Here is an 838,346-nt window from a genome sequence, read left to right on the forward strand (position 1 = left end):
CCGGGATCGCCGACGCCCGGCTCGCCGTCGTCCCCGGCGCCTCGCACCTCGCCCCCGTCGAGCAGCCCGCGGCCGTCACCGAGCTGCTCACCGACCACTTCGCCGGGGTCGTCCACGACACGCAGAGCGCCCTGCCGGCCCCGCCGATGCCGCCCGTGTCCGCTCCCGTCGTGCCCGTCGCCGAGATCGCCCCCGCCGAGCCGGCCGCCCCGGCGGCCGGGGCCGCCCGGCCCGACCCGTACGACCAGGGCCTCAAGCTGCGCCGCGAGATCCAGGGCGACGCCCATGTCGACCAGGCCCTGGCCGACGAGTTCGGCGCCGACCTGCAGGCCCTCGTCACCCGCTACGCCTGGGGCGAGGTCTGGAACCGCGAGGGCCTGGACCGCCGGACGCGCAGCTGCGTGACCCTGGCGGCCCTGATCGCCGGCGGGCACCAGGACGCTCTCGCCGACCACACCCGGGCCGCCCTGCGCAACGGACTGACCCCGGACGAGATCCGGGAGGTCGCGCTCCAGACCTCGGTCTACTGCGGGCTGCCCGCCGCCGAGAGCGCCCTGCGCGTGATGGGACGGGTGATCAAGGAGGAGACCACGCCCCAGGCGTAGGCTGACCGGGCACTTATGGCCCGTCGTGAGGTGGAGTCCCGTGAAGCTGACGAAGAAGTCGCACGCCTGCGTCCGTCTGGAGAAGGACGGAGGGACGCTCGTCATCGATCCCGGCGGGTTCAGCGAGGAGGACTCCGCTCTCGGCGCCGACGTCGTGCTGGTCACCCACGAGCACCCGGACCACTTCGACGAGGGCCGGCTGCGGGCCGGCCTGGAGTCCAACCCGGCGGCCGAGATCTGGACCCTGCGCAGCGTCGCGGACAAGCTCTCGGCCGCCTTCCCGGGCCGCGTCCACGTCGTCGGCCACGGCGACACCTTCAGCGCGGGCGGCTTCGACGTCCAGGTCCACGGCGAGCTCCACGCGGTGATCCACCCGGACATCCCCCGGGTCACCAACGTCGGATTCCTCGTGGACGGCTCCCTCTTCCACCCGGGCGACGCGCTGACCGTCCCCGGGCACCCGGTGGACACGCTGATGCTGCCGGTGATGGCCCCCTGGAGCAAGATCTCCGAGGTCATCGACTACGTACGGGAGGTCAGGCCGCGCCGCGCCATCGACGTCCACGACGCCCTGCTCACCGACCTCGCCCGGCCCATCTACGACCGGCAGATCGGCGCCCTCGGCGGCACGGACCACGGCCGGATGACCCCGGGCGACTCCACGGAGCTGTGAGCCACCGCGCCGCGGGACCGGTGACTGTCACACCCCGCCGTTAGGCTTGCGCTCATGCGCATCGCGACCTGGAACGTCAATTCGATCACCGCCCGCCTGCCCCGGCTCCTGGCCTGGCTGGAGAGCTCCGGCACGGACGTGCTGTGCATCCAGGAGACCAAGTGCACCGTCGAGCAGTTCCCCGCCGACGAGCTGCGCGAGCTGGGGTACGAGTCGGTGGTGAACGCCACCGGACGGTGGAACGGCGTGGCCCTGGTCTCCAAGGTCGGCCTGGAGGACGTCGTCACCGGACTACCCGGCGGGCCCGACTACGAGACCGTGCAGGAGCCCCGGGCCATCTCCGCGACCTGCGGCCCGGTCCGCGTGTGGTCGGTGTACGTGCCCAACGGCCGCGAGGTCGCCCACGAGCACTACGCGTACAAGCTCCGCTGGCTGGAGGCGCTCCAGGCGGCCGTCGCCGGGGACGCGGCGGGGGAGCGGCCGTTCGCCGTGCTCGGTGACTTCAACATCGCCCCGACCGACGACGACGTCTTCGACATCGCGGTCTTCGAGGGTTCCACGCACGTCACCGCGCCCGAGCGGGCCGCGCTCGCCGGCCTGCGCGAGACCGGTCTGACCGACGTGGTCCCGCGCCCGCTCAAGTACGACCACCCCTTCACGTACTGGGACTACCGCCAGCTCTGCTTCCCGAAGAACCGGGGCATGCGCATCGACCTGGTGTACGGCAACAAGCCGTTCGCCGACGCGGTCAAGGACAGCTACGTCGACCGTGAGGAGCGCAAGGGCAAGGGCGCGTCCGACCACGCGCCGGTGGTCGTCGACCTGGACGTCTAGGGGGTGTCCGGTGGATCTTGGCCGGGGCCACGACGCCTGGCACGGCACCTCGCCGCGTTGCCGAAACGCCCGAATAGCTCCGCTATTAAGGCGCTCCGGCGCCTTGCGATGCACCGCACCAGACGCCGCGTCCTATCCGGCCCTGATCCACCGGACACCCCCTAGGTCCGGTCGACCTCCAGGACCGGTCGACCTCTCGACCCGTCCGGGGCCTGGGCGGCGTTCCAGCCGGTCAGTTCGGCCGGGCGGTTGGTGATGATCCCGTCCGCGCCGAGCGCGTCGAGCGTCTTCCAGCGCGCCGGGCTGTCCACCGTCCAGACCATCACGGCCACGCCGGCCGCGTGGAGCTCACGCACCGCCTCCGGGCGGGTGGTCAGCTCCGTGGCGGACGGGTTGTAGGTGCTCAGCCCGAGCTCTTCGGCGACCGCGACCGGGTCGGGATCCAGCTTGTCGCGCAGCAGGCCGAGGGGGAGCTCCGGGGCCAGGGCCCGGGTGTGCCTCAGCGCCTCCGGGTCGAAGCTCTGGACGAGCACCCGGCCGGTCATGTCGTGGCCGCGGATCTCCTCGACGATCCGTGCCACCTCGTCGCGGCTGTGCCTGCCCTTGATCTCCAGGACCAGGTTCCCGCCGCGGCGGCGCAGATCGTCCAGTTGGGCGGCGAGGGTGGGGACCCGCGCGCCGGTGAACGCGGGGGCGAACCAGGAGCCCGCGTCGAGCGCGTCCAGCTCGGCGGCGGTGAGGTCGCGGATCGGCCCGGTGCCGTCGGTGGTCCGGTCGACCGTGGTGTCGTGGAGGACGTACGGCACGCCGTCCTCGCTCGGCTGCACGTCGTTCTCGATCCACCGGGCGCCGGCCCTGCGGGCGACCTCGTCGGAGACCAGCGTGTTCTCGGGCGCGGCCGAGGAGGCCCCCCGGTGGGCGATCACCGTCACGGGCGAGCCGGGCGCCCGCAGGAAGACGTTCGCGGCTCGCTGCCCCCCGCTCGCGGGTGCCTTCCCCGCCACTGGAGCGGCTGGAGCGGCTGGGACGGCCGGAGCGGCCGGAGCGGCGGAAGCGGTTGGAGTCTCCCGCGCCGTCAGTAACGCGGCGGCGGAGGCGCACGAGAGGGTCAGCACGAGGACGACCGCGGCGTCGCGCCGACCACGGCGCGGGCGCGTCGTCGGGGTCTGGGGCTCTGGCATGCGCCACACCTTAAGCCGGACACGCGAGCCGGACGGCGCGGCGCCCCGGGCCCGGACGATCTCCGCGCGCCGGGTGGTGCCACGGGAGGGTGCGATGCGACGCTGGTCGGATGAACATCCCGTTCCTGGACAACTGGCGCAAGCGGCTCGAGGCCGATCGATCCCCCTTGGCCGCGGCCTTCGACCGCGATCCGGAGGGGGTCGGTGAGCTGCTCGCCGAGTGCGAGCTGCTGCGCGCCAGGGCCCAGGACGCGGGGGTGCGGCTGGACGACACCCCGCGCTCGCTGGTGGCGATCGACCAGCTTCCGCCGCGCTGGCGGGACGATCCGGAGGAGCTGCCCTGGCTGGGCAACGACGCCGGGCTGTACCTGGGCACGGTCATCGTGCGCACGGTGCCGGGCGCGGTCTGGCAGGTATGGCCGGGAGGCAGGCCGGTGGTCCGGCTGGCCTCGGGCCGGGAGATCGACGTGGTGGCGGCCGGGCTCGACTGGGCCGTGAGTGGATCGCCCGAACTGTCCCAGGTGTACGCGGAGGCCGCCGAGTTCTGAGCGGCCGTGGCGAGCCGCCGGGCCACCCTTCCGCAGTAAATACGGCTAATGACGTTTTCATGCGTGTCGGGCGTGAAGTCCCTTTTTGTGGTGGATAGTTTGCGCTGACCTCGACACAGCTGAGAATGGGGCAGGGCAGCGTATGGCCGTCGTCGATCCGTTGATCGAGCTGCGGGACGTCAACAAGCACTACGGCACGTTGCACGTTCTGCGGGACATCCGCCTCACCGTCGGCCGCGGGGAGGTGGTGGTGGTCATCGGCCCGTCCGGCTCGGGCAAGTCGACGCTCTGCCGGGCCATGAACCGACTCGAGGGTGTCGAGTCGGGCGAGATCCTCATCGACGGGCGGCCCCTGCCGGGCGAGGGGAAGGCGCTGGCCCGGCTGCGGGCCGAGGTCGGCATGGTCTTCCAGTCCTTCAACCTCTTCGCGCACAAGACCGTTCTCGCCAACGTCTCCCTGGCGCAGATCAAGGTCCGTAAGCGCAAGAAGGAGGAGGCCGACCGGCGTTCGCGTGAACTGCTCGACCGGGTCGGGCTCGCCGCCCACGCCGACAAGTTCCCCGCCCAGCTCTCCGGCGGCCAGCAGCAGCGTGTCGCGATCGCCCGCGCGCTCGCCATGGACCCCAAGGCGCTCCTCTTCGACGAGCCGACCTCCGCACTCGACCCCGAGATGATCAACGAGGTCCTGGAGGTGATGCAGCAGCTCGCACGGGAGGGGATGACCATGGTCGTCGTCACGCACGAGATGGGCTTCGCCCGCTCGGCCGCGAACCGTGTCGTCTTCATGGCCGACGGCCGCATCGTCGAGGACCGCACGCCGGAGGAGTTCTTCACCAGCCCGCGCAGCGAGCGCGCCAAGGACTTCCTGTCCAAGATCCTCAAGCACTGAACGGGGGCGGGACATCATGCACCGTACGCGACGCACTCTGACCGCCCTCGCGCTGCTCGCCACGGCCGTGAGCACGCTGCTCGCCTGCGGCAAGGAGGGAAGCCCGCCCGTCAAGGGCCCGCAGCCGGACGAACTCCCCGTCTATCAGGTCCAGTCGGCGTTCCAGTTGCCCGACTCCTCGACCTGGCGGAACGCGAAGAAGCGCGGCCACCTGATCGTCGGCGCCAAGGAGGACCAGCCCTACATGGGGGAGAAGGACCCGGCCACCGGCCGGTACTCGGGCTTCGACATCGAGATCGCGAAGATGATGTCGGCCTCGCTCGGCTTCGACCCGGCCTCGATCGAGTTCCGGACGATCGCCTCGGCCAACCGAGAAACCGCCCTGCAGAACGGCCAGATCGACTACTACGTCGGCACCTACACCATCAACGACAACCGCAAGAAGCTCGTCGGCTTCGCCGGCCCCTACTACATGGCCGGCCAGTCGCTGCTCGTGCGCGCCGACGAGGACGACATCCACGGGCCCGGGGACCTCGACGGCAAGCGCGTCTGCTCGGCCGCCGGATCCACCCCGTACCAGCGCATCGAGAGGGACTACCCGACGGCGGATCTCGTCGCCTACGACACCTACTCCGTCTGCGTCGACAACCTCCTCACCTACCAGGTCGACGCCGTCACCACCGACGACACGATCCTCATGGGCTACGCGGCCAAGGTCCCCGACGAGCTCAAGGTCGTCGGCAAGCCGTTCTCCCAGGAGCCGTACGGCATCGGCGTCCCCCGGAGCGACAACGCCCTGCGCTTCGCCCTCGACGACGCCCTCGCCGCTCACGAGAAGAACGGCGACTGGAAGAAGGCGTACGACGCGACCCTCGGCCTCTCCGGGGTCCCGGCCCCCCAGCCGCCCGCCATCGACCGCTACCCGGCGAGCTGAGGAGGCACTCCCCGACATGGACGTCCTGACAGAGAACTTCTCGCTCTACGGCGAAGGCTTCCTGGGCACCGTCGAACTCACCGTCTACGCGTCGGCGTTGGCGCTCGTCCTCGGCTTCGTGATGGCCTCCTTCCGTGTCGCGCCGGTCGGCTCCTTCCGGCTCTTCGGCACCGTCTGGGTCACCGTCCTGCGCAACACCCCGCTCACCCTGCTCTTCTTCGCGGTGATGCTCGGCCTGCCCCGCTTCGGACTCGTGCTTCCCTTCGAGCTGTTCGCGGTCCTCGCGCTCGGCTGCTACACCTCGGCCTTCATCTGCGAGGCGCTGCGCTCGGGCATCAACACCGTGCCACGCGGCCAGGGCGAGGCGGCCCGCAGCCTCGGCATGACCTTCGGGCAGACCCTGGGCGCCGTCGTCCTGCCCCAGGCGTTCCGCTCCGTCATCCCGCCCATCGGCTCCACGCTCATCGCGCTCGCCAAGAACTCCGCGATCGCCGGGGCCTTCAGCGTCACCGAACTCCTCGGCACGTACAAGACGTTGAGCGAGCTCGGCTACAACATCGTCTGGACCTTCGTCTGGATCGCCGTCGGCTACCTGATCATCACTCTCACCATCAGCGCGGTCTTCAACGTCCTGGAGAAGCGCTGGGGAGTCGCCCGATGACCGAGTCCACCGCCCTGTACGACATCCCCGGCCCGCAGACCCGCCGGCGGCACCTGCTCTACGGCGTGATCTCGACCGTCGTGATCCTGGCGCTGGCGGGCTGGATCCTCTACCTCCTCTTCGACACCGAGCAGTTCACCACGACGAGGTGGTCGCCCTTCGCGTACGAGGGCATCCAGGAGCTGCTGCTGCGCGGCCTCGGCAACACCCTCAAGGCTTTCGCGTACGCCTCGGTGCTCTCGCTCGCGCTCGGCGCCGTCCTCGCCACCGGACGCCTCTCCGAACACCGCGTGCTGCGCTGGGTCTCGACGCTGCTCGTCGAGTTCTTCCGCGCCATGCCCGTGCTGGTGATGATCTTCTTCATCTTCGTGGCGCTGAAGGTGCAGCCGCTGCCCGCGCTGGTCGCCGGACTGACCCTCTACAACGGCTCGGTGCTCGCCGAGGTGTTCCGTACCGGGGTCAACTCCGTCGACCGCGGGCAGCGGGAGGCCGCGTACGCGCTGGGGATGCGCAAGACCCAGGTCATGACCTACGTCCTGGTGCCGCAGGCGGTCCGGGCGATGCTTCCGACGATCATCAGCCAGCTGGTGGTGGCCCTCAAGGACACCTCGCTCGGCTTCCTCATCACGTACGAGGAGTTCCTGCACGCGGGCAAGCTGATCGCGTCGAACCTCGACTACGATCTGCCGTTCATCCCCGTCGTCATGGTGATCTCACCGATCTACATCGGGATGTGCATCCTGCTCTCCTGGTTCGCCACGTGGGTGGCGAGGATGGAGCGCCGCAGCCCGAAGACGAAGGCCGTGGGGGTCGCCCCGGCCGAACCGGAGACGCTGCTGCCGGGCGGGGGTCCCCCCGGGGCCCCCCGCCCGCAGGGGCAGTAGCGCGCAGGAGAGGCATGCCCGTCCGGCAGCAGCCGGTGATCACTCCTCCCGCAGCGGGACCGACACGTAGGACGGGTCGGCCGGCGGGGAGGAGAAGGTCAGCTGCGCGCCGGTCGGGTTGTGCTCGATGTAGAGCGGGTCGACGGTGTCGACGACCAGGGCGAGACGGTGACCCGCCGGCACGTCGTAGGCCGTGGAGAACAGCTCCAGGTCGACGGCGAAGGGCTTCCCGGGCGTCTGGCCGTGGAAGGTGTACGGGGCATTGCTGACCAGCTTGCCGAGGCCGAGCGGACCCACGTCGTAGAGGTACGCGACGAGAGTGCCGCTCTCCTTGGTGGAGGTCACCGTGGTGTGCAGCTTCGCCGTGCCGCGGACCTGCTGGGCCGTGTCGTACCGCTCGGACTGCCAGACGCCGGCGAAGGAGCGGGGGAGGAGCGGGATCGAGGCGACGGGCGGGGTCCTGAGGAACTGGTCCAGGGCGTTGGAGAGCAGCACGATGCCGCCGTTGGCACCGGAGTCGACGTTCGCCCAGATCCGCTGGGTGGAGCCGAGGGCGATCTTCCGCTCGTTCGCGCCCACCGACTTCCAGTCCGGGTACCCCTCGTAGCCGCCGGTGGACCGGGTCTTGAGCTGGACGGGCTGCTCGCGGTCGATGCCGTTGTCGGCGCCCTTGAGGTGGTGGTCGAACCAGCGGTGCGCGTTGGTCCAGGTGTCGTTGGGCAGCCCCAGCAGGCCGGTCGCCTCGGCGGTGGCGTGGTCGCCGGGGCGGAACTCCAGGCGCTTGGGGCCCTGGAGCTTCTCGTAGAAGGAGGCGTACTGGTTGGGCGGGAAGATGGTGTCGCCCCAGGCGTTGCCGAGCATGATCGCGGCGCCGTTGGCGTTGATCCGGTCCAGGTAGGTGACCGCCGAGCGCTTCTTGCCCCAGGCGATCATCTCCTCTTCCTTGTCGAGGTTCGAGGAGAGGAAGTCGCCCAGGATCTGCTGGAGTTCGGGTCCGGGGCGGCCGGTGAGGAAGCCGGCGCCGCCGAGCAGGGCGGCGGCCTGGAGGTGCTGGGTCCGGCCGCTGTAGATGGAGTCGATGAGGTCGGCCCAGCCGCTCAGCGCCGCGACGGCCTTGATCCGCTTGTCGTGCGCGGCGGCGAGCAGGCTGATCCCGGCGCCGTACGAGACACCCGCCATACCGACCTTGTCGGGGTCGGCTGGGGTGTTCGCGAGGGCCCAGTCGACGACCTTGGAGGCGTCGGCGACGTCCTTCGGTCCCGCGGTCTCGATCTCGCCGCCGGACTGCCAGAAGCCGCGCGAGTTGTAACTCACCACGACATAGCCGGAGTCGGCGAGCTTCCGGGCCTGTGCGAGGTACTCGATCTGGGGCATCGCCCAGCTGGTGGGAAGCACGATCACGGGGTAGCGGACCGAGCCGTCGGCGCCGGCCGGGGTGACGACATTGGCCTTGAGGACGGTGCCGCCGTCGCCGGCGATGTCGACGAAACGGATTCCGGCGTCGGCGGTCTCGGCGGTCTCCGTGGCGTGGGTGGCAGGCGCGAGCCCGAGCGCCGTCCCGGCCACGAGGGCGGCCGAGACGGCGAGGGACAGGGATGTGCGCACGGGTCACTCCTCACTGGGGGTGTCACTGATGGGGGGCAGTGAAAGTGACCCGACGGTAACCGCGGCGGCTTACCCAAGGTAACTGGTCGGTAAGTTACGCGAAAGTAACGATTATTGGACGGCGTGTCAGTGAAGGGCGCGCGAGCCTCGCTAGGGTTCGGCCGTATGACCGACCGCGTTCTGGAACTTCTGCGCAGCCGCCCCGATCTGGCCGATGCGGCCGCGTTCCCGTTCAACTTCGACGTGGACCGGGCGTACCACGTCGAGGAGGTGCACCCGGCGTCCGGGGCGTCGCTGGAGCCGATCGCCGGCGACGACACCGGAGGCACGTACTTCCTGTGCGGGGGGACGGCCGTGCTCCACGCGTCCTCGGAGGGGGACGCCGTGCTGTTCGCCGACAGCGTGGGCGAGGCGCTGGAGATGCTCGTTCGGCTGCCCTGGTGGTGCGAGGACCTCTCCACCGAGCTGGACGAGGAGAGCCTGGCGGCCGCGGTGCGCGCGGCGGACGACGAGGCGCGGGAGGAGTTCGCCCCCGAGCTGGACGCGCGGCGAGCGGCGCTGCTCAGCGGTCTCGGTCTGCCGGAGCGGCCCCTCGTCGAACTCCTCGCCCTGTCGGAGTCGGCCGCCCGGCGCACCGACCCGGACCACGTCCTGCTCAACTCCGAGGAGCTCTGCGCGTACCTGCTGGAGGAGTCCTACCGGCCGTCTCTGCGTGACGTCGTCCTCGGCCCGGGGCGCGAGGCCCTGGAGCGCATGCGCTCCGGCGACGTCGACGTGCGGAAGGAGGTCGCCGAGGATCCTGTGCTGTGGGCGGGGGTGGTGCGGGCGGCGGGGTACGACCGCCGGGACGGCGACCTGCCGCTGCTGCGCGAGCTGCTTCGCCGCGGGCATGCCGAAGGGGACGAGTGGTACCGCGAGCGGTGGCTGGGCGCGATGCTCGTGGCGCTCCACGGGCAGGCCGAGGACGTTCCGCTGCTGCGGACGGCCACCTCTGGACAGGTCACCGACAGCGCCGAGGCTCTGGAGTGGGCCCACGGGCTCGACGCGGCCGAGGAGAGCCCGTTCACCTGGATCGAGCTGGCCCGCCGCCAGGGGCGCGTCGAGCACGCCCGGGTCGCGCTCATCCGCATGCTGGACGACACGGGCCCCGACGCGCAGCGGCTCCGCGAGCTGAGCCGCGCGCTGGAGCGCATCGGCGACCACGCACAGGCGGCCCGCGCTCAGTTCAACCTGCTCTCGCTCCAGGACACGGCCTGGGACCGGGCCGCGGAGGCGCATGTCCTCGCCCGCCTTGAGCGCGGCAAGGGTGACCTCGCGGCGGCGGGACGGGCGCTGGACCGCGCCCGGGCCGCGGTCGGCCTCGACGGTGCCAGGACGGACGGAACGGTCGCCGAGTGGCACCGCCGCGGCCTCGGCCTGCGGATCACGGAGCAGCATCTGGAGCTGACGCTCGCCGCGGTCGAGGCGGGCGCCGCGCCACTCGCGCGTGCGACGATGGCGCGCGCCCGCCTCCTGCTGGACATGATCGCCAAAGAATCGGCGAAGGCGCTCAGCCCGCTGTCCACGCGGGCGACATGGGCCGTCGCCGGGCTTCGCCCGCCCGGCGACTGAACCTCCTCCTCAGGAGGAGGTGTCCTCGGATCCGGTGTCCTCGAGGCCTTCCAGGCTGTCCATGAACGAGCTCACGGAGAACACCGCACGGCCCGGGCCGGCCGGGCCGTAACCGGGCGGGGAGTTCAGGCCGAACTCCTCGAGCGTCGCCCGGTAGGCCTCCAGCAGACGGATGTGGTACTCGAGCGGCGCCCCCAGCGGATTGGCCTTGCCCAGCGGGGTCGTGGGCTCCGGGCACCAGGTGGTGAAGCGCGGCACGACGCCGTTCGACATGAAGAACCGCAGTCCCTCCGTGGTCGACTCGATCGCCTCGCTCACCTTGGTGAAGCCGAAGGGCTCGGCCATCTCGATGCCCGCCACGAAGTTGGGGATCACATGGCGGGGGCCGAACACCTCGGCGGAGTCCAGGATCCTGCGGTGCCACTCGTCGCGGCCGACGTAACGCTCCTTACCCGGACAATGCAGCTGGAACAGCCGGCGGTCCCACACCTCGAAGTTGGGGTGGTAGATCCGGATGCCGTAGTCGTGGAACCGCTGGACGTCGTCGCGGGGCAGCGCCTGGGCCACGACCTTGCCGATCCAGCGGCCGGGGAAGCGCTCCTCGATGGCCTTCGCGTAGTGGCCGTAGAAATCGGCTTCGTCGCGACCGCCGACCTGGGACGTGATCGAGCCGCCCGTGAGGGTGTACGCCCGGGAGGTCCCGGCCGTGTCGTACCGGTCGATGATCTCCAGGGCCTCCAGGACCTCCTCGACCGGCTTCACCCCGGTGTACGGCCGTCCCGCCGCCTTGTGCTGGCGCCAGTTGTGGTTGATGTCGCAGAACTGGCACTCCTCCTTGGCGCCGAAGTACTGGCACACCCGGAAGACCGTCAGGTAGATGAGGTAGCCCCACTGGATGGTCGGCGCGACCTCCATCACCGACTTGCCGTTCGACAGCGTGTGCCGGTAGTACTCCGGCATCGGCGGCAGGCCGACGTCGGCGATCCGCGCGCCGTCCAGATAGAGCCCGAGCACGCCGTCCTCGCCGCCCCGTACGACGTAGGGGGAGTCCGGATTGACGCGTACGGACACGACGGTACGGCGCAGGTCGTACGGGCCGCCGGTGAGCACGATCTCCTCGGGAGGCCGGTTGAGCGCGGCGGCCCCGAGCTCCGGCAGCGTGCGGTGGTCGAAGGAGAAGATGAAGTACGACTTCGGCTTGACGTCGCCGGCCGCCCCGTCGGAGGTGCCGCTGAGCGCCGACTCGTCGAAGGCCATGCCGCCCCGGAGGAGATCTTCCTTGATCACGGCTTCCCGGGGCACGTGCGGGAAGCGCTCCATCAGGTCCTCGACCAGCGCGGTACGGCTGAGGCTCTCCATGTGCTGCTCCATCCTGTGACTCCATGAGGGTCCCTCGAAGCGTAACCCCGTGTAAGTGACGCGCCTGGAGCCGGGGTGTGACACGTCCGGGGCACCGCCCGGCTGTCCACGCCGTCCCCGCCGTCCCCGCCGTGGGACCATCCATGCCGCGGAGGCATCCGCTCGCACGAGCACGAACCGACGGTCAGGGAGAGCAGCCACATGTCCGACGCCTCCGACGAATCCTCCGTAGGGGGACTCTCGCCGTATCAGCGGGAGTTGAGGAAGCGCTTCCTCGCCGCTCCCCAGGTCGCCGCGCCCGCGCCCTGGCGGCAGGTGTTCGACCCGTATGTCGCCGTCGGAGGGCTCCTCGGGATCGGCTTCGGGGTGGATCCGGGGAGCGGGGGCGACCTGGTCATGGTCGTCTCGCACGACGGGCACGGACTGTTCGACGCGGTCACGGGGGAGCGGATCGCCCGGGACCGGGATCCCGACCCCGAGGGAGACGTGCCCGACGGGCCCGACCTCTCCTGTCCGGGGCTCGGGCCGCTGGAGGGGGTCCGCGTGCGGATCGCCGGTCTGTACGGCGGAGGGCTCCACACCAGCGCCTCCGGCGGGTGGAGCGTCGACGTCGTCGCTCCCGACTGGCCCCACGAGCGCGTCCTGCTCAGCGGCGACGGAGGCATGCCCCATCGCGGTCCGCACGGCGAGAAGTGGTGGCACGTCTTCCACTCCCGCTGGTCCGAGCTGCGCGCCGTCGGCTTCTCACCGTCCGGACGGACGCTCGCCGTCGCGACCAGCAGCGACCTGACCCTCTGGACGCGCGCGGAGGAGCGCCAGGACGGCTGAGCAACGGAGTGGGGATCTGGAATTCCGGGGACGCGCGCACCAAGCTGGTGCCGTGGAGAACCCCGGCGGCGTACCCGATGTCTTCGATCCGCGCGTCTATGCCGACGGACCGCCGCACGAGGCTTTCCGCGCCCTGCGCGACCGGCACCCCGTCGCCTGGCAGGAGGAGTACGAAGTCCTCGGCTGGCCCGCCGGATCCGGGTTCTGGGCCGTCACACGGCACGCCGACGTCGTGCGCGTGCTCAAGGACTCCAGGGACTACTCCTCGTGCCTCGGCGCCACACAGATCCGTGATCCGGATCCGGCCGATCTGCCGTTCATCCGTCGGATGATGCTCAATCAGGACCCGCCGGAGCACGGCCGACTGCGGCGGCTCGTCAGCCGGGCGTTCACCCCCGGACGCATCGGGCGGTTCGCCGGGACCGCGCGGGAGCGGGCGCGCGAGCTGCTGGAGGCAGCCGTCGACGCGGGCCCCGAGGCCGATCTCGTGCGGGCCGTCACCGACGACTACGCGCTGCTCAACCTGACCGACCTCCTCGGCGTCCCCGCCGGTGACCGCGGACTGCTGCTCACCTGGACCGAGCGGGTCATCGCCTACCAGGACCCCGACGAGCCGCCCGTCCTCGACGCGCGAGGACGGCCGGTCAACCCCCGCTCGCCCGCCATGCTCGCCGACATGTTCGCCTACGCCCGGGAGCTCGCCGCGTACAAGCGGAGAAACCCGGCGGACGACGTCATGACCGCACTCGCCACGTCCGAACTCCGCCCCGCTGAGCTGGAGATGTTCTTCTTCCTGCTCACCGTCGCCGGCAACGACACCGTCCGCAGCGCGGCCCCCGGCGGGCTGCTCGCCCTCGCCGAACACCCCGACGAGCGCCGACGGCTGTGGGACGGGACGGCCGCCGTGGACCGGGCCGTGGAGGAGCTCCTGCGGTGGCACCCGCCCGTGCTCTCCTTCCGGCGCACCGCGGCCCGCGACACCGTCCTCGCCGGCCGCCCCCTTGCCGCCGGCGACAAGGTCGTCGTCTTCCACGCCTCCGCCAACCACGACGAACGGGTCTTCACCGACCCTCACCGGCTGGACCTGGACCGGATCCCGAACCCGCACGTCTCCTTCGGAGAAGGACCCCACGTCTGCCTCGGCGCGCACTTCGCCCGGCTGCAACTGCGCGTCCTGTACGAGGAGGCGCGTCACACCCTGCCGGACCTCGAACTCGTCGCTCCGCCCCGGCGGCTCGTGTCGAACTTCATCAACGGCGTCACGTCCCTGCCGGTTCGCCTGCGGTAGTGGGAGAAGGGGTGGCCGGGGCGGTGCGCGCCGCCCGCGTCACCTCGGCGACCAGTTCCACGACATCGGGGCCGTACGCATCCGAGTTGACGACCTTCAGGAGGAGCACGAAGGGGCCGGAGCCGTACTTCCGCGCCAGCTTCTCGTGGTGCCGGGCCAGGTAGCGGCTGGCGGCCTGGTTGGAGACCGCGGCCTGGCCGCAGAGGAGGAAGACCGGCCGCCCGCCCTCGCCGCCGGTGAGGCGGGCGAGGATCACGTGCTCGGTGGACCCGTTCACGCACCGGTACACCTCGCCCCCGACCGTGATCATGCCCCGGTCCGCGAACGGATCCGATTCCACGTTGACCGTCAGGCCGGGAAGCAGGGTCGACAGATGTGCGGCCATCCGGCGGTTGGAGTACGGTCCGCCGACGCAGAACTCCGCGCGGTCCCCGAGGCCCTGCCGGGCCTCGTCGTGCTGGACTATCTCCGGGCGTGCTCCGCAGTCCTTGATCAGGGCGGAGAGTTCGAGCAGCGCGGAGACGTCGACGTTGTGCACCGCCCGCTCGCTGCCCGCTTTACGGTTCACCACGAGCAAACACTCGGAGCCGTCGCGCAGCCCGAAGAACGCCTGCTTGCGCCGGAGTTTACGGCGCCAGAGATACGTCCGGGTCAGCCAGCCCAGCGACCCGCTGACCCCGGTCGCGAGGACCCCCAGCACGACGTTGCGCAGGTCTTCGTTCATGGGCGCGCATGGTAGCGGCACGACGCACCGTTGTTCGAGGCGGTCCTGACGAGAAGGCGGGCCGGAAGTTACGCTGCGCGGACGGCCGTTGACTGGAGGTACAAGTGCGACGCTCCACCGCTCGGAAGGTCTCTCTGCTCGCCGTCGCCGTGACGGTGCTCTCGGTGGGCGCGGCCGCGCCACCCACGGGCCCCAAGCCCCCGAAACCGCCCCTGAAGGAACCCGTCGCCGTCGGGTACGGCGGAGCCGTCGCCAGCGTCGACGCCGACGCTTCCGCCGCCGGTATCGAGGTGCTCCGCAAGGGCGGCAACGCCGTCGACGCGGCCGTCGCCGTGGCCGCGGCCCTCGGCGTCACCGAGCCGTACTCCGCGGGCATCGGCGGCGGCGGCTACTTCGTCCACTACGACGCGCGGACCCGCACGGTCCACACGATCGACGGCCGTGAGACCGCGCCGCGTTCGGCGGACGCGAACCTCTTCGTGGAGAACGGCAAGCCCATCCCCTTCGAGGAGGGCATGACCAGCGGCCGGGGCGTCGGCACCCCCGGCACGCCGGCGACCTGGAAGACCGCCCTCGACGCCTGGGGCAGCAAGCCACTGCGCTCCCTGCTCGAACCGGCCGGCCGCCTCGCCCGCGAGGGGTTCACCGTCGACGCCACCTTCCGCGCCCAGACGGCCGCCAACGAGGCGCGCTTCCGCGACTTCCCGGCCTCCTCCGAGCTGTTCCTGCCGGGCGGGCGACTGCCGGTGGTGGGCTCCACCTTCAAGAACCCCGACCTCGCCCGTACGTACGAGAAGCTGGCGCGGGAGGGCGTCGGCGCGCTCTACCGGGGCCCGCTGGCCCGGGACATCGTGAACACGGTCCGCACGCCCCCGGTCCGGGAGGGCGCCACCCGGGTGGTCCGCTCCGGTGACCTGACGGAGCGTGACCTCGCCGCGTACGAGACGGTGAACAGGCGGCCCACGAAGCTCTCGTACCGCGGCCTCGACGTCTACGGCATGGCGCCCTCGTCGTCGGGCGGCACGACCGTCGGCGAGGCGCTCAACATCCTGGAGCGGACCGACCTCTCCACCGCCTCGGAGACCGCCTATCTGCACCGCTTCGTCGAGGCGAGCCGGATCGCCTTCGCCGACCGGGGGCGCTGGGTCGGCGACCCCGCCTTCGAGGACGTGCCCACGCGCGAGCTGCTCTCCCAGCGGTTCGCCGACTCCCGCGCGTGCCTGATCCGCGACGACGCCGTGCTGACCAGCCCGCTCGCGCCGGGTGACCCGCGTGATCCGGCGGACTGCGCGAGCGGTGGGACGGCGGCCCCGACGACGTACGAGGGCGAGAACACCACGCATCTGACGGTCGCCGACAAGTGGGGCAGCGTCGTCTCGTACACGCTCACGATCGAGTCGACGGGCGGCAGCGGCATCACCGTTCCGGGGCGCGGGTTCCTGCTCAACAACGAGCTGACCGACTTCTCCTTCGCCCCGGCGAACCCGGCCGTCCACGACCCGAACCTGCCGGGCCCGGCGAAGCGGCCCCGCTCCTCGATGTCCCCGACGATCGTGCTCGACGGACACGGGCGGCCGGTGCTCGCGCTGGGCTCCCCGGGCGGAGCCACCATCATCACCACCGTGCTCCAGACGCTGACCGGGGTCGTGGACCGCGGTCTGCCGCTCGTCGACGCCATCGCGGCCCCGCGCGCCAGCCAGCGGAACCAGGCGACGACGGAGCTGGAGCCGGGGCTCTGGAACAGCCCGCTGAAGGGCGAGCTGGAGGCGATCGGCCACGGCTTCCGGCAGAACCCGGAGATCGGCGCGGCGACGGGCGTGCAGCGGCTGGCCGACGGTCGCTGGGTCGCCGCGGCGGAGACCGAGCGGCGGGGCGGCGGCTCGGCGATGGTGGTGCGACCGGCGCCGTAGCGCCTCCTGGCGGGCAAGGCGGCCTGGCGGGCAAGGCGGCCGGGCGGGCAAGGCGGCCGGGCGGGCAAGGCGGCCGGGCGGGCGAGCGGGCCGAGTGCCGATGGGTCCCGCCCGCCCGGCCTCGCCCTACAGCGCGGTGAGAACGCGCGGGCCGTCGTCGGTGATCGCGACCGTGTGTTCCGTATGGGCCGCGCGGGAGCCGTCCATGGTGCGGATCGTCCAGCCGTCCCGCGCCGTGTAGTGGTCGTCCCCGCCCCCGCCGATGAGCATCGGCTCGATCGCGAGGGCCATCCCGTGGCGCAGGGGCATTCCCCGGCCCGGACGCCCCTCGTTGGGGACGCCCGGATCCTCGTGCATGGCGCGGCCGATCCCGTGGCCGCCGAAGCCGTCCGGGATGCCGTAGCCCGCGCCCCGGCACACCCGGCCGATCGCGTGCGCGATGTCGCCGATGCGGTTGCCGACGACGGCCGCACCGATGCCCGCCTCCAGGGCGGCGTACGCCGTGTCGATCAGCCGGGTGTCCTCGGGGCGGGCCCGGCCCACCGTGAAACTGATCGCGGAGTCGCCCGCCCAACCGCCGAGGAGCGCCCCGCAGTCGGCGGAGACGAGGTCCCCGTCGGCGAGGCGGCGGTCGTCCGGGATGCCGTGCACGATCGCGTCGTTCACCGACACGCACACGACCGCCGGGAAGGGCACCGGCGCCCAGTCGGGGCGGTAGCCCAGGAACGGTGATTCCGCCCCCGCCGCCGCCAGGACCTCACGGGCCGTCCTGTCCAGTTCCCTGAGGCTGACGCCGGGCGCCGCCTTCTTCCGTACGGCCGCCAGCGCCTCGGCGACCACCCGTCCCGCGACCCGCATGGCCTGCAGGGACTCGTTCGTCTTGATCTCCACCATGACAATTATTATACCGGTATTAGAATGGCGTCATGGTGCGTACACCCCTGACCCCCGAAGAGCGCGAGCGCGGCGAGCGGCTCGGCCTCCTCCTGCGCGAAGCCCGCGGCGACCGTTCCATGGTCGAGATCGCCGCGGCCGCCGGACTCTCCGCCGAGACCCTCCGCAAGATCGAGACCGGCCGGGCCCCGACCCCCGCCTTCTTCACCGTGGCGGCACTGGCGCGAGTCCTGGACCTCTCCATGGACGAGATCGTCACGCGCTGCGCGCTGGTGCCTGTCTGAGTGGGCCCCGCGCTCGCTCCGGGAGGGCGCGGATAGTCTCGGCCGCATGATGCCCGAGGAGCTGCGGCGCGGCCGCTACGTCAGCCTGACCACCTTCCGCAGGAACGGCACCGGAGTGGCGACCCCGGTCTGGTACGCGATGGAGGGCGACGTGCTGTACGCGTGGACCCGCAGCGACTCCTGGAAGGTCAAGCGGCTGCGGAACGACCCGCGGGTCGTGGTCGCGGTCTGCGACGTGCGCGGGAAGGTCGCGGAGGGTGCGGCGCGCGTGGAGGGCTCCGGGCGGCTCCTGGAGGGGCAGGAGCTGCGTCGCGTGCGGAAGCTGCTCGCGCGGAAGTACAGCTGGCAGTTCTGGCTGGTGGACTGGCCGGCCATGATCGCCCGGCTCGGCAAGCGCCCGCACACGGGGATAGCGGTGACGTTCTGAACTCGTTCGCCACCGCACGAAAACAGCCTGTAGCCGTCCCGTAACACAACTGCGGTCGAATGCCTGCGGACCGGAAGGTTCCAGTCGAGTGCGCGGGTGGTGCGGGCGAGATGACGGTGTATCACATCCCGGTGGAGGTCAGTGCGTTCGCGCACTTCCTCAGAGAGCTGGCGGCCCGCCTCGAGCCGGGCGAAGGCTGGTACGGGGTCTTCGCGAGCCGGGACCCGGAGGGTCTCCGGTCCTGCTTCGACGGCGCGGAGATCCTGCCCTGGGACGTCGTCACGTCGCTGCTCCAGGACCTGGGGGAGACCGGCGCCGGTCCGCGGACGGCCAGGGCCAGGGCGCTGTACGCGGCCGCGGCCGCGGTCCACGACCGGCGGCCGGGCGGGGCGGAGGCGCTGCGAGATCGTCGTGAGGCGATGGAGGTGGAACGGCGGTACGCCGAGGCGCGCTCCCGTGAGCTCGGCGCGCGGCTGCGCACGGCCACCGACGCCGCGGAGGCCGCCCGGCTGGGCGACGAACTGGCCTGGACGCAGGACGATCACCGCCGCGCGATCGCTCGCATCGCGGAGCTGACGGCGCGCCTCGCGGCGCTCGGCGGTGACGACGACGAACCCGCTGGACCTTCGTCTCCCGCTCCGCCCCCGTCCCCCGCCCCGGCGGTCAAGCGGCGCCCCCGGGGAGCCCGGTACGCGTGGATGGACGAGGTCGAGGAGGTCCAGGAGGCCGTCCCCGTACCGGAACTGCCCGTGGCCGGTTCGGCGGCTCCGCGCGGCGCCCGGTTCGGCGCCGCAGAGGCGCCCACCGCCCCCGTGCCCCGCGCGGCCCCGGAGGTCGCCCCGGAGGTCGCCGCGGAGGCGGTCCGCGCCGCCGGGAACGCGGTGTACGCGCTGCGGCGGCTGCGCGCCCAGGGGCGCAGCGGCGAGGCGCATGCGCTGCTCTGCGAGGCCGTCGCCGGGCCGCCGGCCTGGCTCCCGGCCCTCGCGACGGAACTGCACCGCGCGGGCCTCGGCGCCGACTGGGCCACCCTGCTGTGGGAGGCGGCCTCGCTCCCGCCCGGGCGGCTCGCCGCCGTCGCCGGGGCGCTCGCCGACGCCGGCCGGCCCGAGGACTGCGACCACCTGCTGCGCCAGGGTGTCGCCCGCCCGGTGGAGGAGCTGGCCGGAGCCTGCGCCGCCCTGCACGCCGAGGGCCACCACCGCGAGGCGCACGCCCTGCTCACCGCCTTCGTCCGGGTCCGCCCGCCCGAGGACGCCGCCGGGTTCGCGGCGGCCGACCCCCACGGCCTCGTCCCCCAACTCCTCGCCGCCGCCCGCGCGGTGTCCCCGACGCGCGAGCGGGATCTCCTCCACGCCCTGCGCGTCGCGGGCCTGGCGGGAGCCTGAGGGCCCGGGCCGTTCGCGCGTCGCGGATCCGCTCAGCCCGCGCTTCTCTCGCCCGTACGCGCCTCCCACTCGCGTCCGATCCCCTTGAGCAGCGCGGGATACACGCCCAGGTAGCGGAACGGCTTGATGAAGGCCATGTACGCGGCGCCGGCCACGCCGTTCGACTTCACCAGGACCGCCATCTGGCCGCGGTGGCCGCCGGCCCCGTCCGGGACCCAGCCGATGTGCATCAGCCCGTGCACGGTCCGGTTGCCCATCTCGGCCACCCACTCGTCGTGCGTCTGGTAGACGGAGGTGAACGGGAGGCTCGTGAGATCGGGTCCGCGCAGGCCCTCGCGGAGGTCCGCGGGCAACCGGTCGCGCAGGGTGGCCACCCGGCCGCCGACGCCGGAGTCGGGCTTGTCCCAGCCGAGCAGCTTCCCGAGCTTCCAGCGGATGGCGAAGAGCAGGCGCGGGACGGGGGAGGAGATCGGCCCGTCGCTCCTGCCGTCGTCCTCGGTCGCGAACTGGTCCACGAGGCGTGCGAGGTCGTCGGGGCCGCCGGGGGTGGGCAGCGCCCAGACGTCCTCCAGACGGAAGTCGGGCGCGATCTCATGGATGCGCCAGGGACGGGAGGTGTGGGCGGTGCTGGGGAGTCTCATGGCCAAGCCCCTGTCTATACGATGCCGTATAGAACAAGCTAGCACCCGTCTATACGGAACCGTATAGATCCTGGGGGCGTGAGGGGAGACACATCATGGGCGTGACCCGCACGCCGCGCGCCAAGTGGATCGAGGAGGGGCTGCGTGCCCTCGCCGCCGGCGGCCCGGAGGCGGTCCGGATCGAATCGCTCGCGCAGGCGCTCGGTGTCAGCAAGGGCGGCTTCTACGGCTACTTCCGCAACCGCGGCGTCCTGCTCGACGAGATGCTCGACACCTGGGAGCGAGAGGTCAGCGAGGCGGTGATCGAGCAGGTCGAGAGCGGCGGCGGAGACGGACGGACCCGCCTGGACCGGCTGTTCACGATCGTCGCGGCGCTCGACGGGCCGGTGACCGGCACGCCGGTCGACCTCGCGATCCGCGACTGGGCCCGCCGCGACGAGTCCGTCGCGGAACGGCTCCGCCGCACCGACAACCGGCGCATGGAGTATCTGCGCTCGCTGTTCGGTGACTTCTGCCCCGACGAGGACGACGTCGAGGTGCGCTGCCTGGTCGCCTTCTCGCTGCGCATCGGCACTCATCTGATCGCCGCCGACCACGCGGGTCGCACCCGCGCGGAGGTGATGGAGCTGACCCGGACGTGGCTGCTGCGGTAGCGGCTTCCGGAGAGCCTCGACGGCCGGACCGGAACGTACCGGCGTGCACCCGCACGTGTCGGTACGTGTCCGACGTGGACCACTCGGGTATGAAACATGATCGACTCCGGCGGTTCACGGCGGTGGTCTTGCTCCGGGATGTGACGGGGCTTACGTTCTCCTCCTACGCACCGCGTCTACGTGCGTAGAGGCTCTCTGACGCCGTGCCGAAGGAGCAGCTCATGACCGACGTCGTACGTGCCGCACTCGTCCAGGCGACCTGGACCGGCGACACCGAATCCATGATCGCCAAGCACGAGGAGTACGCCCGCGAGGCGGCCCGGCAGGGTGCCAAGGTCATCGGTTTCCAGGAGGTGTTCAACGCCCCCTACTTCTGCCAGGTGCAGGAGCCCGAGCACTACCGCTGGGCCGAGCCCGTCCCGGACGGTCCGACCGTCACCAGGATGCGCGCGCTGGCCCGCGAGACCGGCATGGTGATCGTCGTCCCCGTCTTCGAGATCGAGGACTCGGGCTTCTACTACAACACCGCCGCCGTCATCGACGCCGACGGCACCTACCTCGGCAAGTACCGCAAGCACCACATCCCCCAGGTCAAGGGCTTCTGGGAGAAGTACTACTTCCGCCCCGGCAACCTCGGCTGGCCGGTCTTCGACACCGCCGTCGGCAAGGTCGGCGTCTACATCTGCTACGACCGCCACTTCCCCGAGGGCTGGCGCCAACTCGGACTCAACGGCGCCCAGTTGGTGTACAACCCGTCCGCGACCCACCGCGGCCTCTCCTCCCACCTCTGGCAGCTGGAGCAGCCCGCCGCCGCCGTCGCCAACGAGTACTTCATCGCCGCCATCAACCGCGTCGGCGTGGAGGAGTACGGCGACAACGACTTCTACGGCACCAGCTACTTCGTCGACCCCCGCGGCCAGTTCGTCGGCGACGTCGCCTCCGACAAGGGCGAGGAACTCGTCGTCCGTGACCTCGACTTCGATCTCATCGAGCAGGTCCGGCAGCAGTGGGCCTTCTACCGCGACCGCCGCCCCGACGCCTACGACGGGCTGGTGCGGCCGTGAGCAGCCTCCACGACCGCCACCGCGCCGTCATCCCCGACTGGGTCGCCCTCTACTACCGCGACCCCCTCGAGATCACCCACGGCGAGGGCCGCCACGTCTGGGACGCCGACGGGAACCGGTACCTCGACTTCTTCGGCGGCATCCTCACCACCATGACCGCCCACGCCGTGCCCGAGGTCACCAAGGCCGTCGCCGAGCAGGCCGGCCGGATCATCCACTCCTCGACGCTCTACCTCAACCGCCCCATGGTCGAGCTCGCCGAGCGCGTCGCCACGCTCTCCGGCATCCCCGACGCCCGCGTCTTCTTCACGACCTCCGGCACCGAGGCCAACGACACGGCCCTGCTCCTGGCCACCACGTACCGCCGCTCGAACCAGATCCTGGCCATGCGCAACAGCTACCACGGCCGCTCCTTCTCCACCGTCGGCATCACCGGCAACCGCTCCTGGTCGCCCACCAGCCTCTCCCCGCTGCAGACCCTGTACGTGCACGGCGGCGTCCGCACCCGCGGGCCGTACGCGCAGTACAGCGACGAGCGGTTCATCGACGCCTGTGTGGCCGACCTCGAGGACCTCCTCGGCCACACCCGGGACGTCGCCGCGCTCATCGCCGAACCCGTCCAGGGCGTCGGCGGCTTCACCTCCCCGCCCGACGGCCTCTACGCCGCCTTCCGCCGAGTCCTGGACCGGCACGGCATCCTGTGGATCACCGACGAGGTGCAGACCGGCTGGGGCCGTACCGGCGACCACTTCTGGGGCTGGCAGGCCCACGCCCAGGCGGGCCCGCCCGACATCCTCACCTTCGCCAAGGGCATCGGCAACGGCATGTCCGTCGGCGGAGTCGTCGCCCGCGCCGAGATCATGAACTGCCTCGACGCCAACTCCATCTCCACCTTCGGCGGCTCGCCCGTGACCATGGCCGCCGGCCTCGCCAACCTCGGGTACCTCCTGGAGCACGACCTCCAGGGCAACGCCCGCCGCGTCGGCGGTCTGCTGATCGAGCGGCTGCGGGCCGTCGGCGCGGGCGTCGAGGCGGTACGGGAGGTGCGCGGCCGCGGACTGATGATCGGCATCGAGCTGACCCGGCCCGGCACCGACGAGGCCGACCCGGCGGCGGCCGCGGCCGTCCTGGAGGCCGCCCGCGAGAACGGGCTGCTCATCGGCAAGGGAGGCGGCCACAACACCAGCTCCCTGCGGATCGCCCCACCGCTCTCGCTCACCGTGGCCGAGGCCGAAGAGGGCGCCGACATTCTCGAACAGGCTCTGCGCGCCCTGTAGTTCACCGCCTTCAGCCAGGGGGACACCCGTGAGCACCCGAACCCTGATCCGCGGCGGCCTCGTCATCACCGCCGCCGACGAGATCCACGCCGACGTCCTGATCGAGGACGGCAGGATCGCCGCGCTCGCCGCGCACGGTTCCGACGCCGCCGCCGGCTGGACCGCCGGGCGCACCCTCGACGCCACCGACCGCTACGTCATCCCGGGCGGCGTCGACGCGCACACGCACATGGAGCTGCCGTTCGGCGGCACCTCCGCCTCCGACACCTTCGAGACCGGCACCCGGGCCGCGGCCTGGGGCGGCACCACCACCATCATCGACTTCGCCGTGCAGACCGTCGGCCACTCCCTGCGCGAAGGGCTCGACACCTGGTACGAGAAGGCCGACGGCGTGTGCGCCGTCGACTACGGCTTCCACATGATCCTCTCCGACGTGAACGAGCACACGCTCAAGGAGATGGACCGACTGGTGCAGGAGGGCGTCTCCTCCTTCAAGCTCTTCATGGCCTACCCCGGCGTCTTCTACAGCGACGACGGGCGGATCCTGCGGGCCATGCAGCGCTCCGCCGACAACGGCGGGCTGATCATGATGCACGCCGAGAACGGCATCGCGATCGACGTCCTGGTCGAACAGGCCCTGGCCCGCGGCGAGACCGACCCCCGCCACCACGGCGAGGTCCGCAAGGTGCTCCTCGAGGCCGAGGCCACCCACCGCGCCATCCAGCTCGCCCGGGTCGCCGGGGCCCCGCTCTACGTCGTGCACGTCTCCGCGGACGAGGCCGTACGGGAGCTCGCCGCCGCCCGCGACATGGGGCTCCCCGTCTTCGGCGAGACCTGCCCCCAGTACCTCTTCCTCTCCACCGACAACCTGGCCGAGCCCGGTTTCGAGGGCGCCAAGTACGTCTGCTCGACGCCGCTGCGGCCGAAGGAGCACCAGGAGGCGCTCTGGCGCGGCCTGCGGACCAACGACCTCCAGGTCGTCTCCACCGACCACTGCCCGTTCTGCTTCACGGGCCAGAAGGAGCTGGGCCGAGGGGACTTCTCGAAGATCCCCAACGGCCTGCCGGGCGTGGAGAACCGCATGGACCTGCTCCACCAGGCGGTCGTCGACGGGCACATCAGCCGCCGTCGCTGGATCGAGATCGCCTGCGCGACCCCGGCCCGGATGTTCGGGCTCTACCCGCAGAAGGGCACCATCGCGCCCGGCGCCGACGCCGACGTCGTCATCTACGACCCGCACATCCGCCAGACCCTGTCGGTGGAGACCCACCACATGAACGTCGACTACTCCGCGTACGAGGGGAAGACCGTCACCGGTCAGGTCGAGACGGTGCTCTCCCGGGGCGAACTCGTCATCGACCACCGGAAGTTCACCGGCCGCGCCGGGCACGGCCTCTTCACCCCCCGAGCCACCTGCCAGTACCTGAACTAGGAGAACGACGTGGACTTCGGACTCGTTCTGCAGACCGACCCGCCCGCCTCGGCGGTCGTCGGCCTGATGCGCCGGGCGGAGCGCAACGGATTCCGCTACGGCTGGACCTTCGACTCGGCCGTGCTCTGGCAGGAGCCCTTCGTCATCTACAGCCGCATCCTGGAACACACCACCAAGCTGCACGTCGGCCCGATGGTCACCAACCCGGGCACCAGGACCTGGGAGGTCACCGCCTCCACCTTCGCCACGCTCAACGACATGTACGGCAACCGGACCGTCTGCGGCATCGGCCGCGGCGACTCCGCGATGCGCGTGGCCGGCCGCAAGCCCAACACCCTGGCCCGGCTGGGCGAGGCCATCGACGTCATCCGCGACCTCGCCGAGGGCCGTGAGGCGGTCGTGGACGGCAGCCCGATCCGGATCCCGTGGGTACGGGACGGGAAACTGCCGGTCTGGATGGCCGCGTACGGCCCGAAGGCGCTCGCCCTGGCCGGCCAGAAGGCCGACGGCTTCATCCTCCAGCTCGCCGACCCGTTCCTCACCGAGTGGATGGTCAAGGCCGTCCGGCAGGCCGCCACCGACGCCGGACGGGACCCCGACGCGCTCACCATCTGCGTGGCCGCGCCCGCGTACGTCGGCGACGACCTGGCGCACGCCCGTGAACAGTGCCGCTGGTTCGGCGGGATGGTCGGCAACCACGTCGCGGACCTGGTGGCCAAGTACGGGGAGCGCTCCGACATGGTCCCGGCGGAGCTCACCGCGTACATCAAGGACCGGCACGGCTACGACTACAGCCACCACGGCCGGGCCGACAACCCGTCCACCGACTTCGTCCCCGACGAGATCGTCGACCGCTTCTGCCTGCTCGGCCCGGTCGAGGCCCACATCGAGAAGCTGCGCAGGCTGCGCGACCTGGGAGTGGACCAGTTCGCCGTGTACGCCATGCACGACAGCCGCGAGGGCACCATCGACGCCTACGGCGAGGAGATCATCCCGGCGATCAACGCCTGACGCCCGCTCCGTACGACGAACCCCCCACGCCCCGCACGGCCTCGTTCCGTCCCCGAGCACCGTTCCCGAAGAAGGGGCACGCCGTCATGACCGCGACCACCCCCGCAGGAAGACCCGCCATACCCGACGACCGGGTCGAGCTCCCGCCCGGCACGGCCCCCGCCGACCCCCGCTTCGTCAACGACGACCTGCTGCCCGTCCCCGTCGAGCGGCGCCGCTGGACCACGTACAACTTCGCCGCGCTGTGGGTCGGCATGGCCCACAACATCCCCTCGTGGCTCCTCGCCTCCGGTCTCGTCGCCCTCGGCATGGACTGGAAGCAGGCCGTCCTCACGATCGCGCTCGCCAACGTCATCGTGCTCCTGCCGATGCTCCTGACCGGCCACGCCGGCCCCAAGTACGGCATCCCCTTCCCCGTCCTCGCCCGCGCCTCCTTCGGACTGCGCGGCGCCAACCTGCCCGCGCTCATCCGCGCCGGGGTCGCCTGCGCCTGGTTCGGCATCCAGACCTGGATCGGCGGCCAGGGCATCTTCATCCTGCTCGACAAGGTCTTCGGCGGCTGGGCCGAGGCGGCCAGGGTCGGCGGCCAGCCGTGGACGCTCTGGCTCTGCTTCGTCCTCTTCTGGATCCTCGAACTCGCCATCATCTACCGGGGGATGGAGGCGCTGCGCCGCTTCGAGAACTGGGCCGCGCCCTTCGTCATCGTCGGCGCGCTCGTGCTGCTGGTATGGATCGCCGTCAAGGCGGGCGGATTCGGCCCGCTGCTCGACCAGCCCTCGAAGCTGGGCTGGGGAGCCGACTTCTGGCCGGTCTTCTTCCCCTCCCTCATGGGGATGATCGCGTTCTGGTCGACGCTGTCGCTGAACATCCCGGACTTCACCCGCTTCGGGGCCGGTCAGCGGGCGCAGATCTGGGGGCAGACGCTTGGGCTGCCGACGACGATGACGCTGTTCGCGCTGCTCTCCGTCCTCGTCACCTCCGGCTCCCAGGCGGTGTACGGAGCGCCCGTCTGGGACCCGGTCGCGCTCGCCGCGAAGGCGGACAACGTCTTCGGTCTGCTCTTCGCCCTGGTGACGGTGCTCGTCGCCACGATCTCGGTGAACATCGCGGCGAACGTGGTCTCGCCGGCGTACGACCTCGCCAACCTCGCACCGAAGATCGTCAACTTCCGTACGGGCGCGCTGATCACGGGCGTCGTGGGCGTCGTGATCATGCCGTGGAAGCTGACGGAGACGCCCGAGCTGTACATCTTCACCTGGCTCGGGCTGGTCGGCGGTCTCCTCGGGACGGTGGCGGGCATCCTCATCGCCGACTACTGGATCGTCCGCCGGACCGTCCTCGATCTGCCGGGGCTCTACCGGCCGGACGGCCCGTACTGGTACGCGGGCGGCTGGAACCCGGCCGCCGTCCTGGCCTTCGCCGTGGGCGGCGTCCTGGCGGTCGGCGGCTCCCACTCGGCTCCCGGCAAGGGGCCCTTCCCGGAGGACGGGCTCGTCCCCTTCCTGAGACCGCTCGCGGACTACGGCTGGGCGGTGGGGCTCGTCGCCTCGCTGCTGCTCTACACGGTCCTTATGGCGGGGCGGAGGAAGAGCGACGCTCCCTAACGGTCGGGATCCGGGGACCAGCCCGGTACGCGCTCGGCGGTGGCCGCCTCCCAGGCCGCCGCTCCGCCGGGCAGGGGCCAGGACCTGGTCAGACCGGGGGCCTGGGCGATGTCCCGCAGGGTGTCGGCCAGTCGGCGTCCCTCGGCGGAGGCCCTGACCGGGGCGAGAGGGCCGTCGAGGGCGGCCACCGTCTTCTCGTACTCCAGGACCGGCCGTTCGGCGCAGACGGCCTTCCACTCCTCGTCCATCGCCCGCGAGAGGATCAGGAGCCGAGGCCGGTCGCCCTCGGCGAGCGCGGCGGTCAGCCGGTCGTGTCCGTCGAGGACCACCGGGGAGTTGAGGCCGCTGATCCACCAGGCCAGGACGGGAGGCAGGACGCCTTCCCGATACTGGCGGCGGTACGCCTTCACGCGGGGCGCCTCCGGGTGCGACAGCGCCCTCAGCGGCAGCAGATCGCGGGCGTCCTCCACGGGGTCGCCGTAGCCGAACCAGGTGAGATGGCCCCGATCGGGGTCGTGGGAGAGGAGCTTGGGCCAGTTGCCGTCCGCGAACCACCCGGAGAATCCCGGCGTGATGTTCCAGTCGCCTTCGTGGAGAGGTCCGTTGTCCGCCTCTCGCAGGGACCGCTCGGCGTACGCCGCCCACCGCTCGGTCCACTCCTCCGAGCCCGGTTCCGCGAACCGCGCGAAGGCGCGGGCCTGTTCGGCCCGGAGCGGTCCCAAGGGGGAGACGTACCGGCCTGTCCTCGCGTAGTGCACGCCCCGGTGGGTGGCGCGCTGACGGGCGAAGAGCACGGGGACGCCGGACTGCACCAGCATCAACCGGCCCCCGTCGGCGCACTCCATCCGCAGACCCGGTCGCACCGGCCGTTCGACACGCATCCGGCGAGCCTACGGCACCCGGGCCGTCCACTCCCGGGTCGAGAACTTCGCCGTGGCCAGCTCCTTCGCCCGGGCCATCTCCTCCTCCGTCACCCGGCCCTCCGACAGGCCGTACCGGTCCCGGAAGGAGCCGATCATCCGCTCGATCACCGCCTCGCGCGGCAGACCCGTCTGCCGGCGCAGCGGATCGACCCGCTTCTTCGCGCTCCTCGTGCCCTTGTCGGAGAGCTTCTCGCGGCCGATCCGCAGGACGTCCGTCATCTTGTCGGCGTCGATGTCGTACGCCATCGTCACGTGGTGCAGGACCGCGCCCTCACCCGCCACCACCCGCTTCTGCGCGGCGCCCGCGATCTTCCCGGCGTCCGTGGCGATGTCGTTCAGCGGCTGGTACCAGGCCTTCACGCCCATGTCGCCGAGCGCGCCGAGCACCCAGTCGTCGAGGTAGGCGTAGCTGTCGGTGAAGGACAGCCCCTGGACCAGGGCGGCGGGGACGGAGAGCGAGTACGTGATGGTGTTTCCCGGCTCGATGAACATCGCGCCGCCGCCGCTGATCCGGCGGACCACCTCGAAGCCGTGCCGCTCGGCCGCCTCCGGGTCCACCTCGTTGCGCAGCGACTGGAAACTGCCGATCACCACGGCCGGCGCGCCCCACTCCCAGACCCGCAGGGTCGGCGGGCGGCGGCCCGTCGCGACCTCGGCGGTGAGGACCTCGTCGAGGGCCATGTGGAGGGCGGGGGGCCGCGGCGGCTCGTGGATCAGCTGCCAGTCGTAGTCGGTCCAGTCCGTCGCGTGCGCGAGGGCCCGGCGGACCGCGACCCCGATGCCCTCCGTGGTGAGCCCGAACATCTCCGTGCCGGGGGGCAGTGCCGCGTCGATCCGGGCCGCGAGCCCCGATGCGTCGGTGTCGACCGGAGCGCCCTCCAGGGCGCGGTCGATGGCGAGGATCGCCTCGTCCGGCTCCAGGAAGAAGTCGCCCGCGACGCGGACGTCCGCGAGGACGCCGTCGCGCGCCTCCACGTCGACGACCACCAGCTTTCCGCCCGGAACCTTGTACTCGCCGTGCACGGACCCTCCCTCGCCCCGTTTCCCCGGTAAGGGGTGAACCGGTCCGAAGCGTACTCCGCGGGGAAACGGAGGGTGACACCTTCCGCACCCCGCTGTCAGCCCGTCGTGCTTAGCTGGAGACATGATCGATGACTTCCTTGAGCACGTTCTCGCCGGTGGTACGACCGAGGTGGAGGAGGCGGTCCGCAAGGCGGCCGCGGCCGAGATCACGCCGCGCTTCCGGCAGCTCGCCGCGCACGAGATCGTCGAGAAGAAGGGGCCGCACGACCTGGTGACGGTCGCCGACCGGGCCGCGGAGGTCCATCTGACCCGGTCCCTGACCGCGCTGCTGCCCGGCTCCGTGGTCGTCGGCGAGGAGTCCGTCCACATCGACCCCACGATCTACGAGGCGCTCCAGGGCGACGCCCCGGTCTGGATCGTCGACCCCGTCGACGGCACCCGCCAGTTCGTGCACGGAGATCCCGGCTTCTGCACCTTGGTCGCGCTCGCGCGGCGCGGCGAAGTGCTCGCCTCCTGGACGTTCGCGCCCGCCCTGGAGCAGATGGCCGTCGCGGTGCGGGGGCGCGGCGCCACGCTCGACGGGGAGCCGATACGGTCCGGCTCGCCCGAGCCCGGGGCGGATCTGGAGGTCGCCACCTCCCACCCCGACTACACCACCGCGGACCAGAAGCGCGCCCTGCTCGGCCTGAACACCGAGGGAGTCCGTCCGCGCCCCTGCGGCTCGGCCGGACTCGAATATCTGGCCGTGGCCCGGGGCGTCCTCGACGCCACCGCCTTCTCCTGGGAGCTTGCCTGGGACCACGCCGCCGGGCTGCTCCTTGTGACCGAGGCGGGCGGCGCGCACACGACGATCGCCGGCGAGCCGTTCCGTATCACCGGAGGCAACGCGCTGCCGTTCACGGCGGCCCGCGACCAGGCCACCGCCGACCGGATCCGGACACTGCTGCGGGGGCGGTGAAGGCGGCCGGGCGCCAGGAATATCCTGGGAGCCTTGGCCATCGGCTGACGAAGGAGTCCGAAGGTGCCGTCGATGCTCGATGCCGTCGTCGTGGGGGCGGGGCCCAACGGACTGACCGCCGCCGTTGAGCTCGCCCGACGGGGCTTCTCCGTCGCCGTGTTCGAGGCGAAGTCCACCGTGGGCGGGGGCGCCAGGACCGAGGAGCTGACCCTCCCCGGCTTCCTCCACGACCCCTGCTCCGCCGTGCACCCGCTGGGAGTCGGCTCGCCCGTCTTCAAGACGATGCCGCTGGACCGGTACGGGCTGGAGTGGCTGCACCCGGACCTGCCCATGGCCCACCCCTGGGACGACGGCACCGCCGCCGTGCTCTCCCGCTCCGTCGCCGAGACCGCCGCGTCCTTCGGGCCCCGCGACGCCGGCACGTACCGGCGGCTCGTCGCCCCGTACTTCGGCAAGTGGGACACCCTGGCGCGGGACTTCATGTCCCTGCCGCTGACCGCGCTGCCCCGGGACCCGGTCACGCTGGCCCGGTTCGGTCTCGACGGCCTGCAGCCCTCGACCTGGCTCATGCGCCGCTTCAAGGACGACAAGGCGCGCGCCCTGTTCGCCGGGCTCGTCGGCCATGTCATCGCTCCGCTCGGCGGGTTCGCCACCTCGGCGATCGGTCTCGTCTTCGCGCTGGCCGCGCACGAGGGCGGCTGGCCGATGCCGCGCGGCGGCTCCCAGGCGATCGCGGACGCCCTCGCCGGGTACCTGAAGGACCTGGGCGGCGCGGTCCACACCGACTACGAGGTCAAGCGGCTCGACGACCTGCCGCCCGCCCGCGCGTACGTCTTCGACACCTCGCCCACCGCCCTCGCCCGGATCGCCGGCTACGGCGGCTACTACGACCACTACCGCTACGGCGCGAGCGTCTTCAAGATCGACTACGCGATGGACGGCCCCGTGCCGTGGACGGCGGAGGCGCCCCGCCGGGCGGGCACCGTCCAGATCGGTCCCACCAGCGGCGAGATCGGCGCCGCCCTGGACCAGGCGTCCTCCGGCACGGCCCCCCGGACGCCGTTCCTCATCACCGCCCAGCCCAGCCTCGTGGACCCGGGCCGCGCGCCCGAGGGCAAGCAGGTCTTCTGGGCGTACGGGCACGTCCCGAACGGCTGGGAGGGCGACCTCACCGACGCCGTGGAGCGCCAGATCGAGCGCTTCGCCCCCGGCTTCCGCGACCTGGTCCTGGCCCGCGCCACCGCCGGACCGCCCGAACTCGCCGCCCGCAACGCCAACTACGTGGGTGGCGACATCGCCTGCGGCGCGGCCCGCGGCCTCCAACTGCTGCTGCGCCCCACGCTGTCGCTGCGTCCGTACGCCACTCCGCACCCCGCCGTCTTCCTCTGCTCCTCCGCGACGCCACCGGGCCCGGGGGTGCACGGCATGTCGGGCCACAACGCGGCCAAGGCGGTGTGGCGCCGCCTGCGCACGACCCGGAACTGACCGCCGTACGGCCGCCGCGTATATCGGAGGCGCGGGTGTGAGGGCGGCGCCATGATGGCCCCATGAGCGCGCAGCCGTCCCTCGTCCTCGTCCGCGGAGACATCACCGAGCAGCACGTCGACGCCCTCGTCAACGCGGCGAACTCCTCCCTCCTGGGCGGAGGCGGCGTAGACGGCGCCATCCACCGCAAGGGCGGGCCCGCGATCCTGCAGGAGTGCCGCGCTCTCCGCGCGGGCCACTACGGCGGAGGGCTGAAGACCGGCAGGGCCGTCGTCACGACGGCGGGCCGGCTCGACGCGCGCTGGGTGATCCATACGGTCGGACCCGTCTGGTCGCGCGAGGAGGACCGGTCCGAGCAACTGGCCTCGTGCTATCGGGAGTCGTTGCGTGTCGCGGACGAGCTCGGCGCTCGCACCGTGGCCTTCCCGGCGATCTCGACGGGGGTCTACGGCTGGCCCCTGGACGACGGCGCCCGCGTCGCGGTCGAGGCGGTGCGTGCCGCGGACACGGGCGTCGAGGAGATCAGGTTCGTCCTCTTCGACGAGGCGGCGTACGCGGCGTTCGAGGCAGCCCTCAGCTGACCGCGCCCCTGGCGCGCGGGCGGGACGTGCTGCCGGGGCGCGGATAGACCTTGGACTGCTTGACGCTGCCGAAGGCGAAGCTCGACTCGATCGACGCGATGCCCGGGATGGCGTGGATCCGGGTGCGGACGAAGACCTCGTACGCCTCCAGGCTCTCGATGACGACCCTGAGCAGGTAGTCGCTGCTGCCGGCCATCAGATAGCAGTCCTGGATGTGCTCGATCAGATCGACGTGCTCCTCGAACACGTTGACGGCCTCGGCGGTGTGGCGTTCCAGGCGGATCCGGACGAAGACGGTGATCGGGAGGCCGTAGGCGACCTGGTCCACCATGGCCGTGTAGCCGCTGATCAGGCCCGCCTCCTCCAAGCGGCGCACCCGGCGCAGACAGGGCGAGGGGGAGAGCCCGATCCGGTCAGCGAGGTCCTGATTGGACAGGCGCCCGTCCGCCTGCAATTCGTGGATGATCCGGAAGTCCACAGCGTCCAACGTCACTCCTTGGCAGATTCTGCCCTCACGCTATGTCTGGAGGGCAGAACTGGCAATCGCCTGCCCCGCCGAAAGACCTAGCCTTGCCTCGCAGGCGGTGACGGCTTCGAGCGGGAGGAATCTTCGGTGGGCATGACGCGAACGGTAGGGGCGCCACCGGCGGAAGCGGTGCGCCGCACCGGCCCGCCCACGAGGCTCTCCCCGCAGGCCGTCGGACTGCTCGCCCTCCTCCTCACCGTCGCCATCTGGGCGGCGTTCGCCCTGAGCGCCCGCGCGCTCAGCGCCTCCACCCTGCTGCCCGCCGACGCGGCCCTGCTGCGCTTCGGTGTGCCCCTCGTCGTCCTCGCGCCCGCCCTGTGGCGGCGCAGGCGCCGGCTGGCCGCGGTGCGGCCGGGGCCCGCGATCAAGATCATCTGTGGCGCGGGTGTCCCGTTCTTCCTCGCGGCCATGTACGGCGGCTCGCTCACCTCCGCCGCCTTCGTCGGCGCGATCGTCCCCGGCATGGTCCCGCTCTTCGTCTCCGCCCTCATGGTCGCGGGCGGGAAGAGCGCCCCGCGCGGCACGCAGTCGGCCGGTCTCGCGCTGATCGTGGCCGGTGTCGTGGCGCTGGTCTGGCGCTCCACCACGGCGCTGGACGCCGACGTCCTGCTCGGTACCGGCACGCTCCTCGTCGCCAGCGGGCTGTGGGCCCTCTACACCGTGGGCCTGCGCGAGGTGGACCTCGACCCCATCGGGTCCATCGGCCTGCTCTGCCTGCCCTCCTTCGCCATCATCGCCCTCCTGACCCTCACCGGGGTCCTGCCCACCGGCCTCGCCCGGGCCGCCGGCGGTGACATCGCGCTGTTCCTCCTCGTCCAGGGCCTCGGCGTCGGCCTGTGCGCCGGGCTGCTGTACGCGTTCGCCATCCGCCGCCTGGGACCCGAGCGCAGCTCGGTCGTCGGCAGCCTCAGCCCCGTCGCCGTCGTCCTGCTCGCCGTCCCCCTCCTCGACGAGTCGCCGACCCTCCCCGTCATGGTCGGCGTCCCCCTCATCACCCTCGGCGTCGCGCTTGCCAACCGTCGCCCCCGATCCAAGGTCTCCGCCCATGCTTGAGCTTCTTCCCGCCCCGCCCGTGGACCCGCTGTGGGACCTGGCCGCCGAGTTCGCCGCCGACCCGCGCCCCGAGCGCCTGAACCTCGTCCTCGGCGTCTACCGCGACCCCAGCGGCGTCACCCCCGTCATGGCGGCGGTCCGGGAGGCCGAGATACGTCTGGCGGAACGTTCCGTCTCCAAGGAGTACCGCGGGCTCTCCGGTAACACCGCCTTCAACCGCGCCATGCTGTCCCTGGTTCTCGGGGGTCTCGGGGGTCACGGCACCGAGGCGCTGACCGCACGGGCCACGGCCGTCCAGACCGTGGCGGGAACCGGAGCCCTGCGCCTGCTCGCCGACCTGGTCAGCCGCACCCGCCCCGGCACCACGGTGTGGATCAGCGACCCCGCGTACGTCAATCACCGCCCGATCCTGGAGGGCGCCGGGCTCACGGTTCGGACGTACGGGTACGGCACGCGCATGCTCGACGACCTGAGCGCCGCCGGCCGGGACGACGTCGTCCTGCTCCAGGGCTGCTGCCACAACCCCACCGGAGTCGATCCCTCCTTCGGTACGTGGGAGGAGCTGGCCGCACTGGCCGCGGCGAACGGCTGGGTCCCCTTCGTCGACCTGGCGTACCACGGGCTCGGCGACGGCCTCAGCGCCGACCTGCGGGCGACCCGCATGCTGGCCGAGCGGCTGCCCGAGGTCCTGATCGCCGTCAGCTGCTCCAAGAACTTCGGCCTCTACAGCGACCGCACCGGGTGCGCCATGGTCGTGGGCTCGTCCGCGAAGGCCCTGCGGCACGTCGAGACGGCGCTCCAGAACGCCGCGCGGACCCTGTACTCCATGCCGCCCGAGCACGGCGCCGCCGTCGTCGCCACCGTCCTGGAGGACGAGCGACTGCGGGCGACCTGGCTGGCGGAGCTCGACGGCATGCGTCACCGGATCACGGCCAACCGCGAGGACCTCGTCGCCCACCTCCGCGCGCTCGGCCGCGAGGAGCAGGCGACGTCACTCGCGCGGCAGAAGGGCATGTTCTCGATGCTGTCGCTCACGCCCGAGCAGATGCACCGGCTGCGGGATCGGTACGGCATCTACGGGACGACCTCGGGCCGCATCAACATCGCGGGAGTCTCCGCCCACCGGATCCCGTACCTGGCCCAGGGCATCGCCGCCGTCCTGGAGTCGCCCCGCGCCATGACGGCGGTGTGACGGCGGCCGTGACCCCGGCCCTGTGACGGCCGCACCGCAGGGTCGTGGCGCCGCAGCGCCCCGTTCCGACGGCTCGGCTAGGGTGAGGAAGAAGGAAGGCACCCCCCGGGGTCAGGACGAAGCGTTGGACACTTTTCAGTCGCCGAGCGAGTCGCCGGAGCGGCCCCCGGCGGCCATCGGATACGCGGGTGTACTGCGCGAACTGCTGCCGATCGCCCTGTGGAGGGAGGACGCGGACGGGCGCGTCGTGGAGTGGTCGCTCGCCGCCCAGGACCTGCTCGGCCACCGTCCCGAGGATCTCCTCGGCCGGCCCGCCTCACCCATCCTGGTCCCCGACAGCAACCGGGAACTCGCCGACCAGCTGACCCGCCGCGTCCAGGCCGGCGAGACCGTCGTCGGCACCCTGCCCGTACGCCACCGCGACGGTCACCAGATCACGATGGAGATGTGGATCGTCCCCGAGGTCGACCCCCAGGGGCGGCCGGGAGCGATGCTCATCGCCGTGGAGACCTCCGAGGTCCTGCAGATGCGGGACTCGCTCGCCGCGCTCCAGAGCCTCTTCACCCAGTCGCCCATCGGCCTCGCCACCCTCGGCCCCGACCTGCGCTTCCTGCGCGTCAACGACGCCCTCGCGCGGATGAACGGCGTCTCGGCCGCCGAACACCTGGGCCGGCGGCTGACCGAGGTGGTGCCCGGGGTCAACGCGGCGGCCCTGGAGGCCACGATGCGGCAGGTCCTGGAGCGCGGCGAGGCCGTCGTCGACGTGCGCCGCACCGGCCGCACCCCGGCCGACCCCGACCACGACCGGACCTGGTCCTGCTCGTACGCCCCGCTGCTCGACGGCTCGGGCCGGCGGCTCGGCCTGATCGCCTCCCTCATCGACATCACCGAAGGCCAGCGTGCGCTCGTCGAGGCCGAACGGGCCCGGCGCCGCTTCGCGTTGCTCGCGGAGGCGGGCACCCGGATCGGCACCACCCTCGACCTGCACCGGACCGCCGAGGAGGTGGTGCAGCTCTTCGTCCCGCAGCTCGCCGACTCGGCCGACGTGCAGATGCTCGAATCCGTCCTCGAACCGGACGAGGCGGGCGCCTCCACACACGGCCTGCTGCGCCGCCTCGCCGACGTCTTCCCCGACCCGACCGCCCCCACCGCCCTGCTCACCCGCGGACAGACCTTCCAGATCCCGCTCGGCACCGTCTACGAGCAGGTCATCACCGACGCCCGGCCGATGAACCTCTACCACTCGGACATCCCGGCGCTCTTCCCCGACCCCCGGACCGGCCCGCTGCGCGACTACCTCGCGTCCAGCATCGGCTCCGCGCGCCTCGTCCCGCTCGTCGCCCGGGGCAAGGTGCTCGGCGCCGTCACCGTGACCCGCCTGCGCGAGCGCGAACCCTTCGACGAGCAGGACTGCGTCCTCGTCGACGAACTCGTCGCCCGCGCGGCCCTGCACGTCGACAACGCCCGCATGTACACCTCCCAGCGCGAGGCGGCCCTCACACTGCAGCGCAGCCTCACCAACAGCGCCCTGCCGAGCGTGGACGGCCTGGAGCTCACCGGCCGCTACCTCCCCGCGAGCGACCACGACGTGGGCGGCGACTGGTACGACGTCATCGCCCTGCCCGAGGGCCGGACCGGCCTGGTCATCGGCGACGTCATGGGCCACGGCATCCACGCGGCGGCCGTCATGGGCCAGCTCCGTACGGCCGTACGGACCCTCGCCCGCCACGGGGTGCCGCCCGACCGGCTGCTCCGCTCCCTCGACGCCGTCGTCGCCGACCTGGGCGAGGACGAGATGGCCACCTGTGTCTACGCCGTCCACGACCCCGCCACCGGCGGGGTCGTCATCGCCCGGGCCGGACACCCGCCGCCCGCCGTGGCCACGGCCGACGGCGCCATCACCTTCCTGGAGGGCCCGCCCGGCACCCCGCTCGGCACCGGAGGGCAGGACTTCCGGACCGAGGAGCTGCGGCTGCCGCCCGGGAGCCTCCTGGTGCTGTACACCGACGGTCTCATCGAGGCGCGGGACCGGGACCTCGACGAGGGCATGGACCAGCTCGCGCAGGCGCTGCTGCACCTCGAACGGCCACTCAGCCAGGTCTGCGACCACATCCTCGACCGGCTGCTGCCCCACGCGCCGCCGGACGACGTGGCGGTCCTCCTGGCGCGCACCCCCCTGAGCTGACGGAGCCCACGGGGGTACGGACGGCGCGGCCGTCGCTACCAGGCCATGTCCTCCAGCGCGTCGAGATCCGGCACGGGCACCTGCGGCAGCTCCGCGTCGCCCGTGGACAGCGGCAGTTCGGCCCAGATGACCTTGCCGCGCTCGGTGTAGCGGGTGCCCCAGCGCTCGGCGAACTGGGCGACCAGGAACAGACCACGGCCGCCCTCGTCGGTGGTGGCCGCGTAGCGCAGATGCGGGGCGGTGCTGCTGCCGTCGGAGATCTCGCAGATCAGGCGGCGGTCGCGGAGCAGCCGGACCCGGATGGGCTCCGCGCCGTACCGGATGGCGTTGGTGATGAGCTCGCTGAGGATGAGTTCGGCGGTGAACGCGATGCCGTCCAGCTGCCAGGCGGCGAGCTGCGCGGCGCCCGCGTTCCGGACCCGGGAGACCTCCGCCGGGTCGGCGGGCACGTCCCACTGCGCGATCCGGTCGGCCTCCAGACGCCGCGTGTCGGCGATCAGCAGCGCGATGTCGTCGTCCGGCGCCGGCAGCAGCAGCGCCGACAGCACGTCGGCGCAGGCCTGCTCCGGGCCGCGCCCGGTCGTGGCCAGGGCCTCGGTCAGCAGCCCGAGGCCCGTGTCGATGTCCCGCTCGCGGTCCTCCACGAGACCGTCCGTGAAGAGCACCAGCCGTGTTCCCTCCGCCAGCTGCAGCTCGGCGGCCTCGAACGGCATCCCGCCCACACCCAGCGGCAGGCCGGCCGGCACGTCCGGGAACTCCACCCGGCCGTCGGGGTGTACGAGCGCGGGCCCGGGATGCCCGGCCCGGGCCATGGAGCAGCGCCCGTTGGCGGGGTCGTACACGACGTACAGACAGGTGGCGCCGGTCATCCGGTCGCTGCCCTCGCCGTCGCCGTCGAACCCACCATCGTCCTCGCCGCCACCGTCGCCCGCGCCGGCCCCCGCGTCGCCGAGGTCGGGCCGGTCGATGCGGTCGATCAGTTCGTCGAGGTGGCCCAGCAGCTCGTCGGGCGGCAGGTCCAGGGTGGAGAAGTTGTGCACTGCCGTACGCAGCCGCCCCATCGTCGCCGCGGCGTGCAGACCGTGCCCGACGACATCGCCGACGACCAGCGCCACCCGCGCGCCCGGCAGCGGGATCACATCGAACCAGTCGCCGCCGACCCCCGCCTTCGCCGGCAGATAGCGGTACGCGACGTCGACCGCCGACAGCTCGGGCAGGACGCGGGGGAGCAGACTGCGCTGGAGCGTCACCGCCATCGCGTGCTCACGCGTGAACCGGCGGGCGTTGTCGATGGAGACCGCGGCGCGCGCGGTCAGCTCCTCCGCGAATGTCAGGTCCTCTTCCCCGAAGGGGGCGGAGGTGTCCACCCGCCAGTAGTTCGCCATGCCCAGGACGACACCCCGGGCGAGCAGCGGCACGGCGACGAGCGAGTGCAGCCCGTACGCGAGGGCGGCGGCCGCCCCCTCGGGGTCCTGGGCCTGCCAGCCGTCGGCCGTCGCCAGCTCCGCCACCAGCACCGCGTGACCGCTGTCGAGCGCCCTCGCCATCGGGGTGGTCGGCACGACGCACCTGATCGGGTCGCCCACCGGCTGCAGCGGATGGTCGGCCCGGATGCCCTTCAGCGCGGTACGGCGCATCTCCGTGTACGCCCCCGTCGGCTCCTCGCCGCGCAGCACCGGCTCCAGCAGCTCCACGGTGACGAAGTCCGCGAAGCGCGGGACGGCGACCTCCGCCAACTCCTCGGCGGTCCGCACGATGTCCAGCGTCGTGCCGATCCCCACCCCCGCCTCGTACAGCAGCTGCAGCCGGCCCCTGGCCACCTCGGCCCGGCCCGAGACCGTGGCGAGCTCGGTCGAGTCGCGCAGGGTCATCACCGTCCCGGTGGGCCGGCCCCGGGTCGGCTCCGTCGGGCGGACGTTGAAGGCGAGCAGCCGGTCGCCCGCCAGATGCAACTCGTCGGTCACCACCCGCCCGGAGGAGAGCAGCGCGGCGGTACGGGGGTCCAGGCCCAGCTCGGTGACGTGCCGCTGCTCGGCGTCCGGTGCCAGGTCCAGCAGGCGCCGCGCCTCGTCGTTGGCGAGCAGCAGCCGGCGGTCCGCGTCGATGATGACGACGCCCTCGCGCACCGCGTGCAGGACCGCCTCGTGGTGCTCGTTGATGCGGGTCATCTCGAGTGGGCCCAGGCCGTGGGTCTGCCGGCGCAGCCGCCGGCTCACCAGCGCGGCGCCGCCCACGGCGAGCAGCAGGGCGCCCGCGGCCGTGCCGAGGAGCAGCGGCAGCTGGTCCTCGACCACGTTGCCGACGTTCTGGATCTCGATGCCGGTGCCGACCAGGCCGACGATGTCCCCGTCCTCGGTCCGGATGGGGACGATGGCACGGACCGCGTCCGTCGGCTCCCCGGTGAAGATCTCCGTGAACGACTCGCCGCCCCGGGCGCGGGCGATGTCGCCGGTGGCGCGCTCCCCGATCAGCTCCGGGCGGGCGTCCGTGTAGCGGATCCCGTCCGGCGTCATCACGGCGAGGAAGTCGAGCTCCGCGGCCCGCCGGGCCGACTCGGCCCGGTCCTGGAGCAGGGCGGTGGGGTCGGGCGCGCGGAGGGCGTCCACGAGCCCCGGTGCGTGCGCGAAGGCCTCGGCGGCGGCGAGCGAACGATTGCGCGCGTCGCGCTCGGTGTCGTACCGGGCCTGGAAGATCAGGGCCAGCACCCCCACGGTGACCAGCAGCACGACGATGATCGCCTGCAGCGCGAAGACCTGGCCGGCGACGCTGCGCAGGCCCAGCCCCTTGGGTCGGCGGCCAAGACGTCCGGTCATGGGGTGCTTCTCGGAGGTACGGCTCTGGCTGTCGTCACGAATTCCGCTGTCACCCGTCCACTTCCTCGGTTCCCCTTCCATGCTGCTCCTGCTGCGGCGGGATATCGAGGCGGGACACGGCTGTGCGGCCAGGCGGGCGGAAGGTCCATGTCGTTTTCTCGCCAGCGGCGGACCCCCGGCGTCCCCGACCATGGACGCATGCACACCGACACCGAGCGCTGCGTACGGGCCGTCCGGTCGAAGGACGCCCGCTTCGACGGCGTGTTCTTCACCGCCGTCCTCACCACCCGGATCTACTGCCGCCCCAGCTGCCCGGTCGTGCCGCCCAAGGCCGAGAACATGGTGTTCCACCCCAGCGCCGCCTCCTGTCAGCGCGCCGGATTCCGGGCCTGCAAGCGCTGCCGGCCGGACACCAGCCCGGGTTCACCCGAATGGAACGTACGCGCCGACGCCGTCGCCAGGGCCATGCGGCTCATCCAGGACGGTGTCGTGGACCGCGAGGGCGTGCCGGGGCTCGCGGCCCGGCTCGGCTGGTCCACCCGCCAGATCGAACGCCAGCTCCTCGCCGAACTCGGCGCCGGACCCCTCGCCCTGGCCCGCGCCCAGCGCGCCCAGACCGCCCGGCTGCTCATCGAGACGACCCCGATGCCCATGGCCGAGATCGCCTTCGCGGCCGGCTTCTCCTCGATCCGCACCTTCAACGACACCGTCCGTGAGGTCTTCGCGCTCGCCCCCGGGGAGCTGCGCGCCCGGGCCGCCCGGTCCTCGGCCGCCGCGCCCGGCCCCCGCACCCCCGGTGTGATCGCCCTGCGGCTGCCGTACCGCGCACCGCTCAACCCCTCCAACCTCTTCGGCCACCTCGCCGCGACCGCCGTCCCCGGCGTGGAGGAGTGGCGGGACGGCGCGTACCGGCGGACCCTGACGCTGCCGCACGGCCACGGCATCGTCGCCCTCACCCCACGGGCCGGCCACATCGCCTGCCGGCTCTCCCTCACCGACCCGCGCGATCTCACCCTCGCCATCAGCCGGTGCCGCTGGATGCTCGACCTCGACGCCGACCCTGTCGCCGTCGACGAGCAGCTGCGTACGGATCCGCTGCTCGCCCCACTGGTCGACGGGGCGCCGGGCCGCCGGGTGCCGCGAACCGTGGACGCCGCCGAGTTCGCCGTACGGGCCGTGCTCGGCCAGCAGGTCTCCACGGCCGCCGCCCGCACGCACGCCGCCCGGCTCGTCACCGCGCACGGCGTCCCCGTGGAGGACCCCGAGGGCGGCCTCACCCACCTCTTCCCGACCCCCGAGGCGCTCGCCGGGCTCGACCCCGCGTCCCTCGCACTGCCCCGCAGCCGCCGCACCACCCTCCTCACCCTCGTCGAGGCCCTCGCCGACGGCTCTCTGAGCCTCGGGCCGGCCGCCGACTGGGAAGAGGCGCGCGCCGGGCTCCTCGCGCTGCCCGGCTTCGGTCCCTGGACCACCGAGGTCATCGCGATGCGGGCGCTCGGCGACCCCGACGCCTTCCTCCCCGGCGACCTCGGCGTCCGCCGCGCCGCCCAGGGCCTCGGCCTGCCCGCCACCCCGGCCGCGCTGACCGCCCGCGCCGCGCGGTGGCGGCCCTGGCGGGCGTACGCCGTCCAGTACCTCTGGGCCACCGACAGCCACCCGATCAACCACCTCCCCGCCTGAGGAGTCGCCGCGCCATGCCCACCGTTCAGCACACCGTCATCGACAGCCCCTACGACGCGCTGACCCTGGTCGCCGTCGACGGTGTCCTCAGCCGCATCCACATGACCGACCAGCGCCACCGTCCCGCCGAGGAGACCTTCGGCGAGCCCGACCCGCGCCCCTTCGGCGAGGTGATCCGCCAGCTCGACGCCTACTTCGCCGGTGAACTCACCACGTTCGAGCTCCCGTTGAAGCTGATTGGCACTCCGTTCCAGCTGAGGGTGTGGGAGCAGCTGTGCCTCATCCCGTACGGCGAGACGCGCACGTACGGCGAGTTGGCGGAGGCCCTCGGCAGCCCCGGGGCGTCCCGCGCGGTCGGCCTCGCCAACGGCAAGAACCCGGTCAGCATCGTCGTCCCCTGCCACCGCGTGATCGGGTCGAGCGGCTCGCTGACGGGGTACGGCGGCGGGCTCGGCCGCAAGCAGCGGCTGCTCGCCTTCGAGTCGGGCGCGGAGCCGGACTCCCTGTTCTAGCGCAGCTGTCGCAGCAGCGTGGGGAGCGCGGTGCCGATCGGCTCGCGCACGAGCTCGTCCGCGACCGGGTCGTACGGGGTGGGCTCGGCGTTCACGATGATGAGCCGGGCCCCGTGCTCGGCCGCGATCCCGGCGAGCGAGGCGGCCGGCTGCACCTGGAGGCTCGTGCCCACCGCGATGAAGACCTCCGCGGCCTTCGCGATCGACATCGCCTCGCCGAGCACCACCGGATCGAGCCGCTGCCCGAACATGACGGTCGCCGACTTCAGGATCCCGCCGCAGACGAGGCAGGCCGGGTCGGCCTCGCCTGCCTTCACCCGCTCCAGGGCCTCGGCCATCGACGACCGGGCATGACAGGCCGTGCACACCACCGACCGCGCGGAGCCGTGGAGTTCGAGCACCTTGCGCTCCGGCACCCCGGCGGCCTGGTGGAGCCCGTCGACGTTCTGCGTGATGACCCGCAGCGCGTTGCCGCTCGACTCGTACGCGGCGATGGCGTGGTGCGCCGCGTTCGGCTCGGCCCGCAGGACCGGACCGTCGAGCCGCATCCGCCACGAGCGCCGGCGGATCTCCGGGTCGGCCATGTACGGCCCGTACGTGACGAGCCGCTCGGCCTCCGGGTCGCGCCGCCACAGGCCGTTGGGGCCCCGGTAGTCGGGGATGCCCGAGTCCGTGGAGATGCCGGCACCGCTGAGGATCGCGACCATGGTCATACGGCGAGCGTAGACAGGCCCGGAGGGCTCCCGCGAGCCGATTACCGGGTGCTACGTTCCCCGCATGGCCAAGGTGAACATCTCCCTCGACGCCGACCTCGTCGTCGAGGTCATGGTTCTCCGGGCGTCGGCAGCCCCCAGGACGCGATCGAGGCGGTCGTCCGCGACTACATCGCCCGCGGCCACCGCACGGAGGCCCGCACGGCCTCCCGCGACGAGGCGCACCGCGTCGGCGACCTCAGGCCGGACGAGCCCCCGCAGGGCTGAGCCGGCGCCGCAGCCAGGGCGCGGTAGCGAGGACGAACAGCCCGAAGACCCACAGGCGTTGGAGTCCGGGGGCGTCCTGGAGCGTGGCCCCCTGAAGGCCATGGACGGCGTAGGCGTTCGCCGCCAGATCGGTCACCATGATCGCGCAGGCGAGATCCACGCCACCGACGCGCCCACGCAGGAGGAGCACCGCGGCCAGGTTCAGCGAGCCGGCAGGCCGTTCTCCAGTTCCGCCGGGCCCCGGCCCGTGCTGAGGGCGTCGAGGGCCGCGAGGACGCGCGGGCCGAGCGTGCCCGGCAGGTAGCGGGTCGCCTCGGCCGGGTCGATCAGCTTCCAGGAGAGCAGTTCCTCCTCCTGGAGACGGATCGCGGCGAACCGTTCGTCGGTCAGCACCCCGCCGTCGTACACGTATGCCACGATCGGCGGCCGCCCCGGCCCGTGCGACCAGTCGACCGCGAGGAGCGCCCCCGGCTCCAGGTCCAGGCCGATCTCCTCGGCCGTCTCGCGGCGCGCCGCCTGCCGGGGCGTCTCGCCGGTGTCGGACTCGATCGTGCCGCCCGGCAGCGCCCAGCCCTCGCGGTAGTTCGGCTCGACGATCAGGACGCGGCCCGACGCGTCCCTGAAGAGCGCGGCGGCAGCGGCGAGGACGCGGGGCAGGCCGGCGATGTACGTGGCGTAGTCGGTCGTGGTCATGCCGTCAGCGTAGCCAGCCGCACCGTCCGCTCGGCCAGCTCGCTGATCCGTACGCCGTCGAAGCCGAACACCGCGCTGCGCACCCGGTCCCGCAGCGGCTCCGACCACTGCGGCGGGATCGCCGCCGCCCCGCACAGCACCCCGGCCACCGAGCCCGCCGTCGCCCCGTTCGAGTCCGTGTCGAGGCCGCCGCGGACCGTCAGGGCGATCGTGGCGCTGAAGTCGCCCCCGCCGTACAGCAGGCCGGCCGTCAGCACCGCCGCGTTGGGAACCGTGTGGATCCAGCCCAGTCCGCGCGTCTGCTCCGCGAGCTCGGCGAGGGTCTCGGCCCACTCCACCCCCGACTCGTGCAGGGCGATCGTGTGCCGCACCGTCCGCGCGAGGCGGCTGCTCGCCGGGATCCGCTCCAGCGCCCGCTCCAGGGCCGTGCGGGCGTCGGGCGCGGTGAACGCGGCGGCGATCAGCGCGGCCGCCCACATCGCGCCGTACACGCCGTTGCCGGTGTGGGAGAGCACGGCGTCGCGCCGGGCCAGCGAGGCGGCCCGGCGCGGGTCGCCCGGGCTCGTCCAGCCGTAGACGTCCGCCCGGATCAGCGCGCCGATCCACTCCTGGTGCGGGTTGTCGTATGTCGCGGTGAGCGGCGGCTTGAGGCCGTTGGCGAGATTGCGGTAGGCCGTCCGCTCGGCGGTGAACGTCTGCAGATACGGCAGGCGCAGCAGCCAGTGCTCGCCGACCTGCTCCGTGGTGAAGGCGAAACCGCGGGTCTCCAGGAGGAGCAGAGCGAGGATCGAGTAGTCGATGTCGTCGTCCCGGCAGCTGCCGTGGATCCGCCCGCGCACGCACTGCGGCCATTCGGGCCGCAGCTCGAACCCCTCGGCCAGGGCGTCGGCGGGAGGCGGCGGCAGGTAGTCGGTGAGCGGGAGCGCGTCCGTCAGCCGCAGGTACCGGTCGATGTGCTCGGGCGTCCAGTGATCGCCCCGCTCGACGGGCTTGCCGAGCATGTTCCCGGCGATCCGTCCCGTCCAGCCGCCGAGGACGCGGTCGGCCAGTTCGCTGTGCTTGAGCGCCATACGTCCGGTGTACCGAATCACCCGGCTCGGCGCGCGCCGACGCGTCCGTACACCCGCCCGTACACCCCCTCGTCCTTCTCCGTCCGCGCCGCTCGCCTGGGGAGGCGTCAGGTATCGGCGGCGATCACGAACAGCCGGGCGAAGTTGTCCAGGACCCAGCTCGGAGCGGTGGACGAGGCGCTGTCGAAGGAGTCCTGGCCCAGCGCGGCCCAGGCCACCACGGCGACGACGGCCGCCACTCCGATGCCCACGACCTTCAGATCGGGAGAGGGCGGATCGGTCTGATCGATCGGTTCCGTGCTCATATGGCCCCACTATGGGACGGCATATGGCGATATCGGGGGGTGGCACGCCCTCTGGAGGTGCGGATAGGGTCGGCTCGGCGCGACTGCCTGTTCGAAAGCAAGGGATGCAAGGTGACGGACGGAGCAGTAACTGAGGTCGCACGCGTGCTCGTCGCGGCCGACAAGTTCAAGGGCTCGCTCACGGCCGTACAGGTCGCGGAGCGGGTCACAGCAGGTCTGCGACGGGTCGTCCCGGAGCTCGAGGTGGAGACCCTGCCGGTGGCGGACGGCGGCGACGGTACGGTCGCCGCCGCGGTGGCGGCCGGTTTCGAACGCCGTGAGGTACGGGTCACCGGACCGATCGGCGAGCCGGTGACGGCGGCGTTCGCGCTGCGCGGTACGACGGCCGTCGTGGAGATGGCGGAGGCGTCCGGCCTCCAGCTGCTTCCGGCGGGTGTCTTCGCGCCGCTCACGTCGACGACGTACGGCTCGGGCGAGCTGCTGCGGGCCGCGCTGGACGCGGGCGCGACGACGATCGTCTTCGGCGTCGGCGGCAGCGCGACGACGGACGGCGGGGCGGGCATGCTGGCCGCGCTGGGCGCGGTCTTCCTGGACGCGGCGGGCGAGCCGGTGGGGCCGGGCGGCGCGCCGCTGGCCTCGCTCGCGAGCGCCGACCTGTCCGGGATCGACCCGCGGTTCGCCTCGGTCGACCTGATCCTGGCCAGCGACGTCGACAACCCGCTGACCGGTCCGAAGGGCGCGCCGGCCGTGTACGGCCCGCAGAAGGGCGCCACGCCGGAGGACGTCGAGACGCTGGACGCGGCGCTCGCGCACTTCGTGACCGTCCTGGAGAAGGCCATCGGCCCCAAGGCGGCGGAGTGCGCGGCGGCGCCGGGCGCGGGCGGCGCGGGAGGCATCGGGTACGGGGCGCTGGTCGGCCTGGACGCGAGCTTCCGGCCGGGCATCGAGCTGATGCTGGACGTCCTGGGCTTCGCCCCGGCGCTGGAGCGGGCCACGCTGGTGATCACGGGCGAGGGCTCGCTCGACGAGCAGACCCTGCACGGCAAGGCGCCCGCGGGCGTCGCCTCGGCGGCGCGGGCGGCGGGCAAGGAGGTCGTCGCGGTCTGCGGCCGCCTGGCGCTCGCTCCCGAGACCCTGGGCACGGCCGGCATCCGCCGCGCCTACCCGCTCACGGACCTCGAGCCTGACACGGCGAAGTGCATCGCGAACGCGGGCCCGCTGCTGGAACAGGTGGCGGCGAACATCGCGAGGGACTTCCTGTCGTAGCCCTCGGGCGGACGGGGCCTTGACCGGGGGGCGGGCCCTGGGCGGACGGGGCTGCGGCCCGGCGCTGCGGCGCGAAGCTGCCGTTCTCGGGGGCGCCGGGCCCACGGAGCGGAGGCGCCCGCGAGGGCGCCGTCCGTTGTGCCCACCCTCCCCCAGACTTCGTCCGGGGGTGCCCCCATCGCCCCGGCGGAACGATTGCCCACAACGGGGGGGAGGGGTAGCGGCGCGAAGCTGCCGCCCCCGGGGCCGACGTCCGCTGTGCCCACCCGTTCCTCCCCCTAGGGCTTCGCCCTGGGGGGACCCCCAGCGGAATGATTGCCCACGACGGGGGGCAGGGGGCATGGGGGAGTCCCCAGGAGCCCTCCCCGTCACGCCGGTGACGTCAGGCGGAACGCGTCCAGGGCCAGCGTCATCTCCGTCAGGTCCCGCGGGCGGGACAACGACCTCGACGTGAGTTGTTCCAGGCGGCGCAGGCGGTTGAAGACCGTGTTGCGGTGACAGTACAGACGCCCCGCCGCCCGCCCCGCCGAGCCCTCGCAGTCCAGCCACACGTCCAGCGTCTCGAGCAGGATCGCCCGGTCCGCCGGGTCCAGTTCGAGCAGGCCCCCCAGGACGTCCGTGACCAGCAGGCCGGCCAGTTCCGGCTGGCCGACCACCAGCGCGCCGCCCATCCGGCGGTCCAGGCGGACGACCTGGTGGGAGTCGGGCGGGCAGGTGCGCAGCGCCAGTTCCGCCAGGCGGCGCGCCCGGCCGAGCTCGGAGAGGCCGACCACCACCGGACTGATCCCGCCCGGGCCCGGACAGCGGCCCTCCAGGAGCTCCGACAGCGCGTCAAGACCCGTGCCCTCCGCCAGCGACACCACACCGAACTCGCAGTCCGCCCCCATCCGCCACAGGAACCGCACCCCGGCCCCCTGCACCCGCCGGTGGAACGGCTCCGGCACCTCCCGTCGGTCGTGCCGCAGCACCACCACCGCGTACCGCCCGTGCTCCGGCAGGTCCAGCCCCGCCGCCGCCCGCGACACCACCTCCGGCGAGCGCTGTCCGTGCAGCAGGGCGTCCAGCAGCGCCTGGAGCTGCTCGTCCGTGCGGCGCCGCAGCTCCAGCTCCGTCGCCCGGTACGCCTCCGACGCCGTGTCCGCCTGCGCGTCCACCGCCGACCACACCATCGTCGCCGACTGCGTCAGCGCGGCCAGCCTCGGCGGGAACGCCGCCGCGTCCTCGATCAGCGCGTCCCACACCAGATGCCCGGCATGGCGGTACGCGTGCACCACCAGCTCCAGCGGCATCCCCTGCTCGGCCCGCCGCCGCCCCATCTCGTCCGCGTGCTGCAGATCCCGCCGCGGCGAGTCCCGGGGCGCCGAGATCATCTCGATCCCGATCCGCATCGCGTCATGGGCCTCCTGCCAGTGCTGGTCGAACGGCACGATCCGGCCGTACGCCGGCTCGTACTCGTGCAGCTCTCTCAGATGCTCGTCCACCAGCTCGGGCAGCCGTTCCAGAAGCGCCGTACACGCCTCTGCCAACAGCTTCCAGTCATCGCCGGTCCGCGGTCTGCGCCGTCCCATGAGCGGAGGATGCCATCCTTCGGCCGATCCCCACAGGCCCCTGACGCGCGGTGTTGTGCGCGTGCACAACCCACCGCCGCGCCCGCTGGTCACCGGCAGCGTTTCGGCCGCCGCACGTGGACGCACGGCCCCCGTGGTGCTGGGGTGAGCGCCACTGAACGGGCCACGGAAGGGGAACCATGGGAGGTACCGCACTCGCCCTCGAGGTGGCGGACCTGTCGGCGGGATACGGACCGGTACGCGCCCTGCGGCAGGTGTCGCTCGCCGTGCCGGAGGGCAGCGTCGTCACCGTCCTCGGTGGCAACGGCGCGGGAAAGTCCACGCTGCTGCGGGCCATCTCGCGCACACTGTCGTTCCACGGCGGAGCCGTCGTCTCCGGCACCGTGAGCTTCGGCGGCCGGGCGATCGGCGGGCTCGCACCCGACCGGGTCGTGGCCGCCGGGGTCTCCCAGGTGCCGGAGGGCCGCCAGGTCTTCGCGCGGATGACGGTCGAGGACAACCTGCGCGCCGGAGCGCTCGGCGCCGCCGGCGACCGCGCCGCCAAGGCCGCCGCCATGAAGCGGGTCCACGAACTCTTCCCCGTGCTGGCCGACCGCGCCCACCAGCGCGCCGGGCTGCTCTCCGGCGGCGAACAGCAGATGCTCGCCGTCGGCCGGGCGCTGATGGCCTCGCCGAAACTGCTGCTCCTGGACGAGCCCTCGCTCGGCCTCGCGCCGCTGATGGCCGCCCGGATCGCCGACACCATCCGCGAGATCAACGCCCAGGGCACGGCCGTGCTCCTCGTCGAGCAGAACGCGGCGCTCGCGCTGCGGCTCGCCTCCCGGGCGTACGTCCTGGAGGTCGGCGAGGTCACCCTCTCCGGCCCGGCCGACGAGCTCGCCGCCTCCGACGAGGTACGCCGCCGCTACCTGGGCGTCGTGGACGAGGACGCCGCCGCCGACGCGGCGGGCGCCGCGGCCACGCACCCGGTCCTGTCCCGCTGGGAGGAGGCCGTCCGATGACCCCCGTACCCGCTCTCGACGTCCGGGACGTCACCGTCCGCTTCGCCGGGCTCACCGCCCTCGACTCCGTCGGCTTCACCGTCCGGCCCGGCACCGTCCACGCCGTCATCGGCCCCAACGGCGCAGGCAAGTCCACCTGCTTCAACGTGCTCTCCGGGGTCTACAAAGCCACCTCCGGCTCCGTCCGCTTCGGCGAGCACGAGCTCACCGCCCTGGCCCCGCACAAGATCGCGGACCTCGGCGTCGCCCGCATCTTCCAGAACCTCGCGCTGCCGCCCCGCGCCACCGTCGAGGACAGCCTGATGCTCGGCCGCCACCGGCTCACGAGGACGGGCTTCGTGGCCGCCGGGCTCCGGCTGCCCTCGGCCGCCCGTGAGGACGCCCGCCACCGGGCCCGCGTCCGCGAGATCGCCGCCTTCGTCGGCCTGGAGAAGCAGCTCGGGCAGCCCGCGGGATCGCTTCCGTACGGTCAGCAGAAGCTCGCCGAACTGGCCCGCGCCCTCTGCATGGAGCCCAAACTGCTCCTCCTCGACGAGCCCGTCGCCGGCATGACCGCCGACGAGCGCCGCCGCACCGCCGCGGTCATCGCCGGCGTCCGCGACAGCCTCGGGATCTCCATCGTCCTCGTCGAGCACGACATGGGGGTGGTGATGCGGCTCGCCGACGCCGTCACCGTCCTCGACTTCGGCCGTCGCATCGCCGACGGCGCCCCCGGCGACGTACAGAACGACCCGGCGGTCGTCCGCGCCTATCTCGGAGAGGAGACCGCCGAGTGACCACCTTCGCCGAACTCCTGCTCAACGGCGTGTCGTTGGGCTCGATCTACGCCCTCATAGCCCTCGGCTTCGTGGTGATCTTCCGCGCCACCGAGGTCGTCAACTTCGCCCACGCCTCCCTGCTGCTCGCCGGCGGGTACTTCACCGCCGTGCTCCACGACGACATCGGCTTCTGGCCGGCACTCCTCGTCGGCATCGGCGGCGCCGCACTGGTCGGCGCCGCCGTCGAGTTCCTCGTCATGCGCCGTTACCGCGGCTCCGACCACAGCGTCCTCGCCATCGTCACCATCGGCGTCGACATCCTGCTCGCCACCGAACTCACCCGCCGCATCGGTACGGACATCCTCTCGCTGGGCGACCCCTGGGGCGACGCCGTCGTCGCCCTCGGCCCGGTCACGATCGCCCAGACCCGGATCGCGGCCTTCCTCGCCGCCGCCCTGCTCATCACCGCGTTCCTGCTGGCCTTCCGGTACACCTCCTGGGGCGTGGCCATGCGCGCCGCCGCCGAGAACCAGGAGACCGCGGCCCTCATGGGCATCCGCCTCGGCCGGGTCTCGCTCGGGGCCTGGGCGGTGGCCGGCGGACTCGCCGCCGTCGCCGCCCTGTTCCTCACCGTCTTCCCCACCCCCGGTCTGGAGCGCACCACCTCCTTCGCCGCGATGAAGGCCTTCCCGGCCGCCATCCTCGGCGGCCTCGACTCCACCACCGGCGCCCTCGTCGGCGGACTCCTGGTCGGCGTCACCGAGTCCCTCGCCACCGGCTACCAGGGCGACCTGACCTTCCTCGGCCGGGGCATCGGCGACCTCGCCCCGTACCTCGTGATGGTCGCGGTGCTGCTGATCCGTCCCGCCGGACTCTTCGGCACGAAGGAGCTGGCCCGTGTCTGACGCCCTTCCCCGCCGTGGAGTCGCCACGCTCGCCCGCCCCCGCGTCTACGGATGGGCCGTCGCCGGCCTCGCCCTCGCCGCCTTCCCCTTCTACCTGGACCGCTTCTGGCTCCAGGCCGGGCTGTTCGCCATGGCCGCCGCGATCGGCGCCATCGGCATCAACCTGCTGACCGGCGCCACCGGCCAGCTGTCCATGGGCCACGCCTTCTTCCTCGCCGTCGGCGCGTACGGCTACTGCGCCTTCGCCGGCGACGGGAAGGACGACCTCACCGGACTGGGGCTGCCGGGCTGGCTCGCCGCCGTCCTCGCCGTCGCCCTCGCGGGCCTGGCGGGCGGGGTGTTCAGCCCCATCGCGGGCCGGCTGCGGGGCGCGTACCTCGGTATCGCCACCCTCGCGCTGATCTTCATCGGCCAGCACGTCCTCTTCAACGCCCACGACCTCACCGGCGGCTTCAACGGACGCGCGGTGCCTCCGCTCAGCCTCTTCGGGATCACCTTCGACGACAGCGAACTCCTCGTCGCCCAGGTGCCGTTCGGCTCCGCCGAGAAGCTCTGGTACCTCGGGCTCGTCCTGCTCCTCGCGAGCGCGCTGTTCGCCCGGGGCGTGCTGCGCGGACGACCCGGCCGCGCCATGAACGCCATCCGGGACCACCGGATCGCGGCCGGCGTCATGGGCATCCCCGTGGCCCGCTACCGCGCCGCCGTCTTCGTCCTGTCGTCCATGTACGCGGGCCTCGCCGGCGTCCTGCTCGCGCTGGTCTTCCAGCGGACCGTGCCGGAGTACTTCGGCATGATCCTCTCCCTCGAATACCTGGCCATGATCGTCATCGGCGGTCTCGGTTCGGTCGCCGGTGCGGTGATCGGAGGCGTCTTCGTCTCTCTCCTCCCGCAGCTCCTCAACCGGTACAGCGACACGCTTCCCCTGGTCTCCGCCCCCGGGACGGGCGGGATCGCACCGGGGGAGGCCGCGCGCTATCTCTACGGCGCCGCCGTCGTCGCGGTGGTGCTCTTCCTGCCCGGTGGCCTGGTCCGGCTGGCCGCCCGGAAACCCAAGCGAACCGCCCAACCCTCGCACTCCTCTGGGGAGGAACGATGATCCACCGACGACAGGCGTCCAGAACCTTGGCCGTCGCGCTCGCCACCCTCGTCGCCCTGACCGCCGCCGGCTGCAGCTCCAAGGCCAAGACCGGGGACGACAACAGCACCGGCGCGGGCGGGGTGAAGTCCGGCAAGGGCGTCACCGACAAGACCATCGCGGTCGGCGCGCTCACGGACATGACCGGGGTGTACGCCACGCTCGGCAAGAGCGTCACCCAGGCGCAGCAGCTGTACGTGAAGCAGGTCAACGCGGCCGGCGGGATCTGCGGCCGTCAGCTGGAGCTGACGGTCCGTGACCACGGTTACGACCCGCAGAAGGCGCTCTCCGCGTACACCGAGCTGGAGCCGAAGGTCGTCGGCTACGCGCAGTTCATCGGCTCCCCGTTCGTCGCCGCCGTCAAGCAGCGCGTGGACGGCCAGGACAAGGGGCTCGTCCTGCCGCAGGCCTGGTCGGCCTCGCTGCTGGGCTCCCCGTACATCCGTGTCCTGGGCTCCACCTACGACGTCGAGACGATCAACGCCGTCGACTTCCTGGTGAAGGAGAAGGGCCTGAAGTCCGGCGACAAGCTCGGCCACGTCTACTTCGAGGGTGACTACGGCGAGAACGCGCTGGCCGGCTCGAAGTACGCGGCCGAGAAGGCGGGTCTCACGGTCGTCGAGCAGAAGATCAAGCCCACCGACAACGACATGTCGGCGCAGGTCGCGGCGCTCAAGCAGGCCGGGGTCAAGGGCATCGTCATCAGCGCGGGCCCGCGTCAGGCCGCCTCGCTGGTCGGGGTCGCCGCGGCGACCAAGCTCCTGGTGCCGGTCATCGGCAACAACTCGGCGTTCGCGCCCCAGCTGCTCGGCACCCAGGCCGGCCCCGCCCTGGAGAAGATGTACTGGTTCGCCTCCCCGAGCCTGCCCATCGGCGCGGACACCCCGGCGGCGAAGAAGCTCGTCGCCGACTACAAGGCCGCGTACCCGGGCGACAGCCTCGACAACGGCATCGTGGCCGGCTGGACGGCCGCGAGCGTCTTCGGCGAGGCCCTGAAGAAGGCCTGCGCCTCCAAGGACCTCACCCGCGAGGGGATCGGCAAGGCGCTGCTGACGCTCAACAGCCACGACGCGGGCTTCGGCATGACGCACGACCTCAGCGACCCGAAGGCGCCGTCGTCCCGGGAGTCGGTCATCATCCAGCCGGACAAGTCGGTCCCGGGCGGCATGCGCACGGTCCGCGAGCCCTCCGTCTCCGACGCGGCCAAGAGCTTCACTCCGAAGGCGGGCTGACCCGGGGGAGGAGAGCGGCGATGCCCCGGGCTGTGCCGTTGGCACGGCCCGGGGCATCCCCGTGCGCCGGCCGGACGCCGGCTCCGCCCGGCGAGGGCGTCAGCCCGCCTGGTGGGCGAAGCCCTCGCGCCAGGACGGGTACGTCGGGGTCCAGCCGAGTGCCCGCGCCCGGCCGTTCGTCGCGCCGCGGGCCCACGGGGCGCCGCCCGTCGTCCGTTCCGGGGCGGGCGTGCCCAGCGCTCGCGCGAGGGCCGGGACCCAGGTGTGGCCGGGGGCCGGTTCGTCGTCGACCACGTTGTACGTGCCCGCCGGCCAGTCCAGGGCCGAGGCGGCCGCCCGTGCCGCGTCCACGACGTGGACGAAGGAGTTCACCGAGTCGTCCGCCTCGACACTCCCCAGGAACCGGGCCCGCGGATCCCCGCCCAGCGCCGCCGCCACCGGCCCGCCGGGCGCGTACCAGGTCCCGGGGCCGTAGAGGATGCCGTACCGCAGCACGACCGCCTCGGGAAGCTCGGCGGCCCGGGTCTCCAGCGCCTGGACGGCGTCCACGATCCGCGCGCGCGGCTGTTCCCGCGTGGGGTCGAGCGGTATGGACTCGTCGGCGGGTCCGTCCCCCGGGGCGCCGGGCGCGTACACCCAGCTGATCGACTGCGCGACGATCCGCCGTACGCCCGCCGCCCGCGCCGCGTCCACGAGATGGCGCGTGCCCTCCCGGCGCAGCCGGTCGTTCGCAGCCCCGTCCGCCCCGCCCAGGTCCGTGAGCTGGTGGACCACGGCCTCGGGAGCGGCCTCGGCGACCGCGCGGCGCAGACCCTCGGCGTCCAGCGCGTCGGCCCGTACGGCCTCGGCGCCGGCCTTCCGGATCCGCGCGGCACCGTCCGCGGTGCGCGAGACGCCGGTGACGTGGTGGCCCGCGTCGAGGAGGCGGGGGAGGAGGATCCGACCGACCGCGCCCGTGGCGCCCGCGACGAGTACACGCATGTGATCATCGTAGCGATGGACATGTCGTCCCCCTCCGACGACCGCCCGGGCCTGCTGTGCCTGGAGAAGACGCCGGACGCTCCCGCGACCGCGTGGACGGCTCACGCGGGGAAGGGCATCAGAGCCAGCGGGGCCGACGTCGGCCGGGGTGAGCCACCGGCCGGTTCGACCGTGACCCCCATCCCGGTCGCGCCGCCCACCGGCCCCTCCATCAGCGTCGCCTCCGACCGGGCGTCCCCGGCCACCAGCCCGGCCGAGCGCATCGCTCCGCCGTCGTCGAACCAGAGCTGGTAGACCTTGCCCTCGGGCGGCGCCGGAAGGCCGGACGCCGCGAACACCGCCCGGTCGCGGGCCGCGGAGACGACCACCGTGCCGACGGCGCCGCCGCCCAGCGCGGTCGTGGAGACCCGGGCGTCCGGGGCGGCGAGCACCGCGGCCACCTCGCTGTTCGCACTCCGCGCCCGCCGCGCCTCCTGCCGGGCGTCCTCGGCCCTCTCGTACTGCAGGACCGAGACCCCGCCGAGCGCGACGACCCCCGCGAGGCACGCCGCCAGGGCCCAGCGCGACGCCCGCCGGAACCGGCCCTCCGCCCCGTCGCCCGCCCGTCTCCCCGTCCCGCCGCCGGGGCGGGACGACGGACTCGTCGCGGGCGGCAGCTGCCGAACCGTCGGGATCCGCCGCAGCACCTCCTCGCGGAGGGCGGCCGTCGGCCGAATCGACACCGCGAGACCCAGCCGTGTCACCGTCTCCGTCAGTTCCTCGACCTCCCGGGCACAGGACGGGCAGCCTTCCAGGTGCCCGTCGACCGCCGCCCGCTCCTCCTCGTCCAGCGCTCCGAGCGCGTACGCGCCCGTCAGCGTGTGCGGATCGGTGATGATCACGCGGTCACCCCCAGGCAATCCCGGAGCCGGATGAGGCCGTCGCGGAGCCGGGTCTTGACCGTGCCCAGGGGCAGCGACAGAAGTTCGGCGACCTCCCGATACGTCAGCCCCCGGTAGTACGCCAACGTCACCGACTGACGCTGCACCTCGGTCAGGCCGCGCACGCAGCGCCGTACCTGCTCACGCTCCAGCCGGTGTTCCACCTGCTCCACCACCTCGTCGAACTCCCTCGCACGGTTCAGCAGGGCCATGCGCCGCTCGCGGTCGGAGGACGCCTGCTCGGACCGCACCCGGTCGACGGCACGGCGGTGCGCGAGCGTCAGCACCCAGGTCATGACCGATCCCCGCGCGGACTGGTACCGCGCCGCGGTCCGCCAGACCTCCACAAGCACCTCCTGGGCCACCTCCTCCGACTGCGCCGGATCGCGCAGCACGGTCCGTACGAGACCGAGGACCGGCCCCGACACCGCCTCGAACAGGATCGTGAACGCCTCCTGGTCACCACGGGCCACGCGGCTCATCACCTCGGGGAGATCGGGGGGCGAGTGCGGTGAGCGGCCGATGTGCGCGTTCTCTCTCACGGGGTGGTCCTCCAGCAGGCACTCGGGTACGCGGCTGATTCGGAGCCCACGCACCGACGGATTGGCCGGAGGAACGAACGTCACTCCCTCGGGTGAGAAACCCATCCGGGGCCGGGCCGACACCGAATACGTCCCGTGAGCCGTACGAACAGGCCACGGCGGGGCTCCCCGGAGAGGATGGAAGGGGCCCCGCGCCCACTCCCTCCCGAGGGGGAATGTGACGAGACAGCGCACACCGCGACGGAACGGAGCGACCCATGACGTACGCGGCCGACGGCACCCCCGCACCGCGGTGCCTCGTCACCGGCGCCACGGGCTACATCGGCGGCCGGCTCGTCCCCGAACTCCTGGCGGCCGGTCATCGGGTGCGCTGTCTGGCCCGCTCGCCCGGCAAGCTCCGCGACCACCCCTGGGCGGAGCGGGTGGAGGTCGTCCGCGGCGACGTCACCGATCCCGCGTCGGTCGGCGAAGCGCTGCGCGACACCGACGTCGCCTACTACCTCGTGCACGGCCTGGGCGGCGGACGGGACTTCGAGCGCACCGACCGCGAGGCGGCCCGGACCTTCGCCGAACAGGCCCGGGCGGCCGGGGTGGGGCGCATCGTCTACCTCGGCGGCCTCACCCCGCCCGGCGTCCCCGAGCAAGCGCTCTCGCCGCACCTGCGCTCGCGCGCCGAGGTGGGCCGCATCCTCCTCGACTCGGGCGTGCCCACCACCGTGCTGCGCGCCGCCGTCGTCATCGGGTCCGGCTCGGCCTCCTTCGAGATGCTCCGCTACCTCACCGAGCGGCTCCCGGTGATGGTCACCCCGAGCTGGGTCGGCACCCGCGTCCAGCCCATCGCCGTACGGGACGTCCTGCGCTACCTCGTCGGCAGCGCCCGGATGCCCGCCCATGTCAGCCGTGCCTTCGACATCGGCGGCCCCGACGTCCTCACCTACCGCGACATGATGGTCCGCTACGCCGCGGTGGCGGAACTGCCCAAGCGCCTGATCGTCCCGGTACCGATGCTGACCCCCCGGCTCTCCAGCCTGTGGATCGGACTGGTCACTCCCGTCCCTCCGTCCCTCGCCCGGCCGCTGGCCGAATCGCTGCGCCATGAAGTGGTCTGCCGGGATCACTCCATCGCGACCTGGGTGCCCGACCCGCCCGGCACCCCGATCCCCTTCCAGACCGCGCTCACCCTGGCGCTCGAACGGGTCCGCGAGGCCCGGGTCGCCACCCGGTGGTCGTCCGCCTCCGTCACCGGAGCGCCGAGCGACCCGCTGCCCACCGACCCCGACTGGGCCGGCGGCAGCCTCTACGTCGACCGGCGAGAGCGCCTCGTCGACGCGGATCCGCAGGAGCTGTGGCGCGTCATCGAGGGCATCGGGGGAGAGAACGGCTGGTACTCCTTCCCCCTCGCCTGGGCCGTCCGCGGCCGGCTCGACCGGCTCGTCGGCGGGGTCGGACTGCGCCGCGGCCGCCGCGACGCCGGACGCCTGCGCGTCGGGGACTCCCTGGACTTCTGGCGGGTCGAGGAGATCGAACGCGGCCGACTGCTGCGCCTGCGCGCCGAGATGCGTCTGCCGGGCCTCGCCTGGCTGGAGATGTACGCCGAGCGGGACGAGTCGGGCCGCACCCGCTACCGGCAGCGGGCGCTGTTCCACCCGCGCGGCCTGCTCGGCGAGGCGTACTGGTGGAGCGTGGCGCCGTTCCACAGCGTCGTCTTCGGCGGGATGGCCCGCAACATCGCCCGCGCGGCGGAGGCCGGGGCCGCCGCGCCCGCTCCGGCTCCCGCCCGCGGCCGTTCCAGGAACGCGAGGAAGGTGCCATGAACGTCTCGGTGGTCCTGTTCACCGCGGATCTCCGGCTCCACGACCATCCGCCGCTGCGCGCCGCGCTGCGCTCGGCCGCGTCCGTGGTCCCGCTCTTCGTACGGGACCCGGCCGTCGACCGGGCCGGATTCGCCGCACCCAACCGGCTGGCCTTCCTCGCGGACTGTCTGCGGGACCTGGACGCCGGGCTGCGCCGACGCGGCGGCAGGCTGGTCGTGCGTACGGGGGAGATGGTGGACGAGGTGTGCGCCGTGGCGCGCGAGACCGGCGCCCACGAGGTCCACATGTCCGCCGACGTCAGCGCCTTCGCCCAGGCGAGGGAGGAACGGCTCCGCAGCGCGCTCGGAGCGGACGGCAGACGGCTGCACGTCCACGACGGGGTCGTCACCGTGCTCCCACCCGGCGCCGTCACCCCCGCCGGCTCCGACCACTTCGCCGTCTTCACCCCGTACTTCCGCCGCTGGGTCCAGGAACGGCCCCGCGATCCGCTTCCCGCGCCCCGGGCGGTCCACGTCCCGGAGGTCCGGTCCGAGGAGATCCCCGCACGCTCCGGCGCCGGACCGCTCTCCCCCGGCCTGCCGCCGGGCGGCGAGCGCGCCGCCCGCGAGCGGCTCACGCGATGGCTCGCCCGACCGGTCGACGCGTACGAGGACCGGAACGACGACCTGGCGGCCGATGCCACCTCACGCCTCTCCCCGGACCTCCACTTCGGGGCGCTCTCGGCCGCGGAGGTGGTGCACCGGGCCCGGTCCCGGGGCGGAGCGGGAGCCGAGGCCTTCGTACGGCAGCTCTGCTGGCGCGACTTCCACCACCAGGTGCTCGCCGCACGGCCACGGGTCGCCGCCGAGGACTATCGGACCCGCCATGACCGCTGGCGCCGGGGCGCCGAGGCCGAGGCCGATCTCCAGGCGTGGAAGGAGGGGCGCACCGGCTATCCGGTGGTGGACGCGGCCATGCGCCAGCTCGCCCACGAGGGCTGGACTCCGGGCCGCGCCAGGCTCCTCGCCGCGAGCCTGCTCACCAAGACGCTCTACCTCGACTGGCGCACCGGCGCCCGCCACTTCCTCGACCTGCTGGTCGACGGCGACCTCGCGAACAACCAGCTGAACTGGCAGTGGATGGCCGGCACGGGGACGGACAGCCGCCCGAACAGGGTCCTCAACCCAGTGCTCCAGGCCCGGCGGTACGACCCCGACGGCGCCTATGTACGCCGCTGGGTCCCGGAACTGGCCGGGATCGCCGGTCCGGCCGTCCACGAGCCCTGGAGGCTCACCGGACCCGAGCGCGTCGCGTCCGGCTATCCCGCCCCGCTCGTGGGCCTGGCCGACGGTCTGGCCCGCTTCCGGCGGGCGCGGGCCCTGGACTGAGCGCACCGACCGACGTCCGGCATGAGGAAGGGCCCGGAAGCGAGATCGCTTCCGGGCCCTTCCTCATGTCTGAACCGCTACGGCAGCTGCGCCGCCTCGGCCTGACGTGCCTCGCGGCTCTCGCGGCGGTTGCCGCGGAACGTGTTCACTCGACGGGCCGTCGCGAAGAGGGGGATCACGGCGCCCATCACCACCTGCAGCGCGCAGCCGGTCTGGAGCAGGAGCTGCCCGCCCGGCGCGTCGAACGCCCAGGCCGCCAGCATGCCCATCGCCCCCACGATCCAGCTGAGCATCGCCACCGCGAGGATGCCCCGCGGCTTGGGGTACTCGACCCGGCTCACCATCAGCCAGGCGACACCGATGATCGCGAGCAGCGTCGGGACGAACGGCAGCTCCAGGAGGATGATCGAGACCACCGTCAGCGCACCGAAGGGGCTCGGCATGCCCTGGAACATGCCGTCCTTCATGGTCACGCAGGAGAATCTCGCCAGCCGCAGCACCACCGCGAGGAGCACCGCGACCGCGGCCACCGCCGAGACCTTCTGCTGAGCGCCGTCCGGGACCGCGACCATCCCGTACACGAGCACGAAGTAGGCCGGGGCCAGACCGAAGCTGATCAGGTCCGACAGGTTGTCCAGCTCCGCGCCCATCGGCGACGAGCGCAGCTTGCGGGCCACGATGCCGTCGAAGAGGTCGAAGATCGCCGCGCACAGCATCAGTATGACGGCGGTGGCGGCGCTGTTGCGCGCCATGCCGGTCTCGGTGCTGCCCGTGAGGTGCGGGATGAGGATGCCGGTGGTGGTGAAGTACACCGCCATGAATCCACAGGTGGCGTTACCGAGCGTGAGGGCGTCCGCTATGGACAGCCTCAGCGACAGCGGCATCTCCTCGGCCTCGTCGGCACCGTCCACATCGGCGTCGGCGACCCAGTCGCCGGCACGGGTGTCAGGATCAATCACGGTCAATGCGAGTCACCCCTGCGGTCGTGGCCTGACCGACCTCGACGGCGACGTCCACACCTTCCGGAAGGTAGATGTCGACGCGCGACCCGAAACGGATCAGACCGATGCGCTCGCCCTGCTCGACCTTCGTCCCCTGCGGGATGTACGGCACGATGCGGCGGGCCACGGCCCCCGCGATCTGCACCATCTCGATGTCGCCGAGCTCGGTGTCGAAGTGCCAGACAACGCGCTCGTTGTTCTCGCTCTCCTTGTTGAACGCCGGGACGAACCCGCCGGGGATGTGTTCCACGGACGTCACCGTGCCGGCCAGCGGCGCGCGGTTGACGTGGACGTTCAGCGGGCTCATGAAGATGGCGACCCGGGTGCGTCCGTCCTTCCACGGCATGATGCTCTGCACCACACCGTCGGCGGGGGAGATGACCCGGCCCTGAGCGATCTCACGCTCGGGGTCGCGGAAGAACCACAGCATGCCGGCCGCGAGCGCGGTGGTGGGCACGGCGATGGCCGCGGCGCGCCTCGACCTGCGCGAGCGCGCCAGGCTGAGCGCCGCGGTGGCGACGGTCGGCAGAAGCCACGGCGATGCTCCGCGCGCGAGGCGTACGCCGGCGAGGCTGTCGCGGTGTGCAGAGGTTTGGCTGTGGGGCATGGATGACCTTCGTAGCGGATGATGCCGCACTGGCGGGGGACGGCGGCTTTCCGGCGATGCTATCGGTTGCGGGGCGCAACTGGGCAAGCCAGAAGCCGAGTCGGCGGCCGGAAGAAGATGACAGGGTGTGATCTTCTTCGCGGCCGAACCGGCTCAAAAGCGACAATCAACCCTGGAATCGGTACTCCTCGAGCAGCCGACGACCAATGATCATTTTCTGGATCTCGGCGGTACCTTCACCGATGAGCAGCATCGGAGCCTCGCGGTAGAGGCGCTCGATCTCGTACTCCTTCGAGAACCCGTACCCGCCATGGATACGGAAGGCGTCCTCGACGACTTCCTTGCAGTACTCGGAGGCGAGGTACTTCGCCATCCCCGCTTCGAGGTCGTTTCGCTCCCCGGAGTCCTTTTTGCGTGCTGCGTTGACCATCATCGCATGAGCGGCCTCGACCTTGGTAGCCATTTCGGCCAGCTTGAACTGGATCGCCTGGTGCTGGGCGATCGGCTTGCCGAAAGTGTGACGCTGCTGGGCATAGGAGACACCCAGTTCGAACGCACGCTGAGCGACGCCGCAACCACGGGCCGCGACATTGACGCGCCCGACCTCGACACCGTCCATCATTTGGTAAAACCCTCGGCCGGTGGTCCCACCGAGTACCCGATTGGCCGGAATGCGCAGTCCGTCCATGATGAGTTCGGTGGTGTCGACGCCCTTGTACCCCATCTTGTCGATCTTCCCGGGGATGGTGAGGCCGGGGCGGACCTCTCCGAAGCCGGGCTCCTTCTCGACGAGGAAGGTCGTCATCGACTTGTGGGGGGCGGTGCCCTCCGGGTGTCCTTCGTCACTTCGGACGAGAACGGCGACCAGATTGGACGTACCGCCGTTCGTCAGCCACATCTTCTGGCCGTTGAGGACGTACTCGTCGCCGTCCTTGACCGCCTTGGACGTGATGGCCGACACATCCGAGCCGAGGGCCGGCTCCGACATCGAGAAGGCACCACGCGTCTCGCCGGCCGCCATCCGCGGAAGGAAGTACTCCTTCTGCTCCTGGGTGCCGTGCTGCTTCAGCATGTACGCCACGATGAAGTGCGTGTTGATGATGCCGGAGACCGACATCCAGCCGCGGGCGATCTCCTCCACGCAGAGCGCGTAGGTGAGCAGCGACTCACCCAGGCCCCCGTACTCCTCGGGGATCATCAGACCGAAGACGCCGAGCTCCTTGAGCCCGTCGACGATCTCCTGGGGGTACTCGTCGCGGTGCTCCAGCTCCGTCGCGACCGGGATGATCTCCTTGTCGACGAAGTCCCGGACGGTGGAGAGGATCTCCTGCTGCACATCGGTCAGACCGTGGGTCTGGGCGAGTCGCGCCATGACTACTTCTCCGGCTTCTTGGAGGGCTCGATCAGCTCGGGGCGGCCGGGCTGCTCGCCGCCGCGCTCCTTGATGTACGTCTCGGTGGGGACCATCACCTTGCGGCGGAAGACGCACACGAGGGTGCCGTCCTGCTTGTAGCCCTTGGTCTCGACGTAGACGATGCCGCGGTCGTTCTTCGACTTCGAGGGGGTCTTGTCGAGGACCGTGGTCTCGCCGTAGATGGTGTCGCCGTGGAAGGTCGGCGCGACGTGACGCAGCGACTCGATCTCCAGGTTGGCGATCGCCTTGCCCGAGACGTCCGGGACGGACATGCCGAGCAGCAGCGAGTAGATGTAGTTGCCGACGACGACGTTCTTCCCGAAGTCCGTCGTGTTCTCCGCGTAGTTCACGTCCATGTGCAGCGGATGGTGGTTCATCGTCAGCAGACAGAAGAGGTGGTCGTCGTACTCGGTGACCGTCTTTCCGGGCCAGTGCTTGTAGACGGCGCCGACTTCGAACTCTTCGTAGGTACGGCCGAACTGCATGGTCCTACGCCTCCGGGATCTCGAACGTGCTGGTGCGCTGCATACCGGCGGCGCGGCCCTTGCCGGAGATGACCAGGGCCATCTTGCGGCTGGCCTCGTCGATCATCTCGTCGCCCAGCATCGCCGAGCCCTTCTTGCCGCCGGCCTCGGACGTGTAGTAGTCGTACGCGTCCAGGATCAGCTCGGCGTGGTCGAAGTCCTCCTGCGAGGGCGAGAAGATCTCGTTCGCGGCGGCGACCTGGTCCGGGTGGAGCACCCACTTGCCGTCGAAACCGAGGGCGGCGGCGCGCTGGGCGACCGCCTTGTAGCCCTCGGGGTTGCGGATCTGCAGGTAGGGGCCGTCGATCGCCTGGAGGTTGTTGGCGCGGGCGGCCATCAGGATCGCCATGAGGATGTAGTGGTACGCGTCGGCGCCGTAGCCGGGCGGCTGCTCGCCGACGACCAGGGACTTCATGTTGATGGATGCCATGAAGTCGGCCGGGCCGAAGATGATCGTCTCCACGCGCGGGGAGGCCTGCGCGATGGCGTTGACGTTGTTCAGGCCCTGCGCGTTCTCGATCTGCGCCTCGATGCCGATCTTGCCGACCTCGAAGCCCATCGTCTTCTCGATCTGCGTCAGCAGGAGGTCGAGCGCCACGATCTGCTGGGCGTCCTGGACCTTCGGCAGCATGATGCAGTCGAGGTTCTGGCCGGCGCCCTCGACGACGGTGACGACGTCACGGTACGTCCAGTGGGTCGTCCAGTCGTTGACCCGCACGACCCGCGTCTTGCCGGTCCAGTCGCCCTCGTTGAGGAACTTCACGATGGTGTGGCGTGCGTCGGGCTTGGCGAGCGGCGCGCAGGCGTCCTCCAGGTCCAGGAAGACCTGGTCGGCGGCGAGACCCTGGGCCTTCTCCAGGAAGCGCGGGTTCGAGCCGGGGACCGCCAGGCACGAGCGACGCGGGCGGAGACGGTTCACAGGCGTGGTCATGCGGGGACCTCCAGAGGGTCGAGCTTGTTCGCTTTCCGGATCTCGTCGACGATACGGCCGATGATCTCGGTGATACCGAAGTCCTTCGGTGTGAAGACGGCGGCGACACCCGCCCGCTTCAGATCTGCGGCGTCGGCGTTCGGGATGATCCCGCCGACGATGACCGGAATGTCCTCGGCGCCCGCCTCGCGGAGACGGTCCAGGACGTCCGGCACCAGCTCGGCGTGCGAGCCGGAGAGGATCGACAGCCCCACGCAGTGCACGTCCTCCGCGAGGGCGGCGTTGACGATCTGCTCGGGCGTCAGCCGGATCCCCTGGTAGACCACCTCGAAACCGGCGTCACGCGCGCGTACCGCGATCTGCTCGGCCCCGTTGGAGTGTCCGTCCAGGCCGGGCTTGCCCACCAGGAGCCGCAGCCGCCCGGAGCCGAGCTCGTCGGCGGTCCGCGCCACCTTCTCCCGTACGAGAGCCAGCGGCGTGCCCTCCTCGGCCGTCACCGCGACCGGGGCCGAGGAGACGCCGGTCGGGGCGCGGAACTCGCCGAAGACGTCCCGCAGCGCCCAGGACCACTCGCCGGTGGTGACACCGGCCCGCGCACACTCCAGGGTGGCGGCGAAGAGGTTGCCGTCCCCGGCCGCCGTCGCCTTCAGCGCGGCCAGCGCCTCCTGGGCACGGTTCTCTTCGCGGTTGTCCCGCCATTCGTGGAGCTTGGCCACGACACGGGCCTCGTTGGCCGGGTCGACCGTCATGATGGCCGTGTCGAGGTCCGCGGTGAGCGGGTTCTCCTCGGTCGTCTCGTAGATGTTGACGCCGACGATCTTCTCGTCGCCGGCCTCGATCCGGGCGCGCCGCTCGGCGTGCGAGGAGACGAGCTGCGACTTCAGGTAGCCGGACTCGACGGCGGCCATCGCGCCGCCCATCTGCTGGATCCGGTCGATCTCGGCCAGGCACTCCTCGACGAGCGAGTCGACCTTGGTCTCGATGACATGCGACCCGGCGAAGATGTCCTCGTACTCCAGCAGGTCCGACTCGTGCGCCAGGACCTGCTGGATACGGAGCGACCACTGCTGGTCCCACGGGCGGGGCAGACCGAGCGCCTCGTTCCAGGCGGGCAGCTGGACGGCACGCGCGCGTGCGTCCTTGGAGAGCGTCACGGCCAGCATCTCGAGCACGATCCGCTGGACGTTGTTCTCCGGCTGGGCCTCGGTCAGACCGAGCGAGTTGACCTGGACGCCGTAACGGAACCGGCGCTGCTTGGCGTCCTCGATGCCGTACCGCTCGCGTGTGACCTTGTCCCAGATGCGGCCGAAGGCGCGCATCTTGCACATCTCCTCGATGAAGCGGACGCCCGCGTTCACGAAGAACGAGATGCGGGCGACCACCTCCCCGAAGCGGTCCGCCGGGACCTGGCCGGAGTCCCGGACAGCGTCGAGCACCGCGATCGCGGTGGACATCGCGTACGAGATCTCCTGGACCGGAGTGGCCCCCGCCTCCTGCAGGTGGTAGCTGCAGATGTTGATCGGGTTCCACTTCGGCATGTTGTTCACCGTGTAGGTGATCATGTCCGTCGTGAGGCGGAGCGAGGGGCCGGGCGGGAAGACGTGCGTCCCGCGCGACAAGTACTCCTTCACGATGTCGTTCTGGGTGGTGCCCTGGAGCCTGGTGACGTCCGCGCCCTGCTCCTCCGCGACCACCTGGTAGAGCGCCAGGAGCCACATCGCCGTGGCGTTGATCGTCATCGAGGTGTTCATCTGCTCCAGGGGGATGTCCTGGAACAGCCGGCGCATGTCACCGAGGTGCGAGACCGGGACCCCGACCCGGCCGACCTCGCCGCGGGCGAGGATGTGGTCGGGGTCGTAGCCGGTCTGCGTCGGCAGGTCGAACGCGACCGAGAGGCCGGTCTGACCCTTGGCGAGATTGCGCCGGTACAGCTCGTTGGACGCCTCGGCGGTCGAGTGACCGGCGTAGGTCCGCATGAGCCACGGCCGGTCCTTCTGACGCTCAATCATGTACGGTCCCGGGGTCAGATGTTACGGAAGCGGTTGATGGCGTCGATGTGCTTCGCGCGCATCTCCGGGTCGCGCACGCCCAGGCCCTCCTGCGGGGCGAGGGCGAGCACGCCGACCTTGCCCTGGTGCAGGTTGCGGTGGACGTCGTACGCCGCCTGGCCGGTGTCCTCCAGGCTGTAGACCTTGGAGAGCGTCGGGTGGATCTTGCCCTTGGCGATCAGGCGGTTGGCCTCCCACGCCTCGCGGTAGTTCGCGAAGTGCGAGCCGATGATCCGCTTCAGCGACATCCACAGGTAGCGGTTGTCGTACTCGTGCATGTAGCCCGAGGTCGAGGCGCAGGTGGTGATGGTGCCGCCCTTGCGGGTGACGTACACGCTCGCGCCGAAGGTCTCACGGCCCGGGTGCTCGAAGACGATGTCGATGTCCTCGCCGCCGGTGAGCTCGCGGATGCGCTTGCCGAAGCGCTTCCACTCCTTCGGGTCCTGGGTGTGCTCGTCCTTCCAGAACTTGTAGCCCTCGGCGTTGCGGTCGATGACCGCCTCCGCGCCCATCGACCGGCAGATGTCGGCCTTCTCGGGGGAGGAGACGACACAGATCGGGTTGGCGCCACCGGCCAGGGCGAACTGCGTGGCGTACGAGCCGAGTCCGCCGCTCGCGCCCCAGATCAGGACGTTGTCGCCCTGCTTCATGCCGGCGCCGTTGCGGGAGACCAGCTGGCGGTACGCGGTGGAGTTGACCAGGCCGGGGGAGGCGGCCTCCTCCCAGCTGAGGTGGTCCGGCTTCGGCATCAGCTGGTTGGACTTCACGAGCGCGATCTCGGCGAGGCCGCCGAAGTTGGTCTCGAAGCCCCAGATGCGCTGCTCGGGGTCGAGCATCGTGTCGTTGTGGCCGTCCGAGGACTCCAGCTCGACCGAGAGGCAGTGCGCGACGACCTCGTCGCCGGGCTTCCACGAGTTCACGCCGGGGCCGGTGCGCAGGACGACGCCCGCGAGGTCGGAACCGATGATGTGGTACGGCAGGTCGTGGCGCTTGCTGAGGTCGCTGAGCCGGCCGTAGCGCTCCAGGAAGCCGAAGGTCGACACCGGCTCGAAGATCGAGGTCCAGACCGAGTTGTAGTTCACGGAGCTGGCCATGACGGCGACCAGGGCCTCGCCCGGGCCGAGCTCGGGGAGCGGCACGTCGTCGAGGTGGAGCGACTTGCGAGGGTCCTTGTCGCGGCTGGCGAGACCGGCGAACATCTCGGTCTCGTCCTTGTGCACGGTCACCGCGCGGTACGACTCGGGGAGCTTGATGTTGGCGAAGTCGGCGGGCGTGGATTCCGGCGACTGGATCGCGTCCAGGATGTCCTTCACGGGGTGCCTCCGGCGGTGCGGCGTCTGAGGGGGACGCACTGAGGGGTTCGTCTGTGGAGTGCTGCTGTGGAGGTGTGCCGTCGGTTCGGCGGGTGGTGCGGTGGCTGCGCCGGTGGGCGCGGTGGGTGCCTGTGACGCAGGCGTCCGGGCGCACAATCACGATCGCTTGTGGGGACAGCCGGCGCACGAGGAGACCTCGGCGCGCCGGCCGCCCGGACAACATCAACGTATGGCACCGCGTGTCACGTGACAAGGCACTGCGTGCCAACAATTTCACTCAGATGCAATCCGCCGGTCACACATGAGCGATGATCGATCGAGAGACGGAACAAAAGCGACGAAGGCCGCCCCGGAGCGGGGCGGCCTTCGCCGTTGATGGGTGTGTGCGGTGGGTGAGGAGCGGCGGTCAACTCTTCCTGAGGGCCTGCTGGATCGTCCGCATGACCTCGTCCAGGGGGGCGTCGGTACGGGCGACGGCGATCACGACATCACCCTCGGCGGAGACGGCCGCGGCCGGCGCCGGCGAGGCCGACGGCGCGGACTGGGCGGAGGGGCCCGGGCGGCCCGCGCCTATGCCCGAGCCGAAGGTCTCCCGGACGATCGCGAAGGCATGGTCCAGCTGGGTCTCCACGTCACCCTGCCCGCCGGCGCGCAGCCAGCGGCGCAGCACGTGGTTGTGGGCGGTGACGACCGCCGACGCGGCCACCTCGGCGAGCAGCGGGTCGTCGTTGCCGTCATGGTGGTCACGCTCGTCGAAGTGGCCCAGAAGATAGCGGGTGAACAGCCGCTCGTAGCGGGCCACCGAGGCGATCTCGCGCTCCCGCAGGGTCGGCACCTCGCGGGTGAGCCGGTAGCGCTCCACGGAGACCGCCGGGGACCCCGCGTACATCTTCATGACTTCCTTGATGCCCCGGCAGACCGTGTCCAGCGGGTGCTCGTGCGGCGGCGCGGCGTTCAGCACCGCCTCCGCCCGCACCAGGGTGTCGTCGTGGTCCGGGAAGATCGCCTCTTCCTTGGAGCGGAAGTGGCGGAAGAAGGTCCGGCGGGCGACCCCGGCCGCCGCGGCGATCTCGTCGACCGTCGTGGCCTCGTACCCCTTGGTCGCGAAGAGCTCCATCGCCGCCGCCGCCAGCTCGCGGCGCATCTTCAGCCGCTGCGCGGCCGCGCGGGTGCCCGCCGCGCTCTCCGTGGTCTCGGAGGTGGACGAGGACGTGGACGTGGCACGGGGTGACTTCGCGGCCTTGGACATGTCCTGAAGGTACTGCATGAGCGCGGGAGAGTGCCCAGGTGGGGGAGGGCCGCCCGGGGCGCCCGAGGCGACCCCGGGACTCAGCAGCCCTCCCCAGCCCGCGGCGGGCTCAGCGTCGGGCATATTCGCGGAAGCCGCGACCCGTCTTGCGGCCCAGGCAGCCCGCGGCCACCAGGTGCTCCAGGAGCGGCGCCGGGGCCAGACCCGGGTCGCGGAACTCACGGTGCAGCACCTGCTCGATGGCGAGCGAGACGTCCAGGCCGACGACGTCGAGCAGCTCGAACGGCCCCATCGGGTAGCCGCCGCCCAGCTTCATGGCGGCGTCGATGTCGTCCAGTGTCGCGTAGTGCTCCTGGACCATCTTGATCGCGTTGTTCAGGTACGGGAAGAGCAGCGCGTTCACGATGAAGCCGGCCCGGTCGCCGCAGTCCACCGGGTGCTTCTTGATCTTCGCCGTGACCTCGCGGACCGTCGCGTGGACGTCGTCGCCGGTCAGGACCGTGCGGACGATCTCCACCAGCTTCATCGCGGGCGCCGGGTTGAAGAAGTGCATCCCGATGACGTCCTGCGGGCGCGAGGTGGCGCGCGCGATGGCGACGACCGGCAGCGAGGAGGTGGTGGTGGCGAGCACCGCGCCCGGCTTGCAGACCTTGTCGAGCGTGGCGAAGAGCTGCCGCTTGATCTCCAGGTCCTCGGCGACCGCCTCCAGGGCCAGGTCGACCGTGGCGAAGGCGTCGAGCGAGCCGGCCGGGGTGATCCGGGCCAGCGTCTCGTCCCGCGCCTCCGCGGTCATCCGGCCCTTGTCGACCGAACGGGCGAGGGACTTGGCGATCCGGGCCTTCGCCGTCTCCGCCTTCTCGTCCGAGCGAGCGGAGAGTACGACCTCGTAACCGGCCTTGGCGAAGACCTCGGCGATGCCGGACGCCATCGTCCCGGAGCCGGCCACGCCGACCGAGCGGACCTCACGGCCCTCGGCGGTGGCGGCGCTCTCCAGCGGGGTGAGCGCGTCGCGGACCACGGTGCCCGAGCCCGGGGCGTCGTACGTGTAGAAACCGCGGCCCGACTTGCGTCCCGTCAGACCCGCCTCGCTGAGCTGCTTGAGGATCGGGGCGGGGGCGTGCAGCCGGTCGTGCGACTCGCTGTACATCGCCTCCAGGACGGTACGGGCGGTGTCGACGCCGACCAGGTCGAGCAGCGCCAGCGGCCCCATCGGCAGACCGCAGCCGAGCTTCATCGCGGCGTCGATGTCCTCACGGGAGGCGTACTTCGCCTCGTACATGGCGGCGGCCTGGTTGAGGTAGCCGAAGAGCAGTCCGTCGGCGACGAAACCGGGACGGTCGCCGACCGCGACCGGGTCCTTGCCGAGCTCGTGCGCCAGGGTGGTGACGGCCTCGACGGCCTGCGGGGCGGTGAGGACGGAGGAGACGACCTCCACCAGCTTCATCGCCTGGACCGGGGTGAAGAAGTGCAGCCCGAGGACGCGCTCGGGGTGGGCCGAGTCGGCGGCCAGCCGCGTCACGGAGAGCGCGTTGGTGCCGGTGGCGATGATGGCGTCGGGCCGGACGATCGAGTCCAGGGCCCGGAACACCTCCTGCTTGGCCTCGTACGACTCGGGGACGACCTCGATCACGAGGTCGGCGTCCGCGGCCGCCTGGAGGTCGGAGAAGGTACGGAAGCGGGCCAGGACGTCCTGCCGCTCCTCCTCCGTGATCCGCTCACGGGCCACGGCGCGGGCGGTGGACGCCTCCAGGGCGGCGACCGCCCGGGTGGCGGCGGCTTCGCTGATGTCGACGCCGATGACCTCACGGCCGGCCCGGGCGAGGACATCGGCGATGCCCGTGCCCATGGTGCCGAGACCGATGACGGCGATGGTGGAGAGAGGGGTGTCCATCAGGGGACTCCAGGGAGGAAGAGTGACGACTGAAGGCGAATGCGGGCGCGAACGGGCCGCGAGAGGAAAGCGCGAGGAGTTCGCGACGGGGGCGCGAAGAGATCGCGCCAGGAGATCGCGGGGAAAAGGCGACGGACTCTGTCCCGGAGTCACGTCGAAAAATGCCGAACCGACACACTCGATCCCACGACGGCTGCGTCACCAGGCCGTTGTGGGAGTGCGGGGGGTGACCCGCTCACCTGAGATTAACCGGCGGGTAACGAGCGCGCCAGTCCTCGGAACTCCGGAAATTGTGATCTGGATCGCGGATACGCTGACGGCCATGGATATCGCCACGGACGACGCCGAATTCCGCTCGATGATCGATCGTTTGGGCGCGGAGATCGTGGAAGAAGAAAGGGCGACGGAGTTTCGCGGACTGATCGCCACCGAGGACAGGGAAACGCTGGCGGCCGTTCTGACCGAGCCGCACCGTCCGCTCTGGGCGCGCGAGATCGCCTCCTTCCGGCTCGGCCTCGCCGGCGACCCGCGGGCCTTCGAGGCCCTGGTCCTGCTCCTCAACCACCGCGACCCCGAGCGCTGCGTCTCCGCCGCCTACGCGCTGACGCGGCTGGGCGACCCCCGCACCGCGCGGGCCGCCGCCGCGCTCGCCACCAACGAACTCCGCGTCGCCTACGCCCTCCTGCCGGTCCGTCTGCTCGCCGACCTGCGCGCACCCGAATCCGTGCCGGCCCTGGTCACCGTCCTCGAACGGCGCCTCGCGGCCGACGACCCGCACTGGCGGGTCGGCCTCGCCTGTGTCGAGGGGCTCGGCACCCTCGGCGACCCCAGCGCCCGGCCGGCGCTCCGGGCCGCCCTGCCCCACCCCCGCCTCGGCGCCGCGGCGGCCCGCTCACTCGCCCGGCTCGGCTCCGGGGGATGACGTGTCGGCGACCGCCGGCACGAGGGCGAAGGCCTCGATCTCGATCAGCAGCTCCGGGCGGACGAGCGCCGAGACCTGGACCGCCGAGCTCGCCGGGAGCGGCGCCGCGCCGAAGGCCTCGTCCCTTGCGGACCGGACCGCCGGCAGGTGCGCGACATCGGTGACGAAGTACGTCAGCTTCACCACGTCCGCGAAGCCCGCGCCCGCGGCGGAGAGGCAGCGCCGCAGATTCCAGAACACCTGACGGGCCTGCGCCACCGGGTCGCCCACGCCGACCACGGCGCCGGTGGCGTCCAGCGCGCACTGGCCGGATATCGCGACGAACCGCCCCGTGCCCCAGACCACGTGGCTGTACTGGGGGCTCGGGGCGATGCCGTCGGGGGCGGGTACGTGCGTGAGGTGACTCGTCATGGCGGACATCCTCGCGCACACCACTGACAGCCCAGGTGGGGGCCGGCGCCCGGTGCGTGTGACTCAGCGCACGTGGCCGAGGAGGCCGTGCAGGGTCGCGCCCTGGCCGGGCTTCGTGGTGCCGCGCACCGTCTTCGCCCCGGTGTTCTCCGGCTCCGGCTCCGGGAGCGTGGCGCAGACCGCGTCCGCCTCCGACTGCCCGTCACCGCGCGGTACGCGCCCCGTGGCGAGATAGGCCGCCAGATGCTCGTCCATGCACGCGTTGCCTGCCAGCGTCACCCCGTGGTTCCCGCCGCCCTCCTCGACCACCAGGCTGGAGCCGGCCACCATCCGGTGCAGCGCCACACCGCCTTCGTACGGCGTCGCCGCGTCGTCCGTCGCCTGCAGGATCAGCACCGGCGGCACCTCGTCGTTCGAGACGTCGGGCGGAGTGAGCGAGTCCACCGGCCAGAACGCGCAGGGAGCGTTGTACCAGGCGTTGTTCCAGGTGGTGAAGGGCGCCTTGGTGTGCACGTCCCAGTTGTCCTTGCGCCAGGTGTTCCAGTCGCGCGGCCAGGCCGCGTCCCGGCACTGCACGCTGGTGTAGACGGAGTAGCTGTTGTCGGCCGCCGCGTCCGCCGCCCCGTACTTCTCGTACGCCCGGATCAGCGGGACGGTGTCCTTGTCGTTGACGTACGAGGAGAACGCCTCGGCCAGCGTCGGCCAGTACCCGTTGTAGTACCCGCCCGGCAGGAAGGTGTCCTCCAGCTCGCCCGGGCCGACCTTGCCGCCGGCCGGGGCCTTCCGCAGCGCGTCCCGCATCCGGTACCAGGCGGCCTCCACCGCCGCCGGGTCCGTGCCCAGCTCGTACGTGCCGTTCCGGCGGGCCACCCAGGCCATGAAGTCCTTGTGGCGGGTGTCGAAGGCGTAGTCCTGCGCGAGGTTGTCCTCGTACCAGACGCCCTGCGGATTGACGACGGAGTCCAGCGCCATGCGGCGTACCCGCTCCGGGTACAGCCGCGCGTACACGGCGCCCAGGTACGTGCCGTAGGAGTAGCCCAGGTAGGTGAGCCGCGGCGCGCCCAGCGCCGCGCGGATCGCGTCCAGGTCCCGGGCCGTGCTGACGGTGTCGATGTACGGCAGGACGTCACGGTGCTTCGTGCCGCACGCCTCGGCGAAGGACCGGGCCCGCTCGACGCCCGCCTGCTCGCCGTCGGCGCCGAGCGGCACGGAGTCCGGCCGTACCGGGTCGAAGTGGCCGGGCCTGCAGTCGAGCGCCGGCTCGCTGCGGCCGACCCCGCGCGGGTCAAAACCGATGACGTCGTACTGCGCCGCCACCTTCGCGGGCAGGGAGGCGGCCACGTACCCGGCCATGGTCCGTCCGCTGCCGCCCGGTCCGCCCGGATTGACGAGCAGCGGGCCTTGGTACTCCGTGGGGTCCTTCGCGGTGTGCGCGACCCGGGTGAGCGCCAGCGTGATCGACCGGCCGGCCGGATCGTCGTGGTTCAGCGGCACGTCGAGCGTGGCGCACTGCAGCGTCGGATAGGCCTTGGTGGCACAGCCGCTCCAGACGAGCGGGGCGATGGGGCGGAGGGTCGGCTCCGGCCGGGGCGTCGCGGACGCGGGGAGGACGGTGACCGTCCCGGCGACCAGTGCCCCAGTGGCGATCAGCATTCCTGCGCGTGTGGTCATAGGGCGTCCGTGCCCCGAACGGAAGGCGGAAGGACCGATTCCGCCGAGAGTTGACCCGTTCAGAGGAGGGTGAGCTGCTCGGGCGCCCCGGCGAGCGCCGGATCCTCCGGTACGGGGATCCGGCGCGGCGCTCCCCGGCGGGCCGGTCCGATCCCGAACTCGGCCGCCAGCTCGTGCACCTGACGGGTGATCCGGCGCTGGTACCAGGTCGGTGCGTAGGCGCCGTCCGCGTACATCCGCTCGTACCGCCCGACCAGGTGCGGGTGGTGCTGTCGCAGCCAGGTGAAGAACCACTCGCGGGCGCCCGGGCGCAGATGCAGCACGAGCGGGGTCACGGAGGTCGCGCCGGCCTCCGCGATGGCGCGCACGGTGTCGCGCAGCTGCTCGGGCCGGTCGCCGAGGAAGGGGATGACGGGGGCCATGAGCACGCCGCAGCCGATGCCGTGCTCGCCGAGTGCCCGTACGACGTCCAGGCGTCGCTGCGGGGAGGGAGTGCCGGGCTCGACCGTGCGCCACAGCTCCTGGTCGGTGAAGCCGACGGAGACGGAGATACCGACCTCGGTGACCTCCGCCGCCTGGACGAGCAGGTCGAGGTCGCGCAGGATCAGCGTGCCCTTGGTGAGGATGGAGAAGGGGTTGGCGTGGTCGCGCAGGGCCTCGATGATCCCCGGCATCAGGCGGTAGCGCCCCTCGGCCCGCTGGTAGCAGTCGACATTGGTGCCCATCGCGATGTGCGCGCCCTGCCAGCGGCGGGAGGCCAGCTGGCGGCGCAGCAGCTCCGGGGCGTTGATCTTCACCACGATCTGGGAGTCGAAGCCGAGGCCGGTGTCCAGGTCCAGATAACTGTGGGTCTTGCGGGCGAAACAGTAGACGCACGCGTGCGTGCAGCCCCGGTACGGGTTGACCGTCCATTCGAACGGCATCCGTGAGGCACCCGGCACCCGGTTCACGATCGAGCGGGCCCGCACCTCGTGGAAGGTGATCCCCCGGAACTCCGGCGTGTCGAAGGTGCGCGTGGTGACCGCGTCCGTACCGAACAGGGCGATGTCGGTGGGGGCGGCGGGGTCGTCGCCCAGATTGTCCCAGCGCATGGACGCCTCCTCGGTAGCTGCGGTGGCCTGAGCCGTGACACAGAATAGAACACATGTTCCCTTGATCGTTGCAACCCGGATTTGGGAGGCCCGGGCCCAGGTGGTTGGCTGGGGCCACACCCCTGAAGAACCACGTGTTGGAGGATGTGCAATGGCGCAGGTCGAGGCCACGACGGAGCGGATCATCGCGGCGGACCCGGAGACGGTGTTCGACGCCCTGGCCGACTACAGCGGCACGCGCGCGAAGCTGCTGCCGGAGCACTTCAGCGAGTACGAGGTGCGCGAGGGCGGCGACGGCGAGGGCACCCTCGTCCACTGGAAGCTCCAGGCCACCAGCAAGCGCGTCCGCGACTGCCTCCTGGAGGTCACCGAGCCCACCGACGGACAGCTGGTCGAGAAGGACCGCAACTCCTCCATGGTCACCACCTGGACCGTCACCCCCGCCGGCGAGGGGAAGTCCAAGGCCGTCGTCTCCACCGTGTGGAACGGCGCCGGCGGCATCGGCGGTTTCTTCGAGAAGACCTTCGCGCCCAAGGGCCTCGGCCGCATCTACGACGCCGTGCTGGCCAACCTGGCCACCGAGGTGGAGAAGTAACCTCCTCGGCGAACACCGCTCACCGATTCGAGTGGTTTCCCCGCGACCCCCGCACGAGCGCCCCGCGCGCCCGGGGGTCGCGCCCCCTCCCGTAAACGCGCTGATGAGCGCCCCAAGTGCGCTGCCGTCCGGGGGTGTTCACCCCTCTGAGCGCGACCGGCCCTCCTTCCCGCCCGACTTGCTCCCGCTTCGCGCCCAATGCGAAGAATGACGCGGCGCCGACGCCGTGACGAGGGGAGCAGCACGTGGGTGCGATCACGCTGGCGAAGGACGACATGCCGCTCGTCGTGGGCGACCCGGCCTCCGGCCACGAACCGCCGCCCGACGCCGAACCGGCCCTCGACCCCCGCCGCGTCCGGCTCGTCTTCTCCGGTCTCATGCTCGCGCTGCTGCTCGCCGCGCTGGAGCAGATGATCGTCGCCACCGCCCTGCCGAAGATCGTCGGCGAACTCCAGGGCCTGGACCGGATGTCCTGGGCGATCACCGCCTACCTCCTCACCGCCACCATCGGGCTGCCGATCTACGGAAAGCTCGGCGACCTCTTCGGCCGCAAGGGCGTCTTCCTCTTCGCCATCGTCGTCTTCGTCATCGGCTCGGCGCTGGCCGGCTGGTCGCGCAGCATGGACGAGCTCATCGCGTTCCGGGCCGTCCAGGGCATCGGTGCGGGCGGCCTGATGATCGGCGTCCAGGCGATCATCGCGGACATCGTCCCGGCCAGGGAACGCGGCCGCTACATGGGCCTCATCGGCGCCGCCTTCGGCCTCGCCTCGGTCGCCGGCCCGCTGCTCGGCGGCTTCTTCACCGACCACGTCTCCTGGCGCTGGTGCTTCTACTTCAACGTACCCCTAGGGCTCGTCACCCTCGCCGTCGTCGCCGTGGTGCTCAAGCTGCCCAAGCCGAAGGCGCGGGCCCGGCTCGACGTCCTCGGCTCGATCCTGCTCGCCGCCGCCTCCACCTGCCTGGTGCTGCTGACCAGTTGGGGCGGGACCGAGTACGCCTGGGACTCCGAGGTCGTCATCGGTCTCGCCTGCGGCGCCGCCGGAACAGCCCTGCTCTTCCTCGCCGTCGAGCACTTCGCCCCCGAACCGCTCATTCCGCTGCGGCTGTTCCGGGACTCCGTCTTCACCGTCACCAGCCTCGTCGGCGCGGTGATCGGCATCGCGCTCTTCGGCGCCGCCAGCTATCTGCCGACCTTCCTCCAGATGGTCGAGGGCGCCACCGCCACCGAGTCCGGCCTCCTCATGCTGCCGCTGATGGGCGGGATCGTGCTGTCCTCGATCGTCTCGGGCCAGCTCATCAGCCGCACCGGCCACTACAAGGTCTACCCGGTCCTCGGCGGCGCCGTCTCCGTCGCCGGCATGTGGCTGCTCTCCCGGATGGAGACGGACACCCCGCGGCTGCACCACAGCGTCTGGCAGGCCGTCCTCGGCATCGGCATCGGCCTGGTCATGCCGGTCCTCATCCTGGCCGTGCAGAACTCCGTGCGCCCCGGCGACCTCGGCACGGCCACCAGCGCCCACAACTACTTCCGTCAGATCGGCGGCAGCGTCGGCGCCGCCGTCTTCGGCACGCTCTTCGCCGCCCGGCTCGACGACGCCCTCGCCGACTCCCTGCCCCGTACGGCGGGAGTCCCGCTGCCCGCCGCCGAATCGATCACTCCGCAGGCGGTCCACGCCCTGCCGCCCGCCCTGCGGGACGCCTACATCCAGGCGTACGCGGACGCCATGCCGCGGATCTTCCTCTACCTCGTGCCGGTCCTCGTGCTCGGCCTCGTCCTCGCCTTCTTCCTCAAGGAGAAACCGCTGGTGTCCCACCACGCCCCCACCCCCGAGGCCCCCACCGGCGTCCCCCGGGCCCGCGCGTCGGCCCCCGCCGCCGCGTACACCGCCGGCCTTCCGGTCTGCGGAACCGTCCAGCACCACGACGGCAGCCGCGTGCCGCGCGCCGCCCTCACCCTGATCGACGTCCAGGGGCAGCAGATCGGCCGCGGCGGCAGCGGCGAGGACGGGCGGTACGCGCTCAGCGTCCCGGGCCCCGGCTCGTACGTCCTGATCGCGGCGGCCGGCGGCCACCAGCCGCAGGCCGTCTCGGTCACCGTCGGCGAACGGCCCGTCGAGCTCGACGTGGTCCTCGGCGGCGCGGGCCGGCTGGCCGGCACCGTGCTGACCGCCGACGGAAGCCCCGTACGGGACGCGGCGGTCACCCTCACCGACGTACGCGGCGAGGTCGTCGCCTCCACCCGCAGCGGGCGCGAGGGCGGATACGTCATCACGGAGCTGGTGGCCGGCGAGTACACCCTGGCCGCCAGCGCCCCCGCCTTCCGGCCCGCCGCTGTTCCGGTCAGCGTCCAGTCCTCCCGGGAGACCCGTCAGGACATCGAGCTGGCGGGCGGCGCCGTGCTGCGCGGGACGGTGCGCGCGGGTGGAGGACGAGCGGTCGAGGACGCGCGCGTGACCCTCCTCGACGCTGCGGGCAACGTCGTCGACACGCTCACGACCGGACCCGACGGCACCTTCCGCTTCGTGGACCTGTCCTCGGGGGAGTACACGGTGATCACGGCCGGCTATCCGCCGGTCGCCACCGTCCTCCAGGTCGCGGGCGGCGGACGCACCGAACGCGATCTGCACCTGGGGCACGAGGACTGAGGGCCGCGGGGCAGGGCCGCTGCTCAGTCCACGCGGATCGCCAGCATGCAGCTGTCGTCCTCGTGCCCGGCGAGCTGGGGATCCGCCATCAGGTGGTCGATCAGCTCGTTCGGGGCGAGTCCCGCCGAGGCTTCCAGCGCCTTCCCGAGGCGGTCGATGCCCTGCGTCACGTCCTCGCCCCTCCGCTCGACCATGCCGTCGGTGTAGAGCAGCAGCAGATCGCCCGGCCGCAGCTCGGTCGCCGAGGTCTCGTACGCGTAGCCCGGCAGCGCACCGAGAAGCGGGCCGCGCTGTTCGGTCGCGAGCGTCTCGGCGTGGCCGTCACGCAGGAGCAGCGGAGCCGGGTGGCCGGCGTCGGCCCAGCGCAGCGTCCGGGAGTCGTCGATGTGTCCGGTGACGACGGTGGCCGTCTGGCCCGACGGATCACTGCACACCAGCTCGTTCAGCCAGGTCATGATCTCCCCGGCCGGCGCGCCCGTCTGCGCGAGGCCGGCGAGGGCGTGGCGCTGCTGCGCCATACGGGCCACGGCGTCGAGACCGTGCCCTGACGCGTCTCCGATCGCCACCAGCACCCTGCCGTCCGGCAGCAGCCGGCACTTGTACCAGTCGCCGCCCACGGCGGCGTCCGCCTCGGCCGGCAGATAGGACGCCGCGACCGTCAGACCGACCGCCGCCAGCGCCTCCGAGTGCGTGGGCAGGAGCGCTTCGCGCAACGCGTCCGCGACCCGCCGTTCCGCCTCGGTCTGGCGGCGCAGCCGGTCCGACTCGCGCTCCGTCTCGGCGAGGCGCCGCCGGCTCCGGATCTGCGGCGTGAGGTCGCGGGCCACGAGGTTGACCGCCCAGGGACGGCCGTCCGTGCCGGCCACCGGGCGGCCGAGCAGGTCGAGCGTGCGGACCTCACCGAGGACGAGGAAGCGGATGCGTGTCCACGCCGGCTCCTCCCCGGCGAGGACGGAGGTCAGGAACTCGGAGAAGGCCGTCAGATCGGCGGGCAGCAGCGCGTCGCAGAGCTGCTCCAGGGTCCACGGCATGTGCACCGGGGCGTGGAAGATCCGGCTGAGCCCCTCCGACCAGGTCACCTTCCCCGACAGCAGGTCCCAGTTGCCCCAGCCCATCGAGGCCAGGTACTGCGCGTCGATCGTCAGCAGCTCACCCTGGCTGTGCACCGGGCGCCAGGTGGCGAGCACCTGCTCGCCGCAGCGTGCGGCGGAGTAGAGCAGGGGGGCGCGATGCAGCCGCCCGAGCCGCTCCTCGGTGTAGTCGACCACACGTCCGTCGAGAGGCCGGGCCGAGTCGGCCACGTCAGCCAGGGCGGCGAGCAGACCGGTGTGCGCGGCTCCGGGCCGTGCCTCCAGGAAACGCTGCCCCACCTGGCGGTCCGGCGCCTCCAGCCAGTCCGCGGACCGCACCCGGTTGCCGGCGACGATGACGAAGTCCATGACGCCGCCACTGTCGTCCCGTACCGGTTCGAGCAGCACGGCGGAGGCCGGGATGGCGCCGAGCACGGAGCACAGACCCTCGGAGGAGGCGTCGTGCGTGCTGCACAGGCAGGGCGTGGCGGCCTCCGGGGCCGGGGGAGTCGGCAGCACGGCCAGTGACTGCACCGGGGAGGCGAGGTCGGTGGCGTTGGTGTCGGCGCCCGGCCTCTCCGTCGCCCGGCGCACGGTCGCCCGCAGGGAGGAGATCTCCCGGCCGATCATGCTCTTGAGGGCCTCTACGTCGTTGGGCAGCGGAAAACTCATGAACGCCTCCGCGGGGCTGGTGGTCCCGGACCCGGTGGGCCCCGTCGGACACGACCCCATTGTCCGTGCGACACGGTTCGCTGGCCCGGCGGCTGCCCACCGACGCCGCCCCGAAACGAGCCGGGGCGCTCCGGGCTCACCGGCGGGCCGCCGTCACCATCCGGGCCGGTGACAAAGCGTGTGGACCGGTGACAAAGAGCGGACCGATGGACAAGGATGCCTCCATCGGGGTCCTCGAGCGGCCCGCGCGAGGCCGATGCCGTGCGCCGACCGCGCGCACGCACCGCGCCGGCGTCGGCGGGGCACGCGGGCCCCGCCGAGCTCGGGGAGGCCCAAGGGCATGAAGATCCTGATCAGCGCCGACATGGAGGGCGCCACCGGAGTCACCTGGCCCGCCGACGTGCTGCCCGGGACACCCCAGTGGGAACGGTGCCGGTCCATGTTCACCTCGGACGTCAACGCGGCCGTCCTCGGCTTCTTCGACGGCGGCGCCGAGGAGGTGCTGATCAACGAGGCGCACTGGACCATGCGGAACCTGCTCCTGGAGCAGCTCGACGAACGGGCCGAGATGCTCACCGGGCGCCACAAGTCGCTCTCCATGGTGGAGGGCGTGCAGCACGGGGACGTCGACGGCATCGCCTTCGTCGGGTACCACACCGGCGCGGGGGCAGAAGGCGTCCTCGCGCACACCTACCTCGCGAACTCCATCACCGGCGTGTGGCTCGACGGAGAGCGGGCGAGCGAGGGACTGCTGAACGCCCGTGTCGTGGCGGAGTACGGGGTACCGGTCGTCCTCGTCACCGGCGACGACCTGACCTGCGAGGACGCCCTGGGGTACGCGCCCGAGGCGCTCAAGGTCGCGGTCAAGGACCACGTCTCGCGGTACGCGGCGGTGTGCCGGACCCCGAAGCGCACCGCGAGCGAGATCCGGGCCGCCGCGAAGGCCGCGGCCGCCCTCGCCGTACGGCACGAGCCGGTGCGGGGCGGCCCCTTCACGGTGGAGCTGGAGTTCGACGCCGAGCATCTGGCGGCCGCCGCCACGGTGGTGCCCGGCGTGGCCCGGAGCGGCGAGCGCCGGGTCGCGTACACCAGCGAGACGATGTACGAGGGCATTCGCACGTTCAAGGCGGTCACCACGATCGTCTCCGCAGCGGTGGAGGAGCAGTATGGCTGAGCCGGGCCGGGGAGCGGACGCCACGGCGCTCGACGAGGTGGCGCTCGACGAGATGGCGCTCGACGAGGTGGTGACCTTCACCTCCGAGCTGATCCGGATCGACACCACCAACCGGGGCGGCGGCGACTGCCGTGAGCGGCCCGCCGCCGAGTACGTCGCCGAACGCCTCGCCGCCGCCGGGCTCGAACCCGCTCTGTTGGAGCGGACCCCCGGCCGCACCAACGTGGTGGCACGCATCGAGGGCACCGATCCCTCCGCCGACGCCCTGCTCGTCCACGGCCATCTCGACGTCGTTCCGGCGGAGCCCGCCGACTGGGCCGTCCACCCCTTCTCCGGCGAGGTCCGCGACGGGGTGGTCTGGGGACGCGGCGCCGTCGACATGAAGAACATGGACGCCATGGTCCTGGCCGTCGTCCGCTCCTGGGCCCGGCGAGGCATCCGGCCGCGCCGCGACATCGTCCTCGCCTACACCGCCGACGAGGAGGCCAGCGCCGAGGACGGTTCGGGCTTCCTCGCCGATCACCACCCCGGGCTCTTCGAGGGCTGCACCGAAGGCATCAGCGAGTCCGGCGCCTTCAGCTTCCACCCGACCCCCGGCATGACGCTCTACCCGATCGCCGCCGGCGAGCGCGGCACCGCCTGGGTCAAGCTCACCGCGCACGGCCGGGCCGGGCACGGCTCCAAGGTGAACACGGCCAACGCCGTCACCCGCCTCGCCGCCGCCGTCGCCCGCATCGGCGCCCACCCCTGGCCCGTCCGCCTCACCCGGACCGTACGGGCCGCGCTCACCGAACTGGCCGCGCTGTACGGCATCGAGACCGACGTGAGCGCGGACGGCTTCGACGTCGACCAGCTCCTCGAGAAGCTGGGCCCGGCCGCCGCGCTGGTCGAGCCGACCGTGCGCAACAGCGCCAACCCGACGATGCTGGAGGCCGGTTACAAGGTCAACGTCATCCCCGGGCACGCCGTCGCCTACGTCGACGGCCGGATGCTGCCGGGCGGCGAGGAGGAGTTCACGGAGACCATGGACCGGCTCACCGGGCCGGACGTGGAGTGGGCGTTCCACCACCGCGAGGTGCCGCTGGAGGCGCCCGTCGACTCTCCCACCTTCGCCCGACTCCGCGCCGCCGTCGAGCACTTCGACCCGGACGGCCATGTCGTGCCGTTCTCCATGTCCGGCGGCACGGACGCCAAGCAGTTCTCCCGGCTCGGCATCACCGGATACGGCTTCTCGCCGCTGAAGCTGCCCCCGGAACTGGACTACGGGGCGCTGTTCCACGGAGTCGACGAGCGTGTCCCCGTCGACGCCCTGCACTTCGGCGTCCGCGTCCTCGACCACTATCTGAAGTCCGCGTAACCGGGTAACCGCACCACCACGTAAGCCCGCCAGTCCGTGCACGTCTGTGCACGTCCGCGCAAAGGAAGTCGAGATGGTACCCACGGGCGCCTACGGCACCTGGCCTTCCCCCATCGACGCCGCGCTCGCCGCCCGCCACGACGGCCGTCCCGAGTACGTCGGCTTCGTCGGCGACGAGGTGTGGTGGACCGCGCCACGGCCCACCGAGGGTGGCCGGCGGGCGCTCGTCCGCCGGCGGGCCGACGGCACCGAGGAGTCGGTGCTCCCCGCCCCCTGGAACGTCCGCAGCCGGGTCGTCGAATACGGCGGACAGCCCTGGGCGGGCGTCGCGCGCGCGGAGCAGGGACCGCTCGTGGTGTTCAGCCACTTCCCCGACCAGCGGCTCTACGCGTACGAACCCGACGCCGGCCCCGGCACGCCCGCCGCCGCGCCCCGGCCGCTCACCCCGGTCTCCGCCGTCGGCGGCGGACTGCGCTGGGCCGACCCGGTGATCCACCCCGATCGCGGCGAAGTCTGGTGCGTCCTGGAGGAGTTCACCGGCCCCGCGCCCACCGACGTCCGCCGCGTCCTCGCGGCCGTCCCCCTCGACGGATCGGCCGCCGAGGACCGCGCGGCCGTACGCGAACTCTCCGACGGACGCCACCGGTTCGTCACCGGCCCCCGGCTCTCCCCGGACGGACGGCAGGCGGCCTGGATCGCCTGGGACCACCCGCGGATGCCCTGGGACGGTACGGAGGTGCTCCTCGCGGACGTCACGGCCGACGGCACCTTCCACGGCGCGCGGCCCGTCGCCGGCGGACCGGAGGAGTCGGTGCCGCAGGTCGGCTGGACCGCCGACGGGCAGCTGCTGTACGTCAGCGACCGCAGCGGCTGGTGGAACCTCTACCGGTCCGGGTACGACGGCGAGCCGGTCGCCCTGTGCCCGCGGCCCGAGGAGTTCGGCGGGCCGCTGTGGAAGATCGGCCTCAGCTGGTTCCAGCCGCTGGAGAGCGGGCTCGTCGCCGTCGTCCACGGCAAGGGCGCCACCGCGCTCGGCATACTCGACCCCGAGAGCGGCGAACTCGTCGACACCGCGGGCCCCTGGACCGAGTGGGCCGCCACCCTCGCCGTGCACGGCACCCGGGTCGTCGGCGTCGCCGCGGGCCCGCGCAGCGCCTACGAGGTCGTGGAGCTGGACACCTGCACCGGCCGGGCCAGGGTCATCGGCTCGGCCCACGACGACCCGGTCGACCCCGCGTACTATCCCGAGCCCCAGATCCGTACCTTCACCGGACCTGACGGCCGCGAGATCCACGCCCACGTCTACCCGCCGCACAGCCCCGACCGGAGCGCTCCCGGCGCCGAGCTGCCGCCCTTCGTGGTGTGGGCGCACGGCGGGCCGACCGGGCACGCTCCGCTCGTCCTCGACCTGGAGATCGCCTACTTCACCTCCCGCGGCATCGGCGTCGCCGAGGTCAACTACGGCGGGTCCACCGGTTACGGGCGGGCGTACCGCGAGCGGCTGCGCGAGCAGTGGGGCGTGGTCGACGTGGAGGACTGCGCGGCCGTCGCCGAGGCGCTCGCCGCCGAGGGCACCGCCGACCCGGCGCGGCTCGCCATCCGGGGCGGCAGCGCCGGCGGCTGGACCGCCGCTGCCTCCCTCGTCACCTCCGAGGTCTACGCCTGCGGCACGATCATCTATCCCATCCTCGACCTGCTGGGCTGGGCCACCGACGAGACCCACGACTTTGAATCCCGGTACCTGGAATCGCTCGTCGGTCCGCTCACCGAGGTGCCCGCCCGCTACCGGGAGCGCTCGCCGCTCGACCACGTCGAGCGGATCTCCGCGCCCTTCCTCCTGCTCCAGGGGCTCGACGACGTGATCTGTCCGCCCGCGCAGGCCGAGCGGTTCGTGGCGCGCATGGCGGGGCGCGGCGTGCCGCACGCGTACATCGCCTTCGAGGGCGAGAGCCACGGCTTCCGGCGCGCGGAGACCTTGGTCCGCGCCCTGGAGGCCGAACTCTCCTTGTACGTCCAGACCTTCGGCATCGCCCGGACCGACGTCCCCCTTCTGGAGCTGAGGAAGTGACCGTGTCCTCCCTGACCGCGTCCTCCCCGACCGTGGCCCCTCTGGTCCGGCCCCCGCGACTGCGCCCCGGTGCGCGGGTCGCCGTCGTCGCACCCAGCGGGCCGGTCCAGGAGGAGCGGCTCGCGGCCGGGCTCGACCTCCTGCGCGGCTGGGACCTCGAGCCGGTGGTGGGTCCCCATGTCCTCGATGTGCACCCGGAGTTGGACTATCTCGCCGGTACGGACGAGGCCCGGGCCCGGGACCTCCAGGAGGCCTGGTGCGATCCGGCCGTCTCCGCGGTGATCTGCGCGCGGGGCGGTTACGGCGTCCAGCGGATGGTGGACCTGCTCGACTGGTCGGCGATGCGGGCCGCGGGGCCCAAGGCGTTCGTCGGCTACAGCGATGTCACCGCCCTGCACGAGGCGTTCGCCGTCCGGGCGGGCCTCGCCACGCTGCACGGCCCGATGGTCGCGGCCGGAACCTTCCTCAAGGACACCCGCACCCAGGAGTCGCTGCGGGCGACCCTCTTCGAGCCCGAGTCGGTACGGACCCTCGGCCTGGGCACCGCACGGACCCTGGTCCCCGGCCGGGCCCACGGCGTCACCCTCGGCGGGTGCGTCAGCCTCCTCGCCGCGGACCTCGCCACGCCCAACGGCCGCCCCTCGGCCCGCGGAGGGCTGCTGCTCCTGGAGGACGTGGGGGAGGAGCCGTACCGCCTGGACCGGATCCTCACCCAACTGCTGCGCTCCGGTTGGCTGGACGGCGTCGCCGGCATCGGGCTCGGCTCATGGGCGGAGTGCGGGCCCCACGAGGAGGTCCGGGCGGTCCTCGCCGACCGGCTCGGCGGGCTCGGCGTCCCGGTGGTGGAGGAGATGGGCTTCGGTCACAGCGAGACGGCGCTGACCTTCCCGCTGGGGATTCCGGGCGTCCTGGACACGGAGTCGGGGACGCTGACGCTGGACGTGCCCGCGCTCGCCTGAGCCGACCGGCCTTCACTGAATCTCCGTCAACAACCGCTGTCCGGCGTGTTGACGGGGTTATGACACGTGTCACACCATGAGCGCGGCTCGATACTTACCAGTCGGTATCCTCAGTGTGGAGGCCCCCGTGTCCGTGTCCCGCGCCCTGCCCCGATCCCGCAAGGCCCTCGCCCTGGTCGCCGGCACGGCGGTCGCCCTGCCCCTCACGTTCACCGCACCGGCGAACGGCGCCGAACCGGGCTCGTACACCGTCACCCCGCTGAGCTTCACCGTCCGGGCGGGCGACCGGAGCTGCACCGTCGACGCCGACCTCTACCGCCCGGCCGGGGTGGACGCCGCGCACCCGGCGCCCGCCGTGCTCGCCACCAACGGGTTCGGCGGGAGCAAGACGGACGGGTCCACCGACGCCATCGGGAAGGCCTTCGCCGCCCGGGGCTATGTCGGACTCGTCTACTCCGGGCTCGGCTTCGGGAAGTCCGGCTGCCTGATCTCCCTCGACGACCCGCGCATCGACGGACAGGCCGCCACCCGGCTCGTCGACTTCCTCGGCGGCACCCGCGCCGCCGACGACGGCACCCGTGCCGACTTCGTCACCAAGGACGGCACGGGCGACCCGCGCGTCGGCATGATCGGCGGCTCCTACGGCGGCGCGATCCAGCTCGCGACCGCCTCCGTCGACCCCCGCCTCGACGCCCTCGTCCCGCTCATCACCTGGAACGACCTCGCCTACTCCCTCGCCCCCAACGGCGCCGACCGCGCCACCCCCGGCGTCTTCAAATGGCAGTGGGCCAACGGTTTCTACCTGATGGGCGAGGGCCAGCCGCTGCTCGCCCCCTCCCTCGATCCCTCGCGTATCAACACGCTCGGCTGTCTGCACTTCGTCACCGACGCCTGCGACACCGTCCGGCTGCTCAACTCCGGCCGCTACCCGGAGGCCGAGTCCAAAAAGATGCTCGACTTCGCGCGGAGCGTCTCCCCGGTCTCGTACCTCGACCGCGTCAAGGCGCCGACGCTGATCGTCCAGGGCCAGTCCGACAGTCTTTTCAACCTCAACGAGGCCCAGGACACCTACGAGCGGCTCCAGGCCCGGGGCGTCGAGACCAAGATGATCTGGCAGTCGTGGGGGCACAGCGGCGGCATCACCGACCCCGCCGCCGGGGAACTCGACCTCGGGCAGGGGAATCTGGAGACCAGTTACGTCGGGCAGCGCGTCCTCGCCTGGTTCGACCGGTACCTCCGGGACGACCGGTCCGCCGGCACCGGGGCCGAGTTCGCCTACTACCGCTCCTGGCAGAGCGGCTACGGCACCGCCGCCACCGTCCCGGCCCTCAGCCAGAAGCTCTACCTCTCCGGCGACGGCAAGCTCGTCGACAACCGGGCCAAGGTCGCCCGGGGCTCGCGCCAGTACAGCAACTGGCTGGTCCCCACGAGCCACTCGGAGTCCTCGCTGGCCGGCATGATCGGCCTGCCCGACCCCCAGCCGTACGACACCACGGGCACCTACCTCGGCTGGACCAGCGCCCCGCTCACGGCCCCCGTCGACCTCGTCGGCTCCCCGAAGGCCACGCTCCGGGTCGTCTCGCCGAAGACCGAGCGCGTCCAGGACTCCGGCGACGCCGCCGACAAGCTCGTGCTCTTCGCGAAGGTCTACGACATCGCGCCGGACGGGAAGAAGACCCTCGTCAACCGGCTCGTCGCGCCGGTGCGGGTGCCGGACGCGACCCGTCCCTTCACGGTGGAGCTGCCGGGCATCGTGCACCGCTACGAGACGGGCCACCGCCTGGAGTTCGTGATCGCGGCGAGCGACACCGCGTACGCCGGCAACCGCGGGATCAAGCCGGTGACGGTCGTCAGCGCCCCCGAGGACACCGGGACGCTGGAGCTGCCCATCGTGCGAGGCCGGGTGGGTTAGGCCAGGGGTGTGGATTCACACGACCGTCCGCTGTTCTTTACCTTTTCTTTTCCCATTTCGCGGGCGCCGGGACGGAGACTGTGCCTCCGCCTCTCGCATCGTGATACGCCGGTGCGTGGCGGCACATCCCCCCTCCTAGAAAGACCGAAGGCCCCGTGCCGCTTCCCGTTGTGCTCACCGGCCGCACCGTGCGGCTGGAGCCTCTCGCTCCGCACCACGCCGCCGCGATCGCCGCCGCTGGTGCCGAGGACCGTACGACGTACGCGTTCACCCCCGTCCCGCACAGCCCGGAGACGGCACACCTCTATATCGAACGCGCCCTCGCCGAACAGGGCGCGGGCCGGGCACTGCCCTTCGCCGTCGTGAGCGCGGCCGACGGGCGGGTCGTGGGCGCGACCAGGTTCCTGCAGCTCGACTACTGGCAGGGGCCGCTGGTCTGGCCCTCCGTACCCGGAGTGCCGCACGGGGATCCGGCCACCGCCGTCCCCGACGCGGCCGAGATCGGCAACACCTGGCTCTCGCCGCAGGCCCAGGGCACCGGCATCAACACCGAGGCCAAGCTGCTGATGCTGCGCCACGCCTTCGAGGGGTGGGGCGTACGGCGGATCTCGATGCGGGCCGATGCCCGGAACCTCCGCTCGCGGGCCGCCATCGAGCGTCTGGGCGCCACCTGCGAGGGCGTGCACCGGGCTCATTCACGAGGGCTGGACGGGGCCGTGCGCAGCACCGCCTTCTACTCGATCCTCGACGAGGAGTGGCCGGCCGTGCGGGCCGTCATCGAGGCCAGGCTCGACCGCGCGACCCGGCGCGACGGGGTGTCCCGGCGCGAGGCGGTGGCGGCGCCGCCCGCGTGCCCGCGCGGCCCGCTCGTCCCGGCGTAACGGTGTAGCGGCGGAGAGCCCCGCCGCTTCCCGGCGTGGGGGAGAACCCCGCCGGTCCGGGAGCAGCGAGAGCCCCGCCCGACCGGGCGGGGCTCTCCGCGGAGGGCGACTAGCGCGCCGCGAGCGCCGCGTACCCCGGGCGCACGACCTCGTCGATCAGCCGCTGCCGCTCCGGCAGCGGCAGGAAGGCGGCGTCGAGCGCGGCGACCGTGAACTCCTCGAAGACCTCCGGGCCGTAGCCGAAGGCGTCCACCATGTGCTGGAACTCCTCGCTCATGGTGGTGCCGGAGACCAGCCGGTTGTCCGTGTTGAGCGTGATGCGGAAGCCGAGCCGGCGCAGCTCGTCGATCGGGTGCGAGGCGTAGTCCTTGGCCGCGCCCGTCTGCAGGTTGGAGGTCGGGCAGACCTCCAGGGCGATCCGGTTGTCGCGGACGTACGCGGCCAGGTGGCCGAGCGTGCCGTCCTCGGCGATGTCGTCCGTGATCCGCACGCCGTGGCCGATTCGCTCGCTGCCGCAGACCTGGACGGCCTCGTGGATCGACTCCGCGCCGACGGCCTCGCCGGCGTGGATCGTGAAGTGGCAGTTGTGCTGCTTGAGGTGCTGGAAGGCCGGGAGGTGGCGGGCCGGCGGGTTGCCGATCTCGCCGCCGGCGATGTCGAAGCCGGCCACGCCCCGGTCGCGGTGCGCCACGGTGAGCCGGGCGATCTCCAGGGAACGGTCGGTGTGGCGCATGCCGGTGAGCAGCGCGCGGACGGTGATCCGTCCGCCGGCGCGGCGCTCGCCCTCGCGGAAGCCGTCGTTCACGGCCTCGACGACCTCGTCGAGGGTCAGGCCGGCCGCCAGGTGCTGCTCGGGGGCGTAGCGGATCTCGGCGTAGACGACCCCGTCCGCCGCCAGGTCCTCGGCGCACTCGGCCGCGATCCGGTGCAGCGCCTCGCGGGTCTGCATCACCGCGCAGGTGTGGGCGAAGGTCTCCAGGTACCGCTCCAGCGAACCGGAGTCGGCGGCGTCCCGGAACCAGACCGCGAGCGCGGCCGGGTCCTCGGTCGGCAGCGCGGTGTAGCCGCACTCCCGGGCCAGTTCGACGATGGTGGCGGGACGCAGGCCGCCGTCGAGGTGGTCGTGGAGGACGGCCTTCGGAGCCCGACGGATCCAGTCGGAGACGGCGGGGGCGGCAGAGGCGGCGAGGTTGTCAGACAAGTGCATGGCGCGGAAGTGTACGCCACGCTGAACCACCGCCGCTGTGACGGTGGTGACAGGGTGCTCGGGCGGATCAGTTGGACTGCAGTACGGGGAGGGCGGGAGCGCCCGTCGGCAGCATGTGCTTGGCCGCCAGGACCGGGGTGTCCCCGACCCGTACGACCTGGGTGATCAGGACCGCCGGGGTGTCGGCCGGGCGGCCGAGCTGCTCGCCGCGGCGCTGGCCGACCAGCGTCGCGGTCACACTGCTGTGCGCCCCGAGCGGCACCCCGCGCGAGGCGCCGGCGAGCACCGCCAGCATGGAGGTGCGCTCGGCCGCCTGCGTCGTGCGCAGCGCCCGGGCGAATTCCGGGTGCACCCGCTCCAGTACGTCGTCGGCGGCCGCCCACTCCTGGCTCAGGGCCGCCGCCGTACCCTCTCCGGCCAGCAGGGACTCCCAGAAGCGCAGCTCCGCCCTGGCCGGGGCGAGCAGGTGCTGGGTGGTGAAGTCGGTGGGCTCCTCGACCGCCCGCAGAAGGGCCCGTACGCGCAGCGGCGTGCCGGTCCCGATCAGCTCCTCCAGCGGCTGGATGTGCTCGAAACCGCGCCGTGGCGGGTGGTCGTTGACGGTCCGGCCGACACCGCGCCGTACCGAGAGCAGCCCGTCCTCCTGAAGGAGCAGCAGGGCCTCGCGCAGGGCGGGGCGGCTCACGCCCAGCTCGCCGGCGAGCTTCGGCTCGGAGGGGAGGGTCGAACCGGGGGGATAGGTGCCGTCGTGGATGGCGTCCGCGATCCGCTCGTAGAGCACCACGACCGGTCGCCGCTGCTGTCCGCTGACTGCCACTGCCCCTCCTCCGCCTCACTTGTCGGCAGGCCACAGCGTATCCGGATTCACAGGGCCAAGGGTCTTGACGTTTTACGCGCGTAGAGTCCAGCCTGTCGGGGCGCTGCTTGTCAGACAAGCATCAGTGGGTGTGGCGAGCGGCGTGCCCAATGAACGTGACATCCAAGGCAAAGGGGCCGATATGTCAGCCAAATCCGACCTCACGGGCCGTGGGCCCATGCTCCTGGCGATGGTCCTCGCCGTCCTCGGCTACCAGATCAACGCCACGATGCTCAGCCCCGCACTGCCGGATGTCATCGAACGCCTGGGCACCACCACGGCCGCCGCCGGTCTCTCGCAGACCCTCTTCTTCCTGATGGCGGCCATCGGCCAGGTGACGCTCGCCCGCCTCAGCGACCAGCGCGGCCGCAAGCCGATGATGATCGTCTGCGCCTTCGTGCTGATCGCCGGAAACCTGCTCTGCGTCTTCGCGCCGAACATCGAGGTCTTCATCGCCGGCCGGATCCTCCAGGGCATCTCCGCCGCGATGTTCACCCTCGCCTTCCTCACCCTCAACCAGTCGCTGACCCCGGCCGGCTTCGGCAAGGCCGCGGGCATCATCACCGCCGTCAACGGCGGCCTCGCGGGCGTCGACGCCATCGCCGGCGGCCAGATCGCCGACACCATCGGCTTCCGCGGCATCTTCGTCTGCTCCACCCTGATCGCCGTGGCGGGCCTCATCGGCGTACGGAAGTACGTCCCCGACGTCCCGGCCACCGCGACCGACGGCCGCTTCGACTCCCGGGGCATCACCGCCCTCGCGCTCGGCCTCACCGGCATCCTCGTCGGCCTCGCCCAGGGCGCCGCCTGGGGCTGGACCTCCGTGCTCACCCTCGGCTTCCTCCTCGGCGGCCTGGCCTCGCTCGTCTTCTTCGTCGTCTCGCAGAAGAGCGCCGCCAACCCGGTCATCGACATCGAGGTGCTCGCCTCGCGCCGCGCCTGGCCGCTGCTGCTCACCACGGTCTGCACCCTGGGCGGCGCCTTCGGCGCCATCGCGCTCACGATCCCGCTCTTCTCGCAGGACGCCCGGGTCGGCCTCGGCCTCTCCGCCGTCACCGCCGCCGTCCTCTTCCTCACGCCTATTCAGCTGATCGGCGTGGTCTCGGCCCCGCTGACCGGCCGCCTCGGTCCGAAGGTCGGCTGGCGCACGATCGTCGTCACCGGCGCGGTCGCCAACTTCGCGATCTTCCTCTTCGCCACGTTCTTCCTGCACAACGAGTGGATCCTGGTCGCCTCGCTCGCGGCGCTCGGCGTCACATACGGCGGGTTCATGCTGACCGGCCTCAACGGCCTCGCCGTCACCACGGCCCCCAAGGACAAGCCCGGCTCGCTCTCCGGCCTCAACGGCGCCTGCTTCGGCATCGGTGCCTCGCTGGGCATCGCCCTGGCCTCCGCGATGATCACGGCGGGCAGCGACGCGGGCGGCCCGACCGAGGCCGGCTACCAGCACGCCATGTACACGGCCCTCGCGCTGCTCGGCATCGGCGTCGTGACGGCCCTGCTCATCCAGCGCCCGGATCCGGCCGAGACCCCGTCCGACGCGCCGCAGCCGGTGCTCGCCCACCACTGACCGGGCCCCGGGCGAGGCCGCACCCTCACCCGTACGGCCCTTCCCACCGCCCCCGTGCGGACCGGATCCCTCCATCCTGGTCCCACGGGGGCGGTCGCGTACGAGGACGGAGAGGTCCGGGCATGAGTCCCACGGAGACATCGAGTACGGGCCGGCCCCGGTGCACCGGACCCCGCACGCCCGGCCGGACCGCGGTCCGGGCACATGGCGCGGCGACCCGGAGGCGGGCATGAGGCGGGCGGCGGTCCTGGGTACGGGCGCGGTCCTCGCGCTCGCGGCGGTGGCCGTCACGACGGGGGAGGAGGCGGTGGCCGAGGAGGACGCCCCGCCGATGCCCTCCTTCCTCGGCAAGGGACTCTGGCGGGTCTTCACCACGCTCGATCACCGCACGCGCCTCGACGTCCACGACGTCGGCGGGAGCGACCGGCGGGTGCTGTGGCCGCCCCACTGGACGGTGTGCACCCAGCATCCGGACGAGGGCGCGGCCCTCGACGGGCGGGCCACCGTCGTGATCGGCGTGGTGAAGAAGGGGGAGAGCTGCCCGAGGAAGGTCCGCTCGGCCCGCCGCTAGCCACCACCAGCCGGGAAGCCGCACCGTCCGTGCCCGCGCCCGGCACCGGACCGCATCGCCGGCATGCCGTGCGCGTCGACCCCGACGGCACAGCGGGCGCCCCTGCTCATGGGCCTCGTGGTGGACGCCCTCGCCGCACCCTGAGCTCGTGTCCGGTGGATCAGACCCGGCGGTCGACGTACTCGAAGACCGAGCCGTCCGGGTGGACCGCGATCAGATTACGGCCGACCGGGGTCGGGACCGGGCCGGCCAGGACCTTGGCACCCGCCTCCGTCAGCGCGGTGAACGCCTCGTCCACATCCTGGACGGAGATCGTCGCGGTGACCTTCCGCAGCACCTCCAGCTCCGACTCCGGTCCGCTCATCAGCAGAAAGCATCCGACGGCCGCGACCGCCACCCCGCCCCGCTCGAAGCGCAGGGCGGAGGCGCCGGTCAGCCGCTCGTAGAAGTCGACCGCCGCATCGAGATCGTCGACGCAGACACGCAGCGTGGTACCCAGAATCTCCATACGGAAAAGCCTAGTTGAGGCTCAGGAGACACGGCACAGGATCTCGCCGTGCGGGACCATGAACCAGGCGTCCTCCCGCCGGCCCCACTCCCGCCACGCCTCGGCGATGTCGGCCAGGGCCCCGGCCGTCGTGTGGCCGCCGTCCACGGCCAGCTCCGCGTACACCGACTCCGTCGTCCGGTCCGCCCACAGCCCGCTCCACCACGCCCGCTCCTCCGGCGTCGCGAAGCACCAGGTGCTCGCCGTCGTCGTGACGTCCGTGAACCCCGCCCGCCGCGCCCAGGCGAACAGCCGCCTCCCCGCGTCGGGTTCGCCGCCGTTGGCCCGCGCGACGCGGCGGTACAGCTCCTGCCACGTCTCCAGGCCGGGCGGTTCCGGGTACCAGGTGAAGGCCCCGTAGTCGCTGTCCCGGGCGGCGACCACACCGCCCGGGCGGCAGACCCTCCGCATCTCGCGCAGCGCCCGCACCGGGTCGCCCACGTGCTGCAGCACCTGGTGGGCGTGGACGACGTCGAACGAGTCGTCCGGGAAGTCCAGGGCATGGACGTCGGCCACCGCGAACTCCACGTTCCGCACGCCCCGTTCGGCGGCCGTGGCCCGCGCCTTGCCCAGCACGTCCTCGGCCGCGTCCACGCCGGTCACCCGGCCGGGCGCGACCAGCGCGGCCAGATCGGCGGTGATGGTGCCCGGTCCGCAGCCCACGTCCAGGACGTCCAGGCCGGGGCGCAGTTCCGGGATCAGATAGGCCGCGGAGTTGGCGGCGGTGCGCCAGCTGTGCGACCGCAGCACCGACTCGTGGTGCCCGTGGGTGTAGACGGCGGTCTCCTGCGGCCTGGACTGCTCGGAGGCATGGCTCATGACCGATCTCCCTCGTGTGGGTGGGTACGGCCACGGTACGCGCTCGATTCGTATCGTGAGATGCCAATCTCGGTATGTGGGCAGCGGGTTCGCGGGAATCCCCGGGCATACGCCTCCGGGCCCTGGGTACCCGCTCGATGGACTCGCCAGTTCCCGGCCGCCGCGATGGCTCGTGGAGGAAGGTTCGTGATGCGGTACGAAACGATGTCCTCGCTCGCACGGCAGCTCCGCGTCGATGCCGTGCGGGCCGCCGACGCGGCCGGCTCCGGCCACCCGACCTCCTCGATGTCGGCCGCGGAGATCGGCGCCGTGCTGCTCGCCCACCACCTCCGCTACGACTTCGACCGCCCCGACCACCCGGGCAACGACCGGCTCGTCCTGTCCAAGGGGCACGCCTCACCCCTGCTCTACGCGATGTACAGGGCCGCCGGCGTCGTCGGCGAGAGCGAGCTCCTCACCTTCCGCGGCAAGGGAAGCCTCCTCGAAGGCCACCCCACACCCCGGCTGCCCTGGGTCGACGTCGCCACCGGCTCCCTGGGCCAGGGACTGCCCATCGGCGTCGGCATGGCGCTGGCCGGAAAGTTCCTCGACCGCGTCCCGTACCAGGTGTGGGTGGTCAGCGGCGACAGCGAGATGGCCGAGGGCTCCGTCTGGGAGGCCGTCGAGCACGCCGCCTACTGCGGCCTGGACAACCTCACCCTGATCGTCGACGTCAACCGCCTCGGCCAGCGCGGCCCCACCCGCCACCAGCACGACCTGGGCGCGTACGCCGCCCGCCTCGAGGCCTTCGGCTGGCACACCGTCCGGATCGACGGCCACGACGTCCAGGCCGTCGACGCGGCGCTGCGCGAGGCGCGGGCGACCGTCCGCCGGCCCACCGCCGTCCTCGCCGCCACCCGCAAGGGCCGGGGCGTGGCCGCCGTCGAGAACCGCGAGGGGATGCACGGCAAACCGCTCCCCGACGCCAAGGCCGCCATCGCCGAACTGGGCGGACCGAGCGAGCTGCAGGTCCGGGTGACCGACCCGCCCGCCGCGCTGGTGCCCCGTCCCGTCAGGGACGGCGCACCGCGGCTCCCGCGGTACGACAAGGGCGAGAAGGTCGCCACCCGCGACGCCTACGGGCACGCCCTCGCCGCCCTCGGCGACGTGCGCGGCGACGTCGTCGCGCTGGACGGCGAGGTGAGCGACTCGACCCGCACCGAGTTCTTCGCGAAGGCGCACCCCGAGCGCTACTTCGAGTGCTGGATCGCCGAACAGCAGCTGGTCGGAGCCGCCGTCGGACTCCAGGCGCGCGGCTACGTCCCGTACGCCTCCACCTTCGCCGCGTTCCTCACCCGCGCCTACGACTTCGTCCGCATGGCGGCCGTCAGCCGGGCCGGGATCAACCTCGTCGGTTCCCACGCCGGAGTCTCCATCGGCCAGGACGGACCCAGCCAGATGGGGCTGGAGGACCTGGCGATGCTGCGGGCCGTGCACGGCAGCACCGTCCTCTACCCCTGCGACGCCCACCAGACGGCGAAACTCGTGGAGACCATGGCCGATCTCGACGGCGTCCGCTATCTGCGCACCACGCGCGGCGGCACCCCCGTCCTGTACGGACCCGAGGAGGACTTCCCGGTCGGCGGGAGCAAGGTGCTCCGCAGTCACGGGGAGGACGACCGGGCGACCGTCGTCGCCGCCGGGGTGACCGTGCACGAGGCACTGAAGGCCGCCGACCGGCTCGCGGAGATCGGACTGCCGATCCGGGTGATCGACCTCTATTCGGTGAAACCGGTGGACACCGCGACCCTCGACCAGGCGGCCGGGGCGACCGGATGCGTCCTGACCGTGGAGGACCACCACCCCGAGGGCGGGCTCGGTGACGCGGTCGCCGAGGCGTACGCCAACGGGCACGGCCAGATGCCCCGCCTGGCGCGGCTCGCCGTACGCTCCATGCCCCACTCCGCGACCCCGGAGGAACAGCTGCACGACGCCGGCATCGACGCGGACGCGATCGTCTCGGCCGTCGAACTGATGGTGCAGCGGGTCCTGGTGCGGTGAGCCCGCCGACGGATCGCGAGGAGGTCGCCGCAGCCATGTCCCCCTCACCCGCCGCAGCCATGTCTCCCTCATCCGCCGCAGCCGTGTCTCCCCCACCCGCCGCCCCGGGGGCGATCTCCCGTCCGTCACCCGGACGGCCCCGGCCGGGCGCGCCGGAAACGGCCGAGGTTCCCGCGCCACCGGCGCCGCTCCCGACGCCGCCCGGGCCGTCCCCGAAGCAGCGAACCACCTCGAACCTTCGTATAAAGGGCACTGGGGGTGTCGTACGGGCATCACCGGGTGCTCAGGAGGTGCGGGAGATGCGGCAGACGGCTCCGGAAGGCCGCGGCCCGGTGCGCTACGGCCCGCCGGCCCCGGAACCCGGCCTGCCCGTGCTCCCCGGGCTCGCCGCGATCCTCGCCGCCGCCGCGGATCGCACCGCCGTCGAACCGCCCGGCGGCGGGCCGGTGCTCCGGGAGGCCGCCGTCGGCTACTGGTGGCGCCGCGGCCTGCGCGCCCACGCCGAGGACGTCGTCGCGGCCCCGGGCGCGCAACCCCTGCTGCTCGCCCTGATCGCCGCGTACGGCGGTGACATCCTGCTGCCCCGCCCCTGCCCCGCCTGGTGGACCCCGCAGGCCCGCCTCCTCGGCCGCCCCGCCTACCACGTGCCCACCCCCGCCGAGTGCGGTGGCGTACCCGACCCGTACGCCCTGCTCGAAACCGTCCGGCGGGTCCGCGCCGAAGGCGGTCACCCCCGTCTGCTGCTGCTCTCCGTCGCCGACGATCCCACCGCCACCGTCGCCCCGCCCGAGCTCGTCCGCGAGGCGTGCGAGGCCGCCGTCGCCGAGGGGCTGCACATCATCAGCGACGAGACCTGGCGCGACACCCTGCACCGGCGCCACGACACGGTGCTCCTCAGCCCCGCCGAGATGTGCCCGGACGACGTCACCGTGCTGTACGACCTGGCCGGCGCCCTCGCCCCGGCCGCCTGGCCCTGCGCCGTGGCCCGCTTCCCGCCCACCGGCCCGGCACGCGCGGACCGCTACACCGACCCCCGGGCCCGCACCCTCGACATCCTCACCGCGCTCGGCGCCTTCGTCGCGGGACCGGTCGCCCCCGCCGCCGCGCACGCCCTCGACGAACCGGAGGACGTCACCGTCCGTACCGCCCTCTCCGCCGCCCTCCACGCGCGCGTGGCCGCCGCGGCGCACCGGGCGGTCCTCTCCGCCGGCGCCCTCGCCCGGCCCCCGCAGGCGGGCCGCCACCTCTACGCCGACCTCGGTCCGCTCCGGGCCGGGCTCTCCGCCCGCGGCGTCACCGACTCCATGGAGCTGGAGAACCACCTCAGCCGGCGGCTGGGCACCCCCGTGCCCGGCGGACACCGCTTCGGCGACGAACTCGGCGCCCTGCGCGTACGGTTCGACACCGGCGCGTTCCTGGGATCGACGGAGGAGGAGCGGATGGAGTCCCTCGCATCGGCCGACCCGGTGGAATTGCCGCACGTGGCCCGCGCGTTGAGCTCCTTCGGAGCCGCCCTGGAGGAACTCCGGTGAGCCCGGGGGCCTTCGGCCCCTCCGGACGCCCGTACGGACGCCTGGAAGACGTCCCCGACTCCCCGACTCCCCGACGAACTGCGCAGATCGGAGCCCGCAGATGACGGAACAGACGGCACGGCCGACGCAGGCCCCGCAGACCGCGCGCGACGACGGGACCGTCCCCGCTCCTGCCCCCGCCCCCGTTCCCGTCCTCCAGCCCGTCGGCCGGATCCGGCACGACTGGCCGCGCTCCTTCGCCGACCGTCTCACCGCGCCGCTCCCCGGCGTCCGCGCCATGACCCGGCTCGCCCGTGAGGGCGCCGTGCGCCCCGGCCCCGAGGGCCTGCGCGACATCCCCCTGCTGCCGTACGCGCCCGGCCCGCTGCCCGCCGCCGGTCCCGACACGCTCGCCGTCACCTGGGCCGGCCATGCCAGCTGGATCCTGCGCACCGGCGGCCTGACCGTCCTCACCGACCCCGTCTGGTCCCGCCGGATCCTGGGCACCCCGGCCAGGATCACCCCGGTCGGGGTGCGCTGGGAGGACCTTCCGCCGGTGGACGCGGTCGTCATCAGCCACAACCACTTCGACCACCTCGACGCCCCCACCCTCAAGAGGCTGCCCCGGGCCACGCCGGTCTTCGTCCCCGCCGGTCTCGGCCGCTGGTTCACCCGCCGCGGGTTCCGCCGGGTCACCGAGCTCGACTGGTGGGAGGCGGCCGAACTCGACGGCGTACGCTTCGAGTTCGTTCCCGCCCACCACTGGTCCAAGCGGACCCTCCTCGACACCTGCCGCTCGCTCTGGGGCGGCTGGGTGCTCACCGACCGCCTCGACCGGCGGGTGTACTTCGCCGGGGACACCGGATATGGCCACTGGTTCGCCGAGATCGGGCGCCGCCACCCCGGAATCGACCTCGCGCTCCTCCCGATCGGCGCCTACGCCCCGCGCTGGTGGCTGAGCGACGTCCACACCGACCCGGAGGAGGCCGTCCGCGCCTTCCAGGACCTCGGGGCGCGGCGGATGGCCCCGATGCACTGGGCGACGTTCGTGCTCTCCTCCGAGCCGGTCCTCGAACCCCTCACCCGGGTCAGGGCCGCCTGGGCCCGCGCCGGGCTGCGCCGGGAAGACCTGTGGGACCTCCCCGTCGGCGCCTCACGCGTGCTCGCCCCCTGACCTGTCCGCCGCGCCCCGCCGCGGCCCGCGCACCCGCCGCCACAGCGCCGGAGCCCCGCTGACCAGCACCGTCAGCACCACCGCCGCCACCACGCCCTGCCACGGCTCGGGGAACAGCGAGCCGCCCAGAATCCCGATCAGCTGGTACGTCGCCGCCCACGCCAGACAGGCCGGCAGGTCCCCGCGGACGAACCGGCGCAGCGGCACCTGGGCCAGCAGACACGCCAGCATCACCGGAATCCGGCCGGCCGGCACCAGCCGCGACAGGACCAGCACCGACACCTGGTGGGTCTCCAGCTTCGTCCGCGCCTGCGCGAGCCGGTCGGGCGCGGCCCGGCCGCGCAGCACCTCCAGCCAGCGCGAGCCGTTCCGGGAGCGGACCCCGCGCTGCCCCAGCCAGTACAGCGCCACATCGCCCAGGAGCGCGGCGAACGCCGCCACCAGGAACACGAAGAGCAGCGCGAACGGAGACGTCTGGTGGAAGGCGACCACGGCCGCCGAGCTGACGATCGCCCCCGTCGGCACCACCGGCACCAGCGCGCCCAGCGCCACCAGCAGAAACAGCGAGGGATAGCCGACCGCCTGCTGTGTCGACTCCGGTGGCAGATCCGGTACGGCCGCCGCCGTGGCCACGGCGGCGGCGGCCAGGAGGCCACCCGTCACCGGGCGACCTCCGGCCGCACCCGCTCGCCGTGGCCCAGCAGATGCACCGCCACCTTCGGCGCGAGCCGCGCCGCGTGCCGGACGAACTCGTCGCCCGGCGCGTGGAACTCGTGCGGCCGGATCGCGTCCATCCCGATCGGCCAGTACGTGCCGTAGTGCACAGGCACCGCGGCCGCCGGGGAGAGCGCCGCGAGCGCCCGCGCCGCCCGCCCCGCGTCCAGATGACCGTGCCCCAGATACGGACCCCAGCCGCCCACCGGCAGCAGCGCCACGTCCACCGGGCCGACCGCCTCCGCCATTCCGTCGAAGAGACCGGTGTCGCCGGCGAAGTACGTCCGCGCCTCGCCCTCGACGACGTACCCGAGCGCGGGGGAGCGGTGCGGCCCCACCGGAAGACGCCGGCCGTCGTGCAGCGCCGGCACGGCCCGTACCGTCACGCCCTCCACCGTCACCGCGTCGCCCGGACCGAGCTCCGTCAGCCGCAGCCCCCGGCCGCCGAGCCTCCGCAGCCCCGCGACGGCGCGCGGCGCGCCGCGCGGCACGATCAGCCGCGTCCCGGGGGCCAGCCGGGCCAGCGAGGGCACATGCAGATGGTCGGCGTGCAGATGGGAGACGAGCACCGCCTCGGCCACCGCCGCCTCGGGCGGCGGCAGCGCGCCGCGCCGGCGCCGCAGGTGCGCCAGCCGGCCCGCGAAGAGCGGATCGGTGAGGAAGCGGACCCCCGAGTCCTCGATCGTGCAGGTGGCATGACCCCACCAGGTGACCTCCACCGGTACGCCGCCCTTCGCCCGAGCCGGATGCACTGACACCGAGGGTAGATGTCCGCGGCGGACGGCGCGGTCTCCCCGCTGCGGGGGCGTGCTCGCCGTCACCCAGGACGGCCGGCGGAACTGCCACACCCCGCGGCTCCTCCTCCCCGCCGTGAGCGCCCCGGTTCGGAGTAGGGTCGGCCCATGCACGGTGTTACCGGGGGGCTGGTGGCGGCGATCGCCAGCCTCACCCCGCTCGAGGAACTCGACAGCGACCCCTTCCTGGTCGACACACGCAGCCAGCACGAGATGTGCGCCCGCTGGGCCCTCGACAAGGGTTACGTCGTGACGAGGCAACTGCTCTGCTACGGGATCCGGCCCGACCACGCCGCGCTGTGGGCGGACGTGGAGGCCGGGCACGTCGACCTCTTCGTCGCCCCCAACGAGCGCGTCCTCGCCCGCGCGTTGACCGACGTCCCCGCGTTCTTCACGGAGTGCGAGCGGCGCGGCGTACGGCTGGAGACCGCGGGCCTCGACGAGCCCGCCTACGACGCCGCGGCCAAGGCGGACGTGCACCGCCGCCTCTCCATGCCCACCGCCGGCTACGACGGCTGCTGAACCGCCCGTACAACGCCCTCGCGCACCCCGCCCCGCGCCACGTGGGTGATGTGCCACGCTTGTGCCAGGAAACGGGCGAAAGGTGAACCGGGCGTGGGTGACGGGCGATGGCGTACCGCCGGACGCTGGCGGACCGCGGGGAGCGCTCTGGTACGGGTGGTCGTGCTCTGGGCCGTGTCGACCCTGACCATGCTCGCCCTGGCCGGACTGCTGCCCGACTTCCAACTCCAGTCCGCCGACGGCGACAGCATCACCCGCACCGCCCTCACCGCCGCCTGGGGCGCCGGCGCCTTCGGTCTGCTCGGCGCGCTGGTGTGGCCCGTGGTCGTCCGCGCGCTGCTGCTCGTACCGGCCCTGGTCCTCGGCCTGTTGGTGTTCTTCCTCAACGGCTCCCTGCTGCTGATCGCGCTCTGGCTCATCCCCGACGGGCGCGGCGCGGCCGACCCGGAGACCGCGGTCGTGGTCGCCGCCGTGATGTCGGCCGTCGCCTCGGCCACCTCCACCGCCCTCGCCGTACGGGACGACGACGCCTACCGCCGCCGCCTCTACCGGCTGGCCGACCGCACCCGCCCCCGGGCCCCCTCCGGCGGCGCCCAGCCCGTTCCCGGCACGCTCTTCCTGCAACTCGACGGCGTCGGTCACCGGGTGCTCCGCGACGCCGTCGCGGACGGGCTGATGCCGACCGTGGCCGAATGGCTCGACACCACCCACCGGCTCACCCCCTGGCGCACCGACTGGTCCAGCCAGACCGGCGCCAGCCAGCTCGGCATCCTGCACGGCTCCAACGAGGACGTCCCCGCCTTCCGCTGGTACGAGAAGGACACCGGCCGGCTGATGGTCTCCAACCGCCCCGCGAGCGCCGTCGAACTCCAGCGCCGCGCCATCGAACGCACCGGGGACGGCGGTCTGCTGACCGTCGACGGCGCCTCCCGCGGCAACCTCTTCAGCGGCGGCGCCGACCAGCTCGCCCTCGTCCTGTCGATGGCCGCCCGCCGCGGCCGGCGCAACCGCTCGCGCGCCGGGTACTTCGCGTACTTCTCCGACCCGGCCAACGCCGTCCGTACAGCACTCTCGTTCGTCGCCGAGGTCGCGCGCGAGGTGGCCCAGTCGCTCCGGGCGCGCGTGCGCGAGGAGACCCCGAGGGTCTCGCGCGGCGGCGCCTACCCCTTCATCCGGGCCTTCGCGACCGTCGTGGAACGGGACGTCGTGGTCGCCGCGGTGATCGGGGACGTCCTGGCCGGGCGGACCGCCGTCTACGCCGACCTCGTCGCCTACGACGAGGTGGCCCACCACTCCGGCCCGCACGGCCACGACACCGACCGGGTCCTCGCCCGGCTCGACCGCTCGCTCGCGCTGATCGCCAAGGTCGTCGAGCACGCGCCCCGCCCGTACCGGATCGTGCTCCTCTCCGACCACGGCCAGAGCCCCGGCGAGACCTTCGAGAGCGCGTACGGACTCACCCTGCGGGATCTCGTACGCGTCGGCTGCGGGCTGCCCGTACCGCGCCGGGTCCGGCGCACCCCCTGGGGGCACCCCCGGACGGAGTCCGGGGGTGGCTCGGAGGCCAGGGACGCCGCCCGCGACGCGCTGCGCAGCGCGCTGCACCGACCGGTGGACGAGGACGGGGGAGAGGAGGAGGTCAGGGAGGCGGAGGGCCCCGACAAGGCCGGACCCGTCGTGCTCGCCTCCGGCAATCTGGGGCTGATCTCCTTTCCCGGTGTACCGCACCGGATGACCCGGGAGGAGATCGACCGCCGTCATCCCGCCCTGCTGCGCACCCTCGCCCATCACCCCGGCATCGGCTTCCTGCTGGTCGCGAGCGCCGAGCACGGCTCGGTCGTGCTCGGGCGCGACGGGGCGGAGGTGCCGGTCGCCGAGCTCGCCGACGAGGCCGACGGACCGCTCGCGGTCTTCGGGCGGGGCGCGGCGGACGCCGTACGGCGCACGGACGGCTTCCCGCACGTCGCCGACATCATGGTCAACTCGATGTACGACCCGGCGACCGGCACCGTCCACGCCTTCGAGGAGCAGATCGGATCGCACGGCGGACTGGGCGGCGAGCAGACGCGCCCCTTCCTGCTGTGGCCCGTGGACTTCTCGGCGCCGCCGGTCGATCTCGCCGGGGCCGAACAGGTGCACCGCGTGCTGCGCAGGTGGCTGTGGGAGTGCCACGGCCCGCAGGTGCCGCTGGATATTTCCCCGTCCACGCGCGATTCGGAAGCACTTCTTCCGGTTGATGGCCCCGTCGTACCGGACAAAAACGCCTGATTTGGTGGGGCGTCTCGCCTGCCGGACCATGGTCGGGTTTGCACGACGAGAGGCGCACCACCCCCATGAGCACGGCCATATCCGAACAGTCCGCGGAAGAGAACCGGCACACCCGGCGGTTCGGACTGCCGATCGCGACAGCCCTGGTCATGGGCAACATCATCGGCGGCGGGATCTTCCTGCTGCCCGCCTCCGTCGCCCCCTTCGGCACGATCAGCCTGGTCGCCTTCGGCGTCCTCACCCTCGGCGCGATCGCCCTCGCCCTCGTCTTCGGCCGGCTCGCCCACCGCCACCCGCGGACCGGCGGCCCGTACGTCTACGCCCGCGCGGCCTTCGGGGACTTCGCCGGATTCCTCGCGGCCTGGTCGTACTGGATCACCGCCTGGGTCTCCAACGCCGCCCTCGCCGTGGCCGCCGTCGGCTACCTCGACGTGCTGATCCCCGTCCACGAGTCGAAGGCCGCCACCATCGCCGCGGCGCTCACGCTCCAGTGGCTGCCGGCGCTCGCCAACCTCGCCGGAACCCGGTACGTCGGGGCCGTGCAACTCGTCGCCACCGTCCTCAAGTTCGTCCCCCTGCTCCTGGTCGCCGTCGGCGGACTGTTCTTCTTCGACAGTGCCAACCTCGGACCGTTCCAGGCCGGCGACGGCGGTGCGCTCGGTGCCGTCTCCGCCTCCGCCGCGATCCTGCTCTTCAGCTACCTCGGCGTCGAGTCCGCCGCCGTCAGCGCCGGCGAGGTCCGCGACCCGCGGCGCAACGTCGGCCGCGCCACCGTTCTCGGCACCCTCGGCGCCGCCGCGATCTACCTCCTCGGCACGCTCGCCGTCTTCGGCACGGTCGCCCATGACCGGCTCGTCGAGTCCTCCGCGCCGTTCTCGGACGCCGTGAACGCCATGTTCGGCGGCTCGTGGGGCGGCACCGCCATCGCCTGCATGGCCCTCGTCTCCATGGTCGGCGCGCTCAACGGCTGGACCCTGCTGAGCGCCCAGACCCCCTACGCGGCGGCGCGCGACGGCCTCTTCCCGAAGGTCTTCGCGCACAAGCGGCGCGGCGTCCCGACCGTCGGCGTCCTCGTGACCGTCGTCCTGGCCTCGCTGCTGACCGTCTACAACTACACGGTGGGCACCGAGGGCGTCTTCGAGATCCTCGTCCTCGTCACCACGTTCACCGCCACCGTCCCGTACCTGCTGTCCACCGCCGCCCAGATCTACTTCCTGCTCTCCGGCCGCTCCGAGCGCGTCGACCGCGCCCGTCTGATCCGCGACGGGGTCCTGGCCGCCGCCGCGTTCGGCTTCTCCATGTGGCTCGTCGCGGGCTCCGGGTACGCGGCGGTGTACCAGGGCGTGCTGTTCCTCTTCGCGGGTGTGCTCGTGTACGCGTGGATGTCGGCCCGCAAGGTACGGCGGGAGACGGAGTCCGCGGTCCCGGTGCCGGTGCCGGTCGCTGTGCCCGTGCCGACGCACGCGCGGGCGGCCGGGACCGACGGCGCGTCCGAGCGCGTGAATTCGGGCGCGTCGGCGTAGGCCGCCCGGGCGGTTTCCCCGCCCTGCCCGGCACGCCGGGCCCGCTCCGGGGCAGTACGCATCTCCGTGAGCCCCGCCTCCGTGCCCCGCACCGAACCCGCCGCCCCGGCGGGCGGGGCGGCGCGCGACGCGCCCGGGCACCGTTCGACCTGGCACCGTGTGTCCGCCCTGGGGCGCGCGGTTGTCGCGGTCCTGCTCGTGTCGGCCGCCCTCTTCGGGGCCTGCGGCGGGGGCAGCGGTCCCGGAGGCACGGAGGCGCGGCCCGCCGCGTCCGGCGCGGCCGAGCCCGGTGCGGAGACGCACGACGTGGCCGAGTCCGAGGCGGCCGCCCCGGGCTCCCGTGGCCGCGCGCGACGGAAGGCCGCCCGGCGCGGCGGAGGGCGACGGCGCGGGCCCGGGCCCGACGCGCCCGAGCCGCCGGCCGTCGTACCCGCTCCCGTACCGCTCCCGCGCGACCGCGCCCGCCGGTGTGTGGTGATGCGCTGCTGAGAGGCCCGTACCCCTCGCAGCCCCTCACCCCCCACCCCAAGGAGCACCGTCATGCCCGTCGACCCCTTCGCCGTCCTCCACGCCCTGCTGCGCGCCGAGGCCGCCCGCAACGAACGCGGCGCGCCCACCGAACCGGAACGCGCACCGACCCGCGAGCCCGAGCCCGCCCGCGCCCCCGCCGCCGCTCGGAAGGACCGCCCCGCACGCTAGGTCGTGTCCGGAGAGGCTCGCCCGGGACCGGGCATTACCCCGGACGTCATCGACCCGCGCCGAGCGCGGCGGCATCGTGGTGTCCACCGGAACTCGGCCGGCGTACTCCGGCCGAGTTCCGCCCCACCACCTGCAGATACGTCCCCACGAAGGGTGATCCGTCATGTCCCAGGCCCTGCTCGCCGGTCTCTCCCGCACCACCCAGCCGCAGTCCATGGTGCGCCGGTTCCTCGCCCTCGACGCCGTCGTCACCGGCGCCAACGGGCTCGCCTACCTCGCCGCCTCCGGGCCGCTCGGCGAACTGCTCGGGGTCGACTCCGGCCTGCTGCTCGAACTCGGCGTCTTCCTCACCCTGTTCGCGGCGGGCGTCGCCTGGCTCGCGAGCCGGCCGCAGCCCGCCGTCCTCGGCGTCAAGCTCGTCGTCGACGCCAACATCCTCTGGGCCGTCCTGAGCATCGTCGCCCTCGTCGCCTGGCTGGAGCCCACCACCGCCGGCCTGGTGTGGACCCCCATGCAGGCCGCCACCGTCGCCGGGTTCGCCGGGCTCCAGTGGTCGGCGCTGCGGGCGGCCGCTACCCCCTGAGGGACTGCAGATACGCGACCGTCGCCGGGTCGGCCGGGAGGAACGTCTCGATGGCCAGCTCGGCGACCGTCACGTCCATGGGCGTGTTGAACGTCGAGATGGACGACACGAACGACAGCACCTGTCCCTCGTGCTCGATCCGCATCGGCAGCGCGAAGTACGGATACGGCTGCGGATCCTCCCGGTCGTCCGGATCCCCCGCCCCCTCCGGCAGCGGATACGCCGCCACCTCCTCGTACAGCTCGCGCAGCGCCTCCGAGCGGACCAGGCCGATCTGCCGCTCCATCTGCGCGAGCAGGTGCCCCCGCCACTCCCGCAGATTCCGGATCCGCGACGCGAGGCCCTCCGGGTGCAGCGTGATCCGCATCGCGTTCAGCGGCGGTGTCAGCAGGTGCTCCGGCAGTCCGGTGAGGAGCATGCCGATGCCCTGGTTCGCCGCCACCACCGTGTACGAACCGTCCACGACGAGCGCCGGGTACGGCTCGTACCCCCGCAGCAGCTGCTCGATGCCCTCCCTCAGCGTCTCCAGCTGCGGGTCGTCGAGCGTCGACTCCGCGTACTTCGGCGCGTACCCGCCCGCCAGCAGCAGCGCGTTGCGCTCCCGTACCGGCACCTCCAGGTGCTCGGCCAGGCGCAGGATCATCTGCTCGCTCGGCCGGGACCGGCCCGTCTCGATGAAGGAGATGTGCCGTGCCGACGAATCGGCCCGCAGCGCCAGCTCCAACTGGCTCAGCCGCCGCCGCTCGCGCCAGCCCCGCAGCAACGGCCCTACTCCCGTGTCGATCGCGACTGTTGTCATGGCCAGACGGTATCCGACGGTATCCCCGGTGTCGGCCCGGGTATCGAGTCCCCGGGACCGTATCGTCACCGTCAGCAACCCCGACCGGAGGGAGTACGGACATGCCCACAGAGCCGCTGTCGCAGAAGGAGATCGAGGACCGCCTGCGAGAGCTCCCCGGCTGGACCCTCGACGACGACAGGATCACCCGCACCTACCGTCTCGGCGACCACTTCGCGGCCACCGCGATGGTCGTCCACGTGGCGCGGATCCAGCAGGAACTCGACCACCACTCGGATCTGACGCTCGGGTACAACACCGTCGCGGTGTCCGTGAGCACCCACTCCGCCGGAAACGCGGTCACCGAGAAGGACTTCGAACTCGCCACACGGGTCGAGACCATCGCCCCCGGCCACGGAGCGAGCTGACACCGGCGGGCCGACACCGGCGAACTACCCTGCCCGGCATGGGAGAGACCGTGCTGGACTACGACGCCGAGGCGGACCGCTACGACGAGACGCGCGGCGGGGTGCCACGCGCGCGGGCGGCGGCGGACGCCGTCCTGCGCCTGGTCCCGCCCGGCGCCCGCACCCTTCTCGACCTCGCCTGCGGCACCGGTCTGGTCACCGAGCGGCTCACCCGCCCTGGCCTGCGCGTGTACGGCGCCGATGCCGCGCCCGGCATGGCCCGCACGGCGGCGCGGCGCGTCCCGGGCGGCGTCGTCCTCGCCGACGCCCGGCGCCTGCCCCTCCCGGACGCCTCCGTCGACGCCGTCAGCGCCGTCTGGCTGCTGCACCTGGTCCCCTTCACGGAAGCGATCGTCGCCGAGGCGGCCCGCGTGCTGCGGCCCGGCGGCGTCCTGATCGCGACGGTCGACAAGGACGCCGCCCACGACGTCGGCAGCGATGTCGACGCCGTGCTCGCCCCCCACCGCTCGTACGCGAAGAGCTCGGACCGGGCCGACCGCATCGCGGCCCACGCCGCCGCCCGCGGCCTCGAACCGGCCGGCGCCACCTGCTTCACCGGCCACGGGCAGGGCGCCACCCCGCGCGGCGCGGCCCACAAACTGCGCAGCGGCTATTTCGTCTCCTGGTTCGAGGGCTCCCCGGAGACGACCGCGACGCTCGCCGCCGAGCTCGCCGCCCTGCCGGACCAGGACCGCCCCCGCGACGACCCCGAGTACCGGCTGGTGTCCTACCGGCGCCCCGTCAGGCGCGGCTGAAGTCCATCACCCAGTTCGTCACCCACTCCCCGCCGTCGGGCGCGAACGCCTGCTCCCAGCGCGCGGTACGGGCCGTGATCCCCGACCAGCGGAAGCGCACCCGCACGTCCTTCCCCGCGTAGATGTCCTCGCCGTGGAACTCTCCCGTGCCGTCCTCGGCCCACCGCCCCCTGACCGGCGGATCGAGGCGGCCCGTACGGCTGTCGGACCAGTTCAGGGTCCACTCGCCGGTCTCCGGCTCGTACAGCCGCAGCGTCAGCCCGCTGAAACCCTTCGACGGGAACACGATCTCGTCGACATGCGCCCGGCCGCCCCAGTGGAGCGGGCCCGTGGTGTGCCCGTCGAACTCCTCCCAGCCGCTGCCCCCCAGCCGTCTCATCTCCCTCCTCCTGCTGCTCCAGACCAGGGGCCGGATGACCGCCGCCCAGCTCGCCCAGCAGCTGGAGGTGTCCGTACGGACGGTGTACCGCGATGTCGAGGCCCTGCACGCGGCCGGTGTGCCGCTCTACGGCGACGCGGGCCACGCCGGGGGCTACCAACTGCTCGCCGGCCACCGCTCCTGGCTCACCGGCCTGTTCACCGGGGAGGCCGAGGCGCTGTTCCTCGCCGGCGTCCCCGGGGCCGCGGCCGAACTCGGGCTCGGCGCGCACTTCGCCGACGCGCAGCTCAAGCTGCGCGCCGCCCTCCCCGCGCCGCTGCGCGACCATGTCGACCGGCTGCGTGCCCGGTTCCACATCGACGCGCCCGGGTGGTACGCGGAGGACGCCGACGCGCCCTTCCTGCCCGCCGTCGCCGAGGCCGTACGGGCCGGCCGGGTCCTCGCCGTCCGCTACCGCCGCTGGAAGGAACCGACCGACGTCGACCGGCGCCTCGCACCGTACGGACTGGTCCTCAAGGCCGGCCGCTGGTACCTGGTCGCCGGGCCCGGGCCGCGCACCTACCGGGTCGACCAGATCCTCGAACTCGACGTCACGGACGAGGAGTTCGAGATCCCGGACGACTTCTCCCTGACGGCCTACTGGACCGACCACCAGACCTCCTTCCGGGCCAGGCTGCACGGCGGCGACGCGCTCGTCCGACTCTCCCCGGACGGAGCCAAGCGCCTCACGGGCGAGAGTGCCCGGGCCCTCGCCGCCACCGGCGTCCCCGAGCCGGACGGCTGGATCCGCGCCACCCTCCCCATCGAGTCCGTCGCCCACGCCCACGACACCTTCCTCGCCCTGGGCGCGGACGCGGAGGTCCTGGAACCCGCCGAACTCCGCGACCGCATCACCGCCACGATCACCGCCCTCGCGGCCCGGTATGTGCGGGCTAGGGCCTCCACGCCTCCGCAGCGAAGGCCGTGAAGTCGCGCGGCTCGCGGCCCAGGACCCGCTTCACCCCGTCCGTCACCGAGGCGTTGTGGCCGTCGAGCAGCATCGAGAAGAGCGCCGACAGCCACTGCGCGTCCGGCGCGGGGAGCCCGAACCGCTGGAGCAGCGAGGCGTATTCGTCCTCGGTCATCGGTACGTACGCGACCTCGCGGCCGGACGCGCGGGTGACCTCCGCCGCCACCTCCCCGAAGGTCAGCAGCCGCGGACCGGTCAGCTCGTGGACCAGACCCGCGTGGCCGTCCCGCGTCAGGGTCTCGACGATCACCTCCGCCAGGTCGTCGGCATGGAGGAACGGCTCGGCCGTGTCACCCGCCGGGAACGCGATCGTGCCCGCCGCGACACCCTCCGCCATCGCGCCCTCGCTGAAGTTCTGCGCGAAGAACGCGGCCCGTACGACCGTCAGTTCGGCGCCCGAGGCGCGCAGCGCCTCCTCGGCCCGGACCGCCTCCGGCTCGCCGCGGCCGGACAGCAGCGTCACCCGGCGCACGCCCTGGGCCACGGCGAGTTCGCCGAAGGTCCGCATCGCCTCCACCGCCCCGGGAGCGGCGAGGTCCGGGTAGTAGTTCACGTACGCGGTGTCCGCGCCCCGCAGCGCGGGCGCCCAGGTCCGCACGTCCTCCCAGTCGAAGCGGGTCGTGCCGGAGCGCGATCCCGCCCGTACGGTCGCGCCGCGGGCCGCGAGGAGATCCGCCACCCGCCGGCCCGTCTTGCCGGTCGCGCTCGTCACCAGGACCGTCCGCGTGGTGGTGTCCGCGTGCGTCGCCGTGTCTGTCGTGTTCGTCGTCATGTCCTCAGACTCGCGGGCCCCCGGCCCACTTCCCATGCTCCACAGACTCACTCGCATACGCGTCCGTCTACGCTTGGCGCCCATGGACGCTCTCGCCGGACTCCTCGACGGACCGCGGGCCAAAGGGGCCTTCCTGCTCCGGATGGTCATGGAGCCGCCGTGGTCGGTCCGGATCGAGGACCGCGCGCCCCTCTGCCTGATGTGCGTCACCGAGGGCGAGGCGTGGATCGTCCCCGGCCGTGGCGAGCCCGTGCCGCTGCGGCCCGGCGACATCGCCGTCGCCCGCGGCCCCGAGCCGTACACCGTCGCCGAAGGCCCCGACGCTCCGCCCCGGGCGGTGATCGGCCCCGGTGGCGTCTGCACCACTCTGAGCGGCGAGCCGCTCTCCGAGTCCATGCACCTCGGCGTACGGACCTGGGGCAACGCCGTCGACGGCTCCACCACCGTGCTCGTCGGCACCTACGCCATGGACGGCGAGGTCAGCCGGCGTCTGCTCGACGCGTTGCCGCCCCTGCTGCATCTGCCGGCAGAGATGGGGAACTGCCCCCTCATGCCCTTCCTCGACGAGGAGATCTCCCGCGACGAACCCGGCCAGAGCGTCGTCCTCGACCGGCTCCTCGACCTGCTCCTGATCGCCGCCGTCCGCGCCTGGTTCTCCCGGCCGGGAGCACAGGCCCCGGCCTGGTACCGCGCCATGGCGGACCCCGTCGTGGGCAGGGCCCTGCGACTTCTCCAGAACGACCCGGCCCACCCCTGGACCGTCGCCTCGCTGGCGGCCGGGGCAGGCGCGTCACGGGCCGGACTCGCGCGCCGGTTCACCGAACTCGTCGGCGAGCCTCCGATGGCGTATCTCACCGGCTGGCGTCTCGCGCTCGCCGCCGATCTGCTGAGGGAGACCGACGCGACCGTCGAGTCCGTGGCCCGACGGGTGGGCTACAGCAGCGCGTTCGCCCTGAGCGCCTCCTTCAAGCGGGTACGGGGCCTCAGCCCGCAGGAGCACCGCACCCGGGCCTGACCGCGCCCTCAGACTTGCCGGAACGGCAAGAATCCTGGCGCTTTCGGCCCGCCCGTCGGACCCTGGTCGCATGAGTCGACACCAGCACCAGCACCAGCACGACCACCACCACACCAAGGACCTGAACTGGGGCGACATGGCCCTCTTCCTCGAGCGCGAGGCCGAGATCCAAGGACCCGCCTACGCCCGGGCGACGGCCTGGCTCGGTGAACTCGTCCCGGCCGCCGGCGTCCGCCGTGTCCTCGACATCGGCAGCGGCCCCGGCGTGGTGACCGCCCTGCTCGCCGACGCGTTCCCGGCCGCCGAGGTCGTCGCCGTCGACGCCGCACCGGAACTCCTGGAGCGCGCCCGGGCCCGCGCGGAGTCCCGCGGCCTGGGCGCCCGGGTCTCCACCCTGCACGCCGAACTCCCCGCGGGCTTCGACGACCTGGGAGAGGCGGACCTGATCTGGGCCGGCAACTCCCTGCACCACCTCGGCGACCAGCGGGCCGCCCTCGCCACCTTCGCCACCAAGCTCCGGTCCGGCGGACTCGTCGCCCTCGTCGAAGGCGGACTCCCCGCCCGCCACCTGCCGTGGAACATCGGCATCGGCCGCCCCGGCCTGGAGGCCCGGATCGACGCCGTCAACGCCGAGTGGTTCGGCGCGATGCGGGAGGGGCTGCCGGGCTCCGAGGAGGAGATCGACGACTGGCGCGCCCTGCTCGCCTCGGCCGGACTGACACCCAGCGGCACCCGCTCCTTCCTGACCGACGTGCCCGCACCCGCACCCGCCCTCGTCCGGGAGAAGGTCGTCGCCCACTTCACCCACCAGCGCGAGGTCATGGAAGACCGGCTCACCGCCGAGGACCTCACCACCCTCGACCGACTCCTCGACCCGGCCGACCCCCACTCCCTGCACCACCGCCCGGACGTCTTCCACCTCACCGCCCGCACGGTCCACACCGCGCGCAAGGGCTAGGGGGTGTCGTGCCGATCAGGCCGGGCTCGCGTGCCCTGGCACCGCTCCCCCGTAGCCCTTCGGGCACGGGAGGTGCCCCCACCGCGTTGTCTCCCTCCTCCGCCTTGCGAGCCGTCCCCTCGGCCCTGGCGGGCCTGGGGAGACCCCATGCACCAGACCCCGCTCCCTGATCCGGCCTGATCGACAAGACACCCCCAAGGGGCTCTCTCGGGGCGGGCGCGTATCTCTTCCGCGCGCGGGTCTCAACCGGCGGTGCTCGGCCCGTCGGCTGTCTCTGCCACGGGTTCCGGTGTGGCCGGCGGGAGGCTGTGGAGGCGGGTCACCGGGGATACGGCGAGCCCGATCACCACGGCCGCGGAGCCGATCGCTGCCGCTGTCAGGGCGCCCTTGGGGCCGAGTTCGCCGGAGAGGAGGCCGGCGGAGAGGCCGCCGAGGGCTCCGCCGCCGAACAGCAGGGTGCGGAAGACGGCCGTCATCCGCCCCATCATCGACTGCGGCGTGCTGGTCTGACGCAGGCTCACGATGATGACGTTGGCCACGCCGAGGCCGAGGTAGGTGGTGAAGAAGGAGAGGACGAACATCCCCACCATCACGGGCCGGGGGCCGGTGGCCAGGACGATCAGGGCCGGGCCCAGGAGAAGTGCGGTCTGGGCGACCAGGTAGACCGTCCCGAGCCGGAACCGCTGGATGACCTTCCGGGAGATCGTCGCGCCGATCAAGCCGCCCACGGAGGCGGTCGCGAAGATGCTTCCGAGGGTGGTCGAGCCGAGGTGCAGGTCACGGGTTCCGTACAGCAGGAACATCGTCCATACGGTGACCATGGAGAAGTTGCAGCAGAACCCGATCAGCGCCAGCGCTCGCAGGATCGGGTTCCGCAACACCCAGCGCAGGCCGTCGCGCAGTTCGGGCAGCATGCGCCGTTTCCCGGCCGTCGGACCGGGACGGGGCTCGGGTGTGCGGATGAGCAGGAGCGAGATCACGGACACCAGGTAGGAGAACGCGTTGGCGACCAGTGCCACGGGTGCGGTCAGGGCGCCGACCAGGACGCCGGCGAGCCCGGGACCTGCCACGTCGGCCGCCGATGAGCTGGCTCCCATCTTCGCGCCGGCTTCGACGTAGTCCCTGGGGTCGCGTACCAGCGTGGGGACGTACGACATCCAGCTCACGTCGAAGAGCACCGACGCGATGCCGATGGCGCACGCGATCACGAGGAGAGTGACCATGTCGAGGGCGTGCACCCAGTAGAGGAGGGGTACGAGGGCGATCAGGACCATCCGGCTGAGGTTGGCGCCGAGCATGACGCGCCGTCGCCGGGACCTGTCGACCCACACGCCGAAGACCAGGGCGAGCCCCAGGTACGGGGCGAGCTGCAGGAACCGCAGGACACCGACCTGCTCGTCGGTGGCGTCGAAGGCGACGATCGCCGTCAGGGGCAGTGCGAGGGTCGTGACCTGGGTGCCGAGGAGGGAGAGCGTCTCGCCGAACCAGAAGACGAGGAAGTCGCGGTTGTGCCACAGGCCGGCCCTGCTCTCCCCGGCCTCGGCGCGCCGCTGGGTTGCCGTCATCGTCGCTCCTGCCGGACGAGTTCGGCGACCGCGTCGGCGACGTGGTCCACTTCCTCCTCGGTGTTGTAGTAGTGCGGCGACAGGCGCATACACCAGTCGACGTCCTTGTCGCCGAAGTCGAACTGGGCGAACTCACGGAGGCTGACCGCCGAGTTGATGTTGCGGGCGTCCAGGGCCTCCTTGAACGGCTGCGACTGCCACCCTCCGTCGACGGCGAAGGTGACGAGGGCGGCCAGCTGCGGACCGCGGTCGAGCAGGCGCACTCCGGGGACGGCTTCGAGTCGGCTCCGCAGCCTCGCCGCGAGCGCGGGGGTGCGGTGGGCGATCGCTTCCAGGCCGACGTCGCGGGCGTAGCGGGTCGCGGCGGCGCTGCCGAGCACGGTGGCGTACGGGAACTCCCACTCCTCGAACCGGGCCGCCGTCGCGACGGGCCGGTAACTGCCGGGCGCTGTCCAGCGGGCGCCGTGCATGTCGATGAACAGCGGCTCGTAGCCTGCGCGCAGGACGCGGTCGGAGACGTAGAGGAATCCGGAGCCCCGCGGCCCGCGGAGGAACTTGCGGCAGGTGGCGGTCAGCAGGTCGCAGCCGATCTCGTCCACGTCGAGCGGGTACTGGCCCACGGACTGGCAGGCGTCGACCAGGTAGAGCAGGTCCAGTTCACGGCAGTGCCGGCCGATCTCGGCGACCGGCGTGACCAGGCCTGAGTTGGTGGGGACGTGGGTGGCGGACACCAGGCGGGGGCGGTGGGTCCGCATCAGCTCGGCCATCGCCGGCACGTCCACCCCACCCTCCGGGGTGTTGGGCGCGTGCACGATCCGTACGCCGAACCGCTTGCGCAAGGACAGGAAGGCGATCTGGTTGGAGACGAAGTCGTCGCGGGTGGTGAGGATCGTGTCGCCGGACTCGAACGGGATCGAGGACAGGGCGTTGTTGTACGCGTGCGTGGCGCTGCCGGCGAAGGCGATGTTGTCGGGCGTGGTGTTGATCAGCGCCGCGAGTTCCGTGTAGAACGCGCGGACTCCGTCGGCCCGGGCGGCCGATGCCTCGTAACCACCGATCCGCGCCTCCAGGTTGAGGTGGCCGACCATCGCGGTCAGCACCGGGGCGGCCAGCAGTCCGCAGCCCGCGTTGTTGAAGTGGATGACCTGTCGGCATCCGGGGGTGTCGGCTCGCAGGGCGGCGACGTCCAGCTGAAGTGCTTCCTCGATACCGGCAGAAGCGCTATTCTCATCTCTCATGTCAGACAGTAGCACTTCTGTTGAATTGGCGGCCAGCCTCCGCGAGTTGCTCACTCGGCTGTCACCGGGGGACCGGCTGCCGAGCAGCCGGGAGTTGATCCAGCGGTACCGCGTCGGCCCGGCGACCGTGGCGCGGGCCATCGCCGTACTGGCGGCGGAAGGCGCTGTCGTGACCCGGCCGGGCAGCGGTACGTACGTCGCGGTGCGGGCACGACCGGAACGCGAGGTCCTGGACACCGCCTGGCAGACGGTCGCCCTCACCGATCGCGCCGTCGACACACGCCTGATCACCGAACCGCCGGGACCGGCTCCGGCCGACACGATCACGATGGACGGCGGTTACATCCATCGCTCGCTCCAGCCGACCCGGGCACTGAGTGCGGCGCTGGCGCGGGCGGCGCGCCGTCCGGACGCCTGGGACCGGTCCACGGCGAGCGGACTTCCCGCGCTGCGCGCCGCGTTCGCCGAGATGACCGGTGGTGGCGTGTCCCCCGACGATGTGCTGGTCACCTCGGGCGGGCAGAGCGCCCTGTCGATCGCCTTCCGGGCGATCGCCGGGCCGGGCAGCCCGGTTCTGGTGGAGTCGCCCAGCTATCCGGGCGCGCTGGCCGCGGCCGGCGCCGCGGGACTTCGCCCGGTGCCCGTACCGCTCGACAGCGACGGCGTACGGCCCGACCTGCTGGCCGACGCCTTCGCGATGACCGGGGCACGGCTGCTGTACTGCCAGCCGACGTTCCACAATCCGACCGGCGCGGTCCTGGCCGCCGAACGACGACGGCAGGTCCTGCGGGTGGCACGGGCCTCGGGCGCCTTCGTCATCGAGGACGACTTCGCCCGGCACTTGGGGCACGGCGGTCCCGTGCCACGGCCGCTGGTGGCCGACGACGGCGACGGCACCGTCGTGCACGTGACCTCGCTCACCAAGCCCGCGGCGCCGAGCCTGCGGATCGGAGCGCTGGTCGCCCGCGGTCCGGTGATGGAACGCATGCGGGCGGTCCGCATGGTCGACGACTTCTTCGTCCCCCGCCCGCTCCAGGAAGCGGCACTGGAACTGGTCAGCTCCCCCTCGTGGGACCGGCACGTGAGGACGCTCGGCGCCGACCTGCGAGAGCGGTGCGCACGGCTGGCCGCCGCACTCGCCCACGAGATGCCAGCCGCGACCCTCACGAGCGTTCCCGTCGGCGGACTGCACCTGTGGCTCCGGCTGCCGCCCGGCGTGGACGACACGGCACTCGCCGCCGCCGCCCGGCAGCGGGGCGTGGCGGTGAGCGCGGGCAGCCGCTACTTCGCCACCGAGCCGCCGGCAGCCCACCTCCGCCTCGGCTTCGCCGCCACCGCGGACCACGCGGAACTGGAGGAAGGGGCACGCCGACTGGGGGCCGTATGTCGAGACCTCGGCCCGACGGAGCACTGAGGCGGAGGCTTGTCTCCGGGTTGCGGGACGGCGGACGTATGGGTCCGCCACACACCGACCGGCCTCAGGGAGTGATGACCGGCTCCAACTGCCACCACTGCGAGGGCGAGTCGGTGTCCTCCCACTGCCGGACGTTGGCGCCGTCGTCCATTGAGCCGTCCTCGACCTCCAGGAGCAGGCCGCTGATGAAGCTCACCAGCGCGACCGTCCCGGGTGACTGGAGGTCCTGCTCGATGATCCACTCCTGGGCGCCGAAGTTGTTCGCCTTCCACTGCTGGACGTTGGCGCCGTTCTCCGTCGAGGCGTTCGCCACGTCGAGCCGTTTGCCGCCGGCCGCGTTGACCAGGTGGTAGAGGCCGCTGCCGTTCGGCACGGCCGTGATGTGCCAGTGCTGGCCGGGCGATCCGTTCTCCTTGCCCTGCTGCACGTTGGCGCCGCTACGCGTCGAGCCCTGGTACACCTCCAGGAGCAGCCCGCTGGCCACGTTCCGTACCCGGTAGAGGCCCTCGTAGACCGGTGCCGGCGAACCGCTCACGCTCCGTACTCCTTGTCCGTAGTGACCCCGAGGCATGCGAGAGGGCCGGCCCGGTGCCGGGCCGGCCCTCCGTGCGCTCAGGCGCCGACGCGGAACTCGGCCGGGTCCGGCCCGAGGCGCCGGTTCTCGTCGAGGACGGCGATCGCGGCCATGTCCTCGGCGTCCAGCTCGAAGTCGAACACGTCGATGTTCTCCCGGATACGGGACGGCGTCACCGACTTCGGGATGACCACGTTCCCCGTCTGCAGGTGCCAGCGCAGCACCACCTGGGCCGGGGTGCGGCCGTGCTTCTGCGCGACGGCGACGATCGCCGGGACCTCCAGGAGGCCCTTGCCCTGGCCCAGCGGTGACCACGCCTCGGTGGCGATGCCGTGCGCGGCGTGGGCCTCGCGCGAGGCCGACTGCTGCAGATGCGGGTGGAGCTCGATCTGGTTGACGGCGGGGACGACCGAGGTCGCGCCGATCAGCCGCTCCAGGTGCTCCGGGAGGAAGTTGGAGACGCCGATCGCCTTCGCCCGGCCGTCGGCGTAGATCTTCTCGAACGCCCGGTACGTGTCGACGTAGGCGTCCTTCGACGGCACCGGCCAGTGGATCAGGTACAGGTCGACGTAGTCCAGGCCCAGCTTGTCGAGGGAGGCGTCGAAGGCCCGCAGGGTCGAGTCGTGGCCCTGCTCGCTGTTCCACAGCTTGGTGGTGACGAACAGCTCCTCGCGGGCGATGCCGGACGCGGCGATCGCCTTGCCGGTGCCCGTCTCGTTCTCGTAGATCGCGGCGGTGTCGATCGAGCGGTAACCCGCCTCCAGCGCCGTGGTCACCGCCCGCGTCGCCTCGTCGTCCGGCACCTGCCAGACGCCGAAACCGAGCTGCGGCATCTCCACGCCGTTGTTCAGGGTGAGGGAAGGGACCTTGTTGTCCGTGCTCACGTGCGGTCGATCCTTACGTCGTCGGGTGGTACTCCCAGGGACAACGATCTCAGATCTCCCCGCATTCCGCGGTGTGCCCCGGCACATCCGGAACACCACCGCCGGGCGTGCCGGAAGCCGTGCCGAGATAGGCCTCCCGTACGGCGGGGTCGGCGCGGACCTCCGCGGCGGTCCCCTCGGCCAGGACCCCGCCGAGGTCCAGGACCACGACGCGCGAGCACAGCTCCATCACGAAGGCCACGTTGTGCTCGACGAGCAGCACCGCGCAGTTCTCCTCCTCCGCCATGTGGCGGACGACGGCGGCGAGTTGGCGGCGCTCCTCGGCGGTCGTGCCGGAGGCCGGCTCGTCGAGGAGGAGCACCCGGGGCGGGTCGGCGAGGGCGCGGGCGAGTTCCACCATGCGGGCCTGCCCGACGGGCAGCGCGCCCGCGTACGACTCCGCGAGCGCGTCGAGCCCGCACTCACGGAGCACGGCGGCGGCCCGCTCCCGGTGGCGACGCGCGCCCGGTCGCCAGTCCTGGGCCACCACCAGGTTGTCGGCCACCGTCAACTGCCCGAAGAGCTGCTGGCGCTGGAAGGTCCGGCGGATGCCGTGGCGGGCCCGCCACACGGGGGAGCGGCGCGTGATGTCCTCTCCCGCGAACGTGACGCTCCCGCCGTCCGGCCGCCGGATCCCGGACAGGACGTCGAAGAGCGTGGTCTTGCCGGCCCCGTTCGGCCCGATGAGCCCGCAGACCTCACCGGGACGTACGGAGACCGTCACGTCGCGCAGGGCACGGACGCCGCCGAAGCGGACGTCGATCCCGGACGCGTGGAGCAGCGCACTTGTCATCGGCGGGCTCCCGTCCCCAGGTAGGCCTCGGCGAGCCGGTCCGTGTCCACCTCGGAGCGCGGCCCGGACCAGGCGATCTCGCCCTGCGAGAGATACGCGACGGTGTCGGCGATACCGAGCACCTCCGCCGCCTTCTCCTCCACCAGGAGCAGCGCCGTGCCGCTCGCCCGCAACTCGGTGAGGACGCGGAAGACCTCGTCCACGACACGGGGCGCGAGCCCGAGGGAGGGCTCGTCGGCGACGAGGACGGCGGGCGGGCGCTGCAGCAGCGGGGCGAGCGCGAGGAGTTGCTGCTCGCCGCCGGAGAGGGAGCCGGCGGGGACGGAGCGACGGGCGGCGAGCGCGGGGAAACGCGCGTACACGGCGTCGCGGTCCTCGGGCGCGGGCAGCTGCAGGGCCAGGTTCTCCTCGATGGAGAGCCCCGCGAAGATCCCCCGCCCCTCGGGCGCGAGCCGCACCCCGCGCCGTGCCCGTACGACGGCCGTGTCGCGGGCGGCGTCCTCCCCTCGCACGCGTACCAGCCCTTCGGCGGGCCGAAGGAGCCCTGCGGCCACCCGGCACAGGGTGGACTTCCCGGCCCCGTTGGGCCCGAGCAGCACCAGCGTCTCCCCGGCGCGCACCGCGAGGTCCACCCCGTGCAGCACGGGCGCCCCGCCGTACCCGGCGTGGACTCCGCTCACCTCGAGCGCGAGCGCGGCGTCGCTCGGTCCGTTGTGCGATCGGGGGGCCGCGGGGCCACCGGCCTCCAGGTCGAGTGCCGCGTCGCCCGGCCCGCCGGCCGAGCCGGGGCCCGCGGCCCTCCCGTCGGTGACGCGCGGATTCGTCGTCCGCGACCCGCGGGGCGGGGGTGGCCCGCCGGCTGCCCGGGCGGTGGCACCCACGAAGCCGGCCCCGCCCGGGACCGGCGCCTCTGCTCGGTCCGGGGCGGACTCGGCGGGACTTGCGGCCGCGCCCTGCGGCGCGTGCGCGTGGTCCGGGGTGGACTCGGGCGTGCCCCGCGGCGCGAAGCCGCCGACCTCCGGGGGCCGGGGGCCCTGCCGCCGGTCAAGCTCCCCGGGGGTGCCGGGGTGTGCCCCGGGCTTCGGGACCGGGAGGCGCGGGGGAACGGCCCCGGGTACGGGCGCCCGCGCCGCCCTCCGCGCCGCCCGGCGGGACGGCCACGCCGCGCAGTAGCCGTCCGGGTCGTTCGCGAGGGCCAGGCCCGCCAGGCCGAAAAGGATCACCGGCAGGTGCGCGGACTCCGTCACGTACGTCGCCATCAGATGCGGGACCACCGCGAAGACCAGCCCGGCCACCACCGCGAACTGCGGTCGCCGCACCCCCGCGGCGACCACGACCGCCAGCCACACCAGGCCCGTCATCGCCGTGAAGTCCGTCGCCGTGATCCGCGTGTTGTACGAGGCGTACAGCACGCCCCCGAAGCCCGCGAGGCCCGCCGAGACCGCGAAGACCAGCAGCTTCGTCCGTACCACCGACACCCCGGACGCCGCCGCGGCCTCCGGCGCCGAGCGGACCGCGAGCACGGCCCGGCCCCATCGGGAGTCGCGCAGCAGGGTCAGCAGCCACACGGCCGCCCCGCACAGCAGCACCAGCGCGACCCCCAGCGCCCGGTCGTCGCCCAGGTCCACCGGGCCGAGGACGGGGCGCGGGATCTCCCACCCCGTGTCCCCGTTGCGAAGCCACCCCACCTGGAAGAGCACCTGGTCCGCCAGGAACGCGAGGGCCAGCGTGGCCAGCGCCAGGGACCGGCCGCCGAGCCGCAGCGCGGGCAGCGCGACCACCGCGCCGAGCAGAGCGGCCGCGGCCGTGCCGACCGCCGCCGCGGCCACGAAGGGCCAGCCGCGGCTCATCAGCAGCCCCGCCACCAGCGCCGCCCCGGTCACGAACGTCGCCTGGGCGAGCGACACCATCGCTCCGAGGCCCGTGACCACGGTGAACGACATGAAGACCAGACCGATGGCCAGGCCCTGCGCCAGGATCCCGCTCCAGAACGGCGTGGTGACCGTGTAGAAGGCCGTGGCGAGGAGCGCTCCCGCGACGGCCCACACGCCCCAGCGGCGCCCCCAGCCCTTCCCGGCGAGATAGTCGACCGGTGGCGGGTCCGCGGCGGCCGTTCCCGCCGCGCGTCGGCGCTGCGCCAGGACGACGAGCCCGCCGAAGAGGATCAGGAACGGCACCGCCGTACGGAAGCCGGTGATGTCCTCCGCGAACGACGCGTACCCCGCCACCAGGTTCTGCAGCACCCCGAGCCCGAGCCCGCCCGCGAACGCGAGCGGCACCGACACGAAGCGCCCGAGCACCGCCGCGGTCGCGGAGACGAAGAGGAAGAGCGTGTAGTCGTGGGCGGAGAGGCCGAGGAGCGGGGTCGCGAGGACCCCGGCGAGGCCCGCGAGACCCGACGACAGCATCCAGGCGATCGAGGACAACCGGTCGGCGCTGATGCCCCGCAGCTCCGTGAGCGAGCGGTTGTCGACGGCCGCGCGCAGCTGGAGCCCGAGGCGGGTGTGCCGCATCAGCACCCACAGTCCGGCCGCCACGAGCGCCGTCGCGACCCAGGTGATCAGCTGGTCGGAGTCGATGCCGACGCCGTCCAGGGGCTGCCAGGACACCGCCGGGCTCGGTCCGACGCCCGGCAGCCCGAACTGGTTCTCGGCGGGCTGGACCGGGGCGCCGGCCCGCTCCAGGAGATCGACCACCCATAGCCCGGCCGCCGGCAGCGCGACCAGCAGGCCGATCGTGGCCACGATCTGCGCCGTCTCGCCGACCCGGGCCAGCTTGCGGAACATCAGCCGGTCCAGGCCCCAGCCGAGCGCGGGCGCGACGAGACACACGAGCAGCAGGGCCGTCGGCACGGCGGGCCAGCCGAAGCCGGAGTGGAGCTCGTAGAACGCCAGCGCGCAGAGATAGGCGGTGGCGCCGTGCGCGAAGTTGAAGAGTCCGGAGGCGGAGTACGAGAGCACGAGCCCGGTCGCGAGCAGCGCGTACAGCGCGCCCGAGACCAGACCGCTCAAGCCGAAGCCCAGCAGATCACCCACGACGACGCGCCTATCCGAAGGGGATCGGCGGGTAGCACCTGAACGGCACCGCCACCTCGTAGCGCCCGTTCTTCAGCCGGACGAGCGCGCCGCAGCCGAAGCTCTCCTTCTGCCCCTTGGGCTCGGCGCGGTCGCCCACCAGCGTTCCGGTGTCGGAGAAGCCGTCCGCCGCCTTCTGGAAGGACTCGACGGTCAGGTCCTTGCCCGCCTTCGCGGCGATGGCGAGGAAGAGGTCGGCCGACATGTAGCCGGTGACCATGTGCATGTTGAGGGGGATCTCCCTGCCGCCCGACGCCTTCCTGATGTCCGTCTTGAACTGCCGCATCGCGGGGCTGTCCGCCTCGAACGGCTGGAACTGCAGCAGCACGTGCACCCCGTCGAGCGCCTGCCGCGTCGCGTCCTTCGCGAGCAGCCCGGGGTCGTAGTCGGTCGGGTCCGAGATCACCCCCTTGTACCCCGCACGCTTGAGCGCCGTGAACAGGCCGATGTTGTACGGGGTCTGCATCACGGACACGACGGCGTCGGGCGCCCTGCCGCCGGGGCCCGAGCGGAGGATCTCCTTCGTGTAGGCCGACCAGTCGCTGGGCATCGAGGTCGCGGGCACCGCCGCCTTGGCGTACGCGACCCGGAAGCCGGCGGCCTTGAATCCCTGGGTGAAGGTGCGGATGCCGAACTTTCCGGCGTCGTTGTCGCCGGCGATCAGCGCCACCGACGTGCCCCGCGCGCCGCCGAGGACGGTGGCGAGCCCCTCGGGCCAGGTCTGGTTGAGGGTGCCGCCCGGGGTCGGGACGAGGCAGCCGTTGAAGCCGTAGATGTACTTCGGGCCGCAGAACGAGGGGAGCGTGCCCCAGCCGACGGTGGGCACCTTCTGGCCGTTCAGGAAGTCGGCTCCGGCGAAGGTGACCGAGCTCATGGGGGAGACGGCGAAGACCTTGTCCTGCTGGACGAGCTTGCGGGCCGCCGCCAGGTTCCTGGCCGGGTCCTGGCCGTCGTCCTCGGCGCCCAGGTAGTCGATCCTGCGGCCGTTGACCCCGCCCTCGGCGTTGGCCCGGTCGTAGCGCGCCCTGGCCCCGAGGTCGGTGTCCTTCTTGGAGTAGCCGCTCGCGGTCGTCATGGAGACGATGCCGCCGACCTTGATCGCGTCGGCGGTGACTCCGCGTGCGGATGAGCCGGGCTTCTCCGAACTCCCTCCGGTGGAAGCCGCGTTGCAGGCTGTGGCGAGGAGCAGGGCCGCTGTGGCGGCGGCGAGGGTGCGGATCGGTCGCGACACGGTCGGTCGTCCCTCCGTCGGGTGACCGCATTCTGTGACCGAGCTGATGAACCGTCAATAACTGATGCCGCGTCAATTGATGATGCGTCAGATAGACTTGACGGTGGCTTCGTTCAGCCGTACAGCGCCTCGACCTCTGCCGCGTACGCCTTCTCGATCGCCTTCCGCTTCAGCTTGAGCGAGGGGGTGAGCAGCCCGTGCTCCTCGCTGAACGGATGGGCCAGTATCCGGAAGGTGCGGATGGACTCGGCCTGCGAGACCAGGGTGTTGGCCGCCACCACCGCCCGCCGGATCTCCATCTCCAGGCTCGGGTCCCGCACCAGCTCCGTCGGCGGCAGCGGCGCCCGCCCCTGCATCGCCAGCCAGTGCTCCACCGCCTCCTGATCCATCGTCACCAGGGCGGCGATGTACGGCCGGTCATTGCCGACCACGATGCACTGCGCGATCAGCGGATGTGACCGTACCCGCTCCTCGAGGCCGGCCGGCGACACGCTCTTGCCGCTCGTGGTCACCAGGATCTCCTTCTTACGCCCCGTGATCGTCAGATAGCCGTCCTCGTCCAGCATCCCCAGATCCCCGGTGGCCAGCCAGCCGTCATTGAGAACGGCGGCCGTGGCCTGCGGGTTGTTGAGGTACCCGGAGAAGATCTGGCCGCCGTGCAGCCACACCTCCCCGTCCTCGGCGATGTGCACGGTCGTGCCCGGGATCGGCTGCCCGACCGTCCCGTACTTGGTGCGCTCCGGCGGGTTCGCGGTCGCGGCCGCCGAGGACTCCGTGAGGCCGTACCCCTCGAACACCGTCACCCCGGCGCCCTCGAAGAAGAGCCCCAGCCGCCGGTCCATGCCCGAGCCGCCCGACATCGCGTGCCGGACCCGCCCGCCCATGGCGTCGCGGACCTTCGCGTACACCACCTTCTCGAAGAACTGGTGCTGCATCCGCAGCCCCGCCGAGGGGCCGGGGCCGAGTCCGAAGGCCTTGTGCTCCATCGCCTCGGCGTACTTCACCGCCACCTCGGCCGCTTTGTCGAAGGGTCCCACCTTGCCCGCGCTCTCCGCCTTCCGGCGGGCCGCGTGGAAGACCTTCTCGAAGACGTACGGCACCGCCAGGATGAACGTCGGCCGGAAGCTGGCGAGGTCCGGCAGCAGCGCGGACGCCGCGAGCGCCGGCTGATGTCCCAGCTTCACCCCGCTCAGGATCGCCGCCACCTCCACCATCCGCCCGAAGACATGCGCCAGCGGGAGGAAGAGCAGGGTCGAGGCCTCGTCGCCCGGCTTGGAGTGGAAGACCGGCTCCCAGCGGCCGGTCAGCATGGCCGTCTCGAACATGAAGTTGGAGTGCGTGATGACGCAGCCCTTGGGGCGGCCCGTGGTGCCCGAGGTGTAGATGATCGTCGCCACGGACTCGGGCGTCACCGCCCGCCGGTGCCGCTGCACGACGTCCTCGTCGATGTCCGCGCCCGCCGCGAACAGCTCGGCGACCGCACCCTCACCCGAGTCCAGCTGCCAGAGCCGCTGGAGCCGCGGCAGCCGGTCGATCACCGAACCGATCGTCATGGCGTGGTCCTCGTGCTCCACCACGCAGGCGGTGACCTCGGCGTCGTGCAGCATCCAGTAGACCTGCTCGGCGGAGGAGGTCGGGTAGATCGGCACCGACTGCGCGCCCAGCGTCCACAGCGCGAAGTCGAACAGCGTCCATTCGTAACGGGTCCTGGCCATGATGGCGACCCGGTCGCCGAACCGTACGCCGTGCGCGATCAGCCCCTTCGCGAGCGCGAGCACCTCGTCCCGGAACTGCGCGGACGTCACGTCCCGCCACTGGCCGGCGGCGTTCTTACGGCCGAGCGCGACCCGGTGCGGCGTCTGCTCGGCATGGTCGAACACGGCGTCCGCCAGACCGCCGACCTGAGGCGCCGCCTCGACGGGCGGCACGGTGAACTCCCGCAATGACCTGCTCCTCGCACGCTCGTTGTCGCGCTCCGTACGGCGCGGGTGACGGTACCCCACCCGACCGACGGACGGGAGGGCCTTCACCAAGCCGGGACATCGGTCGTTCTCACAGGTCAGGGGAGGGGGAGGGGGTAAGCGCGGGGTGGCCGCGGGTCGTTACTGACTGGCGAGTAAGCAGGGCGGGCCGGAATCTCCACGGAATCTGTACCGCCCGCTCACGAACAGGGCGGAAGCCGGTGGTGCCGGGGCGCGGGGGGCGGCGTCAGCGCGGTCGCTGCAGCCGGTCGCCGCCCGCCAGGATCGCCGACGCCAGGGCGTCGGCCGCCTCCTGGGACGACCCGCGCCGTCGGCCCTTGCGCAGCACGAAGTCGACCTCGCCCAGGTCGGGCAGGTCCGCCCGGGCCGGCAGCCGCGCCAGGCCGGGCGGCACCAGGCCACGGGTGTGGGCCATGACGCCGAGCCCGGCACGGGCTGCCGCGATGTTGGCGCTCAGGCTGCTGCTCGTACAGGCGATCCGCCACGCGCGCCCCTGCGCCTCCAGGGCCTCGAGGGCCCGGGCGCGGGTGATGCCGGGCGGCGGGAAGACGATCAGCGGAACCGGCCGGTCGGGGTCCAGGCGCAGCCGCGGGGCGCCGATCCAGATCAGCGAGTCCTGCCAGACCAGCTCGCCTCCGCTCTCCTCGGCGCGCCGCTTGGCGAGGATGAGGTCCAGACGGCCCGCCTCCAGCCGGGCGTTCAGCGTCCCGGACAGCTCGACCGTCAGCTCCAGGTCCACTTCGGGGTGCTCGCGCCGGAACGACTCCAGGATCTCGGGCAGCCGGGTCACCACGAAGTCCTCCGAGGCGCCGAAGCGCAGCGGCCCGCGCAGCCGGGTCCCGGTGAAGAAGGCGGCGGCCCGCTCATGGGCCTGCAGGATCGTCCGGGCGAAGCCGAGCATCGCCTCGCCGTCCTCCGTCAACTCCACGGCGTGGGTGTCCCGGGTGAACAGCGGACGCCCGGTGGCGTCCTCCAGACGCCGTACGTGCTGGCTCACGGTGGACTGGCGCACCCCCAGCCGACGCGCGGCCTGCGTGAAGCTCAGCGTCTGGGCGACCGCGAGAAAGGTCCGGAGCTGGGAGGGTTCGTACACGTTCCGAGACTAACGCGCGTTCATCATGATTCATGATGACAGTGAGAGCCCTGTACGGGATTCCCGATGTCCGCGCGAGGGAGCAGGATGGGGAGGGCACGACCCCACCCCGTTCCTGATTCCGAACCCCGACCCCCGACCGCCGAGCGCGCAGAGCAGTGGAGCACATGAGCCGCCGTACGACCCTCCTGCCGTCCTGGCTGCCGATCGACCCGTACATCCTGGCGCTGCTCGGCACGGTCGGTCTCGCGGCTCTCCTGCCCGCCTCGGGCGCCGCCGCCACGGTCGCCGACGGGGCCTCGACGGCGGCCATCGCCCTGCTGTTCTTCCTCTACGGCGCCCGGCTCTCCACCAGGGAGGCGCTCGACGGCCTCAAGCACTGGCGGCTCCACCTCACGGTCCTCGCCTGCACCTTCCTCGTCTTCCCGCTCCTGGGGCTCGCGGCGAAGGGGCTGGTACCGGCCGTTCTCACCCCCTCGCTCCACAGCGGACTGCTCTTCCTCTGCCTGGTGCCCTCCACCATCCAGTCCTCGATCGCCTTCACCTCGATCGCGCGCGGGAACGTGCCCGCGGCGATCTGCGCGGGCTCCTTCTCCTCCCTCGCCGGGATCGTCCTCACCCCGCTGCTCGCGGCCGTCCTGATCGGCGGCGGCGCGGGCGGCTTCTCGGCCGACGCGCTGCTGAAGATCGTGCTCCAGCTCCTGGTGCCGTTCGTCGCGGGGCAGGTGCTGCGCCGCTGGGTCGGGGGGTTTCTGGCCCGGAAGAAGAAGGTGCTGGGGTACGTCGACCGGGGCTCGATCCTGCTCGTCGTGTACACGGCCTTCAGCCACGGCATGGTCGCCGGGATCTGGCACCAGGTGACCCCGGCGCGGCTGGGAATGCTGCTCGCCGTCGAGGCGGTCCTGCTCGCGGTGATGCTTGCACTGACCTGGTACGGGGCGAAGCGGCTCGGCTTCGACCGGGCGGACCGGATCGCCATCCAGTTCGCCGGCTCGAAGAAGAGCCTGGCGGCGGGGCTGCCGATGGCGAGCGTGCTGTTCGGAGCGCAGGCCTCGCTCGCCGTTCTGCCGCTGATGCTCTTCCATCAGATGCAGCTGCTGGTCTGCGCGGTCCTCGCGAAGCGCCGCTCCCAGGACCCGGAGGCGACCGCACCGGCCCAGGCCGCACCGGCCGAGGCCGCGCCGGCCCGAGGCTGACCCGACGGCCGGTCGCGGCGGGCGCGCGGCCCGGTCCGTTCCGGCTCGGCGCCACCACAGTCTCCGTGCGACCGTTCACTGTGCGCGGCCCACACCCGCGCCCGGCCCGGCCCGTGTCGGCTTCGCGCCCCCTGCCGCTCGTTGGCGGGATCACATCCCCACCCCCGCCGGGAAGATCACGGAGCCCGCTACCGTGCTCCCATGCCCGCACTTGATCCCGGCCGCACCGCGCTCGTTCTCGTCGATCTGATGGAGCGCATCGTCGCGCTGCCCCTCGCACCCCGCCCCGGAGGCGACGTCGTCGTCGCCGCGACCCGGCTCGCCGAGCGCTTCCGGGCCGTCGGCGCGCCCGTCGTCCACATCAGGGTGGAGCGGCCGAACGTCGCGTCCCAGCCGTCCGGGAGCGAGCTGGTTCCCTCCCTCGTCCACGCGGGCGACCACGTCGTCGTCAAACGGACCATCGGCGGCTTCCAGGACACCGGACTCCACGAGCTCCTCGCCCGACACTCCGTCACCACCGTCGTGTTCGGCGGCATCGCCACGAACCTCGGCGTCGAGTCCACCGCCCGTGCGGCCTGCGACCTCGGCTACGAGCCGGTCTTCGCCGAGGACGCCATGACCGCCTTCACCGCCGACGAGCACCACGCCTCGGTCACGCTCGACTTCCCGCGCCTCGGCACGGTCGCTGCCGTCTCCGAGATCACCCTGGAAGGGCCGGCGTGACGCCTGTTCCGATACGTTACGGCGCCCGCCCCTGCTCCCTCGTCGTCTGCCGGGGCTGCTGCTGCGGCGACGCCCGCAAGAACCCCGGCATCGACCACGCCGGCCAGCTCGCCCGTCTCCGCGAGGCCGCGGCGGCCTCCGGTGGCCGGCTGTCCGTCCGTACGAGCGACTGCCTCGGCCCCTGCGCCCAGGCGAACGTCGTCGTGGTCCAGCCCTCCACCGAGGGCCGTCGGCGCGGCGGCCGGGCCGCGTGGATCGGCTTCACCGTGGACGACGACTGCCTCGACGACATCCTCGCCTGGACCGCCGCGGGCGGCCCGGGCATCGCCGCACCCCCGGCCACCCTCACCCTCCAGATGATCGACCCCCCGAAGAACTAGGGGCGCGGGACCGGCCGGCGCAGGGGGCGCTCCCCGCCGGCCGGCGGCCCGACCCGTGCGGCGGGCGGCCCCGGGTCACGCCCGGGAGGCCGCGGCCCCGAGGGCGATCCGGTGCTCGCCCGCGTACACGTTCATGTCCGGCCCGCGCAGGAAACCCACCAGCGTCAGGCCCGTCTCCACGGCCAGGTCCACCGCCAGCGAGGACGGCGCCGAGACCGCCGCGAGCACCGGGATGCCCGCCATCACCGCCTTCTGGGCCAGCTCGAACGAGGCCCGGCCCGAGACCAGCAGCACCGCCCGCTCCAGCGGCAGCCGCCCCTCGTTCAGGGCCCGGCCCACCAGCTTGTCCACGGCGTTGTGGCGCCCCACGTCCTCGCGTACGTCGAGCAGCTCGCCGTCCTCCGAGAAGAGCGCCGCCGCGTGCAGCCCCCCGGTCCGGTCGAAGACCCGCTGCGCGGCCCTCAGCCGGTCGGGGAGGCGGGCGAGCAGCCCGGGCGTGAGCCGGACCGGGGGTGCGTCCGCGATCGGGAAGCGGGCCGTGGTCCGTACGGCGTCCAGGCTGGCCTTGCCGCACAGCCCGCACGACGAGGTCGTGTAGACGTTCCGCTCCAGGGTGATGTCCGGGACGGGGACACCGGGCGCCAGCTGCACGTCCACCACGTTGTACGTGTTCGTGCCGTCGGCCGTGGCGCCCGCGCAGTACACGATGTTCCGTACGTCCGAGGCGGCGCCGAGCACCCCCTCGCTGACCAGGAACCCGGCGGCGAGCGCGAAGTCGTCCCCGGGCGTGCGCATCGTGATCGCGAGCGGCCGGCCGTTCAGCCGGATCTCCAGCGGCTCCTCGGCCACCAGCGTGTCCGGCCGCTCGTTCACGGTCTCGCCGCGGATCCGCAGGACCCGTCGCCGCTCGGTCACCCGTCCCATGATCGCTACACCCGATTCTGTACGTGCTGGAAGCCGAAGCGGCCCTTGATGCAGAGGTTGCCGTGGGTCACCGGGTTGTCGTGCGGGGAGGTGACCTTGACGATCTCATTGTCCTGCACGTGCAGGGTGAGATTGCAGCCCACTCCGCAGTACGCGCAGACCGTCGTCGTCTCCGTCTGCGCCCCCTCGTCCCAGGTGCCGTCCGCCCGCATGTCGAACTCGCGCTTGAAGCTCAGCGCGCCCGTCGGACAGACCTCGATGCAGTTCCCGCAGTACACGCAGGCGGACTCGGTGAGCGGCCCGTCGTGCTCGACGGCGATCCGGGCGTCGAAGCCGCGGCCCGTGACGGAGATCGCGAAGGAGTTCTGCCACTGCTCGCCGCACGCGTCGACGCACTTGTAGCAGAGGATGCACTTGTCGTAGTCCCGCACGTAGAGGTCGTTGTCGATCCGCGGCTCCTCGCCGAGGCGGCGGGCCTCCGGGCCGAAGCGGTCGGGCTCCGCCCCGTACTCCTTGATCCACTCGGCGGCGCGCGGTGTCGTCGAGAGGTCGACGGAGGAGGCCAGCAGCTCCAGGACGATCTTCCGGCTGTGGCGGGTGCGCTCGGTGTCGCTACGGACGACCATGCCGGGCTCGGCGCGGCGCGAGCAGGCCGGGGCGAGGGTCCGGGCGCCCTCGACCTCGACCACGCACACCCGGCAGGCGTTCTTCGGGGTGAGCGTGTCGCCGTGGCAGAGCGTCGGCACGTCCGTACCGGCGGCACGGCAGGCGTCGAGGATCGTGGCGCCCTCGGGGACGCGTACGAGGGCGCCGTCGAGGGTGAACTCGAGGAGGCGGCGGGGCGGGGCGAGCGGAACCCGGTCATGTGTAGACCCCCAGACGGTCGATGGCGGACTCGACGGCGTTCCACGCGGTCTGGCCAAGACCGCAGATCGAGGCGTCGCGCAGGGCCTGGCCGACCTCGCGCAGCAGGGCGATGTCATCGGCCGCCGCCGCGCCCGTACGGTCCTTGACGCGGTGCAGCGCCTCCTCCTGCCGGACCGTGCCCACCCGGCAGGGCACGCACTGGCCGCAGGACTCGTCCCGGAAGAACTCGGCGATGCGCAGCAGGATCCGGGGCAGGTCCACGGACCCGTCGAGGACGAGGACGACTCCGGAGCCGAGGGTGGTGCCGGCGGCCCTGGTCCCCTCGAAGGTCAGCGGGATGTCCAGCTCGTCGGGGCGGACGAAGCCGCCGGCCGCCCCGCCGAGCAGGACCGCGCGCAGCGTGTCCGGACGTCCGGCGAGGTCGAGGAGCTCGCCGAGGGTGATGCCGAACGGGAGCTCGTACACGCCGGGGCGGTCGACGTTGCCCGAGACGCAGAAGAGCTTGGTCTCGGTGGCGCGGAAGGCCTCGGCGCCGCGGGTGAGGATCGGCAGGACGTTGACGAGGGTCTCGACGTTGTTGGCGGCGGTGGGTTTGCCGAAGAGTCCCTTCTCGACGGGGAAGGGTGGCTTGGAGCGGGGCTCACCGCGGTATCCCTCGATGGAGTTGAAGAGGGCGGTCTCCTCGCCGCAGATGTACGCGCCCGCGCCGCGCCGGATCTCGATGTCGAAGGCGAAACCGCTGCCGAGGACGTCGTCGCCGAGCAGTCCGCGGGCGCGCGCCTCGTCGATCGCGTGGGCGAGTCGCTCATGGGCGCGGGGATACTCGCCGCGGATGTAGAGGTATCCCCGGTCGGCGCCCACGGCGTAGCCGGCGACGGTCATCGCCTCGACGAGCGCGTACGGGTCGCCCTCCATGAGCACGCGGTCCTTGAACGTGCCGGGCTCGGACTCGTCGGCGTTGCAGACGACGTAGTGGGGGGCGTCGGGCTGCGACGCCGTCGCCTGCCACTTCCGCCCGGTCGGGAAGGCGGCCCCGCCCCGGCCGACGAGCCCGGACTCGGTGACCTCCCGGATCACCCCGGCGGGCCCGAGCGCGAACGCCCGCCGCAGCGCGGCGTATCCGCCGTGCGCGCGGTAGTCGTCGACACTGCCCGGATCGACGACGCCGACGCGCGCGAGGAGGGGGAGCCCCGCCTGCCCGGCCTGGGGGACCGCCATGACGGCGGCCACCTCGGGCGCGGCGGCCTCGGGGTCGCGGACGGCGTACGCCAACTCCGCCGCCGTCGCCGGCGCGATCACGGCGGCGAGCCGCGTGCGGGGAGCACCCGGCGCGAGCGGCGGGGCCGCGGACGCGCCCGGTGCCGCCGGTCCGGCCGCTGTGACCGGCGCGCCCGGTGTCGCCGGTCCCGATGATCCCTCCGCTGCCGCCGGGCCCCCCGGGGTCACCGGATGCGCGGCGGGCCCGTCGCCCCGGGTCGTGCCTCCCGGGGCGACGGAGTTCACGGTGTGCGGGGCGGTCGGGGCCTCCCCGCTGAGGGCGCCGAGCAACGACCGCCTGGGCCCGGCCCCCGCCCCGGGTACGCCCACGGCCACCCCGCCGACCCGCGCCGCGGAGTCGCCGCTTCCGACGCCGTCGGCGGTTGGTCCGGCTGTCGGTGGGTCGGCGGTCTGGCCCCCGCTCGGGGCGGGGTCGGCCGTCCGGCCGACCCGCGCGACGGAGTCGGCGCTTCCTACGCCGTCGGCGGTTGGTGGGTCGGCGGTCCGACCCCCGCTCGGGGCGGGGTCGGCCGTCCGGCCGTCCCGTGCCGAGGAGTCGCCGTGTTCCGGCTCGCGGGCGAGGGGCTGGCTCCCGTCCTGGGCGGGTTCCACTCCCGCCCGTGTCAGCAGCGCCGCCGGGGCCCGTTCGCACAGGCCCAGGCAGGGGCTCGGTGCGAAGGTGACGCCCCGCGCCGTCAGGCCGGACGTCAGCGCGCCCGCGCCCCGTGCCGCGCAGGCCAGGTCCGTGCAGACGTGGAGGAGCTGCGCCGGGCGGGGGCGTACCGCGAACATCGAGTAGAACGTCGCCACCCCGTACGCCTCCGCCGGGGGCACCGTCAGCCGGCGGCACAGATAGTTCAGGCCCCCCTCGCTGATCCAGCCCACCCGGTCGTTGAGCGCGTGCAGGCCCGGCAGCAGCAGGTCCCGGCGCTCCCGGGCCTCCCGCCCGCCCCGCGCCCATCGCAGATCCGCCGGCGAGCGGTCGTCCGCCCCTTCCCACGCCGACTCCGGCGGGCCCAGGAGCGCGTCCACCGCCTCCCGCTCCTCGTCCGTCGGCTTGCTGTCACCGAAGCGCAGATCCATCAGCGGCCCACCCTCTCGATCCGTATCGCCGACGCCTTGAACTCCGCTGTGCCCGCGATCGGGCAGTTCGCCTCGATCGTCAGCTGGTTGGTGTCGACCTCGTCCGGGAAGTGCATCGTCATGAAGGCGAGCCCCGGCCGCAGCGCGGGATCCACCCACACGGGCGCCACCACGGACCCCCGCCGCGAGGACACCCGGACCTCCTGGCCCACCGCGACCCCGTACCGCTCCGCGTCCTCCGGGCACAGCTCCACGTACTCCCCCCGCCGCAGCGGGGAGGCGAAACTTCCGCTCTGCACACCGGTGTTGTACGAGTCGAGGCGCCGCCCGGTCGTCAGCCGGATCGGATACTCCTCGTCCGTGACGTCGACCGGCGGATCGTGCCGGACGATCCCGAACGGCGCGCGCATGCCCCGCCTTTCCGGGTCCGCCTCCCACAACCGGCCGTGCAGGAAGGACGGTTCGATCCTCTCCAGGTCCGGGCACGGCCACTGAATGCCCTGATGGGCCTCCAGCCGGTCGTACGTCATGCCCCAGTGGTCCGGCGACAGGGCCCGCAGCTCGTTCCAGACGGCCTCCGCGTCCGGATACGTCCACTCCTCGTGGCCGAGCCGGCGCGCGAGCTCGCAGATGATGTCGATGTCCTCGCGCGCCTCACCCGGCGGCCGCACCGCCTTCCGTACCCGCTGCACGCGCCGCTCGCTGTTGGTGGTCGTGCCCTCCGTCTCGCACCACGCGGCCGTCGCGGGCAGCACCACGTCCGCGAACTCGGCCGTCCTGGTCAGGAAGATGTCCTGCACCACCAGGCAGTCCAGCTTCGCGAGCCGCTCCATCGCCTGCCCGCTGTCCGCCTCCGACTGCGCCGGGTTCTCGCCGATGCAGTACACGGCCCGCAGCTCGCCGCTCTCCATCGCCTCGAACATCTCGGTCAGCGTCCGCCCGTACCGCGGCTGGATCTCCGCGCCCCAGAAGGACGCGAACTTCTCACGCACCCCCGCGTCGAGGATGTCCTGGAAGCCGGGCAGCCGGTTCGGGATCGCGCCCATGTCCCCGCCGCCCTGCACGTTGTTCTGCCCGCGCAGCGGCTGCACCCCGGAGCCGTACCGGCCCACGTGCCCCGTGAGCAGCGCCAGATTGATCAGCGCGCGGACGTTGTCGGTGCCGTTGTGGTGCTCGGTGATGCCGAGCGTCCAGCACAGCTGGGCCCGGTCCGCCCGGGCGAAGGCATGGGCCAGCTCCCGGATCGCGGCGGCCGGCACGCCCGTCACCTTCGACGCGGCCGTCAACGTCCACGGCTCGACCAGGGCCCGGTACTCCTCGAAGCCACTGGTCGCGCGCTCGACGAACGCCTTGTTGTGGAGGCCCGCGTGGATGATCTCGCGGCCGATGGCGTGCGCGAGCGGGATGTCGGTGCCGACGTCGAGCCCGAGCCAGCCCTCGGCCCACTCGGCGGTCGAGGTGCGGCGCGGATCGACCGCGTACATCCGCGCCCCGTTCCGTATCCCCTTCAGTACGTGCTGGAAGAAGATCGGATGCGCGAAACGGGCGTTGGAGCCCCACATCACGATCACATCGGTGTGCTCGATCTCCTCGTACGAGGAGGTGCCGCCGCCCGAGCCGAAGACGGCGGACAGGCCGGCGACGCTGGGCGCGTGACAGGTCCGGTTGCAGGAGTCGACGTCGTTGGTGCCCATCACCACGCGCGCGAACTTCTGCGCCACGTAGTTCATCTCGTTGGTCGCGCGGGCGCAGGAGAACATCCCGAACGCGCCCCGGGCCGCCCGGAAGCCGGCGGCCGCCCGGTCCAGGGCCTCGTCCCAGCTCGCCCGCCGCAGCGGCCCGCCCTTCTCGTCCCGCACGAGGGGGTGGGTGAGCCGGGTGTACGTCGTCGGTGTGCCGTCTCTCTTCTTCATGCGGTGCTCCTGGACTGGGTCGCGAGCAGATCCGACAGGGCATGGACGGTACGGAGCGTCGGCACCGGTACGTGGGTGATGTCCGCGAGCTCCACCACGGCCGCGAGGAGGACGTCCAGCTCGAGCGGTCTGCCGCGCTCCAGGTCCTGGAGGGTGGAGGTGCGGTGGTCGCCGACCCGTTCCGCCCCGGCGAGCCGGCGCTCGACGGAGATGTCGGGGCGGCAGCCGAGGGCCGCGGCGACGGCCAGGGTCTCGTGCATCATCAGCTCGATCACCTGCCGCGTACCGCCGTGCAGGCACATCTCGCGCATCGTCGCCCGGGAGAGGGCGCTGATGGGGTTGAAGGAGATGTTGCCGAGCAGCTTGATCCAGATGTCGTGGCGCAGCTCCGGCTCGACGGGGCACTTCAGGCCCCCGGCGCGCATCGCCTCGGCGAACACCTCGCAGCGCTCGGACGCCGAGCGGTCGGGCTCGCCGATCGAGAACCGGGTTCCTTCGAGATGGCGGACGACCCCCGGGCCGCTGAGCTCGGTCGCCGCGTAGACGACACAGCCGATCGCCCGCTCGGGGGCGAGGACGGCGGAGACGGCGCCGCCGGGGTCGACGCTCTCGACGCGATGGCCGTCGTGCGGGCCCCCGTGCCGGTGGAAGTACCACCAGGGGATGCCGTTCTGGGCGGCGACCACCGCCGTGGTGTCGTGCAGGAGCGGCGCGACGAGCGGCCCGCACGCCGCGTACGCGTGGGCCTTCAGGCCCAGGAAGACATAGTCGACGGGGCCGACGTCGGCCGGGTCGTCGGTGGCGTGCACCCGGGCGGTGAAATCGCCGCGCGGGCTCTCGACCCGTACGCCGTGCTGCCTCATGGCCGCGAGATGCGGTCCACGGGCGATCAGATGGACGTCGGCGCCGGCGCGGTCGAGCGCGGCTCCGACGTAGGCGCCGATCGCACCGGCGCCGAGGACTGCGACCTTCACGTGCGGGTCTCCGTTCGGTTGAGGGAACCGCGAGGGACCGGACAGGAGGAGAAAGGAGGACAGGAGTTCACTGTGTCGACGAAATATTGTCTACAGTATGGAAGAGAGAGCGGCAAGGGGTCGCGGCACGGCCGGGTCGGCCCGCGTTGTCATGGTCTCCCAACACCTACGTGCGAATGTTGGTGGTTTACGTGCCCGGTTACCCATCAGTCGCTGGCGAGACTGGGGAGTTCCTGCTTCCGCATCACCACGCGCCACATGAACCCAAGGGGGTCCCGGGCATGACGGGCACTCGTATCGCCGCGCTCGGGCACTACCAGCCCGCCAAGGTACTCACCAACCACGACCTGGCCGCCCTCGTCGACACCAGCGACGAGTGGATCAGCAGCCGGGTCGGCATCAGGACGCGCCACATGGCCGGTCCGGACGAGCCGGTCGACGAGCTCGCCGCGCACGCGGCGGGCAAGGCCCTCGCCGCCGCCGGCCTCGGCCCCGACGACATCGACCTGGTCCTCGTCGCGACCTCCACGGCGATCGACCGCTCGCCCAACACCGCGGCCCGTGTCGCCGCCCGGCTCGGGATGACCTCGCCCGCCACCATGGACCTCAACGTGGTGTGCGCCGGCTTCACCCACGCCCTCGCCACCGCCGACCACGCGATCAGGGCCGGCGGCTCCCGGCGCGCCCTGGTCATCGGCGCGGACAAGATGACCGAGGTGACGGACTGGACCGACCGCACGACCTGCGTCCTCGTCGGCGACGGCGCGGGCGCGGCGATCGTCGAGGCGGCCGGGGAGGGCGCGGAGCCCGGCATCGGGCCGGTGCTGTGGGGCTCGGTCCCGGAGATGGGCCACGCCGTGCGCATCGAGGGAACCCCGCCGCGCTTCGCGCAGGAGGGCCAGTCCGTCTACCGCTGGGCCACTCAGCGGCTGCCCGCCCTCGCCCGCCAGGCGTGCGAGCGGTCGGGGCTCGCGCCGGAGGACCTGGCGGGTGTCGTGCTGCATCAGGCCAACCTGCGGATCATCGAGCCGCTCGCGGCGAAGATCGGCGCGGTCAACGCGATCGTCGCCCGTGACGTCGTCGAGTCCGGGAACACCTCGGCCGCCTCGATCCCGCTGGCGCTGGCCAAGCTGGTCGAGCGCGGTGAACTTCCCTCCGGCGCCCCGACCCTCCTCTTCGGCTTCGGCGGCAACCTCTCGTACGCGGGCCAGGTCGTACGGGTCCCCTAGCGAGGGCGGGGCCTGCTCGGAGCGGGGCGCGTTTCGGCCGGGGACGCGGCGGAGCGCATGGCTGGACATCGGCGTCGGTAGACTGTAGACGATAGCCAATCCGCGTCGACCACGCCGATCGCGACGGCGAGCCGAGGGGGCCGCGATGTTGTCCGCAGGACTGCCGCAAGGAGCCGTACCCAGGCTGGAGCGGCCCGGGCCGCTGCGCGACCGGGTCTACGAAGCGCTCCTTGAGCTCATCACCACGCGTGCCCTGCGCCCCGGTCAGCACCTGGTCGAGAGCGAGCTCGCCGGCCACCTCGGGGTCTCGCGACAGCCGGTGCGCGAGGCGCTCCAGCGGCTGAACACCGAGGGCTGGGTGGATCTGCGGCCGGCGCAGGGCGCCTTCGTCCACGAGCCCACCGACGCGGAGGCCGACCAGCTCCTCTCCGTCCGTACGCTCCTGGAGGCGGAGGCCGCCCGGCTCGCCGCCGCGAACTCCGGCTCCGCCGGGATCGCCGCCCTGGAGGAGCTGTGCGCGCGGGGCGAGCAGGCGGTGGCGGACGACGACGTCGACCTCGCCGTGGCGACCAACGCGGCCTTCCACGCCAAGGTCATGGAACTGGCGGGCAACCTCGTGCTGTCCGAGCTGGCCGGCCAGGTCGACCGCCGCGTCCGGTGGTACTACACGCCGGTCGCGCGGCAGCGCGGGAAGCAGTCCTGGAAGGAGCACCGGGAGCTGATCGACGCGATCGCGGCGCGCGACGAGGCGCGGGCGACCACGATCATGCGCGCCCACACGGAGCACACCCGCACGACGTACCGCGAACACAGCCAGGGCTGACCCGTTCGGCGGAGCCCGGTGGCGAGGGCCCGAGGGCGGCCCTAGCTTCGGACGGGTCGAGGGACATCTCTCTCATCCGACCGGGAGGATCGACCGCCATGCGCGCGATACGCGGTGCCGCCACGGCCCTGCTCGCCACCGCCGCCCTCTGCCTGGCCGCGCCGACGGCCGCCGCGGGCGACGACGACCCGTGGGGCGAGGGCGAGGGCGAGGGCGCGGGCGCGGGCGTGGCCGAGGGCACCGGCGACGGCGCCGGTCACACCATCACGTCGTTCGGCTTCTCGGTCTCGCCGGAGACGGTCGCCCCCGGTGGCACGGTCACACTGAAGTCCGACGGCTGCGAGGTCCCGACCGTCACCGTCACCTCCGGAGTCTTCGACACCGTCACCCTCGAGGAGGGCCGCGCCGGCACCGCCAAGGTCGACGTCGACGCGAAGGCCGGCGCCGAGTACCCGGTGACGTTCGACTGCAAGGGCGAGAAGGGCACCGCACCCCTCACCATCGCGGGCGGTCACCAGACGGGTGGCCAGTCCACGGGTGGCCAGTCCACGGGAGGCCACGAGACGGGTGGCCATCAGACCGGTGGTCAGTCCACGGGCGGCGGCCACGAGACCGGTGGCCAGCCCACGGGCGGCGGCCACGAGACCGGTGGCCACACCGCCCCCGACGTCGGCGCGCACAAGGGCGTCAAGGCCGGCTTCGGTGGCGGGGCCGACGCCATGGGCACCACCGAGGTCGTCGCCGGAACCGCCCTCATCGCGGGGGCGCTCGGCGCGGGCGGCGTCCTGCTGCTACGCCGCCGCGCGGACGACCGCGCCTGAAACGGCTCCTCGGCCCCGGGGTGACGAGGTCCGGGGCGGAGGAGCGCCACGTACGGGCACCATCACGTACAGCGGGAACCGGGAGCACACATCGTGCAGGGGTCGAGCGGGCCGGGTGGGTCGTCCAGGCGCGGCGCGTGGGGCGTCGTGATCGTCGTCCTGCTCATGGGCATCCATCTTGTGCGGGGCGGTACGGAGGAGTGGCGAACCGGAGGGCCCCCGCAGCCGCTCGCCGCCGCGGCCCCCGACCGCGCCGCCCACGTCGCCCCCGGGACCGTCCCCGCTCCGTTGCCCGCCTCCCGCCCCGTACGCGTCCGCATCCCGGCCCTCCGTGTCGACGCTCCCGTCACGGGCGTCGGCCTCGACGCCGACGGGTGGATCGACACCCCGCCCGCACACGAGAAGAACCTCGCCGGCTGGTTCACGGGCGCCGTCACCCCCGGCGAGCGGGGCACCGCCGTCGTCGTCGGGCACGCCGACACCCCGGACGGGCGGGCCGTCTTCTTCGACCTCGGCGCGCTGAACAAGGGTCATCGCGTCGAGATCGCCCGCACGGACGGCAGGACGGCGGTCTTCTCCGTGTACGGCATCGAGGTCGTGCCGAAGGACGGTTTCCCCGCCGAGCGGATCTACAAATCCGGCGCTCTGCCCGAGCTGCGCGTCCTCACCTGCGGGGGAGGCTTCTCGGAGCGGCGGGGTTACGACGGCAACGTCGTCGTCTCCGCCCGCCTGGTCGAGGTGCGCTGACCTCCGGCCCCCCGGACGCGGCCCGACGGGCTTTGTCCTCACTCAGGAAAAAGTCTGCACGGATTGCTGCGCGACTTCTTCCCACCGTCGGACGCCACTGCTACGTTCCCCTCGAAAGCTCGACGGAGAGCCCGACGTACGTCATCAGGGGAGGGGCGCGTGAGACGCATGACGGCACGACCTGCCAACGCGCACCAGGCGCGTCTGCTCCGGCTGTTGCGCGACGGAGGACCCAACTCCCGCGCCCAGCTGGGCGATCAGATCGACCTCTCCCGCTCCAAGCTCGCCGTCGAGGTCGACCGGCTCCTCGAGACCGGTCTCGTCGTCGCGGACGGCCTCGCCGCCTCCCGCGGCGGCCGTCGTTCGCACAACATCAGGCTCGCTCCCGAACTCCGCTTCCTCGGCATCGACATCGGTGCCACGTCCATCGACGTGGCCGTCACCAACGCCGAGTTGGAGGTGCTCGGGCATCTCAACCACCCGATGGACGTCCGCGAAGGGCCCGTCGCGGTCTTCGAACAGGCCCTCTCGATGGCGGCCAAGCTGCGGGCCTCCGGGCTCGCCGAAGGCTTCGACGGGGCCGGCATCGGCGTCCCCGGCCCGGTCCGCTTCCCCGAGGGCATCCCGGTCGCACCCCCGATCATGCCCGGCTGGGACGGCTTCCCCGTACGGGAGGCGCTCAGCCAGGAACTCGGCTGTCCGGTCATGGTCGACAACGACGTGAACCTGATGGCCATGGGGGAGCAGCACGCGGGCGTCGCCCGCTCGGTCGGCGACTTCCTCTGCGTCAAGATCGGTACCGGCATCGGCTGCGGCATCGTCGTCGGCGGTCACGTCTACCGCGGTACGACGGGCAGCGCCGGCGACATCGGCCACATCCAGGTGGAACCGGACGGTCGCGCCTGCGCGTGCGGCAACAAGGGCTGCCTGGAGGCCCACTTCAGCGGCGCCGCCCTGGCCCACGACGCCGAGGACGCGGCGCGCGCGGGCAGGTCGGACGAGCTCGCCGGACGCCTCGCGGCGGCAGGCCGGCTCACGGCGATCGACGTCGCCGCCGCGGCCGCCGCGGGCGACGCCACCGCCCTCGCCCTCATCCGCGAGGGCGGCAACCGGGTCGGGCAGGTCATCGCCGGACTCGTCAGCTTCTTCAATCCCGGTCTGGTGGTGATCGGCGGCGGGGTCACCGGCCTCGGTCACAACCTCCTTGCCAGTGTCCGCACCCAGGTCTACCGCCAGTCGCTGCCGCTGGCCACCGGCAACCTCCCGATCGTGCTCGGCGAGTTGGGCCCGGCGGCCGGAGTCATCGGCGCGGCCCGCCTCATCAGCGACCACCTCTTCTCCCCGGCGTAGCCCGTCACCGGTGGTCCGTGCCCACCCGTACGCCGAAGCGGTACGGGAGCACGCACCACCCACCGGCCCGCACCGGTCGTCACCACCTCAGCGCCAGCATGCCCCGCACCCGCCGAGGGGATCTCCGTCATGCCACAGGAACACCCGCCCCTGCTCACCATGTCCGCCATCACCAAGTCCTTCCCCGGCGTCCGCGCCCTCGACGGCGTCGACCTCGAGGTCGCCCCCGGCGAGGTCCACTGCCTCCTCGGCCAGAACGGCGCCGGCAAGTCCACCCTCATCAAGGTCCTCGCCGGCGCCCACCAGCCCGACGGCGGCCGGATCACCTGGCGCGGCGCCCCCGTCCACCTCCGCTCCCCGATCGCCGCCATGCGCCTCGGCATCGCCACCATCTACCAGGAACTCGACCTGGTCGAAGGGCTCTCCGTCGCCGAGAACGTCCACCTCGGCCACGAACCCACCACGGCCGGCTTCGTCGTCCACGGCCGCGCCGCCAGGGCCTCCACGTCCGTGCTCCTCGAGCGGCTCGGCCATCCCGAGATCGACCCGGCCCGCCTCGTCGGCGAACTCTCCGCCGCACAGCGGCAGATCGTCTCGATGGCCCGCGCCCTCTCGCACGACGTCCGCCTCATCGTCATGGACGAGCCGTCGGCCGCCCTCGACCCCGACGAGGTCGACAACCTGTTCCGTATCGTCGCCGACCTCACCGCGGACGGCGTGGCGGTCGTCTACATCTCCCACCGTCTGGAGGAGATCCGGCGCATCGGCGACCGGGTCACCGTCCTCAAGGACGGCCGGGCCGTGGCCGGCGGGCTGCCCGCCGCCTCGACCCCGACCCGGGACATCGTCGCCCTGATGACCGGCCGCAACGTCGAGTACGTCTTCCCGCCACGCCCCGCCGAACCCTCGGCCGCCGCCCCCGTCCTCCAGGTCCAAGGTCTGTCCCGAGAGGGCGAGTTCGACCCCGTCGACCTCGAACTGCGGCCCGGCGAGATCGTCGGCCTCGCCGGCCTGGTCGGCTCGGGCCGCTCCGAGATCCTGGAGACGATCTACGGTGCCCGGAAGGCCACCGCCGGCCGGGTCGTCGTCGACGGCCGCACCCTGCGCCCCGGCAGCGTCCGTGACGCCGTCCGCGCCGGGCTCGGCCTCGCCCCCGAGGAACGCAAGGCCCAGGGACTGCTGATGCTGGAGTCCGTCACCCGGAACGTGTCCGTCTCCACGCTCGCCCGGTTCTCGCGCGCCGGCTGGATCGACCGTCACGCCGAACGCGAGGCCGCCCGGACCGCCACCCGGGAGCTCTCCCTCAGACCCGACGACCCCGACGCCCGGATCCGTACCCTCTCCGGCGGAAACCAGCAGAAGGCCGTGCTCGCGCGATGGCTGCTGCGCGGCTGCCGCGTCCTGCTGCTCGACGAGCCGACACGGGGCGTCGACGTCGGAGCCCGCGCCGAGCTCTACGCCGTCATCCGCCGCCTCGCCGACGACGGCCTCGCCGTCCTCCTCGTGTCGAGCGAAGTGCCCGAAGTCCTGGGCCTCGCCGACCGCGTCCTGGTGCTCAAAGAGGGGCGTGTCGTCCACACGGCACCCGCCCGCGAGCTCGACGAACACCGCGTACTCGACCTCGTGATGGAAGGGAGCCCCACGTCATGACGCTGTCCACCGCCAAGAACACCAAGGCGCCTGTGCGGGAGGGCGGTCGGCGCCCGCTCGGGCTCAGGGCCGATGTCCGCAACCTCTCGCTGCTCGGGGTGCTCGCCGTCCTCGTCGCCGTCGGCGGCTTCACCAAGCCGGCGGAGTTCCTCAGCTCCTCCAACCTCCAGCTCGTGCTGACCCAGGCCTCCGTGATCGGGGTCGTCACCGTCGGCATGACCTTCGTCATCACCAGCGGCGGCATCGACCTCTCCGTCGGCGCGATCGTCGCCCTCGCCTCGGTGTGGGCGACCACGCTCGCCACCCAGGAGTACGGCTTCGCCGGCATCCTCTTCACGGCCGTCGTCGTGGGGCTGAGCTGCGGACTCGTGAACGGGCTGCTCATCGCGTACGGCGGGCTGGTGCCGTTCATCGCGACCCTCGCCATGCTCGCCTCGGCCCGCGGACTCGCCCTGCAGATCACCGACGGCCGCACGCAGATCGTGACCGTCGACTCCGTCCTCGACCTCGGCGTTCCCGACGCCTACATCCTCGGCATCCCGCCGCTGGTGCTCGTCTTCGCGGCCGTCACCGTCGTCGGCTGGCTGATCCTCAACCGGACCACCTTCGGCCGCCGCACGGTCGCCGTCGGCGGCAACGCGGAGGCCGCCCGCCTCGCCGGCATCGACGTACGGCGCCAGCGCCTCTACCTCTATCTGCTCTCCGGACTGTGCTGCGGCATCGCGGCCTTCCTGCTGATCATCCTGTCCGGCTCCGGCCAGAACACCAACGGCAACCTGTACGAACTCGACGCCATCGCCGCGGCCATCATCGGCGGCACCCTGCTCACCGGCGGCCGCGGCACCATCGTCGGCTCCGTCCTCGGTGTCCTCGTCTTCACCACGATCACCAACATCTTCGCGCTCAACAACCTGCAGAGCGACGTCCAGCAGATCGCCAAGGGCGCGATCATCGTCGCCGCCGTCCTGGTCCAGCGCCGCACCGCGCGCCACGGCGAGGCCTGACCGCCGGCCTCGTCAGCCCCCGCACCTCCCTCACCCCCCCGAAGGGATCCATCGCCATGCCACAAACCAGCCGCAGAGGCCTCCTGTTCGGCACCGCAGCGGTGTCCGCCGGAGCGCTGCTCACCGCCTGCACCAGCAACGAGCCCAAGAGCCAGGCTCCGGCCGCGAGCAACGTGCCGGCCGCCGACGACAAGCCCGGAACCCCCGTCACCATCGGCTTCGCCGGCCCCCAGGCCGACCACGGCTGGCTCAACGCCATCAACCAGAACGCCAAGAACCGGGCGAAGACGTACTCCGACGTCACCCTGGAGATCACCGAGGGCTCCAACGACACCGCTGCGCAGATCGGCCAGATCCAGACCCTCATCAACAAGAAGGTCGACGTCCTGGTCATCCTGCCCGCCGACGGCAAGGCGCTCACCCAGGTGGGCCTGCAGGCCATGAAGGCCGGCATCCCCGTCATCAACCTGGACCGCGTCTTCGCCTCCCCGCAGGCCTACCGCTGCTGGATCGGCGGCGACAACTACGGCATGGGCCTCAACGCCGGCCGCTACATCGGCGAGCAGCTGAAGGACAAGCCCGGCGCCACGGTCATCGAGCTCGCCGGCCTGGACAACCTCGAACTGACCAAGCAGCGAACCCAGGGCTTCGACGACGCCCTGAAGAACTACCCCAACATCCGTAAGGTGGCCCGTCAGGCAGCGGACTTCACCGTCGAGTCGGGGCAGGCCAAAATGGCCCAACTCCTCCAGGCGCAACCAAAGTTCGACGCCCTGTGGAACCACGACGACGACCAGGGAGTGGGCGCCCTGCGCGCCATCGCCCAGGCCGGCCGCAAGGACTTCCTGATGGTCGGCGGCGCCGGAGCCAAGTCCGCCATGGACGCCATCAAGGCCGACGACAGCGTCCTCAAGGCCACCGTCCTCTACCCGCCGACCATGGCCGCCTCCGCCATCGACCTGGCCCGCGCCCTCGGCCAGAAGAAGGGCGTCGGCGGCATGGCGGAGCTGGAGATCCCGGCCTCCATCACCCTCTACTCGGCCGTCGTGACGAAGGAGAACGTCGACGAGTACCTGCCCACCGGCTTCAGCTGACCGGCCTCCGGCCGCCCCCACCGCGCAACCGACGAGGAGGAATCCGTATGGAACAGAGGGACAGCGAGGCCGGCGAGGCCACGCCGCCGACACTCGGCATCGGCATGGTCGGGTACGCGTTCATGGGCGCCGCCCACTCCCAGGGGTGGCGCACCGCCGGACGCGTCTTCGACCTGCCGATGCGGCCGGTCCTCGCCGCCGTCGCCGGCCGCGACGCGACCGCCGTCCGGGCCGCCGCCGCGCAGCACGGCTGGGCGGCGGCGGAGACCGACTGGCGTGCCCTCATCGCCCGCGACGACGTCCAGCTCGTGGACGTCTGCACCCCGGGCGACAGTCATGCGGAGATCGCCGTCGCCGCCCTGGAGGCCGGCAAGCACGTCCTGTGCGAGAAGCCGCTCGCCAACTCGGTCGCGGAGGCCGAGGCCATGGTGGTCGCCGCGGCGGCGGCGGCCGACCGCGGCCAGGTCGCCATGGTCGGCTTCAACTACCGGCGGGTGCCCGCGATCGCGTACGCCCGCCGGCTCGTCGCGGAGGGCAGGCTCGGCGCGCTCCGGCACGTACGGGTCACCTATCTGCAGGACTGGCTCGTCGACCCCGGCTTCCCGCTGACCTGGCGCCTGGAGCGCGAGCACGCCGGATCGGGGGCCCTCGGGGACCTCGGCGCGCACGCCGTCGACCTCGCCCAGTACCTGGCGGGGGAGCTCCTGGTCGGGGTCTCGGCGCTCACGGAGACCTTCGTACGGGAGCGGCCGCTGCTCGCCGGAGTGTCGGCCGGACTCTCCGGGTCCGCGGCGGGACTCTCCAGGTCCGCGGCGGGCGGGACGTACGGGGCGGTGACGGTGGACGACGCCGCGCTGTTCACCGGACGGCTCGCCTCCGGAGCGCTCGCCTCCTTCGAGGCGACGCGGATGGCCGCCGGCCGCAAGAACGCCCTGCGGCTGGAGATCAACGGAGAGAAGGGCTCGCTCGCCTTCGACCTGGAGCGGCTGAACGAACTCTCCTTCCACGACCACACCGAGCCGGCCGCCTCCGCCGGGTTCCGCCGCATCCTGGTGACCGAGCCGGACCACCCGTATCTGGAGGGCTGGTGGCCGCCCGGTCACGCGCTCGGCTACGAGCACACCTTCGTCCACCAGGCCCGCGACCTGGTCCTCGCCATCGCGACCGGATCCGGCCCCGCGCCGTCCTTCGCCGACGGGCTCCAGGTGCAGCGGGTGCTGGCCGCGGTGGAGGAGAGCGCGCAGAAGAACGCCGTCTACACCCCCGTACCGCTCTAGGAGGCCGTGATCGTGTCCCGTCCCTTCACCCTCTTCACCGGTCAGTGGGCCGACCTGCCGCTGGAGGAGGTCTGTCGCCTCGCCCGGGAGTTCGGCTACGACGGCCTCGAACTCGCCTGCTGGGGCGACCACTTCGAGGTCGACAAGGCGCTGGCGGATCCGTCGTACGTCGACGGCCGCCGCGCGCTCCTGGAGAAGTACGGCCTGAAGTGCTGGGCCGTCTCCAACCATCTGGTGGGCCAGGCCGTCTGCGACCACCCGATCGACGAACGCCATCAGGCGATCGTGCCGGCCCGGATCTGGGGGGACGGCGAACCCGAGGGCGTACGGGGTCGGGCAGCGCGCGAGCTGGCCGACACCGCGCGGGCCGCCGCCGCCCTGGGCGTCGACACCGTCATCGGCTTCACCGGCTCGTCGATCTGGCACCTGGTGGCCATGTTCCCGCCGGTGCCGGAACGGATGGTCGAGCGCGGCTTCGAGGACTTCGCGGAGCGCTGGAACCCGATCCTGGACGTCTTCGACGCCGAGGGTGTGCGCTTCGCCCACGAGGTCCATCCGAGCGAGATCGCGTACGACTACTGGACCACCCAGCGCGCGCTGGAGGCGGTGGACCACCGGCCGGCCTTCGGGCTCAACTTCGATCCGAGTCATTTCGTCTGGCAGGACCTGGACCCGGTCGGCTTCCTGTGGGACTTCCGTGACCGGATCTACCACGTGGACTGCAAGGAGGCCCGCAAGCGCCTCGACGGCCGCAACGGGCGGCTCGGTTCGCACCTGCCGTGGGGCGATCCGCGGCGCGGCTGGGACTTCGTCTCGGCCGGGCACGGTGACGTGCCCTGGGAGGACGTCTTCCGGATGCTCCGCTCGATCGGCTACGCCGGGCCGGTCTCGGTGGAGTGGGAGGACGCCGGGATGGACCGGCTGACCGGCGCTCCGGAAGCCCTCTCCCACCTGAAGCGGTTCGACTTCGACCCGCCGGCGGCTTCCTTCGACGCCGCCTTCGGTGGCGATCGGTAGCCCTCGGGGGTCCCCGTACGCAGGCCGGGGCCGGAGCTGAGGCCGGAGCTGAGGCCGAGGCCGGCGCCTGGTGGTGAACAACGCCACCAGGCCGGTCCGCCCTGCCCGCGAGCGGCTTTGTCCTCTCGCGGTGAAAAGTTCGACAGCACCGACGCACAAGGGCTTTCCGGCGCGGACGAACCCCGCTACGGTCCGAGAGAGCCTGATGTGTACATGACGTAATCATCGGATCCGACCAGCGTGACGGCGCACGCCGGTCCCCGGACACCCGCACACCCCGGCCCTACTCCGGAGGACATCCGTGCACAGACAACGACTCCGATTCAGGAAGTCACTCGCCCTGCTCACCGGCGGCCTGCTCGCCGTCACCTCTTTCGCACTCGGCACCCCGCAAGGCTTCGCCGCCGGCACGGACACCGCCGCGGCGGCCGCCGCCGAGGAGTTCCAGCAGGTCACGCTCGCCAAGGGCGGCGAAGAGGTCGGCGAGCCGATGTCGCTCGCCGTACTCCCCGACCGCAGCGTCCTGCACACCTCACGGAACGGCGAACTGCGCCGCACCGACGCCGCGGGCAACACCAAGGTCATCGGCACCATCCCCGTCTACTCGCACGACGAGGAGGGCCTGCAGGGCATCGGACTCGACCCGAACTTCGCCCAGAACAAAGCCCTTTACCTCTACTACGCCCCGCCGCTCGACACCCCGGCCGGGGACGCTCCCAACGACGGCACCGCCGCCGACTTCGCCCGCTACGACGGAGTCAACCGCCTCTCCCGCTTCACGCTGAAGGACGACGGCACCCTCGACAACGCCAGCGAGAAGAAGGTCATCGACATCCCCGCCACCCGCGGCATCTGCTGCCACGTCGGCGGTGACATCGACTTCGACGCCCAGGGCAACCTCTACCTGTCGACCGGCGACGACTCCAACCCCTTCGCCTCCGACGGCTACACCCCCATCGACGAACGCCCCGGCCGCAACCCGGCGTACGACGCCCGCCGGACCTCCGGCAACACCAACGACCTCCGCGGCAAGATCCTCCGTATCAAGGTCGCCGACGACGGCTCGTACACCGTCCCCGACGGCAATCTCTTCCCGCCCGGGACGGACAGGACCCGACCCGAGATCTACGCGATGGGCTTCCGCAACCCCTTCCGCTTCAGCGTCGACAAGGCCACCGGCGTGCTGTACGTCGGCGACTACGGCCCCGACGCCGGCGCCGCCGACCCCGCGCGCGGACCGGCCGGCCAGGTCGAGTTCGCCCGCGTCACCAAGCCGGGCAACTTCGGGTGGCCCTTCTGCACCGGCAACAACGAGCCGTACATCGACTACGACTTCGCCACCAAGGTCTCGGGCGCGGCCTTCGACTGCGGCGCGCTGAAGAACGACTCGCCGTACAACACCGGACTCGTCGACCTCCCGCCCGCCGAGCCCGCCTGGATCCCGTACAACGGCGGCTCCGTACCCGAGTTCGGCAGCGGATCCGAGTCCCCGATGGGCGGACCCGTCTACCGCTACGACGCCACCTCCACCTCACCGGTGAAGTTCCCGGAGTCGTACGACGGAGACTTCTTCGCCGGCGAGTTCGGCCGCCGCTGGATCAAGCGCATCGAGCACGGCGCCGACGGCGCGGTCCAGTCCATCAACCCCGTGCCGTGGACCGGCACCCAGGTCATGGACATGGCCTTCGGCCCGGACGGCGCGCTGTACGTCCTCGACTACGGCACCGCATGGTTCGGCGGCGACCACAACTCCGGGCTCTACCGCATCGAGAACGCCACCGGAGGACGCTCCCCGGTCGCCGAGGCGAGCGCCAACAAGACCTCCGGCGTCGCACCCCTGAGGGTCGCCTTCTCCTCCGCCGGAACCACCGACGCGGACGGCGACGCCCTCACGTACAGCTGGGACTTCGGTGACGGCGGCACCTCGACCGCCGCCAACCCCACGTACACGTACCGCAAGAACGGTACCTACACGGCGACCGTGACGGCGAAGGACGGCAGTGGCCGCACCGGCTCCGCCTCCGTGCACGTCGTCGTCGGCAACACCGCGCCCAAGGTCACCCTCGACCTGCCCGTCGAGGGAGCCCTCTTCACCTTCGGCGACGAGATCCCCTTCAAGGTGACGGTCACCGACCCGGAGGACGGCGCGATCGACTGCGCCAAGGTCAAGGTCACCTACATCCTCGGCCACGACAGCCACGGCCACCCGGTCACCTCCGCGAACGGCTGCACCGGCACCATCAAGACGTCCGCCGACGGCGGCCACGACGACGACGCCAACATCTTCGCCGTCTTCGACGCCGAGTACACCGACGGCGGAGGCGGCGGCCAGGCCGCTCTCACCACCCACGACCAGGCCAAGCTCCAGCCGCGCCACCGCCAGGCCGAACACTTCGACGCCCAGCACGGCATCCGGGTGTACGACAAGGCTCCGGCGAACGGCGGGCGGACCGTCGGCGACATCAACGACGGCGACTGGATCTCCCTCAAGCCCTACCACCTGAGCGGATCCACCAAGCTCACCGCCCGCGTCTCCTCCGGCGGCGCAGGCGGCTTCCTCGAAGTCCGCACCGGATCGCCCACCGGCACCCTCCACGGCTCGGCGCCCGTGCCCGTCACCGGTGGCTGGGAGACCTTCCAGGACATCGACGTACCCCTGCGCAACCTGCCCCGCAGGACCACCGAACTCTTCCTCGTCTTCAAGGGCGGCGCCGGCGCGCTCTACGACGTCGACGACTTCACGATCTCCGACACACCGGTGAACCGGACCGCCAAGCGGGTCCTCGTCTTCTCCCGCACCGCCGGCTTCCGGCACGACTCCATCGCCTCCGGCATCACCGCGCTCAAGGAACTCGGCGCCGGCAGTGACATCACCGTCGACGCCACCGAGGAACCACGCCAGTTCACCACCGACAACCTCGCCCGCTACGACGCCGTCGTCTTCCTCTCGACCACCGGCGACGTCCTCAACGCCGAACAGCAGACCGCCTTCGAGAACTACGTCTCCACCGGCGGCGGCTACATGGGCGTCCACGCCGCGGCCGACACCGAGTACGACTGGGAGTTCTACGGCGGACTCGTCGGCGCCCACTTCCACTCCCACCCGCAGATCCAGCCCGCGACCGTGCGGGTCGAGGACCACGACCACCCCGCCACCGCCCACATCGACGGCCCCTGGCAGCGCACCGACGAGTGGTACAACTACCGCACCAACCCCCGCGGTCAGGCCCGGATCCTCGCCACCCTCGACGAGACCACCTACCAGGGCGGCACCATGAACGGCGACCACCCCATCGCCTGGTGCAAGTCCTACGGCGGCGGCCGCTCCTTCTACACCGGCGGCGGTCACACCAAGGAGTCCTACGCCGAGCCGGCCTTCCGTCAGCACCTCCTCGGCGGACTGCGCTACGCCACCGGCCAGGTCACCGCCGACTGCCGGCCGCAGACGGGCTACCGCGACCTCTTCAACGGAGAGACCCGCGAGGGCTGGAAGCAGGCGGGACCGGGCGGCTTCGACGTCGTCGACGGCGAGCTGCGCTCGGTCGGCGGCATGGGGATGCTCTGGTACCAGGCCAAGGAGTTCTCCTCCTACTCCCTCAAGCTCGACTGGAAGACGGCCGGTGACGACAACTCCGGCATCTTCGTGGGCTTCCCCGCCTCCGACGACCCCTGGTCCGCCGTGAACAAGGGCTACGAGATCCAGATCGACGCCACCGACGCCCCCGACCGGACCACCGGAGCCGTCTACGGCTTCAAGTCGGCCGACCTCACGGCCCGCGACGCCGTGCTACGGCCTCCCGGCCAGTGGAACAGCTACGAGATCCGTGTCCAGGGCGAACGGCTCCAGGTGTTCCTCAACGGGGTGAAGATCAACGACTTCACCAACACCGATCCCGTACGGAGCCTGAAGGACGGCCACATCGGCATCCAGAACCACGGGGCCGACGACCAGGTGTCCTTCCGCAACATCCAGGTCAGGGAGCTCACCCCGTAGAGCTCCCCGCACAGCCGGCGGCGGGCGGGGAGGCGCCGTACCCCCCGCCCGCCGTCTCCACCACCGTCCAGGGAGGCAGGGTCGTGACCACAGGAACGCACACGGAAGCCGGATCGGCAGCCGGATCGCGTACGGGAGCGGGAGCCGGAACGCGTACGGGAGTCTGGCTCATCGGGGCCAGAGGCTCCGTCGCCACCACCGCGATCGCCGGCTGCGCCGCGACCACGGCGGGTCTGCACCCACCGACCGGCATGGTGACCGAGACCGGTCCCTTCACCGCCGCCGGGCTCCCACCCCTGTCGGCCCTCGTCTTCGGCGGACACGACACGGCGGCGTGTCCGCTGCCCAAACGGGCCGAGGAACTCACCGCCGCGGGCGTCCTCCCGCACGGCCTGGCCGCCGCCGTCGCGGCCGAACTGCACGCCGCGGACACGGAGATCCGCCCCGGCGGCCCGCTGCCGGGGGACCTCCGCGACGAGCAGGAAATGATCACCTCCTTCGCCACCGACATGACAGACTTCCGCCGACGGCTGGCGTTGAAACGAGTCATCGTCGTGAATGTGGCCTCGACGGAGCCGGCGCCGGGGGGCGCCGGGCTCCCGCCGAGCTCCCTCTACGCGGCCGCCGCACTGCGCGCCGGCTGCCCCTACGTCAACTTCACCCCCTCCACCGGGCTGCGTCACCCCGCCCTCACCGACACCGTCGCGGCGAGCGGCCTGCCCCACGCCGGCCGCGACGGCAAGACCGGCCAGACACTCCTGCGCTCCGTCCTGGCCCCGATGTTCCTCCAGCGCGCCCTGACCGTACGAGCCTGGTCCGGCACCAACCTCCTCGGCGGCGGTGACGGCGCCGCCCTCGCCGACCCGGCAGCGGCGGCGGCGAAGAACGCGGGCAAGGAACGGGTGCTCGCGGACGTCCTCGGCCGGGCCCCGGAAGGCGAGGTCCACATCGACGACGTGCCGGCCCTGGGGGAGTGGAAGACGGCCTGGGACCACATCGCCTTCGACGGCTTCCTCGGCTCCCGCATGACCCTCCAGACCACCTGGCAGGGCTGCGACTCGGCCCTCGCCGCCCCGCTGGTGCTCGACCTGGCCCGTCTGACGGCCCGCGCCCATGAGAAGGGCCTCACCGGCCCCCTGGAGGACCTGGCCTTCTACTTCAAGGACCCGGAGGGCGACGCCCCCGCGGCCCTCGCCGAACAGTACGCACGGCTGCTCGCGTTCGCGGCGCGGCTGGGGGAGGCGCGGTGACGCGGCATCTCGCTTCTTGGGCAGAGCTGCTGCGCGTCTCCGCACTGTTCACCGTGCCCGGGGACGCCCTGGCGGGCGCGGCGGCCGCGGGACTGCGACCGAACCGGTCCACCCTGCTGGCGATCGGCTCCTCCCTCTGCCTCTACGAAGCGGGCATGGCGCTCAACGACTGGGCCGACCGCGCCGAGGACGCCGTCGACCGCCCCCACCGCCCGATCCCCTCGGGCCGCATCACCCCTCGCGCCGCCCTGACCGCCTCGGCCGCCCTGACCGCCGCCGGCCTCGGCCTGGCCGCCCGCGCGGGCCGCCCGGCGCTCACGGTCGCCACCGCGCTCGCCGCGACCGTCTGGGCCTACGACCTCCACCTCAAGCACACCCCGGCCGGGCCCGCCACGATGGCTGCGGCCCGCGCCCTGGATCTCCTCCTCGGCACCGTCGCGACAACGACCTCCCCGGCCGCCCCCTCCCCCCGCCCACCCGCCCCGCTCCGCCCCGCCCCTCCGTCCCCCTCGGCCCACTCCACCGGGACACGGCCCCCCGGCGCGAGCCGAGGCAACCGCCCGATCGCGACGGCGCTTCACTCCGCCGCGCTCCTCGGCGCGCACACCTACGCGGTCACCTCCGTCTCGCGCCACGAGACCCAGGGCGGCTCGACACGAGCGCCCCTGCTGGCCCTCGCCACCACCCTGGCCCTGGCCGTCGGAGCATCCCGCCCCGTCGGGGCACCGCAGGCGGACGGCGTGAGGACGACCGGCTCGCCTCCGGACGCTCCGCCCCGCCGCGCCGGTGCACACACCCTCGCGGCCACAGCCGGCCCCCTCGTCACCGCGGCGCTCGCCGCCACCTACGCCCGCATCCCGGCCGCCCCCTACCTCCACGCGGCCCTCAACCCCTCACCTCCCCTCGTCCAGCGCTCCGTCGGCGCCGGCATCCGTGCGGTGATCCCCCTCCAGGCCACCCTGTCCGCCCGGGCCGGCGCCCCCGGCACCGCTCTCGCGGTCCTCTGCCTCGCCCCGCTCGCCCGCGCCCTCGCCCGGAAGGTGAGCCCCACATGACCTCCCGACCCGCCGCCCTCCGCCTCGGTTACGGCACCAACGGCCTCACCGACCTCCGCCTCGACGACGCGCTCGCCCTTCTCGCCGACCTCGGCTACGACGGCGTCGGACTCACCCTCGACCACATGCACCTCGACCCTCTCGCTCCCGACCTCCCCGCCCGAACCGTCCGGCTGGCCCGGCGCCTCGGATCGCTCGGCCTCGGGGTCACCGTCGAGACCGGCGCCCGCTATGTCCTCGACCCGCGCCGCAAGCACGGCCCCTCCCTCCTCGACCCGGACCCCGACGCCCGGGCCGTCCGCACCCGCCTCCTCCTCCGTGCCGTCCAGGTCGCCGCCGAACTCGGCGCCCACGCCGTCCACTGCTTCAGCGGCATCACCCCCGCGGCGACCCCCGAGCCGACCGCCTGGAAGCGCCTCGTCGCATCCCTCACCCCCGTCCTCGACGCCGCCGACGCTGCCGGCATCCCGCTCGCGATCGAACCCGAACCCGGTCACCTCCTCGCCACCCTCGACGACTTCCACACCCTGCGCGGCCTCCTCGGCGATCCGGACCCCCGCCTTCTCGGCCTCACCCTCGACATCGGCCACTGCCAGTGCCTGGAGCCCCTGCCCCCGGCCGACTGCGTCCGAGCCGCCGCCCCGTGGCTGCACCACGTCCAGATCGAGGACATGCGCCGCGGTGTCCACGAGCACCTCCCGTTCGGCGACGGGGAGATCGACTTCCCGCCCGTCCTCACGGCGCTCGCCGAACTCACCGCGGCCGGATACCCGGGCCTGACCGTCGTCGAACTGCCGCGCCACTCCCACGCGGGCCCCGAACTCGCCCGCTCCTCCCTCGCGTTCCTGCGTGAGCAGCCCACCCCACGGGAGGCCCCGGCATGCTGACCGACTCCGCCCGCGCCTGGCTCGACGAGGCCCTCGCCGCCGCCGCGGCCCACACCGCCCTCTGGGAACTGCGCTTCGCGTCCGCCGGCCGGCACTGCGGCGCCGAGCACGCCGACTCCGCCCGCGTGCTCCTCCTCGAGGCAGCGCGCGCCGACACGACCGTCCTCACCCGCCTCTACCAGCACGGCTCCGCCGCCGAACGCCGCGCCGTTCTCCTCTCCCTCCCCTCACTCGTCACAGGGCCGGAGGCCCTGCCCCTGGTCGAGGACGCACTGCGCACCCACGACACCACCCTGCTCTCCGCCGCCCTCGGCCCCTACGCCGCCTCCCATCTCGCCCCGCACACCTGGCGCCACGCCGTCCTCAAGTGCCTCTTCAGCGGCGTCCCCCTCGACGTCGTCGCCGGCCTGTCCCACCGCGCCCGGGGCGACGGTGAACTCGCCCGGATGCTCACCGACTACGCCGCCGAGCGCACCACTGCAGGCCGCCCCGTCCCCGCCGACCTCCACCGTGTCCTCGCCCTCGCCGCCACCCCCACGGAGGACTCCTGATGCGCATCTTCGACCCTCACATCCACATGTCCTCGCGCACCACCGACGACTACCGGGCGATGTACGACGCCGGGGTCCGCGCCCTGGTCGAGCCCTCCTTCTGGCTGGGCCAGCCCCGCACCTCACCCGCCTCCTTCTTCGACTACTTCGACTCCCTCCTCGGCTGGGAACCCTTCCGAGCCGCCCAGTACGGCATCGCCCACCACTGCACCCTCGCCCTCAACCCCAAGGAGGCGAACGACCCACGCTGCACCCCCGTTCTCGACGCCCTGCCCCGCTACCTCGTCAAGGACAACGTCGTCGCCGTCGGCGAGATCGGCTACGACTCCATGACCCCGGCCGAGGACACCGCCCTCGCCGCCCAGCTCCAGCTCGCCGCCGACCACGGCCTGCCCGCCCTCGTCCACACCCCGCACCGCGACAAGCTCGCCGGCTTGCGCCGCACCCTCGACGTCGTACGCGAATCGGCGCTCGCCCCCGACCGGGTCCTGCTCGACCATCTCAACGAGACCACCGTCAAGGAGGCCGCCGACAGCGGAGCGTGGCTCGGCTTCTCCATCTACCCCGACACCAAGATGGACGAGGACCGCATGGTCGCCGTGCTCAAGGACCACGGCACAGAGCGTGTACTGGTGAACTCGGCCGCCGACTGGGGCAAGAGCGATCCGCTCAAGACCCGCAAGGTCGGCGACGCCATGCTCGCCGCCGGATTCTCCGCCGACGAGGTTGACCAGGTGCTGTGGCGCAACCCTGTCGCCTTCTACGGCCTCAGCGGCCGCCTCCGACTCGACCTCCCTTCACCACCCCCGTCCCACCGGGGCAACTCCATCCTCCGCGGCGGGGAATGAGGCAGGCCGCCGATGCGCTTCCGCCACCCCGACGGCTCCACCGTCCACCTCGCCTACTGCACCAACGTCCACCCCGCCGAGACCCTTGAAGGAGTCCTCGCCCAGCTCCGCGACCACTGCGAACCCGTCCGCCGGCGCCTCGGCCGCGACCGGCTCGGCATCGGCCTCTGGCTCGCACGGGACGCCGCCCACTCCCTGATCACCGACCCGGCCTCCCTGCGCGCACTGCGCGCCGAGATCGACCGCCGTGGCCTCGAAGTCGTCACCCTCAACGGGTTCCCGTACGAGGGGTTCGGCGCCGAAGAGGTCAAGTACCGCGTCTACCAGCCGGACTGGACCCGCCCCGAGCGTCTCTCCCACACCACCGACCTGGCCCGGCTCCTCGCCGCCCTCCTCCCCGACGACATCACCGACGGCTCCGTCTCCACCCTGCCGATCGCCTGGCGCACCCCCTTCGACTCCCGCGCGGCGGACACCGCCCGCGCCGCCCTGACCACCCTCGCCCGACGCCTCGACGCCCTGGAGGAACTCACCGGCAAGTCCGTGCGCATCGGGCTGGAGCCGGAACCCGGCTGCACCGTCGAGACCACCGCCGACGCGATCGCCCCGCTCACCGCCCTCTCAAGCCCCCGCATCGGCGTATGCGTCGACACCTGTCATCTCGCCACCTCCTTCGAAGATCCGCACACCGCCCTGGACGCCCTCGCCTCCGCCGGCATCCCCGTCGTCAAGGCCCAGCTCTCGGCCGCCCTGCACGCCGAGCACCCCCACCTTCCCGAGGTCCGTGCCGCGCTGGCCGAGTTCGCCGAACCCCGCTTCCTCCACCAGACCCGCACACGGACCGCTGCGGGACTACGCGGCACCGACGACCTTCCCGAGGCCCTCGCGGGCCGTTCGCTCCCCGACGGCGCCCCCTGGCGCGCCCACTTCCACGTCCCCCTGCACGCGCCGCCCGCCCCTCCGCTCACCTCCACCCTCTCCGTGCTCCAGGACGCCCTCGGCCTCCTCGTCGGCGGCCCGCACCCCCGCACCCACCACCTGGAGGTAGAGACCTACACCTGGCAGGCGCTCCCGGCCGACCGACGCCCCCGCACCCGCGCCCGTCTCGCCGACGGCATCGCCGCCGAACTCACCCTGGCCCGCGACCTCCTGACCGACCTCGGCCTCAAGGAACTCCCATGACCAGCCCCCGGAGCGACACCGCACCCACCCCCCTTCTGGTCCTCGACGTCGTCGGTCTCACCCCCCGCCTCCTGGAGCACATGCCCCACCTCCGGGCCCTCGGCCTGGCCGGCTCGCAAGCGACCCTCTCCACCGTCCTGCCGGCCGTCACCTGCACCGCCCAGTCCACCTTCCTCACCGGCGCTCTCCCCTCCGAGCACGGCATCGTCGCCAACGGCTGGTACTTCCGCGAACTCGGCGATGTCCTCCTCTGGCGCCAGCACAACGGACTCGTGTCCGGCGACAAACTCTGGGACGCCGCCCGCCGCGCCCACCCCGGCTACACCGTCGCCAACATCTGCTGGTGGTACGCCATGGGCGCGGACACCGACATCACCATCACTCCCCGTCCCGTCTACTACGCCGACGGCCGCAAGGAACCCGACTGCTACACCCGGCCCGCGGCCCTCCACGACGAACTCACCGAAAAACTCGGCACCTTCCCCCTCTTCCACTTCTGGGGCCCGGGCGCGGACCTGGTCTCCAGCCGGTGGATCATCGACGCCACCCGCCACATCCTGCGCACCCGCCGCCCCGACCTCGCCCTCTGCTACGTCCCGCACCTCGACTACGACCTCCAGCGCTACGGCCCCGACGACCCACGGGCCTTCCGGGCCGCGGCCGAACTCGACACCGCCCTCGCCCCCCTCCTCGACGACGCTCGCGCCGAAGGGCGGACGGTCGTCGCCCTCTCCGAGTACGGCGTCACCCGCGTGAACCGACCCGTCGACATCAACCGTGCCCTGCGCCGGGCGGGCCTGCTGGAGGTCCACACCCAGGACGGCATGGAGTACCTGGACCCGATGACCTCCCGCGCCTTCGCGGTCGCCGACCACCAACTCGCCCACGTCTACGTCCGACGCCCCGAAGACCTGGACCTCGTCCGCGAGACCCTCCGCGGACTGCCCGGCATCGAGCGACTCCTCGACGACGAGGGCAAGAAGGAACACGGCCTCGACCACCCCCGCTCCGGGGAACTCGTCGCCCTCGCCGAACCCGACGCCTGGTTCACGTACTACTACTGGCTCGACGACGCGAACGCGCCCGACTTCGCCCAGCTCGTCGAGATCCATCGCAAGCCCGGCTACGACCCCGCCGAGCTGTTCATGGACCCGCAAGACCCGTACGTACGGATCAAGGCGGCGAAGGCGATCGCCCGCAAGAAACTCGGTATGCGCTACCGGCTGGCGGTGGTCCCTCTCGACCCCTCACCTATTCGCGGCAGCCATGGCCGCCTCCCCACGAGCGACGACGAAAGTCCGCTCATTCTGTGCTCCACCCCCCGCGCTGTAAGCGGCCGCGTCGCGGCCACCGATGTGAAGTCCCTCTTGCTCCAACTGGCCGGTCTTCACTGACCGAACTCCAGTGAAGCAGACCCGACCGACAACCAGGAGTTATCCACAGATGAGCCGCACCCGCCGTATCCACAACACCCCGACCGACCCCGAGCTCGCCCACAAGCTCAGCAGACGGAACATGCTCGGCGTCGCCGCCGGCGCCACCGCCGCGGCCCTCCTCGGCGCGACCGCCCCCACCGCGGCAGCAGCGGAAGCCGGAACCGGAACCGACGCCGCAGCCGCCGACCGGGGTCAGGGCCTCGGCCGCCCCGTCCTGCCTCCCGGCCGCCTCGGCATCCAGCTCTACTCCCTGCGCGACAAAGTGGCCACGCTCGGCTTCGCCACCGTCTTCGCCGAGCTGAAGAAGTACGGCTACGACGAGGTCGAGTTCGCCGGCTACGGCCAGGGCGCGGCCGGTCCCATCACCCTCGCCGAACTGAAGAAACTCACCCGCGACCACGGCCTGCGCGGCATCGGCAGCCACGTCGGCTACTACTCCTCCGACCCCACCGCGTACACCTTCGCCCAGAACCTCGACCGCGTCCTCGACGACGCACAGGCCCTCGGCCTCCCGCACATCGGCACCGCCTCCGGACCCTGGCGCTACGGCGCCACCGTCGACGGCTGGAAGCGCTGCGCCGAGGAGTTCAACCACTACGGCGCCGAGGCGAAGAAGCGCGGCATGAAGTTCTACCAGCACAACCACGCCGAGGAGTTCTCCTTCGCCACCGACCGCCCGGACGTCCGCCTCTACGACGTCCTGCTCGCCGAGACCGACCCGGAGCTGGTCCACCTCGAAATGGACATCTACTGGGCCTATGTCGCCCAGTTCCGCTTCTCCCGCCGCGCCGACGGCACCCCCGCCCCCTTCGACCCGCTGGACTACGTCCTCGCCCAGCCCCACCGCTTCCCGCTCTTCCACGTCAAGGACGGCGAACGCGACGACTCCGTCCGCGACGGCTACCGCATGGCGGACGTCGGGGACGGAGACATCGACTACCAGCGCTTCATCTCGGCGGTGAACCGCACCCACCACGGATACCGCTCCCACCACTGGCAGGCCGAGCGCGACAACCCGGTCGCATCGTTCGACTTCGCCCGCAAGTCCAGCGCGCACCTCCACTCCCTGCGCGAGAAGGACTGCTGACCGGACCGGACACCGCGCTCACACGTCCCGGCTGATCGGCCGCGGGTTCGCCGCCACCCGGCGGGCCCGTGGCCTCCCCGGCGGATGCAGGAACAGCGCCATGAACCCGGCGAGCAGCGAGATCGAACCGGCCAGAAGGAACGCGCCCGAGTAGTCCCAGGCCGAGACCACGACCGCGCCCATGCCCGAGCCGAGCAGCCCCGACACCAGCTTGGAGCTGTAGACCAGGCCGTAGTTGGAGGCGTTGTTGTTCTCCCCGAAGTAGTCGGCCGTCATCGCCGCGAACATGGGGAAGATCGCGCCGCCACCGAAGCCCGAGATGCTGGAGAACACCAGGAACAGCGGCAGATTGTGGATCGTGCCGGACCACAGGATTCCGTACTGCGCGAGTCCGAGGACGATGCAGACGAAGATCAGGCACTGCTTGCGGCCGTAGCGGTCGGAGAGCCAGCCGATCACGCCGCGCCCCGTGCCGTTCACGATCGCCTTCAACGACATCGCCGTCGCCACGATCCCGCCCGCGAAGCCCGCCTCGTCGCCGAACGGCACCTGGAAGGCGATACCGAAGATGTTGACGCCCGAGGTGCACAGCAGGCAGAACCACATCAGCCCGACCCGCCCCGTCCGCCAGGCCTCGATCGGCGTGTACTGCTTCACCGCCGGCGGGTTCTTCTCCAGCGCCCTGCGCGCCCGCGGGTCGTCCGGCTTCCGCAGCGGATCGACATGGGCCGGCCACCAATTCTTCGGCGGGTCCTGGAAGAAGTACCCGGCCACCGCCACCGTCGCCGCCAGGAAGACACCGACGGCCACCAGCACCCAGCGGAAGTTGGTCAGGTCCATGTAGCCGGTGAAGATGAAGACGAACGGCACGGATCCGTACGCGAAGCCGCCGTTGACGAAGCCCGTCTTCCCGCCCTTCCGCTCCGGATACCACTTGCCGACCATGTTGACGCAGGTCGCGTAGACCATGCCCGCGCCCATGCCGCTGAACATGCCGAACCCGATGTACGCGACGACCACATGGGGCGCGTAGGCGAGCGAGACATAGCCGAGCAGAGTGCCGACGGCACCCAGCATCATCGCCCAGCGGGCCGGCAGCTTCCCGCTCTCGCGCAGCTTGCCGGCCGGGAAGGCCACCGCGGCCTGGAAGAACACCCAGACCCCGAGCATCCAGAAGATGTGCCCGCTGCTCCAGCTGTGCGCGGTGTGCAGGGTCTCCTCGGCGGAGGCGAACGCGTACTCCGCCGAGCTGATGCCCATCATGCCCACCCAGGGCAGGATGACCATCCACTTGCGTGTGCGGCCCATCAGGTCGACGTCGGTCTCGCCGACCCGGTACGTGCGACCGTTGGCGTCCGTCACCTCCCTGTAAGGGAGGGAGGTGGTGATGTCGGTTGTCGTCATGGAGATCGAACCCCTCGCGTGGAAGAAGTCTGGCCAGCGCCCCCTGTCCGTTCCCTTCGCACCGGGGCCCGCGGCGAGCGGCCGCCGCGAGCCCCGTGGTTCGAGCTGTCGCTCAGCTCATCGACCGCCCCCCGACGCCGCCCTCGTCCAGCAGCCCCGCCGCCCGGGCCCACCGGTACTTCGCACCGAGCACCGCCACGGGAAGCTCGGTCGTGTACGGATACGCCACGACACCCCGCTCGAACAGGTACCGGCAGGCCTCCTCCACCTCGACGTCGCCCGCGAGCGAGGCCACCACCGGCTTCTCGATGCCGCGCTCCCGGAACTCCGCCACCACGCGCGCGGTGAGCTCGGCGAAGACCATCGGGGGAGTGACGATGGTGTGCCAGTAGCCGAGGACGAGCGCGTGGATCCGCGGATCCTCCAGGCCCAGCCTGATGGTGGCCTCGTACGTCGACGGCGGCTCGCCGCCCGTGATGTCGATGGGGTTGCCGGACGCCCCGAAGGGCGGGATGAACGCCTTGAAGGCGGCGTCCAGATCGTCCGGGATCTCCATCAGCCGCAGCCCGTTGTCGACGATCGCGTCCGACAGCAGCACTCCTGACCCGCCCGCGCCGGTGATCACGACGACGTTGTCCCCCCGCGGCGCCGGCAGAACGGGCAGGGCCCGCGCGTACTCCAGCATGTCGCTCAGCCCCGGGGCCCTGATCACCCCCGCCTGGCGCAGGATGTCGTCGTACACCGCGTCGTCGCCCGCGAGCGCGCCCGTGTGCGAGCCCGCCGCCCTCGCCCCGGCGCTGGTCCGCCCCGCCTTGAGGACGACCACCGGCTTCTTCGGAACGGTCCGCCGGGCCGCCTCGACGAAGGCCCGCCCGTCCTTGAGGTCCTCCAGGTGCATGGCGATGCACTCGGTACGGGGATCCTCACCGAACCAGGTGAGCAGGTCGTCCTCGTCGATGTCCGACTTGTTGCCGAGTCCGACGATCGCCGACACACCCGTCCGCGTGGTGCGGGCGAAGCCCAGGATCGCCATCCCGATGCCGCCCGACTGCGAGGTCAGCGCCACGCCGCCCTTGACGTCGTACGGTGTGCAGAACGTGGCGCACAGGTCCTGCCAGGTCGAGTAGTACCCGTAGATGTTCGGGCCCAGGAGCCGGATGCCGTACCGCTCGGCCACCGCGACGATCTCGTCCTGGAGGGCGTGCTCACCGGTCTCGGCGAAGCCGGACGGAATGAGCACCGCGTTGGGGATGCCCTTGCGCCCCACCTCCTCCAGAGCCGACGCCACGAACGGAGCGGGGATCGCGAAGACCGCCACATCCACCTCACCGGGAACGTCCGTGACACTCTTGTACGCCTTGCGGCCCAGGATGTCATCGGCCCGGGGGTTCACCGGATGGATCTCGCCGGGGAAACCGCCGTCGATGAGGTTGCGCATCACCGAATTGCCGATCTTCCCCGGTTCGTTGGAGGCCCCGATCACCGCCACGGCGGTCGGCTGCATCAGCCGCCGCATGGAGCGCAGGATCTCCTCACGGGTGTATGTCCGCCGTGGCGTGGGCGGTTCCGACGCCAGGATCACGCGGATGTCGGCGGCCGTCGCGCCTTCCGGTGTGGCGATCACCGGATTCAGGTCGACCTCGGCGATCTCCGGGAAGTCGGTGACCAGGTGGGAGACGCGCCGGATCTGCTCGGCGAGCGCCCACCGGTCCACGGCCGGCGCCCCGCGCACCCCGCGCAGGATCTCCGCCGCCCGGATGGAGTCGAGCATCGACACGGCCTCGTCGGCGGTCACCGGGGCGAGCCGGAAGGTGATGTCCTTCAGCACCTCCACCAGCACCCCGCCGAGCCCGAAGGCGACGACCTTCCCGAAGGCCGGATCGGTCACCGCCCCGACGATGACCTCCTGGCCCGGCGGCAGCAACTGCTGTACCTGGACCCCGTCGATGCGGGCCTCCGGGGCGTAGGCCCGGGCGTTCTCGACGATCCGGCAGAACGCCTCGCGGACCTGGGGCGCGCCCTCCACGCCGACGACCACACCACCCACGTCGGTCTTGTGCAGGATGTCGGGGGAGACGATCTTCAGGACGACCTTGCCGCCGAGCCGGTCGGCCTGCGCCACCGCCTCGTCGACGTCCCGGGCGAGCGCCTCGCCCGGAACGGCGATCCCGTACGCGTCGGCGAGCACCCTGCCCTCGGGTGCGGTGAGCGCGGTGCGCCCCTCCGCCCGTACGGCGTCCAGCAGGTCCCGTACGGCCTGCCGGTCGAAGCTGTGCGCCGTCACTAGATCACCCCACTCGTCTTCAGCAGCCGCAGCTCCTCGTCGCCGAGGCCGAGCTCGCCGATGTACACCTCTTCGTTGTGCTCGCCGAGCAGCGGTGACGTGACCACGTCCACCGGGGAGTCGGAGAGCTTCAGCGGGGAGCCGACCGTGGTGAAGCTGCCGCGCTCGGGGTGGGCGACCTCTACCACCATCTCGTTGGCGACCAGCGAGGCGTCCTCGATGATCTCCTTGGTGGAAAGGATCGGACCGCACGGAATGCCGCGGGCGTTCAGCAACTCCAGCACCTCCCACTTGGGCAGGGTCGAGGACCACTCCTCGATCAGCTGGAACATCTTGGAGAGCTTGGGCAGCCGGGCCTCCGGCGTCGCCCACTCCGGGTCCGCGGCGAGCTCGGGCCGGCCGATGAGCTCCGAGATCGGGGCCCAGCCGACCGGTTGGACGATGACGTACACGTAGTCGTTCGGACCGCCGGGCGCACACCGCACCGCCCACCCCGGCTGGCCACCACCGGAAGCATTACCCGAACGGGGGACTTCCTCGCCGAAATCTTCGTTGGGATACTCGGAGAGCGGTCCGTGGGACAACCTCTGCTGGTCCCGCAGCTTCACCCGGCACAGATTCAGCACCGCGTGCTGCATCGCGACGTTCACCCGCTGCCCCCGCCCGGTGTTCTCGCGCTGGAAGAGGGCCGCCAGAATCCCGGCCACGGCATGGACGCCGGTGCCGGAGTCACCGATCTGGGCGCCCGTCGCCAGCGGCGGTCCGTCCTCGAACCCGGTGGTGGCCATCGAGCCGCCCATGGCCTGAGCGACGACCTCGTACGCCTTGAAGTCGGTGTACGGGCCGTCCCCGAAACCCTTGATGGAGGCATAGACGATTCGTGGATTGATCTCCTGGATGCGTTCCCAGGTGAAGCCCATCCGGTCGACGGCTCCCGGGCCGAAGTTCTCGACCATGACGTCACTGCGCCGGATCAGCTCGGTGAGGAGCTCCTTGCCGCGCCCGGTCTTCGTGTTGAGGGTGATGCTCCGCTTGTTGCAGTTGAGCATCGTGAAGTAGAGCGAGTCGACGTCCGGGATGTCCCGCAACTGCTTGCGGGTGATGTCACCGGACGGAGCCTCCAGCTTCACCACGTCGGCGCCGAGCCAGGCGAGCAGCTGAGTGGCGGACGGACCGGACTGCACGTGCGTCATGTCGAGGACGCGGATGCCCTCAAGAGCCTTGGTGCCCTGCACCGTGGTGCCCTGTGCCTTGGTCATGACGGAGACCGACCTCTCACTTGTACATGGTCTGGTTCATGGTTCCGGGGGCGTACGCGTCGGGGTCGACCCAGACGTTGATCAGGGACGGCAGCCCGGACTCGCGGGCGCGGCGCAGCGCCGGGCCGATGTCGGCGGGGTCCCGCACCTCCTCGCCGTAACCGCCCAGCATCTGCGCGAACTTGTCGTAGTGGACGTCGCCGAGGGTGTTGCCGACCCGCTCGCGCTCCAGGCCGTACTTCTGGGCCTGGCCGTAACGGATCTGGTTCATCGAGGAGTTGTTGCCGACGATGCCGACGAAGGGGAGGTTGTAACGGACGAGCGTCTCGAAGTCCCAGCCGGTGAGGGAGAACGCGCCGTCGCCGAAGAGCGCCACCACCTCCTTGTCCGGGCGCGCCTGCTTGGCGGCCAGGACGAAGGGGATGCCGACGCCCAGCGTGCCCAGCGGCCCCGGGTCCATCCAGTGCCCGGGTGACTTGGGCTGCACGACCTGACCGGAGAAGGTGACGATGTCCCCGCCGTCGCCGATGTAGATGGAGTCCTCGGTCAGGAAGTCGTTGATCTCGCTGACCAGACGGTACGGGTGGATCGGCGAGGCGTCCGAGCGCAGCTGCGGCAGCCGCTTCTCCAGCGCGGTCTGCTCGGCGGTGCGCAGCTCCTCCAGCCACCCCTTGCGCTGGGTGGCACCGCCGTTGAGCCGGCCGCTCGCCGCCTCGGTCACCGACTTCAGGATCAGCCCCGCGTCGCCGACGATCCCGAGGTCGATGTCCCGGTTCTTGCCGACGGTCCGGTAGTCCAGGTCGATCTGGACGACGGTGGCGTCCGGGGAGAGCCGCTTGCCGTAGCCCATCCGGAAGTCGAAGGGGGTGCCGACGATGACGATGACGTCGGCGTTGGAGAAGGCGTAACGCCGGGAGAGCTGGAAGTGGTGCGGATCGCCGGGCGGCAGGGTGCCGCGTCCCGCCCCGTTCATGTACGCGGGGAGGTTGAGCGTCCGTACGAGTTCGACGGCGGCGTCCGTGGCCCGCGTCGTCCAGACCTGGCTGCCCAGCAGGATCGCGGGCTTCTCGGCGTGCACGAGCAGATCGGCGAGCCTCTCGACCGCCTCGGGATCGCCGGCGCTGCGGGTGGACGCCCGGTACTGCCCGGCCTTGGGCACCCGAGCCTTCTCCACCGGGACGGTGGCGTCCAGGACGTCGCGCGGGATCTCCAGGAAGGAGGGCCCCGGCGCGCCGTGGTAGCACTCGCGGAACGCCATGGAGACCATGTCCGCCGCCCGTGCCGTGTCCGGCACCGTCGCGGCGAACTTGGTGATGGGCGTCATCATGTCGACGTGCGGCAGGTCCTGCAGCGAGCCCATCTTGTGCTGCGTGTGGGCGCCTTGGCCGCCGATCAGGAGCATGGGCGATTCGGCGCGGAAGGCGTTGGCGACACCGGTGACGGCGTCGGTGGTCCCGGGCCCCGCGGTGACCACCGCGCAGCCAGGCTTGCCGGTGATCCGGGCGTAGCCGTCCGCTGCGTGCGCGGCCACCTGCTCGTGGCGTACGTCGACGACTTCGATGCCCTCGTCGACACAGCCGTCGTAGATGTCGATGATGTGGCCGCCGCAGAGCGTGTAGATGACGTCGACGCCCTCCGCCTTGAGGGCCTTGGCGACGAGGTGTCCACCGGAGATGCGTTCCTGCTGGGGCTGCTGGCTGTCGTCGGGCATGGCGAAGTCCTGTCCCTTCGTAGGGGCTTGAGGTGCTGTCGCGGTCGATTGCATACAGTCGACGAATACTGTATGAAGCTTGTTATCCCGCATCGCCCGGATGGTGTCCAGAGGGTGTGCGGCACTTTCGAGACAGGGAGCCGAGATGGACCTGTACGAGTACCAGGCAAGGGAACTCTTCAAGAGCCACGGCATCGCGGTCCCCGACGCGACCGTGGCCGATCACCCCCGAGAGGCCCGACGAGCCGCCGAACTCCTCGGCGGGCGTGTCGTGGTCAAGGCGCAGGTGAAGACCGGCGGCCGGGGCAAGTCGGGCGGGGTCAAGCTCGCCGCCGACCCGGCCGCCGCCGAGATCACGGCACGTCAGATCCTCGGCATGGACATCAAGGGCCACACCGTGCACCGGGTGATGATCGCCCAACCCGTCGACATCCAGGACGAGTTCTATGTGAGCTACGTCCTCGACCGGGCGGCCGGCGCCTTCCTCGCCATCGCCTCGGCCGAAGGCGGCATGGACATCGAGGGGGTCGCCGCCACCCGCCCGGAGGCCGTCGCCCGCATTCCCGTCGACCCGGCCGAAGGCGTCACCGAGGACAAGGCCGCCGAGATCGCGGCCGCGGCCGGACTGCCCCCGGAGGCCGCCGACGTCCTGTGCCGCCTCTGGCAGGTCCTCGTCCGCGAGGATGCCCTCCTCGTCGAGGTCAACCCTCTCGTCCGTACGGCCGGCGGCACGATCCTCGCCCTCGACGGCAAGGTCACCCTCGACGACAACGCCGCTTTCCGCCAGGCCCGTTGGGGCGAAGCACCCGACGCCCCGGCGCCCGCCGCCCCAGCACCTGACACCTCAGCACCCGACACGCCGGCAGCCGTGGCCGGCCCGCCGCCATCCGAGTCGCTGGAGGCCGCGGCCAGGGCCCGAGGACTCAACTACGTCAAACTCGACGGTGAGGTCGGCATCATCGGCAACGGCGCCGGACTCGTCATGTCCACCCTCGACGTCGTCGCCGGCCGCGGCGCCCGCCCCGCCAACTTCCTCGACATCGGCGGCGGAGCCTCCGCCCAGGTCATGGCCGACGGCCTCGACGTGATCCTCTCCGACCCGGACGTGAGCGCCGTGCTCGTCAACGTCTTCGGTGGCATCACCGCCTGCGACGCCGTCGCCGAAGGCATCGTCCAGGCCCTCGAAACCGTCCACCTCACCAAACCACTCGTCGTGCGCCTCGACGGCAACAACGCGGCGCGCGGCCGCGCCATCCTCGACGCCCGCGCCCACCCCCTGGTCGAACAGGTCACCACCATGGACGGCGCCGCCGCCCGCGCAGCCCAGCTCGCCACCCGCTGAAGGGATGTGAACCCCATGGCCGTCTTTCTGACCAAGGAGAGCAAGGTCCTCGTCCAGGGCATGACCGGCGCCGAGGGCAGGAAGCACACCCGCCGTATGCTCGCGGCGGGCACGGACGTCGTCGGCGGAGTCAACCCGCGCAAGGCCGGCAGCACCCTCGACCTCGCGGGACGCGCGATCCCCGTCTTCGGCTCCGTCCGCGAAGGGATGGACGCCACCGGCGCCGATGTCACCGTCGTCTTCGTCCCGCCGCCCTTCGCGAAGGCGGCCGTCCTCGAAGCCGTCGACGCGGGCATCGCCCTCGCCGTCGTCATCACCGAAGGCATCCCCGTCCACGACACCGTGGCGTTCCAGGCGCACGCCCGCGCCCACGGCACCCGCATCATCGGCCCCAACTGCCCCGGCCTCATCAGCCCCGGCCAGTCCAACGCGGGCATCATCCCCGCCGACATCGCCCCCGAGCCCGGCCGCATCGGCCTCGTCTCCAAGTCGGGCACGCTCACCTACCAACTCATGTACGAGCTCAGGGAGTACGGCTTCTCCTCGGCCGTCGGCATCGGCGGCGACCCCGTCGTCGGCACCACCCACATCGACTGCCTCACCGCCTTCGAGGCCGACCCCGACACCGATCTGATCGTGATGATCGGCGAGATCGGAGGCGACGCCGAGGAACGCGCGGCCGAGCACATCGCGGCACACGTCACCAAACCCGTCATCGCCTACATCGCCGGATTCACCGCCCCCGAGGGCAGGACCATGGGCCACGCCGGCGCCATCGTCTCCGGATCGTCCGGTACGGCCGAGGGAAAGAAGAAGGCCCTGGAAGCGGCGGGGGTACGGGTCGGCTCGACGCCCACCGAAACCGCCGGACTCGTCCGCGCCCGACTCGCCGCCCCGGGCGGCCATACCCGCCCCTGACGCGGCCGTCCCAGCCACCCGCCCCGACTGCGCACCGAGATGCGGAGAACCCTTCATGGCCCCCACCCCAGCCCCCACCGCTACCCCCACATCGGCCCCCACCCCAGCCCTCATCCTCAAGCCCGGCACCGCCTGGACCGACGCCTGGCAGCGCTGCCTGACCACCGCCCCCGAGGCGTTCCACGACGAGAGCGTCCGCAACCTCTGGGCCGGCACCTGGCAGCCGGACGGCCGGGCACTCCCCGCCACCAGCCCCGTGGACGGCCGCCCCATCGCCGGCCCGCCGCGCCTCGACACCACCACCGCGCACCAGGCCGTACGCGCCTCGCTCGACCAGCACCGCGCCTGGCGGCACATCCCGCTGCCCGAACGCCGGGCCCGGGTCTCCGCCGCCCTCGACGCGCTCACAGCCCACCGGGAACTGCTCGCCCTCCTCCTCGTCTGGGAGATCGGCAAGCCCTGGCGGCTCGCCCAGGCCGATGTCGACCGCGCGATCGACGGCGTGCGCTGGTACGTCGACGGCATCGACCCCATGCTGGCCGGCCGCACCCCGCTGCCCGGTCCGGTCTCCAACATCGCCAGCTGGAACTACCCGATGTCCGTCCTCGTCCACGCCATGCTCGTCCAGGCGCTGGCCGGAAACGCCGTCATCGCCAAGACCCCGACCGACGGCGGACTCGCCTGCCTCACCCTCGCCACCGCGCTCGCCACCCGCGAGGGCATCCCGCTCACCCTGGTCAGCGGCAGCGGCGGCGAACTCTCCGAAGCCCTCGTCCGCGCCCCCGAGATCGGCTGCGTCTCCTTCGTCGGGGGCCGCGACACCGGGGCCCGGATCGCCACCGCGGTCGCCGACCTGGGGAAACGCCACATCCTGGAGCAGGAGGGCCTCAACACCTGGGGCATCTGGAACCACACCGACTGGCCCGCGCTCAGTTCCGTGATCCCCAAGCTCTTCGACTACGGAAAGCAGCGCTGCACCGCCTACCCCCGGTTCGTCGTCCAGCGCACCCTCTTCGCCGACTTCCTCGCCGCCTACCTGCCACCCGTCCGCGGCATCCGCTTCGGCCACCCGCTCGCCGTCGAGCACCCGGAGGGCGACCTCCCCGACCTCGACTTCGGTCCGCTCGTCAACGCCGCCAAGGCCAAGGAGCTCGGCGACCAGGTCGCCGAGGCCGTCGACCGCGGGGCGATCCCGCTCCACCACGGTTCCCTCGCGGACGGCCGCTTCCTGCCGGGCCAGGACACCTCCGCGTACCTCGCGCCGGTCACGCTCCTGAACCCGCCCCCGTCCTCACCTCTCCACCACGCCGAACCCTTCGGCCCGGTCGACACGATCGTCCTGGTCGACACCGAGGCGGAACTCCTCGCCGCGATGAACGCCTCCAACGGAGCCCTCGTCGCCACGCTCTCCACCGACGACCCGGAGACGTACGACCGACTCGCCCCGCAGATCCGCGCCTTCAAGACCGGGCACGGAAAGCCGCGCTCCCGAGGCGACCGCGAGGAGCTCTTCGGTGGCTTCGGCGCCTCCTGGCGCGGAGCCTTCGTCGGTGGAGACCTGCTGGTCAAGGCCGTCACCGAGGGCCCCGAGGGGGAGCGGCTCCCCGGCAACTTCCCCGACCACCACCTGATGCCCTGACAGGGGCCCCCCGTCCATCCGATGCCCAGACGCCTCGAATCCCCCGCCGCTCAGCCGATCCCCTGCCGGTCCGGCTCCAGGGCGAAGGCCCGGTCGGCCGCCTCCGGCACCGCGCGCTCGACCCGCTGCACCAGCAGCGCGCGGTGCCGCAGCAGTGGCTCCCTGCGTTCCTCCGGGGCCAGCTGGAGCAGATCGTCGAGCCCGGCCAGCATCCGCCGTGACACCTGCGGGCTGTCCGCCACGCAGCCCCGGACCTCGGTGAACCCCAGATCCACCAGATCGGTCCACCCGGGTCCCAGCTGCACCAGCCGGACCGCGCCCGCGCGGTCCCGGTGATGCACGGCGCCCAGCGGCCGGTTCGCGAGCGCCGCGAGGAGCTGGACGATCCGGTCCAGGCACTGCACGGCGGTCGTCGGATCGTTGACCGCCGGGGAGAGCGCCCGCAGGGCGATGTCGGAGAGCTGCCGCATCCCGAAGCCGAGATCCTGGTGGAAGGTCCGCTCGACCCCGACGGAGATCGCCGAGGCCAGCCGCCGCGGCACCTGCCCGCCGTGGACGGCAAGGATGCGGGTCCCCGGCACCACGAAGTCCCCGATCCGGGGCAGGAGCCGCAGCACGACCCCGTGCCGGCGGGCGCCCCGCACCAGCCACGCCACGTTCACGTCCCGCAGCACCCCGGCGCGCCCCCGGTGCACCAGGAACGCCGTGGGCTCCCCGAACTCCGCCACCGCTGCCTCGTGCCCCGGCTGCTTCGCCAGCACGGACAGCGACTCGGTCGTGATCCGCTCCACCACGTGCCCCACGCGCATCAGCCGCAGCGTCGTATTCACGTACGCCACGAAGAGCAGCAGGCTCAGCCCCACCATCAGCAACGTCAGCACCGACTGCACCAGCGGCACGTTCGTCACGGTCCGGGCATCCGCCTCGCTCTCGTACGAGGTCAGCACGAGCAGGGACAGCAGAAAGGTCGACAGGAAGACGGAGAACGTCGCCTTGGTGATCCTGCTCCGGATGAAGATCCGCACCACCCGCGGACTGAACTGGCCGCTCGCCATCTGCACGGCGACCAGCGAGATGGAGAACACGACACCGATGAAGGTCATCATCGCCGAGGAGATCGTCGTCACGATCGTCTTGGCGTCGTCGGCGATCCCGATCAGGTCGGAGATCTCCTCGTACGCCTCCTCGTCGCGGAGCCATCCGACGATCGTCTCGTCCAGCGTCGCCGCGCCCGTCCACAGCGCGAACACCACCACCATCGACGCGACCGGGGCGAACCAGAAGGTGTCCCGCAGATGCTCCCGCAGCGGCGACAGCATCCGGGGCCTGCGGTACGTCGACCCGCCGTACTCGGAGAGCCTGCGGTTCTTGGAGAGGTAGCTCACCCAGCGCAGGCTAGGCGGCACCGCTCTCCACTCCTCGTAGCCGCACGGCGACACTCTGTACGTCGCGTCGGGCGCCCGGACTCGATCAAGGCCGTCGAGGCCGCCGCACCCCACTGACCACGGGAAACGTGGGTGAAAGGCACCTCGAACCCCTGGTAGAGTTATCCATGTCGCCGCGGGGAACACCCCAGAACGACACAACACCTGGTCCGGGTGGCGGAATGGCAGACGCGCTAGCTTGAGGTGCTAGTGCCCTTTATCGGGCGTGGGGGTTCAAGTCCCCCCTCGGACACCATGAAAGTGCTGGTTGAGATGATCTCAACCAGCACTTTCTTTTTTCAGGACCGGATCTCGTTGTACGCGGCCAGCCAACCCGAGGCCTTCCGGTCCCCGCGGGTGAACACCACAGCGCCGCAGCCCTCCGCTTCCGGGTCCGGTGTCGTATGCGTCGCGCGCTCGGCCAGCAGCGCGCGGTACTGGTCGGGCGGAAGCGCGCAGTCGCGGGGTGGCGTGGTGCCCGGCCAGTCGGGGGAGGCGATACCGCGGTCCCGGGCGGCTCGCCACAGGCGGGGGACCAGGTGTGGGGCGAGAGGGGCGGTGGCCATGCGCTCACACATCCACAACAGACGGCCCGCGCCCCGCGTCGGGCCGAGGGCGCGCCAGCGGATGCGCTGGGCGAGGTCGGACGCGACGACACCGATCCAGGGGCTGACCGTGCCGAGCGGGCCCTGCGCGCCGAGCCACGCGAGGTAGCGGCGGGCCTCCTCGAGGACGTTGGTCATGCTCTCCACGGGGATGCCGAGGACGTAGCCCGAGCGGCCGCGGAAGAGATGCGGGCTGTGGGCGATCAGAAGGAGCACAGCCCGGGCCAGATCCCCGGCGACAGGCTTCGCCTCCTCGTCGGCCGGCTCGTCCCGGGCGTCGGCGTCGGCCCGACCGCCACCCCGCAGCACCTGTAGGAGCGCCCGGCGCGCGCGGTCGGTGAAGGGTGCCTGTTCGAGTACGGGCAGCTGCGTGCTGAGCAACGCCGCCAGCAGGTCCTCGGCGTCTTCCGGGGAGCCTGGGACGGGGGCTCGACCCAGAGCCTCCGACAGGGCTCGGGCGGGGTCCGTGTCGACCATGAAACGGCTCGTCAGCTTCCCCAGCGCGGTCGGCTCCCAGCGTCCGTCGCCTCTGTCCTGGAGGTGTCCCGAGGCGAGCAGGAAGCCGCCGGCCTCGTGGACCGGGTCGACCGAGTCGTGTCCCTGGTGCATGGCGAAGGAGCGGCCCCACCACTCCTCCGCGTCGGTCAGCGAGGTCAGCCGACCCTGCACCGCCTCCGCGAGGAGATGGTCGGGCAGCCGGTCGTCCAGACGGGACCTCACGGTGTACCCGGCCGCCAGCCGGGCCTGCCACTCGGACCGGTCCGTCTCGTCGGTCAGGAGGAAGGCCCAGCCCTCCCGTTCGCCCGCGCCGACACGGCCCGCCCGGCCGAACATCTGCTGCACCATCGAGACCTCGATGCGGTCGAGACCGATCGTCGTGTCGTTGACGATCACGGCCCGAGCAGGCAGGTTCACGCCGGCCGCGACGGTCGACGTCGCCACCAGTACGTCGGCCTCACGGCTTCGGAACGCTTGCTCCGCCTCGCGCTTGAACGGCCAGTCGCGGTAGTGGAGCCGTACGCCCGCCTTGGTGCAGACCCGCTCGACGGCCTCCGCGTCGTCGGCGTCCACTCCGGCTGTCGGGAGGCCCCGGTCGGCCGCCAGAGCCAGCGCTGTCGCCCGTACCCGTCGCTTGCTTCCGCAGAAGACGAGCACGCTGCCCCCGTCCTCGCGGACCGATCGGGCCAGTCCCACCGTGGCGTTCGTGCGCACCGCCGCGCGCGCGTTCCAGTCCGGGGCGTCCGCCGTGGGCAGCACGGGGAGCTGCCAGGTGAGCCGGGTGGGGCGCCACGAGGTACGGACGAGACGGGCGCCGAGCCAGTCGGCGACCTCGTCGGCATTGGCCGCGGTGGCCGAGAGCCCGACGATCCGGACGCCGGCGGTGTCCTCCCGTACCCGGGTGAGCAGGGCCTCCAGTACCGCGCCGCGGCTCGGATCGCCGAGCAGGTGGATCTCGTCGACGACGAGGCAGCCGACCTCCGCGAGCGCGTCACGCAGCGAGCCGGCACGACAGATGGACTCGAACTTCTCGGTGGTGGCGACCCAGACATCGGCCGTGCGGATCAGCTCGGCGTCGACGGCGAACTCGCCGGTGAGCCGCACGACATGGAGACCGTGGTCGCGCCAGAGCGCCAGCTCGCGGTCGAGTTCGTCCGTGAGAGAGCGCTGCGGCACCAGCCACGCCGCCTTCCGGCCGGCGGCGTGTGCCTTGAGGGCGGCCATCATGCCGATGGGCGTCTTGCCCGCCCCTGTCGGGGCCACGACGAGCAGGTGGGTGTCGTCGCGGAGTACCTCCGGGACCGCCGCCGACTGGGCCGGATTGAAGGTGGGGTGCGGCAGTAACGCGGCCCAGTCCGGGGGGACGAGATCCGTGACGGGCACGAACACGGCTTCGTGCGTGCCCTCCGGGAGCTCCTCCAACGCGTCCCACTGCGCCGCGAAGGAGTCGCGCGCCGCATGGGCGCCGGGTCCGGCGACGGGCGCCGCGGTCGCTCCTGTGGTACGGGTGGGATGCGCCACCAGGTCGGTGCGGCCACCCACGTCGCCCACGGTTCCCACCTGTTCGGACTCCACCCAGTACGTGGCCGTACGAAAGGGGAGCCCCAGCTCGGTGAGATGGGCGCGCAGGGGAGCGAAGGCAGGGCCCTCCGGGAGGATCACCCGGACGTCATCGGCGGCGGCGACCGCGTCCGCGGCGGGTCGCCAGGCCGGGTCCGTCACTTTGCACCACAGCAGGGCACGCCGTTCGGGCTCGCCCGGGGCGGGCAGGTCTTCGGGCCAGGCGGGGCGGGGCGACCGGGCCGGCCAGGCGGGGCGGGGCGGCCGGGCCGTGGGAACGGCTGTCGCGGTGGCGCGCGTGCCCCGCTCGTCACGGGAGGGTGCGGGGCGGGCCGGACGGGGGACGCGCGCCGCTGCCCCGGACGCGCGGCCGGTCGGGGCGGTGAGCTGCTCGTAGGTCTTCAGCCCCAGGTCGGCGAGGGTGAAGGCGGCCGGACAGCCGGGGCAGACGAGGGCCACATAGCGGTAGACGCGGCCCCCGGATTCGTACGGTCTGCGCAACGCGTGCAGAGGGGTGGCGCAGGTGGGGCAGGCGCGCGGAACCTCGTCCTCGTAACTCCAGCCCGGTTCGGCGAAGCGCGGGACGATCGCCCCGGTCAGCGCCACCCCCCAGCGCTGCAGCAGGATCTCGGCGACCGTCGCATCCATGATCTTTTCCCGTCCATGGGGCGACTCTGGCACCGCTTGATCCACTCCCGCCAGCGGTTTCGGCCAAGGTCACACGAACTGCTTCCGCGCCACCACCAGCCTGCACCGCGGACTGCCGTCCTCCTGTCGCCCCAGCGCCTCGATCGGCAGCGTCTCCACCGAGAACCCCGCCCCCGTCAGCCGTTCCCGCACGTCCGCCAGCCCGAAGGTGCGGTAGTACATGACGAAGCGCGGCCGCCACACCGCGTTCCGGATCCGCATCGCCGCGTCGAAGCCCAGCAGGGTCCAGTACGGCAGCGAGCCCACCCGAGGAGGAGCCGGGAGGGGGAAGGCGAGGAGGCCGCCCGGACGGAGGACGGTGTGGGCCTGGGTGAAGAGTCTCGACTGCTCCGCCGGGAGGAAGTGGCCGAAGGCGCCGAAGCTGACCGCCAGATCGAAGGAGGGGGCGAAGGGCAGCGCCAGGGCGTCCGCGCGGACCAGTGTGGCCGTGGGGTGGGAGCGGCGGGCCTCGGTCAGCATGCCCCCGCTGAAGTCGACGCCCGTGATCCGGCCCGTGCACAGCGAGCGCAGGACGGAGAGGCCCGCGCCGGTGCCGCAGCACAGGTCGAGGCCCGTGTCGAAGGGGCCCAGGGGGCGCAGGGTGTCCGTCACCGCGTCCAGGACGGGGTCCGGAGTGCGGAACGGGGTCTCGTCGAACTTCCGCGCCAGCAGGTCGTAACCGTGCTCCACCGAGGAGAGGGCCTGGACGGCCAGCTCACGGACGGTCGGGCCCTGAGGGGTGAACATGATCCGACAGTACGCCGTCACCCTGCGGAGGAACGAGCGTCCAGGACGGAGAGGACCCGGTCAGCTGACAGCTCAGCAGGTAGAGCGGGATCGGCGGGGTGTACGGCGACGTGCCGTCGGGGCGGTGGATCAGGCGGGGGCGGCGGTCCGGGATCTCCGCTCCGGGGGCGTAGCAGGCCGGCATCGGCCACCTGACGTCCAGGTCGGAACCCGTCGGGACGAGCCACCACCACCAGTCGGTGTCCGCGTAGACACAGCCCTTGGAGGGGAGCCGGGACAGGATCCGGAAGCCGTAGCGAGCCGGTACGCCCACCGCGTCGCAGCCCAGGGCGGTGCGGAAACCCGGGGGGACGACCAGGCGGGTCGAGCCGGTCTCCGCGGCCCTGCGGGAACGCGGCGTCAGGAGTGTCGCCATCGACCTCAGCACGTGTGCCCCATGCCGTGGGCCAGTTCGGCCCAGACGACCCGCGCCGTTCCGTGGCCCGTGCGGTCCGCGCCCCACGCGCTGCACAGTCCGTCCACGAGCAGCAGCCCGCGGCCGCGCTCCTCCTCGCCGCAGTCGCGGATGCGCGGGTCGCCCGCTCCGCCCTCGTCCCGTACCGCTATGCGCAACTGCTCTTCTCCCTCACGCAGTTCACAGATGACATGGCCGCTCGCGGTGTGCACTATCGCGTTGGTGACCAGCTCGGAGACGATCAGCGTCACCGTGTCGCGGACCTCCGGGTCGCAGCCCCAGAGGACGAGTCGCTCCTCCGCCAGTCTGCGGGCGCGCGACACCGAGGCGGTGCGGGCCGGGAGCTCGAAGGCGAAGCGGCGGACCTCGGGGCGGGCCGAGTAGGCGACATCCGTGCGGAGAGCATCGGTTCGTGGGCGCTGGGTCATGACGCGGGGGCTCGTCACACCCGAGGGGAGCGCGTTACCAGAAGCCACGACCGGTTCCTCACAACAGTGGGTAAGCAGTGCCGTGCATCGCCCCCGTGGCGGCGCGCGGCAGCAGCGCGTACTGGTTCACCGGAATACTTTGCTCCCGAAGCGGACACTTGGCAAGTGGCACTCTGAAAATTGCAGAGTGCTGTGTTCTCTCTGGCCCTGTTCATGGCACACTCAACCGAAACAGCGCGTCGGGGAGGTCTGAGAGTGAGCGAGCCGCGGTCCGCCCCCACGGTGGGACAGGTCGTTCTCGGCAAGCGTCTGCAGGATCTGCGCGAGCGGGCCGGCCTGAAGCGGGAGGAGGCCGCCAAGGTCCTTCGCGTCGCTCCGGCCACCATCCGGCGCATGGAGACGGCGGAAGTCGCGCTGAAGATCCCGTACGTCCAGCTCCTGCTGAAGGCGTACGGCATCACCGACTCCGAGGCGGAGGGGTTCGTCGCCCTCGCCGAGGAGGCCAACCTCCCCGGCTGGTGGCAGCGGTTCCACGACGTGCTGCCCGGCTGGTTCTCCATGTACGTCAGCCTGGAGGGGGCCGCGAGCCTCATCCGGGCCTACGAACCGCAGTTCGTCCCCGGTCTGCTGCAGACCGAGGGATACGCCCGCGCCATTCTGCGCAGCGGGGCCGTCGGCGCGAGCAGTGCCGAGGAAACAGAGCGTCATGTAGCCCTGCGGATGGAGCGGCAGTCCCTGCTGACCAGGGACGACGCACCGAAGTTCTGGGTGATCATGGACGAGACGGTCCTCCGCCGACCGGTCGGCGACGGGCCAGAGGTGATGCGCGACCAGCTCGACCGGCTGCTCGAAGCGTCCGAGCTGCCGAACGTCACCCTGCAGATCGCGGAGTTCGCGTCCGGCCACCACCCCGGCACCTACGGACCGTTCGTCCTCTTCCGCTTCGCCGTGCCCGAACTCCCGGACATGGTCTACAGCGAGTACCTGACCGGCGCCGTCTATCTCGACGCGCGCCCCGAGGTGGCCTCCCATCTCGAGGTCATGGACCGCATGGCGGCCCAGGCCGCGACTGCACAACGTACGAAGGAGATCCTCAAGGATCTCCGCGAGGAGCTGTGAATGGATCGCATATACAACGGCATGCCCGCCGCGGAACTCGGTGCCGAGGGATGGCACAAGCCGTGGAGCGGCGGGAACGGGGGCAACTGCGTGGAGGCCATGAAGCTGGCCGACGGCAGAGTCGCCGTGCGACAGTCCGCAGACCCCGAGGGACCGGCGCTCATCTACACCCACGGCGAGATCGCCGCGTTCATCCAGGGAGCGAAATCCGGTCAGGCCGACTTTCTGCTCACCTGACCCCTTCCGTCACACCCCTACCGTCGCGTAACTCTTGCTGTCATCACCGTAGTTCTCTCCGCCGACCAGGAGCCCCGATGAGCCAGGACCCCGCAGCCGTACGGATCGACACCAGCAAGCCGCACCCCGCGCGGATGTACGACTGGTTCCTGGGCGGCAAGGACAACTACCCGGTCGATGAGGAGATGGCGCGGCAGCTGCTCACCGTCGACGCCCGCGGCCGGGACATGGCCCGGGTCAACCGGGCCTTCATGCACCGCGCCATCCGCTGGCTCAGCGCCCACGGCGTACGGCAGTACCTGGACATCGGCACCGGCATCCCGACCGAGCCCAACCTGCACCAGATCGCCCAGCGGGCCGCGCCCGAGTCCAGGATCGTCTACTGCGACAACGACCCGATCGTGCTCGCTCACGCGGCCGCCCTCCTGCGCTCGACCCCCGAAGGGGCCACCGAGTACATCCAGGCGGACGCCCGCGACCCGGAGATCATCCTCGAAAGGGCCGGAAAGGTCCTTGATTTCGACCAGCCCATCGCCCTGTCGATGCTCGCCCTGCTGCACTTCGTCGGGGACGAGGACGGGGCGTACGACCTGGTCGGCAAGCTCGTCGACAAGCTCGCACCGGGCAGCTACCTCGTTCTCTCCCATGTCACGGGCGACTTCGACCCGGAGGGGGCGGCCAAGGCCGCCGGCATGTACAAGGCCCGCGGGCTGACGCTGCGGCCGCGCTCGCGCGACGAGCTGGCGGCGTTCTTCGACGGTCTGGAGTTCGTCGAGCCCGGCGTCTCCCTCACCGCCGAGTGGCACCCGGAGCTGGGTGAGCCCGTCCCGGTCATGGGGGACGACCCGATTCCGGGCTGGGCCGCCGTCGGACGCAAGCTCTAGCGATCCACCGGTACGCACGGGCCCGCGGCCGTCACAGGCCGCGGGCCTCCGCGTGTCAGTCGTCCTGCGGCTCGACCAGCGTCACCAGGAACGACTTCGCCGCGCTCACGTTGCCCGCCGCGTCGATCGTGCGGTACTCGACCGTGTGCGTGCCGTAGTCCGGCGTCGCGTCGTCCCACGGGACCGCCCGGCTCGTGCCCAGCTTGCCGTGGACGAGACCGTCGATGACGGTGCCGCCCGGCGAGAACCGGAACGGCGCGTCGGCGTCGGTCGGCCAGCCGTAGTACGTGTACCAGCCGTCGCCGTCCACCCGGAACTGGCTGACCACGGAGCCCGGCCGGTCGTCGCGTGCCGTCAGCCTCATCGTGAACTCGCCGTCGTATACGTACTCGACCGGGCGGCCGGGCCGGTGCACCGTACGCAGCGGCTCGGACAGCTCGTACGATCCCGTCGCCGGGCGGGCGTCCACCGTCCACCTCAACTCGGCGTCCGTAGCCGGGATCCGGGCCGTCAGGACGTGTGTGCCGGGGGTGAGACGCAGCGAACGCAGGTCCAGATCACGGTCGTTGCCCGGGTTGTCCACCGTCCTGCCGTCCAGCCGCCACCGCACGGCGAGGGTGCCGCGCGTCGGGTGCGTGGTGTCGGCGTGGACCACCGAGCGCGCGGCGACGGGCGACGTCGTCGGCGTGTGGCCGGTGAAGGCCGCCCGGACGTCCTCCTCCTGGGTGGTCAGCGCGCGGTTCACCGTCCAGCTCACCGTACGGGTCAGGGCCGCCGAACCGCGGACCGCGGGGTCGCGGACGAACGGGGTCGGGTCGCTGACCGTCGCCGTCAGGGTGTGGTTCCCGGGGGAGAGGGACAGGGCGCGCAGGTCGAGCGTCCGGGCGCCGCCGGTGCCGATCGTCCGGCCGTCCAGCCGCCACACCACGTCGAGCTCACCGCCCAGCGGGTGCAGGGCGTCCACCCACACACTCCGATCGGCGCCGATCGGCGCCGTGTTGGGCGTGTGCGCCTGGACGAGGTTCACCTTCGCCGAGATCGCCTGGACCATCACCTCGCGCTCGACCTGGTCGAAGGCGTAACCGAGCGTCTTCATGATCGAGTGCTTGCTCGGCCGCCACACGCCCTCGGTGCTGTACAGCCCGCCCTCGAAGCGTCCGATGACACCGCCGGCCTCGCTCCGCTCGCCCAGCCAGCGCCACCACTTGGCGCGCCGCTCGCGCATCTGCTCCTCGGTCAGCAGGGTGTGGTGCGCCGAGGACGGCTCGGGGCCGGAGTACGGGCCGCCGGCGACTCCGCGCGCGTAGTAGTCGTACTCGTCCTGGAGCTTGCCCAGCGAGTGGCCGATCTCGTGCGGGGTGATCAGCGAGGAGAGCGCGTTGCCGCCGGAGGCGGTGGCGTAACTGCCGCCCGCGCCACCATAGGTGTCGCTGTGTGCCAGGGCCACGATCTGCCGGTTGACGCCGCTCGTGTCCGGCACGAGATCGGCCAGCGCGGCCGCCTTCGCGCTGTCGACCGTCAGCAGCCGCTGCACGCTGTTCGGGTTGCAGCCGCCCCAGAAGCCCATGTTCAGCGGGGTGTCACGCCGAGGTGCGCCGAGTCCGGGATCGCAGTCCACCCCGGACTCCGGCGAAGGTACCTCCACCGCCCAGACGTTGATGTACGAGCGGTAGGAGGCGAACGGCTCGATGCTCCACAGCACGTTGAGATGCTTCTCGACGTCGGCCCGGAACGCCGGCATCTCCTCGGCGGTGTAGCCGTCGCCCATCACGACCAGGTTGAAGCGCTTGTCGGCGGGGCCCGTGGTCTGGACGGGAACGACGGTCGCCGTGTCCGCGACGTCGGCCGGACCGGCGACTTCGCCGGAGACGGCGGTCGCCGGTCCGGCGCCCACCAGACCGGCGGTCAGCAGACAGCCCGCGGTGAGACGGACCACGGCCCTTCGAAGGCGTATGCCAGGTGAGGTCATGGGGCGCGAGCGTATGCCGCGCCCCCAGTGGCGTAAAGATGTTCGCCGGACAGTCGTCTCAGCTTCGCAGATAGGCCAGTTCCGCGTGCCCGGCCGTGTAGCCGTCGACCAGCCGGCGCGCCACGGACACCGAATCGACCAGCGGATGCAGGGCGAACGCCTTCACCGCCGTCGCCCGCGATCCGCTCTCCGCCGCAGCGAGCACCTCGCGCTCGACCGCCTTGACCGCCGTCACCAGACCCACCGCGTGGTACGGCAGCGGTGCCACGGACACCGGATGGGCGCCGGCCGCGTCCACGAAGCAGGGCACCTCGATCACCGCGTCCGCGTCGAGCACCGAAAGGGTGCTGCCGTTACGGACGTTGAGGATCAGCGTGGCCCGCTCGTTGCGCGCGATCGCCCGCATCAGCGCCAGGGCCACCTTCTCGTACCCGCCCGACTCCAGGTCCTCCTCGTCGCGCTCGCCGATCCCGGCGGCCTCCCGGTTGGCGGCCATGTAGGTCGCCTCCCGGTCGGCGAGCGTCCGGTGCCAGGTGGCCAGCGGAGGCGTGCCCGGCTTGCCCATCTCCTCGTAGAAACCGGCCTGTTGGTCGCGCAGATAGGCGCCACGGGTCCGCTCGGCCTGCTGGTAGGCGCCGACGGCCTCGCGGTTGAAGTAGTAGTAGTGCAGATACTCGTTCGGGATCGCGCCGAGCGAGCGCAGCCACTCGGGGCCGAAGAGCCGGCCCTCCTCGAAGGAGCCGAGCGCCCGCTCGTCCGCGAGCAGTCGAGGGAGCACGTCGCGGCCCGCGACCCGCAGGCCGCGCAGCCAGCCGAGATGGTTGAGACCGACGTAGTCGATCCACGCCTCGTCCGGGTTCGCGCCGAGGACCCGGGCGACCCGGCGGCCGAGCCCGACGGGGGAGTCGCAGATGCCGACGACCCGGTCACCGAGCACCCGGGACATGGCCTCCGTCACCAGACCGGCCGGATTCGTGAAGTTGATGACCCAGGCGTCCGGGGCGAGTTCGGCGATCCGCCGCGCGATGTGCACGGCGACCGGCACCGTTCGCAGCCCGTACGCGATCCCGCCCGCGCCCACCGTCTCCTGGCCCAGGACCCCTTCGGCGAGCGCGATCCGCTCGTCCGCCGCCCGGCCCTCCAGTCCGCCGACCCGGATCGCCGAGAAGACGAAGTCCGCCCCGCGCAGCGCCTCGTCCAGATCCGTGGTCGCCGTCACCGACGGGGCGTCCGGCACCCCCGCGCCCTGCTCGGCGAGGACTCGCGCGATCGCCGAGAGCCGCGCTCCGTCGAGGTCGTGCAGGGTCACCTCGGTGACCCGCCCCTCCGCGTGGTCGTCGAGCAGCGCGCCGTACACGAGCGGGACCCGGAATCCGCCGCCTCCGAGAATCGTCAGTTTCATGGTCGTACGCTACTGCGATGCACGTACTGAGCAGCCGGATTCTGCTCCGGCCGGCCGATCCCGAGCGCTCCCGGCGCTTCTACGGAGACACGCTCGGGCTGGCGGTGTACCGCGAGTTCGGCACCGGGCCCGAGCGGGGCACCGTCTACTTCCTCGGCGGCGGCTTCCTGGAGGTCTCCGGGCGCGCCTCCGCGACCGAGCCGCCGCAGCCCCCGCCCCAGCTGCGGCTCTGGCTCCAGGTGGCCGATGTGCGCGCGGTCCATCAGGAGCTCCTGGCCCACGACGTCGTGATCCTGCGGGAGCCGGTGACCGAGCCGTGGGGGCTGATCGAGATGTGGATCGAGGACCCCGACGGGATGAAGATCGCCGTCGTCGAGGTCCCCGAAGAGCATCCGCTGCGCTACCGCCCCTGAAGCGGACAGGACAGCCGGAGCGGAACCGGGTCAGCCCACATCGAGCGCGTTGCGCAGGCCGAGGCGGTAGCGCAGCCGGTCGTGCCGCTTGAGTGCCTCCAGCTCGGGCGCGCGGAACAGCGGCTGGACCGTGCAGCGCGCGGCCGTCGACCCGGTGCGGTCGAGGAGCGCGTTGACGGCCTGCCGGGCGGAGGCGTTGGCGCCCTCCATGGTGGCGAGATCGATGTCGACGGCCACGTAGTCACCGGCCAGATAGAAGTTGGGGACCCTGGTCGCGGCCTGCGGACGGTTGTGGAACGTGCCGACCGGGTGGATGAGGAGCTGGTCGTCGTTGGTCGGGTTCGGGGTACCGAGTCCGTCCACGCCCGGGTCCAGGAACCAGGAGTGCAGCGCGCCGTCCTTCAACACCGTACGGCCGGTGTCGTTGAAGGCGGCCTTGAGCTGCGCCCAGACCTCACGGGCCACCTCGGTGGGGGTGCACTGCTTGGCGGTCTTGCCGTAGAGGACGCCCGGCCGGTCCCACTCCGAGATGTCCACCGAGAGACAGTCGACGGCCGACCCGTCGCCGTAGTCGACGGGGAAGTTCCTGGACGGCCAGTGGTGCGCCTGCTGAATGCACGTCAGGGACCAGGGCGAGTCGATGAGGTTGGCGTGCCCGGCGAGGAGCGGGGCCCGCTCGGTCAGATAGAACTGGATGCCCGTCATCCAGTCCGTCTCCAGCTTGTCGCAGCGCGCCAGCTGGGGATCGGCCGCCCGCAGAGCGGCGCCCCAGGTCCGCCGGGCGTGTTCCACCGGCATCGCCGAGACGTAGTGGTCGGCGGTCACCGAGCGGCGTACCCCCTGCGGGTCCTCGATCACGGCCGCGGAGATTCGCCCGGCGGTGGGGTCGTACGCCATCTCCCGTACGGTCCAGCCGACGCGGAACTCCACGCCGAGGCCGGTCAGATGGGTCACCCAGGGGTCGATCCACGCCTCGTTCGTCGGCAGGTCGAGGATCCGGTCGAGCGGCCCGTCCGCCCCGCGCCCGAGCGCGTTGAAGGCGAAGGCCTCCAGGAGTGTGGCGACCGTGCGGGTGCTGGCCTCCTCGGCCTTGGTGGCCACGATGTTGCGGGTGAGTCCGACGGCCAGGATGCGCTGGTAGTCGTAGCTCATCCGCTCGGCCCGCAGGAAGTCCCACCAGGGCGTGGCCTCCCAGGTCTGGTCACGCCGCTCGTCGCAGCTGGTGAGGAAGACGAGGAAGCGGTTGACGAAGTAGGCGGCCTCGTGGAGCGGGATGGAGCGGGCGGTCTCCAGGAGCGCGGTCAGGGCGCGCCGGATCTCGTCGAGGGTGAGTTCGGCCGGCTGGTGGCCGGGCCAGGGGAGAGGGATGCGCAGGTCTTCGCGGCCGGTGCGGGCGAAGGACATCTCGGCCGGGGCGACGAGGTTGTCCCAGACGCCGTTGGCGTTGCCCGGGAAGGGGATGCGGCGCATCGTGTCGGGAAGGTTGTGGTAGATCCCCGGGATGAAGCGGAAGCCGTGCTCGGCGGGGAGCGGCCGCCGTCCGCCGCGCGCGCTGTCCGGCACGTCCATCGAGCGGGCCTTGCCGCCGAGGGCCCGGCGCTCGTAGACGGTGACGCGGAAGCCGCGTTCGGCGAGCTCGTGCGCGGCGGTCAGGCCGGCGACGCCGCCGCCGAGGACGGCGACGGAGGGAGAGGCCGCCGTCGCAGCAGCCGGGGCCGTCGTCGCCGCCGTCGTTCCGGCCGCGAGGGCCGGAGCCGGAGCGGCTCCGACGGCTGCCGCGCCGGTGACCGCGGCGGCGGTGGTCACGAAGGTGCGTCGCGAGGTGCCCGTACGGTTCATGCCCCAGCCCCTTTTGCCTTACCGGCGGTAACGGTCACGTCCGGCGCAGGAGCATAGGGGTGTCCAACGGCTCCCGGAAGCATCGTGCGGGCCTTGCCGCACACATGGCGCGATCCCGCCCCCGTACCCCTCACGACACAATGGGCCCATGTCCCGTCGTAACACCCGCAAGAACCCTGCCCGCGCCGCCCGCCCGGCCGCCGCCGTGACCGCGACGTCGCCCTGCCCGTGCGGCCTGGCCGCTCCCTACGGCGAGTGCTGCGGACGCTTCCACTCCGGACCGGCGAACGCGCCCACCGCGCCTACCGCCCCCACCGCCCCCACCGCCGAACTCCTCATGCGCTCCCGCTACAGCGCCTTCGTCGTCCGCGACGCGGCGTACCTGCTGCGCACCTGGGCGCCGGAGACCCGCCCCGGCGAGGTCGACTTCGACCCGTCACTGCGCTGGGCCGGCCTGGAGATCCGGGACACCACCGACGGGACCGCGTTCCACCAGACCGGGACCGTCACCTTCGTCGCCCGCTACACCCACGCGGGCGAGCAGGGCGCGCTCCACGAGCGCAGCCGCTTCCGGCGCCACGAGGGCGCGTGGGTGTATGTGGACGGCGACTTCATCGACGAGGCCGACGGGGTCTGAGGGGGCCGACGGGGCCTGAGGGGGCCGACGAGGTCGACAAACCCGGATCAGGACGCGACCCCGGCCGGCTCCCGCCGGCCCCGCGGCAACCCGCTCGCCAGATCCTCGGCGATCAGCTTCTTCGCGATGGCGTCCGTCGCCGCCCGCAGCTCCGGTCCGCTCGGCCGCCCGCGCTCCCGCTCGATCCGGCCGCTGAGCCAGTCCCCCCAGGCGCGCGTGATGATCTCCGCCTCCCGCTTCCCCGCCGGGGTGTGCGAGAGCAGATTGCCGTCCCGGGTCAGGAACCCCTCGTCGACCATGCGGTCGAAGACCGGGAGCAGGACCTCCGGCGGCACGCGCCGGCCGGCCGAGATCAGACCGAGGCTGGCGTGCCCCACCATGCGTGTGAAGAGCTCCACCTGCATCACCGCCCAGCCACCCGCCGTGTCGAGCCGGGTGTCGGAGTCGGTGACGATCCGGCGCGCGGTGTCGAGGTCCGTCTTCCGGATGATCCTGCCGACGGACAGTTCGAGCAGCTTGGCCGAATCGCCGGAGGTGGTCGGGGATCCGAAGCCCTCGCCCATGTCGGGCGCCAAGGCCCGGGCCGTGTCCCGGAGCGGCACCTCTTTCAGGAAGAGCGCGACGACGAAGCCGATCGCGGCGACCGGCACCGTCCAGAGGAAGACCGTGTGCAGGGTGTCGGCGTACGCCTGGACGATCGGCGCCGCCACCTCCTGCGGCAGCCCGTGGACGCCGGACGGGCTCTGCGCCGCCCTCGCGAGGTCGGCCGGATCGGGCCCGCCGGGGACCGTCGCCGCCTGGGCGACGCCCTCCGTGACGTTGGGCCTCAGGGAGTTGGCGTAGATCGTGCCGAAGACGGCGGTGCCGAAAGCACTGCCGAGCGTACGGAAGAAGGTGACGCCCGAGGTGGCGGTGCCGAGATCGGCGTAGTCCACGGTGTTCTGCACGGCGATGGTGAGCACCTGCATGCACAGACCGATGCCGACACCGAGCACGAACATGTACAGCGACTCCAGCCACGTGCTGGTCCCCGTCCCCATCAGCGACAGGAGGAAGAGGCCGAGCCCCATGACGAGACAGCCCGCGATGGGGAAGATCCGGTAGGTGCCGGTCTTGCTCACCACGTTGCCGCTGTAGATCGAGGCGATCAGCAGACCGACGACCATCGGCAGCGTACGGATGCCGGAGATCGTGGCCGAATCCCCGTCGACGTACTGGAGGTAGGACGGCAGGAACGTCATCGAACCGAGCATGGCGAAGCCGACGACGAAGCTCAGCACGGAGCAGACGGTGAACACCGGATTGGCGAACAGCCGCATGGGCAGCATCGGTTCGGCGGCCCGGGTCTCCACCCAGCAGAAGAGCGCGAGCGCGATCAGACCGCCGGCGAAGAGACCGATGATGACACCGGACCCCCAAGCGTACTCGTTGCCGCCCCAACTGGTCGCCAGGATCAGGGCGCTGGAGCCGGCGGCGACCAGGGCGATGCCCGCGTAGTCGATGATCGGCTTGCTCGCGGAGCGTACGGAGGGAATCGTGCGGGCGGCGGCGATCACGACAAGGATCGCGATCGGGACGTTGACGTAGAACGCCCAGCGCCAGCTCAGATGGTCGGTGAACAGCCCACCGAGAAGCGGGCCGATGACGGTGGAGACGCCGAAGACCGCGCCGATCGCGCCCTGGTACTTGCCGCGGTCGCGGAGCGGGATCACATCGGCGATCAGTGCCATCGAGGTGACCATCAGGCCGCCGGCGCCGATGCCCTGCAGTCCCCGCCAGACGATCAGCAGGGTCATGTTGGTGGCCAGGCCGCAGAGGAACGAGCCGGTGATGAAGACGATCGCGGAGATCTGGAAGATCACCTTGCGCCCGAAGAGGTCGCCGAACTTGCCGACCAGGACCGTGGCGACCGTCTCGGCCAGCAGATAGGCGGTGACCACCCAGGACATGTGGGCGGCGCCACCGAGGTCCGAGACGATCGTCGGCAGGGCGGTGCCGACGATGGTCTGGTCCAGCGCGGCGAGGAGCACGCCGAGCATGATCGTGCCGAAGACGATGTTGCGGCGGCGGCTGTCGAGCACGGGAGGCTCGGCGACCGGGGGCGCGGCTTCGCTGGTGGTGGTCACCTTCGCAGCCTCACATCGGGGGCCGCCGCCCGCATGTGGGGGACGGCCGAACCGGTGCGGCGACGGGACCGCGCCCCGAACGGGCCGGAGCACGGGCGCCGGCCCCGGCGCGTCGGCACCGACACCGGCCCCGCAGCGTTGGCTTCAGCGGTGGAGTACCGGAAGCAGCGGGTGGTGCTTCGCCAGCACCTTGTTGGCCCGGGCGAGCGCGGCCAGGGCGTGCTCGCGGTCCGCGTGGTCCTCGGCGCACAGCGGCCCACGGAACCGCAGCACCTCGCGGGCCGCGGAGTCGGCGTCGACCTCCGCCTGCAGGACGTGCAGCGGCAGACAGGAACCGATCATCGCGGCCACACGGTCGGGAATCGGGACGGGGACGAGGGGCGAGGGCGAGGTGATCACGGGTCAGTCCTTGTGGGGTCTGGTGTCGAGGAGGGGTCTCCCTCTCCATACGTACAGGATGGGGTTCGGGGTTCGTCGACGGGGATGTCTCCGTGGAGCAACAGCCGGAGGACCGTTCGGCGGGGTGTACGGACGGGCCGCGGCCCCCGCTCCGGACGGGCGGGTCGAAGGCGCGGAACGTTCCCGCAGGTGCACGGCGCGCGGCGCGATCTTCACGGGGAACCGGCGGCCCGGATCGCTCAGGAGTCCGTCGAACGTCGAATCGGAAATCCCTCCCCAGCCAACGGATTCTCGATGCGGGAATGTGAAGCATCTCACCCGCGGCGGTGCCGGTTGCGGGTGGTCCGCGAGTCGATCGGAAGTGAGCGAGATCGTGCGCGGACGGTTGAAATCTCGTTACGCATGAGTAAGTTGACTGCTCGGTAAGTCCGTAAGTCCGAGAGTCCGTAAGTCCGAGATCCGGTACCTCCCCGCCCGCATGCCGCGAACAGGAGCCCGCCATGGGCGTACGCAAGGATCTGAAGCAGGCCAAGAGGCGCAGCGACCTCCTCGACCGCTTCCCGGTCGAACTCGTGCGCGAGGACGGTGTCGTACGTGAGGCGCGTACCGCTCTCCCGGGCGGGCCCCCGCCGGTCGGAACCCCCGCGGACATCCCCTTCCGCAACGCCGCCGAGGACCCCGGCGCCGTCGTCATGCGACGCAAGCAGACCGGCGGGTGGCGACCCGTCACCGCGGCGGAGTTCGCCGGTGACGTCCAGGCCGCCGCGAAAGGGCTGATCGCCGGCGGGGTCGAGCCCGGCGGACGGGTCGTGCTGATGGCGCGCACCCGTTACGAATGGGCGGTGCTCGACTTCGCCATCTGGGCGGCCGGCGGGCAGACCGTCCCCGTCTACGCCACCTCCTCGGCCGAACAGATCGCCTGGATCCTCCAGGACTCCGGGGCCCGCCATGCCGTCACCGAGTCCCCCGAGCACACCGCGACGCTCCACGCAGCCGCCACCGCACTCCCCGAACCGGTCCGCGGCTGGGAGATCGCGTCCGGCGGGCTGTCCGAACTCGCCGCCATGGGTCAGAAGGTGTCCGACGAGGAGGTGACCAAGCGCCGCTCCGCGCTCGCACCGGACACCGTCGCCACCCTCTGCTACACCTCCGGCACCACCGGACGCCCCAAGGGCTGCGTCCTGACCCACGGCAATCTCCACGCGGAGGCGTCCGGCACCGTCGAGCTGCTGCATCCGGTCTTCACGGAGGTCACCGGGCAGACGGCCTCGACCCTCCTCTTCCTGCCGCTCGCCCACATCCTCGGGCGCACCATCCAGATCGCCTGTCTCATGGCCCGCATCGAGATCGGGCACTGCCCCTCCATCAAGCCCGACGAACTGCGCCCGGAACTACGGCGGTTCAAGCCCACCTTCGTCGTCGGAGTGCCCTACCTCTTCGAGAAGATCCACGACACCGGCCGCGCCACCGCCGAGAAGCTGGGCCGCGGCTCGTCCTTCGACCGCGCCGACTCCGTCGCCGTACGCTTCGGCGAGGCGGCACTCGGTCATCTCCTGGGCAAGGGCCGCCGGCCCGGTCCCGGGCTGACGGCGGCCTGGGCCCTGTACGACCTCCTCGTCTACCGGCGCATCCGCAAGGAACTCGGCGGCAACCTGCGGTACGCCATCAGCGGCGGCTCCCCGCTCGACCGCCGCCTCAGCCTCTTCTTCTACGCCGCCGGGGTGCTCGTCTACGAGGGTTACGGCCTCACCGAGACCACCGCGGCCGCCACCGTCTCCCCACCCCTGCGGCCCCGGCCCGGCACCGTCGGCCGGCCCGTCCCCGGCACCGCGGTCCGCATCGCCGACGACGGCGAGGTGCTGGTCAAGGGCGGCATCGTCTTCGCCGCGTACTGGAACAACCCCGAGGCCACCCAGGAGGTCCTGCGGGACGGCTGGTTCGCCACCGGCGACCTGGGCGCCCTCGACGACGAGGGCTATCTCGTCATCACCGGCCGCAAGAAGGACATCCTGATCACCTCCGGCGGCAAGAACGTGTCCCCGGCCGTCCTCGAGGACCGGCTGCGCAGCCGCCCGCCCGTCGGGCAGTGCGTGGTCGTCGGTGACAACCGCCCGTACGTGGCGGCGCTCGTCACCCTCGAACCCGAGGCGGTCCAGCACTGGCTGTCCGTCCGCAAACGGCCCGCCGACACCCCGGCCGCCGCGCTCTGCGAGGACCCGGAGATGGTCGCGGACGTCCAGAAGGCCGTCGACCACGCCAACCAGGCCGTCTCCAGGGCCGAGTCGATCCGGAGGTTCCGTATCGTGCCGGGGGAGTTCACGGAGGAGAACGGGATGCTCACGCCCTCCCTCAAGGTCAAGCGGCACGCGGTCATGGCGGCCTGGGCGACCGAGGTCGAGGCGCTCTATGGATGAGTTCGGGGGACGAACTCACCGGCACGTTCTAGGGGTGAGCGGGTGACAGCACCTCGGAGAGGTCGTACGAGACGGGCTCCTCCAGCTGCGCGTACCCGCATGACTCCGGGGTCCGGTCGGGGCGCCAGCGCTTGAACTGCGCCGTGTGCCGGAACCGGTCGCCCTCCATGTGGTCGTAGCCGACCTCGCAGACCCGATCGGGCCGCAGCGCCACCCACGACAGGTCCTTCTTGCCCGACCAGCGGCTCGGCGCGCCCGGGAGCCGCGCGCTCTCGTGCGCCGCCTCCTGCGCCCACGCCGCCCACGGGTGCCCGTCCGGCGGATCCATCCGCAGCGGCTCCAGCTCCTCGACCAACTCCGCGCGCCGCTTGGTGGTGAAGGCGGCACAGACGCCGACGTGCTGGAGGGTGCCGCCGGCGTCGTACAGGCCGAGCAGCAGCGAGCCGACCACGGGCCCGCTCTTGTGGAAGCGGTAGCCGGCCACCACCACATCGGCGGTCCGCTCATGCTTGATCTTGTACATCAGCCGGGCGTCCGGCCGGTACGGGAGGTCCAGCGGTTTGGCGATCACGCCGTCCAGGCCCGCACCCTCGTACTGCTCGAACCAGTGCGCCGCGACCTCCGGGTCCGTCGTCGCCGGCGCCAGATGGACCGGGGCGTCCACGCCGTGCAGGACCTCTTCCAGGGCGGCCCGGCGATCGGTGAGGGGGGTGTCGAGGAGGGACACGTCGCCGAGCGCGAGCAGGTCGAAGGCGATGAACCGGGCCGGGGTCCGCTCGGCCAGCATCCGCACCCGCGAGTCGGCGGGGTGGATGCGCTCGGTGAGCCGGTCGAAGTCCAGCCGTCCGTCGTGCTCGATCACGATCTCGCCGTCGACCACGCAGCGCTCCGGGAGCCGGGGGAGGAGGGCCTCCACCAGCTCGGGGAAGTAGCGGGTGAGCGGCTTGCCCGTACGGCTGCCGATGACGAGGTCCGGGCCGTCGCGGTGCACGATGGCGCGGAAGCCGTCCCATTTCGCCTCGTACTGCATGCCCGGCGGAATCTTCTTCACGGCCTTGGCCAGCATCGGCTTCACGGGCGGCATCACCGGCAGATCCATGGGTCGATTGTCCGATATGCAAGGAATGTCGGCGAGCCCTACGCTGGCTCGCATGGCGAGCAAGGCGGCAGCGGTGGAACTGGAAGTCGGCGAGCGGACCGTACGCGTGTCCAATCCGGAGAAGGTGTACTTCCCCGAACCCGGCTACACCAAGCTCGACATGGTCTCGTACTACCTGGCGGTCGGGGACGGCATCACCCGCGCGCTGCGCAACCGCCCCACGACCCTGGAGCGCTACCCCGACGGGGTGACCGGCGAGTCCTTCTTCCAGAAGCGGGCCCCCAAGTACCTCCCGGAGTGGATCCCCACCGCCCACATCACCTTTCCCAGCGGCCGGTCCGCCGACGAGATGTGCCCGACCGAGCCCGCGGCCGTGCTGTGGGCCGCCAACCTCGGCGCGGTCACCTTCCATCCGTGGCCGGTGCGGCGCGAGGACACCGACCACCCCGACGAGCTGCGCCTCGACCTCGACCCGCAGCCGGGCACGGACTACGCCGACGCCGTCCGCGCCGCGCACGAGCTGCGCGCCGTGCTCGACGAGTACGGGTTGCGGGGCTGGCCCAAGACCTCGGGCGGGCGCGGCGTGCATGTCTTCGTACCGATCCAGCCGCTCTGGACCTTCACCCAGGTCCGCCGCGCGGCCATCGCCTGCGGGCGGGAGCTGGAGCGGCGGATGCCGGAGCGGGTGACGACCAAGTGGTGGAAGGAGGAGCGCGGCGAGAAGATCTTCGTCGACTACAACCAGACCGCGCGTGACCGCACGATCGCCTCGGCGTACTCCGTACGGCCCCGCCCGCACGCTCCGGTCTCCGCGCCGCTGCGCTGGGACGAGATCGACGACGCGACGCCGAGAGACTTCGACATCCGGACGATGCCGACCCGGTACGCCGAGCTGGGGGACGTCCATGCCGACATGGACGACGAGCGGTTCAGCCTGGAGGGCTTGCTGGAGCTGGCCCGCCGCGACGAGGCGGAGCACGGGCTCGGTGACCTGCCGTACCCGCCGGAGTACCCGAAGATGCCGGGGGAACCGAAGCGGGTGCAGCCGAGCAGGGCGAAGAAGGCGGAGGGCTGACGGGGCCGTCGCAGGGGCGTCTCTCGGTTCGTCGTCCTAAAACAACACGAACGATCGTGCTAACATTTTCTCATCGCTCCGGCCGACGAGGAGATCCGGCATGACTCCCACGACTTCGCTCGTGCGCACCGCCCTGAACACCGCCTCGCTCATAGCCCCGGGCCCCGCCGGGCGCGCCGCCTTCGCCCTCTTCGTCCGGCCGCTGGGCCGGTCGCGGCTGAGACCGGAGGAGGAGCCCCTCTTCACCGAGGCCCGGACGGGCCGGCTCCGGGTCAACGGCAAGGACGTCGTCACGTACGCGTGGGGCGACGGCGCACGCCCCGTACTCCTGGTGCACGGCTGGTCCTCGCGCGCCTCGCGTCTCTCGGCCTTCGTCGAGGCGCTGCGCGAACGGGGCTACAGCCCCGTCACCTTCGACGCGCCCGGCCACGGCGACTCGGAGGGGCGGGCCACGAATATCTACGAGTACCGCCACATCATCCGTGAACTGCACGGCCGGTACGGCGACTTCGAGGCCGTGGTGGCGCACTCCTTCGGGGTGCTTGCCGCGCTGTTCGCGTTGCGTGACGGGGTGCGGACGGGACGGTTCGTGGGGATCGGCGGCGTCGGTCGGTTCGACTTCCTCGTCGAGGAGTTCCAGACCGGCTGGGGGCTGAGCGACCGGACCGTCCGGCATATGCGCCGCCATGTCGAGCGGACGCTCTTCCGCGACGAACCGGACATCTGGCAGCGCCTGAACGCGACATACGCGCCGGCCGAACTGGACGCCCCCGTCCTGCTGTTCCACGACGAGACCGACGACATGGTCGCGCCGGCCCACTCCCACGCGACGGCGGCCGCCCACGCTCCCCGCGCCCGCCTGATCGTCACCCAGGGCCTCGGCCACCGCCGCATCCTCAGGGCCCCGGAGGTGGTCGCGGAGACGCTCCGCTTCGTGACGGCGCCGACGGCGGAGCCGGGGCCTTTGGCGGATCAGGTGGCAGAGCTGAGGAGCTGACGGTGCTGGGCCGGGTTCTGTCGGAACCGCACCGAAGCCGTACCCCCGCGACGCGTTCGAACTCTCGCTCGGAGCTGACTCAGGTGGAGGGGATCTCGTCGCGGGCCTCGTCCGTCGCCTCCGCTCGAAGGCGACGCGTGATCCCGCGGCTCGCGAACTCGTAGGCCGTCGTGTCGCCGTGCAGGACCGACTGCGCGTTGGCCGCCTCCATCAGGGCGATGATCTCGAAGGCCAGCTGCGGGACGTCGACGTCCGCGACCAGACCGCCCGCGAGACGTGCCTCGTCCAGGGTCCGCTCCATGTACGTGACCCAGTCGCGGCGCGCCTGGGCGATCGCGTCGTGGACCGGGCCGCTGCGGGCGTCGAACTCCGCCGAGACCGCGTAGAAGAAACAGCCGCCGGCGAAGACCCGCTCCGAGGAGTACGCGAGCCAGTTCCGGCACAGCGCCCAGACCCGGCCGGGGCCCGGCGGCAGCTCGGCGAGCGGGGCGACCACGCGGCCGGAGAAGACGGCGGCGGCCGCGCGGATGGTGGCGAGTTGCAGCTCCTCCTTGGAGCCGAAGAGCGCGAAGACCCCGCTCTTGCTGAGGTTCAGCTCGGTCGCGATCCGGCCCAGGGACAGCCCCTCGAGCCCCTCGACCGACGCGATGTCCATGGTTCGGCCGAGGACCATGCGCCGGGTCTGGTTTCCGCGCTCGACGCGCCCGTCCGTCTTCATGACCTCCATGCTACTGAACGCACGGTCGTGCGGACATCCGTCGTCAGGGGCGCCGTTGGCGCGCGGAGGTTCATGGTCGCGGGTTCCGCGAACTACTGGGACGGGCTGCGTACCAGTGCACCGTCCAGTCCGATAGGTCAGCGACTCCGCGACGAGCGTCTCGACGGCCTGCGGGATCGCGACCGCAGGGTGGCGAGGCCGAAAGCCAGTCCTCCGCCCATGAACCAGGGGTTCCAGAGGGCCAGCGTCCAGGCCCGCTGCCCCGCGCTCACGGTGTCCAGGTGCGTTGTGTCGGTCAGCAGCAGCACCTCGACACCGATGCCACGGACCAGGAGGAGGGCACAGACGCTCCATCCCAGCCACCCCGCCAGCAGAGCGGGAACGCCCCGCAGCCTCGACCGGGCAAGCAACCATGCCAGCAAGGCGCCGAGGAGGCAGAGCGCACCCACACCCCACAGACCGGCCACGACGAACCACAGCGGGCGCTCGGTGGCCAGCGGACCCGCGGAGATGCTCAGCCCCACATCACCGCCGACGGCCCAGTAGAAGTGCAACCCGCCGAACGCGACCGCCCACAAGCACGCGATACGTCCCCACAGCGTGGACGGCTCTGCGCCCGTTCCCTCCGGTCGCCGTCTCATCGTCGGCCCTCATGGGCATCGCGCCCGTCGGCGCACGGGCCATCTGCCTCCTGTGGCACCACGATGAACGCGGTGCCCTTGGTCAGATCGACACTGGAGCGAGGCGGCGCACCGTCGCTCTCGTCGTCCCGTCGCAGCAGCTCTACCCTCCGCTGCTCCAGTTCCACCGTCTTGTTTCCGTTCACGACCGCCGTGAACTCGTCGAAGGCTATGTTCGACAACGACCGCCCCGTGCGCCTGCGCAGCCACGGGATCAAGCCCAGCCCCGTGAACCATCGCCACGCGCTCTCCATCAGGGCGAACACGACCAGACAGGCCGCGAACGCCGGGAACGACATGAGGAGAAACGTCACAGCTGGTCCCTCGGCGTCCTCGACACAGCCGACGGCCGGGAACCGGCGGAAGGGCGGCGCCGTATGTCGCCCGATTGGGACGGCTCCCCATCTCGCGGGCTCACCGCCGTCGGGGGACTCATCTCGCTGATTGCCATGGGTTCACTGTTCTGGATCAGCAGCGCGCAGGGATCAGACCGGCGCATGATCCGCTTCCCCCATGCGGCGGAGGCGCGGTCATGGAGATCCACCGCACGGAGGAGTGCCGTGGGAGCCGGCCGGCTCGGCTCGCATGGCCGTCTTCGCCCCGGACGGGACGGGGCCGCGGTGGCGCCGTCCGCCCCGCCGCGCGAGAGGCGGTGTGGCGCTCGGCGCGCCGCATTGATCGAACGTTGATGGGCCGTTTACGGCCACAGGGCAACGTGTCGGCCATGCAGACCGACACCACCGCAGTCCTGACCGCCCCGACCCCCGACATGTCCTGGCAGGAGAACGCCCTCTGCGCCCAGGCGGGCCCCGAGTTCTTCTTCCCGGCCCCCGGCTCGTCCACCCGCGAGGCGAAGCAGCTGTGCGGGGCGTGCGAGGGGCGGGTGCAGTGCCTGGAGTACGCGCTGGAGCATGACGAGCGATTCGGGGTGTGGGGCGGGCTTTCGGAGAAGGAGCGGGGGCGGCTGAAGCGTCAGCGGGGGTGAGCGACAGAAAGCCGTCGGAACAACAGTCGCCGGTACCGGCCGTCACGGGCGAGGCCGGCGCGTTCGGCAAGAGGAGGTGCGGACGGATCCTCGCTACCGAAGTCGCCGGGCGGAAGCTGCCGGACGACGCGTACCGGATAGTGGCCCCCTACGGGAGAGGCGACGCCACCCCCCAATGGATCACCGGCGAACCAGAGGGTGTGCGGGTGCCAATTGCGCTTGCTCTGAAGATCCTGCCTGAACGGCACCGGGCACAGCGTCAGCGTGGATCCGCAGCCCACGTCCAAGATGATCAGGTGGGATTGGTTTCGATCGGCAGGCCCGTAACTGCAGGCATATACCCGCCAGGGATACATCCGCAGGACGCGTTTTGCCCGGCGCAATGCCGCCAGCCCCATCCAGTTGAGTCCAATCAGCAAGGGTGTCACGAGCACGTAGACGACGAGCGCCCCGACGAACTGCTCGGGAGCCCCTGACGCGAACCACATGCACGTGAGAGCAACGGGTAGAACGACCGAACCCGTCAACCAGGCGAGGCGGCGCCGGACCGCGCGGCGCAGGCCGACCACCGTCGGGGGATGCTCGAGCGCCGACTTGAGCAGGGGCGGCGGCTGGATCACAGAAGTACCTCGAGGAGACGGCTGGGCCGCAGGGGCACTTCGGCCTCCGTCGGGTGGGGATCAGTGAAGCGCACCGTCTGGCCGATGCCGAGCAGGACGTCCACGTAGTCCTCCGCGGACGCGAGAGATGTCGTCGTCAGCTCGAAGAGAAGGGCACGGGAACCGCGCTCTCTCGCAATGACCAGCCGTGCCTGGAACGCGCTGACACCGAGCGGAGCAAACGGGCGGCCCTCCATGAGGTGCGGCGGCGGAGCCGGCAGCAGCGCGGTGGCGAGAGCGGCCGGTCTGCCGCACTCGAGGTGCACGATCGCCCGATCGCGAGGCATGCCGAACGTGCCGCTCACCATGGCCAAGGAACAGAGGGCTCCGGCCGCAGCCGGACTGGGGGCGCCGGTACCGATGTCGGAAACGGCAAGCACCGACGTGCTCATGCCCTTGCGCTCGTCAGGGTGCAGCCCGATGGCCAGATGCACTGCGTCGCGCGTCACCAGATCTTCGAGCAGATCGAAGAACCCCTGTGTCGTCCGCACGGTTTCGTCGGTCCGATCCGCGGGAGGGAGAATGGTGTCCAGCACGGCGTCCATCCGCTCGCGGGCCGCGCCGACGTCGTGCACGTCGATGGCGAAGAAGCCCGGCGGCTGAACGAACCAGCAGTCGGCAACGTGCTGCTGGACAGCGTGGGGGTAGCTCATGTCGTGGCTCCTCAGCGTGATGCCGCGCGCGCCCATGCCTGGGCAACTTTGACGGCGTGCGGGATATCGGACGCACTGATCCGTGCGGTGTCGGTCACGGCAGCGCCCCAGCGCGCCGCGTCGCTGTCCTCCGGGGCGATCAGGCCCGACCCGGAGGCGGTGACCCCGGCAGCCGCGATGCCGGCCTCGGTGGGCTTGGCGGCTGTATGGCCTCTCCTGTCCGTCACCCACGTCACGATGGGCTTGGGCGCTTCGTTGATCTCCCGCATGGCTCCGTGGGAACCACGGGCGAACGCCCCCGCCTGGCTTCTGAACCCCGTGGCCAACGATGCTGCCCGCGCGCCCTTGGCCACGGCACCGATGCCGGGTACGGCTCCGACCGCGTCACCCGCGAGTGTGACCACGGCGGAAGCGAACTTGCCGTCCAGACGCCCCTCGGTGAAGCCGGCCTTGAGAGCGGACCGGATCTTCGGGTCCGAGGCGTGGACAGCCATGGCCGCGAGGCTGAGCCCGGCAGCGATGAAGAGCAGCGGAATGACCAGCCCGCCTGTCGCGAAAATCGCGATCAGGCCGGCGATGGCGGACAGCGTGCTGAGGATGTCCCCGAGATTGTCGTCGACCCACTTCAACGTCTTGTCCAGCCACCCCGGTTCCTTCGGCGCCAGCCGGTCCGTCGCCTCGTTCAGCGACTTCGCGACCTTCCCCGCCTCCACCCGGTGCGTCTCCTCCAGTTCCCTCGCCTTCCGGCGGACGTGTTCCAGCGCCTCCCTCGCCCGCGTCAAGGACTCCTCCGCCGCCTTCAGTTCGGCCTCCGGCGCCGCGCGCCACGTCGCCTCCGCCCGGCTCAGGGTCTTCGCGTCCAGGGCCGCCTGGGACTCGTAGCGGCGGGCCGTCTCCTGGTAGCCCACCAGGCTGTCGTGCCAGGTGCCCAGGCGGGTGGCCGCCTTCGTCAGGGAGGCGTGGGCGTTCTTGAGGTGGCGGGGGAGGTCGTCGGCGAGGGCCTCGCGGAAGGCGGTGGCCGCCTCGCCGCGCCAGGTCGCGCTGTTCGACAGGAGCTCGTCCACCAGGCGCCACGCCGTGCCCAGCGAGGTCGCCGACGTCGTCAGCTTCGCCTTCAGCGCCGCGATCTCCGGTGGGCTGCCCGGCGCCGGGTTCCATCCCAGGTGCGGGAACGTCGCCTCAGCCACGCTCCACCGCCCGGAACGCCGACTCGATCGAGCGGTTCAGCTGCGCGTACCCCTCGTGGCTCACGCTCACGCCCTCGTGAACCGCCTTGATCCGTAAGCCAAGTTGTTCCGCCCCGTACTTCCAGCGCTGCTGGAAACCGTCGCACGCCTCGTCCAGCTCTCGCGTCCCCAACTGGTCCGCCCGCACATGCTCCAGCGCCCGTCTCGCCGCACCCAGCGAGGTCAGCGACTGGCCCAGGGCGCGCGAGAAACGGCCCAACTGATCGGTGTCCACCTGAAGATCGGGATCCATGGGCGATCACCCTGGCAGATCATCGCCAAAGAGGAGAAATGCCGTCACGCCCCCGAGTGAGGCGATAATCCGATGCTGACCCCGGCCGCCCTCACTACGATCATGGATCCATGGACCAGGAACTCGCCGCCTTCGAGCGCACGATCAGCAGGCTTCGCAGCCTGCCCCTCGGCGATCCCGCCCGGATGCGCGGCGAGGAGCTCGCCGCCACCTTCGCCCGCGAGAGCCGCAACAAACGCCGCAAGGCCCGCCGCGCCGAGCAGTCCGCCGCCGATGCCGCCCTCGCCGCCCGCACCGCGACCGGGGCGCTCGACCGGCGCGAGGACGCACCCTTGGCCGTCCTCGACCAGGAATCCCCCGGCGAGTTCCGCAGAGTCCGCTACTGCTACGTCTGCAAGTCGTCCTATCGACAGGCCGACGCCTTCTACCACCGGCTCTGCCCGCCCTGCGCCGCCGACAACACCGCCCGCCGCGCCCTGAGCACCGACCTCACCGGCCGCCGGGCGCTGCTCACCGGCGGCCGCGTCAAGATCGGGTTCCAGCTGGCGCTCATGCTGCTCCGCGACGGCGCCGAACTGCTCGTCACCAGCCGCTTCCCGCACGACACCCTGCGCCGCTTCCGCGCCGCCGAGGGGAGCGAGCGGTGGCTGGACCGGCTCACCGTCGTCGCCATCGACCTGCGCGACCCGCGCCAGGTCCTCGGCCTCTGCGAGCGCCTGCGCGCCGAGGGCCGGCCGCTCGACATACTCGTCAACAACGCCGCCCAGACGATACGCCGGCCCCCGGAGTCGTACGCCCTGCTCGCGGCGGGGGAGCGGAAGGCGCTGCCCGAGGGCGTCATTCCCGCGCCGGGGTACGAGGCCGGGGGCGACCGGGCCCCCGTCGTCGCCGGTCTGGAGCCGGACGAGGCCGGGCTGCTGCCCGACCTCTCGGCGCAGAACTCCTGGTCCGTACGGCTCGGCGGCCTGGACGCCGCCGAGCTTCTGGAGACCCAGCTCGTCAACGCCCTCGCGCCCACCCTGCTGTGCGACCGGCTGCTGCCGCTGCTGCTCGCCTCCCCGAGGCCCCGCCGCTACATCGTCAACGTCTCGGCCGTCGAGGGGCGCTTCACCGTACGCAACAAGACGGGCGGCCACCCCCACACGAACATGGCGAAGGCGGCCCTCAACATGCTCACGCGCACCAGCGCCGGCGAGCTGGCCGAGCAGGGTGTGCACATGTGCAGTGTCGACACGGGGTGGATCACGGACGAGAACCCGGCGCCCCGCAAGGCCCGGATCGCCGCCGTGGGCACCCGTACGCCGCTGGACGTCGTCGACGGCGCCGCCCGGATCTACGATCCGATCGTGCGCGGCGAGGCCGGGGAGCCCGTCTCGGGCGTCTTCCTCAAGGATTACCGGGAAGCCGCCTGGTGAGCGGGTGAGCGGGTGGCCGGGAGCGCCCGGTGGCCAGGGGGAGAAACCCGGCGGCCCCGGGGTGACGCCGGCGGCCCTGGGTTGACGCCGGTGGCCCAGGGGTGGGGTGACACCCCGTGGCGCGGTCAGCCTTCCGCGCGGGCCGCCATCCGCGCCTTGCGCGCCGCGAGCTTCGCGTCGAACTTACTCGCCTCGCTGTCCAGGCCCGCCATGTAGAGCCCGAGCTCCTCCTGGGCCTTCAGGCCCTCGGGGCCCAGGCCGTCGATCTGCAGCACCTTGAGGAAGCGCAGCACCGGCTGGAGGACGTCGTCGTGGTGGATGCGCATGTTGTAGATCTCGCCGATCGCCATCTGCGCCGCCGCCCGCTCGAAGCCGGGCATGCCGTGTCCGGGCATCCGGAAGTTCACGACGACGTCCCGCACGGCCTGCATGGTCAGGTCGGGAGCGATCTCGAAGGCCGCGCCCAGGAGGTTGCGGTAGAAGACCATGTGCAGGTTCTCGTCGGTGGCGATGCGCGCCAGCATCCGATCGCAGACCGGGTCGCCGGACTGGTGGCCGGTGTTCCGGTGCGAGATGCGGGTGGCGAGCTCCTGGAAGGCGACGTACGCGACCGAGTGCAGCATCGAGTGCCGGTTGTCGGACTCGAAGCCCTCGCTCATGTGCGCCATCCGGAACTGCTCCAGCTTGTCCGGGTCGACCGCGCGGGAGGCCAGCAGGTAGTCGCGCATCACGATGCCGTGGCGGCCCTCCTCCGCGGTCCAGCGGTGCACCCAGGTGCCCCAGGCGCCGTCGCGGCCGAAGAGGCTGGCGATCTCGTGGTGGTAGCTGGGCAGGTTGTCCTCGGTGAGCAGGTTCACGACGAGGGCGATCTTGCCGATGTCGGTGACCTTGGACTGCGAGGGGTCCCAGGCCTCGCCGTCCTCGAAGAAGCCGGGGAAGTTCCGGGCGTCGGACCACGGGACGTACTCGTGCGGCATCCAGTCCTTGGTGACCTTGAGGTGCCGGTTGAGTTCCTTCTCGACGACCTCTTCCAGCGCGTACAGCAGGCGGGCGTCGGTCCACCCTGTCGAGCTGCCGAGGTGGGGAGAGGTGAGCGTCACGGGGACTCCTGGGGACGGAGAGGGTACGGAAAAAACTACCTACGCATTCGTAGGTTACGAAACCGTAGGTTAAGGCTCCGTAAGGCGTCGGCCAAGCCCGTCTCGGCGATGTCCGGTTACGTTCCGTTATGTGCGCAGCTGATGGGAGTCCCAAGAGAGGCAGGTCACGCCCTCGGCGCGGGCCGCCGCTCGTGATCACGGCTACGCAGAGCAGACGCGGGGCGGGGACGGGGGACTCGCCCCCGTCCTCGCCCCGCGCGGCGGTACGACGTCCTGGGCGTCACTCCACCGTCAGCGACCCCGGCATTCCCTCCCGTACCGCTTCCGGCGTCGTGGGCCGCAGCTCGCCGTCGAGCAGCAGCCAGCGGGTGATCCCCAGCGACTCCAGGAAGGGCACATCATGGCTCGCCACGATCAGCGCCCCCTCGTACGCCTCCAGCGCCGCCGTCAGCTTCCGGACGGAAGCCATGTCCAGGTTGTTCGTCGGCTCGTCCAGCATCAGCAGCTGCGGAGCGGGTTCGGCGAGCAGCAGCGCCGCCAGTGTCGCCCGGAACCGCTCCCCGCCCGACAGCGTCCCGGCGGCCTGATCCGCCCGCGCGCCCCGGAAGAGGAACCGTGCGAGCCGCGCCCTGATGGCGTTCACCGTCGCCGAGGGCGCGAACCGGGCGACGTTCTCCACCACGCTGAGGCCGTCGTCGAGGACGTCGAGTCGCTGCGGCAGGAAACGCAGCGGTACCTGGGTCTCCACCTCGCCCGACAGCGGCTCCAGCTCGCCGGCGATCGTCCGCAGCAACGTCGTCTTGCCGGCTCCGTTCCGGCCCACGAGCGCGATCCGCTCCGGTCCGCGCAGCTCGAACTCGCCGCCCACCCGGGCTCCGTAGCGCAGTTCCACCTCGCGCAGATACAGCACTCCCCGGCCCGGGTGCACCGTGGTGCGCGGCAGCTCGATCCGGATCTCGTCGTCGTCCCGTACCGCCTCCACCGCCGCGTCCAGTCGCTCCCGCGCCTCGGCGAGCCGCTCGGAGTGCAGGGCGCGGTGCTTGCCCGCCGACACCTGGGCCTCGCTCTTGCGGCTGTTGGCGACGATCTTGGGGACCACCTTGTTCGCCGCGCTCTTCTGCGCGTACCGCTTGCGCCGTGCCAACTTCTGGTGAGCATCGGAGAGTTCACGCTTCTGCCGCTGTACGTCGGCCTCGGCGACCCGCACCATCCGCTCGGCCGCCTCCTGTTCGGCGGCCAGCGCCTCCTCGTACGCGGAGTACGCGCCGCCGTACCAGCCGACCTCTCCGTCCCGCAGATCGGCGATCTGGTCGACCCGTTCCAGGAGTTCGCGATCGTGGCTGACCACGACCAGCACCCCGGACCAGGCGTCCACCGCTTCGTACAGCCTGCGGCGGGCGGAGAGATCGAGGTTGTTGGTCGGCTCGTCGAGGAGCAGGATGTTCGGCCGGGCGAGCAGCAGCGCGGCGAGCCGCAGCAGGACGGACTCGCCGCCCGATACTTCGCCGATGGTCCGGTCGAGCCCGATGTGACCGAGTCCGAGCTGGTCGAGCGTGGCGCGGGCCCGCTCCTCCACGTCCCAGTCGTCGCCGACGGCGGCGAAGTGGGCCTCGGAGGGGTCGCCCGCCTCGATGGCGTGCAGCGCGGCACGGGTGGCGGCGATGCCGAGCGCCTCCTCGACCCGCAACGCGGTGTCGAGGGACAGGTTCTGCGGGAGGTAGCCGACCTCGCCGACTGTGCGGATCGTGCCGGCGGCGGGGGTCAGCTCACCCGCGATGAGCTTGAGGAGCGTGGACTTGCCCGATCCGTTGAGGCCGATCAGGCCCGTTCTGCCGGGGCCGACCGCGAGCCGGAAGTCGTCGAGGACCTCGGTGCCGTCGGGCCAGGAGAAGGAGAGGGACGAGCAGGTGATGAACGTGGGATGGGTCGCCATGGGGGCCTCCCGGTTGCAAGAGCGTGGGCTGGGGCAACGGGTGAGACACCGGGGCGCGGGCAGGCACAAGAGCTCGTACGCCGAGGTCGAGGACGGCACACGCGGCGGCAAGGGGCACGCGCGGCACGGTGTCTCGAAACCTCAGACGAGCAACGGCCTTCTCCGATCGGGCGACAACAGGGCCAGGTCAGGACGGTACGCGTCGCGCCGAGTGGGCGGCAAACTATTTTCCGCGGGTGGCGGGTGGCGGGTGGCGGGTGGCGGGTGGCGGGTGCCGGGTGGCGGGCGCGACGGACGTTGCCCGCCCCACCAAGTCCCGGGCGCTCAGGCGTAGTCGTCGAGGAGCTGGGCCAGATCCTGGTCCCAGTCCAGATACTGGTGCTCGCGGCCGACCGGCACCAGGTGCTGCGACCGCTTGAGGAAGCGCCGCAGTTCGGCCGTGCGGATGTGCACCACGGCCACGCCCTCCGGCGCGTGGAACTCGACGACGGTGCGGTCGTAGCCGTACGGACGGACGCGGACGTCGCCGACCCCGGCCGGGCCCTCCACGCCCTCCGCCAGCAGCTCGCGGGAGAACGCCCAGGACACCTCGACGCCCTCCAGCGTCGCGGGCGGAGGGAACGCCATGCTCACGGCGAAGGGATCCTCGCGGTCGTACCGCAGGGTGGCGGGAACGGTTTCCATCCGGGGAGCGGATGCGACCAGACGGGCCTGGACGGCCTGCTCGATGACGGTGGACAAGGCCGGCTCCTCTCACGCGGCTTCGGTTTCTGTCGTCTCCCTGACACAGAGGAAGACGAACGATCGGGCCGGAACGTGCACCGGTGGGGCACGTGAGCTGTGTCACCGCGTGCCCGCCTGTGCGTTTCACCGCGATCCGCCGTGACAATCCGCCGGGTGGGGAGTCCTTGCCCGTCGGCCGTCACCGCGACGCGCTCTGGACGGGATCACAGGCGTGGGCTAGCTTCCGGCGCCATGACGTCCATGGGGAAGACGAGACGAATGATGTCGGTGGGCCTGAGCGGGGCGGCGCTCGCCATGGCCCTGGCGGTCCCGGCGCAGGCCGGGCAGTCCGCGCAGGCCGGGGACGCCGGGGATGCCGGGGAGACCCCCACGGCCGCGGTCGGCTGGCAGCTGACGCAGACGGGTACGGACGCCCGCTTCCGGGGGCTGGCGGCGGTCGACCGCACGACGGCCTGGGCCGCGGGTTCGAAGGGGACGGTGCTGCGGACCACGGACGGCGGCCGGAGCTGGCGGAACGTTTCCCCGCCCGGCGCGGCGGAGCTGGAACTGCGCGACGTGGAGGCGTTCGACGCCCGGCGCGCGGTGGTGCTCGCGATCGGGGAGGGCGAGGCGTCGCGGGTGCTGCGCACCGACGACGGCGGGGCGACCTGGACCGAGACCTTCCGCAACACCGACCCGCGGGCCTTCTACGACTGCATGACCTTCTTCGACCACCGGCACGGACTGGCCATGAGCGACCCGGTGGACGGGAAGTACCGGATCCTGTCGACGCGGAACGGCGGCCGTACGTGGGAGGTGCTGCCGGACGCGGGGATGCCGGCGGCGCTGCCGGGCGAGGCGGGGTTCGCGGCGAGCGGCCAGTGCCTGGTCTCCTCCGGGCCGAAGGACGTCTGGCTGGCGACCGGCGGTGGCGCCACGGCGCGTGTGCTGCACTCCGCCGACCGGGGACTGAACTGGACCGTCGCCGAAGCGGCGATCCCGGCGGGCGAGCCGGCGCGTGGGGTCTTCGGGCTGGCGTTCCGCGACCGTACGCACGGGATCGCGGTGGGCGGCGACTACCGCAAGGACCAGCCGTCCCCGCACGCGGCCGCGGTCACCGGCGACGGCGGCCGCGCCTGGAGCGCCGCGTCCGTGCCGCCGCCCGCCTACCGCTCGGGTGTCGCCTGGCTCCCGCACAGCCGGTCGGCGGCGCTCGCCGTCGGCCCCACGGGCACGGACCTGACGACGGACGGCGGCCGCACCTGGCGGACCGTCGACACCGGCTCGTACGACACGGTCGACTGCACGCGGGACGGCGCGTGCTGGGCCTCCGGCGAGAAGGGCAGGATCGCCCGCCTCGGCCGGAGCCCGGCATGATCCACGAGACAGGCCCTAGGGCGTGTTTCGAAAGTCCCGCCTGGCCCGCGACGCCTGGCACGCACTCCCCCGTAGCCCTTCGGGCACGGGAGGTGCCCCCTCGCTGCGTTGTCGGAGTCATCCAAGTACGTCCAGTACGAGGATGATCCTCCGCCTTGCGATTGCACGCACCAGACGCCGCGGGCCCCGCCCTGCGGGCGGACGGCGCTACTTTCGAAACACGCCCTAGGAGGGCAGCTGCTCCCGGTACGGGGCGAGGGCGTCGGACGTCTTGGTCGCGTAGAACTCCGTGATCCGGTACGCGCAGACGCCCTCGACGCTGAACGGGTCGGCCGCCGCGATCTTCTCGATCTCCGCGCGGTCGACCCCGGCGGCGAGGATGACACCGCCGTCGCGCGGGTTCTTCCGCCCGGAGGCGATGAACACGCCGGCGGCGTACTGCGCGTCGAGCCACTCGATGTGCGCCTCGAGCAGGGCGTCGACCCGCTCGACGGGGGCGGTGTAGGTCAATTCCAGTACGAACATGATCGGCAGGCTACCGGGGGGCGGGGAAGCGGCGGGAAAACCGCTCGCCTGTCGGACGGAGGGGCGCCGTAGGCTGGCCGTCACCATGACGATCATCGACATTCCCGCGGGCTGGCCCGCCGACGAGTCCACCGCCCGTGCCGTGCAGGAGGAGCTGCGGGGACGCCTCGTGCTCGACGAGCCCGGCCCGGCGCCCGGCACGGGGCACGTCACGGGTCTGGACGTGGCGTACGACGACGAGCGCGATCTCGTCGTGGCGGCGGCCGTGGTCCTCGACGCCCGGACGCTCGACGTGGTGGAGGAGGCCACGGCGGTCGGCCGGGTCTCGTTCCCGTACGTCCCCGGCCTCCTCGCCTTCCGCGAGATCCCGACACTGCTCGCCGCGCTCGCCTCGCTGGAGGCCGACCCCGGCCTCCTCGTCTGCGACGGCTACGGCCTCGCCCACCCGCGCCGCTTCGGTCTCGCGAGCCACCTCGGTGTGCTGACCGGGCGCCCGTCGATCGGCGTCGCGAAGAACCCCTTCACCTTCACGTACGACCAGCCAGGACCCGCCCGGGGCGACGTCGGCCCCCTCATGGCCGGCGACGAGGAGGTCGGCCGCGCCCTGCGCACCCAGGCCGGAGTGAAGCCCGTCTTCGTCTCCGTCGGCCACCGCGTCTCCCTGGACAACGCCTGCGCCCACACGCTCCTTCTCGCCCCCCGCTACCGCATCCCCGAGACCACCCGCCACGCCGACTCCCTCTGCCGCCGCGCCCTGAAGGAAGCGCTGGAAACGGCGAGATGACCGAGCTGATCCTCGAGGTGACGGGCCGGCCGCGACCGGGGCTGTGCCTGCGGACGGCCGGGAACCGGCTGGTCCTGACCCAGGGGGACGATCCCGTCCTGTTCGCCGTCGTCGAGCGATACAACGGCGGCGTCGACTTCTACCGGACGGCCGCGCCCCGCCCCCTGCTCCCGCCGCTGCGCGCGGCCGACGCCCGCGCGTACGCGGACCGGCCGGAACGCTGGGCTCACCGCATCGCCCACGCGCTCGCCGAGGATCCGGACGGGCCGCTCCACGACGGCCGCTGGGTGCTCACGGACGACACGGAACGTCTGCGGATCCGGGACGGCCGGGGCCCCGCCGCCTACTGGAGCGAGCTCGTCGTCGAGGGCCACCCGGAGGGGTACATCGACTGGTGGATCCACAACGGCTCCTGGGAGGTCCTGCCGCTGCGACCCCTGCCCGGCGCCGACGACGGCCGCGTCAAGGCGTACCGGAAGCAGGCGCGCGAGGGCATCCTGCCTCCCGTCCTCCTCTGGTGGGTGAGCGGCCTCGACTGCCATCTCCTCCTCGACGGGCACGCGAGGCTCGCCGCCGCGATCGCCGAGGACGTCGAACCCGCCGTCCTCGTGCTGCGGCGGACCGTGCCTCACGACGAGCGCGTACGGGGCGAGGCCGAGGCGGCGGCCGCGTACGAGGCCGAACTCGACCGATACGCCGCGCTCATCGCCCGCCACGGCCCGGCCGTTCCCGACGGCGCCGAGATCGCGGGCGGCCTGCTGGTCCGCCGCCTCGAACAACTCCGGACCGGCGACCGTCCCACCTGGGCCTGGCCCCTGGCCGGAGGTGTGCACGAGTGGCGGAGACTCGTGGACGACCTGAGTACGAGTACGGATGGCGGGGCGCGATCATGGGCGGCAGAGTGGGGCGCATGACAACCCCCGTTCCCACCCCGCTGCGTCCCGTCGAACGCGCCATGATCGCGGTCCTCGCCGTCGCCGGGCTCGTCGCCCTGGCCTGGGTCTGCGCCATGACCTACGTCCTCGCCGTGTGGGTGATGGCGTGATCGGCACCCTGCAGTGCGTCGTGCTCGACTGTACCGACGTGACGGAACTGGCCCGGTTCTACCAGCAGTTGCTCGGTGGCGAGATCAACCGCCCCGACCCGCAGTGGGCCGTCGGCGACGGCTGGGCCACCCTGCACGACGCCGCGGGCGCGCCGGTGCTCGCCTTCCAGGGGGTCGCCGACCACCGGCCGCCGGTCTGGGGCGCGCCCGAGCAGCAGTTCCACCTGGACGTACGGGTGGCCGATCTGGACGCCGCCCACCACGCGGTGCTGGCCCTGGGGGCGTGGCAGCTCGACGAGGGGGACGGCGACCGGGGCTGGCGGATCTACGCGGACCCGGCCGGCCATCCCTTCTGTCTCGTACGCCACTGACGCCCGAGCCGACCGGCGCGTCCGGCGGCGTCAGCCTTCGTACGCCACCCGGAAGCGGATGCCCGCCGCCCGCAGGCGGGCGAGCAGCGCGTCGCCCATCGCCACCGCCGTCGTGACCTGCCCGGCGGTCTTCGGCAGGTCGTCGAGGGCGAGGCACAGGGCGGACTCGGCGAGCATCTTCGCCGTCTCGTCGTAGCCCGGATCGCCCCCCGACACCTCTGTGAACACCCGTCGGCCACCGCCCTCCCCGACGAACCGCACCGAGAACCAGCTCCGTGCCCGCCGTTCCGGGCTCGGACCCTGGCCCGGCTCGTAACGGTCTATCAGCCAGCGGCGGACCGACGGCAGTTGAGCCGCCGCCACACCCGTGCCGACGACGGCGGCGCCGCCGAGCGCCATGGGCAGCGTCTTGACCGAGGCGTAGTGCCGGTAGCGGAAGTCGGGACCGTAGGACTCCAGGGCTCTGGCCGACCGCACCACGACCTGCGGATCGAGCGTCGGCAGCGGCAGCGCCCAGGTGCCGGTCTCCCGGCTGAACCGCGGCCCGCCCAGCGGGGCGCGCGCCCGTCGGCCGACCAACCGGGGTTCGTGCAGGCGCCGTTCGTACGCGGCCCGCAGGATCTCGCGGCCGCGCCCCATCGCCGTCAGGGCCGACGCGAAGGTCCCGCCCGAGAAGACGGCTCCCGCGCGCACGAACCCGTCGACCCGCAGCGGCACGTCCTTCGGCAGCTGCCGGACGGTGAAGTAGACGCCCAGGTCGTGCGGTACGGAGTCGAAGCCGCACGCGTGCACGATCCGGGCCCCGGTCTCCCGGGCCCGCGCGTCGTGCCGTACGTACATCAGGTCGACGAACTCGGCCTCGCCGGTCAGGTCCACATAGTCCGTGCCGGCCTCCGCGCACGCGGCGACGAGACCCTCGCCGTACCAGACGTAGGGGCCGACCGTGGTGGCGACCACCCGGGTGGACTCGGCCAGTTCGCGCAGTGCGTCCGCGTCGGCGGAGTCGGCGACCAGCAGCGGCAGCTCCTCGCACCGCGGCCACCGGGCGGCGAGCCGTGCCCGCAGAGCCGCCAGCTTGGCGCGGCTGCGCCCGGCGAGCGCCCACCGGCAGCCGGTCGGCGCGTGCTCGGCCAGATACTCCGCGGTGAGCTCGCCCACGAACCCCGTCGCCCCGAACAGGACCACGTCGTACGGCCGCTCCGTCGCGTCCCGCCCCATGCCGTTCCCGGTCTCCATCCAGCCCCTCGCCTTCGCCTGCGGATTCCCCTGCGGCTTCCTCTGCGAGCGCGGAGCCTAGCGGTACCGCCCGCGCGGTCCGTCAGCGGTAGTCGTCCGGGTGGTCCTGCATCCAGGTGTTGATCCGGTCGCGGGTGCCGAACAGCTCGGTCCGGTGCTTCTTCAGGTTCTCGGTCGAACGATCGCCGTTCAGCGTGGTTCGCAGGTCCTTGATCCAGGCGATCGGTTCGGGGAAGTGGCCAGGCCCCTTGGGATCCGCCTTCATGGCGCGGTCGAGTCGGTCCAGCTCGTCGTGGATACGGCCGAGGTTGAAGGCGCAGTCGGAGGGCGTGCAGGTGTAGGAGAGGGTCGCCTGAAGGCCGGCGAAGGCGTCCCTGACCCGCACGGGCGGAGGGGTTGGGGTTCCGCCGTCGCCCGCCGGTCCACCATCGTCCGCCGGTCCACCGGCGTCCGGCGTGGCGGTGGCGGGCGGCGAAGAGCTCGAGGTCGCGGGGGCGGCGTTCCCCGCCTGCTCCTCCGCCGAGGAGCACGAGATCAGAAGAGTGGCCGCGAGGGGGGCCGCGAGCAGGGCGGTCATCCCGCGTCTGGATATGCGCATGACCGGACCCTATCGATGCGGATCATGGCTTTCCTCGTCGGCCGAGAGAATTTCCAAGCGCTTGCTCGGCCGGGGGGCTTGTGCGGAGTGGAACACGTTCCTAGCATCACCGGTGTTACATCATTGGTGTCACACACGGCTGGGGGCTCGATGGCAGCGCAGGCGAACGGTGGGACCGGCCCGCTCTCCGGGGTGCGCGTGGTCGAGCTGGCGGGGATCGGGCCCGGCCCGTTCGCCGCCATGCTCCTGGCCGACCTCGGCGCCGACGTCGTCCGGATCGACCGGCCCGGCGGCTCGGGCCTCGGCATCGACCCCGCGTACGACCTCACCAACCGCAACAAGCGCTCCGTCCTGGTCGACCTCAAGTCCGACGACGGCCCCGCCACGGTCCTCGACCTGGTCGAACGCGCCGACATCCTCGTCGAGGGCTACCGGCCCGGCGTCGCCGAACGCCTCGGCGTCGGTCCCGACGCCTGTCTCGCCCGCAACCCGAAGCTGGTCTACGGCCGGATGACGGGCTGGGGCCAGGACGGACCGCTCGCCGCGAGCGCCGGACACGACATCGCGTACATCGCGATCACCGGCACCCTCGGCATGATCGGACCCAAGCCGGACGGCCCGCCCACCGTCCCCGCCAATCTCGTCGGCGACTACGCGGGCGGCTCGCTGTACCTGGTCGTCGGCGTGCTCGCCGCGCTCCAGCACGCGCGCACGCACGGCGAGGGTCAGGTCGTCGACGCGGCCATCGTCGACGGCGCCGCCCACCTCGCCACCATGATCCACGGCATGCTCGCGGCCGGCGGCTGGCAGGACCGCAGGGGCGTCAACCTGCTGGACGGCGGCTGCCCCTTCTACGGCACCTACGAGACCTCCGACGGGCGGTACATGGCGGTCGGCGCCTTGGAGCAGCAGTTCTACGACGAGTTCACGCGCCTGCTCGGCATCGAGGACATCGCCCCCGCCCGTAAGGACTTCGGCCGCTGGGACGAGCTGCGCACCGCCGTCGCCGAGCGCTTCCGCACCCGTACGCGGGACGAGTGGACGGCCGTCTTCGACGGGACCGAGGCCTGTGTGGCGCCGGTCCTCTCGCTGCGCGAGGCCCCCGCCCACCCCCACCTCGCCGCCCGCGCCACCTTCGTCGAGCACGCCGGCTTCACCCAGCCCGCCCCCGCGCCCCGCTTCTCCGCCACCCCCGGGACCGTCCGCTCCGGACCCGCCCGGCCCGGCGCCGACACCGAGGCGGTCGCCCGCGACTGGGCCGTACCCGCACTGACCCGCCAGGAAGCCCCTCAGGAGCCCGAAGCATGAAGCGTCAGCTCTACACCGCCGACCACGAAGCCTTCCGCGAGACCGTCCGCACCTTCCTCGCCAAGGAGGTGCTGCCCCACTACGAGCAGTGGGAGAAGGACGGCATCGTCGCGCGCGAGGCGTGGCGCGCCGCCGGGCGGCAGGGGCTGCTCGGCCTCGCCGTCGACGAGGAGTACGGAGGCGGCGGCAACGCCGACTTCCGCTACAGCGCCGTGCTCGCCGAGGAGTTCACCCGGGCCGGCGCACCCGGCATCGCCCTCGGCCTGCACAACGACATCATCGGCCCGTACCTCACCTCGCTGGCCACCGAGGAGCAGAAGCGCCGCTGGCTGCCCGGCTTCTGCACGGGCGAGCTGATCACCGCCATCGCGATGACCGAGCCGGGCGCCGGATCCGACCTCCAGGCGATCCGGACCAGCGCCGAGGACCGCGGCGACCACTGGGTACTCAACGGCTCCAAGACCTTCATCTCGAACGGCATCCTGGCCGACCTGGTGATCGTCGTCGCGCGGACGACCCCGGAGGGCGGTGCCCACGGGCTGTCGCTGCTGGTCGTCGAACGCGGCATGGAGGGCTTCGAGCGCGGCCGGAACCTCGACAAGATCGGCCAGAAGTCGCAGGACACCGCCGAGCTGTTCTTCCACGACGTCCGCGTCCCCAAGGAGAACCTGCTCGGCGAACTCAACGGCGCCTTCATCCACCTCATGACCAATCTCGCCCAGGAGCGGATGGCCATCGCCGTGGCCGGCATCGCCGCCGCCGAACACCTCCTGGAGATCACCACCACGTACGTGAAGGAACGCGAGGCGTTCGGACGGCCGCTGGCCAAGCTCCAGCACGTCCGCTTCGAGATCGCCGAGATGGCGACCGAGTGCGCCGTCACCCGTACGTTCCTCGACCGCTGCATCGTCGACCACGCGAACGGGGAACTCGACGCCGTCCACGCCTCGATGGCCAAGTGGTGGGCCACCGAGCTGCAGAAGCGCGTCGCGGACCGCTGCCTCCAACTGCACGGGGGCTACGGCTACATGGCGGAGTTCCCGGTCGCCAGGGCCTTCACCGACGGCCGTATCCAGACCATCTACGGCGGGACGACCGAGATCATGAAGGAGATCATCGGACGTTCCCTGCTGGGCTGACCCGCTCTCCCCACCCTCATCGCTGAATCGTCGAAAGGCTTCTCGTGAGCACCGAAGCGTACGTGTACGACGCGATCCGCACTCCGCGCGGCCGCGGCAAGGCCAACGGAGCCCTGCACGGCACCAAGCCCATCGACCTGGTCGTCGGTCTCATCCACGAGATCCGCGCCCGGTTCCCCGGACTCGACCCGGCCGCGATCGACGACATCGTCCTCGGCGTCGTCGGCCCGGTCGGCGACCAGGGCTCCGACATCGCCCGGGTCGCCGCCATCGCCGCCGGACTGCCCGACACCGTCGCCGGCGTTCAGGAGAACCGCTTCTGTGCCTCCGGCCTGGAAGCCGTCAACATGGCCGCGATGAAGGTCCGTTCGGGCTGGGAAGACCTCGTCCTCGCCGGCGGGGTCGAATCCATGTCGCGGGTGCCGATGGCCTCCGACGGCGGTGCCTGGTTCGCCGACCCGATGACCAACTACGAGACCGGCTTCGTCCCCCAGGGCATCGGCGCCGACCTCATCGCCACCATCGAGGGCTTCTCCCGCCGCGACGTCGACGAGTACGCGGCGCTCTCCCAGGAGCGCGCCGCCGCGGCCTGGAAGGACGGCCGCTTCGACCGCTCCGTGGTTCCGGTGAAGGACCGCAACGGACTGGTCGTCCTCGACCACGACGAGCACATGCGCCCCGGCACCACCGCCGACTCGCTCGCCGCCCTCAAGCCGTCCTTCGCGGCCATCGGCGACATGGGCGGCTTCGACGCGGTCGCGCTGCAGAAGTACCACTGGGTGGAGAAGATCGACCATGTCCACCACGCCGGGAACTCCTCCGGCATCGTCGACGGCGCCTCGCTGGTCGCGATCGGCTCCCGGGAGGTCGGCGAGCGGTACGGGCTGACCCCGCGCGCCCGGATCGTGGCCGCGGCCGTCTCCGGCTCCGAGCCGACCATCATGCTCACCGGCCCGGCCCCCGCCACCCGCAAGGCGCTCGCCAAGGCCGGCCTGACGATGGACGACATCGACCTCGTCGAGATCAACGAGGCGTTCGCCGGTGTCGTGCTCCGCTTCGTCAAGGACATGGGCATCAGCCTGGACAAGGTCAACGTCAACGGCGGCGCGATCGCGCTCGGCCACCCGCTCGGCGCGACCGGCGCGATGATCCTCGGCACCCTCGTCGACGAGCTGGAGCGCCAGGACAAGCGCTACGGCCTGGCCACGCTGTGCGTCGGCGGCGGCATGGGCATCGCCACGATCGTCGAGCGCGTCTGACCGTCCGTCCCACCAGCCTTACGGAGAAGCAGCAATGAGCCAGAGCACCACCATCCGCTGGGAGCAGGACGAGACCGGTGTCGTCACCCTCGTCCTCGACGATCCCGCCCAGTCCGCGAACACCATGAACCAGGCGTTCAAGGACTCCATCGCGGCGATCGCCGACCGCGCCGAGGCCGAGAAGGACTCCATCCGCGGCATCATCTACACCTCCGCCAAGAAGACCTTCTTCGCGGGCGGCGACCTCAAGGACATGATCCGGCTGCGTCCGGAGGACGCCCAGCACGCCTTCGACGCCGGCACCGAGATCAAGCGCTCGCTGCGCCGCATCGAGACCCTCGGCAAGCCCGTCGTCGCCGCCATCAACGGAGCGGCGCTCGGCGGCGGTTACGAGATCGCCCTCGCCTCCCACCACCGCGTCGCGCTCGACGCGCCCGGCTCCAAGATCGGCCTGCCCGAGGTCACCCTCGGCCTCCTCCCGGCGGGCGGCGGCGTCACCCGTACCGTACGGCTCATGGGCATCGCGGACGCGCTGCTCAAGGTGCTCCTCCAGGGCACCCAGTACTCCCCGCAGCGGGCACTGGAGAACGGCCTGGTCCACGAGGTGGCCGCCACCCCCGAGGAGATGCTCGCCAAGGCGCGCGCCTTCATCGACACCCACCCCGAGTCGCAGCAGCCCTGGGACGTCAAGGGGTACAAGATCCCCGGCGGGACCCCGTCGAACCCGCGGTTCGCCGCCAACCTGCCGGCCTTCCCGGCCAACCTGAAGAAGCAGCTGAACGGCGCGCCGTACCCGGCCCCGCGCAACATCCTCGCGTGCGCCGTCGAGGGCGCGCAGGTCGACTTCGAGACCGCCCAGACCATCGAGGCCCGCTACTTCACCGAGCTGGTCACCGGCCAGACGGCGAAGAACATGATCCAGGCGTTCTTCTTCGACCTCCAGGCCGTCAACTCCGGCGCGAACCGCCCCCAGGGCATCGAGCCGCGCCCCGTCCGCAAGGTCGCCGTTCTCGGCGCGGGCATGATGGGCGCCGGCATCGCCTACTCCTGCGCCCGCGCCGGGATCGAGGTCGTCCTCAAGGACGTCTCGGCGGAAGCGGCGCAGCGTGGCAAGGAGTACTCCGAGAAGCTCTGCGCCAAGGCCGTCTCCCGGGGCCGTACGACCCAGGCGAAGGCGGACGAACTCCTCGCCCGGATCACCCCGACCGCCGACCCGGCCGACCTGGCCGGCTGCGACGCCGTGATCGAGGCCGTCTTCGAGGACACCGCGCTCAAGCACAAGGTCTTCCAGGAGATCCAGGACGTCATCGAGCCGGACGCGCTGCTCTGCTCCAACACCTCGACGCTGCCGATCACCGTGCTCGCCGAGGGCGTCGACCGCCAGGCCGACTTCATCGGCCTGCACTTCTTCTCGCCCGTCGACAAGATGCCGCTGGTGGAGATCATCAAGGGCGAGCGGACCGGCGACGAGGCCCTGGCCCGCGCCTTCGACCTCGTACGGCAGATCAAGAAGACCCCGATCGTCGTCAACGACTCCCGCGGCTTCTTCACGTCCCGGGTGATCGGTCAGTTCATCAACGAGGGCGTCGCGATGATCGGCGAGGGAGCCGACCCGGTCTCCGTCGAGCAGGCGGCGGCGCAGGCCGGCTACCCGGCCAAGGTCCTCTCCCTGATGGACGAGCTGACCCTCACCCTGCCCCGCAAGATCCGCGACGAGACCCGGCGCGCGATCGAGGAGGCCGGCGGGACGTGGGCCGGGCACCCCTCGGACGCGGTGATCGACCGGATGGTCGACGAGTTCGGGCGTACGGGACGCAGCGGCGGCGCGGGCTTCTACGAGTACGGGGAGGACGGCAAGCGGGCCGGGCTGTGGCCGGGGCTGCGCGAGCACTTCACGCGGGCGGACGCGGACATCCCCTTCGAGACCGTGCCTTTTGAAGATATGAAGGAGCGGATGCTGTTCTCGGAGGCGCTGGACTCGGTCCGCTGCCTGGAGGAGAACGTCCTGACCTCCGTCGCCGACGCCAACATCGGTTCGATCATGGGCATCGGATTCCCCGCGTGGACCGGCGGTGTGCTCCAGTACATCAACGGGTACGAAGGGGGCCTGCCCGGCTTCGTGGCACGCGCGCGTGAACTGGCCGAGAAGTACGGGGACCGCTTCCTGCCGCCGGCGCTCCTGGTGGAGAAGGCCGAGCAGGGCGAGGTGTTCACGGACCAGGCGTTCACGGACTCCTGAAGGCCGTCCGCAGCTCCTCGCTCAGGGAGCGCTGGAACGCTGTGACCAGGGCCTGGATCACCATCGGCTGCATGTGCGCCGACAGCGACTTCATCGCGGCGAGGTGATCCGGGTCCTCGGCGCTCTCCCGGTACGGGTTCCAGACCTCTTCCCGGAAGAGGCGGGAGAGCTCCTGGGCCGCGGCGCGGGCGTGTTCGAGCAGGACGGTGCGGGAGGCGAGGATCGTCTCGTGCGCGATGGGCACGTCGAGGAGCTCGACCCCGAGACGCAGCAGCGTGGAGTCGAGCCGGAAGACGTCCGGGTCGGCCCCCTTGTCGAGGACACCCATCGCGGCGAGCCGGTCGACGTCCGCGTCGGCGAGGGCCCGGCCGGCGCGCCGCTCGAGCTCACGCCGGGTGATCTCCTCGGCCGACTCGGGCGCCCAGGAGGCGACGAGGGCGCGGTGGACGGCGAGATCCCGCGCACTGAGGTCGGGCGGCAGCTGGTGCAGATACCGCTCGATGGCGGCGAGCGTCATGCCCTGCCGCTGGAGCTCCTCGATGAGCGCGAGCCGGGAGAGGTGGTCGGGCCCGTAGTGCCCGACCCGTCGCGGCCCGATGGCCGGCGGCGGCAGCAGCCCCTTGGTGCTGTAGAACCGCACGGTCCGCACGGTGACACCCGCCCGCGCGGCCAACTCGTCGACGGTGAACGTCGGCTGCTCCTCGGTCTCGGTGCCCATCTGAGGTGCCTCGCTTCCGGTGCCGTGCGGTGCCGTGCCGTGCGGTGCCGTGCCGTGCGGTGGCCCGTCGGTGCAACAGTATTGCTGTCTCATCAGTGTTGTAAAAGCGTGCCTTGCCGACGGGGACGGCGTCCGGTGAGGATGCCCGTCATGGCTGCCGACAAGGAACTCGCTCCCGCACGGTCGACGTACTCGACACCGTCGCTCCCCTTGGCGTTCGGTACGGGAGCGGCCGTCGGTGTGCTGGGCGGGATGATCGGGCTGGGCGGTGCGGAGTTCCGGCTGCCGCTGCTGATCGGCCTGTTCGGGTTCGCGGCGCTCGCGGCGGTCATCGTGAACAAGGCGATGAGCCTGGTCGTGGTCCTCGTCGCCCTGCCCGCCCGACTGGCGGCGGTCCCTGCCTCCGAGGTGGCCGCGCACTGGCCCGTCGCGGTCAACCTGCTGGCCGGCAGTCTGCTGGGTGCCTGGGCCGGCGCGACCTGGGCGGTCCGCATGCGCGGCTCCACCCTCTACAAGGTGCTGGCCGCGCTGATGGTGCTCATGGCCGCGGCCCTGCTCCTCACGCACCTCACGACGCTGGGGACGCTCGGGCTGCCGCTGTGGGCGCAGGTGCCCGGCGGAGTCGTCGCCGGCTTCGGCATCGGAGTCGTCGCGGCGATCATGGGCGTCGCCGGAGGTGAGCTGCTGATCCCGACGATCGTGCTGCTGTTCGCGGTGGACATCAAGACCGCGGGAAGCCTCTCCCTGCTGGTGTCCCTGCCGACCATGCTGGTGGCCTTCGCCCGCTACAGCCGGGACGGCAGCTTCGCCGTGCTCGGAACCCACCGCCGCTTCACCGTGGTCATGGCGTCGGGTTCGATCGCCGGTGCGGCGCTGGGCGGCTTGCTCCTCGGTGTGTTCCCGGACCTGGTCCTCATCCCGGCGCTGGCCGTGATCCTGGTCGTCTCCGGGGTCAAGCTCGCCCGCCACGCCTGAGCCCGCGCAGCAGCCCTCGCCGCCGACGGGCCACCTCGAGGGTCAGGCACCGAGGCCGTCACGGACGATCTGCCGCGCCATCGCCTGGGCCGGCTGCCGCAACTCGCCGTCCACGGCCGCCTCGCGCGACGCGTCGAGGACGATGCCGGGCGTGTGGTGGTCGCTCTGCGCGACGTGGCGGCGGCGCAGATGGGTCGGCGGGTGAGTGTCGTCGACGCTGTGACCGCGCAGTTCGGAGACCCGGCGAAGGCGTTCGTACTCGCGCTGCGGTACGGACGCGACCTGCGCCGCGACGCGTTCCCACAGGCCGTCGGCGCGTTCCTCCCGGTCCTCGCCGCGGCTCGGGCCCCCGATCCGGGTGCGGGCGGCGACGGTCTCGCGCTGGAGGGCGGCCTCGGCGCTGTCCATGACGAGGAGCCGGTCCATCAGGCCGGCTGCCCCGTCCGTGCCGGCCGCGCGGGCGGCGGATGCGTCCGCGAGGTACTCCGCACGCTGGGAGGCGCGTAGCGTCGCCTGGTCGAGCAGCAGCGTGACGCCGTGCACGGTCCAGCGCGGGAGGGCGGTGAGCAGGTTGGCGAACAGGTCCATGAGGGAGTCGCCGCCGTTCGGGGCGAGTACGTACCGCCAGGTGCTCAGCGACCGCAGGGCGCTGCCGACGAGGAGACCGTGGCGGGTGTCGCCGTGCGCGTAGTGACCGAACTCGTGGCCCAGCAGAGCGATCCGCTCCTGCCGGTCCAGGATGCTCCACAGGCTCAGTCCGAGCCGCAGGACGCGGTGCCGGCGGATGCCGTACGTACGGACGCCGGCGTTCGCCTCCGGGCCGAGCACCACGGCCTCGACGCCCTTCGTCCCCACCGCCGCGGCGACCTCGTCGAGCAGGGCGAACAGATGCGGGGCATCGGCCCGTTCGAGTACGGGCGCGTCCTGGCGGAGCTTGGTGAAGCTGCCGAACCGGGGCCGGAGGAGTACGGCCAGGCCGAGGAGCAGGGCTCCGATCGCCGGCTGGAAGCCCTCGCCCCAGCGGCCGATGAGCAGCCACAGCCCGAGCGCTGCCAGGACCACGGTGAGGCCGTGCACGGCGACGGCGAGGGCGACCGCCACGACCCCGGAAACCCCCGTTCCGGGCGGGGACGCCGAGGCGGGCTGGAGCGCGAGGTCGGCGAAGAGCCGCTCACCATGGCGCTGGGCCACGGCCCGCCGTAGCCGCTCGACGCGGCCTCCGTCGGGATCGGTCTCCTGCTCGCCCCCCGGGTCCACGTTCCACTCGCACGCGTCGCACCACACGACGAACCGCCGGTCGACCGGGACCCGCTGCCCGCAAGTGGGGCAGTCCCGCTCCCGCGCCTGCGCCCCTCTGTCTTCCTCGGCCTGCTTGATCGTCTCCGTCATCCCCACCCCTTGTACCTGTGTGTGCGGGCCGCACCCTATCCCCGAGGAGGCGCACAGCAGGCCGGGCCGTGCTGTCAGAGGTGCCTCGTACCCTGGGGGCATGTCGGGGATCACGTATGTACGGGGGGACGCCACCGCGCCGCAGGGTAAGGGCGTCAAGATCATCGCGCATGTCTGCAACGACCTGGGCGGCTGGGGCAAGGGATTCGTCCTGGCGCTATCGCGCCGCTGGCCGGAGCCGGAGGCGGCCTACCGGCGCTGGCACCGGGAGCGCGCGCGGAACGACTTCGGGTTGGGAGCCGCTCAGTTCGTACAGGTGGGGACGTATGTCTGGGTGGCCAACCTGGTGGGGCAGCGCGGGATACGGACCGGACGGAGCACAGGGGTGCCCGTGCGGTACGAGGCGATCGACGCGGCGCTCGGGCTGCTCGCCGACAAGGCGGAGGAGCTGGGGGCGTCCGTGCACATGCCGCGCATCGGGTGCGGGCTGGCCGGCGGGAAGTGGTCACGGGTGGAGCCCCTGATAGCCGGACGGCTGACGGCGCGGGGGATACCGGTCACCGTGTACGACGTCGAGGCGTAACCGCCCGTAAGGGGCACCGGCCCACCCGCGCGTCGGATGGCGTGTACCTGCCGCTAGAGTCACGTGCTTGTTCGAATACGGGGAACGGTGACTGGGGAGGGTCATGTACACGGAACTCAGGGAGACGGCCACGGAGTTGGCCGCGGTCCTGTGGCGGGAGCACACCGTGTACCGCGAGCGGGGCGGCGGGGTGGTGATCCGCGGTGAGCACGTGGGGCGCTGGATCAGCCTGGCCCCGACCGGGGGGAAGGACCAGGCCCGTCTCCGGGCCGGACGGCTCCTCGACGGCGGTACCACGGCACCGGCCCGCTCGGAGACCGTCGTCGACCTCACCGCCGGCACGAACGAGCTGGCTGCGGTCTGCCGCCGCCTGCTCGCCGACGTCGCCGCCGCCGACACGGAGCCGGCCCGCCTCCGCACCGAGCGCCGCCGCCCGCGCGCGGAGCGCCCGGCCAAGCCCGCCCGCCCCCGCAAGAGCCGCCACACGAGCTTCGGCTCCTGGGTGGTGCTCCTCTGCGTGACGGGCCTGGTGGGTCTCTGGGTCTACGCCCAGTTCGGCGTGTACGGGTACTGAAGGCACCCGGCGAGGGCCCGCCGCGCGGTGGCGGCGTGGCGGGCCGGGGCCGATCCAGGGCGCCGGAGCTCAGTACGCCGGAGCTCAGTACGCCGTCACCGGGTAGTGGTCGGAGAGGTTGGTGTACGTGTACTGCGTGCCCCAGCTGGAGACCGTCCAGGGGGCGCTCCGCTCCAGGACCACGTTGTTCGTCCAGCCCGCCGGGCGCGCGTTGCCCGAGCGGTAGAGCACGTAGTCGAGGTCCTCGCGCGGGTCGTCCGGGTAGCGCTCGGACGCGATCGAGTTCTGCTCGGTGTCGAAGGAGTACGGGTGACCGGTGCGGGCGTCCGCGCCGGCCAGGCCCGCGTCGCCCAGCATGGTGGAGTGCTCGGGCGTGCGGGAGTCCACGTTGAAGTCGCCGGCCACGATGACCTGCTCGTTCGCCGGGATGTTCTTGGCGTCGAGGAAGGCGTCCATCGCCTTGAACTGGCGGCTGCGCGTCTGCGCCGCCTCGCCCGCCGAGCATCCCGGGTCGGTGGACTGGGCGTGCGTGCCGACGACGTGGACCTTGGTCCCGTTCACGTCCAGGACGGCGTAGACGAAGCCCTTGTTCGAGTACCAGTCCGCGCCGCACGCGTCCTTGTAGACGTACTGCTCCTTGCGGACGATCGGCCACTTGCTGAGGACCGTCACACCGCCGTCCTCGGGAGTGGTGGCGGAGTAGGCCCCGCTGGTGGCGTCCCAGCCGGTCTTGCTCCGGCCCATGACGGGGGTCTGGTGTGGGTACTGGGCGGCCGAATTCGCCTTGAGGGCGTCCGAGGAGGAGTTGTCGAAGGCCTCCTGGATCACGACGACGTCGTGTCCCTGGTAGAAGCCGGCGGCGGGGATCGCCTTGGCCCGGTGGTCCTGCCCCCAGTTCGGGTAGAGGATCTTGCTGAACAGGAAGGCGTTGTAGCTGAGCACCTTCAGGCGCGGGGCCTCGGCGGCCGTGGCCGAGGGGGCCGCCGTGGCCAGGGTCGCGGCGGCGAGCGCCAGCGACAGGGCGGCACCGGAGGCACGACGGCGGTGTGCGGCGAGCGGCACAGGAACTCCCATGTGTCGGTGGGGGGTTGAACCAGCGCCGCACATCAAAGCAGCCGTAGTTACCTTTCGGTAGCCATTGGGTGCCGGGAATCTTGCCGAGGCGGCACGAACATGCCAACTCTCGATCACCCGGGGAAATCGTCGCTTTCCCGGACGGGTATCATGCCGCGCATGACCCTCGCGCAGAATTCGACGATCTTCGACATGGACCTCGGTCCGCTCAACCCCGTGACCGCTGAGCTCATCCTCGGCGTGGTGTTGTTCGCCCTCACCTTCCTCATCCTGGCGAAGGGCATCCTGCCGAAGATCAACCGCACCCTCGCCGAGCGCGAGGACGCCATCGAAGGCGGCAGCGAGCGCGCCGACGACCTGCGCGCCGAGGCCACGCAGATCCGTGAGCAGTACGAGGCGGAGCTCGCCGAGGCCCGCCACGAGGCCGCCCGCATCCGCTCCAAGGCCACCGAGGAGGGCACGGCCGCCATCGCCGCCGCCCGCGCCGAGGGCATGCGGGAGCGCGACGCGATCCTGGCCGCCGGAGCCGAGCGCATCGCCGCGGAGCGCGCCGCCGCCGAGCGCGAGCTCTCCGCCGACGTCGACGCCTGGGCCCGCGCCCTGGCCGGCCGCATCGTCGGCGAGCCGGTCGGCGCCGACCGCGCCTGACACGCACGCATCACGAGGTCGGGGCCGCGCCCCGGGCTGAGGCCCGGGACGCGGCCCCGCCCCATGTGCGCCTTTTGCCGGAAAAGCCCGGCCGGGGCAGGCTGAGAACGTAAGGAGAGTGCCTCATGACCGGACCGCAGGAGCCCGCGAGCCGGGACCGTTCCGCCACGCCGCCGGACGTGGAGCCGGACGTGAAGCCGGTGAAGCCGGTGAAGCCGGTGAAGCCGGACGTGAAGCCGGACGTGGAGCCGGACGTGGAGCCCCACGTGAAGCCGGGCGCGATGTCCGCCGTGCGGCGCGCCGTCGAGGCACCCGCGCCGCCGCCCGTCGGCGGGGTGCTCTGGAGCATCGCCGGGGACATACGGGGACTGCTCATGCTGCCCGCCGCGCTCGTTCTTCAGGTCGCCCACCCCGCCGTCGGCGCCGGAGTCGACGCGCACTCCGTCTTCCGCACCGACCCCTGGGGCCGGGGCGAGCGCTCACTGCGCTCCGCGCTGCTCTGGGTGTACGGAGGCGAGGCCGCGGCCGAGGAGGGCCGTCGGCTCCGCCGGCTCCACCGGACCATCCAGGGCCTCGACACCCACGGCCGCCCCTACCACGCGCTCACCCCCGCGAACTACGCCTGGGTCCACGCCACCGGCTTCCCCGTCTACCGGCACGGCCTGCGCCTCCTCCACCGCCCGCTCACCGAGGCCCAGGAGCGGCGGCTCTACGCCGAGTGGCTCCAGGTCGGCCGCATCCTCGGCATCCACGACCGGGACATGCCCGCCACGATCGAGGAGTTCTGGCCGTACTACCGCGCCATGCTCGGCGAGCTGGAGGCCACCGTCGTGGTGCGCGAACTGGTCGCCACCGACCAGCCCGTACCCCCGCCCGACCGGGGCCCCCTGCCGCTGCGGTTCCTGCTCAGGGCACTGTGGCCGGTGATCCTGCCCCGCCTCGCCCGCTTCCGCTCCTTCGTCACCGTCGGCCTGCTCCCGCCGGACGCCCGCGAGGCCATCGGCCTGGAGTGGACCGACGAGCAGGAGCGGCGGCTGCGCCGGTTCGCCCGGGTCGTACGGGTCGTGGTGCCCGTACTCCCCGAGCGGCTGCGCTATCTGCCGATCGCCCGCGAGGCGCGCCGCGAGGCGAGGCTCAGCGGGCCAGACCGCCGCGCGCGATGACCTCCGCGTACCAGCGCGCGCTGTCCTTCGGCGTACGGCGCTGGCTCGCGAAGTCCACATGGACGATGCCGAACCGCTTGCCGTAGCCGTAGGCCCACTCGAAGTTGTCCAGGAGCGACCACAGGAAGTACCCGCAGACGTCGGCGCCGTCGGCGATCGCCCGGTGCACGGCGAAGAGGTGGGCGTCGACGTACGCCACCCGCTCCGGGTCGTGGACCTCGCCCTCCGGGTCGGCGTAGTCGTCGTACGCCGCGCCGTTCTCGGTGATCACCAGCGGCAGGCCGGGCAGCTCGTCGCGCAGCCGGACCAGCAGCTCGTACAGGCCCTCCGCGTCCACAGGCCAGTCCATCGCCGTGCGCGGCCCCGGGGCGGGCAGGAACCGTACCCGGTCCGCCGCGCCCGGCCACGGCGAGGGGGACTCCGAGGTGCCGGCGCCGACGACGGTGGGGGAGTAGTAGTTGATCCCGAGCGAGTCGATCGGCGTGGAGATCACGTCCAGATCCCCGTCCCGTACGAAGGACCAGTCCGTGATCGACTCCGTGTCCTCCACCAGATCGGCGGGCAGACGGCCGTGGAAGACCGGGTCGAGGAAGATCCGGTTGCCGACGGCGTCGATGCGGCGGGCCGCGTCCACATCCTCCGGCGCGTCCGAAAGGGCTCTGATCGCATGGAGGTTGAGCGTCAGCGAGAGCTCCGCCGTGGAGGGCACGGACGCGCGCAGGGCCTGGGCGGCCATGCCGTGGGCCAGATTCAGATGGTGGGCGGCGCGCAGCGCGGCCGCGTCGTCGGTGCGGCCGGGGGCGTGGACCCCTGAGCCGTACCCCAGAAAGGCCGCGCACCAGGGCTCGTTGAGGGTCGTCCAGGTGGTGATCCGGTCGCCGAGCGCCTCGGCGGCGAGGCCGGCGTACTCGGCGAACCGCTCCGCGGTCGCGCGCTCCGGCCAGCCCCCAGCGTCTTCGAGCTCCTGGGGGAGATCCCAGTGGTAGAGCGTGGCGACCGGCCGGATCCCGGCGCCGAGGAGCTCGTCGGTCAGCCCCCGGTAGAAGTCGAGTCCCTTCTGGACGGCCGGGCCGCGCCCGGTCGGCTGGACCCGGGGCCAGGAGAGCGAGAAGCGGTAGTCCGTGAGGCCCAGGTCCTTCATGAGGGCCACGTCCTCGCGGACCCGGTGGTAGTGGTCGGCGGCGATGTCACCCGTGTCGCCGTTGCGCACCTTGCCCGGCGTGCGGCTGAAGGTGTCCCAGATCGAGGGCGTACGGCCGTCCTCGGCCGCCGCGCCCTCGATCTGGTAGGCGGCGGTCGCCGCGCCCCAGCGAAATCCGTCAGGGAAGAGAGCGTTCATGAACGGAGAACTCCTGTGAGAGTGAGGGGGATACGGCTCAGCCCTTGACGGCGCCCTGCATGATGCCGCCCACGATCTGCCGGCCGAGCAGACCGAAGACGAGCAGCACCGGCAGCGTGCCGAGCAGCGTGCCCGCCATGATCACCGACTGGTCGTGGACATAACCGCCGCCGAGCTGGCGCAGCGCGACCTGAACGGTCGGCTCCTGCGAGGAGAGGGCGATGATCGGCCAGAAGAAGTCGTTCCAGGCGGCCATGAAGGTCAGCAGCCCGAGCACCGCCATCCCGGGCCGGGCGACGGGCACCACGATCGACCAGAAGATCCGGGCGGAGGACGCCCCGTCGACCCGGGCCGCCTCGATCAGCTCGTCCGGCAGCGACTGCACCAGATACTGGCGCATGAAGAAGACCCCGAAGGCGGAGACGAGACCGGGCAGGATGACCGACTGCAGCTGGTTCACCCAGCCCAGTTCGGCGATCAGCATGAAGAGCGGGATCACCCCGAGCTGCGGCGGGATCATCATCGTGCCGACCGTGATCGCGAGCAACGCGCCCCGGCCGCGGAAGCGCAGCTTGGCGAAGGCGAACCCGGCCAGCGTGCAGCACAGCACGGTGCCGACCGTGATGGAGCCGGAGACCACGAGGGAGTTGAGCAGGGCCGTGCCGATGTCGGCCTCTTCCAGGACCGCCTCGACGTTCCGGAAGAGGTTCGGCCCCGGCAGCAGCGTCGGCGGTACCCGCGCCAGATCGGCGTTGGAGCGGCTCGCTGCGACGATCGTCCAGTAGAAGGGGAAGGCGGAGACGAGAACGGCCAGGATGAGGATCGCGTACGTGATCCGGCCCCCGTGGCCCGTACGGCCCGCGACGCGTCGCGCGCTCATGAACGGCCCTCATTCCGTGAACGGCGGCGCAGGATCAGGGCGTTGACCCCGACCAGGACGAGGATCAGCAGGAACATCAGCCAGGCGATGGCGGCGGCCCGGCCCAGATGGAAGAAGCCCCAGCCCTGTTCGTACAGATAGAGCCCGAGGGTCTGGTACTGGTGCGAGATGCCGCCCGAGATCGAGCCCTCGAAGAGCAGCGGCTCACCGAACAGCTGGGTCGCGCCGATCGTGGAGACGACGGTGGTGAAGACGATCGTGGGGCGCAGCCCGGGCAGCGTGACGTGGAAGAACTGCCGCCACCGCGAGGCGCCGTCCATCTCCGCCGCCTCGTACAGCTCGGCGGGGATGGACTGCATTCCGGCGAGGTAGATCAGGGCGTTGTAGCCGGTCCAGCGCCAGACGACGATCGAGGAGACGGCGATCTGCGAGGCGAGCGTGCCGTTCTGCCAGTCGACGGGGTCGAACCCCACCAGCGACAGGGCGTAGTTGACGAGCCCGAAGTCCCGGCCGAAGAGCTGGGCGAAGACGAGGGTGGCGGCGGCGACGGAGGTCGCGTACGGCAGCAGCATCGCGGTACGGAAGAAGGTCCGGCCCCGCAGCTTGTAGTGGAGCAGATGCGCCAGGCCGAGGGCCATGGCGAGCTGCGGCACCGTGGACAGGACGCCGATGGTGAAGGTGTTGCGCAGCGCGGTCCAGAAGAACTCGTCGGTGAGCAGCGCCGCGTAGTTGCCGAGGCCGCGCCACTCCATGTCGCCGGGGGTCTGCAACTCGACCCGGTAGAGCGAGACGAAGGCGGTGTAGAGGAGCGGGAAGAGCCCGAACGCCGCGAAGAGGGTGAAGAACGGGGCGAGATAGGCGTACGGGACGAGCGCGGCCCACCTGCGGCGGGGCGCCGGGCGGAGGGACCGGGCCGGCGACGGCGGGACGGGCGCCGTCGCCGGCCCGGAGGCGGTCAGGGTCACGGTGCGGCCCTTCGGGTCGGGGGAAGTGCGGGTGGGGCGGAGCGAACGTGGCCGGGCCGGCCCGCCCGACGGGAGTGGCCGTGGCTGGGCGGGACGGCCGACGGAGAGACCGACGCGGCGGAGTGGCGGGGGCCGGGACTCGACCCGGCCATCGCCCCCGGCTCAGCCGATGGCGTTCTCGACGCCCTTCCGGGCGTTCGACCAGGCCTTCTCCGGGCTGGTGCCCTTGCGCTCCACCTCGCTCAGCGCGTTGGTGATCTGGTCGGCGACGTTCTTGTCGTGGACCCCGAGCACCTGCACCGGAGACGCCTTGGCCGCATCACCGAAGATCTGGCCGATCGGCGCACCGGAGAAGTACGGGTCCGTCGCCGACGCGACCTGGGCGATGGCGTCGGTGGAGGACGGGAAGTTCCCCTGCTTCGTGAAGAGCGTCGCCTGCTGTTCGGGGGCGGTGAGCCACTTGATCAGCTCGTACGCCTCCTTCTTGTGCTTCGCGGCACGCGGTACGGAGAGATAGGAGCCGCCCCAGTTCCCGGCGCCGCCGGGCAGCTTGGCGATGTCCCACTTGCCCTTGCCCGCCTCGCCGGCCTGGCCCTTGATGTAGCCGAGCATCCACGCCGGGCAGGGGAGCGTCGCGAAGGATCCGGTGGAGAACGCCTGGTTCCACTGGGGCGACCACTGGTCGAGCTTGGCGCTCAGCCCCTCCTGGGCAGCCTTCGCCGAGGTCTCCCAGGCCGTCTTCACGGCCGGGTTGTCGGCGTAGATCAGCGTGCCCGAGGCGTCGTAGTACCGCTCCTTCTCCTGGCCGACCATGACCGTGTAGAGGCTGCCGACGCTGTCCATCCAGGCGCTCTTGGCCGGAGCCTTGGCCTTGTACTGCCGGCCGAGCTCCAGATAGCCGTCCCACGTGGCCCACTTCTGTGCCAGCTCCGTGCGGTCCGTGGGGAGTCCGGCCTGCTGGAAGAGGTCCGTGCGGTAGCAGATGGCCTCGGGGCCGACGTCCGTGCCGAGGCCGAGGACCTTGCCGTCCTTGGTGGTCGCGGCGGACCACTTGGCCTCGGCGAACTCTCCCTTCAGCGAGTCCGCGCCGTACTTCGTCAGGTCCTCGAACCTGTCCGCCTGCTGCTGGGTGACCGAGGCGATCCGGCCGACCTCGATGCCCTGGACGTCGGCGAGGCCGCCTCCGCCGGCCAGCCGGGTCTGCAGCGACTTCCAGTAGTCCTGCTCGTCCTCGGTGTCGGTCTGCTTGATGGTGATGTTCGGGTGGAGCTTCTCGTACGCGGCGTACAGCCCGGCCTCCTCGTAACCGAAGGAGCCGTAGAGGTCGACGGTGATCGTGACCTTCCCGCCCGCGCTGTCGGAGGCGTCGTCGGACCCGCCGGATCCGCAGGCGGCGAGCAGGGCCCCGGTGAGGACGACGGCGCCGAGACGGGCGGCGGTCGATCGGGCGGCTCGGGCAGTGGGCATGGGAAGCCTCCGGTTTGAGAGCGCTCTCAGGAATGCGTCAGGAGCGTGCCTTCCCGGTGAGGTTCCCGTCAAGAGTCGAACGCGTAACAGCTGGCCGTACCGGGGCTGTTAGCCCCACGGTTCAAGGCCCTTACATGAGATCCCGGGACGCGGTCCTCACGCGGAGGTGTGCGGTCCTCACGCGGTCCTTACGTGGCCTCGCGCGGTCCTCACGCGGAGGCGCGCCGGATCAGCTCGGTCGGCGTGATCACGGGCTCGGCGTCGCCCGCGCCGTCGAGGGTGCGCATCAGGATCCGTACCATCAACCGGCCCATGCCCTCGATGTCCTGACGGACCGTCGTGAGCGGGGGATCGGTCACCTCGGCCACCGACCGCATGTCGTCGAAGCCGACGAGCGCCACGTCCTCGGGCACACGGCGGCCGTGCTCGCGCAGCACCCGCAGCGCACCCGAGGCCATCAGGTCGTTGGCCGCGAACACGGCGTCCAGGTCGGGCCGGCGGTTCAGGAGCTCGCTCATCGCCCGGGCCCCGCTCTCCTCCGTGAAAGCCCCCTCGGCGATGAGACCCGGCCCGGCGTCCGGCAGTTCGTCCCGGTATCCGTCGAGCCGGTCGAGCGCGGAGGTCTGGTCGCGCGGCCCGGTGATGTGCGCGATGTTCCGGCGGCCGAGCGCGCGCAGATGCCGTACGGCGGCGCGGGCTCCGCCGCGGTTGTCGCAGTCGACGTACGGGACCGGCGGTTCGTTCTCCGGTCCGGTCCAGCCCGGGCGTCCGCCGAAGACCGTGGGCACCTGAACGCGCCGCACGATCTCGGGGAGCGCGTCGTCGTTGTGGAGCGAGAAGGCCAGCGCCCCGTCCACATGGCCGCCCCCGAGATAGCGCGCGATCCGCTCGTGGTCCCCCGGCCCCTCCACCCAGAGCAGTACCAACTGGGCGTCATGCGCCGTGAGTTCGCGGCTGATCCCGCGCACCTGCCGTTCGAAGAACGGGTCGGAGAAGATCCGGAACTCCGGCTCGGCGATGATCACGGCGACGGCGCCGTTGCGCCGGGTCACCAGGGTCCGCGCCGCGTGGTTGGGGATGTACCCGAGCTCCTCGACGGCCGTGCGGACCTTCTCGGCCAGGGCCTCGCGGACCCCGGCCCCGCCGTTGACGACGCGGGACACCGTCGCCCGGGACACCCCGGCGCGCGCGGCGACGGCTTCCAGGGTCGGGCGCGTCCCGGACGTCGACTCGCTCAAGGGGGGCTCCTCACGGGCACGGTGGGTGACGGTGCTGACAGCGTCGAGGGTAACCGGTGCCGCCGCCGCCGGGGCGTCCGGGGAAAGCGCTCTCTCGTGGGTCCGCGCCGCTCAGCGCGCCGCCCGCAGCACGTCCACGCTCGCGAGCGCGCGGTGGCGGTGGTGGGTCTCCGCGATCGCGGCGAGGGCCGGGCGGCCGAGACCCCGGTAGGCGGCGGCCAGCAACGCGCGTGCGGACTCCTCGCGCTCCGGCTCGCCGTACGACGCCCAGTGCAGGTCTCGCCCGAGCACCAGCGCCTCCGTCGGATCGCCGGCGGCTGCCCGCCGCAGGGCCTCGTCCCGTGCCGCTCGCAGCGCCCCCGCGTCCTCGAACAGCTTCTCCAGGAACGTGCCGAAGCGGTACGCGTCCGCCCCGCCGTGCGGCGGACGGTCCAGCGCCGTGCTCCCGGAGGCGAGGGCGCCCGCTTCGTCCAGGGTCGTGATCCGGTCGGTGTCGACAGGCTGCCGGGGGTACACGTACGCCTCCGAGTACGCGAGCCCCCTCTCCGTACGCTCACCGGTCTCGAATCGCACGAGCGCCTCCCGCAGCAGCCCGAGGCCGGCGAGGCGTGCGGCCTCCACCTCGTCCCCGTCGGCCGCGTAGTCGGCGAGATCGCGGTGCGCCCCCTCGATCCGGGCCCGTACCGCCTCCAGCGGGGTGCGGTGGCGTCGCTCGATGCCGCCGCCGTCGTGGGTGTAGTACGAGGCGACGCCGTCGCACGTGCGCCCGTCGTCGGACCAGAGGCCGAAATGGAGCCCGTCGGAGCCGCCGTGCAGGAAGGTCAGGAACTCCGGCGGATCGCGGTAGTACCGCCCGTGCACCCGGATGTCGAGACCCTCGCGGGGGAGCGCCGAGGGGTCCGCGAACAGGTCCATGACGCCGTGCGGCGCGATCTCCAGGTCCCGCAGCGCCCGCTGCTCGGCCGGTCCGAGCGCGGCGAGAAAATCGAGGAACCGGAAGAAGGAGCGGGGAAGTTCGAGCCCCCACTCGGTGTGGACCCGCTCCGCCACGGCCTCCCGGACCGCCGGATCGCCGTACCGGTCCCTCTCCCCCTCCACCGCCACCACCGCCCGCTCCCGCCTTCCGCTGCGTACAGCGGGCGAGCCTACCCACGGCGCAGGACGCGCCCCGCCCCGCCCCAGGAGGCGGTGGCGGGGCGCCCCGGCGCGCGGGTGCTCAGTGACCCTCGTGCCCGGCGTGCCCCTCGTGCCCGGCGTGACCCGCGTGCTCGTGGATCGTGTTCGTCTCCGCGATCTTCTTCCAGGACTTCGGCTGCACCGGCCGGGTCCGCGGTGACGCCGGAGCGCCGGCCGCGGCCGACCGTGACCCGGACACCCCCGCCTCCGCGGCGGCCGGCGCGGCCGGCTTCACCGGCTGGTACAGCCAGGTGTCGAAGAGCGCGGCCAGCGGCTTGCCCGAGACCCGCTCGGCGTACCGCACGAAGTCCCCGACCGAGGCGTTGCCGTACGCGAACTCCGTCGGCCAGCCCTTGAGGATCGCGAAGAAGGCCTCGTCGCCGATCTCGTTGCGCAACGCCTGGAGCGCCAGCGCGCCCCGGTCGTACACGGCGATGTGGAACTGGTTGTCCGGACCCGGGTCGCCCGGCTCGACCGTCCAGAACGGGTCCTCGGCCGCACGCGTCGCGTAGACGTAGTCCGCCAGCTCCTGGGCCGTGCCCTCGCCCTCCTTCTCCGACCACAGCCACTGGCTGTAGCGGGCGAAGCCCTCGTTGACCCAGATGTCCTTCCAGTGGTCGACCGAGACGCTGTCGCCGTACCACTGGTGCGCCAGCTCGTGCACGACCACCGACACGTTCGCCCCGTTGGCGAACTGCCGCGGGCTGTAGAACGGCCGGGTCTGCGTCTCCAGGGCGTAGCCGCTGGTCACGTTCGGGACGTAACCACCCAGCGCGTTGAAGGGATACGGACCGAAGACCTCCTCCAGCCACTCCGCGACCTCGGTCGTCCGCTCGATCGAGGCCCGCGCCGCGCCCGCGTTGTCGCCGAGGTCCTTGCTGTAGGCGTTGAGGACCGGAAGACCGTTCGCCGTCCTGTCCGTGGTGATGTCGAACTTGCCGACGGCGAGCGTGGCCAGATAGGTGGCCTGCGGCTTGTTGGAACGCCAGTTGAAGCGGGTCCGGCCGAGCCGTGAGGACTGCGACTGCAGCACGCCGTTGCTGATCGCCTGCGTGCCGTCCGGTACGGAGACCGAGACGTCGAAGGTCGCCTTGTCCAGGGGGTGGTCGTTGGACGGGAACCACCACGCGGCCGAGTCCGGCTCCTGGGCGGCGACACCGCCGTCGGGCGTGCGGTGCCAGGCTGTCCAGCCACCGATCTTCACCTCGGAGGGCTTGCCCGCGTACCGCACGACGACCGAGATCGTACGGTTCTTCTCCAGCGGGGCCGCCGGGGTGATCACCAGCTCCTGCTCGCCGCTGGTGGTGAACGCCGCCTTCTTGCCGTTGACCCGCACCTCGCTGACCTTCAGCCCGAGGTCGAGGTTGAAGCGGGAGAGGTTCTGGGTGGTCGTGGCGAGGATCGTCGCCGTGCCCTCCAGGAGGTCGGTGGCGGGCTGGTACGTCAGCCGCAGGTCGTAGTGGGAGACGTCGTAACCGCCGTTGCCACTGGCCGGGTAGTAGGGATCGCCGATGCCCGACGCGCCCGGGACGTAGTCCGCGGCCGATGCCGGGATCGCCAGCAGGAGAGAGGCCGCGAGCGCGCTCGGAACGACAAGTCTGCGGTGCATGCAGAGCTCCTCACTTGTAAGAAGCATGAATGGTGTTCGGTCCTTAACGACGCTATTCAGCACCCGCCGCGCCGTCACGTCCAGAGCACCTCCTGTCACACGATCGCCATTCGGCCGAAACGAACCACCCGCCCCTCGACGGCATTCTTTTGCTCGGGAGTTGACCGAGGTACGTTCCGCCCCATGCCGATACCTGTGCGGAGAACCCGCAGAGCCCGTCTGTCGTGCAGAACCCTGGTGGCGGCCGGCGCGGCCGCCCTGATGACCGCGCTCGTCTCCCCGACCGGGGCTCAGGCGGCCTCCCCCGTGGGGGAGTCGCGGCCCGTCCACTCCTACGCCGACGCGATCCGCGAGTCCGTCTGGGTGGACACCGGACTCGACGGGGACGGCGACGGCCGCACCGACCGGGTCGCCGCCGACATCGTCCGGCCCCGTGAACCCGCCGCCGCGGCCCGGAAGATCCCCGTCATCATGGACGCCAGCCCGTACTACGCCTGTTGCGGACGCGGCAACGAAAGCCAGAAGAAGACCTACGACGCGGCCGGGAACCCCGTCCAGTTCCCGCTCTTCTACGACAACTACTTCGTTCCCCGCGGGTACGCCTTCGTCGCCGTCGACCTCGCCGGCACCAACCGCTCCGACGGCTGCGACGACGTCGGCGGGCGCTCCGACGTCCAGTCCGCCAAGGCCGTCGTCGACTGGCTGAACGGCCGGGCCCGCGGATACACCACCCGTACCGGCTCCGACCGCGCCCGGGCCACCACCTGGTCCACCGGCAAGGTCGGCATGATCGGCAAGAGCTGGGACGGGACCGTCGCCAACGGCGTCGCCGCGACCGGCGTCGAGGGCCTGGAGACCATCGTGCCGATCGGCGCGATCTCCTCCTGGTACGACTACTTCCACTCCCAGGGCGCGCCGCTCTATGACGCCAACCCGAGCTGGCTCTCCGACTACGTCGACAGCCCTGCCGCCAAGGCCCGTTGCGGAGCGGTCCAGGACCGCATCGCGGCCGGCACCCCGTACAGCGGCGACTGGACGCCCGCCTGGAGCGAGCGGAACCACGTCCCGGACGCCGGCAAGGTGAAGGCGAGCGTCTTCGTCGTGCACGGGCAGCAGGACCTGAACGTCCGCGCCCACCACTTCGGCCAGTGGTGGGACGCCCTGGCCGCCCACGGCGTCGAGCGCAAGATCTGGCTCTCGCAGACCGGTCACGTCGACCCCTTCGACTTCCGGCGCGCCGACTGGGTCCGTACGCTGCACCGCTGGTTCGACCACTACCTCCTCGGTCACGACAACGGCATCGACCGCGAGCCGATGGCCGACATCGAGCGCGCCCCGGACCGCTGGACCACCGACCGGGCCTGGCCGCCGCGCGCCACCGAGCCCACCACCCTGCGCCCCGGCACGGGCACCGCGCCCGGCGTCGGCACCCTCGGCCGTACCCCCGCCGCCTCCGGCGCCACGGCGACCTTCACCGACGACCCGGGCCTGGGCGAGCTCGACTGGGCCGCGCGGATCGACGAGTCGACCCCCGCCAAGGCAGGGTTCGCCACCCGACCGCTCGCCCGCGACCTGCGGCTCTCCGGCCCCTCCACGGTGACCGTCACCGCCACACCGACGACCACGACCGCCCATCTGACGGCCGTCCTCGTCGACCTCGGCCCGGACACGATCCGGGACTACACGGCAGCCGGTGAGGGCATCACCACGCTCACCGAGCGGTCCTGCTGGGGCGCGAGCACGAGCGGCGACAGCGCCTGCTTCAAGGAGACCGAGGCCCGTACGGCGGACGTGGACTTCACGGTCGTCAGCCGCGGTTGGGCGGATCTGGGCACCTGGGCGAATCCCGGGAAGGGCCGGCCGCTGACCCCCGGCAGGGCGTACACGATGACGCTGAACCTGGCGGCCACCGACCATGTCGTCCCCGCCGGACACCGGCTCGCCCTGATCGTCGGCGGCACGGACAAGGACCTCCTCGACCCCCCGTCCACCCGACCGACGATCACCCTCGACCTCGCCCGCACGTCGGCGAAGCTGCCGCTGGTCGGCGGCGTCGACGCCTTCGCCCGGGCGACGGCCGGTACGGTCGACGCACGTCCGGCGCGGACCGGGCAACCGCTCACCGGTGTCGGGCCCTCGCGCTCGGACATCCCTGTCCCGGGTGAGGCCCGATGACCCACACGCCGCCCCGCCGCGCCCGGCGCACGCTCGCCCTCGTCGCGGGCCTCGCCGCCCTCGGCCTCCCGCTCGTCGCCGTCCCCGCGGAGGCCGCGGGCACCGCGGCCCCCGCCCCGCCCCCGAGAACGGGCTTCGAACAGACCGGGGGCGCCCGGTGGACCACCGAGCCGGAGGAGACGGCGTTCCTCGCCGCCGTCGACCGGGGCAGCGACCGCGTCTCGGTGCGCACCATCGGCACGACACAGCAGGGCCGCCCCCTCCGGCTCGCCACGGTGGGCGCCGGCAGCGCCGGGACCACGATGCTGCTGGTCTGCAGCCAGCACGGTGACGAGCCGTCGGGCCGGGAGGCCTGCCTGACCACCGTGCGGGACCTCGCGTTCGCCCGGGACCAGGAGACCCGCCGCTTCCTCTTCCGTACCACCGTCCTCGTCGTTCCCTCCGCCAATCCGGACGGACGCGAGGCCGACACCCGCGGCAACGGCGACGGCGTCGACGTCAACCGCGACCACATCGCGCTGCGGACCGCCGAGGGCCGGGCGCTGGCCGCCCTGATCCGCGACCGGCGCCCGGAGGTGATCTACGACCTGCACGAGTACGGCGGGACCTCGCCCCACTACGACAAGGACCTGCTCGCGCTCTGGCCCCGCAATCTGAACACCCACGCGCGCGTGCACGACGAGGCCCACACCCTGTCGGAGTCCTACGTCCGGCCGTCGGCCGGGGCCGCCGGGTTCAGCAGCGGCATCTACGGGATCTGGACCGACCCGCTCACCGGAAAGCCGATCAAGCAGGTCGCGGGCGACGGCCAGGAGCGGATCCTGCGCAACACGGCCGGTATCAAGCACTCCGTCGGCCTGCTTGTCGAGACCCGCGTCGAAGCCCTGACCCAGGCCGAGGAGGACGACACCGCCCGCAACCAGCGACGGCGCGTCACCACGCAACTCGCCGCGCTGAAGGGCGCCTTCGCCTATGTCGACGAGCGGCGCGGACAGCTCGGCGCGGCCACGGCGGTGGCCCGGCACACCGGGTTCGCCGACCGCGGCCCGGTGCTGCTCGGGGGCGCCGACAACGATCCGGCGGAGCCGGGCGAGACGATCCAGGACCCGCCCTGCGGCTACCGCCTGGACCGTGCGCAGTACGCCGAGTTCGGCGACGAGCTCGCCCTGCACGGGATCACGGTCCGACAGGACGGCGACGGGGTCCTCGTCCCCCTGCGGCAGTCTCAGCGCGCACTCGTCCCACTGCTGCTCGACGGCCGGGCGGCCTACCGCCTCACCACAGGTCTGCCCGTGGAGGTCTGCCGAGGGGGCTGAGTTGGTCCCCGGAAACTCCGGGGCGCGTGTGGCACGGCCTTACGGGAGTGAGTTCCTTTCCTCCCGTAAGGCCGTGAAAGGTGCCTGCCACCTGTGTCACGGGAAGGTCAGAGATCGGGAGGCGGGGGCGGCCGGTTGGGGCCGGCCGGTGACGGCGAACCTCCCCGGCCGGCCCGGCCACCACCACCGCGCCCGCACCGACCGGTTCGTGTTCGGTGTCACGGCCGTCCTCACCGTGGCCTTCTCTGATCGTGATGATCCTCGTCGGCATCTTCTTCGTCTCGGGTGCGGACGCCGCCTCGATCGTCATGGGCACGCTGTCGCAGCGCGGCTCCTCTGCCGATCGGACCGGGAACCGGTGCGCCGGGTGACGGTCCTTGATCGTCCTGGGTTAAAGTTACCGACTGGTACTGACCATACCTGTGAACGGGCCCGTAGGGTCCGGAAGTTGGAGAACCACATGACGTACGCGACGCCGCTGCGCCGCACCCTGACCGCCCTCACCGCCACGACGCTGCTGGCCGGGGGCCTGCTGCTCGGACAGACGGTGACGGCCGAGCCCGCCCACGCGGCCGGCAAGAAGGTCGTCTGCGAGATCAACAAGATGCGCCAGCAGTCGGCAGACCTCCGGTCGAAGGCCGCCAAGCTCCAGCGCCTCGGCGCCACGGCGGAGGCCCGCAAGGCGCGGGCCCAGGCCGACGCGCTCGACCGTAAGATCCGCAACTGCATCGACGCGGACAACAACAACCCGAAGCCCTGGAACTGACCGGCTGACACGCGGCCCGGCCCGGCTCCGGTCCTCGGACCGGGCCGGGCCGCGGTGCGTCTGTCGGCCTTTGGCCCGGGCCGGGCCGCGGTGCGTCTGTCGGTCGACCGGGCCAGGCCCGCGGCGCACCGGCCGGCCGGCTGATCGGGGCAGGCCGCAGCGCACCTGACCCCGGGCCGGACCTGCGGTGTACCCGGCCGGCCGGCTGACCGGGGCGGGCCGCAGTGGTCCGGTCAGCCGACCGGATCGGGCCTGCGGCGCCCCGGTCGGTCAGCCGGCGTCGGATCCGGCGCAGACCAGATCCGCCGCCCTGCGGGCGCAGCCCCAGGCGACCGTCACCCCCGCCCCTCCGTGGCCGTAGTTGTGCACGACGCGACCGCCGCCCGGCAGGGGCTCCGACGCGATCCGCACCCCGCCCGACCGGGCCGGCCGCAGCCCCACCCGGGAGCCGAGCACCCGCGCCCGCGCGATCTCGGGCCGTATGCGCACGCACCGCGCCACGATCTCCGCCGCCGTCACCGGATCGGCCGCCAGCCGCTCGTCGCCCTCCTGCGCGGTCCCGCCCAGGACCAGTCGCCCCGGCTGTGGGAAGAAGTACGTCGTCTCGCTCGACGCCGCGTCGGCCGCCGTGAACCACTCCTCGATCCCCGGGTTCTCCACCAGGACCAACTGCCCGCGCACCGGGCGCAGTCGCGCGTCCGGTACGAGTTCCCGGGCGCCGAGCCCGGTGCAGTCGACGACCACGCGAGCCCGCTCGGCCGCCTCGGCGAACCCGGTGACCGTACGCCGCTCCACCACCCCGCCCGACGCCTCGAACCGGGCCCGCAGCCACTCCAGATGGACCGGCATGTCGATCAGCGGCAGCTGCGCCGCCAGCCCCGTCCCGTACGGCCCCGGCACCTCATCGGCCGCCAACTGCCGCAGACCGTCGACCTCCCGCGCCCAGGCGCCGAGCTCCCCGAGGACCGTGTCCGCGTGGACGCCGGGCGCGATCCGGACGCCCGTGCGCAGCGGGTCGTCCGCCAGTTCCTCGTACACCCGCAGCGAGTCGAGCGCCCAGGCACCCGCCTCCACCTCCGGCTCGATCCGGTACGGCCACCACAGCGCCCCCGCCACGGCGGAGGTCGTCGCCGTGACCGCGTCCCGGGACCACACCCGCACCCGGAGCCCGCGCTCCACCAGAGTAAGGGCGGTCGTCAGACCGATGACCCCGCCGCCCACCACGATCACCTGTTCGCTCATGCGCGGACGGTACCGGGGCCGTATCGGAACGGACCACCACCCCGCACGCCCTACGGCACCGAGAGGGTCACGGACGTCGAGCCGCGCGGCTACGGCGCCGGCGCACCCGGCGCAGACGAACGCACCGGCGGGCCTGACCTAGGATTCATCTCCTGATGACTGCAACCCTCGTCGCCAAGGACCTCGCCGCCGGCCACGGCGAACGCTCCCTCTTCGCCGGCCTCGACCTCGTCGTCGCCCCCGGCGACGTCATCGGCCTCGTCGGTGTCAACGGCGCCGGCAAGTCGACCCTGCTGCGCCTGCTCGCCGGGCTCGACACCCCCGAGGAAGGGGAGCTCAAGCTCTCCCCGCCGACCGCCACCATCGGTCACCTCCCCCAGGAGCCGGAGCGGCGCGAAGGCGAGACCGTACGGGCATTCCTCGCCCGCCGCACGGGCGTCGCCGACGCCCAGGCCGCCATGGACGAGGCCACCCAGGGCCTGGTCGACGGGACGCCGGGCGCCGACGACGCGTACGCCACCAGCCTGGACCGCTGGCTGAACCTCGGCGGCGCCGACCTGGACGAGCGCGCCGAGGAGGTCGCGGCCTCGCTCGGCCTCACCGTCGGCCTGGACCAGCCGATGACCTCCCTCTCCGGCGGCCAGGCCGCCCGCGCCGGACTCGCCTCCCTCCTCCTCTCCCGCTACGACGTCTTCCTCCTCGACGAGCCCACCAACGACCTCGACCTCGACGGTCTGGAACGGCTCGAGACCTTCGTGCAGGGGCTGCGCGCCGGCACGGTCGTCATCAGCCACGACCGCGAGTTCCTCACCCGCACGGTCACCAAGGTCCTGGAGCTCGACCTCGCCCAGCAGCAGATCACCCTCTACGGCGGTGGCTACGAGGCGTACCTGGACGAGCGGGACACCGCCCGGCGCCACGCCCGCGAGGGCTTCGAGGAGTACGCGGGCCGGAAGGCCGCACTCGAGGCGCGCGGCCACATGCAGCGGTCCTGGATGGACAAGGGCGTCAAGAACGCCCGCCGCAAGGCCACCGACGGCGACAAGCTCGGGCGCAACGCCCGCAGCGAGGCCAGCGAGAAGCAGGCCGCGAAGGCCCGCCAGACCCAGCGGATGATCGAACGGCTCGACGTCGTCGACGAGCCCCGCAAGGAGTGGGAGCTGCGGATGGAGATCGCCGCCGCCCCGCGCTCCGGCTCGGTCGTGGCGACCCTGCGCGAGGCCGAGGTCCGGCGCGGCGACTTCCGCTTCGGGCCCGCCACCCTCCAGATCGACTGGGCCGACCGCGTCGCCATCACCGGCGCGAACGGGGCGGGCAAGTCGACGCTGCTCGCCGCGCTCCTCGGCCGGCAGGCGCTCGACGCGGGGGACGCGGTGCTCGGCTCAGGCGTCGTCGTCGGCGAGGTCGACCAGGCCCGGAAGCTCTTCCACGGCTCCGAGTCGCTCCTGGACGCGTTCTGCGCGGCCGTCCCGGAGACCGAGCCGGCCGAGGTACGGACCCTGCTCGCGAAGTTCGCCCTGAAGGCCGAGCACGTCCTGCGCCCCGCCACCACGCTCTCCCCGGGCGAGCGCACCCGCGCCGCGCTGGCCCTGCTCCAGGGCCGTGGAGTGAACCTGCTGGTGCTCGACGAGCCGACCAACCACCTGGACCTGCCGGCCATCGAACAGCTGGAAGCGGCCCTCGACACGTACACCGGCACGCTGCTCCTGGTCACCCACGACCGGCGCATGCTCGACGCGGTGCGCACGACCCGCCGCGTCGAGGTCGCGGACGGCAAGGTGACCGAACTCTGATGGGCGTCACCTTCGGGTGGGGCCCGACGGAGTCGGCCGTCCTCGCCCGGGACGCCGCCTCGCTCCGCAACCCCACAGCGGTCGCGCGGTGGCTCGCACAGCGCGGTTACGGCTCCGAGGCCCTCCCCCAGAGCTGCGCCTGGGGGGACCCCCACTCGCTTCGCTCCCTGGCCGTCGTCGCCGCGGGCGAACGGTGGCCGGACGGCTCTCTGCGCCCGGCGCTGGAGGACCTGCTGGGCGCCGGCGCCGTCCTGTCGGCGCTGTCCGCCCTGGGCCCGTACGAGCCGACCCCCGAGGCGCGGGCGGCGGCCACGCTGTGGGAGGCCACGGAGGACCCCGCGTCGGTGCTGCGCCGCTGCGATTCGGGGCGTGAACTGTACGAGTACGGCTATCCGCAGGATGTGGCGGTGGCCGCCGAGGTCGACACCTCGGAGACCGTCCCCGTCCTGACGGACGGCGCATTCCTGGAGGCACCATGACCGACCTGCTGACCCGGCTCACCGCGATGCTGGACGACCTCGACGCCGATGTCGACGAGACGATCGACCTGGCGGACGAGATCGCCGCCTCGGGCGACGCCGCGCTGCTCCCGAGGCTCCAGGCGGAACTGGACCGCGCCCTCGTCGAACAGAACGCCTACGCCCGCGAGCTCCTCGGCGGCGTCCTCGCCGCGATCGGCGGCCCGGACGCCCTGCCGGCCCTGCTGCGGGCCTCGACCGTCGACCTCGGCGACGACCAGGACGCCCTGGCGACCGAGATCGTCGACCTGGTCCAGTCCGACCCGGACCGCTCCCGCGCCCTCCTCCAGCCCCTGACGGAGGACGACGACCTGACGGTGGCGAACCGCGCGGAATGGGCCCTCCGCTTCCTGCCGAACGCATAGGAGCCGTCGGGCGCGGCCCGGCCGAGGCGTGGTCCGACGGTACTGCGTCACCGAGGAGGTCCGGGCGGGCGTCCAGCGAACGCGCTCTTGCATGTTCTATGGCGTACCCCATAAGTTACCGGCAGGTAGCTCGTCCGGCGGGCCACCTTGGCGTCAGGGGGTGGTGGGCGGGTGAGTCCGCGCAGGAGTGACAGCCGTGAGCGGATGATCCTCAGTGCCGCTGCCCTGCTGCGTGAGTACGGGGCGAGCGCGACCAGCGTCGACCGGGTGCTCGCGCACAGCGGAGCCCCCCGGGGCTCGGTGTATCACCACTTTCCCGGTGGGCGGGCGCAGCTGATCGACGAGGCGGTGGCGCTGGCGGGGGCTTCATCGCGGGCCTGATCGATGTCGCCATGCAGGCGGACGATCCGGTGGAGGCGATCGACGCGTTCTTCGTGCTGTGGCGCGACCGGCTCGTGGAGAGCGGCTTTCGGGCCGGCTGCCCGATCGTGGCGGTGGCTGTCGAGACCAACGACGACGCACCGTCCTCGCGGCCCTCTTCCTGCGGCACGGTCTGACCGAGGAACGCAGCCGTCGGCTCGGCGCCTTCGTCATCGCCGCGGTCGAAGGCGCGGTGATCATGTGCCGGGCCGAGCAGAGCACCACCCCCATCGAGGCGACCGCCGCCGAGATCCACAACCTGCTCCTCCATACCCTGCGTGACCGCCCCGGCGCCGAGCCCGGGCCCGCGCCCCGGCCGTAGTCCGCGCCACGTGACCTCGAGTCAGCGCAGTTCGAAGGAGTCGCCATGCCCTCGCTCGACCGTCAGGACAACGTCTTCGTCCTCGATCTCGGAGACGGAGAGAACCGCCTCCACCCCGACTGGATCACCGCCGTCGGTGCCGCGCTCGACGAGGTGGAGAAGGCGGAAGGCCCCCGCGCCCTGGTCACCGCCGCCACGGGCAAGTTCTACTCCAACGGGCTCGACCTGGAGTGGCTGTTCGCCCACGCCGACCAGCACCAGGACTACGTCGTCTCCGTCCATGACCTGTTCGCGCGGATGCTCTCGCTGCCGGTCATCACGGTCGCCGCGCTGCAGGGACACACTTTCGCCGCCGGCGCGATGTTCTCCCTCGCCCACGACTTCCGCGTGATGCGCGCCGACCGCGGCTACTGGTGCCTGCCCGAAGCGGACATCAACATCCCCTTCACCCGCGGCATGGCCGCGCTCATCCAGTCCCGGCTCGCCCCGCAGACCGCGCACGAGGCCATGCTCACCGCCCGCCGCTACGGCGGCGACGACGCCGCGGCCGCGGGCATCGTCGACCGGGCGGCCGGCGAGGACGCCGTGCGCTCCACCGCGATCGAACTGGCCCGGACGCAGGTGAACAAGGCCGGTGACACCCTCGGCACCATCAAGGCCCGCATGTACGCCCCGGCCCTGGCCACCCTGCGCGACGCCGCCAACCCGCTCGGCTGACCAACCCGCCTCCAGCACCGTGCAAGGAGAACACCCGTGACGACCACCGACTTCGCCGCCATGACCGGCCTGGAACTGATGCGCTGGGTGCAGACCGAACGCCCCACCGACATCCCCTCCATCGGCCGCCTGCTCGGCATGCGCTTCGACGAGGTCGACCACGGCCGCATCGTCATCTCCCTCGACACCCGCCCCGACTTCGCCAACCCCCTCGGCACCGTCCACGGCGGCATCGCCGCCACCCTCCTCGACTCCGCCATGGGCTGCGCCGTCCACACCACGCTCCCCGCCGGCGCCGGCTACACCACCCTCGAACTCAAGGTCAACTACATCCGCGCCGCTCGCACCGACGGCCAGACCCTCACGGCCGAAGGCAACGTCATCCACGCGGGCCGCCGCACGGCCACCGCCGAAGGCAAGGTCCTCGACGACCAGGGCAAACTGATCGCCCACGCCACCACCACCTGCATGATCTTCTAGCGGGCGGGTGCCGGACCTCCAGGTGATGACGCCGGCTACGGAACCGGCTCGCAGCTGGGGCTCCAGGGGTCTGCTCGGAGCCCTGGGCCTCGACGAGCGGGATCATGGGGTCGATGCGCGACGGGCCCGGCCGTCATGGCCGGGCCCGTCGGCGTCAGCGGCCGCCGCGGCGCTTGCCGCCGCCCTCGTTCAGCAGGCCCGCCTTGCGCAGGGCGTCCGCCATCGCGCTGTTCGCGGGGGCCGGGGCCGAGGTCTGGGGCTGCGCGCGGCGCTGCTGTGGCGGGCGGCCGCCGCGTTCGCGGCGCTCCCGCTTCGGGGCGGGCCCGCCGGCCGCGTCAGCCGTCGCCTCGTCGTCGAGTCGCAGCGTCAGCGAGATCCGCTTGCGCGGGATGTCGACGTCCAGGACCTTCACCCGGACCACGTCACCCGGCTTCACCACGTCCCGCGGGTCCTTGACGAACGTCTTCGACATCGCCGACACGTGCACCAGCCCGTCCTGGTGCACGCCGATGTCCACGAAGGCACCGAAGGCCGCCACGTTCGTGACGACACCCTCCAGGACCATCCCCGACACCAGGTCGCCGATCTTCTCGACGCCTTCCTTGAACGTCGCCGTCCGGAAGGCCGGCCGGGGGTCCCGGCCCGGCTTCTCCAGCTCGCGCAGGATGTCGGTGACCGTCGGCAGACCGAAGGTCTCGTCGACGAAGTCGTCCGCCCGCAGCGACCGCAGCACACCCGTGTTGCCGATCAGGGACGCGACCTCGCCGCCCGTCGTCTTCACCATCCGCCGCACCACCGGGTACGCCTCCGGGTGCACCGAGGACGCGTCCAGCGGGTCGTCGCCGCCCCGGATCCGCAGGAAGCCCGCGCACTGCTCGTACGCCTTCGGGCCGAGCCGCGCCACGTCCTTCAGCGCCCTCCGCGAGCGGAACGGCCCGTTGGCGTCGCGGTGCGCCACGATGTTCTCGGCCAGTCCCGCACCGATCCCCGACACCCGCGAAAGCAGCGGGGCGGAAGCGGTGTTGACGTCGACGCCCACGCCGTTCACACAGTCCTCGACCACCGCGTCCAGCGAGCGCGAGAGCTTCACCTCGGACAGGTCGTGCTGGTACTGGCCGACGCCGATCGACTTCGGGTCGATCTTCACCAGCTCGGCCAGCGGGTCCTGCAGCCGGCGCGCGATCGAGACGGCGCCGCGCAACGACACGTCCAGCTCGGGAAGTTCCTGCGAGGCGAAGGCCGAGGCCGAGTACACCGAGGCGCCGGCCTCGGAGACCATGACCTTGGTGAGGTTCAACTCCGGGTGCTTCTCGATCAGTTCGGCAGCCAGCTTGTCCGTCTCGCGGGACGCGGTGCCGTTGCCGATGGCGACCAGCTCGACCCCGTGCTCCTTCGCGAGCCGCGCCAGCTTCGCCAGCGACTCGTCCCACTTGTTCGCGGGGACGTGCGGATAGATCGTGTCGGTGGCCACGACCTTGCCCGTCGCGTCGACCACGGCGACCTTGACCCCCGTACGGAAGCCCGGGTCGAGGCCCAGCGTCGCCCGCGTCCCGGCCGGCGCCGCGAGCAGCAGGTCGCGCAGGTTCGCCGCGAAGACCCGTACCGCCTCGTCCTCCGCCGCCGTCCGCAGCCGCAGCCGCAGATCGATCCCGAGATGGACCAGGATCCGGGTCCGCCAGGCCCAACGGACGGTGTCCTGGAGCCACTTGTCACCGGGACGTCCGCGGTCGGCGACGCCGAAGCGATGCGCGACCATGCCCTCGTACGAGGACGGGCCGGGCACCTCCGAGGGCTCCTCCGGTTCCAGCTCCAGCGTGAGGACGTCCTCCTTCTCGCCGCGCAGCATGGCGAGGATCCGGTGCGAGGGAAGCGCGGTGAACGGTTCGGCGAAGTCGAAGTAGTCGGCGAACTTCGCGCCGGCCTCCTCCTTGCCCGCCCGCACCTTGGCGGCCAGCCGGCCGCGACTCCACATCCGCTCGCGCAGCTCGCCGATGAGGTCCGCGTCCTCGGAGAACTTCTCGGTGAGGATCGCGCGGGCGCCCTCCAGCGCGGCGGCCGCGTCGGCGACGCCCTTGTCCGCGTCGACGAAGGCCGCGGCGGCGGCCGTCGGCTCCACCGACGGGTCGGCGAGAAGTCCCTCGGCCAGCGGTTCGAGCCCGGCCTCGCGGGCGATCTGCGCCTTGGTGCGGCGCTTCGGCTTGAAGGGCAGGTAGATGTCCTCCAGCCGGGCCTTGGTGTCGGCGGCCCGGAGCCGGGCCTCCACCTCGGCCGTCAGTCTGCCCTGCTCCCGTACGGAGTCGAGGATGGCGGTCCGCCGGTCCTCCAGCTCCCGCAGATAGCGCAGCCGCTCCTCGAGCGTGCGCAGCTGCGCGTCGTCGAGCATCTCGGTCGCTTCCTTGCGGTAGCGCGCGATGAACGGCACGGTCGACCCGCCGTCGAGCAGCTCGACGGCCGCCCTCACCTGTCGCTCGCGTACGCCGAGTTCCTCGGCGATCCTGCCTTCGATGGACGTCGTCACGGTGTCCCGACTCGCCTTCTCGCGCCTCAAGCTTGCGACTGCATTGTGCCGGGTCGCTCACCGGAACGCCGCACGCGCCCCGCCGCCCACCGAGCGCGGCGCCCTCCGCGCCCGCGGTCAGGCCTCGCCGCCGTCAGGCCGGCCGCGCCCGCCGTCCCGCCGCACACCGCACCCGACGCCCTCCGCGCCCGCCACCCGGCCGCGCCCGCCGTCAGCCCGCGCCGCCACCCGGCCGCGCCCGCTGCCCGGCCGCGCCGCCACCCGGCCGCGCCCGCTGCCCGGCCGCGCCGCCACCCGGCCGCTCCCGCCGTCAGGCCGCGCCCAGCTCCCCGCCGCACACCGAGCGCGGCGCCCGCCGTCAGCCCGCGCCGCCACCCGGCCGCGCCCGCCGTCCCGCCGCACACCGAGCGCGGCGCCCGCCGCGCCCGGCGCCCGGTGCCGGCCCCTCAGCCCTTGCCGTTGAGGTCCGCCGGGAACGCCCCCGCGAGGAACGCCGCGTTACGGAAGGACTTGCCCAGCTCCGTCAGGCGCTCGACGCCCGCCGCGCCCAGGTGCTCGTACGGAGCCGCGTCCAGGCGGTCCGTGTGCTCCTCCACCGCCTCGCGCAGCGCCGAGCCCTCGGCGGTGAGCTCGCCCTTGTCGTCGGCCAGACCGCGCTCGCGCAGCCGTGCCGCCGCGGCCTCCCAGTCGGCGCGCCGCCAGCCGCGGCTGCCCAGGACCCAGCGCGGGCTCATGCCCATGCCCGTGGCGGTGTGGCTGACCAGCGCCTCCAGGGGGTCGAGGTCCGCGCTGAGGAGCGCCACGAGGTGGCCGTCGCCCCGGTGCTCGCGCAGCAGCGTGGCGGCGTGCCAGTAACGCAGGTGCGGCTCCTCGGGCACGGGCAGGTCGGCGTGGGCCGAGTACAGCGGCCGGGCGTGCCGGGTGCACGCCTCGGTGGCGCGCAGGGCGAGCTCGGCGGCCTCGGCCATCTCGGGCGAGGTGACCGTCTCCTCGCCGAGGAGGCGGCGCAGGGTGGTGTCCACGGCCCGCAGCCGAGCCGCCACCGCCTCGGCCGGCGAGGCGATGTCCCAGACGGCCGGCAGGTACCGGGCCAGCAGCTCGACGTTGTAGTTGTAGAAGGTCGCGGCGACCGTGCCGGCGCCCACGGCCCCCATCGCGGCGCTCCGGGCGGCGAGCCGCATGGCCGCCGGGTCCTCGAAGCCGAGGGCCGTGAACTCGCTCTCCAGGTCCGGCGAGAAGTACACCGTGGAGTGCAGCGGGTTGAGCATGTGATGGCAGCGGCGGCCCGCACGGGGCGGCAGAGAGGTCATGGACCGCACGTTACCGACTGGTCGGTACGACCGGAAGCCCGGGGCCGTCACCCGGGGCCGTCACCCAGGGCGGTCGACCAGGGCGGTCACCCCAAGGGGATGGCAGGAAAGGTGGGGTCTTCGTCATTGCGGCCGTCCCGGCGCCCCCGAAGGATGGACCCCATGACGAACCGACCCGTGCTCGTCGTCCTCTTCGACGACGTGCAGAGCCTGGATGTCACCGGACCCGTCGAGGTGTTCGCCGGCGCGGGACACTCCGGGCGCGGCGCCTACCCGATCGTGACCGCCTCGCTCGACGGCGGTCCGGTCCGCACCCAGAGCGGCCTGCGGCTGCTCCCGGACACGACGCTCGCCGACGCGGACCGCCCGCACACCCTGCTCGTCCCCGGGGGTGAAGGCACCCGGCGCCCCGACCCCCGGCTGATCGACTGGCTGCGCGAGAACGCCCCGCACGCCGAGCGGCTGGTCTCCGTCTGCACCGGTGCCCTGCTGCTCGCCGAGGCCGGGCTCCTCGACGGCCACCGGGCCACCACTCACTGGATCGCCTGCGACCACCTCGCCCGCTGCTACCCGCGGGTCGAGGTGGAGGCGGAGCCGATCTTCGTCCGCGACGGCCGGATCTCCACCTCCGCCGGTGTGACCGCGGGCATCGACCTCGCCCTCGCGCTCGTGGAGGAGGACCTGGGCCGCGACGCCGCGCTCACCGTCGCCCGCCACCTCGTCGTGTTTCTGCGCCGCCCGGGCAACCAGGCGCAGTTCAGCGCCCAGCTCGCCGCCCAGACCGCCCGCCGGGCACCGCTGCGCGACCTCCAGCACTGGATCAGCGAGCATCCCGAGGAGGACCTGTCCGTCGAGGCCCTGGCCGCCCGCGCCCGGCTGTCGCCGCGACACTTCGCCCGCGCGTTCCGGACGGAGACCGGCACGACCCCCGGCAGGTACGTCGACCGGGTCAGGCTCGAGCACGCGCGCAGGCTCCTGGAGGAGACGGCCGACGGCGTCGAGGAGGTCGCCCGGGCGGCCGGTTACGGCACCCCCGAGGCCATGCGCCGGGCCTTCGTCAGAGCCATGGACACCGCGCCGGCGGACTACCGCCGCCGCTTCCACGCACCCGCACGACCCGCTCCACCCACGCGCTGAAACAGCCCACGCCCTGAACCAGTCTGAAAGGGAACACACGATGCAGATCGCCGTACTGCTCTACGACCGCTTCACGACCCTCGACGCCGTCGGCGCCTACGAGCTCCTCGCCCGCCTCCCCGGAGCCGAGACCGTCTTCGTCGCCAAGGAGGCCGGCCCGGTCCGCAACGACCAGGGAAGCCTCGCCCTCGTCGCCGACAAGACCCTCGCCGACGTCCCGAACCCGGACATCGTCCTGGTCCCCGGCGGCCCCGACTCCCGTGAGGCGATGAACGACCCGGAGATCCTCGCCTGGCTCCGTACCGCCGACGCCACCAGCACCTGGACCACCTCCGTCTGCACCGGTTCGCTGATCCTGGCCGCCGCGGGCCTGCTCACCGGCCGCCGGGCCACCTCCCACTGGCTCGCGTACGAGGAGCTCCGGGCGCTCGGCGCCGAGCCCACCGGCGAGCGGGTCGTCTTCGACGGCAAGTACGTCACCGCCGCCGGTGTCTCCTCCGGCATCGACATGGCCCTGCACCTGATCGGCCGGATCGCCGGTGACGCGACGGCGCAGACCATCCAGCTGCTGACCGAGTACGACCCGCAGCCGCCGTACGACGCGGGCTCACCGGAGAAGGCCCCGGCCGAGATCGTCGCGCAGTGGCGCGGCACGGCCACGAAGGACCTCGTCGAGGGCTGAGCCGTCCGGCGGGCGCCGGCCTCAGATCCCGTACGTGAAGCGGGGCGCGCGGCGTTCCAGGAAGGCGGCGACCCCCTCCGCGGTGTCGCCGCTGCCGCGCGCCTGCTCCGCCCAGTGCGCGTCCCGGTCGGTGCGCCCGTCGGCGAACTCCTTCGCCGCCGCCTGCGTCAGCAGGGAGCGCGAGGCCAGGACGCGGGCGAACTCGCCCACCCGCTTGTCCAGTTCACCGGCCGGGAGCACCTCGTCCACCAGGCCGGTGCGCAGCGCCCGCTCCGCGTCGATCAACTCGCCCGAGAAGAGCAGGTACTTGGCGGCCGAGGGCCCCACCAGCGAGGCCAGCCGACGGGTCGAGGAGGACGGATAGACGATGCCGAGCTTCGACGGGGTGATCCCGAACCGCGCTCCTTCCTCGGCGAACCGCAGGTCGCAGGCCGCGGCGAGCTGGCTGCCGCCGCCCACGCAGTAGCCGCGGACGGCGGCGAGCGTCGGCTTCGGGAAGGCGGCGAGCGCCTCCTCGGCCCGGACCGCGAGCGACTGCTGCTCGTCGCCCGGCTCCCGCAGCGTCGAGATGTCGGCTCCGGCGCAGAAGGTCTCCCCGTCACCGGTGAGGACCAGGACGCGGACCCGGGCATCGGTCGCGAGCGGGTCGAGCAGTCCCGGCAGGGACCGCCACATCGCGGCCGTCATCGCGTTGCGCTTGGCGGGGTTCGTGATGACGACGGTGGCGATCCCGTCGACGACGCTGACACTCAGCTGCGGCTCCATGCGCCGGATGCTATCCAGGCACCCCGACCGTACGATCGAGGAGGGGTCGAGCAGGGGGCGAGGAGGAGGCGCGCATGCCCCAAAGTTTCCAGGACGCCGCACACGGTTCCCAGGACGCCGCTCAGGAGGGCAGGAAGCTGCGCCGCAGTCTCGGCTGGCTCGCCCTTCTCGGCGCCCTGCTCGTCCTCGGCGGGATCGTCGGTCTGGTCTACACGGGCCTCGCCACCCTCACCTCGATGCTTCTCTTCGGCTGGCTCCTGCTCATCGGCGGTGCCGTGGGTCTGCTGCACGCCGTCGAGTCCCGCGGCACCCCGTACTTCTGGCTCGCCGTGGTGGTGGCGGCCCTGAACATCGCGGCCGGGGTCGTCGTCATCCGTCATCCGGAGGGCTCGGCCGAGGCGCTGACCATGTTCGCGGCGCTGCTCTTCCTCACCGGTGGGGTGTTCCGGCTGGTGGGCAGTGCGGTGGTGCGCGGACCGCAGTTCGGCTGGACGCTCCTCCAAGGGGCCTTCGGGCTCCTGCTCGGACTGCTCGTGCTCTTCGACTGGCCCGACAGCAGCCGTTACGTCCTCGGGGTCTTCTTCTCGTTGGCCCTGCTCTTCGACGGGCTCGGGCTGATCGCCATCGGCGTCGGCGGCCGGCGGATCGTCAGCATGGTCGCTCCGGAAGCCGCCCCTCCGCGGGCCTCTTCCCAGCCCTCCCGGCAGCCCTCCCCGCAGGCCCCTCCGAAGCCGTCAGAAGCAGATCAGGAGCAGTCGAACAACTGACGTTGGCATACTCACCCGATCAGAAGATGGTCGATAAGCGTCGACTTCTGGTCAGTAGGCCGGTCCGGACCTGCCGATTACCAACACTCGATCCGTGGCGACAATCGAGCACGAGGGTGGGAGCCGGACTATGGAGAGCCGCGGGAGCGTCCCCGCACGGCCACCGTCCTACGAAGGGGTCTGGCGCTTCACCGCTCCCGCGGTCGACGTCTCCGTTCCGCAGGCCCGGCACGCCGTACGCGACCTGCTGAACCGTCAAGGGGTACCGGTCCACGAGGACACGGTCCAAGGACTGCTCCTGATCGTCTCGGAGCTGGTCACCAACGCCGTCAAGCACGCGGCGCTGCTCTCCCCCGAAGTGGCGGTGGAGGTGGCGATCGGAGCGGAGTGGATCCGGGTGTCCGTCGAGGACAACCATCCGTACCGCCCCAAGGCGCTGGAGGCGGACTACGGGCAGACGGGCGGCCGCGGGCTGCTCCTGGTGCGGGAGACCGCGCTGGAGGCCGGCGGGGCGTGCGACGTGGAGCACACCGCGAGCGGCGGCAAGATCATCTGGGCCGCACTGCCCCTCGCACCCCGACCCCGGACGGCGCAGGCCGGTCCGCTGCCCGGAATCGGTGCCCCGGCGCCGATGGCGGCGCCCGGAATCGGTGCCCAGGCGCCCATGACGGCGCCCGGCACCCCGACCCTGCCCGGGATCACCAACCCCCGGACGGACCCGTCAGTTCCTTGACGGCCGGACGCGCCGCGTCCAGGACCGTCATGAACCAGGCGGAGAACGGCGCGGTCGCGTGCCGCTCCGCCAGCTCCTCCGCCGTGACGAAGGCGGTCTCCTCGACCTCCTCCGGGTCCGGCCGCGGTTCGGCCTGCACCAGCCCGACGAAGAGGTGGTTGTACTCCTGCTCCACCAGGCCCGAGGCCGGGTCCGGGTGGTTGTAGCGGACGGTGCCCGCCTCGGCGAGTAGCGAGGGCGAGATGCCCAGCTCCTCGTACGTGCGCCGGGCGGCGGCCGCGAGGGGCGCCTCGCCCGGATACGGGTGACCGCAGCAGGTGTTCGACCAGACGCCGGGGGAGTGGTACTTCCCGAGCGCGCGGCGCTGCAGCAGCAGCCGGCCCGACTCGTCGAAGAGGAAGACGGAGAAGGCGCGGTGCAGCTGCCCGGGAGCCTGGTGGGCGGCGAGCTTCTCGGCCGTACCGATGGTGGTGCCGTCCTCGTCGACCAGCTCGAGCATGATCGACTCCGGGACGCCGCCCGAAGAGACTCCGTTCGGCGAGCTGTGTGCCGCGGTGGCTGATGTGGTCGGCATACCCATCCTTCGCTTCGGTCCTCGCCCCTGCGGGGGCACGCTCAGTCTGCCGTACAAAGGCGGCTTGTCCGTACTTCGGAGGCCGGACATGGCCGGCTCCCACCACACCGGAGTACACCCGGTGCGGCGGGAGCGGTGACACGTCAGACCCCGAAGGCCGCCGGATAGTGGATCATGCCCCGGGAGACCGGGCCGGAACCGTCGAGGACCAGAGCCATCATCGCCTCGTCCGGAACCTCGAAACCTGGCCTGATCCCGTATTCCGACGCCCGTGCGAAGCCGAAGCGCGGGTAGTACTCCGGGTGGCCGAGCACCAGGACGAGCCGCTCCCGGTGCAGCCGCGCCGCGTCGAGGACGGCCCGGACGACGGCCTCCCCGGCGCCCCGTCGCTGGTACGCGGGATCGACGGCGACCGGAGCGAGCGCCGCCGCCGGAGCACCCCCGACGTGGCACCGGGTGACGAGCGCGTACGCGGCCACCGTGCCGTCGGCCGTCTCGGCGACGTACGAGAGACCGGGCAGCCAGGCGCCGGAGTCCGCCCGCAGGGCGTCGACCAGCGCGGCCTCCTCCTCCGTGGCGAAGGCGGCCGCGTTGATCTCCCGTACACGAGGGATGTCGGCGGCCGTCTCCTCCCGCGTGTGCCACCGGGGGTCGGCCGGCCGCAGGACGTAACCGGTGTAGCCGTACTCGCCGCCGTGGTCCCGGCGCACGGCGAGCTCCTCGCGGGTCGCGGCGAGAGCCTCGGCCATGCCCGGGGCCGCCGGGTCGGCGGCGTCCGCCCGCTCCGCGAGCGGGCCGTAGTACTCGTCCCAGTCGCTCTCGGGCTGGGGGACGACCCCGAGGACGTGATAGCCGCCCTCGATCGCCGCCGCGGTGTTGGCTGCGGTGGTACGGAGCGCGTAGTGGCGGTCCCAGAAGGCGCGGGCCTCCTGGCTCGGTTCGTCCACCGTCCACTCGCACTCGGTGAGCACGAGGGTCCCTCCGGGGGAGAGCAGCCGGCGCCACTCGCGCAGCGCGGTGTCGAAGCCGAGGGCGTAGGCCGAGCTCTCCGCCCAGACGAGATCGAAGGATCCGTCGGGGAAGGGGGGCGCGCCCATGTCGGCGTGGAGCGTACGGACCCAGTCGCCGAGCCCGCGGGCGTCGGCGGCCTGCCGCAGCTCGTCGAGGAACGGCTCGTGCAGGTCCACGGCCGTCACCTCGGCCCCGGCCTCGGCGGCCAGGAGCAGCGCGGAGCGGCCGGGGCCGCAGCCGAGATCGAGCACGCGCGGCCGCTCGGGAAGCGGCCCCGCGAGGGAGAGCAGACGACGGGTGGTGGAGTCGGAGCCCGGACCCTGCCGCGGAAGACCGTGGTGCAGGGCGAAGAAGGCGGTGTACAGAGCGTTGTCGGACAACGTGGGAAACCCTTGGGTGAGAGGGCCCCGGCCGACGTGGAACGTCAGGTCAGCCGGAAACCCGGAAGCTGAGGAAGGACCGGGCGCTGCCGCGGCGGGCAGCCTCCATCGCGACGGTCATCAACCTCAGCTCCTCTCCACCTCACGTGTGGGCGAAAGGCTAGCAGTCACAGGCAGAGTTTCGCCTCGTGCTCGGCGTGACCGGCCGGCTCCAGCTGGAAGGTGCAGTGCTCCACGTCGAAGTGGGAGCCCAGGCATCCCTGCAGGTCGTGCAGCATCTTCTCGTGGCCCACCGAGTCCAGCGCCGCCTGGTCCACCACCACGTGCGCGGAGAGCACCGGCATCCCGGAGGTGATCGTCCAGGCGTGCAGGTCGTGGACGTCCTCGACGCCCGGCAGCGCCAGGATGTGCGCGCGGACCTCCGCCATGTCGACGCCCTTGGGGGCCGACTCCAGGAGCACGTCGAGGGTCTCGCGCAGCAGCTTCACCGTGCGCGGCACGATCATCAGGCCGATCAGGATCGAGGCGATCGGGTCCGCGTACTGCCAGTCCGTGGCCAGGATGATGCCCGCCGAGACGAGCACGGTCACCGAGCCGAGCGCGTCCGCGAGCACCTCCAGATAGGCGCCGCGCACATTGAGGCTCTCCTTCTGCCCGCGGACGAGCAGCGAGAGCGAGATCATGTTGGCGACCAGGCCGATCAGCGCGAAGGCGATGGTGAGCCCGCCCTTGGTCTCGGCCGGCTCGATGAACCGCTGGATCGCCTCGTACAGCACGTAGCCGCCCACGACGAGCAGCAGCAGACAGTTGGCCAGCGCGGCCAGGATCTCGGCCCGGGCGAATCCGTAGGTGCGGTTCTCCGTGGGCGGCCGGTTGGCGAAGTGGATCGCGAGCAGCGCCAGCGCCAGGCCGACCGCGTCGGTCGCCATGTGGGCCGCGTCGGCGATCAGCGCGAGCGAGTCCGCGACGATGCCACCGACGATCTCGATCACCATCACGGACAGTGTGATCGCGAGCGCGATCCGCAGCCGGCCCTTGTAGGCCGCCGCCGCCGTCCCTGTGGGCGGCGGGCCGCCGTGGCTGTGCCCGTGGTCGTGTCCAGCCCCCATGACAAGGCCTCCCGGTCGTGTCGTCAGTTGATCCCATTGGTCCCCGGCTCGCAAGTGAACTACGGGTGGGGGGTATGCGCAACACGGTACTGAACACCGTTGTCATATCGTCTGACCTGCGGTTTTGCGGGCCGCCTCGGGCGGGTCGCGGCGGTCGGCCGAGTGGGCCGAGGGACGCGGTTTGTGGGGCGGGACGTCGATCGCCCATGATGATCTCCGCAGGACGGGGCGCGCTCGTACGGATGCGAGGGGGCCCGGGGGAGTCCGCACCGCAAAGCCTCGATGAACTCCCGCTTTCGTTCATCCGATAGCCTCAGCCGACGTGCTGCCGCCCGATGCCGGGCCGTACCGCCGTGCCCGGGGCCGTGTCATGGGCCCCGCCGGCCCGCCCGTCAGCTCCAAGGAGTGAGTTCGTCTGTCGACCGCCATCCTCACCGGTCCGCCGGTACCCGGATCGTCGCTCGACGGCGATCTGCGGTCGCTGGGCTTCGACGTCAGGGTCGCCTCCGACCCGCGTGACGCCGGCGCGCTGCTCGCCGCCGTACCGGCCGGCGAACGGGTCGCCGTGGTCGACCCCCGCTTCGTCGGACACCTCCACGCGCTGCGGCTCGCCCTCACCGACCCCCGCTTCCCCGCCTCCGCCGTGCCCGGCGCGCTCACCGCGCAGAGCGAGGCCCGCCCGGCGCTCGCCCGCGCGCTGACCGACGTGTCCGCGCCGGTGCCGGGCGCGGACCAGCGGGCCGGCTCCCTCTCCCTCGACGCGGGCGAGGGCCTGCCCGACACGCTCGCCGACGCGCTCGCCGCCGACGGCGTCGCCGTGCACCGTCCCGAGCTCGGCTCGCTCGTCGCCGCCGTACCGACCGACGCGGAGGACCGCCACCGGGCGCGCGCCGCCGTCGCGGCCGTCGACGACGAGGCCGTACGGCTGCGCTCCGCCGTGAAGGCCCACGACGGCTTCTTCACCACGTTCTTCATCAGCCCGTACTCGCGCTACATCGCCCGCTGGTGCGCGCGGCGCGGGCTGACCCCGAACCAGGTCACCACCGCCTCGCTGCTCACCGCCCTGCTCGCGGCCGGCTGCGCCGCGACGGGCGAGCGCGGAGGCTACGTCGCCGCCGGCGTCCTGCTCCTGGTCTCCTTCGTCCTGGACTGCACCGACGGGCAGCTCGCCCGTTACTCCCTGCAGTACTCGACGATGGGCGCCTGGCTCGACGCCACCTTCGACCGCGCGAAGGAGTACGCCTTCTACGCGGGCCTCGCCCTCGGGGCGGCGCGGAACGGCGACGACGTGTGGGCGCTCGCGCTGGGCGCGATGGTCCTGATGACCTGCCGCCATGTCGTGGACTTCTCGTTCAACGAGGCCAACCACGACGCCACGGCCAACACCAGCCCCACCGCGGCCCTCTCGAACCGTCTCGACAGCGTGGGCTGGACCGTCTGGGTCCGCCGGATGATCATCCTGCCGATCGGCGAGCGCTGGGCCATGATCGCGGTCCTCACCGCCGTCACCACCCCCCGGATCGTCTTCTGGGCCCTGATCGTCGGCTGTGCCTTCGGCGCCTGCTACACCACCGCCGGCCGCGTCCTGCGGTCGCTGACCCGCAAGGCCAGGAGGACGGACCGGGCCGCGCAGGCGCTCGCGGACCTCGCGGACACCGGTCCGGTCGGCGAGCTGGTCGCCCGCGTGACGAAGCGGCAGCCGTTCCGGCTGCCCCTCGCTCTGATCGGCGGCGGCTTCCTCCTCGCCACGGCCCTGATCGAACCCTTCGGCAGCAAGCTCGTCGTCTTCGCGGCCGTGCTGTACGTCGTGATCAGCGGCAGCGTGGTCGCCGAGCCGCTGAAGGGCGCCCTCGACTGGCTGCTACCGCCGCTCTTCCGCGCCGCCGAGTACGGCACGGTCCTGATCCTCGCCGCCCGCTCCGAGGCGAACGGGGCCTTGCCCGCGGCCTACGGACTGGTGGCGGCCGTCGCCTACCATCACTACGACACGGTGTACCGCATCCGCGGCGGCACCGGCGCGCCGCCCTCGTGGCTGGTGCGCACCATCGGGGGTCACGAGGGCCGTGCGCTCCTCGTGGCCGTGCTCGCCGCCCTGCTCGTGAGCCGCGGCACCGATTTCACCCTGGCGCTCACCGCCCTCGCGGTCGCCGTGGCGCTCGTGGTGCTCGTGGAGTCCATCCGTTTCTGGGTGTCCTCCGGAGCACCTGCCGTACATGACGAAGGAGAAACAGCATGATTGGCCTCGTACTGGCAGCCGGTGCCGGACGGCGTCTGCGCCCCTACACCGACACGCTTCCGAAGGCCCTCGTGCCTGTCGACGGTGAGACCACCGTCCTCGACCTGACGCTGAAGAACTTCGCGGAGGTCGGCCTCACCGAGGTCGCCATCGTCGTCGGCTACCGCAAGGAGGCCGTGTACGACCGCAAGGAGGCCCTGGAGGCGAAGTACGGCGTCTCGATCACGCTGATCGACAACGACAAGGCCGAGGAGTGGAACAACGCCTACTCCCTGTGGTGCGCCCGCGACGTCCTCAAGCGCGGTGTGATCCTCGCCAACGGCGACACCGTCCACCCCGTCTCCGTCGAGAAGACGCTGCTCGCCGCCCGCGGCGACGGCCAGAAGATCATCCTCGCCCTCGACACGGTGAAGAACCTCGCCGACGAGGAGATGAAGGTCATCACCGCCGAGGGCAAGGGCGTCCAGAAGATCACCAAGCTGATGGACCCGGCCACCGCCACGGGCGAGTACATCGGCGTCACGCTCATCGAGCCCGAGGCCGCCGAGCAGCTCGCCGACGCCCTGAAGGCCACCTTCGAGCGCGACCCCGACCTCTACTACGAGGACGGCTACCAGAAGCTCGTCGACGACGGCTTCACGATCGACGTGGCTCCCATCGGTGACGTCAAGTGGGTCGAGATCGACAACCACGACGACCTCGCGAAGGGCCGTGACATCGCGTGCCAGTACTGACCCGGCTCATCCCCTCGCCGGTCGTCGTCGACATCCGCCGGGGAGCGCTGGAGGACCTCTCCACGCTCCTCGCGGACCAGCGGATCTCCAGCAACGGCCGGATCGCCGTGGCGATCAGCAGCGGCTCGGGTCTGAAGCTGCGTGACCACTTCGCCCCCGAGCTGCCCGGCGCCGACTGGTACCCGGTCGAGGGCGGCACCATCGACGCGGCCGTGAAGCTCGCCGACGCCATGCGCGGCAAGCGGTACGACGCCGTGGTCGCCCTCGGCGGCGGCAAGATCATCGATGTGACCAAGTACGCGGCGGCTCGGGTCGGCCTGCCGCTGGTCGCCATCGCCACGAACCTGTCGCACGACGGCATCTGCTCGCCGGTCTCCACCCTGGACAACGACAACGGGCGCGGCTCCTACGGAGTGCCGACCCCGATCGCGCTGGTCATCGACCTCGACGTGATCCGGGACGCCCCGGTGCGCTTCGTCCGCTCCGGCATCGGCGACGCGATCTCCAACCTCTCCGCCATCGCGGACTGGGAGCTCTCGCACCGCGAGACCGGCGAGCCGGTCGACGGCCTGGCCGCGGCCATGGCCCGCAGCGCCGGGGAGGCCGTGCTCCGCCACCCCGGCGGCGTCGGCGACGACGACTTCCTCGTCACGCTCTCCGAGGGCCTGGTGATGTCCGGCATCGCCATGTCGATCAGCGGCGACACCCGCCCCTCCTCGGGCGCCTGCCACGAGATCAGCCACGCCTTCGACCTGCTCTTCCCGACTCGCGCGGCCAGCCACGGCGAGCAGTGCGGACTCGGAGCGGCCTTCGCGATGCACCTGCGCGGCGCCGCCGACGCCTCCGGGCTGATGGTCGAGACGCTGCGCCGCCACGGCCTGCCGGTGCTGCCGGAGGAGATGGGCTTCACCGTGGACGAGTTCGTCCGAGCCGTGGAGTTCGCCCCGCAGACCCGACCCGGCCGCTTCACCATCCTCGAGCACCTCGACCTGTCCACAGAAGAGATCAGGGACGCGTACGCCGACTATGCAAAAGCCATCGGTAGCTGAGCTCCGCCCGGTCGTCCACCCCGCGGGTGTGAAGGACCGGCGGAGCGGCGAACACTGGGCGGGCCGCCTGTACATGCGGGAGATCTCGCTGCGGATCACCCGCCACCTGGTGAAGACCCGGATCACGCCGAACCAGCTCACGTACGTGATGACGATCGCCGGTGTGCTCGCCGCCCCGGCGCTGCTGATCCCGGGGATCTGGGGCGCGGCCCTCGGTGTGCTCATGGTCCAGCTCTACCTGCTGCTCGACTGCGTCGACGGCGAGGTGGCCCGCTGGAAGCAGCAGTTCTCGCTCGGCGGCGTGTACCTCGACCGGGTGGGCGCCTACCTGTGCGACGCGGCCGTCCTCGTCGGCTTCGGCCTGCGCGCGGCCGACCTGTGGGGCTCCGGGCGGATCGACTGGCTGTGGGCCTTCCTCGGCACCCTCGCCGCCCTCGGCGCGATCCTGATCAAGGCGGAGACCGACCTCGTCGGCGTCGCCCGGCACCAGGGCGGGCTGCCGCCGGTCAAGGAGGCCGCGTCCGAGCCGCGTTCCTCCGGCATGGCGCTGGCCCGCAGGGCCGCCGCCGCGCTGAAGTTCCACCGGCTGGTCCTCGGGATCGAGGCCTCCCTGCTGATCCTGGTCCTGGCGATCGTCGACACGGTCAGGGACGACCTGTTCTTCTCGCGGCTCGGTGTCGCCGTGCTGGCCGGCATCGCGCTCCTGCAGACACTGCTGCACCTGGTGTCGATCCTGGCGTCGAGCCGGCTGAAGTGAGGACAAGCGTGAGTACGCCGATGAAACTGGGCGCCGTCATCATCACCATGGGCAACCGCCCCGACGATCTGCGTGCGCTCCTCGACTCGGTCGCCAAGCAGGACGGCGACCCGATCGAGGTCGTCGTGGTCGGCAACGGCGCACCCGTCACGGGGGTGCCCGACGGTGTCCACACCATCGACCTGCCCGAGAACCTGGGCATCCCCGGCGGCCGTAACGTCGGCATCGAGGCCTTCGGGCCCGGCGGGCCCTGCGGACCCGTCGACGCGCTGCTCTTCCTGGACGACGACGGACTGCTCGCCCACACGGACACCGCCGAGCTGGTCCGCCAGGCGTTCACCGCCGATCCGCGGCTGGGCATCATCAGCTTCCGGATCGCGGACCCCGAGACGGGACTCACCCAGCGCCGGCACGTCCCGCGGCTGCGCGCCTCCGACCCGATGCGGTCCTCGCGCGTGACCACCTTCCTCGGCGGCGCCAACGCCGTCCGTACGAAGGTGCTCACCGAAGTCGGCGGTCTGCCGGGCGAGTTCTTCTACGCCCACGAGGAGACCGATCTCGCCTGGCGGGCGCTCGACGCCGACTGGATGATCGACTACCGTTCCGACATGGTGCTGCTGCACCCCACCACACCACCCTCCCGGCACGCGTCGTACCACTTCAACGTGGCCCGCAACCGGGTGTGGCTGGCCCGGCGCAATCTGCCCGCTCCTCTGGTCCCGCTCTACCTCGGTGTCTGGCTGCTGCTGACTCTCGCGCGGCGCCCCGCAGGCCCCGCCCTCAAGGCGTGGATCGGCGGATTCCGGGAAGGCTGGGCCACCCCCTGCGGGCCGCGACGGCCCATGAAATGGCGTACGGTGTGGCGGCTGACCCGACTGGGACGCCCGCCCGTCGTGTGACAACGTGGTACCCGACTTGCCGCGCATCTTGGATACGAAAGTTTCGACTTGTGAGTGACACAACCCACGACGGAGCGGTCGCGACGAGCGCCCCGCCTTCCGCCGACGACGGCCTGACACCGGCCGAGCTGGCCGCCAAGTACGGTCTCGCGGTCAGCGGCGCCCGGCCCGGGGTCTTCGAGTACGTCCGCCAGCTGTGGGGGCGACGCCACTTCATCCTGGCCTTCTCCCAGGCGAAGCTCACGGCGCAGTACAGCCAGGCGAAGCTCGGTCAGCTCTGGCAGGTGGCGACCCCGCTCCTGAACGCGCTGGTCTACTTCCTGATCTTCGGGCTGATCCTGGAAGCCGGCAAGGGGATGACCACCGAGGTCTACATCCCCTTCCTGGTGACGGGGATCTTCGTGTTCACCTTCACCCAGAGCTCGGTGATGGCGGGCGTGCGGGCGATCTCCGGCAACCTCGGGCTCGTCCGGGCGCTGCACTTCCCGCGCGCCACGCTGCCGATCTCCTTCGCGCTCCAGCAGCTCCAGCAGCTGCTGTTCTCCATGGTCGTACTGGCGGCCGTCGCGATCGGCTTCGGCAGCTATCCCTCGCTGAGCTGGCTGCTGCTGATCCCGGCGCTGTTCCTGCAGTTCGTGTTCAACGTCGGACTGGCCATGATCATGGCGAGGATGGGCGCCAAGACGCCGGACCTCGCCCAGCTGATGCCCTTCGTCATGCGCACGTGGATGTACGCGTCCGGTGTGATGTTCTCCATCCCGGTGATGCTCGCGGACAAGCCGGCCTGGATCGCCGACGTGCTCATGTACAACCCGGCCGCGGTCTACATGGACCTGATCCGGTTCGCCCTGATCGACGGCTACGGCGCCGAGAACCTGCCCTCGCACGTCTGGGCCACCGCCCTGGGCTGGGCCCTGGCGGTCGGCATCGGCGGCTTCGTCTACTTCTGGAAGGCCGAGGAAAGGTACGGCCGTGGCTGATTCCACCCAGGGACGCGTCCCCACCGTCATCGCCGACGAGGTCCACATCGTCTACCGGGTCAACACCGGTGGCGGCGGCAAGGGCAGCGCCACGGCGGCGCTCAGCCGGATCCTCGGTCGCGGCAAGGCCGAGGTCACCCGGGGCGTCCGCAAGGTGCACGCCGTGCGCGGTGTCTCCTTCACCGCCTACCGCGGCGAGGCCATCGGCGTCATCGGCAGCAACGGCTCCGGCAAGTCGACCCTGCTGCGCGCCATCGCGGGACTGCTCCCCACGGAGAGCGGCAAGGTCTACACCGACGGTCAGCCCTCGCTGCTCGGCGTCAACGCGGCGCTGATGAACGACCTGACCGGTGAGCGCAACGTGATCCTCGGCGGCCTTGCCATGGGTATGAGCAAGGAAGAGATCCGTGAGCGGTACGACGGGATCGTCGACTTCTCGGGCATCAACGAGAAGGGCGACTTCATCAGCCTGCCGATGCGTACGTACTCCTCCGGCATGGGCGCCCGGCTCCGCTTCGCCATCGCGGCCGCCAAGAACCACGACGTGCTCATGATCGACGAGGCGCTCGCCACCGGTGACCGCCGGTTCCAGATCCGCTCCGAGGAGCGCATCCGCGAGCTCCGCAAGGAGGCCGGCACGGTCTTCCTGGTCAGTCACAGCAACAAGTCGATCAGGGACACCTGCGACCGGGTGCTGTGGCTGGAGAAGGGCGAGCTGCTGATGGACGGGCCCACGGAAGAGGTTCTCAAGGCGTACGAGCGCGAGACGGGGAAGTAGTCCCGGCCCCGTGCCCCAGGGCCTCCGCCGCACCGGTGGGGGCCCTGCGTCGTGTCCGGACCCGCTCCGCGGCGCGTCGCGCCCCCCGCCTGGAATGTTCATGCGGTCAACATCGGGCAGGATGAGCGCATGGCAGCGATCTCGGGGGGAAAGTCCTACCACCACGGCGATCTGCGGAACGCGCTGATCTGTGCCGCCGTCGACCTGGCCACCGAAGGCGGTCCCGATCGCGTCGTCCTGCGCGAGGCGGCCCGTCGGGTCGGCGTCTCGCCCACCGCCGCCTACCGGCACTTCGACGGCCGTGGGGAGCTCCTCCGCGCCGTCAAGATCCACGCCCAGCACGCGCTCGCGGAATCCATGGAGCGCGCCGCCGAGCGGGCCCCCGGGGCCGACGACGCCATCGTCGCCGCGGAGCTGCGCCTCGCCGCGCTCGGCCGCGGCTACATCGGCTTCGCCCTGGAGCAGCCCGGCCTCTACCGGGCGGCGTTCTGCACCCCTCGCCCGCCCTGCGGCGAGGAATGGGCGCCCGCCGGACGGTCGCCCGAGCCCGAACCCGAGATCCGGGCGTTCACCCTGCTCACGGACGCCCTGCACGCGCTGGCCCGGGTCGGCCGCATCCCGCGCCGGACCCGCCCGGCCGCCGAGGCCGCCGCGTGGTCCGCCGTACACGGACTGTCACTTCTGCTGCTCGACGGCCCGCTGCGCCGCCTCCCGGAGCGGCGTCGCGCGGACGTCGTCGAGTCCACCCTCGCCATGGTCGTCTCCGGAGCCCGCGCCGACTGAACGCCGAGCGCGTGAACTTCCCTGCCGCACGGGAAGGTTGGCGCATTCACCGATGTTTTCGCAGCGCGGCGCGTACCCCGAGGAGGCGGCGCCCGTTGTACAACGTAAGCTGTACCGGTGCTGATTCGTGGCAAGTGGGGCGATACCCCCTAGGCATCCTGGCCGTCAGGCGGTGAGTCCTCTGGGGAGGCCCGGTGGCGTGTCCGAAATAGGATGGATTGGATCGGCAGTGTAGAACAGGAGATGTGACGGCCATGACGCAAAATCTCCAGCTCCGCAAGGGTGTCGCCGTCCCCGCGTCGGGCAGCCCCCAGTGACGGGAACCCGGCAGGTGCGCCCCGACGCCTCCTCGCGCACCACGCTCGACAAGGCCGCGCACGAGAACTTCCCCGTGGCCCCCTTCTTCCTGCCGCGCGCCTGGCGCGACGACCTCATGGCCGTCTACGGCTACGCCCGCCTCGTCGACGACATCGGCGACGGCGATCTCGCACCCGGTGGAGCCGACGCCCGCCACCTCGGCGTGGCCCCGGAGCGGGCCGAGGACCGGCTCGCGATGCTGGACGCCTTCGAGGCCGATCTGGCGCGGGTCTTCGACTCCAGCCCCCGCCACCCCCTGCTGCGCGCCCTCCAGCCGACGGTACGGCGGTGCGGGCTCACCCCCGAGCCCTTCCTCGGTCTGATCGAGGCCAACCGCCAGGACCAGCTGGTACGCCGTTACGAGACGTACGACGAGCTCCTCGCGTACTGCGAACTCTCCGCGAACCCCGTCGGCCGGCTCGTGCTCGGGATCACCGGAACGACCACCCCCGAGCGCCTCCGCCGCTCCGACGCCATCTGCACCGCGCTGCAGATCGTCGAGCATCTCCAGGACGTCGCGGAGGATCTCGGCCGCGACCGGATCTATCTGCCCGCCGAGGACATGAAGGCCTTCCACGTCACCGAGGACGACCTCGCCCGGCCCACCGGGGGAGCGTCGGTCCGTGCGCTGATCGCCTTCGAGGCGCAGCGCGCCCGCGAGCTGCTGCACGACGGAACCCCGCTGGTGGGCAGCGTCCACGGCAGACTGCGCCTGCTGCTCGCCGGATTCACGGCCGGCGGACTCGCCGCGCTCGACGCGATCGCCGCCGCCGGGTTCGACGTGCTGCCGGCGCCGCCCAAGCCCACCAAGCCGAGTCTGATGCGCGAAGCGGGAGCGGTCCTGCTCAGAGCGCGGAGAGAGGGGTGAGCCGGAACGTGGAGGGACAGACGGAGACGTCCGCGCCGGTACAGGCCGCGTACAGCTACTGCGAGGCCGTCACCGGACAGCAGGCGCGCAACTTCGCCTACGGCATCCGGCTGCTGCCGACGGAGAAGCGGCAGGCCATGTCGGCGCTGTACGCGTTCTCGCGGCGGGTCGACGACATCGGCGACGGCACCCTCGCGCCCGAGGCGAAGCGGGACCGGCTCGAATCCACCCGCGCCCTCCTGGAGCGGATCCGGCAGGGCGGGGTGGACGAGGACGACACCGACCCCGTCGCGGTGGCCCTCGCCGACGCCTCCCGCCGCTTCCCGATCCCGCTCGGCGGCCTCGACGAACTCATCGACGGCGTCCTGATGGACGTACGCGGCGAGACGTACGAGACCTGGGACGACCTCAAGGTCTACTGCCGGTGCGTCGCGGGCGCCATCGGACGACTCTCCCTCGGCGTGTTCGGCACCCAGCCCGGCGCGCAGGCGGCGGAGCGCGCCCCCGAGTACGCCGATACGCTCGGGCTCGCCCTCCAGCTCACCAACATCCTCCGGGACGTCCGCGAGGACGCCGGGAGCGGGCGCACGTACCTGCCCGCCGACGACCTCGCCAAGTTCGGCTGTGGCGACGGCTTCGCGAAGGAGACACCGCCCGACGGCGCCGACTTCACCGGCCTCGTGCACTTCGAGGTGCGGCGCGCCCGCGCCCTGTTCGCCGAGGGCTACCGGCTACTGCCCATGCTCGACCGGCGCAGCGGCGCCTGCGTCGCCGCCATGGCCGGGATCTACCGTCGCCTGCTCGACCGGATCGAACGCGACCCCGAGGCGGTGCTGCGCGGCCGCGTCTCGCTGCCCGGCCGGGAGAAGGCGTACGTCGCCGTGCGCGGCCTGTCCGGCCTCGACACCCGCCACGTCTCCCGACGGGCCGTCAGGAGGCGTGCGTGATGCGCGCGTACGAGCCGCGGCACCGGGCAACCCCGCGCGGCGCGGAGGCGTCCCTGACTGCGGGCACCGGAAGGGAGGCCACGTGAGCGAGGACGGGACCACCGCGCGCGGCGCGGCCGCACCGGGCGCCACTGGCGCCCGGCCCGTGAACGGCAGCGCGTCCGCCACCGGCGGTACGCGGGCACCCGCGCCCGGCCCGGGTACTCGCCCCGGCGCGGCCGCACCGGGCGCCACTGGCGCCCGGCCCGTGAACGGCGGCGCGTCCGTCACCGGCGGTACGCGGGCACCCGCACCCGGCCCGGGTACTCGCGCCGGTGCGCGGACCGAGGAGGCGCCCAGCCCCATGGCCGGCACCGGCGGAGGACGGCAGCCGCACGCGGTCGTGGTCGGCGGTGGGCTCGCCGGGATCACCGCCGCGCTGCAGCTCGCCGACTCCGGGCTGCGCGTGACGCTGCTCGAAGGGCGGCCCCGACTCGGCGGCCTCGCGTTCTCCTTCCGGCGCGGCGAGCTGACCGTCGACAACGGGCAGCACGTCTATCTGCGCTGCTGCACCGCTTACCGCTGGTTCCTCGACCGCGTCGAGGGCGCCCACCTCGCGCCGATCCAGGACCGCCTCGACGTACCCGTCCTCGACGTCGGCCACCCGCGCGGCCCCCGCCTCGGGCGGCTGCGCCGCACCGCCCTGCCCGTACCGCTGCACCTCGCCGCGAGCCTCGCGACCTATCCGCACCTCTCCCTCGTCGAGCGCGCGAGCGTCGGGCGCGCCGCGCTCGCCCTCAAGGCGCTCGACCCCGCCGACCCGGCGCTCGACGGCATCGACTTCGCCACCTGGCTCGGCCGCCACGGCCAGTCCCCGCGCGCCGTCGAGGCCCTCTGGGACCTGGTCGGCGTCGCCACCCTCAACGCCACGGCGGCGGACGCCTCCATGGGCCTGGCCGCCATGGTCTTCAAGACCGGCCTGCTCTCCGAGCCGGGCGCCGCGGACATCGGCTGGGCGCACGTGCCCCTCGGCCAACTCCACGACACCCTCGCCCGCAAGGCCCTCGACCCCCTCGGCGTACGCACCGAACTGCGGACCAAGGCCGAGCGGATCTCCCGTACCGACGACGGCCGGTGGAGCGTCGACGTGCCGGGGGAGACCCTGGAGGCGGACACCGTCGTGCTCGCCGTGCCGCAGCGCGAGACCCGCGAGCTGCTGCCCGAGGGCGCCCTCGACGACCCGGACCGGCTGCTCGACATCGGCAGCGCGCCCATCCTCAACGTGCACGTCGTCTACGACCGCACGGTGCTCCGGCAGCCGTTCTTCACCGCGCTCGGCTCCCCGGTGCAGTGGGTCTTCGACCGCACCGACTCCTCCGGACTCCGGGGCGGCGGCCAGTACCTGGCCGTCTCCCAGTCCGCCGCCCAGGACGAGATCGACACACCGGTCTCCGTGCTCCGCGAGCGCTACCTCCCCGAGCTGGAGCGGCTGCTGCCCGCGGCCCGCGGCGCCGGGATCCGGGACTTCTTCGTCACCCGGGAGCGGACGGCGACGTTCGCCCCCACTCCGGGCGTCGGCCGGCTCCGCCCGGCCGCCCGCACCCACGCCCCCGGTCTGTACCTGGCCGGCGCGTGGACCGCCACCGGCTGGCCCGCGACCATGGAGGGCGCCGTCCGCAGCGGCTTCAGCGCCGCGGGCGCCGCGCTCTCCGCTCTCGGCCGCCGCCATGAACATCCGCTGCAGGAGGCGGTATGAGTGTGAGTACTGGAACAAGAGGAGAGACCGTGCCGACTGTGCCCCCGGTGAATCCGGCCGTCGACACCGCGGACGTGACCGCTCTGCTGGAGCGCGGGCGGACCCTGTCCACCCCCGTCCTGCGGGCGGCCGTCGACCGGCTCGCACCGCCCATGGACACCGTGGCCGCCTACCACTTCGGCTGGATCGACGCGCTGGGCAACCCGGCCGACGGCGACGGCGGCAAGGCCGTCCGCCCCGCGCTCGCGCTGCTCTCCGCCGAGGCCGCCGGAGCCGCCCCCGAGGTCGGTGTCCCCGGCGCCGTCGCCGTGGAGCTCGTCCACAACTTCTCGTTGCTGCACGACGACCTGATGGACGGTGACGAGCAGCGGCGCCACCGCGACACCGTCTGGAAGGTGCACGGCCCCGCCCAGGCCATCCTCGTCGGCGACGCCCTGTTCGCCCTCGCCAACGAGATCCTGCTCGAACTCGGCACCGTCGAGGCCGGCCGCGCCACCCGCCGGCTCACCACCGCCAGCCGCAAGCTCATCGACGGACAGGCGCAGGACATCTCCTACGAGCACCGCGAGCGGGTCACCGTCGAGGAGTGCCTGGAGATGGAGGGCAACAAGACCGGCGCCCTGCTCGCCTGCGCGGTCTCCATCGGCGCGGTCCTCGGCGGCGCCGACGACCGCACGGCGGACAAGCTGGAGGAGTACGGCTACCACCTGGGCCTCGCCTTCCAGGCCATCGACGATCTGCTCGGCATCTGGGGCGACCCCGAGGCCACCGGCAAGCAGACCTGGAGCGATCTGCGCCAGCGCAAGAAGTCCCTGCCCGTCGTCGCCGCCCTGGCGGCCGGCGGACCGGCCTCGGAGAAGCTCGGCGAACTCCTCGCCGCCGATGCCAAGAGCAGCGACCTCGACTCCTTCTCCGAGGAGGAGTTCGCCGCCCGCGCGGCCCTCATCGAGGAGGCCGGCGGCCGGGAGTGGACCTCGCAGGAGGCCCGCCGCCAGCACACCATCGCCGTCCAGGCCCTGCACGAGGTCGACATGCCCGAGCGGATCAGGGCCCAGCTCGTCGCGCTCGCCGACTTCGTCGTCGTACGGAAGAGATGATCACCATCACCCTGATATGAGTGCGCAGTCGCCGGCCGGTGCCTCCGGGCATCGGCCGACGGCAGACCCGAGTGAAGCAGAAAGTACGCGACAGTACACCGCCTGCACGAAGGGGAAGCCATGACAGCGACGACCGACGGAAGCGCCGGGGCCGTGGGACCCCGGACGACCGCGGCCAGCGACACCACCGACATCACCGACACCATTGCCGTGGCGCCCGCGCCGGCCGGCCTCGACGAGGTCGCGGCCCGGGCGGCGGCACGCTCCGTCGAGCATCTGCTCGGCCGCCAGGACGCCGAAGGCTGGTGGAAGGGCGACCTGGAGACCAACGTCACCATGGACGCCGAGGACCTCCTGCTACGGCAGTTCCTCGGCATCCAGGACGCCGACACCACCCGCGCGGCCGCCCTCCACATCCGCGGCGAACAGCGCGAGGACGGCACCTGGGCCACCTTCTACGGCGGACCCGGCGAGCTCTCCACCACCATCGAGGCGTACGTGGCCCTGCGCCTCGCCGGGGACCGGCCCGAGGACCCGCACATGGCCCGCGCCGCCGCCTGGATCCGGGACCGGGGCGGGATCGCCGCCGCCCGCGTCTTCACCCGGATCTGGCTCGCCCTCTTCGGCTGGTGGAAGTGGGACGATCTGCCCGAGCTGCCGCCCGAGCTGATCTTCCTGCCGAAGTGGTTCCCGCTGAACATCTACGACTTCGGTTGCTGGGCCCGGCAGACCATCGTGCCGCTCACCGTGGTCTCCGCCAAGCGGCCGGTGCGGCCCGCGCCCTTCCCGCTCGACGAGCTGCACACCGATCCGTCGCGGCCGAATCCGGTGAAGCCCCTTGCGCCGGTGGCCAGTTGGGACGGGGCCTTCCAGCGGCTCGACAAGGCGATGCACCTGTACCACAGGATCGCCCCGCGCCGGCTGCGCAAGGCGGCCATGAACGTCGCCGCCCGCTGGATCGTCGAACGCCAGGAGAACGACGGCTGCTGGGGTGGCATCCAGCCCCCGGCCGTCTACTCGGTGATCGCCCTGCATCTGCTCGGCTACGACCTGAAGCACCCGGTCATGCGGGCCGGGCTCGAGTCCCTCGACCGCTTCGCCGTCTGGCGCGAGGACGGCGCGCGCATGATCGAGGCCTGCCAGTCGCCCGTCTGGGACACCTGCCTGGCCACCATCGCCCTCGCCGACGCCGGCCTGCCGCCCGACCACCCGGCGCTGGTGAAGGCCGCCGACTGGATGCTGGGCGAGGAGATCGTCAGGCCCGGCGACTGGGCGGTGCGCCGGCCCGGACTCCCGCCGGGCGGCTGGGCGTTCGAGTTCCACAACGACAACTACCCGGACATCGACGACACCGCCGAGGTCATCCTCGCGCTGCGCCGCGTGAAGCACCCCGACCCCGACACGGTCGAGGCCGCCATCGCGCGCAGTGCCCGCTGGACCCTCGGGATGCAGTCGAAGAACGGCGCCTGGGGCGCCTTCGACGCGGACAACACCAGCCCGTTCCCCAACCGGCTGCCGTTCTGCGACTTCGGCGAGGTCATCGACCCGCCCTCGGCCGACGTCACCGCCCACGTGGTGGAGATGCTGGCCTACGAGGGCAAGGCCCACCACCCCCGTACCCGCAGGGGAATCAGGTGGCTGCTCGCCGAACAGGAGCCGAACGGCGCCTGGTTCGGACGCTGGGGGGTCAACTACGTGTACGGGACGGGCTCGGTGGTCCCCGCGCTCACCGCGGCCGGGCTGCCCCGCTCCCACCCCGCGATCCGGCGCGCCGTCGCCTGGCTGGAGTCCGTACAGAACGAGGACGGCGGCTGGGGCGAGGACCTGCGCTCGTACAAGGAGCAGGCCTGGATCGGGCACGGTGTCTCGACCGCCTCCCAGACGGCCTGGGCGCTGCTCGCACTGCTCGCCGCGGGCGGGCGCGAGACCAAGGCGGTGGAGCGGGGTATCGCCTGGCTCGCCGAGACGCAGCTCCCGGACGGTTCCTGGGACGAGCCGTACTTCACGGGCACCGGATTCCCCTGGGACTTCTCCATCAACTACCACCTCTACCGGCAGGTGTTCCCGCTCACGGCGCTCGGACGCTATGTGAACGGCGAACCGGCCGTCTCCCGGGAGGGGTGATGGGCGAAGAGCCGGGACCCTCGTCCGGCGGCGGCGCGGCGCCGCTCCTGATCGCCTGCGCGCTCGGCATCGAGCAACTCGCCCTGCGCAGCGGTGAACGAGCCGGCGCGTCCGGCCCGTTCACCGTGGTCCGCACGGGCATGGGCCCGGATCGCGCCCGCCGGACCGTCGCCCGGTCGCTCGGCCGGGAGCCCTGGCGGGACTCCGTCGTCATCGCCTCGGGCTTCTGCGCCGGACTCGCTCCCGGGATGCACCCCGGGGACCTGATCGTCGCCGACGAGACCCGGGGCCCGGACGGCACCACCCCCTGCACCGGGACCGACCTGCTGGTGACGGCGCTGAACCGGGCCGTGCCCGACAGGACCGTCCACACCGGTCCGCTCACCGGGTCCGGGCACATCGTGCGCGGCCCCGAGCGGGCCGAGCTGCGGGCCACGGGTGCCATCGCGGTGGACATGGAGTCCGCCGCCACGCTCCGTACGGCGCTGGACGCCGGTCCCCGCCCGGTTGCGGCCGTACGGGTGGTCGTGGACGCTCCAGAACACGAACTGGTCCGGATCGGCACGGTACGCGGTGGAATATCGGCTTTCCGTGTTCTTCGTGCCGTCCTTCCCGCATTCTTCGAATGGCACCGTTCTTTGCTGCTCCCCAGGAGGTGAGCGAGTTATGGCCATGCCGCTCCGTCAGTCCATCCGGGTCGGGACCTATCTCATCGAACAGAAACTCCGCAAGCGGGACAAGTTCCCTCTGATCGTCGAACTGGAGCCGCTGTTCGCCTGCAACCTCAAGTGCGAGGGCTGCGGAAAGATCCAGCACCCGGCGGGTGTGCTCAAGCAGCGGATGCCGGTCGCCCAGGCCGTCGGCGCGGTCCTGGAGTCCGGGGCGCCGATGGTCTCCATCGCGGGCGGCGAGCCGCTGATGCATCCTCAGATCGACGAGATCGTGCGCCAGTTGGTGGCGAAGAAGAAGTACGTCTTCCTCTGCACCAACGCGCTGCTGATGCGCAAGAAGCTGGAGAAGTTCACCCCCTCCCGGTACTTCGCCTTCGCGGTGCACATCGACGGGCTGCGCGAGCGGCACGACGAATCCGTCGCCAAGGAGGGCGTGTTCGACGAGGCGGTGGCGGCGATCAAGGAGGCCAAGCGGCAGGGCTTCCGCGTCACGACCAACTCGACCTTCTTCAACACCGACACCCCGCAGACCATCATCGAGGTGCTCAACTACCTCAACGACGATCTGCAGGTCGACGAGATGATGATCTCGCCCGCGTACGCCTACGAGAAGGCCCCCGACCAGGAACACTTCCTCGGCGTCGAGCAGACCCGGGAGCTGTTCAAGAAGGCCTTCGCCGGCGGCAACCGCGCCCGTTGGCGGCTGAACCACTCGCCGCTCTTCCTGGACTTCCTGGAGGGCAAGGCGGACTTCCCCTGCACCGCGTGGGCGATCCCGAACTACTCGCTGTTCGGCTGGCAGCGCCCCTGCTACCTGATGAGCGACGGCTACGTCCCCACGTACCGGGAGCTGATCGAGGAGACCGACTGGGACAAGTACGGCCGCGGGAAGGACCCGCGCTGCGCCAACTGCATGGCCCACTGCGGATACGAGCCGACCGCCGTCCTCGCCACCATGGGCTCGCTCAAGGAGTCGCTGCGCGCGGCCCGCGAGACCGTCTCCGGCAACCGAGGGTGAGCGAAGGCGCCCGGGGGTGAGCGGAGACGCTCGGGGAGTCCTGGACCGACTCCCCGGGCGCACCGCCGGACACCGGGTCGACGGGCCGAAGGAGGCCGAGCATGACGATTCTGGAGAACATCCGGGGGCCGCGCGACCTCCGGCCGCTGAGCGACGCCGATCTCGGCGAACTGGCCGAGGAGATCAGACAGTTCCTGATCCACGCGGTCGCGAGGACCGGTGGCCATCTCGGCCCCAACCTCGGCGTGGTCGAGCTGACCCTCGCCCTGCACCGGGTCTTCGACTCGCCCGCCGACCGCGTCCTCTGGGACACCGGGCACCAGAGCTACGTCCACAAGCTGCTCACCGGCCGCCAGGACTTCTCCAAACTGCGCAGCAAGGGAGGGCTCTCCGGCTACCCCTCCCGCGAGGAGTCGGAACACGACGTCATCGAGAACTCGCACGCCTCGACCGTCCTCGGCTGGGCCGACGGACTGGCCAAGGCAAACGAGGTGTCCGGCCGTCCGGACCACGTGGTCGCCGTCATCGGCGACGGGGCCCTCACGGGCGGCATGGCCTGGGAGGCGCTGAACAACATCGCCGCGGCCGAGGACCGCCCGCTGGTCATCGTCGTCAACGACAACGAGCGTTCTTACTCGCCGACGATCGGCGGCCTCGCCGACCACCTGGCCACGCTCCGTACCACCGACGGCTACGAACGCTTCCTCTCCTGGGGCAAGGACGTCCTCCAGCACACCCCGGTCATCGGGCAGCCGCTGTACGGGTCGCTGCACGGCGCCAAGAAGGGCTTCAAGGAGTTCATCGCCCCGCAGGGCCTCTTCGAGGACCTCGGCCTGAAGTACGTCGGCCCGATCGACGGCCACGACATCGCGGCCGTCGAGTCCGCCCTGAGGCGTGCCAAGCGCTTCGGCGGTCCGGTGATCGTCCACTGCCTCACCGAGAAGGGCCGGGGCTACCGCCCGGCGCTGGAGGACGAGGCCGACCGCTTCCACGCCGTCGGTGCCATGGACCCGCTCACCTGCGAGCCGCTGGCCCCGCCCGGCGGCCCCTCCTGGACCTCCGTCTTCGGCGACGCGATCGCCGAGATCGGGGCCGAGCGACCCGACGTCGTCGCCATCACCGCGGCCATGCTGCACCCCGTCGGACTGACGGCGTTCGCCGAGCGCTTCCCCGACCGTGTCTGGGACGTCGGCATCGCCGAGCAGCACGCCGTCGTCTCGGCCGCGGGCCTGGCGGCCGGCGGACTCCACCCGGTCGTCGCCGTCTACGCGACCTTCCTCAACCGCGCCTTCGACCAGGTCCTCATGGACGTGGCCCTGCACAAGTGCGGCGTCACCTTCGTCCTGGACCGGGCCGGTGTCACCGGAACCGACGGCGCCTCCCACAACGGCATGTGGGACATGTCCATCCTCCAGGTCGTCCCCGGCCTCCGGATCGCCGCCCCGCGCGACGCCGAGCAGCTGCGGGCCCAGCTGCGCGAGGCGGTCGAGGTGGACGACGCCCCGACCGTGCTGCGGTTCCCCAAGGAGACGGTGGGCGCCCCGGTACCGGCCGTCGGGCGGATCGGCGCCATGGACCTCCTGCGTCCCGCGCCGCCGGACGCGGAGGTGCTGCTGGTCGCGGTCGGCGTGATGGCCGACGTCTGCCTGCGGGCGGCCGACCTGCTGGCCGGGCGGGGCATCACGTGCACCGTCGTCGACCCGCGCTGGGTCAAGCCCGTCGACGAGGCGCTCGCCCCGCTCGCCGAGGGGCACCGCCTCGTCGCGGTCGTCGAGGACAACAGCCGTACGGGCGGTGTCGGCGCGGCCGTCGGCCAGGCCCTGCGGGACGCGGGGGTCGACGTGCCCCTGCGGACGTACGGGATCCCCGAGCAGTTCCTCGCGCACGCCAAGCGCGGAGAGGTGCTCGCCGATCTGGGCCTCACCCCGGTGGAGATCGCCGGAGACATCAGCGCGGCACTGACCCGGAAGAAGGGGCGATGACCAAGGAGTTCGACCTCGCGGCGCTGCTCGCCGAACGCGGCGCCGAGCGCTACGAGCTGCACAGCCGGTACCTCAACCACCAGCTCCCGCGGATGCTCCACACGATCGGCTTCGACAAGGTCTACGAGCGGGCCGAGGGCGCACACTTCTGGGACGCCGACGGCGCCGACCACCTCGACATGCTCGCGGGGTTCGGGGTCATGGGCCTCGGCCGGCACCACCCGGTCGTCCGCAAGGCCCTCCACGACGTCCTGGACGCCTCCCTCGCCGACCTCACCCGCTTCGACTGCCAGCCCCTGCCCGGGCTGCTCGCCGAGAAGCTCCTCTCCCACAGTCCCCACCTGGACCGCGTCTTCTTCGGCAACAGCGGTACGGAGGCGGTGGAGACGGCGCTGAAGTTCGCCCGGTACGCCACCGGGAAGCCGAGGGTCCTCTACTGCTCCCACGCCTTCCACGGCCTGACCACCGGGTCCCTGTCGGTGAACGGTGAGAAGGGTTTCAAGGACGGCTTCGCCCCGCTGCTGCCCGACACCGCGATCGAGCTCGGCGACCTCGACGCCCTGGACCGGGAACTGAGCAAGGGGGACGTGGCCGCGTTCGTCGTCGAGCCCATCCAGGGCAAGGGCGTGCACGAGGCCCCGCCCGGCTTCCTGCGCGCGGCCCAGGAGCTGCTGCACGCGCGCGGGGCGCTGCTGATCGCCGACGAGGTGCAGACGGGGCTCGGCAGGACCGGGGACTTCTACGCGTACCAGCACGAGGACGGCGTCGAGCCCGACCTGGTCTGCGTCGCCAAGGCGCTCTCGGGCGGCTACGTACCGGTCGGCGCGACGCTCGGCAAGGACTGGATCTTCAAGAAGGTCTACTCGTCCATGGACCGGGTCCTCGTTCACTCGGCCAGCTTCGGCTCGAACGCGCAGGCCATGGCCGCCGGGCTCGCCGTGCTCTCGGTCATGGAGAGCGAGGGGACGGTCGCGCACGTGCGCCGGGTGGGCGGGCTGCTGTCCGCACGCCTGAAGGAGCTCGTCCCGCGCTATGAGCTGCTGAAGGAGATCCGCGGGCGCGGACTGATGATCGGGATCGAGTTCGGCCGGCCGTCCTCGCTCGGTCTGCGGAGCCGGTGGACGATGCTGCAGGCCGCCCGTAAGGGGCTCTTCGCGCAGATGGTCGTCGTGCCGCTGCTGCAGCGGCACCGGATCCTCACGCAGGTGTCGGGAGACCGTCTGGAGGTGATCAAGCTGATTCCGCCGCTGATCATCGACGAGGCGGATGTGGACCGCTTCGTGACCGCGTTCACGGCCGTGATGGACGACGCCCATGCGGGTGGCGGCCTGATGTGGGACTTCGGGAAGACGCTGGTCAAGCAGGCGGTCGCACAGCGCTAGATCGCTGGAGCGGGCGGCGGAGAGCTTTTGCCTCTGAGGCAAGAAACTTGCCCCGGAGGAAAGATCCTGGCGGAATGGAGGGCATGGAGACCCTTCCCGCTCCCGATGCGCCGGGCGACGTGCCGGACGGGCCCACCGTGCCCGATGTGGCGCCCCAGCTGCGCGCCCTGCGGCGGCGCCGTGGACTGACCCTGGAGGCGGCCGCCCTGCGGGCCGGCCTCTCCCCGGCCCACCTCTCCCGGCTCGAGACGGGCCGTCGGCAGCCTTCGCTTCCCATGCTGCTCGCTCTGGCCCGTATCTACGGTACGACGGTCTCCGAGCTCCTCGGCGAGGCTCCGCCCGAGCGTGACCCGATCGTCCGGGCGGGCCGGTCCGAGCCCGTGGAGGCCGACGGCTGGATCTACCGCCAGGCCGGAGGCCCCGGCCGCGCCCTGCAGGCGCTCCGGGTCCACGTGCCGTACGCCACCCGGTCCGACATCGTGCGCGTCCATCCCGGAGAGGAGTGGCTCCACGTCCTCGAAGGGCGGGTGCGCCTCGCGCTCGGCGACGCCGTGCACGTACTCGACCCGGGGGACAGCGCTCACTTCGACTCGCTCACCCCGCACCGCATCGGAGCCGCCGGTCGCGGCGGGGCCGAGCTGCTCTTCGTCCACACGCTGATGCAGAGCCCCGCCGCCGAGCTGTGCCTCGGCGACGGAGCCCCGCATCCGCGCTGAGCCCTCCGGAAGGGGCCGATATGTCCGAGAAGTCCGCACCGACCACCGGTGAGGAACGCGGCGAGGGCAGGTTCCCGAAGGGGCTCGTGCTCCGGCTCTTCGCGTATCTGGTGGCGGGGCATCTCTTCGCCGCCTTCCTCTACCTGCTGTTCGTGCTCGGCGGGCAGAACCGGTAGCGGACGGGGCGGCGGCGCCCGGGGCGGCTCACGCCTCGGCGACGAGCCGCTCGCGCAGCCGCTCCCGGGTCTCCGGGCTGAGCTTCAGGCCGTCCGAGAGGTAGCTCTCGACCGTGCCCCAGGTCTGCTCCATCGTCTCGAGCGCCGCCCGCAGGTACTCCACGCGCGCGTCGAACAGCGGGCTGAGCAGCTCCATCACCTCGGGCGACATCGCGTCCACGGCGGTGGAGCTGCGGCGCACCTTGTAGCGGCGGTGCGGGTCGTTCGACTTCACGTAGTCGGCCTCGATGGCCTCGCGCTCGACGCCCACCGCGAGCAGCGAGATGGCTATGGACAGACCCGCCCGGTCCTTGCCGGCCGCGCAGTGCATCAGCGCGGGGACGCTGTCCTCGGCCATCGCGTGCAGGATGCGGCTGTGCTCCGCCGTCCGCTCGACAATCATCTTCCGGTACGAATCGGACATTCGGTCCGCCGCCTTGCCGTCGCCCAGGGCGGCGCGCAGCTGCTCCAGCTCGCCGGTGCTGACCAGCTTCCAGAACTCCTTGCCGTCGGCCGGGTCGTTGAGCGGTATGTTCACATTTCGTACACCGGGGAGCTCGATGTCCAGGCCCTCGACCTTCCGGTCCGCCAGGTTGCGGAAGTCGAAGATCGTGTGCAGCCCGAGGGTGGAGAGGAAGGCCGCGTCCTCCTCGGTGGCGTGCGCGAGGTGGCCGCTGCGGAAGAGGCGCCCGAAGCGCACCGATCGGCCGTCCACGGTCGGCAGGCCGCCCACGTCCCGGAAGTTGCGTACCCCGGCCAGCTCGGGTTCGGTCGACGGGACCTGCGGCAGCTGCTGCGTCACGAGTGCTCCTGAAGGTTGGCGGATCGGAATCGGTTCCTGAGGCAATCATCCCGGGTGGGGTCGGCTCCGCACACCCCCGGGTAGAGGAATGGGTGTTCTGTCCGAATTGACTCCTTCGATATAACGCGCCCTGATTGCAGGGGAGATGGGATCCGGCGCGTGAGCAGCGTCATAAAGGTCACGGACCGTGCCTGATCATTCCGGCCAATCCCCTTACCGGAAAAGGAAATCAGGGTTCCGGTATCCACGGAGGGTGACCGGAATTCGGCGTGAATGGCAAGGCGGTGAATGCGAAAGAAAAACGGTGGCTTGTTCGGGTCGGCCCCGCTCGTCTACGGTCACCGTCAATCCGGTCGGACCGCCGAATCCTGCCACCGTCCGGAATCCGCACCCACCCACGTATGGCAGGAGCGGGGGACCCAGGTAAGTACGCCGCACCGGTCGATCCGGACGGCTCGGGGTGAAGCCGCGTGAGAACGCGGCCGAACATCTCCAGTTCGAACCCGACAGCTCACCTCGCAGGCGACGGAGAGGAATTCGCCATGCCCGCGAAGGGTAAGCATCGCCGTCCCAAGGTCAACCCGATCACGCGCGGATTCGTCGCCGCCGGCACCGGTGGCGCCGTCGTCGCCCTGCCGCTCCTCGGTGCGACCGGAGCCCACGCCGCCGACAAGGGCGCCCCGGTCGTGACGCCCGAGCAGGCCGTCGCCGCCGTCGCCGCGGCTCCGGCCGCCGCCCCGGCCGCTCCCGCCGCCAAGCCGAAGACGTACTCCGTCGTCCCCGGCGACTACCTGTCCAAGATCGCGGCCGAGCACCACCTGGCCGGCGGCTGGAAGAAGCTCTACCAGGACAACCGCCAGGTCGTCGGCGAGAACCCCTCGCTGATCCTCCCCGGCATGAAGCTCACCCTCGGCGCCAAGTCGACGGCCAAGGCGCCCGCGCCCAAGGCCGCCGCCCCGAAGGCAGCCCCGAAGGCAGCCCCCAAGGCCGCCCCGAAGGCCGCGCCCAAGGCGGAGAAGTCCTCCTCCGCTTCGGCCGAGTCCCGCAGCTCGCGCTCCACCGAGCGCAGCACGGTGGAGTCCACCCAGGCCGCCCCGGCCGCCCCCGCGCAGGCCGCGTCCTCCGGCTGGGTCGCCCCGGTCTCCGGCGGCGTCTCCACGCCGTACCGCGCCTCCGGCTCCATGTGGTCCTCCGGCTACCACACCGGTGTCGACTTCATCGCCTCCTCCGGCACCTCCGTGAAGGCCGTCGGCGCGGGCACCGTCCACTCCGCAGGCTGGAGCGGCTCGTACGGCAACGAGGTCGTCATCCAGCACGCGGACGGCACGTACTCCCAGTACGCGCACCTCTCCTCCCTCTCCGTCTCGGCCGGCCAGAGCGTCGGCGGCGGCGACCAGATCGGCCTGTCCGGTTCGACCGGCAACTCCAGCGGTCCGCACCTGCACTTCGAGATGCGCACCGGGCCGAGCTACGGCTCGGACATCGACCCGCTGGCCTACCTGCGTCAGCACGGCGTCGGCATCTGATCCACGCAACGCCAGAGAGGCCCGGCACTCGTGTGCCGGGCCTCGGCGTATTCCGGCTTGGGGCAATCTTGACCGGTGGCGTATCTCACCTGTCGTCAACCCCTCCTTACGGTCGCGTAGGTCACACGCGTAAGGGAAAGATGTGCTCCCGTGGCAGACGATTCGAGATCAAGAGACATGGGCGTGTTCGGGTCGTACGCGGCGATCGGTGACAGCTTCACCGAGGGCGTCGGCGATCCTGGGCCCGACGGGAAGTACGTCGGCTGGGCGGACCGCTTCGCGGTGCTGCTCGCCGACCAGCTGCCGGAGCACGACGCATTCCGTTACGCCAACCTGGCCGTACGCGGCCGCCTCCTCGATCAGATCGTGGAGGAGCAGGTCCCCAGGGCGAAGGCGCTCGCCCCGGACCTGGTGAGTTTCTGCGCGGGGGGCAACGACATCATCCGTCCCGGCAGCGACCCCGACGACGTCGCCGAGCGCTTCGAGCGCGCCGTCGCCGAGCTGACCTCGGCCGTCGGCACGGTCATGGTGACGACCGGCTTCGACACCCGGGACGTACCCGTGCTGCGCCATCTGCGCGGCAAGATCGCGACCTACACGGCCCATGTCCGGGCCATCGCGGACCGCTACGGCTGCCCGGTCCTGGACCTGTGGTCGCTCAAGTCCGTCCAGGACAGGCGTGCTTGGGACAGCGACCGGCTGCACCTCTCGCCCGAGGGGCACACCCGGGTCGCGCTGCGCGCCGCCCAGGTCCTCGGCATCGAGGTACCGGCCGACCCGGACCAGGTCTGGCCGCCGGTGCCGCCCCGGGGCACCCTGGAGGTGCGCCGCGACGACATCCAATGGGCCAGGGAGTACCTGGTGCCGTGGATCGGGCGGCGCCTGCGGGGGGAGAGCTCGGGCGACCACGTGGAGGCCAAGCGCCCGGACCTCATGCCCCTCTGAGCGCGGCAGCGTCTCCAGAGGGACGTAGCCGACGGGGCAGTGACCTCTCGTCCAGACCTGAGCGGGTGACGGGGCAGGAGTGGCGCACGGGAGGCGGCGCCGTGGGGTGCTGGGATGTGCGCGACGCCGGGCGGCTTTCCGGTCCGGCCGTCGTCCCCAGCTCCGACGACCCTCGAAGGGACCGCCCGTGAGGACCAGTCATCTCCCGAGCAGCCACCTCCCGGCCCCACCCGCCGGTTCTCCGTTCCCCGTCCGTCCACTCGCCCGTCCACTCGCCCGTCCGCTCGGCCGGGCGCTCGCCGTGGGCGCGGTGCTCGGCGCCCTGGCGGTCGGAGGCGTGGCGCCCGCCCTCGCCCTGACCCCCGGGCCCGCCGCGTCCGCGACCGCCACGACCGCCACGGCTCCGGCGACGATCACGGTGACCGGCACCGGCCGGGCCGCCGCCGAGCCCGACCTCGCGGTCCTCTCGGTCGGCGTCGAGGTGACCCGTAAGACCGCCAAGGACGCCGTGGCCGCCCAGCGCACCGCCGGGGAGGCGCTGCTGGCCGCGCTGCGGAAGCAGTCCGTCGCCGACCGGGACATCCGTACCCACAGCCTGTCCCTCTCGCCGGTCTACACCCAGACCGCGAACCAGGAGGCCAAGGTGACGGGGTATCAGGCCGCGCAGCACTTCACCGTGAAGGTCCGGGAGGTCGACAGGGCGGGCCAGGTCATCGGTGCGGTGACCGACGCGACGGGGGACGCGGGCCGCGTCAACGGCGTCTCCTTCGACGTCGCCGACCCGAGCGCGCTGCGGGCCACGGCGCGCGAGATCGCCCACAAGGACGCGTACGACAAGGCCGCTCAGCACGCTCGCCTCAGCGGGCACCGACTCGGCCGCCTCGTGTCGCTCACCGAGGGCGAGAGCGTACGGCCCGGCCCCGGAACCGCGACCGGAATGCCGGCCGACGCTCCGGAGGTCCCCCTGGCCCCCGGCGAGATCGAGGAGCGGGTGACGGTCACGGCGGTGTACCAGCTGCTCTGACGCCTAGGGCCTGTCTCTTGGATCAGGCCGGATCAGCGAGCGGCGTCTGGTGCGTGCGATCGCAAGGCGGAGGATGGGGGTCCCCCGCCGAAGGCAGGGGGAGAGTCCATGCGGTGGGGGTACCTCCCGTGCCGCCAGGCACAGGGGGCCATCGACGACTGACGACAACGCAGCGAGCGTGGGTGCCAGGCGTCGCGAGCCCGGCATGATCCAAGAGACAGGCCCTAGGGCGTGCCGGGCAGCCGGACCGTGACGAGGAGACCGCCGGCGGGGCGGGGGGCGAGGTCGAGGGTCCCGTCGTGGGCGCGGACGATGCTGTGCACGATGGCCAGGCCGAGGCCGACGCCGGCGTGCTCGTCCGTGCGTACGCGTTCCGTTCCGCGCTGGAAGGGTTCGGTGAGGGTCGGTACGAGTTCCGGGGGGAGGGGAGGGCCCGTGTTCTCGACCCGCACGACGCTCGTGTTGCCCCAGGCTTCGGTGTGGACCGTGACAGTGCCGCCGGCGGGGAGGTTGTGGACGATGGCGTTCTGGACGAGGTTCGTCACCATCCGCAGCAGGAGCTCCGCGGAGCCGCTGGTCCGGGCCGCCCCGCCGGTGACGTCGAGCGTGATTCCGCGCCGTTCGGCGAGGGGGAGCAGGGTTTCGGCGGCCTCTTCGGCGACGAGGGAGAGGTCGACGCTCTCTCGGGTGAAGGTTCGGCGGTCGCTGCGGCTGAGCAGCAGGAGGGCCTCGGTGAGGCCGATCGCCCGGGTATTGACCGTGTGCAGGCGTTCGATGAGCTCGCCCCGGGCCCGCGTGGGGTCCTTGCGGGCGACGTCGAGCAGCGCCTGCGAGACGGCCAGCGGGGTGCGCAGTTCGTGGGAGGCGTTCGCGGCGAACCTCTGCTGCTCTGCGACGTGCGACTCGAGCTGTTCGAGCATCGAGTCGAACGCGTCGGAGAGTTCACGGAATTCGTCCTGGCGGCCCTTCATACGGATCCGGTGGGACAGCGACCCGTTCCCGGCCGTCCGCGCCGCATCCGTGATCTGTGTGAGCGGTGCGAGCATCCGGCCGGCGAGGAACCATCCCCCGACGAGGCCGAACACGAGCAGGAAGCCCATCGCCACGGCCGCGGCGGGGGCGAAGGTGCGCACAAGGAGGTAGCGGTTGGGCGAGATCCCGAGAAGGCCCTGGGAGTTGTCGGGTACGTAGCGCAGCAGGAACACCCACACCACGGCCAGCAGGAGAGCGCCGGCGACGGCGAGGAACCCGGCGTAGCTGAGGGTGAGCTTCCATCGGGCGCTGAGCCCTGGGCGTCTACGCATGCGTCCTGCCGGGGCGGGCGGTGCCGGGGGTGTCGGGGCCGGTGTCGATGCGGTAGCCGACGCCCGGCACCGTGGCGATGATCCATGGTTCGCCGAGCCGTTTGCGCAAGGCGGAGACGGTGATGCGCACGGCGTTGGTGAGGGGGTCGGCGTTCTCGTCCCAGGCCCGTTCCAGCAGCTCTTCGGCGCTGACGACCCCGCCCTCGGCGGCGACGAGGACCTCCAGCACGGCGAACTGTTTGCGGGTGAGCGCGACGTAGCGTCCGTCGCGGAAGACCTCCCGGCGGAAGGGGTCGAGCCGCAGGTTCGCGATCTCGCGGACCGGGGGCCGGGCGTACGCGCGCCTGCGGTCGAGCGCCCTCAGCCGCAGGACGAGCTCTCGCAGCTCGAACGGTTTGGTGAGGTAGTCGTCGGCGCCGAGCTCGAACCCGGACGCCTTGTCGTCGATCCGGTCGGCGGCGGTGAGCATGAGGATCGGGATGCCGCTGCCGGAGGCGACGATGCGCCGGGCGACCTCGTCGCCGGAGGGGCCGGGGATGTCGCGGTCGAGGATGGCGAGGTCGTAGGAGTGGACGCCGAGCAGTTCCAGGGCGGAGTCGCCGTCGCCGGCGATGTCGGCGGCGATCGCCTCCAGCCGCAGACCGTCACGGACGGCCTCGGCCAGGTAGGGCTCGTCCTCCACGATCAGTACGCGCATGTCCGAAGCCTAAGCAGCGGGACATATCGCCGACGTATGCAAGGACATGTGCTGCAAGGACATGTGCGACGACGTGTGCACACCGGACACGCGACTCAGCCGGCCGATGCCGATGCCGATGCCGATGCCGATGCCGATGCCGACGCCGGTGCGGGCGCGGCGTGCGACCCGTCCGACGGCGCTTCGGCCGTAGTACGCCACCAGCGGCGCGACGCCAGCCCGGCAAGCACGGCGCCGGTGGCGTTGACCAGCACATCGTCCACGGAGGACACCCGGTCGAGCCGCAGGACGTACTGCGCGATCTCGACCAGGACCGAGCAGCCCGCCCCGAGAGCCAGGATCCGCGGCACGGACGCCGGCGCCGCGAACCGCATCGGGGCGAAGAACCCCAGCGCCGCGAAGACCAGCAGGTTGCCGACGATCCCGAGCGGCCCCATCGTGACCAGGTCCCGCAGCGGTACCAGGCTCACCCGGCCGGGGACGACGCCGGCCCCGGCGCCCGGCATCATGGTCAGCCAGAGGAACGGCACCGTCCCATGGACCATGCCCACCTCGGCCAGCGACATCCGCCACGCCGAGGGGACGCCGGCGGCACGCCGACGGCGCGCCAGAGCCCACACCACCAGCAGGGACAGTGGCACCGCGACCAAGGTCATGAGCACGACACCGTTGAACGTGTCGAAGCAGCCGTGCCACCGCCCGGCCAGGCACCTCGGAGCGGACATCATGAGCGGCCGCCGCACGAGGAACACGGCGCTCGCCACGCCGACGACCGCCAGGCCGATCAGCAGGATCCTGATGATCCCGCGCGTGCGGCGGGGCGGTGCCGACAAGGATGCGGAGTGGTTCATGCCCTCATGGAAGACGGAGGGCCGTTGCGGTGACGTATGCGATTTTCGATACGCCGGCGATACGCCCGCGATACGCCCGCGATACGCGGAAGGCGGGAGTCATCCCGCGGGCCGTGACGCGGCGCCGTCCAGGGACGGCAGGCCGAGCTCCCGAGCCAGCGCGGCGTCGGCCCACTCCAGCATGGCGGCCCGCGAGAGCGACCCGGCGTACGCGGTCATCTGCACCGCGAGCCCGTCCAGGAAGGCGGTCAGCCGCCAGGCCGCGGCCGCCGGGTCGGGACAGGGGAACTCGCCCGCCGCCGCCCCCTCCGCGATCACCTCGGTCAGGGCCGCCTTCCACTGCTGGTCGAGAGCCCCGGCCACCTCGCGCAGCGCCGGTTCCCGCAGGCAGGCCGCCCAGCCCTCGATCCACAGCCGCCAGCCCTTGGCCTGCCCGGTCGGGGCGTACCAGCGGACGGCGGCGCGCAGCCGGCGCAGGGCCGTGGTCCGCCGCCCGATGAGGCGCCGTAGATGCGCGAGGTCGGCCTCGGCGGCATAGGTGAAGGCCGCGGCGACGAGCTTCTCCTTGGTCGCGAAGTGGTAGAGCACCAGGGCGTTGCTGACGCCGAGCACGGCGGCCACATCGGCGATCCTGACGGCCGCCACTCCCCGTTCCTCGATCTGTTCGACGGCGGCCCGGAGCAGTTCCTCCCGCCGTTCCGCCACGCTCAACCGCACTCTCGCCACGTCGGTCAGCCTACACAGCACATGACACGGGCATGATCATTTACGGGGTGCCGACTGCCGGGTGCGGCCGGAGCCGCCCCGGCGCGGCCCGGCCGGGTCAGTACCAGCCGTACCGCTCGGCGATCTCCGGCAGCCGTTCCTCCGCGAGCGCGTGCGCCGCCGCGCGCGGAGAGCTTCCCTCCGCCTCCGCCCGGTCCAGCATCCGGCCCACCAGGGACCGCATGGCCCGCCGTATGTGCGTGAAGGCCTCCTCGGCGTCCGCCCCGATGTCACCGAAGAGCGTCCACCACCACCAGGCGTTGGTACCGGAGTTGACGACGACGTCCGGGAGCACGACGACCCCGCGCGCGGCGAGCAGCTCCTCCGCCGCGGGCAGGACCGGCATGTTCGCCGCCTCGACGATCCACCGGGCCCGGACCCGCGCCTGGACCTCGGCGTCGATCGCGTACGAGACGGCCGCCGGCACCAGGACGTCCGCGTCGGCCGACAACCAGGCGTCGCCCGCCTCCTCCCGGTCCCCGGGCCGCAGCGCCGCGCGGTCCACGGTCCCGTGCCCGTCGCGGGCCGCGAGGAGCGCCTCGACGTCGAGACCGTCCGGGTTGGCGATCGTGCCCTTCACGTCGGCGACCGCCACCACGGTCAGTCCGGCCCGGTCGAGGAAACGGGCGGTGGCCCCGCCCATGGTGCCGAGGCCCTGGACCGCGACCCGCGTACCGGCGTACAGCCGGCCCGCCCGGTCAAGGGCCACGAGGACCGACTCCGCGACCCCGCAGCCGCCCACCAGCTCGTCGAGCCCGATCCCGTCCACCTCCACCGCGAAGGCGTCGGCGAGCCGCCTCCGGGCCTCCTCCTCGTCCTCCAGAAGCGGATACACCGCCTGGACGGAAGAGACGAGCCCGGCCTCCGCCGCCGCCCGGTCGACCAGGTCCTGCGTCAGCCCCAGATCCTCGCCCATGGTCCAGCAGCGCTCGATGTACGGGCGCATCGCCCGCAGGTAGCGGACCAGTACGCCGTACGCCTCGGGGGAGCGCGGGTCGCAGTCGATGCCGCCCTTGGCGCCGCCCAGGGGGACGTACCGGCTGTTCGGGTCGTAGTGCAGGGCCTCCTTCATGGTCATGCCCCGGGCCAGGCCGGCGACCTCCTCGGCGGTGCAGCCCTCGCGCATCCGCAGCCCGCCGCTGGCCACCCCGCGTACCAGCCGGTCGACGACCAGATGACCGCGACGGCCGGTCACGTGGTCGGTCCAGCCGACGGACAACAGGGGGGCGGCGCTCATGGGGATACTCCGTGCTTCGGCGGTACTGAACAGCGGTTCAGTATCACCCATCGCTCCGCCGGGACCGTGGCGGGCCGCTCATAATGGAACGACATCGACCATCGGGAGGCCCCGTGACCGGCACCGGCTCCGACCACTCGCTGCGGGCTCGCCTGCGCGCCCTGCGGCCCGAGGCGTTCGGCGCCGACCCGGCCGGGGAGCGCCTGGCGCGCATCCGGCGCTCACCCCACTTCGCCGACGGCGTCTTCCAGAACCCGCAGTCCGCCCGGACCCCGCCGTCCGGTTCCACCGTCGAGTTCGCCAAGATCTACTTCCAGAAGGAAGCACGGGCGCGCCGGGCCCCCAGCGGCACGATCCCCGTCCACCCGACCACCCTGGGCGACCTCGCCAAGCCCCCGGTCTCGGGGCTCCGCCTCACCTGGATGGGGCACTCCAGTGTCCTCGCCGAGATCGACGGCCACCGCGTGCTCTTCGACCCCGTCTGGGGCGACCGCTGCTCGCCCTTCGCGTTCGCCGGCCCCAAGCGGCTGCACCCCGTGCCGCTGCCGCTCGCCGCGCTCGGCCCGGTCGACGTCGTCGTGATCTCCCACGACCACTACGACCACCTCGATCTGCCTACGATCAAGGCACTGGCCGCCACGGACACGGTCTTCGCGGTCCCGCTGGGCGTCGGCGCCCATCTGGAGCGCTGGGGCGTGCCCGCCTCGCGTCTGCGCGAGCTGGACTGGAACGAGTCCACCGAGATCGGCGACCTGCGGCTCACCGCCACCCCCGCCCGCCACTTCTGCGGCCGCGGTCTGCGCAACACCCAGCACACCCTCTGGGCCTCCTGGGTCGTCGCGGGCCCGGACCACCGGATCTACCACAGCGGCGACACGGGCTACTTCCCCGGCTTCGCCGAGATCGGCACCGCGCACGGCCCCTTCGACGTGACCATGATCCAGATCGGGGCGTACAGCGAGTTCTGGCCCAAGAACCACACGGACTATACGCCGCTGCCGGGTGAGTGGCCAGACAACCACATGTCGCCCGCGAAGGGGGTGCAGGCGCATCTTGACCTGCAAGGAGATGGTCCGGGTGGGGTGATGTTGCCGATCCACTGGGCGACCTTCAACCTGGCTCCGCATGCGTGGGCGGAGCCGGGGGAGTGGACCAAGTACGAGGCCGAGGAGGTCGGCCAGGCGGTGGCGTTCCCTCGTCCTGGCGAGCCGTTCGAGCCTGCGGGGAAGCTGCCGTCGGATGCCTGGTGGCGGGGAGCGTCTCACCCCATTGCCCATCCGTGGCGCCAGCCGAAACCGACAGAAAAGCCAGGCGAGGCCCGCCAGCTTGATCTTGACCTTGCGGGTGATCGGTGAGGTCGGGTGAGGACGAACTGGACAGGGTTGTGGCCATGCTTGCTCGTTTCTCGGAGGAGGAGCGTGACCGTGTGCTGCGTGCTGTGGACGGCCCGTCCCGGCGGGAGCCTCCGGTGAGTGCCGAGCGGTTCGTGCCTCTGCCGACGAGAGGGGGATCGTCATCGGTTGTCGTCCGCACACACGTCGTGGGCGCATAAACCCGCGACCGCCAGCCGCTGACCGACATCCGCCCCCGCTTTCGCGCATGCTGTCGCGGCCCGGTCGAAGGGTAGGTCCTTCATAGGAGTAGGTGTTCAGTCAACTCGGGCACCGCCTTCGACAGGCAGTCGATGGCAATTCCCAGGGCCTGTCGGTGCTCGCGTGCGAGGGCGGCGGCGCTATGACCGATGGGGGTCACCGCCCAGTGCGGCCCTGTCGGTAGACGGGATCGACCGCGAGGCCGTCGCGCGGAGCTCCGGCAGCGGCTGGGCGAAGCGCCCTCCGCGGATCTCCCGCCGCGTCTACCCCGATCTCCCGCCGGTTTCCCAGGTCATCTCCTGCCATTTCCCAGAAGGCACCCACAGTGGGCGAGTTCAAGATGATCCTCGACGAGGTCCGCGCGTGGCAACGAGGCCAGCCGACAGGTCACCGACCAGCGCCCCAAGACTTGCCACCGGCCCTGAAGAGGGATGATGGACCCCAGAACGGCTCGCCGGTGATCGTCGAGTACAAGCGGGCGACCGACCCGGGTGTGCTGTCGCAGGGCCTGTTCTACGTGGCCTGGCTGATGGACCACCGGGAGGACTTCGAGGCCTTGGTCCGCGAGCTGCTCGGGGCGGCGGCTGCCGCCGGAGTTCTGTGGAGCACACCGCGGTTGATCTGCGTGGCCGGCGGCTTCACGCTATGACCTCCACGCCGTGCGTGAGCACCGGCAGGTCCATCGATCCCGTGCGCTACACCATGCTAGGTGAGCACCACATCGCGCTGGTCGACGAGACGCTGCTGGGGCTGGGCGAGGGCGTGACGAAGGTCGAGCGCAAGCAGTACGACGCGTACCAGCGGCTGCGGAACTTCGCCTGCGTCACGCCGAGGCAGGAGAGCCCTGCTCTTGCACTGTAGATGCCACCAGCGAGGGTGGAATCACTCAGATGAGTGGTTGCACATCGTCCTGAAAAGCCGGTGCAAGAAAAATCGCACTATTTCATCTACGGCGCGTCTGGAAGCGTACAACCTTGTCTCCGGTGAGGACTAACACCTGTGCGCACGAGGGCGGTTGCACCCTTAAACGTTGTTATTGTCGCCGCTAGCAGGTCTACAGCTCCAGGCGCATTGCTGCGGCCCGCTGCCAATTCACATGGCGGGTGAAAAATGCGCCGCGGCGTATCCTGCGAACCGCGGGACGCCCGTATGTGTCACCGATCTCGGCCATCGGCCCGGACGACGTCCCGTGGACGTGTCCGATCGAGTTGGAGGGCCATGGAATCGTTGGAATCGGCGTCTGCGCCCCTGCGCATCGAGGTGAATCAGCTAGGGCCCTTGCCGGCGTTCCTGACAGAAGCCCCGGGAGCCGTTGCTCGTGTGACAGCACCGACCGGCGACAAGGTGTGGCTCGTACGTGACCACGCCCTCGGGCGCCTGGTGCTGACGGACGACAGATTCAGCCGGGTCGCGGCCGCCGGGGCCTCGGCGCCGAAGCTGGTCGACGTCCAGCCCGCCCCGCAGTCGATGGTGAGCATGGACGGCCCCGACCATGCGCGGCTGCGGCGCGTGGTGGCGGGTGCGTTCACCGGACGCCGGGCAGCGCTCCTGGGCCCGTCCATTGAGCGGTTGGCCGACGAGCACATCGGCCGGCTGATCGCTGCTGGGCCACCCGCGGACCTGAGCGGAGGTCTGGCCCTGCCGCTGGCACGCGGCGTGCTGTGCTCGCTGCTGGGCATCCCCGCGCAGGACAGCGACTGCTTCCGTGACCACGTGGAAGTGGTGTTCGACTGCACGCACGGCACACGCCAGGAAAAGGCGCGGCACCGCCTCGGGCTGGTGAGTTATATGGCGGGCCTTGTCGAGCGCCGGCGCCAGGAACCGGACGACGACCTCCTCACCGCGATGATCCAGGCACACGACGAGGACAGGCTGTCTTCTGCCGAACTGATCACCATGGGCTTGACGTTGCTGACGGCCGGATATGAGACGACCGCGGGTCAGATCGGTCTGGGGGCGCTCGCCTTGGTGTCTGACCCGCTCGCATACGGGCAGCTGCGCCGACGGCCCGAGCTGCTGCCCGCGGCCGTGGAGGAGCTGCTGCGGCTCACGCCCTCCACCCCGGTGAGTCTGACCCGGGTGGCAACGCAACCGGTACGGCTGGGCGGAGTCACGGTCGCCGCGGGCGAGGCCGTTGTGGTGTCGTTGCTGCACGGCAACCGGGACGAGAGCGTTTTTGCCGAGCCGCGGGACGGCACGTCGCAGAGTCGTTCTGCCAACCACCTGACGTTTGGCCACGGCGCGCACCGGTGTCCCGGCGCGCCGCTCGCCAGGCTCCAGCTGCAGATCGTCCTGGCGCAACTGCTGCGGCACTTCCCGTCCTTGCGGCTGGCCGCCGGGCCGCCGCAGGCCGTCGCCTGGAAGGAGGGTCTGTTCACCCGCGGGCTCTCACGGCTGCTTGTGGAGTGGTGAGCCAGGGTGCCCAGGGGTCTGGCCCCTTGCACTGTGCCGCGACGGGAGCCTCTTACGAGTGAAAGGCCCGCTTTTGGCCAGGTGCGCGAGGTTTCCCTTGGCAGAATCGGCCGTTGCACACCGACGGCAGCAGCCGGTGCGAGCGACGTCACGAGGAGTTTGTAGTGGGCACGGGATACAGCATCGTCGTGGAAGTTCTGGTCGGCGAATTCGGGTGCCCCGAGGGCGACCTGACGCCCGAAACCACGATGGAGGACGTCAACCTGGACTCCTTGTCGCAGGTCGAGTTCGCCGTCGCCCTGGAGAGGCGGACCGGCCTGCCCTTCAGCCACGATCAGGTCACCTTGGACACGACGCTGAGTCAGGTTGCCGCCGCCATCGATGGCTCGTACGCCTCCGGTGCGGAGGTGACGGCACCATGACACCGAGCAGTGGCCAAAGCGCGCCGAGCGGCCCGGAGAGGGAAACGCGGTTCACACGATGAGCACGAGTGTGTTTCTGTCGCCCGTCGATGAACTCCTCGCCGGAATTGGCGCGCGTCCCTCACCCCCCATCGGAATGGCCCTGCTGTTCACGGGGACACCGCCGTCGCTTGCTGATCTGCGCGCTCGCGTGGCCGACCGCTGGGGCGGCATTCCGCAGCTGCGCCGCGTCCTGCTGCGGCCCGGGCCGCCCTCCTGGCTGCGCCGTCACCGCTGGCACCACAGTGAGGACGTCGACCTTGGCGCTCATGTCGCCGAGGTCCTCGCGGCGGTGCCCAGTGACGGTATGGGGCAGGAGGCGTTCACGGGACTGCTCGCCCGCCTGATCACCCAGCCGGTGCCCGGCGGGCGGCCCCCTTGGCGGTTGCTGCTGGTCCGCCCCGGCCAGAAGGGGTCGCAGGAGCGCTTCGCCCTCATCCTCACCGCCCACCACGCCCTCATGGACGGACGGTCCCTGGAACGCCTGCTGAGCGGGCTCCTCGACAGCGGCAGCGAACGCGGCGGCACCACACACCGCGGTGTGCGGACCACACCTGCAGCGCGGGATGCCGGCCGGCCGCTCGACACCCTGCGGTGCGGGCGTGCCCTGCCACGTCTCCGCGGGCCGGTCCGCCCGGAGAGGGACTTCGCCTGGAGCGGCCTGGACACCGACACCGTACAAGCGGCCCGCCGGGCTCTGCCGGGGCTGGGCGCGACCTTCAACGAACTGCTGCTCGCGGCGTCCGCAGGCGCCCTGCGTGCCGTCCACGGCCCCCCGGAGCGCTGGCCCGGCGCGGCTCGCCCGCTCTACGGCATGTTCTCCGTGGACCTGCGCACACCCGAACAGAGTGAAGAGCTCGGCAACCTCCTCTCAGTGGTGCGACTTCCCCTGCCCGTGGCGGTCGACGACCCCCAAGAACGGCTGCGAGCCTGCCGTGAGCTGCTAGCCGGCCCCGGTCCCCTGCAGCGGGCGCATGCCACGCTCGACCTGGTCAACGCCGCCTCCCGCATCGGACCCTGGGCGCTGCGCCTGGTCAGCATTCCGGCCGCTTTGCCGAACTGGGCCCCCGTGGCCTGCACCGTCATCACCTGGCCGCGCGGGCCCTGGTCCCTGGACGGCGCAGCGCTGGAGCGGGTGATTCCCCTGGCGCCGTTGCAGACCCGCGGAACGGTCCGCCTGACGCTCACGGACTACGCGCGTGCCTTCACGCTGACCGTGACGGGCCACACCCCTGAGGGCCACGCCCGGGACCTGGCCGACGCGTTCGAGCGAGAACTGGCATCGCTCGCGCACGGTGTGCCCGCGTTCAGCGCCCGGCCTGGTGACCGACCCGTCACGGGTCTCGGACACCGGGCCGATCGCTGTGCCATGGACGTGCCTGATCGACGTGGAAGGCCATGAGTTCCGCCTCTGCAGCGCCCGGCAGCGGGGCTATGTGCCGACGGAAGACAGACAGGCGGTGTAACCCATGAGACTGTCCCTCGCCGACGAGATGCTCCTGCGTAACGGATGCTCCGGTGTCACGGGGCTGGCCGCGGTCTTCACTGGGGAACCGCCTTCGCTGGAGGAAGTCCGGCGGCGGGTCGCCGAACGCTGGACGGCCCTGTCCCGGTTGAACCAGGTGCTTCACTTCACGCCCGGCGCCGACGAGGACGGGCGCCGCGCGCACTGGGCCGTCCCGGGACCGTTCCACCCTGATGAGCACGTTCTTGACGCGGACTGCGAGTTGCACGAGCTGTGGGCCCACCTCGTCAACCGGCCGCCGCCCGGCGGGGCGCCGCTCTGGCGGCTGTTCCTCGTTCCGGGCGGATCGGAAGGCGGCTTCGCGCTGGCGCTGGTGGCCCAGCATGTGCTGATGGACGGGCACTCCCTCACCGTTGCGCTGCGCGCGCTGATGGACGGCGCCGACCCTGTGCGGACCAGCAGCCTTGTGCCGCGGCCCCCTCGCATCCCGCTGGCTGCGGTGGCCCGGGAGCTCAAGGCGCTGACCTCACCCGGGCAGATCCTCCCCCTGCCCTCACCTGACCAGGCGGAGCCCTCGGTCGCCGTCCGCCTGCTGCCGGTTCCCACGTTGCGTGCCGCGGGCCGGCACCCCAAGGGCACACGCGGCGCCACCCCGAACGAGCTGCTGACCAGCGCGGTGGCCGGAGCGCTGCGCACCCATTTCGGCCCTTTGAAGGACTGGCCGTCCGCGCGGCCGGTGTACGCGTGTGTGCCGTGCGACCTGCGTACACGGGAGAACCAGGACGAGTTGGGCAACGTCGTCACCGCCATTCGGGTCGCGCTGCCCCTCGGCCTCGCCGACCCGGTGGCCCGCCTGCGGGTCTGCCAGGGGGCGCTCCAGGCGGTGCCCGAACGAGCCGGCGTTCACGCCGCCGTGCTGCTCCCCCTGGCGGAGAGCGTTCGGCGGATGGCGCCGTGGGCGGGCGCGCGGCTGACCGGCAGAGGAGGCCGGCCGTCCTACATGGCGACGGTGACGACCGCCGTGAGGTGGCGTGCCCGCTCGACCACCTTTCAAGGCCGGGAGCTAGGGCACATGGCGGGCCTGCCCCCGTTGTCCCGGCCGGGCGGTGCCAGCTTTCTGCTGATGCAGACTCCGGGCGCGTGCGCGCTGACCGCCGTGTGCCACCTGCTTCCCGGCAGCGCCGACCGGCTCGCCGACGCCGTCGTCCAGGAGATCGACACCTTGGCGCGGATGGCAGAGCCGGGTCACCACGCCGGCCACGCCGGTGCGCACCGACCAGGCCCCTGATGACGGCACCAGAGCAAAGGAAGACACCGTGAAGACAGAACACCTGGACCACTGGGATGAGTTGCGCGCCTTGTGTGCGAACTGCCTGTCCGTGCCGGTGCAGGACGTCGTGCCGCAAGCTCGGCTCGTGGCCGACCTCGGAGCCGACAGTTTGGACATCACCGAACTCCGGGCTGCCGTCGAGGACCACTTCAACGTGTCGTTCAGAGGCGTCGATCCCGCCTCGGTACACACGGTCGGCGACCTGACCGAGCTCATCGAGCACCTGCGCACCACGCGTGCCTCGGGAGTGGGATCCGGATGACTCACCAGAGCGCCGTCGCGGTCACGGGCCTCGGTGTCCGCTGCGCGGCAGGGACGAGTGTCGGCGCACTGTGGGAGAACCTGCTCGCCTCCCGCTGCCCGGCCCAGATGCACGCCTTCGATGCCGAAGGCACCGTCGTACGCCCCGCATGCCCGATGCCCGAGTTCACACCGGAGGGCTACCTCACCTACAAAGAAGCGCGGCGAACGGACCGGTCCGTGCAGATGGCGGTGTGCGCCGCCACGGACGCCGTCGCGGATGCCGGAGGCCTCCAAGCCCCCGCAAGCCGCAGGGCGGTCGTCACCGGCACCGCCTACGGCGGAGTGATCGCCCAGGAGGCCGGGATCGGAGGGCCCGACGTGACGTACGTACCCCGGATGATGCCCAACGCCGGCGCCCACTGGATCAGCGCCAAGCACGGCGCCACCGGCCCCACACTGACTCTCTCCACGGCCTGCGCCTCCGGCAGCCATGCGGTGGGCGAGGCGATGCTGATGATCCGGGCCGGGCGCGCCGACGTCGTCATCGCAGGCGGCCACGAAAGCCCGATGACCGCGACGACCGCGCTCGCCTTCGGACGATCCGGTGCCATGATCACCGAATGCGACGACCCTGCCCGTGCCTTGAGGCCCTTCGACACGGACCGGCAGGGATTCCTGCTCGCCGAGGCCGCAGCCTTCCTGGTGCTGGAGCGGCTGGATGACGCCCGCGACCGCGGCGCCCGGATCTACGCCACCCTCACCGGGTACGGCAGCACCTCCGACGCCCATCACATCACGGCGCCTCACCCCGAAGGCACCGGCGCGCGAGCGTGCATGGAACAGGCGCTCGCTGACGCCGGCACCCCTGCCGACGCCGTCACGCACATCAACGCGCACGGCACCGGCACCGCATTGAACGACGTGGCCGAAGCACGCGCCCTCACCGCCCTGTTCGGCCCCGCCGCCGTCCCGGTGACCGCCAGCAAGGCGGTCACCGGGCACTCCCTCGGGGCGGCGGGAGCCCTGGAAGCCGTGATCACCTGCCTGTCACTGCACGAGGAGATCGTGCCGCCGACCGCGAACACCGTGCGTCTCGATCCGGAGTGCGACGTGGACCTCGTGACCGCCCGGCCACGCAAACTGCCCGCCGGACCGGCCCTCAGCACCAGCTTCGCCTTCGGAGGCCACAACGCCTGCCTCGTCTTCGACGCCCCTCGGATCTGACGCGCCGACCGCACCGAAAACAACGACCGTACCCATCACGAGCACAGGGAGATCCGCATGCGGCTGTCAGGGAAAGATGCAAGCTTCCTGCGCCCGGGGCTGCCCGGAACAATGGGCTCTGCCACGCTGTACGCGGGCAAGCCGTTCGACCTGGCCGAACTCCGCTCCCGTGTCGGTGAGCGCTGGGGTGGGCTGGAGCGGATGCACCAGATCCTGCAGCCGCCTTCCCGGCTGGCGGCGCTGTCCGGCCACCGCTGGGCGTTCGCGGGGCCGTTCGATCCGGCCGCACACGTCACCGCGTGCGCACAGGAACTGCCCTCGCTCCTGGCCGCGGCGGCAGTGCGGCGGCTGCCTGCCGACCGGCCCCCGTGGCAGCTGCTGGTGCCCGAACCCGCACCGACCGGCGAACAGTCCCTGGTGCTGCTGGCCCACCACGCGCTTCTCGACGGCGGCTCCCTCGCTATCCTCCTTCGCCTCCTCATGGACGAGGCCGACATCCGCGTCCGCGCACCGAAACCCGCCCCGATGCTGCCGCGGCCCCGCGTCCCGGTCACCGACCTGCTCGGGGAGTGGCATGCCAGCAGCGGCCGGGGACAGCCCCTGCCGCCGGCACCTGGCGAATGCCGCCCCTCCATCACCGTCGCCCGGCTCGACCCCGCCGTGATGCGCTCGGCACGGTGCCAGCCCGCGACCGGACGGGGCGCGACGTTGAACGAGCTCCTCCTCAGCGCCCTGGCCGGTGCCCTCCCCACCTGCTACGACACCCTCTCAACCCGGTCCTGCGGCGCCGCGCCCCTGTACGCGAGAGTTCCCGTGGATCTGCGCAGCCCGTCCGAGGCACAGACGCTCGGCAACCTCAGCACCGCCATCCGCGTCCCGCTGCCCGTGGACACCGATTCCCCGGCCGACCGCCTTCGGACCTGCCAGCACCTGCTGTCGGCCGCGAACCGGCGATGCCAAGCCCACCGCGCGGCCCTGGCCGTCCTGGAAGGCATCTCCCGCACGGCACCCTGGCTGACCACAGCGCTGACCAGGCGCCTGATCCAGCCCGATGTGAGCACAGCAGTGTGCACGGCGTTCAAGTGGCGAGGCGGCCCGAGCCACCTGCACGGCCGCCGCCTGACCGGCATCACAGCCCTGCCTCCCCTCCCTCCACCCGGCACCGTCAACCTCGACCTCGTCCAGAACGCGGAGACCTACACGCTCACCGTCGTCAGCCACCTCCGCCCCGGTGACTCCCAACTGATCGCCGACACCGTGGCAGGGGAACTGACAACGCTGGCTGCGATGAGCACTTCTCACGTCGCATGAACAGCTGGGTCAGCGGAGCGAAAGGGTCGGCATAGGGCCAGGCGGCACACGGCTGCTGCTCGTTCAGCAGGCCGGTGCTACCGGTGTCCTGCTCCGTCCCGGCCGGGGACGACGACGGCGCCCTCCCGATCGGGGGGGGCGCCGCGATGGTGCGCAAGGTGCGGCAGTCGGTTCAGCCGGCGAGGCGGAGGGTGGGCCGGACCTCGGGGGCCGGGGCGTCCTCGCCGCCTTCCGGGTCGGGTTCGAAGTCGGTGCCGGTTCGGGCGTCTCGGGCCCGCGGGGGCCGGATGTCGCCGGTCGGGAAGTTCAGCGGCCACACGAAAGTGTCGGGGTCCTTGAGGTGGTACCGGCGGCCAGCTTCCTCCAGCCCCTTGACTGGGTTCGCGACCTTGGCAGCCGTGGTCGTGGCGAACACGAACGCGATCGGCGGCGTGCCTCCCGGCCGGTCGGCGGGTGACGGGTAGACCTGGCGCCATAACCACTTCTCATGGCTGATGTGCCCGATCGCGTCGGCGCGGGGCAGGCCAGGCTTGCGCCGTTTGCTCGGCCGCCGCGTTGGCCGGCTTCGAGCCCGTGCCCCGCGTCGTGGTCGCAGCACGCCGGTTTACAGCATCTCGAAGTCCTGGAAGTCGAAGCCCGGAACGACGACGCACGACACCAGGACCGGCTCGGCGCCTTTTGTCTCTGCGGTCTGCCAGACGCCGGCCGGCACCCGGACCTGCGGTTGCTCACCGTGCTCGACCTCTGGCCCCAGAACCAAGACGTCCGTCACCTCGGGCGCGTTCCCGTTTCCGCCGAGCCGAAGGATCAGCGGTCCGCCTCGGTGCCATAGCCACAGCTCCTCGGCACGCACCCGGTGCCAGCGTGAGACCTCACCCGGGTGAAGAAGGAAGTAGATGCCTGTCGCGAATGGACGCGTCTCTGCGTAGCCGTCCGGTACCGCTTGCGGCTCGGTCACCCAGGTACGGCGAAACCAGCCGCCCTCGACGTGCGGCTCAAGTCCAAGGCGTGCGACCAACTCAGAAGTTCTCGAGGCCTCGCCGCCCACTGGTGCATCGAGTTCGTCAGCCATGGGTCGTATGGGGCGGCAAGTCGATCTGTGATCTCAGATACGTGAGGCCCGAGGTTCCGGCTGTACCTGCCTGATCACCGATCATCCGCTCAACGAGCAGCAGGTGCCTCGTCCGCCACCGGGTCACCGCGGCGCGAAGCGTCCTGAACTCTTCTGTCAGCTCTCGCTCGCCTGCCTCGTTCATCCCAGGCGTCGTGCCGGGGTCCGTGTCGGAGAGGGAGGGGCAGCCCGGTGCGGTGATCTGCTGGAACAGTTCGGTGAACTGACTTGACTGTGCTCCGCTCGCATTGTCGAGGAGCGGCCGAAACGAGGCGAAGCTTTCAGGGGTCAGGTGGTCCAGAAGCGCGAGGTGATCTTCGAGTAGGCAGATCACCGCGGTGACGCGGCGCAGGGCGGTGATGGCCGTGGGGGCATGGCCGGAGCGCGCTTGTTGAAAGGCTCTTTCCAGGTCGACCAGCGCTTGGCTCACGAGCAACTCGGCGGACTGGTGCACGGTGATGAAGAGGTGTTCGTCTGCCCACTGCTCCGACTGGTCGTCAGGGGTTCGGGGTTGTTGAAGGCCCAGGAGGTCGGGAAGTTGTAGATAGCAGGCGTAGGGCGTCTCCATGGGGACTCCGCCTCGGTCGGTGATGTCGTCCTGTTCAGCGGGGCGCGGCCAGCACCGCGTGTTGCTGCTCTGTGCGGTGGCACGCCCCCTACCAATGATGGCCGCCGGCAATGAACGTCTGTCACGTCCCAGCTCGAGACGCCCTGGCATCACCCGATCGGACCCCTTGTCCTCACGGCGCGCAGGGGAGCCTCGCTGTGCAAGGGCCGGATTCCATGCCGGTCGGCCGCAGGTTGTTGCCCGGGCGGGTCAGAACGGTCGGGGAGCACGATCGGCGAGATCAGCGACGGACGCGAACGGATCCTCACGATCGGAGTGGGAGTAGCGCGCTCGGGTCGGCTGGCGAGCCCGGGAGCCCCCTGCACTTCGTGACGAAGCCACGGGAGCCGGCACTGTCCGGACTCGGCCGCACCGGATGCAGGATCCGACATGCCCACCCGCTCATCCGCCGCAGGCGCTCGACAGGAGGGTTTTCCCCGAGACGAGGACGCGAAATTCATTGTGGCGCTTGCGGGAACGGGCCCTACCGGCCGACGCCGTAGCGTGGGGGGTCCCTTGTCTGTCCAGCCTGGTCACCTTCCCCCTGCACGTGACGTGAGGAAGTTATCAACCGTCCCCCGACGGTAATCCGCAGACCGTGCGGCGCGCGGGGGACGCCCGCCCAGTGCACTCCACATGCGCGGGGCGAGCCGACTTGACCCCCACTATCGCGGCCAGGGCCTGTGCGGGCGCATCCTGGCCGCTCTTTACGATGCCGTACGCCAGCAGGACCTGCCCGCGCTGGCGGTACCGGTGCGGCCGACGGGCAAGGCCGCGCATCCGTACCTGCCGATGAGTGAGTACCTCTCTAACGGCCGTTACTGGTGGACTCGCGTATGCGACTCTCGCCAGGCGCGAACGAACAGATCGGTGACGATGTCTGGTCGTGGTCTCGTGGCCTTGCCAAACCTGTGGCACATAGCGGTACACCTGCAACCGGCGTCGAAATCGTCCGGAGGAGCCTTGTCCGGAGCACTCCTTCCGTAGGCGCGGCGTCCCGCCGGCCGTCTGCGGGTTGAACCTGATGGTCACCCCCTGTGTGGGCTGCTGTGCTGCGGGCGGTCAGGGGCCGGGATGGCAGCAGGTACCGCGTTGGAAACCTCGGGCCACGTCGAGCCAGGTGGTGTCAGGGGGAGCGGCTGGAAGCGGCGACGTGTCGACGCGGGTGAGGTCGGCTTGATGGTGGGGCACGCCGTCGCGCAGTACCAGGGGGGTGTTGATGAGGGTGGTGAAGTCGGTGAAGGGATCGCCGTCGATGACGGTGAGGTCGGCGATCTTGCCCGGCTCGACGGTGCCGAGGTCGGTGTGGAGTCCGAACAGCCGGGCGGGGACGGCGGTGGCGCTGCTCAGGGCCTGGGCGGGGGTGAAGCCGTGGGTGTGCAGGGCGCGCAGGGCGAGGTGCAGGGAGAGACCGACCGGGGCCAGGGGGGGCGTCGGTGCCCAGTGCGAGCCGGGCGCCGCCTGCGGCGAGCAGACGGTAGTTGCCCATTTCGGTGGCCAGCGCCTGGAGCTGCTGGGGGGTGGGCGGGGTGCCGGCGCGTTCGCGGACGGTGGCGACGTCCCAGGGCGGCATGAGGGTGTGTACGCGCACGTCGTCGGCCAGGACGGGGTCGTCGGCGAGGAGGGCCCGTGCGGTGAACGGAGTGATGATCAGGGAGTAGGTGCCGTCGGCGTACTGCTGGACGAGGTCCTGGCGGATGTGGCCGAGAGGCGTGGTGGCGTGTCCGTGGGGCAGGCGCTGGGTGGCCTGCAGGTGAGTGGTCAGGTCCTGGCCCGCGGCACGGCCGGGGGAGCACAGGTGACTGCCGCAGGGCACGCCGAGGCGGTGTGCTGCCACGGCGGCCCGCGCCATGAAATCGGCGGGGGCCCGCACGTAGGTCTTGACGAAGTCGACGTCCAAGGCGGCGGCCCGTTGCAGGGTGCGCTCCAGGCCCGCCCTGGTGCGGTGGGCGCGGCCCTTGCTGTAGGCGGTGCGGGAGCCGTCGATCAGCTCCGCGCAGGCCAGCAGGCGTGGGCCTGTGCTGTGGCCCGAGGCGAGTGATTCGCGCAGCCCGATTGCCTCGTACAAGGGTGCGCCGAGGCAGGCGGTGGTGGTGATGCCGTAGGCGAGGGCGGTGAGGTTGTTACGGGCGCCGTAGGTGGCGCTGTAGGGGTGGGTATGGCTGTCGATCAGACCGGGGACGACGGTCTGATCGGAGGCATCGATGGTGCGGTGACCGGGGCGGCGTGCCTGGTGCGGTTCGACGGCGGTGATGCGGCCGTTGTCGATCAGGATGTCGACGTCGTGGCGGGGCGGGGCGCCTGTGGCGTCCCAGAGTTGGCCGGCGTGGATGCGCAGCGGTTCCCGTCCGCGTGGTCGGCGTCGCATGGACAGCGCGACGGGGCAGGGTGCGGGTGTGTCCCGGTGCCGTACCGCCGTCGAGGTCCAACAGGCGCAGACGCCCGTTGGCGAGGTAGAGCAGGCGGTTGGACTCCCGGGCCCAACTGGGGTGGTCGGCGGGCTCTTCGGTGACGTGGCGGGCGGGGCCGGCCGGGGTGCCGTCGGGGGTGACCGGGAGCAGCCACAGGGCCGATTCGGCGACCAGCGCCATGTGACGGCCGTCGGGGGACCAGACGGGTCCGGCGGCGGCTCGGTCGGACAGTGATTGGTGCGCGGTGGGCAGGTGGCGCCGGTCGGTGCCGGTGCGGGTGTCGATGACCCGGATGAGGTGATAGCCCTCACGGAAGCCGCGCGGACGCACACCAGTGAGCGTCCGTCCGGCCACCAGACGGGGTCGTAGTCCTCGAAGGCACCGCCGGTCAGCCGCCTCGGCCGGGCGTCGTCCACGTCGACGACGCACAAGCCGAAGGGACTGCCCGACACCGGGTCGCCCCCGCGTTCGGAGGAGAATGCCAGGCGGGTACCGTCGGGTGACCAGGCGACGCCGCGGTCGTCCCAGGGGCCGTGGGTGAGCTGCCGCAGCCCGGTGCCGTCGGCCCGCATCGTCCACAGGTGGAAGGCGCCGCCGCGGTAACCGCCCAAGGCCACCGCCTCACTGGTGGGGGACAGGGCCGGGCGGGTCGCCTCCAGGTCCCAGTCCGTCAGCCGGGCGGCATGCCCGCCATCGCCGGGCACGCGCCACTGCACTCCCTGTGCTTCGGCGATCACCAGGCGGCCGTCGGCGGAAGCGGTGACCGACCCGCCGGTGATCTCTCGGTAGTGCAGAACCTGCTCCTCGCCGGGGGCATCGGCGGCAGCCCTGACAGGGATCGCCGAAGCTGCCAGTCGGGCGACGGAGGTCTGCAGGAAACCACGGCGGTTGACGTAGCCGAAGTCGAACACGGCACCCTCCCCGAAGGTCGGTCTCACGCGACGGCCTGGTGCCGAGCGCTGGGCTCTCGTACGAGGCGGCGTACGCGTCCGGTCCCGAGGGCGGATCCGGTGCGTACAGCCGTGCGATCAGGGAGCAGGGCGTCCGACGCACAGAAGGTGTCGGTCGTGTCGTTGCTGTATGCCGCCGAGGGTCGCCTGCAGCTCGCCGCTCACCGTTTGGGCATACGCTTCCACACCCCGGCTCGAAGAGTGGGGGCTTCTGCGGGCGGCTGGGTGGGCGCAAGGGGGCGCGCGGGCGCGCAGAACCACGCCTATTTGCCGTAATCGGATGGTGTTCATTTCCGATGGTGTTCATTTCCGAGCACGGAGTGCGCCGGAAGTAATACGTTTCGCCTTATGCGTCAGCGTGGGCACCTGGCCAGGCCGGTGTCGACGGTGCACGAGCGCGGTGAGCGACGCGGCGGCCGTGACGGTCGCCGGCAGGGCGAGCTCCAGCGGCGTTGCGCACCGTCCCGAAGGCGCCGTGGGAGACTCCTTCGCGCCGGCGGCCAGCCACTGCAGAACGCTCACAGGACCTGGGAGTAACCGGGATGCGAGGCCACGGGTGTGTGCTCAAGAACTGAGTCCCGCCCGGCGCACGACGATGGAAGCCGCACAGGGCACGACGCCGGACAGGGCCGGGTAAGCCGGGTATGCCCGGCCTTCACCCGGACGAGGCGTGACGCGAGTGATCGTCCGGGGGTTGGCACAGTCACGGGCGCGGGCAGCCGCCCGTTCGACGGTCGGCGGAGGCGGACGGGGATGGATCTTGCGACGGTCCGGGCCGTGCTCGACGCGCGCGATGGTGTGCGGTGGGAGGCGGGGGACGCTTGGCTGGCCGGCGGCACCTGGCTGTTCTCCGCTCCCCAGCCCGGGATCTCCCGACTGTGGGACCTTCACCGGATGGGCTGGCAGCCGCTGGTGGTCGGTGAGGGCGGTCTGGAGATCGCGGCGACGTGCACCGTGGCCGAGCTGCTGGCCTTCGCCGAACAACCGGACGGGCCCTGGCCCGGTGCACGAGCGCTGATGGCAGGCTGCTGCCGGGCGTTCTCCTCGTCCTTCAAGGTGTGGAACAGCGCCACGGTGGGCGGCAATGTGTGTCTGGCGCTGCCGGCCGCGCCGATGGTGTCGATGGCGGCCGCTTTGGGCGGCGTGTGTGTGCTGCGTGCGGCCGACGGCCGTGAACGGCAGCTGCCGGTCCGTGAATTCGTCACCGGAGCCGGCCGGACGTGCCTGCGGCCGGGGGAGATGCTGCGCAGTCTGCGGCTGCCGGCCACAGCCTTGGAGCAGCGCACCGTGATACGCCGGGCCAGCCTGCGACCCGGCGGGCACTCGGCCGCCTTGGTGATCGCCGCGGCCACCCCCGGCTCCGGGCGTTTCGCGCTCACGCTCACCGCGGCCACGGCACGCCCCGTGCACCTGCCCTTCGACCGGCTGCCCACGCCGGCCGGGCTGCGTAAGGCGATCGAGCGGGCTGTCGGCCTCCAGATGATCGTGGACGACGTCCACGGGGCCCCCGCCTGGCGCCGTCATCTCATCGTTCACCTGGCCGAGGAAGCGCGGCGCGTACTCGTGGCGGAGGACTGACATGGCCTTCTCGATCGCACTCAACGGCCGGCTCGTGTCCGAGCCACCGGCACCCGGGCAGTGCCTGCGTACGTATCTGCGTGAGCGAGGCTGCTTCGGGGTGAAGAAGGGCTGTGACAGCGGTGACTGCGGCGCCTGCACCGTGCACGTGGACGGCATGCCCGTGCACAGCTGCCTCTACCCCGCCCTGCGCGCTTCCGGGCGGACGGTGGCGACGGTGGAGGGCCTGTCCGAGGACGGCGCGCTTCACCCCGTACAGCAGGCGTTCGCCACGGCCCGGGCCTTCCAGTGCGGCTTCTGCACCCCCGGGTTCGTCATGACCGCTGCCACCCTGGACGAGACCCGGGGCGCCGATCTCACCGAAGCCCTCAAAGGCAATCTGTGCCGCTGCACCGGCTATCGGTCCATCACACAAGCCGTTCAGGCGTCTCACGAAGGCCGCTCCGCTGACGAGCAGGCCACCACAGCAGAAACCACTCCTGTCGCTCCGGAGGCTGAGGGTGTCGTCACGGGCAGGGCCCGCTTCACTCTCGACCGCCCGGTTCCCGAGGGGTTGCTGCACGTCAAGCTGGTCCGCTCTCCGCACCGGCACGCGATTGTCACAGGGATCGACGCTGCCGATGCCCTCGCCGTGCCGGGGGTCCACGCTGTCCTGACCCACCATGACGCGCCCGCCATCCGCTTCTCGACCGCTCTCCACGAACACGCCGAGGAGAATCCGGCCGACACCCGCGTCCTGGACGACGTCGTGCGTCATGTGGGCCAGCGCGTCGCGGCGGTGGTGGCCGACAGCGAAGCCGCCGCTGAGGAGGGTTGCCGCCGTGTCCGCGTCACCTACCGGGTCATGCCCGCCGTCAGCGGCCCGGAACACGCTCTGTCGCCCGGCGGACCTCGTGTCCACCCCGGCGGGAACATCGCCGATGAGGTGCACACCGCCATCGGAGACATCGATGCCGGGCTGGCCGAAGCCGACCACGTCTACGAGGAGACGTTCCGCACGCACCGGGTGCAGCAGGCCGCGCTGGAGACCCACGCCAGCCTCGCCTGGCAAGACGACGACGGGCGGCTGCGCGTCCACACCGCCACCCAGGCACCGCACCTGACCCGGCGGCACCTGTGCACGGTGTTCGGTCTGCCACCGCAGCGCGTGCGTGTCACGGCCGCACGGCTGGGCGGCGCGTTCGGTGGAAAACAGGAGGCGCTCACCGAGGACATCGTCGTGCTCGCGGCCCTGCGCACCGGGCGGCCCGTCAAGCTGGAGTACACCCGGGCCGAGGAGTTCACCGCCACCACCCGACACCCCTTCCAGGTCCGGGTGAGGATCGCAGCCCGCCGCGACGGCACGCTCACCGCCCTGCGCCTGCACGTCCTGTGCGACACCGGTGCCTACGGCAACCACGGACCCGCCGTCCTGCGTAACGCCTGCACCGAGGTCGTGCGCCTCTACCGCTGCCCCAACATCACGGTCGACGGCTGGGCGCTCTACACGCACAACGTCCCGGCGGGCGCCTTCCGCGGTTACGGCATCGGCCAGATCACCTTCGCCGTCGAATCCGCCCTCGACGAACTCGCCCACATGACCGGTCTCGACCCCCTGGCCCTGCGCCGCCAGGCCTACCTGAGTCCCGGACAGCCCGCACCGGCGGTGACGGCCGACGACACACCGCCCGTCGCCGACCACGGCATCACCGGCTGCCTGGACATCATCGAAGCCGCCCGCACACGACGACGCTCGGGCACCCCGTCCGCGCTTCCCGGACCGTCCTGGCTGGTGGGGGAGGGCATGGCCGTCACCGTCACGCACACCCTGCCCTCCGACGGCCACCTCGCCCAGGCCACCGCCACCTTGCGCGCCGACGGCACCTACGACCTGTTCACCGGCGCCCCGGAGTTCGGCAGCCAGGTCACCACCGTCCACCGGCGCATCGCCGCCACCATGCTGGCCACCACCGTCGACCGCATCCACCTCCGCCAGGGCGACACCGACCTGCTCCCCCACGACACCGGAGGCTTCGTCTCCACCGGCTCCACCCTCGCCGCCCGCGCCGTCCACGACGCCTGCCGGGCCCTGCGTACGGCCGTCCTCGAAGCCGCAGCAGCCCACACCGGCGCCACCCCGGACAGCTGCAGCCTGGGCCAGGACGCCGTCGACTGCGCCGGCCGCCCGCTGCCCTTGGCCACCCTGTACCGAGCCGTCCAGGAGACTGGTCGGCCACTCACCGCCACCGCATCCCGCGACGCCACCACCGGAACTCCGGGCCTGGCGGCGAACGCCCAGTGGATCCGCCTCGCCGTCGACCCGGCCACCGGCCTGATCACCCTCCTGGATTCCGTCCACGCCAGCGACGCGGGCACCGTCCTGGACCGGCGACAGCTGCGTGGCCAGATCGAGGGAGCCGTCGCCCAGGGCATCGGCACCACACTGATGGAAGACCTCCGCACCGACCACCACGGCCGCGTCACCACACCGGACCTGCGCACCTACCCGATCCCGCACGCCGCCGACGTACCCCACACCGACGTCCGCTTCGTCCCCACCCCCGGGCCCGATCAGCTGCACTGCGCCAAACCCGGCAGTGAGGCTGCCTTCAACCCCGTCGCCCCCGCCTTGGCCAACGCCCTGCGCGACGCCACCGGCATCCGCTTCACCACCCTCCCCCTGCGTCCCGACGCCATCTGGGCGCAACTGAACGCGAACGTCCCGTCCCCACCCGGAGAACCCACCGCAGCGGTCCGCTCCTCACCCGTACCAGAAAGGCCTGCCGGTGGCTGACAGCACCGCGCCGGGTCGCGCCGGGCCGTACCGGCACGCCACCGCATCCGTGCCCGACCCCGGCCGCCGACAGGGCCATGACGTAGTGGTGATCGGCTGCGGCACCGTGGGCACCAGTGTCTTCCTGCACCTCGTCGACCCGGCCGCATACCCGCACCGGACACTGCACACGGGCCTTCCTGCCGACCGGCTTCGGTCGGTGAGCCTGGTGGACCCCAACCCGGTGGGCTGGGGGCTGGCCTTCGGCGACCGCGACCCGCTGCTGATGTGCAACAGTGCGGTGGACCTCAACTCCCTGCTTGCCCACCATCCCGAGGACTTCCTCGACCATCTGCGTCAACACGGCTGGCAGGGCCGGCCCGACGACTGCGTGCCGCGGTCATGGATGGCCGCCTACTGCCACCAGCGCTACACCCGCGCCCGTCAGAGCGCCACCACCCTGGGCATCCGGGTCCAGCACCTGCGCGCCACAGCCCACGCCGTCGCCGCACGACGCGACGGCTACCGCATCCACCTGGACAACGGCCAGGAGATCCCCGCCACCCACGTCGTCATCTGCCCCGGCGTCCACCAGCCCCGCACCCCCGACGGATTCGCCCCGTACCGACACCATCCCGCCTACCTGGACAGCCCCTACCCCACGATCCGCCTGCGCCGGCACCTGACCCGACCGGCGCGCCTCCTCGTACTGGGCACCCACCAGAGCGCCATCGACGCCGCCCTGCTGCTGTGCCGTGACGGCCACCACACCACCCTCACCTCCCCCTCCGGCCGGCTGCCCGCCGTCCGCACCGCCCTCACATCCGCCACACGCCCGCACCCGCCACTGCAGCGCATCACCCTTCTCGACCCAGCCGATCCTCACCTCGCGGACAAGCTCACCCGTCACGTCATCGAGGCGATCCGCCTCATCGACCCGCGCCCCCTGCGGCACCAGATCTCCGCCGCCACCGACCCCGTCCAGCGGCTACGGGAGGAAATCGCCCTGGCCGAAGGGGGAGCCTGCTTGTGGGCCGAGATCTGCACGCCCCTCATCGAAGCCGTCATCGCCCTTGCCGCTGCCCTGCCCCCCGCTGGCCACAGCGCCCTGATGACGCGCTTCGCCTGGTTCATCAGTCGCTACGCCACCGCCACCACCCTCGTCAACGCGCGCCGACTGCTCACCCATTTCACCTCCGGTGCGCTGCGCCTGGCCGACTCCTACCCGACCGCCACCGCCTTCACGAACGACGGCTGGCGCATCCAATGGTCCAGCTCCGCACCGGAACACTTCGACCACGTCGTCAACGCCACCGGCTTCCACCCGCCCCACCTGACCCGGGACCCAGACAACGACACCTGGCATCTGGACCCCTCGTCCGCCCCGCCCGGCACCGTACGCGTGGACAGCTTGGAAGCTGACCTGCGGCTGCGTTCTCAGCCTGGGGCACCACCCGAGCGGATCTGGGTGGCCGGCGTCGCCACCCACATCCGCATCCCCTTCGCCAACCACCTTCGCAACGCGGTCGGTCAGGCCGGGCACGTCGCCGACCAGATCCGCTCCTCGCCCCCCGCCTGATCACGGCGGCCGGACCCCCGCCCACGCTCAGGGCCGATGATCCTGTCTTCGCTGTGCGCTCGGGGCCCACCGTCATACTGCGTGTGACGCGGCGGTTTCTTCGTGGTCTTCTCCGTGGCGGGGGTCTTGGACGCTGTCGTCTTCGCGGACCCGTTCGGAGAAGGCAGGCTCCGGGGACAGGCGACCGGCCGATGCAACGGATGCAGGGCTGTCCGAGTGGCGGAGCGAGTCGGGGTGGGTGATGGTGGTGTCGGTGGGTCTGTGACCGCGGAGCGGCTGACCCGCCACGACCGTGGCGAGCGGAGCCGCCTGGAATTGCCGGGAGCAGCACGCCTATCCGCATCCGTACAAGAGGTGCGTGGCCACGGCGGACTCGGGCTCATGGGTCGGGCTCACATCGCAAGACCCTTACCACCGGAGGTGTTCCATGGCGTCTCTTCGCCTGCTCGCCGGCGCGGCCGGTACCGCATTGTTTCTCGCTCTCCCTGCAGCGGCACACGCCTCGCCACCACCCGTCGGGGCGGACAACTGCGCCAAGGCGATCGCGGTGGCTGAGAAGACACAGAAGGACTACGAGTCCTGGCTGAAGTGGTACAAGGACGCGATCGATCAGGGCGGCCACCCCGGTACCGCCGGGAGGCAGGCCCTGGCCGATGCGAAGGCCGACCGTGACAGGACGGCCTCCCAGGCGCAACGCATCTGCGGCCCATGACCCCACGATTACTCTCGGTCCTTCGTGACGGCCCGCCAGGTCATCTGGCGGGCCGTCACTGTCTGTTCCGCGGTTTCGGGCATCGCAGCGACCGACGGCTGGGTCGGGTGCACCAGCTTCCACGGCTCCGGTGGGGTGGTGCTGCTCCCAGCGACGAGAAACAGCAGTCAGCCGGGTTACTGAAACCGGTCTGCGGTTCGCAGACAGCTAGGAAGGGTCTCGCCTGTGTAAGCACAAGCCATAGCAGTTGCCACACGTACAGCTTGCACATTCGGCTCATCCTGATGTGCTGTCCGACTATCCCAGGTGTGTACACCGACACCGGCCCTGACCTGCCCGGACACAACCTTCTGCCACACGCTTCAGGAGAATCGACGAGTCCGATAACCGACCGGAACGAGGGCCCATGCGCGCGGTCATCCGCCAAGTCGCTGACGGCACCTACCTGGTGCACGGCAGCAACACCAACTGGATCATCCTGACCGACGGCGGTGACGCCACCCTGATCGACACCGGATACCCCGGCGACCGCGCCTCCCTGCTGGAGTCACTGACCGAGGTGGGCAGCTCCCCGGAACGGGTGGCGGCCGTGCTGCTCACCCACGCCCACAACGACCACCTGGGCTCGGCCGAGTACCTGCGCACAGCCCACGGCACCCCTGTCTTCATGCACGAGGCCGAAGTGCCGCACGCCCGGCGCGACTTTCTCCACCAGGTGTCCGTGGGCACGGTGCTGCGCAACGGTTGGCGGCCCGGCGTCCTGCCGTGGGCCGTACACACCCTGCGCGCCGGCGGCACCGCCCACCATCCGGTGACCGAGCCCCGGCCCTTCCCGATGGGTGGCGCGCTCGACCTGCCTGGCCGGCCGGTGCCGGTCCCCACACCCGGCCACACGGAGGGCCACTGCGCCTACCACCTGCCGGACGTCGGAGCGGTCGTGTCGGGAGACGCCCTGGTCACCGGCCACCCCGCCTCCCGCGCCACCGGCCCACAGATCCTGCCCGCCATGTTTCACCACGAACAGGCCCGCGCCGTGGCCTCGCTCGACTTCCTGACGTCCCTCGACGCCGACCACCTGCTGCCGGGCCACGGCCCCGCCCACCGGGGCACGGTCGCACAGGCCGCCGAACAGGCGCGGACGCGAGCCCTGGCCTAGGTATTGTCCCGCCGGTTGTTGCCGCGGCTGATGGGCGGGTGTCCGTCGAGTGCGGTGTGGCAGCGGTCGGTCTTGTTCCTCCGCGGCAACGGGCGGCGCACTTCCGCTGGTGCGGAGAGCACGAGCTCCCCGAGGTCGTGCTCAGTGACGCCGAGGTACTGCGGGTCCGCAACATCGTGGCCGATCAGGTCCACCCTCTGCCCACCTTCGACGTTAGGCAGATCGAGGACCCGGAGAGACCCGGCCACGGGATTTTCGTGATCGCGGTGCCCCGCAGCCCCTCCGCTCCGCACGGAGTACTGGTCAATGAGGGCTTGCGCTATCCGCGCCGTAACGGCGCCAGCATCATCTACCTCGCGGAGGCCGAAGTGGCCGCCGCCTACCAGGACCGCTTCGCCCGTCGCCAGTCCCGCCATGAGGACCTGCTCCGCTAGGAACGCGACCTGATCGGCCGCCTGGACGTGAGCGACCAGACGTACGTCGTTGTCACCCTGGTGCCAGACCTCAGCGGGGACTTCCCTCTCGACACCAAGACTCTGCGCGCCTTCCAGCAGGAGACCCGGGACAAGGACCTGCTCGTCATCCCGCGTGGGGCGTACGTCCGCCACTTCACGGTCGGCAGCGTCGCCTATTGGCGCACGGCGGCTCCGAGCCCGCGATGGCCAAATGGATCGCGTGCGAGCTGCACCAGACCGGCGCCGGCACCTTCGCCGCCATCGCCTCCAATCGCGTTGACCTCGCCCGGCCCGGGCAGGTGGATGAGAACACCACGGTCAGCCGGATCGAAGACGATGACCTGGTCCTCGACATCTGGTTCGGGCTCCGGCTCCTGGCCCGCCACGCACGGGACCGCGCCACCGCAGGAGGCACCGCCACAGTCCGCGTGACCATCGCGCGCCCGTCAACGCCGACCTTCCGGCCGAACTACGTCACCCGCGCGGACATGCCAACACTGAGGCAGCCCTTCCGTCGGAGAAGCTCCCCGCGGACCCGTGGTGGCGAGAGATCTCCGCCCCCATCGCGCGCCGGTGGCGCCGCCCCAAGGGCTCGGCGCCGACCGCCCGGGGAGACCTCGACCTCGCCGGCGATCGCTGAGGCGACACGGAGCGACCGGACACCCGTCGCCCCTGAAAGGCCCGCCGACGACTCTCCCCAGCCTCTTCCGAAGCCGGTCGAACCGCGCCAATGACCACCGTGCGTCCCGATGTTGACGCTCGGTCACCTGTTCGTGCCCTGATACGATCATCGCGCTTGCGGGGGCGGCGGATGGCGCAAGGGGACAACGACGACCACGACGGCCATCCGGGCGGTGCCCCCCCCCGGTACGGACGGTTCCGCCGGTTCGCCCGCATGGACCGATTCAGCAGCCGGCCGTCAGTCGCCTGAAGAGAGTCTTATGACGCATTACGCACAGAACCCAGTGCTCTGGGCCCTCCTCGTCGCCGTCCTCGGCGCGGTCGCCGTCATTGTTCGCCAGCGCAAGGCGACTCGGGCCCTACGGCGTGAGATCGAAGAGACCAAAGCCCATTACACCGAGCTGGAGAACGGCTTCTCGAAATCGGTCGAGGCCGAGAAAGAGCGAGCCCAGGACGCGACGAAATCCGTCCTCAAGTCCGCCATGCGGACACTTCAGGGTCTCGCCGCCGAACAGCAGTCCGTGATCTCAGGACTGCAGAGCAAGTACGGCGAGTCCGTCATTCTCCAGGACCTCCTGGAGATCGACCACACCAACTCCCAGTTCGGACGGCGCGCCCAGTCCATCGCCGTGCTGTGCGACGGCTGGCTGGGACGACAGCGGGACGTCGCCTCGGTCTACGACGTGGTCCGCAGCGCGCAGGGCAGGATCCGTCACTTCCGGCGCGTGGAGATCCTCTCGCAGGTCGACTTCGGCATCACCAGCCGGTCGGTGGAGCCGGTGGCGCTGGCTCTCGCCGAGTTGCTCGACAACGCCACGAGCTATTCCAGCCCGGACACCGTGGTCGAGATCAACATCCGTACCGTCCCCAAGGGCGTCTGCATCGTCGTCGACGACGCCGGTGTCGGCATGAACGACGAGGAGAGGGCCAAGGCCACGAAGCTCCTGTCGACCGAGCGGGTCTCCGGCGTCTCGGGGCTCGGCAGCCCCCCTCAGTTCGGATTCGCGGTGATCGGCGTGCTCTGCGAGCGCTTCGGCTTCGAGGTGTCCGTGGACTCCAGTTCGCCGTACGGAGGCGTCCGCGCGGTCCTCCTCCTGCCGCACGAGCTGCTCACCGCCATGCCGGAGAAGAAGGTCCCGGCGGCGCCCGTCCCCGCCGTCGCCGGCACGGACCCGAGCGGCCCCGAACCCGCCATGACCGCGGCCTCGACCCCCGACGGTCTGCCGCAGCGCCGCCGCAAGCGGCCGATGACCATCGTGCCCGGCGGCACGGCCACGCCCGCCCCGCACCGCTCCGGCGCGGAAGCCGCGGCGATCATGGGCGCCTTCCAGCGCGGCACGCAGTCCGGACGGGCCACCCGCCCGGACACGGCGGATCAGACGAGCAGCACACGTGATGCGAGCAGCGAAGGGCATGAGATCTCGTGAACGACGATCTGTCATGGATGCTTGACAGCGCCTTGGAGATACCCGGGGCGCTGCACGCGGTCCTGGTCTCCGCCGACGGTCTGCTGATGGCCCGGACGAAGGACTTCGACAAGGACAACGCGGACACGGTCGCCGCCGCGATGAGCGGTGTGCAGTCGCTCAGCCGCTCGCTCGGGTTCTTCGTCGACGGAGGCCACCTGCGGTGGCGGCAGACTCTGGTCGAGTTCGACGGCGGCTGGGTCTTCCTGATCTCCGCCGGCGAGGGCGCGTACCTCGGCGTATCGGCCTCGCCGGACGTCGACATGCAGGACATCACCTTCCGGATGCAGCAGCTCGTCGGTCAGCTGGGCAAGGCCCTGACGACGCCGCCCCGCGAGAACCTCGGCGTCCGCTCATGAGCGGCTTCGACGAACCGGACTCCGAGGCCGCCGCGTTAGTCCGCCCGTACGTCATCACCAAGGGACGCGGCCTGCCCGACGAGGAGCAGCTGTCCCTGATCACCCTGGTCACCGCGGCGGGCGACCACCAGCAGCGCCCCACCCGGCTCTCCCCCGAGGAGCAGGGCCTGCTCGACCTGTGCACCGCCGGCTATCTCTCGGTCGCCGAGATCGCGGGGCACACGAAGCTGCCCATGGGCGTGGTGAAGATCCTCCTCTCCGCGCTCACCGAGGGCGGCTACCTCATCACCCGCCCGCCCGTGCAGCGCGCCCAGCTCGCGGACCGCGACATCCTCGAGGAGGTGCTGAATGGGCTACGCACCAAATTTGGGTGAACAGGCGTACGTCCGTGACGGAGCGACGCAGATCGCCGTGAAGATCCTTGTCGTCGGCCACTTCGCCGTGGGCAAGACGACCTTCATCGGTGCGATATCGGAGATCCCTCCGCTGTCCACCGAGGAGACGATGACGGCCGCCGGTGAGTCGTTCGACGACCTCAAGGGAGTCCGCAGCAAGACCACCACCACGGTGGCCATGGACTTCGGCCGGCTGACCATCAGCGATCGCGTCGTGCTGTACCTCTTCGGTACGCCCGGCCAGCAGCGCTTCGTCCAGATGTGGGAGGACATGGCGCGCGGCGCGCTCGGAGCGCTGGTGCTGGTCGACCCCGAGCGACTGGCGGACTCCTTCGCCGTGATCGACCTGATCGAGCAGTACGGCCTCGACTACGCGATCGCCATCAACCGCTTCGACGGCACCGCGGACCGCGAGGAACGGGCGCTGCGCGAGGCGCTGGACCTGCTCGACGACACCCCGGTCGTCACCTGCGACGCGCGCGACGAGCGGTCGTCCGCCGACGCGCTGATCACTCTTGTCCGGCATCTGCTGGACCGCGCTCACTAGGAACCGACATGGACGCTCAATCCCCCGCCCCGGTCCCCCCGCCCGGGTGCCCCGCTCACACCGACGGCGCCCGGGTGCCGCTGCACGGGCCGGAGTTCGCGGCCGACCCGCAGGCGTACTACTCCTATCTGCGCCACTTCGGTCCGACCGCTCCCGTGGAGCTCGCTCCGGGCGTGGAGGCCACCCTCGTCACCGACTACGCGACGGCCCTGCAACTCCTCCAGGACTCCGGCTCCTTCCGCAAGGACGCCCGCCGCTGGCGGGACCTCGACGAGGGCAGGATCAGCCCGGACAACCCGGTCGTGCCCGTGCTGGCGTACCGGCCCAACTGCATGTTCAGCGACGGCGCCGAGCACCTGAGGCTCCGGCAGGCGGTCACGGACAGCATGGCCCGGGTCGACTCGCGTCGGCTGAGCCGGACCACCGAGCAGGTCTCCGCCTACCTCATCTCGCAGTTCGGTTCGCGGGGGTCCGCCGATCTGCTCGGTGACTACGCCAAGCAGCTGCCGCTGTTCGTGTTCAACGAACTCTTCGGCTGCCCTGCCGACATCGGTGACCGGGTGCTGTTCGGCATCACCGGCATGTTCGACGGCGTCAACGCCGAGCGGGCCGCCGAGGTGCTGTTCCAGGCCGTGGGCGAACTGGTGGCGCTCAAGCGGGCCAGGCCGGGCGACGACGTCACCTCCTGGCTGATGCAGCACCAGTCCGCCCTGACCGACGAGGAGATGGTCCACCAGCTCGCTCTCCTGCTGGTGGCGGGCAACGAGCCGCTGCGGAACCTCATCGGCAACACGCTGCACCGGCTCCTCACCCACGACGCGTACGCCCACAAGGGCGGTCTGATCGACGAGGCCCTCGACGACACGCTGTGGGAGAACCCGCCCATGCAGAACCTGGCGCCGCACTACCCGGCCTCCGACATGGAGTTCGCCGGGCAGAAGCTGCGGGCCGGCGAGCTCGTGCTGGTCAGCTTCGCCGCCGCCAACACCGGACCGGCGCTGATGGCGGCGCGTCAGGCCGGCAGCAATCGAGCCCACCTGGCCTGGAGCGCGGGTCCGCACGCCTGCCCGTCGAAGGACCCCGCCCGGCAGATCACGGTGACCGCCATCGAGAACCTTCTCAACCGGCTTCCCGACGTCGAACTCGCGGTTCCGGAGGACAGTCTCGTGTGGCGTCCGGGACCCTTCAACCGTGCCCTCGCCACGCTGCCCGCCCGGTTCACACCGGTCGCGACCGTATACGGGACCGACCCCCAGGCGGGTCAGGAGTCGCCGTCCACGTCGCCCGGTCCGGCCGGTGCGGACCCGAAGCGCGAACGCGCGGGAAAGTGGAGCCAGTTCCTCAACTGGCTCACGAGGTGACCTACGTAACTCCGGTCAATTTGCGCACCACCGCATGAACGTTCTGCCTCAAGGGTAGTGAGCAGCGGCTCATTCGTCCTGATCGCGAGGCAAAGGAGGTGTCGTGGACCACATATCCGCCGACGCCGATGTCATGCAGCTCCCCACCGAGTTGAGCACCCTCGATACCCGCCTCTCCAGGCGGGTATCTTCTTGGGCGCCCCGGTCCGGGACGGGGGAGGGCCCGGCGACCGCCTTCCCGCCCGGCGACCCGCAGGCGCCCGAGGGGGAGACACTCGGCGGTCACGCGGCGAGACAGGTGCTGCGGCTGTGCGAGGCCGCGGGATTGAGCGGGCCAGACTCGGCGGAGTACGCACGGACGCTGCTCACGGTGCTGGGCCCGGTCGCCGAGCGGCGGCTCGATCTCCCGCCCCCGGACCGCTCGTTCCTCTCCGACGACCACACGCCGGTGGAGTTCTCGCTCGCCTTCGTCCCGAACGCGGACCCGACCCTGCGCGTCCTCCTCGAACCGGGCTGCGGCGCCGACAGCCTCAGGGAGAACGGGCTCGTCGGACTGCGGGTCGTCCGTGAGATGGCGCGTCGATGGGGCTTCGACACCAAGCGGCTGGACGAGCTGGAGGACCTGTTCTTCCCGCCGGCCCCGCAGGGGCCTCTCGCGCTCTGGTGCGCGCTCGAACTGCTCCCCGGCGGGATCCCCCGGATGAAGGTGTACCTGAACCCGGCGGCGTCCGGACAGGAACGTTCCGCCGCCACCGTACGCGAGGCCCTGCAGCGGCTCGGCCACCAGCAGGCGTTCACGGCGCTGCCCGAGGGCGACCGTCATCTGTTCTTCGCCCTGGACCTGGGCGACTGGGAAGAGCCCCGGGTCAAGGTCTACCTCGCGCACCACGACCTGTCGGCCACGGAGGCGGCCGATCTGTCCCGCCTGGACGGCGGCTCCGGACAGCCGGAGATCACGACGTTCTTCCGCATGGCGGCCGGGCACGACGCCGAGACCGGGGTCGAGACCGGGGTCGAGGCCGGGGCCGGGGCCGGGCAGGGCCCACGAGTGGACCGCAGACCCGTCCAGTCCTGCCACGCCTTCACCGAGACGGCGAGCGGCCGGCCCAGCGGCTTCACCCTCTACATCCCCATCCGCGACTACGCCCGGGACGACGGCGAGGCCCTCGACCGGGCGGTCGCCGTCCTCGACCGCCACGGCATGGACAGCGCACCGCTCATCCGGTCCCTGTCAGCCGTCACCTCCCGCCGGCTGCGGGACGGTGTGGGCCTCATCGCCTACCTGGGGCTCGCCCACCAGCAGGGCCGCCCGCCGCGCGTGACCGCCTACATCTCCTCGGAGGCGTACGCCGTCCGGCCACCGGCCGCCGTCCCCTCCCCGCGGACCTAGCGCGGTTCACCCGAGGGGACGGTCCGACGAGGAAGACAGGCGCTATGCGTCCTGCAACTCCCGCAACTCCCGGAGGTACGGGCCGACATCCACCTGGATCGAGGCACCCTCGGTCCGCCCGTAGCGCTCCTCGATACGGCTCAGGTACGCGCTGATCTCCTTGCGCATGACATCCGCCGGCGGCAGGGCGACGTCACCGTCGACGATCCGCGCCACCCAGCGCGCCTGCGCTTCGACGAGACGCGTGATCGAGCCCACGGGACGGATGAGACCGACGAAGTACAGGCCGGGCCGGTCGGCTGCGACAACACGTCTGTACAGTTCGACCGCCCCCTGCCCCGCCCCGCGCCCCGGACCCGCCGGACACCCGGCGGGCAGGAAGGGGAAGGCCATGCGGAACCCGGTGCAGAAGACGACGGCGTCCGCCTCCTCCGAGGTTCCGTCGGTGAAGGACACCCGGCCGCCGTCCAGGGCGGCGATCGCGGGCTTCGGGATCACCCCGCCGTGCCGTATTCGGCTGAGGATCTCGTCCGAGATGGTCACGGCCGAGGAGAAGACGGGGTGGTCGGGCTCGGGGAGGCCGTAGTCCGACAGCCGTCCCCGGGCCACGAGCAGTGCCTGCTCGACGAAGCGCCGCTGCTCGGCGAAGGACATCTCGTTCCACCACGGCGCGTCGGCGATCAGGTCCACGGACGTGCCGAAGAGCTGCTTGGGGACGACGTGCAGCCCCCGGCGGACGGAGAGCATGGTCCGCGCGGCGTGCCGGGAGAGGTCCGCGGCGATGTCCACGCCCGAGGCTCCCATGCCCACGACGACGACCCGCTGCCCGGCGAAGTCGCTGCCGTCCTGGTAGTCCATCGAGTGGAGAATCGTTCCGGCGAAGGATTCGGAACCCGTCGGCAGCGGATCGGGCAGCGCCGCCTCCGTGTTGTGGCCCGAGGCGACGATCACCTGTGCGAAACGCCGCTCCGTCTCCACTCCGCGCGCGTCGCGGCTGACGACCGTCCAGCCGGCGTCCCCGGCCTGCCGTACGGAGACCACCTCCGTACGCAGTTCGATGCGCGGCAGCAGCCCGGCCCACTCGGCGAAGGACCGCAGATAGGCGGCGACGTCGCTGTGCCGGGGGTAGAGGGGCAGCTCGTCCGGCATCGGGAAGTCGGCGTAACCGGTGAGCTGCTTGGCGCTGTTCAGATGCAGCGACCGATAGGCCGGGCCCCGCTCGCCCGCCCCCGGCTGGCGCCAGATCCCTCCGACGTCCGGTGACCTCTCCAGGCAGACGAAGTCGACTCCCCTGACCGCGAGCGCGTGCGCGCTCGCCAGACCCGACAGACCCGCACCGATGACACACACGGTCGCGGCAGGGGGAACGTCATGTGACCCGTCCAAGGAACCCTCCACAGAACACCATCCGTCCTCGCGCCGGGTGTCGACCGCGGATGTCGCGGCCCTCCCGGCGCACAGGGGGCCTCACGATACCGACCGGCTTTCGCAGGTGGGTGGCGTGGTTCCGGTCGTACGGACAGTCACACCGGCGGCCGGGGCGTCGGCACGAACGACGCGCGAGCGAACGCCGATTCGACGGCCGAAAAGGTGGCTGGAAAGAGGCGTACGCGGACTGTCCATGGCGCTCCAGGGGCGCGCGCACCTCCGCGCGCGGACCCCGCCGGACGATTCCGGTCAGGGGCCGGTTCCGTGGAGCGGGGAGGCGTACACGCACCTTCTCTCCCTTCCGCTCCGACGGGCCGACCCCGCCTCGCCGGGTTTCGGCCATACGTTCTCGGCCGGTCGTGCGAAGGGTGATACCAGAGTCGGGCGCTCTGCGGGTAAGTTTGCCAACTGCGCACCGCACATGAACGGTTGACGACTACAGTGTGTGGTTGGTGATCATCGGTAGGCTCATCAGATCCACGTAGGACTCTCCCCGTAGTACGCCGATTCCTGGGCACGTACCAAGGACACTCATGTCTCAACTTCGCGCACCCGCCGGGCGGTCCGAACGCCGTGAGGGCGGGCGGCACGGCCGGTCAGGCGCCCGTTCCGTTCCCGGCGCGGGAACTCCCACCCCCGCGCAGAATCCCGCGCCGCTCCCACCGGAAACGCGCATACGCCCCCAACTCCTGCGTACCTCCGTGCTTCCGGCCGTGGCCGTGGCACTCGGCGGCGCGGCCGCCGTCCTCTTCACCATCCGCTCCACCGGAGCCAGCCCCTCGGCCGGCCTCTGGGCGGCGCTCACGGGCGCCGCCGCCCTCACGGTCGCCTCCGTGACCGCGGCCGCCCTCGGCGCCGACCGGGCGGCCAAGTCCGTGCTCGACCGCTGCAACGCCCTGCGCCGCTCCAGCGCCCGGAGCCAGAGCGAACTGCGGACGGTCGTCGAGCAGCTGCGCCGCGGCGAAGGCCCCCCGGCCCGCCCGGCCACCCCGCCGACCGGTTCGTCCGGCGACGGGTTCGACCTGCTCGCACAGGAGTTGAACCGCTCCCACGAGGCCGCCGTGGCCGCCGTGGTGCAGGCGTCCCGGCTCTCCAGCAGCGTCGGCAACGAACAGAAGGTCGAGGTCTTCGTCAACCTCGCCCGCCGTCTCCAGTCCCTCGTGCACCGTGAGATCCAGCTCCTGGACGAGCTGGAGAACGAGGTCGAGGACCCGGAGCTGCTCAAGGGCCTCTTCCACGTCGACCACCTCGCGACCCGCATCCGCCGCCACGCGGAGAACCTCGCCGTGCTCGGTGGCGCCATCTCCCGTCGGCAGTGGTCGAATCCCGTCACGATGACCGAGGTGCTGCGCTCCTCCATCGCCGAGGTCGAGCAGTACCCGCGCGTGAAACTCGTGCCGCCGATCGACGGTACGCTGCGGGGTCATGCCGTGGCCGACGTCATCCACCTGCTCGCCGAACTGGTCGAGAACGCGACGCTGTTCTCCGCCCCGCACACCACGGTGCTGCTGCGCGCCCAGTACGTCACGGCCGGCCTCGCCATCGAGGTCGAGGACCGCGGCCTGGGCATGCCGGTCACCGAGCAGAACAAGATGAACGCCCTGCTCGCCGACCCCGATCAGGTCAACGTCGCGCATCTGCTCCAGGACGGCCGCATCGGCCTCTTCGTGGTCTCCGCGCTCGCCCGGCGCCACGGCATCGCGGTACGCCTCCAGTCGAACATCTACGGCGGTGTCCAGGCGGTCCTCGTGCTGCCGCAGGGCCTCCTCGGCGCCGACCCCGAGGGGCTCGCGCGGAGCCAGGGCCAGGCGGGAGCCGTAGCCGCGGGCCAGGCGGCCGCGAGGCCGCAGGTTCCGCAGCAGACGGCACCTCCGGCCGTCCACGCGAGCCCCGCCGCCCAGGCTCCCGCGGCCCCGGCCCAGGTCCCCGGCCCGCACACCACCGGGATGCCCGGCCCGGCGCCCGCACCGGCACCCGCACCGGCACCCGTACCGGCGCAGGCGCCCGCGCACGCGTCCGGGCAGACTTCCGTACGGACGCCGGCCCACGCGCCGGAGCCCGCGGCCGAACCGCAGCACCGGCCGCTGACGTACACCACCTCCGCGCCCGCCCTACCGCTCCAGTCGCCCGAGACGGGGGCGCCCTCCCCGGGCGGTCCCGCATACGACACCCCCCTCCCCGTACGGGGAGAGCACACCGAGCGTGCCCGCCCCGGCACCACCCCCCAGGCCCCCCGCCCCCAGGCCACCCGCCCCGAGGCTCAGGGCCGCCCCCTCCTCCCCAAGCGGCGTGCCCAGGAGCACCTCGTCCCGCAGCTGCGCGACGAGCCCGTGGTCCGCAGGACCGAGGAGCACGCTCTGCACGACCCGGGTCTCATGGCCGCGTTCCAGCGCGGCATCGGACTCGCCGAATCCCAGCCGTCCCCCCAAGAACCGCTGCGTCCCGGTGACGCGCACAAGGAGTAGATGCACCATGGCGAGCAATGTGCCGAACGGCCATTCCTCGGATCTCGACTGGCTGCTGAGCGGTCTGGTCCAGCGGGTCCCGTACACCCGCAACGCGGTTCTGCTCTCCTCCGACGGCCTGGTCAAGTCGGTCCACGGCCTCGACACCGACGCCGCCGACCACATGGCCGCGCTGGCCTCCGGGCTGTACTCGCTCGGCCGCAGCGCCGGCGCGCGGTTCGGCGACGGTGGCGAGGTGCGGCAGGTGGTCGTCGAACTCGACTCCACCCTGCTGTTCGTCTCCACCGCCGGATCCGGCACCTGCCTGGCCGTCCTCGCCGGACGCGAGGCGGACGCCGCCGTGCTGGGTTACGAGATGGCGATGCTCGTCAAGAGCGTGCGGCCGTATCTCGTCACGCCCGCCAGACAAGCGGCGGGCGCGGCGGGCAGCACAGGGCAGTGAGCGTGACGTCCCCCCAGGAGGGGCCCTGGCTCGATGACGCGGCCGGCCGGCTGATCCGCCCGTACACCGTGAGCGGCGGCCGGACCCAGCCCACCACCGCGCTGGACCTCCTCTCCATGGTGATGGCGACGGGCTCCTCACCGCAGCCCCACATGGGTCCTGAGCACAGCCTGGCCCTCGGGCTGTGCGACGGACCCACCTCGGTGGCGGAGATCGCGGCGCACTTACGGCTCCCGGCGGTCGTCACCAAGGTTCTGCTCTCCGATCTCGTGGACTGCGGGGCGCTGACCGCCCGGGCGCCCCGCTTCCACGCCAACCCAACCGACCGTTCCCTGCTGGAGGCAGTGCTCGATGGCCTACGACAACGGCTCTGAGCGCCACGAGAGCGTGGCGACCGATCCGTTCCCCACCGCGCTCAAGATCCTGGTGGCGGGCGGCTTCGGCGTGGGCAAGACCACCTTCGTGGGCGCGGTCAGCGAGATCGAACCGCTGAGCACCGAAGAGCTGCTGACCCAGGTCAGCGCGGGCACTGACAGCCTGGAGGGCGTGGAGTCCAAGACGACGACCACGGTCGCGATGGACTTCGGCCGCATCACGCTCGACGACACGAACGTGCTGTACCTGTTCGGCACCCCCGGCCAGGAGCGCTTCTGGTTCATGTGGGACGAGCTCTCCGAGGGCGCACTCGGCGCGGTCGTCCTCGCCGACACCCGGCGCCTGCAGGAGTGCTTCTCCGCCGTCGACTTCTTCGAACGGCGCGGCATCGGTTTCGTCGTGGCGGTCAACGAGTTCGACGGCGCCTACCGCTACGAGCCGGACGAGGTGCGGGCGGCGCTCGACCTCAAGCCCGAAGTGCCGGTCGTGCTGTGCGACGCCCGGATCTCCAGCGCCGGCATCCGCACCCTCCTCACCCTCGTCCAGCATCTGCTCACCACCATCCCGGCCGCCGTGCCGAGCTACGGAGCACCGTCATGACCTACGACCCGACCGGTCATCTGCTGCTGACCCCCGTCGACCGGGAGGCGCCCGCCCGTGTGCGGCGCCTGCGCGAACTGGGGCTCGGGGAGCGGCCGGAGCCGGCGTTCGACGAGTTCGCCCACCGGCTGGCGGAGGTGACCGGCGCCCCGTACTCGATGGTCAACTTCATCGACGAGAACCGGCAGTTCTTCGCCGGGCTGCACACCCCGGCGGGCACACACACGGGCAGTGACCTGGGCGCGGCGGCGGCCGGCGGCAACGTCGGCCGGTTCATGGCCCGCGACCACGGCTACTGCCCGCACGTGGTGGTGCGCCGCAAGGCGCTCGTCCTGGAGGACGTCTGCGACTACCCGCGGTTCGCGGGGAACCCGGTGGTGGACGAGATCGGCATCCGCTCCTACATGGGCGCGCCGCTGATCGACCGTACGGGCATAGCGCTGGGGACGATCTGTGTCGTCGACACCGACGTACGACCCTGGGGCCGGGCCGGCCTGGAGACCATCAAGAAGCTCGCGGCGGAGCTGGTGGAGCAGATCCATCGCCGCGAGGAAGGTCTGATCTGAGGCACGGGGAACGCCCCGGGACGGCTTCGCGGCCGACCGGGGCGCTTCTGTGTCTGGGTCAGGCGTGGAGGGGCTCCAGTTTGACCAGGTCCGAGAGCTTCTCCGACCAACTGCCCTTGTCCTGGCCGAGAGCGACCTCGGCCAGCCGCAGCAGCTGGATGTCGGAGGTGCCCGCCGGGGCGAAGATGTGGTGCGCGTCGCGGAGGTAGCGCTCGATCGGACGGTCCGTGAAGAGACCGGCGGCCGCGTGGATCTCCATCGCGTTGCGACCGGAGTCGATCGCCGACTCCACGTTGACCAGCTTGGCGTTCATCAGCTCGGCGTCGCAGGACATGCCCTGGTCGAGCAGATGCACCGCGTGGTAGGCGGCGAGCCGTGCCGTCATCAGCCGGGACTGCATCTGCCCCAGCTTCAGCTTGACCGTCGGCAGGTGGTGCAGCGGCTTGCCGTAGCGGTGGCGCTCCGCGCAGAACCGGGTGGTGTCCTCCAGGATCGCCTGGTGGATGCCGAGCGAGACGGCGGTGAGGTTGGCCCGGCCGTACAGCACGCTCGAGGAGTACGCGACGGACAGGCCGTCGCCCTCGTCGCCGAGCCGGTTGGACGCCGGGACACGGCAGTTCTCGAAGACGAGCTCGCCGAAGCTGAAGCCGTGCAGCCCCATGGCCGGCTGCTGGGGGCCGAGCCGGAAGCCGGGGCGGTCGGACTCCACGAGGAAGGCCGTGAGGCCCTTCGATCCGGGGCCGGTCCGCACGACGACACCGTGCAGATCGCCCACGTGGCTGTTGCCGACGAAGACCTTGCTGCCGTTGAGGATGTAGTCGTCGCCGTCGCGCACCGCGCTCGCGGTCATGCCGAGGACGTGCCCGCCCGAATCGGGTTCGGTGACCGCGATGGTCGGCAGGCACTCGCCCGCGGCGATGGCGGGAAGCCACGTCTTGCGCTGCTCGTCGCTGCCGAAGTGCACGATCTTGGCGGTGCCGAGCTGGGAGGCCTGGACCATGGCGCCCATCGCGCCGCTGACCCGGGAGAGCTCCTCGATGATGATGGTTTTGGCCAAGTGCCCGGCGCCCATGCCGCCGTACTCCTGGCTGATTGTGGCGCCCAGCCAGCCCTGCTCGCAGATCAGCCGGGACAGTTCGTGGTGCACCGAGCGGGACGCTTCCATCTCGGCTATGCGTGGCCGGACCTCACTCTCCGCGAAGTCCCTGACCGTTTCCCTGAGCTGATGATGAAGTCGGCTGCTGAAGTAGCTGTCCATACGAGTCCCTCCCCTGCGAAACGCCTGCTCGCTCGGTTGTTCGAGCAGGTGGTGCATCGGCAGTGGCCCCGTCCCGAACAGGCCGACACTCCATGGTGTTGATCTTTCCGGGACGGATCAATATCGCCACGGAGTTTGTCCGAAACACAAACGGTTGACGTTTGAATCTGACTGTGTTTCGTGGGGAGTTGGCCTGTTCGAGCGGGTCACCAGGGCATTCCCCGTGGGCTTCTTTCTGCCACATGCCAACGGCAAACAATCGACGGGCATATGGCATGGAGAAGCGCCGGATCGCCTCATAGGCCACCTCTTCACCAGAGAGGCGGCATGCCGGAAGAATCACCGAGCCCGGAGAGGCCGGAACCACGGGGTCGCGCGCGCTCGACGCCCCGGGAAGGTGAGCGGCATCCGGCGTGCGGATGCGCGCGGCGGCGCCGGGGCGTGTCACGGGGAGTGACTGGCGCACGCGCCGGCGCGTGCGCTCCGAGAGGGCGCTGGTCGGTGTCAGTGGCGGGCCGTACGGTCGGGGTATGGCCACTGCCGACGACGTACGCAGAATCGCGCTCTCCCTGCCCGAGGCGATCGAGAAGCTCGCCTGGGGCATGCCCACCTTCCGTGCCGGCCCGAACGGGAAGATCTTCGCCTCGCTGGACGACGACGACCAGGTGATAGGGGTGAAATGCCCCAAGGAGGAGCGCGCGGAACTCATCGCGTCCGAACCCGCCAAGTTCTTCGTGCGGGAGGGGCACGACGACGGCTATGCCTGGGTACGCGTCCGGATCGGCGCCCTCGACGACGAGGAGGAGCTGCGCGCGATCCTCGCCGACTCGTGGCGCCAGGTGGCTCCGCGCAGGCTCCTGGAGCAGTACCCGGAGGCCGGGTCCCGGGGGGAGAGCTGAGCGGTCACCGGCCGAGGAACGTCGTGACGCGCTCCCGCAGTCCGGCCGGGTCGAGCCCGTGGCCGGCCAGGTGCTCGTCGATGCTGCCGTACTTCCGCAGCTCCCGGCGGGAGACCCCGAGACCGAGGACGCGGTGGGGGACCTCGGAGAGGGCGTCGTTGGCCGCCGCCGTCGACGTACCGGCGAGGTAGGGCTCGACCAGGACGACGTCCGGGCGGGCCGCGGCCGCCGCCCTGCGCAGACCCGCGGCGTCGAAGGGGCGGATCGTGGTGGCGTACAGGACCGTCACGTCGAGGCCCTCGGTGGCCGCCAGGACGTTGTCCAGCATGGGCCCGACCGCGACGACGACGCCGGACCGCCCCTCGCGCACGGTGTCGAAGCCGGGGGTGACGGGTCGCGGCGAGGAGGTGGACTGGAGCGAAAGCCGGACGTAGACGAGATCGTCGCCCGCGACGGCCTGTCGCAGCAGGGTCTCCGCCTCGTCCGGGTGGCCGGGGACATGGACCGTCCAGCCGTCGAGCGTGTCGAGCAGCGCCACGTCGCCGGGGGACATGTGCGTGAAACCGCCGGCCGGCCAGTCGTACGACGCCCCGGCGCTCACCAGGACGCCCGTCACGCCCTGATGCCCGAAGTCCAGCTTGAGCTGCTCGAAGGGGCGCTCGACCAGGAAGCTCGCGAAGGTGTGCATGACCGGTCGCAGCCCCGTCAGCGCGAGCCCGCCGCCCGCACCGATCAGCAGCTGCTCCCGGATGCCGACGTTGATCACGCGGTCCGGGTGGCGCCGCTCGGCCTGCTGGAACCCGTCCCTGCTGATCTCGGCGAGGACGAGCGCGAGGCGGGGGTCCTCGTCGAGCAGGCGGCTGGTGGTCGAGATGAAGCGGTCACGCATGGTGTCCATCGCAGGGCACTCCTTCTTATGCTAAGGCGCTGATCAGGCGTTCTTGGGCTCGACGCGGGCGACGACGGCGCGCGGCCGGCCCGGGTGCGGGGCGGTGAAGGCGGTGTACAACGCGTCGTGATCCCGTCCGTCGACGGTCGCGGCGGACCATCCGGCGGCCTCGAAACGGGAGGCGATCCCGCCGGGCCAGCCGTACGTCGCGGAACCGTTGTCGATCACCAGCGTGTGCAGCTGCTCGAGACCGGCGGGGCCCGCGTAGGCGATGGCCTCGTGATTGCTGCCCTCGTCGAGCTCGGCATCCCCGATGAGCACCCACACCCGCGGCTCGGTCAGCCCCTGCGCGCGCAGCCCGAGCGCGCTCCCGACGGCCAGCGGCAGCCCGTGCCCCAGGGACCCGCTCCCGATCTCGGCGCCCGGCACGAGCGTCCGGTCGGGGTGGTGCCCGAGCGGGGAGTCGTACGACCCGAACCCGGTCAGCAGCTCCTGGGCGAAGAAGCCCTTGTCGGCGAGGACGGCGTAGTACGCCATGGGCCCGTGCCCCTTCGACAGCAGAAACCGGTCCCGCCCCGGATCCGCGACCGTCTCGGGCGCCACCCGGAGCACGCGGTCGTACAGCACCCAGAGGGCGTCGAGGGTGGAGGTGGCGGCGGGCGAGTGCTTCTCGTCGCCGGTCATCAGCGCCATGAGGCCGTGGAGCCGGTCGATGTCCGTGTTCGTCATGCCACCCACCGTGCAACCTCAAGCGAGGTCGAGGTCAAGCACGGAAAGCCGTTCGTGACCACCCGGGGAAGTGCGGTATTGTTCTCATGCGCGTTCGGCCGGGGGAAACCCCAGGTCAGACGGGCACCGGGACGTGGCGCAGCTTGGTAGCGCACTTGACTGGGGGTCAAGGGGTCGCAGGTTCAAATCCTGTCGTCCCGACTCGAAAGAGTCGCAGCTCAAGGGGCCGTTTCAGAGCAATCTGAAACGGCCCCTTGAGCGTTTTCGGGGACCGGACGAGAGCGGCCCCGCCGGACGACCCAGGTCCTCGGCGTGGGAATGTCACCGGCTGCTTCGTGGGCCATAGGGCTGGAGGAGCTGGTCGACGGGTGCGTGGTCGTCGGTGAGCGGTTGAGCATCGCCGATCCAGGAGGTGAGATCGTCGCCGGTGGCGATCTTCCAGCCGGTTTCCCGGGCGTCCAGCGCTTTCTGGGTCGCGCGGACGTCGACCGGTCGGTCGGAGGCGATCACCACCAGATTGCCGCCCTCGGCGGCGGCCGTCGGGTCGAGGCCGATATCGGCGGGATCGCCGACGAGCGCGACGTGCTCGAAGGTCTTGCCGATGGTGGCTACTTCGGCACGTGCGAAGGCCAGGCCACCGTGGTCGATGAGGTTGGCCACGTACAGGCCGTCTCGGTCGAGCACCCGCCGTACGTCGGTCATCGCTTCCACCGTGGTGAGGTGCCACGGCACGCTGACGCCCCCGAAGGCGTCGCCGACGACGAGGTCACGACTGCCGGCGTCCAGTCGCCGCAGGCCGAGCCTGCCGTCCTCGACGCGTACGTCGATACCGCCTTCCGATCGCAGACCCAGATGGTCGCGGTCCATGCGCACCACCCCGCTGTCGATCTCGGACACGAGGCTGCGCGTCCCGGGCCGCGTGGCCGCGAGGTAACGGGGGAAGGTGAGCCCGCCGCCGCCCAGGTGGTGGGCGGCGAGTGGCTCACCTTGGGGGAAGGCGGCATCGACCACCGACGCGATGGCGCGCACGTACGCGAACTTGAGCACGGTCGGGTCGTCGACGTCGACGTAGGAGTGCCGCACACCGTCCAGGACGAGGGTGCGGCCGCTGCCCCGGTCGGGGTCCGCGACGACCCGTGCGCAGTGGTACCTGGTTTCCGCGTCGCAGCCACCGGGCGCGACCATGGTGGCGAGGCCGCCGGCAACGACCACGAGTGTGAGGGCGGGGCTGCCGCTCCATCCGCGCGTTCGCCACTCGACCACGGCCGAGCCGACCACCAGCAGTGTTCCGAGGCCGATCAGGATGCCGCTGACCGGCAACCGCGCGACCAGGACGAAGCCGGTGAGGACCGTGCCGACGATGGAGCCGACGGTGCCGACGCCGGACAGTCGGCCGACAACCGTTCCGGTCTCGGCGAGGCTGGTGAGCCGCAACTTGGTCACGATCGGCGTCACCGCGGAGAGCAGCGCGCCCGGCACGAGGATGGTCAGCGACGCGATCAACAAGAGCATCGCCGGTGCCCACTCGGCAGTTGTCCGTATCACGGCGGGGGTGAGCGCCACGACCGCTCCCGCCACGCCGAGCGCGGGGCCGATGAGCCGGCGTGGATCGACCTGGTCGGCGATGCGCCCACCCAGCCAGGAGCCGAGGGCGATCGCGGTGAGGGCGATGCCGATCACCATGGTGCTGGTCTCGAGCGTCAGGCCGAGGTAGGGAGCCAGCAGCCGCAAGGCGACGATCTCCACCACCAGGACCGCGGCCGACGCCCCGAACACCAGCACGGCGGCGGCACGGGGACCCAGGCCGTAGGGGTGAGGCGTGTCCTCGGCAGCAGGCGAGGAGGACGATCTGGTCACGGGCCACATCCTTGCACGCGGCTCTTCGGCAGCACGGCGAAAGGAGCCCTGATACCCACGCACGGGATTCGGGTCCTGTCGAGTGTTGCGTGTACCTCACCGGTGGGTGCTGTTCAAGGAGAGCTCTCGACGGCCAAGCTGAGCGTCGTGCTCGGGATCATTGCGGGCGCACTTCTGATCGTGTTGAGAACACGCCGGTGAACGGCCGGACCAGCGAACGGAGAACACCCGTGATTGTCGGAGTCCTCAAGGAAGCGCGGGCAGGTGAGAGTCGTGTCGCGGCCACGCCGGCCACGATCCAACAGATCCGCACACTGGGGTACGACGTGGTCGTCGCCCCGGGCGCGGGGGTCGCGGCCGGATTCACCGACAGTGCCTACGAGGCCGCCGGTGCGACCGTCGGCGACGCAGCGGCCGCGGACGTGGTGCTGGGGGTCAACGCCCCGACCCCGTCGCAGTTGGACCGGGTACGCCCGGAGGCGACGGTGATCGCCCTGTTCGCGCCGGCCTTCGACCCGGCGATGGTCGAGGATCTGGGGCGGCGTCCCTTCACGGCCCTGTCGATGGACGCCGTGCCGCGCATCAGCCGGGCGCAGTCGATGGACGTGCTGTCGTCCATGGCGAACATCGCCGGCTACCGGGCCGTCATCGAGGCCGCGCACGAGTTCGGGCGCTTCTTCACCGGCCAGGTGACCGCGGCGGGCAAGGTTCCGCCGGCGAAGGTGCTCGTCGCGGGTGCCGGCGTGGCCGGTCTGGCGGCGATCGGCGCGTCCGGCTCGCTCGGTGCGATCGTACGGGCGACCGACCCGCGACCGGAGGTGGCCGACCAAGTCCGGTCGCTGGGCGGCGAGTATCTGTCGATCGAGTCCCCGGAGGTGGAGGTCTCGAAGACCGGCTACGCCAAGGAGATGGGCGACGACTACAAGGCGCGCGAGGTCGAGCTCTACGCCGCGCAGTGCCGCGAGGTCGACATCGTCATCACCACCGCGCTGATCCCGGGCCGTCCCGCGCCGACGCTGATCACCGCGGAGATGGTGGCGAGCATGAAGCCCGGGTCGGTGATCGTCGACATGGCGGCCGCCAACGGCGGCAACGTCGAGGGCACCGTGAAGGGCGAGAAGACCGTCACGGAGAACGGCGTGACGATCATCGGATACACCGATCTGGCGGGCCGGCTGCCGGCCCAGGCCTCGCAGCTGTACGGCACGAACCTGGTGAACCTGCTGAAGCTGATGACGCCGGGCAAGGACGGGTCTCTGGTCCTCGACTGGGACGACCCGGTGCAGCGCTCGATCACCGTCGTACGCGAGGGTGAGTCGGCATGGCCGCCCCCGCCGGTCCAGGTCTCCGCGGCCCCTGCCGCCGCGCCCGCAGTGGCCGCGAAGGAGCCGGCGCCGAAGAAGGCGCCGATGACGGCGAAGCAGAAGTTCGGCGGCGTGGCCCTGGGCGCGCTGGCGCTGTTCCTCGCCGCCGCGTTCGCCCCCGCGGCGCTGCTGCCCCATGTGACGGTCTTCGTGCTCGCGATCGTGATCGGTTACTACGTGATCGGGCACGTGCATCACGCGCTGCACACGCCGCTGATGTCGGTGACGAACGCGATCTCCGGGATCATCGTCGTCGGCGCGCTCCTGCAGATCGGCCACACGAGCACGGCGGTCACGGTGCTCTCGTTCGTCGCGATCCTTCTGGCCAGTATCAACATCTTCGGCGGCTTCGCGGTGACGCGTCGCATGCTCGCCATGTTCAACCGGAGCTGACATGTCTGCGACCCTCGCCGCACAGGCGGCCTACCTTGTTGCCGCGCTGCTGTTCATCCTCGCGCTGGCAGGACTCTCCAAGCACGAATCGGCACGGCTCGGCAACGCGTTCGGCATGCTCGGCATGGGCGTCGCGCTCGTCGCGACGGTCGTGCTCGCGCTGGACGGCGACGTCAGCGGCGCCGGCCTCGGCCTGATGGCCGTCGCGATGCTGATCGGCGCGCTGATCGGCCTGCAGCGGGCCCGCGGCGTCGAGATGACCGGCATGCCCGAGCTGATCGCGCTGCTGCACTCCTTCGTCGGCCTGGCCGCCGTACTGGTCAGCTGGAACGGCTACCTCAACGTCGAGCATGACCCGGACGGCCACGAGGCCAAGGCCCTGGACGCGCTCGGCACGCTGGGCATCCACCACGCCGAGGTGTTCATCGGCCTGTTCATCGGCGCGGTGACCTTCACCGGCTCCGTCGTGGCGTACCTGAAGCTCGCCGCGAAGATCGACTCCAAGCCGCTGGTGCTGCCGGGCAAGAACGCCCTGAACCTCGGCTCGCTGGTCCTGTTCCTCGCCCTGACGGTGTGGTTCGTGATCACGCCGGAGCTGTGGCTGCTGATCACCGTGACGGTCCTGGCGCTGGCCCTCGGCTGGCATCTGGTCGCCTCGATCGGCGGCGGCGACATGCCGGTCGTCGTCTCGATGCTCAACAGCTACTCCGGCTGGGCCGCGGCCGCCTCCGGCTTCCTGCTCGGCAACGATCTGCTCATCATCACCGGTGCGCTCGTCGGCTCCTCGGGTGCCTACCTGTCCTACATCATGTGCAAGGCGATGAACCGCTCGTTCCTCTCCGTGATCGCCGGCGGCTTCGGCATCGAGGCGCCGTCCGGCTCGGACGTCGACTACGGCGAGCACCAGGAGACCACCGCCCAGAGCGCCGCCGAACTCCTGGGCTCCGCCCGGTCCGTGGTCATCACGCCCGGGTACGGCATGGCCGTCGCCCAGGCGCAGTACCCGGTCGCGGAGCTCACCTCGAAACTGCGTGCGAAGGGCGTCGACGTACGGTTCGGCATCCACCCCGTCGCCGGCCGCCTGCCCGGCCACATGAACGTGCTCCTCGCCGAGGCCAAGGTGCCGTACGACATCGTGCTCGAGATGGACGAGATCAACGACGACTTCGCCAAGACCGACGTCGTCCTCGTGATCGGCGCCAACGACACGGTCAACCCGGCCGGAGCGGAGGACCCCAGCAGCCCGCTCGCCGGCATGCCGGTGCTCACCGTCTGGGAGGCCGGCAAGGTCATCGTGTTCAAGCGCTCGATGGCCTCCGGATACGCCGGCGTGCAGAACCCGCTGTTCTTCAAGGAGAACACCGCGATGCTCTTCGGCGACGCGAAGGCCCGGGTCGAGGACATCGTCGGCGCCCTCTGAGAAGCGCGAGAGGTTCCCCCTATCGTTGTCCGCCGGGGTGATCCGCACCCGTACCGCACGCAGCTCAGGAGCCCGCATGCACCACTTCGATGTCGAGACCCTGACGGCGGGCCGGTGGCGCAACGGTGGGGGCGCCACGCGGGAGATCGTCTCGTGGCCGGTGGGCGCCGAGGAGTTCCAGTGGCGTGCGAGCGTGGCCGACATCGACCGGGACGGGCCGTTCTCGGCCTTTCCCGGTGTCGACCGGACGTTCACCCTCCTGGCGGGCGACGGCGTGCGGCTGACGGCCCCCGGGGCATTCGACCGGACGGCGCGAGCGGGGGAGCCTCTCGGGTTCTCCGGTGACCTGGCGTTGACCGCCGAACTGCGCGGCGGGGCCTGCCGGGTGCTCAACGTCATGGTGCGGCGCGACCGCTGGGCGGCCCGGGTGGACCGGATCACCGGGCCTGTCGTGCTGCCCAGCGGCCACGCCGGGGTGTTCCATGTGCTGCGCGGCCGCTGGCGGACGGGCGCCGAAGGGCACCCTCTGACCGCGGGGCAGGGTGTGTGGTGGGACGAGAACGACGTCGCGCCGGGCCGAGCGGTCACACCGCTCTCGCCCGGCGCCGTCGCCCTGTGGGCGGACGTCGCGCCTATGAGGTGAGTACGGCGGCCGGCGACGGGATCCTCACACGGTGCTCCCCGGCTGCCCAGGCCCCTCGACAGAACTTGCTGCAAGTTTCTGCAACAACCTTGTTGAAAGCGGTCGTTGGTGCCAGTGTTGTCGCGTCTGGTTCGGCCCCTCAATCAGGAGGCGCAGTGCGCATTGCTGGACGACTTCTTCTCAGATTCGGCGCCATGGCGAGCTCGGTGCTCGCCGTCGCGGGGATCGGCCTCATAGCGGCCCCGCCGGCCGCGGCCGTCGACTATTACTACGAACTTCCCTATCCGTCGGGTGAGTCCTATCTGGTCACCCAGGGACCCGAGGGCACGTACTCGCACACCGGCCCGTACAACGAGTACGCCTGGGACTTCGGGCTTCCGGCGAACTACGAGGTCTCCGCCGCGCAGGGCGGCACGGTACTCGTCTCGGACTGGTCGCCGTACTGGCAGAACGGCATCGAGGTCATCATCCGCCACTCGAACGGCCAGTGCACCCACTACGCCCACCTCAACCGGGCGATCTACAACAGGGGCGACTGGGTCCCGCAGGGCCGGATCATCGGCTGGTCGGGCGCCACCGGCGCGGCGAACGGGGCGCACCTGCATTTCCAGGTCATCGACTGCAACACCCGCGTCGGTATCCGGGCCACGCTTCAGGGCTGGACACCGCCCACCGGATCGCGGCCGGTGAGCGTCAACACGCGGGCCTGACGGCCCGGCTCCCGAGCCGTCACCCGCCGCCCCGGAACACCCGCAGGTCACGCACCTCGAACGACATCTCGCTCGTCCCCGGATCGGGCGCGGGGTGGTAACGCCCCGCGCACACCGAGAGGTTGACGATCAGGAAGGCGTGCCAGGAGCGGCCGACCCCGCGGTCGTCCGCGAACACCTCGGTGTCGTCGACCCACCACACCACCGAGCGCGCCCCGAACTCCGTGCGCAGGTCTATCCAGCCGCCGGGTCGCACGCCGGGGGAGCGGTGGTAGTGGTGGGTGCCGCGAACGCGGTTCGAGAGTTCGAGCAGGTCCGGGTTGTCGGGGTGGTACTCGAAGACGTCGATCTCCTGCCCGCCGTCACGCCACGTCCAGATCGCGGGCCACGCTCCCGTCTCCTCCGGAAGCCGCACCCGCGCCTCGAGAACGTCACCGGCCCGCACCTCGAACGCCTGGGGGCTGCCTTCCGTCGTCAGCAGCCCGGTGTCCCACAGACCGTCGCGGCGGCGGGTCGCACGGAAGACCCCCGAGCGGCTGTAGGCGGGGTCCTCCACGAGGTGATCCAGCTTGTTGTCCCGCGGGTTGACCGGTCCGCCGTCGGGATAGGCCCACGAGCGGCCGGCGATCCACTGCTCGGACGAACCGAAGTCGGCGGTGAGGACCGGCCTGCCGGCCGGGGTCGAGTGCGGCATGGTCAGCTCCTGGCCAGGTGAGACATGGGCGTCACCCGACGTTCTGCCCCCAGCGGTCCCGCCCAGACCGAACCGCCGCTCCTTGTCGAGAAGTCGCCACACCTCACCAACGGGCCGTCACGACGCCGAGCCGGTGTCCCCCCGTGCGACACGGTCCAGCAGCGGGGCCGCCCAGTCCGGGAGGGCGGACGCCGGGGGGCGGGGCGGGCGCGGGTCGGCGGTGATGCCGATGCCGCCTGCCGGGTCGCCGTACACGAACCGCCGCGACCACTCGAGCCACGCACGGACGAACAGGTTCGCGCTCCACGCCAGGGCCAGCGCGCCGCGCCGCTCGGGAACCTCGTACCAGTAGCTGGTGAGCACCACGGCCCGCGAGACCGCCACGTCCGCGTCCCCCGGCCGGGAATCGGCGGTGAGCCCGGCGGCGAGCACCGATGCCGCGAACCGGTTGTCCGCGAGCAGTCCGCCGCTGTCGCACACGACCGCGTCCAGCAGGTCCGCCGGGAGGGCCACGGCGGCCCGCTCCAGGCGCGCCAGCAGCTCGGGCAGCCCCGGATCGCCGGCCGTCTCGAGGCCGGGCACCACCCTCAGATCGGCCGGCAGCCGCTCGTCCGCCGTGCGGGCGGCCAGGAGATGGACGTACGCCAGCGCGCGCAGCGTCTGCCAGCGGCAGAGGGTGTCGAGCAGTGCGATCCGGGAGCCGCGGAAGGCGAGCCGCACCGGCCAGTCGGCCGCCCGGACCTCGTCCCCGAGGGCCCGCAGCTCCGGCGGCACCGGGGCAGGGAAGACCCGGCTCTGGCCGGGGTCGTAGGACGGCTCGGCGCGGTAACCCGGCCAGTCCTCGGGTGCGTCAGGGCTATTCATTCACTTCGTCCGGTTTCGGGGTTCGCCACTTCGCCTCGTCCTTGCCGTCCCGCGGAGTGATGTAGTTGGAGAGGTCCTCCGGGTCGATGTGGTACGCGTGGATCATATGGTCCTGGCGGATGATCGCCACCGGCCTGCTCGGGTCGAGGCTGCGGTCGATGATGATCCGCGCCCCCGTCGCGTCGTCGACGTAGTTGGCCGGAGACTGCAGATGGCCCCGCAGATACTTCTCCAGTTTCACCTCGTCCCCGCCGATGCCCTCCAGGTAGTGGTTCGACTTGCCGCTCTCCGCCTCGTTGAGCTGGTGGTCGACGCCCTGCGCCGCCCGGGTGCTGTCCGAGTAGGGGGCAAGACCGAAGGGGTCGCACCACCCGAGGGGATTGGCGACGTACGCCACCGGATTGGGGGCCGCCGCCAGGCCCAGCGGATCCGGGCTCAGATAGCGGGCCGTCTCGGGGTCGTAGGCACGGAAGTAGTTGTGGTGCAGCCCCGATTCGGCGTCGAAGTACTGGCCGGGAAAGCGCAGCGGCGTGTACGCCGTGGCGTCGCGGTTCCAGGCCGTGGAGCCCCACAGCGTGGACCGGCTGCGCCAGGCCGGCACGCCGTGCTCGTCGACGAGTTCGGTGGGCGCTCCCACCAGGTCGGTGACGACGGCGTAGAACCGCTCGTCCACCACCTCCTGGTCGGCCGTCAGGATCCGCTCCGTCTGCGCGAGCGGCTGCAGACCGCGGTGGTCCCAGGTCATGGCGATCGCCCGGTCGGCCTCCGCCGAGGTGCTGGTCTGCTCGCACAGGACGCTGCCGTCCCAGGTGAAGACCGTCCGCTCGGCGACCCTCAGGCCGTCGGGGGTCATCCGCTCCTTGGCCGTACGCCGTCCCAGCGGGTCGTACGTGTACCGCCAGCGCGTCCCGTCCGGGGTGGTGACGGCCGTGATGCGGTCCTCGGCGTCCCACTCGTACCGCCAGGTGTCGGGCTTGCGCGAGAGCCGGGCCTTCCGACGGAGTACGACGCGGCCGAGGGCGTCGTACTCGTGCCGGACCCGGCCCGCGCCGATCAGCCGGGTGCCCTCGTAGGTGCGCGGTCCGGTGGCGTCCTGGCCTCCGGGATGCGAGCCGGGCCAGGACGCGGAGGTCTGGTTGCCCGCGTCGTCGTACGCGTAGCGCTCGGTCCAGTTCTCGGCGTGCACCGCCGTCACCCGGCCCCGCGGGTCGAGAGCGAAGCTGCGCGGTCCGGTGAGCAGATCGTCGATCCCGGTCAGGACCCCGTCGGACCGGTAGCTGTACCCGCGGCGCTGCACCACCTCGTGTCCGGGGCCCGTGAGCCGTTGCTCCACCAGCCGGCCGGCCTCGTCCCACGCGTGGTCGAGGGTGACGACGTCCCCGTAGGTGCGGGTGAGCTCCTGGCCCGCCGCGTCGTGCGTGAAGCCGATCCGCCGGCCGGACGTGGTCAGGGCGTCGTGGCGGCCCGCGGTGTCGTAGGCCCACTCGGCGACGGCGCCCGTCGGGGTGGTCCGGCCGGTGCGGCGGCCCGCGGCGTCGTAGGTGTAGGTGAGGATGCGGCCGTCGACCGTCTCCTGGAGGAGCCGGCCGGCCCGGTCGCGCAGCCGGGTCAGCACACTGTCCCCGCACACCGCGGTGGCCAGCCGGTCGAACACGTCGTACTCGTACGTCGTCACCGTGCCGCCCGCGTCCTTGCGGACGGTGTGCCCGAGGGCGTCGCGGTCGTACGTGATCCGCTGCCCGAGGGCGTCGGTGCGGGTGACGAGCCGGCCCGCCGCGTCGTAGGCGTAGTCGAGCGCACGGCCGTCGAAGTCGGTCTCCCGGACGAGCCGGCCCGCCGGGTCATAGGCGTACTCCCAGGTCATGCCCTGCGGGTTGCGGACCTCGGTCAGCCGCAGCTCGGCGTCGTACGCGTACTCGTGCCGCGTGCCGTCCGCGTCGGTCCGGGCGGCGAGCAGGTCGAAGTGGGTGTACTCGAAGCGCACCGTCGCGCCGTCGGGACCATCCGTACGGGTCAGGCAGTTGCCCTCGCCGTCGTACGTCCACGAGCGTCGGGCACCGTCCGGGCCGGTGCGGTGCAGCGGCTTGCCCTCGACCGTCCACTCCATGCGCGTGACCGCGCCCAGGGGCTCGGTGACCGCCGTGGCCCGCCCGAAGGCGTCCCGCTCGTACGTCGTGGTGGCGCCGCTCCTGTCGGTGACGGAGAGCGACAGTCCAGCCCGGTCGGTGCGGACGCGCGTGACCGCCCCCATGGGGTCGGTCACGGTGGTGAGATGGCCGCGTTCGTCGTAGCCGAACCGGGTGACCGTCCCGTCGGGGCGGCTGACCGAGGTGCGGTTCCCGCGCTCGTCGTAGGTCTGCCGGACGACCGAGCCGTCCACGGCGACGACCTTGACCGGCCGGCCGAGCTCGTTGTACTCGGCGCGCGCCTCCCGGCCGTCGGGCCGGACGTAGGAGACCAGGCGGCCCGCGTCGTCGTAGATGGTACGGGTGGTGTGGCCGAGCGGATCGGTGTGCGCGATCCGACGGCCCCGCTCGTCGTACGCGTACCGGGTGACCGCGCCGAGCGGGTCGGTCTCGGCCACCACCCGGTACCGGTCGTCGATCAGGTAGGTGCGGGTGTGCCCGGCGGCCGTGGTCACCCGGGTGACCCGGTGGCCGCCGGCCGGGTCCACCTCGTCGTAGCGGAAGGTGAGCGCGATGTGGCCCGCCTCGCCGGCCTCCGCGACGCACCGGTCGAGATCGTCGTAGGCGTACTCGTAGCGGCGGTCGTTCGTGTCGGTCCACGAGGTGATGCGGGCGCGGTCGTCATAGGTGAACCGCAGGGGCAGCCCGGAGGAGTTGGTGACCTCCGTCAGATTGCCGTCGGTGTAGCCGTACGCGAGGACGCGGCCGCCGCCGGTCAGGTGCAGGGCGGTGATCCGGCCCTCGGCGGTCTCGAAGCGCAGGTGGTAGCCGCCGGAGTGGGCCAGGCCCAGCGGAGTGCCGTGCTCGTCGTACTCGAAGGTGACGTGGTGGCCGCCCGGGCTCTCGAGCTGGACGATCGGCGCGATGCCGTTCTCGGCGCCGTCCGCCGGCGGGGCGAAGCGGCGGACGTCACCCGTCAGGGGGTCGGTCAGCGTCCAGTCGCCGTCCGGGGTCCGCTCCAGGGCCTGACGGGGGCCCGACGGCGACACCGGCAGCACCGGCACACCGGGCGCGGGATGCGGATAGCCGACGAGGAGACCGTCCTCGGAGACCAGGACGACTCCCTTGGCGTCGATCTCCAGGTGCTGGTCGATCGTGGACGACCAGGTCGGGCCGAACCAGCGGCCCGCCCGGTAGCCGGACTCCGCACGCCGCGTGAACGCGAAGGGGAACGCGCCGGGCAGGACCACGTCCGTCTGCGGGAGGTACATCCGGCCGGTGGCGAGGTCGACCGGGTCCGTGCCCTCACTGGCCTTGTCCGGGTCGGGCCGCTCGCCGTGGTGCGGGCCGTTCCTGTCCGTCTCCTTGCGGCCAGGGCCGTCGAGGTCGTCCAGGTGCTGGGCGGCCGAGCCGCCCTTCTTCGCCGCGCCCAGACCCTTGGTCCCGAGGAGCTCGGGCAGGAGCTTGCCCACGCCCTCGCTCGGGTCCTTCATGAACTCGTCGAGCATCTGCTTGCCCGCGCCCCACGGGTCGTTGGCCATGGTGACAAGACCGGCGGCCGTCGAGTTGAGGTTCATCACGTACTCGGCGGGGTGGGTCAGGTTGTACGGGTCCGTCGGGTTGAGCGCGCGGGCGAAGTTGACGAGGCCGGCCGCGCCCTTGATGACGCCGCCGGTCAGATGCGTCTTGGCGAGCTCCAGGTAGTCCAGGCCGTCGGCGAGCTGTTCGGCGTACGAGGGTTTGGGCGGGGCCGCGTCACGGGCCGCCCGGACCGCCGTACGGGCCGTCTCGGCGACCTCGTTGCGCTGCTTGCGCGCGTTGTCGAGCTTGTCCTGGGCGGCCTTGGCCAGCGCGACGCCGGGGTCGGTGAAGTTCTCGGACGGCCTCGGCGGCAGGGTGTCCTTCTTCGCCTCGACCGCGGCGTTGTACTCGTCGATCGACTTGTTGTAGGCGTTCCGCGCGTCCTGCGAGACCTTCTTGGCCTTGTTGTACTCCTCCAGGGCCTCCTTCGCCCTGCCCTGCGCCCACTCCACGGTGTCCGCGAACCGGTTGATCGCGTCGGCGGCCTTGCCGAAGGCCTCGGCCGCCTTGAACCACTTCGGCGGCTCCTGCGCGATGGACTCCCGGAAGGCGTTCGCCGACTCACCCTTCAGACCGTCGCCCTGCAGGGCCTTGATGCCGTTGCCGACGAGGGTGAAGGACAGCTCGAAATCGCTCAGGTGGGAGACCTGCGCGCGGATCTTGGAGGCGCTGCCGTAGACCAGCTTGTTCGGGTCCTCGGTCTGACCCAGCTCCAGCTCCGCGACGTCCGCGCCGAGCTGGTTCGCGGCGGAGCGGCTCTTGTCGCGGATCCAGTCGCCCGCCCCGTCGAGACCGACGTCCTCCGCCAGGTCGGCGACCTTGTCGCCGGTCCACTCGACGGCATCGCCGACGTCCTCGGCGCGGTCCTCGACCCAGTCCTCCACCGGGTCCGGTACGAAGTCCCTCCAGCCCATCAGTTACCGCCCCCGTCGGCCTGGTCCAGCAGATCCTTCAGCGAACCGATCTTTCCCGAGGAGGTCAGTTTGTCCCCCGTGTCCGACCAGGTCTGCTCGATGTCCTTCTGGCTCTTCTCGAAGGACTCCAGGCTGTAGTCCGGCTTGTAGACATCGGCCCGGAAGATGTCGCCCCAGGCCTTCTGCTCGATCTCGTCCTCGCTCGCGTGCGGATTGCCGTACGCGGCGTTGGCCACGACCTTGAACGCGCCCTGGATGTACTGGTCCTCCTCCCACACCTGGCCGGCGGCGATGCCCAGGGAGCGGGCGAGGATGCTCGCGTTCTGCACCAGGCTGCGCACGCCCCACTCCCAGCGCTCGCAGAAGTCCTCGAAGTCGGTGGCCAGACCCATGTGCCCGGCCTCCATGCCGGTCATGGACAGGTCGCTGAAACCGGCGCCCTGGGAGGCGCCCGCCGCGTCCGAGGACTCGCGGAGCTCCGCGATGGCCGCGCGCAGGCCCTTCTGGATGCCCGCGACGGCCGCGGGCGAGAGCTCCAGGTCCGGATCGCCCGCCATCAGGCGGCTTCCGTACGGTCGACGGCGCAGGCCTCGGGCACGATGCCCAGGACCGGCGGGAACAGCATCGATCCGTCCTCGTCGGCCACGTTCACCGCGACTCCCGCCGGACCGTCGACCATCGGGACGATCACGTCGACCAGACGCGCACCGAGGATCGAGAGGTACTCCCACTCCCGGTCCGCGGCCCCACGCGCCCGCGCGAAACGGGCGAGCGCCTCCTCGTCCGTGAACGCGTACAGCCAGCGGATGCCACCCTGGACGGCGGACATCACGCCTCCGTCGGCCCCGGCCGCCAACGGGGCGAGCAGCACCGCCCGCCGGAACTCGCCCACCAGCCGGCCGGGTTCACCCCCTCCGGCCCGGAATGCGGCGATCTCCTCGCTCAGTTCCATGGCGCGTCTCCCCTCCGTGCGACGAGTGGCTCCGAAGAGAGACGGTACTCAGCCCCCCGACGGTTCCTCCAGGACGAGGCGGGCCTCGGCGACCGCGGAGCCGGCACGGCACAGCGCGGAGGCCGTCCTCTCGTACGAGAGAACGGCCTCCACGGTGTTCGGGGTGCGCCCAGCGGCGGGTGTCGAGCGTCCGGCGTTCAGTCGGCCACTCTCACTGTCCCGGCCTGCTGAAGGCGTCCTTGGCGCGGTCGAGGAGCGAGGCGAACGGGCCCACGGTCCACTGGGCGGCCGGGGAGCCGGCGGTGCCGGGGTGCGGGTGGGTGGGGGCCATGCGTTCGGCCATGCGGAGACGCCGCCCCATCGTGCGCCGGTCCTCGATGTCGCACTCGGCGCGGATGACGGGGAACTCCTCCTGCTCCTCGTGCCGGGCGTGGGCCTCGACCTCCTGCTGGAACGCGAGGAGACGGGCGTCGAAGTCGGCGCTGTGCACGTCGAGTTCCTCGAGCCGGGCGAGTGCCTCGTTGGCCCGGGACTCCTCGTCGTTGCGCGCGTCCGCCTCCTCCTGCCCGGCGACCCGCTTCGCCACGGGCCTCAGGATCATCTCCTCCGCCGTCTCATGGACCGCGAGCAGAGCGCGCAGCTCGTCGAAGCACTGCTGCTTGGTCTCGCCCTCCGAGTCCGCGGTCTCCGCGAACAGCTGGCGGATCTGGTCGTGCTGCTGGAGCAGCTGCTCCAGGATGTCGTCCTCGGCTTCCGGTGTGTACCGAGAACCCGCGGTGCTGGTGCTCATGATCGTTCCTCCGGTGTGTCACAGGGTGACAGGTGCCGCCGCGCACCTTCCGATCTCCACGGCGCCTAACCCGCCGCGGCGCGGGCAAACACGCTCACGGCGCCGCGACCCCGGACGGCCGCGTCACGGTGCGGGGGCGGGGGGACGGTCCGGTGACGGCGGAGGGGGCGGAATCACCCACCGGACGGCCGCGGTGATCGCATGGCCTCCGAGCCGTGCCGCCGGCAGCATCAGCCGGGTGACCAGCGGCGGATGGACCATGGCCCTGGCCCAGGGAGGCAGCAGGTCGACCGCCGCGGCGGCCAGGAACGCATAGGGAAGCCGGGCGGCGGCCGGCAGGGGGGGACGGGACAGCAGGTACCGGGCCGTCGCGCGCGACGCGGGAGTGGCACGAAGTTCGGGCCGGTACGCGGCGAGGAGGTCCGTCAGCTCGGCGCGGGTCTCGGGCGGGCTCTCGGCGCCCAGCATCCGCGCGATCCGGGCCATGTCCGCCACGTACCCGTCCTCGCCGGACGCGTCCAGGGGGCGCCGTCCGTACCTCTGGTGCGCCCGCAGGAAGCAGTCCGCCTCGGCGATGTGCACCCAGGTGAGCAGATGCGGATCGGAGGCGCGGTACGGCACACCCGTGGGCGTCGTCCCGGTGATCCTCTCGTGGACCTGCCGTACCCGCTCCACCGCTCGCGTCGCGTCCGCGCCGACGCCGAACGTCGTGACGGCCAGGAAGGTGCTGGTGCGCTGGAGCCGGCCCCAGGGGTCCCCCTGGAACCCGGAGTGCGCCGCGACCGCCGCCATCGCGACCGGGTGCAGCGACTGGAGCAGCAGGGCCGCGAGACCGCCGATGTACATCGAGGCGTCCGCGTGCACGGTCCGCACCGGACGCTCGGGACCGAACCAGCGCGGCCCGGGCGTGCCATGGATGCGGGCCCGCTTCTCGTATGCCGTAGGGCCCGCGACCCGGTGCAGCAGGGCGTCTCCGGCGCGCTTCCGCAGCTCGCCGGGAAACGGTGGCCAGACCATGAGCCCAGTATCGCCCGACCGGCCCGAGAAGGACCGGGACGGTGCGGGCCGCTCCGGTCCCGCGGTGTGGGCGAGCCCCGGCGGGGCAGTGGCGGGGCAGGACAGCGTAACCAGGCAGGACAGCGTAACGAGGCAGGCAGCGTAAGGAGGCGGACATGCCCCGTCCCGTCACCGTGGCGCGCGCCCAGGGACTCTTCAACGTGGTGGGCGGCCTGTGGCCGGTGCTGTCGCTGCGTACCTTCGAAGCGGTCTACGGGCGCAAGGCCGACGGATGGCTGCAGAGGACGAGCGGCGGCCTGCTGGCCTCGGCCGGCATCAGCATGCTGCTCGCGGCACCCGGCCCCGAGGGCATGCGCCACGCCCGCCGCACGGGGATCGGGACGGCGGTGACGTTGCTCGCGATCGACCTGGCGTACGTGCCTCGTCGGCGGATCCCCGCGACGTACCTGATGGACGCCGCCAAGGAAGCGGCCTGGCTGGCCTGCTGGTGGAGGGCGACGTTCCGGGCGCCGTCGTCGTCAGCCCTCGACCCCGGTGGCCGTGTGGGCGGAACCGACCGGCTTGGACTCCGGTGACCCCCGTTGGCGCAGGTAGACGGCCAGGATGACCATGGTCGCCACGGCCAGGAGCTCCGACTGCCAGTTCTGCAGCGTCCTGCTCCAGAAGTCCGGCGAGCCCAGGTACTCGCCCCATCCGATGGGTTCCTGGAGCTGCCGCAGCTGCTGTTCGTCGTAGGCGGCCACGCCCGAGATGGACTGCGCGAGCCAGGACAGGACGAACACGCCGCTCATGACCAGGCCCAACGAGAGCGAGTACACCCGCTGGCGCCAGTCCTTGGCGGCGGCCCAGCGCGGAGAGTCCTCTCCGGCGTGATCGCCCACGCGCTGGTCGCGGTCGGACTCGGTACCGATCTTGTGGAGCTCCTTGGACTCCGGCGAGCCCCGCTGGACCAGCCACACGGTTCCGAAGATGAAGAGGAAGAACTGCAGGAACTCCGACTGCCAGTTCTCGGTGACGTCCACGGCGAAGTCCGAGGACATCATGTACTCGCCCAGGCCGATCCGCTGAAGACCGTCGTCGGTGAGCTGCTCGTTGAATTCCGCATGACCGGCCAGGGCCTGCCCGAGGAGGACCAGGAGGAACCCGGATCCGAAGGCCAGCGTGAGGCTGTTGTCCCTCCAGAAGCTCCCGCGCTCCTGCTGTGCTTCCTGCTTTCCCTGCTTTCCCTGCTCGTTCCGGCTCATCGGTGCATCGCCCCGATCGCGATGAAGTACCCGAGCCCGCCCAGGATCACGACCAGGCAGGTGACGAAGAGACCCCGCATCCTCAGCCGCCCTTCACGACGCACTGGTAAGGCTTGTCCTCCTGTGGCGTGCATCCGGCCGCGACCACCCGCCACCCCGGGGAGAACTGCGACAGGAACAGCGTCTCCTCACCGGCGCGCACCAGGGCCTGCCGCCCGTAGACCTCCGTGCCGTCCACCGTCTCCGACACCGGCAGCTCCTGGCCCTCCAGGGCCTGCGCGCACGCCTGCTTCTCGTTCTCCTCCAGCGACGTACGGGTGTCAGGAGCCAGGAGTCGGCACGCCGCCGCATAGTCCCGGGCAGCGAGCGCCCGCTCGAAGGCGCGGCCGGCGTCCCGGGCGCCGTCCACGCGCGCTCCGGACGCACCGCAGCCGGAAAGCAGCACCCCGAGCACGCCCGCCAGGGCCCCGGCGCCGGCCGTGCGCAGAGCGGTCCGGAGGGAAGGGACCGCCGGGGACACCGGCTTTCGGCGTGGGGCGTGGTCAGCGGATCGTTCGTCGGCCACGTTCATGTACGTCCCCTCCCAGCCATGCGCAGATGGCTGAATCGGTCCTTTCCGCTCCTCGTTCCCTACCCGAAAGGAGCGGTTTCTGCCGCCCGGGCGGGTGATTCCGCCCGAGTGGGCCAGCGCCGCGGGGCCTACGCGGCGTGTCCACGCCGAGGGCTCCGGTCCAGGGGGCCCCAGGGGCCGCGTTGTCGGGCGATCTCCTCGGTGGCCTCTTCGATCACCACCTGGTCGACCCACCCCAGCGGTTCGACGTCGGTCACGAGGGGCTCGTTGTCGGGGCCGCGCCCGTTCTCCTTGCCGAGCAGCAGCCAGGGACGCACCCGGCCGTCCTTGACGCGAGGAAGGTGGGCGTAGTCGTACAGGCGCCGAGCGGCCCAGAGCCGTAGCGGGCGCTCGCCCCACCAGGACTCGACGTCCAGGGGGTTCGCGGACAGCCCGGGCATCGGGATCCCGGTCAGGTCGTCGCGACTGGCGAGTCCGGGGAGGTCCGCCGCCGGCCCCATCGACCAGCGGACGTACACGCCCGTGCGCCGGTCGACGAGGCCGGTCAGCTCGTCGAGCGACCGGATCACCGGCATGCGCGCGTCGCGGCCCGCCTGGCTCTCGCGGCTCTCGCTGTTCTCGTGGTTCTCGTGGTTCTCGGGGTGCACGAAGCGCGCATACCCGGCTCGCGGGCGGACACTCCGCGAGGTTCGGCGGAGCCGCTCCTGGGCGCCGTGCGGGCGGAGGCGGCCTGTCGCCTCTCGTGCCGGTTCCCCTACAGTGCGTGATGCCGCACCCGGCCGCCCATGACGACGTACCGCCGCCGAACAGGAGCAGACCCGTGGCCACCGATGCCCGACCCGGCTCCCTCCCGAGCCCGAGCCCGTCTCCGGCAGGCCGCCGGGTCCCCGAGCTGGATCCCGCTCTCGTCGGGCAGTGGCAGGCCGGGGGAGGAGGCCTCGTCGACCTCTTCGCCCAGGCGTGCGAACGCCTCGGCGGCGTCGCCGCGATCCGGCTCGGCCCCCGCCCGACCGTCCTGGTCACCGGCCCCGAGGCCGTGCGGCACGTACTCGCCCTCCATCCCGACCGGTACGTGAAGCGCTCGCACCGTGCCCGACTGCTGATCGGCGACGGCGTCCTGGCCGCGACGGGCGAGGCGTGGCAGCGGCAACGGCGGCTGCTGCAGTCCCAGTTCACCGGCCGGGGCATGCGCCGTTACGAGCAGCGGATCACCGAGGCCGCCCGGACCACCGCGGCGCGCTGGGCCGCGTACGCCCGCACCGGACAGGTCCTCGATGTCGGCGAGGAGATGCGCCGCTTCGCGCTGGACACCATCTGGCGGTCCCTGACCGGGCACCCCCTCGACGCCGGCACGGAGAACGAACTGGCCGCCGTCTCCGCCGTGGTGGCCGTGCTGCCCGGCCTGCCGGCCGACGGCGCCGCCTCCCAGGGGGCCGTCGCCGCCGAGCTGGCCCGGATCGACGCCGTGGCGAGCCGTGCCATCGCCGCCGCCCGCGACATCGGGCCGGGACCCGACGGGCCTGGCCTGCTGCACGTCCTGCTCGACGCGGCGGGAACGCGCCCCGAATACACCGACCGGCTGATCCGGGACGAGCTGGTCACCCTGCTGGTCGCCGGTCACGAGACCACCGCCACCACCCTCACCTGGCTCTACCTCCTGCTGGAGGAGAACCCCGAGGCGCGGGAGCAGGCTCTCGCCGCGGGGCCCGAAGGCTCGTCCGAGCGGCGGCAGGCCGTCCAGGCGCTCGTCCACGAAACGCTGCGCCTCTACCCGTCCGCCTGGATTTTGCCGCGCTCCGCGGCGGAGGACGACGTCCTCGCCGGCTACGCGATCGGGGCCGACACCGACGTGCTCGTCTGTCCCTATCTCACGCACCGCGACCCCGAGCTCTGGGACGACCCGGAGCGGTTCGACCCGGCGCGCTTCACGATCCCCGGGCGGCGCCCCGCCCACCCCGGGAGCTACCTTCCGTTCGGCATCGGACCCCGGGCCTGCCTGGGCCTCCAGTTCGCCCTCCGGGAGTCGACCGTCCTCCTCGAACACCTGCTGCCCGCCCACACCCCGCGCTTCCGCTCCACCCCGACCGGGGCGGCCTACGGCATCACCGTCCGCCCCGACGGCCCGACCCCCGCGGTGCTGGACGGCTAGGGTCTTTTTGGGAGCAGGCCCTGGCGGAAAAACGCTTGGACCCCGTGGACGCCCGTGCGGGACACTGCGATTTCCTGGCTTTCCGATCCAAAAACACAGGGTTGGTATGGAATCGCCTGAATCGCACGGTAGTTCGCCGGGTAAAGGCCCGGTCATCCTCGCACTGCGCTACTACGGACGGGAGTTGGCCCGGCTCCGCCGGCTGACGGTTCCCGCGATGCTGCTCCCGGCGCTGGGCAACATCGGCATCAGCTACATCGCGCCGCTGGTCGTCGCGAAGCTCGTCGGCCGGATCGCGGGCGACACCGGCACCGGCACCGGCATAGGCTGGGCCCTGCCCTATGTCCTCGGCTTCGCCGGCGTCCTGCTGCTCGCCGAGGCGCTGTGGCGCGTCGGACTGCACTGCCTGAACCGCCTCGACGCCCGTGGCATCGAGCACCTGTACGTGATCGGGATGGACGAGCTGTTCGCCAAGGACGCCGCGTTCTTCCACGACAACTTCGCGGGGTCGCTGACCAAGCGGGTCCTGAGTTTCGCCTCCCGCTTCGAGGACTTCGTCGACGCGTTGACGTTCTCGGTCATGGGCAACTTCGTGCCGCTGGTGTTCGCCTCGGTGGTGCTGTGGCAGTACGACCCGATGCTCGTGGCCGGCCTCCTGGCGATGATCGTGTTCACGGCGCTGTGCGTGACACCCCTGATCCGTCGCCGGCAGGCGCTCGTCGCCCAGCGCGAGCAGGCCATCGCCCGGGTGTCGGGCCACGTCGCCGACAGTCTGATGAACATGGACACGGTCCGGTCGTTCGCCGCGGAGGAGCGGGAGGCCGCCGAACACCGGTCCCGCGTCGCGGAGTCGCGGCGGCTCACCCTGCGCTCCTGGGACTACGGCAACCTGCGCATCGACACCCTGGTCGCGCCGATGTCCGTGCTGACCAACGTGCTGGGGCTGCTGGTCGCCCTCGCGCTCGGCGGGGGAGGGCTCGGCGTCGAGGCGGTCGTCGTGGCCTTCACGTACTACGCCAACGCGACGCGCATCATGTTCGAGTTCAACCAGATCTACCGCCGTCTGGAGAGCTCGATGACGGAGGCCGCGCAGTTCGCCGAGCTGCTGCTGGACCCGCCGACCGTACGCGACCCGGTGTCCCCGGAGCCGTTGCTGTCGGAAGGCGCCGACGTGCGCTTCGAGAAGGTGACCTTCGCCCACGCGGGCGCGGAGCCGCTCTTCGAGGGCCTGGACCTGACGGTGCCCAGCGGGACGAAGATCGGTCTCGTCGGCCGTTCGGGCGGCGGCAAGACGACGCTCGGCCGACTGTTGCTGCGGATGACGGACATCGACGGCGGCCGGATCACGATCGGCGGGCAGGACATCAGCAGGCTGCGCCAGGCCGATCTGCGCGGTCTGATCGCCTATGTGCCGCAGGACCCGGCGATGTTCCACCGCACACTGCGGGAGAACATCGCCTTCGCCCGGCCGGACGCCACCGAGGCCGAGGTGCGTCGCGCGGCCGAGGCGGCGCATGTGACGGAGTTCGCCGATGCGCTCCCGGACGGCTTCGACACCATGGTGGGCGAGCGCGGGGTGAAACTCTCCGGAGGGCAGCGCCAGCGGGTGGCCCTCGCCAGGGCGATCCTGCGCGACGCGCCGATCCTGCTGCTCGACGAGGCGACCAGCGCCCTGGACTCCGAGAGCGAGATCCTCGTCCAGGACGCGCTCTGGCGGCTCATGGACGGGCGGACGGCGCTCGTGGTGGCACACCGTCTGAGTACGGTCGCCACCATGGACCAGCTCGTCGTCCTCGACCGTGGACGGATCGTCGAGCAGGGCAGCCACCAGGAGTTGCTCGCCGCGGACGGCGCGTACGCGAAGCTGTGGCAGCACCAGTCGGGCGGCTTCCTCGACGACGAGCCCGTTCGGGTCGACGATCGAGCGCGCTGACGCGTTCTCCCGTCTAGCGTCAAATCTCAGGCAGCACAAGGGGGTTGTGGGACATCAGGGGGCGCATGGTGGTGCGTGAGATCTCGACATGGTCACAAGCTGGAGCCTGAGCCGCAGAGACCTAAGGCGTGCCTTACCTAAGTTGTATGGTGGCGCCGTCGGTTCCGCGGTGGTGAAGGGATGTGGTGTCCGTGGGTGATGTCCGCCTGGTGGCGAACGGCCTCGATGTCGGACATGGCGGCCGTCCGGTGCTGAAACAGGTGGACGTGTCCTTACGGGCCGGCGGGATCACCGTCCTGGTGGGTCCCAACGGATGTGGGAAATCAACCCTGTTGCGTACCGTGGCAGGACTCCTCCCGCCCCTGGGCGGTGAGGTGAGGATCGACGGAGAGCCGATCCGCTCCCTCGGGCGCCGCGCACTGTCCCAGCGCCTCGCGTTCCTTCCCCAGTCGTCCCAGGCGCCGGCCGGCGTCACCGTCCGCGAGCTCGTCCGGCACGGCCGGTACGCCCACCGCGGCGCGCTCGCCCGTCACACCGACGCGGACACGGAGGCGATCGACTGGGCGCTCGACGTCACGGACGCCGCTCCGCTGGTGGAGCGCAGGCTCGACGAACTGTCGGGCGGCGAGCGTCAACGAGCGTGGTTGGCCATGGTGTTGGCCCAGAAGGCGGGCGTTCTCCTGCTGGACGAGCCGACCACGTACCTCGACATGCGTCACCAGTTCGACGTGCTCGACGTCGTACGACGCCTGGCCCGTGAGCACGACATCGCCTGTGGCGTGGTGCTGCACGACCTGATGCAGGCGGCGGCCTACGCCGACGAGGTCGTCGTCGTCGCCGACGGCGGGATCGCGGCCTCCGGAACCCCGGACGAGGTACTCACCCCCGAGGTCATCCAGCAGGCCTTCGGGCTGCGCGTCAACGTCGTCCGCGACCCCGCGACCGGGTACCTCGCCTGCTTCCCCCAGCGGTCCGAGGCCACCGCCGCGTCCTGACTCCAGGACGTTTTCCCGACAGCGGTTTCCCGCACTGCCAGTACACAAGGAGATGTTCACCATGCAGAGAATGCTGCGCGCCCTCGCGACGGGCGGTACCGCCGTGGCCCTCATGCTCACGGCCGTCGGCTGCGGATCCGGCACGGTCGGCGAGACCACGGACGGCAAGACGGGCGGGAAGCAGACCACGGGCGGCAAGATCACCGTCGACACGGCGCTGGGCAAGGTCAGCCTCGACAAGGCCGCGACGAAGGTCGTCACGCTGGAGTGGACCTATGCCGAGGAACTGGTCGCCCTCGGCGTCACCCCGACCGGCAACGCCGACAACAAGGGGTACGGCACCTGGATCACCGCGCAGGGCGCGGCCCTGCCGGCCCAGGTCACCGACGTGGGCAACCGCAACGAGCCCAGCCTGGAGAAGATCAAGGCGCTGCGGCCCGACCTCATCGTCGTCGACAACGAACGGTCGAAGGCCAACCTCAAGCAGCTCCAGGCCATCGCGCCGGTGCTGGCGTTCACGTACACCACCAAGCCGCAGCTCGACACGATGAAGAAGAACTTCACGGAGCTGGCGAAGGCGGTCGGCAAGGAGGAGAAGGCCGCCGAGGTGAACGGCCGGATCGACGCCAAGGCCGCCGACCTCAAGGGCCGGCTGGACAAGGCGGGCAAGGGCGGCCTGAAGTACGCCCTCGCGCAGGGCTTCACGGCCAACGGCGCCGCCTCCATCCGGATGCTCACCGACGACGCCATCGCCCCGCAGGTGCTGAACCTGGCCGGGCTGAAGAACGGCTGGAAGGGCCAGGCCGACGCGTGGGGCATGACCACGGTCGGCGTCGAGGGCCTGACCCAGGCGGAGAAGGACTCGACCTTCCTCTACGTGGCCGCGGAGAACGACAACCCGTTCACCGGCGACCTCGCGGACAACGCGGTGTGGAAGGGCCTGGACTTCGTCAAGAACGACAAGGCGCTGCCGCTCGACCCGGGCACCTGGCTCTTCGGCGGGCCGCTGTCCGCGATGCACATCCTGGACGAGACCGGCAAGGCCCTGAAGGTCTGATGGCCTCGGAAGGACTGACGGCCGCTCCGGCCCGTCCGCTCGGCAGCCGCCCACGAGCCCTGCTCGTGGGCGGCGCCCTGTCCCTCGTCCTGTGCCTGGTCGGCGTGGTCCACCTCGGCCTCGGCGCGTCCGGGGTCGGCATCGGCGACATCGTGGACCTGCTCCTCGGCCACGGCGACGCCCGGACCGAGGACGTCCTGGTCGGCAGCCGCCTGCCGCGTACCCTGACCGGTCTCGTCGTGGGCATCGCGCTCGGCGTCTCCGGAGCGCTCGTCCAGGGAGCGACCCGTAACCCCCTGGCGGCGCCCGACACGCTCGGGGTGAACGCCGGAGCGTACTTCGCCGTGGTGCTGGTGGCCTTCACCGGCGTGAGCCTGGGCCCGATCCCCGCCGGAGGCGCCGCGTTCCTCGGCGGGATCGTGGCGGTCGGCCTGGTGTACCTGCTGACCAGCGGTGGCGTCCTCACCCCCGGACGGGTCCTGCTCGCCGGGGCGACCGTCGCCCTCGCCGCCACCTCGGCGGCCGAGTTCCTGCAGATGCTCGATGTGCAGGCGACCCGCGGCCTGTTCTTCTGGGGCAACGGCACCCTGCTGCAGTCCGGTCTGGAACGGCCGCTCACCCTGGGCGCGGTCGTTCTCGCCGGCGCGCTGCTCGCCCCGCTGCTCGCCCGCCCGCTGGATCTGCTGGCGCTCGGCGACGAGACGGCCCAGGCCATGGGCGTACGGGTCGAGCGGATCCGCCCCGCCTCCTTCCTGCTCGCGGTCCTGCTGTCCGCCGCCGCCGTCTCCCTCGCCGGTCCGATCGGCTTCGTCGGCCTGATCGGCCCGGTCATCGTGCGGCAGCTGGGGATCCGTCGGCATGCCCTGCTCATCCCGGCGGCGGCGCTGCTGTCCTCCGCGCTGGTGCTCGGCGCCGACGCCGCCGCCCAGCTGATCGTGACGCCGTCCGCCACGCAGCCGGCGGAGATCCCGGTGGGAGTGGTCACGGCGCTGATCGGCGGCCCGGTCTTCATGGCGCTGGCCCGCCGGGTGAGCACCGGCGACGCCGACACCGGCGCGGCCGTCGTGGTCTCCGACCGGCGCCGAGCCCCCACGTACGCCGTCGCGCTCGGCGGCGGGCTCATCGCCCTGGCCGCCGCGATGGCCGTCTCGCTGCGCGTCGGCGACGTCGAGATCAGCTGGAGCCAGCTCGGCGCGGCGCTGTTCGGCTCCGCGGAGCAGATCACCACGGCCGTGGTGGACTTCCGGCTGCCGCGCATCCTGCTGGCGGCCCTGGCCGGTGCCTGTCTGGCCGTCGCCGGTGCCGCCGTGCAGGCGGTGGTACGCAACCCGCTGGCCGAACCGGGACTCGTCGGCGTCACCGGCGGGGCGTCGCTCGGGGCGATCACCGTCATCCTGCTCGTCCCGTCGGCGCCGCTGGTGGCCCTGCCCGCGGCGGCCGGGATCGGCGGCGTGCTGATGCTGGTCCTCGTCGTGCTCGTGGCCCGGGGCACCAGAAGCGGCGGACGGTCGGGCATCGACCCGACCCGGGTGGTGCTCGTCGGCATCGGCGCCGCCGCGACCTCGATGGCGCTGGTCAACATCATGGTCGTGGGCGCGCAGATGAACATCGCGTCCGCGCTGGGCTGGCTCGCCGGCAGCACGTACGGCCGTGATTTCACCGCGCTCGGCTGGCTCGCCCTGCCCGCCCTGGCCGCGGTGCTGCTCGTGATCGCCGCCCGGCCCGTGAACCTGCTCGCCCTCGGCGAGGAACTGCCGCGCGCCCTCGGGCTCGAACTGGGCCGCGCCCGGCTGCTCGTCCTCGGCGCGGGCGCCGTGCTCGCGGCCGGTACGGCCGCGGCGGTCGGCGCCGTCGGCTTCGTCGGACTCGTGGCGCCGCACCTGGCCCGGCGCATCGTCGGCAACCACACCGCGCGCATGGTGCCGATGGCCGCCGTCCTGGGTGCCGTCCTGGTCGTCTCCTCGGACGCGCTCGGCCGCTGGCTGCTCGCCCCGACGGAGATCCCGGTGGGCATCGTGACCGCCCTCGTCGGCGCGCCCTACCTGGTGTGGCTGCTGCGCCGTACCCGTGACGTCTGAGACGTCGGACGACGCGGGGCGTCCGCGCGAGCCGGCCGGCCGTATGCAGCGGGCGCCCGCCGCCGGGAGGGCGGCCTGCCTGGGAAGGCGGGCCTCCCGCAGGCGGCTCCCCGCCGGGCAGGCCGCGCGCCCCGAAGGGTGGCGGCCTGCCGGGGTGTCACGAGGTCTGGGGGGCGCGGGACCTGGGGCGGTCCGCGGTCGCGCCGACGGCCTCCGGCCCGGTCCTGAGCGTGCGGGCGACCAGCACGCCGATCAGGCAGACGAGCGCGGAGGCCAGGCAGACGGCGCCGAACGCGCCGGAGAAGGCCGACCGGGCGAGCGGCTGGAGCGCGGGGGAGAGGAGTTCGAACCTGCCCGTCTCGACGGCCTCCCGCACCGGCGCGCCGGCGGCGGCGTCACCCAGACCGCTGTCCAGGCGGGCGGAGAACACGGCGCCGAAGAGGGCGACTCCGGTCGCGGTGCCGAGCGGATAGCAGGCGTTGGTCAGCCCCGAGGCCATCCCGGCCCGGTCGGCGGGCACGGTGCTGACCGCCACGCCCATCAAGGGCGGGAAGATGACGGCCCCTCCGGCGCCGATCAGGACCAGACCGGCGACCGTGGCCGCGTGACCCCCGTCCGCGCCGCCCCCGCCGGCCGCCGCGGCCAGGCCGACCAGCCCGAGACCCTGCGCGGCGAAGCCCCAGGCCACCAGCACGTCGGCCGGGTACGCCCTCTGCAGCCGGGAGACGAACATTCCGGTCAGGAGCAGACTGCCCGTCAACGGCAGCAGTCGCAGGCCGACTTCGAGCGGGGAGTACGCGTGCGTGCTCTGCAGCCACAGCGTGGTGAAGGCGAGCACGCCCAGGCTCGACAGCCGGGCGAGGAAGCCCAGGACCGCCGCGCCGGTGAAGGCCCGGATCCGCAGCAGGGCCATGTCGATCAGACCGCCGCCGCGGCGCTGACTCGCCACCAGGGCCACCGCGAGCACCACGCCGACGGCCGCCGAGACCAGTACCTCCGGCGCCAGCCACCCGGTTTCCGGTCCGGTGACCAGGGGGTAGTGCAGCGCCAGGAGGACGCCGACGGCGAGCACCGCGCCCAGCGGATCGATACGCCGCCGGGTGGCGCGGGGCGCGGCGGACTCCGGCATGCGCGTCAGCGCGCCGACCACGGTCAGGATGCCGATGGGCACGTTGACCAGGAAGATCCAGCGCCAGCCGAGCAGGTGGACGAACACCCCGCCGACGATGGGGCCGAGCGCTCCGGCCGCGGAGGCGACCAGGGCGTACGCGGCGATGGCCGCCTGGCGCCGGGCGCCCTCGTAGGCGGCGGCGATCAGGGCGAGCGTCGGCGCGAACACCAGCGCGCCGCCCAGCCCTTGGGCGGCGCGTGCGGCGATGAGGGTCCCCGCGTCGGGGGCGAGGCCGCATGCGGCCGAGGCGAGGGTGAACAGGGCCATTCCGGCCGTGAAGACGGCTCTGCGGCCGATGCGGTCGGAGAGCGCGCCCGCGGTGAGCAGCAGCGCTCCGAACGCCAGCGAATACGCCGAGACCGTCCACTGCACCCTGCCCAGCCCGGCGTCCAGGTCGCGCGCGATGTCGGAGAGAGCGACGTTCACGACGGTCACGTCCAGCGTCATCATCACGCCGCCGGCACTGACGAGGGCGAACGTCCATCGAGGCGAACAACCCATGGTCATCAAACTGGCCACTCCTGTCCGAAAGTTGGCCTTGCTCATTAGGTAAGGCTAACCTAATGTAGCCCCGCTTGGACGTCCAGGCGTTCGAGCGCCCTGTTCCAGACAGATATCGGAGCCGCCTGATGCCCCATCACGCCGACCACCCCGTGCCCGCACTGCCCGACGTGGCCCCTGCGGCCTGGCGTGAAGCCAACCGACGACTTCTCGCCAAAGCGATCGGCGAGTGGTGTTTTGAAGACATGCTCAAAGCGGTCGGGACGGGTGACGGCGGCTATCGCGTCGACCTCGACAGCGGTACGACCTACGCCTTCAGCGCCACACCCGGCGCGTTCGGCTGGCTGCGCGTCGACCCTCAGTCGATCACCCGCACCGCCACCAGCATGCTCGGCAACGCGATCGCCCAACCCGCCTGGGACGCCCAGCAGTTCCTCATGGAGGCGGCCTCCACGATCGACAGCGACGCGTCGACCGTCGCCACGTACTTCACGGAACTCTCCGCCACCCTGGCCGTCGACGCGGCCCGCCTCACCCACGGCGGCGAGACCGTCGCCGAGCTGCGGGCGCTGGGCCACACCGACCTCGAGTGCCGCATGACCGGGCACAACCTCCTCGTCGCCAACAAGGGCCGGATCGGCTTCTCCGCCACCGACGTGCGACGGTTCGCCCCCGAGTCCGCTCAGCGGCTGAACCTCCTGTGGGTCGCCGTCCACCGCGGCCTCGCCGAGTTCCGGGGCACGTCGGAGCTGTCCGAGGAGAGCGTCCTCGCCGAGGAGTTGGACGAGGAGACCCGCGCTCGCTTCACCCAGGTCCTCGTCGACGCCGGAGTCGATCCGAGCGGCTACGTGTGGATGCCCGTCCACCCCTGGCAGTGGGACCACGCCGTCCAGACCCTGCACGCCGCCGACGTGGCGCAGCGCCGCATCATCCCGCTGGGCGAGAGCCCCGACGCGTACCTGCCCGGCCAGTCCATCCGTACGATGGCCAACGTCACCACGCCCGACCGGTACGACGTCAAACTCCCGCTGAAGATCCTCAACACCCTTGTCTGGCGCGGCATACCGCCGCACTGCACCATGGGCGCCCCCGTCGTCACCCAGTGGCTCCGCGGCCTGGTGGAACGCGACCCGTTCCTGACCGACGAGTGCCGGACCGTCTTCCTCGGCGAGGTCGCCTCGGTGACCGTGCGCCACCCCTACCTCTCCACCCTCGAGGAAGCGCCCTACCAGCACCTGGAGACCCTCGGCTGCATCTGGCGCGAATCGGTGACCGCCCGCAAGGACCCCGACGAGCGGGTCCGCACCTTCGCCTCCCTCCTGCACGTCGACCACACCGGGGACGCCTTCGTCGCCGAGCTCGTCCGCGCCTCCGGCCTGGACCCGCAGGACTGGCTGCGCCGCCTCTTCGACACCCTCCTCGTCCCGGTCCTGCACGTGCTGTACCGGTACGGCGTCACCTTCAACCCCCACGGCCAGAACACCCTCATCGGCTACGACGAGCACGACGTACCGGCCCGCCTGTACCTGAAGGACTTCGTCGACGACGTGTGCGTCTCCTTCACCGACGTGCCCGAGCGCGGCCCGGAGCCGGACGGGCACGACCACGTCCTGCCCCGCAAGCACCCGTCGATCATCAAGCAGCACGTCGTCGACCAGATCTTCGTCGGCCACTTCCGTTACCTCGCGCCGCTCTGCGCCGACCAGCTGGGCGTGCCGGAGACCACGTTCTGGCGGCTGGTCCGTCAGACGATCCTCGACTTCCAGAAGCGCTTCCCCGAGCTCGCCGAGCGGTTCGCCGAGTACGACCTGCTCACCCCCGAGATCCCCCGGTACGGCCTCAACCGCGACCGGATCGTCGTCACCCGGTACGGCGACCGCGCCCTGCGCCACGCGCTGTACCCGAACGGCACGCACCCCAACCCGCTCGCCGAAGGCTGAGGAGTACAGGCCGTGACACCGCTGACCCGTACACGACCTCCGCGCTCCGAGTTCCCGCGCTCCCTGCTCGCCGGCTCCCAGGACGGGCTCGCCGAAGCGCTCGCCACCCTGGCCGACGCGGTCGACGCCGCGTCGACCGCCCGCCGCCCGGACGGCCCCCTCCCCGCGGGCACGCCCGCCGAGGTCCTTGCCGCCGCGGCCCGCGCGCTGGGGCCTGCCGAGCTGCCCGCCGAGGGCCTCGGCGCCAAGGCCGCGCTCGAACTCCTCGCCACGGTGCTCGTCGAGCACGGCATCGACCTCTCACATCCCCGGGCCGCCGCCCATCTCCAACCACCGGCACTGGCGGTCGCCGTCGCCGCCGACACCCTGGCGAGCGCGGGCAACGCCTCGCTCGACACGTACGACTCCGGCCCCTCGGCCATCGCCGTCGAGCGCTGGCTCATCGGCGCGCTGATCTCCCTCGCCGGACTGGGGGAGCGCGCCGACGGCGTCCTCACGCCCGGCGGCTCCCTGTCCAACCTCATGGGCCTGCTGCTCGCCCGGGACGCGGCCGCCCACCGGCGCGGCATCGACGCCCGCGAACACGGCGTCGCGGCACTCCCGGGCCCCGTGGTGTTCTGCTCCGAACTCGCCCACTTCTCCACCCATCGGGCCTGCGCCGCGCTCGGGCTCGGCGAGGCCGCCGTCCACGTCGTACCGGCCGACGGACGCCGGCGGATGCGGCCGGAAGCCTTGGCCGCCGCTCTGGACTCCCTCGGGCCCGACCGGACACCGGTCGCCGTGGTCGCCACCGCGGGGACCACGGACTTCGGCTCCATCGACCCGCTCCCGCAGATCGCCGAGATCGCCGCAGGGCACGGCATGTGGATGCACGTCGACGCCGCCTATGGCTTCGGGGCGCTCTTCTCGGAGCGACTGGCGGGCCGGCTGGCGGGTCTGGAGCTGGCCGACTCGATCACCCTCGACCTGCACAAGATCGGCTGGCAGCCGGCCGCGGCGAGCGTGCTGCTGGTCTCCGACACGACCGCCTTCACCGCCCTCGACCGCGAGGTCGCCTACCTCAACCCGACCGACGACTCCGAGGCCGGATACGACGGACTGCTCGGCCGCAGCCTCCAGACCACGCGCCGGCCGGACGCGGTGAAGGCCGCCGCCACCTTCCTGACGTACGGCCGCACCGGCATGGGACGGATGGTCGACGCCTGCCACGACCTCGCCCGGCACGCCGAGCGCCGCATCCTCGCCGAACCCGAGCTCGAACTGGTCTCCCCGGCCGAGCTGACCACCGTCGTCTTCCGCTTCCGCGGCGTGGACCCCGCCCGCTCCGACGCCCTCAACGGCGCCCTGCGCAGACGTCTCCTCGAGTCCGGCGACGCGCTCATCGGGCGCACGGAGGCCGCGACGGAGGGCCCCGGCTCACCGAAGCGGGTGTGCCTGAAGTTCACCCTGCTCAACCCCACCACCACCGCCGACGACATCGACGGCCTCGTGGACGCCGTCCTCGACGCCGGCCGCACCTGCGAACGACTCATCGAGGAGGACGCCGCATGAGCACGACCACCACGGCGGCAACCACCCGGACCGACCCGCTGCACGACCTCGACGCCCGGGGCGCGGCCGAACACGCCCATATCGAGGCGCTGTTGCGGTGCTGGCTGCGCGAGACCGGCACACCCGTCGCCCCCGGCCCGCTCCGCGTCGAGCTGCCCACCGCCGGCCTCGCCCTCGTCACCGAGGTCACGCACTGCTCGCCCACCGGCTGGCACCGCTTCGCCCCCGCCCGCCTGGAGGGCCCCGGAGGCCCGCTCGGTCCGACGGCCGACCCGGTCACGGCCGTCGCGCTGCTCTCCACCGAGGCGGCGGTACGCGGCGGCAGCCGCCCCGGCGGAGTCCCCGCCGGCGAGGTCGCCGACCTCGTGGAGCGCACCGCCGAGTCCGTACGCCGCGTCGCCGCGTTCGTCTCCGACCGCCGCGCCCACCCGCATCCGCCGGCCGGGGTCGACGGCTTCCTCGACGCCGAACAGGCTCTGCTGCTCGGTCACTTGAACCACCCCGCGCCGAAGAGCCGCGACGGCATCTCCGACCACGACGCGGCCGCCTTCTCGCCCGAACTGCGCGGCTCCTTCCGTCTGCACTGGTTCGCCGCAGACGCCTCCGTCGTCTCCCACGACGCCGTCGCAGGAGCCCCCTCGCTGGCGGGACGGGACACCGTCGCCCTCCTCGCCGACCTGGCCGAGCGGCGCCCGGACGACGGCCGGATCCTCGTCCCCGCCCACCCCTGGCAGGCCCGTGACCTGCTGCACCGCCCCCGTGTCAAAGCCCTGATCGCCTCCGGCGCCCTCGTACCGCTCGGCGAACGGGGACCGGAGTGGTGGCCCACCTCCAGCGTCCGCACCGTGTACCGGCCGGACGCCGACGTGATGCTGAAGCTCTCCCTCGGCCTGCGGCTCACCAACTCCCGCCGCGAGTCGACCCGTACGGAACTGCGCCGCGGCCTGGAGATCAACCGGCTGCTCGACGCCGGGTACGCGACGAGCACCTTCCAGGCCCACCCCGGCTTCGCCATCACCCGCGACCCCGCCTGGATCGCCGTCGACGAGCCGGGCCGCCCCGAGGGCCCGGACGTGACCGGCCTGGACGTCGCCGTACGCGAAGTGCCCGAGGGAATCGCCGACCTGCGCTGCCTCGTGGGCCTCGTCGCACCGCGCCCCGGCCTGGGCCGCAGCGCGCTGGGCGAACTGGTCGCCCGACTCGGCCCGGGAGCCGCCGAGCAGTGGACGGCCGACTACACCGACCGCGTCCTGGTTCCCATGCTGCACCTGTACGCGGCCACCGGCATCGGTCTGGAGGCGCACCAGCAGAACACCCTCGTCCGGCTCGACGGGAGCGGCCGGGTGACCGGCGGCACCTTCCGCGACAACCAGGGCTACTACCTGGCCTCCTCCTACCTGCCGGACCTCCTGAAGCGGCTCGGCGCCGACTCCTCCACGCTCGCCGTCGTCGACGACGCCCTCGTCGACGACCGGCTCTCCTACTACCTCCTGCGCAACCAGGCCCTCTCCGTCGTCGGTTGCCTCGCCGTCGACGGCCTGGCCGACGAACGCGACCTGCTCGCCGTCCTCGCCGACCGGCTGCGCGCGGCCCTCCCCGCCCTCGCCCAGGCCGGCCCCGACGGCGACCGGCTCGCCCGCCGCTGGCTGGAGGCCGACACCCTGCCCTGCAAGGGGAACCTGCTCACCCGTCTGCACGGCATCGACGAGGTCCTCGCCCCCCTCGACGCACAGTCCGTCTACCTCGACGCCCCCAACCCCCTTCAGGAGGCCGCCTCATGACCTCGGTGGACCAGCAGCCCGGCGAGACGATCCCCGGCCCGCCGCTCCCCCTGCTGAGCGGCCGGTGGACGGCCCGCGTCGCCCGCGCCGAAGGCGCCGACCTGGACCTCGTGCACGGGTGGATGCAGTCCCCGCACATCGACGCCTTCTGGCACCAGGCATGGCCGCGCGAGCGCTGGTACGAGGAGATCACCGGCCACCTCGCCGGCGACGCGATCCTGCCGGTCCTCGTCGACCTGGACGGCCGGCCGCTGGCGTACATCGAGGTGTACCGGGTGATCCGCGACCGGCTCGCCGGGCACTACCCCGAGCTCCCCCACGACCTGGGCGTCCACATCGCCATCGGTGAGGCCGAGCGCACCGGGAAGGGCCTGGGCCGGACCCTGCTGCGGGCCCTCGCCGAGGGCCTGCTCGCCGCGGACCCGGAGTGCACCCGGGTCGTCGCCGAGCCGGACGTGGCCAACGGGCCCTCGCTCCGCGCGTTCGAGGCCGCGGGATTCCGGCCCGCGGGCAAGGTCACCTTCCCCGACAAGACGGCCGCGCTGATGATCCACCCGCGCCGAGAGGAGGACATGCCCCGATGAGCGACCTCACCGGCCTCACCACCACCGAACACGACGTGGTGGCCATCGGCTGCGGCCCCTTCAACCTGGGCCTCGCCGCGCTGGCCTCGACCGTGGACGACCTCGACCTGGTCGTCCTGGAGGAACGCCCCGAACTGACCTGGCACCGCGGCATGATGTTCGGCGACGCCTCGATGCAGGTGAACTTCCTCGCCGACCTCGTCACGCTCGTCTCGCCCCGCCACCCCCTGTCGTTCCTGGAGTACCTCCACGACATGGACCGGCTCTACACCTTCACGGTGCGGGAGAACTTCTTCCCCTCCCGCCGCGAGTACGAGGACTACCTGCGCTGGGCGGCGGCCCGACTCCCCTCGGTCCGCTTCTCGCACCGCGTGGAGGAGGTCCACTGGGACGCCGGAGCCGAACGGTTCGTCCTGCACGTCGTACGCGGCGACGGCGCCCGGCTGCGGATGCTCGCCCGCAACCTGGTCCTCGGCATCGGCACCGCTCCGTACGTCCCCGACGCCCTCGCGAACCTGCCGTCCTCCGCGCTGCTGCACACCTCCGACTATCTGTACCGGGCGGACGACGTGGCGGCCGCCGGCAAGGTCACCGTGGTCGGTTCGGGCCAGTCGGGCGCGGAGGTCGTCGTCGATCTCCTCACCCGCAACCTGGACGGCGGGCCGGCGGTCAGCTGGCTGACGCGCACCACCTCCTTCGCACCGCTCGACTACACCAAGATGGTCCTGGAGATGACCACCCCGGCGTACATGCAGTACTTCCACTCCCTGCCGGAGGACGTGAGGGACCGGCTGGTCGGCGAGCAGTGGCAGTTCTACAAGGGCATCTCCACCGACACGCTGGAGGAGGTCCACGAGCTGCTCTACCGGCGCCAGCTGGACCACGGCCTCGCCGATGTGGAACTGCGCTTCGGGATCACCGTGGAGGCGGCCGAGGCGGACGCGTCGGGGCGGGTGGTGCTGACGTGCCGGCACCGCGACTCCGGGGAGCGCTTCGAGCACACCACCGACCTGGTCGTGGCCGCCACCGGCTACCGCAACCGCGCCCCCGCCTTCCTGGACCCGATCGACGAGCTGTTCCTCCGCGACGGCCGGGGCCGTCACCGGGTGCGCCTGGACCACTCCGTCGAGCTCGCGGAGGGCGTCGGCGGACGTGTCTTCGTGGCCAACGCGGAGGTCCACTCCCACGGCGTCTCGGCGCCGAACCTGGACATCGGCGCGATCCGCAACGCGACGATCCTCAACGCGATCACCGGCCGGGAGACCTACCGCCTTCCCAAGCGGAGCGCGTTCACGAGCTTCGACGTCCCGAGACGGGCCGGGTGACCGGAGGCGTCGGCGGGCCCGCGGCACCCCGCCCGCCGCGGAGAGGCGGTCAGGGGCCCACCTGGTCGGATGCCTGGAGCAGCCGCGCGGCCTGCCGGGAGGAAGGAGCCAGGCCGAAGGGAATGCCGAGCGTGCCGCAGAGGCGTTCCGTACGCAGCATGGCGCTGAGCGTGGCGGAGGACGGGGTGTTCGGCGGCAGCTCGATCACGACGCGTGACGGGCGGTGGGCGTAGAGCAGACCCTGGATGTCGAGAACGGCGGCGGCGCGATTCGTGACGTCCAGCTGACAGCAGAGCTTCAGCGACATGATGCCGCTCTCCATGGTGTGCCTGATGAGCATGACGACCTCCCACCGGCCTCAAGAGCCGGCGTCGGTGTCCGAGGGACGCTCGGCGGCGTCACGGCACAGGGGCAGGCGATGTGCGGCGCAGCGCCATCAGCGCGTCTTTCCGGATCAGTGTCCCCCGGGGAGGGGCGGCTGTCGCGCTCAGCGGGCGCGGCTCCGCCCCACCGCGGACACCGCCTAGACCCAGTTCACCTCGCTCCGGGCCAGCAGCGGGTCCTCGACCAGCTCCCACAGCGGCACGGCGAAGTTGCCGAGCCGGTAGCGGCCGCCGAAATGCAGGCCGAGCACGCGGTGGTCCGTCAGGTCGAACACCGGGGAGCCGCTGTTGCCGCCCAGGGTCGAGCAGTCGTGCTTCATCACCAGGCCGCCGGGGGTGAACTCCGTCGCGGTGCCCGGCTGCAGGCGCTTCACGTTGTACACGTCCATGAAGATCCGCCGCATCGACTCGGGCTCGTTGCGGCGGCCGTCCCAGGCCGGATAGCCGACGACGTACACCGGCCGGCCCGGCAGGCTCGCGGGCGCGTCGGCGGCCACCGCGAGCGGGGACGGCAGGACGCTCCCGTCGGGCGGGGCGACCCGCAGCAGCGCCATGTCGACGTCCGGGTGGATGCCGATCACCCCGGTGATCTCGTACGGCGGCGGGCCGACGGCCGGCGTGGCGGTCGCGGACAGCTCCTCGCCGGGGTCGACGCGGGCGGACATGCCCTGCTGGAAGGACCAGCCGGCGTCCTCGGCGCGGCTGAACTCCACGGCCACGTGCCGGTTGGTCATCACCGTCTCCGGGCCCACCAGGAAGGCGGTGCCGACCCAGTCCAGGCTCGGGTGGCCGGTCACCTCGACCCGCCCGACGCGCGCGATCGACTCGCGGATCGCCGCCCGGCCGGCGTCGAGCACGGACCAGTCGCCGTCCTGAGCGGCGAAGTCCTGCCCCTGCACCAGGATCGCGGGCCTGCCCTCCAGGAGGACGATCGCCTCCACCCCGAAGTACTCGTCCTCGTCGATCTCGTCCGCGCGGCCACCGGCCAGCTTCTCCAGGCCGGCGACACCGGCTTCGAGCACCCGGGCCCGTTCCTCCTGCGCGAAGCGGGAGATCTGGCCCGCCGGAGCCTCGTCCGCCGGCAGCTCCTCCACCGACTCGGAGATCTCCGCCTCCAGGTGCGCGCGCACGCGGGCGGCGACGCCCCGCAGGTCGTCGAAGACCTGCTCGGGACCGGTCGCGACCGGTGATCCGTACCGCATCTCCCGCCACCTCCTCCTCAGTTCCTCGTGCCGCGGTTCTCATGCGGCCCACGCTCACGCGGCCCAGGCATGGTCCCGCGGGGCAGGCGCCGACTGCGCCCGGGTGATCTCCTCGTACACCGCCGGGCTGTTCTCCCGCAGATGGGCCAGGATCCGGCTCATCTGCGTGCCCACATTCACGAACGCCGTCTTCCTCCCCTGGTAGTGGACCTCCTCCATCCGGCGGGTGCCGCGGTGGAGCGCCACCACGGTCCAGTCGTCGGTGAAGACCGGCGAACCGGACGATCCGCTGCGGGTGTCGGTGAAGTAGCGGACGTCGCGCTCGTCCGCCTCGAAGACGAGGTTGTTGCGCAGCGCCACGCGCTTGGGCTGCCCTCCGGGGTGCTGGATGATGTTCACCGCGACCGGTTCGGAACCGCTCAGCAGCAGCGGCGCGGTCGCGATCCGCAGCAGGGGGCGCGGCGCCTGCCCGGCCGAGAGTCGCATCACCGCGTAGTCGAGCGCCTCGTCCCAGGCGACCAGATCGCCCGCCGTCAGCTCTTCGGTCTCCGTCTCGTCGGCGCCGTAGTCGAACCGCGAACGGGAGTTGGCCACCTGGAGCCGGAGATCCTCCTCCGCCACCCGCGGCCGCGATCCGGGCGAACGCGTCCGGGCGTTCACCACATGGTGGTTGGTGATCAGCAGGCCCGGGGCGATGAGCCAGCCGGTCCCGGCGTGCGGGTAGGCGGGCTGCTGCGGCCGGCCGAACTCGTACGGCGGCACCTTCAGCCGGGCGACCGAGGCGCCGGCCAGGACGCCGCCGTGCAGGAACTCGAACGGAACGGTGTCGTCCCGGAAGATGATCTCCTCCTTGGTCTCGGCGGGCATCATCTCGGCCGGCAGGTCCGGCTCCCCGGCGGCGTCACGCGCCACGTCGTCCAGGGCGCGCTGCAGGACGGTGAGCGGGCCCGCCTCGACGGTCTGGGCGATGGCGTTGCGCAGCCAGACCTCCAGCGGCACCGTCCCGTCGATCAGCCGGTCCACCTGGTTCATCGTGTGCAGGTCGGAGTGGAGCTGCCGCAGCGGAGTGTCCATCGTCGGCAGGCTCGCCCGGAAGTGCGCGGTGGTGCCCGCGAAGAGCAGCGGACGGACGGTGTTCTCGGCGAGCCCCGCGTCCAGCGCGGCGTTGCGGACCCGTACGACGTCCTCGGGGGAGAGGTACGGAACACCCCGCACCGCTCCCTCGGCCGCGTCCGGGGGCGGCTGCGACCACAGCCCCGTACCGGCCGCGGCCGCCGTGCCCACGCCCGGTTCCGTGCCGGGTTCCGGGCCGGGACCGCGTACGGCGGACCCCACGTCCATCGCGGCCGCCACGCCCTCGACCAGATCGCCGCTCCGGTCGCGGAGCATGAGGGTCCGCCATGCGAGGCTGTCGAGCGTGCCGCGCCTGCGCGCCTCCCACAGGGCCCGCTCCACCGCCGCGTGCGGCATGCCGGCGCCCGCCCCCGGGGCCCCGGTGGCCCCGGGCGGGGTGTCCCGGGACGGTTCTCCCGCCGCCGACTCCAGGATCCGTGTCAGGGGTTCGCGCAGCTGCGGCTCGTCGGCCATGGCGGTCTCGATCCAGCGGGCGAGGGCGTCGACCACCGCCTCGTCGTCCGTCGGGAGCCCCACCAGCCGCAGCGTGTGTTCCAGGAGCTGCGGATCGACCCGGGAAGCCGTGGCCGCCGCGGCCCGTGCCAGCGCGGGCTGCCGGGCCAGTTCCTCGTCGGGCATGCCGCGCAGGGCCCCGGCCAGGCGGGCGTCCGTCTCGGCGGAGTCCTCGTCGGAGAGCGCCGCCAGCTGCGACCGGGCCACCAGGACCCCCATCGACTCGTGAGCGAGCCCGAGGGCGGTCGCGAGGCCCTCCGCCTCCTGAAGATCGCGGTCCGCGTCCGCGAAGTCGCCCACGTCCTGGGCGAGTCGGGCCGACAGCTGGAGCAGCTCCAGCTGGGTCTCCGAGCATCCCGCCTCACCCGCCCGGTCCACCGCCGCCTCGGCCGCCTCCCGGGCCTCGGCGGCCCGTCCGGACCTGGCCAGCGTCTCGACCAGGAGCGCGTGCAGTCTGCTGCACGGCGTCCACGGCCGGCGCTCGGCCAGCCGCTCCGCCGCCGTCTCGACGTATCCCTGGGTGAGCAGGTCCTCGATCTCGCGGGCGGCGATCCGTTCCCAGTCCTCCTGGTCGGCCTCCGCCATGATCCGGTCCGGCACGTGCCCGCCGATCTTCCCCAGCAGGAAGGCGGCCGAACGGGCCGGCATGTCACGGTCGGCGCCGACCAGGTGTCCGGCGACGCCCGGCAGCCAACGCCGTTCCACCGCCCGTGGGTTCTGCCCGAGACGGAGCCGGTGGTAGATCTCCTCGGCGCGCGCGGCAGCGCCTTCGCGCGCGGTGTAGTGCTCCACCGCGCGGTGGTCGACGGCGCGCATGAGATCCGTGCGCGCGGCGTCGGAGAGCCGCAGCATGATCGAGCGCAGGTCCGCGCGGTGGCGGACGGCCTGGGGCCCCGCCGACTCCATCAGGTCGAGCCGTGACACCAGACGCCCGAACAGCGAACGGGCCTCCTGCGGCGAGGAGAGGTGCAGTCCGGCCGGCTCGGCGAGGACGTCCTCGATCAGCTCCGGGGTGATGACCCGCAGGGCCAGACCCGCCTGCACCAGGGCGCGGACGTCGTCGTCCGCGATGTGCTTGAGGATACGGTCGTACAGCGTGCCCTGGATGAGCATCTGGTCGACCTGGTGGTGGAACCAGCGCCTGCGGGACGGCAGGCTCGACAGGAGGTCGCCGAGGGACTCGGACCGCGCGCCCAGGATCACGGCGGTCCGGGCCGCCAGCTTCAGGCTGAGCGGATGGCCGCCGACCCGGTCGGCGAGGTCCTGGGCGACCGCCTCGTCCTGCACCCCGCAGGACATCAGCAGGTCCACGGCGGCCTCCCGGTCCAGTTCGCCGAGTTCGATGGTGCGCAGCGCGAGCACCCTGGCGGGGTGGTCGACGGGGGCCCGTCCGGAGACGATGAACCGCAGGCGGGGATAGGCGGCGCGCAGCGCGGTCCAGATCGCCCACATCCGGCCGATCGCCGGCGAACCGCGGTACTGCGCCTCCTCGAAGGAGTCGACGACGATCACCAGCGGCGGGGCCGTCCCGCCCGGCGGGCCGCGCACCGCCTCCGCGGCGAGCTCGGCGACCTGCCCGGCGAGCTCCTGCTCACGGGCGCTGGCCCGGGAGTGGAATCCGGCGGAGTAGTCGCGGCCGAGGGTCGCACGGGTGGCGGAGAGCTGGAACAGCTCGTCCAGCTGGTTCCGTTCGCCGCGCTGCGAGGCGGCGGTCTCCTCGCACTCGTCGGCGAGGGCGTCGAACGCGGCGCGGTGGCGCGGATACTGGATGCCGAGCTGGCGGGCCACCTCGGCGACCAGGGTCGACGGTTCGTGGATGGAGAGCGTCGGCCGCTCGAAGTCGGCGTAGGCGAACGGGAATCCGGTGGGCGACTCGTTCAGGCTGTCGAGCAGGAACGTGGCGAGCAGGGTGCTCTTGCCGACGCCGCCCACGCCGTGGAGGATCACGGGCGGCTCGGCCGGCTCGGCCGGCAGGGCGATGTAGGCGCGCAGGGCATCGAGTTCGCGCTGCCGCCCGTGGAAGGTGCCCTGGACCAGCCGCCGCAGCGGCTGGAGCAGCCGTGCCCGTTCCAGGCGGTGCTGTACGTCGTCCACATCGGGCAGCCCGGTCGTGCCGGGGACCCGACGCAGCCACAGCACGGCCTGAAGGGTGTCCGCGAGCGCTTCGACGTCCTGCGGTTCGTGCGCGCCGGGCGGAGAGACCGTCAGCAGGGAGAGCGCGGTGCGTTCGGGGCACGGCCCGTCCGGCACGAGCCCGATGTTGGCTTCCAGGGCGCGCCGGGCCGCCTCCGGGCCGGCGAGTCCGCTCAGCGTCCGCTCACGGACCTCCGGCTTGAGGGTCCACGCCTGCGAGGGATGCGGGGGCAGGGCCGTGCAGTCGTCGACGAGCGCGAGAGCGGCCCGCCCCGTGGGCCGGCTCTCGTCCGGCAGCCGCAGCCGGGCGGGGTCGAACCCTTCGAGCAGGCAGGCCGCTTCCCGATAGGCCCTGCGCAGGTCGGGGAGTACGGGCCGGGCCGACCCGGTGGTGTCCCGCATGGCCCGGTGGAGCACTCCGGTCAGGTCGCCGCCGGGGACGAGGGAGCGGGAGAGCCGTACCGTCTCCTCCACCGCCGTGCACACCCGGCGCATGTAACTGTCCGTGGAACCAGGCGCGTCGACCGCCCGCAGCACCTCGGCCACCGCCACGTCCACCAGCGCGGGCACCGCCGCGCCGTCCGACGCGGGGTGCTCCTGGGCGAAGAACTCCCGGAAGAAGTCCCGCAGATCGTCCTCCCCGACGACACGGGAGGTGTCCCGGCACTCGTTCTTGCGGATGTCGTACGGGAGTTGGCGCATCGTGGGCGAGTAGCCGAGCAGGACGAGCCGGGGCACGGCCTCCCTCCGTACCGGCGTGTGCTCGTAGACGGCGAGCGCCAGCTTTCCGATGCAGTCCCAGACGTCCGCGTTGGGATCGAGCTTGTCGCACTCGTCGAGCACCAGCCAGAAGCGGTCCTCGGCCGCGGTCGCCCGGCTGACGATCCGGTGCACGGCGTCGTCGATCGCGGGCAGTGGATCGTTCAACTGTGTGGGATTCAACGGTGTCCGGTCCCCACCCGGACCGGCCACGAAGTCGTCGAGGCGCTCCACCAGCCGCGCGGCCGTCGAGGTGCGCGAGAGAGTCACCCGCACCGGACGGAAGCCGCAGTGCTGCCCCAGATGGCGGATCAGGCGGTACGAGTACGAGCGCCCGCTGTCCGGCTCACCGTCCACGACCAGAACCGTCTGCTCCGGATCGGCGACGAAGGCGCGGAGCTTCTCCCGCAGTCCGTCCCGGTCGATGAACACCTCGGTCCCGTTGGCGAGGACGAGGGTGCGGAAGGGGTCCTGGGGCGAGTGCAGGACCGCCTCGTCCTCCCGCAGCCGCGTGAGCAGGATCCTCGCCTCCGCGTACCCCGCACCGGTGAGCGCGTCGAGCCCGGCCAGTATGTCGAGGAGCGCGCGCTGGTGGGCGATGTCCCGGCGCGCCGCGCGGACGACCAGCCGCGCGTTCTCGTCGCGGTCCGGGGTGAGCACGAGATCCGCCACGAAGTCCTGCGAGAGTCCACTGTGTCGCAGCCGGGTGAGCGGATCGGGGGTGTCGAGAAGGTACTCCCGCACCCAGCTGGTGACGAGTCCCCATTCCGTTTCGGTGAGCGGCATACGCACCTGCCCGGCCGTCCCGCCGGGGGAGCGTGGGACGGACTGACTGAGTGACTGACTGAAACCTGCCAGGTCAATCGTTTCACCGGGCAGGGACCGTGGCAAACGGGCGATCCGACGGTCCCGTTCGACGGCATGCTCAGCCCTGCATCACGATGTCCGTGTACGACTCCAGGCGTCGCCAGCGGTCCTCCGGCGCCCGTGACACCGGCATCAGATCCACATCGGGCAGCGGCCCGAACTCCAGCTCGGTGATCTCCGCGACATCCGAGACCGGGACCTGGTACGTCCGGAACGGGCCGAGCGGCGGTGGCGCGCCCGCCGTCGCCCCGGCGAGCGCCCGCTCGGCGTCCCGGCTCAGGTCGGGGCTCTGGTCGAGGACGTACGCGGTCGCGGCCAGCGCCCCGTCCTGCATGAACGCGGCCACCTTCCAGAACCGCAGCGGCACCTGCACGCCCCGGTAGGGCGGGTCCGAGTCGTGCAGCACCGGCCCGGTGAGCACCGTCAGCTTCCGGTCGAACTCGGCCGCGTGGTCCAGGAGGTAGTTCTCCAGGCCCTGCCAGATCTGTTTCCCCTGGTTGAACACGTCCGACTGAGGAGCGGCGTTCGTGTAGTGGAACGTGTCGGTGTTGGCCCGGCTCGCCACCGCGGCGGGGCCCCACACCGGATCCAGCCGGCGCACCAGGTGCCCCCGGTCCAGGCTGTTGTTCCGGTAGATGTCGTTGCCGGCCTGCTGCTCCGCCGGAAGGCGCGGATCGAACTCCCAGACGTCGTCCCGGGGTACGTCCTCGGCCAGTTGCCCGCCCTCGATGCACACGGCGGTCGAGGCGGCGAGCCGCCGGTCCGGCCGGAAGACCACGGTGAAGTGCGTGTACGGCAGGATCACCGTCTCCACCGAGGCGCGGGCGGGCAGCGGCAGCGGCACGACGGGACCGAGGAAGGCCTCGTCGTAACCGGTCCGGTCGGCGAGCGAGTCGCGGCGCGGCCCGCCCGCCCTCGGGGGCGGCGGAGAAGGCGGGGGATCGGTCGGTTTCATACGATGTAGGTACCGCGCAGGAAGGGTCGCGCTCGGCACCGGGCCGCAGGCCACTCGATCAGCCGCCCCCGGAGCCTCCCTCCCTCACCCCCAAGGAGGCATCCCATGCCCGCCGGACTGTCCATCCACGTAGGACTCAACACGGTCGACCCCGATCGTTACGAAGGCTGGGACGGCGCCCTCGTGGCCTGCGAGAACGACGCCCATGACATGGCCCGGCTGGCCCGTGCCGCGGGCTTCTCCGACACCGTGCTGCTGACCGCCGAGTGCACCGTCGACAACGTGACCGCCGCGTTGCGTCAGGCGGCGGGCAAGCTCGCCCCCGACGACATCCTGCTGTTCACCTACTCGGGTCACGGCGGACAGGTCCCCGACGTCACCGGGGCGGACGACGAACCGGACGCGCTCGACGAGACCCTCGTGCTCTTCGACAGGCAGTTCCTGGACGACGAGCTGCACCAGGAGTTCCGGGGCTTCGCCGACGGCGTCCGCATCGTCGCCCTGCTCGACTGCTGCCACAGCGGCAGCGGCATCGAGCTGCCCGGCGCACCCGTCCCCGAGACCGGCATCCGGCTGATGCCCGTACCGAAGCAGCAGCAGATCTACGAGCGGGACCAGGGGTTCTTCGAGCAGCTGCAGCGCTCCCTGGTGAAGGCCTCTCCCGGCGGCGAGGCGGCGGGCCCGGACGCGATCCTCGTGGCGGCCTGTCAGGACAACCAGTTCGCCTCCGACGGCCCGGTCAACGGCGCCTTCACCGAGGCACTGCTGGAGGTCTGGGACGAAGGAGCCTTCCGCGGCGGCTACCGGCCCTTCCACCGCGCGATCCAGCGCCGGTTGCCCGCCACCCAGAGCCCGAACCTCTATCTGACCGGCAGCCCCTCGCCCGCCTTCCTGCGGCAACGGCCGTTCACGGTCTGACCGCCAGGCCCTAGGGCCTGATCCAAGAGACAGGCCCTAGCCCCGCAGCGCGGTCGCCAGCTGCGCCCGGGAGCGGACGTCCAGCTTCTGGTAGATCCGGGTGAGGCGCGCCTCGACCGTCTTCACACTCAGATAGAGCTTGGCCGCCGCCTCCTGGTTGCTGGCCCCCTGCCCGACCAGATGGGCCAGCCGCAGCTCCGCGTCCGTCAGCGAGGACAGCGCCGGCAGGGCGTCCTCGCCCGCGGGCGTCTCGCTCGTCAGGGCGAGCCAGGGCGCCGCCCCGGCGCGCTCGAACACGACCGCCGCCGAGTGGAGCGCGCTCTGCGCCGCCGACCGGCGACGGCGGCGCCGCTCCACCCGGGCCAGCGCGATCAGCGCCCGGCCGTGCTCCAGCGGCAGCCCCGCCCCGGCGAACCGCTCGGCGGTCCGGGCGAGCAGATCCGCCGCCTCGTCGGTCTTCCCGCAAGCGGCCAGATACACGGCGTACGCCCGGTCGCAGCCGAGGAGTACGGTTGTGCGCCCCAGCCGCTCCGCGACCGGACGCACCTCGGCCAGCAGGTCCGCCGCCTCCCGCGCCGCGTCGTTGGCGAGCAGCGCCTCGGCCAGCTCCTCGTGCCAGCGCAGCATCGACGGGTCGACGGTCGACTGGGCCCGCTCGTTGGCCTGCACCCGCCGCAGGGTCTCCAGGGCCGAGGAGACGTCCCCGTTGACCAGCTGGACGCGGCCCAGTGCGTAGAGGCTGCGGGAGAGGAAGACCCGGTCGCCCTCCTCCTCGGACGCCTGGACGCTGCGCCTGGCGTAGCTCGCGGCCCGTCCGAAGCTGCCGCCGGCCGTCTCCGCGAGCGCCAGGGTGTACCAGGCGGGACCGGGGGAGAGGCCCGCCTCCAGGGTCAGCGCGAGGGACTGACCCGCGTGGACCAGGGCCGCGGGGCAGGCCCCCATCCGGGACTCGATCGCGGCGAGCGTCGAGAACAGCTCGATGGTGTCCTCGACCGAGCCACGCCGCTGCACCAACGGCAGGAGGGCGTTCAGCTGGTCGCGGGCGTCGGCCAGCCGGTCGTCGAAGAGCGCGTGACGGATCGTCAGGATCTGGGCCGCGTTGCGGATCCCGAGGGGGCGCTCGGCCATCTCCAGGCCGCGCGCCTGGGCGAGCACGGACTCCGCGTCCGACGCGCCGAGCGCCCGGTCCATCCGCGCCTGTACGGTCAGGGCCTGAGCGGCCGTCCGGGGATCGCCCATCGAGGCGGCCAGCGCGGCGGATTCCACGGCGGCGGCCCGCGAGCGCACCGGATCCCCGTCCGCCAGCACGTACTTGACGGCCAGTCGGAGCAGCACGCCCGACCGGAGCGCGGTGTCGCCCTCGGAGTCCTCCATGGCGTGCACGTACATCTCGTCGAGCCCGGTCAGGCCCTGGCCCGCGGTGTCGAGGACGGCGAGCCGGGCCCGTACCCGGTCGGACGGGGCCGCGTCCCGGGCCAGCAGATCGGTCGCCGCCCGCATCGCGAGGTCGGCGCGGGCGGCCCGGGCGGCCTCCTCGGCGGCGTCGACGAGCCGCGCGATCCGCTCCGCGCCGTGCTGGACGGGGGTCGACTCGGCGGCGAGCAGGGCCAGCTCGGCGGCGAGCGCGCTGTTGCCCCGGCGCCGCGCGACCTCGGCGGCCGCGGCCACCTCGGCGGCGAGGGCTTCGTCGGGAATGTCCGTGGCGAGCGCCCGGTGCCGTACCGCCTCGACGGGGTCGTCGACGACCTCCGCGAGCGCGGCGTGACCCGCGCTGCGCTCGGCCCAGCAGGCGTCGTGGACCAGGGTGGAGGGCAGCAGCCCGGCGGTGAAGGCCACGGTGCCGTCCTCGGCGAGCGAGACCAGGTCGGCGCGTTCGGCGGCGGCGAGGTCCGCCTCCGCGTTCGGCCGCCCGGCCCGGCGTACCAGGGCGGCGGTCGGACGCAGCGCGAGCGCGGCGAACAGCAGCGTCTCGCGGACGTCCGGCGGCGCCGTGCCGAGGAGTTGCCGGGCCAGATCCCGCGCCCGCCCGGACAGGGTGAGCGCCTCGGCGTGGTGCACGGGGGTGCGCGCGTCGGCCAGTGAGCGGCCCACCGCGAGGGCGAGGCGGGGGTTGCCGCCGCTCGCCTTGTGGATGCGGCCGGCCATCCGGGACGGCAGCCGGTGGTGGAAGAGCAGAGCGGCGATCTCGTCGGCCTGCAGGGGCGGCACGAGCAGGATGTCGGCCTCCGACGGCACCCACAGGCGGGTGCCGTGGATGTCCTCGGAGCCGTACGCCTCCGGGGTCTCGACGGCGACGACCCGCAGCTCGGGCGGGGCGAGATGCAGGGCGAAGCGCAACAGGTCGGCGCTGTCCGCGTCGATGTGCTGCGCGCCGTCGACGACGAGCAGCGCGGGACCACGAGCGGTGAGCGCGCGCAGGATCTGGGCGATGCCGAGTCGCAGGGCGATCGGGTCCCATCCGCCGTCGAGCAGCGGCGCCTCGCGGCAGAGCATGGCGACGGCGGTCCGCTGGGGACCCGGCAGCCCGTCGAAGACTCCGGAGGCGGTGGCGCCGGCCGATCGGCCGGCCGGGGCGCCCGCATGGCCCGGCGCCCGGGCCGCCGTGCCGGCGGGTTCCGGTTCGGAGCCACGGACCCGGCCGGGGGCGTCCGGGCCGGCCTGGAGCGGGATCGTCGGTGTCGCCACGCCCGGCCATGTCACCGTCGAGGCGACCGAGGCCACGAGCGCGGCGGCCACCGCGCCCGGAATGTCACGGTCGGCGGGCAGTGTCGGCAGCCACAGGACGGTCTCCCCGCGGGACTCCGCGCGGGCCGCCTCGGCCAGGGCCACCTCGGTCTTCCCGACGCCCGCGGGACCGGTGAGCAGGGCGCGCCCACGGGTGTGCAGCACGCGTTCGAGACGGGAGAGCAGTTCCTCCCGGCCCACTGGCGCCAGGGGTCCCCCGACGCCCCCCTGGCGTACGGGAAGGTGCGACGTTGTCGTCACGTGTCCACCACCCTCCGGCGCTCGGGCCCTGCCCGTGAGCCCCGTGGGGCAGAGGATACGGAGCGTACCGGCGCAGTCCAGGCCTCCTGTCCGGCATACGGACAGCGTGTGCCGGTCACCACGCCAGGACGCGCCCGTGGTGTAGACCACGAGCGCGTCGCTGACCAGCAATGATGCTGATGTGGGGGGTGGTTCAGGGTGGATCAGAAGGTCAGGCTCCACGAGTCGATGTAGCCGGTGTCACCCGAGGCCACATCGCGGACCTGAAGCTTCCAGGTGCCGTTGGCGACCTCGCTCGACGCGTCGACCGTGTACGTGGTCAGGACGTTGTCGGCGCTGTCCGAGGAAGAGGACGCCTTCAGGTTGCGCACCGTGCCGTCGGGGGCGATCAGGTCGATGACCAGGTCCCCGCGCCAGGTGTGCTTGATGTCCACGCCGACCTTGAGGGCGGCGGGGGCGTTGCCCGTGCGGCCGGTGACGGCGATCGAGGACGACACGGTGGTGTTGTCGGAGATCGTCACGTTCGTCGCGTTGGTGAACACGGAGCCGGTCGGCGGGGTGGTGGTGCCGGTGACGGCGTCCACGGTCTTCGCCGTGTCGGCGATGCCGGCGCCGCAGCCGCCGGTGCAGGTGCCCGGCAGCGGGCGGGCGTTGGCCTTGATCGCGGACTCGATCTCGGCCGGCGTGAGGGTGGTCTTGGCCGACTTGAGCAGTGCGGCGAGGCCGGCGATGTGCGGCGCGGCCATCGAGGTGCCCTGGTAGGGCTTGTAGTTCTCCAGCGACTGGGTGGTCGTGCCCGAGTTCAGCGTGGAGTAGATGCCGTTCTCGGGGGTGGTCACCGTGCCGGGCGTGTCGGTGGCGCGGCGGGTCTCGCCGCCCGGAGCCGAGACGTCGATGCTGGTGCCGTAGTTCGAGTAGTACGACCGGTTGCCCTCACGGCTGGTCGAGGCGACGTTGATGACACCCGAGCAGTTCGCGGGGGTGAACCCGGACGCGTTGGCGTTGCTGTTGCCCGCGGCGACGACGACGGTGGTACCGCGCTGGACGGCGCCGTTGATCGCGGTCTGGTAGACGCTCGGGCAGGTGGAGCTGGCGCCGCCCAGGCTCAGGTTGATGACCTTCGCCGGGGTCGGGTTGGCCGCGACGCCCGGCACGGAGCCGCCGGACGCCCAGGTGATGGCGTCGGCGATGTCCGCCGAGGAGCCGCCGCACTTGCCGAGGACACGCACGGGCTGGATCTTCGCGTTGTACGCGATGCCCGCCATGCCCTTGGTGTTGTTGGTGACCGCACCGATGGTGCCGGCCACGTGGGTGCCGTGCCAGGAGGAGTTGGAGGCCCGGGAGCCGGTGCCGCACTCGCCGTCGGTGGCGTTCCAGTCGCCCTCGTCCTTGGCGTCCGCGTCACGGCCGTTGCCGTCGCGGGCGTCGGCGGAGGAGGAGATGAAGTCGTAGCCGGACACGACGTTGGCCGCCAGGTCCGAGTGGGCCGCGTAGCCGGTGTCGATCACGGCGACGGTGACGCCGGAGCCGGTCGTCTTGTCCCAGGCGGGCGGAACGTTCATGCCGCCGGTGGCCTCGAAGAGGTCCCACTGCTTGGCGTAGTCCGTGTCGTTCGGGGTGACCGCCATCGCGTACGCGCGGATGTCGGGCTCCACGGAGGCGACCGAGGGGTCGGCGCGGAAGGCGTCCATGACCTCGGTGACGTCCTGCTTCGTGGCGCTGTCGCCCAGGTCGACCAGCGCGGCGCCACTGGCGAGGCGGCGCTCGAAGGCGAGGCTCTCGCCCGTCTCGGCACCCTTGGCGGCCGCGTCGCTCTTGGCGGCGGCGTTCGAACCGGCCTCGGCGGCCTGGGACTTGTAGGTGACGATGACCTTCTCGACCGGGGCGCTGGGCAGCGTGGTCATCGTCTGGGAAGCCGGAGCCGGCTTCGGGGTCGCGGCGACCGGGGCGGCGGCGAACGCCCCGGAGGTGGCAGCGGCGCCGAGGATCGCGGCGCTCGCGACCACGACGGATATGACTCTCCGCCTGGAACTGTTCAAGGTGTTCCCTTTCAAGCACGACGTAGGTGCGGAGCAGTGGCGGCGGCGCGGGAGCGGGGTGCGACGTGGGGTTGCGGTCCGCCGGTCCCTGGGCTTGGGGGGCCCTTGCGCCGCCACCGGCGCGACGGCCCGGGTCAAGGCCGTCACCGGCGGACACCACCCACCTCTCCACATGCACCTGACACGCGGTTCGGGGGATGGGATCTGCCGGTGCGGCAGACAGTAGGGAACGACGAGATGAACCCGATACGGGGAAAACCCTTGTCACCCCCCGAGGGGGGTGGGGGAGGGCGAGGGGTGGGGGTGAGGGACGGGCGTGGGGTGGCGCGGTCCGGGCCCGCTTCCGAGCCCGGACCTCACCCCACCAGCCGGAGCGCCGTGCTCGCCACGCCCACGCGCACCGTCTGGCCCCAGGTCAGGTGCAGCGCGTCCGCCTCCATCCCGTCGCCGAAGGCGACCAGGCGGTCCGACTCCACCGTGAGGCGGAGGGACTGGCCCGAGCTCAGCACGCCCTCCACCCGCGTCGTGCCCGTGGTCGGGGACGGCCAGGCCTCGCGGACGAACCAGGCGAGGCGCGGGTCCGTCGGCGCGGGGAGGCGCAGCGGGCTCGAGCGCTGCTGCCAGAGCGAACGGAGCCAGCCCGTCGCGCCCGTGCCCGTGCCGATCAGGACACCCGAGGACGCCTGCGGTTCCGGCGCCGCTTCCCGGTCCTCCACGGCGAGCGTGTAGCGAGCCGTCTGGTGTCCGGGCGGGCCGAGGTAGATCTCGTTGAGGGCGAGGAGCCGCTGTGCGTCGTCGGTGACCGCCTCCACCATCGTCAGCTCGTCCGCCCCGGTCCCCGGCGCCCCCGTCCCCGAGGACCCGGTCCGCTCCACCGCCGCCAGCAACGCCCGCGCGTCCTTCGGCCGGTGCCGTACCAGGACTCCCGCGTTCCGCCCGGGATCGGCGTCGATCCCGATCACGGGCTGCCCGGCCAGGTACTTCGCCACGTTGGCCACCAGGCCGTCCTGCCCGACCACGACGACCACGTCCTCCGGCCCGAACAGGAAACGGTCCAGGTCCGCCCGCTCCACCCGCGCCTGCCGCCACGCGAGCGGCACCGCCGCCGCCACCTCCGCGAGCGCCCGCCGGTTCCGCTCGTACCGCTCCCGTACGTCCTCGATGCCCCGGTCCCGGCTGGACAGGAAGAACGCGGCCTGTCCGTGCGTACCGTGCCGGGCGAGCAGCTCCTCGTACTCCGTGGTGCGGTGCACGAGCACCGCGCGAGGGGCCAGGCTCACGACGCCGTGGTCCCGCCGCCGAGCTTCGCCAGAAGCCCGGTCAGTACGTCGGGCGAGAGCGTCAGGTGCTCGATCCGGGGGAGGTTCTCGGCCGCCCGGGTCGCCGCCAGCGCGTGCAGTGTCGCCGTCTCGACGTCCCCGTGCACCCGCAGCCACGCCGCCTGCGCCGCCGCCCGCGCCTCGCCGACCTCCCGCGCCGCCTCCGCCTCGGCCCGCGCGAGCCGGACCTTCCGTACCGCCTCCGCCTCCGCCCGTACGGAGTCGGCGGCGGCGCTCTCCTCGGCCTCGCGGCGTGCGTTGGTGCCGCGCTGGTCGACGAGCCGCTCCTCCTGGCGGGCCAGCTCGATCTTGCTGGCGAGCTCGTTCTCGGCGATGGTCCGTTCGCGCTCCACGGCCACGGCCCGCCGCTCGTAGGTGGCCCGGTCCGCCTCCTGCTGGATCTGCTCGCGCGCCGGCGTGCGCAGCGCCCGCTCGACCTCGGGCTCCGGACGGATCGCCACCACCCGGACCGCCACCACCTCGATACCGGTGGCCGGCAGCCGTGGCTCGGCCGCGAGCCCGTCCGCGATGCGGTCCCGTACGGCGGCCACACCGTCGACGAGGGCGGCGGCGAGCGGGGTCCGCGCAAGGACGTCGAGGGCGTGCTGCTGCGCGCTCTCGGTGAGGAGGGTGGCGATCTGCTCCAGCGGCGCACCGCGCCACGCGCCGGTGTCCGGATCGATCGAGAAGTCGAGCCGGGTGGCCGCGGCCTCCGGTTCGCCGATCCGGTAGGTGACGGTGGACTGCACGCTCACGTCCTGGAAGTCGGCGGTCCTGGCGTGGAACGCCATCGCCAGCTCACGGTCGTTCACCGGCACCTCGGAGAGCGCGGCGGACAGCGAGCGGAACCAGAAGCTGAGCCCCGTCCCGTCGTGGACGAGGCGTCCACGACGGTGGTGGCGGATGTGCGAGGTGGGCGCGGAACGCAGATGGCGCCAGCCGGCGCGGCGCGTGATGTCGGCCATGGAAACTCCCCTTGTCGTCATGATGACGATATAGAGGGCTGTTCGTTCTCGTCAAGATGACGAAATGGGCGGCTCCAGTTTCGGCTCCGGTTTCGGCTTGGGCTCCGGCTCCCGCTCCCGCGGCGGCCCCGCCGCGTGCAGCCGCGCCGAGACGTCCTCATGGGCCAGCCGTCGCAGCGCGAGCAGGATCGGCTCGTAGAGCATCGTGTACGCGACGGTCGCCTCGATCGCCTCCTCCAGGACCGGGTACTCCTCCATGACGGCGTACTCCTCCGCCGCGATCGGGTGCATCGCCAGCGCGTACCGCCGGATGTGGTCCACGCCGCTCCGGTAGCCCAGCTCCCGCAGCGTCACCACGGCCCTGGTCAGCGCGGCGAGCGCGGGCGCCTCGTCGTACACCTGCCAGCCGAGCTCGGACAGGAGCCCGCGCAGCTCGGCGAAGACCTCGTCCCACAGGCGCCGTGCCGGGTCGGACTCCTCGGGCGGCGTGATCCGCGGACCCAGCATGTACTGGGCGACGCCCAGTCGTTCGTGGCGGCCGAAGGCGGGGTCGTCCGCGACCGCGAGGACGTCCCGCGCCTGCTGGATCGTCATTCCGCCGACCGTCAGCAGCGCGCGGACCAGCCGCAGCCTGCGCAGATGCTCCTCGCCGTAGTCGGACTGCCGGGCGGTGACGGGAGTGCCCGGCGCCAGGAGCCCTTCCCGGAGGTAGTACTTGACCGTGGCCACGGACACGCCACCCCGGTCGCTCAGCTCGGACAGGCGCAAAGGGTTTCACCGTTCCCATCGTCTCGACACGGTCACCCGGGAGTTCTACTCTGGCCTCCAAGGATAGTTCAGCTATCCAACAGCAGGAGGTGGGGGACCAATGGCCATCGGGTCCGATCTCAAGCAGGGGCTGCGGCTCGTCGCCGTGCCCGAGTGGAACCGCGGCGGCGCGCGGAGCCGCGCCGAACGGCGCCGGGTGCGCCGGGGCCGCTTCATGGCCGCGAACGCCGAACCGGTGGCCGTCTTCCTGATCGGCGCCCGCGTCAACCGCTGGCGCTCGGTCCGCGGCTGGCTGCCGGTGATGCTGGCGATGCCCGGCATGATCAAGGAGCTCGGCGCGGACCCGGAGAGCGGGTTCCTCGGCTACCGGATGCTCCTCGGGCCCGCGTTCGGTGAGATCACGATCGTCCAGTACTGGCGGAGGGCGGGCGACATCCGCGCGTACGCCACCGATTCCGCGCGGCGGCACCGCCCCGCCCAGAGCGCCTTCTGGCGGCGGTACTTCACGAGCAACGGGGCGGTCGGCATCTGGCACGAGATGTACTCGGTCCGGCCCGGCGCGTACAGCGCGCTGTACGGGGACATGCCGCCGACGGGGATCGGCGCGCTCTTCGGGCTCGTACCGGCTGTGCCGGGGGCGAAGGGCGGATACGAGCCGTCCACCGACCCGATCTTCGCGGCCCAGGTGACGGAGGACCGCCCGCCGTCGGGGGAGTGAGTCAGCAGGGGAGCGGTACGGCTGCGGGGACCGCCTCGTCGGTACGCGGCGGGGGAAGCGGCTGCCCGGAGGCCAAGAGAGGGGAGGCCGACGGGAAGGGGGAAGCGGGCGGGTGCGTGACCGGGGGAGCGGCGGAGGGCGGGGGCGGGGCCACGGGGGCCGTCCCCGCGCCCGCCGTCAACAGCACCACCCCACGGGCCGCGACCACCGACGCGGCGGCCGCGATCAGCCAGCCCCACACGCCCGCACGGAACGTCTCGCCGAGCAGCGCCACGCCGATGACGGCGGCGGCGGCCGGATTGGAGAGGTTCACGACGGCCAGCGGCGCGGCGAGCCCGCCGCGGTAAGCCGTCTGTGAGAGCAACAGGCCGCCGACGGCGAAGGCGGATATCAGTACCGCGATCAGGGCCGTCTGCCACCAGGCGGTCGCCCCGCCCGGCAGCTCCCGCGTCACGGCGGCGGTCAGCGTCTGCGTCAGCGCGGAGGCCACCCCGGAGGCGATCCCGGACGCCGTCGCATGCCCGAGCCCCCGCCCGAATCCCCGGCCACGGCCCCGGCCCTGGCGCACGCCCCGGCCCCGGCGAGACGTTCCGTCACGGGAGCCCGCGCCGCTCCGCCGTCCCGAGGCGAGCACCACGATCAGCAGCGCCGTCGCCGCCGAGACGATCACGGACTCGCGCGGACTCAGCGCGTCGCCCGGCGTCGCGGGGCCCGTGACCGAGATCAGCCCGACGAGGCCCGCCAGCGTCCAGAGCGCCCCGCGCCACTCCGTCCGGGTCACCCGGCGCCGGGCGCAGTACGCCCCGAGCGGCAGCGCGGCCACCAGCGTGAGGGCGCCCAGCGGCTGGACGAGCGTCAGGGGCCCGTAGTGCAGGGCGGCCACATGGGTGAGCGCGCCGGCGGCGTTGAGGCCGACCGCCCACCACCACCGACCGTGGGCGAGTAGGGCGCGGAGCGCGCCGCGCCCCCCGTCGGAGGCCGAGGCGAGCCGGGACTGGGCGACGGCGGCGAGGGCGTACCCGGCGGCGGAGACCAGGGACAGGAGCACGGCGAGGAGGAGGCCGTCGGGGGTCGTCATCGCAGCGCTCCCGCCGGGCGGGGCGCGGCGGCGCGCCGCAGCGGGCCCGGTCCCGCCGGTCCGGTGCCCGGCGCCCGTACCGCCGCGAGCGCGAGGGCGAGCAGCGCCCCCGCCGCGAGCGCGTCGAACCAGTAGTGATTGGCCGTGCCGACGATCACCAGGAGCGTCAGCAGGGGGTGGAGCAGCCACAGCCACCGCCACCGGCCGCGGGTGGCGACGATCAGACCGATCGCGACCATCACCGCCCAGCCGAAGTGCAGCGACGGCATCGCGGCGAACTGGTTGGCCATCGAGTCCGTCTCGGGGCTCGCGCCGTACACCGACGGGCCGTAGACCTGCGCGGTGTCGACGAGTCCGGTCGCCGCCAGCATCCGCGGCGGAGCCAGCGGCATCAGCAGGTGCAGGGCGAGCGCGGCGGCGGTCAGCAGCGCCAGGACGCGACGGGACCAGAGGTAGTGGTCCGGGCGGCGCCGGTAGAGCCAGGCGAGGAAGGCGATCGTGGCCGGGAAGTGCACGGCCGCGTAGTAGGTGTTCGCGGCTCGGACGAGCGGCTCGCCGTGCAGCAGAAGGGCCTGTACGGACCCCTCGCCGGGCAGATGGACGGCCCGCTCCGCGCTCCATATCCGGTCGGCGTTGTGGAATGCGCGCAGCTCGTGGCCGTTCGCGAACAGTCGCCCGAACTTGTAGACGAGGAACAGTGCCGTGACGAGCAGCAGTTCGCGCAGCAGCGGCGGTCTCGGGGTAGCGGTCGGCCCCGGTCCTGCGGGACGTGTCCCTCGTGTCCCGCGTATCCCGGCAGCCATGGCGCGGCCCCTTTTTCCGTCACATCGTCAGCAAACGGAGGAAGCCTAGATCTGTTTTCATCGAGACGCAAGCGTCTCGATACGCTTGCGTCTCGATTGTGCACCCCCTACTCTCGTATGTGCAGAGAGCTGTCGGGGAGGAATGGGATGTCCACACAGGCCGCGACCGCCGCCGCCCGTCGCAGCAAGATCACGCCGGAGCGGGAGAGCGAGCTCTACGAGGCCGTCCTCCGCCTGCTCCGGGAGGGCGGCTACGACGCGGTGACCATGGAGGGCGTCGCGGCGCGCACCAAGTGCGGCAAGGCGACCCTCTACCGCCAGTGGGGCTCCAAGCCGCAGCTCGTCACGGCCGCCCTCGCCAAGCAGCGCTGCACGTTCTTCGCCGGCATCGACACCGGATCTCTCGCCGGCGACCTGCGCGAGGCCGCCCACCTGGCCGCCACGCGCCGCGACCAGGACGCCGAACTCATGGAGGCCGTCAGCCAGGCGTACATCCAGCACCCCGACCTGCGCGAGGCGCTCCGCGAGACCGTCATCAGCCCGGAGGTCGCGGCCCTCGACGGGATCCTGCGGCGGGCGGCCGAGCGCGGCGAGATCGACCCGGACAACCCGGCGATCGGCTTCGTCGCCCCCTGCTTCCTCGGGATGCTCCGCATCGAGCGGCTCTTCGAGGAGCGCTTCGCCGACGCGTCGACGATGCGCGTCTTCGTCGACTCCGTCCTGCTGCCGGCGCTGCTGCCGACGGGCCACGTGGAGATGTGACCGTCCGGGGCCTGCTCGGACGGCCGCATCCAGGTGTGACCGTCCGGGGCCTGCTCCGACGGGGCGCGTGGAGATGTGACCGTCCGGCGCCTCCCGCACCCTGGACGTATGCCAGCCGCTGCTCCCGATGTCCGTGTCCGCCGGATCTACGAGGCTCCCTCGCCCGACGACGGCGTACGGGTCCTCGTCGACCGCCTCTGGCCGCGCGGCCTCGCCAGGACCGACGCCCGCATCGACGAGTGGCCCAAGGCACTCACCCCCTCCACCGAACTGCGGCGCTGGTACCACGGCCCGGACGGCGTGTACGAGGAGTTCTGCCGGCGGTACGAGGACGAGCTCAGTGCACCCGCGGCCGCCGAGGCCCTCGACCGGCTGCGCGGCCTCGCCGCCCAGGGCACCGTCACCCTCCTCACCGCCGCCAAGGACCCCTCCGTCAGCCACACCTCCGTACTCGTCCGCGCGCTGTCCGAAACCCGGGCGTAGCCAGGAGCACGCGGCGCCGGTCACCATGGCCGGACCGCACCGAGTTCCGCACCTTCCCCTTCCGGAGGCGCCGCGTGGACCCGACGACGTACGCACGTCACGAACTGCTCGACGCGTTGCAGCGCGACCCGTACCCCCTCTACGCACATGCGCGACAGACCGACGGTCTGACCTTCGTCCCCGAACTCGACGCCTGGCTGGTCGCCCGCGACGCCGACGTCCGCGAAGTCCTGTTGCGGCCCGAGGACTTCTCCTCCGCCCAGGCCCTGAGGCCCGATGTGATCCCCTCGGCGGCCGCCCTCGGCGTCCTCGCCGGCGGATTCGGCCCACGGCCCACCGTCGTCTCCACCGACGGCGCCGCCCACCGCCGCCACCGCGCCCCGATCAACAGCGGCCTCTCCGCGGCGCGCGTCGCGGCCCTCGCCCCCTACGCCACCGAGGTCGCCACCGCCCTCGTCGACGGCTTCGCCGACGACGGCCGCACGGAGCTGATGTCCTCCTACGCCCGCAAGCTGCCCGGCGCCGTCATCGGCCGGCTGATCGGCCTCGATCCGGCGGACGTGCCCGCCGCGGTGCACGGAGGACACCGCGCCGAGCAGCTCCTCTTCCGGCCGATGTCCGAGGACGAACAGCGCGCGGCCGCCGAGGACGTCGTCGCCCTCCAGCACCTCCTCGACCGCTACGCCCGTGACCGGCGCGCCCACCCCCGCGACGACCTCTGCTCGACGATGGCCGCCGCCCTCGCCCCGGACACCGGACTGGGGCCCGGCACCCGCGAGCCCACTCCCGACCAGCGCAGCGAACTCGTCGCCAACCTGCAGAACTTCCTCATCGCCGGACACCTCACCACCACGGCGCTGATCGGCACCGCGCTGTACCACCTGCTGCGCCGGCGCGACCAGTGGGAGCTGCTCCGCGCCCGGCCGGACCTCATACCCGGGGCGGTGGAGGAAGCCGTCCGCTTCGACACCGCCGTCCAGGGATTCCGCCGCACCACGACCCGCCCGGTCGTCCTCGCCGGCACGGAACTGCCCGCGGGCGCCACGCTCTTCGTGGCGTACGGCTCCGCCAACCGCGACGAGGCGCGCCACGAGGACGCCGACGTCTTCGACATCACCCGCCCCCCGACCCCCACCCGCCACGTCGGCTTCGGCCACGGCGCCCACGGCTGCCCCGGCTCCCAGCTCGCCCGCGTCCAACTGCGCCTCACCCTGGAGCTGTTCGTCCGCCGCTTCCCCGGACTGCGGCTGTCGGACGACCGAGTGGTGATGCGGCCGACCCTGATCCACCGCTCACCCGAGGAGCTGCACCTGACCTGGTGACCGCCGCTACGAGGCCAGCAGACGCGGCGCCTCGTCGGACGCGTCCGTCACGGTGTCCGCACGCGCCGCCAAGGCGCGGGCCCACCGGACGAGTCCGCCGATGTCGATGCCGTACGGATCGGGCTGCCCGGCGATCCGTACGGCACCGCGCAGCAACAGCCGCGCCCCGCCCGCCGCGTTGCCCCGCGCGGCGTGGGTCAGCCCCACCGCCAGCTGGGCGAGCCCCTGCCACAGCTCCCGCTCCCCGGCGGGACCGCTCTTCCAGGCGTCCTCGAAGACCTCGTGCGCGTGGAAGGGCATCCCCGCGTCGAGCAGCCGCTGTGCCTCACGGAGCGTCTGCGCGGGCGTCCGCACCACCCCTTCGGGCTGCCGCGGCACCCCCTCGACCCCGTACGGCAACGGCCGCCCGAGCCCGTCCCGCGGCCGCGCACTGCGCGCCCGCCCCTCCTCGTCCCGGTCCCTCGGCGTCCTGTTCACGTGCCCATTCTCCCCTTCGGCGGCCCGGCCTGCGGATATGCCACACGCCACCGGCGCGGGCCTGCGTCCACCCGCCCCGCGAAGTGCGGTAATGTTCTCCTGCACGCAGCCGCCGGGGAAAAACCCGGGGGGAACGGGCATCGGGACGTGGCGCAGCTTGGTAGCGCACTTGACTGGGGGTCAAGGGGTCGCAGGTTCAAATCCTGTCGTCCCGACTCGAAGGAGTCGCAGGCCAGGGGCCGTTTCAGAGAAATCTGAAACGGCCCTTGATTCTTTTTGGGGACCAGTTGGGGGCCAGCGCACTTGACCGGGCGAAGTGCACCTTGACTCAGTCAAGGTGCGTTGATCACGGCGATGTGGCGCCTGCCCGGATCGCCTCGTAGAAGTGGGGGCCGTGGGCCCATCTCTTCAGCTCCGACAGAGCGGGCTCTCGCATCGGTGTGCCGCAGACCGCGCGGTCGACCGGTGCGGGAGCGGTGAGGTGCCAGGATGCGTAGCCGCCCACTTCCATCCCGGGGTGAAACGCGTTCCACGAGGCTCGCGGCCAGCCGTACGCCCGGCCGTACGTGAGCGCCCACGCCTGCGGAGGCATACGGCTGGTGTTCGGCGGCGGTCTTGCGGCGTCGTCGGTGTTCGTTCGAGCAGTACGTCCGGGACCGCTGGAAGATCAAGCGCGCCCAAGCCTACCGTTGCCTGACCCCGCGTTCCGCCGCCTCGGTCACCAGCGTTCGTAGGCGGTGAACGGCCGGCCCGGTCCGTCGGTGTCGTAGCGGGAGACGATCAGCAGGCCGTCGCGGTCGATGAGGCCGGCCAGCCACCCGTCGCCGCGGTCGATGTCGATGGAGAAGGTGCGGTCATCCAGTTCCTCTCCGGTGGCACCGTCCAGGACGTACAGGGTTTCGACGAAGCTGCCCCGGTCCTCGTGCAGGACGGAGACCTTGCCGTTGTGGACGGCGAGCGCCACCGTGTCACCCCGGCCGGAGTCCGCCTGCCAGGCGAGGCGGCCTGTCGTGAGGTCGATGGCGACGACCCGGGTGCTGGTGGACGACTTGCCGAAGTCGGCGACCGCGTAGAGGTGCTTGCCGTCGACGGCGACCTTGGAGGGCTCGTCGGCGACGATCTTCCCGTGCTCGCCGGAGACCTCGATCCGGGTCTGCCGCCGACCGTCCGCGCCGAAGGAGAAGAAGGCGTTGGTGCCGGGCTCGGTGTCATACGCGGGACGGACGGACACCACCAGCGGGTCGACGGACAGGAGTGCCGTCCGGACCGGGGACGACGACGAGAACGGGGCGACCGGGCGGCGCGCGTCCAGCGGCTCGGTGTGGATCAAGGCGCCGGTCGCCGGGTCGAGGACGGCGGCCGTCAGTTCCGCCCGGTTCTCCTTACCACAGCTGAGGACAGCGACGACCCTGCGCTTCGCGGCCCCGACGTCGAACGGCCGGCAGTCCTTCGGGACGGTGGCCGTCCAGCGACGTTCGCCGGTCCGCAGATCGACGGCGCGGATCGCTTTCCGGCCATCGGCGACCGCCTTCCCGATCCCGTCCGTCCACGTGTCGAGGACGACGGCGAGTCCGCCGCCCGCGGCCACGGTGCCGCTTGCGGGACGGCCGGCGGTGGCCATGGCGGAGGCCTTGCGGGAGCCGCTCCACAGCTCCTTTCCGGTCTTCAGGTCGAGCGCGGTGACGCGGGCGCAGCCCTCGCTCTCGACGGCAGTGACGTTCTCCCCGTGCACCAGGAGCAGCACCGAGTCGTCGGGGGTGGACGTGGAGCAGATCTCGGACCGGCCCGGTGGCGCGTACTCCCAGTGCTGCTTCCCGGTCCGCACGCCGTAGCCGGTGACCGCGTCGAAGCGGCTGCGCACCAGGGTGTCGCCGACCAGCCAGTTGCCGTTGCCGTGCTCGGCGGCCGCCGGGTCGGCCGGCGTCTCCCAGACGGTGTCCATGGAGTCGCCGGGCATGTTCCCGCTGATCATGAGGACGCCGGAGACGAGGCCGCCGACCAGCGCGACCGCGGCCACGACAGCGGCCGCCAGGCAGCCGATCCGTCGGCCCCGGCCGGGTTGGGCGACCGGTCTTGTCACATTGCTTACCTGCACGTCCGTCGTCCCCATCCCGTCCCTGGTCTCCCAGGCCCCTGCGGAGCACTCCCCGGCTCCGACGCCGGTCAGCGTAGACGACCGACGAGTTTCGATGCCACGTGCGTTCGTATGCCGTGAAGGTGGTGAGGCTCTCCGTCTCGTTGTGCCGGGCGGTGATCAGCAGACCGTCGTAAGCCGGTGGACCTGACCCGGGCAAGCTCCAGGCCGGACCGGTCACGCGCACGGACATCTCCTTGTACGCGGTAGCCGTACGAAAGAGGCGGACCCGACAAAGCCTGTCGCCTTGGCCGCGTCAGTGGTCGCGGCGCTTCACGCCGCCTTGGTGAGGGTGGACCGGTCCGTGCGGGACGCGTGCCGGGTGGTTGTCACGGGGCTGGTCAGGGGTCCTCGTCCGTCGTGGCGCGGCCACAGGAGGAGGGCACCGATCGCTCCCGCTCCGGCGAGGGCCGCGAGGACGGACCAGGCAAGGGTGAAGCCGACGTTCGTGCCGAGCCATCCCGCGACGGGATAGGTGATGAGCCAGGCCAGGTGCGACAGGGAGAACTGGGCCGCGAACGCCTCGGGGATCGCGTTCCGTCCGACGGAGGCGCGGAGGACCTTGCCGGTCGGCGTGATGATCAGTGCCATGCCGATGCCGATCAGGGTCCAGATGATCGCCGTACCGGTCCAGGTGGTCAGGCCGGCCGCGATGAGCGTCACCGCGGCGGTCGTGCCGCCGACGAGGACTCCGGCGCCGGTCATCATGACGGTGCGGGCGGCGATCCGGTCGAGAACGCGGGGCAGCACGAGGGCGGCGAGGAGGGTTCCGGCGCCGGAGGCGGCGAGCATCCAGGCGACGTCCGACCGCGAGCCGCCGAGCTCGTCACGGACGTGGTTGACGGTGTTGACGACGACGATCGAACCAGCCGCCGCGACCACGAGGTTGAGCGCCATGACGCCGCGCAGCCGCGGCGTCCTGAGGAAGGTCCTGATCCCCGCTGCCGCCTTGTCCCATGCCTGGGTGTGGGTACTGGGGCGGGCGTCGGGGACGCGCGTCGACAGGACGAGCAGGGCGGAGAGGAGGAATCCGGCGGAGGTGCCCAGGAACAGCCAGTTGAAGCTCATGAACGTCAGGGCGACGGCTGCAAGGACGGGGCTGAGCAGAGTCTCCATGGTGGAGGCGACCTGGGAGGCGGACAGGGCACGCGTGTAGTCGGACTCGTCGGTGACGATGTCGGGGATGACGGCCTGGAACGTCGGGGTGAACGCCGCGGAGCCGGCCTGGAGCAGGCCGATCAGGACGTAGATGTGCCAGACCTCGGTGACCAGCGGCAGTGCGAGGACCACCGCACCGCGGATCACGTCGAGGAGGACGAGGAGGGTTCTCCTGGGGAGCCGGTCGACGTACGCGGCAGCGAGTGGGGCTATGACCACGTACATGACCATCTTGATGGTCAGGGCGGTGCCGAGGACCAGGCCGGCGCGCGGTCCTGCGAGGTCGTAGGCGAGCAGCCCGAGGGCCACTGTGGTCAGCCCGGTACCGAACAGGGCGATGACCTGGGCGCCGAACAGGTGACGGTAGTCGCGGATGGCGAACAGACGCATGGCGGGTTCCTTCCGTGTCCATGCGGCGGGGCACGGTCCCGGGGCGGAGGCCGTGTCCCGCGAGTACAGGCGGGGGTGTCCCTCGTGTCTCTACGCACCGGTGTCGCTCCCCGGTGTGAGGCCGGCGAGCAGGTTGAAGGCGCCGGTGAGGATGTTGAGTGCGACGACGCCGACGACATCGGCCAGCACGCGGTCGCTGTAGCCGTGCTCCCGCAGCGCGCTGATCTGTTCGTCGGTGATCGACGTCGGCTCGCGATAGGCCTGGAGGGCGAGGGTGATGATCGCCGCGATCGCGGGATCGGCCGAGGTTCCCGCGTGGGCTCGCTCGATCTCCTCCTCGTCCACTCCCATGGCGCGGGCGGCACTCACATGCGCGTCGAGGCAGAGCCCGCAGCCCTGGAGTGCCTGGACGGCGATCGAGATCCGTTCGCTGATTCTGCGGTCGAGTTTGGCTCGTCCCATGGCCCTGCTGAGCTGGAGGTATCCGCCCAGGACAGCCGGGGAGTGCGCCATCGTGGAGACCATGTCGCCGACCTGACCATGGCGGGAGACCAGGTCGGCGAGGAGGTCGCGCGAGGCGCCGACCGCCGTGTCGGGCGTGAGGCGGGTCAGGCGGGGCATGACGTTCCTTCCGATGGGGCTGCTTTCATCCGGTCAGTGGTGTGCGTGGTGGTGGCTCCCGTGCTCGGGTGCTGTGGTCCGTACCGTGAACTCGGCTGTTCGGACGACGTCGTCGTGCTGGAAGTCCAGGTACAGGCGGTAGGTGCCGGCCGACGGCGCGGCCGCCATGAAGGCGATCCCGGGTCCCGGTGCGGTGGTGCCGTCACCGGGTTCGCCCTCCGGGTGGACGTGGAGGTAGCCCAGGTCGCCGACCCGCAGTGCCACCAGGTGCCCGTACGCGGCCAGGTAGGGCTGCAGGTCGGTGACGGGGCGGCCGTTCCGGCTGACGGTGAGGGTCAGTTCGCTCGCCTCCCCGGGCAGGAGTTCGCCGTCGAGCGTGACGGTGTACTCGCCGATCCGCGCGACCCCGGTGGCCTCGGGCAGCGGCCGCGGGTCGTACGGCCCGGCGACCGCGACGTCGATCCCCAGCGTCATGGTCCCGTGGTGGCCGACTGGGTGGAAGTCCGCGAAGAACCTCCAGTCACCCGGTTCCAGGGCCAGTTCGATGCTCCAGGTGCCCTTCTCGTCCCTCACCGGGTGCACGTGCTGGAACCCGGCCGTGTCGCGCCGGACAGCGATGAAGTGCAGTTCTTTGTCGTGCTCGGGCACGAACTCGGTCACTGCCTGTCCGTCGGGGCCGATCACCCGGAAGCTGACCGGCTGCACGCCGGCGGCGAGGATGGTCGAGTCGAGCTCGAGGGTGTACCCGTTCTCGGAGACCGACAGCCCACCGGGCTGGACTCCACCGTGGTGGCCGCCGTGGACACCGTAGGTGGTCTGGTCGTGGCCGGAGTGATTCCTCATGACATCTCCCAGGGGTGTGGTGCGCCTTCTGGCGTTGTTCGCTCAGGGCGTTGATCATAACCATATACCCCCAGGGGGTATTCCTTGTGGGGATGCCCAAGCTGTGGAACGAGACGATCGAGGAACACCGCAGCGCCGTGCGGGACGCGACGCTCGACGCGACCGCCGCGCTGGTGGCCGAGCACGGCCTGATGTCCGTGACCATGTCGCGGATCGCGCAGGAGGCCGGCATCGGGCGGGCGACGCTCTACAAGTACTTCCCGGACGTCGAGTCGCTCCTCGCCGCCTGGCATGAGCGGCAGGTCGCCCACCACCTCGAACAGCTCGAAGCCGTACGGGACCGCGCCACGGATCCCGGTCGGCGGCTCCACGCCGTCCTGGAGACGTACGCGCTCATCTCGTACGAGCGTCACGGCCACCACGGCACCGACGTGTCCGCCCTGCTCCACCAGGGCCCGGCCATCACGCAGGCTCACCAGCGGCTCATGGCGCTCGTCAGGGACCTCGTCGCCGAGGGCGCCGCGAGCGGCGCGCTGCGCGACGACGTCGTCGCCGATGAGCTCGCCGCGTACTGCCTCCACGCCCTCGGCGCGGCGGCGGGGCTCCCGTCGAAGGCGGCGGTACGACGACTCGTCGGGGTCACGCTGGCCGGGCTGCGGCCCTCGGACCGTCCCGTCGGGGACGGTACGTCGACGGCCTGGGACGGCGCTGGGCACGGCGACGGGCACGTCCCTCGTCACGGCTCTCGATGAGTCGGGGGCAGCGGTGCCGCCGCCTTGCGCGGTGACGCGGTCGCACCGGCCGGGCCGAGCGGTTCACGCCCACAGGAGGTCCGCGGCCGACGTGACGCTATGCTCCCCGGCATGGTTGTGGTCCGGGCGACTCGTAGCGTGCCGCGGTCCCGCTCTCGTGCGGCGGGCCCGTGGCGAACGTGGGTGCTGGCCTCGCTTCTCCTCGCGCTGATGTACACCCACGGTGTCAGCGCGGAGAGCGCCGCCGGTCACGCCCACCTCGGGGCGCCGACCCACGCGGTAGCCCTGAACGTTCCGGACCCGAGCTCCGCCGGGCACAGCCACGAGGCTCCCGACCCGCACGCCGGCCACAGGCCATCCGACCATCAGGATGCTCCGGAACCCGATCACGCGGCTCACGAGTGTGCGTCCGGCCAGCCACAACAGGGCGCTGCGCTGCCCGTCCCGAGCGAGGCCCCGGCCCTTCATCGGCCTCCGTACGCGTACGCATCCGGCGCCGCTCGACCTGCCCCGGCCCTCATGGTCTCTGCCTCCGCGCCGGACTCAGCGGTCCTACGGATCTAGGCCTTCACGCCGCCCAACCGGTCGACCACCTGTTGGGCACTCCCCAGAGCCATCTCCTCCCGTGCACCCATGGCCGCGCCAGGCCATGCCGTGCGGTGGCGCGCGGCCGGAGTCATGGCGCGACTCACGTCGCGCTGTGCCCAGCGAGTCCGATCTTCGGCCCCGCCCTGCCCGCCTGTCTCGTCGAGAGCCCCAGGCCCCACCGAACTTCCCGTGAAGGGTCCGCTTTGTCCTCCTCGCCCGGTCTTGCCGCGACGACCCCGCCCCCGACCCCGTCGCAACCGACCCGCAGCCGACGCCGCTCCGACAGCAGACGGGAAGGCGCCTTCCTGCCGTGGCGCTATCTCGGCTATGTCGGCTACTACGTAGGCGCCGGCCTCATCAGCGGTGCGGTGGTCCACCACCCCATGGCACCTGCCCGCTACTCGATGATCGCCGCGTCCGGCGTCCTGGTCTTCCTGCTCGCGACCGTTCTCAACGACATCGTCCTCGCGTTCGAGAGGCAGCCGCTGTCACGCATCGTGCGCGTGCTCGGTACCTCGACGATGCTCTCGTTCGGTCTGGGCATGCTCAGCGGCGGTATGCAGCACTTCGCGGATCTCCCGGAACGCTGTGCCGTGCTGATACCGCTCGGCATCGTCCTCTCCTTCGTCGCCTTCTTCCTGAAGGAGGCCAAGAGGCCCTGGCGGCGCATCTTCGGGCTCATGGGTCTGGCCATTCTCGTCGTGACGGCCCTCACCTTCCTCGGCCTGCGGCATCTCGCCCCCACCATGGCCCAGTCCGGTGGCGGGCACAGCCACAGCGATGTCGTGCCCGAGAAGGGAAGCGACGAAGGCCCCGAGGGCGACCACCCCAGCGACACCACCGATCCGACGTCCCAGCCCACCGCCTCTCCGCACGCCACCCGTCCCAGCAAGGAGCCCGGACATGACGACGGACACCAGCACTGAGATGCGGCCCGGGGCATGCCGCTTGCTGCAATCACAGCAAGAAGTCTGTAACTTCCCGACTCTATTTGCGCTAGGGTTGCGTCCGTGACGCGAAGACTTGCTTTGGTGGCGAAGAAGGTCGGGGTCAGCGAGGCCACGGTCAGCCGGGTTCTCAACGGTAAGCCGGGGGTCTCGGAGGCCACTCGTCAGTCGGTGCTCACCGCACTGGACGTCCTGGGCTACGAGCGCCCCACGCAGCTGCGTGGGGAGCGGGCCAGACTGGTGGGGCTGGTTCTGCCGGAGTTGCAGAATCCCATCTTCCCGGCCTTCGCCGAGGCCATCGGTGGCTCTCTGGCGCAGCAGGGTCTCACGCCGGTGCTCTGCACGCAGACCAGGGGCGGCGTCTCGGAGGCCGACTACGTGGAGCTGCTCCTGCAGCAGCACGTGTCCGGCGTGATCTTCGCCGGCGGTCTCTTCGCGCAGGCCGACGCGCCGCACGACCACTACCGGCAGCTGGCGGAGCGCAACATCCCCGTCGTCCTCATCAACGCTCCCATCGAAGAGCTTGATTTCCCGTGCGTCTCCTGTGACGACATGGCGGCGGTCGAGCAGGCGTGGCGTCACCTCTCTTCTCTGGGGCACGAACGCATCGGGCTGGTCCTCGGCCCCGAGGACCACATCCCCTCGCGCCGGAAGCTGACCGCGGCGCGGGCGGCCGCGACCGCGGCGGGGACGACACTGTCCGAAGACGTCGTGCAGCGCTCGATGTTCTCGCTCGAGGGAGGGCAGGCGGCCGCGGGGCGACTGTGGGACCGCGGGGTGACCGCGGTCATCTGTGCGAGTGACCCGCTGGCCCTGGGCGCCATCAGGGCTGCTCGCCGGCGTGGGCTGGTCGTTCCCACCGATGTGTCCGTGCTCGGTTTCGACGACTCGGCCTTCATGAACTGCACCGAGCCGCCGTTGTCGACGGTGCGGCAGCCGATCGAGGCGATGGGACGGGCCGCCGTCGACCTTCTGTGTGCCCAGATCCAGGGGACGCAGACCCACCCCGGTGAGCTGCTCTTCGAGCCGGAGCTCGTGGTCCGGGGCTCCACCGCGCCACCGCCCGACGCCTGAGCCCTCTGAGGGTCCCAGGGGCCAGACCTCACGGTCTGGCCCCTTTTTCCTGTGCCCGGACACGGTGTCGCGTCCGCCCCGTTGACAAAGTGGTGACCTGGCGGAAACCTGTCACCCGGCATCGCAAAAGATTGACTGAATAGCTCAAAAACACTTGCTGACACTCACATGTTCCCTCCGAGGCCATGGAAGGTGTCGTGCGAGGACTCTGTCGACGTTCACACGGTGCATCCGCCTCCCGCGCCCCGTCCTGCTTCAGGGGGAGTCACGGTCGGCTGCCCGGGTGAGGAATCAAGAGGACTTCATGCGATTCAGAAACCAGGGGCGACGAGTGATCGTCGGCTCGGTGATGGCGGGTCTGATAGGGGTGGGGATGCTCCCCGCTCCCGCCCATGCCGCGGAGGGCCCGAACCTGGCCCTGGGCAAGCCCGCCCGTGCGGGCGGGACGAACGGCGGCTACGTCGCCGGCAACGTGACGGACGGAAGCCAGGCCTCCTACTGGGAGGGCCCCAACGGGGCGTTCCCGCAGTGGGTGCAGGTCGACCTGGGGGCACGTACCGAAGTCGACCGGGTCGCGCTGAAGCTGCCCGCTTCCTGGGGCTCCCGTGTCCAGACGCTGTCCGTGCTGGGCAGCACGGACGGATCCTCGTTCACCGCGCTCTCCGGCTCGGGTGCGCGTACCTTCGATCCGGCGAACGCCAACACCGTCAGCATCCCCGTCACCGCGACCACGGCCCGCTTCGTCCGCGTACAGGTGGCGGCGAACACCGGATGGAACGCGGCCCAGCTGTCCGAGCTGGAGATCTACGGTGAGGAGGGTGACGGCGGGCCGGTCGACCCGCCGCCGAACGGCACCAACCTGGCGCGCGACAGGCCGATCGAGGCCTCCTCGACCACCCAGTCGTATATGGCCGCCAACGCCAACGACGACAATGCCGGCACCTACTGGGAGTCGGCCGGCTTTCCGGCCACCCTGACCGTGAAGCTCGGCTCCAACGCCGATGTCGAGGCGGTCAGGGTCCGGCTCAACCCCGATCAGGTGTGGGGCCCGCGGACCCAGGCCATCGAAGTGCTCGGACGCGAGCAGTCCGCGTCCGGCTTCACCTCCCTCAAGGCCCGTGCCGACTACGCGTTCAGCCCGTCCTCCGGGAGCAACTCCGTCACCATCCCGGTCACCGGCCGGTACGCGGACCTCCAGCTGAAGTTCTTCTCCAACAACGGCGCTCCCGGCGCCCAGGTCGCCGAGTTCGAGGTGGTGGGTGCCGCCGCTCCGAACCCGGACCTCACGGTCACCGATCTGACCTGGACCCCCTCCTCGCCGTCCGAGACGGACGCCGTCGAGGTCAGCGCGACCGTCCGCAACGCGGGCACCTCCGCCTCGCCGGCCACCTCGGTCAGCGTGAGCCTCGAAGGCACCGTGGCGGGCACCGCGCAGGTCGGCGCGCTCGCCGCCGGCGCCTCCACGACCGTCAAGATCCCTGTCGGCAAGCGGGCCATGGGCAGCTACACCGTCTCCGCCGTCGTCGACCCGGCGGGAACCGTCGTGGAGCAGGACGACACCAACAACAGCCGGAACGGCTCCTCCAAGCTGGTCGTCGGCCAGGCGCCCGGCCCCGACCTCACGGTCACCGCGATCACGCCGAACCCGGCCGCTCCGGCCGTCGGCACGCAGGTCTCCTTCACGGCCACGGTCCAGAACCGGGGCACCACCGGTGTCGCCGCCGGGACCGTCACGCGGCTGACCGCGGGAACCACCACCCTGAACGGGACCACCCCCGCCGTCGCCGCCGGTCAGTCGGTCACCGTGCCGATCTCCGGCACCTGGACCGCCGCGAGCGGAGGGGTCAACCTCACCGCGACGGCCGACGCCACCGCGACCGTGGCCGAGACGAACGAGAACAACAACGTCTTCAGCCGTTCGCTCGTCGTGGGCCGCGGCGCCGCGGTGCCGTACACGGAGTACGAGGCGGAGGACGCCCGCTACCAGGGCACCCTGCTCACCGCCGACGCCAAGCGGACCTTCGGCCACACCAATTTCGCCACCGAGTCCTCCGGCCGCAAGTCGGTCCGGCTCACCTCCACCGGTGAGTTCGTCGAGTTCACCTCCACCAACGCCGCCAACTCCATCGTCGTGCGCAATTCGATCCCCGATGCCGCAGGCGGCGGCGGGCGGGAAGCCACGCTGAGCCTGTACGCCGACGGCCAGTTCGTACGGAAGCTGACGCTCTCCTCCAAGCACAGCTGGCTCTACGGCACCACCGACGACCCGGAAGGCCTCACCAACACCCCGGGAACCGACGCCCGCCGCCTGTTCGACGAGTCCCACGCTCTGCTCGCCCAGTCCTACCCGGCCGGCACAAAGTTCCGCCTCCAGCGGGACGCCGGTGACACGGCATCCTTCTACGTCATCGACCTGATCGACCTGGAGCAGGTCGCGCCCCCGGCGGCCCAGCCGGCCGGCTGCGTCTCGATCACCACCTACGGTGCGGTGCCCAACGACGGTCTCGACGACACCGACGCGATCCAACGCGCCGTGACGGCCGACCAGAAGGGCGAGATCCCCTGCGTGTGGATCCCGGCGGGCCAGTGGCGCCAGGAGCAGAAGATCCTGACCGACGACCCGTTGGACCGGGGGATCTACAACACGGTCGGCATCCGTGACGTGACCATCCGCGGCGCCGGTATGTGGCACTCGCAGCTGTACACCCTGACCCCGCCGCACCAGGCGGGCGGCATCAACCACCCGCACGAGGGCAACTTCGGCTTCGACATCGACCACAACACCCAGATCTCCGACATCGCCATCTTCGGCTCGGGCACGATCCGCGGCAACAACGCCGACGAAGAGGGCGGCGTCGGTCTCAACGGCCGCTTCGGCAAGGGCACCAAGATCAGCAACGTCTGGATCGAGCACGCCAACGTCGGCGTCTGGGCCGGCCGCGACTACACCAACATCCCCGAGCTGTGGGGACCGGGCGACGGCGTCGAGTTCAGCGGCATGCGGATCCGTAACACCTACGCCGACGGCATCAACTTCGCCAACGGCACCCGCAACTCCACCGTCTTCAACTCGTCCTTCCGCAACAACGGCGACGACGCGCTGGCCGTCTGGGCCAGCAAGTACGTCAAGGACACCTCGGTGGACATCGGCTCCAACAACCACTTCCGCAACAACACGATCCAGCTGCCGTGGCGGGCCAACGGCATCGCGATCTACGGCGGCTTCGGCAACACCATCGAGAACAACATCATCGCCGACACCATGAACTACCCGGGCATCATGTTGGCGACCGACCACGACCCGCTGCCCTTCTCCGGCCAGACCCTCATCTCCAACAACGCCCTGTACCGCACGGGCGGCGCGTTCTGGAACGAGGACCAGGAGTTCGGGGCCATCACCCTGTTCGCGCAGGGCCAGCCCATCCCGGGCGTCACCATCAAGGACACGGACATCGTCGACTCGACGTACGACGGCATCCAGTTCAAGACCGGTGGCGGTGAGATGCCGAACGTCAAGATCACGAATGTCCGGATCGACACGTCGAACAACGGCTCCGGCATCCTCGCGATGAGCGGCGCCCGCGGCAGCGCCACGCTGTCGAACGTGACGATCACCAACTCGGCCGAGGGCGACATCCTGGTCGAGCCCGGCTCGCAGTTCGTCATCACCCGCCCGTGACACCGTCACCGGCGCCCGAGGCGCCGTGACCGCGGGGGCCGGCCACGGCGGTGGCCGGCCCCCGCCCAGGCCGCAACTCTCCCACCGCTCGCGGCAGACGAGCGACAGACGCGAGCCCCAGGGGAATCCGACGAGCCGTGCCACGCAGCCTACGGGCGCGCGAGGCCGAGATCGAGGACACATGAGAAGACAGAACTGGCGTTCGCGGAGCATGAGCGCCCTGATCGCGACGAGCCTGCTCGCGCTGGGCGGTCCGCTGATGACCGCCCAGGCCGCCGGGGGACCCAACATCGCCGTGGGAGATCCCGCGGCGGCCAGCAGCGCCCTGCCCGAGTACGGCGCCGCCCACATCACCGACGGCAATCAGGGAACGTACTGGCAGAGCTCCGGCTCGAACCTCCCGCAGTGGGTCCAGACCGACCTCGGTACGAGCACCCGCATCGACGAGGTCGTCCTGAAGCTTCCGGCGGGCTGGGAGAGCCGCCACCAGACGCTCGCCGTCCAGGGCAGCGCCGACGGCACCAGCTTCAGCACCCTCAAGAGCTCGGCGACGTACGCCTTCAGCCCCGGCGCCGGCAACGCCGTCACGGTGAGCTTCCCGGCCGCCCAGGCGCGCTTCGTACGCGTCGACATCACCGCCAACACCGGCTGGCCGGCCGCCCAGCTCTCCGAGCTCGAGGTGCACGGCGCCGACGGCTCCTCGGCGAACCTGGCCGCCGGCAAGACGCTCACCGCGAGCAGCCACACCGAGGTGTACGCGCCGGGCAACGCCAACGACGGCAACAAGGCCACCTACTGGGAGAGCCGCAACAACGAGCTGCCCCAGTGGCTGCGGGCCGACCTCGGCTCCTCCGTCCGCGTCGACCGCGTCGTGCTGCGCCTGCCCGACGGCTGGGGCGCGCGCAGTCAGACCCTGAAGATCCAGAGCAGCGACAACGGCACGGACTTCACGGACCTCACCGCCTCGAAGGCGTACGAGTTCACGCCGTCCGCCCAGAACACCGTGACGATCCCGTTCGGCGCGACCACCGCCAGGTACATCCGGGCCCTCGTCACGGCGAACACCGTGCAGCCGGCCGCCCAGCTCTCCGAGCTGGAGGTCTACGGCCCCGGCACCGGTGACACGCAGGCGCCGACGGCTCCGGCGAACCTGACGTTCACCGAGCCGGCGAGCGGTCAGGTGAAGCTGACGTGGAACGCCTCCACCGACAACACGGGTGTGACCGGTTACGACGTCTACGCGAACGGCGCGCTGCTGACGAGCGTGGCGGGCAACGTCACCACGTACACGGACAACCGTCCGGCGAACCAGACGGTGACCTATCACGTCAGGGCCAAGGACGCGGCCGGAAACCAGTCCGCCGACAGCAACACCGTCACCCGGCGGGCCGACTCCGGTGACACGCAGGCGCCGACGGCTCCGGCGAACCTGGCGTTCACCGAGCCGGCGAGCGGTCAGGTGAAGCTGACGTGGAACGCCTCCACCGACAACACGGGTGTCACCGGTTACGACGTCTACGCGAACGGCACGCTGCTGACGAGCGTGGCGGGCAACGTCACGACGTACACGGACAACCGTCCGACGAACCAGACCGTCACGTATCACGTGCGGGCCAAGGACGCGGCCGGCAACCAGTCGGGCAACAGCAACACCGTCACCCGCGACGGCAGCGGCTCCACCGGTTCCGACCTGGCCGTCTCCAAGCCCATCAGCGCGTCCTCCACGGTCCACAGCTACGCGGCGGAGAACGCCAACGACAACAACACGAGCACGTACTGGGAGGGCGCGGGCGGCAGCTACCCGAACACCCTCACCGTCAAGCTCGGCGCCAACGCCGACCTCGACCGGCTGGTCCTGAAGCTCAACCCCGACACCGCCTGGGCCGCGCGCAACCAGACCATCGAGGTCCTCGGCCGCGAGCAGAACGCGTCGGGCTTCACGAGCCTGGTCGCCGCGAAGAGCTACACCTTCGACCCGGCCGGCGGCAACACCGTGACCGTCCCGGTCACCGCGCGCGTCGCCGACGTCCAGCTGAAGTTCACGGCCAACTCCGGATCCGCGGCCGGCCAGCTCGCCGAGTTCCAGGTCGTCGGCGTGCCCGCGCCCAACCCGGACCTGGAGGTGACCGGCCTGACCACGACGCCGGCCGCCCCGGTCGAGTCGGACGCGATCACCGTGTCGGCCACCGTACGCAACACCGGCCCGGCCGCCGCGCCGGCCAGCGCCGTCGCGCTGCGCCTGAGCGGCACCAAGGTCGCCACCGCCCAGGTCGGCGCCCTCGCCGCCGGAGCGCAGACCACGGTCACCGCCTCCCTGGGGGCGCGGGACGCCGGGTCGTACCAGCTCAGCGCGGTCGCGGACGAGGCGAACGCGGTCGTCGAGCAGAACGAGACCAACAACACCTTCACCAGCCCGAGTGCGCTCGTCGTCAAGCCGGTGTGGAGCTCCGACCTGGTCGCCGCCTCGGTGACCACGTCGCCGTCGAGCCCGGCCGCCGGCGACACGGTCACCTTCAAGGTGGCCGTGAAGAACCAGGGCACCCAGGCGTCCGCCGCGGGCGCCCACGGCGTCACCCTCAGCCTGGTCGACTCCACGGGCGCGACGGTCAAGACCCTCACGGGGGCGCACACCGGGGCCATCGCCGCCGGAGCCACGGCCGAGGTGAACCTCGGCCCCTGGACCGCGGCCAACGGCTCGTACACCGTGAGGACTGTCCTCGCCGACGACGCCAACGAGCTGCCGGTCAAGCGGGAGAACAACACCTCCACCCAGCCGCTCTTCGTGGGCCGCGGTGCCAGCATGCCGTACGACATGTACGAGGCGGAGGACGGCACGGCCGGCGGCGGCGCGACCGTCGTCGGTCCGAATCGGACCGTCGGCGACATCGCGGGCGAGGCCTCCGGCCGCAAGGCGGTGAACCTGGACGCGACCGGCGAGTACGTCGAGTTCACCACCCGGGCCGCCACCAACACCCTGGTCACCCGCTTCTCGATCCCGGACGCCCCGGGTGGCGGCGGCATCGACTCGACCATCAACGTCTACATCGACGGGGTCTTCACCAAGGCCCTGCCGCTGACCTCGACGTACGCGTGGCTCTACGGCAACGAGACCAGGCCGGAGAACGCGCCGTCCGCCGGCGGACCCCGCCACATCTACGACGAAGCCCACGTCATGCTGGGGAGGACGGTCCCGGCGGGCAGCAGGATCCGGCTGCAGAAGGACGCGGCCAACAGCGCCGCGAACTACGCGATCGACTTCGTCAACCTGGAGCAGGTCACCCCGGTCGCCAACCCCGACCCGGCCGCGTACGCCGTCCCGGCGGGCTTCGGGCAGCAGGACGTCCAGAACGCGCTCGACAGGGTCCGCATGGACTCCACGGGCAAGCTCGTCGGCGTCTATCTGCCGCCCGGCGACTACCAGACGTCGAGCAAGTTCCAGGTCTACGGCAAGCCGGTGCAGGTCGTCGGCGCCGGCCCCTGGTACACGAAGTTCCACGCGCCCGCCTCGCAGGACAACACCGACGTCGGCTTCCGGGCCGAGGCCGCGGCGAAGGGCTCGTCCTTCCGCAACTTCGCCTACTTCGGCAACTACACCTCGCGCATCGACGGTCCCGGCAAGGTCTTCGACTTCGCCAACGTGACCGACATGGAGATCGACAACGTCTGGACCGAGCACATGGTGTGCCTCTACTGGGGCGCCAACACCGACCGGATCACGATCAAGAACTCGCGGATCCGGAACATGTTCGCCGACGGCATCAACATGACGAACGGCTCCACGGACAACCACGTCGTCAACAACGACGCCCGGGCGACCGGTGACGACAGCTTCGCGCTGTTCTCGGCGATCGACGCCGGCGGCGCCGACATGAAGAACAACGTCTACGAGAACCTCACGTCGACCCTGACGTGGCGCGCCGCGGGCGTGGCGGTGTACGGCGGCTACCGCAACACCTTCCGTAACATCCACATCGCCGACACGCTCGTCTACTCCGGCGTCACCATCTCCTCGCTGGACTTCGGCTACGCCATGAACGGCTTCGGAACCGAGCCGACGACGCTCGAGAACATCTCGATCGTCCGGGCCGGGGGCCACTTCTGGGGCAACCAGACCTTCCCCGGCATGTGGCTCTTCTCCGCCTCCAAGGTGTTCCAGGGCATCAGGGTGAACAACGTCGACATCGTCGACCCCACCTACAGCGGCATCATGTTCCAGACGAACTACGTCGGTGGACAGCCGCAGTTCCCGATCAAGGACACCGTCATCACCGACATCTCCATCACCGGAGCCCGTAAGAGCGGCGACGCCTGGGACGCCAAGTCCGGCTTCGGCCTCTGGGCCAACGAGATGCCGGAGTCGGGCCAGGGCCCCGCCGTCGGGGAGGTCACCTTCAACGGGCTGCGGATGAACGGCAACGCCGTCGACATCCGTAACACCACCTCCACCTTCAAGATCACCATCAATCCCTAGCCACGACACCTCCGGCCGTCTCCTGGAGGCACCCCCGTCGGCGCAGGCCTCTCCTTCGAGGCCTGCGCCGGCCTGCGCCCGTCTGCCCGGACGGAGGCGCCCTCGCCGACTGTCGTGATCAACAGGACTAGCCTGGGGAACAGGCGGGCCACAGCGACAGGAAGGACTCGTGATGACGACCACGGCTCGGGCGACGGTGCAGCATGACGATGAGCGCGTACGCGTCACACGCTGGGACTTCGAGCCCGGAACCAGCACGGGCCCGCATGTCCACCAGTACGACTACGTCGTGGTGCCGCTCACCGACGGCACGATCAGGATCCTCGCGCCCGGTGGCGCCGAAGGCACATCGGAGCTGAGCGCGGGCGAGTCCTACGCACGCCCAGCAGGCGCGGAGCACGAGGTCGTCAACGCCGGCGACGCGCCGCTGGCCTTCGTGGAAATCGAGCTCAAGGCAGCCGCGGCGCACGCATCGGCACCTGCCGCCTCCTGAACCACCGCTCCCCGCAGGCGGCCCGGAGACCCCGGCCCCGCACTGCCGGTGATCCTCACCGTCCACCGATGCACTCGGGAACGCGCACCTGGGAAGCCACCTCGCCCTGCGGCAACCGCGCAACCTTAGGGGCCGTAGCGGAGTCTGAAGGGGAAATACGGTCGTCGAAAGAAGGATGCCGGTGGACGAGGTCCTGGTGAAGGCAGTGATGTGGGCTGCTCGCGGTGCGGCACTCGCCCTCGACTACCTCAACCTACGCGCTGGCTTCGAGCAGTTCCGGCGCGACGTTCGAAAGAGCCGTCGCTAGCGTCCAGCGCGGAGAACTGGTCAGAGCCACTCGAGGCTGCGACCAGCACTGTCGCTTCGTAGCGGACGGCGAGTTTGTCGCACCTGGTAGCGACGGCACGATGGCGCTTGAGCCGGTTGATCCCGCACTCGACCGCGTGCCGCTGCTTGTAGTCGTCTCTGTCGAACTTCGGCGGCCGGCCGCCCCGCGATCCACGTTTGAGGCGGTTGCGGACCCGGTCCGCAGGCACCGGAATCGTGGCCTTGATCCCGCGTCTGCGCAGGTAGGACCGGTGCTGTGGGAGTCGTACGCGTTGCCCGCGCGGACACGATCAGGGCGGACGCGTGGCCGGCCCGGCCCGAGGCGCGGCACGCGGACTTTTTCCAGCACGGGCTCGAACTGCGGCGAGGTCCCCGCGCTGTCCCGCCGTCACCACGATCGACATGGGCTTCCGACCCTGCTCGACTGCCAGGGACTGGAGCCGGGTGAGGATCCGGTGCCAGGCCCCGTTCCGCTGCCAGCGGCGGAACAGGTCGTAGACCCGGCCCCACGGCCCGTACTCGATGGGCACATCCCGCCACGGAACTCCGGTCCGGACCCTGAACCGTATGCCGTCGATCAACCGCCCCGCGCTGCCCCATGCTGCTCCACGTGTCGATGCGGTGCGGGCTGATTCTGGCGCGGTTACGCGTCACTGTCAGGCAATTACGAAATCAGCGCGAGATCTTGCGTTCACTTGTCGGTGGTGATTGAGTGTGCCGCGCCCCACAACGCACCGGCGATGGGGCGACCTCCACGTTCTTCCCGAAGGGGACCACCCATGAGAAGTGCCCGGCTCCGCCGCAGCCGCCGTGTCGCCGCAGTCACCCTCGTCTCCGCCCTCTCGCTGACCGGGCTCGCCGCCTGCGGCACGAGCAGCAGCGGCGACAACGGCAGCGACGGAGCCCAGCAGAGCGGCTCCTCCGACCCGTCGGCCCCGCTCGACCCGAAGGCCAAGGTCACGCTCACGATCGACTGCATGCCGCCCACGGCGAAGGCGGCGGAGCTCAAGGAGTGGAAGGAGGACGTCGCCGAGTTCAACAAGACGTACCCGAACGTCACCATCGAGGGCCGCTCCACCCCCGGCCAGTGCCTGGAGCCGCCGCGCTTCACCGCGATGCTCAAGGCCAAGTCCCAGCCGGACGTGTTCTACACCTACTTCACCGACCTGCCGCAGGTCCTCTCCGAGGACGGCGCCGCGGACATCACCGCGTACGTCAACGACAAGAGCGTGCCGCTCCTGAAGGACATCGACCCGAACGTCCTCGGCTCCCTCAAGCAGGACGGCAAGCTCTACGGCCTGCCGACCAGCAACTACACCATGGGCCTGCTGATCAACCGCAAGCTCTTCGAGGACGCCGGCCTGAACCCCGACGCGCCGCCCCGCACCTGGGAGGAGGTCCGGGCCGCCGCGAAGAAGATCGCCGGTCTCGGCGACGGCGTCGCGGGCTTCGGCGAGTACAGCGCCGGCAACACCGGCGGCTGGCACTTCACCGCCCAGATGTACAGCCTCGGCGGGGACGTCGTCGACGCGAGCGGCAAGAAGGCCGCGTTCAACAACGAGCTCGGCAAGCAGGTCGTCGAGAATCTCCGCGCCATGCGCTGGGAGGACGACTCCATGGGCAAGACCCAGTTGCTCAAGTGGGGCGACCTGCAGAAGCAGATCGCCACCGACAAGCTCGGCATGTTCCTCGCCGCCCCCGACGACATCGCGTACATGGTCCAGCAGTTGGGCGCGAGGTACGAGAACTTCGGCATGGGCCCGATACCCGGCGGCAAGAACACGCTCGCCGGCGGCAACAACTACATGATCAAGAAGGGCATCTCGTCCGACAAGATCAAGGCAGCCGTCGCCTGGCTCAACTTCAAGAACCTCACCGTCGGCAAGGGCCAGTTCGACTGGGCCCGTACCAAGGCCGACAAGCTCCCGGTGGGCATCCCCCAGCCCAACTTCTGGCTGAACGAGTCCAAGACGAAGGACGACGCCGCCCGCGTCGCCAACGCCACCATGCCGGTCGCGAACTTCAAGGCATTCATGGACAACCCCGTCGCGGGCAAGGCCGAGCCGCCGAAGGCGCAGGAGGTCTACAAGATCCTGGACAACGTGATGTCGGGTGTCCTGACCAACAAGGACGCCGACGTCGACAAGCTTCTCGCCACCGCCGAGGCGCAGGTCAATCAGGTCCTCGCCAACCAGTGACCCGCTCGGGCGGGGGAGGGCCCGCGCCCGCCCCCGCTCCTGCCGCCGCCCCCGCCCGCGGGCCGGACCGTCCCGGGCCTACGCGTCCCCCAACCGCCCGCCCCCAACCGCCCGCCCCCAGCCACCCGTACCCCACCGCCCGTCCGATCGGGCTCCCGAACCGGCAGCCAGTACCAAGGAGCGACGATGTCGGCCCCCAGCCTGACCCCGAGCAAGGCGGACGCCCCCCGCCCCTCCCCGCCGCGCGAAGCGGGCCCCGCGCCGGCCGGCGGCCGGTTCGCCAGGAGTCTGCGGCGTAACCTGACCGCCCACGGCTTCCTCATCGGCGCGGTCCTGTGCTTCGGTGTCTTCTCCTGGTACCCGATGGTCCGGGAGTTCTTCCTCGCCTTCCAGAAGACCGAGAACGGCCGCACGACCTGGGTCGGGCTCGACAACCTGGCGACGGTTGTCAACGACCCGGCCTTCTGGCAGGCGTGGGGCAACACCGGCCTGTTCACCGTCCTCGCCCTCGTCTTCGGCTTCGCGCTGCCCTTCCTGGTCGCGATCGTCATCAACGAGTTCCACCACGGCCAGGGCTACCTGCGCCTTCTCGTCTACCTGCCGGTGATGCTGCCGCCGGTCGCCGCGGTCCTCCTCTTCAAGTACTTGTACGACCCCGGCTACGGCCTGCTCAACGAGCTGTTCACCTCGATCGGCCTGCCCGAGCAGCAGTGGCTCCAGGACCCGGACATCTCGATGGTCGCCGTCGTCATCGCCTCCACCTGGATGAACATGGGCGGCGCGACCCTGATCTACCTGGCGGCCCTCCAGTCCATCCCCGGCGAGCTGTACGAGGCCGCCGAGCTGGACGGCGCGGGACTCCTGCGCAAGATCTGGCACGTCACCGTCCCGCAGACGCGCCTCATCCTCTCGCTGATGGCGCTCATGCAGATCATCGCCACGATGCAGGTCTTCGTGGAGCCCTTCCTGCTCACCGGCGGCGCCGGCCCCGAGGGATCGACCACGACCGTCGTCTACCTCATCTACCAGTACGCCTTCAACTTCAACAACTACGGTGCCGCGGCGGCGCTCGGCCTGCTCCTGCTCGTACTCCTCGCCGGCTTCTCGGCGGCGTACGTCAAGCTCAGCCGCGCCGAGGACGAGTAGGACCGGAGACCAGCCATGTCCACACGCACACTCATCTCGCCGGCCGTCCTCGCCAGGCCGCGCGGCAGGGCCCTCTACTGGACCGTCTTCGCCGCCGTCGTCCTCCTGTTCACCCTGGCCTTCCTCGGCCCCCTCTACTGGCTGGTGTCCAGCGGCTTCAAGGACGCCCAAGAGGTCATCCAGACCCCGCCCACCCTGGTCCCCGGCTCCTTCGAACCGGCCAACTACAGCCGCGCCTGGGAGGTCATGGACCTCGCCACCCTCCTCTTCAACACCCTCTACTACGCCTTCGGCGCGCTCGCCTTCCAGCTCGTCCTGGACGTCGCCGCCGCCTACTCCCTGTCCAAGCTCCGCCCGGTGCTCGGCAAGGCGATCCTCGGCATGATGCTGGCCACCCTGATGATCCCGGCGACCGTCCTCGTGGTGCCCCAGTACCTCACCGTGCTCGATGTCCCCGTCATCGAACGCAACCTGCTCAACAGCCCGTGGGCGATCTGGCTGCCGTCCGTCACCAACGCCTTCAACATCTTCCTGCTGAAGCGGTTCTTCGACTCCCTTCCCAAGGAGCTCCTCGACGCCGCCTCCATGGACGGAGCATCGCCCCTGCGGATCCTGTGGTCGATCGTGCTCCCGATCTCCCGGCCCATCCTCGGCGTCGTGTCGATCTTCGCGGTCGTCGGTGTCTGGAAGGACTTCCTCTGGCCGATGCTCACCCTCCCCGACCCGACGAAGCAGACCCTCAACGTGGGGATCTACTCCCTCTCCAACGGCGTCCCGGTGAACGTCCTCATCGCCGCGCTCACGATCGCCTCCGTACCCACGCTGCTGATCTTCGTGATCTTCCAGCGCAACATCATGAGCGGCCTCACCGCCGGCGGACTCAAGGGCTGACCGGGTCCGTCCCCCTCCTCCTCCCTTCCAACCCCAGAACTTCGTCGCCGGCCCGCCTTCCCGTGCCCCGCCGCGCCGGGCCGGCGACGAAGAACCCCGACCTGCCCGAAAGGACCGTCCCGTGGCAGCCCCTGACACCCCGCGCACCGACGACTGGTGGCGCAGCGCCGCCATCTACCAGGTGTACCCACGCAGCTTCGCCGACGGGGACGGCGACGGCACCGGGGACCTCGCGGGTGTCCGGGCGAGACTGCCCTACCTCGCCGAACTCGGCATCGACGCCCTCTGGTTCACCCCCTGGTACGCCTCCCCGCTGGTCGACGGCGGCTACGACGTCGCCGACTACCGCACCATCGACCCCGCCTTCGGCACCCTCGCCGAGGCCGAGAAGCTCATCGTCGAGGCCCGCGAGACGGGCATCCGGGTCATCGTCGACATCGTCCCCAATCACGTCTCCGACCAGCACGTCTGGTTCCGCGAGGCGCTGGAGGCCGGCCCCGGCAGCCCGGAGCGGGCCCGCTTCCACTTCCGGCCCGGCCGCGGCGAACACGGCGAACTCCCGCCCAACGACTGGCCGTCCCAGTTCGCCGGGAACACCTGGACCCGCGTCCCGGACGGCGAGTGGTACCTCCACCTCTTCACCCCCGAACAGCCCGACCTCAACTGGTCCCACCCCGACGTCCGCCGGGAACACGAGGACATCCTGCGCTTCTGGTTCGAACGAGGCGTCGCCGGCGTACGGATCGACTCCGCGGCCCTGCTCACCAAGGACCCCGACCTCCCCGACTTCGTCGAGGGCGTCGACCCGCACCCGTACATCGACCAGGACGAGATCCACGACATCTACCGCTCCTGGCGGGCGATCGCCGACGAGTACGGCGGTGTCTTCGTCGGAGAGGTCTGGCTCCCCGACGCCGAACGCTTCGCCCGCTACCTCCGCCCCGACGAACTGCACACCGCCTTCAACTTCGCCTTCCTCTCCTGCCCCTGGGAGCCGGACCGGCTGCGCCGCACCATCGACGACACCCTCGCCGAACACGCCCCCGTGGGCGCCCCCGCCACCTGGGTTCTCTGCAACCACGACGTGACCCGCACGGTGACCCGGTACGGCCGCGACGACACCGGCTTCGACTTCGCCAAGAAGCGCTTCGGCACCCCGACCGACCTGGCCCTCGGCACCCGCCGCGCCCGCGCCGCCGCTCTCCTCACCCTCGCCCTGCCCGGCTCCGTCTACCTCTACCAGGGCGAGGAACTGGGCCTGCCGGAGGCCGACATCCCCCGCGACCGCATCCAGGACCCGATGCACTTCCGCTCCGGCGGCACCGACCCCGGCCGCGACGGCTGCCGCGTCCCCCTCCCCTGGGAGGCCGACGCCCCCTCGTACGGCTTCGGCGCCGGTACGGAGCCGTGGCTGCCGCAGCCCGCCGACTGGGCCCGCTACGCCGTCGACCGCCAGGCCACTGACCCCGGCTCCATGCTCACCCTCTACCGCACCGCCCTGGAACTGCGCCGCACCGAGGCCGGATTCGGAGACGGCCCCATGGAGTGGCTGCCGTCCCCCGACGGGGTGCTGACCATCGCCCGCGCGGAGGGCCTCCTCTGCGTGGTGAACCTCTCCGCCGACCCCGTACCCCTCCCACCGCACACCGACGTCCTGCTGGCCAGCGACGAGCTGCCGACCGGCGGCACGCTCCCCCCGGACATCGCCGTCTGGCTGCGCACCTGACCTCGGGGATCGATCGAACCGTGGTCGACGCCCGCCGGTCGGTCAGCTCGGGCGGATCGCTGCCTCGATGTGGGCGAGTTGGACGGCGAGGATCTCCTCGAACGCGGCGCGGCGATCCACCCCGAGGGGGCGGACGTCGCGGGCGAAGTGGGCCAGGGTCGGGAAGCGTTCGGGGTCGGCGCCGAGTACCGCGACGCGAAACAGCTCCATGCCCTGTTCGTACTCTCCCGGGGTGAGGGTGCTGAAACCGGCCTCGGAGGCAACCAGTGCGGCGATGAGGACCGCGAGCCGGTGGTAGCACGCCGGGATCTCCTCGTCGGGCAGCCCCGACGTGCGCAGGGCGTGCAGCGCCTCTTCCATGATGAGCCGGGAACCGGCGCCGCTCGATGCGTAGCGCCCCCAGACCGCGGCGAGCTGGGGCTGCCGCACGAAGGCCTCTCGCACATGCAGGGCCAGGGACGTGATGCGCTGCTTCCAGTCACCCTCGGGGCGGTAGCCGTCCATGGCGGCCAGCAGAACCCGGTCGGCGACCGCGCGCAGCAGTTCGGTCTTGCTGCGGAAGTGCCGGTAGAGGCTGGAGGAATCGGTCCCGAGGACCGCGGCGAGCTTGCGCACGCTGAACGAATCCGCGTCGCCCGTGCGCAGCAGCTCCGCCGCCGCATCCAGGATCTCTTCGGTCGACCAACGCCTTCGGCCTGTCATCTCGCTCCTCTCGCCGAATCTCACCCTACCTGTGCACTTGGTGATGCACGCACCGCGTGCATAATGAGGGCATCGGTATGCCGGGCGGACCGGCATGCCACTGGTGCCCCGTTGCCCGGGCCGAGCGACCGTCGTGGGGCTCACCCCGGGGATGACGAAAGGACGCATGTCGTGAGGAACCCACTGGATCCCGCTGAGCTGAGTGCTGCCCTGGAGAACGTCCACCGCGCCGGGATACCGGGCCTGTTCGCCGAGGTGCGTGCCGGCGACCACGTCTGGCGCGGCGCCGCCGGGGTCGCCGATGTCGCCACCGGCCGCCCCGTCACCGCCGACATGCGGCACCGCGTCGGCAGCATCACCAAGACCTTCACCGCCGCAGCGGTGCTGCAGCAGGTCGAGAGCGGTCAGATCGATCTCGACGCGCCGATCGGCCGGTACCTTCCGAAGCTGGTGCCCGGAGAACGCGGTGACGCGATCACGGTCCGGATGCTGATCAACCACACCAGCGGCCTCGCCGAGTACCTCCCGTACGCCTACCCCTCCCTCAAGGGGATGCCCGTCATCGCGGAAACCGGGCCCCAGAGCCTGGACGACCACCGGTTCACACGGTTCGACCCCGCCGAACTGATCGAGATGGGGGTCACCGCACCTGCCGTCAGCGCCCCGGGCGGTGTTCCGGGGGTGTACTCCAACACCAACTACCTGCTCCTCGTCCAACTCCTGGAACAGGTGACAGGCACCACGGCCGAGCGGTACATCACCCGGCACGTCATCGAGCGCGCCGGGCTCCGGGACACCGCATTTCCCGCCGGGCCGTACGTCAAGGGGCCGCACTCGCAGCTCTACGAGGCGTGGTTCGGCATGATCGACCCGCCGCGCGACTACAGCGTCTACGACATGTCGTGGGTGGGGCCGTCGGCCTCGCTGATATCAACCGTCGCGGACCTCAACCGCTTTTACGGCATGCTGCTGGCCGGGGAGATCATCAGCCCGTCGTCGCTGGCGCAGATGCAACGCACTGTCCCGGTCGTCTCCCAGGAGGGAAAGACGATCGACTACGGCCTCGGCCTGCATCCGATGGAGGGTCCCGGTCAGGGCACCTTCTGGGGCCATGGCGGCACGGTCTGGGGTGGTGGAGCACTGGCCATGATTCGTGCCGACGGCGAGCGGCAACTGGCGGTCGCGGTGAACCTGCAGAGGTGGAACAGGCTCGACTCCTCCGGCACGCCGCAGCCCCATCCCATCGACGACGCGCTCGCGACTCTGTACCGCGTGGCGATGTACGGCTGACCGGGCCGGGGAGCGGCACGGGCGTTCCGTGTCGCACACCCCGCCCGTCCCGTCGACCGGGCACCGGGTGCCCCCTCGTTCACGCGCGGCCGACGACGTTGGGGTCGTCCATCTGTTCCGTCATGTCGGCGGGGGCCGGAGTCCGGGCGGACGACGACGTCGCCTCGGCGACCGTCCTCCGTCGGCGTCCGGTGAGGTAGGTGGCGATCGGCTCGGTGTAGCGGGCGCTGAGCGGGCCGAGGATGACCCCGGCGACCGGGGCGGCCCCACGCTCGACCTCATCGCGCTGTCCGTGATCGCCGCACTCGTGAGTACGGGAGCCCGCCTCGCCGCCGCACCCGGTACCGCCGTGCTCTGCTGGGTGATTCTCAACGGCTTCGCCATCCCGCCCACGGGCAGGCTCACCTGGGCGGCCCCGCACGACGCCGGCCGCCTCGCCTGCCTGCTCGCCGCGGCCGTCATCGGGACGGCTGTCGCTCGACTGGCCCGCGCCTGCGCCGCGTACAGGAAGCTCACCCACTGACCACGGCCACCCGCCCGCCTCTTCGTGCCGCGGTGTTCCCCTCCGTGCAGCACTCCGAGCTGTCGGCGGGAACGGTGCGCTCAGTCTGCGGCCTTGGTGCCGACCGCCCTGGCCGGACGCCGAATGAGGTCGGTGTCGCTCTCCTTGCGGGGATGCCTTGGGCGGAGCCCGACGCCCGCGACCCGACTCGGTCTGTCCCCGGGGGAGAAGCGTCACGGTGCGGGCGCGAGACCCGGCTGTTCGAAGGTGCTCGGCACGGGCAGGGTCGACCAGTGGCCGACCGGCCAGGCGACGACGACGGCGCGGCCGACCACGTCCGTCACGGGCACCATGCCGGCGCGGGGGTCGTTCTGGTGGTAGCGGGAGTCCTGCGAGCTCTGGCGGTGGTCGCCCATCACCCAGAGATGGCCGCTGGGCACCGTGACCTTGAACTGGCCGTCGGCGTCCGTGCTGCAGGCGGTGTTCCCGGGGAAGACGTACGGCTCGGCGAGCGGCTTGCCGTTCACCTTGAGCGGTCCCGTGCCCGCGCATTCGACCGTGTCGCCGGCGACACCGATGACCCGTTTGATCAGGTGCTGCTCTCCGACCGAGGGCATCAGCCCGACGAAGCTCAGGAACTTCTGTGCCGGGTTGGGCTCCTGCACCGGATGGCGCAGCAGCCAGTCGCCGGGATCGCGGAAGACCATGACCTCGCCACGGGTGGGCTCCGAGCCGAACCACGGCGTGAGCTTGTCGACCAGGACGCGATCGTCCTCCTGGAGGGCGTTCTGCATGGAGCCCGAGGGAATGAGGAACGCCTGGAGCAGGAACGTCTTGATCAGAAAGGCCAGCACCAGCGCGACGCCGGCGAGCAGCGGCAGCTCGACCCAGAAGGGGCGAGACCGCTTCGGGCCGGGACCGGAGGCAGAGGCGGCCTCATCGGAAGGACCGTCCTCCGGGCCCTCCCGATCGGTTCGCGCATCGATCACCACGTCGCCCACGTCCACTCCCGACTTCCTCGAATTCACGTTGCCTGAATGGACCTTATGCCCGACGATGCCCGAGTGGCGGCTGACGCCGCTCTGCACCACGTACGGGTGACCTGACGCCCCTCCTCCGTGTCGGCCCCCTCGGCACGCCGATGTCAGCCGCCGTGTTCACGGAGAACCGATGAAACTACCGATCACCATCCATCAAGCACGGCTCGGGTCCACGGAGTTCCGAGTCATCCGACCAGCCCGGCCGCTGGTCCACGCCGTACTCATCGACCACGACCGGCATCTGGACGCCTACCTCGATCAGGATGCCGCGCAGCGAATCGGTGGGCTGTGGACGCTCGCCGCCTCTTCGCCGCGCTCACTGGTCCACCTGCCGATGCGAGCCAACCGGTCCCCCTCCCACGAGCCGCCGGAAGGGAGCGGGCGGCAGCTTGACCTCGTACTGCTGCACCACTCGCTCCAGTTCGCGCCCTCGCGCTGGAAGGAAGTGCGCCGGCGGCTCGGCCCGGGGCGTCCGCAGACGGTGACGTTGCCCGGCCCGGGACACCCGGGCAAAGCCGTGATCGACCATGAGGCACGGCACTACCGGGAGAACCGGGATCTGTTTCACCAGCCTCTCCACGCCGAGACCCTGTTCATGACCGGCAGCGCGAAGGTGTTCGGGGACACCGCCCGGCACTTCCTCGATGTCGCCCGAAACGGTCCCGGACACGTCCCCGTCCATCCGAACTACCCGCACTACTGCACCGAGCTCCACTCCAACGCCGGCATTCTCGGCGACGCTCGCGAGATCCACATCGAGTACTGCGACCAGTGGGACTCATGACCGCGATCGTGGATCGACGCCTGCTCAGGCTTTACGGGCGAGCAGGTGGATCTCCTGGAACTGCCGTCGGTCGGTGGGCTGAGGCTCGCGCACCATCCGGGCCACCTCGGCCAGCCCGGACGTGCGCAGCATCGCGGCGAGGTGATCGGGCGACCACCGGTAGGCCGGGGCGACGGCGTGATCGAAGACCTGCGTCGGGTGCGACGGATCATCGCCCGCCCAGAAGCCGACCAGAAGGTGGCCGCCAGGCGCCAGCACGCGGTGGAACTCCTTCAGGACGACGGGGAGTTCATCCGGTGGAGTGTGGATGATGGACCACCGTGAGAGTACGCCGCCCACCGCGCCGTCGGCGATGTCCAACGCCGCCATGGAGCCCAGGTCGAACCGCAGGTCCGGATAGGCCTGTCGGGCCAACTCGATCATCGCGGGAGAGGCGTCGACACCGAACGCCGTCAGCCCCAGCTCGTCCAGATGAGCGGTGACATGGCCAGGCCCACAGCCCAGGTCCGCGACCTGACCGTCCCCGCTCGCACGGACGGCCTCGGCGAAGGCACCCAGCATCGCGCGGTCCAGGGGACTGTCACGGAGCGTGTCCCGGAACAGTCGCGCATAGGTGGGGGCAGCAGCGTCGTAGGCCTCGAGGGTGGCACTGAGAGCATCGTGTTCGACCATGCTCGCGACAGTAGTTCCTGGCCCCGGGGGCCGTCAGGGGCGGGCGCGGCCTGGTGGTCCGTTCGCGCGCGCCGTCGATCTGGGTGAAGCTCGTGGGGTCGGGCAGGTGGGCCGGCACGCCTGACGGACGGTCGGGGACGTACGGGAGTGAATGAGTGAACGCGGACCACGAGCGCCACGAGCGCCACGGGCGCACCGCCCACGAGGCCCCGGCGGATGCCGACCGCCGCGGCCGGCCGGAGCAGGACGTCCGCAGGTCGGAGCCCGACGGAACCGGTCCCTGGGACGAGGCGGTGCTGGACGCCGTGTTCACCCAGTCCGACGTAGGACTCCACGTCCTGGACACGGACCTGCGCGTCGTCCGCGTGAACACGGTCGCCGTCGGCGTCCGGGGCATCCCGGAGGAGCAGATCGTCGGCCGGCCGGCGGCGGAGGCGTACGCCCCCGCCGGGGTGGTCGTCGACGAGCACCTCCTACGGGACGTCCTCGCCACCGGCCGCCCGGCGCTCGATCACCTGGTCACCGGACGTCCGCCGGTCGACCCCCGCAGCGAGCACGTCTTCTCCACGTCCGCCCACCGCCTCCTGGACCGCGCCGGCCACGTGCTCGGCGTGGTCGTCACGAGCACCGACGTCACCGAACGCGAACGCGCGCAGGCCCGGCTCCACCTCCTGCACGACGCCCACGAGCGGATCGGCTCCAGCCTCGACGTCGAGCGCACCGCGCAGGAGCTGGTGGACGTGACGGTGCCGAGATTCGCCGGATCCGTCGTCGTCGCCCTCACCGACGTCGTACTGAAGGGGCAGGACCCCGGCCTCCAGCCCCGGGACGCGACTCCGCTGCTGCGCTGTGCCGCGACCGGCAGGACGGAGGCCGGCCCCCAGGTCCCGGAGGCGGGATCCCTCCTGCTCCCGGGGATCTTCGGAAGCGAACTGCCGACGGCGGCCTCCCTGCTCCCGCTGGACGGCCGGGGCGCGTCCATCGGCACGCGGCTCGTGGCGCCGTTGGCCGTACGAGGACAGATCCTCGGGGCCGTCGCCTTCCAGCGCGCGGAGGACTCCGAACCGTACGGCCCGGACGACCTCGATCTCGCCGACGCCATCGCGGCCCGTACGGCGACCTGCCTGGAGAACGCTCTGCGCTTCACCCGCGAGCACATCGTCATGACCGCGCTGCAGAGCTGGCCGCTGCACCAGGAGCAGGCCACCCAGCGAGCCGTCGACGTCGCCCAGCGCCACCGGCCCGGCGGCAGCGGCGCCGGCTCCTGGTACGACATCATCCCGCTGCCGGGCGCGCGCGTGGCCCTCGTCGTCGGCCAGGTCGCGTACCCGGGCCTGAGCGCCGTCGCCACCATGAGCCGTCTGCGCACCGCCGTACACAGCCTGACCACGCTGGATCTCGACCCGCACGAACTGCTCGCCCGCCTGCACGCCACCACCCTCCGGCTCGCCGCCGAACACGAGAATGCGCCCGCAGGCGACAACCCGACAGCGAGCTGCACGATCGCCGTCCACGACCCCGTCAGCGGACGACTCGACATCGCGCGCGCCGGCACCTCGCTGTTCGCCATCGTCCGCCCCGACGGATCGGCCGACACGAAGCCGGTCGACGACGGGCCCCTGCTCGGCGCGGAAGGGCCGCCCTTCGCCTGCTCCACGCAGCACCTGCCCGAGGGCAGCACCCTCTGCATGGCCTCCCCTCCGGCATCCGGCGACGACGGGCCGCGGCCGGAGGACCTCATGCGCGCCCTCGCCCGTCCGGAACGCGATCCGGAGGAGATGGCGGACGACGTGGAGCGGCTTCTGTCGCCCGACCGCGTCCTGTTGCTGGCTCGCACACGGCACCTGCCGCCGGGCGAACTGGCCGAATGGAACATCCCCTTCGACTTCTCGGCCGTCGGCACCGCGCGGACGCACGTCGAGGAACGCCTCCGGCAGTGGAGACACCCCGTCGATCCCTTCACGGCGTCGCTCGTCGTCAGCGAACTCGTGACCAACGCCGTACGCTACGGCGCCGCCCCGATCACGCTGCGCCTCATCACCGACCACGACGGCCTGATCTGCGAGGTCAGCGACGCCGGCCCGGCCGCCCCGCACCTCCGCCACGCCAAAGCCGTCGACGAGGGCGGCCGCGGTCTGCTGATCTGCGCCACCCTCGCCCAGAACTGGGGCGTGCGGCACACCGACGAGGGCAAGACGGTGTGGGCGCAACTGGGAGCGGACGAGGCCTCCACTCCGTAAGGCGGCCACCGTCTGTGACGGCTGTGCGGCGGTGCGTACGGCGATGTCACCCGCTTGCCGGTCCCTGGGTTGCGGCTAATGTCGTATTAAGGCGATATGTGCACCCTCGTTCCCCGCGCTCTTCGGGTGAAGGGAAAGGGGCGTACGGAAGGAGCCCCCCATGACCCGCACAGTGCGCGGTGCGATAGCCCTGGTCGGAGCCGCCGCCCTTTCGCTCGGTGCCGTGGCGACCAGCGGCGCGGCCCAGCCGGGCGCGGGCAGCGCGGCGCAGGGCGAAGTCAAGATCGGACTGCTGCTGCCCGAGAGCAAGACCACCCGGTACGAGAAGTTCGACCGGCCGTACATCGAGCAGAAGATCAAGGAACTGGCGCCCGAGGCCCAGATCGACTACTACAACGCCGCCGAGAGCGCCACCACCCAGCAACAGCAGGTCAACACGGCCCTCGCCAAGGGCAACAAGGTGCTGATCCTGGACGCGGTGGACGCCAAATCCATCCAGTCCTCCGTGCAGAAGGCCCATGACGCGGGCGTGAAGGTCGTCGCGTACGACCGCCTCGCGCAGGGCCCCGTCGACGCCTACGTCTCGTACGACAACCGCAAGGTCGGCGAGCTGCAGGGCCAGGCACTGCTCGACGCGCTCGGCGACAAGGCCGACACCGGCCAGATCGTGATGCACAACGGCTCGCCGACCGACCCGAACGCGGCCGAGTTCAAGGCCGGCGCCCACTCCGTCCTCGACGGCAAGGTGAAGATCGGCAAGGAGTACGACACCCCCAACTGGGACCCGAACAACGCCAACCAGCAGATGTCGGGTGCCATCAGCGCCCTGGGCAAGGAGAACATCGTCGGCGTCTACTCCGCCAACGACGGCCTGGCGGCGGGCATCGCCACCGCCCTCAAGGCGGCCGGCATCAACGTCCCGCTGACCGGTCAGGACGCCCAGCTCGACGCGATCCAGCGGATCCTTCTCGGGACCCAGACGATCACCGTCGAGAAGCCGTACAAGCCCGAGGCCGACGCGGCCGCCACGATGGCCGTGAACCTCGCCGAGGGCAAGGAACTGCCCGACTCCCTGACGCCCACCACCGTCACCAGCGGCAGCGGCCAGAAGGTGCCCGCCACGCTGCTGACCCCCGTCGTGGTCGACAAGGACAACATCAAGGACACGGTCGTCAAGGACGGTCTGTACACGGTCGAGGAGATCTGCACTCCCACCTACGCCGCAGCATGCAAGGAGGCCGGACTCCAGTAGCCGTGGCCTGGGAGGAGGCGGTTGACCATGCCGGAAGGACCTGTGCTCACCCTGCGGGGGATCTCCAAGCGGTTCGGCGCCGTCCAGGCGCTGTCGGAGTTCGACCTGGAGGTCCACCCCGGCGAGGTCGTCGCGCTCGTCGGTGACAACGGCGCCGGGAAGTCCACCGCCGTCAAGGCGATCGCCGGAGTGAACCCGCCCGACGAGGGCGTCATCGCGTGGCAGGGCCGGCCGGTCAGCATCAACCGGCCCCACGACGCCCAGAACCTCGGCATCGCCACCGTCTACCAGGACCTCGCGCTGTGCGACAACCTCGACGTGGTCGGGAACCTCTTCCTCGGCCGCGAACTGCGCCGCTTCGGCGTGCTCGACGAGGTCCGGATGGAGCGGCGCTCGCGCGAACTGCTCGACACCCTTTCCATCCGCATCCCCAGCGTCCGGATCCCCGTCGCCTCGCTCTCCGGCGGCCAGCGCCAGACCGTCGCGATCGCCCGGTCCCTGATCGGCGAACCGAAGGTCGTCATCCTGGACGAGCCCACGGCCGCCCTGGGTGTGGAGCAGACCGCCGAAGTGCTCGACCTGGTCGAGCGGCTGCGCGAGCACGGTCTAGGAACGATCCTGATCAGCCACAACATGGTGGACGTGATGGCGGTCGCCGACCGCATCGCGGTGCTGCGCCTCGGCCGGAACAACGGGTTCTTCGACAAACGCTCCACGACCACCGAGGAGATCATCTCCGCCATCACCGGGGCCACCGACAGCGCCGTCACCCGCCGCCAGGCCCGCAAGCGGGAGGAGGAGCGATGAGACGGGACAGAGGGGACAGAGGCCGAGGCCCCGACGACGGCGACGGCTCCGCGAGCCCCGACCGCGACCGCTCCGCGCGTCCCGACGACGCTTCCGCCCAGGAACCGGCATCCGAGGCGATGCCCGCGGTCGACACCCGACTGCTCGTCCGTGAGGAGGGCATCCGGGGGTACCTCGGGGAGTTCCGGCGCAAGCTGCGCAGCGGCGAGCTGGGTTCCCTCCCCGTCGTCGTCGCCGTGATCATCATCTGGACCGTGTTCGGCACCCTCGACAGCGCGTTCCTCTCGGCCCAGAACCTCTCCGACCTCAGCCAGCAGATCGTCGGCACCGGCATGATCGCCGTCGGTATCGTCTTCGTCCTGCTGCTCGGCGAGATCGACCTCTCCGTCGGCTCCGTCAGCGGCCTGTGCGCCGCCATCTTCGCCGTGCTCAACGTCCTGAACGGCATGAACGAGTGGCTGGCGCTCCTCGTCGCCATCGCGGGCGGAGCCGCCGTCGGGCTCATCCACGGCTTCTTCTTCGCCAAGGTGGGTGTGCCGGCGTTCGTCGTCACCCTCGCGGGCAACCTCGCCTGGAACGGCCTGATGCTCCAGGTGCTCGGCACCAGCGGCACGGTCAACATCCCCAGCGAGACCATCGTCTCCCGGCTCTACTCGACCATCTTCCACAGCCCCGCCACCGCCTATGTGACCGCCGCCGTGGGTGTCGGGCTCTTCCTCGCGGCCTCGCTCCTGGACGCCCGGCGCCGCCGGGCCGCCCGGGTGCCGTTCCGGCCGGTCGCGGAGATCGTGCTGCGTACGGTCGTCATCGCCGCGATCGCCTTCGTCGCGGCCTACATCCTCAACCGCTACCAGGGCCTGCCACTGGCCCTGCTGATCTTCCTGATCCTGCTGGTCGTCCTGGACTTCGTACTGCGCCGTACGTCGTACGGGCGGCAGATCTTCGCCGTCGGCGGCAACATCGAGGGCGCGCGCCGGGCCGGTATCAGCGTGGCGTTCGTCCGGATGAGCGTCTTCACCATCGCGGGCACGATGGCGGCGGTCGGCGGCCTCTTCCTGGCCGGGCAGATCCAGTCCGCGAGCCAGACCTCCGGCGGCGGCAACCTTCTGATGAACGTCATCGCGGCGGCCGTCATCGGCGGTACGAGTCTGTTCGGCGGACGCGGCTCGGTCTGGTCGGCCCTCCTCGGCGCGCTGGTGATCGGCTCCATCCAGTCGGGCATGAACATCATGGGTGTCAGCAACGCCGTCCAGTTCATGATCACCGGGTCGGTCCTGCTCGCCGCCGTGGTCGTCGACTCCCTGTCCCGCAGGAGCCAGAAGGCCGCGGGCCGCGCCTGACGCTGTCAGAGCGCGCGGGAGGACCACACCTGACCGCTGCCGGAGCGCGTGGGAGAGCCGCGCCTGACGCCGTCAGAGCGCGCGGGAGCGCAGTTCCGTCGCGGTCACGAGGTGGATCTGCGCCTCCACCCAGGGGCCGACGGCCGCCGCAGGACCCGAGCCGCGCAGCGCGGCCGGGAAGGCCCGTACCAGCGCCGCCGCCGTGGCGAGGCCGACCCGGGACAGTCGGCTCGCCGCTTCCTCGACACCCGTCAGCGCCCCCTCAGGCAGGTGCCGCAGACCCCGGGCGGCCGCGGCCGCCAGGCAGGACAAGGCGGCCTCGATGGCGCCCGTGAGCGGGTCCTCCGGGCGCCCGGCCACGGTCGGGGCGAGGCGGTGCCGCGTGACCGGCGGCGGAGCCAGGTCGGGCACGATCACCCCCTCGGCGGTCAGGACCGCCATCGGGTCGAGGACCAGCCCGCCGCCCGTACCCCGGACGAACGCGCTCAGGTGGCGGACCTCGCCCCGGCTGCCCCGCAGGGCGGCGGCGAGCGTGTCCAACCCGCCCGGACGCCGCCTCGCGGCCCGTACCGGCGGCGGGCTCCCAGCGCTCGGTGAAGACCGGGTCGGTGCCGTCGGCCGGCCCCGACACGCGCGCGAAGCCGGGGATGCGCAGCACCCGCAGGCGGTGCAGCACCTGGCTGCGGGTCAGGTCGGCGGGGTCGGTGAGCCGCAGGGTCACGGTCCGCGCGCCGTCCAGGCCGAGGGCCGTGAGGCGGGCGGCGACGTCGTGCACCAGCGGCGGCACGGGCGTGTCGGGGTGCAGCCGGCCGACGCGGTCGCCGGAGCAGGCGGCCACCATCTCCACGACGACCGGGTGGGCGCCCTCGCTCAGCGGTCCGCGCCGGGTCCACGGCAGCGGCTCGTCGAGGGCGTCGGTGACGAGCGTGCCGGCCAGCCCGTCGAGGAGGTCGAGGCGGGTCGGCAGCGGGTGGCCTCGCAGCGCCGCCAGGCCGGACGCGGTGCTGTGCGCGGCGATCAGAGCGGCGGTCGACACCGGATGGTTCCGGGCGCGCAGCCGCTCCACGACGGCGCGCACCAGGTCCTGCCCGGCGGCGCGCGGACCCGCCTCCCAGAGGCGCTGGTAGTACGCGGGGGAGGGCATCCCGGACTGATAGCCGGCGAACGCGTCGAGCTGCCGGAAGGAGTACGGAACGAGGAAGCTGCCACCGATCGCCCCGTCCGGCGGCGCCGGTACGTCCGGCCAGCCGCCCTCCGCCTTCGGACCGCCCGCCTCCACCAGCGTGCGCAGGGCCGGACGGTGGAACCCGCCCGTCACCACGAGAACGGGCCGCTCCCCGGCGCCGGCCACGGCCGCCCGCACCCAGGACGCCATGTATCGCTCACGCGCCTGGTCGCCCTCGTCCGCGACGGCCTCGCCGCGGACCACGTCGAAATAGGCGGCGAGGCGCGCGGCGAGCCCCCCCGCGCGCGGCGAGCCCCTGACCGGTCTCCGGGGCCGACTCGAACATCCGGTCCCACAAGGCGTCCACCGAGTCGACGCCGAAGCGGCGGCACAGCCGGCTCGTCGCCTCGGCATAGCGCGCCTCGGCGTCCGCGTACCGGTTGGTCCGCCCGGTGAACGCCGGGTGCCACGCCGGCAGATCGATGAACCGCACCTCCGCGCCCGCCGCCCGGCCCGCGGTGAGCGCGACCCACTCCGGCGAGTAGTCGCAGAACGGCGCCCAGGACGTGGCCGCGCGCTCCTCGTCCCGGTAGTGACTGAACACCGCGACGGGCAGCTCATGGCCGAGCAGCAGCTCGTCGATCCGCCCGTTGAGGTCCGCCGGCCCCTCCACCAGGACGTGCGCGGGCCGCAGCTCCTCGATGGTGCGGACCACCAGCCGCGCGCAGGCGGGGGAGTGGTGTCGTACGCCCAGGAACGTGACCGTCATCCGCCCGCCAGCAGATGACGGGCGGCGTGCAGAGCCTTCCACTGCGCACCGCGCCGACCGGCGACCCGCTGCTCCAGATAGCGGCGCAGCCGGGCCAGGTCCTCCGGGCTGTCCTTGGCCGCCGTGCCCGCGAGACAGGTCACCAGGTCGGCCGCGTCTCCCGGCTCTCCGCGCAGGAACCACCCCCGTACGCCCATCGCGTGGGCGACCGACACGGCCTCCGCCGTGCTCATCACCGAGGAGAGCCGGTCCTTCCCGGAGCCGTCGTGGCCGACTCCCGAACGCAGCTCCCGGAAGGTGGTCACCAGGACCTCCATGACGTCCCGGTCCGGAGCCGTGGGCACGCCCGAGCGGAGCAGCAGGGCCGTCGCCTCCGCCTCGACGAGCGCCATCTCGGTGTCGAGGTCGGGGATCGGGAAGACGGTCTCGAAGGTGAAGCGCCGCTTGAGCGCGGCGCTCATCTCGTTGACGCCCCGGTCCCGGGTGTTCGCCGTCGCGATCACGTTGAAGCCCTGCCGGGCGAAGGCCATACCGTCCGGACCCTCCAACTCCGGTATGGCGACCACCCGTTCCGACAGCAGTGACAACAGTGAGTCCTGTACCTCCAGCGGGCAGCGGGTGATCTCCTCGAACCGTACGAGGCGGCCCTCCCGCATCCCCCGCAGCATCGGCGCCGGCACCAGCGAGCGGGTCGACGGCCCCTCGGAGACCAGCAGGGCGTAGTTCCAGGAGTACTTGATCTGGTCCTCGGTGGTCGCCGCCCCGCCCTGCACGACCAGGGTGGAGTCGCCGCTGACCGCCGCCGCGATCAGCTCGGAGAGCAGGGACTTGGCCGTGCCCGGCTCGCCCACCAGCATCAGCCCGCGGTTGGTGGCCAGCGTCACCAGCGCCCGCTCGACCAGAGCGGTGTCGCCGACGATCTTCCGGCTGACGCCCGCCTCCTCGTCACCGACGACGAACCGGCGCGCGGCGCGCAGACTCAAGCACCAGCCCGGCGGCCGGTGATCGGTGTCTCCGGCCCGCAGAGCCGCGAGCTCCTCGGCGTACCGGACCTCCGCCGGCGGCCGCTGCAGATGCTGCTCCGCGGTGCTCACGAGGTCACCTCCGTGAGGTCGGCCAGCAGCTCGGACACCGTCACCGGATCCAGGTCCCCGAACGTCAGCGTGTACTCCCGCCTCCCCCAATGGTCACCCGGCTGCTTGTCCAGCCAGATGGTCTCCAGGGTCTGGTTCGGGAACTGGTCGATCATGCCGACCGCGATGCCCTCGTCCAGTGCGATCACCAGGTAGCACTCGGGCCCGATGCGGCGCGAGAACCACCGCTCCACGCCCGCGTCCTGCGGCTCCCCCCGCTCCCAGCCGCGCTTCTGCAGCCCGAGCAGCTTGCCGACCGGCACGGTCACGCCCTCGAAGCGCTGGAGGCGCGCGCCGGCCGCCTCCTCCTCCGTGACCGCGAAGACCGGCCGCCCGAGCTGGGGGAACGGCTGCACGATCTCGTAGTCGGCGAACAGCTCCGACCACGTCTCGAGCTCGGCCTCGCCCATGAGCAGGGGGTGGGCCAGGGTGACGGTCGCGTCGTCGGCGACGGACACCGTCTCGTCCTCGCCATCGGCGTACGTACGGTCCTCGGCGACCCGGAACGCGGTCACCGTCCCCTCGGCCTCGCCGAGCCAGACCAGGCGTCGCACCAGGTGCCAGACCAGCGGATGCTCCACGAACAGCTGCCGGAACTCCGCCCCCGTCCAGGAGCGCCGGGTCACCATCGCCTCCTCCAGGCGCCGCACCTGGTCCGAGGCGATCGTCCGGGCGTCCTTCTTCAGGGCGGAGAACCGCTTGCGCTCGGCCGGGGCCAGCTCCGCGTCGTCCCGTACGCCCGGCTTGGGGAGATCCTTGAGGCGCCGGCCGCCCTCGTCCCGTACGAACGGCCGGAGCTGCTCGTCGAAGCCGACCGTGAAGCGCCGGGTGCCGTAGTCGACCACCGTGCTGCCGTCGGCGTCCAGACCGAGGTCCGGCACCAGACGGTCCGCCAGCTGCTCACCGGTCAGGCCCAGCTCGGCGGCGACGGCGGCGATCTTCTCCTGGGCGCGGAGCTTCAGCGCCTTGAACTTCACCCGCTGGGCGATGCCGTGCAGATGCAGCAGCGCCACATCGGTGCCGATCGCGGCCAGCACCTCCAGGCCGTCGATAGCCCGGTGGTGCGCACCCTCGCCCGGCCAGGCACGGATGATCGGGGTGAGCGCGCGGACCGTCTCGTCGTCCCCGAACCAGCCGAGGGCGTGCAGCGCCCACGCGTCCTTGGCGGGCATCCCGGCGAGCCGCCACTCCTCGAACAGCGCCCAGGCGAACGCCGTCAGGGAATCCCTCGTACAGAGCTCCCTGACGACCGTCACGCCCGGGTACAGCGCCCCCGGCTTGGACACCGCCAACATGGTGAGGACATGACGGACCGTCGAGGAAGGGAGGGCCCCGCCGGCGGTCGTCACGAGCTGCGGAAGGGCGGCCGGATCGGCCCAGGTGCCCGGCTGCGGCATCCGCGCGGGCAGCGCGGCCTCCAGCGGATCCGAGTCGAGCAGGACCTCGATCGCCTCGGCCGCCTCCTCGCCGTACTCCACCGCCGCCCGGCGGACGGTGTCGGCGCCGTCCGCCGACATGATCAGCGTCAGCGCCCGCTCGGCGGCGGTCCGCGCCGCACCCGGCTCACCCAGGGCGTCGGGCACGAGGAGCCGCGCCGCATCGGCGCCGTGCCGGAGGAACCAGGCGGTGGCGGTCTTCCCGGCCACCTTGAGCCGCTCCAGCCAGTCCGCCATCAGCCGGGCCACGGCCGCATCGACGAACGGCATCAGGAGCGGCGCCAGGGACGTCGGGTTGGCGGCGGCGATCCGCAGCGCCGGCGGAAGCGCGGCGAGCTCGTGCCGGGCGACGAGCGGCTTGAACGTGTCCGGGCCGTCGTAGACGGATTCGCCACCGTTCCACTCGGCGAGCAGCGGCCGGACGTCCTCGACGGGACCGTACGTGAACACCGCCACGTCGTGCCAGGAGCTCAGCCGGCCCGAGCGCAGTTGCTCGATCAGCTCCTCCATCGGCCGGTACGGCTCCCAGCCGGTGACCCAGGACTCGGCGGTCGCCCAGAGCCGCTGCTCGCCCGGCTGCCACACGATGCGGGCGTCCGGCGGGGCGACGAGTCCGCTCACCACCCGGGGCTCGACGGTCTTGCGGGGGCGGGTCCACGGTGGGGCGGTCAGCAGCTCCGGCAGCGACTCCGGGGCGACGTCGTCGACGCGTCCCTCCTGATGGGCGAGCGGCGCGACGATCTCGGCGAGTTCGGCGGGGAGCTCGGGCAGGACGGAGAGCGCGGTCTCGCGGTGGGCGGCCACCTGTGCGTGCAGCATCCGTCGGGCCGTCGTGGCCTTCTCGTCCGTACCGCGCGCGGCCTCCGCCAGGAGACGGACGGCCCGCGCCGGGAAGCGTCGTGCCGCCGCCACCGCGGCCGTCCGTACGTGCTTGTTCTCGCTGCGGTCGATCAGATGGCGGAAGGCGGCGTCGGACGGGAGCTCGCTCAGCGCGGCGGCCATGGCCTTGGTCTCGTCCGTGTCGATGTACTCGCGGTCCAGCTCACCGGCGAGCAGGGGCGCCATCGCCGCCCCCACGCCCTCGGCGAGGGTCGCGACGACGGCCGGGTTCCAGCCGCGCCAGCCGAGGTCGCACCGCTCGCCGAAGAGGGCGACCTGCTCGGCCGTGCCGAGCGAGCAGAGCAGCATCTTCCGTACCTCGACCTCGGCGTGGGCCCGCTCCGTCCGCCGCGCGCAGCACTCGTCGACCCAGGCCCGCTCCGTGGGGACCAGGAACGACACGCTGACGGCCCTGCGGACGCTGTGCCGGTGCGAGGCGAGGGCGTCGACCGCGACCCGGTAGGTGGCCTCGTCCGCCACCGCCAGCAGGGCCCGGACCCGGTCGAGCGCCACCCGCGAGGTCTTGCGCCCCCAGGTGCCGGAGCCCTCCGGCTCCCACCGGATTCCGACGAGAAAATTACGGTTGTTCTTCTGCTGCCACTCGTTCTGCGTCTCCTGAAGCTCGACGGCGGCGCAGGCGGCGAACGGAAGCCCGAACTCCGCCGCCCAGGCGTCCGCGACCGTCGCGTAGCCGTCGTCCTGCGCGTTGACCATCCGGGCCAGCACCGCCGCGCCGACGGCGTTCGGCGTGCCGTCCCGGTGGCCGCGGGCCGCCTCGACGAGCGAGGGATCGCTGCTCGCGGAGCCGAGCAGGCGCTCGATCACGTCGGCGTCCCGCGCGAGCCACTGCCGGAGCTTCCCGCCCGCGTCCGTGTCGATCGCGGGCACGGTACGCCGGACGCCCCCGCGCCGCGGGTGCAGATTCCGCTTCCAGGCGGCGGGCAGGAGGAAGGTGTCCTCGTCGGGCCGGGCTGGGGAAGGGGGTTCGGAGGCTTCGGGGACCTTGGGGGCTTCGGAGGTTTCGGGCGTCTCCTTGTAGCCCTTCCGCTCCTTCTCCGCGATGGCCTTGACCAGGAAGGCCCGTGCCGCCTCCGGGGTGTCGAACTCCTTGACGCGGGTCTGCCCGTCGGTCCCGCAACGTCCGAAACGGACCGTCACCGACGTGCCCACGGACTCGGCTTCCCAGAACTTGTCCGAGCCGTCCCCCACGTACTCCCAGCGGCGCACGGGCCCTCCCCATCTCCCCGGTCGATCAGTTGTCCGCACAGTAACGGGCACCTCTGACAACGGGGTCGGGGCCTCAGCTCATGACCCGTGCCTGGTGGACGCGCAGGTGCAGCGTCGCCAGATCGAGGAGAGGAGTGGGCACCGACAGGGCCCGGGCACGGGCCACCAGATCGCCGAAGAGGTGCTCGACCTCGGTCGGGCGCCCGGCGACCAGATCACGGTAGAGGGAGGGCACCATCGAGGAACCGGTCGCCATCACGATGCCCAGCGTCGCGGCCCGTTCGGACTCCGGTACGGGATGTCCCGCCGCGGCCGCCACCGCCGCCGCCTCCGCCAGGACCGCCGGGCCCAGCTGAACACCGCCCGGGACGGCGTTGACCTCGCCGACAGTCCCGCGCATCAGACCGGTCACCGCCCCGAAGGTGGTGATGAAGACCCACTTGTGCCACATCGAGGCCGTCACGTCCTCGGGCACCAGGGCGTCGATGCCCGCCTCGCTCAGCACCGCCCGGATCTTCTCCACGCGCGCGGAGGCGGACCCGTCCTGCTCACCGATCGTCAGATGGGCGATCGGTGCGAGGCGGACGATGTCCCCTTCGTCGCTGAGGGTGGTGACCACCTTGGCGACTCCACCGAGGACCGGTGCGGTGCCGAAGCGGGCGTTGAGAGCGTCCATGTGGGCGAGCCCGTTGAGCAGCGGCACGATCGCCGTGTCGGGGCCGACGGCCGGGGCGATGTCCTCGATCGCCTGCTCCAGGGCGGTGGCCTTCACCGAGAGGAGGACGAGGTCGTACGGGATGGTCAGTTCGCCGGCCGTGAGCAGCCGGGGTTCCAGGGACCACTCCTCGTCCCGGCCGGTGACGCGCAGTCCGCGCTCGCGGAGCACGGCGGCGCGGTGCGGGCGGACCAGGAAGGTGACGTCCTGTCCGGAGCGGGCCAGCATGGCTCCGAAGAAGCCTCCGGTGGCTCCGGCGCCGACGACCAGGATCTTCATGAGGGGGAACCTCTCTTGGAGCGTTGCGATGAGGGCGGATAGAGCAGCGGTCGGAGCAGGCGGTGCGGGCGCGCGAGGGCCGCCGTCACCGGGTCGTCGTCCTCGGCCGCGGGGGCGAGCCCGGGGCCGGGGGTCACGAGGGTGTCGCGGGCCTCGACCGGCGCTCCGCAGCCGTTGCAGCGGCCGTCCGCCGCGAGAGGGGCGTCGTCGTCGGCGTGGCGGAAGACACGACGGGGGCCGCCCTCCGCCGCGTAGAACTCGTCGCCCCAGATGGTGAGCGCGCGGACGGAGGGCCAGAGCGCCACGCCCTTGGGAGTCAGGCCGTAGACCTCGCGGCGCCCGGTGTCCGGGAGGCGCTGGAGGACACCGGCCTCGGTGAGGGTGGTGAGCCGGTCGGTGAGGACGGCCCGGGGGAGGCGCAGATGGGCGGCGAACTCCCCGAAGCGCCGGACTCCGTAGAAGGCGTCCCGAACGATCAGCAGGGTCCAGCGCTCGCCGACGATCTCCATGGAACGGGCGAGGGCACAGGTCTGACCGCTGTAGTCGCGCGGAAGGGGCATGGCGCAGACGGTAGCGTAAAGAGTTCGGTGGTTGAACTCTTTTTCCCGGGGTTAGGCTCGGCGCACGATGAAGAAGACTCCGGGGACCGGGGACGCGCACCCGGCGGCACCCAAGGCCGACAAGGCCGACAAGGCGAGCGTGCGACGGCACAACCTCAGCCTCGTCCTGCGGACCGTGCACGAGGCGGGCGAGACGACCCGTGCGGCGGTCGCCGCGCGCGTGGGACTGACCCGCGCCGCTGTCTCCTCGCTGGTCGAACACCTCCTCGACCAGGGCTTCCTGGTGGAGTCGGGCAAGACCTTCAGCGGGCAGGCGGGGCGGCCGGGGACGGTACTGAAGGCGGCCGACACCGGACCGGCCGGGCTCGGCGTCGAGATCAACGTCGACTACGTCTCCGTGTGCGTCGTCGACCTGGCGGGAACCGACCGGCTCCGGATCACCCAGCCCGCCGACAACCGCGGCCATCGCGGCGACCGGGAGGCAGGGGCCGGTGAGGTCCTGGGGCGTGCCGCCCGGATCGCGGCGCGCGTCCTCGCGCGTGCGGCGGAACGGGACCTGCACCCGACGGGCGTACGGCTCGCCCTGCCCGGCCTCGTCTCGGCGGGCACCGTTCACCAGGCCCCGAACCTCGGCTGGAACCGCGTCGAGGCGGACCGCATCTTCGGCGCGGCGCTCTCCGCCCTGCGCCCAGGCCCCGAGCTGCCGGTCGCCTCGGACAACGAGGCGAACGTCGCGGCGCTGGCGGAGCTGTGGTTCGGCGCGCTGGGCGACGTACGGAGCTTCCTCCACCTCACCGGCGAGATCGGCGTCGGCGGCGCGATCGTCGTCAACGGCGAGCTGTTGCGCGGCGCGCACGGGTTCGCCGGCGAGATCGGGCACATGGCCGTCGACGCGGACGGGCAGCTCTGCCGCTGTGGCTCGCGCGGCTGTCTGGAGCAGTACGCGGGCCAGTCGGCGCTCCTGCGGGCGGCGGGGCTCGCGGAGGAGGGGCCGGCCGGCGCGGGCGTCGAGGAGCTGGCGCGCCGCGCGGAGGCGGGGGAGCCGCGGGCGGTGGCCGCGGTCGAGGAGGCCGGCCGGAAACTCGGGCTCGCGCTCTCCGGCGCGGTGAACCTGCTCGATCCCGAGGTGGTCGTCCTCGGCGGGATCTACCCGCGCCTGATGCCCCGTCTGGGCCCCGCCGTCGACGCGGAACTCGCCCGCCGGGTCGTCTCCGGCCTCTGGACCCCGTCCGCCGGCCGCCTGAGGGCGGCCTCCACCTCGACGGACGCGGCACGCGGAGCGGCGGCGGTCGTCATCCGCGAGGTCCTGGCGGACCCCTTGTCGTACGGCCGCTGACGCCACAGGGTCCCGTCCCGCGGGTGGCCAACGCCCCGCCAGACGCCGTCTCCCTCCGCGTGCGGACGCGCCAAGCGCCCTGCGGGCGCGGCGCGCGGGACGCCCTACCCTCGCCCGCGCGCCACCCGCGCCTCGCGCCGGCCGCCCGCGCCTCGCCTCTCGCGCCGGCCACCCGCGCCTCGTGCCTCGCGCCGGCGTCGCGCGCCCCCGCCCGTGCGCCACCCGCCCCCCGCCCCTCGCGCCGGCCACCCCCGCCTCGTGCCTCGCGCCGGCCTCGCGCGCCACCCGCGCCTCGCCCCTCGCGCCGGCGTCGCGCGCCCCCGCCCCTCGGGCGCCCGCCTCCACCGCCACCCACCCCCGCCGACTCTCATCCCCCTCTCACGCGGGGCTTATCCAGCCATCACCACGCGCGCCTAGCTTCGCGCCCATGTTCTTCACCTACCTCCGGCGCGAGCTGCGCCGTCGCAGAAAGGCGGCGCTCGTCGTCGCCTCCGGGCTCGCTCTCGGGATCGCGCTGGTCATCGTCGTCAACTCCGTGTCCGTCGGGATGAAGCAGGCGCAGACGCAGGTCCTCGAATCCCTCTACGGACTCGGCACCGACCTCACCGTCACCAAGGCCCGTGAGGAGCCCAAGGCGGGCGAGCAGGCGCAGCGGCCACGCTTCACGTTCGACGCCAAAGGGGACGGCGAGGAGCAGAGCAGCGACCGGCTGATGGTCCAGGGGTTCCAGACCCTGCCCGCCTCCACCGTCGACACCGTCGCACGGCAGGACGGCGTCGCCCGGGCCGTCGGCGGGCTCAGCCTCACCAACCTCAAGATCAACGGCGAGTTCGAGCGAGGCGAGTTCAAAGAGACCCGGCCCGCCCAGCCCGGCGGCCCGGGTGGCGGCAGCGGTGGCAAGGGCGGAACCGTCGAAGGCGGTGGCGCCGCCTTCGACGTCAACTCCTTCACCCTCTACGGCACCGATGTCACCGTCCCCGACGTCGGCCCCCTCACCACCTCCACCCTCACCGCGGGCCGCACCTTCAAGACCTCCGAGACCGATGCCAAGGTCGTCGTCGTCGACAGCGCCTACGCCAAGCAGGAGGGACTCGCCGTCGGCAAGACCCTCACCGTCAAGGGCGTGACGTTCGAGATCATCGGCATCGCCACCGCCGACAGCGGCCAGGCCGCCGCCCAGGTCTATCTGCCCCTGAAGCAGGCGCAGACCCTGTCGGACTCCAAGGACAAGATCACCACCGTCTATGTGAAGGCGACCGACTCGACGAAGATCGAGGCCGTCAAGTCCGCCATCCGGACGAACGTCTCCGGCACCACGGTCACCACCTCCGCCGATCTCGCCGAGACCGTCTCCGGCTCCCTCGACACGGCCGCCGACCTCGCCGCCAACGTGGGCAAGTGGCTCTCGTACGCCGTCCTCGTCACCGCCGTCCTGGTCGCCGGTCTGCTCACCTCCTCCGCCGTCAGCCGCCGCGTCCGCGAGTTCGGCACGCTCAAGGCGCTCGGCTGGAAGAGCGGCCGGGTCACCCGGCAGGTGATGGGCGAGTCGCTCGTCAACGGCCTGCTCGGCGGCGCCCTCGGCATCGCCGTGGGCCTCGGCGGCGCCTACCTCGTGACCGCCATCAGCCCCACCCTCACCGCCGAACTCGGCGCCGGCGCGCTCACCAGCGGCGGCCCCGGCGGCGCCCGGATGCTCGGCGGCCCGGGGATGAGCACGGCCCGCGACGGCGGCGGCAGCACCCTCGACATCGCCCTCACCGCCCCCGTGAGCGTCACCACCGTCGGTCTCGCCGTGGTCCTCGCCCTCGGCGGCGGGCTCGTCGCCGGCGGCTTCGGCGCCTGGCGCGCCTCGCGGCTGCGCCCCGCGGACGCGCTGCGCCGCGTCGAGTAGCCCACAGCCGGCAGCCAGAACCCCACCACGTATCGCAGGAGTCGCACCATGTACGAACTCACAGGCGTCACCAAGCAGTACCGCCGGGGCCAGGAGAGAGTCGACGCGCTCGCCGGGATCGACCTCACCATCAGGGAGGGCGACCGACTGGTCATCCAGGGCCCCACCGGCGGCGGCAAGTCCACGCTGCTGCAGATGCTCGGCGGCCTCGACCGGCCCACGGCGGGCAGCGTGATGCTCGACGGCATGGACCTGGCGAAGCTGCCGGAGAGCCGGCTGACGGCCGTACGCAGCCAGAACATCGGCTTCGTCTTCCAGTCCTTCAACCTCATCCCCACGCTGACCGCCCAGGAGAACGTGGAGACCGCCCTCGTCCCGATGGGTCTCAAGGCGGGCGAGCGGCGCGGCCTCGCGGCCGAGGCGCTGGAGTCCGTCGGTCTCGGCGGGCGCCGGGCACACCTCCCGTCCGAGCTCTCCGGAGGCCAGCAGCAGAGGGTCGCGATCGCCCGGGCGCTGGTGAAGCGGCCCAAGGTGCTCCTCGCCGACGAGCCGACCGGCAACCTCGACGAGTCGATGCGCGACGAGATCGTGGAACTGCTCGAAGGGCTCTGGAAGGAGCACGGGCTGACCTTCGTCATGGTCACCCACGACAGCGCCATCGCCCGCCGCGCCCCACGCCTGGCGACCATCCGCAAGGGCCGGATCACGATCAAGGAGAACCGCCACGCCGAAGCCCTGGAAGCCTAGGCGAAGGCGGCGGGCCGAGGCGGCAGGTCAAGGCAGTCGGCCGAGGCGGTCGGGCAGGGCTCGGAAGGCTCCCGGGCGATCCCTGTCGCTGCCGGCCTCGCCGCCGCCCGGCGTGAAGGCACCCGTCGGCGAGGCGGCCACCTCTGCCGAGTGCGCGGACGACAGCGGTGACGCCCGGCTGTCCGCGGGGCGGCTGTCCGCCGGGCGGCTGTCCGCCGGGCGGCTGTACACCCACCCCGGCACCCCGGAGGAAGCCGTCGCCCACTACCGCGAGGCGTCTGCCGCCGACGGCCGGCAGCTCCACACCCCCCGAGACCGACGGAGTCCCGGACGTCCTGCTGGGGCGGCTGACCCCCGCCCCGGGTCCTGCCATGATGGGCGACACCATCACGCACTGCTGTACGGCGATCGACCGTACGCATCATGACCCGGGGGGGTTCGTGGGAACGATCGGGACCGCGCTGACCGAGCTGAGATCCGCACAGAAGTCCGCGAAGGGCGTCTCGCTCTACTCGCGGTTCGTCAACCGCCCCGTGGGGCGCTACCTCGCGGCCGGCTCCTACGCCGCGGGACTGACGCCCAACCAGGTCACGCTCGTCAGCGCGGCCTTCAGCTTCGCCGCCGTCGCGGGGGCGGCCCTCGGCGGGCCGTCCTGGACGCTCGGCCTGCTGATCTGGCTCGGCCTCGCCGTCGGCTTCGCCTTCGACTCCGCCGACGGGCAGCTCGCCCGACTGCGCGGCGGCGGCAGCCCGGCGGGGGAGTGGCTCGACCACGTCGTGGACTGTGCCAAGATCACCGCCCTCCACCTCGCCGTGCTGATCGCCTTCTACCGCCACCCCGAGCACTTCGGTACGACAGCGGACGGCTGGCTCCTCGTCCCCCTCGGCTTCCAGCTCGCCGCCGTCGTCACCTTCTTCGGCGGACTCCTGACCGAGAAGCTCAAGCCGCGCCCCGCCCCCGGCACCCCCGCCCCCCAGCCCTCCACCCTGCGCGCGGTGGCACTGCTCCCCGTCGACCACGGCGTCTTCTGCCTGGTCTTCCTGCTGGTGGGCGGCGGTACCGCCTTCCGCTGGACCTACACCGCGCTCGGCGTCGCGAGCGCGGTGTTCCTGCTCGCCTTCCTCGCCAAGTGGTTCCGCGAACTCAGCGCAGCCCCTCGCTGATCCCGGCGACTCCGGTGGCCGGCTCGACCTCCTGCGTCAGGAGGTCGAGCGCCCGGCGGAGCTGGGTGCTGGAGGTGTGCATCGTGTACGGGAAGTAGACGATCTCCACCCCCACCCCGGCGAAGTCCCGCTCCAGACGGTCACCCTTCGGCGTCCCCCGCCAGTCGTCCCCCTTGAACAGCACGTCGAAACGGACCTGCTTCCACGTCTCCAGCTTGTCGGGCACGGTCTCCACGAAGGCCGCGTCGACGAATTTCACGTTGCGCACGATCTCCAGGCGTTCGACCAGTGGAATCACCGGGCGCCGCCCCTTGGCGAGCTCCGCCATCTCGTCCGAGACAACGCCGGCCACCAGGTAGTCGCACTGGCTGCGCGCGTGACGAAGGATGTTGAGATGGCCGATGTGAAAGAGGTCGTAGGCGCCCGGCGCGTAGCCGACCCGATACGGCGTTCCTGTGGTCATGTGTGGTCCCCCCAGGTGCGTTCGCGCTCCCCAGCGCGAAGAAGTTCCGACGATAGCGTGGACGTTCCGTCGAGAGAGGGTGAACGACTAGGGTGAGGGCGGGTTTCACGTTCGGGGGAGAGGGACGGTCGCGTGGGGGAATCGACAACAACAAACAGCCGTGGGGGTACGCCGGGCATACGGCGGCGGCTGCTGATGGTGTCCACCAACTACGCGCCGGAGCACGCCGGCATAGGCCCGTACGCCACCCAGATCGCCGAACACTGGGCGGCGAGCGGCCACGAGACCCACGTCCTCGCCGGCATGCCGCACTACCCTTCCTGGACCCTCGACCCGGCCTACGCCGGTGCCTGGCGGCGCACCGAGGAGCGCGCCGGGGTCGTCGTGCACCGAAGGCGCCACACCGTCCCGCCGCGCCAGACCGCCCTGAAGCGGGCGGCGTTCGAGGCGACCGTTCTCGCCCACGGGCTGCTCGCGCCCCCTTCCATGGCCCGGCCCGACGCCGTCCTCGCCCAGATGCCCAGCCTTGCGGGAGGCGTCATCGGCGCCCGCCTCGCCGCCCGTTGGCGGGTTCCCTACGTCCCCGTCGTCCAGGACCTGATGGGCGCCGCCGCCGCGCAGAGCGGGATCCGCGGCGGCGACCGGGCCGCCGCGCTCGCCGCCCGGGCCGAGACGTACGCCCTGCGCCGGGCCGCGCTCGTCGGCGTCATCCACGAGACCTTCGTCGACAAGGTCGCGGCCATGGGCGTCGACCGGGGCCGCATCCGGCTCGTCCCCAACTGGTCCCATGTGGCGAAGCCTTCGGCGGACCGCGCCGAGACCCGGCGGCGGCTCGGCTGGGGCGAGGGTGAGACCGTCGTCCTGCACTCCGGGAACATGGGCCTCAAGCAGGGCCTCGAGGTGCTCGTCGAGGCGGCCCGGCGCGACCCGAAGATCCGGATCGTGCTCCTCGGTGACGGCAACCAGCGCGCCCACCTGCGAGAGCTGGGCGCCGGAATCCCCAACCTGGACTTCATGGCGCCCGTCGGCGACGACGAGTTCCCCGACACCCTGGCCGCGGCGGACGTCCTCGCCGTCACCCAGCGGGCCTCCGTCCTCGACATGAGCGTGCCGTCCAAGCTGACCTCGTACTTCGCGGCCGGGCGCCCCGTCCTCGCCTCCGTGGCCGCCGAGGGCGGCACCGCCCTCGAAGTGCTGCGCTCCCGTGCCGGGTCGCTCGTACCGCCGGAGGACCCCGACGCACTCCTCGCGGAGATCCATAGACTCGTCGGCGATCCGGCGACCGCCGAAGAGCTCGGGGCCCAGGGGCCGCGCCACGTCGAGGCCCATCTGACCCGGGCGGCCGGACTGGCCCGGATCGACGCACTGATGGACGAGGCTCTGGGGGGGGCGAGGACGTGACACACACCAACGTCACCGCGGTGGAGGACGACGAACCGGAGCTGCTGCGCGACCAGTTCCGCCAGCTCCTGCGCTACCGCGCGATCATCGGCGCCGGCATCGGGATCGGCCTCCTCGGCGGTGTGTGGTTCGGCCTGTCCAACGCCGACACCTACGTCGCCACCAGCCAGGTCGTCCTCCGCGCCCCCGTCAACGACCCCTTCAACCCCAGCATCTCGCAGGACAAGACCCTCAACATGGGGTCCGAACGGCAGACCGCGCTCAGCAGCAGCGTCGTCGAGCAGGCCGCCAAGAAGCTCGGCTGGACCGGCACGATCGGAAAGCTGCAGAAGGACCTCCAGGTCACCAACCCGCCCCAGAGCCAGGTGCTCCAGTTCACCTACACCGCCGACTCGCCCAAGGCGGCGGCCGACCGGGCGAACGCGGTCACCCAGGCCTACCTCGACCTGCGCAAGAAGCAGTGGACCGATCTGCGGTCCACGATGCTCGAAGGGCAGCAGCGGCAGCTCGACGAGGTCGCCAAGAAGCACGACCAGAAGGCCAGGGAACTCGACCGGATGCCCGACGGGGCGGCCCGCGACGCCGAGTACGGCGTCAAGACCAACCTGCTCAACCGGATCAACGAACTCGACGCCCGGATCAGCCAGCTCAAGTCGCTCGACATGTCCCCGGGCACCGTCATCCGTACCGCCACCGCGCCGGGGTTCTCCGACGGCCCCGGGCTCCCCATGAGCCTCGGCCTCGGCGCCCTCGTCGGTGTGGCGCTCGGCCTGCTCGCCGCCTGGGTCCGGCTCGTCTTCGACCCCGCGCCGCGCTCCGCCGGCGACGTCGCCCGCGCCGTCCGCGCCCCCGTCCTCGGCACCCTCCCGCGCGGGGCCACCGACGTCCTGCTGGCCGACGACCAGACGGACGCCCGGGTCGCCGAGGAGTACCGCTCCGTCGCCTTCCGGCTCGCGTACGACCAGCGCTTCGCCGACCGCAGAAGGCTCCTCGTCGTCGCCCCGCGCGGCTCCAACGACGCCGCCGTGGCGGTCGCCTCCCACCTCGCCGCCTCCTTCGCCGAGACCGGCAAGGACGTCCTGCTCATCGAGGCCGACCTGCGCACCCCCACGCTCGCCGGACGCCTGCGCGCCCACGCGGCGGCCGCCCCCCGCTGGAGCAGTCCGGTGGAGGGCGAGGAGAACGGCTGGCCCGGCAGGCGTCAGCTCTCCGTCGACGCCGGCGAGTCCGGCTCCTTCGGTCTGGTGCCGGGCGAGCGCGTACGGAACGTGGCCAGGGCCCTGACCGCGCCCACGGTCTCCCGGCTGATCGCCGAGGCCGACTCGCCCAACGCGACCGTGGTCGTCCTCGCCCCGCCCGTCCTCAACTACGCGGACGCGCTCGCCCTCGTGGACCGCGTCGACGGCGTCCTCATCGTCTGCGACCCGCGCGGCGTCCACCGTACGGACCTCCAGCGCATCCGTGAACTCATCGCGGGCGCCGGCGGTACGGTCCTCGGCGCCGTCGTGCACACGCCGGGCAGGCAGCGCCGCGGCGCCAAGCAGCCGGCCGGCGGCCGGCGGGGCGGCCGCGGCAGACAGCCGATTCCCGAGCCCTCCGGGAGCGAGGAGTTCACCGCCGAGCCCGAGCAGGTGATCCTGGGCGACGGTTCCGACACCGTCACCCTGCGCTCGCTGCGCGCCGAGGACCTGCGGACCGGTGACCTCCGCACGGGCGACCGTTGAGACGTGCCGTGACCGTCGCCGCCTCGGTCCTCGACCAGGCGGCGTCGAGCCTCACCAACATCGCGGTCCTCGTGATCGCGGCGCGGGCGTCCAGCGCCGACGGCTTCGCCGCCTTCTCGATGGTCTACATCGCCTTCACCGTGCTGCTCGGCCTCAACGCGGCGTACGTCGGACAGAGCGTCGTCCTGGAGAAGGGCGAGGAGCACGAGGTCGGCGCGGCGGCTCGGTCCGCCGTGACCTTCACCGCCGCCGCCTCGACGGCCGCCGCGGTCCCGCTGCTCGCCGTCGGCGCCCTCATCGGCGGCCCCACCGGCGCCGCCCTGCTCGCCCTCGGCGCCGTCCTGCCGATCGTCCTCGTCCAGGACGGACTGCGCTACGCCTTCTCCGCACTGCGGCAGCCGCACCGGGCGCTGGCCGCCGACACCCTCCGGCTCCTCTGCGCCGTACCCGCGCTCCTGCTCCAGCCGCACGGCTCCTCCCCGGCCCGCCTCGTCCTCGTCTGGGGCCTCTCGGCCCTGCCCGCCGCCCTCCTCGGGCTCGCCCTGCTCCGGCCCTTCGTACGGAACCGGCCCGGCGATCCGCGCCGCTACCTGCGCAAGGACCACCTCGGGCGGCGCTTCGTCGTCGAGTTCGCCGTCGGCAACGGCTCCAGCCAGCTCGCCGTCCTCGGCCTCGGACTCCTCGCCAGCCCCCTGGCCGTCGGCGCGCTGCGCGGTGCCACGACCCTCTTCGGACCGCTCAACACGCTCTTCACCTCGGTCAATGCCTTCGGCCCACCCGTGCTCGCCAGGGCCGGCTCCCGACGCGCCACCGTACGGGCCGCCGCCGCCCTCGCCGCCGTCCTCTCCTTCGTGGCGCTCGGTTGGGCGGCTGCCCTGTACGCGCTCCCCGAGCGCCTGGGCCGTGAACTCCTGGGCGCCACCTGGGAGTCCGCCGCCGGCCTGCTGCCCGCCACCGGCACCCAGTACGCGGTGATGGCGGCGGGCACCTGCGCCCTGGTCACCCTGCGGGTCCTCAGCCCGCGCGCCACCCTCTCCGTCCAGGTGGTCTTCTCCCTGCTCTCGGTCGCCCTGATGCTCGCCGGGTACGCCCTCGCCGGCGCCCCCGGCGCCGCCTGGGGCCTGGCCGCCGGCTCCGCGCTGAAGGCCCTGGGGGCATGGACCCGCGTCGCGCGCACGCGCGTCCGGCCCGCCACGGAGGAGCAGGGCGGTCAGCGCAGTGCGGCGCCCTTGTCCTGACGCCAGGTGGTGACCAGGGCGACGCAGATCAGCGCGATGGCCACCCGGCCCGATGCCTGGAGCAGCGGGCCGCGCAGCAGGATGAAGGAGTAGCCCGCCACCAGCGGGACCACCAGGGAGATCAGACTGCCCGGTGGCGCCCTGCGGGTGCCCCGCCGGGCGAACCGCCCGTCCACGCGCGCGGCGGCATAGCCCATCCCCATCATCCCGGCGCCCATGCCCACGGCCCCGAAGTCGATCCACAGCTCGGCCCAGACGGGGGAGGAGAGATTGGTGTTCACCGTCCCCATCCACTGGCCGACCATCACGCCCGTGTCGCGCGGCTTGCCCGGCCACACCGAACGGGGCACCGCGAAGAGTACGGACCCCGCCAGCTGACGGCCGTAGCGGTGCCGGCTGCCCGAGTTCACCAGCGTGATGGTGTTGGCGAACATGCCGACCTGGTCGTAGTCCTTGAGCGCCAGCGGTTCCAGGACCGATGTCGTCTCGACCGGGCGGTAGTTCTTCTCGTCGTACCGGAAGCGGTCGGAGAACGGAAAGACGATCAGCGCCATCACCACCCCCAGACTCAGCGCCGACCGGTACATCGCCGCGCTCACCGGGAAGACCGTGAACAGCAGCGCGAACATCACCGTGAGGAACCAGTAGCGGGGGTTCGAGATCGGGTTGTTCACCACGCAGTTGAGCAGCACGAGCCCCAGGAACACGGCGATCACCATCGGGCGGCGCCGGGCCCGTCGCGAGGTCACCAGCCACCGGCAGTACACCAGGAGCGCGAAGAGCGCGGGGACCGTGCCGAAACCGCGCAGGAACGCCTGCCCGGCCTGCGAGTCGGCCTGCGAGACGCCCGCCTCCTCGATCCCGGCGATGATCTCCTGACGGCTGGAGAAGAACACCGCGGGCCCGCCGAGCTTGACCACGAACAGGCCGCTGCACGCGAAGGCGAGCAGCACCAGCAGATACAGCCTTCGCCGGTGCACCAGCGCCGGCCGCTCCTCACCCCGCCCGGAGCCTCCCGGACGGCCGCGGGCCAGCAGCGACCCCAGGTCGAACGCGGCGCAGCCCACCAGGACCAGGGCCACCGCCGTCGTCAGATCGGAGCGCGGGCCGACCACCGGCGTCGGCACCCGGCCGAGGACGGCCTGCGCGAGCGGCGCCACGCCCATCGCCATGTAGACGAAGAGCCAGAACGAGCCCTGGAGCAGCTTGCGCCGACGGGTGAGGATCATGGCCGAGAGCCGGGCCCCGGCGTACATGGTCAGCGCGATCTGGAGGTAGTACGCGGCGTCGTGCACCCCCGCGCCCGGCTGGATCGCGACCAGCAGCGGCAGGAACACCGTGAAGCCGAGCACCAGCGGGATCGACAGGGCCCGCGAGAGCAGCGTGCGCGGGGACACCGGCGGGGCGAGGAGCAGCGGCGCGGGCGCCGTGGGCCCGGGGCGCGGCTCCGCCGCCGCAGCGCGTACATCGGTCGTCATCCGGCCCCCTGGAATCCCCCGGCGTCCGGGCCCCCGGCCCCCACGGCGCCACCCCGGAACGTCACTTCGCGGCAGTCTACCGACGCCCCCCTGTCACCCCGGGGCAACCGTTAGTCTGAACGCTCGGCGCCTGGGGAGGCGCCGTTGGGGGTGGAACTCATGCGGAATCTCCCGGCCTTCACGCTGGCCGGTTACGACAAGGGCCGGGGCAAGCTCGTCCAGGCCCTCTGGTTCGCGGTGATGAACACGGTCTTCATGGCCTGGTTCTGCCCGGCCCGGCTGCGGGTCGCGCTGCTGCGGGCCTTCGGCGCGACCATAGGCGACGGCGTGCTCATACGGCACCGGGTCAGGATCCTGTGGCCGTGGAAGCTGACCGTCGGTGACCACACCTGGATCGGCGAGGGAGCCTGGCTGCTCAACCTGGAGCCCGTCACCCTCGGCGCGCACGTCTGCATCTCCCAGGAGGCGCTGCTGTGCACAGGCAGCCACGACCACCGGGCCGCCGACTTCCGCTACCGCAACGCCCCGATCACCGTCGAGGACGGCGCCTGGGTCGCGGCCCGCGCCACCGTCCTCGCCGGCGTCACCGTCGGCCGCCACGCGGTCGTCGCCGCCGGCACGACGCTGCACAAGGACCTGCCCGAGCTCACGCTCCACACGGCCGACGGCCGCCGCCCGGTCCCGGTGCCCGCATGAGCGGCCTGCGCGTTCTGCACGCGGTGACCCTGCACAGCCCCACCCACGCCTTCGGCGGACCGGTCAGAGTCGCGGTCAACCTCTGCCGCGGACTGGCCGAACGGGGCCACCGGCCCCGTCTGGTGGCCCTCGGGGACGGTTTCGACGGCCCCCTGCCCACGGAGGTCGAGGGCGTGCCCGCCCGCCTCTACCAGGCCCGCTCGATCCTCCCGCTCGGCTTCAGCGGCATCACCTCGCCCGCGCTGCTCGCGGGCACCGGCGCGCTGGTCCGGGACGCCGACGTGGTCCACGTCCACCTCGCCCGGGACCTGGTGACCCTGCCCGTGGCGCTGGCCGCGCTGCGGGCCGGCCGCCCGCTCGTCCTTCAGACGCACGGCATGGTCGATCCGAGCGGCAAGGCGCTCGCCCGGCTCCTGGACGCCGTCGCCGTGCGCCGCGTCCTGCGGGGCGCCTCCGCCGTCCTCCATCTGACCGGGCGCGAGCGCAGGGACCTGGACGCGGTCCTGGGCAGGGAACTGCCCCACGCGGTACGGCTCGTCAACGGCGTACCCGCGCAGGAACCGCGCCCGGCCCCGGCCGGCCCGCCCCGCATCCTCTACGCCGCCCGCCTGCAGTCCCGTAAACGGCCGACCGACTTCGTCGCGGCCGTCCCCGAGATCCTGCGCCACCACCCCGACGCCACGTTCGTCCTGGCCGGTCCGGACGAGGGCGAACGGGCCGCCGTCGACGCGCTCGTCGCCGAGCTGGGCGTCGGGGACCGGGTGGAGCGGCCGGGACCGCTGTCGGCCGCGCGGATGCTGGAGGAACTTCGCCGGGCCGCGGTGTACGTCCTGCCGTCGGTCGACGAGCCGTTCCCCATGTCCGTCCTGGAGTCGCTGTCGGTGGGCACGCCCGCCGTCGTCACCGCCTCCAACGGCCTCGCCCGCGACATCGAGGAGGCCGGCGCCGGGCGGGTGGTCGCGGACGCCGCGGGCCTCGCCCCGGCCGTCGTCGCGCTGCTCGACCGCCCCGCGAACGACAGCGCCTCCGTGGCGGCCCGCAAGCTGGCCACGGAGGCGTTCTCGATGGAGGCCGTCCTCGACACCCTGCTCGGGGTGTACGAGTCCGCCCGCGTAGGTCAGGCCGGCAGCCAGGCGTAACAGGACGAGGAGACGAACTCCGCCGTCCCCGCGGGGACAGCGGCCCGCACCGGCCCCTCGGCGCCCAGCGCCGGACCCGAGGCGAGCACCTTCCCGTCGCCGCCCAGCGCCCGCCAGGTGCACGACGGATCGGTGGTCAGCGCGCGGTACGTGCCCGGCTTCGGCCGCTTGGCCGTGCCGTCGGGGAAGCCGGTCCTCGCCGTCGCGAGCAGCGGCTTCCGCGCGGGACACAGATGGTTCACGGCGGCCTCGGCGTCCGGGATGTCCCCGGCGATGAGGGCGCCCACCGCCGCGTCCTTGTCGCGCTTGGCGGTGCGCTCCAGACGCTGGCAGGACTCCTCGCCCGTCTGGAGGACGGCGGCGGGGTCCGTCTTCTCGGGCACCCGCCCGCTCAGGTACTTCTTCTGCTGTGCGGTGAACGAGCCGGTGACGGGCTTGAGTTCGGCATCGGGCACGACGGGGCCCTTGCTCGCCGAGGGCGTGGGGCCGGTCGGCTCCACCTCGACCTGCCGGTCGGGCACGGCCGCCGAACGCGTGGGCGCGGCGGCCTCGGGCGCGCCGTCGGAGGTGTCGCTCCCCGAGGAACAGGCGGAGAGGGTGAGCAGAGCGGCGAGCACGGCCGCCACCGCTGCCGGGCGCCGGTGAAGAGGACGACGCATGAGGGAACTCCCGTGGTACGTCGGGTGCGGGGCCCGGCACGCCGGGCCCCGCACCCTGGGGTGGACGGTTCAGCGCACCGGCTACGGGGCGCCGAAGGTCAGCACCAGCTGCGGAGTGCCCTCCGCGGCCGATGCCTCGGACGACCAGAGCCACAGCGGGTCGGTTCCGGTGCTGGTCAGCGCGAGGCTGTACGAGCTGCCGAGCGCCGCCGAGACCGCCGAGGTGTTCAGCGAGGCCGAGTAGATCGCCGAGCCGTCCGTGGCGCCGCTGAGCGTCCCGATCGGGCCGGTACCGAGGGTCGGACGGTTGTTGTACGTCAGACCGTCCTCGGTCCACGCGCCGGTGACCGGCACGACGGACTGGCTGTCCACCGAACCCGCGCCGGTCGTCGTGCTCGTCTTCACCGCGAGCCGGGCGCTCTTGAGGACGGTTCCGGCCGGGGCGGCCGGCAGCGTGAACCGCAGGTACGACTCGTACGCAGACGTCCCGCGCACGGCCAGCGAGCTGGACGCGCCGTAGTTGGTGCCGGGGGCACCGGCGTTGGCGTACGTGTCCTCCGACGCGGTCACCGTGGTGACCGAGTCGGCCGGCGCGGAGGCCAGGCTGTGGTGCTTGGCGACCTGCGCGGCGGTGAGCGCCGTCGGGTAGACGGCGGCCTCGTCGAGCTGTCCGGCGAAGAAGGAGCTCGTCGGACGCAGCGGCCAGCCGGACAGGTTGTCCGCGCCGACGTGCCAGTAGCCCGCGTACTGCTGGTTGGTGGTGACCGAGTTGGACGCCAGCAGCTTGCCGTCGACGTACAGCTTCATGCCGTCCGGACCCTGGGTGCCCACCACGTGGTGCCAGGCGCCGTTGTTGTACGAGCCCAGCGAGGTGAGGGTCCTGGCCGAGCCGGTGTAGACGCCGAACACCACGTTGCCCGTGTTCGTCATGTAGAGGTGCTTGTCGTAGCTACCGCTGTTCCGCGTCGTGTTGTTGCCGAAGCCGATCAGCTTGCCACCGCGGGTCGTGGTGGTCTTGAACCACGTCTCGACGGTGAAGGCGCCGGGAACGTTCTGCCGCCGGTCGCTGTGGATCTGCTCGTCCGTCCCGTTGAGAGTGACGGCCGTGGAGGCGCCGGAGACGGCGGCCGGGGTCTGCCGCAGCGCGGGGGCGTTGATGTACAGACCGCTGTTGTCGCCGTTGGAGGAGTCGGCCGCGTACGGCGTGGTCGACTCGTCGAAGCGCCAGTACAGCCCGGCGCCGTCGGCGATCACCTGGGAGGCGTACGGCTCCGGAGAGCTCGGCACGGTCACCGTGGACGTGGCCGAGAGGGCGCTGGTGTTGCCGGCCGCGTCCGAGGCGGTCACCCGGTAGGTGTAGGTCTGGCCCGGGGTCACGTCGGTGTCCTTGACCGAGACCTGGGGACGCGACCAGTGCAGCGAGTCGCCCTGGACGGTCGCGATCGGCGTCGCGGCGCCGTTGCGGTAGACCTTGTACGTCAGCTTCGAGTCGTCCAGGTCCAGGCTGGAACGCCAGCGGACCTGCACCGCGTTCGGGCCGACGGCGGCGGCGCTCGCGACCGGGACGGTCGGCGCGCCGGTGTCGGGGCCGGAGGCGAAGCGGGTCAGACCCTGTGCCGGGGCGCCGTTGGTGGTCGTGAACTCGCCGCCCACCCAGAGGTACTTGGTCGTCCCGGTGCCCGAGATGGTGAAGGCACGCGGCCCGATGCCCTCGCCGATGCCGTCGTTGGTGTCCGGGAACCAGCCGAGCTTGCCGACGGACGTCGTCGGCTGGGCGAGCAGGTGGTAGCGGCGGCCGTCCGGGAACTCGCCGACGCTGGCGCAGTCGTGGGCGTGCGAGGCGCTGTACAACACGCCCTCGTAGGAGCGGACCGCCTGGGTGGCACCGAGGCAGGTGTCGCGCCAGCGCTGTCCGAAGTCGGACAGGTTCAGGGCGATGCGGCCGTCGAAGACGCCGCCGCCCGTGCCCTCGTTGCCGGTGTAGAAGCCCGTCGCGTCCGTCTCGATGTCCTTGACGACGGAGTTCTGCGGGATCCAGCCGTTCGGGTACGCCTTGGTCAGGGCGCCGGTCGTGGCGTTCACCACGGCCAGCGCGTGCGAGTCGGCGCCGTTCACGGTGAAGAAGTCGCCGCCGAGCAGCACGTTCTGTCCGTCCGGGGTCACCTCGATGGCCCGGCCCGGCTCGTCCGCGTGGGCGGTGAACGGCAGCAGGTCTCCCGCGGTGGTGACGGCGGCGAACCGCTGACGGTTCTGCCCCTCCACCGTGCCGAAGTCACCGGCCGCGTACACGGTGGTGTCCGTGACGGCGAGCGCCCGCACGGTGGCGGGGAAGCTCGGCGTGAAGGCCGCCTTGGGCGTGCAGGTGGCGATGTCGATCGCCGCGAGGCTGGAGACCGGGGTGCCGTTGACGGCACCGAAGTAACCGCCCGCGTACAGCGTCTTCTTGTCCGGCGAGACCACCAGGGCCCGGACGGTCGCCGTGCCGGTGCCGACGGTGAAGGAGAGATTGCAGGTGGTCGGCGCGCCCGTCGCCGCGTTCAGTGCCGCGAAGTTGACGGCCCCCCTCGGTGTGCCGGTGCCGCCTTCGGGCGGGCGCACCTCGGAGAAGGTGCCGCCCACGAAGACGGTGTCGTTCGCCTCGGCCAGCGCCCAGACGATGCCGTTGGTCTGCCAGGTCGGCAGATCGTCCGCGGTGAAGGCCACCGGCGGCGTCAGGGCCGCGGCCGTCGGGGCCAGAGCGCCCCCGGCTCCGGCCGCGACGGTCAGGACGAGGGCAGCGGTGAGCCCCCAGGATCTACGCATGTTCCCCCCAGGCGTGATAGCCCAGTAAATGTGGCGAGAAGTCGTGCAACTGCCATGTGATGAATGCGAACTGTACGACGAAGGGACAAGCCGAAAAGCCGATTTGTTCAAACCGGTACCTTCCGCGCCGCCGCGCCGTGCACGGACGGCCGCCCCGTCCGTCGTTCCCGGGGCGGCCGCACGGATGAAAGGCGCAGATCAGCGGTCGATACGCACCGTGGCGCCGGCCAACTGGTCCTCGACCATACGGACATCGGCGTCGACCATGATCCGGGCCAGCTCCTCCACCTCGACCGTGGGCTTCCAGCCAAGAAGATCGCGCGCCTTGCTCGCGTCGCCGATGAGGGCGTCCACCTCGCTGGGGCGCTCGTACTTGGGGTCGTAGCGGACGTACTCCGCCCAGTCGAGCCCGGCGTGCGAGAAGGCCGTCTCCAGGAACTGCCGTACGGTCGCCGGGACTCCGGTCGCCACCACGTAGTCGGTCGGCTCGTCGCGCTGGAGCATCCGCCACATCGCGTCGACGTACTCGGGGGCGTACCCCCAGTCGCGTACGGCGTCGAGGTTGCCCATGTAGAGCCGGTCCTGCAGTCCCGCCTTGATCCGGGCGACGGCCCGGGTCACCTTGCGGGTCACGAAGGTCTCGCCCCGGCGCGGCGACTCGTGGTTGAACAGGATCCCGTTCACGGCGAACATGTCGTACGCCTCGCGGTAGTTGACCGTCGTCCAGTAGGCGAAGACCTTGGCGGCACCGTACGGGCTGCGCGGGTGGAAGGGCGTCTGCTCGTTCTGCGGCGGCGGCGTGGCGCCGAACATCTCGGAGGAGGAGGCCTGGTAGATCCGCGTGTCGACCCCGCTCGCCCGGATCGCCTCCAGGAGCCGCAGGGCCCCGAGGCCCGTCACATCACCCGTGTACAGCGGTGCGTCGAAGGAGACCCGCACATGGGACTGGGCGCCGAGGTTGTAGACCTCGTCGGGGCGGATGTCACGGAGCAGGTTCACCAGCGCCACCCCGTCCGAGAGGTCGGCGTGGTGCAGCACGAACGAGCGGTTCGCCTGCTGCGGATCCTGGTAGACGTGATCGATCCGCTCCGTGTTGAAGCTGGACGAGCGACGGACGAGGCCGTGCACCGTGTAGCCCTTGGACAGCAGCAGTTCGGCCAGGTACGAGCCGTCCTGTCCCGTGACTCCGGTGATGAGTGCGGTCTTGCTCATGCGTGGTCCCCCTTCCGAACGGTCCGGCCCCCAGCCGGTCCGTAAATGACGGATATGAAGTGATTCAGTCAGTAAATCCGTATCTGCTGTACTGCGGTCCCTCTCGGCCTGGCATGATCCGGGCCATGACTCAATCGACGACCGTGCCGATGACCGTTCCGACGGATGCCCCGTCGGAAGCCCCGTCGTACCTGCCCGAGCGGGCCCGGATATTCGTCGCGGGCCACCGCGGCCTCGTCGGCTCCGCGATCGCCCGCAGGCTGACCGCGGACGGGCACGAAGTGATCACCCGGACCCGCGCCGAGCTCGATCTGCGCGACGCGGCGAGGACCGCGGCCTTCCTCGCCGAGACCTGCCCCGACGCCGTCGTGCTCGCCGCCGCGAAGGTGGGCGGCATCATGGCGAACAGCACCTACCCCGTGCAGTTCCTGGAGGAGAACCTCCAGATCCAGCTCGCGGTCGTCGCCGGTGCGCACGCCGCGGGTGTCGAGCGCCTGCTCTTCCTCGGCTCCTCCTGCATCTACCCGAGGCTCGCCCCCCAGCCGATCCGCGAGGACGCGCTCCTCACCGGCCCGCTGGAGCCCACCAACGAGGCCTACGCCCTGGCCAAGATCGCCGGGATCGTGCAGGTCCAGTCGTACCGGAAGCAGTACGGCGCCGCGTACGTCTCCGCGATGCCCACCAACCTCTACGGCCCCGGCGACAACTTCGACCTGGAGACCTCGCACGTCCTGCCGGCGCTGATCCGCCGCTTCCACGAAGCCCGTGAGGAGGGCCGCGAGGAGATCGTGCTCTGGGGCTCCGGAACCCCGCGCCGGGAGTTCCTGCACGTCGACGACCTGGCCGCCGCCTGCGCCGTCGTGCTGCGCCGCTACGACGGCGACGAGCCCGTCAACATCGGCTGCGGCGAGGATCTGACCATCCGCGAACTCGCCGAGACTGTCGCCGAGGTGACGGGGTACCAGGGCAGGATCGCCTGGGACACGAGCAAGCCCGACGGCACCCCGCGCAAGCTCCTCGACGTGTCCCGGCTGACCGGACTCGGCTGGAAGCCGGCCGTCGCGCTGTCCGACGGCATCGCCGCCACCTACGCCTGGTGGCGGGACCAGAACTGAGGTCATGAGGCCGGCCCGTCAGTACGCTCCGCGACCGTCGACGACGGCGCGGAACGTACGGGCCATGACATCGACATCGCTGGTGAAGGACCAGTTGTCGACATAGTGCAGATCGAGCTCCATCGTCTCGTCCCACGAGAGATCGGAACGGCCGCTGATCTGCCACAGTCCGGTCATCCCGGGGCGTACGGCGAGCCGGCGCAGCTCCACGTCCCCGTACAGGGCCACCTCCTCCGGCAGCGGCGGACGGGGCCCGACCAGGGACATCGAACCGAGCAACACATTGATCAGCTGCGGCAGTTCGTCCAGCGAGGTGCGGCGTAACAGCCTCCCCACCCGGGTCACCCGGGGATCGCGGCGCATCTTGAACATCAGCCCGTCGTGCTCGTTGGCCTGCGCCAGCTCCGCCTTGCGGGCATCGGCGTCGAGGAACATCGTGCGGAACTTCCACATCACGAACGGGACCCGCCCCTGCCCGATCCGCACCTGCTTGTAGAACACCGGCCCGGGCGAGGTGAGCCGTACCGCGGCGCCGATCACCAGGAAGAGCGGGGACAGGGCGAGCAGACCGAGGGCCGCTCCGGCGCGGTCCATGACGGACTTCAGGACCTGCTGCACACCGCCGCGCAGCGGCGGCGCGATCCGGAGCAGCGCCATGCCGGCCGCCGACGTGGTCTCCAGGCGCTTCACCGCGAACTCCACCAGCCCTGGAGCCAGGGCCAGTTCGGTGCCGGCGTCGTGCAGGCCCCAGGAGAGCCGCCGGAGCCGTTCGCCCGCCATCCGGGCGCAGGCCGCGACGAGGACGACATCGGCCTGCAGTTCACGGGCGGCGGCCAGGACGGGCGCGGTGTCCCCGTCGGCGGCCTCCGGCATCAGGACCCCGAGCCGGGTCGCGACCGGAGCGCCGGTGCGGACCGGCCCCTCGCCTATCGCGACGACGCCGACCACCACGTACGGGTGCTCGGTGCGTCCCGCGAGATGCTCGGCGACCTCGCCGGCCGCCACGGGTTCGCCGAGGACGAGCACCCGGGTGACCACCTGGGCCTCGCGGCGGGCCGCCACGAGGTGGCGCCACGTCAGTTTCGAGCAGGTCAGGGTGAGGATGGGGGCCGGAATCAGCGCCGCGAGACAGAGCAGCGCCGGGTGGTGCAGATCGGCGGCGGCGCGGAACACGGCGAGCACTCCCAGGAGGACCAGCCAGTCGTGCAGGACGGGCAGGCTGCCTCGCGACTCGCCGAGTTCCCGCCGGGCGTACCGTCTTCGGAGCGCGCGGACGCCGGCCCAGGACAGCGCGGCGACCAGGGCGCTGAGGTAGGCGTACGGCTGACGCTCGACGCCCAGGATCAGCGTGGCGGGAAGCCCCACGCCGAAGATGTCGACCGTCAGCGCGACGGCCCGGTACCAGCGCGCCTTGGCGCGTGGATGTGGTGGAGTCGCCGGCGAACCGGTTTGATTTCCGGCAGAGTTGGTCTCAGTTGTGCGGGCATGCCACATGTACCCCCCCGGCACGTGTCGACGTGCGCCACCCCCCTCATCGACCCCCTGATCGATGAACAAGCGTCGCAACGCCGGAACAGTACGACAAACACCCGCACCCCCGCTGCTGTTCACGCGAACGACCTCAGAACGTGACGGCCTGTTCAACTCGTGACATCGGGGTCGGCGGGGGCATGGCCGAGCGTGTGGTAGGGCCGCGTCGAGGGAGTCGGCGCACGTGAGGCCGTGGAGGGAGTCGGCGGGCGCGCGACCGAGAGGGACCCGGCAGCCGTGGGGAAGCAGGCCCGGTTGTGGCCGAAAGCACACGGTCCCATGCGACAAGTCGGCGCGCGTCGCGTGCTGTTGCCGGACGGCGCGCGCAATCCCACGGGCCCCGGGCCGTGATGCGGAACGGGACCCCGGCCGACGACCGCGCCGGTCACCGTACCGACCGCGGCGGAAGTGGTACGCGACGGGCGCTTCGCACCCCCTCCGCCACGCGCCCGAGGTGGTTGTTCCGCTGCCCGCGATCGGCTGTACTACAGCCAGCCCGCGCGACCGCGGAAGCTCCGACCGACCCTGAGGACAGCCATGGCGGACACGCCTTCAGCCCGGACCCATCGGGCCCCGGGCCACCGCCGACTGCTCCCCGGACTCGCGCTGGGCGTGCTGCTCCTCGGCGCCTGGGCCGGCATCGGCACGGCCGACGCGCTGCGCGCCGACGCCCCCGCGGAGCCGGCCACGGCGCCCCCGGCGGCGTACAGCACCGCCCTTCCCTTCGACCTGCCGTCGACCGGCGAACTGCGCCGCTCGGGCAAGCTCGTCTTCGCCCACTACTTCACCCCGTACCCGCTCTCCCTGGACAACGAGCCCGCGGACCGCGACTACTACAGCCGCAACTACCTGAACCCGGAGGGCGAGAAGGGCAAGCACCGCGCCTACGGAGGGCTGCTGCGCGACCGGCCGCTGCCCGCCGCGCCCGAGAGCGGGAACTGGGAACTGGCCCACCTGCGCCAGGAGATCCGTACCGCGCGGGACGCCGGGCTCGACGGCTTCACGCTCGACCTCCTCTCCGAGAGCGGACGCAACCGGGACCGCGCCGAACTCCTCCTGCGGGCCGCACGGGAGGAGGACCCCGGGTTCCGGATCCAGCTCATGCCCGACATGACCTCGCTCCGCACGACCCCCGCCTCCCTCGCCGACACGCTCGCGGAGCTGGCCCGCCACCCCGCGGCCCACCGCCTCCCCGACGGCCGTCTCGTCGTCTCCCCCTTCAAGGCGGAGGAGAAGGACCCCGACTGGTGGCGGACGATGATGCGCGAGCTGGAGTCCCGGCACGGCATCCGCACCGCGCTCGTCCCCCTCTTCCTCGACTTCACCGCGGACCACGAGCGGTACGCCGCCATCAGCCACGGCTTCTCCGAGTGGGGCGCCCGCAGCGCCAACCGGCAGAACGGGGCCGTCGCCGACGCCGAGCGGGCCCACCGGCTCGGCAAGATCTGGATGCAACCGGTCTCCGTCCAGGACGCCCGCCCCAACCAGGGCGTCTACGACGAGGCCGGCAACACCGAGACGCTGCGCGCGAGCTGGGGCGCCGCCCTCACCTCCGGCGCCGACTGGGTGCAGCTCACCACCTGGAACGACTACTCCGAAGGCACCCACTTCGCGCCCTCGCTGCACAACGGCTACGCCTACCTCGACCTCTCCTCGTACTACCTGACCCGCTTCAAGACCGGCGCCTGGCCGAGGATCGTCCGCGACACGCTCTATCTGACCTCACGCGTCCAGTTCGTCGACGACACCCCACCCGCCTCGCACCAGCCGAAGGTGATAGAGCCCCGCGACGGCACGGCCACGCCCCGGGACACCGTGGAGGTGCTCTCCTTCCTCACCGCCCCCGCCCAGGTGCGCACCACGACCGGGTCCGCCGACGGCGGCCACCGGGCACCGGCCGGGGTGCACGCCCACCTCCTGCCCCTGCGCACCGGGCACAGCTCCGCCACCGCCGTACGGGACGGGAAGACCACGACGACGGTCACGAGCCGCTATCCGGTGCGCCGGCCGGTCGACCGGCAGGACCTGCAGTACTACGCGGTGACGAGCGGCCGCAGCCAGCGCTGAGGCCGGGGGCTCGCGGGCGGGCCGTCGTTGTCGGTGGCGGGGCCTACGGTTCGGGCATGACGACGAACCGGGGGACCTTCGAGGCGGCCACGGGGGACGGGCCGCCCCTGCCGGAGGGCGAGGCGGAGCAGCGGTCCCGGGAGGTACGGGCGGCCTGGGAAGGGCTGCTCCAGATCAGGCGGCTGACCAACCGGCAGGGCGGTGAGCCCCAGGGGGTGCCCGCGGAGTGGGAGCGGAGACAGCCGGTCCGGGCGGTGGCCCTCGCCCTGGAGGCGGCGAGGACGAAGCCCTCGGCCACGGACGCCACGGGCGCCCGGGTAGCGACCGGCTACCGGGTCACGGCCGGCGAACGGCCCGGTACCGCCGTCGTGGAGTGGGTGGGGCCGCCCGGCGGCGGAGCCGCGCAGGAGGAGGAGTCCGCGCTCGCGGCCTGTGTTCCCCTCCTTGAGCGGTTCGGCTGGGAGGCGCTGCTGTACCGGGGGCCGCGCCGCAGACGGTTCCTGGAGGTCGAGCCGATGGGGCGCTGAAGGGCTCAGGCGACGGGAGCCTCAGGCGATGGAGGCGGAGACGATGGCGGAGAGCGCGATGTTGCAGGAGGCCGTCACCCAGACCGCCGGGTGCGGCTGGGGGTCGACGAGGGTGGCGCCCAGCTTGCCGGGCGTGACCAGGTCCACGACCAGGAAGGCCACGGCCATCATCACGAGGCCCAGCAGACCGAACGCGGCCGTGGAGGCGAGGCCCTTGCCGAAGTCGTCGTACGTCGTCCAGATCGAGGTGAAGACGATGCCCCCGATACCGAGCAGGGCGGAGCTGAGCAGGGTCGCGGCGTTGCGGTTGCGCTCCTCCCAGATCTGCCGGCCGAGCTTCCCCGGCGTCAGCAGGTCCACCAGGACGATGCCGAGGATCAGCAGCACCACGCCGAGTGCGCCGTAGGCGGTGGCCCGGCCGAGGCCGTTGACGATGTCGCTCATGGGTTGCCGGCTCCGAGAAGAGGGATCGTGAATGATCGCGGTCAAGGACCGGCAAAATGTAGCGCATACCTCGAGGACCCCGGCCGGGCGGCGTTGACGACTCCGAGGAAGACCTGCCGCCCACGGGCCGGCATCGCCGGGCCGGAGGCCGCCGCGACGGTCTGGGTGATCCCGCGGAACAGCCGGCCGATGCCGATCGACGAAACGCCGCGAAGCATGACCCGATCGGAGCAGCAACACCGAGGCGGGGGACCGCCCGGCGGTGAGAGTGGGAGGTGTCCGACCTTCGGCCCTGCCCCGGGAGACCTCAGATGACCACCCTGAACCGACGCGACCTCGGGCTTCTCGTGCTCCGGGTCGGAACCGGCGCCGTCCTCGCCGCGCACGGCACGCAGAAGCTCTTCGGCTGGTTCGGGGGCGGTGGGGTGGAGGGCACCGCCCACGCGATGGAGGCCATGGGCTTCTCACCGCCGCGCGAGAGCGCCGTCGCCGCCGGGCTCGGCGAGGCCGGTGGCGGCGCCCTCCTCGCCCTGGGCCTGGCCACCCCGGCCGCCGGCGCCGCCGCGGCCGGAGCCATGGCCGGCGCGGTCGCCGTCCACCTGCCCGCGGGCTTCTTCGCCCAGGCGGGCGGCTACGAGTACCCGGCCTTCCTCGGCTTCACCGCGGCCGCCGTCGGTGTCGCGGGCGCCGGCCGCTACTCCCTCGACCACGCCACCGGACACGTCCTCGACCGCCCCTTGGTCGTCGCCACGGCCTTCATCGCCAGCGCGCTGGCCGCGGCCGCCGTGGTCGGCCGTCGTGCCCAGGCCCGGAGCGACGCACCCGAGCCGTCCGAGTCCGACATCTAGCCCGCGTCGACGACGCGCGCCTCACGGCTGGACGAAATGCGGTGAACGTCCCGCCGGTTGACGACGGGCCCGCGCTGCTCGAACGGCCCGATGTCGTCCCCGTGCGCTCCCTGGAGGACCTCACGCGGGACACCGTCCCGCGCATCGCCGACATGGAGGCGTCCCTGCGCAGCCGCGAGCAGAACCTCTGGTTGCCGCTCCACCCCCGGCCCCGCGGCATGGTGCCCTGGGGCCGTACCGCCGTGGACGGCGTACTGCTGTGGGACACCGTACGCGCGCCGGTCACCGCTCACGCCGGCGTGCCCGGCATGGCCCGCGCGTCCAGACGGCGGGCCGCCGCCTCCACGGCCGCGGGCAGCGGTCGGCGCTCGCGCAGGGCCGCCGGGAGCCGCCTGACCATCTCGCGCAACGCGGTACGGGCCTCCGGGTCCCGCCGGGCCTTCCCCGCGAGCTCCCCGGTGTGCCGCAGGGCCACCGGCAGGGGGCGGCGCATCCACGACGTCAGCGCGGCGTTGCGGAGCTGGACGGCCGGCCGGCCCGGCCTCACCCCGCCGCTGGGGGAGTGGACGGCGGCCACGTCGGGGCAGTGGCACACCCCCCAGCCGTGGGCCGCCACATCGTAGGCGAGCAGCGTCTCCTCGCCGCCCAGGAACAGGATCGGGTGGTACCCGCCCGCCGCCAGGTACGCCTCCCGCCGCGCCACGGCGGCGCAGGCCAGGAACCCGAGGACCTGCGGCCCCGGGAGATCGGGAGCGAGGCCGAGAGGGGAGGCCGCCAGCATCTCGTTCAGCGGATCGGGTTCGCCCTCCGGGCCGACGTGGACGCGCGCGGCGATCAGCCCGAGCCGCTCGTGCCGGTCCAGGAGGTCCGCCGCGCGGCTCAGCGAGCCCGGCTCCCACCAGGAGTCGTCGTCGCTGAAGGCCACGTACGGAGTGCGGGCGCGGCGTACGCCCAGAGTGCGGCCGGGCGCTCCGAGGTTGCTGCCCGGAGTGAGCACGGTGACCCTCGGGTGGTGCGCGGCGACGGCTTCCGGGGTGCCGTCGGTCGACGCGTTGTCGACGACGATCAGCGGTGGGGCCTCGGGGAGCGCGGCCAGTCGGTCGAGCGAGTGCAACAGCTGTTCGCGCCGGTTGTGCGTGATCAGGACGACGGTGGTGCGGGCGTCGGCGCTCATGGACGGAGTCGGACCCGATCAGGAGAAGACGACGCAGGCGGCGGCCGGTACGTCCACGGCGCCGGCGCGGGACAGACGTCCGGTTCCCGGGTCCGCGTCGAACCACGTGAGGGTGCCGGACCACTCGTTGGCGACGTACACCCGGAGCCCCGACGCGTCCGTCACCAGATCGCGCGGCCAGCTGCCACCGCAGTCCACGACGTCCACGAGCTGCGGCTTCTCCACGTCGTCGGCGAGGTCGAACGTGAGGACGCGATCGCTCCCCCGCACAGCGGCCCTGAGGAAGCGTCCGTCGGGCGCGACCGACACGACCGAGGGATAGGCCCGTTCCCCCTCGGGAAGCCCGGTCGTGTCGATGGCGGTCTCGGAGAGCGCCTCCAGCCGGCCGGACGCCTCCTCCCAGCGGCAGACCGTCATCTGCGGCTCCAGCTCGTGGAGGACGTACACCACCTCGCCGTCCGGATGGAAGGCCAGGTGCCGCGGCCCGGACCCGGCGCGCAGCGGGGTCTCGGCGTGCACCCGCAGCGCACCGGTGGCCCGGTCGAGCGCGCAGACCCGTACCGAATCGGTCCCCAGGTCCACGCTCAGCACCCACCGTCCTCCGGGAGAGGGGAGCACCTGGTGCGCGTGGGGGCCGCTCTGGCGCTCCCGGTCCGGCCCCGAACCCTGGTGCGCAAGCACCACCGGGGGCCCCGCCGGGCTGCCGTCGGGACGCACCGGCAGGCTGCCGACGCCCCCCGAGCCGTAGTGGGCGGTCAGAAGCCGGTACCCGGCCAGGCAGAGGTACGCCGGGCCGGAACCGCCCACCTCGACCGCCGGCCCCAGCGGGGTCAACCCGTCGCCTTCCGGCCGCAGAGCCACCACCGCGCCCCGCTCCGTATCGCTCGCCGCGTAGAGGATCCCGGTGTCCGGGGCGAGCGCGAGAGAGGAGGGATTGGGGACGGTGCCCACCGTCGTGCGCGGGACCAGAGCCCCGTCGGCGTCCACGGCGGCGACGGTGATGCCGCCGCCGCCCCCCGTGGTGAACGAGCCGATGTACGCCCACCGGCCGGTGCTCCGGTCCGCCCCGTTCCCACGCTCCACGCCGCCCACAGGATGTCCTCTCGTCGATTCCGGATCCGCTCGGGGACAGATCCGCTCGGGGACGGAGAACGACCGGCCGGACCGCCGGGTCACCGTGGCTTACTCCGTTCGCCACGCGGCCCGACCCCGCCCCGCGCGCCCCTGCCCGGCGCCCCGCCGCCTCTCGAGATGCGTAAATCTCCCCATGGGGTGAACTGGAGGAGGAGTACGCATCCCACGAGAGGTGATTCATGGGCGACGGAAGCGAGGTCACCGTAGGAGTGCTGGGTTCCTACGGCGGACGGAACGTCGGCGACGAGGCGATCCTCACCGCCATGCTGGACCGCGTGCGGGCCGCGCGGCCGGACGTCGGCGTCACCGTGTTCTCCCGCAACCCCGACCACACTCGGGCCGCGCACCCGGACGTCGGGGTGGTCGGGTGGGAAGGCGTGAGCAGGGAGCGGATCGCCGAGCATCTGCGCCGGCTCGACGTCCTCGTACTCGGCGGCGGCGGCATCCTCTACAACACCGAGGCGCGCCGCTATCTGCGGCTGGCGCGCGCCGCCCAGAACTTCGGCGTTCCCGTCTTCACCTACGCCGTGGGCGCCGGCCCCCTCACCGACGAGGTCGACTGCGACTGGGTCCGCACGACCCTCGCCGGCGCGGCCGAGGTGACGGTCCGCGACGAGGAGTCGAAGCTGGTCCTGGAAGAGGCCGGCCTGGAGCGTCCCATCACGGTGACCGCCGACCCGGCGCTGCTCCTGCGCCCCGGCGACGGCGGGGAGGAACTCCTGCGCGCCGAGGCCGTACCGCGCGGCGTGCGGCTGGTGGGCATCAGCGTCCGCGAGCCGGGACGCGCGGCCGAGCACCTCGACGAGGGCGGCTACCACCAGCTCCTCGCGCACGTCGGCGACTTCCTCGTCAACCGGCTGGACGCCCATGTCGTCTTCATACCGATGGAACGCGACGACATCCGGCACGCCCACGCCGTGGCGTCCCACCTGGCCGACCCCGGAGCCTGCACGGTGCTGCGCGGCGCCTCCACCCCGCAGCAGGTCCTCGACATCGTCAAGCGGCTGGACCTGGCCATCGGCATGCGGCTGCACTTCCTGATCTTCGCGGCGCTCGCCGGGGTGCCCCTGCTGCCCCTGCCCTACGCCGGAAAGGTGTTCGACTTCGCCCAGCGGGTCGGCGCGCCCGCCCTGCGCGGAGTGGTCAGGGAGAACGTCGGACTGCTCCTGTCCGAAGTCGACCGCCTGTGGGACGAGCGGCCCGCCCGCCTCGCCGAGATGGCCGCTCGGACGGCGTCGATGCGGCAACAGGCCGACCTGACCGCGGAACGCTTCCTCGCCTACCTGGAGCAGATCGCTCCGCCGCCCGTGCTGCTGCCCACCACGCCGGCGCCGGTCTCCCCGGTCGGCTGAGCCGAGCCGCCGGCCCCCGCCCCGGCTCCCAGGAGAAGACGTGACCTACCTGCAACCGCCCCGTGTCCCCCGGAGCGTGGAGCTCCCGCCGCGCCAGGCCCTCCATGCCGGCTCCACCCAGGTACTGGTCGTCGGCGGCGGTCCCGCCGGCATCGGCGCGGCCATCGGCGCCGCGAACGCGGGCGCCGAGGTCACGCTCGTGGAGCGGTACGGGTTCCTCGGCGGCAACGCCACCGCGGCTCTCGTGATGCCGCTGATGAGTTTCCACAACGAGGTCAAGCAGGCCGTCGCCGGGGACGTGGCGCGGCTGCTGCCGCCCGACCACGGCGAGGGCGAACCCGTCGTCGGGGGCGTGCTGTGGGTCCTGCTCGACCAGCTGGTGCGCGCCGGGGCGGCGATCCGCCCCTCGGTCGAGACCGGCTACACGGTTCCCTTCGACGCGGAGCTGTTCAAACTGGTCGTCTACGACCTGCTGGAGACGCACGAGGTGCGCACCCTGCTGCACGCCTTCGCCTCCGGCGTCCTGCCGCTGCCCGACCGTGCCCGGGCCGTGTTCGAGACGAAGTCGGGACCGCTGGTCATGGACGCGGACGTGATCGTCGACTGCACCGGTGACGGTGACATCGCCGCCGCGGCCGGAGCGTCGTACGAGATCGGACGCCCCGAGGACGGCTGGACGCAGCCCATGACCCTGATGTTCCGCATGGTCGGCTTCGACCACGAGGAGTTCTCCGCGTACGCCCGGGCCCACCCGGACCAGTGGAAGGGCGTGCACGGCCTGTGGGACCTGGTCCGCGCCGCCACCGACGCCGGCGAACTGGACCTGCACCGCGAGGACATGCTCTTCTTCGCCACGCCGAACGCGGGCGAGGTCGCGGTCAACTCCACCCGTGTCACGGAAGTGCTCGGCACGAGCGTCTGGGACCTCACCCGCGCCGAGTTCGCCGCGCACCGCCAGATGGCCCAGATCGCCCGCTTCCTGCGCGGCCGTGTGCCCGGCTTCGCCGAGTCGTACGTCGTCCAGAGCGGCGTCCAGGTCGGCGTCCGCGAGACCCGGCGGATCCTGGGCGACTACCTGCTCACCGGCGAGGACGTCCTGACCGCCCGGACCTTCGACGACGCCGTGGCCCGCGGGGCCTACCCGGTGGACATCCACAATCCGAGTGGCCGTGGCACCACGCTGCGGCGCCTTCCGCGCGGCCAGTCCTACGACATTCCGCTGCGCTGCCTCTTCCCCCAGGGCCTGGACCGGATCCTGGTCGCGGGCCGCTGCATCTCGGGCGACCACGTGGCCCACTCCTCCTACCGCGTCATGCCGATCTCGATGGCCACCGGTCAGGCCGCCGGCGTCTGCGCGGCCCTCGCGTCGTCCCAGGGCATGCGCCCCCGGGACGTACCGGTCTCCGCGGTCCAGCGGGAACTCCGCGCACAGGGAGCCAGCCTCCGCTGAACGAGGCGGTGCGCCACGGCGTCCCCTCCGACCACCCCTCCGTCGCACGACCCTCCTGTGTCAGTGGCGCGTTGTAGCTTCGGGCACGTTCGAGAGGTTGTGCGAGAGGGGTGGATTCGTGGGCGGCGGGCGTGCGTTGAGGGTCGTTCTGGTCGATGTCAACGACAAGGTGGTGGCGGCCTGGCGGTCCGCGTTCGCGGATGTGCCCGAGGTCGAGATCCGGCAGGGTTCGCTTCTCGATGTGGATGTCGACGCGTGGGTGTCCCCGACCAATGAGCGCGGCCGGATGGACGGCGGGGTGGACGCCGTCGTCAAGAGGTACCTCGGCGCCGGTATTCAAGTGCGGGTGCAGCGGGCGATCCGGTACCGGTTCGGCGGGAGCCTGCCGGTGGGCAGCGCGGTCTGTGTCTCCTCCGGGGCGGCCGTTCCCCGGTATCTGATCTCCACGCCGACCATGCGGCAGTCCTCGCAGAACATCAGCGACACCATGAACGTGGCGCTGGCGTGCGCGGCCGCGTTCCAGGCGGTGCATCTGCAGAACCGTGCGAAGCCCGGCAGCATCCGGTCGGTGGCGCTCGTCGGGCTGGGCGCGCAGACCGGACGGGTGCCCGCGCGGGTGTGCGCCAATCTGATGTGGACGGGCTACACGCTGTTCCACGACCACGGGTTCGCGGACTACGACGAGTTGCGGGCCGCGGTGCTGGGGCAGCTCGACGACATCGAGAGCGCGGGGGCCGAGCGCCGGGTGCGGATCAACGTGCCGGCGAGCCCGGCGACTGCCCCGGCCGGGGACCCATTGGGGCTGGCCGAGCTGTTCACCGGTGGCGGTGAGCCGTGGCTGCCGCTGCTGGCCCCGGTGATCGAGGCGCAGCCGGCGGCCGCCGATTTCATCGGTCCGAAGCGCGGCGCCGAGGTGGTTCCGGTGCGCGAGTTGACGTTCCAGGCGCTGAAGCCGCACCCGCCGCGGAAGTGGAAGGTGGTCGTCTTCGGACAGAACCCCTATCCGCGGCCGGAGAGCGCGACCGGTATCGCGATGTTCGACAACACCTTCCATGACTGGAAGGACAGTCAGTTCGGCCGGGTGGTCAGCATCCGCTGCATCATCAAGGCGGCCGCCATGTGGAAGTACGGCATCGCCAAGAAGACGCCGATCGCCGACATCCGAGCCCTGTTGAAGAAGGAGGACACAGTTCAGCCGCCGGAGTGGTTCCAGGCGATGCTCACCCAGGGTGTGCTGCTGCTGAACGCGTCCCTCACGGCGAGTGCGGACGGGGCCCTGCCGACCGATCGGCACACGTCGTTCTGGCGGCCCGTGGCCGAGCAGATCGTCGAGGAGATCCTTCGCGCGAAGCAGGACGCCGAGGAGGAGGACCGGGGCGTCGTGTTCGCCTGGTGGGGTGCGCACGCCCGGAGCCTGAAGAGGGCCGTCCAGCGGCTGGAGAAGAAGTACCCGGGGGTCGAGGTCCGGCACGTGGATCACGCGAATCCGGCGGCGCAGGGGGACGTCTTCTGCGAGGGGGACCACTTCGCCCAGGTCAACGACGCCCTGGCGGCGGTGGGGGCCGAGCCGGTCGACTGGCTGCCGCGGAAGGGCTGGGACCGGGGGACGGCCGGGGGCGGCGGCGGCGCGGAGGGCGGTGGTGTCGCGGAGCGGATGGGGGCGTTCATCGCCACGACGATGGAGCTGCACCAGCTGTATCTGGAGCGGCTCACCAGCGTCAAGGACGAGGGCCTCGCCCTGCCGCCCCTCACCGGGGTGTTCGACACGCCGTTGATGGATTTCCGCAAGGCCGTCGAGCCGGTGGCGCAGGTGCTCGCGCGCCTGGACCGGCACATCGAGCGGTCGTACCGCTTCGGGGAGACCAAGGCCACGGAAGCCGAGCCCGCGGGCGGGATCACCGGGGAGGGGCTGTCCGCCGACGCGATCTCGGCGCTGCACCTGTACACGTGCGAGTCGGCGTTCTACCGCGAGATCAACGCCGCCCTGCGTTCTCCCGACCGGGAGCGGGCGGTGCCGTATCTGCCGTACCTGCGCCTGCTGTTCTCGGCGTTGTCGGCCCTCCCGGCGCAGACACGGCCGTTGTGGCGCGGTGTGGCGCTGGACCTGCGCTCCCAGTACCCGGTGGGGCGGACGGTGACCTGGTGGGGCGTGTCGTCCTGCACGTCCGAGGTGGGCGTCGCGCGGTCGTTCCTCGGCAGCCGCGGCAGGCGGACCCTGTTCGAGGTGACGCCGGCGCGGGCGGTGGGGATCCGGCGGTACTCCGCGTTCACGGGCGAGGAGGAGTACATCCTCGCGCCGGGCACGCGGCTGAAGGTGACGGAGGTGAAGGCCGAGCGCGGGGGGCTGTGTACCGTCCGGCTGACCGAGCTGGAAGGGCAGGGGCTGGTGTCCTAGGTTCGCGTCCGGAGAATCCGCCGCCCGAACGGCCTGCCAGGTCAGCCTGCCCGCAATCCGCGCGACGGACCCGCCCGCTCGCCCCGTAGAGAAGAGGACAGGAGTCGTGTGAGCGGGAGGGGACCGAGCGATGACAGGGCGTGCGTCGGGGCGGATGCGCAGAGGGATGAGGGGCACGGCGGTCGCGGTGGCGGCCATGGCGGCGCTGACCGGTTCACAGGCGCCGGGTCTCGCGGCGCGGGCCGTCGGCCCCCAGCCCGGTACGGCACCCGACACGGAGACGTCGGGTGACGCGTACTACCTGACCGAGCTGCCCCCGCTCGTGGTCCCCGGCCCGGCGCCGTCCCCGGACCGCGCCGCCTTCGTGGCCGACCGCGGGTCGCTGCCCGCCACGGTCTTCGCCGCGTACCGGCGGGCGGAATCGGCGCTCGCGCGGAGCGCCCCGGGCTGCGCCCTGCGCTGGCAGTTGCTCGCGGCGATCGGGCAGGTGGAGTCCGGCCAGGCGCGCGGCGGCAGGGTGGACGCGGACGGGACGACGTACGCGCCGATCATCGGCCCGCAGCTGAACGGCCGCGGTTTCGCGCTGATCCGCGACACCGACGGCGGCGCGTACGACGGCGACCGGTCCTACGACCACGCCGTGGGCCCGATGCAGTTCATCCCCTCCACCTGGGCTGGATGGGGAGCCGACGGCAACGGCGACGGGAGGGCCGACCCCCACAACGTGCACGACGCGGCGCTCGCGGCCGGGCGCTACCTGTGCGCGGGCGGACGCGACCTCTCCCGGCCCCGGGACCTCGACCGCGCGATCCTCTCCTACAACCGGTCGCGCGCCTACCTGAGCGTCGTTCTTTCCTGGTACGGCTATTTCCGGAGCGGACACCGGGTGGTGCCCGACCTGAGCGGCACCCACGGCGTCACGGACTCCGGTACGGGTACCTCGTCCGGCTCGTTCCCGGGCACCGCGCGGACCGGGACGTCCGACCCCGGCCCGCGGACCGGTGCGTCGCCCTCCGCCTCGGCGCCCACCCCCTCGTCCGCTCCTCCGCCGACGCGGAAGCCGGCACCGAAGCCGACCTCCACGCCCTCGCCGGCACCGGCGCCGACGAACGTGCCGGAGCCCCTGCCCTCCCTGGTCACGGGCCCCGGCTCCGGTGCCGGGCTGCCCGGTGACGGCGTCCTGCCGGGGACGGGGCAGCTTCCCGGCAACGGTTAGGACTCACTCGCGCACCACCCCCTCCCTCCACCGGATACCGGGCGGTAACGTCCCCGGTCATGACGACGGACATGCATCACGCCCACTCGACCGGACCGGGGGACCAGGCGGCCCACCTGCGGTGGCAGCGCATGTGGAGCCACCGCGAGCAGCTGCTCAAGGTGGCCCGCCGCAGGTCCATGAGCGTGGAGGACGCCGAGGACGCCGTCCAGGAGGCGATGCTGCGCGGCGCGCAGAACGCGCACCTGGACGAGGCACGGCTCGGCGCGTGGCTCACGACGGTGACCATGCGCCTGTGCGTCGACCGGCACCGGCAGGTCCACCGGGAGGCCGAGGTGGGCAGCGCCCCGAAGCTCACCCCTCCCGGCCCGGTGCCCGTCGAGGAAGTGGTCTGCGACCGGGCGGAGGCACGCTGGGTGGCGTACCGCAGCAGGGAACTGCCCGCCCGACAGGCCGAGGCGCTCAGGCTGAGGTCGGAGGACCGGGACGTGGAGCAGATCGCCCACGAGATGGGGCTCAGCCCTCGCGCGGTCGAGTCCCTCTTGGCCCGGGCACGTCGCACCCTGCGCAACTCGCTGGCCGGCACCCTGGCGCTCGCCCTGTGGCTGATCGGGCGCGGCCGGGACCACGCGGGTCAGGCGGGGGTGCCCGCCCAGGCCCTGGTCGCGACATCGGCGGCGGCGACCCTGGCCGTCGTGGGCCTGATCATCCCGTTCGCGTACGAGACGGACACGCCGCGTCCCACCCGCCCCGCCACCTCCGGAGCGGTGGAGCTGGGGGAGGAGAGGGCCGGGTACGAGGTGCCGGCCGCCGCCCCCTCCGTACCGCCGACGCCGCCGTCCGCCGAGGCCTCGCCGTCGCCGACCGTCCCCCCGCGGAAGCCCTCCCCGGCGCCCGCGACGGCGACGGTGACCCTGCCGGACGTGACCGCGCCCGAGGTGACCCTGCCGGACGTCGCCGCGCCCGAGGTGGCTCTGCCGGACGTCTCCGCCCCCGGGGTCTTCGTGCCCGCCGCGGCTGCCCCGTTGCCGTCCCTGCCGGCCGCCCCCGCCGTATCGGCACCGCCGCTTCCGCTCCCGCTCCCTGACGCTGACGCCGGTGCTGTCGTGGAGACCGTCCCGGAGGCCCTGCCCCACACCCCCGTACACCCCTGATGTCCACCGCGTAAAAAATCTTCGCTTCTTCGCGACGGACCCGGCGCCCCTCCCCGTAGAGCAGGTGTACGAGCTGCTCCCCGCTGAAGGGTGAACCGGATGGGTGTCGAGATCTGTGTGGAAGGACTGACCAAGTCCTTCGGCCACCAGGTCATCTGGCAGGACGTGTCGCTGACGCTGCCCGCCGGTGAGGTGTCCGTGATGCTCGGTCCCTCGGGCACGGGCAAGTCGGTGTTCCTGAAGACGCTCGTGGGGCTGCTCAAGCCGGAACGGGGATCGATCCGGATCGCCGGACAGGACATCACCCAGCTCCGCGAACACGACCTGTACGAGGTGCGCAAGCTCTTCGGCGTGCTGTTCCAGGACGGCGCCCTCTTCGGGTCCATGAACCTCTACGACAACATCGCCTTTCCGCTGCGCGAGCACACCCGCAAGCCGGAGAGCGAGGTCAGACGGATCGTCCTGGAGAAGATGGACATGGTCGGTCTGATCGGCGCCGAGGAGAAGCTGCCCGGCGAGATATCCGGCGGTATGCGCAAGCGGGCGGGGCTTGCGCGGGCGCTGGTGCTCGATCCGGAGATCATCCTGTTCGACGAGCCGGACTCGGGGCTCGATCCGGTACGAGTGGCCTATCTCAACCAGCTGATCGTGGACCTCAACGCGCAGGTCGACGCGACCTTCCTGATCGTCACCCACGACATCGCCTCGGCTCGCCAGGTCCCGGACAACATCGGCCTGCTCTTCCGCCGCGAGCTGGTGATGTTCGGTCCCCGCGAGCAGCTGCTCACCAGCGACGAGCCCGTCGTACGGCAGTTCCTCAACGGCCGGATGCAGGGACCGATCGGCATGGCGGAGGAGAAGGACGCCGCCCAGGTCGAACAGGAGCTCGCCGACCTCGGTGGAGGGGACGAGCCCCTTCCCGCCATGACACCGCGCCTGCTGCCGAGCCCCGGGATCACCCGCCCGCCCCGCTGGCAGGCGATCGCCGACCGCGAGACGGAGCTGCGGGGACGACAGGCGGCGGACGCATGAGCCTCTCCCCGACAGGTGCCCTCCGCCACTCCGGCAGCCTCTTCGCCATGGCCCTCGACGTCCTGCGGACCCTTCCCCGACGCCCTTTCCAGGTACGGGAGTTCATCCAGCAGGCGTGGTTCGTCGCGAGCGTCACCATCCTCCCCACCGCTCTGGTCTCCATCCCCTTCGGCGCCGTCATCGCGCTCCAGATCGGCGGCCTGACCCGGCAGCTCGGCGCCCAGTCGTTCTCCGGCGCCGCCTCCGTACTCGCCGTCCTGCGCGAGGCGTCCCCCATCGTCACGGCGCTGCTCATCGCCGGGGCCGGCGGCACCGCGATCTGCGCCGACCTCGGGGCGCGCAAGATCCGGGAGGAGATCGACGCGATGCAGGTCCTCGGCATCGACCCGATCCACCGCCTCGTCGTCCCCCGGGTCCTCGCCACCATGCTGGTGGCGGTCCTGCTCAACGGCCTGGTCTCGGTGGTCGGCGTGGCCGGCGGCTATTTCTTCAACGTCGTCCTGCAGAACGGCACCCCCGGCGCCTATCTGGCCTCCTTCACCACCCTCGCCCAGCTGTCGGACCTGTGGGCGGCCGAACTGAAGGCGCTCGTCTTCGGCGCCATCGCCGCGATCGTCGCCTCGTACAAGGGCCTGACCGCCAAGGGCGGTCCGAAGGGCGTCGGCGACGCCGTGAACCAGTCCGTGGTCATCACCTTCATGTTGCTCTTCGTCACGAACTTCGTGCTGACCGCGGTGTACTTCCAAATCGTCCCGCAGAGGGGTTAGTTGTGCGACGACTTCTCGACCGCCCCCTCCACTCCCTGGAGGAGCTGGGCACGCAGCTGGTCTTCTACGGCCGCTCCCTCGCCTGGACCGGCCGCACCCTGCGCCGCTACAAGAAGGAGGTCCTCCGCCTGCTGGCCGAGGTGAGCTTCGGCCGCGGCGCACTGGCCGTCGTCGGCGGCACCGTCGGCGTCATCGCCTTCCTCTCCTTCTTCACCGGAACCGAGGTCGGCCTCCAGGGCTACGCCGCGCTCAACCAGCTCGGCACCTCCAACTTCGTGGCCTTCCTCTCCGCGTACTTCAACACCCGCGAGATCGCCCCGCTCGTCGCGGGGCTCGCCCTCTCCGCGACGGTCGGCGCCGGATTCACCGCCCAGCTCGGCGCGATGCGGATCAGCGAGGAGACGGACGCGCTGGAGGTGATGGGCGTCCCCTCGCTGCCGTTCCTGGTGACCACCCGGATGATCGCCGGCTTCGTGGCCGTGATCCCGCTGTACGTGATCGGGCTGCTGTCCTCCTACTTCGCCGCCCGGACCATCACCACCGGCTACTACGGCCAGTCCAGCGGGACGTACGACCACTACTTCCAGCAGTACCTGCCGCCGGTCGACGTGCTGTGGTCGTTCGGCAAGGTGATCGTCTTCGCCCTCGTGATCATCCTGGTCCACTGCTACTACGGCTACCACGCGAGCGGCGGCCCGGCGGGCGTCGGCGTCGCGGTCGGGCGCGGGGTACGGACGTCCATCGTGGCCATCAACGTCCTCGACTTCTTCCTCAGCCTGGCGATCTGGGGCTCTCACACGACCGTACGGATAGCGGGGTAGGGGCCGATGCGTCGCACCATCAGGCTGAGGCTGTACGGGATCGTCTTCGTCGTCGTCGTGGCCCTGCTGCTCTCGCTGTCCGTCGCCGTCTACCAGCAGGCGTTCACCCCGGTCGTACGGATCACCCTGGAGGCCGACACCCTCGGCAACCAGCTGGAACCGCGCGCCGACGTCAAGCTGCGCGGGCTGCTCGTCGGCGAGGTGCGCGAGGTGCGGGCCGACGGCGAGAAGGCCACGCTCGGCATCGCGCTCAAGCCGGAGCACGTCCCCCTCATCCCGGCCGACGTCCACGCACGGCTGCTGCCCAAGACCCTGTTCGGCGAGAAGTACGTCGACCTGGTCGCCCCGGCCGGCTCCGGGAGGCAGCCTGCCCGGCACATCCGCGCCGGTGACGTCATCACCCAGGACCGCACCACGGTCGGCATCGAGCTCCAGCGGCTGATGAACGACCTGCTGCCGCTGCTCCGCACGGTGCAGCCCGCCAAGCTGAACGCCACCCTCTCCGCCTTCTCCACCGCGCTCGAAGGGCGCGGCGAGGACATCGGCGACAACCTCACCCGCCTCGACGCCTACCTGCGCCGGCTCAACCCGCACATGCCCTCCCTCCAGGAGGACATCTCCCGGTTCGCCGACGTGGCGGAGGTGTACGGCGAGGCCGCCCCCGACCTGCTGCGCATCCTGGACAACACCCTCACCACCAGCCGGACGATCGTCGAGAAGCGGGAGCAGCTCTCCTCGTTCCTCACCTGGACCGCCACCGCCGCGAAGACGACGGAGGGTGTCCTCGACGAGAACTCCGCCCGGCTCATCACCCTGGGCCGCGTCTCCCGCCCCACGCTCGCGCTGTTCGCCCGCTACTCGCCGGAGTACCCGTGCCTGCTGGCCGGTCTCGTGCGCCAGGAAGCGGCGTCCGAAGAGGCGTTCAGGGGCGGGAAGATGCGCATCACCCTCGAGTTCGTCCGCCCCCGACCCCCCTACCGACCCGGCGAGGAACCGCGCTATGCCGACCGCTCAGGCCCGAACTGCAGAGGTCTGCCCCACCCCCATGTCCCGGCACCCCCGATCAAGCTCGACGACGGTACGTCGGCGTCGGCGGCGCACAGTCCAGCCGGCCCCGTATCCGGCACACCGGCCGAACAGCACGCCGTCGCCTCGCTCGTGGCCCCGGTCATGGGCGTGCCCGCCGACGAGGTCCCGGCCGTCACGACCCTGCTCTTCGGCCCGCTGGCACGAGGAACGGCGGTGAGCCACGCATGAGCTCCGGAACGCGGACGAACGCCCGCTCCATGGCCCCTCAGCTCACCAAACTCGGCATCTTCGCCGTCGTCACCATCGCGGCGACCGCCGTCCTCGCGGCCACCATCGTCAACCTCTCCTTCACCCCCCACGAGACGTACACCGCCGTGTTCAGCGATGTCACCAGCCTGGAGGAGGGCGACGACATCCGGGTCGCGGGCGTGCGGGTCGGAGAGGTGGAGGACATCCGGATCAAGGACCGGGCGCTCGCCGAGGTCACCTTCAGCGTCTCCCGCGACCGGCCCCTGCTCACCAGCACCCGCGCCGTCATCCGCTACCGCAGCCTGGTCGGACAGCGGTACGTCGCCCTCACCGAGGGCGCCGGGAACGGGAAGCGGCTCGCCCCCGGAGGCCGGATCCCCCTCTCCCGTACCGAACCGGCGCTCGACCTCAATGCGCTGCTCAACGGATTCAAGCCGCTGTTCGCCGCGCTGAGCCCGGAGGACGTCAACCAGCTCGCCACCGAGATCGTCAAGACCCTCCAGGGCGAGGGCGGCACGGTCCGCAGCCTGCTCGCACACACGGCCTCGCTCACCACGACGCTCGCGGAACGCGACGAGCTGATCGGATCCGTGATCACCAACCTCAACACCGTGCTGACGACCGTGAACCAGCGCAGTACCCGCTTCTCCGCCCTGATCACCGAGCTGCAACGGCTGATCTCGGGCCTCTCCGCCGACCGTAAGCCCATCGGGGAGTCGCTGGCGGGCATCAACGGCCTCGCGGAAGCCACGTCCGGTCTCCTCAAGGACGCCCGGCCGCCGCTGAAGACCGACATCGCCGAGCTGGCCGAGCTCACCGGAACGCTCAACGACCACGAGAAGACCGTGGAGGGAGTCCTCCAGCGGCTGCCGAACAAGCTCGACAAGCTGACCGGCACCGCGTCGTACGGCTCCTGGTTCAACTTCTATCTCTGCGACTTCGACGGCCGGATCGTGCTGCCGAAGACCGAGCAGGTCATCACCCCCGAACTCCATGTCGCCCGGGCGAGGTGCGGCCGGTGATCCCCTTCCGCGAACGCAACCCCGTGGTGATCGGCGCCGCCGGCCTCACCACCCTCGCCCTGCTGATCGCCGCCGCGTTCAACGTCGAGAGCCTGCCGCTGATCGGCGGCGGGGACACCTACAGCGCGGCCTTCTCCGAGGCCGGCGGGCTGCGGCCCGGGGACGAGGTACGGATCGCCGGCGTCAAGACCGGCAAGGTCGACGAGGTCGAGCTGACCGGCGACCACGTCACGGTGACCTTCAGGGTCGACGGAGACCCGGAGCTCGGGAGCCGGACCGGCGCGTCCATCCGCATCAAGACCATCCTGGGCGCCAAGTACCTCGCCCTCGAGCCGAAGGGCACCGGCCGGCTGGAACCGGGCAGCGAGATCCCGCTGAGCCGGACCGTCCCGGCGTACGACGTCGTGGAGGCTTTCAGCGACCTCACGACCACGACCGAACAGATCGACAAGCAGCAGCTGGCCACCGCTCTCGACACCCTCTCCACCACCTTCGAGGACTCCCCGGCCGAGGTCAGAGCCTCCATCCAGGGACTTTCGAAGATCTCCCGGACGGTGGCCTCCCGCGACCAGGCGCTGCGCGAACTCCTCGACCACGCGAACGGCGTCACCGGTGTACTCGCCGCCCGCAAGGGGGAGTTCAGCAAGCTGGTCAAGGACGGCGACAAGCTGTTCAAGGAGATCGAGTCCCGGCGCAAGATCATCCACGCGCTGCTCAAGAGCTCCGTCGACCTCGGCGTCCAGCTCTCGGGCCTCGTCGACGACAACCGCGCGGCGATCGGACCGGCGCTCACCCGCCTCAACACCGTGGTGCGGATGCTGGAACGCAACCAGGCGAGCCTCGACCGCAGCGTGCAGCTCCTCGCCCCCTTCGCCCGGCTCTTCACCAACACCCTCGGCAACGGCCGCTGGTTCGACAGCTACATCCAGAACCTGGTCGCCCCGACACCGGTGACCCCACGGACAGGAGGATCACGATGAAGCTCATGAAGCTCCCGAACGCGCGGATCGTCCGCCGTGTCGCGCTCGGCACCCTCCTCGTCGTGGTCGCGAGCCTCGCCGTCGTGCACCTGAACCAGGAATCCATGGTCCGCGTGACCGCGTACTTCCCCCGTACGGTCGGCATCTACCCCGGCTCCGACGTACGCGTCCTCGGCGTCCGCATCGGCGAGGTCAAGGAGATCACCCCGGAGGGCGACCGCGTGCGCGTCGAGCTGGAGTACGCGGCCGAGTACAAGGTCCCGCCCGACGCCAAGGCCGCGATCATCAACTCCTCGGTGGTCAGCGACCGTTACCTCCAGCTGCTGCCCGTCCACCGCGGCGGGCCGGTGATGCGGAGCGGCGCCGTCATCCCCCTGCACCGCACGGCCGTGCCCGTCGAGCTCGACCGCGTCTTCGACAGCCTCCGCACGACCTCCGACGCGCTCGGCCCCCGGGGCGCCAACAAGGACGGTTCGCTCTCCCGGCTGCTCGCCGTCAGCGCGGACAACCTCCAGGGACAGGGCACACAGCTCCACCAGACGGTCGAGGACCTCTCGCAGGCCGTCACCACGTTGTCCGACGGCCGGCAGGACCTGTTCGGGACCGTACGGAACCTCCAGGTGTTCACCGCCGCGCTGGCGGCCGACGACGCCTCCGTCCGGTCCTTCAACGACAGCCTGTCCACGGTGGCCGGACAGCTGGCCGGGGAGCGCAAGGACCTCGCCGCGGCGATCACGCACCTGGCGGCGGCGCTCGCCGACGTGTCCGACTTCGTGAAGAAGAACGGCAAGACGCTGACCGCCGATGTGAAGGGTCTCGCCACGGTGACCCGCGTGCTGGTCACCCAGCGCGCCGCCCTCGAGGAGCTCCTCGACGTCGCCCCCGCCGGCCTCTCCAATCTGCAGAACGCGTACAACCCGTCCTCCGGCACGCTCGACACCCGCAGCAATCCCGAACAGCTCCAGGACCCGGCCGCGCTGCTGTGCTCCCTGCTGAGGACGACCGGGGAGGAGGCCAAGGGGAAGGCCGCCGACTGCCAGAACCTGAAGAAGCTGTTCGACTCCCTGCCCGAGCTGCCCGAGGCCGACCCGCTCACCGGAGCGGCGCTGCCCGTGGCTGGAGCGCCCTCGATGGACAAGACCCTCGGCGGAATCCTGGAGGCCCGTACATGACAGCTCCCCGAAAGGCCGCGCTGTGGGTCGCCGCCGGATCACTCCTGCTGACCACCGGCTGCGAGTTCAACGGCCTCTACGATGTTCCGCTGCCCGGCGGGGCGGCGGCCGACGGCGACAGCTACCGGGTCACGGTCGAATTCCGCGACGTCCTCGATCTCGTACCGCAGTCCACGGTCAAGGTGAACAACGTCACCGTCGGCGCCGTCGAGAAGATCGAACTGGTCGGCTGGCACGCCCGCGTCCGGCTGCGCGTCGCCGACTCCGTCACGCTGCCCGGCAACGCGATCGCCGAGCTGCGGCAGACCAGCATGCTCGGCGAGAAGTACGTGTCGCTGTCGGCACCGGCCGCCGAGAAGCCGGTCGGCAGACTCGCCGACGGCGCGCGGATCCCGCTGTCCCGCTCCGGCCGCAACCCGGAGATCGAAGAGGTCCTGTCGGCCCTGTCGGCCCTGCTCAACGGAGGTGGCGTCGCCCAGCTCAAGACCATCACCACGGAGCTGAACAAGGCGCTGGACGGCCGGGAGGACCGGGTCAAGTCCCTGCTCGGCGAGCTGAACACCTTCATCGGCGGCCTCGACGCCCAGAAGAAGGAGATCGTCCGCGCGCTGGAGGGCATCGACAAGCTGTCCGCCACCCTCGCCAAGGAGAAGAAGACGATCGGCCAGGCCCTCACCACCGTGCCGCCCGCGCTGACCGTGCTCGCCGACCAGCGGACCAAGCTGACCGCCATGCTCACCTCGTTGTCCCAGCTCGGCACGGTCGGGACGAAGGTGATCAACGCCTCGCGCGCCGACGTGATCGCCAATCTCCGCGCCCTTCAGCCGATCCTCCGCCAGGTGAACAAGGCGGGCGCCGACCTGCCCAACGCCCTCGAGCTCCTGACGACGTACCCCTTCCCCCGGAACGTCGTCGACGCGATCAAGGGGGACTACGTCAACCTCAAGGTCACCGCGGATCTCGACCTGCGCGGTATCTACGGCAACCTGGCCGACGAGCCCGCGAAGCCCGGCACGCCGGGGCAGCAGCCAGGGAAGCCCACGACTCCCGGCCTGCCGGGCCTGCCCACCCCCACCCTCCCCGGCGTGCCCGCCCCGACGCTGCCCGAGGCCCCCCTCCCCTCGGCCCCGCCGACGCCCGGCGCTCCGGCGGCTCCGGGCGGCGACGCCGACCTGGAGTGCCTGCCGCTCTGCACGCCGGCCGACCCCGTCTCGTACCGGAGCCAGGGAGACAGCCCCTTCCCGCCCGGCGTCGACCTCGCGCTCGCGGAACTGCTGATGAAGGGACTGGTGCCGTGATCACCCGTACGGTCAAAGCCCAGCTGCTCGCCTTCGCGCTCCTCACCGCCGTCGGCGTGTCCTACGTCGGCGCCGAGTACACCGGCCTCGTCGACCGCCTCCTGAACCGCGGATACACCGTGCGGGCCGAATTCGCCGACTCCGGGGGCATCTACTCCGGCGCCGAGGTCACCTACCGAGGGGTACCCGTGGGCCGCGTGGGCGACCTGCGGCTGGCCGAGTCCGGCGGCGTGTCGGTGGCCCTCCTCCTGGAGGACGCACCCACCGTCCCGGCGGACAGCCTCGCCGTGGTGGCGAACCGCTCGGCCGTCGGCGAGCAGTACGTGGATCTCCAGCCGCGCTCCGCGGGCGGCCCCGCGCTGCGGGACGGCAGCACCATCCCGCGCCGGAACACCCGGGTGCCGGTGCCCACCACCGAGATGATCCTGAGCCTGGACCGGCTCGTCGCATCGGTCGACAAGCAGGACCTGCGGATCACGGTCGACGAACTCGGCAAGGCGTTCTCCGGCACCGGACCGCATCTGACCCGGCTCGTCGACTCGGGCAACGCCCTGGTCGAGTCGGCGTCCGGCTCGCTCCCCGAGACGATCGCGCTGATCGAGGACTCCCGGAAGGTCCTGAAGACACAGACGGACAAGGGCTCGGCGATCACCTCCTTCTCCCGTGATCTCGCCGCGCTCACCGCCCAGCTGAAGGCGAGCGACGGGGATCTGCGTGCCTTGATGTCGAACGGCGCCACCGCCGCCCGGGAGGTCGACGCGCTGATGAAGGACAACCGGCCGCACCTGCCGGTCCTCCTCGGCAACCTGATCAGCGGCGGCCAGATCACCCTCGCCCGGCTGCCCGGCGTGGAACAGACGCTGGTCACCTTCCCCGTGGTCGTCGCGGGCAGCTACACCGTGATCCCCGGCGACGGCACCACCCACTTCGGCATGGTCGTCAACGCCGACGACCCGCCGCCCTGCCGTCAGGGATACGGCACCGCCCAGCGCCGCGACCCGGCCGACACCTCCGACCGGCGGGCCGACACGGACGCCCACTGCGCGGCCCCGCGCGGCGGCAAGACCTCCGTACGCGGCGCCCAGAACGCGCCCGCCGCCGGACGGTCCGTCCGCATCGGCTCGACGGGCGGAGCACAGACCGTCTTCGGAAAGGACTCCTGGCAATGGCTGCTCGTGGGACCCATGGCATGACCCGCGTACTCCTCACCCACGTGGCCCGGCTGCTGAGCCGGCGCGGGACCGTGGCGGTCCTCGCCGTCCTGACCGCCGTCCTGACCGCCGGCTCGGGATGGCTGGGGGCGCGGCTGTACGAGCGCCACGAGGAGGACCGGCGGCACCAGGACATCCTCGCCGCCGCCCGCCAGTCGGCGCTCAACTTCACCTCGCTCGACTACCGGCACTACGACCGCGACAGCAAGAACGTCCTGAACGGCGCGACCGGTGACTTCAAGAAGCAGTTCGCGGCCCAGACCACGCAGCTGACGAAGATCGTCGCCGACAACAAGTCCGTGTCCGAAGGCCAGATCCTCGACGCGGGCATCGCACGGGCCGACGAACGGACCGCCCGCGTGCTGGTGGTGGCCGACAGCAAGGTCACCAACGTCGCCGCCCCCCAGGGCACGTCCCGCAACTACCGCCTTCAGCTCGACCTCGTCCTCGAGGACGGGCAGTGGCTGACGTCCGACGTCGAATTCGTCGGCTGAACAGGAGACCACCGTGCCGAACCCGACCCTTCGAGCGGCGACCGTCCGCGCCGCCGCCAAGCGCGCCGAGCGGGCGGCGCGGCAGCCGAACGAGCCCGAGACCACTCCGGCCGCCTCCGCCCCGACTCCCCGCAGCGGCCGCCGCCCCGGCCTGCTGGGCGCGGTGCTCGCCGTCCTGGTCGTCCTGGGCGTCGTCGCCGGCGCGGTCCTCGGATGGTCGTACCGAGACGCCGAACGCACGGCCCAGGCGCGCACGGCCGCCCTGGCCGCGGCACAGAAGGCGGCCCCGGCCATCCTGTCGTACGACCACCGCCACCTGGACCGCGACTTCGCGGCAGCCCGCGCCCACCTCACCGGCCCGTTCCTCGACCAGTACGGCAAGACCACGAAGACGGTGGTCGCCCCCACCGCCCAGCAGTACCGCGGCGTGGTCAAGGCCACGGTCGCGAAGCCCCCGAGCGGCGACGCGGCCCCGGCGGCGTCGGTGGTGTCGGCCTCCCCGGACGAGGTCGTGGTCCTCCTCTTCATGAACCAGCTCACCACCAGCACCCAGGTCGCCACCCCGCGCCTGGACCTCAACCGTGTACGGATGACCCTCGTCCCCACGCCGCAGGGGTGGAAGGTCAGCGCCGTGGACGCGCTGTAGCCCGAGGAGCGGGTTGAGGGTGCGGGGCGGCGATCGCATGATGGAGGGGTGGTCTGCCCTTGGCTTTGAGGGCCGTGAGGGCGAGGAGGCGGATATGCAGGCGAGCGAGCTTGTGGAGCCGTATCCCGTGGTGTGTACGGATGACGACGCCGTGGTGGCGGCCCGGTTGTTCGTGGAGCGTCGGCTGCCGGCCCTTTTGGTGGTGGACCGCGACGGGCGGCCGTATGCCGTCGTGCCGGGCTCGCAGCTGCTGGGGGTCCTGGTGCCGGATTTCGTCCGGGAGAGGCCGCGTCTGGCGCAGGCTCTGCGGGGCGATGAGGGGGAGGGCCTCGACCAGGTGCTGTCGGGGCTTTCGGTGGCGGAGTGGATTCCGGGGCAGCCCGTGATGCCGACGGTCGTGGGGCCCAGTACCGGTGCGGTGGAGATCGCCGCGCTGATGGTGTCGACACACACGCCGCTGGTCGTGGTGGTCGAGGCGGGGGCGGACGGCGTCAGGACGCGAGGGGCGATCACCGCGGCCCGCTTGATGAGGCACTTCTTGGGCGACGGACAGACACGATCAGGCCACTGATGACCGACGGCGTCGAAACGACCTGTTGCGCACCAGACCTCGTGGCCGCGGAACGGGCGACTGTTCTGGCGTACCGCCCGGACCGGATCGACCCGACCGTGCCCCGCACCGCGTACGGCCATCCGGCGCACAGCGCCCCGGTACGACCCTGACCGCGGGTCGGTCATCGCGTGGGTGCTCACCATGGCCCACCGCCGGGCCGTCGACCGGGTCCGGTCGGAACAGGCGGCCTCGTCGCGCGAGCGCCGCGCCGCGCTCCTCGGCCATGAGACCGAGTTCGACGAAGTGGTCGAGGAGGTCGAGACACGGCTCGAGCGCGACGCGGTCCGGGCCTGCCTGCGGGGCCTCAGCGAACCGCAGCGGCAGTCGGTGACGCTCGCCTACTACCAGGGTCTGACGTACCGGGAAGTCGCCGAGCGGCTCTGCCAACCGCTGGGCACGATCAAGTCCCGCCTGCGCGACGGACTCGTGAGGCTCCGCGACTGCCTGGGGGTGACGGCATGACCTCGGACGACATGCATCTGCTGTCCGGCGCGTACGCACTGGACGCGCTCAGCGACACCGAACGCGCGGCGTTCGAGCAGCACCTGACCGAGTGCGATTCCTGTGCCCAGGAGGTGCGGGAGCTGTCCGAGACGGCGGCGCGTCTCGCGCTGGCGGTGTCGGCGCCCGTGCCCGACTCCCTGCACGACAGTGTCATGCGACAGGTCCCGCTCGTCCGTCAGGTACCGCCCACGGTGCCCGGAGCGGCTGTGCCGCTCCCGAGGCGCAAGGCGACCGCACGCCGGGGTCTGGTGTGGGCGCTCGCCGCCGGCATCGCCTCCGTCGTCGTCCTCGGCGGGACGGCGGTCGTGCAGACGAACCTGGCCCGCGACGCGGAGCGGGACACCCGGCGCGTGCAGCAGGCGGAGGACGCCGTGGCCGCCGTCCTGTCCGCCCCCGACGCCCAGCTGGCCGCGACCCGCCTTCCCCACGACGCGACGGGCACCGTGGTCGTGTCCAGGAGCCGCGACCGTGCGGTGTTCACCGCCACGGGACTGGCCGAACCGCCCACCGGCAAGGTCTACCAGCTGTGGTTCGACGACCAGGGCACCATGCGCCCGGCCGGTGTGATCGACCCCGACCGGACGAGCTCGGTGACGCTTCTCGACGGGCCCGTCGCCGAGGCGACCGGCATGGGCATCACCCTCGAACCGGCGGGCGGCTCCGCTCAGCCCACGACCCCGCCGCTCGCCCTCACCCGATTCCCCACATGACAGGCCGGGAAGGCGCTTCGGTGACCCCTGCCGGGCCCCCTACGTCTGCTTCGCTATGTCCCGGACCTGCTGGGCGATGTCCTCCAGCACCGCCTTCGGGTCGGCGGACGGCGCGACGGCCTTGCCGATGTTCCGCTTGATGGTGTTGCTGACCTGCAGCCAGGACGGTTCGTTGACCGGGTAGAGCTCGGCACCGCGCAGTGCGTTCAGGAACTGCGCGCCGCTGGGGTCCGCCGCCGCGTCCTTGGAGGCCTGGGTCGCGGACACCGTCGAGGGCAGCAGATGGTAGCGCCCGGCGAACTCGTTGAGGTTCTTGTCCTCGTAGACGAATTCCAGGAAGGAGCCCACCAGTTCACGGTTGTCATCGTGCTTGAAGGCCATCATCCAGTCGGCGACGCCCGCCGCCGGCAAGGCGTGCCCGTCTCTCAGGGTGTCCGACACCGGCATGCTCAGCGTGCCGACCTTCATGCCCTTCGCCCTCGCCTCGTGGAGGAGCGAGGGGTAGCCGTTGAGCATGCCGACCTCGCCGCGCAGAAAGGCGGCGAAGGCGTCCTGCCGGTTGAGCTCGGCCGGCGGGACCGGGCCGGTCAGGCCGGGCGTGACCAGGTTGTCCTTGATCCAGCGGAACGTCTCTGTGTTCTGCTCGGACGCGATGTTGTAGCCGCCGCTGTTGTTGGCGTACCCCCCGCCGTTGCTCAGTTGCCAGATCAGGGCTTCGGCGTGCGCCTCCTCGGGGCCGAGCGGCAGGGCGTACGGGTAGAGCACGTCCTCCTTCTTCAGTGCCTCGGCCGCGTCCTTCAGGTCCGACCAGGTCTTCGGCGGCTCCGCTCCGGCCTTGTCGAACAGGTCCTCGTTGTAGAACAGCAGCCGGCTGCTCGCCACGAAGGGCAAGCCGTACAGGGTGTTGCCCACCGAACCCGCATCCGCGAGCGGCGGCAGGAAGTTCGCCTCCGCCTTGATCGACAGCAGCTCACTGGCGGCATAGAGGCGGCCCTGCGCGGCGAAGTCGGAATACGCGCCCATCAATGCCACATCCGGTGCATTGCCCTCCTCGACCATCCGGGTGACCTCGCGGTCGACGTCCGCCCACTGGTGAAGCGTCACCTCGACCTTGGTGTCGGGGTGGGTGGCGGTGAACGCGGCGCTCAGTTTGTCCCAGTACGCCTTGGAGCTGGTCGCCGGGCTGTTGCCGTACTCGGGGGCCACCAGACGCAGTGTCGTCCCCCCGCCGCCCACGGACGAGCCGCAGGCGGTGACGAGGGAGCCCAGTAGTGCGAGTGCGGCCACGGAGGCGGTCGCGCCGAAGAGTCTTGGTCGCACGAATCTTTCCTCATGATCTTTTTTGGACGGTGCGTCCGGAATTCTCTCCTGACGTGGGGCGTATTGCGCCCCCCGCGCAAAGGTTGTGGCCCTTGCTCCAACTGCGCCGGTTGCGCATGGTGTTTTCCGATATGACGTCGCTGATTTTGACGCGCGTAGAACCCTCCACCGTGTCCAATGCGACTCCCGGATGGAGCATTGACGAACGGGTGGCCCCAAGGGCGCTTCCGCCGAGCGCGCGGGTGCCGAAGGGTCACGAGGGCCGACACGGGGCCTGGCGCCATCGCGGGGAGCTCGCCCAGTGCGCCCGATGCAGAACTGTCGGTAGCGGCTTCGTCGCTTCTCGTATCTGGGCATCCACGCCGCGAAAAATCGGTTCTGGTTGCCGATGAATCCGCCCAGGGCGCCACCGCAGACTGCCTGTATGCGCCACGAACCGAGGCGAAGCGCTGTGCGAACCGGAAATCCCGAGAGCTCGGCGCACGGATTGATCCGCTCAATGTCACATCCGCGTGCGCCGGATTCTCACACGCAGCCCCTTTTGGGCACTCATAAGGACGCCGCTGCCACCGGCCGTTCCTCTGACACCGATATTCCGCTGCTTGCCGATTGCGGTCTCCTTGCGGCAAGCGGCCGCCAATTGTTCGAGAAGCGTGTTCTCGATATCTTTCTCACCCTGCTGGCGATGATCCTGCTGTCGCCGATTCTTCTGGTGACGGCATGCGCGATCAAGGTGTCTTCCCCAGGGCCGGTCTTTTACCTGCAAAAGCGCGTCGGCCGCGGTGGGAAGCCTTTCAGGATGCTCAAGTTCCGTTCGATGTGCCGGGATGCGGAGCGTCAGCGGGCGGCGTATCTGGACCAGAACGAACGCGCCGGCCCCGTATTCAAGATGCGTCACGATCCGAGGGTGACCCCGGTGGGACGTGTGCTCCGCCGGTGGAGCATCGACGAGCTGCCGCAGATGCTGAACGTCATGCACGGCGAGATGAGTCTCGTCGGCCCGCGACCCCCTCTTCCGGAGGAGTGCGAGCACTATGGTCCGCGGGAGCGGCAGCGATTGCTCGTGAAGCCCGGTATCACATGCATCTGGCAGGTCAGCGGCCGTTCCGACGTCGCGTTCGCCGAACAAGTGCGGATGGACCTGGACTACATCGCCGAGTGGGACCTCGCGATGGACATCAAGCTCCTGGTCAGAACGGTACCGGCCGTGCTCAAGCACCGAGGCGCGTACTGAGCTCTCAGCCTGCTGAGCTCTCAGACCAACAGTTCCGAGAAGACCGCGGTCAGGGGGACCTGATCGGCGCTGGGGGAGTGGCCGCGGGAATGAAGGAGCAGTGCCTGATGGGCGAACATCGCACACCACACGTTGGCGATGTCCTGATCGCCTGAGAAGAGAACTCCTCCGTCCGGTCGCACGAAGCCGAGCAGCGCCCGAGTCAGCCCCTCCAGACGTCCGGCCCAGTGGTCCCCCCGCAGGTGTCCACGGCTGCGCAGCAGGAGGCCGATGCGCAGCGCCTGGGCGAGAACGTCGGAACGCACGATCCCCCCTTCCGTGGTCTCCGCAAGGGTTCCGTCGGCGGACTGCAGTTCCATGAGGCGGGCGTAGACCCTCGCGATGACCTCCAGCGCCGCGTCTTCCGTACGGGCCTCGTCCTCCGTCCGGAGCGCCCCGACGAGCAGGCCCTCGATCCCGTAGAGGAGCGGGTGCAGCTCGCGGCACGGCCAGGCTTCCTCCAACGCCGCCTCCCAGCGCTCGCAGGTCCGGTGGCAGACCTGTGCGAGAGGTGTCCTGAGCACGCCATCAGGCATCCGGAGCAAGGCCGCGGCCGCTTTCAGGTGGTGCGGACCCGGTTGCGTCGACCAGCGGTCGGGAAGTGGCGCGCCGACGACCGTGTCGTGGGACCGCAGAACGGCAGCCCCCGAACACATGCCTTCGATGGTGGCGCAGAGGTCGGCGGCAGGCTTCTCCCATGCGTCGTGCCGGTCGACCTCCCCGAAGCAGGCGACTCCCCGCGCCGCCATCGCCAGGTCGAACGTGAACACGCCGGCGTTCCGCCAATCGGAGCGACCCGCCGACAGATACAGCCGCGTCGGCGGAACTCCCTGCTCCGACAAGGTGCGGGTGATCCATCCCAACGCCTGCCGACCGTGCTCGTGTGCATCCGCGGCACGGTCCGGGGAGCTCGCCGCGCCCGACGCCAACCAGGCCATCGTGGTCAGGTAGTAGCCGGTGATCTCGAGGTAGACGAACTCCGGTCGCCCCTCCCGATCCAGCCATCCGGCGACGGCTCCGCGCTGTGCGCCCTCGTCGATCTGAGCCCCGCTCTGCAGCAACCATCGCTCGATGCGCCGGGCAGCCTCCGTCGTTTCCCTCTCCCTCTCTGTCGACGCCTCCGTCATGGCCGGAACTCCGTTCCGGTCGACGGCGCGATCACATCGCCGAGGATCTTCACGATCCGCTCGCCGGCGAGGCCATCCCCATACGGATCATGGCGAGTGGCCATGCGTGCATAGCGGACGGGGTCATCGAGCAGTTCTGCCACCGCGGCGACGATGTCGTTCTGATCGGTTCCGACAAGGTTGGATGTGCCGGCCCTGAGGGGCTCCTCGCGTTCCGTACGACGGTTGACCACGAGAAGCGGTTTACCCAAGGCCGGCGCTTCCTCCTGGATGCCGCCCGAATCCGTCAGTATCAGATAGGAGTCGGCGAGCATATGCGTGAACGGGATATAGCTGCACGGCGCCAGCACCTCGACGTTGCCGGGACAGTTTCCGTTCAGGGTCTGTTGGATCATCCGGATGACCGGCGGAGACGGGTGACGCACCACTTGGAACCGCACGGCGGGGTAGAGGCTCGCCAGCTGCCGGACCGCACCGAAAATCGCTCTGATCCCCTCGGGTATGCTCTCGCGCCGGTGCGCGGTGATCACCACGCGACGTTGACCTTCGGGGGGTGCGGCCGTTCGACGTGGCTGCGAGCGGGCCCAGTAGAGCGCGTCGATGCCGGTGTTCCCGGTGAGGTGGATCCGGTCCGGTGCCACCCCCTCGCGTACGAGGTTGGCCGCGGCCGCCTCACTGGGGGCGAAGTGCAGATCCGCGATCGCGCCGACGATCCGCCGGTGGCCCTCTTCGGGCCAAGGGGCACTGTTGTCATAGGTCCGCAGTCCGGCTTCGACGTGAGCGACTCTCGTGGAGGAATGAAACGCCGCGACACCGGCGGCCATCGTGGTCGTGGTGTCGCCCTGAACCATGACGACGTCCGGCCGTAGCCGATCACAGATATCGGCGGCCCACCGCACCACTTTCCATGCCACCTCGGCGGGTCGCTGGTTCTTTCGCATCACCGCCAACTCGTAGTCGGCGCTCATTCCGAAGGTCGTGAGAGCATCGGACAACAGCTCTGCGTGCTGGCCGCTGGAGCACACGATCGTCTCGAAGGTCGAATCCAGGTCGCGTAGTGCCCGAATGGGCGAATACATCTTGATGACCTCGGGCCGTGTGCCCACGAACGTGACCACACGGATGCGTCTCGACATGAGCCACCTCTCCCGCTTTGTCTCCCGCTTTTTCTCCCGCTTTATGTCGCGCACCTGAGGGGCGCTGCGCGCCGCCAGGCTCACAGTGCGTCCAGTCTGCGGGGGTGCCAGGGCCGGTTCATCGGTAACCGGCCCCAATCTTTCGCGGCGGGATGCCCAGATATCGCGGGGGGATGTCGGACCTGTTCAGGAGGCCCCGGCCTCACCGTGAGACGTCGTCGTCCAGCGGGATCGCGGCCTCCTCACGTGTGTGCACGCCGAGCTTCGCGAGCACGGCGGCCACATGATGGGCGGCGGTCTTGGGGGTGATGTAGAGCCGGACGGCGATCTCCCTGTTGGTGAGTCCCTCGCACAGCAGCCGCTGGACCTCCCGCTCCCGCTTGGTCAGGCTGTACGGGTTGGCACGCGTCGAGGCGCGCTTGCCGTACGGGGTGCGCTTCACCCCGGCCGCCCGCAGGCGTTCCCAGGCGCGGTCCGCAGCGGGTCGGGCCCCCAGTGAGCGGAAGGCCTCCAGGGCCTGCCGCATGGCGGGCACGTCACCGCCGAGGCCGGCCAGCGCCGCGTCGTAAGGGCAGCCGAGCTCCTCCCACCCGCGCACCGCCGCGCGCCACTGCCCGGCCATTTCCAGGGCGTACGGCTCCGCCGCCCGCGTCTGCGAGAGTTCGCCGCCCGCCAGCCGGGACCAGCGCAGCATCGCACCGACGAGCCAGGGGTCGGTGTCCATGGTGATCGCCTTCATGCCGTGTTCGGCCTCCGCCACGGCGAGACTGTCGTCCCCTTCGAGCCAGGCGGCCTCGGCACGGGCCGCCCATACCGGGCCCGCCAGGAAGAGATCCGCCTCTTCGCCGTACGAGAGTGCCTCGTCCAGCAGCGGCCACACCCCCGGTTCGCCTCGGCGGGCCTTGACCAGTGCCGACGTCACCAAGGGCAGCAGCCGGTGCAGCGGTTGGTGGTTCCGGTCGAGCACGTCGCCCGCCTTCCGGGCCGCCCGTGCCCACTGGCCCCGGTGCAGCATGCCGAGACCGGCCGCTCCGAGGGCCACCACGAGGAACGTCGGAACCTGGTGTTCGCGGCAGTACGCGCAGGTGCGGACGGTCAGTCGATCCAGGCGCGGGAGATCGTGGTGGAGTGCCGCGGTCCAGCAGGCCACGGCTCCGATCTGGCAGGCCTCGTCCGCCATGCCGTCCTCGGCCATGGCCGCGTGCCAGGCGTCCTCGAGATTCTCCCAGCCCTGCCCTCGGCAGGCCACGTCCACCAGGGCCTCGTAGACACGCGAATGGGTCTTCAGCGCGGGTTCGCCCAGGCCAAGACCCAGTTCGGCGGCCTTGCCCGCGTAGTCGGCCGTCGCCGCGGGGTCGTAGCCGAGGCAGGCCAGTTGGGCGAGATTGGCATAGGCCCAGGCGAGTTCCCGGGTCGCGCCCTCGCCTTCCACCACGCGAACGGCGTCCAGACCGGCTCGCCAGGCGTCCGTCGCATGGACCGCCAGCCAGTGCATGTGGGAGAGCCGGCGCAGGTCCTCCGCCTCACGGCGCCGGTCGCCCTGCTCGTGGCGCAGCGGGACCGCTTCGTCCCAGGCGCCGATCGCCTCCGGAAGGTTCCCGGTCACATAGCTCTCGTACGCCTGCGCTTCGAGCAGTTCGACGCGTCGTGCGGGCGGCGCGGCGGCCGGGTTGCGCACGGCGCGCCCGTACAGCTCGGCGGCCTCCCGGTGCGAGCCGAGCGCCGCGGCGTAGGCGGCTGCCCGCGGGGCGTACTCGGCCACGGCCGCTTCGTCCCCGGCCTGCTCGGCGTGGAAGGCGAGCTGCGCGAGATCGACCGGATCGACCGGGCCGGAGCGCAGGGCGGCCAGGACACGGCCGTGCAACCTGGCACGCCGGTAGGCCGGGAGCGACTCCCAGACGGCCCGGCGCGCCAGTTCGTTGCGGAAGCACAGCACCGGACCGTCCGGGCGCAGCACACCCGCTGCCAGGCACTCCTCCAGCCCCGTGGCGGCGTCCGGGGCCACAGCGGCGATCAACGGTTCGGTGGCGCGGGGTCCGATGACGGCCACCGCCTCCGCCGCTTCCCTGGCCCGGTCCGGGAGCCGGGCTATGCGGCCCAGTACCGCTTCACGCACCGTGGTGGGGATGCCGGGGGTGCGGGCTGCCAGCACCTCCGTGACGTAGAACGGGTTTCCCCGCGTGTTGCTGAACAGCTCGTGGGCGTCCACCGGGTGGCCGGCCGCGGCGGTCAGAGCGGTGACCGCTCGGCAGCTCAGCGGCTCCAGTGTGCAGCGGTGGACCGCGGCGAAAGCGGCGAGGTCGCCCAGTACCGCCGCCAGCGGGTGGGTGGGGCCGACCTCGTCGTCGCGATAGGTGGCCAGGAGCAGGAGCGGGATCCGGTCGATCCGCCGGGCCAGGAAGCGCACCAGGTCCAGAGTGGCCTGATCGGCCCAGTTCAGATCCTCGATGACCAGCAGCGTCGGCTGCCCTCCCGCCTGGCCGCCGAGCGAGGTGAGCACTCCGCCGAAGGTGCCGACCGGGTCGGTACGCCGACGCAGGCCCGCCTCCAGGGCCTGGGCCACCGGCGGGTCGAGCAGCGCGGCGATGTCCATCAAGGGGCCCAGGGGGCGCGGCGCCGAGAGCGGGTCGCAGGCCCCGAACAGAACCCGGGCGCCCCCGGTACCGCCCCGCTCCTCCGCGAAGCGTCGCACGACCGCGGTCTTGCCGATACCCGCCTCACCGCGCAGCAGCACCACCTGTCCGTGGCCGTGTTCGGCCTGCTCCAGGCAGTCTGCGAGATTCCGCAGTACGGCGTCGCGTTCGAGCAGATCGGTCACGGCCGTCCCCAGCGTGGATGCGTCGTGTCTCCGTACCCCTTCAGTCTAGGGATCTTCGGGCGTGAACGCCCGATCGGATGACGCTGTGCAGTCGCACCGTCGCTCGGCGTATCTGGGTACCGTGGAGCGAAAAATTGGGTCCGGTTGCCGATGAACCTGCTCCGGCACCACCGCAGACTGCTTGCATGCGCCCCGAACCCGTCCGAACCGACCCAGTCCCCGGCCGTGGGGGTTCGACGCCGTCCGCCCGCCCCGAGATCCACCTGTTCGAACCGTCGGGATACGCCGGGGTCTTCCAACACGCCTGCCGCCTCGGTCAGCTCCTCGGCCGGTCCGGCCGGCGCGTGGTGCTCCACACCGGGCACGAGCACGAGGAGGTGCGCATCGACGGCGTCGACCTGTGCTCATGCTCCTGGTGGCCGCGTCATGGCGAGGGCGGCGCGCGCCGCTCCGCCGCCATCGCGCGCAGGTTCGTCAGCCATACGCTGCCGCACCTCCACGCGGCGGTGCCGCGCGGCGCGGTCCTCCACGTGGAGGGCATCGCCGCGGCGGGGGCCCTGACACTTCTCGCACTGAGCGTGGGGCGGTTCAGGGATCGCCTGGTGGTCTACTCACCGCACGACACGTTCTCGCGTCGAGGCCGTGTGGACGGCGCGTTGCTGCGGCTCGCCCTGCGCGTCCCGCACGCGATCATCGTCTACTCCGATGCGGACGTCGAGGTCCTTCGCCACCGCGGTCTCGAGGCGCACTGTTCTCCACTCGTCCAACTCGTGCCCGAGGCCACGGACGATGAGCGGCTCAGGTGGCGCAACGAGTGGCGGGCCGGTCCAGACGTGTCCGTCGTCCTCTTCGCGGGATGCATCCGGCCCGAGAAGCGGCTGGACGTGCTCATCGAGAGTGCGCGCCACTGGCCCGCGAATCGGCGCCTGGCCGTCGTGGGCGAAGACCGTGGTGCGTGGGCCCACTGCGCGGAACTCGCGAAGGCCTACGGCGTCGACGTCTCCGCACGCGTGGAGTTCCTCGAGCTCGAGGAGTTCTCGGCGGCGATCTCGGCGGCGGATCTCGTCGTCCTGCCCTACGACAAGGCGAGCCAGAGCGGGGTGCTGGCGGTCGCCCGTCAGCTGGGCACCCCGACCGCCGCGGCGAACGTGGGCGGCCTGCGGGAACTCGCCTCACAGACGTTCGAGGCGGGCGATCCGCACGATCTCAACCGTGCCATCGACGCGCAGCTGGCCCGCGCCGTGGCACCCGTCCCGTCCCTCGACGACAACCTGGCGGTCACCGTGCACCTTCTCGCATACGGGCAGTCGGCATGACACGGCGTGGGTCTCGACTCACCCCCGGGTCCTCCCCGGCAACGGACGGCACACGGCCCGCGGCGCCACAGGTCGGTGACGCCGATGCCGGCGCTGTCGCGAACCGCGGCATCGCGCGCTGGTGGCCACTGGTGGTCCTCACCACGATCGCCGCCGTCGTGGCGAGTCTGCTGGCCCTGGGTCCACGGGCCCCTTCCTACAGTGCGACCACGAGGATGCCGCTGACGCCGCTCGCGCAGTCGGATGAGACGTTCCTCGGAACCAGCCTCGTCCGTGATGCGGGCGATGCCACTCGTACCTCCTCCATGGCGGCGCAACTGCTGGACTCCCACCGCGTCGCGGCCGCGACCGCCCAGGCCCTCGGAGGGCGCTGGACGCCCGAATCCGTCCGTACCGCTGTCGACGTCGCGCCGGTCGGTGAAACGAACCTGATCGGGGTCACCGCCCGAGCGGCCGACCCGGACCAGGCGGCCCGCCTCGCGGAGACGTTCGCGGAGACGGCCCTGAAAGACCGGTGGCAGACGGTCTCCGCCGAACTGGACCGCCGCATCGCCTTCGCGGCCAGGAACACCGCTGCCGATCCGAACACCGGAGAAGAGTCACGGAAGCTCCAACTGCTCAAGTTCGTCCGTGAGTCCGGCGCGGACCCCACCCTGGGAATCGAGTCGACCAGTCCGCCGACGCGCGTCAAGGAGATGCCCGCGGCCGTGACGATCGGCATGGCGGGAGTCGGTGGGATGTTCGCCGGCATTCTCGCGGCCGTCGCGATCGAGCGCTTCAGGCGCCGCGCCCACAGCGACGACGTCGCGGTCGACGGACGCGAGCTCTCGGTGTCCTCACCGGAAATCCTGAGGAGGTGAATCCCAATGTCGTTGCCTGCTCCTGGATCGCCGCCGCTCCGGCGGATCCCCCGTCTCATGGGCATGCCGATCCATGCGGTGACGCTGGACGAGGCCGTGGACCAGGTGTTCGACAGCTTGGCGAACAGCCGGGGCGGGACAGTGCTGACGCCGAACATGGAGATCTTGCGGCAGTACCGGCGCTCGCCGGACCTGCGGCGGATGTTCGAACACACCGAGCTCGTCGTCACCGACGGAATGCCGTTGGTGGTCGCGCTGCGGATCCAGAGAACGCCGGTGCCCCGGCAGATCACGGGCACGGACATGCTCTGGGCACTGGCCGAGGGAGCAGCCGCGCGCGGGCGTTCGATCCTGCTCGCAGGGGGGCGTCCCGGCGAGGCACAGCGCGCCGCCGACCGTCTCACGCAGGTGAACCCGGGGCTGCGCGTCGACACCTACCCGTGCTACGTCCGGCCCGACACCATGGCCCGAGAACTGGCGGCCCTCTCGCGCACACTGATCGCCTCGTCGCCGGACATCGTGTTCCTCGGTCTGCCCTTCGCGAGCCAGACATCGGTCATGGCCGATCTGCGCCCCGCCCTGCCGGGCACATGGTTCGTGGGCGTGGGCTCGAGTTTCGATTTCATCAACGGCGATCGCACACGTCCCCCGGACATCGTGCAGCGGCTCTGCCTGGAGTGGGCCTGGCGGCTCACGAGGCAGCCCTGGCTCTGGCGCCGCTACCTCGTCCAGGGGGCTCCCCCCGCCGCTCGCCTGGCCGTCCACGCCCTGCGCAAGCGGTGGCAGCGCGAAGGGTCGTCGGCGAGGTCGGCCGGCAGCCCGGCACGGCCGTGAAGGTCCGTACCCACGTGACCTCCAGGCCGCGCGACCTGACCGGACGCGGTCTGATCGCCTCCGCTTCATGGATGACGGGAAGTCATCTGGTCGCCCAGGCCTTCGCCTACGGGTCGCTCATCTTCCTCGCGCGACGCCTACCGCCCGCCAGCTTCGGGACCGTGGCGGTCGGAACGGCCGTCGTCTACATCGCGACCCTGCTGGTGGAACGCGGCACCTACGGCGCCATCATGGTGCATCCGCATCTCACCCGCGCCTACCTCGTACGCACCTTCTGGCGCTGCTTTCTCATCGGCACAGCGCTCGGCGCGGCGATGGCGGCGTCCGCGGGGCCCCTGGTGGGCACCTTCGCGGGAGGCGGAGACGCGCCCGCCGTCGCACTGCTCGCGGTCTGCCTGCCTCTGCACGCGATCTCGGTCATCCCCACGGCGCTGCTGCACAAATCGATGCGGTTCCGGCGGCTCGCCTGGGCGTCGGCAGCCGCCAACATCGTGTCCGCCGCGGTGGCCGTGGCCGCGGTGCTGGCCGGCGCGGGCGTCTGGTCGCTGGTGGCGCGCCAAGTGGTGTTGTTCGCTCTGCTGGCGGTGCTCACCACCGCGCTGTGCCTGCCCGGTCTGCGCCATCGGTCGGCGTTGCCGTACCCCGCCGGTGCGCAGGAACACGAGCGCACCGGCGATCGGTGGTTCTTCCTGTTCGGCGCCACCATGATGCTGGCCGCCAACATCGACTACCTGATCGTGGGCCTCTCCAGTGACGCGAGCCTCGTCGGTCTCTACGCTCTGGCCTTCACGATCGCCATGGCGCCCTCGACGCAATTCTCGGAGCAGGTCGGAAAGGTCCTCTTCGCCGCCTCCGCGTCCAGCCCGGAGACCAGCGGGGAGCGGACGGTGCAGTCCGTACGCCTGATGTCGGCGCTTCTGCTGCCGATGCTGCCCGCCGGCATTCTGCTCGCACCGGTGGCGCTTCCGGCGGTCCTGGGGCCCGAATGGACGGGGATGGTGGTCGCCTTCCAGGTGCTGTGGGTGGCCGGCATCGGTTACGCCATCGACAACTGCATAGGTGAGGCGCTCTCCGGGATCGGACACATCGCCTTCCGCGCGAAGGTCATGGCCGCCCGTTGTGTCGCCACCGCGATCGCCCTGTGGGTGCTCGTGTCGATCGACGGGATCCGCGGGGCCGCACTCGCGCACCTCGTGGTCTTCGTGCCGTACGTGGCGCTGTACGCCACCGTCGGTGCACGGCTCGCCGGAACCGGAGCCCGGGAGCTCTGGCATGCCGTGCGCCCGATCGTGGCCGCGGTGGCATGGCAGGTGGCGGTGACCTTCGCCCTGCTCCTCCCCCTGAGGGCCTCCGGGACGTCCGACAGCGTCGCCGTCTGCGCCGCGGTCGCCGCCGGGCTGGCGGTATGCGGGGTCCTGCTGCTGCGGCCCTTCCTCCGGAGGCGGTCACAGTGACCTGGACAGCGACCGGACGGAAAGGGGCGCCCTCCCTGGCGCCGCTCGCGTCCCCGTCGCGCCGTCGCGTCATCGGCACGGCGTGTGTCGCCGTGCTGGCAGCGCTCGCGTTCGGGGCCCTCCTCCCCAGTGACCCGCTCGCGGCCGTCGCCGCGATCGTGGTGATCCCACTGGCGTTCGGGGCTCCGGTCGCCGCGCTGTCCGCGCTGCTCGCCCTCACGGTGCTGGTGCCCTTCCCCGTACAGGACCAGTTCTCCGTCATCGGCGGATCCGGCCGCCCCGGGCTGCTGCTCGCCGACGTCATCCTCGTCCTGGGACTGTGCAGGATCGGATGGCTGATCCTTTCGCGCAGGCTGAGGATCGACGTGCCGCTCCTCGCCGCCGCGGCCGTCGCCCTGGTGCTCACCGCGGCCCTGGCATGGGGAATCGCCCACGGAGCCGCCGTCAGCGAGGCGGGCCATGAAGCGCGTCGTGTGATGCTCGGCGTGGGCGCGTTCGTGCTGGCGTGGCCCCTGGTCCGCGAGGAGGCGGCCCGACGACGTCTCGAGAAGGGACTGATCGCCATCGGCCTGGCTCTGGGCGCCTGGGGGCTGATCCAGTGGGGGTTCTCCATCAGCTACACGAGCGCGGCCGATGTCGGCGTACGCCGCGGCGTGGACCTCACGTCATCGGGCCACGGCTCACTGCAGGGCGGGCTGTACGCGTATCCGGTCGCCGTGACCCTCGCCTGGGCCGCCCTGGTGTCCGGTCGCGTGCGGTCGACCCCGGTGCGGTGGCTGCTGGCGGCGATCGTGTGCTTGAACGCGCTCTGCGCCTGGCTGACGTACGAGCGGACCTTCTGGGTGGCCGCGGCGGTGGCCTGCGGCGTCGTGCTGATGATGTCGGGAGCCCAGGCGCGCCGGCTCGCGGCGAGGTGGGTGCCCATCGGTGCCGCGTCGCTGCTCGTCTGCGTCTTCGCGCTCGCACCCGGCGAGCTCCGTACGGCCGTCGAACGCATGCTCTCGGTCACTCGGCTCGAGGTCGACAAGTCCTACGAGTACCGGGTGATCGAGTCACAGATCGTCGGGGACGAGATCAGAAACAGCCCCCTGACCGGATCGGGCTTCGGCGCCACGATCACCTGGGGCAAGGGCGATACGTTCAACACGCTGACGACCCCCTTCGCCCACAACGGGTACCTCTGGCTGGCATGGAAGATCGGCATACCGGCGGCGCTCTTCCTCGTGTCGGTGATCGTGGCGGCGGTCGTGCGGCGGGGTCCGCCCGTGGAGGAGTGGCGGTGGCACGCCCTCCGGATCGGCAGCCGAGCGGCCCTGCTCGCGCTTCTCCTGATCAGTGTGACCTTTCCGGCTTTCGACGCGCTGGGTGTCACCGCGGTGATGGGCCTGCTGGTCGCCGTCTGCTTCAGCGGTGGCGGCGACGCACCGCCGGGGAGACCGCTGTCGCCGCCCCGCGGCGGTACGACGGAGCAGGCCCGGCCGCGTGCGCGGCGGATATGAGGAGACGATGCTCGTGCCGGCCACTCGCGGTTCCCGTGACAAGGGCCTTGCTCCCTATGGCGCGTTGGCGCGTCACGCACGGCGCCTGGCCGGCGCCGTGCTGAGCGTCGTGCTCCTCGCCACGGCGACGTCCGGATGGTCCGGCGACCCCGGACCCGACCCGGCGCAGCAGCGACAGCACGGGTTCGCCCTCCCCACGTACACCCGTGACGGGTACGGCGATACGCGGATACTCGAGGGCCGTCTCCGTGAGATCGCCGACGTCGGCGGGGGATGGGTGCAGATCGCCCCCACATGGTTCCAGGCCGGTGCCGAGGCCGACGAGGTCACCCGGGCGCCGGCCGGTGCGGTGTGGCAGACGCCCGACGACGCCGGAGTGCGGAAGGTGATCGCCCTGGCCCACGAGCGCGGACTGAAGGTCCTGCTCAAACCGCATATCGATCTGCCGGGCGGCGAAAGCCGGAGCCACATCCGGCCACGCGACCCCGCGACATGGTTCGCCTCCTACACCGCCTTCATCACCCACTACGCGGATCTGGCCGGACGGACCGGAGTGGAGCAGTTCGCCGTCGGGACCGAGCTCGAGGGGGTCTCGGGGGACCGGGACAAGTGGCTGGACGTCATCCGGTCCGTACGTGCCCGCTATCCGGGGCCGCTGGTGTACGCGGCCAACTACGACGAGTACCCCCGGGTCGCCTTCTGGGACGCCGTGGACCTGATCGGTGTCGACGCCTACTGGCCCCTGAGCGAGCGGCCCACCCACGATGTCGAGGCGCTGGAACGGAGCTGGAGACCTATCCGGGAGGACTTGGCGGCGTTCGCGGCCGAACGAGGTCGCCGGATCCTGTTCACCGAAGCCGGCTATGTCAGCCAGCGCGGGTCCACCACCGCCCCGTACTCCTGGACGATCAGCAGGACGCCGGACCAGGCGGAGCAGGCGGCCGGCTACGAGGCGCTGCTCGCGAGCTTCCGGAGCGAGCCCTGGTGGGCCGGTGTCTTCTGGTGGGTCTGGGACGTGACGCCACACGGCAGCCAGGATGACGTCCTCGACTACACGCCGCGCGGCAAGGAGGCCGAGAAGGTGGTGCGCCGATGGTGGACGTGATCGGCGCGGCCGGTGGCCCCCGCGTGCCTCGCTCCGGCGTGGGTCCGCCGACGGTGCGCTGCCATGGAGGTGCGTCGTGCGACAGGACGCGATGAGCAACGCCACGGGCGCGGTCGAGTCGCTGCGGAGGATCCTGGGGCCGCGGGGCCGCCGAGCGGCGCGGCACGCCGTCGACGCGGTCGCCGGTCCCTGGCTCGGATCGATCCGGCGCGTGCGGACGAACCTCCCCTACGTCGCCGTGACCTTCGACGACGGGCCCGACCGGACGTGGACCCCGCAGGTGCTCGACGTCCTCACCGAGCGGGCGTGCCACGCGACGTTCTTCATGCTGGTGGGCAACGCCCGTCGGCACCCCGAACTGGTCCGCCGTATGGTCGCCGAGGGGCACGAGGTCGCCCTGCACGGAGCTGATCACCGGAGCCTCGTGCACCTGTCACGCCGGGCGGTACGGGTGCGCCTCGCATCGGCGGCGTCGGAACTCGCGGCGATCGCCGGAACCCCCGTCACGCTGTTCCGGCCCCCCTTCGGAGCACAGACACTGCGGAGCTATCTCGGCATACGGGACGTCGGCCTCGACTGTGTCGTCTGGGACCTGGACAGCCTCGACTGGCGCGGTGGAAACGAGCGGGACGTCGCGGACAGTGTCGTCACCCGGGCCACCGCGGGGACCATCGTCCTCGCGCACGACGGCCGCGCGGCCATCGACGAGGGCGCGAGTCCCCACCCTCCCTTCGACCGCGCCAGGATGGCGGAACTCCTCATCGGCGGACTGGCGAGGCGCGGGCTGCGCACCATCACCGTGTCGGACCTGCTCGCCATCGGCGACGTGCGTCGCACGGTCTGGTTCTCCCACTACACACCCCCCGAGCATGCGGCTCTGGACGGCCGCTGACCATGCGCATAGGAAGGCGGACATGATGGCGGACATGCGGGGACCAGGACGCGACACCGAGCTGGACGTCGTCATCGCGACCCGTGACCGACCGGCCGACAAGCTGGCGGACTGTCTCGGCGCGCTCTGGCGCCAGAGTTTCGAGCACTTCGGTGTGATCGTGGTCGACGACGGCAGCCGGGACCCGGTGGCGCGTCGCGTCGAGGCGTCCCACCCCACCCGCCCGATCCGGGTCATCCGCAATGCGGAATCGGCCGGCCCCGCCGCGAGCCGCAACAAGGGTGTGGCCCTGTCGGACGCACCGTACGTGCTGTTCATCGACGACGACTGCATCTCCCATCCCGAGCTGGTCGCCCGGCACCACGCCGCACTGGACCGTGCCGCCGGACCCGTGGTCTCCCTCGGCCCGATCCTTTCCCCGCCAGGGCGGCGCCTGCCGCCCTGGACGCACTGGGACGCCGATCGTCTGGGACGGGAATACGCCCGACTGGGCCGCGGTGAGAGCACCCCGGCGTGGACCCACTGCTATACCGGCAACCTCGCGGTCCGCCGCGCGGACTTCCTCGCCATCGACGGGTTCGACGAGCGGCTGGCCCGACAGGAGGACATCGAACTGGGCTTCCGGCTCTCCCGACTGGGCTGCCGCTTCGCGTTCGATCCAGTCGCGGTCGTCTGGCACGACAGCGATCGCACCCTGCGGAACTGGACCCGCATCCCCGCCCGCAGCGCACATTTCGACGTTCTCATCGATCAGCTCGTGCCCGATTCCGGACGGCTGTCGTCGGTGCGCGCCGACCTGCGCCATCGGCACCGGCTGCTGCGCCTCGCCCGCCGGGTCTGCCGGCCACCGGTGGCTCACCGGTGCGCCGTCACCGGCGCGATCGCGGCAGGATGCCTGCTCCACGCCCTGCACGCCGATCGCCCGGCGCTGGCGGCCTTCAGCCTGGTCTGGGATCTCGAATACACCCGCGCCCTGGCGGAGGCGACATCCGCCTCCTCAGGGCGACTCCAGCGGCGGCCGGCGTAGCGGAGGATGCGGGCCGGGTGCTCGATCTTCAGGGCAGCCGGCCGGCCATGCGGGCCGCCCGCAAGGCGAGCCACACCTCGGTGAGGTCCGCCGTGGAGGACAGGCTTCTGCCGCTCAGCGTGGCAAAACGGCGCAGTCGGTAGAGCAGGGTGTTGGGGTGGATGTGCAGGGCCCGCGCCGCTTCCTCCGTGGACCGGTCGCGCTCCAGCCAGGTGAGGGCGGAGAGGACGAGCGCACTGCCGTGCTCGCCGTCGTACCGCAGTGGCGCACCGAGCACCTGGTCCACCAGCCCGTCCAGCACGGCAGGGTCCTCGTGCAACCACCGGTCGGTCGTGTCGTCGCCGCACGCGACCAGCGCTCTGCCCGACGCCCGTGCTCGGGTGAGCGCCAGACAGGCCTCGCGCCGTGGCACGCCGAAGGTGCTGCCAGGGGCGAAGGGGCGTGAGACACCGGCTCTCGTACGGGCCAGGGCCGCGAGGGCGTCGAGGGCCGGCGGCGAGTCGGCGAGGAGCACGTACAGGCCCTCGTGCCGGCGCAGCACCAGGTACGGTACGGCGGCTTCGTCGAGGGCGTGGACCACCGCGGCGTCGTCGAGCGCAGCGCCGTCCTCGCCCTCGAGCACCGCCAGGAGAACGAGTGCTTCCTCGGTGAACCCCAGCCGGATCAGATACCGGCGCGCGGTCTGCGGGTCCAGGGCGTCCCGCACGAGTTCGGCGAGGAGCTCCGCGCCTCGGCGGCGCAGCGTTTCGCGTTCGTGGCGGACCATGGAGAGCTGCAGTGCCGCGACGGTCGCGATGTGCTGGACCACGCCGAGTCCCGCCGGTGGCACGCCCCGCCCCGGCCCGTCGTCCTGCCGCTCCAGGGCCAGGAGGTATCCGGCGGGTCCGCCCGGTGCGGGCACCGGCAGGAGGTGGCCGCCGGGGACGGTCGGGGCCGGGTCGGCCGAGGCGGGCAGCAAGGCCGCGTGGCGGGCGCCGGGTACGGGTACGCCGGGCAGCAGGGGGTGGCCCTGCCTCGTACAGAGGTAGAGGGAGTATCCGGAGAGCCGCTCCAGCCGACGGAAGAGTTCCGCGGCGGTGAGGTCCTCGGCGGCGAGCCAGCGCAGTGCGCCGTACACCTGCACCTGAGCGCTCAGCCGGTTGCGGGCGTCCGCCTGCGCGGCGGCCGCGACCTCCTGCGCCACCGCGATGAAGGGAACTTGGAGGGGCAGTTCCAGTACGGGCATGGCTCGGTCCTCCGCGGCGTCGAGGAACTCCCGGTGCAGCGGAGGAACGTGCAGGTGGGCGGAGAGCGTGAGCGCGGCCACGCCCGCGGCGTGGAGCCGCTCGATGTACGCGCGCTGCCGGACGGCGCTCCGGGGGATGGCGATGCCCGTCGTCATGATCAGCTCGGCGCCGAGGAGCCACGGGGTCGGGTCCTCCAGCTCGCTCACATGCGCCCAGGCCACCGGCCGGTCGAGCCCCGCTTCGCCGGCGAGGACGCGCAGTTGGAGAGCGGGCGAACGCACCAGGTCGTGGACCCGCAGCGCTGCCGGCATCGCGGTCATCGCCGTCATCGCCGTCATCGAGCACATGCTGCACGGTGGCGGCCCCTGACGGAAGAGGTGCCGCATTCGAATGCCGCACCAAAGCCCACGTCGTCGCCGCTGTCCGCGAGCCACCGACCGCCGAACCACGAAGGGGCTGGACCGGCCGACGCACAACGCCTCGCCTTCGCGGTCGCGGGCCCGCGCCGCGTTGTGGCGACGAACAAAGGAGAGACCCACGTTTGAGCGCCGCACCATTGCCGCTCGCCGCGCGGCGACCGCACACTCTGGCTTCCGGTTCCGGGCCCGGGTGCCTCGGAACCACCGACAACGGGAGGGTCCATGGCGGTCAAGCCTGTCCGGGGCTACCGCGCCGACCACAGCGGCGTGGATGTCATCGAGAGCCTGTCCATCCAGCACGTGCCGTTCGCCGAACGGCACGGAAAGCTCTGGAAGCAGGGCCCGTTCTGGTTCCAGGGGAATTTCCAGCCCTTCACGCTGTCGCTCGGTTTCATCGGCCCAGGGTTGGGTCTGTCCGTCGGCTGGACCGTGCTGGCCGGCGCGCTGGGGCTGCTGGTGGGCACCTTCTTCATGGCCTTCCACGCCAGCCAGGGCCCGCAGCTGGGTCTTCCGCAGATGATCCAGTCGCGCGGGCAGTTCGGGTACCGCGGGGTGATCGTGCCCCTGGCGGCCACCTTGTTCACCTTCGTCGGCTTCAACGTCGTCGACACGATCATCATCGGCAACGGCCTTCAATCCGTCTTCGGCTGGGACGCCACCGCGGTCGGGATCGGCATCACCGTCATCGCGGTCGTCCTGGCCGTGTATGGGCACGACTGGCTGCACCGTGCCTTCCAGGTGCTGTTCTGGTGCTCGGCGCCGTGCTGGTTGGTGCTCTCCGCGGGGATCCTGACCGGGCAGGTGGCCGGCGCACCGGACACCGGAGCAGCGGGCGCCGGAGCAGCGGGGGCCGGCGGTTTCACGATGGTCGCCTTCATGGTGCAGTTCACCGCCGTGGCCGGCTACAACATCTCGTACGCCCCTTATGTCTCGGACTACTCGCGCTACCTGCCACGCGAGACCCCGACCTCCCGCATCATCGCCTCGGTGTTCGCAGGCGCGGCCGGTTCGCCGATGTGGCTCATCCCCATCGGCGCGTGGATGGCCTCCACCCTCCGCGTGAACGATCCGCTGGCCGGGATCCGCGCCGCGGGGGACCAGGTGGTGACCGGGCTCGGTGCCGTCCTGACGCTGCTGTCGGTGCTGGCGCTGGTCGCCACCATGGGACTCAACGCCTACAGCGGCATGCTGACGGTCCTCACCGGGGCCGACTCGGTCCGCCCGTTCCGGCCGGGACGGCGGGCCCGGATCGTCACGATCAGCGGCCTCGCCGTCGTCTGGTGTGCGGTGGGCCTCAGTGTCTCGGCCGACTTCTCCACGGCACTGGGCAACGCCCTGCTCCTCATGCTGTACCTGCTGATCCCGTGGACCGCCGTGAACCTCGTCGACTACTTCTTCGTCCGCCGAGGCCGCTACGCCATCACCCACCTGTTCCGGCCGGACGGGATCTACGGCACCTGGGCGTGGCGCGGCCTGGTGGCCTACGCGGTGGGTCTGGTCCTGATGGTGCCGTTCATGGTGGTGGGTCCCTTCACCGGACCTGTCGCGAAGGCGCTCGGCGGGATCGACGTGGCCTTCGTCGTCGGGCTCGCCGTATCGGGCGTCCTGTACTACGTCCTGACCCGCGCGTCGGACCTGGCGACGGAGGAGCCGGCGGTCGCCGCCAGCGAACGCGAACTGGCCTCGCCGCAACCGGCGCACACCGACGGCTCGCCGACCCCGGCCGCGCCTCCTGCGGAGCCCGGCGGACTCGCAGCCGCCACCGACAGCCTGCCGGCGGTGGACAGGTGAGCGCCTCCGCGGAAGCCGAGGTGCGCGCGGCCGCCGCCGGCCTGGTGGCCGCCTTCGGCGCCCACGACACGCACCGGTACTTCGCCGCCTTCGCCGAGGACGCCACCTTCCTCTTCCCCACCGAGCCGCGGTTTCTCGCCACGCGGGCCGCGTACGAGGAGCTGTGGCGCGCGTGGGAGGCGGACGGGTTTCGCGTACTGGCCTGCCGTACGCGGGACACCGAGGTCCGTGTCGTCGGCGAGGGCCTGGCCGTGCTGACCCACCGGGTGCGCACTCGCCTCGCCACGAAGGACGCCGCTGACGGCGAGGAACTGCGCGAACGGGAGACCGTCGTGTTCCGGCGGGCCCCGGACGGTCGCTGGCTCGTGGTCCACGAACACCTCTCGCCCGAGCCGTGACCGGCTCCCACACTGCCGAGGACGCTCCCGCACACCCGACCATCCACCTGGAGGGACGCTCATGAGAAGCACCGCACGCACGGTACGCACCGTACGACCCGGACGCCCGGCCCGAACCTGGATCGGTGCGGCGGTGATGGCGCTTGCCGCCCTGCTGATCACCGGGCTCGGCCCGGCGTCGGCCACCGACACCCCTACGGACCGGCTGCCGGCCCTGGAACCGCTCCAGCGGGAACTGGCCGACAACGACCTTGTCCGTGAGCCGGACACGGCGATCACCTGGCTCCGCTTCACCGGAGCACCCGCGAACCTCGGCTCCGGCGCCCTGCACGTGGTCGGACGGCGCACCAAGGAAGAGGCGGCCGCGGCCACTCCGGGCAACAATGTGCTGCCCGCGTACCAGCGGATCTCCCGGTCGGACGGCACCTCCTACGAGGTCCCGGTCGGCCTGATGACCTATCACGACGAGCACAAGCACTTCCACATGGACGGCATCTCCCGCTACCGGCTGATCAACTCCGCCGGGCAGATCGTGCGCGAATCGCCGAAGGTCGCCTTCTGCCTGGTCGACCTGGAGATCGCGGACTCGACACTCCCCGGCGCCCCCGTCAACCCCGTGTACAACTCCTGCTCGCACAACGCCCACGCCACGAGCCTGACGATGGGCATCTCCGTGGGCTGGGCCGACGTCTACGACAAGGCGCTCGGCGGGCAGTCCTTCGACGTCAGCGAACTGATGCAGCTTCCGCCGCAGCAGTACACGCTGGAGATGACGACGAACCCGCTGGGCCTCCTGCACGAGACCAACCGCACCAGCCCGAAGACGACTTCGGTGACCGTGACCATCGGCCAGGGCGTACCCGTCGGTGTCGGCGGACCCCGTCCGGGCGTCTGACGGAGCGACCACACGAACCGGTCCCGCGGGGCAGCTGGAGACGCCTCCCGCTGCCCCGCGCTATCGGCGGCGAGGACATACAACAGGGCCGGCGTGCCCGCCCCGCGCCCCCTGGGCCGATCTTCTCGGTCAGCTGCCCGCGTCGACGCCGTCCGCTGGGGCTCCTGCCGTTGCCCTTGGCCGCCACGGGGAGTGCGGGAGTGATGGTGATCACGGACGTCCTTCGGACGGTGTTGCGTACGCTGGTCCCGTCGTTGCGGCGGGGCCGAGGGGTGGGGGTGAAGCCGTCCTCCTCCAGTGCCACGAAAAATGGTGGCCACTGCCGGCGACGCGCCCCCCTTGTACAGTGATGAACGCCCTTGACCTGCAGTAAGCAGGCAGGGAGCCGACCTCAAGGAGCACTCAATGCTGCGCACCCTGTTCAAGTCCAACATCTAGCGGTTAATTGTTTTTGCAGCTCAGGCCCCTGGCCATCGCTTCCGAGTCAGTAAGTGGTCAGCACCAGGCCAGGCCGTGTCCGGCTGCGCCTTCGCCCCGGCGAATCGCCCCGCACGAGGAGGCGGCGCTCGATCCGCTGCTGGAGGACCTCGAGTGAGGTCCGGCTGCACGGCGGCCTGGCGTGGTGGAACCGCTGCCGGTAGAGGTCAGGTGGTCAGCCCGCCTGCCGCGAGGCGATCACTCATGTCGCTCACCAGCCCCCTGCCCGAACCGGCAGCCGTGGTGAGCAGTTCTTCGAAGGCCCTGAGACGACGGAACGTCTCTGCATACGTCCTCTGCTTCTCCAGGGGGAGCTGAAGCACCTGGAGACGCCGGATGTCGATCCTGGACGAACTGGAGGCATGGGTGCCTGCCTGGCGGCCGTTCGTCGGCGCGTACAGACAACCGGCGAGGAAATGGGCTTCCAGCTTCTCCGTATCCACCTGCAGGAGGTGGAGCTGAGGGCCCAGGGCCATGGGCGGTCCTTCGTGGACCCACGCCTTGAAGGCTCGCGCCACGCCGGCGACCACGACGTCGCCCTCCTCCGCGACAGCCGGGGCCGAGGCGGCGGGGACCACACCGCCGGGAGTGCCGTCGTGCAGGAGATCGGCGATGGTGAGGAGTGGAACGGTGGCCCCGCGAGCCGTCGCGGCGGACTCCGGCGGCTGCTGGCCTGCGCGCAGCGTCAGCGCTCCGGCTTTGACGAGGTCCCCCACCGTCGTCGTGGTCTGTGAGGTCCCGGTCTCGAAATCGAGTTGGGACAAACGCCGTGACTGATCGGCCAGTTCGGTCAGCAGCGACTCGAACGCGCTCCACTTCCCGGCCAGTTCCTCACGGGACGGCTCGTCCATCGTCGCGGTGTAGCGCCCCGGGGTGACGTCCACCTCGTCGTCGAGGAGGTCGAGCAGGGGGACGCGTACGGCGCCCTTCGGTGGATCCCGGTCCACCTGGTCGAGGGTCGCCATCGACGTCAGGACGAACGAACCGAGGCCGTCCCAGTCGGGGCTCGGCTCGCGCGTTCCCGGCCTGGCGAAACGTGTGGCATCCACCAGAAGGACGTGCTGGCTCGGGGGAGTGGTCGAGGGGCCCTCCGGTGCCGCGCGGAGAATCCACAACTGCAGTGACACGCTGTGCGGTTGTGCGCTGCCGGGGGGCAGGGAGACGACCGCGCGGAGTGCTCCGGTGCGCAGCAGCGAGCCTCGGATACGGCGGCCCGCCTTGCGTGACGCGACGGCCGGGGGAAGAACGACCACGGCGGCCCCGCCCGGCTCGAGGTGGGCGAGCAGGTGTTGCACCCAGGCCAGTTCGGGCTCGGTGCGAGGGGGGAGACCGTGCGTCCAGCGCTGGTCGGTGGCGAGCTCCTCGTAGCCCCAGTCGCGTTCGTTGAAGGGGGGGTTGCACAAGGCGATGTCGGCCTTCGCTCCGGCGAAGGGATCGTCTCGCAGGGTGTCGGCGGTGGCGATCCGAGGCCGGATGTCGTGCTCTTCCGCGAGGAACGCGAGTCGGCCTGCTGTCAGCGCGGCCAGCGCCGGGTCCCGTTCGCACGCGAGTACCTCGAGCCCGGGGCCGTCGTACTCCCGCACGGCCGCGGCGGCCAGGTGTCCGGTACCGCTCGCCGGATCGAGGAGGGTCAGTCCGTCCTGTGCCGGGCCGAGGCGGACGGCGAGGGCGATCTGGGCCATCAGGGCGGCGAGTTGTGGTGGCGTGGTGCTGAGCTGTCGAACGTGGGTTTCCAGCCATCGTTGCAACAGGAACTCGAAGGTCTCGCGCGCTCCCTCCTTCCGCCCCACCTTCGCGGCCTGGGCCGCCAGGCCCCTGGCTTGTGGGGAGAGTCCGGGATGAGCTGTCCGCGTTTGGGGGGAACGCATCAGGCGAGCCGCCTCGGCGATGGCCAGCCCCGACTCGTTCCGGCTGCCGAGTGCCTCGAAGCGCGGCCAGAGGAGTTCCCGGCCGCCGATGTCCCTGAGCTTGCCGTTGTCCCGTAGCCACCGCTCGACCTCTGCCAGCGAGAACTGCGGACTGACGTCGGTGCCCCCGATCCGGGTGGGAAAGGAGTCGTGGCGGCGGCGCCAGTTGCTCACGGCGGCCCGCCCGACGCCTGCGATCCGAGCGATCTCGGCCAGGCTGACGGGGACGGCGTCATGGGCGCTCATGGTTCAGTCTCCGAGGTCCTTGGCGGCTGGCTTGTCGGCGTTCCCAGCAGCCGTTCATGCGGGGAAGGCTACTACCATCATTGACTTTGTTCACAGCGTGTACGTTCCATTCGGTTGTGCAGGGAATGTGGAGGTCGGCAGATATGTGGAGTCCCGCGCCGGGAATGGTGATCCATGACCGCTATCGACTGGAGTCCGTACTGGGTCGAGGTGTGATGGGTCATGTGTGGCGGGGGCGCGATCTGCCTCTCGACCGGCCCGTCGCGGTGAAGACCGTCGCCATGGAACTGCTGGCCGTGGAGAGCGGTCGGGACGCCGCACTGACACGGTTCGGCAGGGAGACACGGGCGGCCGCACGCCTCGATCACCCGAACGTCGCCACGGTCTTCGACGCGTCGAGAACGGACGACATCTGCTGCCTGGTGATGGAACTGATCGACGGCACCACGCTCGAGTACCTCTTCGACCAGCAGGAGGACGGCCGGTTCGACGTCCCCTCCGCCGTCGCTGTCGCCGCCCAGCTGTGCGCGGGGCTCTCCGCGGTCCACGCGGCGGACCTGGTGCACCGCGACCTCAAGACGCAGAACGTCATGATCCGCCGCGACGGTGTCGTGAAGATCCTCGACTTCGGTCTGGTCAAGCTGCTCAGCGACACCGACCCGAGGCTGACGACGACCGGCGAGGGCGTCGGCAACCTCATCTGTGCCTCTCCCGAACTGCTGGCCGGCCGGGACCGGCTCGACGGCCGCAGCGACCTGTACGCCGTGGGCTGCCTGCTGCACCACATGCTCACCGGGGAGACGCCCTTTCCCGCGGATCAGCCGGCGCTGCTGGCCTCCCACCACCTCGCCTCGCCCCCGCCCCTCGTCGCCGACGCGGGGGTGCGCGTGCCCGGGGATCTCCAGGACCTGATCACGGCACTGCTGGCCAAGCGGCCCGACGACCGTCCCGCGTCGGCGGCCGAGGTCTACGCCGCTCTGGCCCCCCACCTGCCGGAGCCGGATCCCGGGCTGGCCGTCAGGAGGACTCCCCCCGAGGATCCGCGCCGTCCCTTTCTGGTCCCCCAGGGCCCGACGCCCCTGGAGTGACGGTGTCGCCGGGTCCGAGAGCGCCCCGATCGTTGTAGCCCGCACTTTTCGGTCCTGGGCGGCGCGGGAGCCGCGCGACCGGTGACAGAATGGCCCGGTCGGCCGCGGCGCCGTGAGGCTCCCGGCCGCGGGAGGCGGCGGGCGCGGCAGGCGCCGGAACTGGGGGCGGGGCGCGATGCGGCGGAGCCTGGGGCGGTACGAGCTGACGCACGAGCTGGGCCGGGGCGGGATGGGCGTCGTCTGGGCGGCGCACGACCGCGACCATGATCGCAAGGTGGCCGTCAAGCTCCTCGCGACCCGTGGCCGCGGCGCCGAACCGAGCATGCTGGAGCGCCGGTTCCTGCGCGAGATCCGCCTGACCGCCCGCCTGCGGCACCCGGGCGTCCCCGCCGTCCACGACCACGGCAACCACGAGGGCGAGCTGTACCTGGTCATGGACCTCGTCCCGGGCCGGGCCCTGGACGCCGTCCTCAAGAACGACGGCCCTCTGCGTGTCGAGCAGGCGGCGGATGTGGCGCGCCGCGTGTCCGAGGTGCTGTCCTACGCCCACGGCCAAGGGGTCGTGCATCGCGACCTGAAGCCGTCGAACCTGATGCTGACCCCCGACGGGGAGGTCAAGGTCCTGGACTTCGGGGTCGCCGCGGCTCTGGAGCCCCAGCCGGGCGAGACCCGTTTCACCGCTGTCGACGCCACTCCCGGCACGGTCGTCTACATGGCGCCCGAGCAGGCCGTCGGACGGACCGTGCCCGCGAGCGACCTGTACTCGTTGGGGTGCGTCCTGTACGAACTGCTCACCGGCGCGCCTCCCTTCGTGGACGCCAGCCCGTTCATGCTCTACCACCGGCACGCCAACGACCCCGTCCCGCCGCTCGCCGACCGCCGCCCCGGCGTACCGGACGGCCTGCGGGCGCTGGTCGAGTGGCTGCTGGAGAAGAAACCCGAGGACCGGCCCGGCTCGGCCGATGAGGTGGCCGCCCTGCTCGCGGCCTGGGCCCCCCGGCCGGCTCGCGCGGCCGGAACCGCGCCCGCTCACCCGCGACTGGCCGAACTGGCCGCCCTGCGCCGCGCGGGACGCCCCGCGCGTGCCCTGGAGGAGTACCGCGAGCTGATGGTCGACCCCGGTCTCGACCGCGCGGACACGCTCGCCGCCCGGGCCGGAGCCGCCCTGTGCGCGGGGACGCTCGGCCGCACCCGTGAGGCCCTGGAGGAGCTGAGGTCCGTCCTCGCCGAACAGCGCAGCCTGCTCGGGCCGGGCCACCCCGCCGTGCTGGACACCCGCTACGAGATCGCCGTCCTGCTGGTCCGCACCGGGGAGCGGCACGCTGCCGAGGAGCTGCTGCGGCGTCTCGCCGGCGAGGAGGAGACGGTCCTGCCCGAGTCCGACGCCGGGCACGGACGGAGCCGGGAACTGCTGGAGCGGCTGCGCCGCATGAGCTGAGGGCCGCAGGCGATCCGAACCCCCGACCGGTCGTCTGTAATCTCTGTTCACAGTGCGCTGCTCATGTTAGCCTGCCGTCACGCCGTTCCGGAGGGGAGACAGAACACGGGACACTGTCTACGGACGACGGCAGGTGAACACCGAGGGGAACAGCGCCCATGACGCCAGCAGCTCAGCGCGAGACCGAGCGGACGGGGACGCGGACGCTCCCCGAAGAGGGAAACCTGGTCGAGGTACGCGGCCAGTCCTGGGTGGTCGCCCGCGTCGAGCCGACCTCGGCCGCTCCCGCCGACGAGGACGACCGGCGCCCCGCGACCCTGGTCCATCTCCAGTCCGTCGCCGACGGCCGCTTCGGCGACACCCTCTCCGTGATCTGGGAGGTCGAGCCCGGCCGCCGCGTCCTGCCCGCCGGGTCTCTGCCCGACGCCTCAGCCGGCTCCTACGACTCCCCGAACCGCCTCGCCGCGTTCCTCGACGCCGTCCGCTGGTCCGCCGTCGCCTCCGCCGACGCCAGGACCCTCCAGGCCCCGTTCCGCTCCGGCGTCGCCGTCGAGCCGTACCAGCTGGAGCCGGTCTCCCGGGCGGTCGGCGCACCCCGCGTCAACCTCCTCCTCGCCGACGACGTCGGTCTCGGCAAGACCATCGAGGCCGGCCTCGTCGTGCAGGAACTCATGCTGCGCGGCCGGGCCCGCCGCACCATGGTCGTCTGCCCGGCCGGCCTCACCCTCAAGTGGCGCGACGAGATGGCAGAGAAGTTCGGCCTGGAGTTCACCATCGTCGACTCCGAGCACTGCGCCCGCCTGCGCCGTACCCACGGCACCGCCGCCAACCCCTTCCGGGTCCACCCGCTGACCATCGTCTCCCTGCCCTGGCTGCGCGGCCAGAAGGCCCAGCGCCTCCTCGACGAGGTCATCGGCGCCCCCGAGGAGAGCCCCGACGGCGAGCACAAGCGCTTCTTCGACCTGCTCGTCCTCGACGAGGCCCACCACGTCGCCCCCGCCGCGCCCAAGCAGGTGTACGCGGTCGACTCCCAGCAGACCAAGCTGATCCGGCGCCTCGTCCCGCACTTCGAGCACCGGCTCTTCCTCTCCGCCACCCCGCACAACGGCTACCCCGAGTCGTACACGGCGCTCCTCGAACTCATCGACGACCAGCGCTTCGCGCGCGGCGTGGACCCGGACAAGGAAGCGCTCAAGGACACCGTCGTACGACGCCTGAAGTCGACCATCATGGAACGGGACGGCGTGACGCGCCGCTTCCGGAACCGCCGGATGCACGACCTCTCCGTCGACTACACCCCGCAGGAACGCGAGATCCACCAGCTGCTCGGCTCCTTCGCCGAGCTGCGCCGCAAGAAGCTGACCCCGACGGCCCGGGGCGGCCGCCGCGCCGCCGACCTCGTCACCCTGCTGCTGAAGAAGCGCCTGTTCTCCTCCCCGGCGGCCTTCCTCCACACCGTCCAGGTCTACCTCTCCCACCTGGAGGACACCGGACCCGCGCGCCACCGTACGGCGGCGGCCGAAGTCCCCGAGTGGCTGGAGGAGTTCGCCGACCTCGTCGCCGATCTCGACGACGCGGGGCTGGTCGACGCCGAGGACGACGCCCTGACCCGCTCCACCTCGCTCACCCCGGCGGAGGACGGCCGGGAACTGGACCTCCTCCAGGAGATGGAGCGCTGGGCCCTCACCCACGAGGCCGCGCCCGACTCCAAGGCCGAGGCGCTGATCGCCGAACTCAAGGCCGTCTGCCGCCCCGACGGCAAGAAGTGGACCAACGAACGGGTCGTGGTCTTCACCGAGTACCGCGACACCCAGAAGTGGCTCCACGACCTCCTCCAGCAGGAGGAACTCACCGACGGGGGCCGTGTCGAGCGTCTGCACGGCGGCCTGTCCGCCGAGGAGCGCGAGCGCATCCGGCTCGGTTTCCAGGCCGATCCGTCCCGCGCGGAGGGCAGGGTCCGCATCCTCCTGGCCACCGACGCCGCCGGCGAGGGCATCGACCTCCAGAACCACTGCCACCGCCTGATCAACTACGACATCCCCTTCAACCCCAACAAGCTCGAACAGCGCATCGGCCGTATCGACCGCTGGGGCCAGAAGCACGACCCGGAGATCACCCACTTCATCGGCTCCGGCTGGCAGCAGGCGCAGGCCGGCTCGTACGAGGCCGACCTGGAGTTCCTCTCCCGGGTCGCCAAGAAGGTCGCGCGCATGGAACGCGACCTCGGCTCCGTCAACGCGGTCCTCGCCGACGCCGTCCAGCGCCGCATGACCGGCGACACCGCACCGGTCGACATCGAGAACGCCAAGCCCAAGTTGATCAAGGGCCGCCGCACGGGCGGCGAGGTCGCCCCCGAGCAGAACGTCACCGCCCAGACGAAGCGGCTCGCCGACCAGTACGACGAGACGGTGACCGCGCTCGGCCTCACCCCGGCCAACGTCAAGCGCGTCGTCGACACCGCGCTGGCACTGGACAACCAGCCGCCGCTGCTGCCGTCCACGCTCCGGGCGGAGGACTTCGAACCGGGCGACCTCTTCGACGTACAGCCCCTGTCCGGCAGCTGGGAGCGGGCCACCCGCGGCCTCGCCCACAAGCTCCGCGAGGGCGAGCAGCGCCCGCTCACCTTCTCCCCGGCGGTGGCCGCCCAGGGCAGGGACGACGTGGTCCTCGCCCACCTCAAGCACCCCCTCGTGGCCCTCTCCACGCGTCTGCTGACCGCCGCCGTCTGGAACGCGGACCTGATCGACCTCCACCGCGTCACCGCCGTCGTCTCCGACGACCCGGCCGTGACCACGACCCTCGTCTCCGCCTACGCGCGGTACGTCCTCGTCGGCACCGACGGCACCCGCCTCCACGAGGAAGTGCTGTACGCGGGCGGCTGGTTCGGCGAGACGGGCCGCTTCCGCCGCTGGGAGTCGGTCAACGAACAGGGCAGGGTCCTCTCCAGGGCACTCACCGACGGCACCGAGGCAGCCCCGCACCTGCGAGGGAAACTCACCGAGGCCTGGCCGAAGCTCCGCGACCCCCTCTACCGGTCCCTGGAGGCCCGCGTCGGTGAACTCGGCCGCCAACTGGAGAGCAGGCTCGCCGACCGCCGGGCGGAGGAGGAACGCCGTATCACCGCGACCCTCGCCCGCTTCGAGGACACCCTGCGCGCCAAGCTCAAGGAGGAGGGAGACGGCGAGGGCGAACAGCTCGCACTGCTCTCCGCCCACGAGCTGACCGGCCACGAGCGCCGCCAGTTCGAGGACGACCGCCGCCGCTGGCAGGAACGCCTCGAAGGCCTACCCGCCGAACGCGAACGGGAACTCGCCGCCATCGCCGCCCGCTACCGCGAGCCCCGCTCCCACCTCTTCCCCGCCGCCGTCGTCTTCGTGATCCCCGCAAAGGAAGCCCGCCGATGAGCCCCCGCCGCGCCATGAGCCCCGGAGTAGCCGCCGCCAAGGCCCAGGCCGTCGACGGCCGTCGGCAGCACCAGGAGTGGCTCGACCTCACCGAGGTCTCCGGCCCCTTCCTGACCATGCCCGTCCTGCTGCGCGCATGGCCCCAGCTCGACGCCCTGGAGAAGGACGAGCGCGCCCGCCTCCGCGCCCGCCACGCCGACTGGCAGACGGACACGACGGCCGGCCGCGACGAGTGGGTGGCGTACGTGCTCCGCACTCTGCTGGGCTGGGACGACGCGCTGACGTTCCGCCAGGGCGACGCCGAGCACCACGGCCTCGACCGCCTCGCCCTGCGCGTCGCCGAGCACAACACCGAGGTGCGCCCCGACTTCGCGCTGGTCGAACCGGGCACGGACCTCGCGGTCGAACCGGACGTGGAGTCCGCCGCCAAGCGCGTACGCCTGCTCGGCATGACGGTCCCGGCCGGTACGGCGCCCACGGCCCGCGCCGGCGGTGGCGGCGACTGGTCGGCGGCCCCCGCCGACCGCCTGGCCCGCCTCCTGCGCCACCACGGCGTACCGCTCGGCCTGGTCACCGACGGCCGCTGGTGGTGCCTGGTCTGGGCCCCGCTCGGCGGCGTCACGACCACGGCCGTCTTCGACTCCATCGGCTGGAACGAGCGCGCTGAGCGCAACGTCGTCCGCGCGTTCGTGTCCCTGCTGCGCCGCCGCCGCTTCTTCGAGTACGACGACGCCGAGACGCTGGTCGGCCTGCTGAAGGCGAGCCTCGCGGCGGGCGAGGACGTCACCGAGGCGATGGGCGTCCAGGTCCGCCAGGCGGTCGAACTCCTCGTCGACGCCATAGGGCGCGCGGACGTGCGGGCGGTCGAGCACGGGGCACCGGGCCTGCACGCGTCGGGCGTCGGCGCGGGCGAGGTCTACCGCGGCGCGGTCGCGGTCATGATGCGTGTCGTCTTCCTCCTCTTCGCGGAGGAGCGGGGCCTGCTCCCCGCCGACAACGAGGTGTACGCCCGCTCCTACTCCGCCCGCTTCCTGCGCGACGAGCTGAAGGCACGGGCGGACGAGGAGGGCGAGACGTCCCTCGAGCACACGACGTCCGCGTGGCACCGCCTGATCGCCCTCTTCCACGCCGTGCACGGAGGAGTGGACCACCCGGGCTCCGGCTTCCACCTCCCGGCGTACGACGGCTCGATCTTCGACCCGGACAAGTACCCGTGGCTGGAGCGCACCACCCCGCTCCTCCCGATCGACGACCGCACGGTCCTGCACATGCTCCAGGCCGTGCAGGAGGTCCGCGTCGGCAAGGGCAAGGACCGCGAGGTCCGCACGCTCAGCTTCCGCGCGCTGGACGTCGAGCAGATCGGTTACGTGTACGAGGGCCTGCTGTCGTTCGACGGCCGCAGGGCCACCGAGCACATGGTGGGCCTGATCGGCCCCGAAGGCCTGGAACACGAGGTCACGCTGCGGGAGCTTGAGACGCTGGCGGCGAAGGCCGGCGGCTCCGTGAAGGCACTGGCCAAGTCCGTCCACGAGAAGTGGAAGGACCCGAAGCCCCCGGCGACGGCGGGCCAGCTGGAGAAGAAGCTGGCTCCGCTCGGGGCAGAGGACGCGACGGAGGCCCGGCGCCGGCTGAACGCGGTGACGAAGGACCCGGCGCTGACGGAACGGCTCCTGCCCTTCGTCGGCATCCTCCGCGACGACCTGCGCGGCCTGCCGACGGTCATCCCGAACGGCGCGCTGTACGTCACGGAGTCCTCCCTGCGGAAGAACACGGGCACGCACTACACGCCCCGCTTCCTCGCGGAGGAGGTCGTACTGCACGCGCTTGAGCCCCTGGTGTACGAGCCGGGCCCGCTCCAGACGGCGGACACGGGGGAGTGGCGCCTGAAGTCGGCGGACCAGATCCTGGACCTGAAGGTCGCGGACATCGCGATGGGCTCGGCGGCGTTCCTGGTGGCGGCCTGCCGTTACCTGGCCGACCGCCTGATCGAGGCGTGGGAGACCGAGGGCCGCGCGGACGCGATGGCGTACCGGGCGGGCCGAGCCGTGGAAGCGGTGACGGCGGCGGACGCGGAGCAGGATTCGGTGGTGGTCGAGGCGCGGCGCCAGATCATCGAGCACTGCTTGTACGGGGTCGACATCAACCCGATGGCCGTGGAGATGGCCAAGCTGTCGCTGTGGCTGGTGTCGATGGACCCGGGACGACCGTTCACGTTCCTGGACGACCGGCTGGTGGCGGGGGACTCACTGCTGGGCGTGCACAACATGGAGCAGATCCAGTCGGTGCACATGAAGCCGAGCGGACAGACGGACATCCTGGCCGAGCAGGCCCGGCAGTTGGTTGACCAGCTGACGCGGGAACGGTTGGCGATCACGGCCATCAAGGGCGTGGACCTACCGACGCTCCAGGAGAAGCGGGCACGGCTGGAGGAGGTCAACCGCCACTCGCGGAGGTTGCGGCTGGTGGGAGACCTGATCGCGGGCGCGGCGATCGCTACGTGCGCTTCGGGGCGGGTGCCTTGGTACGAGGCGGAGGGAGGGGAGCGCGTCAGGGACCTGTTCCCTCGGGCTGCGTGGATCGTGCAGCGGATCATGGAGGACGGGGTCGAGGACGACTCCGAGGTGGTGCGGGAGGCGCGGGAAACGGCGGAGGAGTGGCTGGGGGCGGAGCTGCCGGAGGGGGCGCTGGAGCGGCGGCCGGTGCATTGGCCGTTGGTGTTTCCGGAGGTCTTTACCAAGCGGGGTGGGTTCGACGCGATCGTAGGCAACCCGCCATTTCTCGCAGGGTCCGACATCAGTGGCGCCAATGGAAGCGCTTATCGGGAGAGCCTCGTTCAGTATATTGCTGGCGGGGTCACTGGGAACAGTGACCTTGTCGGCTACTTCACGCTTCGCTGTCATGACTTGTTGAACCCCAAGGGGCAATTTGGGGTAATTGCAACCAATACGCTTAGTCAAGGGCGTACCCGCTTGGTGAGCCTTGATCAGATTGTCAACCGAGGGAGTATCATCCGTCGGTCCATCAAGAGCATGAAATGGACGACTAAATCGGCGGCAGTTGAGAACTGTGTGGTATGGATTTCGCGCGTCCGCCTGAGCGAGGGCGCTGCCCTGGTGGCCGATGGGAAGAGGGTCGCCAAAATTTCTCCATCACTGGATGCCGAGGGGAGGGTAGCGGGTAATCCATTTCCTTTGATGCAAGGTGGCAGGCTTTCCTACTACGGTACATATATCCACAGTATGGGATTTACGCTGAGTGATGAGTTGGCGCAATCCATGGTGGATTCCGACCCCCGTAATGCGAGAGTAGTATTCCCGTATCTAGGTGGCGAGTTGAATCAGCGGCCTTCTCTTGACGCGGATCGCTGGGTGATCAACTTCAAGGACTGGACTGTCGAGGAGGCGGCGAGCTATGTGGCTCCTTTCGCGCACGTGGTTCACAACGTAAAACCTTCTCGCGTCAATCACTCAGATAAAAGGCTACGAACGCTTTGGTGGCAGTACAAGCGGCCTACGCTCGACCTCTATCGTGCGATTTCCCGTTTTGAAACTGTAATGGCAGTGGTTCGGCACAGTGAAACCTTGGCCCCTGTGCGCGTTTCGGCTCGGCAAGTATTTAGTGATGCCGTAGTCGTCATTGCGCAGGATGATGAAGCGTTGTTTGCGCTCCTGTGTAGTTCCGTACATTACTGGTGGGCGATTAAGCATGGATCTACCATCAAGGGGGATCCCAGATATAACTCCTCGGATGTCTTTGACACCTTCCCTAGGCCGATATTGTCAGCGGACCTAAGGTCTTTGGGTGTCGAGTTGGATAGGGAAGTGAAGCAGGCGCTCCTGTCGAGGAAGGTAGGCCTGACGAGTCTTTACCACCTCATTGGTGATTCGACTTTCGATGCCCCTGATATCTCGCGCATCAGGCGTTTGCAGAAGGATATCGATGAGTGTGTACTGCGGCTGTATGGGTGGGGTGATTTGATCGCTAATGACTTGGGTCACGCCTGTCACGCAGGGAGGCATGGTGCACGCTTCACGTTCTCTCCTGAAGTGCGGGAGGAAGTGCTGAGTAGACTTATGGAAACGAACCACCAGGTGTACGCCGATGAAGTGCATCTCGGGCTACATAAGGAGTCGGAAGCTAAATTGAGGGAGAAGCATCCAGACCTCCCCCCGCCGTCTCCCGAGGCCGTCCGGAAGCGTAAGGAGCAGCTGGCCGCGCGAGGTGGGTCGGATTTCGGGGAGGGCGCTGAGGGCGCTCTGTTCTAAGCCGTCGGCATGACAACGGGCTCGCTCACGTCACCCCAAGTGACGTGAGTGAGCCCGTTGTTCCGCTCGGAAGCCGTACTCGGCCCTACTCCACCGCGAGCGCCACGAACGCCGCCCACTCGCCCCGGCCGACCCGCAGCACCGGCCCGCCACCCGCGGCCTTCGAGTCCCGTACGTACACGGCGTCCAGGCCGGTGGCCACCTCCACGCAGTCGCCGCCGTCTGATCCGCTGTAGCTGCTCTTGAACCAGTGCAGCCCGTCCACGTGCTCGCTCGTCTGCTCCACGCTCATGTCTCTCCCACCATCCGTTCGATGAGTCGCGCGGACTCCTCGACGTTCAAGGCCTGCGATCGCAGCTTGCCATACCGCAAGGCGAAGGCACTGACCTCAGCGGGCTCTGAGACGACGCACCCGACACCTTGAGACTCGAAGTACCCGAGTTGCGTGTGCTCGTGTGTCTCCACCACCACGAACGGGCCGTTCTTGCCCGGGTGGAAGCCCCGCTGGGCGGGCATGACCTGGACCTCGACGTTCCTCGACGCGGCGGCTTCCAGCAGCCGTTGCCACTGCGTGCGCATCACCTCCGGGCTACCCACCGGATCGCGCAGCGCCTCCTCACTGATGATGAAGGACAACTCGGCGAGCGGCACTCGCGTGAGCAGCTTCTGCCGACTCAGCCGCGCCTCTGTGTGCTGGTCGATGATCTCCTCGCTGAGCGGCGGACAGTGTCCGGCGAACACCGCCCTCGCATACCCCTCCGTCTGCAACAACCCCGGCACCAACAGCGGATCGTACGAGAACCGGCTCACCACCTCCGCCTCGATCAACGCGAAGTTCCTGAAGAACCTCGGCAACTTCGCCCGATCCACCTCCCCCTGAAGCGCCTCCAGCACCCCGCCCACCTCCAGCGCCCGCTCCGCCGCCGTCGTGAACGCAGCCTTCGCCGGCCGTCGCCCCTGCTCCACCGAGGCCACCTGCTCCAGCGAGTAGCCCATGGCGTCCCCGAGCTGCTGCTGGTTCAACCCGGCCCGCTTCCGCAGGTACTGCAACAGCACCCCGTACGCCGACCACTCGCCCGGCAGATCGGGCCCTTCCTCCTTCGCCTTCGCGGCCCGCCCCGTCCGCGTGTCCCGTACGTCCCGTACCGCCTTCACAGCCCCACACCCTTCCCGTCCCGCTCCGCGCCCCGCCCACGGCCGCACTCGCCACCGGTTCATGTCCAACGCGACGCGCGGGAACCGGGACACGCGCCGGACCCGTACAACGCCCGTACAAGACCCGTACAACCAAGCCCGCAGCCGCTCGCCCACTCCGTACGACGAGAACGCCGTACGGCCGTCGTACCTGGTCGGTAGGCCACCCACCCCACCACGCTGATCCTGTGACTCACCATCAGCTCACCGGCGAGACCAAGCCGCCTCTCACACCCGTCCGCCAACTGGCCCTGCGCTTCAGCGGAACCAGGCGCGGCGCCCGCCTCGCCCGCCGGTTCGCCGTGCAGCAGGTCACCGAGTGGACAGGCCTCCCGTACGATTCCGACCCCGCCCGTGCCGTCGCTCTCGTCACCGCCGAGCTGGCGTCCAACGCGGTCCGCCACGGCAGCCTCCCCGGCCGGGACTTCCGCTTGACGCTGCTCTTCCTGTCCGACCGCTTCCGCGTCGAGGTGACGGACACCCGCCCCGAGCGGCTCCTGCCGCCCGAGGTGACACAGCCTGCCGACGAGGTCTCGGGCCGGGGACTGCTCCTCGTCCAGGCCTACGCCGGCCGCTGGGGATGCACGATCCGCGACGCGTTCACGAAGACCGTCTGGGCGGAGGTACCGCTCAGCGCTTCGGGCTCGTGACGCCCACCTCGCCTCCGGCGGAGGGGACCGTCAGCGATCAGCGTAGTGTTCCGCAAGCTTCTCGATCTCCCGGGTCCACAGCAGCACGTCGTCGCCCGCCCGCTTGTACGGTGCGCGTCGCGCCAGTTTGAAGAAGCCGCCGGACGGCCAGCCGCTCTCCTTCAGCACCACGAGCGCCGACAGCAGGGGCGTGGATCCGTCCGGGCTTTCCCGGACGGAGGCGTCCTCCAGGAGGTAGGGCATGGGGCCCTCGTGGGCGGGGACATGGTGGCCGAGCCGTGCCAGTTCGCTGCTCAGGTCGCCGTACGGAATGGGCGCCGCGCCCTGGCGTGCCCGCGAACGCAGGATCTCGATCATGGCGTCCAGCGCCTGCTCGTACTCCAGCGTGCCCTTCTGCATGTGCCCTCCCGGCCTCGGAATCCGATGAGCGCCGAACGTACGCCACCGCCCGCCCGATCGCGGCCCGAATGCCCGAACTGGGTGCCCACCTCTTGTGAACTCAGTACATGAATCCCATACTGATGGCGGTCATCCATCGCCCGCCCTCTCGGCAGGCAGGCACGCGGTCCGGGGGGAATTCATGATCGGCTCGGACGGCAGACTCGTACAGACCGCGGTGATCGGGAGCCGGAACTCCGGACGCGCGATCATCCTGCCGACGGACGCCGACGAACTGACCCGTTGGCGCCGACGCCACCCCACCTACACCTACTGGTGCGGCACCCAGCTCGGTGGCTGCGGCAACGAGCTGTCGGACCGTCTGTACCGCGACAAGGTGTGCCACTTCGCTCACCGGCCCCACACCTCCTGCCACCGTACGGCCACCGGCGCGGCCAGCGCGGACCACCTCTTCATCAAGGACGACCTCGCCGCGTGGGCCGGGCGCAACAGGTTGAAGGGCCGGGCCACTTCACGCGACCTCGGAACCGGGCCCGGAGACGCCGTCGACTTCCGGGTGGGTGGGGCCAGGCAGTATGTGCGCTTCCAGTTCAGCAAGCTCGCGCATGCCGAGTGGCAGCAGGCCCGGCAGAGGCTCTCCAGCGATGCGGCCACCCTCGACTGGGTCTTCGGCCCGGGGACGGCCCAGCCGGAGACCATGGAGGAGCTGTATGACGACTACGGGTACCTGCTCCGCTTCCGTTTCGCGACGCACGGTGCCGTACGGCGTATCCGTCTCAGGGCGGAGGACCCGCGGCGCAGCACCAACTGGGTGCCCCTCGACGCCTGCGCGATGACTCCTGCGGGGCTCCGGGTCCCGGGAGCGGAGCCGCGCCGGCGTTCGGGCCCCGGCCCGACCGCCGAGACGGGTGCCAGGCGTGCGGCGGCGCCGGTGCGGCGGTCCCGCGAGGAGCAGGTGCTCGCGCTGAAGGAGGCGCTGGTGAGCGCGGCGGGGTTCCGGACCCGGCCCACCTGGGAGGCGCTGGCCCGAAGTGCCGGAAGCGACCTGCTCGGGCTGTCCGTCCCGGACCGTGTCAGTCTGCTGGTCGCCGTGGACCAGGCCTGCGGCAGGGAGGGGAGTCCGCTGCTGTCGGCGCTGATCAGGACCGGGGAGAGTGACCCGCCGTCCTACGTGGGGGACGTGGCTGCTGCTGTCGGTTCTGGGACTCCCGCGACGGCGGCGGTGCTCAGACGATGGTGCCAGCGTGAGGCGGACCGGGCGTTCGCCGTGTACGGCGTACCGTCCCGCACGGCTCCGCCACGGCTGCCGCTCACGCTGGACGGTCAGCTCGCCGCACAGCAGAGTACGGCGCCCGTTCAGCACCGGACCATCGTCCACGTCGAGGGCGGTCCGGTTCTTCAGTACGCGGTCCGGCCGAAGCCGAGGGGCCTCGCCAGTGCTCCCGGCGATACCGAGATCGGGGATGCTCTGCACAGTGCACGACTGAGACGGGGACCCAGGTACGCCGCGGCTCTCATGGTGCTGGGGGAGAAGGCGCTGACGAGATTGCCGGAACCGCAGCGCACCGAGCTGGTCGCCGAGATGGCGACCACCCGCCGCTGGCTGGACAGCCTGCCGGACACACCGGCGCAGCAGTCGAAGAAGAGTCGGCGCGCCAAGAGGATCGCGGCCGCGAAGCAGTCGGCGCGAACCAAGAAGACGCAGCAGGGACAGCAGGGGAAGAAGGCGAAGAACCCGTTGCAGGGTGCACGTCCCCTGCCCGGAGTCGGCGACGCCCGACCGGAGAAGAAGCCGAAGTGAGCGGTGCTCCCGCCACGAGTGCCGCCATCACGAGCGTCGCCCCCGCGCTCGCCGTCGGCGGCTGCGAGAGTGACACCGGACCTTCCACCGCGCACACCTCCGCCGTCCCGGAGGACGTGACCGGGCTGCAACCGACCACACCGGCCGACGAGACGGGCACGTGACCCGTGCCGGCGAGGCGGGCGGCGACCGGGGACGGAGCCGTGGGGGATCACGCCGGCGAGGTCGAGCAGATCTCGCTCTCCACGGGCGTCGACGAACCCGGGACATCGGGCGGGTCGATCCCCTGAGACCCACGCTGCCGAAAATCCCGTCGAATTCCATCCGGGTGGCGCCTACCCTCCTGTCATGGCCCACGCGAAGACCTCCTACGTCTGTCTGCCCTGCCGGGCCTCGTACAAGCAGCCCTACGACAGGGACAGACAGCGGGTCTGCCCCCGTTGTGCGCAGCCGCTGATCCACGTGGGCTCCGCCTTCGCCGCCCCGCGCCGCCGGGACACCGCGGCCTGGCGGACGCTGTCCGTGCTGCTGCACGCCGGCGTCCGCTTCCACAAGAGCTGCTGCGGTGGCCCCGGATACCGCCCCCGCACCCTGAGCGAGGTCCGCGAGCGGATGACGTACGCCCGGCGCAGCGGCGAACCCTTCGCGAGGTCACTCGTACGGTACGAGGTGCCCTCTTCCCCGTCGCGCGGTTGAGAAGAACGGCCGCGGACGAGCACCGTTCCGGCGCGTGTGACGGAACCCGCGACAGACGATCGCGTTCTCCTGGCCGTCGTCACCGTCGTCGTGCACGGCACGGGTCATACTGGGAACATGCTCGTTCCCAGTGGCCAGCTTTCGCCGCTCCAACAACACCTGTTGCAGGAACTGGACCTGTGTGACCTCCCGGCGCCCGAAGGCGCGCCGGAGGCCTATCTCGCTCGCGACCTCGACACGGACGAGATCCGGGACGCCCTGCCCACCCTGGTGTGGACCGGGCTGGTGGAACGCCGGGACGGCGACCCGGGCACCCTCGCGCTCACTGCGCTGGGAGCCGCGACCCTTCGTGCGGCGGAGTGCGACGAGCTGACGACGCGCCTGAGCGCGGTGGCGGCCTTCGCCGACACCGTGTCCATGGGCGCAGAACCCCGCTCCGCCGGACTCGCTCTGAGACGTCTCGCGGAAGGGACATGGACCCTCGAACAGGCGAAGTCCTACGTCCGTACGGGGGAGACGGGCGCCGGCCGCTCATGACTCGTCCGGCGGGCCGAAGTCCAGGACGACGCGGCGCCGTGCGCGCGCGGCCCCGGGCTGCGGCGGGAGCACGCCCGCCGAAGTGAGGTCGGCGACGGTGACGACCGGTGAGCTCACGATCTTCGCGGTGAGCGCCTGCTGTACGGGTGCGAGGTCGACCAACCGCCGAAGAACGGACAACAGGTCGATCAGCTCCTCCGTCCACTCCTTCGGCCACGACGTGACGTGGAGGTCGTCGAGCGGGCTCGTCTTCCGGCTGGTGGGGGAGGCCTTCCGGTAACCGAACCACTTCTTGACGACGTTCATCCCGCCGACTTCGTAGTTCCAGACCTCCGGCGGGACACCGGTGAACACCCCCGGACCTACGCGCAGAGTGCCGGTTTCCGCGTCATGGCCGAGCGTGTCCGGCACGGCGGAGCCGATCCCCGTCTCGTACCGCACCTGTCGTGGGTCTCCCACCGGAAACGCGACGCTCTCCCGGCCCGGCTCCTGCCCGCCCGGAGGGGTGCCGGCGTCGCCGTAGGTCGCCGCCCACAGGAACTCACGGCCGACGCGGACCGCTTCGCTCCACAACGCCGGATCGCGAGTGAGGGGCAACCGGACGCCAGGGGTGAGCAGGTCGTCGGCGAAGTGCTCCGTGAAGCCGCTGTGCCCGGCGACGGCCACGGCGTAGGCGGCGAGGTCGTGCACGGTCGGCTCGTCCGTATCGAGAGCACCGGCCAGGTACCGGAGCAGCCCCGTGGGCACATTGGCGCCGCCGTCGGGATGGAGCACGGGGTGCACCCTTCCGCCTCGGCCGTTGAAGTGATGGGTGTCCGGTAACAGCGCGGTCGCCACCAGTGCGGGACCGCTGCTGATCTCGTGGCTGCTCTGTTGGTTGAGGAACACCTGTCCCGGCTGCAACGACTCCCACAGGTCAGGCCGAGGGAAGTCGAGTGCCCGGTTGTCGGCGATGAGCCACTGGCGGTCGAAACTGCGCCGGGCAATTCGTAGAAGTGGTGGGTGGGTGCCGGATTCTTCGTCGATGCTTCGGTCGGGATGCGGAAATTCGGGTAAGCAGGCGACCCGTCGACCGAGTTGGCGGTCCCGTGTCTCCTTGAACAGCAAGGCCTTGGCCTTCGGGTCCTCCTCGGTCTGCAGACGGGCCCAGCGACGCTGCAGGACCGATTCGGACGGCGAGTTCACCCAGGACCTGTTCGACGTGATGCCAAGGCTTCCCCACGGGAACACCTCGTCCAGCGCCGGGTAGTCGTCCCACCCCGACAAGGTCGCCGGAGTGAACGGCCGTACCCCCTGAGCGTGCGCGTCCCGCCAGCCCCCGTCATCCAGGCGCACCTCCCGGAGCTGAGCGAACTTCTCGGCCCGCCTGCCCTGGAGCGCCCGGTAGTGAATGCGCGCCGGACGGCCGGAGTCGTGATCCGCCCGCCGTACGAACACGCAGATCGACAACGGCTGGGCGACATGAGGGAACACACGGGTGGCCACGTCCGAGCGCTGTCCCTCCGGCGACAGGTTGATGATCCATCCCTCGTCGCACGTCCTGCGCAGATAGTCGCGCATGCCCCGCCCGGCAGGGCCGGTGGCGAACGCCGACGGGGTGATGAAACAGACGACACCGTGCCGGTCGTCCGCATGGGCGTCGAAGACCTTCCAGGTGGCCCAGCGCCAGAAGTAGACGTACAGGTTCTTCAGCGCGTGCTCATAACGGCCGTTGCCCGGATACCGGAAGTCGTCCAGGGGCGGACGGCCCTGCCCCTTCATCCGTTTCTCGATCCAGCCGCCGCGGTTCTCCGCCTTGTCGTCGTACGGCGGATTGGAGATGACCACGGTGACGGGGACGTTGGCCTTGAGGTGGTTGGCGCGGGCGCGTGACACGGAGAGGGCCGCGTACGTCGAGGCGAGCTGCTCCTCCTGGACGTAGGGGTCGTCGAGCGTGTCCGTGACGTGGAGGTTCAGGCCGCCCGGCGGGAGTGGGGCACCGTGCTTCTTCAGCAGGTCGGCCGCGCGGAGTTCGGCGACGGCGAACGGGCCCATCTGGAGCTCGAAACCGTACAGTCGCCCGGCGAGCCGGCCGATCGCGTCGGGCGCCATGGCGTCGCCGTGCCGTTCGGCCGCTTGCCGCGCCACCCGCTCGATGACGGTGTGCAGATACGTGCCGGTGCCCATCGCGGGGTCGACGATGTGCACGCTCTCGTCGCCGTAGCCGCGTGTCTTGCCCAGGCGGGTGCGCAGCACCTCTTCGGCGAGCCGGACCATCTCCTCGACGACCTGGTGCGGGGTGTAGTACGAGCCGCTGCGCTGGCGCAGGCTGTCGTCGTAGACGGAGAGGAACGACTCGTAGAGGTGGAGGTAGGCGTCACGGTTGCCCTGCCGGATGGTCTCCCAGTCGACGGCCGCGACGGTACGGGAGAGGAGGTTCAGGGTCACTTCGAACCGCTCGTTGACGTTGTCGGTGAGCAGTTGGAGGGCTTTGCCCATCAGGGCGTGACCCGCGTTGAGGCGGCGACCGATCTCGTGGAAGCTCGTGCCGGTGACCGGAATGTGCTCGGTGCGGGCGAGGAGCAGCGCGAAGGTGACGGTCTGGGCGTAGCCGTCGGCGAAGGTCGCGTCGTCCGCGGTGGGGAAGAGGAGCCGGCGCCAGTCGCTTCGGAGGCCGGTGAAAGGGCGGTCGGCCGTCGAGTCAGCGGCGTTCAGCCCTGCTTCGGCGCGCAGTTGTTCCCGCACGGCCTCGCGCAGCAGGCGGCACAGCGGAGCTATGTGCTGGACGAGTACCGAGACGCGACGGATCTCCGGCGGCTTCCAGCAGAGCACGGCCTGTGTCAGTGCGTCGAAGGCGGCGAGGTCGACGGCCGTGAGCTTCTCACCGGCGCTCTTCAAGGATCCCGACAGGACGATCTCGTCACCCATCTGCGTGCCGTACCGGAAGACGCGCCAATGAGTGCCGTTGGTGTAGAGCAGGTTGGGGAGGTCGCGGAGCCGTTCCCACTGTCGCTTGTCGTGACCGGTGAAGGAGTCCGGGTCGATGTTCTTTCCGGGCCGTTTCACCTCGATGTAGCCGGTCACGTCCTTGCCGACGCGTACGGCGTAGTCGGGTCGTACCCCTAGGTGCGGGATGCGGGTCTCCGGATACCAGCCGATCTCGGGGCGGGCGTGGTGCGCGGCTGTCGTGCGGAACAGCTGCTCCAGAGGACCGCGGATGGCTGCCTCGCGGTCACCCGGGCCCAGCAGGTTCCGTCTGCACTCCGTGCCGAAGGCGGAAATGGCCTCCTGGAGCCACTGAAGACGTGCGTCAGCCATGGATCGTCCCCCCATCGCCCCGGTCCCGGACGAGATCCGGGACCAACCCCTCAGGCGAAGTATGGGACAGCGACATCCCCCTGGGCAGGGGCGTGCGGGAGATCGGCCGAGGTGCGCCCCCAGCCGTCGTGTTCCGGACGGAACCTGCCATGCCGGACGGAGGAGGCTGTTCCTCCCGGACGGAGGAGGCTATTCCTCCAGGCGAACCGGCATCAGGAGCGAGAAGGCGCCCTCGTCGTCGGGTCGGCGGATCGCGAGCGGTGCCGTGGGCGCGCCCAGTTCCAGGATCAGCTCGTCCCGCGCTCCGGCGATGAGCGCGTGCAGCAGGAACTCACGGTTGACGGCCACGTTGTTCCGGTCGTCGTCACCGTCGTCGCACACGATCACGGTCCCCTTCTCCGTCACCCGGAGAACGCTGAGGTCGTAAGGCTCGCCGTCCTGCCCGCGCGTCTCGCTCGCGCGGACCGGACCGGTCTTCAAGGCCTCCTGGAAGGTTGCCGTGTCGACGTGGGCCCGGCGGCCGGCGGGGAGCTGGACAAGACGACGGTAGTCGGGGAACTCGGGGCCGAGGCTCTGGCCGGATGCCTGCCGGTCGTCGGTCTCCAGCGTGACACGGTCACCGTCCACCGCGAGCCGGGCGGACCCTTCGCCGGTCAGCAGCGCCCGCATCGCGTCGGCGAGCGGAAGGGGCACGACCACCTGCGTCCCCGGCCCGGCGTGCCCGGTCGTGCGCGCCCGCGCGACGGCCATCCGGTAGCGGTCGGTGGCCACCAGACGAAGTTCCTCGCCCTCGATGTCGAACAGGACCCCGCCGAGCATCGGCAGCTCGGCGTCGGTACCGGCGGCGAACCGGACCGCGTCCAGCGCGGCGGCCAGCTCCGGCGCGGGGACGGACAGCCGGGCGAGGGTGGTGCGGGGCGCGGTCATGGGGTTCTCCCTGTGGTCGAGTAGCGCTCGGAGCGTGGAGAACTCACCGCGGGCGTCGGACAGGCCCTGTTCGAGACGGCGCAGGTGCGCCTGGAGGAGACCCCGTACCAGGTCCGCGTCCGCGCCGGCCCAGCCGGCCAGTACGAGCCGGATGTCGGCCAGCGGCATGCCCGCCCGGCGCAGCCGGGCCAGCAATCGGGCCTCCTCCAGCTGCTCGGGCTCGTACCAGCGGTAGCCGCTGACGGGGTCCACCCAGGCGGGGACCAGCACACCGGCACGGTCGTAGAACCGGAGCGCGCTGACGCTCAGTCCGCCGTCCCGGGCCATCTCCCCGATGCTGCGCATGTCGTTCTCCACACCCGGAACCTTGATCCCTCGACAAGGTCGAGGGTCAACCCCGGCCACGGTCCGGGAGTGTCCCACGGCCGCCCGGCCCCGACCGGCCCGAGGGGAAAGTACGCGCACGGTGTTCCCTGACGAAGACGTCGTCACCGCGTGACCACCCGGCGTCGAACTCCGGAGCGCCGGAAGCGTACGTACACGCCTCGATACCCTGGCGGGACAGGTGCGCGATGAGCGCTCCGACCGTCGCCTCGTGCGCCGCGGCCGCCTCGTCGAGACGGCTGAGGTCCAGAGTGCGATCACCGGAGGCGCGTCGGCCGGTCCTCCGTAAACGGAGGGGGCCACCGAGAACGCGTGCTTCGGTCGTGGCGGCCGCGACGGGACGCACGCGTCCCGTGCGCGCCCTTCTCAGCTCCAGGCACGGTGCGGGACGCCCCCGCAGCAGTTCCGAGAAGCCGGCTGCGTCCACGACGCAGACGTGCCGTCCCCGGCTGCGCTCCGCCTCGGCGTCCACGAGTGTGCTGCTGTGGGCACGACGGCCGTCTGTCAGGACCTTGCTGGCCAGATCGCCGTAGACGACGAGGGTGACCTTCCGCGAGAAGTCGCTCTTGGAGGTCGGCGCCCTGCTGCCCGGCTCGCTCGGCGCAGTACGTTCTGACCCTCCACTCGCCGTCGACGAGAACACGACCCGTAAAGCAGATCGTCCGGCCGTCGAGCCTGTGAACGGTGCCTCGGCACGGTCGGTCCGGCACAGCTACCGCCTCCTTCAGTCGTCGTCCGGCGACAGCCAGCCGATGTGCCGCAGAACGGGCACGATCCGGAAGCGGACGAAGGCGACCACCGGTGTCTCGCCATCCGCGGCGGGAAAGAACAAGGCGTGCTGGAGGGGCTTCTCGTGCTGCGGGTCGTCCAGGTCCACGGAAGGCAGATCCGGTCGGTCGAACGCTGCCGCCAAACTGACCCCCTCCCTGGCGGTCAGCTCCCTGAGGCGGCACAGCCCCACGACGTTCGCGAGGTCCAGTGTGGTGAGGGACTTCTTGATCCGTGGCCTGCCCTGCGCGTCGACATGCGTGGGGAACACCATGACGCGCAGTTCCCCAGACCTTGCGGAGGGGCTTATCCCGGTGCGCAGTCGGTTGTGCAGGTTGGAGAGGGCTGCCGGCATTTCAGGGACGACCGTGGGCTTGTGGACCACCAGATCGCGTTCGCCGTTCGCCCAGTGGTTGTCGTGCACCGTCAGGGAAGGCTGCCCGGGAAGGCGTAGATCCCACTCGACGGCGTTCGCCCGGGACATTTCTCCGGCACAGGTCATTCCGGTCTTCGCGAGTGGTCTCCCGGTGCTCCGGGTCAGCGTGAGGTCGTTCAGTAACCGCATGAGTGATGTCTCCTCCGGGAGATCCCGACGCGCATTCAGTCCCTCCGCGCCAGATCCAGCGCCGCCACCCCGACGAACCAGTCCAGCACCTCGCAGATCTCGTCGGCGTGCTCCGCGAAGACCCCTACCGGGAAGGACGGGCGCAGCTCCAGCTTCGCCTCGGGCAGGTCGATGCCGTCGATCTTGTTCAGGCGGTGCAGGAGTTCCCGGCGCTGCTCCGTGTCGTCGAAGGGGCTGCGGTTCTTCAGGTACTGGAAGACCACCTCGACCGTTCCGCTGACGGGGTAGACGGCGACCGGCCACATCAGGTGCGGTTGACGGCTGGTCCCGACGTCCAGCATGGGGAAGCAGCTCGTCTCCTCGTGCCGGCCGTAGGTCACATGGCCGCCCTGGCGGCGCCAGAAGTCGAGGATCGTCATGACTCCGGCGTACGCGGCGGGCCGGTTCTCCCGCAACTGCGCGCGGAACCGCTCGGCCGCCGCCGCGTCCTCCCCCTCGGGGAGCGGGTCGTGGGCGGCGGGCTGCGCCACGTCCCTGCCCAGCAGAGTGGCGAGCTCGGCGGCGGACAGGCGCTGGGAAGGGTGGGCCCGATCGAGGGAGTCGAAGCGCACTCCCTCGCTCGCCAGCAGCTCCTGCGGCGGCAGCCGGTCACTGCCGTCCGTCCAGCGGAACGACGGGGAGACCCTCCCCTCCACGGTGAGCACCCGGTAGGCGCCGAGGAGGTGCGTGTTGGCGCCCAGGTAGGCCCCGACGGGCTTCGGGTGGCTGCCGATCAGCTCCGCGACGTCGCCGTACGTCGTCCAGGTGCCGCTCGGCATCGCCACCAGGGCGGCCCGCAACTCGACCCAGGCCGGCGGTTCCTCACCGGTCTGCCTGACGCCTCCGATCGGACCGGGCCACAGTTCCACGGCGCGGCCGGCGAGACGGTCGGCGCGCTCCAGGATCTGCGCCTTGCCCCAGCGCTGTGCCGAGGAGATCTCGAGGTTCATGCGCAGCGCGCTGGAGTCGAGGATCTGCTGCTTGCGCTCGAAGGGATGATTGGAGAGCTTGGAGTTGTCACCGGTCAGCGTCAGGTTGCCGAGCGTGTGCACCAGCAGGTCGTGCAGCTCCTGCGGGGTCTGGTTCGGCTCCGTCTCCTCGGCGAGCAGGTCGAACCACGCGGGAGCGGGACGCTGTGGCAGGACGTGCTCCACGCTGAGGGACGCCTTGGCGAAGTCCACGGGCTCGGAGGAGGCGTAGCTCTCCTCCAGGCGGCGCAGGACGTAGCCGCGCTGGGGAGGGCGCCCGGCCCAGTAGAACGGCTTGGTGCGGACCGCCTCACGCAGTTCCTCGTCGCTCGGCCAGCGCCGCCGTCGGCCGGACAGGAACCGCCTCACCGCCTCGGCGGCCGGCCGGTCGGTCTCGAGCTCCTTCGGCGCTTCCATGAAGATGCGGTTGAGGCCGGTCGTCGGCGTCTGACAGATCAGGCGTCGTACCAGATAGGACTCGACGTAGCCCAGGGCCTGCGCCACGTCGTCCGGCGTGGTCCGGCCGGCGTCGAGAAGGTCCAGCAGGTGCAGCGTGAGCGGGTAGTGCGTCTGGCCACCCCAGGCGGCCAGACGCTCGAGGACCGCCCGAAGGGCGGGGGACCGCTCACGCGTGGGTTCGACGATCCGCAGGAACCGCCCGGCCCGCTCGGAGAGTTGCTCGATCTCGTGCTGCAGCGCGCCCTCGTCGCCGGCCAGCGGCTGGAGCCGCTTCTGCTGCTCGCGGTAGATCTCACTCTGCTTCGTCTTGTAGTGGCCGCGTACCACCAGGTCGAGCCAGACCAGGAGTTCGAGGCGCTTCGGACCGAGGCTCCGCTGCATGGGCAGCCACAGCTCCTGGTAGATCCGTTCGCCCTGCTTGGGCAGCAGCATGAAGACGTAGTTGCGCAGGAGGTCGCTCTGGCTGAGCCCGACGCCCGTGTTGTTGATCGACTCGAAGATCCGGTACACGTTGTCACCCGGCTCGGCGGTGATCTCCACGATGGAGAGGAGGTCCTTGAGCGCCGTCTCGACCGTGGCGGCCCACTGCTCGTCACCCGCCTCATGGCCTTCGGTGAGCGCACCGCGGAAGAACCGGTAGGCGGCCCCGATGTTGTCGCCTCCGCCGGCGCCCGCCCGGGACCGGACACAGGCGGTGTACGCGTCCCGGTCCGCCTGGGTGGGCAGCAGCCGGTAGTGGTCCGCGCCCTCGTGGAACTCGTTGACCAGTATCTGGCGGTGCACCCGGTCCACCCCGCGCGCGTCACCCGTCTCCTTCAAGTGGTCGCGCAGCGCGGTGAACGCCAGCATCAGCGTGGTCAGCCGCTGCTGTCCGTCCACCACCAGCCACCTCTGCACCCCGCCCGCCTGGATCTGGCCGGGTGCGAGCACCACGGAGCCGAGGAAGTGCGGCGCGGTCGGCTCGCCGGCCAGGTGCTGGTCGACGAGTTCCCCGATGTCCTCCCACAGCCGCTGCAGCTGCTCCCTGCCCCAGCTGTACGTGCGCTGATAGAGCGGCACCTGGAACTGCTTGTCCCCTTGGACGAGCTTCAGGAAGCTGATCTCCTGGGCGCGCATGCGCATCCTTTCCACGCGGCACCCCTGACAGGGGCGTGAGCCGGGTCCGTTCACGTTCCGCCGTCTCGCGGCGCGCCGGGAGACGCCTTGATCCATCCGTCCGAGGAACGGCGTTACGGGGTCGAATCCCCTGAGTCGGGAGCGAAGGGCGTTTCGTCCTCAGGGCCATCGCCGTTCCAGCTCGACGGGGGTTGTCCGAAGATGGTACGCGCGGACCTGATCGTCAGGCGCCCGAGGACGTGGTTGCCGCCCGCGCCGAGTGCGGCACCGATCCCGAGCGGTACCTGCTTGCTCAGTACCAGGACCCCTTGCTGGGTCCCGTACTTGGTGATGAACCGCGGCCCCAGCACCTTGTTGGCCTTGTTGATCGCGCTCATGGGGATCGCGCTGACGATGCGCCGTGCCCAGTACGGGCCGGTGCGCCCGACGGCTTTGTCCAGCGCCTTCACCGCTCCGTCGCCGAGGAGGACGGTCAGGACCAGGAGCTTGCGTCGCTCCAGGTCCTCAGGGTGCGTGCCGTGGACCTCGGCCAGCGACAGCGTGTAGAGCACGGACGCCTCGGTGTAGAGCATGACATCGGCCAGAGCCGTCGGGATCCCGGCGCCGGGCACGATCCCTGCCGCGCCGGACGCTCCTCCGGACGCGGTGATGGCGGCGAGGTAGTAGCGATCCAGCCGGCGGATCAACTCCTGCGGAGTGTCGTCGGGGTGGACTCGCCGCAGGCGCTCGACGTTCTTCCTCGCCGTCGGCTGCTGGGCGACCAACGCCTTCTCGAAGACCTGTTGGACCAGGTTCTTGGCGTCATCGGCCTTACTCATGGGGTTCTGGTCCTCTCGGATCGCGAGCGCATCGAGTGCGTCGGTATACGGCCAAGTCCGAAGCCGGTCCGGCCGGTTCCGGGGCGGTCGATCCTGGTGTCGCGCGGTGCCGGGCACGGGCCGCCCGGTTCCGGGCTCACACCGGTGACGACTCCGGCTTCCCGGGCGATGCCGGGCCGGGCCCCGCTGATGGCGCGGGTGAGCCACTCAATCGTCAACTGGGCCGGTACGTCGCTCACTTGCCTGTGCACGGCGCTGTTGCCCTTCTTCGTATGACGTCAAGGGACAGCTTGGTGTGTTCCGTGAACTGAGTCAACATCTCTGTGTGGGGAAGTGCCGGGCATCCTGCCCGAAGTCGCCGACGCGGTCTGTCGGGGCCGTCGATGCTCGCTAGTCGAAGGCGGGTCGTGCGGATGTCGCCGTGGCGGAGTGGTGGTCCCGCTTTGCTGATACGCTCGCGCTGTGTGCTCAGTTCACAGTCGAGTTTCCGTGGCGAGGGGCGTCATGTCGCCGGACTCGCGGTGGTCGGGGCGGGATGGCCGGAGGGGCCACCGGATGGCCCTCGGAAGCAGTGGTGGGGTGGGCGTGTGAGTCAGGATGAGCGCGGGCTGGGCGAAGGCCTGCGACCGGTCGGTTCTGTCTACCAGTACGACGACGGCCTGTACGTACGGGTGGACGACGTCGTGCCCTACGTGCCGGCGGACGCCGACGGCGGGCACGGGTACCGGGAGGGTGACGACCTGGTGCGCTGCACCCTGTACCTGAGCAACGGCACCGGGGAGCCGCTCGACGTCGACGGCGTCACCCTGCTGGTGCGGGGAGGGCCGTACGGCAAGACGGCCCGTCAGGTGCGGGACCAGCACGGTGACGTGCTCGACGAGGAACTCAAGGGCACCCTGCGCGCGGGGCGCAGGGTCTCCGTCACGTGGGCCTACAGCATTCCGGCCGGCACCGCCGGCGACCTGGACATCGAGGTCCGCTTCCCGGGACGCGACCGGGAGAGCGTCACGTTCGGCACGGCGCAGGCCGCCGCGGCGGTGGTCGCCGGGCGCCCCGCGCCGATGGCGTTCGACCAGTCCGTGCTGTTCGGCGAGCGGCAGCAGTCGCTGTTCGCGGACCCGGACGACGCCACGGAGTCCGGGGTCGGGCACACCGTCCCGGTCACGGGCGGGCGGCGAGCGACCCCTCCGGCCGCAGTCGGCGCCGTCCCGGCCCGGCCGACCGGTCCGGGGGGCCAGGCCGCCCGATCGCTGGTCCCGGAGGTCTCCGCCGACGGACTGGACGCCGCTCGCGTCCGGCAGATCTTCCGGTTCCTCGCCGAGGCCGAGGAATCGAAGACGCGTCCCGTGCGCACGCTCGACGGGGCGGCCGGCACCGTGTGGTTCGACGAGTTGCCGGACGACGACGGCGTCGAGGTGATGACCGACGGCGCTCTCGCCGGGGACGACCCGGCCTGGCTCACCGTCGCCCGCCCCGAACGCGAGGACGCGCCGCACCCCGACGCCCTGCTCGCGCCCTGGGTGGACGGGACCCGTATCCGCGACTTCAAGGAGCCTCGCGCCCCGCACCTGCGCCGACGTATCGAACCCGAGTTCCCCGACTGGTCCCGGGGCATCCCGCTCGACAAGACCTACCACGAGCTGGACGAACACCCCCGGCGGGAGAAGATCGAGAAGCTGTACGCCGCCTGGGAGCAGGAATGGCTCGCCTGGGCGGAACGGCGCCGCGCGATCGACCCCGCGGTCAGGCTGTACGACCGGCTGCACAAGATGCACGAGGACGCCGCGGGCCTCGGTGAGGCGTACGAACTCGTCCTCGGGCTGGGCCGGCTCACCTGGCAGACGACCGCCGGGCAGCGGGTGGAACGGCATCTCATCACCCATCGCGCCACCATCCGGCTCGACCCGTCCACCGGTACGCTCACCGCCGCCCCCGACCCCACCGGCGCGGGCCTGGAGCTTGAAGAAGGCATGCTCGAAGGGGCCCAGCACGTGCCGGGCGCCGTGCGCGAGACGATCGTCGAGGTACTGGAAGACGCCCTGGACGTCACCGACCCCGAACACCTCGACGCCGTACACACCGCCCTGCGTAGCTGGGTCAACGCCGCCCACAGCGCCGGAAGTTACGCACCGACCGTCGAGCGCGCCAAGCCGCGCGGCCTCGATGTCCCGCAGGTGGGACTCGCCCCCGCGCTCGTCCTGCGTGAGCGCAGTCGCCGCTCCACCATGGACGCCCTCAAGGCCATCGCCCGGCAGATCGACGCGGGCACGCCGCCCACCGCACTGCTCGGTCACATCGCGGGCCGGGACGGCGCGCTGACCGCGGCGGACCTCGCGGCGGCGGAGGAGGACGACGGGACGGCGCAGGGCGATGACGAGATGTACTTCGCACTGCCCGCCAACGAAGAGCAGCGCACGATCGCCGAACGCCTGCGCGCCAACCGGCTCGTCGTCGTCCAGGGACCGCCCGGCACCGGCAAGACCCACACCATCGCCAACCTGGTCACCGACCTGCTCGCCCAGGGCAAGCGGGTCCTCATCACCAGCCACACCCCGCGTGCCCTGCGCGTGCTGCGTGACAAGCTGCCCGAGTCCATCCGCGACCTGTGCGTGAGCCGCACCGAGGACGGCGCGGCCGCCCAGCGGGAGCTGGAGTCGTCCGTCCAGCGGATTCTCGGCGAGTACGCGGGCTACGACGAGAAGGCTTCCGGCAAGAGGATCCGTACTCTTCAGACCCGCCTCGCCCAGGCCCGTGCCGCCCAGCAGGCCATGCTGCGCGACCTCGCCGTACTGCGCGAGCAGGAGACCCACCGCTTCGAGGCGGAGATCGGCGACTACAGCGGCAGCCTGCAGGAGATCGCCGAGCGCCTCACCACGGAGGCGGAACGGTACGACTGGCTGGGTCCGGTACCGCAGGAACAGCCCGCCCTGAGCGCCGAGGAAACCCTGCGCCTACTGCACACCACCCGTGCGTACACCCCGCACCACCAGGCCCTGGCGGCCGAGGTGCCGGGCCCCTCCGACCTGCCGGGCCCCGGCGACTTCGAGGAGGCCGTACGCATCGTAGGGTCGGCGGAGGAAGCACACGCGGCCGCGCGTCAGGACCCGCTGTGCGCGGAGTACGACACGGCCGTGAGGAGCCTCGGCGAGAGGGAACAGCAGCGGCTGTCCTCGGCACTCGACGCCTTCTCCACCGCCCGCGCCCGCGCCGCGGCCCTCGCCGCCGCGGCCGGTGACTGGGCCACGACGCTCCTCAGGGAAGTGACCGAGGGGCAGGATTGGCAGGCACGCAGCCGGCGGGCCGCCGTCACCGAAGCCCTGGCGGCCGTCGACAGCTCGCTCGCCGTCCTGGGCACAGCCATGGTCAGCGGTCTGGAGCAGTACGACCCGGCCACGGCACTCGCCCAGGTCACCACACTGCACGACGGTCTCGGCCAGGGGCAGAAGCTGCGTGGGCCCCTCGGCATGCGCTCCAAGCTGGCGAAGGCGGTCGGCGCGTTCGCGGAGAGCGTGCGCGTCGACGGCCGGGCGCCGGAGGACGCCCCGACGTCGGCCGTCGTCCTCGCCCGTGTCCAGCTGGAACTGCGCCTGGCCCAGGTGGAGTCCGAGTGGGGCACGCCCGTCGCCGCGTGGCAGGGACACGGGCCGCGCCTCGCGCGACTGCGGCAGGAAGCGGAGGCGCTGGGCGCGCTGCTCACCGTCGCCGCCGCCCGCACCGACGTGCTGACCGCCGCGGCCACTTCCCCGGCGCTCGCGGTCGCCACGTGGCACGACCCGTCGGTCGAGAACGCCGTACGCATCCTGCTGCGCGCGTCGACCACCCTGCGCGCGGCCGAACAGTCGCGCAAGGTCATCGCGGACACCGAGGAACTGCTGCGTGCCTGGGGCGACCGCCCCGATGTGTCACCCGCCGTGGTGCGCGCTCTCGGCACCGTCCGTGACCGTGACCCCGACGGCTACCGCGCTTTCAGCGACGAGATGGCGGAAGTGCGCGAGGCCGTCCGGCTACGAGCCGAGCAGGACGTGGCCCTCGCACGTGTCCGCGAGGCGTTCCCGGCACTCGCGGACCGCATCGTGAGCACGCACGCGGACAGCGTGTGGGACACCGGACTGCCGTCGCTCGCCGAGGCCTGGGCCTGGTCCGCGTGGCGCGACCGCATGGAGCGGCTGACCGATCCCGAGGCCGAGCGAGCCCTGCGTCGACGGCTGACGGAAGCCGACGACGAGGCCCGCATCATGCTCGCGCGGCTCGCCGCCGCCCGTGCCTGGCACCGCTGCCTCGGTCTGCTCACCGGCGACCAGTCCCGGGCACTCAGCGCCTACCAGCAGGCCGCACGCCGTATCAAGGGCAAGTACCAGCACCGCTATCGACGTGACGCACAGGCCGCCCTGCGCAAGGCACAGACGGCGGTGCCGGCCTGGATCATGCCCCTGCACCAGGTCGCCGAAACCGTACCCATGGACAGGCCGGGGCTGTTCGACGTCGTCATCGTCGACGAGGCCAGCCAGTCCGGCCTTGAGGCCATGCTGCTGAGCTGGCTCGCCGACCGCATGGTCGTCGTCGGCGACAGCAAGCAGGTCAGTCCGTCCAATGTCGGCCTCAAGCAGGACGAGTACTTCCACCTCAGGGATCGTCTGCTCACCGCGCTGGAACCGGACGTCCGCAGCCTGTTCGGCCCCGAGTCCAGCTTCTTCGACCTCACGGAAGCGCTCTCGGCGGGCCGCGGCACGCTCATGCTCAAGGAGCACTTCCGGTGCATGCCGGAGATCATCTCCTTCTCCAACGACCTCTGCTACAACCGTGATCTGCTGCCCCTGCGGCAGTACGGCGCCGACCGGCTGCCCCCGGTCCGCACGGTGTACGTCGAGACCGGCGAAGCCGTCGGTGCCAACACCCGGCTGACCAACGTCGCCGAGGCCGAGGCCCTGGTCGACGCGATCGTGCGCTGCTGTGCGGACCCCGCCTACGACGGGAAGACCATGGGCGTCATCAGCCTCCGAGCGAGCAAGGGACACCTGACGGAGCTGGAGAACCTGCTCGCCGAGCGCCTCGACTACGAGCAGCGTGAGGAGCGGCGCATCCGGGTCGGTGACGCCGAGGACTTCCAGGGCGACGAGCGGCACATCATGTTCGTCTCGTTCGTCAATTCGGCGACCACGGCCGCCGGAGAGGTCCCGGGCGGCTTCAACGGCAGGACCTACGAGCAGCGCATCAACGTGGCGGCCTCGCGGGCACAGGACCAGGTGTGGGTGTTCCACAGCGCGCGGGCCGAACAGTTCCACGAGAACGACCTGCGCCGACGGTGGCTCGATCACCTCACCCGTCCCGCGGAGGAGGACGTCGTCGCGGTCGAGGGAGAAGTCCTTCCCGACGTCCGGCACGAAGCGTTCGACAGCCTGTTCCAGCAGCAGGTGTACCTGGAACTGACGGCACGGGGCCACCGGGTCCGTCCGGGATACAAGGTGGGCCGCCACACGATCGACCTGGTCGTCGAGGGCGGAACGCGCCGCCTCGCGGTCGCCTGCGACGGTGACGCCTTCGCCGAGGGCGAGGACGCCTCCACCGCGGCCGCCAGACAGCGCGACCTGGAACGTGTCGACTGGACGTTCGTCCGGATCCGGGGCAGCCGCTTCCACCTCGACCGCGAGCAGGCGCTGGCCCCGCTGTGGGCCGAGCTGGAACGGCTGGGCATCGAACCGGTCGGCCGGGAGCCGGAGGACTCCGGTGCTACCGACGACGCGGCGACCGGCGGGGTGGAGGTGACCGGCGAGGAGACGGTCGGCGGTGACATGACGGCCGGCGGCGAGGAGGCAGAGGCGGAGGCGGAGGATGCGGGCCGGGCCGGTGACGTCGCCCGGGCAGAGGTCGGTGGTGCTGTCGTGACCAATGGCGGCGTGCCGTCCGAGCCGCAGGGCGCATCGAGCCGTGGGACCGGGAGCCGGGACACGGCGCCGGCTGCGGCCGTCCTGGGGGCAGTGCCCGCGCCCAGGGCCACGGACCCGCGCGAGTCCCTCGGTGGTCAGGTCCGACGAGCGACGCCCGCTCAGGCGCGGCCGCGTGCCGTGACCGAGGCGAGGCGGCCCACTTCCGCACGAGAAGCACGAGAGGCCGGGGCGACGGTGTCCGAGGCGGCGCCCGCTGCACGGCAGGCGGCCCCTGCCCGATCGGCGATGCCCGCCCCGACCGGACAGGGTTCCCTGCCGGTCCGGGAGATCCCCGCCGCGGCCTTCCAGCGGCTGGTGCGCGAAGTGCAGCAACTGCAGGCGGCGGTCGACGCTCCCCTCGAGACCCCCGCGGGAACGGACGCGGCCCAGCTGGTCTTCCTCAGGAGGACCTAGGCCGAACAGCGCGACCGGAGAGCCAAGCGCCTCGCCTTCCTGCGGACCTTCCTCGACGCCGTCGGCGTCGGGAGGGAGGAGGCCGTTCCCGGGGCCGTGATCCCGGGCGCGCTGCTCCGTCTGGAGTTCGACGGCTGGCTGGACGAGGACACTCTGTACACGATCGCCGAACTGCCCACCGAGGAGGCGGACATCGTTTCTCCGTCCTCTCCGCTCGGCCACGCGCTGGCCTGGCAGCCGGCGGGACGCGAGATCTCGTACGACGCCTCCCAGGGCAAGGCGCGCACGGTCGTCGTGCGGGAGATCCGCGTCTGACCGCGTCCAACGGCGCCCTGACAGGACGGCCCTGCCTCGCGGACCCACCCTTCGGTCCGCGAGGCAGGGCCTGGTGCGGCTCAGCCGGTGACCGGGTCCAGCATGCGGCTCCGCTCGCCGCTCCAGGAGATCGCCAGCGCGTCGCGCGCCCGCGTACAGGCTACGAAGAGCAGACAGTGCTCGGCCAGAAGATCCGAACGGTGCTGCACGGCGTCCTCGTCGGCGGGCGTCACCTGCGGTGCGAACGGCAGCACGCCGGACGTCACGCCGACGACGGCCACACAGCGGAACTCCAGTCCCTTCATGGCGTGCATCGTCGCCACGCGCACACCCGACACCGCCGGCCCCGGGTCGTCCTTGACCGCGACAGCGGGGACGCCCTCCCGGCGCAGGCGGGCGATGACCGCGTCGACCAGTGTGTTGAACCGGGCGCACACCGCCACTTCGGACGGCTTCACGCCGTCCTGGTCGACCCATGCTCGGATCTGCTCCACCAGCGCGCGCAGTTCGCCGTCCTGGTTGTCATGGCCGCGAGCCACCGGAATACGGCCGTGCAGCTCGGAACGGTAGCCCCGCAGCGAGTCCTGACCACCGTCGTCCTCGTCGTCCTCCCCGAGTCGGCCCACCGGCTGACCGTCCAGGAGGGAGGCGGACCAGCGCAGGATCTCCTCCGTGCTGCGGTAGTTGAGGCGCAGCCGGGACGTTCGCCCGCGCACGTTGACGCCCAGGGACCGCAGCGAGCCCCGGGAGTCGTAGATGCGCTGATGGGGATCGCCGACGAGGAACAGGTCGTCGGCCCGCTCGGCCACGCAGGCGCGTAGCACCCGCCACTGGGCCGGGTGCAGGTCCTGTGCCTCGTCCACCACGACGTGACGGTAGCGCGGCCCCTGCTCGGCCAGAATCCGGGCGGCCTGGTCGCACACCATGGTGTACGTGGCGGAGTCGCGCGAGGCCAGATCCCCCGTGAACCGCTCCATGACCCGCCACAACCGGGCCCGTTGCACCCGCCCCACCTGGGTGCCGCGTCCCCTGCGCACACATCTCAGGTACTCCTCGGGCGTCCGCAGCCCCTGAGCCAGTACGACGTTCCGGAACTCCTGGGACAGGAAGCGCTCCGACCAGGGAAGGTCCTCGCGCGCGGCGGCACGGGTCCATGCGCTCTTCTCCGCTGCCGCCGACAGCGGTTTCGGCGAGCTGCCCCTGGCCTCCCGTATGACCCGGGCGGCCAGCGAGTCCACCGTCGTGACGTCGACCCGGTCGAGCAGCCGCGCGTCGGCATCGCCGAGCAGCAGGGCCAGGCTGTCCCGCAGGGCGCTCGCCATGGCATTGGTGAAGGTGGTGAGCAGGATCCGGTCGCCCTCGCGTCCGGTGCGCAGTAGGTGCCGCACCCGGTGCAGGGCGACCACCGTCTTGCCGGTGCCGGGGCCGCCCGTCACCTGAGCCGGCCCGTTGAAGCCAGGGTGGTAGGCGTACCGGCGCTGGGCGGGGTGCAGGAAGACGCGCCAGCGGACGAAGTCCTCGGTGAGGATCCGCTCCAGCTCACCGGGGCCGGTGACCTCCACGATGCGGTTGGGTGTGTTGAGGATCGCCTCGCTGAGCGTGACGGCCGGCCGGTCGTCCGCCGTGCGCACCGTCTGCCCGCGCGGGGCGATCAGCTGCTCCCAGACGTCTTGGGGCGAGCAGTCGGCCGCCAGGTACTCCAGTACCTCGTACTGGTCGACAGGCATCATGGGGGGTGCCATGACCGTCAGGTCGTCGGCGGTGACGCACACGCGCGCCAGTCGCATGACCTGCTCGTCGATGCCGAGGTCACGCAGCACGGTGTCGGAGTGGCGAGCGAAGAGCCGGTCCGGGGTCCGGACCGCCTTCGTCTCGAAGTAGGTCTCCATCTGCTCGAGTGCCTCGACGTTGCGGACCTCCAGGCCTCCGGTGGCGCCGTTGACCGAATAGGCGCGCTTGCAGGCCCAGTTGATCGCCTCGTCGTGGGGTGCCACCCTGAGGAGGGTGAACAACTCGCTGCCGTCGTCCGGGGCGAGGAGAACGCCCCGGTAGAACTTGGTGACCCGGATCGTACGGATCCGGGGGTCACGCGCCCGCTCGAGCTTCTCCAGATGCATTCCCTTGCTGGCGTGGAGCTGAGGCACGGTCAGGCTCCGGAACATCTGGATCGTGTCGTTGACTTCCTTCTGGACAGGTCTCTGCAGGGAGATCAGATCCGCGACGAAGTCGTCGGAGAGGGCGAGACGGGGCATGGGAGTCCTCGGGTCGCGGACGGGCGGTGGGCGCGCGGTGAGGCGGGCGGTGAGCGGGCACCAGCCTAGAGACTGACGGGACGGCGAGCGATGGAACCCCCGTATTCGTTGTGTGAACTGAGTCAACGGGTCTATATTTCTCGTGCTGTCACACCCCCGGTGCACATCCGTGCTCCTACGGCCCTGTCCGAAAGGACCCACCGCATGCCGGCCCAGCCCGCCCAGGCCGCTGTTCCGCATCCGCTCGACGAAGTCCCCCAGACTTTCCGCGCGGGAGACTCCTACGCGGTGCGCGACGCCCTCGTGCACTACGTCCGCCGGGATCTGCTGGGTCCCTGGGACGGTGAGACGGAAACGCTGCCGAGCGCCTCCTCCGGTCCCCGTGACCGGTACCTGGTCGGCATGCTCGGACCGCGCCCCCAGGAAGTCACCGCGGACCGGATCGCCCGAGCGGCCGCCCAGGGCGCGGACGGGGAGTCGGGTGACGAGCAGGAAGGGGACGACAGCGACCTCCAGGACCGGCTGAGCCCCCAGGCCGCCGGACACATCTGGGCATCCTCCATGGGACTGTCCTTCACCGCTCCGGCCTCCGTCGGCACGCTCAGCGCCACCGTCCGCTGGGGTCGCTACAGCCAGTCGGACGAGACCACCGAGCGGGGGACGACGCGCAGGGTCTGGTCACGCGAGCCGGTCGAGCGTCTGGTGGACATCGACGTGACCGACGGGGCCGACCGCACGGTCCAGCTCGACGGCGACACCGTCGTCCTCGACGTACAGGTACGTCGGCACACCGGCCGTACGGGCGCCGAGGACCTGCGCATAGTGGAGCTGGCCCTGGTGAACCGGCAGCCGGACAGCGCGGACGCGCGTGACGCGCACTGGCTCTTCCAGACCGAGATCGACGTCACGGCCTTTCCCGACGACCAGGCGGCCGTCTTCCTGCCGGTCGACGACCCCCTCGACCCGGCGGGCCACGACGACGCGCCCGAGGACGCCGAGGAGCGGCGACTGCGCCTGCTCTACCGGGACAGCCTCAGCCACGCCACGGGCCGCAACGTCGCCGTTCACGCGCACGTCCGTGACGGAGAGCGCAACGCGCACCGCCTGACCACCGTCTGGCTTCCCGAGTACGACGTCAGGGCGACCACCGCGCCGGCACTCGAGGACCAGGGCCTCCTCCAGGGGCTGGAGCTGGGCATGGACGAGCTGGCGGCACTCGCCGTGCCCCACCGCCGGGCCGAACTCAGCACCGCCCTCGCCCCGTTGGCGGACGGGTACGGCACGTGGCTGGAGCGGCAGCGCCGCAGTGCCGCCTCACTTCCCGAGGACCTGCGAGAAGCGGCCGAGACCGCGATCGACCAGGCGCTCGAGGTATGCGACCGCATCACCCTCGGCATCGACCGGCTCGTGGCCGACGAGACCGCCCTGCAGGCCTTCCGGTTCGCCAACCGGGCCATGGCCCTGCAGCGCCGCAACACGGCCATCGCGGCCACCCGCGCCGGCCGTGAGAACGATTCCCGGTCCTACCAGGAGGCCTACGACGAGGTGTACGGCAAGGGCAAGGCGGCCGCCGGCTGGCGCCCCTTCCAGCTCGCCTTCGTCCTGCTGAACATCGACTCTCTCACCCAGCCCGGACACCCGCACCGTGGTACCGGCCGTGAAGCCCTCGTCGATCTGCTGTTCTTTCCGACCGGTGGTGGCAAGACCGAGGCGTATCTCGGGCTCGCCGCCTACACCTTCGCGCTGAGGCGTCTCCAGGGCACCATGGGCTCGGGTACGGAAGCCCGAAGCGGTGAGGCGGGCGTGGGCGTTCTCATGCGCTACACCCTGCGGCTGCTGACCGCTCAGCAGTTCCAGCGCGCCGCCGCCCTGGTGAGTGCCTGCGAAGTCCTGCGCCGCGAGGAGTTCGCGCGGGACCGGCGCTGGGGACCCACCCCCTTCCGGATCGGTCTCTGGGTGGGTACCTCCGTCTCACCGAACTGGTTCGACGAGGCCAAGGAACAGATCGCCGAAGCCAAGGAGAACGCCAGCGACAAACACGCCCGGGTCTTGCAGGTCCTCACCTGCCCCTGGTGCGGCAGCGGGTTGACCGCCCGCTCGAACATGGAGTACGACGAAGGCCGCCGCAGAGTCCTGCTGTACTGTCCTCGCGGCGAGGGGGAGGACCGCTGCCCCTTCTCCCGTCGTGAAGCGCTCGGTGAGGGCATCCCCGTGCTCACCGTCGACGAGGAGATCTACCGGCTGGCGCCCTCGCTGCTGATCGCGACGGTCGACAAGTTCGCCCAGCTCCCCTGGAACGGCTACTCCGGCCTGCTGTTCGGCAGGGTCACCGAGCTGTGCCCCCGCCACGGCTACCGCCACGACGACCTGGACGCCAGGACCGGCTGCGGCGGCCGCCACAACGCCAGGGGCGACCTGCCGGGCGTCACCTCCCAGCCCGTCACCCGCCTGCGACCTCCGGACCTGATCATCCAGGACGAGCTCCACCTGATCTCCGGAGCCCTCGGCACCACCGTGGGCCTCTTCGAGGCCGCTGTCGACCAGCTGTGCACGTGGAGCTTCACCGACGCGCACGGAGGACGGCACGAAGTCGGCCCCAAGATCGTCGCCTCCACCGCGACCACCAAGCGGGCCGCCGACCAGGTGCGCGGTGTCTTCGGCCGCAAGGTCGCCGTCTTCCCTCCCCAGGTGCTGGACGTCGGCGACACCTTCTTCTCCCGGCAGGTGGAACTGAGCCGGGAGAACCCCGGCCGCCGCTACCTCGGTGTCTGTGCGCACGGCACCCGTCTCAAGGCCGCCGAGATCCGTGTCGCGGAGATCCTGCTGCTCGCGGCGCAGCAGCTCTTCGACGACCACGGCAGGCCGGCGGACCCGTACATGACCCTCGTCGGCTACTTCAACGCGACCCGTGAACTCGCCGGCATGCGGCGGTACATGGACGACGACATCACCACCCGGGTGCGGTCCAACGGCAGCCGCAAAGGCCAGGACACCCTGTCGGACCGCATCGTCAGCAGGGCGGGGATGCTCGGCATCCAGGAACTGACCTCCCGCATCTCCTCGTCGGACATCGGCGCGGCCCTGAAGCGGCTGGAGATCGAGTTCGACCCCGAGCGGGACACATCGGAGCGCAGGCGGGCCTTCCTGCGCGAGTACGCCGCCGCCATGAAGGACAAGCGTGAACCCCGCGCGTCCATGACGCCGATCGCGCGACAGGCCGTCGACGTCGTCCTCGCCACCTCCATGCTGCAGGTGGGTGTCGACGTCTCCCGCTTCGGCCTGATGCTCGTCGTGGGCCAGCCCAAGAACACCGCCGAGTACATCCAGGCGTCCTCCCGGGTCGGCCGCGACGCCGCCCGTCCGGGCCTGGTGGTGACCCTCTACAACTGGTCACGTCCCCGGGACCTCGCCCACTACGAGGACTTCGAGCACTATCACGCGACGTTCTACCGCCAGGTGGAAGCCCTGTCCGTCACCCCGTACACGCGCCGCGCGCTCGATCGCGGTGTCGCCGCCACCTACGTCGCCGCGCTGCGCCACGCGACCTACGAATCCTCCCGCAACCTCGACGCCCACCACGTCGACCTCGACGGACCGCTCGCCCAGGACGTCGAACGGCGGCTCCTCGACCGCGCGGAACGCGTGGGAGGCGAGAGGGCCCGCGAATACCTCGGCGAACGACTGGACCGGCTCAAGGACGAATGGCGCCGCAAGCGCGACGAGAGCAGTTCGGCCCTCGCCTACCGCAAGGAGAAGCACAAGACGACCGTCGTGAACGGCCTGCTGCGACGGGCGGACGGATCCCGGTGGACCGAGTTGACCGTCGGCATGTCGATGCGTGAGACGGAGAACGAGATCAACCTGCTCCTTCCCGGCGGCGGCTCTTTCCTGGAAGAACCCTCGGGCGACGGACCCGACTGGACGTTCGGCGCCTCCGGGGCCGACTCCGACACCGATCCGGACACCGCGAGCACTGTGGACAGCGACGAGTACGGGCCCGTCACGGCCGGCACGGTCAGGAAGGCACAGCGATGAGCAGCCAGGGCAGCAACCGCAGGGTCGGCGCCGTACGGCCCAGCCACCTCATGTTCACCGCCGGGGTCGGCGCCCTCGTCGACCTGCCCAACTTCTCCGTCCTGATCCGGGGGACCGACTCCTGGAGTCACTCCGGTGTCACCGACTACGACATCGACGAACCCCGGCTGCGCGCCGCCGTCAACCGGTCGCTCCAGCGCTACGGACGCGGCCAGATCGAGCAGTTGCGTGCCGCGCCCTGGCTGGAGGGCGCCGACACGGACCCGAAGGGCTGGGCGGCGCAAGGGGTCGGAGTGCCCGTCACGCCGTTCCCGCAGTGGTTGCGCTGCACCGCGTGCAATGTGCTGGCCGCGATCGACTCGGGCGAGTTCGCCTTCGTCAACGCCAACCCGCGGACACCGCACGAGGCGAAGTTCGTCCACGACTGCAAGAAGGGCAAGCCGCTGGCCGTGGCGGCCCGTTTCACCCTCGTCTGCACCGCCGGACACCTCGACGAGTTCCCGTACACCACGTACGTGCACCGGGGGCAGGCCTGCGGCAGTACACCGCGCCCGAAGCTCCGGATGAAGGACCACGGCGGCAACCAGGCCGCCAACGTCACCATCGAATGCGTCGCCTGCGGAGTGAAGCGCAACATCCGGGAAGCCATGGGCGAACGAGGCCGGCGCAACCTGCCCCGGTGCCGTGGCCGGCATCCGCATCTCGGCGTCTACGAGACGAACGGCTGCGTCCAGGAGCCGGTCCTGATGGTGGCGGGCGCGTCCAACCAGTGGTTCCCGCTCACCCTCAGCGCCCTCGCACTGCCCAAGGCGCAGGGCGGGGACATCGGGAAGCTCCTGGACGACCACTGGCCCGACCTCGAACTGATCGAGGACCGAGGTCAGTTCGACTTCATGGCGCGCATGCCCAAGTTCACCTTCCTCAAGGACTTCGACGCCGACGCGGTGGTCGCGGCGATCACAGCACGCAAGCGGGGAACCACCGGACCGGCCCCCTCCGCCCCCGACATCCAGGCCGACCTCTTCGGCCCCGAATGGGACGCGCTCTCCGGTCCCGTTCCCACCCCCAGCGACGATTTCGCACTCCGGCAGGTGCCCGTACGGGCCCGTCTGAACGAGTTCTTCGCCGACATCAGGCAGGTCGAGCGGCTGCGTGAGGCACGGGCACTGATCGGGTTCACCAGGCTCGACGCGCCCGACCCCGAATCGCCGGAGATCGCCACGCGCGTCGAGCTGTCCCGCGGGGTCCGGAACTGGGTACCCGCCAGCGAGGTGCGAGGCGAGGGCGTCTTCCTGCGCGTGCGGGACGGTCTGATGGCCGAGTGGACCGCGCGTATGGAGAAGTCGCCGCAGATGGAGGCGCACAGACAGGCGTACGCGCGGTTCCGCGCCAACCGGAAGTCGGACCGCAAGACCAGTGAATTCGATCCCTACCACGGCTGGCCCGGAGCACGGTACATCGCCCTGCACACCCTCTCCCACCTGCTGATCCGCACCATCGCCCTGGAGTGCGGCTACAACTCCGCCTCGCTCGCCGAGCGGATCTACGCGGGGGACGAACAGAATCCGAGGACGGGCATCCTCATCTACACCGCCGTCCCGGACTCCGAGGGCACCTTGGGCGGTCTGGTGTCCCTGGCCGAGGAACGGGAGTTCGACCGGATCGTGCGCCGGGCCCTGACCGGCGCCCGCCACTGCTCGGCCGACCCGCTCTGCGCCGAGCGTCTGCCGCAGGACCCGGCCGACTTCCTCCACGGAGCCGCGTGCCATGTCTGTCTGTTCGTGTCGGAGACCACGTGTGAGCGCGGAAACCGGTTCCTGGACCGTCGGTTCCTCGTTCCGCTGACCGGCGACAAGGATCCGGTGCTGACCCCCGTCGGTCTGCTGCCGTGAGCCGACCCGCGTTCGAAGGAGCTGCCGAGGCCGCCATCGCGGCCCTCGGCCTCTCGCGGAGCAAGGACCTGGCCGGCCTGCTTGCCCAGGGACGCACCAGAGAACGGATACTGACCGAACTGGCGACACCTGGAGTCAGCGAGGCCGTCGCAGTGCTGCACGACGCCATGGAGTCGGAGTCGGTGTCCGCCTCCGAGGCGGCTGCCTATGTGCGCGGCTATGTCGCCGCCCGACGGCAGGCCAGAGACACGGTCCGGGTCCGCACCGTGTGGAGCGGCCCGTCGACACCGGCCGTGCCGGTGCGGGCCACGGCTCAGGTGCTGGTCGAGGTCATCAACGAGGCACGGCACGAACTGCTGGCGATGACGTACGCGGCTCGTCCGTATCCCGCCCTGACGAGGGCCTTGACAGAGGCCGTGGACAGGGGCGTCCGGACGCACGTCGTGGTCGAGACCCTGGCCGGCGCGGGCGGCCTGCTCTCGGGGAGGGAACCGGCCGAAGCGTTCGCGTCCGTGCCCGGTCTGCGGCTGTGGGTCTGGGCACGAGGCCCGGCCGAACGGGGCCGCTCGCGCCAGCACGCCAAGCTGGCGGTCGCCGACCGTCGCACTCTCCTGCTCGGCAGCGCCAACCTGACCGAGTCCGCCGCTCGACGCAACATCGAGGCGGGTGTACTGGTGACCGGCGGTGAAGCACCGCAGCGCACGGCAGAGCACATCGTCGAATTGCAGCGCCTCGGCATACTCAGGCCTTTGCCGCCGCATCAAGCTCCTGGCTGACCACGGAACCGTGCTGGCGCTCTGCTGGAAGACCTCGCTCGGCGGGGGAGCAAGCGGCAGCAACCGAAAACCTAGGGATCATCGAGCGCCGCTCCGCATTGTCCCCCGGCGCCGGCGAGAACCGGCCCGACGCTGCTGGCTCCCTCCTGCTCATACCCGGAGGTGCCTTGGTGACGTTCTCCGACACCCGCGACCCCCCGTGACGCCCTCGCGGTCAGCGCTGATGGCACACGCCAATATCGTCTGAGCTCATGCGGCCCTCACAACGGAGTTCGTGTCGACCTGATCGTCCGTCGAGGAACTCAGCAGTCGGTCAGTGTGAGTCCTGAAACACTTAACGACAGCTGACCTGACCTGCGAATCGTTGTACGCTCCGAAGACCGCCCTTGATCTGCACACGCGCAGGCAGGGAGCCTATGTCCAGGAGTACCTCGATGCTTCGTACGCTGTTCAAGTCCAAGATCCACCGGGCCACCGTGACCGAGGCCGATCTGCACTACGTCGGCTCCGTCACCGTCGACGCCGAGCTCATGGAGGCGGCCGATCTGCTGCCCGGGGAGCTCGTGCACATCGTCGACATCGACAACGGCGCCCGGCTCGAGACCTACGTCATCGAGGGCGAGCGGGGCTCCGGGGTGATCGGGATCAACGGGGCCGCCGCCCATCTGGTGCACCCCGGTGATCTGGTGATCCTCATCAGCTACGCGCAGGTCGAGGACGCCGAGGCCCGCTCGTTCGTGCCGCGCGTGGTGCATGTGGACGCGGACAACCGGATCGTCGAGCTCGGGGCCGACGCGTCCGCGCCGGTGCCCGGCAGCGACACCCTGCGCAGCCCGCACGCCGTGCCCGCGACCGCCTGAACCCGTCCGAAGCCGCTCGAAGGCCGCGCCGGAGCCCTGGTGACCCTCGCCCTGCTGCACACCTCGCCCGTCCACGTGCCCGTCTTCGACGGCCTGCGCGATCGGCACCACCCGGGGCTGGTCCTGCGGCACCTCGTCGCCGAGGAGCTGCTCGACCGGGCCCGGGCCGAGGGGCCGGAAGCCGTGGCCGGCGCCGTGCGTGACGCCCTGGCCGAGGCCGTCGCGGACGGCGCCCGCGCCGTGCTCTGCACCTGCTCGACCATCGGCGGAGTCGCCGAGCGGAGCGCCGCCGACCTGGGCGTGCCCGTCCTGCGGGTCGACCGGCCGATGGCGGCCGAGGCGGCCAGGTCGGAACGGATCGTCGTGGTCGCGGCCGTCGCGTCCACCCTGGAGCCCACCGTCGACCTGCTCCGCGAGGAGTCGGGGGACACCACCTCGATCGTCACCACACTGCTCGTGGACGGTGCCTGGGAGCGGTTCGAGGCCGGTGACCGCAACGGTTATCTCGACGCGGTAGCGGCGGCCGTGGACCGTATCGACCCCACCGGCGGCGGTGTGGTCGTCCTGGCCCAGGCCTCCATGGCGGACGCCGCCGAGCGGACCACCACGCCGCTGCCCGTCCTCTCCAGCCCCCGCCTCGGCCTCGCCGCCGCGGCGGACGCGGTGGTGCGGCGACACGAATGAATGGCCCCGGCGGGCGCGGGCACACGCTTCGGGAGAGCCTGGAGCCGTACGTGTCCGCCGACCGAAAGATCCGCCATGACCCACCCGTCGCCCTACCCGGCGCCCCCGTCGCCGACCCCGCCCCCGGGGCCGGTCCCGCCCACGCCGGGTCCGGTGCCCCAGCCCGAACCGGCCCCCGTGCCGCCGCCGAACCCGGTTCCGGAGCCGCCCGCCCCGACCCCCGTACCGGAACCCGAGCCTCAGCCGCAGCCGGGTCCCGCGGGGCCCTGATCGCCCGATGACACAAGGGACTTGGGGTTTTTCCCCGAGCCCTTGTCACGGCCTGTGACCTTCCCTTACCTTGGGCGACTGCCGATGCGCTTCTGCTGACGCGCGTTCAAGGGGGGCCCACATGGCCGTACGGGGACGACACCGCCGGTACCAGCCGAGCCGGATCAACCGCGCCTCGCTCACCGTCACGGCGGGCGGCGCGGGAATGGCCTTACCGCTGATCGGCGCCGGGACGGCGCAGGCCGCGTCCCTCGACGTCTGGGAGAAGGTCGCCGCCTGCGAGTCCTCCTCGAACTGGCGGATCAACACGGGCAACGGCTATTTCGGCGGGCTGCAGTTCAGCCAGGCGACCTGGGAACGGTACGGAGGCACGCACTACGCCCCGCGCGCCGACCTCGCCTCCAAGGACCAGCAGATCGCCGTCGCGGAGAAGGTCCTCAAGGGGCAGGGCCCGGAAGCCTGGCCGACCTGCTCGTCCCGCGCGGGCCTCGGTGGGCAGAAGGCCGGGATCGTGCCTGCCTCCATACCGGCGCAGCGCACGGCCCCGGACCGGCGGACCCCGGCGGCCAACCCTCCGGCCGCGACCCCGACCACCGTGCCGACGGTCCGGGAGATGTACACGGTCACCCCCGGCGACTCGCTGTCCCGGATCGCCCGCGAGGAACGGGTCACGGGCGGCTGGCAGCGGTTGTACGAGGCGAATCGCGCCGTGGTCGGCAGCGATCCCGACCTGATCCACCCGGGCCAGAAGCTGACCCTCCGGATCGCCGCCCCCGCCAAGCCGCCCACGACGGCACCCCCGGTCGCCAAGCCCGCGCCCACGACGAAGCCGGTCGGGAAGGCCCCTGCGACGAAGGCTCCCGCCACGAAGGCTCCCGCGACAAAGGCTCCCGCCGCGAAGGCTCCCGCGACAAAGGCCCCGGCAGCGAAAGCCCCCGCGAAGCAGGCCGCCAAGCCCGCAACCAAGCCTGTCACCCAGCCCGCAGCCAAGCCGGCCACCAAACCCGCCACTAAGCCCGCGCCCCAGGCCGACCGCTTCAGCGCTCCCGTCTCCGCCTCCGTCGGGACCCGCTACCGCGTCTCCGGCTCCTCCTGGTCCAGCGGGTACCACACCGGCGTGGACTTTCCCGTTCCCACCGGCACGTCCGTGCAGGCCGTCGCCACCGGCAAGGTGGTCTCCGCGGGCTGGGGCGGCGCGTACGGCTACGAGATCGTCGTCCGCCACGACGACGGCCGCTACAGCCAGTACGCGCACCTCTCCGCGCTCACCGTCCGCGAGGGCCAGCGGGTCAACGCGGGGCAGCGCATCGCCCGCTCAGGATCGACCGGCAACAGCTCGGGGCCGCATCTCCACTTCGAGGTGCGCACGGGCCCCGGGTACGGCTCCGACATCGACCCCCTGGCCTACCTCAGGGCGCGGGGCGTCTCGCTCTGAGACGGTCCGGTCCTCTGACACCGAGAGCGAGTCCTGGGCGGCCGTCAGCCGGTCCGTCGTGAGCTGGATCAGACCGCCCGCCGCCACCGCACCGCAGATCAGCGCGGCGACGGTGCCGGCCGTGCCGTACCGGAAGGTCTCGCCGAACAGCGTGAGACCCACCGCGGCGGCGATCACCGGATTGACGACCGTGACCGTCGCCAGCGGGGCCGCGAGGCCCGCGCCCCGATAGGAGGCCTGGGAGAGCAGCAGCCCGGTCACCGCGAGCGCCGAGAGGATCAGCAGACTCGTCCACTGGGCGAGCGGCGCGTCCGGCGACCACTCCACGGCCACGGTCTTGGTGAAGACCGAGGCGATGCCGAACGACACACCCGCCGCGGCCGCCAGGACGATGCTGCGCAGCACCGAGCGGCCCACCAGATGCGCGGTGACGAACAACAGGCCCACCACCGCGAAGGTCCCCGCGGCGAGCAGCCAGCGTTCGGTGCCGCCCAGGGCCTGGGACTGGGCGCCGCCCGTCAGGCTGAGCAGCCCGGCGAGGCCGACCGTGGCCATGAGCGCGCCGCGCCAGGCCGTGTGCCCGGCCCGGCGGCCCACGAACAGGGCCGCCATGGGCAGGGCGAAGACGATCGTGAGGGCGCCCAGCGGCTGGACCAGACTGAGCGGACCGTAGGCGAGCGCAGCGACGTGCAGCGCGGCGCCGAGGCCGTTGAGCAGGACGGACCCCCACCAGGCCGGGCTGCGCAGCGGCGCGTAGGTCGGGCCGCCGGCGGCGGCCGCGACCCGCTCCTGCACGATCGCCGCGGCCGCGTAGGCGACCGCGGAGACCAGCGACAGAAGCACGGACAGCAGGAGGGGGCTCATACATACAACGATCTCTCTTCCGAGCGTTCACGTCGTCGTACCTGGGAACGCATTCGGACGTACTGCCGTCGCAGTACGGGACCGTCACGTACGCCTGGAGATGTACACCCGCGCACGTCAGGAGGGGTGGAAAGCGACCTTTCCGGTATCCAGGTCGAAGCGGGCGCCGACGATCTGGGCCTTGGCGAACGCCTCATCCCGAGCCAGTCGGCGCCGTATGCGTGCCACATTGGCCCGCACCGTGTTCTCCACCCAGTCGCCCGGCAGATCGCGGGCGGCGCGTGCCGCGGGGGCGATGTCCTCCACCACCCGGGCGAGGTGTCCCTCGACGGGCCTGCCCGTCCGTACGTACTCCACGGCGGCGGTCGCGGCGCCGCACCGCTCGTGCCCGAGCACGAGGACCAGCGGCACGCCCAGCTCCTCGACGCCGAACTGGATGGAGCCGAGCACCGCCTCGTCCAGGGCCTGCCCGGCCGACCGTATGCCCAGCAGGTCGCCGAGCCCCTGGTCGAAGAGGAGCTCGGGCGGCACCCGCGAGTCGACGCAGCCGAGGACCAGCGCGAAGGGGTGCTGGGAGACGGCCACGGCGGCGCGCCGGGCGGCGTCCTCGTGCGGATGGATCTGCCGGAGGGCCGCGTAACGGGCGTTCCCGGCCCGGAGTTCGGCGAGCGCCCGGGCGGCGGTGAGCGGCCCGTCCGGGAGGGGGCGTGGACGGGGGCGGGGGAGCGGAGGCGTGGCGGCCCGGGCGGCGGGGACGCTCGCGGTCACGGCCGCGGCGGCGGTCAGCGCGAGCACCGCGCGCCGGCCGGGAGTCGTGGGGGAGAGGGGGTTCGTCGGAGGTGTCATGCGCAGGAGCGTTACGGTGATCGGCGGTCATGGAGCCGTACTTGGCGCGAGCATGACCCGAAGATGACCATGCATGACCCGAACAGGACCGGGGCTTTGCCCGGACGGCCCGCCAGGCGTCGCCATCGCCCGGCCGACAGGTGGCAGGCACCGCCGTCGCCCGGACGACCACACGGCGCCCCATCGGTCCGAGCGGCGGACGGTCGGCAGACAGGAGACGGTGGATTTCGTGGCGAGCGAAGCGAGTGGGGGACTGGGGGGCTTCTTCGCGCTCCGGACGGTCCCGCCGGAGACAGGCGGCGCGCACGTGCCGCTCGCGCGCGTGTACGCGGGAGAGACGGGCCCCCTCTCCGCCCGGATCGACCACGTCGGTGCCCGCCTCCGTATTCCCGAGCGCCGCGTCGCCGCGTCGGTCGCCCATCTCGGGCTCGCCGCCCGGCTGTGGTCGACCGCTCTCGGCCCGGCCGCCCTCCACGGCCGGTTTCCGGCTCTCGACCCGGCGGACCTGTACTGGGACGGTGCCCTGACCTCGCCCGACGACCTGTGGTGGGCCGGCACGGAGAGCCGCCCCGCGACCGTGGCCGACCTCCGCGAGGCCGTCCAGCTCGCTCATCTCGTCCCGCTCCACGATGCCCTCCGCCGCGACGGGCGGGTCTCGCCCCGGCTGCTGTGGGGGAACGCCGGCTCCGCTCTCGCCGGAGCCCTGCGGGAGCTGATCCGCTGGGCCCGCGCCGAGGGCCGGCCCGAGGTCGCCTGGCGTGCCGCCGAGCTCGTGACCGGGCTCCTCGGCCACCCGGACCTCGCCCGCACCGTCCAGGGGCCCGCCCTGCGGCGCACCAGTTGCTGCCTCTACTACCGCTCCCCCGGAGGGGGACTGTGCGGCGACTGTGTGTTCGACCACGCTCCCGCCACGGGTTTGGAGACACGGCCCCCCGCTCCGTAAAGTTCCTCTTTTGAGACGTGGGCGCGCGCGAGCGTACGAGTGATCGAGGAACGGCAGAGGCCATGACGGTGACCGAAGAATTCCAGGAGTACGGGCCGGGTATCGACCCCGAGCGCCTGGCCGTCTGCCTGGGCGTGCTCGACGAGCTCGACAAGCTGGACGTCGACCACCCGGACGCGATCGCCGTCCGGCGCGCCACGGCCGGCATCTACCGGACGGTGAAGCAGCGCCGCCGCCAGGAGCGCCGGGCCGCGAAGACCGCGCACGACAAGGCGGTCACCGAGGCCACCGCCACCGGCTCCGCGCAGCGGATCGACGACGAGACCGAGGGCATCCTGCCCTCCTCCGTGACCGAGGCCGGCCGGATCGCCGGGATACTCCAGCGCCCCCGGTCCTGCTACACCTGCAAGACGCGGTACGTCGAGGTCGACTACTTCTACCACCAGCTCTGCCAGGAGTGCGCCGCGCTGAACCGCGGCAAGCGGGACGCCCGTGCCGACCTCGCCGGCAAGCGCGCGCTGCTCACCGGCGGCCGGGCCAAGATCGGCATGTACATCGCGCTGCGGCTGCTGCGCGACGGCGCCCACACCACCGTCACGACCCGCTTCCCCAAGGACGCCATCCGCCGCTTCAAGGCCATGGAGGACTCGGCGGAGTGGATGCACCGCCTCGAGGTCGTCGGCATCGATCTCCGCGACCCCGCGCAGGCGGTCGCCCTGGCCGAGCAGGTCGCCGCGGACGGCCCGCTGGACATCCTCATCAACAACGCGACGCAGACCGTGCGCCGCCTGCCTTCCGCCTACGCCGCCCTGGTCGAGGGCGAGAGCGCTCCGCTGCCCGCCGGTGAGCTCCCCGCCCACCATGTGATCGGCGCCTTCAACTCCGGCGCCGTGGACGGCCTGGCCGCGCTGCCCGTCGGCGTGAGCGGCCTCGACGCGCAGAAGGTCGCCGATCTCGCCCTGGTCGCGGGCAACGCCAGCGTCGAGCGACACCGCGACGGCAGCGCCATCGACGCGGGCGGGCTGCTGCCGGACGTCGTCGAGAGCAACACCTGGGTGCAGACCATCGAGCAGATCTCCCCGGTGGAGCTGCTCGAGACCCAGCTGTGCAACTACACGGCGCCGTTCATCCTCATCAGCATGCTGCGGCCGGTGATGGCCGAGGCCGCCAAGAAGGCGTCCAGCGGACGCGCCTACATCGTCAACGTCTCGGCCATGGAGGGCGTCTTCGGCCGTGGCTACAAGGGCGCGGGGCACCCGAACACCAACGCGGCGAAGGCCGCGATGAACATGGTCACGCGGACCAGCGCCCAGGAGATGTTCCAGACCGACGGCATCCTCATGACCTCGGTCGACACCGGCTGGATCACCGACGAGCGCCCGCACTTCGACAAGCTGCGTCTGGCCGAGGAGGGCTTCCACGCCCCGCTCGACCTCGTCGACGGCGCCGCCCGCGTCTACGACCCCGTCGTGCGCGGCGAGGCGGGCGAGGACCTGTACGGCTGCTTCCTCAAGGACTACGCGCCCGGCAACTGGTAAACCGCCCAGATGTCCTAAAGTCACTCGATCGCGTCACACTTCCGAGCCCCATAGAGCGCTGACGCGCTCATTTGGTTACTCTGATGTCCACGGTCGGCCACCGGGGTTTCACAAAACCCTTACGGCTTGCCTGGGGACTGGCCTGCCACCAAGGCCGCGGTCCCGCCCGCAGAACGGCGCCACCGCGACCGAACGGCCATGTCCTCATTGGTACGCGACACAAGGGAGTGCGCGGTGACACCAGAACTGACGAAGCAGGAACAGCGACCGGCCGAAAGTCCGGAGCGGCCCCGGCGGTCCGGCGAGCTGGGCAGCCTGGAAGTGTGGGCCCGTTCGGCGCCCATCCGGCTGGCCGGCTACGAGGACGACCTGGCGGAGCCGCACATCCTGCCCGGTATCGACTGAGTCGTACCTGTCGCTTCGCCCTGTGCCCCGGCCGCCCCGCGACCGGGGCACAGGGCTGTGCGGGTTCTGTGCGGGTTCTGTCCACAGCGTCTGTCCACAGGGGCCTGTCCCCGGGTCACCGCTGTGCGGGCTTCCGCAGCTCGACCGGCGGCAGGTACTCCCGTACGAGCGTGCGGTGCCACCACGCCCCGGTCTCCCGCAGCTCCCGCCACGTCGTGTAGCGGTAGCGGTAGAGGCGGGCCCTGATGCGGACCGGTGGTGCGTCCGGGAAGGGGTTGTGGCGCAGCAGCCGCAGGGTGTCCCGGTCCCCGTCCAGGAGCCGCTCGACGAACGGTCCGAACCAGTCGCGGGCGTACGCGGGGGAGAGCGCCGCGAACCACATCAGCCAGTCGAGCCGCAGATGGTACGGAGCGAACTGGCGCGGCAGCCGGCGCGGATCGCCGGGCTTCCCCTTGAATTCGTACTCCTTCCACTCCGCGTCCGCGCTCCGCACCGGGTCGTCCGTGCCCTCGATGACGATCTCCTCCCGGATCCGGCCGACCGTGCCGAAGGCGCCGTACGTGTTGACCAGGTGGAACGGGTCGTACGAGCGGTTCATCGCCTGTCGCCGGGAGAGCAGGTTGCGGACCGGGCGGTAGCTGCGGAAGAGCACCAGCGCGGTCACGGCGACCACCACGACCACGTACCAGAGCGGCGGGGCGGGCTGCGGGTGCTCGCCCACCAGCAGCGAGCCGTCCATGGCGGAGAGCGCGAGGACGATCGTGAGCCAGTTCAGCCACGCGAAGTTCCCCGAGAGCACCAGCCAGAGCTGGGTCGCCACCATCAGGCCGGCCGCCACCGTCGCCACCGGCTGCGGGGTGAAGAGCAGCACCGGGACCAGCAGCTGGACGACATGGTTGGCGGCCACCTCGACCCGGTGCAGCGGGCGGGGCAGATGGTGGAAGAACCAGCTGAGCGGGCCGGGCATCGGCTGGGTCTCGTGGTGGTAATGCAGGCAGGTCAGATCCCGCCAGCAGCGGTCACCGCGGATCTTGATGAGGCCCGCGCCGAACTCCACGCGGAAGAGCAGCCAGCGCAGCAGCCACAGGACGAGAACGGGCGGTGCGGTGTCGTCGTTGCCGAGGAAGATCGCCAGGAAGCCGGTCTCCAGGAGCAGCGACTCCCAGCCGAAGCTGTACCAGGTCTGGCCGACATTGACGATGGAGAGGTACAGCGCCCAGAGCACCGCCCACAGCAGCATCGAGACGGGCAGCGGCACCGCGTCACCGGCGCCCGCCACCAGGGCGAGCGCCAGGGCCGCACCGCTCCACGCGACCGCCGCGAACAGCCGGTCCGAGTAGCGCCAGTGGAAGAGGCTGGGGGCCTGGCGCGGCTCCACCCGGCGCAGATACTCCGGTACGGGGAGCATGCCGCGCTCGCCGATCAGGGCCCGGAACTGGAGAGCGGCCGAGAGGAAGGCCACGAGGTAGAGCCCGGCGAGCCCCCGCTGGAAGACGATCCGGCTCAGCCAGTAGTCCGGTGCCGTGAACCACTCCATCTCTTCCAGTATCGGCCCGGGGGCTCAGGCCTTCTTCTCCTCCTCGTCGGCGGACCGCTGGCCCTCCGCCTGCGAGGGCGTGGTGCGCAGCGTGTCGGGATGCCGCTGCATCCGCTCCTTCGGGTCCATGTCCTCGTCGAGCCGCTCGCCCTCGGCCTGCGAGGGGGTGGTGTACTCGTCGTACTGGCTCACGGCCGCCTCCTGGGTCGCTCCTGGGTCGGTGCGTATGCCTACAAAGGGAGCGTACGCCGGGCGTCACTCCGCCACGATGCGCTGGAGCACTCGGCCCAGCCGGCGGGCGTAGGCATGCTGGAGGACGGGGACGAGCGGCCCGGCGAAGCGGGTGTACCAGGTGGCGGGGCGGCTGAACGCGGTGACCGTGAACCAGACAGAGCCGTCGGCGTGCAGGTCGACGACGAAGGACTCCTCTCCGCTCTCGGGGTGTCCGGTGAGGGTGCCGTAGGCGAACGCGGTGCGGTCCTTCTCGTACGCCGTCCAGATCACCTCGCAGGGCACGCGGAACCGGACCGGACCGAGGCCCATCGAGACCTCGACAAGGGCGCCGGGCTCGGCGCGGACAGCCTGGCTGCGGATCTGGGCGCCCGAGGCGCGGTGCATCCGCCAGGTGGTGACGGCGGCCCCGGCGGTCTCGAAGGAGTCCCGGCCCCGCCCGATGCGGACGGTGTGGTGGAGGTGGTGGTAGCCGGCCGGGAGCCGGTCCTCCCTGGTGGCGCCCACCTCGCGGTAGGTCAGGGCCCCGGGGCCGGCGGGCGTGGCGAGGGCGCGGATCAGACGGGCCATGATGCGGTCTCCTTCGAGGGGGTGGCCGCCCGCAGGCGGCGCCAGGCCAGCAGCGAGCAGAGCGCGAAGCCGAGGGCGTTGCCGAGGCCGTGGGTGGCGGCGAGCGCGGCGGCGGTGGGGGAACGCGGGAGCCACAGGGCGAGGGCGCCGGGTGACATGCCGTCCACCCCCTTGGTTGAACGTGTTCAAACCTGCCTCGCAGAGCCTAAAGCCTTTCTTGAACGTGTTCAAGTGCGTCGTCCGCTCGGCCGTACTCCGCTTGCGGTCGGCGGTGCGGTGCGACAGACATGAAGGAATGTCTCGGAGTGGAAAGAGGCGGGAGATCCACGTGCGCTCACCCATACGCCGGCCGCGACGGCCCCACGTCACCGCACTCGCCGCGCTGGCCTCGGCGCTGCTGCTGGCGAGCTGCTCCTCCGCCGGCGACAGCGGCGGCGCCGGGACGGCCGCCGCCGCGCAGGAGGTCTTCCTCCAGCCGGTCGCCGCCCAGGGGCCCGACCCGTTCACCGCCTCCACGGCGAAGGCGCCCGCCGCACCCACCCCGTCGCCCACCGGGACCGCGTCCGGATCCGCGACCCCGCAGACGGTCCGCGAGATCACCGGCTCCACCCCCGGCCTCTACGGCGGAACCCGCTCCGTCGCCAGCTGCGACGTCGAGCAGCAGGTCGCCTTCCTCGCCGGTGACAGGGGCAAGTCCCGGGCGTTCGCCGAGGCCGCGGGGATCCCCGAGGCGAATCTGGCCGGCTGGCTGCGCGGCCTCACCCCCGTCGTCCTGCGTGCCGACACCCGCGTCACCAGCCACGGCTACCGGGACGGAGACGCCACCGCGTTCCAGTCCGTCCTCCAGGCCGGCACGGCCGTCCTCGTCGACGGGTACGGCACCCCCCGCGTCCGCTGTGCCTGCGGGAACCCGCTGCGTACGCCGGCCGCCGTCCAGGGCGCCCGGCACAACGGACGGCCCTGGGCCGGGTACCACCCCGACCGTGTCGTCGTCATCAGACCGACTGCGACAGTCGTCACCAGCCTTGTCATCGTGAACGTCGTCAACAACACCTGGATCGAGCGGAAGACGGGCACCGACGGCGAGCAGGACACGCATCCGACCGTGATCCCGCCCTGCGACCCCGTCGACTGCGACCTCACCGGCTCACCCACCCCGGTGCCGCCCCCGCCCACCACCGGGGGATCCGCGAGCCCCGACGGCTCGACGACCCCGGGCGAGCCCACTCCACCGGAGCACAGCTCCCCGCCCCCCACCTGGTCCGAGCCGGCCTCACCGCCCGCCCCGGAGCCGCCGCCCGAGACCGAGCCGGAACCCGACGCGGAGCTGCCCCCGTTCGAGGACCTGTTCCCCAGCGACCCCGGCGCCCAGCAGCCGGAGACCTTCGAGGGCTGAGGCGTGACCTCCGCCGTGCGAGCGGCCCGGCCTGCGCCTAGCGTGGCCCCATGAGCGCCGGCAGAGGGGGTGGCGAGGCGGCGGATCTCTGCCGTTGCGTACCAGGGACAGGGGGCGTGGCCTGCTGCTTCCTGCGGGACTACGGCGGCGCGTTCCGGATGGGCAGCTTCGACTGGGACCTGACCACCGGCTCGATGACCATGGACGCGGGGGCCCTGCGGGTCTTCGACATGAGCACCGAGGAGTACGACGGCGATCCCACCACCCTCTCCTCCCGCGTGTTGCCCGACGAGGGCCGGCGGCTCGACACCATGGTCACGCACGCGCTCAAGGACGGGAGCGACCACTACGGGGCGTACTTCCGCGTCCGGCTGCGGAGCGGGGCCGCGCGCTGGACGCACACCGAGGGCCACATCCAGCGTGACGGGACCGGCCGCCCCCGCCGTATCGTCGGCATCGTCCGGGACGCCTCGGAGGAGGTGACCGAGCACGCGGCCCGGCTCGGCCTCGACGAGGGGCGGCGCAAGCGCACCAGCGTCGTGGAGGGCACCACCGCCGCCCTGGCCCACGCCCGGACCGTGCAGGACGTCATCGAACTCCTCAACGACTCGCACGGCCTCGAATACTTCGGAGCCACCAGCCTCGTGGTGGGACTCCTGGAGTCCGGCCGGATCCGTCTCGTCGCCGAGGGGCCCGAAGGCGCCTTCGTGCCCGGCACGCGGTTCACCCGGGTGGACGAGCCGTACCCTATGGGCGAGGTGATCCGGACCCTGAGGCCCCGGTTCATCGACTCGCCCCAGGACTTCGCCGACTCGTACCCGATCCTGTGGCCGCACATCAGCGGACTCGGCATCACCTCCGCCGCCTATCTGCCGCTCATCGCCCAGGCCCGGCCGATCGGTGCGCTCGGACTGCTCTACAGCGACAAGACCGGCTTCAGCGCCGACGAGCGCAATCTGCTGGTGGCGCTCGGCAGCAGCATCGCGCAGAGCCTCCAGCGCGCGATGCTCTACGAGCAGGAGCACGACCTGGCCGAAGGGCTCCAGCAGGCGATGCTGCCGCGCCGCATCCCCGATGTGTCCGGCGCCCAGATAGCGGTCCGCTACCGCTCGGCCCGCCTCGGCCGGGACATCGGCGGCGACTGGTACGACATCATCCCGCTGCCCGGCGGCCGGGTCGGCGCCGTCATCGGGGACGTCCAGGGGCACGACACCCACGCGGCGGCCGTGATGGGACAGCTGCGGATCGTGCTGCGCGCCTACGCCGCCGAGGGGCACAGTCCGGCGACCGTGATGGCCCGGGCCTCCGTCTTCCTCCACGAACTGGACACCGACCGCTTCGCCACCTGCACCTACGTCGAGGCCGACCTCGCCACCGGCGTCGTCCGGGTGGTGCGGGCCGGGCATGTCGACCCGTTGCTCCAGGACACCGACGGCAGCTGCCGACGGCTGCCGGTGGAGGGCGGACTGCCGCTGGGCCTCTCGGCCGAGTTCGGCCGCCTGGACCATCCCGTGACCACCCTGGAGCTGTCCCCGGGGCAGACCCTGCTCCTGTACACCGACGGCCTGGTGGAGAAGCCGGGCTCGGACCTCGACGAGGGGCTGCGATGGCTCTCCTCACTGGTCCGGCGCGGACCGCGGGACCTTCAGCAGCTGGCCGACCTCCTCTGCGAGGCCGTGGACGAGCAGGGCGGCGAGGACGACGTGGCGATCCTGCTGCTGCGCCGTCAGGGGGCGTACTTCCCGCAGTCCGGCGGCCGGCTCCAGCAGCACGTGGCGCAGAGCGACCCGGAGGCGCTGAGCTCCGCCCGCCACCTGATCCGGGCGGCGGTTCGGGCCTGGGGCGCCGGAGAGCGCTCGGACGAGATCGAGCTGGTCGCCGACGAGCTGATCACCAACGCGCTGATGCACACCGACGGCGGGGCGATCGTCACCCTGCGGATGCTCTCGGGGCCCGAGCGGCGGCTGCGCGTGGAGGTCGAGGACCGCTCCAGCGCGCTGCCGCGCCGCAGAGAGGCGGGGGAGTCCGGCGTCTCGGGCCGCGGCCTGCTGCTCGTGGACCGGCTCTCGGACGTGTGGGGCGTCGAATCGCGCGGCAGCGGCAAGTGCGTCTGGTGCGAATTCATTGTTAACCCTGTGTACACAGATCGTACTTGACCGTAACCGATCGTGCGCGATTGACTTCGATCCCCGCCACCCTCCGAGGACATGAGAATCTCTTGAGCAGTGAGCTGCTGGCACCTCTCGATCTGGCCTTCTGGCACCTCGAATCCCCCGCCCACCCCATGCACCTCGGCGCCCTCGCCCACTTCGGCCCGCTCCCCGGCGACGGCGACGCCGCCGGCGTCCTCGATCTGCTCGCGCGCCGTGCCGCCGCGATCCCCCGGCTTCGCATGCGGGTCCGCGACGTCCTGCTGCCCGTCGGGGGAGCCGCCTGGACCACGGACAAGCGGTTCGACGTAAGGCGGCACGTGCGGCAGGTCGCGCTTCCCGGCGCCGACTTCGCCGCCGAGGCCGCCCGGCTCGCGGGCGAACTGATGGAACGGCCGGTCGAACGGGGACTGCCGCCCTGGGAGATGTACCTCCTCACCGGCGCCCCCGACGGCTCCTTCGCCGTGCTCGTCAAACTCCACCACGCCCTCGCCGACGGCATGCGCGCCGTCGCCATCGGCGCCGGCATCTTCGACGAGATCGCCGCCGCCCGCAGGCCGCGCGGGAGCCGAGCCCGCGCCGTACCCCCGCGCTCCTGGCTCCCCGGCCCCGGCCGGATCATGGGCGCCGCCCGGGAGCGCATCGAGGACCTCGGCCGGGCCGTCGAGGTGGGTGCCTCCGTGCTCGGCGCCTCCGTCGCCCGCGCCGGCCTGCTCGACGGCGGCGCCCCCTCCGCGCTCGCCGCCCACTCCAGCGGGACGCGCCGCGTCGGCACCGCCGTCCTGGACCTCGAGCGCGTCCACCAGGTGCGCCGCATCACGGGCGGCACCGCCAACGACGTCCTCCTCGCTGTCGTCGCCGGAGCCCTGCGCCGCTGGCTCGACGGACGCGGCGAACCGCTCCCCGGCGCCGATCCGCGCGCCCTCGTGCCTGTCTCCCGCCGACGGCCGGGCGCACCCGCCGGCACCGGCAACAGTCTCTCCGCCTACCTCCTCACCCTGCCCGTCACCGAACCCGACCCCGCGACCCGGCTGGCCGTCGTCCGGCGGGCCATGGACCGCAACAAGGCCGACGGGCCGCTGCGGGGCGCCGGAGCCGTCGCCGTCCTCGCCGACCAACTGCCCTCGCTCGCCCACCGCTTCGGCGCGCCGCTGGCCTCCGGAGCCGCGCGGCTCCTCTTCGACGTCCTGGTCACCAACGTTCCGCTGCCCCGCTCCGCCCTCTCCCTCGGCGGTGCCCCGCTGCGCGCGCTCTTCCCGATGGCCCCGCTCGCCCGCGGCCAGTCGCTCGCCGTCGCCATGTCCCCGTACGGCGGCCGGGTCCACGTCGGCCTGGTCGCCGACGGCAAGGCCGTCCCCGACCTGGACGTGCTGGCCGCCGCGCTCGCCGAGGAACTGGACCTGCTGGGACTCCTCCACGAGGGCCGCTGAGCGCGCGGCCGGACGGCCGGTGCGGCAGGGTGGAGCCATGCCCGAACTGCCCGAGGTCGAAGCGCTGCGAGAGTTCCTCGACGAGCATCTCGTGGGCAAGGAGATCGCCCGCGTGCTGCCCGTCGCGATCAGCGTGCTCAAGACGTACGACCCACCCCTGAGCGCCCTCGAGGGCGCCGAGGTCGTCGGCGTCGCCCGGCACGGCAAGTTCCTCGACATCGAGAGCGCGGGCACGACGGGCGAGCTGCTCCACCTCCTGATCCACCTCGCCCGCGCCGGATGGCTCCAGTGGAAGGACCCCCTGCCCTCCGGGCCGCCGCGCCCCGGGAAGGGGCCGCTCGCCCTGCGGACCGCGCTCACCGAGGGCGACGGCTTCGACCTCACCGAGGCCGGGACCACCAAACGACTCGCCGTCCACCTCGTCCGCGACCCGAGGGACGTGCCCGGGGTGGCCCGCCTCGGCCCCGACCCCCTCGCCGACGATTTCGACCTCGCCGCCTTCACCGCCCTGCTCGGCGCGGAACGGCGCCAGATCAAGGGCGCCCTGCGGGATCAGAGTCTGATCGCGGGCATCGGCAACGCGTACAGCGACGAGATCCTGCACGTGGCGAGGATGTCCCCCTTCAAGCCCACCCAGAACCTCACCGAGGAGGAGACCGCCGGCCTGTACGAGGCGATGCGCAGCACCCTGCGCGAGGCCGTCGAGCGCTCCCACGGGCTGGCCGCCGGCAGGCTCAAGGCCGAGAAGAAGAGCGGCCTGCGCGTCCACGGCCGGACCGGCGAGCCGTGCCCGGTCTGCGGGGACACCATCCGCGAGGTGTCGTACCGGGACTCCTCCCTGCAGTACTGCCCCACCTGCCAGACCGGCGGCAAGCCGCTCGCCGACCGCCGCCTCTCGAAGCTCCTGAAGTAGCGCCTCCACGCCTCTCGTAGACTCCGCCGCATGGTGCGCGTACTGGCCGTCGACGACGAAGAACCGGCCCTCGGCGAACTGCTGTACCTCCTGCGAGCCGATCCGCGGGTCCGCAGCGCCGAGGGCGCCACCGACGCCACCGAGGCGCTGCGCAGGATCGGCCGGGCCCTCGACGCCGGGCCGGACGGCGACGAGGCCATCGACGTCGTCTTCCTCGACATCCACATGGCCGGCCTCACCGGCCTCGACCTCGCCCGGCTGCTCGCCGGCTTCGCCCGCCCGCCGCTGATCGTCTTCGTCACCGCGCACGAGGGCTTCGCCGTCCAGGCCTTCGACCTCAAGGCGGTGGACTACGTCCTGAAGCCGGTGCGCCGCGAGCGGCTCGCCGAGGCCGTCCGCCGCGTCCGCGAGCTGGTCCACGCCTCCGCCGCGCCCGCGGCCCCGCTCACGGCGCCCGAGCAGATACCGGTCGAACTCGGCGGGGTGACCCGCTTCGTGGCCGTCGACGACATCGCCTACGTCGAGGCCCAGGGCGACTACGCCCGCCTGCACACCGACGAGGGCAGCCACCTCGTCCGCATCCCGCTGTCCACGCTGGAGGAGCGGTGGGCCGACCGCGGCTTCGTCCGCATCCACCGCAGCCACCTCGTCGCCCTCGGCCGCATCGACGAACTGCGGCTCGACGGCGGCGCCACCTCCGTCCGGGTCGGCAGCACCGAGCTGGCGGTCAGCCGCCGCCACGCCCGCCAGCTGAGGGACCTGCTCATGCGCCGCGCGGGCGGCTGAGCGCTCCCGTACGACCGGGGCCCGGGCTCCCCTACCCCAGGTCAGCGCCGCTGCGTAGACTCCGTGGCCTCCCCAGCCCCTGCGAGGTCGACAGATGACGGAGCGGACACCGATGTCCGAGCAGCCACCGCCGCGCCGGCCGCGGCGCGAGACCGTCACGCGCGCCTCCGCCCTCCGCGACGCCGGCGGCCCGCCGCCACGCTCCCTCGGCGCAGGTCCGCCCGGTCATCCTCCCGCCCGCTCCGAGATCAGCGAACAGACCACCCTCGGCCACACCTACGTGCGCTCCCTGATGCGCAGCCAGCTGAAGGCCGCCCTCACCGCACTCGGCGCCCTCGCCCTCCTCGTCGGCCCGCTGCCGCTGCTCCTCGCGCTGCCCGCCCCGGAGGCCGTCGTCTGGGCCACCCTCGGTGTCGGTGTGTACCCGGTCATCTGGGCCGTCGCCCGCTGGTACGTCCGCCGCGCCGAACGCAACGAGCGCGACTTCACCGGCCTCGTCGAGGGCCGCTGAACACGGGGACCTGGACGTGAACCACACCTACGCGGTGGCCGCCGTCACCGCCGTCGTCCTGGCGACCGTGCTCATCGGCGCCCTCGGGCTGCGGATATCCCGTACGACCTCCGACTTCTACGTCGCCTCCCGCACCGTCCGTCCGGGCCTCAACGCCGCCGCCATCAGCGGCGAGTACCTCTCCGCCGCCTCCTTCCTCGGCATCGCGGGGCTCATCCTCGTCCAGGGCCCCGACATGCTCTGGTACCCCGTCGGCTACACCGCCGGGTATCTGGTCCTGCTCGTCCTGGTCGCCGCCCCGCTGCGCCGATCGGGGGCGTACACCCTCTCCGACTTCGCCGAGGCCCGGCTCGAATCGCCGCCCGCCCGCCGGCTCGCCAGCCTCTTCGTCGTCGGCATCGGCTGGCTCTACCTCCTGCCGCAGCTCCAGGGCGCGGGGCTCACCCTGGAGATCCTCACCGGGGCCCCCGACTGGGTCGGCGGCCTGCTCGTCGCCCTGGTCGTCACCGGGATCGTCGCCGCGGGCGGCATGCGCAGCATCACCTTCGTCCAGGCCTTCCAGTACTGGCTCAAGCTCACGGCCCTGCTCGTGCCCGCCCTCTTCCTGGCCGCGGCCTGGTTCGGCGACGACGCGCCCCGCGTCCGCTTCGACGCCCCGGCGGTCTTCCGCGAGCACACCGTCGTCCGCGTCGCCGACACCGTACGGATCGAGGTCGACGCCCCGCTCACGCTCACCGTGACCGGACGCGTCGACGCCATCGCGTACGAGCGGCGGACCGTCACCCTCGACGAGGGCGCCCACCGTGTCGAGGGCGGCACCGAACTCACCTTCCCCGAAGGCGCGTCCGTCCCCGCCCGGGCCTCCACCGGAGCCGACCCCCTCGGCTGGTCCCAACCCCTGGCCGGCGGGCGCGACGGCCACCAGCTGTACGCCACGTACGGGCTCATCCTCGCCACCTTCCTCGGCACGATGGGGCTGCCCCATGTCGCCGTCCGCTTCTACACCAGCCCGCACGGCCGGGCCGCGCGACGGACCACCCTGGTCGTCCTCGGCCTGGTCGGCGTGTTCTATCTGCTGCCGCCGGTGTACGGAGCCCTCGGCCGGATCTACGCCCCCGAACTGGCCCTCACCGGAGCCGCCGACGCCGCCGTGCTCGTCCTGCCGGACCGGATGCTCGGCGGCGTGCTCGGCGACCTGCTCGGCGCGCTCCTGGCCGGCGGGGCCTTCGCCGCGTTCCTCTCCACCGCCTCGGGACTCACGATGTCGGTCGCCGGTGTCCTCACCCAGGACGTCCTCCCCTCCCGTGGCGTCCGGCACTTCCGGCTCGCGACCCTGCTCGCCACCGCCGTCCCGCTGACCGCGGGGATCCTCGCCTCGAAGGTCCCGGTCGCGGACGCCGTCGGACTCGCCTTCGCCGTCTCCGCCTCCTCCTTCTGCCCCCTGCTCGTCCTCGGCATCTGGTGGCGCCGGCTCACCCCGCCCGGAGCCATGGCCGGACTGCTGCTCGGCGGCGGCTCCGCGCTCGCGGCGGTGATGGCGACCCGGGCCGGACTGCCGGACGAGGGCTGGCCGCACACCCTGATGGCCTGGCCGGCGGTCTGGTCGGTGCCGCTGGGCTTCCTCACGATGATCCTGGTGTCGCTGGCCACCCCGCGCCACATCCCGGCCGGCACACCGGCGCTGCTCGCCCGGCTGCACCTGCCGGAGGAGCTCGACGGCCGGACCTCGGCCCCGCGGGAAGGAGCGGAACGATGACCGGGATCGCCCTCGCGGCGGCCGCCGCGGTGGGGGCCGTCCTCCTGGTCGCCGGCTACGTCCTCGGCCGGCTCACCGCCCGCCGCGGCGCCGCCGACCTCGACCTCGGCACCCCCGTCGAACGGGCCACCTTCCACACCCTGCACGCCGCCTCCCTCGCCGCACCGCCCCTGCGCGGCGGGCTCACCGAGGACGCCGCCCGCAAGGCCGTCCGGCGGCTGCGCTCGCTGCTCGGCACGGAGGCGCTCTGCCTCACCGACCGGTCCGCCGTCCTGGCCTGGGACGGGCCGGGCGAGGGGCACCACCGCGAGCACGTCATGGACCAGGTCGCCGGGATCCTCGACTCCGGCCGCAGCAGGGCGGAGCACACCGTCTGCGCCGACGTCGGCTGCCCGCTGCGCTGGGCGGTGATCGCCCCGCTCACCGGCGAGGACGGGGTGCTCGGCGCCCTCGTCGCCTACGGCTCGCGGGAGTCGGCCGTGCTCGTGCGGGCCGCGACCGAGGTCGCCCGCTGGGTCTCCGTACAGCTGGAACTGGCCGAGCTGGACCGCTCGCGGACCAGGATCGTGGAGGCGGAGATCCGGGCCCTGCGCGCCCAGATATCCCCGCACTTCATCTTCAACTCCCTCGCCGCCATCGCCTCCTTCGTCCGGACCGACCCGGAGCGCGCCCGGGAGCTGCTGCTCGAGTTCGCGGACTTCACCCGCTACTCCTTCCGCCGGCACGGGGAGTTCGCCCAGCTCGCCGACGAACTGCGCTCCATCGAGCAGTACCTGGCGCTCGCCGGGGCCCGCTTCGGCGACCGCCTGAAGGTCACGCTGCAGATCGCGCCCGAGGTGCTGCCGGTGACCCTCCCGTTCCTCTGCCTGCAGCCGCTCGTGGAGAACGCCGTCAAGCACGGCCTGGAGGACAGCGTGAACGTCTGCCGGGTCACGATCTCCGCCCGGGACGCGGGCGCGGAGGCCGTCGTCGTGATCGAGGACGACGGCGTGGGCATGGACCCGGCCGTGCTGCGCGCGATCCTGCTCGGCGAGCGCCCCACCGGCTCCGGGATCGGCCTCTCCAACGTCGACGAGCGGCTGCGCCAGGTGTACGGGGCGGAGCACGGCCTTGTCATCGAGACCGGGGTCGGCGCGGGGATGAAGGTGACGGTACGGATCCCCAAGTACCGCTCAGGGGTGCACCGTACGGCCCCTCAGCCACCCGCACCGTAGAGATGCAGGGCCAGATGGCCGAGCGGCAGCCCCAACTTCCAGGCGGGCAGCCAGACTTGGTCCGCCTCGTCCACGGTCGGCGTCGCCCCGGCCGACGGCAGCCCGCACAGATCGGCCGCGCGGACCTGCGTCGCCTCCAGCAGACGCCAGGTCTCGCGCGCCATGGCGAGGTCGGGGCTCTCCCGGTCCGTGCGGCCCCGCGCGGCGAGCCGCTCGCGGACCCACTGCGGCCAGGGGTGGTCGTAGGCGGTCCGGGACATCCACTCGTCGATGCTGCCCGCGGTCCACGCCCCGGAGGAGGTGTCCGCGTCGGCGCAGAGGTGGATGGTGAGGGCCAGTGTCTGCCGGCCGGCCCGGTACTCCAGGGTGCCGGGCGCGACCAGGCATCCGGCACGCAACAGATCGTCCGCGGTGAACTCGGCACGCAGCCAGGCCATCGGGACGGCGAGCCCGCCCCCGCTGGTGCCGTTCGTACTCTCGGGCAGCAACGTTCCCACCTTCTCCCGGACATGTCGGTCGACGACCCCCGACCACGAGCCTCCACCGAGGAAGACGCGTGTGGGTCCCTCTTTGCTCAACTCGCCCGTGTGGTTTCGGATACGTTTCTCCGCCGGATAGGTGCCGGTGGGAAAGGCGAGGACACGGGAGACGTCCGGGGACGACGGGACGGGTGTGGCGGCGGCATGTCGGGCGGGGGCTCCGCGCATCGGGCGCCTCAGCCGAGCAGCGCGTACACCGCCGTCGCGTGGGCGGCCGTCTCCTCCGAGCCCTCGGCCGTCATCGTGATGTCGGCGAAGGCCATCCGCTTGCCCGCCTTGGTGAGCCGGGCCCGCACGAGGACGTCCGCGGCGAGCACCGCCCGCTGGAAGCTGATGGACTGCTGCACCGTCGTCATCGGCACGAAGCCGCCGCGGGCGGCGGCGACCGCGATCACGGTCGCCGTGTCGGCGGCGGCCATCAGCGCCTGACCCGAGAGGCCGCCGCCCTCCCGGGCGAGCCGCTCGGACCAGGGCAGGCGCAGGACCGCCTCCTGCCCGTCGACCGAGACCACCGAAAGCCCCAGATCGAGCACCCAGGGGGCGAAGTTGTCGGCGAGTACCTTTTCCGCGGCGGCGAGAGTCAGCGTCACGCGGTCATTGTGCGGCCGTGGCCCGTCGGCGGGCAACGGCACGGCGCCCCGGCCGGTAGCCGGGCAGGCGGTGCCCGAGCTGCCGCAGCGCGTAGTGGGAGCGGGACTTGACCGTCCCGGCCGGGATGCCGAGATCGGCGGCCGCCTCGCTGACGGTCAGGCCGTGGAAGTAGAGCCGGACGAGGACCTCCCGGTGCTCCGGGCTCAGGCACCGTACGGCCGCCCGCACATCCACCGCCGCGACCGCGGTCTCCGTGGCGTCGGCCGGGTCGGGGGTGGCGGCGAGCATCCCGTCGCCGATCTCGGTGGGCCGCGCGAGCCGGGAGCGCCGGGCGTCGATGGCCAGGCGCCGGGCCACCGTGAACAGCCAGGGCCGCATCGACTCGTAGGGCCCGTCGAACGCCTCCGGATGGAGCCAGGCGCGGACCAGCGTCTCCTGTACCAGGTCCTCCGCGCGCTGGCGGTCGCCGTAGGTCAGGCCGAGCAGGAAGCCGAACAGTGCCTGACCGTGGTCGCGCTGCAGCTCCGCGAGGGCCCGCTCGTCCGTCGTCGCCGTCGTCGTCGCCGTCGCCATGCTCCACACCTCTCCTGTCGGCTCCTCGTCCCGGGGCGTATACGAACGCATGGGGGCGGCGAGCGACAGGGAACGCGCGGCTGTCTGCGACGAGCGGTCGCAACGAGCGGCGAATGGTGCGGCGAGCGGTCAACCGGAGGCGCTTCGTCCGTTACGGCAGGTTTTGACAGCTGATGCGGCTTTGACTCTTGACTGTGGCTTATATGACCTGTGGATTCATCTGGACACATGTTCATCGGATGAATCGGGCGGAGCCGGTCATGACCCAGCGAAAGAGACACGGGACGGTGGCCCTCGCCGCCCTCCTGCTGACGGCGGCGACCGGTTGCGCCGGCGGCGCCCGTACCCCTGGAGCGGAGCCCGCGCGGCACCAGCCCGCGAGCCCCGCCGCCCCCTCGGCGGTCGGCGGCGCGGCCTCCGCCCGGACCGGCTTCACCCTCGTCGCCTCCGGCGACGTCCTGCCGCACGCCTCGATCATCCGCCAGGCCGCCGCGGACGCGAACGGTCAGGGGTACGACTTCCGCCCGATGCTGTCCGGCGTGAAGAACGTGGTGTCCGCGGCCGATCTGGCGATCTGCCACATGGAGACCGTGTACGGGCAGGAGGGCGGGCCCTACACCGGCTACCCCACCTTCAAGTCCCCGCCCGAGATCGCCCCCGCCCTCAAGGAGACCGGCTACGACTCCTGCTCCACCGCCTCCAACCACACCCTGGACGACGGCGCCGCCGGCCTCGGCCGCACCCTCGACGCCCTCGACAAGGCGGGCGTCAAGCACGCCGGTTCGGCGCGCACCGCCGAGGAGGCGGCCCGCCCCACCCTGCTGAAGGCGGGAGACGCGACCGTCGCCCAGCTCGCGTACACCTACGACACCAACGGCTTCCCGCTGCCCGAGGGGCAGCCCTGGGCGGTCAACCTGATCGACGAGCAGAAGATCATCGCGGACGCGCGGGCCGCCCGCGCGGCCGGTGCCGACGTCGTCGTGGTCAGCATGCACTGGGGCACCGAGTGGCAGACGGCCCCCGACGAGCGCCAGCTCACCCTCGGCAGATCCCTCACCGCCTCGCGGACCGATGGCAGGCCCGACATCGATCTGATCATCGGCACCCACGCCCATGTCCCGCAGGCGTACGAGAAGGTCAACGGCACCTGGGTCGTCTACGGCATGGGCGACCAGATCGCCGGCGACATGATCAACCACGAGGGCGCCTACGATCCGCGCGGCAACCAGGGCACCCTCGGGCGCTTCACCTTCGTGCCTCCCACGGCACCCGGCGGGCGCTGGGAGGTCGCCAAGGCCGAATTCCTTCCGCAGTGGTTCGACACCGGCCGGGGGAGGGTGGTCGACGTCAACGCCGCCATCGAGAAGGGTGAACCCCTCACCGCCGTACGCGACACCATCCGCGACGTCGTCCTCGGCCGGGGCGCGGCGATGGACGGTCTGGTGATGGGGGAGTAGCGCGCCCATCGGCTCAACGGGTGTTTTCGGGCGGACGGCCGGTGTGGATGAGGCGCACCGGCCTTCGTCCGTGCGAGCCATTAGTCATGAAAAAGGATCAGATGCCCACGGGGCGCCGGGCGGTGCTGCGCATCGCCGCCGCCCTCGGGGCCACAGCCACGGTCGGAGCCCTCGCGGTGGAGCGTTTCGGCGCGGCGCCCGGAGCACCGCCGAGCGCCCTGCCGGACACCGCCCGGGGCGCCGCCCCCCGCGGTGCCCCCGCGGCGGGCCCTCCGGCGAGCAGTCGGCTGAGGCCCTCCGCGTACCGGCTCCAGCCGATGACGGCCTACGCGCCCCCGGCCTTCCGCAAGGCGATCCCGCCGGTCCGGCAGCGGCCCTTCCTGCGGATGTCCGGTGTCGGCCGCTCGATGGTGCTCACGTTCGACGACGGACCCGACCCCCGGTACACCCCGGAGATCCTCGCCGTCCTGCGCCGCTACGGCTGCCGGGCGATGTTCTTCGTCTGCGGCGAGATGGTCGTCGAGAACCAGGACCTGGTACGGGAGATGGCCGCGGACGGGCACGTGGTCGGGAACCATTCGTGGTCCCATCCGCTCATCCCGAAGCTGCGTCCCTCCCGCATCCGGGACGAACTGGGCTCCACCAGCGATCTCGTCGAGAAGATCCTCGGTTCGGCCCCGCTCTGGTACCGCGCACCGTTCGGGGCCTGGAACCGGCACTCCTTCGAGATCGGCGCCGAGCTGGGCATGGAGCCGCTCGCCTGGACCGTCGACACCCTCGACTGGAAGGAGCCGGGCACCGGCACCATCGTGCGCCGGGTGCTGGACGGAGCCGCGCCCGGTGTCGTCGTGCTCTCGCACGACGCGGGCGGCAACCGCTCGCAGAGCGTGGCGGCCCTCCGGAGCTATCTGCCGGAACTCCTCGACGCGGGCTACAGCATCACCGTCCCGCGGCGCTGAGCCGCGCACGCACGGAGGAGGCGCGAAGGAGCGCGAAGGAGGCCCCCGGAGCTCCGGGGGCCTCCTCCGTGTGCTGTGGGGTCAGCGCGAGCCGACCATGCGGGCGTAGACGACGACGTTGCCGTCGTAGCCGGTGGCCCGTGAGTAGCCCCCGCCGCAGGTGATGACCCGGAGCTCGGGCTCCCCGGTGTCGCCGTAGACCTGGACGCCGGGGAAGTTGTTCTTGGCGTACACCTCGACGCCGTAGATCTCGAAGACGGCGACCCGGCCGTCGTACCGCTCCACCTCGACGTGCTGGCCCTTGTCCAGCGACCCGAGGCCGTAGAACACCGCCGGGCCCGAGGCGTTGTCGACATGGCCGACGATGACGGCCGTGCCGCGCTGCCCGGGCGCGATGCCGTTCTGGTACCAGCCGGCCAGGTTGGAGTCCTCCGGCGGCGGCGCCGCGATCCAGCCGTTCTCGTCCAGGCCGACGTCCATGATGGGCGCCGCGACCCTGATGGAAGGGATCTTCACCCGGGAGGCGGGGGCGTACGGCAGCGGTTGGAGGCCGGGCGTGACGGCGGGGGGAGTCCCGATCGGGCGGGTGTCGGGACGGGCCGCGGCCGCCGGCTGCGGCGGTCCGTGTTCGACGTCGACTCCGTTGCGCATCATCGCCAGGCCGGACAGCATGACGAGAGCGAGCACGCCCCACGGATGGCGTCTCCTCGGCTCAAGGACGCTGAAGTCCTTGGGGCTCATGGTTCTCCCTTCGTGGCGTCGTCAGAACGGTAAGGGCGGCCGGGCGAACCGGCGATCAGGGCAGGGCGAACGGGTGGCGGACGGCCGGTGGACGGTCGGTGGGCGGGCGCGGGACGCCCGGGCTCTGTCGTACCCGACAGGCGGGCGGGTGACGGGGACGATGACCCATCCGAGTATTCGTCAGATAAGCATTCTGACGGTCCGTGACCTGCGGTTCCGTCAGTTCCGCCGCCGTTTGCCCGGCGTGTCGCCTCACCGGTGTGGACCAGTGCCGAGATGCGGTCATTGGCAGTATTGGTGATGGTTCGTCATGGAAGCCGTACTCGTCGAATTTCCCGGGGCACCGCTTCGGGGCGTCTTCCACTGGAGGTTCAACCATGCGTGCTGCACGCACTCTGGCGGTGACCGCCACCGCGATCGCGGCGGTCGGGCTCGCGGCCCCCCTCGCTGCCGCCACCATCGGGCCCAGCAGCGTCAATGTCGGCTCCTCCGAGGTCCAGAGGGGAGGCGACGGCTCCCACAACGTCACCGTCACCCCCTCCGCGGTCCACCAGGGGTCGACCCTCACCATCACCGTCAAGGGCTGCACCGGGGGTACCGTCACGTCCAACGCCTTCCCGACGGTCAGCCTTTCCGCGCCCTTCGGCGGGGTCTCCAGCGCCGTCGCCCGCATCCACAACAACGCCACGCTCGGCGAGCACACGCTGACCGTCCACTGCACCAGCCCCCACCGGACGTTCACCCAGCGGTTCCGTGTGCTGGCCGGTACGGGCGCGCAGGGCGGTATCGGCGGCTCGCTCGCCCCCGACTCCACGGAGATGGCCGTCGGCGGTTCGCTCGTCGCGGCGGCCGCGCTGGGTGGTGGTCTCTTCATCGCCCGCCGGCGCCGCATGGGTGGCGCGAGGGTCTGACCGGTCGAACCTCCCGGTCGGCCGTCCCCGCACCTCCCGAACCAGAAAAGCCCGTCGCCCCCGAATCCTGTGGAGCAGGACTCGGGGGCGACGGGCGTGTCCGGTGCGGGCGGGGGCTGGGGGCGACACCGTCCCCACCCCCCGTCAGTGGCGACGGCCCCGGTCGAGGTTCGACCGGCGGCGTACGACGAAGACGGTGCCGGCGGCCGCGGCGACGACCAGACCCGCGCCGGCCGCCAGCGTCCCCGTGTCGATCCCGTCGACGGAACCGCCGACCCCGCCCCGCACACCGCGCGGGGTGGTGAGGACGGTGGAGCTGATCGTCGGGCTCGCGGTGGTGCCGCTGATGGTCAGGTTGACGGTGTCCGTGATGCCGCCGGTGCAGTTGAACGAGATCGTGTAGACGGCACCCCGCTTGGCGTCCATGTCCACCAGGGCGGTGGCCGAGGATCCGGGTGCGATGGTCACCGTGTCGAAGATGCCCGACGAGGCGATCGCCGTGCTGGCGCAGCCGGGAGCGCTCAGCGTCACCCGGCCGCCCGGCGCGACGAGCGAGGGTGAGACGACGAAATCGCCCGGCGCCTTCGCCCGTGGCGCCTGTGGGTTCGGTGCGGGTGCGCCGTCCGCCGCCGAGGCGACGGGAGCGGCCAGGGCGAGGACGGCCGCCCCCAGCACGGCGGTGGACGCGATGCGTATCGCGCGCATGGTGAATCCTCCGGTCCCCGAGGAGCAGCTGCGGAAGCGGTTTCCACAAATGGCCAGACATGCACCTCGATGCCCGAAACGCTAAAAGCCCTCTATCACAGCCGCGATTCCAGGCGGGCGAATGGGGCACGGGTGTCCCCCGTGCGGCCTACAGAGCGTGTCGCCCGGGCCCGTACCCGTGGGCCTTGGCGGCCTCCGCCGGCGGCAGCGCCCGCTCGACCGATGTTCAGGCCGCCGGCAGGGGGCCCCGTGCCCCGCGGGTTCGACAAGGCGCTCGCTAGCTCGTGAGCTGCGGGAAGAGATCGGTGAACGGTGTGGCCGTCGCCGAGATCCCGCGACCGAAGGGCGCGTCGAAGTCCCAGATCAGGAACAGCAGGAAGGCGATGAGCGCGCTGAACAGTCCCGCGAGGAGGAGTTCCCGGCCGGTACGCCGGATCTGCAGGGTGAAGATCAGGCCGACCGTCACCAGCGCCCCGATGATCAGGCCGAACCACACCACTCCCGGCATGGTCGCCCCCGCGTTCTGTCCCCGGGCGCCCCGCGCGTCGTCGACCACCGCCACCTGGTCCACCAGCGGCTGGTACGCCTGGCCCTCGTGGTCGTCGGCCGGCCGGTAGTCGGTCACGCTCCGGCGTACCTGCTCCAGGAGCCGGGTGCCCTCCTCGCTGAGCTCGCCGTGCTCGGACATGTGGCGCCACTCCTCGTCGACCACAAAGGAGACGTACGCGTCCACATCGGCGCGGATCCGGGTCCGGACGTCGGCCGGATACACCTCCACCCGCGCCGAGATCTCGTGCAGCGCCTGGGCCTCCTGGCGCACGGTCTCCTGGGCCGCGCCGCGCGCCTCCCAGACTCCGGCGATGGCGAGGCCGAGCACGATCGCGTAGATCACGCCGATCATCATGGTCATGTACTCCATGACGTCGGGGGTCTCGCTCGGGTCGTCGTCGTCGGGGACCCTGCGGTTGTTGATGACGACGATGGTGAGGACGACGGCGCAGGCGGCGGCCATCGCGATGGTCAGGACAAGCCATTCGGACATGGTGTTCTCTCGGTCGGGGCTCAGCGGGAGCGGGGGCGCAGGGTCACGGCAGCCAGCACCGCCGGGACGGTGACGAGCAGCGTCATGGACACGAGCGAGCCTCCGCCCTTGGGTTCGGGCCGCTGGGCGCGGCGGTAGGCGGGCAGGGCGACGGGAGTCGGCGCCGGCGGGCGGGTGCTCAGCGAGGGGCTCGGGGGCGGCGGGGCGGGCACCTCGGGCGTTTCGGGCGCCGGGGCGGGCCGCGGCGGGACCGGATCCGCAGGCGCCGGCGGGGGTGGGGGCGGGGGATCCGCCCGTACGGGAGGGGGTGGCGCCGGGGCCGGCGGCGGGGGCTTCGGGGTGGGCGTGGGCGCAGGTCGCGGGGGAGGGGGTGGTGGAGCCGGGGTGGGCGAGCACGCGCCGGGCCCGATGACCGAGACCGAGGTGTTCGAACCCCCGGGCCCGGTCGAGGCATAGGCGCAGGCATCGGCGGCGGCCGGCACCGGTGTGGCGATCAGCCACAGCAGCGCGGCGGCCGCCAAGGGCCGCGCGAGAGACGATCCGTACAGAGACACGCCGAAGATCATGATCGCAAGCCCGGCGCGGCAGGGCGGGAACGGCCCGGATTCCCCGGATGGAGGGGTTCTCGAAGGGCGCTGGTTTGACGTTTCCGCGAAAACTTCTTCGCCTCCCTTTGAGTGGCGGGCGCCCGAGTTCCGTATCCACTACCGGGAACGGCGTCCAGCGCCGCGCCGACATCACCATGGAGCAAGGGGAGTCGACATGAAGTCCTGGGGGAACGCGGCACTCGCGCTGACGGCGGCGGCCGTCCTCGCGTTGACGACGGCGTGCGGTCAGGAGAAGGGCGAGTCGCCGCTGGACGGGCAGCCCGCCGGAGCGGCGAGCCCGGCCGGCGCGCCGGCCGACAGCGGCTACGGATCCGGCGGGTACGCCTCCGGGGGGTACGGGTCCGACACCGGCGGCGGGGCGGGGGCCGGCGCGGCCGAACCGGCCGGGCAGTTGGCGGTGGACGACACCAAGCAACTGGGCAAGGTGGTCACGGACAGCGAGGGCTTCACCCTCTACCGTTTCGACAAGGACTCCTCCTCCCCGCCCCGTGCCACCTGCGAGGGGGACTGCGCCAAGGCGTGGCCCGTCGTGAGCGCTGCGGGCGCCAAGCCCCCGGCCGGCGTGGACGCCGCGCTGCTCGGCGAAGTCACCCGTGCCGACGGCAGCAAGCAACTCACCCTCGACGGCTGGCCGATGTACCGGTACGCGAAAGACACCAAGCCCGGAGACATCAACGGCCAGGGCGTCGGCGGCACGTGGTTCGCCGCGGCCCCCGACGGCAAGAAGGCCGCCGCCCCCGCTGCGGGTGCCGGGGCGGACGTCGGTGGCGGAGCGGACGCGGGCGATGCGGAGGATTCCGGTTCGGCCGCACCCGGCCTCTCGGTGCGCAAGGACCCCGAGCTCGGTGACATCGTGGTCGATTCGCGAGGAATGACGGTTTACCGATTCAAGAAGGATTCCGCCTGGCCCATGAAGTCGGCCTGCACCGGCGCTTGTCTGGAGAAGTGGCCGGTTGTCGCCCCCGTCGACAAGAACGACATCGAGGGGATCACCAAGAAGGGCTTCGTGACCTTCGACCGCCCCGACGGCGTCAAGCAGCAGACGATCGACTGCTGGCCCCTCTACACGTTCGCCGGCGACGAGGCCCCCGGAGACATCAACGGCCAAGGTGTGGGCGGTACCTGGTACGCCGTGTCCCCGGAGGGAAAGCTGGTCGGAGCGCCCAAGTAGGTCCCCCGCGCCGCGCTTCCGGCCGGTCGGCCCGCCGTCACCCTTGTGTGACGGCGGGCCGGCGCACGTCCATATGCACGTGAATTTGCACGGCCTGAAGGCGTGAAATCTGCGTTCCGGCTGCACGTGCCAATGGCGTGTGACCAAGAACGGACCGCGAATTTCCGTTTCTACTCGCCCTCTCGGCGGGCGATCAGTAGCCTCGGCTCGAACACCGGCCGCGAACACATGGCCGTATCCCCCGTGGCGACTTGTTGGAGACATTGATGGAGCGTCCCGCCTGGGCTCCGCCGGGTATCGATATTTCGGTGCCGAGCGTGTCCCGTATGTACGACTTCTATCTGGGCGGCTCGCACAATTTCGAGGTGGACCGGGAAGCGGCCCGGAAGGCCATGGAGTTCATGCCTGGACTCCCCAAGGTCATGCAGGCGAACCGTGCCTTCATGCGCCGCGCGGTCCGTTTCGCGGTCGACAACGGCATCACCCAGTTCCTCGACATCGGCTCCGGCATACCGACGTTCGGCAATGTCCACGAGGTCGCCCAGGCCGCCGCCCCCGGCGCCCGGGTGGTGTACGTCGACCACGACCCGGTCGCCGTGGCGCACAGCAGGGCCGTCCTCGAGGGCAACGACGACGCGGCGGTCCTCTCCGCGGACCTGCGCAAGCCGCAGGAGATCCTGCACAGCCCCGAGGTCGGACAACTCATCGACCTCGACCGGCCGGTGGCCCTGCTGCTCGTCGCCGTCCTGCACTTCCTGGAGGACGAGGACGAGCCGGGGCGGGCGGTCGCCGAACTCGTCGACGCCCTCGCCCCCGGCAGCATCGTCGTCGTGACCCACGCCTCCTACGAGGGCATCCCGCTGACGCAGGAGCAGGCCGGCGGCACCGTCGGGGTCTACCGGAACATCCGCAGTCCGCTCGTGATGCGCTCGCACGCCGAGATCCTGCGCTTCTTCGAAGGTCTCGACCTGGTCGACCCGGGCCTCGTCTCCATGCCTCTCTGGCGGCCCGAGGGCCCCACGGACGAGGAGGATCCATACGCCTTCTCGGGCTTCGCAGGGGTGGGGCGCAAGGCGTGAAGGTGCCGTCTCAGCCGTCCGGTTCCGGCGCGGACCCGGACGGCCCGGAAGACAGACTCAGGCGGTTCGCGACCATCTGGAGCCGGGCCATCTTCCCCGTCACCGCGACCTCGCTCACCCGCGCCGACTTCGAGCTCCATCTGCAGCCGCTCGCCCGTACGTTGTGCGACGCGCTGCACGCCCGGCCCTTCGACACGGCCCCCGCCCACCGCACGGGGGCCGCGCTGGTGGCCGCGCACTGCACCGACCCGGACGCGCTCAGCCGCACCCTCGGCGTCATCGACTCCTACCTGGTGCTGTACTGCGGCATGGAGGGGGAGATACCCGCCGAGGAGCTTCGCTCCCGCAGCTCGCGGCTCCAGCACGCCCTCGCCGCCGGGTTCGCGCAGGCCCTGCGCGAGCGGACCCTGCTGGAGCAGGAGGCGATCGCCCGCTCCGCGCTCAGCGCCCGCAGCGCCGCCGAAGTGGCCCTGCACACCACCGAGAGCCGCTTCCGGGCGGTCTTCGACGGGGCCGCGATCGGCATCGGCATCGCCGATCTCGAAGGAAACATCCTGGAGATCAACGAGACGCTGACCCGGATGTTCGGCGGTCTGGAGCAGACCATCCGCAACCGCAACGTCAGCGACTGGGTGCACCCCGAGGACGGTCCGCACGTCTGGCGGCTCTACGACGAACTGGTCCGCGGCGAGCGGGAGAACTACCGGGTCGAGAAGCCGTACGACCGCGGCGACGGCACGGTCCTGTGGACCAACCTCACCGTCTCGCTGCTCCGCGACGCCGAGGGCTTCCCCCAGTACCAGCTGGCGCTGCTGGAGGACACCACCGAGCGACGGCTGCTCAACCTGCGGCTGCGGTACGAGGCGACCCACGACGCGCTCACGGGGCTGCCCAACCGGACCTTGTTCTTCGAGCGCCTGGAGAAGGCGCTCACCGCGGGCGACGGCGCCCGCTTCGGGCTCTGTTACCTGGACCTCGACGGTTTCAAGGCCATCAACGACAGCCTGGGCCACTCGGCCGGGGACCGTCTCCTTGTCGAGGTCGCCGACCGGTTGCAGACCTGCGCCACGGCCCCGGGCGAGATGGTGGCCCGGCTCGGCGGCGACGAGTTCGTCGCCCTCACCACCGGGCCCGGCACCGAGGGGGACGTCGTCGAGCTGGCGAACCGTATCCTCGCCGCACTCGCCTCACCCGTCCGGATCGACGGGCGTGAGCTGACCGTACGGGGCAGCATCGGCGTCGTCGAGGGACCGGCGGGGGAGCGCACCCCGGCCGAGGTGCTGCGCAGCGCCGACATCACCATGTACCGCGCCAAGTCGGCGGGCGGCAACCGCTTCGAGTTCGCCGACGCGGAGGCCGACGCCCGCGCCATCACCCGGCACGGGCTGACCACCGCGCTGCCGGCGGCGCTGGAGCGCGGCGAGTTCTTCATCGAGTACCAGCCGCTGGTGCACCTCGGCGACGGCAGTGTGCACGGCGCGGAGGCGCTCGTACGGTGGTGTCACCCGCAGCACGGTGTGCTCGGACCCGACCGGTTCATCCCGCTAGCCGAGAACACCGGCCTGATCGTGCCGCTGGGCCGCTGGGTGCTCCAGGAGGCGGTCCGCCAGGCTCGCTTCTGGCAGGCCCGGCACACCGACGGCGGTCCGTTGCGGATCAACGTCAACCTCTCGCCGACCCAGCTGCACCACCCGCGGCTGGTCGCCGACACGGTCGACGTCCTGGAGCGCTCGGGCCTGGAGCCCGGTGCCCTGTGCCTGGAGGTCACCGAGTCGGCGCTGATCGGCGCGGACGACGACCTGCTGAAGCCGCTGCGGCAGCTCGCGGAGATGGGCGTGGACATCGCCCTGGACGACTTCGGCACGGGGTACTCGAACCTGGCGAACCTGCGCCGGCTGCCGGTGAGCGTCCTCAAACTGGACCGGTCCTTCACGCGCGGCATGCAGCAGCACCCGGCGGACCCGGTGGACCTCAAGATCGTGGAGGGCATCGTCGCGCTGGCGCACAGCCTGGAACTGGCGGTGACGGTGGAGGGGGTGGAGACGCGGGCGCAGGCGCAGCAGCTGCGGGAACTGGGCTGCGACACGGCGCAGGGCTGGTACTACGCCCGCCCGGGCGCCCCGGACCGCATCCACTCCTTGCTCCTGGCGGACGCGGTGTAACTCGCCCACGGGCGGGCCTGCCGTCGCCTGCTGGGCCGTTCCCGCCCAGTCCCGCTGGTCCGGTGCCCGCCCCGGCCGCCACGCCATGCCCGTGTGGGCAATCGTCCCGCAGGGCGGGACGGGTGGGCACACGGGACGGCGCCCTTGCCGGGCCCAGGCTCCCATGCCCGCGGTGCCCACCGGTGCGGCGCCGTTGTCGGGTTGTGCCCACCCGTCCCGCCCAGCGGGACGATTGCCCACAACCAGGTCGGGGGTGAGCGTGGGCGCCGCCCCGCGTTGCGGGCGAGGGCACCGGGGCTATCGGGCAGGGCGGGAGGCGAGGAGGATGCGTTGGAGTTCGCGGGCCGCGCGGGGTGGGGCCACGTCGCTGCGGTGTGCCAGGGCGATCGTGCGGCGCAGCCCCGGGCGGGCCAGCGAGGTGACCCGGAGGTCCCGACCCGCCCGCGCCGCGACCATCGCCGGGACCACCGCGACCCCCAGCCCCGCCCGTACGAACCCCAGCACCGCGTCCATCTCGCCGCCCTCCACCGTGAACGACGGCTCGAAGCCCTCCGCCCGGCACGCCGCCACGGTCAGCTCCCGCAGGTCGTAACCGTGCCGGAACATCACGAGCGGCTGGTCCCGCAGATCCGCGATCCGCACCGGCCGCCCGGGCGCCGGCGCCGCCGCGCTCGACACCACCACCAGGTCCTCGCGCAGCAGCTCCACGGTCGTCAGCGCAGGTGACGGCGTCGGCAGCGGCAGCACCACCAACGCCAGGTCCAGCGCGCCGCGCGCCAGCTCCCGTACGAGGTCGTGCGAGCCGCTCTCCTCGATGAGCAGCCGGATCCCCGGGTGCAGATCATGGAAGGCGCGCAGCACGTCCGGCAGCAGACCCGTGCACAGGCTCGGTGTCGCGCCGAGCCGCACCCGTCCGCGCTTCAGCTGCACCAGCTCCTGCACCTCGTGCCGGGCCGTGTCCGTGTCCGCCAGGATCCGCCGGGCCAGCGGCAGCAGCGCCTCGCCCGCGTCCGTCAGCGCGATGTTCCCCCGCGCCCGGCTGAACAGCTCCGCCCCCAGTTCCTGCTCCAGGGCCCTGATCTGCTGCGAGAGCGAGGGCTGGGAGACATGCACCCGCTCGGCGGCGCGGGTGAAGTGCCGGGTCTCGGCCACGGCCACGAAGTACAGAAGCTGCTGGAACTGCATAGGCTCAGCCTATCGAGATGAGCCGGACCATGTCTTGGACCTCTGGGGTCCTTCGGCCCTAGCGTCGTGCGCATGGCTCTGGCAACGAAGACGGCACCGACGGAACGACCACCGTCGCCCCCGCGCTCCCGCGGATTCTGGGCGTCCACGATCGGCAAGAAGACGGTCATGGCCGTCAGCGGCCTGATCATGCTCGGCTACCTCGTGGCCCACGTCATGGGCAACCTCAAGGTCTTCTTCGGCCCCGAGGAGTTCAACAGGTACGGCCACTGGCTGCGCACCATGGGCGAGCCCGTCCTGCACTACTCCTGGGGCCTGTGGCTCGTCCGGATCGTGCTGCTCGCGGCCGTCGTCGCCCATGCCGTCTCCGCGTACCAGCTCAGCAGGCGGGACATCAAGGCCCGGCCCACCGCCTACGTCCACCGCCGCAAGAGGTCCTCCTACGCCACCCGCACCATGCGCTGGGGCGGTGTGATCCTCGCCCTCTTCATCGTCTGGCACGTCCTGGACCTGACCACCGGCACCGTCCACCCCGGCGGCTTCCAGGAGGGCCGACCGTACGAGAACGTCGTCGACACCTTCTCCACCTGGTACGGCAACGTGATCTACCTCGTCGCCATGCTCGCCGTCGGCCTCCACGTCCGCCACGGGTTCTGGAGCGCCGCCCAGACGCTCGGCGTCGGCAACGCCCGCCGCGAGCGCGTGCTCAAGGCCCTCGCCAACGGCCTCGCGCTTGTGCTGACCGCGGGCTTCGTCTCCGTCCCCGTAGCCGTCATGACCGGAGTGGTGAGCTGACATGAGCTTCCTCGACTTCGAGACCGGTGACCCGGTCGTCGACCACAAGGCCCCCGCCGGCCCCATCGCGGAGCGCTGGGACACCCGCCGCTTCCAGGCCAAGCTGGTCAACCCGGCCAACCGCCGCAAGCACACCGTCATCGTCGTCGGCACCGGCCTCGCCGGCGGCTCCGCCGGCGCGACCCTCGCCGAACAGGGCTACCACGTCGTCCAGTTCTGCTACCAGGACTCCCCGCGCCGGGCCCACTCCATCGCCGCGCAGGGCGGCATCAACGCCGCGAAGAACTACCGTAACGACGGAGACTCCGTCCACCGCCTCTTCTACGACACCGTCAAGGGCGGCGACTTCCGCGCCCGCGAGTCCAACGTCCACCGCCTCGCGCAGATCTCGGTCGAGATCATCGACCAGTGCGTCGCCCAGGGCGTCCCCTTCGCCCGGGAGTACGGCGGCCTGCTCGACACCCGCTCCTTCGGCGGCGTCCAGGTCTCCCGCACCTTCTACGCCCGCGGCCAGACGGGCCAGCAGCTCCTCCTCGGCGCGTACCAGGCGCTGTCCCGCCAGATCGCGGCGGGCAACGTCGAGCTGCACGCCCGTACCGAGATGCTGGACCTGATCGTCGTCGACGGACGGGCCCGCGGCATCGTCGCCCGGGACCTGATCACCGGCGCGATCTCCACCCACTTCGCGGACGCGGTGGTCCTCGCCAGCGGCGGCTACGGCAACGTCTTCTACCTCTCGACGAACGCGATGAACTCCAACGCCACCGCCGTCTGGCGGGCCCACCGGCGCGGAGCGTACTTCGCCAACCCCTGCTTCACCCAGATCCACCCCACCTGCATCCCGCGCACCGGCGACCACCAGTCCAAGCTCACGCTGATGAGCGAGTCGCTGCGCAACGACGGCCGTATCTGGGTCCCCAAGGCGAAGGGCGACACCCGCCCCGCCGCCGAGATCCCCGAGGACGAGCGCGACTACTACCTGGAGCGCATCTACCCCTCCTTCGGCAACCTCGTCCCGCGCGACATCGCCTCCCGCGCCGCCAAGAACGTCTGCGACGAGGGCCGGGGCGTCGGACCGGGCGGCCAGGGCGTCTACCTCGACTTCGCGGACGCCATCGGGCGAATGGGGCGCAAGGCGGTCGAGGAGAAGTACGGCAATCTCTTCGACATGTACGAGCGGATCACCGCCGAGAACCCGTACGAGGTGCCGATGCGGATCTACCCCGCCGTGCACTACACGATGGGCGGACTCTGGGTCGACTACGACCTCCAGACCACCGTGCCGGGCCTGTTCGCGATCGGCGAGGCCAACTTCTCCGACCACGGGGCCAACCGTCTCGGCGCCTCCGCGCTGATGCAGGGCCTCGCCGACGGCTACTTCGTCCTGCCGTCCACGATCAACGACTACCTGGCCCGCCACCCGTCGAGCGAACCGCTCCATGACGACCACCCGGTGGTACGCGAGGTGCTGGCCGAGACCGAGGACCGCCTCAACCTGCTGCTCTCGGTCGACGGCGACCGTACACCCGACTCCTTCCACCGCGAACTGGGCGAGTTGATGTGGGAGTTCTGCGGCATGGCCCGCACGGACGAGGGACTGCGCAAGGCACTCGACCGCATCCCCCAGATCCGCGAGGAGTTCTGGCGCCGGATCAAGGTGCCGGGCACGGGCGAGGAGTTCAACCAGTCGCTGGAGAAGGCCAACCGGATCGTCGACTACCTGGAGCTCGCCGAGCTGATGTGTCTCGACGCGCTGAACCGGGCCGAGTCCTGCGGCGGCCACTTCCGTGAGGAGTCCCAGACCCCGGACGGTGAGGCCGCCCGGCGCGACGAGGAGTTCTCGTACGCCGCCGCCTGGGAGTTCCGGGGCACCGGCGACGCCCCCGTCCTGCACAAGGAAGACCTCGTCTTCGAGTACGTCCACCCCACCCAGCGGAGCTACGCATGAAGCTCACCCTGCGCGTCTGGCGCCAGAAGAACGCCGACGCCCCCGGCGCCATGTCCACGTACGAGGTGGACGGAATCTCCTCCGACATGTCGTTCCTGGAGATGCTCGACACGCTCAACGAGGAGCTCATCCTCCAGGGCGAGGACCCCGTCGCCTTCGACCACGACTGCCGCGAGGGCATCTGCGGCGCGTGCAGCCTGGTCATCAACGGCGACGCCCACGGCCCGGAGCGCACCACCACCTGCCAGCTCCACATGCGGGCCTTCCGCGACGGCGACACGATCGACATCGAGCCGTGGCGCGCCTCCGCCTTCCCGGTGGTCAAGGACCTGGTCGTCGACCGTTCCGCCTTCGACCGCATCATCCAGGCCGGCGGCTACATCAGCGTCCCGACGGGCGCGGCCCCCGAGGCCCACGCCACGCCCGTCCCCAAGGCGGACGCCGACTTCGCCTTCGAGCACGCCGAGTGCATCGGCTGCGGAGCGTGCGTGGCGGCCTGCCCCAACGGCTCGGCGATGCTCTTCACCTCCGCCAAGGTCAACCACCTGAACGTCCTGCCCCAGGGCGCCCCGGAGCGCGAGACGCGCGTCCTGGACATGGTGGGCCAGATGGACGCCGAGGGGTTCGGCGGCTGCACCCTGACCGGCGAGTGCGCGACGGCCTGCCCGAAGGGGATTCCGTTGCCCTCGATCGCGGCGATGAACAAGGAGTGGCTGCGCGCCCAGCGCACGTCCGGCCGCCGGTAAGGGGGACCCGGGTGGACGCGGCCCGTACAGCACGCACGGCGACCGTACGTGGCGCAGGGCCAGGGCCTCTCCACCGCGGACCGAGCCGCGTAGCCGGCCGCCGACGTCCCGCCGAGGCAGGGGCGGCGGCCGGTTACCTGTGCGTACCGCATGGGCGGAAGGTGACAGCGGCGACTGTCGTGGCCCCTCGGGGCCGTGACAACGTCGTCTCGTCACCGACCGAGGGAGTGCGTTGTGAACAAGGGGTACGCGGTTTTCTGCGACGCCGACCGTCACTTCTACGACGCCCCGCACCGCCTCGTCTTCGCCGACGGAGGGGGCGACTCCCTCTACCCGGCGGCCACGCTCCCCGTCCCCGAGGGCTGGACCCGCCGGCGGACGGGCGACTGGCTCGCCCTGCGCCCGCTGGGCCGCCCGCTCCCGGCGCAGGGCTGGAAGATCCATGTCTCGGCCGCTCTCGACAACGCGGAGAAGGTCCTCGCCACCGTCCGGGACTACTGCCTGCGCCATGACGTCGCCTTCAAATTCGTCCCGAGCCGGTACCTGCTGCACCAGCGCAACGCCAAGTACGCGGACCGCGCGGCGAGCGGCAAGTTCATCACGGTCTACCCGGCCGACGACGAGCGGTGCGAGCACGTGGCCACCGACTTGGCGCGGTTGCTCGACGGCGAGCCGGGCCCCTACATCCTCAGCGACCTGCGGTGGGGCCGGGGCCCCGTGCACCTGCGGTACGGCAGCTTCGTCCGCCGCCACTGCTACGACGAGCACGGGGAGCTGCGGCCGGCCATCGAGGACGGCTCGGGCACCCTCGTACCCGACCAGCGCGGTCCCGTCTTCTCCGTGCCCGCGTGGGTGACCGCGCCCCCCTTCCTGCGTCCGCACCTCGACGCGAGGGCCGCGGTGACCGTCCAGGACATGCCGTACGAGATCGAGAAGGCCCTGCACTTCTCCAACGGCGGCGGCGTGTACGAAGCCCGGCATCGGCCGACCGGGAGGCGGGTCGTCCTGAAGGAGGCGCGGCCGTACGCCGGGCTGGCCGCCGACGGCGCCGACGCCGTCACGCGGCTGCACCGCGAACGCGCCGCGCTGGAGCGGCTCTCGGGGCTCGCCTGCACACCGGAGGTCCTCGACAGCTTCACCCTCGGCGACCACCACTTCCTCGCCCTCGAGTTCGTGGAGGGCAAGCCGCTCAACACCTTCTTCGCCCGCAGGCATCCGCTGATGGAGGCCGATCCGTCGGCGGAGCGGCTCGCCGAGTACACGGAGTGGGCTCTGCGCGTACACGGGCTCGTCGAGCAGGCCGTGGCAGCGGTGCACGCACGCGGGATCGTCTTCAACGACCTGCACCTGTTCAACATCATGGTGTCCGAGGACGAGTCCTCCGTGGTGCTGCTGGACTTCGAGGCGGCACAGCCGGTCGCGGCCGGCGGCCGCCAGACCGTCGCCAACCCGGCGTTCGTCGCACCCGCCGACCGGCGCGGCCTCGACGTGGACCGCTACGCCCTCGCCTGCCTGCGCATCGCCCTGTTCGTCCCGCTCACCAGCCTGTTCGCCGTGGACCGGGCCAAGGCCGCGCACCTGGCGGAGGTCGCGGCGGCGCGGTTCCCGGTACCCCGGGACTTCCTGGACGCGGCAGTACGGGAGATCATCCGCGAGCCGGTCGGTGACCCGCCTCCCGACGGTGCGCCGGCGCCCGGCCGTCCCGCGGGCAGGGCCCGTTTCCTTCCCGAGGAGCCGGGAGACTGGCCGCGCAGCCGCGACTCGATGGTGCGCGCGATCCTGGCATCGGCGACCCCGGACCGGGAGGATCGTTTCTTCCCCGGCGACATCGCGCAGTTCGCCACCGCCGGCGGCGGGCTGTCCCTCGGCTACGGCACCGCGGGAGTCCTCCACGCCCTCCAGGAGAGCGGGGCCGAGCGATGCCCCGCGGCGGAGGCCGGACTCCTGCGATACGCGAAACAGCCCGGGTCCGGCACGCCGCTCGGCTTCTACGACGGGCTGACCGGCATCGCGTGGACCCTCCAGCGGCTCGGGCACACGGCGGCCGCCCTCGAACTGGCCGAACTCGTCCTGGCAGAGGACCACGACGCGCTCGCCCCCGACTTACACGGCGGAACGGCCGGTATCGGCCTGGCCCTGGACGCCCTGGCCACCGCCACCGGTGAGACGGGCCTGCACGACGCGGCCCTGCGCTGCGCGGAACTGACGGCCCGCCCGCCCGCCGCCTCCTCCCCGGCGGCGGGGGAGTCACCGGGCCGGGTGCGGACCGGGCTGCTGCACGGTGGGGCCGGCCGGGCACTGCTGTTCGTCCGGCTCTACGAACGCACCCGGGACACCGCCCTTCTCGACCTCGCCGCCGAAGCGCTTCACGACGACCTCTCCCGGTGTGTGCGCGGAATCTCCGGCACCCTCCAGGTCGACGAGGGCTGGCGGACGATGCCGTACCTCGGCGCCGGCAGTGTGGGCATCGGCATGGTGATCGACGACTACCTCCTCCACCGCCGCGACGACGCCCTCGACCGGGCCCGCCGCGAGATCGTGCGGGCGGCGCAGGCCACCTTCTACGCCCAGCCGGGACTCTTCCGCGGCGCCGCCGGGATGGTGCTCCACCTCGCCCGCACGAACGCCGGCGGCCCTGGCACGGAGCCGGCGGACGTACGCCGCCAGGTCGACTGCCTGACCTGGCACGCGATGGCCTACCAGGGCCATCTCGCCTTCCCCGGCGAACAGATGATGCGGCTCTCCATGGACCTCGCCACCGGCACCGCGGGCGTCCTGCTGGCCCTCGCGGCAGCGCTGGGCGAACGCCCGGCACACCTGCCCTTCCTCCCGCCGCTTCCGCGGCCCCAGAACCGGCCCCGTACCGGGGTCGTCCATGCACCACCGTCCCCACACGAAAGGAAACGATCATGAACCTGCTCGACCTGCAGTCGCTGGAGACCCCCAAGGACGAGGCCGTCGGTGACGTCGAGACCGGTAGCCGCGCGAGCCTTCTGCTCTGCGGCGACAGCAGCCTCAGCGTGACGACCTGTAACTGACCCGGTCCGGCTCCGCGTACGGCAACCGAGCACGTCGGCGCGGAGTCCCGGTGCCCCTGGAGCGCGTCTCCGGGGGCACCGGCCGTCGGGGGCCGAGCGCGGGGGCTGCCCGGCCGGGGGAACCACACCCGCCAGGAGAAAGGGCATCGGATGGCCTCGCCGACCGGTTCCGACCGGCTGTTGCGCGGCGCCGCACGGCATACCGCGGGAACCACGGTCGCGCTGCTCGTCTGCTCGGTCGCCGGTGCGGCCTGCTCCCTCGCCGTCCCCGCCATGGCCGGCAGGACCCTGGATCTGCTGCTGCACCAGCGCCCCGGCGCAGGCACCTGGTTGGTGTACGTCGCCGTGCTGCTCGCCGCGGAAGTCCTGCTGGAGGGCGCGTCGGTCCTGCTGACCCAGCTCACCAACGCCCGCGCCACCGCCTGGATCCGCCGACGTGCGCTGACCGGGCTGCTCCGCACCGCCCCTCACCGCGCCGCGTCCCACTCCGGCGGCGACGTCGCCGCCCGGCTGTGCGTCAACGCCACGGACAGCGGCACCGCACCGGCGGCGCTCGCGACCTCGGTGGCCTCCGTACTCGCCCCGGCCGGTGCCCTCGTCGCGCTGGCCGTCATCGACCCCTGGCTCGCCGCCGTCTTCGTCGCAGGTCTCCCCCTGCTCCTCCTGCTGCTGCGCGCGTTCGCGCACCAGTCCTCCGACACGGTCGGCCGGTATCAGCATGCGCAGGGTGCCATCGCCGCCCGGCTGGCCGAGGCGCTGAAAGGCGCGCGCACCATCGCCGCCGCGGACACGGCACGCCGCGAGGAGGAGCGCATCCTCGCCCCACTCGAGGACATGACCCGGCACGGCACCCGCATGTGGCTCGTCCACGGTCGCGCCGTGGCCCGGAGCGGCGTCCTGCTCCCGTTGCTCACCACCGCCGTCATGGCGGTGGCGGGGACCAGGCTGGCCTCGGGGGAGCTCAGCGTCGGCGCCCTGCTGGCCGCCACCCGGTACGCCGCCCTCGCCGCCGGCATCGGAGGCATCGCGGCACCGCTCGGCACGCTCGTGCGGGCCCGCAGCGCAGGACGCCGCACCTCCGAACTGGCCGGCCTTCCCCCCCTGTCGTACGGCTCCGCCGTCCTGCCGGCCGACGGGCCCGGTGGCCTGGAGCTACGGGGAGTGCGGGTGGTGCGCGACGGCGTGCCGCTGCTCACGGACGTGACGCTCGCGATCGACGGCGGATCGACGGTCGCCGTCGTGGGCCGCTCGGGCGCGGGCAAGTCGACCCTGGCCGCCGTCGCGGGCCGGTTGACCGACCCCGACGCGGGACACGTCCTCCTCGACGGTGTCGACATGGCCGCGCTGTCCCACGACGAACTGCGGGGAGCCACCGCCTACGCGTTCGCCCGACCCGCCTTCGACGGCGGCGCCGCCGCCACGGTCCGTTCCGCGGTCGCCGCCGGGATCGGCCCCGGCCGGGACCCCGCCACGGCCGCCGAGGTCCGACGGGCGGCGCGTGCCGCGAGTGCCGACACCTTCATCCGTCTGCTGCCGCGCGGATACGACACGCCCTTGGACGACGCGCCGTTCTCCGGTGGCGAGAGCCAACGCCTCGGGCTGGCACGGGCGTTCATCGGCGCGGGCCGCCTGATGATTCTCGATGACGCGATGTCGAGCCTCGACACGGCCACCGAACGGCAGGTGGAGTTCGCCCTCTCCACCCTGCTGCGGCCGTGCACCACGTTGATCGTGGCCCACCGGGTGTCCACCGCGGCCCGCGCGGACCGGGTCGTCTGGCTGGAGGCGGGCCGCGTGCGGCGGTACGCACCTCACCGCCGGCTGTGGGAGGACCCGGACTACCGCGCGGTGTTCTCCGCCCACGACGGCCTCGGGGCGGGCGCATGACCGCGGGGGCGGAGACGGGCCCGGCGGCGGCCCCTCCGCCGACGCGGTCGGCCCCCCGTGACGCGGGGGTGGCCGCCGGAACGCCCGTGGCGTCCCGGCGCGTCAGGGCTTCGGCGGCGGTCTTCCTCGGCCGCCGCAAGGGAGTGCTGGTCAGACTGGCGGCATGGTCCGTGGCCGAGTCCGCGCAGACGTTCCTCGGCGGCTACTGCGTGGCACGTTCCCTGGACGACGGCTTCCTGCGGGGCGCCCCCGCGGCCGGGCTGCTCTGGCTGACCGGAGCCGTCGTGGCCATCCTTCTCGGCGCTCCGGTCGTCCGCGGGGTCTTCGCCCAACTCGCCCACCTGACCGAACCGCTGCGCGACGACCTCGTACGGCGGTCGGTGCGCCACGCGCTGCGCGCTGCCACCGCCGCGGGCGCGACCGGGGACACGACCGCGGTGTCCCGGCTGACCAGCCAGACCGAGATCGCCCGCGACAGCTTCGCCGGGCTGGTGCTCGCCGCCCGCTCCTTCGTCTTCGTCGCCGCCGGAGCCTTGGTCGGTCTGCTGTCACTGGCGCCGCGGTTGCTCCTCGTCGTCCTCCCCCCGATGGTGCTGGGCCTCGCCCTGTTCACCGCTTCCCTGCGGCCCATGGCACGCGCCCAGCACCGCTACCTCGACGCCGACGAGGCCGTCGGACGGCGAGCCGAGATCACGTGCACCGCCCTGCGCGACATCGTCGCCTGCGGCGCCCAGGAGCCGACCGCCGCACACAACCGCCGTGCGATCGACGAGGCCGCCGCCGCCCAGCGCGCCATGGCCCGGTGGGCGGCGGCACGCACGCTCTCCGTCGCGACGGCGGGGCAGCTGCCGGTGTTCCTGCTGCTCGCCGCGACCCCGTGGCTCCATCGCCACGGGGTCACGACCGGCGCCCTGGTGGGCGCGCTCACCTACGTCCTCCAGGCGCTCCTCCCGGCACTGCAGACACTGATGACGGTCCTGGGCGCCGCCGGAGCACGTCTCTTCGTGATCCTCGACCGACTCACCCGTCCGATGCCCGAGCCCGCTCTCCCCACCGCCGCCCACCATGGGCACCCGCGGGTGGGTCGCGCGACGGCGGCACTGGAGCTGAGTGGGGTCCGGGCCGCGTACGGGCCCGGCGCCCGTGCCGTCCTCGACGATCTGGAACTGACCGTCGAGGAGGGGGAGCACATCGCCGTCGTCGGCCCGAGCGGCATCGGCAAGTCGACCCTGCTGCGCGTCGCGGCGGGGTTGCTGGCGCCCGACCAGGGCGACGTACGCCTCGCCGGCCGCCCCGTCGCACACCATCGCCTGCCCGAACTCGCGGCCCTGCGTGTACTGATCCCGCAGGAGGCGTACGTCTTCACCGGCACCCTGCGGGAGAACCTCCGGTATCTGCGGCCCGACGCCCGCCGGTCCGACGTCGACGAGGCCGTACGGGCACTGGCGCTGGAACCGCTCGTCGACCGTCTCGGCGGGCTCGACCTTCCGCTGACGCCGGAGGCGCTCTCCCTCGGCGAGCGCCAGCTGATCGCCCTTGGGCGCGCACATCTCTCCTCGGCCCGCCTGCTCCTGCTCGACGAGGCGACCTGCCATCTGGACCCCGTCGCGGAGGCCACGGCCGAGCGCGCGCTGCGCGCCCGGCCCGGGACTCTGGTCGTCGTGGCCCACCGGCTGTCGTCCGCCCTGCGCGCCGACCGGATCCTCGTCCTCGACGGCACTCGGGCCGCGTACGGCACGCACGACGAACTGCTCGTGCGGTCCGCTCTCTACCGCGACCTGGTGGGGCACTGGAACGACGTCCAGGAGTGAACGGGGGCGGGGCTCGCGGAGACGTCACGCGAGGGCGGTCAGGTCCACCCGGCACCCTGGGCGATCCGGATGGCGTCCACCCGATTGCGCGCGCCGACCTTGCGGATGACGCTCGCCATGTAGTTGCGGACCGTGCCCCTGGACAGGTACAGCGTCGCGGCGATCTCGGCGACCGGCGCCCCCTTGGCGGCCAGCGAGAGGACAGTGAGCTCACGCCGGGTGAGCGGCATCTCCGCGGCTTGGAGAAATCCGACGGCGAGCGTGTCGTCGATGAAACGCTCGCCCGCGGCGACACGGTGCACCGCCTCGAGTAATCGGCTCTTCGAACCGTTCTTGTCGACGAATCCCATCGCCCCTGCCGCGTGGGCCCGGCGCAGCACACCGGGCCGCTGCGCGGGAATCAGCGCCAGCAGCCGCGAGCCACCGGCTGCCGGGGACGCCGATGCCGATGTCGATGCGGTGCCGGGCGGTGCCTCGGAGGCGGGCAGACATTCGGCATCGGCGACGTACACGTCCGGAGGCGACGTCTCCGGCCCCGGCCCCTGGGGCCAGTGCGGCAGCGAGGAAACGACCAGGCACCCGCCCGATCGCAGCAGTTCCACAAGCGCGGCACGGAGGAGCTGTGCTTCGTAGACCACCGTCACTCTTGTCATTCCCACCCCTTCGGTCCTCCGCCGTGCCAGGGGGCACGGCGCGAGCAGCCACCCCACCCCTCTGCCCTTGCGTCCGGAGCGAGAACGCGTCACTGGGCGCACGAGGGGCGCGCAGGAGAGCGCGAAGGCCGGAACCTTTCCCTCACCCCGACCGGTGCGCAGGCCGGAGAGGTGTGGCGCCGACCGGAGTGCGCGGGGAATGTCCCGATCCCGCCTCCCTACGCCAGGTGCGCGAAGTCGGCCCGACCGGTCAGGCCGGCGACACGGGCCAGCCGGCGGTAGGAGTCGCGCAGCGCGTCGCGATCGTACGTGCTGGTCGTCACCAGGACCTCCTGGGCGCCGCTCTCCTTCACCACCCGCTCCAGAGCCTCGCCGACCTGCTCCTCCGTGCCGTACACGTGCCCCTTCAGTCCCGACGCGAAGAACTCCCGCTGCTTCTCCGTCGGCTTCTCCGTCGTCATGAGCCCCTCGATCCGCTCGACGGGCATCAAGGGCGGGAAGACGCCTTGCGTGCGCGAGTACGCGAGCGACCACGCCTCCGGGATCAGCAGGCGCCGGGCCTCCTCCTCGGTGGCGGCCACGGCGACCGTGCCCGCGACCACGACGTACGGCTCCTCGGACCAGGCGGAGGGGCGGAAGGCGGACCGGTAGACGTCGATCGCGCGCAGCATCCGCTGCCGGCCCCGCAGATCCCCGATGACCAGCGGAAGACCGGCCTCGGCGGCGATCGAGGCGCCCTCGCCCGTCGCCAGGACGTACGGCGGCACGCGCAGGCCCTCGGCCGGGCGTGCGTGCACCTGCGGGTGGGCGGTCTGCGTCCCCGTGAACCAGCCGAGCAGCTCGGTCAGCTGCTCCCCGAACCGCTCGGCGTCGCCCTTGTCCCGGCCGAGCGCCCGGCGGATGCCGTCCGTGAAGCCGACCGAGCGGCCGAGCCCCATGTCGATCCGGCCGGGGAAGAGCGACTCCAGGACGCCGAACTGCTCGGCCACGACCATCGGCTGGTGGTTGGGAAGCATCACCCCGCCGGTGCCGACCCTGATGGAGGACGTGGCGGCGGCGACGGCGGCGGCCAGCACGGCGGGCGCGGAGCCCGCCACACCCGGCACGCTGTGGTGCTCCGAGACCCAGAACCGGTGGTACCCGAGCGCCTCCACCTCACGGGCGAGGTCCACGGTGGCGCGCAGCGCGACGGCCCCGTCCTCGCCCTCCCGGGTCCGGGAGCGGTCGAGGACGGAGAGACGGATGCCGTCAGCAGAGAAGGTCACGAAGGGTTCAACGTCCGCGCGCGGGCAGGATTCCCGCGCGGCGTTGCCTACGCGTTGCCTACGCTGTCCGCGTGACGCGAAACAGCAGGCCCGTGGCCGTCTTCGATCTCGACAACACCCTCGCCGGCACCGCACACCGCCAGCACTTCCTGGAACGGCGCCCGCGCGACTGGGCGGCCTTCTTCGCCGCGGCGCCCCAGGATCCGCCGCTCGCGCGGGGCGTCGCCCTGTGCCGGGAAGCCGCCGAGGAGTGCGAGATCGTCTACCTCACAGGGCGGCCCGAGCGCTGCCGCCGGGACACCCTCGCATGGCTCGCCGCGCAGGACCTGCCCGAAGGCCCGATCCACATGCGCCGCAACAACGACTTCCGCCCCGCGCGCCACACCAAGCTGGAGATCCTGCGCCGGCTCGGCCGCGACCGCGAGGTCCGGATGCTGGTCGACGACGACGAGCTGGTCTGCGACGCGGCCGAGGAGGCCGGCTTCCCGGTCGTCCGGGCCCGCTGGGCCGTGGCGTCGGAGGCACTCAAGGACGCCCAGGAGAAGGAGGGCCGGACCTGACCCGTCCGGGTCAGTCGCCCTCCTCCAGGCGGAAGCCGACCTTCAGACCGACCTGGTAGTGCCCGATCGCCCCGTCGACGAGGTGGCCGCGCATCTGCGTCACCTCGAACCAGTCAAGGCCGCGGAGCGTCTGCGAGGCCCGTTCGATGCCGTTACGGATGGCCTGGTCCACGCTCTCCGTGGACGTGCCGACGATCTCGGTGACGCGGTAGGTGTGGTTCGACATGGGGGCCGAACTCCTCTCCTCGAAGGTCATTCCACCGTGCCCCACCACACCCCGGTCCGCGACACGTCGGGCGCCGGGTGGTCGGCGGAGCCGTCGCCGAGGGCGAGCCGCGAGACGATCCGGTAGCGGTCGCCCCGGTAGAGCGAGCGGACGTACTCCACCGGCCGGCCGCCGGTGTCCGAGGTGATCCGGTCGAAGAGCAGGGCGGGGGAGAGCACCGGGACGTCGAGGAGCGCGGCCTCCTCCTCGCTCAGGACGGTCGGCTCGATCGACTGGACCGCGTGCGCCGTCCTGATGCGGCACTTCTCCCGCAGATGGGCGTAGAAGCCGGCCTCCATGGCGGCGGGGGTCAGGCCGGGGACCAGGGCGGCGGGGACGTGCAGGTGCTCCAGCGCGATCGGTGCCCCTTCGACGTGCCGCAGCCGCGCCACGTACACCAGCTCCGCCGCCGGGGAGACCTTCAGCTTCCGCCCGATCCGCGCGCCCGCCCGTACGGTACGGAACTCCAGCACCGTGCTCGTCCAGCTGCCGCGGCTCCGGGGAGCGCCCGCCGCGTGGTCCTCGGCGACGAGTTCCTGGGTGATCTTGGCGGGGGCGACGAACATGCCGCGTCCGTGTTCCCGTACCAGCGCGCCGGTCGCGACGAGTTCGTCGACGGCGGCGCGCAGGGTGGGGCGCGAGACGCCGAGCGTGGCGCACAGGGTGCGCTCGGAGGGGATGGCGTCCCCGGGACGGCGCCCGTCGATCACGGCCAGCAGATGCTCCCGTACCCGCTCCCGTTTGAGCTCCACGTGTGCCCTCCCCGGCCTGTCGTCCGGCGGTCAGTATGCATCCCCGGCCGTCGAGGAGGTCACGACGCCGTCGCGGGTGAAGTCGAGGCGGGAGACGATGCGGTAGCGGTCGCCCCGGTACACCGAGTGGACGTACTCCACCGGCCGGCCCGAGGTGTCGAGGGTGAGGCGTTCGATCAGCAGGGCGGGGGACAGGACCGGGACGTCCAGAAGGGCGGCCTCCGCCTCGCTCACGACGGTGGGTTCGATCGACTGCGTCGCCTCCCGGACGTGGACGCGGTGGTGGTCCCTGAGGTGGTCGTAGAGGTCGCCGGACTCCAGCTCCCGCGCGGTGAGCGCGGCGGGGACGAGGTCCGCGGGGATGTGCAGGTGCTCGATCGCCATGGGGGAGCCGTCGACCAGGCGGAGGCGGGCGATGTAGAGCAGTTCGGCGGCGGGGGAGACGCGCAGCTTGCGGCCGATGCGCGCGCCGGCCCGGAGCGTGGCGGACTCCAGTACCGTGCCGGACCAGCTGCCGGAGGCGCGGGGAACGGTGAAGGCCGCGTCGTGCGGGGCGAGTTGCTGGGTGATCTTGGCGGGGGCGACGAACATGCCGCGTCCGTGTTCCCGTACCAGCGCGCCCGTCGCGACCAGTTCGTCGACGGCGGCGCGCAGGGTGGGGCGCGAGACGCCGAGCGTGGCGCACAGGGTGCGCTCGGAGGGGATCGGCTCGCCGGGCCGGCCCGCCTCGATCAGGCCCAGCAGATGCTCCCGTACGCGCTCCCTCTTCAGCACCCCGCCTGAGGGGTCGTCCTTCATGCGTTCTCCCAACTGGTCAACTGGTAAGCCCCATCCTAGCCAGCCATCATGACCGTCGAGTGAGTGAACAGCGCATATTTTCCAGGGGGTTGACGGCTCCATTGGTCCATGCCACCTTCTGGTCACGCATCTGACCACTTGACCAATTGGTCAACCATTCTTCGAGGTGCCCGTGAACATCCGCTCCCTCGCCGGCCCCGTCGCCCTGATGGCGGCCCTGGCCCTCGGCACCACCGCCTGCGGCACGACCGACGACCCCGCGACCGCCGACGGAGTCGGCGAGGTCACCGTCTGGATCATGAAGGACAGCGTCACCGACGACTTCCTCACCCGCTTCCGCACCGACTTCGAGGCGACCCACCAGGGCGTCACCCTCGACATCCAGATCCAGGAGTGGGACGGCATCGGCGAGAAGATCACCGCGGCCCTGGCCAGCAAGGACGCCCCCGATGTCATCGAGGTCGGCAACACCCAGGTCGCCCAGTACGCGGCGAGCGGCGGCGTCCGCGACCTCAGCGCCAAGGTCGCCGAGCTGAACGGCGCGAACTGGCTCCCCGGACTCGCCGAGCCCGGGAAGGTCGACGGCAAGCAGTACGGCATCCCCTGGTACGCCGCCAACCGTGTCGTCATCTACCACAAGGAGCTCTTCGCCCGGGCCGGCATCAGCGCCCCGCCCAAGACCCGTGCCGAGTGGCTCGCCGCCACCGCCAAGCTGAACAAGGGGGCGACACAGGGCATCTACCTGCCCGGACAGAACTGGTACACCCTCTCCGGCTTCATCTGGGAGGACGGCGGTGACCTCGCCGTACGGGACGGCAAGGAGTGGAAAGGTGCGCTCGACACCCCGCAGGCCCTCGCCGGCATGGACTTCTACCGGCAGCTCCAAGCCCTCGGCAAGGGCCCCAAGGACTCCGACGAGGCCAAGCCCCCGCAGGCCGATGTCTTCGCCAAGGGCGACGTCGCGCAGATCATCGCCGTACCCGGCGGCGCGAAGATCGTCGAACAGGCCAATCCGGCGCTCAAGGGCAAGCTGGGCTTCTTCCCGATCCCCGGGAAGACGGCCGACAAGCCCGGTGCGGTCTTCACCGGCGGCTCCGACCTCATCGTCCCCGAGGCATCCGCCCACCCCGACGCCGCCTACGAGGTCGTCAAGGCCCTCGCCGGCGAGAAGTGGCAGACGGAGATGGCGAGGGCGATGAGTTACGTCCCGAACCGCACCTCGCTCGCCCATGTCATCCAGGACGACGAGGGCACCGCCGCCATGGCCGCCGGCGCCGCGCAGGGCCGCGCGACGCCCAACTCGCCCCAGTGGACGGCCGTCGAGGCCACCAACCCGATCAAGCAGTACATGACCGCCGTGCTCACCGGAACCGACCCCGCCCAGGCGGCCCGGACCGCGTCGGAGAGCATCACCAAGACCCTCGGCTCGTGAGCGGGCCGCGCCGCGGGGCCGCCCTCCGGCCCTACCTCCTCGTCGCCCCGACCGTCCTCGGCGGCGCCCTGCTCCTCGGCTACCCCCTCGTCCGCAACCTGCTGATCTCCCTCCAGCACTACGGAATGGCCGAACTCATCCGGGGCGGCGCGCCGTTCGTCGGCTTCGCGAACTACCGGACGGTCCTGACCGACCCGGAGTTCTGGGAGGTCGTCCGGCGCACCTTCTGGTGGACCCTCGTCAACGTCGTCCTCATCATGGGGATCGGCACGCTCGTCGCGCTGATGATGCGGCGGCTCGGACGGCGGATGCGGATCCTGGTGACGACCGGGCTCGTCCTCGCCTGGGCCAGCCCGGTCATCGCCACCACCACCGTCTTCCAGTGGCTCTTCGCCTCCCGCCTCGGCATCGTCAACTGGGTGCTCGTACGCCTCGGGTTCACGTCCTTCGAGGGATACTCCTGGCTCGCCGACGGCACGGCCGCCTTCACCGTCCTCGTCCTCCTCGTGGTGTGGCAGTCGGTCCCCTTCGCCGCCATCACCCTGCACGCGGCCCTGCTGACCGTCCCCGAGGAGCTGTACGAGTCCGCCCGCCTGGACGGAGCCGGGGCCTGGCGGATCTTCCGCTCGATCACCCTGCCGCTGCTGCGGCCGATCTTCGGCCTCGTCCTCTGCCTCGAAGTCATCTGGGTCTTCCGCTGCTTCGCCCAGATCTGGGCCGTCACCCGGGGCGGCCCGGGTGAGGCCACGACCACCCTGCCGGTCTACGCGTACCGGGTCGCCCAGTCGCTCCACCGCTACGACCTCGGCGCGGCCGTCTCGACCCTGACGGTGCTCCTCCTCGTCGCCGTGCTGATCGCCTACTTCCGCCAGCTGCTCCGGCAGGAGGCCGACCGGTGAAACCCCACGCCCTGCGCCGACTTCCCCTGCACACGGCCGCCCTGACGGTCTTCGCCGTCGCCGTCTTCCCCGTGTACTGGATGGTCTCCACCGCCTTCAAACCCACCCCCGACATCCAGGCCGAGACCCCCGTCCTGCTGCCGACCTCCCTCACCCTGGAGCACTTCGCACACGCCGTCGAGGCGGACGGATTCTGGCTCTTCTGGCGCAACAGCCTGATCGTCACCGCCGGATGCGTCCTGCTCGCGCTCGTCGTGGCGCTCGGCGCCGCCTTCGCCGTCGCCCGGATGCGCTGGCGGGGCCGGCGCGCCTTCGTCCTCATGGTGTTCATCGCGCAAGTGGCGCCGTGGGAGGCGCTGTTGATCCCCCTGTACATCATCGCCCGGGACGCCGGCCTGCTCGACCGGCTGGTCACCCTGACCCTGGTCTACTTCATGATCACCCTGCCGTTCACCATCGTCACCCTCCGCTCCTTCCTCGCCGCCGTCCCCGCCGAGCTCGAGGAGGCCGCCCAGGTCGACGGCTGCACCCGCGCCGAGGCCTTCCGCCGCGTGACCCTCCCGCTGCTCGCCCCGGGGCTCATGGCCACCTCGCTCTTCGGCTTCATCACCGCCTGGAACGAGTTCGCCTTCGCCAACATGCTCATCATCAAGAACCAGGACGACCGGACCCTGCCCGTCTGGCTCTCCTCCTTCTCCAACGTCTTCGGCACCGACTGGGGCGCCACCATGGCCGCGTCCACGCTCTTCGCCCTGCCGGTCCTCGTCCTCTTCCTGGTCCTGCAGGGCCGGGTCGCCGCCGGTATGACCGGCGGAGCCGTGAAGGGATAGCGCGCCGCCATGCCCGTGCCCCAGCTCGTCCCGCACCCCGCCCACCTCACCGTGCTGCCCGGCCGGTTCACCTTCGACGACACCACCGCACTCAAGATCGCCCCCGGCGCCGGGGAAGCCGCGGAGCTGTTGCGCACCCTCCTCCGGCCGGCCACCGGACTCCGGCTGCCCGCGCGCCCGGACGGCCCCGTCGTCCTCGCCCTCGATCCCGCGCTCACCGGCCTCGGCGACGAGGGGTACGGCCTCACCGTCGGCCCCGAGGGCGTTCTGCTGCGGGCCGCCGACCCCCGTGGCCTGCTCGCCGGGGCGCAGACGCTCCGTCAGCTCCTGCCCGTGCAGGCGCTCCGCGACGAGCCGGTCACCGGCGTCGCGTGGTCCGTGCCCTGCGTACAGATCACCGACGTCCCCCGCTTCTCCTGGCGCGGCGCCATGCTCGACGTCGCCCGGCACTTCCGGCCCGTCTCCTTCCTCCGGAGGTACGTCGACCTCCTCGCCCTCCACAAACTCAACGTCCTCCACCTGCACCTCACCGACGACCAGGGCTGGCGCATGCCGGTCGCCGCCCGCCCCCGGCTCACCGAGGTCGGCGGTCTCCCGCACGGCGGCGCCTACACCCGCTCCGAACTCACGGGTCTGGTACGGCACGCGGCCGAGCGGGGGATCACCGTCGTACCCGAGATCGAGATGCCCGGCCACTCCCGGGCAGCCCTGGCCGCGTACCCCGAACTCGGCAACCGGCCGGACCGCACGCTGGGCGTCTGGGACCGGTGGGGGGTGTGCGACACCGTCCTCGGCGTCCACGACGGCGTCCTCGACTTCTGTCGCGAGGTCCTCGACGAGGTCCTCGACGTCTTCCCCTCGCCCCATGTCCACCTCGGCGGAGAGGAGTGTCCGACCGTCGAATGGCACGCCTCGCCCGCCGCCCGCCGACGCGCCGCGGAGGAAGGACTCGCCGGACCGGACGCCCTGCACGGCTGGTTCATGGAACAGGTCGGGCGCCATCTCCTCGACGCCGGCCGCCGCCCCCTCGGCTGGACCGAGACCGGCGCCGACCTCCCCCCGTACTTCACCGTCATGCCGTGGCGGGACACCGCCCACGGGCGCACCGCCGCCCGTCGCGGGCATCCCGTCGTCATGGCCCCCCATCGCTCCACCTACCTCGACTACCCCCAGTCGGCGAGCCCCGACGAGCCGCCCGGCCAGCCGGGCGCCGTCGTCGACCTGCGAGCCGTCCACGGCACCGACCCCGCGCCCGCCCACTGGAGCCCGGAGGAGGCCGCGCGGGTCCTCGGCACCCAGGCCCAGCTGTGGACCGAGTACGTCCCCACCGCGGCGCACGCCGAGTACCTGGCCTTCCCGCGGCTCTGCGCCCTGGCCGAGACCGCCTGGAGCGGGCGCCGTGACTGGCCGGGCTTCCAGGCCCGGCTGCGCCACCACCGGACCCGGCTCGACACCCTCGGGGTGCCGCGCCGCCTTTCCCCCACCTCCGTCCAAGGAGAGGAATCCCCATGAGTACCACTACCCGACCGGCGGGCACGGGCACGACCGGCGCCCGCCTGCGGATCCGTGCCGCGCTCGCCGTCGCCGCCGTGACCGGCCTCGGCGCCACCGCGCTGACCGCCCTCCCGGCCGCCGCGGCCGGCGAGGCCGTCACCGTCCAGTACCGGCAGAGCGCCACCGGGAGCGACCAGGTCGAGCCCTGGTTCAAGGTGGTCAACACCGGTTCGTCGAGCGTGCCGTTGAGCCAGGTGAAGGTGCGCTACTACTTCAAGGCCGACGCGGGAGCCTCGTACAGCTATGCCTGCTCCTGGGCCGTGAAGGGCTGCGCGAACCTCACCGGCACCTTCGGCACCCTCGCCCACCCGACCGCCACCGCCGACCGCTATCTGGAGGTCGGTTTCACCGCCGGCGCGGGCAGCCTGGCCCCCGGCGCCGACACGGGCGACATGCAGCTGCGCTTCCACCGCTCCAACTGGCAGCCGCTGAACCAGAACGACGACTACTCCTTCGGGCCGGCCCAGACCGCGTACGCGAACTGGAGCAAGGTCACCGCCACCGTCGGCGGCGTCCAGGTCTGGGGCACGGCCCCGGCGGGCAACGAGCCCACCCCGACCCCGACCCCCACCGATCCGACGACCCCGCCGCCTTCGGGGGCGGCGCTCTTCGACGACTTCGACTACACCGGCCACACCGATCCGGCGACCGCCGCCCACGGCTGGAGCGTGCGCTCCAACTCCGGCGGACCGGGCGTCCCCGGTGCCACCTGGGCGCCCGAGAACGTCACCTTCGCCAAGGAGGGCACCAACTCGATCATGAACCTGAGGACCTCGACCGCCGGCACCGCCGAGTCCACCCGGCAGACCGAGGTCCTCACCCGCGCGACGAAGTTCAAGAACGGCACGTACGCGGCCCGGGTCCGCTTCTCCGACGCGCCGCTCTCCGGACCGGACGGCGACCGCCTCGTCCAGACGTTCTTCACCATCAACGACCTCAAGGCGCCGATGGCGGACGACTACGCCGAGTACGACTTCGAGTACCTCCCCAACGGCGGTTGGGGCGAGCCCGCCAACATCCTCTACACCACCTCGTGGGAGACCTACCGGCCCGATCCCTGGGAGGCCGTCAACCAGCACTCCGAGGTCCGGGCGAGCTACGCGGGCTGGCACGACCTCGTCCTGACCATCGACGACAGCACCATCGTCTACTACGTCGACGGCCAGGAGTTCGGCCGGCACGACGCCCGCTATCTCCCCGAACGCCCGATGTCCATCAACTTCAACCAGTGGCTGATCGACCTCGCAGGACAGAGCTCGACGACCGCGCGCGCCTACGACCAGAAGGTCGACTACGTCCTGCACGTGAAGGACCAGGTGCTGACCCCGGCCCAGGTGGCCGCCAAGGTCGCGTCGTACCGCACGGCGGGCACGGCCTTCGAGGACTCCGTACCGGCCGTTCCGTAGCACGGGCCCCGCGCTCCACCGGGGTGACGGGCGGGCGTGCCCGGCACGCCCGCCCGGAACCGGGCCGTCCAGGACTTGACCACCTCGTTGGTCCAGACCAGAATCCAGGCCACATACCCGCGCGAACACGCCGTTCGGTCCCCCCACGACGGGTCAGCTCCCCATGTCGCACCCCATGTCATGGAACGCAGAAGGTGACCTCCGTGAAGAACCGCCATCTCGTCTGTCCGCTCGCCGCCGCGACCGCCCTCGTGCTCACCGGCTGCGGGCTCCTTCCCGGCGCCGCCGACCAGCACCGCACGGTCACGGTCTGGCTGATGCGCGACAGCGTCAGCGAGGACTTCCTCCAGCGCTTCACCGAGGCGTACGAGGCCGAGCACGAGGGCGAGCTGGAGTTCACGTTCCAGGAGTGGACGGGCATCGGCAAGAAGGTCACCGAGGCGATCCGGGGCGAGGGCGGGCCCGACGTCATCGAGGTCGGCAACACCCAGGTCGCCCAGTACGCGGACACCGACAAGCTCTACGACCTCACCCTGGAGTCCGTGCGCGACCTCGGCAGCGAGGACTGGCTGCCCGGTCTGGCCGAGCCCGGCCGGATCGGCGGCTCCCAGTACGGCATCCCCTGGTACGCCGCCAACCGCGTCGTGATCTACCACAAGGACCTCTTCGCGAGGGCGGGGGTCACCAAGCCGCCCACGACGCGGGCCCAGTGGCTCGACGACACCGAGAAGCTCAACCGCGACGGCTCCCAGGGCATCTACCTCGCGGGACAGGACTGGTACACCCTCGCGGGCTTCATCTGGGACGAGGGCGGTGAGCTCGCCGAGGACAAGGGCGGCGACTGGGCCGGCGCCCTGCACAGCCCGGCCGCGCTGCGCGGCATGGACTTCTACAAGGAGCTGCAGTCGCTCGGCTCCGGGCCGAAGAACGCCGACGAGCAGACCCCGCCCCAGGCCGAGGTCTTCGCCAGGGGCGACGTCGCCCAGATCATCGCCACCCCCAGCGCCGTCGCCGCCATCACCAAGGCGAACCCCGGACTCAAGGACAAGCTGGGCTTCTTCCCCATACCCGGCAAGAAGGCCGGGCAGCCGTGCGCCGTCTTCACCGGCGGCTCCGACCTGATCATCCCGGAGAACGCACCCGAGCGGGCGGCGGCCATCGACGTCGTCAAGGCCCTGGCCGGGGAGAAGTGGCAGTCCGAGCTCGCTCGTGCCATGAACTACGTCCCCAACAAGAGCTCCCTCGCCTCCGTCGTCGAGGGCCAGGAGGCCACCGCCGTCATGGCCGTCGGCGCGGCCCGCGGCAAGGCCACGCCCAACTCCCCGCAGTGGGCCGACGTCGAGGCGGCGAACCCGATCAAGCCGTACATGACCGCCGTCCTGCAGGGCGACGACCCGAAGCAGGCGGCCGAGGCGGCCTCGGCACAGATCACGCAGGCCCTCGCCGAATAGCATTTCAGCGACCGCACACCCGCGGGCCCCCGCACGGTCACGTCGAATCCAGCCGGTCACGGAAGAAGTAAGGAGCCGGACCACCGTTCCCACGGTCCGGCCCTCACCGTCCCCTTCCGTACGCCGGAGGAGCCCGACATGCCCGCACCGTCACCCGCAGCCGCCGCGGCCCCCGCTGTCCCCGTCCCCGCCGGCCTCCCGGCCCCGGGTGGTGCGCCCGTCACGGGTGCCCCGTTCGCCGGGATCCCTGCCCAGCCGGTGCCGCAGTCGCAGCCGCAGCCGCAGCCGCAGTCTCAGCCTCAGCCGCGGTCCGCGGGCCGGTCCGTCGGCGAGGAGCCCCGCTACGTCGTCGGTCTCGCCCGCACCCAGGAGGACGTCCGCGCGGCGCAGCGCCTGCGGCACCAGGTCTTCGCGGGCGAGATGGGCGCCCGCCTCGACGGACCCGAACCCGGGCTCGACATCGACGCCTTCGACGCGTACTGCGACCACCTGCTCGTACGCGAAGAGGTCACCGGCGAGGTCGTCGGCACGTACCGCGTCCTGCCGCCGGACCGCGCCCGGATCGCCGGACGCCTCTACTCCGAGAGCGAGTTCGACCTCGGCCGGCTCGCGCCCGTCCGTGACGACCTCGTCGAGGTCGGCCGCTCCTGCGTCCACCCCGCCCACCGCAACGGCGCGGTCATCGCGCTGATCTGGGCCGGACTCGCCCGCTACATGACCCGCACCGGCCACACCTGGCTGGCGGGCTGCTGCTCGATCCCGCTCGCCGACGGGGGAGCGCTCGCCGCCGCCACCTGGGACACGGTCAAGGCCAAGCACCTCGCCCCCGAGGAGTACTGGGTCACCCCGCACAAGCTCTGGACCCCCGACGGCGTCACCCGCCCCCAGGGCCGGGTCGACCTCCCGCCGCTGCTGCGCGGCTATCTGCGGCTCGGCGCGTGGGTCTGCGGAGCACCCGCCCACGACGTCGACTTCGGTGTGGCCGACCTCTACGTCCTGCTGTCGCTGCGCGACACCAACCCCCGCTACCTGCGCCACTTCCTCTCCCTCGCACCGGCACAGTGACCGGCGCCGGTTCCCCCTCGCCGTGGCTGCCGACCTCGCCGTGCGCCCCCGACCCCTGCGCACGGCATACGGGTCGGGCCGCCGGACCCCTACGGGCCGCGGCCCGGCTGGCCGCCGGCGTCGCCGCCGTCCTCACCGGCGTGCTGCTCGCGCCCCTGGCGGCGCTGCTGCCGGCCGCCGGCCGGCGGGCGCTGGTTCGCAGGTGGTGCCGGCTGGTGCTCCGGGCCTTCGGGGTCCGGGTGAAGGTCACCGGAGGACCCGTCCCCGCCGACGGTCCCCTGCTGGTCGTCGCCAACCACATCTCCTGGCTGGACATCCCCCTCGTGGCCGCCGTCCTGCCCGGCCGGATGCTCGCCAAGCGGGAGGTCCGGGCCTGGCCGGTGCTCGGGCCCCTCGCGGCGCGCGGCGGCACCCTCTTCATCGACCGCGACCGGCTGCGGGCCCTGCCCGCCACCGTCCGCGCGATGGCGCGGGCGCTGGCGGGCGGGGGACGCGTGATCGTCTTCCCGGAAGGGTCGACCTGGTGCGGCCGGGGCGGGGGCACCTTCCGGCCGGCCACCTTCCAGGCCGCGGTCGACGCCTCCGTACCCGTCCAGCCGGTACGACTGGAGTACCGGCCGACCGGGCCCGCCGCCTTCGTGGGGGACGATCCGCTCGCCGCCTCGCTCTGGCGGATCGCGGCGGCCGGCGGACTCACCGCGGAGATCAGGATTTTGGATCCGATATCCAACGTCCAGTATCCGAACCGCCGCGCCCTGGCCCTGGCCGCTCAGCGGGCCGTCGCCAGCGACAGCGCGAACCGCCCCTCCTCGTCCGTCCACCAGTGGGTCAGCTCCAGACCGGCCGCCGCCAGTTCCGCCCGCACCCCCGCCTGACGGAACTTCGCCGACACCTCCGTCCGTATCTCCTCGCCCGCCTCGAAGGGCACCGCCAGATCCAGCTCCGGGATCTTCACCGTGAGCGCCTGGCGCGCCCGCAGCCGCATCTCGATCCACTCCCGTTCGCGGTCCCACAGCGCCACATGGTCGAAGTCGTCCGGCCGCACGTCCGCGTCCAGTTCGTGCGCGATCACGGCCAGCACGTTCTTGTTGAACGCCGCCGTCACCCCGGCGGTGTCGTCATAGGCGGCGACCAGGGTCGCCTCGTCCTTCACCAGGTCCGTGCCGAGCAGCAGCGCGTCACCCGGCGCCAGCATCGTCCGCACCGAGCGAAGGAACACCCCACGCTCGGCGGGCAGCAGGTTGCCGATCGTGCCCCCCAGGAAGGCCACCAGACGCGGACCCGGCGTACCGGGCAGAGCGAGCCCCCGGGTGAAGTCGGCGACCAGGGCGTGGAGGTGGAGTCCCGGCCGCTCCGCCAGCAGCGCCTCGGCCGCACCCGTCAGCGCCGACTCGCTCACGTCCACCGGTACGTAACTGTCCAGCCCGGGCAGGAGCGCGTCGATCAGGAACCGGGTCTTCTCGGAGGAGCCGGACCCCAGCTCCACCAGGGTCCGCGCGCCCGTCGCCGCGGCGATGTCAGGGGCCCGGGCGATCAGGATCTCCCGTTCGGCGCGGGTCGGGTAGTACTCGGGGAGCCGGGTGATCTCCTCGAACAGCTCACTGCCGCGCGCGTCGTAGAACCACTTCGGCGGCAGCTCCTTAGGGCTGCGCGTCAGGCCGTGCAGGACGTCGGCGCGCAGTTCGGCGCCGGTGGCGTCCTCGGGAAGGGTGCGGGTCAACTGGAACGGGCTCACGCGGAGGGCTCCTTGAGCGAGGTGAGGGTGACATCGGTGCGGGTGGCGGTCAGCAGGGTGCGGTCCGGCACCTCGCGCCAGAGCGGATCGTCGTCGTACGGCTCCGAGGCCACGACCGTGCGGTCGGGGCGCCTCAGGTACCACAGGGAGTTGCCCCAGGCCGTCGCGGTGATCTCCGTCCCGTCCGTGAGCAGCAGGTTGAGCCGGGACTCCGGAGCCGCCCCGGCGACCTCCCGTACGGTGTCGGCGAGCGCCTGCCCCGGCCCGTCACCGGCCCGCAGCCGGTGCAGGACGAGACCCCACACCAGCGCCGAATCCGTGCGGGCTTCCAGCGCGAGCAGCTCCCCGGCCGTCAGGGACGCGGCCAGGCCGGTCAGCGAGCCGGGCCACCCGTCCACCGCTCCGTTGTGGCTGAACAACCACCGCCCGGCCGCGAACGGGGCCGCCGCGGCCTCCCCGTCCGAGCCCGGCCGGGTGGCCCCCCGGACCGCCGCGAGCAGTGCCCCCGTCCGCACCACCCGCCCGAGATCGGCCAGTGAGAGGTCTCCCCAGATGGGCGCGGCCCGGCGGTAACGGGCCGGCACCGGATCGCCCTCGGCGTACCAGCCGACACCGAACCCGTCCGCGTTCACCAGTCCGCTGCTCTGCGTGCGCGGCTGCCAGGCCTGCCGCTCCAGGGAGTGCGGCGGCCCCAGCACGAGCTCCCCGATCGGCACGGGATCACCGACGAAGGCCAGATGGCGGCACATCAGCCCAGCTCCGCGTCGCGCGCGGTCCGGAACCCGGAGAAGATCTGCCGGCGCACCGGCAGGTCCCAGTTCCGGAACGTCCCCCGGCAGGCCACCGCGTCCACCGCGAAGGACCCGCCGCGCAGCACCTTGTGCGCCGGACCGAAGAAGACCTCCGAGTACTCCTTGTACGGGAAGGCCGTGAACCCCGGATACGGCAGGAAGTCGCTGGAGGTCCACTCCCACACGTCCCCGATCAACTGCCGTACGCCGAGCGGCGACGCGCCCTCCGGATAGCTTCCGGCCGGGGCCGGCCGCAGATGCCGCTGGCCCAGATTGGCGTGGCCGGGCGCGGGATCGGCGTCGCCCCAGGGGTAGCGGCGCGAACGCCCGCTCGCCGGATCGTGCCGGGCCGCCTTCTCCCACTCGGCCTCGGTGGGGAGCCTGCGCCCGGCCCAGCGGGCGTAGGCATCGGCCTCGTACCAGCTGACGTGCACCACCGGCTCGTCCTCCGGCACCGGCTCCGTCACGCCGAACCGGCGGCGCAGCCACTGCCCGCCCGAGCGGCGCCAGAACAGCGGCGCGCCGATGTCGTGCTGCCGGATCTGCGCCCAGCCCTCCGGCCGCCACCAGCGCTCGTCCGCGTAGCCGCCGTCCGCGATGAACGCCATGTAGGCGCCGTTGGTGACCGGCACGGTGTCCATGAAGAACGCGGGAACCACCCGGGTGTGGGCCGGCCGCTCGTTGTCCAGCGCCCACGCCTCGTCGGACGTCCCCATGGTGAACGGGCCGCCCGGGACCAGGACGTCGGCGGGAAGCGGGCCGGTGTCCGTCGCAGGGGGCGGGGGAGCGGTCAGCGCCTGCGGCCCCCTCCGGAGCTGATGGGTGATCAGCATCGTCTCGTCGTGCTGCTGTTCGTGCTGCGCGATCATGCCGAAGACGAACGCCGCCTCGACCAGCGGCCGGCCCTCCAGCGATGTGGCCGCCAGGACGTCCAGGACCCGGCCGCGTACCTCGGAGGCGTACGTCCGGGCCTCGGCCGGAGGCAGCAGGGGCAGGGACGGGCGACTGGCGCGGGGGTGCTCGAAGGCGTCGTAGATCGAGTCGATCTCCGGGCGCAGGGCGTCACGCCCCGCGACGGCCCGCCAGAGCCACTGCTCCTCCTGGTTGCCGATGTGCGCCAGGTCCCACACGAGCGGGGACATCAACGGGGAGTGCTGCGCGGTGAGTTCGTCGTCCTCCACGCAGGAGGTGAGCAGCGCGGTGCGCTCCCGCGCGGTCGTCAGCGCGTCGAGGGCCCGCTGCCGCAGGGCCGAGGGATCCGTCGTCACGGTCATGACGAGACCTCCTGGAGTTCGTCCGCGGGACAGCCGCCGGAGCGTACGTATCGTTCGTGGAAGGCGGCCACCGCCTGCCGGACGGCGGGACTCGCCCCGATCCGGGGGAGCGCCTCCAGGGCGGCCGGGAACGCCACCAGGGCGGCGGCGTGCAGATCGGGATCGGCGAGCCCGTCGCGGGCCGCGGCCAGCCAGAGCGGATTGCGCGGCGGCGCCTGCGAACCGGCCCGCTCGGCCAGCGGTTTGACCGCCCGGTAGACCGTCTCGGCGGCCTCCGGGTCCTCGAACAGCGCCGCGGTCACGGCCACCGGCACGATCCAGCCGTCCGGACCCGGCTGGGCGTCGATCATCCGCAGTTCCAGATGCCCGCGCGGCCGCACCGGCGGGAACAGCGTCGTCAGGTGGTACCGCAGATCATCCTCACCGGCCGGGCGGGGACGGCCGGTCCGCAGCCACTCCCGGAACGTCAGCCCCTCCGGCACCACCCACGGCGCGTCCTCCCCGCGGACGCACATCACGGGGGAGTCCAGCACGTGCGCCGCCCAGGCCGCCCGGGGTTCACCGTCCGGCGCCGGGGCGAGCGCCCGCGCCGGGTCGAGATCGGTCCACAGCGCCTGCCGGGTGGAACGCCAGCCGGTGCGCCGCCCGCCGTGGACGGGGGAGTTGGCGAACGCGGCCACCAGGACCGCGCCCAGCAGATGGGCCAGCTGCCAGCGGCGGTGGTAGCCGAGTGGTCCCGGCTCCTCGTGACCGGCGTCCAGACAGATCTGCACCGACGCCGAGTCGCACATCATGGCCCGGCCGGCGGGTCCCGTACGGTCGAGGGCGGCCTCCATCGCGTCGTACCGGGGCTCGCGCAGCAGCCGCTCCCGCGGCGCGTTCCAGGGATCCACCCCGTAACCGCTGAGGGCGAGTCCGAGGGGTGCGAGCGCCTCGCGCACCGCCCGCAGATCGGCCGAGAGGGTGTCCAGGCACTCCATGAGCGAGCCGGCGGGCGGCGAGCTGAGCTCCAGCTGTCCGCCGGGTTCGAAGGTCAGTGCCGAGGCCAGCGGCAGGGTCCGTACGGTGTCGATGGCCGAGGCCAGCCGCTGTGGCCGGACGGGAAGCCGCGGGTCACGCAGCTCGTGGACGAGCCATTCCACCTCCACCCCGAGCACGCGGGGCGGGCCCGTCTTGAAGCAGATACCTCGCAGCAGGTCCTCGGCCTCGTTCTCGGTGAGGGCGGGACCGCCCTGCGGTATGCCGCTCGACGACATGTCGTTCCTCCTGTCGGAAGGCGCTGATTCCACCTAAAGCCACCACCGACGGCCGTGCAAGGGCGCCCCACCGGCCACACGGTGAATATCCCGTTGCCCCGGCGGAAGCGATTCGATCAGGATCGTGGGCATGAGCGCACGACTGCGGGGGATCGCGAAACAGACCGAGGAGATCGTCGCGGAGGGCCACTACCGGGCCCCCGACGGCCGGACGGTCTCGATCGCGGCGGAACTGAGCGCGGCGGTGGCCGGAACCCGCCTCCACGGCCCCGAACCCCTCGCCGTCGCCCCGGACACCGACCGCACCACCGTCATCACGGTGACCGACGAGAGCAGCCTCGTCGCCGCCCGCCGGCTGACCAGGGCCGACGCGGCCCCGGTGGCCGTCCTGAACTTCGCCTCCGCCCGCAACCCCGGCGGCGGCTACCTGAACGGCGCCCAGGCCCAGGAAGAGGCCGTCTGCCGGGCCTCGGCCCTCTACACCACGCTGCTGCGCGCCCCCGCGTACTACGAGCACCACCGGGCCGAGAGGAACGCCTTCTACACGGACCGGGTGATCCTCTCTCCCGGCGTCCCGGTCTTCCGCGACGACCGCGGCGGTCTCCTGGACGAGCCGTTCACGGTCGGCTTCCTCACCTCTCCGGCCCCCAACGCGGGCGTCGTCCGACGGCAGAACCCGGAACTCGTCCATCGCGTTCCGGCCGTGCTCGCCGGCCGCGCCGAGCGGGTCCTGGAGACGGCCGTCGCCGGCGGCTACCGCCGGCTCGTCCTCGGAGCCTGGGGCTGCGGCGTCTTCCAGAACGACCCGGCCGAGGTCGCCGGCGCCTTCCGGACGCTGCTGATGGACGGCGGCCGGTTCGCCGGCCACTTCGACGAGATCGTCTTCGCGATCCTCGACCGCACCAGGGACCGGACGACCCTCGGCGCGTTCCAGCGGGTCCTCGCGGACGCCTGACCGGTCTGACGTGCGGTGTTCGTGCACGCGTGCGAGGCTGAAATGGCCCCAGCGTCCGCGTTCCGGTACAGGAGGCACGATCGTGGCCAAGAAACAGACCCGGGTGAACCGCGGTGCCCGTACGGGCGGGCACGAGCAGAGGACCGAGGCGGCGACGAAGGAACAGGCACCGGTCGTACGTGACACCCAGCGGCCGATCATCGAGCAGGTCTCGCACAAGAAGGAGCGGAAGTTCGGCCACAACTGACCTTCCGACCCTCGTCACGACCGGGGCCCGACGCCGGCATGGCGCCGGGCCCGAGCTGATGCACCGCACGGGAGAGCTACTCCTGGTCGTCGCCGACCGGGATCGCCTCCGCACGGGGAGCGGGCGGCGCCGCGCCGTTCATCGAGGGCACCACCGCCGGCTGGGCGCCCGGATTCATGTTCGCGAGCAGTTGACGGGCCAGGCCGAGACCCGTTCCACCCATGGTCAGCGCCTTGGCGAACATCTCCGCCATGCCGTCGGCGCCGTTCAGCAGGACCATCTGGTCCACGTTGCCGAAGGCGGACGCGCCCGCCTCGACGATCTCCGGCCACTTCTCGGCCAGCTGCTGCGCGACCACGGCCTCCTGGTTCTCGGCGAGCGCCGCCGCCCTGGCCTTGATCGACTCGGCCTCGGCGAGCCCCTTGGCCCGGGTCGACGCGGCGACCGCGAGGCCCTTGGCCTGCTGGGCAGCCGCCTCCGCCTCACCGGTCAGCCGGGTCGCCGTCGCCCTCGCGGCACTGGCCAGCTCGGTCTCCTTGGCCTCCGCCTGCGCCGCCGAGATCCGGGCGTCGCGCTCGGCCTCGGCCCGCGTCCGGGTCTCGTACGCCATCGCGTCCGCGGGCTTGCGGACCTCCGCCTGGAGCTGCTGCTCCTTGCGGTGCGCCTCCAGCTCGGCGACCCGCGTCTCCTGGACGACGACCTCCTGACGCGCCCCGGCCTCGGCCAGCGGGCCTGCCTGCCGCGCCTTCGCGGACGCCTGGTCCCGCTCGGCCTGGTAGCCGGCCTGCAGGATCTCGCTGTCCCGGGTGGCCTCCGACATCCGGGCAGCGGCCTGCTGTTCGGCCTCGGTCGCCCGCCGGTTGGCCTCGGCCTGCGCGATCCGGGCGTCGCGCTGGACGGCCGCGGCGTGCGGCGCGGCCAGGTTCTTGATGTACCCGGTCGGGTCCTCGATCTCGTGGATCTGCAGCGAGTCGACGATCAGGCCGAGCTTCTCCATCTCCGTTCCACAGGCCGAACGGGCCTGCCCGGTCAGCTTCTCCCGGTCACGGATCATGTCCTCGACCGTCAACCCGCCGACTATGGCGCGCAGATGACCGGCGAAGACGATGTGCACGCGCTCCGACATCAGCTTCTGCTGATCGAGGAAACGGCGGGCGGCGTTGGCGATCGACACGAAGTCGTCACCCACCTTGAAGATCACCACACCGCGGACCTTGAGCGGAATGCCCTGGTGGGTGACGCACTCCACCTGCAGCTGGGTCTCGTTGAGGTCGAGCGACAGCTTCCGTACGGCCTGGACGCCCGGCAGCACGAGCGTGCCGCGCCCGGTGACGATCCGGAAGCCCATCCCCTCGCCGAGCCCCTCCATCTTGTGGTTCGAGCCGGAGATGATGAGCGCTTCGTTGGGTTCCGCGACGCGCCACATCAGTTTGAACAGTGCGATGAGAACGAGGACGGCGGCGACCGCGCCGCCCGCCAGGATGCCGATGCCCATGGGCAGCTCCCCCTTCACCGGAGCCGTGCGGGTCCGGTGAAGGGAGTGTGCGCTCCTCGCGGCGGGCGCTCAATGGATCGGTCAACCGTCGTACGCGGCTGTGACATAGACGGTACGTGGAGGGAGATGTTCCACGACGGTCACCACCGTTCCGGGCGCGAACCGCTCCTTGGGGTGGGCCGGATGGGCGAGGAAGTGCTCGGCGCCGCCCCGGATGCGGACGATCACCTCGCCGACGAGGCCCGGTCCGACGGTGCCGGTGACCCGGCCGATCAGGCCCACCATCGAGACGTCGTCCATGAACAGAAGGTACGTCAGATCCAGCCCTCCAGGGCGGTCATGAACCCGTCGAAGTCGTCCCGGTGGATCGTATGACCCGCGCCGACGACCGTACGGAGTTCAAAACCACGCTCCTTGAGCATCCGGGCGTTCTCGGAGGAGACCAGGACGCTCGGGTCGGCCAGGGTGATCAGCGAGGGGACGAGCGGCCGCACCGGCCACATGTCGCGGCCGACGACCCCCAGCAGCCCGTGCGCCGTCCGCTCGTCCCACAGCCGCAGCGTCTCGTACTCGATGTCCAGGTCCTCCTCCGCCCAGCGGGGATTGAGGATCCGGATGTGCTCGCGGGTGAGGGCCTTGCCCTGGGTGAACAGCTCCGGGCGGTAGACCCCGGCCGGCAGATGCCAGGCGGGGTCGGAGTAGACCGCGCGGCGCGGCGCGAGCCGCTCCACGGCGGCCGCCAGGGTCAGCCCGCCGAGCGAGTGGCCTATGGCCAACTCCGCTCCCTTAGGCAAGGTTTCGACCAGGTCGTCGGCGTAGTCCGAGGGGGTGTAGCCCTCGGGGCCCTCGGCGCGTCCACTCGCGCCGTGGCCGCGCAGATCCACGGCGATCACCCGGTAGCCGCGCTCGGCCAGGGCCGGCCCGACCCGCCGCCAGGTGCGGTGGTCGGCCATGATGCCGTGGATCAGCAGCGCGATCCGGTCACCGGATCCCCAGGTGGTGGTGTTCAGTCGCACGTCGATGCCTCTCGGAGTGTCGTCGTCCTCAGCGCACGGTACGGATCGGGCGCACGGCGAGCGCCCCGAGGACCGACAGTACGGCGGCGACGAGGAACAGGACCGTGTAACCGCCACTCAGCGACACGACGAGCGAGGCGACGAACGGTGCGACGATCTGCGGCCCCGCGTTGGCGACGTTGAGCACACCCATGTCGCGGGCCGCGTCCTCGGCCTTCGGCAGCACCATGGTGACCAGAGCCGTGTCCACGGCCATGTAGCAGCCGAAACCGAGGCCGTTGACGACGGAGAAGGCGAGCATCGCGGTCCAGCTCGTCGAGATCGCCGGGATGACGAGGGCGACGGCGGCGAGCGCGGCCGAGGCGCCGACGAAGAGCTTGCGGCGGTCGTAGCGGTCGGAGAGCCAGCCGCCCAGGACGGTGGAGACGACCATGGCGACCGCGTTGAGCGGCATCAGGAGCGCCACGGCCTCCTCGGCCGCGAGCCCGGCCGGCAGGTCGGTGTGGTCCTTGAGGATGTACAGCTGGAAGCCGGAGACCGCGAAGTAGCCGAGGACCAGGAGCGCGCGGCCGATGAACGCCCAGCGGAAGTCGTGGTCCTTGAGCGCGCTGCCGAAGGCGGCGACCTGCTGCTTCACCGGCAGCGGTGTCTTCGCGGGCATGCGCTGCTCACGGGCGCAGGTGGTGAACAGGACGGCGGCGGCCGCGACGATCACGCCGAAGACCAGGTAGCCGGTGCGGTAGTCCTCGGAGAAGGCCGCGCCGAGCAGCGCGCCGATGGTGGAGCCGATGGGCAGGCCGAGCCCCACGGCGGCCGAGGCCTTGCCGCGCGCGGCCATGGGCACCCGGTCGGGCACGACGGAGGTGATCGCGGCCTGATAGATGTTCATGACGGCCTGGCCCAGGCACCACGCGATCATCACCAGCAGGATCGTGTGCACGCTGCCGAGCAGGAACATCACGGGTATCGCGAGCAGGCCGCCCGCCAGGATCCAGGGGTTGCGCCGCCCGGTGCGGTCCGAGAGCGCTCCGGCCACCGGGTTGAAGACGGTGGCGAAGATGGCGGAGACGCCGGAGATCAGCCCGAAGTTGGCCACCTTGTTCGCGGGATCGATGTCCTCGATCTGGAGCGCGAGGAGCATGCCGGGAACACCGACGTACAGCGCGTACATCGCCGTGTTGCCGGTGAGCAGCAAAGGCAGCAGCCCACGGGTCGTCGGCCGGGGAGCCGAGGGGGTGCCCGTGCCGGCACCCGTCTGGGAGGAGGAAAGGGCCACTGTGCCCTCCTGGGGAGATCGCCCGTGCGGGGCGAGGAGCGGAAGTGAAAGGGCGGGGTCAAACGCTGCGGTTACACGTGTCAGTGACACGCGTCAGCATTGTCTAGCACTCGAATCAGGCCATCCGCCAGACTCTGGGCAGGATCGGTCTGGAAAGATGCCGGAGCGATGAGGAAGCCAACCGAACAGTCCGCCGAACGTCCCGTTCCGACCAGCGCCGACGTCGCGCGCCTCGCGGGTGTGTCCAGAGCCACCGTCTCGTACGTGCTGAACAACACCGCGGCCGTACGGATCAGCGAGCCGACCCGGCGACGCGTGCGCGAGGCGGCCGAGGAGTTGGGCTACGTACCCCATGCGGCGGCCCGCAGTCTGCGTGCCGGTCACAGCCGGATGGTCCTCCTGCCGACCGCGCAGGTGCCGATCGGACCGCTCTACAGCCAGTTCTTCAACGAACTGCAGTGGGCCCTGCGCCGCCTCGACTACACCGTCGTGCAGTACGGCAGCCTCGGCCTGGACGGGGACGAGGCCGCCCGCGCCTGGGCGGAGCTCCGCCCGGTCGCGGTGGTCTCCTTCGGCGAGGTCGAGCTGACTCCGGACGGCGTGGAGATCCTCAAGCGCTCGGGCGCGAAGGCCGTGATCACCGTCGGCCCGCAGCGGGTCGCCGGAGCGCACGCCCTCGTGATGGACCAGGGGAGGGTCGGCCGGGTCGCCGGCGAGCACCTCGTCGAGCGGGGCCGGCGCCGGATCGGCGTGGTGGTGCCCGAGGAGCCGGGCCTGGACATGTTCTCCGGCCCCCGGCTGGACGGGGTCCGGCAGGCGGTGGCGGGGACGGACGCCACGGTCGTACCCCTGCCGCTGCGGTACGAGGAGGAGTCGGCGAACGAGCTCGCGAGGCGGTGGCGCGAACTCGGGCTCGACGCGGTCTTCGCGTACAACGACGAGTACGCGATGCTGCTGATGCGCGCCTTGCAGGACGCGGGGGTCTCGGTCCCGGACGAGACGGCGGTCGTCGGCTCGGACGATCTGCTGCTCGGACGGCTGCTGCGGCCCCGGCTGACCACGGTCCGGATCGACATGGTGATCGGCAGGCACCTCGCGGAGCTCGTCGACAGCGCGGTGCGCGACCCGGAGGGCACGCCGGAGGCTCAGGAACTGATGGCCTCGCAGGTCGTCCCGCGCGAGTCCAGCTGAGCGGCGCGCGGCGCCGCGGCGGACTAGCGTCGAGGCATGGGCACAGTTCCGAAGCGTTTCGAGATCCTTATCGTCCCCGAGCACGTGGAGGACCGGGGCGACGCGTCCGTGGAGGACAGCGCGGTCCGCTCGGCGGTCGTCGAAGCCACCGGCCGTCAGGGCTCCTCGGGGTACCCGCGTTACGAGGGCCACGGCCTGGTCGCGGAGATCGACCCCGAGACCCGCACGGTCGAGGCGCTGCTGATCGACGGGCGCGAGCTCGACTACGGTCTGACGGCGCTGGTCCGGTACCCGCCGCGGTCGTGACAGGCGGCGTCCGACGGTATCGGTTCATCCGCCACGTATCGACCTCGCGGGACCGTTGACAGAAGCCGCCGCCCGGCGGAGACTCGGCGCGCACAGGAACGAAGGAACGTTCACCAGGCGAACGCCATCGCCGTCGTACCGGCCGAAGGTCACGTGGGAGAGAACCGATGAGCATCCGCGACGTCTACATCGTCGACGCCGTCCGCACGCCGATCGGCAAGTTCGGGGGCGCCCTCTCCTCCGTGCGTCCCGACGACCTCGCCGCCCATGTCGTCAAGGCGCTCGTGGACCGCACGCCCGACCTCGACCCCGCCCGGATCGACGACGTCTACTTCGGCGACGCCAACGGCGCCGGAGAGGACAACCGTGACGTGGCCCGCATGGCCGTGCTGCTCGCCGGGCTCCCCACCTCCGTGCCGGGTGTCACCGTCAACCGCCTCTGCGGCTCCGGTCTGGAGGCGGTGATCCAGGCCGCCCGTGCCGTCGCGCTCGGCGACGCCTCGGTGGCGATCGCGGGTGGCGTGGAGTCGATGTCCCGCGCTCCCTGGGTTCTGCAGAAGCCGGAGCGCGCCTTCCCGGCCGGCCACCAGCAGCTTCACTCCACGACGCTGGGCTGGCGCATGACGAACCCGAGGATGCCCGCCGAGTGGACGGTCGCGCTCGGCGAGGGCGCCGAGCTCGTCGCCGACAAGCACGGCATCACCCGTGAACAGCAGGACGCGTTCGCCCTGGCCAGCCACCAGAAGGCCGCCGAGGCCTGGAGCAAGGGCCTCTACGACGGCGAGGTCGTGCCGTACGACGGTGTGGACCTCGCCCGCGACGAGTGCATCCGCGACACCACCTCGCTCGAGGCCCTCGCCAAGCTGAAGCCCTCCTTCCGGCGCGAGGGCGGCACCGTCACGGCCGGGAACGCCTCGCCGCTCAACGACGGCGCCGCGGCGCTGCTCCTGGTCGACGAGGACGGACTGCGGGAGACCGGCCGCGAGCCCCTCGCCCGGATCCGCGCCTCCGCCGTCAGCGGGATCGAGCCGCAGCTCTTCGGGCTCGGACCGGTCGAGGCGGTCCGGCGCGCACTGGAGAAGTCGGGGCGCTCCTTCGCCGACCTGACGACCTTCGAGCTGAACGAGGCCTTCGCCGCCCAGTCGCTGGGATGCCTCGCCGAGTGGCCGGAACTCGACCCCGAGATCGTCAATCCCCGCGGTGGCGCCATCGCCATCGGCCACCCGCTGGGCGCCTCCGGCGCGCGGCTCGCCGGTTCGGTGGCCCACCAGCTCGCCGCGGCGGGCTCGGGTACGGGCCTCGCGGCCCTGTGCATCGGCGTCGGGCAGGGTCTGGCCCTCGTCCTGGAGCGCTGAGCGGGAAAGGGCCGGGAACGGGCGAAGGGGCGGTACGGGTCTTCCCGTACCGCCCCTTCGCCGTTGCTCGGTTTCCGCTACTGCTTGGCGCTCTCGATGGACTTGCGCACCTCGTCCATGTCCAGCTTGCGCGCCTGGCCGATCACGTCCTCCAGCGCGGCCTCGGGCAGCGCCCCGGGCTGCGCGAACACGGCCACGTTCTCGCGCACGATCATCAGCGTCGGGATCGAGCGGATCTCGAACGCGGCGGCCAGCTCCTGCTGCGCCTCGGTGTTGACCTTGGCGAAGACCAGGTCCTCGTGGCGCTCGGAGGCCGCCTCGAAGACCGGCGCGAACTGGCGGCACGGACCGCACCAGGAAGCCCAGAAGTCGATCAGAACGAAGTCGTTGTCACTCACGATCTGGTCGAAGTTGTCCTTGGTGAGCTCAACAGTGCTCATGCTTTCTAACCTCTCCGGTCTCCTGGCGGTGTCCTCACGGTCCCCTGGGGACTCGCCCCGCACAACGGCGGATCGAGTCGCGCTATTCCACGCCGTTCCGGGGCCGCACGGCCCCGCCTTCCCCTGTGGCCATCGCGCACACCTGCCACCAGACTGGGCCCATGACGCGAGTGGCGGAGCACGGGTACGACGTGGTGGTCCTGGGAGCGGGACCGGTCGGCGAGAACGTGGTGGACCGGGCCCGGGCGGCCGGGCTGAGCGTGGCGGTGGTGGAGAGCGAACTGGTCGGCGGCGAGTGCTCGTACTGGGCGTGCATGCCCAGCAAGTCGCTGCTGCGCCCGGCGATCGCCCGCTCCGACGCCCGCAAGGTGCCGGGGCTGCGTCAGCTCGTCCAGGGACCATTGGACGCGGCCGCGGTCCTCGCCCACCGCGACTACTACGTCTCCGACTGGAAGGACGACGGTGCCGTCCGCTGGCTCGACTCCACCGGCGCCCGGCTCTACCGCGGCCACGGCCGGCTGAGCGGCGACCGCAAGGTCGCCGTCGAGGGATTCGAGGGCGACCGGCACCTGCTCTCCGCACGGCACGCCGTCGCCGTCTGCACCGGCAGCCGTGCCGCGCTGCCCGAACTGCCGGGCCTCACCGGGGCCAGGCCCTGGACCAGCCGGGAGGCCACCAGCTCCCACCACGTCCCCGGCCGGTTGATCGTGGTCGGTGGGGGAGTGGTCGCCGCGGAGATGGCGACCGCCTGGCAGGCGCTCGGCTCCCGGGTGACGGTGCTGGTACGGGGCAAGGGGCTGCTGTCCCGGATGGAGCCGTTCGTCGGTGAACACGTCGCCGCCGCGCTCACCGAGCGCGGCGCCGAGATCCGTACCGGCTCCGACGTGACGGCGGTCGTACGTGACGGGGGCGCCGGACCGGTCACCGTGGTCCTGGAGGGCGGCGACCGGGTCGAGGGGGACGAGGTCCTCTTCGCCACCGGCCGCGCCCCGCGCACCGACGACATCGGCTTGGAGACCGTCGGCCTGGAGCCGGGCTCGTGGCTGTCCGTGGACGACACCCTCCGGGTCACCGGCAGCGACTGGCTGTACGCCGTCGGGGACGTCAACCGGCGTGCCCTGATGACCCATCAGGGCAAGTACCAGGCGCGGATCGCCGGGGCCGCCATCGCCGCCCGCGCGGCCGGCACCACCCTCCAGGAGACCGACCGCTGGGGCGCGCACTCCGCCACCGCCGACCACGCGGCCGTGCCCCAGGTGGTGTTCACCGACCCCGAGGCCGCGTCGGTCGGCCTCTCCCTCGCCGAGGCCGAACGCGCCGGACACCGGGTCCGCGCCGTCGACCTGGACCTGTCGGGCGTGGCGGGCGCCGGGCTGTACGCCGACGGATACCGCGGCCACGCCCGGATGGTCGTCGACCTGGACCGCGAGACCGTCCTCGGTGTCACCTTCGTGGGCCCGGGCATCGGCGAACTGCTCCACTCGGCCACCGTCGCCGTCGCGGGAGAGGTGCCGATCGAACGGCTCTGGCACGCCGTCCCCGCGTATCCGACGCTGAGCGAGGCATGGCTGCGGCTCCTCGAGGCGTACCGGGACGGTGCGGGGGCGTCATGAACGCCGGGGCCCCGGATCTGACCAACGACTACGACGAACCCTGCGCGGCTTGCGAAGCGGTCGTGCCGGCCGGGACCGGGGTGCTCCGGCACGGGCCGACCGGCGGCTGGCAGGTCTTCCACCCCGGCGAGGCGCCGGAACCCGGGCCGCCGGCCCGACAGGATCTGCCGGGCTGGCACCGGCGCCGTCTCATGGCCCTGGACATCGCGACCACCGGCAATCGGCCGGCCGTCGACCGGATCCTTTCCGCCGCGATCCGGGTCAGCGACGGCACGATCGGAGATTGGATCATGGATCCTGGATCCAATATCCCTTCCTCGATACCCCGCAGGGCCCCGGGCATCACCGTCGAGCGCGCCCGGGCGGAGGGCGTGCCCGCCGCGCGCGCCCTTGAGGAGGTGGCGACGCTGCTCGCCGACCACCTGGCGTCGAACGAGGTGCTGGTCGTCTGGTTCGCCCCGCACGTCCTGACCACACTCCACGCCGAACTGCTGCGTCATGGCGTGGCGCCGCTGACCGACCGGCTCCCGCACGGCGTGGCCCCGGTCTGCGACCCGCTCGTCCTGGACCGCCACGCCGACCGCTACCGCCCCGGCCGCCGCTCCCTGCGGGCCGTCACCGCCTGGTACGGGATCCCGCACGACCGCCCCGGTGACGCGGCGTCCGACGCCGGGGCCACGCTGGAGCTCGCCCGGACGATCGGGGCCTCGTACCCGTCGATCGCCCGGCTCTCGCGCCCGGCGCTCCACACCGAGCAGATCCGCTGGAACGCCGAGCAGTCCCGCCGTCACCCCGACGCCCTGGACTGGCCCTTCGCCACCGTCGAGCCGCTGCCATGGGAACCCCCGCCGCCCGACTGAACGGGGCTCCGCTCCAGGGCCTTGTGCCCGGCCGCCCCCGGACCGGCTTCCCCCGGACCGGCCGCCCCCGGACCGGCCGCCCCGGCATTCAGCCCGCCTTCGGGATCAGCCGCTCCGCGGCCGCCCGTGCCGCTTCGAGTGCCGGGCGGGCGTCCCGTCCGGACTCCTGGCCCAGCACCACACGGGTGCTCAGACCGTCGAGCAGCGCGAGGAGTTCGGAGGCACGGGCGGTGATGTCCGCCTCGTCCATCGGCGCGAAACGGGACTGCGCCACCCCCTTGGCGAGCAGCGCCTCCAGGTCCGCCTGCCAGCCGCGGTCCAGCTCCCGCTGGGCCTCGCGCAACGCGTCGTTCGCCGGAATGCGGGCCCAGAGCTCGATCCAGAGCGTCCAGCGCGGATCGCGCGGGCCGTGCGGGAGGTAGAGCCGCAGAAAGAGGTCCAGCTTGCGCTCCGCCGTCAGCCGCCGCGCCAGCAGCGCCCGGCGCTCCTCGGCGAGCGCCGCCTCGCTCCAGCGCAGTGCGGCGAGCAGCAGCAGATCCTTGCTGCCGAAGTAGTACAGGATGTGGCCGCCGCTCGTGCCCAGGCGTTCGGCCAGCGCCGACATGGTCAGTGACGCCAGGCCGCCCTCGGCGATGGCCGCCATGGCCTCCTCGAGCATCCGCTCCTGGGCGATGTGCCCGTCGCGCCGTCGCGCTGCGCCTGCCACCCGCTCCGCCTCCGTCGCCGCCCCTGACCCGATGGTCACGACTTTAACCGCAGGTCGCCAAGGTCTTGACGCGGTGTACCCGCCTCCCACATCTTGAATGCCGTTCTAAGTTCTAGAACGGCATTCAAAGTCTGGGGAGCGCGCATGCTGCACGAGGAGAGAGTCGCGGACGTCGGCCGCGACGAGGTCTTCCAGGTCGAGGGCCACGGCATCGACCCCATTCCGGACGCCGAGCGCCACGGCAGCGCCAGGGACGTCTTCTGGCTCTGGTTCGGCTCCAACCTCACCTTCACCTACGTGATCAACGGAGCCCTCGCCGTCGCCTTCGGCCTCTCCTTCTGGCAGGCCACCGCCGTCGTCGTCATCGGCGGCCTCTCCTTCTTCGCCATCGGCGCCGCAGGACTCGGCGGCGTCCGCACCGGCACCGCCACCCTCGTCATCTCCCGCGCCGCGTTCGGCGTCCGTGGCAACTGGCCCGCCGGCCTGCTCAACTGGGTCGTCAGCATCGGGTACACCATCGTCAACACGGTCGTCGGCACCCTCGCCCTCGACGCCCTCTTCACCGACCTCGGCTGGGCGGGCGGCCACACCTCCCGCGCCCTCGCCCTGCTGGTCACCCTCACGATGACCTTCGCCGTCGCCCTGTGGGGCCACGCGACCGTCCAGTTCGCCGAACGCTGGATGGCCTACGCCCTCGCGCTCGGCTTCGCCGCCCTGCTGGTGTTCGTGCTCCCCGGCGCCGACACGTCCGCACCGGCCGCCGGCCCCGGCGCCTCCGGCTGGAGCCTCGCCTTCGTCGTCATGCTCGCGGGCCCCTTCTCGTACCTCCCGATGCCCGCCGACTACACCCGCTACCTGCCCCGCACCACCTCGCTCAAGGCCCTCACCTGGAGCGGTGCGCTCGGCGGCTTCCTCTCCTCCGTGGCCCTGGGCGTCGCCGGTGTCGCCGCCGCCACTCAGGCCGACATGACGGACGCGGTCGCCGGTGCCGAGGGGCTGCTCCCCGGCTGGTTCCAGCCGCTCTTCCTCGCCCTGGTGCTCGGCGGGTCGGTCACCAACTCGATCATCACGCTCTACTCCTCCAGCCTGAACCTCCAGGTCCTCGGTATCCCGTGGAGCCGCGCCCGCGCCATCGTGATCAGCGCCGCAGTCACCGCCCTCGGCTCGCTCGGCGCCCTCTTCCTCACCGACTTCACCACCTCCCTGCTCTCTTTCCTCTCCCTCCTGATCATCGTCTTCGCCCCCTGGGGCGGTGTCTTCCTCGCCGACATGGTCATGCGCCGCTGCACCTACGACTCCGACGCTCTGCACGGGGCGGAACGCGGTGCCTACTGGTATCGCTCCGGCTGGCACCCGGCCGGCTTGGTCGCGCTGCTCGCCGGCATCGTCTTCGCCGCGCTCACCTGCGACTCCGCACTCTGGACCGGCCCGCTGGTCGCCCCTCTCGGCGGCGCCGACCTCACCCTCCTCGGCGCGGCCGTCTCCGCGCTCGTCTACGTCCTCCTCGCCCGCCGCAGCGTCACCCCCGTGCGGCCGTAACGCCCATGGACGCGTAACACCCGCACCACCCGCACGACCAAGCACCACCCGTAACACCGCTGAAAGAAGCTGGAGTCCGCCCCGCATGAACCGCAGCACCACCCCCGCCGATCTGGTCCTCACCCGGGCCCGCGTCCACACCGTCGACCCCGCCCTGCCGGAGGCCGAGGCGCTCGCCGTACGCGACGGACGGATCGTCTGGCTCGGCACGGACGCCGACGCATCCGCCTGGGTCGGTCCCGACACCCGGATCCTCGACGCGGGAGGCCGGCTCGTCCTGCCCGGGTTCATCGACGCCCACAACCACGTACGCCTGGGCTCCGACGACGCCTGCGTCCAGCTCGCCGGCGCCCGCACGCTGGAGGAGATCCACGAGCGGATCCGCGCCTGGCGCGCCGCCCACCCCGGCACCGCGTGGATCGAGGCCGAAGCCTTCGACTACTCGGCGATCCCCGGCGGACGGATGCCGACCGCCGCCGATCTCGACCCCGTGACCGAGGACACGCCCGCCCTCGTCCTCAGCTACGACGTGCACACGGTCTGGCTCAACACCGCGGCCCTGCACCGGCTCGGCATCGACCGGGACCACCTCGACCTCCCCTTCGGCACCGCCGTGACGGACCCCGAGACCGGCGAACCCACCGGATTCGTCAAGGACTTCGCCGTCAAGGGCCTCTCCCGCGACGGCCACCGCGCCCTGCGCGAGCTGGGCGTGCCGTGGGCCGCGCCCGACCGCCAGTACGGCCGGCTCGCCAAGAGCCTCGACGACGCCATCGGTTACGGCATCACCACCGTCGTCGAGCCCCAGAACTCCCTCGACGACCTCGCCCTCTTCCAGCGCGCCCGAGCCGAGGGCCGGCTCCGCTCCCGGATCGTCGCCGCCCTCTTCCACCCGCGGGGCACCACCGAGGCGGACCTCGACGCGTTCGCGGCCGCGGCGAGGACGTTCGACGACGACCGGCTGCGGGTCGGCCCCCTCAAGCTGTACATCGACGACGTCGTCGAACCGCGTACGGCCGCTCTCCTGGAGCCGTACACCGGGTGCGGCCGGCACCGCGGCGACACGTTCTACCCGCCCGAGGAGTTCGCCGCGCTGCTCACCGGACTCGACGCGCGCGGCTTCCAGTGCTTCGTGCACGCCACGGGCGACCGCGGCATCCGTACGGTCCTCGACGCCGTCGCCCACGCCCGCGCCGCCAACGGGCCGCGCGACGCCCGCCACCAGATCGTCCACGTCGAGTGCCTCGACCCGGCCGACACCCCGCGCTTCGCCGAACTCGGCGTGGTCGCCTGCATGCAGCCCCGGCACGCCGCCCCCGACATCGCGGGCCCGGGCCAGGACTGGGCCGAGAACATCGGACCCGACCGCTGGCACAAGGCGTGGCCGCTGCGCAGCCTGTGGGCCGCCGGAGCCGTACTCGCTCTCTCCAGCGACTGGAACGTCGCCGAGATGGACCCCATGGCCGGCATCTACACGGCGGTCACGCGCCGCCCGCTCCACGGCGACGGGGAGCCCTGGACACCGGAGGAGACCATCGACGTCGTCACCGCGATCGAGGGCTACACCATGGGCTCGGCGTACGCCAACTTCCTCGAAACGGAGCGGGGTTCGCTGAGCGTCGGCAAGCTCGCCGACTTCGTCGTCCTGTCCCGGGACATCCTCCGCGTCGACCCGGAACGGATTCCGGGCACGGTGGCCGAGACGGTCGTGGTGGGCGGCGAGGTCGTCCACACGTCCACGCAGGACTGACATCCGTAGGGCCCTGCTCGGCCGAGGTACGGGGCAGCCCTCCTGGAGGGGAAGGCCGCCCCGTACGCGACCGGTCAGAGCCGGTCGAGGATCTTCCGCAGCTCGGCGATCTCGGCGGACTGCGTCCGCACCACGTCGGCGGCGAGCTTCTTCGCCTTCTCGTCGCGGCCGTCCTTCAGCTCGGTCCTGGCCATCTCGACCGCGCCCTCGTGGTGCGCGATCATCAGCTCGGCGAACTTCCGGTCGAAGGGCTTGCCCTTGAGCGCCTCCAGGTCCTTCATGTCCTGCTCGGTCATCATCCCGGCCATGTCGTGACCACCGTGAGCGGCGGACTCGGGCTTGCCCCAGCCCTTCAGCCAGGACTTCATCGTCGCGATCTCCGGATCCTGGGCCTTCTCGATCGCGGCGACGATCTTCTGGACCTCGGCGTCCTCGGCCCGGCCGTCGGCGAGCTTCGCCATCTCCAGGGCCTGCTGGTGGTGGGGGATCATCGCCTGGGCGAACGCCACGTCCGCGTCATTGAACGATGCGGACGCGGAGGCGGGCGAGGACGGGGAGGCGGAGGTCTTCCCGCCGTGCTCCATGCCGCTCATGGAGTCGCTGTCCGAGCCGCAGGCCGAGAGCAGAAGGCCCACGGCGGCGACGGAGCCGGCCAGGGCGAGCTTGCGGGCGGTGGGGTTCGTGAAGGCACGCATGTGTGTCACACCTCGTGTGCTGTCGTACGGCGTACGCGAGCGCGCGCGTACGCGCGGAAAGGGCTGAACGGGCGCTTCTGCGGGCAGCGCGATGTGCCCGCGGTGGCGATTCGGCCTAGATCCGCAGGACGGACAGCTGCGCGAGGTCGGGAGGTCTGCGGGGCGGGGCGTTCGGCCCCCGTACGCGGGTGAGCCGGCCGAGCAGCCGGACCAGCCAGTCGGGCCGGCGTCCGAACGCCGCGAGGACGAGCCGGGCCAGCGCCCAGATGCCGAGGACGGCCACGCACAGCGTGGTCATGTCCATATCCATGCCGGAGTCATGGGAGGAGGGAGCGGGCGCCTCGTCCGTCGTGTGGTGCGCGGAGGCGGAGACGTGCGTCATGCCGTCCGCCGCGGTGTCCGACGAGCTCTGCGGGTGGCCGACGGCATGCATCACGAAGACCCCGAGGGCGAGCACGACGAGCAGCAGGTGCGCCAAGGCGCTGCCCGCTCCCATGTCGCGTCCCACTCGTCCCGTACGCACGGCTCGAACCTCCCGGGACGACTTTAGCGAACGGTGCCCGGCCGCTCGCGCAGCCCACGGAAGGCGGCCGACCGGTTCGACGGCGCGGGGCACGGCGCGTTGAGTGGGGTGTTCGCCCGGACCGCCACGCGCATCGCCTGTCCGGGCGGGTGCCCGTAGAGCCGACTCCGCTTCCGTTCGCGTGTGGCGCGGGCGGAAGCGAAGCCGGCACGGGCCTCTGGGCTCAGCCCGTCCACTCACCAGCCATCGCGGCCGCGAGCCGCAGGTGCGGCGCGGCCTCGGCGGGCCGGCCCTGCCGCTCAAGGGTGCGCCCGAGCATCAACCGGGCGTAGTGCTCCACCGGGTCCCGGTCCAGCACGGAGCGCAGCTCGGACTCGGCGCGGGAAAGCTGGGCGGAGTGGTAGTACGTGCGGGCGAGAAGCAGGCGCTGGGCGATCTGCTCGGGGTGCTCGGCGACCAGGCCGCGCAGGATGCGGGCGGCCGTCAGGTACTCCTTCGCCTCGAAGAACAGCTGGGCGCGGTCCCAGCGCTCGCCCGCCGTTCCGAACTCGTCGTAGGTCTCGTTCACTTGCGCTCCCTCGTGGCGTCCCTGCCCTGCCACCCGGTGGGGCGGCACGGTCGTCAACACGCGAGGATGGTTGAACATTCCACTACTATTTTCCGCGTGGAGACACGCCCACGCCGTCCCCGGACAGGAATAGGTTGAGCGTCATGAGCAATCTTGATCGACAGGCCGCCCTCACCGTCTGCGGCGGCCGCGGCTTCGTCGTCGCCGAGCCGGTGCGGGAACTTCTCAGCCCCCGCCACGTCCAGCTCGGCGAGTCGACCGAAGTCCGCCGCCTGCTCCCGAACCTCGGCCGGCGCATGGTCGGCGCCTGGGCGTTCGTCGACCACTACGGCCCCGACGACATCGCCGACGAGTCCGGCATGCAGGTCCCGCCGCACCCGCACATGGGGCTCCAGACGGTGAGCTGGCTCCACGAGGGCGAGGTCCTGCACCGTGACAGCACGGGAAGCCTCGAGACGATCCGCCCGCGCGAGCTGGGCCTGATGACCTCGGGCCGGGCGATCTCCCACTCCGAGGAGAGCCCCAGGCCGCACGCCCGCTTCCTCCACGGCGCCCAGCTGTGGGTGGCGCTCCCGGACGCCCACCGCCACGTCGAGCCCCACTTCCAGCACCACGCGACCCTCCCGCAGGTCACCGCCCCCGGCCTGACCGCCACGGTGATCATGGGTGAACTGGACGGCGCCGAGTCCCCGGGCACCACCTACAGCCCCTTGATCGGTGCCGACCTCGCCCTGGCGGCGGGCACGGAAACGAACCTCCCGCTGGAACCCGACTTCGAGTACGCGGTCCTGTCGATGTCGGGCGAGGCCCACGTCGACGGCGTCCCGGTCCTCCCGGGCTCGATGCTCTACCTCGGCTGCGGCCGCACGGAACTCCCGCTGCGCGCGGTCTCGGACGCGGGCCTGATGCTCCTGGGCGGCGAGCCGTTCGAGGAGGAGATCGTCATGTTCTGGAACTGGATCGGACGATCGCAACAGGACATCGAAGAGGCCCGCGAGGCGTGGATGAACGGCACCAGGTTTGGCGAGGTGAAGGGTTACGACGGCGCTCCGCTCCCGGCTCCGGAGCTGCCCGCGACGCCGCTGAAGCCGCGGGGAAGAGTGCGCTGACCTGTTCGCCGGTAAGCCTCGTCCTGGCTACCGGATGAGGGAGAGGGGCGCGCCGAGGGTGCGGTGATCAGGCGCCGAGGTGCGTGATCGCGGTGTCCAGCCGCGACGCCAAGGCGTCGATGTCCTGCTCGGTCGGCGGGCCGGACGGCAGCGTGGCGGCAAGATCACGGCCCGAGGCGATTTCGACGGCTCCGCGGTATGGCTCCGATGCCAGTCGGTCCGAGGGGACGACCTCCGTACGACCCTCCAGCAGCACGAGCGAGTTGTTCCCGCCCGATCGATCGAGGAGGGCCCGGACCTGCGCGCGCGTGACTGCCACGGCCCCGTCCCCTCTCACCAGCTCCCGGAGCCGGAGCCGGAGTCGGTTTCCGACGGGTTCTCGGCTTCCTCCTCGGATCCGGCCTCGACACCGGCCAGGGGGTCCCCGCTTTCGGTGCCGGCCTGGTGGTAGCCCTCTCGGGCGCTTGCCGTGCCGGGCACGACGCGCTCCCGGTCCTGGCTCTCCGAGCCGGAGTGGGCTCCCGGCTCCTCGCTGCTCCGGGCGCGCTCGTACGTGTTCTGCCGCGCGTCGTCCGGTGTGCGCTCGGTCATCTCGCTGTCCTCGTCTCGATGAGCCCTTGAGGCGGCTGCCCGCGAGAGGGCAGGCGAAACAGCCGTGAGCGCCAGGCCGGTGGCACCTGTCCCACAGGTGCCACCGGCCTGGCGAAGGCGGAGGTGCCGGCACTGTCAGGAAGGTTCTTTGCCTCGTCCGCTCATCGCGTCACGCAGGCGGTCGACGAGCCCGACCCCCGGGGCCAGAAGCTTGTTGGCGGGCGGCTTGTCGGGGGCGGACGGGTGCGGACGCGTGGGGGCCGCCTTCTTGGCCTGGCGCACCTTGTCGCCGAGCTTCTCCAGCATCTCCGTGGAACACGCCTGCCGCAGCCGCGGGAACAGATTGTTCTCCTCGTCGTTCACGTGGCTGCGAATCTCCGTCATCAGGTTCATGATGAGCTCGTCGAAGCGGGGATGATCGGCGTCGCATCCCTCGAGTTCCTTCATGATGCGTTCCGCCGCCGCGTGATCTTCCAGTTCCTTGTCGGCCATCCTGTCACCGTTGGGAACGTGCTCGCGTACGGCGGGATACAGGTACGCCTCTTCGGCTACCGAGTGCCGGACGAGTTCCATGGTGACCTGGTCGGCATACATCTTTCTACGAGCGTCACCCGAGGGAATTTCCTCGATGTTCGCGAAAAGTTCCTCGACCTCCTGGTGGTCGGTCATCAATTCCGCGATCACGTCACCGCCGTGTCCCATGGGGAGTGCCCTTCTCTGTGAGGTTGCCGGCCTCCAGTGAATCCCGCGAAGCGCGCACAACGTGGTTCCGCTCCACTCAGCGTGTCGGCCGCACTCGCTCCGAAGGGGCTGTGACCTGCGCCATTCCTCGGACGCCCGCGAGCCGATACGATCCACTTTCTTCTTTTCGCCCTCCCTCTTACTCCGAATTGGCCATCCGTGTCGGCAGACTCCTCTCTCTCCTCGCTCATAGCGGCGACGGCCCAGTGGATCACCCACGCCTATCCCTCCGGCCGCGGGGCCTTGCAGCGCGCCCTCGCCGAGGCACAGGCGCGTCAAGCCGTCACCGTCGCCGCGTGGCTGCGGTACCCCACGGAGCTGGACGCCCAGCTGATGAACCTGACGGGGCCCGGTGGCTCCGCGCGGCTCGACTGGATCACGGGCTCCGAGACCGAGGGCGCCTGGGATCCGGAGCTGCACGCGTGGCGCACCTGGGTGGACGAGGTCGTCGCGAGCTGGGCCGCCTGCCTGCTCGGCACTCCGGCCTTGGTCACCGCGGCGCTCGCCACTCTCGCCGGCTCGGCGCGGGCGGCGGGCGAAACGGTTGACTTCCGGCGTCTGAGTCATCCGAACCAGAACGACCGGCAAGCAGCCGCGCTGCTGCGACACCCGGACCTCCTCGCTCCTGTGGCCGAGCTCCATCACGCCCAGCTCAAGGACCTCCTGGAAAGCAGCGCGCCCTCCTCGTCCTGACCGCGACTTCCCCTGGCCGGCAGCGTTCTGGTCGTCCTGAGCCTGGTGTGCGCAGATCTGGGTGCCTGGACCGCAAGCGCCGACTAGCCCGCGCCCCGCACCAGGACGGACAGCACGACCGCCATACCCGCGGCCCAGCCGAGAGCTGCGCCGACCAGGCGTCGTCGGAGGCATGCGTATCGCTGTCCGTACTCGCGGCGGAGCTCGTCCGCGCGTACGACGGTGGCCCGGAGCATCTCGCGCCGCACGGCGAGATGCTCCTGCGCGAACAGCTGGGCGATCTCCGACTCCTCCTGCGGTCCCAGCCAGGGAAAACGGCGGGCGAACGCGGCGCCGGCCTCGGCGGCCTCGCTCCGGGCATGCTGTGCGAGCAGATATCCCTCCAGCTGGAGGATGCCGGCGGTCACCTCATCGGTGGGGGCGTGCGAGTCTCGGTGGCCGGGTGTGATCATGCTTCCCGCCCGCCGCCGGGCCGTTGGGCGGCGCCGGGGTCGTCGATCACGTCGCGCTTGTGCGACCGGGCGTAGTCCACTGCCGCCAGATCCGGGAAGTTGAGGTCGAAGGCGGGCGATTCGGAGCGGATGCGCGGGAGGGTGAGGAAGTTGTGCCGGGGCGGCGGGCACGACGTCGCCCACTCCAGCGAGCGGCCGAAGCCCCACGGGTCGTCGACCGTGACACGCGGAGCGGTCTTGGCGGTCTTCCAGACGTTGTAGAAGAACGGCAGGGTGGACATGCCCAACAAGAACGCGCCGATGGACGACACCGTGTTCAGAGCGGTGAAACCGTCGGCCTCCAGATAGTCCGCGTAGCGGCGCGGCATCCCTTCGGCACCCAGCCAGTGCTGGACGAGGAAAGTGCCATGGAATCCGGTGAAGAGAGTCCAGAAGTGGATTTTGCCGAGCCGCTCGTCCAGCATCGTGCCGGTCATCTTGGGCCACCAGAAGTAGAAGCCGGCGAACATCGCGAAGACGACGGTGCCGAAGACGACGTAGTGGAAGTGCGCGACCACGAAATACGTGTCCGTGACATGGAAGTCCATCGGGGGCGAGGCGAGGATGATGCCGGTGAGCCCGCCGAACAGGAAGGTCACGAGGAAGCCGATCGACCACAGCATCGGCGTCTCGAAGGAGATCGACCCCTTCCACATCGTGCCGATCCAGTTGAAGAACTTCACGCCTGTCGGCACCGCGATCAGGAAGGTCATGAAGGAGAAGAACGGCAGCAGCACCGCTCCTGTGGCAAACATGTGATGGGCCCAGACGGTGACCGAGAGGCCCGCGATCGCGATCGTGGCGGCGATGAGTCCCACGTAGCCGAAGATCGGCTTACGGGAGAAGACGGGCAGGATCTCCGTGACGATCCCGAAGAACGGCAGGGCGATGATGTAGACCTCGGGGTGGCCGAAGAACCAGAACAGGTGCTGCCACAGCAGCGTTCCACCATTGGCCGGATCGAAGACGTGAGACCCGAAGCGACGATCCGCCTCCAGCGCGAAGAGCGCCGCGGCCAGAACGGGGAAGGCGAGCAGGACGAGCACCGATGTGAGCAGGATGTTCCAGGTGAAGATCGGCATCCGGAACATCGTCATACCGGGGGCGCGCATGCAGATGATCGTGGTGATGAAGTTGACGGCGCCCAGAATCGTGCCGAAGCCGCCGAGCGCGAGCCCCATGATCCACATGTCGCCGCCGATGTAGGGCGTCCGTTCACCGCCGCTGAGCGGCGTGTAGGCGGTCCAGCCGAAGTCCGCGGTTCCCTGGGTGGTGAAGATCCCCCCGAAAGCGATCAGGCCGCCGAAGAGGAACAGCCAGTACGACAGCATGTTCAGGCGCGGGAACGCCACATCCGGGGAGCCGATCTGCAAGGGCATGATCGCGTTGGCGAAGCCGGCGAAGGTGGGGGTGGCGAAGAGCAGCAGCATCACCGTCCCGTGCAGGGTGAACGCCTGGTTGTACTGCTCGGGGGAGACGATCTGAATCCCGGGCCGCGCCAACTCCGCCCGGATCACCAGCGCCAGCACACCTCCCAGAAGGAAGAACACGAACGACGTGATCAGATAGAGATGACCGATCTTCTTGTGGTCCGTCGTCGTCAGCCAGTCCACGACGACACTCCCCCAACCCCTCCTCTTCACAGGCACGAGGGTGGGCGGCTCGGTGGAAGTGACCATGGGGACTCCGGTGAAGGACTCGAATGAACGCGGGCGGCCAGGGCGACCATAGGCCAGCCACTCCTAGCAAACCGCCCGAAACATGGATATTCAGGATCAATAGCTTCATCGCACTGGCCATGACCTGCGGTGTCGTGCGCACGGGCGGCGAACGACATCCATACGGCGGGCGCGGACCGAAGCCGTCACGCGCCGGAGCGAGGGCACGCGCTGACGCCCCGCTGCAGGAGCGGCGCCCTCAAGACCTCGGCGGGAGCCGGTGCAGGGTGAGGTCGTGCAGTGCGCCGCCCGACACGGTCAGCGTCATGTACGTGCAGAACGGCTGGCGTCTGCGGTCGGTGGGCGAGCCCGGATTCAGCAGGCGCAGCCCGCCGGGGGCCGTGGAGTCCCACGGGATGTGGCTGTGCCCGAACACGAGAACGTCCAGGTCCGGAAAGCGCCGCGCGCAACGCTGCTCGCGCCCGGCGGCGGCTCCCGTCTCGTGCACGACCCCGAACCGAAGCCCGCCCCACTCACCCTGCGCGACCTCGGGAAGCCTCCGCCGCAGGCCCGGCCCGTCGTTGTTGCCGTACACCCCGACCAGCCGCCGGGCCCGGGACTCCAACACGTCCAGGGTGGCCTCGTCGGTCCAGTCCCCGGCATGGACGACGACATCGGCCTCGTCGACACCGGCGAGAAGCGCCTCGGGCAGCCGCTTGGCGCGGGTCGGCAGATGCGTGTCGGCCATCAGCAGCAGCCGCATAGGGCCACGATAGGCCGCACCCCGCGCTGCCCCCACTTCCATGGGCCTCCTGGGGTATCCGTGGAATACGTGCGGATGCGGAGCGACCCGCCCAGGCCGAGGCTCGAGGAGGCCCACGTGTCACAGACCCCGGAATCCCTGTACACCCGCGTCAGGCAGGAGGTGGCGGCTCGCGCGGAGCGGCTCTGGGACGTGAGCATGGCGCTGCACCGCGAACCGGAGACGGCCTACGAGGAGCACCGGGCGTCGCGGCTGCTGGCGGGTGAACTCGAACGGGAGGGCTTCCGCGTCGAGCGCGGGGTGGCCGGGCTGCCGACCGCCTTCGTCGCACGTACGGGTTCGGCGGGGTCCGGGGCCGGCGAGGGTGCCTGTGTGGCCCTGCTGATGGAATACGACGCGCTGCCGCTGCTCGGGCACGCGTGCGGCCACCATCTGATCGCGTCGGCGGGCCTCGGGGCGGCGCTCGCCGTGCGGGCCGCGCTCGGCGAGGTCGAGGGAACGCTGCTGGCCGTCGGCACACCGGCGGAGGAGCGCGGCGGAGGCAAGGTCGTGGAGGTGGAGACGGGCCTGTTCGACGGGGTCGACGCGGCGCTGATGTTCCACCCGGGCGTGCACGACTGGGTGTGGGCGCCGCTGACGGCCAGCGCGCAGGTCCGGGTGGGCTTCCACGGGCGGGCCGCGCACCCGACCGGCAGCCCCACGGAGGGCATCGACGCGCTCGGGGCGCTGATCCAGCTCTTCAACACACTCGGCGTCCTGCACAGACGGCTGCCCACCGGCTCGCACATCCAGGGCATCGTGACGGACGGCGGCCGGGCCACGAACATCGTCCCGGAGTACGCGGAGGGCATGTTCGGGCTGCGCGGGGGAACCACGGCCGCGCTGGAGGAGCTGGTGGAGGAGGTGCGCTCGTGCGCGCGGGGCGTGGCGCTGGCCACCCGTACGACGGTGGAGGTGACCGACGTGGGCGGCCGGTACGAGCACTTCCGCGACAACGACGTGCTGTCCGGCCTGTTCGCCGGCCATCTGGACCGGGCGGGCATCCGGTTGTCGCCGCCCACGCCGGGCGTGTACCTGGGGTCGTCCGACATCGGGAACGTCAGCACGCGGGTGCCCGCGATCCACCCCTGGATCGCCATCATGGGTCCGGACGGCTCCGACCACACGCCCGCGTTCGCGGCGGCGGGCGCCACGCCCCGGGCACGGCAGGTGATGCTGGCCGCGGCGGAGGCGCTGGCGTGCACGGCGGCCGACGTCCTGTTGCGCAGGGACGTGCCGGAGCGGGCCTGGGAGTGCCTCCGGCGGAAGGCCGCCGAGGGGCTGTGACGCATGCCCGGCGATCAACGGGGAACTCGGCGAAAGGGAGCGGATCGCCGAGCACCTGAGCCGAACGGCGCGGGGCGCCCGCTCCCCGAGTGCGAGGAGTTGTCGTGACTGCTTCACGTGGAGTCGAAGAGGAAAGCGAGATCCCGGGTGTGCCGGGGGCGGGTGTGGCACGGTCGGCGGGTGCGTCATGTGCGGCCTGAGCGGTGAGATCCGCTTCGACGACCGGCGGCCGGACGTGGCCGCGGTGGAACGCATGACCGGCCGTCTGGCCGCCCGCGGGCCCGACGGTCACGGCATCTGGTCGCAGGGGCCCGTGGCGCTGGGCCACCGACGGCTGAAGATCATCGACCTGTCCGAGCGCGGCGCGCAGCCGATGGCCGACCCCGAGGCCCGGCTGACGGGCGTGTTCAACGGGTGTGTGTACAACTACCAGCAGCTGCGCGGGGAGCTCCAGGCCCTCGGGCACCGGTTCTTCTCCACCTCGGACACCGAGGTGATCCTCAAGGCGTACCGGCAGTGGGGCACGGACTGTGTCGATCGCTTCATGGGCATGTTCGTGTTCGTCATCGTCGAGAACGACACCGGCCGCGTGGTGCTCGCCCGTGACCGCCTCGGCATCAAGCCGCTGTACCTGTCGCACGGACCGGGCCGGCTGCGGTTCGCCTCCACGTTGCCCGCCCTGCTGGCGGCCGGCGGCGTCGACACCTCCCTGGACCCCGTCGCGCTGCACCAGTACCTGAGCTGGCACGCCACGGTGGCCGCGCCGAGGACCGTACTCAACGGGGTGCGCAAGCTGCCGCCCGCCACGGTCCGCGTGGTGGAGCCGGACGGCTCCTACCGCGACCGGTGCTACTGGCAGCCGTCCTACACCCGCCGCGCCGAGCACGCGGGCATGGAGGCGGCCGACTGGCGCGACGCGGTGCTGGAGGCACTGCGGACGGCGGTGCGCCGCCGGATGGTCGCCGACGTGCCGGTCGGCGTGCTGCTGTCCGGCGGGCTCGACTCGTCCCTGATCGTGGCGCTGCTGGCCGAGGAGGGCCAGCGGGACCTGGCGACGTTCAGTGTGGGGTTCGAGTCGGAGGGCGGCGAGGAGGGTGACGAGTTCGCGTACTCGGACCTGATCGCGCGGCGCTACGACACCGAACACCACCAGCTGATGGTGCCTTCGGACCGCGTGTCGACCGCCCTGGACAGGGCGGTCGACGCCATGAGCGAGCCCATGATCAGCCATGACGTGGTCGCGTTCCACCTGCTGTCGGAGCTGGTCTCCAAGGAGGTGAGCGTGGTCCAGAGCGGACAGGGCGCCGACGAGGTCTTCGCCGGTTACCGCTGGTACCCGGACCTGGCCGCCGTCGAGCGCGAGCGGGAGCCGGAGACGTACGCCGAGGTGTACTTCGACCGTCCGCACGCGGACTTCGCCCGGATCCTCCAGCCCGAGCTGCTCACCGGCCACGACGAGAGCGGCCGGTTCGTCCGGGAGCACATGGCCGCGCCCGGGGCGGAGACCGCGCTCGACGCCGCGCTGCGGCTCGACACGCACGTCATGCTCGTCGACGACCCGGTCAAGCGCGTGGACAACATGACCATGGACTGGGGCCTGGAGGCCCGGGTGCCGTTCCTGGACCACGAGCTGGTCGAGCTGGCCGCGGCCTGCCCGCCGGAACTGAAGCTGGCACAGGGGGGCAAGGGCGTACTGAAGGACGTGGGCCGCACGCTGCTGCCCCGAGAGGTCGTCGACCGGCCCAAGGGCTATTTCCCGGTGCCGGCGATCCGCCACATGGCGGGCCCCGTCCTCGAACGGGTGCGTCAGGCGCTGTCCGCCCCGGAGGCGCGGGCGCGGGGCGTCTTCCGCGACGAGTACATCGCCGAACTCCTCGCCGCCCCCGACCACCACCGGACGAAGCGAGGGGCGAACGCCCTGTGGCACGTAGCGTTGCTGGAGATATGGCTGCAGACACACGGGATCAACTGACCGGAGCATCGTCGGCGGCGCCCGTGCCGGTGCCGCTCGCCGACGCGGCGGGACTGCGGGACACCCCTCAGCCGCTGATCTCGCACGGCTGCTGGTATCCGTCCGTGGACCCTACCGGTGAGCACGTGGCGTTCATCTGCGACCGGGCGGGCGTTCCCCAGCTGTGGACCGGGTCGGTGGACGGCTCGGAGCTCCACCTGCTCGACGCGGACCCCGATCCGGTCACCGAGGTGGCGTGGTCGCCCGACGGGCGATGGATCGCCTACACGGTCGCCCCCGGGGGCGGCGAGCACACCCGGGTGCTGTGCGTACGCCCGGACGGCACCGACCGCCGGATCGTGGCGGGCGCGGACAGCGGCAGCTCGGCCTACCTGGGCCGCTGGACACGCGACGGTTCGGCCGTCGCGGTCACAGTGGCGGAACCCCCGCCTTCGGCGGGCCGGAGCGCCGGGGAGGAGACGGCCGCGACGGACGGTGAGGCGGTGTTCGCGGACCTGCCCGCCGGCTGGGCGGAACGCGACGGTCCGGCCACGCTGCTGGGTTCGGAGGTCAGGCCGGGCCCCGGTTCCCACGGCGGGCCGTACGGCGAACCGGGCGCCGGGCGGGATCGAGTGGCAGATCTGGCAGGTCTGGCAGGTCTGGCAGGTCTGGGACAGCTGGGGCTGGACGGGCTGGACGGGTTGGACGCGCTGGACGGGTTGGAGGGAACGCGGGACCGGCTCAGCGCGTATCTGGTCGATCCCGACGGCATCCGGTCGCCCGTGCTCGTCGCCGCGGAGTCGGGCGCCGCGACGCTGCGGGTGTGCGACATCAGCCAGGACGAGCGGTTCGCGCTGGTACGCCGCGGGCCGCGCGGCCGGCGGGAGGCGGTGGTCGTGCGTACCGCCGACCTGACGACCGGGTCGGTCCTGCGGGTGGCTGACGGGGACCCGTGGATCGGCCGGTTCTCCCCGGACGGGCACACCCTGTGGCTCAGGAGCGACCACGAGCGGGAGTTCGCCGCCCTGCTCGCAGCCGGCCTGGACGACGACGGCCGGCTTCTCGGCCTGTCCGTGGTGGCCGAGCGCGAGGGCCGCGACCTGGAGCTCCTCGCGTTCGCCGAGGACGGTCGCACCGCCGCGCTCGCGTGGAACGTAGGCGGCGCCAGCGAGCTGCAGACCTTGGGTCTCCCGGCGGGCGAACCGATGCCCAGCGGGGCGGCCACCGGGACCACGCCTCCCCGGGAGGTGCCGCTGCCGCACGAGGTGGTCACGCGGATCACCCGGGCCGGGCCGAGTGGAATGGTGCTGGCCCTGTCGGGCTCACAGCGCCGCCCCGGTGTCTGGTGGGTGCCCCCCGGAGCGCCGTCGGCGCGTACGCCCTGGTCGTCCCGGGACGAGGATGCCGTGCCGCCCGGCAGACCACCCGTGCGGCCCGTACCGCTGCGGCCGGTCGCCCGCGACGGGCTACGGCTGGGAGGCTGGTACTACCGCGCCCCGGGCAGGGCCGCCGGCCGTCCCGCGCCCTGCGTGATCCACCTGCACGGCGGTCCCGAGGAGCAGGAGCGGCCCGTCTTCGACCCGCTCTACCACGAGCTGCTGGGCCGGGGCCTGGACGTCTTCGCGCCCGATGTCCGCGGCTCCTCCGGCTGGGGGCGGTCGTTCGTGGACGCCGACCTCGGTACGGGACGGTTCGCGGCGATCGAGGACGTCGCCGACTGCGCGGCGCATGTGGTGCTCACGGGCCGTGCCGACCCGACCCGGCTCGCGGTGATGGGGCGCTCGTACGGCGGCTACCTGACGCTGGCCTCGCTCGTATGGCACCCGGAGCTGTTCCGCACGGGCGTCGCGGTGTGCGGGATGTCGGACTTCGCGACGTTCTTCGCGGGGACCGAGCCGTGGATCGCGGAGTCGGCGGCGCACAAGTACGGCCACCCGGTGCGCGACCGGGAGCTGCTGCGCGCGCTGTCACCCATGAGCCGCATCGACGAGCTGCGCGTACCGCTGCTCGCGGTGCACGGCGAGCACGACACCAACGTCCCGCCGGGCGAGTCCGAGCAGGTGGTGCGTGCCGCGCGGGAACGGGGCCTGCCGGCGGAGCTGCTCACGCTCCGCGAGGAGGGCCACGAGTTCCGCCGGGCGGACAACAGACGGCTGTTCCGCCGCTCCGCCGCCGACTGGATGGAACGTCACCTGAGTGGCTGAGAGGACGCCGGTGCGGCGTCCGTGCTGACCTCGGGCCGACCGGCGCTCGCCACGCCGTACGCCGTACCCGGTACGCGGCTTTCAGCGACGACTCCTGGGGAGGAACCGCCCGGGCCTGGGTGACAGCTCGCCGGCCAGGGCAACGGGTGCCGGCCTGGCACCATGGTGGCCGAAGGGTGACTCACCGTGTCCGATTCATCCTCCCGTTCTCGGGGTACCCGCGATGACATGATCACCATTGGGGTCGAGGAAGAGTATCTGCTGCTCGATCCGGACACGTGCCTGCCGGTACCGCTCGCGGACCGGGTGCGGGCGACAGCCGGTCTCGGGCCGATCGTCGAGGACGCGGAGATCCAGTCCGAGCTGCTGCAGGCACAGGTGGAGGTCGCCACCCCCGTCTGCACCGACCTGGAGGAGGTCGGCGGTCACCTGCTGCGACTGCGGCACGCGCTCGGCACGGCGGCGGAGCGGAACGGCTGCCTGCTGGCCGCCTGCGCGACGGCCCCGTACCGGGAGACGGCACCCGTTCCGGTCACGCGCAAGGCGCGCTATCTGGCGATGCGCTCACAGGCCCCGCAGCTGGTGGCCGAGCAACTCGTCAACGGGATGCATGTGCACGCGGCCGTGCCGGACCGGGAAATGGGCGTCGCCGTCCTGAGCCGTATCCGGGTCTGGCTGCCGGTCCTGGTGGCCATGTCCGCGAACTCGCCGCTGTGGGACGGCACCGACACCGGCTTCGCGAGCTGGCGCACGGTGATCTTCGGCCGCTGGCCGGTCAGCGGACCGCCGCCCCTCTTCACTTCGCTCGCGGACCACGAAAGACGTGTCCAGTCGCTCCTGGACACCGGCATCATCACCGACACCGGCCAGCTGTACTGGCAGGCCCGCCTGTCCGACCGGTACCCCACGGTCGAGGTGCGCTGCGCGGACGTCCAGCTGCGCGCCGACTCGGCGGTCATGTTCGCCGGCATCATCCGCGCGTTGATGGCCACCGCCATACGCGAGGAGAAGGCGGGCGTTCCCGTTCCGGAGTGCCCGAGTGAGCTGCTGCAGGCATCGAACTGGCACGCCGCACGGCACGGACTGAGCGGCCTCCTGGTGGACCCGGCCGGCCGGGCGCGCCAGGCGGGTGACGTGCTGTGCGCGCTTCTCGACCACATCACCCCGGCCCTCGACGAGGCCGGTGACACCCGCGAGGTCACCTCGCTGGTGCACCGGCTGCTCCAGGAGGGCACCCCGGCGGACCGGCAACGCCGCGCACTGGCTGAAGGCGGGCTGCCGGCCCTCACCGAACTGATCGCAGGGGAAACGGTCGCCCCCTGACGCCACTCCTCTCCGCAGCCAGGCGTATGGGTGAGGCCGAGACAGTCGTTCCCGACCGGCTCCACGGGCCGGAAGCCGCGCCGAGGCACACCGCATACCGGGCGAAAGCCAGGGCAACGGCTCACCATGAAGGACCTGCTTCGGGCTTCCCTCGCACTGCGACGTGCGGGAACCGTCTGCCACCGGCAGCGGCGCCCGGGGACACCTGCGAAGGGAGAACGCTGACATGACGCGATTGCCCGGCACCTACGAGTCGTACTGGATGGAGACCGCGGAGGGCCCCCGGCACCCCGGCCTGACCGGCGATCTGGAGGTCGACGTCGCGGTGGTCGGCGGGGGCATCGCCGGCATCTGCACGGCGTGGGAACTGGCCCGCGCCGGCCGGAGCGTCGCCCTGCTGGAAGCCGACCGCATCGCCGCCGGCGTCACCGGGTACACCACGGCGAAGCTCTCCTCCCAGCACGGGCTCGTCTACGCGCAGCTGCGCAAGTCGTTCGGCGCGGAAGGCGCGCGGCGGTACGCGCGATCGCAGCAGGAGGCCGTCGAGTACGTCGAGCGCGTCGCGGCCGAGCTGGGGATCGACTGCGACCTCGAGCGCCTCCCGGGATACGCGTACGCCGAGTCGGCGGAAGCGGTCGACCAGCTCAGGGCCGAGGCGGACGCGGCGCGCGAGGCCGGACTGCCGGCGTCGTTCGTGACGGACACCGGCCTGCCGTACTCCGTGGCGGGCGCCGTCCGGGTGGAGGAGCAGGCGCAGTTCCATCCACGCAAGTACCTCCTGGCACTCGTCGCCGACCTCGTCGGCCGGGGCGGGAAGGTGTACGAACGCACGCGGATCGTCTCGCTCCACGAGGGAGAGCCCTGCCGGCTCACCACCGAAGGCGGAGACGAGATCGTCGCCCGTGATGTCGTGGTGGCCACGCACTACCCGGTCTTCGACCGCGCGTTGCTGTTCTCCCGGCTCGAACCCCACCGTGAGCTCGTCGTCGCGGCGACCGTCCCCGCCGACCGCGACCCGGAGGGCATGTACATCACGCAGGAGCAGAACACCCGGTCGGTGCGCACCGCTCCGTACGGTGAGGACCAGCGGCTGCTCATCGTCACCGGGGAGAAGTTCAAGCCCGGTGTCGGCGGGGTGAGCGAGCGTTACGAGCGGCTTGCCGCCTGGACCGAGGAGCGCTTCCCGTTCGCGCGGATCACCCACCGGTGGGCGGCGCAGGACAACACGACCACCGACCAGGTGCCGTACGTCGGGCGCTTCCACCCGGGTGCCCGGCACGTGTACGTGGCGACCGGATTCGGTGGCTGGGGCATGAGCAACGGAGTCATGTCCGGCCGGCTCCTGACCGCGCACATCACGGGCGAGGAGCTGCCCTGGGCCTCCCTGTACGACCCGCGGCGCCTGCACCCTCGTGAGGCGCCCTCCCTGCTCAAGGTGCAGGGGTCGGTCCTCAAGCACTTCGTCGGTGACCGGCTGCGCGCCTCCCACGTGGACAGCGTCGAGGAGATCGCGCCCGGTTCGGGGGCCGTCGTACGGGTCGGCGGCCGACGCTGCGCGGTCTACCGCGACGAGAGCGGAGCCGCCCACGCCGTCTCCGCGCGCTGCACCCATCTGGGCTGCCTCGTCCACTTCAACGACGCCGAACGGGCCTGGGAGTGCCCCTGCCACGGATCCCGGTTCGACACCGACGGCACCGTGATCCAAGGCCCCGCCGTCCGCCCCCTGGAACCCCGGCCGCTGCCCGGCGAGACCGGCGCCTCCGACTGACAGCCACCGGGCGCGACACCGCGGCCTGCAACGGCTCTTCGCCGCCCGCACACCCGACGCGGAGACGCTCAGTGAGGTCGCGCGGGCCGTCCACGACCGGGACGCCCCGGTCGGCCTCGACGAGCTCGGTGAGGGGACCGGCCTGCCCCGTCGCCGCTGCGTACGGCGAGGGGACACGGGTCCGCCATGACGAGTGGGGTGACGGCATGGTCATGAGCGAGGAGGGCGACCGGATCACCGTCCTGTTCGACACCATGGGGTACCGGACGCTGTCCCTGGCGGCGGGCGCCGACGAAGACGTGCCCGAGGCCGCGCGTAAAGCTCCCCCGCTACGGCGCCTGCCCTTGGGGGACGGACTCACGATTCCTCGGCCGCGGTGCCGCCGGAGGACGGCGCCGCCCTTCTTCTGCGGTACACGACCACCCCGCACACCGCGAGGAGGAGGACGGCCACGGCGGACACCCCGAGGGCCGTCCGCTCGGCGAAGAGCCTTCCCAGCACTTCGAGCAGGCCGAGCCCTGCGGTCGCGTAGATCAGCGCCCAGGCCGCTCCTCCCACGAACAGGGCGGGGAGGTACCGCGGCAACGGCATGCGCATGCTGCCCGCCAGAAAGTTGGCGGCGGTCTGGAAACCGACGGTCAGGAAGGAGACGGCCACCACCGGCGCGCCCCACCGCTGGATCGCCCGCTCGGCACGCCGGAACTTCGCCGAGGTGATCCGCCCGGCGAACCGGCTGCGCCGGGCACCGGCGCCGGCGAGCCACCCGACGGCGAACGTCCCTCCGGCGCGGAGGAGGACGATGACGTACAACGCTCCGGCCGTGAGCGCGATCTTATCCACGACGCCCCGTCCCGGGCTCCGGACCGGAACCCGCGCCCTCCGTCACCCGCATGGGCGTCCCGCCCAGGGGCCCACGACGCGCACAAGCCCGGTCACCGTCTCCCACCTGCGCCCTGCCTCTGCCTGCTCCGTCCGCCGGCTTCCCACCTGCGGCACGGGAACCCGAACCTGCCGCCCGCACGTCAGGCAAGGCCACCCTAACCGAATGCACATGCGGCGGATACAGCGCACCCACGCGGGTGCGGCACCCGACTCACCGTCGGACCGACGTGCGGCGAGTTTCTGATCTTCATCGGAGGTGCGCGCCTGCGGTTACCACTCGGGGTGGACGTCGTGGCTGTCGTAGCGCGAACCTCCCGCGGTGATCCAAGGCCTGAAACGACCGGGACCGGAGGCCTCGTGCGCGTAGATCACGGGTTCGTCCGTCTCGTCGGTGACGATGACGGCTCCCGTCCTTTGCGCGCAACGCAGGGCATGTGTCCAGTGTCGGCCACGATGACCGGTGCGGTAGTCGGGGATCTTGCACTGGCTCATCAGCTCTCACCGCCATGCGATGACGTCGCCTGCCCGCCCGTACGGAGCGGGCGTCCGGCGGAGCCGAACACGTGGGAATACCCTATTTAATATATTTTTGAACATCCTGTACGGAGTCATCCGACAGGCGCTGGAACCGGTCCGTACAAGGCCGATCACCACAGCACGGAGAAGCGATGCCGTCGAGCGCCTCAGTCCTGCTCTACAGCAGCAACGCTGGCACCCGGGCGCAGGTCCGCCTGGCCGTCGGCCGCAGGCCCGCGTCCGACGTCCCACCGGTCGCGTTCGTCGAGTGCGCGACCCTGCCCGCGGTCCTGTCGGCGTTGGACACGGGCCACATCGACGCCTGCGTACTGGACGGCGAAGCGGTCCCCATCGGCGGCATGGGCGTGTGCCGGCAGATCAAGAACGAGGTCTTCCGGTGCCCACCGGTCCTGCTCCTGATCGGCCGACCCCAGGACGCCTGGCTGGCCGCCTGGAGCCACGCCGACGCGACGATCAGCCTGCCGGTGGAACCGGTGGAACTGGCCGCATCCCTCGCCACGCTGCTACGCGCGCCGCACTAGACGCCCGCGAAGTCCGACGTCACGGCGGAGGCACTGTCGCAGGCGTCCCTCGCCTCACCGACTCGGAGAGAGCCATTCGGGGCGGGGAGGCGTCCATCCGGGCGTGGGGAGTAGCGCATGGGCGGAGCCGGCAGAAGCATGGCCTGGGTCCCTGCGGAGAGCGGACATGGAGCGCGGCTGCAGGAACGTCTGCCTGCCCACGGTGTTTCTCACCAAGGAGACCGTTGTGACCTTCAATCCGCTTGAGCAGCGGGGCATTCCGCTGGACCGCCAGGTCAGGAACTGGCGCGAGCTCAACGTCCCCCCGATCGACCCGGACCACTGCGACCCCTACACCCGGTGCCGCGTCATCACGATGAACGGCATCGAAGTCGAGGCGATCCTCTTCAGCCACAACCTCGCCCGCAACACCGTCGACCCGGAGGTCAAACGGCAGCTGGCCCAGACGCGGTACATCGAGGCGCAGCAGCAGAAGGTGGTGAACTGGCTGCTGCCAGGGGTGTCCTCGGTGCTGGAGACGACGATCGCCTATGAGCAGGTCGCGGTCGACCTCACCGCGTGGGTGGCGCGGATGGAGCCGGACCCGTACTTGAAGCAGGCGTACCAGTTCGGTGTGCTGGAGGACTTCGATCATCTGTACCGGTACGCGAACCTGTACGAGATGATCGAGCACCGCAAGGCCGAGTCGATCGTGGACGGGCTGACCGAGGTCATGCCGGGCCGGCCGACGAAGTACCACCACCGGCACCCGTTCGACAACGTCCGTGACCCGTACGACCGGGACGCCACGAACCCCCTGTCGAAGCTGCACGCGTTGACGATCCTGTCGGCGGAGCAGCAGACGATGAACTTCTACATGAACACCGGCCCCACCTACATGGAGCCGATCGCCCGCCAGCTGTACCAGGAGATCGGGCTCATCGAGGAGGAGCACGTCACCCACTACGAGTCCCTCGTCGATCCGGGGGAGACGTGGTGGGAGCAGCTGGTCAACCACGAGTACAACGAGTGCTACCTCTACCACTCCTTCATGGAGCAGGAGAGCGACCCCAAGGTGAAGGCCATCTGGGAGCTGCACCTCAACATGGAGCTGGAGCACCTGCATGTGGCGTGCGATCTCATGCGCCGCTACGACGGGCGCGATCCCGAGTCGGTGCTGGCGCCCGAGCTGCCGAACGTGCTGACCTTCGAGCCGAACAAGGCGTACCTGCGCGAGCTGCTCGACACCCAGATGGACCTCACCACCCTGGGCGCGGGCTACGTACGCGAGGCGCACGAGCGCTTCGAGCAGATGCAGGAGCAGATCCACGGTGGGGAAGAGCCGCCCAGCGAAAGGGTCATGGCGCAGCACGACGAGATGTTCGGACGCGAGTACCGCGTCGAGACCGAGGGCGAGCACCCCGACCCGTCGATGCGCGAGAAGTAGGAGGCCAGACGTGCCCGAGACCCACACCCCGGCGGCCGGTGACGACAACGCCGGTGACGACGACGTCGTGTCGCTGCTCATGCGCCAGCACGGTGACATCCGCAACCTGTTCGACGAAGTCGAACAGAGTGAGGGCGACGAGCGGCGGGACGCCTTCCGCCGGCTGGTCCGGCTCCTCGCGGTCCACGAGACCGCCGAGGAGGAGGTCGTCCACCCCTTCGCACGGCGCAGTCTCCCGGGCGGCGAGCAGGTCGTGGCGGATCGCCTCGCCGAGGAGCGGGCCGCGAAGGAGACGCTCGCCGCGCTCGACGTCATGGACACCGACGACCCGAAGTTTCTCCCCCGACTCCTTGCCCTCCGGGCCGACGTCCAGGCACATGCCCGGGCAGAGGAGCGCTACGAGTTCATTCACATCCGCCGCGGCGCCGACGCGGCGAAGCTGGCCTCCATGGCCCGGGGCGTGAAGGCCGCGGAGGCGATGGCACCGACTCGCCCGCATCCCGGCGTGGAGTCAGCCGCCACCCATATGGCCCTGGGCCCGGTGACAGCGCTCATGGACCGTACGAAGGACGCGGTTCGCAAGGCCATGGGCGCAGACGGCTAGGCGGTCACTCAGCCGCGATCCAGAGGACCTGACCGGGCTCACGGCAGGAGCCGTTCACCTGCCGCGCCCGGGTGCAGTCCGAGGGTTCAGGATCCGATGCTCTGAACCGCCGAATTCCCGCTGACCGTCGCCCCCGAGGCAGGGGAATCGCCGTCACCGGGGAATTGCCGACCGTCGCTGTCGGCGGCACCGGGGGTGCCCAAGGCGTTGAGGAGGCCGCCCCCTACGAGAGTGTCAGCGGCAGCGTGGGGTGTTCCGGACAGAGCGAGAGCGGCCCCGGCGAGGGCAACTGCGGCGAACGCGCGCTTGGTGTTCTTCATGCCAGGCGAACGATCCCGAAGAGGCGGGGTCACGGACCACCGGCTCGCGACAGGAGCCCTGCCCGGTACCGACAGAGCGGCTCCGCTCCGCCGGCTCGGACACCGGCTTACTTGGTTTCGGCCGTGCCCGCGCCGGGCGCCTCGTCCGTGCCGCTCGTGCCGCTCGTGCCGCTCGTGCCGACGGTCGCTCCCGGCCTCGTGACGACGGCCTCTCCGCGCCCCTCGTCGGTGGCCTTCGCCCGCCTCGTGGCGGCGACCACCGCGAGCACCACACCGACCGCGATCACCGCGAGACCACGAACCCACACCAGCGCCTCGATCTGTGTGGCGAGCACGATACAAGAGATCAGGCCCAGGACGGGGATCACGGTCGGAGCCCGGAAGTGGTCGGTCTCGCCCGAGTCCCGTCGCAGGACGAGGACCGCCGTGTTGACGATGAAGAACACCACAAGGAGCAGCAGGACGAGTGTGGAGGCCAGTTCGGCGACACTGCCGGTCAGTGCGAGGAGCATCGCCAGCCCCGTGGTGGCCGCGATCGCGACCCAGGGCGTACGGCGGCCGGGCAGCACCTTGGTCAGTCCGGTCGGCAGCAGCCCGTCGCGTGCCATGCCGTAGGCGAGGCGGGACGACATGATGCCGGTGAGCAGCGCGCCGTTGGCGACGGCGACGAGTGCGACGGCGCTGAACAGCCATGTCGGAACGCCACCCGCTGCCTTGACGACTTCGAGCAGCGGGCCGCTCGAACCGGCGAGCGTGTCGGTCGGCACGGCGACGGAGGCCGCGATCCCCACGAGGACGTACACGGCGCCCGCCGTCGCGAGCGCGCCGAACAGCGCTCGCGGGTAGGAGCGGCGTGGATTTCGGGTCTCCTCCGCGACGTTCACCGAGGTCTCGAAGCCGACGAAGGAGTAGTACGCCAGAACGGAACCGCTCAGGACAGCCGCGGCGGCGCCCTTCTCCGGGGTGCCGAGCTGGGTGAGCCGGCTCGGATCGCCTTCGCCACGCGCCAGCAGCCAGACGCCCAGGCCGACGATGACGGCGAGGCCGCCGACCTCGATGACGGTGGCGACGACGTTCGCACGGGTCGATTCCTTGATGCCCCTCGCGTTGACCAGTGCGAGAGCGACCAGGAAGACCACGGCGACCAGTCCGACGGGAAGCGTGACGAACGCCGAGAGGTAGGCGCCGCCGAAGCCTCGGGCGAGTGCCGCGACCGAGACGATTCCCGCGGCGAGCATGCAGAATCCGGCGACGAAGCCGACGACCGGACCGAACGCCCGGGTGGCGTAGTGGGAAGCCCCGCCGGCCCTTGGGTACTTCGTCGCCAGCTCGGCGTAAGAGGCGGCGGTCAGCAGAGCCAACAGGAGGGCGACGATGAGAGGCACCCACACGGCGCCGCCCGCGTCAGCGGCGACCTGGCCGACCAAGACGTAGACGCCGGCGCCGAGGACGTCTCCCAGGATGAAGAAGAAGAGCAGGGGAGTGGTGAGGGCTCGCTGAAGAGAGGGCTCTGTCGCGGCCGTCGGGGATGCAGCTTTACCTGTCGACATGTCGACTCGTATCCCCTGGATGGCCGGAAGCACACCCTCCCACCAGCACTTCACGCCACTGGGTGAGGGACTCAGGGTCTGGGATTGGTGCGGTGCCACCGAGGGCGGGCATCGTCGCCGCGCCGCCCGGCGACGGAGGCGCAGCGCGGACACTGGCGCTGGACGCGATCCGCCGCGCCACCGGACTCCGGGAAGGTGTCCGTCCAGGTGATGTGCGGGAAGCGTCCGAGCTGGGAGCGGCTGAGGGAGAGACCGCACACGGTCTGGTTCATGCCGGGCTCCCACGCGTGCACCTCTCCCGCCGGCAGGCGGCGCCTGCCTTCCTCCTCGTCCGTCCACTGCCCGGAAGCGGCGACGGCGTACTGCTTGGCGCGTGCCATGGCGTACTCCCCGATGCTCGGTCGATGGACGAGTGCCCGGTCTGTCGGTGTCGATGTCCCGCAGGCGGGCAGCGCTCCGGGTAGGAGGTCCTGAGGACCCCACTCGGCACTCTCCGTGTGCGATCGAGTACGAAGGAAGAGATCGAGGTTCATTCCGGATAGGGAAGTACATTCGCGAAAAAAGGGTACGCGAGGCGTGCGAAAGCAACCGGAAAGCTGATCGTTTCGATGGACCAGGAGGAGCCTTGAGCGACTTCCAGGACAGGGACCGCCCGGACCGGAGCAGGTCGGAGGCGGTGGCGAAAACGGCTCAGGCCAAGGTGAGCGAGGGCGCCGGCCTGGTCGGCGGCAAGGCCGCCGACGTCACGAGTACCGCCAGGGAACAAGGAGCCGATGTCGTCGGCGAAGCGACGAGTCAGGCCCGGGACCTGGTGGGGGAGCTGCGGAACCAGCTTCAGGGCCAGGCTCACACCCAGACGCAGAACCTCGCGCAGAACGTGCGCCGGCTGGCGGACGAGCTGCGGGAGATGAGTGAGAGCGGCAAGCCGGACTCCAGCGCGGCGGGTGTGGTGCGGCAACTGGCCGACGGGGGGCACCAGGTGGCCTCCCGCATCGAGGAGCGAGGACCTGACGGCCTGGTCGGCGATCTGCAGGATTTCGCGAGGCGCAGGCCTGGCGTGTTCCTGGCGGGAGCGGCCCTGGCGGGGTTCGCTGTCGCGCGGGTCGGCAAGGGCGTCAGCGGGGCAGCCTCACCGAGCGACGGTGCGCGCCAAGCGGGTACAGGACAGGGCGGCATGGGACAGGGCCGTACGGAGCAAGGTGGCGTGCCACCGCGCCCGACGAACCCGCCCCATGGCCGGGCGACGGGCAGCAGCCCGGGCGTTCCGCAGGCCGGCTATGAAGATCCGGTGGACACCTACGGGCAGTCCCAGCCACCTCACGTGACGCCGTCCTACGGGCAGACGTCCGCGACGAATCGGCCGACCGCAGCGGCACCTTCTCCTCCGCCGCCCCCGGCGGGATCCCAGCGACCGACGCAAGGGAGCTGAGCGTGGTTACCCCGTACAAGGAACGCACCACGGCGAACACGGACCGTCCGCCGAGTCCGCCCGGAGCGCCGCCCGGGACGCATCCCGGAGCATCCCCGGGGGCGGCCTCCCGGAGCCCGTACGGCACCTCACCGCGTACGCCTTCCGGCACGTCCGCGGCGGGCCGGGAGGACGAGCAGTCGATCGGAGACCTGATCGGCGCGATCGGTTCGGACCTGTCGCAGCTGGTACGCGACGAGATCGAACTGGCCAAGGCGGAGATCAAGCAGGAGTCGACCAAAGCGGGCAAGGCCGTCGGCATGCTCGGCGGGGCCGGTTACGCCGGCCACCTCGTCCTGCTGCTCGGCAGCCTGACCGCGATCTTCGCCCTCGCCCACGTCATGGACCTGGCCTGGGCCGCACTGATCGTCACCGCCGTGTGGGCCGTCGTCGGCGCGGTGCTCTACACCACCGGACGTAAGCGCCTGCGCGCCGTCAACCTCAAGCCGGAGCAGACCATGGAAACAGTGAAGGAGGATGCCCGATGGGCCCGACACCCGACGAGCTGAGGACGGACGTGGAGTACCGGCGCGCCCATCTGGCCCGCAATGTCGACCTGTTGACGGACAGGGTCACCCCTCGCAAGGTGGCGCGCCGCAAGGCCGGCGCGGCCCGGGGCCGGCTGAGCGGAGTGAAGGAGCGTGTGATGGGCACCGCCCGCGAGACCACCGGAAAGATGGCCGAGGCGACGCAGGGCGTCGCGGACTCCGCCGGGCAGACCTCGGCGAACATCGCCGAAACGGCGAAGGAGACGACCGACCGGCTCGGCGACGCCGTGTCCCAGGCGCCCGCCCAGGTCAGGCAGCAGACCCAGGGCAGCCCTCTCGCCGCCGGTGTCATCGCCTTCGGCGCCGGCATGCTCACGGCCGCGTTGCTGCCGACGACCGAGGCGGAGGAGCGTGTCGGGCAGCAACTGCGGGAGCACTCCGGGGAACTGCTGGAGCCCGCGAAGCAACAGGCTGTCCAGGCGGCGCAGGAGATCAAGGAAGAGCTGCGCGAGCCGGCCGCCGAAGCGGTGGACGCGGTGAAGTCCACGGCTCAGGACGCGGCTCGGACCACCATGGAAGAGACCCGCACGGCCGGACAGGAGACGGCCGAGGGCCTGCGCCAGGTGGGCAAGGACGCCGCCGACGAGGTCCAGGGCCAGTCGTCGTCCGGCCGCCCCGGGCCGCCGGCCGCCTGAGGCAGGAGGCTCCGCGTCTCATTCCGAACACGGCAGGGGCACCAGTGCGTAGGCACTGGTGCCCCTGCCGCTGTCCGGGCCACGCGGCCTTCTCGGCCGGGGCCGCGGGTACCTCGCGCTCGCGCGGTGCGGAGGAGGGGGCCTTTTCTCAGTCGCCGATGAGCGCGTCCACAATCGCTCCGGCGACGCGGCCGGCCCGTTCCGCCGTCCAGTGGGCCGGTTCCTCGATGGTGGAGACGTAGTAGCCGCGGGTCAGCAAGGAGAGGACGTCGGCGGCGAGACCGGCGTCCCGGACTCCGGCGGCGAGGGACGCCTCGAAGAACTCGGAGCGTGATTCGCGCGGCTCGTCGCGGTCGACGCCGGAGGGGTCGGCGTACGCCGTCGAGAGCATCTCGACCCAGAGGGTGCGGAGCAGCAGGTCTTCCGGGTCCGTGGTGAGGTGCCATTCCACCGTGGCCCGCAGTCGGTCCGCACCGGTCAGGTCGCCGAGATGGGATTCCAGGTCCGCCCGCCACCGGGCCTCCGCCGCGCGCACCGCGTTGGTGATCAGCGCTGTCCGCGTGGGGACGTAGTTCGTCACCATCGCCGTGGACCCGCCGAGTTCTTTGGCCACGGCGCGGATGGTGACGGCGCGCGCGCCGTCCCGGGCGGCGACCGCGAGGGTCGCCTCGGCGATCGCCTTGCGGCGCTGGACTTCGTCGACGTCGATCGGCATGGCAGCAACCTAGCTCAGAGGGGTTGACGTTGAACACGCTGAAATGCAACGCTGTTATATCACCTTGTTTTTTATCGTATTCCGCTCTGTGGAGGGGCTCATGAGCCTTGTCGTCCGGCGCGTCACCCCGGAACCCGTGCCTTCGCAGGCGCAGCAGCACATGGTGCGTATGCGTGACGGAGTGCTGCTGGCGACCGATGTGTACGCGACCGACCCGGGGGAGCCGGCGCCGACCGTGCTCGCGCGCCTGCCCTATGACAAGAACAGCCGGTACGTCTTCTTCGACAGGATCGCGGAGAGGTTCACGGCCCGCGGGTACGTCGTGGTGGTCCAGGACGTGCGCGGCAAGTTCCGCTCGCAGGGGCAGACGCTCGGCTGGACCGGGGAGGTGGACGACGGCTACGACACCCTCGAGTGGATCACGCACCAGCCCTGGTCCAACGGGGTCGTCGGCATGTTCGGCGACTCGTACTACGGCTTCACCCAGTGGTCGGCCGTCTCCAGCCAGCACCCCGCCCTCCGCGCCATCGTTCCCCGGGTGACCTGCACCAGCAACGGTCCCGGCGCGGCGAGTTACGACACCGGTTCCGGCCCTCAGCCCCCCTGGCTGGAGGCGACGACCTATCAGGCGCAGGTCTGGACCGACAACGACAGCTACGAGTTCGACGTCGATCTCGAGCGGCGTCCGCTCGTCGCGGCGTACGAGGAGGCGTTCACCGTTCTCGGAAGGCGGTCGGCGGGCTTCGACCTCATCGTCCGCGGCATCCCCCTCGCGCCGTACAACGGACCGCATCCCTACGACGCCCGCCCCGTGCCCGTGCTGCACTGCGTGGGCTGGTTCGACAACCTCGGCATCGCCCACATGCGGGACTACACGGAACTGGCCAAGCGTCCCGGCTGGGCGGCCGTCCAGTACCTGGTCGCCGACGCGACCGACCACGAGAACTACTTTCTGGAGGACGCCCCGGCGACCCCCGACACCGACCACCTGGCCGGCGAAGCCGCCCTCGCCCGCATGCTGGACTCCTACACCGGCCCCGCGATCGAGTTCTTCGACGTCTTCCTCAAGGGCGCCGAACACCCCGACGTACTGCCCCGCGTGCGCTGGAAGCTCGGCCACGACGGCTGGCGCACCTCCCACACCTGGCCGCCGCCCGAAGCCACCACGACCGAGCTGTACCTGGCGGATCCGGCCGCGGCGACCGGCACCGTACCCGGCGGAACGCTCGCCCCACAGCCGGCAGACGGTACGGAATCGGCGGAGTGGCGGTACGACCCGGACGATCTCGTGCCGTCCGCCGCGGCAGACACCTTCCAGCAGTTGCGCGACCACGTCGACGAGCGCCGCACGCTCGACCGGGACGACGTCCTCGTGTTCACGAGCCACGCCTCCGACAGGCCGCTCGACCTCGCAGGCCCCGTCCACACGGTGCTGTACGTGGAGAGCACGGCGCCCACCTTCGACGTCTTCGTCCGGCTCCTCGATCTGGCACCGGACGGCACGGCGCGCCTGATCGTGCGCGGGTGCGCCCAGGCCGACGCGCCCGGAGAGGTGGAGATCGCCCTCGGGCACACCGGCTACCGCCTCCGTCCCGGCCACCGCCTCGCGCTGATGCTCGCCGGCAGCGACTTCCCGAACCACCTGCCCAACTCCGGTTCGCTGGAGAGCCCGTGGCTGACGATCGCCCCCAAGGCGAGTCTGCAGAAGCTCCGGACCGGCTCCGTCCATCCCTCCCGCCTGTGTCTGACCGTCCTGCCCGAAAGCGGCGAATAGCCCCTGCACCCTGGAGGGCCCATGCTCCCTCTGCGTCAACTCCCCAGCGCACCACCGGAAACCGGCACGGCGGCGCACCCCCCGGCCGCGGCACGACGCGGCGAGGGAAGTGATCCGAGATGAGCCTGCGCTTCGTCTCCGCCCGGATCGGCATGCTCGTCGTGACCGTGCTCGTCTCCAGCCTGGCCATCTACGGAGCGATGTTCCTCACCCCCGGGGACCCCGCCACGCTGCTCGTCGGCGGCAGCCGGAACCCCGACCCCGCCGTGCTGGCGCAGATCCATCGCGAGTACCACCTGGACGATCCGTTCCTCCAGGGCTACTGGCACTGGCTGAGCAACTGCCTGCAGGGGGACTTCGGGAAGTCCCTCGTCTACCGCGACTCCGTCGCCGCCCTCATCGGCGCGCGCGCCGGCGACACCCTCGCACTCGTCGCGTACGCCTCCGTCCTCGTCCTCGCCGCCGGCACCGTCATCGGCACCGTCGCCGCGCTGCGAGGCGGACGTACGGAAACCCTGGCCACGATCCTGACGACGGCTGCGATGGCGGTACCCACCTTCATCATGGCGGTCCTGCTCATCTGGCTCTTCGCCGTCCAGCTCCCGTGGTTCCCCGTCTACGGCTCCGGCGAGGGCTTCACCGGCACCCTGACGCACCTGACGCTTCCGGCCGTCGCGCTGGCGTTGACCTGGATCGGCTACGTCGCCCAGGTGACCCGGACCGCCGTCCGCGCGGAGATGCGCTCCGAGCACGTGGAGACCGCACGCGGCCGCGGCCTGCCGGAGCGCACGGTGATCAGACGGCACGTCCTGCACAACGCCTCAGGCCCCGTCTTCGCCGTCTCCGGCGTCGGCATCGCCGGACTCATCGCCACCGCGGCCGTCGCCGAGCAGGCGTTCGGCACCGGAGGGCTCGGAGCCCTCATGATCGAGGCCGCGTCCAAGCAGGACATGGCCGTCGTGCAGGCCGTTTCGCTGATCTTCGTGGTCGTCTTCGTCGTCATCAACACCACCGTCGACCTGGTCAGCGCCGCCCTCGACCCAAGAACCGCGCAGAAGGGGGCATGATGACCACCGCCCTGCTCACCCGCACCCCGCCCAAGCCGCGGACCGGACGCCCACGCGACCACCTGACCCTCGGCGCGGGATGTGTCGTCGCCCTGTTCGTCCTGCTGGCCGCCCTCGGACCACTGCTCGCCCCGCACGACCCGAACGCCGTCGACCCCCTGAACGTCAACGCCGGACCGTCCGCCGGCCACCTTCTCGGAACGGACGACACCGGACGCGATCTGCTGTCCCGGCTGATCGTCGGAACCCGCGCCAGTCTTGCCGCCCCCGCCGTCGTGATCGCCGTGTCCACCACGCTCGGCACCCTCCTCGCGCTGGCGGCGGCCTGGTTCGGAGGCCGGCTCGACCGGCTCGTCTCCGGCGCCCTCGACATCGTCTTCGGCTTTCCCGGGCTCATCATGGCCGTCCTCGTCGCCGCGGTCTTCGGCGCCGGGCTCACCGCACCGATCGTCGCCCTGTCGATCGCGTACCTCCCCTTGATCACCCGCGTCGTACGATCCGCCGCGATCAAGGAACGCCACCTGCCCTACGTCTCGGCGCTCCAGCTCCTCGGCGCGCCCACCGCCCGTATCTGGCTGCGGCACCTCCTGCCGAACCTGCTGCCGCTCGTCCTCGTCCAGGCCACCGTCGGATTCGGCTACGCCCTGCTCGACGTGGCCGCGATCTCCTTCCTCGGACTCGGCAGCCAGCCCCCGGACCCGGAATGGGGCCTGATGGTCTCCAACGGAGCCCCCTCCATCCTCGCCGGCCAGCCGCAGCAGTCGCTGTACGCCGGCATCGCCATCCTGGTCGTCGTCGTCGCGTTCAACCTGCTGGGGACGGGACTGTCCCGACGCCTGCTCGGAGAGAACGCATGAGCACCATGAGCACACCACCCCTGCTCCGGATCGACGCGCTCGGCATCGACCTGCCCCTCGACGGAGCACCGCGCACCGTCGTCCACCGCGCCGACGTCACCCTTCCCGAAGGCACGGCCGTCGCCCTGGTCGGTGAATCCGGATCCGGCAAGTCCCTGACCGCCCGCTCCGTCATGGGACTTCTGCCCAAGGACGCCCGGATCCACGGAGACGTCCTGTTCGCCGGGGAGTCCGTCCCACGGATGAGGCCCGAGCGTCTGCGCGCCTTCCGCGCGACCGAGGTCGCCATGGTGTTCCAGGACCCCCGCGCCCACATCAACCCCGCCCGCAGCGTCGGCGACTTCCTGGTCGAAGGACTGACCACCACACGCCGTGTCCCGACCGCCGAGGCGGTCAGGAAGGTCACGGGAATCCTGCGGGAGGTCGGCATCGCCGATGCCGACCGGCGCATGCGCCAACGGCCCCACGAACTGTCCGGCGGCCTGCTCCAACGCGTCATGATCGCCGCCGCACTGGCGGCCGAACCACGCCTGCTCCTCGCCGACGAGCCGACCACCGCCCTCGACGTGACCACCCAGGAGGAGGTGATGGCCATCATCGGCGAGGCCCGCGAAGCCCGCGGGCTCGCCATGCTGTTCATCACCCACGACCTGGAACTCGCGGCCGCCGTGTGCGACCGGGTCGTGGTGATGTACGCGGGCACGACCGTGGAAGAGCTCCCCGCCGGGCATCTGCGCGGGCGCGCCGCCCACCCCTACACGCGCGCCCTGCTCGCCTCCCGTCCCTCGGTCTCCGACGCAGCCGCGGAACTCCGCTCGATCCCCGGCAGGCCCCTGTCCGGCTTCGAAGCCCCCCGCGGATGCGCCTTCGCCGAACGATGCCCCCACGTCCAGGAGCTGTGCCGCAGCGACCCGCCTCGACCGACCTCCGCCGGTGACGCCACGGCGGCCTGCCACTTCCCCCACACGCTCTCGTCCGAGGAGGCCGCCAGCCATGCTTGAGGTACGCAACCTCCGCAAGGAATACGGTGACTTCGTCGCCGTGGACGACGTGACGTTCGCGCTCGCGGAGCAGGGTTCCCTGGCGATCGTGGGTGAATCGGGATCGGGCAAGACGACCACCGCCCGCATGATCGCCGGACTCGAGCCACCGAGCGGCGGGCACATCATCGTGGCCGGCGAGGAGCGCCGCGCCGGGCGGCCGCGGTCACGCGAGCGCCGCGCCCGCGGTCGGCAGATCCAGATGGTGTTCCAGGACCCTTACGCGTCCCTCGACCGGCGCCAGCGCGTCAGCGACGCCGTCGCCGAGGCCGTCGCGCTGCACCGGCACCTTCCCCCGGATCGGCTCCACGCGCGCGTGGCCCAACTGCTCGACATGGTGGGCCTGGACGACCGGCAGGCACGCGCCCTGCCGAAGGCCCTCTCCGGCGGACAACGCCAACGCGTCGCCATCGCCCGCGCCCTGGCCGCCGAACCGCGGGTGCTGGTCCTGGACGAGGCCATCGCCGCCTTGGACGTGTCCATCCAGGCGCAGATCCTGGCCCTGCTGACCCGTATCCGAGCGGACACCGGGACCGCGCTGCTGTTCATCACGCACGATCTGGGGGCCATCCGGCACATCTGTGACGACGTCCTGGTGATGCAGGCGGGAAGAGCCGTCGAACACGGCCCTGTCGCGGCAGTCCTCGACGACCCTCAGGACGCGTACACCCAGCGCCTCATCGCCTCCATCCCGAAGCCGGGCTGGAAGCCGCGGAGAAGGGCCAACAGAGCCGCCGCCTGACGGGCCCGCACGCCACGCGGCCCACCGAACGAGACGTCTGTCCCGGCGAGGGAGCGGGGCAGACGTCTTCCTTCTGCGTGTCAAGGTAACGGGCCCCGGAGAGGCGGCCCTCCGTGCGGTCTGTGCTCGACGAGCTGGCAGTCCGCGTCCGCCGCCACCACCGTGGCGGGACGCCATCTCCCGCCCGACATCTTGACGGCCCGTCAGATCGGCCACATATTACGAGCGAGTACAACCGACCGGTAACACTCTGCGCGCAGCGCCCTCGAACTTCCGGTGGCAGACGTACGGGACCGTCCTGCCGCCGGTCCGGCGCGCCGACTGGCCTTCCCCGGCGGCCAGAAGGCGCCCGCCCCCCTCACCCCGTCACGAGAGGCACACCGCCATGCGATCAGTTCCACCGAGCCGTCGCGCCCGCACCGCTGCCGCCCTCACCGCTGTCACCGCCGCCCTGGCCACCGCCGCCGGTCTCGGCGCCGTCCCCGCCGCGGCCGCCGGCGCCGCGCCCGACCGTTACGTGGCCCTGGGCGATTCCTTCGCGTCGGGAGCCGGCGTACCGGACCAGGTCGATGCCGACTGCATGCGCTCCGGCCGTAATTATCCCGCCCTGGTGAACGCCGCGCTCGCCCCCGCCGCCCACAAGGACGTCACCTGCGGAGGGGCCACCACGGTGCACATGACCTCCGCGCAGAACGCGTCCGCGCCACCGCAGCTCGACGCGCTGAGCGCCGGCACGGACCTGGTCACCCTCACCATCGGCGGCAACGACGTCGGCTTCGCCGGCATCATCGTCCGCTGCGTGACGCTCGGGGCGTTCAACCTCGGCGGCTCGCCCTGCAAGAGCAGCTACACCTGGACGGGCACCGACCAGCTCGCCGCCACCGTCGACGCCACCGCTCCCAAGATCGCCGCCACGATCGACGGCATCCGTCAACGCGCCCCGCGGGCCCGGATCCTGGTCACCGGCTACCCGGCGATCCTTCCCGACAACGGCACCAACTGCCCCTGGGTCGTGACCATCGCCAAGGGGGACGCCCCCTGGCTGCGGGACACCCACAAGCGTCTCAACACCATGATCGCCACCCAGGCCGCCGCGCGCGGAGCCGTCTACGTGGACACCTACACCAAGTCCATCGGCCACGACATCTGCAAGCCGGCCGGAACCCGCTGGATGGAGCCGCTCGTCACCAACGCCGCGGCGCCCTTCCACCCCAACGCTGCGGGCGAACGGGCCATGGCCGACGCCGTACTCGCCGCCGTCGGCTGACCGGCGAGCGGCCTTCGTCGGCCCGTGCATGGCTGCGGGCGCGCTCGTGGTCGCCGGAGTCAGGCGTCAGGAGGTGCAGAGCCGGAGGAGTGCGGTGACGGCCACCGCGCCCAGGAGAGTCACAGGCATCGGTGCCCGGTACCGGCGCAGTACGAGTACGGTCGCGAGTCCGGCGAGCAGGGTGAGGTCAAGGGCACTCCAGCCCGGCCCGGCGATGTCCGTCACGATGAAGCCGGCGAGCAGTGCGGGTGGCACGAGCGCGATCACGGACCGGGCGCGTACGGGCAGTTCGCGGCCAGGCCAGGGCGGCCGGCCCGGTGGCTTTGAAGGCGAAGCTGATCAGGGCGATGGCGCCGATGGCGATCCAGAGAGTCATCGTGCGACCTCGGCGGCGGAGTCGGCGGGCCCGTCGGACGGCATGGGCGGGGAAGTCGCCCCTGCCGCGGGTCTGGCGAGGGCGATGAGGGCGGCGGTGGCCGCACCGATCAAGGCCGGTCCTGTGGGCAGAACGGTGATCAGTCCTGCGGCGATGGCTGCGGCAAGGAGAGCCGGTAGTCGGTGGGCACGGTCTTTGCACAGTTCATCGAACAGGAGTGTGGCGAAAAGGGCGGGTGTGAGGACATCCAGCCCGAGCGTGTGCAGGAGCTGCGGGGGTGGAGCGATGGCGACCCCCAGCGCGGTCCCCGCGACCCACGCCGGCCATTGGATCGCGGTCGCGCCGAAGAGCAGGTACCGGTCGAAGCGTCCGCCGCCGAGGTGGGCGGCGGCCCACGAGCCGTCGACCACGGCCTGGCCTTCCAGAGCCCGGCGCAGTCGGCCGCCGCGTAGGTCGCCGGCGATGGCCATGCCCATGGGGAGGAACCGGCTGTTGATCAGGGCCGCGGCGGTGACGGCGGCGGCTATGCCGCCACCGGTGCCCAGGGCCGCCGCCAGTGCGAACTGTGCCGAGCCGGAGAAGACGACCAGGGAGCACAGGATGGGCGCCACGGTCCCCCAGCCCTGCGTCTGTGTCAGTGCGCCGAAGCTGATGGCAAGCAGAAACGAGGCAGCCGCCAGCCCTGACCCGACTGTGAGACCGGAGCGGAAGCGCCCACGGGGTGTCGCAACGCCCTGGGCCGACACGGAAGTTCGCATGCCGGGAGGCTAACAGTCATAAGCGCTTAAGCTCGTTAGGCACGTATACTGGTGGGGTGGGAGCAGAGAAGAACGGAACCGGTGTCTCGTCCGCCGCGCGAAGTGCGCACACGCCTGACGTGAACGTGTCGCTCGTGGGTGGACACCCGGTGCTGGACTTCGCCAACACCGTTGCCTGGCGGACGGATCCCACGCGCCGTGCCGAGCGGGTGACGGGCGCCACGGCGTGGGCGAGATGGGCGGCCGCCGCCGGACTGCTCACCTCGCGAGAGTCCGCGGAACTGCTCGAGGCGTCGGCGACGGCCGAGCGTGAGGAAACCGAGCGCCAACTGGCCGCGCTGCAACGCCTGCGCGCCCTCATCTGGCCCGTCCTTGACTGCCTCGTCGACGGCGAGCCCCCGCCGCCCCGGCAGTGGGACGAACTCCGCCGGTCGATCCTGCTGGCCCGCCAGAACGCGGAGCTGCCGCCCGCCTTCCCGCTGCGCTGGCAGCCCGGCACATGCCGGCTCACCGACGTGGGTCACGCACTCGCGCTGCACACCGAAATGCTGCTGAGCGGCCCGTCCCTCGCACGCGTCCGGCGCTGCGATGGGAGCGGCTGCGGGTGGTTCTTCCTCGACCGCAGCCGCAGCGGTACCCGGCGCTGGTGCAGCTCCGGTGACTGCGGCAACCGCGATCGCGCCCGCCGCCACTACGCCCGCACCAGGCAAACACACTGACTCACACTTCGGCGCCACCACGGCTGACCGGCGCCGGTGACGCGGAACTCCCCTGGTACGGAACGACCGGCAGACAGGCAACGACCAAGAGACCAAGAGGTGTTCACCGTGGCGGACAGGATCCGTGTAGGAGTGGTAGGGGCGCATGCCGAGCGGGGCTGGGGGCGTGCGATTCACCTGCCCGCCCTTTCGGCCTCCCCCGACGACTACGAAATCACCGCGGTCGCCGGAACGAGCCAGGAGTCGGCGCGTGCGGCGGCCGGTGTCTGGGGGGCCCGGCACGCCTTCGACGACGCTCGTGCGCTGATGGCGCACCCAGAGGTCGACCTGGTCACCATGGCCGTACAACTTCCTCAGCGGGACGGCCTGGTGGACGCGGCGATCGCCGCGGGCAAGCACGTGTACAGCGAGTGGCCGCTGGCACTCGACGCGGAGACCGCCGAGCGGTTCCGTACGAGTGCGGAGAAAGCCGGGGTCCAACACGCCGTGGGACTGCAGTCCCGGCACCACCCGGCGATCCGGCATGTGCGGGATCTGATCGCGGACGGCCTGGTAGGAGAGGTGCTCTCGACTTCTCTCAGCTACTCGCTCGCGGCCGCCGAGGTCTGGTCGCAGCGGTACGCGGCGCTGTTCGACCACACCAAGGGCGTCAACCACCTCGCGGTGGTCGCCGGCCACTCCCTCGACATGTACCGGTCGGTCGTGGGTGACTTCACCGAACTGTCGGCGACTCTGACGACCCGGATCCGCCGGGTCACCATGCAGGAGACCGGCAGCGAGATCGAGGTCACTTCGCCGGACCAGATCGTGGTGGCGGGCCTGTTGGAGTCGGGAGCGGCGTCCTCCGCGCACTTCATGACGGGCGGACCCCGCGGCGACGGCTTCCGGATCGAGGTGCACGGGCGGGCGGGCCGGCTGGTGCTCCGCTCCACGGACGACTCGCTGGTCGGACCCGATTTCGTCCTCACTCACGCCCGCGCCAACGGCGGTCCGGCCGAGGAGCTCCCGCTGCCCGCGCGTTACCTCCCCGAACTGGCCGGAGTCCCCTCCCCGGTGAGCAACGTGCATCAGGTGTACGCCGATCTGGCGCGCGCGATCCGCACCGGCGAGCCCTTCCAGCCGAACTTCGGCACGGCGGTCGGTACGCACCGCCTGCTGGACGCGATCAAGCGGTCTGCCAAGACGGGCGAGCGTCAGCGCTGAGGTTGCTCCTGGAGGCTGTGCGTGGAAGGGGAGGAGAAGGCAACGGCGTGCCCCGCGCGGTCGGTGGAGACCGCCGGGGCACGCCGTCGATGGGCCGGGGGAGCGAGCGGTCAGCCGGTCCGCGCCCAGGAGAGGGTCGGCCGGGTGCGCGGGGCCCGGGCCTCGATCGCCGTGGCGACGTGGAGCAGCAGGTCCTCCTGGAAGCGCCCGCCGATCAGCTGCACGCCGGAGGGCAGGCCGTCGCGCAGCCCGGTGGGCACGGAGACGGCCGGGAACCCGAGCACCGGGACCGCCTGCATCGGCCATTGCGCGGCCAGCAGCTCGCTCACCCGGGCGTCGCCGGCGAGGTCGGCGTCCTGCTCGAACGGCGGCTCGGCGCAGACCGGCGTCAGGACGATCCGGTCCTGGCCCAGGAACTGCTGGAGGCGGCTGATGAGGGTGCCGCGGCGGGCGTAGCCCCGGATGTAGTCGGTGAGGGTGGGCTGCTCGCCCCAGGTCTCCGCCGCGGCGGTGAACGAGGCGGCGAGCGAGATGCGTACGGTGTCGTCACCGAACCGCTCGATCTCGGACATCATCGTCTTCAGCTCCTGGTAGAGCAGGAGCGACCACAGCCGGGCGGCCTCGCCGAGGAGGGGAAGCTCGACCTCCTCCACCTCGTGGCCCGCCTCGCTGAGCCAGCGCGCCGCGTCGTCGATGGCGGCGTCGACGCTGGGATGCGGCTTGGCGCCCGTGGCGTCGCGGACGACCGCTACCTTGACCCGGCCGGGCTCGCCCAGCGGCGGGCGTACGGGGAGGCCGACGGGGTCGGTCAGATCCGGGCTCACCATGGCGTGCAGGCCGAGCCGGACGTCGTCGACGGTCCAGCCCAGCGCCCCGTGGACCGCCATGGTCTGGAAGGACAGCGGGCTGTCGAACTCCTCCGCGCCGCGCGGCTCCATCCCGGAGACGAGCCCCATGGTGGGGCGCAGCCCCACGGCGCCGCAGCAGTAGGCGGGGAAGCGGACGGAACCGCCGATGTCGTTGCCCTGCGCGATGGGGGTCATGCCGGCGGCGACCGACGCGGCGGCGCCTCCCGAGGACCCGCCCGGGGTGTGGCCGGGGTGCCACGGGTTGAGCGTCCTGCCGTGCAGGTCGTTGCCGGTGAACCAGCGCACGGCGAAGGCCGGACTGTTGCTGCGGCCCATCAGCGTCGCCCCGGCGTCGCGCAGACCGGCGATACAGACGGCGTCGTCCTGGGCGACGGCGCCGGCCCAGGCCGGGACCCCGTGCGAGCTGGCGTATCCGCGCTGCGAGGTGTTGATCTTGGTGGACACCGGGACGCCGAGCAGCGGGGGCAGGTCCCCGCCCGCCGCGACCGCCGCGTCGGCGGCGGCGGCCTGGGCGAGCGCTTCCTCGGGCCGGATGTCCACGAGGGCGTTGAGCGCCGGGTTGGTCTCGTCGATGCGGGCGAGGAACGCCTCGGCGACCTCGGTCGCCGAGAACGTCTTCGCGCGGATGCCGGCGGCCAGTTCGGCGGCCGAGTGGTCCCACAACGGCGTGCCGCCGGTGGTGTCGGTCATCGTCGTCTCCTGATTCGAAGGGTTGGTGGTCACTTGGCGGTGCCGCCGAGGTGGGCGGCCCACGGCATGCTCATGTAGGCGAAGGAGGCCGGCGCGCCGCTGATGCGCTTGTTCATGAACATCCGCTCGTGTGTGGTGGCCAGGAACACCGCCGGGGTGGTGGGGGTGAACAGGGCCTGGGCCTCGGCGTACGCCGTGGCCGAAGCCGCGGGGTCGGAGGAGGTGCGGGCCCGGCCGAGCAGCCGCGTCACCTCGGGGTTGTCGTAGCCCGTCCAGTTGAAGAGGCCGCTGGGGGTGACGCTCTCGGCCACGTAGGACGACGGGTCGGGCATCGTGACGTAGCCGAAGGTGAGGACGAGGTCGAGACCCTTGCGGACGGAGGGGTCGTAGAAGAGCGAGGACATCTCGGTGGGCTGGAGCTGCTTGATCTCGATGTCGACGCCGATCTTCTCGGCCGCGGCCTGGATGAACGTCAGCGCCTGCAGTCCGCGCTGGTCACCGGCGGGGATGGCGGCCACCAGCGGACGCGAGACGGGACGGGCCTGCGCGACCAGTTTCCTCGCCTTCTCCGCGTCCGGCTTCGGGACGTCGGGCAGCGCGGCGTAGGCCGCGTCGAATTGGGCGGCGGCCTTGTCTCCGCGCCAGGTCAGCGGCGGGACGAGCGACTTCAGGGTGGTGGCGTCCCCACCGAAGACGTTCTTGATCAGCGCGTCGCGGTCGATGACCAGGGACAGGGCGTCGAGAAGCTTGCGGTCGGCCGCGGGCGACTCCCCGTTGGCGGGAATCAGCAGCACGTTCTGGGTCGACGGGCCGAGGTGCACCGTGCCGGCGTCGGTCCTGCCGAGGGCGGTGGCGCTGCTGGGCGGCAGTTCGTAGGTGCCGTCCACCTCGCCGGACAGCAGTGCGCTGGTCAGCGTGTTGTTGTTGGTGATGAACCGGAACTCGATCTGCTTCGCCTTCGGCTTCAGCTTGGTGTCCCAATAGGCGTCGTGACGTTCCAGGGTGATGCCGCTGCCGGACTTCCAGGAGCCCAGCTTGAACGGCCCCGTACACATCAAGCCGCCCTTGGCGGTCCCGTAGGCGGGGCCGGCCTTCTGGGTGTACGCCTTCTGGCTGACCGCCCCGAACGACGTGGCCAGCGCCTTGGGGAGCGTCTGGTCGTACCCCTTGGTGCTCAGCGTCACCTGGTGGGGGCCGGTGGACTTGATCGAGGTCACGGCGGCGAGGTAGTTCCCGTACAACGCTTGCGTCCTCGGGTCCCGCTGCCGCTCCAGGCTGTGGATCACGTCCTCGTGGGTCATGGGCGAGCCGTCCCAGAACCTGACGCCTGGGCGAAGGTCGAGCACCAGGGTCCGGTGGTCGGTCCATGTGACCTTGCTCGCGAGGCCGGGGCTCAGGGAGAAGTCCGCGTTCATCCGGGTCAGCGTGTCGCAGAGGTTGGCTTCGACGGTCTGGGGGGAGTAGTCGCCGATCTTGGCGGGGTCCAGGGTCGTCGGCTCTCCGTACGGCAGGGCCCAGGCCACCCGGTCCACCTCGGAGCCGCCGGGCGCGGTGGTGGTGGTGAGGCGTGGGGCCTTGGGGGTCGCGCCGTTTCCGGCCGACGAGCCGGTGCAGGCTGTGGCGGCCAGCAGTCCCAAGCTCGTGAGCACCGTCAGCACCGTTTTCTTCGCAGCCATAGCTGATGCTCCTTGCCGAGAGGCGGAGTGAGGAAGAGAGAGGGGGACGCTCGACATGGGGTGGTGTGAGAAACGCCGACGAGCCGTCGCAAACGAACGTCATATAACGTTGTTGCATGTCACGCTGGCATCTGGTGAGCTAACACGTCAAGAGCAAGACGTGACCCATCTCGCGGATCAGGCATCCGTCCCGCCGCCGTCGGTCCGGCGTCGGAATTCGCCTGACCTGCGGCGAGGTCTCCCGGCCCCACGGTGCCCCCGTTCCGCCCGCGTTCCGCGGGTGATCGGTGGCCCGTGCTCGCCCGTGCGACACGGGCGGGTGGACAGCGCCGGCCGTACGGGCACGCCACCCTCATTCACAGAAGCGGAGAACCGCCATGTCCTTCACTCCCGCCCTCGACTTCGCCTTCGAGATCCGCGCCGAGGTCTCCGACACACTGCACATCGGCAACGGTGACGGAGAGGTCACCGAGTTCACCCCCATCACCGGGGGCAGCGTGGAGGGTCCCCGGCTGCGCGGGAAGGTCCTTCCCGGCGGAGGCGACTGGAGCAGCATGCGCGGGGAGGTGTGCGAGCTGGAAGCCCGCTATCTGCTGCAGGCCGAAGACGGAGCGGTGATCGACATCGTCAACCGCGGCTACTACCGGCCCAAGGGTGAGGCTCCGGACCAGTTCGACGGGGACCTGCAGGTCTCCGAGGCCGGGCACTACTACCGCACCTCGCCGGTCTTCCGTACGGACGCCCCCGCCCACCGCTGGCTCGCGGACACGGTCTTCGTCGGCCTCGCCCGCCCGGACGGCGACAACGCCGTCGTCATCCGCATGTACGCGCTCCGGTAGGGGTCGCTGTCGTGGCCTGTGCCGTGGCCCGAGCGGGCGTCCGCGCAGGCCACGGCGCAGCCGCCGCACCCCCGGTTAGGACAGGGACCGCCACGCCCCGACCAGCGCCTTCCGGAGCGTCCCGATCTCCTCGGCGCTCAGGTCGGCGACCATGCGCTCCTCGAGACGGCGGGCCGGTTCGGCGTACTCGGCGAGCAGTCGCCGCCCCGGGTCGGCGAGCAGGATGAGGCGTTCGCGGCGGTTGGCGGGGTTGGGCTCACGGCGGATCAGGCCGCGGCTCTCCAGCGCCCGCACCATGTCGGCCATCGACTGGGCGGTGACGAAGGAGTCGCGGGCGAGCTGTGCGGCGGAGATGCCGTCGTGCCGCTCCAGCACCGTCAGGGCGGTGTACTGCAGTGCCGTTACCCCGGCGGGCTTGAGCAGCTCCTCGAGGCGGGCGCGCACCGCCAGCTCCGTCCTCTTGAGCAGATAGAGCAGCGAGGTGCTCACGTTCGTCCTCCGGTGGTGGTGGTCCGTCGCGGGTGGCCAGGGGCTCCCCGCAGGGGTGCCGCCAGAGGCGGCGGCGCCTCTCACCCTAGGGCATTGACAGGAATCCTGTTGATTGCCCAGACTGGCGTTCATCAGGATTCCTGTCGATCCCGGCTCGTGCCGGTGGCTTCGGCATCCCTCTTTCACCTTCTACGAGAGGCACCTCTCATGGATCTTCAGGGCAAGGTCGCCCTCGTCACCGGCAGCGGACGCGGTCTCGGACTGGCCTACGCGCAGGCCCTCGCCGCGGCCGGTGCGGCCGTCGTCGTCAACGACGTCGACCAGGCCGTCGTCGACGCCGCCGTCGCCTCGATCGCGTCCGAGGGCGGCACCGCGACGGGTGTCGTCGCGGCGGTGGGTGACAGCGAGTCGGCCCAGCGGCTGGTCGACGCGGCGGTCGAGGAGTTCGGCCGCCTGGACGTGCTCGTCACCAACGCCGGCATCCTGCGTGACCGCGTGCTGTGGAAGATGACCGACGACGACTTCGACGACGTCGTCCGCGTCCATCTCCGCGGCACCTTCACCTGCGCCCGTGCGGCCGCCGTCCGCATGCGCGAACAGGGCACCGGCGGCCGTCTGATCCTCATCTCCTCCCCGGCCGGGCAGCGTGGCAACTTCGGCCAGACCAACTACGCCGCCGCCAAGGCCGGCATCGTCGCCATGGCCCGTACCTGGGCCATGGAACTGGGCCGCGCCGGCATCACCGTCAACGCCGTCGTCCCCGTCGCCGCCACCGAGATGACCAAGACGATCCCGGCCTTCGCCCCGGTCATCGAGGAGTCCGAGCGCACCGGCGAGCCGCTGCCGGACTGGCTGCGCAAGGACGAGGGCCTCGGCACCGTCGAGGACGTCGCCGCCCTGATCACCTTCCTCGCCTCCGACGCCTCCGACGGGGTCACGGGGCAGGCGATCGGCATCGGCGGCGACCGGCTGGCCCTCTGGGCACACCCCAAGGAGAAGGCCGTCGCCTTCGCCGACGGCGGCTGGAGCGCCGAGGCCATCGCCGCCGAGTGGCCGGGCGGCGTCGGCGCCGAGCCGGAGACGTACGGGATCCCCGCCCCGCAGGCCCCGGTGGCGTGACATGGGCGACCTCGCGCTCGACCTCGACCGGCTCACCGCCATCGACGTGCACACGCACGCGGAGATCTCCAAGGACGGCCACGGGGCGCTGAGCCCGGAGCTGTTCGGCGCCTCCGAGGCGTACTTCAAGGTCCACGGCCACCGGCAGCCGACCATCGAGGAGATGGCCGACCACTACCGTGAGCGCAGCATGGCCGCGGTGGTGTTCACCGTCGACGCGGAGCACGCCACCGGCCACCCGCGGATCTCCAACGAGGAGATCGCCGAGAGCTGCGCCGCGCACGCCGACGCCCTGATCCCCTTCGCCAGCGTCGACCCCCACAAGGGCCGCGCGGGTGTGCGCGAGGCGCGACGCCTTGTGGAGGAGTACGGCGTACGCGGCTTCAAGTTCCACCCCAGCATCCAGGCGTTCTCCCCGAACGACCCGCTCGCCTACCCGCTGTACGAGGCCATCGAGGAACTCGGCGTGCCCGCGCTCTTCCACACCGGCCAGACCGGCATCGGTGCCGGCGTGCCGGGCGGCGGCGGCATCCGGCTGAAGTACTCCAACCCCATGCTGGTCGACGACGTGGCCGTCGACTTCCCCGACCTGCGGATCATCCTGGCCCACCCGTCCTTCCCCTGGCAGGACGAGGCGCTGGCGGTGGCCACCCACAAGCCGCACGTGTACATCGACCTGTCCGGATGGTCCCCGAAGTACTTCCCGCCGCAGCTCGTGCGCTACGCGAACACGCTGCTCAAGGACAAGGTGCTCTTCGGCTCCGACTATCCCGTCATCACCCCCGACCGGTGGCTCGCCGACTTCGAGAAGCTCGACATCAAGCCCGAGGTCCGGCCGAAGATCCTCAAGGAGAACGCCGCCCGTCTGCTCGGCCTCCTCACCGACTGAAGGAACCCCTCGTGTGGAACCAAGGCATAGGCTCCTGGCCGGCACGCCGGGCCCGTAAGACCCCCGATCGGATCGCCGTCGTCCACGACGGCCGCACCTGGACCTACCGTGAGCTGTACGGGCGGGTTCTGCGCCTCGCCCACGCCCTGCGCGCGCTGGGCGTGGCGCGGGGAGACCGGATCGCCTACCTCGGCCCCAATCACCCGGCGTTCCTGGAGACCCTGTTCGCCGCCGGAATGCTGGGGGCGGTCTTCGTACCTCTCAACACCCGTCTCGCGGCACCGGAGTTGGCGTACAGCCTGGCCGACTCGGGCAGCACCGTCCTCGTCCACGCGCCCGAGCTGGTCGAGGCGGCCCGTGCCGCGGCGGCCGAGTCGGGCGTACGGCACCGGATCGCGGTCACCGGCCCCGACGAGGAAGGAGCCTTCCGGTACGAGAAGTTGCTCGCCGATCCGGGCGCCGATCCCGGCGCCGAGCCCGGCCCGCTGGACGAGGCCGTGGCGCCAGAGGACCCGTGCATGATCATGTACACCTCCGGGACCACGGGACGTCCCAAGGGCGCCGTCCTCTCCCACGCCAACATCACCTGGAACAGCATCAACGTCCTCGTCGACACCGACCTGGCCGGCGACGAGGTGACGCTCGTCGTGGCGCCGCTGTTCCACACCGCCGGGCTCAACATGACCTGCCTGCCGACCCTGCTCAAGGGCGGCCGGGTGGTCCTCCTCGGAGCCTTCGACGCCGAGCGCGTCCTGGAACTCATCGAGGACCTGAGGGTGACGTACATGTTCGGCGTCCCCACGATGTACGACGCCATGGCCGCGCGGCCCCGCTGGGAGACCACGGACCTGTCCAGCCTGCGCACCCTCAACTGCGGCGGCGCTCCCGTGCCCGCCCGCACCATCGCCACGTACCTGGACCGCGGCCTCGCCTTCAGCCAGGGCTACGGCATGACCGAGGCGTCACCCGGCGTCCTCTACCTGGACCGGGAGCAGACCTCGGCCAAGGCGGGCTCCGCCGGGGTGCCGCACTTCTTCACCGACGTCCGCGTCGTGCTGCCGGACGGCCGCGACGCCGGGCCGGGCGAGCGCGGCGAGATCCTGGTCCAGGGCCCCCACGTCATGACCGGCTACTGGGCCCGGCCCGAGGACACGGAGGCCGCCTTCACCGACGGCCACTGGCTGCGCACCGGCGACATCGCGCGGCTGGACGAGGACGGCTACGCGTACGTCGTCGACCGCGTCAAGGACATGTTCGTCTCCGGCGGCGAGAACGTGTACCCGGCCGAGGTCGAGGACGCGCTCCTCACCCACCCCGCCGTCGCCGAATGCGCGGTCGTCGGCGTGCCCGACCCGGTCTGGGGCGAGGTCGGCCGCGCCGTCGTCGTCCTCAGGCCCGATGCCCGCGCCGGCGAGGACGACATCCTCGGCCACCTGCGGGGCCGACTCGCCAAGTACAAGATCCCCAAGTCCCTCGTCGTGACCGAGGCGTTGCCCCGGACAGCCTCCGGAAAGATCGTCAAGTCCGCCGTACGCGCCACCTGTGCGACGGGGCCCGACGAGCGCCCCCGCCCCTGACCCCCCGTACGAGCAGCACCCTCTCAGAGGCGGCGCCCACCGTCACCTCTGCCATCGAAAGGATCCTCCATGCCCGCCATCGCCAACGGCCTCGACGGACTCAAGGCCCTCAGCGGAACCGACCTCGGCCGCACCGCATGGCTCGAGATCACCCAGGACCGGGTGAACACCTTCGCCGACGCCACCGACGACCACCAGTGGATCCACACAGACCCGGAGAAGGCCAAGGACGGGCCCTTCGGCGGTCCGATCGCCCACGGCTACCTCACCCTCTCCCTCATCATCCCGCTCTTCGGCGAGCTGCTGGAGATCTCCGGGATGAAGATGAGCGTCAACTACGGCTTGGACAAGGTCCGTTTCCCGAGCCCCGTGCCGGTCGGCGCGAAGATCCGTCTGCACGGTGCCGTCGGCACGGTGGAGGAGGTCAAGGGCAACGGCGTGCAGATGCCGCTGACCTTCACCGTCGAGGTCGCCGGCAGCGACAAGCCGGCCTGCGTCGCCGAGGCCGTCTACCGCCACTACGCCTGACCGGCCCGGTGCCGTGACCCGGCGGCGCCACACCGGGTCCCTTCTCGATCATGCTTAACTCACCTTCGTTCATATCCGCACACGAGTGCGGAGCATTCACGAGGGAACAGGCATGCTGAAGCGAATACGGCTCGTGATGGCGGCCGTGCTCACCGCCGTCGGCGCCGTTGTGGCGCTGGCCGCGCCGCCCGCCGCCGCCGACACGGCGGTGCCTCCGTCGTCGGCCGGGCAGCGGTGGGCGCTGAAGGTCAACGGCCACTACGTGACCGTGTACGCCGGGCCGGACGGTGACACGAAGCTCAGGGCCAACCCGGAGGCCACCGAGGCCAAGGGGTGGGAGCTGCTCACCCTGCACACCGACTATGTCGCGGACGTGGGGAAGTTCGGGACGACGGTCAGTTTCCGCTCGGAGGCCACGGGCAACTACGTCACGGCGGAGGACAGCGCGAGCGGATTCCTGCTGCGTACCCGCGGAACGACCACCGGATCCTGGGAGCGCTTCAGGCTGAAGCCCCTGACCGGAGGCGCCTTCGGCCTCTTGGCCCACAACGACAAGTACGTTGCGGCGGAACTGGGCACCTACCCCGACTACGGGCTGCTGCGCGCCCGTACGGTGGTCTCCACCCCCGCCGACCTCGGTTCCTGGGAACGCTTCACTCTGGAGAAGGTCGGCGCGGAAGGGGCCTACACCGCGAACATGCCCCCGCCCACCGCCCAGGCCCCCACGGCGCGCGACGTCGTCTCATGGAACGTCTGCGCCAACAACAACCCCGACCCCGACTGCGATCTCGATCACGCCCCGCCCGCGACCGTCGCGGACGACGTCTCGGCCGCTCTCCACGGCGCCATGGGCGCCAGGCGACCCGACGCGATCTTCTTCCAGGAGATCTGCGAGAAGTCCGTCAAACCCCTGGAGCTGAAGCTCGAGGGCTGGGCCGGCCCACTGGATGTCCGGTTCATGCCGACGCACTACACGGTGGCCACCGCGACCGACGGCACGGTCGTCCAGGCGCAGAAGACCTGCTCGGACGGCACTGACGAGATCGACCGAGGAGCCTTCGGCATCGCCCTTGCCGTGCCCGACAGCAACACCTGGTACCAGGGCACCATCCTGCCGTCGCCGACCGGCAAGGAACAGCGGCCCATGCTCTGCGCGGTCGTTCCGGCCGAGGGTTCCGCATACTGCAACGCCCACTTCAGCAGCGGTCCCTACCGCGACACCAAGGACAACCTGGTCGGTGACGACATGGATCCCGACAATCCCTTCCGTCCGAAGCAGGCCGCGAAGATGCGCGAGCACGTCGACACGCTCACCGCCGGCGGTTACACCACCTACTACGGCGGTGATCTCAACACCACCACGCAAGACGTCAGCCACCTCAGCACCCTCTACACCGGCCACCAGGAGTGCGGGCAGCCGACTCCGACCTCACCGCGCACCGGCGAGGCCACGGACGGCGGCAACAAGATCGACTACATCTTCGGTCCCCAGGGGCCGACGTACATCTGCCGTGTCGTGGACGGCGGTCTGTCCGACCACAGGATGATCCACCTGACCACCTCCTGAAGCGCCTCCGGCGCAGCGGCCGGGGGCGATCAGTCGCCCCCGGGCATGCCCGCCTCCTGCGCGTCGATCAGCTCGTCCCAGTGCTCCCGCGTCCACTCGCAGGCGGCGTCCAGCGGTCCCAGCAGCCCCCGGCCGAGCGGGGTCAGGGCGTACTCGACACGGCGTTCCGTGCCCTCGTACTCCTCCCGTACGACGAAACCGTCCCGTTGCAGCCTGCGCAGGGACTGGCTCAGCGACTTGGCGGTGACGCCACGCAGCGGGACCTTCAGCTCGGAGAACCGGCGCGGGCCGTCCTCCAGGCAGCGCAGGATGAGCGTGGCCCACTTGTCGCCCACGCGGAACGGCACCATCGGGGACGGGCAGACGGGGTCGAACATCTCGGGGTCCAAGGGGGCCCGTTCGGCCTGCGGCATCGTCATGATCCACACCGTAAGGCGGTATCCGATCGGAAACCAGCCCTCGGCCTACGCTCCTGCCCATGGAAGCGAAGAGCAACAGGATCATCGTCTTCGGGGCGGGCGGCCGGGTCGGCCGGGCGGCCGTGGCGGAGGCCCGGAGGCGGGGCCACGAGGTGACGGCGGCCGCGCGGGCCGACGGGAACGTGACGGACCCGGCGGCCGTGGCACGGCTCGCGGCCGGGCACGACGCGGCGATCGTCGCCGTGTACGACTCCGAGGCGTGCCCCGGTGAGTTCTTCCCCGGGGTCGCCCGCGCCCTCGCGGAGGGGCTCCCGGCGGCCGGGGTGAAGCGTCTGGTGTCGGTGGGGCTGGCGTCCGTACTCCCCACCGCCTCCGGGGACTTGCTGATGGACAGCCCCGGATACCCGCAGGAGTGGCGGGAGTTCTACGTCGGCCACGGCGCCGGCACCGAGGCACTGCGGGCGGCCGCACCGGAGGCGTTGGACTGGGTGGTGCTGAGCCCGGCGGGGGACTTCGACCACGAGGGCGAGCCCTCGGGCGGGTACGCGTTCGCCCCGGCAGCCGCCGACAGCCGGATCACCCACGGGGACTTCGCCCGCGCGCTGCTGGACGAGGCCGAAGCCCCGACTCTGCACCGGACCCACGCGGGAGTGTCCGCCGTATGACCGACACGATCCACGACAACCCGACCCCCTGGGTCGCCGACCACATCCGCCGCTTCGAGGAGACCGGCGGCCGCCCCCGCCCCGGAGTGGCCGACCTGCTCCTGACCACCCGGGGCCGTAGGTCCGGTCTGCTGCGCCGTACGGCGCTGGCGTACGTCCGGGACGGGGACGCGTACGTCCTGACGGCGTCCAACGCGGGCGCGGACCGCCACCCGGCCTGGTACCTGAACCTCTTGGTCACCCCGGAGGTCACCCTCCAGGTCGGCGCGGCCACCTTCCCGGCGACCGCCCGGCCCGCCACGGCGGCCGAGTCGGCCCGCCTGTGGCCGGCGGTGGTGGCCGCGATGCCCTCGTACGCGAACTACCGCACGGCGACGACCCGGGAGATCCCCCTGGTCCTGGTCACCCCGACGATGCGAGCCGGCTGACCGGGGATCGCACGGATGACCAGGCCGACGGGCGGGTGTCAGTGCCGGGTGCCAGGCTGAGGTGACACCTGCTCTACGAAAGGGAACCGCCGTGATCACCACCGACTTCGTCCCCGGCTCGCCCTGTTGGCTGGACCTCGGCGCTCCCGACGTCCGGGCCGCCGCGGCCTTCTACGGCGCGGTGCTGGGGTGGGACTACGAGTCCATGGGTGAGGGGGAGGAGAGGGAAGGCGGCATGTTCCGGAAGGACGGCAAGACCGTCGCCGGGCTGGGAAAGCTCACCGAGGAAGGGGCGCGCTCGGCCTGGATGATCTACTACTGCGTCACCGACGCGGATGCCACGACCCGGGCCGTCGAGAACGCGGGCGGCACGGTGCGGGTGGCGCCGATGGAGCTCGACGACTGGGGCCGGATGGCACAGTACAGCGACCCGCTGGGGGGCCAGTTCGCCGTCTGGCAGCCCGGGACGAACAAGGGCGTCGACCGTGTGGACGAGGTGGGCTCCCTGTCCTGGACCGAGCTGTACACGAGCGACGCCGCGGCTGCGAAGGACTTCTACGGCCGGGTCTTCGGCTGGCAGTTCAGTGACATGGAGCTGCCGGGCGGCGGGGGTACGTACTCCCTGATCACGCCCGCCGCGCTGCCCGAGGAGCGTATGCAGGGCGGCGTCATGGAGCTCGGCAAGGAGGACCTCGCTCTGACGAACGGACGGCCGTACTGGCACCCGGTCTTCAACGTCGCCGACTGCGACGCCGCCGTTGCCAAGGTCACGGAGAACGGGGGCAGCGTGCAGATGGGGCCGGAGGACGCGGAGGGCGTCGGCCGCCTGGCCGTCTGCCTCGACCCGTCGAACGCGGACTTCGTGGTGCTGACGCCGGCCGAGAGCTGAACCGGCCCTCGACCCACGGGGGAGGAACCGACTGAAGGTGACGTCAGCGGCGGAAGGCGGCGTCGCGTGACCCGCACGGACGCTCCACACGTGCCGTCCTCCCGGCGCCGCCCGAGGATGGGCAGATGGACGTCACCGAGGTGCTGCTGCCCGGCGTGGGCCTGCGCTACGAGTTCATCAACCACCGGGGTGACCGGGTAGGTGTGGTGGCCAGGCGCACGGGCGACTTCGAGCTGGTCGTCTACGAGGCGCGGGATCCGGACGAGGGCCGGTCGGTGCTCCAGTTCAACAGCGAGGAGGCCGACGCGGTCGCGGAGATCCTGGGCGCGCCACGCATCGCGGAGCGGTTCGCGGACCTGACCAAGGAGGTCCCCGGTCTCGCGTCGGGGCAGGTCGAGGTGCGGGCGGGCAGCGCGTACGACGGCAGGCCGTTGGGTGACACGCGGGCGCGGACACGGACCGGAGCGTCGATCGTCGCGGTGGTGAGAGGCGAAGAGGTGATCGCCTCGCCCCCGCCGCGAGAGGTTCTCCGGGCAGGGGACATCCTGGTGGTGATCGGCACCCAAGAAGGCATCACGGGCGTGGAACAGATCATCCGGGGCTGAGGGCCGTGCACACGCCGGTCGCGCTGCTGCTGGAGCTCGGAGTCATCCTCGCCGCCCTGAGCGTGCTGGGGACACTGGCCCGGCGCCTGACGCTGTCGCCGATCCCGCTCTACCTGCTCACCGGGCTCGCCATCGGGGAGGGCGGGATCGCACCTGTCCCGGCGGCCGGTGAGTTCGTCGGGACCGGGGCCGCCATCGGCGTCATCCTGCTTCTCCTCGTGCTCGGTCTGGAGTTCTCGCTGGCCGAGTTCGCGGTCGGGATGCGGCGGCATGTGCCGTCGGCGCTGGTCGACGCGGCGCTGAACGCCGCGCCGGGCGCGGTCGCCGGCTGGCTGCTCGGCATGGACGGCATCGGGATCCTCGCCCTGGCCGGCGCCACGTACATCTCCTCATCCGGCATCGTGGCGCGCCTGCTGTCCGACCTGCGCCGGCTCGGCAACCGGGAGACGCCGGCGATCCTGTCGGTGCTGGTCCTCGAAGACCTCGCCATGGCCCTCTATCTGCCCGTCCTCGCCGTCCTCGCCTCCGGCGGACTGTGGTGGCAGGCGATCCTGGGCGTGCTCGCCGCCGTCGGCGCGGTCCTTGCCGCGTTCACCGTCTCGTACCGATGGGGACACCATGTCGGCAGGCTCGTCTCCCACCCCGACGAGGAACAACTGCTGCTGCGGGTCCTCGGCCTCACCCTGATCGTCGCCGCGCTCGCCGAACTCGTCCACGCCTCGGCCGCCGTCGGTGCCTTCCTGGTCGGGCTGACGCTCACGGGGGAGACCGCGATCCGGACGCGCGCCGTCCTCAGTCCCCTACGGGACCTGTTCGCCGCCGTGTTCTTCCTGGCGATCGGGCTGTCCGTCGACCCCGCCGAACTGCTGCCCGTGCTGCCTGCCGCGCTCGCCCTGGCCGCCGTCACCGCCGTCACGAAAGTCCTCGCCGGCCGGTACGCGGCCTCCCGCGACGGGGTGGGCCGACGAGGCCAGTGGCGTGCCGGGACCGCGCTCGTCGCCCGCGGCGAGTTCTCCCTCGTCATCATCGGACTCGTCGGGACCATGCACGGCACGCTGGGCCCGCTGGTGACGGCGTACGTCTTCATCCTCGCCATCGCCGGCCCCCTCCTCACCCGCCTGGCGGGCGCCTTCCCTTTCCGGACCGGGCCGGCGGCCGGAACGAGCCGGCCAGGGAGCCATTGACCGAGTTTCCCCGACCACGAGGATCGGCTGCTGGTGAGCCGGGAAGTCTGGTCGGCACAGTCCTCCGCCTGCCCGGAAGTAGCCGTCATGCCTCTCACCCTTGTGGTGCTCGCCCTGTGGGCCCTCGCCTTCCTGACGTTCAACACCGTCGTCGCCGAGACACTGGCGTTTCCGCTGGCCACGGCGACGGCACTGGTGGGCATGGTCGAAATACGCCGGGACCGTACACGACCCGCCAGGGGCGAGAACCTCGCAGGTGGATGACATAGCGTCGAACGTGCAAGGCCTTTGATGCCCAGGCGAGGGAGGCAGGCCATGATGCGCGCGGTGTGGAACGGCACGGTGATCGCGGAGGCGCCGCGCACAGTCGTGGTGGAGGGCAACCACTACTTCCCGCCCGAGTCGCTGCGCCGCGAGTTCTTCGTCGAGAGCCGGACGACGTCGCTGTGTTTCTGGAAGGGGATCGCCCGCTACTACGACGTGAGCGTCGGCGGGCAGAGGAACCCGGACGCGGCCTGGTACTACCCGAGGCCCAGCCCCTTCGCGCGACGAATCAAGAACCATGTCGCGTTCTGGCAGGGCGTCGTGGTGGAGGGCACCCCGGAGCCGGCGGAGAGCGGCGGGAGCGGGTCAGCGGCGTAGAAGGCGGCGCGGGTCGACTGCCGCCTGCATCGCCACGGCCGAGGCCCGCCGGACCGCGGAGGTGTTCCGACGAGCCCTCGACGCCCTGCTGCCCGCGGGGCCGCCGGCTCGGCGCGTCGTCAGGACCGGACCGGGACTGCCCGCCCCTGACGCGGACGCCGACATCCTCCTCGTACCGGCCCATCCGCAGACGGGGGAGACCTGGACCCCTGCCGGTCCGGCCGCGTCGGCATACTCGGTGCCGCTGCCGTTCGGGGTGTGGCTGTGGCTGGTCTCCCCCGAGCCGTACCTGCCCGTCCCCGCGTCGGGCGGCATGCCCGACGGCGTCCTCCGCGACGACCCGCCGGCGCCGCGCTCCCCTCACCTGTTCCGGGCCGACTCGGTAGCGTTCCGACGCACCCTGGTCCGGCTGCCGGCCGCCCGCAGCCCGTGGCTGCGCGTACGCGCGCAGGGCCGGACCATACGGCGGGGACGTACGTCGCGGTCGCGGCTCGACGTTCGGTGACGTGTCTGGTCGATCATGTGCCCGACGGGGCGTTCCCGCCTACTCTTAGGCCTTGTTGATCGACCGGGGGGTCGGTCGGGGAGGGGATCTGTCATGGCATTCCGCAAGCTGCTGAGCGCACTCGGCATCCAGGCGCCCAGCATCGAGACGGTGGTCGATAACCCGGCCGTGCGCCCTGGGGAGACGCTGCGCTGCGTCGTGCGCGTGCGGGGTGGTGGTGCGGCCGTCGACATCGAGCGGCTGCGACTCGACGTGGTCGTACGGGCAGAGGACCACGAAGCTGACGGCTCGACCGCCTGGCAGCACCCCCACCCGGTGGCCACCGCCGAGGTGGGCGGTTTCCGGCTGGGCGCGGGGGAGACCATCGTCCGCGACGTCACCTTCCAGGTGCCCTGGGAGATGCCGCTCACCCACGGGCGGGGCGTGCGGTTGCCGGGCGCGCGGGCCGCGGTCCGTACCGAGTTGGTCATCGATGACGCTGTGGACAAGGGTGACTTCGACGAGATCGCGGTCCACGCCCTGCCCGCCCAGGACGCGATTCTGCAGGCGTACGAGACCCTTGGTTTCCGGCTCCATGAGGCCGAGGTGAAGGTGACCGCCGAGCCCTGGCCGGCGGTCATGGAAGATCGCAGGACGCAACCGTACTGGCAGGAGATCGACTTCTTCTGTCCCGAGTCCTGGAGCCGAGGGCGGGAGGAGCTCGAGACGGTCTTCATCACCCGGGAGGATTCCCTCGATGCGCATCCCGGCGGCAATCCGCCCGTCACCTTTGTCTACGCCGACCTGGAGCAGCAGGTCTGGACGGAGGCACTGGGCAAGCATGTACGTCACTGCTGGGGCATGGACTAGGTTCCGTCCGCGACGATGGAACGCGTAACCGATGGGCCGGAGCGTCTCGCCCGGCCTACCGATCCCGCCCAGGTGAACGACTACGACAGCTTCGCCGAGGCGTACTCGGCGGAGAACGAGAACAACCTGGTGAACGCGTACTACGAGCGGCCCGCGATGGTGGCCCTCGCCGGAGACGTGGCAGGCCGTCGGGTCCTGGACGCCGGCTGCGGCTCAGGTTCCCTGTCCGCCGCACTGCGCGACCGCGGTGCGGTCGTCACCGGTGTCGACGCCAGCGCCGAGATGCTGGCGTCGGCAAGGCGGCGGCTCGGTGACGGCGTGGATCTGCGCGTGGTCGACCTGAGCGGCCGTCTGCCGTTCGACGACGGTGCGTTCGACGACGTGGTCGCGTCGCTGGTGCTGCACTACCTGGAGGACTGGGAGCCGACACTGGCCGAGTTGCGGCGAGTGCTCAGGCCCGGCGGCCGGCTGATCGCGTCGGTGGAGCACCCATTCGTGGCCTATACGTTCCAGGAGCCTCGGCCCGACTACTTCGCGACCACCAGCTATACCTTCGACTGGACGTTCAACGGGCAGTCCTTCCCGATGAAGTTCTGGCGCAGGCCGTTGCACGCGATGACCGACGCCTTCGCCACCGCCGGCTTCCGTCTTTCCGTCATCAGCGAGCCGCAGCCCGACCCTGCGGCCCGTGAGCTGTTCCCCGACGACTTCCACGCCCTCTCGACCGGAACCTGCTTCCTGTTCTTCGTCCTCGAGGTACCGATGGTGGCGGCGGACTCGGACTGCGGGCCGGTCGGCGGATGAGGAGGGGAGCCGGAGCCACCATGGAGATGAAGTGCGCCGGCCTGGACGCCGAACAGATGGCCCGGCGCGCCGTGCCGCCGTCCACGATGTCCTTGCTCGGCCTGGTGCGGCACATGGCCGAGGATGAACGACACTTCCGCCGGCTGGCCGGTGAAGACTCACCGAGGATCTACCGCACCCCCGAGGACCGCGACGGCGACTGGAACGGCGCGACCGCCGACCCGGCGGTCGTGGAGGACGCCTGGCGTCAGTGGCGGGCGGAGAGGGAACTGACCGACCGGTTCCTGGCGCGCTTCGCGGACCTCGGCACTCCGCCCGGTGGGGAGGCCCAGCTTCGCGACCTCCTGGTGATGCAGATCGCGGAGTACGCGCGGCATTCCGGCCACGCCGACCTGCTGCGCGAGCGGATCGACGGCCGAGTAGGCCAATAAGTGCCGCGTCTCCTGGGGCGTGGGGCCAGGCTTCTATCTCCAACCCGTGTTGTTCCTAGAATGGCCAGGTGGAGGACATCGACGCGATCGCAATGTTGCAGGATCCGGTACGGCGCCGCCTGTACGAGTACGTGGCGGCACAGGGCCGCGAAGTCGGCCGTAACGAGGCGGCCGAGGCGGCCGGGGTGGCGCGCACGCTCGCTGCGCACCATCTGGACAGGCTGACTGAGGCCGGGCTGCTGGAGAGCGGTAGCCGCCGCCTGACGGGCCGCTCGGGGCCGGGGGCGGGCCGTCCAGCCAAGGTGTACACGCGGGCGCAGGCCGAGCGGTCGGTGTCGCTGCCCGCGCGTGACTACCGGACCGCCGCCGAGCTGCTCGCCGAGGCCGCCGAGCAGGCCGGGCTCGACGCCGGGCTCTGCACGGCCGCGCGTCGGCGGGGTGAGGCCCTGCGCGGCACGGCGGCGCCCTGTGGAGGCCTCGAAGAGGCCATGGAGATGCTCGCCGCCCGCGGCTACGAACCGCACGTGGAAGGCGTGGAGGGCGCGGAGAGTGTCGACGGCGTCGAGAGGGAAGCCGGAGCGGCCGCACCCGTCGTTCGTATGCGCAACTGCCCCTTCCATGCCGTCGCCGAACGCTTTCCGCCGCTCGTCTGCGGCATGAATCTCGCCCTGCTGGAGGGGCTGCTCGGCACGGGCGGTCCCGTCCGCGCTCGCATGGACGCCCGGCCGGGGGAGTGCTGCGTGGTGGTCGAGTCTTCGGTCGAGTCTTCTAAAAACAACGGATATTGACATAGAAATGAGGGCCATGCTGGGATGAGGGCATGACCGCATCCACGCATGCCGCTCACCTCGCCCAGCTCAACGTCGCCACGCTCCGCCATCCCTTCGACGACCCACGCGTGGCGCCGTTCGTCGAGATGCTCGACCCGGTCAACGCCGCCGCCGACGGTGCGCCCGGCTTCGTATGGCGGCTCGTGGAGGAAGGAGCGGCCGACGCCACCGGCCTGCGCCCGGCGGGCGAGGACGTCATCGTCAACCTGTCCGTGTGGGAGACGCAGGAGGCCCTGTGGGACTTCGCCTACCGCAGCGGGCACCTGGAGGTGATGCGCCGACGCCGCGAATGGTTCCAACGGCACGTCGAGGCGCACCTGGTGCTCTGGTGGGTCCCCGCCGGCCACCTCCCGACCGTCGGCGAGGCCCTGGAACGGCTGGCGGAACTGCGGACGAACGGACCGTCTCCGCGCGCGTTCACCTTCGCCTCCTCCTACACCGCCGACGAGGCCGCCCAGCACCTTCAGGTGGTGCCGCCGGCGCAGCCCGAACAGGCCGCCGCGAGCGCGCGGCCGACCCCTGCCGCGGACTCGGCGTCGGTCTGAGGCTGGGGCGCTCGGGCATCCTCGGGAGGGCCGACGGCCGGGCCTGTGAACGCCGGGTGGCGTTCACAGACCCCGTCGACGGGTTGTGGGGTCAGCAGGAGGTCTCGTCGGCCCACGCCCAGAAGATCGTTCCCCGGGCCGAGTAGCAGTGGGTGGTGTGGGGCTGGGCGTCGCCGAGGTGCCTCTCGTCGAAGTGCGACGTGGACGGGTGCCTGTACCAGTAGAGGCGGACGTCACGGGAGTCGCCGGGAGCCTTGAGCGGTCCCACGGTGAATCCCGGGGATGCGAAGCCAGGCGTCCAGGACGGGGTTTACGGGAGCGGATCCTGGGCCGATGACCGGCCTCAGGGGTTCGTCGTCCCCTCCTCCGCCCGGCGGAGCGCATGCGAGAGTTCGACCCGGGAACGGACGCCCAGCCGGGCGAAGACGTTCCGCAGATGGTGGTCGACCGTCCGCGGGCTGATGGACAGCCGGTCCGCGATCTCCCTGTTGGTCGCGCCCTCCGCGGCGAACCGTGCGATGCGCTGCTGCTGCGGTGTCAGGCCGTCCGCCGTGACGGGCGAGCGGGGCCCGCCGATCGCTCCGCCGGTGGCCCGGAGCTCCGCCCGGGCCTGGTCCGCCCAGACTCCGGCGGCCGCCCGCTCGAAGGTGACCAGTGCGTCGCTCAGCCGGGCACGGGCCTCCAGCGGACGCCTGCGCCGCCGGAGCCATTTGCCGTACGACAGGAGGGTCCGGGCACGCTCGAAATCGCTGCCGGACTCGTCGTGGCACCGCATCGCCTCCCCGTACCAGTACGCGGCCTCCTCCGGCTCCGCCAGCACCGCCCGGCAGCGCGCCAGTTGGGCCGGTGCGTGCGGATCCACCCCTCCCGCCGCCCAGACGGCGAACTCCTCCGCCGCGGCCCGTGCCTCACCCGTCCGGCCCGCCGCTTCGGCCGCCTCGACGTAGCAGGGCACGGCGAGCATCCGCAGGGCGAAGTGCCCGCCCCGGGGCCCCGGCCCCACGAGCTGGGCGAGGCGGGCCGCGGCCTGTGCCCCGAGACCCCGGGCCAGGTCCGCGCGGGCCAGCGCCCATTCCGCGAGGGTGATCGCCTGAGCGAGTCCGTGCGGCCGGGCGCGTTCGAGGGCCTTCTCCGCGTGTTCCTCGACGGCGTCCGGGTGGCCGGTGACCGACGCGACGAGGGCGAGTACGGCGTGCTGATGGGCCGCCATGTTGCGCTGTCCGGTGAGCCGGGACGCCTGGAGGGCCTCGCGGGCGTGCGCTCCCGCGCGGGCGTGGCGGCCGGCCCGGAGTTCGGCGTAGGCCAGGTACTCCAGCACGCGCGGCAGCAGGGCCGTACGGCGCTCCGCCCTCACCACCGCCAGGGCGCGACCGTGGATGCGGGCCGCCGACGCCATGTCCCCCAGCACGAGTGCGGCGGAACCGGCCCGCAGCAGGATCCTCGGGTCGTCGGCCTCCCCGTCGCGCGCCACCACGCGCGCCAGGGGAGCACGTGCCTCGGGCAGTCGGGCGGCGAGCGCCGCGCGCATGCCGTCGAGGAAGTCCCGCTCGGCATCCGCCGAGGCGCCACTGTGACGCTCGCCGACCTCGTAGCCATCGCGGGAGCCGGAGCCGGAGCCGGAGCCGGAGCCGGAGTCGGAGCCGGGGCCCCAGTCCGAACTGTCGGTGTCGTCGTCGGCGTCGCCGAGGGCGATCAGGCAGGCCACCGGATCCCCGGCCGCCCAGGCGGCCTCCATGGCCAGAAGACGAGCGTCCGCGGCCTCGGCCGGGGCTTCGGCCTCGAGAAGCGCGGCTGCCAGGAGCAGCGCCTGGTGGGCGTCGGCGACCGGCCCGTCGGCGAGCGCGGTCAGTCCGCGCGCGAGCTCCGCCCGCCCCCGGACCACGTCGGTGCGCGCGTGGACGCCTTCGGGGGCGCGGAAGCGGTCCGCCCGGTGCCGTAGACCGGGAAGCAGCGGGAACGCCTGAACCGCCGTCGCCCTCCCCCTGCCGGTGCGGCCGTCGCTCGCGCTCGCGGTACGGGGCGCGGGCACCGCCCCCCGCGCGGCAGCGGCGCGGTCGGGGTGCGCGTCCCGCTTCGGGCGGGACGGTTCGGCCAGTCGGACGGCGCGGCCGGGGGAAGCGTCCTGCCGGTGAGGTACGGAGCGGGGGCGCGGCGGCGGGTCGTCATCCTGCTCCACCGTGAACAGGGCGCGGGTCGAACGCCTCCATGCCACGGGTGTCGTGGCGAGCACAGCACGCCGGAGGAAGGGGTCCGCGAAGCGGAGGGTGGTACGGGTCTCCTTGAGCAGTCCGTCCGCGATCAGGCTGTCGAGAGCCTCGGGCGAGGTGCGGGCGGCGCGGGCGGCGGCGAGGACGGCGGAGGCCTCGACCGCCCGTCCGCGCGGGTCCGAGTCCCACGGTTCGGAGGCGAACCCGTCCCCACCCGGCCTCTCCGACTCGCGCGCCGCTGACCTGGGCCAAGGCCCGTCCGACTCAGGCCCCGCCGACCCGGGCCTCTCGAACTCAGGCCCGCCCGTCACCGATCCGTCGAGCCCCAGCTCGTGCGCCTCCCGCCCCTGAGCCCAGACCGAGCCGCCCCCTCCCGACGCGCCCTCTCCCGACGCGGCGCCTCCCGACGCGCCCCTCGCCACTCCGGCCGCCCGCACCACGCGCTCGTCCGGTCCCTCCTGCGGGCCGTCGCCCGCCACCGCCACGAGTGCGAGCAGGCGCCTGCACTCCACGGGCAGGGAGTCCAGGAGCTTGCCGTAGACCTCGCCGAGCACGCTCCCGTCGGTCAACGAGCGCGGCAACGGTTCCGCGCCCGCGAGCTGCGCCCAGGACAGGCGCCGGGTCGCCGCGGCCAGGATGCCGGGGTGTCCCGCCGCCTCCCGGAGCAGCCGTTCCCGTACGGGCTCCGCCGCGGGCACCGGGCACAGATCGTCCAGCAGCGCGCTCGCCCCGGCCCGGTCGAGGCGTTCGAGTCGCAGGACCGTCGCCCCCCGTACGGCCGGTGGGCGGTGATGTCGGGCGAACGAGACGATCCAGCCCACGCCCGGCAGGCCGCCTCCGGGGCTCCACGCCGAGGCGAGAGCGGCACGGGAGTGAGCGTCCCACAGGTGATGGTCGTCGACGCAGAGCAGCAGGCGCCGTCCGGGCGAGAGCCGGGAGAGCGCCTTCACGAGGCCGTCCGGGCCCCGCGCGGCCCGCAGCGCGTGCCGTACCTCCGCAGGCGTGCTGCCGAAGACGGACAGCAACGCCCGCACTCCGCTCCACGGCACGCGGTTCCCGGGCGGCGCGGGCACCAGGTGCGCCACGCCGTCGAAGTCCCGGACGGCCTGGGTGAGGAGCGCCGTGCGCCCCATGCCCGGGCTGCCGGTGATCAGCAGAACGCCGCCGGAACCCGCGTACACACGGGCCGACAGAGCGGCCACGGCGGCGAGTTCGGTTCTTCTGTCGTGCAGCCGCGGAGAAGCGGCCGCGCCCGTCCCTCCGCTCACGGGCGTCACGTTACTGCTCCGTAGGTTTCCACGGAAGAGCCCGCACCCCGGTCGGTGGCACCCCGCACCCCGATTCCTCACGGGTACGAAGCCGAGCGCCGGCGCGGGTGTTGGGGTACGGCCCAGGCGCAGGGGCCACACCCTGTGAGCGTGCACAAGGGCGTGGCCCCGGCACCCGGGCGGACACGCGCCGGATGCCGGGACCAGGGGCGGGGCGGCCCGGAGCAGGGACGCCCCGGGCCCAGGTCAGGAGCCGTGCGGGCAGGTGCCGCGGTACTCCTCGATCGTCAGGCTCGGCCGCGGGATCGGGCAGAGGAACTGCTCGTAGCGGGTGTCGTTGTCGATGAAGCGCTTGAGCCAGGAGACGCTGTACTTCGCGATCGTCGTGTCGGAGCTGTTCGGCGTGAAGTGGCTGGCGTTGTTGAGCTCGAGGTACGCCTTGTCGAGTGAGCTCGGCAGACTCTCGTAGAACGGCTCCGAGTGGCTGGCGACGGGCGCGACGGTGTCGCCGTCCGCGCCGATGACGAGCGTCGGTGTCGCGATCTCCGGCCAGGTCTTGTCCGTGTTCCAGCCGGTCAGCGGGATGGCGGCCTGAAGGGACGGCCGGCTCTTGGCCGCCTCCAGGCTGCCGCCGCCGCCCATCGAGTGGCCCATCACGCCGAGTCGGGTGCTGTCGATGCGGCCCCGGACCGCGCTGCGCTCGGTCAGGTAGTCGAGCGCGGCGAGGAGCTGCCGGCCCCGGCTCGCGGGCTGGTCCATCGTCGTGTTGGTGTCGATGGTGAAGACGACGAAGCCCTGGGAGGCCAGGCGCGGCCCGAGCCAGGCGATGGACGACTGGCTCGCGGTGAAGCCGGGGGAGATCGCCACCGCCCCGAACGTGCCGTCGGCGGTCGAGGTCGGGTAGTAGATGGTGCCACCGCCGAAGCCGGTGACGGCGAGGGAGGAGACGCTGGACTCGGCGACGGAGTACGGGCCGCGCAGCGCCTCGATGCTCGCGGTGGTCGGAGCGGGGCCCCTCTCGTACGGGTTGTCGGCGGCCTGGGCGCCGGGCGCGGTGAGCATGGTGAGACAGCAGACGGCGGCCGCTGCGGCTGCGGCGAAGTGTCGTTTCACGACGGAGTCGTCCTCTCGTGTCGTGTACGGCTCCGGCCGGCGGGGGCCGTCGCGGAGCCGTGGAATGACTGGTTCGGCCAATGTCCGGGCAGCGGGCGTTCGAGGCATCGGCAGAACCACCGGTTACGGGCCGGTGGTTGAGGCCCGACGGAGGCCGACGGCGGCCCGACGGCGGCTCCGGCGGTCCAGCCGGTCCTCGGGGGACGGCCTCAGACAGGACCGACGACGTCCTTCGCTCCGGCCCCGCGCCTGCCCGGCGGCGCCTGCTCGCGGCGCGGAAGCAGCAGCGGAGTTGCCAGGAGGAGGACTCCGGCGACCGCGATGGCGGCGCGGGGGCCGGCGACGGCGGCGAGCAGTCCCCACAGCGCGGTCAGGGCCGCGATGGCGGCGTTGTTGCTGATCGACCAGGCGGCCAGGGTGCGGGCGACCCGGTCGGGGCCGGTGTGGTCGAGCCGGTAGGTGGCCAGTACGGGGTTGAACAGGCCGCAGCAGGTCACCAGGCAGAACTGGACGGCGATGACGAGGACGATCCCGGGGACACCGGGCTGGACGAACGCCAGCCCGAGGGGCCAGCACACACGGAGCGTGCCCGCGGTGCGCATCACCTCGTGCCGCCCGAACCGCGCCACGAGCCGGTGCGCGAGGCGCGAGCCGATGAGGCCACCGATGCAGGGAGCCGCGAACACGAGACCGTATTGCCAGGGCGCGAACCCGAAGTGGTCCAGCAGGAGTACGGCGAGCAGCGGCTCGGACGCCATGATCAGGCCGTTGACCGCGATCGCGTTGAGGAACAGCGGGCGCAGCGCAGGGTGGGCGAGGATGTGGCGCCACCCTTCGAGCAGATCGCGGGCGTGCAGCCGCGGTGCACCGCTCCGCGCGGGGCGCGGTTCCGTCCCGCCGATGGCGCGGATGCCCAGGGCCGAGAGCAGGTGGCTCACGGCGTCGGCGACCAAGGTCGTCACCGGACCGAACAGCCCGATCGCGGCCCCGCCGAGCGGGGGACCGACCATGGTCGCGGTCCATGTCGTGGCCTCGAAGCGGCTGTTCGCGACGAGCAGGTCCTCCGGCGGCACGAGTGCTTTCAGATAGGCACCGCCGGCCGCCCTGAAGGCGATGTCCGCCGCGGCGACGACGACGGAGACGACGAGGAGTTGGGTGAAGCCGAGCCGGCCGAGTGCGAACGCGGCGGGGACGCTCATCAACGCCGCGAACCGGGTCAGGTCCATCGCCATCATGACCGGCCGTTTACGGCGGAACTCCACCCACGGGCCGAGCGGCACCGCCACCACGGCCCCCACGGCCCGGCCGGTGGCGGCCAGCGCGGCCACCTGGGCCGGCCCGGAGTCCAGCACCAGGACCGCGATCAGGGGCAGGGCACCGAACCCGAACCCTGTCCCGTACGAGCTGACCGCGAACGCCGCCCACAACCACCCGAACCGCCTCCCCAGCGCCCGCCTCCTCGCCATGCCCCGCACCCCTCGCCGACCCGGACAACCACACGCTGACCGTGGGCATCCAAGCGAAGAGCAGGTGTCCGGATCAAACAACGATCAGCGAGGAGAGCACAACCATCCGTTGTGCGGATATCGTGACCGGCATGGATCTCGACGCCGTGCGCACCTTCGTGATCGTCGCGGACGCCGGGCGGTTCCAGGACGCCGCTGTCGAGTTGTCGATCACCCAGCAGGGCGTCTCGAAGCGCATCGCCGCGCTGGAGAAGCGCCTCGGCGCGCGGCTGTTCACCCGCACGGCGCGCGGAGCGAAGCTCACCATCGACGGACAGGCGTTCCTGCCCCACGCCCGCGAGCTCCTACGGGCCGAGGAGCGGGCGATCAATTCCGTACGACCAGGCCGCCGCGCGCTGCGCGTCGACGTGATCGGCCGACGGCTCGCCCCGGCATCACTGCTGCGCGACTTCCACCGCGCGCATCCCGGGATCGAGCTCGACGTCGTGACCCTCTTCGACGCCGACGCGGCCATCGACGCCGTCCGGTCCGGCACGATCGACGCGACCTTCCGCGCCGTCACCACGCCCGGCGGGCACCTCCCCGACGACATCGGGGTCGCCCGGGTCTTCGACGAGCCCGTTCAGCTCCTGACCGGTCCTGCCCACGAACTCGCGGGCGTCCGCGCGGTCACGCCCACCGGCCTCGTCGGACACCGGATCTGGATGCCCGGCATCGTTCCCGGAACCGAGTGGGCCGCCTACTACGAAGCGCTCGCCACCGCGTTCGCTCTCACCATCGAGATCACCGGCCCCGACTTCGGCACCGAGCCGCTGCTCGACACGATCGCCGACTCCCGATCACTGGCGACCCTGGTCGGGGAGCGGACCCGCCTCGTCTGGCCCGCCGACCAGGGCCTGCGGCGCATCGCCGTGAAGGATCCGACGCCGGTCTACCCGCACTCCCTGCTGTGGCACCGCGACAACCCGCACCCGACACTCGCCGCGCTCCGCCACCACCTCTTCTCCGGGCGGCTCGAACACTCCGACGCCGCTCTCTGGACACCGGCCTGGGCATAGGAGCCACGACCAGCGCGTCATTCGGGCGTGCCGCTGCCGCCGCCCGCCTGACGCCCCCCCCCGGCACCGAGCTGTCCCATGGCACGCGCGCCCTCACGGTCTGGTCGGAGCCGGGCCTGTTCCACTTCGCCTGCGCCGAGGAGGGTGAGCAGCGGTACTCCTTCACGGTTCACAAGGCCGAGCGCCACCGGACGGGCACACTCCCCGCCGCGCTCCGCCGCGATCATCTGTTCCCGGACCCCGCGGGGCCCGGCCCCGACCGCTCGGACGAGTGCCGTGCCCTGGACGCGATAGCGGCGATGTCCGGGGTGTCGCTGCCCGAATTCGCTCTGAACGAGGGCGGGTTGCCCACGCTGCCGACACGGCCGTGGATCAGACCGCCGGGGCCGGGGGAGGCGTACACGACGATCACGGCCAGGTAGGCCGCCCAGGTGCAGTGGGCCGGTGCCACGGGGAGCCTGCGATCAAGGTCAGGAGGCGGGCAGGCACACCACGAGCACACAGATCTCCGACGGCGAGGTCGAGATCAGCTTGGTGGTCGCCTGTGACGTTTCCGATCCCGTGGTGCCGGTGCCGGTGCCGGTGCCGGTGTCGGCGCCTGTGCTGTCCGAGGCCGCGGGTGCCTCTGCCGGAGCTGCGGTGGCATCCGAGCCGCTCGCGCGGTCGAGGGCCGTTTGTGTGGAGGCCGGCGACGTGCTCTTCGGCTGGGAGACCGGGGCCGGCTTCGTGTGTGTCGAGGAGGCGGGCCCACGCTGGGTGTTCGACGGAGTCGTGGGCGGGGCGACCGTGGCGGACTGCCGGCGAGGGACGTCCGGCGTGGGCTGCTCGTCCTGAGGCGTGGACGAGGAGGGGCGGGTGTGCGGAGGTATCGACGCGGGGCGGGCGTCCTGCGCCGACTGCTCCTCGACGGTGTCCACGCCCGGGTCCTGTGGTGCCGTGGCCGCCTGCGCCCGGTCGCCGGCCTGCCGGTCCATCGCGCTCACGGTCAGACCGCCGCCCACGAGTGCGACGGCGGTCGCGACCACCGCCCGGCGCTGGTTCTTCTTCCACCGGGCACGCTGTCTGCGCCGTGCCGCCCGTCCCTCGGGTGCGATCGGCACGCCCTCGAGATCCTCGGGCGCGTCGCTCCGAAGCGTCCGGTTCGGCTGCGTCCCGACCGCGGCCTCACGCGTCGTCACCGACGTCGCCGATGCCGTCGTGCCCGATGCCGAGACGAGGCGACCGTCGGCGACGACAGGAGCGATGTCCGGGGCGTAGGCGCCGCATCCGGGGCAGACGAGGGCGCCGTTGAGATGCCGACGACACGAGGAGCAGTAGTCCATCTCGGGTCTTCCTGAGTTGACAGGCCGCCGACCCGGTGGGGCCACGGCTCGATCACGTTCGCAATCGGAATCACGCGGCGAGTCACGCTAACGGAGTTTTCGAAAGACTGTGCGCAGCCTGTGTGGTGCTCCTGTGGGGATTCTCCGGGGACCTCTCCTCCAACTGAAGGCCCTCCTCGAACCGAGAGGCAACGCGCGGTCGTCGAGCCACGTCCTTCAGGGCGTGATGGAACTTCTCGATTTCCCCGGCTCCGACGACGAGGAAGCGGTGGCTCGCGGCCCGCTGCGGCGCCACGCGTTGTGGTTGGTGGGTATCACCGCCCTTGGGGTGGGCCTGGGTTGGGGCACTTCCCTGTTCCGTGTCGGACCGGAGGAGTACGGACTGCCGTCTGCCGCTCCAGGGGTGGTCTGGCCCTACCTGTGCGTCTGGATCGCGACTGGTCTTGCGGTCGCAACCGCGCTGCGCGCCGCCGCTTCCCGGGTTCCCGTCTACGCGCCGGGGCGGATCGCAGCCTTCCTCACGCTGCTGGGCACCCGGCTCTCGCTGGGTTGGCGGCCGGACGCTCCCGCGCTGGGTGCGTTGGTCGCGGCCGCAATCATGGCGGCGGCCGTGTGGTGCGTGCTGGCGCTACGCTCCGGCACGCGGTCGGGAGAGCACACCTCCTGACGGGAGGGCGGCCGGACCGTGACCGCCTACAGCACGCGCAGGGCCTGATCGACGTCCCGCTCGCGCCTGGCCAGCGCGTGCAGGACGGCCCGGTCGCCGTGCCGATCGCGCGCGGCGGCGACGAGCACGTCCACCGCGATGGCCAGTGCGGCATCGGGCACCTCGCAGGGGTGGTCCACGCTCAGGGCCAGGTCGTCGACGTGCACCGCCAACTCGACGCAACGGGTCTGAAGGTAGCCGTCGAGCAGCATCTCCTCGCCCGGTCGGTGGAGAACGGCCACCCTCCGGTCCACCGGCTCCTCGTCCAGCCGCTGCGCCAGCCGTTCCCAGGCGGCCCGTGCCTCCTCGGCCATCTGGGCGGGGCCGGCCGCGGCTGTTTCCTCGCTCCGCGCACGAACTCCGACGTTCAGCGCCGAAGCCGGCTCCGACGTGCCGACGAGCCGCCCGTAGTAACGCACCGGCGACACCGGTTCCGCGCCGAGGATCTGACCGTCGAGGAACCACTCGACCTGCAGAACACTGCGCGCGAGGTGACCGGCCAGCCCACCCACCGACATCCCCGGCAGCACGGACTCCGTCTCCCAGCGCCGGGCCACCTGCTCGGTGGCGAGCAGACGGACAGCGCTCTCGGCGGCCCGCAGATATGCCTTCCGTATCCCATCGGTCATGCCGGCCATTGTCTCCGTATCAAGATCACAACGGCTGGTGCGTCCGCCCCGTGGACGGGATGCGGGAGGGCGTCTGCTGCGGCCCCGGCACGCAGGTCGGGCACCGGTCGCGGCACTCGCTCCTCCTGACGGACGACGGTCCCGCCGCTCACCGGAAGCCACATCGCCGCGCTCGGGACCTGACCCGGGCCTGACCCGGCCCGTCTTCGTGCATACCGGGCCGCGGAGGGGAAACCCGCACCATGGCGGACACCCGCGCGCCCGAAGGGTGCCCGGAAGGAGACGATGACGGTGGCGACCTCGCAAGCGGTGTCCATACCGGCCGACGGCTCCGCGATAGCCGGTGACCTGGTCCTTCCTCCGCGGTCCGAGACGGTGGTGCTCTTCGCCCACGGCAGCGGCAGTTCACGCCACAGTCCCCGCAACAGGGCCGTGGCCGAGGCTCTGCAGGAGTCGGGCCTCGGCACCCTGCTCATGGACCTGCTGACCCCGGAGGAGGAGCGCCTGGACCTGGTGACGGCCCAGCACCGGTTCGACATCGGGCTGCTGGGACGGCGTCTGGTGTCCGCGATGGACTGGCTCGGTGAGCAGCCCGCCACCGCGGATCTGCCCCTGGGGCTCTTCGGCGCGAGCACCGGAGCCGCGGCCGCGCTCGTGGCGGCGGCCGAGCGGCCCGGCCGTGTGCGGTCCGTCGTGTCCCGTGGCGGCCGGCCCGATCTGGCGGGCGACGCCCTGGGCCGGGTGCGGGCACCGGTCCTCCTGATCGTGGGCGGCGACGACACGGCCGTCCTGGGCATGAACCGCGAGGCGGCGGGGCTGCTCCGCGTGTCGCACCGGGTGCATGTGGTCCCCGGAGCGACGCATCTCTTCGAGGAGCCCGGAGCCCTGGAGGAGGTCGCCGAGGCGGCGCGCGCGTGGTTCCTGCGTCCCGGAGGCGAGGAGGAGGACGCGCGATGAGCTCCTCCCTCGCGGGGGCGGCGACGTCAGCACCCACGCGTCCGACCAGGGACTCCGCACTCCCGCTCGAAAGCCTGGAGCCGCTGGACGTCGGCGATCGCTACGACGTCGTCCGTTCCGTTTCCAAGGAGGACCACTGATGCGCTTCTACGACCACCGTCAGGCCGGTGAGGAACTCGCCCTCCGGCTCCTCGAACGGGCGGGTGACGGCGACCTCACCGACGCGGTCGTCCTGGCCCTGCCGCGCGGTGGAGTGCCCGTCGCCGCGGAGGTCGCCAGGGCGCTCAAGGCGCCACTGGACGTACTGGTGGCGCGCAAGATCGGCGCACCCGGCAGTCCGGAGGTGGGCATCGGGGCGATCGCCGGGGAGGACCCCCCGGTCTTCGACACGCGGGCCCTGCGCATGCTCGGCCTCACGGAGGAGGATCTCGCCGCCGATGTGGCACGGGAGAGGACCGAGCTGCACCGCCGCGAAGCGCTGTACCGGGACGGGCGCCCCGCGCTCGACGTCGAAGGCCGGACGGTGATCCTGGTCGACGACGGACTCGCCACGGGCGTCACGGCGCGAGCCGCGCTCCGCCTTCTGCGGTCGCGCCGTCCGGCCCGCCTGGTCCTGGCCGTGCCGGTCTGCGCCCCGGAGGCCGCGCGGGAGATCGGGCGGGAGGCCGACGACCTCGTGTGCCTGCACGGGCCGAGTTCGTTCCGGTCCGTCGGTGAGTGGTACGAGGAGTTCGCGCAGGTCTCCGACAACGAGGTGATCTCCACGCTGCGCCGCCCTGACGTAGCGCCCACGGAGGCGGAGGCGGAGTGAAAGGGCCGGGCGGGCAGGCGGGACCGGCCCGATGCGGCGGCGTTTCGTACGAGAGCGCCGGGGCAGGCGCCCCGCATCGCATCGGAGGTGAACCATGCCAGGACGCGAAGAGCTTCCTTCGACGCTGGAGCGCTCACCCAAGGACGCCCAGCGCACCTGGATCAAGGCCCACGACTCGGCTGTGGATCAGTACGGGGAGGGCGAGCGCGCGCACCGGGTCGCTTTCAGCGCGCTCAAGCACAAGTACGAGAAGGTCGCGGACCACTGGGAGCGGAAGGAGCACGGCCGCAAGGGACCCTCGGACGCGCGTGCCGCGACGCCCCGGGAGCAGCCGGCCGCGAGCGGTGAGGGCGTCGACGAACAGGCCACGAAGCAGCACCTGTACGACCTGGCCCAGCGGATGGACATCAGCGGCCGGTCGAGAATGAGCAGGTCGGAACTGCTGGAAGCGATCCGCAAGGAGAACCGCTCGCGGACGCGCAAGGCCCGATCCTGAGGCGAGACGCAGGACGCGCCCCGAGTGGCGGGGCTCCGGAGGCGCCGGAGCCGCGGGCCCAGGGCACGCCTCGAGCGGCGGGCTCATGGCACGCCGGAGGTCACGGGCTCTGGACACGCGCCCGGGCGTCGGCCCCGCCGTCACCCGGCGGTGGACCAGCCGGGGATGGTCGGTAGCACCTTCTCGGCGACGCGCAGCAGGGCCGCGTCGTCCGGCCATCCGCCGTCCTCGCGCCAGATGGCCAGGTCGAACGAACCACCGCTGTCCTTCGGATCCCGGGCCACGCTGAGGGCGCGGGCCGGGACGCCGGGACCGCCGCGCGCGTCGCCCCCGTCGAGGCGGAAGCTGATGCTGAGGGTGCGCTCCGCGTAGAAGACCGCCGGGCGGCCCAGAACCGTTCGCTCCTGTGCGCCGGGGCCCAGGTAGGCGGCGGATCCGGCCACCGCGAGACCGTCGGAGGCGGCCGACAACGTCACCGTGTAGGTCCCCAACTCGACGCGGGCCGAGGGAGTGATGACCTCCTTGCCGCCGACGGGCTTGAAGGTGCTGCTGCCGCCGCTGGCGCTCTTCGGCGTATCGCCCGGAGTGCCGAGGAGTTCGGCGAGGTCGGGGCGGTGCAACGCCTCGCACAACTGCGCCCCGGAGACGCGTTGAGGCGCCTTCCCGGTCTCCGCCGGCGCGGTCTCGGACTCGCTGCCGGAGCAGGTGACCGGCTGCGGGCCGCTCACCGGGGACGACGAGTCCGGGAACAGCAACACACCGGCACCGAGTGCCGCTATCAAGACCACGGCCGCGACGGCCTGCCCCCACGCGCCCGCGCCCTTCGGAAGCGCGTCGATGTCGTGTGCCATGTCCCCCGCCTGCGATGACCCCCGATATGTGCCCGGGGACCATAACCCCGTGATCATCAAGCGGACAAGCAGGTTAACCGCCCAGGTTGCCGCCGGAAGCCCTACCGCCGCGCGTGCGTAGCGGCACCTGCACCAGCACCGGCACCGGACCCCGTCGCCCTGGCCCCCGTCCGGGCCGACGCCCTCGTCTCAGGCCGCCCACGTCGAGTGGGGCCAGAGCCCTACCCGCTGAGCCAGCCGCGCAGGAGCCGGCTCACCGCCGGCATCGCCACGTACGTCATCAGGACGTTGAAGACGCACGCCATGACCGCGCTGCTGAGCAAGAGGGGCAGCGCGGTCAGGTGGGGGATCAGGAAGTAGCTGCCGAGCACGGAGATCGGGTAGATCGCCAGGGTCGCACTGATCGCCATCTTCCACCGCGGGGGCGCCGGACGCGTCGAGCCCGGCTTGGCGAACCAGGTCTCCATGCCGGTCAGCCGACGACGTGCGATCTCGGTGTGGTGGTGCCCCTCGCAGTCGTCGAACCAGGCCGCCCGCTCCGGTGACTCCTGCCAGGCCCGGCAGGCTTCCGCGTCACGGAATCGGTGGACGAGGAACCAAGGGGCGTCGCCTCCCGAGGAGCGGAAGAGGCCGTAGCCGAGATGGCCGGGAAATCTGGCCGCGCTGTCGAGAATGCCCTGCGCCCACTGTTCGAAGGCGGCTTCGTATCCGGGCTCCACCCGGCGGGCTATCAGCAGGGTCACCTCGCCGGTATCGGCGGGGACAGTGGCGTGCTCGAGGCTCACCGCAGTCACTCGTACTCCTCATGATCACACCGCGCCCGCGCCCACTCTACGCTGCGCCCGTCCTGCCCGTCCCGACCCGTCCTCCAGTCCGACGCCCCGTCACCGGCCACGCCGACCCCGCGGCACAAAGGTGGTGCACCGGGTGGCAGTCATCGGCGGGGGTGACGGGGGTGCGGCCGTCGCCAAGGCGCTGGAGAGCGAGGCGAAGGTCGTCGTCATCGATCCCCTGCCCCTCCACCTCACGGGGTCCGGGAGGCGGTCGCGAGGCGGTCGCGCTGGATGCGGTGGGCCAGGGTACGGCGTACCGAGGGGGACGCGGTCGGGGGCACCTTCGTGGGGACGTCGAGGCCCCGGCCGATGGCGTCGTACGCGGCTTGGAAGGCGGCGGGCAGCCGGTCCCGGTGGGCCCTCAGGTCCTCTTCGACGAGGCGCCGCAGCTCGTCGACGTTCTGCGGGGTGAAACGCTTCCTCCCGCGGGTGATCGCGTCGACGGCGCGGGCGCAGCGCGCGGCTCCGTGGCAAGACTCCGCGATCTCCTCGGCCAGCCCCCAGAGGCGTCCTTCGAGCCATGGGATGTCGTGCTGGTCGAGGGAGAGTTCCACCGGCGGCAGCGGGTCGGCCGGCTTGTGCTTCGCCACCTGCTTGGACACCGCGGGCTGGCTCATGTCGGCGAGCCGGGCGATCCGCTCCTGCGTCCAGCCGAGCCCGGCGAACAGCTGGATCATCTCGGCGCGGAGCTTCCGCATCTCCTCGCCCGCCCGGATGACCTCGTTCATGGCGGCGAGCATCCGCTCCGCCTGTTCCTCGGTCAGCGTCTCGGGGGGCGGGTGGCTCCCGTATGTGTCCTCTGTGCCTGCCATGACACGGTTATACACCACCCGAACTGCTGTCATAACCAGGTTGTACAACCTGGTTGTGCGTGCAAGGAGCCCGTCATGCCCACCTTCCCCGCCTTTGACGGAACCCGCCTCGCCTACCGTACGGAGGGAGTCGGCGACCCCGTCGTCTGTATCTCCGGAGGACCCGCTGACTCCCGCTACCTCGGCGACCTCGGCGGCCTGTCCGCACACCGCCGTCTGATCCTTCCGGACTCGCGCGGAACCGGCCGGTCCGCGATTCCCGCTGACACCTCCTCGTACCGCTGCGATCGCCTCGTCGACGACGTCGAGGCCCTGCGCGAGCACCTCGGCCTGCCGCGCATGGACCTCCTCGGCCACTCCGGCGGCGCGAACCTCGCGGTGCGGTACGTCGCCCGGTACCCGGAGCGTGTCGGCAGGCTGGCCCTGATCACCCCCGGAACCGCGGCCGTCGGCGTCACGATCACCGGGGAGATGCGGCGCGAGAGCGCGCGGCTCCGTGGCGACGAACCGTGGTTTCCGGCGGCGTTCGCCGCCCTGGAGGCGATCACCGGGGGAACGGGCGGCGACTGGGAGGCCATCGCCCCCTTCTTCTGGGGCCGTTGGGACGCCGCGGCACGGCAGCACCACGCGGCGAGTCGGCCGGCCAACGCGGAGGCGGCCGCCGGCTTCGGAGCCGACGGCGCCTTCGACCCGCCGGCCACCCGTGCGGCGCTCGCCGCGTTCCGCGCCCCCGTCCTGTTGCTCGCCGGGGAGTTCGACCTCAACAGCCCACCCGCGTCGACGGCCGAGTTCGCCGGACTCTTCCCCGACGCCTCACTCGTCGTGCAGTCGGGGGCCGGCCACTACCCGTGGATCGACGACCCGGACCGGTTCGTCGCGGCCACGGCGGCCTTCCTGCGCTGACGCCTTGGCCCCCGCGGGGCCTCCCTCGCGCCGTGGGCCGGGCGCTCCCGCGCACCCTGTAGGCACGTAGGGCAGGCAGGCCGTGCCCCGAAGTTCACCGGAACCGACCACTCCATGCTGCAGACTTCCTTCGTCGTCGACGACACGACGGTCACCGTCGGCCGACACCGCACGAGACGGTCCGCGCGCCGGGCGGAAGGGAAGAACCCCGCTCGCCCGGACGCTTACCGTTACAGCGATCGCACGCGACAGAAGGAACGGGCGCCGGCCATGAAGATCGATCTCACGGACACCACCTCCAGCAAGATCAACAAGGCGATCGTCGAAGGCCGCAGGGCCGTCGGCACGCCCGCCGTCGGCATGGTGCTGACCCTCGTGATCGTCACGGACGAGGAGAACGCCTACGACGCGCTGAAGGCCGCGAACGAGGCCTCCCGCGAACACCCCTCCCGTACCCTCGTCGTCATCAAGCGCCACGCCCGCTCGCCCCGGGGCCGTCACGAGGCGCGTCTGGACGCGGAGGTCCGCGTCGGCACCGACGCGGGTGCGGGCGAGACCGTCCTTCTGCGTCTGCACGGCGAACTCGGCGCCCGCGCCGACTCCGTCGTCCTGCCCCTGCTGCTCCCGGACGCCCCCGTCGTCGTCTGGTGGCCGGCCGAGGCCCCCGGCGTGCCGTCCACGGACCCGCTCGGCTCGCTGGCCCAGCGCCGTATCACCGACGCCTACGCCGTCGAGGACCCGCTCGCCGCCCTCGCGGTCCGTGCGTCCTCCTACGCCCCCGGCGACACGGACCTCTCCTGGACCCGGCTCACCCCCTGGCGTTCGATGCTGGCCGCCGCACTGGACCAGGCGCGGACGACCGTCGTCTCGGCCGCGGTGGAGAGCGAGGCCGAGAACCCGAGCGCCGAACTGCTGGCCCGCTGGTTCGAGGACCGGCTGCGGGTACCGGTCGAACGGGTCGTCAGCGAGGGGCCGGTCGTCACCGCCGTACGCCTCGGCACGCCCGACGGCGAGATCCGGATCGACCGACCGGAGGGTCCGGTGGGCATGCTGTCGATCCCGGGCCAGCCGAGCCGTGTCCTCGCCTTGAAGGTGCGTACGACCGCCGAGTTGATCGCGGAGGAGCTGCGCAGGCTCGACCCCGACGAGATCTACGCCTCGGCACTGCGGACCCAGGCGCCTCAGGCACTCTCCGCGTCCCAGGTGTCCGAGGTGTCCGCGGCGCCTTAGGCCGTGTCCCTGCGGTCGTCGGACGCCGGCCCGACGGAAACCCCGTGCGGACGGATTCTCGCCGTCGGACTGCTGGACGGTCCCGGACTGCTGGACGGTCCCGGGCTGTTGCGGCTGACGATCGCCCCGGACGCTCAGCGGGACGAGGAGCTGGCGCAGCAGGTGGTCGACGACGTGACCGAGCCGGACCGCGGTGTGCTGCCCGCGGGGAAGGCGAACATCGAGGCGCCGACGGGCGCACTGGTCCACGATCTGCTGTCCGAGGACGGCTGGAACACCGACGAGCCGTGGACGCCGCTGCGCCGCGACCTCACGGAGCCGGTGGACGACCCGGGCGTACGGATCGAGGTGGTCGGGCCGGAGCGGGCCCACGCGTTCGCCGCCGTACATCGGGGCGGCGTTCGACGGGTCGAGGTTCACGGAGGAGCACTGGCGGGCGATGGCGGCCGGATCGCCGTACGTCGACGCCCGGTGTCTGGTCGCGTATGACGACCAGGGCGACGCGGTGGCGGCGGTGACGGTGTGGTCGGCCGGTCCGGGGAGGCCAGGGTTGCTCGAACCGATGGGCGTGCACCGGGAACACCGCCGTCGGGGATACGGCGAGGCGATCGGCGTCGCCGCGGCGGCCGCACTCCAGGAGCTGGGCTCGTCGAGCGCGATCGTCTGCACCCCGAGCTCCAACGTCGGCGCCGTCGCCACGTACACGTCGGCCGGCTTCCGGCAACGCCCAGAGGTCCGGGACCGATACCGGGACTCCTGAGGGTCGCCCGCCCGGTGACTGCTGGTCACGCGGCCGGCCTGGTGCGGAAACCGCGTGGCTTCCGAGTTCGCGGCGCCGGTATCGTCCGGTTCCCCGACCCGCCGCCGTACCGGCGGACTACGTTCAGAGAGCGATGCACATGACCAGCCGCCAGGCAACGACGACCCTGTGGCGCCCCACCGGCCCCGAGGAGCTGGACGACTTCAACGCCCACATGGTCGGCGAGATCCATGTGGCCCACGAGTTCCGCTGAGGCGGGAAGGCCGGCGCGAGGACGGGGTCCTCTGCCGGTTGCGGCCGTCATGACGCACGGACCGCCTGACCCGGCCCGCCAGGGGCGCGCCTACGCGGCGAACCGCCGTACGTACCGCTTCTGCCAGGGCGTCTCGACCGCACGGGGGTGGTACGCGCGGCGGACGAAATCCACCGCCCGGTCGGCCGGTACGCCGTCGAGAACGGCGAGGCACGCGAGGGCGGTGCCGGTCCGGCCGATGCCGCCTCCGCAGGCGATCTCGACCCGCTCGGACGCGGCCCGGGCCCACGCCTCGGCCAGGACGTCACGGGCCTGCGCGTGGTCGGCCGGCAGGCGGAAGTCCGGCCAGCGCAGCCACCGCGATTCCCAGGAGACCTCCGGCGGGTGTTTGCCGAGCAGATGGACGGCGAAGTCGGGAGTCTGCCCCGCCGGCAGCGGGTTCCGCAGCCCGCGACCCCGCACCACGCGCCCGGAGGGCAACTCCAGTACACCGGTGTCCGTCGGATTCCAGAGTGTCGTCACGTGTCCACCGTAACGGGCCGCTCGCACCGAGGGTGCGCACTCATTGACACCCGTACGTCCCGCCCCGACACTCGTGCCACCTGTCAGTGAAGCAATATTCACCAGGCGAACGAGCCATGCGATTCAGGGACATACATGACCTCCACCTCCTCCCCGCCCCGCGCCCCCCACACCTTCCGCACCGTCTTCCCCGTGCTGGCCCTCTGCTGGCTCGCCGTGTTCTTCGACGGCATGGACGTGAACATCTACGGCGCCGTGATGCCGCACATGCTCGACGACGCCGGCTTTGGGCTCACCCCCGCGGCCGCCGGCACGATCGGCAGCTGGACCACCTTCGGGATGCTCGTCGGGGCGCTCGCCGCCGGGAACGTCACCGACTGGCTGGGGCGCCGGCCCATGCTCGTGGCCAGCGTCGTGCTCTTCTCCGTGGGTTCCGGCCTCTGCGCGCTGGCCGGAGACGTCACCCTGTTCGGTGCCGGCCGCTTCGTCGCGGGCCTCGGGCTCGGCGGACTCATGCCGCTCTGTCTCGCGATGGTCCTGGAGTTCGCCCCACCCCGCCGGGCCGCCCTCATGACCGGGCTCCTGATGACCTCGTACCATGCGGGCGGCATGGCGGCGACCGGCCTCGGGCTGACCCTCGCGCCCGCCGCCGGCTGGCGCTGGGTCTTCTGGGCGGGCGTCCTGCCGGCTGTCATCGCCGTCCCGCTGCTCCTCAAGCTGCTGCCCGAGTCGCCCGGCGTCCTGCTCGCGCGCGGCGAGCGGGAGCGCGCCGACGCGATCGCCGACCGCTACGGACTCGCCCGCCCCACCGCCGTCCAGGCCCCGGCCGCCGGCGCGAAGGGCCGGATCGACGCGATACGGGCGCTGTTCCGCCCCGAGTCACGCTGGGCCACCCCGCTGCTCTGGCTGGCGTCGTTCTGCGGACTGCTCCTCGTCTACGGAGTGTCCACCTGGCTGCCGCAGATGATGCGCGCCTCCGGTTACGGACTCAGCTCCTCGGTCAGCTTCCTGATGGTCATCAACGCGGGCGGCATCGTCGGCATGCTGATCGCCGGACGCACCGCCGACCGCTTCGGCGCGGTCCGCGTCTCCGCGATCTGGTTCGTCCTCACGGCGGCGGGCGCGCTTCTGCTCAAGGCCCAACTGCCGCTCGGTGTCACCTATGTCGTCGTCGCCGTCACCGGCGTCTGGCTCTTCAGCGCCCAGGTCATGGTCTACGCGGCCACCGGCACCGTCTATCGCGACAGCGAGCGCGCCGCGGGCCTCGGACTGGTCACCGGGGTGGGCCGCACCGGTGCGGTCGTCGGTCCGTGGCTGGTCGGCGTGCTCGCCTCGAACGGCAACCAGGGCTGGGGCTTCACCGCCTTCGCGCTGGCCGGGCTGGTGGGCGCGACCGCCATCTCCCTGGTCCCGCTCGCCCGCCGGTACGGTCGCGGTGGCGCCGCGAACGCCCAGGCCCGCCCCGCCGCCCGCCTGGCCCAGGACTGAGGGCCCGCGCGAGCCGAGAGCGCGGCGAGAGCGAGCCGAGAGCGCGGCGAGGGCCGGCCCTCGCCGCGCTCTCGCCGCACTCTCGCGCGGTCGACCCTCGCGATCAGAGCGGCAACCCGGCATAGTTCTGGGCCAGTTCGGCCGCGGCGTGCGGTGAGGTCGCGATCCGTTCGAGCTGGGAGAGCTGGAGCCTGGTGTCGAAGACCGACTGCCCGGGATCGGTGTGCAGCGTCGTCGTCATGAAGTACGAGAAGTGCTCGGCGCGCCAGACCCGGCGCAGGCAGGTGTCGGAGTACGCGTCGAGCAGCTCCGTGGAGCCGGTGGCGGACCACTGGGAGAAGGCACGAGCCAGGACGATCACATCGGCCGCGGCGAGATTGAGGCCCTTCGCGCCGGTCGGCGGGACGATGTGCGCCGCGTCCCCGGCGAGCAGCAGCCGCCCGTACCGCATCGGCTCGGTCACCGAACTGCGCATCGGCAGCACCGCCTTCTGGGTGACCGGGCCGCGATCGAGCCGCCACCCGGGCTCCGTGCCGAGCGCGAACCGGGCGTCCAGCTCGTCCCATATGCGCTCGTCGGACCAGTCGGCCGGGTCGGTGCCGTTCGGCACCTGGAGGTAGAGCCGGCTCACGGCCGGCGACCGCATGCTGGCCAGCGCGAACCCGCGCTCGGAGTGTGCGTAGATCAACTCGTCGTACACCGGCGGGGCTTCGGCGAGGATGCCGAGCCAGGAGTACGGGTACGTCCGCTCGTACGTCGAGCGTTCCGTCTCCGGGACCGCTGTGCGCGCGACCCCGTGGTAGCCGTCGCAGCCGACGACGTAGTCGCACGTCAGGGTCTGCTCGCGGCCCTCGTGGGTGTAACGGATCGTCGGGCGGTCCGTGTCGACGCCCTCCACCGCCCGCACCTCGGCGTCGAACAGCAGCGGTCCGCCGTCGGCGAGTTGCAGGGCGACCAGATCCTTGACCACCTCGGTCTGTGCGTAGACCCAGACCCGGCGGCCGTCGGCGAGCGAGGGGAAGTCGACCCGGTGCGCGCGTCCGTCGAAGCGCAGCTCGATGCCGTCGTGGGGCAGGCCCTCGGCGTCCAGCCGGGCCCCGGCCCCGGCGGCGCGCAGGGCGTCGACGGTGGCCTGCTCGAGGATTCCGGCGCGCTGGCGGCGCTCGACGTAGGCGCGGTCGCGGGACTCCAGGACCACGCAGTCGACCCCGGCGTTGTGCAGCAGGCGGGCGAGCAGCAGCCCGGAGGGGCCGCCGCCGATGATCCCGACGGTGGTGTGCATGAGCTCTCCGTGTTCGTATAGTGAAATAAACTTCACTCAAGAGTGGGCCGAGTCTGCGCCCGTGTCGCTCGGCTGTCAACGCCCTGGCGTGGACGTGCTGGGCCCCTTCCGTCTCCATTCATTACGGTGTCCCCGAGATCCGTCAGGGAGAGTCCATGCCACCGACCGAAACCGCTCCGGCGCCGGACGCACCGCACGAGCGGAGCGTGCCGCAGGAGGCCGTCGCGCCGCTGATGCGCGGCCTGGCCGTGCTGCGCCGGCTCACCGACGCCGACGGGGCGCTCAGCCTCAGCGAGCTGGAGCGCACCACCGGCCTGGCCCGCTCCACGGTGGACCGGGTGACCGGCACGCTCGCCCGCATGGGATACGTCCGTCTCGACGGCCGCGATGTCTTCCTCGCCCCCCGGTTGATGGAACTCGGCAACGCCTATCTGGCCGCCCTCGGTCTGCCCGGCCTCCTCGGCGGCCCCGCCGACGCGCTCGCCGACGAACTCGACGAGTCGGTCTCCCTCGCGGTCGCCGACGGCGACGGCATCCGCTTCGTCCATCAGGCCACCCGTCGGCGCGCCATGTCCCTCAGCTTCCGCATCGGCGATCTGCTGCCCGCCGAACGTACCGCCCCAGGGGCGCTGTTCGCCGCCGACTGGACCGGGACGGAGTGGCAGCGCTGGCGCGCCCGGAGGACCGCCGACCCCCGGAGCGCCGGCTTTCCCGCCGTACCGCCCGGAGACGGGCCGGACGAGCGGGAGTTCGCGGCCCGCGCGGCGCGGGCGGGAGAGCGCGGCTGGGCCCTGGACGACCAGCTCATCGAACCCGGCCTGGTCGCCCTGGCCCTGCCCGTACGGGACGCGACGGGCACCGTGGCCTGTGTGGCCAGCGTGGTCAGCCACACCAGCCGCCACACCGCCGACTCGCTCCGCGAGGCCATGCTGCCCCGGCTGCGCGCCGCCGTGGCGTCCTGGGAGCAGCTGCTGCGGGATCACTCCGGTGGGACGGCGGACGTCACCGCCCCTGCCGCGGCGGCCGGAGCGCGGGACTCCGCGACCGTTCCGCCGGGCCCCGGCCTCGCCGACTGGACCCATGCCTCGAAGCAGGAACTCGGCCGCGGCTTCATCGAGTCCCTCGCCCGCGGGCTGACGGTCCTCACCGCCTTCGGCGAGAACCGGTCCGCGCTGCCCCTGACCGCCGTGGCCGAAGCGACCGGGCTCGCGAGGGCCACCGCCCGGCGGGCCCTGATCACCCTGGAGCACCTCGGCTACGTCACCACCGAGGGGCGGCTGTTCCGGCTCACGCCCCGGGTGCTCGCGCTCGGCTTCCCCCACCTCTCGCGGATGTCGCTCCCGCAGATCGCGGCGCCGCATCTCGCCGAACTGTCCCGGCGCGTCCACGACTCGGCCTCCCTCGCGGTGCTCGCCGGCGCCGACGTCCGCTACACGGCCCGGGTCGCGACCCGTCGCGTCATGAGCGTCCACATCACCGTCGGCACCCGCTTCCCCGCCCACGCCACCTCCCTGGGCCGGGTGATGCTCGCGGACCTGCCGCCCGAGGCGCGCGCCGCGTGGCTGGAGTCCATCGAGCCGGAGGCCCTGACCCCGTACACGGTCACCTCGCGCGCGGAGCTCGCCGCGATCCTGGAGCGGGTGCGGCAGCAGGGCTACGCCCTCGTCGACGAGGAGCTGGAGCAGGGGCTCCGGTCGATCGCCGTGCCGGTACGCGATCGCGCGGGCGTGGTCGTGGCCGCCGTCAACGTGGCCATGCACAGCAGCCGCCGCGGTGTCGGGGAGTGCGTCGACGACGTCCTCCCCGAGCTGCGCGCCACGGCCGCCCGGATCGAGGAGGACCTCCGCACGGCGGGACGGTTTGCCCGCGTTCCGGAGGTCTGAGCTCGGGCGCGTGCAGGCTCCGACCGCCTGCGTGTGCCGGGGGCTCTGCCCCCCGTGCGCGGCCCCCGGTCCCGGCCCCCGCCTCCCGTCTCAGGCCGAGGCGAGGGGCTCCGCCGGGGTGCGGAGCTGTTCCGCCGCGTCCGACACGCGCAGCAGCAGGCTCATGAACTGTGTCTGCTCCTCGGGCGAGAGAGGGGCGAGGAACACCTGGTTCATCCGCGCCGTCCGTGCGGTCAGCCCGCGGTGCGTCCGCTCCCCCTCCTCGGTCAGCCGCAGCAGGAAGCGGCGGCCGTCCTCCCGGTCGCGCACCTTGTCGAGCAGTCCGCGGCGGGTGAGTCGGCTGACGACCTCGGCGATGGTGGAGCGGTCCAGGCCCACGCGCTCGCCCACGGTCCGCTGGTCGAGGCCGGGCTCGGCCCTCAGCGCGTTCAGGACGCCGAACTGCGGGGAGGTGATCTCCTCCGAGACCATCGTCGTCCACAGCAGGTGGTGCGCCTGCTGGAGCCGCCGGGCCAGGTGCCCGGGATGGGTGGTCAGATCCACCGCGGCCATCGTCTGCCTCCGCCTCCGGTCGATGTCGTCGGTGTACGGAACGATACGCTCCCGCCCCTGACCGGCCCGGGTGGCTATTGACGGCCGTGAAGCGCGATGCCAGCATGGCCGCGTTGAACCGAATGCTCAGTGCACTGACTAAATACCGATGACGACCCTTTTCACGACGCGGAGGCATCTCGAATGGACAAGGTGGTCGCCACCGCCGCCGAGGCGGTGGCCGACATCGGGGACGGAGCGTCGCTCGCCGTGGGCGGCTTCGGCCTCAGCGGAGTGCCGAACGTGCTCATCGAGGCCCTGTACGGGCAGGGGACGAGCGCTCTCGGCGTGGTCTCGAACAACTGCGGTGCGCTCGACTCCGGCCTCGCCGTGCTGCTGGCCGCGGGACGGATCGCCCGGGTCACGGGCTCGTACATCGGGTCGAACAAGGAGTTCGCGCGGCAGTACCTCGCCGGCGAGCTGGAGGTCGAACTGATCCCCCAGGGCACGCTCGCCGAGCGGCTGCGCGCCGGCGGCTGCGGCATCCCCGCCTTCTACACCCCCGCGGGCGTGGGCACCCAGGTCGCCGAGGGCGGCCTGCCCTGGCGCTACGACGGCGACGGAGGGGTCGCGCTGGCCTCGCCGCCCAAGGAGGTCCGACTGTTCGACGGGGTCGAGTACGTCCTGGAGCGCGGCATCCGCACGGACTTCGCGCTCGTCCGTGCCGCCCGCGGCGACCGCCACGGCAACCTCGTCTTCAACAAGTCGGCACGGAACTTCAACCCCCTCGCCGCGATGGCCGGAAAGGTGACGGTCGCCGAGGTCGAGGAGCTCGTCGAACCGGGCGAGCTCGATCCCGACGCGGTGCATCTGCCCGGCGTCTTCGTCCAGCGCGTGGTGGCCCTGACCCCCGAACAGGCCCGGGAGAAGCGCATAGAGAAGAGGACCACGCGATGAGCTGGACCCGTGACCAGATGGCCGCTCGCGCCGCGCGCGAGCTGAAGGACGGTCAGTACGTCAACCTGGGCATCGGACTGCCCACCCTGATCCCCAACCACCTCCCCGAGGGCGTGGAGGTGGTCCTCGAGTCGGAGAACGGCATCCTGGGCACCGGCCCCTACCCGGCCGAGGACGAGGTCGACCCCGATCTGATCAACGCCGGCAAGGAGACCGTCACCGTCCTGCCCGGGGCCTCCTACTTCGACTCCGCGCTCTCCTTCGGGATGATCCGGGGCGGGCACATCGACGTCGCCGTGCTCGGCGCCATGCAGGTCTCGGCGCGCGGCGACCTCGCCAACTGGGCCGTACCCGGCAAGCTGATCACCGGAATCGGCGGGGCGATGGACCTGGTCCACGGCGCCCGGACCGTCATCGTCGTGATGACCCACACCGCCAAGGACGGCACGCCGAAGATCGTGGAGGAGTGCACCCTCCCGCTGACCGGCCGGGGCTGTGTCGACCGGATCGTCACCGACCTCGGCGTCCTCGACGTCACCGACGACGGACTCGTCCTCGTCGAGACGGCACCCGGCGTCGACCCCGCCGACCTCCTCGCCAGGACGGCCGCCACGGTCCACCACGCCCTCGACGTCTCCACCCGCTGACCCGCCCGCTGACACACCCCGGGAATCCCCATGGCCCTCACCCAGTCGGACATCGACACCGAGATCGGCGACCTCCAGGACGCGTACGACAAGGAGCTGGCCGCCGGCGCGACGCCCCGCAGCCATCCGGCCCGCGACTACGCCCCGTACCGCAGCTCGCTGCTCCGCCATCCCCACCAGCTGCTCGTGGCCGTGAACGGCGGCGACCCCGAGACGGTGGAGCTCTCCGGCCCCGTCTTCGGACCGACCGACATCACCGAGATCGACAACGACCTCACCCGCCGGCACCCGGGCGAGCCGCTCGGCGAACGGATCACCGTCTCCGGCCGCCTCCTCGACCGGACCGGCCGCCCCGTACGCGGCCAGCTCATCGAGCTGTGGCAGGCCAACGCCTCCGGCCGGTACGCCCACCTGCGCGACCAGCATCCGGCCCCGCTCGACCCCAACTTCACCGGCGTCGGCCGCACCCTCACCGACGACGAGGGCCGCTACACCTTCACGACGATCAAGCCGGGCGCGTACCCCTGGCGGAACCACACCAACGCGTGGCGCCCCGCCCACATCCACTTCTCCGTGTTCGGCACGGCGTTCACCCAGCGGCTCGTGACGCAGATGTACTTCCCCGGCGACCCGCTCTTCGCCTACGACCCGATCCTGCGCTCGGTCACCGACCGGGCCGCCCGCGAGCGGCTCGTCGCCACGTACGACCACGCGCTGTCGCGGCCCGAGTTCTCGCTCGGCTACGCCTGGGACATCGTCCTCGACGGCCCCTCCGCCACCTGGATCGAAGAAGGACGCTGACCCGAGATGACCCTGCTTCCCACCCCGTCCCACACCGTCGGCCCGTTCTACGGCTACGCCCTGCCCTTCCCCGAAGGGGAGCGGATAGCGCCGCACGGCCATCCGGAGCAGATCGTCCTGCACGGCCACGTGTACGACGGCGAGGGCGCCCCCGTCCCCGACGCGATCCTCGAGTTCTGGCAGGCCGCCCCCGACGGCTCGCTGACCGGCGCCCCCGGCTCGATGCGCCGCGACCCCGTGACCGGCGGCCACCTCGGCCGCAACGGCACCGACTTCACCGGCTTCGGCCGGGTCGCCACGGACGCCGACGGCCACTACGCGCTGTACACCCTCCCGCCCGGCAACGCGGGGCTGCCGTACATCAGCGTCTGCGTCTTCGCCCGCGGCCTTCTGCACCACCTCTTCACCCGCGCCTATCTGCGCGACGGCTCCGACCCGCTGCTCGACTCGCTGCCGGCCGCGCGCCGGGCCACGCTGCTCACACAACCCGGTGAGAACCGCACGTACGGTTTCGACATCCGCCTTCAGGGCGAGGACGAGACGGTCTTCCTGGAGTTCATGTGACACCCGAGCCCATCGACGCCGGACTGCTCGCCCCCGGACGGGCGGGCAGCCCGGCCGAGGCCGCGACCGCCGACGCCGCGTTCCTGCGGGCGCTGCTCGACGCGGAGGCGGCCCTCACGCGCGCCCAGGCGGCCACCGGCCAGGCACCGGCCGAGGCCGGCGACGCCGTCACGGCCGCCGCCGACGGCTCCCGCTTCGACGTCCGCGACCTCGCGCTGCGCGCCCGCTCCGGTGGCAACCCCGTCATCCCGCTGGTCGCCGATCTCACGGCCGCCGTGCCGGGGGAGTGGCGGGCGTACGTCCACCGCGGCGCCACCAGCCAGGACATCCTGGACACCGCGGCGATGCTCGTCGCGCGCCGCACGCTGGACCTGGTCCTCGACGACCTCGCCCGTACGGAGCGGGCACTCGCGGAACAGGCCGCCGCCCACCGGGACACGGCCATGCCCGGCCGGACCCTCACCCAGCACGCCGTGCCCACCACCTTCGGCCTCAAGGCGGCCGGCTGGCGCTCGCTGATCCTCGACGCCCGGGACCGGCTCCGGACCGTACGCGACTCCCTGCCCGCCCAACTGGGCGGCGCCGCCGGGACCTTGGCCGCCTTCGCGGGGTACGGGAACGAGACGGCCGGAGGTGCCGAACGGCTCGTCGTGGCCTACGCCCAGGAGACCGGCCTCGCGGCACCGGCGCTGCCCTGGCACGTCCTGCGCACCCCCATCGCGGACCTCGCGGGCGCCCTCGCCTTCACCGCCGGGGCACTCGGCAAGACCGCCGTCGACGTCCTCACCCTCTCCCGCACCGAGATCGCGGAGGTGACGGAGGGGACGGGCGGCGGTTCCTCCGCCATGCCGCACAAGGCGAACCCCGTCCGTGCCACGCTCGTCGCCTCGGCCGCGCGCCGCGCCCCGCACCTCGCCGCCGTCCTGTACGCCTCGATGGCCGCCGAGGACGAACGTCCGGCCGGCGCCTGGCACGCCGAGTGGGAGCCCCTGCGCGACCTGCTCCGCCTCGTCGGCGGCGCCGCCCGGGACACCGCGGAACTGGCGGAAGGACTGCGCGTCCACGCCGACCTCATGCGGGAACACCTCGGCCTCACCGGCGGGCTGATCGCCACCGAGCGGCTCTCCGTCGCCCTCGCGCCGCTCCTGGGCCGGGACCGCGCCAGGGAACTCCTCACGGACCTCACCCGGCGCGTCCGCCCCGAGGGGCCGTCGCTCCTCGAACTCCTCGCCGAAGTCCCGGAGTTGAAGGACGTCGACCTCGTCGAGCTCACCGACCCCACCCGCGGCACCGGCTCCGCCGGCGCCCTGACCGACCGCGCCCTGGAGCGACCGTGACCACCGCCGCACCGCCGCCGTACGCAGGACCGCACCACCGCGTCGAGGGGCCGCCCTCCGCACCGGTCCTGATCCTCGGCCCCTCCCTGGGCACCTCCACCGCCCTGTGGGACGCGGTCGCCCCCGAGCTGTCCGTGACCCACCGGGTCGTCCGATGGGACCTGCCCGGCCACGGCGGCTCCCCGGCCTCGCTCATCGGCCCCGGAGCGACCGTGGCCGACCTCGCGGACCTCGTCCTCGCCCTCGCCGACGCGCTCGGCGCCGAGCGCTTCTCGTACGCGGGCGTCTCCCTCGGCGGCGCCGTCGGCCTGCACCTCGCCGCCCACCACCCCGAGCGGGTGGAGCGCCTCGCGGTCCTCTGCTCCTCCGCCCACTTCGGCGGCTCCGCGCCGTGGCAGGAGCGCGCGGCGACCGTCCGGCGCGAGGGTCTCGCCGCACTCGCCGAAACCGCCGACACCCGCTGGTTCACCCCCGGCTTCACCGCGCCCGCCCTGGTCGACGACCACCGGAAGGCCGACCCCGACGCGTACGCCGCCTGCTGCGACGCCCTCGCCGCGTTCGACCTGCGGGACCGGCTGTCGTCGATCACCGCGCCCACGCTCCTCGTCGCCGGCCGCGAGGACCCGGCGACCCCGCCGGCCCATCTGCGGGAGATCGCGGACGCGGTGCCCGGCGCGACGCTCACCGAGCTCGCGGGCGCCTCCCATCTGGCCCCGGCCGAGCAGCCCGAGGCCGTCCTTGCGGCGCTGCGCGCCCACTTCACCGAAGGCGGCGCGCGGCGGGGCATGGAGGTCCGCCGTCAGGTCCTCGGTGACGCGCACGTGGACCGCGCCCAGGCCCGCCAGACCGCCTTCACGGCCCGCTTCCAGGACCTCATCTCCCGCTACGCCTGGGGCGAGATCTGGACCGACACCACCCTGTCGCGGCGTGAGCGGAGCCTGGTCACCCTCACCGCGCTCGTCGCCCACGGCCACCTCGAGGAGCTGGCCCTGCACGTGCGCGCGGCCCGCCGCAACGGCCTGAGCCCCGACGAGATCGGCGCCGTCCTGCTCCAGACCGCGGTGTACTGCGGCGTCCCGGCCGCCAACGCGGCCTTCGCCGTGGCCCAGCGGGTCCTCGCGGAGGAGGACGGGCCCGGGGAGTGAAGGCCCAGCGCCGGGGCCGGTGGTCCGGCCGTCACCCGCGCGCTTCCGATGGACAGGCCGGGGCCATCGCGCGCGGGACGAGCAGCAGGCCCAGGAGCGGCACCGCGCCCAGGACCAGCCAGGGCAGGGGGCCCCGGTGCTCCAGAAGGGCGCCGGCGGGAGCGGCGCCCGCGAGGACGACCAGACCGGAGACCGACGAGAGCGCGCCGGTGAACAGGCCGAGCCGGTCGGCGTCGACGAGGTCGGGGACGTACGCCCGCGTCGCCGGCACCACCAGCATCTGACCGAGGGTCAGCAGCACCGTGAAGCAGAGCGCGGGCCACAGGCCGCCCAGCGGCAGCAGCGCGCCGGTCGCCGCGAACGCGCCCGCGATCAGGGCGAGGCCGCCGCGGACCATACCGGGCGCGCTCAGCCGCGCCGCCGCCCACCGCTCCAGCGGCACCTGGCCGGCCACGACCAGCGCGGAGGAGAGCGCGAAGAGCCAGCCGAGAGCCTCCTGCGAGCCGGTGGCGCGGTCCAGCTCGGCCGGCAGGGCCAGATAGAGCTGGTTGTACGCGAGCAGGTAGGTCGCGTACGCGAGCGCGAGGCCGAGGAAACGGCGGTTGCGCACCAGGGGGCGCCACTCGGTCCGGGTCCTTCGCCGCGCGGGCTCCGCCCCCGGCATCAGGAACCAGTGCCCGGCGAGGACGAGGGCGAAGACCACGGCCCCCGCCGCGCACGCGATCCGGAAGTGCCCGCCGTCGGGCCCGTCCCCGGCTCCGTACAGGGACAGCGCGCCCAGCACCGGCCCGAGCAGCGCGCCCGCCTGCCCGCCCGCCGAGAACAGCGCGAGCGCCCGCGTGCGGGCCGGACCTCCCTCGCCCTCGATGCGCACGGCCTCGCGCGCCATCTCCGTCTCCACGGCCGGCGAGAACAGGGCCGCGGCGAAGCCGACCAGGACCACGGCCCCGATCACCGACCAGGTGGCGGTGGCGAAGGCGAGCCAGCAGAAGCCCGCCACCCGCAGCGCGCAGCCGGTGAGGACGACCGGCCGCGCGCCGTAACGGTCCGTCAGCGCGCCACCGACCACGAAGAGTCCCTGCTGACTGAAGGTACGCAGTCCCAGGATCAGCCCGACCAGCCAGCCGCCCAGGCCGAGGGCACCGCCCAGATGGTCGGCGAGATAGGGGAGTACGGCGAAGAAGCCGACGTTGAACGCGAACTGACTGGTGATCAGCAGCCTGGCCAGCGGGGTCACGCGACGATCTTTCCGTGCCTCATGGTGAGCACGCGATCGCTCAGGTGCCGGACCGCCGCCATGTCGTGGGAGATGAACAGATAGCCGAGCCCGAGCCGGTCCTGGAGATCGAGGAGCAGGTTGAGGACACCCGCACGCAGGGACGGGTCCAGGGCCGACACCGGTTCGTCGAGGACGAGCAGTTCGGGCGAGCTCGCCAGCGCGCGGGCGATTCCCGCGCGCTGACACTGCCCGCCGGACAGCTCGTGCGGGAGCCGGTCCGCGAGGGCGGCGTCGAGGCCCACCATGTCGAGGAGCTCCGCGACCCGCTCCGGCCCTGCGGGCCGCGACCAGCGGCCCTGGACACGCAACGGCTCGGCGATCTGCTCGCGGATCCGCCGGCGCGGGCTGAGCGAGCCGTACGGGTCCTGGAACACCGGCTGGAACCGCGGCCGGACCGCGCGCAGCCGCCGCTCGCCGAGCGCGGCGAGGTCCAGACCGTCGAAGCGGACACTGCCGCTGTGCGGCCGGCGCAGCCGCAGGACGGCCGCGGCCGTGGACGACTTCCCGCAGCCGGACGGCCCCACGAGCCCGACCGTCTCACCGGCGTCCACGTGGAAGGAGACGCCGTCGACGGCGGTGGCCGCCCCGTACCGTACGACCAGGTCGTGGGCGTCGAGCAGCGGGTTCATACGGACTCCGGGGCAGCGTGGTGGCAGGCGACCTCGCGCCCGTCGAGCGAGCGGGGTTCGGGGCGTGCGGTACGGCAGTGGTCGGTGGCCCGCCCGCAGCGGGGGAAGAAGACACAGCCGTGCGGCAGCTCGCCGGGCGTCGGCGGCCGGCCGGGGAGGACGGGCAGCCGTGTCCGGGGAACCCCGTCGACGGCGGGCAGGGAGGCCAGCAGTCCCACCGTGTACGGCGCGAGGGGGCGGGCCAGGACCCGGTCCACCGGCCCGTACTCGACGAGGGAACCCGCGTACATGACCGCCATGCGGTCGGCGTGCTCCCGTACGACGTCGAGCGCGTGGGTGACCAGCACGAGCGAGGCGCCCCGCGCCGCGCAGCGCTCGCGCAGCAGGCCGAGGACCTTGTCCTGCGTCTCGGGGTCCAGGGCGGTGGTCGGCTCGTCGGCCACGACCAGCTCCGGCTCGTTGACCAACGCCATGGCGAGCACGGCGCGCTGCCTCATCCCGCCCGAGAACTCGTGGGGGTGGGCACGGGACCTGGCGGCAGGGATGCCGACCTCCTCGAGAGCGGCGGCGGCCCGGCGCCGGGCGTCCTTCCTCGACATCCCCCGAACCGACCTGAGCGCGAGCGCGAGTTGGTCGCCGACCGGGTGGACGGGGGAGAGCGCGGAGAGGGCGTCCTGCGGCACGAGCGCGATGCGCCGGCCCCAGTCGGCCGGCGTGACCGGGGAGCCTCCGAGCAGGACGTCACCGGAGACCGTCGCCTCGCGCGGTGCCATGCCGAGCAGGGCGCGGGCGGTCAGGGACTTGCCCGCCCCCGACTCGCCGACCAGGGCCAGGACTTCCCCCGCGTGGACGTCGAAGGAGACACCGCGGACGACCTCCACGCCGGCGAACCCGACGCGCAGCCCGCGCACGGAGAGCAGAGTGTCAGACCGCGACACGGGTCGCCTTCCTTCGCAGGGGTAGGGAGCGGGTGGGGACGCGGGCGCGGGTGCGGCGCACGGTCGTCCCCGACAGGGCGACGGCGAGCGCGGCGAGGAGCGCGAGCGCGACCGCCGGGGCGAGCGCGGCCACCGGGGCCCGCTCGACGTAGTCGGCGGACTCGTCGAGCAGCAGCCCCCACTCGGGGGACGGCGGCTGGGCGCCGAGCCCGAGGAAGCCGAGCGAGGCCAGGGCCAGCGCGATGCCGGGCAGTCGCAGGACGGCGTGCCGGGCGACCGGCGCGGCCACCGACGGCAGGACGTGCCGGCCGAGGATCCAGAGCGGGCTCGCGCCCATCGCCCGCTGGGCCATGAGGAAGCCGGAGGCCCGTATCTCCTGGGTCAGGGCGGCGGCATGCGCCGCGAGCGGCGGCCAGGAGACGACGGTGACGGCGAGCGCCGCGGCGCCCGTCCCGGGGCCTGTCGCGGCGGCGACGAGGATGCCGGCGACGACCGGCGGCACGGCGTTCGCGATGTCGGCGAACCCCGAGGCCAGGTTCGGCAGGAACCCGAGCGCGAGCGCGAGCAGACAGCCGAGCAGACAGACCGCGGCGGCCGTGCCGACCGTCGCGGCGGCGCCGTGCCCGAGCCGGGCCAGGACGTCGCGGCCCAGGGCGTCGGTGCCGAGCGGATGCGCCGACGAGGGCGCCGCGAGCCGGGCGGCGGTGTCGATCGCGTACGGCTCGCGCAGCAGTCCCCAGCCGACCACGGCGAGGAGGACCGCGCCGAGGACCAGCGGAACGGCCGGGGGGACGCGGGGAGGCCGGGCGGCGGGCAGGGTGAGGCCCGCGTCCCGCAGGGCGGGACCGAGCAGCCTGCGGCGCACGGCGGCCGCGAGGGCCCCCGTCAGGAGCCCGAGCGCGAGCAGGGCGAGCACGGTGCCCTGGAGCAGCGGCAGGTCCTGGGACTTGGCCGCCCCCAGCGCCGTACGCCCGAGACCGGGGATCGCGAAGACCGTCTCGACGGCGACCGCGCCGCCCGTGAGGCCGACCGCGACCATCCCGAACTGCGGTACCAGCGGCGGGAGCGCACGGCGGACGGCGGCCGCGGCGATCAGCGCCCTGCCGACGCCCGCCCCGCGCCACAGCTCCACCCAGCGCTCGTCGAGCACGGACGGCAGGGCGTCGGCGACCAGCCGGCCGAGCAGCGCGCCCGCCGGGACGCCGAGGGCGAGCGCCGGCAGGACGAGGTACTGCGGCCCCGCCCACCCGGAGGTGGGGAACCAGCCGAGCCAGACGCCCGCCACGATCAACAGCCCCAGGGACAGCAGGAACTCGGGAACGGCGGCGAGGACCGCCGCCAGGGCCCCCGTGGTGCCCCGGCCCCGTACGAGCACGGGCGCGGCGAGCGCGCAGCCCACCGTGAGCGCCACGGCGAGCGCGGCGCCCATGAGGGTCAGCGAGACCTGCAGCCCGGCGGTCACCGACGGCAGGACGTCCGTGCCCGACACCCAGGAGGTTCCGAGATCGCCACGGAACAGGCCGGCGGCCCACCGGCCGAGCAGTCCGAGCGGTCCCGCGTCGAGGCCGAGGTCGGCGCGGATGGCGGCCAGCGCCTCGGGCGTCGGCTCCTGTTCGGCGGACCGCGCGCGCAGCAGGCTGAGCGCGGGGTCCTTGCCGGACAGCCAGGGCAGCAGCCCCGCCACGGTCAGTACGGTGACCAGACCGGCCGCCCGCGCGAGGGCCGCCCTCACCTGACGTGGGTGTCGATCGTGACGAGCTCGCGCTCCCGCGGGTCGTGCGCGGCGCCGCTGACGTTCGCGGCGTCGCCCTGGACGACGCGCTCGTGCAGCATGGGGACGGCGGCGTCGGTGGCGAGCACCGCGGCCTCCGCGTTCATGACGGCCCGGCGCCGGGCGTCGCCCGTCGCGGTCCCCGAGGCGGTGGTCAGCGCCCGGTCGACGGCGGGGTCGGAGAGCTGTGAGAGGTTGAAGGAGCCCTCGCCCGCGAAGTCGCTGAACAGGTACGCGGCCGGGTCCCCGGAGTCGAGGACGGTCGCCCGGGACAGGATGAAGGCGTCGAACTTCCCGGCCAGCGCGTCCGCCTCGATGTTGGCGTACTCGCGGACGTCGAGGGTGACCGTGAAGCCGGCCGCTCGCAGCTGCTGCTGGAGGACCTGCGCGACCTCCGGCAGCTCGGCGCGGTCGGTGAAGGTGCCGATGGTGATCCGGGCGCCCTTCGGATCGGCCGCCGCGGCGTGCGGGACGGTCCCGCGCAGCTTCGCGGCCCACGGGAGCGCCGGGCCGAGGAGCCCCTGGGCGATGTCGGCCCTGCCCTCGTACACGCCCTCGACGATCTTCCGGGCGTCGATCGCCTCGCGGGCCGCCGCGCGCAGCCGGGCATCCTTGAACGGGCCCGACGCGGTGTTGAGGTAGAGGGTGTTGGTGCGCGGCATCGGCACCTCGGTGATCAGCTTCCGGTCGAGCAGCGCGGCCTGGGAGACCGGTACGGCCTCGACGATGTCGGCCTCGCCGCTGCGCAGGGCCGCGGCGCGCGCGGTGCCGTCGGGGACGAACTTCACGTCGATCCCGGAGGCCTTGGCCTTCCCGCCCCAGTAGCCGTCGTAGCGGTCGAGCGTCGCGGAGGCGGTGCCGTTGACCTTGACCAGCTCGAAGGGTCCCGTGCCGGCGCCGACCGGGCTGACGGTCTTCCCCCGGTACGCCTTGGCGGCCAGGATCGACAGCTGAGGCGAGCTGAGCCGCTGCGGTACGAGCGGGTCCACGGCGGCCGTCGTGACGGTGACCGTGTGCGGGCCGGTGGCGCGGACGGTGAGGTCGACGCCGTCGAGGATGCGCGGCTTGGGGGAGGCGCCGGCGGCGGCGGTCAGTGAGGTCACCACGGACGCGGCGGTGAGCGCCGTGCCGTCGTGGAAGGTGACGCCCCGGCGGAGCGTGAACGTCCACGTCCGGTCGGTCTGCTTCCAGGCGGTGGCGAGGGCGGGGACGGCGTTCCCGTCCCGGTCGAGCCTGACGAGCGTCTCGGCGGCGGACCAGCGCGACAGCTTGAAGGCGTCGTCCGACAGGGGCGAGAGCCCGGAGCGCGGCGGCTGCATCATCGCGAGGCGCAGCCGGCCGTCGGCGGACCCGTCGGCGGAAGTTCCGGAGGCGGCGAAACAGCCGGTCAGCAGGGTGGCGGCGGTGACCGCGGCGAGGGTGGCCGCCAGGGTACGGCGACCGGGTATGCGGGTGTCACCGGGTATGCGGGTGTTTTCGGGCAGGCGCAAGGGAGGGCCCCAACGGGAGGTGCGAAGGGTGGACGGTGCACCGACCTTAGCATCATGACAATCGTTTTCAGGAACCAGGTCGGTCGCCCTCCGGCGTGCAGGACATCGGCCGAAGGCGGAGCATGAACGTGAGAAGAGTGGACGGCGGGGGCGGCGAACCAGGAGGCTGCCATGCCCGACGCGCTCGTCGTACTGAAGAACGTCGACAAGCACTTCGGAGCGCTCCACGTGCTCCAGTCCATCGACATGACCGTCGGCCGGGGCGAGGTCGTGGTCGTCATCGGACCCTCCGGCGGCGGGAAGTCGACCCTCTGCCGGGCCATCAACCGGCTGGAGACCATCGACTCCGGCGAGATCGTCATCGACGGCAAGCCGCTGCCCGACGAGGGCCGCGAACTCGCCGCGCTCCGGGCCGACGTCGGCATGGTCTTCCAGTCCTTCAACCTCTTCGCGCACAAGACCGTCCTCGAGAACGTCACCCTCGGCCAGATCAAGGTGCGCAAGAAGGACAAGAAGGCCGCCGAGCAGCGGGCGCGTCAGCTGCTCGACCGCGTCGGGGTCGCCAACCAGGCCGACAAGTACCCCGCCCAGCTCTCCGGCGGCCAGCAGCAGCGCGTCGCGATCGCCCGGGCACTGGCCATGGACCCGAAGGCGATGCTCTTCGACGAACCGACGTCGGCCCTCGACCCCGAGATGATCAACGAAGTCCTGGAGGTCATGCAGCAACTCGCCCGTGACGGCATGACCATGGTCGTCGTCACGCACGAGATGGGCTTCGCGCGCTCCGCCGCCAACCGCGTGGTCTTCATGGCGGACGGCAGGATCGTGGAGGAGACCACACCCGACCAGTTCTTCAGCAACCCGCGCAGCGACCGCGCCAAGGACTTCCTGTCGAAGATCCTGCACCACTGAACCGCGGACGCCGCGCGCACAGCAGCCCCCAGGGGTGATCCCATGAATCCGCGCAAGCTCACCCAGGCCGGTGTGGCGGCGGCCGCCGCGCTCGCCCTCTCCTTCTCCCTGGTCGCCTGCGGCGACGACGGGGGCGGCGGCTCGGGCGGTGGCGAAGAGAAGATCACCGTCGGCATCAAGTTCGACCAGCCCGGCCTCGGGTTGAAGACCCCCGACGGCACCTACACCGGCTTCGACGTCGACGTGGCGACCTACGTCGCCCGGCAGCTCGGCCACGATCCCGGCGACATCGAGTGGAAGGAGGCCAAGAGCGCCGACCGCGAGACGCTGCTCCAGCGCGGTGACGTCGACTTCATCGCCGCCACGTACTCGATCAACGACGAGCGGTCGAAGAAGGTCGACTTCGCCGGTCCGTACCTCCTGGCCCACCAGGACGTGCTGATCCGCGCGGACGACACCTCCATCACCAAGCCCGAGGACCTGAACAACAAGAAGCTCTGCTCGGTCACCGGCTCCACGTCAGCGCAGAACGTCAAGGACAGGATCGCTCCGGACGCCCAACTCCAGGAGTACGGCGGTTACTCGGAGTGCCTCACCGGTCTGGAGAACGGCGTCATCGACGCGCTGACCACCGACGACTCGATCCTCGCCGGCTACGCCTCGCAGCCCGAGTTCCGGGGCAAGTTCAAGCTCGCCGGCTTCAAGATGAGCAACGAGAACTACGGAATCGGAGTCCAGAAGGGCAGCGCACTCAAGCAGCAGATCAACGACGCTCTGGAGAAGATGGTCGCGGACGGCTCCTGGGAGGAGGCCGTGAAGAAGAACTTCGGCCCGGCCGGTTACAAGAACGAGCCCGCGCCGAAGATCGGCGTCATCGTCAAGTGAGTGGGCCGCCGTGTTCGACTTCCTCGAAGGCTACGACCTGCTGGGAGCGTTCTGGGTGACGGTGCAGCTCACCGTCTACTCCGCGATCGGTTCCCTGATCTGGGGGACGCTGCTGGCCGCCATGCGCGTCAGCCCCGTCCCCCTGATGCGGGGCTTCGGCACCGCCTACGTCAACATCGTCCGCAACATCCCCCTCACCGTCATCATCGTCTTCACCTCGCTCGGCCTGTTCCAGACGCTCGGCGTCAACATGGGCGCCCAGGACTTCACGACCATCAACTTCCGGCTCGCCGTCCTCGGACTGATCGCCTACACCTCCGCCTTCGTCTGCGAGGCACTCCGGTCCGGCATCAACACGGTCCCCCTCGGACAGGTCGAGGCGGCTCGCGCCATCGGTCTCAGCTTCCCCCAGATCCTCCGGCTGATCGTGCTGCCCCAGGCCTTCCGCTCGGTCGTCGGACCGCTGGCCAACGTACTGATCGCCCTCACCAAGAACACCACCGTCGCCGCCGCGATCGGCGTCGCCGAAGCCGCCCTGCTGATGCGGGAGATGATCGAGAACGAGGCCCAGTTGATCCTCATCTCGGCGCTCTTCGCCTTCGGCTTCATCTGTCTCACGCTCCCCACCGGCCTCTTCCTGGGCTGGCTGGCCAAGAAGGTGGCGGTGAAGAGATGAAGGTCAGGCCCACCGTCCTCTACGACGTCCCCGGCCCGCGCGCGAAGCGCCGCAACGTGCTCTACACCGTCGTGTTCCTGGTCGCGCTCGGCCTGCTGATCTGGTGGGTCCTGCTGACCCTCGCCGACCAGGGCCAGCTGGAATGGGCCAAGTGGTCCCCGTTCTTCACGGACTCCCGCACCTGGTCGACCTTCCTCCTGCCCGCCCTGAAGAACACCCTCATCGCCGCCGCCCTGGCCATGGTCATCGCGCTGCCGCTCGGAGCGATCCTCGGCATCGGACGGCTCTCCGACCACGCGTGGGTCCGCGGCGCGGCCGGCACGGTCGTGGAGTTCTTCCGCGCCATCCCCGTACTGATCCTGATGCTCTTCGCCAACGCCGCCTACTCCGAGTTCACCGACATCAGCCCCGAGAACCGTCCCCTCTACGCGGTCGTCACCGGCCTCGTCCTCTACAACGCCTCGGTCCTCGCCGAGGTGGTCCGGGCCGGCATCCTGTCCCTGCCCCGAGGCCAGACCGACGCCGCCAAGGCGATCGGGATGCGCAAGGGCCAGACCATGACGCACGTCCTGCTGCCCCAGTCGGTCACCGCGATGCTCCCGGCACTCGTCAGCCAGCTCGTCGTCATCGTCAAGGACACCGCGCTCGGCGGCGCCATGCTCGGCTTCTCCGAGCTCCTCGCCTCCGTGCGCCCGATGAGCGCGAACTACGGAGCGAACACCATCGCCAGCTTCACGGTCGTCGCCGTCATCTTCGTCCTCCTGAACTTCGCGCTCACGACCTTCGCCGGCCGGCTGGAGCGCAGGCTGCGGCGCGCGAAGAAGTCCACGGGCGCGGTGGTCGGCGCCGACGCGGTCGAGGAGCTCGCGCGGCCCGGCGAACACCTCGGACCGGCCGACGGCGGCAAGTGACGGTCGGGTGCGAGGTGCCCGCTCAGCGGCTGAGCGCGCCGGGCCACCAGGCCGTGCGGCCGAGCGTGAGCACGTGCGTACTCACGTCGTCATCGGTGGTTCGCCCGGGCGCCTGAAGGCCGGACAGCGCCGCGGCACGCGCAGCGCTCGGGCAGCCTAGAGAAACCGGCCGCGGCGGTGCGTCCCGCGGCCGTCACCGGCAACGGATACGCTCCGTCTTCCAGGTGAAACGACCCATCCTTCAGGGCGTCGATGCCGAATGAGAAGCATGACCCTCTCAGATCCCCCGCGCGAACCCACGCGTACGGACCGTCTCCTGGCCGCTCTCGGCGGCCTGATCTCCGGATACGTCTCCCTCGCCGTCGCCGAACTCGTCGCCGCGGCCGTGCGCCCCGAAGCGGGCCCCGTCACGGCCGTCGGAGGCGTGGTCATCGACCGGACTCCGGCGGCGATCAAGAACTGGGCGATCCGGACCTTCGGCGAGAGCGACAAGGTCGTCCTCCAGCTGGGGATCCTCGCCGTCCTCGCGATCCTGGCGGCCGCCGTCGGGCTCCTCGCGCTCCGGCACCGACGTGCCGGAGCCGGCGCGGTCATGGCATTCGGTGTGCTCGGCGCCCTCGCCGCCGTGAGCCGCCCCGACTCCTCGTCCGCCGCGGACGCGCTGCCCTCGCCGGCCGGCGCGGCGGTGGGGGCCCTGCTGCTGTACGTACTGATCGGCCGGCTGCTCGCCCCCGAGCGCTCGTCCCCGCCCGGCCGGCTGCTCGCCCCCGAGCGCTCGTCCCCGCCCGGCCGGACCGGCGCCCCCGGCCGCCGGAACTTTCTCCTCGTCGCCGCCTCCACCGCCGTCGCCGCCACGGGCGCCGCCACGCTGGGCAGGGCCCTCGGCGGCACCCGCAGCCAGGGCGCCGTGGCCTCCCGCGACGCCCTCCGGCTCCCGCGGCCCGCATCGCCCGCGCCCGCCGTTCCTCCCGGCGCCCAGCTCCCCGTGCCGGGCATCAGCCCGTTCATCACCCCGAACAAGGACTTCTACCGCGTCGACACCGCGCTCGTCGTCCCCAAGATCGACGCCGACGGCTGGCGGCTGCGGATCCACGGACCGGGTGTCACCCGAGAACTCACCCTCACCCTCGCCGACCTGACGCGCCGTGAGGTGATCGAGCGGGACATCACCCTCGCCTGCGTCTCCAACGAGGTCGGCGGACCCTACGTCGGCAACGCCCGCTGGCTCGGTGTCCGGCTGGCCGACCTCCTGCGGGAGGCGGGGGTGAGGCCGCCCTCCGCCGGCGGCCGGGCCGACCAGCTCGTCGCCCGCTCGGTCGACGGCATGACCATCGGCACCCCGGTCGAGGAGGTGATGGACGGCCGCGACGCCCTCCTCGCCTTCGGCATGAACGGCACGCCGCTCCCCTTCGACCACGGCTTCCCCGTCCGGATGCTCGTGCCGGGTCTCTACGGCTACGTCTCGGCCTGCAAGTGGATCGAGGAGATCGAGGTCACCACGTTCGACGCCTACGACGCCTACTGGGTGCCCCGCGGCTGGGCCCGCGAGGCACCGGTGAAGACCCAGTCCCGGATCGACACCCCCCGGCCGCTCGCCCGGCCCAAGGCCGGCACCCTCGCGGTCGCCGGGGTCGCCTGGGCCCAGCACCGGGGCATCGAGCGCGTCGAGGTACGCGTCGACGAGGGAGCCTGGCAGGACGCCGAACTCGGCGCCGAGGACAGCCGGGACACCTGGCGACAGTGGGTGTACCGCTGGCAGGCGACCCCCGGCCGTCACACCCTCACGGTCCGTGCCACGGACGGCACCGGGGCCGTACAGACAGAGCGGCGCGCGGACACCATGCCGGACGGGGCGAGCGGATGGCACACCGTCGTCGTCACCGTCGAATGACCCGACCGCGGGGTCCGTTCGAACGCCTCATGAGGGAGACTGCTCCCGTGCGTGGACATCTACCCGACGAGAACACCGGTTTCGTGGGGCGCGGCAGAGAACTGGACCGGCTGACCGGAGAGTTGACGGACCACCGTCTGGTCACGGTCACCGGGGTCGGAGGCGTCGGCAAGACGCGGCTCGCCCTCCACACCGCGAAGCGCCTCGCCGCCGGCTTCGCCGACGGCGCGTGGTGGGCCGACCTGACCCCGCTCCAGGGGGACCGGCTCCTCGTGGCGAGCGTCGCCGACGCCGTCGACCTCACCTTCCACGCCCCCGGTATGCCCACCACCGTCCTGGGGGGATGGCTCGCCGAGAAGCGGCTGTTGCTCGTCCTCGACTCCTGCGACCATCTGGCGGCCCCCTGCGCCCGGCTGATCACCGAGCTCCTGGCCGCCGCGCCCGGCCTCACCGTGCTCGCCACCAGCCGGCGCCGCCTCGGCCTGCGGGAGGAGCGGGTGTTCGCCCTCGAACCCTTCGCGGCCACGGGCCGCGAAGCGACGGACCTGCTGCGGCAGCGCGTCGACAGCGGACGGCGGCGCGGCCCGCGCGTCCCCGCGCAGCGGCAGGCCGGCCCCGTCACCGAGATCTGCGCCCGGCTGGAGGGGATCCCCCTCGCCCTCGAACTGGCCGCGGCCCAGATCCGCCTCCAGGGCGTCGAGGCGGTCCGGGCCCAGCTCGGCTCGCGCTTCGACCTCCTCGTCCACCACGAGCGCGTGTGGCCGCAGCGGCACCAGACCCTGCGCGCGGCGATCGGCTGGAGCCACGAGCTGTGCGAACCCCTCGAACGGCTCCTGTGGGCACGGCTGACCGTGTTCCGCGGCCCGTTCGACCTGGCCTCGGCCACCTTCGTGTGCGAGGGCGGCCCGCTGACCCCGGAGACCCTGCCGACCGCCCTCGACGCACTGGTCCGCATGTCCGTGGTCCACCAGGAGAGCCACCGTTACCGGCTCCTCGACACCATCCGCGAGTACGGGGCGGGGTGGCTGGCCGCGCTCGGCGAGACGGAGGCCGTCGCCGACCGGCACGCCGCCTTCTGCCTCGACCTGGCCCAGCGGGCCGTCGCGGGCTGGCTCGGCCCCGATCAACCGCACTGGTACACCACGATCGACGAGCGCCACACGGATCTGTGCACCGCGATGGACCGGCTGCTGCGCACCGATCCCGACAGCGCCCTCGCGCTCGCCGGGGCGGTCGGATTCTTCTGGTCGTGCTCCGGCCGACTGCGGGAGGCCCGCGACTACCTGGAGCAGGCGCTGGTGCTCAGCGAGTCCCGGGGCGCCGAACGGGCCCGTGCGCTGTGGGCCCTGGGGGTGTCGCTCACGCTTCAGGGCGACTTCGCCCCGGCCCAGGAGGTGAGCGAGCGCTGCGCGCGCGAGGCCCGCCACGCCGCGTACATGACGGCGCCACCGGAACGGAGCGGTGACACCGTGGCCCTGGGGGCGCGGACGCTGGACGCCGCCTGTCTCGCGGGCCTGCTCGCCCTCATGACCGGCCGCCCCATGGCCGCGCTCGTCGTGGTCGGTCACGTCCTGGACGCCGCCCCCGGCGACCCGACGGACTCCGCCGAGCGCCTGCGCTGCCTCCTCGTACGGATCTTCGCGCTGACCGGCCTCGGCCGCCTCGACGAGGCCCGCGCGGCAGCGCTCTCCCTCCGGCAGACCTGCGCCGAACTGGGGGAGCACTGGACCCGCGCCTACCTCGACTACCAGCTCGCCCTGATCGGACTGCTCGAAGGAGAGCCCGAGTCGGCCGCCGCCCACGCCAGAGCCATGCTGGAAGGCAAACGCAAGCTCGGCGACGGCTTCGGGGTCGCCCTCGGACTCGACGTCCTGGCCGCCGCGCTCGCCGCCTCCGGGGACGGTGAACTCGCCGCCGACGTCTCCGGCACGGGCGAGGCCTACTGGCGGTCCACCGGCCGCCCGCAGCGGGGCATGCCGGAACTGCACGCCCTGCGCCGAAAGTACGAACACGCGGCCCGCGAGACGATCGGCTCGCCCACCTACGAGCAGATCTTCCTGCGCGCCCTGTCCGGGCAACCGCAGGAGGGCCTCGACCGCGCCCTGCGCGGCGGCTCGCGGCACCTCTGAGCCCACGGTCGGGTGTCCCCCGGAAGTGGATCACTGCTGCCCTGCGGGGTGACGAGGCGGCGCGCCGCGTTCCACTGAGCGGGGCGGCCGGTGTTCATGGAGGGGTGAGTACCGCGAGCACCGCACCGATACTGACCGAGACGCACCGTCCCCCCATGCGCGACCAGGGCGCGGACACCGCGCCCGGCGGCATAGTCGTCCACTCCTGCACCCACGTCGGCACCACGACCCTCCTGGTCCGGCTGACCGGAGAAGTCGACCATTACAGCGCCGCACCGCTGCGGGCCATACTCGCCTCCGCCGCCACGGACGGCTGCACCGACCTGATCCTGGACTGCTCCCGCATCACCTTCTGCGACTCCGGTCTCCTCGCCGTCCTGGACCAGTGGTCCCGGCTGGGCCGCCGGTACCGCATCGACGCGCCTCCGGCCGTCGTCCTGAGGCTGCTGCGGGTCGCGGCGGGACCCTGAGGAGCCCGCTGCGCGGCAGAGGTCGGTGACGGGGAAGGGCGGGCCGCGGCGCCCGAACGCCGCGGCCCGCCCGTCCCCTCCCGACCCGTTCGTGGAGGTTCGTGGAGGCGCTACTTCAGATACGGCCCCGCCGTTCCGATGCCGCCCGGTGGTCGCCCGGGCGGACGCCGAGGCGGTGGAGGCGTTGCCGGCGGCGTCGAGGGCCTGACGGTGCAGGTGTAGGCGGTGTTCTCCTCCAGGCGGGTGCCGGAGAGCACGGTGGAGCCGACGTCCGTGACCACCGTGCCGCGCGTGCCGCCCGTACGGGTCACCTGTCCGGACACCATCGATCGCGGGCGGGGACCGGGGAGGCCCTGTGCGGTCCCGGCGTGCCGCGCCGCATAGAGTCGACTCGGCTCGGGGCCCGGCGCCTGACCGGCGTACCGGACCCGCGCCCGCCCCGTACCGCCGAACCAGCCCGAGGAGCACTCCGTGACCGACGCGGTGTCCACCGCCCTGCAGCAGCAGATCGCCAGGGAACTCGAGGTTTCCCCGTCGTTCGACCCGCTCGCCGAGATCGAGCGCCGGGTCGCCTTCCTCACCGAGCGCCTCACCTCCACGGGCCTTCGCGGCCTCGTGCTGGGCATCAGCGGCGGTGTCGACTCCACGACCGCGGGCCGGCTCTGCCAGCTGGCCGTCGAGCGGGCCAGGGCCGCCGGACACGACGCCACCTTCTACGCCATGCGACTGCCCTACGGCGTCCAGGCCGACGAGAAGGACGCCCAGCTCGCCCTGGGCTTCATCGCCGCCGACCGCGTCCTGACCGTGGACATCAAGCCGGCGAGCGACGCCGCCCTCGACGCCGCCCTCGCCGGAGGCGTGACCTTCCGGGACGCCCACCACCAGGACTTCGTCCAGGGCAACATCAAGGCCCGGCAGCGGATGATCGCGCAGTACGCCGTGGCGGGCGCCCACGACGGCCTCGTCGTCGGCACCGACCACGCCGCGGAGGCTGTCTCCGGCTTCTTCACCAAGTACGGCGACGGCGCGGCCGACGTCGTTCCTCTGACCGGCCTGACCAAGCGCCGGGTGCGGGCCGTCGCGGAGGCCCTGGGCGCTCCCTCGGAGCTGGTGTGGAAGACCCCGACGGCCGACCTGGAGACCCTCGACCCGGGCAAGCCCGACGAGGACGCGCTCGGTGTGACGTACGACGACATCGACGACTTCCTGGAGGGCAAGCCGGTGGGAGAGGCCGCCTTCGCCTCGATCGTCCGCCGCTACGAGCTGACCGACCACAAGCGCCGGCTGCCGATCGCTCCCTGAGGGTGATGTGCGGCGACCATCCGGACGCGAGCCCGCGTGGCAGGCGTCCGGACGGTGGTCCGCTGGGTGTGCCCGGAGTACCGACGGGCCCCCACACGAAGGAGACAACGGCATGCTCGGACAGTCGAAGGCGTTCAGCGGCTTCTCGGTCGACGACCTCGCCGAGGCCCGCCGGTTCTACGGCGAGACCCTCGGCCTCCCCGTCGAGGAGACCGGGGAGGGCGAGATGAGGATGCTCACCCTCAAGCTGGGCACCGGGGCCAGCGTTTTCGTCTACCCCAAGGAGACGCACACGCCCGCGTCCTTCACGATCCTGAACTTCCCCGTGGAGGACATCGACGCGGCCGTCGACGAGCTGGTGCGGCGCGGGGTGACCTTCGAGCGCTATCCGGAGTTCGACGCCGACGAGAAGGGCGTCGTCCGTACTCCTGAGGGTCCGGCGGCGATCGCCTGGTTCACGGACCCGGCCGGCAACGTCCTCTCCGTACTCCAGGAGAGCTGACCGGGCGCGGGGGAGCGGCGCGAGGGCGGGCGCCGTCCTCGCCCGCGCGCCGTCCTCGCCCGCGCGCCGGAGTTTCCCCGCGTGCGGCGCGGGAAGCCGCCGCCCGAGGAGGCGCATCATGACCGCACGAGAGAGCGAGCCGCACGGCACCAGGGGAACCGGGGGCCGGGAAGCGGCGGGACGCGAGGGCGAGGGCGCGCACGCCCGTGCCCAGCACCAGCGCGACAAGGCCGAACACCTCCTGCAGCGCGCACGGCGCAGCACCGACCCGGAGGAGGCCGCGCGCCTGCGGGAGCAGGGGGAACAGCTCAAGGAGCGCAGCGAACGGGCCCTGAGCGAGGAGCACGAGCCCTCGCCCGGCGACCTCCACGAGGACTACCCCGGCTAGGGTCGCCCGATGGGCTTCTTCGACCGATGGACCGGCACCAGGTATCCCGACACCGATGTCGTACCGCGCTCCGCAGAGGAAGTCCGGGCGGCGCTGCTCGCGATCAACGGGCCCGGCGTCCCCTACCGCGTGCGCGACGCCACCCCCGCGGAGCGCGCCGACCTGGTGGCGGAGTGGCGCGTCCGGGAGCTGAACCTGACCCTGCGGACCCGGATGCGCCTGGTCCCGGCAGCCCGCGAGGTGCGCGCCCTCGACGAACGATGGGACGCGCGGCAGCGGGAGTACGGCCGCGGGAACGCTCCCCAGGTGTCGCGGCGGTGGACGTACGAGCGGGGGCCCGACGGGCGCAGGCGCAGGGTGGAGACGTTCCGCTTCGACTCCAGGGAGATGAAGAACCCTCTACGGGACGCGGTCCTCGACGCGGGATGGACCTGGCGGGGAGTGACGTTCAGACTCTGACCCCGGCACCCCTTCGCCGCGGCCGTGCGGCACCGCGACGCCGACGGCACGCCGCTGGACACGCGGACGGCCGCCGTGGAACTCCTCGACATCGTGCGGCCCACCGTCGCCGTCGCCTGGTTCGTCGCCTTCGTCGCCCACTCCATGGACCGCGGCCCCGGGGCAGCGCCGGCTGCTGCGCGAGGACGCCGGCCCGCTCGGGGAGCCGTACGCCGAGACATACACCGGGTCCTTCCCGGACGGTGGCCCGAACGGCCCGGTCCGGCGTGCATCGGGCCGGGCCGCCGCCTGGAATGGGAGGATGACCGCGCCTCCTGACGACTGCCTCGCGCGCAACGAGTGGATCTGCGGCGCCTATCTGTCCTCCCGGAGCGAGATCCTCGGCGACGCCGTCGTCCAGCACCTGTACCTCACCGCGGTCTCCGTCGCCCTCGGGCTGCTGCTCGCCGTGCCCCTCGCCGTCCTGGCCCGCCGCCGGCGCTGGGCGGCCGGACCGGTCCTCGGGATCACCACGATCCTGTACACGATTCCGTCCCTCGCGATGTTCTCGCTGCTCCTGCCGGTCTACGGACTCAGCGCCTCGCTCGTCGTCGCCGGACTCGCGCTCTACTCCCTCACGCTGCTCGTACGGAACATCCTGGCCGGCCTCCGCGCCGTCCCCGAGGACACCCGACAGGCGGCGCGCGGCATGGGGTACGGCCCTGTCCGCCTGCTGCTCGCCGTCGAACTGCCGCTCGCGCTTCCCGCCGCGATGGCGGGGCTGCGCATCGCCACCGTCTCCGCCGTCTCCCTCGTCACCATCGGCGCGATCGTCGGCCACGGCGGGCTCGGCAACCTCATCTACTCCGGGATGAACACCTACTTCAAGGCCCAGGTCCTCACCGCCTCCGTCCTCTGCGTGATCATCGCCGTCGTCGCCGACCTGCTGCTGCTCGGTCTGCAACGGCTGCTCACGCCCTGGACGGCACGGTCCCGCGGGCAGGCCGCGTGACCACCCTCTCCGCCACCTGGGAATGGCTCACCGACGTCGCCAACTGGTCCGGCGACAACGGGGTGGGACACCGGCTCGCCGAGCACCTCTTCCTCACCGTCGTCTGCCTCGCGCTGAGCTGCGCGATCGCCCTCCCGGTCGCGCTGGTCCTCGGCCATCTCGGCAAGGGCGGGGCCCTCGCCGTCAACCTCTCCAACGTCGGCCGCGCCGTGCCCACCTTCGCCGTCCTCGTTCTGCTGCTGCTCAGCCCGATCGGTCCGTACGGGCAGTGGCCCACGATCATCGCGCTCGTCCTGTTCGCCGTACCGCCGCTGCTCACCAACGCCTACGTCGGCATGCGGGGCGTCGACGCCGATGTCGTACGGGCCGCCCGAGGGATGGGCATGACCGGCCCCCAGATGCTGTTCCGGGTCGAACTGCCGCTCGCGCTGCCGCTGGTCCTCACCGGTGTCCGGATCGCCGCCGTGCAGCTCGTCGCCACCGCGACCGTCGCCGCGCTCGCCGGCGGCGGCGGGCTCGGCCGGATCATCACGGCCGGCTTCAACCTGGCCTCCACCCCGCAGGTCGTCGCGGGCGCCGTCCTCGTCGCCCTCCTCGCGCTCGTGGTCGAGGCCGTCTTCGAGGGGGCCGGGCGCCTCGCCCCGGCCTGGGTGCGGGGCGACGGATGAAGGGGCGGAGGGCCACTGCGGGCGTGGTGGCGCTGTTCGCCCTCACCGGGTGCGTCACCGGACCCTCCCTGGAGAACCGGGGCGAGGTCACGGGGCCGCCCGGTGACAGCCGTCATCTGACCATCGGCTCCGCCGGCTTCACCGAGAGCGAGCTGCTCGCCCAGATGTACGCCCTGCTCCTCGAAGAGGCCGGCTACGGCACCCGGATCCTCTCCGTCACCAACCGCGAGATCTACGAACCGGCCCTGGAGAGCGGCCAGATCGACGTCGTTCCGGAGTACGCCGCCACGTTCGCCGACTGGCTGAACGCCAAGGTCAACGGTGCCCAGGCGCCGACCGTCGGCTCGCCCGACCTCACCGCGACGATGACCGCCCTGCGCGGCCTGGCGGGCCCGCGCGGGCTGTCCGTCCTCGACGCCGGGAAGGCCGTCGACCAGAACGCCTTCGCCGTCACCGCCGCGTTCGCCGGCGAGCACCGGCTCAGGACGCTGAGCGACCTGGGCGCGGCGAAGCTGCCGGTGCGGCTCGCGGCGGGCGACGAGTGCGTCCAGCGGCCCTACTGCGCGCCCGGTCTGAGGAAGACGTACGGCATCGACATCATCGGTGTCGATCCGAAGGGCGTGGGCACCACGCAGGCCAAGCAGGCCGTGCAGAGCGGCCAGGACCAGATGGTCCTGACGACGACCACCGACGCCACGCTGGACGACTTCGGTCTGGTCCTGCTCGCCGACGACAAGCGCCTGCAGAACGCCGACCACATCGTCCCGGTCGTCAACCGCTCCCGGGCGGGCAGCGAGGGCGTCACCACCGCCCTCGGCCGTCTCAACACGGTCCTCACCACGGCCGATCTCGCCCACATGAACGAACAGGTGGACAGCTGGCGCCGCCTCCCCGAGGACGTCGCGAGGAACTACCTGCGGGACAGGAATCTGATTTCGGCGCGGTAGGACCTCGTGCGATCAGCCGTGGCCGAGCGCCCCCACACGCAGCTTCCGGGGCAGCCAGCGCAGTTGGGCCGCCTGCTGGAAGGTCGCGCCGCCCTCGTGGTCGTTGAAGTCGTAGACCTCGATGCCCTTCTCCTCGTGGGCGTACGCGTTGAAGGCCGCGAAGACCGTCGACGGCGGACAGGTCAGATCCTCCAGGCCCGTCGAGAAGAGCGCCGGGGCCGTGGCACGGGCCGCGAAGTGGACTCCGTCGAAGTAGGCGAGGGTCCGCCGCACCTGCTCGGTCCGGCCTCGGTGGGTCTTCAGATAGCTGCCGATCTCGCGGTACGGCTGTCGGTCCGTGATCGTCGTCGCGCGCGGGAAGTCGCACAGGAACGGCACGTCCGGTGCCACGGCCACCAGCCCCCGTACGAGCCCCGCGACCGCCAGCGTGATGCCGCCGCCCTGGCTCACCCCGGTCACCGCCGTGCGCGCCGCGTCCACCAGCGGATGCGAGCGGGCCGCCTCCACGGCCCGCACCGCGTCGGTGAAGAGACGGCGGTAGTAGTACGCGTACGGGTCCTCGACGCCCCGGGTCATGAACCCCGGGTACGCGGGCGCGCTGCCCACGGGGTCGGGGGTGTCGCCGGTCGCCCAGCCGCTGCCCTGGCCCCGGGTGTCCATCACGAAGTGCGCGAACCCGGCCGAGGCCCAGAGCAGATGGGAGTGGGGCAGGCCGCGCCCGCCTCCGTACCCGAGGAACTCCACGATCACCGGCAGGGGTTCGCGCGTTCCGGCCGGAAGGACGAACCAGCCCTTGACGGGGTGGCCGCCGAATCCGGCGAAGGTGACGTCGTACACCTCGACCGTCGTGAGTCCGGTCGCCACCGGATCGAAGCGCGCGCCGAGTTCGTGGTCGCGCGCCTCGTCGAGGGTCTTGGTCCAGAACGCGTCGAAGTCCTCCGGCTCCTCGGACACACTGCGGTACGCGCGGAGTTGGTCGAGCGGAAGGTCGAACTGGGACATGAACGCCGCCTTTCCGTGAGAGGCCGCGTCCGGCCTCCTGGCCGGTCGCTCCGGCCGAGATCACGGTACGGGTCACCACGCGTCGTTCATAGCTGTGAACCAGATTCAGTTGGGCGGGAGTTCACGCGTCCGCGACCGAGTCGAACTCGACCTCGTCCCTCCCCACCCCCTGGGCATCGGCGTCCACCGAGCGGCGCAGCGCCTCGTGCAGCTTGGCGGGCGTGAGGACGCCCAGGAAGCGGGTGCCGTCGAGGACCGCCACCCAGCCCGCGTCGTGCTGGAGCATCTCGCTGAACGCCTGCTTCAGCGGGGCGCCGACCGGCACCCAGGCCTCCATGCGGCGCGCCATGCCACCGACCGTCCCGTCCCGGCCCGCGCGGTCGAGGGCGTCGGCGGCCACCCAGCCGTGCAGGTCGCCCTCGCCGCCGAGGACCACCGCCCAGCGGGCCCCGCCGGCGCGCAGCCTGGCCGCCGCGTCCCCGGCCGGCTCGTCCAGGCGGGCGACCGGCGGCTGCTCCAGGTCGTCCGGCTCGATCTCGGTGACCGAGAGCCGCTTGAGGCCCCGGTCGGCGCCGACGAACCGGGCGACGTACGGCGTGGCGGGGGTGCCCAGCACGGCGGCCGGGGTGTCGAACTGCTCGATCCGCCCCTGCCCGTACACGGCGATCCGGTCCCCCATCCGGACCGCCTCCTCGATGTCGTGGGTGACCAGAAGGACCGTCTTGCGCACGGTGGCCTGAAGGTGCAGGAACTCGTTCTGGAGGCGCTCGCGGACGACGGGGTCGACCGCGCCGAAGGGCTCGTCCATCAGGAGCACCGGGGGATCGGCGGCCAGGGCGCGGGCCACGCCCACACGCTGGCGCTGCCCGCCCGACAGCTGCGCCGGGTAGCGGCCGCCGTGGACCGCGGGGTCGAGGCCGACCAGCTCGAGGAGTTCGGCGGCGCGGGCGCGGGCCCGGGCCTTCTTCCAGCCGAGCAGTGAGGGAACGGTCGCGGTGTTGTCGAGGATCGTCCGGTGCGGAAAGAGGCCGACCTGCTGGATCACGTAACCGATGTTCCTGCGCAGCTCGACCGGATCGACCTTCGCGACGTCCTCCCCGCCGACCAGGATCCGGCCCGCGGTCGGCTCGATGAGCCGGTTCACCATCATCATCGTGGTCGTCTTGCCGCAACCGGACGGCCCGACCAGGGTGACCAGTTCGCCCTCGGCGACGTCGAAGGAGAGGTCGTCGACGGCCGTGGTGCCGTCCGCGTACACCTTGCTGACCTGCTCGAACCGGATCATGGCCCCACGCTAGGAGGCGCCGCGGCGGCCCGCACGGGGACCGGGACCGTCCGGGGACCGGCAGCCCGCTGAACCGCGTCTCTTGTCATGACCCTTGCGAGGCTCTCTGTCGGGCTGCTATTCATCCGTTAGGAAACTTTCCTTCCAATCCATCGTTCCGGGAGACCCCCATGACATCGGCACGATCGGCACGTCCTCCTCTGCGATCACTGGCTGCCGCCGGCACCGCCGCGGCCGCCCTGCTCCTCGGCCTCGCCGTCGCGCCACCGGCCGCCGTCGCCGCCTCCGTCACCTACGAGGCCGAGACCGCCACGGTCTCCCAGGGCGCGGCCGAATCCAACCACACCGGCTTTACCGGCACCGGATTCGTCAACTACGACAACGTCAGCGGCAGTCACGTCCAGTGGAACGTCGACGCCGCCCAGGCCGGCACCGCGACCCTCACCCTGCGCTACGCCAACGGCACCACCACCAACCGCCCCATGGACATCAGCGTCAACGGCGCGGTCACGGCCTCCGGCAAGGCCTTCGCGGGCACCGGAGCCTGGACCAGCTGGGCCACCACCACCGTCACCGCGAACCTCAAGGCCGGCGCCAACACCATCCGCGCCACCGCCACCACCGCCAACGGCGGCCCCAACGTGGACCACCTCAAGGTCGACACCGCCGCCGCCGTCGTCGACACCCCGGTGGCCGTCAACGGCCGGCTGAGGGTCTGTGGCACCAAGCTCTGCAACCGGTACGGCAAGCCCATCCAGCTGCGCGGCATGTCCAGCCACGGCACCCAGTGGTACAGCCAGTGCCTGACCGGCGGCTCGCTCGACGCGCTCGCCAAGGACTGGAACGCCGACGTCCTGCGCGTCTCCACCTACGTTCAGGAGGGGGGCTACGAGACCGACCCCCGCACGTACACCGACCTGGCCCACTCGCTCATCGAACAGGCCACCGCGCGCGGCATGTACGTGATCGTCGACTGGCACATGCTCGACCCGGGCGACCCGCACCACAACCTCGCCCGCGCCAAGACCTTCTTCACCGAGATCGCCCAGCGCCACGGCTCCAAGACCAACCTGCTCTACGAGATCGCCAACGAGCCCAGCGGCGTCGCCTGGTCCCGGATCAAGAGCTACGCCGAGCAGCTGATCCCCGTCATCCGCGCCCAGGACGCCGAGACCCCGATCCTCGTCGGCACGCGCGCGTGGTCCTCGTTCGGGGTGTCCGAAGGGGCCGACGAGTCCGAGGTCGTCGCGAACCCGGTGAACGCCACCAACATCATGTACACCTTCCACTTCTACGCGTACTCGCACCGCGACGCGTACCTGAACACGCTCTCCCGGGCCGCCGACAAGCTGCCCGTCTTCGTCACCGAGTTCGGCACCCAGAACTATGCCGGCGAGGGCGCCAACGACTTCGCGATGACCCAGCGCTTCCTCGACCTCATGGCCGCCAAGAAGATCAGCTGGGTCAACTGGAACTTCTCCGACGACCACCGCAGCGGTGCCGTCTTCAACGCCGGTACCTGCGCGGCCAACGGTCCGTGGGCCGGGACGGGCTCCCTCAAGCCGGCCGGCGTCTGGATCCGCGACCGGATCAGGACCGCCGACTCCTTCCCGACGGGCTGAGCGGCCCCCTCCGAGTAATTCGTCCCCGACAGGGCACCAGAAAAGGTGAACGGTTTCGCGGAGGTGTCCCATGGCTGCCGGTAAGAAGGCCAAGAATGTCGGAAAGACCATGAAGGGCAAGGCCAAGGAGGCGACGGGAAAGGCCGTCGGGAACGAGAGCCTGGAAACGAAGGGCCGCGCGGAGCAGATCAAGGGCGATGCGAAGCAGACGGTCGAGAAGGGCAAGGACACGCTCAGGCACTAGCGGTATCACGTGCGAATTCCCAGGGAACGCCCATGGAATTCCCTGGGCCCTGGTGCTGACTCGGCGGCCGGCGGTGAACGTACCGCCGGCCGCCGAAGCGTGAGGGGGCGCCGTCATGTGATCCACTGAGCAGCCATGTGATCCACTGATCGGGCGGGGGCGCAGCGAACAGGAGCAGCATTGACCAGCTACCGCCAGCCCGGCCTCGTCCTCACCGACCGCCGCTTCACCGTCCCCCTCGACCACGGGGACCCCGGAGGCGAACAGATCGAGGTCTACGGCCGTGAGGTCGTCGCGAGCGACAAGGCCGCGGACGAGCTGCCGTGGCTGGTGTACCTGGAAGGCGGGCCCGGCTTCGGGGCCCGCCGCTTCATCGGCCGCCAGGCCTGGCTCGGCCGGGCCGTCCAGGAGTTCCGCGTCCTCCTCCTCGACCAGCGCGGCACCGGCCACTCCGCCCCCGCCAACCGCCAGACGCTGCCCCTGCGCGGCACTCCGCGCCGGCAGGCCGACTACCTGGCGCACTTCCGGGCCGACGCGATCGTCAAGGACTGCGAGCTGATCCGCAAGCGCCTCACCGGCGGCGCCCGCTGGACCGTCCTCGGCCAGAGCTTCGGCGGATTCTGCGCCACCCACTACCTGTCCACGGCGCCCCAAGGACTGCGGACCGTCCTGATCACCGGCGGACTGCCCTCCCTGTACGCCACCGCCGACGAGGTCTACCGCGCCGCCTTCCCCCGCATCCGCCGCAAGGTCGAGGCCCACTACGCCCGCTACCCGCAGGACGTCGACCGCGCGCGCCGGATCGCCGCCCACCTCCACGCGCACGAGGTCACTCTGCCGTCCGGCGGACGGCTCACCCCCGCCTCCTTCCAGTCCCTCGGCATCCTGCTCGGCGGCGGAGAGGGCACCCACCAGCTCCACCTCCTCCTGGAGGACGCCTTCGTCCCCACGCCCGCGGGACCCGCGCTCTCGGACGCCTTTCTGGAGAACGTCCAGGCCGTCCTCTCGTACGCCGCACATCCGTTGTACGCCGTACTCCACGAGGCGATCTACGCGCAGGGGAAGGGCCCCACCGCGTGGGCCGCCGAGCGCGTCCGCGCCGAGTTCCCCCGCTTCGACGCCGAGAAGACCCTGGCCGGCGAGGAACCGCTCCTCTTCACCGGCGAGACCGTCCACCCGTGGCACTTCGAGACCGACCCGGCCCTGCGCCCGCTGCGCGAGACCGCCCACCTGATCGCCGAGCGGGAGGACTGGGCGCCGCTCTACGACCCCGCACGCCTCGCGGCCAACGAGGTGCCGGTCGCCGCCGCCGTCTACCACGACGACCTGTACGTGGACACCGTCCACTCCTTGGAGACCGCCCGCGCGATCCGGGGCTTGCGGACCTGGGTGACCGACGAGTTCGAGCACGACGGCGTACGGGCCGGCGGCCCGCGCGTCCTCGACCGGCTGCTCGCGCTCGCCCGCGACGAGATCTGAACGCCCGGGGGAGCGATCTGATCGGCCGGGGATAGGATTCGCCGCGCGACCGGTCAACAACCGGGCGGAAAATGCTCAGCAATCGGTCGGCAACCGGTCGTGAACCGGTCGGCAGTCGGGGCGAGTTCGCGAAGGAGCCGGGGTGGCGCACGGCGAGGTACCGGCATCCGGGCGGGAGCTGAAGTTCCGTACCCTCATGGCCGAACTGCGGCGCGGCATCCTCGACGGCACCTGGCCCCCCGGCTCCAAGCTCCCCACCGAGCGGGCTCTCGCCACCGAGACCGGCCTCTCGGTGACCACGGTCCGCCGCGCGTACGAGGACCTCGTCGCCCTTGGTCTCGTCGAGCGCAGGCAGGGGGCGGGGACCTTCGCCGCCCAGCGGCCCGACGGCGACGGGGCGGCCGCGGGCGACCGGCGGGTCGTCGGGGTCCTCGTCCCCGACACGACCTTCTACTACCCCCGCGTCCTCCAGGGCATCGAACGGGAACTCGCCGCGGCGGGCGCCCGGCTCGTCCTCGCCTGCTCGCACTACGACCCCGACGAGGAGGACGCCGCCCTGCGGCGGCTGCTCTCCTCCGGCGTCCACGGGCTGCTGCTCGTCCCCTCCCTGCACACCGCCACCGACCCCGGTCGGCGCGCCGACGACCTTCTCGCGCTGCCCGTCCCGGCCGTGCTCGTCGAGCGCCGGCTCGCCGCGTACGGCCCCGGCGATCCCACCGAACACGTCTGCACCGACCACGAGGGCGGCGCGTACGACGCCGTACGTCATCTGCGGGCGCTCGGCCACGAACGGCTCGCCCTCCTCGTCCGCACCGAGGCGCCGACCACCGCGCCCATCGAGTCCGGCTTCGCCCGGGCGGTCGCCGACCTCGGCCTCGCCGAGCCGCTGTGCGTACGGGATGAGCGGGACGGCTGGAACCCCGGCCGGGCCGACCGGGCCATCGCCGAGCTGAGGACCGCGCGGGTCACCGCAGGGCTCTGCTTCGGCGACCGCGAGGCCGCCCTCGTGCTCGCCGCGGCCCGCCGCGCCGGCCTGCGGGTACCGGAGGACCTCGCCCTGATCAGTTACGACAACGAGTTCGCGGACGTCGCCGAGACACCGCTGACCGCCGTCTCACCGCCCAAGTTCCAGGTCGGCAGGCTCGCCGCGCAGATCCTGCTCCGCCGGCTCGCCGACGGCGACGCCTCTCCGCTCCACCAGGTGCGGCTGCGGCCGCGGCTGGTGGTCCGGGCTTCCTGCGGGGCGGCGCGGGCGGCGCGCGGAGCGGCCGCGCGCGAAAGTCCAAGCAGTGCGTACTGATTGCTCATGGTGCGTTCTCGGTCGGAGCGTATAGAACTCGTCCGGAGCGCTTTCGACGAGAGGACCCGGACATGACCACCCACGTCAGTGCCGAGATCGCCGGCCAGCCCGACTGCTGGCGCCGCGCCGCCGACACGGCCGCCGACCACGCGGCGCTCCTGCCCCGGCGTGGTGAGCGGATCGCGGTCGTCGGCTGCGGCACCTCGTACTTCATGGCCCGTGCCTACGCGGCCCTGCGGGAATCCCTCGGCGAGGGCGAGACCGACGCGTTCCCGGCCTCCGACGAGACCCCGCTGGGCCGCGGCTACGACCGGATCGTCGCCCTCACCCGCTCCGGTGCGACGACCGAGGTGGCGACGCTGCTCGCCCGGGCCGCCGGCCGCATCCCGACGCTCGTCCTGACCAGCGCTCCGGACAGCGGCGCCGCCCACCACGCGGACCGGGTGATCGGCCTCGGCTACGCCGACGAACGCTCCGTGGTACAGACGCGGTTCGCCACCACGGCCCTCCAACTGCTGCGCGCCGGGCTCGGCGTGGACCTGACCCCCTCGATCGTCGATGCCGAACTGGCCCTGTACGAACCGCTGCCCGCGGCCTGGGAGCAGCGCGGCCAGTTCACCTTCCTCGGCACCGGCTGGACGGTCGGACTCGCCGACGAGGCGGCGCACAAGCTCCGTGGTGTGGCCCGCGCCTGGACGGAGTCGTACGCGGCCATGGAGTACCGGCACGGGCCGATCGTCATCAGCGACCGGTCCAGTCTCGTGTGCTGCCTGGGGCCGGAGCCGGCCGGCCTCCGCGACGAAGTGGAGTCCACCGGGGCGCTGTTCGCCGCCGATGCGATCGATCCGGTGGCAGCGCTGGTGCGCGCCCAGCGGCTCGCCGTGACGCTCGCGGTGCGCCGCGGCCTCAACCCGGACCGCCCCCGTCACGCGTCGCGCTCGGTGATCCTTTCCGGAGCGATCGGAGGCTGAGGTCGTATCCTGCCCCCATGATCGACACGAGCACCACCCACCTCGAAGACATGCCCGACGACTGGCAGCGCGCGCTCGCCGTCGTCGCCCACCCGGACGACCTCGAGTACGGCTGCGCCGCCGCCGTCGCGGGCTGGACGGATGTCGGCAAGGAGGTCGTCTACGTCCTCGCCACCCGGGGCGAGGCCGGTATCGACTCGCTCGACCCGGTCACCTGCGGCCCGCTGCGCGAGCAGGAGCAGCGGGCGAGCGCGGCCGTCGTCGGGGTGCCGACGGTGGAGTTCATGGACCACCGGGACGGCGTGATCGAGTACGGACCCGGTCTGCGCCGCGACATCGCCGCGGCCATCCGCCGCCACCGTCCCGAGCTGGTCCTCACCCTGAACCACCGGGACACCTGGGGCACGGGCGTGGGCGGGTTCTGGAACACCCCGGACCACGTGGCGGTCGGCCGCGCGACGCTGGACGCGGCGGGCGACGCCGGCAACCGCTGGATCTTCCCCGAGCTGACCGAGCAGGGCCTGGAGCCGTGGAACGGCGTCCGCTGGGTGGCGGTCGCCGGATCGAACACCCCGACCCACGCCGTCGACGCCACACCCGGCGTGGAGCGTTCGGTCCAGTCCCTGCTGGCCCACCGCGCCTACATCGAGGCCCTGACGGACGAGGACCCCGAGGCGTACGTACGCTCCTTCCTGGCGGCCAACAACCAGCGCTTCGCCGCACGGTACGGCGACCGGCCGACCGTCGCCTTCGAGCTGTTCTCCCGCTGAACGCCCGCCAGGCGGGGCAGTGTCCGTGGCGTGATCTAACGTCGCCTCCATGACGACACTTCTGCTGTACGGCGGCGAGACCGACCCCGCCGCGCCCGTCTCTCGCACCGGGGGTCTCCCCCTCGTGCCGGACGGCTTCGTCTGGCCCCTGTGCGCCGAGTGCGAGCGAGCGATGCAGTTCATCGCCCATCTCGACCGGGGCGAGGACGTCGTGTCCGTCTTCATGTGCCAGAACGATCCGGGGATGTGCGAGGAATGGGACCCCTCGGCCGGTGGAAACCGGGCCCGTGTCCTTCCGGCGGAGGGGCTCGCCCCGGCCGCTGTCCCGGCCGAGGGCCGGACGCTGCTCGAAGACGTCTCCGTCCTTGTCGCGCAGCGCGTCGAGGCCAAGGGTTACGGCCAGGCGGACACGGACGGTCCGGTCGACGGTCGGCCGGTCCTGGGACAGCTGGGCGGGGTGCCGGCCTGGCTCCAGAACGACGAGACGCCCGACTGTGGTGGTTGCGGTGAGCAGATGGGTTTCGTGGCGCAGCTGGAGGAGGGGCACGGTCACGCCGCCCCGATCAACTTCGGCGGGGGGTGCGCCTATGTCTTCGCCTGCGACGCCTGCAAGGAAGCGGCCTTCCTCTGGCAGTGCTGACCCCCTAGCCTCTTCTAGCTGACGGTTCGTCAGAAGTGGGGGTGCGCGGTGATCGACACGCTCGACAGGGAGATCCCGGAGGGCGAGGAGCGGCTCACGCTCGTGGTCGAGGACGGGGTCGGTGTGCTCACCCTCTGCCGTCCCGAGCGGCTCAACGGCTGGAGCTGGGAGGCGAGTCGGCAGCTCGGGGTGATGGCCGACCGGATTCGCTTCGACGAGGACGTGCGGGTCGTGCTGCTGCGGGCCGAGGGGCGCGCGTTCTGCGCGGGGATCGACGTCACCGCGCCCGGCGGGGGCATCTCCGGCCGCACGGTCGCCGAGTGGATCCAGCGGTACGACGAGGGCATCCGCTGGGTCCACGAACGCTTCGCCGCCTTCGCCCGGCTGCCCCAGCCGGTCGTGGCCGCCGTCCAGGGCTACTGCCTCGGCTTCGGGTTCGAGCTGGCCCTCATGGCGGACGTACGGATCGCCGCCGACGACGCGGTCTTCGCCCTGCCCGAGGCGGGCATCGGGGTGGCCGTCGACGCCGGTGGTGACCTGAGGATCGCCCGCGAGGCGGGCGCCGGATGGGCCAAGTACCTCGCCCTCACCGGTCGTCGCCTCGACGCCGAAACCGCCGGACGGCTCGGCCTCGTCCAACTCGTCACGCCCCGCGACGAGCTGGAGGCCACCGCCCGCGAGACGGCGGCCGCCATCGCGGCGAACGCGCCGCTCGCCGTCCGCGCGATCAAGCGGAACATCGACGCCTACGCCGACCACGCCCTGGCCGCGACCCTCGACCGCACGGCACTCGCCGCGGCGCTCACCCTCTCCTCCGAGGACGCCCGTGAGGGCTACGCGGCCAAGGCCGCACGCCGCCCTCCGCGCTTCGAGGGCCGATGAGCGGCCAGGCCCGACGAGCGTGAGGGGTCAGGACGTGCCGGACCTCGGCCGGGGCTGGTGGAGTTCGGCCTTTCCGAAGAGGAGGGCGTAGCCGGAGGGGAGTTGGCCGATGATGCGGTCGACGAGTTCCGGTCCGGCGAGCTGGGACACGGCGGCGAGGACCGCGCCGACGTTCCAGCGGGCGGTGGCGGGAGTGCCGCCGGTGCGCCGGGCGAGGTCCTTGACGAACTCCCACCCGGTGAGGGGTGTGGTGGCGGGGATCTGGGCGGTGAGGACCAGGGCGGCTTCGACGGGCAGGCGAGCGGCGAGGTCGACGCGTTCGTCGCCGACGAGCTGCCGTCCCAGAGCGGCGAGCACGGAGTGGATGACCTCCTCGGCGCGCTCGCGCGTCGGATAGGCGCCCTCGTAGCGCACGCGCTCGAGCATGCCGGAGTAGGACGCGGCACCGGTGACGGTGCCGGGCGCGGGGGCTGCCATGGTCTCGGTCTGAAGAGTCATGCTGGTGGAGATCGCCGTTCTCTTCGGGCCCGGTCCGTGGATCGGGCGGAGCGAACACGTTTCAACAGGTGCCGGTGGTCGACGCGGGTGACGGTGAGTGGCTGACGGGGGCGGAGGGCGGAGGAGGGGGAGAGGCTTCCGCCCTCCGCTCCCGGCTTTCTCACGGCTCAGCCACAGCTCAGCCGCTGATCTGCTTGCGGCCCTCGCCCCGGCCGATGGTGATCTTGCGGGGCTTGGCACGCTCGGCGATCGGAATGCGCAGCGTCAGCACTCCCGCCTCGTAATCGGCCGTGATCGCCTCGGTGTCGAGGGTGTCGGCCAGCATCAGCTGCCGGGAGAAGACCCCGAGGGGCCGCTCGGACAGCTCCATCTGCACGTCGTCGGCCTTCGTGACGGGGCGGCGCTCGGCCTTGACCGTCAGCATGTTCCGCTCGACGTCGATGTCGATCGCGTCCGGCGAGACGCCGGGCAGGTCGAGGGCGATGACGTAGACGTCACCCTCGCGGTAGGCGTCCATCGGCACCGCGGAAGGACGTGACCAGGTTCCGGTGGTTCCCAGCATCTGCTGGGTGAGGCGGTCGAGCTCGCGGAACGGGTCGGTGCGCATCAACATCGCGAAACACCTCCAGTCGGATCAGGCAGTGACTGCCAATGCGCTTCACCTGACACCGTTGTAACATGTCATCCGAACGACGACAAGTTTCATTGTCAACGGACGGACGACGGTCCGGCGGAAGGGAGGCGATTCCATGACAGGAGCCGACCCGGTCGCTTTCCAGGCGGCCCTCGCGGCCCTCACCACGATCGACGAGGCCGTACGCGAGGCCCGAACGGCAACCGCCCCCGGCGCGAGCCCGAGCGGCACCCCGGAGGAAGCGCTCACCGCGCTCCTCCTCCTGCGCGAGCTGCGGGAACAGCTCGCCGAATGGGAGCCCGGACTCATCGAAGCCGCCCGGGACGCCGGCGCCAGCTGGGCCGACCTCGCCCGCCCGCTCGGCGTCACCAGCCGCCAGGCCGCTGAACGCCGCTACCTGCGCGTACGGCCGGGCGGCCCCGGCACCACCGGTGAACAACGCGTCCAGGCCACCCGCGACCGCCGCGCAGCCGACCGGGCCGTCACCGCCTGGGCCCGAGGAAACGCCGCGGAACTGCGCCGGCTGGCCGGACAGATCACCGCCCTCGACGCCGTCCCCCCACCCGCCAGGAACGCCCTTTCCAAGGCGCTGGGGGACAGCGACCCGGCCCTCCTCCTGGAGCCGCTCACCCGCACCCTCACCCACCTCGCCCCCGAGCACCCCGACCTTGCCGAACGCGTCGACGCACTGACCAGCCGCACAGCCCACCTCCGCCACGAAAGCGACCAGTGCCGCTCCGGCACCCCACCGTCGTGACAGGGTCAGGGTCAGGGACAGGGCCCGGCAAGATCGGCAAGACACCCCCTAGTGCTCCAGCCGTAGATCGTGATCTCGATGGTGAGGGGCGTCGAGACGGCAGGTGTCCGGCGTGGATCATTTCGCCTGAGATCGCCCATGCCGTCGCGGGCGTCGGCTCCTGCTCCGTCTACCCGAGTTCACCGCGACGGAGGGCGTCCCTCATCTCGCTGAGCTTCGCGGTCATTGCCGGGGTCCGCTCCTGTGCTTGTTCAGCGAGTCGGAGGGCATCGTCGATCTCGCTGAGCTTCCTGGAGGACAGGACGGCCGCCCGCTCTATCAGGTCGTCCCGGGACACGGTGGTCAGCCACGTGCACGGGGTGAAGCCTGGACGCGGGAACGCGAGCCGCAGCACGCCTTCGAGCGGCAGCCCTTCACCGGCGCCGACCGTCACTTCGATGCCCAGGCCGCTGATGTCGAGGCCCGCCGGAGCGACGACCTGCATCACCTGGAACCCGGACGCGTCGTCTCCTGACAGCAGTACGACCAACCTCCGCTCGTCGAACTGGACCCACCAGACTTCGCCACGTTGCACAAGCCCTCCGATACACAGGACGACAGGCAGACGCTGCCCGACCTGACGCGGTGTGGAGACGGGTGCGGCCACCGTTGATCATCAGTGTGCGAAGACAAACGATCATGCGGTGGCCGCAGGTCACAGCGTAGACCTTGCCTGCTGGCAGGAGGTGTTCGAGGGCCCGATGAGCCGGATAGCGGGACGCTTCACACGGGTCGAATCCCGACGCCGGGCCCGGAAGTTGGTACTCGGCCTGTTGCCGGACCTGCCGCTACAACTACCATCGCCCCCACGGAGCCCTTGATGGCCAGACACCGTACGAATGCCTCAAGCAGAAGACCCAGGCCCCGGTGTGATCAAGCTCCGGCAGATGCACACCTAGACCGCGTAGGATTCCTCCCAGCCAAGGGAGGCGGCATGGGAATGTTCGGTAGGAACCGCACTGGGCAGCCGGTCCCCCCGCCCGAGTTGGTTGCCGAGGCCAAGGCAAATCCAGGGGGCTGGGTGTACGAGATCGACGCAGACATGGTCGATGACCCGAAGGGGGCTGTGTCCCCAAAGGCCATCATCGGGGCTTGGCGGGTAGATGCGGACGGGAAGCTGTCTGGCGACTACCAGGCGAATCCGAACTACCGGTCTGGGGCGACAGGGAAGTAGTCCGTCCATTTCGGATGAAGCGACGCGGCCGCGTTCACGTACCCCGCCGGAACACCGTGGAAAAGCCTTCACCGCCCTGCTCGCCCAGACCGACGCCGAGAGAGACCTCGACCGGGTGGTCGCCGTCGACCCCACCATCGTCGCCGCCGGGCCCGTCAAGAGGGGCCGGCCCCGGCGGGCGAGCCGAACGATCATGCCCTCGCGTTCGTCATCACGGTAGCCGCGGCGTCCGGCCACCGGCCTTCGACCGCGACGCTGCAAACTCAAGGGGCGTCGGCTATGCCGCTGGTGACGACAATCGCGGCCACATCGCCGGTCTTGGTCCACCCCAATCAGACGACCGCGCCCGACTGCGCCGTGAACGTCACCAGATCGGCTTGTCGCGACGCGTCGCCAATCCGCTCGCACCCGTCTGGCAGCTGTCCGCTTCCACGCGGCTCCCAACGGCCGTCCACGCAAGTGCGAAACGAAGCGGACAGGGTCGTCGCTGATACGCAGGCGCGTCGCGGCGCACTCGACGCCGTCGAAGTGCTCGCCGAAGAACTCGTACGGGGCCCGCCGTCCACGCGATCTCCACTCGGTAGACGCCGGGGGGGGCGGACCGCCAGCTCCCGAGGGGACCTCGTCGGCACTCCTTGCTCGTATCTCCAGGTGTCATCGTCGTCCCATGGCGCATCGACAACAAGGCGGCCACTTGGTGCACGAACAGTGGCCACCTCCTCGATGCCCGTCACCTCGATGGGCGTTGTCGGATCGTCGTACACCGTTCCCCCAGGTGAGCCCCGGGCATGAAAGCCGTCTCCAGGTACCAGGCGGCCCCACTCAACAATGGGGCACCCGCCTGCGAACGGGCGCCACAAGGCCGCCCGATGGATGGCCACTCCAGGGGCGGGGCGGACCACCCATGAGGGCCGAAGGCCGACGCGACCACGGCTCACTGACGCGATGGGGTCTTCGCCGCTGAACCGAAACCGGCCGTTGCTCAAGGTCAGCGAGGAGTGAGGAGGCAGAACTCGTTGCCTTCCGGGTCGGCCAGTACCGTCCAGGAGATTGCGGACTGGTCGATACCAGGGTCGGTGGCGCCCAGGGCGCGCAGTCGGGCTTCTTCTGCTTCCAGGTCGTCGCTGGGGTAGGGGCGGATGTCGAGGTGGACGCGGTTCCATACGCTCTTGGGGTCAGGGGTGCGGACGAACTCCAGGTAAGGGCCGACGCCTTTGGCGGATCGCATGGCCGCGTGGTCGTCGGTGACCTCGTGCAGTGTCCAGTCCATCGCCTGGCCCCAGAACCGGGCCATCCCTCGTGGGTCGGTGCAGTCGACCACCACCGCGGCGATCGGCCCGGTGTCCTGGTAGATGGGGCGGGGCTCCAGGACGCAGAACTCGTTGCCCTCCGGGTCGGCCAAGACCGTCCAGGGGACGTCGCCCTGACCCACGTCGGTGAGCGTCGCGCCGAGACCCTGCAGGCGCGTGACCAACTCCGCCTGATGGGCGGTCGAGGTGGTGGCCAGATCAAGGTGCACCCGGTTCTTCACCGTCTTGGGTTCCGGGCGGGCGACGATGTCGATGCAGACGGCCACGGGGTCGGGGTAGGTGAAGCCCGCGGGTTCGAGGTTGGTCACGCCGGGTCCCTCGCTGTCGACACCCCAACCGAGTGCCTCCGCCCAGAACCGGCCGAGCACGGAGTCGTCGTGGGCCTTCATATTGATCTGCACAAGTCTTGTCACCATGCCGCAGAGCCTAGAAGCTGCCGCCGACCGGGGCCGCCGCGATCGCAGGAGACCCGGCCGTGGCGTGGCTGATGGCCGCGGGACGACAAGACGGACGGCCACGATCGGGGGCCAGTTGTTCCTCTGCATGCGGATGTCACGCGGCTGACCGCCGCGCAGGGATGGCTTGCAAGTTCCTTCGGCAAGCAAATGGCTGGTGACCTGCTAACTCCTGCTCTTTTCCACTCGGTGTCTGAAAGTCTATTCATTGGTTTGCGCAAGTTCTCGCTGTGTCGCCAGGATGCGGGGCATGACGAACCTGTCCTTCAAGTCCCGCATATCCCGGCCTGCCGCCCTCGCCACGGCGACTGCGGTCGGTCTCCTGGCAGCCCTGACCGCCGCCCCGTCCACCGCGGCGGCAGCCGGTTCCGCGCCTCCTGAGTGCGTGCGGTACTACTCGAGCTGGCGCTACACCACGGTCGTCAACAGCTGTGACGTCACCGTCGCCGTCACCGTCGAGTACGCAGACGGCGAGGCCGCCCCATGCCGCGTCGTCGAGCCCGGAGCGTCAGCGACCTTCGCTGGTTATGGGCCGCAACTCAACCATGTGGCGGGGCTGGGGACGTGCGAGCCCGATTCCGTCACGACGATCGGCGCCTGAGCCCCTTCGATCCAGGGGAAGCCGGCGAAGGACCGTGGCCTTCGAGGGCCCGGGCCGCATGGCAGTCGGTCCCTCGCATCTGAATCCGCTTGCTCCAGCTGCTCGTTCACCAGTCCCGGTTGGCGGTCAGCTCCTCCCCATCCGCGTCCGTGAACCCGTATGCCGATGCGACGAACCAGAACTCGTCACAGATCCACTCACGCGCAACCGTCTCGATCCCGCTCCCGGCCGCCACGAACTCCGTGTCCAGCAGGTTGAACTCCTCCGCCGCCGCGTGGGTGAGCGCATACAAGGCCTCCAGATCCGACGGCTGCTCGGCCTCGATTCGCTCGCACAGCCGCAGCAGGATCGCCTTCCCCTGGTCGACCACACGATCAGGGAAGTACGAGTCGTCGTACATCTGCCGCAGGAACGCGTGCCCTGCTACCCGCTGGTCCGTGATCGGCATGGCACTTTCCCCTCTCCGCGAAGAACTGACGCGCCGATCATGCACGGCACCGCTGACAACGACGACGCCGTGCTCGTGGCGCGGCGGTCCTTCGGATGCGCACTGCGGGCCACGAGCCGTGTGGCCGGGCCTACGACTTCTTCCGGCGCTGACCGAGGTCATCGAGGCGAAGGCCGAGCACCGCCGGCCGGACACCTCGTGGATCTGATGGCCGCGCTCGAGCAGTCCGTCGCCAAGGCAAAGGAAGCCCGCCGCGAGAACTGCGAGCACGCCACCGTCCCAAGAGCTGCCCACGCCCGCGAAGAAGACGGCCGCCAAGAAGATCGCGCGGAGGGCGGCTCGCCCTCACGTCGAGCCGACCGGTCGGCACCCTTGCCGGCATGTGTCTGCCGCTGACGAACGACTCCCTCTAGCCCCGCGGGGCGGGCTTGAGGAGGGCGAACGGGGCGCCGAAGGGGTCGGCGAGCCATGCGATCCGGCCCACGTCGGGGATGTCCGCCGCCGGCATCAGGACCGAGCCGCCGTTGCCCTGGGCCCTCACCGCGAGGTCGTCCACGTCCGCCACGGCGAAGTACGGGATCCAGCGCGCGTGGTCCGCGCCCGCCTGGAGTTCGGCGATCCCGCCGAACGAGGCGTCCTCCTGGTCGCCCTCGGCGGTGGACAGCACCCGGTAGGTCATCCCCGGCGCTTCCATGTCCGCGGAGCGCCAGTCGAACAGCCTGCCGTAGAAGTCCAGAGCAGCACCGGGGTCCGGAACGTGCAGCTCCGCCCAGCACAGGGCGTTGTTCTCGGAGGCCCTGTCCAGACCCTTCATCGTGCCCGGCTGCCGCACCGCGAACTCGGCGCCGGCCGGGTCGGTCAGCTGGGCGATCCGCCCCGTGTCCATGATGTCGAAGGGCTCGGCGCGCACCGTGCCGCCGGCGCCGCGCGCGGTCGCGACCGTGGCGTCCGCGTCGGGCGTCTGGAAGTAGACCATCCAGGCGGAGCTCGCCCCCTCCTCGGTCAGCGGCCCGAGCGCGGCGACCGTGCCGCCGTCCTGCTGGAAGAATCCGTAGCCGCCGGCGTCCGGGCCGGCCGAGACGAACTCCCAGCCGAAGAGGGCGGTGTAGAACGCGGCGGCGACCGCCGTGTCGGGACTGCCCAGGTCGATCCAGTTGGGAGAGCCCTTGGTGAAGTCCGTACCGAGCATGTGGTGTGCCCTGCCTTTCCGCTTCTGGAGGTCGTCCGGCCACCCTCGCCGATCCTCACCGCTCGGCCGCGCCCCCCGCAGCCGTGGACGCCGCGGTTCATCCGCGTGGACCAGCGCGCGTCACTCCCCGAACCGCCCCCGGCCCAACTGTTCGCGCACCGGCACGACCGGGTCGTTGACGAGGGCCCGGCGCTGCCAGTTCGCGCCGTCCACGACCAGCGTGTGCCCGGAGACGAAGCGGGCGTACGGGGAGGCGAGAAACGTCGCCGCCCAGCCCAGCTCACGGGGCAGGCCCACCCGCAGGGCGGGCTGCCGGGCGTCCTGGCGGGGCGCCCGGTCGAGGGCGCCCCGGACGTCCGACGTCATGTCCTCGTGCGGCATCAGGCCCGGCACCAGTCCGTTGACCTGGATCCCGTACGGACCCCACTCCACGGCCAGCGTCTCCACCAGGTTCTTGACCCCCGCCTTCGCCGCCGCGGAGTGGGCGAAGCCGGGGCCGCCGGTCCAGGCGTACGACGCCCCCACGTTGACGACGGACCCCGCGGTCCGCGCCGCGAGATGGCGACGGGCGAATTCCCGGGTCATGAACCAGGTGCCCGTCAGCGTGATGTCGACGACCGCCCGCCAGCCGTTGGGTGACAGCTCCTCGGCCGGTACGGGGAAGTTGGCCGCCGCGTTGTTGACCAGGACGTCCGGACGCGAGCCGAGCGCCGTCTCGCAGACGTCGAAGGCCGCCGCGACCGCCTCCGGCACACGGATGTCGCAGACCGCGGTCGCCACCCGCGTCCCGCCGATTCCCTCCAGCTCCTCCCGTGCCGCCTCCAGACGGGCGGCCGAGCGCCCGACGATCAGCAGATCCGCCCGGAGCCGGGCGAACTCGGCCGCGATCGCCTTCCCCAGGCCCGACCCGCCCCCGGTGACCAGGACCACCCTCCCCTCGTACGTCCCCGGCGGCAGCGCGCTCGCGCCGAGCGGGGGAGGGGCGGGCAGTCCGGGCAGGTCCCGCGCTTCTTCGGTCATGGCGCCTTCGGTCATGGCGTCTTCGGTCATGGCGTCTTCGGTCATGCCGCATCGATAGCGCGCCGAGGGCGAGAACTGAAGCCCCGTCAGCCGGCGGCCGCGACCTTGCGGTCCAGGTCGGTCATGAGCAGCTCCATGTTGATCGCCGTACCGGCCCGGTAGCCGCCGCTCGCCGCGTTGATCACCTGCTCCTGCGCGCCGATCGCGTTCCCCGCCGCCCACACGCCGGGCACGCTGGTCCGCCCCGTCTCGTCGACCGCCACGAACGGGCCGAACGGCGTCTCGCGCGTGGCGGCCCCCAGCGCGGTGAGCAGGTCGTCCCGAGGTGCCGGGCGGGGCCCGACGAAGAGCACGTCCCGCTCGACGACCCGCCCGTCCGCCATCCGTACGCCCGTGAACCGGTCGTCCTCGACGACCAGACCGGCCACCTCGCCCGTCACCACCTCGATGCCGGCCGCCGCCACCCGCGCCCGGTCCTCCGCGGAGAGGTCGGCGGCGGTGTGCAGGAAGAGCGTCACGTCGTCGGACCACTGCGAGACGACCAAGGCCTGATGGGCGCTCAGCACCGGATGCGCGATCACCCCGAAGGCCCGGTCGCGGACCTCCCAGCCGTGGCAGTACGGGCAGTGCATCACCTCACGACCCCACCGCTCGGCGACGCCGTCGATCTCCGGGAGCTCGTCGACCAGACCGGTGGTGACGACGAGCCGGCGCGCCTCGACCCGTCGGCCGTCGTCCACGGTCACCACGAAGCCGTCGGAGCCGTCGGAGCCGTCCGGTACGGCCGCCGTGACGCGCCCGGCCGTCCACTCCACCCCGTACGCGGCGATCTCCCGGCGTCCCGTCTCCAGGAAGTCCGCCGGGCTCATCCCGTCCCGGGACAGGAATCCCTGCATATGGGCGGCCGGGGCGTTGCGCGGCTCGCCGGCGTCGATCACCAGCGTCCGACGGCGCGACCGGCCCAGGACCAGGGCCGCGCTCAGACCGGCCGCGCCGCCGCCGACCACCACCACGTCGTACCGCTCGCTGTCGTGCTGCTCATTCGCGTTCGCGTTCATGGTGCGACCTTCGCCCCCGGCTCGCGTACTTGACAAACCTTCTTGCCGGTTCCGCAAAATGGATCCATGAGCGAAGACGAACGCATCGACGCCGTTCTGACCGAGGTCGGTCCCCGGCTGCGCCGCATCCGGCGCGAGCGCGGCGCCACCCTGGGAGACCTGTCGGCCTCGACCGGGATCTCGGTGAGCACGCTCTCCCGCCTGGAGTCCGGGCAGCGCAAGCCGAGCCTCGAGCTGTTGCTGCCCATCGCCCGGGCCCACCAAGTGCCGCTGGACGAGCTGGTCGGTGCCCCGCCGGCCGGCGATCCCCGGGTGCGGGCGAAGCCGATCGTGCGACACGGCCGGACCATGTTCCCGCTCACCCGCCAGCCGGGCGGCCTCCAGGCGTACAAGATCGTGCAGGAGAAGGCCGAGGAGCGGGTGGAGCAGCGCGTCCACGAGGGGTACGAATGGCTGTACGTGCTCTCCGGGAAGCTGCGGCTCGTCCTCGGCGAGCACGATGTGGTCCTCGGCGCGGGCGAGGCGGCCGAGTTCGACACGCACGTGCCGCACTGGTTCGGGCCGACGTCCGACGGGCCGGTGGAGTTCCTCAGCCTGTTCGGGCCGCAGGGGGAGCGGATGCATGTGAGGGCGCGCCCGAAGAAGTCCTGAGCGGGAGAAGTCCTGAGCGGGAGAAGTCCTGAGCGGAAGAAGCCCCGAGCGGAAGAAAGCCCCAGGCGCGAGAAAGCCCGGCGCAAGAAAGGCCCAGGCGCAAGAAGTCCGCCGCGCATGGTTCCACCAGCCACAAGCGACCGCTTAGTATGCGACTGACCGCGCAGTACGGACGACGGCTGGTGGAGGACCGCGATGCAGGCATGGCGAGTGCACGAGAACGGCGAGCCGGGCGAGGTGATGCAGCTCGACGAGGTCGACACGCCGACACCCGGCGAAGGACAGCTCCTCCTCAAGGTGCGCGCCGCCGACATCAACTTCCCCGACGCCCTGCTCTGCCGGGGCCAGTACCAGGTCCGGCCCCCGCTGCCCTTCACCCCCGGCGTGGAGATCTGCGGCGAGACCGAGGACGGCCGCCGGGTCATCGCCACCCCCACCCTCCCGTACGGCGGACTCGCCGAGTACGCGGTGGCGGACGCGGCCGCCGTGCTCCCCGCGCCCGAGGCCCTCGACGACGCCGAAGCGGCCGCTCTCCACATCGGCTACCAGACCGGCTGGTTCGGCCTGCACCGCCGCGCCGCCCTGCGGGAGGGCGAGACCCTCCTCGTCCACGCCGCCGCGGGCGGGGTCGGCAGCGCCGCCGTCCAGCTCGGCAAGGCGGCCGGCGCCACCGTCATCGGCGTCGTCGGCGGACCCGAGAAGGCCGAGGTCGCCCGCGCGCTCGGCTGCGACGTCGTCGTCGACCGGCACGCCGAGGACGTCATCGCCGCCGTCAAGGAGGCCACCGGCGGCCGGGGCGCCGACGTGATCTACGACCCCGTCGGCGGCGCGGCCTATGCCCAGTCCGCCAAGGTGGTCGCCTTCGAGGGCCGGATCGTGGTCGTCGGCTTCGCGAGCGGCTCCATCCCCTCGCCCGCCCTCAACCACGCCCTCGTGAAGAACTACTCGATCGTCGGACTGCACTGGGGCCTCTACAACCTGAAGGACCCGGCCGCGATCCTGCGCTGCCACGAGACCCTCACCGAGTACGCCGCCAAGGGGCTCATCAAGCCGCTCGTCAGTGAGCGGGTGCCCTTCGCGGGCGCGGCGGACGCCGTGCAGCGCGTCTCCGAGGGCATCACCACCGGCCGTCTCGTCGTCCTTCCGGAAGGAGCCCGCGCATGACGGACGCCGCCGAACTGCGCACCCGTACGCAGCGGCTGCTCGCCGAGCACCCGCCCGCCACCACCGACCGTACGGACTTCCTCCGCGCCCGCTTCGACGCCGGACTCGCCTGGGTGCACTACCCCGTCGGTCTCGGCGGACTCGACGCCCCGCGCTCCCTGCAGGCCGTCGTCGACGCCGAACTGGCCGCCGTCGGCGCCCCCGACAACGACCCGCGGCGGATCGGCATCGGTCTCGGCATGGCCGCGCCGACCGTTCTCGCCTACGGCTCCGAGGAGGTCAAGCAGCGCTTCCTCAAGCCGCTCTGGGTCGGCGAGGAGGTCTGGTGCCAGCTCTTCAGCGAGCCGGGAGCCGGCTCCGACCTCGCCGCACTCGGCACCCGCGCCGTACGCGACGGTGACGGTTGGGTGGTGAACGGCCAGAAGGTGTGGACCTCCAGCGCGCACGTGGCGCGCTGGGCCATCCTCATCGCCCGCACCGACCCGGACCTCCCCAAGCACCGGGGCATCACCTACTTCATCTGCGACATGACCGACCCCGGTGTGGAAGTCCGGCCGCTGCGTCAGATCACCGGCGAGGCCGAGTTCAACGAGGTCTTCCTGACCGACGTCCGCATCCCCGACGCCCACCGCCTCGGCGAGATCGGTGACGGCTGGCGGGTCGCCCAGACCACGCTCATGAACGAGCGGGTCTCCATCGGCGGCGCCCGCATCCCCCGCGAGGGCGGGATGATCGGTCCGGTCTCCACGACCTGGCGCGAACGCCCCGAGCTGCGCACCCACGATCTGCACCGGCGCCTGCTGGACCTGTGGGTCGACTCCGAGGTGGCCCGCCTCACCGGCGAACGGCTGCGCCAGCAGCTCGTCGCCGGACAGCCCGGTCCCGAGGGCAGCGCGATGAAGCTGGGATTCGCCCGCCTCAACCAGGCCATCAGCGGACTGGAGGTCGAACTCCTCGGCGAGGAAGGGCTGTTGTACGGGGACTGGACCATGCGCCGCCCCGAGCTCGTCGACTTCACCGGCCGCGACGCCGGCTACCGCTATCTGCGTTCCAAGGGCAACTCGATCGAGGGCGGCACGACCGAGGTCCTGCTCAACATCGTCGCCGAACGCGTTCTCGGTCTGCCCGCCGAGCCCCGTAACGACAAGGACGTCGCCTGGAAGGACCTCGCGCGATGACGGACCTGCTCTACTCGGAGACCGACGACGACCTGCGGGCGGCGGTCCGCTCCCTGCTCGCCGACCGGGCCGACGCCCAGACCCTGCTCGGCCGGATCGAGACCGGCGACCCGTACGTCCCCGGCCTCTGGAAGTCCCTCGCCGGCGACATGGGCGCGGCCGGACTCCTCGTACCCGAGAAGCTCGGCGGACAGGGCGCGAGTCACCGCGAGGCGGCCGTGGTCCTGGAGGAGCTGGGTCGCGCGGTGACCCCGGCCCCGTACCTGACCAGCGCGGTGGTGGCGACCGAGACCCTGCTCGCGCTCGACACGGAGAGCGCGCCCGTCGCCGAGCTGCTCGCCGGTCTCGCGGCAGGGCGCACGGTGGCGGTGCTCGCCCTGCCCCTCTCCGCGGCCCCCGACGCGGAGCCGCCCACCACCGGCACCGTGACCGGTGTCGCCGACGCCGTCGTCGCGGACGTGTTCCTCGTGCCGCGCGCGGACGGTCTCCACGCGGTCCCGGCCGCCGAGGCCACGATCGCGCCGCAGACCCCGCTCGATCTGACCCGGCCGCTCGCGGCGGTGACCACGGACCCGGCGAGCGGCACCCGCCTCGCCGACGCGGCGACGGCCACGGCGGCGATCCGGCGCGGACTGCTCGCGGGAGCCGGACTGCTCGCCTCCGAGCAGCTCGGGCTCGCCGAGTGGTGCCTGGAGGAGACGGTCCGCCACACCCGCGAGCGCCATCAGTTCAACCGGCCTGTCGGCTCCTTCCAGGCGCTCAAGCACCGGATGGCACAGCTCTGGCTGGAGGTCGTGAACGCCCGGGCGGCGGCCCGCGCCGCCGCCGACGCGCTGGCCACGGGCAGCCCCGAGGCGCCGTTGACGGTGGCCGTGGCCCAGGCGTACTGCTCGAAGGTCGCGGTCCACGCGGCCGAGGAGTGCGTCCAGCTGCACGGCGGTATCGGCATGACCTGGGAGCACCCCGCGCACCTCGCCCTGAAGCGGGCCAAGGCGGATCAGATCGCGCTGGGTTCGGCGGGCCGGCACCAGGACGCCATCGCCGCCCTGGTCGACCTTCCGGCGCCCGCCTGACGGCGAAGTAAGGGGCCCAGGTACCCCCACCCCTGTACATACTGTTTAATTGCGAGTCGTTCGCAACAACAGTTGATCTTCAAGAGGGGTGTGGGCACGATGACCGCCCGATCCATACGCGGCGTGGCCGCCGCGACCCTGGCCGGAGCCCTGGCCCTGACCGTGGCGGCCTGCTCGAACCCGGGCGGGACCGCCGCCGGCTCCGGCGGCCCGCGCGACTCCGCGGTCGTCGGCATCGCGTACGAGCCCGACAGCCTCAGCCCCCTCCTCGGCTACGGCAAGGACGGCAACTCCAAGATCTTCGACGGGCTGCTCTCCTTCGACGCCGACATGAAGCTGCGGCCCGCCCTCGCCGCGAAGCTGCCGCACATCAGCGACGGCGGGCTGACCTACACGTACACCCTCCGCGAAGGCGTCAGCTTCAGCGACGGCACCCCCTTCACGGCGAAGGACGTCGTCTTCACCTACCGGACGATCCTCGACCCGAAGACCAACAACCCCTCCCGCACCGAACTCGACGCCCTCAAGAGCGTCGAGGCGGTCGGCGACGACACCGTCGTCTTCCGGCTCAAGTACCCCTACGCGCCCTTCGCCGAGCGCACCGTCCTCGCCATCGCGCCCGAGCACATCGCCGGGAAGCAGGACGTCAACAGCGGCCCCTTCACCAGCAAGCCCATCGGCACCGGCCCGTACGTCCTCACCTCCTGGTCCAAGGGCGAGAAGCTCAGCTTTGAAGCCAACCCCCGCTACTGGAACGGCGCGCCGAAGGTGAAGAAGTTCACCATGGCGATCATCAAGGACGACGACGTCCGCGCCACCCGGCTGCGCGCCGGCGACCTCGACGGCGCCGTCCTGCCGCCCAACCTCGCCGCCGGGTTCAAGGCCGACAAGGCGAAGAAGACCTACGCCGCCACGACGTACGACTACCGCACCGTCACCCTCCCCAGCCACCACCCCGTCACCGGCGACACCGCCGTCCGCCGCGCCCTCGACATCGCCGTCGACCGGCGGGCCATGGTCGACAAGATTCTCGAAGGCGCCGGAAAGCCCGCCTACGGACCCGTCCCCACGGACAGCGAGTGGTTCGCCAAGGGCACCGAGCGCCGTCACGACCTCGCCGGTGCGAAGAAGATCCTCGACGAGGCCGGCTGGAAGCCCGGCCCCGACGGCGTCCGCGTGAAGAACGGCGTACGGGCCGAGTTCCCGCTCTGGTACCTCTCCGGCGACAAGCTCCGCCAGGACCACGCCCTCGCCTACGCCTCCGACGCCAAGAAGGCCGGCATCGCCGTCACGACCCAGGGCGGCACCTGGGAGGTCATCGAGCCGCGGATGAAGACCGACGCCGTCCTCGCCGGCGGCGGCTCGCCCGGCGACCCCGACTTCGACCAGTACCTGTTGCTGAAGTCCTCCCTCGGCGGCGACGGCTTCAACAACATGGCCTGGTACGACAACAAGACCGTCGACAAGGCGCTGGAGGACGGCCGCAGGACGAACGACCCCGTCAAGCGCCGAGCCGCCTACGACACCGTCCAGCGCGAGCTCGTGAAGAACCCCGGCTACACCTTCCTCACCCACATCGACCACCTCTACGTGGTGAACGACAGCTGGGACGGCCTCACCACCCAGACCGAGCCGCACGACCACGGCCTGGCGTCCGGCCCCTGGTGGAACGTCGAGGCGTGGATCCCCAAGGGCCCGAAGAAGTGAGCCGACGCCTCCCCTGGGGGGCCATGGCACGGATGACGGGACGGCGGGCCCTGTTCGCCGTCCCCGTCCTCCTCGCGGTCACCTTCGCGGTCTTCGCCGTCGCCGCGGCCTCCCCCTTCGACCCGGTCAAGGCGTACGCCGGCACCGCCGGACTCACCGCCTCGCAGGAGAACCTCGACCAGCTCCGCGCCAACCTGGGCGTCGACCAGCCCCTCGTCACCCGCTGGTGGGACTGGCTCACCTCCGCCCTGCGCGGAGACCTCGGCGACTCCAGCGTCATGCGCCGGCCCGTCGCCGACGTCATCGCCGAGCGCATCGGCTGGTCCGCTCTCCTCGCCGTCACCGCCTTCCTCGTCGCCATCCTGCTCGGCACCGCGCTCGGCGTCCTCGCCGGCCGCCGCCGAGGCGGCCTGCTCGACCGGACCGTCAGCTCCGCCGCGTACACCCTGGAAGCCGCCCCCGCCTTCTGGCTCGGGCTGCTCGCCATCTGGTTCTTCGCGCTGAAGCTCGGCGCGCTGCCGGCCGGCGGGCTCACCGACACCGCCAGCGTCACCGTCACCGCCGACCAGGTGGCCCGCCACCTGGTGCTGCCCGCTCTCGTCCTCGGCGTCTCGCAACTGCCGTGGTTCTTCCTGTACGTCAGGCAGGGTGTCGGCGACGCCCTGGAGGAGGACCCCGTGCGCGGGGCACGCGCGCGTGGCCTGCGGGACCGTACCGTCCTGCTCGGGCACGCCCTGCGCTCCGGCATGCTGCCCATGCTCACCCTGGTCGGCTCCCGCGTCCCCGAACTCATCACCGGAGCCCTCCTCGTGGAGACCGTCTTCAGCTGGCCCGGCATCGCCGCCGCGACCGTCCAGGCCGCGACCTCCGTGGACTTCCCGCTGCTCGCCGCGCTGACCGTCCTGGCCACCGCCGCCGTACTCCTCGGCAACCTCCTCTCCGACCTGCTGTACGGGCTCGCCGACCCGAGGGTGGGCTTCGATGGCTGATCTCCAGGCCCGACGCGTACGGCTGTGGTCCTCCGCCGGCGTCGTCGGCGCGGTCGTCCTCGCCGTGCTCCTCGTACCGCCCCTCGTCCAACTCGACGAACAGGCCGTCGACCTCTCGCTGAAACTCCTCCCGCCGTCCTGGGAGCACCCCTTCGGGACCGACGACGTCGGCCGCGACCTGCTGCTGCGCTGCGTCTACGGGCTGCGCGTCTCGCTGCTCGTCGGCCTGGTCGCCGCGCTCGTCGCCACCGTCATCGGCACCGCCGTCGGAGCGGCGGCCGCCGCCCTGGGCGGCTGGGCGGACCGGGTCGTGATGCGGATCGTCGACGCCTTCTCCTCCGTGCCGCACCTGCTGCTCGGGATCTTCATCGTGGCGATGTTCCGGCCCGGTGTGTGGCCGGTCATCGTCTCCGTCGCCCTCACCCACTGGCTCTCGACCGCCCGGATCGTCCGCTCCGAGGTGCTCTCGCTGCGCTCACGCCCCTACGTCGACGCGGCGATCTCCGGCGGCGCCTCGCGGTGGCGGGTGACCACGCGCCATCTGCTGCCCGCCGTCCTGCCGCAGGCCGGGCTCGCGGCCGTCCTCATGGTGCCGCACGCCATGTGGCACGAGTCCGCGCTCTCCTTCCTCGGCCTCGGCCTGCCCAGCCACCAGGCCAGCCTCGGCAACCTCGTCCAGTCGGCCCGCTCCTCGCTGCTCGCCGGGGACTGGTGGCCGACGCTCTTCCCCGGACTGCTGCTCATCGTGCCGACCCTCGCGATCGCCGGCCTCGCCGGAGTGTGGCGCGACCGGCTCAATCCGCGCCGCCGATCGGAGCTGATGCTGTGACCGCCCCGGACTCCCGCGTCGTACGAGCCCTGGAGGCCGTCACCGCCGAACGCGCCGACGAGGCCGTGCTCAGCGTGCGCGGGCTCTCCGTCCGCTTCCGGATGCGCGGTGGCCGGCACGTCGCCGCCGTCACCGACGCGGACTTCGACCTGGCGGCGGGGGAGTGCCTCGCCCTCGTCGGCGAGAGCGGCTGCGGCAAGTCCGTCCTCGCCTCCGCGCTCCTCGGACTCCTGCCGGGCAACGCGGAGACCTCCGGCACGGCGCTGCTCGACGGCGTCGACCTGCTCGCCGCCGACGAGCGGACGCTGGCCCGTACCGTACGGGGACGGCGCGTCGGCCTCGTACCGCAGAGCCCGGCCGCCCACCTCACCCCCGTGCGGACCGTGCGCGCCCAGCTGGAGGAGACCGTCCGCGAGCTGACCGGCGTCCCGCGGCGGGAGCGGCGCGCCGCCGCCGAGGCGGCCGCCGAACGCGCCGCGTTCCCCGCCGGGCATCTCGACCGCTATCCGCACGAGCTCTCCGGCGGTCTCGCCCAGCGCGCGGCGACCGCCCTCGCGCTGATCGGCGACGCCCCGCTCCTCCTCGCGGACGAGCCGACCACCGGCCTCGACCGCGACCTGGTCGACCGGACCGTCGACGCACTGCGCCGCCACGCAGACGAGGGCCGGGCGCTGCTGCTGATCACCCACGACCTGGCCGCGGCGGAACGCGTCGCCGACCGGGTGGCGGTGATGTACGCGGGCCGGATCGTCGAGACGACGGCCGCCCACCGCTTCTTCGGCACGCCGGGCCCGCGCCACCCGTACGCCCGCGGCCTGCTGAACGCCCTGCCCGACCGGGCGTTCACCCCCGTCCCCGGCATGCCGCCCGAGCTGACCGCGCTGCCCTCCGGCTGCGCGTTCGCCCCGCGGTGCGCGCGGGCGACGGAGGTGTGCGACACGCTTCCGGAGCCCCTCGCCGGAGTCTCCTGCCACCACCCGGAGGACCCCCGTGCTTGAACTCGACGCCATCACCGCCGGCTACGACCGCCGCGCGCCGGTCTTCCGCGGCGCGTCGCTCACGATCGCGCCCGGCGAGTCGGTCGGCCTCCTCGGGCCCAGCGGCTGCGGCAAGTCCACGCTCGCCCGGGTCGCCGCGCTGCTCCACCGGCCGGAGGCCGGTCGCGTCGCGATCGACGGAGTGGAGGTACGGGGCTGGCGCCACCGGGCGCCGCGCTCGCTGCGGTCGGCGGTCGGCGTGGTCTTCCAGCAGCCCCGGATGTCCGCCGACCCGAGGCTGCGTCTGCGTGATCTGATCGTGGAACCGCTGCGCGCGGGCGGTCGCCGCGCGGAGGTCCCCGAACGGCTCGCCGCCCTCGCCCCCGCCGTCGGCCTCACCGACGACCTGCTCGCCCGCCGCCCGCACGAGGTCAGCGACGGCCAGCTCCAACGCGCCTGCCTGGCCCGGGCGCTGGTGCTGCGCCCGCGCTGGCTGGTCTGCGACGAGATGACGGCCATGCTCGACGCCTCGACCACGGCGGCCCTGGTCGCGGCGGTGGAGGCGTACCGCACGGAATCGGGCGCGGGCCTCCTCGCCGTCGGCCACGATCGCGTCCTCCTGAACCGCTGGTGCGACCGCACCGTCGACTGGACCGACTGCGCGGCGGTCTGACGTCGAATTTCCGTGCAAGTGGATCGTGCTCGGGCAACTGCCGTGTCATGATGTCGAGTTATGGCGTCAGGGGAGGGTGCGACGAGGCACGAGATCCGCATCAGGCCGGTCCAGGAGACTTCGCACAGCGATGTCGACGCGCTCCTGACCTGGCTCATGCGGGAGCCGCTCGTGAAGGAGAAGGTCGAGAAGGGGGAGTTACGGGTCGAGCAGCGGGCCACGCCGGACGAGCACGGAACCCCGATGGGTCTGGGGACCGAGATCGTCCTCGTCGTGCTCCAGGGCGCCGTCGGCGTCGTCGTAGCCGCCCTGTTGGAGCAGGCGAAGTCCGCGGTGCGGGAGTGGCAGGAGAACCGCCGGTCGGTCGGCGAGGACGATCCTCCCGACTTCGACGTCACCTCGGACGGCGACGCGAGGTAGCCCGGTGGCGCGATTCGACCCGCGCGGAAGGGTGAACCACGCCCTGCTCGTCACGGTGCCCGCATACACCTCCGATCTGCCGCCGGATCCGTCCGGCGTGCTGGGCGACATCGCGGCCGTCCGGCACAACAGCGCGGAGTTGGCGAGAGCGCTGCGAGCGGGCGGGGTGTTCCGCGAGGAGGACATCACCACCAGCAGCCCGACGGGTTCCGATCTGTTCTTCCGGGACCTCATGCGGGCCCGGGACCGCGCGGACGGCCTGCTCCTGCTGTACTTCGCCGGACACGGCCTCGTGTCCAGCTACAACGAGCCGGACGAACTGTGGCTCGGCATGCCCCGCACGACGATCGTGCCGGGGAACCCTCCGACATTCGTCCAGGCCGTCCGCTGGAGCGAGGTGCTCCCGGCCCTGTGCCAGGCCCGAGCGGAACAGGTGGTGGTCGTCCTCGACTGCTGCCACGCGGGCAACGCCTCGGCGGCCTGGAACAAGCTGCCCGCGGACCAGCGCGAGCGCGTCTCGCTGCTCGCCTGCGTCCAGGCGAACGACAGGATCGACGCGGGGGACGCGGACACCCCCACGCCCTTCACCGCCCACCTGGTGCGCGTGCTCGACGAGGGTGTCGACGGTGGCGGCGAGGTGAGCTTCGGCTCGCTCGCCGAGGCGCTCAGGACGTACATGCCCAAGAACCACACCACCCTGCGGAAGAAGCCGACCCCGTGGGTGCCGCAGAGCTGTCCGGCCGACGGCACCGACGTCGTCCTGGCCGTGCCCGCCGGCTCCACCGAGACCGAGCAGCCCCCCACTCCGCCGCCCCCTCCGCCCGGCCCGCCCCGGCCCGGCCCACGATGGCGCCGCATCCCCGTCCTGGCCTGGGCGGCCCTCGCGCTGACCCTGGTCGTCCTGCTGGGGTACGCCCTCTTCCGGACCCCGCCGGGCAGCGCGTGCACGACACCGTTGGAGCTGAGGCTGCTCACCGACGCGGATGCCGAGCCGACCGTACGCAAGGCGGTCAACGCCTATCTGGAGTCCGACGCCGGCAGGGACGGCGACTGCCGGCGCAGCGGTATCACCGTCTACAGCGCCAAGGCCACCGACGCCGTCGCCGCCTTCCGGGACTCCTCCCGCTTCTGGCAGGACCCCGACCCCGAGACAAACCCCCAGCGGGACGTCGGACCCCAGCCGGACATCTGGATCCCCGGCTCCGCCGCCGCTGTCGAACGGGCACGCTCCTACGCCGGCGGAGGAACATCGGTGACACTGACGGCACACAAGCCGTTCGTCCACTCGCCGATGGTCCTCGCCGTCCCCGCCCACCTGGCGGAAGGATCGGAGAAGGACCGGTCCGGCCGCACCCTCGCCCAGTTCGCCGAGACGCTGCGCGCGCGGGCCGCCGACGCCGTCGTGGCCCGGACGGACCCGGAGCACACCGACTCCGGGCTGCTCGCCACCGTGGGCCTGTACGGGAACCGGCCCGGCGCCGCGGCCGCCGTCGAAAGGGGCCTGGCGCCCGGACGTCCGCTGCCCGACGGCCGCGCGTTGCTGTGCGACCTGCCCAGGGCGGCCGCCGTCGACACGAAGACCGCCGCGCTCGTACCGGAGCACCTGCTGAAGACGGGCCTTGGCTGCGGGCGGCAGACCCGGACTCCGCGCGTGGCCGAGTACCCGTCCGACGTACCCCGGCTCGCCCTGCCCTTCGTGCAGGTCGTCTGGGACGGCGGCGACCGGGACAAGGGCGCCCGCGACAGCGCCGTCGACCGGTTCCGCGTCTGGCTGACGGGCGAGGCCGGCGTGGCGGCGTTCACGGCGGACGGCTACCGGCCCGGGCCGGGCGACACCCCCTCGGCCTCTTCTTCCGCCTCGCCACCGGCCGCCGGCGCTCTCGCCGATCCCGGACGCCTGCCGGACGCGGGGGACGCCACGACGATGAACGCCGCTCTGGAGGGGTACCGCAAAGCCGACGGCCCCGGCCGGGTGCTGTTCCTGCTGGACAACTCCGGGTCGATGAAGGGCGTGTGGGCCGGTCCTGGAGGCGCCCCCGGGATCATCCAGCAGGCGCTCGCCGGTCTCGGCCCCCAGGACGAGTACGGCGTGTGGTCGGTGTCGTCGGCGCCCGGAGCCACCCGCCCGTACACCCCGCTGCTGGCCCTCGGCCGGCACAAGGACCGTGACGCGGCCAGGAAGACCATCGGCGATGCCCGGCTCGCGGGCAACGAGGCCGACCCCTTCCAGGCGCTGAAGGACGCCTCTGCCGCCATGGAGACCCAGGGCGAGGACGACGACAGCCGGCCCCGGCTGATCGTCTTCGTCACGGACGACGAGGACAACAGCCGCATCGGCGACAGGATGGACGGACTGCTCACGTCCCTGCGGCAGAGCGGGGTCCCGGTCGTCATGGCATCCCTGGACGTCGGCGGCTGCGCCAAGGGGCGGGCCGGCGAGCGGATCGCCGAGGCGAGCGGCGGCCGTTGCCTGGACAGTTCGGGCGACCTCATCGCCGGGCTGCGCGACGAGGTCGCCCGAACCGGCACGGGGGAGGCGACATGACGGCCCGGAGCCTGCGCCGCGTCACCTTCCTCCTCGCGTGTCTCTTCGCCCTCGGCGCCTGCACGGACGGGGGCAGCACGCCGCCCGAGCAGACGACCGACCCGGGCGCGCCGCTCGTGATCGCCAGCGGCCGGGACGTGACCGGCAAGGGCGGCATCCGCGAGAAGCTGATCAAGGAGTGGAACGCGCGGCCCGGCAACACCCACCAGGCACGCCTGGTCGAGCTGCCCGGCTCCGCCGACCAGCAGCGCAGTCAGCTGCTCGGGGCCCTGCAGTCGGGCAGCGCCCGGTACGACGTGGTCAACCTGGACGTCACATGGGTACCGGAGTTCGCCGAGGCGAAACTCATCCAGGAACTGGACGCGAGCCTCGTCGACGCCGACGTCATCCCCTCCGTCGCCCGTACGGCACGCTGGGAAGGCAAGACCTACGCCGTCCCCTTCAACACCGATGTCGGACTGCTCTACTACCGCCGCGACCATCTGGAGCAGGCCGGAGTGCGCGAGGACAACCGTCCGGGCGAGAACACCACCTGGGGGGAGGTACGCGACCTCATCAGGACCGTCGAGCAGGCCGACCTCCCCGGGGTCGAGGCGGGCTGGACCGCCCAACTCGCCCCGTACGAGGGCCTGACGGTCAACGGCATGGAGGCCTTCGCCTCGGTCACGGGCGGACTGACCGACGAACACGGTCGCTACACGGGAACCGTGAGCGCTCTGGAGGAAGGACTGGAGGAGCTGCGCGCCCGTACGGAGAAGGCGTACCTCCTCCCGGCCGCCGCCGGCTCCGACGAAGCCGCGTCCCTCACCGACTTCATCGACGGCAGGACCACCTTCCTGCGCCACTGGCCCTACGCCTACCGCACCCTCCACCAGGCGCTCGCGCCCCACCAACTCGACGTCGCCCCCTTGCCCGGCAAGGCGGTCCTGGGCGGCCAGAACCTCGCCCTCACGACGGCGGTCTCCGGCGCGCGGGGTGAAGCGGCCCGCGATCTCGTCAAGTTCCTCACCGACCCGCAAAGCGAACGCTGCCTGCTCGACGAGGGATTCGCCGCCACGCGTACCTCCGCGTACGAGGACGACAGGGTCTCCTGTCGGCTCCCGGCGCCCTCCGCGCCCTCCTCGTCGACGGAGAGCGCGGACCGGATGCCCCGTGAGGACGGCCGCCCGCTGTACGCCCGCTCCACCCTGCTCACGGCGTTGCGGGGCGAGACGGTCGAACGCCCCCGCACACCGCACTACGGAGCCTTCACCCAGACCTTCACCACGCATCTGAGCCGCCTGTTCGACGACAGTCCACCGACGGAGGAGCAACTCGCACAGGAGCTGGACACGGCGCTGAGACGTGCCCTGCCCGAGCCCCCGTCGTGAGCCAGACCGCCGGGAGGGAACCCCTTCCGGGGGAACGTCACCCGTTCGGCAGGCATGCCGTACGGCCGGACGGCACCCCCGCTGCGCCACACTGGCCGCCGAACGCCGCGATTCCGGCGCGGCGCAAGGAGGGTGTGGGCGATGGCCGTATCCATTTCTGTCGTACTGCTGCTGCTCGTTCTGGCGGTGATCTTCCTCCGCAGCGGCGGACTCAAGCTCTCCCACGCGCTGGTCTGCGCCCTGCTCGGCTTCTTCCTCGCCGGCACGAGCATGGCGCCGACCATCCAGAACGGGGTCGCCGCCACCGCGAACGTGGTCAGCAGCCTCAGGCCCTGACGCGGCCCCCGTCACGTTTCAGGAGCACGAACTGCCCATGAAACGATGGGCAGTTGCATGTACATCTCACGGACTCGGGCCTAGCGTCGGACGTCGGCGCGATCGACGCACGCACCCGAGGAGCCGCCTTGACCACCCCCAGCCGACGAGCCCGCGCGCTCGCCCTGATCGCCGCGGTGAGCGCGACCGCCCTCGCGTTCGCCACCCCCGTCGCCCTCGCCGACGACATACCGCTCGCCCCGGGCCACCGGCTCGTCGACCACTACGAGGGCGCCCCCGCCACCGCGCGTCCGGTGCCGGGCGACGCACCCGCCCAGCACCCGTACCTCGCCCCCAACGGGCGCAGCGGGATGCACGCGGACGGCGCGGGCAGCGGAACCCATCCTTTCTCCGGGCCGCTCGGGCGCGACCCGCGGGTCTCCAGCGAGAAGATCGCCGCCCTCGGCGGCGAGTGCGCCACCGCCACCTTCGACTCGGCCGGCCGCCTCCTCACCGTCTGCGGGACCTTCTCCGGCTTCCTGCTCAAGCTGCTCGACCCCCGCACCCTGGACACGCTCGCCGAGTACCGACTGCCCCAGCGGTCCTCGACCGTCGAGGCCATCACCCGCCTCGACTTCGAGAAGATCTTCAAGGACACCTCCGGCGGCGCCTACTTCTACCTCGACCACCGGGACCGGGTCGTGCTCGCCGACTCCCGGCAGCACGTCCTCCGCATCGCGCACGGCCAGAAGGCCGACGGAGCATGGCAGTTCACCGTCGAGGACGACTGGGACCTCACCTCGCTCGTCCCGCACGACTGCGTCGGCTGGACCAACCTCTTCCCGAGCGGCGTCTGCGACCCCGTCACCTCCGTCATGCCCGACTGGGACGGCCGCGTCTGGTGGGTGACCCGGCTCGGCCGCGTCGGCACGGTCGACCCCGCCACCGGCGCCCTGCGCTCGGTCCGGCTCGCCGGCGAGGAGATCCAGAACTCCTTCTCGGTCGCCGAGGACGGCGTCTCCATCGTCTCCGACCACGCGCTCTACAGCTTCCGCGCCGACGCCGACGGCACCCCGAGGATCCAGTGGCGCCAGACGTACGACCGGGGGACGGGGACCAAACCCGGCTCCGTGAACCAGGGTTCGGGCACCACCCCCGACCTCTTCGGCGCCGGTGCCGAGTACGTCGCCATCACCGACAACGCGGACGACCGGATGAACGTCCTGGTCTACCGGCGCGGGGCCGCCGTTCCCGCGGCCGAGCGCCTGGTCTGCAAGGTCCCGGTCTTCGGCTCCGGCGCCTCCACCACCGACAACTCGCTGATCAGCTGGGGCAACAGTCTCGTCGTCGAGAACAACTACGGCTACGAGAACCCCACCACGCTGACCTTCGGCCGCAGCGTCGTCGGCGGCGCGGCCCGGATCGACGTCCGGCCCGACGGCAGCGGCTGCGACACCGTCTGGGAGAGCGACGTCCGCTCGCCCTCCACCGTGCCCAAGCTGTCCACCGCCAACGGCCTGCTGTACTTCTACGAGAAGGAGCCCCACGCCCTCGGCATCGACGCCTGGTACCTGACGGCCGTCGACTTCCGTACCGGGAAGCGCGCCTGGAAGCGGTTCACCGGCACCGGCGCGGCCTACGACAACAACTGGGCCCCGATCACCATCGGGCCCGACGGCACCGCGTACATCGGGGTGTTCAACGGGATCGTCGCCGTCCGCGACGCGGAGTGAGACGCGACGGTGCCCGGAGCCGTGCGGGCCCCGGGCACCGTCGCGCGTACGGCTCAGACCATCGCGGGGACCTCACCCTCCGTGGTCGTGAGGTCGATCACGGCGAAGGCCGCGCCCTGCGGGTCGACGATCGCCGCGAACCGACCGAAGGGGCTGTCCATCGGCCCGAAGGCCGTCCGTCCGCCGAGCTTCTCCGCCGTCTCGACGGTCCGGTCGCAGTTGTCGACGGCGAAGTAGATCTGGATGTACGACGGGACCTCGGCCGGGAAGTCCTCCGGCGTCATCGTCATCCGGCCGAGGACCGGCATCTCGCCGCCCAGGTCGAAGACCTTGTAGTCGACGTGCTCGTCCATCATCTTCTTCGCGTTGTAGCCGAAGACCGAGGTGAAGAAGGCGTCGGACTTCGCGGGCTCCCGGGTGAAGATCTCCGCCCACGCGAAGGTGCCGGTCTCGCCCTCCAGCTCGAAGCCCTCGTGGACGCCGGGCTGCCACACGCCGAAGAGCACGCCCGAGGGGTCCTGCGCCAGGCACATCGAACCGAAGTCGCCGACGGCCATGGGCTCCATGAGCAGGGTGCCGCCGCTGTTCTTGATCTTCTCGGCCGTGGCGGTCGCATCGGGCGAGGAGAAGTACAGACACCAGGCCGACTGCGGCGGGGTGTCCTGCCCCGGCATGGGCGGGACGACGGCCGCGACCGCCTTGCCGTTCCGGAATGCCTGGGTGTAATTGCCGAATTCCGAGGAGGCTTCGCCGAAGGTCCAGCCCAGCACCTCGCCGTAGAAGCTCTTGGCTCCTTCGACGTCGGTGAACATCGCGTCGGTCCAGACCGGCGTGCCTTCAGGTCGTGCGGCCATGACGGTGACTCTCTTCCGATCGATGGTTCTCGATGGGGTTGCCGTCACCCACGCTAGCCAGCACGCGCGCGCCGCGCTCGGTGACGCACCGTGACGGAGAGCCCACTGCGGCCGGCCGCCGCCCAGTCATCCGATCACGCGCGACCGGATGAGGAAACGAACCCCCTCGGGGGCCTCCAGCGAGAAGCCGCTGCCGCGCCCCGCCACCACGTCCACGATGAGGCGGGTGTGGCTCCACACCTCGAACTGGGACCTCGACATCCAGAAGGGGACCGGCTCCGCGACGCCGGGGACCTCCAGGGAGGCGAGCAGGACGTCGGAATCGCCGGTGCGGAACTCCCCGTCCGGATAGCACATCGGAGCGCTGCCGTCGCAGCAGCCACCGGACTGGTGGAACATCAGCGGCCCGTGGAGCCCGCGCAGCCGCCGCACCAGCTCGGCGGCGGCGGGGGTCAGCTCCACGCGCGCCTCGGATCGGTCCATCTCCGCCCCTTCCCGGTCGGCCGGTGTCCCAGTCGACACCGCCCGAGGTTGCGAGAGGGTTGCGCCCCCTCGGTGCACGCGCACCTCGGGCGGGACGTCGGAAGATCGGGTCCGTGCACGACTCTTGGAACTGACGGTCCGTCAGGTTAGTCTCCGGGCATGATTCCGACCGTCGTCTGGGGCACCGGAAACGTCGGCCGCGCGGCCCTGCGGGCCGTCGACGCCCACCCCGCGCTCGCGCTCACCGCCGTCCTCGTCCACGACCCCGGCAAGGTCGGCCGAGACGCGGGTGACCTCGCCGGACTCGACCGCGCCCTCGGGGTCGCGGCGACCGACGACATCGACGCCGTGCTCGCCGCCCGCCCGAGGGCGGTCGTGTACGCCGCGTCCGGCGACATCCGGCCCGACGAGGCGCTCGCCGACGTCGTCAGGGCCGTCCGCGGGGGAGCGGTGGTCGTGACCCCCGCGCTCTACCCGCTCTACGACCCGCGCAGCGCCCCGTCGGAGTTCCGGGACCCGGTGCTCGCCGCCGTCGCGGAGGGCGGGGGCTCGCTGTTCGTCTCCGGCGTCGACCCGGGTTGGGGCAACGACGTGCTGCCCCTGCTGATCAGCGGCCTCGCCACCACCGTGGACGCCATCCGCTGCCAGGAGATCTTCGACTACTCGACGTACGAGCAGGAGGACTCCGTCCGCCACCTCGTCGGCATGGGCCACCCGATGACGTACGAGCCGCTGATGCTGGCCCCCTCGGTCCCGACCATGGTCTGGGGCGGCCAGATACGGCTGATGGCCCGGGCCCTCGGCGTCGAGCTCGACGAGATCCGCGAGACCCTGGAGCGGCGCGCCCTCGACACCACGGTGACCACCCGGACGATGGGCGTCTTCGAGGCCGGCACCCAGGGCGCCGTGCGCTTCGAGGTGCAGGGCATCGTCGGGGGAGTGCCCCGCATCGTCATCGAGCACGTCACCCGGATCCACCCCTCCTGCGCCCCCGACTGGCCGACGCCGCCCGACGGCACGGGCGCGCACCGGGTGGTCGTCGAGGGGCGCCCGCGCATCGAGGTCACGGTGGAGGCGAGCGACGAGGGCGAGAACCGCTCCGCGGGCGGGAACGCCACCGCCGTCGGACGGCTCGTGAACGCCGTCGACTGGCTCGTGGCCGCCGAGCCCGGCCTCTACGACGCGCTCGACGTCCCCCTGCGGCCCGCGGTCGGCACACTGGGAAGGAAGCAGCCATGAGGATCGACGTCCCCGAGGGCAGGCACCCGATCGAGTACGTGTGGGGCGAGATCGTCCCCGAGATCGGGACGGCCGCCTCGAACTTCTCCCTGTCCGTCTACGCCCACACGACCCTGGGGCTGCGCGAGTTCGAGGCCGCGCGCCTGCGCGTCGCGCAGATCAACGGCTGTCTGTTCTGCCTCGACTGGCGGACCGAACGCGACGGCGCGAAGGTCGAGGAGTCGTTCGCGGACGCGGTGACCCAGTGGCGCACCACCGATGCCTTCGACGACCGCACGCGACTGGCCGCGGAGTACGCCGAGCGGTACGCCCTGGATCATCATGGTCTCGACGAGGAGTTCTGGACTCGTATGGCCGCGCACTACAGCCAGGCGGAGATCGTGGAGCTGACGATGAGCATCGGCTCGTGGCTGGCGTTCGGGCGGCTCAACCGGGTGCTTGGCCTCGATGCGGTGTGTGTGCTGCCCACACAGTGACCTCAGAGATCGGTGGCGATGATCTTCTCGATGTTCCGTTCGGCGAGCGCGGTGATGGTGACGAACGGGTTGACGCTGGTGTTGCCGGGGATCAGCGCGCCGTCGATCACATAGAGGCCGGGATGGCCGTGGAGACGGCCGTAGTTGTCGGTGGCCCGGTTCAACACCGCGCCGCCGAGCGGGTGGTACGTGAGATGGTCGCCCCAGATCTTGTACGCGCCGAAGAGGTCGGTGCGGTAGATCGTCCCCTCCTTCGCGTTGATCCGGTCGAAGATGGTTCTGGCCGCGTCGATGGACGGCTGCTTCCAGGCGGTCTGCCAGTTCAACTCGACGCGGCCCGCCGCCGCGTTCCACGAGAAGGCGGCGCGGTGCGGGTTCCTGGTGATCGAGAGGTAGAACGAGGCGTACGTCTCGATGCCGGTGGGCAGCGGCGCCACCTCGGCGAACGCCCCGCCCGCGGCCCAGTTGTCGATGCCGGCCGTGGGCATGGACGCCTGGAGCTTCCCTGTCGCGTCCCACATGTGGTTCGCGCGTCCGCACATCACGTTGCCGTTGTCGCCCCACCCCTGGCCGATCTCGCCGTTGAGGCGGGGCAGCGCGCCGGTCGCCTTCAGCATGGTCAGCAGCTTGCTGGTGCCGACGCTGCCGGCCGCGAAGAACACCCGGTCCGCGACGACGGAGGTGGTGGCCGTGGTGTTCCCGCCGGTGTCGAGCCGGTCCATGACGACCGTGTAGCCGCCGCCGGAGGCCGGCGTCACCGACGTCACCTTGTGCAGCGGTGCGACGGTGACCCGGCCGGTCGCCCTGGCCCGCGCGAGATAGGTCTTCTGCAGGGTCTTCTTGCCGTGGTTGTTGCCGTAGAGCACCTCGCCCGCGAGCGCGGAGGTGGGAACGGCCCCGGCCGCCTCCTGCTTCATGTACTCCCAGTCGTACACGTTGGGCACGAAGACGAACGGGAAGCCGGAGCGTTCGGCGTGCTGACGGCCCACCCGCGCGTACTGGTAGCAGGCGGCGCTCTCCCACCAGGCCGGGTCGACGTGGGTGACCCCGAGGCCGGCGTTGGCGCGGGGGTAGTAGACCGCGTACATCTCGTCGGCGTTCACGGACGGCAGGACGGCCCCGAAGTTCTCCCTGCGCGGGGTGACCGCCATGCCGCCGTTCACCAGTGAACCGCCGCCGACGCCCCGGCCCTGGTAGACCGTGATGCCGCCGAACTCCTCGGCGTCCAGGATGCCGGTGTGCCGGGGGACGTCCTTGTCGAGCGGGAAGCCGAGGAACTGGCTCAGGGGCTGCTTGGTCCGGGTGCGGAGCCAGAAGGAGCGGTAGTCGGGGGTCGTGGTGTTGGCGAAGATCTTTCCGTCGGGGCCGGGGGTGTCCCAGGCCATGCCCATCTCGACCATGTGCACCTCGACGCCCGCCTCGGCGAGGCGCAGCGCGGCGACGGAGCCGCCGTAGCCGGTGCCGATCACCAGGGCGGGGACGCGGGCCTGCGGGGTCGATGCGAAGGCGGATCCTGGGAGCGTCAGCGCGCCGAGAAGAGAACCTGTTCCCGTGATGAAGCCACGGCGTGAAACAGCCATGTTCGTTCCTCACTGTGGGTGGAATGGGAACGAGTTCTACTGCCGGTGGCATGGGAAGTCACGGCATACCGATTGGTAACTTTTGGGTGGATCGCTCAAGAATGATCGGGACAAAGCCGACATTCTGGTGAGTCAGAGATCCGCCGAATCCGGGAGTGCGCATGCCCCTGCCGACCCTCGCCCCCGACACCGTCGACCGCGCGGCGGCGCGGCTCTACGACACCGCCGCCTGGCAGGAGATCGTCCGGCACTGGGACACCCCCGACACGCCGGCGTCCGCCCCCGAGGACTGGCGCCGGCTGCTCTCCGTCCCCATCGACCAGCTCGTCACCACCGCCCTCGCCGGCCTCACCCCGCCCCCGCCCGCCGAGCGGCGGCTCCCCGGCCGGCTCGGCGCCGTCCTGCCCGACCGGCTGCACGCCTGGCGCCGCATCGGACAGAGCGACCTGCGCCCCTCCACCCACCTCGCCAACGCCCGTCAGATCCTCGTCGAGTGGGGCTGGCAGAACCGCCCGTACCGCCTCCGCGACGCCCGGGGGGCCCGCTGTCTCTGCGGCGCCCTGCTCACCGCCCACCGCCTCGGCTACGGCAGCGCCGACACCATGAACCGCTCCGCCGCCTGGATCGTCACCGAACTGCGCGCCCAGGGCTGGACAGGCCTGATCGGCCCGTGGAACCGCGCACCGGGACGTGACCGGGACCAGGCGCTCGCCCTCCTCGACGCCACGATCCGGCGGGCCGCGCACGCGGGCGAGTGACCACCGCACGCGGGCGAGTGACCTCCCGGGCAGCGCGCCCGGGGTCATTCCACGCTGTCCGCCACCGTGAAGAGCCCGCCGTCCGGATCGCGCAGCGTGACGCAGCGGCCGTTGCCCGAGGGCAGCACGGCCGACGTGGCGGTCCCACCCGCCCGGAGGGCGGCCTCGAGGGCGACGTCGACGTCGGACACCCGGAAGTGCACGTGCCAGCGGGGCCTGATCTGCGGATCGGGCGCCGCCTCCACCGCGCCGCCGTACAGCCGCGCGACGGTCACCTCGCCGTGACTGAGCACGACATGGTCGTCCTCGTAGGAGACCTGGCAGCAGCCGGGCCGCTCGCCGGCCCATTCCAGTACCTCGGCGTAGAAGATGGCCGCGTCGAAGGCGTTCCGCGTCCGCAGCTCCAGCCAGGCCGGGGCGCCCCCCTTGCCGACGCTCCAGTCGGGGATCACCTCGCCCTCCCAGATGCCGAAGACGGCGCCCTCACGGTCGGACGCGAGCGCCGCGCGGCCCGTACCGAACCGCAGGGGTCCCACGGCCACCGTGGCGCTCCGCTCGCGGATGCGGGACGCGGTCAGATCGGCGTCGTCGACGGCGAAGTACGGGGTCCATGCGACCGCCACGGCCAGCCGTGGCGCCAGCGCGCCGATCCCGGCGACAGGCGCGCCGTCGCTCAGCGCGACGGAGAACTCCTCACCCAGCCGGGTGGGCCGGAACTCCCAGCCGAAGACGGCACCGTAAAAAGCCTCCGCGGCCCCCAGGTCGCGGGCCATGAGACTGACCCAACAAGGGGCGCCGGACATCGCATGGCTCGAGGTCGACACAGCCTTCATCCATCCGTCGCGGACGCGTGATCGTTCTCCATCCCACCGTACCCCCGACCGGATCGCCATTCCGGCGCGCCGTCCCGGTACGGCGTGCAAAGCCGCCACGGGTGGGAAAGTCTCACCAATGATGTTCGTGCACGGAGCACTACGAGAACCGTTGGCCGACCTGCTGGCGCGGCGCAGGGACCCGGTCGTCGTGCAGACCCTCAGGTCCACGGCCGCGGCGGTGATCTCCTATGCGGTCGCCCTCCAGCTGAGCAGCGAGGCGGCGCCCCTGACCGCGCCGCTCACCGCCCTGCTCGTCGTCCAGGTGACCCTCTACTCCACGCTCACCACCGGCATCCGCCGGGTCAACTCCGTGGTCGTCGGCGTGATCATCGCGATCGCGTTCAGCGCCCTCGTCGGGCTGACCTGGTGGAGTCTCGGGCTGATCATCCTGGCCTCACTGGTCGTGGGCCGGTTCGTGCGGGTCGACGAGTTCGTCCCCGAGGTCGCGATCAGCGCGATGCTCGTCCTCGGCGTCACCCAGGTCACCGACACGGCCTGGGACCGGGTCCTGGAAACGCTGATCGGCGCGGTGGTGGGCCTGCTGTTCAACGTGCTGCTCGCCCCGCCGGTCTGGGTCGGATCGGCGGGCGAGTCCATCGAGGACCTGGCACGGCGGATGCGGCAGCTCATGCTGCGTATGGGCGAGGAGCTCACCACCCCCGACTCGCCCGCCCACACCGCCGCGCGCCGGCACGAGGCGCGGCTCCACGAAGCGCGCCGGCTCGACAACGACGTGGCCGACGTCGACGCGGCGCTGCGCCAGGCGGAGGACAGCCTCCGGCTCAACCCGCGCGTCAAGGAGGGGCTCCTGCACCGCGTCGTCCTGCGCACCGGGCTCGACACGCTGGAGATCTGCGCCGTCGTCCTGCGCGTCCTGGCCCGCACGCTCACGGACCTCGCCAAGGAGCGCGGGGAGGAGGAACTCTTCCCGAGCGATGTGGCGACCGCGCTCGAAGAGCTCCTGGCGAGCGTCGCGGACACGCTCGTGAGCTACGCCGTCCTCGTCACGTCGCGCGTCAGCGCGCACGCCGACGCCGCGGAGGAACGCCTCGCGGGCGAGCTCGTCGCGGCCCGCGCGGTCCGTGACCACACGGCGGACCTGCTGCTCCAGGAGGTGCAGCGGGACCCCCGGCAGTGGCAGCTCCACGGCGCGCTGCTCGCGGAGATCGACCGGATCCTGGACGAACTGGATCTCGATCACCGCGGTCGGCGCCTGATGGAGGAACTCGACCGCCACTCCCGCGAGCGGGCCGGGAAGCGCCCGACGCTGGCGAAGATGCGTGACCGCCTCGGGGTGTAGCACTCAGTTCCGGTCGTTCATCAGCTCCTGGAAGGAGCTCATGCAGGGGGTGCAGTGACGGTCGGTCCTCTCGCGCTCTTCGAGGGGCTCCTCGTGGAGCGACTGCCCGCAGAGGGCGGTCGCGGTGCCCATGGCGGCCACGTGCCAGACGAAGACCCCGTCCCGGGGCGCTATGCCGACGTGCATTTCGTACATGGTCGTTCTCCATGCTCGGCGGACGTGTGCCTCTCCAGTGCACCGGACAGAGGGGGGTTTGCACGCCTGGAAGACGGCTGTTCGGGTGATGCCGCCCGGACCGCGGCCCCGGCCGCCCAGGCGCCGGATGGCTACGCTGGTTCTGGGGGCGTGGAAGGCGACCCGGTCGGAGGCGACCCGATGAGACGACGCCATCATTTCCACATCGACCAGGCGGGACACTCGGTCAGCGCCACCGTCGAGACCGGCCACCCCGCCGTGGTGGAGGTCCTCGTGGACGGCCACGTGATGGGGTATGCCACGGTCCGCGGCGACCGCCCCGTCTCCGTGCACATCGAGCTGCCGACCGAGCCCCCGACACCGGCGACGGTCCGGGCGGCACCCGGCCCCGGCATACCCCGCTGCGTCCTCGAAGTGCCGGGCGCGGAGCCGCAGGTCATGTCCCCGCGCCTCTACTGACGGGCGGGACCGGCGGGCAGGCGAAGCACGAAGCGGGCGCCGCCGGCGTGTTCCGCCCGGCCGGCCGAGAGGCTCCCGCCGTGCGCGTGGGCGACCCACGAGGCGATGGACAGCCCGAGCCCGGTCGAACCCGACCCGCTGCGGAACCGCTCGAACAGCGCGTCCGCCACGCCCGGGGGGAGCCCGGGACCGGCGTCCTCGACCGTGACCGTGCCGTCTCGCGTCACCTCGATCCGGACGTCGGCGGGCACACCGGGGTCGTGGCCGTGGGCGAGCGCGTTGCCCAGGAGGTTCGCCACGGCGCGCCGCACGAGCTCCGGGTCGGCCACGACCACGGTCTCCTCGGTTCGTACCGTCACCCGGTGCCCTTCGGCGGGCGTGTCCGCGACCACCGTCTCCACCAGCTGGTCCAGCCGCAGCGGCTCCGGCGCGAGGCTCTGCACCCCGCTCATCAGCCGGGCGCGGGTGAGCAGCCCGTCGACGAGCCCGCCCATGCCGTCCGCGAGCCGCATCGTGCGGCGCAGCACGTCGGCGCTGTCCGTGTCACCGCGCAGGGCGGTCTCGGCGAGCGTCCGCAGCGAGGCGACCGGAGTCCGCAGATCGTGGGCCGCGTCGGCGAGGAACGACTCCTGCTGCGCCAGCACCGTCAGCGCCGGCCGGATCGCCCGCCCGGACAGCACATGGCCGACGGCCGCGGACAGCAGGACCAGGACCGCGCAGCCGCCCGTCAGGAGCCAGGCCGTCCGTCGGTGTTCGGCCAGCGGAGCCGTGGTCTCGTACACGGTGACCACGGCACCGTCCCGACCGTCGGCGCCCTCGGCGTCGGGCGCGAAGAACGGCTCGGCGAAGAGCCGTACGGGCCGACCGTCCACCGCGCGCCGGTCGACGGCGACGACGTCCTCACGGCGTACGGCGTCCTCCGCCGCGGCCCGGACGTCGGCGGGACGGGCGGTCAGGCAGGGCCGCTCGGGGGCGAAGTCGACGACCGGTCCCGAGGACCCGTCGCGCGGCACGGAGAAGACCGTCAGCGGCGGGCAGCCGGCGTCGACGGTCTCGACGAGGTCGCGGGTGTCGAGCCGGTCCTCCGCGTCGTACGTGAGCAGGCTGATCGCCTGCGTGGTGCCGAGGTTCATGGACCGGTCGAGCTGCTCGCGCCACCGCGTGTCGTCGCTGCGGACGGCGAGCACGGCCATCGTGACGAGCCCCACGGCGCTGGTGAGGGCGAACAGGGCGGTGATCCGCCTCCGGAGCCGCCGGACCCGCCCACTGGGCGTCAGCGGCCTCACCGGGCACCCTCGCCGGCCCGCCGCCGGCCGACTCCCCCCACGACGTCGTCCCCGCCCGGCAGCACTCGCACGGCGCCCAGCCTAACCGCCCGGCGTGGTCCGTCGGTCGAGGGCGGGCCCGGACGGAACGAAGCGGTCCATCGGGGCGGAAACCCTCCCGGACCGGCACTCCGTCAGGTCAACACTCTGTAACGCCAACAGGCTTGTCGGACAGAAGGCTTCCTTCCGCACGGCATCGTCTGGGATCTTGCGTCCACCCCACACATCACACGGTCCGGTCGGTGCCACCCGCGCCCCCGGGCCTTCGGAGGACGCATTGTTTTCCCACATATCCAGCCGGCTGAGACTCTCCGTCGCGACCGCCGCAGCCCTCGGCGCTGCCGTCGCCCTCGCCGCACCCGCGCAGGCGGTGGAGTCGACCACGCCGGAGCCCTCCGGCGCCTCCGTGACGCGGACGGCGACCGTCGCGGCCCCGGCCGCCTGGGCCGCCGGCACCCGCGCCTACCTGGTCATCACCGCTCCCGGTGACACCACGGCCGTGCGCACCGCCATCGCGAACAACGGCGGTACGGTCTTCGCCTCCTACGACGCCATCGGCGTCATCGTCGCCCACTCGACGTCCTCGGGCTTCGCCTCGACGATGCGTACGGTGTCCGGCGTCCAGCAGGTCGGCGCGACCCGCACCTCCGACGTCCCCGCCGACGCCTACAACCCGGCGCTCCCCGCGAACCCGGCCCAGTCGACGACCACGCTCACCGAGTCCAACCGCTGGGACATGACGCAGATCAAGGCCGACCAGGCCTGGGCCGTCACCACCGGTTCGGCCTCCGTCAAGGTCGGCATCCTCGACACCGGCGTCGACGACCAGCACCAGGACATCGCGCCCAACTTCAACGCGGCCGACTCGGTCTCCTGCGCCTATGGCAAGGCGGACACCCGCGCCGGCGCCTGGCGGGACGTCGGCACCCACGGCACGCACGTCGCCGGCACCGTCGCCGCCGCCAAGAACGGCAAGGGGGTCATCGGCGTCGCGCCCGGCGTGAAGATCTCCTCCGTGCGCATCGCCGAGCCGACCAGCAGCCTCTTCTTCGCCGAGAACACGATCTGCGGCTTCATGTGGTCCGGCGACCACGGCTTCAAGGTCACCAACAACAGCTATTACACGGACCCGTGGGCGTTCAACTGCCCGGACAACGTGGACCAGGCCGCCATCATCGAGGGCGTCAAGCGCGCCCAGGCGTACGCCGAGAGCAAGGGCTCCCTCCAGGTCGCCGCGGCCGGCAACTCCAACTACGACCTGGCCAACAAGACGACCGACTCCGAGAGCCCCAACGACTCCACGCCGGTCACCCGCACCATCACCAACGCCTGCATCGACATCCCGACCGAGCTCCCGGGCGTCGTGACGGTCGCCGCACAGGGCAACGGGGGCGCCAAGGCCTCGTACTCCAACTTCGGCAACGGCGTCATCGACATCGCGGCCCCCGGCGGCGACGGCACCTCCGGCGTGTACTCGACGCTCCCCGGCGGTAAGTACGGCAGCAAGAGCGGTACGTCGATGGCCTCCCCGCACGTCGCGGGCGTGGCCGCGCTCATGGTGAGCGTCAACCCGGCGCTCACCCCGGCGGACCTCCGGGCCCGGCTGGCCACGCAGGCCAACGACACGGCCTGCCCCTCCGACAGCCGCTGCACGGGCACCACGGCCAACAACGGCTTCTTCGGCGAGGGCCAGACCGACGCGCTGAAGGCCGTCGGCGGCACCACCCCGCCGCCCGGGAAGTTCTTCGAGAACCTCACCGACGTCACCGTCGGCGACAACACCACGGTCGAGAGCCCGATCACGGTCAGCGGCGTGACCGGCAACGCGCCGGCCACCCTCAAGGTGGGCGTGGACATCAAGCACACGTACATCGGTGACCTGAAGGTCGACCTGGTGGCCCCCGACGGCACGGTCTACACCCTGCACAACCGGACCGGCAGCGGCACGGACAACATCGCCCAGACCTACACCGTCAACGCCTCGGCCGAGGTCGCGAACGGCGTCTGGAAGCTCCGTGTGAACGACAACGCGGCCCAGGACACCGGCAGGATCGACGCCTGGAACCTGACCTTCTAGGCCGAAGGTGCCCGACCCGGCGACCGCCGGGTCGGGCGCCTTTCCGGGCGCCTCGTCAGGCGTCCTCGCGGAGCATGTCCGCGCACTTCTCACCGATCATCATCGTCGTGATGCACGGATTGACGGTGACGAGGTCCGGCATGACCGACCCGTCCGCGACCCGCAGCCCCTGCACCCCCTTGACCCGCAGCCGCGCGTCGAGGGGCGCCAGCGGATCGTCGTCCGCACCCATCTTCACCGTGCACGCCGGGTGGTAGACGGTGTTGTGCGTCTTCTCGATGTAGTCGAGCAGCTCGTCGTCGGTGCGGACGGCCGGTCCCGGCGCGAGCTCGGCGCCCGCCCACCCCGAGAGCGCCGGCTGCTCGGCGATGCGCCGCGCGAGCTTGAGACCGTACGTCATCACGCGACGGTCGTGCTCGTGCGTGAAGTACCGGGGGTCGACCCTCGGCTTGTCGCGGTAGTCACGGCTCCGCAGCCGCACCGTCCCCCGGGACTTGGCACGGGTGACGTTGGGCGTCAGACAGAAGGCGTTCTCGGACGTCGGATATCCGTGCCGGGCGGTGTTCATGTCGAAGGGCACGGAGCCGTAGTGGAACATCAGGTCCGGCCGGTCGAGACCCGGCTCCGTGTCGTAGAAGATGCCCGCCTCCCACCACTGGCTGGACGTGGTGGTCATCGGCTGCTGGGCCTCCCACATGATGACGCCCTCGGGGTGGTCCTGAAGGTTCTCGCCGACGCCCGCGGAGTCCACGAGCACCTCGACGCCCGTCTCCCGCAGATGCTCCGCCGGGCCGATGCCCGACAGCATCAGCAGCTTCGGCGTGTCGATGGAACCGCACGAGACGATCACCTCGCGCCGGGCGCGGACCGTCCGGGTGTGGATCAGGTCCGGGTCCAGGTACTCGGCGCCGACACAGCGCCGCCCCTCGAAGACGAGCTTCTTCGCCCGTACGCCGGTGCGTATCTCCAGGTTGGGGCGCTTGCCCAGCACCGGGTGCAGATAGGCCACCGACGACGACTGGCGGATGTTGTTCTCGTCCGAGTTGATCTGGAACCAGTTCGCGCCCCTGACGACCGTCGTACCGGTGTTGAACGGGGTCGTCGGTATGCCCGCCTGCGCGCACGCCTTGAGCAGCGCCTCGCCGCACGGGTCCCCGCCCTTGAGTGTGCGGAGCTTGACGGGTCCGGTCCGGCCGTGGTGGTCACCGGGGGCGTCGTTGTTCTCCAGGCGCCGGTACAGCGGGAAGAGGTCCGCCGCGCTCCAGCCCGTACAGCCGGCGCGCGCCCAGTCGTCCAGGTCCTCGGCCGGTGCCCAGAAGGCGATGCAGGAGTTGTGCGAGGAACAGCCGCCGAGCACCTTGGCCCGGGCGTGCCGCATGAAGCTGTTGCCGCTGCCCTGCGGCTCGACCGGGTAGTCCCAGTCGTAACCGGAGTCCAGCAGGCCCATCCACCGTTCGAGTCTGAGGACGTTGTCGTCCCCGACGTCGCTCGGCCCCGCCTCCAGGACGCAGACCGTCACGGACGGGTCCTCGCTGAGCCGGGCCGCGACCACGTTGCCGGCGGTCCCGCCGCCGACGACGACGTAGTCGAACTCGTTGCTGTCGAACGCTTCGGTCATGAGGGGGTGACCTCCTTCAGTGCGGCGGGCTCAGCGGGCGTGACGGCGGCGTGATCCGCGAGGACGCCCGTACGGTGCCGCTGGACGAACCAGTAGTAGGCGAAGCCGCCCAGGGCGATCGCGCCGACGAAGAGGACGGCGCCCCAGCGCAGGTACCAGTGGTACGGGGCGGCGGCGTTGTAGACGGCCGCCCGCGGCCAGATGAGGTTGAGGGTCATCGCCCCGCCCCACAGAACCGCCAGGATGTTGACGGGCAGGCCCCAGCGGCCGAGCGAGAACTTCCCCTCGGCGGGCTGCCACCGGCCGCGCAGCCGGGCGACCAGCATCGGCACGGTGACCAGGAGATAGGCGACGTAGATCATCACGATGCCGATGCTGGTGACCACCGTGAAGATCTGCGGCTGGCGGATGTTGACCAGCAGGATGGCCAGCGCCAGGACACCGATGATCACGGTCGGCAGGATCGGGGTGCCGAACCGCGGGCTGACCTTCGCGAGCCGGGCGGACGCGGGCAGGTTGTTGTCCCGGGCCATGGCGAAGGCGAGCCGCACCGCCGCCGTGTGCACCGCGAGCGCGCAGACGGTGACCGCGATCAGCACGCACCACAGCATCGCCTTGCCGGCCGTCGGCCCCAGGACGTCCAGGACGACGTACTGCAGCCCGTCGGTCGACAGGCTCTCGCCCCGCAGGCTCGACACGCTCATCAGCGCGAGGATCAGGATGAGACCGCCCAGGACGAACGAGGCGACGATCGCGCGGATGATCGCGCGCGGCGCGTTGCGCGACGGGTCCAGGGACTCCTCGCCGAGCGAGGCCGCGGTGTCGAAGCCGTACATCACATACGCCGAGGCGAGCGAGGCGATCAGAAACGCACCCAGGTAGCCGAAGGACTGGCCGTCACCCGTGCCGGCCGTCTCCGTGACGACCTGCGGGCCGCGCACGACGTTCACCGCGAGGAGCACGATCAGCACGACGGTGGCGATGAGTTCGAGGAAGACCCCGGCGGTGTTGATCCGCGCCATCAGCTTCACGCCGAAGGCGTTGACGACGGTGGTGAAGAGGATCAGACCGGCGGCGAGGAGCACCGCGTTCGTCGCCACGTCGTACGTCCCGGTGCCGTCCCCGACGAACTGGAAGAACGACGAGATCTGAGGAAGCGTCAGCTGATAGGCGAGGGCCACGGCCGCGATGGACACGACCGAGGCGATGAGCATCATCCAGCCCGCCAGCCAGCCGACGTGCGCGTTGCCCACCTTCTTCGACCAGTTGTAGATGGAACCCGCGACCGGGTAGCGGGCGGCCAGCTCCGCGAAGCAGAGCGCGACCATGAACTGCCCGGCGAAGACCATCGGCCAGGACCACCAGTAGGCCGGGCCGCCGCTGGCGTAGCCGAAGTAGAAGAGCTGGAAGGTGCCGGTGAGGATCGAGATGTACGAGATGCCGGCCGCGAAGGTGTGGAAGTTGCCGAGCGTCCGTTTGAGTTCCGGCCGGTAGCCGAACTCGGCGAGCTCGGCGTCGTCGGAGGCCGGGGAGGGTGGAGCGATCGTCATGGTGTGACTCCTGAACGGGTAGAGGTCGGTCAGGCGAACCAGCCCTGCGGCTCCGGTGCGGTGTTGCGCCAGATGTGCTTCGCCTCGCGGTACTCGGCGAGACCGGCCGGCCCGAGCTCCCGCCCGGTGCCGGACTGCTTGAACCCGCCCCACTCCGCCTGCGGCACGTAGGGGTGGTAGTCGTTGATCCACACGGTGCCCAGGCGCAGCCGCGCCGCCATGCGGCGGGCGCGCGCCTCGTCGCTCGTCCAGACCGCGCCCGCGAGCCCGTAGATCGTGTCGTTCGCGAGCCGGACCGCCTCGTCCTCGTCGCCCTCGCGGAACCGCTCCACCGTCAGGACGGGCCCGAAGGACTCGTCCCGTACCACCGACATCCCGGCGTGACAGCCGTCCAGGACGGTCGGCAGGTAGTAGAAGCCCTGGTCGTACGCGGGCCCTTCGGGCCGGGCGCCGCCGCAGCGCAGCACCGCGCCCTCCGCGAGACCCCGCTCCACGTACGCCTCGACCTTGGCCCGATGGGCGGCCGAGACCAGCGGACCGGTCTGGGCCCGCTCGTCGAAGGGCCCGCCGAGCCGGATCTCCCCGGCCCTGCGCACGACCTCGTCGACGAACCGGTCGTGCAGCGAGTCCTCGACGAGGAGCCGCGCCCCCGCCGAGCAGACCTGCCCCGAGTGCAGGAACACCGCGGTCAGCGCCATGTCCACGGCGGCCTCGAAATCGGCGTCCGCGAAGACGATGTTCGGGTTCTTCCCACCCAGTTCGAGCGCGACCTTCTTCACCGTCCCGGCCGCCGCGGCCATCAGCCGGCGGCCGGTCTGCAGCCCGCCGGTGAAGGAGAGCAGATCGACGTCGGGATGGTCGGCGAGCGGCGCGCCCGCCTCCGGGCCCGCGCCGAGCACCAGGTTCGCCACACCGTCCGGCAGCCCCGCCTCCTGAAGCAGCCGCATGAGGTGGATCGCGGTGTGCGGGGTCAGCTCGCTCGGCTTCAGGACGAAGGTGTTGCCCGCCGCGAGCGCCGGGGCGACCTTCCAGGCCGTCTGGAGCAGCGGGTAGTTCCAGGGCGTGATCAGCCCGCACACCCCGACCGGCTCGTACACGACCCGGCTGTCGACCGCGGGTGAGCCGGTCTCGACGACCCGGCCCGCCTCCTCGGTGGCCGCCCGCCCGAAGTAGCGGAAGCAGTTCGCGATGTCGTCCATGTCGTACGCGCTCTCCACCAGCCGCTTGCCGGTGTCGAGCGACTCGGCGCGGGCGAGCGCGTCCTTGTCGCGGACGATCAGATCGGCGACGCGCAGCAGCAGGTCACCGCGGTCCGCGGCCGGGGTCGACGGCCAGGGGCCCTCGTCGAAGGCACGGCGCGCGGCCGCGATGGCCTCGGCGGTGTCCTTGCCGCCGGCCTCGTCGACCACCGCCACCAGGCTGCCGTCGGCCGGGCAGCGGATCTCACGGGTGCGCTCGTCGAGCGCGGACCGCCACGCACCGTCGATGAAGAGTTCGGGCATGTTTCTCGTTCCTCCTGGTCAGCGCCGTGTCGACGGCGCCCTGGCAGCTTGGTGTCTCACCGGACGAACGCTTTCCATGCGGAATGTGACAGCTATCACGCCTGGTCGGAGGGGTAGCAGCCGAGTTTTTCGAGCAGCCACGCGTGGAAGATCCCGATGTGATGCTCGGTGGGCACCAGGACCCCGCCGGACCGGTAGGCGCGGGAGCCCATCGCGGGCTGGGTGCGCTCGCAGGCGTCGAAATCCTGCGCGTTGACCCGGTGGAACAGCTCCACCGAGCGGGACACGTCGGCGCCGGACGCCACGACCTCGGGCGCGTACAGCCAGTCGCACTCGACGACCGTGCGGTCCTCGGCGAGCGGGAACATCCGGTGCAGGATCACATGATCGGGGACGAGGTTGATGAACACGGTCGGTTTGACCGTGATGGCGTAGTAGCGCCGGTCCTGCTCCTCGGCCACATCGGGCAGTCGGGCGAAACCCTCACTGCCGTCGACGGTGAACCCCTTGACCTCCTCGGCGAACTCGGCGCCGTGCCCCACGTAGTACTGCGCGGCGTAGCCGTCGGCGAACTCGGGCAGCACCTCGGTGAGTTCGGGATGGATGGTGGCGCAGTGGTAGCACTCCATGAAGTTCTCGACGATCAGCTTCCAGTTCGCCTTCACGTCGTACGTGACGCGCCTGCCGAGGGCGAGGTTCTCGGTGCCGTACCGCTCGATGGAGGCCCTGTCGCCGAGCCGTTTCACGGCCGCTCCGATCACGGTCTCCTCGAAGGACGGCGGCTCGTCGGCCAGGCACACCCACGCGTAGCCCAGCCACTCGCGCAGGTGCACCGTCACCAGCCCGTAGGCCGTGCGGTCGACGTCGGGCATCTTCGCCAGGTTCGGGGCGGCGATCAGCCTGCCGTCCAGGTCGTACGTCCAGGCGTGGTACGGGCACTGGAGCGAGCGCCGCACCTCGCCGGACTCCTCGGTGCACAGCCGGGCGCCGCGATGCCGGCAGACGTTGAGGAAGGCGCGCAGCTCGCCGCTCCGGTTACGGGTGACGATCACGCTCTCGCGGCCCACCTGCACCGTACGGAACGCACCGGGCCGGTCGAGGTCGGAGCCGCGTACGGCGCAGAACCACATCGATTCGAAGAGCCGCTCCTGCTCCCGCCGGAAGATCTCCGGGTCGGTGTAGAAGTGGCCGGGGAGCGTGGCGATCAGACTCGGGGAGAGCGGTGTGGTCGTCAAGGCGGTCTCCTCAGGCGGAAGGCACGGACAGGCGGCGCGGGTCGAAGAGCTCGATGGGGTGGTCGGTGGCGCCCGTCAGCGCCAGGTCGGCGAGGATCTCGCCGACGACGGGCACGAACTTGAAGCCGTGGCCGGAGAACCCGCAGGCGACGGTGACCGACTCCGGGTGCTCCGGGTGCCGCGCGATCACGAAGTGTTCGTCGGGGGTGTTGGAGTACATGCAGGTGGCGGCCTTCAGAAAGCGGCCGGGCAGCGACGGGATGTGCCGGGAGACCCGGTCCGCCATGGCCGCGACCTCCTCGTCGCGCACGGTCCGGTCGATGGTCTCCGGGGTGCACACGGTCCCCTTGCGGAAGAACGCGACCTTCGCTCCGAGCTCCGGGCCGTCGATCGAGGGGAAGCCGTAGATCTGGACGCCGTCCGCGTCCTCCCAGATGTAGATCGGGTGGTTCTCGGGGAGGAAGGGCCGGGTGCCGCCCTCGGGCTGGAACCAGTACATGACCTGCCGCTCGATCGTGAACGGCACGCCCAGGTCGTCGAGGAGCCCGGGCGCCCAGGCTCCCGGGCAGATCACCAACTGCCCGGCGGTGTAGGTGTCCTCGGCGGTGTGGACGCGTACGCCGTCGCGGTACGGCTCCCAGCGCAGCATCGGCTCCTCGAAGTGGAGGTCCGCGCCGGCGCGCGTGGCGAGCTGGAGATGGGCAGCGACGGTGTTCTCCGGGCGCAGGAGCCCGGCGCGCGCCTCGTACAGCGCCACCTCGTCGTCCGCGGGGGTGAGGGTGGGGAAGCGGCGGCGGATCTCCTTCGCGTCGAGCATCTCGTGCGGCAGGTCCCACCGCTCGGCCGAGCGCAGCGAGCCGGCGACCGTGCGGGACCCGGGCCGGCCGACCATCACGCCGCCGCACAGCGTCGCGATGTCCCGGCCGGTGTCGCGCTCCAGCGCCCCGTACAGCTCGTACGCGCGCAGCAGCAGCGGGACGTAGGCGGGGTCCTCGAAGTAGGACTGCCGGGTGATGCGCGAACCTCCGTGGCTGGAGCCGCGGTTGTGCACGGGCCCGAACTTCTCCAGGCCCAGCACGCGCGCACCGCGCGCGGAGAGATGATGGGCGGCGGCGCTGCCCATCCCGCCCAGGCCGACGACGATCACGTCAAAGGTGGGTGACATCCCTGGAACCTTCCTAGCGGCGGATACGGCTCATGTCGGGGTCGAACAGCGGCTCGTCGGCGACGGTGGCCGGGACCTTCTCACCGATGTACTCGATGTGCACCGCGCTGCCGGCGGCGAGCGGCGGCAGCCAGGCGTACGCGACACAGCGGCCGAGCGTGTAGCCGTAGGACGCGCTCGTGACGTATCCGGCCGGCCGGCCGTCGACGTACACCGGCTCCTTGCCGAGGACGACGGCGGCCGGGTCGTCGAGGAGCAGCGGTGTCAGCCTCCGCCGCGGCTCGCCGGCCCGCTCCAGCGCCGCCCGGCCGAGGAAGTCGCCCTTGTCCATCCGGACGGCGAAACCGACGCCCGCCTCGTACGGGGTGTGCTCGGTGGTCATGTCGTGGCCCCAGGAGCGGTAGCCCTTCTCCAGGCGCAGGCTGTTGAAGGCGGACCGGCCCGCGGCGATCACCCCGTGCTCCTGACCCGCCTCCCAGAGGGTGTCCCAGAGCCTCAGCCCGAGATCGGCGCTGGTGTACAGCTCCCAGCCGAGTTCGCCGACGTAGCTCAGCCGCATCGCCGTCACCGGTACATGGCCGAGGTATGTCTCCTTGGCCCGGAAGTAGCCGAAGCCGCGGTGCGAGACGTCGTCCCGGGTCAGCGGCTGCACCAGGGCACGGGCCAGCGGACCCCACACCCCGACGCAGCAGGTGCCGGAGGTGATGTCCCGGACGTGCACGTCGGCGGGCGCGTGCCGGAGCAGCCAGTCCTCGTCCGCCCGGCTGTTGGCGCCGATCTGGAACCGGTCCTCCGCCAGCCGCGCCACGGTCAGGTCCGAGCGGATGCCACCGCTCTCGTCGAGCAGCAGCGTGTAGGTCACGGCTCCCGGCTTCTTGGCCAGGTTGTTCGTGGTCATCCGCTGGAGGAAGGCGAGTGCGCCGGGGCCGGTGACCTCCAGCCTGCGCAGCGGGGTCATGTCGTACAGCGCGACCTTCTCGCGGGTCGCCCGGGCCTCGGCGGCGGCGATCGGCGACCAGTACCGGGCCGACCAGGCGTCGCGCTCCGGGACGGTGATGCCCTCGACGAGCGGGGCGTTCGCCTCGTACCAGTGCGGGCGCTCCCAGCCGCCGCCCTCCAGGAAGTAGGCACCGAGCTCCCGCTGGCGGGTGTGGAAGGGGCTCACGCGCAGCGGGCGCGGCTCCTCCATGGGCTGCAGCGGGTGCAGCACGTCGTAGACCTCGACGAACTGGCGCGCGCCGCGGTCGTGGACGTACGCGGGGGAGCGCTGCGCGTCCTCGAAGCGGGCGAGGTCGCACGCGTGGACGTCGACGGCCGGGCGTCCGTCGACCATCCATTCGGCGACGGCCTTCGCCGCCCCGGCCGAGTGGGTGACCCAGACGGCCTCGGCGAGCCAGAAGCCGCGCAGGGAGCGGGCCTCGCCGAGTAGCGGCATGCCGTCGGGGGTGAAGGAGAAGACGCCGTTGAAGCCCTCCTCGATCTCGCTGCCAGCGAGCGCGGGCAGCAGCTCCCGGCAGTCCTCCCAGCTCGGGGCGAAGTCCTCCGGGGTGAAGGCGAGCGAGGACGGCATGACCGCGGCCTGGTCGTAGGACGGCACGGTGAACGGGTCGACGGGCAGAGGCCGGTGGGCGTAGCTGCCGATGCCGATCCGGTCGGCGTGCTCCCGGAAGTACAGATCCCGGTCCTGGAACCGCAGGATCGGACGGGACGCCTCGGCGCGCTCGTCGTCGGCGCCGGCGAGCTCCGGCAGGGGCCGGGTCTTCGCGTACTGGTGGGCGAGCGGCAGCAGTGGGACGTCGACGCCCGCCATCCGCCCGACGACAGGGCCCCAGAAACCGGCCGCCGACACGACGTGGTCGGCGGGGAAGACGCCCCGGTCGGTGACGACGCCCGTCACCCGGCCGTCCGCCCGCTCGATGCCGGTGACGGTGTGCCGCTCCAGGAAGCGCGCGCCGCGCGACTCGGCGCGTTCCCGCTGGGCGCGGCAGGCGAGCACGGCGCGGGCCAGGCCGTCGTCCGGGGTGTGGAAGCCGCCGAGGACCTTGCTCTCGTCGAGCAGCGGCCACAGCTCCTTGCAGCGCGCGGCGGAGACCAGCTCACCGCGGATCCCCCAGGAGGCGGCGTATCCGGCCCTGCGGTGCAGCTCGGCCCAGCGCTCCTCGGTGGTCGCCAGTTCCAGTCCGCCCACCGCGTCGAAGCAGGGCAGCCCGTCGACCTCCAGGGCGCCGAACTTCTCGACGGTGTACGTGGCGAAGGCGCTGAGCGTCTTCGACGGGCTGGTCCGGAAGACCAGGCCCGGGGCATGGGAGGTGGAGCCGCCGGGGGCGGGCAGGGGGCCCTGCTCCAGGACCGTGACATCGGTCCAGCCCCGGGCGGTCAGCTCGTCGGCGAGCGAGCAGCCGACGATGCCGGCGCCGATGATCACGACACGGGGAGAGGTGCCTTCGGTGTCCGTCACAGGACCACCACCGAGCGCAGGACCTCGCCGCGGTGCATCTTCGCGAAGGCGTGTTCGACCTCGTCGAGCGCGATCGTCTCGGTGACGAAGGAGTTGAGGTCGAGGAGGCCGTAGAGGTACTGGTCGATCAGGATCGGAAAGTCGCGGCTCGGCAGGCAGTCCCCGTACCAGGAGGACTTCAGCGCCCCGCCGCGCGAGAACAGGTCGATCAGCGGGAGGTCGATCCTCATCTCGGGGTCGGGGACCCCGACCTGGACGAGCACACCGGCATGGTCGCGCATGAAGAAGGCCTGCTTGTACGTCTCCGGGCGGCCGACGGCGTCGATGGCGATGTCCACTCCGAATCCGTCGGTCAGCGCGCGCACGGCCTCGACGGGGTCCGTGCCGCGGGAGTTGACCGTGTGGGTGGCGCCGAACTTCTCCGCCAGGTTCAGCTTGTGGTCGTCGATGTCGATGGCGATGACCTTGCGGGCCCCGTTCAGACAGGCGCCCGCGACGGCCGCGTTGCCGACGCCGCCGCAGCCGATCACGGCGACCGTGTCGCCGTTCCCGACGCGTCCGGTGTTCACGGCGGCGCCGTAACCGGCCATCACTCCGCAGCCGATGAGTGCGGCGGCCTCCGGCCGGGCGGCCGGATCGACCTTCACCGCCTGCCCGGCGGCGACGAGGGTCTTCTCGGCGAAGGCGCCGATGCCGAGCGCGGGGGAGAGCGGCTTCCCGTCGAGCGTCATCGGCTGGGTGGCGTTGCGGGAGTCGAAGCAGTACCAGGGGCGGCCGCGGCGGCACGAGCGGCAGGTGCCGCAGGGGGCGCGCCAGGCGAGAACGACGTAGTCGCCCGGCGCCAGGTCGGTGACGCCCTCGCCGACGGACTCGACGGTGCCGGCCGCCTCGTGGCCGAGCAGGAAGGGGAAGTCGTCGTTGATCGCCCCCTCCCGGTAGTGGAGATCGGTGTGGCAGACCCCGCAGGCCAACACGGAGACGAGAACCTCACCGGGACCGGGATCGGGGACGAGGATGGTCCGCACCTCCACGGGTGCGCCCTTCTCGACGGCAACGACAGCACGGACCTCATGGGGCACGAGGGGCTCCTTGGTTGTTGCGCAGTGCACGATGGGTTGCACGATGGGGAACATAGTGGGAACGCCGACAAGGGGCCGTCAAGAGGCCGGAGTTAACGGCGCGCAAAACCCGTCGGCGGACGGAAACGCTCCGGACACACCTCCGGGCACACCTCCGGACACACCTCCCGACATACGACGACGCGGGGCCGGGTCACCCCGGCCCCGCGTCGTGGGGGCACCGCTCGACGGATCCCGTCAGATCGCGTAACCCATGCGCCGGGACAGCTCGTTCGCCGCGACGACGGTCCGTGCGGCGAGCTCGGGCAGTCGGTCCCGCTCCAGCCGGTACGCCGGACCGGAGACGCTGATCGCGCCGATCACCCGGCCGTCGTGCGCCCGCACCGGCGCGGCGACCGCGTGGAGTCCCAGCTCCAGCTCCTCCGCCGCGATGGCGAAGCCCTGCGCGTACGCCGCGTCCAGCTCGGCGCGCAGCATGCCCGCGCTCGTCACGGTGTGCTCCGTGAACCGCGGCAGCGCCCGGGCGAGCAGGCCCTCGCGCAGGGTCACAGGCAGATGGGCCAGGAGCACCTTGCCGCTGGAGGTGGCGTGCAGGGGAGTGCGCCGGCCCAGCCAGTTCTGCGCCGTGACGGAGGCGGGACCGCGGGCCTGCATGATGTTGACCGCGGCGTCGTCGTCCAGGACCGCGATGTTGACCGTCTCGCCCAGCTCGTCGGCGAGTTCACGGCAGACCGGCGACGCCTCCTGCGAGATGTCCAGGCGGACGGCCGCGGCTCCCGCAAGGCGCAGGATGCCGGCGCCCAGGAAGTACTTGCCGCGGTCCTGCGCCTGGCTGACCAGACCCCGGTTCTCCAGCACCCCGAGGAGACGGAACGCCGTGGACTTGTGCACGTCCAACTCGTCGGCGATCTCGGTGACTCCGGCCTCACCGTGCCGGGCCAGGATCTCCAGGACGCTGACGGCGCGGTCCACCGACTGGATGGCGCCCGCCCCTCCTCTGGGTGTCCGCTCCGGTGTCTCCTCGGTCGGTTCGGCCTCTGCGCGGTCGCGGGTCATAGCTCAACTCTCGCCATCTTGCGGCCCCGTGGGCACGCATCTTCGGGAAGCCCTTGACGCGGCGGGCACCCCGACCGGATTCTGTTGCGCATAGCGCTCCCTCATGCGCCATACGCAACCTGATGTTACCGAAGCGTCCCGCAGAAAACTCCTGGACCGAGGGGGGCCCGTGATTCCCGTCTGCCGCCTTGAAGACCTCCCCGTGGGCGAATCCGTCCGAATCGACACCACCCCGCCGATCGCGGTGTTCAACGCCGACGGCGAGCTGTACGCCATCGACGACACCTGCAGCCATCAGGACGCCTCCCTCTCCGAGGGATGGCTCGAGGGCTGCCTGGTCGAATGCCCGCTCCACGCCGCCTCATTCGATCTCCGCACCGGTCAGCCGACCTGTCTGCCCGCGCGGCGCCCCGTCCGTACCCACCAGGTCGTCGTCGAAGGCGGCGTCATCCACGTCCGGCCGGCCGCCCAGGAGGACACCGCAGCATGAGAACCGTCACCGTCGTCGGCGCCTCGCTCGCGGGCCTGTACGCCGCCCGCGCGCTGCGCGCCCAGGGGTTCGACGGGCGGCTGGTGATGGTGGGCGAGGAACACCACCGCCCCTACGACCGCCCGCCCCTGTCCAAGGACTTCCTCTCCGGGCGCGCCGACGAGAGCCGACTGGCCCTCTCCGACCCGCAGGAGGAGGCCGAACTCGACGCCGAGTGGCTCCTCGGCACCCGCGCCCGCGGCCTCGACGCCACAGGCCGCACCGTCCTCCTGGACAACGGCCGGACCCTCGTCACCGACGGGCTCGTCATCGCCACCGGCGCCTCCGCCCGGAGACTGCCCGGAGCCGACGGACTCGCCGGAGTCCACACGCTGCGCACCCTCGACGACGCGCGCGCCCTGCGGGCCGCCCTGAGCCGCGGCAGCCGGCGGGTCGTCGTCGTCGGCGGCGGATTCATCGGCGCCGAGACCGCCTCCTCCTGCGCCGCGCTCGGCCACGACGTCACCGTGGTGGAGGCCGCCCCGCTTCCCCTGCTGCCGCAGCTCGGCCCCGAGATGGCCGCCGTGTGCGCCGGGCTGCACCGGCGCGGCGGCACGGAGCTGATCACCGGCGCGGGCGTGGCCCGGCTGCTGCACGGCCACGGCTCCGTCACCGCCGTCGAGCTGACGGACGGCCGGACGCTCCCCGCCGACCTGGTCGTCGTCGGCATCGGAGCCGTACCCAACACCGGATGGCTCGCCGGCTCCACCCTGCTGCTGAGCGACGGCGTCCTCTGCGACGACGGCTGTGTCACCGCTCTGCCCCAGGTCGTGGCCGTGGGGGACGTCGCACGCGTCGGCGGCCTGCGCGCGGAGCACTGGACCAGCGCGACCGAGCAACCCGCCGTCGCCGTACGCAATCTGCTGGCCGGACGGACCGTCGACAGCACGCGCCCGCTGCCCTTCTTCTGGTCCGACCAGTACGGCGCGCGCATCCAGTTCGCGGGACGCCGCCGCGAGGGGGAGGGCGTACGGGTGATCGAAGGATCGACGGACGAGGGCGGATTCCTCGCTCTGTACGAGCGCGAGGGCCGCACGACCGCCGTCCTGGCCGTCGACCGCCCGCGCGCCTTCCTGCGGGCCCGCCGGGAACTGGCGGCCGCTCAGCCGGCCGGGCGGTCCCTGCCCGTCCGCCCGGGGCGGCCGGAGTCCTTGGCCACGGTCCCCGAACCGGGGTAGAGGTGATCGACCTCGGGCCGGAGATCGAGCATGTCGAGGAGCTCCGCGAGCTCGGCCAGGTCGGTCGTCCGGCGTTCGACGACCCGCCGGGCGGCACGGCGGCGCTCACCGGGATCCGGCCCCGGCGAGCCGTCGCTCTCCTCTGTGAGGTCCATGACGCCGATCCGACCACACCCCGGCCCGCTCCGCATCACCCGCCCCGCATCCCCCGCGCCCGATCGTCCGCCCCGCAACACCCGTACCCGCTCAGTGCACGCCGAGGAAGACGCCACCTGGCGTGTCGAGGTCGTCGTTGTGGAGGTGGAACGCCCGCAGCGACCGGGCGATCTCCCGCTGGGAGACATAGGCGTCGCGGTCCAGGTCCAGCCGGTCGAAGACCGTCGCGCCCCGCTCGCCCGGCACCCCCCAGACGGAGAGATAGGCCGCGAACTCCTCCCTGCTGACCCGCTTGTCCCCCTTCGTGTCCATGATGCGGAAGATCGCCTGCGCGAGGTTCTCGAGCAGCTCGGGGCGGTCCGTGTCATAGCCCACCGCGAGATGGGCGGCGACGAACTCGTCCTGGCCCAGTCGCTCCTGCCCGGGCACCGACTGGGCGAGCAGCCCGAGCCACTGCGCCCAGTAGGCCCGGGCGAGCGCCTGGATGCGGGGGTCGTCCTGCGCCAGCCCGTACGCCTCGGCGTAACCGTCCACGATCCGCCGGTGGTCGGCCCAGGTGACGAATCCGTCCCCGTCGGTGTCCAGAACCTCGAAGAGCCGCCGAAGCCTACGGGTGATCCAGTCGAACGTCGCCATTCGTCCGTGTCCTTCCGGGAGAGACGTGGGTACGGACGTCCCAGTGTCGTCGCTCGTCCCGCACCGGCGTACCACGCAACGCGCCGGCGGCCCTCCGCCCCGGGCCGCGACCCATGTGGCGGACGGGACGCGGTCCCCTTGGGGGGCGGAATCGGGACCACGGACCTACGGTGGTCGAAGAGCGCGATCAAGCCGATCCCCGTTTCCGAGGAGGCTGCGATGGAGCGGCACTTTGTCTGGGTGACCACGCGCCGCGTCGAGCCGGGCACCCTGGAGGACTTCGAGCGGGCCTGGCGTCCGGGCTTCGCTCCCGACGGCATGCTCCGGGCCCTGGCCTACTGGTCCGAGGACGGGCAGGAGATCACCGGCGTCTCGATCTGGGCCTCGCGGGAGGCGTGCGACGCGTGGCGGTCCTCCGACGCGGAGCGGGAGCGGCGCGAGGCCATGGCCCCGTACGTCGTCCAGGAGAGCGAGGGCTTCTACCGGGGCGGCGAACTCACCCTGCCGTCGAGGTAGAACGACCGGGCGGGGCGACCACGCGTAGGTTCGCACGTCCCCGCACCGCGCACCGCGCCTACGGATACGTCCGCACGTCGTCGTTGTACTCCCGGGCCCGTTCCCGTACGAGCGCGGGCAGCGTTCCCGACGCCAGGTCCGCCAGGGACGTGCCCTCCAGGACCTGGCGCAGACTCGTGCGCACGGCCCGCCACACGTCCGGCATCGGCGCGGCGGCGCCCTGGTACTCCAGACCGGTCAGCTTCAGATCACGCACGCTCACGAGGGGTCCGTCCATCGCGCGGACGACATCGGCGAGGGTGATCTCCGCGGGCGGTCTGGCGAGGGTGTACCCGCCGTCCGGCCCGCGCACGCTCCGTACCAGCCGCGCCTGACGCAACTCGCTGAGGACGACGAAGAGAAAGCGGACGGGGATGTCCTGACGGCCCGCGATGTCCTCCGCCTTCAGGGGCCGGTCGGGGGAGCAGGCCAGCTCCGCCATGGCGCGGACCGCGTAGTCCGTTCTCGCTGAGATCCTCACCGCCTCAATGTCTCACGGTTGGCGGGAAAGCGATCCGGCGCGGCCCGCGAGGACGCGGCGGCCTTGTCATTCCACATTGTTCATCGACATAGTGCACTTCACGGCGCGGCACCCGACCGCGCAGCGTCCGCCTGGCTCGGAGGTTCCGTCGTGTCCGTGGTGTCCCAGAAGTCGGCCGGGTCCGGCCACCCGCGCCCCACCGTGGCGGTCGTCGGCGCGGGCGCGGCCGGAGCACTCGTCGCCGTCCAGCTGTGCGAAGCCGCCGCGCGCCGCCGCACCCCCCTCGACCTGGTCCTGATCGACCCGGCGGCCGAGGCGGGACGCGGCACGGCCTACGCCACCGAGGTCACCGGGCACCGGCTCAACGTGCCCGTCGGCGGAATGAGCTGTTACCCCGACGACCCCGGGCACTTCCTGCGCTGGCTCTGCCGCCACGGCGAATCCGCCGTCACCGCCACCGACTTCGCGTCCCGCTACCGCTTCGGCTCGTACCTCGCCGACACCCTCGGCCGCGCCATCATCACCGCCCACGGCACGGTCGCCGTCCGCCGCCTGCGCGCGCGGGCGACCCGCTGCACCGACACGGCCGAGGGGCGGCTGGAGCTCCGGCTCGCCGACGGCGGGACCGTCACCGCCGACACCGTCGTCCTGGCCACCGGACCCGCCGCCGGAACCGCCGGCTGGGCCACGGAGGAGCTGCGCGGCTCCGACCGGTTCATCGCCCGCCCCTGGGCGCCCGGCGCCCTCGACGCGGTGGGCCCGAGCGACGACGTGCTGCTGGTCGGGACCGGGCTGACCGCCATCGACCTCGCGCTCGTCCTCGACCGGCCCGGCCGCACCGTGCACGCCCTGTCCCGCAGCGGCCTGCTGCCCCAGCCCCACGCCGTCGCCCCGCTCCCGCCCGTACCGCCCCCGCCGGGCCTCGCGGCCCTGCCGCTCCACCGGCTCCGTAGCGAACTGCGCCGTCATCTGGCCGCCTCGATGCGGGACCACGGCGACTGGCGGCCCGCCCTCGACGGGCTTCGCCCCGGCATCGTGTCGCTCTGGCAGGGCCTCACCGACGAGGAGCGGGCCGAGTTCCTCGACCGCGACGCCACCCGGTGGAACGTCCACCGGCACCGGATGGCCCCGACCACCGCCGAGACCATCGCCCGCGCCCGCGCCGCCCGCCGCCTGCGGATCCACGCCGGCCGGATCGCCTCGGCCGCGCCGCGCGAGGACGGCCGGCTCGCCGTCGCACTCGCCGACGGGCGGGAACTGACCGTGGCCTGGGTCGTGGACTGCACCGGGCCCGGCCTCCGGATGGACGCCGCCGGGGACCCGCTGTGGGGCGGGCTGCTCGCCGACGGACTCGCGACGCCCGGACCGCTCGGCATCGGCGTCGCCACCGAGGACGGCCGACTGCGCGACACCCACGGACACGCCGGGCGGCCACTGTTCACCCTCGGCGCGCCCCGGCGCGGCGAGCTGTGGGAGACGACCGCGATCCCGGAGATCAGGGCGCAGGCCGCGACCATCGCCGAAGCCGTGCTCGCCCCGCTCACCCGCACGCCCCGGCCCACCCGCCGCCGGCCCACCGACCAGTTCGGGCTGCCACTGTCGACCCACGCCGCCGCGGCGGCCGCCTTCCGCGGCGGACTCGCCCGGGTCGTCACCGTACGGGCGAAGGCCGCCGAGTCGTTCACCCGGGCCACCGAGCTCGACCCCGGCTTCGCCCTCGGCCACGCGGCGCTCGCCCTGCTCGGCCACGAGTGCGGCGCGGACGTCGACGTGGACCGCGCACTCGCCGACGCCCGGCGCAGCGCGGCCGACCGCGGCGACGAGCGGGAACGCTCCTTCGTGGACGTCGTCTCCCGCCGGGTCCGGGCGCACGACGGGGACGATGGGGACGACGGCGACCGGGCGCTCGTCGACCACCTCGACCGCTTCCCCGGCGACGCCCTCGCCCTCTCCATCGCCGTGCCCACGATCGCCTTCGCCGGGGTCGGCGACCTCGACGGCACGCTGGCCCAGCGGCTGGTGGAGCGCACGGCGCCCGCCTACGACGGCCACTGGTTCCACACCTCGCTCCTGGCCTTCCTCCGCCAGGAGCAGGGGCGCATCGACGAGGCGGGCGCCCTCGCGCGGGTGGCCCTGGCCGCCGAGCCCGCCTCCGGACACGCCGTCCACGCCCTCGCCCACGTCCACTACGAGTCCGGCGAGCACCGGGCCGGCCGCGACTGGCTCGACGGCTGGATCGGCGGCCAGGGCCGGGGCGCCGTGCACCGGGCCCACTTCTCCTGGCACGTGGCGCTGCACGAACTCGCCCTGGACGACGCCGATGCGGTACGCCGCCGCTGGTTCGCCCAGCTCGCGCCCCGCCAGGTCAACGGCGTACGGGCGCTGGTCGACTCCGGCTCGCTCCTGTGGCGGGCCCGGATGGCACGGAACTGGACGGGCCGCGTGCCCGTGGACGGGGTGCTCGACGCGGTCGCCCGCGATCTGGTGAAACGGCCCGCCACCGCGTTCACCGCCCTCCACAGCGCCGTCGCCCTGACCGCCGCGGGCGATCTGCCCGCGCTCCGGCGGCTGCGCACCCACGCCGCCGGGGCGGACGCCGTCCAGCGGGAGGTCATCGCTCCCCTGTGCCGCGCGCTTGAGGCCGTCCTGGAGGAGCAGTGGACCACCGCCGTGGAGGGCCTGCGCGGCCTGCTGCCCACCCTGCGCCGGGTGGGCGGCAGCGCCGCGCAGCGCGAGGTCGTCGAGGAGACCCTGCTGTACGCGCTGATGGAGGCGGGCCACAGCGACGCCGCCCGCCACCTCCTGGAACAGCGCCTCGACCGCCGCGCCTCACCCCTCGACCGCCGCCGGCTGGCCGACCTGCGCGCCTGAGCCGACCGCGGCCCGAGTGGGGGTTCAGCCCCTCTCGATCAGATGGTGCAGCAGGTCCGCGGCGGCGCGGCCGAACGACGGGTCGTTCAGATGCGTGTCGATCTCGACCACGTCCACGGTGCTGCCCGTGAGACCGTGCCGGAGCGCCGCGAACAGTGCCTCGTCCAGGGCCGGATCGTGGTACGGCCCGCCCGGCGCGCCCAGCGTGGACAGGCCCCGCAGCGGCAGGCACACCGCTGTGGGGCCGGTGGCCGTCCGCAGTTTCGTCGCGACCCGCGCACCGAGCTCGGCGCACTCCCCGGCCGTCGTCCGCACGACCGTGATCGACGGGTTGTGCACCCGTACGTCCCGGTCGCGCATCCGCTCCGGGACCGTGTCGATCGGGCCGAACTTCACCAGGTCCAGCGCGCCCGGACTCACCACCTGCGGCACACCCCGCCGCCCCGCGGCGAGAAGACGGTCCGGGCCCGCCGTCAGGATCCCGCCGCAGAGATCGTCGGCGAGCTCACAGAGCGTCAGATCCAGTACGCCCGCGAACAAGCCTTGCTCCGCCAGCGATTCGAGCGTCCGTCCACCGGCCCCGCTGGCATGGAACACCAGCACCTCGTAGCCGAGCTCGGTCAGCCGCTCGCGCGCCGCGTCGACGCCCGGGGTCGTCACCCCCGCCATGCTCGCCGCGATCAGCGGCCGGCCGTCTCCGGAGTCCGACCACTCCGACGACCCCGAGGGGCGCGCCGCGAAACCCCGCGCCATCCCGGCGACGGCGTCGACCGCGTTCGCCAGGATCGGGGCCGACACCCTGTTGACCCCGGCGATGTCGACCACGCTGTACATCATCGTGATGTCCGCCGAGCCGACGTACGGCGCGACATCGCCCGAGGCCATCGAGGAGACCATCACCTTCGGCACCCCGAGGGGCAGCTCCCGCATCGCCCGCGTCGCGATCGACGTGCCCCCGCTGCCGCCGAGGGCGAGCACCCCGTGGAGCCTGCCCCGCTCGTACAGCCCCCGCACGACCTCCGCCGCACCGCGCGCCATCGCCGTGACGGCCGCGCCACGGTCCCCCTCGTCCCGTAGCCGCTCCAGATCCGTACCCGCCGCCCGGGCCACCTCGGCGCGCGGGACGTCGGCGGGTATCCGCGCCGTCCCGGCCACCCCCGCGTCGACCACGATGACCTCGACCCCGCGGCTCAGGAGCCGCTCGCGCAGCCATCCGTACTCCAGACCCTTGGTGTCCAACGTCCCCACCAGCACAACGATCGCCATTCCCGTACTGTCCGACGAAGTCGGCTGATCGACAAGAGCGCTGATCGACAGGAGAGTGGCGGCCCGACACCGAGGCGCGTGACGGCGGACGGCATACTGACCCCCCTTGATCACCACCACGCATCAGGAGGAGTCATGACCGCCAGCTTCAAGACCGTCATCGAGGTGGGTCCGGACCATCTCGACCAGGCCCGGGCCATCGACCGGCTGTTCCAGGAGGCGATCGCCCCGGCGACCGTCAACTTCGACTTCGAGAACATCCACCGGGCCGCCGCCGCGATCCCCGACAGCGACGTCGTGAAGATGGTCCGCGGCTGGGGACTCCAGGAGCACGCCCCGGTGATGGTCATGGTGCTCTCCCTCAAGGAGGCCGTGCGCCAGGCCCTGCCCGGAGAGTTCGCCGAGGCCTCGTTCTGGAACACCGTCGAGCAGGAACTCGCCTGCGCGTTCACCGGACTGGCCGCCCAGGAGGGCGAGCCGGGACTGTCGTACTACGAGGAGGGCCCTGACCGCACCCGTTACTACCGGGACCTGTTCTTCGCCCTGCAGGACGAGGAGACCGGCGACCACATGTACGCGATCGCCTTCTGCATCGACGTGACCGTCGGCCTGGAGAAGGAGAAGGCCGGCGCCCTGGAGATCTCGGACATCGCGCCCTACGCGATCCGGCTCAACGCGATCGTCCTGCGCCAGCAACTGCGCCTCGCGGCCTGACCGTCGCCCGCACCCGCGGTGACCCGCACCGGCCCGCCGTCCCGGGCCGACCCCGCCGGGAACCTAGACTGCCCGCATGGCGAAGTACTTCGACGTGCACCCCGAGAACCCTCAGCGGCGCACCATCAGCAGCGTGGCCGACAGCATCCGCTCCGGTGCGCTCGTCGCGTACCCCACGGACTCCTGTTACGCCCTGGGATGCCGGCTCGGCAGCCGTGACGGCATCGGCCGGATCCGCTCGATCCGCGACCTCGACGACCGTCACCATTTCACTCTCGTGTGCCAGAACTTCGCGCAGCTCGGCCAGTTCGTGCACATCGACAACGACGTGTTCCGCGCGATCAAGGCGGCCACCCCCGGCAGTTACACCTTCATCCTCCCCGCGACGAAGGAGGTGCCCCGGCAGTTGCTGCACCCGAAGAAGAAGACGGTCGGGGTCCGCATCCCCGACCACGGCGTCACGCAGGCCCTCCTCGCCGAACTCGGCGAACCGCTCCTGTCCAGCACGCTGCTCCTGCCCGGTGAGGACGAGCCGTTGACGCAGGGCTGGGAGATCAAGGAACGGCTCGACCACCTGGTGGACGCCGTGGTCGACTCCGGAGACTGCGGCACGGAGCCCACGACGGTCGTCGACTTCTCCGGCGGCGAGCCCGAGATCGTACGGCGCGGGGCGGGCGACCCCACGCGGTTCGAGTAGCCCGCGGCCCGGCGTGTGATGATCGCGGCATGACCGTCATATCTGTGAGGCACGCGCTGACCCTGGCCGCGGCGGCCGTCCTGACCGCCGGATGCGGCCTCGCGGACGAACTCGACCGCGAGGCCGATCCCGAGCGGACCGGGGCGCACGCGGCGACGTCGAAGCCCCCGGTCACCGGTGTGCCGCCGCTGGCGGAGACCCCACCTCCGGCGACCCCGGAGGGCTGCCCGGCCGGTGGCGTCACGGTGTCGACCGGCATGGTGAGCGCCGCCATGGGGCTGCGGGCCATGACGGTGACGCTCACCAACTGCGGAGTGCCCGAGCAGCTGTTGAACGGCTATCCGGACGTACGGGTACGGGACGTGGACCGCGAGCGCATGGACGTCACGGTCCTCAAGGGCCCCGGACCGATCACCACGCTCGACGACCCGGGACCGCATCCGGTGACGTTGAAGCGCGGGGAGTCCGCGTACAGCGTGTTCGTCTGGCGCTACTCGGCCGTCGACGCGGCGACCCGGCGGGGGAGCGGCGTGTACGTGGAGATCGGCCCGACCGCCGGCGCGGACCGCCGGACGGTGGAGCCGGAGGGCGGCCTGGACATCGGGGAGACCGGCCTGCTCGGCACGACGGCGTGGCAGAAGAAGGCCGCGGACTGAGCGGAGACGGGGCGGGCCCGTCTCGTCTCCGCGACGGTCGCGGTCACGCCCGTCGTCATCGTCATCGTCACCGTCACCGGACGAGTCGCAGGCGGCCCGCCTTCGCCGCCGCGACCAGCTCGGGCACCGTGCCGAGTTTGACGCGCGGGCGGCCCGCGTCGCGGCCCCGGGCCAGCTCGGCCCGGTCGATGGCGGCGAGTCCCCGGGCGTCGACGACATGGCGGCCGCGCCGGCGCACGAGTCGCTCGAACGCCCTGCTCGTACCCGACGGTGCGGGCAGGGCGCCCGCCATGGCGTCGGTGAGGAGCGTGCCGATCGTCTCGGCGGCGCAGGTGCGGTTGGCCCCGATACCTCCCGAGGGGCCCCGCTTGATCCAGCCGACGACGTACGTGCCGGGCGTCCCGGCCACCCGGCCGCCCTCGTGCGGCACGGTGCCGGTCGCCTCGTCGAAGGGCAGCCCCGGCACCGCCACACCGCGGTAGCCGACCGCCCTCAGCACCAGGCCGGCCGGGATCTCCCGTTCCTCCGGACCCTCCGTCACCCGCGCGCCGCAGACGGACCCGTCGCCGAGCAGGGCCACCGGCGCCGAGTGGAAGTGGAGCACGATGCGCCGCTCCGGCGTCGGCGGGGAGGACCAGTCCACGGTCTCCCGGGCCACCGCCCGGAGCAGCGCGGCCTTCTCCCGCGCCGCCGCGCCGTCGATCGCCGCGCCGATCCGCGGATCGTGGTCGTCGACGACCAGCCGCACCCCTGGCAGGTGGGTGAGCGCGAGCAGTTCGGACGAGGTGTACGCGGCGTCCTCGGGGCCGCGCCGGCCGAGCAGGACCACCTCGCGCACCTTCGAGGCGCGCAGGGCGGCGAGCGCGTGGTCGGCGATGTCGGTGCCGGCCAGCGTCTCCGGATCCCTCACGAGGATGCGGGCGACATCGAGGGCGACGTTCCCGTTGCCCACCACGACGACCCGCTCGGCCGACAGGTCGATCGCGTCCGGCGCGGCCTCGGGGTGGGCGTTGTACCAGGACACGAACGCCGTCGCCGCGATGCTGCCCGGCAGGTCCTCACCAGGGATGCCGAGCCGCCGGTCGGTGGAGGCACCCACCGCGTACACGACCGCGTCGTGGTGCGCGGCGAGTTCCTCGGCGGTGACGTCCTTGCCGATCTCGACCCCGAGGCGCATCCGTACCCGGGGGTGGCGGTGGAAGCGGGCGAAGGTCTCGCCCACCTTCTTGGTCGAGGGGTGGTCGGGCGCCACGCCGTACCGGACGAGACCGCCGGCCACCGGCAGCCGGTCGACCAGGGTCACCTCGGCGTTGGTGTTCAGGAGCAGGTCCTCGGCGGCGTACATCCCGGCTGGACCGGTGCCGACGACCGCGACCCGGATCGGTGCGAAGTCGGACGGCAGGCCCCGCTCGAAGACCGGCGCGCCCCAGGTGTGGAAGTTCGGGCCCGCGGCGGCCGGTTCGGGCTCCTGATCGGCGAAGTACGCCGCGTTGATGGCGGCGTACTCCCGCTGGGTGGGGGAGAGGCTGTCCACCGGGAAGATCGCGTCGACGGGGCAGGCGTCGGCGCAGGCCCCGCAGTCGATGCAGGTCTGCGGGTCGATATGGAGCATCTCCGTGCTGCCGAACGCCCGTTCTTCGGGCGTCGGATGGATGCAGTTGACGGGGCAGACGGCGACGCAGGTGGCGTCGCTGCAGCACGTCTGGGTGATGGCGTAGGTCATGGCGTCGGCTCAGCTCGGCTCGGCGGGGCGGCGGTTCGGTGGGCGGGGCGGTTCCGTGTGCGGCCCGCGAGGGTCAGATCAGATGGGCGCGCTTGTAGAAGAAGAGCGCCGGCCCGGTGAGGAGGCGGGCCGAGGCAAGGAACTCCATGAGTCCCGAGCAGCTGGACCGCATCAGCGACCGGTGGTGCTCGTTCGCCCGCGCCTCGGTGAGGGCGCGCCGCGTGTCGAGGCCGGCGTTCGCGTAGACGTCGCGGTTCACCATGCTGGTGACGATGAAGTACGAGGCGATGGCGATCACGAACGCGTTGAGCTGCCGGCGCAGCGGTCCCGCGTGCCGCAGCCGCTTGCGGGTCTCGTCGCGGGCGAACTTCATGTGCCGCGACTCCTCCACGACATGGATGTTGTTGATGGTGCGGACGAAGGGCACGACCCGCTCGTCCCGCATCCAGTCCCGCTGCATGACGTCGAGGACCTCCTCGGCGACCAGGATCGCCGCGTAGGCCGCCTCGCCGAAGGCGAGCGTCTTGAAGGCGCGGCCCAGTTCGACCACCGCCCGACGGGGGCGGTAGGCCGGGGCGCCCAGTTTCGCGGCGCCGCGGGCGAACATGATCGAGTGCCGGCACTCGTCGGCGATCTCGGTGAGCGCCCACTGGAACCGCGCGGAGGTCGGGTCCTTGGCGTAGATGTCCCGCAGCACCATCTGCTGCAGGATCATCTCGAACCAGATACCCGTACTGGCCACCGACGCGGCCTCCTGCCGCGTCAGCTCCTTGCGCTGGTCGTCGGTCAGTTCGTTCCAGTACGCCGTGCCGTAGAGCGTGCTCCACTCGGGGCTCGCGCCGTGGAAGTCCTTGTCCAGCGGGGTGTCCCAGTCCACCTCGACGGCGGGGTCGTACGACAGCTTCGCGGCCGAGTCGAGCAGTCGCCGGGCGACGTCCTGCCCGGCGCGCCGGTCCTGGCTCTCCGGCCGAACGGTGCTGCTTGCCATGGTGCGGCTCCTTGAATCGAGTGAGATCGACCCGACGCCGGCCGTCCTTCGCCCCTCTCGTTCCCGCGTGACGAGTCCGAAGGCCACCGAGCGCCACCCACGCTTGTTAGACGCGGCGTCTAGCAAGCTGTTAGACGGAACGTATAACAAGAGGCCCGTGCGGGCCTAGCCCCGTGCGGAAAATCCACGCGATCTCCATGCCCGCCCGCCGGTGGAGCCGGCCCCGCCCGGCCGGCATGCGGACAACGCCACAGGGAACGGCGCCGTTCGCCCCCGCCGCGGCCGCCGCCCCGGCATGCTCGTACACGCGCCCGAGAACCCTCGGGAGCGAACCGCACCGCTGGGACCGACGGATGACCGACGCAGCACCCTCCTTCCACCTCCTTCCCGGGGACCCCGACTCCCCGGTTCTCCTCCATGTGCCGCACTCCTCCCGCGCGTTGCCCCCGGACGTGCGCGAGGGAATCGTGCTCGGCGACGAGGAACTCGCACAGGAGCTGGACCACATCACCGACTCCCACACGGAGCGGATCGCCGACCTGGCGGCGGACGCCGCCGGCGTGACCCCCTGGCGGTTCGTCAACCGGCTCTCGCGGCTGGTCGTCGACCCCGAGCGCTTCCCCGACGAACGGGAGGAGATGACCGCCGTCGGGATGGGCGCGGTGTACACGCGGACCACGCACCGCGCCGAGCTCAGGCCGGCCGGCTTCGACCCGCGGCCTCTCCTGGACCGGTACTTCGAGCCGTACGCGCGCGCCATGACCGCCGCCGTCGCCGACCGCCTGGCGACCGTGGGCAGCGCCGTGATCATCGACGTGCACTCGTACCCGACCGAGCCCCTGCCGTACGAGCTGCACGGCGACGGGCCGCGCCCGCCGATCTGCCTGGGCACGGACCGCCGCCACACGCCGCCCGCGCTCCTGGAGGCCGCGCGCGCGGCGTTCGCCGGCTTCGGCGGGGTCGGGACGGACAGCCCCTTCGCGGGTACGTACGTGCCGCTGGAGCACTACGGGCGGGACACGCGCGTCAGCGCGCTGATGGTCGAGATCCGCCGTGACGTCTACATGAAGGAGCCGGGCGGTCCCGCCGGGCCGGGCCTCGACACACTCGCCGCGGCGCTGGCAGAGCTGGTCGACGCGGCGGGGACCGGCGTCACCGGTCCCGGAGGAGAGGCCGCCCGGCGCACCGGGTGAGGCCTCAGTCCGAGGACTCGGCGGCGTTGCGCCACACCGTCAGGTCCAGGGTCATGTACGTGCTGGGGGAGTCCTCGGCCGAGAAGCCCTGGACCGTGACCAGGCCGATGTGCCCCGTGCCGGTCGTGACGCAGACCTGCCGCCCCTTCGACAGCTTGTTCACGTACACGTTCTGGGTGAAGCGGGTGTCCGCGCGGCAGGCGGCGAGCGACCCCGGCTGCCCCGGGTCGAGCAGGACGAGGTTCCCGCCCGAGCTCTCCGCGTCGAGATAGCCACCGGTGTCGTAGGAGAGCTCGTACCCGCCGTCCTCGCCCCGCTGGGGCCGGACGGCGTCGTCCCCGAGCGTCAGGTGGTACCCGGCGGTGAGATTGACGCCCTTGAACTCGGCGGGCTTCGGCTGCGGTTCGGCGCTCGGCTTCGCACCCGCGTCCGTGCTCCCGCCGTCCTGCCCGCCCTGGCCGCCCTGCGAGGAGGTGCCGCCCTGCGACGAAGCGCTGCCCTTCGTCTGCGGCTCCTTGTCCTTGAGCAGCAGATACGCCGTGGCACCCGCGGTGATGCCGAAGACCAGCGCCGCGGCGAGGGCGACGACCGGACCTCGCCGGCGCGGGGGCACCGGAGGCATGGCCCCCGGCGGCATGCCCCCGTGCGGCATCGCGCCCGGCGGCAACGGCCGACCGGGGAACCGGTGGGCCGGCGGGGCGGCATGCGTCGGCGCGTAGGCGAGCGACTGGGCCGGATTCGGCCCGGGGGCGACGGGCGCCGTGGGGGCGTAGCCCGCGGGCGGCGGAGCGGCCGGCGTGGGCGGAGCCGAGGGTGCCGTGGGCGCGTACCCCGGCGGCGGCGGAGTCCGGTCGGAGGCGGGCGCGGGAGCCGCCGTCCGTACGGTGATGTCGGCGGCCACCGTCCTCGGCAGCCAGTCCTCCGCGCGCCGCAGCACCGTCTCGGCGTTCGCGGACCGGCACAACTCGATGATCTCGGCGACGGACGGCCTCGCGGCGGGGTCCTTCGCGAGCGCGCGGGTGACCAGTTTCCTCAACCGCTCCGGTACCCGCTCGAGATCGGGCTCCTCGTGGACGATCCGGTACAGGACGCCGTGCGAGGTGCCCTCGCCGAACGCCGGCGAGCCCGTCGCCGCGTACGCCGCGACCTGGCCGAGCGCGAAGATGTCGGTGGCCGGGGTGACCCGGCCGCCGCCCGCGGCCTGCTCGGGGGCCATGAAGGACGGGGTGCCGATGGTGACGCCACTGCCGGTGAGGGAGGTCGCGTCGGCGGCGTAGGCGATGCCGAAGTCGATGACGCGGGGCCCGTCGGCGGCGAGCAGGACGTTGGACGGCTTGAGGTCGCGGTGCACGATGCCCGCGCCGTGGATGACGTGCAGCGCCTCCGCCATGCCCGCGACGAGCAGCAGGACCGTCTCGACCGGCAGCGCCCCGTGGGCGACGACGGCGTCCGCGAGCGAGGGCCCGGGCACGTACGCGGTCGCGAGCCAGGGCCGCCGACCGTCGGTGTCGGCGTCGATGACCGGCGCGGTGAACAGCCCCTGCACCCGCTGCGCCGACTGCACCTCCTGCGCGAACCGGCGCCGGAACTCCGGGTCGTCACCGAACTCCGGCCGGATCACCTTGATGGCGACGGGCCGCCCACCGGGCGTGTACGAGAGGTACACCTTGCCCATACCACCGGCGCCCAGGCGCGCGGCCAGTCGGTAGCCGGCCACCGTGGTCGGGTCGTCCCCCTCCAGCGGCTGGAAAATCCGAGAAGCGCCGCCGTGGCCCGGCTGCTGACCAGTCATCAACTCATGTCTCCCGCACAGAGCCCCGTTGTCGACCCGCACCCTATCCACACCGGGGAGGTCCGCGCCCGACCTCTGGCGACGTCGGCGCCCCGACGCCCGCCGCCCGTGCGAGGTGCCGGCACGGTCAGCCGTTCTCCGGCGCACGTGCCTCGCGGAGCGCCGTGCGGACCGACCAGATCACCGACACCAGCGGTACGGCCACCACGGCACCCACGACGCCCGCCGCGATCGCTCCCGCGATCACCGAGATCGCCACCACCAGAGGGTGCAGCCGCACGGCCCAGCTCATGACGAGCGGATGCAGCAGGTGCCCTTCGATCTGACCGATGACCACGATCAGGGCGATCACGATCGCCGCCACCAGCGGGCCCTGCGACGCCAGTGCGACGACGGCGGCGACCGCGAGCGCGATCGGGGAACCGATCAGCGGGACGAAGGCGGCCACGAACTCCAGCAGGGCCAGCGGGACCGCCAAAGGGACCCCGAGCAGCCAGAGTGCGACGCCGACGAGCACCGCGTTCACCGCCGCCACCAGGACGATCCCGTGGGTGTAGCCCGTGAACGTCCGCCAGGCCGCCCGGCCGCCGATCGCCGCCCGGCCGCGCACCGCCCGCGGCAACTGCTCCTGGAGCCAGGCCCACTGCCGGTCGCCGGAGTGGATGAAGAACACCGAACAGAACAGCGCCAGGGCCAGCGTGGTCAGCACCGCCACCAGCTGGTGCGCACCGCTCACCGCCTCGCTGACGAGAGTGGACCGGTGGCTCGACAGGAACTGCCCGATCCGGCTCTGGACGTCCGACAGCGCCTCCGGGTTCAGCCGGAACGGCGGCCGCTCCAGCCAGTCCTCGATCCGGCCGATCCCGTCCCGGAACTCGCGCACCAGCGTCATCCGCTCACCCTCCACCGCCTCGCCGACCAGCGCGAGCACCCCGAGGACGAGCGCGATGCTGCCGAGGAGGGTCAGCGCGACCGCCAGGGGGCGCGGCAGACCCCGGGCGACCACATCGGCCACCGGGCGTAGCAGCGCGGTGATCACGAGACCGAGGAACACCGCCACCCCGATCTCGTGGAAGCGCCCGAGCAGCGCGAACAGGCTGTACACCGCGGCTCCGACGACGAGCAGACGCCATGCGTAGGCGGCGGCGGTACGGAGGAACGGGACCACCGGCGGTGGAGTGCCTGTCTGCATGGCGAACGACGTACCACCAGGGACGCGGCGGACCACCCGCTCGTCCCCACATTCGCCCGAGAACGGCGCGACGGGGGTCCGGACGGGCGAATACCGGGTGAATCCCCGGCGCCTGCCGGTGTCGTCACGGCGGACGTCGCCCGGCGCCGGTGAGGATCGAGGGATGGGCATCGTCCTGCCGGTCCTGTTCGCGCTGCTCTCCGCGTCCAGCAATGCGCTCGCCACGGTGCTGCAACGCCGCGCCGCGCTCACCGTTCCCCAGACCGACTCCTTCCGCCCCGGCCTGATGCTCGACCTGCTGCGGCGCCCGCTCTTTCTGGCCGGCATCCTCGCGGTGATCACCGCAGGGGCCTGCCAGGCGGTGGCACTGGCGACCGGCCCGCTGGCACTCGTACAGCCGCTCTTCGTGCTGGAGCTGCCGCTCGCCCTGCTGATCGCCTCGACCATGACGCGGGAGCGGCTGCCCGCGGCGCTCTGGCCGGCCGTCGCGGGGGTCGTGCTGGGTCTCGGGATCGCGCTCGCGGCGGCCTCACCCAGCGGCAACCGTACGCACCTGGAGCTGAGCCGCTGGATCCCGGCGCTCCTGCTGTGCGGCGGTGCGGTGGTGGCGCTGGCGTCGGCCGGGCTGCGCAGGCCGCTCGGCCGCGCCCGCGCCGGATGCCTCGGTGGCGCCACCGCGATCTGTTACGCGCTCACCGCCGCCTTGATGAAGACGGCCATGAACATCCTCGACGAGGGCGGCCTCGGCGCCTTCCTGACGGCCTGGCAGACGTACGCCTTCGGCCTGACCGGGATCGCCGCCCTCCTTCTGCTCGGACATGCCATGCAGGGCGGGCCGCTCGTCGCCTCGCAACCGGCCCTGACCCTGGGGGACGCCTCGGTGAGCCTCGCGCTGGGCGTCCTGCTGTACGAGGAACACGTACGCACCGGGTGGTGGCTCGTGCCGGAGGTGCTGGGCGTCGGTTTGATCGTCTTCGGCGTGTTCGCGCTGGCGCGGGGCGGGGTGAGCACGGCGTGACGGCACCCCGTCGCACACGGCGCCTCGGCTACGGCGCGGCCGCGGCGGTCTTCGCCATCGGCATGGCCGGCACGACGCTGCCCACACCGCTGTACGGGCTGTACCGCGCGGAACTCGGCTTCTCCGAGCTGATGGTGACGGTGATCTTCGCCAGCTACGCCGTGGGCGTGATCGCCACCCTGCTGCTGGTCGGCAACCACTCGGACGTGGTGGGGCGCCGTCCCGTCCTGCTGGTCGCGCTGGGCCTCGCCGCGGCCAGCGCCGCGTGCTTCCTCCTGGAGGGAGGCCTGCCCTTCCTCTTCGCCGGCCGGCTGCTGTCGGGCTTCTCCGCGGGGCTGCTGAGCGGGGCGGGCACGGTCACCGTGCTGGAGCTGGCGCGTCCGGAGCGCAGGTCGCGCGCCGGCTTCGCCGCGACCGCCGCGAACATGGGCGGCCTCGGCTGCGGACCGCTGCTGGCCGGGCTGCTGGCCGAGTACGCCCCGATGCCGCTGTCCCTGCCGTTCCTGACCCACATCGGGCTGGTGTGCGTGGCCTGCGTCCTCGTGCTGCTCCTGCCGGAGACCGTCGCCCACGCCCGGCTCCGTGCCCGACCCAGGCCGCAGGGCCTGTACGTACCGCCGCAGGTGCGGGGCGTCTTCGCCCCCTCCGCGCTCGCCGCCTTCGCGGGATTCGCGCTCCTCGGCCTGTTCACGGCGGTGGCGCCGAGCTTCGTCTCCCAGACGCTGGGCATCACCAACCTGGCCGTCTCGGGCCTCGTGGTCTTCTCGGTGTTCCTCGCCTCGACCGTGGGGCAGTCGCTGACGGGTCGGCTGCCGGCGCGCGCCGCCCTGCCGCTCGGCTGTCTGGTCCTCGTGGTCGGCCTCCTCCTCGTCGGCGCCTCCCTCTGGGCCCAGGCGCTGCCTCTGCTGGTGGCCGGTGCGGCCTGCGGCGGCCTCGGCCAGGGCCTCTCCTTCCGCGCCGCGCTGATCGCCGTCGGCGAGGCGGCGCCGCCCGCGCACCGGGCGGCGACGGTCTCCTCGTTCTTCGTCGTCGCCTACACGGGCATCTCCCTGCCGGTCGTGGGCGTGGGCGCGTTGACGATGTGGCTGGGCCTGGACACCGCGGGGCTGACCTTCACCGCCTGCGTCACCGTGCTCGCCGCGACCACCGGCCTCTACCTGGCCCGTCGCCCCGCCGGCCTTCCGGGCACGGACCAGCCGGTGGGCTAGCCGGGCGCGGGCCGTTCGACGCGGACAGCGGACAGGCGCCGGTGTGACCCGGCGTCGTCCGGCGCGGCCTGTGACCGAACAGCCCGGGGTGTTCTTCCGGATATCCCCTCCACGCGGCCGACGGCGGCGGAAGAATCGATCAGGGGCGGCACGAGGGACGCGGGGGCGCATGGACCCACGCCAGGGCGCGCCCCCGGTTCGGCCCGGATCGAGAACGCGCAGAAGGAGAGACGGCACCATGACGGCCGCCCCCACAGCCATGGTCACCCTGACCCTCGTCGAGGGAAGACTCATCCCCGACCGGTACGTGTTCGACGAGCGCACCACGTGCGTGGTCGGCCGCGGCAAGGACTGCGCGCTCCGCCTGCCCAGCGACGAGCACCACGACACGGTGTCACGCCACCACTGCCTGCTCGACATCAACCCACCCGACATCCGCGTCCGCGACTTCGGCAGCCTCAACGGTACGTACGTCAACGGGAAGAGGATCGGCCGGCGCGAGGAGCACCAGACACCGCAGGAAGGGGCGGCCACCCCCTTCCCCGAGCACGACCTGGCCGACGGCGACGAGATCCGGATCGGCGAGACCGTCTTCCGCGTCGGCGTCACCGCCCCGCACACGCTGCCGCTCGCCCGCTGCGCGCACTGCGGCGGCCCCGCCGAGGATCCGGACGGAAACAGGGCCGGTGACCACCTCTGTACGGACTGCCGGGCGGAGCCCGCCGCCCTGGCCGGGCGCCTGCTCGACCTCGCCGGCCCCGGGCGCCCCGACCTCGCTCCTCTCGCCGGTCACGTCCTGCTGCGCGAACTCGGCCGCGGAGGCATGGGCGCGGTCTACCTCGCCCGGCACGAGCCGACCGGCCGAGAGGTGGCCCTGAAAGTGATGCTGCCGAAGGTGGCGGCGAACACCGGCGCACGGGCCCGCTTCCTCCGCGAAGCGGAGATCACCCGGTCCCTCCGGCACCCCAACATCGCCACCCTGTACGACTCCGGCTTCGCCGACGGCACCTTCTACCTCACCACCGAGTACTGCACCGGCGGCAGCCTCGACCGCCTCCTGCGGCGGAGGCGGAGGCCACTGCCAGTGGCCGAAGCCGTCCCGATCGCCCTCCAGGTGCTCGACGGCCTGGACCACGCCCACCGTCAGGGCGTCGTCCACCGCGACCTCAGCCCCTCCAACATCCTGCTGCACGAGAACGCCGACGGTTCCACGACCGCGAAGGCGGGCGACTTCGGCATCGCCAAGGCCTTCGACCAGGCGGGCCTCAGCGGTCTCACCCGCACCGGCACCACGGCGGGGAAACCCCACTTCATGCCCCGCCGACAGGTCATCGACTTCAAGAAGGCACCGCCGGCCGTGGACGTCTGGGCCCTCGCCGCCTGCCTCTACCAGACGCTCACCGGCCGCACCCCGCGCGACTTCCCGCGCGACAAGGACCCCTGGCAGATCGTCCTGCAGTCGCCGGCCGTCCCGATCCGCCGACGAGAACCAGACATACCGGGCGCCCTCGCGGACGTCATCGACCACGCCCTCCGCGAGCGGCCGCGCATCGGGTTCTCGACCGCGGCCGAGCTGAGCGAGGCCCTCCGTGCGGCGGTGCCCGGCTCATGACACGGGATCACGGGCCGCTTCCGCCCGAGGCCGCCCGCTGGCGGCTCGGTGACGTGGTCGACGGCCGCTACGAGGTACTGGGGGTCCACGAGCAGGGCGGGATGGGGCTCGTACACCGTGTACGCCACCTGGAGTGGGAGACCGATCTGGCGGTGAAGTCCCCGCGCCCGGAGCTCCTGGCGACGGACGGCTTCCTGGACCGGTTCGTGGCCGAGGCGGAGACCTGGGTGTCGCTCGGCCTCCATCCGCACGTCTGCGGATGTCACTACGTCCGTAGACTCGACGGCGTTCCACGGGTGTTCGCGGAGTACGTCGCCGACGGCAGCCTCGCGGAGTGGATCGCGGACGGCCGGCTGTACGAGGGCGGCGCGGCCGCGGCACGGGCGCGGATCGTCGACTTCGCCATCCAGATGGCCTGGGGGCTCGCACACGCCCACAGCCGCGGCCTCGTGCACCAGGACGTCAAACCGGGCAACGCGCTCGTCGACGAGGACGGCACCGTGAAGGTGACCGACTTCGGACTCGCGCGGGCCGGCGCCGCCCCCGGGGCTCCGGTGGGCACCCCGCTACCGGGCGGCACGGTACTCGTCACCCGCGGCGGTCTTTCACTGCCCTACGCCTCACCCGAGCAGGTGGCCGGCGGCCGCCTGGGACGCCGTACCGACATCTACAGCTTCGCCGTGTCGGTCCTCGAGATGTTCACCGGCGGTGTCACCTGGCTCGCCGGACCCGTGGCGGGGGCCGCACTGGAGGCGTACCTCGAGGAGGGCGGCCCGGCCGGGGACGAGCGCCTGCCCGCCATGCCGGACGGACTCCCCGGTCTCCTGGCCCGCTGCCTCCGCCCGGACCCGGCGCGCAGACCCGCCTCGGTGGGCGAGCTCGCGGAGGAACTGGCCGAACTGTACGGGCGGATGACGGGCGCTCCGTACGACCGGCCCGTGCCCGTGGCCGCCGACCTGCGCGCCGACGAGCTGAACAACCGCGCGCTGTCGCTGCTCGACCTCGGAAGGACGCAGGAGGCGGACCGGGCGTTCGACGACGCCCTCGCCGCCGACCCCCGGCACCTCCGTGCCACCTACAACAAGGGGTTGCACGAGTGGCGTGGCGGTGTCCTCACGGACGACGAGTTCGTCGCCGTCCTGGAGCGGCTGCGCGCCGACACCGACACCGACCCCGGGCAGGTCCGGCATGTGCTGGCCCAGGTGCACCTGGAGCGCGGCGACCGCGCCGGCGCGCGCTCGCTCCTGGACGAGGCGGACCGGGAGCGGCCCGGCTCACCGGAGTCCGAACGGCTCCGGCAGGCTCTCCGGTCCGGACGGGCGGCCGACGCCCGCCCCACCCTGACGCGTCCGCTGCCCTGGCTGGACGACGCGACCACGTGGTCGGCCCGCTCGCGGCTGTCCGCCGAGGGGCACGTGGCGGTGACCGGCGGCCGTGACGGTCGGATACGGCTCTGGGACCTGCGGAGCGGCGACTGCCGGCGCACCCTGGAGGGCCACCACAAGGAGGTCGTCGCCCTCGACGTCGACGCCACCGGCCGCAGGGCCGTCTCCGCTGACGCCGACGGTGTCCTGAGGTTCTGGGACCTCGCCGAGGGCCGGAGCCTGGGACTGCGCGTGCCCCGCGTGATTCCGAGGCTCGCCCGCGTCGGCGCCCTGCGGCTGAACGCCGACGCCCGGATCGCGGTGGCCCTCGTGAACGGCAGGCCGGCCGCATGGGACTTCCCCGACGGGCCGTGGCACAAGGGGCTCGGCACGGGCCACGAGGCGGCGTTCACCGATCTGGAGGTGAGCGCGGACGGCAGCCGCGTCCTGACCGTGTCCGGCGACGGCACGGACGACACCGTCCACGTATGGGACCTGGGAACGGCGAGTCTGCTGTGGAGTCTGCCCGACAGCGAGCGAACCCCTGTGCAGGCCATGGCCCTGAGCGCCGATGGCCGCCGCGTCGCGATCACGACCAACGCGGGAGTCGGCCGCCATCGGATCCAGCGGTGGGACGTGGACACCGGCCGGCCGGAGCGCCCGACGACCGGGCCCGGCTGGAGGGTGACGACGCTCGCGCTGAGTACCGACGGCCGCTTCGCCCTCGCCGCGGGTGAGGACGACGACGGCGTACGGCTCTGGGACCTGGACGAGGGCCGCTGCCTGCGCACGTTCCCGGGGCACCACGAGGGGGTGCGGAGCGTCCGGTTCGGCGCGGACGCCCGGTCCGCGGTGTTCGTCGACCGCGGCGCGGCGCGGTGGTGGACCTGGGAGCTGCCTGGGGCGTTCGCCGCGACACCCCTGCTGAGCGTCCCCCGCCGGCACGGCGACCTCGACCGGCACGCCCGCCGCGCGCGGACGCTCCTGGCAGCGGCCCGGGAAGCGATGGCCGCCGGCCGCCGTCCACAGGCGCTCGAACTCCTCGAACGCGCCCGGGAGGTGCCCGGTCACGAGCGCGCACCCGAGGTGATGGAGGCATGGCGAGCGCTGGGGGCGGAGACGGTACGGGTGGGGCTGCGCGCCGTCACTCCGCTCCGCACCTTCCTCGGGGTCCTGTCTCGGGTGTCGGTGGCCATCTCGGCGGACGGGCGGCGCCTCGCGTGCGGGGGAGAGCGGGTCCGCCTGTGGGACGCGACGAACGGTTCGCCGCTTAAGGAGTGGGAGCGCGACGCGGGCGCGGCGGTCGCGCTCAGCGCCGACGGGCGGAGGGTGATGGCGAGCGGAGGCGGCAGGATCACCGTGTGGTCCGCGCCGCACGGCCATTGGCCGGTCCGCCTGGACACCCGTAAGCCCGGCGGCCGATGGGGTCCGCAGGGCATCGGAGCGAGCGGAAGTCGCGGCGCGGTGTCCTTCGACGCCGACGGGCGGCTCGCCCTGGGCATCTGCGGCGACGGCGCCCTGCGGATGTGGGACCTGGGCGGCGGCCGCTGTGTCCGGACGCTGACGGGTCACGGCGCCTGGCCGAACGCGGTGTGGCTGAGCCCCGACGCACGACGGGCGGTCTCGGGCGGATCCGACGGAGAGGTCCGGGTCTGGGACGTCGACGCCGGTACGTGTCTGAGCATCCCGCACGAGGGCAGCTGGATCGACTCGGTCTGCCTCGGCGCGGACGGCCGCCATGTGCTGTGCGCGGGGGATCACCAGGGCCACACGCTCTGGCTGCTGGACGCCGCCACCGGGGCGTTCGTCCGGTTCTTCGACGACGTGGACGCCACCGCGGCGGAGGAGGACCGGTCCGGTCAGGTCCTGATGGCCCGGCTGACCTCCGACGGACGGTTCGCGATCTCGGCCGAGCGGGACGGAGCGATCCGCATCTGGGACACGGCCACGGGCCGCCGCCTTCGCACCCTCGAAGCACATACGGACGAGGTCCAGGGCATCGCCCTGACGCCGGACGACCGCTATCTGTTGTCGGGCAGCACGGACGGGACCTTGCGCCTGTGGGAACTCGACTGGGAACTCGGCGGTGCTGAGAGTCTCGCTCGCGAGGGCGGCTGTGGAAACCACCGCCCGCCGTCGGCCGGAAAATCGGTGGCAGGTCCGGCCGGCCCATGGTGAAGATCGCGGCATGTCCACCTTCCTGGAGACCGACCGGCTCGTCCTGCGCGCCTTCACGGCGGCCGACGCCGACCACCTGCTCGCCCTGGACAACGACCCCGAGGTCATGCGCTTCATCAACGGTGGCCGTCCCACCAGCCGCGAGGCGATGGAGACGCGGGTCCTGCCGCGACTCCTGCACGACTACCCGTGCTGGGAGACCCGCGGGTACTGGGCCGCCGAGGAGAAGACCACGGGCACCTTCCTGGGCTGGTTCGAGCTCCGGCCGCTGGAGGAGCACAACCCCGCCGTCGTCGAACTCGGTTACCGGTTGAACCGGGCGGCATGGGGGCGCGGCTACGCCACCGAGGGGTCCCGGGCCCTGATCGACAAGGGGTTCAGGGAACTGGGGGTCGAGCAGGTCACCGCGAACACCATGGCCGTCAACACCCGTTCCCGCCGCATCATGGAGAAATCGGGCCTGACCTTCGTCCGGCACTTCACCGGGGACTGGCCGGAGGCGATCGAGGGCTCCGAGCACGGTGAAGTCGCGTACGAACTCACCCGGACCGAGTGGGAGCGGTCTGGATAGACCTCAACTCGTTCGGTCGGCCAGGGCCCCGAGAGGTCGCTCCTGTCATTTCAGAATGAGATGCGGAGTCATCACAAGCCGATGGTGGTGCAGGCGAGTTGGAGGAGTTCCAGGCGAAGGTCCGCTCGACGACCCGGCGGGCCTGGGGTGCGGTGGCACGGACAGCCTCGCATAGGCTGGGCGCCTCATCCAACGCACTGCGACGAGGATCAGCACATGGGCAGCAGCACCAGGATCCGCCTGATCGAGCCCACCGACGCCGCTCCGATCGCTGCGCACCGGGTGCGGGACTTCGAGGCTTTTCGGCCGTGGGAACCGGCCCAATCGGCCGACTTCTTCACCCCGGAGGGCCAGGCAGAGCGGATCGACAGCCTGCTGGCCGGATATGAGGCCGGCACGGTCTGGCCGGGTGTGGTGCTCGCCGATGACCAGGTGATCGGACAGGTCACCGTCGGAGGCATCCTGCCGCAGCCGCACCTGCGCCGCGGCTCCGTCGGATACTGGATCGCCAGCGTCGCCCAGAATCAAGGGCACGCCGGGAACGCCGTCGGGCTTGTACTCCGGGTGATGACGGACGAACTCGGGTTGCACCGCGCCGAGGCGTCCACCAATCTGGAGAATCTGCCGTCGCAGCGGGTGTTGCGACGCAACGGGTTCAGTCCGTACGGCGTCGCGCACTCCTCGATCTTTCTCGATGGGAGCTGGCGGGACGGGCTGCTGTGGGAGCGCCTCCTCGGCGACTAGCTGATCCGTTCCCTTGATGCGGTGGTGCATAAGCCAGACAGGTCGCGGACAGGGCCGCTGGCTTCGCGGCATGTGTCGGTAGTACCGATGGCCGCCGTCCCGACACAGACACCGGCGCTGAATCGCCGACAGCGCCCCGCTGGAGAAGGCGCTGGGTGGAGCAGGCTGGGGTCCGGCGATAAATACCTCGACAGCGGGCGCGGTGATCAGGGACGCTTCGCGCGATGACCAGAATCGATGACACACCGCCCGCGTGGGATGAGCGCACCCAGCTCACCACGTTTCTCGACTACGCACGTAACACCGCCCGCGCCAAGTGCGCCGGCGTCTCGGCCGAGAACGCCCGCAAGGCGCTCCTGCCGGGCTCACCGCTGATGACCATGAGCGGAGTGATCAACCACCTGCGCTGGGTCGAGTACTACTGGTTCCAGGTGGTCTTCCTCGGCGAGGAAGACCAGGGCCCCTGGACCGAGGAGGACCCCGACCGCGAGATGCGCATCGCCGTCGACTTCCCGCTCACGCAGTTGCTCGACGAGTACGCGGAACAGAGCGCCCGCTACCGCGAACTGGTCGCCGGAAACGACCTGGACGAGCGGGCCGAGGGAACCATCCGCAACGGCCTCCACGTCGACCTGCGCTGGATCCTCCTCCACCTCACAGAGGAGACGGCCCGCCACAACGGCCACCTGGACATCCTGCGCGAGATGCTCGACGGCACGACCGGCTCGTAGACACGGCGGAGATCACGGGCGGAGCCAGAGTCGGATCGAGGCGACCGTGACGGTGCCGTGGAAGATGTAGCCGAAGCCTGCGGGTCGGCCGCCCTTGCTGCCCCTTCGTCGGCGGTTGGCCCGTTGGTTCCTCGGTTCGGGGATGGTGTGCGCCGCCGAGATGGCCGGGCCGCGTGCGCGGGTGTCCGCCACCGAGGCGGCCAACACGGAGGCGTTCCCCTAACGCCTCGCCGGGTCCCCGCCTCCCGGCATCTTCAACAAGTTGTATAGAATGATCCGCGTCTGTGCCTGCCCCATCGAGGCGCGCACCGGCCTGGCCCGACTGTCGACCACAGTGAGCCGTGCGAGGACCCGCCCTCGCGTCTTCCTCGATCACAGTCGCCCGGACCAGGAATCCCCGTACATGAGTACCGACGCCGCTCTGCGCCCCGACGTCGACGCATCCGAGCCGAAACCGACACGATCCGCCATGATGCCCCGGCCTCCGGCGCGGCCCGCGCCGGGTGCCGCGCTCCACAGCATCAGCGGTGCGACCGCCGTTCTCCTGGGGCTCGTCGCGATCGGCGCTCTCCTGCACGAGCCCGTTCTGATACCGCCGCTGGCCGCGAGCGCCGCTCTGGTGCACAGCGCCCCGAGCCTGCCGCTGTCCCAGCCCCGCAGCGTGATCATCGGTCATCTGCTGGGTGCTCTGGTCGGCTTCGGCGTTCTCGCGGCCGTGGGCAGCAGCGCCTGGGCCGCGGCCCTCGCGGCCGGTATCACCCTGGCCGCCAACATCATGGCCCGCACACCACACTCCCCGGCGTGCGCCACCGCGGTGGTCATCGTGCTTCAGACGCCCGACCTCGTCCGGTTCCTGCCCCTGCTCCTGGGGGCATCCGTCCTCCTCGTCCTGACCGGCTATGCCGCCTCCCGTATGCGACGGGGGGCGACGAAGTACCCCGCCTACTGGTGGTGACGGCCCCAAGGATCAGGGCTTCCAGGGGCCGATGCGGTCGAGGCGGCGGCGCTGCTGCCGCGCGGTGGGGACATCGAGGGGCCGGCCCCGTTCGGCGAGGTGGTCCGCGACGGCGGTGCGGTGGTCGACGGGCTTGTGGTCGTCGTATGTGAACTTGGCACGCACGGTGGTGACTTCCAGGCGCAGACCGCGGATCCCGGGCAGCATCCGCCCGTACGGGGGCTGGTCGACCGCGACGGGGGCGTGGTCGCCGGCGGGCTGGAAGTGGGCCAGTTGGCGGCGCAGCAGCTCGGCCTTGGCCTCGGGGTCGTCGACGATGTGGGCGCGGCAGGTGAACTGGACGGCGGTGTAGTAGCTGGTGGGGACGCCGTCGGTGGGTGGGGTGTCGGGCTTGGCGCGCCAGGTGCCGGGGATGAAGGCGTAGTCGCCGAAGACGGTGAACAGGACGTTCGGGTCGTGCTCGATCGCCTGCCATACGGGGTTGGGGCGGGCGAGGTGGATCAGGAGGTGGCCGGGGTCGCCGGGGTCGCCGGCGAAGTGGGTGGGGACGGCGAAGGGCGCCTGACCGGGCAGGCCGTTGACGCTCAGGAGGCCGAAGTCGTGGCCCTCGGCGATCCAGGTCTGCCATTCGGCCTCGTCCAGGGCGGCGTCCCAGGGCTGGATGAACATGCTGGTCTCCTTGCGGTGCGGCGGTGCGGCGGTGCGGCGGGGGCGGGGTCAGGTGAGGGCGAGGAGGCTGACGGCCACGGCCGCGGTGCCGAGGCCGACGAGCTGGCCGCGGTGGATGCGTTCGGCGAGCACGCTGCGGGCGAGCAGCACGGTGCCGGCCGGATAGAGAGCGGTGATCACCGCGACCACCGCGAGGTCGCCGCTGCGGGCGGCGAGCAGGAACAACAGATTCGCCACCGAGTCCAGCACGCCCGCGGTGGCCGACATCGCGTACGCGGGCTTCTCCGGGCCCAGCCTGCGGTACAGCACTCCCGCGGCGGCCAGGGTGACGGCCGAGGAGACCGCCCGGCCCACGATCAGTGGGCCTACGCCGCTGTCGGACGGCGCCTGGTGCAGGAAGATCAGCTGCAGGGCGATCGCCGCGCCCGCGCCGAGGGCCATCAGCAGCGCGGTACGGGACGGGCGGGCCGATCCGGCGCCGTGTCCCGCGCTGACCAGGACGACCGCGGCCAGGGCGAGCGGCAGCCCGATCAGTCCGGCCAGGCCGAGGCGCTCGCCCTGGAGCAGGCCCACCCCGACCGGGAGCATGGCGGAGACCAGGGCGGTGACGGGCGAGAGCACGTTCATCGGGCCTATCGCCAGGGTGCGGTAGAGCAGGGCGAACGCGGCGGCCGAGGCGACTCCGGAGGCGGCGCCCCAGGCGAGGGTGCCGCTGCTGAACGAGGCGCCGAGGAACGGCCACAGCAGCAGCTCGACCGCGAGCGAGGCCGGGGCGGCGATCATCACGGTGCGCAGCACGTGCGCCTTGCGGGCGCCGAGGCCGCCGAGGAAGTCGGCGCATCCGTAGGCGAGAGAGCTGCCCAGGGCAAGCAGCAGAGCGATCACGGTACGTACATCCCTTACTATGTCGGTGGAACGACCAAACAGTACATTGAACCGACCGTGGGGTGTCAACCAAACGACCGTGCGGTGCAGTGGAATGGTCAGTGGCGAGGAAGGGATGAGATGGCCGAGACAGAGGAAGCGCTGCGGACGCTCGCGCACAACGTCAGGACGGCCCGCAACCGCGCCGGTCTGTCCCTGGACGAACTCGGCCGCCGCGCCAAGGTCAGCAAGGGCGCCCTGGTGGGGCTGGAGAAGGCGCAGGGCAACCCGAACTTCGCCACCCTGGTCCGGCTGGCCGACACCCTCGGCGTCTCCGTCTCCGCCCTGATGGAAGGCCCCGCCGAAGGTCGCGTCCGTGTCGTGACCGCCGACGCCGTGATGCCGCTGTGGACCGGTGGTCAGGGCGGCGAGGCGAGGCTCATGCTCACCACCTCGGGCCCGGCACCGGTCGAGGTCTGGCGCTGGACACTCGAACCGGGCGAGGAATACCCCAGCCACCCCCACCAGGCCGGAGTCGTCGAAACCGTCAGTGTCACCGCCGGTCGTATGACCCTGGTCGTCGACGGCGTCGAGCACACCGTGGAAGCGGGCCAGACCGCCACCTTCGAAGGCGACGCCCCCCACACCTACCGAGGCGCCGGCACCGGGACCTGCCACCTGATCATGACCGTCCACCTTCCGCCCGGCCCCACGTCCACGGCCTGAACCGACGGAGAACGCTCCTCGCGACGCGCCGGAGTCAGCGCAGCTGGCGGCGGACCAGTTCGTGGAAGAGGCCGCCCGTGTCGGCGAGCAGCTCGGCCGGCGTGCCCTGCTGCACGATCCGGCCGTCCGCCATGGCGATCACACGGTCGGCGTCCATGATCGTCGACAGACGATGGGCGATCACGACGCGGGTCGCGTGCAGAGCGCGGGTGGACTCGATCACCACGCGCTGCGCCTCGTTGTCCAGCGCGCTGGTCGCCTCGTCGAAGAAGAGGACGCGGGGCCTGCGGATGAGGGCCTGCGCGATCATGAGCCGCTGACGCTGGCCTCCCGAGATGGTGCCCCCGCCGTCGGACAGCATGGTGTGCATCCCCATCGGCATGGCCTTGATGTCCTCGGCCAGGCCCGCCATGGCGGCGGCCGCCCACACGTCCTCGAGAGGGAACGCCTCGGTGCCGCAGATGCAGTCGAGGATGGTGCCCGAGAAGGGCTGGGCGTTCTGCAGGACGACGCCGCACTGGCGGCGCACGGCCGCCTGGTCGAGCGCCGCCAGGTCCTGACCGTCGTACCGCACAGTGCCGGAAACCGGCTTGTCGAAGCCGATGAGCAGCCTCAGGAGCGTCGACTTGCCGCAGCCGCTGGCGCCCACGATCGCGACGAACTCGCCCGGCCGCACCTGAAAACTGACGTCGTCGAGGACGAGGGGACCGTCGTCGGTGTACCGGTAGGACAGGTTCTGGGCCTCGACGGCACCGCTCAGCTCGCCCGGTGGCGTGCTGGATCCCCGTACCTCCGGAGTCTCCTGGAAGACCGGCTTGACCTGCTCGAACATCGGCTGCACGGCCGCGGCCGACAGCAGCGCGCCGGTCAGCTGCGTGACCGAGGACAGCATCATCGTCACGGCGGTGCTGAAGGTGAGGAACTCGGCCGCGGACATCGAGCCCCGGGCCGGCCCGGCCAGCAGCATGAACATCACGAGGCTGCACAGCGGCAGACAGACCGCGTTGAGCACGGTCACGACGTTCTTGAGCCGGCCGACCCGCTGCTGCAGCTCCCGGGTGCGGGCGAACTGGCCGGCCCACGCCGCGTAGGCGAAGCTCTCGGCCGCGGCGACGCGCAGCTTGGGCAGGCCGCGCAAGGTCTGGAACGCCTGGTTGTTGAGCTTGTTGCCCAGCTTGATCAGCTGCCGCTGGTAGCGCAGTTGCCACAGCCCCAGACCCAGGAAGACCGCCGCGATGACGAGCAGCATGGCGAGCGCGACCAGCGCGAGCGGCACGCTGTAGACGAGCAGCAGCACCAGGTTCATCGTGCCGACGGTGCCCGCCTGGACGACGACCGGGCCGATGCCGGACAGCACCCGGCGGATGGCACTGATGCCCATGGCCGCACTGGCCAGTTCGCCGGTGGAGCGGCCGGTGAAGAACGTCGTCGGCAGCCGCAGCAGCCGGTCCCACACCGCGGGCTGCAGCGTGGCCTCGATCCGGCCCTCCATACGCAGGATGGAGACGTTCTGCATCAGCATGAACGCGGCGGACACGACGCTGGTCGCGACGATCGCGAGCGCCGTCTGCACGATGAGGCCGCTCTCGGCGTTGGGTACGTACTCGCCGAGCACCTTGCCGGTGGCGATCGGCACCAGCGAACCCAGGCCGACCGCGACAAGACCGCCCAGCAGGAGACTCCGCAGCTCCGCACGGGTGCCCCGCACGCTGAAGCGCAGGAGCGCCGGCAGGCCCAACGACCGGTCGGGCAGCGGACGGTAGAGCATGACGGCGCGTGGTGCGAACGCCGCCTCGTTGGCCCTGCCGACGCGCTCGCGCTCCCCGGTGGCCGGGTCGACGGCCTCGTACCGGCCGCGCCGCCAGAGCAGGGCGACCGGGGCCGCGTCCTGCTCGCGGTGGCCGATGAGCGGCCCGCTGTACTCCCGCCACCAGCGACCGCTGAGCCTGATGACGCGGGTACGGATCCGCGAGGCGAGCGCGATGCGTTCGACCGGGTCGAGACGGGCGGGGACGGCGCCCGCCTCGGCCGGTTCGGCGAGCGTGATGCGGGCCTCGTCGGCGACCAGACGGCACACGGCGTACGTCGCGTCGTCGCTGGCGCGGCGGTGCGCCGCCCCGCCGGAGGCCCCGGAGGAACCGGAAGCACGGGAAGCGCCGGAGCGGCCGATGGAGTCGAGGAGCGCCTGGTCCGCCTGCGTACGGGCGGCCTCGCCGGCCTCGATCCCGGCGGCCGTTCGGTCCTCGTGGGCGCGTTCGAGCTGCTCGATCCAGGTGTCCAGGGCGTACAGCAGCCGGTACTGCTGGTCGACCATGCCGTGCCACATGGTCTGGTCGACGAGCAGGGTGCCGGCGGTGTCCTCCCCGTACCCCTCGTACGCCGCGCCGTACTGCACGCTGCCCGGGGTGATCTGCATCCAGAGGATGTCGTCGTCGGCCCCGGCCCCGCCGGTGGTGGCGCGGCCGTCCAGCGGTGCCTGGTACAGCACGCGCAGACCTCGGCCGATGCCGAGCGCGAAGGCGTTCTCCAGAGGGCTCAGTTGGGGCTCGGCGGCGCCGTACTGCCCCTGCTCGCCGTACCACTGGTTCGCCGCCCACTGGTGCGTGTCCCACTGCTCCGCGTACTCCGGCCGGTACAGCTCCCGCAGCTCGACGCGGCGCAGGCGGCAGCCCTGCAGAGGGCGGCCGATCAGCGTGTGCTCCGGCCCTTCGACCGGACCGAGCAGCAGCGTGCCCGCCTCCAGCCGGCCGAGGAAGTGCCAGGGGCCGAGCTGGGCGCTGTCGACGGCGAACAGGTCCAACGCGCCGTCGACGACGAGCCAGAGCACGTGCGGGCCTTCGAGGGAGAGGCTGCGCACACCGGTGCAGTCGACCCCCGCGCCCAGCCCGCCCAGCGCCGCGACGACCGGGTCGTGGACGCCGACGCCGACCGTACCGACGGCGGCTCCGTGGTAGGGGGCGGCCGTCGCGTCGTGGCCGTCCACGGCCGGGTGGTGAGGGAACGTCACCTCAGTGCTCCTTGACCAGTTCGGCGTACGGACCCTGCGCCGCGACGAGGTACTCGTGCCGTCCGCGCTCCACGACCGTGCCCCGGTCGAGCACGACGATCTCGTCGCTGTCGCGCACCGTGCTCAGCCGGTGCGCGATGACCACGCAGGCGCAGCCGCGGCGCCGCAGGTTGTCGATGATGACCTGCTCCGTCGCCGCGTCCAGGGCGCTCGTCACCTCGTCGAGGACCATGACGCTGGGCCGGCGCACCAGCGCCCTGGCGATCTCCAGGCGCTGGCGCTGGCCGCCGGAGAAGTTGCGGCCGTCCTGCTCCACGCGGCTGTGGATGCCGCCGGGGCGCCGCGCGATCACGTCGTACACGGCGGCGTCCTCCAGCGCGGCGATCACGGCCTCGTCCGGGATGGAGGGGTCCCACAGCGCGACGTTGTCGCGGACGGTGCCCTCGAACAGGAAGACGTCCTGGTCGACGAAGGAGACGGAGGCGGCCAGCGCACTGCGCGGGATGTCTTCGAGGCGCATCCCGTCGATGCGGATGGCGCCCTCCCAGGGGGCGTAGAGGCCGGAGATCAGCCGGGAGACGGTGGACTTGCCGCTCCCGGAGCCGCCGACGAGCGCCACCTGCTGCCCGGGGCCGACCGAGAGCGAGAAGCCCTGCAGCAGCGGGGCGTCCAGGGGGCTGTAGCCGAAGGTGATGTCGTCCAGCTCCACATGACCCTTCAGGCGCCGGGTGCGGGCGGCGGGCTCGCGCCGCGTGTAGACCGGGTCGACGGGGAAGTTCTCCACGTCCTTCAGGCGGGCGACGTCGGCCGCGAAGTCCTGGATCCGCCCGGCCACGCCGTTCAGACGGGTGATCGGCGCGGTGAAGCTGGTCACCAGGGCCTGGAAGGCCACGAGCAGACCGACGGTGAGATGCCCCTCCACCGCCCGCAGCCCGCCGATCATCAGGATCACCGCGCTGTTGAGCGCGGCCAGGGTGGGTGCGACGACCGCCAGCCACGCGCTGGGCACGCCGAGCCGCTGCTGTACGTCGAGGGTGGTGGCGTGCTGCCCGGCCCAGCGCCGGAAGAAGCCGTTCTCGCCACCGGTGGCCTTCATCGTCTCGATGAGCTGGAGCCCGCTGTACGAGGTGTTCGTCAGCCGGGCACTCTCGGCGCGCAGCTTCTGGGTGTCGGTGGACCGCAGATGGATCACGATCCGCATGGCGACCACGTTGAGCAGCGCCACCGCCACGCCGACGAGGGTGAGTTGCGGATCGTACGTCCACAGCAGCACCGCGTAGAGCAGGACGACCACGGCGTCCACGCCCGCGGCGGCGAGGTCACGGGCGAGGGTCTCGGCGACCGCGTCGTTCGACTGCAGGCGCTGGACCAGGTCGGCCGGGTTGCGCTGGGCGTAGAAGGTGACGGGGAGCCTCAGCAGGTGCCGCAGGAAGCGGGCGCTGCCCAGGGTCGAGGAGATGATCCGCCCGCGCAGCAGATTCGCCTGCTGCACCGCGGTGAGCGCCGCCGTGAGGACGAGAGTGGTCGCCATCGCCGCGAAGAGCACCCCCAATAGGGAGGTCTGGCTCCCGATGAGGAACATGTCGATGTACGTACGGCTCAGCGCGGGCACCCACGCGCCGACGGCCACCAGCAGGAGGCTGGAGACCACGGCGGCGGCCATCGTTCCCGACGTACCGCGCAGGCGGGCCGGCATGGCGCTCAGGACGCCCGGCTTGCGCCCGCCCCGGCGGAAGCCCGGGCCCGGCTCGAAGGTGAGCACGATGCCGGTGAAGCTGGTGTCGAACTCCTCCATGGGCACGAACCGGCGTCCCTTGCCGGGGTCGTTGACGTACACGCCCCTGCGGCCGAAGCGCCGGCCCATGCCGTCGTAGACGACGTAGTGGTTGAACTCCCAGAACAGGATGGCCGGGGCGCTGACTTCGGCCAGGGCGGCCAGGTCCATCTGCATGCCCTTGGCCTGGAGCCCGTAACTGCGCGCCGCCTTGAGGACGTTGCTCGCCCGGGACCCGTCGCGGGAGACGCCGCAGGCGATCCGCAGCTCCTCCAGCGGGACGAAGCGGTCGTAGTGGCCGAGCACCATGGCCAGGGCGGCGGCGCCGCATTCCACCGCCTCCATCTGCAGCACGGTGGGGGTGCGGACGGTGCGGGGCTTGCGGCCCTTGGGGGCGGGTCGGTGGCGGCGCGTGGCGGGCGGGAGCCGACGGGCGGAGGAGCGAGAGCGGGCACGGGTCCGCGCCGGCTCCTGGGCCCGCTCCCTGCGCGCGCTCACGGCAGCAGCCAGTCGACGGGGCGCTGCGCGCTGAGGTGGACGGCGCCGGTGACCGGCGTACCGGAGTCGACGGAGTTCGGAGGACCGTCCGTGGAGGACCAGGAGTAGCCGGACCTGGTGGCGGAGGAGCGTTCCAGCGTCACCAGTACCGCGACCGGGTTGCCCTGCCGGGAGAACTGGGCGGCGAGCCCGCTGTCCCCGAGGAAGTTGCCGATCTGCGCCTGCGTCTGGGGCGCGCGGCCGACCGCCTTCACACGGCCGCGCAGCACTCCGTAGCGGTCCCGCGGCACGGACTGGACGCTCAGGTCGACCGAGGCTCCCACCCGGATCGCCGACGCGCCGTCGCCGGGCAGATAGAGCATGGCCACCAGCGGGTCGTCGGGATGCGTCACGCGCTCCACCGTCGCCACGTCGGCGCCGGTCGTGACGACCGAACCCATCCTGGCGAACAGCGTGGTCACCCGGCCGTCGGCGACCGCGCGCACGGGCCGGTCGCCCTGGTCCGTGCGGACGGTGAGGAGCGGCGTGCCGGCGGAGACCGGCCGGCCCTCCTCGACGAGGACGTCGGTCACCTGGCCGGCGACCGGACTCTGCAGCAGATAACTGCCCTCGGCGCGGGTGAGGATGCCGGGCGCGCTCACCTTGGACGACACGGTGCCGGTGAGCGCCCAGAAGCTCGCGGCGGCCATGACGACGACCGTGACGGCCAGCACGAGGCGGCCCTGCGGGCGCGCGAAGCGTACGGGCACGTCGAGTTCTTCGGGCGATTGCAGCTTGGAAAGTGCCTTTTGGCGGAACTGCACGGACTATTCCTTCAACTGCATTCGTTTCGGTGTGACGCGTTTCGGGGCCGACGCGGAGGAGCCCATGAACCCCGGAACCGGGGGGGTTCCGGGGTTCATGGGAGGCATTCCACTCAGAGACCGGCGATACCGGCGACGGCGGAGGTGTTGACCGAGACGCCGGTGACGCCCATGGCCAGGCCGGGGACGCCGCCCGCGAGGCCCTCGACGGCCTGCACGGTCTGCAGGGAGCCGACGGCGCCCAGAACGTTGGTGACGTCGCTGGTCGCGGCGCCGGCGAGGCCGCCGGAGACGCTGACGAGACCGCCGGAAACGGCGTCCAGCTCGGCGTCGGCGATCTCGAGGGTCTCCAGGTCGTTACGCATGATGCGCACCCTTCATTTGTTGGGGGATTCCATTCCTGCGGCGATTCGCAGGCCGAAACGCGGCCGTACTTATCGCGACTGCCGCAGCGCGGATGATCCAAGCACGCGAACGGGCTACCCGGCCAATTAGGTTGACGCTTCCACGTACGTGGTTGTGTACCTCGGACGGTAGCGGTGCAGCTAATTTCACCGAACGGTGACAGATTCTTCGCAGGATCGAGTAACAGATTCCGGGGTGCCGTCGCGCGCGGGGAATCAAACGGACAGAGCTGCAGCAGACGGGCGGGTTCCGCCTGTCGGATCGAGGAGCGATGAGGGGTGCGCGTCCAGGTCACGCGCACGATGTGCAGATTCTCGGAAGGTGCGATGATCCGATGGAGGCGGTGCGCTCATCCGGCCCCGGCGCCTACCCGATGCCGACGACGCGCGCCCGATCGGGCGGCGGTGCCTCCGGGACGTAGACCCGCCACCGTCCGGCACGGAGGCCGCTCCTCCGGCCACGGCGTCTGACCGAGCGTCAGAACCACGACCCCATCCGGCCGCGGGCGCGCCGCGAGCGCCCGTGGCGCAGCCCGCGCGCAGATCCGTACCGCTGCACGGCGCGCGAGGCGGGCAGCCGCGTCTTGATGTCCGACTGGCAGGTGAAACTCGACAACCGCTGTCGCTGAAAGTGAACGAAGCCATAAGGTGGCGCCATGGCCCGGCTGACACTCCTCCCATGACGACACCGAACGACGGCGACGACCCGTACCTGTGGCTGGAAGAGATCGAGGGCGAGACCGCGCTCGAGTGGGTCGCCGCGCGGAACGCCGAGACCGCGGCCGCGCTGGTCGCCGACCCGGGCTTCGCCGCCCTGAAGGAGCGCCTGCGCGAGGTGCTGGACGCGTCGGACCGTATCCCCTACACCGTCCGCCGCGGGGCGTTCCTCTACAACTTCTGGCGGGACGCCGAGCACGTGCGCGGCGTGTGGCGGCGTACGACGCTGGAGCAGTACCGCAAGGACGCACCTGAGTGGGACGTGCTGCTCGACCTCGACGCGCTCGCGGCCGCGGAGGACGAGAAGTGGGTGTGGGCCGGGGCGCGGGTGCGTCACCCCGACCACGACCTGGCGCTGGTGTGTCTGTCGCGCGACGGCGGAGACGCCGTCGTGGTCCGCGAGTTCGACCTCGCCACGCGCGCCTTCGTCGAGGGCGGCTTCCGCGTGCCGGAGGCGAAGACACGGATCGGCTGGATCGACGCCGACACCGTCTTCATCGGCACGGACCTCGGGCCGGGCTCGCTGACCGACGCCGGCTATCCGCGCACGGTCCGCCGCTGGCGGCGCGGCACGCCCTTGGAGGAGGCCGAGACGGTCTTCGAGGCCGAGGCGGGCGACGTCTCGGCCTCCGGCTGGCGCGACACCACGCCCGGTTTCGAGCGGGACTTCGTCGCCCGCTCCCTGGACTTCTTCTGCGGCGAGACGTACCTCCTCACCCCCGACGGCACGCTCGTACGCATCGACGTCCCCGACGACGCCGACGCCTATGTCCACCGCCGGCATCTGATCGTCAGCCTGAAGTCCAACTGGCTCGGCGAGCCCACGGGCTCCCTGCTGGCGTTCGACTTCGACGCCTTCCTGGCGGGCGACCGCACCGCGACGGTGCTGTTCACCCCCGACGAGCGGACCGCGCCGGCCGGACACTCGTGGACCCGCCACCATCTGATCCTGGAGACGATGCGCGACGTCAGCACGTGCGTCGAGGTCCTCACCCCCGCGGCCGACGGCGCCTGGACGCGCTCGCCGCTCGCCGACGTTCCGGCCCTGTCCGCGGTCTCCGTGGTCGACACGGACCCGGACGTCTCCGACGAGTACTTCCTGGACGTGTCGGGGTTCCTGCAGCCCTCCACCCTCCACCGCGGGCAGATCGGCGGCGACACGGAGATCCTCAAGCAGGCGCCCGCCCGGTTCGACGCGACCGGTCTGACGGTACGGCAGTTCTTCGCGGTCTCCCCGGACGGCACACGCGTGCCTTACTTCGTCATCGGCCCCGAGCGTGACTCCACCGGGCCCGACCCCGGCCCCGACCGTGCCGTCACCGGACCAGGTCCCGCCCTGCTCTACGGCTACGGGGGCTTCGAGGTGTCCCTCACCCCCTTCTACGGCGCCGTGACCGGCCGGGCCTGGCTGGAGCGCGGCGGCACCTACGTGATCGCGAACATCCGGGGCGGCGGCGAGTACGGCCCGGACTGGCACCAGGCCGCGCGCGGCGCACACCGGCCGCGCGCCTTCGAGGATTTCGCGGCCGTGGCCCGGGACCTCGTCGCGCGGGGCATCACCACCCCGGCCATGCTGGGCGCGGAGGGGGGCAGCAACGGCGGCCTGCTGATGGGCGCGATGCTCACCCGCTACCCGGAGCTGTTCGGCGCGATCGTCGCCCAGGTGCCGCTGCTGGACATGCTGCGCTTCCACAAGCTCCTCGCCGGCGCGTCCTGGATCGCCGAGTACGGCAATCCGGACGACGAGGCCGACCTCCCGCACCTCCGTGCGCTCTCGCCCTACCACCAGCTCGCCGCGGACCGGGTCTATCCGCCCGTCCTCCTGATGACCTCCACCCGTGACGACCGCGTCCACCCCGGCCATGCCCGCAAGACGGCCGCGCGGCTGCGCGAGCTCGGCCACCGGGTGCTGTTCCACGAGAACGTCGGCGGCGGCCACGCGGGTGCGGGAGACAACGAACAGGCCGCCCACAACGAGGCTCTGGTCCATACCTTTCTGTGGCAACACCTCACGTGAAGGAACGGTGAAGGGCTCGCGCGCGCCCTGTGAGGAGTTCGGATTGGCTACCTGATTTCCGTCGGTGAATTCCTCATAAGCGCCTGGCGAACGCCTTGTCGTATCACTCGAACTCATCGGTAACTCACGACGAAGACCGAGTTCCTGCGCCTGTGCACGGCGCTGACCAGCCAGAACTCAAGGGCATGGGGTTGCTCGAAGATCCCGTTCATGGATTCGTGCGGCCGGGGTATGGTCGATCCCGTTCGAACACCCGCGTGTCCGTCGCGTACCAAGTGCGGTGTATACCACCGGATTTGAAGGGATGGGGTAAATCGCCGGGAATTCCGATAGGGAGAGGGAAAACGGGGCAGACTCGGACCCCGCGTACGAAGACCGACCGAAAGAAGTTCGAGGCGAGGCGAACCAATGGATGCTCCGACCACCACGTCGGCCGACGGCGACAGGTCCGGCGACGGCACCGGCGGCGGCAGTCGGGACGCGGGCTGGTTCGGTCGAAGCCCACAGCACCACCGGGAAGGACCCCGGGACGCGGAGGGCCGAATACCCAGCCGCCCGGTCACACCGATACGCCCGGTGGGCAGCGGTACGGACCGGAGCCGTACGGCGAGCGAAGCACCGGCCCAGGCACCGGCGCCCGACCGGAATCGGGCGCAGACAACGACATCGGAACGGGTGCCGGCCCAGGCCCAGGCCCCCGAGCCGGCTGCGGCCCCGGCGTCAGGACGGGTACCGGCACAGGCCCACGGTGTCCACGGTCCCGAGCCCGCCCCGGCTCCCGCGCCCCAGCGAGCCCAGACCCCGGCGCCCCAGCCCACCCCGGCCCCCGCGCCCCAGCGCGCCCAGACCCCGGCGCCCCAGCCCACCCCGGCCCCCGCGCCCGAGGACATGTCCGACGCCGCTCTCCTGCGCCGCACCATGGCCGAGATCGAGCCGATCGCCGACAAGGTCACCTCGCACTTCTACGCCCTGCTCTTCCTCCAGCATCCTGACCTGCGCTCCCTCTTCCCAGCGGCGATGGATGCCCAGCGCGACCGCCTCTTCAGGGCGCTGCTCACCGCCGCGACCCACGCGGAGGACACCGAGACCCTGACCACGTACCTCTCCCACCTCGGCCGCGGACACCGGAAGTACGGCACCCTTCCCGAGCACTACCCGGCCGTCGGCGAATGCCTCATCGGTGCCCTCTCCCGCTACGCCCCGCAGAGCTGGGGTCCGCGCACCGAGGCCGCCTGGGTCAGCGCCTACACCACGATCTCCCAGATCATGATCGACGCGGCGGCCGAGGACGAGCTGCGCGCCCCCGCGTGGTGGCAGGCGGAGGTGGTCTCCCATGAGATGCGTACGCCGGACATCGCGGTCGTGACGGTCCGCCCCGACCAGCCCTATCCCTTCCTCGCCGGTCAGTACACCGCCCTGGAGACGCCCTGGTGGCCGCGCGTCTGGCGGCACTACTCCTTCGCCTCCGCGCCCCGCTCCGACGGACTGCTCTCCTTCCACGTCAAGGCCGTGCCGGCGGGCTGGGTCTCCAACGCCCTCGTGCACCGCGCCCGTCCGGGCCATGTGATCCGCCTCGGCGCCCCCGCCGGATCCATGACCGTGGACCACAGCACCCACAACGGGCTGCTGTGCCTCGGCGGCGGCACCGGCATCGCGCCCATCAAGGCCCTGGTCGAGGACGTGGCCCAGCATGGCCGCCGCCGTTCCGTCCAGGTCTTCTACGGAGCGCGCCGCGACCACGACCTGTACGACATCGAGACCATGCTCCGCCTGCAGCAGTCGCACCCGTGGCTCTCGGTCCGTCCGGTCGTCGACGACGGTCCCGGCGGCAGCCTGGGCGCCCGGCTCCCGGAGGCCGTGTGCGAGTACGGCCCCTGGCACACCTACGACGCGTACCTGTCCGGCCCGCCCGGCATGATCCGCCGCGGCGTCGACACCCTGGTGGGCATGGGCATCCCCACCCACCGCATACGGCACGACTCCATCGAGGAACTGGTCGGGGCAAGGAATTGAGCACATTCGAACAGACCGGGCACCGGCAGGCGACGCCGCTGCGCACCATCCGCCCGGGGAGTGACGGCGAACATCTGGTCCAGCAGCGCACGGGCACCACCGAGCGCGCCGACAAGTTCTACGCCGAGCAGGTTCTCGACCGGCTCAACACCCGGATGCGGGAGTTCGCGGCGCGACAGGAGATGTTCTTCCTGGCGACCGCCGACCGGCACGGCGAGTGCGACAACACTTTCCGCGCCGGCCCGCCCGGCTTCCTCCACGTCCTGGACGACCGGACCCTGGCCTACCCCGAGTACCGGGGCAACGGCGTCCAGGCCAGCCTCGGCAACATCGAGGAGAACCCCCACGTCGGCATCCTGATGATGGACTTCCTCCAGGACCGCATCGGGCTCCACGTCAACGGCAGGGCGCGGGTCGTGGCCGACGACGAGATGCGCCGCGTCCACGCCGGGCTCGCGTACGACCCGGTGCCCGGCCGCCGGGCCCAGGTGTGGGTGGAGGTCACCGTGGAGGAGGCATACATCCACTGCGCCAAGCACATCCCGCACCTGCAGAAGGTGCCCCGGCACGGCTCCGGCCGCGCGTGGGGAACGGACGACGTCAAGCGCAAGGGCGGCGACTTCTTCGGAGCCGCCGCGGAGGCGCCGGAGCGCGGCCCGTTCCTGCCGCCGCCCCGCGCGGACGCGGCGACTTGGCGGGCGGAGGCGGAGAAGGTCCTGGAGCGGGCGGAGCAGCGCTCGGCCGAGGCGGGGAAGCAGGTGTTCAGCGGCTGGTTCAGCCGCAGCGTGACCGCTTGAGCCGGGGACCGGCCCGCGCCTGGCGGCCCGCCGTTCCCGGCCGACCAGTTCCCCGGTTCCGGCGGGGCGGCCTCCGACACGGCCGGCCGGTCCCACGGTTCCGGCGGGGCGGCCCGCCGTTCCCGGCCGGCCAGTCCCACGGTTCCGGCGGGGCGGCCTCCGTCCTGATCCAGTGCTTTCGGCCGGTGGGCCGCCGTTCTGGCCGACCTGATCCACTGCTTTCCGCCGGCCGGCCACTGTTCTGGCCAGCCAGGCTCACTGTTGCCAAGCCGACGGGCCCAGCGCTCCCGCCCGGCGGGCCCACCGTTCCCGGTCGGCCTGCGGAGCATGTGGCTCCGATTCCGGGCGCGCGCTGCGGAATCCCGGTTCTCCAGGGGGTAGCAATCGCTTTCTGTCCCGGGCATGCTGTCGGCCACAGCGCCGACCGCCGGGCGCTCTTCCCCAGGAGGTCCGCCCCGCCATGCACTCCTCCGTGCCCGCTTCCCTGCTGTCCCGACGCGGCCTGCTGCGTGCCGCCCTGGGCGCCGCCGCCGTCGCACCGCTCGCGGGGCCGCTCGCCGCGGCGCCCGCGCACGCCGCCGACGCGTACGACGCGCTGCGCGTGACGTGGCGGGACCTCATCCTCGGCACGAACGTCACTCCGACCGCCGAGCCCTTCGCCTCGAAGCTCGCCGCGCTCGGCGACACCGCCCGCGGACTGCGCTCCTCCATGGCCCGGGCGAACGGCTCGCTCTGGCCGGACCTGCCCTACGCCGACCCTGAGCCGGACACGGACGCCGAGTCGTACACGTACTCCGGGAACCTCAACACCAGTTACCACCGGCTGCGCACCCTTGCCGAGGCGTACTCCCAGCCCGCCACCGGTCTCACCGGCGACACGGCCCTACGGACCGAGATCCTCGCCGGGCTCGACCACCTCCACGACCAGGCGTACCACGCGACCCAGGCCCGCTACGGCAACTGGTACAACTGGCAGATCGGCATCCCACAGGCGCTGCTCGACATCGACGTCCTGCTGTACGGCCACCTCGGCGCGACCCGGATCGCCGAACACTGCGCCGCCGTCGACCACTTCGTCCCCGACAGCGCCGTGGCGAACTACACCGGCACGTCCACCGGCGCCAACCGGGTCGACCTGTGCCGGGTCCTCGCGCTGCGGGGCGTCGTCGGCAGATCCTCGGCGAAGCTGACCCTGGCCCGCGACGCGCTCTCGCCGGTCTTCCCGTACGTCACGAGTGGGGACGGGCTCTACGCCGACGGGAGCTTCATCCAGCACACCTACGTCCCCTACGCGGGTTCGTACGGCGCGGTCATGCTCGGCGGCCTGTCCCTGCTGTTCGCGCTGCTTCAGGGCTCGCCATGGGAGGTCACCGACGGCGGCCGGCAGGTGGTGTTCGACTCGGTGGAGAAGGCGTACGCGCCCTTCCTCTTCAACGGCCTGGCCATGGACGCCGTTTCCGGACGGGCGATCAGCCGGGGGATACAGAAGTCGGACACCCGGGGCGTCCGTCAGGACGACCATCTGCGCGGCCACTCGATCATCGCGTGCGTCGCGCTGCTCGCGCAGAGCGCGTCGGCGGCGGAGAAGGCCCGCTGGGAGGGGATGGTCAAGGGCTGGATCGCCCGCGACTACTACAGTCCGCTGCTCGCCAGCCCCGCGCTGGGCGTCGCCGCCCTCGCCCGCCTCAAGACCGTCGACGACGGCGCGGCCGAGGCGAGCCCCGAACCGTCCGGCCACCGCCTCTTCTCCGGCATGGACCGGGCCGTGCACCGCCGCGCCGGCTGGGCGGCCTCGCTCTCCATGGCGTCGAACCGGATCACGTACTACGAGAACGGCAACGGCGAGAACCTGCGCGCCTGGCACAGCGGCTCCGGAATGCTCTACTGCTGGGGCGACACCTTTGCCAACGGGCAGTACAGCGACCACTTCTGGCCGACGGTCGACCCGTACCGGCTGCCCGGCACCACCGCCTCCCGCAAGCCGCTCGCCGACGGCGAAGGCGGCACCTGGGGCGCGGCCCGGCCCGACGTGCGCTGGGTGGGCGGGACGACCGACGGCACGTACGCGGCCGTGGGCCAGTACCTCAAGGGCCTCTCCTCCACGCTCCTGGCCAAGAAGTCGTGGTTCTTCCTCGACGACGCGATCGTCTGCCTGGGCTCCGGGATCCACGGGCGCGACGGCGCGGGCGTCGAGTCGGTCGTGGAGAACCGCAACCTCGGTGAGACCGGTGCGCACGCCTTCACCGTCGACGGCACGGCCCAGCCGACCACGATCGGCTGGAGCGCCACCCTCACCGGCGCGCGGTGGGCGCACCTCGCCGGCCACGCGGGGTACGTCTTCCCCGGCGGCGCCCCCTCCTTGAAGGCCCTGCGCCAGGCCCGCACGGGCGCGTGGTCGGACATCAACAAGGGCGCCGTGAGCGATCCGGTCACCCGCCGGTACCTCACCCTCTGGTTCGACCACGGCACCGATCCGACCTGGGCCGCGTACTCCTACGTCCTGATGCCCGGCGCGAGCCAGGCACAGACGGCCGCCCGCGCGGCCGACACGAACTGGCTCACCGTCCTCGCCAACACCAAGGAGCAGCAGGGCGTACGCGTCCCCGCGCTGGGTTTCACCGGTATCAACTTCTGGCTGGGCGGCACGGTCGGTGATGTCACCGCCGGCGCCCCCGCGTCCGTGCTGATCCGGGAGTCCGGTACCACCGCCACGGTGTGCGTCTCCGGCCCCCTGCGCGACGGCGCGACGATCGACCTCACCTGGAACCGCCCCGTGTCGGCCGTGCTGTCCAAGGACGCGACGGTCCAGGTGGTGGCCACGGGCTCCGCGCTCCAGCTCCGGATCACGCCAGGAACGCTCGCCGCCACGCACAAGGCGGTGGTCAGGCTCGCGTGAAACCCGCCGCGACGCGCCTGCGTGCGCGCGGGGGAGGGGCGGGTCGGGCCCTACGGTGGGCCGATGCGACCTGTTCCCAGGTGGGCCCTCCTCTCGTCGGGGTGCGCCCCTGTCCTGTTGGCCGGGGGCTGGACGATCGCGGCCCTGCTGGAGGGCCCCGTCTACGATCCCGTGACGCAGACGATCAGCGTCCTGGCGGCCTACGGGGCCGCGGGGTTCTGGGTCATGACCGGGGCGCTGTCCGCCCTGGGCGTCTGCCATCTGCTGACCGCCTGGGGGCTGCGCCCGGCCGCACTCGCCGGACGCGTGGCACTGGCCGGCGGCGGAGTCGCGTCGCTGGCGGTGGCGTTGGTCCCGGCGCCGAGCAGTGGAGGTTCCCTGCGCCACGGTTCGGTGGCCGCGGTCGGCTTCGCGCTCCTGGCGGTATGGCCGGTGCTGGCCGCCGACCGAGGCAGTTCCGCACCATGGGGCCTCCGCCCCGCGCCCGCCTTGGCGGCGACCACGCTGATGGGGGTCGGCGCCGCTTGGTTCATGTTCGAGATGAACCGTCAGGGCGCCGCCGGCGTCGCCGAACGCCTGGTGACGTGCATCCAGTCCCTGTGGCCCTTCCTGGTCGTCGCCTCCTGCCTCCGCCGGTCCGGCGACGACGGATCGGCGTCGCCACCACCCGTCACGGACGCCGACCCGCGCGACCCCACGACACGCCCCTGATCGGCAGGTGGGAGGGTAGCGGTCGGCGTAGGGGAAGGGGGAGGCGGCCGTGGAACTGGACCGGTTGAGGGAGCTGCTGGGTGAGCCGGAGGCGTGGGGATGGGCGCGGCCGGCGCTGTGGGAAGCGTCGGAGGCACGCCTGGGGCTGACGCTGCCGTCGGACTACAAGGCGTTTCTCGATCTCTACGGACCGGGCGCCATCGACGGATACGTATGGCTGGACCGACCCGTGACGGGCAGCACGGAGGAGGCGGAGCGCCTCTGGCCACGACGCCATGCGGGTGAGCGGGACGCCGATCCGCACCCTTGGCCGTTCCACCCCGAGAAGGGCGGTCTCATCCAGTGGGGGTACGACGAACAGGACAACGCGTACTACTTCCTGCCCGTGGAGTCGGACCCTGACGACTGGCGCGTCTCCGACCACGGCAGGCTGAGGGGCCGCGGCACCCGAAGGGAGATCCGTCATCCCGCGTCGCGTAGCTGAAGAAGGTACGTCGCGGTCAGCGCGACGGCGCGGTCCTCGTCGTGCGACAACTCCACGAGGGCGCGTGTCGCCGTCGTGCCCGGGATGGACGCCAGTGCCTGGGTCAGCCGTCCGCGGGCGGGCGCTTCGGTGGCGTCGGAGGCGAGGTGGCTGACGAGCCCGGTCGCGATCCGGTCCGCCCTCGCGGTGTCGCTCGCCAGCACGCTCAGTGCGTCGGCCGCGTCGATGTCGTTCCTCCCCTCCACGATCATGTCGATGAGGGTCGGGACCGCATCGGCCTCTCCTCGTGCCCCCAGCGCCAGAGCCGCATACCCGCGGACCACGGCATCGGGGTGCGCGAGAGCCTGCCGCAGCTGGACGATGGCCTCCGCGCCGGGCATCTCGGCGAGCGACCGCACCGCACGTTCCCGTACCGCGGCCGCCGGTGAGCCGAGGCCCTCCGCCAGGAGTGCCGTGCCGCCGCTGCCGTCGCCCGATCGCGCCAGCGCCCATCGAAGGGCTCCGGCGACGTTCGGCTCCGCCTCGTCCAATACGGCCTCGACCAGCGCCTCCACCGGCACCGGGGCCTCGTCGACCGAGGCAAGGGCCGCGCGCTGGCGCGCGTCGGCGCTCTTCGACCGCAGTGCCTGCAGGAACGCGACGGTCTGGAGGACGTCCTCCCAGGCGGCGGGTTCCGCCGCATCGATCCGGCGCAGGCGTGTGAGCAACTCGGTCTCCGCCGCGATGCGTTCACGCGTCTGGCGGATGAGGTCGTCGACGAGTGCCGAGGGCGTGAAGCCGGGCTCGTCGAGCGCGCGGCCGATCTCACGCAGCGACAGGCCCAGCGACCGCAGGCTCTCGATGTGGAAGATCCGCCGGATGTCCTCGCCGGAGTACTCCCGGTAGCCGGAGCCCGTACGACCCGAAGGCCGTAGCAGGCCGAGCGACTCGTAATGCCTGAGCATGCGGGCACTGACCCCGGACCGTCGCGCCACCTCACCGATATACACGCCCTATCGTCCCTCCTGGCGGGACCCGCCGAGCGCCGCGACGCGCTTCGCCTCCTCGATCGCGAACTCGAAGCCGGCGTCCGGGTCGCGGAGCAGCCGTTGGGTGGCGAGCGCGTGCGCGCGCACGCCCCGGTCAGGGACCGCCGCCGCGGCGCGCAGCGCCGACAGCACGACGTCGCCCAGCGCGATCAGCGCCCGGCTGAGACTCAGCTGCGTCTCCGTCTCACCGCGCCCGAGCTGCGTCGCCAGCACCTCGGCCAATGCGGACTCCTCGCCTTCCGGCGCGAGCACGACCGCGGCCCGCCAGGCGCTCCGCGCCACCTCGTCGTCGGCGTCGGTCAACAGCGCCCGCGTGATCACCGGCCACGCTCCGCGGTCCCCGATCTTGGACAGCGTGTGCAGCGCCTGGCTCCGGGCCTGCGCCCGCTCCGAGCGGACCTCGCGGACCAGCTCGGGGAGCGTCAGGGACACCGGGTGGCGGGTGAGCGCCCAGGTCAGCATGTCGCGGACGAAGAACTCGGGCTCGATCGCGGATCGCTCGACGAGCTTGCCGATGAAGCGCGGGTCCGGTGTCGTGCCGACCGCCAGAGCCGCTCGCAGTCGTACGGACGCACGGCCGTCCTCCAGCCCCTGGAGCGCTCGTCGCGCAGCGGTGTCCTGCCTCGTCGTGGTCATCGGGACCACCTCCTCGGCAAGCAGTGAAGACCCTGTCACCGTGTCAAGGTCAACAGGGCCCGCTGCGCGATCACCGCTCACCTGCGGCCGTCCAGAGCGACCGTCGGCCGGGTGCGAGTCGGTAGGTCAGTCGGGGGGTTCCCCGGAGGGGTGGTCGGGCGCTGCCGGGCCGGAGGGAGCGTCGGGCGGGGTTTCCGGCGGATCAGGTTGCTCGGCCGGGTCGCCGGGACCGTTGGGGGTCTGCGGTTCGGGGTCCGCACGTTCTGGGTCGCGGGGCACGGCATCCGGTGCGGAAGGCACCGGACCGGGGGCATCGGGCCCAGGTCCGGGCGTCGGCTCGGTCATCGTCTGGCTCCGTTCTCGTACGTTCCCGCCTAGGGCGCGAGCCCGCTCACCAGCGGACACGCGCCACCGGCCCGTCGCTGCGCGCGTGCCCTGCCCGTGGCGCCCCATGCGTGGTGCGTACCGCTCGCGGTCCCGGGTAGCCGGTCACTGTCGGACCGGTGACCCGTGTCCGGCCCCGCTCGCACCGATCGAGGAGGACTTGGCCATGAGCATCGGCGACGACCGGACCGCCCATGTGGTCGTGGGTGTCGACGGCTCGCCCGCGTCGCACGAGGCGTTGCGGTGGGCGGTACGGCACGCGCGGCTGATCGGGGCGACGGTGGACGCGGTGGCGGCCTATGACGTGCCCGGGGCCGCGGGGTGGGCCGCACCGGCGGTGGATGCCGGGTTCGACCAGGAGCAGGCCCGGCGGGACCTGTCGGACGAGATCAGGACCGTGCTCGTCCAGGCCGACGGCGTACCCCTACGGGAGCATGTGGTGCAGGGCAACCCCGCCCAGGTGCTGATCGCCGCCTCGGCCGGCGCCGAGTTGCTGGTCGTGGGGAGCAGGGGCCGCGGCGGCTTCGCCAGCCTCCTGCTGGGCTCCGTCAGCCAGCAATGCGCCACGCACGCGTCCTGCCCGGTCGTCATCGTCCGCGCGGAATCCTCGGGTGAGGCTCTGGCGGCCGAGGTTCCGGCGATGGAGGTCCCGGCGGCCGGGGTCCCGCCGACCGAGGCTCCCGCGGCCGGGGTCGCGACGGCCCAGGCTCCGGGGACCGAGATTCGGGTGTCCGGCGTTCCGGGAACCCAAGCTCCGGGGACCGACGTTCCTGCGGCCCGGGACCGCATCTGACCACCCGCTCAGGCGAAGGACGGATCACCATGAACGCGTTGGTTCCCCTGCTCTCCGCCCCGGGCGGCCCGCTGCTGATCCCCGCGGAGCAGGTCACCGGCCTCATGCGGGGCGTCGCGGCCGGTTGGCTGCGGTCGAGGGAGATCGGCGACACCGATCTCGACCCGCGGACCGTACTCACCCTGGCCCAGGTACTGAGCGAACTGGCCGACCAGCTCGACGCGGAGTGCATCGCTCTCATGCCGCTCAGGGACGAGCAGGACACGGGGAGCGATGACGGCGACGGAGGCACGCCGACGCCGCAGGAATGATCATGGTGGGGTCTCCGGGCGGCCTCCGGGGCGACCCGGAGGATCACCGGCCGTTCCTGCCCCGCCACCGTCACCCGGTAGGTGTTGTTGACATGCCCGCCCCCGTCGTCGCCGACGCCCCCGGCGACCACTCACGGTCACCCGCCGGCTGGATTCCGCGGGGAACCGGCGACAGTCGAATACGCGAGCTCACCAGTAAATCTCACCCCCCGACCACAGGAAGCCGTCCTTCAGAACCCGGTTGGCTGACGGGGCGTGTACCGGCTCTCCAGATCACCGATCTCGGCCTTGTCGAGCTGCACAGCCAGCGCGGCCACCGCGTCATCCAGGTGGGATGAACTGGTCGCTCCGATGACGGGCGCGGCGACGGTGGGGTTGTCCAGGACCCATGCGAGAGCGACTTGAGCCATGGGGACCTCACGCGTTGCCGCGATTCGGTGAACGGCCTCGACGATCGGCCGATCGACGTCACCGAAGAACCGCTGTCCGATGGGATCGCTCGCCGAGCGGCCGGTCACCTGTCCGTACGGCCGGGCCAAGCGCCCCTTGGCCAGTGGGCACCATGGCAGGCTGGAGACGCCCTGGTCGGCGAGGAGCGGGAACATCTCCCGCTCGTCCTCGCGCTGCACGAGGCTGTACTGGTTCTGCATCGACACAAACCTCGTGTGGCCGTGATGCGTCGCGGAGTGTTGCATCTTGGCGAACTGCCACGCCCACATCGACGAGGCGCCGATATACCGGACCTTCCCGGCCGCCACCACCTCGTGGAGGGCTTCCATCGTCTCGTCGACCGGAGTCCTGGGGTCGAACCGGTGGACCTGGTAGAGATCGATGTAGTCCGTGCCGAGGCGCGTGAGCGAGGCGTCGACCTGAGCGAGGATCGCCTTGCGTGACAGCCCCGAGCCCGCGGGGCCGTCGTGCATCGGGAGCCCCACCTTGGTGGCGATGACGACCTCCTCCCGCCGCGTGTACGTCCGCACGGCGCGGCCGACAATCTCCTCCGATGTTCCGCCGCCGTAGACGTTCGCGGTGTCCCACAGGGTGATGCCCAGCTCGACGGCTCGCCGGAAGATGGGTGCCGCGGCCTGCTCGTCCAAGGTCCAGGGGTTGACCCCGTGCACCGGATCCGCGAACCCCATGCAGCCGAGCGCGATACGGCTGACCTGCAGATCGGTGTTCCCGAGCGGGACATACTCCATCATCGCCGCCCTCACGCCGGGTAGGGAGTGGCGTCGCGCGCCGACCGGAGCGCGACCGCCCACCAGGCCAACTGCTCGAGCAGCGTCTTGGCGTACCCGGGGGCCTCAGGGTCGAGGGGACGACCGTCCTGCCACGCCGTGAAGTAGTTCGGGAAGGCGAGGCCATCGCGGATCGTCACCGCGTGCAACTCGGTCAGTACGTTCTCCAGGTGCAGCACCGCGTGCCGGCCACCTGCCGCACCACCGTAGCTGACGAAGGCGACGGGCTTGGCCGTCCACTGGGTGAAGTGCCAGTCGATGGCCGCCTTCAAAGACGCGGGATAGCTGTGGTTGTACTCCGGCGTGACCACGATGAACGCGTCGGCGCCCTCCAGAGCCGACGTCAGTGCCGCCATCCCGGCCGGACGGGGGTAATCGTCGCCGGCGAACTTCGGCGGTGCCGCCGGCAGCTCCAACGGGATGTCGATCTCGGCCAGATCGACGACTTCCACATCGAAAGCACCGTAAATGCAGGCCTGTTCGGCGACCCACGAGGCCACGACCGGGCCGAACCGTCCTTCCCGGACGCTTCCGACGATGACCACCAGCTTGTGCTTGTTGTTGTTCATGCCCACCACAATCAGACCGCACGGTGGCTTCAGCCAGACCGTGCTCAGGCTGGCCCCCACAGGGCCACCCTCAGCACTCCGCGATCAGCGGGCAGCGCCATATGCTCAGGTCATGGGTACGCCGTTGGGAGATTTCATCCGGGCCAAGCGCGACAGCATCCAGCCGCAATCGCTGGGACTGCCGGATCACGGCCGCCGCCGGTCACCTGGGCTACGGCGCTCAGATCTCGCCGCGCGGGCCGGCATCAGCGTCGAATACCTGACCCGCATGGAACAGGGCCGTGACCGCAATCCCTCGGTCGCGGTGGTGAACGCCCTCGCCGATGCGCTCAGCCTCGACCCCTCGGAGCGCAACCACCTGCGCTACCTCGCAAAGATCACCGGCGGCGAATGTTCCGCCCACACCCAGCCGGCACCACCGCCCCGCGACGTCCGCCCATCCATCCTGGAGACACTCCGCCTCCTTGAACCGGGGATCGCCATGGTGACCAACCGGCTGGGCGACGTCCTCGCCTACACCCGTGCATACGAGTCGGTGACGAGCGGAACCGGACTGCTCGACGCCGACACCCCGAACCTGACCCGCTATGTCTTCACCGACCCCCGCGCCCGGACGTTCTTCGCCGACTGGGACGACGTCGCGGACGAGCAAGCCTTCGACCTGTGGCTCGGACCATCCGTCGAGAACTCCGAATGGTTCACCACAGAACTCGCGCCCATCGCCGGCCCCGACTTCACGCGCCGCCTGAACCGTCACGTGGTTCCGCGACGCGGAGCTCTCCGCCTCAACCACCCCTCCGGCTGCGAACTTCAGCTGCTCCGCGAGACGCTCGACCTCTCCTCGGACGCCCAACAACTGGTCGTCTTCCTCCCCGCGGACGAGAGAACGGCCCAGGCCGTAGACCAACTCCGCCGCCGGCCCCACGGTCGGCTCCGGGCCATCTAGGCCCGGACTTCGCAGGTCACCGTTTCAGGTCTGTGGCCAGCGGGTTGTGTGACTTCGGGTCGTGAAGCCGTCGAACGGGCCCCGCCCACGAACCGCCGGATCGCCGGATCCTCGTCCGGGCCCGCGCAGCCCCGGGGCCTCGGGCAGGTGCTGACGGCGCTGCGAGGGGCGCTTCCGTGGGCAGACGTACGGAGGATGATCTGCTGGGAAGGGCCCCCGCCGGTCGTACCTGTTCGACCTCGTCGGCGCGTCGGCGATCGTCTTCCTGGCGTCCGTCCTGGTTGTTTGACACGCTGATCCACGGTCGAGGCCGGGATCCGGTCGCCGGAGGCCGGCGCCGTGTGGACCCGACCGTCGAAGAGTCGCCGCGCCAGACCCATGCCGGTCGGGCATGCGACTCGTCCAAGCAACGGACGTCATTCGAAATCGAGAGGCCGTCGCGTGCGCATCATGATGGTGGCTCATGCCTTCCCTCCCACATGGGGAGGGGTGGAGACACACCTGGCCGACCTGGCGAGGGAACTGCGCAGGCGAGGCCACGAGATCCTGTGTCTGGTCGGGGGAGAGGAGTCGGACGAGACGTGGGAGGGCGTGCCCGTGCACCGACGCCCCCTGCTACGGCCGGAGGAACTCCTCAGGGTTCATCGTGCCGGTACCGAAGGCCGAGCCGTCCATCTCCGGTCGATCGAAGCCGTCGTACGCAAACTCCTCGACTCGATTCAGCCCCATGTCGTGCACCTGCACAACGCGCATCACTACGGGCCACAGCTCGCGCACGGCGTCCTGGCTGCCGTGGATGCGCGCGGACAGGCGGGGCGTACGGAACCGGTCGTGCTCAACAGCGTCCACGACCACACCGGAGAGCACGTGCTCCGCGATGTGATGGACCTGCCTTGGAACCTCCTGCTGTACGTCAGCGACTTCCTGCGCGCCTCCCTCCCGAGCCGGGCCCCGTCCGTGACGTTGCCGCTGGGCATCGACGTGTCAAGGTTCGCCTCGGAGGGGACCCGGCACGGGGCGTTCGACCGACTCGAACGCCCCGTCATCTTCCATCCCGCACGGCCGCTCCCGTGGAAGGGAGTGGACATCGGACTCGAGGCCTTCGTCGACGTACGCAGCCGGTTGGGCCGCGGCAGCCTCGTCCTGTGTTCGGGCGACGACATCATCGGCGAGTCGGCGGTCGTCTCCGGCCTCAGGCGGCGTCTGACACGGTACGCGGCCGACGCCGGAGTGGCCGGGCACGTCCTGTTCCAGGATTTCCCGCCGCTGGCGATGGGTGACGCGTACCGGGGTTGTGATCTGGTCTGGTACCCGACGACGGGGGAGGAGCCGTACGGGCTCGTCCCGTTGGAGGCCATGGCATCCGAGCGGCCGGTGGTCGTCGCCGACTCGGGAGGCCTGGTCGAGACCGTCGTCGACGGGGTCAACGGACTGGTCGTGCCGCGCGGCGACAGCGGCGCCCTGGCGCATGCCGCACTGCGTCTGCTGGACGACGACGCGGGGCTGCGCCGTCGGGTCGTCGCCGGCGGACTGGAGACGGCGCGGCGCTGCGGGATCGACGCGTACGCGGGCCGGCTCGAGAACATGTACACGGCGGTCCGTTCGGGCGGCTTCACGGGCGACTCGGGACACCGGGGGGACTCGGGGGACTCGGGGGACTCGGGAGACGTGGGATGAGCGGTGCTCCGCCCACGCCCGAAGAGATCGACGTCACCGAATTTCAGAATCTCCGTCAGGAGATCAACAACCGTACGAATCTGGCCTACGCCCTCATCACGCTCCAGCTCGCGGCGCTCGGCACCGGTCTGTCCGTGATGACCAGGCTCCCCGACGTCCTGCTGGGCCTCGCGGCCGCCTCCAGTTTCCTGTGGCTGTTCTGGGTGGACCACGCCGGACAGGTGCACAAGATCGCCGGCTACATCGCCCTCGAACTCAGCCCGCAGCTCAGCACGGATGTCCACCGCCCCGTCCTGCGCTGGGAACACTTCCTGCGGAGGATCGACGCCGGCGGTGGGACGACGCAGCGGGCGCTGTACGGCACGGCCGCCCCGCAGGGCAGGGTGCACGTGCAGACCAGCGCGGCAGCCGATGTGTACGCCATGTTGCTGTTCGGCTGCACGCCGCCGCTCATGATCTGCGGGTACGTGGTGGTCATGCTGGTCGGCGGCGAGCGCTCGGTCGTCCTCGTCGCCGTACCGGCCGCCGCCGCGACGGGGTTGTGGATCTACACCGTGACGCGCTTCCGTGGCTTCCGGAAGACGGTCAGCACCATCAGGACGGCGATCCGGGCATCCGACCCGGACTCCGGCACCGGCACCGGCACCGGGGGTACGCCGTGAGTCCGCAGGCACAGCAGTTCCCGGCTGTCCGGCCCAGCGGCTTGCCGCCACGTGCGGACCGGGCGTTGCGTGAGTGGGTGCGCACGCATCCCGACGCCCGCATCGTGCGCGCGGCCCGCAACGCGGTGTACGGCGCCCTCTCCGTGCTCCACACCGAGGACCACTGCCCGGCGACGAACGGCGAAGAGCGCGTCCTGCGGTGCTTGAGCCGGGCCGGCGGCCCGGTACACCAGCGCTCCGGCGGCCCCGTCCTGTTCGATGTGGGTGCCAACCGCGGAGCTTGGGCCCTGACCGCCCTCGACGCGTGCCCCGGGGCCACGGTGCACTGCTTCGAACTCGTACTGCCCGTACGACGCCGACTTCATCGCCTCGCGGCTGAACGGACGGGCATCGTGGTGGCCGAAGCAGGGCTGGCAGACCGGTCCGGCACCCGACGGGTCAAGTACTACCCGGGACGTGACGAACTGAGTTCGTTGTACGACTACCCACACGACGCGTACTTCGAATGGCGACAGGAGCCCGTGCTCCGGGGAGACGACTACCTGACCGCGCACGGCATCGAGACCGTGGATCTCCTGAAGATCGACACGGAGGGCGCCGAGCTGGAAGTCCTGAAGGGATTCCAACAGGCCCTGCGCGACGGCAGGGTGGCGGCCGTCCAGTTCGAGTACGGCTACGCCGCGATCCTCTCGGGCTCACTCCTGTATCGCCTGTACGACCTGCTCAGCCCTCTTGGCTACCGCGTGGGGAAGATCATGCCGCGGCGCGTCGACTTCCGGCCCTACACGCTGTTCGACGAGAGGTTCTTCGGTCCGAATCTCCTCGCGGTGCACCACTCGAGACGGGACCTGACGACGCTGCTCAGCGGAGGGAAGCCCGCCGTCGCCGTACCCGCCCGCCAGCCGAAGCCCTCCCAGTCCGCGAGGACGCCTCATGTCGCCCCCGACGTCGATCAATGAACGTCTCTCCCCGCCAGAACAAGGACCGCGGCCTGTGGCGCTGGTGACGGGAGCCGGCAGGCGACGTGGACTCGGCGCCGCCATCGTCACGCGCCTGGCGGAAACGGGATGGGACGTGGCGTTCACCTACTGGACGCCGTACGACTCGAGGACGCCCTGGGGAAGGGACGCGGGCGCCCCGGAGTGGCTGTCCGCACGGGTCGCCGAGACCGGTGCCCGAGCCGTCTTCCTGGAGGCCGATCTCTCCGAGCCGGCCGCCGCTGCCACAGTGGTCGACAGTGTCGAGGCAGCCTTCGGCCGGCACGTGACCGCTCTGGTCCTGGCCCACGCCGAGTCGGTCGCCTCCGGCCTGCTGGACACCAGCGTCGAGAGCTTCGACCGGCACTTCGCCGTCAACGCCCGGGCCGGCTGGCTCCTCATCCAGGCCTACGCCGAGCGCTTCACCGGACCGTACGGCAGCGGCCGCATCATCGCCCTGACAAGCGACCACACGGTCGGGAACCTGCCCTACGGGGCGAGCAAGGGCGCCCTCGATCGGATCACCCTGGCAGCCGCCCAGGAACTGGCCGCACTCGGCGTCACCGCCAATGTCGTCAATCCGGGCCCGGTCGACACGGGCTGGATGACCGACCGGGTGCGGGAGACCCTCGTCAAGGCCACCCCGCTGGGCAGGCTGGGCACGCCAGGCGAGTGTGCCCGTCTTGTTGGCTTTCTCTGTTCTCCCGAGGGCGGCTGGATCAATGGTCAGCTCCTGTGCAGCAACGGCGGTCTACGGCACATCCCGGGTCACGAGGATGCGTGAAACCCCCGCACCGGCGCCCAGCCCGTACACCCTGCCCGTCACAGACCAGAGGGATCCTCGTGGCCAGCCCGCCGCCGGGGCCTCCTCGAGGCGGGCCGGTATATCCCTCTTCTCGCTCACGCGGGGCCGCGGCAGCCGGTGGTCTCGTTCAGGGGGCCGCAGGAGGAGTTGTGGCGCCGCTGGAACAGGAGCGGCATTGGCTCGCCCAGCAGCTTCTCCGACTGGTCCCACCGGCGAAGGAGCGGTCGCTGCGGCAAGTGCATGCCGGTGCTCCGTCGTGGACGGCCTGTTCAAGGCGCGAGTGGACCCGGCCCCCGTTCCGATGGAGCTGATCGGCTGCGAGCCTGCGGAGCCCCTGCTCGCGGCGCTGCGGCGACCTCGTCGGTCGGAGCGGGACTGGGCCTACCTCCTGGTTCTGGATCGTCATGGTGCCGTGATGGCCTCCCGCTCCGTGGGCCTGGCCATCACCGGAGCGCGACCGTCCGTGCTCGGCGGCACTCTCGTCGACATCACCCTCACCGATGGTGGCGACGATCGGCCATCGCCGGCAGCCCGCCCGATCTGGGCGGAGCGGTACCAGGGCTCGCCTACCGAGCCCAACCTGTGGGCGCCGTACGACTCACAGGGCAGGGCCGCGTGGCTGGACCTCACTACTCGTGCCTGGCGGGTGCCCGCGCCCCGGCCGGATCGGTCCGGCGGTGAGCACCATCTCGACGGCCGATTCGTCACGGACGTTCCCGGACTGCACTGCGCGATCGCCGAGGCCCTGCTCGGGCCCGGCCGCTATGTCGGCCGGGAGTGGAACGCGTTCAAGGACTGTCTGGGCGGTGGGTTCGGAGTGGCCCCTCCCTTCACCTTGACCTGGCACGACTCCGAGATCGCGCGCCGCGCGCTGGCGGTCGTTGTGGAGGATCCGGAGGACGGGCTCTCCTACTTCGAGGACATCGTGCGGCTCCTCGAACGGTGCGGCGTCACGGTCGTGCTCCGGTGAGCCGCAGGCGCCCGAGCTCATACGACTCTCCTGGACAGGCTGAGCGGTTTCAGCGCCTGCTGTTGCCCGGCGCGAGCAGGCTGGTCACCTCGGCGATCGCCTCCGGAGACGGCTTGACGTAGCGGCGGACGTTCTCGTCTTCTTGTGCCGTGACTTCGCCATCAGCATCAGCAGACTGGCCCCGGCCTCACCAAGAGGGGTCGGGCCGGAATGCGGTACTCGTGCAGGTCCCAACCCGTGCCCGGCCCGCGGTGTGCTCGTCCAGCGGTGCGCGCGAAGAGCGCCGCGCCGCTGAGGAGCAGCTTGCGCCGGCCGACGCGGTCCCCCAGCGCGCCCATGGTGATGAGGAGTCCGGCGAGCCTGGACCGGTCCGGAGCGGACAACTCCAGGTTCCCCCGGGGTGGCCCTGGCGCAAAAGTTCGCTCAGCTCGCGGGCCCGCAGCGCCGCTGACACCCCTGCGCCCATTTTTGGGGCTGGTGTCTGAGCCAGGACTTCAGGGCCGCGCCGGATGAGCCGGTGCGACGGGGGAGACACACGGAAGCGCCGAGCCGCGCTCGCCGAGGCCGAGCACGCCCGCGTCCTGCTGACCACGGCCCCCGGCGACGACATCCCGTTCTGGGCCCTGGCCTGGGGACCCCGACCGCCTCGGTCCACTCCCGCAAGGCCAAGGTCCACGAGACGCTCGGCGACCACCGGTCCGCCGCCGAGCAGTACACGCTCGCCGCCGCGGCCCGCCCCGTCGGAACCTACGCCGCACCGCGCCATCGACCACATGGACGGCGTACGGTCCGTCCGCACCCGCAAGGCCGTCACACGGATGCGCTCCGATCTGGCCCGCTTCCGTGCCCGCGGCCTGCGGTGCGCCGCCGAACTCGACGAACGCGCCCGCGACTTCCTCGGCCGCGTCTGACCGTTCCACATCCCTGCGGCCGGTAGGGCGTCCCCGAACCTCGGGCGTTGTCGTACAGCTACGCGTCCGTGAAGCGGGTCACGATCGGCTCCAGGTAGTCCGCGTGCGGGCCCTTCAGCTCCGCGAGCTCAGCCGCTGAGCGGACCAGAGCGATCCGGTCCAGCTCGGGCTCGCGTCCCTGGGCTTTCTCGGCGGCCGTCACGGTCTGGAAGCGTTCCCGCAGTTCAGCCTCGGGTCGGGGCGGGGCGAGGAAGGACAGGCCGATGCTCCGGTTCTCGCCGCGCGTCACCGCCCACAGAGTCAGGTCCTCGGCCCCGGTGTCGAGACCGGTCTCCTCGGCCAGCTCGCGGGCAGCGTTGCGGCGCAGCGCGACCTCGTCGAGGGTCTCTTGTTCCTCGGGCGGCTCGACGGAGCCGCCGGGCAGCTGCCAGCGGCCCGGAGCAGCGGTTGAGGACGACATCCTCGCCACCAGCACGCGCCCGTCGTCCGTGGGCTGGACGACGTTCACGAACAGCGACGGCAGCCATGCGGTGTTGCCGGGCACCCGGCGCAGGGCGTAGTGCCGATAGGTCACGCGCGCCCAGGACAGAAGCAGAGCGTGCGGGTCCTCCCACTCAACGCCCGCGCACGCCACCACCGGAGCGTCGAAGAGGCCCGGGTTTGCCTCGACCGCCCGGTTCCACACACGGTCCCTGGCCAATTCGCCCTCGGCAGACAGCCGCGGCGCTCCGGCTTCCGTCAGGCGGAGCCGGTGAACATCGAAGAGCTCAACACCCACGAGGTGCAGTGTCTCGGGCACCAGCCCATCGTAGGGCTGCCCCTGGGGCTCGGCCGCCCGAGACGGTTCATCTCGTAGCCCGGCGACGCCACTCAGTCGGCTGTGTCTCCATCGAGCCGCTCCTCCGCCAACTCGAAGCACGTCGCCTGGCACTGACGGACGCCCGCATTTACGAGGTGCGCGAGCGCCTCTTCCTCGACGCCAGCGCCCGGATCGCGGGAACGGGCCGCCCCCGGTGAGAAGGGCGGTGCCGTCGAGCGGATCGTCGGCGAGGACCAGGCGGAGCGGGGGCACAAGCTGGGGGCACGGGTCAGCATCAGCGGAGCAGGGCCGCGACGCTGTCGCCGGAGCGGATGGAGCAGCTGTCCGAGATCGGGATGCGGTGGGCGTAGCCGTACGCACAAGCCGACACACGTGATCAACTCGAGACCTCGGCCTGGAACCAGGATCTGGCATGACCACGTCTGATGATCCGCATGCGGCCATCAAACGCCGACCGACGGCCGCCATCACTTCAGGAGATCCCATGTTCGCCAGCACGGCGCGCCGCAAGCGCGGCCTTCATTCCCTCGTGACGATTGCGGTCGCCGCCGCGAGTGTCCTCGCCGTGACCGCGTGCGGCCCCGGCGAGTCCGCGGACTCGTCCGGTGCGCCGTCGCCGACGACCTCCGCGTCGACGCCTGCCGCGGCCGAGCCGTCACCGAGCGGCAGCAGCGACGGCAAGGGGGCGAAGTCGCCGCAGCAGCAGGTGGACGCCTTCCTGAAGGAGTACAAGGCGGCAGCGGACAACAACGACACCGCCGGAAAGCTCAAGGCCAAGAAGGACTACGTCATTCTCCAGTACCAGCCGCAGCTCGCCGAGTGGGAGGCGAAGAACAGCGCGGACGGCGTCTTCCGGGCCCAGAACGTGCCCGTGTCGTTCGTGACGAAGACGGACGAGGGCCGTACGACCCAGGACAGCGTGTTCGTGATCGCCACATTCCAGTGGAGCAACGCAGACGGGACACGCGTCGAGTACCAGGTGGACCGGCAGGACCTGAAGATCCGCAACATCCTCGAACTGGACTGAGTTTGAACTCAGCCGTTCGCCACACGCCCGACTTGCCCGGGCGCGGCGGTTACGAGGTGCCCATGCGGCGCGGTACGCGAACCTGACGTCGTGCGACATGGCGCAACCGGGAGGCTCTCGGCCGGCCGTGCCCGCGATGTGCCGCGATTGCGGGCGCGATGTGGCTTCCTCCATGACCTCGCGCACGGACGCCGCCGAGCCCGGCCACCGTCGGCCGGCTCGTCCCCGAACTCCTGGCGGCCGGTCATCGGGTGCGCTGTCTGGCCCGTCGCCCGGCCGGCTGGCGGGCCGGCACGAGCGCGGGCGCGAGTTCCGCTCCGATTCCACGGATGCCGGTCGGCTGGTCGAAGGTCGCCCGCAGCTCGGTCCGCCGGGGTGGGCATCGTCCTTCTCCCGCCGCGGATGGGAGCCGTCGCGGCGGCTCCCATCTCATAGAGGGGGCTGTACCAACGGGGGCTACGCGGGGTTGACCTGCCAACGCCGGTAGGCGTTATAGCTGTCACAGTCCCTGTCATAGACGTCTGAACCCTGGTTACCGCCGGAGTCCAGGCACGAGTTGTTCGCCTTGTTGTAGATCTGCCGATCGGTGGCGCTCGGTTGGATCTGCCAGCGTTGGAACGTATTGTCCAGCTGGCAGCTGCGGGTGTAGACGGCGCCGCCACGCTCATCGGCATCCAGGCACGTTCCGTCCTGCTTGTTCTGGATGTTGTAGAACCCGTCGGCCCGGCCGATCAGGCGCCACACCATGGCGTTGTCGTTGTCGGTGCATCGTTCGGTCACGACGACTTTGCCCGGCCCGAGGGCTGTGAGGCAGGACGCGTTTCCCCAGCTCTGCAGCAGAAATTCCCCCGGTGCCTGCCTGGAGCCCTGCTCTGTCGCCACGGCCGGAGCCGTGATCGCGCCGGCGCTGACCGCTGCCAGCGCTGCGAGCGTCACTGTCATTCCCCGCATGGACATACCTTCCTTGTCAGCCGACAGAACGTCGGCGCGGACGTCGGCAAGGTAGGTCCCCCTGCCGGGGGGCCCGTATCGCGAGGGTTGATGAGGTTCACGCTCGCGAGCAGTGGGAAACGTTCCTGCATCGGCCATACGCCGTCGTCCAGGCCCGGCACGGCCTCGGCGAGTCGGGCGCCGCCCGCACGCCCGGCGGACGTCGCCGGCCAACGCACGGGCGGCCTGGAGGTCCACGGGTGTGCTAGGCGGGGTCGCCGGTCCACCCGAGCACGGCCTTGACCAGTCGCTCGTGGGACGCCCGATTGAGGGGGAGTTCCCCTTTGAGGCGCCCTTCGAGCGGCCTGTCGCCGCGCACGCACTGTAAGGGAGCCCGCATGATCGGCGACAGCCTGCCTCATCCCGCCTCGCCCCCGTACGTCACGCACGAGCGCCGCCGCCGACAGGGTGCTGTCGGCGGCGGCGTGGTATCGGTGTCGGTGTCGGTGGCCGTGTCAGTGGAACAGCAGGGAGGCGTCGCCGGCGGCGGTGCTGACCGAGCCGGGGCAGAGGAAACTGCCGGAGGTCTTCGTCGCGGTGAACGCCTGGTTCACGTACTTACGGGTGGTGCCATCGCGGTTCCACAGGACGTTCGTCGCCTTGTAGCGGCAGGAGATGCCGCTCTGCTGTCCCGTGATGTCGATGACGTCGGCCTTCGCCCTGCCGGCCGCGTCGTCGAAGGTGACCGCGGGGTTGTTGTTGAGGACGGCGGTGATGCTTCCGCTGCAGCTGAGGTTGCCGCCCGGCTTGTTGATGGTGGAGCGGTCGATGGTCAGCGCGGCGGGCGGGTTCGCGCTCGTCCGGGCGTTGGTCCAGGTGCAGGTGTTGCCCGCGACCACGATCACGCCGTCGACCCGCTGTTCGGCGGTGGGTCCTGACGCCGTCGCCGCCGTGGATGCCACGGCGACGGCCGCGATGATCAGGGCGGTGACGCACGAGAGTTTCGATAGGTACCTCATGTCGCTCCTTCTGCCACGTCCTTGTGGGGGTGCGAGGGGAGCCCGCGTCCGCGTCCGACAGGCGGAGTCGCGCGGATCCGGGTGCGTTGCGTCATGGAGGATCCCACAGCGATATTGAATTGTCAGGTTCGCGTCAATCTTTTGACTGGATAACGCCCTCCGAACAGGACATTCTCCGGCCTCCATACGTGTCAGGACAGTGAGCAGGGCGGCCATTTCGTCCAGGGTCGGCGTCCCGGCGGACACGTAGACCAGGTAGATCGGAACCGGTTGCCTGCTCGTCGCAACTCGGAGAGCGCCTCGACATGGCCCTGAGAGTGGAAGCCGAGCCGGCCAGCAGACCGATCCGACACAAGGTCAGGACACATGCGGTCAGCGGCATCCTCTCGGGCGCCGTCCGCGCCCTCGTTGACTGGTTCCGCGGATCGAACGTTGAGCGGTGCCGCCATCAGAAGGACACGGTCAAGGCCAACGAGGCGACGGCGGTGGCGAAGTAGAAACCGGGAAACGCGAGGTTGTGGAGCACGCGGGCGCGCAGATGGAAGGCGAGCGCGCCCAGGTAGAGCAGGACGAGACCGCAGGCCGCGGCAGCACCGAGGGGGCGCAGTGCCGCGTCGAAGAGGCCGAGGAGGAGGCCCGCCGCACCAGCCAGCTTGAGGGCGGCCAGCCAGGGCAGCCAGGATCGGGGCACACCCACCTGAGCCGAGTTGGCCAGTACGAAGCGCGCCCCGGCGAGGTCGGCTGCGGCGATCCCGACATTGACAGCGGCGGTGAACAAGGTGACGACGAGGTATGCGAGGTGGGTACCGGTCATGCCTTCAGGGTCCGCGAGCACTTCGGCATCGGCCAATACCTGCTTCTATAACCTGGTGGCATGGATGTGGACACGCGCCTGCTTCGGTACTTCGCCGCAGTGGCGGAGGAGGGCAGCCTGACCGGGGCGGCGCACAAACTGTTCGTCTCGCAGCCCGCGCTGACCAAGCAGATCCGGCGCTTGGAGGGCGATCTCGGGGTACCGCTCTTCGCGCGTTCGCGGTCCGGGATGGCGCTGACCGAGGCCGGTCGAGAGCTCGCCGCGCGGGTTCCCGCACTGCTGGACGGCTGGGACGAGGCGGTCCAGGCAACCGGCCGGGCGGCGCGGGTGCTGCGCCTGGGCTTCCTGGACGCGGGCGCCGTGGGCGCCGTCCACGAGGTCATCGCCGAGTTCCGCCAGGCGCAGCCGGAGTGGCGGGTGGAACTGCGTCAGTTCGACTGGTTGGACCCGAGTGCCGGCCTGGCCCGGGGCGAAGTGGATGCGGCAGTGGTGCGTTTGCCGTTTCCGGGGCAGGAGGGGCTGAACGTGCGGGAGTTGTTCGTCGAGGAGCGTGGGGTGCTGCTGCCGGCTCGACACCCGCTGGCGAACAGCGGGACGGTGGAGTTCCGGGAGCTGTGGGACGAGCCCTTCGTCGCGGCCGGAACCGAGACCGGAGCCTGGAGGGAGCACTGGCTGGCGACGGAGGAGCGGGAAGGGCACCCCGTCCGGGTCGGCGCCGTCACCAGCCGGCCCGACGAGTGGCTCGGAGCGGTGGCTGCCGGCTGCGTAGCGCTGGCCCCGGCGTCGACGGCCCGTTTCTACTCCCACCCGGACGTGGTGTTCCGTCCAGTCCGCGGGGTCTCATCGAGCCGGGTAGCGCTGGCCCGACCAAAGGGCCGGACACGCGAGGCGGCGCTGGATGAGCTGCTGGAGGCCATCGCGCGGCGGTTGAGCCGGAGCTGACGACGGGGCCGACAGACCGCCGGCACACTGCCCGGCCGGATCGGCGCCACTCCCGGCGGCAGCCGCGTTGAACGGGCTCGCCCAGCACGAGGACACCCGCGGCGACCGCCTCGGTCGGGTGTGCGCAGGCCATGACCGCCGACCGCGCCGCCCCGATTGCGCTCAATGTTCGATGAGAACACTCAACCTTCGCTGCGGCAGGTCACCGCCTACCGGGCACGCCGGGCCGACCGCGAGCGGGTACGCGAAGCCGTCACCACCGCTTCCGCTGTTACGGATACTGGTACCGGCTCTGAGGCTGTGAACAGCGAAAACGCCACCGGGAAGAAGACCTCCGCCGGGCCGATTCACCCCGTCGGCGGGCGGCAGGATGACGCTGGGCAACGTGCCAGGCGACTGCGTCAACGCCGGGGCGGGCGTACCGCTCCAAGGAGCGGACAGAGGCGTGGCAGGAGCGGGCGAGCAGCAACGGGGTGGAGGTGCCGTCCTCGGCATCGTGGGTGAGGGCGCTGTGGCGGAGCCGGTGCAGGGTCCAGCCATCCAGGTCCTCGATGCCCTCGGGCGAGGCGAGCGGATTGGCCGGCAGCCGGGTCTTCTCCTCGAAGATCTCCTCTGCCCTCCGGTAGGACAGCCGGGCCCGGCCCGTCTCCGGACAGACGTCCAGTCGGCGTCCCGGCCGGGGCCCGGCGGCCGGTGAGGAACAGCGGGCCGCAGATGCGGCGGGCGATCAGCCGAGGCAGCAGCTGGGCGGTGCCGGACTGCCAGTGAATCCACTCGGTCGCCCTTGCCCTTGGCGGTGATCTTCAACCCGCCCGCCGCGCTGACCATCGACCGCTCCACCATCAACAAGCCGGGCGGCAACCTCAGCTGCAGCGGAAGCATCACCGCCGTCCTCAACAACAACCCCGCGGTCACCTTCGACGACGCGGCCGGCAGGGCGAAGGCCGACGTCATCGACATCACGGGACAGCAGAGCGGCATCTCCTGCCGCTACAAGGCGACGAACGTCCTGTGGAACCGCGATGGCACCACCCGTAAGTACGTGAACCAGGCGTTCACCGCGACGAAGACCTCCGGCAGTTTCCTCTGCCCCGGCTCGGTCAGCACCGCCGCCGGCGACGCCTCCCTGCTGTTCCACTGACACGGCCACCGACACTGGCTCTGTTCACGAGAATGGGTTCTGGCTCAAGTTCTATGGTCCGTGACTGTGGGTCACTGACTAGATCTCGAAGAGAGCTTCCTCTTGTGGCGGGATCGGAGGGTCAAGGACGTCGCGGAGGCGGGTGATGTCCTGACGCCACTTCGACCAGTTCGCAGCTTTGGCCCACAGCTCGGCGAGTTCAGACCGGTCGGAGACCACTTGGTCCAGGGCGTCGACGGCGAGCACTCGAAACTCTGCGGGCAACTCCGGTAGCGGCTCTGATGGGCCATAGTTCGAACACGCCGGATCGCCGTCAGGATGCTGGGCGACGACCAGGGCCACCGCGGCCACTGCCCGCTCGCCGTCGTAGATGCCCAGGAAGTCCGCAGGCCCGGCGGCACGCTTGAGCACGCCCCGGATCATGGCTTCGCGTTCTTCCAGTGCTGCCTCGTCCAGGTCACCGCCGAAGTCGGCGGCGGTGTCGTTGTCGAAGGGGCCGATGTCCCAGGTACCTATGTCTCTCCTCGCGTGGCTGCCTGGGGATCGTCGCATTGGCCGCTGACAGCGAGGTCAGTAGGCGAGTAGTACCCGCTTGCGCAGAAGTTTGAAGCCAGCTCAACCATACATCTGCCGCTTGATCATCTTGATCCGGTTGACGTGGCCTTCTACGACGCCCGAGCTCCAGGGCAGGGTCAGGCCAGCAGTGACGGCCGCAAGGTCGCGTTCGAGGCCGTTGATGAAGGTGTGCATGCTGGACAGGTCGTCGGCTCGGACCGCTGCAATCCACTCGGGGAGCCGTTCTCCCTGGAGCTGGGTGAGCATCCGCCCGAAGGAACGGACGTGCCCGGCGAGGGCGTCCAGCTCGGGGCAGTGGGCCAGAACGGACTTCAGCTTCAGTCGCTCCCTCTCCGGCAGGGCGTCAGGGTGGGTGAGCATCCACCCGGCCACGGTCCTGGGGGACGTCGGCCGACCCTCCGGCACGGCGTCCCGAAAGGGACGAAGGTAGGCACGGACGGCACCGTATCCGCCTGCGTATCCGTGGCTCTGGATCTCCTTCCAGAGAGTCCAGGCATTCGTGCAGCCCCCGGCCCACTGCTCGTGCAAGAGCGGCTTGAAGTCGTCGAGCTTCGTTCTGCGGTTCTGCCACTGTCCTTGGAAGAGTTCTTCCGGGCTTGCCGCGTCGGCCAGGCGCTGAACGGTTCGGTAGGTCATCCGGAGTTCGCGGGCGACCGCCCGCCGACTCAGTCCTTCGCCGAGCATTCCGTGCACGATGGCGTGTTTCTCGCGGGTTCGATCGGCGAAGCGGTGTCCCGTCGGCCACGGCGACGCGCCAGCTTCGGAAGCCGGTGGTGCAGCGACGCTCTCGGAGCCGGGAACCGTGAATGGCGCTCGCAGACAGGTGCGATGGCGCGATACGCATCGCTCGGTGGCTTCGCCGAGGTTGCGCCAGAGATGGAAACGGTCTGCGACCTGCACCGCGGTGGGAGCCCCGGTGCTGGCGCCTTCGGCGAAGAAGGGGGCACGGTCGCGACAGACGACCTCGACCTCGGGACACTCAGCAAGCCAGGCAGCGACAGTGGCTGCCTCACGGTCCGGCAGCAGATCCACGGGCCTGCCTGTTTCGACATCGACCAGCACAGTCCCGTAGATACGGCCCTTGCGCATCGCGTACTCGTCGATACCCACCACCCGCGGGGCCGACGGCTGAGGGTCAGGCATCGCATCGACCAACCGAAGCACCGTGCTGCGGCTGGCGGAGATACCGAAGACGTCTGCAAGACGGGCTCCAGCGCGGCCGGCCAACGCAAGACCCACCTCGGCCAAGGCCGAACGCAGCCGGTCAGTCCGCTGAGCGTGACGGCGGGTCAGTCCCGGGATCTGCTCAACGAAGGTCTGCCTTCCACAGGAGGTGTCCGCGCAGATGAACCGGCGGACCTGCAGGCGCAGCACCACACGCCTTCCCGCGCTGGGTAGATCACCAGGAAACCGCAGGTAGGACCCATGAAGCCGGTTCGACCACCTTCCACAGCCCGGACACTCAGCACCAGCAGACCTGCGGGTGATGCCAATCCAGATCGCTTCGCCGTCGTCCTCCACTGACATCACCGCGACTTCAGGTTCCGACAAGAACAGGAGCTCTTCCAGCCGCAGCAGCACTTCGTTCACAGCCCCGAACTCTCAGGTACGACACGGCAGCCAAGAGGCATTTCAGGACAATTGAGCGAGAGCCATTACGAAGATCAACAGCTACGGAACGTGGATGCTCCACAGAAGCTGAGCCAGAACCCCACTTCGGGCAGCACGAGAAGGCTGGAGTGGTTCGAACGGTGACTGGGCGAGCTTCCCGATCAAGGGGATACCGCATGTGCGATCGCGTTCGTCTGATCGGCTGCGAGAGGGCGCCCCGGTTCCGGCCGGGAGAGGTCGTCCGAACACCTGACGCGGAGTGGACCAGGGCGGGGTGGGAGGTCGCCGCCACGCTCGGTAGTGATGAGCGCGGCGGCCGTGGCAGCGTGCGGCGCGGCGGTGACCACCGATCAGGTAAAGACGTGGTGGTACGGCACGTTCCACTCCTCGGGCAGCCGCGGGTAGAACGTGTTGATGACCGTCCCGGTGAAGTCCCCACCCCAGTTGTAGGTGAGACGCACCTCGCTGTCGGCCGCCACCGCGTGGTCCTTGAACCCGAGGATGGCGTCGGGGTGGGTGATCGGCACGAAGGTGATCCCGCCCCACGGCGTCACCGTGACGACCCACAGCTGAGTGTCCTCGGGCGAATCGCCTTTCCCACGCCACTTGTCGCCCACTTTGTCGGGGAGGCCGAGCTGGACGGTGTCGGCCGTGCTCTTCGGGGCTTCCTGGTGGACGGAGATGCGCCTGCGCTGGGGTTTCGGCGCACCGTCGTCGGCGGTTTTGGTCGGCGTCTCGCCCGCGGCGCTCTCGATGACGTACAGCGGTCGCTGCCCGAAGAAGCCGGCGGGAGTGATGTACCACAGGTGGCCCTGGGCCTCCGTGGTGGCCGGGTCGAGGGTGGTGGCCAGCCGGACCCCCTTGTCGTGGCTGTCCCCGTTCAGCTCGATGGGTCGCAGGTAGCCGCCGTTGAAGGCGTGGACGAGCATGACCGGCTTGTTCTCGGTCAGCGCCGCCGTGATCCCCTTGTCGTAGCTGTTCACCGCCACAGGGCCGCCGACCACCAGATTGGCCATTTGGGTGCGTTCTTGGTTGTCCATCGCGGAACCCCTCAGCTCATTCGTCTCCGACAGACTTCGATCATCCCGCCGCGGCCTGACGACGAACCGGAACCGCTCCGCTCTTCACCCACACGAGCGCGCGGAGGCCGTCTAGCCCCACGCGACCGGTCTCAACGCCTACGGGCAATCGAACAGGTCCGAGCTTTTCATGCCTCCCAAACTGGTGAACATCTGCTGTCCGTGCTCATGAACAAAGCCAGTGGCCGGATATGTCGCGGCGATCCGACCAACATCCCAGCTCATCTGTCGAAGAAGAGCCGCTCTGCCCTCATATGGTTTCCCTTATACGAGGATGCTTTTGGTGAGCGGCCCGGACGAGGGGAGCCGTTCGATGGCCATCACCGTGCCCGCCGCCGAGGACGTTCAAGCGCTGTGCGAGTTCATCATGCAGCGCGCCGAGGAGGAGCACGCGGCAACCATCGGTGATGAGGCCTTGGACCCCGACGCCATGGCCCGCTTCTGGCGCATCTCGAACTCCGACGGAGCGTTCTTTCGCGCGCTCACGGTCGCCGGCACCCTGCAGTCCCGCGTCGCCGCAACCGAGCGGGGCGACTACGTCACCGGGGATGCGGTCAACGACTGGGTCCGTGGCCGCGCGCCTCCTGCACAACCTGCACCTGCAGGCCGGAGAGAACATGTCGGTTCGTGACATCGGCGAGCGTGCCCGCCTCCCGCACAGCACCGTTCACAAGACGCTCACGGGAACCGAACTCCCCAGCATGCCCGTGGCGATCGCTATCGGGCTCGTCCTGGCCGACAGCGTCCCCAGTACCGACCGAGACAGCCACCTCGACGGTGCCCACGAACGGATCCACCAGCTGTGGAGCGAAGCAGCTACCGAGGGGCGTACGCCCACCCGCGAAACCCTCAAAGCGGCGATCGAGGAGACGTGGGCCGGATTCTCCCGGCTCGAAGGGTGGGCCAGATACGTCCTCACCGACCGGCACGGACTGAAACAGCTGGCCAGGTGCCCGATCCTCGCCATCACCATCCGCTCAGGTCTCGTGACGGTCGTCGTCTCCACGCCTGACTGGGAGGCCCTGGAGATCGTCGAAGACCCTCAGGAATGGCACCGGCTCTTCCAGACCGCAGTGATCCAGAAACTGGACTACTACCTACACGTGGAGATCAAGCTCGTCCCGGGCTTCGACGTGGCTGCCAACCCCTGCCCCCCGCCTGAGTGGTGGCGAGCGGTCAGAGATGCCCGCCGCTTGGAGGCCCAGCAGCAGGCCGAGGAGTGAGGCGGCATCCCCGGCGACCCACCGCCAGCCCTCGACGGCGGCCAGGACGCTCCGGCGTTCCGGGAACGTTCCCGACCCCGAGGAGCAGACCGTGCTGCAGGAGACCCTGGGCATCATCCTGGCGGATGCCTCGATGGAGGAGCGCGCGGTCTGCGAGGTGATGGTCACCACCGGGGCCACCCAGGAGAAGATCGCCCAGCGGCTAGGGACCACACTTAGACGACGTCCAGACCGCGCGGCTCGCGCCCGAAGTGGAGCAGTTGCCGGGGCCGGGCGCCGGGAGGCGATCGACCTGATGGCGCTGCGGGGGAAGACAATCAGTACCGGTTCACTCGCATCTGGTGGTCGTCAAGCGGGCTGTGGTGAAGGGGGCGGGTTCACGCCGAAGACCCAGGGCGCGAGGACGATGACCCATCCGTCCGGGTCGGCGAAGCAGACGCACCCGCGATCCGGCCAGTACGGGTTCGCTGCCCGCACCGGGCGGTGTCCGGCGGCGACGAGTCGCGAGGTCGCGGCAGCCACCGCTTCCGGACCCGGCATGTAGAGCACGAGCTGGTTCTCCGGGTGTGGCTGAGGGATGACCGGTGGGCTGCCGTGCTGGGTGATCTCCAGGTGCACAGGCGCGCCCGGCAGCCCAATCAGGACACCGTCGTATCCCGCGTGGCCGTCCCCCCCCACCCCCCCGCCAGCGGGCGAGGATGGGCAGGCCCAGAGCATCTTCGTAGAAGGCGACAACGTCGCGGAATACTTCCATCCTCTCCGCCGGGCAACGGCGGGCGACGTCCCGGCCACCCCTCCTGTGGCGTTCACCGGCCGGAGTCGGTGTCCGCCGGAAGATTCGAGAAGCCGGGCCGTCACGCTGGAAGCACGCGGCCCGGGGGGGCGATAGTCCTCCCGGCGGTTCATCTGCCTTCCCGTGCCCGTGTGCAATGACGCTGTGCGGTCGCCGTCACCGCTAGGCCGGTTCGTTTGGATCACTTCCGCTGGCCGAGGTTGTCGTTGATGATGTCGGTGTGACTCACCGCATCAGCGCTCTGATCTCGGCCTTCGGCGTCCTTGCCAGCATGATGCTGCTCGTTCTTGCCGTTCGTGAGTACCGTTCTGGGGCGTCGGTCCTCTGGCTCGTGGCTGTAGCCGTGATCTTCCTCAGCGCTTCGTACACGCTCGTGCGGGACGTGCGGCGGCTCCGCACTGGGCCGACCGCCTGACAGCTGCACCGTTCCAACCAGCCCCGCCGGTCGTTGTTCGTGCGTGCCGTTGACTGACGCGCAGTGGGCGCGAATCGAGCCGTTACTCCCAGATCGGACGCCGCGGCGGGGTGGCCGGTGGCGGGACCACCGAGAGGTGATCGACGCGATCGCCTGGAAGTTCCAGACGGGATCGCAGTGGACCCACCTCCCCGAGAAGTACGGCAACTGGCGAGGCGTCTACAACCGGCTACGGATGTGGGCCATCGACGGCAGCTGGGAGCGGGTGTTCACCGCGCTGGTCGCTCAGGCAGACGCCGACGAAGACCTCAACTGGGCCGTCTCGGTCGACTCGACCGTCGTGCGCGCACACCAGCACGCGGCCGGGGCCCGCAAAAAGGGGCCCCAACAGGCGAACCGACAGACCACGCCATCGGCCGGTCCCGCGGCGGACTGACCACAAAGATCCACCTGGCCTCCGATGCCCACTGCCGGCCACTGGCCTTCGCTCACCGCGGGACAGGCCGGTGACGCACCCGCCTTCGCTCACGTCATGGCCCGCCTTCGCGTTCCTCGACGGCGAGGACGGCCCCGCACCAGGCCGGACGTGGTCCTGGCCGACAAGGCGTACTCCTCCCGCGCGATCCGCGAGCACCTGCGCAAGCGCGGGATCCGGGCGGTCATCCCCGTTCCGGCCGACCAACGCGGCCACCGCCTGCGGCGCGGAAGCCGAGGCGGCAGGCCACCAGCCTTCGACCGCGAGGCATACAAGCAGCGCAACACCGTGGAACGCTGCATCAACCGCTTGAAACAGTGGCGAGGCATCGCCACCCGCTACGAGAAGACCGCGACCATCTACCTGGCCGGACTCCACATCGCGGGCATCTTCCTCTGGTCCGCACGGTGATCCAAACGAAACGGCCTAGGTGTATTGACCTGCAACGTTGTTGACACGGCTGATCGGCGGGTGTCCGTCGAGTGCGGTGTGGCAGCGGTGGTGGTTGTAGGTGTGGAGGAAGTCT

Annotated in this window: 745 protein-coding genes, 3 tRNA genes, 11 pseudogenes and 1 riboswitch (1 of these 760 cut by a window edge); of the genes and pseudogenes, 461 read left to right on the forward strand and 298 right to left on the reverse strand. The window is 71.8% G+C overall.

Annotated elements, in window-relative coordinates:
• The 3 genes in view from ACFYV5_RS02470 to ACFYV5_RS02480 are tightly spaced (at most 54 nt apart) and all read left to right on the forward strand, a layout consistent with a single transcriptional unit that may run on beyond the window.
• Positions 1–605 carry the 3' end of an alpha/beta fold hydrolase gene (locus ACFYV5_RS02470; protein ID WP_389163375.1) on the forward strand. The gene continues 664 nt to the left of window position 1, outside the view, so the window shows 605 of its 1,269 coding nt (coding positions 665–1,269); the start codon falls outside the window, past its left edge; its stop codon occupies positions 603–605.
• A gap of 40 nt (positions 606–645) precedes the next feature.
• On the forward strand, positions 646–1,278 hold the full coding sequence (locus tag ACFYV5_RS02475) for an MBL fold metallo-hydrolase (protein ID WP_389163377.1): 633 nt from the start codon (positions 646–648) through the stop codon (positions 1,276–1,278).
• Between the two features lie 54 nt (positions 1,279–1,332).
• The gene (locus ACFYV5_RS02480) at positions 1,333–2,112 is read left to right on the forward strand and encodes an exodeoxyribonuclease III (RefSeq protein WP_389163380.1); all 780 of its coding nucleotides are present in this window, start codon (positions 1,333–1,335) and stop codon (positions 2,110–2,112) included.
• A gap of 161 nt (positions 2,113–2,273) precedes the next feature.
• Here ACFYV5_RS02480 and ACFYV5_RS02485 read toward each other — a convergent pair whose 3' ends face one another.
• Entirely contained in the window at positions 2,274–3,293 is a 1,020-nt protein-coding gene (locus tag ACFYV5_RS02485; protein WP_389163383.1) for a glycerophosphodiester phosphodiesterase, read from the reverse strand.
• A gap of 110 nt (positions 3,294–3,403) precedes the next feature.
• Between ACFYV5_RS02485 and ACFYV5_RS02490 the strand changes: the two genes are divergently transcribed.
• The 5 genes from ACFYV5_RS02490 (at position 3,404) to ACFYV5_RS02510 (ending at position 7,209) form a co-directional block, all read left to right on the forward strand.
• Positions 3,404–3,841, forward strand: a complete 438-nt coding sequence (locus ACFYV5_RS02490; protein WP_389163385.1) for a DUF6278 family protein — start codon at positions 3,404–3,406, stop codon at positions 3,839–3,841.
• 142 nt (positions 3,842–3,983) lie between these two features.
• On the forward strand, positions 3,984–4,730 hold the full coding sequence (locus ACFYV5_RS02495; protein WP_389163388.1) for an amino acid ABC transporter ATP-binding protein: 747 nt from the start codon (positions 3,984–3,986) through the stop codon (positions 4,728–4,730).
• A 16-nt stretch (positions 4,731–4,746) separates the two neighbouring features.
• Complete coding sequence (locus ACFYV5_RS02500; protein ID WP_355115780.1) at positions 4,747–5,664, forward strand: glutamate ABC transporter substrate-binding protein; 918 nt, start codon at positions 4,747–4,749, stop codon at positions 5,662–5,664.
• Positions 5,665–5,680: 16 nt separating this feature from the next.
• Complete coding sequence (locus ACFYV5_RS02505) at positions 5,681–6,325, forward strand: amino acid ABC transporter permease (RefSeq protein ID WP_389163390.1); 645 nt, start codon at positions 5,681–5,683, stop codon at positions 6,323–6,325.
• Positions 6,322–7,209 (forward strand): amino acid ABC transporter permease, encoded by an 888-nt coding sequence (locus ACFYV5_RS02510; RefSeq protein WP_389163393.1) that lies wholly within the window; start codon positions 6,322–6,324, stop codon positions 7,207–7,209. The genes ACFYV5_RS02505 and ACFYV5_RS02510 overlap by 4 nt, the downstream gene beginning before the upstream one ends.
• A gap of 39 nt (positions 7,210–7,248) precedes the next feature.
• Here the strand turns inward: ACFYV5_RS02510 and ACFYV5_RS02515 are convergent, their stop codons facing one another.
• Positions 7,249–8,814 (reverse strand): alpha/beta fold hydrolase, encoded by a 1,566-nt coding sequence (locus ACFYV5_RS02515; protein WP_389163395.1) that lies wholly within the window; start codon positions 8,812–8,814, stop codon positions 7,249–7,251.
• A gap of 165 nt (positions 8,815–8,979) precedes the next feature.
• On the opposite strand from ACFYV5_RS02515, the gene ACFYV5_RS02520 reads away from it, so the two are divergent.
• Positions 8,980–10,425, forward strand: coding sequence for a hypothetical protein (locus ACFYV5_RS02520; RefSeq protein ID WP_389163398.1), 1,446 nt, complete (start codon positions 8,980–8,982; stop codon positions 10,423–10,425).
• A 9-nt stretch (positions 10,426–10,434) separates the two neighbouring features.
• On the opposite strand, the gene ACFYV5_RS02525 is transcribed toward ACFYV5_RS02520, so the two are convergent.
• Entirely contained in the window at positions 10,435–11,784 is a 1,350-nt protein-coding gene (locus tag ACFYV5_RS02525) for a radical SAM protein (protein WP_355115791.1), read from the reverse strand.
• Between the two features lie 201 nt (positions 11,785–11,985).
• On the opposite strand from ACFYV5_RS02525, the gene ACFYV5_RS02530 reads away from it, so the two are divergent.
• Both ACFYV5_RS02530 and ACFYV5_RS02535 read left to right on the forward strand, forming a co-directional pair.
• The gene (locus ACFYV5_RS02530) at positions 11,986–12,612 is read left to right on the forward strand and encodes a hypothetical protein (protein WP_389163401.1); all 627 of its coding nucleotides are present in this window, start codon (positions 11,986–11,988) and stop codon (positions 12,610–12,612) included.
• A 52-nt stretch (positions 12,613–12,664) separates the two neighbouring features.
• The gene (locus tag ACFYV5_RS02535; RefSeq protein WP_389163404.1) at positions 12,665–13,900 is read left to right on the forward strand and encodes a cytochrome P450; all 1,236 of its coding nucleotides are present in this window, start codon (positions 12,665–12,667) and stop codon (positions 13,898–13,900) included.
• Here ACFYV5_RS02535 and ACFYV5_RS02540 read toward each other — a convergent pair.
• The gene (locus tag ACFYV5_RS02540; RefSeq protein WP_355115768.1) at positions 13,872–14,624 is read right to left on the reverse strand and encodes a hypothetical protein; all 753 of its coding nucleotides are present in this window, start codon (positions 14,622–14,624) and stop codon (positions 13,872–13,874) included. The two genes, ACFYV5_RS02535 and ACFYV5_RS02540, sit on opposite strands and share 29 nt — an antisense overlap.
• Before the next feature lie 104 nt (positions 14,625–14,728).
• On the opposite strand from ACFYV5_RS02540, the gene ggt reads away from it, so the two are divergent.
• Positions 14,729–16,534 carry a gamma-glutamyltransferase gene (gene ggt / locus ACFYV5_RS02545; protein WP_389163406.1) on the forward strand — a complete coding sequence of 602 codons (1,806 nt, stop codon included), beginning with the start codon at positions 14,729–14,731 and terminating at the stop codon, positions 16,532–16,534.
• 126 nt (positions 16,535–16,660) lie between these two features.
• Here ggt and map read toward each other — a convergent pair whose 3' ends face one another.
• Positions 16,661–17,428, reverse strand: coding sequence for a type I methionyl aminopeptidase (gene map, locus ACFYV5_RS02550; protein WP_355115765.1), 768 nt, complete (start codon positions 17,426–17,428; stop codon positions 16,661–16,663).
• 32 nt (positions 17,429–17,460) lie between these two features.
• On the opposite strand from map, the gene ACFYV5_RS02555 reads away from it, so the two are divergent.
• The 3 genes from ACFYV5_RS02555 (at position 17,461) to ACFYV5_RS02565 (ending at position 19,524) form a co-directional block, all read left to right on the forward strand.
• Positions 17,461–17,712: a helix-turn-helix domain-containing protein gene (locus tag ACFYV5_RS02555; protein ID WP_389163410.1), complete on the forward strand. Its 252-nt coding sequence runs from the start codon at positions 17,461–17,463 to the stop codon at positions 17,710–17,712.
• A 46-nt stretch (positions 17,713–17,758) separates the two neighbouring features.
• Positions 17,759–18,139 (forward strand): PPOX class F420-dependent oxidoreductase, encoded by a 381-nt coding sequence (locus ACFYV5_RS02560; protein WP_355115763.1) that lies wholly within the window; start codon positions 17,759–17,761, stop codon positions 18,137–18,139.
• Between the two features lie 110 nt (positions 18,140–18,249).
• Positions 18,250–19,524: a UL36 very large tegument protein gene (locus tag ACFYV5_RS02565; RefSeq protein WP_389163413.1), complete on the forward strand. Its 1,275-nt coding sequence runs from the start codon at positions 18,250–18,252 to the stop codon at positions 19,522–19,524.
• Positions 19,525–19,556: 32 nt separating this feature from the next.
• Here ACFYV5_RS02565 and ACFYV5_RS02570 read toward each other — a convergent pair whose 3' ends face one another.
• A complete protein-coding gene (locus ACFYV5_RS02570; protein WP_355115759.1) occupies positions 19,557–20,165 on the reverse strand; it encodes a DUF2867 domain-containing protein in 609 nt (202 codons plus the stop codon).
• 95 nt (positions 20,166–20,260) lie between these two features.
• Between ACFYV5_RS02570 and ACFYV5_RS02575 the strand changes: the two genes are divergently transcribed.
• From ACFYV5_RS02575 to ACFYV5_RS02600, 6 genes are all read left to right on the forward strand, one after another.
• Positions 20,261–20,818 (forward strand): TetR/AcrR family transcriptional regulator, encoded by a 558-nt coding sequence (locus ACFYV5_RS02575; RefSeq protein WP_389163416.1) that lies wholly within the window; start codon positions 20,261–20,263, stop codon positions 20,816–20,818.
• Positions 20,819–21,039: 221 nt separating this feature from the next.
• On the forward strand, positions 21,040–21,882 hold the full coding sequence (locus ACFYV5_RS02580) for a nitrilase-related carbon-nitrogen hydrolase (protein WP_389163418.1): 843 nt from the start codon (positions 21,040–21,042) through the stop codon (positions 21,880–21,882).
• On the forward strand, positions 21,879–23,159 hold the full coding sequence (locus ACFYV5_RS02585; protein WP_389163419.1) for an aspartate aminotransferase family protein: 1,281 nt from the start codon (positions 21,879–21,881) through the stop codon (positions 23,157–23,159). The genes ACFYV5_RS02580 and ACFYV5_RS02585 overlap by 4 nt, the downstream gene beginning before the upstream one ends.
• Positions 23,160–23,187: 28 nt before the next feature.
• Positions 23,188–24,591, forward strand: a complete 1,404-nt coding sequence (gene hydA / locus ACFYV5_RS02590; RefSeq protein ID WP_389163422.1) for a dihydropyrimidinase — start codon at positions 23,188–23,190, stop codon at positions 24,589–24,591.
• Between the two features lie 9 nt (positions 24,592–24,600).
• Positions 24,601–25,602 carry a TIGR03842 family LLM class F420-dependent oxidoreductase gene (locus ACFYV5_RS02595; protein WP_389163425.1) on the forward strand — a complete coding sequence of 334 codons (1,002 nt, stop codon included), beginning with the start codon at positions 24,601–24,603 and terminating at the stop codon, positions 25,600–25,602.
• An 86-nt stretch (positions 25,603–25,688) separates the two neighbouring features.
• Positions 25,689–27,206, forward strand: a complete 1,518-nt coding sequence (locus tag ACFYV5_RS02600) for an NCS1 family nucleobase:cation symporter-1 (RefSeq protein WP_389163427.1) — start codon at positions 25,689–25,691, stop codon at positions 27,204–27,206.
• Here the strand turns inward: ACFYV5_RS02600 and ACFYV5_RS02605 are convergent.
• A complete protein-coding gene (locus ACFYV5_RS02605) occupies positions 27,203–28,087 on the reverse strand; it encodes a hypothetical protein (RefSeq protein WP_389163429.1) in 885 nt (294 codons plus the stop codon). The two genes, ACFYV5_RS02600 and ACFYV5_RS02605, sit on opposite strands and share 4 nt — an antisense overlap.
• Before the next feature lie 9 nt (positions 28,088–28,096).
• Complete coding sequence (locus tag ACFYV5_RS02610) at positions 28,097–29,152, reverse strand: biotin/lipoate A/B protein ligase family protein (RefSeq protein WP_389163432.1); 1,056 nt, start codon at positions 29,150–29,152, stop codon at positions 28,097–28,099.
• 121 nt (positions 29,153–29,273) lie between these two features.
• Between ACFYV5_RS02610 and ACFYV5_RS02615 the strand changes: the two genes are divergently transcribed.
• The 3 genes from ACFYV5_RS02615 to ACFYV5_RS02625 all read left to right on the forward strand — a co-directional run bounded on the left by ACFYV5_RS02615 (position 29,274) and on the right by ACFYV5_RS02625 (position 32,176).
• Positions 29,274–30,110 (forward strand): inositol monophosphatase family protein, encoded by an 837-nt coding sequence (locus tag ACFYV5_RS02615; RefSeq protein ID WP_389163435.1) that lies wholly within the window; start codon positions 29,274–29,276, stop codon positions 30,108–30,110.
• Positions 30,111–30,173: 63 nt separating this feature from the next.
• The gene (locus ACFYV5_RS02620) at positions 30,174–31,595 is read left to right on the forward strand and encodes a phytoene desaturase family protein (protein WP_389163437.1); all 1,422 of its coding nucleotides are present in this window, start codon (positions 30,174–30,176) and stop codon (positions 31,593–31,595) included.
• A 62-nt stretch (positions 31,596–31,657) separates the two neighbouring features.
• Positions 31,658–32,176, forward strand: coding sequence for an O-acetyl-ADP-ribose deacetylase (locus ACFYV5_RS02625; protein ID WP_389163440.1), 519 nt, complete (start codon positions 31,658–31,660; stop codon positions 32,174–32,176).
• Here ACFYV5_RS02625 and ACFYV5_RS02630 read toward each other — a convergent pair.
• A complete protein-coding gene (locus ACFYV5_RS02630; RefSeq protein ID WP_389165031.1) occupies positions 32,169–32,654 on the reverse strand; it encodes an Lrp/AsnC family transcriptional regulator in 486 nt (161 codons plus the stop codon). The two genes, ACFYV5_RS02625 and ACFYV5_RS02630, sit on opposite strands and share 8 nt — an antisense overlap.
• 141 nt (positions 32,655–32,795) lie before the next feature.
• On the opposite strand from ACFYV5_RS02630, the gene ACFYV5_RS02635 reads away from it, so the two are divergent.
• The 3 genes from ACFYV5_RS02635 (at position 32,796) to ACFYV5_RS02645 (ending at position 37,132) form a co-directional block, all read left to right on the forward strand.
• On the forward strand, positions 32,796–33,755 hold the full coding sequence (locus ACFYV5_RS02635; protein ID WP_389163443.1) for a DMT family transporter: 960 nt from the start codon (positions 32,796–32,798) through the stop codon (positions 33,753–33,755).
• Positions 33,748–34,947, forward strand: coding sequence for an aromatic amino acid transaminase (locus ACFYV5_RS02640; protein WP_389163446.1), 1,200 nt, complete (start codon positions 33,748–33,750; stop codon positions 34,945–34,947). The genes ACFYV5_RS02635 and ACFYV5_RS02640 overlap by 8 nt, the downstream gene beginning before the upstream one ends.
• A gap of 124 nt (positions 34,948–35,071) precedes the next feature.
• Entirely contained in the window at positions 35,072–37,132 is a 2,061-nt protein-coding gene (locus ACFYV5_RS02645; RefSeq protein ID WP_389163449.1) for a SpoIIE family protein phosphatase, read from the forward strand.
• 35 nt (positions 37,133–37,167) lie between these two features.
• Here ACFYV5_RS02645 and ACFYV5_RS02650 read toward each other — a convergent pair whose 3' ends face one another.
• Positions 37,168–39,945, reverse strand: a complete 2,778-nt coding sequence (locus ACFYV5_RS02650; RefSeq protein ID WP_389163452.1) for a SpoIIE family protein phosphatase — start codon at positions 39,943–39,945, stop codon at positions 37,168–37,170.
• Positions 39,946–40,143: 198 nt separating this feature from the next.
• On the opposite strand from ACFYV5_RS02650, the gene ACFYV5_RS02655 reads away from it, so the two are divergent.
• Positions 40,144–41,625, forward strand: coding sequence for an AlkA N-terminal domain-containing protein (locus ACFYV5_RS02655; protein ID WP_389163455.1), 1,482 nt, complete (start codon positions 40,144–40,146; stop codon positions 41,623–41,625).
• A gap of 14 nt (positions 41,626–41,639) precedes the next feature.
• Positions 41,640–42,137: a methylated-DNA--[protein]-cysteine S-methyltransferase gene (locus tag ACFYV5_RS02660; RefSeq protein ID WP_355115728.1), complete on the forward strand. Its 498-nt coding sequence runs from the start codon at positions 41,640–41,642 to the stop codon at positions 42,135–42,137.
• On the opposite strand, the gene ACFYV5_RS02665 is transcribed toward ACFYV5_RS02660, so the two are convergent.
• Complete coding sequence (locus ACFYV5_RS02665; RefSeq protein ID WP_389163458.1) at positions 42,134–42,850, reverse strand: NAD-dependent deacetylase; 717 nt, start codon at positions 42,848–42,850, stop codon at positions 42,134–42,136. The genes ACFYV5_RS02660 and ACFYV5_RS02665 overlap by 4 nt on opposite strands.
• A gap of 64 nt (positions 42,851–42,914) precedes the next feature.
• Here ACFYV5_RS02665 and ACFYV5_RS02670 point away from each other — a divergent pair.
• Positions 42,915–43,117 (forward strand): annotated as a pseudogene (locus tag ACFYV5_RS02670) (DUF2191 domain-containing protein).
• Here the strand turns inward: ACFYV5_RS02670 and ACFYV5_RS02675 are convergent.
• From ACFYV5_RS02675 to ACFYV5_RS02690, 4 genes are all read right to left on the reverse strand, one after another.
• The gene (locus ACFYV5_RS02675; RefSeq protein ID WP_389163461.1) at positions 43,089–43,307 is read right to left on the reverse strand and encodes a hypothetical protein; all 219 of its coding nucleotides are present in this window, start codon (positions 43,305–43,307) and stop codon (positions 43,089–43,091) included. The pseudogene ACFYV5_RS02670 and the gene ACFYV5_RS02675 overlap by 29 nt on opposite strands.
• 11 nt (positions 43,308–43,318) lie before the next feature.
• Positions 43,319–43,810 (reverse strand): NUDIX domain-containing protein, encoded by a 492-nt coding sequence (locus tag ACFYV5_RS02680; RefSeq protein ID WP_389163464.1) that lies wholly within the window; start codon positions 43,808–43,810, stop codon positions 43,319–43,321.
• Entirely contained in the window at positions 43,807–44,880 is a 1,074-nt protein-coding gene (locus ACFYV5_RS02685; RefSeq protein WP_389163467.1) for an ADP-ribosylglycohydrolase family protein, read from the reverse strand. Before ACFYV5_RS02685 ends, ACFYV5_RS02680 begins: the two co-directional genes overlap by 4 nt.
• 107 nt (positions 44,881–44,987) lie before the next feature.
• Positions 44,988–45,185: a hypothetical protein gene (locus ACFYV5_RS02690; protein WP_389163469.1), complete on the reverse strand. Its 198-nt coding sequence runs from the start codon at positions 45,183–45,185 to the stop codon at positions 44,988–44,990.
• A 111-nt stretch (positions 45,186–45,296) separates the two neighbouring features.
• Here ACFYV5_RS02690 and ACFYV5_RS02695 point away from each other — a divergent pair, with 111 nt between their 5' ends.
• Positions 45,297–46,451 carry a glycerate kinase gene (locus ACFYV5_RS02695; RefSeq protein ID WP_355115716.1) on the forward strand — a complete coding sequence of 385 codons (1,155 nt, stop codon included), beginning with the start codon at positions 45,297–45,299 and terminating at the stop codon, positions 46,449–46,451.
• Between the two features lie 368 nt (positions 46,452–46,819).
• On the opposite strand, the gene ACFYV5_RS02700 is transcribed toward ACFYV5_RS02695, so the two are convergent.
• Positions 46,820–48,019, reverse strand: coding sequence for a PucR family transcriptional regulator (locus tag ACFYV5_RS02700; protein ID WP_389163473.1), 1,200 nt, complete (start codon positions 48,017–48,019; stop codon positions 46,820–46,822).
• Between the two features lie 179 nt (positions 48,020–48,198).
• Between ACFYV5_RS02700 and ACFYV5_RS02705 the strand changes: the two genes are divergently transcribed.
• From ACFYV5_RS02705 to ACFYV5_RS02725, 5 genes are read left to right on the forward strand one after another with little or no spacing between them, the layout of a single operon-like run.
• Positions 48,199–49,020, forward strand: a complete 822-nt coding sequence (locus ACFYV5_RS02705) for an ABC transporter ATP-binding protein (RefSeq protein ID WP_355115713.1) — start codon at positions 48,199–48,201, stop codon at positions 49,018–49,020.
• Positions 49,017–49,796: an ABC transporter ATP-binding protein gene (locus ACFYV5_RS02710; protein ID WP_355115711.1), complete on the forward strand. Its 780-nt coding sequence runs from the start codon at positions 49,017–49,019 to the stop codon at positions 49,794–49,796. Before ACFYV5_RS02705 ends, ACFYV5_RS02710 begins: the two co-directional genes overlap by 4 nt.
• Positions 49,793–50,683, forward strand: coding sequence for a branched-chain amino acid ABC transporter permease (locus tag ACFYV5_RS02715; protein ID WP_355115709.1), 891 nt, complete (start codon positions 49,793–49,795; stop codon positions 50,681–50,683). Before ACFYV5_RS02710 ends, ACFYV5_RS02715 begins: the two co-directional genes overlap by 4 nt.
• On the forward strand, positions 50,676–51,779 hold the full coding sequence (locus ACFYV5_RS02720) for a branched-chain amino acid ABC transporter permease (protein ID WP_389163478.1): 1,104 nt from the start codon (positions 50,676–50,678) through the stop codon (positions 51,777–51,779). The genes ACFYV5_RS02715 and ACFYV5_RS02720 overlap by 8 nt, the downstream gene beginning before the upstream one ends.
• Entirely contained in the window at positions 51,776–53,050 is a 1,275-nt protein-coding gene (locus tag ACFYV5_RS02725) for an ABC transporter substrate-binding protein (protein ID WP_389163481.1), read from the forward strand. The genes ACFYV5_RS02720 and ACFYV5_RS02725 overlap by 4 nt, the downstream gene beginning before the upstream one ends.
• Before the next feature lie 99 nt (positions 53,051–53,149).
• Here the strand turns inward: ACFYV5_RS02725 and ACFYV5_RS02730 are convergent, their stop codons facing one another.
• The 3 genes from ACFYV5_RS02730 to ACFYV5_RS02740 form a co-directional block, all read right to left on the reverse strand.
• Positions 53,150–54,031, reverse strand: coding sequence for an NAD-dependent epimerase/dehydratase family protein (locus tag ACFYV5_RS02730; RefSeq protein WP_389163483.1), 882 nt, complete (start codon positions 54,029–54,031; stop codon positions 53,150–53,152).
• A gap of 101 nt (positions 54,032–54,132) precedes the next feature.
• Positions 54,133–54,912, reverse strand: a complete 780-nt coding sequence (locus tag ACFYV5_RS02735; RefSeq protein WP_389163486.1) for an anti-sigma factor domain-containing protein — start codon at positions 54,910–54,912, stop codon at positions 54,133–54,135.
• On the reverse strand, positions 54,909–55,493 hold the full coding sequence (locus ACFYV5_RS02740) for a sigma-70 family RNA polymerase sigma factor (protein WP_389163489.1): 585 nt from the start codon (positions 55,491–55,493) through the stop codon (positions 54,909–54,911). The genes ACFYV5_RS02735 and ACFYV5_RS02740 overlap by 4 nt, the downstream gene beginning before the upstream one ends.
• 257 nt (positions 55,494–55,750) lie before the next feature.
• On the opposite strand from ACFYV5_RS02740, the gene ACFYV5_RS02745 reads away from it, so the two are divergent.
• Positions 55,751–57,307 (forward strand): SDR family oxidoreductase, encoded by a 1,557-nt coding sequence (locus ACFYV5_RS02745; protein ID WP_389163491.1) that lies wholly within the window; start codon positions 55,751–55,753, stop codon positions 57,305–57,307.
• Positions 57,304–58,674, forward strand: coding sequence for a cryptochrome/photolyase family protein (locus tag ACFYV5_RS02750; protein ID WP_389163493.1), 1,371 nt, complete (start codon positions 57,304–57,306; stop codon positions 58,672–58,674). The genes ACFYV5_RS02745 and ACFYV5_RS02750 overlap by 4 nt, the downstream gene beginning before the upstream one ends.
• 77 nt (positions 58,675–58,751) lie before the next feature.
• Here the strand turns inward: ACFYV5_RS02750 and pssA are convergent, their stop codons facing one another.
• From pssA to ACFYV5_RS02795, 9 genes are all read right to left on the reverse strand, one after another.
• Positions 58,752–59,633, reverse strand: a complete 882-nt coding sequence (gene pssA, locus ACFYV5_RS02755) for a CDP-diacylglycerol--serine O-phosphatidyltransferase (RefSeq protein ID WP_355115698.1) — start codon at positions 59,631–59,633, stop codon at positions 58,752–58,754.
• Entirely contained in the window at positions 59,626–60,282 is a 657-nt protein-coding gene (locus ACFYV5_RS02760) for a phosphatidylserine decarboxylase (protein WP_389163496.1), read from the reverse strand. Before ACFYV5_RS02760 ends, pssA begins: the two co-directional genes overlap by 8 nt.
• A 166-nt stretch (positions 60,283–60,448) precedes the next feature.
• The gene (locus ACFYV5_RS02765) at positions 60,449–61,654 is read right to left on the reverse strand and encodes an acyl-CoA dehydrogenase family protein (protein WP_215073136.1); all 1,206 of its coding nucleotides are present in this window, start codon (positions 61,652–61,654) and stop codon (positions 60,449–60,451) included.
• 2 nt (positions 61,655–61,656) lie between these two features.
• A complete protein-coding gene (locus ACFYV5_RS02770) occupies positions 61,657–62,181 on the reverse strand; it encodes a MaoC family dehydratase (RefSeq protein ID WP_355115695.1) in 525 nt (174 codons plus the stop codon).
• A 4-nt stretch (positions 62,182–62,185) separates the two neighbouring features.
• Positions 62,186–63,151, reverse strand: a complete 966-nt coding sequence (locus ACFYV5_RS02775) for a CoA ester lyase (protein WP_355115693.1) — start codon at positions 63,149–63,151, stop codon at positions 62,186–62,188.
• Positions 63,148–65,160, reverse strand: coding sequence for a protein meaA (locus ACFYV5_RS02780; protein WP_389163501.1), 2,013 nt, complete (start codon positions 65,158–65,160; stop codon positions 63,148–63,150). The genes ACFYV5_RS02775 and ACFYV5_RS02780 overlap by 4 nt, the downstream gene beginning before the upstream one ends.
• A gap of 14 nt (positions 65,161–65,174) precedes the next feature.
• Positions 65,175–66,512, reverse strand: coding sequence for a crotonyl-CoA carboxylase/reductase (gene ccrA, locus ACFYV5_RS02785; protein ID WP_389163504.1), 1,338 nt, complete (start codon positions 66,510–66,512; stop codon positions 65,175–65,177).
• A 406-nt stretch (positions 66,513–66,918) separates the two neighbouring features.
• Positions 66,919–67,761 carry a TetR family transcriptional regulator gene (locus ACFYV5_RS02790; RefSeq protein WP_389163508.1) on the reverse strand — a complete coding sequence of 281 codons (843 nt, stop codon included), beginning with the start codon at positions 67,759–67,761 and terminating at the stop codon, positions 66,919–66,921.
• Between the two features lie 109 nt (positions 67,762–67,870).
• Positions 67,871–69,652, reverse strand: a complete 1,782-nt coding sequence (locus ACFYV5_RS02795; protein ID WP_389163511.1) for a 3-hydroxyacyl-CoA dehydrogenase family protein — start codon at positions 69,650–69,652, stop codon at positions 67,871–67,873.
• 322 nt (positions 69,653–69,974) lie between these two features.
• Here ACFYV5_RS02795 and ACFYV5_RS02800 point away from each other — a divergent pair, with 322 nt between their 5' ends.
• Positions 69,975–70,574, forward strand: coding sequence for a HEAT repeat domain-containing protein (locus ACFYV5_RS02800; protein ID WP_389163514.1), 600 nt, complete (start codon positions 69,975–69,977; stop codon positions 70,572–70,574).
• Here ACFYV5_RS02800 and ACFYV5_RS02805 read toward each other — a convergent pair.
• The 3 genes from ACFYV5_RS02805 to ACFYV5_RS02815 all read right to left on the reverse strand — a co-directional run bounded on the left by ACFYV5_RS02805 (position 70,545) and on the right by ACFYV5_RS02815 (position 73,747).
• Positions 70,545–70,985, reverse strand: coding sequence for a RidA family protein (locus ACFYV5_RS02805; protein ID WP_389163517.1), 441 nt, complete (start codon positions 70,983–70,985; stop codon positions 70,545–70,547). The genes ACFYV5_RS02800 and ACFYV5_RS02805 overlap by 30 nt on opposite strands.
• A 63-nt stretch (positions 70,986–71,048) precedes the next feature.
• Positions 71,049–72,656 carry an alpha/beta hydrolase gene (locus ACFYV5_RS02810; RefSeq protein ID WP_389163520.1) on the reverse strand — a complete coding sequence of 536 codons (1,608 nt, stop codon included), beginning with the start codon at positions 72,654–72,656 and terminating at the stop codon, positions 71,049–71,051.
• A gap of 59 nt (positions 72,657–72,715) precedes the next feature.
• Entirely contained in the window at positions 72,716–73,747 is a 1,032-nt protein-coding gene (locus ACFYV5_RS02815) for an Rv2578c family radical SAM protein (protein ID WP_389163523.1), read from the reverse strand.
• A gap of 151 nt (positions 73,748–73,898) precedes the next feature.
• On the opposite strand from ACFYV5_RS02815, the gene ACFYV5_RS02820 reads away from it, so the two are divergent.
• Together ACFYV5_RS02820 and ACFYV5_RS02825 are read left to right on the forward strand one after the other, a co-directional pair.
• Positions 73,899–74,342: an SRPBCC family protein gene (locus ACFYV5_RS02820; protein ID WP_355115681.1), complete on the forward strand. Its 444-nt coding sequence runs from the start codon at positions 73,899–73,901 to the stop codon at positions 74,340–74,342.
• A gap of 245 nt (positions 74,343–74,587) precedes the next feature.
• Entirely contained in the window at positions 74,588–76,987 is a 2,400-nt protein-coding gene (locus tag ACFYV5_RS02825) for an MFS transporter (RefSeq protein WP_389163526.1), read from the forward strand.
• A 23-nt stretch (positions 76,988–77,010) separates the two neighbouring features.
• Here the strand turns inward: ACFYV5_RS02825 and ACFYV5_RS02830 are convergent, their stop codons facing one another.
• A complete protein-coding gene (locus ACFYV5_RS02830) occupies positions 77,011–78,729 on the reverse strand; it encodes a SpoIIE family protein phosphatase (protein ID WP_355115678.1) in 1,719 nt (572 codons plus the stop codon).
• A 340-nt stretch (positions 78,730–79,069) separates the two neighbouring features.
• Here ACFYV5_RS02830 and ACFYV5_RS02835 point away from each other — a divergent pair, with 340 nt between their 5' ends.
• The 6 genes from ACFYV5_RS02835 to ACFYV5_RS02860 all read left to right on the forward strand — a co-directional run bounded on the left by ACFYV5_RS02835 (position 79,070) and on the right by ACFYV5_RS02860 (position 87,080).
• The gene (locus ACFYV5_RS02835) at positions 79,070–79,903 is read left to right on the forward strand and encodes a M55 family metallopeptidase (protein ID WP_355115676.1); all 834 of its coding nucleotides are present in this window, start codon (positions 79,070–79,072) and stop codon (positions 79,901–79,903) included.
• On the forward strand, positions 79,896–81,260 hold the full coding sequence (locus ACFYV5_RS02840) for a M20/M25/M40 family metallo-hydrolase (protein ID WP_389163531.1): 1,365 nt from the start codon (positions 79,896–79,898) through the stop codon (positions 81,258–81,260). Before ACFYV5_RS02835 ends, ACFYV5_RS02840 begins: the two co-directional genes overlap by 8 nt.
• Positions 81,261–81,333: 73 nt before the next feature.
• Positions 81,334–83,328 carry a prolyl oligopeptidase family serine peptidase gene (locus ACFYV5_RS02845; protein WP_389163534.1) on the forward strand — a complete coding sequence of 665 codons (1,995 nt, stop codon included), beginning with the start codon at positions 81,334–81,336 and terminating at the stop codon, positions 83,326–83,328.
• Positions 83,325–84,287 carry an LD-carboxypeptidase gene (locus ACFYV5_RS02850; protein WP_389163537.1) on the forward strand — a complete coding sequence of 321 codons (963 nt, stop codon included), beginning with the start codon at positions 83,325–83,327 and terminating at the stop codon, positions 84,285–84,287. Before ACFYV5_RS02845 ends, ACFYV5_RS02850 begins: the two co-directional genes overlap by 4 nt.
• Positions 84,288–84,420: 133 nt before the next feature.
• Entirely contained in the window at positions 84,421–86,199 is a 1,779-nt protein-coding gene (locus ACFYV5_RS02855) for a CocE/NonD family hydrolase (RefSeq protein WP_389165034.1), read from the forward strand.
• A 155-nt stretch (positions 86,200–86,354) separates the two neighbouring features.
• On the forward strand, positions 86,355–87,080 hold the full coding sequence (locus tag ACFYV5_RS02860; protein ID WP_355115670.1) for a GNAT family protein: 726 nt from the start codon (positions 86,355–86,357) through the stop codon (positions 87,078–87,080).
• Between the two features lie 109 nt (positions 87,081–87,189).
• Here ACFYV5_RS02860 and ACFYV5_RS02865 read toward each other — a convergent pair whose 3' ends face one another.
• Positions 87,190–88,287 (reverse strand): adenosine deaminase, encoded by a 1,098-nt coding sequence (locus ACFYV5_RS02865; RefSeq protein ID WP_389163540.1) that lies wholly within the window; start codon positions 88,285–88,287, stop codon positions 87,190–87,192.
• A gap of 67 nt (positions 88,288–88,354) precedes the next feature.
• Complete coding sequence (locus ACFYV5_RS02870; protein ID WP_389163543.1) at positions 88,355–89,104, reverse strand: GntR family transcriptional regulator; 750 nt, start codon at positions 89,102–89,104, stop codon at positions 88,355–88,357.
• Between the two features lie 181 nt (positions 89,105–89,285).
• On the opposite strand from ACFYV5_RS02870, the gene ACFYV5_RS02875 reads away from it, so the two are divergent.
• Together ACFYV5_RS02875 and ACFYV5_RS02880 are read left to right on the forward strand one after the other, a co-directional pair.
• On the forward strand, positions 89,286–90,713 hold the full coding sequence (locus ACFYV5_RS02875) for an MFS transporter (RefSeq protein WP_355115664.1): 1,428 nt from the start codon (positions 89,286–89,288) through the stop codon (positions 90,711–90,713).
• Positions 90,714–90,942: 229 nt separating this feature from the next.
• Positions 90,943–91,284 carry a hypothetical protein gene (locus ACFYV5_RS02880; RefSeq protein WP_355115662.1) on the forward strand — a complete coding sequence of 114 codons (342 nt, stop codon included), beginning with the start codon at positions 90,943–90,945 and terminating at the stop codon, positions 91,282–91,284.
• Between the two features lie 160 nt (positions 91,285–91,444).
• On the opposite strand, the gene ACFYV5_RS02885 is transcribed toward ACFYV5_RS02880, so the two are convergent.
• A complete protein-coding gene (locus ACFYV5_RS02885; protein ID WP_389163547.1) occupies positions 91,445–91,792 on the reverse strand; it encodes a VOC family protein in 348 nt (115 codons plus the stop codon).
• Between the two features lie 21 nt (positions 91,793–91,813).
• Positions 91,814–92,650 carry a methyltransferase domain-containing protein gene (locus tag ACFYV5_RS02890; protein ID WP_355116322.1) on the reverse strand — a complete coding sequence of 279 codons (837 nt, stop codon included), beginning with the start codon at positions 92,648–92,650 and terminating at the stop codon, positions 91,814–91,816.
• Between the two features lie 189 nt (positions 92,651–92,839).
• Between ACFYV5_RS02890 and ACFYV5_RS02895 the strand changes: the two genes are divergently transcribed.
• From ACFYV5_RS02895 to ACFYV5_RS02905, 3 genes are all read left to right on the forward strand, one after another.
• Entirely contained in the window at positions 92,840–94,690 is a 1,851-nt protein-coding gene (locus tag ACFYV5_RS02895) for a transketolase (RefSeq protein ID WP_389163551.1), read from the forward strand.
• Positions 94,691–94,989: 299 nt separating this feature from the next.
• Positions 94,990–96,222, forward strand: coding sequence for an aminotransferase class I/II-fold pyridoxal phosphate-dependent enzyme (locus ACFYV5_RS02900; RefSeq protein WP_389163553.1), 1,233 nt, complete (start codon positions 94,990–94,992; stop codon positions 96,220–96,222).
• 100 nt (positions 96,223–96,322) lie between these two features.
• The gene (locus ACFYV5_RS02905; RefSeq protein WP_389163555.1) at positions 96,323–97,375 is read left to right on the forward strand and encodes an MBL fold metallo-hydrolase; all 1,053 of its coding nucleotides are present in this window, start codon (positions 96,323–96,325) and stop codon (positions 97,373–97,375) included.
• Here the strand turns inward: ACFYV5_RS02905 and ACFYV5_RS02910 are convergent.
• Entirely contained in the window at positions 97,355–98,038 is a 684-nt protein-coding gene (locus ACFYV5_RS02910) for a DedA family protein (protein WP_389163558.1), read from the reverse strand. The genes ACFYV5_RS02905 and ACFYV5_RS02910 overlap by 21 nt on opposite strands.
• Positions 98,035–98,808 (reverse strand): MBL fold metallo-hydrolase, encoded by a 774-nt coding sequence (locus ACFYV5_RS02915; protein WP_355116329.1) that lies wholly within the window; start codon positions 98,806–98,808, stop codon positions 98,035–98,037. The genes ACFYV5_RS02910 and ACFYV5_RS02915 overlap by 4 nt, the downstream gene beginning before the upstream one ends.
• A 183-nt stretch (positions 98,809–98,991) precedes the next feature.
• Between ACFYV5_RS02915 and ACFYV5_RS02920 the strand changes: the two genes are divergently transcribed.
• The 6 genes from ACFYV5_RS02920 (at position 98,992) to ACFYV5_RS02945 (ending at position 104,478) form a co-directional block, all read left to right on the forward strand.
• Complete coding sequence (locus ACFYV5_RS02920; protein WP_389163560.1) at positions 98,992–99,405, forward strand: hypothetical protein; 414 nt, start codon at positions 98,992–98,994, stop codon at positions 99,403–99,405.
• Positions 99,406–99,498: 93 nt separating this feature from the next.
• Positions 99,499–101,673, forward strand: coding sequence for a phage holin family protein (locus ACFYV5_RS02925; protein ID WP_389163563.1), 2,175 nt, complete (start codon positions 99,499–99,501; stop codon positions 101,671–101,673).
• 65 nt (positions 101,674–101,738) lie between these two features.
• Positions 101,739–103,196 carry an amino acid permease gene (locus tag ACFYV5_RS02930; RefSeq protein ID WP_389163566.1) on the forward strand — a complete coding sequence of 486 codons (1,458 nt, stop codon included), beginning with the start codon at positions 101,739–101,741 and terminating at the stop codon, positions 103,194–103,196.
• Between the two features lie 66 nt (positions 103,197–103,262).
• Complete coding sequence (locus ACFYV5_RS02935) at positions 103,263–103,685, forward strand: hypothetical protein (RefSeq protein ID WP_389163568.1); 423 nt, start codon at positions 103,263–103,265, stop codon at positions 103,683–103,685.
• A gap of 51 nt (positions 103,686–103,736) precedes the next feature.
• Positions 103,737–103,895, forward strand: a complete 159-nt coding sequence (locus ACFYV5_RS02940; RefSeq protein ID WP_355116305.1) for a hypothetical protein — start codon at positions 103,737–103,739, stop codon at positions 103,893–103,895.
• Between the two features lie 163 nt (positions 103,896–104,058).
• On the forward strand, positions 104,059–104,478 hold the full coding sequence (locus tag ACFYV5_RS02945) for a hypothetical protein (protein WP_389163571.1): 420 nt from the start codon (positions 104,059–104,061) through the stop codon (positions 104,476–104,478).
• Here the strand turns inward: ACFYV5_RS02945 and ACFYV5_RS02950 are convergent.
• Entirely contained in the window at positions 104,468–105,277 is an 810-nt protein-coding gene (locus ACFYV5_RS02950; RefSeq protein WP_389163574.1) for a helix-turn-helix domain-containing protein, read from the reverse strand. The two genes, ACFYV5_RS02945 and ACFYV5_RS02950, sit on opposite strands and share 11 nt — an antisense overlap.
• Positions 105,278–105,378: 101 nt before the next feature.
• On the opposite strand from ACFYV5_RS02950, the gene ACFYV5_RS02955 reads away from it, so the two are divergent.
• Both ACFYV5_RS02955 and ACFYV5_RS02960 read left to right on the forward strand, forming a co-directional pair.
• Positions 105,379–105,684: a 4a-hydroxytetrahydrobiopterin dehydratase gene (locus ACFYV5_RS02955; protein WP_355116299.1), complete on the forward strand. Its 306-nt coding sequence runs from the start codon at positions 105,379–105,381 to the stop codon at positions 105,682–105,684.
• A 38-nt stretch (positions 105,685–105,722) separates the two neighbouring features.
• On the forward strand, positions 105,723–106,478 hold the full coding sequence (locus tag ACFYV5_RS02960; protein WP_389163576.1) for a class I SAM-dependent methyltransferase: 756 nt from the start codon (positions 105,723–105,725) through the stop codon (positions 106,476–106,478).
• Here the strand turns inward: ACFYV5_RS02960 and ACFYV5_RS02965 are convergent.
• Positions 106,465–106,857: a hypothetical protein gene (locus ACFYV5_RS02965; protein WP_389163579.1), complete on the reverse strand. Its 393-nt coding sequence runs from the start codon at positions 106,855–106,857 to the stop codon at positions 106,465–106,467. The genes ACFYV5_RS02960 and ACFYV5_RS02965 overlap by 14 nt on opposite strands.
• Before the next feature lie 34 nt (positions 106,858–106,891).
• On the opposite strand from ACFYV5_RS02965, the gene ACFYV5_RS02970 reads away from it, so the two are divergent.
• Positions 106,892–107,824 (forward strand): helix-turn-helix transcriptional regulator, encoded by a 933-nt coding sequence (locus ACFYV5_RS02970; RefSeq protein ID WP_389163580.1) that lies wholly within the window; start codon positions 106,892–106,894, stop codon positions 107,822–107,824.
• Here the strand turns inward: ACFYV5_RS02970 and ACFYV5_RS02975 are convergent.
• Positions 107,790–108,638: an NmrA family NAD(P)-binding protein gene (locus ACFYV5_RS02975; protein ID WP_389163583.1), complete on the reverse strand. Its 849-nt coding sequence runs from the start codon at positions 108,636–108,638 to the stop codon at positions 107,790–107,792. The genes ACFYV5_RS02970 and ACFYV5_RS02975 overlap by 35 nt on opposite strands.
• Positions 108,639–108,720: 82 nt before the next feature.
• On the opposite strand from ACFYV5_RS02975, the gene ACFYV5_RS02980 reads away from it, so the two are divergent.
• Complete coding sequence (locus tag ACFYV5_RS02980) at positions 108,721–109,653, forward strand: AraC family transcriptional regulator (protein ID WP_389163586.1); 933 nt, start codon at positions 108,721–108,723, stop codon at positions 109,651–109,653.
• A gap of 70 nt (positions 109,654–109,723) precedes the next feature.
• Positions 109,724–110,611: a class I SAM-dependent methyltransferase gene (locus tag ACFYV5_RS02985; RefSeq protein WP_389163589.1), complete on the forward strand. Its 888-nt coding sequence runs from the start codon at positions 109,724–109,726 to the stop codon at positions 110,609–110,611.
• Between the two features lie 242 nt (positions 110,612–110,853).
• On the opposite strand, the gene ACFYV5_RS02990 is transcribed toward ACFYV5_RS02985, so the two are convergent.
• Together ACFYV5_RS02990 and ACFYV5_RS02995 are read right to left on the reverse strand one after the other, a co-directional pair.
• Complete coding sequence (locus ACFYV5_RS02990) at positions 110,854–112,176, reverse strand: MFS transporter (RefSeq protein ID WP_389163591.1); 1,323 nt, start codon at positions 112,174–112,176, stop codon at positions 110,854–110,856.
• Positions 112,173–113,414 (reverse strand): aminotransferase class V-fold PLP-dependent enzyme, encoded by a 1,242-nt coding sequence (locus ACFYV5_RS02995; protein WP_389163594.1) that lies wholly within the window; start codon positions 113,412–113,414, stop codon positions 112,173–112,175. The genes ACFYV5_RS02990 and ACFYV5_RS02995 overlap by 4 nt, the downstream gene beginning before the upstream one ends.
• On the opposite strand from ACFYV5_RS02995, the gene ACFYV5_RS03000 reads away from it, so the two are divergent.
• Positions 113,413–114,828 carry a PLP-dependent aminotransferase family protein gene (locus ACFYV5_RS03000; protein WP_389163597.1) on the forward strand — a complete coding sequence of 472 codons (1,416 nt, stop codon included), beginning with the start codon at positions 113,413–113,415 and terminating at the stop codon, positions 114,826–114,828. The genes ACFYV5_RS02995 and ACFYV5_RS03000 overlap by 2 nt on opposite strands.
• Before the next feature lie 64 nt (positions 114,829–114,892).
• Here ACFYV5_RS03000 and ACFYV5_RS03005 read toward each other — a convergent pair whose 3' ends face one another.
• From ACFYV5_RS03005 to ACFYV5_RS03035, 7 genes are all read right to left on the reverse strand, one after another.
• On the reverse strand, positions 114,893–115,363 hold the full coding sequence (locus ACFYV5_RS03005; protein ID WP_389163600.1) for an RICIN domain-containing protein: 471 nt from the start codon (positions 115,361–115,363) through the stop codon (positions 114,893–114,895).
• Positions 115,364–115,440: 77 nt separating this feature from the next.
• Positions 115,441–116,235, reverse strand: a complete 795-nt coding sequence (locus tag ACFYV5_RS03010; protein WP_355116325.1) for an aldo/keto reductase — start codon at positions 116,233–116,235, stop codon at positions 115,441–115,443.
• A gap of 100 nt (positions 116,236–116,335) precedes the next feature.
• Positions 116,336–117,118, reverse strand: a complete 783-nt coding sequence (locus tag ACFYV5_RS03015; protein WP_355116285.1) for an ABC transporter ATP-binding protein — start codon at positions 117,116–117,118, stop codon at positions 116,336–116,338.
• Complete coding sequence (locus ACFYV5_RS03020) at positions 117,115–120,153, reverse strand: ATP-binding cassette domain-containing protein (protein ID WP_389163605.1); 3,039 nt, start codon at positions 120,151–120,153, stop codon at positions 117,115–117,117. The genes ACFYV5_RS03015 and ACFYV5_RS03020 overlap by 4 nt, the downstream gene beginning before the upstream one ends.
• A 10-nt stretch (positions 120,154–120,163) precedes the next feature.
• Positions 120,164–121,423, reverse strand: coding sequence for an ABC transporter substrate-binding protein (locus ACFYV5_RS03025; RefSeq protein WP_389163608.1), 1,260 nt, complete (start codon positions 121,421–121,423; stop codon positions 120,164–120,166).
• A gap of 113 nt (positions 121,424–121,536) precedes the next feature.
• Positions 121,537–123,366 (reverse strand): AMP-dependent synthetase/ligase, encoded by a 1,830-nt coding sequence (locus tag ACFYV5_RS03030; protein WP_389163610.1) that lies wholly within the window; start codon positions 123,364–123,366, stop codon positions 121,537–121,539.
• 265 nt (positions 123,367–123,631) lie between these two features.
• Positions 123,632–124,498 carry a LysR substrate-binding domain-containing protein gene (locus ACFYV5_RS03035; RefSeq protein ID WP_389163613.1) on the reverse strand — a complete coding sequence of 289 codons (867 nt, stop codon included), beginning with the start codon at positions 124,496–124,498 and terminating at the stop codon, positions 123,632–123,634.
• 167 nt (positions 124,499–124,665) lie between these two features.
• Between ACFYV5_RS03035 and ACFYV5_RS03040 the strand changes: the two genes are divergently transcribed.
• From ACFYV5_RS03040 to ACFYV5_RS03050, 3 genes are all read left to right on the forward strand, one after another.
• On the forward strand, positions 124,666–125,694 hold the full coding sequence (locus tag ACFYV5_RS03040) for a bile acid:sodium symporter family protein (RefSeq protein ID WP_389163616.1): 1,029 nt from the start codon (positions 124,666–124,668) through the stop codon (positions 125,692–125,694).
• 201 nt (positions 125,695–125,895) lie between these two features.
• Entirely contained in the window at positions 125,896–126,417 is a 522-nt protein-coding gene (locus tag ACFYV5_RS03045; RefSeq protein ID WP_389163618.1) for an isochorismatase family protein, read from the forward strand.
• A complete protein-coding gene (locus tag ACFYV5_RS03050) occupies positions 126,414–126,797 on the forward strand; it encodes a (2Fe-2S) ferredoxin domain-containing protein (protein WP_355116272.1) in 384 nt (127 codons plus the stop codon). The genes ACFYV5_RS03045 and ACFYV5_RS03050 overlap by 4 nt, the downstream gene beginning before the upstream one ends.
• Positions 126,798–126,872: 75 nt before the next feature.
• Here the strand turns inward: ACFYV5_RS03050 and fdhD are convergent, their stop codons facing one another.
• Genes fdhD through ACFYV5_RS03075 form a run of 5 tightly spaced genes read right to left on the reverse strand, consistent with a single transcriptional unit; the run spans position 126,873 to position 133,815 of the window.
• Entirely contained in the window at positions 126,873–127,721 is an 849-nt protein-coding gene (fdhD, locus tag ACFYV5_RS03055) for a formate dehydrogenase accessory sulfurtransferase FdhD (protein WP_355116025.1), read from the reverse strand.
• A gap of 5 nt (positions 127,722–127,726) precedes the next feature.
• Complete coding sequence (locus tag ACFYV5_RS03060) at positions 127,727–128,644, reverse strand: 2Fe-2S iron-sulfur cluster-binding protein (protein ID WP_389163622.1); 918 nt, start codon at positions 128,642–128,644, stop codon at positions 127,727–127,729.
• Entirely contained in the window at positions 128,583–130,928 is a 2,346-nt protein-coding gene (locus ACFYV5_RS03065; protein ID WP_389163625.1) for an NADH-ubiquinone oxidoreductase-F iron-sulfur binding region domain-containing protein, read from the reverse strand. The genes ACFYV5_RS03060 and ACFYV5_RS03065 overlap by 62 nt, the downstream gene beginning before the upstream one ends.
• Positions 130,928–132,841, reverse strand: a complete 1,914-nt coding sequence (locus ACFYV5_RS03070; RefSeq protein WP_389163628.1) for a molybdopterin oxidoreductase family protein — start codon at positions 132,839–132,841, stop codon at positions 130,928–130,930. The genes ACFYV5_RS03065 and ACFYV5_RS03070 overlap by 1 nt, the downstream gene beginning before the upstream one ends.
• Positions 132,838–133,815 (reverse strand): 2-dehydropantoate 2-reductase, encoded by a 978-nt coding sequence (locus ACFYV5_RS03075; RefSeq protein ID WP_355116018.1) that lies wholly within the window; start codon positions 133,813–133,815, stop codon positions 132,838–132,840. Before ACFYV5_RS03075 ends, ACFYV5_RS03070 begins: the two co-directional genes overlap by 4 nt.
• Before the next feature lie 281 nt (positions 133,816–134,096).
• Between ACFYV5_RS03075 and ACFYV5_RS03080 the strand changes: the two genes are divergently transcribed.
• From ACFYV5_RS03080 to ACFYV5_RS03170, 19 genes are all read left to right on the forward strand, one after another.
• The gene (locus ACFYV5_RS03080; protein ID WP_355116016.1) at positions 134,097–135,044 is read left to right on the forward strand and encodes a beta-ketoacyl-ACP synthase III; all 948 of its coding nucleotides are present in this window, start codon (positions 134,097–134,099) and stop codon (positions 135,042–135,044) included.
• 145 nt (positions 135,045–135,189) lie between these two features.
• Positions 135,190–135,867 (forward strand): GntR family transcriptional regulator, encoded by a 678-nt coding sequence (locus ACFYV5_RS03085; RefSeq protein WP_355116014.1) that lies wholly within the window; start codon positions 135,190–135,192, stop codon positions 135,865–135,867.
• Between the two features lie 98 nt (positions 135,868–135,965).
• A complete protein-coding gene (locus ACFYV5_RS03090) occupies positions 135,966–136,688 on the forward strand; it encodes a hypothetical protein (protein WP_389163633.1) in 723 nt (240 codons plus the stop codon).
• A 93-nt stretch (positions 136,689–136,781) separates the two neighbouring features.
• Complete coding sequence (locus ACFYV5_RS03095; RefSeq protein WP_389163636.1) at positions 136,782–137,435, forward strand: class F sortase; 654 nt, start codon at positions 136,782–136,784, stop codon at positions 137,433–137,435.
• Positions 137,436–137,603: 168 nt separating this feature from the next.
• Positions 137,604–138,785, forward strand: coding sequence for an ROK family protein (locus ACFYV5_RS03100; protein WP_389163638.1), 1,182 nt, complete (start codon positions 137,604–137,606; stop codon positions 138,783–138,785).
• Between the two features lie 129 nt (positions 138,786–138,914).
• Positions 138,915–140,435, forward strand: a complete 1,521-nt coding sequence (locus ACFYV5_RS03105) for a sugar ABC transporter ATP-binding protein (protein WP_355116006.1) — start codon at positions 138,915–138,917, stop codon at positions 140,433–140,435.
• The gene (locus ACFYV5_RS03110) at positions 140,432–141,439 is read left to right on the forward strand and encodes an ABC transporter permease (RefSeq protein ID WP_389163642.1); all 1,008 of its coding nucleotides are present in this window, start codon (positions 140,432–140,434) and stop codon (positions 141,437–141,439) included. Before ACFYV5_RS03105 ends, ACFYV5_RS03110 begins: the two co-directional genes overlap by 4 nt.
• Positions 141,440–141,495: 56 nt before the next feature.
• Positions 141,496–142,533 carry a substrate-binding domain-containing protein gene (locus ACFYV5_RS03115; RefSeq protein ID WP_355116002.1) on the forward strand — a complete coding sequence of 346 codons (1,038 nt, stop codon included), beginning with the start codon at positions 141,496–141,498 and terminating at the stop codon, positions 142,531–142,533.
• Positions 142,534–142,580: 47 nt separating this feature from the next.
• Positions 142,581–143,810: a Gfo/Idh/MocA family protein gene (locus tag ACFYV5_RS03120; protein ID WP_389163645.1), complete on the forward strand. Its 1,230-nt coding sequence runs from the start codon at positions 142,581–142,583 to the stop codon at positions 143,808–143,810.
• Between the two features lie 12 nt (positions 143,811–143,822).
• A complete protein-coding gene (locus ACFYV5_RS03125) occupies positions 143,823–144,827 on the forward strand; it encodes a sugar phosphate isomerase/epimerase family protein (RefSeq protein WP_355115998.1) in 1,005 nt (334 codons plus the stop codon).
• A gap of 301 nt (positions 144,828–145,128) precedes the next feature.
• Positions 145,129–148,821 (forward strand): ThuA domain-containing protein, encoded by a 3,693-nt coding sequence (locus ACFYV5_RS03130; RefSeq protein ID WP_389163649.1) that lies wholly within the window; start codon positions 145,129–145,131, stop codon positions 148,819–148,821.
• 170 nt (positions 148,822–148,991) lie between these two features.
• Positions 148,992–150,071, forward strand: a complete 1,080-nt coding sequence (locus ACFYV5_RS03135; RefSeq protein WP_389165038.1) for an inositol-3-phosphate synthase — start codon at positions 148,992–148,994, stop codon at positions 150,069–150,071.
• Entirely contained in the window at positions 150,068–151,126 is a 1,059-nt protein-coding gene (locus ACFYV5_RS03140; protein ID WP_389163652.1) for an SCO3242 family prenyltransferase, read from the forward strand. Before ACFYV5_RS03135 ends, ACFYV5_RS03140 begins: the two co-directional genes overlap by 4 nt.
• Positions 151,123–152,013: a sugar phosphate isomerase/epimerase family protein gene (locus tag ACFYV5_RS03145; protein ID WP_389163655.1), complete on the forward strand. Its 891-nt coding sequence runs from the start codon at positions 151,123–151,125 to the stop codon at positions 152,011–152,013. The genes ACFYV5_RS03140 and ACFYV5_RS03145 overlap by 4 nt, the downstream gene beginning before the upstream one ends.
• Complete coding sequence (locus ACFYV5_RS03150; protein ID WP_389163658.1) at positions 152,007–152,564, forward strand: EboA domain-containing protein; 558 nt, start codon at positions 152,007–152,009, stop codon at positions 152,562–152,564. The genes ACFYV5_RS03145 and ACFYV5_RS03150 overlap by 7 nt, the downstream gene beginning before the upstream one ends.
• Positions 152,564–153,412 (forward strand): TatD family hydrolase, encoded by an 849-nt coding sequence (locus tag ACFYV5_RS03155; protein WP_355115987.1) that lies wholly within the window; start codon positions 152,564–152,566, stop codon positions 153,410–153,412. Before ACFYV5_RS03150 ends, ACFYV5_RS03155 begins: the two co-directional genes overlap by 1 nt.
• A 12-nt stretch (positions 153,413–153,424) precedes the next feature.
• The gene (eboE, locus tag ACFYV5_RS03160; protein WP_389163662.1) at positions 153,425–154,594 is read left to right on the forward strand and encodes a metabolite traffic protein EboE; all 1,170 of its coding nucleotides are present in this window, start codon (positions 153,425–153,427) and stop codon (positions 154,592–154,594) included.
• Complete coding sequence (locus ACFYV5_RS03165; protein ID WP_389163664.1) at positions 154,591–155,988, forward strand: alkaline phosphatase family protein; 1,398 nt, start codon at positions 154,591–154,593, stop codon at positions 155,986–155,988. The genes eboE and ACFYV5_RS03165 overlap by 4 nt, the downstream gene beginning before the upstream one ends.
• A 49-nt stretch (positions 155,989–156,037) precedes the next feature.
• Entirely contained in the window at positions 156,038–157,117 is a 1,080-nt protein-coding gene (locus tag ACFYV5_RS03170; protein ID WP_389163666.1) for a sugar phosphate isomerase/epimerase family protein, read from the forward strand.
• An 18-nt stretch (positions 157,118–157,135) separates the two neighbouring features.
• Here the strand turns inward: ACFYV5_RS03170 and ACFYV5_RS03175 are convergent, their stop codons facing one another.
• The 4 genes from ACFYV5_RS03175 to ACFYV5_RS03190 all read right to left on the reverse strand — a co-directional run bounded on the left by ACFYV5_RS03175 (position 157,136) and on the right by ACFYV5_RS03190 (position 163,775).
• On the reverse strand, positions 157,136–158,521 hold the full coding sequence (locus tag ACFYV5_RS03175) for an OFA family MFS transporter (protein ID WP_389163669.1): 1,386 nt from the start codon (positions 158,519–158,521) through the stop codon (positions 157,136–157,138).
• Positions 158,522–158,633: 112 nt separating this feature from the next.
• Positions 158,634–160,805, reverse strand: a complete 2,172-nt coding sequence (locus ACFYV5_RS03180; protein ID WP_389163671.1) for an acetate--CoA ligase family protein — start codon at positions 160,803–160,805, stop codon at positions 158,634–158,636.
• Positions 160,805–162,064 carry a formyl-CoA transferase gene (gene frc / locus ACFYV5_RS03185; RefSeq protein ID WP_389163674.1) on the reverse strand — a complete coding sequence of 420 codons (1,260 nt, stop codon included), beginning with the start codon at positions 162,062–162,064 and terminating at the stop codon, positions 160,805–160,807. Before frc ends, ACFYV5_RS03180 begins: the two co-directional genes overlap by 1 nt.
• Positions 162,065–162,080: 16 nt before the next feature.
• The gene (locus tag ACFYV5_RS03190; RefSeq protein WP_389163676.1) at positions 162,081–163,775 is read right to left on the reverse strand and encodes a thiamine pyrophosphate-binding protein; all 1,695 of its coding nucleotides are present in this window, start codon (positions 163,773–163,775) and stop codon (positions 162,081–162,083) included.
• 145 nt (positions 163,776–163,920) lie between these two features.
• On the opposite strand from ACFYV5_RS03190, the gene ACFYV5_RS03195 reads away from it, so the two are divergent.
• From ACFYV5_RS03195 to ACFYV5_RS03205, 3 genes are read left to right on the forward strand one after another with little or no spacing between them, the layout of a single operon-like run.
• Entirely contained in the window at positions 163,921–165,117 is a 1,197-nt protein-coding gene (locus tag ACFYV5_RS03195) for a succinate--CoA ligase subunit beta (protein ID WP_389163679.1), read from the forward strand.
• Between the two features lie 15 nt (positions 165,118–165,132).
• Positions 165,133–166,035 (forward strand): succinate--CoA ligase subunit alpha, encoded by a 903-nt coding sequence (gene sucD / locus ACFYV5_RS03200; RefSeq protein WP_389163682.1) that lies wholly within the window; start codon positions 165,133–165,135, stop codon positions 166,033–166,035.
• 55 nt (positions 166,036–166,090) lie between these two features.
• Positions 166,091–167,674, forward strand: a complete 1,584-nt coding sequence (locus tag ACFYV5_RS03205; RefSeq protein ID WP_389163685.1) for an aldehyde dehydrogenase family protein — start codon at positions 166,091–166,093, stop codon at positions 167,672–167,674.
• Between the two features lie 50 nt (positions 167,675–167,724).
• Here ACFYV5_RS03205 and ACFYV5_RS03210 read toward each other — a convergent pair whose 3' ends face one another.
• The gene (locus ACFYV5_RS03210; protein ID WP_389165041.1) at positions 167,725–168,993 is read right to left on the reverse strand and encodes a DUF2254 domain-containing protein; all 1,269 of its coding nucleotides are present in this window, start codon (positions 168,991–168,993) and stop codon (positions 167,725–167,727) included.
• A gap of 273 nt (positions 168,994–169,266) precedes the next feature.
• On the opposite strand from ACFYV5_RS03210, the gene ACFYV5_RS03215 reads away from it, so the two are divergent.
• Positions 169,267–169,354: transfer RNA gene (locus ACFYV5_RS03215), tRNA-Leu, on the forward strand.
• 43 nt (positions 169,355–169,397) lie between these two features.
• Here ACFYV5_RS03215 and ACFYV5_RS03220 read toward each other — a convergent pair.
• From ACFYV5_RS03220 to ACFYV5_RS03235, 4 genes are all read right to left on the reverse strand, one after another.
• Positions 169,398–172,409 carry a DEAD/DEAH box helicase gene (locus ACFYV5_RS03220; protein ID WP_389163688.1) on the reverse strand — a complete coding sequence of 1,004 codons (3,012 nt, stop codon included), beginning with the start codon at positions 172,407–172,409 and terminating at the stop codon, positions 169,398–169,400.
• A 69-nt stretch (positions 172,410–172,478) separates the two neighbouring features.
• On the reverse strand, positions 172,479–173,195 hold the full coding sequence (locus tag ACFYV5_RS03225; RefSeq protein ID WP_389163691.1) for a class I SAM-dependent methyltransferase: 717 nt from the start codon (positions 173,193–173,195) through the stop codon (positions 172,479–172,481).
• Positions 173,164–173,610 carry a hypothetical protein gene (locus tag ACFYV5_RS03230; protein WP_355115962.1) on the reverse strand — a complete coding sequence of 149 codons (447 nt, stop codon included), beginning with the start codon at positions 173,608–173,610 and terminating at the stop codon, positions 173,164–173,166. The genes ACFYV5_RS03225 and ACFYV5_RS03230 overlap by 32 nt, the downstream gene beginning before the upstream one ends.
• Before the next feature lie 5 nt (positions 173,611–173,615).
• Positions 173,616–174,077: an ATP-binding protein gene (locus ACFYV5_RS03235; RefSeq protein ID WP_389165044.1), complete on the reverse strand. Its 462-nt coding sequence runs from the start codon at positions 174,075–174,077 to the stop codon at positions 173,616–173,618.
• Positions 174,078–174,332: 255 nt separating this feature from the next.
• On the opposite strand from ACFYV5_RS03235, the gene ACFYV5_RS03240 reads away from it, so the two are divergent.
• From ACFYV5_RS03240 to ACFYV5_RS03250, 3 genes are all read left to right on the forward strand, one after another.
• Entirely contained in the window at positions 174,333–175,196 is an 864-nt protein-coding gene (locus tag ACFYV5_RS03240; RefSeq protein WP_355115958.1) for a helix-turn-helix transcriptional regulator, read from the forward strand.
• Positions 175,197–175,433 (forward strand): DUF397 domain-containing protein, encoded by a 237-nt coding sequence (locus ACFYV5_RS03245; protein WP_015037566.1) that lies wholly within the window; start codon positions 175,197–175,199, stop codon positions 175,431–175,433.
• Between the two features lie 77 nt (positions 175,434–175,510).
• Positions 175,511–176,317 (forward strand): SAM-dependent methyltransferase, encoded by an 807-nt coding sequence (locus ACFYV5_RS03250; protein WP_389163696.1) that lies wholly within the window; start codon positions 175,511–175,513, stop codon positions 176,315–176,317.
• A gap of 55 nt (positions 176,318–176,372) precedes the next feature.
• Here ACFYV5_RS03250 and ACFYV5_RS03255 read toward each other — a convergent pair whose 3' ends face one another.
• On the reverse strand, positions 176,373–178,286 hold the full coding sequence (locus ACFYV5_RS03255) for a M64 family metallopeptidase (RefSeq protein WP_389163699.1): 1,914 nt from the start codon (positions 178,284–178,286) through the stop codon (positions 176,373–176,375).
• Positions 178,287–178,344: 58 nt separating this feature from the next.
• Entirely contained in the window at positions 178,345–179,688 is a 1,344-nt protein-coding gene (locus tag ACFYV5_RS03260; RefSeq protein ID WP_389163702.1) for a 6-phospho-beta-glucosidase, read from the reverse strand.
• 17 nt (positions 179,689–179,705) lie between these two features.
• Here ACFYV5_RS03260 and ACFYV5_RS03265 point away from each other — a divergent pair, with 17 nt between their 5' ends.
• Positions 179,706–180,101 carry a VOC family protein gene (locus tag ACFYV5_RS03265; RefSeq protein WP_355115951.1) on the forward strand — a complete coding sequence of 132 codons (396 nt, stop codon included), beginning with the start codon at positions 179,706–179,708 and terminating at the stop codon, positions 180,099–180,101.
• Positions 180,102–180,131: 30 nt separating this feature from the next.
• On the opposite strand, the gene ACFYV5_RS03270 is transcribed toward ACFYV5_RS03265, so the two are convergent.
• Positions 180,132–181,940, reverse strand: a complete 1,809-nt coding sequence (locus ACFYV5_RS03270) for an FAD-dependent oxidoreductase (RefSeq protein ID WP_389163706.1) — start codon at positions 181,938–181,940, stop codon at positions 180,132–180,134.
• Positions 181,941–182,088: 148 nt separating this feature from the next.
• Here ACFYV5_RS03270 and ACFYV5_RS03275 point away from each other — a divergent pair, with 148 nt between their 5' ends.
• Entirely contained in the window at positions 182,089–182,577 is a 489-nt protein-coding gene (locus ACFYV5_RS03275; RefSeq protein ID WP_389163708.1) for a YchJ family protein, read from the forward strand.
• A 47-nt stretch (positions 182,578–182,624) separates the two neighbouring features.
• On the opposite strand, the gene ACFYV5_RS03280 is transcribed toward ACFYV5_RS03275, so the two are convergent.
• Positions 182,625–184,703, reverse strand: coding sequence for an MDR family MFS transporter (locus ACFYV5_RS03280; RefSeq protein ID WP_389163711.1), 2,079 nt, complete (start codon positions 184,701–184,703; stop codon positions 182,625–182,627).
• 144 nt (positions 184,704–184,847) lie between these two features.
• The gene (locus ACFYV5_RS03285; protein WP_389165047.1) at positions 184,848–185,045 is read right to left on the reverse strand and encodes a hypothetical protein; all 198 of its coding nucleotides are present in this window, start codon (positions 185,043–185,045) and stop codon (positions 184,848–184,850) included.
• 557 nt (positions 185,046–185,602) lie between these two features.
• On the opposite strand from ACFYV5_RS03285, the gene ACFYV5_RS03290 reads away from it, so the two are divergent.
• Positions 185,603–187,516, forward strand: a complete 1,914-nt coding sequence (locus ACFYV5_RS03290) for an AMP-dependent synthetase/ligase (RefSeq protein WP_389163713.1) — start codon at positions 185,603–185,605, stop codon at positions 187,514–187,516.
• Positions 187,517–187,544: 28 nt separating this feature from the next.
• Here the strand turns inward: ACFYV5_RS03290 and ACFYV5_RS03295 are convergent, their stop codons facing one another.
• Positions 187,545–188,615, reverse strand: coding sequence for an ATP-dependent DNA ligase (locus ACFYV5_RS03295; protein ID WP_355115941.1), 1,071 nt, complete (start codon positions 188,613–188,615; stop codon positions 187,545–187,547).
• Positions 188,616–188,667: 52 nt separating this feature from the next.
• Between ACFYV5_RS03295 and ligD the strand changes: the two genes are divergently transcribed.
• The gene (gene ligD, locus ACFYV5_RS03300) at positions 188,668–189,690 is read left to right on the forward strand and encodes a non-homologous end-joining DNA ligase (protein ID WP_355115939.1); all 1,023 of its coding nucleotides are present in this window, start codon (positions 188,668–188,670) and stop codon (positions 189,688–189,690) included.
• 100 nt (positions 189,691–189,790) lie between these two features.
• Positions 189,791–190,687: an alpha/beta hydrolase gene (locus ACFYV5_RS03305; protein WP_355115938.1), complete on the forward strand. Its 897-nt coding sequence runs from the start codon at positions 189,791–189,793 to the stop codon at positions 190,685–190,687.
• Between the two features lie 79 nt (positions 190,688–190,766).
• Here ACFYV5_RS03305 and ACFYV5_RS03310 read toward each other — a convergent pair whose 3' ends face one another.
• The 3 genes from ACFYV5_RS03310 to ACFYV5_RS03320 all read right to left on the reverse strand — a co-directional run bounded on the left by ACFYV5_RS03310 (position 190,767) and on the right by ACFYV5_RS03320 (position 192,399).
• Positions 190,767–191,414 (reverse strand): TetR/AcrR family transcriptional regulator, encoded by a 648-nt coding sequence (locus tag ACFYV5_RS03310; RefSeq protein WP_389163718.1) that lies wholly within the window; start codon positions 191,412–191,414, stop codon positions 190,767–190,769.
• Between the two features lie 128 nt (positions 191,415–191,542).
• Positions 191,543–192,046: a DUF3995 domain-containing protein gene (locus tag ACFYV5_RS03315; RefSeq protein WP_389163721.1), complete on the reverse strand. Its 504-nt coding sequence runs from the start codon at positions 192,044–192,046 to the stop codon at positions 191,543–191,545.
• Positions 192,043–192,399 carry a DUF6191 domain-containing protein gene (locus ACFYV5_RS03320; RefSeq protein ID WP_389163724.1) on the reverse strand — a complete coding sequence of 119 codons (357 nt, stop codon included), beginning with the start codon at positions 192,397–192,399 and terminating at the stop codon, positions 192,043–192,045. Before ACFYV5_RS03320 ends, ACFYV5_RS03315 begins: the two co-directional genes overlap by 4 nt.
• Before the next feature lie 410 nt (positions 192,400–192,809).
• On the opposite strand from ACFYV5_RS03320, the gene ACFYV5_RS03325 reads away from it, so the two are divergent.
• A complete protein-coding gene (locus ACFYV5_RS03325; protein ID WP_389163727.1) occupies positions 192,810–193,070 on the forward strand; it encodes a WhiB family transcriptional regulator in 261 nt (86 codons plus the stop codon).
• Here ACFYV5_RS03325 and ACFYV5_RS03330 read toward each other — a convergent pair.
• Genes ACFYV5_RS03330 through ACFYV5_RS03345 form a run of 4 tightly spaced genes read right to left on the reverse strand, consistent with a single transcriptional unit; the run spans position 193,058 to position 195,861 of the window.
• Positions 193,058–193,690, reverse strand: coding sequence for a hypothetical protein (locus ACFYV5_RS03330; protein WP_389163730.1), 633 nt, complete (start codon positions 193,688–193,690; stop codon positions 193,058–193,060). The genes ACFYV5_RS03325 and ACFYV5_RS03330 overlap by 13 nt on opposite strands.
• Positions 193,687–194,382: a hypothetical protein gene (locus ACFYV5_RS03335; RefSeq protein WP_389163733.1), complete on the reverse strand. Its 696-nt coding sequence runs from the start codon at positions 194,380–194,382 to the stop codon at positions 193,687–193,689. The genes ACFYV5_RS03330 and ACFYV5_RS03335 overlap by 4 nt, the downstream gene beginning before the upstream one ends.
• Before the next feature lie 11 nt (positions 194,383–194,393).
• Entirely contained in the window at positions 194,394–195,569 is a 1,176-nt protein-coding gene (locus ACFYV5_RS03340) for a hypothetical protein (protein ID WP_389163736.1), read from the reverse strand.
• Positions 195,562–195,861, reverse strand: coding sequence for a hypothetical protein (locus ACFYV5_RS03345; RefSeq protein WP_355115923.1), 300 nt, complete (start codon positions 195,859–195,861; stop codon positions 195,562–195,564). The genes ACFYV5_RS03340 and ACFYV5_RS03345 overlap by 8 nt, the downstream gene beginning before the upstream one ends.
• Before the next feature lie 110 nt (positions 195,862–195,971).
• On the opposite strand from ACFYV5_RS03345, the gene ACFYV5_RS03350 reads away from it, so the two are divergent.
• On the forward strand, positions 195,972–197,276 hold the full coding sequence (locus ACFYV5_RS03350) for an SDR family NAD(P)-dependent oxidoreductase (protein WP_389163739.1): 1,305 nt from the start codon (positions 195,972–195,974) through the stop codon (positions 197,274–197,276).
• Between the two features lie 125 nt (positions 197,277–197,401).
• On the opposite strand, the gene ACFYV5_RS03355 is transcribed toward ACFYV5_RS03350, so the two are convergent.
• The 3 genes from ACFYV5_RS03355 to ACFYV5_RS03365 form a co-directional block, all read right to left on the reverse strand.
• Complete coding sequence (locus ACFYV5_RS03355; protein ID WP_389163742.1) at positions 197,402–198,376, reverse strand: acyl-ACP desaturase; 975 nt, start codon at positions 198,374–198,376, stop codon at positions 197,402–197,404.
• A gap of 280 nt (positions 198,377–198,656) precedes the next feature.
• The gene (locus ACFYV5_RS03360; RefSeq protein WP_389163745.1) at positions 198,657–200,309 is read right to left on the reverse strand and encodes an ABC-F family ATP-binding cassette domain-containing protein; all 1,653 of its coding nucleotides are present in this window, start codon (positions 200,307–200,309) and stop codon (positions 198,657–198,659) included.
• A 324-nt stretch (positions 200,310–200,633) separates the two neighbouring features.
• Positions 200,634–201,050 (reverse strand): SsgA family sporulation/cell division regulator, encoded by a 417-nt coding sequence (locus ACFYV5_RS03365; protein WP_355115915.1) that lies wholly within the window; start codon positions 201,048–201,050, stop codon positions 200,634–200,636.
• A 234-nt stretch (positions 201,051–201,284) separates the two neighbouring features.
• Here ACFYV5_RS03365 and ACFYV5_RS03370 point away from each other — a divergent pair, with 234 nt between their 5' ends.
• Positions 201,285–202,409 (forward strand): WD40/YVTN/BNR-like repeat-containing protein, encoded by a 1,125-nt coding sequence (locus tag ACFYV5_RS03370; RefSeq protein WP_389163747.1) that lies wholly within the window; start codon positions 201,285–201,287, stop codon positions 202,407–202,409.
• Positions 202,410–202,634: 225 nt separating this feature from the next.
• Here the strand turns inward: ACFYV5_RS03370 and ACFYV5_RS03375 are convergent, their stop codons facing one another.
• The gene (locus tag ACFYV5_RS03375) at positions 202,635–202,934 is read right to left on the reverse strand and encodes a YciI family protein (RefSeq protein WP_355114972.1); all 300 of its coding nucleotides are present in this window, start codon (positions 202,932–202,934) and stop codon (positions 202,635–202,637) included.
• Positions 202,935–203,019: 85 nt separating this feature from the next.
• Between ACFYV5_RS03375 and ACFYV5_RS03380 the strand changes: the two genes are divergently transcribed.
• From ACFYV5_RS03380 to ACFYV5_RS03395, 4 genes are read left to right on the forward strand one after another with little or no spacing between them, the layout of a single operon-like run.
• Positions 203,020–203,718: an endonuclease V gene (locus ACFYV5_RS03380; protein WP_389163751.1), complete on the forward strand. Its 699-nt coding sequence runs from the start codon at positions 203,020–203,022 to the stop codon at positions 203,716–203,718.
• The gene (locus ACFYV5_RS03385) at positions 203,715–204,632 is read left to right on the forward strand and encodes a hypothetical protein (RefSeq protein ID WP_389163753.1); all 918 of its coding nucleotides are present in this window, start codon (positions 203,715–203,717) and stop codon (positions 204,630–204,632) included. Before ACFYV5_RS03380 ends, ACFYV5_RS03385 begins: the two co-directional genes overlap by 4 nt.
• On the forward strand, positions 204,629–204,763 hold the full coding sequence (mmpA, locus tag ACFYV5_RS03390; RefSeq protein WP_355114978.1) for a morphogenic membrane protein MmpA: 135 nt from the start codon (positions 204,629–204,631) through the stop codon (positions 204,761–204,763). Before ACFYV5_RS03385 ends, mmpA begins: the two co-directional genes overlap by 4 nt.
• Positions 204,760–205,134, forward strand: coding sequence for a VOC family protein (locus ACFYV5_RS03395; protein ID WP_389163756.1), 375 nt, complete (start codon positions 204,760–204,762; stop codon positions 205,132–205,134). The genes mmpA and ACFYV5_RS03395 overlap by 4 nt, the downstream gene beginning before the upstream one ends.
• 30 nt (positions 205,135–205,164) lie before the next feature.
• On the opposite strand, the gene ACFYV5_RS03400 is transcribed toward ACFYV5_RS03395, so the two are convergent.
• Both ACFYV5_RS03400 and ACFYV5_RS03405 read right to left on the reverse strand, forming a co-directional pair.
• Positions 205,165–206,370 carry a saccharopine dehydrogenase family protein gene (locus tag ACFYV5_RS03400; protein ID WP_389163759.1) on the reverse strand — a complete coding sequence of 402 codons (1,206 nt, stop codon included), beginning with the start codon at positions 206,368–206,370 and terminating at the stop codon, positions 205,165–205,167.
• Positions 206,371–206,452: 82 nt separating this feature from the next.
• Positions 206,453–206,968: a hypothetical protein gene (locus tag ACFYV5_RS03405; RefSeq protein WP_389163762.1), complete on the reverse strand. Its 516-nt coding sequence runs from the start codon at positions 206,966–206,968 to the stop codon at positions 206,453–206,455.
• 150 nt (positions 206,969–207,118) lie between these two features.
• Between ACFYV5_RS03405 and ACFYV5_RS03410 the strand changes: the two genes are divergently transcribed.
• Genes ACFYV5_RS03410 through ACFYV5_RS03425 form a run of 4 tightly spaced genes read left to right on the forward strand, consistent with a single transcriptional unit; the run spans position 207,119 to position 212,913 of the window.
• Complete coding sequence (locus ACFYV5_RS03410) at positions 207,119–208,276, forward strand: CaiB/BaiF CoA transferase family protein (protein WP_389163765.1); 1,158 nt, start codon at positions 207,119–207,121, stop codon at positions 208,274–208,276.
• Positions 208,273–209,415: an acyl-CoA dehydrogenase family protein gene (locus ACFYV5_RS03415; protein WP_355114984.1), complete on the forward strand. Its 1,143-nt coding sequence runs from the start codon at positions 208,273–208,275 to the stop codon at positions 209,413–209,415. The genes ACFYV5_RS03410 and ACFYV5_RS03415 overlap by 4 nt, the downstream gene beginning before the upstream one ends.
• Positions 209,416–209,459: 44 nt before the next feature.
• On the forward strand, positions 209,460–210,674 hold the full coding sequence (locus ACFYV5_RS03420) for an acetyl-CoA C-acetyltransferase (RefSeq protein ID WP_389163768.1): 1,215 nt from the start codon (positions 209,460–209,462) through the stop codon (positions 210,672–210,674).
• A gap of 34 nt (positions 210,675–210,708) precedes the next feature.
• The gene (locus ACFYV5_RS03425) at positions 210,709–212,913 is read left to right on the forward strand and encodes a 3-hydroxyacyl-CoA dehydrogenase NAD-binding domain-containing protein (protein ID WP_389163770.1); all 2,205 of its coding nucleotides are present in this window, start codon (positions 210,709–210,711) and stop codon (positions 212,911–212,913) included.
• Here the strand turns inward: ACFYV5_RS03425 and ACFYV5_RS03430 are convergent.
• On the reverse strand, positions 212,900–213,631 hold the full coding sequence (locus ACFYV5_RS03430) for a MerR family transcriptional regulator (protein ID WP_355114989.1): 732 nt from the start codon (positions 213,629–213,631) through the stop codon (positions 212,900–212,902). The genes ACFYV5_RS03425 and ACFYV5_RS03430 overlap by 14 nt on opposite strands.
• Before the next feature lie 150 nt (positions 213,632–213,781).
• Here ACFYV5_RS03430 and ACFYV5_RS03435 point away from each other — a divergent pair, with 150 nt between their 5' ends.
• Positions 213,782–214,606, forward strand: a complete 825-nt coding sequence (locus tag ACFYV5_RS03435) for a sulfite exporter TauE/SafE family protein (RefSeq protein WP_389163773.1) — start codon at positions 213,782–213,784, stop codon at positions 214,604–214,606.
• 42 nt (positions 214,607–214,648) lie between these two features.
• Here the strand turns inward: ACFYV5_RS03435 and ACFYV5_RS03440 are convergent, their stop codons facing one another.
• Positions 214,649–215,995, reverse strand: coding sequence for a M48 family metallopeptidase (locus tag ACFYV5_RS03440; RefSeq protein ID WP_389163775.1), 1,347 nt, complete (start codon positions 215,993–215,995; stop codon positions 214,649–214,651).
• Positions 215,996–216,095: 100 nt separating this feature from the next.
• On the opposite strand from ACFYV5_RS03440, the gene ACFYV5_RS03445 reads away from it, so the two are divergent.
• Both ACFYV5_RS03445 and ACFYV5_RS03450 read left to right on the forward strand, forming a co-directional pair.
• Positions 216,096–216,578 (forward strand): macro domain-containing protein, encoded by a 483-nt coding sequence (locus ACFYV5_RS03445; RefSeq protein WP_389163778.1) that lies wholly within the window; start codon positions 216,096–216,098, stop codon positions 216,576–216,578.
• Positions 216,579–216,681: 103 nt separating this feature from the next.
• Positions 216,682–217,152, forward strand: a complete 471-nt coding sequence (locus tag ACFYV5_RS03450) for a hypothetical protein (protein ID WP_389163779.1) — start codon at positions 216,682–216,684, stop codon at positions 217,150–217,152.
• 84 nt (positions 217,153–217,236) lie between these two features.
• Here ACFYV5_RS03450 and sph read toward each other — a convergent pair whose 3' ends face one another.
• Positions 217,237–218,226, reverse strand: coding sequence for a sphingomyelin phosphodiesterase (gene sph, locus ACFYV5_RS03455; protein ID WP_389163782.1), 990 nt, complete (start codon positions 218,224–218,226; stop codon positions 217,237–217,239).
• Positions 218,227–218,385: 159 nt separating this feature from the next.
• On the opposite strand from sph, the gene ACFYV5_RS03460 reads away from it, so the two are divergent.
• Both ACFYV5_RS03460 and ACFYV5_RS03465 read left to right on the forward strand, forming a co-directional pair.
• The gene (locus tag ACFYV5_RS03460) at positions 218,386–218,874 is read left to right on the forward strand and encodes a hypothetical protein (RefSeq protein WP_355115000.1); all 489 of its coding nucleotides are present in this window, start codon (positions 218,386–218,388) and stop codon (positions 218,872–218,874) included.
• 281 nt (positions 218,875–219,155) lie between these two features.
• The gene (locus tag ACFYV5_RS03465) at positions 219,156–220,037 is read left to right on the forward strand and encodes an oxygenase MpaB family protein (protein ID WP_389165049.1); all 882 of its coding nucleotides are present in this window, start codon (positions 219,156–219,158) and stop codon (positions 220,035–220,037) included.
• Here ACFYV5_RS03465 and ACFYV5_RS03470 read toward each other — a convergent pair.
• The 7 genes from ACFYV5_RS03470 to ACFYV5_RS03500 form a co-directional block, all read right to left on the reverse strand.
• Positions 220,009–221,376 (reverse strand): GH1 family beta-glucosidase, encoded by a 1,368-nt coding sequence (locus ACFYV5_RS03470; protein WP_389163786.1) that lies wholly within the window; start codon positions 221,374–221,376, stop codon positions 220,009–220,011. The two genes, ACFYV5_RS03465 and ACFYV5_RS03470, sit on opposite strands and share 29 nt — an antisense overlap.
• A 37-nt stretch (positions 221,377–221,413) precedes the next feature.
• Positions 221,414–222,256, reverse strand: coding sequence for a carbohydrate ABC transporter permease (locus ACFYV5_RS03475; protein ID WP_389163788.1), 843 nt, complete (start codon positions 222,254–222,256; stop codon positions 221,414–221,416).
• The gene (locus tag ACFYV5_RS03480) at positions 222,253–223,221 is read right to left on the reverse strand and encodes a carbohydrate ABC transporter permease (RefSeq protein ID WP_389163790.1); all 969 of its coding nucleotides are present in this window, start codon (positions 223,219–223,221) and stop codon (positions 222,253–222,255) included. The genes ACFYV5_RS03475 and ACFYV5_RS03480 overlap by 4 nt, the downstream gene beginning before the upstream one ends.
• A 162-nt stretch (positions 223,222–223,383) precedes the next feature.
• Complete coding sequence (locus ACFYV5_RS03485; RefSeq protein WP_355115007.1) at positions 223,384–224,688, reverse strand: extracellular solute-binding protein; 1,305 nt, start codon at positions 224,686–224,688, stop codon at positions 223,384–223,386.
• A gap of 209 nt (positions 224,689–224,897) precedes the next feature.
• A complete protein-coding gene (locus ACFYV5_RS03490) occupies positions 224,898–225,926 on the reverse strand; it encodes a LacI family DNA-binding transcriptional regulator (RefSeq protein ID WP_355115009.1) in 1,029 nt (342 codons plus the stop codon).
• 111 nt (positions 225,927–226,037) lie between these two features.
• Positions 226,038–227,033: a hypothetical protein gene (locus tag ACFYV5_RS03495; protein WP_389163792.1), complete on the reverse strand. Its 996-nt coding sequence runs from the start codon at positions 227,031–227,033 to the stop codon at positions 226,038–226,040.
• 109 nt (positions 227,034–227,142) lie between these two features.
• Complete coding sequence (locus tag ACFYV5_RS03500) at positions 227,143–228,711, reverse strand: M1 family metallopeptidase (RefSeq protein WP_389163794.1); 1,569 nt, start codon at positions 228,709–228,711, stop codon at positions 227,143–227,145.
• A gap of 183 nt (positions 228,712–228,894) precedes the next feature.
• On the opposite strand from ACFYV5_RS03500, the gene ACFYV5_RS03505 reads away from it, so the two are divergent.
• The 3 genes from ACFYV5_RS03505 to ACFYV5_RS03515 all read left to right on the forward strand — a co-directional run bounded on the left by ACFYV5_RS03505 (position 228,895) and on the right by ACFYV5_RS03515 (position 232,968).
• The gene (locus ACFYV5_RS03505; RefSeq protein WP_389163797.1) at positions 228,895–230,886 is read left to right on the forward strand and encodes a Xaa-Pro dipeptidyl-peptidase; all 1,992 of its coding nucleotides are present in this window, start codon (positions 228,895–228,897) and stop codon (positions 230,884–230,886) included.
• Positions 230,883–232,202, forward strand: coding sequence for a M14 family metallocarboxypeptidase (locus ACFYV5_RS03510; protein ID WP_389163801.1), 1,320 nt, complete (start codon positions 230,883–230,885; stop codon positions 232,200–232,202). The genes ACFYV5_RS03505 and ACFYV5_RS03510 overlap by 4 nt, the downstream gene beginning before the upstream one ends.
• Positions 232,203–232,662: 460 nt before the next feature.
• Complete coding sequence (locus ACFYV5_RS03515; protein ID WP_355115015.1) at positions 232,663–232,968, forward strand: hypothetical protein; 306 nt, start codon at positions 232,663–232,665, stop codon at positions 232,966–232,968.
• Between the two features lie 270 nt (positions 232,969–233,238).
• On the opposite strand, the gene ACFYV5_RS03520 is transcribed toward ACFYV5_RS03515, so the two are convergent.
• Complete coding sequence (locus tag ACFYV5_RS03520) at positions 233,239–234,210, reverse strand: FAD-dependent oxidoreductase (RefSeq protein ID WP_389163804.1); 972 nt, start codon at positions 234,208–234,210, stop codon at positions 233,239–233,241.
• Positions 234,211–234,365: 155 nt separating this feature from the next.
• Between ACFYV5_RS03520 and ACFYV5_RS03525 the strand changes: the two genes are divergently transcribed.
• The 8 genes and pseudogenes from ACFYV5_RS03525 to ACFYV5_RS03560 all read left to right on the forward strand — a co-directional run bounded on the left by ACFYV5_RS03525 (position 234,366) and on the right by ACFYV5_RS03560 (position 238,825).
• Positions 234,366–236,003: an ABC-F family ATP-binding cassette domain-containing protein gene (locus ACFYV5_RS03525; protein ID WP_389163807.1), complete on the forward strand. Its 1,638-nt coding sequence runs from the start codon at positions 234,366–234,368 to the stop codon at positions 236,001–236,003.
• On the forward strand, positions 236,003–236,482 hold the full coding sequence (locus tag ACFYV5_RS03530) for a 2-phosphosulfolactate phosphatase (RefSeq protein ID WP_389163810.1): 480 nt from the start codon (positions 236,003–236,005) through the stop codon (positions 236,480–236,482). The genes ACFYV5_RS03525 and ACFYV5_RS03530 overlap by 1 nt, the downstream gene beginning before the upstream one ends.
• Positions 236,479–236,886 (forward strand): hypothetical protein, encoded by a 408-nt coding sequence (locus tag ACFYV5_RS03535; RefSeq protein WP_355115022.1) that lies wholly within the window; start codon positions 236,479–236,481, stop codon positions 236,884–236,886. The genes ACFYV5_RS03530 and ACFYV5_RS03535 overlap by 4 nt, the downstream gene beginning before the upstream one ends.
• Positions 236,887–237,090: 204 nt before the next feature.
• The gene (locus ACFYV5_RS03540; protein ID WP_389163814.1) at positions 237,091–237,267 is read left to right on the forward strand and encodes a TetR family transcriptional regulator; all 177 of its coding nucleotides are present in this window, start codon (positions 237,091–237,093) and stop codon (positions 237,265–237,267) included.
• 11 nt (positions 237,268–237,278) lie between these two features.
• Positions 237,279–237,493 (forward strand): annotated as a pseudogene (locus ACFYV5_RS03545) (TetR/AcrR family transcriptional regulator); the annotation flags it as partial.
• A 12-nt stretch (positions 237,494–237,505) separates the two neighbouring features.
• Positions 237,506–237,628 carry a hypothetical protein gene (locus tag ACFYV5_RS03550; protein WP_389165108.1) on the forward strand — a complete coding sequence of 41 codons (123 nt, stop codon included), beginning with the start codon at positions 237,506–237,508 and terminating at the stop codon, positions 237,626–237,628.
• A gap of 45 nt (positions 237,629–237,673) precedes the next feature.
• Positions 237,674–238,345 carry an enoyl-CoA hydratase-related protein gene (locus tag ACFYV5_RS03555; RefSeq protein ID WP_389163817.1) on the forward strand — a complete coding sequence of 224 codons (672 nt, stop codon included), beginning with the start codon at positions 237,674–237,676 and terminating at the stop codon, positions 238,343–238,345.
• A gap of 36 nt (positions 238,346–238,381) precedes the next feature.
• On the forward strand, positions 238,382–238,825 hold the full coding sequence (locus ACFYV5_RS03560) for a PaaI family thioesterase (RefSeq protein ID WP_355115025.1): 444 nt from the start codon (positions 238,382–238,384) through the stop codon (positions 238,823–238,825).
• A gap of 154 nt (positions 238,826–238,979) precedes the next feature.
• Here ACFYV5_RS03560 and ACFYV5_RS03565 read toward each other — a convergent pair whose 3' ends face one another.
• Both ACFYV5_RS03565 and ACFYV5_RS03570 read right to left on the reverse strand, forming a co-directional pair.
• Complete coding sequence (locus ACFYV5_RS03565; protein ID WP_389163822.1) at positions 238,980–241,343, reverse strand: Tex family protein; 2,364 nt, start codon at positions 241,341–241,343, stop codon at positions 238,980–238,982.
• A gap of 446 nt (positions 241,344–241,789) precedes the next feature.
• Positions 241,790–242,653, reverse strand: a complete 864-nt coding sequence (locus ACFYV5_RS03570; RefSeq protein WP_355115029.1) for a hypothetical protein — start codon at positions 242,651–242,653, stop codon at positions 241,790–241,792.
• A gap of 162 nt (positions 242,654–242,815) precedes the next feature.
• Here ACFYV5_RS03570 and ACFYV5_RS03575 point away from each other — a divergent pair, with 162 nt between their 5' ends.
• Together ACFYV5_RS03575 and ACFYV5_RS03580 are read left to right on the forward strand one after the other, a co-directional pair.
• Positions 242,816–243,790, forward strand: coding sequence for a GlxA family transcriptional regulator (locus tag ACFYV5_RS03575; protein ID WP_355115031.1), 975 nt, complete (start codon positions 242,816–242,818; stop codon positions 243,788–243,790).
• Positions 243,791–243,830: 40 nt separating this feature from the next.
• Positions 243,831–244,472: a DJ-1/PfpI family protein gene (locus tag ACFYV5_RS03580; RefSeq protein ID WP_355115033.1), complete on the forward strand. Its 642-nt coding sequence runs from the start codon at positions 243,831–243,833 to the stop codon at positions 244,470–244,472.
• Between the two features lie 21 nt (positions 244,473–244,493).
• On the opposite strand, the gene ACFYV5_RS03585 is transcribed toward ACFYV5_RS03580, so the two are convergent.
• Positions 244,494–245,237 carry an enoyl-CoA hydratase/isomerase family protein gene (locus ACFYV5_RS03585; RefSeq protein WP_389163828.1) on the reverse strand — a complete coding sequence of 248 codons (744 nt, stop codon included), beginning with the start codon at positions 245,235–245,237 and terminating at the stop codon, positions 244,494–244,496.
• Positions 245,238–245,311: 74 nt separating this feature from the next.
• On the opposite strand from ACFYV5_RS03585, the gene ACFYV5_RS03590 reads away from it, so the two are divergent.
• Entirely contained in the window at positions 245,312–246,004 is a 693-nt protein-coding gene (locus ACFYV5_RS03590; RefSeq protein ID WP_355115037.1) for a DUF308 domain-containing protein, read from the forward strand.
• A gap of 130 nt (positions 246,005–246,134) precedes the next feature.
• Positions 246,135–246,581, forward strand: a pseudogene (locus tag ACFYV5_RS03595) (ATP-binding protein); the annotation flags it as partial.
• A 121-nt stretch (positions 246,582–246,702) separates the two neighbouring features.
• On the opposite strand, the gene idi reads toward ACFYV5_RS03595, so the two are convergent.
• The 3 genes from idi to ACFYV5_RS03610 all read right to left on the reverse strand — a co-directional run bounded on the left by idi (position 246,703) and on the right by ACFYV5_RS03610 (position 249,811).
• Positions 246,703–247,311, reverse strand: coding sequence for an isopentenyl-diphosphate Delta-isomerase (gene idi / locus ACFYV5_RS03600; RefSeq protein WP_355115039.1), 609 nt, complete (start codon positions 247,309–247,311; stop codon positions 246,703–246,705).
• 143 nt (positions 247,312–247,454) lie between these two features.
• Positions 247,455–248,702: a GNAT family N-acetyltransferase gene (locus ACFYV5_RS03605; RefSeq protein ID WP_389163832.1), complete on the reverse strand. Its 1,248-nt coding sequence runs from the start codon at positions 248,700–248,702 to the stop codon at positions 247,455–247,457.
• 167 nt (positions 248,703–248,869) lie between these two features.
• Entirely contained in the window at positions 248,870–249,811 is a 942-nt protein-coding gene (locus ACFYV5_RS03610) for a cation diffusion facilitator family transporter (protein WP_355115043.1), read from the reverse strand.
• 415 nt (positions 249,812–250,226) lie between these two features.
• Here ACFYV5_RS03610 and ACFYV5_RS03615 point away from each other — a divergent pair, with 415 nt between their 5' ends.
• From ACFYV5_RS03615 to ACFYV5_RS03705, 19 genes are all read left to right on the forward strand, one after another.
• Complete coding sequence (locus ACFYV5_RS03615) at positions 250,227–252,047, forward strand: DUF5941 domain-containing protein (RefSeq protein WP_389165052.1); 1,821 nt, start codon at positions 250,227–250,229, stop codon at positions 252,045–252,047.
• Entirely contained in the window at positions 252,044–252,781 is a 738-nt protein-coding gene (locus ACFYV5_RS03620; protein WP_355115044.1) for a phosphocholine cytidylyltransferase family protein, read from the forward strand. The genes ACFYV5_RS03615 and ACFYV5_RS03620 overlap by 4 nt, the downstream gene beginning before the upstream one ends.
• Complete coding sequence (locus tag ACFYV5_RS03625; RefSeq protein WP_389163836.1) at positions 252,769–253,830, forward strand: iron-containing alcohol dehydrogenase family protein; 1,062 nt, start codon at positions 252,769–252,771, stop codon at positions 253,828–253,830. The genes ACFYV5_RS03620 and ACFYV5_RS03625 overlap by 13 nt, the downstream gene beginning before the upstream one ends.
• Positions 253,808–254,587: a CDP-alcohol phosphatidyltransferase family protein gene (locus ACFYV5_RS03630; RefSeq protein ID WP_389163839.1), complete on the forward strand. Its 780-nt coding sequence runs from the start codon at positions 253,808–253,810 to the stop codon at positions 254,585–254,587. The genes ACFYV5_RS03625 and ACFYV5_RS03630 overlap by 23 nt, the downstream gene beginning before the upstream one ends.
• A 20-nt stretch (positions 254,588–254,607) precedes the next feature.
• Positions 254,608–255,486 carry a glycosyltransferase gene (locus tag ACFYV5_RS03635; protein WP_355115178.1) on the forward strand — a complete coding sequence of 293 codons (879 nt, stop codon included), beginning with the start codon at positions 254,608–254,610 and terminating at the stop codon, positions 255,484–255,486.
• Positions 255,487–255,536: 50 nt separating this feature from the next.
• Entirely contained in the window at positions 255,537–256,466 is a 930-nt protein-coding gene (locus tag ACFYV5_RS03640; RefSeq protein WP_355115050.1) for an ABC transporter permease, read from the forward strand.
• A complete protein-coding gene (locus ACFYV5_RS03645; RefSeq protein WP_355115051.1) occupies positions 256,459–257,244 on the forward strand; it encodes an ABC transporter ATP-binding protein in 786 nt (261 codons plus the stop codon). Before ACFYV5_RS03640 ends, ACFYV5_RS03645 begins: the two co-directional genes overlap by 8 nt.
• A gap of 129 nt (positions 257,245–257,373) precedes the next feature.
• Positions 257,374–258,027, forward strand: a complete 654-nt coding sequence (locus ACFYV5_RS03650) for a TetR/AcrR family transcriptional regulator (protein ID WP_355115053.1) — start codon at positions 257,374–257,376, stop codon at positions 258,025–258,027.
• 313 nt (positions 258,028–258,340) lie between these two features.
• Positions 258,341–259,252, forward strand: coding sequence for a squalene synthase HpnC (gene hpnC / locus ACFYV5_RS03655; RefSeq protein ID WP_389163845.1), 912 nt, complete (start codon positions 258,341–258,343; stop codon positions 259,250–259,252).
• Positions 259,249–260,199 (forward strand): presqualene diphosphate synthase HpnD, encoded by a 951-nt coding sequence (gene hpnD, locus ACFYV5_RS03660; protein ID WP_389163848.1) that lies wholly within the window; start codon positions 259,249–259,251, stop codon positions 260,197–260,199. The genes hpnC and hpnD overlap by 4 nt, the downstream gene beginning before the upstream one ends.
• 343 nt (positions 260,200–260,542) lie before the next feature.
• Entirely contained in the window at positions 260,543–261,934 is a 1,392-nt protein-coding gene (hpnE, locus tag ACFYV5_RS03665; RefSeq protein ID WP_389165056.1) for a hydroxysqualene dehydroxylase HpnE, read from the forward strand.
• Entirely contained in the window at positions 261,931–263,031 is a 1,101-nt protein-coding gene (locus tag ACFYV5_RS03670; protein WP_389163851.1) for a polyprenyl synthetase family protein, read from the forward strand. The genes hpnE and ACFYV5_RS03670 overlap by 4 nt, the downstream gene beginning before the upstream one ends.
• Before the next feature lie 120 nt (positions 263,032–263,151).
• Positions 263,152–265,155, forward strand: a complete 2,004-nt coding sequence (shc, locus tag ACFYV5_RS03675) for a squalene--hopene cyclase (RefSeq protein ID WP_389163854.1) — start codon at positions 263,152–263,154, stop codon at positions 265,153–265,155.
• On the forward strand, positions 265,155–265,814 hold the full coding sequence (locus ACFYV5_RS03680) for a 1-hydroxy-2-methyl-2-butenyl 4-diphosphate reductase (RefSeq protein WP_389163857.1): 660 nt from the start codon (positions 265,155–265,157) through the stop codon (positions 265,812–265,814). The genes shc and ACFYV5_RS03680 overlap by 1 nt, the downstream gene beginning before the upstream one ends.
• A gap of 7 nt (positions 265,815–265,821) precedes the next feature.
• Positions 265,822–266,844: an adenosyl-hopene transferase HpnH gene (hpnH, locus tag ACFYV5_RS03685; RefSeq protein ID WP_355115062.1), complete on the forward strand. Its 1,023-nt coding sequence runs from the start codon at positions 265,822–265,824 to the stop codon at positions 266,842–266,844.
• A 101-nt stretch (positions 266,845–266,945) separates the two neighbouring features.
• Positions 266,946–268,826 (forward strand): 1-deoxy-D-xylulose-5-phosphate synthase, encoded by a 1,881-nt coding sequence (gene dxs / locus ACFYV5_RS03690; RefSeq protein WP_389163861.1) that lies wholly within the window; start codon positions 266,946–266,948, stop codon positions 268,824–268,826.
• Positions 268,823–270,208: an aspartate aminotransferase family protein gene (locus tag ACFYV5_RS03695; RefSeq protein ID WP_389163863.1), complete on the forward strand. Its 1,386-nt coding sequence runs from the start codon at positions 268,823–268,825 to the stop codon at positions 270,206–270,208. Before dxs ends, ACFYV5_RS03695 begins: the two co-directional genes overlap by 4 nt.
• An 83-nt stretch (positions 270,209–270,291) precedes the next feature.
• Entirely contained in the window at positions 270,292–270,924 is a 633-nt protein-coding gene (locus ACFYV5_RS03700; RefSeq protein WP_389163866.1) for an XRE family transcriptional regulator, read from the forward strand.
• A gap of 20 nt (positions 270,925–270,944) precedes the next feature.
• Positions 270,945–271,100, forward strand: a complete 156-nt coding sequence (locus ACFYV5_RS03705; RefSeq protein WP_389163869.1) for a DUF6126 family protein — start codon at positions 270,945–270,947, stop codon at positions 271,098–271,100.
• Positions 271,101–271,128: 28 nt separating this feature from the next.
• On the opposite strand, the gene ACFYV5_RS03710 is transcribed toward ACFYV5_RS03705, so the two are convergent.
• Positions 271,129–271,941 carry a tyrosine-protein phosphatase gene (locus ACFYV5_RS03710; RefSeq protein ID WP_355115069.1) on the reverse strand — a complete coding sequence of 271 codons (813 nt, stop codon included), beginning with the start codon at positions 271,939–271,941 and terminating at the stop codon, positions 271,129–271,131.
• A gap of 349 nt (positions 271,942–272,290) precedes the next feature.
• A riboswitch (cyclic di-AMP (ydaO/yuaA leader) is annotated at positions 272,291–272,479 on the forward strand.
• Between the two features lie 4 nt (positions 272,480–272,483).
• Here ACFYV5_RS03710 and ACFYV5_RS03715 point away from each other — a divergent pair.
• From ACFYV5_RS03715 to ACFYV5_RS03725, 3 genes are all read left to right on the forward strand, one after another.
• Positions 272,484–273,467 carry a peptidoglycan DD-metalloendopeptidase family protein gene (locus ACFYV5_RS03715; RefSeq protein ID WP_389163872.1) on the forward strand — a complete coding sequence of 328 codons (984 nt, stop codon included), beginning with the start codon at positions 272,484–272,486 and terminating at the stop codon, positions 273,465–273,467.
• A gap of 150 nt (positions 273,468–273,617) precedes the next feature.
• The gene (locus ACFYV5_RS03720; RefSeq protein ID WP_389163875.1) at positions 273,618–274,412 is read left to right on the forward strand and encodes an SGNH/GDSL hydrolase family protein; all 795 of its coding nucleotides are present in this window, start codon (positions 273,618–273,620) and stop codon (positions 274,410–274,412) included.
• Positions 274,413–274,599: 187 nt separating this feature from the next.
• Positions 274,600–275,436, forward strand: a complete 837-nt coding sequence (locus tag ACFYV5_RS03725) for an SIMPL domain-containing protein (protein WP_389163878.1) — start codon at positions 274,600–274,602, stop codon at positions 275,434–275,436.
• A 224-nt stretch (positions 275,437–275,660) separates the two neighbouring features.
• Here the strand turns inward: ACFYV5_RS03725 and ACFYV5_RS03730 are convergent, their stop codons facing one another.
• From ACFYV5_RS03730 to ACFYV5_RS03750, 5 genes are all read right to left on the reverse strand, one after another.
• Positions 275,661–276,740 carry a sensor histidine kinase gene (locus tag ACFYV5_RS03730; protein WP_389163880.1) on the reverse strand — a complete coding sequence of 360 codons (1,080 nt, stop codon included), beginning with the start codon at positions 276,738–276,740 and terminating at the stop codon, positions 275,661–275,663.
• Positions 276,733–277,437, reverse strand: a complete 705-nt coding sequence (locus ACFYV5_RS03735; protein ID WP_389163883.1) for a response regulator transcription factor — start codon at positions 277,435–277,437, stop codon at positions 276,733–276,735. The genes ACFYV5_RS03730 and ACFYV5_RS03735 overlap by 8 nt, the downstream gene beginning before the upstream one ends.
• Before the next feature lie 95 nt (positions 277,438–277,532).
• The gene (locus ACFYV5_RS03740; RefSeq protein WP_389163885.1) at positions 277,533–278,288 is read right to left on the reverse strand and encodes a VanZ family protein; all 756 of its coding nucleotides are present in this window, start codon (positions 278,286–278,288) and stop codon (positions 277,533–277,535) included.
• A gap of 99 nt (positions 278,289–278,387) precedes the next feature.
• Positions 278,388–279,014, reverse strand: a complete 627-nt coding sequence (locus ACFYV5_RS03745) for a TetR family transcriptional regulator C-terminal domain-containing protein (RefSeq protein ID WP_355115082.1) — start codon at positions 279,012–279,014, stop codon at positions 278,388–278,390.
• Between the two features lie 97 nt (positions 279,015–279,111).
• Entirely contained in the window at positions 279,112–280,290 is a 1,179-nt protein-coding gene (locus tag ACFYV5_RS03750; RefSeq protein WP_389163887.1) for a Glu/Leu/Phe/Val dehydrogenase dimerization domain-containing protein, read from the reverse strand.
• A gap of 83 nt (positions 280,291–280,373) precedes the next feature.
• Between ACFYV5_RS03750 and ACFYV5_RS03755 the strand changes: the two genes are divergently transcribed.
• The 9 genes and pseudogenes from ACFYV5_RS03755 to ACFYV5_RS03795 all read left to right on the forward strand — a co-directional run bounded on the left by ACFYV5_RS03755 (position 280,374) and on the right by ACFYV5_RS03795 (position 290,328).
• Positions 280,374–281,645 carry an MBL fold metallo-hydrolase gene (locus tag ACFYV5_RS03755; protein WP_389163890.1) on the forward strand — a complete coding sequence of 424 codons (1,272 nt, stop codon included), beginning with the start codon at positions 280,374–280,376 and terminating at the stop codon, positions 281,643–281,645.
• A gap of 679 nt (positions 281,646–282,324) precedes the next feature.
• Positions 282,325–282,734, forward strand: a pseudogene (locus tag ACFYV5_RS03760) (transporter); the annotation flags it as partial.
• Positions 282,735–283,202: 468 nt separating this feature from the next.
• The gene (locus tag ACFYV5_RS03765; protein WP_389163893.1) at positions 283,203–284,294 is read left to right on the forward strand and encodes a cytochrome P450; all 1,092 of its coding nucleotides are present in this window, start codon (positions 283,203–283,205) and stop codon (positions 284,292–284,294) included.
• A 113-nt stretch (positions 284,295–284,407) separates the two neighbouring features.
• Positions 284,408–284,716, forward strand: a complete 309-nt coding sequence (locus ACFYV5_RS03770) for an acyl carrier protein (protein WP_389163896.1) — start codon at positions 284,408–284,410, stop codon at positions 284,714–284,716.
• 136 nt (positions 284,717–284,852) lie between these two features.
• Positions 284,853–286,157, forward strand: coding sequence for a wax ester/triacylglycerol synthase domain-containing protein (locus tag ACFYV5_RS03775; RefSeq protein WP_389163899.1), 1,305 nt, complete (start codon positions 284,853–284,855; stop codon positions 286,155–286,157).
• 67 nt (positions 286,158–286,224) lie between these two features.
• Positions 286,225–287,508, forward strand: a complete 1,284-nt coding sequence (locus ACFYV5_RS03780) for a wax ester/triacylglycerol synthase domain-containing protein (RefSeq protein WP_389163902.1) — start codon at positions 286,225–286,227, stop codon at positions 287,506–287,508.
• 28 nt (positions 287,509–287,536) lie between these two features.
• Positions 287,537–287,812: an acyl carrier protein gene (locus ACFYV5_RS03785; protein WP_389163905.1), complete on the forward strand. Its 276-nt coding sequence runs from the start codon at positions 287,537–287,539 to the stop codon at positions 287,810–287,812.
• Positions 287,809–289,017 carry a beta-ketoacyl-[acyl-carrier-protein] synthase family protein gene (locus tag ACFYV5_RS03790; protein ID WP_389163908.1) on the forward strand — a complete coding sequence of 403 codons (1,209 nt, stop codon included), beginning with the start codon at positions 287,809–287,811 and terminating at the stop codon, positions 289,015–289,017. Before ACFYV5_RS03785 ends, ACFYV5_RS03790 begins: the two co-directional genes overlap by 4 nt.
• A 57-nt stretch (positions 289,018–289,074) precedes the next feature.
• Positions 289,075–290,328 (forward strand): wax ester/triacylglycerol synthase domain-containing protein, encoded by a 1,254-nt coding sequence (locus tag ACFYV5_RS03795; RefSeq protein ID WP_389163911.1) that lies wholly within the window; start codon positions 289,075–289,077, stop codon positions 290,326–290,328.
• A 172-nt stretch (positions 290,329–290,500) separates the two neighbouring features.
• On the opposite strand, the gene ACFYV5_RS03800 is transcribed toward ACFYV5_RS03795, so the two are convergent.
• The 4 genes from ACFYV5_RS03800 to ACFYV5_RS03815 form a co-directional block, all read right to left on the reverse strand.
• Positions 290,501–290,743 (reverse strand): hypothetical protein, encoded by a 243-nt coding sequence (locus ACFYV5_RS03800; protein WP_389163914.1) that lies wholly within the window; start codon positions 290,741–290,743, stop codon positions 290,501–290,503.
• 189 nt (positions 290,744–290,932) lie between these two features.
• On the reverse strand, positions 290,933–291,400 hold the full coding sequence (locus tag ACFYV5_RS03805) for a cupin domain-containing protein (RefSeq protein ID WP_389163917.1): 468 nt from the start codon (positions 291,398–291,400) through the stop codon (positions 290,933–290,935).
• Positions 291,393–292,007 carry a tryptophan 2,3-dioxygenase family protein gene (locus ACFYV5_RS03810; RefSeq protein ID WP_389163921.1) on the reverse strand — a complete coding sequence of 205 codons (615 nt, stop codon included), beginning with the start codon at positions 292,005–292,007 and terminating at the stop codon, positions 291,393–291,395. Before ACFYV5_RS03810 ends, ACFYV5_RS03805 begins: the two co-directional genes overlap by 8 nt.
• A gap of 1,101 nt (positions 292,008–293,108) precedes the next feature.
• Positions 293,109–293,471 carry an amidohydrolase family protein gene (locus tag ACFYV5_RS03815; RefSeq protein WP_389165060.1) on the reverse strand — a complete coding sequence of 121 codons (363 nt, stop codon included), beginning with the start codon at positions 293,469–293,471 and terminating at the stop codon, positions 293,109–293,111.
• Between the two features lie 2,689 nt (positions 293,472–296,160).
• On the opposite strand from ACFYV5_RS03815, the gene ACFYV5_RS03820 reads away from it, so the two are divergent.
• The 6 genes from ACFYV5_RS03820 to ACFYV5_RS03845 all read left to right on the forward strand — a co-directional run bounded on the left by ACFYV5_RS03820 (position 296,161) and on the right by ACFYV5_RS03845 (position 303,618).
• Positions 296,161–296,985, forward strand: a complete 825-nt coding sequence (locus ACFYV5_RS03820) for an FAD binding domain-containing protein (RefSeq protein WP_389163925.1) — start codon at positions 296,161–296,163, stop codon at positions 296,983–296,985.
• A gap of 1 nt (position 296,986) precedes the next feature.
• Positions 296,987–299,758: a molybdopterin-dependent oxidoreductase gene (locus tag ACFYV5_RS03825; RefSeq protein WP_389163927.1), complete on the forward strand. Its 2,772-nt coding sequence runs from the start codon at positions 296,987–296,989 to the stop codon at positions 299,756–299,758.
• On the forward strand, positions 299,751–301,316 hold the full coding sequence (locus ACFYV5_RS03830; protein ID WP_389163930.1) for an FAD/NAD(P)-binding protein: 1,566 nt from the start codon (positions 299,751–299,753) through the stop codon (positions 301,314–301,316). The genes ACFYV5_RS03825 and ACFYV5_RS03830 overlap by 8 nt, the downstream gene beginning before the upstream one ends.
• Before the next feature lie 547 nt (positions 301,317–301,863).
• A complete protein-coding gene (locus ACFYV5_RS03835; RefSeq protein WP_389163933.1) occupies positions 301,864–302,028 on the forward strand; it encodes a hypothetical protein in 165 nt (54 codons plus the stop codon).
• Between the two features lie 406 nt (positions 302,029–302,434).
• Positions 302,435–303,184, forward strand: coding sequence for an MBL fold metallo-hydrolase (locus ACFYV5_RS03840; RefSeq protein WP_389163936.1), 750 nt, complete (start codon positions 302,435–302,437; stop codon positions 303,182–303,184).
• Positions 303,185–303,222: 38 nt separating this feature from the next.
• Positions 303,223–303,618 carry a hypothetical protein gene (locus ACFYV5_RS03845; protein ID WP_389163939.1) on the forward strand — a complete coding sequence of 132 codons (396 nt, stop codon included), beginning with the start codon at positions 303,223–303,225 and terminating at the stop codon, positions 303,616–303,618.
• 194 nt (positions 303,619–303,812) lie between these two features.
• Here the strand turns inward: ACFYV5_RS03845 and ACFYV5_RS03850 are convergent, their stop codons facing one another.
• A complete protein-coding gene (locus ACFYV5_RS03850; protein ID WP_389163942.1) occupies positions 303,813–304,025 on the reverse strand; it encodes a hypothetical protein in 213 nt (70 codons plus the stop codon).
• A 555-nt stretch (positions 304,026–304,580) separates the two neighbouring features.
• Between ACFYV5_RS03850 and ACFYV5_RS03855 the strand changes: the two genes are divergently transcribed.
• From ACFYV5_RS03855 to ACFYV5_RS03880, 6 genes are all read left to right on the forward strand, one after another.
• Positions 304,581–305,747, forward strand: a complete 1,167-nt coding sequence (locus ACFYV5_RS03855) for an ATP-binding protein (protein WP_389163945.1) — start codon at positions 304,581–304,583, stop codon at positions 305,745–305,747.
• Positions 305,744–306,145: a roadblock/LC7 domain-containing protein gene (locus ACFYV5_RS03860; protein ID WP_355115089.1), complete on the forward strand. Its 402-nt coding sequence runs from the start codon at positions 305,744–305,746 to the stop codon at positions 306,143–306,145. The genes ACFYV5_RS03855 and ACFYV5_RS03860 overlap by 4 nt, the downstream gene beginning before the upstream one ends.
• Positions 306,142–306,519 carry a DUF742 domain-containing protein gene (locus ACFYV5_RS03865; protein WP_355115090.1) on the forward strand — a complete coding sequence of 126 codons (378 nt, stop codon included), beginning with the start codon at positions 306,142–306,144 and terminating at the stop codon, positions 306,517–306,519. The genes ACFYV5_RS03860 and ACFYV5_RS03865 overlap by 4 nt, the downstream gene beginning before the upstream one ends.
• The gene (locus ACFYV5_RS03870; protein ID WP_355115092.1) at positions 306,494–307,087 is read left to right on the forward strand and encodes an ATP/GTP-binding protein; all 594 of its coding nucleotides are present in this window, start codon (positions 306,494–306,496) and stop codon (positions 307,085–307,087) included. The genes ACFYV5_RS03865 and ACFYV5_RS03870 overlap by 26 nt, the downstream gene beginning before the upstream one ends.
• An 8-nt stretch (positions 307,088–307,095) precedes the next feature.
• Positions 307,096–308,448 carry a cytochrome P450 gene (locus ACFYV5_RS03875; protein ID WP_355115094.1) on the forward strand — a complete coding sequence of 451 codons (1,353 nt, stop codon included), beginning with the start codon at positions 307,096–307,098 and terminating at the stop codon, positions 308,446–308,448.
• A gap of 325 nt (positions 308,449–308,773) precedes the next feature.
• Entirely contained in the window at positions 308,774–309,838 is a 1,065-nt protein-coding gene (locus ACFYV5_RS03880) for a tryptophan dimethylallyltransferase family protein (RefSeq protein WP_389163950.1), read from the forward strand.
• 42 nt (positions 309,839–309,880) lie between these two features.
• Here ACFYV5_RS03880 and ACFYV5_RS03885 read toward each other — a convergent pair whose 3' ends face one another.
• A complete protein-coding gene (locus ACFYV5_RS03885; protein WP_389163952.1) occupies positions 309,881–311,224 on the reverse strand; it encodes a flavin-containing monooxygenase in 1,344 nt (447 codons plus the stop codon).
• 575 nt (positions 311,225–311,799) lie between these two features.
• Here ACFYV5_RS03885 and ACFYV5_RS03890 point away from each other — a divergent pair.
• Genes ACFYV5_RS03890 through ACFYV5_RS03910 form a run of 5 tightly spaced genes read left to right on the forward strand, consistent with a single transcriptional unit; the run spans position 311,800 to position 315,714 of the window.
• Positions 311,800–313,731: an ATP-binding protein gene (locus tag ACFYV5_RS03890; RefSeq protein ID WP_389163953.1), complete on the forward strand. Its 1,932-nt coding sequence runs from the start codon at positions 311,800–311,802 to the stop codon at positions 313,729–313,731.
• Positions 313,732–313,738: 7 nt separating this feature from the next.
• Positions 313,739–314,173 (forward strand): roadblock/LC7 domain-containing protein, encoded by a 435-nt coding sequence (locus ACFYV5_RS03895; RefSeq protein ID WP_215071982.1) that lies wholly within the window; start codon positions 313,739–313,741, stop codon positions 314,171–314,173.
• 2 nt (positions 314,174–314,175) lie between these two features.
• Positions 314,176–314,547 (forward strand): DUF742 domain-containing protein, encoded by a 372-nt coding sequence (locus tag ACFYV5_RS03900; protein ID WP_355115101.1) that lies wholly within the window; start codon positions 314,176–314,178, stop codon positions 314,545–314,547.
• Positions 314,525–315,148, forward strand: a complete 624-nt coding sequence (locus tag ACFYV5_RS03905) for an ATP/GTP-binding protein (RefSeq protein ID WP_355115102.1) — start codon at positions 314,525–314,527, stop codon at positions 315,146–315,148. Before ACFYV5_RS03900 ends, ACFYV5_RS03905 begins: the two co-directional genes overlap by 23 nt.
• Entirely contained in the window at positions 315,145–315,714 is a 570-nt protein-coding gene (locus tag ACFYV5_RS03910) for a GAF domain-containing protein (protein ID WP_389163957.1), read from the forward strand. Before ACFYV5_RS03905 ends, ACFYV5_RS03910 begins: the two co-directional genes overlap by 4 nt.
• Positions 315,715–315,772: 58 nt before the next feature.
• Here ACFYV5_RS03910 and ACFYV5_RS03915 read toward each other — a convergent pair whose 3' ends face one another.
• Positions 315,773–316,972: an acyl-CoA dehydrogenase family protein gene (locus tag ACFYV5_RS03915; RefSeq protein ID WP_389163959.1), complete on the reverse strand. Its 1,200-nt coding sequence runs from the start codon at positions 316,970–316,972 to the stop codon at positions 315,773–315,775.
• Positions 316,973–317,502: 530 nt separating this feature from the next.
• On the opposite strand from ACFYV5_RS03915, the gene ACFYV5_RS03920 reads away from it, so the two are divergent.
• Positions 317,503–317,871: an MmcQ/YjbR family DNA-binding protein gene (locus tag ACFYV5_RS03920; protein ID WP_389163962.1), complete on the forward strand. Its 369-nt coding sequence runs from the start codon at positions 317,503–317,505 to the stop codon at positions 317,869–317,871.
• A 4-nt stretch (positions 317,872–317,875) separates the two neighbouring features.
• On the opposite strand, the gene ACFYV5_RS03925 is transcribed toward ACFYV5_RS03920, so the two are convergent.
• Positions 317,876–318,769 (reverse strand): transketolase family protein, encoded by an 894-nt coding sequence (locus tag ACFYV5_RS03925; RefSeq protein ID WP_389163965.1) that lies wholly within the window; start codon positions 318,767–318,769, stop codon positions 317,876–317,878.
• Positions 318,770–318,802: 33 nt separating this feature from the next.
• On the reverse strand, positions 318,803–319,489 hold the full coding sequence (locus ACFYV5_RS03930; RefSeq protein ID WP_389163969.1) for a transketolase: 687 nt from the start codon (positions 319,487–319,489) through the stop codon (positions 318,803–318,805).
• 127 nt (positions 319,490–319,616) lie between these two features.
• Here ACFYV5_RS03930 and ACFYV5_RS03935 point away from each other — a divergent pair.
• Positions 319,617–319,690 (forward strand) — tRNA-Pro (locus ACFYV5_RS03935).
• 120 nt (positions 319,691–319,810) lie between these two features.
• On the opposite strand, the gene ACFYV5_RS03940 is transcribed toward ACFYV5_RS03935, so the two are convergent.
• Positions 319,811–321,346: a fused MFS/spermidine synthase gene (locus tag ACFYV5_RS03940; RefSeq protein WP_389163972.1), complete on the reverse strand. Its 1,536-nt coding sequence runs from the start codon at positions 321,344–321,346 to the stop codon at positions 319,811–319,813.
• A gap of 230 nt (positions 321,347–321,576) precedes the next feature.
• Here ACFYV5_RS03940 and ACFYV5_RS03945 point away from each other — a divergent pair, with 230 nt between their 5' ends.
• The 4 genes from ACFYV5_RS03945 (at position 321,577) to ACFYV5_RS03960 (ending at position 325,876) form a co-directional block, all read left to right on the forward strand.
• Entirely contained in the window at positions 321,577–323,103 is a 1,527-nt protein-coding gene (locus tag ACFYV5_RS03945) for a Re/Si-specific NAD(P)(+) transhydrogenase subunit alpha (RefSeq protein ID WP_389163975.1), read from the forward strand.
• Position 323,104: 1 nt separating this feature from the next.
• On the forward strand, positions 323,105–324,523 hold the full coding sequence (gene pntB, locus ACFYV5_RS03950) for a Re/Si-specific NAD(P)(+) transhydrogenase subunit beta (protein ID WP_355115129.1): 1,419 nt from the start codon (positions 323,105–323,107) through the stop codon (positions 324,521–324,523).
• Between the two features lie 76 nt (positions 324,524–324,599).
• Positions 324,600–325,166, forward strand: a complete 567-nt coding sequence (locus ACFYV5_RS03955; RefSeq protein ID WP_389163978.1) for a HutD family protein — start codon at positions 324,600–324,602, stop codon at positions 325,164–325,166.
• Positions 325,167–325,360: 194 nt separating this feature from the next.
• Positions 325,361–325,876 carry a M23 family metallopeptidase gene (locus ACFYV5_RS03960; protein ID WP_355115133.1) on the forward strand — a complete coding sequence of 172 codons (516 nt, stop codon included), beginning with the start codon at positions 325,361–325,363 and terminating at the stop codon, positions 325,874–325,876.
• Between the two features lie 19 nt (positions 325,877–325,895).
• Here ACFYV5_RS03960 and ACFYV5_RS03965 read toward each other — a convergent pair whose 3' ends face one another.
• The 7 genes from ACFYV5_RS03965 to ACFYV5_RS03995 form a co-directional block, all read right to left on the reverse strand.
• On the reverse strand, positions 325,896–326,570 hold the full coding sequence (locus ACFYV5_RS03965; RefSeq protein ID WP_355115135.1) for a beta-glucanase: 675 nt from the start codon (positions 326,568–326,570) through the stop codon (positions 325,896–325,898).
• Positions 326,571–326,687: 117 nt separating this feature from the next.
• A complete protein-coding gene (locus ACFYV5_RS03970; protein ID WP_389163982.1) occupies positions 326,688–327,434 on the reverse strand; it encodes a hypothetical protein in 747 nt (248 codons plus the stop codon).
• Positions 327,427–332,055: a putative T7SS-secreted protein gene (locus tag ACFYV5_RS03975; RefSeq protein WP_389163985.1), complete on the reverse strand. Its 4,629-nt coding sequence runs from the start codon at positions 332,053–332,055 to the stop codon at positions 327,427–327,429. Before ACFYV5_RS03975 ends, ACFYV5_RS03970 begins: the two co-directional genes overlap by 8 nt.
• Positions 332,055–332,612, reverse strand: a complete 558-nt coding sequence (locus ACFYV5_RS03980) for a hypothetical protein (protein ID WP_389163988.1) — start codon at positions 332,610–332,612, stop codon at positions 332,055–332,057. Before ACFYV5_RS03980 ends, ACFYV5_RS03975 begins: the two co-directional genes overlap by 1 nt.
• Positions 332,612–333,007, reverse strand: a complete 396-nt coding sequence (locus ACFYV5_RS03985; protein ID WP_355115141.1) for an SseB family protein — start codon at positions 333,005–333,007, stop codon at positions 332,612–332,614. Before ACFYV5_RS03985 ends, ACFYV5_RS03980 begins: the two co-directional genes overlap by 1 nt.
• A gap of 211 nt (positions 333,008–333,218) precedes the next feature.
• Complete coding sequence (locus tag ACFYV5_RS03990; protein ID WP_355115143.1) at positions 333,219–333,797, reverse strand: hemerythrin domain-containing protein; 579 nt, start codon at positions 333,795–333,797, stop codon at positions 333,219–333,221.
• Between the two features lie 123 nt (positions 333,798–333,920).
• Positions 333,921–334,814: an oxygenase MpaB family protein gene (locus tag ACFYV5_RS03995; RefSeq protein ID WP_389163993.1), complete on the reverse strand. Its 894-nt coding sequence runs from the start codon at positions 334,812–334,814 to the stop codon at positions 333,921–333,923.
• Between the two features lie 155 nt (positions 334,815–334,969).
• On the opposite strand from ACFYV5_RS03995, the gene ACFYV5_RS04000 reads away from it, so the two are divergent.
• The gene (locus ACFYV5_RS04000; protein ID WP_389163996.1) at positions 334,970–335,389 is read left to right on the forward strand and encodes a hypothetical protein; all 420 of its coding nucleotides are present in this window, start codon (positions 334,970–334,972) and stop codon (positions 335,387–335,389) included.
• Here ACFYV5_RS04000 and ACFYV5_RS04005 read toward each other — a convergent pair.
• The 3 genes from ACFYV5_RS04005 to ACFYV5_RS04015 form a co-directional block, all read right to left on the reverse strand.
• The gene (locus ACFYV5_RS04005) at positions 335,333–336,058 is read right to left on the reverse strand and encodes a DUF6766 family protein (RefSeq protein ID WP_389163999.1); all 726 of its coding nucleotides are present in this window, start codon (positions 336,056–336,058) and stop codon (positions 335,333–335,335) included. The genes ACFYV5_RS04000 and ACFYV5_RS04005 overlap by 57 nt on opposite strands.
• Before the next feature lie 82 nt (positions 336,059–336,140).
• The gene (locus tag ACFYV5_RS04010; RefSeq protein WP_389164002.1) at positions 336,141–336,629 is read right to left on the reverse strand and encodes a hypothetical protein; all 489 of its coding nucleotides are present in this window, start codon (positions 336,627–336,629) and stop codon (positions 336,141–336,143) included.
• 128 nt (positions 336,630–336,757) lie between these two features.
• Positions 336,758–337,204 carry a DUF6098 family protein gene (locus ACFYV5_RS04015; protein WP_389165063.1) on the reverse strand — a complete coding sequence of 149 codons (447 nt, stop codon included), beginning with the start codon at positions 337,202–337,204 and terminating at the stop codon, positions 336,758–336,760.
• Positions 337,205–337,449: 245 nt separating this feature from the next.
• On the opposite strand from ACFYV5_RS04015, the gene ACFYV5_RS04020 reads away from it, so the two are divergent.
• The 5 genes from ACFYV5_RS04020 (at position 337,450) to ACFYV5_RS04040 (ending at position 344,841) form a co-directional block, all read left to right on the forward strand.
• Positions 337,450–338,778 (forward strand): cytochrome P450, encoded by a 1,329-nt coding sequence (locus ACFYV5_RS04020; RefSeq protein WP_389164005.1) that lies wholly within the window; start codon positions 337,450–337,452, stop codon positions 338,776–338,778.
• Positions 338,779–338,884: 106 nt separating this feature from the next.
• The gene (locus ACFYV5_RS04025) at positions 338,885–340,711 is read left to right on the forward strand and encodes an ABC transporter ATP-binding protein (protein WP_389164009.1); all 1,827 of its coding nucleotides are present in this window, start codon (positions 338,885–338,887) and stop codon (positions 340,709–340,711) included.
• A 248-nt stretch (positions 340,712–340,959) separates the two neighbouring features.
• Positions 340,960–341,706: an ABC transporter ATP-binding protein gene (locus ACFYV5_RS04030; protein ID WP_389165065.1), complete on the forward strand. Its 747-nt coding sequence runs from the start codon at positions 340,960–340,962 to the stop codon at positions 341,704–341,706.
• 61 nt (positions 341,707–341,767) lie between these two features.
• On the forward strand, positions 341,768–342,763 hold the full coding sequence (locus ACFYV5_RS04035) for an iron-siderophore ABC transporter substrate-binding protein (RefSeq protein WP_355115155.1): 996 nt from the start codon (positions 341,768–341,770) through the stop codon (positions 342,761–342,763).
• Positions 342,763–344,841, forward strand: coding sequence for an iron ABC transporter permease (locus ACFYV5_RS04040; protein WP_355115156.1), 2,079 nt, complete (start codon positions 342,763–342,765; stop codon positions 344,839–344,841). The genes ACFYV5_RS04035 and ACFYV5_RS04040 overlap by 1 nt, the downstream gene beginning before the upstream one ends.
• Positions 344,842–344,998: 157 nt before the next feature.
• Here ACFYV5_RS04040 and ACFYV5_RS04045 read toward each other — a convergent pair whose 3' ends face one another.
• Entirely contained in the window at positions 344,999–346,513 is a 1,515-nt protein-coding gene (locus ACFYV5_RS04045) for an MFS transporter (RefSeq protein ID WP_355115158.1), read from the reverse strand.
• A 128-nt stretch (positions 346,514–346,641) separates the two neighbouring features.
• On the opposite strand from ACFYV5_RS04045, the gene ACFYV5_RS04050 reads away from it, so the two are divergent.
• From ACFYV5_RS04050 to ACFYV5_RS04070, 5 genes are read left to right on the forward strand one after another with little or no spacing between them, the layout of a single operon-like run.
• Entirely contained in the window at positions 346,642–348,453 is a 1,812-nt protein-coding gene (locus ACFYV5_RS04050) for an IucA/IucC family protein (RefSeq protein ID WP_389164013.1), read from the forward strand.
• Between the two features lie 12 nt (positions 348,454–348,465).
• Entirely contained in the window at positions 348,466–350,004 is a 1,539-nt protein-coding gene (locus ACFYV5_RS04055) for a pyridoxal phosphate-dependent decarboxylase family protein (RefSeq protein WP_389164015.1), read from the forward strand.
• Positions 350,001–351,785, forward strand: coding sequence for an IucA/IucC family protein (locus ACFYV5_RS04060; protein ID WP_389164018.1), 1,785 nt, complete (start codon positions 350,001–350,003; stop codon positions 351,783–351,785). Before ACFYV5_RS04055 ends, ACFYV5_RS04060 begins: the two co-directional genes overlap by 4 nt.
• Positions 351,782–352,369 carry a GNAT family N-acetyltransferase gene (locus ACFYV5_RS04065; RefSeq protein ID WP_389164021.1) on the forward strand — a complete coding sequence of 196 codons (588 nt, stop codon included), beginning with the start codon at positions 351,782–351,784 and terminating at the stop codon, positions 352,367–352,369. Before ACFYV5_RS04060 ends, ACFYV5_RS04065 begins: the two co-directional genes overlap by 4 nt.
• Positions 352,366–353,694 (forward strand): lysine N(6)-hydroxylase/L-ornithine N(5)-oxygenase family protein, encoded by a 1,329-nt coding sequence (locus ACFYV5_RS04070; RefSeq protein ID WP_389164024.1) that lies wholly within the window; start codon positions 352,366–352,368, stop codon positions 353,692–353,694. Before ACFYV5_RS04065 ends, ACFYV5_RS04070 begins: the two co-directional genes overlap by 4 nt.
• Before the next feature lie 49 nt (positions 353,695–353,743).
• On the opposite strand, the gene ACFYV5_RS04075 is transcribed toward ACFYV5_RS04070, so the two are convergent.
• The 4 genes from ACFYV5_RS04075 to ACFYV5_RS04090 all read right to left on the reverse strand — a co-directional run bounded on the left by ACFYV5_RS04075 (position 353,744) and on the right by ACFYV5_RS04090 (position 361,619).
• On the reverse strand, positions 353,744–354,034 hold the full coding sequence (locus tag ACFYV5_RS04075) for a hypothetical protein (protein WP_389164027.1): 291 nt from the start codon (positions 354,032–354,034) through the stop codon (positions 353,744–353,746).
• 183 nt (positions 354,035–354,217) lie between these two features.
• Entirely contained in the window at positions 354,218–355,279 is a 1,062-nt protein-coding gene (locus tag ACFYV5_RS04080) for a trypsin-like serine peptidase (RefSeq protein WP_389164030.1), read from the reverse strand.
• A 54-nt stretch (positions 355,280–355,333) separates the two neighbouring features.
• Positions 355,334–360,583 (reverse strand): trypsin-like peptidase domain-containing protein, encoded by a 5,250-nt coding sequence (locus ACFYV5_RS04085; RefSeq protein ID WP_389164033.1) that lies wholly within the window; start codon positions 360,581–360,583, stop codon positions 355,334–355,336.
• Positions 360,584–360,722: 139 nt separating this feature from the next.
• Entirely contained in the window at positions 360,723–361,619 is an 897-nt protein-coding gene (locus tag ACFYV5_RS04090) for a DNA/RNA non-specific endonuclease (protein WP_389164036.1), read from the reverse strand.
• A 105-nt stretch (positions 361,620–361,724) separates the two neighbouring features.
• Between ACFYV5_RS04090 and ACFYV5_RS04095 the strand changes: the two genes are divergently transcribed.
• A complete protein-coding gene (locus ACFYV5_RS04095) occupies positions 361,725–362,537 on the forward strand; it encodes a caspase domain-containing protein (RefSeq protein WP_389164039.1) in 813 nt (270 codons plus the stop codon).
• 36 nt (positions 362,538–362,573) lie between these two features.
• Here ACFYV5_RS04095 and ACFYV5_RS04100 read toward each other — a convergent pair whose 3' ends face one another.
• The 5 genes from ACFYV5_RS04100 to ACFYV5_RS04120 all read right to left on the reverse strand — a co-directional run bounded on the left by ACFYV5_RS04100 (position 362,574) and on the right by ACFYV5_RS04120 (position 370,613).
• Complete coding sequence (locus ACFYV5_RS04100) at positions 362,574–365,522, reverse strand: AAA family ATPase (protein WP_389164040.1); 2,949 nt, start codon at positions 365,520–365,522, stop codon at positions 362,574–362,576.
• A gap of 203 nt (positions 365,523–365,725) precedes the next feature.
• The gene (locus tag ACFYV5_RS04105; RefSeq protein ID WP_355110133.1) at positions 365,726–367,426 is read right to left on the reverse strand and encodes a S8 family serine peptidase; all 1,701 of its coding nucleotides are present in this window, start codon (positions 367,424–367,426) and stop codon (positions 365,726–365,728) included.
• A 491-nt stretch (positions 367,427–367,917) separates the two neighbouring features.
• Positions 367,918–368,841 (reverse strand): hypothetical protein, encoded by a 924-nt coding sequence (locus ACFYV5_RS04110; RefSeq protein WP_389164043.1) that lies wholly within the window; start codon positions 368,839–368,841, stop codon positions 367,918–367,920.
• Complete coding sequence (locus ACFYV5_RS04115) at positions 368,838–369,845, reverse strand: SPFH domain-containing protein (protein ID WP_389164046.1); 1,008 nt, start codon at positions 369,843–369,845, stop codon at positions 368,838–368,840. The genes ACFYV5_RS04110 and ACFYV5_RS04115 overlap by 4 nt, the downstream gene beginning before the upstream one ends.
• 51 nt (positions 369,846–369,896) lie before the next feature.
• Positions 369,897–370,613 carry a MerR family transcriptional regulator gene (locus ACFYV5_RS04120; RefSeq protein ID WP_389164049.1) on the reverse strand — a complete coding sequence of 239 codons (717 nt, stop codon included), beginning with the start codon at positions 370,611–370,613 and terminating at the stop codon, positions 369,897–369,899.
• A 100-nt stretch (positions 370,614–370,713) separates the two neighbouring features.
• On the opposite strand from ACFYV5_RS04120, the gene ACFYV5_RS04125 reads away from it, so the two are divergent.
• Positions 370,714–371,331, forward strand: a complete 618-nt coding sequence (locus tag ACFYV5_RS04125) for a DUF4188 domain-containing protein (RefSeq protein ID WP_389164052.1) — start codon at positions 370,714–370,716, stop codon at positions 371,329–371,331.
• A 1-nt stretch (position 371,332) separates the two neighbouring features.
• Here the strand turns inward: ACFYV5_RS04125 and ACFYV5_RS04130 are convergent, their stop codons facing one another.
• Both ACFYV5_RS04130 and ACFYV5_RS04135 read right to left on the reverse strand, forming a co-directional pair.
• Complete coding sequence (locus ACFYV5_RS04130) at positions 371,333–372,409, reverse strand: DMT family transporter (protein WP_389164055.1); 1,077 nt, start codon at positions 372,407–372,409, stop codon at positions 371,333–371,335.
• The gene (locus tag ACFYV5_RS04135; RefSeq protein ID WP_389164058.1) at positions 372,406–373,212 is read right to left on the reverse strand and encodes a phosphatase PAP2 family protein; all 807 of its coding nucleotides are present in this window, start codon (positions 373,210–373,212) and stop codon (positions 372,406–372,408) included. Before ACFYV5_RS04135 ends, ACFYV5_RS04130 begins: the two co-directional genes overlap by 4 nt.
• A 147-nt stretch (positions 373,213–373,359) precedes the next feature.
• Here ACFYV5_RS04135 and ACFYV5_RS04140 point away from each other — a divergent pair, with 147 nt between their 5' ends.
• From ACFYV5_RS04140 to ACFYV5_RS04150, 3 genes are all read left to right on the forward strand, one after another.
• Positions 373,360–373,974: a TetR/AcrR family transcriptional regulator gene (locus ACFYV5_RS04140; RefSeq protein WP_389164061.1), complete on the forward strand. Its 615-nt coding sequence runs from the start codon at positions 373,360–373,362 to the stop codon at positions 373,972–373,974.
• 108 nt (positions 373,975–374,082) lie between these two features.
• A complete protein-coding gene (locus ACFYV5_RS04145; protein ID WP_389164064.1) occupies positions 374,083–374,457 on the forward strand; it encodes a DUF488 domain-containing protein in 375 nt (124 codons plus the stop codon).
• Between the two features lie 74 nt (positions 374,458–374,531).
• Complete coding sequence (locus ACFYV5_RS04150) at positions 374,532–375,779, forward strand: cytochrome P450 (protein ID WP_389164067.1); 1,248 nt, start codon at positions 374,532–374,534, stop codon at positions 375,777–375,779.
• 6 nt (positions 375,780–375,785) lie between these two features.
• Here ACFYV5_RS04150 and ACFYV5_RS04155 read toward each other — a convergent pair whose 3' ends face one another.
• Positions 375,786–376,256 carry a DUF309 domain-containing protein gene (locus ACFYV5_RS04155; protein WP_389164070.1) on the reverse strand — a complete coding sequence of 157 codons (471 nt, stop codon included), beginning with the start codon at positions 376,254–376,256 and terminating at the stop codon, positions 375,786–375,788.
• A 141-nt stretch (positions 376,257–376,397) separates the two neighbouring features.
• On the opposite strand from ACFYV5_RS04155, the gene ACFYV5_RS04160 reads away from it, so the two are divergent.
• A tRNA-Pro gene (locus tag ACFYV5_RS04160) sits at positions 376,398–376,471 on the forward strand.
• 503 nt (positions 376,472–376,974) lie between these two features.
• Here ACFYV5_RS04160 and ACFYV5_RS04165 read toward each other — a convergent pair.
• The 4 genes from ACFYV5_RS04165 to ACFYV5_RS04180 form a co-directional block, all read right to left on the reverse strand.
• Positions 376,975–378,336 carry a PQQ-binding-like beta-propeller repeat protein gene (locus tag ACFYV5_RS04165; protein ID WP_389164073.1) on the reverse strand — a complete coding sequence of 454 codons (1,362 nt, stop codon included), beginning with the start codon at positions 378,334–378,336 and terminating at the stop codon, positions 376,975–376,977.
• A gap of 327 nt (positions 378,337–378,663) precedes the next feature.
• Entirely contained in the window at positions 378,664–379,938 is a 1,275-nt protein-coding gene (locus ACFYV5_RS04170; protein ID WP_389164075.1) for an MFS transporter, read from the reverse strand.
• 90 nt (positions 379,939–380,028) lie between these two features.
• Complete coding sequence (locus ACFYV5_RS04175) at positions 380,029–380,559, reverse strand: carboxymuconolactone decarboxylase family protein (protein ID WP_355110008.1); 531 nt, start codon at positions 380,557–380,559, stop codon at positions 380,029–380,031.
• Between the two features lie 33 nt (positions 380,560–380,592).
• Positions 380,593–381,402, reverse strand: coding sequence for a hypothetical protein (locus ACFYV5_RS04180; protein ID WP_389164080.1), 810 nt, complete (start codon positions 381,400–381,402; stop codon positions 380,593–380,595).
• 92 nt (positions 381,403–381,494) lie between these two features.
• On the opposite strand from ACFYV5_RS04180, the gene ACFYV5_RS04185 reads away from it, so the two are divergent.
• The 6 genes from ACFYV5_RS04185 (at position 381,495) to ACFYV5_RS04210 (ending at position 393,406) form a co-directional block, all read left to right on the forward strand.
• Positions 381,495–382,154, forward strand: coding sequence for a TetR/AcrR family transcriptional regulator (locus ACFYV5_RS04185; RefSeq protein ID WP_355109996.1), 660 nt, complete (start codon positions 381,495–381,497; stop codon positions 382,152–382,154).
• A 791-nt stretch (positions 382,155–382,945) separates the two neighbouring features.
• Positions 382,946–383,668: a hypothetical protein gene (locus tag ACFYV5_RS04190; RefSeq protein ID WP_355109994.1), complete on the forward strand. Its 723-nt coding sequence runs from the start codon at positions 382,946–382,948 to the stop codon at positions 383,666–383,668.
• An 84-nt stretch (positions 383,669–383,752) separates the two neighbouring features.
• Positions 383,753–384,763 carry a LacI family DNA-binding transcriptional regulator gene (locus tag ACFYV5_RS04195; protein ID WP_389164084.1) on the forward strand — a complete coding sequence of 337 codons (1,011 nt, stop codon included), beginning with the start codon at positions 383,753–383,755 and terminating at the stop codon, positions 384,761–384,763.
• A 304-nt stretch (positions 384,764–385,067) separates the two neighbouring features.
• Positions 385,068–388,442, forward strand: coding sequence for a CARDB domain-containing protein (locus tag ACFYV5_RS04200; protein WP_389164086.1), 3,375 nt, complete (start codon positions 385,068–385,070; stop codon positions 388,440–388,442).
• 181 nt (positions 388,443–388,623) lie between these two features.
• A complete protein-coding gene (locus ACFYV5_RS04205; protein WP_389164089.1) occupies positions 388,624–392,913 on the forward strand; it encodes a discoidin domain-containing protein in 4,290 nt (1,429 codons plus the stop codon).
• Positions 392,914–393,085: 172 nt separating this feature from the next.
• On the forward strand, positions 393,086–393,406 hold the full coding sequence (locus ACFYV5_RS04210; RefSeq protein ID WP_389164092.1) for a cupin domain-containing protein: 321 nt from the start codon (positions 393,086–393,088) through the stop codon (positions 393,404–393,406).
• A 617-nt stretch (positions 393,407–394,023) separates the two neighbouring features.
• Here the strand turns inward: ACFYV5_RS04210 and ACFYV5_RS04215 are convergent.
• Positions 394,024–394,338, reverse strand: a pseudogene (locus tag ACFYV5_RS04215) (transposase); the annotation flags it as partial.
• 174 nt (positions 394,339–394,512) lie between these two features.
• Between ACFYV5_RS04215 and ACFYV5_RS04220 the strand changes: the two are divergent.
• The 4 genes from ACFYV5_RS04220 to ACFYV5_RS04235 all read left to right on the forward strand — a co-directional run bounded on the left by ACFYV5_RS04220 (position 394,513) and on the right by ACFYV5_RS04235 (position 399,694).
• Positions 394,513–395,931, forward strand: coding sequence for an extracellular solute-binding protein (locus ACFYV5_RS04220; RefSeq protein ID WP_389164095.1), 1,419 nt, complete (start codon positions 394,513–394,515; stop codon positions 395,929–395,931).
• Positions 395,932–396,117: 186 nt separating this feature from the next.
• Complete coding sequence (locus ACFYV5_RS04225; RefSeq protein WP_389164098.1) at positions 396,118–397,077, forward strand: carbohydrate ABC transporter permease; 960 nt, start codon at positions 396,118–396,120, stop codon at positions 397,075–397,077.
• 15 nt (positions 397,078–397,092) lie between these two features.
• Positions 397,093–397,968, forward strand: coding sequence for a carbohydrate ABC transporter permease (locus ACFYV5_RS04230; protein WP_389164101.1), 876 nt, complete (start codon positions 397,093–397,095; stop codon positions 397,966–397,968).
• A 121-nt stretch (positions 397,969–398,089) separates the two neighbouring features.
• Positions 398,090–399,694 (forward strand): glycoside hydrolase family 13 protein, encoded by a 1,605-nt coding sequence (locus ACFYV5_RS04235; protein WP_389164105.1) that lies wholly within the window; start codon positions 398,090–398,092, stop codon positions 399,692–399,694.
• A 42-nt stretch (positions 399,695–399,736) separates the two neighbouring features.
• On the opposite strand, the gene ACFYV5_RS04240 is transcribed toward ACFYV5_RS04235, so the two are convergent.
• Entirely contained in the window at positions 399,737–400,396 is a 660-nt protein-coding gene (locus tag ACFYV5_RS04240) for a helix-turn-helix domain-containing protein (RefSeq protein WP_355109976.1), read from the reverse strand.
• Between the two features lie 171 nt (positions 400,397–400,567).
• Between ACFYV5_RS04240 and ACFYV5_RS04245 the strand changes: the two genes are divergently transcribed.
• Positions 400,568–401,686 (forward strand): serine hydrolase domain-containing protein, encoded by a 1,119-nt coding sequence (locus ACFYV5_RS04245; RefSeq protein WP_389164109.1) that lies wholly within the window; start codon positions 400,568–400,570, stop codon positions 401,684–401,686.
• A 292-nt stretch (positions 401,687–401,978) separates the two neighbouring features.
• Positions 401,979–402,209 carry a hypothetical protein gene (locus ACFYV5_RS04250; protein WP_389164112.1) on the forward strand — a complete coding sequence of 77 codons (231 nt, stop codon included), beginning with the start codon at positions 401,979–401,981 and terminating at the stop codon, positions 402,207–402,209.
• A 212-nt stretch (positions 402,210–402,421) separates the two neighbouring features.
• Here ACFYV5_RS04250 and lepB read toward each other — a convergent pair whose 3' ends face one another.
• Positions 402,422–403,189 carry a signal peptidase I gene (gene lepB, locus ACFYV5_RS04255; RefSeq protein WP_389165068.1) on the reverse strand — a complete coding sequence of 256 codons (768 nt, stop codon included), beginning with the start codon at positions 403,187–403,189 and terminating at the stop codon, positions 402,422–402,424.
• A 169-nt stretch (positions 403,190–403,358) separates the two neighbouring features.
• Here lepB and ACFYV5_RS04260 point away from each other — a divergent pair, with 169 nt between their 5' ends.
• On the forward strand, positions 403,359–404,012 hold the full coding sequence (locus tag ACFYV5_RS04260; RefSeq protein WP_389164115.1) for a hypothetical protein: 654 nt from the start codon (positions 403,359–403,361) through the stop codon (positions 404,010–404,012).
• 24 nt (positions 404,013–404,036) lie between these two features.
• On the opposite strand, the gene ACFYV5_RS04265 is transcribed toward ACFYV5_RS04260, so the two are convergent.
• The gene (locus ACFYV5_RS04265; RefSeq protein WP_389164118.1) at positions 404,037–404,684 is read right to left on the reverse strand and encodes a class I SAM-dependent methyltransferase; all 648 of its coding nucleotides are present in this window, start codon (positions 404,682–404,684) and stop codon (positions 404,037–404,039) included.
• A gap of 155 nt (positions 404,685–404,839) precedes the next feature.
• On the opposite strand from ACFYV5_RS04265, the gene ACFYV5_RS04270 reads away from it, so the two are divergent.
• From ACFYV5_RS04270 to ACFYV5_RS04285, 4 genes are all read left to right on the forward strand, one after another.
• Positions 404,840–406,924 (forward strand): SpoIIE family protein phosphatase, encoded by a 2,085-nt coding sequence (locus ACFYV5_RS04270; protein ID WP_389164121.1) that lies wholly within the window; start codon positions 404,840–404,842, stop codon positions 406,922–406,924.
• A gap of 160 nt (positions 406,925–407,084) precedes the next feature.
• Complete coding sequence (locus ACFYV5_RS04275) at positions 407,085–408,176, forward strand: substrate-binding domain-containing protein (protein ID WP_355109964.1); 1,092 nt, start codon at positions 407,085–407,087, stop codon at positions 408,174–408,176.
• Positions 408,177–408,203: 27 nt separating this feature from the next.
• A complete protein-coding gene (locus ACFYV5_RS04280) occupies positions 408,204–408,983 on the forward strand; it encodes an ATP-binding cassette domain-containing protein (RefSeq protein ID WP_355109962.1) in 780 nt (259 codons plus the stop codon).
• Entirely contained in the window at positions 408,980–410,323 is a 1,344-nt protein-coding gene (locus ACFYV5_RS04285; protein ID WP_389164125.1) for a sugar ABC transporter permease, read from the forward strand. Before ACFYV5_RS04280 ends, ACFYV5_RS04285 begins: the two co-directional genes overlap by 4 nt.
• Before the next feature lie 72 nt (positions 410,324–410,395).
• Here ACFYV5_RS04285 and ACFYV5_RS04290 read toward each other — a convergent pair whose 3' ends face one another.
• The 7 genes from ACFYV5_RS04290 to ACFYV5_RS04320 form a co-directional block, all read right to left on the reverse strand.
• A complete protein-coding gene (locus ACFYV5_RS04290; RefSeq protein WP_389164128.1) occupies positions 410,396–410,635 on the reverse strand; it encodes a hypothetical protein in 240 nt (79 codons plus the stop codon).
• On the reverse strand, positions 410,586–411,752 hold the full coding sequence (locus tag ACFYV5_RS04295) for a DUF5682 family protein (RefSeq protein ID WP_389164131.1): 1,167 nt from the start codon (positions 411,750–411,752) through the stop codon (positions 410,586–410,588). Before ACFYV5_RS04295 ends, ACFYV5_RS04290 begins: the two co-directional genes overlap by 50 nt.
• Positions 411,706–412,257: a DUF5682 family protein gene (locus tag ACFYV5_RS04300; RefSeq protein ID WP_389164134.1), complete on the reverse strand. Its 552-nt coding sequence runs from the start codon at positions 412,255–412,257 to the stop codon at positions 411,706–411,708. The genes ACFYV5_RS04295 and ACFYV5_RS04300 overlap by 47 nt, the downstream gene beginning before the upstream one ends.
• Entirely contained in the window at positions 412,254–413,351 is a 1,098-nt protein-coding gene (locus ACFYV5_RS04305) for an AAA family ATPase (protein WP_389164138.1), read from the reverse strand. The genes ACFYV5_RS04300 and ACFYV5_RS04305 overlap by 4 nt, the downstream gene beginning before the upstream one ends.
• Complete coding sequence (locus tag ACFYV5_RS04310) at positions 413,348–416,932, reverse strand: DUF4132 domain-containing protein (RefSeq protein ID WP_389164141.1); 3,585 nt, start codon at positions 416,930–416,932, stop codon at positions 413,348–413,350. Before ACFYV5_RS04310 ends, ACFYV5_RS04305 begins: the two co-directional genes overlap by 4 nt.
• Before the next feature lie 73 nt (positions 416,933–417,005).
• A complete protein-coding gene (locus ACFYV5_RS04315; RefSeq protein ID WP_389164144.1) occupies positions 417,006–417,926 on the reverse strand; it encodes a ketopantoate reductase family protein in 921 nt (306 codons plus the stop codon).
• A complete protein-coding gene (locus tag ACFYV5_RS04320; RefSeq protein WP_389164146.1) occupies positions 417,923–418,486 on the reverse strand; it encodes a winged helix-turn-helix transcriptional regulator in 564 nt (187 codons plus the stop codon). Before ACFYV5_RS04320 ends, ACFYV5_RS04315 begins: the two co-directional genes overlap by 4 nt.
• 67 nt (positions 418,487–418,553) lie before the next feature.
• On the opposite strand from ACFYV5_RS04320, the gene ACFYV5_RS04325 reads away from it, so the two are divergent.
• The 4 genes from ACFYV5_RS04325 (at position 418,554) to ACFYV5_RS04340 (ending at position 423,623) form a co-directional block, all read left to right on the forward strand.
• The gene (locus ACFYV5_RS04325; RefSeq protein WP_355109944.1) at positions 418,554–419,822 is read left to right on the forward strand and encodes an ROK family transcriptional regulator; all 1,269 of its coding nucleotides are present in this window, start codon (positions 418,554–418,556) and stop codon (positions 419,820–419,822) included.
• Between the two features lie 427 nt (positions 419,823–420,249).
• Positions 420,250–421,713, forward strand: a complete 1,464-nt coding sequence (locus tag ACFYV5_RS04330) for an ABC transporter permease (protein WP_389164149.1) — start codon at positions 420,250–420,252, stop codon at positions 421,711–421,713.
• Positions 421,714–421,761: 48 nt separating this feature from the next.
• Positions 421,762–422,460 (forward strand): ABC transporter ATP-binding protein, encoded by a 699-nt coding sequence (locus ACFYV5_RS04335; protein WP_389164152.1) that lies wholly within the window; start codon positions 421,762–421,764, stop codon positions 422,458–422,460.
• A gap of 440 nt (positions 422,461–422,900) precedes the next feature.
• Entirely contained in the window at positions 422,901–423,623 is a 723-nt protein-coding gene (locus tag ACFYV5_RS04340) for a CDP-alcohol phosphatidyltransferase family protein (protein ID WP_389164154.1), read from the forward strand.
• On the opposite strand, the gene ACFYV5_RS04345 is transcribed toward ACFYV5_RS04340, so the two are convergent.
• Positions 423,604–424,086 (reverse strand): adenylyltransferase/cytidyltransferase family protein, encoded by a 483-nt coding sequence (locus ACFYV5_RS04345; RefSeq protein ID WP_389164157.1) that lies wholly within the window; start codon positions 424,084–424,086, stop codon positions 423,604–423,606. The two genes, ACFYV5_RS04340 and ACFYV5_RS04345, sit on opposite strands and share 20 nt — an antisense overlap.
• Positions 424,087–424,281: 195 nt before the next feature.
• Here ACFYV5_RS04345 and ACFYV5_RS04350 point away from each other — a divergent pair, with 195 nt between their 5' ends.
• The 3 genes from ACFYV5_RS04350 to ACFYV5_RS04360 are packed head-to-tail and all read left to right on the forward strand — an operon-like array spanning position 424,282 to position 428,449.
• The gene (locus tag ACFYV5_RS04350; RefSeq protein WP_389165070.1) at positions 424,282–425,487 is read left to right on the forward strand and encodes a glycosyltransferase family 4 protein; all 1,206 of its coding nucleotides are present in this window, start codon (positions 424,282–424,284) and stop codon (positions 425,485–425,487) included.
• Positions 425,484–427,211, forward strand: coding sequence for a lipopolysaccharide biosynthesis protein (locus ACFYV5_RS04355; RefSeq protein WP_389164160.1), 1,728 nt, complete (start codon positions 425,484–425,486; stop codon positions 427,209–427,211). Before ACFYV5_RS04350 ends, ACFYV5_RS04355 begins: the two co-directional genes overlap by 4 nt.
• Positions 427,208–428,449 carry a hypothetical protein gene (locus ACFYV5_RS04360; RefSeq protein WP_389164162.1) on the forward strand — a complete coding sequence of 414 codons (1,242 nt, stop codon included), beginning with the start codon at positions 427,208–427,210 and terminating at the stop codon, positions 428,447–428,449. The genes ACFYV5_RS04355 and ACFYV5_RS04360 overlap by 4 nt, the downstream gene beginning before the upstream one ends.
• On the opposite strand, the gene ACFYV5_RS04365 is transcribed toward ACFYV5_RS04360, so the two are convergent.
• Complete coding sequence (locus ACFYV5_RS04365) at positions 428,422–429,927, reverse strand: hypothetical protein (RefSeq protein WP_389164165.1); 1,506 nt, start codon at positions 429,925–429,927, stop codon at positions 428,422–428,424. The two genes, ACFYV5_RS04360 and ACFYV5_RS04365, sit on opposite strands and share 28 nt — an antisense overlap.
• Before the next feature lie 159 nt (positions 429,928–430,086).
• Between ACFYV5_RS04365 and ACFYV5_RS04370 the strand changes: the two genes are divergently transcribed.
• Together ACFYV5_RS04370 and ACFYV5_RS04375 are read left to right on the forward strand one after the other, a co-directional pair.
• Complete coding sequence (locus tag ACFYV5_RS04370) at positions 430,087–430,623, forward strand: WcaF family extracellular polysaccharide biosynthesis acetyltransferase (protein ID WP_389164169.1); 537 nt, start codon at positions 430,087–430,089, stop codon at positions 430,621–430,623.
• 5 nt (positions 430,624–430,628) lie between these two features.
• Positions 430,629–431,762, forward strand: coding sequence for a glycosyltransferase (locus ACFYV5_RS04375; RefSeq protein WP_389165072.1), 1,134 nt, complete (start codon positions 430,629–430,631; stop codon positions 431,760–431,762).
• Here ACFYV5_RS04375 and ACFYV5_RS04380 read toward each other — a convergent pair.
• The 3 genes from ACFYV5_RS04380 to gmd form a co-directional block, all read right to left on the reverse strand.
• The gene (locus tag ACFYV5_RS04380) at positions 431,741–432,421 is read right to left on the reverse strand and encodes a hypothetical protein (protein WP_355109926.1); all 681 of its coding nucleotides are present in this window, start codon (positions 432,419–432,421) and stop codon (positions 431,741–431,743) included. The genes ACFYV5_RS04375 and ACFYV5_RS04380 overlap by 22 nt on opposite strands.
• Positions 432,422–432,502: 81 nt before the next feature.
• A complete protein-coding gene (locus ACFYV5_RS04385) occupies positions 432,503–435,223 on the reverse strand; it encodes a LamG-like jellyroll fold domain-containing protein (RefSeq protein ID WP_389164173.1) in 2,721 nt (906 codons plus the stop codon).
• Positions 435,224–435,421: 198 nt separating this feature from the next.
• Entirely contained in the window at positions 435,422–436,435 is a 1,014-nt protein-coding gene (gene gmd / locus ACFYV5_RS04390) for a GDP-mannose 4,6-dehydratase (protein WP_355109922.1), read from the reverse strand.
• A 149-nt stretch (positions 436,436–436,584) separates the two neighbouring features.
• On the opposite strand from gmd, the gene ACFYV5_RS04395 reads away from it, so the two are divergent.
• Entirely contained in the window at positions 436,585–437,550 is a 966-nt protein-coding gene (locus ACFYV5_RS04395; RefSeq protein ID WP_389165074.1) for a GDP-L-fucose synthase family protein, read from the forward strand.
• A gap of 18 nt (positions 437,551–437,568) precedes the next feature.
• Here the strand turns inward: ACFYV5_RS04395 and ACFYV5_RS04400 are convergent, their stop codons facing one another.
• On the reverse strand, positions 437,569–439,044 hold the full coding sequence (locus ACFYV5_RS04400) for a sugar transferase (RefSeq protein ID WP_389164178.1): 1,476 nt from the start codon (positions 439,042–439,044) through the stop codon (positions 437,569–437,571).
• Between the two features lie 573 nt (positions 439,045–439,617).
• Between ACFYV5_RS04400 and ACFYV5_RS04405 the strand changes: the two genes are divergently transcribed.
• The gene (locus ACFYV5_RS04405; protein ID WP_389164181.1) at positions 439,618–441,147 is read left to right on the forward strand and encodes a glycoside hydrolase family 71 protein; all 1,530 of its coding nucleotides are present in this window, start codon (positions 439,618–439,620) and stop codon (positions 441,145–441,147) included.
• A gap of 56 nt (positions 441,148–441,203) precedes the next feature.
• Positions 441,204–441,674, forward strand: a complete 471-nt coding sequence (locus tag ACFYV5_RS04410; RefSeq protein ID WP_389164184.1) for a hypothetical protein — start codon at positions 441,204–441,206, stop codon at positions 441,672–441,674.
• 21 nt (positions 441,675–441,695) lie between these two features.
• Here ACFYV5_RS04410 and ACFYV5_RS04415 read toward each other — a convergent pair whose 3' ends face one another.
• Together ACFYV5_RS04415 and ACFYV5_RS04420 are read right to left on the reverse strand one after the other, a co-directional pair.
• Positions 441,696–442,118 carry a DUF350 domain-containing protein gene (locus ACFYV5_RS04415; protein ID WP_355109914.1) on the reverse strand — a complete coding sequence of 141 codons (423 nt, stop codon included), beginning with the start codon at positions 442,116–442,118 and terminating at the stop codon, positions 441,696–441,698.
• 95 nt (positions 442,119–442,213) lie between these two features.
• Positions 442,214–442,315: pseudogene (locus ACFYV5_RS04420) on the reverse strand (HdeD family acid-resistance protein); the annotation flags it as partial.
• Between the two features lie 114 nt (positions 442,316–442,429).
• Between ACFYV5_RS04420 and ACFYV5_RS04425 the strand changes: the two are divergent.
• Positions 442,430–442,966, forward strand: coding sequence for a DoxX family membrane protein (locus tag ACFYV5_RS04425; RefSeq protein WP_389164187.1), 537 nt, complete (start codon positions 442,430–442,432; stop codon positions 442,964–442,966).
• On the opposite strand, the gene ACFYV5_RS04430 is transcribed toward ACFYV5_RS04425, so the two are convergent.
• The 3 genes from ACFYV5_RS04430 to ACFYV5_RS04440 all read right to left on the reverse strand — a co-directional run bounded on the left by ACFYV5_RS04430 (position 442,963) and on the right by ACFYV5_RS04440 (position 445,223).
• Positions 442,963–443,169, reverse strand: a complete 207-nt coding sequence (locus ACFYV5_RS04430) for a hypothetical protein (protein ID WP_389164190.1) — start codon at positions 443,167–443,169, stop codon at positions 442,963–442,965. The genes ACFYV5_RS04425 and ACFYV5_RS04430 overlap by 4 nt on opposite strands.
• A gap of 86 nt (positions 443,170–443,255) precedes the next feature.
• Positions 443,256–444,140, reverse strand: a complete 885-nt coding sequence (locus tag ACFYV5_RS04435; RefSeq protein WP_355109908.1) for a glycosyltransferase — start codon at positions 444,138–444,140, stop codon at positions 443,256–443,258.
• Positions 444,141–444,158: 18 nt separating this feature from the next.
• Positions 444,159–445,223, reverse strand: coding sequence for a lactonase family protein (locus ACFYV5_RS04440; protein ID WP_389164193.1), 1,065 nt, complete (start codon positions 445,221–445,223; stop codon positions 444,159–444,161).
• Positions 445,224–445,453: 230 nt separating this feature from the next.
• On the opposite strand from ACFYV5_RS04440, the gene ACFYV5_RS04445 reads away from it, so the two are divergent.
• From ACFYV5_RS04445 to ACFYV5_RS04535, 19 genes and pseudogenes are all read left to right on the forward strand, one after another.
• Positions 445,454–446,626, forward strand: a complete 1,173-nt coding sequence (locus ACFYV5_RS04445) for a polysaccharide pyruvyl transferase family protein (protein WP_389164195.1) — start codon at positions 445,454–445,456, stop codon at positions 446,624–446,626.
• 40 nt (positions 446,627–446,666) lie between these two features.
• Entirely contained in the window at positions 446,667–448,076 is a 1,410-nt protein-coding gene (locus ACFYV5_RS04450; RefSeq protein WP_389164197.1) for an FAD-dependent oxidoreductase, read from the forward strand.
• 118 nt (positions 448,077–448,194) lie between these two features.
• Positions 448,195–450,471, forward strand: a complete 2,277-nt coding sequence (locus ACFYV5_RS04455; RefSeq protein WP_389164201.1) for an ADP-ribosyltransferase domain-containing protein — start codon at positions 448,195–448,197, stop codon at positions 450,469–450,471.
• A 166-nt stretch (positions 450,472–450,637) separates the two neighbouring features.
• Positions 450,638–451,687, forward strand: a complete 1,050-nt coding sequence (locus tag ACFYV5_RS04460; protein WP_389164204.1) for a lytic transglycosylase domain-containing protein — start codon at positions 450,638–450,640, stop codon at positions 451,685–451,687.
• A gap of 59 nt (positions 451,688–451,746) precedes the next feature.
• Positions 451,747–452,841, forward strand: a complete 1,095-nt coding sequence (locus ACFYV5_RS04465) for a sigma-70 family RNA polymerase sigma factor (RefSeq protein ID WP_389164206.1) — start codon at positions 451,747–451,749, stop codon at positions 452,839–452,841.
• Positions 452,842–452,940: 99 nt separating this feature from the next.
• Positions 452,941–453,873 carry an ABC transporter ATP-binding protein gene (locus ACFYV5_RS04470; protein WP_389164209.1) on the forward strand — a complete coding sequence of 311 codons (933 nt, stop codon included), beginning with the start codon at positions 452,941–452,943 and terminating at the stop codon, positions 453,871–453,873.
• Entirely contained in the window at positions 453,870–454,640 is a 771-nt protein-coding gene (locus ACFYV5_RS04475) for an ABC transporter permease (RefSeq protein ID WP_355109892.1), read from the forward strand. Before ACFYV5_RS04470 ends, ACFYV5_RS04475 begins: the two co-directional genes overlap by 4 nt.
• Positions 454,641–454,642: 2 nt before the next feature.
• Positions 454,643–455,461: an ABC transporter permease gene (locus tag ACFYV5_RS04480; RefSeq protein WP_355109890.1), complete on the forward strand. Its 819-nt coding sequence runs from the start codon at positions 454,643–454,645 to the stop codon at positions 455,459–455,461.
• A gap of 6 nt (positions 455,462–455,467) precedes the next feature.
• The gene (locus ACFYV5_RS04485) at positions 455,468–456,718 is read left to right on the forward strand and encodes an MCE family protein (protein WP_389164213.1); all 1,251 of its coding nucleotides are present in this window, start codon (positions 455,468–455,470) and stop codon (positions 456,716–456,718) included.
• A complete protein-coding gene (locus tag ACFYV5_RS04490; RefSeq protein WP_355109887.1) occupies positions 456,715–457,761 on the forward strand; it encodes an MCE family protein in 1,047 nt (348 codons plus the stop codon). The genes ACFYV5_RS04485 and ACFYV5_RS04490 overlap by 4 nt, the downstream gene beginning before the upstream one ends.
• A complete protein-coding gene (locus ACFYV5_RS04495) occupies positions 457,758–458,741 on the forward strand; it encodes an MCE family protein (RefSeq protein ID WP_389164217.1) in 984 nt (327 codons plus the stop codon). Before ACFYV5_RS04490 ends, ACFYV5_RS04495 begins: the two co-directional genes overlap by 4 nt.
• The gene (locus ACFYV5_RS04500) at positions 458,738–459,913 is read left to right on the forward strand and encodes an MCE family protein (RefSeq protein ID WP_355109883.1); all 1,176 of its coding nucleotides are present in this window, start codon (positions 458,738–458,740) and stop codon (positions 459,911–459,913) included. Before ACFYV5_RS04495 ends, ACFYV5_RS04500 begins: the two co-directional genes overlap by 4 nt.
• Positions 459,910–461,211 (forward strand): MCE family protein, encoded by a 1,302-nt coding sequence (locus ACFYV5_RS04505; protein ID WP_389164220.1) that lies wholly within the window; start codon positions 459,910–459,912, stop codon positions 461,209–461,211. Before ACFYV5_RS04500 ends, ACFYV5_RS04505 begins: the two co-directional genes overlap by 4 nt.
• Positions 461,208–462,404: an MCE family protein gene (locus ACFYV5_RS04510; protein WP_389164223.1), complete on the forward strand. Its 1,197-nt coding sequence runs from the start codon at positions 461,208–461,210 to the stop codon at positions 462,402–462,404. The genes ACFYV5_RS04505 and ACFYV5_RS04510 overlap by 4 nt, the downstream gene beginning before the upstream one ends.
• Positions 462,401–462,916, forward strand: coding sequence for a hypothetical protein (locus ACFYV5_RS04515; RefSeq protein WP_389164226.1), 516 nt, complete (start codon positions 462,401–462,403; stop codon positions 462,914–462,916). Before ACFYV5_RS04510 ends, ACFYV5_RS04515 begins: the two co-directional genes overlap by 4 nt.
• A gap of 13 nt (positions 462,917–462,929) precedes the next feature.
• Entirely contained in the window at positions 462,930–463,562 is a 633-nt protein-coding gene (locus tag ACFYV5_RS04520) for a hypothetical protein (protein ID WP_389164229.1), read from the forward strand.
• Positions 463,563–463,656: 94 nt separating this feature from the next.
• The gene (locus ACFYV5_RS04525; protein WP_389164232.1) at positions 463,657–464,133 is read left to right on the forward strand and encodes a CBS domain-containing protein; all 477 of its coding nucleotides are present in this window, start codon (positions 463,657–463,659) and stop codon (positions 464,131–464,133) included.
• Between the two features lie 126 nt (positions 464,134–464,259).
• Positions 464,260–464,637 (forward strand): annotated as a pseudogene (locus tag ACFYV5_RS04530) (sigma-70 family RNA polymerase sigma factor); the annotation flags it as partial.
• The gene (locus tag ACFYV5_RS04535) at positions 464,634–465,389 is read left to right on the forward strand and encodes an anti-sigma factor domain-containing protein (RefSeq protein WP_389164235.1); all 756 of its coding nucleotides are present in this window, start codon (positions 464,634–464,636) and stop codon (positions 465,387–465,389) included. The pseudogene ACFYV5_RS04530 and the gene ACFYV5_RS04535, both read left to right, overlap by 4 nt.
• Before the next feature lie 39 nt (positions 465,390–465,428).
• Here the strand turns inward: ACFYV5_RS04535 and ACFYV5_RS04540 are convergent, their stop codons facing one another.
• On the reverse strand, positions 465,429–466,709 hold the full coding sequence (locus tag ACFYV5_RS04540; protein ID WP_389164238.1) for an extracellular solute-binding protein: 1,281 nt from the start codon (positions 466,707–466,709) through the stop codon (positions 465,429–465,431).
• A 541-nt stretch (positions 466,710–467,250) separates the two neighbouring features.
• Between ACFYV5_RS04540 and ACFYV5_RS04545 the strand changes: the two genes are divergently transcribed.
• Positions 467,251–467,943 carry a sugar transferase gene (locus tag ACFYV5_RS04545; protein WP_389164241.1) on the forward strand — a complete coding sequence of 231 codons (693 nt, stop codon included), beginning with the start codon at positions 467,251–467,253 and terminating at the stop codon, positions 467,941–467,943.
• Positions 467,944–467,963: 20 nt separating this feature from the next.
• Here ACFYV5_RS04545 and ACFYV5_RS04550 read toward each other — a convergent pair whose 3' ends face one another.
• The 3 genes from ACFYV5_RS04550 to ACFYV5_RS04560 all read right to left on the reverse strand — a co-directional run bounded on the left by ACFYV5_RS04550 (position 467,964) and on the right by ACFYV5_RS04560 (position 473,063).
• Entirely contained in the window at positions 467,964–469,109 is a 1,146-nt protein-coding gene (locus tag ACFYV5_RS04550) for a hypothetical protein (RefSeq protein ID WP_389164244.1), read from the reverse strand.
• Positions 469,106–470,245, reverse strand: coding sequence for a non-hydrolyzing UDP-N-acetylglucosamine 2-epimerase (gene wecB, locus ACFYV5_RS04555; protein WP_389164247.1), 1,140 nt, complete (start codon positions 470,243–470,245; stop codon positions 469,106–469,108). Before wecB ends, ACFYV5_RS04550 begins: the two co-directional genes overlap by 4 nt.
• Positions 470,246–470,447: 202 nt before the next feature.
• Positions 470,448–473,063 (reverse strand): AAA family ATPase, encoded by a 2,616-nt coding sequence (locus ACFYV5_RS04560; RefSeq protein WP_389164250.1) that lies wholly within the window; start codon positions 473,061–473,063, stop codon positions 470,448–470,450.
• A 185-nt stretch (positions 473,064–473,248) separates the two neighbouring features.
• Here ACFYV5_RS04560 and ACFYV5_RS04565 point away from each other — a divergent pair, with 185 nt between their 5' ends.
• The 8 genes from ACFYV5_RS04565 to epsD all read left to right on the forward strand — a co-directional run bounded on the left by ACFYV5_RS04565 (position 473,249) and on the right by epsD (position 482,050).
• Positions 473,249–474,379, forward strand: a complete 1,131-nt coding sequence (locus tag ACFYV5_RS04565) for a glycosyltransferase (protein WP_389164253.1) — start codon at positions 473,249–473,251, stop codon at positions 474,377–474,379.
• Positions 474,380–474,594: 215 nt separating this feature from the next.
• Positions 474,595–475,239 carry a hypothetical protein gene (locus ACFYV5_RS04570; RefSeq protein ID WP_389164256.1) on the forward strand — a complete coding sequence of 215 codons (645 nt, stop codon included), beginning with the start codon at positions 474,595–474,597 and terminating at the stop codon, positions 475,237–475,239.
• 57 nt (positions 475,240–475,296) lie between these two features.
• Positions 475,297–476,073, forward strand: a complete 777-nt coding sequence (locus tag ACFYV5_RS04575; RefSeq protein WP_389164259.1) for a WecB/TagA/CpsF family glycosyltransferase — start codon at positions 475,297–475,299, stop codon at positions 476,071–476,073.
• A gap of 14 nt (positions 476,074–476,087) precedes the next feature.
• Positions 476,088–477,527: an oligosaccharide flippase family protein gene (locus ACFYV5_RS04580; RefSeq protein ID WP_355109853.1), complete on the forward strand. Its 1,440-nt coding sequence runs from the start codon at positions 476,088–476,090 to the stop codon at positions 477,525–477,527.
• Positions 477,524–479,026 carry an O-antigen ligase family protein gene (locus ACFYV5_RS04585; protein ID WP_389164262.1) on the forward strand — a complete coding sequence of 501 codons (1,503 nt, stop codon included), beginning with the start codon at positions 477,524–477,526 and terminating at the stop codon, positions 479,024–479,026. The genes ACFYV5_RS04580 and ACFYV5_RS04585 overlap by 4 nt, the downstream gene beginning before the upstream one ends.
• 13 nt (positions 479,027–479,039) lie before the next feature.
• Positions 479,040–480,131 carry a glycoside hydrolase family 113 gene (locus ACFYV5_RS04590; RefSeq protein WP_389164265.1) on the forward strand — a complete coding sequence of 364 codons (1,092 nt, stop codon included), beginning with the start codon at positions 479,040–479,042 and terminating at the stop codon, positions 480,129–480,131.
• A 76-nt stretch (positions 480,132–480,207) separates the two neighbouring features.
• On the forward strand, positions 480,208–481,023 hold the full coding sequence (locus tag ACFYV5_RS04595; protein ID WP_389164268.1) for a polysaccharide deacetylase family protein: 816 nt from the start codon (positions 480,208–480,210) through the stop codon (positions 481,021–481,023).
• A 22-nt stretch (positions 481,024–481,045) separates the two neighbouring features.
• Positions 481,046–482,050, forward strand: a complete 1,005-nt coding sequence (epsD, locus tag ACFYV5_RS04600; RefSeq protein ID WP_389164271.1) for an exopolysaccharide biosynthesis glycosyltransferase EpsD — start codon at positions 481,046–481,048, stop codon at positions 482,048–482,050.
• Between the two features lie 28 nt (positions 482,051–482,078).
• Here epsD and ACFYV5_RS04605 read toward each other — a convergent pair whose 3' ends face one another.
• Complete coding sequence (locus tag ACFYV5_RS04605) at positions 482,079–483,614, reverse strand: PucR family transcriptional regulator (RefSeq protein WP_389164274.1); 1,536 nt, start codon at positions 483,612–483,614, stop codon at positions 482,079–482,081.
• Positions 483,615–483,917: 303 nt separating this feature from the next.
• Between ACFYV5_RS04605 and ACFYV5_RS04610 the strand changes: the two genes are divergently transcribed.
• The 3 genes from ACFYV5_RS04610 to ACFYV5_RS04620 all read left to right on the forward strand — a co-directional run bounded on the left by ACFYV5_RS04610 (position 483,918) and on the right by ACFYV5_RS04620 (position 486,779).
• On the forward strand, positions 483,918–485,486 hold the full coding sequence (locus tag ACFYV5_RS04610) for a purine-cytosine permease family protein (RefSeq protein WP_389164277.1): 1,569 nt from the start codon (positions 483,918–483,920) through the stop codon (positions 485,484–485,486).
• Positions 485,483–485,884 carry a YybH family protein gene (locus ACFYV5_RS04615; protein WP_389164280.1) on the forward strand — a complete coding sequence of 134 codons (402 nt, stop codon included), beginning with the start codon at positions 485,483–485,485 and terminating at the stop codon, positions 485,882–485,884. Before ACFYV5_RS04610 ends, ACFYV5_RS04615 begins: the two co-directional genes overlap by 4 nt.
• Positions 485,885–485,945: 61 nt before the next feature.
• On the forward strand, positions 485,946–486,779 hold the full coding sequence (locus ACFYV5_RS04620; RefSeq protein WP_389164282.1) for a lysyl oxidase family protein: 834 nt from the start codon (positions 485,946–485,948) through the stop codon (positions 486,777–486,779).
• 644 nt (positions 486,780–487,423) lie between these two features.
• Here the strand turns inward: ACFYV5_RS04620 and ACFYV5_RS04625 are convergent.
• A complete protein-coding gene (locus ACFYV5_RS04625; RefSeq protein WP_389164285.1) occupies positions 487,424–489,409 on the reverse strand; it encodes an N-6 DNA methylase in 1,986 nt (661 codons plus the stop codon).
• Positions 489,410–489,573: 164 nt separating this feature from the next.
• Between ACFYV5_RS04625 and ACFYV5_RS04630 the strand changes: the two genes are divergently transcribed.
• The 4 genes from ACFYV5_RS04630 (at position 489,574) to ACFYV5_RS04645 (ending at position 499,604) form a co-directional block, all read left to right on the forward strand.
• A complete protein-coding gene (locus tag ACFYV5_RS04630) occupies positions 489,574–490,497 on the forward strand; it encodes a serine/threonine-protein kinase (protein ID WP_389164288.1) in 924 nt (307 codons plus the stop codon).
• A gap of 175 nt (positions 490,498–490,672) precedes the next feature.
• Positions 490,673–491,935: a protein kinase gene (locus ACFYV5_RS04635; RefSeq protein WP_389164291.1), complete on the forward strand. Its 1,263-nt coding sequence runs from the start codon at positions 490,673–490,675 to the stop codon at positions 491,933–491,935.
• A 158-nt stretch (positions 491,936–492,093) separates the two neighbouring features.
• Positions 492,094–495,339, forward strand: coding sequence for a DISARM system SNF2-like helicase DrmD (drmD, locus tag ACFYV5_RS04640; RefSeq protein ID WP_389164294.1), 3,246 nt, complete (start codon positions 492,094–492,096; stop codon positions 495,337–495,339).
• Complete coding sequence (locus ACFYV5_RS04645) at positions 495,336–499,604, forward strand: Eco57I restriction-modification methylase domain-containing protein (protein ID WP_389164297.1); 4,269 nt, start codon at positions 495,336–495,338, stop codon at positions 499,602–499,604. Before drmD ends, ACFYV5_RS04645 begins: the two co-directional genes overlap by 4 nt.
• A gap of 85 nt (positions 499,605–499,689) precedes the next feature.
• Here ACFYV5_RS04645 and ACFYV5_RS04650 read toward each other — a convergent pair whose 3' ends face one another.
• Positions 499,690–499,896: a DUF397 domain-containing protein gene (locus ACFYV5_RS04650; protein ID WP_389164300.1), complete on the reverse strand. Its 207-nt coding sequence runs from the start codon at positions 499,894–499,896 to the stop codon at positions 499,690–499,692.
• Positions 499,893–500,759, reverse strand: coding sequence for a helix-turn-helix transcriptional regulator (locus tag ACFYV5_RS04655; RefSeq protein WP_389164303.1), 867 nt, complete (start codon positions 500,757–500,759; stop codon positions 499,893–499,895). The genes ACFYV5_RS04650 and ACFYV5_RS04655 overlap by 4 nt, the downstream gene beginning before the upstream one ends.
• A 227-nt stretch (positions 500,760–500,986) precedes the next feature.
• Between ACFYV5_RS04655 and ACFYV5_RS04660 the strand changes: the two genes are divergently transcribed.
• Positions 500,987–501,448, forward strand: a complete 462-nt coding sequence (locus tag ACFYV5_RS04660; RefSeq protein WP_389164306.1) for an ATP-binding protein — start codon at positions 500,987–500,989, stop codon at positions 501,446–501,448.
• Between the two features lie 30 nt (positions 501,449–501,478).
• On the opposite strand, the gene ACFYV5_RS04665 is transcribed toward ACFYV5_RS04660, so the two are convergent.
• Complete coding sequence (locus ACFYV5_RS04665; RefSeq protein WP_389164309.1) at positions 501,479–501,847, reverse strand: hypothetical protein; 369 nt, start codon at positions 501,845–501,847, stop codon at positions 501,479–501,481.
• A gap of 181 nt (positions 501,848–502,028) precedes the next feature.
• Between ACFYV5_RS04665 and ACFYV5_RS04670 the strand changes: the two genes are divergently transcribed.
• The 4 genes from ACFYV5_RS04670 to ACFYV5_RS04685 all read left to right on the forward strand — a co-directional run bounded on the left by ACFYV5_RS04670 (position 502,029) and on the right by ACFYV5_RS04685 (position 504,881).
• Positions 502,029–503,648, forward strand: a complete 1,620-nt coding sequence (locus ACFYV5_RS04670; RefSeq protein ID WP_389164312.1) for a hypothetical protein — start codon at positions 502,029–502,031, stop codon at positions 503,646–503,648.
• On the forward strand, positions 503,645–503,812 hold the full coding sequence (locus ACFYV5_RS04675) for a hypothetical protein (protein WP_389164314.1): 168 nt from the start codon (positions 503,645–503,647) through the stop codon (positions 503,810–503,812). The genes ACFYV5_RS04670 and ACFYV5_RS04675 overlap by 4 nt, the downstream gene beginning before the upstream one ends.
• Positions 503,813–503,996: 184 nt before the next feature.
• Positions 503,997–504,344 (forward strand): deoxyxylulose-5-phosphate synthase, encoded by a 348-nt coding sequence (locus ACFYV5_RS04680; RefSeq protein WP_364280499.1) that lies wholly within the window; start codon positions 503,997–503,999, stop codon positions 504,342–504,344.
• Positions 504,345–504,461: 117 nt separating this feature from the next.
• A complete protein-coding gene (locus ACFYV5_RS04685; RefSeq protein WP_389164318.1) occupies positions 504,462–504,881 on the forward strand; it encodes a hypothetical protein in 420 nt (139 codons plus the stop codon).
• On the opposite strand, the gene ACFYV5_RS04690 is transcribed toward ACFYV5_RS04685, so the two are convergent.
• From ACFYV5_RS04690 to ACFYV5_RS04710, 5 genes are all read right to left on the reverse strand, one after another.
• Positions 504,876–508,178, reverse strand: a complete 3,303-nt coding sequence (locus ACFYV5_RS04690) for a type ISP restriction/modification enzyme (protein WP_389164321.1) — start codon at positions 508,176–508,178, stop codon at positions 504,876–504,878. The two genes, ACFYV5_RS04685 and ACFYV5_RS04690, sit on opposite strands and share 6 nt — an antisense overlap.
• Positions 508,179–508,367: 189 nt before the next feature.
• Positions 508,368–509,450 carry a MerR family transcriptional regulator gene (locus ACFYV5_RS04695; RefSeq protein WP_389164324.1) on the reverse strand — a complete coding sequence of 361 codons (1,083 nt, stop codon included), beginning with the start codon at positions 509,448–509,450 and terminating at the stop codon, positions 508,368–508,370.
• A gap of 763 nt (positions 509,451–510,213) precedes the next feature.
• On the reverse strand, positions 510,214–510,822 hold the full coding sequence (locus ACFYV5_RS04700; RefSeq protein ID WP_389164327.1) for a hypothetical protein: 609 nt from the start codon (positions 510,820–510,822) through the stop codon (positions 510,214–510,216).
• A 35-nt stretch (positions 510,823–510,857) separates the two neighbouring features.
• The gene (locus ACFYV5_RS04705) at positions 510,858–513,404 is read right to left on the reverse strand and encodes a DUF262 domain-containing protein (protein ID WP_389164330.1); all 2,547 of its coding nucleotides are present in this window, start codon (positions 513,402–513,404) and stop codon (positions 510,858–510,860) included.
• A 113-nt stretch (positions 513,405–513,517) separates the two neighbouring features.
• Complete coding sequence (locus ACFYV5_RS04710; protein ID WP_389164333.1) at positions 513,518–514,222, reverse strand: hypothetical protein; 705 nt, start codon at positions 514,220–514,222, stop codon at positions 513,518–513,520.
• Between the two features lie 587 nt (positions 514,223–514,809).
• Here ACFYV5_RS04710 and ACFYV5_RS04715 point away from each other — a divergent pair.
• The gene (locus ACFYV5_RS04715; RefSeq protein WP_389164335.1) at positions 514,810–520,560 is read left to right on the forward strand and encodes an AAA domain-containing protein; all 5,751 of its coding nucleotides are present in this window, start codon (positions 514,810–514,812) and stop codon (positions 520,558–520,560) included.
• Positions 520,561–520,656: 96 nt separating this feature from the next.
• Positions 520,657–520,875, forward strand: a complete 219-nt coding sequence (locus ACFYV5_RS04720; protein ID WP_389164338.1) for a hypothetical protein — start codon at positions 520,657–520,659, stop codon at positions 520,873–520,875.
• Between the two features lie 80 nt (positions 520,876–520,955).
• Here the strand turns inward: ACFYV5_RS04720 and ACFYV5_RS04725 are convergent, their stop codons facing one another.
• The gene (locus ACFYV5_RS04725) at positions 520,956–523,127 is read right to left on the reverse strand and encodes a UvrD-helicase domain-containing protein (RefSeq protein WP_389164340.1); all 2,172 of its coding nucleotides are present in this window, start codon (positions 523,125–523,127) and stop codon (positions 520,956–520,958) included.
• Positions 523,128–523,331: 204 nt separating this feature from the next.
• Between ACFYV5_RS04725 and drmA the strand changes: the two genes are divergently transcribed.
• The 6 genes from drmA to ACFYV5_RS04755 all read left to right on the forward strand — a co-directional run bounded on the left by drmA (position 523,332) and on the right by ACFYV5_RS04755 (position 533,079).
• Positions 523,332–527,162 (forward strand): DISARM system helicase DrmA, encoded by a 3,831-nt coding sequence (gene drmA, locus ACFYV5_RS04730; RefSeq protein WP_389164343.1) that lies wholly within the window; start codon positions 523,332–523,334, stop codon positions 527,160–527,162.
• Positions 527,159–529,054, forward strand: coding sequence for a DrmB family protein (drmB, locus tag ACFYV5_RS04735; RefSeq protein ID WP_389164346.1), 1,896 nt, complete (start codon positions 527,159–527,161; stop codon positions 529,052–529,054). The genes drmA and drmB overlap by 4 nt, the downstream gene beginning before the upstream one ends.
• Positions 529,051–529,830, forward strand: coding sequence for a DISARM system phospholipase D-like protein DrmC (gene drmC, locus ACFYV5_RS04740; RefSeq protein ID WP_389164349.1), 780 nt, complete (start codon positions 529,051–529,053; stop codon positions 529,828–529,830). Before drmB ends, drmC begins: the two co-directional genes overlap by 4 nt.
• 434 nt (positions 529,831–530,264) lie before the next feature.
• The gene (gene panD / locus ACFYV5_RS04745; protein ID WP_355109835.1) at positions 530,265–530,690 is read left to right on the forward strand and encodes an aspartate 1-decarboxylase; all 426 of its coding nucleotides are present in this window, start codon (positions 530,265–530,267) and stop codon (positions 530,688–530,690) included.
• Between the two features lie 39 nt (positions 530,691–530,729).
• Complete coding sequence (locus ACFYV5_RS04750; protein WP_389164353.1) at positions 530,730–531,374, forward strand: aspartate/glutamate racemase family protein; 645 nt, start codon at positions 530,730–530,732, stop codon at positions 531,372–531,374.
• 391 nt (positions 531,375–531,765) lie between these two features.
• Positions 531,766–533,079, forward strand: a complete 1,314-nt coding sequence (locus tag ACFYV5_RS04755; protein ID WP_389164356.1) for a transglycosylase family protein — start codon at positions 531,766–531,768, stop codon at positions 533,077–533,079.
• Here the strand turns inward: ACFYV5_RS04755 and ACFYV5_RS04760 are convergent.
• Both ACFYV5_RS04760 and ACFYV5_RS04765 read right to left on the reverse strand, forming a co-directional pair.
• Positions 532,960–533,943, reverse strand: coding sequence for a DMT family transporter (locus ACFYV5_RS04760; RefSeq protein ID WP_355109829.1), 984 nt, complete (start codon positions 533,941–533,943; stop codon positions 532,960–532,962). The genes ACFYV5_RS04755 and ACFYV5_RS04760 overlap by 120 nt on opposite strands.
• A gap of 117 nt (positions 533,944–534,060) precedes the next feature.
• Positions 534,061–534,789 (reverse strand): carbonic anhydrase, encoded by a 729-nt coding sequence (locus ACFYV5_RS04765; RefSeq protein ID WP_389164358.1) that lies wholly within the window; start codon positions 534,787–534,789, stop codon positions 534,061–534,063.
• 229 nt (positions 534,790–535,018) lie between these two features.
• Here ACFYV5_RS04765 and ACFYV5_RS04770 point away from each other — a divergent pair, with 229 nt between their 5' ends.
• From ACFYV5_RS04770 to ACFYV5_RS04780, 3 genes are all read left to right on the forward strand, one after another.
• On the forward strand, positions 535,019–535,732 hold the full coding sequence (locus tag ACFYV5_RS04770; RefSeq protein ID WP_389164361.1) for a (2Fe-2S)-binding protein: 714 nt from the start codon (positions 535,019–535,021) through the stop codon (positions 535,730–535,732).
• 62 nt (positions 535,733–535,794) lie between these two features.
• A complete protein-coding gene (locus ACFYV5_RS04775) occupies positions 535,795–537,270 on the forward strand; it encodes an SDR family NAD(P)-dependent oxidoreductase (protein WP_389164363.1) in 1,476 nt (491 codons plus the stop codon).
• A gap of 234 nt (positions 537,271–537,504) precedes the next feature.
• Positions 537,505–537,675, forward strand: a complete 171-nt coding sequence (locus ACFYV5_RS04780; protein ID WP_215065452.1) for a hypothetical protein — start codon at positions 537,505–537,507, stop codon at positions 537,673–537,675.
• Between the two features lie 115 nt (positions 537,676–537,790).
• On the opposite strand, the gene ACFYV5_RS04785 is transcribed toward ACFYV5_RS04780, so the two are convergent.
• The 4 genes from ACFYV5_RS04785 to ACFYV5_RS04800 all read right to left on the reverse strand — a co-directional run bounded on the left by ACFYV5_RS04785 (position 537,791) and on the right by ACFYV5_RS04800 (position 540,171).
• Positions 537,791–539,212, reverse strand: a complete 1,422-nt coding sequence (locus tag ACFYV5_RS04785; RefSeq protein ID WP_389164367.1) for a lipase maturation factor family protein — start codon at positions 539,210–539,212, stop codon at positions 537,791–537,793.
• A gap of 24 nt (positions 539,213–539,236) precedes the next feature.
• The gene (locus tag ACFYV5_RS04790; protein WP_355109819.1) at positions 539,237–539,404 is read right to left on the reverse strand and encodes a hypothetical protein; all 168 of its coding nucleotides are present in this window, start codon (positions 539,402–539,404) and stop codon (positions 539,237–539,239) included.
• A 63-nt stretch (positions 539,405–539,467) separates the two neighbouring features.
• Positions 539,468–540,013, reverse strand: coding sequence for a DUF1990 family protein (locus ACFYV5_RS04795; protein WP_389164370.1), 546 nt, complete (start codon positions 540,011–540,013; stop codon positions 539,468–539,470).
• Complete coding sequence (locus ACFYV5_RS04800; protein ID WP_389165111.1) at positions 540,001–540,171, reverse strand: hypothetical protein; 171 nt, start codon at positions 540,169–540,171, stop codon at positions 540,001–540,003. The genes ACFYV5_RS04795 and ACFYV5_RS04800 overlap by 13 nt, the downstream gene beginning before the upstream one ends.
• Before the next feature lie 170 nt (positions 540,172–540,341).
• On the opposite strand from ACFYV5_RS04800, the gene ACFYV5_RS04805 reads away from it, so the two are divergent.
• The 8 genes from ACFYV5_RS04805 (at position 540,342) to ACFYV5_RS04840 (ending at position 550,169) form a co-directional block, all read left to right on the forward strand.
• On the forward strand, positions 540,342–541,409 hold the full coding sequence (locus tag ACFYV5_RS04805) for a DUF6777 domain-containing protein (RefSeq protein WP_389164372.1): 1,068 nt from the start codon (positions 540,342–540,344) through the stop codon (positions 541,407–541,409).
• Between the two features lie 50 nt (positions 541,410–541,459).
• On the forward strand, positions 541,460–543,565 hold the full coding sequence (locus ACFYV5_RS04810) for a SpoIIE family protein phosphatase (RefSeq protein ID WP_389164375.1): 2,106 nt from the start codon (positions 541,460–541,462) through the stop codon (positions 543,563–543,565).
• A 62-nt stretch (positions 543,566–543,627) separates the two neighbouring features.
• Complete coding sequence (locus ACFYV5_RS04815; RefSeq protein WP_389164377.1) at positions 543,628–544,989, forward strand: wax ester/triacylglycerol synthase family O-acyltransferase; 1,362 nt, start codon at positions 543,628–543,630, stop codon at positions 544,987–544,989.
• Between the two features lie 37 nt (positions 544,990–545,026).
• Positions 545,027–545,902 (forward strand): Fpg/Nei family DNA glycosylase, encoded by an 876-nt coding sequence (locus ACFYV5_RS04820; RefSeq protein ID WP_389164379.1) that lies wholly within the window; start codon positions 545,027–545,029, stop codon positions 545,900–545,902.
• A 30-nt stretch (positions 545,903–545,932) separates the two neighbouring features.
• Positions 545,933–546,688 (forward strand): LytTR family DNA-binding domain-containing protein, encoded by a 756-nt coding sequence (locus tag ACFYV5_RS04825; RefSeq protein ID WP_355109807.1) that lies wholly within the window; start codon positions 545,933–545,935, stop codon positions 546,686–546,688.
• Positions 546,689–546,800: 112 nt separating this feature from the next.
• The gene (locus tag ACFYV5_RS04830) at positions 546,801–547,199 is read left to right on the forward strand and encodes a hypothetical protein (RefSeq protein ID WP_355109805.1); all 399 of its coding nucleotides are present in this window, start codon (positions 546,801–546,803) and stop codon (positions 547,197–547,199) included.
• 16 nt (positions 547,200–547,215) lie between these two features.
• A complete protein-coding gene (locus ACFYV5_RS04835; protein ID WP_389164383.1) occupies positions 547,216–548,955 on the forward strand; it encodes a cation acetate symporter in 1,740 nt (579 codons plus the stop codon).
• Positions 548,952–550,169 (forward strand): sensor histidine kinase, encoded by a 1,218-nt coding sequence (locus ACFYV5_RS04840; protein ID WP_389164385.1) that lies wholly within the window; start codon positions 548,952–548,954, stop codon positions 550,167–550,169. Before ACFYV5_RS04835 ends, ACFYV5_RS04840 begins: the two co-directional genes overlap by 4 nt.
• Here the strand turns inward: ACFYV5_RS04840 and ACFYV5_RS04845 are convergent.
• From ACFYV5_RS04845 to ACFYV5_RS04855, 3 genes are all read right to left on the reverse strand, one after another.
• On the reverse strand, positions 550,151–550,657 hold the full coding sequence (locus tag ACFYV5_RS04845; protein WP_389164388.1) for a hypothetical protein: 507 nt from the start codon (positions 550,655–550,657) through the stop codon (positions 550,151–550,153). The genes ACFYV5_RS04840 and ACFYV5_RS04845 overlap by 19 nt on opposite strands.
• A 227-nt stretch (positions 550,658–550,884) precedes the next feature.
• Complete coding sequence (locus tag ACFYV5_RS04850) at positions 550,885–551,298, reverse strand: PaaI family thioesterase (RefSeq protein WP_355109797.1); 414 nt, start codon at positions 551,296–551,298, stop codon at positions 550,885–550,887.
• Between the two features lie 4 nt (positions 551,299–551,302).
• Complete coding sequence (locus ACFYV5_RS04855; protein WP_389164392.1) at positions 551,303–551,872, reverse strand: sigma-70 family RNA polymerase sigma factor; 570 nt, start codon at positions 551,870–551,872, stop codon at positions 551,303–551,305.
• Positions 551,873–552,132: 260 nt separating this feature from the next.
• Between ACFYV5_RS04855 and ACFYV5_RS04860 the strand changes: the two genes are divergently transcribed.
• Together ACFYV5_RS04860 and ACFYV5_RS04865 are read left to right on the forward strand one after the other, a co-directional pair.
• Positions 552,133–553,329 carry a CapA family protein gene (locus tag ACFYV5_RS04860; protein WP_389164394.1) on the forward strand — a complete coding sequence of 399 codons (1,197 nt, stop codon included), beginning with the start codon at positions 552,133–552,135 and terminating at the stop codon, positions 553,327–553,329.
• A gap of 101 nt (positions 553,330–553,430) precedes the next feature.
• On the forward strand, positions 553,431–554,288 hold the full coding sequence (locus ACFYV5_RS04865) for a polysaccharide deacetylase family protein (protein WP_389164397.1): 858 nt from the start codon (positions 553,431–553,433) through the stop codon (positions 554,286–554,288).
• An 81-nt stretch (positions 554,289–554,369) separates the two neighbouring features.
• On the opposite strand, the gene ACFYV5_RS04870 is transcribed toward ACFYV5_RS04865, so the two are convergent.
• A complete protein-coding gene (locus ACFYV5_RS04870) occupies positions 554,370–555,029 on the reverse strand; it encodes a class F sortase (RefSeq protein ID WP_389164399.1) in 660 nt (219 codons plus the stop codon).
• Positions 555,030–555,406: 377 nt separating this feature from the next.
• Between ACFYV5_RS04870 and ACFYV5_RS04875 the strand changes: the two genes are divergently transcribed.
• Positions 555,407–555,940, forward strand: a complete 534-nt coding sequence (locus ACFYV5_RS04875; RefSeq protein WP_389164401.1) for a hypothetical protein — start codon at positions 555,407–555,409, stop codon at positions 555,938–555,940.
• 144 nt (positions 555,941–556,084) lie between these two features.
• On the opposite strand, the gene ACFYV5_RS04880 is transcribed toward ACFYV5_RS04875, so the two are convergent.
• The 3 genes from ACFYV5_RS04880 to ACFYV5_RS04890 all read right to left on the reverse strand — a co-directional run bounded on the left by ACFYV5_RS04880 (position 556,085) and on the right by ACFYV5_RS04890 (position 558,241).
• On the reverse strand, positions 556,085–556,645 hold the full coding sequence (locus ACFYV5_RS04880; RefSeq protein WP_355109785.1) for a hypothetical protein: 561 nt from the start codon (positions 556,643–556,645) through the stop codon (positions 556,085–556,087).
• 277 nt (positions 556,646–556,922) lie between these two features.
• Positions 556,923–557,687, reverse strand: a complete 765-nt coding sequence (locus tag ACFYV5_RS04885; protein ID WP_355109783.1) for a DUF4239 domain-containing protein — start codon at positions 557,685–557,687, stop codon at positions 556,923–556,925.
• Between the two features lie 20 nt (positions 557,688–557,707).
• The gene (locus ACFYV5_RS04890; RefSeq protein WP_389164405.1) at positions 557,708–558,241 is read right to left on the reverse strand and encodes a hypothetical protein; all 534 of its coding nucleotides are present in this window, start codon (positions 558,239–558,241) and stop codon (positions 557,708–557,710) included.
• 208 nt (positions 558,242–558,449) lie between these two features.
• On the opposite strand from ACFYV5_RS04890, the gene ACFYV5_RS04895 reads away from it, so the two are divergent.
• The 3 genes from ACFYV5_RS04895 to ACFYV5_RS04905 all read left to right on the forward strand — a co-directional run bounded on the left by ACFYV5_RS04895 (position 558,450) and on the right by ACFYV5_RS04905 (position 562,707).
• Positions 558,450–559,466: an SCO0930 family lipoprotein gene (locus ACFYV5_RS04895; protein ID WP_389164408.1), complete on the forward strand. Its 1,017-nt coding sequence runs from the start codon at positions 558,450–558,452 to the stop codon at positions 559,464–559,466.
• 266 nt (positions 559,467–559,732) lie between these two features.
• Positions 559,733–560,545: an SAM-dependent methyltransferase gene (locus ACFYV5_RS04900; protein WP_389164411.1), complete on the forward strand. Its 813-nt coding sequence runs from the start codon at positions 559,733–559,735 to the stop codon at positions 560,543–560,545.
• On the forward strand, positions 560,542–562,707 hold the full coding sequence (locus ACFYV5_RS04905) for a putative bifunctional diguanylate cyclase/phosphodiesterase (protein ID WP_389164414.1): 2,166 nt from the start codon (positions 560,542–560,544) through the stop codon (positions 562,705–562,707). Before ACFYV5_RS04900 ends, ACFYV5_RS04905 begins: the two co-directional genes overlap by 4 nt.
• Positions 562,708–563,004: 297 nt before the next feature.
• On the opposite strand, the gene ACFYV5_RS04910 is transcribed toward ACFYV5_RS04905, so the two are convergent.
• Complete coding sequence (locus ACFYV5_RS04910; RefSeq protein ID WP_355109773.1) at positions 563,005–563,892, reverse strand: LysR substrate-binding domain-containing protein; 888 nt, start codon at positions 563,890–563,892, stop codon at positions 563,005–563,007.
• A 72-nt stretch (positions 563,893–563,964) separates the two neighbouring features.
• Between ACFYV5_RS04910 and ACFYV5_RS04915 the strand changes: the two genes are divergently transcribed.
• The 7 genes from ACFYV5_RS04915 to ACFYV5_RS04945 all read left to right on the forward strand — a co-directional run bounded on the left by ACFYV5_RS04915 (position 563,965) and on the right by ACFYV5_RS04945 (position 574,117).
• Positions 563,965–564,687: a succinate dehydrogenase gene (locus tag ACFYV5_RS04915; RefSeq protein ID WP_389164417.1), complete on the forward strand. Its 723-nt coding sequence runs from the start codon at positions 563,965–563,967 to the stop codon at positions 564,685–564,687.
• 1 nt (position 564,688) lies between these two features.
• The gene (locus tag ACFYV5_RS04920; RefSeq protein WP_389164420.1) at positions 564,689–566,635 is read left to right on the forward strand and encodes a fumarate reductase/succinate dehydrogenase flavoprotein subunit; all 1,947 of its coding nucleotides are present in this window, start codon (positions 564,689–564,691) and stop codon (positions 566,633–566,635) included.
• The gene (locus tag ACFYV5_RS04925; RefSeq protein WP_355109768.1) at positions 566,632–567,381 is read left to right on the forward strand and encodes a succinate dehydrogenase/fumarate reductase iron-sulfur subunit; all 750 of its coding nucleotides are present in this window, start codon (positions 566,632–566,634) and stop codon (positions 567,379–567,381) included. The genes ACFYV5_RS04920 and ACFYV5_RS04925 overlap by 4 nt, the downstream gene beginning before the upstream one ends.
• 234 nt (positions 567,382–567,615) lie before the next feature.
• Positions 567,616–570,294: a class III lanthionine synthetase LanKC gene (gene lanKC, locus ACFYV5_RS04930; RefSeq protein WP_389164424.1), complete on the forward strand. Its 2,679-nt coding sequence runs from the start codon at positions 567,616–567,618 to the stop codon at positions 570,292–570,294.
• A complete protein-coding gene (locus ACFYV5_RS04935) occupies positions 570,291–570,419 on the forward strand; it encodes a SapB/AmfS family lanthipeptide (protein ID WP_355109764.1) in 129 nt (42 codons plus the stop codon). Before lanKC ends, ACFYV5_RS04935 begins: the two co-directional genes overlap by 4 nt.
• A gap of 150 nt (positions 570,420–570,569) precedes the next feature.
• Positions 570,570–572,306, forward strand: a complete 1,737-nt coding sequence (locus tag ACFYV5_RS04940; RefSeq protein WP_389164428.1) for an ABC transporter transmembrane domain-containing protein — start codon at positions 570,570–570,572, stop codon at positions 572,304–572,306.
• A complete protein-coding gene (locus tag ACFYV5_RS04945) occupies positions 572,303–574,117 on the forward strand; it encodes an ATP-binding cassette domain-containing protein (protein ID WP_389164431.1) in 1,815 nt (604 codons plus the stop codon). Before ACFYV5_RS04940 ends, ACFYV5_RS04945 begins: the two co-directional genes overlap by 4 nt.
• 38 nt (positions 574,118–574,155) lie before the next feature.
• Here the strand turns inward: ACFYV5_RS04945 and ACFYV5_RS04950 are convergent, their stop codons facing one another.
• Positions 574,156–574,770 (reverse strand): LuxR C-terminal-related transcriptional regulator, encoded by a 615-nt coding sequence (locus ACFYV5_RS04950; protein WP_389164435.1) that lies wholly within the window; start codon positions 574,768–574,770, stop codon positions 574,156–574,158.
• A 218-nt stretch (positions 574,771–574,988) separates the two neighbouring features.
• Entirely contained in the window at positions 574,989–576,035 is a 1,047-nt protein-coding gene (locus ACFYV5_RS04955; protein WP_389164438.1) for an MsnO8 family LLM class oxidoreductase, read from the reverse strand.
• Between the two features lie 71 nt (positions 576,036–576,106).
• On the opposite strand from ACFYV5_RS04955, the gene ACFYV5_RS04960 reads away from it, so the two are divergent.
• Positions 576,107–576,595 carry a hypothetical protein gene (locus ACFYV5_RS04960; protein WP_389164441.1) on the forward strand — a complete coding sequence of 163 codons (489 nt, stop codon included), beginning with the start codon at positions 576,107–576,109 and terminating at the stop codon, positions 576,593–576,595.
• A 10-nt stretch (positions 576,596–576,605) separates the two neighbouring features.
• On the opposite strand, the gene ACFYV5_RS04965 is transcribed toward ACFYV5_RS04960, so the two are convergent.
• The 3 genes from ACFYV5_RS04965 to ACFYV5_RS04975 are packed head-to-tail and all read right to left on the reverse strand — an operon-like array spanning position 576,606 to position 578,410.
• Positions 576,606–576,821: a dodecin gene (locus ACFYV5_RS04965; protein ID WP_355109752.1), complete on the reverse strand. Its 216-nt coding sequence runs from the start codon at positions 576,819–576,821 to the stop codon at positions 576,606–576,608.
• A gap of 26 nt (positions 576,822–576,847) precedes the next feature.
• Positions 576,848–577,612, reverse strand: a complete 765-nt coding sequence (locus ACFYV5_RS04970) for a GntR family transcriptional regulator (protein ID WP_389164444.1) — start codon at positions 577,610–577,612, stop codon at positions 576,848–576,850.
• Between the two features lie 30 nt (positions 577,613–577,642).
• Positions 577,643–578,410 carry a GntR family transcriptional regulator gene (locus ACFYV5_RS04975; protein ID WP_389164446.1) on the reverse strand — a complete coding sequence of 256 codons (768 nt, stop codon included), beginning with the start codon at positions 578,408–578,410 and terminating at the stop codon, positions 577,643–577,645.
• A gap of 172 nt (positions 578,411–578,582) precedes the next feature.
• On the opposite strand from ACFYV5_RS04975, the gene ACFYV5_RS04980 reads away from it, so the two are divergent.
• The 8 genes from ACFYV5_RS04980 (at position 578,583) to ACFYV5_RS05015 (ending at position 587,922) form a co-directional block, all read left to right on the forward strand.
• Entirely contained in the window at positions 578,583–579,842 is a 1,260-nt protein-coding gene (locus ACFYV5_RS04980) for an extracellular solute-binding protein (RefSeq protein WP_389164449.1), read from the forward strand.
• Positions 579,839–580,741, forward strand: a complete 903-nt coding sequence (locus ACFYV5_RS04985; RefSeq protein ID WP_389164452.1) for a carbohydrate ABC transporter permease — start codon at positions 579,839–579,841, stop codon at positions 580,739–580,741. The genes ACFYV5_RS04980 and ACFYV5_RS04985 overlap by 4 nt, the downstream gene beginning before the upstream one ends.
• Positions 580,738–581,571 (forward strand): carbohydrate ABC transporter permease, encoded by an 834-nt coding sequence (locus ACFYV5_RS04990; protein ID WP_389164455.1) that lies wholly within the window; start codon positions 580,738–580,740, stop codon positions 581,569–581,571. Before ACFYV5_RS04985 ends, ACFYV5_RS04990 begins: the two co-directional genes overlap by 4 nt.
• A 9-nt stretch (positions 581,572–581,580) precedes the next feature.
• Positions 581,581–583,083, forward strand: coding sequence for a beta-N-acetylhexosaminidase (locus ACFYV5_RS04995; RefSeq protein ID WP_389164458.1), 1,503 nt, complete (start codon positions 581,581–581,583; stop codon positions 583,081–583,083).
• The gene (locus ACFYV5_RS05000) at positions 583,080–584,531 is read left to right on the forward strand and encodes a cellulose binding domain-containing protein (protein WP_389164461.1); all 1,452 of its coding nucleotides are present in this window, start codon (positions 583,080–583,082) and stop codon (positions 584,529–584,531) included. The genes ACFYV5_RS04995 and ACFYV5_RS05000 overlap by 4 nt, the downstream gene beginning before the upstream one ends.
• Before the next feature lie 203 nt (positions 584,532–584,734).
• A complete protein-coding gene (locus ACFYV5_RS05005; RefSeq protein WP_389164464.1) occupies positions 584,735–585,982 on the forward strand; it encodes an extracellular solute-binding protein in 1,248 nt (415 codons plus the stop codon).
• Between the two features lie 138 nt (positions 585,983–586,120).
• Positions 586,121–587,047 carry a GNAT family N-acetyltransferase gene (locus tag ACFYV5_RS05010; RefSeq protein ID WP_389164467.1) on the forward strand — a complete coding sequence of 309 codons (927 nt, stop codon included), beginning with the start codon at positions 586,121–586,123 and terminating at the stop codon, positions 587,045–587,047.
• Positions 587,044–587,922 (forward strand): lysophospholipid acyltransferase family protein, encoded by an 879-nt coding sequence (locus ACFYV5_RS05015; RefSeq protein WP_389164469.1) that lies wholly within the window; start codon positions 587,044–587,046, stop codon positions 587,920–587,922. Before ACFYV5_RS05010 ends, ACFYV5_RS05015 begins: the two co-directional genes overlap by 4 nt.
• On the opposite strand, the gene egtD is transcribed toward ACFYV5_RS05015, so the two are convergent.
• Genes egtD through egtA form a run of 4 tightly spaced genes read right to left on the reverse strand, consistent with a single transcriptional unit; the run spans position 587,817 to position 592,103 of the window.
• Positions 587,817–588,782: an L-histidine N(alpha)-methyltransferase gene (gene egtD, locus ACFYV5_RS05020; RefSeq protein WP_355109730.1), complete on the reverse strand. Its 966-nt coding sequence runs from the start codon at positions 588,780–588,782 to the stop codon at positions 587,817–587,819. The two genes, ACFYV5_RS05015 and egtD, sit on opposite strands and share 106 nt — an antisense overlap.
• The gene (gene egtC / locus ACFYV5_RS05025) at positions 588,779–589,531 is read right to left on the reverse strand and encodes an ergothioneine biosynthesis protein EgtC (protein WP_389164472.1); all 753 of its coding nucleotides are present in this window, start codon (positions 589,529–589,531) and stop codon (positions 588,779–588,781) included. Before egtC ends, egtD begins: the two co-directional genes overlap by 4 nt.
• A complete protein-coding gene (gene egtB / locus ACFYV5_RS05030; RefSeq protein WP_389164474.1) occupies positions 589,531–590,847 on the reverse strand; it encodes an ergothioneine biosynthesis protein EgtB in 1,317 nt (438 codons plus the stop codon). The genes egtC and egtB overlap by 1 nt, the downstream gene beginning before the upstream one ends.
• A complete protein-coding gene (egtA, locus tag ACFYV5_RS05035) occupies positions 590,844–592,103 on the reverse strand; it encodes an ergothioneine biosynthesis glutamate--cysteine ligase EgtA (protein ID WP_355109722.1) in 1,260 nt (419 codons plus the stop codon). The genes egtB and egtA overlap by 4 nt, the downstream gene beginning before the upstream one ends.
• Positions 592,104–592,233: 130 nt before the next feature.
• Between egtA and ACFYV5_RS05040 the strand changes: the two genes are divergently transcribed.
• Together ACFYV5_RS05040 and ACFYV5_RS05045 are read left to right on the forward strand one after the other, a co-directional pair.
• The gene (locus ACFYV5_RS05040; RefSeq protein ID WP_389164476.1) at positions 592,234–593,058 is read left to right on the forward strand and encodes a TIGR02452 family protein; all 825 of its coding nucleotides are present in this window, start codon (positions 592,234–592,236) and stop codon (positions 593,056–593,058) included.
• Positions 593,059–593,140: 82 nt separating this feature from the next.
• Entirely contained in the window at positions 593,141–593,305 is a 165-nt protein-coding gene (locus tag ACFYV5_RS05045; RefSeq protein ID WP_355109718.1) for a hypothetical protein, read from the forward strand.
• Positions 593,306–593,381: 76 nt separating this feature from the next.
• On the opposite strand, the gene ACFYV5_RS05050 is transcribed toward ACFYV5_RS05045, so the two are convergent.
• The 4 genes from ACFYV5_RS05050 to ACFYV5_RS05065 all read right to left on the reverse strand — a co-directional run bounded on the left by ACFYV5_RS05050 (position 593,382) and on the right by ACFYV5_RS05065 (position 597,092).
• Complete coding sequence (locus ACFYV5_RS05050; protein WP_355109716.1) at positions 593,382–594,800, reverse strand: SPFH domain-containing protein; 1,419 nt, start codon at positions 594,798–594,800, stop codon at positions 593,382–593,384.
• An 81-nt stretch (positions 594,801–594,881) separates the two neighbouring features.
• Positions 594,882–595,100 (reverse strand): hypothetical protein, encoded by a 219-nt coding sequence (locus ACFYV5_RS05055; protein WP_355109714.1) that lies wholly within the window; start codon positions 595,098–595,100, stop codon positions 594,882–594,884.
• Positions 595,101–595,114: 14 nt separating this feature from the next.
• On the reverse strand, positions 595,115–595,816 hold the full coding sequence (locus tag ACFYV5_RS05060) for an alpha/beta fold hydrolase (protein WP_389164481.1): 702 nt from the start codon (positions 595,814–595,816) through the stop codon (positions 595,115–595,117).
• 28 nt (positions 595,817–595,844) lie between these two features.
• On the reverse strand, positions 595,845–597,092 hold the full coding sequence (locus ACFYV5_RS05065; protein WP_355109710.1) for an MFS transporter: 1,248 nt from the start codon (positions 597,090–597,092) through the stop codon (positions 595,845–595,847).
• 168 nt (positions 597,093–597,260) lie between these two features.
• Here ACFYV5_RS05065 and ACFYV5_RS05070 point away from each other — a divergent pair, with 168 nt between their 5' ends.
• The 3 genes from ACFYV5_RS05070 to ACFYV5_RS05080 all read left to right on the forward strand — a co-directional run bounded on the left by ACFYV5_RS05070 (position 597,261) and on the right by ACFYV5_RS05080 (position 599,944).
• On the forward strand, positions 597,261–598,283 hold the full coding sequence (locus ACFYV5_RS05070) for a LacI family DNA-binding transcriptional regulator (RefSeq protein ID WP_355109708.1): 1,023 nt from the start codon (positions 597,261–597,263) through the stop codon (positions 598,281–598,283).
• Positions 598,284–598,319: 36 nt separating this feature from the next.
• On the forward strand, positions 598,320–598,589 hold the full coding sequence (locus tag ACFYV5_RS05075) for a hypothetical protein (RefSeq protein ID WP_355109706.1): 270 nt from the start codon (positions 598,320–598,322) through the stop codon (positions 598,587–598,589).
• 167 nt (positions 598,590–598,756) lie between these two features.
• Positions 598,757–599,944 (forward strand): thiolase family protein, encoded by a 1,188-nt coding sequence (locus ACFYV5_RS05080; RefSeq protein WP_355109704.1) that lies wholly within the window; start codon positions 598,757–598,759, stop codon positions 599,942–599,944.
• A 77-nt stretch (positions 599,945–600,021) separates the two neighbouring features.
• Here the strand turns inward: ACFYV5_RS05080 and trxA are convergent, their stop codons facing one another.
• Positions 600,022–600,384: a thioredoxin gene (trxA, locus tag ACFYV5_RS05085; RefSeq protein ID WP_389164486.1), complete on the reverse strand. Its 363-nt coding sequence runs from the start codon at positions 600,382–600,384 to the stop codon at positions 600,022–600,024.
• A gap of 161 nt (positions 600,385–600,545) precedes the next feature.
• Between trxA and ACFYV5_RS05090 the strand changes: the two genes are divergently transcribed.
• Positions 600,546–601,997 carry a dihydrolipoyl dehydrogenase family protein gene (locus ACFYV5_RS05090; protein ID WP_389164488.1) on the forward strand — a complete coding sequence of 484 codons (1,452 nt, stop codon included), beginning with the start codon at positions 600,546–600,548 and terminating at the stop codon, positions 601,995–601,997.
• Positions 601,994–602,857 (forward strand): 3'-5' exonuclease, encoded by an 864-nt coding sequence (locus ACFYV5_RS05095; RefSeq protein WP_389164491.1) that lies wholly within the window; start codon positions 601,994–601,996, stop codon positions 602,855–602,857. Before ACFYV5_RS05090 ends, ACFYV5_RS05095 begins: the two co-directional genes overlap by 4 nt.
• 88 nt (positions 602,858–602,945) lie before the next feature.
• On the opposite strand, the gene ACFYV5_RS05100 is transcribed toward ACFYV5_RS05095, so the two are convergent.
• Positions 602,946–603,563, reverse strand: a complete 618-nt coding sequence (locus ACFYV5_RS05100) for a TetR/AcrR family transcriptional regulator (RefSeq protein ID WP_389165077.1) — start codon at positions 603,561–603,563, stop codon at positions 602,946–602,948.
• Between the two features lie 144 nt (positions 603,564–603,707).
• On the opposite strand from ACFYV5_RS05100, the gene ACFYV5_RS05105 reads away from it, so the two are divergent.
• Both ACFYV5_RS05105 and ACFYV5_RS05110 read left to right on the forward strand, forming a co-directional pair.
• On the forward strand, positions 603,708–605,102 hold the full coding sequence (locus ACFYV5_RS05105) for a purine-cytosine permease family protein (RefSeq protein ID WP_389164494.1): 1,395 nt from the start codon (positions 603,708–603,710) through the stop codon (positions 605,100–605,102).
• An 85-nt stretch (positions 605,103–605,187) separates the two neighbouring features.
• Positions 605,188–606,852, forward strand: a complete 1,665-nt coding sequence (locus ACFYV5_RS05110; RefSeq protein ID WP_389164496.1) for an amidohydrolase — start codon at positions 605,188–605,190, stop codon at positions 606,850–606,852.
• 74 nt (positions 606,853–606,926) lie between these two features.
• Here the strand turns inward: ACFYV5_RS05110 and ACFYV5_RS05115 are convergent, their stop codons facing one another.
• The 3 genes from ACFYV5_RS05115 to ACFYV5_RS05125 form a co-directional block, all read right to left on the reverse strand.
• A complete protein-coding gene (locus ACFYV5_RS05115; protein WP_389164499.1) occupies positions 606,927–607,547 on the reverse strand; it encodes a DUF305 domain-containing protein in 621 nt (206 codons plus the stop codon).
• Between the two features lie 115 nt (positions 607,548–607,662).
• A complete protein-coding gene (locus ACFYV5_RS05120; RefSeq protein ID WP_389164501.1) occupies positions 607,663–608,070 on the reverse strand; it encodes a DUF6153 family protein in 408 nt (135 codons plus the stop codon).
• Between the two features lie 223 nt (positions 608,071–608,293).
• Positions 608,294–608,638, reverse strand: a complete 345-nt coding sequence (locus tag ACFYV5_RS05125; protein WP_389164503.1) for a tetratricopeptide repeat protein — start codon at positions 608,636–608,638, stop codon at positions 608,294–608,296.
• 143 nt (positions 608,639–608,781) lie between these two features.
• On the opposite strand from ACFYV5_RS05125, the gene ACFYV5_RS05130 reads away from it, so the two are divergent.
• Positions 608,782–609,747 carry a pirin family protein gene (locus tag ACFYV5_RS05130; RefSeq protein WP_355109686.1) on the forward strand — a complete coding sequence of 322 codons (966 nt, stop codon included), beginning with the start codon at positions 608,782–608,784 and terminating at the stop codon, positions 609,745–609,747.
• 67 nt (positions 609,748–609,814) lie between these two features.
• Here ACFYV5_RS05130 and ACFYV5_RS05135 read toward each other — a convergent pair whose 3' ends face one another.
• From ACFYV5_RS05135 to ACFYV5_RS05145, 3 genes are all read right to left on the reverse strand, one after another.
• Positions 609,815–610,066 (reverse strand): hypothetical protein, encoded by a 252-nt coding sequence (locus ACFYV5_RS05135; RefSeq protein ID WP_355109684.1) that lies wholly within the window; start codon positions 610,064–610,066, stop codon positions 609,815–609,817.
• Between the two features lie 14 nt (positions 610,067–610,080).
• Positions 610,081–610,338 (reverse strand): hypothetical protein, encoded by a 258-nt coding sequence (locus ACFYV5_RS05140; RefSeq protein WP_389164506.1) that lies wholly within the window; start codon positions 610,336–610,338, stop codon positions 610,081–610,083.
• A 135-nt stretch (positions 610,339–610,473) separates the two neighbouring features.
• The gene (locus ACFYV5_RS05145) at positions 610,474–611,040 is read right to left on the reverse strand and encodes a hemerythrin domain-containing protein (protein WP_355109680.1); all 567 of its coding nucleotides are present in this window, start codon (positions 611,038–611,040) and stop codon (positions 610,474–610,476) included.
• 198 nt (positions 611,041–611,238) lie between these two features.
• On the opposite strand from ACFYV5_RS05145, the gene ACFYV5_RS05150 reads away from it, so the two are divergent.
• Entirely contained in the window at positions 611,239–611,772 is a 534-nt protein-coding gene (locus tag ACFYV5_RS05150; RefSeq protein ID WP_389164508.1) for a hypothetical protein, read from the forward strand.
• A gap of 83 nt (positions 611,773–611,855) precedes the next feature.
• Here ACFYV5_RS05150 and ACFYV5_RS05155 read toward each other — a convergent pair whose 3' ends face one another.
• The 3 genes from ACFYV5_RS05155 to ACFYV5_RS05165 all read right to left on the reverse strand — a co-directional run bounded on the left by ACFYV5_RS05155 (position 611,856) and on the right by ACFYV5_RS05165 (position 614,684).
• The gene (locus tag ACFYV5_RS05155) at positions 611,856–612,224 is read right to left on the reverse strand and encodes a hypothetical protein (RefSeq protein ID WP_389164511.1); all 369 of its coding nucleotides are present in this window, start codon (positions 612,222–612,224) and stop codon (positions 611,856–611,858) included.
• Positions 612,221–613,942: a cytochrome c oxidase subunit I gene (gene ctaD, locus ACFYV5_RS05160; protein WP_389164514.1), complete on the reverse strand. Its 1,722-nt coding sequence runs from the start codon at positions 613,940–613,942 to the stop codon at positions 612,221–612,223. Before ctaD ends, ACFYV5_RS05155 begins: the two co-directional genes overlap by 4 nt.
• Before the next feature lie 238 nt (positions 613,943–614,180).
• Positions 614,181–614,684, reverse strand: coding sequence for a metallophosphoesterase family protein (locus ACFYV5_RS05165; protein ID WP_389164516.1), 504 nt, complete (start codon positions 614,682–614,684; stop codon positions 614,181–614,183).
• 117 nt (positions 614,685–614,801) lie between these two features.
• Here ACFYV5_RS05165 and ACFYV5_RS05170 point away from each other — a divergent pair, with 117 nt between their 5' ends.
• From ACFYV5_RS05170 to ACFYV5_RS05190, 5 genes are all read left to right on the forward strand, one after another.
• Positions 614,802–616,010 (forward strand): amidohydrolase, encoded by a 1,209-nt coding sequence (locus tag ACFYV5_RS05170; RefSeq protein ID WP_389164518.1) that lies wholly within the window; start codon positions 614,802–614,804, stop codon positions 616,008–616,010.
• A 187-nt stretch (positions 616,011–616,197) separates the two neighbouring features.
• Positions 616,198–617,982 (forward strand): N-acetylglutaminylglutamine amidotransferase, encoded by a 1,785-nt coding sequence (locus ACFYV5_RS05175; RefSeq protein ID WP_389164520.1) that lies wholly within the window; start codon positions 616,198–616,200, stop codon positions 617,980–617,982.
• On the forward strand, positions 617,955–620,165 hold the full coding sequence (locus tag ACFYV5_RS05180) for a prolyl oligopeptidase family serine peptidase (protein ID WP_389164523.1): 2,211 nt from the start codon (positions 617,955–617,957) through the stop codon (positions 620,163–620,165). Before ACFYV5_RS05175 ends, ACFYV5_RS05180 begins: the two co-directional genes overlap by 28 nt.
• A gap of 228 nt (positions 620,166–620,393) precedes the next feature.
• Positions 620,394–621,488, forward strand: coding sequence for a glutamate--cysteine ligase (locus ACFYV5_RS05185; protein ID WP_389164526.1), 1,095 nt, complete (start codon positions 620,394–620,396; stop codon positions 621,486–621,488).
• A 226-nt stretch (positions 621,489–621,714) separates the two neighbouring features.
• A complete protein-coding gene (locus ACFYV5_RS05190) occupies positions 621,715–623,256 on the forward strand; it encodes an FAD-dependent oxidoreductase (protein WP_389164529.1) in 1,542 nt (513 codons plus the stop codon).
• A 357-nt stretch (positions 623,257–623,613) separates the two neighbouring features.
• Here the strand turns inward: ACFYV5_RS05190 and ACFYV5_RS05195 are convergent, their stop codons facing one another.
• Entirely contained in the window at positions 623,614–624,096 is a 483-nt protein-coding gene (locus tag ACFYV5_RS05195; RefSeq protein ID WP_389164531.1) for a DedA family protein, read from the reverse strand.
• 710 nt (positions 624,097–624,806) lie between these two features.
• Between ACFYV5_RS05195 and ACFYV5_RS05200 the strand changes: the two genes are divergently transcribed.
• From ACFYV5_RS05200 to ACFYV5_RS05210, 3 genes are all read left to right on the forward strand, one after another.
• Positions 624,807–625,196 (forward strand): hypothetical protein, encoded by a 390-nt coding sequence (locus tag ACFYV5_RS05200; protein ID WP_389164534.1) that lies wholly within the window; start codon positions 624,807–624,809, stop codon positions 625,194–625,196.
• Positions 625,197–625,422: 226 nt separating this feature from the next.
• Positions 625,423–626,622, forward strand: a complete 1,200-nt coding sequence (locus ACFYV5_RS05205; RefSeq protein ID WP_389164537.1) for a hypothetical protein — start codon at positions 625,423–625,425, stop codon at positions 626,620–626,622.
• Positions 626,623–626,632: 10 nt separating this feature from the next.
• Positions 626,633–627,226 carry a hemerythrin domain-containing protein gene (locus ACFYV5_RS05210; RefSeq protein ID WP_389164540.1) on the forward strand — a complete coding sequence of 198 codons (594 nt, stop codon included), beginning with the start codon at positions 626,633–626,635 and terminating at the stop codon, positions 627,224–627,226.
• 427 nt (positions 627,227–627,653) lie between these two features.
• On the opposite strand, the gene ACFYV5_RS05215 is transcribed toward ACFYV5_RS05210, so the two are convergent.
• Both ACFYV5_RS05215 and ACFYV5_RS05220 read right to left on the reverse strand, forming a co-directional pair.
• Complete coding sequence (locus ACFYV5_RS05215; RefSeq protein ID WP_389164543.1) at positions 627,654–629,096, reverse strand: APC family permease; 1,443 nt, start codon at positions 629,094–629,096, stop codon at positions 627,654–627,656.
• 71 nt (positions 629,097–629,167) lie between these two features.
• A complete protein-coding gene (locus ACFYV5_RS05220) occupies positions 629,168–629,476 on the reverse strand; it encodes a hypothetical protein (RefSeq protein ID WP_355109652.1) in 309 nt (102 codons plus the stop codon).
• 245 nt (positions 629,477–629,721) lie between these two features.
• Here ACFYV5_RS05220 and ACFYV5_RS05225 point away from each other — a divergent pair, with 245 nt between their 5' ends.
• Genes ACFYV5_RS05225 through ACFYV5_RS05235 form a run of 3 tightly spaced genes read left to right on the forward strand, consistent with a single transcriptional unit; the run spans position 629,722 to position 631,747 of the window.
• Positions 629,722–630,525, forward strand: coding sequence for a hypothetical protein (locus ACFYV5_RS05225; protein ID WP_389164546.1), 804 nt, complete (start codon positions 629,722–629,724; stop codon positions 630,523–630,525).
• A gap of 2 nt (positions 630,526–630,527) precedes the next feature.
• Positions 630,528–631,073: a phage holin family protein gene (locus ACFYV5_RS05230; protein ID WP_389164549.1), complete on the forward strand. Its 546-nt coding sequence runs from the start codon at positions 630,528–630,530 to the stop codon at positions 631,071–631,073.
• Positions 631,049–631,747: a DUF3618 domain-containing protein gene (locus ACFYV5_RS05235; protein ID WP_355109646.1), complete on the forward strand. Its 699-nt coding sequence runs from the start codon at positions 631,049–631,051 to the stop codon at positions 631,745–631,747. The genes ACFYV5_RS05230 and ACFYV5_RS05235 overlap by 25 nt, the downstream gene beginning before the upstream one ends.
• A 148-nt stretch (positions 631,748–631,895) precedes the next feature.
• Here the strand turns inward: ACFYV5_RS05235 and ACFYV5_RS05240 are convergent, their stop codons facing one another.
• Positions 631,896–632,462: a TetR family transcriptional regulator C-terminal domain-containing protein gene (locus ACFYV5_RS05240; RefSeq protein WP_355109644.1), complete on the reverse strand. Its 567-nt coding sequence runs from the start codon at positions 632,460–632,462 to the stop codon at positions 631,896–631,898.
• A gap of 100 nt (positions 632,463–632,562) precedes the next feature.
• Between ACFYV5_RS05240 and ACFYV5_RS05245 the strand changes: the two genes are divergently transcribed.
• The 6 genes from ACFYV5_RS05245 (at position 632,563) to ACFYV5_RS05270 (ending at position 639,209) form a co-directional block, all read left to right on the forward strand.
• Positions 632,563–634,236: a CocE/NonD family hydrolase gene (locus ACFYV5_RS05245; protein WP_389164553.1), complete on the forward strand. Its 1,674-nt coding sequence runs from the start codon at positions 632,563–632,565 to the stop codon at positions 634,234–634,236.
• A gap of 119 nt (positions 634,237–634,355) precedes the next feature.
• On the forward strand, positions 634,356–635,303 hold the full coding sequence (locus ACFYV5_RS05250; RefSeq protein WP_389164556.1) for an ABC transporter permease: 948 nt from the start codon (positions 634,356–634,358) through the stop codon (positions 635,301–635,303).
• Positions 635,300–636,160 carry an ABC transporter permease gene (locus ACFYV5_RS05255; protein WP_355109638.1) on the forward strand — a complete coding sequence of 287 codons (861 nt, stop codon included), beginning with the start codon at positions 635,300–635,302 and terminating at the stop codon, positions 636,158–636,160. The genes ACFYV5_RS05250 and ACFYV5_RS05255 overlap by 4 nt, the downstream gene beginning before the upstream one ends.
• A complete protein-coding gene (locus ACFYV5_RS05260; RefSeq protein ID WP_389164560.1) occupies positions 636,157–637,161 on the forward strand; it encodes an ABC transporter ATP-binding protein in 1,005 nt (334 codons plus the stop codon). Before ACFYV5_RS05255 ends, ACFYV5_RS05260 begins: the two co-directional genes overlap by 4 nt.
• The gene (locus ACFYV5_RS05265) at positions 637,154–637,942 is read left to right on the forward strand and encodes an ABC transporter ATP-binding protein (protein ID WP_389164562.1); all 789 of its coding nucleotides are present in this window, start codon (positions 637,154–637,156) and stop codon (positions 637,940–637,942) included. Before ACFYV5_RS05260 ends, ACFYV5_RS05265 begins: the two co-directional genes overlap by 8 nt.
• Before the next feature lie 385 nt (positions 637,943–638,327).
• A complete protein-coding gene (locus tag ACFYV5_RS05270) occupies positions 638,328–639,209 on the forward strand; it encodes an SGNH/GDSL hydrolase family protein (RefSeq protein WP_389164565.1) in 882 nt (293 codons plus the stop codon).
• Between the two features lie 66 nt (positions 639,210–639,275).
• On the opposite strand, the gene ACFYV5_RS05275 is transcribed toward ACFYV5_RS05270, so the two are convergent.
• Positions 639,276–639,497, reverse strand: coding sequence for a hypothetical protein (locus ACFYV5_RS05275; protein ID WP_389165080.1), 222 nt, complete (start codon positions 639,495–639,497; stop codon positions 639,276–639,278).
• 84 nt (positions 639,498–639,581) lie between these two features.
• Positions 639,582–640,343: an AzlC family ABC transporter permease gene (locus ACFYV5_RS05280; protein WP_389164567.1), complete on the reverse strand. Its 762-nt coding sequence runs from the start codon at positions 640,341–640,343 to the stop codon at positions 639,582–639,584.
• Positions 640,344–640,462: 119 nt separating this feature from the next.
• On the opposite strand from ACFYV5_RS05280, the gene ACFYV5_RS05285 reads away from it, so the two are divergent.
• Positions 640,463–641,062 carry a CGNR zinc finger domain-containing protein gene (locus tag ACFYV5_RS05285; RefSeq protein ID WP_389164570.1) on the forward strand — a complete coding sequence of 200 codons (600 nt, stop codon included), beginning with the start codon at positions 640,463–640,465 and terminating at the stop codon, positions 641,060–641,062.
• 132 nt (positions 641,063–641,194) lie between these two features.
• Positions 641,195–642,265, forward strand: a complete 1,071-nt coding sequence (locus ACFYV5_RS05290) for a Gfo/Idh/MocA family protein (RefSeq protein WP_389164573.1) — start codon at positions 641,195–641,197, stop codon at positions 642,263–642,265.
• 110 nt (positions 642,266–642,375) lie between these two features.
• Here the strand turns inward: ACFYV5_RS05290 and ACFYV5_RS05295 are convergent, their stop codons facing one another.
• Both ACFYV5_RS05295 and ACFYV5_RS05300 read right to left on the reverse strand, forming a co-directional pair.
• On the reverse strand, positions 642,376–643,824 hold the full coding sequence (locus tag ACFYV5_RS05295) for an amidase (RefSeq protein WP_389164576.1): 1,449 nt from the start codon (positions 643,822–643,824) through the stop codon (positions 642,376–642,378).
• Positions 643,825–643,853: 29 nt separating this feature from the next.
• The gene (locus tag ACFYV5_RS05300) at positions 643,854–645,500 is read right to left on the reverse strand and encodes an ABC transporter substrate-binding protein (RefSeq protein WP_389164579.1); all 1,647 of its coding nucleotides are present in this window, start codon (positions 645,498–645,500) and stop codon (positions 643,854–643,856) included.
• A 377-nt stretch (positions 645,501–645,877) separates the two neighbouring features.
• Here ACFYV5_RS05300 and ACFYV5_RS05305 point away from each other — a divergent pair, with 377 nt between their 5' ends.
• Positions 645,878–646,339: a DUF3237 domain-containing protein gene (locus ACFYV5_RS05305; RefSeq protein ID WP_389164582.1), complete on the forward strand. Its 462-nt coding sequence runs from the start codon at positions 645,878–645,880 to the stop codon at positions 646,337–646,339.
• Between the two features lie 75 nt (positions 646,340–646,414).
• Here ACFYV5_RS05305 and ACFYV5_RS05310 read toward each other — a convergent pair whose 3' ends face one another.
• A complete protein-coding gene (locus ACFYV5_RS05310) occupies positions 646,415–646,828 on the reverse strand; it encodes a MarR family winged helix-turn-helix transcriptional regulator (RefSeq protein ID WP_389164585.1) in 414 nt (137 codons plus the stop codon).
• A 207-nt stretch (positions 646,829–647,035) separates the two neighbouring features.
• Between ACFYV5_RS05310 and ACFYV5_RS05315 the strand changes: the two genes are divergently transcribed.
• From ACFYV5_RS05315 to ACFYV5_RS05335, 5 genes are all read left to right on the forward strand, one after another.
• Complete coding sequence (locus ACFYV5_RS05315) at positions 647,036–647,947, forward strand: SDR family oxidoreductase (protein ID WP_389164589.1); 912 nt, start codon at positions 647,036–647,038, stop codon at positions 647,945–647,947.
• A gap of 1 nt (position 647,948) precedes the next feature.
• Positions 647,949–648,836: an amidohydrolase family protein gene (locus ACFYV5_RS05320; RefSeq protein ID WP_389164591.1), complete on the forward strand. Its 888-nt coding sequence runs from the start codon at positions 647,949–647,951 to the stop codon at positions 648,834–648,836.
• Positions 648,837–648,847: 11 nt separating this feature from the next.
• Entirely contained in the window at positions 648,848–650,413 is a 1,566-nt protein-coding gene (locus ACFYV5_RS05325; RefSeq protein ID WP_389164594.1) for a long-chain fatty acid--CoA ligase, read from the forward strand.
• Between the two features lie 69 nt (positions 650,414–650,482).
• Positions 650,483–650,941 carry a MaoC family dehydratase gene (locus ACFYV5_RS05330; protein WP_389164596.1) on the forward strand — a complete coding sequence of 153 codons (459 nt, stop codon included), beginning with the start codon at positions 650,483–650,485 and terminating at the stop codon, positions 650,939–650,941.
• A gap of 112 nt (positions 650,942–651,053) precedes the next feature.
• A complete protein-coding gene (locus ACFYV5_RS05335; RefSeq protein WP_389164598.1) occupies positions 651,054–652,508 on the forward strand; it encodes an endonuclease/exonuclease/phosphatase family protein in 1,455 nt (484 codons plus the stop codon).
• A 29-nt stretch (positions 652,509–652,537) separates the two neighbouring features.
• On the opposite strand, the gene ACFYV5_RS05340 is transcribed toward ACFYV5_RS05335, so the two are convergent.
• The gene (locus tag ACFYV5_RS05340; protein ID WP_355110123.1) at positions 652,538–652,921 is read right to left on the reverse strand and encodes a helix-turn-helix domain-containing protein; all 384 of its coding nucleotides are present in this window, start codon (positions 652,919–652,921) and stop codon (positions 652,538–652,540) included.
• A 65-nt stretch (positions 652,922–652,986) separates the two neighbouring features.
• Here ACFYV5_RS05340 and ACFYV5_RS05345 point away from each other — a divergent pair, with 65 nt between their 5' ends.
• The 13 genes from ACFYV5_RS05345 to ACFYV5_RS05405 all read left to right on the forward strand — a co-directional run bounded on the left by ACFYV5_RS05345 (position 652,987) and on the right by ACFYV5_RS05405 (position 661,304).
• On the forward strand, positions 652,987–653,592 hold the full coding sequence (locus tag ACFYV5_RS05345; RefSeq protein WP_389164600.1) for an NAD(P)-dependent oxidoreductase: 606 nt from the start codon (positions 652,987–652,989) through the stop codon (positions 653,590–653,592).
• A complete protein-coding gene (locus ACFYV5_RS05350; protein WP_389164603.1) occupies positions 653,589–654,020 on the forward strand; it encodes a nitroreductase/quinone reductase family protein in 432 nt (143 codons plus the stop codon). Before ACFYV5_RS05345 ends, ACFYV5_RS05350 begins: the two co-directional genes overlap by 4 nt.
• A gap of 91 nt (positions 654,021–654,111) precedes the next feature.
• Positions 654,112–654,909 (forward strand): VOC family protein, encoded by a 798-nt coding sequence (locus ACFYV5_RS05355; RefSeq protein ID WP_355109601.1) that lies wholly within the window; start codon positions 654,112–654,114, stop codon positions 654,907–654,909.
• Between the two features lie 125 nt (positions 654,910–655,034).
• Complete coding sequence (locus ACFYV5_RS05360; protein ID WP_355109599.1) at positions 655,035–655,514, forward strand: cation:proton antiporter regulatory subunit; 480 nt, start codon at positions 655,035–655,037, stop codon at positions 655,512–655,514.
• 5 nt (positions 655,515–655,519) lie between these two features.
• Positions 655,520–656,698, forward strand: a complete 1,179-nt coding sequence (locus tag ACFYV5_RS05365) for a cation:proton antiporter (protein WP_389164608.1) — start codon at positions 655,520–655,522, stop codon at positions 656,696–656,698.
• A gap of 87 nt (positions 656,699–656,785) precedes the next feature.
• Positions 656,786–656,962 carry a hypothetical protein gene (locus tag ACFYV5_RS05370; protein WP_389164611.1) on the forward strand — a complete coding sequence of 59 codons (177 nt, stop codon included), beginning with the start codon at positions 656,786–656,788 and terminating at the stop codon, positions 656,960–656,962.
• 51 nt (positions 656,963–657,013) lie between these two features.
• Positions 657,014–657,340: a DUF427 domain-containing protein gene (locus ACFYV5_RS05375; protein ID WP_355109593.1), complete on the forward strand. Its 327-nt coding sequence runs from the start codon at positions 657,014–657,016 to the stop codon at positions 657,338–657,340.
• Between the two features lie 61 nt (positions 657,341–657,401).
• Positions 657,402–657,845, forward strand: a complete 444-nt coding sequence (locus ACFYV5_RS05380; protein WP_389164615.1) for a hypothetical protein — start codon at positions 657,402–657,404, stop codon at positions 657,843–657,845.
• A 93-nt stretch (positions 657,846–657,938) separates the two neighbouring features.
• The gene (locus ACFYV5_RS05385) at positions 657,939–658,694 is read left to right on the forward strand and encodes a sporulation protein (protein ID WP_389164617.1); all 756 of its coding nucleotides are present in this window, start codon (positions 657,939–657,941) and stop codon (positions 658,692–658,694) included.
• A 15-nt stretch (positions 658,695–658,709) separates the two neighbouring features.
• Positions 658,710–659,498, forward strand: a complete 789-nt coding sequence (locus ACFYV5_RS05390) for a class I SAM-dependent methyltransferase (protein ID WP_389164621.1) — start codon at positions 658,710–658,712, stop codon at positions 659,496–659,498.
• A complete protein-coding gene (locus tag ACFYV5_RS05395) occupies positions 659,477–659,929 on the forward strand; it encodes a DUF664 domain-containing protein (RefSeq protein ID WP_389165084.1) in 453 nt (150 codons plus the stop codon). The genes ACFYV5_RS05390 and ACFYV5_RS05395 overlap by 22 nt, the downstream gene beginning before the upstream one ends.
• A gap of 68 nt (positions 659,930–659,997) precedes the next feature.
• On the forward strand, positions 659,998–660,717 hold the full coding sequence (locus ACFYV5_RS05400) for a helix-turn-helix transcriptional regulator (protein WP_389164624.1): 720 nt from the start codon (positions 659,998–660,000) through the stop codon (positions 660,715–660,717).
• A gap of 32 nt (positions 660,718–660,749) precedes the next feature.
• Positions 660,750–661,304, forward strand: a complete 555-nt coding sequence (locus ACFYV5_RS05405) for a DUF3291 domain-containing protein (RefSeq protein WP_389164627.1) — start codon at positions 660,750–660,752, stop codon at positions 661,302–661,304.
• Between the two features lie 91 nt (positions 661,305–661,395).
• Here the strand turns inward: ACFYV5_RS05405 and ACFYV5_RS05410 are convergent, their stop codons facing one another.
• The 4 genes from ACFYV5_RS05410 to ACFYV5_RS05425 all read right to left on the reverse strand — a co-directional run bounded on the left by ACFYV5_RS05410 (position 661,396) and on the right by ACFYV5_RS05425 (position 667,358).
• Positions 661,396–661,572: a hypothetical protein gene (locus ACFYV5_RS05410; protein WP_355109585.1), complete on the reverse strand. Its 177-nt coding sequence runs from the start codon at positions 661,570–661,572 to the stop codon at positions 661,396–661,398.
• Between the two features lie 75 nt (positions 661,573–661,647).
• Positions 661,648–664,779: a LuxR C-terminal-related transcriptional regulator gene (locus ACFYV5_RS05415; protein ID WP_389164631.1), complete on the reverse strand. Its 3,132-nt coding sequence runs from the start codon at positions 664,777–664,779 to the stop codon at positions 661,648–661,650.
• Positions 664,780–665,025: 246 nt separating this feature from the next.
• Positions 665,026–665,841 carry an alpha/beta hydrolase gene (locus tag ACFYV5_RS05420; protein ID WP_389165087.1) on the reverse strand — a complete coding sequence of 272 codons (816 nt, stop codon included), beginning with the start codon at positions 665,839–665,841 and terminating at the stop codon, positions 665,026–665,028.
• Between the two features lie 260 nt (positions 665,842–666,101).
• Complete coding sequence (locus ACFYV5_RS05425) at positions 666,102–667,358, reverse strand: MFS transporter (RefSeq protein WP_389164633.1); 1,257 nt, start codon at positions 667,356–667,358, stop codon at positions 666,102–666,104.
• A gap of 131 nt (positions 667,359–667,489) precedes the next feature.
• Between ACFYV5_RS05425 and ACFYV5_RS05430 the strand changes: the two genes are divergently transcribed.
• A complete protein-coding gene (locus ACFYV5_RS05430) occupies positions 667,490–668,416 on the forward strand; it encodes a LysR family transcriptional regulator (protein WP_389164636.1) in 927 nt (308 codons plus the stop codon).
• A 470-nt stretch (positions 668,417–668,886) separates the two neighbouring features.
• Here ACFYV5_RS05430 and ACFYV5_RS05435 read toward each other — a convergent pair whose 3' ends face one another.
• Entirely contained in the window at positions 668,887–669,738 is an 852-nt protein-coding gene (locus ACFYV5_RS05435; protein ID WP_389164640.1) for a hypothetical protein, read from the reverse strand.
• 226 nt (positions 669,739–669,964) lie between these two features.
• Here ACFYV5_RS05435 and ACFYV5_RS05440 point away from each other — a divergent pair, with 226 nt between their 5' ends.
• Positions 669,965–670,405 (forward strand): hypothetical protein, encoded by a 441-nt coding sequence (locus ACFYV5_RS05440; RefSeq protein ID WP_389165090.1) that lies wholly within the window; start codon positions 669,965–669,967, stop codon positions 670,403–670,405.
• Positions 670,406–670,431: 26 nt separating this feature from the next.
• Here ACFYV5_RS05440 and ACFYV5_RS05445 read toward each other — a convergent pair whose 3' ends face one another.
• Complete coding sequence (locus tag ACFYV5_RS05445; protein WP_355109573.1) at positions 670,432–671,073, reverse strand: maleylpyruvate isomerase N-terminal domain-containing protein; 642 nt, start codon at positions 671,071–671,073, stop codon at positions 670,432–670,434.
• A 285-nt stretch (positions 671,074–671,358) separates the two neighbouring features.
• On the opposite strand from ACFYV5_RS05445, the gene ACFYV5_RS05450 reads away from it, so the two are divergent.
• The 4 genes from ACFYV5_RS05450 (at position 671,359) to ACFYV5_RS05465 (ending at position 673,337) form a co-directional block, all read left to right on the forward strand.
• Positions 671,359–672,030, forward strand: a complete 672-nt coding sequence (locus tag ACFYV5_RS05450) for a dienelactone hydrolase family protein (RefSeq protein ID WP_389164643.1) — start codon at positions 671,359–671,361, stop codon at positions 672,028–672,030.
• Positions 672,027–672,170, forward strand: a complete 144-nt coding sequence (locus tag ACFYV5_RS05455; RefSeq protein ID WP_389164646.1) for a hypothetical protein — start codon at positions 672,027–672,029, stop codon at positions 672,168–672,170. Before ACFYV5_RS05450 ends, ACFYV5_RS05455 begins: the two co-directional genes overlap by 4 nt.
• Positions 672,170–672,841, forward strand: coding sequence for a phosphoribosyltransferase family protein (locus ACFYV5_RS05460; protein WP_355109567.1), 672 nt, complete (start codon positions 672,170–672,172; stop codon positions 672,839–672,841). The genes ACFYV5_RS05455 and ACFYV5_RS05460 overlap by 1 nt, the downstream gene beginning before the upstream one ends.
• 94 nt (positions 672,842–672,935) lie before the next feature.
• Positions 672,936–673,337, forward strand: coding sequence for a ChaB family protein (locus tag ACFYV5_RS05465; RefSeq protein WP_355109565.1), 402 nt, complete (start codon positions 672,936–672,938; stop codon positions 673,335–673,337).
• A gap of 140 nt (positions 673,338–673,477) precedes the next feature.
• Here ACFYV5_RS05465 and ACFYV5_RS05470 read toward each other — a convergent pair whose 3' ends face one another.
• From ACFYV5_RS05470 to ACFYV5_RS05480, 3 genes are all read right to left on the reverse strand, one after another.
• Complete coding sequence (locus ACFYV5_RS05470; protein WP_389164649.1) at positions 673,478–674,188, reverse strand: DUF6215 domain-containing protein; 711 nt, start codon at positions 674,186–674,188, stop codon at positions 673,478–673,480.
• A gap of 221 nt (positions 674,189–674,409) precedes the next feature.
• Complete coding sequence (locus ACFYV5_RS05475; RefSeq protein ID WP_355109561.1) at positions 674,410–674,982, reverse strand: antibiotic biosynthesis monooxygenase; 573 nt, start codon at positions 674,980–674,982, stop codon at positions 674,410–674,412.
• 230 nt (positions 674,983–675,212) lie between these two features.
• Positions 675,213–675,833: a sigma-70 family RNA polymerase sigma factor gene (locus ACFYV5_RS05480; protein WP_389164652.1), complete on the reverse strand. Its 621-nt coding sequence runs from the start codon at positions 675,831–675,833 to the stop codon at positions 675,213–675,215.
• Positions 675,834–675,908: 75 nt separating this feature from the next.
• Here ACFYV5_RS05480 and ACFYV5_RS05485 point away from each other — a divergent pair, with 75 nt between their 5' ends.
• From ACFYV5_RS05485 to ACFYV5_RS05495, 3 genes and pseudogenes are all read left to right on the forward strand, one after another.
• Positions 675,909–676,736: an alpha/beta fold hydrolase gene (locus tag ACFYV5_RS05485; protein ID WP_389164655.1), complete on the forward strand. Its 828-nt coding sequence runs from the start codon at positions 675,909–675,911 to the stop codon at positions 676,734–676,736.
• A 270-nt stretch (positions 676,737–677,006) separates the two neighbouring features.
• Complete coding sequence (opcA, locus tag ACFYV5_RS05490; RefSeq protein ID WP_389164657.1) at positions 677,007–677,966, forward strand: glucose-6-phosphate dehydrogenase assembly protein OpcA; 960 nt, start codon at positions 677,007–677,009, stop codon at positions 677,964–677,966.
• A 48-nt stretch (positions 677,967–678,014) separates the two neighbouring features.
• Positions 678,015–678,726: pseudogene (locus tag ACFYV5_RS05495) on the forward strand (GNAT family N-acetyltransferase); the annotation flags it as partial.
• A gap of 343 nt (positions 678,727–679,069) precedes the next feature.
• Here ACFYV5_RS05495 and ACFYV5_RS05500 read toward each other — a convergent pair.
• A complete protein-coding gene (locus ACFYV5_RS05500) occupies positions 679,070–679,501 on the reverse strand; it encodes a protein-tyrosine phosphatase family protein (RefSeq protein ID WP_389164660.1) in 432 nt (143 codons plus the stop codon).
• A gap of 135 nt (positions 679,502–679,636) precedes the next feature.
• Here ACFYV5_RS05500 and ACFYV5_RS05505 point away from each other — a divergent pair, with 135 nt between their 5' ends.
• On the forward strand, positions 679,637–680,989 hold the full coding sequence (locus tag ACFYV5_RS05505) for an aromatic acid/H+ symport family MFS transporter (protein WP_355109549.1): 1,353 nt from the start codon (positions 679,637–679,639) through the stop codon (positions 680,987–680,989).
• Positions 680,990–681,092: 103 nt separating this feature from the next.
• Here the strand turns inward: ACFYV5_RS05505 and ACFYV5_RS05510 are convergent, their stop codons facing one another.
• A complete protein-coding gene (locus ACFYV5_RS05510; protein WP_389164665.1) occupies positions 681,093–682,271 on the reverse strand; it encodes a 4-hydroxybenzoate 3-monooxygenase in 1,179 nt (392 codons plus the stop codon).
• A 155-nt stretch (positions 682,272–682,426) separates the two neighbouring features.
• On the opposite strand from ACFYV5_RS05510, the gene ACFYV5_RS05515 reads away from it, so the two are divergent.
• On the forward strand, positions 682,427–684,154 hold the full coding sequence (locus ACFYV5_RS05515) for an IclR family transcriptional regulator C-terminal domain-containing protein (RefSeq protein ID WP_389164668.1): 1,728 nt from the start codon (positions 682,427–682,429) through the stop codon (positions 684,152–684,154).
• A gap of 90 nt (positions 684,155–684,244) precedes the next feature.
• Here the strand turns inward: ACFYV5_RS05515 and ACFYV5_RS05520 are convergent, their stop codons facing one another.
• Positions 684,245–684,706: a MarR family transcriptional regulator gene (locus ACFYV5_RS05520; RefSeq protein ID WP_355109543.1), complete on the reverse strand. Its 462-nt coding sequence runs from the start codon at positions 684,704–684,706 to the stop codon at positions 684,245–684,247.
• Positions 684,707–684,889: 183 nt separating this feature from the next.
• Between ACFYV5_RS05520 and ACFYV5_RS05525 the strand changes: the two genes are divergently transcribed.
• From ACFYV5_RS05525 to pcaD, 6 genes are read left to right on the forward strand one after another with little or no spacing between them, the layout of a single operon-like run.
• Positions 684,890–685,642 (forward strand): CoA transferase subunit A, encoded by a 753-nt coding sequence (locus ACFYV5_RS05525; RefSeq protein ID WP_355109541.1) that lies wholly within the window; start codon positions 684,890–684,892, stop codon positions 685,640–685,642.
• Positions 685,639–686,289 (forward strand): CoA transferase subunit B, encoded by a 651-nt coding sequence (locus ACFYV5_RS05530; RefSeq protein ID WP_355109539.1) that lies wholly within the window; start codon positions 685,639–685,641, stop codon positions 686,287–686,289. The genes ACFYV5_RS05525 and ACFYV5_RS05530 overlap by 4 nt, the downstream gene beginning before the upstream one ends.
• A 30-nt stretch (positions 686,290–686,319) precedes the next feature.
• A complete protein-coding gene (pcaH, locus tag ACFYV5_RS05535) occupies positions 686,320–687,090 on the forward strand; it encodes a protocatechuate 3,4-dioxygenase subunit beta (protein WP_389164672.1) in 771 nt (256 codons plus the stop codon).
• A gap of 6 nt (positions 687,091–687,096) precedes the next feature.
• A complete protein-coding gene (gene pcaG / locus ACFYV5_RS05540; protein ID WP_355109535.1) occupies positions 687,097–687,654 on the forward strand; it encodes a protocatechuate 3,4-dioxygenase subunit alpha in 558 nt (185 codons plus the stop codon).
• Positions 687,651–688,991, forward strand: coding sequence for a 3-carboxy-cis,cis-muconate cycloisomerase (gene pcaB, locus ACFYV5_RS05545; RefSeq protein WP_389164674.1), 1,341 nt, complete (start codon positions 687,651–687,653; stop codon positions 688,989–688,991). Before pcaG ends, pcaB begins: the two co-directional genes overlap by 4 nt.
• Positions 688,988–690,136, forward strand: a complete 1,149-nt coding sequence (pcaD, locus tag ACFYV5_RS05550; RefSeq protein ID WP_389164676.1) for a 3-oxoadipate enol-lactonase — start codon at positions 688,988–688,990, stop codon at positions 690,134–690,136. The genes pcaB and pcaD overlap by 4 nt, the downstream gene beginning before the upstream one ends.
• Positions 690,137–690,167: 31 nt before the next feature.
• Here pcaD and ACFYV5_RS05555 read toward each other — a convergent pair whose 3' ends face one another.
• Genes ACFYV5_RS05555 through ACFYV5_RS05575 form a run of 5 tightly spaced genes read right to left on the reverse strand, consistent with a single transcriptional unit; the run spans position 690,168 to position 696,201 of the window.
• Positions 690,168–691,373: an MFS transporter gene (locus ACFYV5_RS05555; protein ID WP_389164679.1), complete on the reverse strand. Its 1,206-nt coding sequence runs from the start codon at positions 691,371–691,373 to the stop codon at positions 690,168–690,170.
• Positions 691,370–692,044: an ATP-binding cassette domain-containing protein gene (locus ACFYV5_RS05560; protein ID WP_389164682.1), complete on the reverse strand. Its 675-nt coding sequence runs from the start codon at positions 692,042–692,044 to the stop codon at positions 691,370–691,372. Before ACFYV5_RS05560 ends, ACFYV5_RS05555 begins: the two co-directional genes overlap by 4 nt.
• The gene (locus ACFYV5_RS05565; RefSeq protein ID WP_389164685.1) at positions 692,041–692,982 is read right to left on the reverse strand and encodes an ABC transporter ATP-binding protein; all 942 of its coding nucleotides are present in this window, start codon (positions 692,980–692,982) and stop codon (positions 692,041–692,043) included. The genes ACFYV5_RS05560 and ACFYV5_RS05565 overlap by 4 nt, the downstream gene beginning before the upstream one ends.
• Complete coding sequence (locus ACFYV5_RS05570) at positions 692,969–694,714, reverse strand: ABC transporter permease subunit (protein WP_355109523.1); 1,746 nt, start codon at positions 694,712–694,714, stop codon at positions 692,969–692,971. The genes ACFYV5_RS05565 and ACFYV5_RS05570 overlap by 14 nt, the downstream gene beginning before the upstream one ends.
• Positions 694,711–696,201: an ABC transporter substrate-binding protein gene (locus ACFYV5_RS05575; protein WP_355110115.1), complete on the reverse strand. Its 1,491-nt coding sequence runs from the start codon at positions 696,199–696,201 to the stop codon at positions 694,711–694,713. The genes ACFYV5_RS05570 and ACFYV5_RS05575 overlap by 4 nt, the downstream gene beginning before the upstream one ends.
• Before the next feature lie 213 nt (positions 696,202–696,414).
• Here ACFYV5_RS05575 and ACFYV5_RS05580 point away from each other — a divergent pair, with 213 nt between their 5' ends.
• From ACFYV5_RS05580 to ACFYV5_RS05610, 7 genes are all read left to right on the forward strand, one after another.
• On the forward strand, positions 696,415–697,155 hold the full coding sequence (locus ACFYV5_RS05580; protein ID WP_389164689.1) for an amino acid ABC transporter ATP-binding protein: 741 nt from the start codon (positions 696,415–696,417) through the stop codon (positions 697,153–697,155).
• 42 nt (positions 697,156–697,197) lie between these two features.
• Positions 697,198–698,040, forward strand: a complete 843-nt coding sequence (locus ACFYV5_RS05585) for a glutamate ABC transporter substrate-binding protein (protein WP_355109519.1) — start codon at positions 697,198–697,200, stop codon at positions 698,038–698,040.
• A gap of 10 nt (positions 698,041–698,050) precedes the next feature.
• The gene (locus ACFYV5_RS05590) at positions 698,051–698,716 is read left to right on the forward strand and encodes an amino acid ABC transporter permease (protein ID WP_355109517.1); all 666 of its coding nucleotides are present in this window, start codon (positions 698,051–698,053) and stop codon (positions 698,714–698,716) included.
• Positions 698,713–699,627 (forward strand): amino acid ABC transporter permease, encoded by a 915-nt coding sequence (locus ACFYV5_RS05595; protein ID WP_355109515.1) that lies wholly within the window; start codon positions 698,713–698,715, stop codon positions 699,625–699,627. Before ACFYV5_RS05590 ends, ACFYV5_RS05595 begins: the two co-directional genes overlap by 4 nt.
• Positions 699,628–699,886: 259 nt before the next feature.
• On the forward strand, positions 699,887–701,518 hold the full coding sequence (locus ACFYV5_RS05600; protein ID WP_389164693.1) for a sulfite oxidase: 1,632 nt from the start codon (positions 699,887–699,889) through the stop codon (positions 701,516–701,518).
• 29 nt (positions 701,519–701,547) lie between these two features.
• Positions 701,548–703,647 carry an ATP-binding protein gene (locus tag ACFYV5_RS05605; protein ID WP_389164695.1) on the forward strand — a complete coding sequence of 700 codons (2,100 nt, stop codon included), beginning with the start codon at positions 701,548–701,550 and terminating at the stop codon, positions 703,645–703,647.
• A 155-nt stretch (positions 703,648–703,802) separates the two neighbouring features.
• Complete coding sequence (locus tag ACFYV5_RS05610; protein WP_389164698.1) at positions 703,803–704,117, forward strand: STAS domain-containing protein; 315 nt, start codon at positions 703,803–703,805, stop codon at positions 704,115–704,117.
• Between the two features lie 110 nt (positions 704,118–704,227).
• Here ACFYV5_RS05610 and ACFYV5_RS05615 read toward each other — a convergent pair whose 3' ends face one another.
• The gene (locus tag ACFYV5_RS05615; protein ID WP_389164701.1) at positions 704,228–704,428 is read right to left on the reverse strand and encodes a hypothetical protein; all 201 of its coding nucleotides are present in this window, start codon (positions 704,426–704,428) and stop codon (positions 704,228–704,230) included.
• A 160-nt stretch (positions 704,429–704,588) separates the two neighbouring features.
• Here ACFYV5_RS05615 and nadE point away from each other — a divergent pair, with 160 nt between their 5' ends.
• The 7 genes from nadE (at position 704,589) to ACFYV5_RS05650 (ending at position 709,374) form a co-directional block, all read left to right on the forward strand.
• The gene (gene nadE / locus ACFYV5_RS05620) at positions 704,589–705,419 is read left to right on the forward strand and encodes an ammonia-dependent NAD(+) synthetase (RefSeq protein WP_389164704.1); all 831 of its coding nucleotides are present in this window, start codon (positions 704,589–704,591) and stop codon (positions 705,417–705,419) included.
• A gap of 112 nt (positions 705,420–705,531) precedes the next feature.
• Positions 705,532–705,921 (forward strand): VOC family protein, encoded by a 390-nt coding sequence (locus ACFYV5_RS05625; protein ID WP_355109503.1) that lies wholly within the window; start codon positions 705,532–705,534, stop codon positions 705,919–705,921.
• Between the two features lie 118 nt (positions 705,922–706,039).
• On the forward strand, positions 706,040–706,309 hold the full coding sequence (locus tag ACFYV5_RS05630) for a DUF6381 family protein (protein WP_355109501.1): 270 nt from the start codon (positions 706,040–706,042) through the stop codon (positions 706,307–706,309).
• Between the two features lie 9 nt (positions 706,310–706,318).
• Positions 706,319–706,768 (forward strand): hypothetical protein, encoded by a 450-nt coding sequence (locus ACFYV5_RS05635; RefSeq protein ID WP_389164708.1) that lies wholly within the window; start codon positions 706,319–706,321, stop codon positions 706,766–706,768.
• A 301-nt stretch (positions 706,769–707,069) separates the two neighbouring features.
• On the forward strand, positions 707,070–707,759 hold the full coding sequence (locus ACFYV5_RS05640) for an ABC transporter permease (protein ID WP_355109497.1): 690 nt from the start codon (positions 707,070–707,072) through the stop codon (positions 707,757–707,759).
• Positions 707,756–708,427, forward strand: coding sequence for an ABC transporter permease subunit (locus ACFYV5_RS05645; RefSeq protein ID WP_355109495.1), 672 nt, complete (start codon positions 707,756–707,758; stop codon positions 708,425–708,427). Before ACFYV5_RS05640 ends, ACFYV5_RS05645 begins: the two co-directional genes overlap by 4 nt.
• On the forward strand, positions 708,424–709,374 hold the full coding sequence (locus ACFYV5_RS05650) for an ABC transporter substrate-binding protein (RefSeq protein WP_389164713.1): 951 nt from the start codon (positions 708,424–708,426) through the stop codon (positions 709,372–709,374). The genes ACFYV5_RS05645 and ACFYV5_RS05650 overlap by 4 nt, the downstream gene beginning before the upstream one ends.
• A gap of 12 nt (positions 709,375–709,386) precedes the next feature.
• On the opposite strand, the gene ACFYV5_RS05655 is transcribed toward ACFYV5_RS05650, so the two are convergent.
• Both ACFYV5_RS05655 and ACFYV5_RS05660 read right to left on the reverse strand, forming a co-directional pair.
• Positions 709,387–710,376: an acetylxylan esterase gene (locus ACFYV5_RS05655; protein ID WP_389164716.1), complete on the reverse strand. Its 990-nt coding sequence runs from the start codon at positions 710,374–710,376 to the stop codon at positions 709,387–709,389.
• A gap of 121 nt (positions 710,377–710,497) precedes the next feature.
• The gene (locus ACFYV5_RS05660) at positions 710,498–711,661 is read right to left on the reverse strand and encodes a betaine/proline/choline family ABC transporter ATP-binding protein (RefSeq protein WP_355109489.1); all 1,164 of its coding nucleotides are present in this window, start codon (positions 711,659–711,661) and stop codon (positions 710,498–710,500) included.
• A 170-nt stretch (positions 711,662–711,831) separates the two neighbouring features.
• Between ACFYV5_RS05660 and ACFYV5_RS05665 the strand changes: the two genes are divergently transcribed.
• The 8 genes from ACFYV5_RS05665 to ACFYV5_RS05700 all read left to right on the forward strand — a co-directional run bounded on the left by ACFYV5_RS05665 (position 711,832) and on the right by ACFYV5_RS05700 (position 719,569).
• Complete coding sequence (locus tag ACFYV5_RS05665; RefSeq protein WP_389164719.1) at positions 711,832–713,283, forward strand: cellulase family glycosylhydrolase; 1,452 nt, start codon at positions 711,832–711,834, stop codon at positions 713,281–713,283.
• Positions 713,284–713,353: 70 nt separating this feature from the next.
• A complete protein-coding gene (locus tag ACFYV5_RS05670; protein WP_355109485.1) occupies positions 713,354–713,527 on the forward strand; it encodes a CsbD family protein in 174 nt (57 codons plus the stop codon).
• Positions 713,528–713,707: 180 nt separating this feature from the next.
• Positions 713,708–715,006: an alpha/beta fold hydrolase gene (locus tag ACFYV5_RS05675; protein WP_389164723.1), complete on the forward strand. Its 1,299-nt coding sequence runs from the start codon at positions 713,708–713,710 to the stop codon at positions 715,004–715,006.
• A gap of 142 nt (positions 715,007–715,148) precedes the next feature.
• Entirely contained in the window at positions 715,149–716,306 is a 1,158-nt protein-coding gene (locus ACFYV5_RS05680; protein ID WP_389164725.1) for a GntR family transcriptional regulator, read from the forward strand.
• 71 nt (positions 716,307–716,377) lie between these two features.
• Positions 716,378–717,277, forward strand: coding sequence for an SIS domain-containing protein (locus ACFYV5_RS05685; RefSeq protein ID WP_389164728.1), 900 nt, complete (start codon positions 716,378–716,380; stop codon positions 717,275–717,277).
• A gap of 17 nt (positions 717,278–717,294) precedes the next feature.
• Entirely contained in the window at positions 717,295–718,047 is a 753-nt protein-coding gene (locus tag ACFYV5_RS05690) for a PIG-L deacetylase family protein (protein WP_389164731.1), read from the forward strand.
• Between the two features lie 49 nt (positions 718,048–718,096).
• Positions 718,097–718,687 (forward strand): hypothetical protein, encoded by a 591-nt coding sequence (locus ACFYV5_RS05695; RefSeq protein ID WP_389164734.1) that lies wholly within the window; start codon positions 718,097–718,099, stop codon positions 718,685–718,687.
• A gap of 48 nt (positions 718,688–718,735) precedes the next feature.
• Positions 718,736–719,569, forward strand: a complete 834-nt coding sequence (locus tag ACFYV5_RS05700; RefSeq protein WP_389164737.1) for an enoyl-CoA hydratase/isomerase family protein — start codon at positions 718,736–718,738, stop codon at positions 719,567–719,569.
• 27 nt (positions 719,570–719,596) lie between these two features.
• Here ACFYV5_RS05700 and ACFYV5_RS05705 read toward each other — a convergent pair whose 3' ends face one another.
• Positions 719,597–720,046: a DUF2267 domain-containing protein gene (locus ACFYV5_RS05705; RefSeq protein ID WP_355110113.1), complete on the reverse strand. Its 450-nt coding sequence runs from the start codon at positions 720,044–720,046 to the stop codon at positions 719,597–719,599.
• A gap of 199 nt (positions 720,047–720,245) precedes the next feature.
• The gene (locus tag ACFYV5_RS05710; RefSeq protein WP_355109471.1) at positions 720,246–720,680 is read right to left on the reverse strand and encodes an Hsp20/alpha crystallin family protein; all 435 of its coding nucleotides are present in this window, start codon (positions 720,678–720,680) and stop codon (positions 720,246–720,248) included.
• A gap of 136 nt (positions 720,681–720,816) precedes the next feature.
• On the opposite strand from ACFYV5_RS05710, the gene ACFYV5_RS05715 reads away from it, so the two are divergent.
• The gene (locus ACFYV5_RS05715; RefSeq protein WP_389164741.1) at positions 720,817–721,458 is read left to right on the forward strand and encodes a type III effector protein; all 642 of its coding nucleotides are present in this window, start codon (positions 720,817–720,819) and stop codon (positions 721,456–721,458) included.
• 169 nt (positions 721,459–721,627) lie between these two features.
• On the opposite strand, the gene ACFYV5_RS05720 is transcribed toward ACFYV5_RS05715, so the two are convergent.
• Positions 721,628–722,032 (reverse strand): type II toxin-antitoxin system PemK/MazF family toxin, encoded by a 405-nt coding sequence (locus tag ACFYV5_RS05720; RefSeq protein WP_389165094.1) that lies wholly within the window; start codon positions 722,030–722,032, stop codon positions 721,628–721,630.
• Between the two features lie 109 nt (positions 722,033–722,141).
• On the opposite strand from ACFYV5_RS05720, the pseudogene ACFYV5_RS05725 reads away from it, so the two are divergent.
• A pseudogene (locus tag ACFYV5_RS05725) lies at positions 722,142–722,285 on the forward strand (IS701 family transposase); the annotation flags it as partial.
• A gap of 1,374 nt (positions 722,286–723,659) precedes the next feature.
• On the opposite strand, the gene ACFYV5_RS05730 reads toward ACFYV5_RS05725, so the two are convergent.
• Complete coding sequence (locus tag ACFYV5_RS05730; protein ID WP_389164744.1) at positions 723,660–724,397, reverse strand: VOC family protein; 738 nt, start codon at positions 724,395–724,397, stop codon at positions 723,660–723,662.
• Between the two features lie 289 nt (positions 724,398–724,686).
• Between ACFYV5_RS05730 and ACFYV5_RS05735 the strand changes: the two genes are divergently transcribed.
• Entirely contained in the window at positions 724,687–725,037 is a 351-nt protein-coding gene (locus ACFYV5_RS05735) for an alpha-amylase (RefSeq protein ID WP_389164747.1), read from the forward strand.
• A 106-nt stretch (positions 725,038–725,143) separates the two neighbouring features.
• On the opposite strand, the gene ACFYV5_RS05740 is transcribed toward ACFYV5_RS05735, so the two are convergent.
• The 4 genes from ACFYV5_RS05740 to ACFYV5_RS05755 form a co-directional block, all read right to left on the reverse strand.
• Complete coding sequence (locus tag ACFYV5_RS05740; protein WP_389164750.1) at positions 725,144–725,485, reverse strand: DUF5713 family protein; 342 nt, start codon at positions 725,483–725,485, stop codon at positions 725,144–725,146.
• A gap of 409 nt (positions 725,486–725,894) precedes the next feature.
• Entirely contained in the window at positions 725,895–726,674 is a 780-nt protein-coding gene (locus ACFYV5_RS05745; RefSeq protein WP_389164753.1) for a VOC family protein, read from the reverse strand.
• 120 nt (positions 726,675–726,794) lie between these two features.
• On the reverse strand, positions 726,795–727,739 hold the full coding sequence (locus ACFYV5_RS05750) for an SDR family oxidoreductase (RefSeq protein WP_389164756.1): 945 nt from the start codon (positions 727,737–727,739) through the stop codon (positions 726,795–726,797).
• Positions 727,740–727,780: 41 nt separating this feature from the next.
• Positions 727,781–728,752: an NAD(P)/FAD-dependent oxidoreductase gene (locus tag ACFYV5_RS05755; protein ID WP_389164759.1), complete on the reverse strand. Its 972-nt coding sequence runs from the start codon at positions 728,750–728,752 to the stop codon at positions 727,781–727,783.
• Positions 728,753–728,818: 66 nt separating this feature from the next.
• On the opposite strand from ACFYV5_RS05755, the gene ACFYV5_RS05760 reads away from it, so the two are divergent.
• The 14 genes from ACFYV5_RS05760 to ACFYV5_RS05825 all read left to right on the forward strand — a co-directional run bounded on the left by ACFYV5_RS05760 (position 728,819) and on the right by ACFYV5_RS05825 (position 744,376).
• Positions 728,819–729,403: an XRE family transcriptional regulator gene (locus ACFYV5_RS05760; protein WP_355109457.1), complete on the forward strand. Its 585-nt coding sequence runs from the start codon at positions 728,819–728,821 to the stop codon at positions 729,401–729,403.
• A 195-nt stretch (positions 729,404–729,598) separates the two neighbouring features.
• Positions 729,599–730,567: an NADPH:quinone oxidoreductase family protein gene (locus ACFYV5_RS05765; RefSeq protein WP_355109455.1), complete on the forward strand. Its 969-nt coding sequence runs from the start codon at positions 729,599–729,601 to the stop codon at positions 730,565–730,567.
• On the forward strand, positions 730,564–731,745 hold the full coding sequence (locus tag ACFYV5_RS05770; protein WP_389164763.1) for an acyl-CoA dehydrogenase family protein: 1,182 nt from the start codon (positions 730,564–730,566) through the stop codon (positions 731,743–731,745). The genes ACFYV5_RS05765 and ACFYV5_RS05770 overlap by 4 nt, the downstream gene beginning before the upstream one ends.
• Positions 731,742–732,818, forward strand: coding sequence for an acyl-CoA dehydrogenase family protein (locus ACFYV5_RS05775; protein WP_389164766.1), 1,077 nt, complete (start codon positions 731,742–731,744; stop codon positions 732,816–732,818). The genes ACFYV5_RS05770 and ACFYV5_RS05775 overlap by 4 nt, the downstream gene beginning before the upstream one ends.
• 99 nt (positions 732,819–732,917) lie before the next feature.
• On the forward strand, positions 732,918–734,525 hold the full coding sequence (locus ACFYV5_RS05780) for an ABC transporter substrate-binding protein (protein ID WP_389164768.1): 1,608 nt from the start codon (positions 732,918–732,920) through the stop codon (positions 734,523–734,525).
• A 23-nt stretch (positions 734,526–734,548) separates the two neighbouring features.
• Complete coding sequence (locus tag ACFYV5_RS05785; protein WP_389164770.1) at positions 734,549–735,514, forward strand: ABC transporter permease; 966 nt, start codon at positions 734,549–734,551, stop codon at positions 735,512–735,514.
• Positions 735,507–736,343, forward strand: a complete 837-nt coding sequence (locus ACFYV5_RS05790) for an ABC transporter permease (protein WP_389164772.1) — start codon at positions 735,507–735,509, stop codon at positions 736,341–736,343. Before ACFYV5_RS05785 ends, ACFYV5_RS05790 begins: the two co-directional genes overlap by 8 nt.
• The gene (locus ACFYV5_RS05795; protein WP_389164775.1) at positions 736,340–737,341 is read left to right on the forward strand and encodes an ABC transporter ATP-binding protein; all 1,002 of its coding nucleotides are present in this window, start codon (positions 736,340–736,342) and stop codon (positions 737,339–737,341) included. The genes ACFYV5_RS05790 and ACFYV5_RS05795 overlap by 4 nt, the downstream gene beginning before the upstream one ends.
• Positions 737,334–737,993 carry an ABC transporter ATP-binding protein gene (locus ACFYV5_RS05800; RefSeq protein WP_389164777.1) on the forward strand — a complete coding sequence of 220 codons (660 nt, stop codon included), beginning with the start codon at positions 737,334–737,336 and terminating at the stop codon, positions 737,991–737,993. Before ACFYV5_RS05795 ends, ACFYV5_RS05800 begins: the two co-directional genes overlap by 8 nt.
• Before the next feature lie 60 nt (positions 737,994–738,053).
• Positions 738,054–738,413: a hypothetical protein gene (locus tag ACFYV5_RS05805; protein ID WP_389164779.1), complete on the forward strand. Its 360-nt coding sequence runs from the start codon at positions 738,054–738,056 to the stop codon at positions 738,411–738,413.
• Positions 738,414–738,417: 4 nt separating this feature from the next.
• Positions 738,418–740,958 carry a substrate-binding domain-containing protein gene (locus ACFYV5_RS05810; protein WP_389164782.1) on the forward strand — a complete coding sequence of 847 codons (2,541 nt, stop codon included), beginning with the start codon at positions 738,418–738,420 and terminating at the stop codon, positions 740,956–740,958.
• Positions 740,955–742,328 (forward strand): extracellular solute-binding protein, encoded by a 1,374-nt coding sequence (locus ACFYV5_RS05815; RefSeq protein WP_389164785.1) that lies wholly within the window; start codon positions 740,955–740,957, stop codon positions 742,326–742,328. Before ACFYV5_RS05810 ends, ACFYV5_RS05815 begins: the two co-directional genes overlap by 4 nt.
• Before the next feature lie 141 nt (positions 742,329–742,469).
• Positions 742,470–742,664, forward strand: a complete 195-nt coding sequence (locus tag ACFYV5_RS05820) for a hypothetical protein (protein ID WP_355109435.1) — start codon at positions 742,470–742,472, stop codon at positions 742,662–742,664.
• 128 nt (positions 742,665–742,792) lie between these two features.
• A complete protein-coding gene (locus ACFYV5_RS05825; RefSeq protein ID WP_389164788.1) occupies positions 742,793–744,376 on the forward strand; it encodes a hypothetical protein in 1,584 nt (527 codons plus the stop codon).
• Between the two features lie 53 nt (positions 744,377–744,429).
• Here ACFYV5_RS05825 and ACFYV5_RS05830 read toward each other — a convergent pair whose 3' ends face one another.
• Both ACFYV5_RS05830 and ACFYV5_RS05835 read right to left on the reverse strand, forming a co-directional pair.
• The gene (locus ACFYV5_RS05830; RefSeq protein ID WP_389164790.1) at positions 744,430–745,230 is read right to left on the reverse strand and encodes a VOC family protein; all 801 of its coding nucleotides are present in this window, start codon (positions 745,228–745,230) and stop codon (positions 744,430–744,432) included.
• Between the two features lie 126 nt (positions 745,231–745,356).
• Positions 745,357–745,713 carry a DUF779 domain-containing protein gene (locus tag ACFYV5_RS05835; protein WP_389164793.1) on the reverse strand — a complete coding sequence of 119 codons (357 nt, stop codon included), beginning with the start codon at positions 745,711–745,713 and terminating at the stop codon, positions 745,357–745,359.
• A 159-nt stretch (positions 745,714–745,872) separates the two neighbouring features.
• Between ACFYV5_RS05835 and ACFYV5_RS05840 the strand changes: the two genes are divergently transcribed.
• Together ACFYV5_RS05840 and ACFYV5_RS05845 are read left to right on the forward strand one after the other, a co-directional pair.
• On the forward strand, positions 745,873–746,952 hold the full coding sequence (locus ACFYV5_RS05840; RefSeq protein WP_389164797.1) for a dihydrodipicolinate reductase: 1,080 nt from the start codon (positions 745,873–745,875) through the stop codon (positions 746,950–746,952).
• Positions 746,949–747,428, forward strand: coding sequence for a carboxymuconolactone decarboxylase family protein (locus ACFYV5_RS05845; protein WP_355109425.1), 480 nt, complete (start codon positions 746,949–746,951; stop codon positions 747,426–747,428). The genes ACFYV5_RS05840 and ACFYV5_RS05845 overlap by 4 nt, the downstream gene beginning before the upstream one ends.
• Before the next feature lie 2 nt (positions 747,429–747,430).
• On the opposite strand, the gene ACFYV5_RS05850 is transcribed toward ACFYV5_RS05845, so the two are convergent.
• Positions 747,431–749,008: a GMC oxidoreductase gene (locus tag ACFYV5_RS05850; protein ID WP_389164800.1), complete on the reverse strand. Its 1,578-nt coding sequence runs from the start codon at positions 749,006–749,008 to the stop codon at positions 747,431–747,433.
• 161 nt (positions 749,009–749,169) lie between these two features.
• Here ACFYV5_RS05850 and ACFYV5_RS05855 point away from each other — a divergent pair, with 161 nt between their 5' ends.
• Positions 749,170–749,766 (forward strand): hypothetical protein, encoded by a 597-nt coding sequence (locus tag ACFYV5_RS05855; RefSeq protein WP_389164803.1) that lies wholly within the window; start codon positions 749,170–749,172, stop codon positions 749,764–749,766.
• Between the two features lie 44 nt (positions 749,767–749,810).
• On the opposite strand, the gene ACFYV5_RS05860 is transcribed toward ACFYV5_RS05855, so the two are convergent.
• The gene (locus ACFYV5_RS05860) at positions 749,811–750,539 is read right to left on the reverse strand and encodes a VOC family protein (protein ID WP_355109419.1); all 729 of its coding nucleotides are present in this window, start codon (positions 750,537–750,539) and stop codon (positions 749,811–749,813) included.
• A gap of 181 nt (positions 750,540–750,720) precedes the next feature.
• On the opposite strand from ACFYV5_RS05860, the gene ACFYV5_RS05865 reads away from it, so the two are divergent.
• Positions 750,721–751,941, forward strand: coding sequence for an aromatic acid exporter family protein (locus ACFYV5_RS05865; protein ID WP_355110106.1), 1,221 nt, complete (start codon positions 750,721–750,723; stop codon positions 751,939–751,941).
• Positions 751,942–751,944: 3 nt separating this feature from the next.
• Here ACFYV5_RS05865 and ACFYV5_RS05870 read toward each other — a convergent pair whose 3' ends face one another.
• Positions 751,945–752,136: a hypothetical protein gene (locus ACFYV5_RS05870; RefSeq protein ID WP_355109417.1), complete on the reverse strand. Its 192-nt coding sequence runs from the start codon at positions 752,134–752,136 to the stop codon at positions 751,945–751,947.
• Positions 752,137–752,316: 180 nt separating this feature from the next.
• Between ACFYV5_RS05870 and ACFYV5_RS05875 the strand changes: the two genes are divergently transcribed.
• Positions 752,317–752,595, forward strand: coding sequence for a hypothetical protein (locus ACFYV5_RS05875; protein ID WP_355109415.1), 279 nt, complete (start codon positions 752,317–752,319; stop codon positions 752,593–752,595).
• Here ACFYV5_RS05875 and ACFYV5_RS05880 read toward each other — a convergent pair.
• Positions 752,589–753,881 carry a sensor histidine kinase gene (locus ACFYV5_RS05880; protein ID WP_389164807.1) on the reverse strand — a complete coding sequence of 431 codons (1,293 nt, stop codon included), beginning with the start codon at positions 753,879–753,881 and terminating at the stop codon, positions 752,589–752,591. The two genes, ACFYV5_RS05875 and ACFYV5_RS05880, sit on opposite strands and share 7 nt — an antisense overlap.
• Before the next feature lie 316 nt (positions 753,882–754,197).
• On the opposite strand from ACFYV5_RS05880, the gene ACFYV5_RS05885 reads away from it, so the two are divergent.
• Positions 754,198–755,997, forward strand: a complete 1,800-nt coding sequence (locus ACFYV5_RS05885) for a S8 family serine peptidase (protein ID WP_389164810.1) — start codon at positions 754,198–754,200, stop codon at positions 755,995–755,997.
• Between the two features lie 55 nt (positions 755,998–756,052).
• Here the strand turns inward: ACFYV5_RS05885 and ACFYV5_RS05890 are convergent, their stop codons facing one another.
• The 8 genes from ACFYV5_RS05890 to ACFYV5_RS05925 all read right to left on the reverse strand — a co-directional run bounded on the left by ACFYV5_RS05890 (position 756,053) and on the right by ACFYV5_RS05925 (position 767,660).
• The gene (locus ACFYV5_RS05890; protein WP_355109409.1) at positions 756,053–757,615 is read right to left on the reverse strand and encodes a GMC family oxidoreductase N-terminal domain-containing protein; all 1,563 of its coding nucleotides are present in this window, start codon (positions 757,613–757,615) and stop codon (positions 756,053–756,055) included.
• The gene (locus tag ACFYV5_RS05895; RefSeq protein WP_389164813.1) at positions 757,612–759,165 is read right to left on the reverse strand and encodes an APC family permease; all 1,554 of its coding nucleotides are present in this window, start codon (positions 759,163–759,165) and stop codon (positions 757,612–757,614) included. Before ACFYV5_RS05895 ends, ACFYV5_RS05890 begins: the two co-directional genes overlap by 4 nt.
• A gap of 29 nt (positions 759,166–759,194) precedes the next feature.
• Positions 759,195–760,667 (reverse strand): aldehyde dehydrogenase family protein, encoded by a 1,473-nt coding sequence (locus ACFYV5_RS05900; RefSeq protein ID WP_389164815.1) that lies wholly within the window; start codon positions 760,665–760,667, stop codon positions 759,195–759,197.
• A 95-nt stretch (positions 760,668–760,762) separates the two neighbouring features.
• Positions 760,763–761,902: an aromatic ring-hydroxylating dioxygenase subunit alpha gene (locus ACFYV5_RS05905; protein ID WP_389164818.1), complete on the reverse strand. Its 1,140-nt coding sequence runs from the start codon at positions 761,900–761,902 to the stop codon at positions 760,763–760,765.
• A gap of 10 nt (positions 761,903–761,912) precedes the next feature.
• Positions 761,913–763,067 (reverse strand): N-methyl-L-tryptophan oxidase, encoded by a 1,155-nt coding sequence (gene solA / locus ACFYV5_RS05910; protein WP_389164821.1) that lies wholly within the window; start codon positions 763,065–763,067, stop codon positions 761,913–761,915.
• Between the two features lie 13 nt (positions 763,068–763,080).
• Entirely contained in the window at positions 763,081–765,525 is a 2,445-nt protein-coding gene (locus ACFYV5_RS05915) for an FAD-dependent oxidoreductase (RefSeq protein WP_389164824.1), read from the reverse strand.
• A complete protein-coding gene (locus ACFYV5_RS05920) occupies positions 765,522–766,604 on the reverse strand; it encodes an S-(hydroxymethyl)mycothiol dehydrogenase (RefSeq protein ID WP_355109397.1) in 1,083 nt (360 codons plus the stop codon). Before ACFYV5_RS05920 ends, ACFYV5_RS05915 begins: the two co-directional genes overlap by 4 nt.
• 237 nt (positions 766,605–766,841) lie before the next feature.
• Complete coding sequence (locus tag ACFYV5_RS05925; protein ID WP_389164827.1) at positions 766,842–767,660, reverse strand: IclR family transcriptional regulator; 819 nt, start codon at positions 767,658–767,660, stop codon at positions 766,842–766,844.
• A gap of 169 nt (positions 767,661–767,829) precedes the next feature.
• Here ACFYV5_RS05925 and ACFYV5_RS05930 point away from each other — a divergent pair, with 169 nt between their 5' ends.
• Positions 767,830–768,150: a bifunctional 3-phenylpropionate/cinnamic acid dioxygenase ferredoxin subunit gene (locus ACFYV5_RS05930; protein WP_355109393.1), complete on the forward strand. Its 321-nt coding sequence runs from the start codon at positions 767,830–767,832 to the stop codon at positions 768,148–768,150.
• On the forward strand, positions 768,147–769,367 hold the full coding sequence (locus ACFYV5_RS05935; RefSeq protein ID WP_389164829.1) for an NAD(P)/FAD-dependent oxidoreductase: 1,221 nt from the start codon (positions 768,147–768,149) through the stop codon (positions 769,365–769,367). The genes ACFYV5_RS05930 and ACFYV5_RS05935 overlap by 4 nt, the downstream gene beginning before the upstream one ends.
• Here ACFYV5_RS05935 and ACFYV5_RS05940 read toward each other — a convergent pair.
• Together ACFYV5_RS05940 and ACFYV5_RS05945 are read right to left on the reverse strand one after the other, a co-directional pair.
• Positions 769,292–769,522, reverse strand: coding sequence for a hypothetical protein (locus ACFYV5_RS05940; RefSeq protein ID WP_389164832.1), 231 nt, complete (start codon positions 769,520–769,522; stop codon positions 769,292–769,294). The genes ACFYV5_RS05935 and ACFYV5_RS05940 overlap by 76 nt on opposite strands.
• A 91-nt stretch (positions 769,523–769,613) precedes the next feature.
• Complete coding sequence (locus tag ACFYV5_RS05945) at positions 769,614–770,159, reverse strand: EF-hand domain-containing protein (RefSeq protein WP_355109387.1); 546 nt, start codon at positions 770,157–770,159, stop codon at positions 769,614–769,616.
• 219 nt (positions 770,160–770,378) lie between these two features.
• Here ACFYV5_RS05945 and ACFYV5_RS05950 point away from each other — a divergent pair, with 219 nt between their 5' ends.
• On the forward strand, positions 770,379–770,675 hold the full coding sequence (locus tag ACFYV5_RS05950; protein WP_355109385.1) for an antibiotic biosynthesis monooxygenase: 297 nt from the start codon (positions 770,379–770,381) through the stop codon (positions 770,673–770,675).
• 58 nt (positions 770,676–770,733) lie between these two features.
• Here ACFYV5_RS05950 and ACFYV5_RS05955 read toward each other — a convergent pair whose 3' ends face one another.
• The gene (locus tag ACFYV5_RS05955) at positions 770,734–771,195 is read right to left on the reverse strand and encodes an Rrf2 family transcriptional regulator (protein WP_355109383.1); all 462 of its coding nucleotides are present in this window, start codon (positions 771,193–771,195) and stop codon (positions 770,734–770,736) included.
• A gap of 201 nt (positions 771,196–771,396) precedes the next feature.
• Between ACFYV5_RS05955 and ACFYV5_RS05960 the strand changes: the two genes are divergently transcribed.
• Positions 771,397–774,066: an FAD/NAD(P)-binding protein gene (locus ACFYV5_RS05960; RefSeq protein ID WP_389165097.1), complete on the forward strand. Its 2,670-nt coding sequence runs from the start codon at positions 771,397–771,399 to the stop codon at positions 774,064–774,066.
• A 24-nt stretch (positions 774,067–774,090) separates the two neighbouring features.
• Here the strand turns inward: ACFYV5_RS05960 and ACFYV5_RS05965 are convergent, their stop codons facing one another.
• Complete coding sequence (locus ACFYV5_RS05965) at positions 774,091–775,332, reverse strand: Tm-1-like ATP-binding domain-containing protein (RefSeq protein WP_389164836.1); 1,242 nt, start codon at positions 775,330–775,332, stop codon at positions 774,091–774,093.
• Positions 775,333–775,467: 135 nt separating this feature from the next.
• Between ACFYV5_RS05965 and ACFYV5_RS05970 the strand changes: the two genes are divergently transcribed.
• From ACFYV5_RS05970 to ACFYV5_RS05980, 3 genes are all read left to right on the forward strand, one after another.
• On the forward strand, positions 775,468–776,046 hold the full coding sequence (locus ACFYV5_RS05970; protein WP_389164839.1) for a Type-2Aa cytolytic delta-endotoxin: 579 nt from the start codon (positions 775,468–775,470) through the stop codon (positions 776,044–776,046).
• A 76-nt stretch (positions 776,047–776,122) separates the two neighbouring features.
• Positions 776,123–776,743, forward strand: a complete 621-nt coding sequence (locus ACFYV5_RS05975) for an L-threonylcarbamoyladenylate synthase (protein WP_355109377.1) — start codon at positions 776,123–776,125, stop codon at positions 776,741–776,743.
• A 29-nt stretch (positions 776,744–776,772) separates the two neighbouring features.
• Positions 776,773–777,399 carry a DUF4232 domain-containing protein gene (locus tag ACFYV5_RS05980; protein ID WP_389164842.1) on the forward strand — a complete coding sequence of 209 codons (627 nt, stop codon included), beginning with the start codon at positions 776,773–776,775 and terminating at the stop codon, positions 777,397–777,399.
• Between the two features lie 73 nt (positions 777,400–777,472).
• On the opposite strand, the gene ACFYV5_RS05985 is transcribed toward ACFYV5_RS05980, so the two are convergent.
• Both ACFYV5_RS05985 and ACFYV5_RS05990 read right to left on the reverse strand, forming a co-directional pair.
• Positions 777,473–779,122: an FAD-dependent oxidoreductase gene (locus ACFYV5_RS05985; protein ID WP_389164844.1), complete on the reverse strand. Its 1,650-nt coding sequence runs from the start codon at positions 779,120–779,122 to the stop codon at positions 777,473–777,475.
• A gap of 73 nt (positions 779,123–779,195) precedes the next feature.
• Positions 779,196–780,110, reverse strand: coding sequence for a diiron oxygenase (locus tag ACFYV5_RS05990; protein WP_355109371.1), 915 nt, complete (start codon positions 780,108–780,110; stop codon positions 779,196–779,198).
• 353 nt (positions 780,111–780,463) lie between these two features.
• Here ACFYV5_RS05990 and ACFYV5_RS05995 point away from each other — a divergent pair, with 353 nt between their 5' ends.
• The gene (locus ACFYV5_RS05995; RefSeq protein ID WP_389164847.1) at positions 780,464–781,303 is read left to right on the forward strand and encodes an N-formylglutamate amidohydrolase; all 840 of its coding nucleotides are present in this window, start codon (positions 780,464–780,466) and stop codon (positions 781,301–781,303) included.
• 4 nt (positions 781,304–781,307) lie between these two features.
• Here the strand turns inward: ACFYV5_RS05995 and ACFYV5_RS06000 are convergent, their stop codons facing one another.
• Positions 781,308–783,095 (reverse strand): serine/threonine-protein kinase, encoded by a 1,788-nt coding sequence (locus ACFYV5_RS06000; protein ID WP_389164849.1) that lies wholly within the window; start codon positions 783,093–783,095, stop codon positions 781,308–781,310.
• A gap of 127 nt (positions 783,096–783,222) precedes the next feature.
• Positions 783,223–784,287 carry an AI-2E family transporter gene (locus ACFYV5_RS06005; RefSeq protein WP_389164852.1) on the reverse strand — a complete coding sequence of 355 codons (1,065 nt, stop codon included), beginning with the start codon at positions 784,285–784,287 and terminating at the stop codon, positions 783,223–783,225.
• 163 nt (positions 784,288–784,450) lie between these two features.
• On the opposite strand from ACFYV5_RS06005, the gene ACFYV5_RS06010 reads away from it, so the two are divergent.
• The 7 genes from ACFYV5_RS06010 to ACFYV5_RS06040 all read left to right on the forward strand — a co-directional run bounded on the left by ACFYV5_RS06010 (position 784,451) and on the right by ACFYV5_RS06040 (position 793,713).
• A complete protein-coding gene (locus ACFYV5_RS06010) occupies positions 784,451–785,305 on the forward strand; it encodes a DMT family transporter (RefSeq protein WP_389164855.1) in 855 nt (284 codons plus the stop codon).
• Positions 785,302–786,513, forward strand: a complete 1,212-nt coding sequence (locus ACFYV5_RS06015; protein WP_355109361.1) for an MFS transporter — start codon at positions 785,302–785,304, stop codon at positions 786,511–786,513. Before ACFYV5_RS06010 ends, ACFYV5_RS06015 begins: the two co-directional genes overlap by 4 nt.
• Before the next feature lie 238 nt (positions 786,514–786,751).
• The gene (locus tag ACFYV5_RS06020; protein ID WP_389164860.1) at positions 786,752–788,125 is read left to right on the forward strand and encodes a protein kinase; all 1,374 of its coding nucleotides are present in this window, start codon (positions 786,752–786,754) and stop codon (positions 788,123–788,125) included.
• On the forward strand, positions 788,122–791,667 hold the full coding sequence (locus ACFYV5_RS06025) for a protein kinase (RefSeq protein ID WP_389164863.1): 3,546 nt from the start codon (positions 788,122–788,124) through the stop codon (positions 791,665–791,667). The genes ACFYV5_RS06020 and ACFYV5_RS06025 overlap by 4 nt, the downstream gene beginning before the upstream one ends.
• A 10-nt stretch (positions 791,668–791,677) precedes the next feature.
• Positions 791,678–792,238 (forward strand): GNAT family N-acetyltransferase, encoded by a 561-nt coding sequence (locus tag ACFYV5_RS06030; protein WP_389164866.1) that lies wholly within the window; start codon positions 791,678–791,680, stop codon positions 792,236–792,238.
• Positions 792,239–792,454: 216 nt separating this feature from the next.
• The gene (locus tag ACFYV5_RS06035) at positions 792,455–792,982 is read left to right on the forward strand and encodes a GNAT family protein (protein ID WP_355109353.1); all 528 of its coding nucleotides are present in this window, start codon (positions 792,455–792,457) and stop codon (positions 792,980–792,982) included.
• Between the two features lie 224 nt (positions 792,983–793,206).
• Positions 793,207–793,713 (forward strand): DinB family protein, encoded by a 507-nt coding sequence (locus ACFYV5_RS06040; RefSeq protein ID WP_389164869.1) that lies wholly within the window; start codon positions 793,207–793,209, stop codon positions 793,711–793,713.
• A gap of 12 nt (positions 793,714–793,725) precedes the next feature.
• On the opposite strand, the gene ACFYV5_RS06045 is transcribed toward ACFYV5_RS06040, so the two are convergent.
• A complete protein-coding gene (locus ACFYV5_RS06045) occupies positions 793,726–793,920 on the reverse strand; it encodes a hypothetical protein (RefSeq protein ID WP_389164871.1) in 195 nt (64 codons plus the stop codon).
• 196 nt (positions 793,921–794,116) lie between these two features.
• Between ACFYV5_RS06045 and ACFYV5_RS06050 the strand changes: the two genes are divergently transcribed.
• Positions 794,117–794,668 carry an HPP family protein gene (locus ACFYV5_RS06050; protein ID WP_389164874.1) on the forward strand — a complete coding sequence of 184 codons (552 nt, stop codon included), beginning with the start codon at positions 794,117–794,119 and terminating at the stop codon, positions 794,666–794,668.
• A 12-nt stretch (positions 794,669–794,680) separates the two neighbouring features.
• On the opposite strand, the gene ACFYV5_RS06055 is transcribed toward ACFYV5_RS06050, so the two are convergent.
• Positions 794,681–795,337, reverse strand: a complete 657-nt coding sequence (locus tag ACFYV5_RS06055) for an FMN-binding negative transcriptional regulator (protein WP_389164877.1) — start codon at positions 795,335–795,337, stop codon at positions 794,681–794,683.
• Between the two features lie 48 nt (positions 795,338–795,385).
• The gene (locus ACFYV5_RS06060) at positions 795,386–796,222 is read right to left on the reverse strand and encodes an EamA family transporter (RefSeq protein WP_389164880.1); all 837 of its coding nucleotides are present in this window, start codon (positions 796,220–796,222) and stop codon (positions 795,386–795,388) included.
• Between the two features lie 120 nt (positions 796,223–796,342).
• On the opposite strand from ACFYV5_RS06060, the gene ACFYV5_RS06065 reads away from it, so the two are divergent.
• The gene (locus tag ACFYV5_RS06065) at positions 796,343–796,927 is read left to right on the forward strand and encodes an XRE family transcriptional regulator (protein WP_355109343.1); all 585 of its coding nucleotides are present in this window, start codon (positions 796,343–796,345) and stop codon (positions 796,925–796,927) included.
• A 34-nt stretch (positions 796,928–796,961) separates the two neighbouring features.
• Here ACFYV5_RS06065 and ACFYV5_RS06070 read toward each other — a convergent pair whose 3' ends face one another.
• The 4 genes from ACFYV5_RS06070 to ACFYV5_RS06085 form a co-directional block, all read right to left on the reverse strand.
• A complete protein-coding gene (locus ACFYV5_RS06070; RefSeq protein WP_389165100.1) occupies positions 796,962–799,820 on the reverse strand; it encodes an NHLP bacteriocin export ABC transporter permease/ATPase subunit in 2,859 nt (952 codons plus the stop codon).
• Between the two features lie 115 nt (positions 799,821–799,935).
• Positions 799,936–802,206 carry an NHLP family bacteriocin export ABC transporter peptidase/permease/ATPase subunit gene (locus ACFYV5_RS06075; protein WP_389164883.1) on the reverse strand — a complete coding sequence of 757 codons (2,271 nt, stop codon included), beginning with the start codon at positions 802,204–802,206 and terminating at the stop codon, positions 799,936–799,938.
• Positions 802,203–803,009, reverse strand: coding sequence for an HlyD family efflux transporter periplasmic adaptor subunit (locus tag ACFYV5_RS06080; RefSeq protein WP_389164886.1), 807 nt, complete (start codon positions 803,007–803,009; stop codon positions 802,203–802,205). Before ACFYV5_RS06080 ends, ACFYV5_RS06075 begins: the two co-directional genes overlap by 4 nt.
• A 113-nt stretch (positions 803,010–803,122) precedes the next feature.
• Positions 803,123–803,374 carry a hypothetical protein gene (locus ACFYV5_RS06085; protein WP_355109337.1) on the reverse strand — a complete coding sequence of 84 codons (252 nt, stop codon included), beginning with the start codon at positions 803,372–803,374 and terminating at the stop codon, positions 803,123–803,125.
• A 718-nt stretch (positions 803,375–804,092) separates the two neighbouring features.
• Between ACFYV5_RS06085 and ACFYV5_RS06090 the strand changes: the two genes are divergently transcribed.
• From ACFYV5_RS06090 to ACFYV5_RS06115, 6 genes are all read left to right on the forward strand, one after another.
• Entirely contained in the window at positions 804,093–806,147 is a 2,055-nt protein-coding gene (locus ACFYV5_RS06090) for a prolyl oligopeptidase family protein (protein ID WP_389164889.1), read from the forward strand.
• Positions 806,148–806,555: 408 nt separating this feature from the next.
• On the forward strand, positions 806,556–808,160 hold the full coding sequence (locus tag ACFYV5_RS06095) for a globin domain-containing protein (RefSeq protein ID WP_389164892.1): 1,605 nt from the start codon (positions 806,556–806,558) through the stop codon (positions 808,158–808,160).
• Entirely contained in the window at positions 808,157–808,957 is an 801-nt protein-coding gene (locus ACFYV5_RS06100; protein ID WP_389164895.1) for a pyridoxamine 5'-phosphate oxidase family protein, read from the forward strand. Before ACFYV5_RS06095 ends, ACFYV5_RS06100 begins: the two co-directional genes overlap by 4 nt.
• Positions 808,958–809,417: 460 nt before the next feature.
• A complete protein-coding gene (locus ACFYV5_RS06105) occupies positions 809,418–811,853 on the forward strand; it encodes a polysaccharide lyase 8 family protein (RefSeq protein ID WP_389164898.1) in 2,436 nt (811 codons plus the stop codon).
• Between the two features lie 63 nt (positions 811,854–811,916).
• Positions 811,917–812,564, forward strand: a complete 648-nt coding sequence (locus tag ACFYV5_RS06110) for a DUF998 domain-containing protein (RefSeq protein ID WP_389164900.1) — start codon at positions 811,917–811,919, stop codon at positions 812,562–812,564.
• 49 nt (positions 812,565–812,613) lie between these two features.
• Positions 812,614–813,048, forward strand: a complete 435-nt coding sequence (locus ACFYV5_RS06115) for a hypothetical protein (RefSeq protein ID WP_389164905.1) — start codon at positions 812,614–812,616, stop codon at positions 813,046–813,048.
• On the opposite strand, the gene ACFYV5_RS06120 is transcribed toward ACFYV5_RS06115, so the two are convergent.
• Positions 813,027–814,037 carry a MerR family transcriptional regulator gene (locus ACFYV5_RS06120; protein WP_389164908.1) on the reverse strand — a complete coding sequence of 337 codons (1,011 nt, stop codon included), beginning with the start codon at positions 814,035–814,037 and terminating at the stop codon, positions 813,027–813,029. The genes ACFYV5_RS06115 and ACFYV5_RS06120 overlap by 22 nt on opposite strands.
• 3 nt (positions 814,038–814,040) lie before the next feature.
• Positions 814,041–814,712, reverse strand: coding sequence for a HEAT repeat domain-containing protein (locus tag ACFYV5_RS06125; RefSeq protein WP_389164911.1), 672 nt, complete (start codon positions 814,710–814,712; stop codon positions 814,041–814,043).
• Between the two features lie 550 nt (positions 814,713–815,262).
• On the opposite strand from ACFYV5_RS06125, the gene ACFYV5_RS06130 reads away from it, so the two are divergent.
• Together ACFYV5_RS06130 and ACFYV5_RS06135 are read left to right on the forward strand one after the other, a co-directional pair.
• Positions 815,263–815,889: a universal stress protein gene (locus ACFYV5_RS06130; protein WP_389164914.1), complete on the forward strand. Its 627-nt coding sequence runs from the start codon at positions 815,263–815,265 to the stop codon at positions 815,887–815,889.
• A gap of 29 nt (positions 815,890–815,918) precedes the next feature.
• Positions 815,919–816,200, forward strand: a complete 282-nt coding sequence (locus ACFYV5_RS06135; protein WP_355109319.1) for a DUF6213 family protein — start codon at positions 815,919–815,921, stop codon at positions 816,198–816,200.
• A 230-nt stretch (positions 816,201–816,430) separates the two neighbouring features.
• On the opposite strand, the gene ACFYV5_RS06140 is transcribed toward ACFYV5_RS06135, so the two are convergent.
• Both ACFYV5_RS06140 and ACFYV5_RS06145 read right to left on the reverse strand, forming a co-directional pair.
• A complete protein-coding gene (locus ACFYV5_RS06140) occupies positions 816,431–817,399 on the reverse strand; it encodes an aldo/keto reductase (protein ID WP_389165103.1) in 969 nt (322 codons plus the stop codon).
• 11 nt (positions 817,400–817,410) lie between these two features.
• A complete protein-coding gene (locus tag ACFYV5_RS06145; RefSeq protein WP_389164917.1) occupies positions 817,411–818,007 on the reverse strand; it encodes an NADPH-dependent FMN reductase in 597 nt (198 codons plus the stop codon).
• Positions 818,008–818,119: 112 nt separating this feature from the next.
• Here ACFYV5_RS06145 and ACFYV5_RS06150 point away from each other — a divergent pair, with 112 nt between their 5' ends.
• From ACFYV5_RS06150 to ACFYV5_RS06180, 7 genes are all read left to right on the forward strand, one after another.
• Positions 818,120–818,953: a helix-turn-helix domain-containing protein gene (locus tag ACFYV5_RS06150; protein WP_389164919.1), complete on the forward strand. Its 834-nt coding sequence runs from the start codon at positions 818,120–818,122 to the stop codon at positions 818,951–818,953.
• A gap of 489 nt (positions 818,954–819,442) precedes the next feature.
• Positions 819,443–820,630: a glycosyltransferase family 4 protein gene (locus ACFYV5_RS06155; protein ID WP_389164921.1), complete on the forward strand. Its 1,188-nt coding sequence runs from the start codon at positions 819,443–819,445 to the stop codon at positions 820,628–820,630.
• The gene (locus ACFYV5_RS06160) at positions 820,627–821,292 is read left to right on the forward strand and encodes a hypothetical protein (protein ID WP_355109314.1); all 666 of its coding nucleotides are present in this window, start codon (positions 820,627–820,629) and stop codon (positions 821,290–821,292) included. The genes ACFYV5_RS06155 and ACFYV5_RS06160 overlap by 4 nt, the downstream gene beginning before the upstream one ends.
• A gap of 77 nt (positions 821,293–821,369) precedes the next feature.
• On the forward strand, positions 821,370–822,251 hold the full coding sequence (locus ACFYV5_RS06165; RefSeq protein ID WP_389164924.1) for an FkbM family methyltransferase: 882 nt from the start codon (positions 821,370–821,372) through the stop codon (positions 822,249–822,251).
• Entirely contained in the window at positions 822,226–823,053 is an 828-nt protein-coding gene (locus ACFYV5_RS06170) for an SDR family oxidoreductase (RefSeq protein ID WP_389164927.1), read from the forward strand. The genes ACFYV5_RS06165 and ACFYV5_RS06170 overlap by 26 nt, the downstream gene beginning before the upstream one ends.
• Positions 823,054–823,330: 277 nt before the next feature.
• Positions 823,331–824,044, forward strand: a complete 714-nt coding sequence (locus ACFYV5_RS06175; RefSeq protein ID WP_389164930.1) for a barstar family protein — start codon at positions 823,331–823,333, stop codon at positions 824,042–824,044.
• Between the two features lie 773 nt (positions 824,045–824,817).
• Positions 824,818–824,955, forward strand: a complete 138-nt coding sequence (locus tag ACFYV5_RS06180) for a hypothetical protein (protein ID WP_389164933.1) — start codon at positions 824,818–824,820, stop codon at positions 824,953–824,955.
• Positions 824,956–825,013: 58 nt separating this feature from the next.
• Here the strand turns inward: ACFYV5_RS06180 and ACFYV5_RS06185 are convergent, their stop codons facing one another.
• Positions 825,014–825,754 carry an NUDIX domain-containing protein gene (locus ACFYV5_RS06185; RefSeq protein WP_389164936.1) on the reverse strand — a complete coding sequence of 247 codons (741 nt, stop codon included), beginning with the start codon at positions 825,752–825,754 and terminating at the stop codon, positions 825,014–825,016.
• Between the two features lie 505 nt (positions 825,755–826,259).
• Between ACFYV5_RS06185 and ACFYV5_RS06190 the strand changes: the two genes are divergently transcribed.
• The gene (locus ACFYV5_RS06190) at positions 826,260–826,802 is read left to right on the forward strand and encodes a hypothetical protein (protein ID WP_389164939.1); all 543 of its coding nucleotides are present in this window, start codon (positions 826,260–826,262) and stop codon (positions 826,800–826,802) included.
• A gap of 456 nt (positions 826,803–827,258) precedes the next feature.
• Here the strand turns inward: ACFYV5_RS06190 and ACFYV5_RS06195 are convergent, their stop codons facing one another.
• The 3 genes from ACFYV5_RS06195 to ACFYV5_RS06205 all read right to left on the reverse strand — a co-directional run bounded on the left by ACFYV5_RS06195 (position 827,259) and on the right by ACFYV5_RS06205 (position 829,565).
• Complete coding sequence (locus ACFYV5_RS06195) at positions 827,259–827,744, reverse strand: RICIN domain-containing protein (protein ID WP_355109294.1); 486 nt, start codon at positions 827,742–827,744, stop codon at positions 827,259–827,261.
• A gap of 503 nt (positions 827,745–828,247) precedes the next feature.
• The gene (locus tag ACFYV5_RS06200) at positions 828,248–828,751 is read right to left on the reverse strand and encodes a hypothetical protein (protein WP_389164943.1); all 504 of its coding nucleotides are present in this window, start codon (positions 828,749–828,751) and stop codon (positions 828,248–828,250) included.
• A 448-nt stretch (positions 828,752–829,199) separates the two neighbouring features.
• Complete coding sequence (locus ACFYV5_RS06205; protein WP_389164946.1) at positions 829,200–829,565, reverse strand: DoxX family protein; 366 nt, start codon at positions 829,563–829,565, stop codon at positions 829,200–829,202.
• A gap of 60 nt (positions 829,566–829,625) precedes the next feature.
• On the opposite strand from ACFYV5_RS06205, the gene ACFYV5_RS06210 reads away from it, so the two are divergent.
• Positions 829,626–830,507, forward strand: a complete 882-nt coding sequence (locus ACFYV5_RS06210; RefSeq protein WP_389164949.1) for a LysR family transcriptional regulator — start codon at positions 829,626–829,628, stop codon at positions 830,505–830,507.
• A gap of 784 nt (positions 830,508–831,291) precedes the next feature.
• Complete coding sequence (locus tag ACFYV5_RS06215) at positions 831,292–831,648, forward strand: hypothetical protein (protein WP_389164952.1); 357 nt, start codon at positions 831,292–831,294, stop codon at positions 831,646–831,648.
• Between the two features lie 78 nt (positions 831,649–831,726).
• Here the strand turns inward: ACFYV5_RS06215 and ACFYV5_RS06220 are convergent, their stop codons facing one another.
• The 3 genes from ACFYV5_RS06220 to ACFYV5_RS06230 form a co-directional block, all read right to left on the reverse strand.
• On the reverse strand, positions 831,727–832,200 hold the full coding sequence (locus tag ACFYV5_RS06220) for a DUF4259 domain-containing protein (RefSeq protein ID WP_389164955.1): 474 nt from the start codon (positions 832,198–832,200) through the stop codon (positions 831,727–831,729).
• 63 nt (positions 832,201–832,263) lie between these two features.
• Positions 832,264–833,814 (reverse strand): ISL3 family transposase, encoded by a 1,551-nt coding sequence (locus ACFYV5_RS06225; RefSeq protein ID WP_389164958.1) that lies wholly within the window; start codon positions 833,812–833,814, stop codon positions 832,264–832,266.
• A 371-nt stretch (positions 833,815–834,185) separates the two neighbouring features.
• Positions 834,186–834,875, reverse strand: coding sequence for a hypothetical protein (locus ACFYV5_RS06230; protein WP_389164961.1), 690 nt, complete (start codon positions 834,873–834,875; stop codon positions 834,186–834,188).
• Positions 834,876–835,227: 352 nt separating this feature from the next.
• On the opposite strand from ACFYV5_RS06230, the gene ACFYV5_RS06235 reads away from it, so the two are divergent.
• Positions 835,228–835,545 (forward strand): hypothetical protein, encoded by a 318-nt coding sequence (locus tag ACFYV5_RS06235; protein WP_389164964.1) that lies wholly within the window; start codon positions 835,228–835,230, stop codon positions 835,543–835,545.
• The gene (locus ACFYV5_RS06240) at positions 835,532–836,137 is read left to right on the forward strand and encodes a hypothetical protein (RefSeq protein ID WP_389164967.1); all 606 of its coding nucleotides are present in this window, start codon (positions 835,532–835,534) and stop codon (positions 836,135–836,137) included. The genes ACFYV5_RS06235 and ACFYV5_RS06240 overlap by 14 nt, the downstream gene beginning before the upstream one ends.
• 348 nt (positions 836,138–836,485) lie before the next feature.
• On the opposite strand, the gene ACFYV5_RS06245 is transcribed toward ACFYV5_RS06240, so the two are convergent.
• Entirely contained in the window at positions 836,486–837,043 is a 558-nt protein-coding gene (locus tag ACFYV5_RS06245) for a VOC family protein (protein WP_389164970.1), read from the reverse strand.
• 107 nt (positions 837,044–837,150) lie between these two features.
• On the opposite strand from ACFYV5_RS06245, the gene ACFYV5_RS06250 reads away from it, so the two are divergent.
• Together ACFYV5_RS06250 and ACFYV5_RS06255 are read left to right on the forward strand one after the other, a co-directional pair.
• Positions 837,151–837,345, forward strand: a complete 195-nt coding sequence (locus tag ACFYV5_RS06250; protein ID WP_389164973.1) for a hypothetical protein — start codon at positions 837,151–837,153, stop codon at positions 837,343–837,345.
• Positions 837,346–837,388: 43 nt separating this feature from the next.
• Positions 837,389–838,231, forward strand: a pseudogene (locus ACFYV5_RS06255) (IS5 family transposase).
• 15 nt (positions 838,232–838,246) lie between these two features.
• Here the strand turns inward: ACFYV5_RS06255 and ACFYV5_RS06260 are convergent.
• Positions 838,247–838,346: pseudogene (locus tag ACFYV5_RS06260) on the reverse strand (IS481 family transposase); the annotation flags it as partial.

It is taken from the genome of Streptomyces sp. NPDC003035 (assembly GCF_042888285.1).
In the GTDB taxonomy this organism is placed as follows: Bacteria; Actinomycetota; Actinomycetes; order Streptomycetales; family Streptomycetaceae; genus Streptomyces.

Coding starts and splice junctions, on each gene's coding strand:
- ACFYV5_RS02480 (WP_389163380.1), top strand. CDS start 1,333: ATGCGCATCGCGACCTGGAACGTCAATTCGATCACCGCCCGCCTGCCC.
- ACFYV5_RS02485 (WP_389163383.1), bottom strand. CDS start 3,293: ATGCCAGAGCCCCAGACCCCGACGACGCGCCCGCGCCGTGGTCGGCGC.
- ACFYV5_RS02490 (WP_389163385.1), top strand. CDS start 3,404: ATGAACATCCCGTTCCTGGACAACTGGCGCAAGCGGCTCGAGGCCGAT.
- ACFYV5_RS02495 (WP_389163388.1), top strand. CDS start 3,984: ATGGCCGTCGTCGATCCGTTGATCGAGCTGCGGGACGTCAACAAGCAC.
- ACFYV5_RS02500 (WP_355115780.1), top strand. CDS start 4,747: ATGCACCGTACGCGACGCACTCTGACCGCCCTCGCGCTGCTCGCCACG.
- ACFYV5_RS02505 (WP_389163390.1), top strand. CDS start 5,681: ATGGACGTCCTGACAGAGAACTTCTCGCTCTACGGCGAAGGCTTCCTG.
- ACFYV5_RS02510 (WP_389163393.1), top strand. CDS start 6,322: ATGACCGAGTCCACCGCCCTGTACGACATCCCCGGCCCGCAGACCCGC.
- ACFYV5_RS02520 (WP_389163398.1), top strand. CDS start 8,980: ATGACCGACCGCGTTCTGGAACTTCTGCGCAGCCGCCCCGATCTGGCC.
- ACFYV5_RS02525 (WP_355115791.1), bottom strand. CDS start 11,784: ATGGAGAGCCTCAGCCGTACCGCGCTGGTCGAGGACCTGATGGAGCGC.
- ACFYV5_RS02530 (WP_389163401.1), top strand. CDS start 11,986: ATGTCCGACGCCTCCGACGAATCCTCCGTAGGGGGACTCTCGCCGTAT.
- ACFYV5_RS02540 (WP_355115768.1), bottom strand. CDS start 14,624: ATGAACGAAGACCTGCGCAACGTCGTGCTGGGGGTCCTCGCGACCGGG.
- map (WP_355115765.1), bottom strand. CDS start 17,428: ATGGTGGAGATCAAGACGAACGAGTCCCTGCAGGCCATGCGGGTCGCG.
- ACFYV5_RS02555 (WP_389163410.1), top strand. CDS start 17,461: ATGGTGCGTACACCCCTGACCCCCGAAGAGCGCGAGCGCGGCGAGCGG.
- ACFYV5_RS02560 (WP_355115763.1), top strand. CDS start 17,759: ATGATGCCCGAGGAGCTGCGGCGCGGCCGCTACGTCAGCCTGACCACC.
- ACFYV5_RS02565 (WP_389163413.1), top strand. CDS start 18,250: ATGACGGTGTATCACATCCCGGTGGAGGTCAGTGCGTTCGCGCACTTC.
- ACFYV5_RS02570 (WP_355115759.1), bottom strand. CDS start 20,165: ATGAGACTCCCCAGCACCGCCCACACCTCCCGTCCCTGGCGCATCCAT.
- ACFYV5_RS02575 (WP_389163416.1), top strand. CDS start 20,261: ATGGGCGTGACCCGCACGCCGCGCGCCAAGTGGATCGAGGAGGGGCTG.
- ACFYV5_RS02580 (WP_389163418.1), top strand. CDS start 21,040: ATGACCGACGTCGTACGTGCCGCACTCGTCCAGGCGACCTGGACCGGC.
- ACFYV5_RS02600 (WP_389163427.1), top strand. CDS start 25,689: ATGACCGCGACCACCCCCGCAGGAAGACCCGCCATACCCGACGACCGG.
- ACFYV5_RS02605 (WP_389163429.1), bottom strand. CDS start 28,087: ATGCGTGTCGAACGGCCGGTGCGACCGGGTCTGCGGATGGAGTGCGCC.
- ACFYV5_RS02615 (WP_389163435.1), top strand. CDS start 29,274: ATGATCGATGACTTCCTTGAGCACGTTCTCGCCGGTGGTACGACCGAG.
- ACFYV5_RS02625 (WP_389163440.1), top strand. CDS start 31,658: ATGAGCGCGCAGCCGTCCCTCGTCCTCGTCCGCGGAGACATCACCGAG.
- ACFYV5_RS02635 (WP_389163443.1), top strand. CDS start 32,796: ATGACGCGAACGGTAGGGGCGCCACCGGCGGAAGCGGTGCGCCGCACC.
- ACFYV5_RS02640 (WP_389163446.1), top strand. CDS start 33,748: ATGCTTGAGCTTCTTCCCGCCCCGCCCGTGGACCCGCTGTGGGACCTG.
- ACFYV5_RS02650 (WP_389163452.1), bottom strand. CDS start 39,945: ATGACCGGACGTCTTGGCCGCCGACCCAAGGGGCTGGGCCTGCGCAGC.
- ACFYV5_RS02655 (WP_389163455.1), top strand. CDS start 40,144: ATGCACACCGACACCGAGCGCTGCGTACGGGCCGTCCGGTCGAAGGAC.
- ACFYV5_RS02660 (WP_355115728.1), top strand. CDS start 41,640: ATGCCCACCGTTCAGCACACCGTCATCGACAGCCCCTACGACGCGCTG.
- ACFYV5_RS02665 (WP_389163458.1), bottom strand. CDS start 42,850: ATGACCATGGTCGCGATCCTCAGCGGTGCCGGCATCTCCACGGACTCG.
- ACFYV5_RS02680 (WP_389163464.1), bottom strand. CDS start 43,810: ATGACCACGACCGACTACGCCACGTACATCGCCGGCCTGCCCCGCGTC.
- ACFYV5_RS02685 (WP_389163467.1), bottom strand. CDS start 44,880: ATGGCGCTCAAGCACAGCGAACTGGCCGACCGCGTCCTCGGCGGCTGG.
- ACFYV5_RS02690 (WP_389163469.1), bottom strand. CDS start 45,185: ATGAGCACGGAACCGATCGATCAGACCGATCCGCCCTCTCCCGATCTG.
- ACFYV5_RS02700 (WP_389163473.1), bottom strand. CDS start 48,019: ATGGGACGGCGCAGACCGCGGACCGGCGATGACTGGAAGCTGTTGGCA.
- ACFYV5_RS02705 (WP_355115713.1), top strand. CDS start 48,199: ATGGGAGGTACCGCACTCGCCCTCGAGGTGGCGGACCTGTCGGCGGGA.
- ACFYV5_RS02710 (WP_355115711.1), top strand. CDS start 49,017: ATGACCCCCGTACCCGCTCTCGACGTCCGGGACGTCACCGTCCGCTTC.
- ACFYV5_RS02725 (WP_389163481.1), top strand. CDS start 51,776: ATGATCCACCGACGACAGGCGTCCAGAACCTTGGCCGTCGCGCTCGCC.
- ACFYV5_RS02730 (WP_389163483.1), bottom strand. CDS start 54,031: ATGCGTGTACTCGTCGCGGGCGCCACGGGCGCGGTCGGTCGGATCCTC.
- ACFYV5_RS02745 (WP_389163491.1), top strand. CDS start 55,751: ATGACGTACGCGGCCGACGGCACCCCCGCACCGCGGTGCCTCGTCACC.
- ACFYV5_RS02750 (WP_389163493.1), top strand. CDS start 57,304: ATGAACGTCTCGGTGGTCCTGTTCACCGCGGATCTCCGGCTCCACGAC.
- ACFYV5_RS02760 (WP_389163496.1), bottom strand. CDS start 60,282: ATGCCCCACAGCCAAACCTCTGCACACCGCGACAGCCTCGCCGGCGTA.
- ACFYV5_RS02765 (WP_215073136.1), bottom strand. CDS start 61,654: ATGGCGCGACTCGCCCAGACCCACGGTCTGACCGATGTGCAGCAGGAG.
- ACFYV5_RS02770 (WP_355115695.1), bottom strand. CDS start 62,181: ATGCAGTTCGGCCGTACCTACGAAGAGTTCGAAGTCGGCGCCGTCTAC.
- ACFYV5_RS02775 (WP_355115693.1), bottom strand. CDS start 63,151: ATGACCACGCCTGTGAACCGTCTCCGCCCGCGTCGCTCGTGCCTGGCG.
- ACFYV5_RS02780 (WP_389163501.1), bottom strand. CDS start 65,160: ATGATTGAGCGTCAGAAGGACCGGCCGTGGCTCATGCGGACCTACGCC.
- ACFYV5_RS02790 (WP_389163508.1), bottom strand. CDS start 67,761: ATGTCCAAGGCCGCGAAGTCACCCCGTGCCACGTCCACGTCCTCGTCC.
- ACFYV5_RS02795 (WP_389163511.1), bottom strand. CDS start 69,652: ATGGACACCCCTCTCTCCACCATCGCCGTCATCGGTCTCGGCACCATG.
- ACFYV5_RS02800 (WP_389163514.1), top strand. CDS start 69,975: ATGGATATCGCCACGGACGACGCCGAATTCCGCTCGATGATCGATCGT.
- ACFYV5_RS02805 (WP_389163517.1), bottom strand. CDS start 70,985: ATGACGAGTCACCTCACGCACGTACCCGCCCCCGACGGCATCGCCCCG.
- ACFYV5_RS02810 (WP_389163520.1), bottom strand. CDS start 72,656: ATGACCACACGCGCAGGAATGCTGATCGCCACTGGGGCACTGGTCGCC.
- ACFYV5_RS02815 (WP_389163523.1), bottom strand. CDS start 73,747: ATGCGCTGGGACAATCTGGGCGACGACCCCGCCGCCCCCACCGACATC.
- ACFYV5_RS02820 (WP_355115681.1), top strand. CDS start 73,899: ATGGCGCAGGTCGAGGCCACGACGGAGCGGATCATCGCGGCGGACCCG.
- ACFYV5_RS02830 (WP_355115678.1), bottom strand. CDS start 78,729: ATGAGTTTTCCGCTGCCCAACGACGTAGAGGCCCTCAAGAGCATGATC.
- ACFYV5_RS02835 (WP_355115676.1), top strand. CDS start 79,070: ATGAAGATCCTGATCAGCGCCGACATGGAGGGCGCCACCGGAGTCACC.
- ACFYV5_RS02840 (WP_389163531.1), top strand. CDS start 79,896: ATGGCTGAGCCGGGCCGGGGAGCGGACGCCACGGCGCTCGACGAGGTG.
- ACFYV5_RS02845 (WP_389163534.1), top strand. CDS start 81,334: ATGGTACCCACGGGCGCCTACGGCACCTGGCCTTCCCCCATCGACGCC.
- ACFYV5_RS02865 (WP_389163540.1), bottom strand. CDS start 88,287: ATGCACTTGTCTGACAACCTCGCCGCCTCTGCCGCCCCCGCCGTCTCC.
- ACFYV5_RS02875 (WP_355115664.1), top strand. CDS start 89,286: ATGTCAGCCAAATCCGACCTCACGGGCCGTGGGCCCATGCTCCTGGCG.
- ACFYV5_RS02880 (WP_355115662.1), top strand. CDS start 90,943: ATGAGGCGGGCGGCGGTCCTGGGTACGGGCGCGGTCCTCGCGCTCGCG.
- ACFYV5_RS02885 (WP_389163547.1), bottom strand. CDS start 91,792: ATGGAGATTCTGGGTACCACGCTGCGTGTCTGCGTCGACGATCTCGAT.
- ACFYV5_RS02890 (WP_355116322.1), bottom strand. CDS start 92,650: ATGAGCCATGCCTCCGAGCAGTCCAGGCCGCAGGAGACCGCCGTCTAC.
- ACFYV5_RS02895 (WP_389163551.1), top strand. CDS start 92,840: ATGCGGTACGAAACGATGTCCTCGCTCGCACGGCAGCTCCGCGTCGAT.
- ACFYV5_RS02900 (WP_389163553.1), top strand. CDS start 94,990: ATGCGGCAGACGGCTCCGGAAGGCCGCGGCCCGGTGCGCTACGGCCCG.
- ACFYV5_RS02905 (WP_389163555.1), top strand. CDS start 96,323: ATGACGGAACAGACGGCACGGCCGACGCAGGCCCCGCAGACCGCGCGC.
- ACFYV5_RS02920 (WP_389163560.1), top strand. CDS start 98,992: ATGCACGGTGTTACCGGGGGGCTGGTGGCGGCGATCGCCAGCCTCACC.
- ACFYV5_RS02930 (WP_389163566.1), top strand. CDS start 101,739: ATGAGCACGGCCATATCCGAACAGTCCGCGGAAGAGAACCGGCACACC.
- ACFYV5_RS02940 (WP_355116305.1), top strand. CDS start 103,737: ATGCCCGTCGACCCCTTCGCCGTCCTCCACGCCCTGCTGCGCGCCGAG.
- ACFYV5_RS02945 (WP_389163571.1), top strand. CDS start 104,059: ATGTCCCAGGCCCTGCTCGCCGGTCTCTCCCGCACCACCCAGCCGCAG.
- ACFYV5_RS02950 (WP_389163574.1), bottom strand. CDS start 105,277: ATGACAACAGTCGCGATCGACACGGGAGTAGGGCCGTTGCTGCGGGGC.
- ACFYV5_RS02955 (WP_355116299.1), top strand. CDS start 105,379: ATGCCCACAGAGCCGCTGTCGCAGAAGGAGATCGAGGACCGCCTGCGA.
- ACFYV5_RS02960 (WP_389163576.1), top strand. CDS start 105,723: ATGGGAGAGACCGTGCTGGACTACGACGCCGAGGCGGACCGCTACGAC.
- ACFYV5_RS02965 (WP_389163579.1), bottom strand. CDS start 106,857: ATGAGACGGCTGGGGGGCAGCGGCTGGGAGGAGTTCGACGGGCACACC.
- ACFYV5_RS02970 (WP_389163580.1), top strand. CDS start 106,892: ATGACCGCCGCCCAGCTCGCCCAGCAGCTGGAGGTGTCCGTACGGACG.
- ACFYV5_RS02975 (WP_389163583.1), bottom strand. CDS start 108,638: ATGACGACGAACACGACAGACACGGCGACGCACGCGGACACCACCACG.
- ACFYV5_RS02980 (WP_389163586.1), top strand. CDS start 108,721: ATGGACGCTCTCGCCGGACTCCTCGACGGACCGCGGGCCAAAGGGGCC.
- ACFYV5_RS02985 (WP_389163589.1), top strand. CDS start 109,724: ATGAGTCGACACCAGCACCAGCACCAGCACGACCACCACCACACCAAG.
- ACFYV5_RS02990 (WP_389163591.1), bottom strand. CDS start 112,176: ATGACGGCAACCCAGCGGCGCGCCGAGGCCGGGGAGAGCAGGGCCGGC.
- ACFYV5_RS03000 (WP_389163597.1), top strand. CDS start 113,413: ATGTCAGACAGTAGCACTTCTGTTGAATTGGCGGCCAGCCTCCGCGAG.
- ACFYV5_RS02995 (WP_389163594.1), bottom strand. CDS start 113,414: ATGAGAGATGAGAATAGCGCTTCTGCCGGTATCGAGGAAGCACTTCAG.
- ACFYV5_RS03010 (WP_355116325.1), bottom strand. CDS start 116,235: ATGCCGCAGCTCGGTTTCGGCGTCTGGCAGGTGCCGGACGACGAGGCG.
- ACFYV5_RS03015 (WP_355116285.1), bottom strand. CDS start 117,118: ATGACAAGTGCGCTGCTCCACGCGTCCGGGATCGACGTCCGCTTCGGC.
- ACFYV5_RS03040 (WP_389163616.1), top strand. CDS start 124,666: ATGAGCCGCCGTACGACCCTCCTGCCGTCCTGGCTGCCGATCGACCCG.
- ACFYV5_RS03045 (WP_389163618.1), top strand. CDS start 125,896: ATGCCCGCACTTGATCCCGGCCGCACCGCGCTCGTTCTCGTCGATCTG.
- fdhD (WP_355116025.1), bottom strand. CDS start 127,721: ATGGGACGGGTGACCGAGCGGCGACGGGTCCTGCGGATCCGCGGCGAG.
- ACFYV5_RS03065 (WP_389163625.1), bottom strand. CDS start 130,928: ATGGATCTGCGCTTCGGTGACAGCAAGCCGACGGACGAGGAGCGGGAG.
- ACFYV5_RS03070 (WP_389163628.1), bottom strand. CDS start 132,841: ATGAAGAAGAGAGACGGCACACCGACGACGTACACCCGGCTCACCCAC.
- ACFYV5_RS03080 (WP_355116016.1), top strand. CDS start 134,097: ATGACGGGCACTCGTATCGCCGCGCTCGGGCACTACCAGCCCGCCAAG.
- ACFYV5_RS03085 (WP_355116014.1), top strand. CDS start 135,190: ATGTTGTCCGCAGGACTGCCGCAAGGAGCCGTACCCAGGCTGGAGCGG.
- ACFYV5_RS03090 (WP_389163633.1), top strand. CDS start 135,966: ATGCGCGCGATACGCGGTGCCGCCACGGCCCTGCTCGCCACCGCCGCC.
- ACFYV5_RS03100 (WP_389163638.1), top strand. CDS start 137,604: ATGACGGCACGACCTGCCAACGCGCACCAGGCGCGTCTGCTCCGGCTG.
- ACFYV5_RS03105 (WP_355116006.1), top strand. CDS start 138,915: ATGCCACAGGAACACCCGCCCCTGCTCACCATGTCCGCCATCACCAAG.
- ACFYV5_RS03110 (WP_389163642.1), top strand. CDS start 140,432: ATGACGCTGTCCACCGCCAAGAACACCAAGGCGCCTGTGCGGGAGGGC.
- ACFYV5_RS03115 (WP_355116002.1), top strand. CDS start 141,496: ATGCCACAAACCAGCCGCAGAGGCCTCCTGTTCGGCACCGCAGCGGTG.
- ACFYV5_RS03120 (WP_389163645.1), top strand. CDS start 142,581: ATGGAACAGAGGGACAGCGAGGCCGGCGAGGCCACGCCGCCGACACTC.
- ACFYV5_RS03145 (WP_389163655.1), top strand. CDS start 151,123: ATGACCTCCCGACCCGCCGCCCTCCGCCTCGGTTACGGCACCAACGGC.
- ACFYV5_RS03150 (WP_389163658.1), top strand. CDS start 152,007: ATGCTGACCGACTCCGCCCGCGCCTGGCTCGACGAGGCCCTCGCCGCC.
- ACFYV5_RS03155 (WP_355115987.1), top strand. CDS start 152,564: ATGCGCATCTTCGACCCTCACATCCACATGTCCTCGCGCACCACCGAC.
- eboE (WP_389163662.1), top strand. CDS start 153,425: ATGCGCTTCCGCCACCCCGACGGCTCCACCGTCCACCTCGCCTACTGC.
- ACFYV5_RS03165 (WP_389163664.1), top strand. CDS start 154,591: ATGACCAGCCCCCGGAGCGACACCGCACCCACCCCCCTTCTGGTCCTC.
- ACFYV5_RS03170 (WP_389163666.1), top strand. CDS start 156,038: ATGAGCCGCACCCGCCGTATCCACAACACCCCGACCGACCCCGAGCTC.
- ACFYV5_RS03175 (WP_389163669.1), bottom strand. CDS start 158,521: ATGACGACAACCGACATCACCACCTCCCTCCCTTACAGGGAGGTGACG.
- frc (WP_389163674.1), bottom strand. CDS start 162,064: ATGACCAAGGCACAGGGCACCACGGTGCAGGGCACCAAGGCTCTTGAG.
- ACFYV5_RS03190 (WP_389163676.1), bottom strand. CDS start 163,775: ATGCCCGACGACAGCCAGCAGCCCCAGCAGGAACGCATCTCCGGTGGA.
- ACFYV5_RS03195 (WP_389163679.1), top strand. CDS start 163,921: ATGGACCTGTACGAGTACCAGGCAAGGGAACTCTTCAAGAGCCACGGC.
- sucD (WP_389163682.1), top strand. CDS start 165,133: ATGGCCGTCTTTCTGACCAAGGAGAGCAAGGTCCTCGTCCAGGGCATG.
- ACFYV5_RS03205 (WP_389163685.1), top strand. CDS start 166,091: ATGGCCCCCACCCCAGCCCCCACCGCTACCCCCACATCGGCCCCCACC.
- ACFYV5_RS03210 (WP_389165041.1), bottom strand. CDS start 168,993: ATGCTGTCGCCGCTGCGGGAGCATCTGCGGGACACCTTCTGGTTCGCC.
- ACFYV5_RS03220 (WP_389163688.1), bottom strand. CDS start 172,409: ATGGATGCGACGGTCGCCGAGATCCTGCTGCAGCGCTGGGGGGTGGCG.
- ACFYV5_RS03225 (WP_389163691.1), bottom strand. CDS start 173,195: ATGTTCACCCCTCAGGGCCCGACCGTCCGTGAGCTGGCCGTCCAGGCC.
- ACFYV5_RS03230 (WP_355115962.1), bottom strand. CDS start 173,610: ATGGCGACACTCCTGACGCCGCGTTCCCGCAGGGCCGCGGAGACCGGC.
- ACFYV5_RS03235 (WP_389165044.1), bottom strand. CDS start 174,077: ATGACCCAGCGCCCACGAACCGATGCTCTCCGCACGGATGTCGCCTAC.
- ACFYV5_RS03245 (WP_015037566.1), top strand. CDS start 175,197: ATGGATCGCATATACAACGGCATGCCCGCCGCGGAACTCGGTGCCGAG.
- ACFYV5_RS03250 (WP_389163696.1), top strand. CDS start 175,511: ATGAGCCAGGACCCCGCAGCCGTACGGATCGACACCAGCAAGCCGCAC.
- ACFYV5_RS03255 (WP_389163699.1), bottom strand. CDS start 178,286: ATGACCTCACCTGGCATACGCCTTCGAAGGGCCGTGGTCCGTCTCACC.
- ACFYV5_RS03260 (WP_389163702.1), bottom strand. CDS start 179,688: ATGAAACTGACGATTCTCGGAGGCGGCGGATTCCGGGTCCCGCTCGTG.
- ACFYV5_RS03265 (WP_355115951.1), top strand. CDS start 179,706: ATGCACGTACTGAGCAGCCGGATTCTGCTCCGGCCGGCCGATCCCGAG.
- ACFYV5_RS03270 (WP_389163706.1), bottom strand. CDS start 181,940: ATGAACCGTACGGGCACCTCGCGACGCACCTTCGTGACCACCGCCGCC.
- ACFYV5_RS03275 (WP_389163708.1), top strand. CDS start 182,089: ATGTCCCGTCGTAACACCCGCAAGAACCCTGCCCGCGCCGCCCGCCCG.
- ACFYV5_RS03285 (WP_389165047.1), bottom strand. CDS start 185,045: ATGATCGGTTCCTGTCTGCCGCTGCACGTCCTGCAGGCGGAGGTCGAC.
- ACFYV5_RS03290 (WP_389163713.1), top strand. CDS start 185,603: ATGGGCGTACGCAAGGATCTGAAGCAGGCCAAGAGGCGCAGCGACCTC.
- ACFYV5_RS03295 (WP_355115941.1), bottom strand. CDS start 188,615: ATGGATCTGCCGGTGATGCCGCCCGTGAAGCCGATGCTGGCCAAGGCC.
- ligD (WP_355115939.1), top strand. CDS start 188,668: ATGGCGAGCAAGGCGGCAGCGGTGGAACTGGAAGTCGGCGAGCGGACC.
- ACFYV5_RS03305 (WP_355115938.1), top strand. CDS start 189,791: ATGACTCCCACGACTTCGCTCGTGCGCACCGCCCTGAACACCGCCTCG.
- ACFYV5_RS03310 (WP_389163718.1), bottom strand. CDS start 191,414: ATGGAGGTCATGAAGACGGACGGGCGCGTCGAGCGCGGAAACCAGACC.
- ACFYV5_RS03315 (WP_389163721.1), bottom strand. CDS start 192,046: ATGAGACGGCGACCGGAGGGAACGGGCGCAGAGCCGTCCACGCTGTGG.
- ACFYV5_RS03325 (WP_389163727.1), top strand. CDS start 192,810: ATGCAGACCGACACCACCGCAGTCCTGACCGCCCCGACCCCCGACATG.
- ACFYV5_RS03335 (WP_389163733.1), bottom strand. CDS start 194,382: ATGAGCTACCCCCACGCTGTCCAGCAGCACGTTGCCGACTGCTGGTTC.
- ACFYV5_RS03345 (WP_355115923.1), bottom strand. CDS start 195,861: ATGGATCCCGATCTTCAGGTGGACACCGATCAGTTGGGCCGTTTCTCG.
- ACFYV5_RS03350 (WP_389163739.1), top strand. CDS start 195,972: ATGGACCAGGAACTCGCCGCCTTCGAGCGCACGATCAGCAGGCTTCGC.
- ACFYV5_RS03360 (WP_389163745.1), bottom strand. CDS start 200,309: ATGGCGACCCATCCCACGTTCATCACCTGCTCGTCCCTCTCCTTCTCC.
- ACFYV5_RS03370 (WP_389163747.1), top strand. CDS start 201,285: ATGACGTCCATGGGGAAGACGAGACGAATGATGTCGGTGGGCCTGAGC.
- ACFYV5_RS03375 (WP_355114972.1), bottom strand. CDS start 202,934: ATGTTCGTACTGGAATTGACCTACACCGCCCCCGTCGAGCGGGTCGAC.
- ACFYV5_RS03380 (WP_389163751.1), top strand. CDS start 203,020: ATGACGATCATCGACATTCCCGCGGGCTGGCCCGCCGACGAGTCCACC.
- ACFYV5_RS03385 (WP_389163753.1), top strand. CDS start 203,715: ATGACCGAGCTGATCCTCGAGGTGACGGGCCGGCCGCGACCGGGGCTG.
- mmpA (WP_355114978.1), top strand. CDS start 204,629: ATGACAACCCCCGTTCCCACCCCGCTGCGTCCCGTCGAACGCGCCATG.
- ACFYV5_RS03400 (WP_389163759.1), bottom strand. CDS start 206,370: ATGGAGACCGGGAACGGCATGGGGCGGGACGCGACGGAGCGGCCGTAC.
- ACFYV5_RS03405 (WP_389163762.1), bottom strand. CDS start 206,968: ATGCGCATATCCAGACGCGGGATGACCGCCCTGCTCGCGGCCCCCCTC.
- ACFYV5_RS03410 (WP_389163765.1), top strand. CDS start 207,119: ATGGCAGCGCAGGCGAACGGTGGGACCGGCCCGCTCTCCGGGGTGCGC.
- ACFYV5_RS03415 (WP_355114984.1), top strand. CDS start 208,273: ATGAAGCGTCAGCTCTACACCGCCGACCACGAAGCCTTCCGCGAGACC.
- ACFYV5_RS03425 (WP_389163770.1), top strand. CDS start 210,709: ATGAGCCAGAGCACCACCATCCGCTGGGAGCAGGACGAGACCGGTGTC.
- ACFYV5_RS03430 (WP_355114989.1), bottom strand. CDS start 213,631: ATGGGCACCGAGACCGAGGAGCAGCCGACGTTCACCGTCGACGAGTTG.
- ACFYV5_RS03435 (WP_389163773.1), top strand. CDS start 213,782: ATGGCTGCCGACAAGGAACTCGCTCCCGCACGGTCGACGTACTCGACA.
- ACFYV5_RS03440 (WP_389163775.1), bottom strand. CDS start 215,995: ATGACGGAGACGATCAAGCAGGCCGAGGAAGACAGAGGGGCGCAGGCG.
- ACFYV5_RS03445 (WP_389163778.1), top strand. CDS start 216,096: ATGTCGGGGATCACGTATGTACGGGGGGACGCCACCGCGCCGCAGGGT.
- ACFYV5_RS03450 (WP_389163779.1), top strand. CDS start 216,682: ATGTACACGGAACTCAGGGAGACGGCCACGGAGTTGGCCGCGGTCCTG.
- sph (WP_389163782.1), bottom strand. CDS start 218,226: ATGGGAGTTCCTGTGCCGCTCGCCGCACACCGCCGTCGTGCCTCCGGT.
- ACFYV5_RS03460 (WP_355115000.1), top strand. CDS start 218,386: ATGACCCTCGCGCAGAATTCGACGATCTTCGACATGGACCTCGGTCCG.
- ACFYV5_RS03465 (WP_389165049.1), top strand. CDS start 219,156: ATGTCCGCCGTGCGGCGCGCCGTCGAGGCACCCGCGCCGCCGCCCGTC.
- ACFYV5_RS03470 (WP_389163786.1), bottom strand. CDS start 221,376: ATGAACGCTCTCTTCCCTGACGGATTTCGCTGGGGCGCGGCGACCGCC.
- ACFYV5_RS03475 (WP_389163788.1), bottom strand. CDS start 222,256: ATGAGCGCGCGACGCGTCGCGGGCCGTACGGGCCACGGGGGCCGGATC.
- ACFYV5_RS03485 (WP_355115007.1), bottom strand. CDS start 224,688: ATGCCCACTGCCCGAGCCGCCCGATCGACCGCCGCCCGTCTCGGCGCC.
- ACFYV5_RS03500 (WP_389163794.1), bottom strand. CDS start 228,711: ATGCACCGCAGACTTGTCGTTCCGAGCGCGCTCGCGGCCTCTCTCCTG.
- ACFYV5_RS03505 (WP_389163797.1), top strand. CDS start 228,895: ATGCCGATACCTGTGCGGAGAACCCGCAGAGCCCGTCTGTCGTGCAGA.
- ACFYV5_RS03510 (WP_389163801.1), top strand. CDS start 230,883: ATGACCCACACGCCGCCCCGCCGCGCCCGGCGCACGCTCGCCCTCGTC.
- ACFYV5_RS03515 (WP_355115015.1), top strand. CDS start 232,663: ATGACGTACGCGACGCCGCTGCGCCGCACCCTGACCGCCCTCACCGCC.
- ACFYV5_RS03520 (WP_389163804.1), bottom strand. CDS start 234,210: ATGAGCGAACAGGTGATCGTGGTGGGCGGCGGGGTCATCGGTCTGACG.
- ACFYV5_RS03525 (WP_389163807.1), top strand. CDS start 234,366: ATGACTGCAACCCTCGTCGCCAAGGACCTCGCCGCCGGCCACGGCGAA.
- ACFYV5_RS03530 (WP_389163810.1), top strand. CDS start 236,003: ATGGGCGTCACCTTCGGGTGGGGCCCGACGGAGTCGGCCGTCCTCGCC.
- ACFYV5_RS03535 (WP_355115022.1), top strand. CDS start 236,479: ATGACCGACCTGCTGACCCGGCTCACCGCGATGCTGGACGACCTCGAC.
- ACFYV5_RS03540 (WP_389163814.1), top strand. CDS start 237,091: ATGATCCTCAGTGCCGCTGCCCTGCTGCGTGAGTACGGGGCGAGCGCG.
- ACFYV5_RS03550 (WP_389165108.1), top strand. CDS start 237,506: ATGTGCCGGGCCGAGCAGAGCACCACCCCCATCGAGGCGACCGCCGCC.
- ACFYV5_RS03555 (WP_389163817.1), top strand. CDS start 237,674: ATGCCCTCGCTCGACCGTCAGGACAACGTCTTCGTCCTCGATCTCGGA.
- ACFYV5_RS03570 (WP_355115029.1), bottom strand. CDS start 242,653: ATGACCTCTCTGCCGCCCCGTGCGGGCCGCCGCTGCCATCACATGCTC.
- ACFYV5_RS03575 (WP_355115031.1), top strand. CDS start 242,816: ATGACGAACCGACCCGTGCTCGTCGTCCTCTTCGACGACGTGCAGAGC.
- ACFYV5_RS03580 (WP_355115033.1), top strand. CDS start 243,831: ATGCAGATCGCCGTACTGCTCTACGACCGCTTCACGACCCTCGACGCC.
- ACFYV5_RS03585 (WP_389163828.1), bottom strand. CDS start 245,237: ATGGAGCCGCAGCTGAGTGTCAGCGTCGTCGACGGGATCGCCACCGTC.
- ACFYV5_RS03590 (WP_355115037.1), top strand. CDS start 245,312: ATGCCCCAAAGTTTCCAGGACGCCGCACACGGTTCCCAGGACGCCGCT.
- idi (WP_355115039.1), bottom strand. CDS start 247,311: ATGCCGACCACATCAGCCACCGCGGCACACAGCTCGCCGAACGGAGTC.
- ACFYV5_RS03610 (WP_355115043.1), bottom strand. CDS start 249,811: ATGGGGGCTGGACACGACCACGGGCACAGCCACGGCGGCCCGCCGCCC.
- ACFYV5_RS03620 (WP_355115044.1), top strand. CDS start 252,044: ATGATTGGCCTCGTACTGGCAGCCGGTGCCGGACGGCGTCTGCGCCCC.
- ACFYV5_RS03630 (WP_389163839.1), top strand. CDS start 253,808: ATGCAAAAGCCATCGGTAGCTGAGCTCCGCCCGGTCGTCCACCCCGCG.
- ACFYV5_RS03635 (WP_355115178.1), top strand. CDS start 254,608: ATGAAACTGGGCGCCGTCATCATCACCATGGGCAACCGCCCCGACGAT.
- ACFYV5_RS03650 (WP_355115053.1), top strand. CDS start 257,374: ATGGCAGCGATCTCGGGGGGAAAGTCCTACCACCACGGCGATCTGCGG.
- hpnE (WP_389165056.1), top strand. CDS start 260,543: ATGGCCGGCACCGGCGGAGGACGGCAGCCGCACGCGGTCGTGGTCGGC.
- ACFYV5_RS03670 (WP_389163851.1), top strand. CDS start 261,931: ATGAGTGTGAGTACTGGAACAAGAGGAGAGACCGTGCCGACTGTGCCC.
- shc (WP_389163854.1), top strand. CDS start 263,152: ATGACAGCGACGACCGACGGAAGCGCCGGGGCCGTGGGACCCCGGACG.
- ACFYV5_RS03680 (WP_389163857.1), top strand. CDS start 265,155: ATGGGCGAAGAGCCGGGACCCTCGTCCGGCGGCGGCGCGGCGCCGCTC.
- hpnH (WP_355115062.1), top strand. CDS start 265,822: ATGGCCATGCCGCTCCGTCAGTCCATCCGGGTCGGGACCTATCTCATC.
- dxs (WP_389163861.1), top strand. CDS start 266,946: ATGACGATTCTGGAGAACATCCGGGGGCCGCGCGACCTCCGGCCGCTG.
- ACFYV5_RS03695 (WP_389163863.1), top strand. CDS start 268,823: ATGACCAAGGAGTTCGACCTCGCGGCGCTGCTCGCCGAACGCGGCGCC.
- ACFYV5_RS03700 (WP_389163866.1), top strand. CDS start 270,292: ATGGAGACCCTTCCCGCTCCCGATGCGCCGGGCGACGTGCCGGACGGG.
- ACFYV5_RS03705 (WP_389163869.1), top strand. CDS start 270,945: ATGTCCGAGAAGTCCGCACCGACCACCGGTGAGGAACGCGGCGAGGGC.
- ACFYV5_RS03715 (WP_389163872.1), top strand. CDS start 272,484: ATGCCCGCGAAGGGTAAGCATCGCCGTCCCAAGGTCAACCCGATCACG.
- ACFYV5_RS03730 (WP_389163880.1), bottom strand. CDS start 276,740: ATGCGTAGACGCCCAGGGCTCAGCGCCCGATGGAAGCTCACCCTCAGC.
- ACFYV5_RS03735 (WP_389163883.1), bottom strand. CDS start 277,437: ATGCGCGTACTGATCGTGGAGGACGAGCCCTACCTGGCCGAGGCCGTC.
- ACFYV5_RS03740 (WP_389163885.1), bottom strand. CDS start 278,288: ATGAACCACTCCGCATCCTTGTCGGCACCGCCCCGCCGCACGCGCGGG.
- ACFYV5_RS03750 (WP_389163887.1), bottom strand. CDS start 280,290: ATGAGCGCCGCCCCCCTGTTGTCCGTCGGCTGGACCGACCACGTGACC.
- ACFYV5_RS03755 (WP_389163890.1), top strand. CDS start 280,374: ATGGAACGACATCGACCATCGGGAGGCCCCGTGACCGGCACCGGCTCC.
- ACFYV5_RS03775 (WP_389163899.1), top strand. CDS start 284,853: ATGGCCCTGCTGTTCACGGGGACACCGCCGTCGCTTGCTGATCTGCGC.
- ACFYV5_RS03780 (WP_389163902.1), top strand. CDS start 286,225: ATGAGACTGTCCCTCGCCGACGAGATGCTCCTGCGTAACGGATGCTCC.
- ACFYV5_RS03790 (WP_389163908.1), top strand. CDS start 287,809: ATGACTCACCAGAGCGCCGTCGCGGTCACGGGCCTCGGTGTCCGCTGC.
- ACFYV5_RS03795 (WP_389163911.1), top strand. CDS start 289,075: ATGCGGCTGTCAGGGAAAGATGCAAGCTTCCTGCGCCCGGGGCTGCCC.
- ACFYV5_RS03805 (WP_389163917.1), bottom strand. CDS start 291,400: ATGGCTGACGAACTCGATGCACCAGTGGGCGGCGAGGCCTCGAGAACT.
- ACFYV5_RS03810 (WP_389163921.1), bottom strand. CDS start 292,007: ATGGAGACGCCCTACGCCTGCTATCTACAACTTCCCGACCTCCTGGGC.
- ACFYV5_RS03820 (WP_389163925.1), top strand. CDS start 296,161: ATGGATCTTGCGACGGTCCGGGCCGTGCTCGACGCGCGCGATGGTGTG.
- ACFYV5_RS03825 (WP_389163927.1), top strand. CDS start 296,987: ATGGCCTTCTCGATCGCACTCAACGGCCGGCTCGTGTCCGAGCCACCG.
- ACFYV5_RS03840 (WP_389163936.1), top strand. CDS start 302,435: ATGCGCGCGGTCATCCGCCAAGTCGCTGACGGCACCTACCTGGTGCAC.
- ACFYV5_RS03855 (WP_389163945.1), top strand. CDS start 304,581: ATGACGCATTACGCACAGAACCCAGTGCTCTGGGCCCTCCTCGTCGCC.
- ACFYV5_RS03865 (WP_355115090.1), top strand. CDS start 306,142: ATGAGCGGCTTCGACGAACCGGACTCCGAGGCCGCCGCGTTAGTCCGC.
- ACFYV5_RS03870 (WP_355115092.1), top strand. CDS start 306,494: ATGGGCTACGCACCAAATTTGGGTGAACAGGCGTACGTCCGTGACGGA.
- ACFYV5_RS03875 (WP_355115094.1), top strand. CDS start 307,096: ATGGACGCTCAATCCCCCGCCCCGGTCCCCCCGCCCGGGTGCCCCGCT.
- ACFYV5_RS03890 (WP_389163953.1), top strand. CDS start 311,800: ATGTCTCAACTTCGCGCACCCGCCGGGCGGTCCGAACGCCGTGAGGGC.
- ACFYV5_RS03895 (WP_215071982.1), top strand. CDS start 313,739: ATGGCGAGCAATGTGCCGAACGGCCATTCCTCGGATCTCGACTGGCTG.
- ACFYV5_RS03905 (WP_355115102.1), top strand. CDS start 314,525: ATGGCCTACGACAACGGCTCTGAGCGCCACGAGAGCGTGGCGACCGAT.
- ACFYV5_RS03910 (WP_389163957.1), top strand. CDS start 315,145: ATGACCTACGACCCGACCGGTCATCTGCTGCTGACCCCCGTCGACCGG.
- ACFYV5_RS03915 (WP_389163959.1), bottom strand. CDS start 316,972: ATGGACAGCTACTTCAGCAGCCGACTTCATCATCAGCTCAGGGAAACG.
- ACFYV5_RS03920 (WP_389163962.1), top strand. CDS start 317,503: ATGGCCACTGCCGACGACGTACGCAGAATCGCGCTCTCCCTGCCCGAG.
- ACFYV5_RS03925 (WP_389163965.1), bottom strand. CDS start 318,769: ATGGACACCATGCGTGACCGCTTCATCTCGACCACCAGCCGCCTGCTC.
- ACFYV5_RS03930 (WP_389163969.1), bottom strand. CDS start 319,489: ATGACGAACACGGACATCGACCGGCTCCACGGCCTCATGGCGCTGATG.
- pntB (WP_355115129.1), top strand. CDS start 323,105: ATGTCTGCGACCCTCGCCGCACAGGCGGCCTACCTTGTTGCCGCGCTG.
- ACFYV5_RS03955 (WP_389163978.1), top strand. CDS start 324,600: ATGCACCACTTCGATGTCGAGACCCTGACGGCGGGCCGGTGGCGCAAC.
- ACFYV5_RS03960 (WP_355115133.1), top strand. CDS start 325,361: ATGGCGAGCTCGGTGCTCGCCGTCGCGGGGATCGGCCTCATAGCGGCC.
- ACFYV5_RS03965 (WP_355115135.1), bottom strand. CDS start 326,570: ATGCCGCACTCGACCCCGGCCGGCAGGCCGGTCCTCACCGCCGACTTC.
- ACFYV5_RS03970 (WP_389163982.1), bottom strand. CDS start 327,434: ATGAATAGCCCTGACGCACCCGAGGACTGGCCGGGTTACCGCGCCGAG.
- ACFYV5_RS03975 (WP_389163985.1), bottom strand. CDS start 332,055: ATGGGCTGGAGGGACTTCGTACCGGACCCGGTGGAGGACTGGGTCGAG.
- ACFYV5_RS03980 (WP_389163988.1), bottom strand. CDS start 332,612: ATGGCGGGCGATCCGGACCTGGAGCTCTCGCCCGCGGCCGTCGCGGGC.
- ACFYV5_RS03985 (WP_355115141.1), bottom strand. CDS start 333,007: ATGGAACTGAGCGAGGAGATCGCCGCATTCCGGGCCGGAGGGGGTGAA.
- ACFYV5_RS03990 (WP_355115143.1), bottom strand. CDS start 333,797: ATGAGCACCAGCACCGCGGGTTCTCGGTACACACCGGAAGCCGAGGAC.
- ACFYV5_RS03995 (WP_389163993.1), bottom strand. CDS start 334,814: ATGGTCTGGCCACCGTTTCCCGGCGAGCTGCGGAAGCGCGCCGGAGAC.
- ACFYV5_RS04000 (WP_389163996.1), top strand. CDS start 334,970: ATGCCCCGTCCCGTCACCGTGGCGCGCGCCCAGGGACTCTTCAACGTG.
- ACFYV5_RS04005 (WP_389163999.1), bottom strand. CDS start 336,058: ATGAGCCGGAACGAGCAGGGAAAGCAGGGAAAGCAGGAAGCACAGCAG.
- ACFYV5_RS04010 (WP_389164002.1), bottom strand. CDS start 336,629: ATGAACGTGGCCGACGAACGATCCGCTGACCACGCCCCACGCCGAAAG.
- ACFYV5_RS04015 (WP_389165063.1), bottom strand. CDS start 337,204: ATGCCGGTGATCCGGTCGCTCGACGAGCTGACCGGCCTCGTCGACCGG.
- ACFYV5_RS04025 (WP_389164009.1), top strand. CDS start 338,885: ATGGAATCGCCTGAATCGCACGGTAGTTCGCCGGGTAAAGGCCCGGTC.
- ACFYV5_RS04035 (WP_355115155.1), top strand. CDS start 341,768: ATGCAGAGAATGCTGCGCGCCCTCGCGACGGGCGGTACCGCCGTGGCC.
- ACFYV5_RS04040 (WP_355115156.1), top strand. CDS start 342,763: ATGGCCTCGGAAGGACTGACGGCCGCTCCGGCCCGTCCGCTCGGCAGC.
- ACFYV5_RS04045 (WP_355115158.1), bottom strand. CDS start 346,513: ATGGGTTGTTCGCCTCGATGGACGTTCGCCCTCGTCAGTGCCGGCGGC.
- ACFYV5_RS04050 (WP_389164013.1), top strand. CDS start 346,642: ATGCCCCATCACGCCGACCACCCCGTGCCCGCACTGCCCGACGTGGCC.
- ACFYV5_RS04060 (WP_389164018.1), top strand. CDS start 350,001: ATGAGCACGACCACCACGGCGGCAACCACCCGGACCGACCCGCTGCAC.
- ACFYV5_RS04065 (WP_389164021.1), top strand. CDS start 351,782: ATGACCTCGGTGGACCAGCAGCCCGGCGAGACGATCCCCGGCCCGCCG.
- ACFYV5_RS04070 (WP_389164024.1), top strand. CDS start 352,366: ATGAGCGACCTCACCGGCCTCACCACCACCGAACACGACGTGGTGGCC.
- ACFYV5_RS04075 (WP_389164027.1), bottom strand. CDS start 354,034: ATGCTCATCAGGCACACCATGGAGAGCGGCATCATGTCGCTGAAGCTC.
- ACFYV5_RS04080 (WP_389164030.1), bottom strand. CDS start 355,279: ATGCGGTACGGATCACCGGTCGCGACCGGTCCCGAGCAGGTCTTCGAC.
- ACFYV5_RS04085 (WP_389164033.1), bottom strand. CDS start 360,583: ATGCCGCTCACCGAAACGGAATGGGGACTCGTCACCAGCTGGGTGCGG.
- ACFYV5_RS04090 (WP_389164036.1), bottom strand. CDS start 361,619: ATGAAACCGACCGATCCCCCGCCTTCTCCGCCGCCCCCGAGGGCGGGC.
- ACFYV5_RS04095 (WP_389164039.1), top strand. CDS start 361,725: ATGCCCGCCGGACTGTCCATCCACGTAGGACTCAACACGGTCGACCCC.
- ACFYV5_RS04105 (WP_355110133.1), bottom strand. CDS start 367,426: ATGACCACGCTGCCCAGCGCCCCGGTCGAGAAGGTCATCGTCACCTAC.
- ACFYV5_RS04115 (WP_389164046.1), bottom strand. CDS start 369,845: ATGGCCGACATCACGCGCCGCGCCGGCTGGCGCCATCTGCGTTCCGCG.
- ACFYV5_RS04125 (WP_389164052.1), top strand. CDS start 370,714: ATGGCCATCGGGTCCGATCTCAAGCAGGGGCTGCGGCTCGTCGCCGTG.
- ACFYV5_RS04130 (WP_389164055.1), bottom strand. CDS start 372,409: ATGACGACCCCCGACGGCCTCCTCCTCGCCGTGCTCCTGTCCCTGGTC.
- ACFYV5_RS04135 (WP_389164058.1), bottom strand. CDS start 373,212: ATGGCTGCCGGGATACGCGGGACACGAGGGACACGTCCCGCAGGACCG.
- ACFYV5_RS04140 (WP_389164061.1), top strand. CDS start 373,360: ATGTCCACACAGGCCGCGACCGCCGCCGCCCGTCGCAGCAAGATCACG.
- ACFYV5_RS04145 (WP_389164064.1), top strand. CDS start 374,083: ATGCCAGCCGCTGCTCCCGATGTCCGTGTCCGCCGGATCTACGAGGCT.
- ACFYV5_RS04170 (WP_389164075.1), bottom strand. CDS start 379,938: ATGCGTCTGTTCGCCATCCGCGACTACCGTCACCTGTTCGGCGCCCAG.
- ACFYV5_RS04175 (WP_355110008.1), bottom strand. CDS start 380,559: ATGCCCCGCCTGACCCGCCTCACGCCCGACACGGCGGTCGGCGCCTCG.
- ACFYV5_RS04180 (WP_389164080.1), bottom strand. CDS start 381,402: ATGAGGAATCACTCCGGCCACGACCAGACCACCTACGGTGTCCACGGC.
- ACFYV5_RS04185 (WP_355109996.1), top strand. CDS start 381,495: ATGCCCAAGCTGTGGAACGAGACGATCGAGGAACACCGCAGCGCCGTG.
- ACFYV5_RS04200 (WP_389164086.1), top strand. CDS start 385,068: ATGCGATTCAGAAACCAGGGGCGACGAGTGATCGTCGGCTCGGTGATG.
- ACFYV5_RS04205 (WP_389164089.1), top strand. CDS start 388,624: ATGAGAAGACAGAACTGGCGTTCGCGGAGCATGAGCGCCCTGATCGCG.
- ACFYV5_RS04210 (WP_389164092.1), top strand. CDS start 393,086: ATGACGACCACGGCTCGGGCGACGGTGCAGCATGACGATGAGCGCGTA.
- ACFYV5_RS04220 (WP_389164095.1), top strand. CDS start 394,513: ATGAGAAGTGCCCGGCTCCGCCGCAGCCGCCGTGTCGCCGCAGTCACC.
- ACFYV5_RS04225 (WP_389164098.1), top strand. CDS start 396,118: ATGTCGGCCCCCAGCCTGACCCCGAGCAAGGCGGACGCCCCCCGCCCC.
- ACFYV5_RS04230 (WP_389164101.1), top strand. CDS start 397,093: ATGTCCACACGCACACTCATCTCGCCGGCCGTCCTCGCCAGGCCGCGC.
- ACFYV5_RS04240 (WP_355109976.1), bottom strand. CDS start 400,396: ATGACAGGCCGAAGGCGTTGGTCGACCGAAGAGATCCTGGATGCGGCG.
- ACFYV5_RS04260 (WP_389164115.1), top strand. CDS start 403,359: ATGAAACTACCGATCACCATCCATCAAGCACGGCTCGGGTCCACGGAG.
- ACFYV5_RS04265 (WP_389164118.1), bottom strand. CDS start 404,684: ATGGTCGAACACGATGCTCTCAGTGCCACCCTCGAGGCCTACGACGCT.
- ACFYV5_RS04275 (WP_355109964.1), top strand. CDS start 407,085: ATGACCCGCACAGTGCGCGGTGCGATAGCCCTGGTCGGAGCCGCCGCC.
- ACFYV5_RS04280 (WP_355109962.1), top strand. CDS start 408,204: ATGCCGGAAGGACCTGTGCTCACCCTGCGGGGGATCTCCAAGCGGTTC.
- ACFYV5_RS04285 (WP_389164125.1), top strand. CDS start 408,980: ATGAGACGGGACAGAGGGGACAGAGGCCGAGGCCCCGACGACGGCGAC.
- ACFYV5_RS04300 (WP_389164134.1), bottom strand. CDS start 412,257: ATGACGGTCACGTTCCTGGGCGTACGACACCACTCCCCCGCCTGCGCG.
- ACFYV5_RS04315 (WP_389164144.1), bottom strand. CDS start 417,926: ATGAAGATCCTGGTCGTCGGCGCCGGAGCCACCGGAGGCTTCTTCGGA.
- ACFYV5_RS04320 (WP_389164146.1), bottom strand. CDS start 418,486: ATGCCCCTTCCGCGCGACTACAGCGGTCAGACCTGTGCCCTCGCCCGT.
- ACFYV5_RS04325 (WP_355109944.1), top strand. CDS start 418,554: ATGAAGAAGACTCCGGGGACCGGGGACGCGCACCCGGCGGCACCCAAG.
- ACFYV5_RS04330 (WP_389164149.1), top strand. CDS start 420,250: ATGTTCTTCACCTACCTCCGGCGCGAGCTGCGCCGTCGCAGAAAGGCG.
- ACFYV5_RS04335 (WP_389164152.1), top strand. CDS start 421,762: ATGTACGAACTCACAGGCGTCACCAAGCAGTACCGCCGGGGCCAGGAG.
- ACFYV5_RS04345 (WP_389164157.1), bottom strand. CDS start 424,086: ATGACCACAGGAACGCCGTATCGGGTCGGCTACGCGCCGGGCGCCTAC.
- ACFYV5_RS04350 (WP_389165070.1), top strand. CDS start 424,282: ATGGTGTCCACCAACTACGCGCCGGAGCACGCCGGCATAGGCCCGTAC.
- ACFYV5_RS04365 (WP_389164165.1), bottom strand. CDS start 429,927: ATGACGACCGATGTACGCGCTGCGGCGGCGGAGCCGCGCCCCGGGCCC.
- ACFYV5_RS04370 (WP_389164169.1), top strand. CDS start 430,087: ATGCGGAATCTCCCGGCCTTCACGCTGGCCGGTTACGACAAGGGCCGG.
- ACFYV5_RS04380 (WP_355109926.1), bottom strand. CDS start 432,421: ATGCGTCGTCCTCTTCACCGGCGCCCGGCAGCGGTGGCGGCCGTGCTC.
- ACFYV5_RS04385 (WP_389164173.1), bottom strand. CDS start 435,223: ATGCGTAGATCCTGGGGGCTCACCGCTGCCCTCGTCCTGACCGTCGCG.
- gmd (WP_355109922.1), bottom strand. CDS start 436,435: ATGAGCAAGACCGCACTCATCACCGGAGTCACGGGACAGGACGGCTCG.
- ACFYV5_RS04395 (WP_389165074.1), top strand. CDS start 436,585: ATGACCGTTCCGACGGATGCCCCGTCGGAAGCCCCGTCGTACCTGCCC.
- ACFYV5_RS04400 (WP_389164178.1), bottom strand. CDS start 439,044: ATGTGGCATGCCCGCACAACTGAGACCAACTCTGCCGGAAATCAAACC.
- ACFYV5_RS04405 (WP_389164181.1), top strand. CDS start 439,618: ATGGCGGACACGCCTTCAGCCCGGACCCATCGGGCCCCGGGCCACCGC.
- ACFYV5_RS04410 (WP_389164184.1), top strand. CDS start 441,204: ATGACGACGAACCGGGGGACCTTCGAGGCGGCCACGGGGGACGGGCCG.
- ACFYV5_RS04415 (WP_355109914.1), bottom strand. CDS start 442,118: ATGAGCGACATCGTCAACGGCCTCGGCCGGGCCACCGCCTACGGCGCA.
- ACFYV5_RS04425 (WP_389164187.1), top strand. CDS start 442,430: ATGACCACCCTGAACCGACGCGACCTCGGGCTTCTCGTGCTCCGGGTC.
- ACFYV5_RS04435 (WP_355109908.1), bottom strand. CDS start 444,140: ATGAGCGCCGACGCCCGCACCACCGTCGTCCTGATCACGCACAACCGG.
- ACFYV5_RS04445 (WP_389164195.1), top strand. CDS start 445,454: ATGGGCGACGGAAGCGAGGTCACCGTAGGAGTGCTGGGTTCCTACGGC.
- ACFYV5_RS04460 (WP_389164204.1), top strand. CDS start 450,638: ATGAGGGGCACGGCGGTCGCGGTGGCGGCCATGGCGGCGCTGACCGGT.
- ACFYV5_RS04465 (WP_389164206.1), top strand. CDS start 451,747: ATGACGACGGACATGCATCACGCCCACTCGACCGGACCGGGGGACCAG.
- ACFYV5_RS04470 (WP_389164209.1), top strand. CDS start 452,941: ATGGGTGTCGAGATCTGTGTGGAAGGACTGACCAAGTCCTTCGGCCAC.
- ACFYV5_RS04475 (WP_355109892.1), top strand. CDS start 453,870: ATGAGCCTCTCCCCGACAGGTGCCCTCCGCCACTCCGGCAGCCTCTTC.
- ACFYV5_RS04485 (WP_389164213.1), top strand. CDS start 455,468: ATGCGTCGCACCATCAGGCTGAGGCTGTACGGGATCGTCTTCGTCGTC.
- ACFYV5_RS04490 (WP_355109887.1), top strand. CDS start 456,715: ATGAGCTCCGGAACGCGGACGAACGCCCGCTCCATGGCCCCTCAGCTC.
- ACFYV5_RS04500 (WP_355109883.1), top strand. CDS start 458,738: ATGAAGCTCATGAAGCTCCCGAACGCGCGGATCGTCCGCCGTGTCGCG.
- ACFYV5_RS04505 (WP_389164220.1), top strand. CDS start 459,910: ATGACAGCTCCCCGAAAGGCCGCGCTGTGGGTCGCCGCCGGATCACTC.
- ACFYV5_RS04515 (WP_389164226.1), top strand. CDS start 462,401: ATGACCCGCGTACTCCTCACCCACGTGGCCCGGCTGCTGAGCCGGCGC.
- ACFYV5_RS04525 (WP_389164232.1), top strand. CDS start 463,657: ATGCAGGCGAGCGAGCTTGTGGAGCCGTATCCCGTGGTGTGTACGGAT.
- ACFYV5_RS04535 (WP_389164235.1), top strand. CDS start 464,634: ATGACCTCGGACGACATGCATCTGCTGTCCGGCGCGTACGCACTGGAC.
- ACFYV5_RS04550 (WP_389164244.1), bottom strand. CDS start 469,109: ATGACGGAGGCGTCGACAGAGAGGGAGAGGGAAACGACGGAGGCTGCC.
- wecB (WP_389164247.1), bottom strand. CDS start 470,245: ATGTCGAGACGCATCCGTGTGGTCACGTTCGTGGGCACACGGCCCGAG.
- ACFYV5_RS04565 (WP_389164253.1), top strand. CDS start 473,249: ATGCGCCCCGAACCCGTCCGAACCGACCCAGTCCCCGGCCGTGGGGGT.
- ACFYV5_RS04570 (WP_389164256.1), top strand. CDS start 474,595: ATGCCGCTGACGCCGCTCGCGCAGTCGGATGAGACGTTCCTCGGAACC.
- ACFYV5_RS04575 (WP_389164259.1), top strand. CDS start 475,297: ATGGGCATGCCGATCCATGCGGTGACGCTGGACGAGGCCGTGGACCAG.
- epsD (WP_389164271.1), top strand. CDS start 481,046: ATGATGGCGGACATGCGGGGACCAGGACGCGACACCGAGCTGGACGTC.
- ACFYV5_RS04605 (WP_389164274.1), bottom strand. CDS start 483,614: ATGACGGCGATGACGGCGATGACCGCGATGCCGGCAGCGCTGCGGGTC.
- ACFYV5_RS04610 (WP_389164277.1), top strand. CDS start 483,918: ATGGCGGTCAAGCCTGTCCGGGGCTACCGCGCCGACCACAGCGGCGTG.
- ACFYV5_RS04620 (WP_389164282.1), top strand. CDS start 485,946: ATGAGAAGCACCGCACGCACGGTACGCACCGTACGACCCGGACGCCCG.
- ACFYV5_RS04625 (WP_389164285.1), bottom strand. CDS start 489,409: ATGAGCGCCCATGACGCCGTCCCCGTCAGCCTGGCCGAGATCGCTCGG.
- ACFYV5_RS04630 (WP_389164288.1), top strand. CDS start 489,574: ATGGTGATCCATGACCGCTATCGACTGGAGTCCGTACTGGGTCGAGGT.
- ACFYV5_RS04635 (WP_389164291.1), top strand. CDS start 490,673: ATGCGGCGGAGCCTGGGGCGGTACGAGCTGACGCACGAGCTGGGCCGG.
- drmD (WP_389164294.1), top strand. CDS start 492,094: ATGACGCCAGCAGCTCAGCGCGAGACCGAGCGGACGGGGACGCGGACG.
- ACFYV5_RS04645 (WP_389164297.1), top strand. CDS start 495,336: ATGAGCCCCCGCCGCGCCATGAGCCCCGGAGTAGCCGCCGCCAAGGCC.
- ACFYV5_RS04650 (WP_389164300.1), bottom strand. CDS start 499,896: ATGAGCGTGGAGCAGACGAGCGAGCACGTGGACGGGCTGCACTGGTTC.
- ACFYV5_RS04665 (WP_389164309.1), bottom strand. CDS start 501,847: ATGCAGAAGGGCACGCTGGAGTACGAGCAGGCGCTGGACGCCATGATC.
- ACFYV5_RS04670 (WP_389164312.1), top strand. CDS start 502,029: ATGATCGGCTCGGACGGCAGACTCGTACAGACCGCGGTGATCGGGAGC.
- ACFYV5_RS04680 (WP_364280499.1), top strand. CDS start 503,997: ATGGCCCACGCGAAGACCTCCTACGTCTGTCTGCCCTGCCGGGCCTCG.
- ACFYV5_RS04685 (WP_389164318.1), top strand. CDS start 504,462: ATGCTCGTTCCCAGTGGCCAGCTTTCGCCGCTCCAACAACACCTGTTG.
- ACFYV5_RS04690 (WP_389164321.1), bottom strand. CDS start 508,178: ATGGCTGACGCACGTCTTCAGTGGCTCCAGGAGGCCATTTCCGCCTTC.
- ACFYV5_RS04695 (WP_389164324.1), bottom strand. CDS start 509,450: ATGCGCAGCATCGGGGAGATGGCCCGGGACGGCGGACTGAGCGTCAGC.
- ACFYV5_RS04700 (WP_389164327.1), bottom strand. CDS start 510,822: ATGCGGTTACTGAACGACCTCACGCTGACCCGGAGCACCGGGAGACCA.
- ACFYV5_RS04705 (WP_389164330.1), bottom strand. CDS start 513,404: ATGCGCGCCCAGGAGATCAGCTTCCTGAAGCTCGTCCAAGGGGACAAG.
- ACFYV5_RS04710 (WP_389164333.1), bottom strand. CDS start 514,222: ATGAGTAAGGCCGATGACGCCAAGAACCTGGTCCAACAGGTCTTCGAG.
- ACFYV5_RS04725 (WP_389164340.1), bottom strand. CDS start 523,127: ATGCCCCGTCTCGCCCTCTCCGACGACTTCGTCGCGGATCTGATCTCC.
- drmA (WP_389164343.1), top strand. CDS start 523,332: ATGCCGGCCCAGCCCGCCCAGGCCGCTGTTCCGCATCCGCTCGACGAA.
- drmB (WP_389164346.1), top strand. CDS start 527,159: ATGAGCAGCCAGGGCAGCAACCGCAGGGTCGGCGCCGTACGGCCCAGC.
- panD (WP_355109835.1), top strand. CDS start 530,265: ATGCTTCGTACGCTGTTCAAGTCCAAGATCCACCGGGCCACCGTGACC.
- ACFYV5_RS04755 (WP_389164356.1), top strand. CDS start 531,766: ATGGCCGTACGGGGACGACACCGCCGGTACCAGCCGAGCCGGATCAAC.
- ACFYV5_RS04760 (WP_355109829.1), bottom strand. CDS start 533,943: ATGAGCCCCCTCCTGCTGTCCGTGCTTCTGTCGCTGGTCTCCGCGGTC.
- ACFYV5_RS04765 (WP_389164358.1), bottom strand. CDS start 534,789: ATGACACCTCCGACGAACCCCCTCTCCCCCACGACTCCCGGCCGGCGC.
- ACFYV5_RS04775 (WP_389164363.1), top strand. CDS start 535,795: ATGACGGTGACCGAAGAATTCCAGGAGTACGGGCCGGGTATCGACCCC.
- ACFYV5_RS04785 (WP_389164367.1), bottom strand. CDS start 539,212: ATGGAGTGGTTCACGGCACCGGACTACTGGCTGAGCCGGATCGTCTTC.
- ACFYV5_RS04795 (WP_389164370.1), bottom strand. CDS start 540,013: ATGGCCCGTCTGATCCGCGCCCTCGCCACGCCCGCCGGCCCCGGGGCC.
- ACFYV5_RS04800 (WP_389165111.1), bottom strand. CDS start 540,171: ATGTCACCCGGCGCCCTCGCCCTGTGGCTCCCGCGTTCCCCCACCGCC.
- ACFYV5_RS04810 (WP_389164375.1), top strand. CDS start 541,460: ATGAGCGCCGGCAGAGGGGGTGGCGAGGCGGCGGATCTCTGCCGTTGC.
- ACFYV5_RS04820 (WP_389164379.1), top strand. CDS start 545,027: ATGCCCGAACTGCCCGAGGTCGAAGCGCTGCGAGAGTTCCTCGACGAG.
- ACFYV5_RS04825 (WP_355109807.1), top strand. CDS start 545,933: ATGGTGCGCGTACTGGCCGTCGACGACGAAGAACCGGCCCTCGGCGAA.
- ACFYV5_RS04830 (WP_355109805.1), top strand. CDS start 546,801: ATGTCCGAGCAGCCACCGCCGCGCCGGCCGCGGCGCGAGACCGTCACG.
- ACFYV5_RS04840 (WP_389164385.1), top strand. CDS start 548,952: ATGACCGGGATCGCCCTCGCGGCGGCCGCCGCGGTGGGGGCCGTCCTC.
- ACFYV5_RS04855 (WP_389164392.1), bottom strand. CDS start 551,872: ATGGCGACGGCGACGACGACGGCGACGACGGACGAGCGGGCCCTCGCG.
- ACFYV5_RS04860 (WP_389164394.1), top strand. CDS start 552,133: ATGACCCAGCGAAAGAGACACGGGACGGTGGCCCTCGCCGCCCTCCTG.
- ACFYV5_RS04865 (WP_389164397.1), top strand. CDS start 553,431: ATGCCCACGGGGCGCCGGGCGGTGCTGCGCATCGCCGCCGCCCTCGGG.
- ACFYV5_RS04870 (WP_389164399.1), bottom strand. CDS start 555,029: ATGAGCCCCAAGGACTTCAGCGTCCTTGAGCCGAGGAGACGCCATCCG.
- ACFYV5_RS04875 (WP_389164401.1), top strand. CDS start 555,407: ATGCGTGCTGCACGCACTCTGGCGGTGACCGCCACCGCGATCGCGGCG.
- ACFYV5_RS04880 (WP_355109785.1), bottom strand. CDS start 556,645: ATGCGCGCGATACGCATCGCGTCCACCGCCGTGCTGGGGGCGGCCGTC.
- ACFYV5_RS04885 (WP_355109783.1), bottom strand. CDS start 557,687: ATGTCCGAATGGCTTGTCCTGACCATCGCGATGGCCGCCGCCTGCGCC.
- ACFYV5_RS04895 (WP_389164408.1), top strand. CDS start 558,450: ATGAAGTCCTGGGGGAACGCGGCACTCGCGCTGACGGCGGCGGCCGTC.
- ACFYV5_RS04900 (WP_389164411.1), top strand. CDS start 559,733: ATGGAGCGTCCCGCCTGGGCTCCGCCGGGTATCGATATTTCGGTGCCG.
- ACFYV5_RS04910 (WP_355109773.1), bottom strand. CDS start 563,892: ATGCAGTTCCAGCAGCTTCTGTACTTCGTGGCCGTGGCCGAGACCCGG.
- ACFYV5_RS04915 (WP_389164417.1), top strand. CDS start 563,965: ATGGCTCTGGCAACGAAGACGGCACCGACGGAACGACCACCGTCGCCC.
- ACFYV5_RS04920 (WP_389164420.1), top strand. CDS start 564,689: ATGAGCTTCCTCGACTTCGAGACCGGTGACCCGGTCGTCGACCACAAG.
- ACFYV5_RS04925 (WP_355109768.1), top strand. CDS start 566,632: ATGAAGCTCACCCTGCGCGTCTGGCGCCAGAAGAACGCCGACGCCCCC.
- ACFYV5_RS04935 (WP_355109764.1), top strand. CDS start 570,291: ATGAACCTGCTCGACCTGCAGTCGCTGGAGACCCCCAAGGACGAGGCC.
- ACFYV5_RS04940 (WP_389164428.1), top strand. CDS start 570,570: ATGGCCTCGCCGACCGGTTCCGACCGGCTGTTGCGCGGCGCCGCACGG.
- ACFYV5_RS04945 (WP_389164431.1), top strand. CDS start 572,303: ATGACCGCGGGGGCGGAGACGGGCCCGGCGGCGGCCCCTCCGCCGACG.
- ACFYV5_RS04950 (WP_389164435.1), bottom strand. CDS start 574,770: ATGACAAGAGTGACGGTGGTCTACGAAGCACAGCTCCTCCGTGCCGCG.
- ACFYV5_RS04965 (WP_355109752.1), bottom strand. CDS start 576,821: ATGTCGAACCACACCTACCGCGTCACCGAGATCGTCGGCACGTCCACG.
- ACFYV5_RS04975 (WP_389164446.1), bottom strand. CDS start 578,410: ATGAAGGACGACCCCTCAGGCGGGGTGCTGAAGAGGGAGCGCGTACGG.
- ACFYV5_RS04995 (WP_389164458.1), top strand. CDS start 581,581: ATGCCCGTGCCCCAGCTCGTCCCGCACCCCGCCCACCTCACCGTGCTG.
- ACFYV5_RS05000 (WP_389164461.1), top strand. CDS start 583,080: ATGAGTACCACTACCCGACCGGCGGGCACGGGCACGACCGGCGCCCGC.
- ACFYV5_RS05010 (WP_389164467.1), top strand. CDS start 586,121: ATGCCCGCACCGTCACCCGCAGCCGCCGCGGCCCCCGCTGTCCCCGTC.
- egtC (WP_389164472.1), bottom strand. CDS start 589,531: ATGTGCCGCCATCTGGCCTTCGTCGGTGATCCCGTGCCGATCGGGGAG.
- egtB (WP_389164474.1), bottom strand. CDS start 590,847: ATGACCGTGACGACGGATCCCTCGGCCCTGCGGCAGCGGGCCCTCGAC.
- egtA (WP_355109722.1), bottom strand. CDS start 592,103: ATGTCGTCGAGCGGCATACCGCAGGGCGGTCCCGCCCTCACCGAGAAC.
- ACFYV5_RS05040 (WP_389164476.1), top strand. CDS start 592,234: ATGAGCGCACGACTGCGGGGGATCGCGAAACAGACCGAGGAGATCGTC.
- ACFYV5_RS05050 (WP_355109716.1), bottom strand. CDS start 594,800: ATGGGCATCGGCATCCTGGCGGGCGGCGCGGTCGCCGCCGTCCTCGTT.
- ACFYV5_RS05055 (WP_355109714.1), bottom strand. CDS start 595,100: ATGGACGACGTCTCGATGGTGGGCCTGATCGGCCGGGTCACCGGCACC.
- ACFYV5_RS05070 (WP_355109708.1), top strand. CDS start 597,261: ATGAGGAAGCCAACCGAACAGTCCGCCGAACGTCCCGTTCCGACCAGC.
- ACFYV5_RS05075 (WP_355109706.1), top strand. CDS start 598,320: ATGGGCACAGTTCCGAAGCGTTTCGAGATCCTTATCGTCCCCGAGCAC.
- ACFYV5_RS05080 (WP_355109704.1), top strand. CDS start 598,757: ATGAGCATCCGCGACGTCTACATCGTCGACGCCGTCCGCACGCCGATC.
- trxA (WP_389164486.1), bottom strand. CDS start 600,384: ATGAGCACTGTTGAGCTCACCAAGGACAACTTCGACCAGATCGTGAGT.
- ACFYV5_RS05090 (WP_389164488.1), top strand. CDS start 600,546: ATGACGCGAGTGGCGGAGCACGGGTACGACGTGGTGGTCCTGGGAGCG.
- ACFYV5_RS05095 (WP_389164491.1), top strand. CDS start 601,994: ATGAACGCCGGGGCCCCGGATCTGACCAACGACTACGACGAACCCTGC.
- ACFYV5_RS05105 (WP_389164494.1), top strand. CDS start 603,708: ATGCTGCACGAGGAGAGAGTCGCGGACGTCGGCCGCGACGAGGTCTTC.
- ACFYV5_RS05110 (WP_389164496.1), top strand. CDS start 605,188: ATGAACCGCAGCACCACCCCCGCCGATCTGGTCCTCACCCGGGCCCGC.
- ACFYV5_RS05115 (WP_389164499.1), bottom strand. CDS start 607,547: ATGCGTGCCTTCACGAACCCCACCGCCCGCAAGCTCGCCCTGGCCGGC.
- ACFYV5_RS05130 (WP_355109686.1), top strand. CDS start 608,782: ATGAGCAATCTTGATCGACAGGCCGCCCTCACCGTCTGCGGCGGCCGC.
- ACFYV5_RS05140 (WP_389164506.1), bottom strand. CDS start 610,338: ATGACCGAGCGCACACCGGACGACGCGCGGCAGAACACGTACGAGCGC.
- ACFYV5_RS05145 (WP_355109680.1), bottom strand. CDS start 611,040: ATGGGACACGGCGGTGACGTGATCGCGGAATTGATGACCGACCACCAG.
- ACFYV5_RS05155 (WP_389164511.1), bottom strand. CDS start 612,224: ATGATCACACCCGGCCACCGAGACTCGCACGCCCCCACCGATGAGGTG.
- ctaD (WP_389164514.1), bottom strand. CDS start 613,942: ATGGTCACTTCCACCGAGCCGCCCACCCTCGTGCCTGTGAAGAGGAGG.
- ACFYV5_RS05165 (WP_389164516.1), bottom strand. CDS start 614,684: ATGCGGCTGCTGCTGATGGCCGACACGCATCTGCCGACCCGCGCCAAG.
- ACFYV5_RS05175 (WP_389164520.1), top strand. CDS start 616,198: ATGTGCGGCCTGAGCGGTGAGATCCGCTTCGACGACCGGCGGCCGGAC.
- ACFYV5_RS05180 (WP_389164523.1), top strand. CDS start 617,955: ATGGCTGCAGACACACGGGATCAACTGACCGGAGCATCGTCGGCGGCG.
- ACFYV5_RS05185 (WP_389164526.1), top strand. CDS start 620,394: ATGATCACCATTGGGGTCGAGGAAGAGTATCTGCTGCTCGATCCGGAC.
- ACFYV5_RS05190 (WP_389164529.1), top strand. CDS start 621,715: ATGACGCGATTGCCCGGCACCTACGAGTCGTACTGGATGGAGACCGCG.
- ACFYV5_RS05200 (WP_389164534.1), top strand. CDS start 624,807: ATGCCGTCGAGCGCCTCAGTCCTGCTCTACAGCAGCAACGCTGGCACC.
- ACFYV5_RS05215 (WP_389164543.1), bottom strand. CDS start 629,096: ATGTCGACAGGTAAAGCTGCATCCCCGACGGCCGCGACAGAGCCCTCT.
- ACFYV5_RS05220 (WP_355109652.1), bottom strand. CDS start 629,476: ATGGCACGCGCCAAGCAGTACGCCGTCGCCGCTTCCGGGCAGTGGACG.
- ACFYV5_RS05235 (WP_355109646.1), top strand. CDS start 631,049: ATGGGCCCGACACCCGACGAGCTGAGGACGGACGTGGAGTACCGGCGC.
- ACFYV5_RS05240 (WP_355109644.1), bottom strand. CDS start 632,462: ATGCCGATCGACGTCGACGAAGTCCAGCGCCGCAAGGCGATCGCCGAG.
- ACFYV5_RS05245 (WP_389164553.1), top strand. CDS start 632,563: ATGAGCCTTGTCGTCCGGCGCGTCACCCCGGAACCCGTGCCTTCGCAG.
- ACFYV5_RS05250 (WP_389164556.1), top strand. CDS start 634,356: ATGAGCCTGCGCTTCGTCTCCGCCCGGATCGGCATGCTCGTCGTGACC.
- ACFYV5_RS05255 (WP_355109638.1), top strand. CDS start 635,300: ATGATGACCACCGCCCTGCTCACCCGCACCCCGCCCAAGCCGCGGACC.
- ACFYV5_RS05260 (WP_389164560.1), top strand. CDS start 636,157: ATGAGCACCATGAGCACACCACCCCTGCTCCGGATCGACGCGCTCGGC.
- ACFYV5_RS05265 (WP_389164562.1), top strand. CDS start 637,154: ATGCTTGAGGTACGCAACCTCCGCAAGGAATACGGTGACTTCGTCGCC.
- ACFYV5_RS05270 (WP_389164565.1), top strand. CDS start 638,328: ATGCGATCAGTTCCACCGAGCCGTCGCGCCCGCACCGCTGCCGCCCTC.
- ACFYV5_RS05280 (WP_389164567.1), bottom strand. CDS start 640,343: ATGCGAACTTCCGTGTCGGCCCAGGGCGTTGCGACACCCCGTGGGCGC.
- ACFYV5_RS05295 (WP_389164576.1), bottom strand. CDS start 643,824: ATGACCGACACCACCGGCGGCACGCCGTTGTGGGACCACTCGGCCGCC.
- ACFYV5_RS05300 (WP_389164579.1), bottom strand. CDS start 645,500: ATGGCTGCGAAGAAAACGGTGCTGACGGTGCTCACGAGCTTGGGACTG.
- ACFYV5_RS05305 (WP_389164582.1), top strand. CDS start 645,878: ATGTCCTTCACTCCCGCCCTCGACTTCGCCTTCGAGATCCGCGCCGAG.
- ACFYV5_RS05315 (WP_389164589.1), top strand. CDS start 647,036: ATGGATCTTCAGGGCAAGGTCGCCCTCGTCACCGGCAGCGGACGCGGT.
- ACFYV5_RS05320 (WP_389164591.1), top strand. CDS start 647,949: ATGGGCGACCTCGCGCTCGACCTCGACCGGCTCACCGCCATCGACGTG.
- ACFYV5_RS05330 (WP_389164596.1), top strand. CDS start 650,483: ATGCCCGCCATCGCCAACGGCCTCGACGGACTCAAGGCCCTCAGCGGA.
- ACFYV5_RS05335 (WP_389164598.1), top strand. CDS start 651,054: ATGCTGAAGCGAATACGGCTCGTGATGGCGGCCGTGCTCACCGCCGTC.
- ACFYV5_RS05340 (WP_355110123.1), bottom strand. CDS start 652,921: ATGCCGCAGGCCGAACGGGCCCCCTTGGACCCCGAGATGTTCGACCCC.
- ACFYV5_RS05345 (WP_389164600.1), top strand. CDS start 652,987: ATGGAAGCGAAGAGCAACAGGATCATCGTCTTCGGGGCGGGCGGCCGG.
- ACFYV5_RS05350 (WP_389164603.1), top strand. CDS start 653,589: ATGACCGACACGATCCACGACAACCCGACCCCCTGGGTCGCCGACCAC.
- ACFYV5_RS05360 (WP_355109599.1), top strand. CDS start 655,035: ATGGACGTCACCGAGGTGCTGCTGCCCGGCGTGGGCCTGCGCTACGAG.
- ACFYV5_RS05370 (WP_389164611.1), top strand. CDS start 656,786: ATGCCTCTCACCCTTGTGGTGCTCGCCCTGTGGGCCCTCGCCTTCCTG.
- ACFYV5_RS05375 (WP_355109593.1), top strand. CDS start 657,014: ATGATGCGCGCGGTGTGGAACGGCACGGTGATCGCGGAGGCGCCGCGC.
- ACFYV5_RS05385 (WP_389164617.1), top strand. CDS start 657,939: ATGGCATTCCGCAAGCTGCTGAGCGCACTCGGCATCCAGGCGCCCAGC.
- ACFYV5_RS05390 (WP_389164621.1), top strand. CDS start 658,710: ATGGAACGCGTAACCGATGGGCCGGAGCGTCTCGCCCGGCCTACCGAT.
- ACFYV5_RS05405 (WP_389164627.1), top strand. CDS start 660,750: ATGACCGCATCCACGCATGCCGCTCACCTCGCCCAGCTCAACGTCGCC.
- ACFYV5_RS05420 (WP_389165087.1), bottom strand. CDS start 665,841: ATGCTCACCGCGCCCGGCGCCCAGGCCGCCGACAACCCGTACGAGAGG.
- ACFYV5_RS05425 (WP_389164633.1), bottom strand. CDS start 667,358: ATGGCGAGGAGGCGGGCGCTGGGGAGGCGGTTCGGGTGGTTGTGGGCG.
- ACFYV5_RS05430 (WP_389164636.1), top strand. CDS start 667,490: ATGGATCTCGACGCCGTGCGCACCTTCGTGATCGTCGCGGACGCCGGG.
- ACFYV5_RS05435 (WP_389164640.1), bottom strand. CDS start 669,738: ATGGACTACTGCTCCTCGTGTCGTCGGCATCTCAACGGCGCCCTCGTC.
- ACFYV5_RS05440 (WP_389165090.1), top strand. CDS start 669,965: ATGGAACTTCTCGATTTCCCCGGCTCCGACGACGAGGAAGCGGTGGCT.
- ACFYV5_RS05445 (WP_355109573.1), bottom strand. CDS start 671,073: ATGACCGATGGGATACGGAAGGCATATCTGCGGGCCGCCGAGAGCGCT.
- ACFYV5_RS05450 (WP_389164643.1), top strand. CDS start 671,359: ATGACGGTGGCGACCTCGCAAGCGGTGTCCATACCGGCCGACGGCTCC.
- ACFYV5_RS05455 (WP_389164646.1), top strand. CDS start 672,027: ATGAGCTCCTCCCTCGCGGGGGCGGCGACGTCAGCACCCACGCGTCCG.
- ACFYV5_RS05460 (WP_355109567.1), top strand. CDS start 672,170: ATGCGCTTCTACGACCACCGTCAGGCCGGTGAGGAACTCGCCCTCCGG.
- ACFYV5_RS05465 (WP_355109565.1), top strand. CDS start 672,936: ATGCCAGGACGCGAAGAGCTTCCTTCGACGCTGGAGCGCTCACCCAAG.
- ACFYV5_RS05470 (WP_389164649.1), bottom strand. CDS start 674,188: ATGGCACACGACATCGACGCGCTTCCGAAGGGCGCGGGCGCGTGGGGG.
- ACFYV5_RS05480 (WP_389164652.1), bottom strand. CDS start 675,833: ATGGCAGGCACAGAGGACACATACGGGAGCCACCCGCCCCCCGAGACG.
- ACFYV5_RS05485 (WP_389164655.1), top strand. CDS start 675,909: ATGCCCACCTTCCCCGCCTTTGACGGAACCCGCCTCGCCTACCGTACG.
- opcA (WP_389164657.1), top strand. CDS start 677,007: ATGAAGATCGATCTCACGGACACCACCTCCAGCAAGATCAACAAGGCG.
- ACFYV5_RS05505 (WP_355109549.1), top strand. CDS start 679,637: ATGACCTCCACCTCCTCCCCGCCCCGCGCCCCCCACACCTTCCGCACC.
- ACFYV5_RS05510 (WP_389164665.1), bottom strand. CDS start 682,271: ATGCACACCACCGTCGGGATCATCGGCGGCGGCCCCTCCGGGCTGCTG.
- ACFYV5_RS05515 (WP_389164668.1), top strand. CDS start 682,427: ATGCCACCGACCGAAACCGCTCCGGCGCCGGACGCACCGCACGAGCGG.
- ACFYV5_RS05520 (WP_355109543.1), bottom strand. CDS start 684,706: ATGGCCGCGGTGGATCTGACCACCCATCCCGGGCACCTGGCCCGGCGG.
- ACFYV5_RS05525 (WP_355109541.1), top strand. CDS start 684,890: ATGGACAAGGTGGTCGCCACCGCCGCCGAGGCGGTGGCCGACATCGGG.
- ACFYV5_RS05530 (WP_355109539.1), top strand. CDS start 685,639: ATGAGCTGGACCCGTGACCAGATGGCCGCTCGCGCCGCGCGCGAGCTG.
- pcaH (WP_389164672.1), top strand. CDS start 686,320: ATGGCCCTCACCCAGTCGGACATCGACACCGAGATCGGCGACCTCCAG.
- pcaG (WP_355109535.1), top strand. CDS start 687,097: ATGACCCTGCTTCCCACCCCGTCCCACACCGTCGGCCCGTTCTACGGC.
- ACFYV5_RS05560 (WP_389164682.1), bottom strand. CDS start 692,044: ATGAACCCGCTGCTCGACGCCCACGACCTGGTCGTACGGTACGGGGCG.
- ACFYV5_RS05580 (WP_389164689.1), top strand. CDS start 696,415: ATGCCCGACGCGCTCGTCGTACTGAAGAACGTCGACAAGCACTTCGGA.
- ACFYV5_RS05585 (WP_355109519.1), top strand. CDS start 697,198: ATGAATCCGCGCAAGCTCACCCAGGCCGGTGTGGCGGCGGCCGCCGCG.
- ACFYV5_RS05595 (WP_355109515.1), top strand. CDS start 698,713: ATGAAGGTCAGGCCCACCGTCCTCTACGACGTCCCCGGCCCGCGCGCG.
- ACFYV5_RS05600 (WP_389164693.1), top strand. CDS start 699,887: ATGAGAAGCATGACCCTCTCAGATCCCCCGCGCGAACCCACGCGTACG.
- ACFYV5_RS05605 (WP_389164695.1), top strand. CDS start 701,548: ATGAGGGAGACTGCTCCCGTGCGTGGACATCTACCCGACGAGAACACC.
- ACFYV5_RS05610 (WP_389164698.1), top strand. CDS start 703,803: ATGCGCGACCAGGGCGCGGACACCGCGCCCGGCGGCATAGTCGTCCAC.
- ACFYV5_RS05625 (WP_355109503.1), top strand. CDS start 705,532: ATGCTCGGACAGTCGAAGGCGTTCAGCGGCTTCTCGGTCGACGACCTC.
- ACFYV5_RS05630 (WP_355109501.1), top strand. CDS start 706,040: ATGACCGCACGAGAGAGCGAGCCGCACGGCACCAGGGGAACCGGGGGC.
- ACFYV5_RS05635 (WP_389164708.1), top strand. CDS start 706,319: ATGGGCTTCTTCGACCGATGGACCGGCACCAGGTATCCCGACACCGAT.
- ACFYV5_RS05640 (WP_355109497.1), top strand. CDS start 707,070: ATGACCGCGCCTCCTGACGACTGCCTCGCGCGCAACGAGTGGATCTGC.
- ACFYV5_RS05650 (WP_389164713.1), top strand. CDS start 708,424: ATGAAGGGGCGGAGGGCCACTGCGGGCGTGGTGGCGCTGTTCGCCCTC.
- ACFYV5_RS05655 (WP_389164716.1), bottom strand. CDS start 710,376: ATGTCCCAGTTCGACCTTCCGCTCGACCAACTCCGCGCGTACCGCAGT.
- ACFYV5_RS05660 (WP_355109489.1), bottom strand. CDS start 711,661: ATGATCCGGTTCGAGCAGGTCAGCAAGGTGTACGCGGACGGCACCACG.
- ACFYV5_RS05665 (WP_389164719.1), top strand. CDS start 711,832: ATGACATCGGCACGATCGGCACGTCCTCCTCTGCGATCACTGGCTGCC.
- ACFYV5_RS05670 (WP_355109485.1), top strand. CDS start 713,354: ATGGCTGCCGGTAAGAAGGCCAAGAATGTCGGAAAGACCATGAAGGGC.
- ACFYV5_RS05685 (WP_389164728.1), top strand. CDS start 716,378: ATGACCACCCACGTCAGTGCCGAGATCGCCGGCCAGCCCGACTGCTGG.
- ACFYV5_RS05690 (WP_389164731.1), top strand. CDS start 717,295: ATGATCGACACGAGCACCACCCACCTCGAAGACATGCCCGACGACTGG.
- ACFYV5_RS05695 (WP_389164734.1), top strand. CDS start 718,097: ATGACGACACTTCTGCTGTACGGCGGCGAGACCGACCCCGCCGCGCCC.
- ACFYV5_RS05705 (WP_355110113.1), bottom strand. CDS start 720,046: ATGGCAGCCCCCGCGCCCGGCACCGTCACCGGTGCCGCGTCCTACTCC.
- ACFYV5_RS05710 (WP_355109471.1), bottom strand. CDS start 720,680: ATGTTGATGCGCACCGACCCGTTCCGCGAGCTCGACCGCCTCACCCAG.
- ACFYV5_RS05715 (WP_389164741.1), top strand. CDS start 720,817: ATGACAGGAGCCGACCCGGTCGCTTTCCAGGCGGCCCTCGCGGCCCTC.
- ACFYV5_RS05730 (WP_389164744.1), bottom strand. CDS start 724,397: ATGGTGACAAGACTTGTGCAGATCAATATGAAGGCCCACGACGACTCC.
- ACFYV5_RS05735 (WP_389164747.1), top strand. CDS start 724,687: ATGACGAACCTGTCCTTCAAGTCCCGCATATCCCGGCCTGCCGCCCTC.
- ACFYV5_RS05740 (WP_389164750.1), bottom strand. CDS start 725,485: ATGCCGATCACGGACCAGCGGGTAGCAGGGCACGCGTTCCTGCGGCAG.
- ACFYV5_RS05745 (WP_389164753.1), bottom strand. CDS start 726,674: ATGCTCGGTACGGACTTCACCAAGGGCTCTCCCAACTGGATCGACCTG.
- ACFYV5_RS05750 (WP_389164756.1), bottom strand. CDS start 727,739: ATGACCGAAGACGCCATGACCGAAGACGCCATGACCGAAGGCGCCATG.
- ACFYV5_RS05755 (WP_389164759.1), bottom strand. CDS start 728,752: ATGAACGCGAACGCGAATGAGCAGCACGACAGCGAGCGGTACGACGTG.
- ACFYV5_RS05760 (WP_355109457.1), top strand. CDS start 728,819: ATGAGCGAAGACGAACGCATCGACGCCGTTCTGACCGAGGTCGGTCCC.
- ACFYV5_RS05765 (WP_355109455.1), top strand. CDS start 729,599: ATGCAGGCATGGCGAGTGCACGAGAACGGCGAGCCGGGCGAGGTGATG.
- ACFYV5_RS05770 (WP_389164763.1), top strand. CDS start 730,564: ATGACGGACGCCGCCGAACTGCGCACCCGTACGCAGCGGCTGCTCGCC.
- ACFYV5_RS05775 (WP_389164766.1), top strand. CDS start 731,742: ATGACGGACCTGCTCTACTCGGAGACCGACGACGACCTGCGGGCGGCG.
- ACFYV5_RS05780 (WP_389164768.1), top strand. CDS start 732,918: ATGACCGCCCGATCCATACGCGGCGTGGCCGCCGCGACCCTGGCCGGA.
- ACFYV5_RS05785 (WP_389164770.1), top strand. CDS start 734,549: ATGGCACGGATGACGGGACGGCGGGCCCTGTTCGCCGTCCCCGTCCTC.
- ACFYV5_RS05790 (WP_389164772.1), top strand. CDS start 735,507: ATGGCTGATCTCCAGGCCCGACGCGTACGGCTGTGGTCCTCCGCCGGC.
- ACFYV5_RS05805 (WP_389164779.1), top strand. CDS start 738,054: ATGGCGTCAGGGGAGGGTGCGACGAGGCACGAGATCCGCATCAGGCCG.
- ACFYV5_RS05815 (WP_389164785.1), top strand. CDS start 740,955: ATGACGGCCCGGAGCCTGCGCCGCGTCACCTTCCTCCTCGCGTGTCTC.
- ACFYV5_RS05820 (WP_355109435.1), top strand. CDS start 742,470: ATGGCCGTATCCATTTCTGTCGTACTGCTGCTGCTCGTTCTGGCGGTG.
- ACFYV5_RS05830 (WP_389164790.1), bottom strand. CDS start 745,230: ATGGCCGCACGACCTGAAGGCACGCCGGTCTGGACCGACGCGATGTTC.
- ACFYV5_RS05835 (WP_389164793.1), bottom strand. CDS start 745,713: ATGGACCGATCCGAGGCGCGCGTGGAGCTGACCCCCGCCGCCGCCGAG.
- ACFYV5_RS05840 (WP_389164797.1), top strand. CDS start 745,873: ATGATTCCGACCGTCGTCTGGGGCACCGGAAACGTCGGCCGCGCGGCC.
- ACFYV5_RS05845 (WP_355109425.1), top strand. CDS start 746,949: ATGAGGATCGACGTCCCCGAGGGCAGGCACCCGATCGAGTACGTGTGG.
- ACFYV5_RS05850 (WP_389164800.1), bottom strand. CDS start 749,008: ATGGCTGTTTCACGCCGTGGCTTCATCACGGGAACAGGTTCTCTTCTC.
- ACFYV5_RS05855 (WP_389164803.1), top strand. CDS start 749,170: ATGCCCCTGCCGACCCTCGCCCCCGACACCGTCGACCGCGCGGCGGCG.
- ACFYV5_RS05860 (WP_355109419.1), bottom strand. CDS start 750,539: ATGGCCCGCGACCTGGGGGCCGCGGAGGCTTTTTACGGTGCCGTCTTC.
- ACFYV5_RS05865 (WP_355110106.1), top strand. CDS start 750,721: ATGTTCGTGCACGGAGCACTACGAGAACCGTTGGCCGACCTGCTGGCG.
- ACFYV5_RS05870 (WP_355109417.1), bottom strand. CDS start 752,136: ATGTACGAAATGCACGTCGGCATAGCGCCCCGGGACGGGGTCTTCGTC.
- ACFYV5_RS05875 (WP_355109415.1), top strand. CDS start 752,317: ATGAGACGACGCCATCATTTCCACATCGACCAGGCGGGACACTCGGTC.
- ACFYV5_RS05890 (WP_355109409.1), bottom strand. CDS start 757,615: ATGACCGAAGCGTTCGACAGCAACGAGTTCGACTACGTCGTCGTCGGC.
- ACFYV5_RS05895 (WP_389164813.1), bottom strand. CDS start 759,165: ATGACGATCGCTCCACCCTCCCCGGCCTCCGACGACGCCGAGCTCGCC.
- ACFYV5_RS05900 (WP_389164815.1), bottom strand. CDS start 760,667: ATGCCCGAACTCTTCATCGACGGTGCGTGGCGGTCCGCGCTCGACGAG.
- solA (WP_389164821.1), bottom strand. CDS start 763,067: ATGTCACCCACCTTTGACGTGATCGTCGTCGGCCTGGGCGGGATGGGC.
- ACFYV5_RS05925 (WP_389164827.1), bottom strand. CDS start 767,660: ATGACCCGCGACCGCGCAGAGGCCGAACCGACCGAGGAGACACCGGAG.
- ACFYV5_RS05935 (WP_389164829.1), top strand. CDS start 768,147: ATGAGAACCGTCACCGTCGTCGGCGCCTCGCTCGCGGGCCTGTACGCC.
- ACFYV5_RS05940 (WP_389164832.1), bottom strand. CDS start 769,522: ATGGACCTCACAGAGGAGAGCGACGGCTCGCCGGGGCCGGATCCCGGT.
- ACFYV5_RS05945 (WP_355109387.1), bottom strand. CDS start 770,159: ATGGCGACGTTCGACTGGATCACCCGTAGGCTTCGGCGGCTCTTCGAG.
- ACFYV5_RS05950 (WP_355109385.1), top strand. CDS start 770,379: ATGGAGCGGCACTTTGTCTGGGTGACCACGCGCCGCGTCGAGCCGGGC.
- ACFYV5_RS05965 (WP_389164836.1), bottom strand. CDS start 775,332: ATGGCGATCGTTGTGCTGGTGGGGACGTTGGACACCAAGGGTCTGGAG.
- ACFYV5_RS05970 (WP_389164839.1), top strand. CDS start 775,468: ATGACCGCCAGCTTCAAGACCGTCATCGAGGTGGGTCCGGACCATCTC.
- ACFYV5_RS05975 (WP_355109377.1), top strand. CDS start 776,123: ATGGCGAAGTACTTCGACGTGCACCCCGAGAACCCTCAGCGGCGCACC.
- ACFYV5_RS05980 (WP_389164842.1), top strand. CDS start 776,773: ATGACCGTCATATCTGTGAGGCACGCGCTGACCCTGGCCGCGGCGGCC.
- ACFYV5_RS05985 (WP_389164844.1), bottom strand. CDS start 779,122: ATGACCTACGCCATCACCCAGACGTGCTGCAGCGACGCCACCTGCGTC.
- ACFYV5_RS05990 (WP_355109371.1), bottom strand. CDS start 780,110: ATGGCAAGCAGCACCGTTCGGCCGGAGAGCCAGGACCGGCGCGCCGGG.
- ACFYV5_RS05995 (WP_389164847.1), top strand. CDS start 780,464: ATGACCGACGCAGCACCCTCCTTCCACCTCCTTCCCGGGGACCCCGAC.
- ACFYV5_RS06000 (WP_389164849.1), bottom strand. CDS start 783,095: ATGACTGGTCAGCAGCCGGGCCACGGCGGCGCTTCTCGGATTTTCCAG.
- ACFYV5_RS06005 (WP_389164852.1), bottom strand. CDS start 784,287: ATGCAGACAGGCACTCCACCGCCGGTGGTCCCGTTCCTCCGTACCGCC.
- ACFYV5_RS06010 (WP_389164855.1), top strand. CDS start 784,451: ATGGGCATCGTCCTGCCGGTCCTGTTCGCGCTGCTCTCCGCGTCCAGC.
- ACFYV5_RS06020 (WP_389164860.1), top strand. CDS start 786,752: ATGACGGCCGCCCCCACAGCCATGGTCACCCTGACCCTCGTCGAGGGA.
- ACFYV5_RS06025 (WP_389164863.1), top strand. CDS start 788,122: ATGACACGGGATCACGGGCCGCTTCCGCCCGAGGCCGCCCGCTGGCGG.
- ACFYV5_RS06030 (WP_389164866.1), top strand. CDS start 791,678: ATGTCCACCTTCCTGGAGACCGACCGGCTCGTCCTGCGCGCCTTCACG.
- ACFYV5_RS06035 (WP_355109353.1), top strand. CDS start 792,455: ATGGGCAGCAGCACCAGGATCCGCCTGATCGAGCCCACCGACGCCGCT.
- ACFYV5_RS06040 (WP_389164869.1), top strand. CDS start 793,207: ATGACCAGAATCGATGACACACCGCCCGCGTGGGATGAGCGCACCCAG.
- ACFYV5_RS06050 (WP_389164874.1), top strand. CDS start 794,117: ATGAGTACCGACGCCGCTCTGCGCCCCGACGTCGACGCATCCGAGCCG.
- ACFYV5_RS06055 (WP_389164877.1), bottom strand. CDS start 795,337: ATGTTCATCCAGCCCTGGGACGCCGCCCTGGACGAGGCCGAATGGCAG.
- ACFYV5_RS06065 (WP_355109343.1), top strand. CDS start 796,343: ATGGCCGAGACAGAGGAAGCGCTGCGGACGCTCGCGCACAACGTCAGG.
- ACFYV5_RS06085 (WP_355109337.1), bottom strand. CDS start 803,374: ATGCGTAACGACCTGGAGACCCTCGAGATCGCCGACGCCGAGCTGGAC.
- ACFYV5_RS06090 (WP_389164889.1), top strand. CDS start 804,093: ATGACGACACCGAACGACGGCGACGACCCGTACCTGTGGCTGGAAGAG.
- ACFYV5_RS06095 (WP_389164892.1), top strand. CDS start 806,556: ATGGATGCTCCGACCACCACGTCGGCCGACGGCGACAGGTCCGGCGAC.
- ACFYV5_RS06105 (WP_389164898.1), top strand. CDS start 809,418: ATGCACTCCTCCGTGCCCGCTTCCCTGCTGTCCCGACGCGGCCTGCTG.
- ACFYV5_RS06110 (WP_389164900.1), top strand. CDS start 811,917: ATGCGACCTGTTCCCAGGTGGGCCCTCCTCTCGTCGGGGTGCGCCCCT.
- ACFYV5_RS06125 (WP_389164911.1), bottom strand. CDS start 814,712: ATGACCACGACGAGGCAGGACACCGCTGCGCGACGAGCGCTCCAGGGG.
- ACFYV5_RS06130 (WP_389164914.1), top strand. CDS start 815,263: ATGAGCATCGGCGACGACCGGACCGCCCATGTGGTCGTGGGTGTCGAC.
- ACFYV5_RS06135 (WP_355109319.1), top strand. CDS start 815,919: ATGAACGCGTTGGTTCCCCTGCTCTCCGCCCCGGGCGGCCCGCTGCTG.
- ACFYV5_RS06140 (WP_389165103.1), bottom strand. CDS start 817,399: ATGGAGTATGTCCCGCTCGGGAACACCGATCTGCAGGTCAGCCGTATC.
- ACFYV5_RS06145 (WP_389164917.1), bottom strand. CDS start 818,007: ATGAACAACAACAAGCACAAGCTGGTGGTCATCGTCGGAAGCGTCCGG.
- ACFYV5_RS06150 (WP_389164919.1), top strand. CDS start 818,120: ATGGGTACGCCGTTGGGAGATTTCATCCGGGCCAAGCGCGACAGCATC.
- ACFYV5_RS06160 (WP_355109314.1), top strand. CDS start 820,627: ATGAGCGGTGCTCCGCCCACGCCCGAAGAGATCGACGTCACCGAATTT.
- ACFYV5_RS06170 (WP_389164927.1), top strand. CDS start 822,226: ATGTCGCCCCCGACGTCGATCAATGAACGTCTCTCCCCGCCAGAACAA.
- ACFYV5_RS06180 (WP_389164933.1), top strand. CDS start 824,818: ATGGACGGCGTACGGTCCGTCCGCACCCGCAAGGCCGTCACACGGATG.
- ACFYV5_RS06190 (WP_389164939.1), top strand. CDS start 826,260: ATGTTCGCCAGCACGGCGCGCCGCAAGCGCGGCCTTCATTCCCTCGTG.
- ACFYV5_RS06195 (WP_355109294.1), bottom strand. CDS start 827,744: ATGACAGTGACGCTCGCAGCGCTGGCAGCGGTCAGCGCCGGCGCGATC.
- ACFYV5_RS06200 (WP_389164943.1), bottom strand. CDS start 828,751: ATGAGGTACCTATCGAAACTCTCGTGCGTCACCGCCCTGATCATCGCG.
- ACFYV5_RS06205 (WP_389164946.1), bottom strand. CDS start 829,565: ATGACCGGTACCCACCTCGCATACCTCGTCGTCACCTTGTTCACCGCC.
- ACFYV5_RS06210 (WP_389164949.1), top strand. CDS start 829,626: ATGGATGTGGACACGCGCCTGCTTCGGTACTTCGCCGCAGTGGCGGAG.
- ACFYV5_RS06220 (WP_389164955.1), bottom strand. CDS start 832,200: ATGCGACGATCCCCAGGCAGCCACGCGAGGAGAGACATAGGTACCTGG.
- ACFYV5_RS06230 (WP_389164961.1), bottom strand. CDS start 834,875: ATGGACAACCAAGAACGCACCCAAATGGCCAATCTGGTGGTCGGCGGC.
- ACFYV5_RS06235 (WP_389164964.1), top strand. CDS start 835,228: ATGGCCATCACCGTGCCCGCCGCCGAGGACGTTCAAGCGCTGTGCGAG.
- ACFYV5_RS06240 (WP_389164967.1), top strand. CDS start 835,532: ATGTCGGTTCGTGACATCGGCGAGCGTGCCCGCCTCCCGCACAGCACC.
- ACFYV5_RS06245 (WP_389164970.1), bottom strand. CDS start 837,043: ATGAACCGCCGGGAGGACTATCGCCCCCCCGGGCCGCGTGCTTCCAGC.